At 61.6% G+C, this 917,033-nt stretch carries 836 protein-coding genes, 8 tRNA genes, 1 other RNA gene, 7 pseudogenes and 2 riboswitches (2 of these 854 only partly in view); of the genes and pseudogenes, 430 read left to right on the top strand and 422 right to left on the bottom strand.

The annotated features are described in order from the left end of the window. From yidC to rpmH, 4 genes are all read right to left on the bottom strand, one after another. Positions 1-620: the 5' end (the start) of a membrane protein insertase YidC gene (yidC, locus tag HWX91_RS05405; RefSeq protein WP_028197658.1), read on the bottom strand. Its footprint begins 1,039 nt before the window's first position; only the first 620 of its 1,659 coding nucleotides appear in the window; it begins with the start codon at positions 618-620; the stop codon falls past the left edge of the window. Positions 621-650: 30 nt separating this feature from the next. Next, positions 651-881, bottom strand: coding sequence for a membrane protein insertion efficiency factor YidD (yidD, locus tag HWX91_RS05400; RefSeq protein WP_007180115.1), 231 nt, complete (start codon positions 879-881; stop codon positions 651-653). 88 nt (positions 882-969) lie between these two features. Further along, positions 970-1,467 (bottom strand): ribonuclease P protein component, encoded by a 498-nt coding sequence (rnpA, locus tag HWX91_RS05395; RefSeq protein WP_028197659.1) that lies wholly within the window; start codon positions 1,465-1,467, stop codon positions 970-972. A gap of 14 nt (positions 1,468-1,481) precedes the next feature. Beyond that, on the bottom strand, positions 1,482-1,616 hold the full coding sequence (gene rpmH, locus HWX91_RS05390; RefSeq protein ID WP_004198824.1) for a 50S ribosomal protein L34: 135 nt from the start codon (positions 1,614-1,616) through the stop codon (positions 1,482-1,484). 393 nt (positions 1,617-2,009) lie between these two features. Here rpmH and dnaA point away from each other — a divergent pair, with 393 nt between their 5' ends. The 7 genes from dnaA to HWX91_RS05355 all read left to right on the top strand — a co-directional run bounded on the left by dnaA (position 2,010) and on the right by HWX91_RS05355 (position 12,868). Beyond that, a complete protein-coding gene (dnaA, locus tag HWX91_RS05385) occupies positions 2,010-3,644 on the top strand; it encodes a chromosomal replication initiator protein DnaA (RefSeq protein ID WP_028197660.1) in 1,635 nt (544 codons plus the stop codon). Between the two features lie 219 nt (positions 3,645-3,863). Beyond that, positions 3,864-4,967, top strand: a complete 1,104-nt coding sequence (dnaN, locus tag HWX91_RS05380) for a DNA polymerase III subunit beta (protein WP_028197661.1) — start codon at positions 3,864-3,866, stop codon at positions 4,965-4,967. 114 nt (positions 4,968-5,081) lie between these two features. Next, the gene (gene gyrB, locus HWX91_RS05375) at positions 5,082-7,553 is read left to right on the top strand and encodes a DNA topoisomerase (ATP-hydrolyzing) subunit B (protein ID WP_028197662.1); all 2,472 of its coding nucleotides are present in this window, start codon (positions 5,082-5,084) and stop codon (positions 7,551-7,553) included. Between the two features lie 353 nt (positions 7,554-7,906). Next, positions 7,907-9,826 carry a hypothetical protein gene (locus HWX91_RS05370; RefSeq protein WP_244143997.1) on the top strand — a complete coding sequence of 640 codons (1,920 nt, stop codon included), beginning with the start codon at positions 7,907-7,909 and terminating at the stop codon, positions 9,824-9,826. A gap of 466 nt (positions 9,827-10,292) precedes the next feature. Continuing rightward, positions 10,293-11,498, top strand: coding sequence for a DNA cytosine methyltransferase (locus tag HWX91_RS05365; RefSeq protein WP_244143996.1), 1,206 nt, complete (start codon positions 10,293-10,295; stop codon positions 11,496-11,498). Further along, positions 11,498-12,436, top strand: a complete 939-nt coding sequence (locus HWX91_RS05360; RefSeq protein ID WP_127837956.1) for an Eco29kI family restriction endonuclease — start codon at positions 11,498-11,500, stop codon at positions 12,434-12,436. The genes HWX91_RS05365 and HWX91_RS05360 overlap by 1 nt, the downstream gene beginning before the upstream one ends. A 9-nt stretch (positions 12,437-12,445) precedes the next feature. Next, entirely contained in the window at positions 12,446-12,868 is a 423-nt protein-coding gene (locus HWX91_RS05355; protein ID WP_081833140.1) for a very short patch repair endonuclease, read from the top strand. A 142-nt stretch (positions 12,869-13,010) separates the two neighbouring features. Here HWX91_RS05355 and HWX91_RS05350 read toward each other — a convergent pair whose 3' ends face one another. The 10 genes and pseudogenes from HWX91_RS05350 to HWX91_RS05305 form a co-directional block, all read right to left on the bottom strand. Beyond that, positions 13,011-13,730, bottom strand: coding sequence for an Eco29kI family restriction endonuclease (locus HWX91_RS05350; protein WP_052660766.1), 720 nt, complete (start codon positions 13,728-13,730; stop codon positions 13,011-13,013). Positions 13,731-13,998: 268 nt separating this feature from the next. Further along, entirely contained in the window at positions 13,999-14,244 is a 246-nt protein-coding gene (locus HWX91_RS05345) for a SymE family type I addiction module toxin (protein WP_081833150.1), read from the bottom strand. A 372-nt stretch (positions 14,245-14,616) separates the two neighbouring features. Continuing rightward, positions 14,617-16,743 carry a hypothetical protein gene (locus tag HWX91_RS05340; protein WP_127837957.1) on the bottom strand — a complete coding sequence of 709 codons (2,127 nt, stop codon included), beginning with the start codon at positions 16,741-16,743 and terminating at the stop codon, positions 14,617-14,619. Positions 16,744-17,658: 915 nt separating this feature from the next. Further along, entirely contained in the window at positions 17,659-18,402 is a 744-nt protein-coding gene (locus HWX91_RS05335) for a hypothetical protein (RefSeq protein ID WP_028197668.1), read from the bottom strand. A gap of 406 nt (positions 18,403-18,808) precedes the next feature. Next, positions 18,809-19,095 (bottom strand): annotated as a pseudogene (locus tag HWX91_RS40610) (PAAR domain-containing protein); the annotation flags it as partial. Between the two features lie 551 nt (positions 19,096-19,646). Further along, on the bottom strand, positions 19,647-19,910 hold the full coding sequence (locus tag HWX91_RS05325) for a PAAR domain-containing protein (RefSeq protein WP_028197669.1): 264 nt from the start codon (positions 19,908-19,910) through the stop codon (positions 19,647-19,649). Between the two features lie 11 nt (positions 19,911-19,921). Next, positions 19,922-21,181, bottom strand: a complete 1,260-nt coding sequence (locus tag HWX91_RS05320) for a T6SS immunity protein Tli4 family protein (protein ID WP_028197670.1) — start codon at positions 21,179-21,181, stop codon at positions 19,922-19,924. Between the two features lie 136 nt (positions 21,182-21,317). Continuing rightward, positions 21,318-22,622, bottom strand: coding sequence for a T6SS immunity protein Tli4 family protein (locus HWX91_RS05315; RefSeq protein ID WP_081833142.1), 1,305 nt, complete (start codon positions 22,620-22,622; stop codon positions 21,318-21,320). A 22-nt stretch (positions 22,623-22,644) separates the two neighbouring features. Next, a complete protein-coding gene (locus HWX91_RS05310) occupies positions 22,645-24,414 on the bottom strand; it encodes an alpha/beta fold hydrolase (protein WP_028197672.1) in 1,770 nt (589 codons plus the stop codon). 25 nt (positions 24,415-24,439) lie between these two features. Beyond that, a complete protein-coding gene (locus tag HWX91_RS05305; RefSeq protein WP_052660767.1) occupies positions 24,440-27,142 on the bottom strand; it encodes a type VI secretion system Vgr family protein in 2,703 nt (900 codons plus the stop codon). A gap of 306 nt (positions 27,143-27,448) precedes the next feature. Here HWX91_RS05305 and HWX91_RS05300 point away from each other — a divergent pair, with 306 nt between their 5' ends. After that, the gene (locus HWX91_RS05300) at positions 27,449-28,225 is read left to right on the top strand and encodes a type VI secretion system Vgr family protein (protein WP_028197674.1); all 777 of its coding nucleotides are present in this window, start codon (positions 27,449-27,451) and stop codon (positions 28,223-28,225) included. Positions 28,226-28,420: 195 nt separating this feature from the next. Here the strand turns inward: HWX91_RS05300 and HWX91_RS05295 are convergent, their stop codons facing one another. After that, positions 28,421-28,777 carry a nucleotide pyrophosphohydrolase gene (locus HWX91_RS05295; RefSeq protein ID WP_042275620.1) on the bottom strand — a complete coding sequence of 119 codons (357 nt, stop codon included), beginning with the start codon at positions 28,775-28,777 and terminating at the stop codon, positions 28,421-28,423. A 469-nt stretch (positions 28,778-29,246) separates the two neighbouring features. Here HWX91_RS05295 and HWX91_RS05290 point away from each other — a divergent pair, with 469 nt between their 5' ends. The 3 genes from HWX91_RS05290 (at position 29,247) to HWX91_RS05280 (ending at position 35,557) form a co-directional block, all read left to right on the top strand. Then, positions 29,247-31,784 carry a type VI secretion system Vgr family protein gene (locus tag HWX91_RS05290; RefSeq protein ID WP_081833144.1) on the top strand — a complete coding sequence of 846 codons (2,538 nt, stop codon included), beginning with the start codon at positions 29,247-29,249 and terminating at the stop codon, positions 31,782-31,784. 96 nt (positions 31,785-31,880) lie between these two features. Next, complete coding sequence (locus HWX91_RS05285) at positions 31,881-34,670, top strand: hypothetical protein (protein WP_042275622.1); 2,790 nt, start codon at positions 31,881-31,883, stop codon at positions 34,668-34,670. An 8-nt stretch (positions 34,671-34,678) separates the two neighbouring features. Further along, positions 34,679-35,557, top strand: a complete 879-nt coding sequence (locus HWX91_RS05280; RefSeq protein WP_127837958.1) for a tetratricopeptide repeat protein — start codon at positions 34,679-34,681, stop codon at positions 35,555-35,557. Between the two features lie 370 nt (positions 35,558-35,927). Here HWX91_RS05280 and HWX91_RS05275 read toward each other — a convergent pair whose 3' ends face one another. After that, entirely contained in the window at positions 35,928-36,443 is a 516-nt protein-coding gene (locus tag HWX91_RS05275) for a YdcF family protein (RefSeq protein WP_244143995.1), read from the bottom strand. A gap of 54 nt (positions 36,444-36,497) precedes the next feature. On the opposite strand from HWX91_RS05275, the gene HWX91_RS05270 reads away from it, so the two are divergent. Further along, complete coding sequence (locus HWX91_RS05270) at positions 36,498-36,833, top strand: hypothetical protein (protein ID WP_028197678.1); 336 nt, start codon at positions 36,498-36,500, stop codon at positions 36,831-36,833. Here the strand turns inward: HWX91_RS05270 and HWX91_RS05265 are convergent. The 7 genes from HWX91_RS05265 to HWX91_RS05235 all read right to left on the bottom strand — a co-directional run bounded on the left by HWX91_RS05265 (position 36,825) and on the right by HWX91_RS05235 (position 47,266). After that, complete coding sequence (locus tag HWX91_RS05265) at positions 36,825-37,595, bottom strand: peptidoglycan recognition protein family protein (RefSeq protein WP_028197679.1); 771 nt, start codon at positions 37,593-37,595, stop codon at positions 36,825-36,827. The genes HWX91_RS05270 and HWX91_RS05265 overlap by 9 nt on opposite strands. A gap of 2 nt (positions 37,596-37,597) precedes the next feature. Beyond that, the gene (locus tag HWX91_RS05260; protein WP_063627883.1) at positions 37,598-38,167 is read right to left on the bottom strand and encodes a PAAR domain-containing protein; all 570 of its coding nucleotides are present in this window, start codon (positions 38,165-38,167) and stop codon (positions 37,598-37,600) included. 64 nt (positions 38,168-38,231) lie between these two features. Further along, positions 38,232-38,888, bottom strand: coding sequence for a hypothetical protein (locus HWX91_RS05255; RefSeq protein WP_244143994.1), 657 nt, complete (start codon positions 38,886-38,888; stop codon positions 38,232-38,234). Continuing rightward, positions 38,885-41,011, bottom strand: coding sequence for a flagellar hook-length control protein FliK (locus HWX91_RS40605; RefSeq protein ID WP_244143993.1), 2,127 nt, complete (start codon positions 41,009-41,011; stop codon positions 38,885-38,887). Before HWX91_RS40605 ends, HWX91_RS05255 begins: the two co-directional genes overlap by 4 nt. A gap of 12 nt (positions 41,012-41,023) precedes the next feature. Next, complete coding sequence (locus HWX91_RS05245) at positions 41,024-43,789, bottom strand: type VI secretion system Vgr family protein (RefSeq protein WP_081833145.1); 2,766 nt, start codon at positions 43,787-43,789, stop codon at positions 41,024-41,026. 562 nt (positions 43,790-44,351) lie between these two features. After that, positions 44,352-45,719: a reverse transcriptase family protein gene (locus HWX91_RS05240; protein WP_042275625.1), complete on the bottom strand. Its 1,368-nt coding sequence runs from the start codon at positions 45,717-45,719 to the stop codon at positions 44,352-44,354. A gap of 680 nt (positions 45,720-46,399) precedes the next feature. Continuing rightward, on the bottom strand, positions 46,400-47,266 hold the full coding sequence (locus tag HWX91_RS05235; protein ID WP_028197681.1) for an AraC family transcriptional regulator: 867 nt from the start codon (positions 47,264-47,266) through the stop codon (positions 46,400-46,402). A gap of 256 nt (positions 47,267-47,522) precedes the next feature. On the opposite strand from HWX91_RS05235, the gene eat reads away from it, so the two are divergent. The 3 genes from eat to eutC are packed head-to-tail and all read left to right on the top strand — an operon-like array spanning position 47,523 to position 51,158. Beyond that, a complete protein-coding gene (gene eat, locus HWX91_RS05230) occupies positions 47,523-48,926 on the top strand; it encodes an ethanolamine permease (RefSeq protein ID WP_028197682.1) in 1,404 nt (467 codons plus the stop codon). A gap of 43 nt (positions 48,927-48,969) precedes the next feature. Then, positions 48,970-50,364: an ethanolamine ammonia-lyase subunit EutB gene (locus HWX91_RS05225; protein WP_028197683.1), complete on the top strand. Its 1,395-nt coding sequence runs from the start codon at positions 48,970-48,972 to the stop codon at positions 50,362-50,364. Then, on the top strand, positions 50,361-51,158 hold the full coding sequence (gene eutC / locus HWX91_RS05220) for an ethanolamine ammonia-lyase subunit EutC (protein ID WP_028197684.1): 798 nt from the start codon (positions 50,361-50,363) through the stop codon (positions 51,156-51,158). Before HWX91_RS05225 ends, eutC begins: the two co-directional genes overlap by 4 nt. Positions 51,159-51,163: 5 nt before the next feature. Here eutC and HWX91_RS05215 read toward each other — a convergent pair whose 3' ends face one another. After that, the gene (locus HWX91_RS05215; RefSeq protein ID WP_028197685.1) at positions 51,164-51,559 is read right to left on the bottom strand and encodes a DUF779 domain-containing protein; all 396 of its coding nucleotides are present in this window, start codon (positions 51,557-51,559) and stop codon (positions 51,164-51,166) included. Positions 51,560-51,624: 65 nt separating this feature from the next. Beyond that, positions 51,625-53,145, bottom strand: coding sequence for an aldehyde dehydrogenase (adh, locus tag HWX91_RS05210; protein WP_028197686.1), 1,521 nt, complete (start codon positions 53,143-53,145; stop codon positions 51,625-51,627). A gap of 339 nt (positions 53,146-53,484) precedes the next feature. Between adh and HWX91_RS05205 the strand changes: the two genes are divergently transcribed. Next, on the top strand, positions 53,485-54,528 hold the full coding sequence (locus tag HWX91_RS05205; protein WP_028197687.1) for a helix-turn-helix domain-containing protein: 1,044 nt from the start codon (positions 53,485-53,487) through the stop codon (positions 54,526-54,528). 13 nt (positions 54,529-54,541) lie between these two features. On the opposite strand, the gene HWX91_RS05200 is transcribed toward HWX91_RS05205, so the two are convergent. After that, positions 54,542-56,878, bottom strand: a complete 2,337-nt coding sequence (locus HWX91_RS05200) for a heavy metal translocating P-type ATPase (protein WP_028197688.1) — start codon at positions 56,876-56,878, stop codon at positions 54,542-54,544. A gap of 80 nt (positions 56,879-56,958) precedes the next feature. On the opposite strand from HWX91_RS05200, the gene cadR reads away from it, so the two are divergent. The 5 genes from cadR (at position 56,959) to HWX91_RS05175 (ending at position 61,413) form a co-directional block, all read left to right on the top strand. Then, entirely contained in the window at positions 56,959-57,390 is a 432-nt protein-coding gene (gene cadR, locus HWX91_RS05195) for a Cd(II)/Pb(II)-responsive transcriptional regulator (protein ID WP_028197689.1), read from the top strand. A gap of 111 nt (positions 57,391-57,501) precedes the next feature. Further along, positions 57,502-57,702: a hypothetical protein gene (locus tag HWX91_RS05190; protein ID WP_028197690.1), complete on the top strand. Its 201-nt coding sequence runs from the start codon at positions 57,502-57,504 to the stop codon at positions 57,700-57,702. Between the two features lie 62 nt (positions 57,703-57,764). Continuing rightward, the gene (dbpA, locus tag HWX91_RS05185) at positions 57,765-59,168 is read left to right on the top strand and encodes an ATP-dependent RNA helicase DbpA (protein WP_028197691.1); all 1,404 of its coding nucleotides are present in this window, start codon (positions 57,765-57,767) and stop codon (positions 59,166-59,168) included. Positions 59,169-59,438: 270 nt separating this feature from the next. Next, the gene (locus HWX91_RS05180) at positions 59,439-60,593 is read left to right on the top strand and encodes a pyridoxal phosphate-dependent aminotransferase (RefSeq protein ID WP_028197692.1); all 1,155 of its coding nucleotides are present in this window, start codon (positions 59,439-59,441) and stop codon (positions 60,591-60,593) included. Between the two features lie 25 nt (positions 60,594-60,618). Next, positions 60,619-61,413 (top strand): ABC transporter substrate-binding protein, encoded by a 795-nt coding sequence (locus HWX91_RS05175; RefSeq protein WP_028197693.1) that lies wholly within the window; start codon positions 60,619-60,621, stop codon positions 61,411-61,413. 13 nt (positions 61,414-61,426) lie between these two features. Here HWX91_RS05175 and HWX91_RS05170 read toward each other — a convergent pair whose 3' ends face one another. Then, the gene (locus HWX91_RS05170; protein WP_042275628.1) at positions 61,427-62,803 is read right to left on the bottom strand and encodes an FAD-dependent oxidoreductase; all 1,377 of its coding nucleotides are present in this window, start codon (positions 62,801-62,803) and stop codon (positions 61,427-61,429) included. Then, positions 62,800-63,459 (bottom strand): PadR family transcriptional regulator, encoded by a 660-nt coding sequence (locus HWX91_RS05165; protein ID WP_081833146.1) that lies wholly within the window; start codon positions 63,457-63,459, stop codon positions 62,800-62,802. The genes HWX91_RS05170 and HWX91_RS05165 overlap by 4 nt, the downstream gene beginning before the upstream one ends. Before the next feature lie 194 nt (positions 63,460-63,653). On the opposite strand from HWX91_RS05165, the gene HWX91_RS05160 reads away from it, so the two are divergent. Further along, positions 63,654-64,499 (top strand): helix-turn-helix transcriptional regulator, encoded by an 846-nt coding sequence (locus HWX91_RS05160; protein ID WP_028197694.1) that lies wholly within the window; start codon positions 63,654-63,656, stop codon positions 64,497-64,499. Between the two features lie 21 nt (positions 64,500-64,520). Here HWX91_RS05160 and HWX91_RS05155 read toward each other — a convergent pair whose 3' ends face one another. The 3 genes from HWX91_RS05155 to HWX91_RS05145 form a co-directional block, all read right to left on the bottom strand. Beyond that, positions 64,521-65,108, bottom strand: coding sequence for a LysE family translocator (locus HWX91_RS05155; RefSeq protein WP_028197695.1), 588 nt, complete (start codon positions 65,106-65,108; stop codon positions 64,521-64,523). A gap of 86 nt (positions 65,109-65,194) precedes the next feature. Then, a complete protein-coding gene (locus HWX91_RS05150; protein WP_042275632.1) occupies positions 65,195-65,941 on the bottom strand; it encodes a UPF0149 family protein in 747 nt (248 codons plus the stop codon). A 321-nt stretch (positions 65,942-66,262) separates the two neighbouring features. Further along, positions 66,263-66,338, bottom strand: a tRNA-Lys gene (locus HWX91_RS05145). Between the two features lie 202 nt (positions 66,339-66,540). On the opposite strand from HWX91_RS05145, the gene HWX91_RS05140 reads away from it, so the two are divergent. Both HWX91_RS05140 and HWX91_RS05135 read left to right on the top strand, forming a co-directional pair. Beyond that, positions 66,541-66,945: a PaaI family thioesterase gene (locus tag HWX91_RS05140; RefSeq protein ID WP_028197697.1), complete on the top strand. Its 405-nt coding sequence runs from the start codon at positions 66,541-66,543 to the stop codon at positions 66,943-66,945. Between the two features lie 43 nt (positions 66,946-66,988). Continuing rightward, positions 66,989-67,864, top strand: a complete 876-nt coding sequence (locus HWX91_RS05135) for a patatin-like phospholipase family protein (RefSeq protein ID WP_028197698.1) — start codon at positions 66,989-66,991, stop codon at positions 67,862-67,864. Positions 67,865-67,898: 34 nt separating this feature from the next. On the opposite strand, the gene HWX91_RS05130 is transcribed toward HWX91_RS05135, so the two are convergent. After that, positions 67,899-68,912, bottom strand: coding sequence for a D-2-hydroxyacid dehydrogenase family protein (locus tag HWX91_RS05130; RefSeq protein WP_028197699.1), 1,014 nt, complete (start codon positions 68,910-68,912; stop codon positions 67,899-67,901). Positions 68,913-69,301: 389 nt separating this feature from the next. Between HWX91_RS05130 and HWX91_RS05125 the strand changes: the two genes are divergently transcribed. Together HWX91_RS05125 and HWX91_RS05120 are read left to right on the top strand one after the other, a co-directional pair. Further along, positions 69,302-71,170 (top strand): phosphoenolpyruvate carboxykinase (GTP), encoded by a 1,869-nt coding sequence (locus tag HWX91_RS05125; RefSeq protein ID WP_028197700.1) that lies wholly within the window; start codon positions 69,302-69,304, stop codon positions 71,168-71,170. Between the two features lie 341 nt (positions 71,171-71,511). Continuing rightward, on the top strand, positions 71,512-72,612 hold the full coding sequence (locus HWX91_RS05120) for a LysR family transcriptional regulator (RefSeq protein ID WP_028197701.1): 1,101 nt from the start codon (positions 71,512-71,514) through the stop codon (positions 72,610-72,612). A gap of 116 nt (positions 72,613-72,728) precedes the next feature. Here the strand turns inward: HWX91_RS05120 and HWX91_RS05115 are convergent, their stop codons facing one another. The 3 genes from HWX91_RS05115 to dprA form a co-directional block, all read right to left on the bottom strand. Further along, entirely contained in the window at positions 72,729-75,407 is a 2,679-nt protein-coding gene (locus tag HWX91_RS05115) for a DNA topoisomerase III (RefSeq protein WP_028197702.1), read from the bottom strand. Between the two features lie 249 nt (positions 75,408-75,656). Continuing rightward, the gene (locus HWX91_RS05110; RefSeq protein WP_028197703.1) at positions 75,657-76,034 is read right to left on the bottom strand and encodes a thioredoxin family protein; all 378 of its coding nucleotides are present in this window, start codon (positions 76,032-76,034) and stop codon (positions 75,657-75,659) included. Positions 76,035-76,123: 89 nt separating this feature from the next. Further along, positions 76,124-77,383 carry a DNA-processing protein DprA gene (gene dprA / locus HWX91_RS05105; protein ID WP_028197704.1) on the bottom strand — a complete coding sequence of 420 codons (1,260 nt, stop codon included), beginning with the start codon at positions 77,381-77,383 and terminating at the stop codon, positions 76,124-76,126. Between the two features lie 244 nt (positions 77,384-77,627). On the opposite strand from dprA, the gene def reads away from it, so the two are divergent. The 15 genes from def (at position 77,628) to HWX91_RS05035 (ending at position 90,373) form a co-directional block, all read left to right on the top strand. Continuing rightward, positions 77,628-78,131, top strand: coding sequence for a peptide deformylase (gene def, locus HWX91_RS05100; RefSeq protein WP_028197705.1), 504 nt, complete (start codon positions 77,628-77,630; stop codon positions 78,129-78,131). A gap of 31 nt (positions 78,132-78,162) precedes the next feature. Further along, positions 78,163-79,149, top strand: coding sequence for a methionyl-tRNA formyltransferase (gene fmt, locus HWX91_RS05095; protein WP_028197706.1), 987 nt, complete (start codon positions 78,163-78,165; stop codon positions 79,147-79,149). Between the two features lie 124 nt (positions 79,150-79,273). Next, positions 79,274-79,915, top strand: a complete 642-nt coding sequence (locus HWX91_RS05090) for a LysE family translocator (RefSeq protein ID WP_028197707.1) — start codon at positions 79,274-79,276, stop codon at positions 79,913-79,915. 103 nt (positions 79,916-80,018) lie between these two features. Continuing rightward, positions 80,019-80,876, top strand: coding sequence for a zinc metalloprotease HtpX (gene htpX, locus HWX91_RS05085; protein WP_028197708.1), 858 nt, complete (start codon positions 80,019-80,021; stop codon positions 80,874-80,876). A gap of 160 nt (positions 80,877-81,036) precedes the next feature. Further along, complete coding sequence (gene rsmB / locus HWX91_RS05080; RefSeq protein ID WP_028197709.1) at positions 81,037-82,476, top strand: 16S rRNA (cytosine(967)-C(5))-methyltransferase RsmB; 1,440 nt, start codon at positions 81,037-81,039, stop codon at positions 82,474-82,476. After that, positions 82,473-83,072 (top strand): DUF4390 domain-containing protein, encoded by a 600-nt coding sequence (locus HWX91_RS05075; RefSeq protein WP_028197755.1) that lies wholly within the window; start codon positions 82,473-82,475, stop codon positions 83,070-83,072. Before rsmB ends, HWX91_RS05075 begins: the two co-directional genes overlap by 4 nt. After that, positions 83,062-85,476 carry a sensor histidine kinase gene (locus HWX91_RS05070; RefSeq protein ID WP_028197710.1) on the top strand — a complete coding sequence of 805 codons (2,415 nt, stop codon included), beginning with the start codon at positions 83,062-83,064 and terminating at the stop codon, positions 85,474-85,476. Before HWX91_RS05075 ends, HWX91_RS05070 begins: the two co-directional genes overlap by 11 nt. Beyond that, positions 85,477-86,169 (top strand): response regulator transcription factor EsaR, encoded by a 693-nt coding sequence (gene esaR, locus HWX91_RS05065; protein ID WP_028197711.1) that lies wholly within the window; start codon positions 85,477-85,479, stop codon positions 86,167-86,169. 95 nt (positions 86,170-86,264) lie between these two features. Continuing rightward, positions 86,265-86,340: transfer RNA gene (locus tag HWX91_RS05060), tRNA-Phe, on the top strand. A gap of 428 nt (positions 86,341-86,768) precedes the next feature. Next, positions 86,769-87,500: a 7-cyano-7-deazaguanine synthase QueC gene (queC, locus tag HWX91_RS05055; protein WP_028197713.1), complete on the top strand. Its 732-nt coding sequence runs from the start codon at positions 86,769-86,771 to the stop codon at positions 87,498-87,500. Positions 87,501-87,588: 88 nt separating this feature from the next. Further along, positions 87,589-88,221 carry a 7-carboxy-7-deazaguanine synthase gene (gene queE, locus HWX91_RS05050; protein ID WP_028197714.1) on the top strand — a complete coding sequence of 211 codons (633 nt, stop codon included), beginning with the start codon at positions 87,589-87,591 and terminating at the stop codon, positions 88,219-88,221. Positions 88,222-88,230: 9 nt separating this feature from the next. Beyond that, positions 88,231-88,674, top strand: a complete 444-nt coding sequence (gene queD / locus HWX91_RS05045) for a 6-carboxytetrahydropterin synthase QueD (RefSeq protein WP_096335795.1) — start codon at positions 88,231-88,233, stop codon at positions 88,672-88,674. 87 nt (positions 88,675-88,761) lie between these two features. Next, positions 88,762-88,893 carry a hypothetical protein gene (locus HWX91_RS41040; RefSeq protein WP_255246801.1) on the top strand — a complete coding sequence of 44 codons (132 nt, stop codon included), beginning with the start codon at positions 88,762-88,764 and terminating at the stop codon, positions 88,891-88,893. After that, a complete protein-coding gene (locus HWX91_RS05040; protein WP_028197716.1) occupies positions 88,890-89,672 on the top strand; it encodes an HpcH/HpaI aldolase family protein in 783 nt (260 codons plus the stop codon). The genes HWX91_RS41040 and HWX91_RS05040 overlap by 4 nt, the downstream gene beginning before the upstream one ends. Further along, positions 89,669-90,373 (top strand): tetratricopeptide repeat protein, encoded by a 705-nt coding sequence (locus HWX91_RS05035; RefSeq protein ID WP_028197717.1) that lies wholly within the window; start codon positions 89,669-89,671, stop codon positions 90,371-90,373. The genes HWX91_RS05040 and HWX91_RS05035 overlap by 4 nt, the downstream gene beginning before the upstream one ends. 132 nt (positions 90,374-90,505) lie before the next feature. Here HWX91_RS05035 and rodA read toward each other — a convergent pair whose 3' ends face one another. The 5 genes from rodA to HWX91_RS05010 all read right to left on the bottom strand — a co-directional run bounded on the left by rodA (position 90,506) and on the right by HWX91_RS05010 (position 96,934). After that, positions 90,506-91,654 carry a rod shape-determining protein RodA gene (gene rodA / locus HWX91_RS05030; protein ID WP_028197718.1) on the bottom strand — a complete coding sequence of 383 codons (1,149 nt, stop codon included), beginning with the start codon at positions 91,652-91,654 and terminating at the stop codon, positions 90,506-90,508. A 10-nt stretch (positions 91,655-91,664) separates the two neighbouring features. Further along, positions 91,665-93,983, bottom strand: a complete 2,319-nt coding sequence (gene mrdA / locus HWX91_RS05025; RefSeq protein ID WP_028197719.1) for a penicillin-binding protein 2 — start codon at positions 93,981-93,983, stop codon at positions 91,665-91,667. 141 nt (positions 93,984-94,124) lie between these two features. Beyond that, positions 94,125-94,637: a rod shape-determining protein MreD gene (gene mreD, locus HWX91_RS05020; protein WP_028197720.1), complete on the bottom strand. Its 513-nt coding sequence runs from the start codon at positions 94,635-94,637 to the stop codon at positions 94,125-94,127. Beyond that, a complete protein-coding gene (gene mreC / locus HWX91_RS05015; protein ID WP_028197721.1) occupies positions 94,634-95,740 on the bottom strand; it encodes a rod shape-determining protein MreC in 1,107 nt (368 codons plus the stop codon). The genes mreD and mreC overlap by 4 nt, the downstream gene beginning before the upstream one ends. Before the next feature lie 150 nt (positions 95,741-95,890). Beyond that, positions 95,891-96,934, bottom strand: a complete 1,044-nt coding sequence (locus tag HWX91_RS05010; RefSeq protein WP_004189550.1) for a rod shape-determining protein — start codon at positions 96,932-96,934, stop codon at positions 95,891-95,893. Between the two features lie 380 nt (positions 96,935-97,314). Here HWX91_RS05010 and gatC point away from each other — a divergent pair, with 380 nt between their 5' ends. The 5 genes from gatC (at position 97,315) to HWX91_RS04985 (ending at position 102,422) form a co-directional block, all read left to right on the top strand. After that, complete coding sequence (gatC, locus tag HWX91_RS05005; RefSeq protein ID WP_028197722.1) at positions 97,315-97,614, top strand: Asp-tRNA(Asn)/Glu-tRNA(Gln) amidotransferase subunit GatC; 300 nt, start codon at positions 97,315-97,317, stop codon at positions 97,612-97,614. Between the two features lie 43 nt (positions 97,615-97,657). Further along, positions 97,658-99,145, top strand: a complete 1,488-nt coding sequence (gatA, locus tag HWX91_RS05000) for an Asp-tRNA(Asn)/Glu-tRNA(Gln) amidotransferase subunit GatA (RefSeq protein WP_028197723.1) — start codon at positions 97,658-97,660, stop codon at positions 99,143-99,145. Positions 99,146-99,150: 5 nt separating this feature from the next. Beyond that, the gene (gene gatB / locus HWX91_RS04995; protein WP_028197724.1) at positions 99,151-100,626 is read left to right on the top strand and encodes an Asp-tRNA(Asn)/Glu-tRNA(Gln) amidotransferase subunit GatB; all 1,476 of its coding nucleotides are present in this window, start codon (positions 99,151-99,153) and stop codon (positions 100,624-100,626) included. Between the two features lie 122 nt (positions 100,627-100,748). Further along, complete coding sequence (locus tag HWX91_RS04990; protein WP_028197725.1) at positions 100,749-101,588, top strand: PPK2 family polyphosphate kinase; 840 nt, start codon at positions 100,749-100,751, stop codon at positions 101,586-101,588. A 54-nt stretch (positions 101,589-101,642) separates the two neighbouring features. Beyond that, complete coding sequence (locus HWX91_RS04985) at positions 101,643-102,422, top strand: exodeoxyribonuclease III (RefSeq protein ID WP_028197726.1); 780 nt, start codon at positions 101,643-101,645, stop codon at positions 102,420-102,422. Positions 102,423-102,482: 60 nt separating this feature from the next. Here HWX91_RS04985 and HWX91_RS04980 read toward each other — a convergent pair whose 3' ends face one another. The 7 genes from HWX91_RS04980 to argB form a co-directional block, all read right to left on the bottom strand. Beyond that, the gene (locus HWX91_RS04980; RefSeq protein ID WP_244144011.1) at positions 102,483-103,682 is read right to left on the bottom strand and encodes a M48 family metallopeptidase; all 1,200 of its coding nucleotides are present in this window, start codon (positions 103,680-103,682) and stop codon (positions 102,483-102,485) included. Between the two features lie 50 nt (positions 103,683-103,732). Next, on the bottom strand, positions 103,733-105,127 hold the full coding sequence (locus HWX91_RS04975) for an AmpG family muropeptide MFS transporter (protein ID WP_028197727.1): 1,395 nt from the start codon (positions 105,125-105,127) through the stop codon (positions 103,733-103,735). A 14-nt stretch (positions 105,128-105,141) separates the two neighbouring features. Then, the gene (gene metW, locus HWX91_RS04970) at positions 105,142-105,750 is read right to left on the bottom strand and encodes a methionine biosynthesis protein MetW (RefSeq protein WP_028197728.1); all 609 of its coding nucleotides are present in this window, start codon (positions 105,748-105,750) and stop codon (positions 105,142-105,144) included. Beyond that, entirely contained in the window at positions 105,747-106,892 is a 1,146-nt protein-coding gene (gene metX, locus HWX91_RS04965; protein WP_028197729.1) for a homoserine O-succinyltransferase MetX, read from the bottom strand. The genes metW and metX overlap by 4 nt, the downstream gene beginning before the upstream one ends. Before the next feature lie 309 nt (positions 106,893-107,201). Then, positions 107,202-107,900: a nucleoid occlusion factor SlmA gene (slmA, locus tag HWX91_RS04960; protein ID WP_028197730.1), complete on the bottom strand. Its 699-nt coding sequence runs from the start codon at positions 107,898-107,900 to the stop codon at positions 107,202-107,204. Then, positions 107,867-108,670, bottom strand: a complete 804-nt coding sequence (locus tag HWX91_RS04955; protein ID WP_028197731.1) for a pyrimidine 5'-nucleotidase — start codon at positions 108,668-108,670, stop codon at positions 107,867-107,869. Before HWX91_RS04955 ends, slmA begins: the two co-directional genes overlap by 34 nt. 212 nt (positions 108,671-108,882) lie before the next feature. Beyond that, entirely contained in the window at positions 108,883-109,782 is a 900-nt protein-coding gene (argB, locus tag HWX91_RS04950; RefSeq protein WP_028197732.1) for an acetylglutamate kinase, read from the bottom strand. A 273-nt stretch (positions 109,783-110,055) separates the two neighbouring features. Between argB and HWX91_RS04945 the strand changes: the two genes are divergently transcribed. Then, entirely contained in the window at positions 110,056-110,280 is a 225-nt protein-coding gene (locus HWX91_RS04945; protein WP_081833147.1) for a cysteine-rich CWC family protein, read from the top strand. A 40-nt stretch (positions 110,281-110,320) separates the two neighbouring features. Here the strand turns inward: HWX91_RS04945 and HWX91_RS04940 are convergent, their stop codons facing one another. Next, positions 110,321-111,958, bottom strand: a complete 1,638-nt coding sequence (locus HWX91_RS04940; protein WP_028197733.1) for a tetratricopeptide repeat protein — start codon at positions 111,956-111,958, stop codon at positions 110,321-110,323. Between the two features lie 131 nt (positions 111,959-112,089). Here HWX91_RS04940 and HWX91_RS04935 point away from each other — a divergent pair, with 131 nt between their 5' ends. Beyond that, on the top strand, positions 112,090-113,400 hold the full coding sequence (locus HWX91_RS04935; protein WP_028197734.1) for an ATP-binding protein: 1,311 nt from the start codon (positions 112,090-112,092) through the stop codon (positions 113,398-113,400). Next, complete coding sequence (locus HWX91_RS04930; protein WP_028197735.1) at positions 113,397-113,939, top strand: response regulator transcription factor; 543 nt, start codon at positions 113,397-113,399, stop codon at positions 113,937-113,939. Before HWX91_RS04935 ends, HWX91_RS04930 begins: the two co-directional genes overlap by 4 nt. A 156-nt stretch (positions 113,940-114,095) precedes the next feature. On the opposite strand, the gene hslU is transcribed toward HWX91_RS04930, so the two are convergent. The 9 genes from hslU to HWX91_RS04885 form a co-directional block, all read right to left on the bottom strand. Continuing rightward, positions 114,096-115,442: an ATP-dependent protease ATPase subunit HslU gene (gene hslU, locus HWX91_RS04925; protein ID WP_028197736.1), complete on the bottom strand. Its 1,347-nt coding sequence runs from the start codon at positions 115,440-115,442 to the stop codon at positions 114,096-114,098. Positions 115,443-115,451: 9 nt separating this feature from the next. Then, complete coding sequence (gene hslV / locus HWX91_RS04920; protein ID WP_028197737.1) at positions 115,452-115,988, bottom strand: ATP-dependent protease subunit HslV; 537 nt, start codon at positions 115,986-115,988, stop codon at positions 115,452-115,454. Positions 115,989-116,305: 317 nt separating this feature from the next. After that, the gene (gene dksA, locus HWX91_RS04915) at positions 116,306-116,725 is read right to left on the bottom strand and encodes an RNA polymerase-binding protein DksA (protein ID WP_012431412.1); all 420 of its coding nucleotides are present in this window, start codon (positions 116,723-116,725) and stop codon (positions 116,306-116,308) included. A gap of 667 nt (positions 116,726-117,392) precedes the next feature. Next, complete coding sequence (locus HWX91_RS04910; protein ID WP_028197738.1) at positions 117,393-118,496, bottom strand: CobW family GTP-binding protein; 1,104 nt, start codon at positions 118,494-118,496, stop codon at positions 117,393-117,395. A 255-nt stretch (positions 118,497-118,751) separates the two neighbouring features. Further along, entirely contained in the window at positions 118,752-119,954 is a 1,203-nt protein-coding gene (locus tag HWX91_RS04905; protein ID WP_028197739.1) for a class I SAM-dependent rRNA methyltransferase, read from the bottom strand. Positions 119,955-120,078: 124 nt separating this feature from the next. Continuing rightward, on the bottom strand, positions 120,079-121,002 hold the full coding sequence (gene xerC, locus HWX91_RS04900; RefSeq protein ID WP_028197740.1) for a tyrosine recombinase XerC: 924 nt from the start codon (positions 121,000-121,002) through the stop codon (positions 120,079-120,081). Between the two features lie 24 nt (positions 121,003-121,026). Continuing rightward, entirely contained in the window at positions 121,027-121,752 is a 726-nt protein-coding gene (locus HWX91_RS04895; protein WP_028197741.1) for a DUF484 family protein, read from the bottom strand. A gap of 200 nt (positions 121,753-121,952) precedes the next feature. Continuing rightward, positions 121,953-122,816 carry a diaminopimelate epimerase gene (gene dapF / locus HWX91_RS04890; RefSeq protein ID WP_028197742.1) on the bottom strand — a complete coding sequence of 288 codons (864 nt, stop codon included), beginning with the start codon at positions 122,814-122,816 and terminating at the stop codon, positions 121,953-121,955. A 103-nt stretch (positions 122,817-122,919) separates the two neighbouring features. Next, positions 122,920-123,804, bottom strand: coding sequence for a lipid A biosynthesis lauroyl acyltransferase (locus tag HWX91_RS04885; protein WP_028197743.1), 885 nt, complete (start codon positions 123,802-123,804; stop codon positions 122,920-122,922). A 277-nt stretch (positions 123,805-124,081) separates the two neighbouring features. On the opposite strand from HWX91_RS04885, the gene metK reads away from it, so the two are divergent. Beyond that, complete coding sequence (metK, locus tag HWX91_RS04880; RefSeq protein WP_028197744.1) at positions 124,082-125,269, top strand: methionine adenosyltransferase; 1,188 nt, start codon at positions 124,082-124,084, stop codon at positions 125,267-125,269. A gap of 96 nt (positions 125,270-125,365) precedes the next feature. Here the strand turns inward: metK and HWX91_RS04875 are convergent, their stop codons facing one another. After that, positions 125,366-125,734: a hypothetical protein gene (locus HWX91_RS04875; RefSeq protein WP_028197745.1), complete on the bottom strand. Its 369-nt coding sequence runs from the start codon at positions 125,732-125,734 to the stop codon at positions 125,366-125,368. Between the two features lie 471 nt (positions 125,735-126,205). On the opposite strand from HWX91_RS04875, the gene HWX91_RS04870 reads away from it, so the two are divergent. Continuing rightward, complete coding sequence (locus tag HWX91_RS04870; protein WP_028197746.1) at positions 126,206-126,967, top strand: phytanoyl-CoA dioxygenase family protein; 762 nt, start codon at positions 126,206-126,208, stop codon at positions 126,965-126,967. Positions 126,968-127,028: 61 nt separating this feature from the next. Here the strand turns inward: HWX91_RS04870 and HWX91_RS04865 are convergent, their stop codons facing one another. Beyond that, positions 127,029-127,235, bottom strand: coding sequence for a DUF3185 family protein (locus HWX91_RS04865; protein ID WP_028197747.1), 207 nt, complete (start codon positions 127,233-127,235; stop codon positions 127,029-127,031). Positions 127,236-127,458: 223 nt separating this feature from the next. On the opposite strand from HWX91_RS04865, the gene mgrA reads away from it, so the two are divergent. Beyond that, positions 127,459-128,502 carry an L-glyceraldehyde 3-phosphate reductase gene (gene mgrA / locus HWX91_RS04860; RefSeq protein ID WP_028197748.1) on the top strand — a complete coding sequence of 348 codons (1,044 nt, stop codon included), beginning with the start codon at positions 127,459-127,461 and terminating at the stop codon, positions 128,500-128,502. Between the two features lie 161 nt (positions 128,503-128,663). Here the strand turns inward: mgrA and HWX91_RS04855 are convergent, their stop codons facing one another. Then, positions 128,664-128,849 carry a hypothetical protein gene (locus tag HWX91_RS04855; protein WP_006050504.1) on the bottom strand — a complete coding sequence of 62 codons (186 nt, stop codon included), beginning with the start codon at positions 128,847-128,849 and terminating at the stop codon, positions 128,664-128,666. A 362-nt stretch (positions 128,850-129,211) separates the two neighbouring features. Beyond that, entirely contained in the window at positions 129,212-130,501 is a 1,290-nt protein-coding gene (locus HWX91_RS04850; RefSeq protein ID WP_042275641.1) for an MFS transporter, read from the bottom strand. 427 nt (positions 130,502-130,928) lie between these two features. On the opposite strand from HWX91_RS04850, the gene HWX91_RS04845 reads away from it, so the two are divergent. Both HWX91_RS04845 and HWX91_RS04840 read left to right on the top strand, forming a co-directional pair. Then, the gene (locus HWX91_RS04845; protein ID WP_028197750.1) at positions 130,929-131,141 is read left to right on the top strand and encodes a hypothetical protein; all 213 of its coding nucleotides are present in this window, start codon (positions 130,929-130,931) and stop codon (positions 131,139-131,141) included. Between the two features lie 125 nt (positions 131,142-131,266). Beyond that, positions 131,267-132,295: a serine/threonine protein kinase gene (locus HWX91_RS04840; protein WP_028197751.1), complete on the top strand. Its 1,029-nt coding sequence runs from the start codon at positions 131,267-131,269 to the stop codon at positions 132,293-132,295. A 12-nt stretch (positions 132,296-132,307) separates the two neighbouring features. Here the strand turns inward: HWX91_RS04840 and HWX91_RS04835 are convergent, their stop codons facing one another. Next, positions 132,308-134,209 (bottom strand): DUF3857 domain-containing transglutaminase family protein, encoded by a 1,902-nt coding sequence (locus HWX91_RS04835; protein ID WP_028197752.1) that lies wholly within the window; start codon positions 134,207-134,209, stop codon positions 132,308-132,310. Between the two features lie 328 nt (positions 134,210-134,537). Here HWX91_RS04835 and HWX91_RS04830 point away from each other — a divergent pair, with 328 nt between their 5' ends. After that, the gene (locus tag HWX91_RS04830) at positions 134,538-135,278 is read left to right on the top strand and encodes a PepSY-associated TM helix domain-containing protein (RefSeq protein WP_028197753.1); all 741 of its coding nucleotides are present in this window, start codon (positions 134,538-134,540) and stop codon (positions 135,276-135,278) included. A 691-nt stretch (positions 135,279-135,969) separates the two neighbouring features. Here the strand turns inward: HWX91_RS04830 and HWX91_RS04825 are convergent. The 16 genes from HWX91_RS04825 to HWX91_RS04750 all read right to left on the bottom strand — a co-directional run bounded on the left by HWX91_RS04825 (position 135,970) and on the right by HWX91_RS04750 (position 155,914). Then, positions 135,970-136,992 (bottom strand): XdhC family protein, encoded by a 1,023-nt coding sequence (locus HWX91_RS04825; RefSeq protein WP_028197756.1) that lies wholly within the window; start codon positions 136,990-136,992, stop codon positions 135,970-135,972. Next, positions 136,965-137,561, bottom strand: a complete 597-nt coding sequence (locus HWX91_RS04820) for an SRPBCC family protein (RefSeq protein WP_028197757.1) — start codon at positions 137,559-137,561, stop codon at positions 136,965-136,967. Before HWX91_RS04820 ends, HWX91_RS04825 begins: the two co-directional genes overlap by 28 nt. Then, on the bottom strand, positions 137,552-138,823 hold the full coding sequence (locus HWX91_RS04815) for a vWA domain-containing protein (protein WP_042275665.1): 1,272 nt from the start codon (positions 138,821-138,823) through the stop codon (positions 137,552-137,554). Before HWX91_RS04815 ends, HWX91_RS04820 begins: the two co-directional genes overlap by 10 nt. A 5-nt stretch (positions 138,824-138,828) precedes the next feature. Beyond that, positions 138,829-139,716, bottom strand: a complete 888-nt coding sequence (locus HWX91_RS04810; protein WP_028197759.1) for an AAA family ATPase — start codon at positions 139,714-139,716, stop codon at positions 138,829-138,831. Between the two features lie 82 nt (positions 139,717-139,798). After that, positions 139,799-140,596: an FAD binding domain-containing protein gene (locus HWX91_RS04805; protein ID WP_028197760.1), complete on the bottom strand. Its 798-nt coding sequence runs from the start codon at positions 140,594-140,596 to the stop codon at positions 139,799-139,801. 22 nt (positions 140,597-140,618) lie between these two features. Beyond that, entirely contained in the window at positions 140,619-143,000 is a 2,382-nt protein-coding gene (locus tag HWX91_RS04800) for a xanthine dehydrogenase family protein molybdopterin-binding subunit (RefSeq protein WP_028197761.1), read from the bottom strand. Between the two features lie 10 nt (positions 143,001-143,010). Continuing rightward, positions 143,011-143,529, bottom strand: a complete 519-nt coding sequence (locus HWX91_RS04795) for a (2Fe-2S)-binding protein (protein WP_028197762.1) — start codon at positions 143,527-143,529, stop codon at positions 143,011-143,013. Positions 143,530-144,879: 1,350 nt separating this feature from the next. Continuing rightward, positions 144,880-146,271, bottom strand: coding sequence for a branched-chain amino acid transporter BcaP (gene bcaP, locus HWX91_RS04790; protein ID WP_028197763.1), 1,392 nt, complete (start codon positions 146,269-146,271; stop codon positions 144,880-144,882). Positions 146,272-146,555: 284 nt separating this feature from the next. Beyond that, on the bottom strand, positions 146,556-147,212 hold the full coding sequence (rqpR, locus tag HWX91_RS04785; RefSeq protein WP_028197764.1) for a response regulator transcription factor RqpR: 657 nt from the start codon (positions 147,210-147,212) through the stop codon (positions 146,556-146,558). Between the two features lie 10 nt (positions 147,213-147,222). After that, positions 147,223-148,083 carry a sensor histidine kinase gene (locus HWX91_RS04780; RefSeq protein WP_028197765.1) on the bottom strand — a complete coding sequence of 287 codons (861 nt, stop codon included), beginning with the start codon at positions 148,081-148,083 and terminating at the stop codon, positions 147,223-147,225. Between the two features lie 428 nt (positions 148,084-148,511). Then, a complete protein-coding gene (locus HWX91_RS04775) occupies positions 148,512-149,282 on the bottom strand; it encodes a ferredoxin--NADP reductase (protein WP_007179649.1) in 771 nt (256 codons plus the stop codon). Between the two features lie 424 nt (positions 149,283-149,706). Further along, a complete protein-coding gene (locus tag HWX91_RS04770; protein ID WP_028197766.1) occupies positions 149,707-150,666 on the bottom strand; it encodes an ABC transporter permease in 960 nt (319 codons plus the stop codon). A gap of 21 nt (positions 150,667-150,687) precedes the next feature. Then, positions 150,688-151,731, bottom strand: coding sequence for an ABC transporter permease (locus tag HWX91_RS04765; protein WP_028197767.1), 1,044 nt, complete (start codon positions 151,729-151,731; stop codon positions 150,688-150,690). Next, positions 151,721-153,295, bottom strand: coding sequence for a sugar ABC transporter ATP-binding protein (locus tag HWX91_RS04760; RefSeq protein WP_169741871.1), 1,575 nt, complete (start codon positions 153,293-153,295; stop codon positions 151,721-151,723). Before HWX91_RS04760 ends, HWX91_RS04765 begins: the two co-directional genes overlap by 11 nt. Before the next feature lie 435 nt (positions 153,296-153,730). Continuing rightward, the gene (locus HWX91_RS04755; protein WP_028197769.1) at positions 153,731-154,750 is read right to left on the bottom strand and encodes an ABC transporter substrate-binding protein; all 1,020 of its coding nucleotides are present in this window, start codon (positions 154,748-154,750) and stop codon (positions 153,731-153,733) included. Positions 154,751-154,861: 111 nt separating this feature from the next. Further along, the gene (locus HWX91_RS04750) at positions 154,862-155,914 is read right to left on the bottom strand and encodes a LacI family DNA-binding transcriptional regulator (RefSeq protein WP_028197770.1); all 1,053 of its coding nucleotides are present in this window, start codon (positions 155,912-155,914) and stop codon (positions 154,862-154,864) included. Between the two features lie 338 nt (positions 155,915-156,252). Here HWX91_RS04750 and HWX91_RS04745 point away from each other — a divergent pair, with 338 nt between their 5' ends. Further along, the gene (locus HWX91_RS04745) at positions 156,253-157,242 is read left to right on the top strand and encodes an aldose 1-epimerase (RefSeq protein WP_042275671.1); all 990 of its coding nucleotides are present in this window, start codon (positions 156,253-156,255) and stop codon (positions 157,240-157,242) included. 13 nt (positions 157,243-157,255) lie between these two features. Here the strand turns inward: HWX91_RS04745 and HWX91_RS04740 are convergent, their stop codons facing one another. Together HWX91_RS04740 and HWX91_RS04735 are read right to left on the bottom strand one after the other, a co-directional pair. Next, positions 157,256-158,053: an endonuclease/exonuclease/phosphatase family protein gene (locus tag HWX91_RS04740; RefSeq protein ID WP_028197772.1), complete on the bottom strand. Its 798-nt coding sequence runs from the start codon at positions 158,051-158,053 to the stop codon at positions 157,256-157,258. A 104-nt stretch (positions 158,054-158,157) separates the two neighbouring features. Then, positions 158,158-158,661, bottom strand: coding sequence for a hypothetical protein (locus HWX91_RS04735; protein ID WP_028197773.1), 504 nt, complete (start codon positions 158,659-158,661; stop codon positions 158,158-158,160). Positions 158,662-158,929: 268 nt separating this feature from the next. Between HWX91_RS04735 and HWX91_RS04730 the strand changes: the two genes are divergently transcribed. The 3 genes from HWX91_RS04730 (at position 158,930) to HWX91_RS04720 (ending at position 161,963) form a co-directional block, all read left to right on the top strand. Further along, positions 158,930-159,907, top strand: coding sequence for an AAA family ATPase (locus HWX91_RS04730; protein ID WP_028197774.1), 978 nt, complete (start codon positions 158,930-158,932; stop codon positions 159,905-159,907). A 436-nt stretch (positions 159,908-160,343) separates the two neighbouring features. Next, entirely contained in the window at positions 160,344-161,450 is a 1,107-nt protein-coding gene (locus HWX91_RS04725) for an NAD(P)/FAD-dependent oxidoreductase (protein WP_028197775.1), read from the top strand. A 201-nt stretch (positions 161,451-161,651) separates the two neighbouring features. Next, a complete protein-coding gene (locus HWX91_RS04720) occupies positions 161,652-161,963 on the top strand; it encodes a high-potential iron-sulfur protein (protein WP_028197776.1) in 312 nt (103 codons plus the stop codon). 200 nt (positions 161,964-162,163) lie between these two features. On the opposite strand, the gene HWX91_RS04715 is transcribed toward HWX91_RS04720, so the two are convergent. From HWX91_RS04715 to HWX91_RS04705, 3 genes are all read right to left on the bottom strand, one after another. Further along, positions 162,164-163,684: an amidase gene (locus HWX91_RS04715; protein WP_028197777.1), complete on the bottom strand. Its 1,521-nt coding sequence runs from the start codon at positions 163,682-163,684 to the stop codon at positions 162,164-162,166. An 85-nt stretch (positions 163,685-163,769) separates the two neighbouring features. After that, a complete protein-coding gene (locus tag HWX91_RS04710; protein ID WP_028197778.1) occupies positions 163,770-164,468 on the bottom strand; it encodes a dienelactone hydrolase family protein in 699 nt (232 codons plus the stop codon). Then, on the bottom strand, positions 164,465-164,620 hold the full coding sequence (locus HWX91_RS04705) for a hypothetical protein (protein ID WP_162181302.1): 156 nt from the start codon (positions 164,618-164,620) through the stop codon (positions 164,465-164,467). Before HWX91_RS04705 ends, HWX91_RS04710 begins: the two co-directional genes overlap by 4 nt. A gap of 751 nt (positions 164,621-165,371) precedes the next feature. Here HWX91_RS04705 and HWX91_RS04700 point away from each other — a divergent pair. Continuing rightward, on the top strand, positions 165,372-166,517 hold the full coding sequence (locus HWX91_RS04700; RefSeq protein ID WP_028197779.1) for a branched-chain amino acid ABC transporter substrate-binding protein: 1,146 nt from the start codon (positions 165,372-165,374) through the stop codon (positions 166,515-166,517). A 141-nt stretch (positions 166,518-166,658) separates the two neighbouring features. Continuing rightward, complete coding sequence (locus HWX91_RS04695; RefSeq protein ID WP_028197780.1) at positions 166,659-167,675, top strand: cupin-like domain-containing protein; 1,017 nt, start codon at positions 166,659-166,661, stop codon at positions 167,673-167,675. Positions 167,676-167,769: 94 nt separating this feature from the next. On the opposite strand, the gene HWX91_RS04690 is transcribed toward HWX91_RS04695, so the two are convergent. Further along, positions 167,770-169,347, bottom strand: a complete 1,578-nt coding sequence (locus HWX91_RS04690; protein WP_028197781.1) for a collagen-like triple helix repeat-containing protein — start codon at positions 169,345-169,347, stop codon at positions 167,770-167,772. A gap of 256 nt (positions 169,348-169,603) precedes the next feature. After that, positions 169,604-170,815: an MFS transporter gene (locus HWX91_RS04685; RefSeq protein WP_028197782.1), complete on the bottom strand. Its 1,212-nt coding sequence runs from the start codon at positions 170,813-170,815 to the stop codon at positions 169,604-169,606. A gap of 131 nt (positions 170,816-170,946) precedes the next feature. On the opposite strand from HWX91_RS04685, the gene HWX91_RS04680 reads away from it, so the two are divergent. The 3 genes from HWX91_RS04680 (at position 170,947) to HWX91_RS04670 (ending at position 173,810) form a co-directional block, all read left to right on the top strand. Beyond that, entirely contained in the window at positions 170,947-171,609 is a 663-nt protein-coding gene (locus HWX91_RS04680) for a HugZ family pyridoxamine 5'-phosphate oxidase (RefSeq protein ID WP_028197783.1), read from the top strand. A gap of 397 nt (positions 171,610-172,006) precedes the next feature. Further along, entirely contained in the window at positions 172,007-172,309 is a 303-nt protein-coding gene (locus HWX91_RS04675; RefSeq protein WP_028197784.1) for an H-NS histone family protein, read from the top strand. A 256-nt stretch (positions 172,310-172,565) separates the two neighbouring features. After that, positions 172,566-173,810, top strand: coding sequence for a cation diffusion facilitator family transporter (locus HWX91_RS04670; RefSeq protein WP_028197785.1), 1,245 nt, complete (start codon positions 172,566-172,568; stop codon positions 173,808-173,810). Positions 173,811-173,867: 57 nt separating this feature from the next. Here the strand turns inward: HWX91_RS04670 and HWX91_RS04665 are convergent, their stop codons facing one another. From HWX91_RS04665 to HWX91_RS04655, 3 genes are all read right to left on the bottom strand, one after another. Continuing rightward, positions 173,868-174,326: an Lrp/AsnC family transcriptional regulator gene (locus HWX91_RS04665; protein ID WP_012431468.1), complete on the bottom strand. Its 459-nt coding sequence runs from the start codon at positions 174,324-174,326 to the stop codon at positions 173,868-173,870. 90 nt (positions 174,327-174,416) lie between these two features. Beyond that, positions 174,417-175,046, bottom strand: a complete 630-nt coding sequence (locus HWX91_RS04660; RefSeq protein WP_028197786.1) for a 3'-5' exonuclease family protein — start codon at positions 175,044-175,046, stop codon at positions 174,417-174,419. Continuing rightward, a complete protein-coding gene (locus tag HWX91_RS04655) occupies positions 175,043-175,687 on the bottom strand; it encodes an MBL fold metallo-hydrolase (protein ID WP_028197787.1) in 645 nt (214 codons plus the stop codon). Before HWX91_RS04655 ends, HWX91_RS04660 begins: the two co-directional genes overlap by 4 nt. Positions 175,688-176,325: 638 nt before the next feature. Between HWX91_RS04655 and HWX91_RS04650 the strand changes: the two genes are divergently transcribed. Beyond that, the gene (locus HWX91_RS04650) at positions 176,326-176,928 is read left to right on the top strand and encodes a septal ring lytic transglycosylase RlpA family protein (protein ID WP_375791927.1); all 603 of its coding nucleotides are present in this window, start codon (positions 176,326-176,328) and stop codon (positions 176,926-176,928) included. 211 nt (positions 176,929-177,139) lie between these two features. Here HWX91_RS04650 and rsmI read toward each other — a convergent pair whose 3' ends face one another. Continuing rightward, positions 177,140-178,018, bottom strand: a complete 879-nt coding sequence (rsmI, locus tag HWX91_RS04645) for a 16S rRNA (cytidine(1402)-2'-O)-methyltransferase (protein ID WP_028197789.1) — start codon at positions 178,016-178,018, stop codon at positions 177,140-177,142. Between rsmI and HWX91_RS04640 the strand changes: the two genes are divergently transcribed. From HWX91_RS04640 to HWX91_RS04620, 5 genes are all read left to right on the top strand, one after another. Next, complete coding sequence (locus tag HWX91_RS04640) at positions 178,017-178,460, top strand: YraN family protein (RefSeq protein ID WP_028197790.1); 444 nt, start codon at positions 178,017-178,019, stop codon at positions 178,458-178,460. The genes rsmI and HWX91_RS04640 overlap by 2 nt on opposite strands. Before the next feature lie 146 nt (positions 178,461-178,606). Further along, positions 178,607-179,194, top strand: a complete 588-nt coding sequence (locus tag HWX91_RS04635) for a phosphoheptose isomerase (RefSeq protein ID WP_028197791.1) — start codon at positions 178,607-178,609, stop codon at positions 179,192-179,194. Between the two features lie 26 nt (positions 179,195-179,220). Next, entirely contained in the window at positions 179,221-180,012 is a 792-nt protein-coding gene (locus tag HWX91_RS04630; RefSeq protein ID WP_028197792.1) for a BON domain-containing protein, read from the top strand. Beyond that, a complete protein-coding gene (locus tag HWX91_RS04625; protein ID WP_028197793.1) occupies positions 180,009-180,359 on the top strand; it encodes a c-type cytochrome in 351 nt (116 codons plus the stop codon). Before HWX91_RS04630 ends, HWX91_RS04625 begins: the two co-directional genes overlap by 4 nt. Before the next feature lie 88 nt (positions 180,360-180,447). Next, a tRNA-Ala gene (locus HWX91_RS04620) sits at positions 180,448-180,523 on the top strand. Between the two features lie 77 nt (positions 180,524-180,600). Here the strand turns inward: HWX91_RS04620 and HWX91_RS04615 are convergent. Next, positions 180,601-181,545 (bottom strand): AraC family transcriptional regulator, encoded by a 945-nt coding sequence (locus HWX91_RS04615; protein ID WP_042275680.1) that lies wholly within the window; start codon positions 181,543-181,545, stop codon positions 180,601-180,603. Positions 181,546-181,731: 186 nt separating this feature from the next. On the opposite strand from HWX91_RS04615, the gene HWX91_RS04610 reads away from it, so the two are divergent. Beyond that, entirely contained in the window at positions 181,732-182,193 is a 462-nt protein-coding gene (locus HWX91_RS04610; RefSeq protein WP_028197795.1) for a (2Fe-2S)-binding protein, read from the top strand. A 2-nt stretch (positions 182,194-182,195) separates the two neighbouring features. Beyond that, positions 182,196-184,406, top strand: coding sequence for a xanthine dehydrogenase family protein molybdopterin-binding subunit (locus HWX91_RS04605; RefSeq protein ID WP_028197796.1), 2,211 nt, complete (start codon positions 182,196-182,198; stop codon positions 184,404-184,406). A gap of 87 nt (positions 184,407-184,493) precedes the next feature. Here the strand turns inward: HWX91_RS04605 and HWX91_RS04600 are convergent, their stop codons facing one another. Next, a complete protein-coding gene (locus tag HWX91_RS04600) occupies positions 184,494-186,224 on the bottom strand; it encodes a methyl-accepting chemotaxis protein (RefSeq protein ID WP_028197797.1) in 1,731 nt (576 codons plus the stop codon). Between the two features lie 463 nt (positions 186,225-186,687). Here HWX91_RS04600 and HWX91_RS04595 point away from each other — a divergent pair, with 463 nt between their 5' ends. The 8 genes from HWX91_RS04595 to HWX91_RS04560 all read left to right on the top strand — a co-directional run bounded on the left by HWX91_RS04595 (position 186,688) and on the right by HWX91_RS04560 (position 195,127). Further along, complete coding sequence (locus HWX91_RS04595) at positions 186,688-187,260, top strand: TetR/AcrR family transcriptional regulator (RefSeq protein ID WP_028197798.1); 573 nt, start codon at positions 186,688-186,690, stop codon at positions 187,258-187,260. A 65-nt stretch (positions 187,261-187,325) separates the two neighbouring features. Continuing rightward, a complete protein-coding gene (locus HWX91_RS04590) occupies positions 187,326-188,201 on the top strand; it encodes an SDR family NAD(P)-dependent oxidoreductase (protein ID WP_028197799.1) in 876 nt (291 codons plus the stop codon). Positions 188,202-188,247: 46 nt separating this feature from the next. After that, the gene (locus tag HWX91_RS04585; RefSeq protein ID WP_174459548.1) at positions 188,248-188,418 is read left to right on the top strand and encodes a hypothetical protein; all 171 of its coding nucleotides are present in this window, start codon (positions 188,248-188,250) and stop codon (positions 188,416-188,418) included. Further along, positions 188,415-189,116: an NAD(P)H-binding protein gene (locus HWX91_RS04580; protein WP_028197800.1), complete on the top strand. Its 702-nt coding sequence runs from the start codon at positions 188,415-188,417 to the stop codon at positions 189,114-189,116. Before HWX91_RS04585 ends, HWX91_RS04580 begins: the two co-directional genes overlap by 4 nt. Before the next feature lie 205 nt (positions 189,117-189,321). Continuing rightward, on the top strand, positions 189,322-190,833 hold the full coding sequence (locus HWX91_RS04575) for a sensor domain-containing diguanylate cyclase (RefSeq protein ID WP_030100029.1): 1,512 nt from the start codon (positions 189,322-189,324) through the stop codon (positions 190,831-190,833). A gap of 181 nt (positions 190,834-191,014) precedes the next feature. Beyond that, entirely contained in the window at positions 191,015-191,629 is a 615-nt protein-coding gene (locus HWX91_RS04570; RefSeq protein WP_028197801.1) for a DUF2239 family protein, read from the top strand. Positions 191,630-192,049: 420 nt separating this feature from the next. Continuing rightward, entirely contained in the window at positions 192,050-193,615 is a 1,566-nt protein-coding gene (locus HWX91_RS04565; protein WP_028197802.1) for a methyl-accepting chemotaxis protein, read from the top strand. Between the two features lie 204 nt (positions 193,616-193,819). Further along, positions 193,820-195,127 (top strand): solute carrier family 23 protein, encoded by a 1,308-nt coding sequence (locus HWX91_RS04560; RefSeq protein ID WP_028197803.1) that lies wholly within the window; start codon positions 193,820-193,822, stop codon positions 195,125-195,127. A 701-nt stretch (positions 195,128-195,828) separates the two neighbouring features. Here HWX91_RS04560 and HWX91_RS04555 read toward each other — a convergent pair. Then, positions 195,829-197,484: a Na+/H+ antiporter gene (locus HWX91_RS04555; protein ID WP_028198926.1), complete on the bottom strand. Its 1,656-nt coding sequence runs from the start codon at positions 197,482-197,484 to the stop codon at positions 195,829-195,831. 427 nt (positions 197,485-197,911) lie between these two features. On the opposite strand from HWX91_RS04555, the gene HWX91_RS04550 reads away from it, so the two are divergent. Next, positions 197,912-199,180 (top strand): sensor domain-containing phosphodiesterase, encoded by a 1,269-nt coding sequence (locus HWX91_RS04550; RefSeq protein ID WP_028198927.1) that lies wholly within the window; start codon positions 197,912-197,914, stop codon positions 199,178-199,180. A 146-nt stretch (positions 199,181-199,326) separates the two neighbouring features. After that, positions 199,327-200,031 (top strand): copper homeostasis protein CutC, encoded by a 705-nt coding sequence (locus HWX91_RS04545; protein ID WP_028198928.1) that lies wholly within the window; start codon positions 199,327-199,329, stop codon positions 200,029-200,031. Between the two features lie 164 nt (positions 200,032-200,195). Here the strand turns inward: HWX91_RS04545 and HWX91_RS04540 are convergent, their stop codons facing one another. The 4 genes from HWX91_RS04540 to HWX91_RS04525 all read right to left on the bottom strand — a co-directional run bounded on the left by HWX91_RS04540 (position 200,196) and on the right by HWX91_RS04525 (position 207,330). Beyond that, positions 200,196-203,783, bottom strand: coding sequence for an indolepyruvate ferredoxin oxidoreductase family protein (locus HWX91_RS04540; RefSeq protein ID WP_028198929.1), 3,588 nt, complete (start codon positions 203,781-203,783; stop codon positions 200,196-200,198). Between the two features lie 356 nt (positions 203,784-204,139). Beyond that, positions 204,140-205,621, bottom strand: coding sequence for a YfcC family protein (locus HWX91_RS04535; protein ID WP_042276298.1), 1,482 nt, complete (start codon positions 205,619-205,621; stop codon positions 204,140-204,142). Between the two features lie 13 nt (positions 205,622-205,634). Continuing rightward, complete coding sequence (locus tag HWX91_RS04530) at positions 205,635-206,405, bottom strand: IclR family transcriptional regulator (RefSeq protein WP_028198931.1); 771 nt, start codon at positions 206,403-206,405, stop codon at positions 205,635-205,637. 22 nt (positions 206,406-206,427) lie between these two features. Next, positions 206,428-207,330, bottom strand: coding sequence for an N-formylglutamate amidohydrolase (locus HWX91_RS04525; RefSeq protein ID WP_028198932.1), 903 nt, complete (start codon positions 207,328-207,330; stop codon positions 206,428-206,430). Between the two features lie 400 nt (positions 207,331-207,730). Between HWX91_RS04525 and HWX91_RS04520 the strand changes: the two genes are divergently transcribed. Beyond that, complete coding sequence (locus tag HWX91_RS04520; protein ID WP_028198933.1) at positions 207,731-208,846, top strand: porin; 1,116 nt, start codon at positions 207,731-207,733, stop codon at positions 208,844-208,846. 30 nt (positions 208,847-208,876) lie between these two features. Here the strand turns inward: HWX91_RS04520 and HWX91_RS04515 are convergent, their stop codons facing one another. From HWX91_RS04515 to HWX91_RS04480, 8 genes are all read right to left on the bottom strand, one after another. Then, positions 208,877-209,848, bottom strand: a complete 972-nt coding sequence (locus tag HWX91_RS04515) for an ion channel (protein WP_028198934.1) — start codon at positions 209,846-209,848, stop codon at positions 208,877-208,879. A gap of 132 nt (positions 209,849-209,980) precedes the next feature. After that, positions 209,981-210,226, bottom strand: a complete 246-nt coding sequence (locus HWX91_RS04510) for a hypothetical protein (RefSeq protein ID WP_028198935.1) — start codon at positions 210,224-210,226, stop codon at positions 209,981-209,983. Between the two features lie 61 nt (positions 210,227-210,287). Then, positions 210,288-210,518, bottom strand: coding sequence for a hypothetical protein (locus HWX91_RS04505; protein ID WP_028198936.1), 231 nt, complete (start codon positions 210,516-210,518; stop codon positions 210,288-210,290). A 207-nt stretch (positions 210,519-210,725) separates the two neighbouring features. Then, positions 210,726-211,643 (bottom strand): carbohydrate kinase family protein, encoded by a 918-nt coding sequence (locus tag HWX91_RS04500; RefSeq protein ID WP_028198937.1) that lies wholly within the window; start codon positions 211,641-211,643, stop codon positions 210,726-210,728. A gap of 5 nt (positions 211,644-211,648) precedes the next feature. Then, positions 211,649-212,920 carry an AGE family epimerase/isomerase gene (locus HWX91_RS04495; RefSeq protein WP_028198938.1) on the bottom strand — a complete coding sequence of 424 codons (1,272 nt, stop codon included), beginning with the start codon at positions 212,918-212,920 and terminating at the stop codon, positions 211,649-211,651. Then, on the bottom strand, positions 212,917-213,903 hold the full coding sequence (locus HWX91_RS04490; protein WP_028198939.1) for a LacI family DNA-binding transcriptional regulator: 987 nt from the start codon (positions 213,901-213,903) through the stop codon (positions 212,917-212,919). The genes HWX91_RS04495 and HWX91_RS04490 overlap by 4 nt, the downstream gene beginning before the upstream one ends. 199 nt (positions 213,904-214,102) lie before the next feature. Next, a complete protein-coding gene (locus tag HWX91_RS04485; protein WP_028198940.1) occupies positions 214,103-215,956 on the bottom strand; it encodes an EAL domain-containing protein in 1,854 nt (617 codons plus the stop codon). A gap of 285 nt (positions 215,957-216,241) precedes the next feature. Next, a complete protein-coding gene (locus HWX91_RS04480; RefSeq protein ID WP_028198941.1) occupies positions 216,242-217,270 on the bottom strand; it encodes a bile acid:sodium symporter family protein in 1,029 nt (342 codons plus the stop codon). 554 nt (positions 217,271-217,824) lie between these two features. Here HWX91_RS04480 and HWX91_RS04475 point away from each other — a divergent pair. The 3 genes from HWX91_RS04475 to HWX91_RS04465 all read left to right on the top strand — a co-directional run bounded on the left by HWX91_RS04475 (position 217,825) and on the right by HWX91_RS04465 (position 221,206). Continuing rightward, positions 217,825-218,358 (top strand): hypothetical protein, encoded by a 534-nt coding sequence (locus HWX91_RS04475; protein ID WP_042276309.1) that lies wholly within the window; start codon positions 217,825-217,827, stop codon positions 218,356-218,358. A 559-nt stretch (positions 218,359-218,917) separates the two neighbouring features. Further along, on the top strand, positions 218,918-220,006 hold the full coding sequence (locus HWX91_RS04470; RefSeq protein WP_028198943.1) for a porin: 1,089 nt from the start codon (positions 218,918-218,920) through the stop codon (positions 220,004-220,006). Positions 220,007-220,267: 261 nt separating this feature from the next. Continuing rightward, on the top strand, positions 220,268-221,206 hold the full coding sequence (locus HWX91_RS04465; protein WP_028198944.1) for a LysR family transcriptional regulator: 939 nt from the start codon (positions 220,268-220,270) through the stop codon (positions 221,204-221,206). Between the two features lie 78 nt (positions 221,207-221,284). On the opposite strand, the gene HWX91_RS04460 is transcribed toward HWX91_RS04465, so the two are convergent. Beyond that, positions 221,285-222,244 (bottom strand): NAD(P)H-dependent flavin oxidoreductase, encoded by a 960-nt coding sequence (locus HWX91_RS04460; protein ID WP_028198945.1) that lies wholly within the window; start codon positions 222,242-222,244, stop codon positions 221,285-221,287. Between the two features lie 311 nt (positions 222,245-222,555). On the opposite strand from HWX91_RS04460, the gene HWX91_RS04455 reads away from it, so the two are divergent. Further along, positions 222,556-223,446: an alpha/beta fold hydrolase gene (locus HWX91_RS04455; protein WP_028198946.1), complete on the top strand. Its 891-nt coding sequence runs from the start codon at positions 222,556-222,558 to the stop codon at positions 223,444-223,446. Positions 223,447-223,517: 71 nt separating this feature from the next. On the opposite strand, the gene HWX91_RS04450 is transcribed toward HWX91_RS04455, so the two are convergent. Further along, positions 223,518-223,988, bottom strand: a complete 471-nt coding sequence (locus HWX91_RS04450; protein WP_028198947.1) for an Lrp/AsnC family transcriptional regulator — start codon at positions 223,986-223,988, stop codon at positions 223,518-223,520. Positions 223,989-224,102: 114 nt separating this feature from the next. Between HWX91_RS04450 and HWX91_RS04445 the strand changes: the two genes are divergently transcribed. Further along, positions 224,103-225,002: a DMT family transporter gene (locus tag HWX91_RS04445; protein ID WP_028198948.1), complete on the top strand. Its 900-nt coding sequence runs from the start codon at positions 224,103-224,105 to the stop codon at positions 225,000-225,002. Between the two features lie 319 nt (positions 225,003-225,321). On the opposite strand, the gene HWX91_RS04440 is transcribed toward HWX91_RS04445, so the two are convergent. The 6 genes from HWX91_RS04440 to HWX91_RS04415 form a co-directional block, all read right to left on the bottom strand. Further along, complete coding sequence (locus HWX91_RS04440; protein ID WP_028198949.1) at positions 225,322-226,242, bottom strand: MBL fold metallo-hydrolase; 921 nt, start codon at positions 226,240-226,242, stop codon at positions 225,322-225,324. Beyond that, positions 226,239-226,712 carry a MaoC family dehydratase gene (locus tag HWX91_RS04435; protein ID WP_028198950.1) on the bottom strand — a complete coding sequence of 158 codons (474 nt, stop codon included), beginning with the start codon at positions 226,710-226,712 and terminating at the stop codon, positions 226,239-226,241. Before HWX91_RS04435 ends, HWX91_RS04440 begins: the two co-directional genes overlap by 4 nt. Next, positions 226,709-226,936, bottom strand: coding sequence for a DUF1289 domain-containing protein (locus tag HWX91_RS04430; RefSeq protein ID WP_028198951.1), 228 nt, complete (start codon positions 226,934-226,936; stop codon positions 226,709-226,711). Before HWX91_RS04430 ends, HWX91_RS04435 begins: the two co-directional genes overlap by 4 nt. Positions 226,937-226,940: 4 nt before the next feature. Next, on the bottom strand, positions 226,941-227,462 hold the full coding sequence (locus HWX91_RS04425; RefSeq protein WP_028198952.1) for a YbaK/EbsC family protein: 522 nt from the start codon (positions 227,460-227,462) through the stop codon (positions 226,941-226,943). A 28-nt stretch (positions 227,463-227,490) separates the two neighbouring features. Then, positions 227,491-228,417 carry a hydroxymethylglutaryl-CoA lyase gene (locus HWX91_RS04420; RefSeq protein WP_028198953.1) on the bottom strand — a complete coding sequence of 309 codons (927 nt, stop codon included), beginning with the start codon at positions 228,415-228,417 and terminating at the stop codon, positions 227,491-227,493. 90 nt (positions 228,418-228,507) lie between these two features. Then, positions 228,508-229,449 carry a 2-hydroxyacid dehydrogenase gene (locus HWX91_RS04415; protein ID WP_028198954.1) on the bottom strand — a complete coding sequence of 314 codons (942 nt, stop codon included), beginning with the start codon at positions 229,447-229,449 and terminating at the stop codon, positions 228,508-228,510. Positions 229,450-229,730: 281 nt separating this feature from the next. Here HWX91_RS04415 and HWX91_RS04410 point away from each other — a divergent pair, with 281 nt between their 5' ends. Further along, complete coding sequence (locus HWX91_RS04410; RefSeq protein WP_028198955.1) at positions 229,731-230,333, top strand: RBBP9/YdeN family alpha/beta hydrolase; 603 nt, start codon at positions 229,731-229,733, stop codon at positions 230,331-230,333. Positions 230,334-230,443: 110 nt separating this feature from the next. Continuing rightward, the gene (locus HWX91_RS04405; protein WP_028198956.1) at positions 230,444-231,469 is read left to right on the top strand and encodes a sulfate ABC transporter substrate-binding protein; all 1,026 of its coding nucleotides are present in this window, start codon (positions 230,444-230,446) and stop codon (positions 231,467-231,469) included. A gap of 73 nt (positions 231,470-231,542) precedes the next feature. On the opposite strand, the gene bioB is transcribed toward HWX91_RS04405, so the two are convergent. From bioB to HWX91_RS04345, 12 genes are all read right to left on the bottom strand, one after another. Next, positions 231,543-232,643 (bottom strand): biotin synthase BioB, encoded by a 1,101-nt coding sequence (bioB, locus tag HWX91_RS04400; protein WP_028198957.1) that lies wholly within the window; start codon positions 232,641-232,643, stop codon positions 231,543-231,545. Between the two features lie 34 nt (positions 232,644-232,677). Next, positions 232,678-233,409, bottom strand: a complete 732-nt coding sequence (gene bioD, locus HWX91_RS04395) for a dethiobiotin synthase (protein WP_028198958.1) — start codon at positions 233,407-233,409, stop codon at positions 232,678-232,680. Continuing rightward, positions 233,406-234,590: an 8-amino-7-oxononanoate synthase gene (bioF, locus tag HWX91_RS04390; protein ID WP_028198959.1), complete on the bottom strand. Its 1,185-nt coding sequence runs from the start codon at positions 234,588-234,590 to the stop codon at positions 233,406-233,408. Before bioF ends, bioD begins: the two co-directional genes overlap by 4 nt. Further along, positions 234,590-235,972 (bottom strand): adenosylmethionine--8-amino-7-oxononanoate transaminase, encoded by a 1,383-nt coding sequence (gene bioA, locus HWX91_RS04385; protein ID WP_102857468.1) that lies wholly within the window; start codon positions 235,970-235,972, stop codon positions 234,590-234,592. Before bioA ends, bioF begins: the two co-directional genes overlap by 1 nt. A gap of 1,305 nt (positions 235,973-237,277) precedes the next feature. Further along, positions 237,278-238,540: a dienelactone hydrolase family protein gene (locus HWX91_RS04380; protein ID WP_028198961.1), complete on the bottom strand. Its 1,263-nt coding sequence runs from the start codon at positions 238,538-238,540 to the stop codon at positions 237,278-237,280. A 585-nt stretch (positions 238,541-239,125) separates the two neighbouring features. Further along, complete coding sequence (locus tag HWX91_RS04375; protein WP_028198962.1) at positions 239,126-239,575, bottom strand: YchJ family protein; 450 nt, start codon at positions 239,573-239,575, stop codon at positions 239,126-239,128. Between the two features lie 7 nt (positions 239,576-239,582). Then, positions 239,583-240,713 (bottom strand): acyl-CoA dehydrogenase family protein, encoded by a 1,131-nt coding sequence (locus HWX91_RS04370; RefSeq protein ID WP_028198963.1) that lies wholly within the window; start codon positions 240,711-240,713, stop codon positions 239,583-239,585. A gap of 36 nt (positions 240,714-240,749) precedes the next feature. Next, positions 240,750-241,427: an SDR family oxidoreductase gene (locus HWX91_RS04365; RefSeq protein WP_028198964.1), complete on the bottom strand. Its 678-nt coding sequence runs from the start codon at positions 241,425-241,427 to the stop codon at positions 240,750-240,752. A gap of 39 nt (positions 241,428-241,466) precedes the next feature. Beyond that, positions 241,467-242,675, bottom strand: coding sequence for an acetyl-CoA C-acetyltransferase (locus tag HWX91_RS04360; RefSeq protein WP_028198965.1), 1,209 nt, complete (start codon positions 242,673-242,675; stop codon positions 241,467-241,469). Further along, entirely contained in the window at positions 242,653-243,444 is a 792-nt protein-coding gene (gene can / locus HWX91_RS04355; RefSeq protein WP_028198966.1) for a carbonate dehydratase, read from the bottom strand. The genes HWX91_RS04360 and can overlap by 23 nt, the downstream gene beginning before the upstream one ends. 98 nt (positions 243,445-243,542) lie before the next feature. Then, on the bottom strand, positions 243,543-245,372 hold the full coding sequence (aceK, locus tag HWX91_RS04350; protein ID WP_028198967.1) for a bifunctional isocitrate dehydrogenase kinase/phosphatase: 1,830 nt from the start codon (positions 245,370-245,372) through the stop codon (positions 243,543-243,545). Between the two features lie 22 nt (positions 245,373-245,394). Then, positions 245,395-245,799, bottom strand: a complete 405-nt coding sequence (locus HWX91_RS04345; RefSeq protein WP_028198968.1) for a MerR family transcriptional regulator — start codon at positions 245,797-245,799, stop codon at positions 245,395-245,397. 188 nt (positions 245,800-245,987) lie between these two features. Here HWX91_RS04345 and HWX91_RS04340 point away from each other — a divergent pair, with 188 nt between their 5' ends. Next, positions 245,988-247,058, top strand: coding sequence for an MBL fold metallo-hydrolase (locus HWX91_RS04340; protein ID WP_028198969.1), 1,071 nt, complete (start codon positions 245,988-245,990; stop codon positions 247,056-247,058). Positions 247,059-247,161: 103 nt separating this feature from the next. Here HWX91_RS04340 and HWX91_RS04335 read toward each other — a convergent pair whose 3' ends face one another. From HWX91_RS04335 to argS, 5 genes are all read right to left on the bottom strand, one after another. Further along, on the bottom strand, positions 247,162-248,748 hold the full coding sequence (locus HWX91_RS04335; protein WP_028198970.1) for an ABC transporter substrate-binding protein: 1,587 nt from the start codon (positions 248,746-248,748) through the stop codon (positions 247,162-247,164). A 290-nt stretch (positions 248,749-249,038) separates the two neighbouring features. Beyond that, positions 249,039-249,812: an SDR family oxidoreductase gene (locus HWX91_RS04330; RefSeq protein ID WP_028198971.1), complete on the bottom strand. Its 774-nt coding sequence runs from the start codon at positions 249,810-249,812 to the stop codon at positions 249,039-249,041. Between the two features lie 15 nt (positions 249,813-249,827). Continuing rightward, positions 249,828-250,466 carry a thiol:disulfide interchange protein DsbA/DsbL gene (locus HWX91_RS04325; protein WP_028198972.1) on the bottom strand — a complete coding sequence of 213 codons (639 nt, stop codon included), beginning with the start codon at positions 250,464-250,466 and terminating at the stop codon, positions 249,828-249,830. A 183-nt stretch (positions 250,467-250,649) separates the two neighbouring features. Next, positions 250,650-251,456, bottom strand: a complete 807-nt coding sequence (locus tag HWX91_RS04320) for an SPOR domain-containing protein (RefSeq protein ID WP_028198973.1) — start codon at positions 251,454-251,456, stop codon at positions 250,650-250,652. A gap of 61 nt (positions 251,457-251,517) precedes the next feature. Then, on the bottom strand, positions 251,518-253,308 hold the full coding sequence (gene argS, locus HWX91_RS04315; RefSeq protein WP_028198974.1) for an arginine--tRNA ligase: 1,791 nt from the start codon (positions 253,306-253,308) through the stop codon (positions 251,518-251,520). Between the two features lie 417 nt (positions 253,309-253,725). Between argS and HWX91_RS04310 the strand changes: the two genes are divergently transcribed. Then, positions 253,726-254,052 (top strand): DUF1840 domain-containing protein, encoded by a 327-nt coding sequence (locus tag HWX91_RS04310; protein WP_035519500.1) that lies wholly within the window; start codon positions 253,726-253,728, stop codon positions 254,050-254,052. 155 nt (positions 254,053-254,207) lie between these two features. Here the strand turns inward: HWX91_RS04310 and HWX91_RS04305 are convergent, their stop codons facing one another. The 6 genes and pseudogenes from HWX91_RS04305 to HWX91_RS04280 all read right to left on the bottom strand — a co-directional run bounded on the left by HWX91_RS04305 (position 254,208) and on the right by HWX91_RS04280 (position 261,990). Beyond that, positions 254,208-254,402, bottom strand: coding sequence for a hypothetical protein (locus tag HWX91_RS04305; protein ID WP_028198977.1), 195 nt, complete (start codon positions 254,400-254,402; stop codon positions 254,208-254,210). 158 nt (positions 254,403-254,560) lie between these two features. Continuing rightward, positions 254,561-257,290, bottom strand: a pseudogene (gene metH / locus HWX91_RS04300) (methionine synthase); the annotation flags it as partial. 101 nt (positions 257,291-257,391) lie between these two features. After that, positions 257,392-258,462, bottom strand: a complete 1,071-nt coding sequence (locus HWX91_RS04295) for a homocysteine S-methyltransferase family protein (RefSeq protein WP_028198979.1) — start codon at positions 258,460-258,462, stop codon at positions 257,392-257,394. A gap of 422 nt (positions 258,463-258,884) precedes the next feature. Further along, positions 258,885-259,142 (bottom strand): BTH_I0359 family protein, encoded by a 258-nt coding sequence (locus tag HWX91_RS04290; RefSeq protein WP_028198981.1) that lies wholly within the window; start codon positions 259,140-259,142, stop codon positions 258,885-258,887. A gap of 428 nt (positions 259,143-259,570) precedes the next feature. After that, entirely contained in the window at positions 259,571-260,893 is a 1,323-nt protein-coding gene (locus tag HWX91_RS04285; protein ID WP_028198982.1) for a DUF3108 domain-containing protein, read from the bottom strand. 200 nt (positions 260,894-261,093) lie between these two features. Then, positions 261,094-261,990 (bottom strand): IclR family transcriptional regulator, encoded by an 897-nt coding sequence (locus HWX91_RS04280; protein WP_028198983.1) that lies wholly within the window; start codon positions 261,988-261,990, stop codon positions 261,094-261,096. A gap of 124 nt (positions 261,991-262,114) precedes the next feature. On the opposite strand from HWX91_RS04280, the gene HWX91_RS04275 reads away from it, so the two are divergent. From HWX91_RS04275 to rfaE2, 6 genes are all read left to right on the top strand, one after another. Then, the gene (locus HWX91_RS04275; RefSeq protein ID WP_028198984.1) at positions 262,115-263,098 is read left to right on the top strand and encodes a fumarylacetoacetate hydrolase family protein; all 984 of its coding nucleotides are present in this window, start codon (positions 262,115-262,117) and stop codon (positions 263,096-263,098) included. Between the two features lie 300 nt (positions 263,099-263,398). Next, the gene (locus tag HWX91_RS04270) at positions 263,399-264,619 is read left to right on the top strand and encodes an ABC transporter substrate-binding protein (protein ID WP_028198985.1); all 1,221 of its coding nucleotides are present in this window, start codon (positions 263,399-263,401) and stop codon (positions 264,617-264,619) included. A gap of 128 nt (positions 264,620-264,747) precedes the next feature. Then, positions 264,748-265,644: an enoyl-CoA hydratase/isomerase family protein gene (locus HWX91_RS04265; RefSeq protein ID WP_028198986.1), complete on the top strand. Its 897-nt coding sequence runs from the start codon at positions 264,748-264,750 to the stop codon at positions 265,642-265,644. Positions 265,645-265,835: 191 nt separating this feature from the next. Beyond that, positions 265,836-266,651, top strand: a complete 816-nt coding sequence (locus HWX91_RS04260; protein ID WP_028198987.1) for a PhaM family polyhydroxyalkanoate granule multifunctional regulatory protein — start codon at positions 265,836-265,838, stop codon at positions 266,649-266,651. 585 nt (positions 266,652-267,236) lie between these two features. Continuing rightward, on the top strand, positions 267,237-268,109 hold the full coding sequence (locus HWX91_RS04255; protein WP_028198988.1) for a ferritin family protein: 873 nt from the start codon (positions 267,237-267,239) through the stop codon (positions 268,107-268,109). 120 nt (positions 268,110-268,229) lie between these two features. Further along, the gene (gene rfaE2, locus HWX91_RS04250; protein WP_028198989.1) at positions 268,230-268,712 is read left to right on the top strand and encodes a D-glycero-beta-D-manno-heptose 1-phosphate adenylyltransferase; all 483 of its coding nucleotides are present in this window, start codon (positions 268,230-268,232) and stop codon (positions 268,710-268,712) included. 88 nt (positions 268,713-268,800) lie between these two features. Here rfaE2 and HWX91_RS04245 read toward each other — a convergent pair whose 3' ends face one another. From HWX91_RS04245 to HWX91_RS04235, 3 genes are read right to left on the bottom strand one after another with little or no spacing between them, the layout of a single operon-like run. Beyond that, the gene (locus tag HWX91_RS04245; protein WP_028198990.1) at positions 268,801-269,040 is read right to left on the bottom strand and encodes a hypothetical protein; all 240 of its coding nucleotides are present in this window, start codon (positions 269,038-269,040) and stop codon (positions 268,801-268,803) included. A 52-nt stretch (positions 269,041-269,092) separates the two neighbouring features. Then, positions 269,093-269,908 (bottom strand): type III pantothenate kinase, encoded by an 816-nt coding sequence (locus tag HWX91_RS04240; RefSeq protein ID WP_028198991.1) that lies wholly within the window; start codon positions 269,906-269,908, stop codon positions 269,093-269,095. Continuing rightward, a complete protein-coding gene (locus tag HWX91_RS04235) occupies positions 269,905-270,810 on the bottom strand; it encodes a biotin--[acetyl-CoA-carboxylase] ligase (protein WP_028198992.1) in 906 nt (301 codons plus the stop codon). Before HWX91_RS04235 ends, HWX91_RS04240 begins: the two co-directional genes overlap by 4 nt. 106 nt (positions 270,811-270,916) lie before the next feature. On the opposite strand from HWX91_RS04235, the gene HWX91_RS04230 reads away from it, so the two are divergent. The 10 genes from HWX91_RS04230 to HWX91_RS04185 all read left to right on the top strand — a co-directional run bounded on the left by HWX91_RS04230 (position 270,917) and on the right by HWX91_RS04185 (position 279,656). Next, complete coding sequence (locus HWX91_RS04230; protein ID WP_028198993.1) at positions 270,917-272,050, top strand: MlaE family ABC transporter permease; 1,134 nt, start codon at positions 270,917-270,919, stop codon at positions 272,048-272,050. Beyond that, positions 272,047-272,925, top strand: coding sequence for an ABC transporter ATP-binding protein (locus HWX91_RS04225; protein ID WP_028198994.1), 879 nt, complete (start codon positions 272,047-272,049; stop codon positions 272,923-272,925). The genes HWX91_RS04230 and HWX91_RS04225 overlap by 4 nt, the downstream gene beginning before the upstream one ends. 16 nt (positions 272,926-272,941) lie before the next feature. Continuing rightward, positions 272,942-273,916, top strand: a complete 975-nt coding sequence (locus HWX91_RS04220; protein WP_028198995.1) for an MlaD family protein — start codon at positions 272,942-272,944, stop codon at positions 273,914-273,916. Between the two features lie 33 nt (positions 273,917-273,949). Then, complete coding sequence (locus HWX91_RS04215; RefSeq protein WP_028198996.1) at positions 273,950-274,576, top strand: ABC-type transport auxiliary lipoprotein family protein; 627 nt, start codon at positions 273,950-273,952, stop codon at positions 274,574-274,576. A gap of 31 nt (positions 274,577-274,607) precedes the next feature. Further along, positions 274,608-275,765 carry a VanZ family protein gene (locus HWX91_RS04210; protein ID WP_028198997.1) on the top strand — a complete coding sequence of 386 codons (1,158 nt, stop codon included), beginning with the start codon at positions 274,608-274,610 and terminating at the stop codon, positions 275,763-275,765. A 151-nt stretch (positions 275,766-275,916) separates the two neighbouring features. After that, complete coding sequence (locus HWX91_RS04205) at positions 275,917-276,237, top strand: (2Fe-2S) ferredoxin domain-containing protein (RefSeq protein WP_028198998.1); 321 nt, start codon at positions 275,917-275,919, stop codon at positions 276,235-276,237. A gap of 11 nt (positions 276,238-276,248) precedes the next feature. Next, the gene (locus HWX91_RS04200) at positions 276,249-276,893 is read left to right on the top strand and encodes an alpha/beta hydrolase (RefSeq protein ID WP_028198999.1); all 645 of its coding nucleotides are present in this window, start codon (positions 276,249-276,251) and stop codon (positions 276,891-276,893) included. A gap of 322 nt (positions 276,894-277,215) precedes the next feature. Beyond that, positions 277,216-278,445 (top strand): D-alanyl-D-alanine carboxypeptidase family protein, encoded by a 1,230-nt coding sequence (locus HWX91_RS04195; protein ID WP_028199000.1) that lies wholly within the window; start codon positions 277,216-277,218, stop codon positions 278,443-278,445. A 13-nt stretch (positions 278,446-278,458) separates the two neighbouring features. Then, entirely contained in the window at positions 278,459-279,415 is a 957-nt protein-coding gene (locus HWX91_RS04190; RefSeq protein WP_028199001.1) for a D-amino acid aminotransferase, read from the top strand. Beyond that, positions 279,387-279,656, top strand: coding sequence for a DUF493 family protein (locus HWX91_RS04185; RefSeq protein ID WP_028199002.1), 270 nt, complete (start codon positions 279,387-279,389; stop codon positions 279,654-279,656). Before HWX91_RS04190 ends, HWX91_RS04185 begins: the two co-directional genes overlap by 29 nt. Positions 279,657-279,678: 22 nt before the next feature. Here the strand turns inward: HWX91_RS04185 and HWX91_RS04180 are convergent, their stop codons facing one another. Next, positions 279,679-280,647, bottom strand: a complete 969-nt coding sequence (locus HWX91_RS04180; RefSeq protein ID WP_028199003.1) for a transcriptional regulator GcvA — start codon at positions 280,645-280,647, stop codon at positions 279,679-279,681. Positions 280,648-280,745: 98 nt separating this feature from the next. On the opposite strand from HWX91_RS04180, the gene HWX91_RS04175 reads away from it, so the two are divergent. The 6 genes from HWX91_RS04175 (at position 280,746) to HWX91_RS04150 (ending at position 286,102) form a co-directional block, all read left to right on the top strand. Then, the gene (locus HWX91_RS04175) at positions 280,746-281,072 is read left to right on the top strand and encodes a DUF2917 domain-containing protein (protein WP_028199004.1); all 327 of its coding nucleotides are present in this window, start codon (positions 280,746-280,748) and stop codon (positions 281,070-281,072) included. A gap of 142 nt (positions 281,073-281,214) precedes the next feature. Further along, on the top strand, positions 281,215-281,940 hold the full coding sequence (gene lipB / locus HWX91_RS04170) for a lipoyl(octanoyl) transferase LipB (protein WP_028199005.1): 726 nt from the start codon (positions 281,215-281,217) through the stop codon (positions 281,938-281,940). A 13-nt stretch (positions 281,941-281,953) separates the two neighbouring features. Next, positions 281,954-282,961 carry a lipoyl synthase gene (gene lipA, locus HWX91_RS04165; protein ID WP_028199006.1) on the top strand — a complete coding sequence of 336 codons (1,008 nt, stop codon included), beginning with the start codon at positions 281,954-281,956 and terminating at the stop codon, positions 282,959-282,961. Positions 282,962-283,365: 404 nt separating this feature from the next. Continuing rightward, on the top strand, positions 283,366-284,388 hold the full coding sequence (tauA, locus tag HWX91_RS04160) for a taurine ABC transporter substrate-binding protein (RefSeq protein WP_028199007.1): 1,023 nt from the start codon (positions 283,366-283,368) through the stop codon (positions 284,386-284,388). A 41-nt stretch (positions 284,389-284,429) separates the two neighbouring features. After that, entirely contained in the window at positions 284,430-285,236 is an 807-nt protein-coding gene (locus HWX91_RS04155) for a taurine ABC transporter ATP-binding protein (protein ID WP_028199008.1), read from the top strand. Then, positions 285,233-286,102, top strand: coding sequence for an ABC transporter permease subunit (locus tag HWX91_RS04150; protein WP_028199009.1), 870 nt, complete (start codon positions 285,233-285,235; stop codon positions 286,100-286,102). The genes HWX91_RS04155 and HWX91_RS04150 overlap by 4 nt, the downstream gene beginning before the upstream one ends. A 59-nt stretch (positions 286,103-286,161) precedes the next feature. Here HWX91_RS04150 and HWX91_RS04145 read toward each other — a convergent pair whose 3' ends face one another. Then, positions 286,162-286,845: a histidinol-phosphatase gene (locus HWX91_RS04145; RefSeq protein ID WP_028199010.1), complete on the bottom strand. Its 684-nt coding sequence runs from the start codon at positions 286,843-286,845 to the stop codon at positions 286,162-286,164. Positions 286,846-287,070: 225 nt separating this feature from the next. Here HWX91_RS04145 and HWX91_RS04140 point away from each other — a divergent pair, with 225 nt between their 5' ends. Further along, positions 287,071-288,738 (top strand): Na/Pi cotransporter family protein, encoded by a 1,668-nt coding sequence (locus tag HWX91_RS04140; protein WP_028199011.1) that lies wholly within the window; start codon positions 287,071-287,073, stop codon positions 288,736-288,738. Positions 288,739-288,786: 48 nt separating this feature from the next. On the opposite strand, the gene HWX91_RS04135 is transcribed toward HWX91_RS04140, so the two are convergent. Further along, positions 288,787-289,557: a DeoR/GlpR family DNA-binding transcription regulator gene (locus HWX91_RS04135; RefSeq protein WP_028199012.1), complete on the bottom strand. Its 771-nt coding sequence runs from the start codon at positions 289,555-289,557 to the stop codon at positions 288,787-288,789. Positions 289,558-289,773: 216 nt separating this feature from the next. Here HWX91_RS04135 and HWX91_RS04130 point away from each other — a divergent pair, with 216 nt between their 5' ends. The 9 genes from HWX91_RS04130 (at position 289,774) to HWX91_RS04090 (ending at position 300,185) form a co-directional block, all read left to right on the top strand. Beyond that, positions 289,774-289,917: a hypothetical protein gene (locus HWX91_RS04130; protein ID WP_156034544.1), complete on the top strand. Its 144-nt coding sequence runs from the start codon at positions 289,774-289,776 to the stop codon at positions 289,915-289,917. A 193-nt stretch (positions 289,918-290,110) separates the two neighbouring features. After that, positions 290,111-290,896, top strand: a complete 786-nt coding sequence (ugpQ, locus tag HWX91_RS04125) for a glycerophosphodiester phosphodiesterase (protein ID WP_028199013.1) — start codon at positions 290,111-290,113, stop codon at positions 290,894-290,896. A gap of 98 nt (positions 290,897-290,994) precedes the next feature. Next, positions 290,995-292,107 carry an ABC transporter substrate-binding protein gene (locus tag HWX91_RS04120; protein WP_028199014.1) on the top strand — a complete coding sequence of 371 codons (1,113 nt, stop codon included), beginning with the start codon at positions 290,995-290,997 and terminating at the stop codon, positions 292,105-292,107. Positions 292,108-292,273: 166 nt separating this feature from the next. Next, positions 292,274-293,212, top strand: coding sequence for an ABC transporter permease (locus HWX91_RS04115; RefSeq protein WP_028199015.1), 939 nt, complete (start codon positions 292,274-292,276; stop codon positions 293,210-293,212). Beyond that, positions 293,209-294,000, top strand: coding sequence for an ABC transporter permease (locus HWX91_RS04110; protein ID WP_028199016.1), 792 nt, complete (start codon positions 293,209-293,211; stop codon positions 293,998-294,000). The genes HWX91_RS04115 and HWX91_RS04110 overlap by 4 nt, the downstream gene beginning before the upstream one ends. Before the next feature lie 32 nt (positions 294,001-294,032). Then, entirely contained in the window at positions 294,033-295,103 is a 1,071-nt protein-coding gene (locus HWX91_RS04105; RefSeq protein WP_028199017.1) for an ABC transporter ATP-binding protein, read from the top strand. A 376-nt stretch (positions 295,104-295,479) separates the two neighbouring features. Next, a complete protein-coding gene (locus HWX91_RS04100; protein WP_028199018.1) occupies positions 295,480-296,760 on the top strand; it encodes a dicarboxylate/amino acid:cation symporter in 1,281 nt (426 codons plus the stop codon). 58 nt (positions 296,761-296,818) lie between these two features. Further along, positions 296,819-298,816, top strand: a complete 1,998-nt coding sequence (locus HWX91_RS04095; RefSeq protein ID WP_028199019.1) for a sensor histidine kinase — start codon at positions 296,819-296,821, stop codon at positions 298,814-298,816. A 16-nt stretch (positions 298,817-298,832) separates the two neighbouring features. Next, positions 298,833-300,185 carry a sigma-54-dependent transcriptional regulator gene (locus HWX91_RS04090; RefSeq protein WP_028199020.1) on the top strand — a complete coding sequence of 451 codons (1,353 nt, stop codon included), beginning with the start codon at positions 298,833-298,835 and terminating at the stop codon, positions 300,183-300,185. A gap of 94 nt (positions 300,186-300,279) precedes the next feature. On the opposite strand, the gene HWX91_RS04085 is transcribed toward HWX91_RS04090, so the two are convergent. Beyond that, positions 300,280-300,822: a TlpA disulfide reductase family protein gene (locus HWX91_RS04085; RefSeq protein WP_028199021.1), complete on the bottom strand. Its 543-nt coding sequence runs from the start codon at positions 300,820-300,822 to the stop codon at positions 300,280-300,282. A 219-nt stretch (positions 300,823-301,041) separates the two neighbouring features. Here HWX91_RS04085 and HWX91_RS04080 point away from each other — a divergent pair, with 219 nt between their 5' ends. Then, a complete protein-coding gene (locus HWX91_RS04080; protein WP_028199022.1) occupies positions 301,042-301,659 on the top strand; it encodes a hypothetical protein in 618 nt (205 codons plus the stop codon). A gap of 922 nt (positions 301,660-302,581) precedes the next feature. After that, on the top strand, positions 302,582-306,253 hold the full coding sequence (locus HWX91_RS04075) for an autotransporter outer membrane beta-barrel domain-containing protein (protein ID WP_028199023.1): 3,672 nt from the start codon (positions 302,582-302,584) through the stop codon (positions 306,251-306,253). A gap of 49 nt (positions 306,254-306,302) precedes the next feature. On the opposite strand, the gene HWX91_RS04070 is transcribed toward HWX91_RS04075, so the two are convergent. Together HWX91_RS04070 and HWX91_RS04065 are read right to left on the bottom strand one after the other, a co-directional pair. Next, on the bottom strand, positions 306,303-307,910 hold the full coding sequence (locus tag HWX91_RS04070) for a YifB family Mg chelatase-like AAA ATPase (RefSeq protein WP_028199024.1): 1,608 nt from the start codon (positions 307,908-307,910) through the stop codon (positions 306,303-306,305). 120 nt (positions 307,911-308,030) lie between these two features. Next, complete coding sequence (locus HWX91_RS04065; protein WP_028199025.1) at positions 308,031-308,288, bottom strand: accessory factor UbiK family protein; 258 nt, start codon at positions 308,286-308,288, stop codon at positions 308,031-308,033. Positions 308,289-308,697: 409 nt separating this feature from the next. Here HWX91_RS04065 and HWX91_RS04060 point away from each other — a divergent pair, with 409 nt between their 5' ends. The 7 genes from HWX91_RS04060 (at position 308,698) to ptsP (HWX91_RS04030) (ending at position 316,445) form a co-directional block, all read left to right on the top strand. Beyond that, positions 308,698-309,036, top strand: coding sequence for a P-II family nitrogen regulator (locus HWX91_RS04060; RefSeq protein ID WP_006048089.1), 339 nt, complete (start codon positions 308,698-308,700; stop codon positions 309,034-309,036). A 43-nt stretch (positions 309,037-309,079) separates the two neighbouring features. Next, a complete protein-coding gene (locus HWX91_RS04055; RefSeq protein ID WP_028199026.1) occupies positions 309,080-310,588 on the top strand; it encodes an ammonium transporter in 1,509 nt (502 codons plus the stop codon). Positions 310,589-310,818: 230 nt separating this feature from the next. After that, positions 310,819-312,108: a glutamate--cysteine ligase gene (gshA, locus tag HWX91_RS04050; RefSeq protein ID WP_028199027.1), complete on the top strand. Its 1,290-nt coding sequence runs from the start codon at positions 310,819-310,821 to the stop codon at positions 312,106-312,108. A 101-nt stretch (positions 312,109-312,209) separates the two neighbouring features. Next, positions 312,210-313,166 carry a glutathione synthase gene (gshB, locus tag HWX91_RS04045; RefSeq protein ID WP_028199028.1) on the top strand — a complete coding sequence of 319 codons (957 nt, stop codon included), beginning with the start codon at positions 312,210-312,212 and terminating at the stop codon, positions 313,164-313,166. 352 nt (positions 313,167-313,518) lie between these two features. Then, on the top strand, positions 313,519-314,007 hold the full coding sequence (locus tag HWX91_RS04040) for a PTS sugar transporter subunit IIA (protein WP_028199029.1): 489 nt from the start codon (positions 313,519-313,521) through the stop codon (positions 314,005-314,007). Between the two features lie 106 nt (positions 314,008-314,113). Beyond that, entirely contained in the window at positions 314,114-314,383 is a 270-nt protein-coding gene (locus tag HWX91_RS04035; RefSeq protein WP_007179472.1) for an HPr family phosphocarrier protein, read from the top strand. A 313-nt stretch (positions 314,384-314,696) separates the two neighbouring features. Further along, positions 314,697-316,445: a phosphoenolpyruvate--protein phosphotransferase gene (gene ptsP, locus HWX91_RS04030; RefSeq protein ID WP_028199030.1), complete on the top strand. Its 1,749-nt coding sequence runs from the start codon at positions 314,697-314,699 to the stop codon at positions 316,443-316,445. A gap of 76 nt (positions 316,446-316,521) precedes the next feature. Here ptsP (HWX91_RS04030) and HWX91_RS04025 read toward each other — a convergent pair whose 3' ends face one another. The 3 genes from HWX91_RS04025 to gpmA form a co-directional block, all read right to left on the bottom strand. Beyond that, the gene (locus tag HWX91_RS04025) at positions 316,522-317,280 is read right to left on the bottom strand and encodes a HesA/MoeB/ThiF family protein (protein ID WP_028199031.1); all 759 of its coding nucleotides are present in this window, start codon (positions 317,278-317,280) and stop codon (positions 316,522-316,524) included. A gap of 207 nt (positions 317,281-317,487) precedes the next feature. Continuing rightward, positions 317,488-319,074 carry a S41 family peptidase gene (locus HWX91_RS04020; RefSeq protein ID WP_028199032.1) on the bottom strand — a complete coding sequence of 529 codons (1,587 nt, stop codon included), beginning with the start codon at positions 319,072-319,074 and terminating at the stop codon, positions 317,488-317,490. A gap of 277 nt (positions 319,075-319,351) precedes the next feature. Continuing rightward, positions 319,352-320,098 carry a 2,3-diphosphoglycerate-dependent phosphoglycerate mutase gene (gpmA, locus tag HWX91_RS04015; protein ID WP_028199033.1) on the bottom strand — a complete coding sequence of 249 codons (747 nt, stop codon included), beginning with the start codon at positions 320,096-320,098 and terminating at the stop codon, positions 319,352-319,354. Between the two features lie 137 nt (positions 320,099-320,235). On the opposite strand from gpmA, the gene HWX91_RS04010 reads away from it, so the two are divergent. From HWX91_RS04010 to HWX91_RS03990, 5 genes are all read left to right on the top strand, one after another. Beyond that, positions 320,236-320,661, top strand: a complete 426-nt coding sequence (locus tag HWX91_RS04010) for a rhodanese-like domain-containing protein (protein ID WP_028199034.1) — start codon at positions 320,236-320,238, stop codon at positions 320,659-320,661. After that, positions 320,658-320,918, top strand: a complete 261-nt coding sequence (grxC, locus tag HWX91_RS04005; RefSeq protein WP_028199035.1) for a glutaredoxin 3 — start codon at positions 320,658-320,660, stop codon at positions 320,916-320,918. The genes HWX91_RS04010 and grxC overlap by 4 nt, the downstream gene beginning before the upstream one ends. A gap of 165 nt (positions 320,919-321,083) precedes the next feature. After that, positions 321,084-321,554: a protein-export chaperone SecB gene (gene secB, locus HWX91_RS04000; protein WP_028199036.1), complete on the top strand. Its 471-nt coding sequence runs from the start codon at positions 321,084-321,086 to the stop codon at positions 321,552-321,554. 21 nt (positions 321,555-321,575) lie between these two features. After that, positions 321,576-322,574 (top strand): NAD(P)H-dependent glycerol-3-phosphate dehydrogenase, encoded by a 999-nt coding sequence (locus tag HWX91_RS03995; RefSeq protein WP_028199037.1) that lies wholly within the window; start codon positions 321,576-321,578, stop codon positions 322,572-322,574. Positions 322,575-322,669: 95 nt separating this feature from the next. Then, positions 322,670-323,218 (top strand): O-acetyl-ADP-ribose deacetylase, encoded by a 549-nt coding sequence (locus HWX91_RS03990; protein WP_028199038.1) that lies wholly within the window; start codon positions 322,670-322,672, stop codon positions 323,216-323,218. Here the strand turns inward: HWX91_RS03990 and trmL are convergent. Further along, positions 323,191-323,661: a tRNA (uridine(34)/cytosine(34)/5-carboxymethylaminomethyluridine(34)-2'-O)-methyltransferase TrmL gene (gene trmL / locus HWX91_RS03985; protein WP_028199039.1), complete on the bottom strand. Its 471-nt coding sequence runs from the start codon at positions 323,659-323,661 to the stop codon at positions 323,191-323,193. The genes HWX91_RS03990 and trmL overlap by 28 nt on opposite strands. Positions 323,662-323,679: 18 nt before the next feature. After that, positions 323,680-324,474, bottom strand: coding sequence for a ComF family protein (locus HWX91_RS03980; RefSeq protein ID WP_028199040.1), 795 nt, complete (start codon positions 324,472-324,474; stop codon positions 323,680-323,682). An 84-nt stretch (positions 324,475-324,558) separates the two neighbouring features. Between HWX91_RS03980 and HWX91_RS03975 the strand changes: the two genes are divergently transcribed. The 8 genes from HWX91_RS03975 (at position 324,559) to HWX91_RS03945 (ending at position 331,791) form a co-directional block, all read left to right on the top strand. Further along, complete coding sequence (locus tag HWX91_RS03975) at positions 324,559-325,524, top strand: methyltransferase domain-containing protein (RefSeq protein WP_028199041.1); 966 nt, start codon at positions 324,559-324,561, stop codon at positions 325,522-325,524. A 312-nt stretch (positions 325,525-325,836) separates the two neighbouring features. Then, the gene (locus tag HWX91_RS03970; RefSeq protein WP_028199042.1) at positions 325,837-326,310 is read left to right on the top strand and encodes a DUF2244 domain-containing protein; all 474 of its coding nucleotides are present in this window, start codon (positions 325,837-325,839) and stop codon (positions 326,308-326,310) included. A gap of 66 nt (positions 326,311-326,376) precedes the next feature. Next, positions 326,377-327,993 carry a cytochrome c oxidase subunit II gene (gene coxB / locus HWX91_RS03965; protein WP_028199043.1) on the top strand — a complete coding sequence of 539 codons (1,617 nt, stop codon included), beginning with the start codon at positions 326,377-326,379 and terminating at the stop codon, positions 327,991-327,993. A gap of 44 nt (positions 327,994-328,037) precedes the next feature. After that, a complete protein-coding gene (gene ctaD, locus HWX91_RS03960) occupies positions 328,038-329,651 on the top strand; it encodes a cytochrome c oxidase subunit I (protein ID WP_028199044.1) in 1,614 nt (537 codons plus the stop codon). Positions 329,652-329,767: 116 nt separating this feature from the next. Then, on the top strand, positions 329,768-329,902 hold the full coding sequence (locus tag HWX91_RS40595; protein ID WP_028199045.1) for a cytochrome oxidase small assembly protein: 135 nt from the start codon (positions 329,768-329,770) through the stop codon (positions 329,900-329,902). 42 nt (positions 329,903-329,944) lie between these two features. After that, positions 329,945-330,559: a cytochrome c oxidase assembly protein gene (locus tag HWX91_RS03955; RefSeq protein WP_028199046.1), complete on the top strand. Its 615-nt coding sequence runs from the start codon at positions 329,945-329,947 to the stop codon at positions 330,557-330,559. Between the two features lie 32 nt (positions 330,560-330,591). After that, a complete protein-coding gene (locus HWX91_RS03950) occupies positions 330,592-330,801 on the top strand; it encodes a DUF2970 domain-containing protein (RefSeq protein WP_028199047.1) in 210 nt (69 codons plus the stop codon). A gap of 132 nt (positions 330,802-330,933) precedes the next feature. Next, complete coding sequence (locus tag HWX91_RS03945) at positions 330,934-331,791, top strand: cytochrome c oxidase subunit 3 (protein WP_028199048.1); 858 nt, start codon at positions 330,934-330,936, stop codon at positions 331,789-331,791. Between the two features lie 173 nt (positions 331,792-331,964). Here the strand turns inward: HWX91_RS03945 and HWX91_RS03940 are convergent, their stop codons facing one another. Then, positions 331,965-332,174, bottom strand: a complete 210-nt coding sequence (locus tag HWX91_RS03940) for a twin transmembrane helix small protein (protein WP_007179452.1) — start codon at positions 332,172-332,174, stop codon at positions 331,965-331,967. 111 nt (positions 332,175-332,285) lie between these two features. On the opposite strand from HWX91_RS03940, the gene HWX91_RS03935 reads away from it, so the two are divergent. The 5 genes from HWX91_RS03935 (at position 332,286) to HWX91_RS03915 (ending at position 336,418) form a co-directional block, all read left to right on the top strand. After that, positions 332,286-333,002: an SURF1 family protein gene (locus HWX91_RS03935; RefSeq protein ID WP_028199049.1), complete on the top strand. Its 717-nt coding sequence runs from the start codon at positions 332,286-332,288 to the stop codon at positions 333,000-333,002. 71 nt (positions 333,003-333,073) lie between these two features. After that, positions 333,074-333,736, top strand: coding sequence for an SCO family protein (locus HWX91_RS03930; RefSeq protein WP_028199050.1), 663 nt, complete (start codon positions 333,074-333,076; stop codon positions 333,734-333,736). Between the two features lie 25 nt (positions 333,737-333,761). Beyond that, a complete protein-coding gene (locus HWX91_RS03925) occupies positions 333,762-334,871 on the top strand; it encodes a COX15/CtaA family protein (protein WP_028199051.1) in 1,110 nt (369 codons plus the stop codon). 6 nt (positions 334,872-334,877) lie between these two features. Beyond that, positions 334,878-335,783 (top strand): heme o synthase, encoded by a 906-nt coding sequence (gene cyoE / locus HWX91_RS03920; protein WP_028199052.1) that lies wholly within the window; start codon positions 334,878-334,880, stop codon positions 335,781-335,783. A 5-nt stretch (positions 335,784-335,788) separates the two neighbouring features. Beyond that, on the top strand, positions 335,789-336,418 hold the full coding sequence (locus tag HWX91_RS03915) for an SCO family protein (protein ID WP_028199053.1): 630 nt from the start codon (positions 335,789-335,791) through the stop codon (positions 336,416-336,418). A 66-nt stretch (positions 336,419-336,484) separates the two neighbouring features. Here HWX91_RS03915 and HWX91_RS03910 read toward each other — a convergent pair whose 3' ends face one another. Further along, positions 336,485-336,775, bottom strand: a complete 291-nt coding sequence (locus tag HWX91_RS03910) for a YciI family protein (RefSeq protein WP_028199054.1) — start codon at positions 336,773-336,775, stop codon at positions 336,485-336,487. Positions 336,776-337,052: 277 nt separating this feature from the next. Between HWX91_RS03910 and HWX91_RS03905 the strand changes: the two genes are divergently transcribed. After that, a complete protein-coding gene (locus tag HWX91_RS03905; RefSeq protein WP_030099939.1) occupies positions 337,053-338,609 on the top strand; it encodes a methyl-accepting chemotaxis protein in 1,557 nt (518 codons plus the stop codon). Positions 338,610-338,762: 153 nt separating this feature from the next. Next, entirely contained in the window at positions 338,763-339,575 is an 813-nt protein-coding gene (locus HWX91_RS03900; protein ID WP_028199056.1) for a MetQ/NlpA family ABC transporter substrate-binding protein, read from the top strand. A gap of 96 nt (positions 339,576-339,671) precedes the next feature. Here HWX91_RS03900 and HWX91_RS03895 read toward each other — a convergent pair whose 3' ends face one another. Beyond that, complete coding sequence (locus tag HWX91_RS03895) at positions 339,672-340,598, bottom strand: bifunctional helix-turn-helix transcriptional regulator/GNAT family N-acetyltransferase (RefSeq protein ID WP_028199057.1); 927 nt, start codon at positions 340,596-340,598, stop codon at positions 339,672-339,674. A gap of 371 nt (positions 340,599-340,969) precedes the next feature. On the opposite strand from HWX91_RS03895, the gene HWX91_RS03890 reads away from it, so the two are divergent. From HWX91_RS03890 to nagE, 5 genes are all read left to right on the top strand, one after another. Continuing rightward, positions 340,970-341,704: a GntR family transcriptional regulator gene (locus HWX91_RS03890; protein ID WP_028199058.1), complete on the top strand. Its 735-nt coding sequence runs from the start codon at positions 340,970-340,972 to the stop codon at positions 341,702-341,704. Between the two features lie 110 nt (positions 341,705-341,814). Further along, complete coding sequence (gene nagA / locus HWX91_RS03885) at positions 341,815-342,918, top strand: N-acetylglucosamine-6-phosphate deacetylase (RefSeq protein WP_028199059.1); 1,104 nt, start codon at positions 341,815-341,817, stop codon at positions 342,916-342,918. Further along, positions 342,911-343,918 (top strand): SIS domain-containing protein, encoded by a 1,008-nt coding sequence (locus HWX91_RS03880; RefSeq protein WP_028199060.1) that lies wholly within the window; start codon positions 342,911-342,913, stop codon positions 343,916-343,918. The genes nagA and HWX91_RS03880 overlap by 8 nt, the downstream gene beginning before the upstream one ends. Before the next feature lie 11 nt (positions 343,919-343,929). Then, positions 343,930-346,521, top strand: coding sequence for a phosphoenolpyruvate--protein phosphotransferase (gene ptsP / locus HWX91_RS03875; RefSeq protein WP_042276345.1), 2,592 nt, complete (start codon positions 343,930-343,932; stop codon positions 346,519-346,521). Positions 346,522-346,618: 97 nt separating this feature from the next. Then, the gene (gene nagE / locus HWX91_RS03870) at positions 346,619-348,397 is read left to right on the top strand and encodes an N-acetylglucosamine-specific PTS transporter subunit IIBC (RefSeq protein WP_028199062.1); all 1,779 of its coding nucleotides are present in this window, start codon (positions 346,619-346,621) and stop codon (positions 348,395-348,397) included. Positions 348,398-348,535: 138 nt separating this feature from the next. On the opposite strand, the gene cydX is transcribed toward nagE, so the two are convergent. The 5 genes from cydX to rpoH all read right to left on the bottom strand — a co-directional run bounded on the left by cydX (position 348,536) and on the right by rpoH (position 352,987). Beyond that, complete coding sequence (gene cydX / locus HWX91_RS03865; RefSeq protein WP_028199063.1) at positions 348,536-348,652, bottom strand: cytochrome bd-I oxidase subunit CydX; 117 nt, start codon at positions 348,650-348,652, stop codon at positions 348,536-348,538. 28 nt (positions 348,653-348,680) lie between these two features. Next, on the bottom strand, positions 348,681-349,817 hold the full coding sequence (gene cydB / locus HWX91_RS03860) for a cytochrome d ubiquinol oxidase subunit II (RefSeq protein ID WP_028199064.1): 1,137 nt from the start codon (positions 349,815-349,817) through the stop codon (positions 348,681-348,683). Positions 349,818-349,851: 34 nt separating this feature from the next. Beyond that, positions 349,852-351,441, bottom strand: a complete 1,590-nt coding sequence (locus HWX91_RS03855; RefSeq protein WP_028199065.1) for a cytochrome ubiquinol oxidase subunit I — start codon at positions 351,439-351,441, stop codon at positions 349,852-349,854. Next, complete coding sequence (cydP, locus tag HWX91_RS03850) at positions 351,431-351,691, bottom strand: cytochrome oxidase putative small subunit CydP (RefSeq protein ID WP_028199066.1); 261 nt, start codon at positions 351,689-351,691, stop codon at positions 351,431-351,433. Before cydP ends, HWX91_RS03855 begins: the two co-directional genes overlap by 11 nt. Before the next feature lie 360 nt (positions 351,692-352,051). Next, the gene (rpoH, locus tag HWX91_RS03845) at positions 352,052-352,987 is read right to left on the bottom strand and encodes an RNA polymerase sigma factor RpoH (RefSeq protein ID WP_028199067.1); all 936 of its coding nucleotides are present in this window, start codon (positions 352,985-352,987) and stop codon (positions 352,052-352,054) included. A gap of 360 nt (positions 352,988-353,347) precedes the next feature. Between rpoH and HWX91_RS03840 the strand changes: the two genes are divergently transcribed. Both HWX91_RS03840 and HWX91_RS03835 read left to right on the top strand, forming a co-directional pair. Further along, entirely contained in the window at positions 353,348-353,911 is a 564-nt protein-coding gene (locus HWX91_RS03840) for an acyloxyacyl hydrolase (protein ID WP_028199068.1), read from the top strand. A gap of 43 nt (positions 353,912-353,954) precedes the next feature. Beyond that, entirely contained in the window at positions 353,955-354,338 is a 384-nt protein-coding gene (locus HWX91_RS03835) for a nuclear transport factor 2 family protein (protein WP_028199069.1), read from the top strand. Between the two features lie 180 nt (positions 354,339-354,518). Here HWX91_RS03835 and HWX91_RS03830 read toward each other — a convergent pair. Both HWX91_RS03830 and ybiB read right to left on the bottom strand, forming a co-directional pair. Beyond that, positions 354,519-355,502: pseudogene (locus HWX91_RS03830) on the bottom strand (2-isopropylmalate synthase); the annotation flags it as partial. Positions 355,503-356,037: 535 nt separating this feature from the next. Beyond that, positions 356,038-357,009, bottom strand: coding sequence for a DNA-binding protein YbiB (gene ybiB / locus HWX91_RS03825; RefSeq protein ID WP_028199070.1), 972 nt, complete (start codon positions 357,007-357,009; stop codon positions 356,038-356,040). A 264-nt stretch (positions 357,010-357,273) separates the two neighbouring features. On the opposite strand from ybiB, the gene HWX91_RS03820 reads away from it, so the two are divergent. Together HWX91_RS03820 and maiA are read left to right on the top strand one after the other, a co-directional pair. Beyond that, entirely contained in the window at positions 357,274-357,972 is a 699-nt protein-coding gene (locus HWX91_RS03820) for a fumarylacetoacetate hydrolase family protein (RefSeq protein WP_028199071.1), read from the top strand. 25 nt (positions 357,973-357,997) lie between these two features. Next, complete coding sequence (gene maiA / locus HWX91_RS03815) at positions 357,998-358,642, top strand: maleylacetoacetate isomerase (protein WP_028199072.1); 645 nt, start codon at positions 357,998-358,000, stop codon at positions 358,640-358,642. A gap of 75 nt (positions 358,643-358,717) precedes the next feature. Here maiA and ftsY read toward each other — a convergent pair whose 3' ends face one another. Continuing rightward, the gene (gene ftsY, locus HWX91_RS03810; protein ID WP_028199073.1) at positions 358,718-359,887 is read right to left on the bottom strand and encodes a signal recognition particle-docking protein FtsY; all 1,170 of its coding nucleotides are present in this window, start codon (positions 359,885-359,887) and stop codon (positions 358,718-358,720) included. A gap of 240 nt (positions 359,888-360,127) precedes the next feature. On the opposite strand from ftsY, the gene rsmD reads away from it, so the two are divergent. From rsmD to HWX91_RS03795, 3 genes are all read left to right on the top strand, one after another. Beyond that, a complete protein-coding gene (gene rsmD / locus HWX91_RS03805; RefSeq protein WP_028199074.1) occupies positions 360,128-360,742 on the top strand; it encodes a 16S rRNA (guanine(966)-N(2))-methyltransferase RsmD in 615 nt (204 codons plus the stop codon). A 112-nt stretch (positions 360,743-360,854) separates the two neighbouring features. Further along, entirely contained in the window at positions 360,855-361,370 is a 516-nt protein-coding gene (gene coaD / locus HWX91_RS03800; RefSeq protein ID WP_028199075.1) for a pantetheine-phosphate adenylyltransferase, read from the top strand. Between the two features lie 63 nt (positions 361,371-361,433). After that, entirely contained in the window at positions 361,434-361,691 is a 258-nt protein-coding gene (locus HWX91_RS03795; protein WP_028199076.1) for a YfhL family 4Fe-4S dicluster ferredoxin, read from the top strand. Positions 361,692-361,797: 106 nt separating this feature from the next. Here the strand turns inward: HWX91_RS03795 and hisC (HWX91_RS03790) are convergent, their stop codons facing one another. From hisC (HWX91_RS03790) to HWX91_RS03755, 8 genes are all read right to left on the bottom strand, one after another. Further along, complete coding sequence (gene hisC / locus HWX91_RS03790) at positions 361,798-362,877, bottom strand: histidinol-phosphate transaminase (protein ID WP_028199077.1); 1,080 nt, start codon at positions 362,875-362,877, stop codon at positions 361,798-361,800. 75 nt (positions 362,878-362,952) lie between these two features. Then, positions 362,953-363,555, bottom strand: a complete 603-nt coding sequence (gene pth / locus HWX91_RS03785; protein WP_028199078.1) for an aminoacyl-tRNA hydrolase — start codon at positions 363,553-363,555, stop codon at positions 362,953-362,955. A gap of 148 nt (positions 363,556-363,703) precedes the next feature. Then, positions 363,704-364,324: a 50S ribosomal protein L25/general stress protein Ctc gene (locus HWX91_RS03780; RefSeq protein WP_028199079.1), complete on the bottom strand. Its 621-nt coding sequence runs from the start codon at positions 364,322-364,324 to the stop codon at positions 363,704-363,706. Between the two features lie 164 nt (positions 364,325-364,488). Next, positions 364,489-365,445, bottom strand: coding sequence for a ribose-phosphate pyrophosphokinase (locus HWX91_RS03775; protein WP_028199080.1), 957 nt, complete (start codon positions 365,443-365,445; stop codon positions 364,489-364,491). A gap of 45 nt (positions 365,446-365,490) precedes the next feature. Then, positions 365,491-365,567 (bottom strand) — tRNA-Gln (locus HWX91_RS03770). Between the two features lie 50 nt (positions 365,568-365,617). Further along, positions 365,618-366,499, bottom strand: coding sequence for a 4-(cytidine 5'-diphospho)-2-C-methyl-D-erythritol kinase (gene ispE, locus HWX91_RS03765; protein ID WP_028199081.1), 882 nt, complete (start codon positions 366,497-366,499; stop codon positions 365,618-365,620). A 65-nt stretch (positions 366,500-366,564) separates the two neighbouring features. After that, positions 366,565-367,197, bottom strand: coding sequence for a lipoprotein insertase outer membrane protein LolB (lolB, locus tag HWX91_RS03760; protein WP_028199082.1), 633 nt, complete (start codon positions 367,195-367,197; stop codon positions 366,565-366,567). Then, entirely contained in the window at positions 367,197-369,038 is a 1,842-nt protein-coding gene (locus tag HWX91_RS03755; protein WP_028199083.1) for a tetratricopeptide repeat protein, read from the bottom strand. Before HWX91_RS03755 ends, lolB begins: the two co-directional genes overlap by 1 nt. 87 nt (positions 369,039-369,125) lie before the next feature. Here HWX91_RS03755 and mutM point away from each other — a divergent pair, with 87 nt between their 5' ends. Beyond that, positions 369,126-369,956 carry a bifunctional DNA-formamidopyrimidine glycosylase/DNA-(apurinic or apyrimidinic site) lyase gene (mutM, locus tag HWX91_RS03750; RefSeq protein WP_028199084.1) on the top strand — a complete coding sequence of 277 codons (831 nt, stop codon included), beginning with the start codon at positions 369,126-369,128 and terminating at the stop codon, positions 369,954-369,956. A gap of 6 nt (positions 369,957-369,962) precedes the next feature. Continuing rightward, positions 369,963-371,078: an A/G-specific adenine glycosylase gene (mutY, locus tag HWX91_RS03745; protein ID WP_028199085.1), complete on the top strand. Its 1,116-nt coding sequence runs from the start codon at positions 369,963-369,965 to the stop codon at positions 371,076-371,078. Between the two features lie 26 nt (positions 371,079-371,104). Here mutY and HWX91_RS03740 read toward each other — a convergent pair whose 3' ends face one another. The 11 genes from HWX91_RS03740 to kdsD form a co-directional block, all read right to left on the bottom strand. Beyond that, the gene (locus tag HWX91_RS03740) at positions 371,105-371,737 is read right to left on the bottom strand and encodes an LON peptidase substrate-binding domain-containing protein (protein WP_028199086.1); all 633 of its coding nucleotides are present in this window, start codon (positions 371,735-371,737) and stop codon (positions 371,105-371,107) included. Between the two features lie 39 nt (positions 371,738-371,776). Further along, positions 371,777-372,670, bottom strand: a complete 894-nt coding sequence (gene rapZ / locus HWX91_RS03735) for an RNase adapter RapZ (RefSeq protein WP_028199087.1) — start codon at positions 372,668-372,670, stop codon at positions 371,777-371,779. Between the two features lie 105 nt (positions 372,671-372,775). Beyond that, on the bottom strand, positions 372,776-373,744 hold the full coding sequence (gene hprK / locus HWX91_RS03730; protein WP_007179412.1) for an HPr(Ser) kinase/phosphatase: 969 nt from the start codon (positions 373,742-373,744) through the stop codon (positions 372,776-372,778). A 159-nt stretch (positions 373,745-373,903) separates the two neighbouring features. Beyond that, the gene (locus HWX91_RS03725; protein ID WP_081833202.1) at positions 373,904-374,419 is read right to left on the bottom strand and encodes a PTS sugar transporter subunit IIA; all 516 of its coding nucleotides are present in this window, start codon (positions 374,417-374,419) and stop codon (positions 373,904-373,906) included. A 304-nt stretch (positions 374,420-374,723) separates the two neighbouring features. Beyond that, the gene (hpf, locus tag HWX91_RS03720) at positions 374,724-375,080 is read right to left on the bottom strand and encodes a ribosome hibernation-promoting factor, HPF/YfiA family (RefSeq protein ID WP_028199089.1); all 357 of its coding nucleotides are present in this window, start codon (positions 375,078-375,080) and stop codon (positions 374,724-374,726) included. Positions 375,081-375,250: 170 nt separating this feature from the next. Then, a complete protein-coding gene (locus HWX91_RS03715; protein ID WP_028199090.1) occupies positions 375,251-376,768 on the bottom strand; it encodes an RNA polymerase factor sigma-54 in 1,518 nt (505 codons plus the stop codon). Between the two features lie 185 nt (positions 376,769-376,953). Next, positions 376,954-377,739 carry an LPS export ABC transporter ATP-binding protein gene (gene lptB / locus HWX91_RS03710; protein WP_028199091.1) on the bottom strand — a complete coding sequence of 262 codons (786 nt, stop codon included), beginning with the start codon at positions 377,737-377,739 and terminating at the stop codon, positions 376,954-376,956. Then, on the bottom strand, positions 377,736-378,407 hold the full coding sequence (gene lptA / locus HWX91_RS03705; protein WP_028199092.1) for a lipopolysaccharide transport periplasmic protein LptA: 672 nt from the start codon (positions 378,405-378,407) through the stop codon (positions 377,736-377,738). Before lptA ends, lptB begins: the two co-directional genes overlap by 4 nt. Before the next feature lie 20 nt (positions 378,408-378,427). Beyond that, entirely contained in the window at positions 378,428-379,036 is a 609-nt protein-coding gene (gene lptC / locus HWX91_RS03700; RefSeq protein WP_028199093.1) for an LPS export ABC transporter periplasmic protein LptC, read from the bottom strand. Next, entirely contained in the window at positions 379,033-379,593 is a 561-nt protein-coding gene (locus HWX91_RS03695) for a KdsC family phosphatase (RefSeq protein ID WP_028199094.1), read from the bottom strand. Before HWX91_RS03695 ends, lptC begins: the two co-directional genes overlap by 4 nt. Beyond that, the gene (gene kdsD / locus HWX91_RS03690) at positions 379,593-380,576 is read right to left on the bottom strand and encodes an arabinose 5-phosphate isomerase KdsD (protein WP_028199095.1); all 984 of its coding nucleotides are present in this window, start codon (positions 380,574-380,576) and stop codon (positions 379,593-379,595) included. Before kdsD ends, HWX91_RS03695 begins: the two co-directional genes overlap by 1 nt. A gap of 161 nt (positions 380,577-380,737) precedes the next feature. On the opposite strand from kdsD, the gene HWX91_RS03685 reads away from it, so the two are divergent. From HWX91_RS03685 to purU, 5 genes are all read left to right on the top strand, one after another. Continuing rightward, positions 380,738-382,741, top strand: a complete 2,004-nt coding sequence (locus HWX91_RS03685) for a monovalent cation:proton antiporter family protein (RefSeq protein ID WP_028199096.1) — start codon at positions 380,738-380,740, stop codon at positions 382,739-382,741. A gap of 127 nt (positions 382,742-382,868) precedes the next feature. Further along, positions 382,869-383,435, top strand: a complete 567-nt coding sequence (locus HWX91_RS03680) for an adenine phosphoribosyltransferase (protein ID WP_028199097.1) — start codon at positions 382,869-382,871, stop codon at positions 383,433-383,435. Between the two features lie 45 nt (positions 383,436-383,480). Next, the gene (locus HWX91_RS03675; protein WP_028199098.1) at positions 383,481-384,095 is read left to right on the top strand and encodes a LysE family translocator; all 615 of its coding nucleotides are present in this window, start codon (positions 383,481-383,483) and stop codon (positions 384,093-384,095) included. Between the two features lie 99 nt (positions 384,096-384,194). Next, positions 384,195-385,058: an NUDIX hydrolase gene (locus tag HWX91_RS03670; protein WP_028199099.1), complete on the top strand. Its 864-nt coding sequence runs from the start codon at positions 384,195-384,197 to the stop codon at positions 385,056-385,058. A 119-nt stretch (positions 385,059-385,177) separates the two neighbouring features. Further along, positions 385,178-386,047: a formyltetrahydrofolate deformylase gene (gene purU / locus HWX91_RS03665; protein ID WP_028199100.1), complete on the top strand. Its 870-nt coding sequence runs from the start codon at positions 385,178-385,180 to the stop codon at positions 386,045-386,047. Positions 386,048-386,054: 7 nt separating this feature from the next. Here the strand turns inward: purU and HWX91_RS03660 are convergent, their stop codons facing one another. Next, on the bottom strand, positions 386,055-387,290 hold the full coding sequence (locus tag HWX91_RS03660) for a PepSY-associated TM helix domain-containing protein (RefSeq protein ID WP_028199101.1): 1,236 nt from the start codon (positions 387,288-387,290) through the stop codon (positions 386,055-386,057). Between the two features lie 328 nt (positions 387,291-387,618). Here HWX91_RS03660 and HWX91_RS03655 point away from each other — a divergent pair, with 328 nt between their 5' ends. Then, a complete protein-coding gene (locus HWX91_RS03655; protein WP_042276374.1) occupies positions 387,619-389,787 on the top strand; it encodes a TonB-dependent siderophore receptor in 2,169 nt (722 codons plus the stop codon). A 51-nt stretch (positions 389,788-389,838) separates the two neighbouring features. On the opposite strand, the gene HWX91_RS03650 is transcribed toward HWX91_RS03655, so the two are convergent. Both HWX91_RS03650 and uvrA read right to left on the bottom strand, forming a co-directional pair. After that, the gene (locus HWX91_RS03650) at positions 389,839-390,924 is read right to left on the bottom strand and encodes an AI-2E family transporter (protein ID WP_028199103.1); all 1,086 of its coding nucleotides are present in this window, start codon (positions 390,922-390,924) and stop codon (positions 389,839-389,841) included. Positions 390,925-390,958: 34 nt separating this feature from the next. Continuing rightward, entirely contained in the window at positions 390,959-393,832 is a 2,874-nt protein-coding gene (gene uvrA / locus HWX91_RS03645) for an excinuclease ABC subunit UvrA (RefSeq protein ID WP_028199104.1), read from the bottom strand. A gap of 283 nt (positions 393,833-394,115) precedes the next feature. On the opposite strand from uvrA, the gene HWX91_RS03640 reads away from it, so the two are divergent. The 3 genes from HWX91_RS03640 (at position 394,116) to HWX91_RS03630 (ending at position 396,373) form a co-directional block, all read left to right on the top strand. Next, positions 394,116-395,303, top strand: coding sequence for an MFS transporter (locus HWX91_RS03640; protein WP_169741873.1), 1,188 nt, complete (start codon positions 394,116-394,118; stop codon positions 395,301-395,303). A gap of 123 nt (positions 395,304-395,426) precedes the next feature. Next, complete coding sequence (locus tag HWX91_RS03635; protein WP_028199106.1) at positions 395,427-395,966, top strand: single-stranded DNA-binding protein; 540 nt, start codon at positions 395,427-395,429, stop codon at positions 395,964-395,966. Positions 395,967-396,226: 260 nt separating this feature from the next. Further along, a complete protein-coding gene (locus HWX91_RS03630; RefSeq protein ID WP_156034545.1) occupies positions 396,227-396,373 on the top strand; it encodes a hypothetical protein in 147 nt (48 codons plus the stop codon). A gap of 30 nt (positions 396,374-396,403) precedes the next feature. On the opposite strand, the gene HWX91_RS03625 is transcribed toward HWX91_RS03630, so the two are convergent. Beyond that, on the bottom strand, positions 396,404-397,204 hold the full coding sequence (locus HWX91_RS03625) for a bestrophin-like domain (protein WP_028199107.1): 801 nt from the start codon (positions 397,202-397,204) through the stop codon (positions 396,404-396,406). A 304-nt stretch (positions 397,205-397,508) separates the two neighbouring features. Here HWX91_RS03625 and HWX91_RS03620 point away from each other — a divergent pair, with 304 nt between their 5' ends. Continuing rightward, positions 397,509-399,149, top strand: coding sequence for a methyl-accepting chemotaxis protein (locus HWX91_RS03620; protein WP_028199108.1), 1,641 nt, complete (start codon positions 397,509-397,511; stop codon positions 399,147-399,149). Positions 399,150-400,129: 980 nt separating this feature from the next. On the opposite strand, the gene HWX91_RS03615 is transcribed toward HWX91_RS03620, so the two are convergent. After that, positions 400,130-401,023 (bottom strand): LysR family transcriptional regulator, encoded by an 894-nt coding sequence (locus HWX91_RS03615; RefSeq protein ID WP_025496146.1) that lies wholly within the window; start codon positions 401,021-401,023, stop codon positions 400,130-400,132. Positions 401,024-401,121: 98 nt separating this feature from the next. Between HWX91_RS03615 and HWX91_RS03610 the strand changes: the two genes are divergently transcribed. The 6 genes from HWX91_RS03610 (at position 401,122) to HWX91_RS03585 (ending at position 409,901) form a co-directional block, all read left to right on the top strand. After that, on the top strand, positions 401,122-402,438 hold the full coding sequence (locus tag HWX91_RS03610; RefSeq protein WP_028200592.1) for an MFS transporter: 1,317 nt from the start codon (positions 401,122-401,124) through the stop codon (positions 402,436-402,438). Between the two features lie 375 nt (positions 402,439-402,813). After that, complete coding sequence (locus HWX91_RS03605) at positions 402,814-403,461, top strand: response regulator (RefSeq protein ID WP_174459567.1); 648 nt, start codon at positions 402,814-402,816, stop codon at positions 403,459-403,461. A gap of 156 nt (positions 403,462-403,617) precedes the next feature. Continuing rightward, the gene (locus HWX91_RS03600) at positions 403,618-404,310 is read left to right on the top strand and encodes a response regulator (protein ID WP_028200594.1); all 693 of its coding nucleotides are present in this window, start codon (positions 403,618-403,620) and stop codon (positions 404,308-404,310) included. A 111-nt stretch (positions 404,311-404,421) separates the two neighbouring features. Then, positions 404,422-405,066 carry a response regulator gene (locus HWX91_RS03595; protein ID WP_025496142.1) on the top strand — a complete coding sequence of 215 codons (645 nt, stop codon included), beginning with the start codon at positions 404,422-404,424 and terminating at the stop codon, positions 405,064-405,066. A 243-nt stretch (positions 405,067-405,309) separates the two neighbouring features. Next, entirely contained in the window at positions 405,310-406,056 is a 747-nt protein-coding gene (gene aqpZ, locus HWX91_RS03590; RefSeq protein WP_028200595.1) for an aquaporin Z, read from the top strand. Continuing rightward, entirely contained in the window at positions 406,053-409,901 is a 3,849-nt protein-coding gene (locus HWX91_RS03585; RefSeq protein WP_390417638.1) for an ATP-binding protein, read from the top strand. The genes aqpZ and HWX91_RS03585 overlap by 4 nt, the downstream gene beginning before the upstream one ends. A gap of 221 nt (positions 409,902-410,122) precedes the next feature. On the opposite strand, the gene HWX91_RS03580 is transcribed toward HWX91_RS03585, so the two are convergent. Beyond that, entirely contained in the window at positions 410,123-411,058 is a 936-nt protein-coding gene (locus tag HWX91_RS03580; RefSeq protein ID WP_028200597.1) for a LysR family transcriptional regulator, read from the bottom strand. A 502-nt stretch (positions 411,059-411,560) separates the two neighbouring features. Between HWX91_RS03580 and HWX91_RS03575 the strand changes: the two genes are divergently transcribed. The 3 genes from HWX91_RS03575 to HWX91_RS03565 all read left to right on the top strand — a co-directional run bounded on the left by HWX91_RS03575 (position 411,561) and on the right by HWX91_RS03565 (position 414,407). Beyond that, the gene (locus tag HWX91_RS03575; protein WP_028200598.1) at positions 411,561-412,688 is read left to right on the top strand and encodes a porin; all 1,128 of its coding nucleotides are present in this window, start codon (positions 411,561-411,563) and stop codon (positions 412,686-412,688) included. 188 nt (positions 412,689-412,876) lie between these two features. Continuing rightward, on the top strand, positions 412,877-413,311 hold the full coding sequence (locus HWX91_RS03570; protein ID WP_025496137.1) for a CHRD domain-containing protein: 435 nt from the start codon (positions 412,877-412,879) through the stop codon (positions 413,309-413,311). 121 nt (positions 413,312-413,432) lie between these two features. Beyond that, positions 413,433-414,407 (top strand): alpha/beta hydrolase, encoded by a 975-nt coding sequence (locus HWX91_RS03565; RefSeq protein WP_028200599.1) that lies wholly within the window; start codon positions 413,433-413,435, stop codon positions 414,405-414,407. On the opposite strand, the gene HWX91_RS03560 is transcribed toward HWX91_RS03565, so the two are convergent. Beyond that, positions 414,377-415,219: an EcsC family protein gene (locus tag HWX91_RS03560; RefSeq protein ID WP_025496135.1), complete on the bottom strand. Its 843-nt coding sequence runs from the start codon at positions 415,217-415,219 to the stop codon at positions 414,377-414,379. The genes HWX91_RS03565 and HWX91_RS03560 overlap by 31 nt on opposite strands. 138 nt (positions 415,220-415,357) lie before the next feature. Between HWX91_RS03560 and HWX91_RS03555 the strand changes: the two genes are divergently transcribed. Both HWX91_RS03555 and HWX91_RS03550 read left to right on the top strand, forming a co-directional pair. Next, positions 415,358-416,953: an MDR family MFS transporter gene (locus tag HWX91_RS03555; protein WP_028200600.1), complete on the top strand. Its 1,596-nt coding sequence runs from the start codon at positions 415,358-415,360 to the stop codon at positions 416,951-416,953. A 31-nt stretch (positions 416,954-416,984) separates the two neighbouring features. Then, on the top strand, positions 416,985-417,491 hold the full coding sequence (locus HWX91_RS03550) for a MarR family winged helix-turn-helix transcriptional regulator (RefSeq protein ID WP_028200601.1): 507 nt from the start codon (positions 416,985-416,987) through the stop codon (positions 417,489-417,491). Between the two features lie 139 nt (positions 417,492-417,630). Here HWX91_RS03550 and HWX91_RS03545 read toward each other — a convergent pair whose 3' ends face one another. Next, positions 417,631-418,908, bottom strand: a complete 1,278-nt coding sequence (locus tag HWX91_RS03545; RefSeq protein WP_028200602.1) for an amino acid deaminase — start codon at positions 418,906-418,908, stop codon at positions 417,631-417,633. Between the two features lie 157 nt (positions 418,909-419,065). Here HWX91_RS03545 and HWX91_RS03540 point away from each other — a divergent pair, with 157 nt between their 5' ends. The 3 genes from HWX91_RS03540 to HWX91_RS03530 all read left to right on the top strand — a co-directional run bounded on the left by HWX91_RS03540 (position 419,066) and on the right by HWX91_RS03530 (position 421,903). Continuing rightward, positions 419,066-419,956 (top strand): MurR/RpiR family transcriptional regulator, encoded by an 891-nt coding sequence (locus HWX91_RS03540; RefSeq protein WP_028200603.1) that lies wholly within the window; start codon positions 419,066-419,068, stop codon positions 419,954-419,956. A gap of 3 nt (positions 419,957-419,959) precedes the next feature. Next, complete coding sequence (locus tag HWX91_RS03535; RefSeq protein WP_028200604.1) at positions 419,960-421,441, top strand: N-acyl-D-amino-acid deacylase family protein; 1,482 nt, start codon at positions 419,960-419,962, stop codon at positions 421,439-421,441. 75 nt (positions 421,442-421,516) lie between these two features. Then, entirely contained in the window at positions 421,517-421,903 is a 387-nt protein-coding gene (locus HWX91_RS03530) for a RidA family protein (RefSeq protein WP_028200605.1), read from the top strand. Here the strand turns inward: HWX91_RS03530 and HWX91_RS03525 are convergent. The 3 genes from HWX91_RS03525 to HWX91_RS03515 all read right to left on the bottom strand — a co-directional run bounded on the left by HWX91_RS03525 (position 421,882) and on the right by HWX91_RS03515 (position 424,005). Further along, on the bottom strand, positions 421,882-422,091 hold the full coding sequence (locus tag HWX91_RS03525) for a hypothetical protein (RefSeq protein ID WP_127837960.1): 210 nt from the start codon (positions 422,089-422,091) through the stop codon (positions 421,882-421,884). The two genes, HWX91_RS03530 and HWX91_RS03525, sit on opposite strands and share 22 nt — an antisense overlap. A 4-nt stretch (positions 422,092-422,095) precedes the next feature. Next, positions 422,096-423,055, bottom strand: a complete 960-nt coding sequence (locus HWX91_RS03520) for an IS110 family RNA-guided transposase (protein WP_028200164.1) — start codon at positions 423,053-423,055, stop codon at positions 422,096-422,098. A 356-nt stretch (positions 423,056-423,411) separates the two neighbouring features. After that, positions 423,412-424,005, bottom strand: coding sequence for a hypothetical protein (locus HWX91_RS03515; protein WP_028200163.1), 594 nt, complete (start codon positions 424,003-424,005; stop codon positions 423,412-423,414). A 258-nt stretch (positions 424,006-424,263) separates the two neighbouring features. Between HWX91_RS03515 and HWX91_RS03510 the strand changes: the two genes are divergently transcribed. From HWX91_RS03510 to HWX91_RS03500, 3 genes are all read left to right on the top strand, one after another. Further along, positions 424,264-425,484: a Bcr/CflA family multidrug efflux MFS transporter gene (locus tag HWX91_RS03510; RefSeq protein WP_028200162.1), complete on the top strand. Its 1,221-nt coding sequence runs from the start codon at positions 424,264-424,266 to the stop codon at positions 425,482-425,484. 219 nt (positions 425,485-425,703) lie between these two features. Further along, positions 425,704-425,931: a hypothetical protein gene (locus HWX91_RS03505; protein ID WP_028200161.1), complete on the top strand. Its 228-nt coding sequence runs from the start codon at positions 425,704-425,706 to the stop codon at positions 425,929-425,931. Between the two features lie 97 nt (positions 425,932-426,028). After that, entirely contained in the window at positions 426,029-426,433 is a 405-nt protein-coding gene (locus tag HWX91_RS03500; protein ID WP_028200160.1) for a RidA family protein, read from the top strand. Between the two features lie 30 nt (positions 426,434-426,463). Here the strand turns inward: HWX91_RS03500 and HWX91_RS03495 are convergent, their stop codons facing one another. The 6 genes from HWX91_RS03495 to rph form a co-directional block, all read right to left on the bottom strand. After that, positions 426,464-426,934, bottom strand: a complete 471-nt coding sequence (locus tag HWX91_RS03495; RefSeq protein ID WP_028200159.1) for a hypothetical protein — start codon at positions 426,932-426,934, stop codon at positions 426,464-426,466. Positions 426,935-427,072: 138 nt separating this feature from the next. Continuing rightward, positions 427,073-427,246 (bottom strand): hypothetical protein, encoded by a 174-nt coding sequence (locus tag HWX91_RS03490; RefSeq protein WP_169741876.1) that lies wholly within the window; start codon positions 427,244-427,246, stop codon positions 427,073-427,075. Between the two features lie 225 nt (positions 427,247-427,471). Further along, a tRNA-Ser gene (locus tag HWX91_RS03485) sits at positions 427,472-427,561 on the bottom strand. A 55-nt stretch (positions 427,562-427,616) separates the two neighbouring features. Continuing rightward, positions 427,617-428,846, bottom strand: coding sequence for a radical SAM family heme chaperone HemW (hemW, locus tag HWX91_RS03480; RefSeq protein WP_028200158.1), 1,230 nt, complete (start codon positions 428,844-428,846; stop codon positions 427,617-427,619). Beyond that, the gene (rdgB, locus tag HWX91_RS03475; RefSeq protein WP_028200157.1) at positions 428,843-429,490 is read right to left on the bottom strand and encodes an RdgB/HAM1 family non-canonical purine NTP pyrophosphatase; all 648 of its coding nucleotides are present in this window, start codon (positions 429,488-429,490) and stop codon (positions 428,843-428,845) included. The genes hemW and rdgB overlap by 4 nt, the downstream gene beginning before the upstream one ends. Next, entirely contained in the window at positions 429,483-430,223 is a 741-nt protein-coding gene (gene rph, locus HWX91_RS03470) for a ribonuclease PH (RefSeq protein WP_028200156.1), read from the bottom strand. Before rph ends, rdgB begins: the two co-directional genes overlap by 8 nt. A 269-nt stretch (positions 430,224-430,492) precedes the next feature. Here rph and HWX91_RS03465 point away from each other — a divergent pair, with 269 nt between their 5' ends. The 5 genes from HWX91_RS03465 (at position 430,493) to HWX91_RS03445 (ending at position 435,462) form a co-directional block, all read left to right on the top strand. Continuing rightward, positions 430,493-431,416 (top strand): YicC/YloC family endoribonuclease, encoded by a 924-nt coding sequence (locus HWX91_RS03465; RefSeq protein ID WP_028200155.1) that lies wholly within the window; start codon positions 430,493-430,495, stop codon positions 431,414-431,416. Positions 431,417-431,434: 18 nt separating this feature from the next. Then, on the top strand, positions 431,435-432,115 hold the full coding sequence (gene gmk / locus HWX91_RS03460) for a guanylate kinase (RefSeq protein WP_028200154.1): 681 nt from the start codon (positions 431,435-431,437) through the stop codon (positions 432,113-432,115). A 60-nt stretch (positions 432,116-432,175) separates the two neighbouring features. After that, the gene (gene rpoZ / locus HWX91_RS03455; protein WP_006025620.1) at positions 432,176-432,379 is read left to right on the top strand and encodes a DNA-directed RNA polymerase subunit omega; all 204 of its coding nucleotides are present in this window, start codon (positions 432,176-432,178) and stop codon (positions 432,377-432,379) included. Between the two features lie 108 nt (positions 432,380-432,487). Next, positions 432,488-434,842, top strand: a complete 2,355-nt coding sequence (locus HWX91_RS03450) for a RelA/SpoT family protein (RefSeq protein ID WP_028200153.1) — start codon at positions 432,488-432,490, stop codon at positions 434,840-434,842. A 131-nt stretch (positions 434,843-434,973) separates the two neighbouring features. Beyond that, the gene (locus tag HWX91_RS03445; protein ID WP_028200152.1) at positions 434,974-435,462 is read left to right on the top strand and encodes a phage protein NinX family protein; all 489 of its coding nucleotides are present in this window, start codon (positions 434,974-434,976) and stop codon (positions 435,460-435,462) included. 112 nt (positions 435,463-435,574) lie between these two features. Here HWX91_RS03445 and HWX91_RS03440 read toward each other — a convergent pair. Both HWX91_RS03440 and HWX91_RS03435 read right to left on the bottom strand, forming a co-directional pair. Beyond that, positions 435,575-435,651 (bottom strand) — tRNA-Arg (locus HWX91_RS03440). A gap of 103 nt (positions 435,652-435,754) precedes the next feature. Then, positions 435,755-435,831: transfer RNA gene (locus HWX91_RS03435), tRNA-Arg, on the bottom strand. A gap of 120 nt (positions 435,832-435,951) precedes the next feature. Between HWX91_RS03435 and greB the strand changes: the two genes are divergently transcribed. Beyond that, positions 435,952-436,521 carry a transcription elongation factor GreB gene (gene greB / locus HWX91_RS03430; protein ID WP_028200151.1) on the top strand — a complete coding sequence of 190 codons (570 nt, stop codon included), beginning with the start codon at positions 435,952-435,954 and terminating at the stop codon, positions 436,519-436,521. A gap of 72 nt (positions 436,522-436,593) precedes the next feature. Here the strand turns inward: greB and HWX91_RS03425 are convergent, their stop codons facing one another. Both HWX91_RS03425 and HWX91_RS03420 read right to left on the bottom strand, forming a co-directional pair. Beyond that, positions 436,594-437,742, bottom strand: coding sequence for a porin (locus HWX91_RS03425; protein WP_028200150.1), 1,149 nt, complete (start codon positions 437,740-437,742; stop codon positions 436,594-436,596). A 534-nt stretch (positions 437,743-438,276) separates the two neighbouring features. Further along, positions 438,277-438,534 carry a hypothetical protein gene (locus HWX91_RS03420; RefSeq protein WP_028200149.1) on the bottom strand — a complete coding sequence of 86 codons (258 nt, stop codon included), beginning with the start codon at positions 438,532-438,534 and terminating at the stop codon, positions 438,277-438,279. 440 nt (positions 438,535-438,974) lie between these two features. On the opposite strand from HWX91_RS03420, the gene HWX91_RS03415 reads away from it, so the two are divergent. Together HWX91_RS03415 and HWX91_RS03410 are read left to right on the top strand one after the other, a co-directional pair. Beyond that, positions 438,975-439,178 carry a cold-shock protein gene (locus HWX91_RS03415; protein ID WP_028200148.1) on the top strand — a complete coding sequence of 68 codons (204 nt, stop codon included), beginning with the start codon at positions 438,975-438,977 and terminating at the stop codon, positions 439,176-439,178. 369 nt (positions 439,179-439,547) lie between these two features. Then, complete coding sequence (locus HWX91_RS03410) at positions 439,548-440,702, top strand: exonuclease domain-containing protein (protein ID WP_028200147.1); 1,155 nt, start codon at positions 439,548-439,550, stop codon at positions 440,700-440,702. 118 nt (positions 440,703-440,820) lie between these two features. On the opposite strand, the gene HWX91_RS03405 is transcribed toward HWX91_RS03410, so the two are convergent. The 3 genes from HWX91_RS03405 to HWX91_RS03395 form a co-directional block, all read right to left on the bottom strand. Then, a complete protein-coding gene (locus HWX91_RS03405; protein WP_028200146.1) occupies positions 440,821-441,417 on the bottom strand; it encodes a chorismate mutase in 597 nt (198 codons plus the stop codon). 337 nt (positions 441,418-441,754) lie between these two features. Continuing rightward, positions 441,755-441,904, bottom strand: coding sequence for a hypothetical protein (locus HWX91_RS03400; protein ID WP_028200145.1), 150 nt, complete (start codon positions 441,902-441,904; stop codon positions 441,755-441,757). Positions 441,905-442,413: 509 nt separating this feature from the next. Then, entirely contained in the window at positions 442,414-443,529 is a 1,116-nt protein-coding gene (locus HWX91_RS03395; protein ID WP_028200144.1) for an aldo/keto reductase, read from the bottom strand. 128 nt (positions 443,530-443,657) lie between these two features. On the opposite strand from HWX91_RS03395, the gene HWX91_RS03390 reads away from it, so the two are divergent. Beyond that, entirely contained in the window at positions 443,658-444,569 is a 912-nt protein-coding gene (locus tag HWX91_RS03390; protein ID WP_244143992.1) for a LysR family transcriptional regulator, read from the top strand. A gap of 440 nt (positions 444,570-445,009) precedes the next feature. Here the strand turns inward: HWX91_RS03390 and HWX91_RS03385 are convergent. The 5 genes from HWX91_RS03385 to pepN form a co-directional block, all read right to left on the bottom strand. Then, positions 445,010-445,085, bottom strand: a tRNA-Thr gene (locus HWX91_RS03385). 55 nt (positions 445,086-445,140) lie between these two features. Beyond that, the gene (locus HWX91_RS03380) at positions 445,141-446,157 is read right to left on the bottom strand and encodes a class 1 fructose-bisphosphatase (RefSeq protein WP_028200141.1); all 1,017 of its coding nucleotides are present in this window, start codon (positions 446,155-446,157) and stop codon (positions 445,141-445,143) included. 121 nt (positions 446,158-446,278) lie between these two features. Further along, positions 446,279-446,734, bottom strand: coding sequence for a HigA family addiction module antitoxin (locus HWX91_RS03375; RefSeq protein WP_028200140.1), 456 nt, complete (start codon positions 446,732-446,734; stop codon positions 446,279-446,281). A gap of 16 nt (positions 446,735-446,750) precedes the next feature. Beyond that, positions 446,751-447,032, bottom strand: coding sequence for a type II toxin-antitoxin system RelE/ParE family toxin (locus HWX91_RS03370; RefSeq protein WP_028200139.1), 282 nt, complete (start codon positions 447,030-447,032; stop codon positions 446,751-446,753). Positions 447,033-447,254: 222 nt separating this feature from the next. Next, positions 447,255-449,951, bottom strand: a complete 2,697-nt coding sequence (pepN, locus tag HWX91_RS03365; RefSeq protein WP_028200138.1) for an aminopeptidase N — start codon at positions 449,949-449,951, stop codon at positions 447,255-447,257. Between the two features lie 223 nt (positions 449,952-450,174). On the opposite strand from pepN, the gene HWX91_RS03360 reads away from it, so the two are divergent. From HWX91_RS03360 to HWX91_RS03270, 19 genes are all read left to right on the top strand, one after another. After that, entirely contained in the window at positions 450,175-450,882 is a 708-nt protein-coding gene (locus HWX91_RS03360) for a DUF4136 domain-containing protein (protein WP_028200136.1), read from the top strand. A gap of 693 nt (positions 450,883-451,575) precedes the next feature. Beyond that, entirely contained in the window at positions 451,576-452,319 is a 744-nt protein-coding gene (locus HWX91_RS03355; RefSeq protein WP_028200135.1) for a beta-ketoacyl synthase chain length factor, read from the top strand. Next, positions 452,303-453,097 (top strand): lysophospholipid acyltransferase family protein, encoded by a 795-nt coding sequence (locus HWX91_RS03350; RefSeq protein WP_028200134.1) that lies wholly within the window; start codon positions 452,303-452,305, stop codon positions 453,095-453,097. Before HWX91_RS03355 ends, HWX91_RS03350 begins: the two co-directional genes overlap by 17 nt. After that, positions 453,072-453,371 (top strand): phosphopantetheine-binding protein, encoded by a 300-nt coding sequence (locus HWX91_RS03345; protein WP_028200133.1) that lies wholly within the window; start codon positions 453,072-453,074, stop codon positions 453,369-453,371. The genes HWX91_RS03350 and HWX91_RS03345 overlap by 26 nt, the downstream gene beginning before the upstream one ends. 2 nt (positions 453,372-453,373) lie before the next feature. Beyond that, positions 453,374-453,625 carry an acyl carrier protein gene (locus tag HWX91_RS03340; protein WP_028200132.1) on the top strand — a complete coding sequence of 84 codons (252 nt, stop codon included), beginning with the start codon at positions 453,374-453,376 and terminating at the stop codon, positions 453,623-453,625. Next, on the top strand, positions 453,625-454,287 hold the full coding sequence (locus HWX91_RS03335) for a COG4648 family protein (RefSeq protein ID WP_028200131.1): 663 nt from the start codon (positions 453,625-453,627) through the stop codon (positions 454,285-454,287). The genes HWX91_RS03340 and HWX91_RS03335 overlap by 1 nt, the downstream gene beginning before the upstream one ends. Then, positions 454,284-455,981: an ApeI family dehydratase gene (locus tag HWX91_RS03330; protein ID WP_028200130.1), complete on the top strand. Its 1,698-nt coding sequence runs from the start codon at positions 454,284-454,286 to the stop codon at positions 455,979-455,981. The genes HWX91_RS03335 and HWX91_RS03330 overlap by 4 nt, the downstream gene beginning before the upstream one ends. Further along, positions 455,981-457,759, top strand: a complete 1,779-nt coding sequence (locus HWX91_RS03325) for a glycosyltransferase family 2 protein (protein WP_028200129.1) — start codon at positions 455,981-455,983, stop codon at positions 457,757-457,759. Before HWX91_RS03330 ends, HWX91_RS03325 begins: the two co-directional genes overlap by 1 nt. Beyond that, positions 457,746-459,353: an HAL/PAL/TAL family ammonia-lyase gene (locus tag HWX91_RS03320; protein ID WP_028200128.1), complete on the top strand. Its 1,608-nt coding sequence runs from the start codon at positions 457,746-457,748 to the stop codon at positions 459,351-459,353. Before HWX91_RS03325 ends, HWX91_RS03320 begins: the two co-directional genes overlap by 14 nt. Then, positions 459,350-459,781, top strand: coding sequence for an acyl-CoA thioesterase (locus tag HWX91_RS03315; RefSeq protein ID WP_028200127.1), 432 nt, complete (start codon positions 459,350-459,352; stop codon positions 459,779-459,781). The genes HWX91_RS03320 and HWX91_RS03315 overlap by 4 nt, the downstream gene beginning before the upstream one ends. Then, positions 459,769-460,467 carry a LolA family protein gene (locus HWX91_RS03310; protein ID WP_028200126.1) on the top strand — a complete coding sequence of 233 codons (699 nt, stop codon included), beginning with the start codon at positions 459,769-459,771 and terminating at the stop codon, positions 460,465-460,467. The genes HWX91_RS03315 and HWX91_RS03310 overlap by 13 nt, the downstream gene beginning before the upstream one ends. Continuing rightward, on the top strand, positions 460,467-462,905 hold the full coding sequence (locus HWX91_RS03305) for an MMPL family transporter (protein ID WP_028200125.1): 2,439 nt from the start codon (positions 460,467-460,469) through the stop codon (positions 462,903-462,905). Before HWX91_RS03310 ends, HWX91_RS03305 begins: the two co-directional genes overlap by 1 nt. Then, positions 462,902-464,098 carry a beta-ketoacyl-[acyl-carrier-protein] synthase family protein gene (locus tag HWX91_RS03300; protein WP_028200124.1) on the top strand — a complete coding sequence of 399 codons (1,197 nt, stop codon included), beginning with the start codon at positions 462,902-462,904 and terminating at the stop codon, positions 464,096-464,098. Before HWX91_RS03305 ends, HWX91_RS03300 begins: the two co-directional genes overlap by 4 nt. A gap of 7 nt (positions 464,099-464,105) precedes the next feature. Next, positions 464,106-464,591, top strand: a complete 486-nt coding sequence (locus tag HWX91_RS03295) for a hotdog family protein (protein WP_028200123.1) — start codon at positions 464,106-464,108, stop codon at positions 464,589-464,591. After that, entirely contained in the window at positions 464,588-465,313 is a 726-nt protein-coding gene (locus HWX91_RS03290; RefSeq protein ID WP_028200122.1) for a 3-ketoacyl-ACP reductase FabG2, read from the top strand. The genes HWX91_RS03295 and HWX91_RS03290 overlap by 4 nt, the downstream gene beginning before the upstream one ends. After that, positions 465,313-466,539, top strand: a complete 1,227-nt coding sequence (locus HWX91_RS03285; protein WP_028200121.1) for a beta-ketoacyl-ACP synthase — start codon at positions 465,313-465,315, stop codon at positions 466,537-466,539. Before HWX91_RS03290 ends, HWX91_RS03285 begins: the two co-directional genes overlap by 1 nt. Further along, positions 466,536-467,792, top strand: a complete 1,257-nt coding sequence (locus HWX91_RS03280) for a beta-ketoacyl synthase N-terminal-like domain-containing protein (RefSeq protein WP_028200120.1) — start codon at positions 466,536-466,538, stop codon at positions 467,790-467,792. Before HWX91_RS03285 ends, HWX91_RS03280 begins: the two co-directional genes overlap by 4 nt. Before the next feature lie 34 nt (positions 467,793-467,826). Next, entirely contained in the window at positions 467,827-468,249 is a 423-nt protein-coding gene (locus tag HWX91_RS03275) for a signal peptidase (protein WP_028200119.1), read from the top strand. A gap of 50 nt (positions 468,250-468,299) precedes the next feature. After that, the gene (locus tag HWX91_RS03270; protein ID WP_028200118.1) at positions 468,300-468,746 is read left to right on the top strand and encodes an excinuclease ABC subunit A; all 447 of its coding nucleotides are present in this window, start codon (positions 468,300-468,302) and stop codon (positions 468,744-468,746) included. Between the two features lie 56 nt (positions 468,747-468,802). On the opposite strand, the gene HWX91_RS03265 is transcribed toward HWX91_RS03270, so the two are convergent. Next, positions 468,803-469,531 (bottom strand): class I SAM-dependent methyltransferase, encoded by a 729-nt coding sequence (locus tag HWX91_RS03265; RefSeq protein WP_028200117.1) that lies wholly within the window; start codon positions 469,529-469,531, stop codon positions 468,803-468,805. A gap of 121 nt (positions 469,532-469,652) precedes the next feature. Between HWX91_RS03265 and HWX91_RS03260 the strand changes: the two genes are divergently transcribed. Continuing rightward, a complete protein-coding gene (locus tag HWX91_RS03260; RefSeq protein ID WP_028200116.1) occupies positions 469,653-470,915 on the top strand; it encodes an NAD(P)/FAD-dependent oxidoreductase in 1,263 nt (420 codons plus the stop codon). A gap of 103 nt (positions 470,916-471,018) precedes the next feature. Here HWX91_RS03260 and guaD read toward each other — a convergent pair whose 3' ends face one another. The 10 genes from guaD to HWX91_RS03210 form a co-directional block, all read right to left on the bottom strand. Continuing rightward, the gene (gene guaD, locus HWX91_RS03255; protein WP_028200115.1) at positions 471,019-472,392 is read right to left on the bottom strand and encodes a guanine deaminase; all 1,374 of its coding nucleotides are present in this window, start codon (positions 472,390-472,392) and stop codon (positions 471,019-471,021) included. 106 nt (positions 472,393-472,498) lie between these two features. Beyond that, positions 472,499-473,551 carry an adenosine deaminase gene (locus HWX91_RS03250; protein ID WP_028200114.1) on the bottom strand — a complete coding sequence of 351 codons (1,053 nt, stop codon included), beginning with the start codon at positions 473,549-473,551 and terminating at the stop codon, positions 472,499-472,501. A gap of 96 nt (positions 473,552-473,647) precedes the next feature. Further along, complete coding sequence (gene xdhC, locus HWX91_RS03245) at positions 473,648-474,661, bottom strand: xanthine dehydrogenase accessory protein XdhC (protein WP_102857454.1); 1,014 nt, start codon at positions 474,659-474,661, stop codon at positions 473,648-473,650. An 89-nt stretch (positions 474,662-474,750) separates the two neighbouring features. Then, a complete protein-coding gene (gene xdhB, locus HWX91_RS03240; RefSeq protein ID WP_042277132.1) occupies positions 474,751-477,189 on the bottom strand; it encodes a xanthine dehydrogenase molybdopterin binding subunit in 2,439 nt (812 codons plus the stop codon). After that, complete coding sequence (gene xdhA / locus HWX91_RS03235; RefSeq protein WP_081833248.1) at positions 477,189-478,742, bottom strand: xanthine dehydrogenase small subunit; 1,554 nt, start codon at positions 478,740-478,742, stop codon at positions 477,189-477,191. Before xdhA ends, xdhB begins: the two co-directional genes overlap by 1 nt. Before the next feature lie 422 nt (positions 478,743-479,164). Next, on the bottom strand, positions 479,165-479,674 hold the full coding sequence (locus tag HWX91_RS03230) for a disulfide bond formation protein B (protein WP_028200111.1): 510 nt from the start codon (positions 479,672-479,674) through the stop codon (positions 479,165-479,167). A 178-nt stretch (positions 479,675-479,852) separates the two neighbouring features. Continuing rightward, positions 479,853-481,232, bottom strand: a complete 1,380-nt coding sequence (locus HWX91_RS03225) for an amidase (RefSeq protein WP_028200110.1) — start codon at positions 481,230-481,232, stop codon at positions 479,853-479,855. Positions 481,233-481,306: 74 nt separating this feature from the next. Then, positions 481,307-481,987 (bottom strand): GntR family transcriptional regulator, encoded by a 681-nt coding sequence (locus HWX91_RS03220; protein WP_028200109.1) that lies wholly within the window; start codon positions 481,985-481,987, stop codon positions 481,307-481,309. A 143-nt stretch (positions 481,988-482,130) separates the two neighbouring features. Continuing rightward, positions 482,131-483,483 (bottom strand): MFS transporter, encoded by a 1,353-nt coding sequence (locus HWX91_RS03215; RefSeq protein WP_028200108.1) that lies wholly within the window; start codon positions 483,481-483,483, stop codon positions 482,131-482,133. A 7-nt stretch (positions 483,484-483,490) separates the two neighbouring features. Continuing rightward, the gene (locus HWX91_RS03210) at positions 483,491-484,180 is read right to left on the bottom strand and encodes a DUF2848 domain-containing protein (RefSeq protein WP_028200107.1); all 690 of its coding nucleotides are present in this window, start codon (positions 484,178-484,180) and stop codon (positions 483,491-483,493) included. Between the two features lie 211 nt (positions 484,181-484,391). On the opposite strand from HWX91_RS03210, the gene HWX91_RS03205 reads away from it, so the two are divergent. Further along, positions 484,392-486,149, top strand: a complete 1,758-nt coding sequence (locus HWX91_RS03205) for a cation:proton antiporter (RefSeq protein WP_028200106.1) — start codon at positions 484,392-484,394, stop codon at positions 486,147-486,149. Positions 486,150-486,232: 83 nt separating this feature from the next. Here the strand turns inward: HWX91_RS03205 and HWX91_RS40585 are convergent, their stop codons facing one another. Further along, positions 486,233-486,433 carry a hypothetical protein gene (locus HWX91_RS40585; protein ID WP_235429607.1) on the bottom strand — a complete coding sequence of 67 codons (201 nt, stop codon included), beginning with the start codon at positions 486,431-486,433 and terminating at the stop codon, positions 486,233-486,235. Between HWX91_RS40585 and HWX91_RS03200 the strand changes: the two genes are divergently transcribed. Both HWX91_RS03200 and HWX91_RS03195 read left to right on the top strand, forming a co-directional pair. Next, positions 486,417-487,796, top strand: coding sequence for a gamma-glutamyl-gamma-aminobutyrate hydrolase family protein (locus HWX91_RS03200; protein ID WP_244143991.1), 1,380 nt, complete (start codon positions 486,417-486,419; stop codon positions 487,794-487,796). The two genes, HWX91_RS40585 and HWX91_RS03200, sit on opposite strands and share 17 nt — an antisense overlap. Before the next feature lie 385 nt (positions 487,797-488,181). Next, positions 488,182-488,898 carry a DUF2968 domain-containing protein gene (locus HWX91_RS03195; RefSeq protein ID WP_028200104.1) on the top strand — a complete coding sequence of 239 codons (717 nt, stop codon included), beginning with the start codon at positions 488,182-488,184 and terminating at the stop codon, positions 488,896-488,898. A gap of 76 nt (positions 488,899-488,974) precedes the next feature. Here the strand turns inward: HWX91_RS03195 and HWX91_RS03190 are convergent, their stop codons facing one another. From HWX91_RS03190 to HWX91_RS03180, 3 genes are all read right to left on the bottom strand, one after another. Beyond that, positions 488,975-489,859, bottom strand: a complete 885-nt coding sequence (locus tag HWX91_RS03190; protein ID WP_052660835.1) for a hypothetical protein — start codon at positions 489,857-489,859, stop codon at positions 488,975-488,977. A gap of 651 nt (positions 489,860-490,510) precedes the next feature. Continuing rightward, positions 490,511-492,538, bottom strand: coding sequence for a tetratricopeptide repeat protein (locus HWX91_RS03185; protein ID WP_081833246.1), 2,028 nt, complete (start codon positions 492,536-492,538; stop codon positions 490,511-490,513). A 174-nt stretch (positions 492,539-492,712) separates the two neighbouring features. Beyond that, the gene (locus HWX91_RS03180) at positions 492,713-493,237 is read right to left on the bottom strand and encodes a GNAT family N-acetyltransferase (RefSeq protein WP_028200102.1); all 525 of its coding nucleotides are present in this window, start codon (positions 493,235-493,237) and stop codon (positions 492,713-492,715) included. Between the two features lie 301 nt (positions 493,238-493,538). Between HWX91_RS03180 and tcuC the strand changes: the two genes are divergently transcribed. Continuing rightward, the gene (gene tcuC, locus HWX91_RS03175; RefSeq protein WP_028200101.1) at positions 493,539-494,840 is read left to right on the top strand and encodes an MFS transporter; all 1,302 of its coding nucleotides are present in this window, start codon (positions 493,539-493,541) and stop codon (positions 494,838-494,840) included. Between the two features lie 129 nt (positions 494,841-494,969). Here tcuC and HWX91_RS03170 read toward each other — a convergent pair whose 3' ends face one another. Next, positions 494,970-496,817 (bottom strand): tetratricopeptide repeat protein, encoded by a 1,848-nt coding sequence (locus HWX91_RS03170; RefSeq protein WP_028200100.1) that lies wholly within the window; start codon positions 496,815-496,817, stop codon positions 494,970-494,972. A gap of 127 nt (positions 496,818-496,944) precedes the next feature. Between HWX91_RS03170 and HWX91_RS03165 the strand changes: the two genes are divergently transcribed. The 3 genes from HWX91_RS03165 (at position 496,945) to HWX91_RS03155 (ending at position 500,473) form a co-directional block, all read left to right on the top strand. Beyond that, on the top strand, positions 496,945-497,304 hold the full coding sequence (locus HWX91_RS03165) for an ArsR/SmtB family transcription factor (protein WP_028200099.1): 360 nt from the start codon (positions 496,945-496,947) through the stop codon (positions 497,302-497,304). A gap of 251 nt (positions 497,305-497,555) precedes the next feature. Continuing rightward, a complete protein-coding gene (locus HWX91_RS03160; protein ID WP_081833247.1) occupies positions 497,556-498,680 on the top strand; it encodes a cation diffusion facilitator family transporter in 1,125 nt (374 codons plus the stop codon). Between the two features lie 68 nt (positions 498,681-498,748). Then, entirely contained in the window at positions 498,749-500,473 is a 1,725-nt protein-coding gene (locus tag HWX91_RS03155; RefSeq protein WP_028200098.1) for an FAD-dependent monooxygenase, read from the top strand. 76 nt (positions 500,474-500,549) lie between these two features. Here the strand turns inward: HWX91_RS03155 and HWX91_RS03150 are convergent, their stop codons facing one another. From HWX91_RS03150 to HWX91_RS03135, 4 genes are read right to left on the bottom strand one after another with little or no spacing between them, the layout of a single operon-like run. Next, the gene (locus tag HWX91_RS03150) at positions 500,550-500,804 is read right to left on the bottom strand and encodes a formate dehydrogenase subunit delta (RefSeq protein ID WP_028200097.1); all 255 of its coding nucleotides are present in this window, start codon (positions 500,802-500,804) and stop codon (positions 500,550-500,552) included. Between the two features lie 8 nt (positions 500,805-500,812). Then, positions 500,813-503,758 carry a formate dehydrogenase subunit alpha gene (fdhF, locus tag HWX91_RS03145; RefSeq protein WP_028200096.1) on the bottom strand — a complete coding sequence of 982 codons (2,946 nt, stop codon included), beginning with the start codon at positions 503,756-503,758 and terminating at the stop codon, positions 500,813-500,815. A 14-nt stretch (positions 503,759-503,772) separates the two neighbouring features. Then, positions 503,773-505,344, bottom strand: a complete 1,572-nt coding sequence (locus HWX91_RS03140) for a formate dehydrogenase beta subunit (RefSeq protein ID WP_028200095.1) — start codon at positions 505,342-505,344, stop codon at positions 503,773-503,775. After that, a complete protein-coding gene (locus tag HWX91_RS03135) occupies positions 505,341-505,826 on the bottom strand; it encodes an NAD(P)H-dependent oxidoreductase subunit E (RefSeq protein ID WP_028200094.1) in 486 nt (161 codons plus the stop codon). The genes HWX91_RS03140 and HWX91_RS03135 overlap by 4 nt, the downstream gene beginning before the upstream one ends. 134 nt (positions 505,827-505,960) lie before the next feature. Between HWX91_RS03135 and HWX91_RS03130 the strand changes: the two genes are divergently transcribed. Then, positions 505,961-507,040 (top strand): substrate-binding domain-containing protein, encoded by a 1,080-nt coding sequence (locus HWX91_RS03130; RefSeq protein WP_028200093.1) that lies wholly within the window; start codon positions 505,961-505,963, stop codon positions 507,038-507,040. A 107-nt stretch (positions 507,041-507,147) separates the two neighbouring features. Then, on the top strand, positions 507,148-507,414 hold the full coding sequence (locus HWX91_RS03125) for a hypothetical protein (protein ID WP_028200092.1): 267 nt from the start codon (positions 507,148-507,150) through the stop codon (positions 507,412-507,414). Positions 507,415-507,613: 199 nt separating this feature from the next. Here HWX91_RS03125 and ssrA read toward each other — a convergent pair. From ssrA to ompA, 4 genes are all read right to left on the bottom strand, one after another. Further along, positions 507,614-507,983: a transfer-messenger RNA gene (ssrA, locus tag HWX91_RS03120) on the bottom strand. 168 nt (positions 507,984-508,151) lie between these two features. Then, positions 508,152-508,865: a phosphoglycolate phosphatase gene (gene gph / locus HWX91_RS03115; RefSeq protein ID WP_028200091.1), complete on the bottom strand. Its 714-nt coding sequence runs from the start codon at positions 508,863-508,865 to the stop codon at positions 508,152-508,154. Positions 508,866-508,895: 30 nt separating this feature from the next. Then, positions 508,896-509,594, bottom strand: coding sequence for a bifunctional 2-polyprenyl-6-hydroxyphenol methylase/3-demethylubiquinol 3-O-methyltransferase UbiG (gene ubiG, locus HWX91_RS03110; RefSeq protein WP_028200090.1), 699 nt, complete (start codon positions 509,592-509,594; stop codon positions 508,896-508,898). 211 nt (positions 509,595-509,805) lie between these two features. Then, complete coding sequence (gene ompA, locus HWX91_RS03105) at positions 509,806-510,453, bottom strand: outer membrane protein OmpA (protein ID WP_028200089.1); 648 nt, start codon at positions 510,451-510,453, stop codon at positions 509,806-509,808. Between the two features lie 512 nt (positions 510,454-510,965). Here ompA and gyrA point away from each other — a divergent pair. The 18 genes from gyrA (at position 510,966) to cysM (ending at position 530,611) form a co-directional block, all read left to right on the top strand. After that, positions 510,966-513,602, top strand: coding sequence for a DNA gyrase subunit A (gene gyrA, locus HWX91_RS03100; RefSeq protein WP_030101247.1), 2,637 nt, complete (start codon positions 510,966-510,968; stop codon positions 513,600-513,602). A 123-nt stretch (positions 513,603-513,725) separates the two neighbouring features. Further along, entirely contained in the window at positions 513,726-514,331 is a 606-nt protein-coding gene (locus tag HWX91_RS03095) for a DUF2059 domain-containing protein (protein WP_028200087.1), read from the top strand. Between the two features lie 360 nt (positions 514,332-514,691). Next, positions 514,692-515,774 carry a 3-phosphoserine/phosphohydroxythreonine transaminase gene (gene serC, locus HWX91_RS03090; RefSeq protein WP_028200086.1) on the top strand — a complete coding sequence of 361 codons (1,083 nt, stop codon included), beginning with the start codon at positions 514,692-514,694 and terminating at the stop codon, positions 515,772-515,774. Between the two features lie 78 nt (positions 515,775-515,852). Further along, a complete protein-coding gene (pheA, locus tag HWX91_RS03085) occupies positions 515,853-516,935 on the top strand; it encodes a prephenate dehydratase (protein ID WP_028200085.1) in 1,083 nt (360 codons plus the stop codon). A 90-nt stretch (positions 516,936-517,025) separates the two neighbouring features. Continuing rightward, positions 517,026-518,138, top strand: a complete 1,113-nt coding sequence (hisC, locus tag HWX91_RS03080; RefSeq protein WP_028200084.1) for a histidinol-phosphate transaminase — start codon at positions 517,026-517,028, stop codon at positions 518,136-518,138. A gap of 51 nt (positions 518,139-518,189) precedes the next feature. Then, positions 518,190-519,140, top strand: coding sequence for a prephenate dehydrogenase (locus HWX91_RS40580; protein WP_028200083.1), 951 nt, complete (start codon positions 518,190-518,192; stop codon positions 519,138-519,140). Between the two features lie 18 nt (positions 519,141-519,158). Continuing rightward, positions 519,159-520,463 (top strand): 3-phosphoshikimate 1-carboxyvinyltransferase, encoded by a 1,305-nt coding sequence (gene aroA, locus HWX91_RS40575; RefSeq protein ID WP_028200082.1) that lies wholly within the window; start codon positions 519,159-519,161, stop codon positions 520,461-520,463. Positions 520,464-520,498: 35 nt separating this feature from the next. Further along, positions 520,499-521,185 carry a (d)CMP kinase gene (cmk, locus tag HWX91_RS03070; RefSeq protein WP_028200081.1) on the top strand — a complete coding sequence of 229 codons (687 nt, stop codon included), beginning with the start codon at positions 520,499-520,501 and terminating at the stop codon, positions 521,183-521,185. Positions 521,186-521,354: 169 nt separating this feature from the next. After that, entirely contained in the window at positions 521,355-523,088 is a 1,734-nt protein-coding gene (gene rpsA / locus HWX91_RS03065; protein WP_028200080.1) for a 30S ribosomal protein S1, read from the top strand. Positions 523,089-523,198: 110 nt separating this feature from the next. Continuing rightward, complete coding sequence (locus HWX91_RS03060; RefSeq protein ID WP_028200079.1) at positions 523,199-523,525, top strand: integration host factor subunit beta; 327 nt, start codon at positions 523,199-523,201, stop codon at positions 523,523-523,525. Beyond that, positions 523,509-523,784 carry a hypothetical protein gene (locus HWX91_RS03055; RefSeq protein WP_028200078.1) on the top strand — a complete coding sequence of 92 codons (276 nt, stop codon included), beginning with the start codon at positions 523,509-523,511 and terminating at the stop codon, positions 523,782-523,784. Before HWX91_RS03060 ends, HWX91_RS03055 begins: the two co-directional genes overlap by 17 nt. Next, positions 523,781-524,074: a LapA family protein gene (locus HWX91_RS03050; RefSeq protein ID WP_028200077.1), complete on the top strand. Its 294-nt coding sequence runs from the start codon at positions 523,781-523,783 to the stop codon at positions 524,072-524,074. The genes HWX91_RS03055 and HWX91_RS03050 overlap by 4 nt, the downstream gene beginning before the upstream one ends. 69 nt (positions 524,075-524,143) lie before the next feature. After that, the gene (lapB, locus tag HWX91_RS03045) at positions 524,144-525,319 is read left to right on the top strand and encodes a lipopolysaccharide assembly protein LapB (RefSeq protein WP_028200076.1); all 1,176 of its coding nucleotides are present in this window, start codon (positions 524,144-524,146) and stop codon (positions 525,317-525,319) included. Between the two features lie 151 nt (positions 525,320-525,470). Then, positions 525,471-526,886: a UDP-glucose dehydrogenase family protein gene (locus HWX91_RS03040; RefSeq protein ID WP_028200075.1), complete on the top strand. Its 1,416-nt coding sequence runs from the start codon at positions 525,471-525,473 to the stop codon at positions 526,884-526,886. After that, positions 526,840-527,847 carry a D-glycero-beta-D-manno-heptose-7-phosphate kinase gene (gene rfaE1, locus HWX91_RS03035; RefSeq protein ID WP_081833245.1) on the top strand — a complete coding sequence of 336 codons (1,008 nt, stop codon included), beginning with the start codon at positions 526,840-526,842 and terminating at the stop codon, positions 527,845-527,847. Before HWX91_RS03040 ends, rfaE1 begins: the two co-directional genes overlap by 47 nt. Before the next feature lie 96 nt (positions 527,848-527,943). Continuing rightward, positions 527,944-528,936, top strand: coding sequence for an ADP-glyceromanno-heptose 6-epimerase (gene rfaD, locus HWX91_RS03030; RefSeq protein ID WP_028200074.1), 993 nt, complete (start codon positions 527,944-527,946; stop codon positions 528,934-528,936). Positions 528,937-529,013: 77 nt separating this feature from the next. Then, complete coding sequence (locus HWX91_RS03025) at positions 529,014-529,415, top strand: ComEA family DNA-binding protein (RefSeq protein WP_028200073.1); 402 nt, start codon at positions 529,014-529,016, stop codon at positions 529,413-529,415. Positions 529,416-529,708: 293 nt separating this feature from the next. Continuing rightward, positions 529,709-530,611 (top strand): cysteine synthase CysM, encoded by a 903-nt coding sequence (cysM, locus tag HWX91_RS03020; RefSeq protein ID WP_028200072.1) that lies wholly within the window; start codon positions 529,709-529,711, stop codon positions 530,609-530,611. A 145-nt stretch (positions 530,612-530,756) separates the two neighbouring features. On the opposite strand, the gene mltB is transcribed toward cysM, so the two are convergent. Further along, entirely contained in the window at positions 530,757-531,908 is a 1,152-nt protein-coding gene (gene mltB / locus HWX91_RS03015; RefSeq protein ID WP_028200071.1) for a lytic murein transglycosylase B, read from the bottom strand. A 281-nt stretch (positions 531,909-532,189) separates the two neighbouring features. On the opposite strand from mltB, the gene HWX91_RS03010 reads away from it, so the two are divergent. Together HWX91_RS03010 and HWX91_RS03005 are read left to right on the top strand one after the other, a co-directional pair. Next, positions 532,190-533,113 carry a histone deacetylase family protein gene (locus HWX91_RS03010; protein ID WP_028200070.1) on the top strand — a complete coding sequence of 308 codons (924 nt, stop codon included), beginning with the start codon at positions 532,190-532,192 and terminating at the stop codon, positions 533,111-533,113. 63 nt (positions 533,114-533,176) lie between these two features. After that, positions 533,177-533,980 (top strand): enoyl-CoA hydratase, encoded by an 804-nt coding sequence (locus tag HWX91_RS03005; RefSeq protein ID WP_028200069.1) that lies wholly within the window; start codon positions 533,177-533,179, stop codon positions 533,978-533,980. 56 nt (positions 533,981-534,036) lie between these two features. Here the strand turns inward: HWX91_RS03005 and HWX91_RS03000 are convergent, their stop codons facing one another. Continuing rightward, the gene (locus HWX91_RS03000; RefSeq protein ID WP_028200068.1) at positions 534,037-534,939 is read right to left on the bottom strand and encodes an alpha/beta hydrolase; all 903 of its coding nucleotides are present in this window, start codon (positions 534,937-534,939) and stop codon (positions 534,037-534,039) included. A gap of 250 nt (positions 534,940-535,189) precedes the next feature. Between HWX91_RS03000 and HWX91_RS02995 the strand changes: the two genes are divergently transcribed. From HWX91_RS02995 to HWX91_RS02970, 6 genes are all read left to right on the top strand, one after another. Continuing rightward, positions 535,190-536,224 (top strand): methionine ABC transporter ATP-binding protein, encoded by a 1,035-nt coding sequence (locus tag HWX91_RS02995; protein WP_028200067.1) that lies wholly within the window; start codon positions 535,190-535,192, stop codon positions 536,222-536,224. Beyond that, the gene (locus tag HWX91_RS02990) at positions 536,214-536,867 is read left to right on the top strand and encodes a methionine ABC transporter permease (RefSeq protein ID WP_028200066.1); all 654 of its coding nucleotides are present in this window, start codon (positions 536,214-536,216) and stop codon (positions 536,865-536,867) included. Before HWX91_RS02995 ends, HWX91_RS02990 begins: the two co-directional genes overlap by 11 nt. 47 nt (positions 536,868-536,914) lie before the next feature. After that, a complete protein-coding gene (locus HWX91_RS02985; protein WP_028200065.1) occupies positions 536,915-537,715 on the top strand; it encodes a MetQ/NlpA family ABC transporter substrate-binding protein in 801 nt (266 codons plus the stop codon). Positions 537,716-537,976: 261 nt separating this feature from the next. Beyond that, positions 537,977-538,726 (top strand): electron transfer flavoprotein subunit beta/FixA family protein, encoded by a 750-nt coding sequence (locus tag HWX91_RS02980; RefSeq protein ID WP_030101258.1) that lies wholly within the window; start codon positions 537,977-537,979, stop codon positions 538,724-538,726. A 22-nt stretch (positions 538,727-538,748) separates the two neighbouring features. Further along, the gene (locus tag HWX91_RS02975; RefSeq protein WP_102857564.1) at positions 538,749-539,681 is read left to right on the top strand and encodes an electron transfer flavoprotein subunit alpha/FixB family protein; all 933 of its coding nucleotides are present in this window, start codon (positions 538,749-538,751) and stop codon (positions 539,679-539,681) included. Positions 539,682-539,784: 103 nt separating this feature from the next. Then, complete coding sequence (locus HWX91_RS02970; protein ID WP_028195725.1) at positions 539,785-541,212, top strand: purine-cytosine permease family protein; 1,428 nt, start codon at positions 539,785-539,787, stop codon at positions 541,210-541,212. Positions 541,213-541,272: 60 nt separating this feature from the next. On the opposite strand, the gene HWX91_RS02965 is transcribed toward HWX91_RS02970, so the two are convergent. The 6 genes from HWX91_RS02965 to HWX91_RS02940 all read right to left on the bottom strand — a co-directional run bounded on the left by HWX91_RS02965 (position 541,273) and on the right by HWX91_RS02940 (position 548,360). Continuing rightward, the gene (locus HWX91_RS02965) at positions 541,273-541,707 is read right to left on the bottom strand and encodes a RidA family protein (protein ID WP_042274598.1); all 435 of its coding nucleotides are present in this window, start codon (positions 541,705-541,707) and stop codon (positions 541,273-541,275) included. Continuing rightward, positions 541,694-542,428 (bottom strand): DUF3726 domain-containing protein, encoded by a 735-nt coding sequence (locus HWX91_RS02960; protein ID WP_028195727.1) that lies wholly within the window; start codon positions 542,426-542,428, stop codon positions 541,694-541,696. The genes HWX91_RS02965 and HWX91_RS02960 overlap by 14 nt, the downstream gene beginning before the upstream one ends. A gap of 7 nt (positions 542,429-542,435) precedes the next feature. Beyond that, positions 542,436-544,208 (bottom strand): hypothetical protein, encoded by a 1,773-nt coding sequence (locus HWX91_RS02955; protein ID WP_127837985.1) that lies wholly within the window; start codon positions 544,206-544,208, stop codon positions 542,436-542,438. Continuing rightward, positions 544,205-545,761 carry a BCCT family transporter gene (locus HWX91_RS02950; protein ID WP_028195729.1) on the bottom strand — a complete coding sequence of 519 codons (1,557 nt, stop codon included), beginning with the start codon at positions 545,759-545,761 and terminating at the stop codon, positions 544,205-544,207. Before HWX91_RS02950 ends, HWX91_RS02955 begins: the two co-directional genes overlap by 4 nt. 92 nt (positions 545,762-545,853) lie before the next feature. Then, on the bottom strand, positions 545,854-546,900 hold the full coding sequence (locus tag HWX91_RS02945) for a dipeptidase (protein ID WP_042274602.1): 1,047 nt from the start codon (positions 546,898-546,900) through the stop codon (positions 545,854-545,856). Positions 546,901-546,917: 17 nt separating this feature from the next. Continuing rightward, positions 546,918-548,360: an aldehyde dehydrogenase family protein gene (locus tag HWX91_RS02940; protein ID WP_028195730.1), complete on the bottom strand. Its 1,443-nt coding sequence runs from the start codon at positions 548,358-548,360 to the stop codon at positions 546,918-546,920. Between the two features lie 103 nt (positions 548,361-548,463). Here HWX91_RS02940 and HWX91_RS02935 point away from each other — a divergent pair, with 103 nt between their 5' ends. Next, a complete protein-coding gene (locus HWX91_RS02935; RefSeq protein WP_042274605.1) occupies positions 548,464-549,384 on the top strand; it encodes a LysR family transcriptional regulator in 921 nt (306 codons plus the stop codon). A gap of 26 nt (positions 549,385-549,410) precedes the next feature. Here HWX91_RS02935 and arsH read toward each other — a convergent pair whose 3' ends face one another. From arsH to HWX91_RS02915, 4 genes are read right to left on the bottom strand one after another with little or no spacing between them, the layout of a single operon-like run. After that, positions 549,411-550,160, bottom strand: a complete 750-nt coding sequence (arsH, locus tag HWX91_RS02930; protein WP_028195731.1) for an arsenical resistance protein ArsH — start codon at positions 550,158-550,160, stop codon at positions 549,411-549,413. Continuing rightward, positions 550,157-550,582, bottom strand: a complete 426-nt coding sequence (gene arsC / locus HWX91_RS02925; RefSeq protein ID WP_028195732.1) for an arsenate reductase (glutaredoxin) — start codon at positions 550,580-550,582, stop codon at positions 550,157-550,159. The genes arsH and arsC (HWX91_RS02925) overlap by 4 nt, the downstream gene beginning before the upstream one ends. Continuing rightward, entirely contained in the window at positions 550,582-551,664 is a 1,083-nt protein-coding gene (gene arsB, locus HWX91_RS02920) for an ACR3 family arsenite efflux transporter (protein ID WP_028195733.1), read from the bottom strand. Before arsB ends, arsC (HWX91_RS02925) begins: the two co-directional genes overlap by 1 nt. Beyond that, complete coding sequence (locus tag HWX91_RS02915; RefSeq protein WP_028195734.1) at positions 551,661-552,017, bottom strand: ArsR/SmtB family transcription factor; 357 nt, start codon at positions 552,015-552,017, stop codon at positions 551,661-551,663. The genes arsB and HWX91_RS02915 overlap by 4 nt, the downstream gene beginning before the upstream one ends. A gap of 209 nt (positions 552,018-552,226) precedes the next feature. On the opposite strand from HWX91_RS02915, the gene HWX91_RS02910 reads away from it, so the two are divergent. Together HWX91_RS02910 and HWX91_RS02905 are read left to right on the top strand one after the other, a co-directional pair. Continuing rightward, a complete protein-coding gene (locus HWX91_RS02910) occupies positions 552,227-553,138 on the top strand; it encodes a LysR family transcriptional regulator (RefSeq protein ID WP_028195735.1) in 912 nt (303 codons plus the stop codon). Positions 553,139-553,357: 219 nt separating this feature from the next. Beyond that, positions 553,358-554,125 (top strand): SDR family NAD(P)-dependent oxidoreductase, encoded by a 768-nt coding sequence (locus HWX91_RS02905; protein WP_028195736.1) that lies wholly within the window; start codon positions 553,358-553,360, stop codon positions 554,123-554,125. 325 nt (positions 554,126-554,450) lie between these two features. Here HWX91_RS02905 and HWX91_RS02900 read toward each other — a convergent pair. Then, positions 554,451-555,749, bottom strand: a pseudogene (locus HWX91_RS02900) (collagen-like triple helix repeat-containing protein); the annotation flags it as partial. Between the two features lie 270 nt (positions 555,750-556,019). Then, a pseudogene (locus tag HWX91_RS41275) lies at positions 556,020-556,178 on the bottom strand (collagen-like triple helix repeat-containing protein); the annotation flags it as partial. 771 nt (positions 556,179-556,949) lie between these two features. On the opposite strand from HWX91_RS41275, the gene HWX91_RS02895 reads away from it, so the two are divergent. Beyond that, positions 556,950-557,225, top strand: coding sequence for a metal/formaldehyde-sensitive transcriptional repressor (locus HWX91_RS02895; RefSeq protein ID WP_028195737.1), 276 nt, complete (start codon positions 556,950-556,952; stop codon positions 557,223-557,225). Between the two features lie 8 nt (positions 557,226-557,233). Then, positions 557,234-558,511: a CDF family Co(II)/Ni(II) efflux transporter DmeF gene (gene dmeF, locus HWX91_RS02890; protein ID WP_028195738.1), complete on the top strand. Its 1,278-nt coding sequence runs from the start codon at positions 557,234-557,236 to the stop codon at positions 558,509-558,511. 171 nt (positions 558,512-558,682) lie between these two features. On the opposite strand, the gene HWX91_RS02885 is transcribed toward dmeF, so the two are convergent. Together HWX91_RS02885 and HWX91_RS02880 are read right to left on the bottom strand one after the other, a co-directional pair. Continuing rightward, positions 558,683-559,153: a hypothetical protein gene (locus HWX91_RS02885; RefSeq protein WP_028195739.1), complete on the bottom strand. Its 471-nt coding sequence runs from the start codon at positions 559,151-559,153 to the stop codon at positions 558,683-558,685. A 373-nt stretch (positions 559,154-559,526) separates the two neighbouring features. Next, on the bottom strand, positions 559,527-560,282 hold the full coding sequence (locus HWX91_RS02880; protein ID WP_028195740.1) for an SDR family oxidoreductase: 756 nt from the start codon (positions 560,280-560,282) through the stop codon (positions 559,527-559,529). Between the two features lie 302 nt (positions 560,283-560,584). Between HWX91_RS02880 and HWX91_RS02875 the strand changes: the two genes are divergently transcribed. Further along, entirely contained in the window at positions 560,585-561,250 is a 666-nt protein-coding gene (locus tag HWX91_RS02875; protein WP_028195741.1) for a TetR/AcrR family transcriptional regulator, read from the top strand. Positions 561,251-561,256: 6 nt separating this feature from the next. Here HWX91_RS02875 and HWX91_RS02870 read toward each other — a convergent pair whose 3' ends face one another. Continuing rightward, positions 561,257-561,847, bottom strand: a complete 591-nt coding sequence (locus HWX91_RS02870) for a TMEM165/GDT1 family protein (RefSeq protein WP_028195742.1) — start codon at positions 561,845-561,847, stop codon at positions 561,257-561,259. Between the two features lie 14 nt (positions 561,848-561,861). Then, a riboswitch (yybP-ykoY riboswitch) is annotated at positions 561,862-562,044 on the bottom strand. Between the two features lie 92 nt (positions 562,045-562,136). Next, a riboswitch (yybP-ykoY riboswitch) is annotated at positions 562,137-562,306 on the top strand. Between the two features lie 7 nt (positions 562,307-562,313). On the opposite strand from HWX91_RS02870, the gene mntP reads away from it, so the two are divergent. After that, positions 562,314-562,883, top strand: coding sequence for a manganese efflux pump MntP (gene mntP, locus HWX91_RS02865; RefSeq protein ID WP_028195743.1), 570 nt, complete (start codon positions 562,314-562,316; stop codon positions 562,881-562,883). A gap of 246 nt (positions 562,884-563,129) precedes the next feature. Here the strand turns inward: mntP and ilvD (HWX91_RS02860) are convergent, their stop codons facing one another. Together ilvD (HWX91_RS02860) and HWX91_RS02855 are read right to left on the bottom strand one after the other, a co-directional pair. Beyond that, positions 563,130-564,992, bottom strand: a complete 1,863-nt coding sequence (gene ilvD / locus HWX91_RS02860; RefSeq protein WP_028195744.1) for a dihydroxy-acid dehydratase — start codon at positions 564,990-564,992, stop codon at positions 563,130-563,132. A 402-nt stretch (positions 564,993-565,394) separates the two neighbouring features. Beyond that, on the bottom strand, positions 565,395-566,753 hold the full coding sequence (locus HWX91_RS02855) for a DUF1214 domain-containing protein (RefSeq protein WP_081833017.1): 1,359 nt from the start codon (positions 566,751-566,753) through the stop codon (positions 565,395-565,397). A 403-nt stretch (positions 566,754-567,156) separates the two neighbouring features. Between HWX91_RS02855 and HWX91_RS02850 the strand changes: the two genes are divergently transcribed. Continuing rightward, entirely contained in the window at positions 567,157-568,614 is a 1,458-nt protein-coding gene (locus HWX91_RS02850) for a DUF1254 domain-containing protein (protein WP_028195746.1), read from the top strand. Positions 568,615-569,042: 428 nt separating this feature from the next. Here the strand turns inward: HWX91_RS02850 and HWX91_RS02845 are convergent, their stop codons facing one another. Beyond that, positions 569,043-570,617, bottom strand: a complete 1,575-nt coding sequence (locus HWX91_RS02845) for an MFS transporter (protein ID WP_042274610.1) — start codon at positions 570,615-570,617, stop codon at positions 569,043-569,045. 166 nt (positions 570,618-570,783) lie between these two features. Between HWX91_RS02845 and HWX91_RS02840 the strand changes: the two genes are divergently transcribed. Then, positions 570,784-571,680 carry a LysR family transcriptional regulator gene (locus tag HWX91_RS02840; protein WP_028195747.1) on the top strand — a complete coding sequence of 299 codons (897 nt, stop codon included), beginning with the start codon at positions 570,784-570,786 and terminating at the stop codon, positions 571,678-571,680. A 54-nt stretch (positions 571,681-571,734) separates the two neighbouring features. On the opposite strand, the gene HWX91_RS02835 is transcribed toward HWX91_RS02840, so the two are convergent. Continuing rightward, a complete protein-coding gene (locus tag HWX91_RS02835) occupies positions 571,735-573,036 on the bottom strand; it encodes an aspartate aminotransferase family protein (RefSeq protein WP_028195748.1) in 1,302 nt (433 codons plus the stop codon). A gap of 79 nt (positions 573,037-573,115) precedes the next feature. Between HWX91_RS02835 and HWX91_RS02830 the strand changes: the two genes are divergently transcribed. Beyond that, positions 573,116-574,000: a LysR substrate-binding domain-containing protein gene (locus HWX91_RS02830; protein WP_028195749.1), complete on the top strand. Its 885-nt coding sequence runs from the start codon at positions 573,116-573,118 to the stop codon at positions 573,998-574,000. Between the two features lie 87 nt (positions 574,001-574,087). Then, positions 574,088-575,287 (top strand): methyl-accepting chemotaxis protein, encoded by a 1,200-nt coding sequence (locus tag HWX91_RS02825; RefSeq protein WP_311734529.1) that lies wholly within the window; start codon positions 574,088-574,090, stop codon positions 575,285-575,287. Positions 575,288-575,339: 52 nt separating this feature from the next. Here the strand turns inward: HWX91_RS02825 and HWX91_RS02820 are convergent, their stop codons facing one another. Then, positions 575,340-575,477, bottom strand: coding sequence for a hypothetical protein (locus HWX91_RS02820; RefSeq protein ID WP_221306739.1), 138 nt, complete (start codon positions 575,475-575,477; stop codon positions 575,340-575,342). Between the two features lie 278 nt (positions 575,478-575,755). Between HWX91_RS02820 and cqsA the strand changes: the two genes are divergently transcribed. Then, positions 575,756-577,045, top strand: coding sequence for an alpha-hydroxyketone-type quorum-sensing autoinducer synthase (gene cqsA / locus HWX91_RS02815; protein ID WP_028195751.1), 1,290 nt, complete (start codon positions 575,756-575,758; stop codon positions 577,043-577,045). Positions 577,046-577,064: 19 nt separating this feature from the next. Here cqsA and HWX91_RS02810 read toward each other — a convergent pair whose 3' ends face one another. The 3 genes from HWX91_RS02810 to HWX91_RS02800 all read right to left on the bottom strand — a co-directional run bounded on the left by HWX91_RS02810 (position 577,065) and on the right by HWX91_RS02800 (position 580,805). Continuing rightward, entirely contained in the window at positions 577,065-578,093 is a 1,029-nt protein-coding gene (locus HWX91_RS02810) for a response regulator (RefSeq protein ID WP_244143990.1), read from the bottom strand. After that, positions 578,090-579,334: a sensor histidine kinase gene (locus HWX91_RS02805; protein WP_235430020.1), complete on the bottom strand. Its 1,245-nt coding sequence runs from the start codon at positions 579,332-579,334 to the stop codon at positions 578,090-578,092. The genes HWX91_RS02810 and HWX91_RS02805 overlap by 4 nt, the downstream gene beginning before the upstream one ends. A gap of 550 nt (positions 579,335-579,884) precedes the next feature. Beyond that, the gene (locus tag HWX91_RS02800) at positions 579,885-580,805 is read right to left on the bottom strand and encodes a LysR family transcriptional regulator (protein ID WP_028195754.1); all 921 of its coding nucleotides are present in this window, start codon (positions 580,803-580,805) and stop codon (positions 579,885-579,887) included. Between the two features lie 132 nt (positions 580,806-580,937). Here HWX91_RS02800 and HWX91_RS02795 point away from each other — a divergent pair, with 132 nt between their 5' ends. Continuing rightward, the gene (locus tag HWX91_RS02795) at positions 580,938-581,711 is read left to right on the top strand and encodes an SDR family oxidoreductase (protein WP_028195755.1); all 774 of its coding nucleotides are present in this window, start codon (positions 580,938-580,940) and stop codon (positions 581,709-581,711) included. A gap of 106 nt (positions 581,712-581,817) precedes the next feature. Here HWX91_RS02795 and HWX91_RS02790 read toward each other — a convergent pair whose 3' ends face one another. The 4 genes from HWX91_RS02790 to HWX91_RS02775 form a co-directional block, all read right to left on the bottom strand. Further along, complete coding sequence (locus HWX91_RS02790; RefSeq protein WP_028195756.1) at positions 581,818-582,201, bottom strand: nuclear transport factor 2 family protein; 384 nt, start codon at positions 582,199-582,201, stop codon at positions 581,818-581,820. A 135-nt stretch (positions 582,202-582,336) separates the two neighbouring features. Beyond that, entirely contained in the window at positions 582,337-583,341 is a 1,005-nt protein-coding gene (locus tag HWX91_RS02785) for a helix-turn-helix transcriptional regulator (RefSeq protein ID WP_042274613.1), read from the bottom strand. Between the two features lie 91 nt (positions 583,342-583,432). Beyond that, positions 583,433-584,203: an aldolase gene (locus HWX91_RS02780; RefSeq protein ID WP_028195757.1), complete on the bottom strand. Its 771-nt coding sequence runs from the start codon at positions 584,201-584,203 to the stop codon at positions 583,433-583,435. A 28-nt stretch (positions 584,204-584,231) separates the two neighbouring features. Next, positions 584,232-585,551: an MFS transporter gene (locus HWX91_RS02775; protein WP_028195758.1), complete on the bottom strand. Its 1,320-nt coding sequence runs from the start codon at positions 585,549-585,551 to the stop codon at positions 584,232-584,234. 238 nt (positions 585,552-585,789) lie between these two features. Between HWX91_RS02775 and HWX91_RS02770 the strand changes: the two genes are divergently transcribed. Beyond that, positions 585,790-586,191, top strand: a complete 402-nt coding sequence (locus tag HWX91_RS02770; protein ID WP_028195759.1) for a hypothetical protein — start codon at positions 585,790-585,792, stop codon at positions 586,189-586,191. A 78-nt stretch (positions 586,192-586,269) separates the two neighbouring features. Here the strand turns inward: HWX91_RS02770 and HWX91_RS02765 are convergent, their stop codons facing one another. The 5 genes from HWX91_RS02765 to HWX91_RS02745 form a co-directional block, all read right to left on the bottom strand. Continuing rightward, entirely contained in the window at positions 586,270-587,517 is a 1,248-nt protein-coding gene (locus HWX91_RS02765; RefSeq protein WP_042274615.1) for an MFS transporter, read from the bottom strand. 223 nt (positions 587,518-587,740) lie between these two features. Continuing rightward, positions 587,741-589,045: a dicarboxylate/amino acid:cation symporter gene (locus HWX91_RS02760; protein WP_042274616.1), complete on the bottom strand. Its 1,305-nt coding sequence runs from the start codon at positions 589,043-589,045 to the stop codon at positions 587,741-587,743. A 174-nt stretch (positions 589,046-589,219) separates the two neighbouring features. After that, positions 589,220-589,834, bottom strand: a complete 615-nt coding sequence (gene leuD, locus HWX91_RS02755; RefSeq protein WP_028195762.1) for a 3-isopropylmalate dehydratase small subunit — start codon at positions 589,832-589,834, stop codon at positions 589,220-589,222. Then, positions 589,831-591,249: a 3-isopropylmalate dehydratase large subunit gene (gene leuC, locus HWX91_RS02750; RefSeq protein ID WP_028195763.1), complete on the bottom strand. Its 1,419-nt coding sequence runs from the start codon at positions 591,247-591,249 to the stop codon at positions 589,831-589,833. The genes leuD and leuC overlap by 4 nt, the downstream gene beginning before the upstream one ends. Positions 591,250-591,285: 36 nt before the next feature. Beyond that, positions 591,286-592,179, bottom strand: coding sequence for an alpha/beta fold hydrolase (locus HWX91_RS02745; protein WP_028195764.1), 894 nt, complete (start codon positions 592,177-592,179; stop codon positions 591,286-591,288). A gap of 116 nt (positions 592,180-592,295) precedes the next feature. On the opposite strand from HWX91_RS02745, the gene HWX91_RS02740 reads away from it, so the two are divergent. From HWX91_RS02740 to HWX91_RS02720, 5 genes are all read left to right on the top strand, one after another. Continuing rightward, positions 592,296-593,186, top strand: a complete 891-nt coding sequence (locus HWX91_RS02740) for a LysR family transcriptional regulator (RefSeq protein WP_028195765.1) — start codon at positions 592,296-592,298, stop codon at positions 593,184-593,186. A gap of 141 nt (positions 593,187-593,327) precedes the next feature. Then, a complete protein-coding gene (locus HWX91_RS02735) occupies positions 593,328-594,287 on the top strand; it encodes an MBL fold metallo-hydrolase (RefSeq protein ID WP_102857563.1) in 960 nt (319 codons plus the stop codon). An 18-nt stretch (positions 594,288-594,305) separates the two neighbouring features. After that, positions 594,306-595,403, top strand: a complete 1,098-nt coding sequence (locus HWX91_RS02730; RefSeq protein ID WP_042274673.1) for a CobW family GTP-binding protein — start codon at positions 594,306-594,308, stop codon at positions 595,401-595,403. A gap of 363 nt (positions 595,404-595,766) precedes the next feature. Next, on the top strand, positions 595,767-596,348 hold the full coding sequence (locus HWX91_RS02725) for a cysteine hydrolase family protein (protein ID WP_028195767.1): 582 nt from the start codon (positions 595,767-595,769) through the stop codon (positions 596,346-596,348). Between the two features lie 126 nt (positions 596,349-596,474). Next, on the top strand, positions 596,475-596,783 hold the full coding sequence (locus tag HWX91_RS02720; RefSeq protein WP_081833018.1) for a DUF4148 domain-containing protein: 309 nt from the start codon (positions 596,475-596,477) through the stop codon (positions 596,781-596,783). Between the two features lie 73 nt (positions 596,784-596,856). On the opposite strand, the gene HWX91_RS02715 is transcribed toward HWX91_RS02720, so the two are convergent. Continuing rightward, positions 596,857-597,309 (bottom strand): GNAT family N-acetyltransferase, encoded by a 453-nt coding sequence (locus HWX91_RS02715; RefSeq protein WP_028195768.1) that lies wholly within the window; start codon positions 597,307-597,309, stop codon positions 596,857-596,859. Positions 597,310-597,446: 137 nt separating this feature from the next. Between HWX91_RS02715 and HWX91_RS02710 the strand changes: the two genes are divergently transcribed. Continuing rightward, complete coding sequence (locus tag HWX91_RS02710) at positions 597,447-597,881, top strand: RidA family protein (protein ID WP_028195769.1); 435 nt, start codon at positions 597,447-597,449, stop codon at positions 597,879-597,881. 39 nt (positions 597,882-597,920) lie between these two features. On the opposite strand, the gene HWX91_RS02705 is transcribed toward HWX91_RS02710, so the two are convergent. Both HWX91_RS02705 and HWX91_RS02700 read right to left on the bottom strand, forming a co-directional pair. Continuing rightward, the gene (locus tag HWX91_RS02705) at positions 597,921-598,277 is read right to left on the bottom strand and encodes a cupin domain-containing protein (protein ID WP_028195770.1); all 357 of its coding nucleotides are present in this window, start codon (positions 598,275-598,277) and stop codon (positions 597,921-597,923) included. A gap of 163 nt (positions 598,278-598,440) precedes the next feature. Continuing rightward, a complete protein-coding gene (locus HWX91_RS02700; RefSeq protein ID WP_028195771.1) occupies positions 598,441-598,998 on the bottom strand; it encodes a sugar O-acetyltransferase in 558 nt (185 codons plus the stop codon). 86 nt (positions 598,999-599,084) lie between these two features. Here HWX91_RS02700 and HWX91_RS02695 point away from each other — a divergent pair, with 86 nt between their 5' ends. Then, positions 599,085-599,726 (top strand): MAPEG family protein, encoded by a 642-nt coding sequence (locus tag HWX91_RS02695; RefSeq protein ID WP_042274617.1) that lies wholly within the window; start codon positions 599,085-599,087, stop codon positions 599,724-599,726. Between the two features lie 46 nt (positions 599,727-599,772). On the opposite strand, the gene HWX91_RS02690 is transcribed toward HWX91_RS02695, so the two are convergent. Then, complete coding sequence (locus HWX91_RS02690) at positions 599,773-601,077, bottom strand: adenylosuccinate synthase (protein WP_028195772.1); 1,305 nt, start codon at positions 601,075-601,077, stop codon at positions 599,773-599,775. 142 nt (positions 601,078-601,219) lie between these two features. Between HWX91_RS02690 and gcvA the strand changes: the two genes are divergently transcribed. Then, on the top strand, positions 601,220-602,119 hold the full coding sequence (gene gcvA, locus HWX91_RS02685; protein WP_028195773.1) for a transcriptional regulator GcvA: 900 nt from the start codon (positions 601,220-601,222) through the stop codon (positions 602,117-602,119). 107 nt (positions 602,120-602,226) lie between these two features. On the opposite strand, the gene HWX91_RS02680 is transcribed toward gcvA, so the two are convergent. Then, on the bottom strand, positions 602,227-603,111 hold the full coding sequence (locus tag HWX91_RS02680) for a LysR family transcriptional regulator (RefSeq protein ID WP_028195774.1): 885 nt from the start codon (positions 603,109-603,111) through the stop codon (positions 602,227-602,229). 127 nt (positions 603,112-603,238) lie between these two features. On the opposite strand from HWX91_RS02680, the gene argC reads away from it, so the two are divergent. Then, positions 603,239-604,174, top strand: a complete 936-nt coding sequence (gene argC / locus HWX91_RS02675) for an N-acetyl-gamma-glutamyl-phosphate reductase (protein WP_028195775.1) — start codon at positions 603,239-603,241, stop codon at positions 604,172-604,174. Positions 604,175-604,539: 365 nt separating this feature from the next. On the opposite strand, the gene HWX91_RS02670 is transcribed toward argC, so the two are convergent. After that, entirely contained in the window at positions 604,540-605,037 is a 498-nt protein-coding gene (locus HWX91_RS02670; protein ID WP_081833019.1) for an NUDIX domain-containing protein, read from the bottom strand. A gap of 268 nt (positions 605,038-605,305) precedes the next feature. On the opposite strand from HWX91_RS02670, the gene HWX91_RS02665 reads away from it, so the two are divergent. Further along, on the top strand, positions 605,306-605,869 hold the full coding sequence (locus HWX91_RS02665; protein ID WP_028195777.1) for a cysteine hydrolase family protein: 564 nt from the start codon (positions 605,306-605,308) through the stop codon (positions 605,867-605,869). A gap of 89 nt (positions 605,870-605,958) precedes the next feature. Here the strand turns inward: HWX91_RS02665 and HWX91_RS02660 are convergent, their stop codons facing one another. Both HWX91_RS02660 and HWX91_RS02655 read right to left on the bottom strand, forming a co-directional pair. Next, positions 605,959-606,720 carry a glucose 1-dehydrogenase gene (locus tag HWX91_RS02660; protein ID WP_028195778.1) on the bottom strand — a complete coding sequence of 254 codons (762 nt, stop codon included), beginning with the start codon at positions 606,718-606,720 and terminating at the stop codon, positions 605,959-605,961. Positions 606,721-606,798: 78 nt separating this feature from the next. Next, positions 606,799-608,013 carry an MFS transporter gene (locus tag HWX91_RS02655; RefSeq protein ID WP_028195779.1) on the bottom strand — a complete coding sequence of 405 codons (1,215 nt, stop codon included), beginning with the start codon at positions 608,011-608,013 and terminating at the stop codon, positions 606,799-606,801. A 135-nt stretch (positions 608,014-608,148) separates the two neighbouring features. Here HWX91_RS02655 and HWX91_RS02650 point away from each other — a divergent pair, with 135 nt between their 5' ends. Further along, positions 608,149-609,150 (top strand): LysR substrate-binding domain-containing protein, encoded by a 1,002-nt coding sequence (locus tag HWX91_RS02650; protein WP_028195780.1) that lies wholly within the window; start codon positions 608,149-608,151, stop codon positions 609,148-609,150. A gap of 28 nt (positions 609,151-609,178) precedes the next feature. On the opposite strand, the gene HWX91_RS02645 is transcribed toward HWX91_RS02650, so the two are convergent. After that, positions 609,179-610,012: an oxidoreductase gene (locus HWX91_RS02645; RefSeq protein WP_028195781.1), complete on the bottom strand. Its 834-nt coding sequence runs from the start codon at positions 610,010-610,012 to the stop codon at positions 609,179-609,181. Between the two features lie 154 nt (positions 610,013-610,166). Between HWX91_RS02645 and HWX91_RS02640 the strand changes: the two genes are divergently transcribed. After that, on the top strand, positions 610,167-611,078 hold the full coding sequence (locus HWX91_RS02640; RefSeq protein ID WP_174459537.1) for an AraC family transcriptional regulator: 912 nt from the start codon (positions 610,167-610,169) through the stop codon (positions 611,076-611,078). A 270-nt stretch (positions 611,079-611,348) separates the two neighbouring features. On the opposite strand, the gene HWX91_RS02635 is transcribed toward HWX91_RS02640, so the two are convergent. From HWX91_RS02635 to HWX91_RS02620, 4 genes are all read right to left on the bottom strand, one after another. Beyond that, a complete protein-coding gene (locus HWX91_RS02635) occupies positions 611,349-612,719 on the bottom strand; it encodes an MFS transporter (RefSeq protein WP_028195783.1) in 1,371 nt (456 codons plus the stop codon). A 157-nt stretch (positions 612,720-612,876) separates the two neighbouring features. Continuing rightward, positions 612,877-613,488: a pyridoxamine 5'-phosphate oxidase family protein gene (locus HWX91_RS02630; protein ID WP_028195784.1), complete on the bottom strand. Its 612-nt coding sequence runs from the start codon at positions 613,486-613,488 to the stop codon at positions 612,877-612,879. 167 nt (positions 613,489-613,655) lie between these two features. Next, entirely contained in the window at positions 613,656-614,120 is a 465-nt protein-coding gene (locus HWX91_RS02625) for a RidA family protein (RefSeq protein ID WP_028195785.1), read from the bottom strand. A gap of 142 nt (positions 614,121-614,262) precedes the next feature. Then, positions 614,263-615,048: an AraC family transcriptional regulator gene (locus HWX91_RS02620; RefSeq protein ID WP_028195786.1), complete on the bottom strand. Its 786-nt coding sequence runs from the start codon at positions 615,046-615,048 to the stop codon at positions 614,263-614,265. Between the two features lie 128 nt (positions 615,049-615,176). Between HWX91_RS02620 and HWX91_RS02615 the strand changes: the two genes are divergently transcribed. From HWX91_RS02615 to HWX91_RS02605, 3 genes are all read left to right on the top strand, one after another. Next, on the top strand, positions 615,177-616,031 hold the full coding sequence (locus HWX91_RS02615; RefSeq protein ID WP_028195787.1) for an alpha/beta hydrolase: 855 nt from the start codon (positions 615,177-615,179) through the stop codon (positions 616,029-616,031). Positions 616,032-616,558: 527 nt separating this feature from the next. Beyond that, positions 616,559-617,092: a cysteine hydrolase family protein gene (locus tag HWX91_RS02610; protein WP_244144007.1), complete on the top strand. Its 534-nt coding sequence runs from the start codon at positions 616,559-616,561 to the stop codon at positions 617,090-617,092. A 266-nt stretch (positions 617,093-617,358) separates the two neighbouring features. After that, positions 617,359-618,024: a glutathione S-transferase family protein gene (locus tag HWX91_RS02605; RefSeq protein WP_028195789.1), complete on the top strand. Its 666-nt coding sequence runs from the start codon at positions 617,359-617,361 to the stop codon at positions 618,022-618,024. A 367-nt stretch (positions 618,025-618,391) separates the two neighbouring features. Here HWX91_RS02605 and HWX91_RS02600 read toward each other — a convergent pair whose 3' ends face one another. After that, positions 618,392-619,285, bottom strand: a complete 894-nt coding sequence (locus HWX91_RS02600; protein WP_028195790.1) for a LysR substrate-binding domain-containing protein — start codon at positions 619,283-619,285, stop codon at positions 618,392-618,394. 165 nt (positions 619,286-619,450) lie between these two features. Between HWX91_RS02600 and HWX91_RS02595 the strand changes: the two genes are divergently transcribed. Genes HWX91_RS02595 through HWX91_RS02580 form a run of 4 tightly spaced genes read left to right on the top strand, consistent with a single transcriptional unit; the run spans position 619,451 to position 621,635 of the window. Further along, positions 619,451-619,990, top strand: a complete 540-nt coding sequence (locus tag HWX91_RS02595) for a hypothetical protein (protein WP_028195791.1) — start codon at positions 619,451-619,453, stop codon at positions 619,988-619,990. A gap of 13 nt (positions 619,991-620,003) precedes the next feature. Beyond that, positions 620,004-620,330 carry a hypothetical protein gene (locus HWX91_RS02590; protein ID WP_028195792.1) on the top strand — a complete coding sequence of 109 codons (327 nt, stop codon included), beginning with the start codon at positions 620,004-620,006 and terminating at the stop codon, positions 620,328-620,330. 21 nt (positions 620,331-620,351) lie between these two features. Further along, positions 620,352-621,197 (top strand): MBL fold metallo-hydrolase, encoded by an 846-nt coding sequence (locus HWX91_RS02585; RefSeq protein WP_028195793.1) that lies wholly within the window; start codon positions 620,352-620,354, stop codon positions 621,195-621,197. Positions 621,198-621,227: 30 nt separating this feature from the next. Next, entirely contained in the window at positions 621,228-621,635 is a 408-nt protein-coding gene (locus HWX91_RS02580) for a GFA family protein (protein WP_028195794.1), read from the top strand. 210 nt (positions 621,636-621,845) lie between these two features. On the opposite strand, the gene HWX91_RS02575 is transcribed toward HWX91_RS02580, so the two are convergent. Then, positions 621,846-622,139: a hypothetical protein gene (locus tag HWX91_RS02575; RefSeq protein WP_028195795.1), complete on the bottom strand. Its 294-nt coding sequence runs from the start codon at positions 622,137-622,139 to the stop codon at positions 621,846-621,848. A gap of 400 nt (positions 622,140-622,539) precedes the next feature. Here HWX91_RS02575 and HWX91_RS02570 point away from each other — a divergent pair, with 400 nt between their 5' ends. Next, positions 622,540-622,752, top strand: coding sequence for a hypothetical protein (locus tag HWX91_RS02570; protein WP_028195796.1), 213 nt, complete (start codon positions 622,540-622,542; stop codon positions 622,750-622,752). Between the two features lie 331 nt (positions 622,753-623,083). Here the strand turns inward: HWX91_RS02570 and HWX91_RS02565 are convergent, their stop codons facing one another. From HWX91_RS02565 to HWX91_RS02555, 3 genes are all read right to left on the bottom strand, one after another. Next, positions 623,084-623,458 (bottom strand): VOC family protein, encoded by a 375-nt coding sequence (locus HWX91_RS02565; protein ID WP_028195797.1) that lies wholly within the window; start codon positions 623,456-623,458, stop codon positions 623,084-623,086. Between the two features lie 32 nt (positions 623,459-623,490). Continuing rightward, positions 623,491-624,213, bottom strand: a complete 723-nt coding sequence (locus tag HWX91_RS02560) for a helix-turn-helix transcriptional regulator (RefSeq protein ID WP_028195798.1) — start codon at positions 624,211-624,213, stop codon at positions 623,491-623,493. 322 nt (positions 624,214-624,535) lie between these two features. Beyond that, the gene (locus tag HWX91_RS02555) at positions 624,536-625,420 is read right to left on the bottom strand and encodes an SDR family oxidoreductase (RefSeq protein ID WP_028195799.1); all 885 of its coding nucleotides are present in this window, start codon (positions 625,418-625,420) and stop codon (positions 624,536-624,538) included. 54 nt (positions 625,421-625,474) lie between these two features. On the opposite strand from HWX91_RS02555, the gene HWX91_RS02550 reads away from it, so the two are divergent. Then, positions 625,475-625,945, top strand: a complete 471-nt coding sequence (locus tag HWX91_RS02550; RefSeq protein ID WP_311734528.1) for a winged helix-turn-helix transcriptional regulator — start codon at positions 625,475-625,477, stop codon at positions 625,943-625,945. On the opposite strand, the gene HWX91_RS02545 is transcribed toward HWX91_RS02550, so the two are convergent. Then, on the bottom strand, positions 625,899-626,738 hold the full coding sequence (locus HWX91_RS02545; RefSeq protein ID WP_042274627.1) for a helix-turn-helix transcriptional regulator: 840 nt from the start codon (positions 626,736-626,738) through the stop codon (positions 625,899-625,901). The genes HWX91_RS02550 and HWX91_RS02545 overlap by 47 nt on opposite strands. A gap of 115 nt (positions 626,739-626,853) precedes the next feature. On the opposite strand from HWX91_RS02545, the gene HWX91_RS02540 reads away from it, so the two are divergent. Continuing rightward, a complete protein-coding gene (locus HWX91_RS02540) occupies positions 626,854-627,933 on the top strand; it encodes an alcohol dehydrogenase catalytic domain-containing protein (protein ID WP_028195801.1) in 1,080 nt (359 codons plus the stop codon). Between the two features lie 139 nt (positions 627,934-628,072). On the opposite strand, the gene HWX91_RS02535 is transcribed toward HWX91_RS02540, so the two are convergent. The 4 genes from HWX91_RS02535 to HWX91_RS02520 form a co-directional block, all read right to left on the bottom strand. Further along, positions 628,073-628,762 (bottom strand): type 1 glutamine amidotransferase domain-containing protein, encoded by a 690-nt coding sequence (locus HWX91_RS02535; protein WP_028195802.1) that lies wholly within the window; start codon positions 628,760-628,762, stop codon positions 628,073-628,075. Between the two features lie 66 nt (positions 628,763-628,828). Then, the gene (locus tag HWX91_RS02530; RefSeq protein ID WP_028195803.1) at positions 628,829-629,296 is read right to left on the bottom strand and encodes a MerR family transcriptional regulator; all 468 of its coding nucleotides are present in this window, start codon (positions 629,294-629,296) and stop codon (positions 628,829-628,831) included. Between the two features lie 84 nt (positions 629,297-629,380). After that, on the bottom strand, positions 629,381-630,280 hold the full coding sequence (locus HWX91_RS02525) for an acetoacetate decarboxylase (RefSeq protein ID WP_028195804.1): 900 nt from the start codon (positions 630,278-630,280) through the stop codon (positions 629,381-629,383). 176 nt (positions 630,281-630,456) lie between these two features. Beyond that, positions 630,457-630,894: a MerR family transcriptional regulator gene (locus tag HWX91_RS02520; protein WP_028195805.1), complete on the bottom strand. Its 438-nt coding sequence runs from the start codon at positions 630,892-630,894 to the stop codon at positions 630,457-630,459. 175 nt (positions 630,895-631,069) lie between these two features. Between HWX91_RS02520 and HWX91_RS02515 the strand changes: the two genes are divergently transcribed. The 3 genes from HWX91_RS02515 (at position 631,070) to HWX91_RS02505 (ending at position 634,425) form a co-directional block, all read left to right on the top strand. Next, positions 631,070-631,903, top strand: coding sequence for an alpha/beta fold hydrolase (locus HWX91_RS02515; protein WP_028195806.1), 834 nt, complete (start codon positions 631,070-631,072; stop codon positions 631,901-631,903). Between the two features lie 163 nt (positions 631,904-632,066). Continuing rightward, positions 632,067-633,299 (top strand): NADH:flavin oxidoreductase/NADH oxidase family protein, encoded by a 1,233-nt coding sequence (locus HWX91_RS02510; protein WP_028195807.1) that lies wholly within the window; start codon positions 632,067-632,069, stop codon positions 633,297-633,299. Positions 633,300-633,537: 238 nt separating this feature from the next. Then, complete coding sequence (locus HWX91_RS02505; RefSeq protein ID WP_028195808.1) at positions 633,538-634,425, top strand: SDR family oxidoreductase; 888 nt, start codon at positions 633,538-633,540, stop codon at positions 634,423-634,425. Positions 634,426-635,094: 669 nt separating this feature from the next. On the opposite strand, the gene HWX91_RS02500 is transcribed toward HWX91_RS02505, so the two are convergent. The 5 genes from HWX91_RS02500 to HWX91_RS02480 all read right to left on the bottom strand — a co-directional run bounded on the left by HWX91_RS02500 (position 635,095) and on the right by HWX91_RS02480 (position 639,174). After that, complete coding sequence (locus HWX91_RS02500; protein ID WP_042274631.1) at positions 635,095-635,412, bottom strand: DUF6966 domain-containing protein; 318 nt, start codon at positions 635,410-635,412, stop codon at positions 635,095-635,097. A 215-nt stretch (positions 635,413-635,627) separates the two neighbouring features. Continuing rightward, positions 635,628-636,041: a hypothetical protein gene (locus tag HWX91_RS02495; RefSeq protein WP_127837984.1), complete on the bottom strand. Its 414-nt coding sequence runs from the start codon at positions 636,039-636,041 to the stop codon at positions 635,628-635,630. 181 nt (positions 636,042-636,222) lie between these two features. Beyond that, entirely contained in the window at positions 636,223-637,710 is a 1,488-nt protein-coding gene (locus tag HWX91_RS02490; RefSeq protein WP_028195809.1) for an FAD-dependent monooxygenase, read from the bottom strand. 193 nt (positions 637,711-637,903) lie between these two features. Next, complete coding sequence (locus tag HWX91_RS02485) at positions 637,904-638,248, bottom strand: DoxX family protein (RefSeq protein WP_042274636.1); 345 nt, start codon at positions 638,246-638,248, stop codon at positions 637,904-637,906. 2 nt (positions 638,249-638,250) lie between these two features. Continuing rightward, positions 638,251-639,174, bottom strand: a complete 924-nt coding sequence (locus HWX91_RS02480; protein WP_028195811.1) for an NAD-dependent epimerase/dehydratase family protein — start codon at positions 639,172-639,174, stop codon at positions 638,251-638,253. Between the two features lie 129 nt (positions 639,175-639,303). Here HWX91_RS02480 and HWX91_RS02475 point away from each other — a divergent pair, with 129 nt between their 5' ends. Together HWX91_RS02475 and HWX91_RS02470 are read left to right on the top strand one after the other, a co-directional pair. Continuing rightward, a complete protein-coding gene (locus HWX91_RS02475; RefSeq protein ID WP_028195812.1) occupies positions 639,304-639,909 on the top strand; it encodes a TetR/AcrR family transcriptional regulator in 606 nt (201 codons plus the stop codon). A gap of 72 nt (positions 639,910-639,981) precedes the next feature. Further along, positions 639,982-640,827 (top strand): MBL fold metallo-hydrolase, encoded by an 846-nt coding sequence (locus HWX91_RS02470; RefSeq protein ID WP_028195813.1) that lies wholly within the window; start codon positions 639,982-639,984, stop codon positions 640,825-640,827. A 61-nt stretch (positions 640,828-640,888) separates the two neighbouring features. Here HWX91_RS02470 and HWX91_RS02465 read toward each other — a convergent pair whose 3' ends face one another. After that, positions 640,889-641,788 carry a LysR family transcriptional regulator gene (locus tag HWX91_RS02465; RefSeq protein ID WP_221306738.1) on the bottom strand — a complete coding sequence of 300 codons (900 nt, stop codon included), beginning with the start codon at positions 641,786-641,788 and terminating at the stop codon, positions 640,889-640,891. A 233-nt stretch (positions 641,789-642,021) separates the two neighbouring features. On the opposite strand from HWX91_RS02465, the gene HWX91_RS02460 reads away from it, so the two are divergent. Both HWX91_RS02460 and HWX91_RS02455 read left to right on the top strand, forming a co-directional pair. Then, positions 642,022-642,786 carry an SDR family oxidoreductase gene (locus HWX91_RS02460; protein WP_028195815.1) on the top strand — a complete coding sequence of 255 codons (765 nt, stop codon included), beginning with the start codon at positions 642,022-642,024 and terminating at the stop codon, positions 642,784-642,786. A 73-nt stretch (positions 642,787-642,859) separates the two neighbouring features. Then, positions 642,860-643,651 (top strand): SDR family NAD(P)-dependent oxidoreductase, encoded by a 792-nt coding sequence (locus HWX91_RS02455; protein ID WP_028195816.1) that lies wholly within the window; start codon positions 642,860-642,862, stop codon positions 643,649-643,651. 555 nt (positions 643,652-644,206) lie between these two features. Here the strand turns inward: HWX91_RS02455 and HWX91_RS02450 are convergent. Both HWX91_RS02450 and HWX91_RS02445 read right to left on the bottom strand, forming a co-directional pair. Then, positions 644,207-644,818, bottom strand: coding sequence for an ATP phosphoribosyltransferase regulatory subunit (locus tag HWX91_RS02450; protein ID WP_042274639.1), 612 nt, complete (start codon positions 644,816-644,818; stop codon positions 644,207-644,209). A gap of 428 nt (positions 644,819-645,246) precedes the next feature. Further along, entirely contained in the window at positions 645,247-646,143 is an 897-nt protein-coding gene (locus tag HWX91_RS02445) for a LysR family transcriptional regulator (protein WP_028195820.1), read from the bottom strand. Positions 646,144-646,244: 101 nt separating this feature from the next. Here HWX91_RS02445 and HWX91_RS02440 point away from each other — a divergent pair, with 101 nt between their 5' ends. The 3 genes from HWX91_RS02440 (at position 646,245) to HWX91_RS02430 (ending at position 649,770) form a co-directional block, all read left to right on the top strand. Beyond that, entirely contained in the window at positions 646,245-646,835 is a 591-nt protein-coding gene (locus HWX91_RS02440; RefSeq protein ID WP_028195821.1) for a hypothetical protein, read from the top strand. A 270-nt stretch (positions 646,836-647,105) separates the two neighbouring features. Further along, a complete protein-coding gene (locus HWX91_RS02435; protein ID WP_028195822.1) occupies positions 647,106-647,906 on the top strand; it encodes an SDR family oxidoreductase in 801 nt (266 codons plus the stop codon). Next, complete coding sequence (locus HWX91_RS02430) at positions 647,899-649,770, top strand: glycoside hydrolase family 15 protein (RefSeq protein ID WP_028195823.1); 1,872 nt, start codon at positions 647,899-647,901, stop codon at positions 649,768-649,770. The genes HWX91_RS02435 and HWX91_RS02430 overlap by 8 nt, the downstream gene beginning before the upstream one ends. Positions 649,771-649,852: 82 nt before the next feature. On the opposite strand, the gene HWX91_RS02425 is transcribed toward HWX91_RS02430, so the two are convergent. Continuing rightward, positions 649,853-650,215 carry a winged helix-turn-helix transcriptional regulator gene (locus HWX91_RS02425; protein WP_028195824.1) on the bottom strand — a complete coding sequence of 121 codons (363 nt, stop codon included), beginning with the start codon at positions 650,213-650,215 and terminating at the stop codon, positions 649,853-649,855. 21 nt (positions 650,216-650,236) lie between these two features. Here HWX91_RS02425 and HWX91_RS02420 point away from each other — a divergent pair, with 21 nt between their 5' ends. The 5 genes from HWX91_RS02420 to HWX91_RS02400 all read left to right on the top strand — a co-directional run bounded on the left by HWX91_RS02420 (position 650,237) and on the right by HWX91_RS02400 (position 654,020). Then, complete coding sequence (locus tag HWX91_RS02420) at positions 650,237-650,920, top strand: SDR family NAD(P)-dependent oxidoreductase (RefSeq protein WP_028195825.1); 684 nt, start codon at positions 650,237-650,239, stop codon at positions 650,918-650,920. A 140-nt stretch (positions 650,921-651,060) separates the two neighbouring features. Then, positions 651,061-651,477: a nuclear transport factor 2 family protein gene (locus tag HWX91_RS02415; RefSeq protein ID WP_028195826.1), complete on the top strand. Its 417-nt coding sequence runs from the start codon at positions 651,061-651,063 to the stop codon at positions 651,475-651,477. A 370-nt stretch (positions 651,478-651,847) separates the two neighbouring features. Further along, positions 651,848-652,450 (top strand): FMN-dependent NADH-azoreductase, encoded by a 603-nt coding sequence (locus HWX91_RS02410; protein ID WP_028195827.1) that lies wholly within the window; start codon positions 651,848-651,850, stop codon positions 652,448-652,450. Between the two features lie 28 nt (positions 652,451-652,478). Next, entirely contained in the window at positions 652,479-653,108 is a 630-nt protein-coding gene (locus HWX91_RS02405; protein WP_028195828.1) for an NADPH-dependent F420 reductase, read from the top strand. Between the two features lie 63 nt (positions 653,109-653,171). Then, positions 653,172-654,020: a pirin family protein gene (locus HWX91_RS02400; protein WP_028195829.1), complete on the top strand. Its 849-nt coding sequence runs from the start codon at positions 653,172-653,174 to the stop codon at positions 654,018-654,020. A gap of 61 nt (positions 654,021-654,081) precedes the next feature. Here the strand turns inward: HWX91_RS02400 and HWX91_RS02395 are convergent. Then, positions 654,082-654,333, bottom strand: a pseudogene (locus HWX91_RS02395) (IS5/IS1182 family transposase); the annotation flags it as partial. A 342-nt stretch (positions 654,334-654,675) separates the two neighbouring features. Between HWX91_RS02395 and HWX91_RS02390 the strand changes: the two are divergent. The 3 genes from HWX91_RS02390 (at position 654,676) to HWX91_RS02380 (ending at position 658,159) form a co-directional block, all read left to right on the top strand. Next, positions 654,676-655,659 carry a sensor domain-containing diguanylate cyclase gene (locus HWX91_RS02390; RefSeq protein WP_028195831.1) on the top strand — a complete coding sequence of 328 codons (984 nt, stop codon included), beginning with the start codon at positions 654,676-654,678 and terminating at the stop codon, positions 655,657-655,659. Between the two features lie 223 nt (positions 655,660-655,882). Then, positions 655,883-656,206: a hypothetical protein gene (locus HWX91_RS02385; protein ID WP_127837983.1), complete on the top strand. Its 324-nt coding sequence runs from the start codon at positions 655,883-655,885 to the stop codon at positions 656,204-656,206. A 567-nt stretch (positions 656,207-656,773) separates the two neighbouring features. Beyond that, positions 656,774-658,159, top strand: coding sequence for a sensor domain-containing diguanylate cyclase (locus tag HWX91_RS02380; RefSeq protein WP_052660704.1), 1,386 nt, complete (start codon positions 656,774-656,776; stop codon positions 658,157-658,159). Here the strand turns inward: HWX91_RS02380 and HWX91_RS02375 are convergent. Continuing rightward, positions 658,128-658,739 (bottom strand): class I SAM-dependent methyltransferase, encoded by a 612-nt coding sequence (locus HWX91_RS02375; RefSeq protein ID WP_028195833.1) that lies wholly within the window; start codon positions 658,737-658,739, stop codon positions 658,128-658,130. The genes HWX91_RS02380 and HWX91_RS02375 overlap by 32 nt on opposite strands. Before the next feature lie 207 nt (positions 658,740-658,946). Between HWX91_RS02375 and HWX91_RS02370 the strand changes: the two genes are divergently transcribed. Both HWX91_RS02370 and HWX91_RS02365 read left to right on the top strand, forming a co-directional pair. Continuing rightward, positions 658,947-659,537, top strand: a complete 591-nt coding sequence (locus HWX91_RS02370; protein ID WP_042274646.1) for a c-type cytochrome — start codon at positions 658,947-658,949, stop codon at positions 659,535-659,537. Positions 659,538-660,189: 652 nt separating this feature from the next. Continuing rightward, on the top strand, positions 660,190-661,773 hold the full coding sequence (locus HWX91_RS02365) for an EAL domain-containing protein (protein WP_028195834.1): 1,584 nt from the start codon (positions 660,190-660,192) through the stop codon (positions 661,771-661,773). 211 nt (positions 661,774-661,984) lie between these two features. On the opposite strand, the gene HWX91_RS02360 is transcribed toward HWX91_RS02365, so the two are convergent. The 7 genes from HWX91_RS02360 to HWX91_RS02330 all read right to left on the bottom strand — a co-directional run bounded on the left by HWX91_RS02360 (position 661,985) and on the right by HWX91_RS02330 (position 668,277). Next, the gene (locus tag HWX91_RS02360; protein ID WP_028195835.1) at positions 661,985-662,275 is read right to left on the bottom strand and encodes a hypothetical protein; all 291 of its coding nucleotides are present in this window, start codon (positions 662,273-662,275) and stop codon (positions 661,985-661,987) included. A gap of 1,304 nt (positions 662,276-663,579) precedes the next feature. Then, a complete protein-coding gene (locus HWX91_RS02355) occupies positions 663,580-664,200 on the bottom strand; it encodes a hypothetical protein (RefSeq protein WP_028195837.1) in 621 nt (206 codons plus the stop codon). Continuing rightward, positions 664,197-664,544 carry a hypothetical protein gene (locus tag HWX91_RS02350; protein ID WP_028195838.1) on the bottom strand — a complete coding sequence of 116 codons (348 nt, stop codon included), beginning with the start codon at positions 664,542-664,544 and terminating at the stop codon, positions 664,197-664,199. The genes HWX91_RS02355 and HWX91_RS02350 overlap by 4 nt, the downstream gene beginning before the upstream one ends. Before the next feature lie 357 nt (positions 664,545-664,901). Further along, positions 664,902-665,801 (bottom strand): hypothetical protein, encoded by a 900-nt coding sequence (locus tag HWX91_RS02345; protein WP_127837982.1) that lies wholly within the window; start codon positions 665,799-665,801, stop codon positions 664,902-664,904. A 533-nt stretch (positions 665,802-666,334) separates the two neighbouring features. Continuing rightward, the gene (locus HWX91_RS02340) at positions 666,335-666,565 is read right to left on the bottom strand and encodes a hypothetical protein (RefSeq protein ID WP_052660705.1); all 231 of its coding nucleotides are present in this window, start codon (positions 666,563-666,565) and stop codon (positions 666,335-666,337) included. Positions 666,566-666,739: 174 nt separating this feature from the next. Beyond that, on the bottom strand, positions 666,740-667,210 hold the full coding sequence (locus HWX91_RS02335; RefSeq protein ID WP_028195840.1) for a hypothetical protein: 471 nt from the start codon (positions 667,208-667,210) through the stop codon (positions 666,740-666,742). Between the two features lie 614 nt (positions 667,211-667,824). Further along, positions 667,825-668,277 carry a DUF3828 domain-containing protein gene (locus HWX91_RS02330; protein WP_028195841.1) on the bottom strand — a complete coding sequence of 151 codons (453 nt, stop codon included), beginning with the start codon at positions 668,275-668,277 and terminating at the stop codon, positions 667,825-667,827. 665 nt (positions 668,278-668,942) lie between these two features. On the opposite strand from HWX91_RS02330, the gene HWX91_RS02325 reads away from it, so the two are divergent. The 3 genes from HWX91_RS02325 to HWX91_RS02315 all read left to right on the top strand — a co-directional run bounded on the left by HWX91_RS02325 (position 668,943) and on the right by HWX91_RS02315 (position 673,918). After that, positions 668,943-669,884 carry a hypothetical protein gene (locus HWX91_RS02325; protein WP_127837981.1) on the top strand — a complete coding sequence of 314 codons (942 nt, stop codon included), beginning with the start codon at positions 668,943-668,945 and terminating at the stop codon, positions 669,882-669,884. A 402-nt stretch (positions 669,885-670,286) separates the two neighbouring features. Then, entirely contained in the window at positions 670,287-672,713 is a 2,427-nt protein-coding gene (locus tag HWX91_RS02320) for an AAA family ATPase (RefSeq protein ID WP_028195843.1), read from the top strand. 338 nt (positions 672,714-673,051) lie between these two features. Then, positions 673,052-673,918 carry a hypothetical protein gene (locus HWX91_RS02315; protein WP_028195844.1) on the top strand — a complete coding sequence of 289 codons (867 nt, stop codon included), beginning with the start codon at positions 673,052-673,054 and terminating at the stop codon, positions 673,916-673,918. A gap of 349 nt (positions 673,919-674,267) precedes the next feature. Here HWX91_RS02315 and HWX91_RS02310 read toward each other — a convergent pair whose 3' ends face one another. Both HWX91_RS02310 and HWX91_RS02305 read right to left on the bottom strand, forming a co-directional pair. After that, the gene (locus tag HWX91_RS02310) at positions 674,268-676,541 is read right to left on the bottom strand and encodes a xanthine dehydrogenase family protein molybdopterin-binding subunit (RefSeq protein ID WP_042274647.1); all 2,274 of its coding nucleotides are present in this window, start codon (positions 676,539-676,541) and stop codon (positions 674,268-674,270) included. A 1-nt stretch (position 676,542) separates the two neighbouring features. Next, entirely contained in the window at positions 676,543-677,073 is a 531-nt protein-coding gene (locus HWX91_RS02305) for a (2Fe-2S)-binding protein (RefSeq protein ID WP_028195845.1), read from the bottom strand. Between the two features lie 150 nt (positions 677,074-677,223). On the opposite strand from HWX91_RS02305, the gene HWX91_RS02300 reads away from it, so the two are divergent. Then, complete coding sequence (locus HWX91_RS02300) at positions 677,224-678,120, top strand: LysR substrate-binding domain-containing protein (RefSeq protein WP_028195846.1); 897 nt, start codon at positions 677,224-677,226, stop codon at positions 678,118-678,120. Between the two features lie 8 nt (positions 678,121-678,128). On the opposite strand, the gene HWX91_RS02295 is transcribed toward HWX91_RS02300, so the two are convergent. Beyond that, positions 678,129-679,034: a LysR substrate-binding domain-containing protein gene (locus HWX91_RS02295; protein WP_028195847.1), complete on the bottom strand. Its 906-nt coding sequence runs from the start codon at positions 679,032-679,034 to the stop codon at positions 678,129-678,131. Positions 679,035-679,276: 242 nt separating this feature from the next. Here HWX91_RS02295 and HWX91_RS02290 point away from each other — a divergent pair, with 242 nt between their 5' ends. From HWX91_RS02290 to HWX91_RS02255, 8 genes are all read left to right on the top strand, one after another. Further along, positions 679,277-680,242 (top strand): amidohydrolase family protein, encoded by a 966-nt coding sequence (locus HWX91_RS02290; RefSeq protein ID WP_042274649.1) that lies wholly within the window; start codon positions 679,277-679,279, stop codon positions 680,240-680,242. After that, entirely contained in the window at positions 680,242-681,168 is a 927-nt protein-coding gene (locus HWX91_RS02285) for an amidohydrolase family protein (protein WP_028195848.1), read from the top strand. The genes HWX91_RS02290 and HWX91_RS02285 overlap by 1 nt, the downstream gene beginning before the upstream one ends. Before the next feature lie 90 nt (positions 681,169-681,258). Next, complete coding sequence (locus HWX91_RS02280; protein WP_028195849.1) at positions 681,259-682,656, top strand: UbiD family decarboxylase; 1,398 nt, start codon at positions 681,259-681,261, stop codon at positions 682,654-682,656. Beyond that, complete coding sequence (locus HWX91_RS02275; RefSeq protein ID WP_042274653.1) at positions 682,653-683,267, top strand: UbiX family flavin prenyltransferase; 615 nt, start codon at positions 682,653-682,655, stop codon at positions 683,265-683,267. The genes HWX91_RS02280 and HWX91_RS02275 overlap by 4 nt, the downstream gene beginning before the upstream one ends. Before the next feature lie 50 nt (positions 683,268-683,317). Further along, positions 683,318-684,439 carry a CobW family GTP-binding protein gene (locus HWX91_RS02270; protein WP_028195850.1) on the top strand — a complete coding sequence of 374 codons (1,122 nt, stop codon included), beginning with the start codon at positions 683,318-683,320 and terminating at the stop codon, positions 684,437-684,439. Between the two features lie 89 nt (positions 684,440-684,528). Next, the gene (locus tag HWX91_RS02265; RefSeq protein WP_028195851.1) at positions 684,529-685,875 is read left to right on the top strand and encodes a nucleobase:cation symporter-2 family protein; all 1,347 of its coding nucleotides are present in this window, start codon (positions 684,529-684,531) and stop codon (positions 685,873-685,875) included. 90 nt (positions 685,876-685,965) lie between these two features. After that, a complete protein-coding gene (locus HWX91_RS02260; RefSeq protein ID WP_221306755.1) occupies positions 685,966-687,345 on the top strand; it encodes an isoxanthopterin deaminase in 1,380 nt (459 codons plus the stop codon). A 42-nt stretch (positions 687,346-687,387) separates the two neighbouring features. Beyond that, complete coding sequence (locus HWX91_RS02255; protein WP_028195853.1) at positions 687,388-688,119, top strand: maleate cis-trans isomerase family protein; 732 nt, start codon at positions 687,388-687,390, stop codon at positions 688,117-688,119. Positions 688,120-688,227: 108 nt separating this feature from the next. Here the strand turns inward: HWX91_RS02255 and cyoD are convergent, their stop codons facing one another. The 7 genes from cyoD to HWX91_RS02220 form a co-directional block, all read right to left on the bottom strand. Further along, positions 688,228-688,560 (bottom strand): cytochrome o ubiquinol oxidase subunit IV, encoded by a 333-nt coding sequence (gene cyoD, locus HWX91_RS02250; protein WP_028195854.1) that lies wholly within the window; start codon positions 688,558-688,560, stop codon positions 688,228-688,230. Beyond that, positions 688,561-689,169 (bottom strand): cytochrome o ubiquinol oxidase subunit III, encoded by a 609-nt coding sequence (cyoC, locus tag HWX91_RS02245; protein ID WP_042274657.1) that lies wholly within the window; start codon positions 689,167-689,169, stop codon positions 688,561-688,563. Next, the gene (gene cyoB / locus HWX91_RS02240) at positions 689,169-691,178 is read right to left on the bottom strand and encodes a cytochrome o ubiquinol oxidase subunit I (RefSeq protein WP_042274659.1); all 2,010 of its coding nucleotides are present in this window, start codon (positions 691,176-691,178) and stop codon (positions 689,169-689,171) included. The genes cyoC and cyoB overlap by 1 nt, the downstream gene beginning before the upstream one ends. A gap of 3 nt (positions 691,179-691,181) precedes the next feature. Further along, positions 691,182-692,075, bottom strand: coding sequence for a ubiquinol oxidase subunit II (cyoA, locus tag HWX91_RS02235; protein ID WP_042274661.1), 894 nt, complete (start codon positions 692,073-692,075; stop codon positions 691,182-691,184). Positions 692,076-692,379: 304 nt separating this feature from the next. After that, positions 692,380-692,826, bottom strand: coding sequence for a PPC domain-containing DNA-binding protein (locus tag HWX91_RS02230; RefSeq protein WP_028195857.1), 447 nt, complete (start codon positions 692,824-692,826; stop codon positions 692,380-692,382). Then, positions 692,823-693,356, bottom strand: a complete 534-nt coding sequence (locus HWX91_RS02225; RefSeq protein WP_052660706.1) for a hypothetical protein — start codon at positions 693,354-693,356, stop codon at positions 692,823-692,825. The genes HWX91_RS02230 and HWX91_RS02225 overlap by 4 nt, the downstream gene beginning before the upstream one ends. Before the next feature lie 179 nt (positions 693,357-693,535). After that, the gene (locus tag HWX91_RS02220; protein WP_028195858.1) at positions 693,536-694,435 is read right to left on the bottom strand and encodes a LysR family transcriptional regulator; all 900 of its coding nucleotides are present in this window, start codon (positions 694,433-694,435) and stop codon (positions 693,536-693,538) included. A gap of 192 nt (positions 694,436-694,627) precedes the next feature. Between HWX91_RS02220 and HWX91_RS02215 the strand changes: the two genes are divergently transcribed. Next, on the top strand, positions 694,628-695,770 hold the full coding sequence (locus HWX91_RS02215) for a sigma-54-dependent Fis family transcriptional regulator (protein WP_042274663.1): 1,143 nt from the start codon (positions 694,628-694,630) through the stop codon (positions 695,768-695,770). Positions 695,771-695,842: 72 nt separating this feature from the next. Here the strand turns inward: HWX91_RS02215 and HWX91_RS02210 are convergent, their stop codons facing one another. Further along, complete coding sequence (locus HWX91_RS02210) at positions 695,843-696,751, bottom strand: DMT family transporter (RefSeq protein ID WP_028195859.1); 909 nt, start codon at positions 696,749-696,751, stop codon at positions 695,843-695,845. Between the two features lie 144 nt (positions 696,752-696,895). Here HWX91_RS02210 and HWX91_RS02205 point away from each other — a divergent pair, with 144 nt between their 5' ends. Next, positions 696,896-697,708, top strand: coding sequence for an AraC family transcriptional regulator (locus tag HWX91_RS02205; protein ID WP_370577230.1), 813 nt, complete (start codon positions 696,896-696,898; stop codon positions 697,706-697,708). 75 nt (positions 697,709-697,783) lie between these two features. Here the strand turns inward: HWX91_RS02205 and HWX91_RS02200 are convergent, their stop codons facing one another. Beyond that, positions 697,784-699,370: an acyl-CoA synthetase gene (locus HWX91_RS02200; protein ID WP_028195861.1), complete on the bottom strand. Its 1,587-nt coding sequence runs from the start codon at positions 699,368-699,370 to the stop codon at positions 697,784-697,786. A gap of 67 nt (positions 699,371-699,437) precedes the next feature. Beyond that, a complete protein-coding gene (locus tag HWX91_RS02195) occupies positions 699,438-700,604 on the bottom strand; it encodes an acetyl-CoA acetyltransferase (RefSeq protein ID WP_028195862.1) in 1,167 nt (388 codons plus the stop codon). Positions 700,605-700,996: 392 nt separating this feature from the next. Here HWX91_RS02195 and HWX91_RS02190 point away from each other — a divergent pair, with 392 nt between their 5' ends. The 3 genes from HWX91_RS02190 to HWX91_RS02180 all read left to right on the top strand — a co-directional run bounded on the left by HWX91_RS02190 (position 700,997) and on the right by HWX91_RS02180 (position 704,795). Continuing rightward, positions 700,997-702,016 (top strand): TRAP transporter substrate-binding protein, encoded by a 1,020-nt coding sequence (locus tag HWX91_RS02190; RefSeq protein ID WP_028195863.1) that lies wholly within the window; start codon positions 700,997-700,999, stop codon positions 702,014-702,016. A gap of 6 nt (positions 702,017-702,022) precedes the next feature. Then, positions 702,023-703,903 (top strand): TRAP transporter large permease, encoded by a 1,881-nt coding sequence (locus HWX91_RS02185; protein WP_028195864.1) that lies wholly within the window; start codon positions 702,023-702,025, stop codon positions 703,901-703,903. A gap of 91 nt (positions 703,904-703,994) precedes the next feature. Next, the gene (locus tag HWX91_RS02180) at positions 703,995-704,795 is read left to right on the top strand and encodes an SDR family NAD(P)-dependent oxidoreductase (RefSeq protein ID WP_028195865.1); all 801 of its coding nucleotides are present in this window, start codon (positions 703,995-703,997) and stop codon (positions 704,793-704,795) included. A gap of 64 nt (positions 704,796-704,859) precedes the next feature. Here HWX91_RS02180 and thrS read toward each other — a convergent pair whose 3' ends face one another. After that, complete coding sequence (gene thrS, locus HWX91_RS02175; protein WP_052660707.1) at positions 704,860-706,065, bottom strand: threonine--tRNA ligase; 1,206 nt, start codon at positions 706,063-706,065, stop codon at positions 704,860-704,862. Positions 706,066-706,597: 532 nt separating this feature from the next. Between thrS and HWX91_RS02170 the strand changes: the two genes are divergently transcribed. After that, entirely contained in the window at positions 706,598-707,083 is a 486-nt protein-coding gene (locus HWX91_RS02170) for a GNAT family N-acetyltransferase (protein WP_028195866.1), read from the top strand. A gap of 67 nt (positions 707,084-707,150) precedes the next feature. On the opposite strand, the gene HWX91_RS02165 is transcribed toward HWX91_RS02170, so the two are convergent. Next, positions 707,151-707,735: a flavin reductase family protein gene (locus HWX91_RS02165; protein ID WP_028195867.1), complete on the bottom strand. Its 585-nt coding sequence runs from the start codon at positions 707,733-707,735 to the stop codon at positions 707,151-707,153. Between the two features lie 189 nt (positions 707,736-707,924). On the opposite strand from HWX91_RS02165, the gene HWX91_RS02160 reads away from it, so the two are divergent. Next, entirely contained in the window at positions 707,925-708,590 is a 666-nt protein-coding gene (locus tag HWX91_RS02160) for an aspartate/glutamate racemase family protein (RefSeq protein WP_028195868.1), read from the top strand. Between the two features lie 75 nt (positions 708,591-708,665). On the opposite strand, the gene HWX91_RS02155 is transcribed toward HWX91_RS02160, so the two are convergent. Genes HWX91_RS02155 through pdxR (HWX91_RS02145) form a run of 3 tightly spaced genes read right to left on the bottom strand, consistent with a single transcriptional unit; the run spans position 708,666 to position 710,768 of the window. Then, complete coding sequence (locus tag HWX91_RS02155; protein WP_028195869.1) at positions 708,666-708,995, bottom strand: hypothetical protein; 330 nt, start codon at positions 708,993-708,995, stop codon at positions 708,666-708,668. Further along, positions 708,964-709,173 carry a hypothetical protein gene (locus HWX91_RS02150; RefSeq protein WP_127837980.1) on the bottom strand — a complete coding sequence of 70 codons (210 nt, stop codon included), beginning with the start codon at positions 709,171-709,173 and terminating at the stop codon, positions 708,964-708,966. Before HWX91_RS02150 ends, HWX91_RS02155 begins: the two co-directional genes overlap by 32 nt. A gap of 47 nt (positions 709,174-709,220) precedes the next feature. Further along, positions 709,221-710,768 (bottom strand): MocR-like pyridoxine biosynthesis transcription factor PdxR, encoded by a 1,548-nt coding sequence (gene pdxR / locus HWX91_RS02145; protein WP_042274667.1) that lies wholly within the window; start codon positions 710,766-710,768, stop codon positions 709,221-709,223. 107 nt (positions 710,769-710,875) lie between these two features. Between pdxR (HWX91_RS02145) and HWX91_RS02140 the strand changes: the two genes are divergently transcribed. After that, positions 710,876-711,616, top strand: coding sequence for a GNAT family N-acetyltransferase (locus HWX91_RS02140; RefSeq protein ID WP_028195870.1), 741 nt, complete (start codon positions 710,876-710,878; stop codon positions 711,614-711,616). Positions 711,617-711,703: 87 nt separating this feature from the next. Here the strand turns inward: HWX91_RS02140 and HWX91_RS02135 are convergent, their stop codons facing one another. Then, positions 711,704-712,240, bottom strand: a complete 537-nt coding sequence (locus HWX91_RS02135) for a GNAT family N-acetyltransferase (RefSeq protein WP_028195871.1) — start codon at positions 712,238-712,240, stop codon at positions 711,704-711,706. Between the two features lie 145 nt (positions 712,241-712,385). Continuing rightward, positions 712,386-713,252 (bottom strand): LysR family transcriptional regulator, encoded by an 867-nt coding sequence (locus HWX91_RS02130; RefSeq protein ID WP_028195872.1) that lies wholly within the window; start codon positions 713,250-713,252, stop codon positions 712,386-712,388. A gap of 124 nt (positions 713,253-713,376) precedes the next feature. Between HWX91_RS02130 and HWX91_RS02125 the strand changes: the two genes are divergently transcribed. The 6 genes from HWX91_RS02125 to HWX91_RS02100 all read left to right on the top strand — a co-directional run bounded on the left by HWX91_RS02125 (position 713,377) and on the right by HWX91_RS02100 (position 718,163). Further along, the gene (locus HWX91_RS02125) at positions 713,377-714,330 is read left to right on the top strand and encodes an AEC family transporter (protein WP_028195873.1); all 954 of its coding nucleotides are present in this window, start codon (positions 713,377-713,379) and stop codon (positions 714,328-714,330) included. A 116-nt stretch (positions 714,331-714,446) separates the two neighbouring features. After that, a complete protein-coding gene (locus HWX91_RS02120; protein WP_028195874.1) occupies positions 714,447-715,298 on the top strand; it encodes an AraC family transcriptional regulator in 852 nt (283 codons plus the stop codon). 166 nt (positions 715,299-715,464) lie between these two features. Beyond that, on the top strand, positions 715,465-716,430 hold the full coding sequence (locus HWX91_RS02115; RefSeq protein WP_028195875.1) for a quinone oxidoreductase family protein: 966 nt from the start codon (positions 715,465-715,467) through the stop codon (positions 716,428-716,430). Positions 716,431-716,485: 55 nt separating this feature from the next. Beyond that, complete coding sequence (locus tag HWX91_RS02110) at positions 716,486-716,662, top strand: DUF1427 family protein (protein ID WP_035519351.1); 177 nt, start codon at positions 716,486-716,488, stop codon at positions 716,660-716,662. 220 nt (positions 716,663-716,882) lie between these two features. Then, positions 716,883-717,461, top strand: a complete 579-nt coding sequence (locus tag HWX91_RS02105) for a DUF4337 domain-containing protein (protein ID WP_028195876.1) — start codon at positions 716,883-716,885, stop codon at positions 717,459-717,461. An 84-nt stretch (positions 717,462-717,545) separates the two neighbouring features. Continuing rightward, positions 717,546-718,163: a LysE family translocator gene (locus HWX91_RS02100; RefSeq protein ID WP_028195877.1), complete on the top strand. Its 618-nt coding sequence runs from the start codon at positions 717,546-717,548 to the stop codon at positions 718,161-718,163. A gap of 22 nt (positions 718,164-718,185) precedes the next feature. Here the strand turns inward: HWX91_RS02100 and HWX91_RS02095 are convergent, their stop codons facing one another. From HWX91_RS02095 to HWX91_RS02075, 5 genes are all read right to left on the bottom strand, one after another. Continuing rightward, the gene (locus HWX91_RS02095) at positions 718,186-719,463 is read right to left on the bottom strand and encodes an RNA polymerase sigma factor (RefSeq protein ID WP_028195878.1); all 1,278 of its coding nucleotides are present in this window, start codon (positions 719,461-719,463) and stop codon (positions 718,186-718,188) included. Positions 719,464-719,467: 4 nt separating this feature from the next. After that, positions 719,468-719,875: a VOC family protein gene (locus HWX91_RS02090; protein WP_028195879.1), complete on the bottom strand. Its 408-nt coding sequence runs from the start codon at positions 719,873-719,875 to the stop codon at positions 719,468-719,470. A 54-nt stretch (positions 719,876-719,929) separates the two neighbouring features. Beyond that, entirely contained in the window at positions 719,930-720,457 is a 528-nt protein-coding gene (locus HWX91_RS02085; protein ID WP_028195880.1) for an SRPBCC family protein, read from the bottom strand. Between the two features lie 97 nt (positions 720,458-720,554). Further along, positions 720,555-720,971, bottom strand: a complete 417-nt coding sequence (locus HWX91_RS02080) for a YciI family protein (protein ID WP_028195881.1) — start codon at positions 720,969-720,971, stop codon at positions 720,555-720,557. Positions 720,972-721,126: 155 nt separating this feature from the next. Then, complete coding sequence (locus HWX91_RS02075) at positions 721,127-721,474, bottom strand: YciI family protein (protein WP_028195882.1); 348 nt, start codon at positions 721,472-721,474, stop codon at positions 721,127-721,129. Between the two features lie 230 nt (positions 721,475-721,704). Here HWX91_RS02075 and HWX91_RS02070 point away from each other — a divergent pair, with 230 nt between their 5' ends. After that, complete coding sequence (locus HWX91_RS02070; protein ID WP_028195883.1) at positions 721,705-721,893, top strand: glycine zipper 2TM domain-containing protein; 189 nt, start codon at positions 721,705-721,707, stop codon at positions 721,891-721,893. A gap of 240 nt (positions 721,894-722,133) precedes the next feature. Continuing rightward, the gene (locus HWX91_RS02065) at positions 722,134-724,092 is read left to right on the top strand and encodes a carboxypeptidase-like regulatory domain-containing protein (protein ID WP_028195884.1); all 1,959 of its coding nucleotides are present in this window, start codon (positions 722,134-722,136) and stop codon (positions 724,090-724,092) included. 119 nt (positions 724,093-724,211) lie between these two features. Here the strand turns inward: HWX91_RS02065 and HWX91_RS02060 are convergent, their stop codons facing one another. From HWX91_RS02060 to HWX91_RS02050, 3 genes are all read right to left on the bottom strand, one after another. Then, complete coding sequence (locus HWX91_RS02060) at positions 724,212-725,924, bottom strand: hybrid sensor histidine kinase/response regulator (RefSeq protein WP_028195885.1); 1,713 nt, start codon at positions 725,922-725,924, stop codon at positions 724,212-724,214. Between the two features lie 201 nt (positions 725,925-726,125). Further along, the gene (locus HWX91_RS02055; RefSeq protein ID WP_028195886.1) at positions 726,126-726,344 is read right to left on the bottom strand and encodes a hypothetical protein; all 219 of its coding nucleotides are present in this window, start codon (positions 726,342-726,344) and stop codon (positions 726,126-726,128) included. A 346-nt stretch (positions 726,345-726,690) separates the two neighbouring features. Beyond that, complete coding sequence (locus HWX91_RS02050; protein ID WP_028195887.1) at positions 726,691-727,005, bottom strand: hypothetical protein; 315 nt, start codon at positions 727,003-727,005, stop codon at positions 726,691-726,693. A gap of 637 nt (positions 727,006-727,642) precedes the next feature. Here HWX91_RS02050 and phoU point away from each other — a divergent pair. Next, positions 727,643-728,341, top strand: a complete 699-nt coding sequence (phoU, locus tag HWX91_RS02045) for a phosphate signaling complex protein PhoU (protein ID WP_028195888.1) — start codon at positions 727,643-727,645, stop codon at positions 728,339-728,341. A gap of 18 nt (positions 728,342-728,359) precedes the next feature. Here the strand turns inward: phoU and HWX91_RS02040 are convergent, their stop codons facing one another. Then, positions 728,360-728,833: a hypothetical protein gene (locus tag HWX91_RS02040; protein WP_028195889.1), complete on the bottom strand. Its 474-nt coding sequence runs from the start codon at positions 728,831-728,833 to the stop codon at positions 728,360-728,362. A 568-nt stretch (positions 728,834-729,401) separates the two neighbouring features. Then, complete coding sequence (locus HWX91_RS02035; protein WP_127837979.1) at positions 729,402-729,698, bottom strand: hypothetical protein; 297 nt, start codon at positions 729,696-729,698, stop codon at positions 729,402-729,404. 23 nt (positions 729,699-729,721) lie between these two features. Between HWX91_RS02035 and HWX91_RS02030 the strand changes: the two genes are divergently transcribed. Then, a complete protein-coding gene (locus tag HWX91_RS02030; RefSeq protein ID WP_028195890.1) occupies positions 729,722-730,195 on the top strand; it encodes a GNAT family N-acetyltransferase in 474 nt (157 codons plus the stop codon). A gap of 36 nt (positions 730,196-730,231) precedes the next feature. After that, positions 730,232-730,582 carry a DOPA 4,5-dioxygenase family protein gene (locus tag HWX91_RS02025; RefSeq protein WP_028195891.1) on the top strand — a complete coding sequence of 117 codons (351 nt, stop codon included), beginning with the start codon at positions 730,232-730,234 and terminating at the stop codon, positions 730,580-730,582. Between the two features lie 40 nt (positions 730,583-730,622). Here HWX91_RS02025 and HWX91_RS02020 read toward each other — a convergent pair whose 3' ends face one another. The 5 genes from HWX91_RS02020 to HWX91_RS02000 all read right to left on the bottom strand — a co-directional run bounded on the left by HWX91_RS02020 (position 730,623) and on the right by HWX91_RS02000 (position 735,467). Beyond that, complete coding sequence (locus HWX91_RS02020) at positions 730,623-730,934, bottom strand: high-potential iron-sulfur protein (protein ID WP_028195892.1); 312 nt, start codon at positions 730,932-730,934, stop codon at positions 730,623-730,625. A gap of 49 nt (positions 730,935-730,983) precedes the next feature. Next, on the bottom strand, positions 730,984-731,673 hold the full coding sequence (locus tag HWX91_RS02015; protein WP_028195893.1) for a nitroreductase: 690 nt from the start codon (positions 731,671-731,673) through the stop codon (positions 730,984-730,986). A gap of 121 nt (positions 731,674-731,794) precedes the next feature. Further along, positions 731,795-732,517: a PepSY-associated TM helix domain-containing protein gene (locus HWX91_RS02010; RefSeq protein WP_028195894.1), complete on the bottom strand. Its 723-nt coding sequence runs from the start codon at positions 732,515-732,517 to the stop codon at positions 731,795-731,797. After that, a complete protein-coding gene (locus HWX91_RS02005) occupies positions 732,514-733,197 on the bottom strand; it encodes a Fe2+-dependent dioxygenase (RefSeq protein WP_028195895.1) in 684 nt (227 codons plus the stop codon). The genes HWX91_RS02010 and HWX91_RS02005 overlap by 4 nt, the downstream gene beginning before the upstream one ends. Before the next feature lie 77 nt (positions 733,198-733,274). Continuing rightward, positions 733,275-735,467, bottom strand: a complete 2,193-nt coding sequence (locus tag HWX91_RS02000) for a TonB-dependent receptor (RefSeq protein WP_028195896.1) — start codon at positions 735,465-735,467, stop codon at positions 733,275-733,277. 449 nt (positions 735,468-735,916) lie between these two features. Here HWX91_RS02000 and HWX91_RS01995 point away from each other — a divergent pair, with 449 nt between their 5' ends. Further along, positions 735,917-736,912 carry an aldo/keto reductase gene (locus HWX91_RS01995; protein ID WP_028195897.1) on the top strand — a complete coding sequence of 332 codons (996 nt, stop codon included), beginning with the start codon at positions 735,917-735,919 and terminating at the stop codon, positions 736,910-736,912. A gap of 60 nt (positions 736,913-736,972) precedes the next feature. Here HWX91_RS01995 and HWX91_RS01990 read toward each other — a convergent pair whose 3' ends face one another. The 5 genes from HWX91_RS01990 to HWX91_RS01970 all read right to left on the bottom strand — a co-directional run bounded on the left by HWX91_RS01990 (position 736,973) and on the right by HWX91_RS01970 (position 744,934). Then, entirely contained in the window at positions 736,973-737,542 is a 570-nt protein-coding gene (locus tag HWX91_RS01990; RefSeq protein ID WP_028195898.1) for a YbhB/YbcL family Raf kinase inhibitor-like protein, read from the bottom strand. Between the two features lie 17 nt (positions 737,543-737,559). After that, entirely contained in the window at positions 737,560-738,360 is an 801-nt protein-coding gene (locus HWX91_RS01985; protein WP_028195899.1) for an ROK family protein, read from the bottom strand. 35 nt (positions 738,361-738,395) lie between these two features. After that, positions 738,396-739,997 (bottom strand): glucose-6-phosphate dehydrogenase, encoded by a 1,602-nt coding sequence (gene zwf / locus HWX91_RS01980; protein ID WP_028195900.1) that lies wholly within the window; start codon positions 739,995-739,997, stop codon positions 738,396-738,398. Positions 739,998-740,116: 119 nt separating this feature from the next. Beyond that, on the bottom strand, positions 740,117-742,894 hold the full coding sequence (locus HWX91_RS01975) for an MGH1-like glycoside hydrolase domain-containing protein (RefSeq protein WP_028195901.1): 2,778 nt from the start codon (positions 742,892-742,894) through the stop codon (positions 740,117-740,119). Between the two features lie 51 nt (positions 742,895-742,945). After that, positions 742,946-744,934: an amylo-alpha-1,6-glucosidase gene (locus HWX91_RS01970; RefSeq protein WP_028195902.1), complete on the bottom strand. Its 1,989-nt coding sequence runs from the start codon at positions 744,932-744,934 to the stop codon at positions 742,946-742,948. A 209-nt stretch (positions 744,935-745,143) separates the two neighbouring features. Between HWX91_RS01970 and HWX91_RS01965 the strand changes: the two genes are divergently transcribed. After that, on the top strand, positions 745,144-745,476 hold the full coding sequence (locus HWX91_RS01965; RefSeq protein ID WP_028195903.1) for a hypothetical protein: 333 nt from the start codon (positions 745,144-745,146) through the stop codon (positions 745,474-745,476). Positions 745,477-745,539: 63 nt separating this feature from the next. Further along, on the top strand, positions 745,540-747,693 hold the full coding sequence (locus tag HWX91_RS01960) for a phosphocholine-specific phospholipase C (RefSeq protein WP_028195904.1): 2,154 nt from the start codon (positions 745,540-745,542) through the stop codon (positions 747,691-747,693). Between the two features lie 465 nt (positions 747,694-748,158). Here HWX91_RS01960 and HWX91_RS01955 read toward each other — a convergent pair whose 3' ends face one another. Further along, entirely contained in the window at positions 748,159-749,277 is a 1,119-nt protein-coding gene (locus HWX91_RS01955) for a succinylglutamate desuccinylase/aspartoacylase family protein (RefSeq protein ID WP_028195905.1), read from the bottom strand. 36 nt (positions 749,278-749,313) lie between these two features. Further along, positions 749,314-750,081: a transporter substrate-binding domain-containing protein gene (locus tag HWX91_RS01950; RefSeq protein ID WP_028195906.1), complete on the bottom strand. Its 768-nt coding sequence runs from the start codon at positions 750,079-750,081 to the stop codon at positions 749,314-749,316. Between the two features lie 123 nt (positions 750,082-750,204). Between HWX91_RS01950 and HWX91_RS01945 the strand changes: the two genes are divergently transcribed. Continuing rightward, the gene (locus HWX91_RS01945) at positions 750,205-751,146 is read left to right on the top strand and encodes a LysR substrate-binding domain-containing protein (protein ID WP_025495985.1); all 942 of its coding nucleotides are present in this window, start codon (positions 750,205-750,207) and stop codon (positions 751,144-751,146) included. Here the strand turns inward: HWX91_RS01945 and lysA are convergent. Next, positions 751,143-752,384: a diaminopimelate decarboxylase gene (gene lysA, locus HWX91_RS01940; RefSeq protein ID WP_028195907.1), complete on the bottom strand. Its 1,242-nt coding sequence runs from the start codon at positions 752,382-752,384 to the stop codon at positions 751,143-751,145. The genes HWX91_RS01945 and lysA overlap by 4 nt on opposite strands. A 112-nt stretch (positions 752,385-752,496) precedes the next feature. Between lysA and HWX91_RS01935 the strand changes: the two genes are divergently transcribed. Next, complete coding sequence (locus HWX91_RS01935; protein WP_042274702.1) at positions 752,497-753,426, top strand: LysR family transcriptional regulator; 930 nt, start codon at positions 752,497-752,499, stop codon at positions 753,424-753,426. 58 nt (positions 753,427-753,484) lie between these two features. Then, the gene (locus HWX91_RS01930; RefSeq protein WP_028195909.1) at positions 753,485-754,339 is read left to right on the top strand and encodes an oxidoreductase; all 855 of its coding nucleotides are present in this window, start codon (positions 753,485-753,487) and stop codon (positions 754,337-754,339) included. A 2-nt stretch (positions 754,340-754,341) separates the two neighbouring features. Here HWX91_RS01930 and HWX91_RS40565 read toward each other — a convergent pair whose 3' ends face one another. From HWX91_RS40565 to HWX91_RS01890, 7 genes are all read right to left on the bottom strand, one after another. Further along, positions 754,342-754,755: a rubredoxin gene (locus HWX91_RS40565; protein ID WP_025495981.1), complete on the bottom strand. Its 414-nt coding sequence runs from the start codon at positions 754,753-754,755 to the stop codon at positions 754,342-754,344. A gap of 645 nt (positions 754,756-755,400) precedes the next feature. Beyond that, positions 755,401-756,639 carry an aromatic ring-hydroxylating oxygenase subunit alpha gene (locus tag HWX91_RS01915; RefSeq protein WP_028195911.1) on the bottom strand — a complete coding sequence of 413 codons (1,239 nt, stop codon included), beginning with the start codon at positions 756,637-756,639 and terminating at the stop codon, positions 755,401-755,403. Positions 756,640-756,843: 204 nt separating this feature from the next. Further along, positions 756,844-758,307, bottom strand: a complete 1,464-nt coding sequence (locus HWX91_RS01910) for a glycosyltransferase family 2 protein (protein WP_025495979.1) — start codon at positions 758,305-758,307, stop codon at positions 756,844-756,846. A gap of 58 nt (positions 758,308-758,365) precedes the next feature. Further along, positions 758,366-758,965 carry a cytochrome b gene (locus tag HWX91_RS01905; protein WP_025495978.1) on the bottom strand — a complete coding sequence of 200 codons (600 nt, stop codon included), beginning with the start codon at positions 758,963-758,965 and terminating at the stop codon, positions 758,366-758,368. A 167-nt stretch (positions 758,966-759,132) separates the two neighbouring features. After that, a complete protein-coding gene (locus HWX91_RS01900) occupies positions 759,133-759,732 on the bottom strand; it encodes a uracil-DNA glycosylase family protein (RefSeq protein ID WP_028195912.1) in 600 nt (199 codons plus the stop codon). 79 nt (positions 759,733-759,811) lie between these two features. Beyond that, positions 759,812-760,915: an SAM-dependent methyltransferase gene (locus tag HWX91_RS01895; RefSeq protein WP_028195913.1), complete on the bottom strand. Its 1,104-nt coding sequence runs from the start codon at positions 760,913-760,915 to the stop codon at positions 759,812-759,814. A 64-nt stretch (positions 760,916-760,979) separates the two neighbouring features. Further along, positions 760,980-761,756: a DUF1295 domain-containing protein gene (locus HWX91_RS01890; protein WP_028195914.1), complete on the bottom strand. Its 777-nt coding sequence runs from the start codon at positions 761,754-761,756 to the stop codon at positions 760,980-760,982. Between the two features lie 56 nt (positions 761,757-761,812). Between HWX91_RS01890 and HWX91_RS01885 the strand changes: the two are divergent. The 3 genes and pseudogenes from HWX91_RS01885 to HWX91_RS01875 all read left to right on the top strand — a co-directional run. Continuing rightward, positions 761,813-762,001 (top strand): annotated as a pseudogene (locus HWX91_RS01885) (EamA family transporter); the annotation flags it as partial. Positions 762,002-762,230: 229 nt separating this feature from the next. Continuing rightward, a complete protein-coding gene (locus HWX91_RS01880) occupies positions 762,231-762,434 on the top strand; it encodes a DUF3562 domain-containing protein (protein WP_028195916.1) in 204 nt (67 codons plus the stop codon). 158 nt (positions 762,435-762,592) lie between these two features. Beyond that, positions 762,593-763,696 carry an NAD(P)/FAD-dependent oxidoreductase gene (locus HWX91_RS01875; RefSeq protein ID WP_028195917.1) on the top strand — a complete coding sequence of 368 codons (1,104 nt, stop codon included), beginning with the start codon at positions 762,593-762,595 and terminating at the stop codon, positions 763,694-763,696. 34 nt (positions 763,697-763,730) lie between these two features. On the opposite strand, the gene pdxR (HWX91_RS01870) is transcribed toward HWX91_RS01875, so the two are convergent. Next, entirely contained in the window at positions 763,731-765,203 is a 1,473-nt protein-coding gene (gene pdxR, locus HWX91_RS01870; protein WP_025495971.1) for a MocR-like pyridoxine biosynthesis transcription factor PdxR, read from the bottom strand. A 113-nt stretch (positions 765,204-765,316) separates the two neighbouring features. Here pdxR (HWX91_RS01870) and HWX91_RS01865 point away from each other — a divergent pair, with 113 nt between their 5' ends. From HWX91_RS01865 to HWX91_RS01850, 4 genes are all read left to right on the top strand, one after another. After that, positions 765,317-765,592 carry a hypothetical protein gene (locus HWX91_RS01865; RefSeq protein ID WP_028195918.1) on the top strand — a complete coding sequence of 92 codons (276 nt, stop codon included), beginning with the start codon at positions 765,317-765,319 and terminating at the stop codon, positions 765,590-765,592. Between the two features lie 50 nt (positions 765,593-765,642). Beyond that, positions 765,643-766,104, top strand: a complete 462-nt coding sequence (locus HWX91_RS01860; RefSeq protein ID WP_028195919.1) for a GNAT family N-acetyltransferase — start codon at positions 765,643-765,645, stop codon at positions 766,102-766,104. Between the two features lie 287 nt (positions 766,105-766,391). Next, positions 766,392-768,101, top strand: coding sequence for a molecular chaperone HscC (locus HWX91_RS01855; protein ID WP_028195920.1), 1,710 nt, complete (start codon positions 766,392-766,394; stop codon positions 768,099-768,101). 6 nt (positions 768,102-768,107) lie between these two features. Next, complete coding sequence (locus HWX91_RS01850) at positions 768,108-769,850, top strand: J domain-containing protein (RefSeq protein WP_028195921.1); 1,743 nt, start codon at positions 768,108-768,110, stop codon at positions 769,848-769,850. Between the two features lie 364 nt (positions 769,851-770,214). On the opposite strand, the gene HWX91_RS01845 is transcribed toward HWX91_RS01850, so the two are convergent. The 14 genes from HWX91_RS01845 to HWX91_RS01780 are packed head-to-tail and all read right to left on the bottom strand — an operon-like array spanning position 770,215 to position 783,613. Next, entirely contained in the window at positions 770,215-771,618 is a 1,404-nt protein-coding gene (locus HWX91_RS01845; RefSeq protein WP_028195922.1) for an MFS transporter, read from the bottom strand. Positions 771,619-771,643: 25 nt separating this feature from the next. Beyond that, positions 771,644-772,909 (bottom strand): NAD(P)/FAD-dependent oxidoreductase, encoded by a 1,266-nt coding sequence (locus tag HWX91_RS01840; RefSeq protein ID WP_028195923.1) that lies wholly within the window; start codon positions 772,907-772,909, stop codon positions 771,644-771,646. Beyond that, complete coding sequence (locus HWX91_RS01835) at positions 772,902-773,867, bottom strand: VOC family protein (RefSeq protein ID WP_028195924.1); 966 nt, start codon at positions 773,865-773,867, stop codon at positions 772,902-772,904. The genes HWX91_RS01840 and HWX91_RS01835 overlap by 8 nt, the downstream gene beginning before the upstream one ends. Positions 773,868-773,884: 17 nt before the next feature. Further along, positions 773,885-775,375, bottom strand: a complete 1,491-nt coding sequence (locus HWX91_RS01830) for an aldehyde dehydrogenase (protein ID WP_028195925.1) — start codon at positions 775,373-775,375, stop codon at positions 773,885-773,887. A gap of 32 nt (positions 775,376-775,407) precedes the next feature. After that, positions 775,408-776,238, bottom strand: a complete 831-nt coding sequence (locus tag HWX91_RS01825) for an aspartate dehydrogenase (RefSeq protein WP_028195926.1) — start codon at positions 776,236-776,238, stop codon at positions 775,408-775,410. Beyond that, positions 776,231-777,889 carry a thiamine pyrophosphate-binding protein gene (locus HWX91_RS01820; protein ID WP_028195927.1) on the bottom strand — a complete coding sequence of 553 codons (1,659 nt, stop codon included), beginning with the start codon at positions 777,887-777,889 and terminating at the stop codon, positions 776,231-776,233. Before HWX91_RS01820 ends, HWX91_RS01825 begins: the two co-directional genes overlap by 8 nt. Then, entirely contained in the window at positions 777,882-778,691 is an 810-nt protein-coding gene (locus tag HWX91_RS01815) for an SDR family oxidoreductase (protein WP_028195928.1), read from the bottom strand. Before HWX91_RS01815 ends, HWX91_RS01820 begins: the two co-directional genes overlap by 8 nt. Next, entirely contained in the window at positions 778,688-779,581 is an 894-nt protein-coding gene (locus HWX91_RS01810) for an IclR family transcriptional regulator (protein WP_028195929.1), read from the bottom strand. The genes HWX91_RS01815 and HWX91_RS01810 overlap by 4 nt, the downstream gene beginning before the upstream one ends. Further along, the gene (locus HWX91_RS01805) at positions 779,582-780,481 is read right to left on the bottom strand and encodes an alpha/beta fold hydrolase (protein ID WP_028195930.1); all 900 of its coding nucleotides are present in this window, start codon (positions 780,479-780,481) and stop codon (positions 779,582-779,584) included. A gap of 34 nt (positions 780,482-780,515) precedes the next feature. Further along, positions 780,516-781,043, bottom strand: a complete 528-nt coding sequence (locus HWX91_RS01800) for a cupin domain-containing protein (RefSeq protein WP_028195931.1) — start codon at positions 781,041-781,043, stop codon at positions 780,516-780,518. Positions 781,044-781,069: 26 nt separating this feature from the next. Then, positions 781,070-781,846 (bottom strand): SDR family oxidoreductase, encoded by a 777-nt coding sequence (locus HWX91_RS01795; RefSeq protein WP_028195932.1) that lies wholly within the window; start codon positions 781,844-781,846, stop codon positions 781,070-781,072. Beyond that, positions 781,839-782,936, bottom strand: a complete 1,098-nt coding sequence (locus HWX91_RS01790) for an aromatic ring-hydroxylating dioxygenase subunit alpha (protein WP_028195933.1) — start codon at positions 782,934-782,936, stop codon at positions 781,839-781,841. Before HWX91_RS01790 ends, HWX91_RS01795 begins: the two co-directional genes overlap by 8 nt. Before the next feature lie 49 nt (positions 782,937-782,985). Beyond that, positions 782,986-783,297 carry a recombinase-like helix-turn-helix domain-containing protein gene (locus HWX91_RS01785; protein WP_028195934.1) on the bottom strand — a complete coding sequence of 104 codons (312 nt, stop codon included), beginning with the start codon at positions 783,295-783,297 and terminating at the stop codon, positions 782,986-782,988. 1 nt (position 783,298) lies between these two features. Then, positions 783,299-783,613, bottom strand: coding sequence for a non-heme iron oxygenase ferredoxin subunit (locus HWX91_RS01780; protein ID WP_028195935.1), 315 nt, complete (start codon positions 783,611-783,613; stop codon positions 783,299-783,301). A gap of 441 nt (positions 783,614-784,054) precedes the next feature. On the opposite strand from HWX91_RS01780, the gene HWX91_RS01775 reads away from it, so the two are divergent. After that, positions 784,055-785,131 carry a porin gene (locus tag HWX91_RS01775; RefSeq protein ID WP_028195936.1) on the top strand — a complete coding sequence of 359 codons (1,077 nt, stop codon included), beginning with the start codon at positions 784,055-784,057 and terminating at the stop codon, positions 785,129-785,131. A 2-nt stretch (positions 785,132-785,133) separates the two neighbouring features. Here HWX91_RS01775 and HWX91_RS01770 read toward each other — a convergent pair whose 3' ends face one another. Continuing rightward, the gene (locus tag HWX91_RS01770; protein WP_028195937.1) at positions 785,134-786,105 is read right to left on the bottom strand and encodes an IclR family transcriptional regulator; all 972 of its coding nucleotides are present in this window, start codon (positions 786,103-786,105) and stop codon (positions 785,134-785,136) included. A 220-nt stretch (positions 786,106-786,325) separates the two neighbouring features. On the opposite strand from HWX91_RS01770, the gene HWX91_RS01765 reads away from it, so the two are divergent. Then, a complete protein-coding gene (locus HWX91_RS01765) occupies positions 786,326-788,011 on the top strand; it encodes an acid phosphatase (RefSeq protein WP_028195938.1) in 1,686 nt (561 codons plus the stop codon). Positions 788,012-788,052: 41 nt separating this feature from the next. Here HWX91_RS01765 and HWX91_RS01760 read toward each other — a convergent pair whose 3' ends face one another. Continuing rightward, on the bottom strand, positions 788,053-788,727 hold the full coding sequence (locus HWX91_RS01760) for a DUF4410 domain-containing protein (RefSeq protein WP_028195939.1): 675 nt from the start codon (positions 788,725-788,727) through the stop codon (positions 788,053-788,055). Positions 788,728-788,890: 163 nt separating this feature from the next. Here HWX91_RS01760 and HWX91_RS01755 point away from each other — a divergent pair, with 163 nt between their 5' ends. The 6 genes from HWX91_RS01755 to HWX91_RS01730 all read left to right on the top strand — a co-directional run bounded on the left by HWX91_RS01755 (position 788,891) and on the right by HWX91_RS01730 (position 792,613). After that, positions 788,891-789,250 carry a DUF3564 domain-containing protein gene (locus HWX91_RS01755; protein WP_028195940.1) on the top strand — a complete coding sequence of 120 codons (360 nt, stop codon included), beginning with the start codon at positions 788,891-788,893 and terminating at the stop codon, positions 789,248-789,250. 394 nt (positions 789,251-789,644) lie between these two features. Then, positions 789,645-790,394: a DNA/RNA non-specific endonuclease gene (locus HWX91_RS01750; protein ID WP_028195941.1), complete on the top strand. Its 750-nt coding sequence runs from the start codon at positions 789,645-789,647 to the stop codon at positions 790,392-790,394. Next, positions 790,387-790,647, top strand: a complete 261-nt coding sequence (locus HWX91_RS01745) for a hypothetical protein (RefSeq protein ID WP_028195942.1) — start codon at positions 790,387-790,389, stop codon at positions 790,645-790,647. The genes HWX91_RS01750 and HWX91_RS01745 overlap by 8 nt, the downstream gene beginning before the upstream one ends. A 170-nt stretch (positions 790,648-790,817) precedes the next feature. Next, positions 790,818-791,189: a hypothetical protein gene (locus tag HWX91_RS01740; protein ID WP_028195943.1), complete on the top strand. Its 372-nt coding sequence runs from the start codon at positions 790,818-790,820 to the stop codon at positions 791,187-791,189. A 195-nt stretch (positions 791,190-791,384) separates the two neighbouring features. After that, complete coding sequence (locus HWX91_RS01735) at positions 791,385-791,726, top strand: hypothetical protein (protein ID WP_028195944.1); 342 nt, start codon at positions 791,385-791,387, stop codon at positions 791,724-791,726. A 2-nt stretch (positions 791,727-791,728) separates the two neighbouring features. Beyond that, positions 791,729-792,613 (top strand): 4-hydroxy-tetrahydrodipicolinate synthase family protein, encoded by an 885-nt coding sequence (locus HWX91_RS01730; RefSeq protein ID WP_028195945.1) that lies wholly within the window; start codon positions 791,729-791,731, stop codon positions 792,611-792,613. A gap of 40 nt (positions 792,614-792,653) precedes the next feature. Here HWX91_RS01730 and HWX91_RS01725 read toward each other — a convergent pair whose 3' ends face one another. Beyond that, positions 792,654-793,259, bottom strand: a complete 606-nt coding sequence (locus HWX91_RS01725) for a lytic transglycosylase domain-containing protein (RefSeq protein ID WP_028195946.1) — start codon at positions 793,257-793,259, stop codon at positions 792,654-792,656. Between the two features lie 133 nt (positions 793,260-793,392). Next, positions 793,393-794,106 (bottom strand): Crp/Fnr family transcriptional regulator, encoded by a 714-nt coding sequence (locus tag HWX91_RS01720; protein WP_028195947.1) that lies wholly within the window; start codon positions 794,104-794,106, stop codon positions 793,393-793,395. 91 nt (positions 794,107-794,197) lie between these two features. Between HWX91_RS01720 and HWX91_RS01715 the strand changes: the two genes are divergently transcribed. After that, positions 794,198-794,737 carry an Mpo1 family 2-hydroxy fatty acid dioxygenase gene (locus tag HWX91_RS01715; protein ID WP_028195948.1) on the top strand — a complete coding sequence of 180 codons (540 nt, stop codon included), beginning with the start codon at positions 794,198-794,200 and terminating at the stop codon, positions 794,735-794,737. A gap of 26 nt (positions 794,738-794,763) precedes the next feature. On the opposite strand, the gene rarD is transcribed toward HWX91_RS01715, so the two are convergent. After that, positions 794,764-795,660: an EamA family transporter RarD gene (rarD, locus tag HWX91_RS01710; RefSeq protein ID WP_028195949.1), complete on the bottom strand. Its 897-nt coding sequence runs from the start codon at positions 795,658-795,660 to the stop codon at positions 794,764-794,766. A gap of 601 nt (positions 795,661-796,261) precedes the next feature. Between rarD and egtD the strand changes: the two genes are divergently transcribed. Beyond that, entirely contained in the window at positions 796,262-797,245 is a 984-nt protein-coding gene (gene egtD / locus HWX91_RS01705; protein ID WP_028195950.1) for an L-histidine N(alpha)-methyltransferase, read from the top strand. Positions 797,246-797,271: 26 nt separating this feature from the next. On the opposite strand, the gene HWX91_RS01700 is transcribed toward egtD, so the two are convergent. After that, positions 797,272-797,565: an acylphosphatase gene (locus HWX91_RS01700; RefSeq protein ID WP_028195951.1), complete on the bottom strand. Its 294-nt coding sequence runs from the start codon at positions 797,563-797,565 to the stop codon at positions 797,272-797,274. 163 nt (positions 797,566-797,728) lie between these two features. On the opposite strand from HWX91_RS01700, the gene hpnA reads away from it, so the two are divergent. Both hpnA and HWX91_RS01690 read left to right on the top strand, forming a co-directional pair. Further along, the gene (hpnA, locus tag HWX91_RS01695) at positions 797,729-798,742 is read left to right on the top strand and encodes a hopanoid-associated sugar epimerase (RefSeq protein ID WP_028195952.1); all 1,014 of its coding nucleotides are present in this window, start codon (positions 797,729-797,731) and stop codon (positions 798,740-798,742) included. Between the two features lie 207 nt (positions 798,743-798,949). Next, positions 798,950-799,519 (top strand): hypothetical protein, encoded by a 570-nt coding sequence (locus tag HWX91_RS01690; protein WP_028195953.1) that lies wholly within the window; start codon positions 798,950-798,952, stop codon positions 799,517-799,519. Between the two features lie 84 nt (positions 799,520-799,603). On the opposite strand, the gene HWX91_RS01685 is transcribed toward HWX91_RS01690, so the two are convergent. Both HWX91_RS01685 and hpnC read right to left on the bottom strand, forming a co-directional pair. Further along, positions 799,604-800,776 carry a glycosyltransferase gene (locus tag HWX91_RS01685; RefSeq protein WP_028195954.1) on the bottom strand — a complete coding sequence of 391 codons (1,173 nt, stop codon included), beginning with the start codon at positions 800,774-800,776 and terminating at the stop codon, positions 799,604-799,606. Next, positions 800,776-801,642, bottom strand: coding sequence for a squalene synthase HpnC (gene hpnC, locus HWX91_RS01680; protein WP_028195955.1), 867 nt, complete (start codon positions 801,640-801,642; stop codon positions 800,776-800,778). Before hpnC ends, HWX91_RS01685 begins: the two co-directional genes overlap by 1 nt. A 375-nt stretch (positions 801,643-802,017) precedes the next feature. Here hpnC and ispH point away from each other — a divergent pair, with 375 nt between their 5' ends. Both ispH and hpnH read left to right on the top strand, forming a co-directional pair. After that, positions 802,018-802,962: a 4-hydroxy-3-methylbut-2-enyl diphosphate reductase gene (ispH, locus tag HWX91_RS01675; protein WP_028195957.1), complete on the top strand. Its 945-nt coding sequence runs from the start codon at positions 802,018-802,020 to the stop codon at positions 802,960-802,962. A gap of 10 nt (positions 802,963-802,972) precedes the next feature. Continuing rightward, positions 802,973-804,133: an adenosyl-hopene transferase HpnH gene (hpnH, locus tag HWX91_RS01670; protein ID WP_028195958.1), complete on the top strand. Its 1,161-nt coding sequence runs from the start codon at positions 802,973-802,975 to the stop codon at positions 804,131-804,133. A gap of 128 nt (positions 804,134-804,261) precedes the next feature. On the opposite strand, the gene HWX91_RS01665 is transcribed toward hpnH, so the two are convergent. Continuing rightward, positions 804,262-804,867, bottom strand: coding sequence for an MlaC/ttg2D family ABC transporter substrate-binding protein (locus HWX91_RS01665; protein ID WP_028195959.1), 606 nt, complete (start codon positions 804,865-804,867; stop codon positions 804,262-804,264). 212 nt (positions 804,868-805,079) lie between these two features. Between HWX91_RS01665 and hpnN the strand changes: the two genes are divergently transcribed. Together hpnN and HWX91_RS01655 are read left to right on the top strand one after the other, a co-directional pair. Beyond that, entirely contained in the window at positions 805,080-807,695 is a 2,616-nt protein-coding gene (gene hpnN / locus HWX91_RS01660; RefSeq protein WP_028195960.1) for a hopanoid transporter HpnN, read from the top strand. Between the two features lie 2 nt (positions 807,696-807,697). Continuing rightward, on the top strand, positions 807,698-808,681 hold the full coding sequence (locus HWX91_RS01655) for an MlaA family lipoprotein (RefSeq protein WP_028195961.1): 984 nt from the start codon (positions 807,698-807,700) through the stop codon (positions 808,679-808,681). A 333-nt stretch (positions 808,682-809,014) separates the two neighbouring features. Here the strand turns inward: HWX91_RS01655 and HWX91_RS01650 are convergent, their stop codons facing one another. The 8 genes from HWX91_RS01650 to HWX91_RS01615 form a co-directional block, all read right to left on the bottom strand. Further along, positions 809,015-809,491: an acyl-CoA thioesterase gene (locus HWX91_RS01650; RefSeq protein WP_028195962.1), complete on the bottom strand. Its 477-nt coding sequence runs from the start codon at positions 809,489-809,491 to the stop codon at positions 809,015-809,017. Between the two features lie 156 nt (positions 809,492-809,647). Beyond that, positions 809,648-810,379 (bottom strand): phosphorylase, encoded by a 732-nt coding sequence (locus HWX91_RS01645; RefSeq protein WP_028195963.1) that lies wholly within the window; start codon positions 810,377-810,379, stop codon positions 809,648-809,650. Positions 810,380-810,382: 3 nt separating this feature from the next. Next, positions 810,383-812,431: a squalene--hopene cyclase gene (gene shc / locus HWX91_RS01640; RefSeq protein ID WP_028195964.1), complete on the bottom strand. Its 2,049-nt coding sequence runs from the start codon at positions 812,429-812,431 to the stop codon at positions 810,383-810,385. Next, positions 812,428-813,699, bottom strand: coding sequence for a hydroxysqualene dehydroxylase HpnE (hpnE, locus tag HWX91_RS01635; RefSeq protein WP_028195965.1), 1,272 nt, complete (start codon positions 813,697-813,699; stop codon positions 812,428-812,430). Before hpnE ends, shc begins: the two co-directional genes overlap by 4 nt. A gap of 4 nt (positions 813,700-813,703) precedes the next feature. Continuing rightward, positions 813,704-814,552, bottom strand: a complete 849-nt coding sequence (hpnD, locus tag HWX91_RS01630; RefSeq protein ID WP_028195966.1) for a presqualene diphosphate synthase HpnD — start codon at positions 814,550-814,552, stop codon at positions 813,704-813,706. Positions 814,553-814,801: 249 nt separating this feature from the next. Further along, complete coding sequence (locus HWX91_RS01625) at positions 814,802-815,740, bottom strand: sensor domain-containing diguanylate cyclase (RefSeq protein WP_028195967.1); 939 nt, start codon at positions 815,738-815,740, stop codon at positions 814,802-814,804. Further along, positions 815,737-816,360: a chemotaxis protein CheC gene (locus HWX91_RS01620; RefSeq protein ID WP_028195968.1), complete on the bottom strand. Its 624-nt coding sequence runs from the start codon at positions 816,358-816,360 to the stop codon at positions 815,737-815,739. The genes HWX91_RS01625 and HWX91_RS01620 overlap by 4 nt, the downstream gene beginning before the upstream one ends. Then, positions 816,353-816,721, bottom strand: coding sequence for a response regulator (locus HWX91_RS01615; protein WP_028195969.1), 369 nt, complete (start codon positions 816,719-816,721; stop codon positions 816,353-816,355). The genes HWX91_RS01620 and HWX91_RS01615 overlap by 8 nt, the downstream gene beginning before the upstream one ends. Positions 816,722-816,959: 238 nt before the next feature. Here HWX91_RS01615 and HWX91_RS01610 point away from each other — a divergent pair, with 238 nt between their 5' ends. From HWX91_RS01610 to HWX91_RS01600, 3 genes are all read left to right on the top strand, one after another. Then, positions 816,960-817,271, top strand: a complete 312-nt coding sequence (locus HWX91_RS01610) for a hypothetical protein (RefSeq protein ID WP_127837978.1) — start codon at positions 816,960-816,962, stop codon at positions 817,269-817,271. 141 nt (positions 817,272-817,412) lie between these two features. Beyond that, positions 817,413-819,701, top strand: a complete 2,289-nt coding sequence (locus tag HWX91_RS01605; RefSeq protein WP_028195970.1) for a hybrid sensor histidine kinase/response regulator — start codon at positions 817,413-817,415, stop codon at positions 819,699-819,701. 211 nt (positions 819,702-819,912) lie between these two features. Next, complete coding sequence (locus HWX91_RS01600) at positions 819,913-820,959, top strand: hypothetical protein (RefSeq protein WP_028195971.1); 1,047 nt, start codon at positions 819,913-819,915, stop codon at positions 820,957-820,959. A gap of 81 nt (positions 820,960-821,040) precedes the next feature. Here HWX91_RS01600 and HWX91_RS01595 read toward each other — a convergent pair whose 3' ends face one another. The 4 genes from HWX91_RS01595 to HWX91_RS41035 all read right to left on the bottom strand — a co-directional run bounded on the left by HWX91_RS01595 (position 821,041) and on the right by HWX91_RS41035 (position 823,105). Further along, on the bottom strand, positions 821,041-821,595 hold the full coding sequence (locus HWX91_RS01595; RefSeq protein WP_028195972.1) for an NADPH-dependent FMN reductase: 555 nt from the start codon (positions 821,593-821,595) through the stop codon (positions 821,041-821,043). Between the two features lie 277 nt (positions 821,596-821,872). Further along, a complete protein-coding gene (locus HWX91_RS01590; RefSeq protein ID WP_235430118.1) occupies positions 821,873-822,109 on the bottom strand; it encodes a DUF6723 family protein in 237 nt (78 codons plus the stop codon). 44 nt (positions 822,110-822,153) lie between these two features. Next, positions 822,154-822,438, bottom strand: a complete 285-nt coding sequence (locus tag HWX91_RS01585; RefSeq protein ID WP_028195974.1) for a hypothetical protein — start codon at positions 822,436-822,438, stop codon at positions 822,154-822,156. Between the two features lie 535 nt (positions 822,439-822,973). Continuing rightward, the gene (locus HWX91_RS41035) at positions 822,974-823,105 is read right to left on the bottom strand and encodes a hypothetical protein (protein ID WP_255246779.1); all 132 of its coding nucleotides are present in this window, start codon (positions 823,103-823,105) and stop codon (positions 822,974-822,976) included. Positions 823,106-823,579: 474 nt separating this feature from the next. Between HWX91_RS41035 and HWX91_RS01580 the strand changes: the two genes are divergently transcribed. Next, positions 823,580-824,188, top strand: coding sequence for an RNA polymerase factor sigma-70 (locus HWX91_RS01580; RefSeq protein ID WP_028195975.1), 609 nt, complete (start codon positions 823,580-823,582; stop codon positions 824,186-824,188). Then, a complete protein-coding gene (locus HWX91_RS01575; protein WP_028195976.1) occupies positions 824,175-824,378 on the top strand; it encodes a zf-HC2 domain-containing protein in 204 nt (67 codons plus the stop codon). Before HWX91_RS01580 ends, HWX91_RS01575 begins: the two co-directional genes overlap by 14 nt. Before the next feature lie 93 nt (positions 824,379-824,471). Here the strand turns inward: HWX91_RS01575 and HWX91_RS01570 are convergent, their stop codons facing one another. After that, entirely contained in the window at positions 824,472-824,762 is a 291-nt protein-coding gene (locus tag HWX91_RS01570) for a DUF1272 domain-containing protein (protein WP_028195977.1), read from the bottom strand. Positions 824,763-824,901: 139 nt separating this feature from the next. Then, positions 824,902-826,278, bottom strand: a complete 1,377-nt coding sequence (locus HWX91_RS01565) for a GntT/GntP/DsdX family permease (RefSeq protein WP_028195978.1) — start codon at positions 826,276-826,278, stop codon at positions 824,902-824,904. Positions 826,279-826,506: 228 nt separating this feature from the next. On the opposite strand from HWX91_RS01565, the gene HWX91_RS01560 reads away from it, so the two are divergent. After that, positions 826,507-827,490: a sulfonate ABC transporter substrate-binding protein gene (locus tag HWX91_RS01560; RefSeq protein WP_028195979.1), complete on the top strand. Its 984-nt coding sequence runs from the start codon at positions 826,507-826,509 to the stop codon at positions 827,488-827,490. Between the two features lie 17 nt (positions 827,491-827,507). Here HWX91_RS01560 and arsC (HWX91_RS01555) read toward each other — a convergent pair whose 3' ends face one another. Beyond that, positions 827,508-827,891: an arsenate reductase (glutaredoxin) gene (gene arsC, locus HWX91_RS01555; RefSeq protein WP_028195980.1), complete on the bottom strand. Its 384-nt coding sequence runs from the start codon at positions 827,889-827,891 to the stop codon at positions 827,508-827,510. Between the two features lie 892 nt (positions 827,892-828,783). On the opposite strand from arsC (HWX91_RS01555), the gene parA reads away from it, so the two are divergent. Both parA and HWX91_RS01545 read left to right on the top strand, forming a co-directional pair. Continuing rightward, the gene (gene parA, locus HWX91_RS01550; RefSeq protein ID WP_028195981.1) at positions 828,784-829,446 is read left to right on the top strand and encodes a ParA family partition ATPase; all 663 of its coding nucleotides are present in this window, start codon (positions 828,784-828,786) and stop codon (positions 829,444-829,446) included. A 24-nt stretch (positions 829,447-829,470) separates the two neighbouring features. Then, the gene (locus HWX91_RS01545; protein ID WP_028195982.1) at positions 829,471-830,514 is read left to right on the top strand and encodes a ParB/RepB/Spo0J family partition protein; all 1,044 of its coding nucleotides are present in this window, start codon (positions 829,471-829,473) and stop codon (positions 830,512-830,514) included. Between the two features lie 74 nt (positions 830,515-830,588). Here the strand turns inward: HWX91_RS01545 and HWX91_RS01540 are convergent, their stop codons facing one another. After that, the gene (locus tag HWX91_RS01540) at positions 830,589-831,935 is read right to left on the bottom strand and encodes a replication initiation protein (protein WP_028195983.1); all 1,347 of its coding nucleotides are present in this window, start codon (positions 831,933-831,935) and stop codon (positions 830,589-830,591) included. Positions 831,936-833,888: 1,953 nt separating this feature from the next. Here HWX91_RS01540 and HWX91_RS01535 point away from each other — a divergent pair. After that, on the top strand, positions 833,889-835,094 hold the full coding sequence (locus HWX91_RS01535) for a DNA-binding protein (protein WP_028195985.1): 1,206 nt from the start codon (positions 833,889-833,891) through the stop codon (positions 835,092-835,094). An 88-nt stretch (positions 835,095-835,182) separates the two neighbouring features. On the opposite strand, the gene HWX91_RS01530 is transcribed toward HWX91_RS01535, so the two are convergent. From HWX91_RS01530 to HWX91_RS01520, 3 genes are all read right to left on the bottom strand, one after another. Further along, entirely contained in the window at positions 835,183-836,250 is a 1,068-nt protein-coding gene (locus HWX91_RS01530) for a tyrosine-type recombinase/integrase (protein ID WP_028195986.1), read from the bottom strand. Between the two features lie 64 nt (positions 836,251-836,314). Beyond that, on the bottom strand, positions 836,315-836,713 hold the full coding sequence (locus HWX91_RS01525) for a DUF2471 family protein (protein WP_025496523.1): 399 nt from the start codon (positions 836,711-836,713) through the stop codon (positions 836,315-836,317). A gap of 105 nt (positions 836,714-836,818) precedes the next feature. Beyond that, on the bottom strand, positions 836,819-837,445 hold the full coding sequence (locus tag HWX91_RS01520; protein WP_025496522.1) for a helix-turn-helix domain-containing protein: 627 nt from the start codon (positions 837,443-837,445) through the stop codon (positions 836,819-836,821). 174 nt (positions 837,446-837,619) lie between these two features. Here HWX91_RS01520 and HWX91_RS01515 point away from each other — a divergent pair, with 174 nt between their 5' ends. After that, the gene (locus HWX91_RS01515) at positions 837,620-838,819 is read left to right on the top strand and encodes a glycine C-acetyltransferase (RefSeq protein WP_028195987.1); all 1,200 of its coding nucleotides are present in this window, start codon (positions 837,620-837,622) and stop codon (positions 838,817-838,819) included. A 13-nt stretch (positions 838,820-838,832) separates the two neighbouring features. Then, complete coding sequence (tdh, locus tag HWX91_RS01510) at positions 838,833-839,864, top strand: L-threonine 3-dehydrogenase (protein ID WP_028195988.1); 1,032 nt, start codon at positions 838,833-838,835, stop codon at positions 839,862-839,864. An 81-nt stretch (positions 839,865-839,945) separates the two neighbouring features. Here tdh and HWX91_RS01505 read toward each other — a convergent pair whose 3' ends face one another. After that, positions 839,946-840,596 carry a YceI family protein gene (locus HWX91_RS01505; RefSeq protein WP_028195989.1) on the bottom strand — a complete coding sequence of 217 codons (651 nt, stop codon included), beginning with the start codon at positions 840,594-840,596 and terminating at the stop codon, positions 839,946-839,948. 109 nt (positions 840,597-840,705) lie between these two features. Here HWX91_RS01505 and HWX91_RS01500 point away from each other — a divergent pair, with 109 nt between their 5' ends. The 3 genes from HWX91_RS01500 (at position 840,706) to HWX91_RS01490 (ending at position 842,641) form a co-directional block, all read left to right on the top strand. Next, a complete protein-coding gene (locus HWX91_RS01500; RefSeq protein ID WP_025496742.1) occupies positions 840,706-841,410 on the top strand; it encodes a TetR/AcrR family transcriptional regulator in 705 nt (234 codons plus the stop codon). A 9-nt stretch (positions 841,411-841,419) separates the two neighbouring features. Then, positions 841,420-841,899 carry a nuclear transport factor 2 family protein gene (locus tag HWX91_RS01495; RefSeq protein WP_025496743.1) on the top strand — a complete coding sequence of 160 codons (480 nt, stop codon included), beginning with the start codon at positions 841,420-841,422 and terminating at the stop codon, positions 841,897-841,899. Between the two features lie 223 nt (positions 841,900-842,122). Next, positions 842,123-842,641, top strand: a complete 519-nt coding sequence (locus HWX91_RS01490; protein ID WP_028195990.1) for a hypothetical protein — start codon at positions 842,123-842,125, stop codon at positions 842,639-842,641. A gap of 201 nt (positions 842,642-842,842) precedes the next feature. Here HWX91_RS01490 and HWX91_RS01485 read toward each other — a convergent pair whose 3' ends face one another. Further along, positions 842,843-843,664, bottom strand: a complete 822-nt coding sequence (locus HWX91_RS01485; protein ID WP_028195991.1) for a LytR/AlgR family response regulator transcription factor — start codon at positions 843,662-843,664, stop codon at positions 842,843-842,845. After that, positions 843,661-844,710, bottom strand: coding sequence for a sensor histidine kinase (locus HWX91_RS01480; protein ID WP_081833022.1), 1,050 nt, complete (start codon positions 844,708-844,710; stop codon positions 843,661-843,663). Before HWX91_RS01480 ends, HWX91_RS01485 begins: the two co-directional genes overlap by 4 nt. A gap of 501 nt (positions 844,711-845,211) precedes the next feature. Between HWX91_RS01480 and HWX91_RS01475 the strand changes: the two genes are divergently transcribed. The 10 genes from HWX91_RS01475 (at position 845,212) to HWX91_RS01430 (ending at position 855,573) form a co-directional block, all read left to right on the top strand. Next, the gene (locus HWX91_RS01475; protein WP_028195994.1) at positions 845,212-845,562 is read left to right on the top strand and encodes a DUF4148 domain-containing protein; all 351 of its coding nucleotides are present in this window, start codon (positions 845,212-845,214) and stop codon (positions 845,560-845,562) included. Between the two features lie 93 nt (positions 845,563-845,655). Beyond that, entirely contained in the window at positions 845,656-846,465 is an 810-nt protein-coding gene (locus HWX91_RS01470; protein ID WP_028195995.1) for an alpha/beta fold hydrolase, read from the top strand. A gap of 674 nt (positions 846,466-847,139) precedes the next feature. Further along, positions 847,140-847,835: a DNA alkylation repair protein gene (locus HWX91_RS01465; RefSeq protein WP_028195996.1), complete on the top strand. Its 696-nt coding sequence runs from the start codon at positions 847,140-847,142 to the stop codon at positions 847,833-847,835. Between the two features lie 309 nt (positions 847,836-848,144). Beyond that, a complete protein-coding gene (locus HWX91_RS01460; RefSeq protein ID WP_028195997.1) occupies positions 848,145-850,535 on the top strand; it encodes an ATP-binding protein in 2,391 nt (796 codons plus the stop codon). A gap of 57 nt (positions 850,536-850,592) precedes the next feature. Beyond that, positions 850,593-851,327 carry a methyl-accepting chemotaxis protein gene (locus HWX91_RS01455; protein WP_028195998.1) on the top strand — a complete coding sequence of 245 codons (735 nt, stop codon included), beginning with the start codon at positions 850,593-850,595 and terminating at the stop codon, positions 851,325-851,327. Continuing rightward, on the top strand, positions 851,324-851,863 hold the full coding sequence (locus HWX91_RS01450) for a hypothetical protein (protein WP_028195999.1): 540 nt from the start codon (positions 851,324-851,326) through the stop codon (positions 851,861-851,863). Before HWX91_RS01455 ends, HWX91_RS01450 begins: the two co-directional genes overlap by 4 nt. 51 nt (positions 851,864-851,914) lie before the next feature. Further along, positions 851,915-852,886: a chemotaxis protein CheX gene (locus HWX91_RS01445; RefSeq protein WP_028196000.1), complete on the top strand. Its 972-nt coding sequence runs from the start codon at positions 851,915-851,917 to the stop codon at positions 852,884-852,886. A gap of 20 nt (positions 852,887-852,906) precedes the next feature. After that, positions 852,907-853,272, top strand: a complete 366-nt coding sequence (locus HWX91_RS01440) for a response regulator (protein ID WP_028196001.1) — start codon at positions 852,907-852,909, stop codon at positions 853,270-853,272. A 118-nt stretch (positions 853,273-853,390) separates the two neighbouring features. Next, positions 853,391-854,260: a class II glutamine amidotransferase gene (locus HWX91_RS01435; RefSeq protein ID WP_052660709.1), complete on the top strand. Its 870-nt coding sequence runs from the start codon at positions 853,391-853,393 to the stop codon at positions 854,258-854,260. Between the two features lie 146 nt (positions 854,261-854,406). Continuing rightward, entirely contained in the window at positions 854,407-855,573 is a 1,167-nt protein-coding gene (locus tag HWX91_RS01430) for a porin (RefSeq protein ID WP_028196002.1), read from the top strand. 120 nt (positions 855,574-855,693) lie between these two features. Here HWX91_RS01430 and HWX91_RS01425 read toward each other — a convergent pair whose 3' ends face one another. Further along, a complete protein-coding gene (locus HWX91_RS01425) occupies positions 855,694-856,659 on the bottom strand; it encodes a LysR family transcriptional regulator (protein WP_028196003.1) in 966 nt (321 codons plus the stop codon). Between the two features lie 237 nt (positions 856,660-856,896). On the opposite strand from HWX91_RS01425, the gene HWX91_RS01420 reads away from it, so the two are divergent. The 6 genes from HWX91_RS01420 (at position 856,897) to HWX91_RS01395 (ending at position 864,328) form a co-directional block, all read left to right on the top strand. After that, positions 856,897-858,234 carry an MFS transporter gene (locus HWX91_RS01420; RefSeq protein WP_028196004.1) on the top strand — a complete coding sequence of 446 codons (1,338 nt, stop codon included), beginning with the start codon at positions 856,897-856,899 and terminating at the stop codon, positions 858,232-858,234. Between the two features lie 12 nt (positions 858,235-858,246). Continuing rightward, the gene (locus HWX91_RS01415; RefSeq protein WP_028196005.1) at positions 858,247-859,026 is read left to right on the top strand and encodes an SDR family NAD(P)-dependent oxidoreductase; all 780 of its coding nucleotides are present in this window, start codon (positions 858,247-858,249) and stop codon (positions 859,024-859,026) included. Positions 859,027-859,065: 39 nt separating this feature from the next. Further along, the gene (gene ilvD, locus HWX91_RS01410; protein ID WP_028196006.1) at positions 859,066-860,793 is read left to right on the top strand and encodes a dihydroxy-acid dehydratase; all 1,728 of its coding nucleotides are present in this window, start codon (positions 859,066-859,068) and stop codon (positions 860,791-860,793) included. Then, positions 860,790-861,680, top strand: a complete 891-nt coding sequence (locus HWX91_RS01405) for an NAD(P)-dependent oxidoreductase (protein ID WP_028196007.1) — start codon at positions 860,790-860,792, stop codon at positions 861,678-861,680. Before ilvD (HWX91_RS01410) ends, HWX91_RS01405 begins: the two co-directional genes overlap by 4 nt. Before the next feature lie 52 nt (positions 861,681-861,732). After that, complete coding sequence (locus tag HWX91_RS01400; RefSeq protein WP_028196008.1) at positions 861,733-863,046, top strand: MFS transporter; 1,314 nt, start codon at positions 861,733-861,735, stop codon at positions 863,044-863,046. A gap of 535 nt (positions 863,047-863,581) precedes the next feature. Beyond that, positions 863,582-864,328, top strand: a complete 747-nt coding sequence (locus HWX91_RS01395) for a winged helix-turn-helix domain-containing protein (protein WP_028196009.1) — start codon at positions 863,582-863,584, stop codon at positions 864,326-864,328. 9 nt (positions 864,329-864,337) lie between these two features. Here the strand turns inward: HWX91_RS01395 and HWX91_RS01390 are convergent, their stop codons facing one another. The 5 genes from HWX91_RS01390 to HWX91_RS01370 all read right to left on the bottom strand — a co-directional run bounded on the left by HWX91_RS01390 (position 864,338) and on the right by HWX91_RS01370 (position 870,700). After that, the gene (locus HWX91_RS01390; RefSeq protein ID WP_174459538.1) at positions 864,338-865,261 is read right to left on the bottom strand and encodes a dihydrodipicolinate synthase family protein; all 924 of its coding nucleotides are present in this window, start codon (positions 865,259-865,261) and stop codon (positions 864,338-864,340) included. A 42-nt stretch (positions 865,262-865,303) separates the two neighbouring features. After that, positions 865,304-866,662, bottom strand: coding sequence for an MFS transporter (locus tag HWX91_RS01385; protein ID WP_042274735.1), 1,359 nt, complete (start codon positions 866,660-866,662; stop codon positions 865,304-865,306). Positions 866,663-866,733: 71 nt separating this feature from the next. After that, positions 866,734-868,461 carry an IlvD/Edd family dehydratase gene (locus HWX91_RS01380; protein WP_028196011.1) on the bottom strand — a complete coding sequence of 576 codons (1,728 nt, stop codon included), beginning with the start codon at positions 868,459-868,461 and terminating at the stop codon, positions 866,734-866,736. A 372-nt stretch (positions 868,462-868,833) separates the two neighbouring features. Continuing rightward, positions 868,834-869,592, bottom strand: a complete 759-nt coding sequence (locus HWX91_RS01375) for an SDR family oxidoreductase (protein WP_028196012.1) — start codon at positions 869,590-869,592, stop codon at positions 868,834-868,836. A gap of 145 nt (positions 869,593-869,737) precedes the next feature. Beyond that, complete coding sequence (locus HWX91_RS01370) at positions 869,738-870,700, bottom strand: GlxA family transcriptional regulator (RefSeq protein ID WP_028196013.1); 963 nt, start codon at positions 870,698-870,700, stop codon at positions 869,738-869,740. Positions 870,701-870,940: 240 nt separating this feature from the next. Between HWX91_RS01370 and HWX91_RS01365 the strand changes: the two genes are divergently transcribed. Both HWX91_RS01365 and HWX91_RS01360 read left to right on the top strand, forming a co-directional pair. Continuing rightward, positions 870,941-871,579, top strand: a complete 639-nt coding sequence (locus tag HWX91_RS01365) for an HD domain-containing protein (RefSeq protein WP_028196014.1) — start codon at positions 870,941-870,943, stop codon at positions 871,577-871,579. Between the two features lie 266 nt (positions 871,580-871,845). Continuing rightward, on the top strand, positions 871,846-872,139 hold the full coding sequence (locus tag HWX91_RS01360) for a hypothetical protein (RefSeq protein WP_028196015.1): 294 nt from the start codon (positions 871,846-871,848) through the stop codon (positions 872,137-872,139). A 53-nt stretch (positions 872,140-872,192) separates the two neighbouring features. On the opposite strand, the gene HWX91_RS01355 is transcribed toward HWX91_RS01360, so the two are convergent. After that, positions 872,193-873,779, bottom strand: coding sequence for a Na+/H+ antiporter (locus HWX91_RS01355; protein ID WP_028196016.1), 1,587 nt, complete (start codon positions 873,777-873,779; stop codon positions 872,193-872,195). 835 nt (positions 873,780-874,614) lie between these two features. Continuing rightward, positions 874,615-875,340 carry a GntR family transcriptional regulator gene (locus HWX91_RS01350; RefSeq protein WP_028196017.1) on the bottom strand — a complete coding sequence of 242 codons (726 nt, stop codon included), beginning with the start codon at positions 875,338-875,340 and terminating at the stop codon, positions 874,615-874,617. A 162-nt stretch (positions 875,341-875,502) separates the two neighbouring features. Between HWX91_RS01350 and HWX91_RS01345 the strand changes: the two genes are divergently transcribed. The 4 genes from HWX91_RS01345 to HWX91_RS01330 all read left to right on the top strand — a co-directional run bounded on the left by HWX91_RS01345 (position 875,503) and on the right by HWX91_RS01330 (position 882,033). Continuing rightward, entirely contained in the window at positions 875,503-876,723 is a 1,221-nt protein-coding gene (locus HWX91_RS01345) for a pyridoxal-phosphate-dependent aminotransferase family protein (RefSeq protein ID WP_028196018.1), read from the top strand. Between the two features lie 191 nt (positions 876,724-876,914). Then, the gene (locus HWX91_RS01340; protein ID WP_028196019.1) at positions 876,915-878,201 is read left to right on the top strand and encodes an MFS transporter; all 1,287 of its coding nucleotides are present in this window, start codon (positions 876,915-876,917) and stop codon (positions 878,199-878,201) included. 37 nt (positions 878,202-878,238) lie between these two features. After that, the gene (locus tag HWX91_RS01335; protein WP_042274797.1) at positions 878,239-878,988 is read left to right on the top strand and encodes a 2-keto-4-pentenoate hydratase; all 750 of its coding nucleotides are present in this window, start codon (positions 878,239-878,241) and stop codon (positions 878,986-878,988) included. 24 nt (positions 878,989-879,012) lie between these two features. After that, the gene (locus tag HWX91_RS01330) at positions 879,013-882,033 is read left to right on the top strand and encodes an FAD-binding and (Fe-S)-binding domain-containing protein (protein WP_028196021.1); all 3,021 of its coding nucleotides are present in this window, start codon (positions 879,013-879,015) and stop codon (positions 882,031-882,033) included. 13 nt (positions 882,034-882,046) lie between these two features. Here the strand turns inward: HWX91_RS01330 and HWX91_RS01325 are convergent, their stop codons facing one another. Further along, positions 882,047-882,967: an AraC family transcriptional regulator gene (locus tag HWX91_RS01325; protein WP_028196022.1), complete on the bottom strand. Its 921-nt coding sequence runs from the start codon at positions 882,965-882,967 to the stop codon at positions 882,047-882,049. A gap of 162 nt (positions 882,968-883,129) precedes the next feature. Here HWX91_RS01325 and HWX91_RS01320 point away from each other — a divergent pair, with 162 nt between their 5' ends. Further along, positions 883,130-884,029 carry a DMT family transporter gene (locus HWX91_RS01320; RefSeq protein ID WP_028196023.1) on the top strand — a complete coding sequence of 300 codons (900 nt, stop codon included), beginning with the start codon at positions 883,130-883,132 and terminating at the stop codon, positions 884,027-884,029. A gap of 25 nt (positions 884,030-884,054) precedes the next feature. Here HWX91_RS01320 and HWX91_RS01315 read toward each other — a convergent pair whose 3' ends face one another. Continuing rightward, positions 884,055-884,972, bottom strand: coding sequence for a LysR substrate-binding domain-containing protein (locus HWX91_RS01315; RefSeq protein ID WP_028196024.1), 918 nt, complete (start codon positions 884,970-884,972; stop codon positions 884,055-884,057). Between the two features lie 231 nt (positions 884,973-885,203). Between HWX91_RS01315 and HWX91_RS01310 the strand changes: the two genes are divergently transcribed. From HWX91_RS01310 to HWX91_RS01280, 7 genes are all read left to right on the top strand, one after another. After that, positions 885,204-886,532, top strand: coding sequence for an MFS transporter (locus tag HWX91_RS01310; RefSeq protein WP_028196025.1), 1,329 nt, complete (start codon positions 885,204-885,206; stop codon positions 886,530-886,532). 120 nt (positions 886,533-886,652) lie between these two features. Next, positions 886,653-887,912, top strand: coding sequence for a CaiB/BaiF CoA transferase family protein (locus tag HWX91_RS01305; protein ID WP_028196026.1), 1,260 nt, complete (start codon positions 886,653-886,655; stop codon positions 887,910-887,912). Positions 887,913-887,952: 40 nt separating this feature from the next. Next, the gene (gene scpB / locus HWX91_RS01300) at positions 887,953-888,753 is read left to right on the top strand and encodes a methylmalonyl-CoA decarboxylase (protein WP_028196027.1); all 801 of its coding nucleotides are present in this window, start codon (positions 887,953-887,955) and stop codon (positions 888,751-888,753) included. Positions 888,754-889,388: 635 nt separating this feature from the next. Further along, positions 889,389-890,105 (top strand): ABC transporter permease, encoded by a 717-nt coding sequence (locus HWX91_RS01295; RefSeq protein WP_028196028.1) that lies wholly within the window; start codon positions 889,389-889,391, stop codon positions 890,103-890,105. Next, positions 890,102-890,998: a glycine betaine ABC transporter substrate-binding protein gene (locus HWX91_RS01290; RefSeq protein ID WP_102857532.1), complete on the top strand. Its 897-nt coding sequence runs from the start codon at positions 890,102-890,104 to the stop codon at positions 890,996-890,998. The genes HWX91_RS01295 and HWX91_RS01290 overlap by 4 nt, the downstream gene beginning before the upstream one ends. Positions 890,999-891,012: 14 nt before the next feature. Continuing rightward, positions 891,013-891,666, top strand: a complete 654-nt coding sequence (locus HWX91_RS01285) for an ABC transporter permease (RefSeq protein ID WP_028196030.1) — start codon at positions 891,013-891,015, stop codon at positions 891,664-891,666. Then, positions 891,663-892,865: an osmoprotectant ABC transporter ATP-binding protein OsmV gene (locus HWX91_RS01280; protein ID WP_028196031.1), complete on the top strand. Its 1,203-nt coding sequence runs from the start codon at positions 891,663-891,665 to the stop codon at positions 892,863-892,865. Before HWX91_RS01285 ends, HWX91_RS01280 begins: the two co-directional genes overlap by 4 nt. Positions 892,866-892,970: 105 nt before the next feature. Here the strand turns inward: HWX91_RS01280 and HWX91_RS01275 are convergent, their stop codons facing one another. Together HWX91_RS01275 and HWX91_RS01270 are read right to left on the bottom strand one after the other, a co-directional pair. Further along, the gene (locus HWX91_RS01275) at positions 892,971-893,966 is read right to left on the bottom strand and encodes a LysR family transcriptional regulator (protein WP_081833023.1); all 996 of its coding nucleotides are present in this window, start codon (positions 893,964-893,966) and stop codon (positions 892,971-892,973) included. Continuing rightward, a complete protein-coding gene (locus HWX91_RS01270) occupies positions 893,963-895,399 on the bottom strand; it encodes an MFS transporter (protein ID WP_028196032.1) in 1,437 nt (478 codons plus the stop codon). The genes HWX91_RS01275 and HWX91_RS01270 overlap by 4 nt, the downstream gene beginning before the upstream one ends. A gap of 65 nt (positions 895,400-895,464) precedes the next feature. On the opposite strand from HWX91_RS01270, the gene HWX91_RS01265 reads away from it, so the two are divergent. The 3 genes from HWX91_RS01265 to HWX91_RS01255 all read left to right on the top strand — a co-directional run bounded on the left by HWX91_RS01265 (position 895,465) and on the right by HWX91_RS01255 (position 897,240). Beyond that, positions 895,465-896,151, top strand: a complete 687-nt coding sequence (locus tag HWX91_RS01265; RefSeq protein WP_028196033.1) for a helix-turn-helix transcriptional regulator — start codon at positions 895,465-895,467, stop codon at positions 896,149-896,151. A gap of 136 nt (positions 896,152-896,287) precedes the next feature. Continuing rightward, positions 896,288-896,545, top strand: coding sequence for a hypothetical protein (locus HWX91_RS01260; RefSeq protein WP_028196034.1), 258 nt, complete (start codon positions 896,288-896,290; stop codon positions 896,543-896,545). A 95-nt stretch (positions 896,546-896,640) separates the two neighbouring features. Beyond that, entirely contained in the window at positions 896,641-897,240 is a 600-nt protein-coding gene (locus HWX91_RS01255; RefSeq protein ID WP_028196035.1) for a LysE family translocator, read from the top strand. Positions 897,241-897,273: 33 nt separating this feature from the next. On the opposite strand, the gene HWX91_RS01250 is transcribed toward HWX91_RS01255, so the two are convergent. From HWX91_RS01250 to HWX91_RS01225, 6 genes are all read right to left on the bottom strand, one after another. Further along, positions 897,274-898,497 carry a winged helix-turn-helix domain-containing protein gene (locus tag HWX91_RS01250; RefSeq protein WP_028196036.1) on the bottom strand — a complete coding sequence of 408 codons (1,224 nt, stop codon included), beginning with the start codon at positions 898,495-898,497 and terminating at the stop codon, positions 897,274-897,276. Positions 898,498-898,698: 201 nt separating this feature from the next. After that, positions 898,699-898,986: a hypothetical protein gene (locus HWX91_RS01245; RefSeq protein WP_028196037.1), complete on the bottom strand. Its 288-nt coding sequence runs from the start codon at positions 898,984-898,986 to the stop codon at positions 898,699-898,701. A 173-nt stretch (positions 898,987-899,159) separates the two neighbouring features. Next, entirely contained in the window at positions 899,160-900,872 is a 1,713-nt protein-coding gene (locus HWX91_RS01240; protein WP_028196038.1) for an FAD-dependent oxidoreductase, read from the bottom strand. A 93-nt stretch (positions 900,873-900,965) separates the two neighbouring features. Beyond that, entirely contained in the window at positions 900,966-901,961 is a 996-nt protein-coding gene (locus HWX91_RS01235) for a DedA family protein/thiosulfate sulfurtransferase GlpE (protein WP_028196039.1), read from the bottom strand. Between the two features lie 342 nt (positions 901,962-902,303). After that, positions 902,304-902,555 (bottom strand): hypothetical protein, encoded by a 252-nt coding sequence (locus HWX91_RS01230; protein ID WP_028196040.1) that lies wholly within the window; start codon positions 902,553-902,555, stop codon positions 902,304-902,306. 477 nt (positions 902,556-903,032) lie between these two features. Next, positions 903,033-904,736: a methyl-accepting chemotaxis protein gene (locus tag HWX91_RS01225; protein ID WP_028196041.1), complete on the bottom strand. Its 1,704-nt coding sequence runs from the start codon at positions 904,734-904,736 to the stop codon at positions 903,033-903,035. A gap of 300 nt (positions 904,737-905,036) precedes the next feature. Here HWX91_RS01225 and HWX91_RS01220 point away from each other — a divergent pair, with 300 nt between their 5' ends. Next, on the top strand, positions 905,037-908,600 hold the full coding sequence (locus tag HWX91_RS01220; RefSeq protein WP_028196042.1) for an ATP-binding protein: 3,564 nt from the start codon (positions 905,037-905,039) through the stop codon (positions 908,598-908,600). 12 nt (positions 908,601-908,612) lie between these two features. On the opposite strand, the gene HWX91_RS01215 is transcribed toward HWX91_RS01220, so the two are convergent. Further along, positions 908,613-910,013 (bottom strand): GntP family permease, encoded by a 1,401-nt coding sequence (locus HWX91_RS01215; RefSeq protein ID WP_028196043.1) that lies wholly within the window; start codon positions 910,011-910,013, stop codon positions 908,613-908,615. A 311-nt stretch (positions 910,014-910,324) separates the two neighbouring features. Between HWX91_RS01215 and HWX91_RS01210 the strand changes: the two genes are divergently transcribed. The 8 genes from HWX91_RS01210 to HWX91_RS01180 form a co-directional block, all read left to right on the top strand. Beyond that, on the top strand, positions 910,325-911,791 hold the full coding sequence (locus HWX91_RS01210; protein WP_028196044.1) for a sigma-54 interaction domain-containing protein: 1,467 nt from the start codon (positions 910,325-910,327) through the stop codon (positions 911,789-911,791). Positions 911,792-911,878: 87 nt separating this feature from the next. Further along, positions 911,879-912,139, top strand: coding sequence for a hypothetical protein (locus HWX91_RS40560; RefSeq protein ID WP_081833024.1), 261 nt, complete (start codon positions 911,879-911,881; stop codon positions 912,137-912,139). Between the two features lie 509 nt (positions 912,140-912,648). After that, positions 912,649-912,852: a hypothetical protein gene (locus HWX91_RS01205; RefSeq protein WP_028196045.1), complete on the top strand. Its 204-nt coding sequence runs from the start codon at positions 912,649-912,651 to the stop codon at positions 912,850-912,852. A 91-nt stretch (positions 912,853-912,943) separates the two neighbouring features. Next, a complete protein-coding gene (locus HWX91_RS01200) occupies positions 912,944-914,143 on the top strand; it encodes a serine hydrolase domain-containing protein (RefSeq protein WP_028196046.1) in 1,200 nt (399 codons plus the stop codon). 235 nt (positions 914,144-914,378) lie between these two features. Continuing rightward, complete coding sequence (locus HWX91_RS01195) at positions 914,379-914,669, top strand: H-NS histone family protein (RefSeq protein WP_028196047.1); 291 nt, start codon at positions 914,379-914,381, stop codon at positions 914,667-914,669. Between the two features lie 625 nt (positions 914,670-915,294). Then, positions 915,295-915,819, top strand: coding sequence for a formaldehyde-activating enzyme (gene fae, locus HWX91_RS01190; RefSeq protein ID WP_028196048.1), 525 nt, complete (start codon positions 915,295-915,297; stop codon positions 915,817-915,819). Positions 915,820-915,901: 82 nt separating this feature from the next. After that, the gene (locus HWX91_RS01185; RefSeq protein ID WP_028196049.1) at positions 915,902-916,939 is read left to right on the top strand and encodes an aldo/keto reductase; all 1,038 of its coding nucleotides are present in this window, start codon (positions 915,902-915,904) and stop codon (positions 916,937-916,939) included. Then, a protein-coding gene (locus tag HWX91_RS01180) for an NAD-dependent succinate-semialdehyde dehydrogenase (protein WP_028196050.1) crosses the window boundary here: on the top strand, positions 916,936-917,033 show its beginning. 1,342 nt of this gene lie beyond the right edge of the window; the window shows 98 of its 1,440 coding nt (coding positions 1-98); its start codon is at positions 916,936-916,938; its stop codon lies beyond the right edge, outside the window. The genes HWX91_RS01185 and HWX91_RS01180 overlap by 4 nt, the downstream gene beginning before the upstream one ends.

The raw sequence follows: 917,033 nt of genomic DNA, 5'->3' as shown, positions 1-917,033 counted from the left end.
ACCGACGGCGTAACCGGTGCGGTGCCGACGTTTTCGATCTTCGTGTCGACGCCGATCACATAGCTGCCGCGCGTGAACGTATAGGTCTTGATGACCTTCACGCCACCTTTCACCGGCGACTCGAAGCTGAGCTGGAACGACTTGGCGTCGCCCGTCAGATCGTGCGGCTGGTTCGGCAGCGGCGTGAAGATGTCGTTATGGTTCGGGAAATCGCCGCCCAGCAGACCGGTGCGTGCCAGATACGTATGGTTCGCGGTGCGGTCGAACAGCGTGATCACCAGATCGGGCTGCTTGCCGTCGCCTTGCTTGACGAGCGACAACTTCGACAGCGTGCCGCCGCGGGTGTCGATCTCGCCGTTATAGACGTCGGTGCTGAACTTGATCAGTTGGCCTTGAGCCGCAGCCGGCGCGTTGCCCGGTGCTGCTGCGTTGGTGGCCGGCAGATCGGCGGGTTGGGTTCCCGGCGTCGTGGTTCCCGGAGCGGCGCCTTCGACGGTCTTGGTCGGGTTGGCGCTCGGGAAGAACATCGACGGGCGTCCGTGGTCGCGTTGCCAGTTGTCGAACAGCATGACCGCTGACATGAAAAAGATGACCCATAGGACGGTGCGTTTGATATCCATGCGTTGTCTCAGTGTCGATGGAACGGCGCGTCAGCGCTTTTCAGAAGTGGGAGGCGGGACGAGATCGATGCCGCCCGCGGAAAACGGGTGGCAGCGGCAAATACGCCTGGCGGCGAGATAAGTCCCGCGCGCGGCGCCATGATACTGGATTGCTTCGCGCGCGTAATCAGAACAGGAAGGGTAAAAACGGCACCGGTTGCCGAGCATGGGGCTCACAGCAACCTTATAAAAACGCAGTAAAGCGATGAGTACCGTTTGCATGGCTGGTGCGGCCGGACGGCGCCGCGCAACGTGGAGTACCGGGCGACGCCCGCGCAGCAGGGCTGCACTGCGGGCGGTCACTTGAGCGTCATTCCGTCTTGGGCGCTTCCGCGGGCGGCGCCTCGCGACGGACAATCTCGCGCGCTGCCTTGTCGAGCAGCGCCTCTATCTCGCTGCGGCACAGCGCCCGTAACGGCGGCGACGAAGCGCTCGGCAAAGCTTTCTTGTCGAAGCGCGTGTGCAAACGCAGCAGCACATCCCAACCGCCGAATTCCGCGCGACGCAGCCGGAAGGCTTCACGCGCGAGTCGACGTACCAGATTACGCGTGGCCGCGCGCGGCGCATACTTCTTGCCGATCACGAGGCCTAAGCGAGCGTCGTTGCCGGTGGGCCGGCCGTACACCACGAAGTGTGCGGTGCGGCGCCATGGGCGCAAACGAAAAACGGATGAAAATTCATCCGTTTTCAGTAGCCTTGCGGCTTTGGGGAAGGCGGCTTGCGCTCGCAACGGAACCGAGCCCTGTTGCGGCGCCCCTGCCGCTCCCGCATCACCGCGGTTCTCGCCTGGCACAGACGGAGCGCGCAATCCGCTCGCCTGCCTTAGATGGCGAGGCGCTTGCGGCCCTTCGCGCGGCGTGCGTTGATGACCTTGCGGCCACCTGCGGTCTTCATGCGAACGCGGAAGCCGTGGGTGCGCTTGCGACGGGTAACGGAAGGCTGGTAAGTACGTTTCATGTTGCTCTCACTTGATCGAAAAATAACCGCGCGATCATCGCTGAAAGCGCAATGGCCGGAGGTTTACTGAATTGGTTTTCGCGGAACCCGCTATTTAAACCGGTTTTTCGTTGACCGTCAATAGTTTAGCCTGGTTCGGCCTGTCCGCGAGAGGCGTCCACAGGACGATCCGTCCCTGTGGATAACTCCCTTTCGCCGACGTTTTGGCGGTAGAATCTCGCCTTACTTCCCAAAAATCCTGCACGCCGCTCCGGCTCGCTTGTCCCGCAAACCCTTGTGGCACAAGCGCCTGGAGCCATCGCGCCTGGTTTGGCCTAGCTGCTCAGGGCCTTGTTGCGTACGCGCGACAGGGGCAGCGGCGAACCGCCGTGCATACATAACGACAGCAACTTGATGAACGATTTCTGGCAACACTGTTCCGCACTGCTGGAGCGCGAGCTTACGCCCCAGCAGTACGTGACGTGGATCAAACCGTTGGCCCCGGTCGCCTTCGACGCCGATGCGAACACGCTTAGCATCGCTGCGCCGAATCGCTTCAAGCTCGACTGGGTCAAGAGCCAGTTCTCCGGTCGCATCGCCGATCTGGCCCGCGATTTCTGGCATACCCCCGTCGACGTGCAATTCGTACTGGACCCGAAAGCCGGCATGCGCGCCCCCGCGGCAGCGTCGTCGGCGCCGGCGCGTCCGGCTTCCACGTCTGGTTCGATGGGCGCTGGCCATTCGTCTGGCTCGAACGGTGGCGGGGCCGCCGTGGACGCAGCCGTCGGCGCCGTGCAGGCGTCGCAGGCCGCGCGCGCCAACAGCGCGAACAGCGCCATGGCGAACCTCAACGCGAACGCTCGCGCTGCGGCGGACCAGAACGCAAACGCCCGCGCGGCCGCCGAAGATGCCGCCGACCTCGATCTGCCCAGCCTCGACGCGAACGAAGCCGCGGCCGCACGCCGCACATGGCGTCCGGGCCAGAGCGCGAGTTCGAACGGCAACGGCGAGAACGACTCGATGTACGAGCGCTCGAAGCTCAACCCCGTGCTGACCTTCGACAACTTCGTGACCGGTAAGGCCAACCAGTTGGCGCGCGCCGCGGCGATTCAGGTCGCGGACAACCCGGGCATCTCGTACAACCCGCTGTTTCTCTACGGTGGCGTGGGTCTGGGCAAGACCCACCTGATCCACGCAATCGGCAACCAGCTTCTGATGGACAAGGCCGGCGCGCGGATTCGCTACATCCACGCGGAACAGTATGTGTCCGACGTGGTGAAGGCCTACCAGCGCAAGGCGTTCGACGACTTCAAGCGCTACTACCACTCGCTCGACCTGCTGCTGATCGACGATATTCAATTTTTCTCAGGCAAGTCGCGCACACAAGAGGAATTCTTCTACGCGTTCGAGGCGCTGGTCGCGAACAAGGCGCAGGTGATCATCACCAGCGACACGTATCCGAAGGAAATCTCCGGTATCGACGACCGCCTGATCTCGCGCTTCGACTCCGGCCTGACGGTGGCGATCGAGCCGCCCGAGCTGGAAATGCGCGTCGCGATTCTGATGCGCAAGGCGCAGTCGGAGTTCGTGAGCCTGAATGAAGACGTCGCGTTCTTCGTCGCCAAGCATCTGCGCTCGAACGTGCGTGAGCTGGAAGGCGCGCTGCGCAAGATCCTCGCGTATTCGAAGTTCCACGGCCGCGAAATCACGATCGAAGTGACGAAAGAAGCGCTGAAAGACCTGCTGACGGTGCAAAACCGGCAGATTTCGGTGGAAAACATCCAGAAGACCACGGCTGACTTCTACAGCATCAAGGTCGCGGATATGTATTCGAAGAAGCGTCCGGCGAACATTGCGCGGCCGCGGCAGATCGCAATGTATCTGGCGAAGGAGCTGACCCAGAAAAGTTTGCCGGAAATCGGCGAGCTGTTCGGCGGGCGCGACCACACCACCGTGCTGCACGCGGTGCGCAAGATTGCCGCCGAGCGCGGCACGGACGCGCAGCTGAACCACGAACTGCACGTTCTGGAGCAAACGCTGAAAGGTTAAGCAGGTTGGATGGGAAATTCGACCTGTTTATTTCGGAACTCGCCCCCATTTTAGTGGAGCGGTTCCGTTTTCAGGCACAATACAGGTTTAACCGCCCGGCGGCCGCGGGCGGAATTCACGCCGTGACAGGCGCTGCGTGGCGCCGGCGGGGAGCCGCGGCTGCGCGCTGTAAGGCTGGCAAGTCAGGCGCGCAGGCCGTCATATCAACGAAGGAACTCTATGCAACTGGTCAAGACCGAACGCGATAACCTCCTCAGGCCGCTGCAAACCGTGAGCGGCATCGTCGAACGCCGCCATACGTTGCCGATCCTCGCCAATTTGCTGATTACCAAGAACGGCCCTGACGTGTCGTTCCTGTCGACCGACCTCGAGTTGCAGATCACCACGCGTGCCGATTTCGGCGTGGGCGGCGATTCGGTCGCGACCACGGTGGCAGCAAGAAAGCTCCTCGACATTTTGCGCGCGATGCCCGACGGGCAAGTTACGCTGACCTTGAACGACAAGCGTTTGACCGTGCAATCCGGCAAGAGCCGCTTTGCGCTGCAAACTCTCGCGGCCGACGAGTTCCCGACCGTCGCTCAGGCTAAAGACTACGGCGCGAACCTGGTGGTTCCCCAGAAAACGTTCCGCCAGTTGCTCGGCATGGTCCATTTTTCGATGGCCCAGCAGGACATTCGCTACTACCTGAACGGCATGCTGCTGGTGGTAGACGGCGACCAACTGATGGCAGTCGCAACCGACGGCCACCGCCTCGCGTTCTCGTCGATGAAGATCGAAGGCTCGTTCGCGCGCCAGGAAGTAATCATTCCGCGCAAGACGATTCTGGAACTGCAGCGTCTGCTGGAAGACATCGACGACACGCTGAAGATCGACATCGCGCCGACGCAGGTGAAGTTCACGTTCGGCCAGGTCGAACTGGTGTCGAAGCTGGTGGAAGGCAAATTCCCCGACTTCCAGCGCGTGATTCCGAAGTCGCACAAGAATCAGTTCGTGATCGGCCGTGAAGAACTGCAGCGCTCGCTGCAACGCGCCGCGATTCTGACGTCGGACAAATTCAAGGGCGTGCGCTGCATTATCGAGCCGGGCCAGTTGAAGATCATGTCGACCAACGCCGATCAGGAAGAGGCGCAGGAAGAACTGGAAATCGCGTACGACGGCGACAGCGTCGATATCGGGTTCAACGTCACGTATCTGCTCGACGTGCTCGCGAACCTGAAGGTCGACATGTTGCAAGTGAGCCTTGGCGACGCCAGCTCCAGCGCGTTGATCACGATTCCCGAGAACGACGAATTCAAATACGTCGTGATGCCGATGCGCATCTAACGCGTCCAAAAACCAAGAACACACCAAGGGGCGCAGCGCCCCTTTGGCGTTTTTATGGTGTTTTGAAAAGTCCCGAGCAGCAACCAAGCAGCAACGCAGAACCGGAAAAAATCCATGACTGAAACGAACAATTCGCAACCCGATAACAGCTACGGCGCCTCCTCGATTCAGATCCTCGAAGGTCTGGAGGCGGTGCGCAAGCGGCCGGGGATGTACATCGGGGATACGTCAGACGGGACCGGTTTGCATCACCTCGTATTCGAAGTGCTGGACAACTCCATCGACGAAGCGTTGGCGGGGCATTGCAACGATATCCAGGTGATCATTCACGCGGACAACTCGATCTCGATCACCGACAACGGCCGCGGTGTGCCGACCGGCCTGAAGATGGACGACAAGCACGATCCAAAGCGCAGCGCCGCTGAAATCGTGATGACCGAATTGCACGCCGGCGGCAAGTTCGACCAGAACAGCTACAAGGTGTCCGGCGGCCTGCACGGCGTGGGCGTTTCGTGCGTGAACGCGCTCTCGGCGTGGCTGCGCCTGACGATTCGCCGCGACGGCAAGAAGCACTTCATGGAATTCCACCGTGGCGTGCCGCAGAACCGCGTGATCGAAGAGATCGACGGCGTGGCTGTCTCGCCGATTCAGTTGATCGGCGAAACCGAGAACCGCGGCACCGAAGTGCACTTCCTGGCTGACGAGACGATTTTCGGCAATGTCGAATATCACTACGACATTCTGGCCAAGCGGATTCGCGAACTGTCGTTCCTGAATAACGGCGTGCGCATCAAGCTGACCGACCAGCGCACGGGCAAGGAAGAAGATTTCGCGTTCGTGGGCGGCGTGAAGGGTTTTGTTGAGTACATCAACAAGAACAAGGCCGTGCTGCACCCGAACATTTTCCACGTCAGCGGCGAGAAAGACGGCGTGGGCGTGGAAGTGGCGATGCAGTGGAACGACAGCTACAACGAAAACGTGCTGTGCTTCACGAACAACATTCCGCAGCGCGACGGCGGCACGCACCTGACCGGGTTGCGTGCGGCGATGACGCGCGTGTTGAACAAGTACATCAACGATCACGAAGTCGCGAAGAAAGCGAAGGTCGAGACGTCCGGCGACGACATGCGCGAAGGGCTCTCGTGCGTGCTGTCGGTGAAGGTGCCGGAGCCGAAGTTCAGCGCGCAGACCAAGGACAAGCTGGTGTCGTCGGAAGTGCGCGCGCCGGTGGAGGATGTGGTCGCGAAGGCGCTCGAGGAATTCCTGCTGGAAACGCCGAACGACGCGAAGATCATTTGCAGCAAGATTGTCGATGCGGCGCGGGCGCGCGATGCGGCTCGCAAGGCGCGTGAAATGACGCGTCGTAAGGGCGTGCTGGATGGCGTTGGTTTGCCTGGGAAGCTGGCGGATTGCCAGGAGAAGGACCCGGCGAAGTCGGAAATTTATATCGTCGAGGGCGACTCGGCAGGCGGCTCGGCGAAGCAGGGGCGCGACCGGAAGTTTCAGGCGATCTTGCCGCTGCGCGGCAAGGTGCTCAACGTGGAGAAGGCGCGCTATGACAAGCTGCTTTCTTCGGAGCAGATTGTGACTTTGATTACGGCGCTGGGTTGTGGGATTGGTAAGGAAGACTACAACCTCGACAAGCTGCGTTATCACCGCATCATCATCATGACCGATGCTGACGTGGACGGCGCGCACATCCGCACGCTGCTGCTGACGTTCTTCTATCGTCAGATGCCGGACATGATCGAGCGTGGGTATATCTATATCGCGCAGCCGCCGCTGTTCAAGATCAAGGCGGGTAAGGATGAGCGGTATCTGAAGGATGAGGCTGAGGTTAATGCTCACATCCTGAAGCTGGCGTTGCAGGGGTCGGAGTTGTTGGCTTCTGAGGGTGCTACGCCGATTACCGGGGATGCGTTGGGTGAGTTGGCTCGGGCTTATTTGCTGGCTCAGGCTGTGGTGAACCGACTGAGCCGGTTGTATGACGCTGGGGCGCTTGAGGCTGTGATGGATGGGGTTGTTATTGACCTCTCCAGTGAGGAAGCGGCTGAGGCTTCGGCGGCGGCGCTTGAGGCGAAGCTGCGGGATGATGCGTTGAAGCCTGAGGTTACGGTCACGACGATGTATGACCCGGTGAGAGAGTTGCGCTCGCTGAAGGTTGCTCGGACGCATCACGGTAATCAGAAGGTTTCTGTGCTGGATCAGGATTTTCAGCTCACTGCTGATTATCAACAACTGGTCAATACCGCTAATACGTTTAAGGGGTTGATTGGGCCCGGGGCTGTCATTAAACGTGGCGAGCGGAGTATGGCTGTTACCGACTTCAAGAGCGCTATGAAGTGGTTGCTGGCTGATGCTGAACGCAATATTTCAAAGCAGCGCTATAAGGGGCTCGGTGAGATGAACCCCGGGCAGCTTTGGGAGACGACGATGGATCCGACTGTGCGTCGTCTTCTTCGTGTGCAGATTGAGGATGCTATTGCGGCTGATGGCATCTTTACGACGCTCATGGGGGATGATGTGGAGCCGCGTCGGGCTTTCATTGAGTCGAATGCGTTGAGGGCGGGGAATATTGATGTTTGAGCTTGAATGTCGGCTTTGAAAAGAAACGTTCCGATGAGTTAATAAGGATCCGGAGGCCAACTGGCAGTGCTTCGCTATTAACGGAAAGCCCGCGATTAACTGATCGCGGGTTTTTTTTAAATTAACGCTTATGTGCACGCATGCTTCTCGATGGAGATCGGCTAGCCTGGCTTATCGTGCAGATTTACTTAGAAACCGGCTGGCATTTCTTAAATTGAATCGATTCGTGAGTGACTGTAAGAGGTTCAGTACGTTGTCGCATAATGCGCATCTGCGAAGGCCTGACGAAGCGCTGCATTTGCGTACGAAATTGAAAATGTCCGCACCCGGCTTTAATATTCATCCGGATATCCATGGTGAAGCAGAGGCTGGCTACATCTTCGGTTTTGGATTATTCTCCTTCTTGTACCAGCCTGCTCGACGGCATGTCATTGCGTTTATTAGTTCTATTGCCATATTTTTTGATCAGGCAAGCATTTAAAAAAATAGAAAAAGGAGGCCGCGTGCCACACCGCTTACAGATAACGCAAAACGCTCAGTTCTTTTATTCAAAAACAGAAATATCCGATGCCGCGGTTGCGAGCGTACTTGACTCCGCATCTGAGAATCGCGCCCAGAACACTGATTTTCTGATTGACGAATTTAGGGAAGAGAGGGCAATCCAAAATTCGAATTTCACTTATGTATATTCTGCGAGGGTATTTCAATCTTCAAGGCCGGTGTACTTTCTGAATGAAGAGTTTGAAGATGCTATATATGCCTATATAATTTTAATTGAGATTGGTGGCTATATATCTGTTTTCAAAAAAAGTTGCGGAAACGTAACGGATAGTATTGAGGAAAATTTCAATCCGATTGATCATTCGTTACTAACCTCGACCTTTGATGATGACGAGGTCGAATTCCAAAAAATCGCGTTGCGCAACATGACTATATCGGAGCGGGCGATGCGCGCGAGGTCATATGAAGCGGCAGACTTGAAAGGCCTGTTATCGACGCATGCGGCCGGCCGGTCAATTCCATACTTTCTAAAAATTCGACAAGGGGCCAATCTTAAAACAATATCCGCGAACTCAGGACGCGTAGTCGAGGCTTCGGAACGGAAAGGCTTGGACGAAATCGCTCTTTGGGCAAGCGAGCAGATACATCTAATTAAAAACCCGAGCCCTAACAAAACGTTTTTGGAATCATTCGCTAAATTAGTCGAACTGAATGCGGTATTGGCGACCACCGATCCATCTGCCATTCTGATTGAAAGTGGAATGCTATATGATCGAATCGTCAAAGAAGGACTTCCCGCCTCGTATAAAACGCGAAAAAATAAAGTACTGAATCTCAACAAGGGGCGACTTGATCGGATATTTAAGCTGCTTGAGATGGTGTACGAGGTCGACGAAGATCTTAAGGTTATTGGCCATGAAAATACGTCTCGACTTCGAAAAAACGAAAAATCTATTACCCTACTCTCTTTGTCACTGCAAAGGATTAAAATATCTGAAAATGGAAAAGAAATATCGCTACAAAAATTTATTATAAAAAACGGATTTTTTAGCATTTGTTTTAAAGACCCGAAATTCATGTATTTCATGGGGCGATGTTTCGAAGACTCTTCAGGCATCTCTGAGATTGATAGTATCCTCGACGTTCTGGTCGTAAAGAATCAGGTCGCCGCCGTTATAAGCGAAAAAGGTGGAATTCAGCCTGCTGCAACGATATTTGATCCGAACTCTATGTTTGGTGCTGTGGAGGCAATTCACGCCGCAGATGATTACGTTTTTTGCGACGATTTAGGTAATGAGTGGGCGGACCACATAACGCTTAACAGTGCAGATTCCTGCATTTGCTTTATTCACTCAAAACATGGGGACGTCAGCACATCCGCGAGCAATTTGCATGATGTGGTTGGCCAAGGCATCAAGAATCTCGGCAATATGTATTTTTCGAAAGAACAAATAGCGAAAAAAATAACGAATAAATTTTCTGAGCGATACCGGCGAGATTCGGTGCAGAGCGAAATTAATAGAGTTAGAAAGGGCGACATAAGTAAAGTTGATGATTACCTTAAGAATCTTCTCCAAGATTACAAGCTACATCGGAAAGTTATACTTTCTTGCTCGTTCCTATCAAAAAATGATGTTGAGACGGAATTCAAAAAAATTAAAGCAGGAAGTGTCGTTCCTGGATATGTGATTCAGCTTTTATGGATTTTGTCATCTTTTGCGCACGCCGCTAAAGATATGAATGTTATTCCGATAATTTATTGCAAAGCATAAATAATATTTGCAAAAGCGTTTTGGTGGCGTCGATCGTAACTCAACTTGGAACGACGATAGCTTCTGCCTAAGTCATCGGCCGCCGCATCGATGAACAGTCGCATCGCCTCAACGTTTCGGCGTCGCAGCGCTATGGCTCTCAAGATTTACCGACGTTTGCTGCGGGAGCCGTAGAACTTGACAGCAACTGTATGTATGTACAGTATTTCGAATTGCTGACGCGGCCGCGCATGCCTGTGGAGGCTTGTGCGTGCACATAATTCTGGGCAAAATGTGAGTAGCCGCGGATTGCCGCGGAAAGCCGCGGACGGATTAATGATGGGAAAAGATGGGCGCGACGCTGTGCGCGTGACAACGACGTTTACGCGCCAACAGCATGCGGAATTGGAGCGCATTGCCAAACAGAATGGCGTAAAGCTGGCTTGGCTCGTTCGCCGAGCCGCCGAACGTTTGATACAGCAGGCGAATGACGATTCGCAACTTCCACTCAACTTGCAACCCGGGGAAGAAGACGATGCGTAGCGTCGAATTGTTTAGTGGCTGTGGCGGCCTAGCGCTAGGCTTGACCCGCGCCGGCTTCCATCATGAATTTATGGCTGAATGGAATGCCGAGGCGGTTGCGACTGTTGTACACAATCGCAAACGAGGAATTCGGCACGTCCGAGAATGGCCACTCGAGAAGGCGGAGGATGTTCGTCAACTAAGTTGGCATCGTTTTGCCGGCCTTGATTTGGTGGCTGGCGGTCCGCCATGTCAGCCGTTTTCCATTGGAGGAAAACACAGGGGCCAGGACGACGCACGTGATATGTGGCCGGAGGCCATTCGCGCAGTTAGAGAAGTTGGACCGCGCGCATTCCTTTTCGAGAATGTTCGCGGGTTGTCGAGACCAACTTTCGCGCACTATCTCCGGTGGATCGTCGCGCATCTCCAGCACCCGGAACTTACACGTGTTACGGGAGAGGATCAGATCGCACACACCGAGCGATTGGAAGACTCCGATATGCCACATGCCTATAGCGTTTTCGTGGCCCAAGTGAACGCAGCCGACTATGGCGCGGCACAGAAGCGGCATCGAGTTATTGTCGCTGGCGTCCGTACGGACCTGGGTGTCGCGCTAGCTCAGCCAGTGCCGACACATTCCCGCGAGCGGTTGTTATGGGAGCAATGGGTCAGCGGGGAATACTGGGCACGGCACGGCATAGTCCAGCCAGACGATTCTGCGATCGCCACAACTGATCGTGTCTTGGTAAACCGGCTCAGAGCGCTTGACCAACCGCCAGGCGGCCGAGCATGGGTGACGGTACGCGATGCATTGGTCGGTCTCGGTGAACCAAATGGCCAAGCCAATCACGTCTTCCAACCAGGCGCGCGCGTTTATCCGGGACATACCGGCAGTCCTCTTGACCAACCGGCCAAAGCGCTCAAGGCTGGTGACCATGGTGTTCCGGGAGGTGAAAATATGATGGTTCTTGACGATGGCTCAGTTCGCTATTTCACTACGCGAGAAGCCGCACGTCTTCAAGGCTTGCCTGATACATATCTGTTCCCAAGGTCTTGGTCTGAAAGCATGCGACAGATTGGCAACGCTGTTCCTGCTCCGCTCGCAGAGGCCTTGGGAGACTGGATTGCGGGTGCGATCGTCGCCGGTAACGAAGGGCAGGTGGCTGCATAATGACGAAGAAGCCTCGCCTTGAGCAAGCAGTCATCGACGAGTTGCGCGAACGTCTCGCCGTTCTAAAAGACTTGCTGCCCACCCTCACACGCCCCGCAGCCAATAAGGCAATGGCCGAATTGCTCGCCGTAATGGGCGAGATCGAGAGTGCGCGCGCTGACTTTGACCCGATCAAAGACCCTGGGGCATCCTTTGATCCCACAAACCCCGAGACCGCCGGTCGCTCCGTCGCGCTTGCCTTGATAGCGCAGGACAAAGTGCCGCTATCCCGGATCGCACGCACCTACGGATCAGGTGTCTACGCGATTTACTATGTGGGCGATCATCCCGCCTACGCAACTGTCTCGCGCACGGAAACGCCGATTTACGTGGGGAAAGCGGACCCGAAAGGTGCCGACGCACGCACGTCGCGCGAGCAAGGTCCACAACTATATGGGCGTCTCGCAGACCATCGCCGCATGATTAAAACTGTAGGCGAGTATGCGAGTAAGAACAGCTTGCCCCACCCGCTTAATATTGAAGATTTCCTGTGCCGACGGCTGGTGTGCGCGACAAACGCTCAGTTGGTCGCGGAACGGCACCTGATCAATACATTCAGACCAATTTGGAATAATGAAGTCCAGATTTGCTGGGGGATCAGTAAGCACGGGGATGCCGCGAAAACGCGCGCAAATAAGCGCTCTCCTTGGGACGTAATGCATCCGGGACGGGCGTGGGCGATGGCAGAAACGTTGGAGGACAAATTGTCTCCAGACGTGATTTCGGCGCGTCTCGCTCAGCATTTTGTAGCGAATCCACCGTACCGTAGCCGCGCACGCATCGTCCGGCAACTATTAGCGGCGTTCGCACAGAACGCGGCAATAACTGCTGAAGAAGTTATCGAAGACGACGATACTCTTGCAATCGGTATCGTTGAAGAGCAATCGTCAAACGGATAGCATCGTTCTATGACCGTCGATCCCGCACGTAGCGCTCAGATGTCACTAGTGCGCTCGCGGGACACAAAACCCGAGATGCGGGTGCGGAAAGCTTTGCATGCTGCTGGCCTGCGCTATCGCCTCCACGACAGGCGTTTGCCCGGCGCCCCGGATTTAGTTTTCCCAAGCCGTCGCATTGCCCTCTTCGTGCACGGTTGTTTTTGGCATCGGCACCCCGGTTGCTCCGCATCGCGATTACCTAAGTCGCGATTAGAGTTTTGGGAGCCAAAACTAAACGGCAATGTAGCCAGGGATGCTCGGAAGCAGGCCGAACTTCAGGCGCTTGGCTGGACAATCCTTATTGTTTGGGAATGCGAAACACATAATTCGGAGGTGCTAGCAGCGTTGGCAGCGCACATTTCAAAATCACCACGCGTTTCCAAGAATACCTAAAGACCGAATCGACTTCGGCACGAAGCTGTTGGCCGATCCTGTCATTTTTCTATTCGCTCAATATCGGAGCTTGTAGTCGCGTCTGGAATCGCTAATCGTAGAACCGAGGCAACTGCAAAAGTCCGAAGGTACCTCCGCACATCTACCCTTCATCTGCTTGCATCGTCCCTTTCGCATGCGCAGGCTTCTTCGGTTTGACGACCTTTCCAGACCTGTAGAATGTTCGAAGCGACGCGATGTACTCATCGGGCGAGATCGGATTTTCGCCCAGTTTCTCAGCGAATTTTCGGCCAGGATGGATCACGTCCCATGCTGATTGATACTGGTCCTTGCGCCTCCGCCCAGGATCCTTGTTGCCAAATCCATCAATCACTAAGTTCCAAACGGGCCGGTAATGTTCGATCAGCATATTCTCACCCAGCGGGATAAATATCTCATCCACAACTAATGCGCGAAAGCTGAAGTCACTTACCTCTAGATTCTCCGCTTCGTCTATCGAGGCATGGTGTTGATCGAGTCGCTCGTGAAGAGCTTTGCTGTGAGCAGAACGCTGGTCATCCGCGAAGATACCCTTGCGGCCCCCTTTGGGACTCGCTTTGCCAATATAGATTGGCTGTCTATATTGTTTCCCACGGTTCTTCGCGGCCACTGGTTTGTAGAGTGCCGAGTCGCCAGAATAGTAGATTATGTAAATTCCCGCACCGGAAAGGTCTTCAGTTTTCGACAACGACTTAGGTGTCTGATCTAGCAGCGCGCGGACAACGCTCTCGGCCAGATTCTTTTTTGCTAGTGGGTTATACGGCTCTAGTTCGGTCATCGCAATGCCCTTCGCGGAGGATTTTTCCGCTAGATTATCGGGCATAGCGTTATTTTTTGCATTCTCCGTTAGCCGAGTCTGCGGCAGGCGGACTGCTGCGATACAAACTTACCAACGCCTGTTGTTTTTGACATGCACGCGGGTAGCATTGATTGCGTATTGCCTAGGCGCAGCTTATACGCAAACTTTTCTATAACGATGCGCACCTCCTGACTGTTCGCCGGACCGAGCCGGGAACGGGTTCAGCAAGGTGCCGGGCGGCCAACACAGAAGATGGACGCTCCGCTGGCCGCCCCCGCAGGGTAGACCTGAGTCATCTCGCAGGCGTAATCACAAGCCTCCCTCTTTCCACTTCGACGCGAATCTTTTCACTAATTTCAAATCCCGCCTCCTCCAACCACCTCCCCGAGAGCCGAATCCAAGGCGCAGGCGGCAGATCTGGAAAAAATTTGACATGATCTGGTGCGAAGGTTTTCATCGGTCGCGGCCGTCTTTGTGACGAAATGGTCAAGATGCGTTGGGTTACGTGCGCAACTGCTTTATGATTGGCGTCAGCCATGATCAACTCCTGCACTGAGCTGGTTGTGGTCAGCGGGTCGTGTGGGTGGCAGCCCATGCGTCCCGCGCTTCATCTCCTTCCTCGTTCTCCTTGATGCTCGGTCGGGCGCGTTCGCGTCCTGTTCCATGCTCCAACGAACCAATCGTTCAGTGGTGCGTTATAAACATAACGCGCCATGATCTTCGGCTATGTTATTAGGCATCCGATGTATTTTCGCGCATTGTCAGGTGTTGTGCAACAGCACCGAATGCTCGGCGAGCAATAAAACAGAGCACATATTCCATCGCTAGATTCAGGCAAACTCGCCCTAACGGGCGTTGATTTAGCGTGGCCCCGAGAAGCACCAGAGGTGAAAACTGACTCCGCTCGAGGCTATTGCAAGTGCCTCAGTATTAAATTTGCATCGTCGTACACAAGGGCAAACGGCGCAAGCGCATCTCGTACAGTCTTCGCATCTGCATCCGAAACCCAAGTATCGCTGTCATCGAGCAGTTCAAGCATTGCACGAAATACCCCGTCGATCACAGCAGCATTTGCGACAACTCGGCCCGCTCGGATGTGCTCGTCTATTGAGCAAATCAGATCCGCGTGGTCCTGGGGACTGCGATCCAAGCACAGCTTTGATCCGGCATAACCGACATAGCCGCGGTCGCCCCGCGCGAGCACGGCGGTCGCGCGGTACAAGTTCTCGACATCGCGTTGCCGCAGGTACGGCTCAGGCGCTCTTGAAAGATGAAAGAACCGTTGAAGCGCAGCGGCCGTATCGACGATCGATTCGGACCACGTCCCGTCTAGAAGCAATGGCCGTTGGCGCAGATCCCGCACGACGAATGCTTCGTCCAGATCTTGGGCAAACCGAGCTGCCTGCTTGTAGTTTAGGATCTTCCTCCAACGACTTCCGAAATGGCGCTCATACAGACGTCGCTTAACTTCCGGGAGCAACTCGTCCCTGAGCCACTCGAATGCAAAATCGCAGGGCCACCAGTCGCGCGATGACAAGGCACGATTTGGGAGAAGCTCATTCGGTTGCCATAGCAGCACGAGTTCGCCGTGCCTTGAAAGATCATCGATGTCGTTGGCGACGTAAAATACGCCGTGATATCCCGCGTTGAAACGCTCGTTGGGATGTTCGGTGAAGGGCTTGAGCACATTCGGATTTGCGTCGAACATGTGCCATGGGCCTTCGCCGCGCCCCACATCGTGTTCCTCGACAAATCGCCCGATCTCGCGCCACACGTCCACTCGAATTGCGGCAAGCGCCACTTTCATGTTGCCCCGCATGATGAACGGGAAGTTCGTCGCAGACCAAGCCGTTTCTAGTGCCTTCAACGAGCTTCGCATCGCGCCGGTCAATGCGTCGGCAGCACCCGCCAAGTCACGCACGCCTTCTTCCTGCAGCGTCAGTCGGCAATGCGGTAGATCAACGATGTATTCATCGCGACTATCCATCATCCGGTCGACGATGAATCCCCGGTATTGATTCATCAGCGGAGCGCCTTCAGCGAAGAGCAGGCGCTCCAACATCCATCGATGGCTGAAAGTGACGGTCATGCCGCTCATGTCTGGCCGATTGAAGGTAATCGCAGCCGAAGCATGCGTGAACCGCGGGCTCGGGAGAATTGCACTCAATGAGAACCAAGGTCCTTTGAAATGCCAGCTTTCGCCGAACTGGTTAATCGTGCGATAGGTGCCGTCGATCACGAATTCCCGTTGGTCCGAATCCTCGTGGTCGCTGGACGACACCGTCTCGCGCTCCCGCCGAGTCGCGCCGACCTTCGGAGGGGTTTCGTCGATGACAAAGGCCTGTCGGTTCGGGGACTCGTCCTGCCCGTTTGAAACCATCTTGCGAGCCCAGCGGGCCACGTGTTCTCGCGGATCGAAGAAGGCTTTACTCGCTACTTCGTAAAACGCCACACGCTGCATCCAAACGTTGGCAAACGACTGCACGCTGTTCCAAGGAAAAAACTTGGACAGGATGTCGGGATATGCCTGCACCTTGAGAGTGAGGGTGTGTCCTGTCCAAAGCTCCGCGTCGATGCCGACTTGTCTCAGGCGCTTATATTCGACCTCCCACCGATGCGCAAGAGCGCCGCCGATGTCGTGCTGCGCGAGGATTAGAACGAATTTGCGTGTTGACTTGAGCCAGCTTCCGTGGAGGAATTTGTCGATCGCCTCCCCGAGATTTGTCGGAGCAAACTCCTTCCAACACTTGCATTCGAAGACGACCAGTTTATCGGGTTGTAGCGAGTCGAATGCGAAGAGGTCAATGCCCGCTTGTCCCGTCCCGGTGCCGCCGAGACGTTTGCAGCCGACTAGCGTATGGTCCTTCCTTAAGAGCCACCAGCAGAACTGTTCGAACGCTACAGAGTTCATCGCCGGAAAGTTGAGCTGGTGTTCGCCAACAGGAGGAACAACGTCAATCGGCGACACAGGCGCTGCGGTGTTGAGATGTTCAGGCCATTCCTGAGGCGTGGATGAGTGGAGGGGTGAATTCTTCATGGGTAGTAGTTAGCTTGCCGAATCACTGGGAAGAGCAAAAAAATATTCGTTTTGAATACGCGTCTGTGCTAAACATTTATCTTTAAATTCGGAGCGGTATTTCCTTTCGGTTGATATCGGCAGAGTCAACAGTCCTCTTTAGTATTCGATTCGATTGCACATGAGTCTGCCGGTTGCGGTCGATATTATTCGGCGCGCCGATTGAACAAAGATCGTGTTATTGAATGTGTGAGTCCTCCGTAGAACATGGGCGGACACGCGGCCATCGAAAGATGTGCATGCTCGGCAAGCCTGCCATTCAGCGGGGAAGCGCAAAACCATAGGACCTGCGTCGGCGAAAACCTTAACCCAGAACTGTTTAACCTCAGCGTCATCGATGCAACGCTGCTGCGCAGGGCTCGGCACAAATCGGGGAGGAAAATGACTCTGCCGTAGAGCCTTCCTTCTGCACTTGGGCTGACCCCAGTTGAGCCTTGAGCAAGTGCAGATCCGCGCATCGCATCGACTTCGGCGAGGACCTGCTCCGGCATTGTGGGTCACGTGACGTGTCTGTCGACTCGCGCGGACTTGCCGCTCAATGTGTTTATCGGCTTGCTCCTGTCGGTGCTTGCACGATATTCTTGATCACGTTTTTCAACTCTTCCTGAGACTGAAAAATCCCGAGGTCGAAAGCGTCGTGATCGTTATAAGATTGAGCATGTCGAAGCTCGATCGACGGTCTGCATCACGGCTTTCCACCTAACGCAGACGCAACAAAACCTCGAATCGGCCTCAGCAGCAATATTTGGTTAGGCAATGGATAGTTTGCTGAGGAACGCAGGTTGGCGCGCTTTTGCATATCGAGGGGGTGGCATCGCTCCGGCGCAGGGAGCGCGAGGATTTAGGCATTTTTCAGGTAGTAGAGCAAAGGGGCGCCTATGACTTCACCGAAATACTCGGCGCTGTATCGAGCGTCTGCATGATGGCATCGCTTAGAGGCACCGAACTTGTATCGCCCATATAGTAGAGCGCAACACGATCGGATGATTGAGCGACTACGAATCCGCGTGCCACCTCTACTCCATCTTTGACTACTCTGTAACACCTTATTTCCGAGTGCTCACAACCTTTGTCAAATTTTTGTTTGTCCGCCAGCGCGACATTTCTGCCTGCAGCCTCACCTACGTAGAATGACAGACCGAAGGCCGAGCACAGGAATGAGCACAGCGATAGTATCATTACAGACACGATCGCCACAGCCCCAAGTAGACTGCAACGTTCCGTATAAGAGCTCTCTTTTTTTGTATGTTCGAGCGGAATCTCACGGGGTTTTCCGCGAGCGCGTTGTTGCCGTTTGAGTGCGAGCCAGCCCGAGATTGGTAGGACGAGCATTGCGGCAATCATGCAGAGCAGAGGCGAAGAATGTTCACCAATCCACTCGTATGCGAAACCGAGCGCGTTCGAAAGACCCCAAAACGCCAGCACGAAATGGGTTTGGTGATCCGCAGGAAATGCCCCGTGGTGGATCGAGAATTCTCGAAGGTACGAGCTGTAGTAAGCGTCGCCGAGCGAATAGGCAAATCCACTTATTAACAAACTCAAGAGCGATGCGATCACCGCCCATGGCAATACAATCCTAGTATTGCCGTCGTTCTTGTCTTCGTCTGTCTCGCCGAACATTTTGCGGTGGCACTTGTGTAAGGGCCATCATTCTAAAATCGCTTTCATCTCAAAAACTACATCTGGTCACAAATCGCACAATACCTTTGTGTTCATTTCGGCCAATCGGGAGAAATTGACGCAAATGTATGTCTTACGTGCATTGGCTACGCCGACTGGGCCCCATTCCAGCCGATGTTCCTGAGGAAGTTGTCGGCCCGCTGTTGTCGGTATGATTCGTCTCGGATGCGTGCGGCACACCTGAACTGTGCCTTTGTGAGCGACCGACGCGCACGAAATACTCGAACGCGATACCGCTATGTCGGCCAGTTGACTGGGCGCGCGCACGACCAGCGCTAGAGTGACGACCCTTCTGCGCCACGGCTCGTACCGAACGAACATCTACGCGGCTACCGAGCATTCGCTGCTTACCGGACGACGAAAAACTCGAAATCAAACTGGCGCCGCATGATGTCTTGTGACCGTCGAAGGCAACGGCTTTTCCGTAGATCAGCACATTTCGATCACCCTCGATGATCACGCAGTCGTGATGGCCCGACTACCCGACTTGGGGCGCGTGCACTTATCTCCAACGCGAGCAGTGCTTCGGCCCATCACGCGTGACATGTCGCTACCCGTAACAACTTTTCCACCGTGGCTGGTGCTATCGCCGACTAGTATGACGACCCGCGTGCGTCTCTCCGTTTTTCTCAAACATCCAGAGTATTGTCGGAACAACTGCCAGCACTTAAGTACCTTTACATGATTCGACAACTATCCTGAACGCCTGCAATCCAAGCAGCTATTGTGACTGCGGCATATACGCCGAATACTGCGATTGCAAATCGTGCCCACGTCACACCGAAAGGCAGAAGAGCGAGGAGGGCAGCGCAGCCGACGACTGCGCATGCACCCATTGCAAAAAGCGCCGGAGAATCGGTCGCCACGCCTACGACCCGCGCGACGATAACGAAAGGCCGCCATAGGAGCGTACCTGTAACATCCTTGCAACGCGCAGTGGAACGACCTGAAACTGCGACTATCCCCAGAACCGTGATAGCAGCAGTGATCGTAGTCGTCGAAATCCAGAAAGACAGTCTGCCGACCGACGTGGCTGTGCTGTCAACTTCGCGCTCGCTCGTATTGCTCAATTTAGTCATCGGTAGTTGAATGGGTTCATGCGGCGCGCTAACCTGATGTTCAAACCAACGATTGAATCGCGAATTTGCGGAATATCTATACTGCCGCAGGGTGCTTCCCGCACATCACGATCCACCGAAATTTCCTGCCGTCGCGTGCAGCGTTGCACCACAGCTTGTCTTGTGCCCATCGAAAGCCACTGCGCGGCCTTCGACGACAAACGTCGGATCCCCTTCAGCGATGACGCAGACCTGATGACCTTCCATTGGACAAACGCAGGTGTCACCGACGCGAGCTATCGGCCGCCCCTCAACCATGAAGTTGCTAGCGCCGGTTTCAACAACTCCTCCGTGACTGGTCGAATCGCCGACACGTATGACGTTTTTCATTGAATCTCCGATCAGACTTTGGGGCCGTTTGGTGGCAATGGTGCTGGATCAGTCGCGCCGCTTTCCTTGTTTCCTGTCGTACCATAGTCAACCAGTCGCCACGTGGTGTTGACAGCGTGGCGGGGTTGCCTACCTCGTATACGATGGGCGATGGTCGGCGTACCTAACATGGTAGCCGTTGGCAAAACGGTGCCCGCTGCGAAATGTTGCTGACCACCACCTTCAAGCTCATGTGAGCTTGCTTCAGGACAAGTCCACCACCCCGTTTGCGGACAAACAGAACCGGTCTGTGCGAGTGCGCCGAGCGGCAGCGTCGGGTGCGGGTCCGCTTCGCTCGTCTTGACGTCGCCAACTGGACGAATATGCAGTGAGTTAGCTACCGCGTCGAATACAGCGATCGCCTGGTCATCGGTCAACTTCGGACGAATGGGATCGCCGTTCACACTCGTCATGCCGCTTTCCAATTCGACGACTAACGTCGGCTTCAGAGGCTCCTTAACACCGGTGCCTTGCGCTTCCCATCGGAACTGATGCAAGTGATACCCGCCTTCTGCAGGCACAGTCTCCAAAATCTCTTCGCCTTGCCTGCCATTGACATCGCGCTTTCCGCGTCTGAGGGTTTTGATTTGACCCACAAGATTTGCAAAGGCCGCAGGTACGCTGCCGCTACCCATGCGCTGAAGAAGTGTCGGTTCGCCAACCTTGGTGACGGTCATTGTCCGCACTGACACCAGGACGCCGGGCCACTGCGCAAACTTGAAGCTTATTCCGGCATCCTCGAACTGCTGCCCAGAGCCGTCGTTAGCAATGAAACCATCCTTCAAGCAAAATCCTGGTTGCGCAGGGACCTCATCGGCCTTGCGAACTCGCAAGTTTGGGAGCAGTTCATTTGTCAAGCGAGGCAGTACCCTTTCCCGGAAGACCGCCTCGTCCATGTCTTGTGTCTTCAAGGTAAACAGATGATGGTCCTTAAGCCAGTAAGCCTCGAACCCGTAATTAATTTTGCCAAATAGCTTCTGCGACGTGACGAACGCCCGCGCAGTTGGATCGGATGTGACGACGCTCTTTAGCGTTCGCCCCTTGTTTTCGTCTGTCGCCTTTAAGACGACAACTCGCTTCTCCATATTCGCCGAGAACGATTGGGCATCCATGTCAGTCCGCTGCGAATCAATTCTCCCGAACAGATATTGATAGGCCTGTCCATTGACTTCAGCGTCCGCAGGAAGATCTACAAGGAAGCGTCCGATGCAGTAAGTGTTTGTGCCGCTCATCGCAGGCCCTTTGGCGCAGCAAGTCGCAGCAACCAAGCAGGTTCCAAGAGCTATCGAAAGACGAATTGTCCTCATGTCAAGCCTCGCGATTTGTCGCGAGCATAAAATGTTCTCTGCCCATATACGATCGGGACAATCACGAATCGGTCGTACCCTTCGAGTCGATCTGATCGGCGTCGTAGTCAACCAGTCGCCACGTCGTGTTGATAATGTGGCGAGGCTGTCTACCGCGTATGCGATCAGTGATGGTCGGCGTACCTAACACGGTGGCCGTTGGCAAAACGGTGCCCGCGGCGAAATGTTGACGAGCGCCACCTTCAAGCTCATGTGAACTTGCTTCAGGGCAAGTCCACCATCCCGTTTGCGGACAAATAGAGCCGGTCTGTGCGAGTGCGCCGAGTGGCAGCGTAGGAGACGGGTCCGCGTCACTCGTCTTGACGTCACCGACTGGTCGAATGCGCAGTGAGTTAGCTACTGCGTCGAATAAAGCGATTGCCTGGTCATCGGTCAACTTCGGACGAACGGGCTCCCCGTTGCTTAACGTCATACCGCTCTGCAACTCGACGATTAGCGTCGGTTTCAGGGGGGCATCTACAGACGTTCCTTGAGCCTCCCATCTAAACTGATGCAAGTGGAAACCGCCTTCGGCAGGTACCGTCGAGAGCATTTCCTCCCCGCCGCGACCGTTAATTTCGCGCCCACCTCGCCTGAGAATTTGAATTCGGCTGGCCAGATTTTTGAACGCATCAGGAACGCTCCCGCTGTCCATGCGCTTTAGAAGGCTGGGTTCGCCCGTCTTCGTTATGGTCATCGTCCGAACCGAAACCAGAACCCCGGGCCATTGCGCAAACTTGAAGCTGATCCCGGCATCTTCAAACTGCGCCGCACTCCCGCTGTTCGCAATGAATCCGTCCTTCAGGCAGAAGCCTGGTTGCGAGGGAATTTCGCCGGGTGCGCGAGCGCGCAGATTAGGCAACAGTTGCGTCTTCAACGTAGGAAGCACTTCATTCTTGAAGATCGCATCACTGAAGGGGCTGGCCTGCATTGAGAATACGGTGTTCGCGTCAGCGCGGAAGGCATCGAATGCGTAATGAACGCGACCAAACGGCTCAGACTTCGAGATGACGATCTTGCTGTCGGCGCCTGCTGACACCGTTGAGTCAAGCGAATACCCTTGATCTGCTTTTACGCGCTTTAAGGCACTTTCCTTCTTGGTTACGTCTGTAGCCAATTCGTCTTGAGCTGCTGCAGAGTGCTCGGAGTCAATCCGACCATATAGGTACTGATAAGCTTGCCCGTTGATTTGCGCATCCTTTGGTACATCAACAAGGAAGCGTCCGATGCAGTAAGTATTTGTGTCGCTCATTGCAGGCCCTTTGGCGTAGCAAGTCAAAGTAATCAAGAAGGCACAAAAGGCCATCGAGAGATGAATCTTTCTCATTGTCAACCCTCGTAATGCACAGTTAGCTCAACAACGGGGCTTTCTGCGTAATTTTGGCGATGCAATACAGTACATTGCCTTGGACTATCAAGTTGCCGTAACTGTGCTGGTGATCAAAGCCTCTCATGCGAAACACCGTCAGGTTGCCTGGGCCCGGGTTAGGACCGCCGGTGACAAGATCGCCCGATGGGCTAGGCACCGTCCCGTCGCCGGAAGAGGGGTCGTTGTTATCCTTTGGCTTGTCGCGATTTGCCAGCGAGAAGGTCACCTTTTGCGAGTCCACCGCGACAGTTGCCTGCCCGAGCTTAGTGAATGTCTCGGGTAAAAGGCTCGGCAGTTGACCAGTTGCATCGGCGGGCACGTCGTTTCGCGTTACCCATCTAACCTCGCTGAACGCAACTTGTTTCAAATCGCTGCCATAGTATGCATATGTGTTGGGATGGAAATAGAGCTTTACGTTATCGTGAAATGTCCGCGCCTTCAGTAACGTGTCGCTGTAGGCGTCCATCGCTGTCGATTTGGTCTTGCTCGCCACTCCCGCCGGATCAAGCAATGTATCGTCCACCATACCCCACCACACGTCTTGAACCCGTTGACTATAGATTTGCCGATATGGATCGGTGATCCCATCCTTTGGGTCGCTTATTTTGTCGTCGGGCGTTACGACCGGAAGGTAGGGCATCAGGGGGATATTTTTCCCGTCGCGTTCCTGTTGAAATTTGAGCCAACCCGGTGGGTAGTACTTTGTAGGCAACAACTCCAGTGGCCCTGCTGAGTTTGCCATCACGCAAGTGATATCGGCAGCGTCCCAACCAATGATCGCCGCAAGTATGGAACCCATCAAATCGAAGATGCCACCTGTTTCAGTGCCTGCTCGGAAACGGCGATAGACAACAGGAGCACCGCCAACAGGTTGCACGCCATGTACGACGCCGAGGATTTGATCGGCCACCTTCTGCGCGGCACGTCTGGCAACCAGACCGCCCATCGAATGGGTCACCACGATCACCTGGTCTACTGAAATCCAGTACTTGCCACGTTTGTACCAGCTTATTGCATCGCTAATTCTTTGGACCAGCACATCTGCCGAATCCTCATTGCTGCCTAACCAGTTATAGCCACATGCCCAAACGGGGAAATAATAGTCAGCGAGCCGATTGAATTCGCTGTCCGTTAGGGGCGGCACATCGCCTTTGATGGGTCCCCATTCCTTCAATACGTCATGGCCCTTGGCGTCTTTCAGCGTTTTTGCGACTGTCCATACAGGCAAGTCGCGGGGATCACCAGTGCCGGGGTTCAATTTCTGATCGTTCAAGGCAAGCTCTAGCTCGGCGAGAATGCCAGCGTAACTGTCGAAGTGCACTTCTCCCCAGCCCCGACGCTTCGCCTCACTTTCAGTGAGCGTGAAGAGCGTGCGAGGTAGGCCGACCTTTCCGTCGCTATAAACCTCGGTGTTTGCAGAAGACAGTTGCTCCTGACGTTCAACCGGCGTTTGACCCTTGCGCCTCCACCACTCTCCCAATCCGGCCATTGCTCCGTTTGGCGGTATCCAGGCAGGTGTTCCCTGTTTTTGGGCAGCCCCATTCGCACACAAATTAGTTCCCATAATGCCGGGCACAAAGATCACCGGGATGACGTGCTTTGGTGGCATTACTCCAAGCGCGTGAACTTTAAAAGAGTCTGGGCTTGTGACGCTCGAAAATTGAGGATCGCCGTTTTGATCGAACTCGAGAGGCACGCGGCGGACGGCCTGCTTCTGAACGGGCGAGGCATCGGCGACGGGATTAGACATGGGCGGTATGGGAAAACAAATAAAATCAGGAAATCGGACGGATTGTCAGCGGCCGTATCTGCGTATCCTGCACGATGGCCTCATGTGCACCATCCGCACCAAGTTGGCCAGCGTCACGAACAGCGCCCGTTTCATCGGTAACTTGATGCGGCAGTTTCGTAATGGCCTGGCCAGCGCGATTGGCTAGCGCAAATTGTTCATTGGTTTTCAGCGTCGATGCAGGCATATGCGGTAAATCTGGATTGCCTCCGCCTCCACCTGTAAAGCTAAAACTCGAAGTTTCGATCTTGTGCTCACCGCTCGACGACGCGAGAACTTTGCCATCAGCAAGCGAGTAGGTAACGCCGTTTGCCTTGAACAGCAGACTCGGTGCTTCGATCACAAGTTCTTTCAGTGAATACAGGTGCAAACGGTCGGACGCACCAATTTCTGCCCGTCCCTGCTGAGCCTGGACGGTAATGTCGCCGCTGCCGGCAATCAGCTTCATGCCAGACTTAGCAAACGCCGATAGTCCTTGTGCCGCGCGCAGAAGAATCTTGCGCCCCGTGCTCACGTTGACGTCCTGAACCGCGACAACATCCACGTGCGTACCTGCGGAAGCTACGATATTGCGAGGGCTGCCGAGTACGACGCCATCAGGTGCTGATACACCGATGATCGCGGCACCTCCCGGTTTATCGCTGTCCCATTTTTTCAATTGATCGAGCGCCTTTTCCTGTGGCGCGGTATCGGTGCCATCAGCGTCGTGGGTCTGCGAAAGGTCTGCGATCTGCTTTGCGATCGCTAGAGCGGCCTCAAGTTGGCCTATAAGTTCCTGACGGTCCAAGACTTGCCCGCTAGCACCTGCTCGCCCATCCGTCGAGATCAGCAAACCCTGTGCTGCTCGAATAGCACCTGACAAATCCGTGCGCAATTCAAAACCCTCGCCGCGCTTGTCGGATTTGCTACCGTCTCGCGGGTGTCCAATCCACCCCTCGTTCAGTTGGGTTTTGCCATGCTCAGACGAAAGCTTCGTTTTCGTCTGGTTAGTTGTATCGTCAAACTGCAATTCGCCGTAGCCTGCACCGCGCATCTCTTTTGAGCGGATGCCGTATAGGGCGGAGTTGCCAGGAAGGCTTCCGGTACCGGAAAATTGCGTCGGCGTGCGATTCGCGCCGTGCAGGTTTGCTGTCACAACCGGCTTGTCCGGGTCGTTCTGCAAGAACGTCACCAATACTTCGCTGCCCACCCGCGGCCAGAAAGCTGTTCCAAATCCCGCGTCGGCCCAAGGCAATGCAACACGTACACGCGCAGAATCGCCGGGGGTACCGCTTGCACCAGCGACGGGGTGTTCGTCGCCGCGCGTGAACAGGAACTGCACCGCGATGCGTCCGTTTTCGTCGACATCCACCTCCTGACCCGCAGCGCCGACAACACGCGCGCTCATCGGTCCCACCGCAGGAACGCATGCAGGATCCCACGTAGGGACGACCGGGATGTCGGCACGGATACACTCAAAACGATTGAGGTAGACGGGACTGTCTTTATCTAGTTGTAGCGATTTGCCGGCCGGAGAGTCCGTGAGTAGGTGATTGCGCGCGCTCAATTCGACACGCGTCAGCACAAACCGCCGTTGCTCGGCTGGATGCTCATCAATTTCTGCCTGCCCCGTCAGAGAGAACACCGTCCCCGTTGCACCGCTGAAAGCGCGTACAACACTCTCACCAACGAAATGTTTGGCTTGCTGCTCGTGCGCCTGCTGTCTGCGTAGATTGATTTGCCTGTAATGGTTGGAGTCGTTGGCGATGTGCGGCGAGTCGTAGCGATACTCGGTCAGAGTAGAGCCGAGCGCTTTGCCGTGTTTGCCTTGGTCCTGCACGTTGGTTTCGTTTACCTCGTCAGCACGTGCGGTACTGTAGTCGTACGATGCAGCGAGCACCGAACCTGGAACGAGCGTGCGATGTGCCTGCCACGTTATTACTGTGTCGTCCTTTTCAGTTGCATCGGCGCGATGGAATCGAACGGTGCCTGCTGCATTCGATTTCCACGAATGGACATTGTCAACAAGGTGCAGTGTGTGCAGCGGCCAGCCGTCTTTGAGCGCGTGTGAGTAGTACCAGCAAATACCTTCGCGGCGCCATAGTCGGCTAAGGAAAGCTGCGTCGCTTTCGCCGGCTTGCATCATAAACTCACGCTGAGGATATGTCGCTGTCAAGTCACCGGTATCGTAAGCAAATGCACTGGCGAGGACGCTGTTTGCCCCAATATGCTCTTGCAGAATCGTCGTCGTGATATCGACAACCGAAGCGTTGCGGAACACGCGCCATGTTGTTCTATGGCGAAGAATAGACAAGCCGTCTTCGCACGAGTATTCATTTAATACGAAGCCACCGTCCGACGCGAGCTGCCGGGCACCTGTCACGATTGCGCAAACGGTTCGGTCGCTTCCTCCAACATCGCCGATGCTGAATGCCACTGGCACCCCAATTAACGTTTTTAGCGGGAGTCGTGCGTCGGTCGAAAGACAACTGAGCGTGTAATTGAGCGATTCGCAGATGCCTTCACTTCCTTGAAGCTGATGTGGAAGCATCGCATTCGAAGGCAATCCGGCGTCAGGCGCAAACTGAACTTTCAGGAGACGCTGGCTCTGGCTGAACACCGACAGCAGTTGGTCAAAATTCTTGAACGCTCCGGACAGGGAACTCAACGGATTCTCGGACAGGCCCGAGAGCGAGAATGGCGTAGACATCGACTCACCCTGAAATCAATGGAGTACGAGTTAAATATGCCATTTTCTTACCCCGGAATTGTCAATTTTGTTAATCGCTGCGCGTTGATTAGCGGACGTGGAAAATCCGTATTTTCGTGTGGCAAATTATCAGCGCCTTGACTCGGTGTCAATGCGACATTGAATATCTGCAAAGTATTATTCTGGCGAATGCCAATTGCATAAATATGCGGGAAATCCACTTGGTTATTTATCGGGAAACGCAACGCCGATCTGCTCCGCGCCTTCCGCCTGCACTGGGGCTCAGCCCAGTCGAGCCTTGAGCAAGTGCTGATCGCGCATCGCATCGACATCAGCGAGGGCCTGTGCTCAGGCATTGTGGGTCACGTGACGTGTCTGTCGACGCGCGCGGACTTGCCGCTCAATGCGTTCATCGGCTTGCCGCTGTCGGTGCAGATGGTCACCGACCGTGGCGCCTTGCACCCGATCTGCGCGATCGTCACCGACGCGCGCGCGGGCCAGTCGGACGGGTCGCTGGCGACCTACCAGTTGACCATGCGCGATGCGTTATCGGTGCTGGAGGGGCGAACCAATACGCGCATCTTCCGCACGCTGAGTGTCCCCGATGTGATTGAGAAGCTGCTGGGCGAATGGCAGAAAAAGAGTCCGGCGCTCGCGCGCGCGTTCGATTTCGACCTGTCGTCGCTGGATCGCGCGAAGTATCCGGTGCGCGAGACGCTGTTGCAGTTTCACGAGTCGGACGCGGATTTCATCCGGCGGCTGTGCCGTCGCGATGGCATCGCGTGGTTCACGGCGGCGGGCAAGCGGGGAGCGGCCCCATCGGCCGACGGCGCCGGTGAGTCGCCGGTGCACACGCTGGTGCTGCTGGACGACCCGATGAAACTGCCGAAGTCGTCGGCCGGCACGGTGCGCTATCACCGCGACGCGGCCACCGAAGCGCGCGACTCGATCACGCTGTGGTCGGCCTCGCGTCAGCTCGTGCCGGGCAACGTGCAGCGCGCGAGCTGGGACTATAAGAGCGCGACGGTGAACGTCCGTGCCATCGCCAGCGACGTCGAAAATTTAGGCGCGCGCAACCATTGATGAACGTCGAGACTTCGTTGTCCTCCTCCGACTCCTTGCATGTCTGCCATTGCTTCAGTTCGATCGCGACTGCCGTCGGCGTTCCATCTTTGGCGAAGCCACATAGCAAGCAGTCGATACGCTTCGAGTTCGCCGGCAGTTGAAATTCGAGCATGACGTCCCGGTTGGCTAACCTGGCGCGCGAAAGCTTGATTCTTAGTCTTGGTAATCGGAGTACTTACGCGAATCTCCTCGGACTTTTTCGGCGGGATACTTCACTCCATTGATATCCATTTTTTCCAGACAGGCCTGATAGAGGTCGACATCAAGCTTGTCTGCAAGGCGGACGAGGTATAGCAATACGTCCGCCATTTCGTGACGAATGGCGGTTTGCTTGCCGTCGTCCAGTTCGCTTTTGTGTCCGGTGGTCAGCCACTGAAACGGCTCCAGTAGCTCACTCGCCTCGACGCTTAGAGCTGTCGCGAGGTTCTTTGGCGTGTGAAATTTGTCCCAGTCGCGTTCATCCGCGAACTGACGAACGAGGTCGCGCAAGCTAGCAAGGTCACTTTGCATTTCAAAGTCTCTTCGGATGATGGTTCCCCCAAGCGACTGTGGATGACTAGTTGGATCGGTCTTGCGGGGTGAAATAGAGCAGAGGAGGCGTGCGTACACGAGTGGGCCGCATCGTCCTTATCTCAATAGGAGGGGATGATATAAGACCGGGCGGGTTGATGCGTGCGTTAATTATTTGATCGTGTGGACGCGCGGCCCGGACGGCGTTGTAATGCAGGTCGCAGAGGGCCGGTAGGTGACGCGGACGTGCCGCGAACGACGGCGACCGATTTTCGCGGGCGGGAGAACTCCGCAGTTAACAAGCGTGGAAACCGAAGTTATTTTTACCGTTATTCAAAAGGCATTCTTCTCGCAAGAAAAAATTGCTGATTTAACATTTGTTTCCTCTTAATAGATTGCGGTAAACGTCTGATCTTTTGTAATATCGCGCGATGGCGCGGGGGCGCAAATTGCATAAATAAGAGGCGGTATGGGTGCTCAGGACATAATCGCGGCGATAAAAGGTGGCTTGTTGCAAAGCGATCGCCTGCTGAAGCTCGATACGCCATTGGGTGCCAATGTCCTGTTGCCACAAAGGCTGGTGGGCCACTCACGCCTCGGTCGCGACTATGAATTCACGCTGGACGCCGTTTCAACCAATGACAATATCGAGCTAAAAACGCTGATCGCCCAGCCGGTCACGCTCTGGATCCAGCAAACCGACCAGTCGTACGCTCCGCATCACGGTTATGTCCACACCGCCCGCCGTTTAGGCTCGGACAGCGCAATAACCAGCTACCAGATCGGTTTTGTTTCGTGGATGCATTTTCTGCGTTTCAGAAAAGATGCACGAATCTGGCAGGATAAACCGGTCGATGAAATTCTCACGGATGTCTTCAATATGCATCCGCAGGCACAGGGTGCATTCCGTTTTACCTTGCGCAATCCTTTGCCGCAGCGCTCGTTCTGCGTGCAATACGAAGACGACTGGAATTTCTGTCAGCGGCTGATGGAAACGGAAGGCCTGTTTGGTTATTTCGAGCAGGCCACCGATGGTAAATCTCATACGCTGATCATTACCGACGATATCGCCAGCCTGCAGCCGCTGTCTCCCCAAACGGTGAACTTCTACCGCTCGGGTACGAACAGCGAAACCGATGCCTTCGTGCAGTGGGCTGGCACGCGCACGCTGCAGAGCACCACCCTCACCACGCGGACGTTCGACTACAAGTCGCCGTCGACGGGGGCGAATCCGAAGGGCACGACGGTTCCCACACTGACTACACAGGGCAACCTGCCGCAGCAGGCCGAGGTGTACGAGTACACGGGCGCCTACACGTACGGCCAGCAGGACCGCGGCGATCAGCTGTCGAAGATCCGCATGGAAGAGTGGGAGTCCCGTGCGAAGCGTTTCCACGGTGTGGGCGCGGTCCGCCGCATTGATGCAGGCCGCTGGTTCGAACTGCAGAACCACCCGGAGCACGACAACGGCAGTCAGCAGGAACGGCAGTTCGCTGTTATCGCTGTCGAGTGGGTCATCGAAAACAACCTGCCGGTGTCCAGTGGCACGACAGACTTCCCGCACAGCCTGAACGGGACCATAGCCGCCGCCCGCGCCGCGCATGGCACGGACGCGTCGCTGTTGATCAAGGCAGCAGATGGCAGCGAAGGCTTCTTCATGGCTACCGTCGAAGCCCAGCGCAGAACCGTCCCGTTCCGCAGCCCGTCCGAACACAGCAAGCCGAAGATGCACATGCAGACGGCCATCGTGGTCGGCCCGGCGAATGAAGAAGTCTTTACGGACGAACTGAACCGGATCAAGGTCCGCATGCACTGGGATCGTCTCAACGATGGAGACGAGAACGCGTCGTGCTGGATGCGCGTGGCCCAGTCAGATACCGGTGGCAGCTATGGCGCGGTGCATGTGCCTCGTGTCGGCGAAGAGGTCATCGTATCTTTCCTCGATGGCGACTGCGATAAACCTATCGTCACCGGACGCGTCTATAACGGAACGAAGACGCCGGACTGGCATTCGAATGGGATCCTGTCGGGATACAGGTCGAAGGAGTATCAGGGCAGCGGTTACAACCAGATGGTGATGGACGATGCGACGGGGCAGAACCGCGTGCAGCTCTACAGCACAAGCACGAATGCGCAGCTGCATCTGGGATATCTGATTGCGCAGACGGGTAACTCCCGAGGCGCGTATCTTGGGAGTGGGTTTGATCTGAAGTCGGATGCATATGGCGCAGTCCGGGCTGCGCAAGGTATGTACGTATCGACGCATCCGGCAACGGGTCCATCGAGCCAGCCGCTCGAGGTCCGCGAGGCCAATAGCCAGTTGGTGAACTCGGAAAGTGTGATCGAAGCGCTGTCACAGGCAAGCGAAACGCATCAGGCCGAAAGCCTGAAAGACGGCTATGACTCGCTGAAGTCTTTCACCGACGCCACGCAAAACAGTATCTCAGGCGCGGCAAGTAACGGCGGCAACACTGCGGGCGGAGGCACCGGAAACGCAAACGGGTTCAAGGAACCGATCATGTTGTTCGCGACGCCGGCCGGTATCGCAATGTCGACGCAGAAGTCAACGCACATCTCGGCAACCGAGCACGTCAATCTTGTTAGCGGGCAAAGCACCCACATCGCCACCGGCAAATCGTTAATAGCGAGCGTCGGCGAAAAGATCAGCCTATTCGTGCAGAACGCAGGGATGAAGTTGTTTGCCGCCAAGGGCAAGGTGGAGATTCAAGCGCACGCCGACAACGTCGAGCTGACGGCACAGAAAACGGTCAAGCTGATCTCTGCGACAGATCGGATTGAAGCCACGGCCAAGCAGGAAATCCTTCTAACGTCCAGCGGTGCATACATCCGAATGAAGGGCGGCAATATCGAGATACATGCCCCGGGAAAGATCGACATAAAGGGCGCGCAGCATAGCTTCAGTGGGCCTACTCGCCTAGACCCCAAATTTCCCTCTTGGAAAAGCAGCGATATCAATCCAAGTCGGTCGCCGGATTTTTCTGGTTGATTTCCCAAAGACGATTTCGTAAGTGCGGTCGTTTTGCTGAGTGGGGCTCTCAACCGTTCGCCGACACGCTACTCGGTACTTGAAAAGGATCACAGTGTGGCAGAGCAGCAAGATCAACCGTCAAAAGTCCAAAGTTGGGCGTATCCGTTTCCGCTGAAAAATGCGCAGACGCAAGCTGCGCCGGAAGATTACCTGACCGCGTTGGCTTCCGCAGACGACGGCTTCTATCCGCTCGGAGCCAATGGCCTATGGCATGGCGGAATTCATTTCAGTCAATCGACGAGCGACAAGTTCGAGCAGGACGGCGGCGTCCGCTGCATCGCAGACGGCGAAGTGGTCGCGTATCGCCTGGATTCGCAACTCCAGGAGCTAACTTATCCGGATGCGGGCAAGGCCGGCTATTCGAGCGGCTTCACGTTGATTCGCCACCGGCTGGCGCTGCCGCCAGTGCCGATATCGACGCCCCCCGGAAATACGGCACCACCGCCGGCGACAACTGCCGCAAGCAACCCTCAAGATGTATTGACGTTTTTCAGCCTGTACATGCACACGCTGGCTTGGGCCGGCTACAAGGCTGATCCGCAGCAACATACCGCCGGAAAAGCTCTGCCTGCGTATTACGGTGCGACAAAGCAGTATGCGGTCGGGACGAAATCAACCGACCCGCAGCTATCGTCGCCGGGCCATGACGCATCTGCCCAACTAGGCTTGCGGATCCGATCAACCCATTCGGCAAACGGCGAGATCCTAGGCTGGCTTCCGCGCGGGACCAAGGTTGAAATAGCGAGCACGCATGGCAAATGGGGCAAAATTTCGAGTGTCGTGGAAGGGGCAGTGCAGAGCTACCACGCAGGGCAGTCACCGAGCGCGGGCGCCTCAGTGGGCTGGGTTTACCTGCCTGAAATGGACAGCGAGTCCAAGCCAAGTGCGTTGGATCAGATATATGTCTTGCCGAAGCCCCATAAGATAGCGGCTGGGGAGTTGGTTGCTTATCTTGGCGAGTATCAGCGCCTAGCCGAGGCTCGGGCACATGGTCAGTTGAAACCTGTCGCGGGTGAACGGCCGTTGTTACATTTGGAAGTGTTCACAGGCGAGGACATTAACGCCTTCATCTCTCGCAGTCGTGAACGTGCACAGCACCTGCCAGCGAAGGATCGCACCCTGCTGCTGATTTCAAAAGGGGCGAAACTCGCGTTGCCTCGTGCAGAGGACAGTTCCATTAATGCCGGCGTTAATATCAAGCCGACTGTTGATTCGCCGTCTGAGGGTGTTTGGTGCAAGGTGCAGCAAGTGAGTTCGGCGGCACATCCCCATCCGCCAAGCGCGCCGCTATGGATCAAACGCAGCGATCTTGCTGCGACAGGTGCGCGTTCAGCCTGGACAAGCTTCCCACTTAGTCTGCAATCACCGACCGGTCCAACGGCGGCCTATCAGCGCGTGGTATCGATCGCCAGCAAGCAGCGTTGCTCTGACGGGGCTGGAAATACGTGGTATGCAGCGCAAGTTGCCGATGAGAACGATGCCGCAGCTGACGGCTGGGCCTGCGATCATGGCCACACGCTCGTTGAGTTGAAAAGCATGTGGGACTGGCCGGGTTTCGACGTGCTCGATCACACCGCGTCTGTATCGGAGATGTTCCAACGTGCGCTCTTCATCGCTAATGAGGGCACGCCCGATGAGATTGCTACCTTCCAAACCTCATTCGATAGCGCGAGGTCGGATGCCGTCCTTAAGAAGCTTGAAGACGCGATCGACGGTCAGGAACAGCGCGACGGAAAAATAACGGCTCATGAATTGCAGCTTGCGCTGCGCAAGCCATGGCTATCCGATCGTATCGACCACCTGATCGTGCGCTATGAAAGCGAATGGGGTGGCCAGATGAGTAAGTGGGAAGCACTAAATCCGCAGATGCACGCGGGTTTGCCAGTTTGGCAGGCGGAGATGAAACGGATTGAACACTTGCGCATTTGGAATGGTGTAGCGGGAGCGGTCGATCACTTTCCTCCTGACGCAACGGTATTTCACTTGCATCCATTCGGAATTATCGGCAATTTCACTCAAGCGACTTGTGCATGCCATGACGATTTGACCGTCGCGCAGCTGAAGCGCATCGCAACTCACGCGACAAACCAGAATCTCAATTCTTATATTGAACCATTGAATCAGGCGTTTAAAGACTTCAATATTAAATCCTGTGCAGCGAAGGCACACTTTATCGCTCAGATGCTTCAAGAAAGCGGTGAGTTTGCGTTCACCCTGGAACAGGGTCAACACTTCGACTACGACCCTTGGCGTGGGCGCGGCTTGATCCAGATAACTTTTCAACCCAATTACCAGGCCTACCAAGATTATTCCGGAGAAGACGTGACTTCCGGACCGGCTGCTATGAGAAAACTCGAGCAGTCGCCTCATGCCCTTCGTTCTGCTGCGTGGTTTTACGCAATACATTCGAATCTTCTTGGCCCGAGCGACGAAGACGATTTCATCTGGATCACCCGCACGATCAACGGTGGCTATACGCACTATGACGAGCGGTTAGCTTATTTAAACCGAGCAATCGAGGCCTTGGGAATTCAATCTTGCATGAAATTGAATCGATCGGGGGAGTATAAATTTAAAGAAAGCAGGGCATACAACGAAAAACGTGCGTCGTTTGCTTGGGGTTTGTGGAATGATCCCGGACTACACAAGCCCGGGAAAACGAAAAATCGTGCTGAGGCGCAAGCAGGCTACACTCGCTATCTCGAGTTAGATGCGCAAGACGGACATCCCCTGGATTCTCACGGGCAACCGAAAGACAAGAAGTGGTATGGAATCGGCCAGAACGTCTGCGTGTTTAACTATGCCCAACAGCGACTTCAACAGTTAAGTAGTTCAGGGAGCTAGTTTCATCTATGAATTTCAGGTTAATTAATACTTTGATCCTCGGGGCGTGTGTTTTTTTGACAGCACCCGCATTTGCATCTTCGATAGAAGTTGTCGTTGCATCAAGTGACGCTGGAAAAGAGACTGCTGGTCGCTTTTCCTATTCAGTCGATTCAGCGGGAATGGATATTGTTTATCATGATTCCGCGTCCAATAAGGAACGCAAATATCATCAAGCCAAATTTGACGAATGCAGTTCGATGGCTCTGTATCCGCTATCCGCAAAGGGGCAAATTGCAATTGACGGCTCGTGTTCGAGTCGTGGAGGCCAGGTTTTCACCCATATTTATGAATGGAATAAAAAAATTGGAGACTGGTGCCTTATCCGGGAGATTACTGGGGAAAAACCGGATATTCCCTCGGGTGACTTGTTCGGCTCTCGCCAGGTTGCAAGAGTGGTGGGATGCCCGCGAATCGGAAATGACGGACCGTATCAGTATGAAGAAAAATCTGGGCTAAAAAAGGACGTCGCGGATGAAATTCAAAAGTTTAAGAATGCGCAACGTGACAAATCAACCCTGAAGCAGTACATAGTGAATATGCCATTTTACGTTCCGCTTGAACTCGCCGACAACCTGGATGCAGTCAGCGTTCAGGACGCAAATGATATTGCTTTTTATTTGATTGAGAATGGCCGTTCTGACGATTCGGCGCCGCTTTTGCAACATATTGTTGAAAAATATCCTGACCGGGTAGTTGCGAAGCTTAATCTTGCTGACGCGTATTGGCAGGACAAACTGATTCCCCAGGCAAAAGAAATGTATCAGCAATATGCAAAGCAAATGGGAGAGCAGGGGAAATCTGCTCGCATTCCAGAGCGCGTCTCGAGTCGTATAAATCAGCGATAGCCAACGATGTAGCCACATCCCTTGGCCATCTGATGGTCCGCTAGCCGTGAACTGATCTTAATATCGGAGCAGCCTTGCTAGCTGGTTTTGGCCCCCCTTTCCAGAGATGGCCTTGCAACGCATCTTGCGGCATTGACCTACGCGGAGTTCGGCAGAACCGCGTTGATGCCGGGGCCGTACGATTCGCGCATCGTGGAGGACGCGATCGCGTGTTTCGACCCGGCGCGACAGGTGGCCTTGATGGCACCGGTTAAAATACGGGCCTATTTCGATGGCGATGAGGCGTTGAAGCAACTACCACGGCCATTGGGACCACGATATCCTATGGCCGTGACCAGCGTCTTCAAACTGTGTGAAAATTCACATGACGCTAAGCGTCCCTCCTCACGCAATACCACAAGATGGCCGGAGCCTCCCTGATCACAGAGTAGAAATCGCGAATTTCAAAAAACTCTGGATACATACCGCTTACATGCTCGACGCCGAATCTTTTCAGTGCCATCGTCGCGCGCGGTATGTGGAAGTACTGTGAGATAACAAGAGCCCTATGCAGATTGTGCGCATTCATATAGGCGCTGGCATTTCTCGCGGTGTCCCATGTGTTAAGGCCCAGGTTATCCATGACTATCCGGTCTCGGGGAACACCTTTGGCAACAAGATAATTCTTCATTGCCAGAGCTTCATCGGCGCCTTGTTTTTCGACGCCACCGCTTACCATAATCTCAGGACATATCCCGCTTACATAACAATGAAGCGCTTCATCGAGCCTTGCCGATAACCTTCCTGATGGGCTACCATCCGCATGAACTTCATTGCCGTAAACGATAGCAATATCGGCTTCTTGGGGTTTCGAAAGTAATCCTACGGAAACGACGACAAGCGACATGAGCAGCCACAGTCCTGCAATCCACTTCAGTATCGAAATAAACATGAGCGTAATATGAAGAAAATCATGGGTGTGGTTGCTGGCCTTGTTGTTCTACTGGTTGTCGGCTGGCTTGCAATAACTACAGGCATCCCCAGCGCACCAAAATCCAAGCCCTGCAGCGAGGCATGGCTCAACGACGTAGCCGAACGCTATTTCGACATTTCGGATGGACACGGGCATGGGCCTGACCTGGGCAGTGGCGAGTGGTTGAATTCAGTAGAGGAAAAGTCAAAGTTGCCCGTGCACGCCGATCTTCCTGACGCCAAGAGGTGCGAACTCATTCAGCAACAACTTGAGCGCCACACCTTCATTATCAACCAGCCACTTGGCATCAGCTTGTCATTTTGACGGTGCGGGGAGGCCAAACTTCCCTCTCATCTGGGTGACAACCTGCATGCCGTATTTGCCAGGGCAGGCGCGCCCCTCGTTACCCGGCGCAAGCAACTGATACTCGCGGTGCCCGCCTAGGGCTTTGAGATTGAAGAACTCCTTGAGGGCCGAAATTAAGGCGACCAGGGCATCGATCTGTGCTTTGGTCGGCATCGCGTGATCAAAGGCTATCGCATCGCGACCGATGTCCAGCGACCCTTTGACCTTTTGCCAAAATGATTTCCGGCTGTATTCCTGCTCCCAAGCCTCTCCTGCTTCAGCAAGATTTTCGAGTAGCACGATGCCGAGCTTGCCCGTGTTGTCTCCCGCAACGTGCGATCCGACGAACCGCACATCTCTAGCTTCAAAAATTTCGCCGTTGCACGAGACGGCATAGTGATAACCAATGTCGTCGAAACTCTTCAGGTCGTATTCCTGAGCTTTCTTCATCTGCTCAATAGCGCCCTGCTCATTGACGGCACATGCATAGCTGTGCCCGGCATGGTGAATCACTACGTCGCTGTAATCCCAATTTGATGATTTCAGAGCGTTCTTCGGCGGCTTGGCCTCCCACGAGGACCGTTCAACCAACGAGTAGCCGGATTTTTTCAGAGCAGTGATGATGGCCTGCCGTGTTGCAGCTCGATCATTCACGGTAACAGGCACGACCTGTTCGCTTTTATAGTTGGAAACGGCGTCGCCGGTAGACCAATGTTCAGGCGTGTAGTGATAGTCCGACATGATTAGCCTTGCTGTGGTTTCAAGTCGCCAGTTGGCGCCCGGAACACTAAATGAGCCTGGATATCGCTGCCAGGCCTAGCATCGATATCGGCAAAGCCATTCCCGTCAGTGACACCTTCCCTTGTTTGCCCGTCGACCGTGGCGATGTATTTGCGGTTTGCCAAAGGCTCCTGCGTCTCGCTGTGGACGAACTGAAAACGCCGCCCAACCGCAGACTCGGCGGCTCCGCTGGTTGCACAGTCTTTGGCGCCAGATGACTGGCCAGAACCCTTTCCCGCGTCATCAGAGTCAACGGTCTCCCACATGTCTGAAAGCGAGTGGACCAACCGGGGCTTGTCTTCGCAGCGGCACATACATAGATCATCACTGAGCGCCGGTTGTCTGCCCATAATCTTGGTCGGCCTTCTTGGCCCGTCGCCGACGATACGTCCCTTCGAATTGCACTTTGGACAGTCAGCGTAATCGCCGAGCATGACCAGTGCTTTGTCCATGTTTAGGCAACTGTTGGAGGAGGCGATCGCCGTGCCGCCAGCGGTCGTCTTGTCGCCATGAACAATGTTGTATCGAATCAAAAAAAGCTCCCGACCATTGCTGAACCGCAGGGCTATCGGATGTCACGGCGCCATGCGCCGCCGATCAAGACTTTCCGTCGCGCAAATGAATGACGCCCACGGCGTTATCGAAATCCTTGACGGGCATGTCGAATTGACCCGGCGTTGCGCTGGCCGCCCCCAACGTGAATGCATCGTCAATCAGCCAACGGCCACCTTCTTTCACAAACACGAGATCGGTTCGGCCGACCGTATAGGCCTTCTTCGAGCTGCCGATAAATTCGGCCCAATCGACTCGCGCCCGTACCTCGTTCGGCGTTGCCTGAAGAATCTTCAGTGGACGCGTTATTTTGAGGCGGACGTTGTTGCCATAGCCAGATGGATCCGTATTGATCTCGGAATCCCAGACACGAATATCAAGCATGCCGCTCGAGTTCTCTGCCAGAACGCAGGATTGCTTCATGTATGCGAACAGGCTTTGGGAAAAGAGAGGCTTGAAGATCCGCGTATATGACTGGTCGCGAAATGACTTGCTGCGAACTCGCGGATCCGTTGGGTTGCCCGAGTCATCCACCTTGCTGAATATGCAAGATGCATCCGGATGCGACAGCGCATAGAACTGTTTTGCCGTGGCATCGATTTGAGCCTCATCGGCTGACGACACAGTCGTCTGCTGCGCAGATGCAATAGCGGAGCATAGCGGTACCAACAAGACTCCGATGAGGAGTGCACCTAATTTCATTTGTTGTATTCCTTAACGTACTTATCAAAGTCGGCTTTCAACTGGGCCATCGTGTAGCCCTGATCCTGCGAAGTGCCCGGCAGGCAAGCCCATTCGGCGCGCAGTTGGGCCACCGCATTATCAATGTCGCCCAGGCGCACATAGCCCAGTGCTGACAGTCTGGGCTCCCCTGTTTTCGGGTCTAGGCGTCCCGGTCGACCTTCCATCAAGAAAATGGCAAACCTGTCCTGAGTACGGGGCGAGAAATCGTTTGGCAACGCGCCCTGTTCCAGAAGCTGCCCAGCGGTCCAGACGGACTTGGTCATCTGGTACGCACCTTGGTGCGAAGCGCCTGGCGGGTAGGTCGAGAAATCTTTAATTCCGCCCTGGAGCGTGTAAACCCCTTGCGAAGCGTGATAGGTCTTGTCGTCGCCCAGCAGGAAGAAAGTCTTGGCTTCGCGAGAGCGAAGAATCTTGAGGAATGCTCGCATCCGGGCAATAGGCAATGGATCGCTGAGGCCGTGCTTCCTATAGATGCCACTCACCTCGTAGAAGTGGCGCGTGCCGTCGGCATTCGGACCACTCATACACAGGTAGTTTCGTTTGAAATCGCTGACGTAGTAGTGGTAAGTGCGAATGTCGATATGTCCGGGCTGGCCGTGGCCGTCTGCGGTCTCGGTATCGCCTTTGACGTGATAGACGATGACGTCACCTGGCCACGCCCAACGCGCATCGGGAAGCTCCGCTGTCACGTCTTCGTAGCCCTGCGATTTCAGAAAGGCGCCGGCAACCTTGGCGTAACTACCACCGCCGCCAGCGAACTTGCCGTCCTTGCCTTTCACGAACTTGATCGCATTCGCTTTCCACAAAGCGATCTTGACGTACATGTAGCACTGACCTTTTGATTGCTTGGTCTTTTTGGTGCCGTACTTGATTGTCCCGTCGGAGATCTGTTTCAGATTGACGACGGTCGATGACGACGGCATCGAATATGCGGTTTGCTCCTCTGCGATGGTGGCAAGCTTCTTCGCCGCATCAGCGGGGCTGAGAACCGCCGGCGAGAGCGCAGCGGCGCCCGCTGGCGGCTTCACGCCCGGGACAGTTTTCCCTGCAACCGGGTTCGTTGTCACGCCGAGCCAGTCTTCAATGAAATGCCAGGCGCCATTCACCTTCCGACCAGCCCAGTCGGTGAAGCTTTCTTCAGGCTGTGCCTGAGGATGTCCAACCGCGTCGCGGTTGGTCGCGACGGTTGTCAGGGTAGGTGCCTTACCTGTGCTGCCTTTAATTGCCGCCGGCGGAGCCGCTTTCTTGGCTGGAGCGGGAGCGGGGGGCGCTGGTTTTGGCTGCGGTGCACTGGCTGCGGGCGGCGGCGTGTTCGCTGTTGGCGCGGATTGCGCGGGCGTAGTCGTCGTGTCTACCGCTGGTGTTTTCGCTGTCGTTGTCGCGTCCTGAGAAGCGCTGGGCGCGGCGCCATCCGACGACGCCTCATGCTCCGCCGAGTAAGCTGGATGCACCTCGGAATCGCTACCCTGATTCTCGGGTGCTGGCGGCTCCTTGTAGGTTTCGTCGGGTGAACCGCCATGCTGCTGCGTCTCCCCTTCGAGAAGCATGCTCGGACTCATCAACGTAACTGTGGTGTCCGCTTCGGGGATCGAAAATGCCGTGATCTGTTTGAACGTGCCATCGTCCCGTTTGACATACACCGCGCAATTCGAACCCGCTGCGAAGGTCGTCACTGGAGAAGCAGACCCCATGTCGTCCGTGGTTCCGATTTCGACGTTGCCGTCGGCCTCCAGCCGGTACTGCAGTCCGCTGATGGGGCTGCCGTCGAGGCCGACGAAACGGCACTCTGTTGTGGGCGTCGCCGCGGTTGCCGGAGACGAGTCAGTTGCAGTGTCAGGCGAGCGCTGAGCGGCGACAGGTTGCTCCTGCGATGCTGGCATGTTGGCAGCAACTGACGAGTCCGCCGGGCCGTTCATGTTTCCCTGGACCGCGCTTGGCGCACTGGCGGTGTCGGCTTGCAGTTGCGTCGTCTGCGGCGCGGCGGCGTCGCCCAGCGCGTACGTCTGCACGCCGGCATTTTCATCGTCCTGTGCAGGCAAGACAGGTGGCTGCGTCAAAGAAGTGTCTGCGTCGAGTGCCATGAGTGTTTTTCCTTAGGCTTGCAGATCATTGTCGTGTTCTGCTTTGTGTTTCGAATCAAGGAACACCCGCCATGGATCGTCGCCAACGTATACCTTCAGCTTCGTTTGGTCCTGGGTGAAAACGCGCTGAGTGAAGCCATTCTCATCGAGCGTGCCCGCCGCCACCGTATTTCCAGCAGCATCCTTGACTGTGTAAGGGACGTTGGTGTAGGGGATCGAGAATTCACTACCCAGCAGCGGCTTGGCGTCGAAGCGCTGGCTGAACATCTCGGGTGTAGCCGATACAGGTAACAATGGCAACGGATAGGACATCTGGGCCGGACCCGCAAATGAGTGCTGATTTCCCTTGATGTCTATCTTGCCCGGTGCGTGAATATCGATATTGCCGTCTTTGATGCGTATGTAAGCCCCGCCTGACGTCAACAGAATCTCCTGCTGCGCGGCCGCTTCGATCTTCTCTGTTGCGGAGAGCAGTTTGAGGGTTTTCTGCGCGGTTACCTCGACGTTATCGGAGTGCGCTCGAATCTCAACCTTACCTTTTCCGGCAAAGAGTTTCATGCCGGCGCTCTGCGCGAACAGACTGATTTTCTCGCTGACGCTCGCTAGTAAGGATTTACCCGTCGCGATGTTCGTGCTTTGAGCGCTCACCAGATTGATGTGCTCGGTCGCCGAGAGGTGCGTCGACTTCTGTGTCGCTATCGCGATGCCGGATGGCGTTGCAAACAGCATAATCGGCTGTTTGAATGCGTTCGCGCTCCCCGTGCCGCCGCCTGCTGTGTTACCGCCGTTATTTGCCGCACCTGACACACTGTTCTGCGTCGCATCGATGAATTTTTTCAGCGAATCGTGACCGTCTCTCAAATTTTCCGCCTGATGCGTCTCGCTCGCCTGCGAAAGCGCTTCGATCGTGCTTTCAGAATTGTTCAACTGGCTGCTTGCTGCGCGGACGTCGAGCGGCTGACCGGATGCGCCTGTCGTCGGATGTGTCGAAACGTACAAGCCTTTGCCTGCCCTCACCGCGCCGTATGCATCCGATTTCAGATCGAAACCACTGCCAAGATACGCGCCTCGCGAGTTTCCTGTCTGCGCAATCAGATAGCCGAGGTGCAATTGCGAGTTTGCACTGCTGCTGTACATCTGCACACGGTTCTGTCCGGTCGCGTCATCCATCACGAACTGGTTGTACCCGCTACCCTGATACTCCTTCGATTTGTATCCGGACAGGATGCCGTTCGAATGCCAGTCAGGCGTCTTCGCTCCGTTGTAGACACGCGCGGTGACGATGGGTTTGTCGCAATCTCCGTCGAGGAATGAAACGATCACTTCCTCGCCGATGCGCGGCACGTGCACCGCGCCGTGGCCACCGCCAGCATGCGACTGCGCGACACGCACCCAGCATGAAGCGTTTTCGTCTCCGGAATTCAGGCGGTCCCAATGCATCTGGACTTTGATGCGGTTCAATGAGTCTGTAAAGACTTCTTCATTCGCGGGCCCGACCACGGTCGCCGTTTGCATATGCATCTCCGGCTTGTGATGTTCAAACGGGCTGCGGAACGGAATAGTTTTGCGCTGCGCTTCGACGGTAGCCATAAAGAAGCCTTCGCTGCCGTCGCTGGCTCTGATCGTTAGGGACGCGTCCGTGTTATGAGCGGCGCGGGCGGCGGCGACGGCTCCGTTCAGGCTGTGCGGGAAGTCTGTCGTACCGCTCGAAACCGGCAGGTTATTCTCGATCACCCACTCAACGCCGATCACCGCGAACTGCCGCTCCTGCTGGCTGCCTGCGTTGTGGTCGGGATGATTGTCCAGTTCGAACCAGCGGCCGGCATCAATGCGACGTACCGCGCCCACACCGTGGAAACGCTTCGCCCGCGATTCCCACTCTTCCATCCGCATTTTCGACAGATGATCGCCGCGGTTCTGCTGTCCGTATGTATAGGCACCGGTGTACTCGTACACCTCCGCCTGCTGTGGCAGGTCGCCCTGCGTGGTCAGTGTGGGGATCGACGTTCCCTTGGGATTCGCGGACGATGACGGCGCCTTGTAGTCGAACGTCCGCGTGGTGAGCGTAGTGCTCTGCAGCGTGCGTGTGCCGCTCCACTGAACAAACGCATCGGTCTCGCTGTTGGTACCCGAGCGATAGAAGTCGATGGTTTGCGGCGATAGCGGTCGCAGGGTGCCGATGTCGTCCGTGACCACCAGCGTGTGCGATTTGCCGTCAGCGGCCTGCTCGAAATAGCCGAACAGTCCCTCTGTTTCCATCAACCGGTGACAGAAATTCCAGTCGTCTTCGTATTGCACACAGAACGAACGCTGCGGCAATGGATTGCGCAATACAAAACGGAATGCACCTTGCGCCTGCGGATGCATATTGAAGACATCGGTGAGAATTTCATCGACCGGTTTATCCTGCCAGATTCGTGCATCTTTTCTGAAACGCAGAAAATGCATCCACGAGACAAAGCCGATCTGATAACTGGTAATGGCGCTATCGGAGCCCAAACGACGGGCGGTATGGACATAACCGTGATGCGGGGCGTACGACTGGTCGATTTGCTGGATCCAGAGCGTGACGGGCTGGGCAATCAGCGTTTTGAGCTCGATGTTCGCGTTGGTCGAAACGGCGTCGAGCGTGAACTCGTAAGCTCGACCCAGGCGGGAATGACCCGCCAGCCTTTGCGGCAAGAGGACATTGGCGCCCAGCGGAGTGTCAAGTTTCAGCAGGCGATCGCTTTGTAACACGCCACCCTTTATCGCCGCTATTATGTCCCGTGCTCCCATACCGCCTCTTGATTATACGATTTGCGCCCCCGCGCTATCGCGCGATAATACAAAAGATCAGACGTTTGACGCAATCGTATAATGAAAAACAAATGTTAAATTCGACCGATTACCTATTCAACGGCTGAGCAACAGAATTTTCGGTAAAAACGGCATCCGTCTCTTGCGTCGACACCCCGCCCGGGAAAATATTTACCGATCGGGAGATAGTGATCTCGCACTTATCAGAATGAGATGTTTTCTAAAAGGGGTAATGCAAAGCGCATTATTATTGCTGGATGCGTACCCAATGTTTTGCAAAGGTCTGGATGAGTCGCCGCAAAAGTGCGTCGCGAGGTATTGAGTAAAGCGCTACAGGGCGCATTCCTTTTTTCACCTGTGAATTGAGGTTGAGAATGCATTGGCGCTGGCTTCAACATAGGGGGCAGTCAGACCTGACCGCTGGAGGTTGGGACCAGCGCGGTTCCCGAAGCAAGTGGGACGCGTCGCCCGTCTAGACGTGCAGGCGCGCATGGCGACAGCCGCATGCACGCATTTCCGGGAATACTGGCTCCGCCTGCATTTACCTGCTGGATTCTGCATCGACCGGACGAACCTGCCACCAAGCGATCCGATCGAAGATCCCTTTCAACTTCGCCCCCCTTGCCGCATTCAACATCCCAGCATGCGCAACCCTCCCCGCCAGATGCGCCCGAAAATCCTCATGCCCCTTGCGATTCTGTGAACCCGGCCCATGCCTCACGCAGTTCGTCAGCACCGCTTTCAGAACATCAAACTCCGTCCGCGCGAGATTCGGGTGACTGTTCACCACAACCCCAGCCAGATGCTGCCTCGTCCCCCGCCGCATCACCCGCGTCTTCCTTAAATTAACCGCAAACCCTTCTTCAATAGCAATCGCCGCCACACGAATCTCAAGCCGCCGCGCCATCCGCGCGAGATCCTCCCCACCAGAAAACGCCAGATCATCGGCATACCGCGTATAGGTCGCCCCTAAAGACCGCGCCAACCCAGCGAGTCTCAGATCCAGCCGAAACGCACACAGATTCGCCAACGCTGGCGAAGTCGGCGCCCCCTGCGGCAAATGCCGATTCTGATACCGCTGCCGTTCCTGCCAATCGATCCTGTCGCGCACATCCGGCGCCACCAGCCAACCACTCGGCACACGATTGGTACACAGCCCAGTCAACGCCCGCGCAACATTCAACGGATAACCCAAAGCACGTATCACGGAGTAAACGCGCCCCGCATGCACAGACGCAAAGAAATCCATCAAATCAAAGCGAATCACGACCGCTTTACCCGCATGAGGCGCCGCGAACGTCACCGTATTCCGCCCACGTCGAAAACCATGCACCGCATCGTGAGCAGGAACCCGATCGAGCAAACCGTGAAGCACTTTCCTCTGCAAGGCCCGCAAACGCGATTTAGGCACTTCGATAATCCGACACCGACCGTCGCGCTTTTCGATCGCCTTGTAAGAATAATGATGAAGCGGTGTCGCCGCACTCTGCGCCGGCACACGCCAGCGATCGGCAAACCAGTCCAGTTCGTCCGGCTCAACTTCCAGCCACATAGCCAGATCGCCAAGCGTCGGCAACTGCGGCAACGCCACGCCGTGCAACCAGGGCGGAGGCGGCCGCTGAACAGGCGGGCGAGGTAATACGCGCACAACCCGCGGCCGGCTCTCACCCCTCCAGGCCGCGACAAACCCCGTGTTCTCAGCAACAACCTTCGACAATTCTTTACCGTCGACACTGTCCCACCGCGCGCCAAATCGCTTCGCAATCCCGCGCGCCAATCCATTCATCCAATCCGCGCGTTCGCCCAACACAAGCGTCATCCGCTCGACCATCGCGGCGGCCTCGGGCGGCCCGGCCAGCATGGCATCGGCGATCGCATAGGTGACAAATTGCAGGGAGGATTGCGGCATAGAGCAGAGGTAGGGGCGGGCCAGCCAGTCAACGCGTCTTGTGCTGCGTGAGCTCGTTTGCGCAATGCGCAAGTCACGCTCATGCGACGAACTGCGGAGGTCTTTCTAATCCACGGGGTAGCCCCGTAGTGCCCGGAACGAATACTGCCTGTACCCTGGCAAGCTTGACCAGCCGACCCGCGAGTCGAAGATAAGCGACGCGGCCAGGCGCTGTCAACGCATTGGCACTACGAAACAATCTTTCGCGACAAAGTTTCACACAAGTGTCGATTGAAGGACACGTGCACAAACATCCCCTCCGCTTGTCACCCGGTCGTAACAAGCGACCTAGCCCACCGGCAAAGACCCACCCACTTATCCACACCCCCCTCTGGACAACTTTTGTACAAGCCACCTGACACGTTGTGGGCGAAACCTTGATAAATCCGCGACCTCGCGCGGTCAGTCAAAAGTTTTCCCTGGCTCCTTGCCTCTGTTCGCCCGCGCTCCGCAGGGTTATCGATTCCGCAGTCCCTTGATCCGTAAACGAAGATTCAAGTTATCCACAGCCAGGTGCGAGGCTTGTTAACTATTACTACGTATACATATACAAAGACTATAAAAACCAGAGAGGCATCCGGAAAGCACGCTGCGTAAACATGCACAAAGCGGACAGAACAAACAGAACCAGGCCAAAGCCCTCAAACCAGCGGCAAACAAATCTCCGTCAGCAAGTCAGCAGGCGCAGTCTCCTTCGGACTATTCAGATACTCCTCAAACACCGGCGCATCCGCAGCCTCACGCCCCGACTGCACGAGCCACGTCCCATACAACCACTCATAAGCCGCCCGCATATCGCTATACGGTCCCTTATGCCGCAACACCGCGTACTCCCCACCTTTCACATGCGCCACTGAAACCGGCGGACTCACCGTCACCGAAGCCTGCACCGGATGCGGCAACAAAACCCCAGCCTTCGACCGCAACTCATCCTCCGCAACAACTCCAGGATCATCGTAGTAAATCCCGATCATGCGCATCTGCCCTGCCAGCAAATTATGTTTCGCCAACCAGCCGAACAAGCCATCGAACGCCTTTCCGATCTGCATATACGACCCCACGTGATCCACCGACAAAACCTCCATCGGCTCAACGTGGTGAATCACCACTTCACGCATCATCATTTGATCGTCTCCTGAAAGTGCCGGGCGAAACCGGCTATGCGTACCCTGCTTGCGATACTGCGCCGGCGGGATGCCAAAAACCGCGCGAAATGTGCGGGAGAAAGACTGCAAACTGCTATAGCCCGAACGCTCGGCGATTTCCGCGATCGGCATCGAGCCATTCGCCAGATATCCCGCCGCGCGATGCAAGCGCAAACGCCGCACAGTCGTCGCCACCGTCTCGCCATACATCGCCTGATAGATGCGATGCCAGTGATACGGCGACATGCAGGCAAGCTCCGCCAACCGTTCGATATCCAGCGGTTCGTCGAGATGATCGTAAATATGGTCGAGTACGCGGCTCAACCGCGTTTCGTAGCGCGCCCGATTGTCCGACGGGTTCATGACTAAGTGGCCAATAAAGAGAAGATTGCCGAAGGGATGCGAACCAAAGTACCACGTCCCCATTTACCAAATCCTGCGAATATCGCCAAAGCACGGGTGAGCGGAATTAAGCATCCGCTCACACAATCGCCCCCCAAACTTTGCCGAATTTCGATAACACCTCGAATAATGGCTCACTACCATCGGCTGAAGCCTGTCCGCCCGTGCACCGCAAAGCCTTGCGGCGTCGAGCAAGCGGCAACATCAGGAGGGTCCGATGAAGTCAGAATCCAAAAGTCAGCACGTCGGTAAAGTCGCGCATCACGAGTTGAAGCAGACGCTCGGCACGTGGCAACTGTGGGGGATCGCGGTCGGACTGGTCATCTCCGGCGAGTATTTTGGCTGGAGCTACGGCTGGGCGAGCGCCGGCACGCTGGGCTTCGTCATCACGGCGATTTTTATCGCGGCGATGTACACCACCTTCATTTTCAGTTTCACCGAACTCACCACATCGATTCCGCATGCTGGCGGCCCGTTCGCCTACGCGCGTCACGCGTTCGGTCCGACCGGCGGTTATCTGGCGGGTGCGGCGACCCTGGTCGAATTCGTCTTTGCGCCACCCGCCATTGCGCTCGCGATCGGTGCCTACCTGCACGTACAGTTTCCGGGACTCGAACCGAAACACGCGGCCATGGGCGCGTATCTGGTCTTCATGGCGCTGAATATCGTCGGCGTGCAGATCGCCGCGGCCTTCGAGTTGTGCGTGACGCTGCTAGCGATCTTCGAATTGCTGGTGTTCATGGGCGTGGTGTCACCCGGTTTTCAGTGGTCGAACTTCACGAAAGGCGGTTGGTCCGGCGCGGACACGTTCAGCATGGGCTCGTTTCACGGCATGTTTGCAGCGATTCCGTTCGCGATCTGGTTTTTCCTTGCGATCGAAGGCGTGGCGATGGCTGCCGAAGAAGCCAAAAATCCCAAACGTTCGATTCCGATCGCCTATGTCGCCGGTATTCTGACGCTGGTGCTGCTCGCGATCGGCGTGATGGTGTTCGCAGGCGCCGCCGGCGACTGGACCAAGCTCGCGAACATCAACGATCCGCTGCCGCAAGCCATGAAATTCATCGTCGGTGAACATAGCGGCTGGATGCATATGCTGGTGTGGCTCGGCCTGTTCGGGCTCGTCGCGTCGTTTCACGGCATCATCCTCGGCTACTCACGTCAGATCTTCGCGCTGGCTCGCGCCGGTTATCTGCCGGAGTGGCTTTCCAAGGTGCATCCGCGCTTCAAGACGCCGCATCGCGCGATCATCGCGGGTGGCTTGGTCGGCATCGCCGCGATCTATAGCGACGAGCTGATCCAGTTCGGCGGCCAGACGCTGACGGCGAACATCGTGACGATGTCCGTATTTGGCGCTATCGTGATGTATATCATCAGTATGTTGTCGCTGTTCAAGCTGCGCCGCTCGGACCCGAACATGGAGCGGCCATTCCGGGCGCCGCTGTTTCCGTTCTTTCCGGCGTTCGCGCTGGTGGCCGCGGTGATTTGTCTGGCTACGATGGTTTACTTCAATTTTCTGGTGGCCATCGTGTTCGCGATCTTCCTCGCGCTGGGCTACGTCTACTTCCTGTTGACGCGCCATCAACGCGAAGCAGCACCGTCGGACGCCTTGCTCGAAGAGTGACGGATCGAGCCGCTGTGCAAGCAGCGGCGATGGAGTCGTAAAGATGAGCTACACCGAGACAATCGGCAGCCGCACATATCGTTTCGCCGACCTGAAAACGCTGCTGGCAAAAGCCAGTCCACAGCGTTCGGGGGACCAGCTCGCGGGCGTCGCGGCCGCGAGCGAGGAAGAGCGCGTCGCGGCCAGGATGGCGCTGGCGCAGGTGCCGCTGCGCACGTTTCTCAACGAAGCGTTGATCCCGTACGAAAGTGACGAGGTCACGCGCCTCGTGATCGACGATCACTCGCCGCAGGCGTTCGCCGAGATCTCGCATCTCACGGTCGGCGATTTTCGTAATTGGCTGTTGAGCAGCACGACGGATGCCGACGCGCTGACGCGTATCGCCGCCGGCCTCACGCCGGAGATGGTGGCAGCGGTCTCGAAGCTGATGCGCAATCAGGATCTGATCGCTGCGGCGCGTAAGCGTCCGGTGATTACGCGCTTTCGCAATACGGTCGGCTTGCCGGGCCACATGTCGGTGCGTCTGCAACCGAATCATCCAACCGACGATGTCAAAGGTATCGCCGCCTCAATGCTCGACGGTCTGATGTACGGCTGCGGCGACGCGATGATCGGCATCAATCCGGCTAGCGACAATCTCGCCGCGATCACCAGGCTGCTGCTGATGATCGACGACTTTCGCCTGCGCTATCAGGTGCCCACGCAGTCTTGCGTGCTGACTCACGTCACCAACACGATCGCTGCGATCGAGAAGGGCGCGCCGGTCGATCTCGTGTTTCAGTCGATCGCGGGAACGGAGAAAGCGAATGCAGGTTTCGGCATTTCGCTTGCGCTACTGCAGGAAGCATATGAGGCGGGTTTATCGCTGAACCGCGGCACGGTTGGCAATAACCTGATGTATTTCGAAACGGGGCAAGGCAGCGCGTTATCGGCAGATGCGCATTTCGGCGTCGATCAACAGACGTGTGAGGTGCGCGCCTATGCCGTGGCGCGCAAGTTCAATCCGTTCCTGGTGAACACGGTGGTCGGTTTCATCGGACCTGAATACCTATACGACGGCAAGCAGATCACGCGTGCGGGTCTTGAAGATCATTTCTGCGGCAAACTGCTTGGCGTGCCGATGGGTTGTGACATCTGCTACACAAATCACGCCGAAGCCGATCAGGACGACATGGATAACCTGCTCACGCTACTCGGCGTAGCGGGTATCAACTTCATCATGGGCATTCCGGGTGCGGACGATGTGATGCTCAACTATCAAAGCACATCCTTTCACGACGCTCTTTACGTGCGCGATGTGCTCGGCCTGCGCCGTGCACCGGAATTCGAAGAATGGCTGGAGTCGATGCAGATTACCGACGCACGTGGCGCGTTGCTGAGTGCCTCGCCGCATCAACCGTTGCTGGAAGGCGCGAATGACTGGATGGGCACCGTATGAGCGAGTTCCTCGAAAAGAATCCATGGAATGCGCTGCGGCAGTTCACCAACGCACGCATCGCGTTGGGCCGCGCGGGCAACAGTTTGCCGACGGCGCCACTACTGGCGTTTAACCTGTCACACGCGCAAGCGCGCGACGCCGTGCATCATCCGCTTGATACAGACGTGCTGCACGAACAACTGCGCGCGCAAAACTTCAGCACGCTGGATGTGCACAGCGCCGCGCCTGATCGCGAGCATTATTTGCGACGGCCCGATCTCGGCAGGCGTTTAAGCGATGAGAGTCGCACAGCGCTTGTGCAACTCAAGGCTGAATCCTCCGACGTGGTCTTCGTGATCGCCGACGGCCTCTCGGCATTCGCCGCGTCGAAACAGTCGATTCCGCTGCTGCAAGCCGTCCGCGCAAAGCTGGCTGACTGGAAGGTCGGCCCCGTCGTGGTCGCGCGTCAGGCTCGCGTCGCGCTTGGTGATGAAGTTGGCGAACTGCTCAATACCAGACTGGTTGTGATGCTGATTGGCGAGCGTCCGGGATTGAGTTCGCCGGATAGTCTTGGCATCTATCTGACGTACGCGCCGAAAGTGGGTTGCAGCGATGCGCAACGCAACTGTATTTCGAACGTGCGGCCTGAAGGTCTTAACTACGAATCGGCCGCACACAAGTTGCACTATCTGCTGACGCATGCCCGACGCCTGGGATTGACCGGCGTCGGCTTGAAAGACGACAGCGATGCACTGCTTGCGAGCGCGCCGGTAACGCCCGCAGTCAGCAGTAATCCGAACGAAGGCGTCACATAAAAACGCTAGGCACCCACCCGCTCCACCGGATGCGCTTCGAGCCACGCATTCTCAGCGTCCTCGAAGAGCCGCGAGCGCGTCAAAAATCGCAAGCCACTCGGCCGTTCCAAAGAGAACATCCCGCCATTGCCGGGCACCGCGTCGATGATCAATTGTGTGTGCTGCCAGTATTCGAACTGCGACTCGCTCATGTAGAACGGCACACCGGCAATCGCGCCGAGCTTCACATCGGACGAACCGACCATGAACTCGCCCTGAGGGAACATCATCGGTGCGCTGCCGTCGCAGCATCCGCCGGATTGGTGAAATAGCACCGCCCCATGTTCAGCGCGTAGCTTCCCGATCAATTCGATCGCGGCAGGCGTGGCGATCACGCGAGCCACTTCCTTCACATCAGCCATCACATGTCCTCGCTGAAAAATAGCGAGCCGCGCAATGCGGCCCGCCCGGACAGAGTCGTTACCGCTTAGAAGAAACCAAGCGGCTTGTCGCTATAGCTGACCAGCAGGTTCTTGGTCTGCTGATAGTGGTCGAGCATCATCTTGTGATTTTCGCGGCCAATGCCCGATTGCTTGTAGCCACCGAACGCGGCATGCGCCGGATACGCGTGATAACAGTTGGTCCACACGCGACCCGCCTGGATTTGCCGGCCGAAACGATAGGCACGCGTGCCGTCACGCGTCCATACGCCGGCGCCCAGGCCATAGAGCGTATCGTTGGCGATCTCGAGCGCTTCGTCTTCATTCTTGAAGGTCGTCACGGAAACGACCGGGCCGAAGATTTCTTCCTGGAAGATGCGCATCTTGTTGTGGCCGCGGAACACGGTCGGCTTCACGTAGTATCCCTTGCTCAGTTCGCCGCCGAGCGTATTGCGCTCGCCGCCGATGAGACATTCCGCGCCTTCCTGCTTGCCGAGATCCACGTACGAGAGGATTTTTTCCAGCTGTTCCTGCGAGGCTTGCGCACCGATCATCGTTTTCGTGTCGAGCGGATGGCCTTGCGTGATTGCCGCCACGCGCTTCAATGCGCGTTCCATGAAGCGGTCGTAAATCTTTTCGTCGATCAACACACGTGACGGGCACGTGCACACTTCGCCCTGATTCAGCGCGAACATCGTGAAGCCTTCGAGCGCCTTGTCGAAATAGCTGTCGTCTTCGTTCATCACGTCGGCGAAGAAAATGTTCGGGCTCTTGCCACCGAGTTCCAGCGTCACCGGAATGATGTTCTGGCTTGCGTACTGCATGATCAGGCGACCCGTGGTCGTCTCACCCGTGAAAGCGATCTTCGCGATGCGCTTGTTCGACGCGAGCGGTTTGCCGGCTTCGAGGCCGAAGCCGTTCACCACGTTCAGCACGCCCGGCGGCAGCAGATCGTGGATCAGTTCGAGCAGCACGAGAATCGAGGCCGGTGTTTGCTCGGCCGGCTTCAGCACGACGCAGTTGCCGGCAGCCAATGCGGGTGCGAGCTTCCACACTGCCATCAGGATCGGGAAATTCCACGGAATGATCTGGCCGACCACACCGAGCGGTTCGTGAAAGTGATACGCGACGGTGTCGTGGTCGATCTCGGAGATGCCGCCTTCCTGCGCACGCACGGCGCCGGCGAAATAGCGGAAATGATCGATGGCGAGCGGGATATCCGCAGCCATCGTTTCGCGCAGCGGCTTGCCGTTGTCGATCGTCTCGGCCACGGCGATGCGTTGGAGATTCGCTTCCATCCGATCGGCGATACGGTTCAGGATGTTCGCGCGTTCGGTGGTCGACGTTTTACCCCACGCTGTTTTCGCGCGATGCGCGGCGTCGAGCGCGAGTTCGATGTCGGCTTCGCGTGAGCGCGGGATCGACGTGAACGGCTCACCGGTGATCGGCGATATGTTGTCGAAGTACTCGCCGCCCACGGGCTTCACCCATTCGCCGCCGATAAAATTCGCATACTGCTTTTTGTACGGGAATTCGGTAGTCAGAAACTGCATCTCTGCGTGATTCATCTGTGTGCTCCTCACATGATTGAATGGGCTATATTCGGCGCGATATTTCGCTTGGCCGCGAGAGGCTAGAGCCAGAACTGTGCCAATGCACCGCGCTGGTGAGTGGTGCACGCGCAGCAGGCACGTCTGCGAGGCTGCGGCTCGCAGCGCGGATCAGGGTGCGGAGGAATGAACGTTTCGTTTCTGACCAGTGTGCGCAGCGCTGTTCAGAAATTGAACAGGTTGTGAGCACCGGTTTGCGAGATCATGGCAAAGTGAGAAGGAACCAAAGCGGCAATGCCGTTCGGCATGGGAATTGCCTTCCTTCTCGCCTCGATACTTCGTTTTCGCAGATCCGGTATGACGATTGAATTCCGCAACGACAGCCAGACAGCATCGGCACATGCGCAACAGCCGAGTTTTTGCGTGCAGACCCGCGTCGCTTATGACGCCGACGAACAGGCTCGCAATCTCCACGGCTGGAACCAGACCTACGACCAACTGACGGCGGGCCGCTTCGTCGGCGGTTTGACGGAGCTGTGTGTCGATCACATGCAGGTGTTCGTCGAAACCACGAGCCATACGCTGCGGCAAACCTGCGAGGTGCAGAAGGACGCCTACTGGTTCGGCATTCCAATGTGCCCCGAGGGTTCCGGTCGGATCGACGGGCAGGTTATCGCGGACGATGCGCTCGCCGTTCGTCCGGGCGGTATCGAATTCGAATTACTGACCTCGGCGGGTTACGAGATTTTCGGCGTGGTGGTGAAGGGTGAGGTGCTGCGCCGATATGCGGCCGAAGTCGAACGCGTCGGTTTGGCCGATCGTTTGCCGGACATGGAAATCGTGTCGATCGGCACGGCTCGTAAGGCGCGTCTGTGCGCCTCGCTGCGGCAGCTTCTCGATGACGGCGCGGCGAGCGGTGCGCCACTGTCCGCGTTCGCGCGCAATAATTTGCAGGCGTCGGTGCTGGCTTCGTTGTTCGACGTCGGCGCGTTACCGTCCGATGAACTGATTGAAATGCCCACGCGTGGGCGCCGTCAGTCGATCGTGTCGGAGGCGCGAGAGTATGTGCTGGCTCATCGCGACCGCGCGATCAACGTGCCGGAGTTGTGCGAGCGTTTGCATGTGAGTCGTCGCACGTTGCAATACTGCTTTCAGGATGTGCTGGGAATGGCGCCCGCCACCTATTTGCGGACGATTCGCCTGAACGGCGCGCGGCGCGATTTGTGTAATGCGTCGCTTGCATCACGTTCGGTGCAGGATGTCGCCGCGGCGTGGGGTTTCTGGCATCTGAGCCAGTTCGCGACCGATTACCGGAAGCTGTTCGGCATGCGGCCTTCCGAGACATTGAAGGCCGCGCCTGGCACGCACCCGCTCACGGGTGACCGTTCGTCTGCGCACTGAAGCGAGCCTCGCGCTATTTGCGCAGCAGCCGCAAACCGTTCGCTACCACCAGCAGACTCGCGCCCACATCCGCGAAGACGGCCATCCACATCGTGCCCAGACCCATCACCGTCAGCACGAGGAACACACTCTTGATGCCGAGCGCCAGTGTGATGTTCTGCACCAGCACCGAATGCGTCGCCTTCGAGAGACGGATGAACTGCGGAATCTTGCGCAGATCGTCGTCCATCAAGGCGACGTCGGCGGTTTCGATCGCGGTGTCGGTGCCCATTGCGCCCATTGCGAAACCAATATCGGCACGCGCGAGCGCGGGGGCGTCGTTGATGCCGTCGCCAACCATGCCGACCGTCGCGCCGTTTTTCGACCAGCCGTCCACGGCGTTCAGCTTGTCCTCGGGCAACTGATTGCCGCGCGCTTCCTCGATGCCGACTTGCTGCGCGATCGCGGCAGCCGTGTGCGGGTTGTCGCCGGTGAGCATGGCGGCATGCACGCCGAGGCGCTGCAATTCGGTAATGGCGGCGCGGCTCGTGTCCTTCACCGTATCGGCGACGGCAAATAGCGCGAGCACGCGTTCAGCGTCCACCAGCATCACGACGGTTTTGCCTTGTGCTTCGAGCGTGTCCAGCCGCGCTTCGAGCGACGCCGAACAGCGCCCGAGCTCTTCGACCAGCCGATGATTGCCGAGCCAGTACGGCAAGCCGTCGATTTCGCCACGCACGCCACGGCCTGCGAGTGCCTCGAAGGCATCGACCGTGGCACGGGTGACGCTGTCGTTTTTTGCCGCTGCGGCGATTGCCATCGACACCGGATGATCCGAACGGCCCGCCAGGCTGGCGGCGAGTGTCCGGCAACGCACGACCTCGACGTCGGCGAGGATCTCGAACTCGGTTTGCACGGGTTTGCCGTGCGTGAGCGTGCCGGTTTTGTCGAGCGCGAGCCGGCTCAGCTTGCGGCCCTGCTCGAGGTAGGCGCCGCCTTTGATCAGGATGCCCTTACGCGCGGCAGCCGCGAGGCCGCTGACGATCGTGACCGGTGTCGAGATCACCAGCGCGCACGGACAGGCGATCACCAGCATCACGAGTGCCTTGTAGACCCATTCGTGCCACTGTCCGCCGAACAGCAACGGCGGCAACACCGCTACCGCGAGTGCGGCCGCGAATACGATCGGCGTATAGACGCGGGCGAACTGATCGACGAAACGCTGGGTCGGCGCCTTGGTGCCTTGCGCTTCCTCGACCGCGTGAATGATGCGTGCGAGCGTCGTGTTGCTGGCGGCGGCCGTGACGAGGTAGTCGAACGAGCCGGCCTGGTTGATCGTGCCGGCGAACACGGCGTCGCCCACGGTCTTGTCGACCGGCAGGCTTTCGCCGGTGATCGGCGCCTGATCGACGCTCGAACGGCCCGCGACGATTTCACCGTCGAGCGCAATCCGCTCACCCGGCTTCACGCGTACCACTGCGCCGGGCGCGATCGACTTGAGGTCCGTGAGCTGCCAGTTGCCGTCGGCCTGCTGCACGCTGGCCTGTTCGGGCGTGAGTTGCATCAGCCCTTTGATGGCGTTGCGGGCGCGGTCCAGCGATTTCGCCTCGATCAGTTCGGCGATCGTGAAGAGCACCATCACCATTGCGGCTTCCGGCCATTGCTGGAGGACCAGCGCGCCGGTCACCGCAATGCTCATCAACGCATTGATGTTCAGGTTGCCGTTGCGGATCGCCACCCAGCCCTTTCTGTACGTCGTGAGGCCGCAGGCGGCGATCGCGAGGATCGCCAGACCCGCAGCCAGCCAGGTGGAGGCGCCAAGCCAACTGGCCGCCTCTGAGCCCACCGCGGCGACACCGGCGAGCGCCAGCGGCCACCACGGTTTGGACGGCGCTTGAGGAGCGGCGGCTGCCGCGGCCGGGTTCGCGTCCGCCAGTTCAGGCGTGAAGTCGAGCGAACGGATTGCGGCGAGGATCGTTTCCAGTGCGTCCGGCGCGTGCACGACGGTGAGCACCCGCTGCATCAGGTTGAAGTCCATGCTGCGCACTTGCGGCATCCGGCTGAACTTCTTGCGGATCAGCGCCTCTTCAGTCGGACAATCCATCTGCATGATGCGGATTGCGGTGCGCCGGTCGTTGCCGACGGCTTCCGATTGCGGGAGCTTGACCGGTGCGGCAGCCGCGTGCGCCGTGCCGCAGCAGCCTGCTTCGGCGTGCCGGTGGGCTTGATGAGCATGCGCATGACCATGGCGGTGCGCTTCCCGGTCGTGAGCGTCGTCCTCCAAATGCTCGTGAGCATGCCCTTCGTGCCCGTGGGCACAGGCTTTGGCTTGTTCCGGGCGATCTGCTTCGGCGAGGTCGGCGTGTGGCATGGCTGGCTTCCTGGTTCGATTTGTGGTCTAGTAAACACCTTGAAGCCACTACAAGGTCAAGGCCGCAATCGGGAGGGTCCATGAAAATAGGCGAACTGGCGAAAATCGCCCATTGCACGACCGAAACCATCCGTTTCTACGAAAAAGAGGGCCTGTTGCCCGAAGCGGAGCGCACCGAGGCCAATTACCGCAGCTATACGGCGAAGCACGTCGAACGCCTGCGCTTCATCCGCAATTGCCGCGCGCTCGACATGACCCATGACGAAATCCGTGCATTGCTGCGTCTGACGGACGCACCGGCGGATGGCTGCGGCAGCATCAATGCCCTGATCGACGAGCACATTGCGCACGTCGACACGCGTATCGAAGAACTGAAGCAACTGAAAGTGCAACTGACCACGCTGCGCGAGCAATGCCATGGCGAACAGGCCGTTGAAGACTGCGGCATCGTCCAGGGTCTCAACGAGATGGACGTGAGCGCGACGCGGGTGCGGCATACGCATCTGGGTTGAAGCGCTCGGCCTGTGCTGACGGCGGCGCTGACCATGGCAGTGACGGCATTCACGGCTGGGCCATTGATCCGGCTCGCCCAATAAACAATCGAATCCTGTTGGAGAATCAACGTGTTTACCTGTAGAAACCAGCCCTGCGGCGAGCAGTGGGAAATGTCGGACGTCGTCATCAAGAATGAAGGGCAGGGACTTCTGTTCCGTTGCCCGATGTGCGGCGCGCGCAATTACGTCGAACGGTTCGACGGCGAAGATGGCTCAGTGCTGTACGAGCAGATCGAAGGCCGGCCCGCCACCGGCCCGATGGCCGAATAGTCCCTGGCCTTCGGTCCCTTCGGTCTCTTCAGCCTCTTCAGTCGATAGCGAGCCCTCACCCTATGAACACTCCCACTCAAGCCGGCGCGCCGTTTAGCCAGCTACCGCTACCGCCCGCGACGCTCGCCAATCTGACGCAGCTCGGCTACGTCGAGATGACGCCGATTCAGGCCGCAAGCCTGCCGATCGCGCTCGCCGGCAACGATCTGATCGCCCAGGCGAAAACCGGCAGCGGCAAGACCGCGGCGTTTTCGCTGGCGCTGCTCAACCGCCTCGACGTGCGCAACTTCGCCGTGCAGGCGATGGTGCTGTGCCCGACACGCGAACTCGCCGATCAGGTCACGCAGGAAATCCGCCGTCTGGCGCGCGCCGAGGAAAACATCAAGGTGCTGACGCTGTGCGGCGGTACGCCGATGCGTCCGCAAACCGCCAGCCTCGAACACGGTGCGCACATCGTGGTCGGCACGCCGGGCCGGATCATGGATCACCTCGAGCGTGGCAGCCTGCCGTTGCAATCGCTCAATACGCTGGTGCTCGACGAAGCGGACCGCATGCTCGACATGGGTTTCTTCGACGACATCGCGACCGTCGTGAAGCAATGCCCGAAAGAGCGGCAAACGCTGCTGTTTTCCGCCACGTACCCCGACGGCATCGTCAAGCTGAGCCAGCAATTCCTGCGCAATCCGAAGGAAGTGAAACTCGCCGAGCGGCACGACAATACCAAGATTCGTCAGCGCTTCTATGAAGTTACTGAGGATCAGCGTCTGCATGCGGTGGGGCTGTTGCTGAATCACTATCGTCCGGTGAGCACGCTGGCGTTCTGCAACACCAAGCAGCAATGCCGCGATCTGCTCGACGTGCTGCGCGCGCAGGGTTTTCATGCGCTCGCGCTGCACGGCGAACTCGATCAGCGTGAACGCGATCAGGTGCTGATCCAGTTCGCAAACCGCAGTTGCTCCGTGCTGGTCGCCACCGACGTCGCCTCGCGCGGCCTCGACATTGCGGAGCTCGAAGCGGTGATCAACGTCGACGTGACGCCGGACCCGGAAGTCCATGTGCACCGCATTGGCCGCACGGGGCGCGCCGATCAGGAAGGTTGGGCGCTCAGTCTCGCCAGCATGAACGAGATGGGCCGCGTGGGCAGTCTCGAACAGGCGCAAAAGCGGGAAGTGGAGTGGCACAAGCTGGCCGACCTCAAGCCCGCGAGCAATGAACGCCTGCTGCCGCCGATGGAAACGCTGCAGATTCTCGGCGGCCGCAAGGAAAAGATTCGTCCCGGCGACGTGCTCGGCGCGCTGACCGGCGAAGCCGGCTTCGCCGGTTCGCAGATCGGCAAGATCAACGTGACCGAAATGTCGACCTATGTGGCCGTGGAGCGCAGCATCGCGCGCGACGCGCTGCGTAAGCTCAGCGCCGGCAAGGTGAAGGGCAAGAAAGTCAAAGTCCGCATGATGGACGACGCCTGAGCGTCGGTTAGTCAGCTAGCCGGCTGCGACCGCCCGGTCGCAGCCGTTACTCTCGCATCACATTACGTCATACCTCGGCTGTTTTGCGCGCTTGCTGCGCGCTGCATTTTCTTCCGCTAAACCCCCGAATTCATTGCCATAGGCCGCCCCAGCGCCGTATTGCGCGAGCCATGACGTAAACGCATGCCGCGCATGACAAAGTTTCGATTGTGACGGTTCTTTGGCTGATGCCTAATCCATCAAACCGGATGGAGAAAGGGAGAACGCCTTATGCAGAGCGCCATGCAAGCCCGCTCGAAACTGCCTGACGTAGGCACGACGATTTTTACCGTGATCGGCCAACTGGCCGCACAGCACGATGCGCTGAACCTGTCGCAAGGCGCGCCGAATTTCGCGCCCGACGCAAAATTGGTCGAAGGTGTCGCGCAAGCCATGCGCGCCGGTCATAACCAGTACGCGCCGATGGCCGGCATCGCCGCGTTGCGCGAAGCGCTCGCTGACAAAGTCGAGACGCTGTACGGCGTACGCTACGACCCGTCAAGCGAAGTCACCGTGATCGCCAGCGCCAGCGAAGGCCTGTATTCCACGATCAGCGCGCTGGTGCATCCCGGCGACGAAGTGATTTACTTCGAACCCTCATTCGACAGCTACGGTCCGATCGTTCGCCTGCAAGGCGCGACGCCGATTGCGATCAAACTGTCGCTCACCGATTTTCGGGTGAACTGGGACGAGGTGGCCGCCGCGATCACGCCGAAAACGCGCATGATTATCATCAACACCCCGCACAACCCCACCGCGACGGTGTTCAGCGAAGCCGACATCGCGCGCCTGAAGGCTGTGACGCGCAATACCGATATCGTGATTCTGGCCGACGAGGTCTACGAACACGTGGTGTTCGACGGCGCCAAACATCAAAGCATGGCATGCGATGCCGAACTCGCGGAACGCAGCGTGATCGTGTCGTCGTTCGGCAAGTCATATCACGTGACGGGCTGGCGTGTCGGCTATTGTCTTGCCCCGGCGGCACTCATGGACGAAATTCGCAAAGTCCATCAGTTCATGGTGTTTTCTGCCGATACACCGATGCAGTACGCGTTCGTCGATGCGCTGGCCAATCGCGATAGCTACCTGGGTCTGTCCGCGTTTTATCAGAAGAAGCGCGATCTGCTCGCCCATGCGCTGCGTGAATCGCGCTTCGAGTTGTTGCCGAGCGAAGGCAGCTTCTTCATGCTGGCGCGTTTTCGCGGCTTCTCCGACGAAAGCGATAGCGATTTCGTGCTGCGCCTGATTCGCGATGCGCGGGTCGCGACGATTCCGCTGTCGGCGTTTTATACCGACGGCACGGATTCCGGCCTGATTCGGCTGAGTTTCTCGAAAGATGATGCAACCTTGATCGAAGGCGCCCGGCGCTTGTGTGAAATCTGATTTATCGAAAGAAAAGGGACCTGCTATGAATGTGCTTAAGCCTCTATTGGCGCTGGCCTGCGTATTGACTGCGATCGCCGCATCGCCGGCTGCTCTTGCCGCGGACACCTCGACGCTGCGTTTCGGACTCGAGGCGCAATATCCGCCGTTCGAATCCAAAGGGCCGAACGGTGAACTGCAGGGTCTCGACATCGACGTCGGCAATGCTGTTTGCGCCGCGGCGCATATGACGTGCAAATGGGTCGAAACCTCATTCGACGGTCTGATTCCCGCGCTGCAGGGACGCAAGTTCGACGCGATCAATTCGGCGATGAACGCGACCGAGCAGCGCCGTCAGGCGATCGATTTCACCACCGTCGTGTATCGCGTGCCGACGCAACTGATCGCGAAACGCGACAGCGGGTTGCTGCCGACGCCGGCATCGTTGAAGGGCAAACGCGTCGGGGTGTTGCAGGCATCGATCCAGGAAACCTTTGCGAAGACGCATTGGGAGCCGGCCGGCGTCATCGTCGTGCCGTACCAGGATCAGAACCAGGTGTACGCGGATCTCATGGCGGGCCGGCTCGATGCGACGCTCGTTCTCGCGCCGGCTGGACAGACAGGCTTTCTGTCGAAACCTGACGGCAAGGACTACGCGTTCGTCGGTCAACCGGTACGCGACGACAAGATTCTCGGCAGCGGTATTGCCTACGGGATTCGCAAGGGCGACACCGCGCTGCGCGACCAGTTGAACGCGGCGATTGCGAAGGTCCAGGCCGACGGTACGGTGAAGACGCTGGCAGCGAAATACCTCGGCAATATCGACGTGAGCGCGAAGTAACCGCTCGATCGCGTTACTGACCGGGCGCGGCTGCCGCCGCGCCGCGGTTATGACGATCGACGCCGCGAAATTCATTCTCGGCGTCGATCATGCGACGCTTGAGCATCGGCACATTGTTCACCACGCGCAAGGTGGTGCGCATTGCGCTCAGCGCCATGCGTCCGACCACCGGCCGATGCAGCGCGCCGCTTGCGTCGAACTGCTTGCGCGATTCCGCGACCGCGTGGAAGCCGTAGCGGCGCATCTCCTCCTCGTAACCCGCGACCGCGGCGCGTCCCGACAGCTTGCCCTGTTGCGCATCGGCCAGACGTGAGGCGAGCAGCGCGGCATCGCGCAACGCGGTGTTCGCGCCCACGCCGCGGCCCGGCGTCATCAGATGGACCGCATCGCCCAGCACGGTGACATTGGTGGTCGGCCATGCGTCGACGGGAACCGACGTGCGCACATCGACACTGAACGCAGTGGACGGATCCGACGCGCGAATCAGCGCGCGCAGATTCGGATGCCAGCCGTCGGTGATCTGCGTCGCGAGCGCGAGCAATGCGGCTTGTCCGAGCGGTTTCGGATCGGCCGGCAAGTTGCGCAAGGCGCCCCAGACCCCCCACATCAGATAGTCGCGCGTGTTGTCGTAGAGCAGTCCGGGCCAACGCGAAAGCAGCTCGGCGTTGTTGCTGCCGATACCTTCTTTCATGCCGTTGCCGTCCGCGCGCCACGGAAATTCCATCACGTGCACGATGCCGCCGTAACCCTTCGGCGCGTTGATCAGCGTAATGCCGTCGAGCACCTTGGGCGGCAGCAGCGCGCGTGACGCTTCGTCCATCGGCACCTTGGCACCGACGCTGACGATGCCGGTGTTCTCCAGCCGCGCGTGCGGCAGCAACTGGCGGCGCACCTTCGAGCGCGCGCCGTCCGCGCCGACCAGCAGGTCCGCGGTGACGTGGGTGCCGTCCGCGAAATGCGCGGTCACGCTGCCGTCGGCATGCTGTTCGTACGACGTGAAAGTCTTGTCGAAATGCACGTGCGCTTCGAGGCCCGTGAGCAGCACTTGCCGGAGTGTCATCCGGCTGACCGATTTGCCGCCGCTCATCCACTCGTCTTCGAGCGGCACCGTGAGCAGTTCGGTCATTCGCTCGGTCAGGATGTTGAAGTGGCCGGGTGTGCGCGCGCAAGTCGCGAGGAAGGTCGCGTACAGCGCCGGCGGCAGGCAGGCTTCCAGCGACGCCAGTCCGTGCGGATTGATACCGACGCGATAGCCCTGCAAACCGTCCGCGCGAGTGCGATCGCGTTCGTAGACATTCACATTGATACCGGCGCGCTTCAATCCGTGGGCCAGACAGAGACCGCCCGTGCCGGCGCCGATCACGATCACTTCCATGGGTTCGCGACTCATGACTTCGTCCCCTTCTTTGCGGCAGGTTGGCTCGGCCGGTACCTGGTTTCGCCGGCCGGCAGGATGAAACGTTGCGCGATCTCGTCAAGCCATTCCTGGCTCCAGGTCAAGGTGCCGGCCTTCAGATCGGCCACTACGCTGCGAACCCAGTCCAGTTCGACCACCAGTTGTGCGCGCATCAGTTCGCCTTCGAGCAGGAAAAGCCGCGGTACGTGTATCTCGGTGGCCTGGCGCGTGTTCTCGTCGAAGCGGATCAATTCCCGTTCGAGCGCGCCGATGCGGGTAACGAGTTGACGGCACACGTCATCGGGCGAGAGCAGCGGCAGGAAGGAGAGGGCGGCCGGAAAGGCCGGGAAATCGCGGGCCGGTTGGGCGAGCTGTTCGCGCAGCCACAAACGGCCGGTGTCGCGGCCGGCTTCCGTAATTTCATAGACCGTGCGCTCCGGGAACGCGCCGTCGCGTTCCGTCTCGCGGATGGCGATCAGATCGCCGCGCAACAGACGATCGATCGTTTGGTACAGGCTGTTGCGCTGACCGACGTTGATGACCTCGTCCTTGCCGCGTGCCTTGATGAGCTGCTGCATCCGGTATGGATGCATGGGCGCCTCAGTCAGCATGGCGAGGACGGCAAGGGCAAGCGGAGAGTGACGGACCATGGGCGGAGTCGGCATAGACTAGTCTTTGTGTGTCTAGTCATAATATAACTAGGTTATTGAGATTGGCAAGCTTGGGATGCCGAAATCTCTGTGCCCGTGGCGGACTGCACCGTTACGATGTGGTTCGCGCGAATGTGCTTAGGCACGGGCGCGAAGACCGTGATGGAACAAAGTGCATGATCGAGGAGCAGGCAATGAGCGGGACGAACGACCGGAGTGAGTCAGCGGCGGCGGCTGCGGCGCCGAAGTTCTGGCGTGATGACGCGTTGCCGTTCATCGAGGCGCGTTCCATCGAAGACGGCCGCGAAGTCTGCTACGCCAAACACTCGCACGAGACGTTCTCGATCGGCGCGGTGACCGGCGGCCATAGCGTGTATGTGAATCGCCACGCGAGCGAATGGGTCGGCGCCGGCGCGGTGGTGATGATGAATCCGGACGACGTGCACGCGTGTAACCCGGTTGCCGACGAGCGCTGGTCGTATCGGATGCTGCACGTTGAAGTCAATTGGCTCACGGGGTTGCAGCACGATCTGGGTTTCAGCGACAACCACGCGTTTCGCGCCTTCTCGCAGACCATGACGACGGACCCGGCACTATTCGATGGTTTGAACCGTCTATACGCGATCCTCGTGGAGGACGATAGGGAACTTATGCGCAAGGAAAGCGCCGCCGTTACCTTCTTCTCCGAAGTGCAACAGAAGTTGAATCCGGCTCCCTTGCCGGATGACGACGCGAGCGGTCAACTCGCGCAGGCCGCGGAATTCATCGCCGAAAACTGCACGCGTGCGCTGAAGCTGGAGGATGTCTGCAACGCGGCCGGGCTTTCCGCCTCGCACCTGATCCGCGCGTTCAAGCAGCGCTATGGCATGACACCGCATGCATATCTGATCAACCGGCGCATCCAGTACAGCCGGGCGCAACTGCGGCGCGGTTATCCGATTGCGGACGTGGCGCTCGATGCGGGCTTTGCCGATCAGGCGCATCTGCAACGGACCTTCAAGCGGCTGGTTGCTGCGACGCCGGGGCAGTATCGCAGTTGAAGGGAGGTTGTGCGGTTCGTGTCACGCGATCAGCAGATACAGCGCGCTAGCCGCGAGCAGCGTCGCCATCGCGCGATTGAACAACCTCACGCGCGTCGGCTCCTGCAGGTACCGACGCAGAAAGGTGCCGGCATACGCCCAACTCGCAATCGACAGATAGCACACCACGAAATACACGACAGTGAATTGCCAGACGAGCCGGCCGTCGCCATCTGCCGCGTAGGCGCCCATGCCGACTAGAGACGCGAGCCAGGCTTTCGGGTTGAGCCACTGCATTGCGGCGCCGTAGGCGAAGGATGGTCCGCGAGTGGGCTTGTCCGCGCCGAGCTTGCCGTCATCGACGGCAAGTTTGTAGGCCATGTAAAGCAGAAAGCCAATGCCCGCCCATTTGACGATGTCGATCAGATTGGGGAAATACGCGAGCAACTCATGCAGCCCCAGGCCGATGAGCAATAGCAGCAACGTGAACCCGACGGTGGCGCCGGTTACATGCCGCATGCTTGCATTGAAGCCATGTTGCGCGCCGGCGCTGAGCGCGACGACGTTGACCGGACCGGGAGAGATCGACGAGGCCAGCGCGAACGCGGCCATGGAGAGTAAGACGGTCATCTGATGCCTCGATACGTGAGTGCGCAGGATTTGCGACGCTCAACGGTATCGGGCAGTGGGCAGAGGTGTATTGAAGGAAATTGCTTTCAGTGGAGTTCCGCCGCAGCGCCGCAGCATTTCTTGAATTTTTTGCCGCTGCCGCAAGGACATGGGTCGTTGCGGCCGACCTTGGGTTCGGTACGCTGGATCGTGGCGGTGAGTTTCTGTTCGTGGACGGCCTGACGGTAAGGGAGCCAGAACCGATAGATCGCGGCGATGCTGGCGGGAATCTGGTTGGTGAGGGATTCGCGCTGTTCCGGTGTGGCGATCAACGCCAATTCTTCAGGCGTCAGTCCGTCTGAACCCATCAAATGCAGCGGATTTAGCCATGCCTGGCCCTGCTCGCTATCGAACAGCGCTTGCCAGTCTGCTCGAACCAGCGCGAGGCCCTGCATGAAGCCGAAAGCCCACGCTTCGCCGTCGATGTATTCGCGCTCGCTGTCGTCAACGCGGCTGAAGCCGAACACCGGCTCGAACTCGTCGGGGTCATCCTCCAGACTGATGACGATGCCGTTCATATTCCGCAAGATCAAACCGAGAATGTGCTGCGCCTGATCCATTGTTTCGAATGCAGGTGCGTCATCCTCGCTCGGCCCCCAGACTCCCGGCAGCCAGTAACTGGGCGGTACGGTAGTCGGCCCGATTGCGAGTGCGGTCAGGTATCCGTCGAGCCCTTCGATCGTTAACGTTTCCTCCGACGTCAGATCGGAGACCAGAAATTCATCGAGTTCGTCGAATTCTTTTTCGGAAAGCGGGATACCGAGATCGCCTGGTTTTAGCTTGGACTTGGACATAGCGATGAGGCTCCGCAACTACGAATCGTGGGTCCCGATGGCATGGCGGGGAATGGGGGAGGCGGCATTTTGATACCGCGCTGGGTGTGCAGGTGAGTTCATTTTACGGTACCTGCGCCGACGGATTTCGGCGCGCCCGATAGGGGCCGCGCTCGCTGATGTATGCCACCTTCGAGCTTCAGAAAAGATTGATGAAATGCTTGGTCTGGATTCTCCGATTCCGGCGAAGGCCAGCTTTTGAGGCCTGCACGTGCGGGCTACAGACGAAAAAAAAGCACCGCGATCGCTCGCCAGTGCTTGATTTCCTACTGCCAAATTCGGTGGTGGGGCGTGAGTGACTCGAACACTCGACCTACGGATTAAGAGTCCGCTGCTCTACCAACTGAGCTAACGCCCCCAACAGAAGCGAAATTATGCCGAAACTTTCCGAGATTGCCAAGCCCCTTTAGCAGATTTCTTAAAAATTCCGGAGCGGAGGGCCCCGTATCCGGAGCTCGTCGTCGTCAGGCGCCTTGAAGGCATAGGGATCACCGTCCCGGTATCATGTCGCGGATACCTGCCGCTCGAAGCCTCGCGCGGCGTTCGACCGGGGGACCGCCATGGATGACAAAGAGATTAACGAGTTGCTGGACCGCATCCTTGCGCCCTGGGTCCGTGCGCTCACGCTGACCCCGGTCAAGGTCGACGAAGAAAGCGCGACCTTGCGGCTGCCGTTTTCCGGCGGCCTGCGTCATTCGGGCGGTGTGATCTGCGGGCAAGTATTCATGGCGGCCGCCGACACGGCGATGATCGTCGCCATCTCGGCCGCGCTCGGCGGCTTCAAGCCGATGAGCACGGTGTCGCTCAACATCAGTTTCATGCGTGCGGTCCGCAACGGTGACGTCCTGATCACCGCGCGCGTGCTGCGCATGGGCCGCAATCTTGTGTTCGGCGAAGTCGAGTTATTCGACGAAGCCGGCAACATGGCCGTCCACGCCACCACCACCTACGCGCTGCTCGACTGAGGCCCAAACGGGCTCGCAAGCTGTATTAGAGGAAAAAGCCAAGATGTTCGATCAGGTCGTATTCGCTGGCGGCGGCAATCGCTGCTGGTGGCAGGCGGGGTTCTGGGACGTGGTGCAGCCGGAACTGGCTATCCGCCCGCGCGTCATCACCGGCATCTCGGCCGGCGCCGCTACTGCGTGCATGCTTTACACGCGCGATTCCGACTGGGTCATGCGCTATTACGAAGGCGCGCTGCGCCACAACACCCGCAACGCGTACTGGGGCAATCTGCTGCGCGGCGAATCGGTTTTTCCGCATTACCGGATCTACCGGCAGGCACTACTGGACATCTACAGCGACAAATTCTCCACGCTTGCCGACGCGCCCGAAATCCGCATCGGCGTATCGCACCTGCCGCGCTGGCTCGGCGCGCGAAGCGCGGTCGCCGCCGGCCTGATTGCGTACAACATTGAGAAATACGTGCGGAAAACGCTGCATCCAACGCTGGGTCAGACGCTCGGTTTTCATCCGGAATTCGTGCGCGCGCAGGATTGCGCGACAGTCGAGGATCTCGCCGATCTGATTCTGCAATCCTCGAGTACGCCACCGTTCACGCCGGTTTTGCGACGCAATGGCCGGCCGGTGCTGGATGGCGGAATGGTCGACAATGTGCCGGTCGGTGCGCTCGACGCAGAAGCGCCCGGCAACGTGCTGGTCATGGTCACGCGTCTTTACCCGCGGCCGCAGATGTTCGTCGTGCCGCACGGCGTGCAGCAACGGCTGTATGTGCAGCCGTCGCGCAAGGTGCCGATTTCGAGTTGGGATTACACGAGCCCGTCGCAGATGGTGCACGCGTACAACCTCGGCCGAACCGATGGTGAGACCTTTCTCGAGCGTGTGCCCGATCTGCTGGAAGCCGGCGCGCACGAAGCGCGCTGAGCCTGGAGGGGCAACGGCGCCGCGGCGCCGAAGATTAACGCCGCCGCCCGCCCTGCAAGGCTTCCGGATTCGCGACGCTGGACGTATCGCCGGCGTCGAAAGCCAGAATGTTCTGGAACGCCGCGGTGAAATACAACTCGTAGCTCTCGCGTTCCACGTAGCCAATGTGCGGCGTGCAAATCACATTTTCCATGCGCAGCAGGCTGTAGCCCTGCAGAATCGGCTCGCTTTCGTAGACATCGATCGCGACCATCCCCGGACGGTTGTGCGACAGCGCGTTCACCAGCGCGTTTTCGTCGAGCAATTCAGCGCGGCTGGTGTTTACAAGCAATGCGGTCGGCTTCATCCGCATCAGATCTTCCTGCTTGACGATGCCGCGCGTGTCGTCGTGCAGACGCAGATGCAACGACAACACGTCGCTCTGCTCGAACAGCGCTTCGCGGCTCTCGGCCACGCTATATCCGTCAGCGCGCGCCGCTTCGCGCGAATGCTCGCGCCCCCAGATCAGCACGTTCATACCGAACGCCTTGCCGTAGCCGGCAAGCAGGCGGCCGATCTTGCCGTAACCCCAAATTCCCAGCGTTTGACCGCGCAACACCTGGCCCAACCCGAAGTTCGGCGGCAGCGCCGACGTCTTCAAACCGGACTGCTGCCAGGCCCCTTGCTTAAGGTTTGCTACGTATTGCGGAATCCGTCGCTGAGCCGCCATGATGAGTGCCCAGGTCAACTCGGCCGGCGCGATCGGCGAGCCGCTGCCTTCCAGCACGGCGATGCCGCGCTCGGTACAGGCCGCCAGATCGATATGGCTGGAGACTTTGCCAGTCTGACTGATCATGCGCAAACGCGGCAACTTGTCGAGTAATTGCGAGCTGATGCGGGTGCGTTCGCGAATCAGGACGAGGGCGTCGACTTCGGAAAGACGGCTCGCCAGTTGACCGAGACCGCGTACCGTGTTGTTGAAAACTTTGACCTCGTGGTCGGCCAGCAGTTGAAAGCAATCGAGCTTGCGGACGGCGTCCTGGTAATCGTCGAGGATGGCAATCTTCATGGTATGTGTCTTGCGACGCACCATAGCGGTGCGGAACGGAGTGTTATGCTGACTGTGCCACCATGTGACCCAGGTCACATGCCGGTCTGGCTGAATGCCTTACTGTAGAAGCTGCCGCGAAGAACGGAAGCGCCACGGAAAGGCCGATTGACATCGTTTTTAACAGTTTGTTGCGTGTTGAGGCAAGCCGCTTTACAGACGGTTGCAGACAAGCCGTCGGCAAAACGGTGTATCGGCGCCTCCGCGCAACGGGCTGTGTGGCCCACGATGACCTGCACAATACCGCGTCGGCTTGTAGAAATGCCGTCGCGACGAATTGAACGCCTCTCGCATGCAGCGTCTCTGGGCTTGTACCGTTTTTCTATTGCTTTCAAAACGGAGACAAGTCGATGAATCATCCCTCATTCGAAGGACAGCCCAACGTCGAGGTGTCCGCAGCGGCGCCCTCGTGGGTCAAGCACCGAAAATTGATCGACTGGGTCCAGCGCGTTGCCGCCATGACCAGGCCCGATAAGATCGTATGGTGCGACGGTTCACAGGAGGAATACGACCGCCTCTGCGCCCAGATGGTCGAGGCCGGCACCCTCAAGAAGCTCAATCCCGCCAAACGTCCCAATTCTTATCTCGCATGGTCCGATCCGTCGGACGTGGCGCGTGTCGAAGACCGCACCTTCATTTGCGCGCAGCGTCGTGAAGATGCCGGCCCCACCAATAACTGGATGGAACCCGCCGAAATGCGCGCGACGCTCGACGGCCTGTTCGACGGCGCCATGCGCGGGCGCACCATGTACGTTGTGCCGTTTTCGATGGGCCCGCTCGGTTCGCCGATCGCGCACATTGGTGTCGAGTTGAGCGACAGTCCGTACGTGGTGACCAACATGCGCATCATGACGCGTATGGGCCGCAAAGTGTACGACGTGCTGGGCGAAGACGGCGAGTTCGTGCCGTGCGTGCATTCCGTCGGCGCGCCGCTCGCGGCGGGCGAGAAAGACGTGCCGTGGCCGTGCAACAAGACCAAATACATCGTTCATTTCCCCGAGTCGCGCGAAATCTGGAGCTATGGCTCGGGCTACGGCGGCAACGCGCTGCTCGGCAAGAAGTGCTTCGCGCTGCGCATCGCCTCCACCATGGGCCGCGCCGAAGGCTGGCTCGCCGAACACATGCTGATTCTCGGCGTGACGTCGCCGGAAGGGCGCAAGCATCACGTCGCGGCGGCGTTTCCGTCGGCGTGCGGCAAAACCAACTTCGCGATGCTGATCCCGCCGGAAGGCCTGAACGGCTGGAAAATCTCCACGATCGGCGACGACATTGCGTGGATCAAGCCGGGTAAGGACGGCCGCCTGTATGCGATCAATCCCGAGGCCGGCTATTTCGGCGTCGCGCCGGGCACGAGCGAGAAAACCAACTTCAACGCGATGGCGACGCTGAAGGAAAACGTCATCTTCACGAACGTCGCGCTCACGGACGACGGCGACGTCTGGTGGGAAGGCATGACCGACGAGCCGCCCGCGCATCTGATCGACTGGCAGGGCAAGGACTGGACGCCGGCGAGCGCGAAGGAAAGTGGGCGCAAGGCCGCCCACCCGAACGCACGTTTCACGGCGCCGGCCTCGCAGTGCCCGTCGATCGATGCCGACTGGGAGAACCCGGCGGGCGTTGCGATCGACGCGTTCATCTTTGGCGGCCGCCGTTCGACGACCGTGCCGCTCGTCACTGAAGCCCGCAACTGGGTTGAAGGCGTCTACATGGCGGCGACCATGGGCTCGGAAACCACCGCGGCGGCGGCGGGGCAGCAGGGTGTGGTGCGCCGCGATCCGTTCGCGATGCTGCCGTTCTGCGGCTACAACATGAGCGACTACTTCGGACACTGGCTGAAAACCGGTGAGCGTCTCGAGCAACTTAACGCCAAACTGCCGAAGATCTTCTGCGTCAACTGGTTCCGCAAGGGTCCGGACGGCAAGTTCGTCTGGCCGGGCTTTGGGGAGAACATGCGTGTGTTGAGCTGGATGGTGGGGCGCATCGAGGGTAAGGCGCAGGGCCAGGAGCATGCGTTCGGCGTGTCGCCGCATTATGAGGACATCGACTGGAGCGGCCTCGAGTTCAGCCGCGAGCAATTCCAGCAGGTGATCTCGGTCGACGACGCGGCCTGGCGCGATGAACTCGAACTGCATGCCGAACTCTTTGATACGTTGCAGCAAGGTCTGCCTCCTGCTTTGACCGAGGCAAAACGCGCGTTTGAAGAAAAACTCGCTGCGTGACTATGTGAGTCTTCACTTCGCGTAAGAACCGCCTTCGGGCGGTTTTTCTTTGCCATATCGCCTCGGCATTCGATTTCCTCTGATTTCGCAATGCCGGGCCAACCTTTGCATCTGTTCGAACAAAAAAGACAGTGCAAGCTGCGGCGCAGCAGATTGTTTCCATTACCGGAACAATCGCGACTCCTGCCCCACGCTGGGGAGCACAGTGGCACAAATATCGACAATATTTCGCCTTTCACGGGCAACTTCTGCACGATTTCGCGAGTCGTAGGAGAATTCCAAGTTCGCTTCACTGGTTTTCACTAATTGTCAGGAAGCTGTAACACGGCAGGAGTTGTCCCATGGATCATTTGCAGTCGATGCGAGTTTTCGTCAAAGTGGCGGATCTCGGCAGTTTTGCCCGCGCTGCGAGCGCGATGGATATTTCCAATGCAGTTGCCACCCGTCACGTTGCCGATCTCGAAGGCCGTCTTGGTACACGGCTGCTTAATCGCACAACCCGCAGCTTGTCCCTGACCGAATCCGGCCAGGTTTATCTCGAGCGTGCCCGTCAGATTCTCGACGAACTGGAAGACGTCGAGCAGATGGTGGTCGCGCGCAATCACGAACCCGTCGGCACATTGCGAATCGTCGCGCCGGTGGTGTTCGGGTTACATAACCTTGCGCCCGTGTTGCAGACATACGCGGAGCGCTATCCGAAAGTCATCCCCGATGTCACGCTGGTCGACCGTCAGGTCGATCTGGTCGAAGAAGGTTTCGACGTGGGCGTGGTGGTCACCCGGCAGATGCGCAGCGCAAGCATTGTCACGCGGCGTTTGACCACGGGTTGCATGACGGTGTGTGCAACGCCCGCCTATCTGGAGAAGCACGGCACGCCGACGCGTCCTGAGCATCTGCTCGAGCATCCGTGTTTGAGCTTGCCCTCCGAGTATTGGGGCGACGAACGTGTGTTCACGGGTTCGGAAGGCGAAGTGCGTGTGCGTCCGTCTAACGTGATCGTGGCGAACAACACGGAAATGCTCCGGCAGTTTGCGTTGCTCGGTATGGGCATCGCGATTTTGCCGAGTTATCTGATTGGTCGCGACATGACGCGCGGCAGGCTCGTGCGCTTGCTCGGCGATTACCGTTTGCCGCAGGTCGAGATCAACATCGCGTATCCGAGCCGCCGTCACCTGCCGGCCAAGGTGCGTACGTTCATCGATCATCTGGTCGAGCATTTCAGCCAGACGCCGAACAGTCTGCTCGGCGAGCAGTGGATCAAGGACGGCCTTGAGAGGCCTGCCACGTCCACCGCGCCCGATGCCGCGGATCACATGCCACCGGAAGCGTTCGATGGCGCTGAGCCGCTGTCACGACTGCTGGACAGCGAACTGTCGCCGATGCCGAAGACGTTGGCAAAGACGACGAATCGACCGCGGCCTACCGCTATATCGCCGCTGTAACTTATTTGGCCGACAAATAAAAAGGCGCAGTCACGGAAGTGACTGCGCCTTTTTTACTGGCAATTTCGGGAGCTGACCGGAAGCTGAGCGTGTTTCCGGTCACGCACTCCTGAGAATTACGACCCGGTTTTGCGCGCTGCCGTTTTCTTCGCAGGTGCTTTTTTGGCCGCTGCGGTCTTCGTAGCAGCGGCCTTGGTGGCGGGCGCCTTCTTCGCCGCAACCTTCTTGGTGGCAGGCACAGCCTTCACTGCGACCGATGCATCTTCGTCGTCCGACTCGGGCGCCGCCTTCGCTGCTGCCTTGGCCGCTGCGGTCTTCGCAGCCGTTTTGGCCGAAGGTTCTTTCTTCTCGAACTCGAAGCCGATCTTGCCGTCGTTCTGCTTGACGAGAAACGCCTTGAAGTTACGGCCGGTACGCGACGACTTGAAGTTCGTCAGCAGATCAGTGCGTCCTTCTTCGAGCAATTTAGCCATCTGCTCGCGGGCGATTTCCTGCTGAAGAATGACCTTGCCCGAGCGGAAGTCACAAGTCTTCGGATTGGCGACCGAGTTCTCGCAGACATAGCTCATGCCGTGTTCGAACACGCGACCTTTGCACTTCGGACATGCGCCGACCGGCTGTTGATCGGAGAAGTCAGGCGGTTCACCGTCCTCACCACCCGAATCCTGACCGAAGTCGAATTCGAGCTTGTAGTTCTTGATCTCGTCGTCGAGCGAGAGCTTCAGGATCGCGGAGAACGGACGGCCCATCTTGCTGCGGAAGCCCGACAGCGGTCCGATTGTCTTGTTCTGCAAAAGCTCTTCAACTTCCGGAATTTCGAACTGACGTCCGCCCGGAATCTTCGAGATTGAGAACTCGCATTTCGAGCACGCGAAGCGCCGGTAGTTTTCCTTCACCTGGCCGCCGCAATTCGGACACGGCGTTTGCAACGTCGCATAATCGCCTGGGATCGTGTCCGAATCGTATTCCTTCGCGCGCTTGACGATGGTCTGCGTCATGCGGGCGATTTCCTGCATGAACGCGTCGCGCGGCAGGTTGCCCCGCTCCATTTGCGAGAGTTTGTATTCCCACTCGCCGGTCAATTCCGGCGCGGTCAGTTCTTTCACACCGAGACCGCGCAGCAGGGTCATTAGCTGGAAAGCCTTGGCGGTCGGGATCAGATCGCGGCCTTCGCGGACCAGATACTTTTCGCCGAGCAGCCCTTCGATAATGGCGGCGCGCGTGGCCGGCGTACCGAGCCCCTTGGCCGCCATGGCTTCACGCAATTCGTCGTCTTCAACGAGCTTGCCCGCGCCTTCCATGGCCGACAGCAGCGTTGCTTCGTTGTAGCGTGCGGGTGGTTTCGTCACCAGTTGCTGGGCGGCGATCTTGTCCGTCTTGACCTTTTCGTCTTTCTGCACCGGGACCAGGTTTGCGTCTTCACCGCCGATTTCGCGACCGTAGATCTGCAACCAGCCCGGCTCAACCAGCACCTTGCCTTCAGTCTTGAAGTGATGGCCGACCACTTCCGTGATCCGGGTCGTCACACGGAATTCGGCAGCCGGGAAGAATACCGACAGGAAGCGCTTCACGACCAGGTCGTAGAGCTTCTGTTCCGGTTCGGACAGATTCTTCGGCGCCTGCAGCGTGGGGATGATTGCGAAGTGGTCGCTGATCTTCGAGTTGTCGAAGATGCGCTTGTTCGGCTTCACCCAGCCCTTGTCCAGCACCTGCTTGGCAAACGGCAGATAGTTGTTGCTCTCCTTGAGCATGCCGAGCGTCTGCTTGACCGTATCCATATAGTCTTCCGGCAACGCGCGCGCGTCGGTCCGGGGATAGGTCAGCACCTTGTGCTTTTCGTACAGCGCCTGGGCAAGACCGAGCGTGTTCTTGGCAGAGAAGCCGAAGCGGCCGTTGGCCTCCCGCTGCAAGCTGGTCAGGTCGAAGAGCGCCGGCGACAGTTGCGTGGACGGCTTCGATTCTTCCGTCACCGTGCCGATCTGGCCGCGGCAGGCCGCGACGATCGTTTCGGCGGCGGGCAGCGCCCACAGGCGCGAATCGCGCTTTTCCGGGTCGAACTCGTCGCGCTTGAATTTCGGATCGAACCAGCGCCCCTCGTAGAAGCCGGCCGCGCAGACGAACTCCGCTTTCACTTCCCAATAATCGCGCGGCACGAAGCGGCGAATCTTTTCTTCGCGCTCGACCACGATCGACAGCGTCGGCGTTTGCACCCGCCCGACCGTGGTCAGGAAGAAGCCACCGCCCTTGCTGTTGAACGCGGTCATGGCCCGCGTGCCGTTGATCCCGACCAGCCAGTCCGCTTCGGAGCGGCAGCGCGCCGCATCGGCGAGCGGCTGCATTTCTTCGTCGCTGCGCAGACGGGCAAAGCCGTCGCGGATCGCGCCCGCCGTCATGGATTGCAGCCAGAGGCGCTGCACCGGCTGCTTGGCTTTTGCGTGCTGCGCGATCAGGCGGAAAATCAGCTCGCCCTCGCGCCCCGCGTCACATGCGTTGATCAGGCGATCGATATCTTTACGCTTGAGCAGCTTGGTCAGCACCTTCAGGCGCGACTCGCTCTTGGCGATCGGATTCAGATCGAAATGCGGCGGAATGACGGGCAGATTGGCGAAGCTCCACTTGCCGCGTTTGACTTCATAGTCTTCGGGCGCGGCGATTTCCAGCAAGTGGCCGACTGCCGAGGAAAGGACGTACTCGTCGCTTTCGTAGTATTCGTCATGCTTGGTAAAACCGCCCAAAGCGCGCGCGATGTCGTTCGCGACGGAAGGCTTTTCGGCGATGATCAGTGCTTTGGACATGACTCGATGTGAGGTTGGTAGATCCGGGTTGATGGCCTTGAGTGCGCTTTTGCCAGCGCGACCCTCGTTTGCGACCTTTGCGACCCAATAACGACCGCTTTATAGCACACGGCGCGAGAGCGGCGTGTCAAGTGCCATAAAAAGCGCGCCATGATAATTGCGCGCTCAGCAACCGTGCAAGCTGCGGAAAACGCGCCGTGTACCGCTCGCAACGCCCGTGCCGCAAGGTTCAGCGGGCGGTGGCCACATTCACGCGACGGTCAGCGCGGGCCGCAGTTTGGGCGCGCCGCTGATGCCCGGCACAGCCGTCAGGTCGGACAACATCCGCTCCACAATCGCCGCCTGCGGCAAAACCGTGCCAAAAAAACGTGTCGTTACTGAGTCTTCGATCAGGATGGTCGGGAAATTCTCGACGTCCAGATCGTCGAAGCGGTCCGCATGGGTTTCGATGTCGATCCATGCGAAACAGATATCCGGATGTTTATCCGCCAGGCGGTTGAAGGCTTCCCGATAGTCGCGGCAGGTTCCGCACCACTCCGCGCACAGGCAGGCGACGAACAGCGTGTCGGGTTCGTTGACGCGCTCGGCAATCCGGTCTTGGTCGGTGTCGAGATTCAGCGCGGGCATGGTGGTTCCTTGCGTACTTTTATCAGGTGCTTTGGCGCGAATGTAGCATGGCCGATTCCAAATCGCGGTCAACCCTGGTCAATGCGGGGTCAGCCGTGGGTCGCTCGTGCAAAGCGGCCGCCGGGCAGCGCGGTCACGTGGCCGGCGAGTTCGAGTTGCAGCAGCGTGTTTTGTAATGCTGCGTCTCCCATCTCGGTGCGGGTGGCAAGAATTTCAAGCGTGGCGGGGGCGTGACCGAGTGCGTCGAGGAGTTGCAGCGCTTCGGCGCTCATGATTGGCTGTGTTTCTACTGACGATGCGGGCGCCGTAGCTGACCCCTGCTGGATCGCCACCGAGTGCGCCGCTGGCAAATCTCGCTGAATACCTTCCGACGTAGGCGTTTTGCGCGATTCAGGTGCGCCCGTACCGTTCCAGAGAGCCACCTGCTGGCCGGCGCCCTTCGCTGCCACAGGCTTGCCGAAACCCAACTCCTCCAGCACCTCGTCCGGCGTCTCCACCAGCTTCGCGCCCTGCTTGATAATCCGATGACAACCGCGCGACAACGGTGCATGAATCGAGCCCGGCAACGCGAAGATATCGCGCCCCATTTCATTGGCGAGACGGGCTGTGATCAGCGAACCGGAGCGCATTGCGGCCTCGACGATTACAACCCCGCTGACGAGGCCCGCGATCAGGCGGTTGCGTTGCGGGAAATTGGCGGCGCGCGCGGGCGTGCCGAGCGGCCACTCCGAAAGGATCGCGCCTTGCGCCGCAATCTGCCGCGCCAGCGCATGATGCGCGGCCGGATATACGAGATCCGCGCCAGTGCCGATCACCGCCACCGTGCTGCCGACACCTTCGAGACCGCCCCGGTGCGCGGCGCCGTCGATACCCAGCGCCAGCCCCGACACGATAGTGACGCCCGCTTGCGAAAGCTCACGCGCGAAGCGTTCGGCGTCTTCGGCGCCCTGTGGGGTTGCGCTGCGGCTGCCCACCAGCGCGACCGCTCTGGTGTGCAGCAGATTCAACCGGCCCTTTATATATAGTAGCGGTGGCGGATCAGGCATGGTGAGTAACGCCGGCGGGTAGGCAGGATCATCGAGGGTCACCACATGGTTGCCGGACAGCTTGCGCCACGCGATTACCGCATCGAGTTGCGCGTCGAACTCCAGGCTGGGCGGTGTCAGTACAGCACGCGCCGCAGCTTCGCCTGCAACCCCGGCAAGGACCTCGAACGGTTGATTAAAAATCGCTTCCGGCAGTCCAAAAGCGCTCAGCAGTAGACGCAGCGCGGCGGGTTTCAGCCCTGGCGCAAGGGAAAGCCGCAGCCAGGCGGCGAGTTCAATATGGGTTGCGGGCAAGGTACGCATTGAGAGTCGATCCTCTTATAGCGCCAGCGGGCAGGCGGGCGCCATGCTAAAATTTTCATCATCCGAAATAACTGCAGCGCCGCGCCCACCCGCGCGGGCCCGTCGTTTAGCGCACGTGGCGCGTTGAATCGAACCGGTTCGACACCATCTATCGTCTGCGTAACGCGATGCGTCCACAACCTGGCCGAATGGCCAACGCTAGCCTTCCACCGGGCAGCGGCGCCTATAAAACACACTCAAGATCATGGCTTTACTCAACATCCTCAATTACCCGGACAAGCGGCTGCACAAGATTGCGAAGCCGGTCGAAGTGGTCAACGACCGCATCCGCCGGCTCGTCGCCGACATGGCCGAAACGATGTACGCCGCGCCGGGCGTCGGCCTCGCGGCGACCCAGGTGGACGTGCATGAACGCGTGGTCGTGATCGACGTGTCGGAAACGCACGACGAACTGCTCGCCTTCATCAACCCGGAAATCATCTGGTCGAGCAACGAAAAGAAGCTCTCGGAAGAGGGCTGTCTCTCGGTGCCGGGCATTTATGACAACGTCGAGCGCGCCGAGAAAGTGCGCGTGCGGGCGCTGAACGAGAAGGGCGAGACTTTCGAGATCGATTGCGAAGGCTTGCTGGCCGTGTGCATCCAGCACGAAATGGATCACCTGATGGGCCGTGTGTTCGTCGAGTACCTGTCGTCGCTGAAGCAGACGCGCATCAAGAGCAAGATGAAGAAGCTCGCCCACGCGATGTAATGCGCGTCCACCTCGCCTACCGCACCCGTTCATGAGTCATTCGTTGCGCGTCATCTTTGCCGGTACGCCGGAGTTCGCCGCGGCCGCGCTGGCCGCGATCCACGGCGCCGGTTTTCCGGTGCCGCTCGTGCTGACCCGGCAGGATCAGCCTGCAGGACGCGGGATGAAACTACAGGCGAGCCCGGTCAAACGCTATGCGCAGGAGCATGGCATTGCCGTCGCGCAGCCGCCTTCGCTGCGCCGCGCCGGCAAATATCCGGCTGAAGCCACCGCTGCGATCGATCAACTGCGCGCCACGCCTCACGACGTGATGGTAGTGGCCGCCTATGGTCTGATCCTGCCGCAAGAAGTGCTCGATATTCCGCCGCTAGGCTGCATCAACATTCACGCATCGTTGTTGCCGCGCTGGCGCGGCGCCGCGCCGATCCATCGCGCGATCGAAGCGGGCGACGCCGAAACCGGCATCACATTGATGCAGATGGACGCCGGCCTCGATACCGGGCCGATGATCTCCGAAGCGCGCACGCCGATTTTGGACAGCGACACCACGGCCCTCCTGCATGACCGTCTCGCGCAAGCGGGCGCCAGGCTGATCGTCGACGCGCTAACCGAACTGGAGCGCAGCGGCAAGCTGGCGGCAACGCCGCAACCGGCGGACGGCGTGACCTACGCGGAAAAGATCGGCAAGCACGAGGCTGCGCTCGACTGGCGCAAGCCGGCTGCGGTTCTCGCTCGCCAGGTGCGCGCGTTCGATCCGTTCCCCGGCGGCGTGGGCACGCTGGAAGACGGCACGTCGATCAAGATATGGGCGGCGGTTCCGGCCGAGGCGCAAGGCAGCAGCGCGCCCGGTGTGATCGTGGACGTCTCTCCAGAGGGCGTCGTGGTTGCTTGTGGCGAGGGCGCACTGCGTCTCACGCAACTGCAAAAACCCGGTGGCAAGCGCTTGCCGGTGCGCGAATTCCTGGCCGGTGCGGCATTGGCGGCCGGTCAGCGTTTCCAGCTTCCCGAAGCAAAATAACCGAGTTGAACCTACCTTGAACATCGTCCATTCGGCCGATGTTCAGGAGCCCCGCCGCGAGCCTGTGGCGCGTTAGAATCCTCTATGCAACGGGCCGTGGGCAGGCCGTGTTTAGAGGATCCCCATGTTTGGCATCACCCATTTCGAGTTTTTCGTCGTCGCGGTCTTTCTGCTGAACGTGACCCCCGGTCCCGATACGGCGTATATCGTCGGGCGCAGCGTCGCCCAAGGGCGTGGCGCAGGGCTGATGTCCGCGCTCGGCATCTCCGCCGGCTGCTGTGTTCATTCGCTGGCTTGCGCGTTTGGCTTGACGGCGCTGCTGGCCGCGTCGGCCACCGCGTTCACGGTTATCAAGTTCGTCGGCGCTATTTATCTGATCTACCTCGGCGTGCGGCTGGTTTTCGCCAGGCCGGCGGCCGACCAGGCCGCGGGCGAAGCGCGCGGTGCCGGCACGCCAAAATCGCTGCGTCAGCTATTCCTGCAAGGCTTCTGGACCAATGTGCTGAACCCCAAGGTGGTACTGTTCTTCGTGTCGTTTTTTCCGCAATTCGTCACAACCGGCAGCGACCATAAGGCGCTGGCGTTCCTCATGCTCGGCGTGGTCTTCGTCGTGATGAGCATGATCTGGAACAGTTTTGTCGCGTGGATCGCCGGCAGCGTGACCCGTCGTTTCTCCGGCAAGCCGTCGGTGAAGAAATGGCTGGACCGCGGCGTCGGCAGCGCATTCGTTGGCTTGGGCCTCAAGCTCGCCACTGCCTCAAGATGATTGAATTTTCCTCGCGCGCCCATATCTAACAATTCGCTTACAATCAGTCGCCGCGATCATGCGGTGCAGATATGAATCCGCGTTAGGGCAAGGAGTTGCAGACATGTTCAATTGGGTCAAAACCGCGATGTTGATGGCCGCGATCACGGCCCTTTTCATCGTGATCGGCGGGATGATCGGCGGGTCGCGCGGCATGACGATCGCGCTCGTGATCGCGCTTGGAATGAATTTCTTTTCGTACTGGTTCTCGGACAAGATGGTCCTGCGCATGTACAACGCGCAGGAAGTGGACGAAAACAGTGCGCCGCAGTTCTACCGCATGGTGCGCGAACTCGCCACCCGCGCGAACTTGCCGATGCCGCGCGTCTACCTGATCAACGAAGATGCGCCGAACGCGTTCGCCACCGGCCGCAATCCGGAACACGCGGCTGTGGCCGCCACCACCGGCATCTTGCGCGTGCTGTCCGAACGCGAAATGCGCGGCGTGATGGCGCACGAACTGGCGCACGTGAAGCACCGCGACATCCTGATCTCCACGGTGTCGGCAACCATGGCGGGCGCCATTTCCGCGCTGGCGAACTTCGCGATGTTCTTCGGCGGCCGCGACGAAAACGGTCGTCCGACCAACCCGATTGCGGGCATCGCTGTTGCGTTGCTCGCGCCGATCGCCGGCGCGCTGATTCAGATGGCCATTTCGCGTGCCCGCGAATTCGAGGCGGACCGTGGCGGCGCGCAGATTTCCGGCGATCCGCAGGCGCTCGCCTCGGCGCTCGACAAGATTCATCGCTACGCGAGCGGAATTCCGTTCCCCACGGCCGAGCAGCATCCGGCCACCGCGCAGATGATGATCATGAATCCGCTGACGGGCGGCGGCATTGCGAACCTGTTCTCCACGCACCCGGCTACCGAGGAACGTATCGCACGTTTGATGGAAATGGCGCGTACGGGGCGCTTCGAGTAACGGGCTCACAGGCCCGGCATCGCGAAAGGCGAGTCCGCGGACTCGCCTTTTTTGTTTGATCTCTCGCCCCGGTCCGGGCTCCGCGGCTCCCGTCCCGCACCACGCTACAATGTATGTTGTTTGCGTTGCGCGCACCGCGCGGCCTGCCTTCGCCTCTTTCATGACTCCAAAGCCTTCTTCGCGTTCTGCTACTCCTTTGGCGCGCCCGCGCGAATCCCGTCTGTCGATATTGCACCTCGCGCCCGAATCGCTCGGTTTTGCGCTCGACTGCGCGGGCCAGGCCATCGGCGCCGTACGCCTCGGCGCGGCGTTGCCCGCCGCGCTGCAATCGGTATTCGTGTCCGCGCCTGAAGGCAGCGTCGCGGCCGCGCGCGGAGCCGTGCAGGACATCGCGTACCGCGCCATGCGGCGTCTCGGGACCGCCGAGTGGCTGATCGCGAAGCTGGTGAAGAAGGCGCCGCCGCCGCACGTCGGCCATGTGCTTGCCTGTGCGCTCGCGTTGCTGATCGATGATGAAGCAAATGCCGCCTACACCCCGTTCACGGTCGTCGATCAGGCTGTGAGCGCCATCGCTGCACGCCGTGAGTTCTCGTTTGCGAAGGGTCTGGTGAACGCTGTGCTGCGCAGTTTCCTGCGCGAGCGCGAAACGCTGTTGAACGCAGCGCAAGCCGACGAAGTTGCGCGCTGGAACTACCCGGTATGGTGGATCGACGCGGTCAGAGCCGCGTGGCCCGACGCCTGGCAAGCCGTGCTCGGCGCCGGCGACACGCAAGGTCCGCTGACGTTGCGCGTCAACGCGCGCCGCTCGACAGTCGATGCCTATCTGCAAGTGCTGCACGACCAGCACATTCGCGCGAGCCGGGCCGGTGAGTACGCCGTCAAGCTCGCGACGCCGATGCCGGTCGACCGTATCCCTGGCTTTAACGATGGCGTGGTATCCGTGCAGGACGCCGGCGCGCAGCTCGCCGCGCAACTGCTCGGCGTGCGTGACGGCATGCGCGTGCTCGACGCGTGCGCGGCGCCCGGCGGCAAGACCGGCCATCTGCTCGAACTCGCCAACTTGCAACTCGTGGCGCTCGAAAGTGACGCATCGCGCGCGCGGCGGATCGGTGAAAACTTGCTGCGGCTCAAGCTCGAAGCGGAAGTGCGTATCGGCGACGCGGGCACACCGGCAAAATGGCACGACGACATCGACCAGCCGTTCGATCGCATCCTGGCGGACGTCCCGTGTTCGGCCTCGGGCATCGTGCGGCGTCATCCGGATATTCGCTGGCTGCGCCGCGCGTCGGATATTCCCGCGCTGGTCGCCGAGCAGCGCCGCATTCTCGACGCGCTGTGGCCGCTTGTGAAGCCAGGCGGCGAGTTGCTCTATGTTACGTGTTCGATCTTTCCTGAAGAAGGCGAGTTGCAGGCACAGTGGTTTGGAAACAAGTATCAGGATGCGGTACGATTGGACGCGCCGGTGCAACTTTTACCTTCAGTTGCCCGCGCGCCCGCCGACACATCGGCCGGGTCCCATGCCGGAGATGTCGCTGAAGATAGCGCCGGCTCGAACTCAGACCACGACGGATTTTTCTACGCGCGCTTTCAGAAACGGTGACCATCAAACGCTTCTTCCCGCTTCGGCTCGCTGCCGTGCTCTGGATCGCGCTGGCCGTGTGGCTTGCCGTGCCGGGCGCGGCGTATGCCGATTCGATTGCGGTCCAGCGCGCCTCGCTGCAATCGGACAATACTGGCTGGAACCTCGACGCGCGTTTCGACTTCGAGTTGAACAGCAATCTCGAAGACGCCGTCAACAAGGGGATCCCGCTCTATTTCACAACCGACTTCGAACTGAGCCGGCCACGCTGGTACTGGTTCGACGAGCAGCCAGTCAGCGTGTCGCAGAGCATTCGCCTGTCGTTCCAGCCGCTCACGCGTGAGTATCGTGTGTCGAGCGTGTCGTCGGGTGGGTTGCAACTCGGCTTCAGCACGCTCAACGACGCGCTCGCCGTGATCAAGCACGTCACGTCATGGCATGTGATCGACCGCAGCCAGGTGCGTGTCGGGGAAACCTACAACGCCTCGGTGCGCATGCAGCTCGACATCGCGCTGATGCCCAAGCCGTTCCAGATCGACGCGGTGAACAACCGCGACTGGAGCCTGTCGTCGGATTGGAAGCGCTTTACCTTCACGGTGACCGAACGTGCTAAATAGAGTGCGCCGCGCCACCAGTGTGAGCAGCATCGTCGTGCGCGTGCTGGTGTCCACGGTCGCCGTGACGGCCGTGCTGCTGCTCGTGCTGCTGGCAGCGGCGAGCGCGAATACCGAGTTTTTCGACCGCTATTACCAGTGGCTGTACGCGGCCAACCTCGTGGTCGCGATGATCTTTTTGCTGGTGGTGGCGACGCTCGTCATCATCATCATCGCGCGGCTCAGGAAAGGTAAGTTCGGCACGCGGCTTTTAGCAAAACTCGCGTTTTTCATGGCGCTGGTCGGCGTGGTGCCGGGCGGCATCATTTACGTCGTCTCGTACCAGTTCGTGTCGCGCAGTATCGAGTCGTGGTTCGACGTGAACGTCGAGACGGCGTTGACGTCGGGTCTGAATCTCGGCCGCGGCATGCTCGACGCGTCGCTGTCGGATCTGCAGACCAAGGGCCGCTTGATGTCCGAGCAGTTGGCGAGCGCGGACGCCGCCGGCACGACACTGACGCTGCTGCGCCTGCGCGATCAGTTCGGCGTGCAGGACGCGACGATCGTCGAACCTACGCGCAGCATGTCGGGCGCGACGCCGGACATGCACGTGGTCGCGCAGGCGTCCGGCAATTACGCGACGCTGGTGTCGAACGACTTGCCCACGCCGCTGATGATCGACCAGGCCCGTGGCCGCGGCTATGCGGCGATCGAGGGTGAAGTCGACGGCGATCCGAACGCGCATGGCGGCAAGGGTGCGCTGCGGCTACGCGTCGTGCAGCGCATTCCCGATTCGAACGCGTCGCTGCTGCAGCCTACCGAACGCTTCCTGCAACTCACGCAGCCGGTGTCGCCCACGCTCGCGCGCAATGCCGACGCGGTGCAGCGCGCCTATCGCGAGTATCAGGAGAAGGCGCTGGGCCGCACCGGCTTGCGCAAGATGTATATCGGCACGCTGACGCTCGCGCTGTTCCTCGCCACCTTCATCGCGATGATGCTGGCGCTCGCGCTCGGCAATCAGCTGGCCCGGCCGTTGTTTCTGCTCGCGCAGGGCACCAAGGAGGTGACCGAAGGCGACTACACGCCAAAGCGCGAAATCAAATCGCGCGACGAACTGGGCTTTCTCACGCAGTCGTTCAATGCGATGACGCGGCAGTTGTCCGAGGCGCGCGCGGCGGTCGAGAACAACCGCATCGCGCTCGAGCATTCGAAGGCCTATCTGGAAAGCATTCTCGCGAATCTGACCGCGGGCGTGTTCGTGTTCGACCGGCAGTTCCGCCTCACCACGGCAAACCGCGGCGCTGAGCGGATATTCCGCCAGCAGTTCCAGGAAGTGCTGGGCTCGGCGCTGGAAAAGATCGGCGTGTTGAGCGAATTTGGCGGCATGGTGCGCAAGGCGTTTGCCGATCGCGAGGCCGCAAGCGGTGACGGTCATGACGATCGCGGCCACTGGCAGCAGCAGTTTTCGGTACAGGTGCCGGGTGAAACGGAGCCGCTCACGCTGCTTGTGCGCGGCGCGCGCCTCGTGTCCGCCACGGATCGCGACGCGGAAGACATGCAGACCTCCGGCTACGTGGTCGTGTTCGACGATATTTCGGACGTGATCTCGGCGCAGCGTTCGATCGCCTGGGGCGAAGTGGCGCGGCGTCTCGCGCATGAGATCAAGAATCCGCTCACGCCGATTCAGCTTTCCGCCGAGCGTTTGCAGATGAAGCTGGCCGACAAGCTGTCGCCGTCGGATGCCGACGTGCTGAAGCGCGGCGCCACCACGATCGTCAACCAGGTCGCGGCGATGAAGCAGATGGTCGACAATTTCCGCGACTACGCGCGTACGCCGCCGGCGGTGCTCGCCCATCTGCAGTTGAACGAACTGGTCAGCGAAGTGTTGACGTTGTACGGTATCGAAGAAGGCAAGGGCGCGATTCAGGTGGAGCTCGCTGACTTGCCGGCGATTCGCGGCGACGCGACGCAATTGCGTCAGGTGATTCACAACCTGTTGCAGAATGCACAGGACGCCGTGGCCGACGTCGAACAACCGCATGTGTTGCTCGAGACGAGGACAGTAGAATACGGAGACCCCGACGCGGAAGGCAAGATACGCGTCGCGGTGCGTCTAACAGTGTCGGATAACGGACCGGGCTTCCCAGCGCGTATCCTCACACGTGCATTCGAACCTTACGTGACAACCAAGGCCAAAGGTACAGGCCTGGGTCTTGCGATGGTCAAGAAGATCGTCGACGAACACGGTGCGCGCATCGACATTCGCAATCGCATGAAAGCGGGCGATGTGATCGAAGGCGCGCAGATATCGATCCTCTTCCTTCAACTGGCAGACGATGCCGCGGCACCTGGAGCAGGGCTGCGGCCGGCGCATGGCAATGCGTCGCAGGGAACGACAAAAGCAACAGTGCAGACAAGGGCAGCGTAAATGGCAACCATCCTGGTGGTAGATGATGAAATGGGCATCCGGGAATTGCTCTCGGAGATCCTGAGCGACGAGGGGCATGTCGTGGAGGCGGCGGAAAACGCGCAGGAAGCGCGCGAGTTCCGCTTGCGTCAGGCGCCGGACCTGGTGCTGCTCGACATCTGGATGCCCGATACCGACGGCGTGACCTTGCTCAAAGAATGGGCCGCGCAAGGGCAACTGACCATGCCGGTGATCATGATGTCCGGCCATGCAACCATCGATACGGCAGTTGAAGCGACCAAGATCGGTGCGCTCAATTTCCTCGAGAAACCGATTGCGTTGCAGAAGCTGCTGAAGGCGGTCGAGCAGGGCCTCGCCCGGGGCAATGCCGCAGCCGCGCCGGGCGGCGCGATCGCCACCAAGCAGGCGCTGCCGGCCAGTGCTTCGACCGTGGCGTCGGCGGCTTCATTGCCGATGCTGTCGTCGGATGGTATGGGCAGCGGCGCATTGGCCGCGCAAACGGCGTCGATCTCGTTCGACATCCCGTTGCGCGACGCGCGCGATGCGTTCGAGCGCGCTTACTTCGAATATCACCTGGCGCGCGAGAACGGCAGCATGACGCGCGTCGCGGAGAAGACCGGTCTCGAGCGCACGCACCTGTATCGCAAGCTCAAGCAGCTCGGTGTCGATCTCGGCAAGAACAAAGGGGAGTAACGGCCGCGTAACGCGTGCCGGGTCGGGCAAGCCAGATTTTTTCGAGAGGGGGCTTGCCGTGCTGCTGACCCTTTGATATCATTTCGTTCTTCGTTGGCCCGGTAGCTCAGTTGGTAGAGCAGCGGATTGAAAATCCGCGTGTCGATGGTTCGATTCCGTCCCAGGCCACCAGGATTCAGCCCCAGGAAATCGCAAGATTCCTGGGGCTTTTCCTTTTGTGGGCGTTCTCGTGGCGGCGTCGCCTGTGTGGTGCTGCGATGGGGCGTGCTCGGCGGCATTGTGCGTCGCGTGATAAAATCGCGCCAGTTCAAGGACTTGCGTGCGGCCGCGCGATTGGCGCGGCACTGCACCAGACATGTCTTTTCGTATCCCGAAGCTGGGCTTTTTTGCGCACGCTGCTGCGACACGGCAGCGCCGCAACAGGTGCCGAATCCTTCGCCCGACGATTAACGGTATAAGCGCCCAGCGACTCTGCATGCGGAAGGCGCGGCCTATACTGCTTTGGGCCGGCAACAGTGCCGGCACGCGTCGCGCCGCGTTGCTTGCATGGCGCACCTCGCGCAGCGCGACGTGGCACTCATCATTCACGGAGTTTCACGGTGATCCGCAAAGACGCTAAACGTAGCGCTCTGGTGCTGTTTTCCGGCGGCCAGGATTCCGCCACGTGCCTCGCCTGGGCGCTCGAACGTTATGAAACTGTCGAGACGCTGGGCTTCGATTATGGCCAGCGGCACCGAGTCGAACTCGAATGCCGCGAAGGGTTTCGCAACGCTGTGGCACGAGCCTTTCCGGCGTGGGCCGAACGCCTCGGCGAAGATCACATGATCGACCTGTCGGTGCTCGGTTCGATCAGCGATACCGCGATGACGCGCGAGATCGAGATCCACGCCACCGCCAACGGTTTGCCGAATACGTTCGTGCCGGGCCGCAATCTGATGTTCATGACGATCGCAGGCGCCATCGCGTATCGGCGTGGTTTGCAGGTGCTGGTGGGCGGGATGTGCGAGACGGACTTCTCGGGCTACCCCGATTGCCGCGACGACACGATGAAGGCCTTGCAGGTCGCGCTGAACCTCGGCATGGACACGCGCTTCCTGCTCGAAACGCCGCTAATGTGGCTCGATAAGGCCGACACGTGGCGTCTCGCGCACGAGTTGGGCGGCGAAGAACTGGTCGAGCTGGTACGCGTCGAGACGCACACCTGTTATGTCGGCGAGCGCGCCGAACTGCATGCATGGGGCTTCGGCTGCGGCGAATGCCCGGCGTGCCGCTTGCGCAAGCGCGGTTATGAAGCGTACCTGGCCGGCGAGAAGGTGACCGAGCCGGTCTGACGGCCTCACGGCAATTCTGCTCGCGCGTTGTTCAGGCATGCGCAGCACAACAGGCAATTATTTTCAGGAACACAAGGCAGACAGCAGCATGACTTACGCGGTCAAGGAAATCTTCTACACATTGCAGGGCGAGGGCGCGAATGCCGGGCGTCCGGCCGTGTTCTGCCGGTTCGCCGGCTGCAATCTGTGGTCGGGCCGCGAAGAAGATCGTGCGGAAGCTGTGTGCCGCTTCTGCGATACGGACTTTGTCGGCACTGACGGCGAGAACGGTGGCAAGTACCGTACGCCCGAAGAACTGGTGCAGATGATTGCGTCGCAATGGCCGGAAGGCGAAGGCGAGCGCTTCGTAGTCTGCACGGGCGGCGAACCGATGCTGCAGATCGATCAGCCGTTTGTCGATGCACTGCATGCCGCCGGCTTCGAAATCGCCATCGAAACCAACGGCTCGCTGCCGGTGCTCGAGACGATCGACTGGATCTGCGTGAGCCCGAAGGCCGACGCGCCGCTCGTCGTCACCAAGGGCAACGAGCTGAAGGTCGTGATTCCGCAGGACAACCAGCGTTTGTCCGAGTATGCGAAGCTCGACTTCGAGTATTTCCTCGTCCAGCCGATGGACGGCCCGTCGCGCGAGCTCAATACGAAGCTCGCGATTGACTGGTGCAAACGCCATCCGCAATGGCGCCTGTCGATGCAGACCCACAAGTATCTGAACATTCCCTGATTTGCCGTGCTGACGATTACACGAAAACTCGAATTCGACGCGGGCCACCGCATCCCCGATCACCGCAGCCAGTGCCGTAATCTGCACGGCCATCGCTACGTGCTCGAAATTACGCTGCAAGGCGACCTGGTCGACACCGAAGGTGCGCCGGATCGCGGCATGGTGATGGACTTCGCCGACGTGAAGTCGCTCGCGGTCGAGCATCTGGTTGACAAATGGGACCATGCGTTTCTCGTCTACGAAGGCGATACGCAGGTGCGCGGCTTTCTGGAAACCATGGCGGGGCACAAGACCGTCGTGCTCGATCGCATCCCCACCGTTGAAAATCTTGCCGCTGCTGCGTTCGATATTCTCGCGAACGTGTACGACGCGCATTACGGCGTGAATCTGCGTCTGCACAAGGTGCGTCTGTTCGAGACGCCGAATTGCTGGGCCGACGTCGTCCGGGATTAAATCCGGGGCCGCGCGATTCAGCTTCGCGGCCCAACCCCCGCGTTATTGTCACGGTATGATCGCTCCGATAACCACACGGAGCGAGACATGCTGGTCACCGCATTGCGTCGCAGCAAGCAGTCAGGCCGTCAGGGCCCGGGCGTCGGCCGATACTGGCGCGCCGGCATTGCCAACCGCGTTTCAGGCGATGCGTCGCATCGCCATGGGGCGCGGCAATGAGCACCTTCACGAATCCTCTCAAACAACGTCTGAAAGAAGCGGACCCGCTGTTCGGCCTGTGGCTGTCGCTCGGTAGCGATTCCGCCGCCGAGGCGCTCGCGCACGCCGGTTTCGACTGGCTGCTGATCGACATGGAGCACGCGCCAAACGATAGCGGCGACGTCACCTCGCAATTGCGCGCGATCGCCGCCGCACATCTGCCCAGCGAGCCGGTCGTGCGTGTGCCCGCCAGCGAGGCATGGCTCGTCAAGCGCGTACTGGACGCGGGCGCGCGCACGCTGATGTTCCCGAATATCGAAACCGCTGAAGAGGCGGCACAGGCTGTGCGTCTGACGCAGTATCCGACGGCCGATGCGCTCGACGGTCAGCGTGGCGTCGCCGGCGTGGTGCGGGCGGCGTCGTACGGCATGCGGCGCGACTACGTGCAGACCGCCAATGCGCAGATTGCGACCATCGTGCAGATCGAGTCGGCGCGAGGTGTGCAGGAAGTCGAAAAGATCGCGGCGACGCCGGGCGTCGACTGCCTGTTCGTGGGACCAGCCGATCTGGCCGCGAGCCTCGGCCACCTTGGCGATTCGAAGCATGCCGACGTGCAGGCGGCGATGGCGCGCGTCGTGAGTGCCGCCGACAAGGCCGGCATCGCCAGTGGAATTTTTGCCATGGACGCCGCGGGCGCAAAGCAGCATCGCGATGCCGGTTTTCGTTTTATCGCTCTGGCCGCCGACGTCATGTGGATGTTGCGCGCGACCCGCCAGGCGCTGCAGGAGGTGAGGACATGAAGGGGATGGTGCAGTGCGTCGCGGTAAGGCTGGCGGTCGCGGTGGCGTTGACGGTGAGCGCGACGGCGTATGCGCAGGACAATCGCGTCGCGAAGTCGAACGATCCGGAGACGCAAACCGCGGTCGCCGATTACAACGCCGGCAATCTGGCCGCGGCGCTGACCGAGTTCCGTAAAGCGGCGGAGCACGGCAGCCGGCTTGCCGAGTTCAACTACGCAATGATGCTGCTCAACGGTGAAGGCGCGCCGGCCAACGTCGACGAAGGCAAGAAGTGGCTGCGCAAAGCCGCCGACGCCAACATGTCGCACGCGCAGTACGTGTACGGCAAGATGTACGACGACGGCGAGTTCGTCGGGCGCGATCCGGTCGAGGCGCACCGGTGGTTCCTGAAGGCTGCGCAGCAGGGACATGTGCAGGCACAACTCGCGCTGGCCAATCAGTTCCTCGATGGCCGCGGTACGACGCGCGATAACCGGCAGGCGTTCCTCTGGTACAAGAAGGCTGCGCAAGGCGGCGACATGACCGCGCAGTATGTGACCGGTTCGTTCTACGAGCGTGGTGGCGACGGCGTGGACAAGAATCTGAACGTAGCGCGTGCGTACTACGCGGCAGCGGCGGTACAGGGCGATCCGGCGGCGAAACTCAAGTATCAGGAACTGAGCGCGCAATTGCGGGATCAGAAGGAAGTGAAGCCGCAGTAAATGAAAAAAGGGGCGCTCCTGAGTGGAGCGCCCCTTTTGTTTATCCAGGCTTTATTGCGAGGTCCGCGGTGTTTTTTCGCCCGGTGTCTTGTCTGTCAGCGTTCAGCGCGGCAGCCGAAGCGCCACGCCACGCTAGCTCTGCATCAAGCGTTTCTGCCGCGCGATGCTCATGATGAGCCCAATCGCGACCCCCAGCGTGGTCAGCGCGGTACCGCCGTAGCTCATGAATGGCAACGGCACGCCCACCACCGGCAAGATCCCGCTCACCATGCCGATGTTGACGAACGCATAGGTGAAGAACGCCATGGTCAGCGATCCGGCCAGCAGCCGCCCGAATAGCGTCGCACCATTGGCCGCGATGTACAGCCCGCGCGCGATCAGCAGCATATAAAGCGTGAGCAACACGATGCCGCCCGCGAGACCAAACTCCTCGGAAAACACAGCGAAGATGAAGTCGGTGTGCTTCTCGGGAATGAACTCCAGATGCGCCTGGGTACCCTTGAGCCAACCCTTGCCGAGTGGGCCGCCCGAGCCGATTGCAATCACCGCCTGAATGGTGTGGAAGCCCTTGCCGAGCGGATCGGAGGTTGGATCGAGCAGCGTACAGATACGGTGCTTCTGATAATCGTGCATCAGCGGCCATTGCACTTCCGGCTGACAGATCTTGTCCTGGAACACCGCGATCGAGCCCACCGCGATCACGCCCGCAATCAGCACCGGCACGATCAGCTTGAAACTGAGCCCCGCGAAATAAATGACGAAGAAGCCGGCCGCGAACACCAGCACGGCGGTGCCAAGGTCCGGTTGTTTGGCGATCAGACCGACCGGCACGATCAGGATCACGAAGCCGACCAGAAAGTCGTACCAACGCATCACGCCTTCGCGGCGCTGATAGTACCAGGCAAGCATCAGCGGTGTAGCGATCTTCAGAATCTCCGACGGCTGGATCACCACGCCGACGTTGATCCAGCGCTTGGCGCCCTTGCGCGTGAGGCCGAACAGCGCCACCGCCACCAGTAACGCGATCCCGAACGTATAGAGCGGGACCGCGAAGCGCATCAGCGTGGTGGGTGGGACGTTGGCCAGCGCCCACATCAGCACGAACGTCAGCAGGATGTTGCGCAACTGGTCTTCCACTCGCCCGGGCATGTCCAGCGTCGCGCTGTACAGCGTGACGATGCCCACGCACAGCAGCAGAAACACGATCAGGGCGAGCGGCCGGTCAAAGCCCACGAACATCCGCTTGATGCGGTCGAGCCAGGCGCGCTTGTCGAATTGCATGCCTTTCTCCTTACTCGTCGATGCCGCCGGAAACCGGCTGGCGTGGCGACGTAGGCTGAATACTGTCGTCCCGCGACGGCAGCGCCGCGGTCGGCGCCGGCTCGCTGGCAGGACGGGGTTTGTGCGGAACGCCCGATTTACGCGGCGCTGCGTTCTTCGCCGTGGCGGACGCCGGCACAGCCGCCGACGCGCCGAATGTGCCGGACGCCGAAGCCGCCGTCGCCGCTGACGACGCTGCCATCGGGGCCGATGCGGCCGCAGCAGCGGAAGCCGCCGCAGCCGTCGACGCCGCGCCCGGCATCGGTAGCGCGGTGAAGCCGGCCGCGATCTTGACCGGCTGCGCTGCGTCTTGCGGCGAGGCCGCGCCACCCACTTCCGGTGCGGATGCATCCTGGGTCGCCGAGGCCGCTGCCGCGACAGCCGCTGCTTCAGCGCCGGGCTTGTTCTTGCCGACCAGGTAGTAATCGAGCACACGACGCGCGATCGGACCGGCTGCTTCCGCACCCCAGCCGCCGTTCTCGACGATCAGTGCAATGGCGATTTTCGGTTGATCGACAGGTGCAAAGGCAATGAACAGTGCGTGGTCGCGCAGATGTTCGGCGATCGCGTGGCCTTTGTAGTTCGCGCCCTGCAGCGAGTAGACCTGCGCCGTGCCGGTCTTGCCAGCGGCCTGATACTGTGCGCCGATGAACACCTTCGACGCCGTCCCGTTTGTCACGACGCCTTCCATCGCGTGCTTGATGAAGTCGATGTCCGATTGCTTCACGGCAATCCGGTCGCTCGGATCGCGCACGACCGGGCGCGTCTCTTTGGTGATCGGGTTTTCGATGTCACGCACCAGGTGCGGCTTCATCACGATACCGTTGTTCGCGAGCGTGGCCGTGGCGTGCGCGAGTTGCAGAATGGTGAACGAGTTATAGCCTTGGCCAATGCCCAGACTGATCGTTTCGCCCTCGTACCAGCGCTGCTGCTCAGGCTTGCGATACGCTTTGCGCTTCCATTCCGTCGACGGCAGGATGCCGCGCGCTTCGCCTGAAATGTCGATGCCGGTGATCTGACCGAAACCCCACGGCTTCATGAAGTTGGCGATGTTGTTGACGCCCAGATCGTGCGCGAGCATGTAGAAATAAGTGTCGTTCGACACGACGATCGCGCGGTTCATGTCGACCCAGCCCTGGCCCGAGCGCACGTCGTTGCGGAACGTGTGGCCGCCGAACGTATACGACCCCGGATCCTGGAAGCCCCAGCCCGGCGTGCGCTTATGCAGCGTCAGCGCGGCGAGCGCCATGAACGGCTTGTAGGTCGAGCCCGGCGGGTAGGTGCCGTGCAGCGGACGGTTCAGCAGCGGATGGTCGGGCGAGTTGTTGAGCTCGTCCCAGGTCTGCTGATCGATGCCGTCGACAAACGAATTCGGATCGAAGCTCGGCGCGGACACGAACGCCAGCACGTCGCCGGTCGCCGGCTCGATCGCGACCAGCGCGCCGCGGCGGCCGGCGAAGGCCTGTTCGGCGACCTGCTGCAAGCCGATATCGATCGACAGTTCCAGGTTATTCCCCGGCGTTGCCTGCGTGCGCGACAACGTGCGCACAGGCCGGCCGCCGGCGGTTACTTCGACTTCCTCAAAACCGGTCTGGCCATGCAGCTCCGTCTCGTAGCTCTGCTCGACGCCGATCTTGCCGATGTAGTCAGTGCCCTTGTAGTTGTTCGCGTCGAGGCGCGGATCGTAATGATCCGGATCGCTGTCGTTCGCATCGCTGGCGTCGTCGATACGGTCCTGATCGCGCTGCGAAATCCGGCCGATGTAGCCGATCACGTGCGCCGCGGTGGGCCCGAGCGGGTATTGGCGGAACAGGCGCGCGCGCACTTCCACGCCCGGAAAGCGGAAGCGTTGCGCGGTGAAGCGCGCGACTTCGTCGTCGGTGAGGCGGGTGCGGATCGGCAGGCTCTCGAAATTCTTCGAGTCTTCCTGCAGCTTCTTGAAGCGGCGCCGGTCGCGAGCGTCAATTGAAACCACGGTGGCGAGATTGTCGATCACGTTTTCGAGCGTGTCGTTCAGCTTCGACGGGGTGATTTCGAGCGTGTACGCCGAGTAGTTCTTGGCCAGCACGACGCCGTTGCGGTCGGTGATGATGCCCCGGTTCGGCACGATCGGCGCGACCGAGATGCGGTTTTCGTCGGCTTGCAGCGAGTACTTGCTGTAGTGCCAGACCTGCAGCACCAGGAAACGGAAACCGATCAGCCCGAAGCAGACGAACACGAACACGCCCGCCGCCGCGACGCGCAGGCGGAACTTCGAGAGCTGTTGCTGAGTGTCCTTGAATTCGGTCATGCGATTCTGCAAAAGGCCGTGTGACGGCCATCATGAGTGTGCGCCCAAACCGGCCCGAACCGGGCGGCATGAACAGCGATGCGCGTCGAGCGGGCCGGATAAGCGTGTTCCATCGGAACGGCCGGCGGCCTCGATGCGTGATTAAATCGGCCGCGTATCGTCCGGGTCGGCCGGGCGGCGTTGCGGCATCAGCAGCAGGACGCTGGCGATCGGCCACAGCGCCGCTTCGACGAAACCGTCGATCAGGTAACTCCAGCCCGGAAACGCCGCGCCCGTCAGCAGACGGATCACGAACGGCACCAGTTGCGCGACGACCAGCAGCGGCATCACCGCGAAAGTCTGCACGCCGAGCGACATCCACAGCACCCGGCGATGGATCGTAATCGCACCATACGACAACAACGTATACGCCAGCGCGTGCTCACCGAGCAGGCTGGCGTTGTGCACGTCCATCAGCAAGCCGAGAAAGAACGCGATGCCCATGCCCACTTTGCGCGGCTGGTGCACGTTCCAGAACAGCAGCACCAGCGCCACAAAGTCAGGCACGCCGGCAAGGCGCCCCCACGGCATCAGGTTCAGCAGGAACGCCGCAGCGAGGCTGAACGCGATGAAATACGGATTGACCGGCTGCAGGATGTATTGCGGACGGTTCATGGCTGTGCCCCCGGCGTGGCTGGCGGCTTCGTGTTCTTTTCAGCCTTTTCAGCGGCTGGCTTCTTTTCGGCGGCGGCTTTCTTCTCCGCGGCAGCGGTTTTGGCGGACGGCTTTTCCGCGGGTTTGGGGGGCGTGGCCGGCTTTTCCGCAGGCTTCGCAGCGGATTTATCCACCGCAGCCTTGCTGTCGGCAGCCTTGCCGCTCTTCTTCGCTTTGGCGTCTTTCGCGGTCGTGGCCGCGTCGGGCTCTTCCGCCGGACGCGGCGGCACGTTGTTCTGATAGTGCAGCACTAGCAACTGACGCGCACCGCGCACGGGCGCAACCGGCAAGCAGATCACGCGTGCGAACGCCGTATCGGCCTGTTTGTCGACCCGCACGACCTTGGCGACCGGCAGCCCCGGCGGATAAACGCCGTCCAGGCCGCTGGTGACGAGTTCGTCGCCGGTTTGCACGTCGGCGCTGATCGGCACGAAGCGCAGATCGAGCGTGTCGCCCTTCGGCGTGCCGTAAATCACGCTGCGCAAGCCGGTGCGCACGATCTGCACGGGCACGGCCTGGTCTTTGTCGGTGAGCAGCGTTACTTCGGCTTGCAGCGGGAATACGCGCGTCACCTGCCCGATCACGCCGTCTTCGTTGACGACCGGCGAGCCGTCCTGCACACCTTGCTGGGCGCCGCGGCCGATCACGACTTTCTGCGTGAACGGATCGCGCGTGTCGTACTGGATTTCAGCCGGTAGCGATTGGGTGGTCGAGCGCTGCGAGAGTTGCAGCAGCGCGCGCAAATGGGTGTTCTCGGCGGCCAGTTCGGCGGCCGTATTGGCTTGCTGCGCGAGCTGAAGATCTTTGGCGCGCAGCTTGTCGTTCTCGCTGCGCAACGTGGCGCTGGTCACCGCCAGGTCGGCCGCGCCCATGAAAACGTCGCGCGGCACGAGGGCTGCGCGTTGCAACGGATAAAGACCCGCGCCGAGCACGCCGCGAACGATTTCGAGCGTCTTGAAGCGTGCATCGGAGATCAGCAGGGCCAGCGCGAGCACGACGAAAAACATCAGCCGTGCGAGGGCGGAAGGGCCTTGCTTGAACAGGGGCGGCGGACTGTATTCCATGGTCGCCGGGGGCGTGAGCGGTTGGGTGAGACGGCGGCGCGCTAGGGACGCGCGTTCAGCACGCGGAGGCTGGCAGGCCCAGCCAACGGCAAACCGGCCCACATGGGGCCGTTTGCCTGATCCGCGCTACTGACATGGAGACGGGCTCGCTTACTCGTACGAGAAGATGCTGCCCAGCTTGTCCATGCGTTCGAGCGCCATGCCCGAGCCGCGCACAACGCAGGTCAGCGGGTCTTCGGCGACGAGCACCGGCAGGCCGGTTTCTTCGGCGAGCAGGCGGTCCAGATCGCGCAGCAGTGCGCCACCGCCCGTGAGCATCATGCCGCGCTCGGCGATGTCCGCGCCCAGTTCCGGCGGCGTTTGTTCGAGCGCGATCTTCACCGACGACACGATCTGGTTCAGCGGATCGGTGAGAGCTTCGAGAATTTCGTTGCTGGAGATCGTGAAGCTGCGCGGAATGCCTTCCGACAGATTGCGGCCCTTCACTTCCATTTCCTTGACTTCGGAACCCGGGAACGCGGAGCCGATTTCCTTCTTGATCGCCTCAGCGGTTTGTTCGCCGATCAGCATGCCGTAGTTGCGGCGGATATAGTTGACGATAGCTTCGTCGAACTTGTCGCCACCCACTCGCACCGAACCCTTGTACACGATGCCGCCGAGCGAGATCACGCCGACTTCGGTCGTGCCGCCGCCAATGTCGACAACCATCGAGCCGGTTGCTTCCGACACCGGCAGGCCGGCGCCGATTGCCGCAGCCATGGGTTCTTCAATGAGGTAGACCTGCGAAGCGCCCGCACCGTGTGCGGCTTCTTTAATGGCGCGGCGCTCGACCTGGGTTGAACCGCACGGCACGCAGATGATGATGCGCGGCGACGGCGAGAACATGCGCGATTCGTGAGCAGTTTTGATGAACTGCTTGATCATCTGTTCGGTGACGGTGAAGTCGGCGATCACGCCGTCTTTCATTGGGCGGATCGCCTCGATATTGCCAGGCACCTTGCCAAGCATCTGCTTGGCTTCCTTGCCGACCGCCTGAATGGTCTTCTTACCGTTGGGACCGCCTTCCTGGCGGATCGAGACCACCGACGGTTCGTCAAGAACGATACCCTTGCCACGCATGTAGATCAGCGTGTTGGCAGTGCCAAGGTCAATCGCCAGGTCGTTGGAGAAGTAGCTGCGCAAAAAACCGAACATTCAAAATCCTGTCTCGCTTGGGGCCGGCCCTCACAACGTATGCGCAGGGCGGCAGCGGAAAAAATAACAGCTTCAACCGGGCGGAAGCGGCGCCACAGGAACTTGAAGCTGCGAGGGAGTCTACCGGAGGCCGGTGCAAGGCCAGGACAGAAAAATCCGAACGATCTTTGGGAATTGTTCAGAAAGGCCTTGGTAAGTCGGTCCGGGTTTGGGTCGAACGCGTAATGATACCTTATAATTTTGGATGTTTTGAAGGAAACGGACGGCACTTTTTGCCGCCGCTGGCCCCTTTTTCGAGGTCTTCCTCCAGTGTCGTAACCCGCTGTCGCAGCATCGTTTTTCCCGCGCTGCGGCGGTCCACCACATTTTCCGGTGACTGCATGGCTCTGACCCTGACCGATGTTAAACGCATCGCGCATCTCGCGCGGCTCGAACTGGCTGATAGCGAAGCCGAGCACACGCTTGCCCAGCTCAATGATTTCTTCGGCCTCGTCGAGCAAATGCAGGCGGTCGATACCACCGGCATCGCCCCGCTGGCCCATCCGATCGAGCAGATCGAAGACGTCGCGCTGCGTCTGCGTAACGACGCGGTGACCGAAACGGTCGACCGTGAAGCGTTCCAGCGCCCGGCGCCGGCCGTGCAAGACGGTCTGTACCTCGTGCCGAAGGTGATCGAGTAAATGATCGACTAAGATTCGCGAATCAAGCCCAGGATAAAACGCAATGCATGAAAAAAGCTTGACCGAACTGCGTGCCGCCCTAGCGGCCAAGGAATGCTCCGCAGTCGAACTGGCGCAGCTCTATCTGAAGCGGATCGACGCGGCAAATAGCCTGAACGCCTTCATCCAGGTCGACGCCGACCTGACGCTCGCGCAGGCGAAAGCGGCCGACGCACTGCTTCACACCGGCCACGCCGGCCCACTGGTCGGCCTGCCGATCGCGCACAAAGACGTGTTCGTCACCAAGGGTTGGCGCTCCACGGCCGGCTCGAAGATGCTGTCGAATTACGAGAGCCCGTTCGACGCGACCGTGGTCGCGCGTTTGCAGAACGCCGGCATGGTGTGCGTGGGCAAGACCAACATGGACGAGTTCGCGATGGGCTCGTCCAACGAGAATTCGTACTTTGGTCCCGTGCAGAATCCGTGGGATCGTCAGGCTGTGCCGGGCGGTTCGTCTGGCGGCTCGGCGGCGGCCGTGGCGGCGCGTCTCGCCCCCGCTGCCACCGGCACCGATACCGGCGGCTCGATTCGGCAGCCGGCGTCGTTCTCCGGCATTACCGGCATCAAGCCGACGTACGGCCGTGTGTCGCGTTACGGCATGATCGCATTCGCATCGTCGCTGGATCAGGGCGGTCCGATGGCCCAGACCGCCGCGGATTGCGCGACGTTGCTCAACGCCATGGCCGGTTTCGACGAGCGCGATTCGACCAGCCTCACGCGCGAAGACGAAGACTTCACACGCTACATCGGCAAGACGTGGAAAGAAGACGGCGCGGACAAACCGCTCGCCGGCCTGCGCATCGGCCTGCCGAAAGAGTATTTCGGCGCAGGTTTGGCGGATGACGTGCGCGCCTCGATCGACGCCGCGTTGAAGCAATACGAAGCACTCGGTGCGACGCTGGTGGAAGTCTCGCTGCCGAAAACCGAGCTGTCGATCCCGGTGTACTACGTGATCGCACCGGCGGAAGCTTCGTCGAACCTGTCGCGTTTCGACGGCGTGCGCTTCGGCCATCGTGCCGCGGAGTATCGCGATCTGCTCGACATGTACAAGAAGTCGCGTGCCGAAGGCTTCGGTCCGGAAGTGAAGCGCCGCATTCTGGTGGGCGCCTATGTGCTGTCGCATGGCTATTACGACGCGTACTACCTGCAGGCGCAGAAGATCCGCCGCATCATCGCGCAGGACTTCCAGGAAGCGTTCAAGCACTGTGACGTGATCATGGGGCCGGTCGCGCCGTCGGTGGCGTGGGACCTCGGTGCGAAGGGCGACGATCCGGTGCAGATGTATCTGGCCGACATCTATACGCTGTCGGTGAGCCTTGCCGGTTTGCCTGGTATGAGCGTGCCGTGCGGCTTTGGCGCGGGCGCGAATGCACAGCGGCCCGTGGGTCTGCAGATCATCGGCAACTATTTCAATGAAGCCCGGATGCTGCAAGTGGCGGACGCGTTCCAGCGCGCGACCGATTGGCACCGCAAAGCGCCGGCAGGAGTGTGAGCACCATGACCAAGCAATGGGAAGTCGTGATCGGTCTGGAGACCCACGCGCAACTGTCGACCCAGTCGAAGATTTTCTCGGGCGCTGCCACCCAATTCGGCGCCGCGCCGAACACGCAGGCGTGCCCCGTCGATCTGGCATTGCCGGGCACGCTGCCGGTGATGAACCGCGGCGCCGTGGAGCGTGCGATCCAGTTCGGCCTGGCGATTGGCTCGACGATCGCGCCGCGCAGCATCTTCGCGCGCAAGAATTATTTCTACCCCGATCTGCCGAAGGGCTATCAGATCAGCCAGTACGAAATTCCCGTGGTGCAGGGCGGCCAGGTGACGATTCAGGTCCCGGCTAACGAAAAGGCGGGTACGGAAGCATACGAGAAGGTCGTCAACCTGACGCGCGCTCACCTTGAAGAAGACGCGGGCAAGTCGTTGCACGAAGACTTCGCGGGCATGACGGGCATTGACCTGAATCGCGCCGGCACGCCGCTGCTCGAAATCGTCACCGAGCCGGAAATGCGCAGCGCGGCTGAAGCGGTCGCGTATGCAAAGACGCTGCACACGCTGGTTACCTGGCTCGGCATCTGCGACGGCAACATGCAGGAAGGCTCGTTCCGTTGCGACGCGAACGTGTCGGTGCGCCCGGTCGGTCAGGCGGAATTCGGCACGCGTGCCGAAATCAAGAACCTGAACTCGTTCCGCTTCCTCGAAGAAGCGATCCAGTACGAAGTGCGCCGTCAGATCGAATTGATCGAAGACGGCGGCACGGTGGTGCAGGAAACGCGTCTGTACGATCCGGACAAGCGCGAAACGCGTTCCATGCGCAGCAAGGAAGACGCGCACGATTACCGCTATTTCCCCGATCCCGATCTGATGCCGCTCGTGATCGACGCGGCGTGGGTCGAGCGCGTGAAGAACGAAATGCCGGAACTGCCGGTCGCGATTCAACAGCGCTTCGTCACGCAATACGGCCTGACGCCGTATGACGCAAACGTGCTGACGTCGAGCAAGGCGATGGCCGCGTACTACGAGGCGGTTGTACTCAAGGTCGGTCCGGCGAATGCCAAGGTCGCGGCTAACTGGCTGATGGGCGAAGTGTCGTCGCAATTGAACCGCGAAGGCCTGGACATCGCGCAGAGCCCGGTTTCGTCCGCGCAACTCGCGTTGTTGTTGCAGCGTATCGCCGACGGCACGATCTCGAACAAGATCGCGAAGGAAATTTTCGTCGCGATCTGGGAAGAGAAGGCCACCGACGAAGCCGCCGCCGATCGCATCATCGAGGCGAAGGGTTTGAAGCAGATTTCGGACACCGGCGCGCTCGAAGCGATCATCGACGAAGTGCTCGCCGCGAATGCGAAGTCGGTTGAGGAATTCCGCGCCGGCAAGGAAAAGGCGTTCAATGCACTGATCGGTCAGGCGATGAAAGCCACCAAGGGCAAGGCCAATCCGGCGCAGGTCAACGAACTGCTGAAGAAGAAGCTGTCCTGAGTCGAAGCAATGTGACCGGTGCGAATGCGTCGGTCATCGCGGGCTGTTGCCGGAAACGAAAGTGGGGCAACGGCCCGTTTCATTTGCGGGCGATGTTTTAACGCAGATCACGGAGTGTGTGAATGGCGAAGCAACCCGAACTCGACGATTTCCGCGTGCCGTATTTCGACGACGGCAAGAAGAACAACAAATTCTCACTCGACGCGTTCGACCCGTCCGCAAAACCTTTTTCGTCCGGTTCAAAAGATGCCGACCGGGCGCGCTTGTCGGAGATCGGCGCGATCCTCGACACGCAGCAGGAGTGCCTGCACGCGCAACGGACACGGCGGGTGCTGCTGGTGTTGCAAGGCATGGACACGAGCGGCAAGGACGGCACGATCCGCGCGGTGTTTCATGAAGTCGATCCGCTCGGTTTGCGCATCGTGCCGTTCAAGGCGCCGACGCCAATGGAACTGGCGCACGATTTTCTATGGCGCGTGCATGCGCAGGCGCCCGCCGCCGGTGAGCTGACGATTTTCAACCGTAGCCACTACGAAGATTTGCTGGTGCCGCGCGTGCTTGGCAATCTGGATGCCGGAGCATTCGAGCAGCGCTGTGGCCACATTCGCCAGTTCGAAAAGTTGCTAGCCGACAGCGGTACGGCCATTATCAAATGCATGCTGCACATTTCGAAAGACGAGCAGCGCGCGCGTTTGCAGGCGCGCATCGACGATCCGAACAAGCACTGGAAATTCGACGTCTCCGATCTCGAAGCGCGCAAGCAGTGGGACCAGTATCAGGCGGCGTACCGCGATATGCTGGCCGTGACGTCGACCGACTACGCGCCGTGGTACGTGGTGCCTGCCGATTCGAAGACGCATCGCAATGTGATGGTCGCCGAGTTGTTGCTGCGCACGTTCCAGGCGCTGAAGCTCGAATATCCACCTGCCAAAGAATCGCTGAAGGGCGTCAAGGTCGAATGATCCGGTGCCTTCGGCCCTTTGCTCCACAAACGAATTGAACATCAAGGGAACGACATGTTGCGTGTGATTACCGCCAACCTGAACGGCATCCGCTCAGCGGCAAAGAAGGGTTTTTTCGATTGGTTCGGCGAACAGAAAGCCGATGTGCTGTGCGTGCAGGAAATCAAATGTTCGCAAGACGATCTGACGCCGGAGTTCATGTCGCCGCACGGTTTCACCGGTTATTTCCAGCACGCGGTGAAGAAAGGTTATAGCGGCGCGGGCGTGTACACGCGACATGAGCCGGATGAAGTGGTGATCGGCTTCGGCAGCGAGGAATTCGATCCGGAAGGGCGCTATGTCGAATTGCGTTTCGGCAAACTGTCGGTGATCTCGGTGTACGTGCCGTCGGGATCGAGTGGTGACGAACGTCAGCAGGCCAAGTTCCGCTTCATGGACGAGTTCATGCCGCATCTCGCCGAGTTGGCCCAGGAACGGGAAGTGATCGTGTGCGGCGACGTGAACATCGTCCACAAAGAGATCGACATCAAGAACTGGAAGAGCAACCAGAAGAATTCAGGCTGCCTGCCGGAAGAGCGCGAGTGGTTGACTAAGCTGTTTGACGAAGTGGGCTACGTCGACGTGTTCCGCACGCTCGACCAGCGGCCCGAGCAATACACGTGGTGGAGTAACCGCGGTCAGGCGTATGCGAAGAACGTGGGGTGGCGGATCGATTATCAGATCGCCACGCCGGGCATCGCCGGCAAGGCGAAACGCACCGAAGTGTTCCGCGATATCAAATTCAGCGACCACGCGCCGCTGACAGTCGATTACGACCACAAGGTCAAGAAGTAAGGACGGCTAGCCCGAGCCGCAAGGAACCGTGCAAGCCGCAAGCGCCGCGGCTTGCACGCCTCACTCGCTACTGATGGGTTTGCGGCGCGGGCGGCCCATGCCGGCATAGTCCGGCAGCGCATCGACGCTCTTGCCGATGGCCTTCGCATAGAGCGGCAGCATGTCCGGCAAGCGCTTGATGAGGTCTTGGCGCCGCGCCGGCGTGTACGGGTGCACGTAGATAAAGCCCTGGTCGCGGTTGCTGCGCGTTGCAGTGGCCAGCTTGTCCCACAGCGTGACCGCGGCCCGCGGATCGAAACCGGCGCGCGAGGCAATGTCGCTGCCGATCACGTCGGCCTCGGTTTCGTCGGTGTTCTCGTACCGCATCTCCAGCAGGCGCGAACCGATGCCGAGCGGCGCCGCGCCCAGATCGGCGAGCCCGAATAGCTGCGGGATCGTGCCGGATGAGTCGAGCTGGCTGGCCTGCAGTTCACCGAGCCGTTCGCGCGCATGCTCGCGCAGCGCGTGGGCGATCTCGTGACCGATCAGCATGCCGAGTTCGTTGTCGTTCAGACGCACGCGATCGAGCAGACCGCTGTACACCACGATCTTGCCGCCCGGCAGGCAGTACATGCGGATATCGGGCGAGCGCACCACTGCCAGATCCCACTTCCAGTTCTTTGCCCGCTCGTTCCACTTCAGCGAGTAGGGAATCATTTTGTCGATGATCGAACGCACCCGTGTGACGTGGGCGTCGGTGTCGCCGTACAGACTGTTCGCGTGCTCGGCGCCGTAGACGATCTCGTTGAACTCCTGAGCGGCTTGCGCCTCGAGCATCGGCGACGGGATCAGGTTGCGAAACACGAGGTAGCCGCCATAGCGTAACTGCGTGTTCGGCGCGCTGTAAGTCGGCGGTGCAGGGACGCTGGAGGTCGCCGCGGGCGTTCTTGCGGTCACCGGCGCCGGGGACTGCTGCGTGGAAGCTGGCGGCGCGGTGGCTGCGGGCGTACTGCCGGCGTTTGTAGCGCTGGTCGCGCCGGGCGCCGTCGATGTCGCGTTTTCGGAGCCCGCCGCGGCCACTGCGGACTTTGCCGCTGGCGTCGCCGCGGGTGCCGGCGAAGGCGACGACGTTGGCGCCGACGTTGATGACGGCGCGCTGGTGCCGGCCGCCGTCGCGGCCGCGGCGTACGCATTCGACGGCGCGCCGACCGTGAGGCTCGTCGCGCAACCGAGCGCCAACGCCGCGCGCAGCAGCGTGTGGCCAGACTTGGGCGAAGCAATGCCCGAGGCAGCCGATTCCGGGCGCACGAGGCGCTCTGAGTGAAGCACCGTCACGACCGCGTTCTCCACGGAGCGATGCGCAGCAGAAGCAGCATGCCGGGCAATGCCAGCGCGGTACACACGATGAAGTAGTCGAACCAGCCGATCCGCGCGACCAGATAGCCGCTTGCCGCCGATGCCAGCGTGCGCGGTACCGAAGCCAGGCTCGTAAAGAGCGCGAACTGCGTAGCGGTGTAACGCGGGTCGGTGGTGCTGGCGATGTAAGCGGTGAAGGCCGCCATCGTCAGACCGGTAGCGAAGGTTTCGAGACCGTAGACCAGCGCCAGCGCGACCGAGCGCGGATCGAGCTGCACTGTCCAGTCGATGTCTACCAGCGCGAGCAGCTTCGACGTACCCTGGCTCAGCCAGACAGCGATGTCATAGATCACGGCAAGACCCGGCGACGCCGGGCCAAGATGCGCAAGCCATGCAAAGCCGAGCGTGGACACCATCTGCAGGATGCCGAAGATCCACAGCCCGCGGCCGATGCCGATTTTCATCAGCCAGATTCCGCCGACAATCCCGCCCGCCAGACTCGCGCCGAACGCGGTGGTCTTGGCGATCACGCCGATCTGCGTGCGCGAATAGCCGATGTCGAGAAAGAACGACGTGGACAGCGTGGTCGCCATCGTGTCGCCGAGCTTATAAAGAAAGATGAAACCGAGCACGAACAGCGCACCGCGCCAGCCATCGCGTTGAATGAACTCGCGGAATGGCTCGATGATCGCGTCGCGCAGATTCTTCGGCGGCGTGCCATGCACTTCGGGCTCGCGCACGACCAGCGTCATAACCATGCCAGGCAGCATGAATGCCGCGGTGACGATGAAGACGGTGGTCCACGGCAGATGGTCGGACAAAATCAGCGCCAGCGATCCCGGCACCAGCGCGGCGATCTTGTAAGCGTTCACGTGCACCGCATTGCCAAGACCCTGCTGGGTATCGCTCAGCAACTCGCGCCGGTAGGCGTCGATCGAAATGTCCTGGCTCGCGCCGAAGAACGCGACCAGTGCGGTCAAGGCGGCCACCGTCCAGATCGAGTCGCGCGGCGACACGAAACCTAGCGTGGCAATCGCGCCCGCGACCAGAATCTGCGTGACCAGCATCCAGCCGCGCCGTCTGCCCGGACGCCAGCCCGGCAAACGCGGCACGTAGCGGTCCATCAGCGGCGCCCAGACGAATTTCCAGGTGTACGGGAACTGGATCAGCGCAAACAGGCCGATTTCCTTCAGGTTGACGCCTTCGGAGCGTAGCCAGGCCTGCACCAGATAGACGAGCGTGAACAGCGGCAGTCCCGACGTAAAGCCGAGAAAGACGCAGATCAGCATGCGCGTATTCAGGAACGCGCGCCAGCCGGGATGTTCTTCGTGAGCGGTAAGTGCAGGCGCCTCGTGCGGCGGGTTCGACATGTGGATAAATGGGGTTAGCTTTTCTTGACGCGATAGACCGCAAGACTACCACGCCAGTTCACCCCCCACCGCACCACCTGGCCGTCGTGGAGCACCACGCGGTCGAGAATCTCGATGCCGACTTCCGGCGCAAGCGCCTCGAAATCCTTGATTGTCAGCACCCGCACGTTTGGCGTGTTGTGCCACTGGTAAGGCAGCGACTTCGAGACCGGCATGCGGCCTTTCAGCACCGAGAGCCGGTGCGCCCAGTAACCGAAATTCGGGAACGAGACGATGCATTCCTTGCCCACCCGGACCGTCTCGCGCAGGATCGCAGCCGTTTGATGAATGGTTTGCAGCGTTTGCGACAAAACCGCGAAATCGAAGCTGCGGTCTTCGAACAGGCGAAGGCCGTCTTCCAGATTCTGCTGGATCACATTGACGCCGTTTTGCGTCGACGCCAACACGCCGGCGTCGTTGATTTCGATGCCGTAGCCCTGCACGTCGAGTTCTTCGGTCAGCAGCGACAGCAAGGAGCCGTCGCCGCAACCCAGATCGAGCACGGTGGCGCGCGGTTCGACCCAGCGGGCGATCGCGCGGAAGTCCGGGCGCAACGCCAGATAATCGAGTGCTCGCTGGTTCATGCGTTCACCTCGTTTGCAATGCGTTCGTAGTAGGCGCGCATCAGGTTGTGATAGCGCGCGTCGTCTAGCAGGAAGGCGTCGTGGCCGTGCGGCGCGTCGATTTCCGCGTAGGTCACGGTGCGCTTGTGGTCGAGCAACGCCTTCACCAGCTCGCGCGAGCGGGCCGGCGCGAAACGCCAGTCGGTCGAGAAACTGGCGATCAGGTATTTCGCGGTGGTGTGCGCGACGGCGGCGGTCAGGTCGCCGTCGAAAGCCTTGGCTGGATCGAAATAGTCGAGCGCGCGGGTGATCAGCAGGTAGGTGTTCGCATCGAAGTAGTCGGCGAATTTATCGCCCTGGTAGCGCAGATACGACTCCACTTCGAACTCGACGTCGAAGTTGAAGTTGTACGCGTCCACCGCGCCTTCCGCGCGACGCAGCGAGCGGCCGAATTTCTCGGCCATGTCGTCGTCCGACAGATACGTGATGTGGCCGATCATGCGCGCGACGCGCAAGCCGCGCTTCGGCTTCACGTTGTGCGCATAGTAGTTGCCGCCGTGGAAGTCGGGGTCCGACAGGATTGCCGAGCGCGCCACTTCGTTGAACGCGATGTTCTGCGCGGACAGCTTCGGGGTGGACGCCACGACGATGCAATGGCCCACGCGGTCCGGATACATCATGCTCCACGCGAGCGCCTGCATGCCGCCGAGGCTGCCGCCCATCACCGCCGCGAAGCGCGCGATGCCGAATTCATCGGCGACGCGCGCCTGGGCCTTCACCCAGTCTTCCACCGTCACGACAGGAAAGGTCGCGCCGTACGGCTTGCCGGTAGCCGGATCGATGCTCATCGGCCCGGTCGAGCCGAAGCACGAACCCAGGTTGTTCACGCCGATCACGAAGAACCGGTTGGTGTCGAGCGGCTTGCCCGGGCCGACCATGTTGTCCCACCAGCCGATGTCCTTCGGATTGTCCGCGTACACGCCCGCCACGTGGTGCGACGCGTTGAGCGCGTGGCACACCAGCACGGCATTGCTGCGCGCGGCGTTGAGCGTGCCGTAGGTCTCGACCATCAGGTCGTAACCGGCCAGCGAGCTGCCGTTCTGCATGAGCAGCGGCTCGGTGAAATGCATTTTTTGGGGAGCGACGATACCGATCGATTCCATTCATCCCGCCATTTAACAGATACAGGGCGGCTAGATTGGCGTCGGCGAGGCACGGAGGCGAAACGATGTGCGCGGCTGACGACCTCTTTAGCCGCATTTATAGTGAACCGCGGGAAAGACGTTCCCGGCAGTTCGCGCGCCCGCAATCGAGTCAGCAAATCGGCGCGTGATACTACGTGTTCAGGTGTTCAAGGTGCTCTGGACAGCGCTCCCGGGTACTTCGGCGAGCCGCGGTCAGGCGCAAAGTATAGCGGAAAATTTCGCGCGGCAGCGTCGCGGGCGCCGCTGTGAACTCGCGCACCGCGCGGACTACTGAAGAATCAGCAGCAGTTGCGCATCGGCGTGTTCGGCGGGCTGCCGCGCAAAGCCACTGCGCACATACCGATGCCAGCGGCCGATGATGTAGCTCAGCAGCAGGCTCGCCCGGATCGCCGGATCGTAGCCTGGCGGCAGCGGGACCGCCTGCGCATTGGCGCTCGGGCTTGCGTTTTCGCCTCCCCTTGCGTTCGCTTCCAGTTGCGCCACACGCAAACACTGCTTCAACGACGCCTCGACCCGTTCCAGCATCTGATTGACCCGCTCGGTCAGCCGTTCGTGTTCGCCGACCAGCGCTTCGCAGGTCAACACGCGTGTCATGCCGGGATTCTTCGCAGGGAAGTTGAGCAACATCAGCGCAATCGCGCGGGCCTGCAGCACGCCGTTGCTTTCCTTGTCGGCGATCTGGTTGATCAGGCCGAAGATGGTTTGCTCGATGAACTCGATCAGCCCTTCGAACATTTGCGCTTTGCTGGCGAAATGGCGGTACAGCGCGGCCTCCGAGACGCCGAGCCGGGCGGCGAGGGCCGCTGTTGTGATCTTTTCGCTCTTCGGCGCCTCCAGCATCGCGGCAAGCGTCTGCAAGATGTGCACGCGGCGCTCGCCCGGCTTCAGACGCGCCGCACGCGGGGCGGCCGGCTGGGTGGGTTCGTCTTCGGCTACGGCTTCGTCAGGCTTGTCGATCGGCTGCATGGCTGTCGTCCCGTCTGCTGTCCCTTCAATCGAACCGAGCGGGTGCCCAGTCTTAGCGATTTTAACGAACGAATGCATCGGTCGACATAGTGCGGCCGGCCGGTGCCCGGCAGACGCGTCGGGATGCCGTCCGCATGCGGTTTGCGCGGCAGATGACCGGTGATCCACACCGTGCGGATGCCGAGTTGCCGGTAGTTCTTCAGATGCGAACGCGTGTCTTCCACGAGGATCACGTCTTTGAGCGAGACGTGCGCGTCGCGCATCGCCTTGCGCAGCATCGCATGGTCAGGTTTGGCGCGCCAACTGCGGCGGTCGCGCATGTGTTCGATTGCGATCACCTGTTCGAACAGGCGCTCGATGCGCAGTTTCGCCAGCACCGCGCGTGCGTAGGCCTCAGGGGCATTGGTCAGCACGATCTTGCGGCCGGGCAGCGCCGCGACGAGCCGCGCTATACCGCGTTCGTGACGGATCATCGAACCGAGATCGGGGAACGTGTGGACGACTTTCAGAAAATCGTTCGGGTCGAGCGGATGATGACGGGCGAGGCCGAGCAGCGTCGCGCCGTAGCGTTGCGTGTAGCCGGTGCGCAGGCGGTTGGCTTCGTCGATGTCGACCTGCAACGCGTCGATGATGTACTGCGTCATGCCCTGATTGATCGCGGGGAAGATCGCGTGCGAGGCGTGATGCAGCGTGTTGTCGAGATCGAACAGCCAGACCGGACTGCCACCTGGGATGTGCGGACGACGGCGTCGGGAAGTGGGGGTGCGCATGATGGAGGACGCCGTTCAGGCGCAGGCAGTCGCTTCGCGTGGCGAACGCTGACGACGGTTCGCGACGCGCAGGGCGATAGAAAAGGAAGACGTGTCGTTGCGCCGGAGGGTGGCGCGTTGTGCGTCACAGCTGGGCGCGGCGGCGCTGCAACTGCACGGCCCACGCGGCACGCCTGGCTGGCGTACCGCGTGGGCCGGGTTTGAGGCAGGAATCAATGCGAGCGGATCATCGTGCCGAACGGCTGTTCGGTGAGAATTTCCAGCAGCACCGAGTGCTCGATACGCCCGTCGATGATGTGCACCGAACGCACGCCGCTCTTGGCCGCATCCAGTGCCGACGAGATTTTCGGCAGCATGCCGCCGGAGATCGTGCCGTCAGCGAACAGGCCGTCGATTTCGCGTGCCGACAGATCGGTCAGCAGATTGCCTTCCTTATCCATCACGCCCGGGATGTTGGTCATGATCACGAGCTTTTCGGCGTTCAGCACGACCGCCAGTTTGCCCGCGACCAGATCCGCGTTAATGTTGTATGACAGGCCGTCTTCGCCGAAGCCGATTGGCGAGATCACCGGAATGAAGGCGTCGTCCTGCAGCGCTTTCACGACCGCCGGATTGATCGCCTCGACTTCGCCCACCTGACCGATATCGACGTACTGGCCCGGATTGTCGCGATCCGGCATCTGCATCTTGCGCGCGTGGATCAGGCCGCCGTCTTTGCCGGTCAGACCGACCGCGTGGCCGCCGAAGTGGTTGATCAGCGTGACGATGTCCTGCTGCACTTCGCCGCCGAGCACCCATTCGACGACTTCCATCGTCTCTTCGTCGGTGACGCGCATGCCCTGAATGAAGGTGCCCTGCTTGCCGATTTTCTTAAGCGCCTGGTCGATTTGCGGACCGCCGCCGTGCACGATGACCGGATTGATACCGACCAGTTTCAGCAGAATCACGTCGCGCGCGAAGCCTTGCTTCAGGCGCTCTTCCGTCATGGCGTTGCCGCCGTATTTGATGACCACGGTCTTACCGTGATACTGGCGAATGTAGGGCAGCGCCTCGGCCAGGATTTCAGCCTTCAGGGTGGGCGCGATCTGCGAAAGGTCAGGAAGCTCGGACATGGCGGCAGGCTCTGGCACGGAACAGTTAAAACAGGGCGAATTGTACAGGACTGGCGCGCTGCAACAGGGTTTTCGATATGGTCCCCGGTGACGGGCGGCGCGGGCTTTGCGCACTGCGCAACGGACGGCCTGGAGCTGCGACCGGCAAGCAAGCTTACCGCCGTTCGCGTGGCCCCGTGAATTGGCCGAATGGCCGACTGACGGGGGCCCGCGAGTCGTGGCATTATTTCCTGTGTTTCCTGATCCAGGCTGAAGCGAGATCATCCGGCCCTTATGAAATCGTCAGCGTCCCGCTCTGAAAGCAGCGCGCTTTGTCCGCGCTGCGGTCATGCGTTCGATTGCGCCATGCATGGGGTGCCATTCGACTGCTGGTGCCGTGAGATGCCGGCTCTGCCGTTAGACCGGCTCGAGCCGTCCGGCCGCTGCCTGTGCCCTGAATGTCTCGCCGCGGAGCTTGCACGGGCCGTGCACCCGGCGCCGGGTGCCGGTTTGCCTTGACGGCGGCGCGGAGCGGCTCCGGTAGTAGCGTTGTACGGTTTTATGTCGCGTGATGCCGGGCCGCGAGCACGTCAAGATCGCGTGCAACGGCCTTCAGTGCCGGCTCCCACTGGCCGAATTGTGGTTGCCGGTAGAGCGTCGCGCTCGGATACCAGGGGCTGTCGGAACGGTCGAGCAACCAGACCCAATGCGGATTGACGTCCAGCAGGACCCAGGTGCGCTGGCCGAGCGCGCCGCTCAGATGCGCCACGGACGTGCAAACCGTAATGACCAGATCGAGCGCGCTGACAAACGCCGCCGTGTCGTCGAAGTTGGCGAATTCCGCGCTGTGGTCCGACATCGGCAGACCCGCTGCCCGCGCGGCCACGACGTCTGCGTCGGCACCCGGTTGCAGCGAATAGAACGCCACGTTCTGCATGTGGCCGAAATATTCCGCATAGCGCTCCCAGCCAACTCGCCGGAATGGATTGCGCTGATGGCCGGCGCTGCCGGTCCACACCAAACCGACCTTGAGTCTCGTTTCTTCGCCAAGCCTCTTTTGCCACGATTTGCTGGCTGCGATGTCAGCATGCAAGTACGGAATTTCAGCGGGGATGGTCTCTTCGCTTGTGCCGAATATCAAAGGCAAGCTGAGCAGCGGAATTTCGTAGTCAAACGGCGGCAAAGAGTCGACGCCGCCGCCAGCCGAATAACCGTCCACGTGATCGCCGAGGCTGCGAGCGAGCAGCCCGCCCATTTGCGGAAACGAATTCCACACGAGGCGGCCGCCTTCGCGATGAACACGTGCGGCCAGCAGCGGGATATAGCGGCTGAATTGCAAGACGTCGCCCATGCCTTGTTCGCCCCACACCAGCAGTGTTTTGCCGACGAGCGACTCACCCTGCCAGGTCGGCGCGGGCATGGCTGGGCGGAGGCCGCCCAATTCAAGCGAGCCATCCCAGCGTGCTTCATGGGATAGCCAGCCGTGTGCGTAATCGCCGCGCACGAGTTGCAGCATGCCGAGATTGGAGCGCATAGCGGCATTGTTGGGTGCTAATACACTGGCAGTTTTTGCGGCTTGCTCAGCCTCGTCCCAGCGTTGCGCTTCACGCAGCGCCAGCGCATAGTTGTTGTGCGCCAGCGGGCTATGCGGCGCGCATTGCACGGCTCGTGCGCCGGCTTCGAGCGCGCGCGGCAGATTCAAATTGACGCGCTGTGCCTGAGTGAGATTGATCCATGCGTCGCCGTGGCCGGGATCGTCATGCACGGCACTTTCCAGTAGAGCGAGTTGCTCGTTGAGATCGCCGCCTGTAAGTGCGAGGGCGCCAGCGAGATTGTTGCGCAACTGCGGGAATGCTGGATCGATGGCGAGTGCGCGACGATATGGGGAGATTGCGTCGCCATGCCGGTTTGCCATCTGCAGCGCGTAGCCGACTCGGAAGTGTGCAAGAGCGCGATGGGGATCGAGTTGGGCAATAATGACGGCGAGTTCGATGGCGTCATTTTGACGATGTTGCTCGAGCAGCGTAGCGATGAGCGTTGCAATCGATACATCGTCGAGCGGATGAAGCTGTGCGGCGCTATCGAGCCACGTGGCCTCTGCTTGTGCGGTGCCGTTTTGTCTGGCTGCGGCAGCATGTCGCAGAAAAGTCAGGAAAGCTGATGAGATGGGCGTCGCGCTGTCAGAGTTAGGTAGCATGGAAGGCTTGAGGCGGTGCATGAACCGGTGATCGCTGATCGACAACCGTGCAGCGCTATCGCAAAAATTCCATGTTAGCGGTGTGAGTTCTCGAGGTCAGTCGGACGAGTCCGAACAGGTAAACTAAAGTCATGCATCGTATAACCAACACCGGCCGCGTCAACCTCGGCCATCTGTTCTGGCTACGCAGCCTCGCCATCATCGGCCAACTGGTGACGATCGCGGTCGTGCAGATCTTCTACGGCGTGCACCTGCCGCTGCCCGCCATGCTGCTCGTGATTGCCCTCGAAGTGATCTTCAACGGACTCACATGGTGGCGTGTCTCGCAACAGCGGCCCGAGTCCAATCTCGAACTGTTCGGCCAGATCTGGGTCGATCTCGGCGCGCTGTCGGCGCTGCTGTTCCTCTCGGGCGGCACCACCAACCCATTCGTTTCGCTGTACCTGCCATCGCTCGCGATCGCCGCGGCCGTGTTGCCGTGGCAACTGATGGCGTGGCTCGCCGCGTTCGCCGTAGCCTGCTACGCAGTGTTGGGCTTCGATTCCGTACCGCTCAATCTCGACAATCCGGCGAATCTGTTCGACTACTATCGCGCCGGCATGTGGGTGAACTTCATGGTCAGCGTTGGCCTGATTGCATGGTTCGTCGCGCGCATGTCACGCGCTCTGCGACTACGTGACGCAGCGCTCGGGGATGCGCAGCAGCGCTTGCTTCACGATGAACGCGCCGTCGCGCTCGGCGTGCAGGCTGCCACGGTCGCGCACGAAATCGGCACGCCGTTGTCTACAATTGCGATGTTGTCCGAAGAATTGCGCGACGCCGCGCGAACCGATCAAGGCCTCGCGCCGTACAGCGCCGATCTCGAGTTGCTCGAACAGCAAATGACGCTCTGTACGTCTGCGCTTGCACGGCTGCGCAGCCGTGCATCGACAACGACCAACCGGCAAGCGGTCGGCGAATGGCTCGAGTCGTTTGCCGAGCAGTGGCGTTTGCGTCATCCGCATGTGAAGTTCGAGCGGATCGGTGAGCCGCCCGAGGGTGTCAGTCTTGACGATACGGTGGCCGTCAGTCAGATTCTTACAATTCTGCTCGACAACGCCGCGCGTGCGAGCCGCGATCACGTCACGCTGTCGTGCAAGCTCGCAGAGCGCGGCGATCAGATCGTATTCGAGGTATGCGACGCCGGTCCCGGCATTCCAGCCGCTTTGCGCGGATCGCTCGGCGCAATGCCGGTCGACAGCACACAGGGTGGACATGGCGTGGGCCTGTATCTGGCGTTTTCAGCGGCGGCACGTCTGAAGGGATCGATCGAGCTGGCCGACGTCAGCGAGATCAAGCCGCGCGGCACGCGTGCAGTGTTGAGACTGCCGCTTGCCGCGCGCAAGTTATCAGGGGCGGGCCGTCAAGGCACTACGCCATCCAACACGGAGAAACAGGCATGAGCGATATGAATTTTCTGGTGATCGACGACGATGAAGTGTTCTCCGGCATCCTCGCCCGTGGTTTGACGCGGCGCGGTTATACAGTGGCCGAAGCGCACAACGCGGACGAAGCGATCAAGTTGGCGAACCAGCAGAAGTTCAGTCAGATCACAGTAGATCTGCATCTCGGCAACGATTCTGGCCTGACGCTCGTCGCGCCGTTGCGCGATTTGCAGCCGGACGCGCGCATGCTGGTGCTGACCGGTTATGCGAGCATTGCCACGGCGGTGCAGGCAGTGAAAGACGGCGCCGATAACTACCTGGCCAAGCCCGCCAATGTCGAGACGATTTTGTCGGCGCTGCAAAGCGAAGCGAGCGCTTTGCAGGCTGAAGAAGCGATCGAGCATCCCACACCGTTGTCGGTCGCCCGTCTGGAGTGGGAGCATATTCAACGTGTGCTCGCGGAACACGGCGGCAATATTTCGGCTACGGCGCGTGCGTTGAACATGCATCGTCGAACGCTGCAACGCAAACTGGCAAAACGGCCGGTCAAGCAGTAAGCGCTGAGACCCGCCCGCGCTTGCGGGCTGTGAAGCATCAAGCAAAACGGGCCGTCTTTCTCAAGACGGCCCGTTTTTTTACGTCTCACGCGTGATCGGATCACGTGCGAGGCGTGTGGCTGTGACGTGGCGTCCACATCGACGCCGGTTTCGGTGTTACAGCACGTAGCGCGACAGATCCTCGTCTTCCGCCACTTCGTTCAGCGCGCGATCCACATACGCCGCGTCGATCTGTACTGCCTTGCCCGAATGATTGCCGGCCGAGAACGACACTTCCTCGAGCAGCTTTTCGATCACCGTGTACAGACGGCGTGCGCCGATGTTTTCGGTCTTCTCATTCACCGAATACGCGATCTCGGCGAGACGGCGAATACCGTCATCGGCGAATTCCAGGTGCACGTCTTCCGTAGCCAGCAGCGCCTGGTATTGCTTGACGAGGCTCGCGTCGGTCGACACCAGAATCGATTCGAAATCCTTCACTGACAGCGAATCCAGTTCGACCCGAATCGGGAAGCGGCCCTGCAGTTCCGGAATCAGATCGCTCGGCTTGGCCAGATGAAACGCGCCACTCGCGATGAACAGAATGTGGTCCGTCTTGACCATGCCGTACTTGGTGTTGATCGTGGTGCCTTCGACCAGCGGCAACAGATCGCGCTGCACGCCCTGACGGGACACTTCACCGCCGCCGGCTTCATTACGCGACGCGATCTTGTCGATTTCGTCGAGAAACACGATGCCGTTCTGCTCGACGTTCTGTACTGCCTTGGTTTTCACCTCTTCGTCGTTGAGCATCTTGCCGGCTTCTTCGTCGGTTAAGACTTTGAGCGCTTCCTTCACTTTCAGCTTGCGGCGCGTTTTCTTGCCGCCGCCGATGTTCGCGAACATCGAACGGATCTGCTCGGTCATGTCTTCCATGCCCGGCGGCCCCATGATGTCCATGCCCACTTGCGGCTGTTCGACGTCGAGTTCGATTTCCTTGTCGTCGAGCAGGCCTTCACGCAGACGCTTGCGGAAGGTCTGGCGCGTGGTGCTGCCTTCGTCGGCGGTATCCGTCGCGCTCGAGCTCGCGCCGAAACCTACCGGCCGCGCGCTCGGCAGCAGGATGTCGAGGATGCGGTCTTCGGCCTGATCTTCCGCCTTGGTCCGCACTTTGCGCATTTCCGTTTCGCGCGTCTGTTTGACCGAGATTTCGATCAGATCGCGCACGATGCTGTCGACGTCGCGGCCTACGTAGCCGACTTCGGTGAATTTTGTGGCTTCGATCTTGATGAACGGTGCGTCGGCCAGTTTCGCCAGACGCCGCGCGATTTCGGTTTTACCGACACCGGTCGGTCCGATCATCAAGATGTTCTTCGGCGTGATTTCCTGACGCAGCGGGTCGGCAACCTGCTGACGGCGCCAGCGGTTGCGCAGCGCCACGGCAACCGCTTTTTTCGCGCGGCCTTGGCCGATGATGTGCTTGTCGAGTTCCGAGACGATCTCGGCAGGGGTCATGGTGCTCATCGTAGGTCCTTACTCGATCGTCTCGATAACGCGGTTATGGTTCGTATAGATGCACATGTCGCCGGCAATTTCCAACGACTTCTCCACGATCTCGCGCGGCGACAGTTCGGTGTTGTCGACGAGCGCCTTCGCGGCGGCTTGCGCGTAAGCGCCGCCCGAACCGATCGCGCAGATGCCGCCTTCCGGATCGAGCACGTCGCCGTTACCGGTAATGACGAGGGTAGTAGTGGCATCGGCGGCGATCAGCATCGCTTCGAGGCGGCGCAGCATGCGGTCGGTGCGCCAGTCTTTGGCGAGTTCGACGGCGGCGCGAGTCAGATTGCCCTGATGTTTTTCCAGCTTCGCTTCAAAGCGGTCGAGCAGCGAGAACGCGTCGGCCGTGCCGCCGGCGAAGCCGACCATCACCTTGCCGTTATAGATGCGCCGGACTTTCTTCGCCCCGCCTTTCATGACGATGTTGCCCAGTGTGACCTGACCGTCGCCACCGAGCGCGACCTTGTCGCCGCGGCGCACGGAAACGATCGTCGTGCCGTGAAATTGCTCCATATGCGTTCCTCTTTGCAAAACGGGTAGGACACGGTGGCGCAGCACCACCGCATGAATCCTGTGAATCCGGAAGCGGACGGCGCGCAACGCTGAAACGATCAACCGGTTGGCGCGCGCTCGTGCAACGCATGTCCGACCTATTTTAGGGCGTGCGCGGTCATATCAAGAGCCGGCAAATGGCATAAGACAAAAACACGGATTCGGGGCGGGGGAGTGTGCGGAGGAGCACACAAAAGAAAAAAGGCGCACAGATCACCGTGCGCCTCTCGACGAAGCAGCTTAAAAAGGGCGCGGAGCCGAGGCCGCGCCGCAGGCGTTCAGTCGCCGAACAGCTTCTGGCGCAGTTCGCGGCGTTCCTGCGCTTCGAGCGACAGGGTGGCCGTGGGCCGTGCGAGCAGACGCGGAATGCCGATCGGCTCGCCGGTTTCTTCGCACCAGCCGTAATCGCCCGAATCGATGCGCGCGATCGATTGCTGCACCTTCTTCAGCAGCTTGCGTTCGCGGTCGCGCGTGCGCAGTTCGAGCGCATGCTCTTCCTCGATCGTTGCACGGTCGGCCGGGTCCGGCACGATTACTGTTTCGCGCAGGTTCTCGGTCGTCTGGCCGGCATTGCGGAGAATGTCCGCTTGCAGCTGTTCGAGCTTGTTCTTGAAGAAAGCGAGCTGATCCTCATTCATGTAATCCTTGTCGCTCATCTTCAGGATTTCGGCTTCAGTCAAGAGTCGTTTCGTCGTCATCTGGCTTGCTTCTTCAATGTGAGGCAAAACTCATACATAGTGCCCGCATTTTCGTATTGCCCGCAAAGGCGCCACGGGGGACGCTGAGCGCTGGCGGGCACGGACGGTGGGCTGTCGGTGACGCCGAGGCGCCTTGCGCTCACGCGCCGGGCGTCGTTACGCCGGGCGTCGGTACGCCAATGCGGGGCCGAACTCCTCTGGAAACCGTTTCTCAATTGCTCCTGAGGCATTGCTTGCCGGCAGCGCGCCTTATCAGCTGTGCCAGCCGGCATTGTCGGCGTGATTTCCGGACAAGGTTTTCCGGCGCCGTTTCAGACCCGGCGCGGACTACGCGCAGACCGGGCAATTCGTTGTCATTCTCCAGTGGGCACGTATTGTAACTGAATCACAATCCAGCACCGCAACTGGTGAAAATCCCCCGGCGGAGCACTGATATCCCGAAAATATAACGCGCGCACGACCAAAAAGCGATGGTCGTGCACGGTTTAATACAGCAGGGTTTTCACGTGTTTTTCACACAACCGACATTTCAGCGGGCTTTCGGCACGCTTTTCGGTGTATTCCGCAGACAATTGCGTCCTTCGCGGGGCGTGCGCTCCTGATCGCGTAAGCCAACCCGCCTGCCGTGCCAAGCCACCTCGGCTTGGCATGGGCAAAAGCGTGAGGTTTACGCCAGGCAGGCGTCCAGGCCGTCGGTGATCAGGTCCTGCGGTAGTTCGATACCGATGAACACCATTTTGTTGGTCTTCTTTTCGATCGGCTGCCATTTCGCGGCCAGGTCGCTGCCCATCATCTGGTGGACGCCCTGGAACACCACCTTGCGGTCGACCCCCTTCATATAGAGCACGCCCTTATAGCGCAGCAGGCGCTCGCCATAAATTTGCAGAATGCCGCCGAGGAAGTCCTCGAGCTTGTTCGGATCAAACGGACGGTCGCTGCGGTAGACGAACGACTTGATCTTGTCGTCGTGGTGCGCATGATGGTGATGCGCGTGGTCGTGGCCTTCGTGGTCGCACTTGCCGTGGTCGTGATCGCAGTTTTCGTGATCGTGATCGTCGTGGCCGGCATGAGTGTGGCCGTGCTCGTCATGCGCGTGAGCGTGGTTGTGCGCGTGTTCGTCTTCAGCGAGGAAATCCGGGTCGATTTCGAGCTTCGAATTCAGATTGAAGCCGCGCAGGTCGAAGATTTCCTTGATGTCCGCTTCGCCGAAATTGACGACCTTGATCGCCGCGCGCGGGTTCATGTGCAGCAGGCGATGGCGCAGATCGTCGAGGTGCTTCTGGTCGACCAGGTCCGACTTGGTGATGAACAGGCGATCGGCGAAGCCGACCTGGCGCTGCACCACTTCATGCTCGTCCAGCTGATGGTTCGCGTGCTTCGCGTCGACCAGCGTGATGATCGCGTCGAGCAGGAATTCGTTAGCGATCTGGTCGTCCATGAAGAACGTCTGCGCGACCGGGCCCGGATTGGCGAGGCCGGTGGTTTCGATCACGACACGGTCGAAATCCAGTTCGCCGGACTGTTTTTTCGCCGCCAGGTCGCCCAGCACGCGCGACAGGTCGCCGCGAATCGTGCAGCAGATGCAGCCGTTGCTCATCTGGATGATCTGCTCGCTCGTGTCCTGCACGAGGATTTCGTTATCGATGTTTTCTTCGCCGAACTCGTTCTCGATCACGGCGATCTTCATGCCGTGCTTTTCGTTCAGGATGCGCTTGAGCAGGGTGGTTTTGCCGCTGCCGAGAAAGCCGGTCAGGATGGTCACTGGGATCATGGTGGTCGCCTGTATGTACGTGAATCTGTGCGTGATCGATTACCGCGCGAAATTACCGCCCAAAATTACCGCGCGGAATCCGCGGCGCGGGATTTGCAGCGAATGCGTCTGCGAGTCCGGTTTGCCGGGGGCGGCAGCCCGAGGGCGCGCAACCCGGTCTAACCGGATATTGAAACATATCTGTCAAGCCGGCGCTGGCGGCGGGGGCGAATCCCTTTCGCCGCGCGCGGGAAATAACCCTCAAGCTATGGGCAATCAGGCAATTTGCAACAGCAAACCCTTCAGATATTCGCCTTCAGGGAAGGCGGTGAGCAACGGGTGGTCGACTCCCGCGCCGAGGCGCTTGAGAATCCGCGCATCGACGCGTGCATCGGCCGCCGCGCCGGAGACGATTTTCTGGAACAGCTCCGAGTCGATCGCGCCAGAACAGGAGTAGGTGAACAACAGGCCGCCCGGGCGCAGCAGCTTCAGGCCGGTCAGGTTGATGTCCTTGTAGGCGCGCGCGGCGCGGTCCACGTGTTCACGCGAAGGCGCGAATTTCGGCGGATCCAGCACGACCAGGTCGAAGCGTTCGCCTTCGTCGTGGAGGCGGCGCAGGGTTTTGAACGCGTCGGCGTCGAGCCAGGTGGCGCGTTCGGCGTCGAAACCGTTGGCGGCCACGTTCTGTTGCGCGATCGCCAGCGCGTCACCCGACGAATCGATCGATACCACGCGCTTCGCCCCGCCTTTTAGTGCCGCCAGCGAAAAGCCGCCGGTGTAGCAGAAGCAGTTCAGCACATCGCGATCTTTCGCCAGTTCCTGCACCAGCAGGCGGTTGTCGCGCTGGTCGACGTAGAAGCCGGTCTTGTGGCCGTTACGCACGTCGACGTGATAGCGCACGCCGTTTTCGCTCGCAATCAGCGCTTCCGACGGTGCTTCGCCCGCCAGCACGCCGGTGATCTGCTCGAGCCCTTCCTTCTGGCGGATCGATACGTCCGACCGCTCGTAGACATTCGGGCAGCCGGTCGCGTCGACCAGCGCGGCGACGATCGCGTCCTTCCATGCCTCGACACCCGTGGCCATGAACTGGCACACCAACTGGCTGCGCTGGCCTGCGTCCTCGGCGACGTAATGGTCGACGATCAAGCCCGGCAGGCCGTCTGCTTCGCCGAAAATCAGCCGGACCGCGCCGGTGTTATGCACCATCGTTTGACGATGCGCGAGCGCGCGCTGCACACGGCGCTTGAAGAACGCGTGATCGATCGGCTCCATCTCGTCGAAGCTCCACACGCGCGCGCGAATCTGCGAATGCGGGCTGTAGGCAGCACGCGCGAGGAACCGGCCGTCGTGCGCGCGCACCAGCACGGTCGCGCCGGGAGCGGGATTGCCGTCGACACGATCGATCACGTTGGCATAAACCCACGGATGGCGGCGCAGCAGCGATTTTTCTTTCGATGGTTTGAGCGTAACGGTATTCATCAGGGTGTCAGCAGGAGCAATAGGCCGCGTGGACCAGGACGCACACGGCAGGTGAAGCAAAGAGGGAGACCGCAAGCCGCAAGCCGCAAGTAGCAAGTAGCAAAACAACAGGCAAAGAGCGGAATCAGTCGCGTTTTTTGGCGCGCGGATGCGCCTGATCATAGACGTGCGCGAGATGCTGGAAATCGAGCGCGGTGTAGACCTGCGTGGCGGTGATGCTGGCGTGCCCGAGCAGTTCCTGCACGGCCCGCAGATCGCCGCTCGACTGCAGCACGTGCGTGGCGAATGAATGCCGCAACACGTGCGGATGCACGTTGGCCGGAATGCCGGCGACCAGCGCCGCGCGCTTCACCCGGTCACGCACGACATTCGGCGATAGCCGATTGCCGCGTGCTGACAGAAACAGCGGGTGCGGATCGTGTTTCACCATCTGATCGCGTACCGCGAGCCACGCATTCAAGGCCTCGAGCGCTTTGCTTCCGACCGGCACGATGCGGCGCCGGTTGCCTTTGCCGAGCACTTCGACTTCGGCGGAGTCGAGCTTGAGCCAGCCCGCGGAGCGGTAGCCGTCGGCATCGGCAAAACGGGCGTCGAGGCCGACCAGTTCGGACAGCCGCAGGCCCGACGAGTAGAACAGTTCGAGCATCGCGTGGTCGCGCAAACCTTCGGGCGTCGCGGCCGGCGGGCTCTCCATCAGGCGCGTGGCGTCGTCGACGGAAAGCGCCTTGGGCAGCGATTTGGCCTGCTTCGGCGCGCGTACGGTGGCGACCGGGTTGGCCGGCAGATCGACGCGGCCCGCGAACCAGCGGTAAAACGCACGCCAGCACGATAGCCGATGGCTGATCGAACGGGCGGTCAGTCCGCCGGCATGAGCCCGCGAAACGGCGCCGCGAATATCGACGGCGGTGAGGCTTTCGAGCGGCCGGCCTTTGGCCAGCAGCTTGAGCTCCTCGAGTTCGTGGGTATAGCCGCGTAGCGTATGCGCCGACAGCCGCCGCTCATGTTCGAGATTCGACAGATAGGCGGCGATCGGGTCGGCGTCGGTCACGATGGCCTTTGCGGGATTGACGGCTCAGCGCGGCAGCAGGCGGCTCAGCGCCGCGCTCGCCAACGCGCCGATCTGAGTCAGGAAATCGGTGGCCATGCCGTCGTGGAAGCGGCGTGCGTCGGCCGAACCCATTACCAGCAGGCCGAAGGCAGATGCTTCCTCTTTGCCTTCGGGGTCGCGCAGCGCGAGCAGCGCAATCGACTCGGTAGCGTGCGCGGATTCGCCTGTACCCGTGCCGTCTGCGGACCCGTCGCCATTCACCGCCGAGACCGCCGGCGTCAGCCACTGCGCCGCTTCGAAGCCAGTATTCGCGCCACAGTACGGCGTGGTGAGGCTGTTCGCGAAGATGCGCACTTCTTCACCGACATGGCGTGCGAAATCGGCCTGCGCATACGGCTCGGAGACGTCCCATACGCGCAGCGCGGCTTGCGGCACGTCGAAAATATCGCGCAAGCCGCCGGAGATCGTACGCGGCAGCGCGTACGGATCACGCTCGGCCATCACGCGGATGGTCCAGCGATTGAATTTCGAGGCAATGCTGTCGTTTTCGTGACCGTAGCGCAACAACTCGGCCAGACGCCGTTCGAGATGCTTGTTCTTGTCGCGCAGCATTTCCATCTGCCGTTCCTGCAGCGACACCGCGGCTTTGCCGTGTGGGTTCGCAAGCCGGATCGTCGCGAGCATTTCCGCGTGTTCGGCGAAGAATTCGGGGTTGGCGAGCAGATATTCGGCGACTTCGCGATCGTTCATGGTTTCGGCTAAAGGACTACGGGACGACGCCTTCGGGCGGCGCATCGGTCATGAGTTCGGTCGGCCGGTGAAAGCGCCGCTCGGTCCGGCTCTTCATCGGCCTGTTCAGCGGCCCGCTTCAGGCCGCGTGTCGGGTACTGCCTCGGCCGATCGCTCGGCCGTTAAGTCAGGTAATGCCTCGGGTGCTTTGCCGGCGCGGCTCAATCGGCCAGCTCGATCTCGCCTTCGAAAACGGTTGCCGCAGGGCCGGCCATGAAGAGCGGCGCGCCTTCTTGCGTGCTATCCCACGTGATGGTCAGCTTGCCGCCGTGCGTGTGCACCAGCACCGGCGCATCCAGCAACCCGCGGCGAATGCCGGCAGCGACGGCAGCGCACGCGCCCGTGCCGCACGCCAGCGTCTCGCCGGCGCCGCGCTCGTAGACGCGCAGCTTGATCTCGCTGCGGCCGACGATCTGCATGAAGCCCGCGTTCACCCGCTGCGGAAAGCGTGCATGCCGCTCGATCACCGGGCCTTCGACGAGCACCGGAAAATCTTCGACGTCGTCGACCACTTGCACCGCGTGCGGATTGCCCATCGACACCACCGAAATCCAGCGCGTCACGCCGTTCACGTCGAGCGGCCAGAGCGTGTCAGCACCCTCGCGGCGGCCTTCGAGGCCTTTGGCGGCGAACGGGACGCGCTCCGGTTCGAACACGGGCGCGCCCATATCGACCAGCACTTCGCCGTTTTCCTGCATGGTCAGCTGAATGGTGCCGTTCTGTACTTGCACGCGCACACTGCGCTTGTCGGTCAAGCCGCTGTCGCGCACGAACTTGACGAAACAGCGCGCGCCGTTGCCGCAGTGCTCGACCTCGCCGCCGTCGCAATTGAAGATGCGATATCTGAAATCGACGCCGTCCACGGTAGGCTTTTCGACCAGCAGCAACTGGTCGGCGCCGACGCCGAAATGCCGGTCCGCGAGCGCGCGCACCTGCGCCGGCGTCAGGTTGACCGGTTGGGTGTAGCCGTCGAGCACGACGAAGTCGTTACCCGCGCCGTGCATTTTGGTGAATTTCAGTTTCATCACGCTATTGTAAGTGACGCGCTTGCAGGTGGGCCGGACAGCGCTTTATTTGCCACCTTATTTGTCATTTTATTTCCGTGTTCCGACGCTTTTTGAGAGCCGTTCAGTACACGCTCGGCTCGCCCGGCGGACGGGTCTTGAAGCGCTTGTGCACCCAGTAGTACTGCTCGGGCATCAGCGGGATCTGCTCTTCGAGGAAGGCATTCATACGGCGCGCGTCGGCGTCGTCGTCGCCGGTGGGGTAGTTTTCCCACGGCTTGAACACCTTCAGCCGATAACCCTTGTAGTTCGGCAGCACTTCGCCGATGAACGGCACCACCTGCGCATGCCCGACCTTCGCCAGACGGCCGACCGCCGTCAGCGTGCAGGTGGGCACGCCGAAAAACGGCACGAACGTGGAATTACGCGCGCCGTAATCCATATCCGCGCCGAGCATCACCGGTTTGCGATCGCGCAGCCAGCGCAGCACGATGCGCGCGCTGTCGGCACGGCTCGCCATATCGGCGCCGAAACGTGCGCGCGCCGCTTTGGCGACTTCTTCGAGCTCAGGGTTCGACATTGGCTGATACAGCGAGCCGCATTGACGCTTGAGCGAGTAGTTCAGAAAGATCGAGCCCGCTTCGATCCCGACGAAGTGAAAGCCGAGGAACAGCGTGGGCGGCAGATCCGGGTCGGTGAGGTCGATCTCGCTGTCGAGCTGGATCAGCTTTTCGAGCTTTTCCGCCGAGCCGAACCATTGCACGCTGCGTTCGACGTAACTGCGGATCGCATGCCGGAAATGCTTCTGGGCGACCTCTTCGCGGCGCGCGCGATCCCATTCGGGAAAGCACAGTTCCAGGTTGATATGGACGATGCGCTTGCGCCGGCTCGGGACCTGATAAAGCAGCCAGCCGAGTCCATCGCCCAGGCGGGCGACGAAACCATACGGCAACAATGCAAATAATTTCAGCAGCCCGATTGCGAGCTTCGCGCCATAGCGGCTCAGCATGCGGCACCCCGCAACGGGGCGCCTTGCAGGGCTGTATTCAGGAAAGCGGAAAGATGGACGTAATACCGCACGCGTGGGCACTCTGTGACAATCAAAGGAAGTCGCTATAATAAGGGCTTCGCCGAGTTAATAGACAACTTGCGGGGCGAAGCTGGCAGGCGCGATCCATTGGATATGCGTCCGCCGGTAAGGTAATCCGCTAAAGCGTCGCCGCTTCAAGGCTCCCGAAGCTGGCTACGTGAAACTCAACCGTAACCACATAACAGGAGTCTGCAACGTGGCAAACGACTATCTTTTCACCTCCGAATCCGTTTCCGAAGGCCATCCCGACAAAGTCGCGGATCAGATTTCGGACGCCATTCTCGACGCTATCCTCGCGCAGGACAAATATTCGCGTGTCGCAGCCGAAACGCTGTGCAACACGGGTCTCGTCGTGCTGGCCGGCGAAATCACCACGACGGCGAACGTCGACTATATCCAGGTCGCGCGCAACACGATCAAGCGCATCGGCTACGACAACACCGACTACGGTATCGACTACCGCGGCTGTGCCGTGCTGGTGGCGTACGACAAGCAATCGCCCGACATCGCCCAGGGCGTGGACCGCGCGCACGACAACAACCTCGATCAAGGCGCCGGCGACCAAGGCCTGATGTTCGGTTATGCGTGCGAAGAAACGCCGGAACTGATGCCGTTGCCGATCCATCTGTCGCACCGTCTGGTGGAGCGTCAGGCGAATCTGCGCCGCGACGGCCGTCTGCCCTGGCTGCGTCCGGATGCGAAGTCGCAGGTTACGGTGCGTTATGTCGACGGCAAGCCGCATGCGATCGACACGGTCGTGCTGTCCACGCAGCACTCGCCGGACATCGATCTGGCCACGCTGCGCGAAGCCGTGATCGAAGAAGTCATCAAGCCGACGCTGCCGGCCGATCTGATCAAGGGCGACATCAAGTTCCTGGTGAACCCGACTGGCCGGTTCGTGATCGGCGGCCCGCAAGGCGATTGCGGTCTGACGGGCCGCAAGATCATCGTCGATACGTACGGCGGTGCTGCGCCGCACGGCGGCGGCGCGTTCTCGGGCAAGGATCCGTCGAAGGTCGACCGTTCGGCGGCGTATGCCGGCCGTTATGTCGCGAAGAACATCGTGGCGGCCGGTTTGGCGTCGCGCTGCCTGATCCAGGTCTCGTACGCAATCGGCGTGGCTCAGCCGACTTCGGTGATGGTGAATACCTTCGGCACGGGCCGCGTGTCGGATGCAACGATCACGAAGCTTGTGCAGGAGCATTTCGACCTTCGTCCGAAGGGCATCATCCAGATGCTCGACCTGCTGCGCCCGATCTACGAGAAGAGCGCGGCTTATGGTCACTTCGGCCGCGAAGAGCCGGAATTCACGTGGGAAGCCACGGACAAGGCTTTGGCGCTGGCTGAAGCTGCCGGTACCGAACCGGTCGCCGCGCTCGCCTGATAAGCACGAGAGCGATCCGCTTCAGTAAAAAACCCCGCCGGCGCAAGCCGTGCGGGGTTTTTTTATTGCATCTTCAGCGGCTCATTTAGCCTTGATTCACCGGCTCGCAAACGCGAACGCGAACCATCCGGAACTGCCACTCGTCGACATGCGGCGCGGCCGGCGGCTTGTGTTTTGCGGCGCGGCGACCGGTGCGCGGCGCGGCGCGGAGAGGCGCAGCGGCGTCGGTTTGCGCAGCAGCGTGCGCAGCGAGAAGCGCCGCGAACTGCCTTGCAGGCGCAACGCCGAGAAGAACGTATGGAACCACGTGCGAATGCCGTCGACCGCTTTGGCTTCGCGCCATTGTTCGCCCAAGGCGCGAGTGCGGGTGGCATGGTGACGCAGCGCGCGAACCACGTGGCGGCGTGCCGGACGCGCCGCTTTCAGCGCGGCGCGGGTAAGACGGGTGCTCAGAAGAGTATGCATGGCTTCACAAGTAGGCAACGTGTCGCGCGAAAGAGCGTGCGCCATAAAGAGCACCAAATGTGCCAATGGCGGTGTCGCGATGAACGGCGCGAAAGCCTGGAATTCGGGGGAAAAGGGCACGGATGACGGCGGAGCCGGTCAGAACGGCGCTTGCGCGCCGCAAAAGTGCGGGAGTAGCGATCAACATACGTGCAGGCTACACGTGAATCGTGACGCCAGAAAGTCGGTTTTTACCCTGCGATTACGGGTTTTTACGGGTCATAGCGATGTGCGCGCTAACAGGGTCGCGCCCTTTGCGGGCGGTTTTCGTGCACGTCTGCCCTTAGCAGGTGCCGGGCAAACCGCCGGCGCGCGTGAAAGTAGTGCGTAAGGCGTGCCCGGAGCCTTGATTTTGCAAAGGCGAAACAGCGCACGGTCCGATCGCGCCCGTTTTACAATCGAGCATCAGCCAGTCGAAAGTATCGGAACACCATGTCACTTCATTCGAAGAAAGAGCAGATTCAAACGTTGCGGGAGCAAGGATTTGTCGTTGTGCCTGGATTGGTGTCGCCGGAGCGTTGCGGCGAACTGAAGCAGATTGCCGAGCGACAGTTGCAGGAGGCGGCGGCGCCGATCGAGTTCGAGGCGGATCTTCGTTATCCGGGCGCACCGGAATCGAAGCATGCGCCGGGCGGCCACACGGTTCGCCGGCTGCTGGATGCCTACGGGCGCCATCCGCAATTTGCGCAATGGGCAACCGCGCCGGAAATTCGCGGCTGGATGGAGTTGTACTTCGGTGAGGAGCCGCGCTTATCGCGGGCGCATCACAATTGCATGATGACCAAGCACCCGGCCTATGGCAGCTTGACCGGCTGGCATCGTGACGTGCGGTACTGGTCGTTCGAGCGTGACGATCTGGTGTCGGTGTGGCTCGCGGTGGGGTCCGAGACGGTCGATAACGGCGCATTGTGGCTGGTGCCGAAGTCGCATAGCGTCGCGTTCACGTCCGAGCGCTTCGACGAGGCCAAGTTTTTCCGCTCCGATCTGGAGGAGAATCAGGCGTTGATTCGCACCGCGGTTTCGCCCGAACTCAAGGCCGGAGACGTGGTGTTCTTCCATTGCAACACGCTGCACTCGGCTGGCAAGAACATCAGCGATCAGGTGAAATTCTCTTTGGTGTTTACCTATCACGGGGCGAGCAATGTGCCGCTTCCGGGGTCCCGTTCGGCGGCCAAGCCTGAAATTGCCTTTTAGGCTTTTTGCCTTGCGCGGCGCGGAGCTTCGCTGATCCCGCACCGCGCATCCAAGCGGCGCTTTACCGCTTGCGGCCCGAGACAGCCACGCCGGTCAGGCCGGCAATGGTGGCGATAACGCCCCCCACAATCAGCATGATCGCCTTATTGGTCGGCGACCCGGTAAATACGCGAGACACCTCGCTGCTGACCGAATTGAATGCCTGCCCGCCGAAATACAACAACACGACACCGCCGACTATCAGCGCGATTGAAATCGCCTTCACCATGAACCCGCCCCTATCGATAAGCTTTGATCGGCCAAAGTGTAGGGGAGCCGCAAGCCGCCGTCCATCCCGCATAGTGGGTGTGTGCAGGGTGCGCGGCGATTGGCTACCATAGCGATCTGGCCTCACCGCTATCCGAACATAAAACCTGCACGCCTCCCGCAGTACGTGATGAACCCTCCACGCCCCTGATTGCCGGGCGACTTCACCATCAAGGACACTAGCAATGGCTTACGAAGCAGCTTCAGAACGCTATTCGGACATGCAATACCGCGTCTGCGGCAAGTCGGGTCTCAAACTGCCGGCGCTGTCGCTGGGCTTGTGGCACAACTTCGGCGATACCACGCCGATTTCCACGCAGCGCGATATCCTGCGCACGGCCTTCGACCTGGGCATCACGCACTTCGATCTTGCCAACAACTATGGCCCCCCGTACGGTAGCGCCGAAACCAATTTCGGCCGCCTCTTCAAAGACGACTTCAAGCCGTATCGCGATGAACTCCTGATCTCGTCGAAAGCGGGTTGGGACATGTGGCCGGGTCCGTACGGCCAGGGCGGCGGCTCGCGCAAATATGTACTGGCGAGTCTCGATCAAAGCCTGCAGCGCATGGGTCTCGACTACGTCGATATCTTCTATTCGCATCGTTTCGATGCCGATACGCCGCTCGAAGAAACCGCCGGTGCATTGGCGAGCGCGGTGCAGCAGGGCAAGGCGCTGTACATCGGTATTTCGTCATACTCGGCGACCAAGACGCTCGAAATGGCAAAGCTGCTTGCCGAGTACAAGGTGCCGCTGCTGATCCATCAGCCGGCGTACAACATGCTCAACCGCTGGATCGAACGCGAGCTGCTGGATACGCTCGAGAAGGTCGGCGCGGGCGCCATCGCGTTCACGCCGCTTGCGCAGGGTTTGCTCACGGGCAAGTATCTGAACGGCGTGCCCGAAGACGCGCGCGTCAACAAGCCGGGCGGCGGTTCGTTGAAGCAGGAGCATCTGAGCCCGGAAAACATCGAGCACGTGCGCAAGCTCAACGACATCGCGCAGCGTCGCGGACAAAGCCTCGCGCAGATGGCGCTTGCGTGGGCGCTGCGCGATCCGCGCGTGACGTCTGTGCTGATCGGTGCAAGCCGCGCGGAGCAGGTGCGCGAAAACGTCGGTGCGTTGAAGAATCTCGCGTTCTCGAAGGACGAGCTGGCGGAGATCGATCGCTACGCGACTGAGGGCGGCATTAATCTGTGGGAGAAACCGTCGACGGATCAGGCAATCTGATCGCACGGCGTTTGATGTCGCAGAAATAGAAAAGCCGCCCGTGAGGCGGCTTTTCTGTCGATGCTTTCAGGCACACGCGTTTCCCGCGCAGTGGCCGAAACGACTGCGTTCAGTCGACCGAACCATCGGCGAAGCGTAGAGGCCGTCTTCGCCGGTCCGCGCTAAACCAGCGCAGGCAAGCCCTCAACCAGCACGACCGCGAACACCACGCCGAGCAGCGCGCCTAGCACCCGCAGCGCGTTGTGACGCAACTCTGTTTTGCAGGGAAGCGCGCCGACAAATAACGCGCCGGCAAGCGCCATCGGAATGACCAGAATGAAATCGCCGATCGTGAAGTAGGTCGTCATACCCGTCTCCTTATTTAATACTGGCGCGGGCAGTGGCTCTGTTTGCTGGAGTCATGGCACCGCCGACGCTTGATTCGAGTATAGGCGACGGTTAGATCAACATAACAACGCTTGCGGCGCTGCAGCGCTGCTCTCGCACGCTGCGGAAGCCCGGCGCGACAAGGGCTCGGGCGATTGGCGCGGCGCAGCAAAAACGCCGCAAAAAATGAAGTATTCGCTTACACAGGGCTTACTTTTTTAGGCGGTTCGATGCACACCGAATGCTTTTTCGCCTAGCGCGGAGCTGTTCCGTGCAAACTCTTTAAGCGCGGGTCCATGCGGCATCCAAGCCCGGATTCATGGAGCCGGTCAGCAGTGCTCTGTCACGCGGCGGTCCGTTCGCGTTGACGCAAACGCGTGGCGGCAACGATGCCGATAACGAGCAGCGCTCCCACCAATCCAGCGACCCCGTTCCAGCCAAAACCGGCCCACACATGGCCGCCATAAGAGCCGACGACGCTCGAGCCGATGTAGTACGCAAGCAGATACAGCGCCGCCGCTTGCCCCTTCGCTTCTTTCGCGAGACGTCCGACCCAGCCGCTCGCCACCGAATGTCCGGCGAAGAAACCGAACGTCACGCAGGCGATCCCGATTGCAATCGCCGTGATCGGATGGAGCATGGTGAGGGCGAGCCCGAGCGCCATCAGCAGCAAACTGGCGGTCAGCACGCGCGCCCGGCCGAACATGTCGGCCATGCGTCCCGACCACGGCGAGGCCACCACGCCCGTCAGATACACGACGAAAATCGCGCCGATCTCCGTCTGACTCAACAGATAGGGCGGCGCGAGCAGCCGGTAACCGATGTAGTTGTACAGCGTGACGAAGCTGCCCATCAGCACAAAGCCGAGCAGAAACAGCAGAGGCAGACCAGGCCGCGTGAATTGCTTGAGCAGGGCGGTGCGATGATGAGCAAAGCCGAGCCCACGACGCGGCACAAAATGGCGCGACGGCGGCAGCAGCGCGCGAAACGCGAGCATGGAGAGAATGCCGAGCACGCCGATCGTGCCGATCGCCACGCGCCACGAAAACAGATCCGCGACGACGCCGGTAATCACGCGCCCGGCCATCCCGCCGATCGCGGTGCCGCCGACGTACAGCCCCATTGCAAGACCGAGTCCGTCGGGATGCACTTCTTCTGCGAGGTAGGCCATCGCAACGGCGGGCACGCCGCCGAGCGCGAGGCCTTCGAGAGCGCGCAACACGAGCAGTTGATGCCAATGCGGTGCGATCGAAACAGCAATCGTCAATAGCGCGGACAGCGTGAGCGACGCCGTCATCAGCTTGTGACGGCTCCAGCCTTCCGAGACGAAACCGGCCACGAATATCGCGAGCGCGAGCGCGGCTGTGGTCAGCGAGAGCGACAGGCTGCTCTGTGCCGGCGTCACGCCGAATGCGCTCGAGAACGCGGGCAACAACGGTTGCACGCAATACAGCAGCGAGAAGGTGGCGTAACCGGCGAACAGCAGCGCGACGCTGGCGCGCCAATAGGCACGCGTGCCGCGTTCGAGATAAGGCGTGTTGGAGGGTTCAGGCACGGCGGTGGAGCTGGAAGAAGCAGATGAAGCAGGAACAGCCGAAGTAGCAGTCCGGTTGGATTCCGGCGATGCGGTCACGAAACAATCTCCTCGGGGAACGCAAAGTACACAAAGGAGTTAAGGATACGCTGAAAAAGCTATGCGGGTGCGCGCCGTGCGACGACCCCGCACGTGAATATTCGCGCTTCGCGATCACGACAACAGTGGCCGCATGATTTTGAAATATCGCCCCGTCAGGGTTTATGATGGCCTCATTACGACGCGTGACGTCCAGAGCACCGGTCGGGCGCGCCGTAATGGGATGGGGCGAAACGACGGGTTAGCAGCTTCGGGTTCGCGCTTTCCATGGCCCCGCAAAACGGGAACAATGACTCAGACCTCTCACGCGTCTTACGCGCAGCAGATTGGGTGCGTACGCAACGTTATTGGCGAAGCGGCGCTTTTATCATCACCTTGACCGGCGAGGAAACCATAAAGCCGGCTATGGGAGAAACGGGGAAACATCATGCAAATCGGTTCCATTGTCCGATCGGTGCATATCGCCGTGCCGCAAGGCGCACGCGGGATCGTCATGCGCATTCTCGGCGACATGGCAATGGTGGCCTGGTATGCCGGCGAGCCCGGCACGTCAGAGCATCTGAATACTGAACCCTTTTTCCTCGAAGATTTGATCGATACGGGCGAGCAGGTGCGTCCGGCGAGCGCGCAGGTGCATTGAGACTGGTTGGTTTGAGTTCGATTCATATCGTTGCCACGCCGTAGTCATGCCGTTGCAACAGGCAGTCAACCGCAAGGTGTGCCGACACCCTCGTCTTTGACGGCGGCGCGGCGCACAATGCGGACATGAACGACGACAATCTCGACTCGCAGGACGGCGCCGATAGCGCCGTCCCTTTCGCCCGGCTCAAGCCGGAAATCGTGCTCGACGCGCTCGACAGCGTGCTCAGCAGCGTCGGTGTGTACACCGACGGCCGCATGCTCCCGCTCAACAGCTACGAAAACCGCGTGTACCAGGTGGGCGTGGAAGACGGTCCGCCGGTGGTCGCCAAGTTCTATCGTCCCGAGCGTTGGACTGACGCCGCCATTCTCGAAGAGCACGCTTTTGTCGCCGATCTTGCTGCGCGCGAGATTCCGGCGGTGCCCGCACGTGTTTTCGAAGGCCGTACGTTGCATACCTTCGACGGTTTCCGTTTCTCGATCTTCGAACGCCGCGGCGGCCGCGCGCCCGATCTGGACCGGCGCGATACGCTCGAATGGTTGGGGCGTTTTATCGGCCGCATTCATGCGGTCGGACAGACCCAGAACTACACCGAACGTCCCACGCTCGACATCAACACGTTCGGCTACGAGCCGCGCGATTTCCTGCTGTCGCACCGCTTCGTGCCTGACGACGTGCGGCCCGCATGGGAAACCGTGGTGAATCTCGCGCTCGAAGGCGTTGAGCGCGCCTTCGAGCGTGCCGGCGATATTCGCATGTTGCGAATGCACGGCGATTGTCATCCGAGCAATGTGTTGTGGACCGACGCGGGCCCGCATTTCGTCGACTTCGACGACAGCCGCATGGGTCCGGCGGTGCAGGATTTGTGGCTGCTGCTGCCGGGCGAACGTGTCGAGGCTTCGCGGGCGTTGGCGGATCTGCTCGCCGGCTACGAAGACTTCTGCGATTTTGAGCCGCGCGAACTGTATCTCGTCGAAGCATTGCGCACGCTGCGGCTGATTCACTATCAGGCGTGGCTCGCGCGCCGCTGGGACGACCCGGCCTTTCCGGCGGCGTTTCCGTGGTTCAACACCCAACGTTATTGGGAGGACCGCATTCTCGAACTGCGCGAGCAGCTCGGCGCGATGCAGGAAGGGCCGCTCTGGCCGGTTTGAGCGATTGCGTTTCTACGGCGCCTGTGACGCCACGCTCGACGATTCCACCAGCGTCGATTTGACGATCACTTCGGCGCGCACGTCGCGCCCGATTGCTTCGATCGCGGGGCGCATCTTCGCGAAGTCGTCGGGCGTGCAGACGTCGCTGTCGAAATGCGTGGTGCCGTCACGCGCCATCGTCACCACGTTGCCCAGCGGATCGAACGTGTACTGCGATTGAAAATCGACGTAGCGATCTTGAGTCCGTTTTGCCTCCGGCATGTCGAGCACGTGGAAATTCGCTGGCAATTCAATGCGCGCGCGTTCATGCAACGCCAGGTTATGACAGACGAACGGCTGCGTGCGTTGCCGTTCGCCGAGCCAGTAACGCGTATCCGCCTCCAGGCCGCCGGCCAGACTCGTCAGCGCCGGAATCGATGCCGCCGCGCCCGGCACCACGAGACTTTCGAGCGTGCCTTTCATCGTGATCGTCAACGGGCCATCGGCTACGCTGAGATCGTTGGTGGTCAGCGTAGCCGTGCCGCGCAGGTTCGCGCTGCGCAGTTCCGCCTGGATCGATTCTTCACGTTGCGCGGGTGTCTGCGCGCGCAACATCGCGCGTGCCTGTTCGGCGGTGGCACCCGATGCCTCCAGCCGGTACGTGAAGCTTGCCGAGCCATCGGGCTCGACCTTGATCGACAGATCGGTGCTGCGCGTCGTCAATTCGGTGGCCGGCGTTTGCGCCACCACGCCCTGATTGACGAGAACGGTAGGCCGGTTCATATCGGACCACGGCAGAAAACCGAATTCGACATTCGACGCCGTCGAGTCGGCGTAATGCTGCAAATCGGGCAGCCATGTGATGGCGTGATTAATGACGCCGTAGCCCGGCACGCTGGGCAGCGTATAGATCGAGCCGCTGCTGATCAGAGCCGGCTCATTGCGAACGCCGACTGCGTCGAGCAGCGCGCCGTATAACGCCACATGATCCTTGCAGTCGCCGTAGCGGTTCGCGAGGATCGCGCTGGCGCTGTGCGGCACCACTGAACCGCGCCCGACATAGATCGCCACGTAGCGGACGTTGCGGCGCACCCAGTCGTACAGTGTCTTGGCCTTGTCGCGCGGAGTGCGGTCGTGCGCGGTGAGGTTTTGCGCAAGACGCGTGACGGTGACGTCGTGCGTGGTCGCATCGGAGGACGATGCCTTATAGCTGGCGGCGAACGTGGCGTAGTCCGGAAAGGTCGAGACCATCAACCGGTCGCCATACGATACGTACGCGATCGAGCCGCGCTCGAGCCGGCTGAAATGCGCCTTGTCGTAACGATATTCGTAGCGCGTACGGCCCTCGCGCGTGACCGGTTGCAGCGCTGTGAAGCCACGCGCGTCGGCGTAAAGCGGCTTGTCGGAGGGCAGGTCGTAGATGAGGCGGAAGTTACGCGTCGGCACGAGATCGGGCGGCGTGAAGTCGCTGAACTCGCCTGGCACAAGCGGCTGCTTCTGCGTTTTGCGATAGCTGAGGTGCACCCGCGCGCCGGGCTCGACGGCGGGGAACACGATCACCTTTTCCTGGATGTCCTGAAACATCGGCGCATTGAATGAGCGCGCTTCCTGCACGTCGCGAATCTGGTCGGGTTGCACGTCGTGGCGCACGCCGTCGGCGGTGATCGTGTACGCCTCGAGGATCTGCACGTCGGCCATATTCCGGTTGAACCAGACGTACTGTTGCGCCACTCGCGCGACACCGGCTTCGCTGTTCACGCGCAGCGTCATCGAATCGAGCTTGGAGAAGGAGCCGTCGGCGTTGACTGTGAAGGTCTGCGTTTCGCCCTCGTTGGTATAGGGATCCTCCAGCCTCGCCGTGATGCTCGCGTTCGCGACGTGAGCGCAGGCAAGCCAGCCGAGAGACGCGAGACAGATCCAGGAGACGAGGCGCATGGCAGGCGGGCATCCGGAAGGTGACGGGATCGCTGCCTAGAGTCGGGTTGCGAGGCCCGGATGTCAAGCGGATGCCGCGCATTGCGATTGAGCAAATGCGTCAACTGTGTAATGATATCCATTCTCAATTGAAAGGTATCGCCAGCTTTCTGTCACATTTCTCCTCCTCTGTGACTGCCAGCCAGCCTCTCAGCCGGACGACCTGGACCGCAAGCCGGGTTTGTCCGGCCCTTCCTTTCAAACTTTCCGTTGTCGCTGATGTGAGCGCGCGCAGCCGTCGCGCGTCGCCGTTGGTGAGGGGTTAACTTGTTGCGCCTGGAGTCTGGATGTGAATGCGCCTGATTCGATCGATATGAAGCCTGCTGTTGGCGGGGGCACGCAGTACACGGCTCATAAGCCGGAGCGGGGTCATCGCCTGCTGGACGATGCCGAGCAGGCGACGCGACGCCAGCGTTCGCGGCGGGCGAATTTCATCAAGTGGTTGCGCAAGGTGCACGGCTGGGTTGGGTTGTGGGGTGCGGTATTGGGGTTGTTGTTTGGGGTTACGGGTTTTTTGCTGAACCATCGGGCGGGGCCGTTGAAGGTGTCCTCGGGTGAGCCGCAGGTTGAGGAGATGCAGATTCCTGTGCCGCAGAAAAAGCTGGGTTCGCCGATGGAGATGGCGAAGTGGCTCAAGGGCGAGTTGAAAATCGACGGCAAGCCGGGGCGGATGAAGCGTGAGCCGGCGCATCCGGTGGCGTGGGGTGATCGCAGCACGATGCAGCCCGAGTTCTGGCAGGTCGGGATTTTTGGGCCTACTCAGAATGTGCAGGCCGAGTATTGGGTTGGGAATGGGTTTGTTGCGGTGAAACGTACGCAGAACTCGCTTCTCACTACGATGAACAATTTGCACCGTGGCGTGGGGTTGAGTGTTGGGTGGATTTTGTTGATCGACACGATCGCGGGTGGGATGATTTTGCTTTCTTTGACTGGTGTTTTGCTGTGGACTGAATTAAATAAGCGGCGTGTTGTGGGGGTGGTGTTGGTGGGTGGGTCGGTGGTTGCTGCTGTGGTTTGTGGATTGCTGTAGGGGCTGGTTTTTTTTGCCTGTTCGGCGGGTTTGTTGTTGGTCTGGTTCTTTGGCCTTTCCTTGCTTTGTTAGTGGTTTATTAGCGTTGCCCCTGTGCGGGGCGGCACTTACTTTCTTTGCCGCCGCAAAGAAAGATAAGCAAAGAAAGCGGCTTCACCCCGCCAGCTCATAAGCGGGTCTCCCGCACAGTAGCGGTAGTGGTGCGTCTGGAATCTGTCGCCTCGCACACTTCGCCCTGGTGACAAGGCAGTCATACCTCCGGCGGCGCTGCGCGCGCCGATGCCCGGTTCAAAAAACCATCAGGTATGCGAAGCGTCGGCCAGGTTTTCCTGGCAGACCCGTCCGCGACGCACGCAGTGCGGAGTGGGAGCTGATGAGTGCTTTGTCAATGGCGCGGAGTGCGCGAGGGCACGGATTCCAGATGCACCACTACCGTGGCTGCGCGGGGGACCCGCTTAAAAATTAGCGGTGTGAGCCGCTTTCTTTTGCCTACTTTTCTTTGCGGCAGGCAAAGAAAAGTAGGTGCCGCCCCGCACAGGGGCAACGCCAATAGACCACTAACACAACAAGGAAAGGCCAAAGAGCCAGACCCGCACAGGGGCAACGCTAATACAGCGAATAGACCACTAACAAAGCAAGGAAAGGCCAAAGAGCCAGACCAACAACAAAGACCGCCGAACAGGCCAAAACCTTAAACACTACAAGCAGCCCCACCCGAAGCCGCTATCTCCCGCGCGGCCTTAGCGCCCTCAACCTGCAATAAAGTCGGCAACGAAACCCCATTCTTGGCCGCAGTGACCTCGGCAAGAATAGAAACCGCAATTTCAGGCGGCGTCCGGCTGCCGATATAAATCCCCACCGGGCCATGCAACCGGGCCAATTCAGCCTCATTCAGATCGAACTCTTTCAGCCGCTCGCGCCGCGCCTGATTATTCCTTCTCGACCCCAAAGCCCCCACGTAAAAAGCCGGCGTCTTCAACGCTTCCATCAAAGCAAGATCATCCAGTTTGGGATCATGCGTCAACGCAATCACCGCACACCGCTCATCGAGCTTCATCTCGATCACCGTATCGTCCGGCATCGTCCGTACGATCTTCGTGCCGGGAATATTCCACTCCTCGGTGTACTCCTCGCGTGGATCGCACACGGTGACCTGATAGTCGAGCCCAACCGCGATATTGCACAGATAGCGCGACAACTGCCCCGCGCCGATCACCAGCATCCGGTACCGCGGGCCGTGAATCGTCAACAGACGCTCACCGTCGAAATGCACGCCATCGGTCGCCTGCGCCGCATCGAGCCGCACCGCGCCCGTCACCATGTCGACTTCGCGTGCCACCAGACGGCCGTCCTCCACCGCAGCGCACAGCTCGGCAATCCCGCTTTGCGGCGTCAAGGGCTCCAGCACCAACTGGATCGTTCCGCCGCACGGCAGTCCGAAGCGATGCGCTTCCTCAGCCGTGATGCCGTACTTCACCGCCTCCGGGCGGCTCTGCTCGATACCCCTTTGCCGCACGCGCTCAATCAGATCGTCTTCGATGCAGCCGCCCGATACCGATCCCACCACAAGTCCGTCGTCCCGCACCGCGAGCATCGCGCCCTCAGGACGCGGCGACGAGCCCCACGTTTTCACCACCGTCACCAGCAGCGCGCGATGTCCTTCCTCCAGCCAACGGGCGCTGGACTTCAGAACTTCGAGATCCACGCTTTCCATGATTTCTTCCCTTTTGTTTCGTCGCCGCCAGACTCAGTGTCCGCAGCCTCGTCCGATTCCGTATTCTGCGCCGTCGTGTCAGCGGCTGCAGCGTCGCCGTCTTCCGGGGGCGTCGCGCTATCCGTGTCGCCGCCGACCTGCGCGCCGAAGCGCTTGAAAAATTCGCCCGCGATTTTACGCGCCGCGCCGTCGACCAGCCGGGAACCGATCTGCGCGAGCTTGCCGCCGACCTGAGCCGTGGCCGTGTAGGTGAGCTTCGTCGCGTCATCGCCTTCGGGTTCGAGAGTGACATGCGCATTGCCCTTGCCGAAGCCCGCTGCGCCACCCTGGCCTTCGAAAACGATGGTGTAAGTGTTCGGCGCCTCGATGTCGGTCAGCAGCATACGCCCTTTGAAGCGAGCCTTCACGGGACCGACCGATGCGCTCATCACCACCGCGTACGCATTGTCGCCATCCGGGTCGATGCTTTCGCAGCCGGGAATGCATGCGCGCAGGATTTCGGTGTCGTTCAGCGCATCCCAGGCGCGCTGCTGGGAAACCGGCAGCGTATGGGTTTCACTCAATTCCATGGCGTTGCTCCTGCAATTGTCGTGGCGGATACGGCGAAACGGGGCACACGTGGCGCTCGCGTGAGTTGCGCGAGATCGCGGCCGAACGCCGTCAGACTGTCCAGGTTATGGACGGGACGATGTGCGTCGACGTACGGCAGGATCGCCTGCACGCCGCGCGCTTTTGGTGAAAAACCGCTGAACCGCAACAGCGGATTGAGCCACACGATACGGTGCGCGAAGCGGCGCAGGCGGGCCATCTCGGCGTCGAGCACGTCGATCGCTTCGTGGTCGAGGCCGTCGGTGACGAGCAGCACGGTGGCGCGGCCGGTCAGCACGCGGCGAGCCCAGCGTCGGTTGAATTCGGCGAGCGCGGCGCCGATCCGTGTGCCGCCCGACCAGTCGACCACCTGATCGGTGAGCGTCGCGATTGCCACGTCGGGATCGCGTTCGCGCAGCGCGCGCGTCGCATTGGTCAGGCGCGTGCCGAACAGAAACACCTGCAGGCGCTCACGCGACTGCAACAGCGCGTGGCAGAAATACAGCACCGCGCGCGAGTAGTTGCTCATCGAGCCGGAGATATCGAGCAGCAGGACCAGCGGCGGTTTGCGTTCCACCACCGCGCGATATTTCCACACCGTCCAGTCGCCCCCCGCGCGCACCGCGTGCCGGGCGCTCGCGCGCAAGTCCGCGTGGGTGCCGTGCGAGGCAGCCTTCAGGCGGCGCGTCGGTTCGGTGGCGAGCGGCAGACGCTGGCCACGGATCAGGTGACGCAAGGTGCGCCATTCGTCTGCGGAAAGCGTGTCGAAGTCGCGATGACGCAGCCGCTCTTCGGCACTGAAGGTGACGTGCGCGTGCAGTTCGTGCTGTTCGGTTTCCTGCGGCGGCTGGCGATGCGGCGAGGGTGGCGTGCGCACGGCCAGCGCATCGGCGAGGCGGTTGTTGCGCTTGGGCGGCGGCAGGCCATCGCGCACTTTGGGCAGCAACAGCGCGCGCAGCTTGCCTTCCCAATCCGGATCGCGCCAGAAGAGATCGAAGGCGGCGTTGAAGAGGTCGCGTTCGTCCGGTGCGCGGACCAGCAGCGTGGCGAGCGCGGCACGGACATCGTCGCGCCGGCCGAGGTCGATCCAGTGCAACGCGGCGAGTGCATCGACGGCCTGGGCCGGTGACATCGGCAAACCCGCACTGCGCAGCACGCGCACAAAGTGCACGACGTTGCGCGCCAGGGTAGGCGTATCGAGTGGCGCGGATGGTGTGGCCGGTGATCCGGCGGAGGCGGTCATCGCCGCTACCCTGGCGTCGCGAGACATTGCGCGATCTGCGCGGCATCCACGCGCGCCAGATCGTCCTGATACTTGAGCAGCACGCCCAAGGTGTTCTGCACCGATTGCGGGTCGAGCTCCGTCACTGACAGTGCGTCCAATGCACGGCACCAGTCGATTGTTTCGGCGATGCCGGGCGCCTTGAACAGATCCATGCCGCGCAGCCGGTGCACGAAATCGACGGCACGCCGTTGCAATTCCACCGACGTCTGAGGCGCACGCGCGGCGACGATTTCAAGTTCACGATCACGCTCGGGATAGCCGATCCATTGATACAGGCAACGGCGCTTCAAGGCGTCGTGCACTTCGCGTGTCCGGTTCGACGTCATTACGACAAGCGGCCGCTGCGCCGCGCGCACCGTGCCGTACTCGGGAATCGATATCTGAAAGTCCGAAAGCAGTTCCAGCAGGAAGGCTTCGAACGGCTCGTCGGCACGGTCGATTTCGTCGATCAGCAGCACGCGCCGCGCGCCCGGGTGATTTTCGTCGGGCATCAACGCTTGCAGCAGCGGTCGCTTCAGCAAGAATTCGCTGCGATACAGCGTGTCGTTGCCGGGCCGCTCACCAGCGGCTTCGGCGAGACGTAGCGCCATGATCTGGCGCGGATAGTCCCACTCGTACAACGCGCTGGCGGTGTCGAGGCCTTCGTAGCATTGCAGCCGCAGCATCGAGGTGCCGAGCATCCCCGCCGCGGCTTTGGCGAGTTCGGTCTTGCCGACACCCGGCTCGCCTTCGACGAACAGCGGCCGTTCCATGCGCAGCGCGAGATACAACGCGGTCGCGAGTTCACGGCTCGCGAAGTAATCCTGGGCTGCGAGCTGCGCGAGAGTGTCGTCGATTGAAGCCGGTTGCATGATGTTCCTGAGGCTGCAAGGTGAAACGCGGCTAACGCGCCGTGCCGGGGCACGCCGCGTCAGTCGCTGACCAGAAGGATCGCTAACCGTTTGCCTTCGTCACCGCGCGCGCGGCCAGCACCGGGATCAGATGCGCGCGATATTCGGCGCTCGCGTGCATGTCGGTGTTCAGGTCGGTATCGGAGACGCTCACCGCTCGCGCGGCGTCGGGCGTGAAATTCGCCGATAGCGCGCTTTCCAGTTCCGGCACGCGAAATACCGAAGCCGCCGCACCCGTCACCGCGACCCGCACACCGCTCGCGAACTTTGCGACGAATACGCCAACCAGCGCAAAATGCGAAGCCGGATTGCGGAATTTCTCATAGGCCGCGCGTTCGGGCACCGGAAACTCGACGGCTACGATCAACTCGTCCGGTGCCAGCGCCGTTTCATACATGCCGACGAAGAAGTCGCTCGACGCAATCCGCCGCCGATCGGTGACGATGGTTGCATCCAGCGCCATCGCCGCTGCCGGATAGCAGGCGGCTGGATCGTTGTTCGCGAGCGAACCGCTGATCGTGCCGAGCGCGCGTACCTGGCGATCGCCGATGTGCGCGGCGAGATCCGCGAGCGCCGGCAATACGCGCCGAAGCTCGGCGTGATCCGCGACATCCGCGTGACAGACGGCTGCGCCGACAGTCACCTTGCCGGCATCGACGCTGATCGATTTAAGCGCTGGAATCCGCGTCACGTCGATCAGTTGCGAGGGCTGCGCGAGACGCAGACGCATGGTTGGCAACAGGCTTTGTCCGCCGGCGAGAAACTTTGCGTCGCTGTCGGCGTTAATGGCTGCAACGGCCGCTTTCGGATCCGTCGCGCGTTGATACTCGAATGAATACATGTCGAATGCTCCGCTCAGGATCTTAGTGGGGTTGTTTGGCAGCTTGAATCGCGGACCACACGCGATGCGGTGTCGCCGGCATCTGCAGGTCGGTCACGCCGAGCGGCGCGAGGGCGTCGAGGATCGCGTTGATTACCGCCGGGGGCGAGCCGATGGCGCCCGCCTCGCCGCAGCCTTTCACACCGAGCGGATTGTGCGTGCATGGCGTGCCTTTCGCGGTTTCGACGGTGAAGTTCGGCAGATCGGACGCATGCGGCATCGCGTAGTCCATGTAGGAACCGGATAGCAACTGACCGCTCTCGTTGTCGTACACGCAGCGCTCCAGCATCGCCTGGCCGATGCCTTGGGCGAGTCCGCCGTGCACCTGGCCTTCCACGATCATCGGATTGATCACGTTGCCGAAATCGTCGACCGCGGTGAACTGCTGAATGCGGCACACGCCCGTCTGCGGATCGACCTCGATCTCGCAGACGTACGAACCCGCCGGATACGTGAAGTTGCTCGGATCGTAGAACGCGCTCTCGTCGAGACCCGGTTCGAGCACGTCGAGCGGATAGTTGTGCGGCACGTAGGCGGCGAGTGAAATCTCGGCGAATGCCTTGGTCCGATCTGTGCCCGCGACGCGGAACACGCCATCCTTGAACTCGATGTCTTCCGCCGCGGCTTCCAGCAAATGCGCGGCGATCTTCTTCGCCTTGGTTTCGATCTTGTCGAGCGCCTTCATGATCGCCGAGCCGCCCACCGCGATCGAGCGCGAGCCGTAGGTGCCCATGCCGAACGGAATGCGGCCGGTGTCGCCATGCACGATCTCGACGCTTTCCAGCGCAATACCGAGCCGGTCCGCGACCACTTGCGCGAAGGTCGTCTCATGTCCCTGGCCGTGACTGTGGGAGCCGGTGAACACGGTGACCGAACCCGTCGGATGCACGCGAATCTGGCCGACTTCGAAGAGCCCGGCGCGCGCGCCCAATGCCCCGGCGATGTTCGACGGCGCCAGGCCACAGGCTTCGATGTAGCACGAGTAGCCGAGGCCACGCAGCTTGCCGTTCTTTTCGGATTCCTGCTTGCGCGCCGGGAAGCCTTTCACGTCCGCGAGTTCGAGCGCGCGGTCCAGTGTGGCGTCGTAGTCGCCGGTGTCGTACGTGAGGCCGACTGGCGTCGCGTACGGGAATGAACGGATGAAATTGCGGCGGCGGATTTCCGCGGGATCGAGCTTCATCTCGCGTGCTGCGGTTTCGACCAGACGCTCGACCACGTACGTTGCTTCCGGACGGCCGGCGCCGCGGTAGGCGTCGACTGGAACGGTGTTGGTGAAGACCGCTTTCACCTCGGCGTAGATCGCGGGCGTGGTGTACTGACCGGCGAGCAGCGTGGCGTACAGGATGGTCGGCACGCTCGACGCGAAGGTCGACAGATACGCGCCCATGTTGGCGATCGTATGAATGCGCATGCCGAGGAATTTGCCGTCGGCGTCCATTGCCAGTTCGGCCTTGGTCACATGATCGCGGCCGTGCGCGTCTGATACGAACGCTTCCGAGCGTTCCGCGGTCCATTTGACCGGCCGGCGAATCTTCTTCGACGCCCACGTTAGCGCGACGTCTTCGGCGTACAGGAAAATCTTCGATCCGAAACCGCCGCCGACATCCGGCGCGATGACGCGTAATTTCGATTCCGGCAAGGACAGCACGAAAGCGGCCATCAACAGGCGTTCCACGTGCGGATTCTGGTTCGCGACGTAGACCGTGTAGCTGTCGTCCTGTGCCGAATAGCTGGCGTTGACCGCGCGCGGCTCGATCGCATTCGGGACGAGGCGGTTGTTGACGATGTCGAGCGTGGTGACGTGCGCGGCTTTGGCGAAAGCGGCATCGGTCGCGGCTTTGTCGCCGTGGCCCCAGTTGTAGCAGACGTTATCCGGCACTTCGTCGTGGACTGCGGGCTGGCCCGGATCGGCTGCGTGCGCGGTGTCGACCACGGCCGGCAGCACGTCGTAATCGACCTCGATCAGTTCGGCGGCGTCTTTCGCGGCCTTGATCGAATCGGCGATGACGAGCGCGACCTGGTCGCCGACGTGGCGCGCTTTCGTATGCGCGATGATCGGATGAGGCGGCTCGTTCATCGGCTTGCCGTCGGTGCTGTGAATCAGCCAGCCGCACGGCAGTCCGCCGACGTTGTCCGCGGCCATGTCCGCGCCCGTGAAGATCGCGATGACGCCGGGCGACTGTTTGGCGGCCGTGACATCGATGCTGTTGATTTTTGCGTGTGCGTGCGGCGAGCGCAGGAACACTGCGTAGGTTTGCTGCGGCAGGACGACGTCGTCGGTGTACTGACCGTTGCCGGTGAGGAACCGATAGTCTTCTTTACGTTCGACGGAGGTGCCGATGAAATGGGTGTCGGGTGCGTTCATCGTCGTCTCCTCAGGCGGTGGCGGGCGCGGTGGCCGCTGCTGCGGCGGTGGCCGTACCGGCGGACTTCATGCCGTCGGCGCCTTCGAGCACTGCTTTGACGATGTTGTGATATCCCGTACAGCGGCAGAGGTTGCCGTCGAGTTGGGCCCGCACGTCGTCGCCCGTGAGATTGGGTTGACGCTCGACGAGCGAGACCGCGCTCATCACCATGCCGGGCGTACAGAAACCGCACTGCAGGCCGTGGCAGTGTTTGAAGGCGGTTTGCATCGGGTGCAGTGCGCCGTCTTTGCCGAGACCTTCGATGGTGGTCACGTCCGCGCCTTCGGCCTGGACCGCGAGGATATTGCAGGATTTGATGGCGCGGCCGTTCAGGTGGACCGTGCATGCGCCGCACTGGGCGGTGTCGCAGCCGATGTGCGTTCCTGTTAGGCGAAGTTGATCGCGCAGGAACTGGACAAGCAGGGTGTTAGGGTCGATTGAGGCGCTGATGGGCGCGCCGTTCACCGTCAGACTGATGCTGATCGCCATGAAGCTGTCTCCTTATGGGGTGAGACCGGACCTTTGTTTTTCCTGCCTTCAGCTGCCTGTTCCGTAGGGTCCGATGTGGGGACTGCAAGCTTGGCCGCTTTTGCGGTTGGGGTTTTTTTATGGGTCTGCCGAAAAGTAAAGCACAAATCGGGTGGGGGCGCTATTGGGTTGTGTGCCTGCGGTGGGTTTGGTGTTGATCTGGAATTTGGGGTTTGTTTGCTGTTTTCGTGGTTTGTTCTGGTGTTGGTCTTTTGGTCTTTTTGGCCTTTCCTTGAATTGTTAGTGGTCTATTAGCGTTGCCCCTGTGCGGGGCGGCACCTACTTTTCTTTGCCGGCCGCAAAGAAAAGTAGGCAAAAGAAAGCGGCTCACACCGCTAATTCTTAAGCGGGTCCCCTGGATTGGAGAGGGTAGTGGTGCATCTGGAATCTGTGTTCCCGCGCACTCCGCGTCAGCGACAAGGCGCTCATCAGCTCCCACTCCGCACTGCGTGCGTCGCGGACGGGTCTGCCAGGGAAACCAGCAGCTTCGCTTCGCACAGTGGGAGCCGTCGGCTTCGCCTCGGCGAGATGCCCCCGCTCTGATTGGCCAACCCCACTTGGGAAATGTCGGTGTGTTGCTTTCGCTTTCGCTGCCGCGGTTGCGCTCGCAGCAGCGGGGCAGCGGCGGGGCAACAGCGAGCAGAGAACCGGGGCAACCGGGAAAGCGAGGCCGCGGCCTGGTGACAGCGATGCGCCGACGAGTCCCAATCTGGACAAATCGAGGCGCGAAAACCGCAGCGGGCGAATCGAGGCGCGAAAACCGCAGCGGGCGAATCGAGGCGCGAAAACCGCAGCGGGCGAATCGAGGCGCGAAAACCGCAGTGGGCGAATCAAGGCGCGAAAACAGCAGTGGGCGAATCAAGGCGCGAGACCGCAGCGGGCGGATCAAGGCGCGAAACCGCAGTGGGCGGATCGGGGGGAAGTCGTAGCGGGTGGGGATGGGAACGGGGTATCGGCGCGCGCAGCGCCGCCGGAGGTATGACTGCCTTGTCACTAAGGCGAAGTGTGCGAGGCGACAGATTCCAGATGCACCACTACCGCTACTGTGCGGGGGACCCGCTTATGAGCTGGCGGGGTGAAGCCGCTTTCTTTGCTTATCTTTCTTTGCGGCGGCAAAGAAAGTAAGTGCCGCCCCGCACAGGGGCAACGCTAATAGACCACTAACACAGCAAGGAAAGGCCAAAAGAGCCAACAACCAGCCCCATACAGCCCACGAACCCAGCAAAAAAGCCAAAAGCGCACCACCAACAACCAACTACCCGGCAACGCCCCAAAAAAAACCGCCAGCCGCCTAGGCAAACAACTCAATCTTCACTTAGCCAACTTGGAATGCCGCCGCGAATACCCAAAATAAATCACCATCCCAATGAGCAACCAAACCACAAACGCGATCCAGGTCACCGCCTGAAGATTAACCATCAAGAACAGGCAAGAGGCGACCGCCAACACCGGCACAACCGGCACACCCGGACACCGGAACGCCCGCGGCAACTCCGGATGCGTCTTACGCAAAACCAGAACCGCAATCGACACCATCGAAAACGCGGCCAACGTGCCGATGTTGATCAACTCAGCCAACACATTCAACGGCACCAGCGCGCCAATCAACCCAAAGAAAATCCCCACCAGCCAAGTCGTAAAGAACGGCGTAGCAAACTTCGGATGCACCTTCGAAAGCTTCGCAGGCAACAAGCCATCCCGTGACATCGCGAAAATGACCCGCGTCTGGCCATAGGCCATCACCAGAATCACCGTCAGCATGCCCAGCACGGCGCCAAGGTCGATAAATCCCGCGACCCACTTCTCGCCCACTACCTGCAACGCATACGACACCGGATGCGAAATATTCGCGAATTGCGCCGACGGCACAATGCCGGTCACCACAGCCGCCACAGCGACGTACAGCACCGCGCACACACCCAGCGAAGCAATAATCCCGATCGGCAAATCACGCTTCGGATTCTTCACTTCTTCCGCCGCGGACGACACGGAATCGAACCCGATAAACGCAAAGAACATCACCGCCGCCGCGCCGAACACGCCGTTCCAGCCGTTCGGCATGAACGGATGCCAGTTCGCCGGCGTCACGTGGAAAACGCCCACGCCGATCACCAGCAGCACCACAGTCACCTTGATCGCCACCATGATGTTGTTGATTCGCGCAGACTCACGCACGCCAATCGACAGCAACGCCGTAATCGCCATCATCACGAGGAAAGCCGGCAGGTTGAACAGTGTCTCGTGCCCCGGCAACGCGCCTGGCGCCGCGGTCAGCGCAACGGGCAGGCTCACGCCGAAACCCGACAGTAGCGATTGCAGATAACCCGACCAGCCGACCGATACCGCCGACGTCGCCAGCCCGTATTCGAGCATCAGGTCCCAGCCGATGATCCACGCAGCCAGTTCGCCGAGCGTCGCGTATGAATACGTATAGATAGAACCCGCGACCGGTATGGTCGACGCAAACTCGGCATAGGCGAGCGCAGCGAAACCGCAGGCAACCGCCGCGATCAGGAACGACACCATCAGCGCCGGGCCGGCCTGAACGGCGCCCGTGCCGGTCAGCACGAAAATGCCGGTGCCGATAATCGCGCCGACGCCAAGGAAAGTCAGATCGAGCGCGCCAAGCGCTTTTTTCAGGCCGGCGTTCTGAACGCTCGCGGCGATCATGTGCTCGACGTTCTTCTTGCGAAACAGGGACATTGGCGGTGGGTCTCCAGTAGTGCACGCATCTTGCGCGCCGAATGTCGGAAAACCCTCGATTTTAGCGGATGCGCGCTCACGCACCATTTTGGGACGGTGTTTCTGGCGGCGATGCGGCGGGCGGAAAATACTTGAGGAACGGGTGCCGGGCGAGGCATTTGTCTGAAGAAGCCGCGCGGGGGAAAGATTTTCGCCCGCTGCGCCGCCAATCAGGATGGGAATAGCTCTCTCGTCGTTCTGCCCGTAGCGCTCGCATGCTCTGCAGCGAGCGCCGAAGAAAAGCCTCAGCCGGCCATCGCCGGATTCAGGTCGACGAGGCGGTTGCTCATCACATAAAAGGTCAACTCGGCGTTATTGCGCAGCTTCATCTTCTCGAGCAGCCGTGTGCGGTACACGCTGACTGTCTTCACCGACAGCGATAACGTCGTGGCAATGTCCGTCAGCCGCTTGCCGGACGCCAGCATGCATAGCGTCTGGTATTCGCGGTCCGAGAGCTTTTCGTGGGGCAATTGTTCGCCGTCGAAAGAGACATAGTCCGCCAGCGCTTCGGCCATGGCCGGGCTGACGTACTTGCGGCCCGCCGCGACCTGCTGGATTGCGCCGATCATCTGCGCGGCATCGACGGTTTTCGACAGGTAGCCGGCGGCGCCCGCTTTCAACGCGCGCACGGCGTACTGGTCCTCGCGGTACATCGAGAACATCAGCACGGCGACGCGCGGCGCCTTGCGTTTCAGGCGTTTGAGCACTTCGACGCCGTTCATGTCGGGCAGCGAAATGTCGAGCAGCACGACGTCGTAGCTGTGCTGGGCGACGGCGTCGAGCGCCTCGGCGCCGCTTTGCGCCTCGGTGACTTCGCGCGCGATGCCGCGGTCGAGCAGCAACTGGCGGACGCCCTGGCGAACCACCGCATGGTCGTCGGCGAGCAGAATGCGCAGGCTCATGATGGCGTGCTCACGATTGCAGCGCGCGACGCGTAGCGCCCGGTGCGCTCGCCAGCATCGCATCCCACGCAAAGCGTGCGCGTACCAGCGTGCCGCGCGACGTTTCACCGCTGTCGTTGCGGCGCGACGCCACCCGCCGGGCGCTGATGCGCAGCGTGCCGTCGAAAGCCGCGCAGCGCGCCTGCATGCCGCTCAGGCCGAAGTGGCCGCGACGGTCGCGCGCGTTGCGCGTCACGCCGATGCCGTCGTCGCTGACGATCAGCGTCAGGTGACGGCGGCCGGTTTCGATCCGCACGTCGGCGGATTCGGCGCGCGCATGCTTCGCGATGTTGTTCAATGCTTCCTGGGCGACCCGAAACACGGCCAGCGCAGCGTCGGTGGGCAGGCGCGCGAGCCGTGCGTCGGCGGCGCAGACGAAACTCGTGCGCAGGTTAGTGCGTGCGGCGAAGTCGCGAATCCATTGCAACAGCGAGCCGGCAATCCCCGCTTCGAGCGACGGTGCATGCAGTTCCGCGACGGCCTGGCGGCTGGCGGCGCATACGGCGTCGAGCGAACGATTCGCAACGGCCAGCGCCGCGGCGCATTGCTGCGGCGCATCGGCGGGCAGCCAGGTTTCGACGCCGGCAAGGGCGAAACGCGTCGCGGTCAGCTCGGCGCCCACGCCGTCGTGCAGTTCGCGCGCGACATGGCGGCAAGCCGCTTCCTGCGCCTGAACGAGTTCGGCCGACAGTTCGCGCACGCGCGCGCGCAGCAGCGCGAGTTCGCGCTCAGCAGCGGATTGCGGCGCGGCGTGAGCGAGTGAGGGCGTAGTGTGAGTGCCAAACGGGACGATAACCGGGGCAACAGCCGGGACGACAACCGACGTATCCATGACTTTCCCTCTCAGGAAGCAGTGTGGCCGGCGAAGCGGGTGCGCATCGGCGCGAAGACAAAAGAACGCATGCGAGTCTCTGGCCTCCAGTGATGTCTTTGAAGCGTTGTGCGCGACGGACAAATTGCTACGCTGTGGCGTAACGAAATTTACATTCAGTAACATGCAGGTCGTGCCACGGATGGTGTGCAAACCGACCGATCGTGCGCCGCGATGATATCTTAAAAAAAGAAAAAATGCAGGTACACCAAGGGTTAGCGCGTATATTTCACGCAATGGTTGATGTTCTGCAACGGTCGATCTGTAGGAATAATACCGACGCCAAATGTTAAAACAATGGCACTCATTTGTAACCGTGCAACAAAAAAGGAGCCCGGAGGCTCCTTTTTGCTGATGCGCGGCGCTGGCCGCTCGATCCAGGTGTCCGCTTAACCCACGAACGCCTTTTCGACCACGTAGTGACCCGGCGCATTGTTGCTGCCTTCCTGGAAGCCCAGGTCGTCGAGCAGCTTGCGCGTGTCGCGCAGCATGTGCGGGCTGCCGCACAGCATCACGCGGTCGTTTTCGAGCGAGAAGCCCGGCACACCGAGGTCGGCGAACAGTTTTTCGGTTTCGATCAGTTCGGTGATGCGGCCGCGGTTCTGGAACGCTTCGCGCGTCACGGTCGGGTAGTACAGCAGCTTTTCCTGCACCAGTTCGCCCAGATGCTCGTGCGCCGGCAGGTGGTCCGTGATGTATTCCTTGTATGCCAGTTCGTCGACGAAACGGCAGGTATGGGTCAGGACCACGCGCTCATAGCGGTCGTAAATGTCCGGATCCTTGATGATCGACATGAACGGCGCGAGGCCGGTGCCGGTGGACAGCAGCCACAGCGTCTTGCCCGGCAGCAGGTTGTCGGCCATCAGCGTGCCGACCGGCTTCTTGCCGATCAGGACTTCGTCGCCGACCTTCAAATGCTGCAAACGCGACGTGAGCGGGCCGTCCTGCACCTTGATGCTCAGGAATTCGAGGTGCTCTTCATAGTTCGCGCTCGCAAGGCTGTAGGCGCGGATCAGCGGCTTGCCGTCCACTTCGAGGCCCACCATCGTGAACTGGCCGTTTTCGAATCGGAACGACGGATCGCGCGTGCAGGTGAAGCTGAAAAGCGTATCGGTCCAGTGATGGACGCTCAGGACGGTTTGTGAATTCAGGTTGCTCATGGCTTCTTGGATAGTGCGAAAAAGGCGGCCAGTCGTTAGAGCCGGCCGGCACGGCAAGGGCAATGCTGCGCTAACCCGAGCTCGGGAATCACGCGCAATCTGCTATTTTACCGCGCTCGCTGCCAGAGGGCTGCGGCGCGGCGGTTTAGCGCGGTGAAGCGGATTACCGGACCTGGAAGCGGCGGCGCCGGCAGTAGTCACGATTGGCGCCACGAAGTACGTTGGCGTGGTGGTATCCGCGCTTCAGCAGGGGTACGGCGACGGGCGCAAACCGCGCTGGGCGGCTGCCACCGGTTGTCCGGCATGCGCCGGATAGGCGCGCCGCGCGGGCAACATTTTCAGGATGATACCGAAACCTGCCGTGCACCGCAGCATTGACCCTGCTGATAAAACTGGCAAAGCACCGCGCGCGGCGCGTCGCCGGTCAGGCCGGGGCCGTCACACGCTTCTTGCCGCGCTGCTTCAGGACCCTTGCCTGCAGCACGATCACCAGCAGCAGGAAAACCCCGCGAATCACGGATTGCCAGTACGCCGAAAGGCTGATGAACCCAAGCCCATTCTCGAAATTCAGCAGATTGAACACCAGTCCGAGCAGCAGCACACCGGCGATCGTCATCGCAATCGAGCCTTCGCCACCGGTGAGCAAAGTGCCGCCGAGCACCACCGCCGAGATCGCGAACAATTCCCAGCCGACGCCTTCGTTCGGCTGTCCCGCGCCGAACTGCGCGGCGAGGATGACGCCGGCCATGCCGGCGAGCAGGCCGCTGACTGCGTAAGCCATCACCAGCGTGCGGTCGACGTTCAGGCCCATCAGCCGCGCCGCTTCGTCGCTGCCGCCGATGGCCAGCGAATGCCGCCCGAAGCGCGTGCTGCGCAGCGCGAGCCAGCCGGCTACCGCCGCCACCACCGCCACAATCCCCGGGATCGGCAGGCCGAACAGATCGCCTTGACCGAAGTTGCCGAAGTTCGAGTCGGCGGCAATCGACACAGCATCGTTCTTGCCGAGCAGCAGCGCGACGCCGTGCGCGCCGAGACTGGTGGCGAGCGTCACGATGAAGGGCAGGATTTTCAGTCGCGTGATGATCAGACCGTTGAGCACGCCGACGGCCACGCCCGCCGCACAACCGGCCAGAACGGCGACCCAGCCGCCGTACACGCTGGTCAACGCGGCGACGACGCTGGCCAGAGCGGCCACCGTGCCGACCGACAAATCGATCCCGCCCGTGATGATGACGAAGGCCATGCCGATCGAGATCAGCGCGAACATCGAGTTGTAGCGCCAGAACGAGGTGATGTTGTAGGCCGAACCGAAATGGTCGTAACGCACGAGGCCGAGCACGACGAGCGCGACGAGGGCGATCAGGATGGGGAGGTTCTTTTTCATCGCATCGAATCCGGAAGTGTCTTACCGTGAGCGCCGCTGCACATAAACCGCCGCGATGATGATGCCGGCTTTCACCACCAGCGCTGCCGCGTCGGGAATGCCGTGCGCGAGCAGCGTATAGCGCAGCATCTGGATGATCAGCGCGCCGATCAGCGTGCCGCCGATGTACGCCTTGCCACCCGTCAGCGCCGTGCCGCCGACCGCCACCGCGGCGATCGCGTCGAGTTCGACGCCGAGTCCCACCACGTTCGCATCCGACGACGAATTCACCGAGATCGAGATCAGCCCGGCCAGCCCCGCAAGCGCGGCGCATAGCGTGTAGGCGATGAGCTTCACGTTGGCCGTCGGCACCCCGCACAGGTAGGCGGCCTTTTCGTTGCCGCCGGTGATCAGCAGATACTGGCCGAACAGCGTTTTGCGCACGATCCATGCGAACAGCACGACCAGCGCGAGCATCAGCAATACCTGAAACGGCACGCCGGCGACCTTGCCCAGGGCGATCCACTGGAAGGCGGGCGTATTGAACGCCTGCAGGCTGCCGTCGGTGACGACCTGGGCGATGCCGCGCCCGGCGATGAACAGCACCAGCGTCGCGACAATCGGCTGGACCGATAGCCTCGTCACCAGCAAGCCGTTGAAGACGCCGCACGCGGCTGCCGCCAGCACCGGCAGCACGAACGCGAGCGCAATGCCGCCCGGTCCGGGAATGTTCAGGAACAGCATCGGTGCGAGCGCGCCCGAGATCGCCATCGACGCGCCCACCGATAGGTCGATGCCGCCGGTCGCCACCACCAGCGTCATGCCGATGCCGACGATCACGATCGTCACCACCTGCGTCATGTTGACGTTGAAGGTTTGCAGCGACCAGAAGTGCGGGGTGAAGATCAGATTGAACAGCACCATCGCGAGCAGCACGATCACTTCGCGTTGCATGGCGAGGTGCCGCCATTTCTTCACTGTCGAGGCCGCCGTGGCGCGCGGCGCTGCGTTATCCGGCAGCGGTATCGGCTGCGAGGCTTGGGTGGGCTGCGTATGCAACGACTCGGTGTGCAACTTAAGCGCCATGACGGTCGCCCTCCAACGCGTCTTCGATATGGGCGGCGTTTGCCGTTTGCGCGGCTTCGACCAGTTGCGACTGGCCGTCGCTGCCGTAGGCGATGGCGTCCATGATCGCGGTCTCGCTCATGTCGGCGCCGTTCAGTTCGGCGACCGTGCGGCCGTCGCGGATCACCACCGCGCGGTCGGCCACGGCGGTCAGTTCCTCGAGCTCGGAAGCGGACAGCAGCACGGCAAGGCCCGCATCGCGCAGTTCGCGCACGATCTTCGCGACGTCGGCTTTCGCGCCGACGTCGATGCCGCGCGTCGGCTCGTCGAGCAGCAGCAGCGAAGGCTCAGCGGCGAGCCAGCGGGCGAGCAGGACCTTCTGCTGATTACCTCCGGACAATTCGCGAATCGGCTGATCGGCCGAGCGCAGCTTGATGCCGAGCGACGCGATGAAACGCCCGACAATCGCCTGCTGTTTCTTCACGTCCACCACGCCGTTCTTCGCCAGCGCGCGCAAGCAGACGAGCGTGAGGTTGTCGCGCACCGAGAGTTCGGGAACGATGCCTTCGGCCTTGCGGTCCTCGGTGAGGTATGCGAGGCCGCGCGCGATGGCATCCTGTGGTGATTTCAATGCCACCGCCTCGCCGCCAATCGACAACGAGCCTTGTTCAAGCGGATCGGCGCCGAACATCAGGCGCATGGTTTCGGTGCGGCCCGAGCCGAGCAGGCCCGCGAGACCGACCGCCTCGCCCGCATGCACTTCGAGCGACACATCGCTCACCTTGGGATGCGTGCCCAGATGCACCGCGGCGATCGCCTGCTTGCCGCGCCGCGCGAGATTCGCCTCGCGCGCGGCGGCATCTTCCTGCACGACGGCGGCGAGGGTGCGGCCGAGCATCGTCGTGACGAGTTGCAGCTTGTCCATCTCCGCCATCGTGCTTTGCACGACCGTCTGGCCGTCGCGCATCACGGTGACGCGGTCGCACAGCGCGTACAGTTCATCGAGCCGGTGCGAGACGAAGATCACCGCGCGGCCGTCGTCGCGCAGCTTGCGCACCACGGTGAAGAGCAGTTCCACTTCGCGTTCATCGAGCGACGAGGTGGACTCGTCCATGATGACCATCTTCGCATCCGACGAGACGGCGCGCGCCAGCGCCACCATCTGCTGGATCGCGGTCGAATAGCGGCCGACCGGTTTCTTCACATCGATCTGCAAGCCGAACGATTCGAGCAGGGCGGCGGCGCGCGTATGCACCGCGCGCCAGTCGATCAGACCGAAACGGCGCGGCTCACGGCCGAGGAAAATGTTCTCCGCCACGGAGCGAAACGGCACCAGGTTGATCTCCTGATAGATGGTGCTGATGCCCGCTTCGCGTGCCTGTTTCGGGGTGCGGAAATCGACTTCGCGGCCTTCGAAGCTCACGCTGCCCGAGCCGCGCCGATAAGCGCCGGTCAGGATCTTGATCATGGTCGATTTGCCGGCGCCGTTCTGGCCGATCAGCGCGTGCACTTCGCCGGCCGCCACGCTCAGCTTGGCGCTGCGCAGCGCGGGTACGCCGCCGAAGCTGATGCCGATATCCTGCATCTCCAGTAGCGGCGTGCGGGTGAGGGGGGCGTGTGGCGTCTGCGTGCCGGATTCCGTCACGGATGTCCTCCTGATGCGTGTGCTGCTTCACGTGCCGGCTGAGCTTGCAGCGTGGGACGCACATGTGAGCCGCTGTGACCATTCGTTCGGGCGCTATGCCGACGGTCTCGCCGAACCATATTACGCCGCACCAAAGTCAAGCGGCGGCTCATGAAAAGCGAAGCGACGACCCGTGCTGCCACGAGCGCGTCGCTCCGAACCCTTCTCGCCACCCGCTCCCCGAGGAGACTGATCCGGAGCGGGGACGTCCTGCGGGCACTGCCCTGAAGAGGCTTGCCGCGCGGTATGGAGCGCGTGGGCCACGCCGTTCAGGCATAGTCCTCAAGCTGCATAACCGCGTGTACGACGGCGCGCCTGTCGATCAATAGCCGCGTATCAATAGCCGTACTGCATGTTCTGCTGCACGTTGCTCTTGTCGTAGAAGCGGTCCGACACCTTGACCCAGGTCGGGATCTTTTCGCCCTTCGCGTAACGCTGGGCGACGTCGCAGGCGAGCGGGCCGAAGAACGGGCTCGATTGCACGCTTGCGCCGAGTTCACCGGCGGCGATTGCATCCATGCCGCCCTTGGTGCCGTCGATCGTGACGATCTGGATGTCCTTGCCCGGCTGCTTGCCGGCCGCCTTGATCGCGGCGATCGCGCCGAGCGCCATTTCGTCGTTATGCGCGTAGACGGCGGTCACGTCGGGATGTGCCTGCAACAGCGTTTCCATGACCTGACGTCCCTTGTCGCGCGCGAAGTCGCCGCTTTGCGAGGCGATGATCGTCATGCCTGGATTCTTCGCGATGACTTCGTCGAAGCCCTTCTTGCGATCGTTCGCAGCCGACGCGCCGGTGGTGCCTTCGAGTTCGATGATCTTCGCCTTGCCGCCGGTGGCCTTGACCAGCCAGTTGGCGGCCCGATGGCCCTGATCGATGAAGTCGGAGCCGATGAAGGTGATGTAGTCGCGGCCCGCCTTGGCGACCGACTGGTCGACGTCGCGGTCGACCAGGATTACCGGAATGCCGGCCTTCTTGGCCTGCAGCACGACCGGCGCGAGCGGCTTTTCTTCGCGCGGCGGGAACACCAGCAGATCGACGTGCTGCGCGATCATGTTCTGGATATCCGATACCTGTTTCGCGTTCGAGCTGTTGGCGTCGGTCATGACCAGTTGCCAGCCGCACTTCGCGGCGACGTCCTTGAAGCTCTTGGTCTCCGCGAGACGCCACGGATTGTTGCTTTCGGTCTGCGCGAAGCCGACTTTCAGCGGGGTCTTGTTGGGCAACTTCGGCAACGCGTCGTCGGCGTGCGCAGTGGCGACGCCGAACCCGATTGCCAGAGCCAGCAGCGAACCTGCCAGCGGACGAATCTGTTGCTTGCGCACGTGCTTGCGCGACTGCGTGTTGAGCGACGCCATTGTCTTCCTCCAGTACCGATGAGATGTATTTGCTTTTAGTGTTTCTCCTGGCGGCGGGGTTGCTTCACCCCGACCGCACGTGCCGATTATTTCATCGAGAATTATTATCGGTCAATCACTAATAATATTAATTGCCGGCTTTTTTGCCTCGGTAATTACCCTGACCGAGCCGCGCTCGATGAGCGGTCCGTCGAGTTTCACCAGCCGGTGCCGCACCGGTGCGCCGGCCGCGCGGTTGTGTTCTTCCTGCAGCAAGGTTTCGACGGCCCAGCGTCCCAGTTCATAGTTCGGCAGCACCACCGTCGACAGCGGCGGATGCGTGTGACGGGCAATTTCCTGGTCGTCGTAGCCGAGCACGGAAATGTCTTCGGGCACGCGCAGGCCGAGTTGCTTGAGCGCTTCGATCGCACCCAGCGCGGTCAGGTCGTTGGCGCAGAAGATCGCGGTCGGCGGATGGGCTTCGCGCATCAGGGAGAGGGTCATTTCGAAGCCGAGCCCCGAACTCCAGTCGCCGTCGCGCACCAGTTCCGGCGCGAACGGCAGATCGGCGGTGGCGAGGGCGGTGCGATAGCCCTTCAGACGGTCTTTCGAGGCGTCCTGCCACGGCTCGCCGTTGATGTAGCCGATCCGCCGATGTCCCGCCTGCAGCAGATAGTCGGTCGCCAGATGGCCGCCCGCGACCTCGGCGGGCACCACCGACGACACCGCGCTTTCGCTCGTATAGCAGTTCAGCAATACGGTGGGCACCTGCGAGAGCGCCGTGGGCAGTGTGACCTTGCGGGTGTAGACGGTCGCGTAGATCACGCCGAATACGTGCGGGTTTGACAGTGTGGCGTCGAGCACCTGCTTTTCGATGTCGGCGTTGCCGTGCGTCGAGTAGACGGCCAGCATCTTGCCGTTTGCATAAGCCACATCGCGCGCGCCGTCGATGTTGACGACCGGATGTGGACTGGTGGAGATCTCGTCGGCCAGATAGACGATCAGGTTGCGCTCGTCGTTCGAAGCCGACACCGGCTCGCGCAGCGAAAGCCGGTAGCCGAGGTCGTGCGCGGCCTTCAGCACCTTGTTGCGGGTGGTCTCGGAGAATTTTGCGCCGGTCGCGTTGTTCAGGACCAGCGAGACCGTGGATTGCGACACGCCGGTGAGCTTGGCGATGTCGGTCATGGTCGGACGGCGTTGAGTCGATTTTTTCATTGTGCGGGCCGCGTTGCAGCGGCGCAAAAACAGGGGCATGCCGGTGGCATTCGTGGTGCGACGGTACCACTAATAATATGCACGCAGCAACGCGCGCTAACCCGCCATTTGGGAGCTTCTAGCAGCACGTGGACGGGTCAAATTAGACAAATTTATTACTAATAATATTGACCGATGTGCTTTGGCGTGCGATTCTCGGTCGCGCGAACCTTGATGGTTCGCCGGCTGCGCGCTGTGCGCGGCATGCCATAGGAGACATTGATGGGCGTTCATGCCGCCATCCGCCTGAGGCCCGGCCTTTTCTGACCATGCGCGACGTTTCCTTGAATCCGGTCCGGCCCTTCGGCCATGAACTCACCGAGCTCACGTGGCTCGACGACCCCGCGATCGCGCCGACGCTTGTCACGCTGACTTCAGGCGCCACACGCGTGGTGGTCGCGCCTGAAATCGGCGGCGCGCTGGCAGCTTATTACGAGTCGACGCCCGCAGGCCTGCTGCACTGGCTGCGGCCAGCCACGCAGGGAGCGTTCGACGAACGCGATCCGCTGCGCATGGCGAGCTTCCCGCTTTTTCCCTACTGCAACCGGATTCGCGACGCGCGCTTTCAGTTCGGCGGCGTCACGGTCGATCTGAACGGCAGTGACAAGCGTTTTGCGCACGCGCTGCACGGCAATGCGTGGCGGAGTCCCTGGCAGGTAGGGGCGAGCACGGAGCGCTCGGTGGAGTTGCACTTCGAACACGAGCCGGATTCGCAGCGGCCCGGTGACTGGCCGTTCCGTTATCGCGCGCGGCAACACATCGAGTTGATCGGCGGCGCGCTGCGTATCGCGATGTCCGCGCAGAATCTGAGTGAGCGGCCGATGCCGTTCGGCATGGGCCATCATCCGTACTATCCGCGCACTGCGCAGACACGTGTCTACGCCAATGTGCAAGGCATGTGGCACGCGGACGCGGACGTGCTGCCCACGCATCTCGGTCCGCACCCGGCGGTCGAGGCGCTGCGTCACGGCATGTCGCCGGATGCGTTCGCGCTCGACAACAACTTCGCCAACTGGTCGCGCGAGGCGACGATTGCGTGGCCCGACGAACACCGTCAATTGACGATGACCGCCGACGCGCCCTTCAATCATATGGTGGTGTTCGCGCCCGCCAACGATACGCAACTGTGCGTGGAACCGGTGACCAACACCACCGATTGTTTCAACGCGGTCGGCATGCGGGAGCACGTGGGCGGCTGCGTGATGCAGCCAGGCGAGGAGATTGCCGCGGCGCTGAACTGGACGCCGCGCAAGGGCTAGTTCGGAGCGGGGCTCACTCCACCCGCAACCGCGCCATGTACGGCAGGTGATCCGAGAGCCACGCGGTTTCCTGCGTCGGCTGGATCCATTCGACCGGTTGCATTCCACGCACGAACATCTTGTCGAGCGCGAGCGCTGGCGAGAAGGCCGGGAACGTGCGAGCGGATTCGCCGAGCAATGTGGCCACTTCCTGCAGACCGTGTTCGGCGAAGAGCGGCACAGAGTCGTTGCGCCAGTCGTTGAAGTCGCCGGCCAGCACCAGCGGACCGTCCGGTGCTTCTTTCGCGATCCAGTGCGCGATCCAGTTCATCTGCCGCAAGCGCGCCGAGCGCGTGAGCGCGAGATGCGCGCACAGCAGCGTGACCGAATGACCGCCGAAGGTGGCTCGCGCCACCAGCAGCCCGCGCCTTTCGAAGCGGTGCGCGGAGATATCCCAGCGTCCGCCGAGGTCGAGCGGATGCGGCGACAGAATCGCATTGCCATGCCGCCATGACGGCTTGAACACGTTCGGTCCAAGCGCAATTTCGAGTTCGGCCGCGCGTGCGATCTCAGTGGCCTGGCAATGCCAGACATCGCTTAATGGATCGGCGAGCGGCGAGCCGAAACTGCTCGCCAGCATCGGCGAGGGCATGCGTCGCGCCATCGCTTCCTGTAAAAAATACGCGTCCGCGCGGGTCGACTGAACCCAGCGCTGCATGGCCTGCCAGGCCTGAAAACCGAGCGGTGTGCGGCCTTTGTGCAGATTCCAGCTCACCGCAATGAAATCCTTGGGCGCTGCGCTCTCGCGGATCAATTCTTCTGGGTTTCGCATGCCGCGTTGTCCACGTGTTCTGTTGAGGCTTCGGTTGTTCGCTTGAGTTTGCTCGAGGTTGCCTGGACCTGCGCTGGTGCGACTGCTCCAGCGCAGGCTCGGGTCTAATCAGGACTGTTTGCAAGGCTCGCACGCACGCGATAGACCAGCTTCGGATCCTTGTCGACGATCGTCCAGGTGGCCCATTGGCCGGCCGGCACTGTCAGACCGGGATGGCTCGCGCTCACCTGACGCGGTTGCGGCGGCAGCTTGCAGCCGGTGTCGGTCTGCTGCGGGGCGTCTTCCTCGAACGTTTCCTGCGCGTCGATTGACAACGTGACCGCGCTCGCATCCGCCCGCAGCGGCGAGACCGTCAGCGTGCGCGCCAGATCGATGCTGCCGCCAGGCTGGTCTTTACAGCCGACGTTGTGCTGCACCACCTTGTGATGCGTGTCCGTGCGCGCCTGGCCGACGGTCGTAGTGCCGTCGAACGAATCGATCTGCTGGCCGTCGCGCATGACCTGCAGCTGCCATTGCACGACCTGCTGCGCCGACCCTTGCGCGTTGGCAAGCAGTGAGGTGCCGAACAGCGCGGCGGTCAGCACCGCGGCGATACTGGTTTTCCACATAAACAAAATCTCCGGTCACTGCATCCGGCAGGTTAGACAGAAGGCCATCTTACGCCTGATGCGCTGAACGCCTTTCTGACATTTCAAACAGGGCCGGGTTCAGCAATACAGTATTTCAGGTGGGGCAAGGTATCACCGAAAACAAGCCGTTGTTAGCAGCAGAGCCGCACGACTGCTGGCTTGCACACGAATATGTCATCGCTACACTGAACCTGGAACGGCGCCCATCAGGCGCCGTAGCAGCAAGGCCAGCCAGACGGGGTGAGCGATGACAACAGCCATGGTCAAACAGGAAATCGCCGTAGCATCTTTCAGCCAGGTGTACGACCTCGATCAGGTCGAGCACGCACTGAACGATCTCGGTGAAGGCGCGAACGAGGCACTGCGCGCCACATACGAAAAGATGCTGAAAACCGGCAATCTGCGCTTCTGCGTCAAGCCGAACCGGATGCCCTCGATCGACGATCTGATCGACGCTCTGCCCAATTTTTCAGCGCCACTCGACGACATCCGCAAGCAGGTCGCCTTGTGTCTTGAAACCGAGGACCGTCTCGAACTCATGCCGATCCTGCTGCTGGGCGACCCGGGCATCGGCAAGACTCACTTTGCCAAGCAGTTGGCGCGCCTGCTCGGTACCGCCTACCAGTATGTTGGGATGAGTTCGTTGACGGCAGGGTGGATTTTGTCGGGTGCCTCGTCGCAATGGAAGAACGCCAAGCCGGGCAAGGTGTTCGATGCGCTCGTGAACGGCAGTTACGCGAACCCCGTAATCACGGTCGACGAAATCGACAAGGCCACCGGCGATTCGCAATACGATCCGCTCGGCGCGCTTTACGCGCTGCTGGAACACGACACGGCACAGGCTTTTATCGACGAATTCGCCGAGATCCCGATCAATGCCGGCCACGTAATCTGGATTGCGACGGCGAACGACGAGCGCTCGATCCCCGAGCCGATTCTGAACCGGATGAACGTGTACGAGATTCCGCCGCCGGATCACGACGGCGCGCGCCGTATCGCCCAATCGATCTATCACGAGATTCGCTCGGCGCATAACTGGGGGCTGCGCTTTCCGGAAACCCTCGGCGACGCCGCGCTCGATGCGCTGAAGCTGGCGTCGCCCCGTGAAATGCGGCGGGCGATTCTGAATGGCTTCGGCGCGGCGCGCATTGACGGGCGCGATGGAATTGAAGCCAGCGATATCAGGCTGGATTACGGAAATCGCCGAAAACCGATCGGTTTTTGAGGTTTTTTGCGCCGTTTTTGTGTGAAAACCCCCTTCAACGGAGTTTATTGAGGTTGCAAATCGGGTATCCATACCGAAAATAAGGTGAATGCTTCGGCAATTGTTGCTAATTACGAGGTGCGATTGCGTCGTGGCACATGCCGTCCGCGCCGCCGTTGTGCATCCGGCCCGCATGAAGAGTCGAGCGCGGCTGCCGTCGGCGGCGTACACTGATCCTGTCCGAAGCATGCGTTTTAGACCTGTTCGAGACCGAATGCCCGCAGTTCCGACTGCGGGCATTTGTGTCTGTGCAGCGTCGTGCAATGTTTCCAGACGGTTGCGGAAGGCCAGGAGCGTTCGACAGCGAGCGGTGTGCGGTTCTCGATAGCCGCACCCTGTCTTCATGGTTATCGGGTGAACGAGGCAGCGCGCGGCAAGGTTGGCCGCGTCAAGGGACATGGATCAGATCGAATGTGTAGTGATCGGCGCAGGCGTGATTGGCCTCGCCGTGGCGCGTGCCCTCGCGGCGCGCGGGCGCGAAGTGATCGTACTGGAAGCGGCCGAGGCGATCGGTGTGGGCACCAGTTCACGCAATAGCGAAGTGATTCACGCGGGGATCTACTACCCACGCGGCTCGCTAAAAGCGGCGCTCTGTGTGCGCGGCCGCGAGATGCTCTACGAATACTGCGCCGAGCACAACGTGCCGCATTCACGCTGCGGCAAACTGTTGGTGGCCACCTCGCGCAATCAGATTCCTCAGCTCGAAAGCATCATGGCGAAAGGGCGCGAGAACGGCGTGCTCGACCTGATGCGGATCAACGGCGATCAGGCGCAAGCGCTCGAACCCGCGCTCGAATGTGTGGAGGCGGTGTTTTCGCCGCAGACAGGCATCGTCGATAGTCATCAGTTGATGCTGGCGCTACAGGGCGACGCCGAGCGCGACGGCGCGGTGTGTGCGTTCCACGCGCCGGTCGAGGCGATCGAGGCGAGCAACGGCCGCTTCATCATCAAGGTGGGCGGCAGTGCGCCGACCACGATCAGCGCTGCCTGCGTGATCAACAGCGCCGGTTTGCAGGCGAACGCGCTGGCCCGCACGATTCGCGGCCTCGATGCGCGCCATGTGCCGCCGCTTTATCTCGCGCGCGGCAACTACTTCAGCATCTCGGGGCGCGCACCGTTCAGCAGGCTGATTTATCCAATGCCGAACGAAGCCGGGCTCGGCGTGCATCTGACTATCGATCTCGGTGGCCAGGCGCGCTTCGGTCCGGACGTCGAATGGGTCGATGCGATCAATTACGACGTCGACCCGCATCGCGCGGATGCCTTTTACGCGGCGATTCGCGCGTACTGGCCCGCGCTTCCCGACCATGCGCTGCAGCCCGCTTATGCGGGAATTCGTCCGAAGCTTTCCGGCCCAGGCGAGCCCGCCGCCGATTTCGTGATTCAGGGGCCGGCCGCTCATGGCGTGCGCGGGCTCGTCAATCTGTTCGGTATCGAGTCACCGGGATTGACCGCCTCGCTGGCAATTGCGCAACGCGTTTGCGAATTGAGCGGGCGCGCCTAATCGTCGCACTTCGGGTTTTCACTCAGATTCTCACGCTCATGCGATTAACCGGCACCCCGCGCTCGATTTTCGGGCGCGGTGTCGTACCGATTCGCTTATCTCTATCATTTGGGTCGTCACGCGTAACGGCTTCATTGCTATCCTTGGGGACCGCTGTCACCAGAACGGCGATCAGTTCAATATAAATGGAGTGAGTCCCCCATGAAATCTTCCCGTCGTACGTTTTTGATCACCAGCATTGGCGTGGCATCGACTCTCGCGTTGTCGCGCCAGGCCTTCGCCGACGCACCGAAGGTTGCCGAAACCGATCCGACCGCTCAGGCGCTCGGCTATAAGGCGGACGCAAGCAAAGTCGACAAGGCGAAGTTCGCGAAGTATGCAGCCGGCCAGGATTGCGGCAACTGCAGCTTCTATCAAGGCAAGCCGACCGACCCGTACGCGGGCTGCCCGATGTTCGCGGGCAAGCAGGTCGCGAGCAAGGGTTGGTGCAGCGCATATAACAAGAAGGCCTGATTTCGTTTCAGCCGCGCGCACATTCAGTGGCGCGGCCAATGCGCTGCAACATGGCAGCGCCGGGCTACGGTCCGATCATCGAGGCGTCTGCCGCTCTGCGCGGCAGACGCCTTTTTCGTTGGTGAGCGATCTGCCGACCTTTGCGGTCAGGCGAATGAAGCGGCCCGACTGGGCCGATACGCCGCGAGCCGCCTCCTCGTCTAGCTGCGTGCCTGCATCAGCGGCGGCCGCCTGTCGAACCATGGCCGAGCCGTTTCGAGCTGCGCGGCTAGCCGCAACAGCGTTGCTTCACCGCCGTTGCGTGCGGCGAACTGCACGCCGATAGGCAACCCGCGCGCGTTCCAGTAGAGCGGCACCGACATCGCCGGTTGTCCGCTCAGATTGAACAGCTCCGTGCATCCCGCCCACGCGAACGCCTTGTTCGACGCTTCGGTCAACAGCTTCTTCATCAGCGGTTCGAGCGGCATGGCCGTGACGGCGCGCATCTGCATGCGTTCCGCGGAGGTAGGGTGCATTTCGCCGATCTTGATCGGCGCGCCCGCAAGCGTCGCACACAGAAGCGCGTCGTAGCGGTTCAGCAAATCGGTAAGGCGTTCAGTGATACGGCGTTGTTCTTCCAGTGCGCTCGGCAGGCCACGTTCGCCAAGTTTGCGGCCGACATGCGCCATGGCCCATGTCGAGATCTCGAATTCGCCGCGCAGCGGTTTGCGGCCCGTGATGCGGTCGGCGTTCAGCACCATTTCTTCCGCCGTCACCGACCAGAGCATCAGGAACGCATGGCGGACTGCCGCGAAATCGATCCCGAGCGATACCGGCTCGATGTTGTGTCCCAGCGAACTGGCGAGTTGTGCGGCGTCTTCGAGCGCGGCGCGCGAGTCGGTGGAGAGCGAAGGCGCCAGCATCGAATCGGTGACGTAGGCAATGTTCAGCGGCTTGCACGGCTCGCGGCTTGCGCCAAGGAAAGTGCCCGGCGCGCCGAGCGGTCTATCGGCGTTGCCCGCCAGCAGGTCGAGCAGTAATGCGCTGTCGCGCACGCTGCGCGATACCGCATGATCGACACCGAGTTCGCCGACCGGCGCCGTCGGCGCCGCGCGCGGCACACGTCCGCGGGAAGGCTTGAGACCGAATAGTCCGCAACAGGACGCGGGAATGCGGATCGAGCCGCCGCCGTCCGACGCGTGCGCAAGCGGCACGATGCCCGCGGCGACCGCCGCGGCCGCGCCGCCGCTCGAGCCACCGGGCGTGTGATCGAGACTCCAGGGATTACGGCACGGGCCGAACAGTTCGGGCTCCGTATAAGGCATCTGGCCGAGTTCGGACGTGCTGGTCTTGGCGAAAATATTGAGGCCCGCCGCCTTCGCCAGTGCGACGACCGGGGCGTCCTCGGTGGGGATGAAGTGGCGATAGTGGCGGCTGCCCATCGACATGCGCAAGCCGGCCACCGCCGCACCCAGATCCTTGATCAGAAAGGGCACGCCCGCGAGCGCTGCCTGCGCGCTTTCACGGTCCGGATGATTCGCGCGTTCTGTTCTGCTCGCGTCATCGCGCGAGGCACGCTGACGCGCGGCGTCATAGTCCTTCAGAACAATCGCATTGATCGCGGGATTGACGGCCTCCGTGCGGGAGATCGCGATGTCCAGCAATTCGCGAGCGCTTGCTTCGCGGCTTCGAACCAGTTCGGCGAGGCCGATGGCGTCATGGGCGAGATAGTCTGATTGCACGACGCTAGGGCCCTCTCTATTTTGAATGTCGAGTTTGCCGGTTGCAGCCTCGGACTACAAGCGGGCATTCCGAGCCTGCCGTGAATTACAGGCGCTCGCCAAGGAAGGTCAGCGTGCGGCCATGCGCGAGCGCCGCGGCGTGCTGGTTATATGACGCGCGGTCCGAGCAGTTGAAGCCATGATCGGCGTTCGGATAGATGTTGAATTCCGCGTCGGTGCGCCCGGCGAAGCGTTCCTGAATCTGGCCGACGGCCGACAACGGAATATGCGCGTCGAGTTCGCCGTAGTGGAATTGCATTGGCACCTTGATCTTCGCCGCCTCTTCGAGCTTGTTCTGGATGCCGCCGCCGTAGTACGCAACCGCGCCGTCGAGCGAGCCTTGCGCGGCCGCCAGATACGCGAGCTGGCCACCGAAGCAGAAGCCGATCGCCGCAATCTTGCCGGTCACTTCCGGCATGGCGCGCAAGGCCGCAGCCGCGGAGCCGATGTCGGCCACGGCCTGCTCGACGTTGGTCTTCTGCATCAGCTCGATGCCCTTCGTGCGATCCGCGCCGTCGTAGGTCAATTCGACGCGCGGCTGGACGCGCCAGAATACATCCGGTGCGAGCGCGACGTAGCCGTCTTGCGCGTATTGATCCGCGACCGAGCGAATATGGCTGTTCACGCCGAAAATTTCCTGGATGATGATGACGGCCGGTCCCTTGCCGCCTTTGGGCAGCGCCAGATAGCCGCCGAAACTATCGTTGCCGGCGGGAATGTCGATCCAGCGGGAAGTCGTGCTCATGTTGCTCTCCATTTACCAGTGCGTTGATGCGTGAGGTCGGTCTGAATGAATGCCGGAGGCGTGAATGCCTGAAGCGGGCCGGTCAGTTTGCCATCAAAAGAAACGCCCTGCAGCGAGCCCGAGTGTGGCCCGGTGACGCTTGCGGCGCTCATGGTGCGCTGCTGATCTCGTAAGGCGATTGAAACATTCTTGATAATTCATTTTCTCGCGCTCACATGCAATCCGTTGATGCTGCGCTTGAGCGAGTCGATGAATAAGGTCGCGCCTTATCCGGTGCAAACGCCTTGACGCAGGAACTACGGCAAATCGCGAGCCGTGCGGAGAAAAGCGACTATCTGTCTCTATGGTCAGATCGAGGTGCGCCGCTTGCCCGGAAGCGGCGGGAAGGTCTCAGGGTCGCGGAACGGGTCCGGCGGCTCGCAGAGGAATGGCAGGGCGCGGCCACGCGGATCGCGGCCTTCGAAGCTTGATTCAAACTAGTTCACTGGCGTCTCCCAGCACACTGCGGAGCGCCTCGTTTTTAAGCACAAAGCCTATTCGAAACATTAACGGTTCAACACGCCAAAAGCTTTAGGGCGTGTTGTTAGACGAACGGCTCACCTGGCGGAAACCCGCATGGGCTGGTGCTTTCCAGCCTATCCTTCCGATTTGAATCGGCTCCTGGTGGATAAACGCTATTAGTGTTCATCCCACTTCCTCAAAAAAGTCCCACAATTTAATTTGTTGGCCTACACTTGCGCGCAAGTACGGTTTGCCGCCTGTCACAAACAGTCCGGTGAACGTGCTGGCCAAGTGCATGAACGATGCAACCGGCGTGGTCGTCCACGGGACTGAGCGACACGTGTAGGGAAGCGGGGGCACAGGGCGATTACGTTGTTTTTGGGACCGAAACTGGAGACTTACATGAACATCAAGATTCAAAAGCTGTTGCCGATCAGCGCCGCGGCCATGTTGTTTGCGTCGTTGGCAACCGGCGCGGTGGCGGACGAGGTCGTCAAGATCGGCCACGTTGCACCGTTGACCGGCGGCATCGCTCACCTGGGTAAAGACAACGAAAACGGCGCGCGTCTGGCAGTTGAGGAAATCAACGCCAAGGGCCTGACGATCGGCGGCCAGAAGATCACGCTGCAACTGGATGCACAGGACGACGCAGCTGACCCGCGTACGGCTACGCAAGTCGCGCAGAAGCTGGTTGACGATAAGGTCGTCGCAGTGGTCGGCCACCTGAACTCGGGCACCTCGATCCCGGCTTCGAAGATCTATAGCGATGCGGGCATCGTGCAGATCTCGCCGTCGGCAACGAACCCGGCCTACACGCAACAGGGTTTCAAGACGACGTACCGCGTCGTGGCGACCGATGCGCAACAAGGTCCGGCACTGGCTAACTACGCCGCCAAGACCATGAAGATGAAGAGCGTCGCGATCGTCGACGACTCGACCGCTTACGGCCAGGGTCTCGCCAACGAATTCGAAAAGACCGCCAAGTCGCTGGGCCTGAACGTGATGTCGCATGACGCGACGAACGACAAGGCTGTCGACTTCCGCGCGATTCTGACGAAGATCAAGGGCGAAAATCCGGACGCGATCATGTACGGCGGTATGGATGCAACCGGCGGCCCGTTCGCCAAACAAGCCAAGCAACTCGGCCTGCGCGCGAAGGTTCTGGCTGGCGACGGCGTGTGTACCGACAAGCTGTCGGACCTGGCTGGCGACGCAACCGACAACATCGTCTGCTCGGAAGCCGGTATGGCGCTCGAGAAGATGGCTGGCGGCCCGGCGTTCCTCGCCAAGTATCAGAAGCGTTTCGGTCAGCCGATCCAGATCTACGCTCCGTTCACGTATGACGCTGTGTACATCATCGTCGACGCTATGAAGCGTGCGAACTCGACCGATCCGGCGAAGATCCTGGCAGCGATGCCGTCGACCGACTACAAGGGTGTGATCGGCGAAACCACGTTCGACTCGAAGGGCGACCTTCAACACGGCGTGATCTCGCTGTACAACTACAAGGCAGGCAAGAAGACGCTGCTCGACGTCGTCAAGATGTAAGAACCGCATGACCGGAGACAGCTTTGTGGGTCTTCGGTCAAGCAGTTAAAAGGCACGCGCGCCGCATGGCTAGCGTGCCTTTTCTTTTGGGGTGCGGGCTGCGAAGCTGGCGGGTATGGGAACATTGTTTGGGAGAATGCCGTGACCACTGCGATCCATTCGATCGATAACAGCTGGCGCCGCTGGATTACTGAGAATCTGCTGCTCGATGCGCCGCCCCCTGCTGTGCACGGTGCGCTGGTCGGGCATGGTTTCGATCCGGCCGAAGCCGCACACGAAATCGAGACCGCGCTCGCGAGTCCTTACTTCGAGGGTGCCGCGCGTTTGCGCAATCGTTTGCGCAAACGCGAATGGATATTGTCGGTGTACGGCGCGCTCAATCGCATGCGTGCCGGAAGCGGCGAGATCGAACGGCGCGAGCGCTTATCGCGCAACGAATTCTTTGAGCAGTACTACTTTCAGAACCGGCCGGTGATCATCACCGGCGCTTTCGATTTCTGGCCGGCGCGCACGCAGTGGAGCTTCGATTACTTTCGCGAGCGCTGTGGGGATTGCGAAGTCGAAGTGCAGTTCGGGCGCGAGTCGGACGCGGATTATGAAATCAATCAGCCGAAGCTCAAGCGCATGATGCGTTTCGCCGATTATGCCGATCTCGTCGAGCGCAGCGGCCCGACTAACGATTTCTACATGACCGCCAATAACACCTCGCACAATCGCGCGGCACTGGCGGCGTTATGGTCCGATGTGCCGGTTATCGGCGAATATCTCGATGCCGGCTCGCCCGATACCGGCTTTTTCTGGATGGGGCCGCCGGGCACGAAGACGCCGTTTCATCATGATCTGACCAATAACTTCATGGCGCAGGTGATTGGCCGAAAACGGATCAAGCTGGTTCCGTTATCCGATACGCCGCATATGGTGAATATGCTGCATTGCTATTCGCAGGTGGACGGCAGTGCGATCGATTACGAGCGTTTCCCGTCGATGCGCAATGCTCATTTGATCGACTGCACGCTCGAACCCGGCGAATTACTCTTTTTGCCGATCGGCTGGTGGCATTACGTAGAAGGGCTGGATGCAACGGTGACGATGACCTACACCAATTTTCTGCAAGGTAACGACTTCTCGCGCGATTACGCGACGTACCACGAGGTGTGATACAGCGATAAAAAAACAGCGAGCCGGTTGACCCGGCTCGCTGCCCCCCCTTCAACGCTTGTTTTGCCGCGTCGTTATTTGCTGTCGTTATTCGTCACTTCTTTGGCGCCAGCGCGCCCAGACCGCCGAGCAAACCACCCCCTGTCGTGCCGCCCGCCGAGCCCGCCGTACCGGTCAATGCGCCGGTGACGGTGTTCAGCAGACCGGTGATCGGAGCCAGCGGATTGCTGGCGCCCCCGCTTCCACCGGTGCTGCCCGAACCTGCCGCCGATCCAAGCGCGCCTGTCAGCGACGAGACCGCCGACGTCACCGGCGCCAGCGGGTTGCCGCTGCTGCCGGCCGCGCCGCTCAGGACGCCGGTGACCGAGCTGACCACGCCGGTTAGCGGTGCGAGCGGACTGCCCGAGCCGCCGGTGCCGCCGGAGAGTCCGCCGAGACTGCCGGTCACTGTGCTGAGAACGTTGGTTAGCGGTGCAAGCGGGCTGCCCGAACTGCCGCCGGCGCCGCCGAGACTACCGAGACTGCCGGTCACCGTGCTGAGGATGTTGGTCAGCGGCGCAAGCGGACTGCTCGAGCCGCTGCCGCCGGTCAGGCCGCCGCTCAAGGTGCCGGGCAGCGCGGTGAGAATGCTCGTCAAAGGCGCGAGCGGATTGCCGCCCGTGCCGCCGCTGCCGCCCGGATTCAGAATTCCGGTGAGACCGCCGAGCGGGTTGCCGCTGCTCGAACCACCTGCCGTCAGCAGGCCGCCGGCGGACGTGACGGTGTCGCCGAGCTTGCTCACGACATTGCCGAGGTTCTGACCGATCGGATTGTTCGTCGCGCTGCTCACCTGGCTGCCCGCGCTGTCGAGGCCATGACCGATGGTCGATAGCAGACCGTTCAGCGGCGCGCCGAGACCCGTCGTATCGCCGACGGTTTGGGTCGTCTGCGCCAGCGTGGTGGTGATCGGCGTGATCGCGGTGCTGACGGTTTGCGTCACTTGCTGGATCGGGCCGTTCGTCAACTGCGAGGTCAGTTGCGTGCCGAGGCCGCTGACTGTATTGCCGAGCGTCGAGACCGTGGCGCCGAGCGGTGTGGTCAACGGACTGAGCGGCGCGGTGGGGCCGGTGCCGAGACTCGTCACGAGCTGGCCGGCGCTGTTGACAGCCTGGCCCGCGTCATAAACCAGATTGCCGCTGCTCGCCAGCGTTGTGCCAAGCGGGTCCTTGGCGTTGCCGAGCTGGCCGAGGCCGTTCGCCGTGCCCGCGCCGACCGCCGTGACGCCTGCACCGAGATTCGAGACAACGTTGCCGAGCGCGGTCGTGGTGGCCGGGTTCGCGCCGGGGATCGGCGTGAGGCCGATCTGGTTGCCGATCGCGGAGACGGTCTGGCCGGTCGTGCTGACTACATTGCCGGTGTTCTGGACGACGACTCCGATCGGATTGGCGCTCGATGGCGTTGGGGTTGGCGTTGGGGTTGGAGTAGGCGTCGGAGTCGGAGTCGGAGTCGGAGTCGGAGTCGGAGTAGGCGTGGGTGTCGGGGTAGGTGTCGGTGTCCCGCCACCGCCGCCTGCTCCAGCGCCTGCCCCTCCGCCCGAGAGGCCCGGGTTGAGCGTCGAGGTTCCGCACCCGGTCAGTAAAATCATCGACGTCACGCACATGGCGATCGCCGACAGTTTGAAATTGCGATTCATGGTCTGCTCCCCCGTAATTGGAAACTGCTGGGGAGCTAACTGCAAGGCCTATGCCATTTGTGATTGCGAGACCAGTCGGCGTGGAAAACCCATGCTAATCAACGACTTGATGGGGTTCGAGAGAGGCGGAGAGCGCATTGAGCTCGCCGATGTGGTGGGGAACACGTCAGTGTGCAGGCCTCGCGTAACGTAACGCAACGTTGCGCGTTTTCGTATGGCGCGAGTTCAGCCGATGGAGCCGCAGTGCACGTCTGCGTCAGATCTTCAAACGCCGCAACACCTTTGGACCGGTGATCGCAATCAGCGCCGAACACACGGCTACCACGGACAACCCGATCGGCAGACTGGTTACCTGGGTCACCGCGCCGATCATCACCGGCCCGAACAGCAGCCCGAAGTAGGCCAATCCGGCAACATGCGCGAGTCCTTCGGCCGCGTGAATGCCTTTGACGCTCGCCGCTGCGGCGAACAGCACCGGCATCATGTTCGCGAGCCCAAGACCCATTAGCGTGAAGCCGATCAGCGCGGCAACCGGATGTGGCAGCAATAGCGCGCCGACCATCCCGGCGCAGGCAAGCGACGCGCTCGCCATCACCAGTTGCGGTGCGCCGAAGCGGGCACGCACGGCGTCACCGGCGAAACGCGCTGCGGCCATGCCGCCGGAAAACGCCGCGTACGCCGCGCTCGCGAGAGCCGGCGTAGACAGCACGACGTCGCGCATGTACACGGTGGCCCAGTCGTACATCGCGCCTTCTGCGATTAACGCGACCAGCGCAATCGCACCGAGCGCCCACAAGGCTGGCGATCGCCAGCGATTGGCGCGCGGCGTGGCTGCGTCGGGATGATCGGCGTGCGGTACATGTGGCAGCACGGATGGGCACGCCGCGATCAGCACCAGTGTGCTGACCGCGGCAGCCAGCGCGAGGTGGACAGCCGGCGCCATGCCGCGCGCCAGCAAGGCGCCGCCTGCTGCCGCGCCAAACATCCCGCCGAGGCTGAACATGCCGTGCAGCGCCGACATGATCGGCTTGCCGAGCGCCTTCTCGACAGCGCTCGCTTCCGCGTTCATCGCGACGTCGAGCGTGGCCATGCCGGCGCCGAACACGGCCAGCACGATCAGCAGCATCCAGTAAGCCGGTACGATCAGGATCAGCGCCGCACACGCGGTCATCACACAGCCGCCGGTCAGACAGGCGCGGCGTGTCCCGACCCGGGCGATCCACGGAGCGTTCGCCGCCATCGCGGCGATCGAGCCGCCGGCCACGGCCAGCAGGGCGAACGAGAGCATCGCCGGATTCAGATGGAAGCGGTCGCGCACGGTCGGCACATGCACCCCCCACGACGCGTACATCATGCCGGCAATGAAGAACACCGCCATCGTGGCAATCCGGGCGCGCTGGCGTGCGGTGTCGGAGAGATCGCGATGAGCGGCGGGAAGGGAGGCGAATTCGGACGAACGGTCGGACACTGAAATCTCGTGGAAGCGACGCGTGAGAAAGCGCCTTGTAAGCGAATTTCCGATTCTAACGAAGCTCGCTACCTTATGCTTGAAGGCTCGAAGCGAATTGATCCAACACTTATCTATCGAGGACCGCGCACGTGAACATTCCCGCTCACGCTCCGCTACATCTGCTGCATAAGGCGGCTATCGGTACGCTCGCCACCCACGCACGTCAGCCGGAGGGTTTTCCTTATCCTTCAGTGCTGCCGTTCGCGCCGGACCCGCAACACCGCCCGACAATTCTCGTAAGCCGGCTCGCCGAGCATACGCACAATCTGCACGCCGATCCGCGCGCCGGCTTTCTGGTCGTCGACGCGCCTGAGGACGACGTGCTGAGCGGAGAGCGCGTCACTTTGCTCGGTACGTTCGAGCCGGTCGACTCGACTCCCGACGTCGTGCAGCGCTATCTGCGCTATCACGCGGACGCGGAGCGGTACCTGCTTCTCGGCGATTTCGCTTTTTGGGCGATGCGGCTCGAACGGCTGCGCTACATCGGCGGTTTTGGCGCGATGGGCTGGCTGGCCGGCGCCGAACTCGATCCTCTGCCGCCACTCGATTTTGACGAAGAAAATGCGCTGATTGAGCACTTCACCGCTCGTTCGTCAGGCACCCGGGGACTTCAGTTGCTCGGCATCGACCGATATGGCGCTGATCTCAAGCGGGACGGCGTGCGCACCCGTTTTGCCTTCGACGATGCGAAACGCAGTACCGAAACCTTGCATGTGGCGCTCGAAGATTGCATCCAGCGCCACGCTAATTAAGCCTTGATTGCTGTTTTGGGGAAAACACTCATGCTGCAATAACAATGCAGTGTGGACGCAGCAATATGTTCCGATGTTTCATGTAAAAGCTTTCATGGCATGAAATGTTGGCGTGATTTCTTTATCTTAAATTTCATTTTTTGATAGTTAATTCAGCCATTACTGATGCGAGGCTGCTGTTTTCAGCAAAATGCGAAAATTAGCTATTTGAAAGGGACCGCGTAACATCGCCGCCGCTTGAAATTTTTTGAAACGAATTCGGATTAATTTCTCGACGGTCCTTTTGCAGTCTTTCTATTTTGTGTTAATCTCGCCATCAAATTCCGAGGCATGATCACCTTCAAAGGGCAAGCTGGCTTAAGACTGGCAGTCATTTATCCAAACCACAAGGGAACCTATGTCGTCATACAAGGAACTACTCGCCCAGCGCGAGAAGCTCGAAAAGCAGATCGAAGAAGCAAAGTCACGTGAATACGCTGAAGTGCTGAATGAGATCAAGCAGAAAATGGCCGATTACGGCATTACTCTGGCTGAACTCGGCGGTGGCCGTGGTGCCAAGGCTGCTAAAGCCGGTCGTCCGCGCGCTGGTGTCGCGCCGAAGTATCGCGACCCGGATAGCGGCAGCACGTGGTCGGGCCGTGGCAAGCCGCCGCGCTGGATTGCAGGTCTGGATCGCGAGAAGTTTTTGATCCAGAAGTAATACCAGTACCGTCAATCAGCCACGCTTATAGCGTCTGCTGTTTGCCAGAAAAAACCGCGTACCGTTCAGGGCGCGGTTTTTTTTCGCCCTGAAAATTGTTGTGGTTCTTTGTCGCAGGTACTCCATGAAACTGGAACGCGAATGCTTTTCGTTTAGATAAGCAACTGATTTAAAAGGATTTTTTTGTCTCTCCCCAGCGCATATCGAGGTGCCGCGGGTAGAATGCAGGCATTGAACTTTTTCATTCGATTCAAAGATGCCGTCCACCGTCGCCGTTCAGTCCGCCGAGAAACATCGCGTCGCGCGTAAAAGTACTTTTGTCAGTATTGCGCTCAATACGGTGCTGATGGCGCTGCAAATCGTCATCGGGGTGTTTGCCCATTCCCAGGCGCTGGTGGCCGACGGTATCCATTCGTTAGCGGATTTGATTTCCGATTTTGTCGTGCTAATCGCCAATCGGCACAGTGGCGCCAAGCCTGACGCGGATCACAATTACGGACACAGCCGCTATGAAACGGTTGCGTCATTGTTTTTGGGCGCGCTGCTGATTGTGGTCGGCGTCGGTATGTTGTGGCGCGCCGGAACACGTCTCGCCGATTTGCAAAGCATTCCCGCCGTGCATATGAGCGCGCTCGCGGTCGCGGTGCTGGTGCTGATTTCCAAAGAGAGCCTGTTTCGCTACATGCTGCGCGAAGCGCAACGCGTGCGTTCAGCCATGTTGATTGCGAACGCGTGGCACGCCCGCTCGGACGCCGCTTCGTCACTGGTCGTCGCGCTCGGCATTGTCGGGAGTCTTGCGGGCGTGCGCCTGCTCGATCCGATCGCCGCGGCAATTGTCGGCTTTATGGTGGCGCGCATGGGCTGGACGTTCGGCTGGGACGCGTTGCAGGATCTGTCCGACCGGGCGCTCGACGAAGCCGCCTCCGCCGACATGCGCGCGCTGTTGCTCGCGACGCCCGGCGTGCGCGACGTGCACGAAATGCGTACCCGCAAGATGGGCGACTTCGCGCTTGTCGACGCGCATATTCTGGTGGACCCGCTGATCTCGGTCTCGGAAGGGCACTACATCGCCGAATCAGCGCGCTTGCGCTTGCTGACCGACAACCGTGTGCTCGACGCGCTGATCCATGTCGACCCGGAGAATGACGCGATCGCCCGCCCGCCTGTCAATCTGCCGGCGCGGGAGCGAATCGTCGCCGAAGTCAAGGCGGCGCTGGCCGCGGGCGGCGCGAAGGCCGAGTCGGTCAATCTGCACTACTTGAGCACGGGGCTCGATGTCGAAGTGGTTTTGCCGGCGTCGGATTCGCGCGCTGCCCAGCGGGATGCACCTGCCCTTGCCGGCGTCGATCTGGACGCGCTCAGGCGCAGTCTGGGTGCCCGCAAGCTGGAGGTGCGACAACGGTTGGACCTATTAACGGACAGGAGCGACGCCTCGACGGAAGCCAGGCTGGATCAGGCCACAACCCGGGTCAAGGCCGCGGAACCGCACGGCAACGCCTGAGCGGCGTCGCGCGAATCGAAAAACCGTTCGGAATTCCTGAACCGCCGCTTTACCGCTTCACAGTGGCAGTTGCGTATCGAATTTGATTTCGCGTAGCACGACGCTCGTGCGCACCTGAGCAACGGCGGGAATCTTGAAGATGCGTTCGTGCAGAAAGCTGTCGTAGGCCTTGATATCCGGCGCGACGATCTTGAGGATGTAGTCGGATTCGCCGGTCGTGCTGTAGCACTCGGTGACTTCCGGGCAGGTGGCGATTTCCCGTTCGAACTGCTCGACCCCGCCTTCGGTATGGCGCGTGAGATGGATATGGGCGAGGGCGCAGACGTGCAGACCCAGCTTTTCGCGGTCGAGCAAGGCCGTGTAGCGCTGGATCACTCCAGATTGCTCCATGTCCTTGATACGGCGCCAACATGGAGTGCTCGAGAGGCCGACCTGGTCAGAAATCTCTTGCACGGACCGGCGTGCGTCGAGCTGCAGCAGGCGCAGGATTTTTTGTGAGAACGTATCGAGTGTCAACTGCGCCTCCGTTGGCGTCGCCCTATCAACGCATGGTAGAGGTCTCGAAAACGAAACGCAATGTAAAACGGCTTCGAGGAGGGAGATTACCTAATTTGCCGGTTCCTCAGCGGGGTTTTGTCCTGTGCCGTCCCCTTCTTGACTCGCCGCCGGCATGGCTGCCTGAATTGCGCGCAGATCCTTGAGCATGTTGCAGAACAGGGCGCCCTGTTCGATCGCATCGTCCAACGCGACATGCGTATGCGGGTGTTCATCGAACCAGTGCTTCGGGAAGCGCGGCTTGATGTTCTTGCGGTACGGCAGGCCGGTCAGCGCGAAGGCCAGCGTCTTGATGTCGAGCGCCGACCACGAAAACGGGCAGCGGCCGACAAAGCGCATCATGTACCAGAACATATAGGTGAAGTCGAAACCCGCCGGCATCGCCACGAACACCGGTTTGCCCGGCAACGCCTCGACCCATTCGACGTAGGCTGTGAGGGCGGCCTGCGGATCCTGCAAATCCTTGCGGCAGGCCTCCCACGCTTCCGGCTGCGTCTTCCACCATGCTTCCTGCACCGGATGCGGCGTGGCGCCCTCGAGCAGCTCCAGATTCGCCGAGAAGGTGGCGATCAGCTGCTTGTCCTCCGTGTACGCGGCGGAGGCGAAACTAAGCATCGAATGCGGACCGGGAATCGGGCCGTCCGCTTCGACATCCGTGCTCACATAGATTTCGCCGCTCATGCCACGACTCCGTCGGCCACGTACGGATTGGTGCGGCGCTCGGCGCCGAACGTGGAGGTGGGGCCGTGGCCCGGTACGAAGGTGACGTCGTCGCCGAGCGGCCAGAGCTTTTCGCGGATCGCGCGGATCAGGTCGGCGTGATTGCCGCGCGGAAAATCCGTACGGCCGATCGAACCGGCGAACAGCACGTCGCCCACCAGCGCGAGCCGATGTGCGCGGCTGAAGAACACCACGTGGCCCGGTGTGTGGCCGGGGCAGTGATAGACCTCGAGGATTTCGTTGCCGAATTGCACGGTCTCGCCGTCTTGCAGCCAGCGGTCCGGTTCGAACGCCTCGGCAGCGGGAAAGCCGAAGCGCGTGCTTTGATCCGGCAGCTTGTCGAGCCAGAAGCTTTCGTCGGGATGTGGGCCTTCGATCGGCACGCCGTAATGCGTGGCGAGCGTCTTTGCGCCGGCGCAGTGGTCGATGTGGCCGTGCGTGAGGAACACTTTTTCGACTGTCACATTCTGACGCGCGATCTCACCCTGGATGACATCCAGGTCGCCGCCCGGATCGACGACGGCCGCGCGTCCGGTTGCCTCGCAAACGAGCAGCGAGCTGTTCTGCTGGAATGGCGTGACGGGGATCAAGGTGACTTTCATGGGTGACGGCGCCGCTGGGAAAACGTTGATTGTACCGGCGTCTCGTCGATACTCGCCGAGGGCGCTGAAGCCCCGCCACAGCAGGCTTTCGGGTGCCCATTTTTGCAGCACGAGTGAAAATTCTTCAAGGTTTTCAGTCGCTTGTCATCCCAAAAATTTGTTTTGGGTATAATGCGGTCCATGCACAAGGAATTGTGCATGCCACAAGGCGATGCGTCCCCATCAAAAATGGGTATGCGGATTGCCACTCAAGTATTGGCTGCAGCAGCTTTTGCAGCCGTCAAGTATCGATGCTTTCGATGCACACGTCTTACCCAGCCAGGCGCCGCGCGCCTGCAACGGACTTGAATGCCGTGACGCTGGGTGGGGCCTACGCCGCTGTTCCTGTGCGCTGAGTTACGCGCGCAAGAACGTGTTTGCCACGTTCGATGGCGGCATGTGGGGTCTGGTCAGGCTGCCGGGGACAGGTTGCGCCAGACGTGAAAATTAACCGTGCGGTAGCGGCTGTATGAGCCGCATCCGGGCTTTGACGTACTGCGCTTTTCCGCGCGGCGCGTTGTCGTCCATTGCCGCCGGAGTCGCAGGCAACACGCTCAACTTTTCGCGTGATGCGGCTCGACAATTTGATTGCACGTCTTATGAAAACTCGGTTATCCCGTGGTCTGGGGACTATTTTTGCCTTTTTTGTGCTGGCCGGTTGTGCTACGCCTCCGGGCGCGAACACTACGGCTGATAGCGGCGCTCCGCTGAGCACGAAGAAAGTGCAAGCAGCCTCCTTCGGCCCACAAGCTTTTGGCAGCGCGCCGGCCTCCGATGCCGCCGCCAAAAGCCCGTCGTTGGCCGATGCCAAGCCGCTAACGGACGAAGGTTCGGACATTTCGGACTTTGAGCAAACCGGGCGCGCCTCATGGTACGGCCGTGGCTTCCATGGCCGCCGCACCGCCAACGGCGAACGCTACGATATGCACGCGCTTACGGCCGCGCATCGTACGTTGCCGCTCGGCTCGTATGTTCGCGTGACCAATCCGGCCACTTCGCGCTCGGTCGTCGTTCGTATCAACGACCGTGGCCCGTATGCGCGCGGCCGGGTGATCGACTTGTCGATGGCCGCCGCAACCGCGCTCGATATGCGCCATGCCGGTACGGCGCGCGTCAAGATCGAAGGATTGACGCGACAGGAAGCTCGCGCTGAGATGAATGAAACGCTGGCATCGAACTCCGGTCCGAACGCGGAGAAATAATTTAGTGGCTGCGGGCGCGCCGCAAGCGCATTCGTAACGCCTGGCTGCACGGCGACAACGCATGCCGTGTCAGCCGAAAGACGAAGGGCCGCATCGCGCGGCCCTTTTCTATTGTTCGTCAACAGCAGGTGAATGCATGCCGCCCTTGGATCCCGGCGATCAGGGTTCGCGTCGCGAGTCCGATTTGCCAGCGGACATTCCTTCTCGCGCCTTATTCCTCGTCTTTCTTCAGCGCCAACGCGCGCGTATAGAGCGCGTTGCGCGACGCGCCGGTGAGGGTCGCCGCGACCTTTGCCGCGCTGCTCACCGTCAATTCTTCTAGCAGGATGTCCAGCAGCGCGTCGTGATCGTGTTCGCCGACGGCTTCCGGCTGTGCGCCTTCCACCACCAGAACGAACTCACCGCGTTGCCGGTTCGGATCGGCGGCGAGCCACGCTGGCCCTTCGGCCAGGGTGCCGCGGTGCAGCGCTTCATGTAACTTCGTCAATTCGCGTGCGATCAGCAGCTTGCGTTCGCCGCCGAATGCGTCGGCCAATGCCTGCACCGTTTCGACGATCCGATGCGGCGCCTCGTAGAACACCATGGCATGAGGATGCTTTGCGAGCGGTTGCAGCGCGGCGGCGCGGGCTTTGGCCTTCGGCGGCAGGAAGCCGAGGAACGAGAACGTTGCGACCCAGTCGCCGGCCGCGCTCAAGGCGGTGGCGAGCGCGCTTGCGCCAGGCAGCGGAATCACCGGGAAACCGGCTTCGCGCACCGCGTCGACGAGTTTCGCGCCGGGGTCCGAGATGCCCGGCGTGCCCGCATCGGATACATAGGCCACCCGTTCGCCCGCTTGCAGATGTTCGATCAGGCGTAGCGCCGCGGCCCGCTCGTTGTGCTGATGAACCGCGACGAGCGGTTTCGAGATGCCGTAGCGCGCGAGTAACTGGCCCGTGTTGCGGGTGTCTTCGGCGGCGATGCGATCCACCAGTCCGAGCACATGCAACGCACGCAGCGTCACGTCGGCGATGTTGCCAATCGGCGTGGCCACCACATAAAGCGCGGCGGCAGGGTACTGCTGCCCTTGCGCGAGTTCGGAGAGAGGAGTCATGAGGCAGAAAACGCAGACAGACGGAACGAGGCCGTCATTGTGCCACCCAATCCGGCCGCACAACTTTTCGAGACCGGCCGGGTCCAAACTCGTCGGCGCGGCTTTCGAGGCGCGCGCGATGGAGTTTTTGCAACGGCAGCGTTTGCGCTTCGTCGCGCGCAATGTGCTGTGCCGGGGCGGTGAGATCGACTTGGTGATGCGCGAGCGTGACGGTGCGCTGGTGTTCGTTGAAGTTCGCGCGCGTGCGCAGCGGCATTACGGCGGTGCGGCCGCAAGCATCGGGTGGCAGAAGAAGCAGCGTATCGTGCGTGCTGCGCGGCATTATCTGGCTACCCGCTGCAGGCATTCGCACGACGAGCCTGCCTGCCGTTTCGACGTGATTGCGTTCGAAGCCGGCCGGCTCGTATGGCTGCGCGATGCTTTTCGCGCGGACGAAGTCTGACGCGATGCGCTGAGAACGCACGTGAGTGCGATAAACTTGCGCTCGCGTACGGGCCTGGCCGGTACGGCTCGCAAGATGACTTCACAGCACGACTTCACAACACGACCGCGCATTGCGGTCCATTCGCGGTAGAAAACAGAGACTCGATGTCAGTCGAACGCATTCAACAACACTTCCGCGACAGCGCGGCAGTCAAACTCGAAGCCCTCGAAACCCTGTCGATGCCGATTGCCGCCGCAATCGACACGCTGTTCGCCGCGTTGGCCAACGGTAGCCGCATTCTTGCGTGCGGCAACGGCGGCTCGGCGGCCGGCGCGCAACAATTCGCCGCCGAACTGATCGGCCGCTTCGAGCGCGAGCGCCCGGGCTTGCCCGCGATCGCGCTGAGTACGGATACGTCGGTGCTCACCGCCATCGCTAACGACTATTCATTCGAGCAGATTTTTTCGAAGCAGGTGTGGGCACTCGGCCAGCCTGGCGATGTGCTGCTGGCAATCACCACGTCCGGTAATTCCGCCAATGTGCTGGCCGCGATCGAGGCCGCGCACGAGCGTGAAATGATCGTGGTGGCGCTGACCGGCAAGAGCGGCGGCCGCATGCAGGAAGTGCTGGGCGATACCGATATCCATATTTGTGTGCCGTCCGATCGCACCGCGCGTATTCAGGAAGTGCATTTGCTGACCATCCATTGTCTGTGCGACGGCATCGATGCCATGTTGCTGGGCGAAGACTGAGATTGATTCCGAAGGAGAGCTAGTTGATGAGCGTATTCCGCGTCAAGAAGACACTGGTGAGAACCGTGCTGGTGGTCGGGTTCGCGGCGGGATTGTCCGCGACGTTGCAGGGTTGCTTTCTGGCCGTCGCCGGCGCGGCGGGCGGCGGCGCGCTGGTGGCGACCGACCGGCGCACGCTCGGCGCGCAGACCGAGGACCGTGAATTGCAGGTAAAGGCGCTGTCGCAGATCAGTCAGAACTTGCCCGACAACGCGCACGTCAACGTGACGGTGTTCAATCGCCGTGTGCTGCTGACGGGCGAGGTGGCCGGGGATGTGTCGAAGCAGCGGGCGGAGACCATCGTGCGTGGCTTGAATAACGTCAACACGATCGTCAACGAACTGGCGATCATGCCGGCCAGCTCGTTCTCGTCGCGTACCAATGACACGTACCTGGAAACGCGCGTCAAGACTGCACTGATCGCCGAGAAGAACATTTCGGCGAACAACTTCAAGGTCGTGGCCGAGCGCGGCTCGGTGTATCTGATGGGCCTCGTCACCATGGACGAAGGCAATCGCGGCGCCGACGTTGCGAGCCGCGTGCCAGGCGTGGTCCAGGTTGTGAAGGTGTTCCAGTACATCCAGCCGCAGGAAGCGGCTGCGGCGGCCGCTGCAGCCAGCACTCCGGCAGTCGCCGCGCAGCCGGACGCGAATGCGCCGACCGTCGGTGCGATTCCTGACTCTTCGGTGAGTTCGCGTCCGCTCGAGCAGCAGGCGCCGGCGCCGGTCAGCAACTCGAACTCAGTGCATCCGGGTAATCCGGCAGCGACCACGCCATGAAGCGGGGCGCCACTTTCATTGCCGCAGTGTTGATGGCTAGCGCATTGGGCGGTGCATTTGCGTCTTCAGCGCATGCGGCCGATGCGCCGCGCGGTCAGATCGTTGCTAACTCGAACGCCTGCATGGGATGTCACGCGGTGGACCGCAAACTGGTCGGGCCGTCGTTCCAGCAGATCGCTGCAAAGTACAAGGGCGATGCGCAAGCGCCGGCGAAATTGGCGCGCAAGGTGAGGGATGGCGGCTCCGGCGTGTGGGGCATGATTCCGATGCCAGCGCATCAATCGATGAGCGATGCGGATATCCGTGCAGTAGTGGATTGGGTGCTGGCTGGCGCGCCGCCCAGGTGATGTTTTGCCACGCGTTTTGCCGCCGGGTTTTACCCCTGCGGGGGCTTGGCAAAACGCAAAATGCCTGTGCTAGAATTGTTTGGACGTTGGGGGGGTAGCTCAGCTGGGAGAGCGTCGCGTTCGCAATGCGAAGGTCGGGAGTTCGATCCTCCTCCTCTCCACCAAAGATCACATCCAAGCTTGTCCAGGAAAGTCCAGAAACCCCGCAGCCGAAAGGCTCGCGGGGTTTTTATTTCCACCTCTACTCCCGAAACTCCACCCCATCCAAACGCCTCAATTGCGCAATGTCGCGTAGCGGCGGCGCGCCGAAGTGCCGGCTATATTCGCGACTGAACTGCGAGGGGCTGTCATACCCGACCCGGATCGCCACCGACCCGACATCGCCAGTCTGCCGGAGCAGCAATCTGCGGGCTTCGTGTAGCCGCAACTGCTTCTGATACTGCAGCGGAGTCAGCGTCGTGACGTTCTTGAAGTGATGATGGAGCGACGACACGCTCATGTTCACCGCCTGTGCCAGCGTCTCCATTCGCAAAAGCTCGGTGTAGTGCGTCTGGATCCACTCGATCGCCCGCGCGATGCGGTAGGTCTGGCTCCCGTTCACCGCGACGTGCCGCAGCCGTTTTCCCTGCTCGCTCGTCATCAGCCGGTAGAGCAGTTCCTTTTCGATGAGCGGTGCGAGTACGGGAATGTCACCCGGAGTATCGAGCAATCGTACTAGCCGCAATGCCGCATCGAAAACCGGTGCCGACAACGACCCCACGGCGATGCCTTCGCCTGCCGATGCGGCATCCGGTTCGGGCAGACGCAATTGCGTCGCCAGCTCGACGATGCGCTGTGGATCGAGTGCGAATTTCACACACAGATAAGGCGCGTCGGGCGACGCTCGCGTCACCTGCGACATCACGGGCAGATCGACCGACGTCACGAGGCAATGCAGATGATCGTAGACGTACGCCTGCCCCGCGACCATGACCCGCTTGGCGCCCTGCGCCGCGAACACGAATGCGGAGTTCGTCACGCCGCAGCCGAGATCCACGGGCTGTGAGTAGCGATAGAACGTCAGCGACGGAATTGCCGTCTGGTGGGTGCCGTCGGTGGGCGCGAAGCGGCTGATGAGCGCGGCGAGTTCGCAGCGTGCCGCTTCACGCGCCGCCGAAGGATCGAGCCGGGAGGAGTGCTGTTTCATGCGCATGGAAATCCGTGGACGGAATCGAGCATACCCAACCGCTGCCGGGCAGGTGCGGCTTGCCTGTTGGATTTGCAGAATTGTTCAATAAATTTGCAGGATTGTGTAAGCACAACAGCCGGCACCCGGTACACACTGCCGCGTACACCCGGCGCCAAGTCCGGGCTTTCCCCACGGAGAGGTTCCATGTCTACATCGTTTGTCCTCAACGGCAAGAACGTTACGGTCGATGCCGATCCCACCACGCCGCTCCTTTGGGCAATCCGCGAGGACGCGGGCCTGCACGGCACCAAGTTCGGCTGCGGCATGGCGCAATGCGGCGCCTGCACGGTTCATCTGGAAGGCGAGGCCACCCGTTCCTGCGTGCTGCCGATCGCGGCCATTGCCGGCAAGCGCATCACGACCATCGAAGGCATTGAAAGCCGGCCCGCCAAAGCGATCCAGGCCGCATGGGTCAAGCTGCAGGTGCCGCAGTGCGGATACTGTCAGTCCGGGCAGATCATGTCCGCGACAGCCTTGCTCGAACATAATGCCACGCCCACCGACGCCGACATCGACGCCGCGATGAACGGCAACATCTGCCGCTGTGCGACCTATACCCGCATCCGCGCGGCCATCCACGAAGCCGCTGCCACCCTGAAGGCCTGACCATGACGACCGATCTCGATCTCAAGGATGCGGTACGCCCGTCGCGCCGGACCTTCCTGAAAGCAGCCGGCGCCGTCGCGGCAGTCGGTCTTACCATCGGCTTCGAATGGGCGGGCACGGGCCGCCGCGCGCTCGCCGCCACCATGCCCGACGCGACGTTCGCGCCCAATGCGTTCCTGCGCGTCGCGCCGGACAACAGCGTCACGGTCATTGCGAAGCACGTCGAGATGGGCCAGGGCGCGTACACCGGCATCGCGACGATCGTCGCGGAAGAGCTGGATGCGAACTGGCAGGACGTGCGTGTCGAAAGCGCGCCCGCCGATGCGAAGCGCTACGCGAATCTGGCGTTCGGCACGATCCAGGGTACGGGCGGCAGCTCGGCGATGGCCAACTCGTGGATGCAATTGCGCGAAGCCGGCGCGAAAGCGCGCGCGATGCTGGTCTCCGCCGCCGCCGCGCAGTGGCAGGTGCCCACGTCCGAGCTGACAACGCGCGACGGCAGCGTTCATCACGCGGCCACCAACCGGAGCGCGACCTATGGCTCGCTTGCGTCGGCCGCGGCCCGCTTGCCGGTGCCGGATACGGTTGCGCTCAAGTCGCCGAAAGATTTTCGTTTGATCGGCCAGCAGGTGCCGCGCGTCGATGTGCCAGCGAAAACCAACGGCACCGCGCAGTTCACGCTCGACGTAACGTTCCCCGGCATGCTGGTGGCGCTGCTGCAGCGTCCGCCGCTCTTCGGTGCGACGGTCAAGTCATTCGATGCGTCAGCCGCGAAAGCGGTGCCCGGCGTCGTCTCGGTCGTGCAGGTGCCGGGTGGCGTCGCGGTGGTCGCCAAGGGCTTCTGGGCGGCGAAGCAGGGTCGCGACGCGCTGAAGATCGAATGGGACGATTCGGCGGCCGAAAAGCGCAGCTCGGACGCGATCATGGCCGAATACCGGAAGCTCGCCGAGCAGCCCGGTGCCTCCGCCCGCAAGGACGGCGATGCAACCCAGGCAATCGCGGGCGCGGCGAAGAAAATCTCGGCCACGTATGCGTTCCCGTACCTCGCTCACGCACCGATGGAGCCGCTCGACGCCGTCGTCAAGCTCACTGCGGACAGCTGCGAGATCTGGGCCGGCGACCAGTTTCAGACCGTCGATCAGGGCAACGCCGCGCGCACGGCCGGGCTCGATCCGCAGCAGGTGAAGATTCACACGCTGTATGCGGGCGGCAGCTTCGGGCGGCGCGCGAACACGCGCTCGGACTATATCGTCGAGGCCGTGTCGATCGCGAAGGCGCTGGGTGCGAACGGCACGCCGGTCAAACTGCAATGGACCCGTGAGGATGACATCCACGGCGGTCTCTATCGGCCGATGTACTTCCACAAGCTCGACGCGGGCCTCACCGCCGACGGCAAGCTGGTCGGCTGGCGGCATCGGATTGTCGGTCAGTCGATCCTCGCCGGCACGCCGTTCGCCAGCGTGATGGTCAAGAACGGGATCGACTCGACGTCTGTCGAAGGGGCCGCTAACGTTGCCTATGCGATTCCGAACCTCTCGGTCGAACTGACAACCACGCAAACCGGCGTGCCCGTGTTGTGGTGGCGGGTAGTCGGCAGTTCGCACACGGCATTCGCGGTCGAGGCGTTTATCGACGAAGCCGCGCACGCCGCAGGCAAGGACCCGTTCGCCTTCCGCCGCGACCTGCTCGCGCACGAACCGCGCATGCGGGGCGTGCTCGAACTCGCCGCGCAGAAAGCGGGCTGGGACCCGGCCAAACCGTTGCCGAAAGGTCGCGGGCGCGGCATCGCGGTGGCCGAAGCGTTCAAGACGTTCGTCGCGCAAGTCGCGGAAGTTTCCGTCGACAAGGACGGTAATGTGAAGGTGGAGCGCGTCGTCTGTGCGGTGGATTGCGGCACGCCGATCAATCCGGACGTTATCGCGGCACAGATGGAAGGCGGCATCGGCTTCGGCTTAGGCGCGGCGTTACACAGTGCGATTACGCTGAAGGACGGCAAGGTCGAGCAGAACAACTTCGACGGCTATCAGGTGCTGCGGTTCGCCGAGATGCCGAAGGTTGAGGTGCATATCGTGCAATCGGGCGAAGCACCGACGGGTGTCGGCGAGCCGGGTGTCGCTCCGGTCGGGCCGGCGGTGGCGAACGCGATCTTCGCCGCCACCGGCAGGCGGATTCAGTCGCTGCCGTTTCCTGTCGCTGCAGAAAAAAGCGCTTGACCGGCCGGCGCGAAGACGACGCGCCACGTCATGATGAACTGCGCTTCCCGCGTGCCTGTCATGCGGGAAGCGCAGCACTTTCACGAATCAGAACTTATCCCACCCGTCATCCGCACCCACAGCAGCAAGCGCGGCAACCGGGGCAATCGGTGCAACTGACGCAGCCCGCACAACGCGCTTGGGGGCAACCGCAACCTCGCGCCGCGGCGCTTCCCGCCGAACCGGCGCAGCCGCTGCGGCCGCTGTCGCATGCGGCGCGTCCTTCACCTGAAAAAACGCCACGGCTTCATTCAATTGCTGCCCCTGGTCTTCCATCGAGCGCGAAGCCGCCGCGGCCTCTTCCACCAGCGCTGCATTCTGCTGCGTGACGTTGTCCATCTGGGTAATCGCGAGATTGACCTGTTCGATCCCACGGCTCTGTTCAACGGATGCCGCCGCAATCTCCGACATGATGTCGGTCACGCGCGTGACCGCCTGAGTCACTTCGGCCATCGTCTTGCCTGCTTCGCCGGCAAGCGCGGAGCCATCGCGGATCCGGTCCACCGATGTAGCGATCAGATCCTTGATCTCCTTTGCCGCGCTCGATGAGCGTTGCGCCAGGCTTCTGACTTCGCTTGCGACCACCGCGAAGCCGCGCCCTTGTTCGCCCGCCCGCGCGGCTTCGACGGCCGCGTTCAGCGCGAGGATGTTGGTCTGGAAAGCAATGCCTTCGATGATGCCCGTGATGTCGGCGATCTTGGTCGAGCTGTCGCTGATCTCGTGCATCGTGCTCACCACCTGACCGACCACCTCGCTACCCTTTTGCGCCACCGAAGACGCATTCGCCGCCAGCATGCTGCCTTGCTGCGCGTTGTCGGCATTCTGCTTAACGGTGGAAGTGAGTTCCTCCATGCTCGAAGCGGTTTCCTGCAACGACGCGGCCTGCTGCTCGGTACGCTGACTCAGATCCATATTGCCCGCCGCAATCTGGCGCGCCGCGCCGGCGATGCTGGTGCTGCTGTCACGCACGCGTCCGACGATCGCCGTCAGCCGTTCGTTCATCTCGCGCAGGGCGCTCAGCAGCTTGCTGGTTTCGTCGCGGCCGTCGACGGTGATCTGCGTGCGCAGATCGCCTTCCGATACGGTGCGCGCGACATCGATCGCAAAACGCAGCGGTCCGGTCACGGCGCGCGTAATCATCACGCACGAGCCGACGGCGAGCCCCAGCGCGATGAGGCAGATCGCGATCAGCACGTTGCGCTGGCTTTCGTAGTGAGCCGTGTATTCGTTGACCAGTTGTTCCTGGCGTGAACGTGTGTAGTCGGCATACGCATCGGTCGCGCGAATCAGCTTGGCGAGCAGCGGGCGGCAATGAACGTCCATCTCCGCGATCGCTTCGTCTTTCTTGTTGGCGAGCGCGAGATTGACGATGTTGAGGGCTACCGGCCCATAATCCGCTTCGACCCGGTTGATCTCCGCGACCAGGCTGCGTGCTTTATCCGACGTATCGACCGCGCTCGCGGTCATGTCGTTGAGCTTTTTCAGGTCGGCTGCCACGTCTTCGTGCGCGCGGGTCACATCGGCTTTTTCTATTTCGAGGTCCTGAGGGGTGGTGACAAGTACAAGGTTGCGTGCCGCGATCGCCCTGCGGTCGACGGCGGTTCGAACCTGCACGACCATGTCGGCGCGTGCGTTGATGCCACGTACAAAGTTGGTAAATCCATCGGTCGAATCGCTTAGCGCTTTCAGAGAAAGGCCGGAAACCGCGACGACAATCAGCGACAGCATGCCGAAGCCGCCAATGAGTTTGGTCTTGATGGTGAGGTTTTTTAATGACACGTTTTTTCTCCAATAACGAAACGTTGAAGTGTTCGTAATGGACTCTCAGGTCCGGGCATGGGAGCGTCTATCTGACTGCCGGCAATGCCGGCAGCCCCGCGCGGTTTCTCCTTTGTGCCTGCCATAAGACGCCTCTCGAGAGCGCGTCGAACGTCGGGCAACAAATGGGTATCCCATTTACCGGTTATCGGATCGGATTCTCACGGACTGAAGTAATTGCGGGTATTTCTCTACTCAATTTGCATGCGATGCACGAGGAAGGGGTCTTTTTGCCTGGTTTTGGATATATTTAGGCACGTGATGAAAACATTGTCCTTTCATTGTCATTTCATTTTTCGGCGTGTTTTTTCAGGTAATGGTAGTTTGGCCAGAGCCCGAGCCGCAAAAACGACTTGCATCGGTCAGTGCCTCTAAGTATGATTGAGCAATCACTCATTTATTGTTTGTAGCCAGAACAACCCGTATGGCCCGTCCGAAAAGCGAAGACAAACGCAACGCCATCCTTGCCGCCGCGACGGAGATCGTTGCCGAGCAGGGCCTGGGCGCGCCCACTGCGCGCATTGCGAAACTCGCGGGCGTGGCGGAAGGCACGCTGTTCACCTACTTCGACAACAAGGATGAGTTGCTGAACGAGCTCTACCTGGACATCAAGGCGGACCTGCGCGACGTGATGATGACGACTTACCCGGCGCAAGCCAGCGTGCACGATCGCATGCAGCATGTGTGGAACAAGTTTGTCGACTGGGGCGTGGCCCAGCCGCAAAAGCGCCGCGCCATGGCGCAATTGACTGTGTCGGAGCGGTTGAGCGATTGCACGCGTGCAACGGGAATGGAGTCCTTCGCCGACATCAATGCAATGATTCAGGCAAGCGTGGCGAGCGGCGCCTTGCGTGATCATCCGCCGGCTTTCCTGTCGGCGATCATGGGGGCGTTGGCCGAAACCACCATGGATTTCATCGCTCGCGAACCGGCCAATGCCGACCGTTATCGCAAGGCCGGCTTTGAAGCGTTCTGGCACGCGATTGCACAGGACTAAATTTTTCTGTTTTTTTTGCGATTAATGAGTGATTGCTTGCTCATTTAAATTCAAAGGAGCACACGATGTCGAAGGTCTGGTTGGTTACGGGAAGTGCCCGCGGGCTTGGGCGTGAAATTGTCGAAGCAGCGTTGCGCGCGGGTGAGCGCGTCGTGGCGACAGCGCGCGATCCGCATCAGTTGGCGGAGTTGTTGACGCGCTATGGCGAACAGGTTCGAGCCGTTGCGCTAGACGTGACGGATCCGGCGGCGGCCCGCCACGCGGTGCAAGCCGCCGTCGACGCATTCGGCCGGCTCGACGTGGTGGTGAATAATGCGGGCTTCGGCCATCTGTCGCCGTTCGAGCAAACCACCGAGGACGATTTCCGCGCGCAGATCGATACGAACTTCTATGGTGTGGTGAACGTCACGCGCGCGGCTTTGCCGGTGATGCGGGAACAGCGAGCCGGCCACATCATCCAGATTTCGTCGGTGGGCGGCCGGGTAGGCGTTGCCGGATTGAGTGCGTACCAGGCTGCAAAATGGGCGGTTGGCGGGTTCACCGAGGTCATCAGTCAGGAGCTTGCGCCGTTCGGTGTCCACGTGACGGCTCTCGAACCCGGCGGTATGAAAACAGACTGGGGCACGGGGGCGAGCGCTGCGATGCCGACCTTGCTGCCCGACTATGTGCCGTCGATCGGCGCGGTGGTGGAGATGTTGTCCCATCACATTGGTCATGAAACCGGCGATCCCGCGAAGGTCGCGCAAGTCGTACTGAAGCTCGCGTATCACGATGCATTGCCGGCGCATCTCCTGCTCGGTAGCGATGCCTTGCATTACGCCGGCGAGGCTGACAAGGCGCGCGCCGCTAGCGGCGAAGCGTGGCGAGCGATCAGCGCCGCGACCGATTTTTCCGCGCCGTCGCCGCTGCCGCCGTTTCCCGCTGCATCGGCGAAAGCCTGAACACTGAGCGGGCAGCTCGGATCAAGGTCACCTGAGGGCGAACGACATGGCAAACTGGACCACGGCAGACATTACGCGTCAGATCGGGCGCTCGCCGGGTGACGCTCAATTCTCCCGCAATGCGCAGGACAAAGCAGTCGCCGCGCGCTTGCGGGATGTCTCGGAAGGACTCTGCAACGTGCGCTGGCCGAGCGCGATCGAGGAGCACACGCTATGAAGGTTTTGATATTTGGCGCGACCGGCATGGTCGGGCAGGGCGTCTTGCGCGAATGCCTGCGTGCACAGGACGTCGAGGTGGTGCAGACGGTTGGCCGCACCGGCACCGGCCAGCTCGACCCGCGCCTCGTCGAGCTGATTCAGCCGGACCTGATGGACTACCGGGCAATTGAGGGGGCGTTGACGGGCTTCGACGCGTGCTTTTTCTGTTTGGGTGTGTCGTCCGCAGGCATGCAGGAGGCCGACTATGCACGGCTCACGTATGACCTGACGCTGGCCGCCGCGCAGACACTGGCCCGCCTCAATCCGCAGATGACCTTTGTCTATGTGTCCGGTGCGGGCACCGACAGCACGGAACGCGGCCGCAGTATGTGGGCGCGGGTCAAGGGAAGAACCGAGAACGCGTTGCAGCGGTTGCCGTTCAAAGCGGTCTACCTGTTTCGCCCCGGCGTGATCGAACCGCTGAACGGCGCCCGTTCGAAGACCCGCTCGTACCGCTTGTTCTACGCAGCAGCCGGGTTTGTCCTGCCGATCCTGCGCGCGCTTTTCCCCAACCATATTTTGAGTACCGTAGACATCGGCCAGGCGATGCTGGAGGTCGCGCGTCGTGGCGCGCCCAAAGCGGTGCTCGAGGTGGCCGACATCCGTGCGCTCAGCCGCGCGGCATCCCAGCCGGAGCTCGATTTGCGGGCGGGTTGAGCGAGGGGCGCCGTAACCGCGCTAACTCCGGCGGCCTGTCAGGCCGTTCTCGTCAGAAGACCTTGCCCAGCCTGCCAAAAACCTCCCTTTTCCCTCATTTGATGCGTGTCAGCCTCTGGTAGGCTACTGTTTTCAGGGGACGCGCCCGCCTGGCACGGCCTATTTCTCACGCGCTCAGGCTAGCGCAGGCTCGAACGAAAAGCTCATGGTGACGCGCCGACCCAACATCGTGATTGCAATCAGCATCGTGCTGGCCAGCGCGATTCTTGCGATTGCGGTGTGGGTATTGGCGCAGATGCGCGATGACGCACTGCGCCGCGCGCAGGATTCCGTCTTCAATGTGTCGCTGCTGGTCGAACGCGACGTATCGCGCAATCTCGAGATTTACGACCTGTCGCTGCGGGCCGTCATCGACGGCCTGAAACAGCCAGGCGTGCTGGAATTGCCGCCGAAGATCCGCCAGATGGTGCTGTTCGACGGCGCTGCCAGCGCAAAAGACCTCGGTTCGATCCTCGTCCTCGACCCCGCTGGCAACATCATCTTCGATTCGCAATCCACGCCTCCGCGCCCAATCAATCTTGCCGAGCGCGACTATTTCAAGGTTCAGCGCGATTCGCCCAATGTCGGGTTGTATGTCAGTCATCCGTTCATGCCCAAGGTGACCGGCAAGGACGTGAGCATCGCGCTGAGCCGCCGCATCACGCGGCCGGACGGCAGCTTTGGCGGCGTAGTGGTCGGCACGATGCGACTCACGTATTTCAGGCGCCTGTTCGCCGGGATGAATCTTGGCCCGAGTGGCTCGATGGCGCTGATGTTGAACGACGGTACGATGCTGATGCGGCGCCCCTATGATCCCAATATTATCGGCCGAAGCCTGGTCGGCACCGCGAACTATTCGCGCTTCCTCAAGGAGCCGAGCGGCGATTTCTTCGGCACGGCGGCAATCGACGGTGTCGAGCGCTGGTACGCGTTCCGCCATATCGATATGTACCCGCTGATCCTCGACGTGGCGCTCTCCACCCACGACATCTACGTGGAGTGGCGGCGGCGCGCGTGGATCATCGGTACGCTCATTGCGGCGCTCGACGTGGCGATCATCGCGCTCGCCATCCTGTTCTCGCAACAACTGCGGCGGCGGCGCGCGGCCGAAGAAGAGTTGCGCGAGCTGGCGCGTACCGACGGGCTGACCGGTCTGAATAATCGCCGCTGTTTCGAGGAACACGCGGACGAGGAGTGGCGGCGCGCGCAACGCAATGGCAGGCCGTTGTCCATGCTGCTGATCGATGTCGACAGTTTCAAGGGCTTCAACGATCTATACGGCCACTCGGCCGGCGATGACGCGCTTATTGCCGTAGCGCGCTGCATCGGGCAGAACGTGCGGCGCCCGGGCGATACCGCGGCGCGCTATGGCGGTGAAGAGTTCGCCGTGCTGCTGCCGGATACGGACGAAGCCGCAGCGGCGCGTATCGCCGAGAAAATCCGCGCCGCGGTTCAGGCGCTCGAGCTTCGCCATGTCGCGAGTTCGCACCATGTGCTGACCATCAGCGTCGGCATTGCGTGTACCAGCAGTGAGGTATTCACGACGAGCCGCGCGCTCGTCAACGCCGCGGACGAAGCCCTCTACGAGGCCAAGGACGCCGGCCGCAACCGCGTGCTGTGCTATCCGGTTCCGGCGCGGGCGGATCGGCGCAGCGACGTGATGTCGCCGGCACGATGAGGCCGCGACATTTCATCGGCATGCCGGTCGGTGTAGCGCGTCCAGTGCGGGCGGCGGCACCCCTGGGCGGATAACGCATCCCGTAGCGCACGCGCGACTCGATAAATTTCACCCGGGTAAATTATTGCATTTAATTTATACCCGGATATAATTCGACAAATTCATTTTCTCGGAGTTTGTCATGACCCCCTATCCTGCTACCTGCATCGCCTTCGAGGGGCACCGACGTATCGCCTCGGGCACACCGCCCGAGGTGGCGCTTGCCGTGCGAGAGGTGCTGGCGCGTGGCGAACGGGCGCCTGTGCTGATTTTCGACACGGTCACGAGTCGCCCGGTCGAGTTTGATTTGCGCGGCACGCCTGAAGAGATTCTTGCCCGGCTGGCAAGTCAGGCGCCCGTCGGGCAGCCCGCACCAATCGCCGACGCGGGAGAAGACGACACTCCGCGTGGCCGTGGCCGGCCCAAGCTTGGTGTGGTGGCGAGGGAGGTCACGCTGCTGCCGCGTCATTGGGACTGGCTCAACGGGCAATCGGGGGGCGCTTCGGTCGCGCTGCGCAAACTCGTTGAAGCGGCGCGGCTGGCGGGCGAGGACAAGGACCGCAAACGTGCGGCGCAAGAATCGGTGTATCGCTTCATGACCGCGCTCGCCGGCAATCTGCCTGCTTACGAAGATGCCACGCGCGCGCTCTATGCCGACGATCAGGTGCGTTTTGACGATATCGTCGCCGCGTGGCCAGAGGATGTGCGTGACCACACGCTCTGTCTTGCCGCTGATGCATTCGTCAGGCATCCGTAGATTCGAACGTGCACTGATGGGTGCATGGCTAACGACACCTGTAGACGAAATGCGGACAAAAAAAACCGCTCACGCCGGGGAGCGTGAGCGGAAAGTCGGAGAGTTACAACAACATCGCGTGCGCTCATGGGGGCGAACGCAGCAAAGAAAGTCTAAGGGTTGAACCGCCTCCCATATATCAGACAAATCCCAATCGCGGGCTTGCTGCGCGACGCGCATGGCGTAGCGATCCGGCCCCGCGCGTCGACCTTTCCTTACATCATCCTGTCCCGGTTATTCCCGCCATTTATCGTGTCAAGTCTCTGTCATGGACGCCGTAAAAAGAGGTGACAGCGTCGCCACGTATCCGGAAAAACGCGAAATGTGTCGCGGTGGCACGAAGGCGCGAATGTCCCCCAAGGGCTTATGAAGGATGGTGAGATGAAGTGGTTCGACCGCATGACCGTATTCAGGAAACTGCTGTTGGCATTTGCCGTGGTGATCGGGTTTTGTCTTGTGATCGGCGGGACTTCGCTGAAGACGCTGTCGTCGATGCATGACATTACCAACGCCATCTGCGACCAGCATATGAATGGCCTCTACTGGATGGAAGAGGCGAACCGCCACAAGATCGATTCCGATCTTGCCGCCGCGAATCTCGGCTATGCAGCCGACGACGCCGGTCGTCAAAAGTTGAAGGACGGTATCGTCGCCTCGCTCAAGGAGATGCACGCGGCCTACGACCAGTATCGCCCTACGATCGCGACCAGCAAGGGCCAGGAAATGTTCGACGACGTGTTGCGCAAGTCGGCCGTCTGGGAAGGCATCGTGCATCAGCAGATCGGACTTGAACCGATTCCGGCCGGCGTCGACAACAACGAACTCGTGCGTCGCGCGATTGCGTCGAGCGAGGCGCTGCGCGATCGCATTGCAACGCTGATCGACTACCGCCGTCAGCAAGCCACCGACGCTCAACAGGAGGCGAGTGCGGACTATCGGCACATGCGCATCGTGATGCTCGCGCTGGTGCTGAGCGCGATCGCGGCAGGCGCCGTGCTCGCGATGGTGATCGCGCGGCGACTCGCGCGTCAACTCGGCGGCGAACCCCATTACGCGATGCACATCGCCAATCGCATCGCCGATGGCGACCTGAGCGTGCGCGTCGACACGCGTGCGGGCGACACCGACAGCATGCTGTTCGCACTGCGCAACATGCGTGAGCGGCTGGCGGGCATCGTCTCGGGTATCAGCGAATCGAGCGAGTCGATCCTGATGGCCTCGGGCGAAATCGCGCAGGGCAACACCGACCTGTCGCAACGCACCGAAGAGCAAGCGGCCGCCTTGCAGCAAACCGCGTCGAGCATGCAGGAATTGACGTCGACAGTGAAGATGAATGCCGAGAACGCGCAGCAGGCGGGGGGCGTCGCGCATGGCGCGTCGGAGGTGGCGGCGCGCGGCAGCAGCCTGGTCGGCGACGTGGTCGAAACGATGCGCGAGCTGGCGGCGGGTTCGAAGCGCATGACCGACATCATCGCGGTGATCGAAGGCATCGCGTTCCAAACCAATATTCTCGCGCTGAACGCTGCGGTCGAAGCGGCGCGCGCCGGCGAACAGGGCCGCGGCTTTGCGGTGGTGGCGGGGGAAGTGCGGTCATTGGCGCAACGCAGTGCGGTGTCGGCCAAGGAGATCAAGGAACTGATCGAGAGCTCGACGGCGCGCGTAGGCAGCGGCGCCGAACTGGCCGAGCGGGCCGGCCGAACGATGGCCGAAGTCACGCATGCGGTGAAACGGGTGACTGACATCATGGGCGAGATTTCGTCGGCGTCGCAGGAGCAGAGCACCGGCATCGAGGAAGTGAATCGCGCCGTTGCGCAAATGGACGACGTGACCCAGCAGAACGCTGCGCTGGTGGAACAGGCGGCAGCCGCTGCGGCGTCGATGGCGGATCAGGCGAGGCAGTTGCAGGCGGCGGTCACGGTGTTCTCGCTGGACGCGCGGCACGGCTGATTCACGTGATGATTCTCTGAGGCGAGGTCTTCACGCTGTGCCCTCACGCGATCGTGGCGTTCGTCATGCGCTCGTGCGCGGCGGAGCGGCCTATTTTGCCGCCCTTGCCAGGCCTGGTCGCTCTCCGTACACTCGCGCGTAATTCACCGACGGCGCATATCCCGGCGCCGTCCACCATAACGCCGATAGAGGAGAACCCCCGCCATGGCCGATTCTTACTTCCCACGCTGGCGTGTCCAGCCGAACGCGGCCGAGGGCCGCATTGTCGGCACTGACGAGCGGCTCGCGTGGCCGCAGATGTTGGCGATGGGCATTCAGCACGTTGTCGCGATGTTCGGTTCGACCGTGCTTGCGCCATTGCTGATGGGCTTCGATCCGAATCTGTGCATCTTCATGTCGGGGATCGGCACGTTGTTGTTCTTCGTGCTGGTGGGTGGGCGCGTACCGAGCTACCTCGGTTCGAGCTTCGCGTTCATCGGCCTGGTGATCGCCGTGACGGGGTATGGCGGGCACGGTCCGAACCTGAACATTCCGGTCGCGTTGGGCGGGATCATTGCGTGCGGCGCGGTGTACTCGGTCATTGGTTTGATCGTGTCGGCGATCGGCACGAAGTGGATTGAAACGTTGATGCCGCCGGTCGTGACTGGGGCGATCGTCTGCGTGATCGGCTTGAACCTTGCGCCGATCGCGGTGCATGGCGTGAGCGGCAGCAACTTCGACTCGTGGATGGCGCTGGTGACGGTGCTGTGCGTTGGCGCGGTTGCGGTGTTTGCGCGTGGCATGCTGCAGCGATTGTTGATTCTGGTGGGATTGCTGATGGCGTATGTGATTTACGCGATCGTCACGAATGGCCTCGGCATGGGTAAGCCGATCGACTTCGCGATTGTGGCGAACGCAGCGTGGTTTGGGATGCCGCACTTTACTGCGCCGGTTTTCGACATGCGGGCGATGACTTTGCTTGCACCGATTGCGGTGATTCTTGTTGCTGAGAATCTTGGGCACATCAAGGCGGTGAGCGCGATGACTGGGCAGAACCTCGACCGTTATGTTGGCCGCGCATTTCTCGGCGACGGACTGGCGACGATGCTGTCGGGTTTTGCCGGTGGCACTGGGGTGACGACGTATGCCGAGAATATTGGCGTGATGGCTGTGACCAGGATTTATTCGACGCTGGTGTTTGTGATTGCTGCGGTGATTGCGCTTGTGCTTGGGTTCTCGCCGAAGTTTGGCGCGGTGATCCAGACCATTCCCGGACCTGTTCTGGGTGGGGTGTCGATTGTTGTGTTTGGGTTGATTGCCGTGACCGGTGCACGGATCTGGGTCGTCAATAAGGTGGATTTTTCCGACAATCGGAATCTGATTGTCGCGGCGGTGACGCTTGTGCTTGGGGCTGGGGATTTTTCTTTGAAGCTTGGCGGTTTTGGGTTGGGGGGGATTGGGACTGCGACGTTTGGGGCGATTATTCTTTACGCTCTTTTGAGGAGGAAACCGGCGCAGGGGCCGGTGGCTTGAAGGTTTTGGGTTTGGTTTTGGCCGTTCGGCGGGTTTGTTGTTGATCTGGATTTTTTGGCGGTGCCTTCCTGGGTTCGTGGTTTGTTCTGTTGTTGGTCTTTTTGGCCTTTCCTTGAATTGTTAGTGGTCTATTAGCGTTGCCCCTGTGCGGGGCGGCACCTACTTTTCTTTGCCGGCCGCAAAGAAAAGTAGGCAAAAGAAAGCGGCTCAAACCGCTAGCTCATAAGCGGGTCCCCCGCGCAGCCACGGTAGTGGTGCATCTGGAATCCGTCGCCTCGCGCATTCGGCGTTAGTGACAAGGCCGTCATACCTCCGGCGGCGCTACGCGCGCCGATACCCAATTCCAAAAACCATCAGGTATGCAAAGCGTTGGCCAGGTTTCCCAGGCAGACCCGTCCGCGACGCACGCAGTGCGGAGTGGGAGCTGATGAGCGCCTTGTCGCTGACGCGGAGTGCGCGGGAACACGGATTCCAGATGCACCACTACCGCTACTGTGCGGGGGACCCGCTTAAAAATTAGCGGTGTGAGCCGCTTTCTTTTGCCTACTTTTCTTTGCGGCAGGCAAAGAAAAGTAGGTGCCGCCCCGCACAGGGGCAACGCTAATAGACCACTAACAATTCAAGGAAAGGCCAAAAGACCAACACCAGAACAGACCACTACAACAAGGCAACACCCAGAATCCAGACCAAAACCAAAACCTTCATTTCCTCCGCACAGTAAGTGCGGTCTCAGCCAGATCCACCTCCCGCATGAGCTTATTCAAAGTCTCATCATTAATCTGCTGAGAATTCCGCAGCGCAAGCAGCGCCTTCCTCTCCGCCCGCATAGCCGCCAACTTCATCCGGAACTCCAGCGCATCGGCACGGCGCGCCAACTCCCGTGGCTCCTGCTCCTCATCGAGCGTCGCGAGCCGCCGTCGATACACATCCATCACCCTCGCGGTGACATCCGCGGCATACGCGGATGCCGACTCATCGAGATCCGCGCACTGAGTATCGTGCACCTCATCGACAGCACGGATCGCCGCCTGGGCCGCCGCCGTGCGTGCCATCGCCTCCTCCGCAGCATGCGGATCCTTGCCGCGCCGCCAACCCCGCAACAACAGCGGCAACGCTACCACCGCCACCAGCAGCGATAAAAGTATCACCCCCGACGCAATGAAAATCGCCAGATCCCGCCCCGGCAGCGGCGCGCCGCCAGGCAACACCTCAGGCAAAGACAACACACCCGCCAGCGTCACCGCGCCACGTACGCCGGCCACTGTCGTCACGGTCACCGTGCGCAAGCCAGGGACGGCGTTCGCCACACCGTGTTTCGCCGCACCGCGGCTCGCGAACCAGCGCAATAGCCACACCCACACGAAGCGCATCGCGTACAGTGCCGCCGCCACCGCGGCAATGTAGCCAATCAGCAAACCCACCTGCGCGTCGCTAGTCTCGTGCGCGTCGAGCAGCGCACGGCCAAGAATGTGCGGGAACTGCAACCCCAGCAGAATGAACACCATGCCGTTGAAGACGAATTCGATCATCGTCCACGTACTGCTCGCCCGCACGCGCGACGACACCGGCCCGACGTTCACTATGCTCGCGTAATTCATCATCATGCCGGCCGCGACCGCAGACAGAATGCCCGACAATTCGAAGCGCTCGGCAATCAGATACGCAGCGAACGGAATCAGCAACGTCATCACGACGCCCGGCGCCGGATCGCCTTCTTCATTAAGACTCAGAAAGCGCGCCGATACGAAGCTGAACGCCCAGCTCACCGCCGCACCCGTCGCCAGGCCGCCCACCGCGATGATCACGAAGCTGATCGACGCGTCGCGCAACGAAAACACGCCGGTCAGCGCCGCGGCAATCGCGAACTTCAACGCGACCAGGCCCGACGCGTCGTTCATCAACGCCTCGCCTTCGAGAATATGCATCAGCCGCCCGGGAATCCTGCCCTTGCCGGCAATACCGCTGAGCGCAACGGCATCGGTCGGCGACAACACCGCAGCAAGCGCGAAGGCGACCGGCAGCGGGATCGACGGCACCAGCGCATGCACGAAGTAGCCGACGGCCAGCACCGTCATGAAAACCAGCCCGAGGGCCAGCATCAGAATCGAACGGCGCGCCATGAATAATTCGCGCTTGGGAATGCGCCATCCGTCCGCGAACAGCAGCGGCGGAATGAACAGCATCATGAAAATTTCCGGATCGAAGGTGACGTGCAGTCCAAACCTCGGCCATGCGAGCAAAGCGCCGATCGCGATCTGAACGAGTGGCAACGGCAACGCAATCGGCAGCATCCGGATAAAGATGCCGGAAGCAGAGACGGCGAGCAAAAGAATCAGTACGGTAAAGACAATATCCATCGGTCTATTTCTGAAGATATAGCGGTGCCGCCTCGGCGAACATTGGCGATGTCACCGCAACCCGGCCACAAGGCGTGCGTGAGAGATAAGACGTGAGACGCAAGACGCAAGGCCGAAGTTTAGCCCGATGATGCGACACCCCCTCGTCAACCCTGCAAGCCCCAGCGCCCTCATCCGGCCAGTCCCCGTGCGCGTCGGCGGCCGGCATCCCGTCAACGCGATGCACCTGAACGGTGCGCGTCACGCCCGCGAGCGGCGCATCGTCCCTTGCGCCGGTGCAGCCGGCTATGCAAATTTCGTTCGAATGTGCGCCAGCGTGCGCATGGAGCTTGCTTAAGGAATATCGATGACGCACATTTTGGGAATCGGTGCCGAGGTTGTTCGCTTTCGCGTCCGGACCGGCCCGGCTCTCGCATGAGAGGATTGCATGACGATCGCGCAACAGGAAAGGACGGCCGCAGCGCCGCATGGTTTCGATGTCGAGGTGACATCGGGGCTCGAACGTTTTTCGGTGCAGCATGGCGAGCTGACGCTGACCAGCGTGTTTCAACCGATTTTCAGCCTCTCGCACATGCGGGCGGTCGGCTACGAAGGCTTGCTGCGCGCGCACGACGCGCTCGACCGGCCAGTGTCGCCGCTTGACGTGTTCGGCGAGGCCGCACGTCTGGGCGACGTGCTGCAAGTCGACCGGCTCGCCCAGACGCTGCATCTGGAGAACTTCAAGGTGCTCGGCGCCGAGCGCGAATGGCTGTTCCTGAACATTCATCCCGGCGCGCTCACCGATCCGTATCTCGCCGCCGCGTTGCTGGCCAATCTCCGGCGCCTCGATCTGTCGCCGCGGCGGATCGTGCTCGAAGTGCTCGAACAGCAGGCGGAAGATCTCGAACGTCTCGTCGAAGCAGTGCGTCAGTTCCGCGAGCGCGGCTTCCTGATCGCGCTCGACGATTTCGGCGCGGGTCACTCGAACGTCGAACGGATCTGGCAATTGAATCCCGATATCGTCAAGCTGGACCGCATCATGCTGTCGCACGCCGCGCATCGTGCGGATATGGCGACTATCCTGCCGGGCCTGGTGGCGCTGCTGCATGAGGCCGGCAAGCTGGTGCTGATCGAAGGCGTCGAAACGGAGCATGAAGCGCAGATGGCGCTCGCCTGCGATGCGGACTTCGTGCAGGGTTTTTTCTTCGGTCGGCCGAATCCCGGCGCGGCCGACGCGGCGCACGCCGCGACTTGCATCAGCGAAGTCACCGACCGTTATCGCGATCAGGCCGAAGCGCGCGAGCGCCGCAATGCGAGCCGTCTCACCCCGTACCTGCGGGCCTTCGAGCGCGCTGCGGAACGGCTTGCCGCCGGCGAGCCGCTCGAGGAAGTGTGCTGGAATTTCCTTGCGCTCGACCATGCCGCACGCTGTTTTCTGCTCGACGCGAAGGGCAAGCAGGCGGGCCGCAATGTCGTGTTGCGCGCCGATCGCGCGGCGCATGAAACGCGCTTTCTGCCGCTGGCCGACGCGCAAGGGGCGAACTGGCTGCGTCGGCCGTATTTCCGTGCGGCGATCAATGCGCCGGAACGCGTGCATGTGACGCGTCCGTATCTGTCGATCAATGAGGCCTTGCCGTGCGTGACGCTTTCGATGGCCACGCGCGTTGGCGATCAGACCTGCGTGCTGTGCGGCGATATCGATTGGGTCGAAGAATAGCGGTTCGGATGGGGCGCTCGGGAGAACAAGCGAAGGGGTCCGGTAGTTCAGACCGGAACGGCGAGTGGCGACAGCCGTGGTTCAGATTGGCAGGACGAGCAGCGGTTCTGCGATCATGTCGTTTTTGACGACCCTCCGCCACGTTTATGTCCGTTCTACTCGAAGTCATCGCAACGACCGTCGCCGACGCCCGGCTTGGCCTTCAGGCGGGCGCGGACCGGCTCGAACTCGTCACCGCGATGGGCGAGGGCGGTTTGACACCGAGTCTTGGCCTGATCGAAGCAGTGGTTGCCGCGTCGGCGCCCGCACCGGTCAACGTGATCGTACGTCCGCACAGTCGCTCGTTCGTGTACGACGCCGACGACTACGCCGTCATGCTGCGCGACGTGCGTGCGGTCAAAGCGGCCGGCGCGAACGGCGTGGTGATCGGCATGCTGACGGCAGACGGTGAGATCGATCGTGAAGGCCTCGCCCGCGTAATCGATGTGGCAGATGGCCTGGCGATCACCTTCCACCGCGCGTTCGACGAAACGCGTGATCTGCAAAAAGCACTCGACGTGCTGCTCGGTTTCGATGCCGTGACGAATGTGCTGACCTCGGGCGGCAAACCTTCGGTATTGCAAGCGGAGCCCATCGTGCGTGAATTGGTGCGGCAAGCGGCCGGCTCACATTGCACGGTGCTGGCGGGCGCGGGTTTGACCATCGACGCGGTTGCCGGTTTCGTGAGCGCGACGCAGGTTCAGGCGGTTCACTTCGGTTCGGGGGTGCGCGTTGGCGGCAACGGTCTTGCACCCGTCGATGCGGAGAAAGTCGCGCAGGTGAGAGCGCTACTGGACTCAAAGCGAAGCTGATTCGTCAGGACGATAACCGGCGCTCTGGGACGCAGCGCGTAGCAAAACGATCCGGCAGACAATCGACGCTACGAGATGCAACGCGTCACCAATCCAGCAAGCAAAAAAATGCCGCTTCGAGGTTCAACTCGAAGCGGCATTTTTCATCGTACAAAGCGAAAGAACTACTTCGCGACAACCACCGGAATGCCGCGCAACTGACCGGCACCCTTGACCTCGTCCAACGATTTCTTCACCGACGCGCTGGTCGCCGCTTCGATCTGCAAGCGTGCCGCGAGATCGCGCTCGCCGCGCTTCACGCCCGCCAGATTTGCCAGCTTAACGTGACCGTAACCCCGCACACGCGCATGCAGATCGGCGAGCTTTGCAACGTCCTCGAGATTGTTCACGTTGAGCTTCGAGAGCGCGCGTTGCAACGTCGTTTCAAAGTCGTCAGCAAGTTCGCGCTCCATCTTGCGCTCCAGCGTGCGGCCGAACGGATCGAGCATCGTGCCGCGCAAACTGCTGAATTTCGCCATCACGCCGAGCACCGGCCACATCCACTGACCGAAGGTCTTCTTGGTCGGATTGACGCCCGGTTGTGCGCGCGCGAGCGTCGGCGGCGCGAGGTTGAACTTGATGCCGAAGTCCTTGCCCGCGACACCTTCGAATTGCGCTTCCAGTGCTTCACGGAAAGCCGCATCCGTATGCAGACGCGCGACTTCGTATTCGTCCTTCACCGCAAGCAGACGGTAGAACGTCGTCGCCACAGCACGCGTCACGCGCTCGCTCTTTGCATCGACCGCGGTTTCGGCGCGACGCGCCGCGTCGACCAGCGTGCGATATCGCTGCACATAGCGCGCGCCGCCGTAGATCTGCAGACGGCCCTCGCGATGCGCGATCAGTTCGTCGAGCGTATCGACGCGTACCGCCTGCGTGGCCTGATGCCGTGCTTGCCACAGCGATTCCAGTGCCGCCGGATCTTCCGCAGCCACACGCCCAATCGAAAACGCCAGTTGGTTCATCTGCACAGCGACGTTGTTCAATTCGATCGCGCGCATCATCGCCGCGAACGACACCGGCACCAGACCGAGTTGCCAGGCATAACCGAGCATCAGAATGTTCGCGCCGATCGTGTCGCCGAGGAAACGCGTGGCGAGTGCCTGAGCGTCGCACGTCGACATGCGCTCTTCACCCGCGGCGTGGCGCATCTTGTCGATCAGGGCATCGGCATGCAGCGTCGCATCCGGATTCTGCACGAAGGTCGCGTTCGGAATGGCGTGCGTGTTGACGACGATGCGCGTGCGGCCATGACGCACCGTTTGCAAGGCATCGGCGCTCGCGCCCACCACCATGTCGCAGGCGAGCAGCACGTCGGCCTGTTGCGTGTCGATACGCACCTGATTGAGCCACTCGTCGCGTGCGGCAAAGCGCACGAACGACAGCACCGAGCCGCCCTTTTGCGCGAAGCCCATGAAGTCGAGCACCGACGCGCTCTTGCCTTCCAGGTGCGCGGCCATGCTGATCAGTGCGCCGACCGTCACGACGCCGGTGCCGCCAACGCCCGTCACCAGGATGTCGTACGGCGCGGCATCGAGATGCGTCGCGGGAATCGGCAGCGCGTCGACGCGTGCAGCGAGCGCGACCGGATCGAACGCGGCGCCCGCGGCTTTCTTCAGCTTGCCGCCTTCCACCGTGACGAAGCTCGGGCAGAAACCGTTCACGCAGGAATAGTCCTTATTGCACGATGATTGATCGATGCGGCGCTTGCGCCCCAGCGCGGTTTCAACCGGTTCGACCGACAGGCAGTTCGACTGTACGCCGCAATCGCCGCAGCCTTCGCAAACTTCCTCGTTGATGAAAAGACGTTTATCCGGATCGGGAAACTCGCCTTTTTTCCTGCGACGCCGTTTTTCCGCCGCACAGGTCTGGTCGTAGATCAGCACGGTTACGCCGTCGGTGTCGCGCAATTCGCGCTGCACGGTATCCATTTCGCTGCGGTGGTGGAACGTCGTGCCCTTCGGGAACTGGTCGTGATGGCCGTCGTATTTCTCCGGCTCGTCGCTGACCACGACGAAACGCGACACGCCTTCGGCTTCCACCTGACGCGCGATCTGCGGCACGGAGATGCTGCCGTCGACCGGTTGGCCGCCGGTCATCGCGACGGCATCGTTATAGAGAATCTTGTACGTGATGGTGGCTTTCGCGGCGACCGCCTGGCGGATCGCGAGAATACCTGAGTGAAAATAGGTGCCGTCGCCGAGATTCTGGAAGACGTGGCGCGTTTTCGTGAACATCGAATGCGAAGCCCAATCCACACCTTCACCGCCCATCTGAATCAGGCCGGTGGTGTCGCGCTCCATCCACGACGCCATGAAGTGACAGCCGATCCCCGCATGCGCGATTGAACCTTCAGGCACTTTGGTCGATGTGTTGTGCGGGCAGCCGGAGCAGAAATACGGCGTACGTTTGACGCTATCCGCGGCATTCGAAAGAATTTGCGGCGCGACCAGATCGACCACACGCTCGCGACGATCGAGCGCCGGCTTGTGCTTCGCGAGCCAGTTAGCGAACACCGGCAGAATGCGCGACGGCCGCAATTCACCCAGCGACGACAGCAGCAGCGTGCCGTCTTCGGCGTTCTTGCCGACCACGATCGGCCGCGTGCCTTGCGTGCGGTTGTACAGATAGTCCTTGATCTGCTGCTCGATGACCGGACCCTTCTCTTCGATCACCAGCACTTCAGACAGACCGGACACGAACGCGTCGATGCGCGTCATCTCCAATGGGAACGACAAACCGACCTTGTAGATCCGCACGCCGGCCGCTTCCAGATCGGCCACCGTCAGATCGAGTCGGCGCAGCGTTTCCATCAGGTCGAGGTGCGCCTTGCCGCAGGTGACGATGCCCACGTTCGCATGCGGACTCGGCGCAATCCATTTGTCGATGCTATTGGTGCGCGCAAAATGACGAACCGCGTCGAGCTTCGCGTGCATGCGCGATTCGATGGTCAGGCTCGGCAGATCGGGCCAGCGGTTATGCAGGCCGCCGGCGGGTGCGTCGAAATCTTGTGGAATCGTCCATTCGGTCTGCAGCGCATCCAGATCGACGGTGGAACCGGATTCGACCGTTTCCGAGATCGCCTTGTAGCCGACCCACGCCCCAGAGAATCGGGAGAGCGCCCAGCCATACAGGCCGAACTCGAGCATGTCGGCAATGTTCGACGGATTCACCACCGGCATATGCCACGCCATCAATGCGAAGTCGCTTTGATGCGGCATCGACGACGACACGCAGCCGTGGTCGTCGCCCGCCACCACCAGCACGCCGCCGTGCGGCGACGAGCCGTACGCGTTGCCGTGCTTCAGCGCGTCACCCGCGCGATCCACGCCCGGGCCTTTGCCGTACCACATCGCGAATACGCCTTCGACGGTGCGCTCCGGGTCCGATTCCACTCGCTGCGTGCCGAGCACGGCGGTGCCGCCAAGTTCTTCGTTGATCGCCGGCAAAAAGCGAATATCACTCGCCGTGAGCAGTTTCTTTGCTTTCCATAACTGCTGGTCGACCATGCCGAGCGGCGAGCCGCGATAGCCGCTGATGAAACCGGCGGTGTTCATACCGTGTGCGCGGTCGGCGGCGCGCTGCATCAGCGCAAGTCGCACCAGCGCTTGGGTGCCGGTCAGGAAAATCCGGCCGCGCGTGGCGGTGAGGTTGTCGGACAGCTTGTAGTCGGCGAGAGCGGGCGTGCCGTCGATGGGCAGGCGAGCGGTCATGGGTGAGTCTCCATTGTCGATCGGAGTTGGCGCTTTAGTGCTTACTCCGATCCCATGCATTAATTGCGTTTTGCATCCGCGCGCCGTGGGTGGGGACCACAAAAGGTGACGCGGCGAAAGAGACTCTATTTTTTAGCGCCGATTGGAGTGAATTTTTTCTACTTGGCGACGCGTTCAACGAAACAGCGCGACGGGTCGCGCTTTTTAATGAAGTTTTGAGATGGATCTGCCACGCGACGGAAGGGTTCGGGTATGCCCTGGTGTGTCGCCCGACGGTGAAATCGGCATTAGCGCGCGCCCAGCCGGCCGTTTTGCGGCAGGCGGGCGAATACCTTTCAAAGCGGCCGGCCTAAGGTTCAGTACCCAGTCCAGACGGCCAGCGCCAGGGCGCCGCCCGAGAGCAACAGCAGCACCACGAACAATGGCAGGATGAACCTGATCCACTGACCGAAGCCGACCCGCGCGGTGGCGAGATACGCGAGCAGCATTCCCGAGGTCGGCGTGACCATATTCGTCAAGCCGCCGCCCAACACGAAGGCGAGCACCGAGGTCTGGCCGCTGACACCGGACAACTGCGCAATCGGTCCGATGATCGGCATGCTGACCGCGGCCTTGCCGGACACGGATGGAATGAACACGTCGAGCACCATCTGCACGGCCATCAGGCCGTTCGCCACCCACACCGCGGACTGGCCGCGCGCGAGTCGCGTGAAATGCTCGATCAGCGTGTCGAGAACGAGGCTATTTTGCAGAATCAGTTCGACGGATGCCGCGAGCCCGATCAGCAGGCCGGCGAGAATCATCCCCTTCATGCCGTCGACGAAAGCATCAGCCGCGCTGCGCGAATCGAGCCTGCCCACAGCCGCCGTCACGATGCTGATGAACACGTAGAACGCGGACAAATCCACGTTGCCCCAATGCAGTTCACGCGTGCCGATCACGAGCATGGCGGCGGCGACGGTCAGCACGATCAGCGTCGCTTTGTGGCGGCCCGACAGCCTGGCTTGCGGATGCTGATCGACGCTTTGACGGGCGACAGCCAGCCGGTAGCCGCTCAAACGCACGTGGGCCAGCAGATACAGAATGCCTAGCGTCAGGAACACAACGAACACGCCGATGCGCATTGCGATTCCGCTAAAGAGCGGCACCCCGACGATCGGCTGCGCGACGGCGAGCGACAGCGGATTGGTCACCGAGGCGATATAACCGACCTTCGCGGCAATCGCGACCAGCCCGACCGCGAACAGGTTCGACAAGCCGAGCCGCCGCGCCAGCACCATCACCATCGGAATGATCACGAGGTATTCGGAGATGAATCCCAGCAAGGTGCTGCCCAGGCCGATCAGCACCATCAGCAGCGGCGCCAGCACATACACGTTGCCCGCGGTGAGTTGCAGGAGCCGGTCGATCCCCGCGTCCACGACGCCGGTCTTGCGCATCACGCCGAACATGCCGCCGACGAACATCACCATGAAAATCAGCGGTGCGTTCTTGATGAGACCGTTGGGCACCGCGACGAAGGCCGACACCAGGCTCGCCGGCGCGGCCTGTTCGGGGGTGCTTTTGCTGACGCCGGGCGTGATCAGCGTGGCGAGGCTGTGGCTCTTCGGCACCACCTGATAGGTGCCCGGCACCACCAGCTTGTCGTGACGCTCGAAGCGGCCGGCGTCGATCAGATAGGTCATCGCCACGGCGGCGAGCACGACCCAGATCATCATCACCACCGGATGCAGCATCTTGCCGTGCGGCTTCTTTTCTTCGCCGCCGCTGCCGGGATGGCTGCCTTGCGGTTGGTCGTCGTCGGCGGTGGGGGCCGTGGGTGGAGCAAGCGTGGTCATGGATGGATTCCTGTCATGCCGGCAGCGGATTCATTTGCGGCGCGGTGTAGCCGAGTTCGGCGGAGATGGTGCGACTGCACGCTTGCAGCCGTTCGAGGTAATCGGGAATCTCGATGCGGCTAATGCGCATTTCGGGTCCCGACACACTGACTGCGGCCACCGCTTCTCCGGTGACATCCCGCACCGGCACCGAAATCGCCACCGCGCCGGCCGTCACTTCGCCCACGCTGACCGCATAGCCTTTGCGCGCGATCGCATCGAGTTCGTCGGCGAGCTTCATCGGGTCCGGCGGCTGCGGCAGCTTTTTCAGCCGCGCGAAGTATTCGGTCTTGACGGCGTCCGGCGCGAACGCGAGCAGGATCTTGCCGGACGCGCCGCTGTTGAGCGCGCGCCGGTTGCCCACCGCGCCGATGGTGCGCATCTCGTGCGTGCTTTCGCAACGCGCGACGCAGACGGTTTCGAGCCCTTCGCGCACGCGCAGCACGACGTTCTCGTTGATTGCCTGGTTGAGCGCAAGCATGTGCTTTTGCGCCGAGCGCACCAGCGTGTTCTGCTGCGCGGCTGCGACGCCGATCACGAAGGCCTGCGGACCCAGCGCGTAGGTCGAGGCACGCGTGTCCTGCACCACGAAGCGATGCAATTCGAGCGTGCACAGCATGCGATAAGCGCGCGATTTGTTGATGCCGAGTTGGTTGGCGAGTTCGGTGACGCCAAGGCCTGGATGTTCGGCCACGTGGCTTAGCAGCTTGAGTGCGCTGTCGACGGAATCGACGATGTAGTTCACGGTTGTTCCTTCATTCGTTGCGTCATTGAGCCGGATAGGGCCGAGGCGCGGCAAGCTGGGCGCGGACATAGCCGGCGAGCGCGGCGGCGAAAGCGTCGAGGTCGCGCTTGAGCGTGTCGAAGCCGGTGTTTTTGACGAACGCGGCTTCGTCCATGTACAGCGCGCGATTCAGTTCGATCTGGATACTGTGCCTGCGCCGCGCGGGATCGCTGACGGCGGTGAGCAGATCGCCGCCCTGATATGGCTCGTTGATCTGAACGCGATAGCCCGCGCCGCTGAAATAGTCCGCCACCCATTGTGTGAAGGCCGGGTCGGCGGTGGTGCCGCGACGGTCGCTGATAACGAAGTCGGGACGTGCCGCGCCGGCGTCGACGTTCATCTCGTTGCCGCGCGATTTCATCGAATGGCAGTCGATGTGCCACAGCGCACCGTGCTGGGCGTAAGCACGCTCGGCGGCGGCGCTGAGCGCGGCACGATAGGGCAAGTAGTACGTGTCGATGCGATGCCGTACTTCGGCGATCGACAGCTTGCGGTCGTACATCGGCACATTCGGCAGCGCGTCGCGCCGGATCAGCCCCATGCCGCGCAACGTGTACTTCTCCGGGGCGAGCGGTTCGGGCCACGGCTCGGCGAGCAATTGCACGTCGATGTCGGTGATCGCCCGGTTCGGGTCGATATAGGCGCGCGGGAAATGTGCGCCGATCAGCACGCCGCCTTGCTCGGGCACGCCGGCCCACAGTTCGTCGACGAATGCGTCCCACGAACTGCGAATCGCGGCGGTCGGCGCGGACGTGCCGAAGTCGGCCGGCAGCGCGATGCCACTGTGCGGCGAATCGAACAGGATCGGTAGCGCAGCCGCAGTGGGTTCCGCGATAAAGAACGGCGCGTTTGCCGGCGCGGCAAAAGTGTTGCTATCGGGCGTCAAAACAAATTCCTTTCGGGTGGCCGACGCGCTTTGAAGGTCGTCGTGGCTTGAGTCAGTGGCTTGCGTGTTTTATTAAATAAAACAGCATATCAATATTTAACGACGAACCTTATTGCCGGTCAAGTCACTCGTCGAAAGCCTTGCAATCTGGGTCATCTATTTTGAAATCCCTGCTGGTCAAGGATTTGCGCGGTGTCACTCAGTAAAACCCCCAGCAGCACGTAATGCCGTCAATGCGGGCAAACCAGTATTTCTACGACACCTTGACCAAGCAATTTTGCATTTCGAATAATAAACGATACGTTGTTTTATTCAATAAAACAAAATTGTCGAGGCAAGCAGGCCATAAGCGATCGGCTTCGACATGACGGTTTCACACACTCATATCAAGGAAATGCAGATGAACAGCAAAGGTCTGGTGATGGCGCTTACAGGTACGGCGATGGGTGCGGTGCTCGCGGTGTCGGGGGGCAACGCCATGGCGCAGTCGAGCGTGACGCTGTACGGCATCGTCGACTCAGGCATCACCTACACAAGTAACCAGAAAGGCAGCACGACCTGGCAGGCGACCGGCGGCAACGAACAGGGCACGCGCTGGGGCATGGTGGGCACGGAGGATCTGGGCGGCGGCACCACGGCGATCTTCAAACTGGAGAACGGCTTCAATATCGAGACCGGCACCGCGAGCGCAAACGGCCGCATGTTCGGCCGTCAGGCGTGGGTGGGATTGTCGAACCAGCGCTGGGGGACTTTCACGATGGGCCGCCAGTACAATGCCGCACAGGATTCGCTGGCGCCGTTGCAGATTGGCGCGAGCACGTCGCTCACGCAGTACGCGCTGCATCCGTTCGACACCGACGACCTGAACAACTCGTTTCGCACCGACAACTCGGTGAAGTACGTGACGCCGAATTTCGCGGGCTTTCAGGGCAATGCGATGTACGGTTTCTCCAATGCGACCAACTTCGCGGCGAACCGCAGCTGGAGCGTCGGCGGCACCTATGCGCACGGTCCGTTGCATCTGGGTGTCGCGTATGTGGTGCTCGATAACCCGGCGCTCGATCCGACCGGTGCGATTCCGTCGGACAACTATTTCACTTTCCTGAAGGGCATCACGAAACAGCAGATCTGGGGCGCGGCCGGTACGTACGACTTCGGCAATGCGACGTTCGGGATGCTGTACACCACCTCGCTGTTCAATCTGCAAACCGGTGCGTCACAGCGCTTCAACAACTACGAAGGCAGTTTCCGTTACCGCTTCACGCCGGCCGTGATGTTCGCGATCGGCGAAACATACACGCAGGTCAATACGACGCAAAGCGCGAAGCCGAGCGTGCATTACCTGCAAACCAGCGCGGGCGTGCAGTACTACCTGTCCAAGCGCACCGATCTGTATGTGAACGCGATCTATCAGCGCTCGTCGTCGAATACGGTGGCAGCGATTGAAGGGATCAGCAATCCGTCGAGCTCGAAGATTCAGGTGGTGGGCGTGGTGGGGATTCGCCACAAGTTCTGACGGAAGCGATTCAGCCGGAGGCCGCGCGGCTTACGATGCAGGGGCTTTCGCCGCCGGCGCGGCAACAGGCGCCGGATCGAGCGGCACGACGTCGTTGAAATGCGAGTAGTCGATGTGACTCACGCCGTTTTCCTCATGCATGATGTCGACGTACTTGTACTGCCAGCGGATCTGCTCGCAAGACCACATGTGACGCGCCTGCATGGTCTGCGAGGTCGATTCGTCGACACCTTCAAGCGTGAGCCACAGCGATGCCTCCCGGCCTTTCAACGTTTCGGCGGTTTCGCCGAATAGCGGACTGCTTTCGTCGATGACGTGCATCAGGCTCCAGCCCAGTTTGAACACCGGGTGCTGATTGCGCACCAGCGTCAGGTCGTAGAGCTTGCGCAAGGTAAAGCCTTCGACGGTGGTTTCCAGCCGCAAGAGGCGCAGGTTCGCCCGCGCCTCGGCAATCACGTTCTGACGCGCGTTGGCGGCGCGCACCACCAGCGTCATGCGGCCCTCGAGCGGCCGCACGATCGCGTAGCGGGCGAACATGATCTTGGCGTGCGGGCGTGAAAAGCGCGCGAAGATCAGCCCCGTCGCCAACGCGATACTGGACATGCCGACAAAGATTTCCAGGGTCGCGATCCAATGCGCGTAGACAGTCTGCGGATGCATGTCGCCATAACCGACCGTGGCGAGCGTTTCGACGCTGAAGAAAAACGCGCCGCCGAAACCCGCTGGGAACTGATTGGCGATCGGCGCCGTGCCGAGCATGTAGAGCGACGCGAACACGGTATTGAGCAGCAGGAACAAAACCGCGAGCGAGACAAAGAACGTCGGCCAGCGCACGACCAGTGCGCGGTGGTAGAGATCCTGCCAGAGCGGCGTGGGCATGCCGTGCGTGACCACGACGCGATCGTCCAGGCGCATTTCCCGGCTGCCGCGCGCACGACGTCTCGGCGCAGCCGTTTCGTCGTCGCCGATGCTGGAAAGACGGTCGGGTGAGTCAGTCGCCATCGCGTGCTCGTGAAGATGGAAAACGCGCAAAGCGTAGCACGCCGGTTAGCGCGCGGCGGGGGATTTTCAGCGCGCTGCCGGGGCGATGGAGGTGGCGCTGCCCGGCGCTCGACGCGCCTGCGGCAAGTGACTCTACGGAAAGGCTCGCGGCTTCGGAATGCCGGCGCCGTGTTCGATGTCGTCGACGGCTTGCTGATGCGCTGCGGCGATGGCTTCGGTTTCATCCGCATAGCCGTTGTCACCGCCCACGGTGGTCCACGACTTGACGGCTTTCTCGCGATGCCGGATTTCGTATTCCGCATCCCAGCGCGCACCGCTGAGTTCGAGAGGGCGGACGTGAATCGAGTACACGCCGTAGAGGAAGAGCTGTTCAGCCATGTTCGCCTCCAGCCGGTTGATTCGCAAAAGGCGCCGTGCGATGGGCGCGGCGCCGGGTTGCCTAGAGTTCGATCTCCCCGAGGATGCGGTGGGCGAGGGCTTTGGCTTCCTCCAGCGCTTCCTCCGGCGTGGACGACGTGGCCTCGACCTCGTAGACCGTGGTTTCCTGGTCGGCGCTGGCTTCGCCTTCGTCGCGGGAAAGGGTGACGAGGCCCTGCCACGTGTCGCTTTGTACTTCTCTTATCGACGCGGTGGCCGTGTAGATGCCTTTGGTGTAGGTGATGTCCTCCATGGCAACGCTCCTTGTTCCAAAGGGGTGGTTTTTTTCATCCTAGCACGATGATCGCGGTTCGGTTTATCGCGCGCACGGCGCTCGATTTTTTGCAGCCGGTGTCTACCATTGCATTCGCCGACGCTCTTTCCATCGAACTTACAGCCGCACTTATCGCCGCACTTACCGCCGCATCTGCAACCCTACGCGCCTTACAAGGCAAACACACTACAGCAGCGCCACCACCTCGTCCAATGAAGGCGCATGCGCGCCGGCGTGGCGGCAAGCGGCGGCGCCCGCTGCCAACGAAAAGGCAAGATGCTCCGGCCATGCCCGCTGCGACGCGGTCATCAGGCTGAACAGCAGCCCACCAATCGACGCGTCCCCGGCGCCCACGGTATCGACCACTTCGACCCGAGGCGGCCGGGCTTCCACCACTGTGGCGCCGTCGATCAACATGGACGTCTCCGGTCCACGTGTCACCAGCACGGTAGCGGCGGGATTCATGGCCCGCAACTGCGCAAGCGCGCCGGCCTCGTCGTCCGTCTTGAACAGCATCCGCAAATCCTCGTCCGACACCTTGATCAGGTCGGCCAGCGCGGCCATTTTCCGCAATGTGGGCTCGTAGCCGTGCTCCATCAGGTTCCGGTAATTCGGATCGAAACTGATCTTCACGCCGCGCGAACGCAACTCGGCGGCCAGGGCGGCCAGCGTATCGCCGAGCGGCTGACGCACGAGGCTGATGCAACCAAAATGTGCCCACTTCACGTGCTCCATCCAGCCGGCCGGCAGGCGCGCCGGATCGAAGGCCAGGTCGGCGCCGTTCTCGCCCATGAAAAAATACGCCGGCGGATGCGTCTGGTGGACGATCGCCAGCAGAGGCGGCCGTTCCACGCGCTGCATGAAGCGCATGTCGAGCCCTGCGGCAATGCTCGCGTTCCACAGGTCGTCCGAGAAGTTATCGACGCCCAGCGAGCCGGCGCTCGCCGTCGGCAAACCGAGCCGCGCCACGCAGCGCGCGACGTTCCAGCCCGCGCCGCCCGGGCGCGAGAGCCATTGCGAGGCGCCGGTCCGCACGAGATCGGTGAGGATGTCGCCGGCGGAGACGAAGAGGGGGAAGTCAGTGTTCGCGTTCAGGTTGCTCATTGTGCTTACTCCGCGGATTCGGACCCAGCGGCCGCGCCGTCAGGCAGTGCGTGCGCCAGCACCTCATAGCACGCGCCCATCGTGTGATAGTCGGTCTTGCCGGCGGGACTCTTTTCGTCGCTGTACTTACGGTTGTCGCAGGTGAGGATGCGGTACCACGCGCCATACTTGTGATCGACGAAATGCGCCCAGCTGTAGCGCCAGATCTCGTCGTACCAGTCCCAGAAACGCTCGTTGCCGGTGCGCTTTCCGAGCAGCGCCGCCGTGGCGAACGTCTCCGCCTGAACCCAGAAATACTTGTCGTGATCGCACACGGTGCCATCCGGGCCGAAGCCGTAATAGAGGCCCCCGTGATCTTCGTCCCAGGCGTGCGTCATGGCGGCGTCGAATAACTCGATGGCGCGCGGCAGCAGCCACGGCAACGGACGATAGCGCTCCAGAATCAGCAGCAGCTTGGCCCACTCGGTCTGATGCCCGGGCTGAAAGCCCCACGGACGGAAGATGTTCGAGCTGTCTTCCTCGTTGTAATGCCAATCGACCGACCAGTCCGCGTGAAAGTGCTCCCACACGAGACCCTGCGAGAGCTTCGCCTGACGCAGGGTGATGTTCGACGCCACCCGTTCCGCGCGATCCAGATAGACCAGATGCCCGGTCGCCTCGTGCGCGGCCAGCAGCGCTTCGGTGGTGTGCATATTCGCGTTCTGGCCGCGGTACGAACTGACGCGCCAGTCGGCTGTCGCCTCGTCGGCGTAGAGGCCGGCGGCGGCGTCCCAGAAGCGGTGTTCCAACAACTCGAAGGTTGCGCCGATCATCGGTTTCGCTTCCTCGATGCCGGCCATCGCCGCATGCGAGTACGCGAGCAGCACGAACGCGAGGCCGTAGCAGTGGCGCGTTGCGTCGAGCGTGCGTTTGCGGCCGTCGCGCCATTCGAGTTCCCAGTCGTAGCCCTGGTGTTGCGCGTCCCAATGCGCTTCGCGCAGGAAGCGCAAACCGTGGCGCGCGTACTCGAGATGTTGCGGATCGCCGAACTGGCGATAGGCCATCGCATAGTTGAAGACGAAGCGGCACGTGCTCACCAGGTGCCGCGTGGTCCTGTCGTAGACGGAGCCGTCGTCGCGGAAAAAATGGAAGAAGCCGCCGCTCGGATCGAGCACGTTCGGCGCGTAGAACTTCAGCGTGTCCTGCACATGCGAGAGCAGGAAGTCGCGGTTGCGGAAGCTCTCGACGAGCGGCGCGGCGGCGCCGTTGGCGGAGTGAGGCAGATCGGATTGCGTCATGGCGTTTTTACCAAAGTGCTGGCACGGGCAACGAGATGGACGGGCAAGTGGACTTCGAGTTCAAGGGGGGCATCTTCAAGCAGCAACTCGACGCCGCGCCGCCCAAGCGCTTCCTTGTCGACCGAAATGGTCGACAGCGGCGGCGTGGCATGCGCGGCGGCCGGAATGTCGTCGAAGCCGATGATCGCGATGTCCTCGGGGACGCGGATGCCGCGCACGAGGCACGTGCGCAGCGCGGCGAGCGCCGCGGCGTCGTTGTAGGCGAACACGGCATCGGGCCGCGGGCCGGGCGCGTCGAGCAGTTGGTGCATCGCGCGCGCCGCGCCGCTGGCGGGATCGAGGCCGGCGTCGATCGTGACCTCAAGTGAGGGGTCGAACAGCAGGCCCGCTTCGAAAAACGCTCGCCTGTAACCGAGCGCGCGCTGGGCAATGCTGAAGTGTGCGAGCGAGCCGCCGATGAACGCGACGCGCTTGCGCTGCTGTTCGAACAGATGCCGCATGGCGACCGTGGCGCCCCCGGCGTTGTCGAGATTCACCGAGCGCAGGCCGGGCGCCCACAGGTCGATCAGCACGAGCGGACGCTGCATGGCCACCAGCGTGGTCAGCGTTTCAGGCTCAACGAAACCGGCGATCGCCACCGCATCCGGCGCATGCAGGCGCATCTGCTGGATCACGTCTTCGGTCGGACCGGCGGTCAGCACGGAAGGGACAATGCCGCGTTCGCGACACGCGTCTTCAACGCCGTGCAGCACGTGCGAAAAGAACGGGCTGACGGCGAAGTTGTTGTGCTGACGATGCAGCAAAAAAGTCAGACGGCGGATACGGGGACGCAACTGGGCGGCGTCGTAACCGAGCTGCCGTGCCGCTTCGATCACGCGTTCGCGAGTGGCCTCGGACAGGCCGGGCTGATTCTTCAGGGCGCGTGAGACGGTGCCGATCGACACGCTGGCCGCGCGGGCGACGTCGCGGATGGTTGTAGCCATCGAGTGAAGCGGCCGCGGGCGGCGCGACCGTACGGTGTTTGGGTTCGAGCGATTGTATAGTAAAACATCGCTAAAACCGCCTCATAAACCGTCGATGCGCCCCCGTAAATACCCGTAGCTAAGGGCGTTGGTCTGATTTATGTTGTTTAGTAAAAATACTAAACAACGCGTCAATCCTGGTGTTGACGCGTCCGCGCACTCAGTCGAAAGACATCGCCGCTACGTCGGCCTGTCCGCGCAGCAGGGCCACACTCTCATCCGCCTCGATCAGCACGAAACCGCTCGCCTCGTGCTTCGCGCGCCGCTTCGCCAGCGCCGCGACAGACGCAATTTCTTCGCTGCTATACAACGACGGACCGCCGTCCGACTCGACGCGTACGCAGCCGATCGCCATTGTCACGAAGCCAAAGAAGGTCGGATTGCCGCGCCGGTCTTCACCGTGGATGCCGCCGGCGAGCCGGTCGGCGGGCGCATAGAAGCGCTGGGCGCCTTCGTTGAAAAGGTGAATCGCGCGCAGCACGCGATCTTTCCAGTCCTCGCTCTGAAACAGGATCAGGAAGTCGTCGCCGCCGACGTGGCCGAGGAAGTCGCGGGTCGGGTCGCACACGTCGGCGAGCACGGCGGCCGCGAATTTCAGCACTTCGTCGCCTTGCCAGTAACCGTACTGATCGTTGAAGGGCTTGAAGTGGTTCAGATCGACATAGCAGGCGTAGAAACCGGCATCGTTGCCGAGCAGGCGGCCGATGTGCGAGCTGATCGGGATGTTGCCCGGCAGGAAGGTCAGCGGGTTCGCGTAGCGCGCGGCTTCGATGCGCACCTCGGTGACCGCGCGCACCAGATTCTCACCGGTGCCGAGACCGGCGTATTTGCCGTGTTTGTCGGTGATGACGAAGCCGTCGGCGAGGTAACGCTGGTCGTCGCTGGCAAGCAGTTTGGCCATTTGCTCGACGGTCATCGATTGTTCGATGATCACCGGCGATGCGTTCGCGAACTGCAGGCAGGGCCGCTTGCCAAACAGCTCGCGGTGGTACGGCAGCGCGTAGCGGTCCATGAAACTGCGGCGGTTGATGAGCGCGACCGGTTCGTCGTTCTCGACCACCGCCACCGCGTGCAGATCGGGCAGACGGTTGAATAGCTCGAGCACGTCGTTGTTGGTGGCGTGACGCGGTAAGGCGGGCGCATGCACCATCATCTTTGCCGACGCCATGCCGCCCGACGGCGATGCGCTGCTCACCGTGCGCGTCGTTTCCGGGAACACGGCGATGTGGCCGGAGAGCAGCGCGTCTCGGGCGTCCTCAGTGACGCTGCGGGACGGCTGCGCATGGGGGCGGCCGAAGAAAAAGCCTTGGCCGCAACCGATCCCCATGTCACGCACCACGATCAGATCCGCTTCGTCCTCGATGCCTTCGGCCACGAGCCGTGCGCCGCTCGCGTTGGCGAAGTGCTGCATGGCGCGCACGGCTTCGAACTTGAGCGAATCGCTGGAGATGCCGTGAATGAAGAATCGGTCGATCTTCACGACGTCCGGTTGCAGGCGCACCCACAGATTCATGCTGGCGTTCGCGGTGCCGTAATCGTCGAGTGCGAATTGCGCGCCCTCGGTGCGCAGCGCCGAGATCACCGGCACAAAGCTGGCGACGTCCAGAATCGTGCTCTGCTCGGTCAGCTCGATCACGATCCGGTGCGGATCGACGCCGCGATGGCGCAGCAGCGCGAGCGTGTCGTCGCGTGCTTCGGCCAGCCGGCGGATCGCGCCCGCGCTGAAATTGAGAAACAGCTTGCCGTCGACATCGAGCTTCGCGAACGCGTCGATGCAGGTGCGTGCGGCGGCTTGCTCGAGCTCGAGCGTGCAGCCCTCGGCGAGCGCCTGCGAAAAAAGTGCGAACGGCGCTTCGAGCGAGGTGCCGGACGGCCCGCGAATCAGACCTTCGTAGCCGAGGATCGCGCCGCCGTCGAAATCGATGATCGGCTGGAATACGGCGGACAGATCACGCCGGGCGATCAACTCCTCGATGCGCGGCGTAGCGGATCGGGAGGGCGAACGAGGTTGCATGGCAGTTAGGCGTAGCGATCGACCTATGACTTATCGACCTATCCGGCACGGAATTAAGTGAACTTTTAGTGAAGCGTTGCACCGGCGTGGTGCGCCGGCCAGTTTCGGCAGCGGGCTCGCTGCCGTCTGGTTTTGCCGCGGCCAGGACTTTGCCTATGCCGTCCGGCTGAGGCGACAGCGGCGGCGTTTGAGCGTGAAATAACAAAAAAGCCGCACAAGGCGGCTTTCTTCAAATGACGCTCAGGGAGGGCGCTTATGAATGTCCTGTTTGCATTGCGCGCGTATTCAACGGCGCGCGACGGCGGCGGCGGCCCGCTCGCGCGATGCGGCGCGGGTTTCACTGCTCATGTCGCGAGCCCCCCAGCGCTGCGCGAGCGCGGCGCACACCATCAACTGGATCTGGTGGAACAGCATCAGCGGCAACACCACGGCACCCACCGCATGCGCGGCGAAAATCACTTTGGCCATCGGCACCCCGGCAGCGAGGCTTTTCTTCGAACCGCAGAAGATGATCGTGATCTGGTCGGCGCGGTCGAAGCCGAGCCGCTTGCTGACCACGATCGTCACGGCCAGCGCGAGGGCGAGCAGCACAACGCTGATCAGCACCAGTCCGCCGAGCGCGGACAACGGGATCTGGTGCCACAGGCCTTCGTTCACGGCCTCGCTGAATGCTCCGTACACCACCAGCAGGATCGAGCCCTGGTCGACGAACTTCAGCACGCCGCGGTGGCGCTCGATCCACTTGCCGATCAGCGGGCGCAGCAGTTGTCCGGCCACGAACGGCACCAGCAATTGCAGAACGATGTTGCCTACCGTATGCCACGGCGAGGCGCCGCCGCTTGCCGCCTGATTGGTGACAACGAGGCTGACGAGCGCGGGCGTGATGAAGATGCCCAGCAGGCTCGAGGCCGACGCGCTGCATACGGCGGCCGGTACGTTGCCTTTGGCAATCGAGGTGAACGCGATAGACGACTGAACCGTCGACGGCAGCGTGCAGAGGAAGAGGACCCCCGCATAGAGCGCCGGCGTGACAAGTGGCGAAAGGAGCGGCTTAAGCGCGAGACCGAGCAGCGGGAACAGCGCGAACGTGCTGAGCAATACGACCAGATGCAGACGCCAATGCGTCGCGCCCGCTACGATCGCCTCGCGTGAGAGCTTGGCGCCGTGCAGGAAAAACAGCAGGCCCACTGCAACATTCGTCACCCAGTTGAATCCGACAGCGGCCTGCCCGTGGACCGGCAGGAGGCTGGCGAGGATCACGGTGCTTACAAGGCACAGGGTGAAATTGTCGGGAAGCAGTTTCGGGCGAGCCATGGCGGAATCTCGATTCGGTGATGCGGAAAGCGGGCGCGCGGATGCGCCCGACTCAAGCTATGAAAAACGCCTATTGTTGCTAAAAACCGATTAAATATGCAAATTCATTTGCCGAATCGATTAATGAGCGTTGCGCATTAGAACGCGGGATCGGTGCGCCTCAGTCCATGCTCACGGTCAGTTGCAGTATTGGCGAGCGCATCGGTTTGGTCCACTGCCGTTTTGACAATCCGGCCAGAAATCCGCGGGGGATTCGTCATGCGAAAGCACCTTCAGCGGATCTCGGGACAGCCGTTTCAGCAAGCTGTTTCAATGCTTTCGCGCAAGGGCTCTGTCGCGGAAAAACGTCGCAGTAACAAGGTGTTACAACAGCCGTCGAGGCCTAACACTTTTTGGCTCGACACCCTTTGCCCGCAACCATAAATTACTGATCAAAGGCCATCGGGATGCCCCGCGCCGCAGCAGAGATGCAGCGCTTGCGCCGATCCCAGAACAGGTCCATCGCAGCTCGAACGATGGGCTTCAGGCAGGTCTTCGGGCATGTGAGTCACTTGGTGGACGGGTTGTCGAGAACGAAGCACTGGGCATTGGGCGCGGTTATCACCGCGCTGTGCTCGTTCGCCTGCGCAAAAGTGCCGGGCATGCCGCACGGCGGCGGTGGTTCGCATGCGGTGTTTAGCCACGCAATGCGAGGCGACGCGCACAACGGCGGCTACTACCATGGCGCCGCCAATGTCAGACAGCCTCGCACCAGCGTGGCCGACAGTAACGCCCGCTTGCCACGTGGCCGCGCGAACTTCGCCGGCAGCTACGGTAACGGCTTTGGCGCCTACAACCCGGGTATGCGCCGTGTGGCCGGCCCGGGTGGATACCCCAACGACGGCCGCGGCGGTGTGCAGTACGCCGACGCTATCACACCGGTCAGCGCCGAATCGCGCGGGGTGCCGCGGCCACCGCCTAACGCACCGATTCGCACCGGTTCGATTCGCGCCGACGTCGCCCGGTATAACGAAGAGCGCGGCGCCGCGCGCGCTATGCAGCGTCCGGGGGATGACCCACGTCAGCAGGAAGGTCCGTACCGTAACTGATCACCGTGTGGGCGTCGGGTTCGTCGCCTGCGCTCAAGGTGCTTCCACAGCGCTTTTCCTCCCACCGAACTTTCCCCGTTCCCACCGTGAAACCCGTATCTCCGGCTATCAAACCGGCTTACTGCGGGATTACACGCCACTACTGTTCAAAGCCCCCTGTCAATGTGACGTTTCGACGCCACACTTTTTTGAAAACATCCGGCAGCAAATCGCAGCCCGTTGTCAAATTCGGTCGATTTTGGCGCGGCGCGTCATCCCCCTGACATCTGGGCCGTTATCAACCGTTCAGGCTCAGTCTCAGTAACGCTTTGCGCCGAACCGCGAAGTCCGCCGCGACGCGATGAGGGCACCCGCCGCGCCGGCTTTATCAGGCTGATAAATGACAAAACTAATCAGAACGCTATACCCGCAATAACCCACGATATTTTTGTCCATAAAAATGGTCCGCAAAGATGGTCTCGCCCAGATTGACTCGATGATCGAACGGACAACAACAACGGTTCGCGCGAGCGCCCCCTTTCGCACAGCCACACCCCTTTTGACAAAGACAGGAGAACCCATGAAAACAAGCATCAGCCGTGCGCTGAAGACCACCCTCAAGGCAACTGCGTGTGCCGCTCTGCTGGCCAGTGCCTCGTCTGCTTTTGCACAATCGAGCGTGCAACTCTACGGCCAGGTCGACGAGTGGGTCGGTGCGCAGAAATTCCCGGGCAACAAGACCGCGGTCCAGGTGTCCGGCGGCGGCATGTCGACGTCGTACTGGGGCCTGAAGGGGGCTGAGGATCTGGGCAACGGCTACAAGGCGATTTTCGCACTCGAAGGCTTCTTCCTCGCGCAGAACGGCCAGTACGGCCGCTTCACGGGCGACACGATGTTCTCGCGTAACGCGTACGTCGGTATCGAATCGCCGTACGGCACGGTAACGGCAGGCCGCCTGACCACGCCGCTGTTCGTGTCGACGATTCTGTTCAACCCGTTCGTCGACTCGTACGTGTTCTCGCCGATCATCGCTCACACGTATCTGGGTCTCGGCACGTTCCCGACCTACACGACCGATCAGGGCGTGACGGGCGACTCGGGCTGGAGCAATGCGGTGTCGTACTCGTCGCCGAACTTCAACGGCCTGACCGCGACCGCGATGTACGCGCTCGGCAATACAGCGGGTCAGAACGGCGCGAAGAAGTGGAGCGGCCAGGTGCTGTACTTCCACGGCCCGTTCGCGGCGACCGCGGTGTACCAGTACGTGAACTTCAACAGCGTGCCGGGCGACCTCGGCAGCTTCAATACGTCGGGCGTTCCGGGTCTGAAGAGCCAGAGCGTGGCGCAAGCCGGCGTGTCGTACGACCTGAAGTTCGTGAAGTTCTACGGCCAGTACATGTACACGTACAACCAGCAGACCATCTCGAGCTGGCACGTGAATACGGGTCAGGGCGGCGTCACGGTGCCGGCCGGCCCGGGTTCGGTGATGGCGTCGTATGCCTATTCGCGCGACGGCGGCGGCCTGAACCAGACTCGCCAGACGGCATCGATTGGCTACGATTACCCGCTGTCCAAGCGCACGGATATCTACGCGGCTTATATGTACGACAAGATCAGCAGCCAGTCGAGCGGCGACACGTACGGCGTCGGCCTGCGCGCCAAGTTCTAGGCGTCCTGGTCGAGGCGGGCGGCGTCCGCGAGCGGATGCCGCGGACGCCATACCGGTTGCCTGCTGACACGGGCACTGACACGCGACTAAACGTAACGTCACGCAGCAACACGCAATATCGCCAAAGCCCACCTTCCCAGGAAGGTGGGCTTTGGCGCTTCTGGCGTCCATTCTTCGTCTGCGCATCGGCTCGATTTGCCGCCCGGCTTTTGATAAACCCGGCAGAATGGCGTCGATTGATTCCTGAAGCGAGCGATTGAGATGGATACCCTCGTCAGCATGAAAGTGTTCCGCCACGTGGTTGAAGTCGGCAGCTTTGTCGGCGCGGCCGAACGCATGGAGATGTCGGCGGCCATGGCGAGCAAGCATGTGATGCACCTCGAACAGCAGCTCGGCGCACGTTTGCTCAACCGCACCACGCGCCGCGTTGCGCCGACCGAGGCGGGCCGCGAATACTACGAACGCCTGAGCCAGGTGCTCACCGAACTCGAAGAAGCCGAGCAGGTGGTCGGCGCGGCGAGCGTCGTGCCGCAGGGACGCTTGCGGGTGTCGTCTTTATCGGCGTTCGGCTTGAGCCACGTGATGGCCGCGGTGGCCGACTATGCCGCGCAGTATCCGCAGGTCATCGTCGACATGACTTTGTCCGACCGGGTAGTCGAACTGATCGACGAAGGTTTTGACGTGGCGATCCGGGCGTCGCCGAGCGGGCTGAAATCGTCTTCGCTGATTGCCCGGCAGATTGCGACTGCGCATCTGGTGCTGTGCGCGTCGCCCGCCTATCTGCGCCGGCACGGCACGCCAAAGACCGTTGCCGACCTGGCGCGCCACAATTATCTGCAGTACGCGGGCGTGTCCGCGCTCGAAATTGCACCCGCGACCGGCGATGCCTCGTCGCGCGTCCGATTAACCGGCAATCTGATCGTCAACCACCTGGAGGCGCAGCGCGTGATCGTGCTGCAAGGTGCGGGAATCGCGATGCTCGGCACCGAGGTGATCGGCGACGATCTGGCGGCGGGGCGCCTCGTGCCCTTGCTGGTGGACGACGTGCCGCCTCGCGAGTTGCCGATCCATGTGGTTTATGCGAGCCGGCGGCATCTGTCGGCCAAGGTGCGCTCGTTTGTCGACTTCCTGGCCGACCGTTTTGCCAACGAATCGCTTTGGCCTTCGCTCGAGCAGATCAAGGCACTGGCGGTGCGCTAGGCACGCTGCCTGGCGATGTCGGGCGGCGCCTGCGTTCGGTCGCCGCCGTCCTGCTGTTACCGCTGCTGTTACCGCACCTTACCGTGCGATGCCGAGCCGCGCTTTGGCGTCGTTATATTCCCTCGTCAAACGCTGGACCAGTTCATCGACGCTCGGTACATCGTCCATCAGGCCGACGCCCTGGCCTGCGCCCCAGATGTCTTTCCACGCCTTCGCCTTGTCGCTGCCGAAGTTCATCGCGGTCTTGTCGGATTCTGGCAACGCGTCCGGGTCCAGCCCCGCGTTCACGATACTTTCGCGGATGTAGTTGCCGTGCACGCCGGTGAACAGGTTCGTGTAGATGATGTCCGACGCCGTGGAATTGACGATCGCCTGCTTATAGCTGTCGACCGCGTGCGCCTCTTTGGTCGCGATGAAACGCGTGCCCATGTAGGCGAGGTCCGCGCCCATGGCCTGCGCGGCGAGAATCGAGCCGCCGTTGGCGATCGAGCCGGACAGCACGATCGGGCCGTCGAACATGCGCCGGACTTCGCCCACCAGCGCGAACGGCGAGGTCGTGCCCGCATGGCCGCCGGCACCCGACGCGACCAGGATCAGCCCGTCGACGCCCGCTTCCAGCGCTTTCTGCGCATGCCTAAGATTGATCACGTCGTGCAGCACGATGCCGCCGTAGCTATGCACCGCGTCGACGATTTCGCGCGCCGGTGCGCGCAGGCTGGTGATGAAGATCGGCACCTTGTGTTCGACGCACACACGCACGTCGTGTTCGAGCCGCGTATTCGACTGATGAACGATCTGGTTGACCGCGATGGGTCCGATGATCGCGTCGGGATTAGCTGCCTTGTGCTCGGCGAGTTGCGCCTGAATCTGCGTGAGCCATTCGTCGAGCAGTTCTGCCGGGCGCGCATTCAACGCGGGGAATGAACCGACGATACCGGCCTTACATTGAGCCAGCACGAGTTCGGGATAGCTGACGATGAACATCGGCGAAGCGACGACGGGCAGCGCAAGTTTTTGCAGGACGGCGGGCAATGCCATGATGCGAGTCTCCTGATAAGCGGACCGGTGCGGCACGGGGCGCCCGGCGATAATGAGTTTAGCGGCACATGGCCTAGGGTGCGTCGAGACTGGCCGGCGACATGCAGCCGCCACGATCTCACCACTTGTTCACCACGCTCGCCCAAAAATTTAAGAACGATCGTTCGATTATATGCGAAGCCGCAGTGCCCTGTGCGTTTTGAACAGTTGGAAGGAGTGTTCAGGTTCTATGCTTGCGTGGCCTATCCCACTCCGCTCGGACACATTGCGCTCCTACAATGGTTTGACTTCCAAACGACAAGAGACCTGCTATGGCCTTCGAGGATTTCGCGCCCTTTCGTGTCGCCGTGGGCGACGTCGATATTTTCGGAGTGAAGGGCGGAGCGGGGCCGCCGCTTCTGTTGTTGCACGGTCATCCTGAGTCGCATCTGATCTGGCAACGCTGCGCCGCGCAACTGGCGCAGCACTTCACCGTCATCGCTACCGATTTGCGCGGCTACGGCGCCTCGGGCAAACCGCCGAGCGACGCCGCTCACACGCCGTATTCCAAACGCGCCATGGCGGCCGATCAGGTCGCCGTGATGCGCCACTTCGGCTTCGAACGATTCCTGGTGTGCGCGCACGATCGCGGCGCCAGGGTTGCGCACCGGATGGCGCTCGATCATGCCGACGCCGTCGAGCGCTTGATGCTGCTCGACATCGCGCCCACGCTCGCGATGTACGAAGCCACCGACCGCACTTTCGCGACGCATTACTTCCACTGGTTCTTCCTGATCCAGCCGGAGCCGCTGCCGGAGACGCTGATCGGCGCGAACCCGGCCGCGTATGTCGACGCCGTGATGGGGAGCCGTCACGCCGGCCTGGCGGCGTTCGCCCCCGAAGCGCTCGACGCGTATCGCCGCGCGCTGGCACAACCCGGCGCCGTGCATGCGATGTGCGAGGATTACCGGGCCTCGGCGGGCATCGATCTCGAACTTGATCGGGCCGATATCGAGCGGGGCCACAAGATCGGTTGTCCGTTGCGTGTGCTGTGGGGCGAACAGGGCGTGATCGAGAAATGCTTCGACGCGCTCGCGGAATGGCGTCAGGTCGCGCGGGACGTGAGCGGGCGTTCGCTACCGTGCGGCCACTACATTCCTGAAGAAGCACCGGAGGAACTGGTCGCGGAAATGCTGTCGTTCTTCGAGGCGGTTGAACAGTAAGCCGCCGCGTTTCATACACCTAAGGCGGCGGCCTTTCAGTCGGCCGCGAGAGCTAAGGCAGCGCGCCTGCCTTAGCCCAGCGGCGGCAAGCGGCGCGCGATCGGTGTCGACTTGATGATCGCGGTGCTGGTCTCCGCGCGTTCGGTGACCTTCGACAGAATCTCGTCGAGCTGCTCGATCGAATGCAGATAGAGGCGGCAGACGAAACAGTCGTCGCCCGTCACTTTGTCGCATTCGACAAATTCCGGAATCCGCCGGATCACGTCTTCCACCAGATGCAGTTGTCCGGGCAAGGGCTTCACGCGCACGATAGCCTGCAACGTGAAGCCGAGCGCGCGTGGATCGATCTGCACGGTAAAGCGCTCGATCACGCCTTGCGCTTCGAGCCTTCGGACGCGTTCGGCCGTACTCGGCGCCGAAAGGCCAACCAGACGCGCCAGTTCGCTGACCGGCTGGCGAGCATCCGCGGCCAGTGCGGCGAGCAGCGCGCGGTCGGTTTCATCGAGTGTCGCGGGTGTGGCGGGAGCAAGGCGTTTAGACATGATGGCCTTCGATTATTAGGTTCCTCTGCCGGAAGACTTAAGTTTAGCCATGTATTCGGGTCGCCGGATTAATTACACTGCTTCTCATGCAGGAATCCATTCGAGGATCGAATCATGGCGTCAAATGAGATTCGCCGCGGCGCGGCGGAAATGAGCATGGCCATGCTGATGTCGGGCACCATCGGCTGGCTGGTGGTGTCGTCGCAGCAGAGCCCGTTCAATGTCGTGTTCTTTCGCTGCATCTTCGGCGGCGCGACGCTCGCGCTCGTGTGCGCGGTGCTCGGCCTGTTCAGGCGCAAGCTCTTTTCGTGGAAGATGCTCGGCCTCGCGCTGCTTGGCGGCGCGGCGATCGTTATCAACTGGCTGTTGCTGTTCGCGGCCTATTCACGTGCGTCGATTTCTATGGCAACGGCCGTCTATAACACGCAGCCGTTCATGCTGGTCGCGCTCGGCGCGTTGGTGTTTCGCGAGCGCATCAGCGCTTCGACTGTGGTCTGGCTGGTGGTTGCGTTTGTCGGTCTCGTGTTCGTGGTGAAGGTTGAGCCCGCGGTGTTGGCGGTGCCGGGCCACTACCTGGTCGGGGTTGCCTACGCCGTGGGCGCGGCGGCAATGTATGCGATTTCGTCGATCATCACGAAGCGCCTGAAGGGCACGCCGCCGCATCTGATTGCGTTGATCCAGGTATCGCTCGGCGTCGTGATGCTGGCGCCGTTCGTGCGCTTCGATGCGCTGCCGGCCAGCGGCGTGCAGTGGCTCGAATTGATCGTGCTCGGCGTCGTCAATACGGGACTCATGTACGTACTGCTCTATGGGGCAATCCAGAAACTGCCGACCTCGATGACCGGTGCGTTGTCGTTCATCTATCCGGTGGTGGCGATCATTGTCGACGGGGTTGCATTCGGGCAGAAGCTCGCGTGGATTCAGGTGCTCGGCGCGGTGCTGATCCTGCTCGCGGCGGCCGGCGTGAATCTCGGCTGGCGGATCGTGCCGCAAAGACGCTTGTCCTCAACCTGACGCGATAACCGCTGTGCCGATGTATCAGCAGACAATGGTACGGATTCCGGAGCAAAAACACGCGGCATTGTTCGTATCGACGAACCAATGAGATCCTATTCGCGCCACTACGGTGTTTCGTAGCAGGGGTTGTATGCGGGTTTAAAAGGCGGCGTCAAGCTTCTGTAGGGAAATCACTGATGCGGTCAAAAAACCGGCACGCGTATCATTCGTACCGACGCTGATCACGTCCGACAGAATTTCCGCCGCTCGCCATGATGGTCGAGCGGTTTTCTTTTTGTGGCGACGGTTCCGGTGTTCTGCGTGCGTGCGCGCCGCATCAGCCTTGGCGCGCGACGATACGCTCGCCGTCGATTTCCAATGGCCCGTTGCGCACGGCCAATTCCTCAACGATCGTTCGCACTAACGTGGGCCACTCGGCGCGCGGCTTGAGCATCGATGCGGCGGCGTGCATCACGGCGGCGTCGTCGAGCATTCGCAGCACGGTGTCGAAGTGCATCGCGCGAACTTCGAGCAGCTTGAACACGATCAACACCTTCAACGCATTCTTCGCGTTACGCGCCGGGTCGGCCCGTAGCCACGCGACGCGTGAAAACGCCCGCTCGAGCGCCTCGTCGACGTTCGTGAAGGGTGGGCCATGCCCTGGAATCACGAGCCGCACGTCGAGCTTCGCGATGGTTTCGAGAACCGACTGTTCTTCGGCGAAACCGCTTTCACCTTCCAGTTCGGGAAAGATCACGCCAAAGCCGTTTTCCCACAGCGCGTCCGCACTGATCAGGATGCGTTCGCTCGCGCAATACAGCATCAACGAATGCGGATCGTGGCCCGGCGCGCCGAGCACCTGCCAGTCGAGCGCGCCGAGCCGCAATGGCGCGCCGGGCGCGATCGTCCCGGTGAAGGTGAAGCGCTCGCAGCGCTGGCCGGTGGCGCGAAACGTCAGACGGGTTTCGTCCCAGTCGCGCACCGCGTCGGCTTCGGATGCGGGAATCGCGGTACGGCACGGCCATGTCGACTGCAATAGCGCGTTGCCGCCGCAGTGATCCGAATGCAGGTGTGTGTTGACGATCAGATCGAGCCCGCGCGCACCGAGCGCCTGCTTCACCAGCGCGACGGTTTGCGGCGCGTGCGTCGCGTAACCGGTATCGACCAGCGCGGCGCACGTGTCGTCAACCAGCAGTACGTTGTTCGACGAAAGCCAGCCGCGCTCGAAAACTCGAATCGATTCAGGCAGTGTGATCATGGTGCGCTTGTGTTCACGTTCGTTTCCGCCGACGCTTCGGGCTTCGCCATCACAAGAATGGTCGACGTGCCGATCAGCATGGTGTCGCCGCGCTGATTCACCACGCTGCCTTCGAGATGCGTCAGATCGCCGTTCAGACTCGGCTTCCAGTAAGCGTCGCGCACACGCCAGGTGATTGTCAGCGTATCGTTCGCGTGGACCGCTTTCTTCAGCTTGATATCGAACTCGAGTCCGAGTGGCTGCGCATAGGTTGAAAAATGGGTGGCCAGCAGCGCCATGAAATACGCGGTGGGTTGCGTGCCCGATGCGATCAGACCGCCGAAGCGGCTTTGCGCGGCATAGGCGTCGTCGTGATGCAGCGGGTTGAGGTCGTTGACGAGCGTGGCGAACGATTTCACCGATTCCGCCGAGAGTTCGAGCGTCGAGCTGAACGTTTCGCCGACCGTCACGATGCGAGGCGCAGCGTTCATCGCTGGGCCTTTGCCTGTCTGGCCATGAATTCCGCGTGACGTTCCTCGATCGCGTTCCAGACCGTGCGCTTCGCGTCGTCGTCGAATAACGACCAGCCGGCGATTTCGTCGATGGTGCGCAAACAGCCTTCGCACCAGCCGGTGGAGGCGTCCATTCTGCACACGCTGATGCAGGGTGACGGCACGGCGGCCTCGTCGTCTTCGTTGTCGATGCCCGCTGTCATGGCGTCACGCCGTCTCGCGCAGCGCCACGTCGATCACCGGCGCGCCCGTTAGCGCGATCAACTCCTGCGCCGTCAGATTAAACACGGCATGCGGATGACCTGCCGCCGCCCACAGGCTGTCGAGCGTCAGCAGATCGGCATCGATCAGCGTGACGGGTTCGGTGGCATGGCCGATCGGGCACACGCCGCCGATTGCATAGCCGGTTTTCTCGCGCACGAACTTCGCATCCGCACGGCCGATCTCGCCGACTTGCGCCGCCACCTTCTTTTCGTCGACGCGATTTGCGCCGCTCGCGACTACCAGCACCGGTGCGTCGTCTTCGCGGCGGCGAAACAGAATCGACTTGGCGATCTGCGCAACCGAACAGCCGAGGCCGGCGGCAGCTTCGGCGGAGGTTTTGCCGGTTTCCGGCAGCATCACGATCCGGCCCGCGTGGCCGCGCTCGCGCAACAATTGCGCGACGCGGCGCGCGGAATCGGGCAACGCGGTGAGGTCGTCCGGTTCGAGAGAAGCGTGGTCCGTCATTGTTCTATGTCCTGATCGAGATGCGGGGTCAAACGCAGTTGGCCTGTTCGCTGCGTGCTTTGGCAAGCAGGGCCTTGCCGGCGCGCGACACGTTCGGCCGGCCAATCGACGTCGAAATGAAATCACCGATTGCGACGACTTGCGCGAGGTCGATGCCGGTTTCGATGCCGAGGCCGTTCATCAGATAGAGCACGTCTTCGGTCGCGACATTGCCGGTTGCGCCCTTGGCATACGGACAGCCGCCAAGCCCAGCCACGGACGCGTGATAGATCTCGATGCCTTCCTGCAACGCGGCGTAGATGTTCGCGAGCGCTTGCCCGTAGGTGTCGTGGAAGTGACCCGACAGACGTTCGCGCGGGAACACGCGGGTGACCGCCTCGAACACTTCGCGCGTGCGCTTCGGCGTACCGACGCCGATGGTGTCCGCGATATCGATTTCGTCGCAGCCGAGCGCCGCGAAACGTTCGACCACATCGACCACCGACGCGACCGGCACCTCGCCTTGATACGGGCAACCGAGCGCGCACGACACGCTGCCGCGAATTCGCAGGCCGTGTTCCTTCGCCGCTTGCGCGACCGGTACGAATCGGTCGATGCTTTCCGCGATGCTGCAATTGATGTTCTTCTGCGAGAACGCTTCGCTGGCCGCGCCGAAGATCACGATCTCATCCGCGCGGGCGGCGAGTGCGCCCTCGAAGCCGCGCAGATTCGGCGTCAGCACCGAGTAGATCGTGCCGGCCCGGCGCTCGATGCCGGCCATCACGTCGGCGCCATCGGCCATTTGCGGCACCCATTTCGGCGAGACGAACGACGCGGCTTCGACGTTGCGAAAGCCCGCCGCCGCCAGGCGGTTGATCAGCTCGATCTTGACCGCGGTGGGGACGAATTCTTTTTCGTTCTGCAGTCCGTCCCGCGGACCGACTTCGACGATTTTGACGCGTTGTGGCAAGGCCATGATATGTCTCCGTCCCATGCAATGAGCCCGCGCGTGGCGGTGCTCTTTCAGTTGTTCAACTGGATTCGATGGCGGTGTTCAAACCCGCCCTCAGTATCCACGTTCGATATCGACCACGCCGCTCACCGTCTCGCCGCGCGTCAGCGCCACTATCTTCTGTGCGACTTGCACGACGCTCTCGTCGCGCAAGGTGAGCGCCGACATGTGCGGCGTAATCGTGATGCGCGGTTCCCGCCAGAACGGATGGTCGGGCGGCAACGGTTCTTCGCGAAACACGTCCAGCGTCGCGGCGGCGATCTGGCCGCCGGCGAGCGCTTCGAGCAGATCCTGTTCGACCAGATGCCCGCCGCGTGCGACGTTGATCAGATAGGCACCCTTCGCGAGCTTCGAGAAAGTGTGCCGGTTCAGCACGTCGCCCGTATCCGGCGTATGCGGCAACAGATTCACCAGCACCTTCACGCCATCGAGAAACGCGTCGAACTGCGCGTCGCCGGCAAAGGTCGCGATGCCGTCGATTTGCCGCGCGCTGCGGCTATACCCGCGCACCGGCATGCCGAACGCCGCGACCGCTTGCGCGACATGCGCACCGAGCACGCCGAGACCGAGCACGCCAACCGTGAAGGTGTCGCGTCGGTGCGGCTCGAGCACTTCCCAGCGGCGCTCGCTTTGCAGCGTCTGATACTCGTCGAAACGGCGCAGATAGCGCAGCACGGCATGCGTGACATATTCGGCCATCTGCGCAGCCATGCCGGTGTCTTCGAGCCGGATCAAGCGGGCGTTGCGCGGCAGCGTGCCGGGTTGCTCGTGTTCGAGCCCGAGAATCGCATCGACGCCCGCGCCGAGATTGAAGATCGCGCGCAGATCGTCGCGGCCGGCCAGCATCTCGCGCGGCGGACGCCACACGACCGCGAAATCAGCGGGTGCGGTGTCGCCGGGTTGCCATTCGCGCAGGTCGGCTTCCGGCAGCGCGCGGGCGAAGTCGTGAAGCCACGCGGCGGCGTCGGCATGCTGCATGTAAAAAAGGATTTTCATACGGTCCGGAGTGCGCATGCGTGCGCGAGTCTGATGACGGAAAAGGCCCGGCGGGACGGCTGCACCGCCCGCCGCGCTTCAGACGACGCTTGCTGCATGGGGCCTCCTGCTTTTATGGATAGGCTTCATTCTACTTTTTCGACGCGAATCGCGCGCGTTTGCGCACGGGCGTGCGGTTTTGGCCCTGTATTCGCCCCATAAACAAAGCACAAAAACTTGGTTCGCCCTTGCGGCGTCAGGCGGGACAATCAATTCCCGGATTCCGGCAGCGAGGGACTCACATGCTTTCATGCACCAAATCGACATGGCCGCCGCGACTGGTCACCGTTCCCGGTCTGCACGGCAGCGAAGGCGCGCACTGGCAAAGCTGGCTTGAACGGCAATTCGCGCGCTCGCTGCGCGTCGAGCAGGCCGACTGGGATGCACCGGACGTCGCGCTGTGGGCAAAGTCGCTGCGCGACCTGCTCGCGCGCGAACGTGGCCCGTTCGTGCTCGCCGCGCACAGCTTCGGCTGCCTTGCTACCGCGCATGCGTTGCAGCAGGCGTCGTGTGCGAACGATGTAGTCGGCGTGCTGTTCGTCGCACCGGCTAGCCCGCAGAAATTTGCTTTCGCCGGCCCGTTCGACGCGCGACGTCTCGGCGTGCCGTCGATTCTGATCGGCAGCGAAACCGATCCTTGGATGACGCTCGCCGGCGCGCGCGATCTCGCGCAGCGTTTCGGCAGCGCCTTCGTCAATCTGGGCGACGCAGGTCATATCAACACCGCGGCGGGATTCGGGCCGTGGCCGCGTGCCAAGTATTTCGTCGACACCCTGGTGCATTGCGCGGCGCCGTTGCGCTTTCGCGAGGAGACGCTCGAGCTCGCGCAGCATGCGTTCGTTTGAGTGTCCAAACGGGCGCGAGTGAACACGTAAGCAATCCGTTAGAATCCCGCTTCACGCTGCACGTTTGTGTGGCCGCAGTTTTTCATCATCGACAGGCGGGGACAAGAAAGATGGCAGGCAACACGGGGACATCGCGCTGGCTGGCAGCCGGCATGACGGCAATCACGCTCGCGCTCGGCGGCGTGTCGACAGCATACGCGGACACGTCGCTGCTGAACGTGTCGTACGACGTGACGCGCGAGTTGTACAAGGACATCAATGCCGGCTTCATTGCGGCATATAAGCAGAAGAGCGGCGAGACCGTCTCGATTCGCCAGTCGCATGGCGCGTCGAGCGCGCAGGCACTATCGGTGCTGCAAGGCCTGCAGGCCGACGTCGTGACGATGAACCAGCCGAACGACATCGACCTGCTCGCCGAAAAGGGCCAACTGGTGCCCGCCAACTGGCGCGCGCGTCTGCCCGACGACAGTGCCCCGTACACCACCACGATGGTGTTCCTCGTGCGCAAGGGCAATCCGAAGCACATCAAGGACTGGGACGACCTCGCCAAACCCGGCGTGCAAGTGGTGATCGCCAATCCGAAGACGTCCGGTAACGGCCGCTACACGTATCTGGCTGCATGGGGTTATCGCAAGCAGCACGGTGGCAGCGATGCGCAGGCGCTCGACTTCGAAAAGGCCATCTTCAAGAATGTGCCGGTGCTCGATACGGGCGGCCGTGGCGCGACCACGACCTTCACGCAACGCGGTATCGGCGACGTGCTGGTGACGTTCGAAAACGAAGTGTCGTTGATCGATACGGGTGTCGGCGCGGGCAATTTCGAGGCGGTGTATCCGTCGGTGAGCCTGCTGGCCGCGCCGCCGGTTTCGATCGTCGACAAGGTGGTCGACAAGCGCGGCACGCGCAAGGAAGCGCAGGCGTATCTCGACTATCTGTGGTCGCCGGCCGCGCAGGAAATCATTGCGGAACATCATCTGCGTCCGCGTGACAAGAACGTGCTCGCGAAGCACGCGGGCGAATTCAAGCCGATCAAGACCTTCACGGTCGAAGAGATGTTCGGCAGCTGGCAGAAAGCGCAGCAAACGCATTTTTCTGACGGCGGCACGTTCGATCAGATCATCGTCGACAAGAAGTAATCGTCATCCGGACGTAGAAAGGCCACCTCGGAAACGAGGTGGCCTTTTTTATGGCACGTGCTTCGTAAGCAGCTTAGTTCGGTGCTGCCTGCGTGTTGTGCTCATGCGCGCAGCCCTGTTCGCAACCGCTCTGATCCTGCGGCATCTGTTGCGCCGCTTCCGCGCGGATACCCAGCCGTTCGAGCAGCTTGCGGTCCGCTTCGGCTTGCGGGTTGCTGGTGGTCAGCAACTGGTCGCCGTAGAAAATCGAGTTCGCGCCGGCGAGGAAGCACAAGGCCTGCAACGCTTCGTCCATCTGTTCGCGTCCTGCCGACAGACGCACCATCGCGCGCGGCATCGTAATGCGTGCAACCGCAATCGTGCGGACGAACTCGAACGGATCGATCGCTTCGGTGCCGGTCAGCGGCGTGCCTTCCACCTGCACGAGGTTGTTGATCGGCACCGATTCCGGATACGGCTCCATGTTCGCCAGTTGCGCGATCAGGCCGGCGCGCTCGCGGCGCGATTCGCCCAGTCCGACAATCCCGCCGCAGCACACGTTGATGCCCGCATCGCGTACGCGTTCCAGCGTGTCGAGGCGGTCCTGATAGGTGCGCGTCGAAATGATCTGGCCGTAGAACTCCGGCGACGTATCGAGGTTGTGGTTGTAGTAGTCGAGGCCCGCTTCACGCAGACCTTGCGCCTGATGAGTTTCCAGCATGCCGAGGGTCACGCAGGTTTCGAGGCCCATCGCCTTCACGCCGCGGATCATGTCCTTGATCGGTTCGAGGTGGCGGTCCTTCGGATTGCGCCACGCCGCGCCCATGCAGAAGCGCGTCGCACCGTTTTCCTTGGCGGCCCTGGCGGCAGCCAGTACTTCATCGACCGGCATCAGCTTGTCGGCCTGCAGCCCCGTGTCGTGATGCACCGACTGCGGACAGTATGCGCAATCTTCTTCGCAGCCGCCGGTCTTGATCGACAGCAGCGTCGACAGTTGCACGGTGTTCGCATCGAAGTGTTCGCGATGGGTTTGCTGCGCGCGGAACATCAGGTCGCTGAACGGCAGTTCGTACAGCGCGACGATGTCGGCGACGCGCCACTTTGCCATCGGCTTGGCGCCTGCGGCGGCGTGCTTGGCGTTCTGGTTGGTAGCGGCCGTGTCGGCAGGCGTCGGAGCGATGTTCAGTTGCGTCATGTCGTCAATCCTCATGGATGGATGTAATGGTTTTTCAGCGCTGCGCGTGGCGCAGCGTCTGCAGGAGCCGGTTGATGTCGAGTTGATCCGCCGCGAGCTCGGGCGACGCCGGGCTCAAATGCGGCACGATGCCGAGCAGGGGCGCGTCGTGTTCGCGCGCCAGATGCTCGCGAATCGAGGCGATGTTTTCGTCGGGGAACGTCATGGCCGGATCGACGCGATTCGCCACCCAGCCGGCGAGTGTCAACCCGCGCGCGGCGATCGCTTCGGCGGTGAGCAGCGCGTGGTTGATGCAGCCGAGGCGCATGCCGACCACCAGCACGACCGGCAGTTTCAGCGCGACGGCGAGATCGGCGGTGTCTTGCGTGGCGGTCAGCGGCACGCGAAAACCGCCGACGCCTTCGACCACGACGACGTCCGCCTGCTGCACAGCCTGCCGATGGCAAGCGACGATGTGGTCGAGATCGAACGTGATGTTTTCCAGCGCGGCGGCGATATGCGGCGCCGCGGGTTCTTTCAGCAGATACGGCGTGCGAAGCGCCGGCGGCAGCAGGACGCTCGACGCGGCGTCCAGTTGATCCGCGTCTTCGTTATGCAATACACCGTTCACTTCGAACGCGCCCGCGGCAATCGGCTTCATCGCGGCGGCTTGCAGGCCCTCGCGAACGAAACCGCGCAGGAGTGCCGCGGACACGAAGGTCTTGCCGATTTCCGTATCGGTGCCGGTGACGAAGAGCGACAGTGCACTTTGATTCGACTTACTCATGCCGCCTTCGCTTCGAGTTGTTGCAAGCCCGCTTCGAGGCGGTCCAGATCTGCTTGGGAGTGCGCGGCGGAAAGCGAAATGCGTAGCCGCGACGTACCTACGGGCACGGTCGGCGGACGGATCGCCGGCACCCAGAGACCCGCGCGATCGAGCGTGGCCGCGATATCGAGCGTCGCGTCGTTCGCGCCGATGATCAGCGGCTGCACGGCGGTATGCGAATCGACCGGCAGCCACGGCGTGGCCTTCAGCATCGCGCGTGTGCGCTCGATCAGTTGCTGGAGATGGGCGCGCCGCGCGTCACCTTCTTCGCCACCGATGATCCGCAGACTCGCCGACACCGCATGCGCCGCAGCAGGCACCGACGCGGTCGTGAAGATATACGGACGCGCGCGCTGCACGAGCCATTCGATCACGGTCTCATGCGCGGCGACGAATGCGCCGGATACGCCCGCCGCCTTGCCGAGCGTGCCGATCGAAATCAGATTCGGCGAGCGCAACGCGGCCTGGGCGATCGCGCCGCGACCTTGCGGGCCGAGCACGCCGAAACCGTGCGCATCGTCGACGATCAGCCATGCGCCGTGCTGTTCCGCGAGTTCGAGCAAACGGGCGAGCGGGGCGATATCGCCGTCCATGCTGAACACGGTATCGGAGACGATGACTTTGACGTCCGCATCCGACGCGTCGAGCATCGCGCTCAGAGCATCCGTGTCGCAGTGCGGATAGATCTGCACGTCGGCGCGTGACAGGCGCGCGCCGTCGATCAGCGACGCGTGATTCAGCGCATCCGAGAAGAGTGTCGTGCCGCGCCCCGCGAGCGCGGTGAGCGTCGCGAGATTCGCCATGTAGCCGGTGCTGAAGTAGAGCGCGCGTGCGTTGTCGACGAAGCCGCCGGCGAACTCGGCCAGATCGTCTTCCAGTTGCGCATGGGCGCGCGAGTGGCCGCCTAGCAGATGCGAACCGCCGCTGCCTGCGCCGTAGCGTTGTGCACCCTCGGCGATGGCCGCGATCAGTTGCGGATGTGCGGCGAGGCCGAGATAGTCGTTACTGGCGAAGCCGATGATTGCGCGGCCGTCGACCGTCATGTGCGCGGCGCACGGTGTGTCTGCCGTGCGGCGACGACGACGCAGACCGCGCGCGTCGATCTCCTTGAGGCCTTCGGTGAGTGTGTCGAGCAGATGCATTAGCGGGTCTCCGCAAGCGTGGCTTCGAAGGTTTCGCGTGTGCGCGAGGCGAGCAGCGCGATTTCTTCGTCGTCCAGGATGTAGGGGGGCATCAGATACACCGTCGTCGAAATCGGGCGCAGCAGCAGTTCACGCCGCAACGCGTTTTCGAAGAAACGGCGCGAGAATGTTTTGGCTTGCTGAGCATCGTCGATTGCGGCGTCGAACGCGAAGATCGTGCCGCACTGACGCAGATTGCGCACGTGCGGGTGTTCGGCTAGCGGCGCGAGCGCGGCCCTCAGCTTCGCCGATTTCTGCGCGTTGACGGCGAGTACGTTGTCGCTCGCGAACAGATCGAGCGTGGCGAGCGCCGCGCGGCACGCGAGCGGATTGCCCGTGTACGAATGCGAGTGCAGGAAACCGCGGGCGGTATCGTCGTGATAGAAGGCTTCGAAAATTTCATCGCGCGACAGCACGATCGAGAGTGGCAGATAGCCACCGCTGATGCCTTTCGACAGGCACAGGAAGTCCGGCCAGATGCCGGCCTGTTCGCATGCGAAGAAGGTGCCTGTGCGTCCGCAGCCGACTGCGATTTCATCCGCGATCAGATGCACCCCGTACTGATCGCAGAGCGCGCGCAAGCCGGCGATATACGACGGATCGTGCACGGCCATGCCGGCCGCGCATTGCACCAGCGGCTCGACGATCAGCGCGGCGATTTTCGTGGCGCGGGCTTCGAACAGCGACCGGACCTGATCGAGTGCGTGGCGTGCGACGTCGGCTGCGCTTTCGCCTGGCTGCGCGAAGCGCGCATCGGGCGACGCGACGACGTGTGCGTTGCGGATCAGCGGATCGTAGGCGTCCTTGAAGAGTGCGACGTCGGTGACGCCGAGCGCGCCGATGGTTTCGCCGTGATAGCTGTTGGCGACGCAGACGAATTCCTGCTTGTCGGCGAAGCCGCGATTGCGCCACGAGTGGAAGCTCATCTTCAATGCGATCTCGACGGCCGATGCGCCGTCGGATGCAAAGAACGCGTGGCCGAGCGTGTTGCCGGTGAGCGCGCCGAGGCGCTCCGCGAGTTCGATGGCGGGCTCGTGTGTGCAGCCGGCGAGCATGGCGTGTTCGAGCGTATCGAGCTGATCTTTGAGGGCTGCGTTGATGCGCGGATTCGCGTGCCCGAACAGGTTGACCCACCAGGAGCTGATCGCGTCCAGATAGCGGTTGTTTGCGCGGTCGTAGAGCCACGCGCCCTGGCCGCGCGCAACCGGGATGAGCGGCAGGCGTTCATGGTGCTTCATCTGGGTGCAGGGGTGCCAGACGGCACGCAGGCTGCGGGTAATCCAGTCTTCAGGAGATGCTGAGTTTTCCAAAGGGTACTCCGAGGTGCTTTTTTGCCGTTGCATGGCGGGCTTTTTTTTAGGGCCTTTTCAGTCGCGCGGCGGTTTTTTCTGGCGCTGCGCGCGGCCTTGCGATGGCGTGCGGGGTCGAGATTAGCTGTTTATTTCGCGCTGTGCACTAGGGGTTCGGGGTGGTTTTTTGCCTGCGGCGCTGGGGTTGGGGGCTGTTCCGTGCAGGTGGTTTCTGTTTCGCTCAGAAGGTTGCCGATCGGCGGAGTTGACGACGGCAAAGTAGTGGGTCCTTGTGGGCGGGAAATGGGGTGGGTTGTGGCTGATCGGCGGGTTTTTGGCTGTTTGGCGGTTTGGTTGTTGGTCTGGGTTTTGGGGTTTGTTTGCTGTTTTCGTGGTTTGTTCTGGTGTTGGTCTTTTGGTCTTTTTGGCCTTTCCTTGAATTGTTAGTGGTCTATTAGCGTTGCCCCTGTGCGGGGCGGCACCTACTTTTCTTTGCCTGCCGCAAAGAAAAGTAGGCAAAAGAAAGCGGCTCACACCGCTAATTCTTAAGCGGGTCCCCCGCACAGTAGCGGTAGTGGTGCATCTGGAATCCGTGCCCTCGCGCACTCCGCGCCGTTGACAAAGGACTCATCAGCTCCCACTCCGCACTGCGTGCGTCGCGGACGGGGCTGCCAGGGAAACCAGCGGCTTCGCTCGGCGCAGCGGGAGCCTTCGGCTTCGCCTCGGCCCGGCGCTCCCGCTCTGATTGGTGAACCCGCTTCAAAGGAAATGTCGTGCGTCGCATTCGCGGTGCGATCGCGATAGCTGCCGCGGTTGTGCTTACAGCAGAAGCGACGGTGAGTCAGGGAGGGGGGCAAACGCGAGAGCGAAGCGACATCGCGGTGGCAGCGATGCAACGGCGAATCACGAAATGGGGCAAACGGGAGAAGCAAACCACAGCTTGATCGCAGCGACGCAAAGACGAGTCAGGGAACGGAGCAAACCGCGGAAGCGAAAATCCGGCGGCCGGTTTTATGAGCCGGGTATCGGCGCGCGCAGCGCCGCCGGAGGTATGACTGCCTTGTCACTGAGGCGGAGTGTGCGAGGCGACAGATTCCAGATGCACCACTACCGTGGTTGCGCGGGGGACCCGCTTATGAGCTTGCGGTGTGAAGCCGCTTTCTTTGCTTACTTTCTTTGCGGCGGCAAAGAAAGTAAGTGCCGCCCCGCACAGGGGCAACGCTAATAGACCACTAACACAGCAAGGAAAGGCCAAAAGACCAGAAAGGCAACGCCAAAACAAACCACAAACACAGCAAGGCAAACGCCCAAAATCCAGATCAACAACAAACCGGCCGAGCAGGCCCCACCTCTTAACCCTCAATTCCGGCTAGCAATAGCCCCCTGCCCACCAGCAGAATCCGCCGTCTGCGAAGACCCAGCCCCTCCCCAAACAACGGAGTTATTAACCGCATACAACCGGCATGGCGCCGAACTCTGCTTCTGGCAATTAGCAATCGCCACCGTCATCGGATCATCGCCCCCTTCGGCCCACGACCACGCACCGGTATCCGACACAGCAAAAGCCCGACTAGGATACTGATGCAGGAAATTCCGATACCCATTCCGGCCAGCTTCATCGACATACGGCACAGAGTCGACCGCATCGACAGCAGCAAACCCACTCGCCTTAGGCATGGAAGGATCCGCCACGCGATACTGCACGCCGGTAGGCATCCCCACCCTGGCAAGGAAAGCCTCGACCGCAGGCCACCACACATGCACGCCATCACGATCGCCCACGAGCCGATGCGCGTCATTCTTGTAGTTGCCGAAATCCACCATCTTCGCGCTCGCACCGTGCGCGGCATACGCGGCGTACATGCCGGCCACCAGCGGCGCGGTCCACACCGAATCGTTATCGCCGTACAACCACAGCGAAGGCACCTTCGTTTTCTCGCCATACGCGCCGAACGCGCGCGTCAGGTTGCCCTGCCAGTCAGCGCATGCGTCCTGCCGCAAACCACCCGAGAAATTGATCAGCGCCCGCACGCCCGGTGCAGCGTCAGGCCCGTAAGCGATCGTCGCCAGACCGCCGTGCGAAGTGCCGGCCACCACGATGTGCGTGGCGTCAACGTAAGGCTGCTTCGACATGTAGTTGATCGTCGCGGCGACGTCGCCAGCCTGGTCGATACCGTTGCGCTCGACGTCGCAACCGTCCTGCTGATAAGTGCCGCCGGAATGGCCGAAGCCCTGGCGGTTCGGCGCCACCACCACATAGCCGCGACGCACGAATTCACGCGCGAACGGCAGCGGGTCGCTGCGCTCCTGCGTGCGCGGGTCGCCAGGAATCTTGCCGTGATTGAAAACGATCATCGGAAACGGACCCGGGCCGTCCGGCTTGTAGATCGTCGTTTCGAGCGTGATGCTGCCGGCAGCGTCGACCGGCACGCGGATGATCTGTTCGTTGAGACCGGCGGTGGGCAAATAGACGTCGTCGTCGAGCGCGATGCGCGGCACGTGCGCGCGGGTGAGAGGCCCTGCCTGGGTGTCGTCAAGCGGGTCGGCATGCGCGAGCGCGACAGCGCATATCGCCGTTGCACACGTCACCGCACACTTCGTCAGAACCTTGCTGAACACCATTGACGCACCTGCCTCAAAAACCTGCCCAGAACACCGTGATGCCTTGTCCGTCGAATGTCATCGCTGACAGTTGCCTTTCATCGGCGTTTTCGACAAACAAAAACACACTCGCGTACGTAGTGCGCTATGCGCACGCACGCTGATCGAGATCGCACGGGATGAACCCAAACGGCTGACGCGACCCCACGCGCCGATGATGAGCGCCACACATGCCGCCTGAAACCGCCGTCGAACCCTTACTGGTGGGCTATCGGCCGGAGCCTGCGCATTTTGCGGATTCGGTATGCACCTGTTCTCGCAATGTGACGTCACAAACCTACGGCCCCATCCTGGCACGACAATTTTGTTTTGTGCAATCAAGGAGAACCCGTGGCGCAAAAATTGCCGTCTGCGGAGCAGGGTCCTTTCGCCTTGGCGGCGCAGCAAAGCCGCCTCGCGGACGCTGCGTGGCTGTGCGAAGTAATGTGCTGCAACATACGCGCTGTGGCGTCGGGCCAACACGAAAAAAAGCCCTCGTTAGAGGGCCACATGTAATCACGACGCTCTCTGCGTCATTGCCTCGTGTAAGGGCAGGTAAGGCGCGGCTTATTCATTGACGTCACCGTCGACATAGCGCCAGCGTCCGTCGTCGCCGCGGACAAAGCGGCTCAGTTCGTGCAGCCGGTGAGCGCGGCCGCCGACCTTGTATCGTGCGACGAATTCAACGGTTGCATGCTGGGTGTCGGTTTCGGTGAAGGCCTTGATCTGCAGTCCGAGCCAACGCGGTGCGTCGGGGGCAGCAGGGTCGGCGTCGAGTTCCGCGGGGCAGGTGTGCGGTGCCCAGGTCGCCCGCAGGTAATCCGTTGCGCCCACAACATATGCGCTGTAACGCGAGCGCATCAGTTCGAGCGCGCGCGGCGCGGTTTCGCCGCCATCGATATAGCGGCCGCAACATTGCGCGAAGCGGGGCGGTTTGGCGCCGCTGCGCTGATCGGGCGCGGCGCCGCCGCATGGGCAGTCGGAAGGTCGTTGCATCGACAACAATGGCTTGATCATCAGACGTTCAGGCAAGACCGCGCGCGATCAGGATTTTCTGGATGTCACTGGTGCCTTCGTAAATCTGGCACACGCGCACATCGCGGTAGATGCGCTCGACCGGGAAGTCGTTCAGATAACCGTAGCCGCCATGGATCTGCAAGGCCGCCGAGCAGATGCGCTCGGCGGCTTCCGAGGCGAACAGCTTCGCCATCGCGGCCTCGGTCAGACACGGCTGGCCTGCGTCCTTTAGCGACGCCGCGTGCCAGATCAACTGGCGGGCGGCTTCGAGTTGCGTCGCCATATCGGCGAGACGGAACTGCACGGCCTGGTGCGAGAACAGCGGCTGGCCAAAGCTCTCGCGTTCCTTCGCGTAGCCCAATGCCGCCTCGAACGCGGCACGCGCCATCCCGACGCTCTGCGCCGCGATTCCGATCCGTCCGCCTTCGAGCCCCGATAGCGCAATCCGATAGCCTTCGCCTTCCGCGCCAATCAGATTCGCGGCCGGTACGCGGCAGTCCTCAAAAATAATCTGCGCCGTGTCTGACGAATGCTGGCCGAGCTTTTCCTCGACTCGTGTGACGACGTATCCTTTCGTATCGGTCGGCACGATAAACGCGCTGATGCCGCGCTTGCCCGCCGCCTTGTCGGTCACGGCCATGACGATCGCAACATCGCCGTTCTTGCCGCTCGTGATGAACTGTTTGACACCGTTCAGCACGTAGCTGTCGCCATCGCGTGTCGCGGTGGTGCGCAACGCGGATGCATCCGAGCCCGCTTGCGGTTCAGTCAGGCAAAACGCGCCGAGCATCTCACCGCGCGCGAGCGGCGTGAGCCAATCGCGTTTCTGCGCGTCGTTGCCATAGGTCAGCAGAATGCTGCACACCGGGCAATTGTTGACGGAAATCGCGGTCGAGGTACCGCCGTCGCCGGCCGCGATTTCTTCGAGGATCAGCGCGAGCGCCAGCGCGTCCATGCCGGCGCCGCCATAAGCCTCGGGCACCAGCACGCCGTACGCGCCGAGTTCGGCGAGCTGGCGATGCACCTCTTTCGGAAAAATACGCTCGCGGTCCCATTGCGCCGCGTGCGGGGTGACCGCTTCGCGGACGAACGTGCGTACCGCGTCGCGGATCATCTGGTGATCCTGATCAAGCACCATGGCTCGGTCTCCTTTTTAGTCTCTCCAGGTGTCTTCTCACCAGTCGAGCGCCGTGCCGTCATATTGATAGAAGCGGCCGTTGAACGCGTCGTGCGCGGCGGCCGCCTGTGCGAGCACTTCGCGCATGCCGGTCACGCTGCGCGCAGGATCGATCGCCGCCTGCGCGCCGCCCATGTCGGTGCGCACCCAACCCGGGTGCAGCGAAATACACGTGGCGCGTGTGGTAGTGAGCGAGGCGACTTTCAGCGCGTCGTTGAGCGCCGCCTTACTCGCCCGATACAGCCAGCCAGTCGTGCCGCTTGCGTCGCTGATGCTGCCCATCTTGCTCGAAATCACCGCGAACACGCCGCCGGCTTCTTCGACGAGCGGCAGCAGGATCGGCATCAGTTGCATCGGACCACGCACATTGGTGTGCATGACCAGATCGAAGTCTTCAGCCGTGATGGTTTCGATGTCCTCGGTGTGCGGGCCGAACACGCCCGACACCACGACCGCCACGTCGAGCCGTTCGCCGTCGAGCCGCCAGCCGAGCGCGGCGATTTCCTCGGGCTCGGTGACGTCGAGTGAGAAGGTCTCGGCGCCGAGCATTTTCAGCGCGTCGAGCGCGGCGCCGTCGCGCGCGGTGGCGAGTACGCGCCAGCCGCTTTTCCTGTATTGCCGCACAAACTCCTGACCGATGCCGCGCGACGCACCCACGATCAACACTGTCTTCATCGAATCACCTCAAGCTTCAGAACGCCGGCAAACGGCGCGTCAAACCAGTTCGATACCCATCGCGGTCGCTTCGCCGCCGCCGATGCACAGCGTCGCGACGCCGCGCTTGCCGCCGCGCTGTCTCAACGCGCCGATCAGCGTGACGAGAATCCGCGCGCCCGATGCGCCGATCGGGTGGCCGAGCGCGCAGGCGCCGCCGTTCACGTTGACCTTGTCGTGCGGCAGACGGTGTTCCTTCATCGCCGCCATCGTGACCACCGCGAAGGCTTCGTTGATTTCGTACAGATCCACCTCGTCGGCGCGCCAGCCGTTCTTCTCGAACAGCTTGCGAATCGCACCGACCGGCGCGGTGGTGAACTTGGCCGGTTCCTGCGCGAAGGTGGCGTGGCCGACCACGCGAGCAAGCGGCTCGACACCGAGACGTTTCGCGGTCGATTCGCGCATCATCACGAGCGCTGCCGCACCGTCGGAAATCGACGATGAGTTCGCCGCCGTGACCGTGCCGGTTTTGCTGAACGCGGGCTTGAGCGTTGGGATTTTGTCGAGGTTCGCTTTGAACGGCTGCTCGTCGTGGTCGATGGTCACGTCACCCTTGCGGCTTTCCACCTTCACCGGCGCGATTTCCCACGTGAACGAACCGTCTTCATTCGCGCGCTTCGCCCGGTTCAGGGACTCGACGGCGAACGCGTCCTGCGCTTCGCGCGTGAAGTCGAACGACGCCGCGCATTCTTCGGCGAAGGTGCCCATCAAACGGCCTTTTTCATACGCGTCTTCGAGACCGTCGTAGAACATGTGGTCGATCACCTGGCCGTGGCCCATGCGCATGCCGTTACGCGCTTTCGGCAACAGGTAAGGTGCGTTGGTCATGCTCTCCATGCCGCCCGCGACGATCACGTCGACCGAGCCGGCGGCCAGCATGTCATGCGCGAACATCGCCGCGCGCATGCCGGAACCGCACATCTTGTTGACCGTGGTGCTGCCGGTGGCGAGCGGCAAGCCCGCACCGAGCGCGGCCTGACGCGCTGGCGCCTGGCCCTGGCCGGCGGGCAGCACGCAGCCCATGACTACTTCGTCGATCTGCTCCGGCTTCAGGCCCGCGCGTTGCACGGCGGCCTCGATCGCCACCGAGCCCAGTTGCGGCGCGGTGAGCGAAGCGAAATCGCCCTGAAATGCCGCCATGGGCGTGCGGGCCACACCGACGATCACGATCGGATCAGCTTTTGTATCACTCATGTTTGCCTCCTTCATGTTTGAGTTCCTCGATCACACCTTCGACAATCGCCGGCACGGCACCGAGCTGGGCCGCGTCGGCGGCAGCCATGTCGCTGTCTTCCTTGTACGCGCCACCGGCCGATACCGCGGCGAGGCAGTTCCTGTACGTTGCATCGAGCGCCGCCGGGTCGTTGACGGTCATCCCCAGGTTGCGAACCTTGCCGTCGTGTACGCCATACACCCAGCCATGCACGGCGAGTTCCTGGCCGCGTGCCCATGCGTCGTTGACGATGGTGGTCCGGCATACGTTCATCACCTGCTCGATCGCGTTCAGTTCGACGAGGCGCCGATGCCGCGCCTCGCCGATCGGCCACTCTTCGATCAGCGCGGCATGCTTGGTGCGCACGTCCTGCACGTGATGCAGCCAGTTATCCGCGAGGCCCACGCGCCGGCCATGCAGCGCTGCGGCGACACCCGAGCAGCCATAGTGGCCCACCACCATGATGTGCTTGACCTTCAGCAGATCGACGGCGAACTGGATGACCGACAGGCAGTTCAGATCCGTATGCACCACCACGTTGGCGATATTTCTGTGCACGAACACTTCGCCAGGCGGCAGGCCGATGATCTGATTGGCCGGCACACGCGAATCGGAACAGCCGATCCACAGATATTCGGGGGTCTGCTGATGCGCGAGGCGCGAGAAGTACTCGGGATCTTCGGACAGCTTGCGGGCCACCCACGCGTCGTTGTTGTCGAACAGGTGAGCGAGCGGATTGGCAGCGGGAGAAGCGTTCGTATTCATGGATGAGTCTGGGCGGTTGCTCGACCGATTGACCGGTCGATGTCGTATAAGGTTCGGACGATGCGGGCGGCACGTGAGACGCGATAGACGCGCCGGGCTCAAGCCACCCGCGCTGGGCGTTCGTCTGCCGGATTCTCCGCGTGTCCGGACGCCGTATCGGCGAATCGTTCCGGATAGCGGATGCAGAAACGCACACTGCTGTCGTACGGGAAAAAGTCGGGCAGTTCGCCTTTCAGAAGATGATCCTTGTGCCGTTGCCATAGCGCAGGATCGAAAAAGTCCGCGTGGTGCTGCATGAAGGATCGGCGCACGCGTGGGTCGCCGAGTAAAAACGTGCCGTATGTCTCCGGGAAAATGTCGTGCGGGCCGACCGAGTACCACGGCTCGCCCGACATTTCGTCTTCCTCGTTACGCGGCGCCGGCACCGCGCGCACGTTGCAGTCAGTCAGGTATTCGATTTCATCGTAGTCGTAGAACACGACGCGGCCGTGGCGGGTCACGCCGAAGTTCTTGTACAGCATGTCGCCTGGGAAGATGTTCGCCTGCATCAATTCCTTGATCGCGTTGCCGTATTCCTTGATGCCGTGGTCGACGTCCTCGTCGCTGCCGTTCTGCAGGAACAGATTGAGCGGCACCATCCGGCGCTCGATATATAGATGGCGAATCACGAGGTTGTCGCCATCGTGTTCGATCAGGGACGGCACTTCCTTCTCGAGTTCGCGTATCAGCGCTTCGTCGAGCCGGGAAATGGGCAGCGCCACGCTCGAGTATTCGAGCGTGTCGGCCATGCGGCCCAGCCGGTCGTGCCGTTTGACGAGCTGATACTTTCCCTTGATCTTCTCGCGCGTGGTTTCCTTGGGCGGCGGAAAATGGTCTTTGATCAGCTTGAAGACATACGGAAACGAGGGCAGCGTGAACACCAGCATCACGAGCCCCTTGATGCCGGGCGCAATGATGAACGAGTCGCTCGAATGCTTCAGGTGGTGCAGCAGATCGCGATAGAACAGATTCTTGCCCTGCTTCTGCAAGCCCACCGACGTGTAAATTTCCGCTTTCGGTTTGCCCGGCATGATCGTGCAGAGAAATTCGACGTAAGCCGAGGGCACTTCCATGTCCACCAGGAAGTACGAGTGCGAGAAGCTGAAGATGATCAGCAACTGATCGCGTTTGAGCAGCACCGTATCGAGCGCAAGCACACCGGGTTTCACGTGGCGCAGCGGCACGGCGAACGGCAACAGCAGATCGCCGTTGATGATCCGACCGATGATGTATGCCGACTTGTTCCGGTAGAACAGCGACGAGAGCACGTGAATCTGAAAGTTGGCCGCTTCGTCGAACACGCCGAACGCGTCGTGGATCGTTTGCATGACGCACTGGACGTCGCGTGTCAGATCCTCGAACGGCGGCTCCAGCTGGAAGTTGGTGACGATGCGTTCGAGCGTCGCAGCGAGGCCGTCCTTGCCGGGGTAATACGCACGATAAGTCGGCTTTGCCGCCGGTTCGTCGTTCTCGATGTACTCGGTCGAAATCGCCGGGCGCACGAAAATGAAGTCGTTGTTGAAATACGAACGGTGCAGGATCTTGCAGCACACCGAATTGAAGAACGTCTCCGCGCACTCGGGCTGACGGTGCGTGGTCAGCAGACCGATGTAGTGGAGCTTGATCTGCTGCCACACTTCGCTGTCGATATTCTCGGCGTCGTATTCGTCTTCGAGCAACTCGACGCATTCCTCGACGCGATCGTCATATGAGGTAATGCGCTCTCGCGCCAGGGTTTGCAGACCGTGCCAGTCGGCCGCCTCGAACAGCGTTTTGGCATGAATCGCCGCGTCGCGGAAAATCCGGTAGTGCCGATCAAACCCTTCGAGCATCGTCTGGGCGACGTCAAAGCCGATCTGGGACGACAGCAGTTTGGGGAAGTGATTCATGTCGAATTCGCCTGGTCGCGGCTTACGCAGACTGGGTTCCGCGTGTGCCGCTTTCCAGCAGCGCACGCGCCTGGGCTTCGTATTGTGCGAGGTCTTCGAGCGTCGCGTTCAGATCTTCAAGTTGGCGTTCGAGCACATCGCGATGGCGCGACACCGTCGCAAGGAAGGCGTGCAATTGCGGCACGGTGTCGGTCGGTGATTCGTAAACGTCGAGCAGATCGCGGATTTCCGACAGCGTGAAGCCAAGCCGCTTGCCGCGCAGCGTGAGTTTCAGACGGGTTCGGTCGCGACCCGAATAAACGCGCCGCAAGCCGCTCGAACCCTCGCGGCTGGGCGAGAGTAAACCCTGGTCTTCATAGAAGCGGATCGCTCGGGGCGTGACGTCGAATTCTCGCGCGAGCTCGGTGATCGTGTATTGCGTGTTCATCGGGGCGTCCCGTGTCCGGGCAGAAAATCGGATTGAACGATAGAATCGACGTTTACGTTATCGTCAACCTGATCGAAACGCAACTAGAGAGCAATACGGCACCGGACTGTCCCGGCCGGGCCGCAACCACGCTGTGCGGCATCGCATACCTCGCCATGCCGGACGGCCGACGGAGGAAGACAAGCCCAATGAATGCACTCGAACATCAACTCGACTACCCGTTCAACGACACCATGCCCGAAGCGGGCCATGCGATGGAAGTCGCGCCCGGCGTGTTCTGGCTGCGCATGCCGTTGCCGTTCGCCCTCGATCACATCAATCTGTGGCTGCTACGCGATGAAATCGACGGTCAGCGTGGCTGGACGGTCGTCGACTGCGGCATTGCATCGGATGCGATCAGGGAGAATTGGGAGAAGGTGTTCGACTCCGTGCTCGACGGCCTGCCGGTGCTGCGCGTGATCGTCACGCATTGCCACCCGGATCACATTGGCCTCGCACACTGGATCTGCGGCGGCGGCGACAAGAAGCGCTGGAATGTGCGCCTGTGGACGACGCTGGGCGAATACATGCAGGCCCGCGTGATGGCGGCCGGCGACGGGTCGAACGCGGGCGGCGACGCCGCGGCGGAGCATTTCGCGCGGCATGGTCTGAACGATCAGGCGTCGCTCGAGAAGCTGCGCAATCGCACGAGCTACTACGCGAGTCTCGTGCCGGCGATTCCCGATCAATATCGCCGTTTGCGTGAAGCCGACGGTGTGCAGATCGGCGGCAAGACGTGGCGGGTAGTGACCGGCTTCGGCCATTCGCCGGAACATTGCGCGCTGTATTGCGAAGAGACCGGCACGCTGATTTCCGGCGACATGGTGCTGCCGCGTATCTCGACGAACGTTTCGGTGTTCGCCATGGAGCCGGAAAGCACGCCGCTCGCGCTGTATCTGGAATCGCTCGGCCGCTACGAGACGATGCCCGAAGACACGCTCGTGCTGCCGTCGCATGGCAAGCCGTTCCGTGGCGTGCGTACGCGCATCAGGCAATTGCGTGAGCACCACGACGCGCGTCTGGCTGAAGTGCGCGAGGCCTGTGCGGAGAAGCCGCGGAGCGCCGCGGACATCGTGCCGCTGATGTTCAAGCGCCAACTCGACATCCATCAGATGACGTTCGCAATGGGCGAGGCGCTGGCGCACTTGCATCTGCTATGGTTCGCGGGCGAGTTGAAGCGCACGCAGGATGCCGATGGAGTGATCCGGTTCTCGGCGTGATCGCGTCGGCAGACTGACACGTCGATAAAAAAAGCCCGATTGCGAATGACAATCGGGCTTTTCTTTGAAGCGGGGCTTTTCTTTACAGCGGCGTGACGCAAGCTTACTGCACGGCCACCGCGCCGAAGTTCTGCCGTCCGAACGGACTGACGTGATAGCCGCTCACATTCGTGCGCGTGATGGCCGCTGCCGTCGGGTAACCCAGCGGAATCCACAGCGCCTGGTCATGGATGATCTGTTGCGCCTGTTCATACGCCTTCGCGCGTTTGGCCTGATCGGGCGTTGCCTTGCCGTCGGCGATCAGCTTGTCCAGATCCTGATCGCAGAAGCGCGCAAAGTTGATACCCGACTTAACCGCGTTGCAACTGAAGAGCGGCGACAGATAGTTGTCCGGATCGCCGTTGTCGCCGGCCCAGCCCATGAACAGCGTGTCATGCTGACCTTGCTTCGCCTGCTTGATCAATTCGCCCCATTCGATCACCTTCACCTCGGCCTTCACGCCGATCTTCGCGAAGTCGGCCTGCAACAGTTCGGCGCCAGCCTTCGGATTCGGGTTCAGGACGCTGCCGTTCGGCCGTACCCAGATCGTCGTTTCGAAGCCGTTCGGATAACCCGCGTCCGCGAGCAGTTTCTTGGCCTTCACCGGATCGTACGGCCACGGCTTCACGGACTTGTCGTAGCTCCACGTGTTCGGCGGATACGGATTGACGGCCGGCGTCGCGGTGTTGTCGAAGATCGCCTTCAGATAGGTGGTGCGGTCGAACGCCATGTTCAGCGCGGCGCGCACCTTCTGGTTGTCGAGCGGCTTCTTCTGCGTGTTCAGCGCGACGAAGGCGGTCATGAAGGCCGGTGTCTGGACGATGGCGAGCGACTTGTCGCCCTTTGCTTCGGCGAGATCCTGCGGCTTCGGCGACAGCGCGATCTGGCATTCGCCGGCTTTCACCTTTTGCGCGCGCACCGTGGCGTCCGGCGTGATCGCGTAGATCAGGCGATCGATCTTCGGTTTCGGGCCCCAGTACGTTGGGTTCACGTCGTACCGGATCACCGCGTCTTTGGTGTAGCTCTTCAACTCGAACGGGCCGGTGCCGATCGGCTTCGCATTCAGGTCGACCTGTTTGCCGGCCTTGAGCAACTGGTCGGCGTATTCGGCCGAATAGATCGAGGCGAAACCCATCGTCAGAATCGACACGAAGGTCGCGTCCGGGGCGTTCAGCTCGAACTTGACCGTGTTGTCGTCAACCTTGCTGATCGACTTGATGAGCTTCGGCAAACCCATTGATTGGGCGTGCGGGAAGCCACTCGCGCCCGCCACCTTGTGCCACGGATTGCTGTCGTTGAGCATGCGGTCGAACGTGAAGACGACGTCGTCGGCGTTCAGCGGCCGGGTGGGCTTGAAGTAATCGGTGCTCTGGAACTGCACGTTCGGGCGCAGGTGGAACGTGTAGGTGAGGCCATCGGCGCTCACGTCCCACTTGTCGGCCAGCGAAGGCACAACTTTCTTCGCGGCCTCGTCGTATGAGACCAGCGAATTGAAGATCACGTCGGCCGACGCATTGGTCGTGACGAGCGAATTGAATTGCACGACATCGAAACCGTCAGGGCTCGATTCGGTACAGACGGTCAGCGGTTTGGCGAGCACGAGCGCGGGCGCCGTGAACAGTACGGCGGCTGCGAGCAGTTTGAAGCGCATAGGATCTCCCATAACAAGCGCAGTCAGGCAGTGCGTCTGGTTGTGTGGTTGTATTCCGTTGACGGGCGGCGACCGGTCTGGCCGTCGTCTTTATTGTGATACGTTTCCGGCGCCTGCGCATGGTTTGACGGGTGCCATCCACGCGCGCTTTGGCCTTCGCGAAAGCTTATCGAAGGGTGGTTGTGACGACAACAATTTAATCCGCATATCCATATGGATAGCGGATGCCGGCGTCAGCGCACAGGAAGCGCCGCGCGCGTTTTCGTCGATATCGACGCAATGTGCTCGATTTATTCGGTGACGGCGCGGGGCTTGCGTGGCGCACGTTCGAACGCGCGATCGTAGAGCCAGCGCGGCAGCACATGCAACAGCATGGCCGCAATGCGCATCTGCCACGGGAACACCGCGAAGGACGTTTGCCGCTCGATTGCACCCGCGGCCTTCATGGCGAAGCGCTCGGCGTCCATCAGGAACGGCATGGCGTACGGGTTGTGCTCGGTCATCGGCGTGCGGATATAGCCGGGCGCGATGGTGACCACGCCGACGCCCAGAGGGCGCATCTCGACGCGCAGCGCTTCCAGATACTTGAGCGCCGCCGATTTCGACGCGCTGTACGCACCCGAGCCCGGCAAGCCCCGCACTCCGGCCACGCTGGCAATGCCGACCAGCGTACCTTTCTTCGCGGCCACCATGGCGGCGGCGAACGGCTCGAAGGTGGCGACCATGCCGAAGTAGTTGATATCCATCACTTCGCGGAAGGTGCGCAGGTCGCCGTGCCCGGTGACCGCGCCGCGGCTGATGCCGGCATTGGCGATCACGATGTCCGGCAAACCATGCTGCGCGATGAACTGTGCGGCCGCTTCAGCGAGCGCCTCGGCGTCGCGCACGTCGACGGAATAAGTGGAGATGGAATTCTGCGGATGAGACTGCTGGAAAGCGGCGAGCGCGTCGCCGCGGCGGGCAACCAGGCCGAGAATCGCGCCGCGCCGCGCATATTCGGCGGCGAGCGCGAGGCCGATGCCACTCGAGGCGCCGGTAATGAAAACCTTCAGGGGTGAGCTCATTCCGGCGCCTCGGCTTTACATCTTCTTGGCGCGAATCTGCTGCACCAGGTAGTCGAGCACCTGAATCGTGCCCGGCAGGCTGTTGGTCGCCGCCGGACCGGTTTCATACTTGCCCTGCACGGCCAGCGTCGGCACGCCGTCGATCTTGTAGTCGTCCATCAGCTTCTTGTCCTTCTGCAAAGCGCTTTGCGTCGAGAACGAGTTGTACGCGTCCATGTACTTCTTCGGATCGACGCCGTTCTTGGCGAGGAACTTGGCCTGGTCTTCCGGCGTCAGCAGGTAGTCCTTGTTGACGTGAATTTCATTGAAGACTTTCGGCGTGAGCTGCTGCGCGAGGCCGAGCGCGTCCAGCGCGTGGAACATTTTCGAGTGCGGAATGAAGTCGTCGCGGAAGGCGACCGGCACGCGCTTGAACACGACGTCCGGACCTTGCTTCTTGATCCAGGCCTCGAGGTAGGGGTCGAATTCATTGCAGTGCGGGCAGCCGTACCAGAAGAATTCGGTGACTTCGATCTTGCCGGCCGGCACGTCCGTAGGCTGCGGCGTGGCCAGCACGGTGTAGTCCTTGCCGGACACCGGCGCGGCCGGCGATGCATGCGCCGTGGCGGCAACCAGGCCCAGCGAGAGGAACAGAATGCTCAGCAGTTTTTTCATGTTGTGTTGACCCAAGTAGGCGATAAAGCGGTGGCGCCACGCAAATGCCCGTCACCGTTTTCATTGTCGGCTCAGACGTTCTAGTCCGTTGTGTTTGTCGATTGTGCTTGTGACACGCGCCGCACGCCGGGAGTTCGGCGTGCGGCGCGTTCCGGCAAAAATCGCCGTTTATTGATTGCCTGCTTATTGTTTCGTAAAGCGGATGACGGCGGTATCCACGCCCGCGTCGGACAGACGCTGACGGCTCGAATTCATGTCTTCAAACTTCGAGAACGGGCCGATCCGCACACGGTAGTAAGTGACGCCGCCGGCATCGCGCTGCGTGACCTTTGACTCGAAGCCCTGGAAGGCGAGACGCGCACGTTGCTGCTCGGCGTCGGCCGAGGTCTTGTAGGCGCCCACTTGCAGGAAGTAGCCCGTATTCGCATCGCCCGGCGCCGGTGCCGGCGCCGCGCCTGAACCGGGCTTGGCGTTGGCAACCGTGCTCTTCGGCGCCGAGCCTGCCGCGGTGGCGGCCGGTGCGCTGGAGCCTTGCGGTTTCTTCGCCGTTGTAGTGGCCGTGCCGTTGTCCTGCGCGGGTTTCGGCGCGACTGCCGTGCCATTCGCGTTGTCAGCCGACGGCGGCACTTCGACGATCTGCGGTTCTTCCAGCATGCCGGACTGCGTTTGCGAATTGGTCTGGCCCGGGGCGGTGTTCGGCGGTGCCGGCTGCGCGGCTTGCGGCACCGGCTGGCCCGGCGTCTTGCCTTGCAGCGGACGGTTCGGGTCGTATTGCTGTGCCTGGCTTGCACCGGTGTCGGGCGCCGCGGGCGGCGCGACCTTCGAGACAAACGGCGTAGGTGCGCGGGTGATATACAGCGCCACCACCACCGCGATCGCGAGACCGACGATCAGGCCCAGCACGATACCGAGAAAGGTCCCCCCGGTTTGTTTCGATTGCGATTGCTTTGTTGTGCGGCGTGGTTTTGCCATCGTATGAATCACCTGCAAAAAGAATCCTGGAACGGCCGTCGATTATAACGACGGCCGCGTGCATGTTGCGCCGGAGGACTTACATCTTGACGGGAGCGGAGACGCCGATCGTCGCGAGACCGTTGGCCAACACCTGACGCGTGGCCGCAAGCAGCGCGACGCGCGCATTGCGCTCGGCGGCGTCGTCGACCAGCACGCGTTCGGCTTTGTCATTGTAGAACGAGTGGAATTCCCCGGCGAGGTCGCGCAGATAGAACGCGACCGCGTGCGGCGCGAGTTCGTCGGCGGCGTGCTCGAGCATGTCCGGGAACTCGGCGAGCTTGTTCAGCAAGGCCATGGCGCGTTCGCTGGTGAGCGGCGACACGTCGAGCTGGGCCAGCGTGCTTTCGTCCGTGTTATAGCGCGCCTTGCATTCGGCGATGACCGAGCAGATCCGCGCATGCGCGTACTGCACATAGTGCACCGGATTCTCGTCGTTCTGTTTCAACGCGAGGTCGATGTCGAACACGAATTCCGTGTCCGCTTTGCGCGAAATCAGGAAGAAGCGCACGGCGTCGCGGCCGCGGCGAATCGTCTCTTCGTCAATCAGATCGATCGCTGCTTCCGAGCCCGGCGTGGCGCCGCCCGACCATTCGATCAGGTCGCGTACCGTCACGTAGCTGCCGGCGCGCTTGGAGATCTTCACCTCTTCGCCGTTGCGCATGACCGTGACCATCTTGTGCAGGATGTAGTCGGGATAGCCCTTTGGAATGCCTATGCCGAGGCCTTGCAGGCCGGCGCGCACCCGCGCGATCGTGCCGTGGTGGTCCGAGCCCTGAATGTTGATGACCTTGGTGAAGCCGCGTTCCCACTTGGCGACGTGATACGCGACGTCCGGCACGAAGTACGTGTAGGTGCCGTCGGTCTTGCGCATCACGCGGTCTTTGTCGTCGCCGTCGTCGGTGGTGCGCAGCCACAGCGCGCCTTCCTGTTCGTAGGTCTTGCCGGCGGCGATCAGCGCATCGACGGTTTTCTCGACCCGGCCTTCCTTGTACAGCGACGACTCCAGGTAGTACTGGTCGAACTTCACGCCGAACGCCTGCAGGTCCATATCCTGCTCGCGGCGCAGGTAGGCCACCGCAAAGCGGCGGATCGCGTCGAGGTTTTCGATGTCGCCCGCGCCCGTCACGGGCTCGCCGTCGCTCGCGGCTACGGTGACGCCGTTCAGATAATCTTTCGCGATCTCGGCGATGTACTCGCCGTTGTATGCCGAAGCGGGCCAGCCTTCGTCGCCCGGAGCGAGGCCGCGGGCGCGCGCCTGGGTCGACACGGCGAGCGTGTGGATCTGCACGCCGGCGTCGTTGTAGTAGAACTCGCGGTGCACGTCATAGCCCTGGCTAGCCAGCACGTTCGACAGCGCGTCGCCGAGCGCGGCCTGGCGGCCGTGGCCGACGTGCAGCGGGCCGGTCGGGTTGGCCGAGACGAATTCGATCAGCACGTGCTTGCCAGCGTCGCGCTGCGAGCGGCCGAAGGCTTCCTTTTCAGCGAATACGGCAGCGATCACGGCCTGCTTGGCGGCCGCCGCGAGGCGCAGGTTGATGAAGCCGGGGCCGGCCACTTCGGCGGCGTCCACGAGGCCTTTTGCCTGCGGCTGCGCGAGCAGCGCGTCGACGATCTGCTGGGCCAGTTGGCGCGGGTTGGCGCGCAACGGCTTGGCGAGTTGCATCGCCACATTGCACGCGACGTCGCCGTGCGCGGCCACCTTGGGACGCTCCAGCGTGATCGTGGGCGAGACGAAGGCGGCTTCGGTCGCGCCTTGGGTTGCTTCAGCGACCTGCTTCACCGTGTCGGCGAGCAGTGTTTCGAGGGTTCGTTTATGTGCGGGCAGCATGCTTGTTGCGAGTCCAGTGAGGCAATCCGGTAATGCGGAAGAAGCGGCGGCCGCGCGCGACGCGCAGCCGATTCGTCAGAAGCGTGGAAAGCGGCGAAGCCCCGGCCGGTAGGCAGCCGGCACGTCGGAGCGCCGTCAGGCGCGCGGCGTGCTTGCCGCGAGGCTTGGCGCGCTTGTGCGCGGTTTCGCGCGATTTTGGCCAACCGCTCCGGCCGGCCACCCGCGCAACGCCGTACACAGCGCATTGCGGCGCGCTTTTCCGTTCAGACGGATTTTAGCAGGTGCTAATATGTTCAATGAGATGCCCACCAAGGGCCGTGGCCGCCGTGCCTGATCGGCGTGCCAACGCAAAGCGCGCGGGCGGCGAGTTTTGAGCGGCACGCGCGTCGATCCAACATAACGAAAAAGGGAACAGTCATGCTGATTACTTTTAAATGCCGGGCCTGCCCGGATGTGATGATGCTGGAGAATCTTGCACAGTACCTCGTCGGCATTGTCGGCAAGCGCCTCGGCGAGCGTGGCGTCATCATCCACGACGAACTTGACGTTGCGATCAGCAAACTCGAAGCGGCGATTACCTTCGACAAACAGGAACGTGCCGAGCACGATGGCCATTTCCACGAAGGTGAAGAGGGCCACGAGCATCACGAAATTCCGCCGGGGCTCGCCCAGCGTGCGTATCCGTTCCTCGACATGCTGCGTGCCGCGAAGAAGGAAAACGCGGATATCGTCTGGGGTATCTGAGCCTGGCTTCGTCCGCCGGCGGTGGCGCTTGCAGCGCCAGGCGGCGCGGACCGGGTTGCGCCGCGCGCAATATGACGCATCAATGAAAAAGAGCCCGCATCTGCGGGCTCTTGTCTTTCACGGGGCTTGACAGCCCGTCTGCCGGGCCTGCCTGCTTACTGGCTGGCGCCGTCTGCCGGCGCTGCCATCGGTGCTGACGCACCCTTCTTCATTTTCTGCTTCTTGGGCTTCTTGACGTGCTTTTGTGTAGGCGGCGAATAGGAACTGACCGAGCTGGCGGGCTGGGCCAGCGCCACCGAGGCGCCTGCGGCGAGTGAAACAGCAGTCAATAACAGCGTCAGCTTCTTCATACGATTCTCTCCGTTGACGATTGCAATTTGATAAGCCGACGCGTTTTGGCCACGTCTGGCGGGGGTGAAGCTATTTCAGTCTACAAAGCCGAAATTTGCACTGCCGCAAATATTCAGCCTAGCGTGCCCGATATAGTGGGTTTCCCGCCACGCAAGGCCTACAGCAAAGGCGCGAGCGCCCGCTCGGCGTCTGTTTTCGACAACGACATGCGTGCTGCGTAGTCTTCCAGCTGGTCCTGGCCGATCTTGCCGACCGAGAAATAGGTGCTGTCCGGGTGCGCCAGATAGAAGCCGGACACGCTGGCCGCCGGCAGCATGGCCAGCGATTCGGTCACGCTCATGCCGATTTCGGTGGCTTGCAGCACGTCGAACATATCGCGTTTCACGAGATGGTCCGGGCAGGCCGGATAGCCCGGCGCCGGGCGGATGCCATGGTACTTTTCGGCGATCAGGTCGTCGTTCGAAAGACTTTCGGTGCTGGCGTAACCCCATAGATCGCGGCGCACACGGGCGTGCAAGGCTTCCGCAAAGGCTTCGGCGAAGCGGTCGGCGAGCGCCTTCAGCATGATCGCGCTGTAGTCGTCGTGATCCTTTTCGAACTGCTTTTCCTTCACATCTACGCCCAGACCGGCCGTGACCGCGAACATGCCGATGTAGTCGGCCACGCCCGAGTCCTTCGGCGCGATGAAGTCGGCGAGCGAGCGGTTCGGGCGCATCACGCCGTCCACCACCGGCCGCACGCTTTGCTGGCGCAGGTTGCGCCACGTGAGCGCGACTTCCGAACGTGATTCGTCCGTGTAGATCTCGATGTCGTCGTCATTCACGGTGTTGGCCGGCAGCAGGCAGATCACGCCGTTAGCCTGCAGCCAGCGGCCCTGGATCAGGCGCGCGAGCATCGACTTGCCGTCCGAGAACACGCGGCGGGCCGATTCGCCGACGATCTCGTCGTTCAGAATCGCCGGGTACGGGCCGGCCAGGTCCCAGGTCTGGAAGAACGGACCCCAGTCGATATAGTTCGCCAGCTCGTTCAGATCGAAATTCCTGAACACCCGGCGGCCGATGAACTTCGGCTTGACCGGCTGGTAGCCGGCCCAATCAATTTTGGTCTTGTTCGCACGGGCCTCGGCGAGCGTGACCATCGGCTGGGCTTTCTTGTTGGCATGCTGGTCACGGATACGGTCGTAGTCGGCCTTCAGCTCGTCGAGGTACTTCGCCGCGCCTTCATCGGACAGCAGGCTGGACGCAACTGAAACCGAGCGCGAGGCGTCCGGCACGTAGACCACCGGGCCCTCGTAATGCGGCGCGATCTTCACGGCAGTGTGGACGCGCGAGGTGGTCGCGCCGCCGATCAGCAGCGGGATCTTCTTCACGCGGAAGTAGTCGTCGCGCTGCATTTCGGAGGCAACGTAGGCCATTTCTTCGAGGCTTGGCGTAATCAGGCCCGACAAGCCGATGATGTCCGCGCCCTCGACCTTGGCTTTGGCGAGAATGTCGTTGCACGACACCATCACGCCCATGTTGACCACTTCGAAGTTATTGCACTGAAGCACCACCGAAACGATGTTCTTGCCGATGTCGTGCACGTCGCCCTTCACCGTGGCGATGACGATCTTGCCTTTCGCGCGCACGTCGGCGCCGGCTTCGGCCATCAGCTTCTTTTCTTCCTCGATGTACGGGATCAGATGCGCGACCGCCTGCTTCATCACGCGCGCCGACTTCACGACCTGCGGCAGGAACATCTTGCCCTGGCCGAACAGGTCGCCGACGATGTTCATGCCGTCCATCAGCGGGCCTTCGATCACGTTGATCGGACGGCCGCCGGCTGCCGCGATCTTCGCGCGCACTTCCTCGGTGTCTTCAACGATGAAGTTGGTGATGCCGTGCACCAGCGCATGCGACAGACGCTTCTCGACGGGCTGATTGCGCCATTCGAGGTTCTCTTCCTTCTTCGCGGCGCCGGTCTTGAACTTGTCGGCGATTTCCAGCAGACGATCGGTGCCGTCTTCACGACGGTTCAATACCACGTCTTCCACACGCTCGCGCAATTCCGGATCGAGATCGGCGTAGACGCCGAGCTGACCCGCGTTGACGATGCCCATGTCCATCCCCGCCTGAATCGCGTGGTAGAGGAACACGGTGTGGATCGCCTCGCGTACCGGATCGTTGCCGCGGAACGAGAACGAGACGTTCGACACACCGCCGCTGATCTTCGCGTACGGCAGGTTTTCCTTGATCCAGCGCGTGGCGTTGATGAAGTCGACCGCGTAGTTGTTGTGTTCTTCGATACCGGTCGCAATCGCGAAGATGTTCGGATCGAAGATGATGTCTTCCGGTGGGAAGCCCACTTCGTTCACGAGGAAATCGTAGGAGCGCTTGCAGATTTCGATCTTGCGCTTGTACGTGTCGGCCTGGCCTTGTTCGTCGAAGGCCATCACGACCGCCGCCGCGCCGTAACGGCGAATCAGGTTCGCGTGATGACGGAACGCTTCTTCGCCTTCCTTCAGCGAGATCGAGTTGACGATCGCCTTGCCCTGCACGCACTTCAGGCCGGCCTCGATCACGTCCCACTTCGACGAGTCGATCATGATCGGCACGCGTGCGATGTCCGGCTCCGAGGCGATCAGATTCATGAAGCGGACCATTGCCGCTTTCGAATCGAGCATGGCCTCGTCCATGTTGACATCGATGATCTGCGCACCGTTTTCGACCTGCTGCCGCGCGACCGCGATGGCGTCGTCGAACTGGTCGTTCAGGATCATTCGCGCGAACGCCTTCGAACCGGTCACGTTGGTGCGCTCACCGACGTTGATGAAGAGCGTCCCGGTCGTGACGTTGAACGGCTCGAGGCCGGAAAGGCGCATGGTGTGATCGGTCATGGCGTGAGTGCGGTTCGGTTGCGTGCGGTTACGTACGGTGGCGTGCGATTACGTTCGATTACGTGCGTCGGGTTCGATAGCGGAACAGCGGCGGCTCAGCGGCGAGCCGCCGCTCATGCCGCGTCGCGGTATTGACCCGGCCATTGGCGCGGTTTCACTTCTGCCAGCGCCTTGGCAATTGCCGCAATATGCTCAGGCGTCGTGCCGCAGCACCCGCCGGCGATATTGACGAGGCCTGCCTGCGCGAACTCCTTCAGCAATCCCGACGTATCCGCCGGCAATTCGTCAAAACCGGTATCGCTCATCGGATTCGGCAAACCGGCGTTCGGATAGCACGACACATAGGTGTCGCACAGCTTCGCCAGTTCGGCGATGTACGGGCGCATCAGCGCCGCGCCCAGCGCGCAGTTCAAACCGAAGGTGAGCGGTTTGGCGTGGCGCAGCGAGTTCCAGAAGGCCTCGACGGTTTGTCCTGACAGAATCCGGCCCGATGCGTCGGTGACGGTGCCCGAGATCATGATCGGCAGGCGCTCGCCGGTGTCTTCGAACAGCTCGTCCAGCGCGAACAGCGCGGCCTTTGCATTGAGCGTGTCGAAGATCGTTTCGACGAGAAACAGGTCGCAGCCGCCGTCCAGCAAGGCCTTCGCCTGCTCGTAGTATGCCGTGCGCAACTCGTCGAAGGTCACGTTGCGGGCGCCCGGATCGTTCACATCAGGAGAAATGCTCGCGGTCTTCGGCGTCGGTCCGATCGCCCCGGCGACAAAGCGCGGCTTGTCGGGCGTCGAGTACTTGTCGCAAGCGGCGCGCGCCAGCTTCGCCGATTCGAGATTCATCTCGACGGCGAGGTCTTCCATTCCGTAGTCGGCCTGCGCAACCGTGGTGGCGCCGAACGTGTTGGTCTCGATGATGTCCGCGCCCGCGGCCAGATACTGCTCGTGAATTTCGCCGATGACCTGCGGTTGCGTGATCGACAGCAGCTCGTTGTTGCCCTTGATGTCGCGCCCGTAGTCCTTGAAGCGTTCGCCGCGATAACGGGCTTCATCGAGCTTGTAGCGCTGGATCATTGTGCCCATGGCGCCGTCCAGAATCAGGATGCGCGATTTGAGCAGCGCGGGCAGTTCCGCGCCGCGCGTGTAGGCGGCGTCGGCACGGGCTGGCTTGGCGATTTGAGCAGGCTGGTTCATGGCGGACGAGGGCTTGCGCCGGCTTTTGCGGGAAACCTGTCATTGTAGCCGCTGTGGGGCGGTTTCGCCGGGCGCAGGCCGGGCGGGCGCGCACCCGGTCGCAACGGCGGCCGCGGCCGGCGCGGAAGCACGATGACGAAAACGAAATGTTGGAAACAATGGGTTGAAGCCTGACACAACGGAAACAACTGCGGAAACAACTGCGGAAACAACTGCGGAAACAACTGCGGAAACAACTGCGGAAACAACTGCGGAAACAACTGCGGAAACAACGGGAGAAACTGCTGCTGACACAGAACGGCCCAGTCAGGTGGAAGCCTGCTGGGCCGCGTTACTACTGAAGACCGACTTGCAAAGGCCGCCGGCTGAGCCGGTCGGCGCGGTCGATGGTTGTCGCCAAACCGTTACGTGAAACCCTTCGATCAGTGGAGAATCACCGGTTGATGCATCAGACTGTCGAACTGCCCGAGGAATTCGTCGACCTCGTCGAGCGACGGTTCATCTTCGATCAGTTTTTGCACGTGCTCGCGGAAGCTCGCCGCCATTGCACCGTCTATGTAGATTTCGCGCTGCATGTTCTTGTCCACGATCTCATAGCCTCCTGATTTCATGGCCAGAGGACCTTCCTGCGGCGGAAACTCGACGACACAATAGTTGGGGCTGTTATAGATCATTTGCATGGCGACACTCCTTATTTCCGTTGGCTCCTGGCCATTCCTGCGCCATAGGTGGAGCTTGTGGTGTGGAATTCAAGGGGTGGGTCCGGATTGACGCTTGTGAAGTTCCGAACCTACCGGTTAGACCGGCTTTCCAGGAAACGTTTCAAGCAGTGCAGCAAAACGGTGAGACTGTTCGATGGGCGAGAGACGAGCCGCATCGAGCATTCGAACTGTGCGCCTTCGAAGGCGTCTGCTATTGCCTGCATCGCAGCAGGTAGCGTGCCCGTACCGTGGCAGCCCACCATGGTCAACGTCACGCGACATACGGTTATCAGCTTACCGCGTACGCGGAAATCGCGCAGGGCTTCGCACGCCATGGCGTAGCCTTCTGACAACGTAAGTGTTAATTCTTGAAAATTTCTGCGATCTGTTCGAAACCCCGCTCGGGCTCAGGGTTTTTCAGGCAGGCTGCCAGGCGCGGTCGAATTGACCGATGACGCAGGTGCGGCTTCGGGCGTCGTCGCGGGTGCGTTGGTCGTGGAGGGCTGGTTCGCCGCGCTGCCGGACGAAATGGCGTCGCCACTACCCGCGCCGCCAGCACCGTTCGTAACGCTGGTGTCATTAGAACCGCTCGCCGCAGCACCGCTTTCGTCTGCATTGAGCTTGCCGCGCCACACGAGTTCGACCTGCGTGCCGTTCGGCTCGGTCTGCATGATGCGCGCGGGCAGCCAGCCAAGCGACGGCGCGAGCCACACGTCGATGCGGCGCAGATCGCCATCGTGGCGAGGCAATCGTTTGAAGTGACGCGTCTCGAGATAACCCTGCGCGGTGCGAATAGTCTCGTCGCCGATTGTTTCGATTGGCCAGTTCTCTCCGCTATCGTTATCGACGACGAAAAATTGCCGCGTCACCCCCGGCTTGTAAGCGGCAGGGTCGCCACGCACGAGGCTGGCAAGCTGCATCACCATGCTGAAGCGGTCTTGCGCGCCATCCGGCAGCGGCAGTGAAGCCGGCGTGCGTGTGAAGACGATCATTTTGTCGGTGCGATTGAAGATCGCCACGTCTTCCGGACGACGGCCACGTTTTTCGATGTACTGCTCCGGCGCGAGGCCGAATGCATCGATACGGCCATGGCTCGAATACGTGAACGTGCCGACGAACGGCAGCGGCACGGCAACGACCATCTCATAGCTTTGCGCGTTGCTGGTCCAATGGATCGTGCCGGGCTGGTTGCGCACGCCGTTGTAGAACGTGTCGTATTGCAGTTCCCCGGACGGCGGAACAGAGAATTTCACACCCGCTGCCGCTTTGGGCGCGCTGGCGGAGGCGGCGGCACTGGCCGTGCCCGATGCGGCCGCACTTGCATGGGCCGTGGCGTTGGAGGGGCTCGTCGCAGCGGCCGCGCTGGCCACCGCATCGGACGCGGCCGTGACCGTGGGCGCCTGCTTTGCCGGTTGCGTTGCCGTCAGCACGTGTTCGCGAGGCTTGCTCGCGGCGGCCTTGTGCGCTGGCGCCGCCGCCGCGGCTTTGGGCGTTTCGGCCGCGGGATTGCGCTCGATGCGCGCGGGTGTCAGCAGGGCGACCTGCACGGGTACATGCTCGTTGTCCGCTGGATTCAGCGTCGCGCGGTTGCGTTCGACCCACTGCGCGGCAATCCAGTGCAGGACGGCCACCACCAGCAGAACCGCAAGCCATCGCCACACTCGCAGACCGGCGCGCGGCCCGGCGGGCGGCGTGCGATCAGTGCGGCGTGTGGCGGAAGGTGAGGACATGGCCGGGTGAATTCGAACGGGCAGACGGTAAAGGGGCGGGTTGGGGGAATTCCGGCATCCCGGCGCGACGGCAATGGCAAAAGCCGCCGGGTCTGGAATTTAACGGGCCGCGAACGGCTTCGACCCATCGCCGGCGCGCGATGTTCCTGAACTCGGCACGCCAGCACGCCAGCACGCCAGCACGTCAGCACGTCAGCACGTCAGCGGGGCGACGCACTATACCCGAGCTCATACGAAAGCTTTTGCGCACAGTCGCGTAGGGCCGTATCGATCTCGCCACCCCAGCGAATATCGAACGCGCCTTCGTGACCGAGCGCGACCAACCCGAGCGCGAGATCGCCCGTCGAGTCGAACACCGGCATGCAGAACGCGTGGATGGTCGGCAGCAACATGCCTTCAACACGCGCCGCTCCGTGCTGCCGCACCTCCGCCAGCACCTGCTCGACCGCTTCCGGCGTGCGCGGGCCGCCCATATACGACGAGCGGCGCGAGTCGGTCAGTTCGCGCTCCAGCATCGCGGCGGTTTTGCTCGACGGCAGATAGGCGGCGAACAGCAAACCCGTGGCCGAGCTCAGCAGCGGCATCACGTCGCCGAGCTTGAGTGACGCCTTGGCCGGATGACTCGATTCCATCCAATGGACCATCGTGGGTCCCTGATTACCCCACACCGCAATGCCCACGGTCAGATCGAGGCGGTCGCGCAGTTCGGCAAGCGCAATGCGCGCAAGCTTTACGCCATCGACGCGAGCAAGCCGTGCCAGCCCCAATTGCAATGCGAAGCCACCCAGTTCGTACCGGCCCGACAGCGGATCCTGCGCGACCACACCGAGGCGCAGGAAGCTCACCAGATAACGGTGCGCTTTGGCCGGGCTCATGCCTGCCCGCTGGGCCAGATCGCGCAGCATCATCGCGCGCGGTTCGTGGGTCAGCACATCGAGCAATCTGAACCCGACTTCGATCGACTGGATGCCCGAGCGCAGCTTCTCCTCGCCAGCCTCGATGCTTTCGTCGTCGGATTCGGGCGCGCCGTGCGGTTCGAGCGGTTCAGCGGAGTCGGCGTCGGTGCGGATCGCGCCGGAGCGGGCAGTAGGCGGCATGAGCAAGGCGCACGGAGCGCGTTCAAAGGCAGTGAGAAGTGAGAAAGGGGGCGGGTACTTGGGCCGCGCCGATTCACCATCGTAGAATAGATTCCTTCTATCGTCACTAACGGTTCACTTTCCTATGAAACTTGCCACGCTGAAGGACGGCACGCGCGACGGTCAGTTGATCGTCGTGTCTCGCGACCTGCATACCGCGGCCATCGCCGACGCGATCGCGCCCACCATGCAGCGCGTGCTCGACGACTGGGCCTTCTACGCGCCGCAACTACAGGACCTGTACGACGCGCTCAACCAGGGTCGCGCGCGCAACACCTTCCCGTTCGACGCCAGCGAATGCATGGCGCCGCTGCCGCGCGCGTTCCAGTGGGCCGACGGTTCGTCGTACGTGAACCATGTCGAACTGGTGCGCCGCGCGCGTGGCGCGGAAATGCCGCCGGAATTCTGGACCGATCCGCTGATGTACCAAGGCGGCAGCGACGACTTCATCGGGCCGAAAGACGATGTGCTGTGCGCGTCTGAAGAATTCGGCATCGACTTCGAAGCGGAGGTCGCCGTGATCACCACCGACGTGCCGATGGGCGCGACGCCCGATCAGGCGCTCAAGTGCGTGCGTCTCGTGACGCTCGTCAACGACGTCTCGCTGCGCAATCTGATCCCCGCTGAACTCGCGAAGGGCTTTGGCTTTTTCCAGAGCAAGCCGGCCACGTCGTTCGCGCCGGTGGCGGTGACGCCCGACGAACTCGGTGAGAGCTGGCGCGAAGGGCGCCTGCACCGGCCGATGATCGTCCACTGGAACAACAAGAAGGTCGGCCAGCCCGACGCCGGCACCGACATGGTGTTCCACTTCGGGCAACTTATCGCGCACGCCGCGAAAACGCGCAATCTGCGCGCCGGCGCGATTGTCGGTTCGGGCACGGTGTCGAACAAGGACGCGAAGCGCGGCTATTGCTGCATCGCTGAGAAGCGTTGCCTCGAAACCATCGAGCACGGCGCGCCGCAAACCGAGTTCATGAAGTTCGGCGATACCGTGAAGATCGAGATGTTCGACGAAGCCGGCAAGTCGATTTTCGGTGCGATCGAGCAGGGTATCGCGCCGCTGGACTAAAGCGACTGATTGAGGCGCGGGTTTTGCGCGAGACGTGGCAGCGAGGCGGTGGTGGCACACGCTTTATTTGACATCTACAAAAGGGTTTCGCCCGATGCCGGCGCCATCACGCGCCGCTACACTGACTGGCGCGGTGGCCACCACGGGGTAGCGGCTGTCCGCTGAATGTGAAACCCGCGTGAAACAGCAGGTGAGGCGGGCGCCGGCAGCACACCGGTGCAACGCAGGCACAGCGCAAGCACAAGACAAGCAGCACATCGGCAGTACATCAGAACGAAAAAACCGACGTGAGGAGACAGCATGCCGCGATTTGAATCCCTGGAACGAGGAACCCGGCGCGCTCGCGCCTTGAGCGTACGCGCAACACCATCCAAGCGCGGGCTCGGCCGCCTTGCCGCCGCGCTATGTGCCGCGCTACCCACCATCGCCCTGGCGCAGGTGAAGATCGGCCTCGTGCTGTCGCTCACCGGGCCGGCCGCGTCGCTCGGGATTCCCGCGCGCGACACGGTCGCGCTGCTGCCCAAACAGATTGGCGGGCAGAGCGTCGAATACATCGTGCTCGACGACGCGTCCGACACCACACAGGCGGTGCAGGACACCAAGAAGCTGATCTCCGAGAATCACGTCGACGCGATCATCGGATCGTCGATCACGCCGAATTCGCTCTCGATGATCGATGTGGTTGCCGACGGCGAAACGCCGATGATCTCACTGGCCTCGTCAGCGAAAATCATCGAACCCGTCGACGCAAAACGCCACTGGGTATTCAAGACTCCTCAGACCGATGCAATGATGGCCTCGGCGATCGCCGCGCACGCCAGCGCACACGGCGTCAAAACGATGGCGTTCATCGGCCAGGCCGATGCGCTCGGCGAAACGTTCTACACCGAAGTCGCCAAATTCGCGCAGTTGCATCACATCGATATGGTGGCGAGCGAGCGCTTCAATCGCACCGATCCGAGCGTGACCGGCCAGGTCCTGAAGATTCTCGCGACCCACCCGGATGCGGTGGTGGTCGGTGCGGCCGGCACGCCCGCCGCGCTGCCGCCGAAGACGCTCAGGGAACGTGGCTACAAAGGGCTGATCTATCACAATCATGGGGTCGGCAATAACGACTTCCTGCGCGTGTGCGGCGCCGATTGCAATGGCACGTTCCTGCCCGCGAGCCCGGTGCTGGTCGCTGCGCAATTGCCGACGGATCATCCGGCCAAACGTCTCGCGCTCGACTACATCGCGCGCTTTGAAGCGTTGCGCGGAGCGGGTAGCGTGTCGGCGTTCGGTTCGTACACGTGGGACGCCGGCATGTTGCTTGGCAACGCGATACCGATCGCGCTCAAGCAGGCCGCGCCCGGCACGCCTGAATTTCGCCGTGCACTGCGCAACGCGCTGGAAGCGACGCGTGGTCTCGCGGACACCAACGGCGTGGTCAACATGAGCGCCACCGATCACCTCGGACTCGATCAACGGGCCCGCGTGATGGTCGAAATCAGGAATGGGAAATGGGTTTATCAACCGAATTGAGTTTGCGCGGGGAGTTTGTGTGAGTTTCGCGCTGACATAGCGCGAAACGGGCCGAACGAGCTGAACCTGCAGAAGGGGCTCTCAAGGCAGCGGTTTCAACAGATACATCGATAGACGGATTGCTCACCATGTCGCACGCACCACACCGTAACGACGCGTTTTACGCGCACTACCAGTCGCTGCAATTGCACCGTCATCCGCACGGCGTGCTCGAAGTCGTGATGAGCGGCGAGGGCGCGAACAAAAGCGGGCTGGCCACCGCCAACGCGCGGATGCACTTCGAGCTCGCCGAAATCTGGCGCGACATCGATCGGGATCCCGAAACGCGTGTCGCGATCATCCGCGGCGAGGGCAAAGGTTTTTCGGCGGGTGGCGACCTGCAACTGGTCGAAGACATGGCGACCGATTTCGACGTCCGCGCACGCGTGTGGCGCGAGGCGCGCGATCTCGTCTACAACGTGATCAATTGCAGCAAGCCGATCGTTTCGGCAATGCACGGTCCGGCGGTCGGCGCGGGGCTCGTGGCGGGTTTGCTCGCCGATATTTCGATTGCGACGAAATCGGCGCGCATTATCGACGGCCATACGCGCCTTGGCGTTGCCGCCGGCGATCACGCGGCCATCGTCTGGCCGCTTCTGTGCGGCATGGCGAAAGCCAAGTACTACCTGCTGCTGTGCGAGCCGGTGAGCGGCGAGGAGGCTGAGCGGATCGGTCTCGTGTCGCTTGCCGTCGATGAACACGATCTGCGGCCCAAAGCATTCGAAGTCGCGCAAAAACTGGCCAACGGCTCGCAGACGGCGATTCGTTGGACCAAGTACGCGTTGAACAACTGGCTGCGCTCGGCCGGGCCGGCGTTCGATACGTCACTGGCGCTGGAATTCATGGGTTTCGCCGGGCCGGACGTGCGCGAAGGCGTAACCTCGCTACGCGAGCGGCGCGCGCCGGATTTTGGCGGCGCGGACCCGTGGAGCGGGCGGCCGCGGCACGCGCCGGGCAGCGGGACCAGGGACGACGAAGGTTCCTGAAACCGGCGACCGGCGCCGCTTGTGCAACGTCTCCGCCGGTCCGCGCTTGAGGTGCCGCGTGAGGGGCGCAAGCGGTTGCCCGAAGCGCTGCCCGAACTCAGCGCGGTGCGCTGCGCCACGCGCGGTATGATCGAATCAGACGCGTCCGGGACGGCGCTATTTCCTTCCCTTTATGCAGCGAGGCGACAAGCATGACCGATACACCTGGCACCACGCCGCCCTTTCCCGGTTTCCCCGGGTTTCCGCCCGCTGAAATGCTCGAACACATGTGGGGCATGATGCGTCTCTCGCCGTTCAGTTCGGCGTTTTCCGGCGCGCAGGCGGGCGGTAGCCTCGGGCCGTCGCTGTCGATGATGTCCGACATGATGGCGCCGCTGACCAATGTCGAAGAACTCGACAAGCGCATCACGGATATGCGCGCGGTCGAGCAGTGGCTGAAGCTCAATCTGAACATGCTGCAATCCGCCATTCAGGCGCTCGAAGTGCAGCGCGCCACGCTCGCGACACTGCGCGCATTCGGTGCGTTCGCGCAGTCGTCGATGGCGCAGCCGGCTTCCGCGGGTGCTGCGCCGAGTCCCGCGCCGGCTGGCTGGCCGCATCCGGAGGCAGCTTCGGCCTCGAGCCCGGCTTCGAACAATGCGAACTCGTCGGCCGCCGCCGAGCCGGCAACCGACGAGGGTGAGGCCGCTACGCCGCCGTTCGACGCCTCCGCCTGGTGGAATCTGCTGCAATCGCAGTTCAACCAGATCGCCCAGTTTGCGATGACCCAACCCACTGCGGGCGCCTCCGCGTCAGGCGATTCGGCGACGGACTCGCCCGGAGCGGCGGGCGCGGAGGCGTCGGCAAAGGATGCGGCTGACGCACCGGATGAGGCCGCCGACGCCGGGCCTGCCGCCAAACGGCCGGCGGCGAAGCGGGCCGCGCCGGCAACCTCGACTTCGACTTCGACGGCCAAGCGTGCAAGCGGTGCGGGCAATACTGCGCGCGCGACGAAGAAACCCGTTTAACGGTAGGCGCGAAGCCGGGCGATGCAACCCATGCGATGGCGGTGTAAAGCCCGGTGGACTTTCGGTGCGGCGAGGCAAATTCGTCGCGTGTCATGGTTTTGACCCCGATCGTCAGTCACACTCCGCGAATCGGATTGTTTATTGAGAGAAGTCAATCGGGCACCAGAATTGCGACTGTTAGCGCGCGGGATCCGTATAGTCAGCGTGCTATCATTGTGTAAGCTTCATTTTGGCTTTTGGGCGCGCGCTGAAAACAACCAATCCAGCCGCCCTTGCTCCAATCGCCGCCGGTATCCCCGGCGCAGGGCTGGACGGTGCGGATTCATCGCAAACTGGCTCGACCTCAGGCATAGGGTATCCCTCACCCACGGTTGGCCGCGTAGCGCGTAACTTCTGGTTAGCAGCGCCGCGCAAACGGCTGGACTTCTTTGCTGTCCGATGCATCTAGGCAGCCGATTACCGCGTAAAATTGAATGCTTGGCCGACAAACGGCGCACAAAACGGTGCGTTTCGTTCGTCATCAGCAAAAGTGCTACATGTAGTAGTGACAGACACAGACAGTATGCGCAGAACAGGGGTGGGACTATGAACACCATGCTTTATCCGGAACTTTATAAATCGCTCGAATCCGTTCGATGGGACATGGAGAAAGACATTCCCTGGGACAAGTTCGATGCATCGCTATTGACCGACGAGCAGGCAGCGACGATCAAGATGAACGCGATCACCGAATGGTCGGCGTTGCCCGCCACGGAAATGTTCCTCCGTGACAACCATCACGACAGCGATTTTTCCGCATTCATGAGCGTGTGGTTCTTTGAAGAACAGAAGCATTCGTTGGTGCTGATGGAATATCTGCGCCGCTTCAAGCCGGAAATGTGCCCGACCGAAGAAGAACTGCACGCCGTGCGCTTCGAATTCGACCCGGCGCCGCCGCTCGAAACGCTGATGCTGCACTTCTGTGGCGAAATCCGCCTGAACCACTGGTATCGCCGTGCAGCCGAATGGCACACCGAGCCGGTCATCAAGGCCATTTACGAAACCATCTCGCGCGACGAAGCGCGCCATGGCGGCGCGTATCTGCGCTACATGAAGAAAGCCATGGTGCAAACCGGCGACATCGCGCGTGCTGCGTTCGCCAAGATCGGCGTTCTGATGGCATCCGCGCGCCGCACGGAAAAGCCGCTGCACCCCACCAACCTGCACGTGAACCAGGCGCTGTTCCCGCGCGACACGATTCAATCGCGTCTGCCCGATCCGGAATGGCTCGAACGCTGGCTCGACGAACAGATCCGTTTCGACGACGGCTGGGAAAAGAAGGTCGTGGAGCGGATTCTGCACAACCTGTCGATTCTGTTCGAGCGTACGTTCAACACGGCACAGGAATTGAACCGCTATCGCAAGGAAGTGGTCGCGCGCCTGCAGGCCGATCAGAAATCGGCGGAACAGCCGGCTTGATGATTTAGAAGGCTTAAGGTTTCAGGAACGGCCCGGCAGGCGTCAGCTTGCCGGGCCGTTTTGCTTCATGCCGTTCGCCGTGTATCGTGGCGGCACTTCTTTTTTCTTCGCGACTCCATCATGGCCGCTACTTTTGAACGCAAGATTTTTACGCGCGACGCGCTGGTGAAGCTTCGCGCTTCGATGGCCGCTCCGGTTGTCTTTACCAACGGGGTGTTCGACATCCTGCACCGCGGGCATGTGACTTATCTTGCCGATGCCAAAGCGCTCGGTGCTTGCCTGATTGTCGGCGTCAACAGCGACGCGTCTGTGCGCATGCTCGGCAAAGGAGACGACCGGCCGATTAATAACGAGGCGGATCGGATGGCTTTGCTGGCGGCACTCGAAAGTGTCGACTACGTGGTTTGTTTCGGCGAGAAGACGCCCGTTGAATTGATTTCGGCGCTGCGTCCGGATGTGCTGGTCAAAGGCGGTGACTACGACATGGATGTGTTGCCCGAATCGGCCATTGTGCGGGGCTGGGGTGGCAAGGCTTTGGCGATTCCCTTCGAGCATGAGCGCTCGACCACCGCGTTATTGAAGAAGGTTCGCGCGCAAGGGTGAGGTGTTCGTCCGCGTTCGGACGATGCGTTCTTCTTTTCGTCGCCGAAGCGCGGCGTAGTGCCGGGGCCAGGCGCTCCCTGCCGCTTCTCTATTGCGGCAACGCCGATGCCGCTACCGGCGCCGCCGGCACCGGGCCGCCTACCACTGCCTGGTCGGCTGCTTCGGCTGCGGTGAGGGGTTGCACCTTCAACCATTCCGCGTGGAGCTGACGGTTCAGGTGGTTCGGCTCGCGGCTGCCGGCTGTGGGCGTCGGGCCGAATACGCCGCGCATCGCGACGAATGCCAGCATGTTGGCAAGAAACAATATGGCGATCAGCCAGCGCAGCATCGTTAGTCTTTCCCGGTCGATAAGTTCAGCCGCTGTTCCGGATGGCCGCGGCTCAGGCGCCGTCTGCCAACGTGCGATCGGCGGCAATCAGCGCGAGCCCCGATAGCACCAGCGAATCGTGGCGAGTATGCGGCACTTTGAGCGCACTTGTCACTTCGTCCACCGCGCCGCCGCTCACCACGAGGCGTACCGGCACTTGCCACTCGTCCTGCAAATCGCGCCACATGCGTTCGATCAAACCGGCTTGCGCCAAGGTGCACCCAGCCGATAGCGAACGCGGCGTATCTGTCGCGAGGAACGGGCCGCGGCGTTCCCCGCCTGACGTGGCATCCGCGTCGAGCAAGCCGCGCGCGGCGTTGGCGTCGAGCGTCGGCAGTTGCGCCGTGTGCTCGCCGAGCGAGCGCATCATCAAGGTCCAGCCCGGCGCGATCAGACCGCCGACAAAGCAACCGTCCGCACGCAACGCTTCAAGCGTGGTCGCCGTGCCGAACGTCGCGATCAGCAGATTCTCGCCGGGAAACGCCGCGTGTGCGCCGATCAGGCCGGCCCAGCGATCGCTGCCGAGCGTACCCGGCGCCGTGTAGCTGTTGGTTACACCGCATTGCTGTGCGCAGGCACGGATCGTCGTGCGCGGCAGTTGCGGCCAGTGGGCATCGAGGAGGGCGGCAATCCGCGCCGCGACACCCTCGCCCGCCACGTTCGATAACCACGCGCCGCCCGGCGTCGGCAAACTCGACCAGTCAGGTCGATCAGCGCCGCCGTGCGCAAGCGCGCCGGCCGCGATTTGCGTGCCGTCCGGCTTGACCAGCGCCCACTTGATGCGGCTATTGCCTGCGTCGATCAACAGATAAGGCGCGCCGCGCGTCATGCAGCACCGTCGGCCAGACGCAGCGAGACGTCACCGGTCGCCACGGTCAGGCGGCCCGCAGCGGTGTCGAGCAGCAATTGCCCGCGCTCGTCGACCCCTGCCGCCACCCCGCGTGCCAGTTCCTGACCTTGCTCCAGCAACACCACTTCGCGGCCTGCGTAGGCATGCACGGCGTTCCAGCGCGCCTGGAACGGCGCGAAGCCTTCGGCGCCGAAGCGCTGCAGCGCCGGTTCAAGCGCATTCAGCTCCGCGGCAAGCGTATCGGTGAGGTTCGCGTTCGGCAGCGCGCGTTGCAGCGCGGTCGGCATGGCGCCGCGCGCCTGCGCCGGCACGTCGGCATTCAGTTGGCCGACCTTGGCCGCGAGTTCTTCCGCGCCCTTCACATTGGTGCCGATACCGATCACGACAGCGCTCGCTTCGTCGGTGCTCCATGCGGTTTCGATCAGGATGCCGGCCAGCTTGTCGCCTTCGAGCAGGACGTCGTTGGGCCACTTCAGCGCGATCTGCCCTGGGCCCGCGACCGGCAACGAGCGCAGCCCGTCGACCAGCGCCACGCCGACGGCGAGGCTCAAACCCGCCAGCCCTTCGAGCGGCCGCGGCAGCACGCATGCCACGGAAAACAACAGTGCATTGCCTGGCTCCGCATACCAGGGACGGCCACGGCGGCCACGCCCCGCGGTTTGCAGATAGGCGACCCGCACGATCGGGCGGGGCAGCGCGCCGGCTTTGCGAGGCAATGCCTTGACGCGCGTCATCAGGTCGGCGTTGGTCGAGCCGGTTTCCTCGACGATCTCGATCGGCCAGTCATGCGCGTGCGGGCCGAATAGCGCGACCGCGCGCTCCCGGTCGATCCGCCAGTCGGCGGCCGCGGCGGCTTGGGGTGGGGTCTTGGAGGCGTTCATGAGGCATATTGTAGCGACAGCGAACGCCGCTAGCCCACGAGCCCGCTTCATCCGCCGCGCCTTCGTTACAATGGCCCCTAATCCGATAACCAGATTGCAGCGATCCTTGAACTACGACACTCCGCCCGGCCTTGAAGTCGCGGCAGGCAGCCAAGGCAAGATCGTCCGGCTTTCGGGCCAGTGGACGGCGCTCGCGCTCGCACGCGACAAGGCCACCGGCCACGTGATCCCCTTGTTGCATTCGCTGAGCGGCGCCCAGGGCATTTACGAATGGGACCTGTCCCGTATCGTCCGGATGGACCACGTCGGCGGGCAGGCACTGTGGCGCGTATGGGGCCACAAGATGCCGCCGGACACCACGCTCACCGACACGCAACGCGACATTTTCGAGCGCATCGCGCTGCTCGATACGGTGCGCGAAAAGGTCGAACCGGTGGTCAAGGTCGATCCGTTCACGCGCCTCGGCCTCGCGATTTTTTCGTTCTTCGAGCACCTGTACGGTGGCTTCGGCATGCTCGGGCAGGTCGTGATCGATCTGCTCAAGATCGTGCGCAAACCGAAGGTCACGCCGTGGACCGAAATCTCCGCGAACATCTATAACGCCGGAACCAAGGCTTTGCCGATCACCGCGCTGGTGGCCTTCCTGATCGGCATCGTGCTGAGTTATCTGTCGGCGCAGCAACTGCGGCTTTTTGGCGCGAATCAGTACATCGTCAATATTCTCGGCTTGTCGGTGATTCGCGAACTGGGGCCGGTGCTGTCGGCAATTCTGGTGGCGGGCCGCTCGGGTTCGGCGATTACCGCGCAGATTGGCGTGATGCGCGTCACCGAAGAGCTCGACGCCATGCGCGTGATGGGCATTCCTCACGGCCTGCGCTTGATTCTGCCGCGCGTGGTCGCACTCGGCGTGGCGATGCCGCTGCTCGTCATGTGGACCAACATCATCGCGCTGACCGGCGGTGCACTCGCCGCGAAGATCGTGCTCGGCATCGACATGAGCTACTTCGCGCGCGCGTTGCCGGGCGTCGTGCCGGTCGCCAATCTGTGGATCGGTTTGGGCAAGGGCGTTGCGTTCGGCATGCTGATCGCGATCGTCGGTTGTCACTTCGGCTTCCGTATCAAGGCCAATTCGCAAAGCCTCGGCGAAGGTACGACCACCTCGGTGGTGACCTCGATCACCATCGTGATTCTCGCGGACGCGGTGTTCGCGATCCTCTTCCAGAACGTGGGGCTAGGATGATCGCGCCACTCACCCAGGCCGTGCGCGGCCAACCGATGCCGGAGATCGCGGAGCCGGTGATCGAAGTGATCGACATCACCAAGCGCTACGGCCGCAACATCGTGCATCAGCATCTGAATTTCGACGTGCGGCGTGGCGAGATCGTCTCGATCGTGGGCGGTTCGGGTTCGGGCAAGACCACGCTGGTGCGGCAGATTCTCGGTCTGGAGCGGCCGTCGTCGGGAACCATCAAGCTGTTCGGCGAAGACATTTCCACCATTTCGCCGGAAACCGCTTTGCTCATGCGCAGCCGCTCCGGCATGCTGTTTCAGCGTGGCGCGCTGTTTTCGTCGCTGTCGGTGTTCGACAACATCGCGCAGCCGTTGCGCGAACTCGGCAAGGTGCCGGAGGACCTGCTGCGCGACATCGTGATGCTCAAGCTCGAGATGGTCGGCCTGCCGTGCAAGCACGCGTCGAAGATGCCGTCGGCGCTCTCGGGCGGCATGATCAAGCGCGTCGGTATCGCGCGCGCCATTGCGCTCGAACCCGAACTGCTGTTTCTGGACGAACCGACCGCCGGCCTCGACCCGCAGGCGTCCGACGAATTTGTCGAACTGATCTCGGCGCTGCATCGCGCGCTCGGTCTGACGGTGGTGATGGTCACGCACGATCTGGACACGATGATCGCGCTCTCTACCCGTGTCGCCGTGCTGGCGGACCGCAAGGTGCTGGTCGCCGCGCCGGTCGAAGAGGCGGCGGGCGTCGATCATCCTTTTATCCGCGAATATTTCCTCGGCCTGCGCGGGCGCCGCGCGCTGCAGGCGCTGCCGCCGGAACGCCGCGCGAAATTGCCGCGTGCCGCGCTCGAATCGGCGTCGTCCGAATTGCCGCTGTGAACCAGGGAACCTGACTATGGAAAACAAATCACACGCCTTCTGGGCGGGACTCTTTACGGTGGTCCTGCTGGCTGCGATCGCGGTGGCGGCTTTTTTGTTCAACGTCGACCGTTCCGTGCGGGTGCCGTACGATCTGATCGCCCGCACCAACGTGACGGGGCTGTATACCGACGCGGCAGTGCGCTATCGCGGGCTTGACGTCGGCAAGGTGCAATCGATCAAATTCGATCGGGATCATCCGGGACAGATTCTGATCCGCATCCTCGTCGACACGCACGCGCCGATCACGCACTCCACGTTCGGCAGCCTCGGGTTCCAGGGCGTGACGGGGATTGCCTTCATCCAGCTGGATGACAATGGGCGCGATCCGACGCCGCTCGCGTCGTCGGCGAAAGATGTGGCGCAATTGCCGATGCGTCCGGGCTTGCTCGACCAGTTGCAGCAACGCGGCGATGTCTTGCTGCGCAAACTCGAAAAAGTCACCGACGACGTCGACAATCTGTTGTCGCCGGAAATGGTTAGCCAGTTGCAGGGCACAGCCGCGAGCATTCAGAAAGCCGCCGACGGTGTCGCCACGCTGACTCAGCAGATGGCGCCGGTCGCCGGCAAGCTGCCCGCCACGATCAACACGCTGGATCGCACGCTGGAGTCGACCAACGCGTTGATCACCAGTCTGAACCGCCCGGACGGACCGTTCGAGACCAACCTGAACAAGGTCGGGACGGCGGCGCAGCAAGCCGGGGACGCGCTGGTCTCGATGGATAGTTCGATCCAGGAACTGTCGGCGCGCGTGGGTTATGACACGCTGCCGCGCGTCAACTCGCTCGCCGAAGACGTGCGCTCGGCGGCCCGTTCGGTCGACCGCGCTGCCGATACGTTCAGCACCAATCCGCGCAGCGTGCTGTTCGGCGCGCCGAAATCGGCGCCGGGCCCGGGCGAAGCTGGCTTCACGTGGCCCGCCGCCCGCGCTGCCGCTCACGCTGCTCAATGAAACGATTTGAAGGTTTGAAGAAGGAATATGGTTATGTCACGCTCGATTCACCGATTGTTGTCCTCGAGCACCGCGCTTGCGGTATTGCTCGCGTTCGGCGTGCTGGCTGCCGGCTGCGCCGGCAACCCCGCGGCGATCTCGGACATTCGCTACGACCTTGGGCCGCCGAGTCCGGCGGCCTCGGCCGGCACGTTGCCGGCAGTGAAGGTGCTCGATGTCACCGCGTCCGACAATCTCGAATCCGACAAGCTGATTTACCGGCTCAGCTACGCCGACGCGCAGCAGACGGCGTCGTATGCGAATAGCCACTGGACCATGGCGCCGTCGCAACTGCTGACCCAGCGTCTGCGCGGCGCATTGAGTTCGCGCGGCACGGTGCTGACCGGTGCCGACGGCGTGCATGCGCCGGTGCTGAAGGTCGATCTGAGCGAGTTCGAACAGGTCTTCGACAGCCAGTCGGAAAGCCACGCGGCTGTCACCGCGCGCGCCACGTTGACGCAAAACGGCAAGGTGATCGGCCAGCGCACCTTCATCGCACGGGCACCGTCCAGTTCGGCGGACGCGGCCGGCGGCGCGCAGGCGCTCGCCGCGGCCAGCGACGATCTCGTCGCGCAGATCAGCGCATGGCTGGGCGTGCAGGCGCTGGTCGCCGCGCAATGACCGGCATGCAGCGCACGCAACGGAGCGCTGCATGAGCGTCAAATCCTGGCAGCGCCGCCCGTCGGCGCTTGCCCGGCAGGCCTTGGGGCTGTATACGGCGCTGATCGTGTACGGCTCGTGGTATCCGTTTTCCGGCTGGCGTTCGCTCGGCCTCGCGCCGTTTGCGTATCTGTCCGATCCCATGCCGCAGTATCTGACGGCGTTCGACGTGGTCACGAACGTGCTCGGCTATATGCCGTTCGGCGCGCTGGTGGTGCTCGCGGTGTATCCGCGCTGGCGCGGTCCGCTGGCGGTCGCGTTAGCTTTCGTGCTCGGTGGATTGCTGTCGGGCGTGATGGAAGCGGTGCAGACCTATCTGCCGACGCGCGTTGCGTCCAATCTCGATCTGGCTGCCAACGCGCTCGGCGCGCTGCTGGGCGCGGCAATCGTGTCGCCGGCCACGGGCGCGTTGCTCGATCGCGGTTTGCTGCGGCGTTTGCGGCTGCTCTGGTTCGAGCGTGACACGGCGGCGCTCGCGTGTCTCGTCGCCTCGTGGCCGTTCGCGACGATGTATCCGGCGCCGCGCCTGTTCGGACTGGGCAACTGGCCGCGCGAGCTTTGGCTGCGTTTCGATTCGACGACGCAAGATGCATTGCTCGCGTGGACGCCCTCGGCCTGGCACGTCGGCGCGTGGCCGGCGCTGGTCGCCGCCTGGTTGCCGGACGACGTGTGGGAAGCCGTGATCACGACGCTCAATCTGTTCGCCGCACTCGTGCTGGCTTCGCTGCCGGTGCGCCGCCATGCGCCGCTGGTGCGGCTGTTGATCGTGTTTATCGTCACGACCTTGTGTGTGAAGGCGGGTGCGACGTTTCTGCAATCGCAATCCGGTCTTGCGTTCGACTGGGCAACGCCCGGCGCGCTGGCAGGGCTTGTGGGCGGCACCGTCGCGGCACTGCTGGCGTTGCGCTTGCGGCGCAGGTCGCGTGCCGCGCTGGCGGCCTGTGCGCTGACGGTGGCCCTGGTGTTCGTCAATCTGCTGCCGGTGAATCCGTATTTCGATGCCGTGCTGGCCGACTGGCGCCAGGGCCGCTATCTGCACTTCAACGGTCTCGCACACTGGATCGCGTGGATCTGGCCATATGCCGCGCTGGTGTGGCTCGCCTATCTCGTCGAACAGGTGTGGCTCAAGCGGCGCGCGAAGCCCGTATAAGCGCAGGCGGCGCGTGGGGCCGGGCAAATGACTGCACATCGTCCGCTGTTCGGCGGCTGCCAGCCCCGCTCGCTATAATCGTCCGCACAACAGGCGCGCCACAGCGCCAGCAGCGCCACTCCCCACTCTTACAGGCCCGCTCCCGGACATCATGGACTCCTTCTACAAGCACCACGTCTTCTTCTGCCTCAACCAGCGTGAACCCGGCGCGGAGCGCCCGAGTTGCGCGAATTGCAACGCGCAGGAAATGCAGGAATACGCGAAAAAGCGGGTGAAGACACTGGGCCTCGCCGGCCCCGGCCAGGTGCGTATCAACAAGGCCGGCTGCCTGGATCGCTGCGAACTCGGCCCGACGCTCGTCGTGTATCCGGAAGGCGTCTGGTACACCTACGTCGACAAGAGCGACATCGATGAAATCGTCGATTCGCACCTCGTGAACGGCAAGATCGTCGAGCGTCTGAAAATCGATTAATAAGCGTCGCCATGAACGTACACACACAGAAATATCTGATCGACGGCCCGGTCGGCAAGATCGAGGTCGCGCTGGATCTGCCGGACGACATGCGCGAGAACCGCGCCGCGCCGCGCGGCATCGCGCTGGTCGCGCATCCGCATCCGCTGTTCGGCGGCACGATGGACAACAAGGTCGCGCAAACGCTGGCGCGCACACTCGTGCAGTTGAACTACGTGACATACCGCTCGAACTTCCGCGGTGTCGGCGAAACGCAAGGCGAGCACGATGCCGGCATCGGCGAGCGCGACGATCTGCGCGCCGTGCTCGATCACATGCGCGCGCAAGCCGGGCAGGCTGATCTGCCCCTCGTGTTGGCGGGCTTTTCGTTTGGCACTTTCGTGCTGTCGCATGTGGCTGCGAGGCTGCGTGAAGAAGGCCAGGCGATCGAGCGGATGGTTTTCGTCGGCACTGCGGCGAGCCGTTGGGAAGTTGCGCCCGTGCCGGAAAACACGCTTGTGATTCATGGCGAGACCGATGAGACCGTTCCCATTCAGTCGGTTTACGACTGGGCCCGGCCGCAGGAATTACCGGTTGTCGTGATTCCGGGGGCAGAACATTTTCTGCATCGCAAGCTGCACGTGCTGAAGCGGATCATTGTCGACGCATGGCGCTAATTGACGCGATGCGTGCGTTTTCCGGGGTACAGGTACGTGCAAACGCAAATTAATCGCCACCCTTTGCTCAAAGATACCGGGATAGCGCGCGTATAATGGGCGCTCTTTTTTGGGCGCAGCATCGCCCACCCGGCAGTTCGCGCGACGCGTAGCTTCTTTCTCGCGCGCAGCGGTGCCGGATGCGAGGCGTGCTGCGCGAACCGATCGCGCTGCCGGAAGTCCAATGGGCGCCGTGCCGTTTTTTACGGCCTGACGCTCGCCGACCGGCTCCTCCAAACTATGCGCCCTGCGCGCGATGTATTTTTCCGCACGAATCGACCCTATGCGTTTCTCCATGTCCGGCCGCACGTCATTCCCGTCAGTTTCCTCTTTCGTTCCCCATTCGCTTAGCCGTGCCGTCACCCTCGGCATCGTGCTGCCGGCCACGCTGGTCGCCAGCACGGCGTTCGCGCAAGTGCCGCCGCCCGCGGTGAACGCGCGCTCGTGGGTGCTCGTCGATGCAACCAGCAATCAGGTGCTTGCATCGGGCAATGCCGACGAACGAGTCGAACCGGCTTCGCTGACCAAGCTGATGACAGCGTACCTCGTCTTCGAAGCACTGCAGACGAAGAAGATCACGATGGACCAGACGGTGATGCCGAGCGAAGCGGTGCGTCGCGTGAAAACCGACGAATCGCGCATGTTCATCGAGGCGAACAAGCCGGTGACCGTGCACGATCTGGTGTACGGCATGATCGTCCAGTCGGGTAACGACGCGGCGATCGCGCTGGCCGAACTGGTGGGCGGCAGCGAGGCGCAGTTCGTCAACATGATGAACACCGAAGCGCAGAAACTCGGCATGGCGCACACGCATTTCGCCGACGTGAACGGTATGCCCGACCCGCAGCACTACACCACGGCGGGTGACCTCGCGGTGCTGTCGGCGCGTCTGATCCGTGACTTCCCCGACTACTACAACATCTTCTCGGTCAAGGAGTTCACGTACAACAAGATCAAGCAGCCGAACCGCAACCGTCTGCTGTGGATCGACCCGACGGTGGACGGCCTGAAGACCGGTCACACGCAAGCCGCAGGTTACTGCCTGATCGCGAGCGCCAAGCGCCCGCTGCCGGGCGCCAACGACGGTTCGCGCCGTCTCGTCTCGGTGATGATGGGCGAGACCAAGGAACACGACCGCGTGCAGGACAGCCTGAAGATGCTGAACTACGGCTACACCGCGTATGACACGGTGCGTCTGTACAAGGCGAATCAGGTCGTGGGCACGCCGCGCGTCTACAAGGGTGCGCAGGACACCGTGCAGATCGGCGTGAAGGGTGATCAGTACATCACCGTGCCGAAGGGCATGGGCGACAAGGTGAAGCCGCAGATCGAGCAGATCGATCCGCTGATCGCACCGATCGCGAATGGTCAGCAGGTCGGCACCGCGAAGCTCGTGGCGGACGGCAAGGTGTTGGCGCAATTCCCGATCGTCGCGTTGCAAGCTGTGCCGCAAGCCGGCGTGGTCGGCCGCGTGTGGGATTCGCTGATGCTGATGTTCAACAAGAAGAAATAAGAGCCTGCTTGCGATGACCGCTGTTGCCGATGTTTCGCTCGACCCGATCGTTTATCTGAACGGCGAGCTGGTGCCCTTGTCCGAAGCGCGTGTGCCGGTTCTCGACCGCGGCTTTATTTTCGGCGACGGCATTTACGAAGTTGCGCCGTTGTATCCCTATGCAGGCGGCCGCACCGCGTTTCGCTTCAGGCGCCATCTGGCGCGCCTCGCGCGCTCGCTGGAGAAGATCGGCATCGTCAATCCGTTCGACGACGCCGGCTGGCGCGAACTGATCAACCGCGTGGTCGCGGCCAACGAAGCAGACGCGGGCTTGCGCGCCGATCAGGACGCGATCGCTTACATTCAGATCACACGAGGCGTCGCGAAACGCGGTCACGCATTTCCGGCCGGCATCCAGCCGACCGTGTTCGTGATGGTTACGCCGCTGAATCTGCCGGACGCCGCGCAGCGTGCGCAGGGCGTGCGTTGCGTCAGCGCGGAAGACCGTCGCTGGCTCAATTGCGATATCAAATCGGTCTCGCTGCTCGGCAACGTGCTGATGGCGCAATACGCGGCCGAAAACGACGCGTTCGAAACGATCCAGTTTCGCGACGGCATGCTGACCGAAGGCTCGTCTTCGAATATCTGGATGGTGAAGGACGGGGTGCTGTACGCACCGCCGCGCAGCCACAAGATTCTCGAAGGGATTCGCTACGGGTTGATCGAAGAGCTGACGAGCGAGTGTGGTATCCGCTTCGAGGCGCGCGAGATTGCCGAAGCCGAGTTGCGCGCCGCTGACGAGATTCTGGTCAGCTCCGCCACCAAGGAAGTGCTGCCGGTCACGCAGCTCGACGGCCAGCCGGTTGGCGACGGCAAGCCGGGCGCCGTGTTTGCAGCGTTGTACGCCGCCTACCAGCGCGCCAAGGCCAAGGAAGCGCAAGAAGCGCAGCAAGGAGTAGAGAATGAATCCCGCGAAAGAATCATTGCTTGAGTTTCCGTGCGACTTTCCCATCAAGATCATGGGCAAGTCGCATCCCGAGTTCGCCGATACGATTGTCACGGTGGTGCGGCAATTCGATAGCGAAGTCGACCCTGCGCGTGTCGAAACGCGACCGTCAAGCGGCGGCAATTACACCGGTTTGACCGTCACGGTGCGCGCCACGAGCCAGGCGCAGCTCGACGATATCTATCGCGCGCTCACCGGCCATCCGATGGTGAAGGTGGTGCTTTAACGCCGGGCGCCGTGCCCAAGGATTACGGTGTGACGCGCAAGGTGTCCACCGCCAGCTCGGCGCCGGCTGCCGGCCCCGCTGAGCAGGCCCGCTCGAAAAGCAGTTTGAACCGTCCCACTTCTTCGAAGACCCACGCGCGGAATGCCTTGACGCGCTCGGTTTCGAGCATCTGCGGCGGGCAGATGAAGTAGTACTGCCACGGGCTCGGCCCATCCACATCGAATAGCCGCACGAGGCGCCCTGCCGCGATCTCGTGCATTGCCAGCGAACGGCGTGTGAGCGCGACCCCTTGACCGTCGATGGCCGCCTGCAGCAGATTCGATGAATCCTGATACAGCACGCCGCGCTTCGGCTCCGGCCAGTCGGTGAGGCCGGCGGCGTCGAACCATGGACGCCAGAGTTCGTCGTCCGAGCGCAGCAGCGGGACTTTGGCGAGATCGGCGGGGGTTTGCGGCAGCTTGCCGCCATTGAAATCCGGCGCGCAGGCCGGAAAGAAGATTTCCTCCAGCAGCAACTCCGCGTGCAGCCCTGAATATTTGCCGTAGCCGAAACGGATCGCCACGTCGACGTCGTCGCGCGCGAAGTCGGTTAACGCGTTGGTGGACAGCAGTTCGAGGTCCCATTGGGGATGCTCCTCGATAAAGCTGCCGATGCGTGGAGTGACCCAGCGCGCCGCAAACGAAGACAGCATGGAAACCACCAGACGCCGCTCGCGGTCGCCGGCGCGGATTTCACGGGTGGCCTCGACCAGCGCCGTCAGCGCGGCGCGCACGCGCGTGGCGTAGCGGCGGCCGGTATCCGTGAGCCGGACGCGCTTGCCGTCGCGCGCGAACAGCGTGACGCCCAACTCAGCCTCTAGTGCCCGGATCTGGTGGCTGACGGCGCCGTGCGTGACGAACAGTTCGTCTGCGGCGCGCGAGAAACTCTCGTGGCGGGCTGCGGCTTCGAACGCCTTGACGGCGTTTAGCGGGGGTAGATGCCGGAGATCCATCGCAATATTTCTCACATAGAGGTGAAAATAGATCGTTTTGCGTAAACCCTTGCTACGCCTACGATTGTAGCCATGAAATGAACTTTGGCGAGGGCATCATGCGAGAAATTTCCTCTAGCATCGCTTTTGAAATCCGTACAGGCGAAACCATTCCTATGAAGGTCGCGCGCAGCACCAAGCTGGTTGTGCACGGCGGTGCGGTGTGGGTGACGCGTAGCGACGACACGGAAGACTACTGGCTGCAGCCCGGCCATACCTTGCGGCTGCGGCGCGGTGAACGGTTGTGGTTGAGTGCCGAAGGCAGCACGCATGCGAAGGTCGCGTTTTCCGTACCCACGCGTTGCGATGAACGTGCGCTGAACTGGTTTGCGCTGGTCGGCGAACGGCTGGCGGCCCGCATGCGTGGGGGCTGGCGCACGGTATGAAGGCGCTGCGGTGCCGTGCCTGCCATGGCGGGCCGGCGCCGAGTTGACTGTCGTTCGGGCGTGCAGCGAAGCAGCGACACCGCGCTGGCTGATGCAGGCCCCTTCGGCGGGGATCTCCAGATTTCGGTAAACTGTCGGGACCATGTGCGCCACCCCGGTTTTCCCGTCTCCCTCGTCCGCCACGGCGCCGCTAACGCTGCGCTGGCTTGGCAGCGAGCCTTATGAAGCCAGTTTCGAAGCGATGCGTGCGTTCACCGACGCGCGCACCGCCGATACACCCGACGAAATCTGGCTAGTCGAACATCCTCCTGTTTTTACGCTCGGCCAGGCCGGCGATCCAGCGCATCTATTGGCCGCCGATAGCGGCATTCCGCTCGTTAGGGTCGACCGGGGCGGGCAGATTACCTATCACGGGCCCGGCCAGGTGGTGGCGTACCTGCTGCTGGACCTGCGCCGCCGCAAGCTGATGGTGCGCGAAATGGTCACGCGGATCGAGCAGGCCGTGATCGACACCCTCGCGGCGTATAATCTCGCCGGAGAACGCAAGGCGGGCGCCCCCGGTATCTACGTGGCGCCCGGGCCGGACGCCGGGCTGCACGCCGGCGCCAAGATCGCCGCGCTGGGTCTGAAAATCCGCAACGGCTGTAGCTATCACGGCGCGAGCCTCAATGTGAACATGGATTTACGGCCGTTTCTGGCCATTAATCCATGCGGCTACGCGGGGCTCGAAACAGTCGACATGGCAACGCTGGGCGTTACCGCCGGCTGGGACGACGTGGCCCGTACCTTTGCAGCACGCCTCACCGCAAACCTCGACGGCAGTCCCGCGGCCGTCGCCCAACCGCAGGCCGGTGCACTTACCGCCTGACTGGACCGAACGAATGACTGACGTTACCGCGAACCTCGCAGCTTCTCCCGCTCCTGACGCCGTGCCGGCCGCCGCCGCTGCGTACGACGCCACTGCAAAACAGAAAGCACAAGCTAAAACCGCCCGTATCCCGATCAAGATCGTCCCGATCGAAAAGCTGAAAAAGCCGGATTGGATCCGCGTCAAAGCGGCCACCGGCAATTCGCGTTTCTACGAAATCAAGCAGATTCTGCGCGAGCACAACCTTCACACGGTGTGCGAAGAGGCGAGCTGCCCGAATATCGGCGAATGCTTCGGCAAGGGCACTGCGACGTTCATGATCATGGGCGACAAGTGCACGCGCCGTTGCCCGTTCTGCGACGTCGGCCATGGCCGCCCCGATCCGCTCGATGTGGATGAGCCGGGCAACCTGGCGCGCACCATCGCCGCGCTGAAGCTGAAGTATGTGGTCATTACGAGCGTTGACCGTGACGATTTGCGCGACGGTGGCGCGGCGCACTTCGTGGAATGTATCCGCCAGACGCGCGAGCTGTCGCCGGAAACACGGATCGAAATTCTGACGCCGGACTTCCGCGGCCGCCTGGATCGCGCGATCGGCATTCTGAACGCCGCGCCGCCCGATGTGATGAACCACAACCTCGAAACGGTACCGCGTTTGTACAAGGAAGCGCGCCCGGGTTCGGACTATGCACATTCGCTGAAGCTGCTGAAGGACTTCAAGGCGCTGCACCCGGACGTCGCGACCAAATCGGGTTTGATGGTCGGCCTCGGCGAAACCGAAGAGGAAATCCTGCAAGTGATGCGCGATTTGCGCGAGCACGACGTGGACATGCTGACGATCGGCCAGTATCTGCAGCCGTCGGAACACCATCTGCCGGTGCGCTCGTACGTGCATCCGGACACGTTCAAGATGTACGAAGAAGAAGCGTACAAGATGGGCTTCACGCACGCAGCCGTGGGTGCGATGGTTCGTTCGAGCTACCACGCCGATCTGCAGGCGCACGGAGCCGGGGTGGTTTGAGCGATTTAGACCGAGTTGCTGTCTAGAAAAATAAAGCCCGCACTGGTTGCGGGCTTTGTTCTTTCTGGCGGGTCCTTTTTTGCCGCTTGAGTCATGCGCTGGCGCTCTACTTGCGTGAGCTATCGGTAGTACCGTGCGAGCAGCATGCAAATCGAAGCGAGCGTTCCACCAATGATCGTGAAGGATCACAAGGGAAAGCCACATCAGACGTCGGTCATCCCGATCCGCAATCATTCGCTAGAACCCATCTACTGCCCACCGCAGCAGTTACGCCGATCCAACTGAGCGTGAAAAGCAATGCTCGAACAGCGTCATTAGCAATCGCGGATTAATTAGAACCGCCTGCGCACAAACTCCCTATAGTCGAAATCCTCCCAGACAACACACACTAAAGGGGCTTCTCGATGAACCGCTTTCTTCGTCCACTCGCCGCGTTCGCTGCGCTGCTCGCGCTGTCCGCACCGTTTTCTTCCGCTGCATACGCGGACAGCAAAGAAGTCGTGATCGCGTATCAGGACATGGTCGTGCCGTGGCGCTATGCGCAAGCCACGGGCGAAGTCGAGAAAGCCACCGGCTACAAAGTCACCTATCGCAAGCTCGGCAGCGGCGCAGACGTGATCCGCGCGCTGGCCTCCGGCTCTGTGCAACTCGGCGAAGCGGGATCGAGCCCGATCGCGGCGGGGCTGTCGCAGGGTGTCGATATTTCGCTGTTCTGGATTCTGGACAATATCAACGACGCCGAAGCGCTGGTTGCGCGCGACGGTTCGAACGTCACCAGTGTTGTCGGCTTGAAAGGCAAGAAGATTGGCGTACCGTTCGTGTCCACCTCGCACTTTCACACACTGGTCGCGCTGCAGAACGCCGGCGTGAATCCGTCGGATGTGAAGATCGTCAATCTGCGCCCGCCTGAAATCGCGGCGGCGTGGGAGCGCGGCGACATCGACGCCACTTACATCTGGGACCCGGTGCTGGCGAAGGTGAAGAAGAACGGCAAGGTGCTGATCACGTCGGGCCAGGTCGCGCAGCAGACCGGTAAGGCGACCTTCGATGGCTTTGTCGTCGACCGTAAGTTCGCGAGCCAGAACGCCGAGTTTGTCGCGCGCTTCGTGAAGGTGCTAGCCGCAACCGATGCAAGCTATCGCGATCACACGTCGGCATGGACCGCGACGTCGCCGCAGGTCGAGGCGGTCGCGAAGGAGTCCGGCGCCACTGCGCAGGACGTGCCCGCGAGTCTCGCGTTGTATGCATTCCCGACGCCGGCCCAGCAGGCGTCGAATGCATGGCTGGGCGGTGGCGCGCAATCCGGCGCGGCTAAATCGCTCGCCGCGACCGCTGCGTTTCTGAAGACGCAAGGCACGATTCAGAATGTGCTGGCCGATTACTCGACCGGCGTCGATCCGCAATTCGTGCAGCGTGCGGCGCACTGATTGTTGAGCAAGCCTATCCATCAGCATCATGAGGCGCGGCAATGAGCGGTCTTGAGATCCGGCGGTTGCATGTCGCCTACGAAGGCGTCCGCGGCGCGGCGCCGACCGTCGCGCTCGCCGACGTCGATTTGCGCATCGAGCCCGGCGAATTCGTCGTCGCGCTGGGTGCGTCCGGTTGCGGCAAGACGACCTTGCTCAATTGCATCGCGGGCTTCATTCAACCGACCGGCGGCGAGGTGCGGCTGAACGATGAACCCGTGCTTGGGCCGTGCGCGGATCGCGGTGTCGTGTTTCAGAAATACGCGCTGATGCCCTGGCTCGACGTGCTCGACAACGTTGCGCTCGGTTTGCGTTTTCAGCGCGTGCCGAAGGCGCAGCGCGAACGCATCGCGCGGGAGAAGCTGGCGCTGGTTGGCCTTGAGAAGCATGCGCACTCGCGCGTCTACGCGTTGTCGGGTGGCATGCAGCAGCGCGTGGGCATTGCGCGTGCGCTGGCAAGCGATCCGCAAGTGCTGCTGATGGATGAACCCATGGGCGCGCTAGACGCGATGACGCGCGAGTCGATGCAGGAACTCGTGCTGGACGTCTGGGGCCGCACCCGCAAAACAGTGTTTTTCATTACGCACAGCGTGGAGGAGGCACTGTTTCTGGCGACCCGCCTCGTGGTAATGACGCCGGGGCCTGGCCGCATCGCCGAGAGCTACGACCTGCCATTCGCGCGGCGCTTTCTCGAGACACGCGATGCGCGCGCGGTCAAGTCGTCGCCGGAGTTCATCGAATGGCGCGAGCGGCTGGTGCGCCGTCTGCACGAGCGAAATGAACGGAATCAGGAAGAGGTGCTGTCGTGACGGCTTCGCGTGAATCTTTGGGCAACGTGCCGCTAACCCAGGCAAGCGAGCCGCCGAGACGTAACGCGCGGCCGGTACGCGGCTGGCGTTTGCCGGGCGAAGGGCCGACCGCGGCACTGAGCGCGGTTTCGGTCACGACGCTTGCGGCACTGTGGTGGTTCGCGACGCACCTCCACTGGCTGCCGCCGCTATTTCTGCCAACGCCCGAGGCGGTTTGGGCCGCGTTTCTGGACGCGTGGCACGGACGCATTCAAGGCGGGTTGCCGCTCTCCGAACATCTCGCATGGAGCGCGTTGCGCGTGTTCGGCGCGTTCGCACTGGCCGCGGTCACGGCGGTGCCGGTCGGGATTCTGATGGGCGTGAGCCGGGTTGCCCGCGGCTTGCTCGATCCGCCGCTGGAGTTCTACCGGCCGTTGCCGCCGCTCGCTTATCTGCCGCTGGTGGTCATCTGGTTCGGCATCGACGAGACGGCGAAGATCGTCGTGATCTATCTCGCCTGTTTCGCACCGATTGCGATGGCGGCGCGTGCCGGTGTGCGCAGCGCGACCATCGAGCAGATTCATGCGGCCTATTCGCTGGGTGGACGCTTCACGCAGATCGTGCGCCATGTGGTTCTGCCGGCAGCGTTGCCCGAGATTCTGACCGGCTTGCGGATTGCGATCGGCTTCGGCTGGACCACGCTGGTTGCCGCGGAGATGGTCGCGGCAACTGCGGGGCTGGGTCAGATGGTACTCAACGCGTCGAGCTTTTTGCGTACCGATGTGGTGGTGATGGGTATCGTGCTGATCGGACTGATCGCATGGCTATTCGATCTCGGCATGCGTGCGCTGGAACGGCGGCTGGTACCGTGGAAGGGGCGTGTGTAGTCGGCTCTATCTCGTGGCCACTTCGTGACCACCCCAAGGCCACCGCGCCGCGCGCACTCTCAAGCAAACAATTCAATCACCGGCCAGCCTCGTTCCGCGGCAATGGCTCGCAAACGCGGGTCGGGATTGGTCGCGACCGGATGCGTGACGCGTTCGAGCAACGGCACGTCGTTGATCGAGTCGCTATAGAACCAGCTCTGCGGAAAATCTTCCAGACGATGGCCGAGCGAAGCCAGCCAGTCCTCGGTGCGGACAATCTTGCCTTCGCGGAAGGTGGGTACACCGACTGCGGTTCCCGTAAAGCGCGCCAGCGGATCGCCGCCTTCGGTGCCGAGATCGATCCCCAGCAGATGTTCGAAACCGAGCGCCTTGCCGATCGGTTTCGTGATGAACACATTGGTGGCCGTGACGATGCAGCACAGGTCGCCCGCATCGATGTGACGCTGCACGAGTGCCCGCGCGGCCGGCAGGATTGCCGGCGCAATCACCTCCTTCATGAACTGCGCATGCCACGCATCGAGTTGCTCGCGTGAGTGGCGAGCGAGCGGCGCGAGGGTGTAGTTCAGATAGGCGGTCATATCGAGCGTGCCGGCCACGTACTGCCGGTAGTAATCGTCGATTTCCTCCGCATGCCGCGCCGCGCCTTCTATGCCCAGATTGGCGATGAAGTGGGCCCACGCCTGATCGCTGTCGAGCGGCAGCAACGTGTGGTCCAGGTCGAATAGCGCAAGGTTGCGGCTCATCCAGAGTCCTTGTGATGAAGTGGGCAAACAAAGTGATCGAGCGAACCGTGTTCCGGACGATGAGCCGGCACACAGCAACTCGCAGCTTTGCGCGAGCGTATATTTAAAAGCACAAAATTACAATAAGGCAAAAATGTGCAACACTACTGTCATAAACGCCCCGGGTGCCGATTCGCACGGCATGCGGTTCGGGTCATGGCAGCAGGAATGGATGCGTAGCGTTTTATGTTGATTCTCCTTAACCTTCTGGCTGGTGTGGCGCTCCTCGTGTGGGGGTCGCACATCGTACGTACCGGCATCCTGCGCGTGCTCGGCGCCGATCTGCGCAGCGTCCTCGGGCGCAGCACCAGCAGCCGCTGGCGGGCCTTCCTGTCGGGCGTCGGCGTGACGAGCCTCGTGCAGAGCAGCAACGCAACGGCGGTGATCGTCACGTCGTTCGCCGCGCAAGGTCTTTTGCCGCTCACCAGCGGCCTCGCGATCATGCTTGGCGCCGACGTCGGCACCGCACTGATGGCACGCCTGCTGACGCTCGATCTGTCTTGGCTGTCGCCGATCCTGATTCTGCTCGGCGTGCCGCTCTTTCTGTCGCGCAAGCAAACCCGTCTCGGCCAGGTAGGCCGTACGCTGATCGGGCTCGGCCTGATTCTGCTGGCGCTGCACCTGATCGTCGAAGCCGCCCAGCCGATGATGCAAGGCGCCGGCGTGCGCGTGATGTTCGGTGCGTTGACCGGCGACACCATGCTCGACGCGCTGGTCGGCGCGGCATTTGCGATGCTGTCCTACTCGAGTCTCGCGGCGGTCCTGTTGACCGCGACGCTTGCGTCGTCCGGCGTTATCTCGTTGAAGGTGGCGTTGTGTCTGGTGATCGGCGCGAATCTCGGCAGCGGCTTGCTGGCGTTGATGGGCACGCTCGCGCAGAACGCCGCGGCGCGGCGTCTGGCCCTGGGCAGCCTCGCGTTCAAGCTGGCCGGCGCGCTGCTGATCCTGCCGTTCGCGCCGCTGCTCGCCCGCGGGCTGCCGGTGCTGATCGCGAATCCGCGCGAAGCGGTGGTCGGTTTTCACGTGATCTACAACACGTTGCGCTGCTGCGCCTGCCTGTTGCTGATCGATCCGGTCGCGCGCATCTGCACGCGGGTGTTGCCGGACCGGCCGCTCGCCAACGGTGAGCTGCGGCCGCTGCATCTGGATGCCGCCGCGCTTCCCACGCCCACGCTTGCCCTCGCTCACGCCGCACGGGAGGTGCTGCGTATCGGCGACATCGTGCGCACCATGCTCGACAACGTCGCTGAGCTGATTCACAACAATAGCCTCGATAAGGCGCGCGAAACGGTTCGCATGGACGACGACGTCGACCAGCTCTACGCCGCGGTCAAAAGCTATCTGACGCTGATTTCCCGCGAGCAACTCGATGAGGCCGATAGCCGCCGCTGGACTGACATCATCTCGCTGACGATCAACCTGGAACATGCGGGCGACATCATCGAGCGAATCGTCGGCGATATCGAGGAAAAGAAGATCGCGCACCGGCTGTCGTTTTCGGCGGAGGGACTGGGCGAGCTGGACGACCTGCACGCACGGCTCGTCAGCAATCTGCAACTTGGCCTGTCGGTGTTTCTGAATAACGATCTGCGTTGTGCCGAGCGGCTGCTGGCGGAAAAGGAGCGCTTTCGCGACCTGGAGCGCGCCTATTCGTACAAGCACCTGGACCGGCTTGCCGGGCAAACCTTGCGCAGCATCGAAACCAGCGCATTGCACCTGGATCTGATCAGCGATATGAAACGGCTCAATTCGCTGTTCTGTTCGACGGCGTATCCGGTGCTCGACGCAGCCGGCGCATTGCGTGACACGCGCTTGCGCAAGCGTGTGCTCGATACGATGTATGTGAAGGAATAGGGCGAGGCCCTACGAGGGGTCCCAAAGAGGCCCTGAGCCCCTAAGCCCCTAAGCCAGAACGATCTCTTCCAGCTTCTTTTTGAGCGCCGCAAAGTCAGCAGCTTCGGCCGCCTTTTTGTTGGTGACCAGCACATCGATCCGATCGACCGGGCAGTACGAAATCCGGCTGCGCTGACCGATCTTGCTGTAGTCGGCAAGGATCACCACGCGGTCCGCATTGGCAACCATGGCACGCGCTACTTCGGTTTCGGCGTGATCGTAGTTGGTCGCCCCATGCCGGTGATCGATACCGACCGGCGAGAGTAAGGCCATGTCCGCCCGATAGCGCTGAATGTCGAGCACGGTGGTAGCACCGGTGGTCGCCATGGCGCGATCGCTGATCGAGCCGCCGAGCAGGATCACTTCGTTGGCCGCTTCCGTTTGATCCACGGCGCCGCGCATTTTCAGCGCGACGTCGATTGAATTGGTGACGATCGTCAGGTTCGCCAGTTTCGCCAGCTCCTCGGCGAGCGCCGCGGTGGTGGTGCCCGCGTCGATGAAAAGTGTCTGGCCGCTCGCGATTAAACCGGTGGCCGCTTTTGCAATTGCGGTTTTTGACTTGACGCGCATATGGGCGCGCTCGGCGATCGGCGCCTCGTCAGCGGGTTTGATCGCGCCGCCATGCACGCGCCGCAATTCACCGAGCGCCTCGAGGTCGAGTAGATCGCGCCGTACGGTTTCGCGCGATACCCCGAGATCCGCCATGATCCGTTCGGTCGACACGCGTTGCAGCGTGGACAGCAACGCGCGAATTCTCTGATGACGGTCTTCCTGCCACATGCATTTTTCCTTGGGTGCGAACGCTTGCTGACACGGCTTGTTCTTAAAGTGTCATCGTGGACACGGATGTGTGTCCGGACTATGTCAAGCCTACTACTTTAGTCGAATTGTGTTGTATTTTTTTGGCAGCTTGCAAGTTTGTGTATTTCATCTTAGCCTTCGCAGATCGAGGTGCCATGCCTATTTCGAACATCAAATGTTCGGAAAGGAATTGAAATGTCCGATTTCGAGCAATTTGCGGCGTTTTTTGGCAATCTGATCGATCCATGTCGTTGCCATAATGGACTTTGGGATCTGCCGCCTGGACGATTTTTTGCTGCACGCGGCGCCGCTTGGAAGCGACATGGTTCGGCATCCTGACAATAAGATCGCGTGACCGCCACGCGACGTAATGAGCCGCGGCGTTAGCCGTGCCGCCGGCTATCGCAGCATTGCCCATTGACGTGATACTACGCGAGGGGCTCGCGCGTAAAGGTTGCATGGCGGCAGTGGCGGCTGGGAACGTGTCGAGAGCATACTCAACCCGCTCTATCTGGATGGAAGGTAACGAGACGTGGCAAACGGGACTGATCGCACTTTATCCACCAACTGGCCCTATCCGCGGCTGGTGGCGCACCGCTGCGGCGGCACGCTGGCGCCGGAGAACACGCTGGCCGGTTTCGACGCCTGCGTGCGCTACGGCTACCGCATGGTCGAATTCGACGCCAAGCTCTCCGCCGACAACCAGCTCTTCCTGCTGCACGACGACACGCTGGAACGTACGAGCAATGGTCATGGCGCTGCTGCCGAACACACGTGGGACCAACTGGCCAGGCTCGACGCCGGTGCCTGGTTCGGGCCGCAGTTCGCCGGCACCCGCCTGCCGACTCTCGCCGAGGCGGCCGGGCGTTGCGCTCGGGATGGCATTGCGGCCAACATCGAAATCAAACCTTGTCCGGGGCGTGACGAGATCACGGGGACCCTGGTTGCAAGCGGTGCGCTGACTTTGTGGCAAGGGCAGACCCCGCCGTTGCTGTCGTCATTTTCGTTCGAGGCGCTTGCCGCCGCACGCGCCGCCGCGCCCGTGCTGCAACGCGGCATGCTATTCGAAGAGGTGCCGGCGGACTGGCTGCGCATCGTGCGGGAGCTGGATTGCGTGTCGTTGCACGCGAGCCACCGGTATCTGAGCGAGCCGCTGGTTGCCGAGATCAAGGCGGCCGGCCTGCGGGTGCTGGCCTACACGGTGAACGATCCTGAGCGCGCACGGCTGCTTGTCCAATGGGGCGTCGACATGATTTGTACAGATCGCATCGATAAGCTTGAATACGACATGTTCTCGGCGCCGGCGAATCCGGGCTGAGCGTGACGCGGGTGCGGGCTTGTTCAGAGGCGCGCCCATGAAGCTGAAAACCAGAAATTTTCCAAACGTAGCAATTTCGGCAGAGGATGGGGAAGACTATGAAGCGCACCGCATTAGCTCGTTTATTTTCGATGTTGGCCGCTGCGGGTGTTGCCGCAGCCGGGGTGAGCAGCGCCTCGGCCGCGCCGCTCGACGCACTGATCGCCGCCGCCAAACAGGAAGGCCAACTCACTGTGATCGCATTGCCGCACGACTGGTGCAACTACGGTCAACTGGTAGCGGGATTTCAGAAGAAGTACGGCATCAAGATCAACGAGCTGAATCCGGATGCGGGTTCGGGCGACGAAGTGGAAGCCATCAAGGCGAACAAGGGCAACAAGGGGCCGCAGGCGCCCGACGTGATCGACGTGGGTTTGTCGTTCGGTCCGACCGCAAAGGCGCAAGGGTTACTGCAGCCGTACAAGGTGGCTACGTGGAACGCGATTCCGAAAGAGTCGAAAGATCCCGACGGTTATTGGTATGGCGATTACTACGGCGTACTGTCGTTTGAAGTGAACGCCGACATGATCGACAAGGTGCCGTCCGACTGGAGCGATCTGCTCAAGCCCGACTATAAGAACGCGGTCTCGCTGGCAGGCGACCCGCGCACGGCCAATCAGGCAATCCAGGCCGTGTTTGCCGCCGGCATGTCGCAAAGCAAAGGCGATGTGAGCAAGGCCGACACGGCCGGCCTCAAGTATTTCGCCGATCTGAACAAGAGCGGCAACTTCGTGCCGGTGATCGGCAAGGCCGCCTCGCTTGCACAGGGCACCACGCCGATCATCGTGCGTTGGGACTACAACGCGCTCGCCGACCGCGACACCCTGAAGGGCAACCCGAAGGTACAGGTGGTGATTCCGAAAACAGGCGTGGTCGCCGGTGTGTACGTGCAGGCGATCAGCGCCTACGCGCCGCATCCGAATGCGGCCAAACTGTGGATGGAGTATCTGTACTCCGATGAAGGCCAGCTTGGCTGGCTGGGCGGCTATTGCCATCCGATGCGCTATAACGAGCTGGTAGCGCAGAAGAAGGTCCCGCAAGCGCTGCTCGACAAGCTGCCGCCGCCTTCGTCATACAAGAATGTGGTGTTCCCGACGTTGTCCCAGCAGGACGCCTACAAAGACACCATCACGAAACACTGGGACGAAGCGGTCGGCGCGAACGTCAAATAATCGCCGTGGCGCACACGGTGGCGGCGGTGGCGGCGATGGAGCGGCGTTCGATCGCACGCCGCCCATGCCGCGGCTTTTATCCGTAACGCGCAGTTTCGAAAAGACGACGCGTCGCTCAAGCAGGGCGGCGCGTCAGGCGTTAACCAGAAAGCCCCAAGGGTGAGCTATGAGCGCTTCATCGGATGCTGGGTCGGTGCAGCCGGAATTACTGGTTCCGCCTGTGCCCACGCCAACACCTCGCGCCGGCGGTCCGAGCCGCGCGTCGCATTTTCTCGCCTGGATCGGCGTAGTGCCGTTTTTTGCTTTCGCACTGTTGTTCCTGATTCTGCCGACCGGCTTTCTGATGGTGGGTGCGTTTCAGGATCCCCAAGGCCACTTCACCCTCGCGAATTTCCGTGACCTGCTGCAGCCCACGGTGCTGGACGCCTACTGGATCAGCTTCAAGGTGAGCGCCGCGTCTGCGATCGGCGGCGGCGTAATCGGCTTGCTGCTCGCGTGGGCGGCGGTGCAGGGCAAACTGCCGGGCTGGATTCGCCCTACGCTGATGACGTTCTCCGGCGTCGCTTCCAATTTTGCCGGCGTGCCGCTCGCGTTTGCCTTCATCTGTACGCTGGGACGCGTCGGCCTCGTGACCGTCCTGCTGAAGAAATACCTCGACTTCAATCTGTACTCGACGGGCTTCAGTGTGCTGAGTTTCTCGGGACTCACGCTGACTTACCTGTACTTCCAGATTCCCCTGATGGTGCTGATCGTCACACCCGCGCTGGATGGCCTGAAGCGCGAATGGCGCGAAGCATGCGACTGCCTCGGCGGCACGGCCTTCCAATATTGGCGCCACGTCGCGTTACCGGTGCTGTGGCCGAGCGTGCTTGGCGCAACCCTGCTGCTGTTCGCCAATTCGTTCGGCGCGGTCGCCACGGCATACGCGCTGACCGGCAGTTCGCTCAACATCGTCACGATCCTGCTGTACGCGCAGATTCGCGGCGACGTGATGCACAACCAGAACCTCGGCTACGCACTCGCGCTCGGCATGGTGCTCGTGACCGGGCTGTCGAATGGCGGGTACATCTGGTTGCGTTCGCGCGCAGAAAGGGGGCGCCGATGAAAGGCCAATCGCGTGCGGGCGCGTGGATCGCGATGATCGCCGGTTCGCTGTACTTTCTGATTCCGTTGCTCGCGACCTTCGAATTCAGCCTGCGCATGAAGCGTGGCGTCTACAGCTTCGAGGCGTACCACGTGGTGCTGAGCGACCCGCGTTTTCAGGCCTCGTTCGGTTACTCGATCCTGATGGCAATCCTTACGATCATTGTCGGCGTGTTGCTGGTAGTGCCGACCGCGTACTACGTGCAGTTGCGGTTGCCGAAACTGCGGCCGGTCGTCGAGTTCATTACGCTGTTGCCGCTGGTGGTGCCGGCGATCGTGATCGTGTTCGGTTATCTGCGCATCTACAACAGCAGTTCGATTCTGCCGCTCACCGGCAACGAACGCGCAACCGATCTGTTGCTGGTGTTCGGCTACGTGACGCTCTCGCTGCCGTACATGTATCGCGCGGTCGACGCCGGCTTGCGCGCCGTCGATGTGCGCTCGCTGACCGAAGCCGCCGAATGTCTCGGGGCAAGCTGGCCGACGATCCTGTTCAAGGTGATCTTCCCGAATATCCGCTCGGGCATTCTGTCCGGCGCCTTTCTCACCTTTGCCGTGGTGATCGGCGAGTTCACGCTGGCGAGTCTGCTCGACCGTCCCGCGTTCGGTCCGTATCTGCAGTTGATCGGTGCGAACCGCGCGTACGAACCGTCGGCGCTCGCGATTATCGCGTTCGTGATTACGTGGGCGGCGATGGGATTGATTCAGGTATTCGGTTCGGCCCGCGCGCTTAGCGGCCAGAAAATTTGACGGACTCATTTGACCGGGTAAGGCAGAGAATCATGGCATTCCTTGAGATAGAAAATCTGCATAAGGCCTTCGGGGCGAACACGGCGCTGCATCACTTCGACATGAAGATCGAGCGCGGCGAATTCATCACGTTTCTTGGACCGTCCGGCTGCGGCAAGACCACGGTGCTGCGGATGATCGCCGGTTTCGAAACGCCGACGCGCGGCACCATCCGGCTGGATAACAAGGACGTGACGCACTTGCGCACGCGGCAGCGCAAGGTCGGCATGGTGTTTCAGTCGTATGCGCTGTTTCCGAACATGACCGTGGCCGATAACATCGGTTTCGGGCTGAAGATCGCGCACCGTCCGCAGGCGGAGATCAGCAAGCGCGTCGAGGAGATGTTGCAACTGATCAAGCTGCCGCATCTGGGCGCGCGCTATCCGTGGCAACTGTCGGGCGGTCAGCAGCAGCGCGTGGCGCTGGCGCGCGCGCTCGCCGGCAAGCCCCAGGTGCTGCTGCTCGACGAACCGCTCTCCGCGCTCGACGCGAAGATTCGCATTTCGTTGCGGCAAGACATTCGGGCGTTGCAGCGTGAGTTGGGCATCACGTCGATTTTCGTCACGCACGATCAGGAAGAGGCACTGTCGATTTCGGACCGCATCGTGGTGATGAATGAGGGGCGCGTGGAACAGGTCGGTTCGCCCTCGGAGATCTACAACTATCCGCGCACGCGCTTTGTCGCGTCGTTTGTCGGCACGTTGAACATTCTCGCGGGGCATGTGATCGACCCGAAATCCGGCAGGATGGTCGTCGACGGTCAGGAGTTGACCACTACGCAAGCTTTGCCGGCCGGCGACGCGGGCAAGCAACGCATGCTCGCGCTACGGCCTGAAGCCATCGTTCTGGAACCGGCCGCGCCGGGCCGCAATACGCTCAGCGCAATCGTCGAAGAAGTGAATTTTCTCGGTGCGGTGGTGCGCATCAGAACACGCGTGAAGGATGCGGTCATCTCACTCGATGTCTTCAATGATCCGAATCGCGGCTTGCCCGAACGTGGTCAACCGGTGTCGCTGGGTTTCTCGCACGAAAACCTGTTGGTGCTGGAAGAGGGCGGCGCATAGAAGTCAGACAGCCGCGCCCGACAAGCCTCTCCGGGTTTTCCCGGGGGTGCCGCCGGTGCGGATTCCGGATTCCCCGACGCCCCTCGTCCGGATTTCCGGAATCCCGGACGGCGTGAGCGGTGGCACGCCAAAAAACCTATAAAAATCAAAGCGATTCGCTGCGCATCAAGCTGGCATCGACCTTGCAATTTAGAATCCGCGGCCGCAACGGTCCGACAACTAAAGCAAGGAGACAACGATGTCTGATTTCCCTTCCCGGTATTTCTGAATTCGTCGTCTTGTCGCGGCCTAATGCCGTGCACAAACGCGACGATCATTCGTTCGCATGGTGCGCAGCGTGGCAGGCCTTGAGCTCACCCATATCGCAGGAAACATCGTGAAGAAACCCATTCATAAAGTGCTGTACGTGCAGGTGATCGTCGCGATCATCATCGGCATTGCGCTCGGCCATTATTCGCCGGATTTCGCCGTCGACATGAAGCCGCTCGGCGACGGCTTCATCAAGCTGATCAAGATGGTGATCGGGCCGATCATCTTCTGTACGGTGGTGACGGGTATCGCCGGCATGGAAGACATGAAGAAGGTCGGGCGCGTCGGCGGCAAGGCGCTGCTGTACTTTGAAATCGTCTCGACGTTCGCGCTGGTGCTCGGCCTGATCGCGACGCACGTGCTGAAGCCGGGTGTCGGCTTCAATATCGATCCCGCTACGCTCGACGGCAAGGCGGTCGCGTCGTATGCCGCGAAGGCGCACGGCCAGAGCACGGTCGAATTCCTGATGCACATCATTCCGGACACGCTCGTGTCGGCGTTCGCTCAGGGCGAAATCCTGCAGATCCTGCTGATCGCTTTGCTGTTCGGCGCGGTGCTGGCCACGGCTGGTGAGAAGGGCAAGGTCGTCACGAACTTCATCGACGGAATCTCGCACGTGCTGTTCGGCATCGTGCGCATCATCACGAAGCTGGCGCCGATCGGCGCGTTCGGCGCGATGGCGTTCACGATCGGCAAGTACGGCATCGGCTCGCTGCTGCCCATGCTCAAGCTGATTGGCACGTTCTATCTGACTTCGATCGTGTTCGTGGTGGTCGTGCTCGGCATCATCGCGCGTGTGGTGGGCTTCAACATCCTGCGCTTTGTCGGCTACATCAAGGAAGAGATGCTGATCGTGCTCGGCACGAGCTCGTCGGAAGCCGCGCTGCCGCAACTGATGCTGAAGCTCGAAAAGCTCGGCTGCTCGCGCTCGGTGGTGGGCCTTGTCGTGCCGACCGGTTACTCGTTCAACCTCGACGGCACCAACATCTACATGACGATGGCCGTGCTGTTCATCGCCCAGGCAACCAACACCGATCTCACGTGGACCCAGCAACTCACGCTGCTGGCGGTGACGATGCTGACGTCGAAGGGCGCGAGCGGTGTGACGGGCGCAGGCTTCATCACGCTGGCCGCAACGCTGGCGGTGGTGCCGACCATTCCGCTGTCGGGCATGGTGCTGATTCTCGGAATCGACCGCTTCATGAGCGAATGCCGCGCGCTGACCAACATCGTCGGCAACGGCGTGGCGACGGTCGTGGTGTCGGCATGGGAAAAGGAACTGGACCGCAACAAGCTGAACGCCGCGTTGCGGGGTGACGTGGCGGTTAAGGAGCCGGCTGGCGTTTAAGCCGCGTACCGGCTACGACTCCCGCCAGCACGCCGATCACGGTCGCGGACGTTCAGGTATGAAAGCGTCCGCGCACCGTGATCCCGCGCCGTCGGCCGAGGAAGCTCGCGCCGGCGGCGCGCCGCCTTATGCCACAATAGCCGATCCACAAAGATCGGAAATTGCCAACGTGACGCGCCGCCTGCTGATCCTCTTCGCGCTCGTCGCCGGGCTCGTGGCGGCGTGCGGGCTCACGTACAGCATTGCGTGGCAAAGCGGCATCGACAACTTGCGGCGCAACGCCGCGGTACGGGTCGATCGCACCACGAGCGCGCTGAAAAGCACGCTCGAGCGTTACGAATCGTTGCCTTATCTGCTGGCCGAACATCCCATCGTGCAGGACGTGCTGGTCGATCCCACTCCCGCCAACGTCCAACGCGCCAATCTGTATCTCGAAGACCTCAATCGCCACGCGCGGGCAACGGTCACCTACATCATTCCGCTCGACGGCTATTGCGTCGCCGCGAGCAACTGGCACGGGCCGGGCAGCTTCATCGGCGCGGGCTATCAATTCCGGCCGTATTTTCTCGATGCGGTGAAGGGCGGCGTGGGCCGCTTCTTCGGTATCGGCACGATTTCGCAGGCGCCAGGTTATTACATCTCGCAGCCGGTGCGGCGCGACGGCAGGATCGTCGGCGTGGCGGTCGTCAAACTCGATCTCGAATGGTTTCAGGGCGCGGATGCGTCCGAGCCGCTGGTGGTTACCGACGACCACGGCGTGATCTTTCTGTCGTCGGTGCCGGCGTGGAAATATCACACGATCCGGCCGCTCTCCGGACAGGTCGCCGATTCGATCTACCAGGCGCGTCAATATGCGCAGCAGCCGATTGCGCCACTGCCGGTGACGATCGAGCGCACGCTCGAAGGCAATGCGCAGATCGTGCGCATCGGCGGCGGCCGGTATGCGCCGCGCTATCTGGCGTCGCGGCGCGGCATGGGTGAGCCGGACTGGCACCTGATCACCATGTCGCCCGTCAATCCGGTCGACGCCGACGCGCGCAACGCGACTATCGTTACCGGTTTCGGATATGTGTCGCTGGTCCTGCTCGCGTTCTACTGGAGAATGCGCCGCGCCCGCGTGCGCGAAGTGATGCGTAGCCGTTCACTGCTGCAAAAGGCCTATGCGGAATTGAACCAGCGCGTGGCCGAGCGCACCGCGGATCTCTCGCAGGCGAACGAACAGTTGCAGAAGGAAGTGGCCGAGCGAACGCGCGCCGAACAGGAGTTGCGCGCGGCGCACGATGAGCTGATCCAGGCGAGCAAGCTCGCCGCGTTGGGTCAGATGGCGGCCGGCATTACGCATGAATTGAATCAGCCGCTTGCGGCGCTGCGCGGTTTCTCCGACAACACACGGGTGCTGCTCGAGCGCGGTGACCAGGCTGCGGCGCGCGAGAATCTCGAAGCGATCGCGGCGCTCACCGAACGCATGGGCAAGATCACCAATCAGTTGAAACTGTTCGTCGGGCGCGCCCGGCCGCGCAGCGCGCGTGCGCCGATCATGCGAGCGTTGCGCAACGTCGTCGCGCTGCTGCAAAAACGCCTGCAAGGCGTCGACGTCGAGCTCGTGTTGCTCGATGCCGACACTGGCGTGCGTACATCGCTGAATCTGGCCGACGATCGCCGCGATCTTGTCGCCCATTGCGACGACCTGCGGCTCGAACAGGTGCTGATCAATCTGCTCGGCAACGCGCTCGACGCAACGGCGGGAATGACACCCCCGCGCATCTGGGTCGAGGTTGAAGCCACCGAGTCGAGCGTCTCGTTCGCGGTGCGCGACAACGGCCCCGGCATTCCCGACGACGTGCTGCCGCGTCTGTTCGAGCCATTTTTCACGACGAAGGAAATGGGTCAGGGGCTGGGACTCGGTCTCGCGATTTCATCGTCGATTGCGCGCGACTGCGGCGGCACGCTGGTAGCAGGCAACGCGCCGGACGGCGGTGCATTATTCGTATTGACGCTGCGCCGCGCGCGCGTGCAGACGAGCCATACTTCGGACCCGCTTATCGCCGGTTCCTGAATCAAATGAGAACGACATGCTGAACCACGGCCTGCAAGTGCTGTACATCGAAGACGACGAACTGGTGCGCCGCGCCAGCGTGCAGAGTTTGCAACTCGCGGGCTTCGACGTGATCGGCCATGCGTCGGCGGAATCCGCGGCGAAAATGATTAGCGCGGATTTCTCCGGGGTGATCGTCAGCGATATTCGCTTGCCTGGCGCAAGCGGTCTCGAACTGCTCGCGCAGTGCCACGAGCGTGCGCCCGACGTGCCTGTGATTCTGGTTACCGGGCATGGCGATATTTCGATGGCCGTGCAGGCGATGCGCGACGGTGCGTATGACTTCATCGAAAAGCCGTTCGCCTCCGAGCGTCTGATCGAAACCGTGCGGCGTGCGCTGGAGCGCCGCAAGCTGGTGCTTGAGAATCTCGCGTTGCGCCGTGAACTGGCCGGGCAGAACTCGGTGGCGCCGCGCATCATTGGCCGTAGTCCCGCGATCGAGCAGGTGCGCCGGCTGATCGCGAATGTCGCGCCGACCGACGCGTCAGTGTTGATCAACGGCGACACCGGTGCGGGCAAGGAGTTGATCGCGCGCAGTCTGCATGAACTGTCGCCGCGGCGGGACAAACCGTTTATCGCGGTGAACTGCGGCGCGCTGCCGGAGCAGATGTTCGAGTCGGAAATGTTCGGCTACGAACCCGGCGCATTCACCGGTGCGGCCAAGCGCCGGATCGGCAAGCTCGAACATGCTTCGGGCGGCACGTTGTTCCTCGACGAAATCGAAAGCATGCCGCTCGCGTTGCAGGTCAAGTTGCTGCGTGTGTTGCAGGACGGCGTGCTGGAACGGCTTGGCTCGAATCAGCCGATTCGCGTGAATTGCCGCGTGGTGGCGGCCGCGAAGGGCGACATGGCTGAGCATGTCGCGGACGGTTCGTTTCGTCGCGATTTGCTGTACCGGCTGAACGTGGTGACGATCGCGCTGCCGCCTTTGGGTGAGCGGCGCGAGGACATCGTGCCGTTGTTCGAACACTTTCTGCTGGATGCCGCGGTGCGTTATCAACGCCCCGCGCCGATTCTCACGGACCGGCAGCGCGCGAGCCTGATGCAGCGAGAATGGCCGGGCAATGTGCGCGAACTGCGCAACGCCGCCGATCGTTTCGTGCTCGGTGTGGCCGACGATCCGGTTATGTCTTTCGCGGACGACAGCGTAGCGGCGCAACCGTTAAAGGAACGTGTCGAGCAATTCGAGCGGGCGGTGATCGCGGAGGCGCTGGAGCAGGCCGGCGGCGTCGTCGCGCTGGCGGCGGACAAGCTTCAGCTTGGGAAGGCGACGCTCTACGAGAAGATCAAACGATATGGCCTCGCGGCCAAGGGAGAAGGGGAGCGGTGAGGATTTGATGCGCCGGCAGCAGGGCGCATGCCGGCGCGGGTGAAGCGATTCGAGGGGATCTTCAAAGCGTTGACGGACCGCGCGAGCGTTGCGCTCAGGCTGCCTTCAGCGCTTTTTCCAGCAGCTCGTCGAGTTCCGCGAATTGCGGTTCGCCGACATAACGCTTCAGGATCTTGCCGTCCTTGTCCACGAGGAAGGTGGTGGGCGTGAGCTGCACATTGCCGAACTCCTTGGCGGCCGAGCCGTCGTCCATTGCAACCTTGAACGGCAACTGGCGCGTTTGCGTGTAGTTGGTCACGTACATGGGCGCGTCGTAGTTCATGGCGACCGCGACAAACTCCAGACCTTGACCTTTGAAGCGGTTATAGGTCTGAACCATTTGCGGCATTTCTTTCATGCAGGTGTCGCAGCTCGTGGCCCAGAAGTTGACCAGATAGACCTTGCCCTTCAGGTCGGCGGTGGAAATCTTCTGGCCCGACAACAGCGTGAAGGTGGCATCGGGCACGCGCTGCTGGCCGGCGAACGCGAAATAGCCTGCAACCGCCAGCGCAACCGCCACGACAGCGATGATCACAATGCGAAGCGGATTGGCGCGCCGTGCTGCTGGAGACGTGGCGGAAACGGTGGTGGTGCTCATGAACGGAACCTCGAGAGTCGCGCGGAACGCGCGGGACAGTGCGTCGGGTTGGAGCCGAACGGCCGGGACTTTCGGGCCACATCACTTTCGGAATGCGCCGCTTGAATGTCCGCCGATTTGGGTTTCGCTATTGTAGCCGTATTCGTTCCGTGCGGCAGGCGGGCGCGGCGAGCGGATAATAAGGGTTTTACGACTTCGTCAGGCTGGTCTTCCGTCCCTATGCGCCAACCCGTATTTCGCCGTTTCACCCCTCGTCTTTGCCGTCTCCCCGCTGCTCATCACGCTTTACGGCCGGCAGGCCGCTCGCCGTGGCGCACAGCCGCCTGCGCACTGGCGCTGGCCGCCACGCTGTGCGCATGCTCGCCGACTTACGATTGGCGCACCGTCATGAACAACGACAACGGCTACACCGTGGACTTGCCGGCCAAGCCGGGCAACGACCAGCGCGCGGTGCAGATCGACGGCACCGCCATGCAGATGGCGATGCAGACCGCCGAAGCCGGCGACGCGGTATTTGCAGTGGGCACGGTGATGCTGCCAAACGACGACCCGCAAACCCAGCGCGCCGCGCTCGAATTCCTGCGCACGGGCCTGGCGCGCAATGTGGGCGTCGCACCCGAGGCTCACGCCGTGCAGATTCCGCTCGCCGCAGGCGGTCAGGTGTTGGGGCTCGAAATGAATCTGAGCGGTGCGGCCGGCTCGAAGCACGAATCGCGGCTTGTCTACGCGCGAATCGTCGCGCGCAACCGTCACGTTTATCAGGCGGCCATCATTGCTTCGAAGCCACTCCCGCCGGAGCAGATCGACCAGTTTTTCACATCGTTCAAGCTGTACTAGAACCGGTAGTTTTGGCCGACCTCGGCGTCTCGGATAAGCGGTGACATTGAAAGTTCATTCGCAGCATCACGCGCTAATTACCGGTTTACGTTGAGGTTTTTGGTTTGGCTACGCAGCCTGTGGATAACTCTGTTGAGAAGTCCGGCTGTTTGGTCGCACAAGGCCGTCTGGCGGGCCTTCTGCTAGTTTTTCGAGTCGGCGCCACGCCAAAAAAAGTCAATTGAATCAAGGCACTTCCCGGCGAGCACTTCATTCGCCTTTCAGTTGTTTCAAAATCTATCTGGAACGGGCCTGTGTGCATAAGTCAAGTCTTGACAGCGATTTTTTTCGTCATCAGGCAGTTTGTGCACGATGTATCGTTCGATCTTTTCCACAGGGGTTTTGCCCGATGTGCGTGACGGCCAGCGGCATTGTTTGAAATCCGTTTTAGTGGTGCCAGCGAGCGTAATACGAGTATTCGTCGGAATTCGATGCTCCTTGCATGGCGTGCGGCTTGTTCTTTCTTAAATCACATAGTAAGTTTCGAGAAAGGTGTTTCCTGATTCGCCAATCCTGAGCTAACGTCATTCACGTCAATTCTGATTGATGCGCATTGGGTTTATTCGAACCGGTTATTGCTGATCAAGCTTCACAACGGTGAGCGAGGCTCCGTTGTAGTACGGAAATAGCTTGTATGAACGGCTGGTTAGGGGATTTATCATCTGTCCAGCCGCCCAGTCATGACGTGATTTCCTGAACGATAACAATGAAAAAATCAAAAAATGTTGCTGGAGAAGCGCAGTTATTTGACGGAATTCATTTAAACATAAGACGGCAATTCGGCGAGTCGGATAAAAACCCTATTCCTGATCGCCATTCAACCCGTCTGAGCCGACATCGCACCTGCCTGCCAAGGCTGGCTCTGCGGCCCTTGCCGCTTTGCATGATTGCTGCTTCCGTCACGGCGCCGTGCGCCAGCGCGCAGGTCGTCATTCCGCCCTCCAGCAGCACGATTCAACTCCAGACCTTGAGCCCCGGCGCGTCCCGGTTCGACGCACCGAGCGGCACGGTCGTCAACGCCGCCTCGGGCGACGGCGTTAGCGGCTCGAACGCGCAGAACTGGACGCTGAGCAACGAAGGATCGATCAGCGGCGCCGCCAACGGCGTCAATCTGTCCTCGGCAGCGGCCAACGGCGCGCGGGTGGACAACTACGGCAGCGTGCAGGGCGGCGCGAACAGCGGCATCGCGATGTCGAACGGCGGCACCGTCTATAACCATGCGGGCGCTTCGGTGTCGGGCGCGCAAAACGGCGTCTACATGGCTGTGGACGGCGGCGCCGTGAGCAACGACGGCACGATCAGCGCGAACGCTGCGTCGGGCACGGCGGTCAATTTCATCTCGGGTGGCAGCTTCACGCAAGGCGCGAGCGGTCTCATCAGCGGTTTCACGGGCATCGCGTCGAATGGCGGCAGTTTCGTGGGGACCAATGCGGGGACCGTCGCCGTTACGGGTGTCGCCCTGAGCATAGGTGGCGGCAGCCTGGAGGGTACCTTCACCAATCATGTCGGCGCCACGTTGCAAACCAGCGGCAACGTAAATGCCGTGGAATTCGCCGGCAATACGTTCGGCACGTTGGTCAACAACGGCACGATCACGTCCCACGCCACCGGTTCGAGTGCGGGCGTATGGGTTGGCAGCAATGCTTCGGCGGAAATCGACAATGCCGGCGGCACGATCGCCGGTCCGATCGGCTTGCTGATCACCGGGGTTGGGAGCGTGGTCAACAATTCCGGCACGCTTACCGGCACCGGCGGGACCGCTATCTCCGTCACGGGCAGCGGCAATCTGATCACGCTCGACACGGGATCGGTGCTCAACGGCGATCTGGTGGTTGCCGCCGGCACGGCGGGCAACAAGCTTTCGCTGAAAGGAACGGGCAACGAGGACAGCAGTCTCGTCGGCCTCGCCGGACTGACCATGGCGGGCACGAACTGGCTGCTGAGCGGCAACGTATCCACCACCGGCACCACGGCGGCTGCCACCACGGTGCGCAGTGGCACGTTGACCATCACCGGGGCGCTGAGCAACAACGGCGTGGGCGGCGGCACGACGATCAACGCGGGAGGGACGCTGCAGATCGGCAATGGCGGGACGACGGGCAGCGTGAGCGGCAACATCGTCGATAACGGTGCGCTGATCTTCAACCGGGCCGACGCGGTGAACATCGGCACCGTGATCAGTGGTTCGGGTGCGGTGGCGCAGGCAGGTAGCGGCACGCTGACGCTGACGTCCGCGAATTCGTATACGGGCGGCACGTATTTCAACGCCGGCACGACGAAGGTGACGTCGGATGCGAATCTAGGCGGTGCGTCCGGCGCGCTCGTCTTCAATGGTGGCGCACTGCAGGCCGCGGCGTCGCTCGCCAGTGCGCGGGCCGTGACGCTCAATAGCGTCGGCTCGATCGACACCCAGGCGTACGCCGTTACGCTGAGCGGTCCCATTGGCGGCGCCGGCGCGCTGATCAAGCGGGGCCTCGGGACTTTGCTGCTCACCGGGCAAAACAGCTTCACCGGCACCACGACCGTCGCGGCCGGCACACTGCAGATCGGCGACGGCGGCACGAGCGGCACACTGACGGGCGACGTCGTGAATGACGGCGCGCTGGTTTTCAACCGCGCTGACACGCTCGGTTACAGCGGCGCGATCAGCGGTAGCGGATCGCTATTGCAGGCAGGCGCGGGCACGCTCGTTCTCACCGGCGACGTCGCCCATACCGGCGGTACGACCATCGACGGCGGCACGCTGCAGATCGGCAACGGCGGCACGCGCGGCAGCCTCGCCGGCAACGTGGTGAACGACGGCACACTGGTTTTCGACCGCTCGGACACGCTCGTGTATGGCGGCGTTGTCAGTGGTAGCGGCGCGGTGGCGCAGAGCGGAACCGGCACCCTGATCCTGAATAGCGTGCAGACGTACACGGGCAACACGAACGTGACGGCGGGCGCGTTGGTGATCGGCGACGCGTCGCATTCCGATGCACAACTGGCGGGCGCGGGTGCGATCAGTGTGGCGGAGGGGGCCGCGCTCGGCGGCTACGGCAAGGTGAACGGTTCCGTGCTGAACATGGGAATGATTGGCGTCGGCAACACGTTGCCCGCACTCGCCGGCGGGCCCGACGCCACCTTCACGATCGCGGGAGATCTGGATAACCACGGCACGCTCACGCTGGCCAACGGCGTGACGGGCGACCGTCTGGTGGTGGGCGGAACCTATACCTCGAATGGCGGCAAACTCCTGCTCGACAGCGTGCTGGACAAGGGAGGCGCGACATCGCAGAGCGACATGCTGGTGGCGAATGCGGTCAGTGTCGGGACGGGCGGCGCCACGCATGTGAGCGTGCAACACGTGGGCGGCTCGGGCACCTATACGCCGGAAGACGGCATCCGCCTCGTGCAGGTGAACGACGCCGGCCGCTCGGCCGCCGGCGCTTTCGTGCTCGACGGACGGGCCGTCGCCGGGCCTTACGAATACCGGCTGTTTCAGGGTGGTGTGGCCAATCCGAACGACGGTCAGTGGTATTTGCGCTCGGAGAAGCCCGAGCCGCCTCCGCCCCCGCCCCCGCCGCCCCCACCGCCGCCTCCTACGCCGGCGAAGCTGCTGCGTCCGGAGGTGGGCGTCTACATGGGCAATCAGTACGCCGCGCAGACCATGTTCTTACTGACGCAGCACGACCGCACAGGCGACCCGCAATCGCCGGACGGCGCGCGCCCGAATGGCGGCGCACCCGTGGCGGCCGGTTGGGCGCGGGTGTCCGGGGCGAGCCTGCGCAGCCAGGCAGCCGGCGGCGAGCTGAGCGTCAACACGCAAGGCGAAGTGTTGCAGGCAGGCGGCGACGTGGCGCAGTGGCCGGGTTGGCGCGGCGTGGATCGCATCCACGCGGGGCTGATGGCGGCCTACGGCAACATGCGCACGAATGCCAGCGCGGACGGCAATCCGTACGACGCACACGGGCAGGTGAACGGCTACGCCGTCGGTGCTTATGCGACCTGGTTCGCCAATGAAAAAAGCCGGCTCGGCGCGTACGTGGACAGCTGGGTGCAATACGGCAACTTCAACAATCAGGTTCAGGGCGCGTTGTTGCCGGGCGAACAGTACAGCGCCCACAGTTGGACGGGCTCGCTCGAGCTGGGCTATGCCATCCAGCCATTCGGCAACGACTGGGTGATCGAGCCGCAAGGCCAGTTCATCTATACCGACTACAGCGCGGGCACCCATACCGAGGTCAACGGCACGACCGTCACCGACAACCGCTCGGGCGGCATCACGACACGCCTCGGCGCACGCCTTTACCGAGATTTCGCGCGTGCGGGCGGCGATGTGATTCAGGCTTCGTTCGAAGCCAACTGGTGGTACAACAACCGCCAGAACGCCATCTCGATGGACGGCGTGACCATCGCGTTCGACGGCGTACCGCACAACGCCGCCGAACTGAAAGCCGGTCTGCAATACCGGTTCGCTCGCGGCTGGCAAACGTGGGGCAACGTGTCGTGGGGCTTTGCGAGCAGCAGCTACCAGCGGCTCGCCGGGATGGCGGGCGTGAAGTACACGTGGTGACGTGGTGCGGCTCCGGTCGAAGCGCCAGCGGCACGGAAGACGTGCCGCCTCACTGCGCCGCGAATACCCGCCGGTACTGAACGGCTTCTCCGATGTGACTTACCTCCGGCATGTCCGCGCCGGCCAGATCGGCGACGCTTCGCGCCACCTTCAGCACGCGGTAGTACGCGCGCGCAGACCAGCCGAAGCGCTCGCCGGCCTCTCGCAGCAGGGCTTCGCCGGCGGCGTCGAGCCGGCAGACATCGTCTACCTCCCGGCCGCTCAACTCGCGGTTGGTCTTGCCTTGTCGCGCGAGTTGCCGGGCGCGCGCCGTATTGACGCGCGCCGCGATAGTCGCGCTTGCCTCGCCGCACACATCGGAACGTGCCGACAACTCGGCGGGCGTGAGCGCGGGAATTTCCAGCTGGATATCGATGCGATCGAGCAGCGGTCCGGATAGCTTGCGCAGATAGCGCGCGGCGATGTCGGGCGTGCAGCGGCACCGGCCGCCCGGGTCGCCGCGCCAGCCGCACGGGCAGGGATTCATTGCAGCGATCAGCTGGCACGCTGCTGGAAAATCCGCCTGCAACGCCGCGCGTGAGATCGTGATGCGGCTCGCTTCCAGCGGTTCGCGCAAGGTTTCCAGCACGTGACGGTCGAATTCAGGCAATTCGTCCAGAAACAGCACGCCGAGATGCGCCAGCGTGATTTCGCCGGGCTGCGGCGGATTGCGTCCGCCCACGAGCGCTGCCGCGCTCGACGAATGATGCGGCGCGCGAAACGGCCGCTGCCGCCACTGCGACGGTGAAAAGCCGGCGCGGCTCGCGGACAGCAAGGCGGCCGAGGTGAGCGCTTCGTCGTCCGTCATGGTGGGCAGGAGGCCGGGCAGCCGTGCCGCCAGCATCGACTTGCCGGCGCCCGGCGGCCCGACCAGCAACACGTGATGACCGCCGGCCGCCGCCACTTCGAGCGCGCGGCGTGCGCCGCGCTGGCCGATCACGTCCGCCATGTCCGGCACTACGGATGGAGTGAAGCCGCTCAGGTCGGGCGCCGGAACCGGACGGAGTTGCCCGTCGGGCGCGCCGTTGAGATGGGCGCACAGCGTGGGAAGGTCCGTGGCACCGTACACATCCACGCCGGGCACCAGCGCCGCTTCCGCCGCGCTCGCCGCCGGCAGATAAAGCTGGGGCGTGCGCGCCGGCTGGGGCGAAGCGGCCGTGGCCGGGCAAGCCGAGGCCATGGCAATGTCTTCGAACGATGTCAGCGCGCCGGGCGCCCTGCCGCTGCGCGCCGTGCCGCACGCCATGGCGAACGCGCCGCGCATGGGGCGCAACGCACCGGTGAGAGACAACTCACCGGCAAATTCGCGATGCAGCAGCGACTCCGCCGGAAGCTGCCCGCTGGCGGCGAGGATGCCGAGCGCGATGGGCAAATCGAAGCGACCCGATTCCTTGGGCAAATCGGCGGGCGCGAGATTGACAGTGATACGCCGCACGGGGAAATCGAAGCTGCAGTTCTGCAGTGCCGCGCGTACGCGCTCACGGCTTTCGCGCACTTCCAGATCGGGGAGGCCGACGATCGAAAAAGAGGGTAATCCGTTCGCGAGGTGAACCTCGACGGTTACTTCGGGCGCGCGGCCAGAGGCCGGCGCGCGACTGCGCACCACGGCAAGCGACATGTTTTCTCCCGTCGGACGGCGCGCACAGGCGCGCGCGAGTCCCCTAAAACGCTGATGACGTCACGGCTCGCTTGCCAGTGATGTGCAGCACTGCGCAGCTACAACGCTGCGCGCAAAGCCTCAGGACGTTTGCGTCGTGACCGGCAGCTTCTGCTCTAGCTCGGCGACGCGGCGCTCCAGCTCTTCGAGGCGCGCGCGGGTGCGTACCAACACCTGGGTCTGCGTATCGAATTCCTCGCGCGTGACCAGGTCGAGCTTGGAAAAGCCCTGCGACAGCATCGCTTTCACGTTGCGTTCGACATCTTTGGCCGGCGAGTTCTTGAACAGCTCGCTCATGCGAGCCTGCAAATCGTTAAAGACATCGTTCGGTTGTTTCATGGTGTTCCCCTTAATGCACAAAAAATGTGCATGTTTAGTTACGTCTGTGCTTTGGTCCGGCGAATGGTTCGTCTTGGTGCATGGGCGATTACCTGCCGCCGCCGCGTGAGCCCGTTTGGTGCGCGCTCAAACGTTAAATGCCTTCGAACACTCTAGCAACGATCCATACGCCGCGCCACCGTGCCCCGCCAACGTTGGCCGTTCAGCCAGGGCCGCTTGGGCCCCTTTCGCAGCGAGCCCCGGACGAAGTCTGACACAACATGGCATGCGAGTTGCTGTTACTGCCCCGCGCGCACTGCCGGGTGCTTTTACCGGCGTCGGAACGAGACCACGCGAACGGATTACAGGTAAGCAAACAGGGTACGCAACGGGTTACGCAAACGGGTTACGCAACTTAGCGAGGGATTTCATGAAACTCATTACCGCAATCATCAAGCCGTTCAAGCTCGATGAGGCGCGCGAAGCCTTGTCGGCCATCGGCGTCTCGGGCATCACGGTGACGGAAGTCAAAGGCTTCGGTCGTCAGAAGGGCCACACGGAACTCTATCGGGGCGCTGAATACGTCGTCGATTTCCTGCCGAAGGTGAAGATCGAGGCGGCTGTCTCGGACGACATCGTCGATCAGGCGATCGAGGCGCTCGAGCGCGCGGCACGCACCGGCAAGATCGGCGACGGCAAGATTTTCGTCACCCCGATCGAACAGGTGATTCGGATTCGCACCGGGGAGACCGGCGCGGACGCTCTGTAACACCAAAAGATAGCGACACAGATAGCGACAAGAGGAAATGAAGATGCGCAAATTAATGATGTCCTTGCTGATGGCCGGTTCGCTGCTCGCGGGCGGTATCGGCGCCGCCCTCGCGGACGACGCTTCCGCCCCCGCAGCCGCCTCGGCAGCGGCTTCCGATACGACGGCGAGCGCGCCGGCACCGGACGCCTCGGCAGCACCTGCCGCCGCCGCCGCTTCGGCACCGGCCGCTGACGCGTCTGCCGCACCTGCCGCCAGCGCCGCGGCAGCCGCGCCGGCAGCCTCGGACGCCGCACCTGCCGCACCGACCGCGCCGTTCTCGGTCGATTCGTCGAAGATCAATTCGGGCGACACCGCCTGGATGCTGACCTCCACCGCGCTCGTGCTGTTCATGACGATCCCGGGTCTGGCGCTGTTCTACGGCGGCATGGTCCGCAAGAAGAACGTGCTCGCGATCCTGATGCAGAGCTTCGCGATTACCTGTCTGGTGTCGATCATCTGGGTCGTGATCGGCTATACCCTCGCGTTCACGCCGGGCAACTCGTTCATCGGCGGCTTCTCGCGCTTCTTCATGGCGGGCATGAACTACATCAAGGGCGACAAGGCGACCACGCTGACGGTCAGCCACCTCGCGCCGACGATCCCGGAAACGGTCTACGTCGTCTATCAGATGACGTTCGCGATCATCACCCCGGCGCTGATCACGGGTGCGTTCGCCGACCGTATGAAGTTCTCGGCAATGCTGGTGTTCATGACGCTGTGGTCGATCATCGTCTACTCGCCGATCGCGCACATGGTCTGGGAACCGACCGGCTGGCTGGCTAGCGCGGGCATCCTCGACTTCGCGGGCGGCACGGTGGTGCACATCAATGCCGGTATCGCGGCGCTGGTCTGCGCGCTGGTGCTCGGCAAGCGTATCGGCTACGGCAAGGAAGCGATGGCGCCGCACAACCTGACGCTCACGCTGATCGGTGGCGCCATGCTGTGGGTGGGCTGGTTCGGCTTCAATGCGGGTTCGGCAGTGGCGGCAGACGGCCGTGCCGGTTTCGCGATGTTCGCAACGCAAGTGGCAACCGCGGCAGCAGCACTGGCATGGATGTTCGCTGAATGGGCAACCAAGGGTAAGCCGTCGGTGCTCGGTATCGTGTCGGGTGCCGTGGCAGGTCTGGTGGCGATTACGCCGGCTTCGGGCTTCGTCGGTATGGCGGGTTCGCTGGTGATCGGCATCGCGGCAGGCGTGATCTGCTTCTGGTCGGCCACGTGGCTCAAGCACAAGCTCGGTTACGACGATTCGCTCGACGCGTTCGGCGTGCACTGCATCGGCGGTATCGTGGGTGCGCTGCTGACCGGCGTGTTCGCGGTCAAGGACATCGGCGGCGCGGACGGCAGCGTGATCCTGCAAGCCAAGGGCGTGCTGACGACGCTGATCTACAGCGGCGTGGTGAGCTACATCCTGCTGAAGATCATCGACATGACGATGGGCATCCGCGTGACGGAAGAAGAAGAACGCGAAGGTCTGGACGTCAGCCTGCACGGCGAACACGTCGAATAAGAATTCCCCTGCAAGCTCCAGGGGCTTGCGGGTCAGAAATAAGCGCAGCGACTTTGGCCCGCCTTTACGGCGGGCTTTTTTATTGCGACCCGTCTTGTGAACAGCAGATTTCCCTGCCTATCATCACGATAGCGAGAATGCATTCGCGTCCGCTTGCGAATGGAGAAACCGTCCCCAAATGGACAAAGCATTTGCTCTACAATCTTTTTTCTCCAGTCTGCGAGTGATCAATGGTTCCGCACCTAGTTACGGCGTTAAACGGCCCGCTGCTCGATCTCGAGCGGAAGATCCTCGACGCTACGCCCGCCATCGAACGCTGGTTCCGGCTTGAATGGCAGGAGCACACGCCGCCGTTCTACTGTTCGGTCGATCTGCGTAACGCGGGATTCAAACTCGCACCGGTCGACACCAATCTGTTTCCCGGCGCATTCAACAATCTGCCGCAGGAAGTGCTGCCGCTCGCCGTGCAGGCCGCGATGGCGTCGATCGAGAAGATCTGCCCGGACGCGAAGAATCTGCTGGTGATCCCCGAGCGCCATACGCGCAACGCGTTTTATCTCGAGAATGTTGCCCGTCTGGCGGCGATCATGCGCCAAGCCGGCCTGAACGTGCGCTTCGGCACGCTCGACGAAAGCATCGTCGGCCCGGTCACGATTGCCTTGTCCGACGGCCAGAAGCTGGTGCTCGAACCGCTCGAGCGGTCGCAGCGGCGCCTCGGTCTGAAGAATTTCGACCCGTGTTCGATTCTGCTGAACAATGACCTGTCGGGCGGCATTCCGCCGGTGCTCGAAAATCTGCATGAGCAGTATTTGCTGCCGCCGCTGCACGCCGGCTGGGCCGTGCGCCGCAAATCGACGCATTTCTCCTGCTATGACGACGTCGCGAAGAAGTTCGCGAAAATGGTCGAAATCGATCCGTGGATGATCAATCCGTACTTCGCGCATGTCGAAGGGGTCGATTTTCAGGAGCGCACGGGTGAAGAAGCGCTGGCCGATGCGATCGACGGCGTGCTCAAGAAGATCGCCAAAAAGTATCGCGAGTACGGTATTTCCGAGAAACCGTATGTCGTCATCAAGTCGGATGCGGGCACTTACGGCATGGGCGTGATGACCGTGCACGACGCGTCGGAAGTGGCCGCGCTGACCAAGCGCGAGCGCGCCAAGATGGCCGCCACCAAAGACGGCCTCGAAGTGCATGACGTGATCGTGCAGGAAGGCGTGTACACCTTCGAGCGGATCGGCGAGGAAGTCGCCGAGCCGGTCGTGTATATGATCGACCGTTACGTGGTCGGCGGCTTCTACCGCGTGCACGGCAGCCGCGAGCGCGATCAGAATCTGAACGCACCGGGCATGCATTTCGTGCCGCTCGGCTTCGAGCATACGGCGCTGCCGGATGCGCACGCCAAGCCCGGCGCAGCGGTGCCGAATCGCTTCTATATGTACGGCGTGGTGGCGCGACTCGGGTTGCTGGCCGCATCGGTCGAACTGGAAAAGACCGATCCGGAAGCGATTCAGGTTTAAATCTCGCGAGAGGGGCAATGGCGGCGTGCGTGCCGCCGTCGCCATTTTCACCGACCCTATTGACGATCAATGCCAAGCCCTAAGGGCGCACCGGAATCCTCATGGACATTCTTTTCATCGCCGATCCGCTCACGCAGTTCAAGATCTACAAAGACTCGACCTACGCGATGATGGCCGAGGCCGCGCGTCGTGGCCACACGCTTTACACCTGCGAGCCGAAACATCTGGCGTGGACTGGCGGCGACGTCGAGGCGAACGTGCAGCGCTTTGCGATCGTCGGCGACGTAACTGACCTGCATCGCGACACCTGGTACGCCGCCGAAGCAGCCGCGCCGCGTTCGCTGAAACAATTCAGCGCGGTGGTGATGCGTAAAGACCCGCCGTTCGATATGGAATACGTGACGTCGACCTGGCTGCTGGAAATGGCCGAGCGCGGCGGCGCGCGCATCTTCAACAAGCCGCAGGCGATTCGCGATCATTCGGAAAAACTGGCGATCGGCGAGTTCGCGCAGTTCGTGGCGCCGACTTTGGTGACGCGCGACGCCGCCCGCTTGCGCGCCTTCCATGAAGAACACGGCGACGTGATCCTGAAGCCGCTCGACGGCATGGGCGGCATGGGTGTGTTTCGCGTGAAGGCCGACGGCATGAATCTGGGCTCGATCATCGAGATGCTGAGCCACGACGGCGCGCGCTCGGTGATGGCGCAAAAGTTCATCCCCGAAATCAAGGAAGGCGACAAGCGCATTCTGCTGATCGGCGGTGAAGCGGTGCCGTTTTCGCTCGCGCGGATTCCTCAGGGTAATGAGGTCCGCGGCAATCTGGCGGCCGGCGGACTGGGCGTGGCGCGACCGCTCACCGAGCACGACCGCAAGATCGCCGACACGCTCGCGCCGGTGCTCGCCGCACGCGGTCTGCTGCTGGTCGGGCTTGACGCGATCGGCGACTGGCTTACCGAGGTGAACGTGACGAGCCCGACATGTTTCCGCGAGATCATGGATCAGACCGGCTTCGACGTCGCGGCGATGTTCATCGACGCTCTGGAGCGCGCGGCGGCTTGATGCACAAAGGAGGCGCAACTGAGGCGCAACCCTTGAATGGCCGCCATGGCCCCCAAACTGTGTAGTAAATCCGCATCAAGCAAGACGCCGGCTTTGGCGCGAAAATGGGCCTGATACAATGCCCGCTCTCCCGCACCAAGCCGCATCGAGGGCGTCTGCGAGGCGCTGCGGGCATGGATTGCGGACTGTAGGCGAGTTGTTTGCCGCCAACGCCGTCGCGGTATCGGGCGACGCGGGCCGCTCGTCAGATAGTGCGTTCCGGCGCTCCCGACCCACGGCCGGTCGAGGGTGCTTACGAACCGGGTTTCGTCCCGGTCCACGGTTCGGGCCGATCTTTTGCAGTAAGGCTGACATGGCAGGCATTCTGATCATTGCGCACGCTCCGTTCGCCACCGCGTTGCGCGATTGTATTTCGCACATTTACGGTGGCTTGCCGGCGCGTATCGGTGTGATCGACGTATCGCCGGATTGCGATCCGGCACAGCAGGTTGCATTCGCGCATTCGGAGATCGAGCGGCTCAAGGAAGAAAACGGCGCGCTCGTCCTCACCGACATGTTTGGCGCCACGCCGGCGAATATCGCCGGGCGGCTCGCCTCGGTGCCGAACGTGCGCGTGCTGTGCGGCGTCAATCTGCCGATGCTGGTGCGCGCGGTCTGTTATCGCGCAACGCCGCTCGACACGCTGGTCGACAAGGCGCTCGCCGGAGCCACCAAGGGCGTGCACGCAATCGGACCTGCCACGCCGGCACCGGTTGCGCCTCCCGCGGGATCCGGCGACTGTTTGCCCGCGTTGCCACCCGAGGCCGACCTGACCCAGAAAGTGGGCTCGACCGGGTTGTAAGCGGACCGTACGGTTTTAGACAATTGCGATCGGGCTGCGGCGCGATTGCGGCTGGTTTGCAGTTTCACCTTTCACCACAACATTCACCCGCGCTTCGGACCATCACATGCTGCAACAGGAAACGACTATTGTGAACAAGCTGGGGCTGCACGCGCGCGCGTCGGCCAAGTTGACGCAACTCGCGGGCAACTACCAGGCTGAAATCTGGATGAGCCGCAATGGCCGCCGCATCAACGCCAAGAGCATCATGGGTGTGATGATGCTGGCCGCGGGTATAGGCAGTACGGTGCTGATCGAAACCGAGGGCGCCGACGAAAAAGAGGCAATGGACGCATTGCTGAAACTGATTGCCGATAAATTTGGCGAAGGTCAGTGAATTCGCGCGTTCTTGTTGCCTGAAGCAAAATGCCGCGGCTGTCCGCGGCATTTTTTTTAGCGCGAGACAATCGTGCAAGAGTAGTGCACGAGCGGTGCGAAGGCGTGAGCCGATAGTGCCGGCGGCGCGTTGGGGAGCGTTGCCCGAACGCAGGGCCAATGAGGCCGCATTCTCGTGGCCGCTTACGGTATTTCGTGCTGCGCTGCACACAGCCCCGGCGTACTTGCAAAGGGTGCGGAATTTATAATGACAATGAGAGTCTGAGAGCATTGCAGCGGTTTGCCGCAGCATCACACAACTAGAGGAGGTGCGCGTGTCATTCACGCTGCATGGAATTCCCGTGTCACGCGGTATCGCCATCGGGCGGGCTTATCTGATCGCCCCGGCTGCACTTGACGTAGACCACTATTTGATCGAACCCGCTCAGATCGAGGGCGAGATCGAGCGTTTTCGCACGGCCCAACAGCAGGTGCATCAAGAGCTCGACACGTTGCGCGCCGATCTTGCCGCGGATGCGCCGAGCGAAATGGGCGCGTTCATCAATGTTCATTCAATGATCCTGAACGATGCGATGCTCGTGCAGGAAACCATCGACCTGATCCGTACGCGCCGCTACAACGTCGAATGGGCGCTGACGGAACAACTCGAGCGCCTGTCGCGCCATTTCGACGATATCGAAGACGAATACCTGCGTGAGCGCAAAGCCGACATCGAACAGGTGGTGGAGCGCGTGCTGAAGGCGCTTGCCGGCGCGACGGGGGCGCTGGTGGACGGCGTGCACGGTACCTGTGATGAGATGATTGTGGTCGCGCACGACATCGCGCCGGCCGACATGATGCAATTCAAAACGCAAACGTTTCAGGGTTTCGTCACCGATCTGGGCGGACGGACCTCGCATACGGCGATCGTCGCGCGCAGTCTCGGCATTCCGGCCGCGGTCGGCGTGCAGCATGCGAGCGCGCTGATCCGGCAGGACGACCTGATCATTGTCGACGGCGATCACGGCATCGTGATCGTCGATCCCGCGCCGATCGTGCTTGAAGAGTATTCATACCGGCAGAGCGAAAAGGCGCTTGAGCAGCGCAAGCTGCAACGGCTGAAGTTCTCGCCCACGCAGACATTGTGCGGCACGCGTATCGAACTGTGCGCGAACATCGAATTGCCCGAGGACGCACGCGCCGCGGTCGATTCCGGCGCGACCGGCGTCGGCCTGTTCCGCACCGAGTTTCTGTTCATGAATCACAAGCACCACATGCCGGAAGAGGAGGAGCAGTTTGCAGCCTACCGGCGCGCGGTCGAACTGATGAACGGTTTGCCGGTAACGATCCGTACGATCGACGTCGGCGCCGACAAGCCACTCGATTCGATGGCCGGCGGCGACGGCTACGAAACCGCACCGAATCCTGCTTTGGGGCTCAGAGCGATTCGCTGGAGCCTCTCCGAGCCGCAGATGTTCCTGACGCAGTTGCGCGCGATTCTGCGCGCGTCGGCGTTCGGCAAGGTGAAGATTCTGATTCCGATGCTCGCGCATGCGCAGGAGATCGATCAGACGCTCGATCTGATTCGCGAAGCCAAGCGGCAGCTTGACGATGCCGGTATCGCCTACGATCCGAACGTGCAGGTCGGCGCGATGATCGAGATTCCGGCTGCCGCGATTGCGTTGCCGCTGTTTCTCAAGCGGCTCGATTTTCTATCGATTGGCACGAACGATCTGATCCAGTACACGTTGGCCATCGATCGCGCGGATAACTCGGTCGCGCACTTGTACGACCCGCTGCATCCGGCGGTGCTGCATCTGATCGCCTTTACGCTGCGTGAGGCGAAGCGGGCCGGTGTGCCGGTGTCAGTGTGCGGCGAGATGGCGGGCGATCCGGCTTTAACGCGTCTGCTGCTCGGCATGGGCCTCACCGAATTTTCGATGCATCCTAGCCAATTGCTGGTGGTCAAGCAGGAAGTCCTGCGCTCGCATCTGAAGACGCTCGAGAAGCCGGTGGCCGACGTGCTGGCTTCGTTCGAACCGGAAGAGGTGCAGGCTGCGCTCAAGCGGGTGGTGCTCGCCTGACACTGAAAACTGCTCCGGTTCTTAAACGGAAAACGCCGCACATGTGCGGCGTTTTTTATTCGGGTCTCGTTCGGACTCAAACTCGATGTCGTTGCCCGCATACCGGGCAATCCGGCTGGCGCGCAATGCGCATTGTGTTCCACTCCATTCGCAGTGAATCAAGCATCGTGAGGCGGCCCACTAGCGGCGTGCCGATTGCGCCGATCACCTTTAGCGCTTCAGCGGCCTGCATTGAGCCGATGATGCCGACCGTGGGCGCGAACACGCCCATGGTCGAGCACGCGACTTCCTCGAACGGCTGATCTTCGGGGAACACGCACGCATAGCAGGGCGACGTTTCGTCGCGGAAATCGAAGGTGCTGATCTGGCCGTCGAAGCGCAACGCCGCACCCGACACCAGCGGCACGCCGTGTTTCACGCAGGCCCGGTTGATCGCGTGGCGGGTCGCGAAGTTGTCGGTGCAATCCAGCACGACGGTGGCGTGCGGCACCTCGCGATCGAGCCACGCATCGTCGACCCGTTCGGCGACCGCGTTCACCACCACCTCGGGATTGATCTGGGCGATCGCGTCGCGTCCGGACTCCACCTTCTTGCGCCCGACCGACGCGCTCACGTGCAGAATCTGCCGTTGCAGATTGGTCAGGTCGACCGTATCGGCATCGACCAGCGTCAGGCGGCCGACGCCTGCCGCCGCCAGATACATCGCTGCAGGCGAGCCCAGACCACCCGCACCGACGATGATCGCGTGCGCGTCGATAAAGCGCTGCTGCGCCTCGATGCCGATTTCGTCGACGAGGATATGGCGGGAATAGCGGAGCAGTTGATCGTCGTTCATGGCGGGGCGCGTGGAGTGTCGCGCAATGAAAAGCAGGGCCGGCGGCCTGCCATGCGCGTTTTCGTTATTTTAATCGCGCGAGGGAGTGGGTGTTCGTGCTGGTGCTGGGGTTGGGTATTGCGCTATGTATTGCGATGCATACGCCAGCGTCCGCCGCGACGTGCCCTTGCAGCCGGACAGGCTGCAAGGACACGCTGGATTCACTGCTTAATTGCTTTGCGTAGCAGGCGCCGAGGCCGGGACGGGGCCCGAAGCGCCCGGCACCGGTTGCGTCGGCTTCACCGCGACCGGCGCGGACGCCGACGTTGCCGGCTTGTTCTGCGCCAGACGCCGCTCGGTCAGCGACTTCGATTCCTGCACCGGCTTGCCTTCCAGCTTGTTCAGCGCCTGTTGCAGCATGAAGTCGTCAGCCGAACCGAACTCGACCGGCTTGCGCTCACGATCCTTCTGACGCTGTTCCGGCGTCTTCTTGTCGTTCTGCTCTTCAAGCTGGCGCAGTTGGTCCATGCGCTCCTGTTCGCGCTGTTCCGCTTCCTTCTTCTCGTTCGGGTCCTGCGTGTTCGCAAGGTGGTTCGAGTAGTCGACTTCGCGGGTAACGAGTGCGTCGTCCGGATCGCCTTCCGCGTATTGATCGACCGCGATGTCAGGACGGATGCCCTTGTTCTGGATCGAACGGCCGCTCGGCGTGTAGTAGTACGCCGTGGTCAGACGCAGGGCCGTATCGGCCGTCATCGGGCGGACGGTTTGCACCGAACCCTTGCCGAACGTGGTCTTGCCGACGATCAGCGCACGATGCTGATCCTGCAGCGCGCCCGCGACGATTTCCGAAGCCGACGCCGAGTAGGCGTTGGTCAGCACGATCATCGGCACGGTCTTGAAGATCGGTGCTTCGTCTTTCAACGGATCGCTGTCGAACGATTGCAGGCGGTAGTTATCGTACGTGTCGCGATAGACCTGCTTCGAATCCGGAATCTGGCCGTTGGTGGACACCACCACCGAGTTCGGCGGCAGGAACGCGCCGGCCACGCCAACCGCGCTTTGCAGCAGACCGCCGCCGTTATTGCGCAGGTCGAGCACGAGACCCTTCAGGTTCGGCTGTTGACGGGCGATGTCCTGCAGCTTCGCGGCCAGATCAGGCGTGGTGCGTTCCTGGAAGCTGGTGATGCGGATATATGCGTAGCCCGGCGCCAGGATCTTCATCTTGACCGACTGAACCTTGATGATCGCGCGCGTTACCGTGAGCGGGAACGTGCGGTCGTCGGTCTTGCGGAAGATGGTCAGCGTCACCTTGGTGCCCGGATCGCCGCGCATCTGCTTGACGGCCTGGTCGAGCGTCATGCCGCGCACAGGTTTGTCGTTGATGCGGGTGATCAGGTCGCCCGGGCGGATACCGGCGCGGAAGGCAGGCGTGTCTTCAATCGGCGAGATCACCTTGATCAGGCCGTCTTCGGACGAAATTTCGATGCCGAGACCCGCGAAGCGACCCTTGGTCTGCTCCTGCAGTTCTTCGTAATCGGTCTTGTCGAGATACGACGAGTGCGGGTCGAGGCTCGATACCATGCCCTTGATGGCGGCGGTGAGGAGCTTCTTGTCGTCGACCGGTTCGACGTATTCATGCTTGATTTGCCCGAAAACTTCGGCAAACAGCCTGAGTTGGTCCAGTGGCAGCGGTGCAACGGCGCTCGAGGCGGCGCTGGCGGGTTGCTGGGCCGAGGCGGAGAGTTGCAGGGTGGCGAATACGCCGGTAGCAAGGCCCGCGGCAATCAGGCCGATATTTTTCAGGTTCTTTCGCATAGAGTCTGTTGCGGTCGGAAGCGCGTGGCAGCGTCGATAGAGATGGGGACGGACAAGTATAACTGCACACTCGCCCAGTCAGGGCGCAGCACAGGCTATCGTGATTCGACAGCCCGGGTCAGACCTGGTTCGTGAGAGATGCGCTGCGATGATGAAGTAATGTGCGGTAACAGGAAGATGGCAGCCAGATGGCGCGCGAGCCATATGGGCGGCGCCCCCGCCCATCTTCGGCAACCCCGCGGCATTTTTTGCCACAGGGTTGCGGCTCGAGCCAGGCTTAGCCCGCTTTGCCTTGCTTGGCCACGGCGGCTTGCGCCTTGGCGATCGCGTCCTGGTCGCCCAGATAGTAGTGCTTGATCGGCTTCAGGTTTTCGTCGAGTTCATAGACGAGCGGCACGCCGTTCGGAATGTTCAGGCCGACGATGTCTTCGTCCGAAATGTTGTCGAGGTATTTCACCATGGCGCGGATCGAGTTGCCGTGCGCGGCGATCACGACTTTGCGGCCCGACTTGATGGCCGGCGCAATCGACTCGTTCCACAACGGCAAAACGCGCGCGACGGTGTCTTTCAGGCACTCGGTGAGCGGCAGTTGTTCGCGCGGCACCTTGGCGTAGCGCGGGTCGTTGTAGGGCGCGCGTTCGTCTGTCGGTTCCAGCGCCGGCGGCGGCGTATCGTAGCTGCGGCGCCAGACCAGCACCTGTTCGTCGCCGAATTTCGCGGCGGTTTCCGCCTTGTTCAGGCCCGACAGCGCACCGTAGTGGCGCTCGTTCAGGCGCCACGAATGCACGACCGGCAGATACATCAGGTCCATCTGATCCTGCACGTGCCACAAGGTGCGGATCGCGCGCTTGAGCACCGAGGTGTAGGCGATATCGAACGTGTAGCCCGATTCCTTCAGCAGCACGCCCGCTTGCTGCGCTTCACGATTGCCCTGCTCGGTCAGGTCGACGTCGACCCAGCCCGTGAAGCGGTTTTCCTTGTTCCACGTCGATTCGCCGTGGCGGATGAGAACGAGTTTGTACATGAGATTGCCGGTCGGTAGTGAGGAAGCGGTGAAGCGTTGCGAGGGTCCTCTAAAGGAGCGCCGCCATCGCGTCAGACGGTTATTTTATAATGGCTGGATTGCCCTTTTCGATTTCTCTCTTTTTCGGCGGATTTTCCGTGAAGTTTTTCACTGATTACACAAACCTTGTACTGATCGCAATCGTCCTCATCTCCGGTGGGTTGCTGCTGTGGCCAACGATCAGCCGGCGTGGCCGCGGTGGCCTGTCGGCCGCCGAAGCGACCCAGCTGATCAACCGGCGCAATGCGGCTGTCATCGATCTGCGGTCGTCCGCCGAGTTTGCCAAGGGCCACCTGCCCGCGGCGCGGAATCTTGAATTTGCAGAGTTGCAGGCGAAAGTCGCGCAACTCGTGAAGAATAAGAACAACCCTGTATTGCTGGTGTGCCAGACCGGCCAGCAGTCGAACAAGGCAGCGCGTATCGTGCAGGATGCGGGATACGGCGAAGTCCATGTTCTCGACGGTGGTGTCGACGCCTGGCAGAAAGCCGGTATGCCGGTTGTGAAACAAGGAGCAGCCAAGTGAACAAAGTGATCATGTACAGCACGCAGGTGTGCCCGTATTGCCAGATGGCCGAACGTCTTTTAAAGTCGCGCGGCGTCGAGCACGTTGAAAAGGTACTGATCGACAAAGACCCGGCTCGTCGTGAAGAAATGATGACCCGGACCGGTCGCCGCACGGTGCCTCAGGTGTTCATCGGCGAGACGCATGTCGGCGGGTACGATGATCTGTCCGCGCTCGATCGCGCGGGCGGTTTGATGCCTCTGCTCGAAGCTGCCTGAACCAAGCTGTCCCACTCATGCGCCGGCCGGCGCGCGAGTGAGGCGGGTGAAATACAAGTCGGCGCATCGCCGGCCCTGCCAGGGCGGGCGATGCGCCGCAACGATCTGGCGGCCCGTAAAGCCACGGGCCGCCGCCATGCATACCTATCAGGGAATCACTCAATCATGTCCGACGAGAACAACCAGCCGTTTTTCAACATCCAGCGCATCTACCTGAAGGACATGTCGCTCGAGCAGCCGAATTCGCCGGGCATCTTCCTCGAGCAGGAAATGCCGTCGGTTGAAGTCGAAGTCGACGTGAAGGCCGAGCGCCTCGCCGACACCGTGTTCGAAATCCTCGTGACGGGCACGGTCACGGCCAAGGTGTCGGACAAGGTTGCGTTCCTGATCGAAGCCAAGCAAGCCGGCATTTTCGACATCCGCAACATTCCGGCCGAGCAGATCGACCCGCTGGTCGGCATCGCCTGCCCGACGATCCTGTTCCCGTACCTGCGCTCGAACATCGCCGACGCGATCACCCGTGCAGGCTTCCCGCCGATCCACCTCGCCGAGATCAACTTCCAGGCGCTGTACGAGCAACGTCTCGCGCAAATGGGCGGCCAGGAAGGCGCGGTGCAAAACGGCGTCACGCATTAACGCGTCCGTTCGGTGCCGGCTATGAAGGTTGCCGTCCTCGGCGCCGGTGCATGGGGCACAGCCCTCGCCGGCCATCTGGCCGCGCGGCACGACACGGTGCTGTGGGCGCGCGAACCCGCGCTCATCGCCGATCTCTCCGCTTCGCACGAAAACGCCCGCTATCTGGCGGGCGTTGCTTTGCCGCCGTCGCTTCGCTATGAAACGGATCTGAACGCCGCGCTCGACCACGCGCTTGCCGACGACGCGTTATGCGTCGTGGCAACACCGGTCGCCGGTCTGCGGGGTCTGTTCCGGGCGATGCACGACGCGGGCGAGGTGCCGGCGCATGTGGTGTGGTTGTGCAAAGGTTTCGAAGCCGACTCGCAGTTGTTGCCGCATCAGGTGGTTGCGGCTGAATTGCCGGGGCATGGCAGTAACGGCGTGCTGTCGGGGCCGAGTTTCGCGCGCGAGGTCGGGCAGGGCTTGCCGGTCGCGCTGACGATCGCGAGCACGTCGTTGACGTGCCGCGAACGCACGGTGGCGGCGTTCCATCACGGCGCCATGCGCATCTATACCGGCGACGACATCGTCGGCGTGGAGGTGGGCGGCGCGGTAAAGAACGTGCTGGCGATTGCCACGGGTATTGCCGATGGCCTCGGCCTCGGTCTCAATGCGCGTGCGGCGTTGATCACGCGTGGTCTTGCGGAAATGTCGCGTCTTGGCGTGACGCTCGGCGGACGGGCGGAGACGTTCACCGGTCTGACCGGGCTGGGCGATCTGATCCTGACTGCCACGGGCGATCTGTCGCGCAATCGCACAGTCGGCGTGCAACTCGCCGCGGGCCGTACGCTCGACGATATCCTCGGCGGATTGGGGCACGTGGCCGAAGGCGTGCGCTGCGCGCAAGCCGTACTGGCGATTGCTCGCGCTCATGCGATCGAGATGCCGATTACGCAGGCAGTCTGCGCCGTGCTGTTCGACGGCGTAGCGCCCCGCGACGCCGTCAGCGCCCTGCTGCGGCGCGATTCGAAAGCAGAATAAGTCTTGTCTTTCAGCCGTTTGGCGCGAAAAGCGCTGAACGGCTGCCTGCTATCGCTGTCCACGTTTAATCGACGCTTCGGACCAGCGAGGTTCCCATGCCCAGTTTCAACCATTGCACACTGGAAGCGCGCCGGGTCGATATCACGACACTCGCGGTGGATGCGATCGTCAACGCTGCCAATACCTCGCTGCTAGGGGGCGGTGGCGTGGATGGCGCGATTCACCGCGCCGCCGGCAAGGAGTTGCTGCGTGAGTGCGAAACGCTCGACGGCTGCGCGACCGGCGACGCGAAGATCACCGGCGGCTACCGTTTGCCGGCCAAACATGTGATTCACGCAGTCGGCCCGGTGTGGCGCGGCGGCACGCATGGCGAGGCCGACCTTCTCGCCTCCTGCTACCAGCGCGCGCTCGAAGTGGCGCATCAGGCGCATTGCACCAGCATTGCGTTTCCCGCGATTAGTTGCGGCATCTACCATTTCCCCGCCGACGAGGCAGTGAAGATCGCCGTCGGCACCGTGCTTGAAACCTTGCCGCGCACGCCGAAAATCACGCGTGTGATATTCGCCTGCTTCGACGACGCCATGCTCGCGCTTTATGAAGCCGAATTGGCGCGCCTTCAGGCGCCGCCGTCGAAACCGGTCTGACGCCAGGCTTCGAACACGACCACGGCGACCGTATTCGAGAGGTTCAGGCTGCGGTTGCCCGGCCGCATCGGCAGACGCACGCGCTGCTCGTTGGCGAACTGGTCGAGCACCGTGTCAGGCAGGCCGCGCGTTTCGGCGCCGAACACGAACCAGTCGCCGGATTGAAACGCGTGCTCGTGAAACCGGCCCGAGCCCCGGGTAGTGAAGGCGAACATGCGCGCCGGATCGGGTGTTTCCTGGGCGATGAACGCGGCCCAATCGGCGTGCACATTCATCTGCGCGTACTCGTGGTAGTCGAGTCCGGCACGGCGCAATTTGGCGTCATCGAGCGGAAAGCCGAGCGGCTCGATCAGATGCAAACGCGCGCCGGTGTTGGCGCACAGGCGAATGACGTTGCCGGTGTTCGGCGGGATTTCCGGTTCGACGAGAACGACATTGAACATGGTGGCTTCAGGTAGAGACTAGTTTTTCGGCGTGCGCAACGCGACGAAGTTCGTAACGCGCCGCGCACCGGCTGTTTTGAGCGTGCGCGCCAGGGCTTCGAGGGTCGCGCCGGTCGTCATCACGTCATCGACGAGGCCGACATGCAGCCCCAGCACCGGCCCGGCGACTTTGAACGCGCGGCCCACGTTGAGCCGGCGTGCGTCGAGGTCGAGCCGTGATTGCGGCGCGGTGTGGATCACGCGATGAAGCAGGGTCGCGTCGCTGCGCACACGGAGCGCGCGGGCGAGGGGCCTGGCAATCTGCCAGGCCTGGTTGTAACCGCGTTCGGTCAGACGTTTGTCGGCCAGTGGCACGGGGGCAAGCACGTCGGGCCTCTCGGAAGTGTCGACCCAGCTATCCTCCGCGAGACGCGCAAGACGCAGCGCGAACTCGCGCGCCAGCATCAGCCGGGCGCGGAATTTCAGGCCAAGCGCCAGTGCATCCAGCGGCTGGCGGTAATCGGCGAGCGCGAGGGTCACCTCGAACGGCGGCGGCTCGCCGACGCAATCCGCACAACGATATCGTGCGTGAGCCGCCCAGCGCATTCCGGACAGAGGGACCGCGCATACCGTGCAACGCAACCTGCCTTCGTTCCAATAAGTCTCGTCACAACCGGCGCACAACGTCTTGTGCGACAAATTGCCGCACAATGCGCACAGGTTCGGCAGCACTGCGTGCACCATATGCGGCCATGCCGAATACAAGCCGCGCGTGAATCTCGCAAAACGCCTGTTCGCAGCGCCGGGAGACAAGGAATTTTTTCGGAATGGCATGATTGGACCGCCCGCGAAGGCCTTTCACGCTGAATGGAAGGAAGCGAACGAGTATACTTCGTGCTCTACGCCAGTACGACACCCATGCCCCCAACTACGTCTCAATCTGGCCGTCCGGCCTATGATTCCCGGCGCCTCAGGCAGATTTTCGACCGCCGCGCGGCGAGCTTCGATAACGTGGCGTTCCTGCCGCGCGAAATCGCGCAGCGCATGCGCGAGCGCCTCGACTACATCAAGGTTGCGCCGGCGAGCGTGCTCGACGCCGGGTGCGGCGCGGGCGAAGACATCCCCGCATTGCGCGAACGCTTCCCCGAGGCGCCGGTATTCGGCACCGACCTGTCGCACGGCATGCTTAGCCGCGCGCTGCGTCACGATTCCGGCGACACGAGCTGGCGGCGTTTTCTGCCGGCCACGCTCGGCAAGGCGCTCGGTGCCCGCGGCCCGCGTTTCGCGCAGGCTGACTTCTCGGCCCTCCCGTTCGCGGCCGGCGCCTTCGAATTCATCTGGTCCAATCTCGCCCTGCACTGGCACTCACGGCCCGATCTCGTGTTTCCCGAGTGGCAACGGGTGCTGAAAGTGAATGGCCTGCTGATGTTCAGCACGCTCGGCCCCGATTCGCTAAAGGAACTGCGCGGCGCTTACGCCGAGGTCGAGGCGGCGCACGGCGTGGCTTCGCGCAAGCATGTGATCGACTTTGTCGACATGCACGACCTTGGCGACATGCTGGTCGAGAGCGGTTTCGAGATTCCCGTGATGGACCAGGAAACGCTCACCATTACGTACAAGTCGCCCGAGTCGCTGCTCGCGGACGTGCGCCGCTGGGGCGCCTATCCGTTCGAGCGCGAGGCCAGCTCGAATGCGGTCGCGCGTAGGCTGCACAAGGCTTTGCTGGCGGCGCTCGAGGCTCGCCGGCGGCCCGACGGCACGATTGCGCTGACCTTCGAGGTGATCTACGGGCACGCCTGGAAAGCCGTGCCGCGTACCACGGCCGAAGGTCATGGGATCGTGCGGATCGAGGACATCGGACGAGGTTCGTCGAGGAACCGGTGAGGAATCAGCAAGGTGGTAAAGAGGACATCTGTTATGTCTGAAATTACCGCTTCAAAAGACGCGTGAAAGCTGCGTCAAAACGGCGCGGAGGCTTGTCGCACCTGGCTTGTGGGCCGATTGAGGCTTGCTTGTGGATGCTATGGATCGCGCCTATAATGCGTCAGTTTGTCGCCCGGAGTTCCCACATTTGGGGCGGCAGGCCCGAGGTACAGGGCTGCAATATGACGTGACGCGGAGTGGATGGAGGAGCCGTCCGGCGGTCGCGAGCAATGGCCGCAGGCGGCGATTGGAGAGGGTCGGCAGGAGGCAGCGATGGAAGCATCAGATCTGCTGGCGGATTCAGAACCGGTTCTCAAGGACTGGACGATGAAGCGCAACTGTTCGATATCGCCGCGGCAGTTTGTATGTTTCTACGTATCGCTTGCGTTGTTCTCGTTGGCAATTGCTTTCATGCTGGTTCTGGTCGGCGCCTGGCTGGTGTTGCCGTTCACCGGTATCGAATTGCTGGCGGTGGGCATCGCGTTTGCCATATACGCGCGTCATGCTGTCGATTACGAGCGTGTCCGGCTGTTTAAGAACCGGCTCGTGATCGAGCAGGTCAGCGCCGAGCGGCTCACGCAGTTCGAATTCAATCCGCGCTGGGTGCGGATCGAACCGGGCGCAACGCCGCGTGACCAGATCAAACTGGTCTCGCGCGGCCAGACGATCATGATTGGGCAACATCTCGCGCAGTATCGGCGCGCGCAGTTCGCAGGCGAACTGCGTATGTGGCTCGCGCGTTGTTAGACGTGTCGGGACGCGCGGCGTTCACGGGGAGCGTGAGACAGCCTTCCAGCGGGGTCGAGGGTTTGAATGGAAATTTTGGGTAAGGAAGCTATGAAAACAATCAAGCGAGCCCTCATGGGCGTGCTGGCGATGAGCGGACTGCTTTTCGCCGGTGCGGCCCTGGCAGTGGGCGATGTTCCGGGCGGCCCTGCCGTCAACGAGATCAATCTCCAGCCGCCTGCGACCAAAATCGCTGAGGAGCTCTTCAGCCTCCACATGTTCATGCTGGTTCTTTGCCTCGTGATCTTCGTCGGCGTGTTCGGCGTGATGTTCTATTCGATCTTTGCTCACCGCAAATCGAAAGGTCACAAGGCTTCGAATTTCCACGAAAGCACCACCGTCGAAATCATCTGGACGATTGTGCCGTTCATCATCGTCGTGCTGATGGCGCTCCCCGCCACCAAGACCGTCGTCGCGATGAAGGACACCACCAATGCCGACCTCACCATCAAGGTCACCGGCTATCAGTGGAAATGGGGTTACGACTACGTGAAGGGCCCGGGTGAAGGCATCAACTTCCTGTCCACGCTGGCTACGCCGCGTGCGGAAACCGACGGCCGTCAACCGATTTCCACCACGTATCTGCAGGAAGTCGACAATCCGCTCGTCGTCCCGGTCGACAAGAAAATCCGCATCATCACCACCGCGAACGACGTGGTCCACTCCTGGTACGTGCCGGCTTTCGGCGTGAAGCAGGATGCGATCCCGGGGTTCGTGCGCGACACGTGGTTCAAGGCTGACAAGACCGGCACGTTCCGCGGCTTCTGTACCGAGCTGTGCGGCAAGGAACACGCGTTCATGCCGGTAGTGGTCGAAGTGCTGTCGGCGGACGACTACGCGAAGTGGGTCGGCGTGCAGAAGCAGAAAATGGCTGCGGGCCAGGACGATCCGAACAAGACCTACACGATGGCCGAGTTGATGGAGCGCGGTGGCAAGGTGTACACGGCGAACTGCGCGGTCTGCCACCAGCCGACCGGCAAGGGCGCAGGCGCGTTCCCGGCGCTGGACGGCAGCAAGATCGCCAACGGCCCGATCGCCGAGCACGTCAGCCTGGTGCTGAAGGGCAAGAACGCGATGCCTTCGTGGGCGCCGACGTTGAACGACGTCGAAATCGCGTCGGTCATCACATACGAACGTAACTCGTGGGGCAACCACACCGGCGACATTCTCCAGCCGAAGCAGGTTGCTGACGCCCGTAACGGCAAGCTGCCGGAAGGCGGCAATCATCTGGCCGACGCAGGCGCGGCAGCGAGCGGTGCCGAAGCGGCTTCGGGCGCCTCGGGTGCCGAAGCGGCAGCGGCCGGTTCGGATAGTGCGGCAGCAACGGCCGCACTCCCGGCAAGCATCTACTTCGACACGGGCAAGAGCACGCTGCCGGCTGACGCGAAAGCGGCGGTCGACGCGGCCGCGGCCTATGCGAAGGCGCATCCGGACGCGAAGTTCACGCTGTCGGGCTTCACCGACGCCACCGGTTCTGCCGAAGTCAACGCGAAGCTTGCGAAGACCCGTGCCGAAGCCGTGCGCGACGCGCTGAAAGCAGCCGGCATTGCTGAAGATCACATTATTTTAAAGAAGCCGGAAACGATCACGGGCGGCAGCGATGCGAAAGAAGCCCGGCGTGTCCAGATCAGCCCGGCTGCCTGACGTGTTCATGGTCAGCACCGCAGTATTCGTATTAGGAGATTGTCATGTCTAGCATCGGACACGATGTAACCGCGGGCCACGAGCACGTGCACGGCGACCATGCCCACGAAACGCCGCATGGCTGGCGTCGGTGGCTGTTCGCAACCAATCACAAGGACATCGGTACGCTGTACCTGATCTTCTCGTTCACCATGTTCCTCTCCGGGGGCGTGATGGCGCTGATGATCCGTGCCGAACTGTTCGAGCCGGGTCTGCAGATCATGCGCCCCGAGTTCTTCAACCAGTTGACCACCATGCACGGCCTGATCATGGTGTTCGGCGCGATCATGCCGGCCTTCGTCGGCTTCGCGAACTGGATGGTGCCGCTGCAGATCGGCGCATCGGACATGGCTTTCGCGCGGATGAACAACTTCAGCTTCTGGCTTCTGCCGGTGGCTGCGGTGTTGCTGGTCGGTTCGTTCTTCGCCCCGGGCGGCGCGACCGCCGCGGGCTGGACGCTGTACGCGCCGTTGTCGACGCAGATGGGCCCGGGCATGGACTTCGCGATTTTCGCGGTCCACTTGATGGGTGCCTCGTCGATCATGGGCGGGATCAACATCGTCGTGACGATCCTGAACATGCGCGCGCCTGGCCTCACGCTGATGAAGATGCCGATGTTCGTCTGGACGTGGCTGATCACCGCGTACCTGCTGATCGCCGTGATGCCGGTTCTGGCGGGCGCGATCACCATGGTGCTGTTCGATCGCCACTTCGGCACGTCGTTCTTCAACGCGGCAGGCGGCGGCGACCCGGTGATGTACCAGCATATTTTCTGGTTCTTCGGGCACCCCGAGGTGTACATCATGATCTTGCCGGCGTTCGGGATCGTGTCGCAGGTGATCCCGGCGTTCTCGCGCAAGCCGCTGTTCGGGTATAGCTCGATGGTGTACGCAACCTCGTCGATCGCGATTCTGTCGTTCATGGTCTGGGCGCACCACATGTTCGCGACCGGCATGCCGGTGACGGGTCAGCTGTTCTTCATGTACGCGACGATGCTGATCGCCGTGCCGACGGGCGTGAAGGTGTTCAACTGGGTCGCGACGATGTGGCGCGGTTCGCTGAGCTTCGAAACACCGATGCTGTTCGCGGTGGGCTTCCTGATCGTGTTCACGTTCGGCGGCCTGTCGGGACTGATGCTCGCAATGGCGCCGCTGGATATCCAGTACCACGGGACTTATTTCGTGGTGGCCCACTTCCACTATGTGCTCGTTGCGGGTTCGCTCTTCGCGCTGTTCTCAGGGTGGTACTACTGGGCGCCGAAGTGGACCGGCTGGATGTACAACGAAACGCGCGGCAAGATCCACTTCTGGGCGTCGATGTTCTTCTTCAACCTCGCGTTCCTGCCGATGCACTTCGTTGGCCTCGCAGGTATGCCGCGTCGTTATGCCGACTACCCGGCACAGTTCACGGACTGGAACCAGGTGATCTCGATCGGTGCTTTCGGCTTCGGTCTGGCACAGGTCTACTTCCTGTTCGCGGTTGCATTGCCGGCCTATCGTGGCGGCGGTGAACTCGAAAAGGCTGGCGACAAGCCGTGGGATGGCGCAACGGGCCTCGAATGGACCGTGCCGAGCCCGGCTCCGTTCCACACGTTCGAACACCCGCCGACCGTCGAGTAATTGGCGTTCAGCGAGCTTGCCGGATCGGGCGGCGGTCGTAAGCCGCCACCCGATCCGGGCAGCCACGCGAACAACGGCGGCACCCTGTAGTTACGAAAGTATTCAGAAAGTCGAGCATGACGCGCAATCCTCAAGAAAGGCGTACACCCGAGCAGATTCGCGCGGGCAACCGGCGGATCGGTTTTGTGATGCTCGCCATTGCCGCGGCCTTTTTCGCGAGCGTCATCATCAAGCAGTGCTGGTTTGCCTGACGCAGCGAACAGGTGTGATTTGCAGGTCTGTTGAGGATTGAGATGTCGACGCAACCGCCGGCTCAGGCCGATCGCTCTTTTAACCGTTCGATGTTGATCAAGCTGTTCATCGTCGCGTTGATGATGTTCGGCTTTGGTTTCGCGCTGGTGCCGATGTACCGCGCGATCTGCCAGATCACCGGCATCAACAACCTCGTGCAGCGCGATGCCACGGTGCGCGAGGCGAGGAATACGCAGGTCGACATGAGCCGCACGATTTCGATCGAATTCGATGCGAACGCGCGCGGCCCGCTGGGTTTCAAGCCGGAGCAGCGTAGTCTCGACGTGCATCCGGGCGAAGTGACGACAGTGATGTACGAGGTCAGCAACGAACAGGCGCGCACGATACAGGCGCAAGCCATTCCGAGCTATGCGCCGAAGCAGGCCACCGAGTACTTCAGGAAGATCGAGTGTTTCTGTTTTACGCAGCAGACTTTGACGGCGAATCAGACGAAGCGGATGCCGGTGGTGTTCGTGGTCGATCCAAAGTTGCCGAAGGATGTGAAAACGATCACGTTGTCGTACACGTTCTTCGAGTTGAATACGCCGGCAGCGGCGACGGCCGGAAGTGCATCACCCACGGCCAATACGGCGGCAACCACCGCCAATCCCGCCTGACGGTTTGCGCCGCGGGCGAAGGAAGAAGAGTAATGAGCGATAACAGCGGCGCGCCACGCAAGAGCAGTTTCGGCCAGTCGATGAAAGCCGTGTTCTGGTCGTTTTTTGGGGTGCGAAAGCGTCGTGATCTGGAAGCGGATGCCACGCAGTTGAATCCGCTGCATGTGATCGTGGCGGCATTGATCAGCGCGGCCATTTTCATCGGTGTGCTGATCCTGGTCGTGCGCGCGGTGGTGGGCTGAGGCATTCAGGCTCAAGCGTAGTACGGGGCGCAGCAGAGCCCACGAATTAGAGTGAAGCGGTGCGGTATCGACGCGCCGCCGAAGATACAGCCGGAGATTCCGGAACAACTGGACTGAAGTGGAGAATCAAGAATGAGCGGTCAAAACGAGAGCCCGTACTATTTCGTACCGCATCCGTCGCGGCATCCGATCAGCGCCGCTGCCGGGTTGCTGGTCATGCTCGGATCGCTTGCGGCCTGGATCAACGACCATGAGCTGGCACCGCTCGGCGTCGTCGTCGGTCTGCTGTGGCTGCTGTATACGTTGTGGCACTGGTTCGGCGACGCGATCGCGGAATCCGAAGGCGGCATGTACGGCAAGAACGTCGACAAGTCGTACCGCTGGAGCATGAGCTGGTTCATTTTCTCCGAAGTGATGTTCTTCGGTGCTTTCTTTGGCGCTCTCTTCTACGCACGCGAAATCGCGCTGCATCAACTCGGCAGTCTCGACTACAAGCTGATCTGGCCGGATTTCTCGGCTGTGTGGCCGAACAACGGTCCGGCAGCGCTGGTTTCGACCTTCAAGTCGATGCAGCCGTGGCCGGTGCCGACCATCAACACCGCGCTGCTGCTGTCGTCCGGCGCTACGTTGACGGTTTCGCACCACGCACTGCGTGAAGATCATCGCAAGAAAGCGATTATCTGGCTGGCGGCTACGCTGGTGCTCGGCGTCTGCTTCCTGTTCCTGCAGGGCTTCGAGTATTTCCACGCGTATAACGAATTGAACCTGACGCTGTCCTCGGGTGTGTACGGTTCGACGTTCTTCCTGCTGACGGGCTTCCACGGGTTCCACGTGTTCCTCGGCGGCACGATGCTGGCTGTGGTGCTGGTGCGGATGATTCGCGGCCACTTCACGGCGGAGCATCACTTTGCATTCGAAGGCGCCGCCTGGTACTGGCACTTTGTGGACGTCGTGTGGCTTGGGCTGTACGTCGTCGTGTACTGGCTGTAACGCAGTCTGGCCTGCGCCGACCGGTTTTTTCGGAGTGCGCAGGCCGTTCGCGCAGCGCCTTTGTCAGGGCGCTTCGTACAAGCAGTACGCAAGTTATGCAGCGCCGCCCTCGACCCTGTCAGGGCGGCGTTTTGTTTGGTGAGTCTGGCGGCGTAAGGCGTTTTGCGCGGGGCTCAACGCCCGTAGGGAATGCCGGTCGACTGAATCCAGCCCATCCAGTGTGCGAATAGGATGAACAGGAACAGCGAAATCGAAAGACCCACCCGCGTGGCGAGCGACCAGACCATCCGCTTGGTTTTGCCCTTGTCATGCATCATGAAGTACAGCGCCGACACCATGCTGGCGATGATCAGGACGAAGGCGATGGGAACGAGAATGTGCATGGAACCAACTGAAACTGGGAAGCGCAGAGGCAAGATGGTTATTATCGCACCGCGCGCCGGCGTCTGCCGCAGGTTCCGGGCGAGGCCGCAAGCGGTGGTGGAGCGCGTTCGATGAAGTTTCGTCTGGTTCCCGCACTGCTGATTCTGCTTGTCATCGTGGTGACGGTGCGGCTTGGTTTCTGGCAACGCGACCGTGCCCATCAGAAGGAAGCGCTCGAAGCGCAGATTACGCAATTCGAAGATGCGCCCGCTGTGCCTGTCAGTGCCCGGCCGGTCGAACTGAAGGACATCGAATTCCATCGCGTGAAAGCGCGCGGCAGTTTCGTCGCGGACAAAGTCGTCTATCTGGATAATCGCCCGTATAACGATCAGCCGGGCTTTTACGTCGTGATGCCTTTTAAACTGGCCGACGGCGGTTATGTGCTGGTCAATCGCGGCTGGTTGCCGCGCAACACGAGCAATCGCGAGACCATCGCGCCGTACTCCACGCCGCAAGGCGAGATCGAGATCGAAGGCATTGCGCGCGCCGATGCGTCGCGTGCGTTCGAGCTGGGGCAGGGCGGGTCCGCCGCGCATCAGAAGATCCGTCAGAATCTGGATACGGCGGCGTACGCCGCGGAAACCGGGCTGCCGTTGCAGTCATTCGTGATCCAGCAGTTGAGCGACGACGGTGACAAGCTGGTGCGCGACTGGCCGGCGCCGACAACCGGCGTCGAACGCAACTATGGCTATATGTTCCAGTGGTGGGGCATGGCGGCCGCGGCCCTTGTGTTCGGCCTGTACGCCGCGCGCCGCGCCGCAAAGAAAGAGCACGCGCAGAGCGTGTAACGCATCGCCTGTGGTTTCCCGTACCCCCAACAAGGGCCCGAAACCGCGCTATTCCTGAAAGAGGTCCCGTAGTGTCGACGCAATCTCCCCGTTCGCCGCAAGCCGGCAAACCCGCAGCTCCGCAAGTGATGGCAGGTCAACCCAATAGCCGGGGATCGTGGAAGCGGGGCCGCTGGATGCTGCTGTTGCTGGCGCTCATCTGCGCCGCACCGATCGCCGTGTCGTATTTCGTCTATTACGTGGTCAAACCGGCCGGCGGCACCACGAACTACGGCGCGCTGGTCGAACCGCAGCGGCCGATTCCCGATTCGCTCGTGGTGACGGGTGAAGACGGCAAGCCGCTCAAGCTCGCGTCGCTGCGCGGCCACTGGCTGATGATCTCCGTCGACAACAGCGCATGCGACAAAGCTTGTGCCACCAAGCTGTACTTCATGCGACAAATCCGCGCAGCTCAGGGCCCGGAACGCGAGCGCGTCGTGGAAGTGTGGCTGCGCACCGATGCAGGCAACGTGTCCGACGTGATACAAAAGGCCTATCCCGATACCGACATGCTGATTGCCAACCCGGCGCAGGTGTCCGCATGGCTGCCGACCGACGCCGGCACCCAAGTCACCGACCACATCTACCTGGTCGATCCGAACGGCAATCTGATGATGCGCTTTCCAAAAGATCCGAATCCCAGCAAGATCAAGGGCGACCTGACCAAGCTGCTCAAATGGTCGAGGATCGGCTGACGCCGCAACCAGGGTAAGAAGAAAGATGTTCGTACTGCAATTGGCCTTGATCGGCTTGTGTATCGCGTTGTTGCCGTTGTCCTATGTGTGGGTCAAGGCCGACGACAACAAATTCCGCAAGCTGGTGTGGCTTACCACCTTCCTGACGCTGGACCTGGTGATGTTCGGCGGCTTTACGCGGCTCACCGATTCCGGTCTCGGCTGCCCCGACTGGCCTGGTTGCTATGGCACGTCGTCGCCGTTCATCGCGCACGCCGCGATTACCGCCGCGCATCAATTGATGCCCACCGGTCCGGTCAGCATGACCAAAGCCTGGATCGAAATGATCCACCGTTACTTCGCGATGGCTATCGGCGTGCTGATCATCGCGCAGACCTTGATCGCGTGGACTGCACGCATCAAGCGCCGTCCGCTGCATGTGTCGCCGTGGTGGCCGACTTCGCTGCTGCTGCTGATTCTCGTGCAGGGCGCGTTCGGTGCTTGGACCGTGACCATGAAGCTGCAGCCGATTATCGTCACGACCCACTTGCTGCTCGGCCTCGCCTTGCTCGGCACGCTCGGCTGGCTGGCCGCGCGCCAGACGCCGCTGCCGGCCCATGAGCCCGAGGCCGCGCGCTGGCGTGCGGCGGCGCTCGCCGGTCTCGTGCTGCTGGTCGTGCAGATCGCGTTGGGCGGCTGGGTCAGCACCAACTACGCGGTGCTCGCCTGCACGGACTTCCCGACCTGCAATGGCCAATGGATCCCGCCGATGGACTTCGCGCACGGCTTCCACTTGTGGCGCGCGCTCGGTATGACCGGCGACGGCGACATGATCACGCAAGACGCGCTGGTCGCCATCCACTGGACGCATCGCACGTTCGCGATTGTCGTGGTTGCCTATTTGCTGTGGCTGGCGCTGAAGCTGCGCCGTTTCGAGTCGCTGCGGCGCCCGGCCAATGGCGTCTTGCTGGTGGTGCTGATCCAGTTCATCACCGGCTTATCGAACATCGTTCTGCAATGGCCGTTGCCCATTGCGGTCGCGCATAACGGGGGGGCCGCAATCCTGCTGCTTCTGCTCGTTATGTTAAACTTTCGGATCGCTTATAGCCGTCCCGGCCGCGCCGTGTTGCCTGCGCGCGATGCCGCGCCAGCGTGACCCCACATGGACAGCACAACACTCTCCCAAACGCCCGGTAGCCGGGTCTCCCAGTACATCGCCCTGACCAAGCCGCGCGTCACGCAGCTCGCTGTGTTCTGCGCCGTCATCGGCATGTTTCTGTCGACGCCCGGCATGGTGCCGTGGACCGTTCTGATCGGCGGCACCGTCGGCATCTGGCTGCTGGCCGGTGCGGCGTTCGCCATCAATTGCCTGATGGAACAGAAGATCGACGCGAAGATGCGTCGCACGTCGTGGCGGCCGTCCGCGCGCGGCGAAATCACGACCCCGCAGATCCTGCTGTTTTCGGCCGTGCTCGGCGGCCTCGGCATGTGGACGCTCTACACGTTCGCCAATCCGCTGACCATGTGGCTCACGCTCGCCACTTTCGTCGGCTATGCGGTCATTTATACGCTGCTGCTCAAACCGGCCACGCCACAGAACATCGTGATCGGCGGCGCGTCCGGCGCGATGCCGCCGGCGCTCGGTTGGGCCGCAGTCACCGGCCACGTGCCGGGCGACGCGTGGATTCTCGTGCTGATCATTTTCGTGTGGACGCCGCCACATTTCTGGGCGCTCGCACTGTATCGCCGCAAAGACTACGAAAACGCCGGTCTGCCGATGCTGCCGAATACGCACGGCGAAAAGTACACGCGCCTGCATATTCTGCTGTACACGGTGATCCTGTTCGCGGTCACGATGATGCCGTTTATCTCCGGTATGAGCGGCGCGGTGTATCTCGTGGCGGCGGTGTTGCTCGGTGCCGTATTCCTCGCGTATGCGTGGAAGATCTATCGGGAGTATTCCGACGATCTGGCGCGCAAGACTTTCCGTTATTCGATCGTCTATCTGTCGGTGCTGTTCGTCGCGCTGTTGATCGACCACTATGCGCGCGTCGTGATCGGCGCGTAACACCCATGCTTACACAACGCTTTGTGCAGAAGGCGCGTGCCGCCGCGCGAGTCACCCTGATCGCTTGCGCACTTGGCGGTGCGCTGCTGGTGGCAGGCTGCGGCAAGCAGCCGCCGGCTTTCCAGAATCTCGACATCACCGGCAATACGCAATTCGGCAGCGACTTTTCGCTGCCCGACACGTCCGGCAAGATCCGCACAATGGCGGATTACAAAGGCAAAGTAGTCGTGCTGTTCTTCGGCTACACGCACTGCCCGGACGTCTGCCCGACCACGATGGCCGAGCTCTCGCAGGCTCTCCAGCAACTCGGTCCGGAAGACGCGAAGCGCGTGCAGGTGCTGTTCGTCACCGTCGATCCCGATCGCGACACACCGGCCCTGCTCGCGCAATACGTGCCGGCGTTTAATCCGACGTTCGTCGGCTTGCGTCCCGCGGACCAGGCGCAACTCACCAAAATCACGAAAGACTTCCGCGTCTACTACGCGAAAGTACCGGGCAAGACACCCGACAGCTACACGATGGACCACACGGCGGCGAGCTATGTGTTCGACACAGATGGCAAGCTGCGTCTGTTCGCGCGCGATGGCCAGGGCGCCACGCCGTGGGTGCACGATATCAAGCTGCTGCTCGATTGACGTATTGATGCAGACGGGCGCGTGCCTCTGCCGCGCGCCCGTATTCAAATCCCTTCGCTGTAATCCTCAAGCCGGCATCGGCAAATTCATTCCCGGCGCCAATCGCGTTGCCTTGAACTCCGTCACCTCGTAACGCGCGAGCTTCTGCTCGGCGAACGGGTCGCTGGCGAGAATCTCATCCAGCTTATCGCGCTCGATGCGCACCGCCAGAATGATGCCGCCGTCGCGCGGCACTTTCGGCCCGGCAGCCACGAATACGCCCGATTCGAAGTGTCTTGTCAGAAACGCGCGGTGCGCTTCGAGTGCGTCGTCCACGCGTTCGAGCGATGCGGTGTAGATGAGATTGATGACGTACATGAGCGTTCTCGTAAGCGAATGGCTGGGCCGCATGGATTTGCGGGCAATGGCCTTCGATTATCTGTCACCGGACGATTCGTTGCGCGCCATCCATACCTGCTTATGTTGTGCTCTCTCAGCCATCGCTTGCTTACAAGTTGCCTCAAGTCGCGCAGTCGACATGCCGATATACCTCTAGCAATCGTTTGCGCGCCAGGTCGTCAGCGCATTGGCAGCGCGCGAGACGGCATCGGCATCGGCATGCAAACCGAACACGAACACAAGAGAGATCGCAACAATGAGCAGGATGAGTTTGAATCGCAAACTATGGTTGTCGCTCGCGCTCGTCTGGCTGGGGCTGCTCGGCGTCGGGCTGTGGAGCGCGGTTGAAACGCGCAGCACGATGCTGGCCGAGCGCAAGGCGGGCATGGTGAACCTCGTCGACGCAGCGCAGGGCGTTGTGAAGGGCTACTACGCGCTTTCGCAGAGCGGCAAGATGAGCGAGGCCGACGCCCAGCGCGAAGCGCTCGCCCGTCTCGCCACCATGCGTTACGGCGAATCCGGCTATCTGTTCGTGATGGATTCGAAGCCGGTCGTGCTGATGCACCCGACGCTGCCGCAAATGACCGGCAAGGCGGTCGGCGATTTCAAGGATCCGGACGGCAAGCTGCTGTATGTGGCGATCGTCGACGCAGCTAAAGCAAGCGGCCAAGGCTTCGCGGAATATCGCGGACGCTTGCCGCACAGTGAAACCGCGGTGCCGAAAATCAGCTACGTGGTGCGTTTCGCGCCGTGGGACTGGAACATCACGAGCGGCGTGTTCATCAAGGACATCGACACGGTCTACTACCAAACACTGTTGGGCCACCTGCTCGTCGTGCTGGTGATCGGCGCGATCATTTCGCTGGCGATGGTGCTGATCATCCGCAACGTGCGCGCCAGTCTCGGCGGTGAGCCGGACCAGGCGGCGCGCCTTGCCGCAAGCATCGCCAAGGGCGATCTCACCCAGGTGGTCGAGGTTCGCGCGCAGGATAAAACCAGCATGATGGCGGCCATGCACGAGATGCAGAGCCGTTTGCAGCGGACCATCGGCGAGATTCGCCATTCGGCGGAATCGATCGCCTCGGCGACCCAGCAGATCGCCGCCGGCAACGGCGATCTGTCACAGCGCACCGAGCAGCAGGCGGCCTCGTTGCAGGAGACGGCGGCGAGCATGGAAGAACTCACCGCGACGGTCAAGCAGAACGCGGACAACGCGCGTCAGGCGAGTGGCCTCGCTCACAACGCATCGGAAATCGCAACGCGCGGCAACGACGTGGTGAGCCGCGTGATCGGGACGATGGGCGAGATCAACGACAGCTCGCGGCAGATTGCCGACATCATCGGCGTGATCGAAGGCATTGCGTTCCAGACCAATATTCTGGCGCTGAACGCGGCGGTCGAAGCAGCGCGTGCCGGCGAGCAAGGCCGCGGTTTCGCCGTGGTCGCCGGGGAAGTGCGCAGCCTCGCGCAACGCTCGGGAACGGCGGCCAAGGAGATCAAGCAGTTGATCGGCGCTTCGGTGGAGCGTGTGCATAACGGTTCGACGCTGGTCCAGCAGGCCGGTACGACGATGGGCGAGATTCTGCAAGCGGTGCAGCGTGTCACGGACATCATGGGCGAGATCGCGGCGGCCTCCGAAGAGCAGAGCAGCGGGATTTCGCAAGTGGGCCGCGCAGTCACGCAGATGGACGAAGTGACGCAGCAGAACGCCGCACTGGTCGAACAGGCCGCGGCGGCTGCGGCGTCATTGCAGGATCAGGCTGGGCGTCTGCGTGACACAGTGAGCGCATTTCGCGTGAACGCCGCCGCATAAGACGTACAAGGCGCATAAGGATATGCGATCGTGATATTTCCCATCTCGCTGGGCATATGAGACCATTTGCGGTCCAGTTGGCGGCGCGAGCGTAGCAGCGCTGCCGCCGGCTTCCACCCGAATCTGACATCGATCAGAAAAAGCGAGATTTACATGCAGCGCAGAAATATCCTCAAAGCCCTCTCGGCTGTGGTCGCCGGTGCGGCGATTGTCACCAGCTTCGGCGCACATGCCGACGACAAGGTCATCAAGGTCGGCACGATCGGCGGCCCGGATGCGCAGATCTGGGAAGTCGTCACGAAAGTCGCGAAGCGCGAAGGCCTGAATGTGAAGGTCGTCGAATTCAACGACTACGTGCAGCCGAACGCCGCGCTCGACGCAGGCGATCTGGACGCCAACAGCTTCCAGCACCAGCCGTACCTCGACAGCCAGGTCAAGCAGCGCGGCTACAAGATCGTCAACGCCGGTCTGACCTACATTTCGCCGCTCGGCATCTATTCGAAGAAGCTGAAGTCGCTGAAGGATCTGGCTCAAGGCGCGAAGATCGCGGTGCCGAACGATCCGTCCAACGAGAACCGCGCGCTGCTGCTGTTGCAGGCGCAAGGCGTGATCAAGCTGAAGGCGGGCGCGGGTACGGATGGCAATAACGCCACGCCGCTCGACGTTGCCGAGAACCCAAAGAAGATCAAGCTGGTCGAGCTCGACGCAGCCCAACTGCCGCGTTCGCTGTCGGACGTCGACGCTGCCGCGATCAACACGAACTTCGCGCTGGCAGCCGGTCTGCAGCCGACCAAAGACGCGATCGCGCTCGAAGACATTCACAGCCCGTACGCGAACCTGATCGCCGTGCGTGCGCAGGACAAGGACAAGCCGTGGGTCAAGAAGCTGGTCGCGGCTTACCAGTCGGAAGACGTGCGCCAGTTCATCAAGACGCAGTTCAAGGGTTCGGTGGTGCCATCGTTCTAAGCGGCACCCCTTTCATCCTAAGCTGGAAAACGAAAACGCCACGGTCGCAAGCCGTGGCGTTTTTTTTGTTTTCGCGTCGCGCATGCTTTGGCGAAGCTACAGCTCCAACTCCCACCGCTCGATCATCAGATCCTTGCCGAAGCGCCGCTCCGCTGTCGTGCAGGCGAGCTGGAAGCCGGCGCGCTCGCATAGCCGCCTTGGCTCCTCGAGCGTGCTGGCCGTGGTCAGCGTGAGTTTGGTGTAGCCCGCGCGTCGGGCGAACCGCACGCATTCGTTCATCAACTGCGAGCCGATGCCAAGACGCTGCACGTCCGGTTCGACCCACAAGAGCCGTACGCCCGCCACTGTCGTCGAGACCCCGACGATGCACACCGAGCCGACCACCATGCCGTCCTGATCGGCGATCCAGCACATTTCGCGCACCGGATCATGGCGTTGCGTGTAATCGGCGACGATCCGCGACAGCAGGCCTTCGAACGATTGATCCCAGCCGTATTGCGCGGAGAACCACTGCGCCTGCCGATGCACGAGCCAGCCGCAGTCGCCGGCACGGGGTTGTCGAAGGATTACGAGATCGTGTTTCGGCTTGCGGTCGAGCATCCGCTCGATCACCTTCATCGAGGTGATCAACTGTTCCTGCGAGAGCACGGTAAGGCCGTTCAGCAGCGTCGATACCTCTTCGATGGCCGCGGTATCGAGCGGCGCGTAGGCCGCGTGACCGTTGTCGGTGAGCGCAATGAGCGACTGACGCGCGTCCGAGTCGGACGGGCGCCGCGTAATCAGGTCGCGTCGTTCGAAGCTGGTCAGAAGGCGGCTGAGGTAACCGCTGTCGAGGCCGAGATTGCGCCCGAGCACCGACGCCGTCTGCGCGCGTCCACGGGACAGTTCATGCAGAACGCGTACTTCCGTCAGCGAGAAGGCGCTTTTAGCCAGATGCTCGTGCAGGGCACCGATGTGCTGGGTATAGAAGCGGTTGAAATGGCGGACGGCCTGAGCACGCCGCAGCGCCTCGGAATCTGTCAAATGCTGCTCCCCGGGGAGTTTTTGTGGCTTGCTACCCAGCACTATATTGGAAGGCATCTCATTAAAAAAGCCGCACGGCCGAAGGCTACACCAAAGTGGTATCACACAGGTATCGTTCTCAGGGTATGTCGTTTGACCCGATAGAGGACCAATGGGCCTGCTGGATACGCCGCGCATCTCGAATACGGGTAAATCCCGATCCCTGTAAACGACCCTCCAGAGCACGAAAATCGCCTTCTAGCGCCGACCCAGCAAGGCTTTCCGCCAATTCGTACCGGCATGGGACCAGTTGATTGACTGGTATTATGTTGGTTATATAATGGGCTCTCATTTTCGTAGGCCGCATTCTTCGAGACGACCGCCGGAGCCCCATGGAAACTCGTTGGTCCGCACTGATGCCTGACGCTCGCAACGTCACGCCACTCTATCTGCAGCTCGCGCGCAATCTGGCGACAGCGATCCACTGCGGCGTGTGGTCGGCTGGGGAGGCGCTGCCGTCGGAGCGCACGCTCTCGGACGCGATCGGCGTGTCGCGCATCACCGCGCGCAAGGCAATCGAGTTGCTGGTCGAGCAGGGCCTGATCCGGCGGGCGCGAGGCGCGGGCAGCTTCATTACGCCGCGTGTCGAAGATCCGCTGTCGCGGCTCACCGGTTTCACGAAGAAGATGCAGCAACGCGGCTTCCGGCCTGACTCGGTGTGGCTCGAGCGCGACATCCGCGCCGCCAACCGTGATGAGCTGGTGCACCTCGGCCTGTCGCCCGGCGCGGCGGTGACGAGCTTGCGGCGCCTGCGGCGCGCGGACGGCATCGTCATGGCTGTCGAGCATTCGGCGCTGCCCGCCGCGATCGTGCCCGATCCGCAGGCGATCGGCGTGTCGCTTTACAGCTATCTCGAACAACGCGGCGCCGCGATCGTGCGCGCCTTGCAGCACTTTCGCGCGGTCAACGCCTCGAGCGAGATCGCCGCGTTGATGGATATTGAACCGCGTTCGGCGCTGCTGGTCATCACCCGTATCGGGTATAGCGCGGACCAGCGTGCGATCGAATTGACTGACACCTATTGCCGCGACGATTACTACGATTTTGTCGCTGAATTGCGCACCTGATCGATGTGCCTGACCGGCGCATGCGAGCAGGCCGCGCGGCTCGCTGTCATGCGCGGCGCCATCGAGCGCATTTCAGTCGCACCCCGCATTACGCCTCACCAGAGAGACTCATGCTGACCGGAAACATACTCACCACCGATGGGTGGATTCACGGCACGCTCGAATACGAAAACGGCCGTATCACGGCGCTGACCGGCGAACGCACCGATCCGGCGAAGAACGACGCGCCGTACATCCTGCCTGGCTTCATCGATCTGCACGTGCATGGCGGCGGCGGTTCCGACGTGATGGAAGGCGGCGACGCGATCGAAACCATCACCCGCACGCATGCGCGTTACGGTACGACCAGCCTGCTCGCCACCACGATGACCGCGCCGCGCGCCGAGCTGATGAATGTCGTCGCGGGCTTGGGCAACAACGCGCGGATTCGCACACCGGGCGGCGCGCGCGTGCTCGGCGTCCATCTTGAAGGTCCGTATATCAACCCGGGCAAACTCGGCGCGCAGCCGGACGCCGCCGTGTCCGCGGTGATGGACGAAGTGCTGAAGTATCTGTCGATCGCGCCGATTCGTGTGGTCACGCTGGCGCCGGAGATCGCCGGCCATATGGAGATTATTTCCGAGATGGCGGCGCGTGGTGTGCGCGTGCAACTCGGCCATTCACTCGGCACGTACGACGACGCCGTCGCCGCGCTCAAGCACGGCGCATGCGGTTTCACGCACCTGTTCAACGCGATGTCGCCGCTGCATCACCGTAACCCGGGCCTCGTCGGCGCCGCGCTCGCGCACGCTGAATTCGCCGAAATCATTCCCGACTTGCTGCACGTTCATCCGGGCGCGATCCGCGCCGCGTTGCGCGCGATTCCCCGTCTCTACGTGGTGACTGACAGCACTTCGGCCACCGGCATGCCCGACGGCGAATACCGCCTCGGCAGCCAGCATGTGACGAAGTGCCTCGGCGGTGTGCGTCTTGCCGACGGCACACTCGCTGGCAGCACCCTGACGATGGATCAGGCGCTGCGCAATCTCGTATCGATCGGCTTGCCGATCGCCGATGTTTCAAACCGTTTGTCGCGCTATGCCGCCGACTACCTCGGCATCGAAGACCGCGGCCGCATTGCACGCGGCGCGTGGGCCGATGTGGTCGTGTTCGATCGTGAACTGGCGTTGACCGCGACATACGTCGAAGGAGAATCAATTGTCGAATATGCTTAAAGAGGCGCTGGCGTCCGCTGAAACGGTCGCCGCGCAGCTCGCGGACACCTCGCGCGTCGAGGCGCTGGCAGCGAAGCTCGCCCAGCAACCGCGTCATGTCGCGCTGACGGTCGCGCGCGGCAGTTCGGATCACGCGGCGAGTTACTTCGCAAGCCTGACGATGAGCCGCCTCGGCGTGCCGGTCGCGTCGCTGCCGATGTCGGTTGCGACGCTCCAGCAAGCGCCGCTGCAGGTACGCGATCAGCTCGCGCTGGCGTTCTCGCAGTCAGGCAAGAGCCCGGATCTGGTCGGCACGATGGAAGCGCTGCGCAAGGCCGGTGCGTTGACGGTCGCTGCGGTGAACGCGCCGGACTCGCCGCTGGCGGACGCATGCGAATTCCACCTGCCGCTCATGGCCGGCCCGGAACTGAGCGTCGCGGCAACCAAGAGCTATATCGCCATGCTGTCGATCTCCGCGCAACTGGTCGCTCACTGGCAGAAGGACGACGCGTTGCTTGGCGCGTTGAACACGTTGCCGGACGCGCTTCAGAGCGCCGGCAAGCTCGACTGGTCGAAAGCCGTGGACGAACTGCGCGGCATCGAACGCATGATCGTGATCGGTCGTGGTCTGGGTCTCGCGATTGCGCAGGAAGCCGCGCTGAAATTGAAAGAGACGTCCGGCATTCAGGCTGAAGCGTTTTCGAGCGCCGAAGTGCGCCACGGTCCGATGGAACTGATCGACCGCGACTATCCGCTGCTGGTGTTCGCACCGCGCGGCCCTGAACAGGCCGGCCTGCTGCAACTCGCGCGCGACATGCAGGCGCGCGGCGCGCGCGTGCTGCTCGCAGCACCGGGCGACGTGCCCGAAGCAACGCTGCCGCTTGCCACCACCGCTCATGCGGCGCTCGATCCGATCGCCGCGATCCTGTCCTTTTATGTGATGGCTGCCGGCCTTGCCGCCGCACGCGGGCGCAATCCTGACGCGCCACGCCATCTCAACAAAGTCACCGAAACTCACTGACGAGAAATCAGATGCGACGTGTCGAGGAGTCCCGCTTGATCAGCCATTCTGAAGGCCAAATTGTTTTGCTCGCGCCGATGACCGGTCCGGTCGTGCCGCTGGCGAATGTGCCCGACCCTGTGTTTTCGGGCGGCATGTTCGGCGATGGCATCGGCATCGATCCGCTCGAGGGGCGACTCGTCGCGCCGTGCGACGGCACGATCACCCATCTGGCACGCACCGGCCACGCGGTCACGCTCGCGACAGCCGAAGGCGTGGAGATTCTGCTGCACATCGGCATCGACACAGTCGAGCTGAATGGCCAGGGTTTCGCGCCGATGGTCGCGCAAGGCGCAACCGTGCGCGCTGGCGACATCCTGATCGAATTCGATCAGGACCGGGTTGCGCTGAACGCGCCGAGCCTCGTCTCGGTCATCGCGATCGCCAATTCGGATGCGTTCGAAATCGTCGAGCGGGCGCCGGGCGGCATGCTGAAAGCCGGCGAAACGCCGCTGCTGGTGCTGCGTGCTCGCGGTGGAGAGGCGGCGCAGGCATCGCGCGAGGCCAGTGCGACCAACGTGACCGAAGAGGCCCGTCAGCAAGTCACGCTGATTCACGCAGGCGGCCTGCACGCACGGCCTGCCGCACGCGCTCGTGAAGCGGCGCGCGGTTTCGATGCGCGTGTCGAAGTGCGTTACGAAGGGCGCAAGGGGGCAATCGAGAGCGTGGTTGGCCTGCTCAGTCTTGGCGCGGGCGAAGGCGCGACGGTCGAGTTGCTCGGCGTCGGTCCGCAAGCCAAAGCCGCGATCGAAGCGATCGCCCACGAATTGACACGTGAAGCGCACGGCGAAGTCGAAGAAAAGCCGGCACGTCAAAGCTCGCCGGCGCCGCAAGCCGTTGCCCACGCAGCGGGTGAAACGCTCGCGCCGAATACGCTCGCGGGCGTGTGCGCGGCGCCGGGCGTTGCGGTCGGCAAGCTGGTGCGTTGGGACGATGCGGATATCGATCCGCCGGAAAAGGCGAATGGCACGTCGGCGGCTGAAAGCCGTCTGCTCGATAAGGCGATTGCCACTGTCGACGCCGACCTCGGCACTACCGTGCGCGATGCTTCGCAGCGTGGCGCGGTAGGTGAGGCGGGTATCTTCGCCGTACATCGTGTGCTGCTCGAAGATCCGACCCTGGTCGACGCCGCGCGCGATCTGATCAGTCTCGGCAAGAGCGCCGGTTTTGCGTGGCGCGAAGCGATCCGTGCACAGATCGCGATCCTGACGAATATCGAAGACGCGTTGCTCGCGGAACGTGCCGCCGATCTGCGCGACATCGAAAAACGCGTATTGCGCGCGCTCGGTTATACGAATGCGGCGGCGCGCACGCTGCCGGACGAAGCGGTGCTGGCGGCTGAAGAGTTCACGCCTTCCGATCTTTCCACGCTGGATCGTTCACGCGTCACGGCGCTCGTGATGGCGCGCGGCGGAGCGACCTCGCATGCGGCGATTCTTGCGCGTCAGGCCGGCATTCCGGCGCTGGTGGCGGTCGGCGATGCATTGCGTGCGATCCCTGAAGGTACGCAGGTCGTGGTAAACGCCACGACCGGCCGCCTCGAATTTGCTCCGACCGAACTCGATGTCGAACGCGCCCGTCTTGAACGTAGCCGCCTGGCCGGCATGCGCGAAGCGAATCGCCGCACGTCGCAACAAGCCGCGGTCACTGCGGACGGCCGCGCGATCGAAGTCGCCGCCAACATCGCCACGCTCGACGACGCAAAAACCGCCGTCGAAAACGGTGCCGATTCCGTCGGTCTGCTGCGCACCGAACTGCTGTTTATTCATCGCGCCGCCGCGCCGACCACGGACGAACATCGCCAGAGCTACCAGGCCATCGTCGATGCATTGAGCGGCCGCACCGCGATCATTCGCACGCTGGACGTCGGCGCGGACAAGGAAGTCGACTATCTGACGCTGCCGCCCGAACCGAATCCGGCGCTTGGACTGCGCGGCATCCGCCTCGCACAGGTGCGCCCGGATCTGCTCGACGACCAGTTGCGCGGTCTGCTGGCGGTGCAGCCGCTCGGCGCCGTGCGCATCCTGCTGCCGATGGTGACCGATGTGGGCGAGCTGATCCGCATCCGCAAGCGCATCGACGAATTCGCCCGTGAAGCGGGCCGTACGGAACCGATCGAAGTTGGCGTGATGATCGAAGTGCCGTCGGCCGCGTTGCTCGCCGATCAACTGTCGCAGCATGCGGATTTCCTCTCGATCGGCACCAACGATCTGACGCAATACACGCTTGCCATGGATCGCTGCCAGGCCGACCTCGCCGCTCAGGCGGACGGTTTGCATCCGGCGGTGCTGCGTTTGATCGCAGCGACCGTGCAGGGCGCTAACAAGCATGGCAAATGGGTCGGCGTATGCGGCGCACTGGCGGGCGATCCCGTTGCCATGCCGCTGCTCGTTGGCCTCGGCGTGACCGAGCTTTCGGTTGACCCGGTGTCGGTGCCGGGCATCAAGGCGCGCGTGCGCAACCTCGATTATCAGCTGTGCCGCCAACGCGCCCAGGATGCCCTGGCGCTCGAATCGGCGCAGGCGGTAAGAGCAGTGAGTCGCGAAACCTGGCCTTTGGACTGAACCCCACACAGTCCGCAACCAGCTTCGCATTGTCAGGACGTAACGCTACAAAACTCAACGACGACAGTCGACAACGAGACAAGGATTGGAGGTGTCAATGGATGGGAATCCGTTTCTGAAGATTCAGCGCCTGGGCCGGGCGCTGATGCTGCCGATTGCGGTGCTGCCGGTTGCCGGCTTGCTGCTGCGATTGGGCCAGCCCGATGTGTTCAACATCAAGATGATCGCCGACGCCGGCGGCGCGATCTTCGACAACTTGCCGTTGCTGTTCGCAATCGGCGTGGCGGTCGGCTTCGCGAAAGACAACAACGGCGTGGCGGGTCTCGCGGGTGCGATCGGTTATCTGATCGAAATCGCGGTGATGAAGGACATCAACGACAAGCTCAACATGGGCGTGTTGTCCGGGATCGTGGCGGGTATCGTCGCGGGCTTGCTGTACAACAGGTACAAGGACATCAAGCTGCCCGATTACCTCGCATTCTTCGGAGGGAAACGCTTCGTGCCGATTGTCACCGGCGTGGTCTGTCTGGTGATCGGCATTGTGTTCGGCTACGTATGGCAGCCGGTGCAAGGCGTGATCGACACGGCCGGTCACTGGCTGACTACCGCGGGTGCGCTCGGCGCGTTCGTGTTCGGTGTGCTGAACCGTTTGCTGCTCGTCACGGGGCTGCATCACATCCTCAATTCGCTGACCTGGTTCGTGTTCGGCACCTTCACGCCGCCGGGCGGTGCGCCGGTGACGGGCGATTTGCATCGCTTCTTCGCGGGCGACCCGACTGCGGGCACGTTCATGACGGGCTTCTTCCCGGTCATGATGTTCGGTCTGCCGGCCGCGTGTCTCGCGATGTATCACGAGGCACCGAAAGAGCGCCGCGCGATGGTGTTCGGCCTGCTCGCATCGATGGCGCTCACCTCGTTCCTGACGGGCGTGACCGAGCCGATCGAATTCAGCTTCATGTTCCTCGCACCGGTGCTGTATGCGATCCATGCGGTGCTGACGGGCTTGTCGCTGGCAATCTGTTCGGCACTCGGGATTCACCTCGGCTTCACCTTCTCGGCTGGCTTTATCGACTACGTGCTGAACTACGGCCTGTCGACCAAGGGCTGGTGGGCGATTCCGCTCGGCGTTGTGTACGCGGTGGTGTACTACGGGCTGTTCCGCTTCTTCATCCGCAAGTTCAATATGGCGACGCCGGGCCGTGAACCCGCCGCGGAAGAAGAACAGATCGAGTCGTTCGAGGCTGGCGGTTTTGTGTCGCCGGTTGCGGGCGCCGCGGTGCCGCGTGCGCAGCGTTATATCGCTGCGCTGGGTGGTGCGTCCAATCTTTCTGTGGTGGATGCCTGCACGACGCGTCTGCGTCTGTCGGTGGTCGATGCCAACAAGGTCTCGGAAAGCGAGCTGAAGACGATCGGCGCGCGCGGCGTGCTCAAGCGCGGTGCGACCAACGTGCAGGTGATTATCGGACCGGAAGCGGACATCATCGCCGATGAAATTCGCACGGTGATTGCGCAAGGCGGCGGTGCTGCGGTGAAGCCGGCGGTTGCGGCCGCGCCTGCTGTTGCTGCGGCTCCGGTCGCGGCTGCAAGCGGTGCCCTGAGCGGTGCGCTCGATCCGGACCCGATGCGTTGGCTCGCCGTATTCGGCGGCGCGGGCAACGTGGTGTCGCTGGATGCGGTGGCGGCAACGCGTCTGCGGATCGTGGTTCGCGATCCGTCGGCGGTTGATCGTCAACGTCTCGCTACGCTCGACACGGCGTGGGTTTCGGCCGACACGTTCCATATCGTAGTGGGTGACGCCGCCCAGCGCTACGCCGCACAACTGGCGACGCGTCTGTCGCCCGGTGCAGGGGCAGGTACGGCGCCGCAACCCGCGTAATCGCATCGAGGCTTCGAGCTGAGCTGACTTCGGTCTTCCGTCCAGCTTCGGCTAAGTAAGGACGCGAGTAAAAAAAGCGGCACCTTGGATCAAGGTGCCGCTTTTGCGTTTACCGGTGCTCAACCGGCAATGGATGCATCAACGTGCTTTCTGCTTGCCCGCTTCCAGAGGCCGGCGCGATTCCAGCCACATCACGTTGATTACGCCGAACGCCAACGCCACGCCAATGCCGAGAAGCCAACTGAAGTACCACATCGCAAACTCCTGTTATCCGTATTCCTGATCAATACATCGAATGATGATTTTCCTTGAGCGCCGCGGCGGTTACCTTGCCTCGCATCACGCGATACACCCAACTCGTGTAGATCAGCACGATCGGCAGGAAGACGATCACAGCGATCAGCATGATCTGCAGCGTCATGCGGCTTGAGGTCGAGTCCCATACCGTGAGACTGCTGCGGCCGTCGAGCGAGGAGGGCATGATGAACGGGAACATCGAGAAACCCGCCGTCAGAATCACCCCGGTGATCATCAGCGAGGTCGACAGGAAGGCGCTCTTTTCAAAGCGCGAGCGCGCCAGCAACAAGGCGAGTACGCCACCCGCAAGGCCAGCCACCGGCGCGGCCACCATCCACGGATAGTGCGCGTAGTTGTTGAGCCATAGGCCAGGCGCGCCGATCACGTTCTTCAGCAGCGGATTGGCGACCGTATCGAGCGGCGCGGCGTCGACGATCTGATAGCCGCCGATCATCGTGGCGATAAGCGCGCCCGCGAGCAGGAACAGCACCACGGCGGCGAGCGAAGCGATCCGCAGCGCGAGCGATGCACGCTCGGCGACGATGTCGTCCGCTTTCATCTTCACGAAGGCCGCACCGTGCGCGGCCAGCATCGACACACTGACGAGCCCGCACAGCACAGCGAACGGGTTGAGCAGTGCGAAGAAACCGCCGTGATATGTGACGCGCAGATCGGTGTCGAACGAGAACGGCACGCCTTGCAGCAGGTTGCCGAACGCAACACCGAACACCAGCGCCGGCACGAACCCCCCGACAAACAACGCCCAATCCCACGCGCTGCGCCAGCGCGGGTCTTCACGTTTGCTGCGGTAGTCGAAGCCGACCGGCCGGAAGAACAGTGAGAACAGCACCAGCAGCATCGCGAAGTAGAAACCCGAGAAGGACGCGGCGTACACCAGCGGCCATGCGGCGAACATCGCACCGCCCGCGGTGATGAGCCACACCTGATTGCCTTCCCACGTTGCGCCGACCGTGTTCACGACAATGCGCCGCTCCGCATCGGTTTTGGCGACGAAGGGCAGCAGAATCGCCGCGCCCATGTCGAAGCCGTCGGTGAGCGCGAAGCCGATCAGCAGCACGCCGATCAACACCCACCAGATCAGTTTGAGGGTTGCGTAATCCATGATGATCTTTCCCTTGGAACAGAGTGGCGGCGAATCAAGCGGCCGTGTTGGTCGGCAGCGGCTGATTCAGCGGCTGTTCGTGGTGATAGCGCCCGGTGTGCAGCGACGAAGGCCCGAGTCGCGCGTACTTGAACATCAACATGATTTCGATGATGAACAGTACTGTGTAGAACACGACGAAGCCGGCAATGCTCAGGTAGAGATCGCCTGGCGTCAGGCTCGAGGCGGACAAGGCGGTCGGCAGAATACCGGCGATGGTCCATGGCTGACGGCCCACTTCAGCGACGATCCAGCCGAACTCAGCCGCAAGCCACGGCAACGGAATGGCCCATACGGCCCAGCGCAGGAACCAGCGGCGCTTCTCCAGCAGCAGCGAGCGCTGTGCACAGAACCAGAACGCCAGCACGAAGGTCGCGAGGAACAGGATGCCGAGGCCGACCATCAGTCGGAACGAGAAGAACACGGGCGCCACTGGCGGGATGGTCTTTTTGGCGGCCTGCGCGATCTGATCCGGCGTGGCGTCGGTGACGTTCGGCGTGAACTGCTTGAGCATCAGGCCGTAGCCAAGATCGTTTTTGTGCGCGTCGAAAGCGGCCTTGGCTTCGTCCGTGGCGTCGCCGAGCTTGAGCTTCTGCAACGCAGCGTACGCGAGCATGCCGTTCTTGATGCGCACTTCGTTCTGCGCCATCAGGTCTTTCAGGCCGAGTACCGGTTCGTCGATCGAGCGCGTGGCGATCAGGCCGAGCGCATACGGAATGCGGATCGCATAGTCGGTGCGCTCTTCCTTCTGGTTCGGAATGCCGAAGATCGTGAACGGCGCGGGTGCGGGGGCCGTTTCCCATTCGGATTCGATGGCGGCCAACTTGACCTGCTGAACTTCGCCGGTGCGATAACCTGATTCGTCGCCAAGCACGATCACGCATAACGTCGAGGCCAGACCGAAGCCGGCGGCGATAGCGAACGAGCGCAGCGCAAACTCGGTGTCGCGACGCTTCAGCAGATACCACGACGACACACCGAGCACGAACATCGAAGCAGTCACATAGCCGGCCGATACGGTGTGTACGAACTTCACCTGGGCGACCGGATTGAACAGCACCGAGAAGATGCTGTCGAGTTCCATGCGCATGGTCTGGTAGTTGAAGGTGGCGCCGACCGGATTGTTCATCCAGCCGTTGGCCACCAGAATCCAAAGCGCCGACAGGTTCGAGCCAAGCGCCACGAGAAATGTGACGATCACGTGCTGGACTCTCGAGAGCCGCTTCCACCCGAAGAAGAACAGGCCGACGAAAGTCGACTCGAGGAAAAACGCCATCAAGCCTTCAACGGCCAGCGGCACGCCGAAGATGTCGCCGACATAGTGCGAGTAGTACGACCAGTTGGTGCCGAACTGGAATTCCAGCGTAAGACCGGTGGTGACGCCCATTGCAAAGTTGATGCCGAACAGCTTGCCCCAGAACTGGGTCATGTCCTTGTAGATCTGCTTGCCGGTCATCACATAGACCGACTCCATGATGACGAGCAACCAGGACAGACCGAGCGTGAGCGGCACGAACAGAAAGTGATAAAGCGCCGTGATGGCGAACTGGAGGCGCGACAGTTCTACGACTTCGCTAACGGGCATGTTGATCACCTTGGGAGGGAGACGGGCCAGGCACGGACAGCAGCGCCTGTGCGACTTGAGCGGGCGGCAGCGACATATGCTCCGCCTGCGGATGATTGAAGAACGCGTACTTGAGCACCATCAGTAATGCGAATTTGATGGCGAGGACGATGGCGATATCCCGCGCCAGCGTCGGACCGCGCGCCCAGGCGCCGAACCTTTTGCGCAGGCTCGGGCGAGGGTTGCTATTGCGATTCAGGGCTATGGTCATGATCGGTCGAAGGCAACTTCGCGCCGGTGAATCCGGCTGGATCCAGGCCGCCTGGGCGGTCTGGCAAGTGCATCTTAATTTTAGGATCGATGACCCTGTACGCATAAGTCGACGCTGCGGCATTGGGTCGCGAATGTCAGCGCGTGGGAACAGTATTGCTATGAGGTTTGTGATACGTCAAGAAACAGATGTTTGATAGACATGTTCTTGAGTGAGGCGAGGGGCGTCGCGATTGAGTGCGAGCCTGATTGAGCGGGCACAAAAAAGCCCTGCCTTCTTGCGAGGGCAGGGCTTTGCGGCTAGCCGATGCGCACCGGACTAGCCAGTACGACCAAGTGTTTAAGTCCTGGCTTTTAAGCCTTACGCATATTCGGCTAATGCGCCACGCATTTTCTTCATTGCGCTCGCCTCGATCTGGCGAATACGTTCAGCCGATACGCCGAATTCGTCGGCCAGTTCATGCAGCGTCGAGCCACCCGAACCGTCGTCTTCCACCTTCAGCCAGCGTGCTTCGATGATCCGGCGGCTGCGGGCGTCCAGCGCATCTAGTGCGCTCGCGATACCGTCGCTTTGCAGCTTGTCGCGCTGACGCGAAGCCAGCACGGCAGTCGGCTCGCTGTGCGAGTCGGCGAGGTAGGCGATCGGCGCGTACGACTCTTCGCCGTCTTCGACCTGACCTTCCAGCGCGATATCGCCGCCGGACAAGCGCGTTTCCATCTCGGCCACTTCTTCGCGCTTCACGTTAAGCTCCTGGGCGAGACCTTCGATCTCGTCCGGCGTGAATGCGCCAAGGCCCTGCTTGTGGCTGCGCAGGTTGAAGAACAGCTTGCGCTGCGCTTTGGTGGTGGCGACCTTCACCATCCGCCAGTTGCGCAGAATGTATTCGTGGATCTCAGCCTTGATCCAGTGCATGGCGTACGACACGAGCCGTACGTTCTGCTCCGGATCGAAGCGCTTCACGGCCTTCATCAGGCCGATATTGCCTTCCTGGATCAGGTCGGCGTGCGGCAGTCCATAACCGAGGTAATTGCGCGCGATCGAGACGACCAGCCGCAGGTGCGACAGGACGAGGCGGCGTGCGGACTCAAGGTTGTCCTGCTCGCGAAATTCGGTGGCGAACTGGCGTTCTTCCGCCGGCGTCAGCATCGGAATCCGATTTACGGCCTGGATGTAGGCGTCGATATTGCCCAGATGACCGGGCAGCAGCGAGGAATGCGAGAGCGCCAGCGCACCTGCCGAAGCGGCCTTAGCCGACGACGGGCTCAAAGTACTCGGAAGGGTCATTGCATGGCTCACGTAGGAAACTCCTTTGGAATCAGACAAAAGCGTATTCAGTTAACGACTCCAGCGTTGGATGTTAGCACTCTGATTTGCCGAGTGCTAATACTTAGAAGCCGTAGGGGCATCCAAGTTCCGCAAATTCCTATTGAAATTTAGACTTTGATAGCCAATTGGAGGCGGCGCACTAGATTTTCAAGAGAGCGTAGGATTTTCCTAACAAAGCGCTTGCGCTCTCATAAATGACCGATTTTTTCTAAAACGGAAGCGACTAATTGCGAAAATTTGCGTTTCTTCATACTAAGCACCAGATGTACATTGTCTCTAAAATAAGGGTTGTGGTCCCTGATCAACGTTCGGCTAGCTTTCGGGTGTCCGATGAAGAACAAAAAGAATGCGTTGCGTGGTCTGACTGTAAAAGGCGTTTCGGCGGCTATTCTGCTTGCTGCTTCAGGACTGGCTGCGGCCGACCAGTTTGGCGTGCAGATTGCCGGCGGCGTGGGCGATCACCACATTAAAAAACTCGATCTCGGCTTTGTTTGGGATCCGAATCTGACCTGGTGGCAGATCGGCGACTGGCACTTTGCGCTGATCGGCGAAGCGCACGTGGCCTGGTGGCACACCAACGAAGGGAATGTGCACGAAAACATCGGGGAGATCGGTGTGACGCCGATCATTCGCTTCATCAAGGCTTCTGGACCGATTCGCCCTTATGTCGAAGCGGGCGCCGGTGTTCGCCTCCTGACGAGTCCCAGAATTTCTTCTGACCTCACGCTCGCCACAGCGTTCCAGTTCGCCCCCATGGCGGGCGTCGGCCTGCAATTCGGCAGCCACCAGCAGTACGAGGCCGGCTATCGCTTCCAGCATATTTCCAACGGCGGTATCAAAGAGCCCAATCCTGGTATAAATTTCCACCAGCTATATTTGCAATATAACTTCTGACGACCGAGGCCACGTTCGGCTTACCGGTGCAAGGGGCTGAGCAATGGCGGCAAAGATAATCGAAGCGATTCGCGGGCTGGAGCGAGAACGCTTTCGTGCGATGGTAGACGGTGACGGGCAGTTGCTCGATACGCTGCTCGCGGACAACGTGAGCTACGTCCACACGAACGGCAAGCGCGAAACGAAGCGACAGTTCATCGACGGTATTACGGCCGGGCGCCGCCGCTATCGGCAGATCGAGGTGCAGTCGCAAGAGGTGCTGCCGGTGGGGCGCGAGACCTGCGTCGTCACCGGCCGCGCGTTGATCGAAATGGAGGCGAATAACGGGGCGCTGCTATTTCCGATCGCGTACACGGCGATTCACACCCAGGAAGACGGGCAATGGCGTCTGATCGCGTGGCAGGCGACGCGTTGCGCGATCGAGTGAGAGTGAGCCTTTTGAGCTCACCGTATTTCGCCGCATCGCACCGGTTACGCCTCGTGAGCGCCCGGTGGGCACAAGCCGGCGAGTCGCGCCGCGTGTGCTGACTTGTGGCGCCCCGTTTCAGGCCGCTCAGGCGGCTGCGCGTTGCAGATCCTCATCGCTCCATACCGGCCTATGCGCCGCATCCCCCGCGTACGGGTGTCGCGGATGCACCGGAATCTGGTTGCAGCGCTCGACCACGCGCCGCACCGCGCCAAGATCGGAGAAGTCGAGGCCTGAATCAACGCCCTGCGCGTGAAGGTTCATCGCAACCGTAACGAGGTCCACGTTGCCGGTGCGCTCGCCATTGCCGAACAGACATCCTTCAACGCGATCCGCGCCCGCCAGCAGCGCCAATTCCGTAGCGGCCACGGCGGTGCCGCGGTCGTTATGCGGATGCACCGACAGTACGATGCTGTCGCGGTAGCTGAGATTGCGGTCCATCCATTCGATCTGGTCGGCGAACACGTTGGGCGTCGCGGCCTCGACGCTCGCAGGCAGGTTGATGATCATCTTGTGATCGCGCGTGGGCCGCCATGTCTGCGCGACCGCGTCGCATACTTCGCGGGCGTAGGGGAGTTCGGTCGTGTTGAAGGTTTCGGGCGAATACTGGAAGGTCCAGTGCGTATCGGGCCGCGCCTGGGCGTGCTCCTTGACGATGCGCGTGCCTTCTACCGCGAGCGCCTTGATCTGCTGCTTCGACTGGTTGAAGACGATCTTGCGAAACGACGGGCAGATCGCGTTGTACAGATGCACGATGGCGCGCGGTGCGCCTTCGAGCGCTTCGAACGTGCGCGCGATCAGTTCAGCGCGCGAGGGCACGAACACTTCGATCGTCACGTCGTCGGGAATGCGCTTTTCTTCGATCAGTTTGCGGACGAAATCAAAGTCGGTTTGCGAGGCCGACGGGAAACCGGCTTCGATCTCCTTGAAGCCGATCGCCACCAGCATTTCGAAGAATTCGAGCTTTTGCGCGGCATTCATCGGTTCGATCAAGGCCTGATTGCCGTCGCGCAGATCGGTGCTCATCCAGATCGGTGCCTGGTTGATCGTGCGGCTCGGCCATTTACGGCCGGTGAGGCGCACAGCGGGGAAGGGGCGGTATTTCTCAGCGGGATTGCGCAACATGTTGAGCCTCGTTCGTTGTGTCGTATGCGAAAGGGTGTGGCCTCGAGCGGCTGGCGCGCTGCCACGAATGCACGGCGCGCCAGCCGGTGGCTAGCGGCAATAACGAACGGGCGCGAACGAATCCCGTCGTGTTGACGGCGAAAACGAATGTGGATGCTGCCCATGTGACGTGCATTGGATCCTCGCGCTTCGTCCGAACGGAAAACGGACGAATGCAAACGACTACAGGTTGTGAAGAACTACGGTTGGGGGTGAAACGGGAACTGCGGAACTGCTGTGAGGACCGCGCTTTGGGCAACGCAAGCTGCCAACGCGCGGCGCTACGCCCGGCTTACGCTAGACGTAGCGATAGGGGCCGCGCGAGGCGGCCGGAGGTAATTCGGAGGGTGTTCGGAAGGGAACGCATAGGTCTAATGTATGACGGCTTGCAGCGGCCTGTCAACCCGCGCTCGTCATCTACTGCGTGCGAGTACGGCGTGTGCGCGCGGCGGCGCAAGCGCTGCGTCGCACTTGCGCCGGGCACGTTGCGCGGTCGCTAGGCGGGCATTTGCGCGACATCCACGATCAACTCCACCTGCCGTTCGATCGCGCTCGGCACGGGCGCTTCGCCGCGCAGCACGGCATTGATCCACGCGGCCGTCGTCGCGGCATCGCGGGCTTCGGGCAAGTCGACTTCCGGCGCGTCGGGCGACGAGCGCTCATGCGGCACGCGCGTTTCGCAGATGCCGTCATGCAGCCAATCCACTTGCACCTGGCGCCGTGTGTCGGCCACCGCTTCGCCTTCGGTGCCGCGCGCGAGCAGGGCGCCGCCTGCTGCGGCGTCCGGGTGCGTATTGAACAACTGCGTGAGACTGTCACGGTAGGGCGGGTGCGTGTAATTCACGAGCCGCAGCCCCGCGGGCGCGAACGGTTGCAGGATTTTCACCAGCGTGTGGGTGGAATTGCGCACGCCCATTCGCCGACGCAACGAAAGAAGGCGCGCGAGCTTAGGTGCCAGGACGTCGATCGGCGCGAACGCGAGGCGCCGTTCGGCGAGACCGTCTTCGATATCGGCGTGCGATTGCGCGTGCGGGATCTGCAGATGCGTGAAGATTTCGGCGCTTGTCACGCGGCCCGGATCTTCGGTGACGCCATGCACCAGCACCGGCACACCCTCGCGCGCGAGCAGCAGCGCTAGCAGCGGCACCAGGTTGGGCTGCTTGCGCGCGCCGTTGTAGGTCGGGATCGACACGGGCCGGAACGCCGTATGCGGCAAGTGAATCGGTTCGAACGACGCATGCGCGCCAGCCAGCATGGCGGCGAGTTCGTCGGCGGTTTCGCCCTTCACGCGATACGCGAGCAACACGGCGCCGAGCTCGAGTTCGGCCACGCGGCCGTCGAGCATCGCGGTGTAGAGCGCGCGCGTGTCCTCGGCGGTCAGCGCGCGGGCGCCGTTCGGGCCGCGGCCGATTTCCTTGATATAGCGGGCACAGGGGAACGGAGTGACGGTGTCGGCGGAGTCGGTCATCGGGTGCAATGGGACGAGGGCGTATCACCTTAGGGCGGTCGGCCACGGTATTTAAAGGACACTATTTGGTGTGAGTATCGCATCTATGGCGATCAGACGGTCCGACGACCCGGCGGCCCGCGGTCCGGCAACCCCGCGTGACGATGCGCCGGGATCGTCGGTCCGCACATGCCCGTGCCGATTGGCTGCAGCGTGCTTTGCCGCGCGTTACACTCGATGCTTTATCGCCGCGCGCGCGGCACAATCCAGAAAACGGAGAACGGGATGAGTTACGTGTTTGCACCCGCACCGGTGGTCGCGGTGCCGGTCGTGGGGTCCAGCGAGCAGTTCGCGGTGCGTCGCATCTACTGTGTGGGTCGCAACTACGAGGCGCACGCGCGCGAGATGGGGCACGATCCCGACCGCGAACCGCCGTTCTTCTTTGCCAAGCCGGCCGACGCCGTGCTGTATGTCGCGCCGGGCGCGACTGGCGAATTCCCCTATCCGTCGCTATCGAAAAACGTCCACTTCGAGATGGAGCTGGTGGCGGCTATCGGCAAAGGCGGCAAGGACATTCCGGCCGAAAGCGCACTCGACCACGTGTACGGCTATGCGCTCGGTCTCGACATGACGCGCCGCGATCTGCAGGCCGAAGCGAAGAAACTGGGCCGTCCGTGGGACACCGCGAAGGGCTTCGACCACTCGGCGCCGCTCGGTCCAATTCATCCGGTAACGACGGTCGGCCATGTCGACAAGGGCGCGATCTGGTTATCGGTGAACGGCGAGGAAAAACAGAATTCGGACGTATCGCAACTGATCTGGTCGGTTGCCGAGACGATCGCCTGTCTGTCGACGCTGTTTGAACTGCAACCGGGCGACCTGATTTTCACCGGCACACCGGAGGGCGTGGGCGCCGTAGTGCCGGGCGACCTCATGAAGGGCGGCGTGGACGGGCTCGGCGAGCTGAGCGTACGCGTTGTCTGAAGCGCGGCTGGAGGAGACCCATAACATGAAGCTTTATAGCTACTTCCGCAGTTCGGCGTCTTATCGCGTGCGTATCGCGCTGAACCTGAAGAACCTGCCGTACGACTACGTGCCGGTGCACCTCGTGCGCGACGGTGGCGAGCAGTTGAAGCCCGAGTACCGCAAGGTGAATGTGGATGGCATCGTGCCCACGTTCGTCGACGGTAACGAAGTAATGCCGCAGTCGCTCGCGATTATCGAGTATCTGGAGGAAACGCATCCGGAGCCACGCCTCCTTCCCGGCACGCCGGCCGACCGCGCTTATGTGCGCGCGGTGGCGTTGCAGGTGGCGTGCGAGATCCATCCGTTGAATAACCTGCGTGTGCTGAAGTACCTGAAACACACGCTGCATGTCGACGATGATGCGAAAGACGCGTGGTACAAGCACTGGGTCGAAGCGGGTTTTGCGACGCTTGAGGCGCATCTGGCGGGCGATCCGCGCACCGGCAAGCTGTGCTTTGGCGACACCCCGACGTTGGCCGATGCGTGTCTGATTCCGCAGGTGTTCAACGCACAGCGCTTCAAGGTCGATACGGCGAAGTTTCCGACCATTCAGCGTATCTACGATCACGCAACGCAACTTGACGCGTTCGCTCGCGCAGCACCGGGTGTTCAACCCGACGCGGAATAATCCGGTGGTCTGAATGAAGAAAGGGCGCTCGAAAGAGCGCCCTTTTTGCTGGTTTCGCGACGAACGCCGCGAGGCTCAACCGCCCAGCAACGCATCCGAAAACTCTTCCGCGCTGAAAGGCTGCAAGTCCTCCACCTTTTCGCCGACGCCGATGAAGTACACCGGGATCGGACGCTGGCGTGCGATTGCCGCGAGAATGCCGCCCTTCGCCGTACCGTCGAGTTTGGTAACGATCAGGCCGGTGAGGCCGAGCGCGTCGTCAAAGGCCTTCACTTGTGCGAGCGCATTCTGGCCGGTGTTCGCATCGATCACCAGCAGCACCTCATGCGGCGCGCCATCTTGCGCTTTGCCGATCACGCGCTTCACCTTGCGCAGTTCTTCCATCAGATGCAACTGGGTTGGCAGACGGCCGGCCGTGTCCGCCATCATGACGTCGATCTTGCGCGCCCGCGCGGCGCCTACCGCGTCGAAAATCACGGCGGCCGGATCGCCGCTTTCCTGCGACACCACCGTCACATTGTTGCGCTGGCCCCAGATCGCGAGTTGCTCGCGTGCGGCGGCGCGGAAGGTGTCACCTGCAGCCAGCAGCACCGACTGATCGAAACTTTGCAAATGCTTGGCGAGCTTGCCGATGCTGGTGGTTTTTCCCGCCCCGTTCACGCCCGCGATCATCACGACCAATGGTTGGGCGCGGCCGAGCATCAGCGATTTTTCCAGCGGCTTCAGCAGGTCGATCAACAGCGTGCGCAGCGCCGCTTTCACCTGCTGCGGATCGGTGAGACGCTCGGTGCGCACTTTCTCGCGCAACGATTCGAGCAGGAACTCGGTGGCCTCGACGCCGGCATCTGACATCAGCAGCGCGGTTTCGAGCTCTTCGTACAAATCCTCGTCGATCTTCGTGCCGACGAAAATGCCGGTCAGGCTCGAACTCGTTTTCGACAGACCGGTCTTCAGGCGAGTGAGCCAGGAACGCTTGGCGCTCGCGTCCTGCTGAGGCGGCGGGACGATTTCGACGGTTTCGAGCGCGGCCGCTTCAGGTTCATTGGTGGACGGCGCGGCAGCCTGCTGAGTGTCGACGCTAGCGGGCATAGCCGGCCGAGGCGCGGGAGGCGTGGCGGGCGCAACCGGCACAGCCGGCGCCGCCGCGGCGGGTTCGGCCGCCAAGGCTTCTGGCGCGGTCCGCGATTCTTCTGGCGCGTTATCGGACTCTTTCGAACCCTTGAATCGTTTGAAAAAGCTGAACATGATCTGGCGTGGTGAGAGCGCGCGCCGATGCGCGCAGCCGGGACAAGCCCGTGGGAGCGGCAGACAGCGTTGCGATGCGGGATGCAAGGCGCTGGAAGCCGCACATTTTATCAGGCGCGCCGCCAGCCGTCGTATTGGCCGAACGGCCAGGCTGGACGCCGCGCGCCCCTGTGGTAACGTTGGCCCTCCAGCCCCCACGCATCGGCGCGCGGGGCCTTCTTATCACGTATTCGAAACTGCATGCCCCGTTCTGCTCCTTCACGCGCCCACGGCGCTTCGTCCAAAGGCGGCAAGCCGCACGCCATCCGTATCATTGGCGGCGACTGGAAGCGCACACCGCTGCCCGTGCTCGACCTCGACGGTCTGCGCCCCACCCCCGACCGTGTGCGCGAAACGCTGTTCAACTGGCTTGGCCAACGGCTGGACGGCCAGCGCTGCCTCGATCTGTTCGCCGGCAGCGGCGCGCTCGGCTTCGAGGCCGCCTCGCGCGGTGCGGCACAAGTGCTGATGGTGGAGCGCAACGCACGGGCCGCAAACCAGTTGCGCGCGAATCAGGAGCGCCTGGCGGCACGTACGATCGAAATCGCGGAAGCCGACGGTTTGCGCCTTGCCGCGAGTCTCGCGCCGGGCTCGTTCGACGTGGTTTTCCTCGATCCGCCGTTCGGTGACGACCTGCTCGACAAGGCGCTCGCACTGGCGGTGCCGCTGCTCAGCCCGGAAGGCTTTCTGTACGTGGAGGCGGGCGCTGCGCTTGAGCTAGAGGGGAACGAGACACTCGCCGGTTGGGAAATCGTGCGGCAAGGCAAAGCGGGCGCTGTCCACTTTCATTTGCTGCAGCGCGAAAATAAGGAATAATGCGCGTTCCAAAACAAGCGGCGGACAGGTTACTGTCACGCGTGCGGTCGGTGCCAAATGCGTCGCGTGGACGCTTTGACGTGCCCATTTGTCTGAAGAGAGGAGAAGTCTCATGGTAGTCGCCGTGTACCCGGGCACGTTTGACCCGCTGACGCGCGGTCACGAAGACCTCGTTCGACGCGCGTCGAGCATTTTCGACACGCTGGTGGTGGGCGTTGCCGACAGCCGCAACAAGAAGCCGTTTTTCACGCTGAAAGAGCGTCTCGACATCGCTCATGAAGTGCTCGGGCACTACCCGAATGTTCAGGTGATGAGCTTCAAAGGCCTATTGAAAGACTTTGTCCGCAGCAACAACGCGCGGGTGATCGTGCGTGGCCTGCGTGCCGTTTCGGACTTTGAATATGAGTTCCAGATGGCCGGTATGAACCGCTATCTGCTGCCGGACGTCGAAACCATGTTCATGACGCCGTCGGATCAATACCAGTTCATCTCCGGCACCATCGTGCGTGAAATCGCGCAACTGGGCGGCGACGTGAGCAAGTTTGTGTTCCCATCGGTCGAGAAATGGCTAAAGGAGAAGGTTGCTGCGTTGGATCCGAATGATGGTGTTTCGGCGGGACAACCGTAACCGGCGTAAACTAGCGGTTTGACGGATCAAAGCTGGCTGCGGCCAGCGCGAAGTGAGAGAAGTATGGCCTTGATGATTACCGACGAGTGCATCAATTGCGACGTGTGCGAGCCCGAGTGCCCGAACGACGCAATTTCGATGGGCGCGGAAATCTACGTGATCGACCCGAAGAAATGCACCGAGTGTGTCGGTCATTTCGACGAGCCTCAGTGCATTCAGGTGTGTCCGGTCGAGTGCATTCCGCGCGATCCTGAGCATCTGGAGACGGCGGAAGGTCTGATGGCGAAGTATCACGCGCTACAGGCTGCGAAGAGCGCCTGAGCGAGCGTTGGATGAGAGAAAAAAACGGCGAGGCGCCTGCCTCGCCGTTTTCTTTTGCGGCAACGTTTTGGGCTGCACGCCGGATTAGCCGATCGCTGACCGATCTCTATCCGACGTATCCGCTGAAGATGTCGCGCAGCGCATCCAGCAGAATGCCGCATTCCGCGTCGGTACCGACCGAGATACGCAGATGCTGGTCGATTCGCGCCGCCTTGAAGTGACGCACGAAGATTTCCTTTTCCCTTAGCCGTGCCACGAGCGTTGCGGCGTCGTAGCCGTCGTGGCGCGCGAACAGCAGATTCGCCGCCGACGGCACCACCTCGAAGCCCAGCGCTGTCAAGCCTGCCGCCAGCCGCTCGCGGCTCGCAATCACCTTGGTGCAGTTGTCGCGGAACCACGCATCGTCTTCGTATGCGGCGATGGCCGCGACTTGCGCCAGCCGGTCGAGCGGATACGAATTGAAGCTGTCCTTCACGCGGTTCAGTGCGTCGATCAGTTCCGGATTGCCGAACGCGAAGCCGACACGCATGCCGGCCAGCGAGCGGGACTTCGATACCGTCTGAATTACCAGCATGTTGGGATAACGGTCGATCAGAGCGACGGCCGATTCGGCACCGAAATCGACGTAGGCCTCGTCGATTACCACCACCGATTCGGTGTTTCTTGCCAACAGTCGCTCGATATCGGCGAGCGGCAGTGGTCGTCCGGTCGGCGCGTTCGGGTTCGGGAACAGTACGCCGCCGTTAGGCGCGGTGTAATCGTCGACATGGATGGCGAAATTGTCGTCGAGTGCGATAGTCCGATAGTCGATTTCGAAGAGCCGCGCGTAGGTCGGATAGAAGCTGTAAGTGATATCGGGAAACAGCAGCGGCTTGTCGTGCTTCAGCAAGGCCTGAAAAGTGAGCGCGAGCACTTCGTCCGAGCCGTTGCCCGCGAACACCTGCTCCGCGTGAATGCCGTGATAGGCGGCTACCGTTTCGCGTAACTTGTGCGCGCTCGGGTCGGGATAGCGCCGCAGCGACTCGCCCGCGGCGCCCAATTCCTGCCGGATCGCTTCCAGCACGCGCGGCGATGGCGGATAAGGATTTTCGTTGGTATTCAGCTTCACCGGATGCGCAACCGCGGGTTGCTCGCCCGGCACATACGGCGTCAGACGGTGGACGATGTCACTCCAGTAGCGGCTCAAGCGATTCTCCTGTCGATGGCGGTACGGCAAGTCGGGCAAGTCTGGCGATGTGGATGCGGTGGGTGAACCGGCTGTTCAGGGATTGCGATGCAATTGCATCATCGCCCGCTCGAGTTCGCCTTTGATGATTTGCGGCATCACGGCCAATGCCCGTTCGACCGACGCATCGATTACGTCCTGTTCTTCCCGCCGCGGCGGTTTCAGCACGTAATTGGCGACGTCCGGCTTGGCGCCGGCTCGCGCGCTTTCGGGAATCAGGTCGCGCGGATGGCCGATGCCGATCCGCAGCCGCCAGTACTGTTGCGAGGACAAATGCGCGGTGATGTCTTTCAGCCCGTTATGGCCGCCGCTGCCACCGCCGAGCTTCAGCTTGACGCTGCCAGGCGGCATATCGAGTTCGTCGTGCGCGACCAGAATTTCGTCCGGAAGAATTTTGAAGAACTGTGCAAGCGCCACAACGGACTGCCCCGAGCGATTCATATACGTCTGCGGTTCCAGCAGATGCACTTCTTCGCCGTGAAGCCGGGCTTTCGCGTAGAAACCGTGGAAGCGCCGCTCGTCGCGCAGCGTCGTGCCTGCTTCGCGCGCCAGTTGATCGACCAGCCAGAAGCCGGCGTTGTGGCGCGTCGCGGTGTATTCAGCGCCCGGATTGCCGAGCCCGACGATCAGCTTGATCATGATTGCGTAGGTCCATCTGGCTCGGGCGTCGAATGCGGCCGAGCCGAAAAAAACCGAAAAAAAACCCGCCGGGGCGAACCTCGGCGGGTCACATCGACCGTTTCATTGAAACGGCTCGAGAGGATTGCTCGCTCAGTGCCAAAAGGCCTTAGGCAGCCGGCGTTTCGCCTTCGCTTGCAGCAGCGGCGTCGCCTTCAGCGATTGCGCCAGCCGGGATCGTTGCCGAAGCGACGACCGGGTTTTCTGCGTCAACGTGAGCAACCAGCGCCACGCCTGCCGGCAGGACGATGTCCTTGGCATGCAGCGATTGGCCCGCTTCGATCTTCGCCAGGTCCACTTCGAGGAATTCCGGCAGTGCCGACGGCAGGCACTCGATTTCGATTTCGTTGAGGACGTGCGAGATCACCGCGCTCGACAGCTTCACTGCCGGGTTGGTTTCCTGGTTCATGAAGTGCAGCGGCACCTTGGTGTGCAGCTTCTTCTTCGCGTCGACACGTTGGAAGTCCACGTGCAGCACGAGCTGACGGAACGGGTGGTATTGCACGTCACGCAGCAGAACCTGTTGCGACTTGCCTGCCACTTCCAATTCCAGGATCGACGAGTGGAAAACTTCTTTCTTCAGCGCGTGCCAAAGTGCGTTGTGGTCCAGTTCGACCAATTGCGTTTCAGCACCAGCGCCATATACGATGCCCGGGGTCTTACCCGAGATACGCAGGCGGCGGCTCGCACCCGTACCTTGCAAAGAACGCTCGAAAGCGACTACTTTCATGTTGAATCTCCAATGCACTGCCCGCGACCAGGCAGTAAAAACGGGGCCTCCAAGCCGTTATGGCTGAGGCCCCAGAACGATGGCACGAACCTTCGTTCGTTCATGCCAATTGTGCAAAAGCGCAGCGTGCCGTACTGCCATGCGCACTGCGCCTTCGCAAATACTTAACTTTCAGCGAACAGCGACATCACCGAATCGCCGCGGCGAATCCGCGAGAACGTTTCGGCGAGCAAGCCGGCGCTGCTCAACGAACGGATCTTGGCGCACGAGCGGGCTTCTTCGCCGAGCGGGATCGTATCGGTGACAACGAGTTCGTCGAGTGCGGAAGCTGCAATACGCTCGCCTGCACCGCCCGACAGAACCGGGTGGGTGGCGTAAGCGAACACCTGCTTCGCACCGCGTTCCTTCAAAACCTGAGCTGCCTTGCAGAGCGTACCGGCGGTGTCGACCATGTCGTCCATGATCACGCAGGTGCGGCCTTCGACTTCACCGATGATGTTCATCACTTCGGCAACGTTCGCCTTCGGGCGGCGTTTGTCGATGATCGCGAGATCGCAATTCAGTTGCTTGGCCAATGCACGGGCACGCACCACGCCGCCGACGTCCGGCGAAACGACCAGCAGGTTCTCGTAGTTCTGCTTGCGCAGATCGCCGAGCAGCACGGGCGTAGCGTAGATATTGTCGACCGGGATGTCGAAGAAGCCTTGAATCTGGTCGGCGTGCAGATCCATCGTAATGATCCGCTCGACACCGGCGATTTCCAGCATGTTCGCCACGATCTTCGCCGAGATGGCGACGCGCGCCGAACGCGGGCGTCGATCTTGACGGGCATAACCGAAGTAGGGGATGGCTGCAGTGATCCGGCCGGCGGATGCGCGCTTGAGCGCATCGACCATGATCATCAGTTCCATCAGATTGTCATTCGCCGGCGCGCACGTGGATTGCAGGACGAAGACATCCTTGCCACGCACGTTTTCCTGAATCTCGACCTGGATTTCACCGTCCGAGAAACGGCTAACCATTGCTTTGCCGAGGGGAATACCGAGGATTTTGACGACTTCCTGTGCAAGCGCGGGATTTGCGTTGCCAGTAAAAACCATCAGGCCGTCATGGCTGCTCATCGTGCACCTACTTCAGGCTGGGGGCGAGGGAAATGCGAGAATTTTTGGCAGGGGAGGAAGGAGTCGAACCTTCGAATGCCGGAATCAAAATCCGGTGCCTTAACCAACTTGGCGACTCCCCTACACTAACTTTGAGCTTCGCCGAACGAGGGAACATTCGACGACGCAAAACTTATGACGCGAAAGCAAAGAGTGGATGCTGATCGAGACCTGCAGTCACTGCGCTGTTCCATTCGCTGGGCACTTTGGCTTGCGCCGCTTCTGCTTCAGCTTTGCTACGGAACGCTGCAAACACACTTGCACCTGACCCAGACATCCGCGCTGGTGCGATGTTTTCAAACCATCGCAGCACTTGCGCTACTTCCGCGTATTTTCCCACGACAACCTGCTGCATGTCATTGCGGCCAAAACTTTCTGGCCAATCAGTGTTGCAGCTAAGTTCTGCAGGAAAGTCCGTAATTATGAGGGGTTTCGAATCTCTTGTCAACGCTTTTTCGGAAAAAATCGCTGCAGTCGGAACATGAACCCTCGGCGTCACAACCAGGAAATGACGCGGCGGCAATTGTACAACGTCTAAAGCCTCTCCGACACCCTGTGCGAACGCATTTTTCCCAAAAACAAAGAATGGCACGTCCGCGCCGAGTTTCAACGCTAGCGCCTGCAACTCCAGTCGCGGCAAATCGAGTTTCCAGAGACGGTTCAGCGCGAGCAGCGTGGTCGCCGCATCGGAGCTGCCACCGCCAAGGCCCGCGCCCATCGGCAGGCGTTTCTCGATTTCGATATCGACACCCTCGGGCGAGCCGGTATGCGCTTTCAGGAGCGTCGCCGCGCGCACAGTAAGGTCGTGCTCGGGCGGAACATCGGCGATTTCGGTGCTGCGCGTGATAAGGCCGTCGTCGCGCCGCTTGAAGTGCAGCGTGTCGCCCCAGTCGAGTAACTGGAAGACGGTTTGCAGTGTGTGATAGCCGTCCGGCCGGCGGCCGGTGATGTGCAGGAAGAGGTTGAGTTTCGCTGGCGCGAGGCAATCGCGCAGCGAATCGGTCGTTTCAATCATGGGTTAGGGCTACATGCGCCATCGCGACGCGGAAGAAGCGGTAAAGGTTGCGCGAACAGGCGCGATTACTGATCCAGCACGAGCTTGATGTCGAGCGGCGGTTCCGAGCGGCTCAGGTTCAGACGCTTCACGCCGGTGGCCGGTGCATCCGCATACGCCAGGTAGTCGATCGTCCAGCCGTCCTGCGTGATCTGCTTCAGGCGCGAGGGCTGGTCCGGATCCTTCTCGGTCCTGGCGCGCGAAGTGGGGGCCGGCGAAGGCTGCAGCCAGTAGCGCAGTCCCTCGACCGGCAGCGCGAAGCCGAGTGCGTTCTGCATGAGTGTCGAGACGTTGTCGGCGGTGAGCGGTTGACGGTTCGGCAACTCGAGCGTGGCGGACGCAGGCGACGAGGTCACGATCGCCAATGTCTGGCCGAGCGGGTTGCGCAATTGCAAGGTGACCGTATCACCCGTTTCCTGCCAGGTGAAATTGCCGTAAGCATTGCGCTGCTGGCCGTTCTGATCGTTGTACTGGATCGCGAAACGGCCCTGATACGCGCGGCTCGTCTGCGCGGTGACGGCCGTCGCCGCATTCGACGTGGACGGCCCTTGCGGCTTCACCGATGCACAACCGGCCAACGCGACAACCGCTGCCGCTACGAATCCGAGCGCCGCGCCACGCGGCGCCCGGGGGAAGGAGATCAAGCGGGAAAGACGCATCAAAGATCGTTTACCTGAAGGCGTTGCAGCGTTTTGACTAGCGTGTCGTTGTCCGGTTCGAGCTTGCGCGCGTCACGGAAGGCGGCGCGAGCCTGATCCTGCGCGCCGGTTTTCCACAGCACTTCGCCGAGGTGCGCGCCGATTTCGGCGTTCGGCTGGAGGTCGTATGCTTTGCGCAGCAGCCTGATTGCATCTGTCGTATCGCCCATCCGGTACTTGACCCAACCGACGCTGTCCATGATGAAGGCGTCGTTCGGCGCCAGTGACGAGGCTTTCTCGATCAGCTTGTCGGCTTCCGGCAGGCGCTGATTACGATCGGCCAGCGAATAGCCCAGCGCGTTATATGCCTGCGGATTATCCGGCTGCGTCTGGATCAGCTTGCGCAGTTGCGCTTCCATGACATCGTAATGACCGGTCTTTTCGGCGGCCATCGCGTAGTCGTAGGTCAGATCGGGATCGTCGGGGAAGGCCGCCGTTGCTTGTTGCAGGCGTGTTTCCGCCTCCGGGTAGCGCTTCGCGTCGAACAGAATCGCCGCGTCGGTGCGGGCAATCAGCGCCTGGTCGCGCGGGTCGGGCGATTGCAGGCTGGCCAGCAGCTTGCGTGCGTCGTCAGTCTTGCCCTGCTTGGCGAGCAGTTGCGCCCGTGTGATCTGCGCCGGCATGAATTGCTGGCTCGACGGTGAAACCTTGTTCAACCAGTTCGTCGCCGCCGCTTCGTTCTTTTGTTCGAGCGACAGTTGCGCAAGATAGATATACGCCTGGCCCGGATCGGCACCCGGCGTTTTCTCGGCTTGCTGCGCGTACTGGGTCAGGTAGGTTTGCGCGTCGGTGAAATTCTTCTGCTGGATCTTGATCAGCGCGAGCGCCATCAGCGGCGTGAGGTCGGCCGCGTTGTTCTTGTGCATGATCTCGAACTGCTTTTGCGCGTCGTCCAGACGGTCGCTCGCGAGATACATCTGGGCGAGCGCGAGACGGGCGTCATGCGATTTCGGATTCTGCTGCACATACTTTTCGAGCGATGCGATGCCTTCTTTGCGCTCCTCCGGCCCCATCTGCGACAGCATCAGTGCGGCCGGCAAATAGTCGGGCTTGAGCGTGAGCGCCTGTTCGAGCGACTTGCGCGCACCCGGCGCATCGTCGGAAAGGAGTTGCTGGCGTGCGATAGCCAGTTGCGCTTCCGGCCGGTTCAGGTCGTTTTTCAGCAGATCTTGCAGCACATGCAAACCGCCGATCCGGTTAGGACCGCGCGAGAGCAGCAACTGCAGCGCCAGAATTGCGCTGCCGCGATTGTCGGCCGGCACTTTCGCGAGTTCTCGCGCGAGGATCGGCGAGGCGTCGTCAGGCTTGCCTGACAAGACGAGCAGGGACGCGTCGAGTTGCGCGGCGCGTTCCGAATTCGGCGCATACTGCTGCCACAATTGCGCGGCGGCCAAAGCGTCCGACGGACTTTGCGCGGCCAGCGCGATTTCCGTGGCGCGTTGCGCCATGCGCGGGTCGTGCGTATCGCGGGCGAGCGCGAGGTAGGTTTGATAGGCGGGCGCCGGCTGGTCGCGTTGCAAGGCGACTTCGGCGGCGAGCACCTGGAATACGATCTGGCTGGACAGCGGCACATTCGGCAGCGACTTCTGGTCGTCCGCCGTTGCCGGGCCGAGCGGGTCCGGCAGCGTGACGGAAGTGTCATCCGAGTCGGGCGATGGATCCTGCGCGTGCGCGGGCACGGCAGCCAGTGCCCAGACGGCGAGCGCGGCGGCACCGAGCATACGGCGAGCGGACACGGCGTGCGGCACGCGGGATGCGCTAGCCGGGCGCTTCGAAAACAGCTTCACGAAGGACAAGTTCATGGAAATCCGTTCAATGTTTCGGACGATTGTAACGCGCTCGCTACAATAAGCGCACAACCACTCACGCAAGTTGCACACCAGTTAGACATGCCAGAGTTGCCAGAAGTTGAGGTTACCCGAAGGGGAATTGAACCGTATGTGTCCGGGCGCAAGGTTGAACGCGTCGATGTGCGCGCGCCCGCGCTGCGTTGGCCGATTCCGGCGGACCTTGCGAAAACCTTGCGCGGCAGCGTGGTGCGCAAGGTCGAGCGGCGGGGCAAGTATCTGCTGTTCGAAATCGACGCCGGCTGGTTCATAGTGCATCTGGGCATGACCGGCACGCTGCGTGTGTTGCGTCATGTGCCGCATCCGCCGGCCGCGGCGAAACACGACCACATCGACTGGATTTTCGACGAATTCATTTTGCGCTATCGCGATCCACGCCGCTTCGGCGCGGTGCTGTGGCACCCGCGCGAAGCCGGCGACGTGCTCGAGCACCCATTGCTCGCGGGGCTCGGGGTCGAGCCGTTTTCGCCGGGTTTTTCCGGCGCGCTGATGCACCGGCTGACGCGCGGACGCAAGGTATCGGTGAAGCAGGCGTTGCTGGCGGGCGAGATCGTGGTCGGGGTGGGCAATATCTACGCATCCGAAAGCCTTTTTCGCGCCGGTATCCGGCCCGCCACCGCGGCGGGTCGCGTCTCGCTCGTGCGCTACGATTTGCTGGCGGACGCGGTGCGCGTCACGCTCGCCGCCGCGATCGAGAAGGGCGGCAGCACGCTGCGCGATTTCGTCGGCAGCGATGGCGAAAGCGGTTACTTCCAGCTCGACTATTTCGTCTATGATCGCGCGGGGCTGCCATGCCGTGTGTGTGGAACGCCGATCAAACAGATCGTGCAGGGGCAGCGCTCCACGTATTTTTGTCCCACCTGCCAGCGCTAATTTTCAATGCCATCTCGCTTACGCCCGTCTGCTCCGTCCGCTGCTCCAGCTTTCCCGCTTATGTCTGATTTTTCCGCGCGGCTGATTGCGTGGCAGCGCCAGCATGGCCGTCATGATCTGCCGTGGCAGAACACGCGTGACCCATATCGCATCTGGCTGTCGGAAATCATGCTGCAGCAGACGCAGGTCTCGACGGTGATTCCGTACTACGCAAAGTTTCTTGCGCGTTGTCCGGATGTCGCCTCGCTTGCCGCCGCGCCGGCGGACGATGTGATGGCCTTGTGGGCCGGCCTCGGTTACTACTCGCGCGCGCGCAATCTGCACCGCTGCGCGCAGGTGGTCGTCGAACAGCATGGCGGCGCGTTTCCCGCTTCTGCCGATGAACTCGCGGAATTGCCTGGCATCGGCCGCTCCACGGCAGCCGCGATTGCCTCTTTCGCGTTCGGCGCGCGGGCCACGATTCTCGACGGCAACGTGAAGCGCGTGCTGGCGCGCGTATTCGGCGTCGAAGGTTTTCCAGGCGAAAAGAAAGTCGAGAATGCGATGTGGGCGCTGGCGGAATCGCTGCTGCCGTCCAATGCATCGGAAGATGAGGTCAGTGCATACACGCAAGGTCTGATGGACCTCGGCGCAACCTTGTGCGTGCGCGGCAAGCCGGATTGTCTGCGCTGTCCGTTCGCCGCCGACTGCGTGGCCAACGTAACCGGACGTCAGCGTGTACTGCCTACAGCAAGGCCAAAGAAGGCTGTGCCGACGCGCCGCACATGGATGCTGGTGCTGCGCGACGGCAATGCGGTGATGCTGGAAAAGCGCCCGCCGTCGGGCATCTGGGGAGGCTTGTGGAGCCTGCCCGAAGCCGCCGACGAAGCCGCGCTCGCCGAACGTGCGCGTGCCTTCGGTGGCGACGGAGCGGCTTCACCGCTCGCGCCGCTTACGCATGTTTTCACGCATTTCAAGCTGGATATCGAGCCGCGGCTGGTTGAGCTGGATCGCCGCGCGGGTGCATTCTCCGCGCTAGGCGACGCGGATACCGCATGGGTCCCGCTAAGCGATCTTGACTCGTTCGGCGTGCCTGCGCCGGTGCGCAAACTGCTGGACGGCTTGCAGGGCTCGTTGATCTAGGCAATCACAGTAAAACGCAGGTCACATCAAAGCAGTTGATGCTGCTGCATATAGTGATGCACCACGTCGATTCGCGCGCCTGCGTCCTGCAATTCCATTAGTTTTTGTCGTGCGCGAAGGGCGATCGGCAGCACTTCCGCGAGCCGGTTCGATACCCATGACGGATCTTCGAGCCTGAACGGCTCAGCGAACGGCAGGCTATCGGGATCCCGCTCTCTAATCGTAGCGATAATCCGTTCGAGCACTTCCGCGCACGCGCCGAATTTGGCCAGTTGCTCATTACCCTCGAGCGGGATGTCTTCTCCAAGCGGCTCGGCCATGCCTACGAGCAAGCCACTCGCCTCTACGCGATGCGATAGCAGGCGAAATCGTCGCGTGCCTCGTGCCCGAATCAACAGCATGCCGAACGCTTCGACATCGCACTCTTCGATTTCGGCGAGACAGCCAATTGCTTCGGGGACCGAAGGCTCTTCGGCGCGTGCCACTTCGGCGCCGCTCTTCAGCAGACATACGCCGAACGGCGTCTTGTCACGCAGACAGTCGCGCGCCATATCGAGATAGCGCGCTTCGAAGATTTTCAGTGGCAGCAGTCCATCGGGAAACAGCACCGTATGCAGCGGAAACAGCGGCACATCGGCAAGCACAGTAGAAGAAGACATGGCGCAACGCTTCGAGTTGAGGCCGCGCGACGCGGCCGGTTAAGCCACTAACTTCGATGATTCGCCGATGGGGACCGGCGCATCGCGGTGCCGCACAATGACATTCGCCGACGTTGCGAGACGCGCGGCAAGCGTCTCCGCAATAAACACCGAGCGGTGCTGGCCGCCCGTGCAACCGATCGCGACTGTCAGGTAACTACGATTGTCATCGCGGAAATGCGGAAGCCATTTGACGAGGAATTTCTCGATGTCGTCGATCATTTCATGCACGACCGGCAGCGCGTCGAGAAAATCCATCACCGGTTTGTCGAGGCCCGTGAGCGGTCGCAACTCATGATCGTAGTACGGATTCGGCAGCGTGCGTACGTCGAAAACAAAATCGGCGTCGAGCGGCACGCCACGTTTGAAACCGAAGGACTCGAACATCAGCACGAGCCCCGCATCTTCCTGTTCGATGAAGCGTTTCACCCATGCACGCAGCACATTTGCGCGCAGATTGCTGGTGTCGATCTGATGGCCAAATTCGGCGAGGCCCGCCACGAGTTCGCGCTCGCGTTCAATTGCTTCGGCGAGCGACGTCAACAGGCCGACGTCCGCATCATGCGCGGTGGAACCGGACAGCGGATGGCGGCGGCGCGTTTCGGAGAAGCGTTGAATCAGCGACTGTGTGCTTGCGTTCAGGAAGAGCACCCGTACATCGTGGGCGCGCGACAGATCGCGGATCATCGCGGGCATTTCGTCGAGCGAAGCGCTCGAACGCGCGTCGATGGCGACCGCGAGGCGCTCCTGGCCGTCGTCGGCGAGATAGTTGGCCAGTTGCGGCAAAAAACGCGGCGGCAGATTGTCGACGCAGTAATAGCCTGCGTCTTCTAGCGCGTTCAGGGCAACTGACTTGCCGGAGCCGGAAATACCGGTGATCAGGATTATGCGCATGGGGTCGTGAAATCCGTACAGTTCATCATAGCATCTGGTCCCCGCGCGCGTGCCGCTGTAGCCGCCATTCGCGGCCCCGGCACGGCGCCGCGGAGTGTCGCGGATTCAGATTAATTTGCCGGGAAACTGGCTGTCCGGGTCCTGCATGGCCAGACGCTGGCGATCCATGAAGTCGCGTAGCGTATCGATGCCGCGTAGTTGCAGGATCGTGTTGCGCACGGCCGCTTCGACCAGCACGGCGAGGTTGCGACCGGCCGCAACCTGAATCGTGACTTTGCTGATCGGCAAGCCGAGCACGTCGACGGTTTGGCTTTCCAGCGGCAGCCGCTGGAATTCGCCGTCGGGGCGGCGCACCAGTTGCACGATCAGTTTCAGCTTCATTTTGCGGCGTACCGCGGTTTCACCGAAGATCGTCTTGATGTCGAGCAGGCCGAGGCCGCGTACTTCGAGCAGGTTCTGCAGCAGCGGCGGGCAGCGTCCTTCGACGAAATCCGGGCCGAGGCGCACGAAATCCACCGCGTCGTCGGCGACGAGGCCGTGGCCGCGGCTGATCAGTTCCAGCCCGAGTTCGCTTTTGCCGAGACCGGAATCGCCGGTGAGCAGCACGCCCATGCCGAGAATGTCGAGAAACACACCGTGCAGCGTGGCACGCGGCGCGAGAATGCGCGACATGTAGAGGCGCAGGCTGTCGATCACCGCGGCGGCGGACATGGGGGTGGTGAACAGCGGCGTGGACGAGCGCGTGCAGCGCAGCACCAGTTCAGGGGGCGCCGCGACGCCGCCTGCCACCACCAGAAACGGCGGCTCCAACGCGATCAGCTCGGCCATGTGGCGCGAGCGGTCTTCGTCGGTTTGGCGCTTGTAGTAGTCAATTTCAGCGTCGCCGAGCACCTGGATCCGGTTCGGGTGGATCAGATTCAAGTGGCCGACGAGGTCGGCGCTCGACGTGGCATTGGCGACCGATTCCGAAGAAAAGCCGCGCTCCCAGCCTTCATGCCCCGTCAGCCAGCTCAGCTTCAGCGTGGCGGCGTTGTCGTCGAAAATGCTCTGGGCGTTGATGCTGGACGTATCCATGAGTCAGTGACTCCAATGTGGGCCGCTTTCCGGGCAAAGGGGGGCGCTAATGCGGACCGTTTTCCTTGCTCAGCGTTACCCGCACGCCGGCGGGTAACCCGCTGCATGAGCAGGCGGGTAAGCAGGCGGGTAAACGGCGCGCGGACAATCGCCGATGCATCAAGGTTGCCACTGAGTGAGCAGGCGATGCAACGATTCGCGGTCTTCTTCCGTGTGCAGGCGCTCGCGGGTCTCGCGGTCGGACAGCAACTGGGCGATTTCCGAGAGGATTTCGAGGTGTTGCTGGGTGGCCTGCTCGGGCACGAGCAGGAAGATCAGCAGCGAGACCGGCTGGCCGTCGGGCGATTCGAAGGGGATGGGTTCAGCGAGCCGGACGAACGCGGCGAGCGGTTGCTTCAAGCCTTTGATCCGGCCATGCGGAATCGCGACGCCTTCGCCCAGCCCCGTCGATCCGAGGCGCTCGCGCGCAAACAGATTGTCAGTGACCGTGCTACGGGCGATGCCGTTCTGGTTCTCGAAGATCAGGCCCGCTTGCTCGAATACGCGCTTCTTGCTGGTGACCGATAGTCCGACGACGACGTTCTCGAGGGGAAGAAATTTGGCTAAACGATTCATGTTGACAGGCGAAAACGTGGCCTGGGTTCTCCTCGCTGGGGCGTTTGAGTGGCGTTCCATTCGTTTGATGCTCACGGAAGACGTGCGTTGGAGTCCGAAAGCACAGGACTCCGGCAGACCGATTTCCGTATGAGCTAGCTTGACCCCGATGGTAACCGGAACATTATAGAACAGGGTAGCCACGGATGGTGCGGCGCGCCATCCATGCTTCATGGGTTTCTTTGCAGGATTGATCCGACTTGTGCCGCGGGGTGAGAAAGCGGCCCGGAAACGAAAAACCGCCCGGTTTCGGGCGGTTTGGCTGGGGTAAATAACGGCAACTGGGAAAAAGCGAAGGAATGTAAAAAAAGCCTTCTAATTTTCCTTATTGCGGCGGCACGTCCAGTAGGGGCGCCGGCTGGTACTTGATCGCGTCATGCTGATGGCCTTGCAGGCGATCCTTATGGCGTATCACTTGCCTGTCGAGCTTGTCGATCATCAGATCGATCGCAGCGTAGAGATCGCTGTCACAACTCTCGACGAAGATATCTTTGCCCTTGAGATGCAGGTTGATTTCAACCTTTTGACGCTTTTCCTTTTCCTTGTGGTTGTCGACCGAGAGGACCACACTGCCGTCGATGACCTGATCGAAATGTCTTAGCACCCTATCCAGTTTGGTGATCACGTATTCGCGCAACGCAGGCGTTACTTCGAGGTGGTGTCCACTGATCTGCAGATTCATAGTGCTTCTCCAAGCTAGAGGCCGCTTGTTCCGCACGATGACGAAGGTCCGGTCGATCTGTCGGCTTGCCTGAGTCGCCCCCCGGTGACTGACTTCTGGCAGGTCGCATCGGCCGGCCTGTCCGCCAACTGCGGAGCGGCCGGTAAATGCCCGTCGCGGGAGGCGGCGGGCTACAGAGACTTGCGCAGGTTGACTGCCGGAATCTTCAGCGCTTCGCGATACTTCGCAACGGTACGCCGTGCGACCACGAAGCCCTGTTCCGCCAGCAGTTCGGCTATGCGGCTGTCTGAAAGAGGAGATTTCGGGTTTTCCGCTCCTATCAGTTGCTTGATGAGCGCGCGAATGGCCGTGGATGAGGCCGCGCCGCCCGTGTCAGTCGAAACGTGTGATCCGAAGAAGTACTTAAATTCAAGCGTCCCGAATGGGGTCAGCATGTATTTACCGGTTGTCACACGCGAGACAGTTGACTCGTGTAGGCCCAGCGTATCAGCAATTTCTCGCAAAACCAAGGGGCGCATGGCAATTTCGCCGTGCACAAAAAAGCTCTTTTGACGCTCGACAATAGCCTGAGCGACCCGCAGGATCGTCTCGAACCGCTGCTGGATATTCTTGATCAGCCAGCGCGCTTCCTGCAGTTGCTGGCGCAACGATCCACTGCCCGGATCGCCACGGTTATTGCGCAGAATATTCGCGTATAGATGGTTGATACGCAGCTTCGGCACCACTTCCGGATTGAGCTCCGCCTGCCATCCCTGTGCCGTTTTGCGCACCATGATGTCCGGCACCACGTAGTCGGCCTCGGCCTTGCCGTACGCAGCGCCCGGAAACGGCTCGAGCGAGCGGATCAGAATATGCGCTTCGCGCAGATCGTCGTCGTTTGCCTTCAAATGCTTGCGCAGGCGCGTGAAATCGCGTGCCGCGAGCAGTTCCAGATGATGGGCGACGATGTCGAGCGCAAGTGTGCGGGTAGGCGACTGCTCGAGCCGCAGCAATTGCAGCTTGAGACATTCCGACGCGGAGCGCGCACCGACCCCAGCCGGGTCGAAGCTGTGCAGCAACGCCAGCGCGGCATTCATTTCGTCGAGATCGACTTCGAGCTCATCGGGCAGATCGGCCAGCACTTCTTCGAGCGTGGCGGCAAGGTAGCCGTCGTCGTCGAGCGATTCGATCAGGAAGGTGATCAGCGCGCGGTCGCGTTGGCTCGCCTGGGTGACGCGGAGTTGCGCCATCAGGTGATCGCGCAGCGAGGTGCTCGATTCGTGAATTTGCAGCGGCGGCAGATCGTCGTCGTCCGACGCATTGCCGGAGCGGCCGTAATCGTCGAGATTCCATTGCGACGCATCGCCGTTGCCGTCGCTCGCGAGGCCGTTGTATTCGTCCACACCCTGCGGTTCGCCATTCTCGGCACGCTCGCTGCTGCTGGTGGACGAAGACGACGTATTGCCGCCCATCTGGTCCGACGGTGGCGAAGAATTGGGCGCCTGGGCGATCAGGGAACCGTCGGCCGCCACGCGCAGGGGGCTCGCGATCCAGTCGTCCTCGTTCTCGAGGAGCGGATTCTGCGAGATCGCCATTGCGACTTCCTGCTGCAGTTCGAGCGTGGACAGCTGAAGCAGCCGGATGGACTGCTGCAGTTGCGGGGTCAGCGCAAGATGCTGCGATAGGCGGAGTTGGAGGCTGGCTTTCATGGCAAGTTGAGATTCATTGTAGAGAGTTTGCCACGACCGCGATACATTGCGACATTCGCAATTACGCGTGCGCCCGTTTTCGCCAGCGTCGGGCGCGGGACGGCCCAGGTCAAAAATGCTGATGTGCGGATGCCGCAAAGGACCCGGCGCGGGCGCGTTCGCGCCGCCGGTAATCCCTTGGGCACTTACATGCGGAAGTGTTCGCCCAGATAGACGCGCCGCACGCTTTCGTTTTCGATGATTTCGCTCGGCGCGCCGGCGGCTAGCACACTGCCGTCGCTGATGATGTAGGCATGGTCACAGATGCCGAGGGTCTCGCGCACGTTGTGGTCGGTGATCAGCACGCCGATATTACGCTGCTTCAGAAATTTGACGATCTTCTGGATTTCCAGCACCGCGATCGGATCGACGCCCGCGAACGGTTCGTCGAGCAGAATGAAGCTCGGATTGGTGGCCAGCGCGCGGGCGATTTCAACCCGCCGGCGCTCGCCGCCGGACAGCGACAGCGCCGGATTCTCACGCAGGTGAGCGATCTGCAGTTCGTCGAGCAAGGCCTCGGTGCGGTTCGTGATGGTGTCCTTGCTGAGCCGCTTGCCGTTGTCTTCGTACTGCAATTCCAGCACCGCGCGAATGTTTTCCTCGACGGTGAGCTTGCGGAAGACCGACGCTTCCTGCGGCAGATACGACAAGCCCAGCGACGCGCGCTTGTGAATCGGCAGCAGGCTGATCGATTTGCCGTCCAGATCGATCTCACCCGCATCGAGCGGCACGAGGCCGACGATCATATAGAACGAGGTGGTCTTGCCGGCGCCATTGGGGCCGAGCAGGCCGACTACTTCACCGCTTTTCACGTCGAGCGAGACGTCCTTGACGACGGTACGCGAGCCGTAACGCTTCTTCAGGTTGCGGACCACCAGCGAACTGCTGGTGCCGGCCGGTTTGCGATTAGGGAGGGAGGCGGAGGAGCTCACTGGTTCGGTGCTCCCTGGATCGTGGTGGACGGCGCGAGCGTGGCCGACGCGCCGTTCAGCGGCGCGGGGCCGCCATTGCGCGGCGACAGCATCGCCCGCACGCGGCCGGTCGGATTGCCTGGGCCCGCGACGTCTTTACCCGCCTTCGCGGTATAGAAGTCGTTCTGGCCGTCATAGGTGATGACGCTGCCATGCACCTGGTCCATCACCGTCGAAAGACCTTGCAGGCGTTTCACTGTGGCGTTGGTGGTGAGCGTGGTCAGATCCTGCTTGCCGTCGTAGTCGATACGAACGGCCGTGCCTTCGATGTATTCATCGAGGCCTTCGCGTTTCTGGCGGAAATACGACAGATTGCCGCCGCTCGACGTGCCGGTGGCGTACTGGTAGCCCTGCGGGTCTTGCGTCACTTCGACCCGGTCGGCCTTGATCACGATCGTGCCTTTGGTGGCGACCACGTGGCCGGTGAAGATGTTGACCTGTTTGAGGTCGTCGTAAGTCATGTTGTCCGCTTCGACATTCAGCGGCTTGTCCTTGTCGGCGCGGTCGGCGTGCGCCAGCGGCGCGAAACCGGCGAGCGGCAACGCGACGAGCAGCGCAGCGAGTCCGGCGCGGCACGCGGACAGGGTACGCGCGCGGCCGGTGTCAAAACGGGGGAACGATTCGTTCATGCAGTCACGCCTGGAATGGATTACCCGGGTTGCTTGGGCGAGCTGGCGGAGCCTTCAGACGCGGCAATCGCGCCCTTCACATTGCCGAACAGCTGCATCACCCGGGTGACGTTGTTGTAATTCATGCCGCTGGCAGTCATCACCGACATGCCGCGCTGAAGTTTAACCGGCTTTTCGGTCTCGATCACATCGTCGTTGACCAGCACCCTAAAATGCTGCGAATCTGCTTGCATCTGCGGATCGCCGTTGCCGGCGGCCCGTACGATGCGGGCGTTGTCGTACAGATTGACGATCGAGGCGTCGCCGTTCACCGTGCCGGTGTCGCCGGTCGCGGTGACGATCGGCTTGCCGGGCTGGAACGCGCGCATGGCCGGCTTGACCAGATCGCTCAACTCGTCATCCTCGTAATGGACCAGGGACTGGGCGGTCAGCCGGTACTGCGTCGAGCCCGACTGGTCGAGTTCGGACACCGAGAAGTTGTCCGCGAAGTAGTCGGGCGTGTGCTCCTTGGGGCGCACCAGGCTTTCGTTCGGCCGCGGCAGCGTGGCTTGCAGCAGCCACCACGTAATGCCGGCGAGCGCCGCCATTGCGACGAGCGGAATCAGCGAGGTCCAGCGAAACTGATTCATCCGACGAGGCCCCGCTGTTCGCCGCTACAGGCCGCCGCGAGCAGCGCTTCATATTTGTGCTGCGCACGCAGCAGGGTGTCGCAGACTTCGCGCGCCGCGCCATGGCCGCCGCGTGCCTCGCTGACCCAATGGGCGCGGGCAATCACTTCAGGATGCGAATTGGCCGGCGCCGCGGCGAAACCGACCTTCAGCATCACGCCGAGGTCGACCCAGTCGTCGCCCATATAGCCGCATTGTTCCGCCGTCATGCCGGTTTGCTTGAGCAGGTCGGCGAACGCCTGGGGTTTGTCCTGCACGCCCTGATAGACGTGGGTGATATTCATTTCCTTTACCCGCGCCGCGACGATGCCCGACTTGCGCCCGGTGATGATCGCCGTTTCGATGCCGGCCCCGCGCAGCAGCTTCATGCCGTGGCCGTCCATGGAGTTGAACGCCTTCATCGTGTCGCCTTCCGCCGTAAACAGCAGGCCGCCGTCGGTCAGCACGCCGTCGACGTCGAAAATCATCAGCTTGACGCGGCTCGCGCGTTCAGTGGCGGTAAGGGGGGCGACGGGCATCAGATCACCTTCTTCGAGAACAGGTCGTGCATGTTGAGTGCGCCGATCAGCTTGCCTGCTTCGTCAACGACCAGCATCTGATTGATGCGGTGGCGCTCCATCAGTTCCACGGCTTCCACGGCAAGTTGATCCGGACCGATGGTGCGCGGGCCGGCGGTCATTACCGAGGCAATCGACAGTTCGCGGAAATCGCCGTCGCGTTCGAGCACGCGGCGCAGGTCGCCGTCGGTGAAGATGCCGGTCACGCGCTCGTCGCGATCGACGATCGCGGTCATGCCCATGCGCTTGGCGGTCAACTGGAACAGCGCGTCGCGCACGGTGGCGTCGGGCGTCACCTTCGGTACCTGTTCGCCGGTGCGCATCACGTCGCGCACATAAGTGAGCAGGCGGCGGCCGAGCGCGCCGCCCGGATGCGAGCGGGCGAAGTCGTCGCGGCCGAAGCCGCGCGCGTCCAGCACCGCGACCGCAAGCGCATCGCCGAGCGCGAGCGCGGCGGTGGTGCTGGCAGTGGGCGCGAGATTCATCGGACAGGCTTCTTTTGATACGCCAGAATTCAGATGCACGTCCGCCAGTTGTGCGAGACTCGATGAAGGGCGCCCCGTCATCGCGATCAGCTTGGCGCCGAGCCGCTTGATGAGCGGCAGGATCGCGACGAGTTCTTCAGTTTCACCGGAATTGGACAGCGCAAGGAAGACGTCGTCTGCCGTGACCATGCCGAGGTCGCCATGGCTTGCTTCCGCCGGGTGAACGAAGAACGCCGGTGTGCCGGTGCTGGCGAGCGTGGCCGCGAGCTTGCGGGCCACGTGGCCGGATTTGCCGATGCCGGAAACGACGACGCGCCCACGGCAACCCAGGATGAAGTCGACCGCCCCGACGAAACCCTCGTCGAGTTGATCGCAAAGCGCGCGCACGGCGTCCGCTTCGATGTCGAGCACGTCGCGAGCGAGCGCAAGTGCCCGGTCGCCATTGATTTTCGCTATCATTCGCGGAGTATAGCAAAGGCGCTTGTTCGCCGCGCCGGGCCTGCTGTCCCAAGCCGCTGCCTTTATCGCTGTTTTTAACGGCCCCACAACCTTGTCGCACGGCGTTTTGCGTGCGCGGTTCCGCTGACGAACGAGGACGCTTTACCGATGCGTTTTTGCCGATGATTTCCCCGCTCGAGATGACGCTGTTCCTGCTGCTTGCATCGGTAGCGGGCGTGGTGATCTTTCGCTTTCTGAATCTTCCGCCGATGCTCGGCTATCTGACGGTCGGCATCGTCGTCGGGCCGCACGCGTTCGGTCTGGTTCCGGATTCGGTGGGCGCGCAGAACCTGGCCGAATTCGGCGTTGTGTTTCTGATGTTCTCCATCGGGCTGGAGTTTTCGCTTTCCAAGCTGCGCTCCATGCGCCGGCTGGTATTCGGCCTCGGCCTGTTGCAGGTGATCGGCACGATTGCCGTGGCGGTCACGCTCGGTTTCGTGCTGGAGCGCTGGGTGCATATCACGTGGCAGGCGAGCGTGGCGCTCGGCGGCGCACTGGCGATGTCGTCGACGGCGATCGTGAGCAAGATGCTGGCCGAGCGGCTCGAGATCGAAACGGAGCATGGCCGCAATATCTTCGGTGTGCTGCTGTTCCAGGATCTGGCGGTGGTGCCGCTGTTGATCGTCATTGCGGCGCTGGGCGGCGATTCGAAAGATCTCGCCAGCGCGCTCGGGGTAGCGGCCATCAAGATCGTCGTGGCGTTGGCCTTGCTGCTGATCGTGGGGCAGCGCTTCATGACGCGCTGGTTCAACGTGGTGGCGCGGCGCCGTTCGCAGGAACTATTCATTCTTAATCTGCTGCTGGTCACGCTCGGCGCGGCATTCATCACGGACAAATTCGGCTTGTCGCTCGCGCTCGGCGCGTTCATCGCCGGCATGTTGATCGCCGAAACGCCGTACCGGCATCAGGTGGAAGAAGACATCAAGCCGTTTCGCGACGTGCTGCTCGGCCTCTTTTTCATCACGACCGGCATGCTGCTGAATCCGCGCGTGATCTGGGACCATCCGTTCATCGTGCTCGGCTTTCTGGTCGGCCCGATTCTGCTGAAGGCGGTGATGGTGACCGGGCTTTCGCGCCTGTTCGGCGCGTCGCCGGGCGTCGCGATGCGCACCGGTATTGGCCTCGCGCAGGCCGGCGAGTTCGGTTTCGTGCTGCTGAACCTGATTCTCGACAAGCACCTCGTCGACGCGACCCTGTTGCAGGCGATTCTCGCCGCGATGCTGCTCTCGATGCTGGCCGCGCCGTTCCTGATCCAGAACGCGGATCGAATCGTGCTGCGGCTGTCGTCGACTGAATGGATGATGCAGTCCCTGCAGATGACGCGTATCGCGACGCAGAGCCTGAAGCAAAGCGGTCACGTGATCATCTGCGGTTACGGCCGGGCCGGGCAGAATCTGGCGCGCATGCTGGAGCACGAGGGGCTGTCGTACGTCGCGTTGGACCTGGACCCCGATCGCGTGCAGGCCGCGGCGGCGGCGGGTGAATCGGTGGTGTTCGGCGATGCGGGGCGGCGCGAATCGCTGCTTGCGGCCGGTATCCATCGCGCCGCGGCGATCGCGATTACCTACGCGAACACGCCGTCGGCCCTGCGCGTGCTACACAATATTCACGAGCTGGAACCCACGCTGCCGGTGATCGTTCGTACCGTCGACGATGCCGATCTGGAAAAGCTGCTGGCCGCCGGCGCGACCGAGGTGATTCCAGAAATCGTCGAGGGCAGCCTGATGCTGGCTTCGCATACGCTGGTGCTAATGGGTGTGCCGATGCGGCGCGTGGTGCGGCGGGTCGAGGAAATGCGTGACGAGCGCTATGCGCTGTTGCGCGGCTATTTCCACGGCGCGGACGACGTTGAAGACGACGACGGCCACGAACAGGTGCGGCTACAATCGGTGCCGGTCGACGAAAACTCGGACGCCGTGGGCCGCACGCTGGCGGAACTGGGCCTGTTCGATCTGGGCGTCGAGGTGACGGCAATCCGGCGGCACGGCATTCGCGGCGTCGAGCCGGACCCGTCCACCAAGCTGCGCGCGAGCGACATTGTGGTGCTGCGCGGTCTGCCCGAACGGCTGGCCGAAGCCGAAGAGCGGCTTTCGAAGCATCGCCGGGCGGGCGCGGCCGCAGCCTAGCGCGTAAGGTCGGCGTGGCATGATCTCGCCGGTTGGCGTTGCGTGCGTTGCATGGGCAGCCATGCCTGCGCCGGCCGCACCTGAATTGGCATTTCATCGGACCTGTCGAGGTCCATCCGGAGACATCATGTCCAACGCGCTCGCGAGCGCGCCGCTCGATGCGGCCGACTACATCAAAAGCCACATCCGTACGGTGTCCGACTGGCCGCAGCCGGGCGTGCAGTTTCGCGACATCACGCCGCTCCTGCAGGAGCCGAAGTCGCTACGCGTGCTGATCGATCTATTCGTTCAGCGCTATATCGATGCGAAGCTCGACTACATCGCCGGGCTGGATGCGCGTGGCTTCATCATCGGGCCGATTCTGGCTTACGAGCTGAACCTCGGCTTCATTCCGATCCGCAAGCAAGGCAAGCTGCCGTACAAGCGGGTCGCGCAGTCGTATGAGCTCGAATACGGCACCGCGACCGTCGAGATTCACGAGGACGCCTGCAAGCCGGGCGACCGTGTCGTGATCGTCGACGATCTGATCGCCACCGGCGGCACCATGATGGCCGGCAAAATCCTGCTCGAGCGGCTGGGCGCGGTGGTGGTGGAAGGCGCGGCGATTATCGATCTGCCTGAACTGGGCGGTTCGGCTCTGCTGCGCAACGGCGGGCTGCCGCTTTATACCGTGACTGAATTCAGCGGCCATTGAGCGCTGCATGCGAACTTCTTCCCGCACATAAAGAAGGTAAGAAATATGCCCAACTTCCTGTTGTTCCTCGCGACTTCGATCGCTATTACGATGGCACCCGGTCCGGACAATCTGCAAGTGCTCGCGCGCGGCATCTCGCAGGGGCGTGCGGCTGGCCTCGTCGCCGCGCTCGGCTTTGCGGCCGGTATCACATTCCACACCACGCTCGCCGCGCTTGGCGTGGCCGCGCTGCTGCGCTCGTCGCCGGTTGCGTTCGAAGTGATCAAGCTGGCGGGCGCCGCGTACCTGATCTGGATCGGCATCAAGGCGCTGCGCAGCCAGGGTCTCGCCACCGCGCATGAACGCGCGCCGCAACCATTGATGGCGGTATTCCGTCAGAGCGTGCTCGGCAATCTGCTGAACCCGAAGGTGACGCTGTTTTTCGTCGTGTTCCTGCCGCAGTTCGTGCAACCGCACGGCACGCAAAGCGTCACGGTGCAGATGCTTGAACTCGGCGTGCTGTTCATGTTGCAGACGGTGGTGGTGTTTTCGCTGTTCGGCGTGTGCGCGGGGATGATCGGCGGCTGGCTGAAGCGTCGGCCACGCGTGGGTGTGTGGCTCGATCGGCTTGCGGGTGCGACTTTCATCGCGATTGGGATTCGTGTCGCGTTGCGTGATTGATGTGAGTGAGGTCGCTGAAGTGGCTGAATGAATGGCTGAATAAGCGGCCGGGCGAACGCCGGCAACCGGGCGCGCCAGAAGAACAGTTTGGAGTTTTGAATGACTTTGCCTTGCATCTCCGCCGCGCGCCGCTTCGACGCCCGCGCGCATTTGCCGTTCTGGATCGACGCCGAACAGGTCGGCTGGATCCGCTCGGCCGATGTGCCCTTGCTCGCGCGCTGGCCCGATGTGTTTGAAATCGACAGCAGGCGCGTGGTGCTCGCATCGGCGTTCAACACCGTCGATCTGCGCAGCGCGGCGCTCGGCTCCGTGATCGGCGCGCTCGCCGCCGAGGGCCGTATTCCCGGCTGGCGCAACGAGACCTACGCGATCCGCAACGCATTCGATGCGCCGCCGCTTGCGTACATCGAGCGCGCGGCGTCGCGCTTTTTTGGCGTGATGACCTACGCGGTGCATCTGAACGGCGTCGTAGAATACGCGGATGGCGCCCCGCGGACGGCCGCCCCGCAATTGTGGATCGCGCGCCGCAGCGACACCAAGGCAACCGACCCGGGCATGCTCGACAATGTCGTGGCAGGCGGGATCGGCTGGGGCTTCGGCGTCAAGGCGACCATCGTCAAGGAGTGCTGGGAAGAAGCGGGCATTCCCGAGGAGATCGCCGCGCGTGCCACGGCCGGACGCACCGCGCACGTGCTGCAATCGTTGCCGGAAGGCACGCAGGCCGAGCAGATTTTCATCTACGACCTCGCGCTGCCGGCCGACTTCGCGCCGCGCAACCAGGACGGGGAAGTGGGCGAACATAGGCTCGCGCGGATCGACGAAGTGGCGGCCTGGATCGAGGAGGGCGCGATGACTGTAGATGCGAGTCTCGCCACGCTGGACTGCTTGCTGCGCCGCCGCTGGATCGATGAGGACGCCTGTCAGGGTATCGAGACATTGTTCGCGCCGCCGGCATTTGTGTAGCGTTAAGCGCGGCTCGGGCGCCGGTGTGACGAACTGGCTGCGTCACGCCCCGGCTGCACTTTGCATCGAGTAGAACACACCGAACACATCACGCACTGAAGAAGGGAGTCACCCAGGTCATGTCGACCGATCACAGCTTTATCCTCAAACTGTCGTGCGCCGACCGGCCCGGCATCGTCCACGCGGTTTCGGGCTTTCTGTTCGAGCGTGGCAGCAATATTCTCGACTCCGCGCAGTTCGGCGACGGCCGTACCGGCGAGTTCTTCATGCGCGTGCATTTCCAGCAGGTGGGCGGCGATCCGGGTCTGGACGCGTTGCGTACGTCGTTCTCAACGCTGGCTGAGCAGTTCGGCATGCGTTGGGAGCTGCACGATGCGTCGGTTAAGCCGCGCGTCGTCATCATGGTGTCGAAGATCGGCCATTGCCTGAACGATCTGTTGTTCCGCTATCGCACCGGTCAATTGGGTATCGAGATTCCGGCAATTATCTCGAACCACAAGGAGTTTTATCAGCTCGCGGCCAGTTACGATATTCCGTTCCATCACTTCCCGCTGCTGGGCGGCACGCCGGACGCGAAGCTTGCGCAGGAAGCGCGCGTGCTCGAAGTGATCAACGAGCATCAGGCCGATCTGGTGGTGCTCGCGCGCTACATGCAGATTCTGTCGCCGCAACTGTGTGAATCCCTCGCCGGCCGCGCGATCAACATTCACCATTCATTCCTGCCGAGCTTCAAGGGTGCGAAGCCGTATTACCAGGCGTTCGACCGCGGCGTGAAGCTGATCGGCGCAACCGCGCACTACGTGACGACGGATCTCGACGAAGGTCCGATCATCGAGCAGGAAGTGGAGCGGGTCGATCACAGCATGACGCCGGAGCAACTGACGGCGATCGGCCGTGACGTCGAATGCGTGACGCTCGCGCGCGCGGTGAAGTGGCACGTCGAGCATCGTGTCGTGTTGAACGGCAGCAAGACGGTGGTGTTTCGCTAACAGCGGATCAGGAGCGCATCGCGGTCCCGCCCGCGTTCTGCGCGCCCTGTGCGAGCCGTGCGTTTTGTGCCGAACGGCGGCGCGCATTCAGTTTCTTCAGCCAGATCAGCAGTCCCGTTGCGCTCAGCACGGCGACTGCAATCCCCATCGCGCTAATCACAATCCGCCCGCCGAGACCGAGGATGCGTCCCGAGTGCAGCGGGAATTGCACCTGCATGAAGATGTCGCCGGCAGTGCCCTTGCCGGGAATCTGCGCGCCTAGCGGTTTGCCAGTGGCCGCGTCCCAATACATCCACGGATTGCCGAGGCCGAGATCGCCGTGATCGTTGCCCGGTGCGTAGAAGCCGACGCCGTACGCGTGCAGGAGTTCCGCGTAGTAGACGCCACCCGGCGGCACAGTCAGGTTCTGTGCTTTGCCGGCTTGCTCGGCCAGCTGCACGATGCGCTCCCGGCTCAGGACCTGATCGCCGGGTTGAGGTTTGCGCAGGATCTCGGGGTTGTTGATCGGATCAGGCGTGAGCGTCGAGAACATCGACACGACGGGCCGAACGACCGGTGCCGACAGATTCATCGACACGGACGTCAACGCGACGATCACCAGCAGACCCCAGATCCACACGCCGCCCGAGCGGTGCAGATCGAAGGTGAGCGCATAGCTGCCGCGCCCGAAGCGAAACGCGAACGACTTGCGCCATGCCTTGAAGCTCGGAAACGACAGCCATAGCGCTATCACGCTATCGAACAGCCACACGATCCCGACAATGCCCATCAGCCACGTGCCGGTATCGATACCGCCGGTGAACGGCAAGTGCAGCGTGTAGTGCAGCTTGTAGATGAACGGAATCAGATTGAGCGGCGCGAGCGAAACGGCGCCCCATTCACGGCGACCTTGTATGGCGCCGGTGGCGGGGTCGACGGCGATCTGATTGAAGTCGAGCGGGTAGGGCTGATGCGTGGCAGGGTTGGTGCGCGGCAGCACCATCATTTGCAATGTGTGGCCAGGCTCGGCGGTGAGTGGCAGATAGGTCACCTGCAGACGCGGATCAGCCGCTTCGACGCGACGTGCCAACTCGAGCCCGGACAGCGCCGGGCCGACGGCGCGCGCCTTGAAGAAGGACGGGTTCAGCGCCGCATCGAGTTCGTGATCCCACGCGATGATCGCGCCAGTCAGGCCGGCAATGAACAGAAACAGCGCAATGGCGATACCGAACCAGCGGTGCAGGCGGACGAGTTGCCGCCTCATGGCTGAGTCGGAGAAAAGCGGCGGGGAGCCTGAAGGAATATCACAGCAAAGGCGTAGTGCAAATGGGAATTGTTCTCATCTTATGGAATCGTGCCGCCGACTGCAAGTTTCTCGTAAGTGCGTCGCGGCGATGCGAGGGCAACGCGTTCGCTCATACCGTGTGAACCGCTTTCCGGCATGGCTTTCAGGCCAAATCGACATCGTATGTGCGACAAAATGTCGCATGGAAAAGCTTACATTTAGCATAATTCTTCGGCATCATCGCGGCCATTATTGAATGGGAATGATTCTCATTTGAATGATTTTCTTGGAAAAATCGGAATCAGCGATGAGCGTAAAGAACGGGGTAAAGCAGCCGACGAAACGGTTGATGGTGCGGCCATTGCACTTGGCGGCGTGTCTGGCATTTGCGGCGAGTCATGGGGTGTGGGCGCAACAGGCGTCCGTCACCCAGGCGACGCCGGACGCAAGCGAAAAAGCGCTGCCGACTGTCAAAGTCACAGCGACGCAAGATACGGCGCAGCACCTGAAAGAAGACGTGAGTAGTGGGGCGCTCGGCGCGCGCTCGCAACTCGACACGCCGTTCTCCACCGCCGTGGTCACCAGCGAAGAATTGCAGGATCGCCAGCCGTCCAAACTCGGCGATGTTTTCGCCACCGACGCATCCGTAACCGACAACGGCAACGCTTACAACGCATGGGCCACCTATGTGACGGTGCGCGGCATGCAACTCGACTGGCAGTCGGGCTTCAAGATCGACGGTCTGCCCTTTAACAGCTATGGCATCACGATGCCGTACGAGCAACTCGAAAAAGTGGAACTGCTGAAGGGATTGACCGGCTTCATGTATGGTTTCGGCGCACCGGGTGGCGTGGTCAACTACGTGACGAAAAAACCGCCGGTTTCGACCGCACCGGTACGCAGCATCGACATTGGCTATCAAACGGCCGGCGTGTGGAGCGAACACGCCGATCTCGGCGGCCGCGTCGGCCCGAACGGCGTGTTCGGTTACCGGCTGAATGCGACGCACGAAGAAGGCAAGACCTACAACGAAGGTAATGTGCGGCGCGATTCCGTGTCGCTGGCACTCGATGCCCGTATCACCCGCGACCTCAAGGCGAGCTTCGGCGCGCTGTATCAGGAACGTCATGCGAGCGGCATTACCGGGGCGATCTCGACGGCGCAATATCCGGGCACGAGCTTGCCGCGCACGTTGAGCGGCGGCACGGGCGACCTCTCCGGTCCCGACCAGCATCTGAACACGAATGTGCAGCTCTACACCGCCGGCGTGCAGTACAACCTGAGCGCGGACTGGACGCTCAATGCGACCTACAGCTACAGCAAAAGCTCGCGTGATCGCAACGAGAGCACGTACTACCTGCTGAACAGCGCGGGCGATTACACGGATAGCCGTTTCGCCGGCAAGGAAGGGCATCAGCTGAGCTTGTGGCAGGTGTCGGCGGAGGGCAGCGTCAAGACCGGGCCGTTCCAGCATCAACTCGTATTCGGCGCGGCTTATCAGCGGCAAACCAACGACTACGGCGCGAACAGTTTCTTCGGCCAGCTCGGCACGGGCAACCTCTATCAGCCGAACACCAATACCTTCGACAGCGCTCCGAATTACTACACGTATCGCAACAGCGACATCACGCAAAAGGCCTTGTTCGCGAGCGATACGATCCAGCTGACGCAGCGCTGGTCGGTGCTGGGCGGCGTGCGTTATACGAACTACGAACAGCACGGCTATTCGACTACCGGCGCAACCACGTCGAGCTATAGCCAGAACGGCGTCGTGACGCCGACCGTCGCGCTGATGTTCAAACTCGCGCCGACCACCACGCTGTACACCAGCTACGTCGAATCGCTGGAAGCGGGCAGCATCGTGGGCGATACGTACGCGAACCGCGGGGTGCAGCTCAAGCCGTTGCGCAGCAAGCAGTACGAAGTCGGGATCAAGAGCGAGCACGCGCGCTGGAGCGCGACGGCCGCGCTGTTCCGGATCGAACGCGGCTCGGAATACGCAAACAGTGCGAACGTCTTCACGCAGGACGGTCAATCGATCTTTCAGGGCGTGGAGTTCGGTGGCGACGTGCGTCTGGGCTCGAACTGGAATGTCGGCGGCGATCTCATGTGGATCAACACGAAGTACGAAAAAGGCGCGGCAAATAACGGCAATCGCGTGGCCGGCGCGCCGCAGTTCGTCGTGGCGGGTCATGCAGCTTATTCCGTGCCGTATGTGCCCGGGTTGCGCATCGGCGCCGATGCAAAGTTCACCGGCAATACCAACGTGCGTCCAAGCGCCAGTCTCAATGCGCCGGGCTACCTGCTCGTCAACCTCGGTGCGAGCTATGCCACGCGTATCGGTGGCTACGACGTGACGTTCCGCGCGGCGATCGACAATCTGCTCAATCGCCGCTACTGGCAATATCAGTATGCGGACTACGTGACGCCGGGCGATCCGCGCACGCTGTCATTGAACGCGCGCCTCGACTTCTGAGCGTAAAAAAAGCGGCCCGCAGGGGCCGCTTTTTTGTTTGCTGCTGCCTGCTCACACGAGCCGCAGATAAATCAATTCCCGCTTGATGTACGCATAGAAGATCGGCGCCGCGACCACGCCGGGGAGGCCGAACGCGGCTTCCATCACGAGCATCGCGATCAGCAATTCCCACGCGCGCGCCTCGATCTGACCGCCGACGATGCGCGCATTCAGGAAGTATTCCAGCTTGTGGATCACGATCAGGAATATCAGCGACATGATCGCCGCCGGAAAGCTCACCGAGAGCGCCACCGCGACAATGATCGTATTCGAGATCAGATTGCCGATCACCGGCAGCAAGCCGGCGATAAACGTCACCAGCACCAGCGTCTTGGAGAGCGGCAAGGTGTCGTGAAAGATCGGCAGGATCACCAGCAGGAAGATGCCGGTGAAGACCGCATTGATCGCGGAAATCTTGACCTGAGCGAAGACGATGCGGCGGAAGGCGTCGGCGAAACGGGCCACGCGCGTGACGAACGCGGTGGATAGCGGCAGCCGGTGCATATGCTTTTGCGCCCCGACCGCGATGATCGCGCCGATGATCATGCCGATCAGAATATGCGTGAACGCGCGCGCCGCGGTCTTGCCGCTTTGCTGCAGCATGTTCGCGTGCGTCTGCATCAACTCGGTCGCCTTGGCCTTCATCTGCTCGGTGTCGACCGGCAGATAGTTGGCGATAAATTGCGGGATCCGGCCGCGCGCCTCGTCGATCAATTGCATCGCCTGGTCGAGCAGTTTCTGCACACTCGGCACGTCGTTCTCGAAGTGCTCGATGATGCCCAGCGTCAGCCCTGTCAGTGCGCCGACTATCACGGCCGAGAGAATCACCACCGCGAGCCAGCGTGCGCGCTGGCTCGACATATGCCGCTCGATGCGCGGCGCAATGGTGTGCACGAGTTGATACACGAGCAGCCCGGCCAGCAAGGCGCCGAGCAGCCGCAGTTCGATGACCGCCCACATTCCGATCAGCATCAGCACGTAACTGCCGATTTCGACCGCCGACAGCTTCGGCAGGCTCATGTCGCTAGTCAGCCTGACCGGGCGTGGGCGTAGGTCCTGCACTTCCCCGTCGTCGCGCGCCTGATTCCGCTTGGCCATGGCTTATTCCGTCTCCAACCCGTGTTGTGCTGCGTTACTTTCTGCTGGCAGTGCGTTTCAATAGCGGCGCCAGATACCTGCCGGTAAAACTTGCCTTCGACCTGGCGACCTGCTCCGGCGTGCCTTGCGCAATGATCTGGCCGCCGCCGGCACCGCCCTCGGGGCCGAGATCGATGACCCAGTCGGCGGTCTTTATTACATCGAGATTATGCTCGATGATCACGACGGTATTACCCTGGTCTCGCAAACGATGAATGACTTCCAGCAGCAAGGCGATGTCGTGAAAGTGCAGACCGGTGGTCGGCTCGTCCAGGATGTATAGCGTGCGACCGGTATCCCGCTTGCTCAGTTCCAAAGATAGTTTGACGCGCTGCGCCTCGCCGCCCGACAGGGTAGTGGCCGACTGGCCCAGCCGGATATAGCCCAAACCCACGTCCAGCAAGGTTTTCAGCTTGCGCGCGACGACCGGGACCGGCTTGAAGAACTCGTAGGCGTTCTCCACCGTCATGTCGAGCACTTCGCTGATGTTCTTGCCTTTGTACTGCACATCGAGCGTTTCGCGGTTGTAGCGCTTGCCGTGGCAGACGTCGCAGGGAACGTAGACGTCCGGCAGAAAGTGCATTTCCACCTTCAGCACGCCGTCGCCCTGGCAGGATTCGCAGCGGCCGCCCTTCACGTTGAACGAGAAGCGGCCCGCTTCGTAGCCGCGTTCCTTCGCTGCCGGCACGCCCGCGAACAGTTCGCGGATCGGTGTGAACAGACCCGTGTAGGTGGCCGGATTCGAGCGCGGTGTGCGGCCGATCGGCGACTGGTCGACGTTGATGACCTTGTCGAAATGCTCGAGACCTTCGATCGATTCGTACGGCGCCGGCTCGGTAGACGAGCCGTACAGGTGATGCGCGACCGCGTGGTACAGCGTGTCGTTGATCAGCGTGGACTTGCCCGAGCCGGACACGCCGGTCACGCAAGTCAGGAGGCCCACCGGCAGATCGAGCGAGACGTGCTGCAGGTTGTTGCCGTACGCCTCGACGATGCGCAGACGCCGTTCGTCCGGTTCCTTGCGCTCGTCCGGGAATTCGATGCAGCGGGCGCCGGACATGTACTGCCCGGTCATCGACGCCGCGTTCGCCTGCACCTGCTTCGGCGTGCCCTCGGCGATCACCATGCCGCCGTGCTCGCCCGCCCCGGGGCCCATGTCGACCACGTAGTCGGCCATGCGGATCATGTCTTCATCGTGTTCGACGACGATCACCGAGTTGCCCAGGTCGCGCAGATGCTTGAGCGTGGCGATCAGCCGGTCGTTGTCGCGCTGATGCAGACCGATCGACGGCTCGTCCAGCACGTACATCACGCCGGTCAAGCCGGAGCCGATCTGCGAGGCGAGGCGAATGCGCTGCGCTTCGCCACCCGAGAGCGTTTCCGCGCTGCGTTCGAGCGACAGGTAATCGAGCCCGACGTTATTCAGGAACATCAGCCGTGCGACGATTTCCTTGACTACCTTGTCGGCGATTTCGCGCTTCGAGCCTTCGAGCCGCAACGTCTGGAAATAGCCGAGCGCGTCGCGCAGCGGCCAGCCGCTGATTTCGAAGATGCCTCGCGCGTCGCCGTCCGAGCCGATCCGCACGAAACGGGCTTCCCGGCGCAGCCGCGTGCCGGCGCAGGCCGGGCAGGGCTGGTTGTTCTGATACTTCGCCAGTTCCTCGCGCACCGCGACCGAATCGGTCTCGCGGTAGCGCCGCTCCAGATTCGGGATGATCCCTTCGAACACATGCTCGCGCACGGAAGTGCGGCCGCGCTCGTTGATGTACGAGAACGGAATTTCCTGCTTGCCCGAACCGAACAGCAGAATCTTGCGGACCTTCTCCGGCAGGTCTTCGACGGCCGTGTCGATGTCGAACTCGTAGAACGCGGCGAGACTTTGCAGCATCTGGAAGTAAAACTGATTGCGCCGGTCCCAGCCTTTCACCGCGCCTGCCGCCAGCGACAGCGACGGATGCGCGACGACCCGCTTCGGATCGAAGAAGGTGATCTGGCCGAGGCCGTCGCATTCCGGGCAAGCGCCCATCGGATTGTTGAACGAGAAGAGGCGCGGCTCCAGCTCCTGCAGCGAATACGAGCAGATCGGGCAGGCGAACTTCGAGCTGAACAGATGCTCCTTGTCCGTGTCCATTTCTAGCGCGATGGCCCGGCCGTCGGCGAGGCGCAGCGCCGTTTCGAACGATTCGGCGAGGCGCTGCTTCATATCGCCGCGCACCTTCAGACGGTCGACGACGACGTCGATCGTATGCTTGTCGTTCTTCTTCAGCTTCGGCAGCGCGTCGACTTCATAGATTTTCGCGACGCCTTCATTGGCGGTGCCGCCGCCCGAGCGCACGCGAAAACGGATGAAGCCCTGCGCCTGCATCTCCTCGAACAGTTCGACGTGCTCGCCTTTGCGGTTCGCTACCACCGGCGCGAGAATCATCAGCCTGGTCTCTTCCGGCAGGGCGAGCGCCGCGTCGACCATCTGCGAGACGCTTTGCGCTTCCAGCGGAATTTCGTGATCCGGACAGTATGGCGTGCCGACCCGGGCGAACAATAGCCGCAGATAGTCGTGAATTTCGGTGACGGTGCCGACCGTGGAGCGCGGATTGTGCGAGGTCGCTTTCTGCTCGATCGAGATCGCCGGCGACAGGCCTTCGATCAGATCGACGTCCGGCTTCTCCATCAATTGCAGGAACTGGCGGGCGTAAGCCGAAAGACTTTCGACGTAACGCCGCTGTCCTTCCGCATAGAGCGTGTCGAACGCGAGCGACGATTTACCCGAGCCGGACAGGCCCGTAATCACGACAAGCTTGTGACGTGGGAGGTCGAGATTGACGTTCTTCAGGTTGTGGGTGCGAGCCCCACGGATACGGATTTGTTCCACGCGTTATTCCAAGACTTGGCCCGTGACCTGGCGGAAAGAGGAGGAGGCTAAACCTGCTACTATAACGACTTTTCAAGACCGCCGTTACGGCTTCCTGACAGCCCGAAGAAGGCATGAGGCAAGCTGTAAGGCAGCGGTCCAGCGCCGCGGAGAAGAGGTCTAACTGGGGCCGATTTCCGCGAGTACAAGGCGCCGCGAGGCTCCAGGCGGGCGTGTAGCAAGGCCGCCGGCCCGAATGCCGCGCCGCATGCTTGCCGCCCAGCTCATTCAAAGAACGCTCCCGATGTCCAATCCGTCTGCTACATCCTCACGCATGAGCGCGCCTGAAATGCGCGCGACCGTGTCGCTTGCCGCTATCTTCGCGCTGCGCATGCTCGGTCTCTTCATGATCATGCCGGTGTTCTCGATCTACGCGAAGACCATCCCTGGCGGCGACAACGTGCTGCTGGTGGGGATCGCGCTCGGTGCGTACGGCGTGACGCAGTCGATGCTGTACATCTTCTACGGCTGGGTTTCCGACAAGGTTGGGCGCAAACCGGTCATTGCGACCGGCCTGCTGATCTTCGCGCTCGGCAGCTTCGTCGCGGCGGGCGCCCACGACATGACGTGGATTATCGTTGGCCGGGTAATTCAGGGCATGGGCGCGGTGTCGTCCGCGGTGATCGCGTTTATTGCTGACCTGACCTCCGAAGAGCATCGCACCAAGGCGATGGCGATGGTCGGCGGCAGTATCGGCATTTCGTTCGCGGCGGCGATTGTCGGCGCGCCGATCGTGTTCCAGTGGGTCGGCATGAGTGGCCTGTTCACGCTGGTCGGCATCTTCTCGATTCTGGCGATCGGTCTCGTGCTGTGGGTCGTGCCCGATGCGCCCAAGCCGGTGCACGTGCGCGCGCCGTTCGCCGAGGTGCTGCATAACGTCGAGCTGCTGCGTTTGAACTTCGGCGTGCTCGTGCTGCATGCCACGCAAACGGCGTTGTTCCTCGTCGTGCCGCGTATTCTCGAGGCCGGCGGCCTGCCGGTCGCGTCGCACTGGAAGGTGTATCTGCCGGTGATGGGCCTCTCGTTCGTGATGATGGTCCCGGCGATCATCGCGGCGGAAAAGCGCGGAAAAATGAAGATCGTGCTGCTGTCGGCGATCGGTCTTATCCTGATCGGACAGTTGTTGTTGGGCGTCGCACCGCATACGATTCTGAGTGTGGCGGCGATTCTCTTTGTCTACTTTCTGGGCTTCAATATTCTTGAAGCGTCGCAGCCTTCGCTGGTGTCGAAACTGGCGCCTGGCACCCGCAAGGGCGCGGCGGCCGGCGTGTACAACACCACACAGTCGATCGGTCTTGCACTGGGCGGCGTGGTCGGCGGCTGGCTGCTGAAAGTGGACGGTCAGAGCGCTGTTTTCTTCACTTGTTCGGGGCTTGTTTTGTGCTGGCTTATAATCGCCGCACAGATGAAGCAGCCGCCGCGCAAGGCGTAAAAAGGCTCACTCAGAACTCACCTGGCGGCGGGCTGAGGCGCAGTTCCGGTCTCCGGCCCGCTGGCTTGAGACGTGAATCGTGTGTTGCCGCGCCGCCCGCAACGGAATCAACAGGAGAAACTCATGGCATCCGTGAACAAGGTCATTCTCGTCGGCAATCTCGGAGCCGATCCGGAAGTCCGTTATCTTCCGAGTGGCGACGCAGTGGCGAACATCCGCCTTGCAACGACGGATCGGTACAAGGACAAGGCGTCCGGCGAAATGAAGGAAGCGACTGAATGGCACCGCGTGTCGTTCTTCGGCCGGTTGGCTGAAATCGTGTCCGAATATCTGAAGAAGGGCTCGTCGGTGTACCTGGAAGGGCGCATCCGCACCCGCAAGTGGCAGGCTCAGGACGGCACCGATCGTTACTCGACCGAAATCGTCGCCGAGCAGATGCAAATGCTGGGTGGCCGTGGCGGCTCGATGGGCGGCGGTGGCGACGAAGGCGGTTACAGCCGCGGTGAGCCGTCGGAGCGTAGCGGCGGCGGTGGTGGCGGCCGTGCGGTCTCGGGCGGCGGCGCTTCGCGTGGCGGCAGCGGCGGTGGCGGCGGTGGTTCGAGCCGGCCGAGCGCGCCGGCCGGCGGCGGCTTTGACGAGATGGACGACGATATTCCGTTTTGAGGTTTACGCGTAACCACAGAATGTAACGATCAACCCCGCCTTCGTGCGGGGTTTTTCGTGTCTATGAAAATCGACACGCATCATGCCCTGGCCGTGTCGCTGCCATCTTTCCGACGTGCGATCATCGCGTCAGGATCGACCTCAATGTCGATACTGCGCATCGGTGCTATGTCGACTTTGCGCTGGAGCAGCCGTCGAGCGCTGCGCCTCATTATCTCGGCGCGGACGGCTTGGGGTTCACGGCATTGGCCGGGCCGCCGATGAAGCTTTCGAACCCGGCGGGCAAGCAGGTCGGCAAACCGCTCGCGACTTACGCCAAGGTGCGTTACGCCTACACGATCGACTATTCCGACGACCTGCTGGTTGCCGGCCGGGAAGCTGACAACAGTGACAGCATCGCCGGGTAATCACAGCTCAGCTTCGTCAGCAAGAATCCCTCACCGCCGGAGGTGCTCCAGCGCATCTCTCATCGGCGAACTGGAAATCACAATCGGCCCGGAAAACGGCGTATCCAGGTCGACGATCACATAGATCGCGGAAGCAATAGAAACTGCTCCGAGCGAGATCATGACCAATGCCAGCGCGTTGCGCGGCGCGATCAGTCCGAAGCTGAGAAAAATCACGCACAGCCAGAAGGTCAGCGTCACGAAGAACGGCAGGGAAATCGAACTGTGCGCTTCCTCGATGATTTTCCACCGGGCATCCACGGTTCGTCGGTATTGCGTCAGCGCATCATTGAGCGCGCGCTGTTCTAACGGATCGTGCGCTCTCAGCTGCCGCAACTGCCGGCCCACGGCGGTCAGCATGTCGCCGAGCCGCACGTTCTCCAGCTTCTGCGTGTTGTCCTGCGTTCCGATGTCCCGCGGATAGTCACCGGTCGGAGCCGCCTCGCCTGGCCATGTCGATGCAATCGCGGCTGCGGTGTAGAGGCGCAGCAGATGCCGGGCCTCATCCGTATCGCTGCCGTATTCCCGCATGGTCGTGTCGAATTCGATCAGGTCAGCCGCGAAGGTGCGCAGATCATTCGATTCGGTATCGAAGCTGGTTTTCGCCGATGCCGTCATTAGTCCGAGCACCAGAGCGGCGAACGTCACCAGCATGCCGATAACCAACTGGATGAGTTGCACGGTTTCGTGCGCCTTGTGCTCCTCGGGCAGCAACGGTCGCACCCACACGCCAAAGCCGGTACCGACAAGCAACAAAGCGAAAACCAGCAGAGCCGAGCCTATTTCTGACATAGAAATGCTCCGGAAACGCGCGCCTTGTTACTTTCTACCAACCGCCGTTCGCCGACCACCCGGGTAGTCCCGCAAATGTCCTTGCGCGAGCGGCCGCCGACTTCCGCTCGGAGGTTGAGGCAGCGCAAACGCATGCGTCACCAACCATAAAGTTTTCTGTAATCCCGCCGTAGACCCTCTATGTGGCATTCGCTTAAATTTCAAACAAAAGTTGCGGGCCTGGCCGATGGGCTTGGGCGCAGCACGCGTGGCCGAGGCTAATTCTCTGAACATCCAGCCAGGCAGCCCAATGGAGACCAGCCCGATGCTGAAAAATCTGTCGATTCGAACCTGCCTGACCCTGATGATTGTGTTCTTTGGCGTGGTGCTGTTGTTCGGCGCCGCTGCGGGACTGTTGTCGTTGCGTTCGAGCAACGCGTCGCTGCAGCAGATGTACACCGTGGACACGCCCGCAGTCGCCGATCTCGAAGGCAGCGCCGGACAACTGCTGCGCCTGCGTCTGGCTTTGGCGACCTATGCGTCGTTGGTCGACCTGAACGATCAGGACGGCGCGACCGCGGTGCTCAAGCGGTTCGATCAGTACCAGAAAGCGTCGAACGATCGTCTTGCCCACTATCTGAGCCGTGCGAGCACGGATGCCGACGAACAACGTTTGATCAAGGACATGCAGGACAAGCGCGACACTTTCCTGCATGAGGGGGTCGATCCGGCGCTGGCCGCGCTCAAGTCGGGCGACAAGACCGCATTCGAGCAGTTGCAGGCACACAAGCTGCCATCGCTCTATAGCGCGTACGAAAAGGCGATGCTTACGCTCGAGCAGTTGCAACTCGATCATGGCGCCCAGCGCTATCAGGACGCGCAGGATCTGTTCTACGCGATCTGCATTGCGGTGGCGGTCGGCATGGGCTTGTCGTTGCTGGGCTCCCTGGTTGGGCGGGCGATTATGGTGCGGGCCATTGTCAGTCCGGTCGACGCGACTATTGCGCAGTTTCAGCGAATTGCCAACGGGGACCTGACCGGCCAGATCGACGTGACGAGCAACAATGAAATGGGCCGTCTCGCCGCGGCGTTGCGCAAGATGCAGGACTCGCTGATCGAGACGGTGAATGCCGTGCGTCACGGCACGGAGTCGATTGATACGGGTGTGAGCGAGATTGCGGCGGGCAATACCGATCTGTCGCAACGTACCGAGGAGCAGGCCGCGTCGCTTGAAGAAACGGCGGCCAGCATTGAAGAGCTGACTTCGACGGTCAAGCAGACGGCGGACAACGCGAAACAGGCGAGTTCATTGGCCCAGGGCGCATCAAGCCTGGCGGCACAGGGTGGGGACCTGACCGAGCAGGTGGTGGGCACGATGCATGGCATCGTCGACGACTCGCGGCGGATTGCCGACATTGTCGGCGTGATCGAAGGGATCGCATTCCAGACCAATATTCTGGCGCTGAACGCTGCGGTCGAAGCCGCGCGTGCGGGCGAGCAGGGGCGTGGTTTTGCGGTGGTGGCGAGCGAAGTGCGCTCGTTGGCACAGCGAAGCGCGGCGGCGGCCAAGGAGATCAAAGGTTTGATCGATGCTTCGACGGCGCGGGTGCAGGCCGGTTCGCAACTGGTCGAACGTTCCGGCTCGACGATGACTGAAATTGTCGAGGCGATTTCCCGGGTGAGTTCGATCATGGGTGAGATTGCCGCGGCGGCGATTGAGCAGAGTACAGGGATCGATCAGGTGAATCTGGCCGTCGCCCAGATGGATGAGGTGACCCAGCAGAACGCTGCGCTGGTGGAGCAGGCTGCTGCGGCGGCTAGTTCGCTGGAGGAGCAGGCTCGCAGGTTGACTTCGGCTGTGGCGGTCTTCCAGACGGGGGGTGGTGTTTCTTCTTTTGCCGGTCGGCGAGGGGGATTGGGGGCTGCGCCGGCGATCGGGGAGTTGAGTGGGGTTGTAGGGGGGTGATGGTTTTGTTTGCCTGGTCGGCGGTTTTCTTGTTGATCTGGATCTTTGGCCTTTCCTTGATTTGTTAGTGGTTTATTGGCGTTGCCCCTGTGCGGGGCGGCACTTACTTTCTTTGCCGCCGCAAAGAAAGTAAGCAAAGAAAGCGGCTTCACACCGCCAGCTCATAAGCGGGTCCCCCGCGCAGCCACGGTAGTGGTGCATCTGGAATCTGTGTTCCCGCGCACTCCGCGTTAGCGACAAGGCGCTCATCAGCTCCCACTCCGCACTGCGTGCGTCGCGGACGGGTCTGCCAGGGAAACCAGCGGCCTCGCTTCGCGTAGCGGGAGCCTTCAGCTTCGCCTCGGCACGGCGCTCCCGCCATGATCGGCGACACCCAGTTCAAAGAAGATGTCGGTGCGTCGCATTCGCGGTGCAATCGCGATCGTTGCCGCGGTTGTGCTTGCAGCAGCGAGGCAACGGCGAGTCAGGAAACGGGGGCAAACGCGCGAGAGCGAAACGGCATCGAGCGAGCAGCGAGGCAACGGCGAATCGGGGAACGGGGACTAACGGGAGAATGAAATCGCAGCCCGGTGGCAGCGACGCAACGGCGAGCTGGGAACGGACCAAACCGCGAAAGCGAAAATCCGGCGGCCGGTTTTATAAACTGGGTATCGGCGCGCGCAGCGCCGCCGGAGGTATGACTGCCTTGTCACTAAAGCGGAATGTGCGAGGCGACAGATTCCAGATGCACCACTACCGCTACTGCGCGGGGGACCCGCTTAAAAATTAGCGGTGTGAGCCGCTTTCTTTTGCCTACTTTTCTTTGCGGCAGGCAAAGAAAAGTAGGTGCCGCCCCGCACAGGGGCAACGCCAATAGACCACTAACAAATCAAGGAAAGGCCAAAAGACCAACAACTAAACAGCTCCCAGCAAGGCAACATCCAAAAAAAACCAAAACCGCCGAACAGCCAAAAAACCACCAAGCCCCGACGCCCAAGGCGTCAACTAAACAACCGCATCAACGCCATGCGCGCATTACTAACGCGCTCACTTTCGCCGACTCGCCCTGGCAACAAATGAAACTCCACAACAGGCAGCGCAGGCAACCCGACACTCGCCGGGCAGGCCACTACCCCTCCCCCAATCGACGATTCGTTCAGGCAGGAAATACCCAACCCAGCCCTCAACGCCAGTTGCAACCCTGCCACCCCGGAGGCCGAATGCGACACCAGATACGGCACCTTGTGTTCGTCGAGGAGCTTCACAACGAAACGCTGCAACTGGCAACTCGACGGCAGTAAAACCAGCGGATAAGGCGTGCCCGGCCGCGGACTGGCATCGGCCGCACAGACCCATAGCAGTTTTTCGCGCCGCACCACGGTGCTTTGCACACCAACGCCTGCTCGCCGGCCGGTGGCGCGCGCGCTCCCGGTGACGAGCCGCAACGAGAGGCCGATGTCGTACGACGCATCGTCGCCCGCACTGCTGTCGATCACAGCGCTCGGCAGCACGGTGACGTGCAGTTTCAGGCGCGGATGCTGTTCCGAAAACAGCTTGAGAATGCGAGCGATGTCGAGCGGACGATAGTAGTCCGTGATCGCGATACGCAGCTCACCGTCAAGCGAGCGGCCTTGCAGGTCTTCGAACGCCGCTTCGCTCATTGCGATGATGCGTTGCGCGTGATCGAGCAGGCGGCTGCCAGCCGACGTGGCGGACACCCCCTGCTTGCTGCGCACAAAGAGTGGCTGGCCGGCGCGCTCCTCAAGCTTCTTCAACTGTTCGCTCACCGACGATTGCGACAGGAACACGCGCTCCGCAGCCGCCGAGATGCTGCCCGATTCGGCGACGGCGACAAAAGTGCGCAACTGTGTCAGATCAAATCCGCGTTGACTCATGATTCGGTATATCCGATGGAAGTCATCTGAATTTCCGGCTTTTCCGATGGTTGACCTAGCCGTAGGATACCCCCAATTCATTCATTGCGGAGTTTGTCATGAGAAGCGATTCAGTTGCGGCCGTGAAGGTCCAAGGCGAGCGTGCGGCGAGTCATCGGTGGAAGGTGCTGGGTGTCGGTTTTGCGGCGAACGCGAGTTTTTCGGCAGCTTTCTCAGGGATCCCGACCACAGCGGTCTTCTTGCGTTCGGGTTATCACCTCGGCAACGAAGGGCTCGGGCTGGTGCTGGGTATGCTCGGTCTGGGCATCGCGGTCAGCGAGCTGCCATGGGGACTTCTGACCGACCGTTGGGGCGACCGCCGCGTGTTGTTGCTCGGACTTCTTTCGACTGCCGCGGCGCTGGCCGGGCTGGCGTTGTTCGTGGTGCCGTCGGGCACGCATGTGCCGAACATGGCGACACTCGCGCTCGGCCTGCTGCTGGTTGGCCTGCTCGGCGGTAGCGTCAACGGTTCAAGTGGCCGCGCGGTGATGGCCTGGTTTCGCGACGGCGAGCGCGGCCTCGCGATGAGCATCCGGCAGACCGCGGTGCCGGCCGGCGGTGGTCTGGGCGCGCTGATCTTGCCGGTGCTCGCCTCGAGATTCGGCTTTGCCAGCGCGTACACGGTGCTGGCCCTTGCGTGCGCGATTACCGCGGTGTTTGCCTGGTGCTGGCTGCATGAGCCTTCGCATGCCACAGGCAATAGCGCGGATACGGCTCGCAACGCGGCGATTGCGAGTGCCGCGCCCGCGAAGGTTTCGCCGCTCCGTGACGTGAGCATATGGCGAGTGGCGCTCGGCGCGGGTGCACTATGCGTGCCGCAGCTTGCTGTCGTGACGTTTGGGACCGTCTTCCTTCACGACTTCAGCCGCGCGGGCGTGCTGGCGATCAGCATAACGATGGCTGCGGTGCAACTGGGCGCCGCGATTGCACGGGTCTGGAGTGGAGCGTGGACCGATCGCCGCGGTAATCGACGTGCCTACATGCGCGCCTGCAGTGTGCTGACTGCGGTATTGTTCGCCTCGCTTGCGCTGTTGACGGGACTCGCCGGCATGCACCACGCGGCGATGACTGCGGTGTTCGCGCTGATGATCGTGCTGGGTGGTGTAAGCGCGTCCGCATGGCATGGCGTGGCCTTCACGGAGCTCGCAACGCTTGCGGGGACGAGCCGGGCAGGTACCGCGCTCGCGATCGGCAACACCTGTGTTTTTCTCACGCTGTTCCTGACGCCGCTCGCGATTCCGCTGTTGTTGTCGGTGGGCTCGTGGCCGATGGTGTGGGCGATAGCCAGTATGTGCGCATTGCTCGCGCTGCCGGTGTTTCCGCGCGCGGCTCGCGCAAGCAAGCCGGCAGGAGTGCGCGCTTGCGATGCCACCTGATGAGGCAAGCTCGACCGACGGCATGAAGCTGCCGGCCCCATTTGTTGTTGTTCATGCGACGGGAGCGACGGGATGCGCTCCCGTCGCTGTATTGCTTTCTGGTCGGAAATAAAACAGCGGAGAAAAACTGCGAGAGAAAACTGTCGCATATTCGCTTCGCATAATTATGTATTCCTACTTTGATAGTGCCGCAATGGACTATCAAATCGTCTGCCGGTTTCAGAACGTTCCGATTTTCTCCCCAATGCGGCAGTGGTTTTATGGCCGCCCTTGACTCGCCATTCCAGCTTGGGCGGCCATCAGGCAAGTGCGAAGCGAGCGGGATTTTCCTTGCATGTTCGCCGAATACACCTACAACAATCGGGAGAAATAATCGTGAATCTTCGAGTCATTCTGGCGGACGACCACCCGTTCGTTTTGCTTGGCGTGCGGACTGCACTGGAAATGCACGCCGGTGTCACTATTGTCGGTGAGGCGGTTACGCCTGGTTCGTTGATCAAACTGTTGCAGAGCACGCCTTGCGACGTGCTAGTCACCGACTTGACGATGCCGGAGGTCTCTGGCGCGGTCGACGACGGTCTTGATCTTGTCAGGCGAATCCGATGTGCATGGCCATTACTGCGCATCGTCGTGATGACAGCTCTGACGAACACCGAGATTCTGCGCGCTATCGTGTCAGATGGTGTGATCAGTACGCTCAGTAAGATGGAAACGACCGACGAGCTTTGGCAAGCGATCGAAGCAAGCGGCAAGGGGGAGGTGTACGTCGGCCGCTCCGTCGTCGAAGCGCTCGCCAAGCCTGGCGACGAAGCATGCGAACCGCCACCGGTTTTGCCTTTGTCGCGCAAGCAGGCAGAGGTGATACGAATGTTCGTGCGTGGTTTATCGATTCCTGAGATCGCGGTAGCGCTCGGATGCCATAGCCGAACGGTTAGCCGTCAAAAACGCGAAGCAATGACTAAACTCGGCGTCACCAACGACCCCGGTCTTTTTGCCTATATTCGTGCGCATGGCGTTATGTGAGTTAAATCGCATAGCTAATTAATTATTCATGCGATTTGATTGAACTATTTCGGAGCGCTCTTATTTTTATCCTCCGAAATATGTTGAATGATCGCGACAGGGCCAGTTGCTCCGGAGAGAGCGACAGGAAATCAAGGTACGGGGGAGAAAAAGACAATGAACGAAAACGCTGACTCAAGCACGCCTGTTCGAACCATCATCGCAGACGATCACCCACTGGTTCTGTTGGCAATCGAGAATCTGATGACGGGCTATCCGGACATGCAGATCGTCGGCCGTGCTGCCGACGCAACAGAACTTTTCGCAGAAGCCGATCGTATTCCGTGTGACCTCGTTCTGATGGATCTCTATATGCCATGCGGTTTCTGCGACAGTGCGCTGGAAACCGTCAGGCAGTTCAAGGTCCGCTTTCCGGGGGTTGCACTTGTCGTGCTGACGATGGAAACCGAAGCGGCCGCATTGAAGAAGGTCATCGCGCTCGGTGTCGACGCGTTGATCAGCAAACGCGACCGGCTCGATCTGATTCATGTGGCAATCGTCACCGCGCTGGCTCATGAGTGCTACCTCGGACCTGCGGTGCGATCGTTGATTGCCGACGCGACGGTCGCGCAACGCCTCGATTTTGTCCGGCAAATGTTGTCGCGTCGTGAGCTTGAGGTGTTCACGCAATACGCTTCCGGGTTTGGTGTGACGGAGATTGCCGGCCGCCTTGAGCGTAGTGTCAAGACAATCAGCGCACAGAAATGTACCGCGATGCGCAAGCTCGGTTTGCACAGTGACGCGGAACTGTTCCGCTTCGCCGTCGAGCACGGCGTGGTCTCTGAAGACTGCCTGAAAAACCGGCGTTAAGCCGATGGGACGTCACGCCGGTCCGGTGGCGTGGCGAACAGAAGATGCACTTGGCATATCCCGGGGAGGCACGTCGCGTGCAGGGAGTGCCAGTCGATAACACAACAAAAAATGACACAAAAAATCCGCGTCATCGTGGCCGACGATCACGATTGCGTTCGTGTTGGCGTGATGCGCCTGTTGCAATCGGTCCCTCACATAGAGATAGTCGGCGAGGCGGTTGATACCCAGATGCTGGCCGAATTGCTCGACACCCATGCGTGCGACGTCGTGGTGTCGGATATCGGCATGCCGGGCATCGACGGAGCCAGCAACGTCGTATCTTTCCTGCGCCGCCTGTTCCGGGCTCGCCCGCACCCCAGCGTCGTTATCCTGACGATGATTTGTCATGCGCACATGCTTTCCGGTTTGTTGCACCTGGGCGTGGCCGGAATCATCGACAAACGCGACACCGCCAGGTCGTTGATCGAAGCTATCGAGGCAGCCGTCGCCGGCGGCGTTTATCTGTCTGATCAGGCACGCATCGCGATAGACACATCCGATGCGCCGCCGCAGCCGCGCGCTGGCGTGCTAAGTGCACGCGAATGGGAGGTCTTCCAGCTATATGTGCAGGGTCTGACAGTCCATGAGATTGCGGTACGTCTGCAACGTAGCGGTAAGACCATCAGCACGCAGAAGCGTAGCGCGATGCGCAAGCTCGGTCTCGAAACAGAAAACGACCTCATCGACTACGCGCGACAGATAGGCTTAACCTGACAGCCGCGTGAGAGAACTATCCTTGGACAGTCAATGCTCCTTACGACTTTAGGAGTCTTCTGATTGGTTGCGCGACGTTACCGTTTCATAGTTCTGAGTTGACTGTGGCTCGACTTCCAACACTCGCATGACGAAAGCTGTTATTTCGCGATGCTGTGCGCTGCCGGGCCAGGAAAATTCGGGCAGATGTTCAACGGCTGGAGTGATGCACCGTCTGCCATTTGAACAAAGACTGGGGGCGGAATGGTAGCGTTAGGTAAGCGATTATTGGTCGAGGGGAGTGGAACGGCGTGGGTGGTGTTCATCGGCTGCGGCAGCGTCGTATTGAACACTGGCGCGCCCCAGCAAGGCTACAGTGTGCTTGAGATGTCGCTCGCGTTCGGCCTCGCGCTTGTCACTGCGAGCTATGCGTTCGGCACCCTCTCCGGCGCGCATTTTAATCCTGCAGTCACGATCGGTTTTACGGTCGCACAACGATTCCCGGTTCGGGACTTGCTGCCCTATATCGCCGCCCAGATTCTCGGAGCGACTGCAGCTGCGGGACTGCTCGCTTATGTAGCGAGCGGCCGTCCGGGTTTTGACCTGGCCGCGAGCGAATTCGCAGCGAACGGTTTTGGCGATCATTCTCCTGCCGACTATCAACTACATTCCGCGCTCGTCATCGAGCTTGTTCTGTCGTTCGCGTTCGTCATGGCGAGCCTGATGTTGGCCAGTCGGCGAAGGTCGAGGCAGATCGCGCCGCTCGTCATCGGTGCGTGTCTGACGATCGTGTACATGGTATCGATTCCGGTTACCAATGGCTCCATCAATCCTGCTCGCTCAACCAGTCAGGCCCTGTTCGTCGGCAACTGGGCGCTTGACCAGCTCTGGCTGTTCTGGGCGGCGCCTTTGCTGGGTGGCGTTGCCGCAGGTGCGTTGTTTTCATTTCTGTGCTGCAAGTCCCGACGGTACGCGGCCTCGTTCGCTCTTGGTCAGGGCGAGGTCGCGTGAGCGCCGCCACATGTCATTTCATGATGCCTTTCACGAAACTACTGCGTGGTGTCGTGCTCGGTGTCGTGATGAGGCGGATGCTGGGGCGTGTATCGCGGTGCCTGCTTGCAGCGTTGGTGTTTGTTGGCATGCAGATGCAGCCGGCGGCAGCCCAGCCGGCCACGGGTGGACCGTATCCTTCAGCGGGCGGCGCGGTTCCTGCCAGCTTGAGCATTGGCGTTCTGGCTAGTGGTTGGTTGCCCTTTGACGGGCTTCAGGACGGTGAGCCAACTGGCTTGAGCGCCGACTATCTGCGCATGCTGGTTGGGCCGAATGTCGTGATTCAGCCGAAAACGTTCCCTGACATGCCACAACTGCTGGCCGCCGCCTGCGCAGGCGACGTCGATCTGGTCATGAGTCTCGCTCGCACACTCGAACGGGAACGTTGTTTCAGCTTTACTGCGCCGTACTTCCAGGCGTCTGCATCGGTCGTGGTCCGTCGCAACGGCGCCGTGTATGTGAACGCCGCTCAGCTTGCGGGTGCGCGCCTCGCGGTCGAGAAAGGATTTGCGCTGGAACGCTCGTTGCGCGAACGCTTCCCACGCGCCCATCTCGAGATTTTCACCACTACACACGCCGCGTTGCAGGCGGTCGCGCAAGGTGGCGCCGACGCCTATTTTGGCTTCACACCGTCCATTCAGTACGCGCTGAGCGCCGAAGAATTTCGCGGGCTGCAAGTTGCTTTCGAGGAGCGCAACAGACTTGCTGACTTACGCTTTGCTGTGCCACGTAACCACGTGGCGTTGCGTGACCAACTCGACCGCGCGCTCGCGGCGATGAATCCGGCCGATGATGCGGCGATCCGCGCACGCTGGCTATCCGGCAATTTCGACCCGCAAGCGACGCTTACTGCGCGCCCGCTCGTTCCGACACCGCAAGAGAAGCGGCGCACCCGGCAACAGCCGGTGACCGGCAGCGCGGGCGAGCAGGGCGTGTGGAGCGTGACCGCGGTGCGCCTTCTGCCGTTGTTAATCGGCATCGGCCTCGTACTGCTGGTTACGTTGCGCGCCTATTTGCTGTTGAAGCGTGAAGTCAGGCTGCGCAAACAGACCGAACGCGAGCTTGAGCTACAACTGAATTTCCAGGAAACCATGATGGAGATGGTTCCTTATCCGCTTGTTGCCAAGGATCTGGAGGGGCGCTATATCGCAATCAACCGGGCATATGAAGAGGCGTGTGGCCTAAGCCGTGAAGCAGTAATCGGGCGCACGGCCGTGGATGTCCAGACTTGGGGCGAAGCCAACAGTCACGTTCTGGATGAACTCACGCGCAAGATGCTGACAGGTGGTGAGATCGCCCAGGCGGAACTCCAGTTCGAGCGCGGAGCCGGAGATCTGCGGCACGGTCTGTTCTGGACACGGATCTGTCGCAACAGCGACGGCAGGCCGAGTTGCGTGCTGGGCACGATGGTCGACATTACCGATATCCGGCGTGCTGAAATGCTCGCCCGCGAAACCGAACGGCGCCTGTTTGACGTAACTCACTCATTGCCGGCCGTCGTATTTCAACTGCGCCGCACCGCGGACGGTACCTATTCGTTTCCGTATATCGGCGGCGACACGCGACATCTGCTGGGTGGCAACGGCGCGTCGTCGATGAGTTACGAAGAGATCGATTTCGGACGTGTGTGTGAGGAAGATCGGCATTTCGTGCTGGCCGAGCTGGAACGATCCGCGCGTTGCGCGACGCCGGTGAATATGGAATTTCGCTTCAAAGTCGATGACGAGCTCAGGTGGGCGCGCGCGGAGCTGGTGCCACGCCGCGAAAAGGATGACAGCGTTGTGTGGAGCGGCTACTGGGTTGATGCGAGCGTTGAGCACGCGCGCTCTGAGGAACTTGCGCGGGCGCGAGACGTGGCCGAAGCGGCTTCGCGCGCAAAAGACGACTTTGTCGCGATGATGAGTCACGAAATCCGTACGCCAATGAACGGCGTGCTCGGTCTCGTCGAGGTGCTGGAACGCACGCCACTCGATGCGGATCAAGGGGAAATGCTGAGCATGATCCATGAGTCGGCTGGCGCGCTGCTGCAGATCCTGGACGACTTGCTCGACTATTCGAAAATCGAAGCGGGACGGTTGACGATCGAAGCCGAACCGATCGACATGCGCGAGCTGGTCGACAACGCGGTTGGATTGCTTGCGGGCCGCGCGCACGAGAAGGGGTTGAAAGTACGCGTGGATATCGCACCTGAGGTTGCGGCTACGTTACGTGGCGACAGCGTGCGATTGCGGCAGATTCTGTTCAATCTGCTCGGCAACGCCATCAAGTTTACGCCGCAGGGCGAGGTCGACGTGCAGGTTGCGATGGTCGATCAGTCCGGCAACGCCCAGACGCTTGAGATGACCGTCGAGGATACGGGCATCGGCATTGCGCCAGAGGTCCAAGCCCGGCTTTTCGAGCCGTTCGTGCAGGCGGAGACGTCTACCACTCGCCGCTTCGGCGGTACGGGTCTTGGCCTGACGATCTGCCGAAAGCTGATCGACCTGATGAACGGCACGCTCGAATTGCGTAGCGAACCTGGGGTCGGTACACGTATGACAGTACGTCTAACCATGCCTGTGGAATCGCAGCATTACTCCCTGAGCGGCCTGCGCGGCAAGCGTGGCGTTGTAGCGACGGGCGACGCGCGAGTCGCGCAGGCGCTGATGAATTTTGGCCAGGCCCTCGGACTCGAGTTGCGGCAAGTGTCGCCGCGTGCGGTCGAACAGCGTGATCCGGCTGCACTGGGCGGAGTGGATATGATTTTCGCGAGCGAAGATGTGATGCTGCCGGCAAAGGTCGACTCCAATTTGCGGATCATTCGTCTGACAGAAAAGCCAAAGCCGACGGGCTACCGTATTTTTGAGAACAACGTGCGCGTCAGTATCAACCCGATTTCGTGGCGCGGTCTCGGCGCGGCATGCGCGGCGGCGATGACTGGCTTGCCGCCGGTGGCGTCGCGATCTGGGGTCAAGTCGAGCACGGGTGAAGGCACCACGGTACCACCGGACCGCGAACGGGCCATTGCCAGCGGACGGTTGATCCTGGTTGCCGAAGACCATCCGGTCAATCAGGAATTGATCCGTCATCAATTGGCATTGCTCGGTTTTGCCTGCGATGTGACGAACGACGGCGCCGAGGCATTGGCCGCACTGGAACAAACCAGCTATGGATGTCTGATCACGGATTGCCACATGCCAAACCTGTCCGGTTACGAACTGGCGCGGCGTATTCGGGAGCAGGAGCGCGGCGGCGCACGCCGTCTGCCGATCCTGGGAATTACGGCCAATACCGCGCCTGAAGACCTGAAGTTATGCCGTGACGCGGGCATGGATGACTGCCTCGTCAAGCCGACGCGGCTTGCCACGCTGCGCGACTACCTAAGCCGGTGGTTTGGCACGGATAGCGCGTGGCAAGCCGCACCGGCTGAAACCGTCGGCGTGGTGCAAATTTCCGGCGCGGCTACGCATAGCGCCCCCGAGCCATTCGTTCCAGTCGATCTGAGTCACATGACGCAGCTGTGGGGGAGCGAATCGACGGTCAAGGCATTGCTCGATTCGTTCGTTTCTTCAGTACGCGAAGACGTGCAGGCGCTGTTACCGTTACTTGAGCACGTCGAAGTCGAGCGTCTGCGCGAGTGGCATCATCGCGTGGCGGGGGCGGCGAGCGTGCTGCGGTATCCGCCGCTGCTTGGCGCGTTGGAAGACTATCGTCGGGACATCACCATCAAGACACCGGAACGCTTGCGCAGCGAGGGACTGGAGTTGGTCCGCAAATGCCATGCCATGCTGGATGGGATCGAGGAGCAGGCTGCACTGCTCGCATGACGTTGGTCGCCTCACGCTGCGGCACTATGAGGCCTTGTTGCCCCGTTTGAGCGACCGGATTGGCGTGTTAAGCGCTAAACCAGACGACGATCCGTCCAGGCGAAAAAAAACGCGGCCGAAGCCGCGTTAAAGATTTGGAGACATCCCTCGATGAAGGAGTCACTTCTCGCAACCGGAAGCATAATCGGGACAGCGCAAAAGATTCACTACAAAATGCGCAATTAACTGTTCGTAAATATCGATGAAAGGTTCGCGCCGGCTCTACTCCGAAAATAGTCGACGGTGAAATCCACAAACGAGCGCGTCGTAGCGGATACATGCCGACGTCCGGGATACACCAGCGAAACTTCCTTGTCAGCATCTTTGATTCGGTAATCGGGCAGCACCTGCACGAGCGTACCGTTCGTCAGATCCGCCGAGACGTGGTTTTCCGGCAGAATCGTAATGCCCATATCGGCGAGCGCCGCCTGGCGCAACATCACCGCGTTGTTCACCGCATAGCTGGCTTTCATCTTGACGGTGACTTCTTTTCCGTCGGCGCCGACGAAACACCATTCTGCGCTATGAATCCTGGATGACGGCGCCAGAAAAGGGTGCGCAACAAGTTGCGCCGGGGTGGATGGCTTGCCCGACGCGGCGAGGTAGGCGGGCGATGCAACCGCCACCGAACGGACCTTGAACAAAGCGCGCTTGATCAACGTGCCACCGCTGACCTGTCCCGGCACCACGATGCCGACGTCAAAACCCTCTTCAACCAGATCGACCGGCCGGTGCAGCAGGGTGACCGCCAGTTTGACCCGTGGGCACTGCTGGCGATAACGCTGCAGTAGCGGCGTCAACGCAAATAGCGAAAATGACGCGACGGCCACGAGTTTCAGCGTACCGGATTGATCGGTCGCACTTTGAGAAACGCGGGACTCTATGGCATCCAGCTGATCGAGAAGCTGCCGGCAGCCTTCGGCATAGGCGAGCCCGGCTTCGGTCAGCGACAGGCTGCGCGTGGTCCGGTTGACAAGCCGCGTATCGAGGTGCGTTTCGAGCAGCGCGACATAGCGCGTCACCACTGCATTGGAGATGTCCAGACTCGCAGCCGCGCGTCCGAAAGAGCCGCTTTCGGCGACTTTCAGAAAGACGCGCATGGCCTGCAGTTGGTTCATCGTGATAGTGGACTTGGTCGGGAGCGCCTGCGCTCATGGAACTGCTGGTGTTCGGTTGAGCGCGGAGAGAAACCGTGCCGTTTGCGGCGGTGCTCCGTGACGCGAAGTGCTAATGCTGGCTGTAACAGATGGGCATCGTAATCGCCAAACAAACTGCCTGGTAAAAGAACCGGCCGAATAGCCATGATGAGACTTCCGAACGCACGATGTCGCAGAGTCGCAACGTTTTAATTAGATAAGCATCGCTAAATATTAAACGAGATAAATCGACGGCCTTGTGGCTCAAGGCTCGCCAATATTGCGATACCGATCTTTCGAATAAGTAAAAAAATATTTTGTGCGAACACGCGTGGTGTCTCTGAAAGTTGGGCACCTAAACTCCGCCCTGCAAATCAAGCCCGTCTGCAGCGGTCGCTGTGAATGAAGCCGCCCCGAGCCTGCAATCGTGCTGTGCAAATAAATCGAGTCGAGGACTCAATAATCACACGTTATCTGGAACATCATGAAAAAGATTCTGATCCTTGCGGCGGTTTCCGCGACGTTCGCTAGCGCCGCCCATGCGCAGAGCAGCGTGACGCTGTACGGTGTCGTCGATGCTGGCTTCACATATGTGCAAAACGAAGTTTCCCCCGGCGATACGCCGAAGCATGCCGCGTCGTTCGGCGTGACGAGCGGCAATGCGTCGGGCAGCCGTTGGGGCATGCGTGGTCGTGAAGATCTCGGCGGGGGTTACGCGGCGATTTTCACGTTGGAAAACGGTTTTAACGTTGCCAATGGCACAACGGGGCAAGGTAACCGCAGCTTCGGCCGCCAGGCCTTTGTCGGCGTTTCGAGCAACTATGGCACGCTGACCTTGGGTCGCCAGTACGACTCCATGGTCGACTATGTCGGGCCGTTGACCGCAACCGGCAGTTGGGGCGGTGTGTATCTCGCCCATCTCGGCGACAACGACAACGCCAACGCATCGATGCGCATCAACAACTCGGTGAAGTACCAGAGCGCGAACTATGACGGTTTCTCGTTCAGCGGTCTGTATGGCTTTTCCAACCAGGCCGGCGCTTTCGCGAATGATCGCGCCTACAGTGCGGCTATGGGTTATTCGAACGGCGGCCTGAAGCTGGCTGCCGGTTATCGCCAGGTTCAAGGTCTCGGCGGCAACGCGAACGGTGCGGTCCAGGACGGCGCGCCGACCATCGGCGTGGCGGGCGAGCGTCAGCGGCAGCGTACGTGGGGCGCCGGCGGTAGCTACACATTCGGCCCGGCTTCGGTTGGCCTCGTGTACACGCAAAGCCGCTTTAACTTTGTCGCCAATGACGCGTCGGTGCGTTATAGCAATTACGAAGTCAACGCGCATTACAACCTGACGCCGGCGTTGTCGTTCGGTGCGGCGTACACGTACATGCAGGCGTTGCAGAACACGCCGGGCGTGTCCAACGGTTCGAGCCACTGGAACCAGATCGGCCTGCAGGCTGACTATGCGCTGTCGCGTCGTACCGACCTGTACCTCGAAGGCGTCGCGCAAGTTGGCGCGAAGGGCAACAAGATTGGATCGCAAGTGTTCGGTACCGATGCGCCGTCGTCGGGCAGGAGCCAAGGCCTGGTGACGACGGGTATTCGTCACCGCTTCTAAAACGCCTTGCTGCAGGAAGAGAAAGCACCGTTCGCGGTGCTTTTTTCTATTGGCAGATGCGATTGCGCATCGTCGTCGCGTCGGGTGTCCCCAGATACAAACGTGTTCGACGGATTTGCACTAGTATTTGGTGGCTCCGCGCGCATCCGGGTTTTCGGTGCGGCGGTGCATCAAGTCCGGAGAAGACGATGATTGCACTTCGAAAGCTGAATCTGGCTGTGGTGTTGTGGGCGTTGGCGTCGGGTGTCGCCTTCGCGGATACGGTGGCGTTGAAAGCGGACCTCGAGCCGTCGAGCGAAGTGCCGCCGCGAGTGAGCCACGGGCACGGTCTGTTGAACGCCACGTTCGATACGTCGACCAAAACCCTGCAATGGACTGTGACCTACGAGGGGCTGAGCGGTCCGGCAACCGCCGCACATTTCCATGGCCCCGCGCCGGTCGGGCAGAACGCCAAGGTCCAGGTGCCGGTCGGGAAAGAAGCGCTGGCAAGTCCGATCAAAGGATCGGCGGCGCTCTCCGAGCAGCAGGTGACGGACTTGATGGCGGGCCAGTGGTACTTCAATGTTCATACCGCGCAGAACCCGATGGGTGAAATTCGCGGGCAGATCTTGCCGGCGAACTAGATAGGAGAAACATCCGGTCGGCGCGGTGGCGCGCGCTTGTTCAGGATTAGAAGCCACCGTCCACCGACGCATCGGCGAACGCACGTACCATGGCGGGACACTAGCGAAGGAGCGTGTCCCGATGAGTTGGCAAAGTGCACTCGCGTGCTGGTATCTGCGCAGACAGTTCCGGCCGCAAACCCTCAAACCGGACATCAATGTCGAGAAGGCACGCGCGTTGACCGCCAAGCGCGTCTGGTCGCCGAAAGTACCCGCTGGCTGGCGTCTGCGGGAGTTGCAGGAGGCGAAGGATTGGCCGCTGCAGGGCGAGTGGATCGAACGCGTCGACGGCGTTTCGAGCGCCCCTACCCATCCGACCGTGCTGTATTGCCACGGCGGTGGCTATTACTTCTGCTCGCCGCGTACGCATCGCTCGCTGGTGTTTGGTCTGGCGACGCGTGCCAACGCGCCGGTCTTTTCGCTCGATTACCGGCTTGCTCCGGAGCATCGTTTCCCGGCTGCGCTCGATGATGCGACCGCGGCTTACCGGCGGTTGGTGGCCGACGGCACGCCGCCCGAGTCGATCGTGATTTCAGGCGACTCGGCGGGCGGCGGCCTCGCGCTGGCCACGCTTGTTGCCTTGCGCGATGCCGGTGACCCGCTGCCTGCTGGAGGCTTGCTGTTCTCCCCATGGACCGATCTGGCCGCCGCCGGCGCCTCGATCCGCAACAATGACGGTCTCGATCCGATGTTCAGCGGCCCCGCGATCGCTCGCGCCGCGCAGGTCTATCTCGGTGACGCCCCGGCTACGCATCCGTACGCTTCGCCGGTTTATGCCGACCTGCGCGGCTTGCCGCCGCTCTTCATCATGGCGGGCAGCACGGAGGTCTTGCTGGATGACTCGCAACGCGTCGCCGATAACGCACGCGCCGCAGGCGTCGACTGCGAATTCGAAGTGTGGAAGAAAATGCCGCACGTCTGGCCGTTGTTCACGCCGTTCATCCCGGAAGGAGGCCGCGCGCTCGACCGCGCCGCGGCATTTGTGCGCCGCGTGACGAGTACAACGGGCGGGCGTGGCACAGCCGCTCAACCGTCCAGCGTGACGTCGATCGCCTGATAGGCGCTCTCCACTGCCTGCTGGCCGTATTGCCGCTCCAGCCGCCGCACGGTGAAGTGGCCGTGCGCGACTTGCTGGAAGTGGTCGATGAACACGGTATTGACCATCGCGCCGAGCACTGCGCCGATCGCCGGAATCGATTTGGCGGCGATCTGCTCGCTCACCTGCACCGAGAATCGCGCGGCAATCGTATTGAGCAGGCGCAGCAAGGCGGCGGAGCCATGCGCGGTGAAGCCTTTCGTCGCGATTTCTGATGACGCCTTCGACACCGCCTGCGCGAGCGCGCCGCGCATGATGAAGTAGCCGAAGTCGGCGTCGTCGTCGGCTTTCGAGGTGCCGCCCATACCGAGCACGGTGAGGCATTGCAACTGCGTGTCGATCGACGCCAGATCCTCGCCCTCGCTGCGCGCGATGTCGCAGATCGAGCGGAACATCAGCGTGGTCGTGACGGGCAACTCGACCGGCAGCGCGAACAGACCGAACGCGCCGCCGGCCGCACCCGTCGTGGCCACGGCGAATTTGTGCAGCAGATTGCTCGGCTTGTCGGGCACGATCAGCGGCGAGGCGCCCGCTTGCCGCCCCAAGGTGCGCAGTGCGATCGAGAGGCACTTGCGCAGTGCCAGTTCTGTCGCATCGGTGACCTTTTCGTTGGCAAAAGCCGGTATGCGCGAGAGCAGCTTTTCGAGCGGCGCGCCGACGATGCTGGCCAGTTTCATCGCCAGCGCGGGGCTCTCCAACTCGTGTTTCGCGCGTCGCAACGCGCTCAGATCGTCGTCCGATAATGAATGTGCTGCGAGCGAACTCTGCTCCATGTGCCTCCCTGGCGTCATGTGTTTCCATTCTTCAGTCGATTGCCGCTACGGTAAACCGCGCCGGCGGGTTCAGCTTAGAGCATCGCCCCGTGGTATGATTCCCGATTGTTTGACGAGTCAACTGTTGCACTATCAAAAATGGCTGTCCATACCGCGGCCCACCACTCGAGTGGGCAAGTCTTACCGTTTCGTGAGTCGCTGCTAGCGATGCTCGGTGTTTCCTTCGTTTCGATGCTGGTCGCGCTGGATCAGACCGTGGTCGGCACCGCGTTGCCCACCATCGTCGCGGAACTGAAGGGTTTCGAGCTCTATGCGTGGGTTGCCACGTTATATCTGCTGACCTCGGTGATCACCGTGCCGATTTTCGGCCGCCTCGGCGATTACTATGGGCGCAAGCCATTCGTGATCGCATCGATCGTCGTATTCACGGCGGCGTCAGTGCTGTGCGGCGCCGCCAACAACATGCTGTTCCTCGTGCTCGCGCGCGGCTTGCAGGGCATCGGCGGCGGCATGCTGGTCGGCACCGCCTTTGCCTGCATTCCTGATCTGTTCCCCGACTCGGTCGTGCGTCTGCGCTGGCAGGTGCTGATGAGTTCGGCGTTCGGCATTGCGAACGCAGTGGGTCCGTCGCTCGGTGGTTTCCTCACGCAGTACTACGGCTGGCGCTCGGTGTTCTATGTGAATCTGCCGGTCGGTCTGTTGTCCCTATTTTTCGTCTGGCGTTTCCTGCCGCATCTGCGGCACATCGAGCACGAAGGCAAGATGCGGCTTGATTGGCCTGGCGCGCTGCTGATCGCGGTGGCGCTCGGCTCGCTGCAACTGTTCGTTGAGTTCTTGCCGAAGCATGGCGTCACGTTGAGCGTCTGCGCGTTGCTCGTATTGAGCGTCGCCTCAGCATACGGCCTGTGGCAGTGGGAAAAACGCTGCCCGACGGCGATTCTGCCGGTAGATATGTTTCGCAATCCCAGTCTGTCCGCGCTTTTTACGCTGGCCGTGCTTGGTGGCTTCACGATGTTTTCGTTGCTGTTCTACGCGCCGTTGTTGTTTCAGGGTGGCTTCGGGATGTCGCCGAAAGAAGCGGGGCTCGTTATTACGCCGCTCGTCGTGTTCATTACGATCGGCAGTATTGCCAACGGCCGTATCGTCTCGCGTGTGCGCAATCCGAATCTGATGCTGTACATTGGCTTCGCCCTGGTGGCGCTGGCGTGTCTCGGCGTGGTCGTTGCGACGCATTCCATGCCCCAATGGCTGCTGATGTCGTTCATGGTGCTCGGTGGCCTTGGTCTCGGCTTCGTCATGCCGAATCTAACGATCTTCGCGCAGCAGACGGCCGGCCGTGAGCATCTTGGCATTGCCACGGCGCTGCTGCAGTCGCTACGGATGATCGGCGGGATGATCGGCACGGCGCTGACCGGCACCCTGGTTAGCCATATGTACGCCAGCGGCGTGCGCAGCGCGCTGGAGAACGATCACGCGTCGCAATGGTTCACCGACCTCGGCGATCCGCAAATCCTGATCAATCGCGACGCGCAAACCACCTTGCTCGGCCAACTGCAGCATGCGGGTCACAACGGCGCGATGTTGCTGGAGAGCGCGCGTGAGTCGCTCGTCGCGGCGATTCATCTGGGTCTCGCGATGGCGGCGATCATTGCCGTAGTGTCCGTGTGGCAAAGCCGCCGCGTGCCGCCAATCAAGCTCCAGCGCAAGCTCGAGCCGGTGATTCACGCGGATTGATTTTTTAGCCTTATCGTTTTACTGACAGATCATGGAAGAACAGGACCGCGTCGCCGTTATGCAGCAATTCGGGCGCACATATCGGGCATTCATGTCGGCGTTCGAGGCCCAGGTTGGCCAGCCTTTGCCGCGCTGGCGTATTCTGCTCGCACTGCACGAGCAAGCCGGCGAGTCGTCGCAGAAGCGGCTGGTTGAACGCTTGCGCGTCGATCCGGGCGCGCTCACGCGGCAGTTGAAAACGCTCGAGGGTTTAGGCTGGATTGCGCGCAGCATGGATACGCGCGATAACCGCGTGACCAATGTGCGCTTGACGGAAGCCGGGCAGGCAATAACCAAAGCCAGCCTGCCGCGCCGCAACGCTTTTTTGCATGACACGATGACGGCATTGCCGGATGAGGCGCTCAGCGCGCTCTCAGGGGCCTTGAAGATGCTGGAAGAGCGGATCGGTGAGGTGGCGGCGACGGCTAACGCTGCAAACGCAGAGTCGGCTGATGTCGCGCAAGCGTTGGACGTGGCTAACACCGGCTCGACGCGTTAGGGCATCGCAGATGAACGTGGCGCCGATCAAGCGCCGCGTTTGCCATGCATGACATGGCCTGCATCGAAGCCATGAACCTCAGCAGCATCGCAAACGGCGCGCTACATCACCGTGGCGCGCCGTTTTCATCAGAAGCGAATCAGAAGAACGTTTCGATCACTTCCGTGACGCGGTACGACGGATCGAGCACCAGCACCTGACGCCACTTGTCGAACGTCAGGCACGGATGCGAGATGTCGAACGCGATCATGTCGCCCACCTTCAGATCGGCGCCGGCGGGAATCCGCAGATACGCGTGCTGATCCATCAAGCCGAAAATCTCCCAACCTTCGCTCGCCGCGATATCGCGCGGCGCCTCGGTGCCCGGACGGTAGTGGCGCGCCGGTTCGGGCATGCCCGCGTCGAAAGCGGAATCGCGCTTGCCGAGACCGACGATCGCGCGATCCGGTTCCGGAATCGACTGCACGTAGGCCCACAGTTGCAACGCCGGCAACAGGCCTTCGCCCATTTTCTTCGCGACCGGATTACGCGCGAAGATGTCGGTTTGCGCCTTGCGGTAGACCCCGACGTCATGCGTCAGATAGCAGCCGGGCCGCAGCACGACTTCGACCTTGCCGGTCTCCGAGGCTTTCACGAATTCTTCCGCGACCACGTCGTACCAGGCCGAACCGGCGCCTGACAGAACGGCCGGTGTACGGGCAAAACGTCCTTCCTCGACCAGTGCGCGCGTAACGGCGACAGCGCTTTGCAGGAACTCGCGCACTTCGTGTTCTTCCTTCAGCACGCCTTCATACAATTCGACGCCTGCCAGCTTAAGCACATCCGGATAGCGTGCGATCGCTTCGAGCACCGCGTTGCGCTGCGCTTCGTCGCGTACGCCGGTGCGGCCGCCCGGTACGCCGAGTTCGAGCAATACCTGCAACGGCTTGCGCACCGAGGTGAAAAACTCGCCCAGTTGTTCGACACCCTCGACCGAATCGACAAGGCAGAAGAACTCGAAATCGGGATCGCTCAGCAACTCGGCGACCATCATCATGTTGCGGCGGCCGACCAGCTGGTTGGCCATCAGGATCCGCGACACGCCGCCGTGATATGCCGCGCGCACCTGGTGCGCGGTGGCGAGCGTGATGCCCCATGCGCCGGTTTCGAGTTGACGGCGAAACAGTTGCGGCGCCATGGTGGTTTTGCCGTGCGGCGCGAGCTTGACGCCATATTCGGCGACGAACGCCTGCATCCACTTCAGATTGTGTTCCACACGATCCGCGTATAGCACGGCGGCGGGCAGGCTCACGTCTTCGTTTAGCAGGTTCCACTCGAGGCGCGCCGCATCCATGAGCTGGATGCTGGTGCCCGGGACCATGCCCAAGCCCTTGCTATAAGGATCAATTGTTGCGCCCTGATAGTTTGTAACTTTCATGTGTCCCTGCTCCATCGTCCGGTTAAATTGAATCAAAGTTGACTTTACTATGTTACCGAAAGTACGATGCGTGAACGAATGTTATTTAGTACCACGGTTTCCCGGAGTCTGTTTGTAAGCCTTCACGGGACGCCCGCGATCTCCTCACACCGCCTCAATGAACTCAACCGCCGAGCCGCTGGCCTTCGATATCGTCGCGCGCATTGCCGAGTGCGCGCCGGAACTGCGTTCGGCCGAACGGAAGGTTGCCGCGCTGATTCTCGACGATCTGACCGGCGCGTCGCGTGCCAGTATCGGCGCGCTTGCCCAGCAGGCCGAGGTGAGTGTCGCGACGGTGACCCGTTTTGCGAAGGCGGTGGGTTGCCGCGACGTGCGGGAGTTGAAGTTGCGGCTCGCGCAGGCTGCGGCGGTCGGTCAGCGCTTCCTGCAAGCGGGCGGCCCTACCGATGCCCCGGAGCCCATCGCCACTCGCGTTTTCGACGAACTGCAAACCGCGCTGGCCCATAACCATCAACTTCTTCGTCAGGCGCCTTTAGCGGAAGCGGCAGCCGCCTTGCGCGCCGCGCGCATGATCTATGTATTCGGCATGGGCGGTGGGTCGACCGCGTTGGCTGACGAAATGCGCTTCAGGCTCGTGCGGCTCGGCCGCCCGGTCGCGACCTATCAGGACGGCTTGTTGCAGCGGATGGTGGCGAGCACCGTGTCGCGCGAGTGCGTGGTGATCGCGCTGTCCACCACCGGGCGTGTGCCCGAGATGGTCGAGAACTGCAAGATCGCGCGCAGCTATGGAGCCAGCGTGATTGCGCTGACCGCGCCGGCTTCGCCGTTGGCGAGGCTGGCCGATTGGGTGATCCCGATCGTCGCTTTTGAAACCGATTTCATTTACAAGCCGTCGTCGTCACGTTACGCGATGATGATGGCGCTCGACGTTCTCGTTACCGAACTCGCCGTCAGTCAGGGTGACGAGAGCCGCGAATTGCTGCGCCGCATGAAGCACGCGCTCGATACGCACCGTGGCGGTGGCGATCGACAACCATTAGGAGACTGATCCATGCATTCGCATCCCGAAGCCGCCGATACGCTGATCGTCGGCGCGCAACTGTACGACGGCACGGGCGCACCGCCGGTCGAACGCGACGTCGCGATCCGTGATGGCCGCATTGCCGCGATCGGCAATCTGTCGAACTGGCTTGCTGAAGAGGTGATCGAGGCCAATGGCCGTGCGCTGGCGCCGGGCTTCATCGACGTTCATACGCATGACGACACGCACGTGATCCGCTCGCCGCAAATGCTGCCGAAGATCACCCAGGGCGTGACGACGGTGATCGTCGGCAACTGCGGGATCAGCGCGTCGCCGGTTTCGTTGAAGGGCGATCCGCCCGATCCGATGAACCTGCTCGGCGAGCGTGACGCGTTTCAGTACCCGACGTTCGCTGCGTATGTCGAGGCGGTGAACGCGGCGCGTCCCGCGGTGAATGTCGGTGCGCTGATTGGGCACACGGCGTTGCGCAGCAACCAGATGGACCGCCTGGACCGGGCGGCGACCGGGCAGGAGATCGAAGGCATGCGCGCGCAGCTCGAAGAGGCGCTGGCAAACGGTGCGTTGGGCCTGAGTTCGGGCCTCGCGTACGGCTCCGCCTTCTCCGCACCGACCGAAGAGGTGATGGCGCTGGCCGAGCCGCTCGCCGCCGCTGGCGCGCTTTACACGACGCATATGCGCACCGAGTTCGACGCGATTCTCGACGCAATGGACGAAGCTTACCGGGTGGGCCGTCACGCGCATGTGCCGGTGGTGATTTCGCATCTGAAGTGCGCGGGGCCGTCCAACTGGGGGCGTAGCGAAGAGGTGCTGAAGTCGCTGGAAGGCGCGCGCCGCTTGCAGCCGATCGGTTGCGACTGCTATCCGTACAACCGCAGTTCGTCGACGCTCGATCTGAAGCAGGTGACGGGCGACATCGACATTACGATTACGTGGTCGGAGCCGCATCCCGAGATGGCGGGCAAGCTGGTGAAGGAGATAGCCGCCGAGTGGGGCGTCACGCAACAGGAGGCGGGCAAGCGTTTGCAGCCTGCGGGCGCGGTTTATCACAACATGTCCGAGGACGATGTTCGGCGGATTCTGTCGCATCCTGCGACGATGGTCGGCTCAGATGGTTTGCCGAACGATCCGTTGCCGCATCCGCGTTTGTGGGGCGCGTTTCCGCGCGTGCTCGGCCACTACGCGCGCGATGCGAAGCTGCTGCCGCTCGAAGAGGCGGTGCGCAAGATGACCAGCTTGTCGGCGCACCGGTTTGGTCTCGCGCAGCGCGGCGAGGTGCATATCGGTTATCACGCGGATCTGGTGTTGTTTGATCCCGCCAGGGTTCGCGACGTGGCGACGTTCGAGAACCCGCAGCAGGCCGCTGATGGTATCGACGCGGTGTGGGTGAATGGCGTGTTGACTTACCGCGATGGCGCGGTGACTGGCGAACGGGCAGGGCATTTTGTGGCGCGCGGTGCGGCGTCGAAGGGTGATGCGCACGGCGCGTTTTGATTTTTTCGATCGAGCGATTGGGGCGCGTGTGGTGGTTTTGCTGGATGCGCGCCGGACTTTTAAAGGAGTTGGATGATGAAGCGATATGGCGTTGAAGGTGGCAAGGGTACCGGTGGTCAACATATGCCGTTTGCTCGGGCCGTTGAGGCGGACGGCTGGTTGTTCGTTTCCGGGCAGACGCCGATGGAAAACGGTGAGGTGATCAACGGCGGTATCGTTGAGCAATCGCACAAGGCGATTCAGAATGTGTTCGCCATTCTGAAGGAAGCGGGGTATGGGGCGGAGCATGTCGTCCGTTGTGGGGTGTGGCTCGACGATCCGCGGGACTTTGCTTCTTTCAACAAGGTGTTTCGGGAGTACTTCGGCGAGAATCCGCCGGCTCGGGCTTGTGTGGTTTCTTCTATGGTGATTGATTGTCGGGTTGAGGTTGATTGCGTTGCTTATAAGAAGCCTTCGGCTTGATTTTTTTGTTTGCCGTGGGCGGGGGGGAGGTTTTTGCCTGGTCGGCGGTTTTCTTGTTGATCTGGATCTTTGGCCTTTCCTTGCTTTGTTAGTGGTTTATTGGCGTTGCCCCTGTGCGGGGCGGCACTTACTTTCTTTGCCGCCGCAAAGAAAGCAACTGTATTGAAGGTCAAGTGTTTGGGGTTCATTCGATCATGATTTCGGCGGACTCCAGGGCGTAGCGTCACGCATCATGGCGTTGAGCCGGATGAGCAGTTTGCGCATGCCAGCGACGAAGGCGACCTTGGTTTTTTTGCCTTTGTCACGCAGCCGGTCACAAAACGCCTTGATGTCGGGATTGGCCTTCTGGGCAGCGACGCAAGCCATATAGAGGGCACGTCGCACCATGTGCCGGCCGCCTTTGATATGGCGCTGCCCCTGCTGTTTGCCGCTATCGACATTGAACGGCGCGAGGCCAACGAGCGAGGCGATTTCCTTGCCGCTGAGCTTGCCCAGTTCAGGCAGAAAGGCGATCAACGTTGCCGCGGTTCCCCTGCCGATGCCGGGCGTGGAGCGCAGCAAGGCTTCGGTCTTGCGCCAGAGTTCGTTGGAGCGCAGGAAGGAATCGATGTCGTCATCGGCATCCTTGATGCGCTTTTTGAGGAAGGCGATGAGTTCGTCGATGCTGGCATGCGTGGCCTTGTGAGCACGCCTGCGGCGGTTCTGCTCGGCGGTGAGCATCTCCATGAGCTGGCTGCGGCGCAGGATGAGCGCCTGCAACTGCTGGGACTGCGCGTCGTTCAGCGCCCGGAGTTCGGGCTTGACCGCTGCGCCGTAGTGAGCGATGACGCGTGCATCGATACGGTCGGTTTTGGCAAGGTGGCCGGTGGATCTGGCGAAATCGCGCACCCATCTGGGGTTGAGCGCGACGCCGGGCAAGCCTGCCTTGCACAGGGCTTCCAGGACGGCTTTCTCAAGCTTGCCGGTGGCCTCGAGAACGATGAGTTCAGGTTTGAGAGGCGACAGCCGTGCGATTAGATCAGCGATACCTTCGGGCGAATTGGCGAGCCGGAAGTACTCAGTGGAGCCGTGAAAGGCCACATCGAGGAACTCGCCACTGACGTCGATGCCGACGAACAAAGGAGAAACGGAGGAGGATTGGTTCTGGTTCACCACAGCACCCCTACTTGCAAAAATACGAGCTCGAGGCTCAGTCAACTGTTCGGGTTCAAAGCGGTAAGTGGAAGCGGCGCCACCAGCTTTCTTTCGGGCTGTGAGCCCCGGTAAGCAAAACGGGCTACCGCTTCCGGTGAACGGAAAGGATCAGTTTCCGGACACTGGGACCAATATACAAGTAAGCAAAGAAAGCGGCTTCACACCGCAAGCTCATAAGCGGGTCCCCCGCGCAGCCACGGTAGTGGTGCATCTGGAATCTGTGTTCCCGCACATTCGGCTCTCGTGACAAGGCAGTCATACCTCCGGCGGCGCTGCGCGCGCCGACGCGGTATTTCATCAACCCCTGGCGGCGTTTAGGTCTTGCGTGCGCTTTTTGCTGCGGGTTTTTTGGCCGGCGCTGGCTTTGTTTTTGCGCGGCTTTCTGTCGCGGTTTTCGCGGCTGCCGCCTTGTGGGCCGTTACCTTGCTTGAGCGAATGAGGCCTGCTGGCTCATTCACCTTCGGTGGCTTGCGCTTGCCTGTGAGTTCGGCCCAACGCTTTTCCAATGCGCCTTCGGCGATCGGCTTGATGACGGTTCCCGAGCTTTGCGCGTCCCATGTCTGGACCGAAAACGGATGCGTGCGCAACACGTCGCGCGCAATCACGACGCCTTCATGCGCGTCGACCACCCAGTCATACACGAAGTCGATGCACAAGCGGTAGCCACGCTTCGTCGCCGGGTCGGGGACCTCGTACGGCGCGCGTGTGACGTAGCCCGACCCGAAAATGCCCTTGGGTTCCTGCGCGACGCGGTGCAGGAATACGCGGTCCCCCGGCAGGATGCTGCGGGCGAATCCGCATCCCCACACGTCAGCCACCGCCACGCCCGCGGCAACCCGTTTCGCTACGTCAGGCAACTCGGGCCACGGCCATTTCTTGGGGCTCCAGATCAGCAGGAAAGCAGTCATGTCGGGGGCGAGGTAGGCTGGGTTAGATTCAGGTAAAGGGTGGCGCGGGCGCCGCTGCGGGGCGCCCCTCACGCGTTCTCGCGGCAGCTTAACCGATCGGCGGCGCGCCTGCCGCGGGACAGGGCGGTCCGTTCGACCAGCGTCCGGGCGCGGCGGATGCTTGAGCCGTCGCGTACAATTGGGGTCGTCAAGCTGCGGTTTGAGCCGTTTCACCGCGTTTCGCTGCCGATCACGGCGCGGCGCTTCATCTGGATTCCCATGTCTCACGTCACCAGACGCCGGCCCGATGGCCGGCTGATTCTGTTGCTCGGTGCGCTTGCCGCATGCGGGCCGATTTCCATCGATATGTACTTGCCGAGCCTGCCGACCATCGCGCAGGCATTCGCCATCAGCACCGGCGCCGCGCAAACCACGCTCACCAGCTTCATGTTCGGTTTTTCGATCGGCATGCTGCTATATGGTCCGCTGTCGGATACCTATGGCCGCCGGCCCGTGCTGCTCGGCGGCATCATCATGTATGCGCTCGCGAGCGTGGCCTGCGCGCTGTCGTTTTCGATCGAGTCGCTGGTGACGTTCCGCTTCGTACAGGCGCTCGGCGCGGGCGCGGCCTCAGTGCTGGCGCGCGCAATCGCCCGTGACGCGCACGGGCCGACCGACGCCGCGCGCGTGCTGTCGATGCTGGCCATCGTCACGTCGATCGGGCCGTTGCTCGCGCCGTTGATCGGCGGCCAGTTGCTGCTGCTCGGCGGCTGGCGTGTCGTCTTTATCGTGTTGACGCTATTCGGCGCAGTGTGCGCGGTGACCGCGTTTCTCAAGGTGCCGGAAACCTGGCCGCCCGAAAAGCGCGCGCATTCGGCGCTGTTGAAATCGTTCGGCGCCTATGGCAGGTTGCTGCGCGATCCGGTTGCGTGGGGGCACATGCTGTGCGGCGGTATGGCGTTCGCGTCGATGTTCGCTTACATCACCGCGACGCCTTTCGTTTACATCGAATATTTCCACGTGTCGGCGCAGCATTACGGCTTTCTGTTCGCGTTGAACATCGTCGGCATCATGTTCGGTAACTTCATGAATACGCGTCTCGTCGGGCGGCTGGGTTCGTTGCCCATCATTTCGTTTGCCGCGACCGTGAGTTGCATCGCGTCGCTGTTCGTCTGTCTCGTTTCGCTCACCGGGTGGGGCGGACTCTGGTCGATCGTCTTCGGTCTGTTCTTCGTGGTCGGCGTCGTTGGACTGTTGTCCGCCAACTGTACAACCGATCTTATGCATCGGTATCCGGTGAATGCCGGCGCCGCGGCCGCCGTGTTCGGCGCCGTCCAGTTGGCACTCGGCGCGTTGTCGAGCCTCGCCGTCGGACTCTGGCAGGACGGCTCGCCCAAGGGCATGGGCGTTGTTGTAGGCGTTGCTGGTGTGTTGTGTTACGTCGGCCGGATTCTGGTCGTTAAATGGCATCGTACAAAGGTGCCCGTCGCCGCGGCTTGAAGCGGCCCGTGTTCGTGTGAGTCTGTGCGAGGCCGCATGAGGTGCGGGTCCGTTGCTCAACGCGGATCATTGTTCCTTAGCCGAAACGCGCGGCGAAACTGTGTCTGCGCCCAGCCTTGATCAGCGTGTCTACGGAAAACACCAGGTGTTGCGCGCGCGCTACCGTGCGTTTTGATTTGCATTGCTATGATGGAGTCACTGTTCCTCGGAGCGGCAATCATGGCGATCAGAGATTTGGTGAACGGCGAGCGGCAGCATGCTGCCTTTGCTGAAGCGCAGAAGCTGGCGGACAGCGGCGCCTATCACGATTACACAGACATCGAATACGTCTTGCGCTTTGATTACGGTTTGTCTGATGTATCAGCGCTGCTCGACAGTCAGCTGATGCATCGCGACCTGAATCGCCGCTGCGCCGATGCGCGTGAGAAGCTGGATGTGCCTGCTTAGCGTGTAAGCGTGTAAGCGTGTGACATGCGCGGCAAGTGCTTGCAGTGCACCGCGCGTAGCCATGCGCCGCTTAGGCGCGATCCCCTTCGGAGTTTTCATGGCTGTTAGTCAGCACGACCCGCACCTGCCGCACCTCGATAATCCCGCTGCTTTGGCGAAGCCAGGTGGACACTACAGCCATGTCGCGATCGCTAATGGTTTTGTTTTCGTCTCGGGGCAGTTGCCGATCAACCCGCAGGGCGAAAAACTCGCGGATGCCTCGTTCGAGATTCAGGCCGAGCAGGTGCTGGCCAATCTTCAGGCTGCGCTCGAAGGCGCCGGCAGCAGCATTGCGCAACTGGTGCAGGTGCGCGTCTATATCGTTGATGTCGAAAACTGGGCGAGCTTCAATCAGATCTACGCGCGTTGGGCCGGCGACGCGCGTCCGGCGCGTGCCGTCGTGCCGGTCCCTCATCTGCATTACGGCTTGAAGATCGAGATCGAAGCGACCGCGTTGGTTTAACTCTTGGCTAAGGTGTTTTTGCGCATCGGTTTAGTGAATCACGAGCCCATTGAATTGGGCATTGCCCGCGCCGGCCGCGATATTCACGCCAACGTTGCCGCTCACGGCCGCCAGTGAACCGGCGCCGAGCCCCGCGGTGGCATTGCCCGTCAAATGCGCGGTGGTCTGCAGATTCTGTTGCGAGGCGATCGCGGTTTGAGGTGTGCCGACGAGGGCGATCTGATTGGTCTGCGCATTCAGCGTTCCGGACGCCAGATTCACGCCGATATTGCCGCTCGCCCCTTTCAGCGCATTCGCGCCAACCGTTGCTGCGCACGCTCCAGTCGATGCACTGCCGCGTACATTCTGCAGACTGGACAACCCGGCGGAGCCGAACACCGCGGCGCTCTCGTCGTCGGACAGCGCTGTTGACGTGCCCGCAAATGTATCTGCAAATGCGGACGGAACGACCGTGCTCGCGGCAACCCAAATCGACGCAACGGCCAAAGCCCGGATTTTCATGAGCAACTCCCTGACTTGTGCTGAGTGCACAGATAGTCTTGATATCGACCGGGGGAGCAAGATGTTGAGGGAGGGGTTCCCCTTAATAGCGGACAGCGCCAGCAAATGGAGATCGACTGGCGCCGGCCTGGCTGCGGCTTACCATCTCCCGCGACCGCCGTAATAACCGCCGACGCCAACCCCCACGCTGACGCTCGGGGCGGCGTAGTAGCCGGGGGCGTATCCGTATGCCGGTGCGTAGCCGTACGGCTGCGCGACGACACATCCGGTCAGGCCCAATGCAAAGCCGATCATAAACAGTAGTTTGACCATGGTTCCTCCCTCTTTAAGACTTGGAGGAGCCGGCAGCAGGGTTCGTTCGGGGGGCCGTGTGACGGCAAATTACGAAACCTCGATCTGATCGGGTTTCATTTACAGTTGCTTACCCGTTCGATGTATTGCGCGATGACAGACCGTACCGGCACGTCGCCAATTGACAGGTTATTCGGTGGCCGGAAATAAAAAACGGGCCGAGCGGCCCGTTTTTCGTTGAGTGTCTGGCGGAGGCGGTGAGATTCGAACTCACGGAAGGATCACTCCTTCGCCGGTTTTCAAGACCGGTGCCTTAAACCGCTCGGCCACACCTCCAAGCCCGAAATTGTAACCTGAAAAATCCCCGTTGCGGGGCTCAGCGGCGCTGCAATTACTGCGGATCCTTCAGAAACAGCGCTTGCAGATCGTTCAGGAAGGCTTGGCCAAGCGGCGTCGGGGCGATCTTTTCGTGGTCGCGCGTGATCAGCTTGCGCCGTTCCGCCTCCTGCAAAGCCGGCTCGATCGAGGTCATCGACATTCCCGTACGCTCGATAAATCGATGTACCGGAAACCCTTCCACCAACCGCAGCGCGTTCAGCATGAACTCGAATGGCAGATCGCGCGGCCCGACCTCGTGCTCTTCCTGCACAGCGGTGCCGGCTTTGGCCTGCTCGATGAACGTGGTGGGATGCTTGTAGCGCATCTGACGCAGCACGCGGTTCGGAAACGACAGCTTGGTATGCGCGCCCGCGCCGATGCCGAGATAATCGCCGAAGCGCCAGTAGTTCAGATTGTGCTTGCTCTGCCGATGCGGCTGCGCATACGCGGATACCTCATAGCGTTCATAGCCGGCGGCCGTTGTGCGTTCGTGAATCCAGTCCTGCATGTCGGCGGAAGCATCGTCGTCGGGGAGCGCCGGCGGGAATTTGGCAAACAGCGTGTTCGGTTCGAGCGTGAGGTGATACAGCGACAAATGCGGCGGCGCGAACGACAACGCTGTTTCCACGTCTGCCTGACATTGTGCGAGCGTTTGCCCCGGCAGGGCAAACATCAGATCGAGGTTGAAGTTGTCAAAGGTGGTCGCGGCCACTTCCACCGCATGGCGTGCCTGCGTCGAATCGTGAATCCGGCCAAGCGCTTTCAGATGCGCTTCATTGAAACTCTGGATGCCCACCGACAGGCGATTCACCCCGCTCGCGCGAAACTGCGCGAACTTGTCGGCTTCGAACGTACCCGGGTTGGCTTCGAGCGTGATTTCCGCATCGGCGTCGAGCGGTAGCAGCGCGCGGATGTCGGACAGCATGCGGTCGAGCCCGGCAGCCGACAGCAGGCTGGGCGTGCCGCCGCCAATGAATACCGTGTGGACCTGACGCCCCCACACGAGCGGCAGCGCGAGCTCCAGATCGGCGCGCAGCGCATCGAGATACTCGGCTTCGGGAAACGTGTCGCCTTTCCACTCGTGCGAGTTGAAATCGCAGTAAGGGCATTTACGCACGCACCACGGAAAGTGCACATACAGCGCCAGAGGCGGCAACGACGTCAGGCGAATACTGCCCGGCGACGTGAAAGCCTTGATGACGCCGTTGCCGATGTCGGCAGGCGCCGGTTTGATCGGAATCACGCTTCCTCCGTCAGCCGAGCGAGCAGATGGCGCAACGCAATCGCGCGATGGCTGCTGGCGTTCTTCACGGCCGGTTCGAGTTCCGCGGCGGTTGCTTTCAGCGACGGCAGGAAAAAGTACGGGTCATAGCCGAAGCCATGCCCACCGCGTGGCGCATCCAGCATTTCGCCGTGCCAGCGGCCTTCGGCGATCAGCGGCTCGGGATCGTCCGCATGACGCACGAGTGCCAGCACGCAGTAGTAATACGCGCGACGATCGGTTTCGCCGGCCAGCGCTGAAACGAGCCGTGCGTTGTTCGCCGCGTCGCTCTTTTCGCCGCCGGCGCGCTGCGCATAACGTGCAGAGTAAACACCGGGGGCGCCACGCAGTGCGCGTACGCACAAGCCGGAATCGTCGGCTAACGCGGGCAGGCCGGTCAGCTTTGCCGCGTGACGCGCCTTGGTCAGCGCGTTTTCGACGAAAGTCGGATACGGCTCTTCAGCCTCCGGCACGTTCAGCTCGCCCTGCGGAATCAGCTCGATGCCCGCCGCACCAAGCAGCGCCGCGAACTCGCGCAGCTTGCCCGCGTTGTTCGACGCCAGCACGACTTTCTTCAACGGCGAGTCAGACGCAACCCCGCCGTTGTCTTGACGACCTTCACTCACTCTTCTGCTCCAATGCTTCTTTCTGCTTCGCGATCAGCGTGTTGATGCCGTCGCTTGCCAGATCGAGCAGCGCATTCATTTCGTCGCGCGAGAACGGCGCGCCTTCGGCGGTGCCCTGAATTTCGACGAAGCCGCCCGCGCCCGTCATCACCACGTTCATGTCGGTGTCGCATTGCGAGTCTTCGTCGTAGTCGAGGTCCAGCACCGGCAGGCCGTCATACACGCCGACCGAAATCGCCGCGATGTAATCGGTGATCGGCGAAGTTTCGATGCGGCCCGCGGCCAGCAACTTTGCCACCGCGTCATGCGCGGCAACGAACGCGCCGGTGATGCTGGCCGTGCGCGTGCCGCCGTCGGCCTGGATCACGTCGCAATCGATATGCAGCGTGCGCGCACCAAGTTTCTCGAGATCGAATACCGAACGCAAGGCGCGGCCGATCAGGCGCTGGATTTCCTGCGTGCGGCCAGTTTGCTTGCCGCGCGCGGCTTCGCGGTCGCTGCGGGTATGCGTGGCGCGCGGCAGCATGCCGTATTCGGCGGTCAGCCAGCCCTGGCCGCGGTCGCGCAGGAACGACGGCACGCTCTCGGCGATGCTCGCCGTGCAGATGACCTTGGTGTCGCCGAATTCGACCAGCACCGAGCCCTCCGCATGCTTCGTGTAGTGGCGCGTGATGCGCACGTCGCGCAGCTGGTTGGCCTGGCGGCCGCTGGGGCGTTGGGTGTCGTTGGTCATGTTGGGATCGGTCTGGAAGAAAAGCGGGAGGGAAAGCGCGATTTTACCGCCGATCGCGCCGGGCGCGGGGCGGCCTGGTGGCCGGGCGGGCAGCCGCCTGCGCCGGGGCTCTCAGCGCAGTCGCACGGCGCAGGCGGCGGCCCGCGTATAAAGGGCCTTGCCGGTAAAAATGGGATAATGCGGATTCCCCGCCCCGCGTCTCGTACACGCCGGGCGATTCGACTCTCCGGCCATCGTCAAAACGCATGGCCACAATCGCGAGAAATACGATGATCTACAGCATGACTGGCTATGCGAGCGCCACGCGCGAACTCGTCGCGGCCTCGGGCACCGGCGGTGTGAGCGTATCGGTCGAATTGCGCACGGTGAACTCGCGCTTTCTCGATCTGAACTTCCGGATGCCGGAAGACGTGCGCGTCTGCGAACCGACGCTGCGCGAAATGCTGATGAACAAACTTTCGCGCGGCAAGGTTGATATTCGTATCAACCTGCAGCGCAGCGAACAGTCGGCCAACGCGGGCTCGGTCAATCGCGATGCGCTGACGCAACTCGCGCTGCTCGAGCGCACCGTGCTGTCGACGTTTCCGGAAGCAGGGCGCCTGCGCACCGGCGAAATTCTGCGCTGGCCTGGCGTGCTGGCCGAAACCGGCGTGGCGCCGGAAGTGTTGCGCGACGCGGTGCTTGCTTGCGGCAAGCAGGCGATTACCGATCTGATCGACGTGCGTGCCCGTGAAGGCGCGCAACTGGCGACCATGCTGCTCGCCAACGTCACCGAGATGGAAGCGATCGTCACGAAGATCACACCGTTGGTGCCGGAACTGATCGCCAAGCATCAGCAGAAGATCGTCGAACGTCTGCAGGAAGCGCTTGGTATTGCCGCGCCCGATACGGCGGCAACGATCGTCTCGCGTGAGGAAATCAACGAGCGGATTCGCCAGGAAGTGACGATGTATGGCATTCGCATCGACATTGCCGAAGAATTGTCGCGTCTCACGGCTCACCTGAACGAAACGCGTCACGTGATCGAGAAGGGCGGCAAGGTCGGCAAGCGCCTCGACTTCATGATGCAGGAGCTGAATCGCGAAGCGAACACGCTCGGCTCGAAGGCGGCCGCGAAGGAACTGGCCGATTCGTCGATGACCCTGAAGCTGCTCATCGAACAGATGCGCGAGCAAGTACAGAATCTGGAGTAAGGCAGGAGCCCCGAGAACATGACCGACCACACACGCGAAACCAGCGCACCGCGCAACCCTTACGCCGGTGCTTATCCCGGCAACCTGTTCATGGTGGTCGCGCCTTCGGGCGCGGGCAAGTCGACGCTCGTGAACGCGCTGCTCGCCGGCGACGACGCGATCCGTCTGTCGATTTCTTATACCACACGCCCTCCGCGTCCGAAGGAGCAGGATGGTGAGCACTATCACTTCACGACGGTCGACGATTTCCTGACCCGTCACGCGGCCGGCGAGTTTCTGGAAAGCGCGGAAGTGCACGGCAACTACTATGCGACGTCGCGCGTGTGGATCGAAGAGCAGATGAAAAGCGGCCATGACGTGCTGCTCGAAATCGACTGGCAAGGCGCGCAACAGGTCAAGAAGCAGTTTCACAACGCAGTGGAAATTTTCATCCTGCCGCCGTCGCTCGAGGCGCTCGAAGAGCGTTTGAAAAAGCGTGGCCAGGACGAGCCGAACGTGATCACGCGCCGTTTGCTCGCGGCCGGCAGCGAGATGGCGCACGCGGCCGAAGCGGAGTACGTCGTGATCAACGACAGCTTCGATCGCGCGCTCGGTGAACTGCGCTGCCTCGTGGCCGCGACGCGTTCGCGCTTCGCCTCGCAATACGCGCGCCACACGCAGCTTTTCGTGCAGCTCGGCATCCACCTGCCGCACGCGTGAACGCGGCGATGGTTCGAGCACATAAGGTAGAATAAGCGACATACTGAGAAGGAACCCAACATGGCCCGCATTACCGTCGAAGACTGTCTCAAACAGATCCCGAACCGTTTCGAACTCGCGCTTGCCGCGACCTATCGCGCGCGTCAGCTCGCTCAAGGTCACACGCCGAAGATCGAAAGCCGCGACAAGCCCACCGTCGTCGCACTGCGCGAAATCGCAGCCGGCCAGGTTGGCGTCGAAATGCTGAAGAAGGTGCCGGTTTAAGGCGCACTGTTCGGTTTTCGATTGCCTGTATTTGCCAGGTCTATTTGCTACACGTAATTGCATCACCGTGCAGACCGGCGTCCAACCCTAACCGCTACGGAGGCGAACATGAGTACGACCCCGCCCACCGCCACGGAAGTGGAACACGACGCTGACTCGCCCTCGTCCGCACGGAAGTACATCGACGCGGTCCTCGAACAGTCGTTTCGCCATCTGTTCGGGCCGACCGCCACGCCGGAGCAACCGCGCCGGCATGACGTCGTTTCGATCGCCAAACTGACCTCCGCTCTGTCCGGCTATTTGCAGCCGGAAGAGATCAAGGACGTCAAGGCGGCGTTCCATTTCAGCGACGAAGCCCACCTCGGCCAGTATCGGCAGAGCGGCGAACCCTACATTACCCATCCTGTCGCCGTCGCGGAAATCTGCGCCGGCTGGAATCTCGACGCCCAGTCGATCATGGCGGCGCTGCTGCACGACGTGATGGAAGACCAGGGCGTGACCAAGGCCGAACTCGCCGAGCGATTCGGCGCGAAGGTCGCGGAACTGGTCGACGGGTTGTCGAAGCTGGACAAGATGGAGTTTCGCAATCGCGAAGAGGCGCAGGCGGAAAACTTCCGCAAGATGCTGCTCGCGATGGCACGCGACGTCCGCGTGATTCTGGTGAAGCTCGCCGACCGGCTGCACAACATGCGCACGCTCGGTGCGGTGCCGCACGAGAAACGCCGCCGCGTGGCGCGCGAGACGCTAGACATTTATGCGCCGATCGCCCACCGGCTTGGCCTGAACAATACCTATCGCGAGCTGCAGGACCTGAGCTTCGCGAACTTCAACCCGCATCGCTACGCCACGCTCGAAAAGGCCGTCAAGGCCGCACGCGGCAACCGGCGCGAAGTGGTGGGCAAGATTCTGGAGTCGGTGCAGCGCGCGATTGCCGACGCGAAGCTCGACGCCGAAGTGACCGGCCGCGAGAAAACCATCTTCAGTATCTACAAGAAGATGCGCGACAAGCAGTTGTCGTTCTCGCAGGTGCTCGACGTGTACGGCTTCCGCGTGGTGGTTGAAAGCGCGCTCGAGTGCTACACGTGCATCGGCGCGTTGCATGCGCTCTACAAGCCAGTGCCGGGCAAGTTCAAGGATTACATCGCGATCCCGAAGGTGAACGGGTATCAATCGCTGCACACCACGCTGGTCGGCCCGTTCGGTGCACCGATCGAGTTCCAGGTGCGCACGCGCAAGATGCACGAGATTGCCGAAGCGGGCGTCGCGGCACACTGGTTGTACAAGAACGGCGGCGCGGATCTGAACGACGTGCAGAAGCGCGCGCACCAGTGGCTCAAGTCGCTGCTCGACATCCAGAGCGAAGCGGGCGATTCCAGCGAATTCCTCGAGCACGTCAAGATCGACCTGTTCCCGGACGCGGTCTACGTGTTTACGCCCAAGTCGAAGATCATGGCGCTGCCGCGCGGCGCCACGGCGCTCGATTTTGCATATTCGATCCACAGCGACCTGGGTAACCAGTGCGTCGCCGTGAAGATCAATAACGAACTGCTGCCGCTGCGCACCGAGTTGAAGAGCGGTGACATTGTTGAAGTGATCACGGCGCCGTACTCGAAGCCGAATCCGGCGTGGCTCGGTTTCGTGCGCACCGGCAAGGCGCGTTCGGCAATCCGCCATTATCTGAAGACGATGCGCCTGAACGAGTCCGTCCAGCTCGGCGAACGTCTTGTCGACCAGGCGCTGAAGGGCTACGGGCTGGCGCTGTCGGACGTGACGCCGGAAGCGTGGGAAAAGCTCGTGCAGTGGACGGGCAACAAGAACCGTCAGGAAATCTTCGCGGATATCGGTCTCGGCCGGCGTGTCGCCGCGGTCATGGCCAAGCGTATCGAAGTGCTGATGAGCGGCCGCGACGCGGACGACGACGGTTCGCGCGACGGCACAGCGCCGCATGCGCCGCCGGTCGTTATCACGGGCACCGAAGGCATGTCAGTACAGTTGTCCGCATGCTGCCGTCCGATCCCGGGCGACGACATCATGGGCTATATCGGCATTGGCCTCGGCATGGCGATCCACACCACCGATTGCCGCGTCGCGCAGCGCATCCACAAGCGCGACCCGGGCCGCTGGATCGATGTTGCATGGGCGCCGCAGCCGGGGCGTCTGTTCGACGTCGCGGTGAAGGTGCTGGTCAAGAACACCAAGGGCGTATTCGCCCGTGTGGCGGCCGACATCACGTCGGCGGATGCGAACATCGTCCACATCGCGATGGACGAAGATCTGTCGCAGGAATCCACGGTGCTGCGTTTCGTGATCCAGGTGAGCGATCGTGTCCATCTCGCCAATGTCATGCGCCGCGTGCGGACAAATCCGGACGTGATGCGGATCGCGCGCGAACGGCCGAGCGATGAGGGGCATCACCGTCACGACGGCGGGATGCGGATCGACCGCGAGCGGGCGGACTACTGATCTGTGGCCGGCTGAAGCTGCTCGCAGCGGACGTCTGAGCGCCCCACGGGTGGCGCCGGGCAGCGCCTTCGTTGAGACCGCGAACGCATCTGCCGTCGGTAAGTCTCATCTGTTCTTCAGGGAGAACCCTTATGAACGTAGCTGACCTCACCGGCGTGGCGCTCGACTATTGGGTCGCCCGCAGCCTGCACGACTTCGTGCGCGAAATCTACTTTACCGACAGCGGCGAAACGGTCTCGATTCGCGGCATTGACCGTGGCCGGTCATGGGACGGCCGTTTTACGCCGTCCAGGTCATGGGAAGCAGCCGCTGCGGTGCTGGAACGTACGCAACGGCTGGAGGTGCGTGAGCGGACCGATCGGGGTGCGGCGCATTGCATCGCGGAATTCGAGGGCGGCCATCGAACCGTGGAAGGGCGCGGAGACTCGCTGCAGATCGCGCTACTGCGGGCGTTCGTGGAAAGTCGCTTCGGCGATAGTGTGGGCGACGTGTTGCGCCAGGAGCAGGCGGTCACCGGCGAGCGTGCGCGGCCAATTGGCGAGGACACGGTGGGTAGTTCGTTTGAAGATATACCGACTCCCGATGGGCAGATCGGTGATATTCAGTCGGCGCCGCGATAGTTGCCGTGATGCTGGCCCGGGCGCAAAAGCAAAAGCCTGGCCGCGGGGCGTGACGATAGCAGAACCGGTCACGCAAAAACAAAGGGCCTTCCGATCGGAAGGCCCTTATAGGTGGTGCGGCTGGCAGGATTCGAACCCACGACCCCTTGGTTCGTAGCCAAGTACTCTATCCAACTGAGCTACAGCCGCACGCTAAACAGATGACGCCAGTTTCAGTGAAACTGCGCATAAATCCGGATAAAACAATCGGAGTAAAACATAGGGCCTCCCCGGAGGGAGGCCCTCGAATAAGTGGTGCGGCTGGCAGGATTCGAACCCACGACCCCTTGGTTCGTAGCCAAGTACTCTATCCAACTGAGCTACAGCCGCACGCAGAAACGAGATTATAGCAAAGGTTTTGAAAAAGGGAAGCATGTAACTGCGATTTGTCTCATTGCCCTGATCGTGTACCCTTGATAGGCAGTCGTTTGCTGCGGTTACCGGATCATCATGAACAAGGCCTTTGTCAAAGAGTCGAGTGAAGAGAATGACGACGACCTCGACGTCGCGCAGCCCGAAATCCCACCGGGTACGAAAAACTACATCACGCCCGCCGGCTACCGGCGCATGCGTGATGAACTGCTACATCTGATCGATGTCGAGCGGCCGGAGGTGGTCAGACTGGTGTCGTGGGCGGCCTCGAACGGCGACCGCTCGGAGAACGGCGATTACATCTACGGCAAACGTCGTCTGCGAGAGATCGATCGGCGGATCCGCTTTCTGACCAAGCGACTCGATATTGCCGAAGTAGTCGATAGCAGCAAGCAGGAAAACGTCGATCAGGTTTTCTTCGGCGCGACCGTCGAATATGCAACGGAAGACGGCGAGGTGCATACCGTGACGATCGTCGGTGTCGACGAGGTCGACCTGGACGTTGGCCACGTGAGCTGGATTTCGCCGATCGCGCGGGCGCTGCTCAAGGCAAAGATCGGCGATACGGTGACCTTGTACACCCCGGCCGGCCCCCAGTCCATCGACATTCTGGACGTTAAGTATCCGCCGCCCGATACCGCTGGCTAAGCGAACTTTCGTGGCGACATAAAAAAGGCGCCGCGAACGGCGCCTTGGATACTGCGGCGATTGCCGACCGCTTTAGAAGCGGTGACGCAGACCTGCGGTCACGGCGACCTGCTTGTTGTTGCCAGAAGCGGCCAGCCCGTTGATGTCGGCGTCGACAACAGCGTTCTCGTTGACTTGCTGGTATTCGCCTTGCAGATAGACGTCCGTGCGCTTGGAGAGCGCGTACGCCGTTTGCAGGTTGAACTGGTTCCAGTGCGGGCGTGTGCCAGCAAGGCTTGCTCGGGTGTACGTGTACGAACCGGCGATGCTCACTGCCGGCGTCAGCGCGTAGCGAGCGTTAGCTTCGAAGTTCTGGAAGTGAGCGCTGCTGCCACCGAAGCCGCCGATACCACCGGTTTGACCCGACGCGCCGGCGCCGATGCCAGCCAGACCCGACAGGTTCGTTTGCGAGTACACGAGACCGACGGTAGCCGGGCCGAATGCATAGTTAGCACCCGCGCCCCAGGTTTGCTGGCGGCCCGCGAAGAACGTGTTGTCGCTCGAAACCGCGCCGCCCGAATTGAACGCTGCCGCTGCGCCAGTCGCGCCATTGCTGTTGAGTTGCAAGTAAGCAGCAGCGATATTCAGGCCGCCCCAGTTGTACGAAGCGCCCGCACTGTAAGCGCGGTTGTTGGCGAAGCCGTCAGCCTGGTTCGAGAAACCGTACATGCCGCCGAACTTGAAGCCGCCGTAGTTCACGCTCTGGTACTTGACCGAGTTGTTGACGCGGAACGAGTTGTTGAGGTTGTCGTTATCGAACGGGTGGGCGAACTGCGTGCCGCCATATTGCGTGCCGGTAAGCGCCAGCGGACCCACGTAGTCGACCATGCTGTCGTATTGACGACCGAGGGTGACGGAGCCGAACTGATCGCTGGACAGGCCGACGAACGCTTGACGGCCAAATTCGCGGCCGCCTTGTTTCAGCGTGCCGTCATTGATGCCGAAGCCGTTTTCCAACGTGAAGATGGCCTTCAGACCGCCGCCAAGATCTTCTGCGCCACGCAAGCCCCAACGGCTGCCGTTCACCGAACCGCTGGTTTCTTGCCAGTTGCTGTGACCGTGCTGGTTATTCGTATAAGTGATGCCGGCGTCGATCAAGCCATACAGCGTGACGCTGCTCTGGGCATGTGCTGCCGTTGCAAAAACGCCCGTGAGGGCTGCGACCATGAGTGTCTTCTTCATCTTGTAACTCCGTGAGCTAGAGTGGGCTTTTTGAACCCAGGCTTAAGGAGACCTTCACGCGGGCGCAGCGAGAGGCGAAATCCGCATGAGAAACGCGTTGTACTCCAAACGCGCCGGTTTCCGGTTAGGCAGAGTGTAAAGAGACGCTCACAAAAGCGCGCATTCCGAATTTCGCAATAAAGTATTACTGGATGTGAAATGATGGACGAATTCCGCTTAAGCCTTACTGATAAAGGCTTTCAGCGCTATTGATGGGGAGTGGGAAGCGAATTGACGGAGTTGCGTTGTTCATTTGCGACAGTAATCGATGCAAAAAAACAACGCGATAAATCATACAAAAAAGGATTGTTGTTGCTATGGAAACAGATGGTTGTTAATTATGCGAATAATCGATTGCGTTTAAACCGCTATACTGAAAGTTCTGCTTTCCGAAGCAGACTTTTTCGTTGACGAAAAAGATCTCCAAACCTTTGTCGGCGCGACTTCCCAGTCGCGCTTTTTTTTGCTCGCTGGTTATGGCTTCGCGGGCGCCAGTCAGTGTGCTGGCGCGGCGTTGTCCACTTCGCTCCAGTCGGTCAAGGTTGAGATGCTCCAGTCTTCCATCACATAGCGGCGTGCGTCCATGGGTGACGACAACAAGTTTTGCCAATGGTCCCCATGCCACATCGGATCAAATTCGAACACTGAAGGTGACGTGGCGGCCGGTTCAGACTGAGCGGGAACCGTGCTGGCGCGCGGCTGATGCGGTTGGGTGAGCCAGGTAATAAGGCGGCGGAATTCATTGAACAGCATAGTAATCTCCCCTGAAGCGAATTACTTCTCGCTACTGGTTTCCATCATGCGGCGATGAGTGCAGCGCAACAACTCGGATAAACACTTACCAAAAACATGTCTTGTTACATATTTTCATTGGCGGGAGAAGTTTTTGCCGATATTGCCAGTATCTGGCACCGATTAAGTAATATTGACTTGAAAGATTGTCCGGTTTTCGCTGACTATGCTGCTGTGATTTTGATTCATCCGGCATCGCATTATCGTGACCTGTACTAAGGGCATATGAAAAATTCGCTTGACGGTAATTCTTCGTTCCCCGTATAACGGCAATGCTGAATTTCAATCGCCGGATCTGATTGTGCAGGCCTTCTGAAATGTTCTGTCGCGGACGTAATGGCAATGAAGTGCGGCTTGAGGGCAACGTGCCCATTTTGATAAACCTCGAGGGAAACTGGAATATGGAAACTGGTATCGTCAAATGGTTCAACGATGCTAAAGGCTTTGGCTTCATTACATCGGATTCGGGTGGCGAAGACCTGTTCGCGCACTTTTCGGAGATCCGCTCCGAAGGTTTCAAGTCGCTGAAGGAGAATCAGCGCGTTTCCTTCGAGGTTAAGGCGGGCCCGAAGGGCAAGCAGGCGGCGAACATCCAGCCGCTGTAAATCGCGCGCGGCTCTGCGCGTGCCTCAGGGCAGTGTGATCCTGATCGCCCCAAAAGCCTTCGCCAGATGCGAAGGCTTTTTTACATTCGTTCATTATGTCGACGTGCCTGATTTTATTAACTATCTGGTTCGTATTAAATATATGAGGTTATACGGGCGGTAAAGTGGTGTCTCCCGAAGTTTTTAAGCCGGAGTTTCAAGCCGGAGTCATAAAAATATAATAATGCGCAGCGCTGAGCGGGTCAGGGATCGTGCGAAATGCAGTCTTTGCAACGCGTGGCACCCAAGGCAAAGCAATACGGGGTGGGTGCGAGGCGGCTAACTGGTGCATACTTGCCGCAAAGCCACGCGTCCAAAGTATCCTTTTCCATGTCTGAACAGTTTGTGCCAGAGTCGGCTCTGGCTATGCCGATCGTCTTCGTCGACCTTGAAACCACCGGTGGCTCGACCAGCGAACATCGCATCACCGAAGTTGGGGTGGTTGAAATAGGGCCGGCCGGCGTATCGCGTTGGAGCAGCCTGGTCGACCCCCAGCAACCGATTCCCTCTTTCATTCAGCAACTGACCGGCATCACGAACGCGATGGTGCGAGGTGCGCCGACGTTCGATGCCATCGCCCCGGTTCTATTCGAACGCCTGAATGGCAAACTTTTCGTAGCGCACAACGCGAGTTTCGACCGCGGCTTTCTGCGCGGAGCGTTTCGCCGGGCCGGCCTGGCGTTCGATCCGGATGTGCTGTGCACGGTGCGGCTGTCGCGCGCATTGTTTCCGGCGGAAAAACGCCATGGACTCGACGCGCTGGTGGAGCGTCATGGCCTCGTTCCGTCCGATCGTCACCGCGCGCTGGCCGACGCCGATCTGATCTGGCAGTTCTGGCAGCGTCTGCACGGCGGTCTCGTGCCATTAGAGGTTTTGCAAGCGCAGATCGAACGCACCACACGGCGCTACCGGCTTGCGGGCGACATCACCGAAGACCTGCTCGATACCGCACCGGCGGGGTGCGGCGTGTATGCCTTCTATGGAGAAGACGACCTCCCGCTGTATGTCGGACGAAGCGTACGCGTGCGTCAGCGGCTACGCTCACATCTGACGGGCGAGCGACGTTCGTCGAAGGACATTCGGCTCGCGCAGCAAGTGCGGCGGGTCGAATGGCGTGCGACAGGCGGTGAACTGGGTGCCATGCTCGCGGAGGCACAGTTGATCGCCACACTGCGTCCCGGCCATAACCGCGTGCCGCGCGTCACGAAGAGCGATCCGGTGGATGCGCCCTGGCCGTTCGAAGGTCCGGTCGTATTTGAGGAGCGTGAAGAAGCGTCGCACGCACGCGCTTTTCACGTTGTCGACCGGTGGCATTACCTCGGGCATGCGCCCTCGCTCGCGCAGGCGGCGACACTGCATGCATCGAGCGTGACTGGCCCCTTCGAGTTGTCGACCTATCGGCTTCTGCAAAGTCATCTTGCGCGCGGCTTGCGTGTGATGCCGTTGAGCGTTTCGAACGGCATACCGGTGGCGACTCTGGCTTAAGGCAGGGTTTCCCCAGCGGTGTCCCTTTGCTTGATACGGGTGCAATCCGCCTGTAGGGCGGTGGCCGAATGTGAGTTACTTGAGGCCCCGATCCGGCCGCGCAGACCGCACAGAGCGACTAGCCCGTCGCACCGACTCCACCTGTTTCGCACACATGGCCGAGCGCGCGCGTCAACGCGCTCGAGCGGGTCGAGTCGTAGCGCGTCAGCGATTTCCAGTTGGCGAGCGACTGTGCCACGCGCGACGGACAATCCTGCGCCGTGCGCAGCGGCTGCACGCGCGCGAGTCCGGCCACGAGTGACTGCGTCAACCGGTCCAACTGCGGCCTCGTGCTGGTGGCCAGGTCGGGCGCGGGACCTTCGGGCGGGCGCGTGCTACGCCAGTTGGCAAACAGCGCGTTCTGCACGTCCTTGCTGGCGTCGATCTGATCCTGGAAGAAGGCGCGTGCAAACGCCGGATCGACGTTCGCCGCGACGGCACGCTTTTCGACGTCGGCGAGCAGCGCGTTCTCGCGTGGCGTATCCGTAATCGGTTGATGGTTCGCCCACTTCCAGCGTGCCACCGGTTCCGCGAGCGCGAGACGCTGCGATGCCAGGGCGATCAAGCTGGTCAGCGCGGTGTCGTCGCCATCCGCAACGGCGGGAGTGGGCACCAGCGCGATTGCGGTGAATAAAGCGAGCGCACATGACGCTCCAAAGCGATACGAGCGATTCATCGAAGAGGGGAGTGACCGGATGGCCGCAGAAGAAAAACCAGAAGAATAGACGATGCGCCGGTCAAATGGGCTTAAGCGGGATTAGGTAGGTAGGCCGGGCGGGCTCAGGCTGACGTGCCGATCGATTGCAACAAACGACCAGCAAGCGACCAGCTATTCAAAGACGCCCGTCAGAGACGTGCGCTAACAAGGCGCCAGGCCACATGTGCCAGGCGCCGCGATCAGGCAGGCGTAACCCGCGCCGCGCAAGCGGCAACAGACAATCGTAGGGGCGCGTGCAAACCGTCACCGCGCGCCGAACGCGCGGACGCAGATGCTGCATCGCGCCACAGCCCAATTACTTCGAGTCGCACGACTTACGTTGTTCGTCGAAAAATGCGCGAACGTGCTCAGGCAGTTCGGCACCCAAAAACTCGACGCCAGCGGGTTCCGGATCCGGGCTAAAGACTTTATCCGGGGTCGGAATCTTCGGTGGTTTGGCATCCATGATCTTTCTCCTTTACAAACCGATTATCTGCCTCGGTCCCCGTTTTACACCAGCGTCTGATGCGGCTCAGATGTTTGTGTTGCTTTAACGGTACAGGCCGACACGGGAGCGGAATGTTTGAATAGAATTTATTGGTTGACTGCATCCGGCCGAATTCGCCGCCGTCAAACAAAGCAGTCCGATATCTCCGCCGTGCCCTCCTCAGCCTTGCCCCGCGCGCCTTCCGCTCATTATCTCCATTGCATCACAGTATGGTCTGTTCAACTGTAAGCATATGAACAAATGGCAGTGCTTTTTGTGCACTGCCGCATTGGAAGGATTTTCTCTGCGTTAGGCCGAACGTTCGTTAATTACCGATTCGTTCAGTGCGGTCATTCAGCCCCTCATTTGTTGGTAAACGAACGATTGCCCGAATTCGTTGACGATCGGGAGTGTTTTTTCAGGTTATTTTTCGCAAATAAAAAGGCGCCGCGTCCTCGAAGAAGCGCGGCGCCTGCATCGGATGATTTTTACGCTTTCGGCGCTGGAATTTTCACAGGTGCTGAGTAGGCTGCGGATTTGTCGGCGACTTCGACCTGCCCGTGAATCCGCGCCTGATGGCCGTCCGCAAACATGTAGTACGGGAACGGACGGGCAGGCTCCGAAACGGCATCGAGCCGTGCGGCCAATTCCGGAGCGAGCGTGAAATCGAGCGAGCCAAGCGACTCCTGCAACTGTTCCGGCCGGGTCGCGCCGACAATGATGCTCGACACGCCGCGCTTCTGATGCAGCCAGTTCAGCGCGACTTGAGCCATCGGCCGTCCTGCCAGATTCGCAACGGCCTCGAGTTCCGCAACGATGCGAAAGTTGCGCTCGGTCAGCTTGTCGAATCCCGGCGGCGGTGCGCTCGCGAGGCTCGCAAGACGCCCGTCGCCGGAAATGGCGTTTGCCGCTCCGCTTTGCGACGGACGATATTTGCCCGACAGCATCCCCATGCCTAGCGGACTCCACGGCACGAGACCCATGCCGAGATTGGCGGCGAGATCCGCGAATTCGTTTTCGGCGTTGCGTTCGATCATCGAGTACTCGAGTTGCATGGCCGCGACGGGTTCGAAACCGCGCCAGTCAGCCAACGTCTGCGCGCGTCCGGCGAACCACGCGGGCGTATCCGACAGGCCGACGTAGCGGATCTTGCCCGCGCGCACCGCGTCGTCCATCGCGCGCATCACTTCGTCGACCGGGGTGACGCGGTCCCATGTGTGCAGGTAGTACAGGTCGATGTAGTCGGTGCCCAGGCGCTTAAGCGAGCCGTCGAGCGCACGCAGCAGATTCTTCCGGTGGTTGCCGCCCGCGTTTGGATTGCCGGTCTCGGCGTTGTAGCCGTACTTGGTGGCGATCACCAGCCGGTCGCGCAGACCGCGCGCCGCGACGAATTTGCCCAGCCATTTTTCACTGGTGCCTTCGGTGTACAGATCGGCGGTATCGATGAAGTTGCCGCCGGCATCCACATACAGGTCAAACAGGCGTTGCGCCGATTGTTCCTCCGCGCCCCAACCCCATTCGGTGCCGAAGGTCATCGTGCCGAGTGCGATCGGGCTTACGCGAAGGCCCGAGCGGCCGAGCAGGTTGTAGCGGTCCATCGTCATGTCAGTCTCCTTGAGTGATCAGGCGGGAAGAGTTGAATCGATGGAGTAATCGTGCGCTGATTTTTTACTTGGAAAAATGACCTCTGTCTGCAAGCATTGTGAAGTGCGGCTTAATAATGGAGATCGAGATGGATCCAGCCCAGTTGCCGGCCTTAACGGCGTTTGTGTGCGTGGCGCGTCACGGCAACTTCACGCGAGCGGCTGCTGAATACGGGGTGACGGCGTCGGCGCTGTCGCAAAGCATTCGCTCGCTCGAGACGCAGCTGAATGTGCGCCTCTTCAACCGGACCACCCGGCGTGTCGCCTTGACTGAGGCGGGCGCACAATTCCTCGCTCGTGTGCTGCCTGCGCTGGGTGAGCTGGAAGCCGCTTTTGAGGCGCTCGATGAAACCCGCGATCAGCCTGCTGGCACCTTGCGCATTAATTTGCCGAGGGTCGCGAGCGAGATGCTGGTGCTGCCGCATCTGGCGGAGTTCACACAACGTTATCCGCAGATCCGCCTCGACCTGACACTCGACGATGGTTTCGCCGACATGGTCGGCGAAGGCTTCGACGCGGGCATCCGGCTCGGAGAACGGGTCGCGCAGGACATGGTGGCGGTGCCGCTGGGCGGCGCTATCCGCATTGCCGTCGCTGGCTCACCGGCTTACTTCGAGCGCTACCCGGTACCGGCGACGCCGGCCGATCTCGCGGCTCATGATTGTCTGCGCTACCGCTTCTCGACCAGCGGCGGTATTTATCGATGGGAGTTCGCGCCGCCCGACGATGCGTCGCGCGTGTTCGAAGTCGAGACGCGCGGGAGTCTGGTCACTAACGATCTGCGTACGATGGTGAGGGCGGCAGAGCAGGGCGTGGGCCTCCTTCATGTGATCGACGACTACGTGAAGGAGCAACTCGCGGATGGTCGTCTGGTGAGTGTGCTGGACGCATGGTGTCCAAGCTTCCCGGGTTTTTATCTGTACACGGCGAGCCGCGTGCAGATGCCCTTCAAATTGCGCGCGCTGATCGATTTCCTGAAGGAGAAGCGCGAGTTTCAATAGAGATTCCGCGCCATTTTAGTAGCGAATTGCGCCGTGGGCCGGTGAGGGCGCGCCGCGCCGCCTATGGTTGTGGCAGCGATCCACGGCGTACGGTGCGCTGGCTAACGGACGCACCGCGCCTCGCGCGGAAGATGGCTGTCTTCGCCCCTCAGAGAGTTCACCATGGAAAACGCTGTCTACTGGCAAGGACGCCAGGTCGGAATCGAGTGTGCCGGCCGGATATCGTGGTTTCCGTCAGCGCCGCAGGAAGCGGTGTTGGCGTATGACACGAAGCCGGCTGAGAACCTGATCGTTGCAGATGCAGTGGTCGCTCGCAATCTTGGCATGACTGCGCGATGCGACCGATGGGACTTTGGCGGGTAGACTCCGCGAATCTCGCAAAGCCGCGACAGAAAACAAAAAGCCCAGTCACGAGGACTGGGCTTTTTGCTTGAATCTTGTGGTGCCGGAAAGAGGAATCGAACCCCCGACCTTCGCATTACGAATGCGCTGCTCTACCGTCTGAGCTATTCCGGCATCAGGAGAAACGAGATTATAGGGACTCTTTTACGAACTTGGCAAGCCCCTGCGATTACTTTTTTGCTTCCAGATGGTAACGGGTGACACGGTCGACTTCGTTCTTCGAGCCGAGGAATACCGCCACACGCTCGTGCAGGCTCTTCGGCTGGATGTCCAGAATGCGCTTCTCGCCGTTGGTCGCGGCGCCGCCCGCCTGCTCGACGATGAATGCCATCGGGTTCGCTTCATACATCAGGCGCAGCTTGCCCGGCTTGTCCGGCGTGCGCTTGTCGGCCGGGTACATGAAGATGCCGCCGCGGTTCAGGATACGGTGCACATCGGCCACCATCGACGCGATCCAGCGCATGTTGAAGTCGCTCTGGCGCGGACCTTCCTTACCCGCCTTCAACTCGCCGATGTATTTCTCGACCGGGGGATACCAGTGGCGCTCGTTCGATGCGTTGATCGCGTATTCACGCGTCTCGACCGGAATGCGCATATCGCTTTGCGTGAGCACCCACGAACCCAATTCGCGGTCGAGCGTGAAGCAGTTCACGCCGTTGCCGGTGGTCAGCACCAGCACCGTTTGCGGGCCATAAACCGCATAGCCTGCCGCGACCTGCTGTGTGCCGGGTTGCAGGAACGATTGTTCGGTGGGTTGCTGGCCGTCCGGGCAGCGCAGCACCGAGAAGATCGTGCCAATCGACACGTTGACGTCGATGTTCGACGAGCCGTCGAGCGGATCGAACACCAGCAGGTATTCGCCCTTCGGGTAGTTGGCCGGGATCGGGAAGAACTGTTCCATTTCCTCGGACGCCATGCCCGCGAGGTTGCCGCCCCATTCATTCGCTTCGAGCAGGATTTCGTTCGACAGGATGTCGAGTTTCTTCTGCACCTCGCCCTGAACATTCTCGCTGCCAGCCGTGCCGAGTGCGTCGCCCAGCGCGCCCTTGCTGACGTGGTAGCTGATCGCCTTGCATGCGCGCGCGACGACTTCGATCAGAAGGCGCAGGTCGGCCGGCAGGTTGTTGGTCTCGCGCTGCTGCTCGATCAGGTACTTTGTGAGAGTGGTACGACGTTGCAAAGCCATTGCTGTACTCCGGGAAGGCTTGAGGAATGTCTCGATTTTAACCGCTCGCCGTGTCGGTTCCGTGCTTTTGAGGTGCAAGAACCGGCGACGGTGCTACCGGACCCTGCAAAGGCCCGTGAATTCACGCTTTGCGGCGAGCCTTGATGGCCGTGACATTGCCTGTGAGGCTCGCCGCAAGCGCCGCCGCCCGGGCGTGTTCGGCCGAGACTTTCGGCAGTTTCGGCCGGTTCGCCCTGGGCATCGGCTCGATCTCGCGTTCGATCTGCTCGCCGGCCGCGGCGGTGGCGACGCGCAGGTCGTACGCGATCTGCAGATTTAGCCAGAACGGCGCACTCGCGCCAAAGTAGCGTTCGAGCCGCAGTGCGGTGTCAGCCGAGATGGCGCGTTTGCCGCGCACGATGTCGTTGATGCGCGGCGCCGGTACTCGCAGCGCAAGTGCGAGCGCATTGACGGACATGCCGAGCGGCTCGAGGAACTCGCTGCGCAGAATCTCCCCCGGGTGAGTCTCCGGGATGCTTTCTCCCGTGCCGATGTCGGAGAAGTCGATACTGCCCAGATCGGAGCGTTTGATGACCATGGTGGTCTCCCAATAATCAGTGATAGTCGACAATTTCGACATTCAGCGCCTCCCCGTCGACAAAATGAAAACAGATGCGCCACTGCGCGTTGATGCGAATGCTCCACTGCCCGCTGCGCTGGCCTTGCAAGGCTTCGAGCCGGTTGCCCGGCGGCGCATGCAGGCTGCGGATGGACTCCGCGGCATCGATCATCAGCAGCTTGCGGCGTGCGAGCGCCTGCATGTAGAGCGGCAGTGAATGCACGAACTTGCCGTGGAAGATTGCTGCCGTAGCCTTGTCGCCGAATGTCGTGATCATGGGATGATATAACGCGGTGCGTTAAACGTAAACCGTTAAATGAATGCGTTTACTTTCACCCTGCCGAGTCGATACGAATAGTCGTCCAGACGGCTAACGTCGAGCACTGTAATGCCGCGCCACGGCGCAAATTCAGGACGAAAAAAAGCCGGCAACACGTGCCGGCTTTTTGCTGCGGGAAGCGTCTTCAGAAGCGCGTTCAGCAGCGCCGTCAGATAAGCCTCACGCCAACGCTTTCTCCACGATCTCGCGCACGTCGCGCGACTTCGCCTGTGACGCCACTTTCTCCAGCGCCGCGCGCATGCCGTCGCGCAGCGCCGGCGTGAAGCGGCGCCACAGTTCCAGCGAACGGGCGAGGCGGGCGGCCACTTGCGGATTGATGGCGTCGAGCGCGATCACCTGGTCGGCCCAGAACGCGTAGCCCGAGCCGTCTTCGGCGTGGAACTGCGCCGGGTTTGCCGCACAGAAGCTGAAAATCAGCGAACGCGCGCGGTTCGGATTCTTCAGGTTGAACGCCGGGTGCGTCATCAGCTTGCGCACGGTCTCGATCACCGGACGCTGCGCGCTGCCGCGCTGCGTGGCTTGCAAGGCGAACCACTTGTCGATGACGAGCGGCTCCTTTTCGAAGCGCCGGTAGAAGTCGTCCAGCGCCTCCTGCGCCTGAACGCTGCCGCCATTCGCGGCCGATGCATTGAGCAACGCGGAGAGCGCCGCAGAGCGGTCGGTCATGTTGTTGGCGGTGTCATATTGCGCGGACGCGAGACGCACGGCTTCAGCCGGATCGTCCAGTTCCGCCAGATACGACAAGGCAAGATTCTTCAGCGCGCGATGACCGGAAGCCTCCGGCGTGGCTTCGTAGGCGCCCGGCGTGCGGTGCTTGTCGTACAGCGCAAGCCAGTCTTTCCTGAGCGCATTCGCGAGGCGCTTGCGCACGAATTGCCGCGCGGCGTGCACGGCAGCCGGGTTCGATTCGGCCATCTGCTCAGCCAGATAGGCTTCCGACGGCAGCATCAACGCCAGCTCGCGGAAAGCGGGCGAGAGCGTTTCGTCGGTCAGCACACGGGCGAACGCGTCGACAACCGAGTCGTCGAGTTGCAGGGGCACGCCGGTGGCGGCACGCCCGGCGAGCGTCAGCAACTCGCGGGTGGCGAGCCGCTGGCCGGCTTCCCAGCGGTTGAACGGATCGCTGTCGTGTGCGAGCAGGAACGCGAGCTGTTCGGCTGAATAGTCGTATTCGACAATCACCGGCGCCGAGAAATTGCGCAGCAACGAGGGCAGCGGTTCCTGCGCGACGTTGACGAACGTGAAGGTCTGCTCGGTCTGCGTGAATTCCAGTACGCGCGTGGTGGCGTCCGAAGCTTTGCTTTCGCCTTCCAGTTGCACCGGCAGGTCGTGGCCGTCGTTGCCGATCAAACCGATCGCGAACGGAATCAGCAACGGCCCCTTTTGTGTTTCACGCGCGGCCGGCGCTGCGTCGCCATAAGATTGCGTGAGCGTCACGCTGTAGCGCTGTTGCGCGGCGTCGTACCGGGTGCGAACCGAGACGCGCGGCGTGCCGGCCTGGCTGTACCAGCGCTCGAATTGCGCGAGATCGCGGCCGTTCGCGTCGGCGAGCGCGTGACGGAAATCGTCGCACGTTACCGCCTGCCCGTCATGACGCTTGAAGTAAAGGTCCATGCCCTTGCGGAAGCCGTCGCGGCCGAACAGCGTCTGATACATCCGCACGACTTCGGAGCCTTTTTCGTAGACCGTCATTGTGTAGAAATTGTTGATCTCGACGTAGCTTTCCGGGCGCACCGGGTGCGCCATCGGACCCGCGTCTTCGGCAAACTGCATCTGGCGCAGCACGCGCACGTCTTCGATGCGTTTGGTGGCGCGTGCGGCTTCATCGGTCGCGCCGCCTGCCATGTCGGCCGAGAATTCCTGATCGCGGAACACCGTCAGGCCTTCTTTCAGGCTCAACTGGAACCAGTCGCGGCACGTCACGCGGTTGCCGGTCCAGTTGTGGAAATACTCGTGACCGACCACCGCCTCGATGTTCGCGAAGTCGGTGTCGGTTGCCGTTTCGGGGTTCGCCAGCACGTACTTCGTGTTGAAGATGTTGAGCCCTTTGTTCTCCATTGCGCCCATGTTGAAGTCGCTCACCGCGACGATCATGAAGCGGTCCAGATCCAGTTCCAGCCCGAAACGCTGCTCGTCCCAGCGGATCGAGTTGATCAGCGAATCCATGGCGTGACGCGTCTTGTCCAGATCGTGCGGTTCGACCCACACCTGCAGCAGCTTTTCCTTGCCCGAGCCGCTCGTCACGCGTTCTTCGAGCGCAACCAGCTTGCCCGCGACCAGCGCGAACAGATAACTCGGCTTCCTGAACGGGTCTTCCCAGCGGGCGAAATGGCGGCCGTCCGGCAGATCGCCTTCTTCGAGCAGATTGCCGTTCGACAGCAGCACCGGATAGTCGGCCTTGCTGGCGCGCAGCGTGACCGTGAAGGTCGCCATCACGTCGGGGCGATCAAGGAAATAGGTGATGCGGCGAAAACCCTCGGCCTCGCACTGCGTGAAGAAGTTGCCGCCCGACACATACAGGCCCGACAGCGTGGTGTTTTCCGCCGGATTGCAGATGCTGGTGAGCGTGAGTTCGAAGTGATCCGGCACATTCTCGAGCGTGAGGCCGTGCTCGTGCGCATGCGCGTTGGCAAACGCGGCGCCGTCCATCTCGGCGCTGACGAACTCGAGTTGTTCGCCCATCAGTTCGAGATTCGAAGCGCGGGCCGCGTCCGGGTTGCGGCGCACCCGCATCGTGTTCCTGACGACGGTGCGTTCGGGGATCAGATCGAACTCCAGCGCGACGGTGTCGATCAGGAAGGCGGGCGGCGCGTAGTCGGCGCGGCGGATCACATTGGGCGTTGCGGTATCGGCCATGGCGTTCTGTAGTGATGGGACTCGAGCCGTCACGCGTGCTCATGGCGCGCGAGCCGGGCTTGTCGAGCCATTGTACAAAGGCTCGGCCGATCGTGCGGCTCGAACTTTTTACCGAATCGCCAGGTCAGCGTATTATCGGACGCCCGCGCGGCAACGGCTGCGCGCTAACGAACCCGATCAGGACTGGCAAGGACTGGCAATAACAGGCAACACGAGGTAGACCATGAAAACCAATCGATGGACCCGCCATGCCGCGCTGCTGCTGGGCGCGCTGACGGTGCTGCTATCCGGCTGCACGAGCTACGTGACCTCCCAGGTCACGGCGTTTTCCGACTGGAGCGGCAGCGACGCCACCCGCACGTATGCCTTCACGCGGCCGGCGGATCAGAAGAGCAACCTCGAACTCACTACTTACGAACGTATCGTCGGCAACGAACTCGCCACGCACGCATTCCGTCAGGTCGACGCTTCAGCGGCGCGCTACCTGGTGGGGCTGTCGTACGGGATTCGTTCGGACATGGTGACAGTCGCCCAGCCGGTGTATTACAGCCCGTGGCCGTCGCCGTACTGGGGCCGGCCGTTCGATCCGTGGGGCCCGTGGGGTCCATGGGGACCGTATCCGACGGCATACGTGAACCAGAGCTACCCGATTTTCACGCATCTGCTCGGCGTGCGGATCACCGAGCGTGCTAGCGGCAAGGAGGTTTATAACGTGACGGCGCGTAGCTCCGACGACGAATCGTCGCTGGTGAGAGCCATGCCTTATCTGGCGCGCAGCGCGCTGGCCGATTTCCCGCTCGGCAATGGGGTGGTCCGTACGGTGAAGATTCCGGTCGACAAGAATGGCGGGATCTCGAACGAGGCCGCTACGACGAGCGCCTCACCGGCGGCAGCACCGGCAGCGGCATCGGGCGCGAAGGTCGTGCAGTAAGCGCAAGCGACGGGTCGATACATCGAACGGCCTGGATTGCGGCGCAGTAGAAAAAACGGCCCGGCAGGTTGTTCCCGCCGGGCCGTTTGCTTTGTAAGCCCGCGCGTGTCTGATCGGGCGAAAGCCGGTAGCAATAGGCACGACCTTGCAAAAATGGCTGCACGGTAAGCATTCGTAAGTCGTGAGTATGATTGACCGGTTGCGCTGAGGCATTGAAGTGTTCCGAAACGAAACACGAATTTTCGAAAGTTAGTTGAAAGTTTCGGCATCTATTCGTGTTGTGCCGATCGAGACCGCTCTCCGCGAGCCGGTCCGCGAAGCTCGCGGCAAGTGGCTTTGCCGGCCGGTGGCCGGTTGTGCAACGGCCGCCAGGCTTGCCTCCATGAGTTTGTCCAGTGATCCGTCGCACCTGCGACACGGATACAGATAGATACGTCTTTTGTGGCTGATTTAATCCACAATATTCAGTATGATTCCGGCGACCGTAGGGCGCCTGAGCCAATCCGCAGATTAATTGTCAAAAGGCACCTAAATAATCGGGGCCACGTGCCGTTAAATCGCTGAACCCATATAACAAGATTGGATTGACCCCCGGCTGGAGATTGTGGTTCCGCGCGGCGCGCACACGCTGTGACGGTTGCATATTCCGTCAGTGGCCCTCAGCCCTCATCGCTTTTACGCGCGAACACCGATATGCCCGATCTGCACTGGACTATTCCGGTCGCTCGCTGGTCTAGCTGGCCTGCTGCCGCTTCTGTCGCACCCGATATCGGCTTTATCGAGCCGATTGTGCGGCGTCGTCTGAGCACATTGTCCAAGGTTGCCCTGAAGGTTGCACACGATTGCGTGGCGCAAGACGAGGTGCGGGTCGTGTTTGCTTCACGCCACGGCGAATTGCGGCGCACAACGGACATTCTGCGCCAGATCAGCGCCGGCGAACCGGTCTCGCCGACCGCCTTCAGTCTGTCGGTGCTGAACGCCATGACCGGCGTGTTCGGTATCGCGCGCGACGATCGCTCCGCCGCCAGCGCGATTTCGGCTGGCGCTCAGACGCTCGGTTATGCGCTGCTGGAAGCGTATGCGCAGTACGCAACGCAACCCGGCTCGCCGGTGCTGCTGGTATACGCCGACGAGCCCGCCGATCCGGCATACGGCACGATTGAAGACGAAGTGCAGGGCGGCGCGGTCGCGATCCTGCTGAACGGCGAAGCGGCGGCGGGGCAGTTGGCCTGCACGTTGTCCGGCGCGGGTGAGCGGGCGGCTGGCGAGGCTGCAGAGACCGCGCAACTGGCAAACCCCGCGAGCGAAGCAGGCGCGGAGGAAAGTTTCGCGACCCAGAGCCAGGCGCTGCTGCACTGTCTGGAAACCGGCAAGCCTGTCGTCTGGCAAGGCGCCGGCGCCGCCTGGCATTGGAGGTGGCATGAACAGGCGGCTTGATTATGTTTGGCGGTTCTGCGCGACAGGCATGGCCTTCGTCGTGTTTGGCGTCTGCGGCCTGCTGTTTTCGGTGCTGGTGTTCCCGCTCGCGTGGCTATGGCCGCACCGGGCCTCGCGCCAGCTTGCAGTGACAACGGTGATCCACTGGTTCTTCCGCGCACTGGTCGCGGTATTGCGGTGCATCGGCGTGATGGAGCTCGAGGTGTCGGGCGCGCAGGCATTGCGCGCGGGCGCTCCGGCAATCGTAGTCGCGAACCACCCGACCTACCTCGACGTGATGGTGCTGCTGTCGCTCACGCCGCGGGCCTGTTGCGTGGTGAAAAACGCGCACTGGGGCAACCCGTGTTTCTGGGGAATCGTGCGTTCGGCGGAGTATGTGAGCAATGCCGATCCCTCGGAACTCGTCGAAGCCGGCGCGCGGCAGCTCGCAGCAGGCTACACGATGATCATTTTTCCCGAAGGCACGCGCAGCCCGGCGCCGAACCGGCTGCACGCGTTTTCACGCGGTTTCGCGCACATGGCGTTGAAGGTCGGTGCGCCGATCGTGCCGGTTCTGATGGATTGCGATCCGCCGGCATTCACCAAGCAGATGCGCTGGTACGACGTGCCGGCGCGCGCGTTCCGGATACGCGTGAACGTGCTCGAGCCGTTCGGCGTCGAGCAACTTGCGGACCATGACACTTCACCGTCTCTCGCGGCGCGCAGCGTAACCAGCGCCATCGAAGCACATATCACCCAGCACCTGTTCGATTATGGATTCTTTAAAACTGGAAATTAAACAGCTCCTGATCGAAGCCCTCGATCTGGAGGACCTGAGCCCGGCCGATATCGACGACGATGCCCCGTTGTTCGATACCGACGGCATCGGTCTCGATTCGATCGACGCGCTCGAAATCGGCATCGTGCTGCGCAAACAATACCAACTGACCATCGCAGCGAACGACGAACGCACCCGCGAACACTTCCGCTCGATCAGCACGCTGGCCGCGCTGGTCGCGAGTCAACGCGAAACAGTCGACGCTGTGAACGAAACCACAAAAAAAGGGGATTAATCGTGTCCGAGGCAGAGATTCTTGAACGCATCCGCGCCATCTTCAAAGAGAACTTCGCGATCGAGCCGGAGCGCGTGACGCCCGAGGCGCACCTCTTCGAAGAACTCGATCTCGACAGCATCGACGCCGTGGACCTTGCGATCAAACTGCAGGAAATGACGGGCCGCCGCATCAAGCCGGAAGAGTTCAAGTCGGTACGCACGGTCGGCGACGTGATCGTTGCAGTCGAGTCGCTGCTGGCGGCACAGGGTTGATGCCAGCCGTGCGCTCGCGAATGCAAGCGGCGACGAGCGAGCCTCTCGAGGCATCGTCCGGCACCCAGCGGCACTGGGCCAAAGCGGTGCTCCAGGTTATGTTGAAACTCGCATACCCCGCGCTGATTCTGTGCGCCTGGCGCTGGGACACGCCGCGCTACGTCGGCTGCATGCTGTTTGCGATTCTGTGGCTGCAGCGCTGGGCCGGCAGCGGTCCGGTCGCGACCTCGTTGCGCCGGCTTTCCTCGATAGATTGGACCGTGGTCGGCTTGCTGAGCTGCGCCTCGGCGGCGATCGTACTCACCAACAGCGAACTGCTGTTGCGCCTCTATCCGTCGCTCGTCAATCTGGGGCTGCTGATCGCGTTCGGCGCGACGCTGGTGCGCGGGCCGTCGATGATCGAAAAATTCGCGCGGCTGGGCAATCCGAACCTGTTGCCAGGCGCCGTGCGCCATACGCGGCGCGTGACCCAGGTGTGGTGTGCTTTCTTCGCGCTGAACGGTGTGTTCTCCGCTTATACGGCGCTGTACTGGAGCCGTGCGAACTGGTCGCTCTATAACGGCGCGATCGCCTATGGATTGATCGGCGTGCTGCTGGTGGCCGAGATTATCTGGCGTTATCTGGTCGTGCTGCCGCGAGCCGCGCGTTCGGAGGCGGCATGATTGCGTTGCATGATTTGTTGTCGGCGGCTCTTGAGGCCTCCGTCGCGAATGCACCGGTATGCCGCGACGGCGCCACGGTGCTCGACCGTGCTGCGTTTCGCGCGCGCGTTTCAGCGCTGGTCGCGTTACTGCAGGCGCAAGACGCGCAACGCTACGCGCTGTGTATCGACGATCCTTTCGATTTTTCCTGCGCGCTGTTTGCGTTGTTCGCGTGCGGCAAGGAGCCGGTGATTCCGGCCAATGCGACACCGGGTTATCTCGCCGATCTCGCCGACGCGTACGACGCCGTGCTGACCGATGCGGACCTGCCGCATCATATGCAGGACACCGATGCGTTACCCGGGCCGGCCGTGTATACGATCGATCCGCACGCCCCGTTGACGCTCTATACCTCCGGCAGCAGCGGTACTCCCAAACCGATCCGCAAGTCACTCGCGCAATTCAATGCCGAAGTCCACACGCTCGAAAAGCAGTGGGGCATGCTGGTCGGCAATGCGACGATGCTTGCGAGCGTGCCGCATCATCACATCTACGGGCTGCTGTTTCGCATCATGTGGCCGCTCGCAGCGGGCCGCGCCTTTGAGCGCGCGATCAGCATCGAGCCGATGCATTTGCAGGCGCAGATCGGGCAGTGTGGGGCGACGGTGGTCGTCTCCACGCCCGCTCAATTGTCGCGTTGGCCCGCGTTGCCAGGCTTTGCCGCGTTGACGCCGGCACCGCGTGCATTCTTTTCTTCAGGTGGCCCGCTTGCCCTGGAAGCCGCGCAGGAATATGCGGCTGCCTACGGCGCCGCGCCGCTCGAAATCTACGGCAGTACGGAGACCGGCGGCATCGCGTGGCGTCGTCAGGATCAGACCGATGCATGGCAACCGGTGTGCGGCATCGAAGTGCGCTGCGACGAAGACGGTGCGCTGAACGTTCGCTCGCCGCATCTCGATCACGTCGGCTGGCATCGTACGGACGACAAGATCGCCTTCGACGCCGAGGGCCGCTTCCGCTTGCAGGGTCGGCTCGATCGTGTGCTCAAGCTGGATGGCAAGCGCGTGTCTCTGCCGGAGCTCGAAGCGCGTCTCGCGCTGCATCCGTATGTCGCGCAAGCGGCGATCGTGCCGCTGGAAGGCGCCTCGCGCGAGCGCGTCGGCGCCGTGGTGGCGCTCACTGAAGCCGGCAGCGAAGCATTGCGCACCGAAGGCCGTGTGCAATTCGCGAAGATCTTGCGCCGGCATCTCGCTGCGTATTTCGATGTGGTGGTGCTGCCGCGCCATTGGCGTTTTCGCCTCGCCTTGCCGTTCGACGCGCGCGGCAAACTGCCGGTGGCCGCGCTCGCTGCGGCGTTCGCGCCGCGCGCGGACGGCATGGAAGTGCTTGCCGAAGCCCGCAGCGCCGATAGCTTGCACTACGAACTGCGGGTGCCGCCCACGCTCGTGCATTTCGCCGGCCATTTCCCCGGTTTGCCGATTCTGCCGGGTGTCGTTCAGGTGCACTGGGCCGTGCGTCTGGCTGCCGAGCATGTGCCGGCCGTGAGCGCGCCGGCATCGATCGACCGGCTCAAGTTCATGGCGCCCGTGCCCCCGGGCGCGGTGCTCAATCTCACGCTTGCGCACGACGCAGCACGTGGACGCGTGCAGTTCAGTTACCGCTTGAGCGGGCGTGAATGCGCGTCCGGCGTGATCGTGTATCGGGAGCCTGCATGATGAGCATCGCTGCATGCATCGTGATTCCGATTTACAACCACAAGGACGCGATCGGCGCGACCGTGGCTCACCTCGCGGTGCACGGCTTGCCGATCTTTGTTGTCGACGATGGCAGCGATGAGGCGACCCAGCAGGTGCTCGCCGCGCTGGCGCGGCAGTACGCGGGGCAGCTCACGCTGCTGCGTTTGCCGGTCAACGGCGGCAAGGGTGCAGCGGTGATGGCGGGGCTGCGTGCCGCGCGCGCCGCGGCTTACACGCATGCGCTGCAGATCGATGCCGACGGTCAGCACGATGCGACGGATGTGCCACGCTTCATCGAAGCGGCGCGTGCGGAACCGGGCACGGTGATCCTCGGCCGCCCGGTCTATGACGAGAGCGTGCCGAAAGCGCGCCTTTACGGCCGTTATCTGACGCACGTATGGGTGTGGATCGAAACGCTTTCGCTGACGATTCGCGATTCGATGTGCGGCTTTCGCCTTTATCCACTGGCGCTGGCCTGCGAGCTGATCGACAGCGTGCAACTGCCGACCCGCATGGACTTCGACATCGAAATTCTCGTGCGTCTTTACTGGCGGCGTGCGGCCTTCCGCTCGATTCCGACGCGCGTCACCTATGCAAGCGACGGCGTCTCGCATTTCGATGTGCTGTGGGACAACGTGCGTATCAGCCGCAGTCATACGCGGCTCGTGTTCGGCATGCTGTGGCGTCTGCCGATGCTGCTCGCGCACAAGGTGATGCCACGCCGCGCGGCTGTTGCAAGTGAGCCGCGCGAGCCGGGTAAGCCGGATCATCCAGGTGAACCGGGCCAGCCGGCCGGGTCGCGCGAACAGAATCAGCAAGACTGGTGGCGCATCGCCGAACGCGGCAGTCACCTGGGCATGTCTTTGCTCGCGCTCAGTTGCAAGCTGTTCGGCCGCCGTTTCACCGCGCTCTGGCTGCATCCGATCGTCGCGTATTTTCTGCTCACGGGCCGTGCCGCGCGCGAGGCGTCGAGCAACTATTTCACGCATCTCAGCCAAACCGCGCCGCACGGCGATACGCCGCGTCCGGGTTGGCTGTCCGCCTATCGCCATATGCTGGCGTTCGCGCAATCGGGCTTCGACAAGCTGGCGGCATGGTCCGGCCGTGTCAACAACGGCGACGTCAAATTCGAAGATCCGTCGGCATTCGAAGCCCTGGTCGCGAGCGGCAAGGGTGCGCTCGTGATCGGCGCGCATCTCGGCAATCTGGAAATGACTCGCGCGCTCGCCGCGCAAGGCGCCTACGCGAAAGTCACCGCCGTGGTCTACACCGAACATGCGCGGCGCTTCAATAGCGTGCTGGCGTCGGCGAATAGCCAGTTCGCGCGGCATCTGCTCGAAGTCAGTGATTTCGGTCCCGAGACCGCCATGATGATGCAGGAGCGTGTCGACTCGGGCGAGTTGCTGGTGATCGTCGGCGATCGCGTGCCCGCTCATGAAGCGGGCCGCACAGTCGATGCGCAATTTCTCGGCTCGACCGCGCCGTTCGCGCAAGGCCCCTACGTGCTGGCGCATGCGCTGGGCTGCCCGGTCTATCTGTTCTTCTGCCTGAAAGAACGTGACGGCTACCGTCTGTATTTCGAGCCGTTTGCCGAGCGTATCGAGTTGCCGCGCCGTGAGCGCACGCAGCATCTTGCGGCGTGGGCGCAGCGTTACGCGGCGCGCCTCGAACACTATTGCCGCAAGGCACCTTATCAATGGTTCAATTTCTTCGATTTCTGGGCCAGCCCCAAGCGAGGCACACATGGCCGAACATGATCTGATCGACGCGCCGAATGCCCGCGCGAATGAGAACGCCCACGCAAACGCGGCGGCGGTGACGATCGGCGGGCGCAAGCTGACGATCGAGGAGGTCGTCGCGATCGCCCAGCACCGCCTGCCGGTTGCATTGAGCGCCGATCCGGCGTGGCGCGCACGCATTCAGCGCGGCGCGGATTTCCTGCGCCGGCATCTGGCGGCCGGCGCGACCGTATACGGCGTCAACACCGGTTATGGCGACGCATGCGTGGTCGATGTGCCGATGGAACTCGTCGAGGCCTTGCCGCTGCAACTGACGCGTTACCACGGCTGCGGAATGGGTCAGTATCTCGACGATGCGCAAACGTTCGCGGTGATCGCCGCGCGTCTGAATTCGCTCGCGTACGGTTTTTCGGGCGTGCGTCCCGTGTTGCTCGAGCGTCTCGCCGACCTGATCAATCATGGCGTGCTGCCGCGTATTCCGTCCGAAGGGTCGGTTGGCGCCAGCGGCGATCTGACGCCGCTCTCGTATGTGGCCGCCGCGCTTGCTGGCGAGCGCGACGTGATGTTCGAGGGCGCGTTGCGCAATGTGCGCGAGGTATGGGCTGAGCTCGGTCATACACCGTTGACGCTCGCACCGAAAGAAGGTCTCGCGCTGATGAACGGCACCGCGGTGATGACGGGTCTCGCGTGTCTCGCGTTCGCGCGTGCGGATCATCTGACGCGCCTGAGCGCGCGTCTCACGGCGCTCTCAACCGTGGCGCTCGACGGCCGTGCCGCGCATTTTGATGCAACGCTGTTCGAGGTGAAGCCGCACGTAGGCCAGGCCGAAGCCGCCGCATGGATTCGCAGCGATCTGAGCGGGCGCGACGATACGCCGGGGCATCGTCTGCAAGACCGCTACTCGATTCGCTGTGCGCCGCATGTGATCGGCGTCGCGCGCGATGCGTTGTCGTGGGTGCGCCGCGATGTCGAGAACGAACTGAACAGCGCGAACGACAACCCGCTGATCGATCCCGACAACGAGCGCGTGCTGCACGGCGGCAACTTCTACGGTGGCCATATCGCGTTCGCGATGGACTCGCTGAAGGTCGCGGTCGCCAATCTTGCCGATCTGATGGACCGGCAACTCGCGCTGCTGGTCGACGTGAACTTCAATAACGGCTTGCCGCGCAATCTGTCGGGCGCGGCTCCGGCGCGCGCCGCGATCAATCACGGTTTCAAGGCCGTGCAGATTTCCTCGTCCGCATGGACCGCCGAAGCGTTGAAGAACACGATGCCCGCGAGCGTATTCTCGCGTTCGACCGAGGCGCACAATCAGGACAAGGTCAGCATGGGCACGATCGCCGCGCGCGACTGTTTGCGCGTGCTGGAGTTGACCGAGCAGGTTGCCGCCGCGCACACGCTCGCGACGGTGCAAGCGGCCCGTCTGCGCCTGAAGATCGACAGCGGTACGCCGGTTCCCGCACCGCTGCAAAGCTTTATCGACAGCGTGACGGCGCACTCGCCGTTCGTCGACGAAGACCGCGCGCTGGAGAGCGATCTGCGCGCGCTGACCGCCCGCATCGCCGCATGCGATTTGCTGCACGACTATCGCGGAGGCTCGAACGCATGACCGGCTCCCCTAAGGTGCTGACAGCCAGCGCGACGGTCGAAGTGCCGTTTCACGACGTCGACGCGATGAACGTGTGCTGGCATGGCCACTATCTGAAGTACTTCGAGATCGGCCGCGCGGCGCTGTTACGCACGTTCGACTACGACTACCGCGAGATGCAGGCTTCGGGCTACCTGTGGCCCATCGTGGAGGCGCATCTGAAGTATGTGCGCCCGGCCACCTATGGCCAGGCGATCGAAGTACGCACACAACTGCTCGAACACGAAAACCGCCTGAAAATAGGCTATGAGATCGTCGATTGTGCATCCGGTACGCGGCTGACGAAGGGTTACACGATCCAGGTCGCGGTCGACGCCGCGACCCAGGAGTTGCAGTTCGTGTCGCCGCCGGTCGTGTTCGAAAAGCTGGAGCGCGTATGGGGACGATGAACTTGCGCAGCAGGGTGACGGGCACGGCCGCAGGGCTAGTGCTGGGCACGTTGACCCTCGCTGGCGTATCGGGCCTGACAGCCTGGCCGGCAGTAGCGGTCGCGGCAGAAGCAACGCAGGCCGCCGGTAACCCGGCGCTGGTTTCGCAAATCGCCTCCCATCTTGCACAAGCGAAAGGCGTGCGCGCGCAATTCACGCAGACGCAGACGCTCGCCGCGATGAAGCAACCGCTCGTCAGCACGGGCTCGCTGCTGTTCTTCCGCGAGCGTGGCGTGATCTGGCAGATAGAGACGCCATACAAGGCCACCTACGTGATCACCGATGCAGGCGTGACCGAAGTCAACGCCAACGGTCAGCGCGTAACGGCCCGCAGTGCCCAGGGCACGCGCGGCGTCGCCCAGGTCTCGAAGATGATGCGCGCGATGCTCGGCGGCGATCTGTCGGCGCTGTATTCGCAATTCGACGTGCAGGCCGAAGGCAGCGCCGCGCAGTGGCGCATGCAACTCACGCCGAACCAGCCGCAGATTGCGCAGTCGATCAAAGGCTTGCAGATGAATGGCGGCGACTATCTGCAAAGTCTGCGCATCACGCTCGCGAACGGCGACGTCACGAAGCTCGAGTTTGCAAAAAGCGCGGCGGTAAGCGAGCCGACGCCGGCTGAGCGCAGCCTGTTCGGAGCGCCGTAATGCAGGTGCTGCGCCAGCGGTCCGCGAAACAGGTGTGGGGCATCCGCGCCGCCTGGCTGTTGCTCGCGCTTGCCGCGGCGCTGTACTGCGGCTGGCGTTTCGCCGGACCTTCGCCGTTGCAGACCAATCTGCTGGCATTGCTGCCTGCCACCGAAGCGGATCCGGTCGCCGAAAAGGCGGTCGATACGCTGGCAGGCGCGCTCGGCGACCGCACGGTTTTTCTCGTCACCAGCAATGACGACGCGCATGCGAAGGCGGCCGCAAAGCAGCTCGGCGCGTCGTTACAGAAGAGCGGGGCGTTCGGCTCGGTGACGGCGGAATTGCCACCGTTCGATCTGTCGCAGATCGCGGCGCTGTATCTGCCTTATCGTTTCGGTCTGCTGACACCCGCCGACCGTACGACGCTCGTGCACAGCAATGCTTTGAATGCGAGCTTGCGCGACGCGCTCGCGCAGCGCATCTACAGCCCGTTGCGCGGCGCGCTGAGCACGTCGCTCGCCGACGATCCGTTCGGCTGGCTCGAACATTGGCTCGGCGGTTTGCCGCTCGCCACGTCGAATCTCGAACTCGAAGACAACATGCTGGTGTCGCATCGCGGTGCCGCGACGAGCGTGCTGATCGTCGCCACGCTGCCAGGTTCGGCTTACGAATCGACGACCCAGCGCGCCGTACTCAGCGCACTCGCGCAAGGCGAAAGCACGTTGAAGCAGGCGTTTCCCGACGTGTCGGTGGCGAGAACCGGCGCGGTGTTTTACGCGGAATCGGCACGCAGCGCATCGGAGCGCGAGGTGCACCTGATCGGCATCGCGTCGCTGTGCGGGATTGCGCTGCTGATGATGTGGGTGTTCCGCTCGCCGCGGCTATTGCTGCTAGGTTTTGTCTCGACAGCGCTCGGCATTGTCTGCGCGCTCGCGGCGACGATGCTGGTGTTCGGCCAATTGCATCTTTTGACGCTGGTGTTCGGCGCAAGTCTGATCGGCGAGGCGGTCGACTACTCGATCCAGTATTTTGTGGTCTATCTTGGCGCGGGTCGTGATTGGGATTCGCGCCGCGGTGCGCGCGCGGTACGTCCGGCCTTGACGGTCGCCCTTGCCACCAGCCTGCTCGGCTACGCGATTCTCATGTGGGTGCCGTTTCCCGCGCTCAAGCAGATTGCCTGCTTCGCGATGGTGGGGATTACGACGGCGTTTGCCTCCGTGCTGTACCTGTTGCCCGCGCTGCTCGCGCGGCCGCCGAAACGCAGCCCGCAGCGCCTGTTTGCCGGCGCCGCGCGGCTGCTGACGGTTTGGCATCGGACGATCGGCGGCAAGCGTGCATGGTTCGTCGCGGTGCTATTGCTGATCGTGGCGATTCCCGGCTGGCTGCGTTTGACGAGCGACGACGATATCCATTTGCTGATCCAGCGCGATCCTTCGCTGGTCGCGCAGGAAGACAAGGTACGCGCGGCGGTTGGCGTGGATAACAGCGCACAGTTTTTTGTGGTGCGTGGCGAGACGCCGGAGATCGTGCTGCAACGGGCCGAAGCGCTGGGTGCGAAGCTCGACGAACTGAACGGCACTGCGAACAGGGTCGGCACTTATCAGTCAGTGGCGCAGTTCGTGCCGTCAGCGAAACAGCAAAACGAAGACCGTGCATTGCTCGCACAGCACGTCTTCAACGATCCCGCGGCATTGCGTGCACTGCTGCTGCAGGCAGGGTTCAAGGACGAAGTCGCCGACGCCTGGCTTGCCGCGCAAGCCAAACCGGAGCCGCTGCTCACGGTCGATACATGGCTCGCCGCTTCGTGGTCACGGCCGTACCAACATCTATGGCTGGGCGTGGTCGATCCGGCTAGCCGAGCGTATGCAGCCGTTGTGATTCCGCAAGGCGTGACGCCACAGAACGAACCCGCGCTGATCGCCATCGCACGGACGGTTTCCGGCGTCGTATTCGTCGACAAGGCAGCGAGTGCGTCGAAACTGTTCGGCGAGTACCGCGTGGACAGCGGCTGGTGGCTCGGCGGCGCGCTGGCGCTCGTGCTCGTTTTGTTGATTCTGCGGTACGCCCGGAAGGATGTCTCCGTGGGGGACCGGTTGAGCGGCGGTATCGCCGTGATGCTACCGGTGTTGCTCGCGGTCGGCGTCACGCTCGCGGTGTTCGGTTACGTTCACGTGCCGCTCAATCTTTTCAATTGGCTCGCGCTGATGCTGGTGCTCGGCGTAGGCGCAAACTATGCGGTATTCCTGCGCGAAGGCTGTTTGCGCGCGGACGCCGATCTCGGCGCGGTGTGGACGGGCGTGCTGCTCTCGGCTGCCACCACGTTGTTGTCGTTCGGCATGCTCGGCATGAGCGCGATGCCCGCGCTGAAGAGTTTCGGCGCCACGCTCGCACTCGGCATCGCGGTGTCGGTGCTGCTCGCGCCGATCGGCATGCCATCGGAATCAAGGAGGGCCGTATGAAGGCGCCATCAGTTTATTTGCATGCGCTCGGCATGATCAATGCGCTCGGCAACGGCCTCGACGCAATCGTCCCGGCGCTGGCCGCCGCTCATGCACCCGGTATGGCGAACGCGCACACCGGCATTGGCGAAGCGTTTGTCGGCAGCGTGCTCGCGCCGCTCGATCTGGCGCCGCCGGCCGCGCTCGCGCGTTACGACTGCCGCAACAACCGCCTGTTGCTGGCCGCGCTGCAGCAGATCGAGCCAGCAGTCGCCGCGGCGCGCGAGCGTTACGGCGCGCATCGGATCGGCGTGGTGCTCGGCACCAGCACGTCGGGGATCGAAGCGGCCGAAGCCGCGTTCGTCTACCAGGCGCAAGCGGGCAATTTGCCCCCCAACTTCAATTACCGGCAGATGGAGATTGGCACAGTCGCGCCATTTGCCGCCGCCGCGCTAGGCGTGCAGGGCCCGGCGTTCACGATCTCGACCGCTTGCACGTCGAGCGCGAAGGCTTTTGCGTCGGCGCGCCGGCTGCTGCAATTACGGCTCTGCGATGCGGTGGTGGTGGGCGGTGTGGATTCGTTGTGCGAGCTGACGGTGCAAGGTTTCGCCTCGCTCGAATCGACCAGCGCCATGCGTACCAATCCGATGAGCCGCAATCGCTGCGGGATTAATGTCGGCGAAGGCGCCGCGGTGTTCCTGATGAGCCGCGACGAAGCGGAGGTACGGCTCGCGGGTGTCGGCGAATCGAGCGACGCCCATCACATTTCCTCGCCGGACCCGCAGGGTGTAGGTGGCGAACTCGCGTTGCGCGCGGCGTTGGCCGATGCGGGCATCGCATCGTCGGCGATCGGCTACGTGAATCTGCATGCCACCGCTACCCGCAAGAACGACGACATGGAAGCGAAATTGATGGCGCGTGTTTTTCCCGAAGGCGTCGCGACGAGCGGCACCAAACCGCTGACCGGCCATCAACTCGGCGCGGCGGGCGCCACCGAGCTGGCCTTCGCGTGGCTGACTTTGGCGCGCGACAACCGGGCCCAGCCCGTGCCGATGCCGCGTCATGTGTGGGACGGCGAGGCGGACCCCGCTTTGCCGGCGCTGGACCTGGTCGAAACCGAACGTTTTCTGCCGCACGGCGCGGCGTCGCAGTACGTGATGAGTAATTCGTTTGCGTTTGGCGGCAGCAATGTCAGCCTGATCCTCGGACGGTGACCACGCGATGACCCAGACGCTTTCCATTCAGGACCTCATCCAGCAACCGATCGAAGCGATCATCCCGCATCGCGGCACGATGCTGCTGCTCGATGGCGTCGATACTTTCGGCGAAGACACGGTGAGCGCGCGGGCGACCGTCCGCGCCGACGCCTGGTATGCCGACGCCGCCGGCGCGATGCCCGCATGGATCGGCATCGAATTGATGGCGCAGACCATTGCGGCGCACGTCGCGTTGCTGGCCATGCGCGGCGGCGGTACAGCGCGTCCTGGCGTGCTGCTTGGCTCGCGCAGTTATCGGGCCTTGCAACCGTCGTTCGCCGGCGGTGCCCGATTGCAGATCCGCGCAACGGAATTGCTGCGCAGCGAAGAAGGCCACGGCGCCTATGAATGCACGATCCACCACGGCGAGGTGTGTTGCGCCGAGGCGGTTATCAAGGTTTTTCAGCCGCGCGATTTTCAGTCATTCATCGAAGGGAGTTTCAGTTCATGAGCCGGCGTGTTCTCGTTACCGGCGCAAGCCGCGGCATTGGCCGTGCGATTGCGTATCAGTTGGCCGCCGACGGTTTCGCGGTGTCCGTGCATTGCCGCACGGGCCGCAGCGAAGCTGAAGCAGTCGCCACGGGCATTGCCGCGCAAGGCGGCACGGCGCGCGTGCTGCAGTTCGACGTGCGTGAGCGCGCCGTGTGCCGCGAAGTGCTCGAAGCGGATGTTGCCGCACACGGCGCGTACTACGGCATCGTGTGCAGCGCGGGCGTGACCCGCGACGCTGCGTTCCCCGCGCTCACCGAAGAAGACTGGGACGTCGTGATCGAAACCGGTCTCGATTCGTTCTACAACGTGGTCCATCCGTTGACCATGCCGATGGTGCGGGCGAAGAAGGGCGGCCGCATCGTCACGATCGCGTCGGTCTCCGGCGTGATGGGCAATCGCGGCCAGGTCAACTACAGCGCAGCGAAGGCCGGGCTGATCGGCGCGAGCAAGGCGCTTGCCGTCGAACTGGCGACGCGCAACATCACCGTCAATTGCGTGGCGCCGGGCCTGATCGAAACCGGCATGCTCGACGAGATGCCGCTTGAGCACGCGTTGAAGACGGTGCCGATGAACCGCGTCGGCCAGCCTGCCGAAGTCGCGTCCGTGGTCAGCTTCCTGATGTCGGATGCGGCCTCGTACGTCACGCGTCAGGTGATCGGCGTCAATGGTGGGATGGTGTGATGAAACGCGTCGTCATTACCGGCATGGGGGGCGTCACGGCGTTCGGCGATAGCTGGGACGTGATCGAAGCGCGCCTGAAGAGCGGCGTGAACGCGGTGCGCCGGATATCCGAGTGGGATTATTTCCAGTCGCTGCATACTCGGCTCGCGTGTCCGTTGCCGGGCTTCACGGCGCCCGCGCATTATCCGCGCAAGAAAACCCGCTCGATGGGACCGGTCTCGATGTATTCGGTGCGTGCGAGCGAACTGGCGCTCGCCGACGCGGGCCTCGCCGAAGACCTCAGCATCAGGGACGGCCGCATGGGCGTGGCCTATGGTTCGTCGTCGGGTTCGGTGCAGCCGATTCGCGCGTTCGGCACGATGCTCGAAACCGGTTCGATGAGCGACGTCACGTCGAACAGCTACGTGCAGATGATGCCGCATACCGCCGCGGTCAACGTCAGCCTGTTCTGGGATCTGAAAGGGCGGATCATTCCGACCTCGTGCGCGTGCGCGTCGGGCAGTCAGGCGATCGGCTATGCGTATGAAGCGATCCAGACCGGCAAGCAGACGCTGATGCTGGCAGGCGGCGCGGAAGAACTCTCGGGCCCGGCGGTTGCGGTGTTCGATACCTTGTACGCGACCAGCACGCGCAACGACGAGCCGCATCTCACGCCGCGTCCGTTCGATGCCGCGCGCGACGGTCTTGTGGTCGGGGAAGGCGCAGCGACGCTGGTGCTCGAAGAATACGAACACGCGGTGGCGCGGGGCGCGCGCATTCACGCGGAGATTGTCGGCTTCGGCTGCAATTCGGACGGCGCGCACATGACCCAGCCGACCGCCGAAACCATGGCGATCGCCATGCAGCTCGCGCTCAAGGATGCGCAACTCGCGCCGCAAGCGATCGCCTATGTGAATGCGCACGGCACGTCCACGGACCGTGGCGACATTGCCGAAAGCCATGCGACCGCGCAGACCTTCGGCGCGCGCATGCCGATCAGTTCGCTCAAGAGCTATGTCGGCCATACGCTCGGCGCGTGCGGTGCGCTGGAAGCGTGGTGGACCATCGAGATGATGAAACGCAACTGGTATGCGCCGACCTTGAACCTGGATAACGTCGATCCGGCCTGCGCGCCGCTCGATTACATCGTCGGCGCGGGCCGTGAGATCGACGCCGAACATGTGATGAGCAATAACTTTGCGTTTGGCGGCATCAATACGTCGCTGATTTTCAGGCGCGTTCGATGAGCATGGCGCTGCACCGCGTGGTCATTACCGGCATGGGGATCGTGTCGTGCCTCGGCAATACGCTCGACAGCGTGTCGGCCGCGTTGCGCGCGGGCCGCTCGCGTATCGAGCGGATCGACGCGTGGCGTGAGCGCGGTTTCGGTTCGCAGGTGGCAGCCGTCGCGTCGGTCGCGCAGGAGCCGCCGTTCGATCGCAAGCTCGAACGTTTCATGGGCGACACCGCGCGCTTTGCCTGCCATGCCGCGAAAAAGGCGATCGACGACGCTGGGCTCGATCCCGCCGCGTTGCGTTCGCCGCGCGCCGGTACGGTGATCGGTTCGGGCGTCGGCACGATGTCGAGTTACGACGTGGCGATGTCGATTGCGAATGCCCGTGGCGTCGATAAAGTGCCGCCGTACACGGTTCCGCACGCGATGAGCAGCACCGCATCGGCCAATGTCGCGCAGGTGTTCGGACTGGAGGGCGTGAGCTATTCGCCGTCGTCGGCGTGCACGACGTCGGCGCTCGCCATCGGTCAGGCAATGCAACTGATTCAGACCGGGCGCCAGCAGATCGTGCTGGCCGGCGGCAGCGAATCGTTGCACGACAACATGACGCTGATGTTCGATTCGATGGGCGCGTTGTCGCGCGCTTTCAACGACACGCCAGAGCGCGCTTCGCGTCCTTACGACACGGCACGCGATGGCTTCGTGATCGCGTCGGGCGGCGGCGTGCTGGTGCTCGAGGCGCTCGATCACGCTTTGGCGCGCGGTGCCCGTATTTACGCCGAGCTGACCGGGTTCGGCGACTGTACGGATAGTGCCGGCATGGTTACGCCACGGGCGGCCGGCATCACGCGAGCGATGCGCGGCGCGCTGGGCGACGCGGGTGCACTGGATGCAGTGAATGGCGGTGCCCGGCGGCCCGACTACATCAACACCCACGCGCCGTCGACCCCGCTTGGCGATGTCGAGGAACTGCATGCCTTGCGCGACGTATTCGGCAGCGAAGTGCCGGCGTTCTCGTCGACCAAAGGCATGACCGGACATCCGCTCGGCGCATGCGGAGCGCATGAGGCGATCTACACGTTGCTGATGATGCGCGACGGTTTCATCGCGGGGACGACGGGCATCGAGACGCCGGAGCCCGCCGTCGATGGGTTGCCGCTGGTGCGCGCGACGCGTGACGCGCGCATCGGCACGGCGATGTCGAATTCATTCGGGTTCGGCGGCAGTTGCGCGAGCCTGATGTTTGAAGTGTGGCAGGGCGGTTGAAACGGCCGTCATTTAAAAAACGAGGGCAACAACAATGAAAAAACGTTTTGTACTGGGAGCACTTGCGGTGGTGGTGCTGACGCAGGCGGGCTGCGCGACCGACGTGAAGTCGGTGCCGCTCGCGGCGGCGGCCGGTCAGTCGCGCGGCGGTGTGCCGGTTTATTTCGGCCAGCAGAATCACCCGCCGGTGACGGCTGATCTGGGAGAGGTGTCTTTTTCGGCGCGGATCGCGCGCAAGGTATCGAGCCCGGACGACGCATGCCACGAAGCGCTGGCTGAAGCCGTGCAGAAGCTGCGCGCGGCGGCTCACGAACGCAACGCGAACGCCGTGATCGACGTGTCGACGCGTTTTCACAGCACGAAGACCGACTCATCGACCGATTTCACCTGTGGGGTGAGCCCGAGCGCGGCAGCGGTCGCGGTGAGCGGCCAGCTCGTCGTGCTGCAGGCGAACTAGGTCAAATCGAATCTGGAACTCACTAAAGCAACAACAACCAAGGAGTCTCAATGAAACGCAAAGTACTGTTTGCCGCGCTGTTTGCTTCGCTCGCCACGCTGAGTGCCACTCAGGCTTTTGCTCGCGATACGGTCGACAACTATCCGATCGCGCCGGCGCTGCAAAGCGAACCGGGCAAGGTCAGTGACGACGTTGCGCTGTATTTCGCGGGTCAGCCGCATCCGGGCGTGCTGAAAAAGATGGGTGAATTCGCCACTAACAAGAAGACCAACGCTTTCGGCAAGAGCGACCTGGAAGCGTGCCAGCACGTTTTCCTTTCGGCTGTGATCGAGTTGCAGGAACGGGCGCGCAAGGAAGGCGGCAATGCGGTGATCAACATCAAGAGCAACTACAAGAACGAAGTGCGCGAGAGCGCGACGGAGTTCACGTGTGGTGCGGGTGCAGTGATCGCCGGCGTGGCGTTGACGGGTGAGGTCGTGACGCTGCGCGGCAAATAAGTACGTCGTGAAGTTTGAAAGGGCGATGGCGACGCCGCCGCCCTCGCAAGACAGATTCAACCCGCCTTGACCGCCGCGACATTGACCAGCGTTTCACGGCGCTTGCCAGGTTGCGGATGGGACAGGCCGATCCGTTCGAGCAGGCCGAAGTCTTTCGCGCGGCTCCACCAGAGATACGGCAGCGAGACGTTGCGCCGCTCGAAGCGAAAACCGCCAGCGCGGATCATGTCGAGGTACCCGTCCGCGCTTTTCTGCACGTGCATGGGATGGCGGAACAGCAAGCGGATCACCCACGACTTGATGTACGCGTCGGTGGATTCGGCGAACAGCAGGATGCCGCCCGGTTTGAGCACGCGGCGGAACTCGGCGAGCGCGCGGTCCTGCTCGACCAGATGGTGGAAGGTTTGATGGCAGAACACGATGTCGGCGCTGGCATCGGGCAACGGCAATTGCGCGCAGTCGCCGTGCAGCACGTCGATGTCGGCGAGCTTGTCGCCGCAGGCGTGGGCGGCATTGGCGGCAAGCGTCAGCGACGGTTCGTGAAAATCGACGCCGACAATGCGGCGCGGCTTGAACGCGTCAGCCAGCAGGCGGAACGAAATGCCTTGTCCACAGCCGACGTCGACGATAACCGGCGCCACCGGCAAGGGCGCGTCGATCAGGCGTTTGAGGTCGTTGATCGCGACCCGCAGAACATGGTGTTCCCACGTATAGGTACGCAGGAACCAGATCCCGAAGGCGGTTTCCGGCACATAAGGCACGCTGGATGTTTCGGATGACGACACGCTGGGCTCCCCGGCGAAATAGCGTTCTTGCTGCGAGTGTTCTTGCTGTGAAGCGTAATTGTAACGAGAAGTAAGGATGCAGCGTAACGCTGCCTAGAGCAAGCAAACGATTGAGGCAACTTTGAGTACACATTCGTCAAAGCGCGTGACCGTCGATGTCGCGATCATCGGTGCAGGTCCGGCAGGTGCGGTCGCTGCGGCGCTCTTGCGCCGGGCGGGACGCTCGGTGCTGGTGCTGGAGCGCCAGCATTTCCCGCGGTTCTCGATCGGCGAGAGTCTGCTGCCGCAAAGCATGGCCTACCTCGAAGAAGCGGGCATGCTGCAGGCAGTGGTCGAGGCCGGATTCCAGTACAAGAACGGCGCGCATTTTGTTCATCGCGGCCAGTCGTCGGCGTTCGACTTCCGCGACAAGCATTCGGCTGGTTGGGGCACCACGTACCAGGTCGAGCGCGCGGTGTTCGACGATATTCTGATTCGTTGCGCAGCCCAGCAGGGCGCCGACGTGCGCTTCGGCCACACGGTCCGCGCGATGCATCCGGGCACGGCGGGCGAGGGCGGCAAGAAGCCGTTGCTCGAGGTGATCGACGAAGCGGACAACGCGTACGAAGTGGAGGCGCAGTTCGTGTTCGACGCGAGCGGCTTCGGCCGTGTGCTGCCACGCTTGCTGAACCTCGAAGCGCCGACGCGCATGCCGACCCGCGCCGCGATCTTTTCGCACGTTCTGGACGGCATTCCGGCCGGTGCGACCGACCGCAACAAGATCTGCGTGGCGACACACCCGGAGCGCCGCGACGTGTGGTTCTGGATGATTCCGTTGGCGGGTGGCCGCTCTTCAGTGGGTTGCGTGGCCGAGGCGAATTTCCTCGATGTGCCGGAAGCTGAACGCGACGCGAAACTGCGTACGTTGATCCAGCAGGAGCCGACACTCGGGCCGCTGATCGGCAACGCGCCGTTCCTGATGCCGGTGCGCCATATTGGCGGCTATGCGGCGAATGTGGAGCGTTTGCATGGGCCGGGCTATGCCCTGCTCGGCAATGCGGGCGAATTCCTCGATCCGGTGTTTTCATCCGGTGTGACGATCGCGCTGCGTTCCGCGCATCTCGCGGTGCAGACCTTGAACCGGCAACTGGACGGCGAGCAGGTCGACTGGTCGGCCGCTTACGACGTGCCGTTGCGCAAGGGGATCGATACCTTCCGCGCCTTCGTCGAACGCTGGTACACGGGCGAATTGCAGGACATCATTTTCTATCCGGACCAGACGCCTTCGATTCGTCGCATGATCAGCGCGGTGCTGGCGGGTTATGCGTGGGATGAGTCGAATCCTTACGTCGCCGATCCGGTGCGCCGTCTGAATGCGTTGCACGACGTGTGTACGCATCGTTGATCGGCCCGCATCGCATGGGCAAATAAAAACGGCGCTTCTTGAAGGAAGCGCCGTTTTTTATTCAACTGTCCGAATCGGCTCGGGACTCAGCCCAACGATTCCATCAGGCCGCGATTTTCGCCGCACGCGGCGCATGCTGACGCACGTCGTCGCGACGATGCACACGCTTGCCAGCCGCATACGTTTCGTAGATCGCGCGGTCGTCGCCGAGCAGCGCGAACGCGAACAGCAGCTCTTCGAGCGATTCCGTGCGTGCGGTACGGCGCGCGAGCAGCGGCGTGGCTTGCGGATCGAGCACGACAAAGTCGGCTTCCGACTTCGGCTTCAAGGTGCCGACCTTGTCGGCCAGATCGAGTGCTTCCGCAGCGCCTGCCGTTGCCAGATAGAACATGCGCGTAGCCGTCAGATGGTGGCCGGTCAGGCGCGCGACCTTGTGCGCCTCGTTCATGGTTTGCAGCATCGAGAACGAGGTGCCGCCGCCGACGTCCGTTGCGAGCGCGATCGGCGTGCCGGCTTCGTCGGCTTTGTCGAAGTCGAACAGGCCGCTGCCGAGGAACAGGTTCGAGGTCGGGCAGTGCGAGGCGACCGTGCCGGTCTGCGCCATGCGCTTGCGGTCTTCGTCGTCGAGGTAGATGCAGTGGCCGTACACCGCGCGGCGGCGCAGCAGACCATAATGATCGTAGATGTCCAGGTAGCTGCGGTGCCCCGGGAACAGATCGGCGACCCACTTCACCTCGTCGGTGTTTTCGGCCACGTGGCTCTGGATGAAGATGTCCGGATGCTTGCCCGCCAGCACGCCGCACGCTTCGAGCTGCGCTTCGGTCGAGGTCGGCGCGAAACGCGGCGTGAGCGCGTACATCTGGCGGCCACGGTTGTGCCAGCGGCCGATCAATTCGGCGCTATCGTCATAGCCCGATTGCGCGGTGTCGCGCAGGAATTCCGGGCAGTTGCGGTCCATCAGCACCTTGCCGGCCACCATGCGCAGATTGCGCGCTTCGCTTTCGGTGAAGAGCGCGTCGGCCGAGTCCTTGTGGACCGTGCAATACACGAGCGCGGTGGTCGTGCCGCAAGCCAGCAGTTCGTCGACAAAGAAGCTCGCCGTATCGCGTGCATAGGCCGGGTCGGCAAAGCGGCGCTCCGTCGGGAACGTGTACGTGTCGAGCCACGGCAGGAGCCCGGGCGCCGGCGACGCGATCATGTCGGTTTGCGGATAGTGGATGTGCGTATCGATGAAACCCGGCACGATCAGCTTGTCGCGCATCTCCTGCACATGGGTGCCCGGCGCGAGTCGGGACGCGAGCTCGGCATACGCGCCTGCTGCGACGACATGGCCGTCTTCGACGATCAGCAAGCCGTCTTCGTTGAAGACCGCCGCGTTGGGCGATTGCGCGGGGTCACCGTTGAAGGTCAGCAGTTGTGCGCGGAATGCTGATTGGGCGGCCTGTGCCGAGGGTGCCGCTGGTGCTGATTGAGTCATGAGAAAAACCGTCTCCGTATTGTGGGGAGCTACGCAGCACGGGCGACGGTTTTAGTCTGGCTCTGAAACGAACCCGTGCCGCCGCCGGCTGCTATTCATTGGCCCGTCAGTGCGGGCCGCCAGGGTGCCAGTGCGCGTCGAGCTTCGCGATCAGTTCGCTGCGTTGCTCGGGCGTGACGAACGACGCTTCGAAGCTGTTGCGGATGATCGTGTAGACCTCGGCATCGTTGAGCTTCAACGCGTCGATGATGGCGAAATAGTTGGCGTTCACGTAACCGCCGAAATAAGCCGGATCGTCGGAATTCACCGTGACGGCGACGCCGCGATCGAGCAGGTCCTTCAGAGTGTGTTGAGTCATGTCGTCGAACACGCAGAGCTTGAGGTTCGACAACGGGCACACGGTCAGCGCGACGCGCGTGTCGGCGAGGCGAGTGACGAGCGCCGGATCTTCGATGCTGCGCACCCCGTGGTCGACGCGATCCACGTTCAGCAGATCGAGCGCTTCGTAGATATACGACGGCGGCCCTTCTTCGCCCGCATGCGCGACCAGTTTCAGATCGAGCGCGCGCGCCTTGGCGAACACGCGTTCGAACTTCGACGGCGGATGACCACGCTCGGAAGAATCGAGCCCTACGCCGATCAGGCGGTGTTTGTACTGCTCGAACAAGGGCCGCGCTTCTTCAAAGGTAGCGAGCGCATCTTCTTCCGATAGATGGCGCAGGAAACACAGAATCAGCTTGCTCGTCATGCCGCGCTTTTCCGCGTCGGCGAGCGCGCGTTCGATGCCGGCCACTGCCGTTGCGATCGGTACGCCACGCTCTGTGTGCGTCTGCGGGTCGAAGAAAATTTCGCTGTGGATCACGTTGTCGGCGAGGCAGCGTTCGACATAGGCCATCGTCATGTCGTAGAAGTCCTGCTCGTGCAGCAGCACGCTCGCGCCGGCATAGTAGATGTCGAGAAACGATTGCAGATCGGTGAACGCGTACGCGGCGCGCAAGGCGTCGATCGAGTCGTACGCAAGCTTCACGCCGTTGCGCTCGGCGAGCGCGAAGATCAACTCGGGTTCGAGCGAGCCTTCGATATGGATGTGCAGCTCGGCCTTCGGTGCGCGAGCGGTTTTCTCGACGAGCGATAGTGAGGTAGCGGTTGTTGTATTCATGGTCGGTCAGGAGTTCGTTGGAGTCGGTTCGCGCCGGATGCGGGATGCGTGGCAGGATGCACTCGCGTTCGGGCGGCAGGTCGATTGTGCTGCAAATCAGACCGTCTGCGCCGCATGCGCGCCCGCATTCGCCTCCACGGCTTGCAATACCTGGGCGGCCGCCGAGATCGCGATGATTTCCGGCGACTTGTCGACGATTCCGTCGACGCCGAGGGGGCACTTCATCCGCGCAATCTGCGCAGGGTCGATGCCGCGCGCGGCCAGCCGATGTTCGAACTGCTTGCGCTTGGTGTGCGAGCCGATCATGCCGAAGAACGCGAAATCGCCGCGCCGCAGAATGCGCTCGGCCAACTCGAGATCGAGCGCATGGTTGTGCGTCATCACGATGAAGTACGTGTGCGGCGCGGCCTGGTCGATCGCTTCGTCGGGCGCGTCGTTCGGATCGATCTTCACATTCGGCGCATGAAGCGTTTCCAGCGGCGGGAACTGCGCGTCGCGTTCGTCGACCCAGCGCACGGTGCAAGGCAGCGTGGCCAGCACGCGAACCAGCGCCGCGCCCACGTGACCGGCGCCGAACAGCACGACCTGGAAGTCGCCTGGCGCGATGGTCTCGGTGAGCAGCGCGCCGCTGTCGTCGAAGCCGGCGCCGTCCCATAGCAGGCAGTCGGCGGCATCGACACCCGGCTCGGGGTCGGACAGCATCACCGCATCCGGTGCGGGGCCGAATGATACGCTACGCACCGTCGATTGACCCGCGGCCACGCGTTTTGCGAGCGACGTGATCCAGCCGAGATCGCCGATGTCGAGGCGCTCGAAGGCGAGAATCACCGCGCCGCCGCAGCATTGGCCGAGACTCGGCCCAAGCGCGAAGCGTTCGAGGCGGCGTGCGTGCGGCGAGCGCATGCCGTCGCGCAGCACCTGGCGGGCGGTCTCGATGGCTTTCCATTCGAGGTGTCCGCCGCCGATCGTATGTTTGGCCGATTCGCGCGTGACGATCATCTTGGTGCCGGCTTCGCGGGGCGCCGACCCTTCGACGCGCGCGACCGTTACCAGCACGGCGGCGTCGCCGTGCGCGAGCAGTTGTTGCAGGTCAGGTAGCCAGGCTTGCATCCGGCGGTTCTCCATACAGGGCCGCGCGGGGTGTCCGTGCGGCCGGTTGAGCGTGGCGCGGCGCGTTCGTGTCGCGTCGGGCCCTGGCTTTAAATTGCTGAAATCGTTGTGGTGGGGGACGCGCTTGCCGCTTGCGTCGACTGTCCGGTTGCCTGATCGTTTGCGGTCGTCGGCGGTTGCAACGCGTCCAGCGCGTCGAGAATCGCTTCGGGTGTCGCCGGTGCGCGCAACGGCGGCGCATGGTCCGCATCCGGCGCCGCGGCCGCAATCGCGTCACGAATCGCGAGGAATACGGAGAACGGCAGCAACAGAGGCGGCTCGCCCACGGCCTTCGAATGGAACACCGTCGGCTCGGCGTTGCGGTTCCGATAGAGCTGCACGTTGAACGCCGCCGGCGTATCGCTCACGGCGGGAATCTTGTACGTCGACGGCGCGTGCGTCATCAGGCGGCCATCGCGGTTCCACCACAATTCTTCCGTGGTGAGCCAGCCCATGCCCTGAATGAAGCCGCCTTCCACCTGGCCGATATCGATCGCCGGATTGATCGATTGGCCGGCGTCGTGCAGCACGTCCGCGCGCACCAGTTTCCATTCGCCGGTCAACGTGTCGATCACGACTTCCGACACCGCGGCTCCGTATGCAAAATAATAAAACGGGTGACCGGTTAGCGTTTGCGCGTCCCAGTGCACTTTCGGCGTCGTGTAGAAACCGTCCGACCACAACTGCACGCGCGCCAGATACGCCGCGCCGACCAGTTGTTCGAACGGCATCGCACCACCGTTCACCGACACTTCTCCGTTGGCGAATTCCACCGCATCGGCGTTGCCGCCCAACTGCCTCGCGGCGAGTTCCGCGAGCCGTTTGCGAATGGTCCGCGCCGCCGCTTCGGCGGCTTTGCCGTTCAGGTCGCTGCCGGTAGAGGCCGCCGTCGCCGAGGTGTTGGCGATTTTCGACGTATCGGCCGCCGTGACGCGCACGCGCGAAAGCGGCAACCCGAGTTGATTCGCGACAACCTGCGCGACCTTCGTGTTGAGCCCCTGGCCCATCTCGGTGCCGCCGTGATTGACGAGCACCGAACCGTCTTTGTACACATGCACCAGCGCGCCGGCCTGATTCAGAAACGGCACGTTGAACGAGATGCCGAACTTCACCGGCGAGAACGCAAGGCCGCGTTTGAGCACCGGACTCTGCGCATTGAACGCGGCGATCGCTTCGCGGCGCGCGCGGTAGTCGCTGGTTTCCAGCAACTCGTCGGTCAGCGGCGCGATGATGTTGTCTTCGACGCGTTGTCCGTAGGGCGTCGTGTCGCGTTCACCGATCCCGTAGTAGTTGGCGAGCCGCACGTCGAGCGGATCGCAATGCAATTGACGCGCGATGCTGTCGAGCATCACTTCCATCACTAGCGCGCCTTGCGGGCCGCCGAAGCCGCGAAACGCGGTGTTCGATTGCGTATTCGTCTTGCAGCACAGCGCGACGATATCGACGTCGGACAGGTAGTACGCGTTGTCGAAGTGACAGACGGCGCGGGTTGCGACCGCGCCCGACAGGTCGGCGGAATAGCCTGCTCTCAGGGCGATTTCCACGCGCGCGCCGAGAATCCGGCCGCTATCGTCGAAGCCGGCTTCGTACTCGTAGACCGCGTCGTGGCGCTTGCCGGTGATCATGAAATCGTCGTCGCGATCGGCGCGCAGTTTGACCGGGCGGCGCAGCAGTTTCGCCGCCAGCGAGGCCACGCACGCAAACAGCGCGGATTGCGATTCCTTGCCGCCGAAGCCGCCGCCCATGCGCCGGCATTCGCACACGACGTTGTGCGCCGGCCAGCCGAGCATATGCGCGACCACCTGTTGCATTTCGCTCGGATGCTGCGTCGAACTGTAGACCAGCATGCCGTCCATTTCCTTCGGGACGGCGTACGCGATCTGGCCTTCCAGATAAAACTGTTCCTGGCCGCCGACCTCGAACGTGCCGCGGATCCGATGCGGCGCGGCGGCAATTTTCGCCTCCGGGTCGCCCCGCTTCAGGTGTAGCGGCGGCAGGACGAACTGCTTGTTGGCTTTCGCTTCGGCGGGCGTGAGGACGACTTCGAGCGGTTCGTAGCGCACCACGTCGTCGCTTTTGGCGAGCGCGGCGGCGCGCCGCGCGAGTTCATGACTCTCGGCGATCACCGCGAACACCGGTTGGCCGAGATACAGCACTTCGTCAACGGCGAGAATCGGATCGTCGTGCAGCACCGGGCCGCAATTGTTCTCGCCGGGGATATCTTCTGCAGTCAGAACCGCGACGACGCCTGGCGCTTTTCGTACGGCATCCAGATCGAGCGACACGATCCGTGCATGCGCGTGCCGCGAGAGTCCCAGCGCAGCGTGCAGCGTGCCTTGCAATTCGGGAAGATCGTCGGTGTAGATGGCCTCGCCGCTCACATGCAGCGTGGCGGATTCGTGCGGCAGCGACACACCGATCGCCGTCTCGCTTTCGTGCGCGGCAGCGTGCCTCGCGGCAGGTTCGACAAAAGCATCGGTCCGGTTCATCACGACGGCTCCTTTGCAACGGCCACGGCACCGTCCGTCGCACCGGATTCGTACGCGAACGCATTCACGTCGCAGAGGGTGAGCGGTGCTTCATCGCGCGTTTCGAGGTGGAAGCGCCACAACAGATTGCGCGCGACCTTGAGCCGGTAGGCGCTGGATGCGCGCATGTCGGTGAGCGGCTGGTAATCGGCGACGAGTGCGTTCATCGCTTGCCGCGCGGTGCTTTCGTTCCATGTTGCGCCAGTGAGCGCAGCTTCGGTTTGCGCGGCGCGTTTCGGGGTCGCGGCCATGCCGCCGAAGGCGATGCGCGCATCCGTGATCAGGCCGTTTTCGCCGATGTGCAGCGCAAACGCCGCGCACACCGCGGAAATGTCCTGATCGTAGCGCTTCGACACTTTATACGTGCGGAACCGCAGATCGCGAGCCGGACGCGGCACGCGCAGCGCCGCGACGAATTCGCCGGCCGCGAGCGCGGTTTTCTGATAGCCGAGGTAGAACGCGTCGAGCGTCAGCGTGCGGGTTTTGGCGCCGTGGCGCAGCACGACTTCCGCGCCGAGCGCGAGCAGCGCGGGCATCGAATCGCCGATCGGCGAACCATTCGCGACATTGCCGCCGAGCGTGCCGGCATTGCGGATCGGCAGCGACGCGAAACGCGTCCACAACTCAGCGAGCTCCGGATAATCGACGGCGAGCGCCGCGTACGCGTCTTCGAGCGTGACCGCCGCGCCGATTGTCAGCGTCTGCGCATCGCGTTCGATCGTCTTCAATTCGGCGACGTTGCCGATATACAGAATGTCGCCGAGATCGCGGAACTGCTTGGTGACCCACAAACCGACGTCGGTGCTGCCGGCCAGCAGGCGCGCCTGCGGATGTTCGGCGCGCAGTCTGGCGAACGCGTCGAGTTCGACCGGTGCACGGAAGACGGGCGAGCCGAATTCGGCGCCGCGCGTATCGGGCGCGCCGTATTCGAAGGTGTCACGGCGCTGGATCTCACGCAGCGTGTCGGCGACCGCTTTGCGGTCCAGCGTCACGCGGGGATATTGCGGATAGTCGAACATCTTCTGCGATGCGTCGACAATCGGGCGATAACCGGTGCAGCGGCACAGATTGCCTGACAGCGCGGCGTTGATTTCGTCACGGGTGGGCAGGCCGGCGGCGGCCGGCTGGTTTTCGTACAGCGCCCACATCGACATCACAAAGCCGGGAGTGCAGAAACCGCACTGGGAGCCGTGGCAATCGACCATGGCCTGCTGGACGGGGTGCAGGGCGCCGTCGGGGGCGCGCAGGTCTTCGACGGTGAAAAGGGCTTTGCCGTCCAGCGTCGGCAGGAACTGGATGCAGGCGTTGACCGCTTTCAACGCGAGGCCGCCGTGCGCATCCAGTTCGCCGATCACCACCGTGCAGGCGCCGCAGTCGCCTTCCGCGCAACCTTCCTTGGTGCCCGTGCAATGCAAATCGTCGCGCAGGTGCTGAAGCACGGTGCGCGCCGCCGGGACGCCCGCGACCTCACGGACGGTCCCCTGGTGATAAAAGCGGATGGTTTGCGTTGTCATGGCGAATCCGAAAGACAGTGCGGACCGGGCGCGCGTTACGCATGGGGTCGCGCCAAAGCCGGCCTCGCGCACGTAGATCGCCATCCAGTTCCGAAGATAGCATTACCTTGTCCCGAAAATATTTCCCAACTCGCATGAAGCTTATTCGGAAGCGGTCATGTGATTGATACGATTCGCGCCGCGCCGGGAAGTTGCGTGAGGCGGGGCGGATGGGGAAAATCAGGCGGGGCGGGGCAGAGCGGGGAGCAAAGGGCGCTGCGTGTGTGCCCGCAGGGCGCCGGTGGTGCGGTCTTGCCGACTCTACGGGGCCAGAGCCGACATGAAAACGCCGGCCTTCGAGCCACCGTGAAAAACGGTCCAAAGGCCGGCGCGAAGCCGGTTAAGTCAACCTAAGCAGCCGAAAAAGCTGGCTCGGGGCGCGTTCAGTCGAACCGGCGGCGATTCTTGACGAGGCTCAGCGCCAACGGCACGAAGGCCACGACGAAAGCCACCAGCGACCAGGTGGGCAGCGACAGACCCAGAATCGGCGGATAGGCCGTTTCGCAGAGCCCCGCCACCTTGAAGACGCCCGGCAGCCAGTGCGCGGGCGGCAAACTGTCGACGACCGGCTGCAGCGCGTCGAAACCGCAGCTGAACCCCGGATTGGCCTGCACATACACGTGCCGCGCGGCGGTTACGATGCCGGCGAGAGCCGACAGCGCCGCCAGCACTTCCAGCAGCCGCACGCCGCGCCAGCTGTTGAAGCGCGCGCCGAGGAACGCAAAAATCGCGATCAGCAGGAAGAAATAGCGCTGGATGATGCACAGCGGGCAGGGATCCTCATGCAAGCCGTATTGCAGATAGAGCGCGCCGGCGACGAGGCCGACGCAGATCAGGCCGAGCAGAACCAGCAGGGAGCGCTCGCGGCGCAGCATCGCATTGTCGTTATTCATGGGTCGTGTGGCTGTCTGGAAACGGAAAGGGCGGGTGCCCGCGATTCTAGCGCGAACCCCCGCCCTGGCGCTTATCGCGCTTTTAAGTCGCAATCCGGCTGAATGCCCGCTCGGTGCCCTGCTCAGTGCCCCGCTCAATGCCCATTCGTTGCCCGCTCGGCGCCCCGAGCGTCTTTGGTCAGCGAATCGCGTTGAGTACCGCCTCGGCGCCGCGGCCGATGGCCAGCAACGCGTCGTCGGCGTGCGGGGCGCCCGCCAGCATCAGACCCACCGGCGCGTCGCCGCGCAGATGGCAGGGCAGCGACAGCGCGCAGGCGTCGAGGAAGTTGAACGCGCTCGGATTGCGCAGGATCAATGCGTTGGTGCGTCCGAAAGCGTCGTCATCGTGAATCAGATCGGCCACGCGCGGCGGCAGCACCGGCACGGTCGGCGCGACAACCGCGTCGAAGCGTTGCCACAGCGTGCGCGCGGCTTCGTCGAGCATGGCCTGGCGCTCGGCGAGCAGGTCCAGATAGTCGGCGGCGCTGGCGGGTTGACCCTTGAGAATACGCACCAGCACGCGCGGGTCGTACTGCTCGCGGTGCTTTTCCAGCAGCGGACGGTGCCACGCATACGCTTCGATCGGGGAAAAGCCGAAGCGGTTGATCTCAGGCAGACGGTCGAGCGGCGCGAAGCGCACTTCCGTAACGATAGCGCCGGCCGCTTCCAGATGCTTGAGGGCCGTGTCGATTGCGGCGGCGACTGCCGGTTCGACGCCGTCGGTCACGAAATTGGTCAGCACGCCAAGGCGCACGCCTTCGAGCGGCCGGGCCGACGGAATGCGCGGCTCAAGCCCGGCCAGCATGCGATCGACCAGCGCGCAGCAGGCGACCGAGACGCCGATCGGCCCGAACGAGTCGAGCGTCGGAGAAAGCGGCACGCCGCCCTGCTTGGGGATACGGTCGGCGGTGGGCTTGAAGCCGGTCAGGCCGCACAGCGCCGCCGGGATGCGGATCGAGCCGCCGGTGTCGGTGCCGAGCGCGACGGCCGCCATGCCATCCGCGACCGACGCCGCCGCGCCCGACGACGATCCGCCCGAAATTCGCTCGTCGCCCTTCACGCCGCGCTGATATGGCGACAGCGGGTTCCCGTAATGCGGATTCAGGCCGAGTCCGGAAAACGCGAATTCGCTCATGTTGGTGCGCCCGACGATCACGGCACCCGCCCGCTTCAGGCGCGCGACGGCGACAGCGTCCGCCTTGGCGGCGGGCGCGTCGGCCAGCACCACGGAGCCCGCGCGAGTCGGCTGGCCTTCGATATCGAACAGGTCTTTGACCGACACCGGAATGCCGGCGAGCGGCGACAGGACGGTGCCGGCGGCGCGCAGGCGGTCGTGCGCATCGGCGGCGGCCCGGGCGCTGTCGGCGTCGACGTGCATGAAGACGGCCGCGCCCTGGCCGGCCGGATCGGCGATCCGTTCGAGCGCGGTTTCGACGAGCGCGCGGCTCGTGGTGCGGCCGGTGGCGAGGTCGGCGGCAAGCTGGGCTAGCGGCGGGAAGGGCGTGAATTCAGTAGCCATGGTGTCGGGGAATCCGGTTGAACCGGCTAAAACCGGTCGAGGTCGATTGGTTGCGTACGATGAAATGCGTTCGATCAGATGCGGCTGAACAAGGTCGCGCGAAACGCTTCGATATGCTTTTGCACCGATTGGCGGGCGCCTTCGGCATCGCGTTCGCGCAGCAGGCGAAACAGTTCGAGATGTTCTTCGTGGACGTCTTCCAGATGATGCGGCTCGGACAGCGAAATGAACCAGAAGCGCAGCGAGCGTTCATGCAAGCCACGCAGGATGTCGGCCAGCACCGCATTGCGCGAGGCCGCCGAAATCGCCAGATGGAACTCGCGGTCGATGTCCATCATGCCTTCAATATCGTGCGCGGCGACGCAAACCGCCGAGCGTTCGAGCAGGGCCTGCATCGCGTCGAAATCGTGTTGCTGCGCATGGCGCGCGGCCAGCTCGACGCAGTAGCTCTCGTTGACGAGCCGCACGTCGATGATCGCCAGCACGTCGTCGAGTGACACCGGGCGGACCATGATGCCCTTTCTCGGCATGATGGTGAGCATGCCTTCGTGCACCAGCCGATGCAGCGCCTGATGAACCGGCGTTCTGCCGATGCCCGTCAACGCCATCAATTCCGCTTCGTTCAGCACCTCGCTCGGCCGCAGACGCATCGTGATGATCTCGCGCTTGACGAAGGCGTAGGCCTGTTCGGCGAGACTCGCCGAGGCGGTTTCGCGAGGGGCACTGGAACGGCGGGCAGTCTGCAAAAGCGTCATGTGAAGAAAGAGCGGGCGGTGTCGTCCGCATTGTAGAGCAAGGTTTTGCGCGGACGGCGGTCGGCGGGCGATTGCTCGCCGGCCGTCGTTTGCGTATGACGTACGGCTGCGTGTCATCTGCAATCACGCAGACGCGCCGCATGTCAGGCGCTCCTCGGTGTGACCGCAGCGGCGTGCTGCACCTTGACGCGCGGCATCATCAACGTGACGAGGCCGCCGACGATCAACGCGCCCGCGATCAGCACCAGCCCGAAGGTCACGCTATGTGTCGCGTCCTTGACGATGCCGAGCACGTAAGGGCTCACATAGCCCGCCAGATTCGCAATCGAGTTGATCACGGCGATGCCGGCAACGGCCGCGGTGCCTTGCAGGAAGGTGGTGGACATCGACCAGAAAATGCCGAAGCCCGCCAGAATGCCGATATAGGCGATCGACAAACCGGTGACGGCGAGCGGAATCGAATTCGTCACGGAGGCGCTGCCGAGCAGACCCGCCGCGCCGATGAAACAGCACACGGCGTAGTGCCAGCGCCGTTCGCCGGTGATATCCGACGAGCGTCCGATCAGGATCATGCCGATACCCGCCGCAAGGTACGGAATCGCGGTGACGAAGCCGTTCGTGACGAGATTCGTGACGCCGAGATCCTTGACGATCTGCGGCAGCCAGAACGAGAAGCCCGCATTGCCGGTGACGAGGCAAAAGTAGATCAGCGTGAGCAGCCAGAAGCGGCCCGAGCGCAGGGCAACCGAGAGACTATGCTCGGCGCCGGCTGCCGCGGCGGCGGTGTTTTCGCGCGCGAGGCGGCCGAGAATCACGCGCTTTTCGTCGTCGCTCAACCAGGCGGCTTCGGCGGGTGTGTTGCGCAACACGGCGAGCGCCCAGAAGCCGGCGAGGATCGACGGAATGCCTTCGATCAGGAACATCCACTGCCAGCCGCGCAAGCCGTGCGCTTCGTGCAGCGCCGACATCAGAAAGCCCGACAAGGGCGCACCGATGATGCCCGCAACCGGAATTGCCGCCATGAACACGGCGACCATCCGCGCGCGCCGGTCGGACGGAAACCAGAAGGTCAGATACAGCACCACGCCCGGCACCAGCCCGGCCTCGGCGACGCCGAGGAAAAAGCGCAGCACGTAGAACATCGTTTCCGAGCGCACGAACATCATCAGGCACGACAGCAGCCCCCACAGCATCGTGATGCGGGCGATGGTGGCGCGTGCGCCGAATTTTTTCAGCAACAGATTGCTCGGCACTTCGAACACGAAATAGCCGAAGAAAAAGATCCCCGCGCCGAGCCCATACGCCGCGTTCGAAAGGCCGAGGTCACCGGTGAACTGCAGCTTCGCGTAGCCGATGTTGACGCGGTCCAGGTACGACAATACGTAGACGAGAAACAGGAACGGCATGATGCGCCAGGTGATCTTGCGCAGGGCGGCGGCCTCGATCCACGCGTCGGAAGACGTGTCGGCATTGGCGGATAGCGGAGGAGTGCTCATGGGTGCCTCAGGCGACGATGGGGAGCGCGTGCACGCGATAAGCGTGGCGCAGTGTGCGTTTCAGGACGGGGTCGTGCAGTTCGAGCTCGAGCGCGTCGCCGTCAGCCATGCCGACGATTTCGCCTTGTACGGCCAGCGTGCCGCAGAACATCGCGGCGCCTTCCGCCACGGGCGCGCGTTCCAGCAGGTCGGCGGCCGGCAGCAGCGACGCGACGCTGCCTTGCTGATAGACGCGCCGCTCGCCGTTGCCGGTCACGGCGAAAGCGCGCAGTTCAAGCTGATCCCAGTGGCCGGCCACGTCGTCGAAGCGCCACGCGTCGCGCGCGACCGGTTTTGGGCAGACCTGTTTGGAGACGGTGACGCCATAGGCCTCGACTTCGCGATCGGTGTGATCCGAGCCGACGGTGACGAGCAGTCCGGCTTTCGAGCGGACCAGCACGCATTCGGCTTCGCCGCTGGATTTCACGCCAACCACATCGATCTGTCCGGCCTGGGTCAGCAGTTCGGCGCCGAGACGGTAGAAGCAGGGTGTCGTCGACGGCCGCTTAACGCCGAGTTCGGCCAGCTCGGCGATGTGATGCTCGATCGCCGCCTGGTCCCGGCCGGCCCAGCCCGCAATTGTCAGACGATTCACCTCGACGATATCGGCGTGGCTGTCGCCGGAACGATCTACAACATTGAAGGCCACCTGCTGCATCACTCGACTCCCAAGAAAATATGCGGCAAATATTATTGTGATATTTCACAGGTGTCCAGCGTGTCAAAAAAGTTTCGGATGAAACGGCCGGCCGGATCTCAGCCGGTTCGACCAATCCCGCGTCCTCCCGGCGTTTGCGCGTTGCCGGCCGGTCGCATGAGTACGTTACACTGCGTTTTTTAAGACATTACTTTTTGTAAGGGACGCATCCATGCATCATGGCATCGGCTTCATTCAGGACCTGGCGGTCGTGATGGCGCTCGCCGGCGTCGTCACCGTGCTGTTCCATCGCCTGAAACAGCCGGTGGTGCTGGGCTACATCGCCGCGGGCGTGATCATTGGGCCGTACACGCCGCCGTTCCAGCTGATCCACGACGAGCAGACCATCCAGACGCTCGGTGAACTCGGCGTGGTGTTCCTGATGTTTTCGCTTGGGCTCGAATTCAGCTTGCGCAAGCTCTTTAAGGTCGGTGCGACGGCGATCGTCGCGGCGCTTTCCGAAATCGTGTTGATGCTGTGGATCGGTTACGAGATCGGCAGCGCATTTGGCTGGAGTTCGATGGACTCGCTGTTTCTCGGCGCGATTCTCGCGATCTCGTCGACCACCATCATCGTCAAGGCGCTCTCCGAGTTGGGTCTCAAGCGCGAGAGCTTCGCGCAACTGGTGTTCGGGATTCTGATCGTCGAGGACATCCTCGCCATTGCGATGCTGGTGCTGCTCTCCGGCATTGCGCAGACGGGGGAGTTGAGCGCCGGGGTCGCCGTCGTGACGCTCGGCAAACTGCTGCTCTTCATGACGGTGTCGCTCGTGGTCGGCATTCTGGTCGTGCCGCGTGCGCTGAACTATGTGGCGCGCGCCAAAAGCGACGAAATGCTGCTGGTGTCGGTGCTCGGCTTCTGTTTCGGCTTCTGTCTGCTGGTGGTGAAGCTTGACTACAGCATGGCGCTCGGCGCGTTCCTGATCGGCGCGATCATGGCCGAGTCGCGCCATCTGCATCGCATCGAGCATCTGATCGCGCCGCTGCGCGACGCTTTCTCCGCGATCTTCTTCGTGACGATCGGTCTGATGCTGAATCCAACCGTGCTGCTCGACTACGCGTGGCCGATTGCGGTGATTACCGTGGCGGTGATCGTCGGCAAGATCGTGTCCTGCGGGCTCGGCACTTTTCTCGCCGGCAAGGATGGGCGCACGGCGATGCGGGTCGGCATGACCGTCTCGCAGATCGGCGAGTTCTCGTTCATCATCGCCTCGCTCGGCCTGACGTTGAAGGTGACGAGCGCGTTTCTGTATCCGATCGCGGTAGCCGTTTCCGCGTTGACCACGCTTTTCACGCCTTACCTGATTCGCGCCGCGGATCCGTTGACACAGCGCCTCGGCCGCGCCATGCCGCCCACGCTTGCCAATGTGTTCAGCATGTATGGACAGTGGCTGCGCAGTTTGAGCACCGGGAGCGGTGAGCCGACGCTGTTCAGCATGACGCGGCGGATCATTCTGCAGATTGCCGTCAATCTTGCGCTGGTCGCGGCGATCTTCCTGATCGTGTCGTATAGCGCGCCGTACACCGGCACCTTGCTCGCGCACTGGGTGGCGTCCGAGCCGATGCAGCGCGTGGTGCTGTGGAGCATTGCGCTGGTGCTGTCGCTGCCGTTCCTGGTGGCGGTCTATCGAAAGACCAAATCGCTCGCGCTGTTGCTCGCCGAAGTGAGCGTGCAGCCGGCGACCGCGGGGCGCTTCACCAGCGCGATCCGTTATGCGATTTCGGATCTGGTGCCGGTGGTTTCGATGGTCGGCGTATTTCTGCTGGTGGCGGCGCTCTCCGGCAGTATCTTGCCGCCGACCGGCCTCCTGACCGTGGTGCTGCTGTGCGCCGCGCTGCTGCTGGCGCTGGTCTGGCGCTGGTGCGTGAAAATCCACGCGGCGATGCAGATCGCTCTGCGCGAAACCTTTGAAGAGCAGCCTGATCCCTGAACGCGTTGATCTCACGCCTTGAGTTGCAACCTTGAGCTGCAACAATGTGAGCAATTGTGTGCGCGTTTGCCGGGCTTGCCGGGCTAGCGGATAATCAGGGCATATTCATTCGTTCGCGTGAAAGGCGCCTGTCTGACAGTTATGAGCGAAAACAAACCTGAAAATGCCGGCCAGCCCGGCAGCCCGTCGTCCTCTTCGGGGACGCCATCGCCTTCAACGTCGCCCACGTCCGCAACGGCGCCCACTTCGTCCGGCGTGACTTCCGGCGTGTCAAAGCCCGACACGCTGCCGCCCGAGCCGGCGGCTACGCTGCCGCTCTCGCATGAAGACGCCATCCAGTCTCCGGTCAAGGACGTGGTGACACCGGCTGCCGAAGAGGCCGCGGTGAGATCGTCCACCGACAACCCTGATAGCGCTTCCACGGTCACCCCCACGCATCCGCAAACGGCGCAGCAACGCGATGCGGCCGAGGCACGCAGTTCGGCGGCCGCGTCGACTGCGCAACAGGAGACCGAGGTTCACGAGCGCGCGGCGGCCAAAGCCGAGCGTGCCGCGAAGGTTCAAGCCTCACGTCCCGCTGCGCCCGGGAGCAACGAAACGCTCGCAGGCGGATTGAGCGTGCCCGCTGACGAGGTGGTTCTCACCGAAAAGGCGGAAGAAGCCGCGGCCGCGACTCGCCCGGCCGGCTCGCCGCCGCCGGGGTTCGGCGCTGCGCCGGATTTCACGGCAACGAACCCGCCGCCGCCGAACGCCTTGCCACCGTCGCCGCCGCGCTATCTTAAGCAGAGCGACTCGGCATGGACCGTGTTTGGACGCATCATCGCGGCGCGCGCCCGCCAGCTGTTCGATCGCGCCGGTCAGCGGATCACGCAGCGCACGCTGCGCATCGGCGTGTCCGCGCGCATTTTCCACCCCGAACCGGGTGCGAAGGGGCTGCGAGGCAAGACCTTGCAATATCTAGAGGAATCGATCGCGCACTGGGTCATGTCGCGTGACGTGCTGGTGTTCATGATTCCGACGGTCGGCCATCAAGGCATGCTTCACCCGAGCAATATCCGTTTGCGCGACTATGCGAAGCACCTTGACGGTCTGCTGCTGCAGGGCGGCGCGGATGTGTCGCCGCAGTCCTATGCCGAACAGGCGACGAGCCCCGAGTGGCCGGGCGACCGTGTGCGCGACATGTACGAGCTCGAACTGCTGCATGAGTTTATCGAGTCCGGCAAGCCGGTGCTCGGCGTATGCCGCGGTTGCCAGTTGATCAACGTGGCGTTTGGCGGCACCTTGTATCAGGACATCGCCACCGACGTGCCGACCGCCGGCGCGCACGTCAACGAGAACTACGACCAGCATCGGCACAGCATTCATTTCCCGGACGGCTCGACGCTCGTCAATATGTTTCCTGGCCGGCGTGAGGCGATCGTCAATTCGATCCACCATCAGGCGGTCAAGACGCTCGGTCGCGATCTGAATATCGAGGCCGTGTCGGCGTCGGACGGCATCATCGAGGCCGTGCGCTATCGGCGCGCGCCGTTCGTGATGGGTGTGCAGTGGCACCCGGAGTTTCATCGCGCGGGCGGTCCCGAATTGCTCGATTGCACGCCGTTGCTCGACACCTTCCTGCGGGTGGCACGCGAAACGCGGTTTTAGACGCGCGGTTTTAAAGACGCGATTCCAGAAACGCGGTCTAAAGGCCATGCCTTTAAGCCGCGCTTTCGAGTGCGGTTGTTCACGAAGATTCTTGCAGCGTGCCACCGGCATCTTCGCGGCCGCTATCTCCCTATTGTCACGATGCTCGAGGTCGAATTCGCGCGAGTGCGGTGCAGATTCCGAAACGTCCGCACGAGTCAGATTGTTGCGTTTTTGTCCTATCTGAAATCTTTTATTTCGCGACTGACGGCTTCGCCTGGCCAAATCATTCGGTATCGATTTATCTCGATTTAAAGTCCTTCAGTGCGGCGTTTGAATGCTTCGCTTAACGGCTATTCCGCGCGATAATCCAAGGCTGTTTTGGATTTGCATGGAGCATGCACGTATGAAGTACCCCTTAATAGTACGGCGCGCCATGCTGCTCGCGACCTCGTGTGCGCTGTTGCAGCATGGTGGTTTCGTGCTGGCAGCACAAAGCGACGAGGCCGCACCTCTGGTCGGCACGCGGCCGGCCATGAATACGCTAACGCCGCAACCGGTCGCGGATGCGCTGCGTAGCGCAGCATCGAGTACATCGGCTGCCGCTGGCGACGTACAAGGTAACGTTGCCGAACTGATGCAGATGATTCACGACGCCAGGCTGAGCGAACTACGCACCACGTATAACGGCAGTTACGGCGCAAGTCTGTTTTTCTATCCGCAGGAAATGACGTACTACGTCGCGCTTTTTCAGGACAAGCATTTCTGGCGGGTGATCAGATCGGAAGACGTCGGTCGTGCTGAAGCGATCTATGCGGATTTCGTCCAGCAGACGGCACAACTTGCAGACGTTGAGATTCGCCGCACGCAGTTGCAAGCGCAGAAGGCGTATATCGAAAATATTATCGCGTTGTCGGAAGATCGTGCGCGGCGCTTGCAGGCCGATCTCGATGTTGCGCGTACGCAGCAGGCCAAGGTCAACGACTACCAGCGGCAGACGCAAGGCGAGGCGGCTGCGCTAAACGCGGAAAAGGAACGGGTACAAGCGCAGTTGCGTCAGGTGCAGGGCGAAGTGATGCAATTGCAGCGGCAAACTGAGTTCGGATTGCCAACCCGGAAGTAGACGTACGAGTGCAAAAAAAGCCCGGCAAAACGAATTGCCGGGCTTTTTTTGTTTCGCGTTTTTTAGATAACGGCGCTTACCTGGCGAACTGGTCGGGCACCTCGGTTACGCGACGTTGCGACACGTGATTGATCCATTCGGTCCCGCCGGTTGCAGGCGGATTGATCGACGAAACCGGGCGCGATGGCGGCGCAATATTGCGCAGGTGGGTGGCGGCTGACGTGGTCATCGACGCGTATTCGCCGGTACCGAGTTGCGACGGCGCAAGTGGCGAGTAAGGACCCGCCGACGATGGCGCCGGTGTCGTTCGTTGCGCGATCGCCGGCACGGCAATTTGTGACACTTCGGCGTTCATCGGCGAAGTGCGTGGCAACTGCGGTGCCAATCGCGTTGCGATGGTGAGTTGCGAACGGCGGTTGCTTCTTTCGTATCGGTTCGCGGCGTCTTTGCGCTGCTTATCCTGGCGGCGCGATACGTGCTTGCCGACGGAAGCGCGCGCCGGCGTGGTTTTGACCGGCGTGACGATTTTGGGAGCGGGACTTGCCGTGAAATCGCGTAGCGGAGCAGCGGCAAGCGCATTCGGCAAACTTTCAGGCGATGCGGGTGCGGATGCGGGCGTGGATCCGGACGCGCCTCCCACATATACCGGCGACGACGCGGCGCTCGGTGCAAGCACCGCTGCATGGTTGTCGGCGGTGGCATTGGAAACGACAGCGGCGTCAAACGAATGAGGATTAGCCAGTTGTGCTTGCTGGCGAGCCGGAGCCCTGGCCACTGGTTTGACATCGCTAATCGGGTGACGCTGGGCCAGATGATCGAACGCAACCCAGGCAAGCATCGCGGCGCCGCCGAGCGCACAGGCGCCTCCGGCTAGCGCACCCCAACGCAATTGTGCCCCGCGCGGCGAGGCTGGAGCCGCCGGTGCGCTAACCGGCGAGAAAGGTGCGGCTTCGGTGGACATTCGCAAAGATTCGTCTACCGGTGTGTCGAACACAGTCGTCGAGGGAGCGGCTGCGTTGAGCCCTGATGACGCAGTTGGTGGCAAGCGCCGCGTTTCCCATTGACAGAGCGCGCGGATGGTCTCCGCATTCAAACAAAAGGTACGTAACACGGCCGCGTAGAGCGCCTTGAGTTCAGCTCTCAAACTGTACCCTGGCGGCAGCAGTGCCCAATCGCGGCCGAATGGCGGGGGCAGCAGGCGACCGAGCGGCGCCAGGCTAGGTAGCGCCATGGAGCCTTCGATCAGGGTGAGAGGGATCGTGGTCGACATTGGTTTCTTCGCAGCGGCTCGTAAAGGGGCCGTGGGCTGGCGGCTCAGGGGACTCTGGCTTCGAAGCGATGCGCGTAAAACGCGGTACACAACGCCATAGGCGAGCGCTGTGCCCAAGACAGGAGCGGTCGCTGCGAAGCCAGTGGAGTATCGAAGATGATGCCTCGAAGCGACGGAGCTGACGATCGGATTGTTCCGAAAAGAAGTGACGATCCTCCGGAGTCCATGTCAATCCCACGGAGTGCTTCAGGCTTGCCAAACGGACGTGGTATTCAGCCTTGGCGCAGGGACCCCGCAGGCTGGAAGGCAAAGCGGCTTACTGGCTGGCGGCTTGCGAGCGATTCACCGGGCATGCCGACCGCCGTCGTGAACGAACTCGCGCGGGAATTCATGCTGCAGGGCTGCGGCGACCCGTACGAGCACCTCGTCCCAGTTGCCTCGCTGTGCTTGGCTGAAGATGCGGATGGTGGGATACCAGGGACTGTCATTTCTATCGCGCAGCCAGCGCCAGCATCCTGCGAAGCGGTTGAGCAGCCATACCGGCTTACCCATCGCCGCAGCAAGATGAGCCGTTGACGTGTCGACGCAGATCACCAGATCGAGGTTTTCGATCAACGCGGCAGTGTCGGCGAAGTCGGCGATTTCATCGGTCCAGTCTGTCAGGCGTGCCTGGCTCGCCGTATCGGCGCGCTTCGAAACGTCATCGGTCTTTTGCAGGCTGATCCAGCGTACGTGTGACAAGGCGAGCAGCGGTGCCATTTGCGCGGACGTCATGCTGCGCACTTTGTCCTCCGCCATGCCTGAATGGCCTCCTGCCCATACCACGCCCACGCGCGGAAGTCCGGGATTGGGCAACTGAGCGAGCCTCGCCTGCCACGCGGCGGCGCGCGCGGAATCGGCATGCAGATAGGTTGCGGGGGCGGGAATGTTATCCAGTCGGGTGCCGAACGCCATCGGCAGGGACATCAAAGGACAGTACCAGTCCCAGTTGTCCAGTTCGGGGCGTAGGGGATCGAGCAACACGAGACCAGGCCAACGCGTACAGAACGACTCTTCGTACAGGCGCCGCAAAGGTCGCGGGCAAATATAGCCAACCTGCGCAAAGCGTACGAGTGCCAACGGCAGGTAGCGCGCAAACTGCAGGCTGTCGCCCAGACCTTGCTCGTGAATGACCAGCAGGCGTGCGCTGCGCGGGGCCGTTGCATTGTCGCGCTTGGCGGTGTCCGGAGGCTCTCCTTTCCATTGCGGCAGCGGCAGTTGCGGGCGTATTGAGTTGTGGCGACTGTCGGCATGGGTGAGATGGACCTGGCGGTCGTCGAAATAAGGCCATGCTTCTTCATAGCGGCCGGCGGCCAGTAAAACCATGCCGAGGTGGGCACGAGCGGGGAGATTGTCGGGCATGAGCGCGATGGCACGCCGCAGGTGGCGCTCGGCGTCGTCCCACGCGCCAAGATTCCTCGCGAGGACGCCGAGGCTCGTGTGCGCGTGCGCATAGTCCGGGTCCAGTTCGAGCGCGCCGCGATAGAACACTTCCTCCTCGTCGAGACGGCCTTGCGCGCCGAGCGAGGCGCCCAGGCACACGAGATTGGCGGCGTTTGGCTTCAGGGCGACGGCCTGGCGGTACTGCTGCTCGGCGTCGGCATAGTGGCCGAGCCTGCACATTGCACTGCCCAGATTGATGTGCGCATTGGCAAAGCCGGGGCGCAACTCGGCGGCGCGGCGAAAGCACGCGATCGCCGCCGCGCTGTCCCCTTTCGCCATCTGGGCATTGCCGGCGTTGAAGTACGCGTCGGCAGAAAACGGGGCGAGTGCCAGCGCCCGCTCATAGAAGGCGAGCGCCTCGTCGTGCCGTTCGAGCCTGGCGAGCACGGTGCCGAGATTCAGATACGCGTCGGCCAGAGAGGGGTCGAGCGCAAGCGCGTCATGATAGGCCTGGATCGCCTCGTCGAAAGCGTTTTGCGCTTGCAGCGCCACGCCGAGATTGTTGTGCGCGTCGGCGAAATCGGGTTGCAGTTGCAGCGCGTTCCGGTAGAACCGCGTCGCTTCGTGATGATTGCCGAGCGCGGCGGCGACAAGGCCGCGATTGCTCCAGCAAGCCGCGTCGGTGGGATCGATTACGAGGGCGTGTTCCAACAAAGCCGCCGCGGCGGCGTGCAAGCCGCGCTGATGATGCAGCACGCCGAAGTAATGCAGCGCTTCAGCATGGCGCGGGTCAAGCGTGAGTGCTTGCCGGTAGAGCGGCTCGGCTTCATCGAGCCGGCCGGCGCGATGCGCGGCGACCGCCGCGGCTACCAGACGCCCCGGGCCCGAAAGGCGGTCGGCGGATGATGAGATAGCGGGCGTGTCTTCGGGATGGGACGGCTGTCGCATGAAAATCCGCCGGGCGATGGGCCGGTGAACGCGCCGTTGTGCGTGCGGATGAGCGCACATCTCGCGCCGGCGCGAATGGATGGAAAACCATCCGGCAGCGTACGTTTCACGTCAGTCGGTATCGATCAGACGAATCCTATTAGGCATGTACTTTCTCGACCGGACGCGGCCATCTCATCGATCCAGCCGGTACACGTAGCGCAAAGCAGTAATATCCACGCCGCCCATATGATCCGGTTCGGCGCCGACGAACTGCCAGCCTTGTCTTTCATAGAATCCGATTGCCGGCGTGTTGCCTTCGAGCACATAAAGGTATAACTGCGACTCTCCCTGTGCGCGAGCCCAGTCTTCGGCCGCGCGCATCAACAGCTTGCCGGCGCCGATCCCCTGATGGCCGGGCAGCGCATGCAGGTTGTCGAGCAGAACGCCCCACGCGGACTCCGGTTGCCGCTCGACACAGACGAAACCAATCGGCTCGCCCGCGAGTTCGGCAATCAGGACCATGCGGCGCTCGCCGCCCGGCGCGCGCAGGCGCGCTTCCCAGTAGGCGGCCCGCTCACGCGTCACTTCGCCGTCGAGGAAAGCGTCCGGCAACAGGCCGCGATACGTAGCCTGCCAACTGGTGCTATGGATCGAGGCGATCAGCGCTGCATCCGCGAGGGTTGCGGGGCGCAACGAAAGTGCGGGGGAGGTTTGCATCGGAAGGGTGGTCAACGGGAATGGCCTGTCTGCAAAAAGTTTATCGCGAGGGGAGCAAGCGTAGTTTGTAATGAAACTGTATGGAATGCGCAACGGTGCCATCAAAGGTAACATTACGTGTTGCGGGCTTCGGGTATTTCACAACGTTTACCCTGATACCGTGTAAATCTGTTCAGCATGAAAATGCAGCGCCCCCGGCGCGTTTCAAATTGCCGTGGGATCCGCTTGCCGAACGCGGTGGATCGTTTCAACTGCCCGAGCGCCACCAGTCTGCGTGGCGACGGGCTATTCAGAGAATGTCATGTCTACTGCGTCACACGCTCCTTCCTCATCCAGAGAATCCAAGGTCAAGACGGTTTTCCGCGTGGTCAGCGGCAACTTTCTTGAGATGTACGACTTCATGGTCTACGGCTATTACGCATCCGCGATCGCCAAGACCTATTTCCCGAGCGGCAACGAATTTGCGTCGCTGATGCTGTCGCTGTCGGTATTCGGCGCGGGCTTCCTGATGCGTCCGCTGGGCGCGATCATACTCGGCGCCTACATCGACCATCACGGCCGGCGTAAAGGCCTGATCCTCACCCTCGGGCTGATGGCGCTCGGCACGCTCACGGTCGCGGCGATCCCAGGCTACGCGACCATAGGCGTCCTCGCCCCGGTACTTGTGTTGTTCGGCCGGCTGCTGCAAGGCTTCTCCGCCGGGGTTGAACTTGGCGGTGTGTCGGTCTATCTGTCGGAGATCGCCACCAAGGGCAACAAGGGCTTCTATTGCGCGTGGCAATCGGGCAGCCAGCAGGTCGCCGTGGTGTTCGCCGCACTGATCGGCGTGGTGCTCAACAAGGTGCTGCCGGCCGACCAGATGACGGCCTGGGGCTGGCGCGTGCCGTTCCTGATCGGCTGCCTGATCGTACCGTTCCTGTTCCTGATTCGCCGTTCGCTGCAGGAAACCGAGGAATTCACGGCGCGCAAGCATCATCCGAGCATGGGGGAAATCATGAAGACGATGGCCGCGAACTGGGGCATCGTGCTGGGCGGGATGGGCATGGTCATCATGACCACCGTGTCGTTCTACATGATCACGGCCTACACGCCGACCTTCGGCAAGGAAGTGCTGAAGCTGTCGTCGATCGATACGCTTGTTGTCACCGTTTGCATCGGTTTGTCGAACCTGGTCTGGTTGCCGCTCGCGGGCGCGTTGTCGGATCGCATCGGCCGCCGTCCGGTGCTGCTGGCCTTTACGATTCTGACGATCATCACCGCGTATCCGGCGCTGCAATGGCTGGTTGCCGAACCGTCGTTCGTTCGCCTGCTGGTGGTCGAGTTGTGGTTGTCGTTCCTGTACGGCAGCTACAACGGCGCAATGGTGGTGGCGCTGACCGAAGTGATGCCGGTCGAAGTGCGGACCGCCGGCTTTTCGCTGGCGTACAGCCTTGCTACGACGATCGGCGGCTTTACGCCGGCCATCTCGACGCTGCTGATTCACACTACCGCCAATAAGGCCGCACCGGGGTTGTTCCTCGGCGCGGCGGCAATCTGCGGCTTGATCGCGACGCTGGTGCTGTATCGCACGCCGGAATCGCGCAATCAGTATCGAACCGCCTGACGGACACCTGGCTGAAGATTCACCGGTTGGTCTGGACAAACAAAAACCCCGCGCTCGTGAGAACGCGGGGTTTTTTTCTGAGCGCTGCACCGGCACATCGGCAACAGGCTGCAGACGAATCCGTCCTTGCTAACCGTCGCGCAATTCGTTTGCCACTGCCTCCACCACCTCGTTCCACGCGCCGGGTTGCGGCTGGCGCAGCAGCGTCGCGCCCGGATACCACGGGCTGCGCGTCTCGTTGACGAACCAGCGCCAATCCGCCGCGAACGGCAGCATCAGCCACAGGGGTTTTTTTAGCGCGCCGGCGAGGTGAGCGATCGACGTATCGATCGATACCACGGCGTCGAGCCGCTCGATGATCGCCGCGGTGTCGGCAAAATCGCCGATCCGTTTATCCATGCGATGAATCGACGCCGCACGCGCATGCGTGTCGAGCGCCGCGCGTTCCTCGGCGCTCAGCTCAGGTTGCAGCACGATCCAGTCGATGCCCTCGAGCGCGAATAGCGGTGCCAGCGCGGCGAGCGGCATCGAACGGTTTTCGTTCTGCTGGATGCGTCCCGACCACGCAATGCCGATCTTTCGCTTCGCATGACCGCCGAGCGACCCGCGCCATTTGCGGCGGTAAGCGGGCGGCGCGCTGAGGTAGGGCGTGCGGCCGGGAATCGTGTCGTAGGTCGTGCCGAGCGCGAGCGGCAGGCTCAGCAGCGGGCAGTGCAGATCCGCCGCCGGGCGGGGCGTGCCCTGAGCGATCAGGGTGACGCGCCAGGCTTGCGCGGCCGGTGCGAGCAGCGGCAGTAGTTGCGGCTGCACTTCGAGTACGACGCGCGCGGCGCGCTGGGCGGCCAGTGGCACGAAGCGCACGAATTGCAACGTGTCGCCGAAACCCTGCTCGGCATGCACGAGCAGCGTGCGCTGTTCGATCGGCTCGCCGTGCCAACGCGGCAAGGTCTGGATGACCGGCTGCGCGGTAGTTTGCAGCCGCCATTCGTACTCCGGCAGCCCACGCGCAAAATCGCGCTGCGCGAGCCAGGCAAGCGCACGGTTCATATGCGCGGATGGGAGATCGGGGCGCAGGCGCAGCGCCTGATCGAAAGCCCGCACCGCCGCGGCATGCGCGCCGAGCGCCTGATGGGCTGTGCCGAGACTCAACCAGGCGAGCGCGAATTGCGGATCGAGGCCGACGGCGCGCTCCAGATAAGGCAGTGCCTGCGCGTGGCGCCCCAGCGCCGCGAGCGCGTTGCCGAGCCCGAAGATGGTGGGCGGCAGGTTCGGCTGCAATGCGAGCGCCGCCTGGAAAGAAGCGACCGCCTCTTCGTGACGGCCGGTGGCGTCGAGCGTGTTGGCGAGATTGAAGTGCGCGGCGACGAAACGAGGCTCGGCTGCCAGTGCCGCCCGAAAGTGCTGGATCGCCTCGTCCGCGCGTTCAAGCGCGTTCAGCGACATGCCCATGTTGTTGAGTGCGCCCGCGTGCCCGGGGCGCAGTTCGAGCGCGCGCTGGAACGATGCGATCGCTTCCGCATGACGGCCGAGCGCATGCAATGCGTTGCCGAGATTGTTATGCGACGAGGCGTCATTCGGCTGCAGGCGCAGCGATTTCTGGAAAGCGTCGGCGGCGTCTTCGTGGCGCCCCACCGACGCGTACGCATTGCCCAGGTTGTAGTGCGCCATCGGGAAGGTCGGCGCCAGCGTGAGCGCATTGCGGAACTGTTCGATGGCGTCGTCGATCTGGCCCAGCGCCTTGAGTGCGTTGCCGAGGTTCAGTTGCAGCGCCGCGTCTTCCGGGCGCAGGTTCACTGCGCGCCGCACGAGCTCGGCGGCTTCGGCGTGCTGGCCCTGCTGATGGCGCAGAACGCCCAGCAGATGCAACGCATCGACGTGCGCGGGATTGCCGTCGAGCGTTGCGCGGTAGCCGCGTTCGGCGTCGTCGAGGCGGCCGTCACGATGCGCCGCGAAAGCGCTGTCAAATACTTGTTGCATGACGCAGGGATGGGATTTCGGGTGAGGCGGACGCCGCATTTTCCCACACTCGCCGCGCCACCCTCCGATTTGACCTGTCGTCTCGATATCTATAACATATGAACACGTGTTCATATGTATGCCAATCATGCCGTTTGCTCTGGCTTCCGCTGGGTTAGCTGCTGGTTTCGAAGACCGTCCGGCGGAGACGATCGTGCCGCTGGCCGACCTGTTTCGCCTGCTCGGCGATCCGACGCGCTTGCGCATCGTGCTCGCGTGCGTCGAGGAGCGGCGCGCGGTCGGCGCCATTGCCCAAGGTCTGGGTTTGTCGCCGTCGCTGGTGAGCCACCATCTGCGGCTGCTGCGCGCGGCGCGGATCGTGCGCGCGGAGCGGCAGGGCAAGCAGGTGTTCTATCTTGCTGCCGACCGCCATATCAGCGCGATGCTGACCGGCATGCTCGAGCATGTGGCTGAGCCGGCCGGCGAATTTCCTGTGGATCCGTCATGAAAAAAACCACCGTACCGAACCACGCCGCCGAAGAGCGCGAGGACGACCACGCGCCGGTATGGCTCGAAGGGGAGTCCGACGGGACCGATGGTGACGACGCGCAGCCGAAAAGCCAGGCGCGCGCGGCTGACGAGCGGGGCGGGCATCGTCATGGCGCGGTTCGTCCGGAGGTCGACGACGCTCGTGGTGAGGGCGGCACGCAGAACCACGGCGTACAGGTGAGCGATTCGCACGGCGCCGGCGCGGACCGGATGCAGTCCCACGCCCACACCCACAGCCACGGCACCGACAAGGGGCCGAGCGACGCTGCTCACAGCCATGGTAGCCATAGCACGCGCAACCACGGCGAACACAGCCACGGTAGCCAAGCCGGCCACAACCCCGGCTCCCACAGCGACGCCGGCCTGAGCCACGGCGGCCACAGCCACGCAGGCCACAGCCACGCCGGTCACAGCCACGCCGGTCACAGCCACGCCGGTCACAGCCACGCCCATGCCCCCGTCGCAGGTCACGGCCGCGCCTTCGCACTGGCTGTCGCACTGAACGTAGCGATCGTGGTGGTGCAAGCCGTCTATGGCGTGATCGCGCACTCCACCGCGCTGCTTGCCGACGCCGGCCACAATCTGTCCGACGTGCTCGGCCTGTTGCTTGCCTGGGGCGCCGCCTGGCTCTCGACGCGCCGCCCTTCGGCACGCTACACCTTCGGCTACGGCAGCTCGTCGATCCTCGCGTCGCTTGCCAACGCGGGGCTGTTGCTGTTCGCATGCGGTGTGATCGTCGCCGAGGCGATCGGGCGCCTGATGAACCCGGCGCCGGTCGCGGGACTGGTCGTGTTCGTCGTCGCGACGGTCGGTGTGATCGTCAACGGCTTCTCAGCATGGCTTTTCATGCGCGGCCAGAAAGATGATCTGAATATCCGCGGCGCTTTTCTGCATATGGCCGCGGACGCCGGCATCTCCGCCGCGGTCGCGATCAGCGGGCTCGTGATTCTGTACACCGACTGGACGTGGCTCGACCCGGTGATGAGTTTGCTGGTGGTCGCGGTGGTGATCTACGGCACGTGGGGTCTGCTGCGCGATTCGGTGCGCATGGCGCTGGATGCCGTGCCGCCGGGCGTCGATCTGCAGCCGATCCGCGACTATCTCGCCGGACAGCCGGGCGTCACCGATGTGCACGATCTGCATGTCTGGGCGCTGTCGACCACCGGCAATGCGCTCAGCGCCCATCTGGTGATGCCGGCAGGCCATCCCGGCGACGAGTCGATCGACGCCATCGTGATCACGCTGCGCGAACGTTTTTCGATGCAGCACGCCACACTGCAAGTCGACCTTGGCACCACCGAGCATCAATGCGCGATGGGTCATACTCGCGATTGATGCAGCGCACCGTTACGCGCGCTATCGGCGGCGTACACTAGGACGTCCTGTTGTCTCCGGAGGTCCGCATGGATGCTGCCGCACACGATGCGTCGCCAGTGCTGATCGTCGGCGCGGGTCCGACCGGGCTCGCCGCGGCGATGAGTCTCGCGCGTGCCCACATCCCCGTACGTCTGATCGAGAAAGCGTTGCAGCCGGACCCGCACTCGCGGGCCATCGGCATTCAGGCGCGCACCCTCGAACTGCTCGAACAACATCGGCTGGTCGAACCGTTTCTCGAACTCGGTCATCGCGCGCGCATCGCCAATCTTTTTTCCAATGGCATGCGTCTCGCGCGCCTCGATTTCGATCCGCTGCACACCCGCTATCCGTATCTGCTGTTCCTCGACCAATCCGTGACCGAACGCTTGCTCACGGAACATCTCGCGACATTCGGCGTCACGATCGAACGCGGTGTCGAGCTGACGACGTTCTCGCAGGGTTCGGCCGGCATTCAGGCGACCTTGCGGCACGTGGACGGCCGTACCGAAACGATCCGTCCGTCGTACATGATCGCCGCCGACGGTGCGCATAGCACGATCCGTCACCGGCTCGGTTTGAGCTTTGAGGGCAACACCTTCGAGCAGACCTTCCTGCTTGCCGATCTGCACGCCGAAACCGATTGGCCCGAAGACGAGTTTCATATCTTTGCTTCAGGCGAGGGTCTCGTCGCGCTGTTCCCGATGGGCCATGGCCGTCATCGTCTGATTGCGGATCATCCCGCCGAAAAGGCTACGGTCTTGACGTCGGCCACGCCCGTCGTACTCGGTGAACCGCCGCTCAACCAGGTTGCGCCGCCGTCGCTCGCCGAATGCAAGGCGCTGATCGCCCGGCGCGTGCGCGAACGCGTCGACGTGTCTGACCTGGCATGGTCGTCGCATTTTCGTCTGAACAGCAGGATGGTGGACAGGCTGCGTGTGGGTCGCATTTTCCTCGCAGGCGACGCGGCCCATGTACACAGCCCGGCCGGCGCGCAAGGGATGAACACCGGCATTCAGGAAGCGTTCAATCTCGGCTGGAAGCTCGCGCGCGTGCTGCAAGGCGGTGCGCCTGACCGGCTGCTCGATACGTACCATCAGGAACGGCATCCCATCGAGCGCGACGTGCTGCGGCAAACCGGTTTTATCACGCAGATGGCCGAGGCCGATCATGGACCGCTCAGGCTGCTGCGCGAGCGCGTGATGCCGGTGCTGGCCGCGCTCGGTCCCTTGCGCGATGCGGCGCGGATGACCATCAGCGAGTTGTCGATCCAGTACCGGCGCAGTCCGCTGACGCTCGAGCGCGTCCTCGATGGCGGTCCGCGTGCCGGTGAGCGCGCGCCGGACGCGCTGGTGCATGTGGTGGATGGCCCGCTTGGCCGCGCGCCGGGTGTCGGGTGCATCTTCGATCTGCACGATCCCGCGTTCTTCTCGCTCTTCCTGCTGGTGCCGCCGCAGCCCGTCGACGACATGCCGCTCGATCCCGCCGCGAAGCACGCGCCGCCGCCGGACCCGGAATTGGAGAAAATGACCGCCGAAGTCGAGAGGCTGTTGCCGGGCGCGGTACGCATCTGGCGCGTGACCGATACGAACGGCGAGGGCGCTCCGGCTCTCGTCGAATCCTATGGGCGCACACGGCCTTCGTTCTATCTGGTGCGGCCGGACGGCTACATCTGCGCGCGCGGGCGCACCGGTTCCGATCTGAACGGTCTGCTGCGGCATTGCGAAGCGTGGTTCGCCGTGGGGGGCGTGATACCGGAGCAGGCGGCCTTGTGAAATGACCGTGCAGGCCGGCCCGTGATGTGGGCCGCCTTATCGATGGATGGCGGGCGCCGTTCGAACGGCGCCTCGCCTACACCGCCGTAGAAAGAGCGGCAGGCGTCAACCCGTCACGATGCTTGACGAGCGCCTCCCTGACGATGCCCGACATCTCGACGCCGTTCGCGTCGGGCTCATCGAGCGTCGCCAGCAAAGCGCGCCGCATGCGCGGCTCCCAGAAGCGGCGGATATGATCGGCGATGCCGTCGAGCGCCTCTTCGCGATCCGGCATCGAATCGAAAAAATCTCCGATCCGGTTCGCCATGTCGATCAGATTCTGATTGTCCATGGCTTGCCTCACTTACCCGAGCTTGCATTGGCCAACTCGCGCTGCTTCAGCAGATCGAGTTGCTCGCTATTGAAGCGCGAATAGTCCTTTTGCCATTGCGACGGTTGCTCGACCGGCATTACCTGCACTGCGGTCACCTTGTACTCGGGGCAGTTGGTGGCCCAGTCCGAACTGTCGGTGGTGATCACGTTCGCCCCCGATTCGGGGAAGTGGAATGTCGTATAGACGACACCCGGCTGCATCCGCTCGGTCACTTTCGCGCGCAACACGGTTTGTCCCGCGCGCGATTCGATGCCGACCCAGTCGTCATTGCGGATGCCGCGTTCTTCCGCATCGTGCGGGTGAATCTCGAGACGGTCTTCGTCGTGCCAGCGCGAATTTTCCGTGCGGCGAGTCTGCGCGCCGACGTTGTACTGCGACAGGATGCGGCCCGTGGTCAGCAGCAGCGGGAACTTGCGCGTGACTTTTTCCGGCGTGGCGATGAACTTCGTAATCACGAATTTGCCCTTGCCGCGCACGAAAGTATCGATGTGCATGGTCGGCGTACCGTCGGGCGCGTTTTCATTGCATGGCCACTGGATGCTGCCGAGCTCGTCGAGCTTCCGGTACGACACGCCGTGGAAGGTCGGCGTGAGACGCGCGATCTCGTCCATGATCTGCGACGGATGCGTGTAGTCCATTTCATAGCCGAGCGCCCGCGCCAGCATCACCGTGACTTCCCAGTCGGCGTAACCCGGCACCGGCGGCATCACCTTGCGCACGCGCGAGATGCGGCGCTCCGCGTTGGTGAAGGTGCCGTCCTTTTCGAGGAACGACGAACCGGGCAGCAGCACGTGCGCGTACTTCGCGGTCTCGTTGAGGAAAATATCCTGCACGACGATGCATTCCATCGACGATAGCGCCGCTGACACGTGATGCGTGTTCGGATCGGACTGCACGATGTCTTCGCCCTGGCAGTACAGGCCCTTGAAGGTGCCGTGCACGGCGGCGTCGAACATGTTCGGAATGCGCAGGCCCGGCTCTGGTTGCAACGTGACATTCCAGGCTTCTTCGAACAGCGCGCGCGTGATCGAATCGCTAATGTGACGGTAGCCGGGCAGTTCGTGTGGGAACGAGCCCATGTCGCACGAACCCTGCACGTTGTTCTGGCCGCGCAACGGATTCACACCGACGCCTTCACGGCCGATGTTGCCGGTCGCCATCGCCAGATTTGCGATGCCCATTACCATCGTCGAGCCCTGGGCGTGTTCGGTGACACCGAGGCCGTAATAGATCGCGGCGTTGCCGCCGGTAGCATAGATGCGGGCGGCTTCACGGATGGAGGCGGCGGGCACGCCGGTGAGTTCCTCCGTGGCTTCCGGTGCATTCTCGGGCAGCGCGACGAACGCACGCCATTGCTCGAAAGCGCGCGTTTCGCAACGCTCGGCGATGAATGCCTCGTTCAGCAGGCCTTCCGTGACGATCACGTGCGCAAGCGCATTGACCACCGCGACGTTGGTGCCCGGACGCAATTGCAGATGATGCGAAGCCTTTACGTGCGGCGTATCGACGATATCGATGCGGCGCGGGTCGACGACGATCAGCTTCGCGCCTTCGCGCACACGGCGCTTCATACGCGAGCCGAACACCGGGTGGCCGTCGGTCGGATTCGCGCCGATCACCATGATCACGTCGGCTTTGTCGACCGAGGCAAATGTCTGAGTGCCGGCGGATTCGCCGAGCGTGGTCTTCAGGCCGTAGCCGGTCGGAGAATGGCACACGCGCGCGCAAGTGTCGACGTTATTGTTGCCGAACGCGGCGCGCACGAGCTTCTGCACCAGATACGTTTCTTCGTTCGTGCAACGCGACGACGTGATGCCGCCGATCGAATCGCGGCCGTGCTTCGCCTGAATGCGGCGGAATTCCGAGGCCGCGTAAGTGAGCGCTTCTTCCCAGCTGACTTCGCGCCACGGATCGGTGATCTTCGCGCGGATCATCGGCTTGGTGATGCGGTCCTTGTGCGTCGCGTAGCCCCATGCGAAGCGGCCCTTCACGCAGGCGTGCCCTTCGTTGGCCTGACCGTTCTTGTGCGGCACCATCCGCACGACCTCGTTGCCTTTCATCTCGGCCTTGAACGAGCAGCCGACGCCGCAATACGCGCAAGTCGTGACGACCGAATGCTCGGCCTGGCCGAGCATGATGACGGTTTTCTCCTGCAACGTGGCGGTCGGACACGCGGCGACGCAGGCGCCGCACGACACGCATTCCGATTCCATGAACGGCTTGTTTTCGCTGGCAGCCACGCGCGATTCGAAACCGCGTCCGGCAATGGTCAGTGCAAACGTGCCCTGGGTTTCTTCACACGCGCGCACGCAACGATTGCAGACAATGCACTTCGACGGGTCGTACGTGAAGTACGGGTTCGATTCGTCCTTCTTGTCCTTCAGATGGTTCGCGCCGTCGAAGCCGTAGCGCACTTCGCGCAAGCCGGTGACGCCCGCCATGTCCTGCAGTTCGCAGTCGCCGTTGGCGGGGCAGGTGAGGCAGTCGAGCGGGTGATCGGAGATGTATAGCTCCATCACATTCCGGCGCAGCGATTGAAGGCGATCGGTTTGCGTGCGGACCTTCATGCCGGCTTCGACCGGCGTCGTGCACGAAGCAGGGTAGCCGCGCTTGCCTTCGATTTCGACCAGGCACAACCGGCATGAGCCGAACGGTTCGAGCGAATCGGTCGCGCAGAGCTTCGGCACGTTGACGCCGGCTTCGATGGCGGCGCGCATCACGGAGGTGCCGGCCGGAACCGTCACCGCCTGGCCGTCGATTTCCAGCGTGACGTCGACGTCGGCATGACGCAACGGTGTGCCGTAGTCGGTATCGTCAAAGGGCGAGCGCGCGGCGCGTTGTTGCGCCTGGGATTTGCACGCGCAGTTTCCGGAGCCGCAGCCGCCGGCAGGGGAGTTGAGCACATCGGACATGTGAGGCTCCTGGGTCAGGCCGCAGCCGCTTTGGGCGCGAGGTCGTGTACGTTGTCGAGACCGAAGTCTTCGGGGAAATGGTCGAGCGCTGACAACACCGGGAACGGCGTCATGCCGCCCATCGCGCAGAGCGAACCGGACACCATCGTGTCGCAAAGATCGCGCAGCAACTGCACTTGCCGCGTGGACGTATCGCCGTTGCGGATCCGTCCGATCACTTCGACGCCGCGCGTCGAGCCGATCCGGCACGGCGTGCATTTGCCGCACGATTCGAGCGCGCAGAAGTGCATCGCGTATTGCGCGAGTTCGGCGAGATTCGAGGTGTCGTCATGCACGACGATGCCGCCGTGGCCGACCACCGCGCCGACGGCTGCATATGCTTCGTAGTCCATGGGGATGTCCCACTGGCTTTCCGGCAGATACGTGCCGAGCGGACCGCCGACCTGCACCGCGCGCGCGGGGCGTCCGCTTGCCGTGCCGCCGCCATAGTCGTATAGCAGCTCACGCAGCGTGACGCCGAACGCGAGCTCGACCAGGCCGCCTTGCTTCACATTGCCGGCGAGCTGGAACGGCAGCGTGCCGCGCGAGCGGCCCATACCGAAATCTTTGTAGAACGCGGCGCCGCGCGCGAAGATGATCGGCACCGTCGCGAGCGTGATGACGTTGTTGATCACCGTCGGCTGGCCGTACAGGCCGACTAGCGCCGGCACGGGCGGCTTGGCGCGCACGATGCCGCGTTTGCCCTCGAGCGATTCGAGCAGCGCGGTTTCCTCGCCGCATACATAAGCGCCGGCGCCTTTCGCCACGAACAGTTCGAAGCGGTGCGCCGCCGAGCCGAGCACGCTGTCGCCGAGCCAGCCGGCGGCGCGTGCTTTCGCGATCGCAGCTTCGAGCGTTGCGATCGAGTGCGGATATTCGCTGCGTACGTAGATGTAGCCGACCGTCGCGCCGGTGACGATGCCCGCGATGATCATCCCTTCGATCAGCACGTACGGATCGCTTTCCATCACGAGGCGATCGGAGAAAGTGCCGGAATCGCCTTCGTCGGCATTGCAGACGATGTATTTCTGCGCCGCTTTGGCGCCGCGCACGGTGCGCCATTTGATGCCGGCGGGGAAGGCCGCGCCACCGCGACCGCGCAGGCCGGATTCGATCAGCGCTTCACAGGCGGCGTCGCCGTCGGTTTCCAGGGCCTGCTTGAGGCCCTCGAGGCCGCCGTGGGCGATGTAGTCGTCGATGGAAAGCGGGTCGGTGATGCCGATGCGCGCGAAGGTCAGGCGCTGCTGCTTCTTCAGATACGGTATTTCATCGACCACACCGACACGGCTGGCGTGCTCGCCGCCTTCGATAAAACCGGCGTCGAAGAGCGCGGCAACATCGCTTTCTTCGACGTTCGCATAGCCGACGCGGCCTTCAGCCGTGGCAACTTCCACGAGCGGTTCGAGCCACAGCAAACCGCGCGAGCCGTTGCGAACCAGTTCGATGGCAATGCCGCGGCGGGCCGCTTCGGCTTCGATGGCTTGAGCGAGGGCATCGGCGCCTAGCGCAAGCGCCGACGAATCGCAGGGAACGTAGATGCGTGTCATGCCGTAACCTCCACGCATTTATTGGCGGCCGCGAACAGCGTGTCGAATTTTTGGGGCGTGACTTTCGCGTGCAGCGTGCCGTTGAGCATCAGCGCCGGCGACAGTGCGCATTGGCCGAGGCAATATACCGATTCCAGTTCGACTGCCGCACCGTCATGATGCTCGGCGTCAAAACGGCAGCCGGTGTGCGCCTCGATATGCTGCGCGAGCGCCTCGGTGCCCATGCTGCGGCAGGCTTCGGCGCGGCACAGTTGTACCGTCACGGGCGCCGCAGGTTGCGTGCGGAAGTGGTGGTAGTAGGTGATGACGCCGTGCACTTCCGCGCGCGACAGGTTCATGGCGCGCGCGAGAGGCGCGACTGTGTCGGCGGGTACGTAGCCGAGCTCGTCCTGAATCGCGTGCAATACCGCTAGCAGCGACCTGCCGGGCTGCGCGTGACGCTGCACGAGTTGTTCCGGCGCGACGGCGATGGAATCGTCCAAGTGGGGGCTCCTCCAAAGACATATATGCACTTGTTATTCATAATGCGTGCACTTATGCTTCGTATATTCGATATGGGATAGCCGAACAATAGGCGGGTGATACGCCTCGTGCAATAGGAAATGGTTAAGCATATATGATCCGAATCGAGTGTCAGGCGCAGCTGGTCGTGAAGGGCCCGGATGGCCGTGAGGCAAGCCTGTCCGACGTCGTGCCGCTCCTTGCGCTGGTGGACGAATCCGGCAGCATCGCGCAGGCGGCGACGCTTAAGGGTTTGTCCTACCGTCACGCATGGGGTTTGTTGCGCAGCATCGAGGAACGTTTGGGTGGTCCGCTAATCGCGAAGGAGCGCGGGCGTGGCTCGGTGCTGTCCGAACTTGGGCAGGCCGTGTTGCGCGCGCAGCGTCTGTGCGGCGAGCGGCTCGACGGCAATATGCAGGCGCTGGCGAGCGAAGTCGCCAGCGATCTGAACCGGTGGCTCGCGCCGGCCGCCGACGACGTGAGGATCTATGCGTCGCACGGTTACGCCGTGGCGGCGCTGGTGACGGCGCTGGTCGCGAACGATCTGCCGGTCGATATCAAATACCGCGACAGCGCGGACGCGGTGAGTGCGCTCGCTCGTGGCGAATGCGATCTGGCTGGTTTCCACTTACCGCTGGGCGAATTTCGCGCGGTCTGTGCCGATACCTACCGGCGCTGGCTCGATCCGCAGCGTCACGTGCTCGTACACCTGACGAGGCGCAAGCAGGGTCTCTTTCTTGGCAAGGGGAATCCGAAGGGAATCGGCGGCCTGGGCGACCTCGCGCGCGACGATATTCGCTTCGTCAATCGTCAGCCTGGTTCCGGCACGCGCATGTTGCTCGACCTCGCGCTACGCAAGGTCGGGGTCGATCCGGACCGTGTCAACGGGTATGCATCGACGGAACTCACGCACTCGGCGATCGCGGCGTTCGTGGCCAGTGGCATGGCGGATGTGGGTTTCGGCGTCGAGCCGGCGGCGCATCACTTTGGGCTCGACTTCATTCCGATTGTCGACGAAGACTATTACTTCGCCTGCGACCGCACCCGGCTCGAGCGCACGCCGCTCGCAACCGTGATCGATCTGCTGCGCGGCGCCGCATTCCGGCATAACGTCGACCAGCTCGAAGGCTACGATCCGCACGACTGCGGCAAGCTGCTCGATCTCGAAACCGGGCTCGGCCCACCGGCGCTGTAAGCGACCGTAAACTATTTAATGTGGCGGTCACTGCGTGAGGCGTTCGTTTGGGATAATCTAGCTTTCCGCTTACGCCTTGACCGCGCGCTGTGCCGCGCTGAATCGATATGAAAGTTCTTCTTCACGCATGTGCTGCCGCCGCCGCGGCCACGGTGCTGCTCGCTACCGCTTCGGTTGCCTTCGCCCAGAATTCGCCGGGTGTGCCGGGCGGCATTCTGCAAGATCAGTTCCGTCTTGCCGAGCATCCGCAACTGCCATTCGCAGCATCGGCGCCCTCGGACAAATACCAGTCCGACAAGAAGTCGGCCATGCGCAAGCGCGGCGACAATGGCGATCCGAATGGGTGTAATTTGCAATGCCCTAAAGACGAGTAAGCGCGCGAGCTAGCGGTTTTTGCTTGCGCGGTTCGTCTTTGGGTTCTGCTTTTGGTTGATTGAAACGCCGGCATGCTGCCGGCGTTTTTGTTTGCGGCGTTCTATTGCGAGCTTCGCGGCGCCGGCAACAAAAAACCCCGAGAGCCTTACGCCGCCGGGGTTCTTGGTAAAACTTTGCTGCTACTACGTGCAAGGTGTTTGGTGGAGGCGGCGGGAATCGAACCCGCGTCCAGAAGCACTCTACGACTAGTTCTACATACTTAGTTCTGTCATTTGATTTAACCACCACGACGCGGACGAACACGCTGCGTGACGGCGATTCACTAAGTTTTCGACCCGGGCGTCGTGACGCCGCCAAGGCTTATCTGACGTATATGACCTCTGTCGGTATTGCTACCGGTCTTGCGACTCTAGCCCGTCAGTGAACTAGGCAGAGGACGGCGGCCCTTAGGCTGCCAGTGCGAACGTTTCGTCGTTTGCAGTTACGTTTTTCCCATTGATTAACGAGGTGACGGGTCCTCGGTATGCCCTAGCCGCTTCGCAACCCCTGTCGAAACCAGGTCGCCCCCGCGGTTCGTTGCCCAAAAATCTGGGCCAACGAGCATTTTACAATAGTTTGACAGCCACGTCCTGTCTGATTGCTTCGCTGTCTTGCTGTTCCGGTAGCGCTGCGGCGTTGCCGCAGTGAAGCCGCAAAGTGCTGCGCTACGTTCAGTGCGCCGGGTCCGTTTGTACGATCAGTCGATATCGCGTAGCAGCCTCAGCAATTCAGCGGGTGATTGCACGACGTGTTGCGCGTGCCATTGCGTGGGCGGAATGTCGTTGCCGCAATAACCGTAGGCGGCCGCGATGGTCTTCATGCCGGCCGCGAAACCTGCCTGTACGTCGCGCAAGTCGTCGCCGACGTAGACAATGCGTTCCGGCACCACATCCAACTCGCGTGCCGCGTGTAGCAAGGGTGCGGGGTGCGGTTTCGAATGGGGCGTCGTGTCGCCGCTTACCACACAGCCGGCGCGCTCTTCGAGGCCCAGTAGCGCAACTAGCGGCTCGGTGAGCCTTGCCGCCTTGTTTGTCACGATGCCCCAGCGCACGCCCCGTGCATCGAGGTCGTCGAGCAACTCGGGAATGCCGGGAAACAGCGTGGTCTCGATGCACAAGTCCGCTTCGTAATTGGCGAGAAACTCCTCGCGCATCGACGCGAACTCATGGTCTTGCGGACCGATGCCGAAGGCTCCGCCGATCAGCCCGCGCGCACCCGCCGACGCGAGCGGTCGCAGGTCTTCGAGCGGCACCATTTCAAGGTTGCGATCGTGGCGCATTTTGTTGACGGCGGCCGCCAGATCGGGCGCGGTGTCGGCCAGCGTGCCGTCGAGGTCGAACAGGACAGCCTGGCAAAGACCGAGGGCGTCCTCGTTGTCTTCGCGTTGGGGCAGGGGCGTAGGATCGCTCATTGAGTGGCTTGAGTCCGGGCAGGTCGGGGATCAGGCGTCGCGGCGGCAGGCGAGCATGTAGTTCACGCTCGTGTCGTCGGACAGCGTGAAATGCTTGCTGAGCGGGTTATAAACGATACCTTTGATATCGGCGGTGCGCAGGCCGGCGGCGCGCACGAAGCTCGCCAGTTCCGACGGGCGGATGAAGCGCGCGTAGTCATGAGTGCCCTTGGGCAACATCCGCGCGATATATTCGGCGCCAATGACCGCGAACAGATAGGACTTCACGTTGCGGTTGAGCGTGGAGAAGAATACCCACCCGCCCGGTTTCACCAATGTCTTGCACGCCTCGACGATGGCTGCCGGTTGAGGCACGTGTTCGAGCATTTCCATGCAGGTGACGACGTCGTACGTGCCTGGTTCGCGAGCCGCGAGCGCCTCAGCCGCGATTTCTTCGTAACTGACGGTTACACCGCTTTCAAGGCTGTGAAGATCCGCCACGCCGAGCGCCTGGCTCGACAGGTCGATTCCTTTTACGTGCGCCCCCAATCCCGCCATCGACTCCGTCAGAATGCCGCCGCCGCAGCCGATATCCAGCACGGTCTTGCCGGCGAGATGCGCGTGCGCGTCGATCCACCCCAGGCGGATCGGATTGAGTTCGTGCAGGGGTTTGAATTCGGCATTCGGGTCCCACCAACGATGTGCAAGGTCGCTGAATTTCTGCAGTTCGTGGGGATCGGCGTTGGTCATGGCGGAAGCTGCCTCGATGAGAGCGTTGAGCGGGCGCTCGAGGATAAACCCTGAGTATATAGGCCGAGCGGCGGGGCGGCAAAATGCCGCGCGATGGCTGGCGCGTGCTGTTGCGGCAATTCAGGCGCGCTCGGAGGAGGAGGCGAGCGGCGCCAGCGGCATAAAAAAAGCCCCGCCGAAGCGGGGCTTTGATGCTGCGGTAATTTGTAGCTTACTGCTTCGAAGTACCGACAACTTCGACTTCCACGCGACGATCCGGTGCGAGGCAGGCGATGAGTTGCTTGTGGTTCTTCTGGTTGCAACCGGTCGTGACCGGGTTGCGCTTGCCCTTGCCTTCCGTATAGATACGGTTGGATTCGATGCCCTTGCTGACCAGGTATGCCTTGACAGCTTGAGCACGGCGCAGCGACAGACGGTCGTTGTACTTGTCCGAACCGATACGGTCCGTGTAACCCGTTGCGACGACGACTTCCAGGTTCAGCGCGCCGATCTTCGATGCCAGATCGTCCAGCTTTTCCTTGCCAGCCGGCTTCAGGATAGCCTTGTCGAAGTCGAACAGAGCGTCAGCTTGATACGTAATCTTTTGGCTCGTAATAGCCGGTGCAGGTGCGACCGGAGCCGGCGGGGTCGGAGCCTGGGCAACCAGGGCGCCATCGCACTTTGCGTTGGCCGTTGCCGGCGTCCAGAATGCATCGCGCCAGCAAAGCTCGTTCGTGCCGTTCATCCACACGTATTCGCCGGTACCATTCACCCAGTTGTCGTTCGTGGCTTGTCGCGACGCCGGCACCGATTGCGCCATGGCGGATGCAGCCATAACTGCGGTAGCTGCAATGAACGCGAGCTTTGAAAGTTTATTCATATTTCTCCTCTCGAAATTGAGATTACCGCAGGTTTACTGCGAGCCTGTTGACGAAGACAAGTCATACATTGCTCGAAGTATAACATCGGTGTAGAACAAAAAACGTGCTGTGTAGACTTCGAGCAGTGTCTAACTCTTTGTGCGTTGGCATTTTGCCATATCGTTCCCTTCCAACGATAAAAAAATCTGCCCCCGATCAAATCGCCCTCCAATTGTGGTGCATGCGCAACAGAAGTAATCCGCTGGAGGCACCGCCAGTCATGGCTGAGCGGCGGATTGGCCCACGCACAAATCGAGCCTGCCCCAAGTCGATCATGGGGCGTTCAGGCGCCATTTCGGTTCGCCTGCTAATAGGTATACGTACCCCCGCCGGGGGCGGATGCGCGGCATGTTAGAATCGCGTGATGCGTTGCGCCTGCAATGCTTACGCGAAGGCGCGGCGAGAGGGGCTTCAAGCGAGAGGCTTCAAGCGAGCTTCACGCCACCGCCTTGGCACGTAAAAGATACGGATAATGGATCAATTCGCCAAAGAGACTCTGCCAATCTCCCTAGAGGAGGAAATGCGCCGTTCGTATCTCGATTACGCGATGAGCGTGATCGTGGGGCGTGCGCTTCCCGATGTCCGCGATGGCCTGAAGCCGGTACACCGGCGCGTGCTGTACGCGATGCACGAACTGAACAACGACTGGAACCGGGCTTACAAGAAGTCGGCGCGTATTGTCGGCGACGTCATCGGTAAATATCACCCGCACGGCGACACGGCTGTATACGACACGATTGTCCGGATGGCGCAGGACTTCTCGCTGCGTTACATGCTGGTAGACGGCCAGGGCAACTTCGGTTCGGTCGACGGCGACAATGCCGCGGCAATGCGGTACACCGAAATCCGCATGGCAAAGATCGGCCACGAGTTGCTGGCCGACATCGACAAGGAAACGGTCGATTTCACGCCGAACTACGACGGCAGCGAAAACGAACCGGCCATCCTGCCGGCGCGTATTCCCAATCTGCTGATCAATGGCTCGTCCGGTATTGCGGTCGGCATGGCGACCAACATCCCGCCGCACAACCTCAACGAGGTTGTCGACGCTTGTCAGCACCTGCTGAAAAACCCGGAAGCCACGATCGACGAACTGATCGAAATCATTCCGGCGCCCGATTTCCCGACCGCCGGCATCATCTACGGCGTGGCCGGCGTACGCGATGGTTATCGCACCGGCCGTGGCCGCGTCGTGATGCGCGCGCTTACGCACTTCGAAGAAATCGACCGCGGTCAGCGCATGTCGATCATCGTCGACGAGTTGCCGTACCAGGTGAACAAGCGCTCACTTCTGGAACGCATCGCCGAGCTGGTCAACGAGAAGAAGCTCGAAGGCATCTCCGACATCCGCGACGAATCCGACAAGAGCGGCATGCGCGTCGTGATCGAGCTGAAGCGTGGCGAAGTGCCGGAAGTCGTTCTCAACAATCTATATAAGGCGACCCAGCTTCAGGACACCTTCGGCATGAACATGGTCGCGCTGGTCGACGGCCAGCCGAAGCTGCTGAACCTGAAGGAAATGCTGGCGTGCTTCCTGTCGCATCGCCGGGAAGTGCTGACGCGGCGCACTGTATACGAACTGCGCAAAGCCCGTGAACGCGGCCATGTGCTCGAGGGTCTGGCGGTTGCGCTGGCCAACATCGACGAGTTCATCGCGATCATCAAGGCGGCGCCGACTCCTCCGATCGCCAAGCAGGAATTGATGGCGCGTCCGTGGGATTCGTCGCTGGTGCGCGAAATGCTAGCACGCGCCGAGACGGAAAACGCGTCGGCCGGTGGTCGCGAGGCTTACCGTCCGGACGGTCTGAACCCGTCCTTCGGTATGCAGTCCGACGGCCTCTACCGCTTGTCCGACACTCAGGCTCAGGAAATCTTGCAGATGCGTCTGCAACGCCTGACGGGTCTGGAGCAGGACAAGATCATCGGCGAGTACCGCGAAGTGATGGCGCAAATCGCCGACCTGCTGGACATTCTGGCTCGCCCGGAACGCATTACGGCGATCATCGTCGACGAACTGACGTCGATCAAAGCCGAATTCGGCGACGCGCGCCGCTCGAAGATCGAGTTGAACGCAACCGAGCTGAACACCGAAGACCTGATCACGCCGCAAGAGATGGTCGTGACCATGTCGCACGCCGGCTACGTGAAATCGCAGCCGTTGTCCGAATATCGCGCTCAGAAGCGCGGCGGTCGCGGCAAACAGGCGACTTCCATGAAGGAAGACGACTGGATCGACACGCTCTTCATCGCCAACACGCACGATCACATCCTGTGCTTCTCGAATCGCGGCCGCGTCTACTGGGTCAAGGTTTATGAGGTGCCGCAGGGCTCGCGGAACTCGCGTGGCCGTCCGATCGTCAATATGTTCCCGTTGCAGGACGGCGAAAAGATCACGGTGGTGCTGCCGGTCAAGGAATTCACGGCGGACAAGTTCGTGTTCATGGCCACCGCGTTAGGAACGGTAAAGAAGACGCCGCTGGAAGCCTTCAGCCGGCCGTTGCGCAAGGGTATTATTGCGGTCGGTCTGGATGACGGCGATTACCTGATTGGTGCCGCCATTACAGACGGTCAGCACGACGTGATGCTGTTCTCGGATTCCGGCAAGGCAGTGCGTTTCGACGAGAACGACGTTCGTCCGATGGGCCGTGAAGCCCGGGGTGTGCGCGGCATGCAGCTTGAAGACGGCCAGAGCGTAATCGCGTTGCTGGTGGCGGGCGACGAGCAGCAGTCGGTGCTGACCGCAACCGAAAACGGCTATGGCAAGCGCACGCCGATCACCGAGTACACGCGTCACGGGCGCGGTACGAAGGGAATGATCGCGATCCAGACGTCGGAGCGTAACGGCAAGGTTGTCGCCGCCACGCTGGTGGATCAGGAAGCGCAGATCATGCTGATCACCGATACGGGTGTGTTGATTCGCACGCGCGTATCGGAAATTCGGGAAATGGGACGCGCAACCCAAGGTGTTACACTCATCAGCCTTGACGAAGGGACCAAGCTTTCAGGTCTGCAACAGGTTGCTGAGGCAGAAGCGGATGGTGATGTGGAAGGCGACGCCGAAGGTCCTGCCGAAAGTGATAACGGCGGTGAAGATGGCGGTGCGGCCTGATCCGCGTCAGCGGCTTTCAGTCTCAGTTATTAGTTGAAAGCTGCGCAGGGAGTAATGGCGTGTCGGGCCGACACGCATCCCGCGCGGCTCGCAGTTCAAGTTAATTTCTCTTAGGGAGTAATGATGCAAAAACGATTCAAACAACTGATGTTGCTGGCTGCTCTCGTGCCGACCTTCGCTATGGCTCAAGCGCTTCAGAGCCAGGCTCCGGCGGCTCCGGCTGCTGCCGCTGCAGCACCGGTTGATCCGGCCAAGCAGGCTGCAATCAAGGACCTGCTGGACGCAATCGATGCACAAAAGCTGGTTGGCGCAATCGGCAACAGCGCCCAGATGCAAGCCAAGCAGCTGGTTCCGGCGATCCTGTCGGACGCCCTGAGCGAAAACAAGACGATGACGGACAAGCAGAAGCAGGCTTCCGTCCCGACGCTGCAAAAGAACGCTGTGCCGAAGCTGGTTGACGGTGCAGGCCAGGTGTTCGCAACGGACGCTTTCCGTCAAGACGCCATGCAAGCTCAGTACGACGCTTACGCGAAGTACTACAGCACGTCGGAAATCAAGGATCTGACCGCGTTCTACAAGAGCCCGACCGGCCGCAAGTTCATCCAGGTGCAAGACCAGGTTGGCCGCGACGTGGTGAATGGCTTGATGCAAAAGTACATGCCGCAATCGATCAAGGCAACGCGCGACCAGGCTGACAAGGAAGTCGCTTCGGTCAAGCCGGCCAAGTAAGTCAGGCAGCTAAGCCTGCTAACTAAGCCGGCTTCGGGCCCAAAGATCGACAGGCAGCGCTGACGCGCCAGCCGTTGCTTGGCAAGCTGTACAGCGTGCTGAGTGGCGTTCCGGTTTGGCGGGTTTGCGGTGACAATGCGATAATGGCTGTTTGCGCACATGCGCAGACGGCCATTTTCTTTTTGGGCGCGAAAATGTTGCCAGATGCGTGTCGTCAATACGTGTTGCCAAATACGCACCGTCAAACTCGGGGTGCCGGGTTCGCGGCGCTGATTTTGCGGCGGCTAGCTTTGCGGCCGCCAACTTCGCCGATTTTCGCGCGATCTGTTCGTTTTTCGCGCCAGCTTCCAGGATCTCACGATGCGCGTCTTTAATTTCTCCGCCGGCCCCGCTGCCATGCCCGAAGAAGTGCTGCGTCAGGCAGCCGACGAAATGCTCGATTGGCAGGGCAGCGGCATGAGCGTGATGGAAATGAGCCATCGCGGCAAAGAATTCATGTCGATCCATGAGGAAGCGCTCGTCGATCTGCGTGAGTTGCTCCAGGTGCCCGCCAGCCATCGCATCCTGTTTCTGCAAGGCGGCGGCCTGGGCGAAAACGCCATCGTGCCGATGAACCTGATGGGCGCGAAAGCACGCGCGGATTTCATCGTGACGGGTTCGTGGTCGCAGAAGTCGTTCAAGGAAGCGCAAAAGTACGGCGCGGCACATCTCGCGGCGAGCGGCCAGACAGCCGAAGGCTTCACGCGCGCACCGGCACGCTCGGAATGGCAACTGTCGGACGATCCGGCCTACGTGCATCTGTGCACCAACGAGACCATTCACGGTGTCGAGACGTTCGAAATCCCCGATCTCGGCAATATTCCGCTGGTGGCGGACGCCTCGTCACACATCCTGTCGCGCCCGATGGATATCGCCAAATACGGCGTGCTGTTTGGCGGTGCGCAGAAAAACATCGGCATGGCCGGTGTGACGGTCGTGATCGTGCGCGAAGACATGCTGGATCGCGCGCAAGCGATCTGCCCGTCGGCGTTTGAATGGAAAACCGTCGCCGAAAACAATTCGATGTACAACACGCCGCCCACGTACGCGATTTACATCGCGGGGCTGGTGTTCAAGTGGTTGAAGAAGCAGGGCGGCCTTACCGCGATGGAAGCGCGTAACCTCGAAAAATCGAAGCTGTTGTACGACGCGATCGATTCGAGCAGCTTCTATCTGAACAAGGTCGAACGTGGCTCGCGCTCGCGGATGAACGTACCGTTTTTCCTCGCCGACGAGTCGCGCAACGAAGATTTCCTGGCCGGCGCGAAAGCGCGGGGAATGGTGCAGCTAAAGGGCCACAAGTCCGTCGGCGGCATGCGGGCGTCGATTTATAACGCTGTCCCGCTCGAAGGCGTCAAAGCGCTTGTCGAATACATGAAGGAATTCGAACAGCGCAGCGCCTGAGTCGGTCAGCTATTCAGGCACGCGCATCCTTTCCAGCACGCATTTGTGCAGCAGCTATCGGCAGGGCCGTTTTCACGCATGGACGACGAACTCAATACCCGACTCAAGCCCCTTCGCGAGCGCATCGACGCGCTCGACGCGCAACTGATCGCGCTCCTCAATCAGCGCGCCGCGGTGGCGCTCGAAGTGGGCGAGGTGAAGAAGCATTTCAACGCGCCGGTGTTTCGCCCCGAGCGCGAGCAGCAGGTGATCGCGCGTCTGCAGGATATGAGCAACGGCCCGCTGGCCAGCGAACATATCAGCGCGATCTGGCGCGAGATCATGTCCGCGAGCCGCGCGCTCGAAAAGACCGTCAAGGCCGCCTATCTCGGCCCGGTCGGCACGTACAGCGAACAGGCGATGCACGAGTACTTCGGTCAGTCGATCGAAGGTCTGCCGTGCCCGTCGATTGACGAGGTGTTTCGCTCGGTCGAAGCCGGCGCGGCGGAATTCGGCGTCGTGCCGGTCGAGAATTCGACTGAGGGCGCGGTGTCGCGCACGCTCGACCTGCTGCTGCAAACGCAGCTCACGATCGGCGGCGAACTGGCGTTGCCGATTCATCACAACCTTCTGACGCTGAGCGGCGGTCTCACCGGCGTGAAGCGGGTGTGTGCGCACGCGCAGGCGCTCGCCCAGTGCCAGCGCTGGCTCGCGACCAACGCGCCGCATCTCGAGCGCCAGGCGGTGTCGAGCAATGCCGAAGCGGCGCGCATGGCGGCGGAAGATCCGACCGTGGCGGCTATCGCCGGCGATCGCGCCGCGACGCATTACGGGCTGCAAGTCGCTTACGCGCTGATTCAGGACGATCCGCACAATCGCACGCGTTTCGTGATGATCGGCAAGGAACGCACCGGGGTGAGCGGACACGACCAGACGTCGTTGATCGTTTCGGTGGCGAACGAGCCGGGCGCCGTGTTCAAGTTACTGGAGCCGTTGGCGCGCCATAGTGTATCCATGACCCGTTTCGAGTCGCGCCCGGCGCGCGTCGGCACGTGGGAGTATTACTTCTATATCGACGTCGAAGGCCATCGGGACGAACCGGCGGTTGCTGCCGCGCTGACCGAGCTTGGCCAGAAGGCCGAATTCCTGAAGATACTCGGCTCGTATCCGCGCGCTCGTTAATGTTTGTCGAGTTTGTCGAGGCACGCTCATGCCGCTTGGGCTTGCCTGTCGCATATTCATCTATTACTAATTAGTCGTTCGGAGATTTTCATGACAACGTCCTTCGGCCCTTCCTATGTGCGCGCGATTGCGCCTTACATCGCCGGCAAGCCGATTTCGGAAGTGGCCCGCGAGTTTGGCCTCGACGAAGCGGCCATCGTGAAGCTGGCGTCGAATGAAAATCCGCTGGGCATGCCGGAGTCGGCGCAACGCGCCATGGCGCAAGCAGCCAGCGAACTGGGCCGCTATCCGGACGCGAATGCCTTCGAACTGAAGGCCGCGCTGAGTGAGCGTTACGGCGTGCCGGCCGACTGGGTCACGCTTGGCAACGGCAGCAACGATATTCTCGAAATTGCCGCGCACGCGTTCGTCGAGAAGGGGCAGTCGATCGTCTACGCCCAGTATTCATTCGCCGTGTACGCGCTCGCCACGCAAGGCGTGGGTGCGCGTGCGATCGTTGTGCCGGCCGTCAGATACGGCCACGACCTGGACGCGATGCTTGCCGCGATCACCGACGACACCCGCCTGATTTTCGTCGCCAATCCGAACAACCCGACCGGCACGTTCATCGAAGGCGCGAAGCTCGAAGCGTTTCTCGACAAGGTGCCGCGCAACGTGGTCGTCGTGCTCGACGAGGCGTACACGGAATATCTGCCGGAAGAAAAGCGCTACGACTCGATCGCATGGGTGCGTCGTTATCCCAATCTGCTGGTATCGCGCACCTTCTCCAAGGCGTTCGGCCTGGCCGGTTTGCGGGTCGGCTTCGCCATCGCGCAGCCGGAATTGACCGACTTGCTGAACCGTCTGCGTCAGCCGTTCAACGTGAACACGCTGGCGCAAGCCGCAGCGATCGCGGCGCTGAACGACAAGGCGTTTCTGGAAAAGAGCGCGGCTTTGAATGCGCAGGGCTACCGTCAACTGACCGAGGCGTTCGACAAACTCGGCCTCGAATATGTGCCGTCGGACGGTAACTTCGTGCTGGTGCGCGTCGGTAACGACGACGCAGCGGGCAACCGCGTGAACCTCGAACTGTTGAAGCGGGGCGTGATCGTTCGTCCGGTCGGCAACTACGGTTTGCCGCAATGGCTGCGCATCACGATCGGCCTGCCCGACGAAAACGAAGCATTCCTCGCGGCGCTCGAACAGACGCTTGCCGCCGCGTAAGCGCTTGACCTTGAACCACGCGCCTTACTTGACGGAAGGTGCGCTTTTTCTGTGACCGACGTGGCCGCGTTTTCTTTTAACAAGTTGGTGATTTTCGGTGTCGGCCTGATCGGCGGATCGCTTTCGCGCGCGCTGCGTGAGCGGGGTGAGCGGAGTGCGGCGACGGGCGCGCGCACCGTGATCGGCGTCGGGCGTTCATCCGCGTCGACTGCGCGCGCGCTGGAATTGGGCATGATCGACCAATCGGCGGCGTTGACCGACGATGCCGCGTTGCGTGCCGCGCTCTCCGGCGCGGATATCGTGTTGCTTGCCGCGCCCGTCGCGCAAACACAAGCGCTGCTCGAGCGCATTGTGCCGTTTCTCGACGCAGGCACGATTGTCACCGATGCCGGTAGCACCAAGTCCGACGTGGTTGCATCCGCACGCGCGGCGCTCGGCGCGCGCATCGGCCGGTTCGTGCCGGGGCATCCGATTGCCGGCCGTGAAGCGAGCGGCCCGGATGCCGCGTTGCCCGACCTGTACGTGGATCGCAACGTCGTGTTGTGCCCGCTGCCGGAGAACGCGCCGGAAGCGGTCGAGCGCGTTGCCGCGATGTGGCGCGCAACCGGCGCGTGCGTGCGGGACATGACGCCCGAACAGCATGATCGGGTGCTCGCGTCGGTCAGCCATCTGCCGCACGTTTTGTCTTTCGCGCTGGTCGAGCAGATTCTCAATTCGCCCGACGCTGCGCTGAAATTCTCGTTCGCTGCCGGCGGTTTCCGCGACTTCACGCGCATCGCAGCGTCGAGCCCGGAAATGTGGCGCGACGTGTGTGTGGCGAACCGCGCCGCGTTGCTCGACGAACTCGATGCGTACACGGCGGTGCTCGCGCGCTTGCGCACGGCGATCGAAGCCGCCGATGGCGCCGCACTCGAAGCCGTGTTCACGCGTTCGCGGGTCGCGCGCAGCGAATGGCAGGAGCAGCGCACCGCCGGGGCAGCCCTCGGCGACGCTTCGAAATAACCGGAACTGGACTCAATCATGGAATTCCTCGATCTCGGACCATTCTCTCGTGCGTCCGGCACGGTTCGTTTGCCCGGCTCGAAAAGCATTTCGAATCGTGTGCTGCTGCTCGCGGCGCTCGCCGAAGGCGAAACGACGATCACGAATCTGCTCGACTCCGACGACACCCGCGTGATGCTCGACGCGCTTGAAAAGCTCGGCGTGCGTCTGAAGCGCGAGGGCGACACTTGTGTCGTGACCGGTACGCGTGGCGCGTTTACAGCACGCACCGCCGATCTGTTCCTCGGCAACGCCGGCACGGCGGTGCGTCCGCTGACCGCGGCGCTCGCGGTGAACGGCGGCGATTATCGTATTCACGGCGTGCCGCGCATGCACGAACGGCCGATCGGCGATCTGGTCGACGGCTTGCGCCAGCTTGGCGCGAAAGTCGACTATGAAGAGAACGAAGGTTATCCGCCGCTGCGGATTCGCCCGGCGCAAATCACGGCCGACGCGCCGATCCGCGTGCGTGGCGACGTGTCGAGCCAGTTCCTGACTTCACTGCTGATGACGCTGCCGCTGCTGCGCACGGAAAGCGGCGTGACCGTCGTGCAGGTGGACGGCGAGCTGATCTCGAGGCCGTACATCGAGATCACGATCAAGCTGATGGAGCGGTTCGGCATCAAGGTCGAGCGCCATGAATGGCATCGCTTCGTCGTGCCGGCTGGGCAGCGCTATCAGTCGCCGGGCACCATCATGGTGGAAGGCGATGCATCGTCGGCGTCGTATTTCCTCGCGGCCGGCGCGCTCGGCGGCGGACCGTTGCGGGTGGAAGGTGTGGGCCGCTCCAGCATCCAGGGCGACGTCGGCTTTGCCGACGCGCTGATCAAGATGGGCGCGAACCTGCAGATGGGCGACGACTGGATCGAGGTGCGCGGAGTCGGCAACGACAACGGCAAGCTCGATCCGATCGACATGGACTTCAACCTGATTCCCGATGCCGCGATGACGATCGCCGTCGCCGCGCTGTTCGCCGACGGAACCACCACGCTGCGCAATATTGCCAGTTGGCGTGTGAAGGAAACCGACCGGATCGCCGCGATGGCTACCGAGCTGCGCAAGGTCGGCGCCAAAGTGCAGGAGGGCGAGGATTTCCTCGTCGTCACGCCGCCTGAAAAATTGATTCCGAACGCCTCGATCGACACTTACGACGATCACCGCATGGCGATGTGCTTCTCGCTCGTGAGTCTGGGTGGCGTGCCGATCCGGATCAACGACCCGAAGTGCGTCGGCAAGACGTTTCCCGATTATTTCGAGCGCTTCACCGCGCTCGCTCAACCCTGATTCGCTTCTGAATCGACTGACGTGCGACTTTTTCGATGAAACCGATCCGTCCCTTTCACCAAACGCCCGTCATTACGATCGACGGCCCCAGCGCCTCCGGCAAGGGCACCGTGGCCGCGCTGGTTGCCGCGAATCTCGGCTTCCATTTGCTGGACAGCGGCGCGCTTTACCGGCTCGCCGCGCTTGCCAGCATGCGCTACGACATCGAGGAGGATGACGTCGAAGCGCTGGTAAAACTGATCGACGACCTCCATATTACTTTCCGCGAGGGGCTGGCCCAGCTCGACGGTGTCGACGTATCCGCCGACATTCGCGCCGAGGAAGTTGGCAGCCGGGCCTCGTCGATAGCCGTGCACGCCCCCGTCAGAGCCGCGTTGGTGGCCCGTCAGCGGGCTTTTCGCAAGGAACCGGGACTGGTCGCGGACGGCCGCGACATGGGCACCGTGATCTTCCAGGACGCCGTGTTGAAGGTGTTCATGACGGCCAGCGTCGAAGCCCGCGCGGCGCGCCGGCATAAGCAATTGATCCAAAAAGGATTTTCTGCTAATATAGATGACTTGCTCCGGGATTTGCGTGAGCGCGACGAGCGTGACAGTCAGCGCGCGGCCGCGCCGCTCAAGCCCGCAGCGGATGCAAAGCTGCTTGATACTTCGGCATTGTCGATCGACCAGGCGGTTGAACAGGTGGTGCAGTGGTACGAAGCATTGGTCCCGCATGCTTGATGTCCGAGTGGTATCTGAGGATATCCGGGCAGCGGGCGCAGTAGAAGTAGGCGTTGTCAGTAGGTGCTCCGCGAGTGTCGTGGAGCGTGTATTAACCCCTTAACCCCGCGTGGCATTCGCACATAGCCGTCATTGCTGATCATCCGGTCAGCCGGGCACCGCGAGAACCATGCAAATTTTGATTTTTATGTCCGACCTGCAAACTTCCAACCCGAATACCGAATCTTTTGCGGCTCTGTTCGAAGAGTCGCTGACCAAGCAAGACATGCGCGCCGGCGAAGTGATCTCCGCCGAAGTCGTGCGTGTTGACCACAACTTCGTGGTCGTCAACGCTGGTCTCAAGTCCGAAGCCTACATCCCGCTCGAAGAGTTCCTGAACGACGCGGGCGAGGTAGAAGTGCAGGCGGGCGACTTCGTTTCCGTCGCGATCGACGCGCTGGAAAACGGCTATGGCGACACGATCCTGTCGCGCGACAAGGCGAAGCGCCTCGCTTCGTGGCTGTCGCTGGAAAAGGCTCTCGACAACAACGAACTCGTGACCGGTACGATCACGGGCAAGGTCAAGGGCGGCATGACCGTCATGGTCAACGGCATCCGTGCGTTCCTGCCGGGTTCGCTGGTGGATACGCGTCCGGTGAAGGACACGACCCCGTACGAAGGCAAGACGCTGGAATTCCGCGTCATCAAGCTCGACCGCAAGCGTAACAACGTCGTGCTGTCGCGCCGTGCCGTGATCGAAGCAACCCAGGGCGAAGAGCGCGCAAAGCTGCTCGAAACGCTGAAGGAAGGCGCGATCGTGGAAGGCGTGGTGAAGAACATCACCGATTACGGCGCGTTCGTGGACCTCGGCGGTATCGACGGCCTGCTGCACATCACCGACATCGCATGGCGTCGTGTGCGTCACCCGAGCGAAGTTCTGTCGGTTGGCCAGGAAGTCACCGCGAAGATCCTCAAGTTCGATCAAGAGAAGAACCGCGTTTCGCTGGGTATCAAGCAACTGGGCGACGATCCGTGGGAAGGCATCTCGCGCCGTTACCCGTCGGGCACGCGCCTGTTCGGTAAGGTCACCAACATCACCGACTACGGCGCATTCGTCGAAGTCGAATCGGGCATCGAAGGCCTGGTTCACGTGTCGGAAATGGACTGGACGAACAAGAACGTTGCACCGTCGAAGGTTGTTCAGTTGGGCGACGAAGTCGAAGTCATGGTTCTCGAAATCGACGAAGACCGCCGCCGTATCAGCCTCGGCATGAAGCAATGCAAGCCGAACCCGTGGGACGACTTCAGCCGCAACTTCAAGAAGGGCGACAAGCTGCAAGGCGCAATCAAGTCGATCACCGACTTCGGCGTCTTCATCGGTCTGCCGGGCGGCATCGACGGTCTGGTTCACCTGTCGGACCTGTCGTGGTCGGAAACGGGCGAAGAAGCGGTTCGCAAGTACAAGAAGGGCGACGAAGTGGAAGCGATCGTTCTCGGCATCGACGTCGAGAAGGAACGCATTTCGCTGGGTATCAAGCAGCTCGAAGGCGACCCGTTCAGCAACTTCGTTGCAATGAACGACAAGGGTTCGATCGTCGACGGCGTGGTCAAGACGGTAGATGCGAAGGGTGCGGTGGTTCAGCTGTCGGCGGAAGTCGAAGGCTACCTGCGCGCTTCGGAAATCGCTCAAGACCGCGTGGAAGATGCTCGCAACGTGCTGAAGGAAGGCGACAAGGTCAACGCGATGATCATCAACATCGATCGCAAGTCGCGTGGCATCAACCTGTCGGTCAAGGCCAAGGATTCTGCTGAGCAACAGGAAGCGATCCGCGGCCTGGCTTCGTCGGATTCGAGCTCGGCTGCTACCGGCACGACGAACCTCGGCGCGCTGCTGAAGGCCAAGCTCGACGGTCAGAACCAGTAATTGAGGAACGCCCCCAACCTGGCGCTTTGCGCCAGGCCCTCCGAGGGGACTTCCTTCGGGGCGAAAAACACGGGGGCGACCCGGCGTTTTCTTGAGAGGTCTGCTGCAGTATGACCAAATCGGAATTGGTCGCCCAGCTGGCTACGCGATTTCCGCAACTTGTACTTAAGGATGCGGATTTCGCGGTGAAGACGATGCTTGATGCGATGTCGGAGGCGCTTGCCAACGGTCATCGGATTGAAATTCGCGGCTTCGGCAGCTTCGGCCTTAATCGTCGTCCGTCCCGCGTCGGGCGCAACCCGAAGTCGGGCGAGAAGGTGCTGGTACCTGAGAAGTATGTGCCGCACTTCAAGCCGGGCAAGGAATTGCGCGAGCGGGTAGACCGACGTTCGGGCGAGCCGTTGAAGGCCGATGAGCCGGATGACGACGACCTGTAATGCTTCGCTGTGCGGTTCGCAGCATGGCATTGGTAGCGTCAGCGGCCAAAGCCAGACGGCAAAAGACCAGAAAAAGCGCCTTCGGGCGCTTTTTTTTCGTCCGCAATTTTCCCCGCGTCAGTCCTCTATCAGCCAGTTCCTGCCCAGCCGCGAGGGCATCCATTACAATACGGGTCACTTCGGCGCGGGCAACACCGTGGCGCGACGCGTCATCAAGCCGGCGTCACCCCGCAACTGCCGTCAAGAGACCTATTCATGAAATTTATCGTCTGGCTGATCCGTGTGCTGGTGTTCGTGCTCCTGCTGGTGCTCGCGCTCTCCAATACGCAACCTGCTACGCTGAATTTCCTCGCCGGCTACGCGTGGTCGGCGCCTTTGATCCTGATCGGCCTCGCGTTCTTCGCGGTGGGGCTGCTGGCCGGCCTGGTTTCGGCGATGCCGGCAATGGTGCGCCTGCGCATGGAGAATGGCCGGCTCAAGCGTGAGTTGCGTGTGGCGCGCGAAGCCCCGGTCGTGGTCGAACAACCGCCCATGCCGCCGCTGATCTAAGCTGTCTTCTGCCGCGCCTCTCAAGCGTGGCTTTCCGTTTTCGCTGTCCCGCACATTTGCATTAATCGCATGGATCTAGACTTCTGGTGGCTGCTTGTCATACCCGTCGCTTTTGCGTTCGGCTGGATGGCCGCACGCTACGACCTCAAGACGCTGCTGTCCGAAAGCGCCAACCTGCCGCGTTCGTACTTCCGCGGCCTGAATTTTCTGCTCAACGAGCAGCCCGACCAGGCGATCGACGCGTTTATCGAAGTCGTCAAACTCGACCCGGAAACGATCGAGTTGCACTTCGCGCTGGGTAACCTGTTCCGCCGCCGCGGTGAGACTGACCGCGCGATTCGCGTGCATCAGAACCTGCTGAGCCGCACCGATCTGCCCGTCACCGAGCGCGATCACGCGCTGTACGAGCTGGGCCAGGACTTTCTGAAGGCCGGGTTGCTCGACCGCGCCGAGGAAACGTTCCGCACGCTCGAAACCGGCAGCTACGCGATGGGCGCGCAACGTGCGCTGCTCACCATCTACCAGATCGAGAAAGACTGGGTGAAGTCGATCGATACCGCGCGTCACCTGGAAACCATGGGTGCCGAGTCGCTCGACAAGGAAATCGCGCAGTTCCATTGCGAGCTCGCCCAGGAAGCACTGCAGCAGAAAAATGCCGACGAGGCACGCCGTCAACTCGGTTTTGCGTTAAAGGCGAACCCGACCAACGTGCGCGCCACGATCCTGTTCGGCGACGTCGATGCATCCGCCGGTTCGCAAGAGGCGGCGATCGTCCAGTGGCGGCGCGTCGAGGAGCAGAATTCCGCCTATCTACCGCTCGTCGCGGAGAAGCTGATGAAGGCCTATGAGGCGCTCGGCCGTCCGCAAGATGGTGCCGATCTGCTTACCACATGGGTTGACCGCTATCCGTCGAACGATCTGCTCGACGTGACCTATCCGCATATTGCGGCGATACGCGGAGCTGACGCCGCACATGCACTGGCGCGCTCGCAGATGCAGAAGTCGCCGAACCTTGCGGGCATGACGCGTCTTCTGGAAGCTCAGGAAGCCGTCGCGGAAGAGCCGCGGCGCAGCGAGCTCGAATTGATGCGTACGTTAATTCGGCAGCGCACCAAAAATCTGCCACGGTATACGTGCCAGAATTGCGGCTTCAGGGCGCGACTGTTCTACTGGCAATGCCCGGGCTGCAGCGGTTGGGAAACCTATGCGCCGCGTCGCGTCGAACCGATCACGGCGTCGAATTGACGCGGACGCAATTGCGGATGCAATCGCGAATGCGCCCGTATAGCCGCGCCGCAACGACGGCGGCCCGTCGGGCGGATCAGGCCGACGGGATCATGACGGCCTAGTTTTTGACTACGAGAAACCCTCACCGGAACCCTCCACCGGAAAGCGTATGAAAATCACCATTGTCGGCACGGGCTATGTTGGCCTCGTCACTGGCGCGTGCCTCGCCGAAATCGGCCATGACGTCTTCTGTCTCGACGTCGATCCGCGCAAGATCGAAATCCTCAACAACGGCGGCGTGCCGATTCACGAGCCGGGTTTGCTGGAGATCATTGCGCGCACGCGCGCGGCGCGCCGTATCACGTTTTCGACGGATATCGAAGCGGGCGTGGCGCACGGCGAGGTGCAGTTCATCGCCGTCGGCACGCCGCCCGACGAAGATGGCTCGGCCGACCTGCAATACGTGCTCGAAGCGGCGCGCAACATTGGCCGTACGATGAACGGCTTCAAGGTGATCGTCGACAAATCGACCGTGCCGGTCGGCACCGCGCAACGCGTGCGCGCAGTGGTCGAAGAGGAACTGGCCAAACGCGGGCTCGCCAATAGCGCGCAGCACCGCTTTTCGGTGGTGTCGAACCCTGAATTTCTGAAGGAAGGCGCGGCCGTCGACGACTTCATGCGTCCCGATCGCATCGTACTCGGCAGCGACGAAGACGAAGCCGGCCTGCGCGCGCGCGAACTGATGAAGCGTTTGTACGCGCCGTTCAACCGCAATCACGAACGCACGCTGTATATGGACGTGCGCTCGGCTGAATTCACGAAGTACGCAGCCAATGCGATGCTCGCCACGCGCATCTCGTTCATGAACGAGATGTCGAATCTGGCGGACCGGGTCGGCGCGGATATCGAAGCGGTGCGTCGCGGTATCGGCTCGGACCCGCGCATCGGTTATCACTTTCTGTATGCCGGCTGCGGCTACGGCGGCTCATGCTTCCCGAAGGACGTGCAGGCGCTGATCCGCACCGCCGCCGAAACCGGCCACAATCTGCGCATCCTCGAAGCGGTCGAGGAAGTGAATTACAAGCAGAAGGACGTGCTGGTGCGCAAGATCACGGGCAAGCTCGGTGAAGACCTGAGCGGCCGCACGTTCGCCGTGTGGGGTCTCGCGTTCAAGCCGAATACCGACGACATGCGCGAGGCGCCGAGCCGCCGCGTGATCGCTGAATTGCTGGCGCGCGGGGCGCAGGTTCGCGCGTACGATCCAGTCGCGGTAGCCGAGGCGCGCCGCGTATTCGCGCTCGATCTGCACGACGCACCGGATCAACTCGCACGCCTGCATTTCACGAGCACCCAGGACGAAACGCTCACCGGCGCCGACGCGCTGGTGGTCGTCACTGAATGGAAGGAATTCAAGAGCCCGGATTTCGTGCATCTGAAATCAGTGCTGAAGTCGCCACTGATTTTCGACGGCCGCAATCTGTACGAGCCGGACGCAATGACCGAACTCGGCATCGACTATCACTCGATCGGACGACCTTATGCCCAGCCCTCTGAACTTCCGGCCGGTGTCTCCAGCAATGCCTGAGGCTGCTCACCCCGCACCCGCCGCGGCATTGACCGTGGTGCCGCGCGAACGCCTCGGGGCGGCGCGCGTGCTGGTAGTCGGCGACGTCATGCTCGATCGCTACTGGTTCGGCGACGTGAACCGTATTTCGCCGGAAGCGCCGGTGCCGGTCGTGCATGTGCAGCGCCAGGAAGATCGGCTCGGCGGCGCGGCGAACGTGGCGCGCAATGCGGTTGCGCTCGGCGCGCAAGCGGGTTTGCTGTGCGTGGTCGGCCACGACGAACCCGGCGAGCGCATCGTGCAATTACTCGATGAAAGCGGGGTAGTGCCGCATCTGGAGCGCGATCCGGATTTGCTCACCACCATCAAGCTGCGCGTGCTGTCGCGTCAGCAGCAGTTGCTGCGCGTCGACTTCGAAAACTCGCCGGCGCACGAAGTGCTGCTTGCGGGCCTCGCGCGTTTCGACGACCTGCTGCCGTCGCACGACGTGATCCTGATGTCGGATTACGCGAAGGGCGGTCTCACGCACGTCACGCAGATGATCGCGAAGGCGCACGCGGCGGGCAAACCGGTGCTGGTCGATCCGAAGGGCGACGACTGGGAGCGCTATCGCGGCGCCACCCTGATCACGCCGAATCGCGCCGAGTTGCGCGAGGTGGTCGGGCAGTGGAAGTCCGAAGAGGATCTGATCGCGCGTGTGACTAAACTGCGGGCCGATCTCGCGTTCAAGGCCTTGCTGCTGACACGCTCGGAAGAGGGCATGACGCTCTTCTCCGACGACGGTATCCTGCACGCTTCGGCCGTTGCACGTGAAGTGTATGATGTATCGGGCGCGGGCGACACCGTGATCGCCACGCTCGCCGCCATGCTTGGCGCGGGTTTGACGCTGGTCGAGGCGGTCGGACTCGCGAATCGCGCGGCCGGCATCGTGGTCGGCAAACTCGGCACCGCCACTGTCAACTACGACGAACTCTTTCATTGATGCGGCCCGCGGGAATCCCGGCTTTGCGCGCTTAAGCTTCAGCGGCGTAAACAGGGCCCGCGAGGCGTCGACTGAACACATTACCGCAGGATCACCATGACCCTCATCGTCACCGGCGCGGCCGGCTTTATCGGCAGTAATCTCGTGAAGGCGCTCAACGAGCGCGGTGAACAACGCATCATCGCGGTTGATAACCTCACGCGCGCGGACAAGTTCAAGAATCTGGTCGACTGCGAGATTGACGATTATCTCGACAAGACCGAATTCGTCGAACGCTTCAAGCGGGGCGACTTCGGCAAGGTGCGCGCGATTTTCCACGAGGGCGCCTGCTCGGATACGATGGAAACCGACGGCCGCTACATGATGGACAACAACTTCCGCTATAGCCGTGAGGTGCTCGACGTCTGTCTCGCGCAGAACATCCAGTTTCTGTATGCATCCTCGGCGGCAACGTATGGCGGGTCGAGCCGTTTTGTCGAAGAGCGCGAAGTCGAGCAGCCGCTGAACGTGTACGGCTATTCGAAATTCCTGTTCGACCAGGTGATTCGCCGCGTGCTGCCCACCGCGAAAAGCCAGATTGCCGGCTTCCGTTACTTCAACGTGTATGGGCCGCGCGAGACCCACAAGGCGCGCATGGCGTCGGTGGCGTTTCACAACTTCAACCAGTTTCGCGCGGAAGGCAAGGTCAAGCTGTTCGGCGAATACAACGGCTATGCCGCCGGCGAACAGACGCGCGATTTCGTCTCTGTCGAAGATGTGGTCAAGGTGAACCTGTTCTTCTTCGACAATCCGGACAAGTCAGGCATTTTCAATCTGGGCAGTGGTCGTGCGCAACCGTTCAACGACATCGCGAGCACGGTGGTCAACACGCTGCGTGCGCTGAACAACGAGCCGCCGTTGTCGCTCGCGGATCAGGTGCAGCGCGGACTGATCGAGTACATTCCGTTCCCCGATGCGTTGCGCGGCAAGTACCAGTGCTTCACGCAGGCCGACCTGACGAAGCTGCGTGCCGCCGGCTATGACGCGCCGTTCCTGAGCGTGCAGGAAGGCGTCGATCGGTACGTACGTTGGCTATTCGGCCAGGTGTAAATCTTTCGGATACCTCTTTAAACTGGAATCTCCCGGTTGGTGATGGTCGCCAACCGGTTGTACGAGGGAGATTCCATATGTTTCGAAAAATTCTGGTTACCGCGGCCATGCTCGCCGCTTTCGGCCACGCGTATGCGGCGGTCGACGTCAACACGGCTAACGAGGATGCGCTGCGCGGCATCAAGGGCATCGGTCCTGCCAAAGCGAAAGCCATTCTCGAAGAACGTTCAGCGCATGGTCCATTCAAGGACCCGGCCGATCTCGGCAAGCGCGTCAAAGGCATGGGCGGGCATACCGTCGAGCGCCTGCAGGCGGAGGGTCTCGCTGTCGGTCCGGCTGGCGCGGCTGCTAACACGCAGGCTGCGGCGTCTGCACAGAGCAAAGGCGCGCCCGCTTCGGGTAACGGCGCCAACCCGGCCAACTCGACTAGCGCGGCCGCTACTCAGAAGAGCAACGCCACTGTGGCGGTGAAGAAATAGCCTGACGCGGGCCGGGCGCGCGAGGCGGGTCACCTCCGTGCGCCCGGCCCCGCATCCCGTCAGTTACCGTTGTTCCCCTTCATGGTCGGAGTGGTCAAGAACACTCCTTCAGCTGTCATGTAGATGACTGGCTCCCGCGGTCCTCAGCCGCGGGTTTTTTGCGTTCGGGCGGGGGCTCGCTCGCAACGCCTGCATCCATACGCCCGGAAGGGCTGCACGGCGACCGTGCGCATGGTGGTTTAGAATCGATGGATTAGAGACCCCGCGCATCTATCGAGAGCACCAGAACCGATATGGCTTACAAAACGATTGAAGACACGATCGGCAATACGCCGCTCGTGCAACTCGTCCGGCTGACTGACGACGAGATTCGCAGCCGCAACAACGTGATCCTTGCAAAGCTCGAGGGCAACAACCCCGCGGGGTCGGTGAAGGACCGTCCGGCGCTGTCGATGATCAAGAAGGCGGAAGCGCGTGGGCGCATCAAACCGGGCGACACGCTGATCGAATCGACCAGCGGCAACACCGGCATCGCATTGGCCATGGCGGCGGCAATCCGCGGCTACAAGATGGTGCTGATCATGCCGGAAGATCTGTCGGTGGAGCGCCGTCAGAGCATGGCTGCTTATGGCGCGCAGATCGTCCTGACGCCGGTCACGGGCGGCATGGAGTACGCACGCGATCTGGCCGAACAGATGCAGCGCGAAGGCAAGGGCATCATCCTCGACCAGTTCGCGAACCCGGACAATCCGGCCGCGCATGTCGAAGGTACGGGTCCGGAAATCTGGCGCGATACCGAAGGGCGAATTACGCACTTTGTCTCGTCGATGGGCACGACCGGCACGATCATGGGCGTGTCCACCTATCTGAAGGAACAGAATCCGGCGATCGAGATCATCGGCGCACAGCCTGAAGAGGGTTCGCGCATTCCGGGCATCCGCAAATGGCCGGAAGCCTATTTGCCGAAGATTTTCGATCGCAGCCGTGTGGACCGCGTCGAGAACGTGAGTCAGGCCGCAGCCGAAGCGATGGCGCGGCGCATGGCTTCGGTCGAAGGCATCTTCGCCGGCATCTCGTCGGGCGGCGCCTGTGAGGTGGCGCTGCGCATTGCGCGCCAGGTCGAGAACGCGACGATCGTGTTTATCGTCTGCGACCGGGGCGACCGGTATCTGTCGACGGGTGTGTTCCCGGCTTGATTGCGCCCGGGCGCATCGAGCGACCCTCAAACTGAGTTGACCAAAAAAAAGCGCCGGGTTTGACCGGCGCTTTTTTATGTCGCTTACCACCTGTTTGTAATGCGACGCGGACCTGATCGCCCAGTGTCCGCCAAGCGCCGCCAGCTTACTGCGAAGCCGCGTCAGGCGCCGCCGCATTGCCGCTGCCGGCGTTGTTCGCAGCGTCGCTCGCTTCCATCTGCGCCTTGACTCGCTGACCCAGTTGATAGACCGCGAGTGCGTAGAAGAAACTGCGGTTATAGCGCGTCAGCACGTAGAAATTCTTCAGGCCCAGCATGTACTCGGTGCCTCGCCCCGGCGACGGCAGATCCACCACGGTCACCGGCGTGCCGGCTTCCGCCGCGATATCGACGTCTGGCTCGTTCAGCAGCAAGCCGGCACGCAGCAACTGGTCCAGCGGCCAATGCGGCTCCGGCTTGCCGTCGGCGGCGGCTTGTGCCACACCCAGGCTGCCGGCATCCGAGCCGATCTTCCACACGACCGGCCGGCCGTTTTCCCAGCCGTTCTGGCGCAGATAATTCGCCACGCTGCCGATCGCATCCGCCTGGCTCGTGCGCAGGTCGATCTGTTTGTTGCCGTCGTAGCTCACCGCGTATTCCACGATGCTGCTCGGCAGGAACTGCGGGATCCCGATCGCGCCGGTATAGGAGCCGAGCACGGTGGTCGGATCGATTTGCGAATCGCGCGTCCATACCAGGTAGTCTTCGAGATTCTTGCGGAAGGTCGCCTGGCGATCCGCGCGATTGGCGGTATTCGGATAGTCGAATGTGAGCGTGGTCAGCGCATCGAGCACGCGGAAGTTGCCCATGAAGCGGCCGTAGATAGTCTCCACGCCGATGATGCCGACGATCACTTCCGGCGGCACGCCGAACTCTTCATAGGCGCGCTGCAGCGTGGCCTGGTTGGCGCGCCAGAAGCGCACGCCGGCGTTGATGCGCACCGGGTCGAGAAAGCGCGACTGATACACGCGCCAGTTCTTGACCGACGGCGAGGGCGACGGCGTGACGAGCTTGACCGCCGTGGCCGAATAGCTCACGCGCGCGAAAAGGGCGTGCAGGGCGGCTTCGTCGAAGTCGTAGCGGGCCACCATGTCGCTGATGAACGCGTCCACATTGGCATTGTTCGCGTAGCGCTGCGGAATGATTTCTTCTTCGAAGGTTTGCCCTTGCGGCACCGCCGGTTGCGGCTGGCTTTGCGCCACCAGCAGCGGTTTCTTCGTGACGCTTTGCGCGAGCGCCGGACCGGTTGCCATGAACATGCACGATGCGATAGACAGTGCGGTGGCCGCGGTCTTCGTGCGTAGCCGGTTTCGTGCGGACAGAGCAAGCTTGACGGTCATAGTGAGCTGGGGGCGCAGTGCAAAAGAGACAGGGGAAAACGGATCGGGGCAGTATACCCGACGCCTCCCGCAAAACTGTGCCCAGCGCGTCACAGTCGCATGGTGTGGTAACTTGGCAAATGTTGGTGCGCCTGGTGTGCGCGCCCTGGACGGAGACACGCCGCGCGCGCTTTGAGAGCGCCGCGCCGCATACGAGAATCATGGCAACAGGCTTTTATTCCCACGCCGATTGTTTGCTGCACGATATGGGGCAGTGGCATCCCGAATGCCCGGCCCGGCTGCAGGCGATCGAGGATCAATTGATCGCGAGCCGCATCGACTCGCTGATCGAGCGCGAATCGCCGCCGCTCGCCGACGATGCCGCGCTGTTGCGCGTGCATACGCAAGCCCACGTCGACTACATCCGCAGCCGTTCGCCCGCGCAGGGGCTCGCGGAAATCGATCCTGACACGTCGATGAATCCGCATACCTTGCAGGCCGCGTTGCGCGCAGCGGGTGCCGCGGTGGCCGCGACCGACGCCGTGATCGAAGGCCGCTTCGATAACGCGTTCTGCAGCGTGCGCCCGCCTGGCCACCATGCGGAGCCGGCACGCGCAATGGGCTTCTGCTTTTTCAACAACGTGGCGATCGCCGCGCGTCATGCGCTCGACGTGCACGGCATGCAGCGCGTGGCGATCATCGACTTCGATGTCCATCACGGTAACGGTACCGAAGCGGCCTTTACGGGCGATTCGCGCGTGCTGATGTGCAGCATCTTCCAGCATCCGTTCTATCCGTTCACCGGCGCCGACAATCAGGCGCCCAACATGTGCAATGTGCCGATGCCGGCGCGCTCGAAAGGCATGGCGGTGCGCGAGGCGGTCGACATGCTGTGGCTGCCTCGCCTGCATGAATTCAAGCCGGAAATGATCTTCATCTCGGCGGGCTTCGACGCGCATCGCGAGGATGATCTGGGCAACATGGGGCTGGTTGAAGACGACTATGCATGGATCACCGACCAGGTGCGCGAGATCGCAAAGCGCTATGCACGTGGGCGGATCGTCAGTTGTCTCGAAGGCGGGTACAACCTGTCGGCGCTCGGGCGCAGTGTGGTCGCGCATGTGCGCGCGCTGGCCGGAATCTGAGCCTCCGCGCGGCGGGCGCTGAGCGGGTCGCGCGAACCGTACGAGTTCAACGAGGAGCAAGCCATGAATGCCGAAGTGCGCAGTGCTTCTTCACTGGTGGAAATGGAACACGACGCGTACGGCGTGCCGGGCGTCGTCTGCTTGACGATGAACCGGCCCGACGCCTTCAATGCGCTCTCCGAAGCCCTGCTCGACGAGTTGCAGTCGGCATTGACGGCGCTGGCGCAGTCCAATGCGCGGGTGGTGGTAATCGCCGGCGCCGGACGCGCCTTTTGCGCGGGACACGATCTGAAGGAAATGCGCGCGGCGCCGTCGCTGGCGTACTACCAGGCCTTATTCGCGCGCTGTACGAAACTGATGTTGACGATCCAGCGCTTGCCGCAACCGGTGATCGCGCGTGTTCACGGCATTGCCACGGCGGCCGGTTGTCAGCTGGTCGCAATGTGCGACCTGGCCGTTTGCGCCGATACTGCGCGCTTTGCCGTCTCGGGTGTCAACCTCGGTCTCTTTTGTGCGACGCCTTCGGTGCCGCTGTCGCGCAATCTGTCGCGTAAGGCCGCGCTCGAAATGCTGCTCACCGGCGATTTCATCGACGCCGAGCAGGCGCGACAGCAAGGCCTTGTCAACCGCGTGGCGCCGGCCGATGCGCTCGATGCGGAGATCGCGCGACTTGCGAAAAGCATCTGCGCGAAGCCTGTGGAGGCGGTGAGCGCCGGAAAGGGCCTGTTCTATCGCCAACTCGAAATGGGTATCGAGGCGGCGTATCAGCTGGCCGGGCAGACCATGGCCTGCAACATGATGGACGACTCCGCGCTCGAGGGCGTGCAGGCCTTCATCGATAAACGGCCGCCGGACTGGCAGCGTTAGGTGGCTTCGGTGCGCTGGCCGCGCGCAAACCCGCACGCTTGCGAGCCGTCCGCCGCTCAGGCTCTGGGCAGCCGCTTCTCCATCCAGTCGATCAACGCGCCGATCACCCGATCCCGGTCGAGATCGTTCATCGTCTCGTGATAGCTGCCTTCGTGCATCGTGAGCGTTTTGTCCGGCGAACCCGCGTGCGCGCCGAAATCGCGGCTACCTTCGGGTTCAGTGAGTTTGTCGGCGGTGCCGTGGTACACCAGCAGCGGTACGCGTAGTGCGGCCCGGCCGCGTTCGATGCGCGCCATCGCCAGTAACAACTCCGCGCCCGTACGCGCGGGAATCGCGCCGTGATGAACCAGCGGATCGTTGCGATTGGCGTTCACCACGGGCTCGAGCCGCGAGAGCAGGGCCGCGTCGATTTTCATCGCCGGGAAGGTCGGCCAGATGCGGCTGATCACCTGGCTTACCTTGAGCATCCAGCGCGGCACGTCACGACCCGGTGCGAGGGCGGGGCTCGACAGGATCAGGCCACTGAGCCGGCGCCCGCTCGCCTTGAGCCGTTCGATCGCGTACAGCGCCGCGACCGCGCCGCCCATGCTGTGCCCCATCAGGAACAGCGGGGCGCAACTCGTTGCCGCTTCATCGAGCAAGGCCTGCGCGTCGAGCAGATAGTCGTCGAAGCGGTTCACCCATACGCGTTTGCCCGGCGCATGCCCGTGACCGCGCAAATCGATGGCGACGAGTTCGAAGCCGGCCGAATTCAGCCGATCCGCCAGCGCCGCGTAGCGCCCGGCATGCTCCGCCAGTCCGTGCAGAAGCGCAACCGTGCCGCGCAAGGGCGTCGTAGCGGGCCAGCGATACAGAGGCAGTTCGATGCCGTCGCCCGTCGTGACGGTCGAGCGCTGTGCAGCGCCGCCTTTCGGGGCGCCCGCTATCGGACGCGCATTGCCGGGTCGGGTTGTGTCCATGGTTGACCTTTATCCTGAACGTGTCCTGATTTCGAATCGCCCGATCATAGTCGCAGCGGGTGTGCGCACGCGAGCGTCTCGCCTCGGGCATGCCTCTAATGCTTTATGGTTATGAAAAGATCGTAATTGATTATTAAAGGGAATGACGGTGCTGCGGTAGAATCGCGGGTTCAAATCCCAATAAAAGCAACGGCGGCCGCTTGTCGGGAGCGCACAACGCTCGTTGGCAAACCCCGCCGTTTTGTTTTCCATGATCGAAATACGCAATATCTCTCAGCGGTTTGCCGGGCCACGGGGCTGGGTCGAGGCGCTGCACAACGTCAATCTGTCGATTCCGGCGGGCGAGGTGTTCGGCATCATCGGCCGCAGCGGTGCGGGCAAGAGTACGCTCGTGCGCACCATCAACCTGCTGACGCGCCCGAGCGAAGGCAACATCGTTGTCAACGGCCGCGATCTGACGACGCTGCCCGCCGCGCAGTTGCGCGAAGCGCGTCGCGAAATCGGCATGATTTTTCAGCACTTCAACCTGCTGTCGTCGCGCACGGTGTACGAGAACGTGGCGTTGCCGCTCGAACTCGCCGGCATGAAGCGCGACGAGATCGAGGCGAACGTGTTGCCGCTGCTCGAACTGGTCGGCCTGTCGGCGCAGAAGGACCGTTATCCGGCGCAGATCAGCGGTGGGCAGAAGCAGCGTGTCGGCATTGCGCGCGCGCTGGCGAGCAAGCCGAAGGTGCTGCTTTCCGACGAAGCGACCTCGGCGCTCGACCCCGAAACCACGCGCGCGATCCTCGAACTGCTCAAGCGGATCAACCGTGAACTGAACCTGACGATCGTGCTGATCACGCACCAGATGGACGTGATCAAGCAGGTCTGCGACCGCGTCGCGGTGCTGGACGCAGGCCGTGTGGTCGAAGAGGGCAAGGTCATCGACGTGTTTCTGCAACCGCATCATGAGGTCACGCGCGCGCTGATCGGCGACGTGATCGCGCAGGAACTGCCGCCCGCCATGAAGGCGCGCGTGGCTGAACGCCTCAAGACCGGCAGCGGACATTTGCTGCGCCTCGCCTTCACCGGCTCGGGTGTCGATCAACCGATTCTGTCGGAAACGATTCGCCGCTACGAACTCGACTTCAACATCCTGCACGGCCAGATCGACGAGATTCAGGGGCAGGCATTCGGCTCGCTCGCGGTGCTGGCGGGCGGTGAACCGGCGAAAGTGGCGCAGGCGCTGACGTATCTGCGCGAGCAGGGTGTGGTGGTGGAGGAGCTGTCGTATGTTGAGTGAAATGTTCGATATGTTCGTCCAGTCGTTCTGGGAAACGCTCGTGATGGTGGGCATTTCCGGGTTGGTCGGCGCGGTCGTCGGCCTGCCGCTCGGCGTACTGCTGTATCTGACGGACCGCCAGGGCGTGTTGCAGAACATTGCCGTGAATCGTGTGATGGGGGTGATCGTCAACGCGGTGCGTTCCACACCGTTCATCATTTTGCTGGTCGCAGTGATTCCGTTCACGCGCCTCGTGGTGGGTTCGTCGATCGGCACGGCTGCGGCCGTGGTGCCGCTGACGATCGCCGCAGCGCCGTTTATCGCGCGTCTGGTCGAGACGGCGTTGCGCGAGGTCGATCGCGGTCTGATCGAAGCCGCGCAGGCAATGGGCGCGACCACCAGCCAGATCGTTTTCAAGGTGCTATTGCCTGAGTCGCTGCCGGGTGTAGTTGCCGGCTTGACGATCACCTTCGTATCGCTGGTCGGTTATTCGGCGATGGCCGGTGCGATCGGTGGCGGCGGGCTCGGGGATCTGGGCATTCGTTACGGGTATCAGCGTTTCTTGCCGGAAGTGATGGTGACGGTCGTGGTAATCCTGATCGTCTTCGTGCAACTGGTGCAGTCGTTCGGGGATTGGCTCGTGCGTCGTTTGAGCCATAAATAAACAAGGGTCATCGGAACCCGCCAAGCAGAATTGAGAAAAGGTCCATCATGCAACGTCGTTTCATTCTCAAGCTGGCCGCCACGCTCGGCGCCGCATCGCTGTTCGCTGCCGCCACGGCGGCTCACGCTGACGACTCGATCAAGGTCGGCGTCACCGGCGGCCCGCACGCGCAGATCATGGAAGTCGTGAAGACGGTCGCGGCAAAGAACGGGCTGAACATCAAGATCGTCGAATTCTCCGACTACGTGCAGCCGAACGCGGCGCTTGCCGGCGGCGATCTGGATGCGAACAGCTACCAGCATGACCCGTACTTGCAGGCACAGGTGAAGGATCGCGGCTACAAGCTGATCCGTATCGCCGACACGGTCACGTATCCGATGGGCATCTACTCGAAGAAAGTGAAGACGCTTGCCGAATTGCAGCCGGGCGCGAAAATCGCGGTGCCGAACGACCCGACCAATGGTGGCCGCGCGCTTCTGTTGCTGCAAAAGCAGGGGCTGCTGAAGCTGCGCCCCGAAGCGGGCCTGAAGGCAACACCGCTCGACATCGTCGACAACCCGAAGAAGCTGAAGATCGTCGAACTCGACGCTGCGCAAATTCCGCGTTCGCTGAACGACGTGGACGCCGCGGCGATCAATACGAACTTTGCGATGGAAGCGGGTTTGAAGCCCAAGCAGGACGCCATCGCGATCGAAGACCCGAAGGGTCCGTACGTGAACATCATCGCAATCCGCGAAGCGGACAGGAACAAGCCCTGGGTGGCGAAGCTGGTCGCGGCGTATCATTCGCCGGAAGTGAAGCAGTTCGTCGAAAGCAAGTTCGGCGGGTCGGTGATCACGGCCTGGTGATGCAACGGTCGGCTTTTTCGGCCGTTTTCCTACTGTTGGCATAAAAGACACGGCGGCAATGCAAAATTAGAGTCGTAAGTCTTAACCCGGGGTTGTCGCCCGGGTTTTTTCGAGATTAAAATAGAACGATCGTTCGATATTGCCGTCACGCCGCTGAGGAGCGATATCCTCCTGCTAGAGCGCCCGCGACACGGCTGCCGCGAAAGGGCAGTCGTTATAATGTTCGTTGGGTTGACGTATTCGTAACTTTGGAGCGTGTGCATGAAAATCCTGGTGCCAGTGAAGAGAGTGGTCGATTACAACGTGAAAGTCCGGGTGAAGTCGGACGGCACGGGCGTCGACATCGCGAACGTGAAGATGTCGATGAATCCGTTCGACGAAATCGCGGTTGAAGAAGCGGTCCGTCTGAAGGAAGCGGGCGTGGCGACCGAAGTGATCGCCGTGTCGGCGGGTGTGGCGCAAGCGCAGGAAACGCTGCGCACGGCGCTGGCGATCGGCGCGGACCGCGCGATCCTGATCGAGTCGAACGAAGAACTGCAGCCGCTGGCTGTCGCCAAGCTGCTCAAGGCGCTGGTCGACAAGGAACAGCCGCAACTGGTCATCCTCGGCAAGCAGGCCATCGACGACGATTCGAACCAGACCGGCCAGATGCTGGCCGCACTGGCGAATCTGCCGCAAGCCACGTTTGCCTCGAAGGTTGTCGTGGCCGACGGCAAGGCGACGGTGTCGCGCGAAGTGGACGGCGGTGCTGAAACGTTGTCGCTGACGCTGCCCGCTGTCGTCACGACCGATCTGCGCCTGAACGAGCCGCGCTACGTGACGCTGCCGAACATCATGAAGGCGAAGAAGAAGCCGCTGGAAACGATCAAGCCGGAAGATCTCGGTGTCGACGTCACGCCGCGCCTGAAGACGCTGAAAGTCGCCGAGCCGCCGAAGCGCTCCGCCGGTGTGAAGGTGGCGGATGTGAAGACGCTGGTCGAGAAGCTGAAGACCGAAGCCAAGGTGCTGTGAGGAGACGGACGAAATGACGAATCTGGTGAATCTTGTAATAGCTGAACACGATAACGCGTCGATCAAGGCCGCGACGCTGAACACGATTGCAGCCGCGCAGAAGATCGGTGGTGACATTCACGTGCTGGTCGCCGGTGAAGGCGCGCAAGCCGCAGCGGATGCGGCAGCGAAGATTGCAGGCGTGAGCAAGGTGTTGCTGGCCGACGCGCCGCAACTCGCAGCGGGCCTTGCGGAAAACGTCGAAGCCACGGTGCTGAACATCGCTAAGGACTATTCGCACATCCTCGCGCCGGCCACCGCTTACGGCAAGAACATCGCGCCGCGTATCGCCGCGAAGCTCGACGTTGCGCAGATCAGCGACATCACCGCCGTGGACAGCGCCGATACGTTCGAGCGCCCGATCTACGCCGGCAACGCGATCGCCACCGTTCAGTCCGCTGACCCGATCAAGGTCATTACGGTGCGCACGACGGGTTTCGATGCGGTTGCAGCCGAAGGCGGCAGCGCAACGGTCGAGAAGATCGAAGCAGCCGCCGATAGCGGCCTGTCGCAATTCGTGAGCCGTGAAGTCACGAAGCTGGACCGTCCGGAACTGACCTCGGCGAAGATCATCGTCTCGGGTGGCCGCGGTCTGGGTAACGGCGAGAACTACACGAAGGTTCTGGAACCGCTGGCCGACAAGCTGAACGCAGCGCTGGGCGCATCGCGCGCGGCAGTGGACGCGGGCTTCGTGCCGAACGACTATCAGGTCGGCCAGACCGGCAAGATCGTCGCGCCGCAACTGTACGTGGCCGTCGGCATCTCGGGTGCGATCCAGCATCTGGCCGGCATGAAGGACTCGAAGGTGATCGTGGCGATCAACAAGGACCCGGAAGCGCCGATTTTCAGCGTCGCCGATTATGGTCTGGTGGGCGATCTTCACGACATCGTGCCGTCACTTGCGGCACAGATTTGAACGGCGCAAGCCAGTTTGTTCAACGCCTCGTGCGCCGCACCCCGAATCGCGGCGCGCACGGGCACGATACCTCAGCAGTTCCCTTTCCGAGAGGAGCGCAACAATGGCCCGTACCGCATCACATAGTGGAAGAACCGCTCTGGTAGAGCGGCGTTCAATCGACTACATTCCCGACGCCGAGCGTCACGGCAATTTGTTCAGCCAGTTCACGCTCTGGTTCGGGGCGAACCTGCAGATCACAGCAGTGGTGGTCGGCGCGCTCGCCGTCGTGCTGGGCGGCGACGTATTCTGGTCACTGATCGGACTTCTGATCGGGCAGATTCTTGGTGGCTCGGTCATGGCCTTGCACGGCGCGCAGGGCCCGCAACTCGGCTTGCCCCAGATGATTTCGAGCCGCGTGCAGTTTGGCGTCTATGGCGCAATCATCCCACTCGTGTTGGTCTGCGTGATGTACGTGGGTTTCTCCGCGGGCGGCACGGTGCTCGCCGGCCAGGCCATTGGTGAACTACTGGCAGTGAACAATACGGTCGCGATCCTGATCTTTGCCGCCGTGGTAATCCTGCTGACCGGGCTAGGCTACCGAATCATTCACGCAATGGGTCGCGTATCGAGCATCATCGGCACACTGGCCTTCCTGTATCTCTTCGCCACTCTCCTGAGCGGCCACACATGGGGCACGCTCCTCGCTCACCGGCATTTCACCGTCGCCTCTTTCCTGCTCGCAGTTTCGCTTTCGGCGTCCTGGCAGATCGCATACGGTCCCTACGTTGCCGACTATTCGCGCTATCTGCCGAAATCCACCTCGGCGCTCCATACCTTCCTGGCTGTATTCAGCGGAACAGTCATCGGTGCGCAGGTTTCGATGACGTTTGGCGTGCTCGCCGCCTCGCTCGCGGGCGACCGCTTCGCCGGTCACGAAGTCGCGTTTATCGTCGGTCTCGGCGCAACAGGTATGATCGCCTCGATCCTTTACTTCGCGATTGCGCTCGGCAAGCTCACCATTACAACGCTTAATGCCTATGGCAGTGTGATGTCAGTGGCGACTATCGTCACCGGCCTCGGTCAGCGCCGCGAAGTTTCGCAACGGACGCGCCTCGTTTTCGTGATTCTCTCCGTGGGCGTGTCGAGCGCTCTTGCGCTCGCCGGGCAGCATTCATTTCTGAAGGCATTCTCGTCATTCTTGCTATTCCTGCTGGTGTTCTTCACACCGTGGAGCGCGATCAACCTCGTCGATTACTACTGGGTGACGCGCGAGCGCTACGACGTGCCCGCGCTCTTCGACGCCAATGGCCGCTACGGGCGCTGGAATCCGGTGGGCATAGCCGTCTATGTGGTGGGCGTGTTGGTGCAGATGCCGTTCGTCGCCACGGGTTTTTATACCGGGCATTGGGTCGAATATCTTGGCGGCGTGGATATATCGTGGATCGTCGGCATCATTGTGCCTGGCACGCTTTACTACGTCGCGACCCGATTCACGCCTTCACGCCTGCCTGACCAGCTCATCCTGCCGGATACGGTCGGCGACGCCTGAGAACGTGAGCGCCTCAACACACGGGGCGGTGTGCTCAACCGTCAACAGTGAGGCGCGCCGCTAGCGCGCCTGCGGCCTCGCGCAGGCGTACGCCATGATTTCCACCAGCATTTCCTCACGAGCAAGGCCGGCCACGACGAACGATGCGCGGTTTGGAAACGGCGCCGAGAAATGCTCCCGATACACCGCGTTGACGGCCGGCAACCACGCCCGATCCGTCACATAGATGAGAATCTGCGCGACGTCGCGATATGACGCGCCGGCCGCGGCCAGCGTCTGCATCAAATTTTCGAAGACCTGCTGCGCCTGCTTCTCGATACCTCCCGCAACGACAGCACCATCGGCACCCACCGGTATCTGCGCCGTATACAGCGTGCCGTTGCTGAGGACCGCCCATTCGAAAAGCTGCGTGGCGCTTTGCGGCAGACCGGTCCTGATTACGCTGACATCATTGACGTTACGATCACGTTCCGCGTGCACCTTAGAATCCGTCATCCGCGCCTCCTGCACCGTGTTCACGCGACGCCTGCGTGGCTGGAACAAGCACCTTGTCCTTCCACGCAACCAACCGGTCGAGATGCGAAGCATGGACCTCGATACCGCGCCACAAGGCATCGCGATAGCGCGCCTCCAGTTCCGCCTGATCGATTGCTCCGGCGAGCGGCACATCCCCGGCACGCGATGCTTTCGATGCCGCCTCGTCCACCCTGCAACAAACCGTGAGTTCCGGCGCCGTAGTCGCTGCCTCGGCGCTGAAACCCAGGTAGTCTGGATACTCGTCGTGTCCAGATGCGGTGGCAAAATGCCGGCCAGCGGCGTCTGTCCACGAAAGATCGAACCGGCGGCCGCGCCTGCACATGACCTTCAGCCCATACAGAGCCAAACGCGGTGACAACGCATTGGACACCCGCACGGTGCCCACGCCACACTGCGTCGCCCGCGCCCACGCCAGCTCAAATGCGAGCAGGCAGCCGGCGAGCCCCGCGCAGGAGGTGGTTCCCTGTGCGCCTGTGCGCCGCGTGGCCGCAAGCGCCGGCTCGACACAATATGCCTCCTGCCGCGCGGCGCCTAGCAGCGCACCGATTGCATCCATGCCGTCGAAGTCCATCGCCTGCAGCCATACCGCAGCTTGCGCAGCGTCCTCATAATCGCCTTGCGCCCAGCCGCTGCCTTCCAGCGCGCTACGGCACAGTGAGCTCAATTCGTTGATTGCCATTTTCACGTTAAAGCCCCCCTACTTCGTTGCCGCCCGGCACACACGGAAACGCCCAATCGTCGACCATCTCCGGCGACAGATCATCGAGCGTCGGGGCGCCCTGAAAGAGCGTGACCCGAACCCAGAGATTCGACTTCGGATCGAACTTGCTCGCACCGAACATGGACAGCTTGGCTCGCATCAGATCGATCGGCAGCATGTCTCGCGCCAGCAGGTTGTGACGGATTTCACCGTAAGCGTACGATGTGAGCGCCTGAATTCGCCGCACGATGGCGCGATGCTCAGGCACCTCGCCGACAAACTCCGCGACAGTGCGTAAGCCGTCCGCTTCCGCCTTCAGCTTCGTGTGCAGCCGCAGCACCTGACGCGCAATATCCAATGGAACCTCCCGCTCCGCCCCTCTCTCCTCGACACGCACGCCAAGCCGCGGCTCTTCCTTTTCCGCCGACCTGTACCAGAAGAAATGATCGTCGTCACGTTGCGCTTCGGGCTGTTCGAATACCCATCGGTAGTCCCGTTCGACAATCTTGAGCAATTCGCCAACAGACATGTCTGGATCGAGCGTTTGCGCATCATCCACCGGCGTTGCGCATTCAATCGAATCCACCAGGGCCGGATAAAGCTCGAGCAACACAGTGACGAAGACTTCCTGCGTCGCGCAGGAAAGCGTCCGGGCCGTCCACGCAAACAACTCGCTCCAGCGGAACGTGTCTTTTCGTTCGTAACGTATCCGCAGTTCACGCTCCAGCCGTGGCAACTCTGCAAGAATCAACGCATTGCGCGCCGCTTCCTGCGGATGATCGGTGTGAACCTGCGTAACGTGGCGTGCCGCACGCGCGATCAATCCCATACAGCGTCCGAACGCAGCGGGTTCGACTGATTCAACGCCGAGCACGCGAGCAAGCGCGGTCTCGCGTGCCCGTATCCACTGATCGACCTGGATCGGATGACGCACGAGAAACGGCGCCATGCCAAGCCCGGTTGCATTGCCCACCCCAAGATAGCGCCGAAAACTGTGCGCCAGCTTGACCGCTGCGCGCGGATTGCGCCGCGCCGCAACGTGCTCGACAAGCCGCACGCTAAAGTCACGCAGCACGAAGACGGCGCACATCTGCGCGGAGAAGCCGCGATTGAACGCCTGGCTGTCGACGAGCCGTGGATAGTCCGCAATGCCGAATTTTCCGTTGCCGTACACCGCAGTCGTTCGGATCAGATAGCCGACCCGTTCGAACATGGCGGGATCGGGTTGCCTCCCCGCGGCAAGGCATTCCGTCACGTAGCTAAAGTTGCGCACGCTCTTGTTCGCGCGGCACAGGACGAGGTCGTTTGCACGCAGACGCCCCGCTTCCTGCAACGGGACATTCCCGCGCAAGTACTCAATGTTGGCGGCGCTGGGAACTCCGCAGAGCAGCGCTGACGTAACGTCCCACTTCTGGGCGATGACCCGGTCGGTCCGCTCGGCGTCGTCGAGATGCTGCGAGAAAATCACCTGACTGTAGCGCTCGCCATAGGCTTCGATGGTATAGATGCAAACACCATAGCCGTTGTCATCGAGATCCATGTGGGTGACGCGGACCCGCCAGTTGTCGTGCGCCATCCGCCGTACGAGCGAACGCACGAAGCTCAGACGGGTACCGTGCATCGCGCCGAGACGTTCGGTGCGGTTCGTGATGTCGGGACTGCGCAGCGGTGCGCTGGGATACGCTGCGGAGTCCGCAGGTTCGCCGACTCCCGCAAGGCGCTCGCGTTGTTCTTCCATGATCGCGTCGTGCGCCATCATTTCACTCCTTGTTCTGCGGCCATCGTGCGGGCGATACGAACCGCGTCCCACAACGAAGGCAGAATGATGATCGACACAGGCACGGCCGTAATCACAATGAACGACTGCAATGCGCTCACGCCGCCGGCGCCCATCGTAATCAACACGGCGCCCACCAGACCCATGCCGACCGCCCAGAAAATCTTCAACCAGTTGCCAGGCTCGCCGCGATCGCCGGTCACCGCCATCGCGATGGTGTAGGCCATCGAACCGCCGTTCGTCACCACCGAGAAGAAGCTGAGAAACAGGAACAACGCGGAAATCAGGTTACGCAACGGCATCGCCTGAGCAACGCCTAACAGCAGCGCCTCGGGTTGCGTGCCATGGCCGATTACCACGCCGGGCGACTTCAGTTCGAGACCGATTCCGGTGCCACCGACCAGCGTGAACCACAGCATCGTGATCAGCGGCGCCGCGACCGACAACAGCACCACCACTTCGCGGATCGTGCGGCCGCGCGATACTTTCGCGACGTAGATCGCCATGATCGGCGCGTAGCCAATAAACCAGCCCCAGTAGAAGAGCGTCCATGAATTGAGCCACTTGCCATCGCCGCGATACATGGCGGTTTGCGCGAAATCGACAATGTGCGTGGCGAACGCCTTGAAAAAGACCGTAGTCAGAAATTCGGTCGGCCCGAATGCATAAAGGAATGCAGCGAGTCCGAGCATCAGCCACACGTGGATCTTGCAGACGAAGCGCAGCCCTTCGAGGCCGGCAATGCAAGCCGCCGTGAAGATCGCCGTGACCGCAAGAATGACGAGCGCCTGCGTGGTGATCGTGTCGGGTACGTTCCAGACGGAATGGAGCACGTAGGCAATCTGCAGACCGAGAAAGCCGATCGGTCCAATTGTCCCCGCGGCAACCGCAATGATCGACGTTGCATCGGCTATCGCTGCAATCGGCCCTTTGAGAGCCCGTGCGCCGAACAACGGATACAGCAAGGTACGCGGCGCGAGCGGCAAACCCTTGTCGTAGTGCAAATGCATCAACACGATACTCAGCAGACTGCCCAGCACGGCCCACGCGAGAAAGCCCCAGTGCAGGAAGGATTGCGCAAGCGCCGCGACACCGCCCGCATAGGTTTTGCCCGGCACGCCGTAAAAGGGCGGCGGATTGACGAAATGCATCAAGGGCTCGGCGGCTGCCCAGAAAGCACCGCCGCCGGCCAGCAGCGCGCACATGATGATCACCACCCAGTTGAACGTCGAATTGGACGGTTTTTGCGCGATGCCACCGAGTTTCACGCGCCCGAGCTTCGAAAACGCGATGCCGAGACTGACCGCGAAGGTGGCGAGCATCAGCACTTGCCAGTAGAGCCCGAACCCTCTTGTGGCCCAGGTGAAAGCCGTGTCCACCGCCGTGGTTAGCCAGGGCAGATTGACCAGCGCTGCGATCAGGAACAGCAGGAAGAAGCCGCCGCTGATCCAGAAAATGGGCCAGTCGATGCTTCCTTTGCGATGAGCCACTGCATGACCTTTGGCTGCAATGCTTGCCGTAGTTGGAATTTCCATGTCTCCTCCAGGAGGATAAATCGTTATGGCGCCGGTACGTTGTTGTATGAAGGCGGCACCGTTTGAATTGATGTGACGAGGCAGCGGTGCGGCTAGGACATCGCCACTGCGCAGCCTTGCGCTTCATCTGTCTCGGGCACGCTCGCGTAACGGCTGTTTTCCGCGTCACGCAGAATCCGCATCCAGTTGCCGCCCATGATCTTCGCGATGTCGGCGTCGGCAAAACCTGCGTGCTCCAGCGCGGCCGTCAGGTTTGGAAAGTCCGCGCTCGATCGGAACCAGCTGACCGGCTCGGGCCATGCGGCATTGCTCGCGCTGCCTTCGCCAAAATCCGTCTCCTTGCTCCAGCGGCCATTGCGCATCCACTCGAGCACGCTATATGGCTGCCCCTGACACAGATCGCTGCCGATGCCGACATGGTCGATACCGATCAGATCGACGGTCCGCGCCACCATGTCGGTGAATTCGCCGGCCGTGCAACGGCTACCGTTCTTCAGATGAAAGGGATAAAGGCTGAATCCGACCAGGCCGCCGCGCGACGCGAGCGCACGCAATACGTGGTCCGATTTGTTGCGTTTGGCTTCGTGGAAAAAGCTCGGATTCGCGTGACTGATCACAATCGGCTGCGCGGAAATCTCGATCGCCTCCAGGGTGGAGCGCTCGGCACTGTGCGACATATCGACGATCATGCCGACGCGGTTCATTTCCTCGATCACCACACGGCCAAACCGCGTGACACCGCTATCGGACGACTCATAGCAGCCTGTCGCAAGCAGACTCTGGTTGTTGTACGTCAATTGCATGGTGCGCACGCCGAGGTCGCGGAACACCTCGACGAGACCGATATCGTCCTCGATCGGCGAACAGTTTTGCAATCCGTAGAGAATCGCGATCTTGCCCTCGCGCTTTGCGCGTACCACGTCGTCCATCGTGCGCGCCGGCATCACGAGATCGCCGTGGCGCTCATAAAGTGAATTCCATTCGGCGATACGCGACAGCGTTTCGCGTGCATTCTCCCAGTAGACAATCGTCGCATTGACCGCGGCTACTCCGCCGGCACGCATCTCTTCAAAGATCTGCCGGTTCCAGTTCGAGTACTGCGTGCCGTCGATGACAAGCAAAGCGTTATGGAGGCTCATGGCGTTTCCCCGTCCGTTCAGGCGCGCGTGTAAGAAGTCTTCAGCGTCGTATAGAACTCAGCTGCATTGGGACCCTGCTCGCGCGGGCCGTAGCTCGAAGACTTGCGACCGCCGAATGGCACGTGATAGTCGGTTCCCGCAGTCGGCAGATTCACCATCACACAGCCGGCCTGGGCATTGCGACGAAAATGCGTGGCGTGCTTCAGCGATTGCGTGACGATGCCCGCCGTCAGGCCGAAGGGCGTATCGTTCGAAACCGCCAGCGCCTCGTCGTAGTCGCGCACAGGGATCACGCAGGCAATCGGGCCGAACACTTCGTCGCGATTGAGTTGCATGTCGTTGCGGCCATCGTCGAACAAGGCCGGCGACATGCAATATGCGCGTTCGGGCTGCGCGAGATGTTCACCGCCATGCACGAGCCGCGCGCCTTCGCGCTTGCCGATCTCGATGTACCGAAGATTCTGTTCGAGTTGGCGGGCATCGACCACCGGACCCATCTGCACGCCGTCGTCGAGCGAGCGTCCCACCTTCACGCTGCGCAGTTTTGCGGTGAGCCGCTCGACGAACGGCCGGTGCACCGCGTGTGTCACCACCAGCCGCGACGAGGCTGTGCATTTCTGCCCCGTGCCCGAATAGGCGCCCTGAAACGCGCATTCGACGGCGAGGTCGAGGTCCGCATCGTCGAGCACCACGAGCGCATTCTTGCTGCCCATCTCCATCTGTAGCTTGATGAGATTCGGCGCGGCGACGCCCGCGAGGCGCCGGCCGGTGTCCACCGAGCCGGTAAAGGAAATACCGTTGACCGATTGGGAAGCAGCAAGCTCGTTGCCAACCGATGAGCCCGCGCCCATCAGCAGGTTGAAGGTGCCGGCAGGCAATGCCTGGCGGCTGATGATTTCCGTGAGCACCCAGGCACTAGCGGGCGTCAGATTGGCTGGCTTGAACAGCACCGCGTTACCGAACGCGAGCGCGGGTGCGATTTTCCAGCTTGCGGTCGCCATGGGGAAATTCCAGGGCGTGATCACGCCGATGACCCCGAGCGCCTCGCGCTGGATATCGATCTCGATGCCCGCGCGGACCGAATCGGCCTTCCCGCCCAACTGACGGAGCACCTCGGCGGCGAAGTAATGGAAGAACTGTCCTGAACGGGTGACTTCGCCGACGCCTTCCGCGAGCGTCTTGCCCTCTTCGCGCGCCAGCAGCCGCCCCAGTTCCTGACTGCGCGCGATCAGCTCGTCGCCGATAGCCCGCAGCACGTCGTGCCGCTTTTCGAGTCCAGTTGCTGCCCAGACGGGTTGCGCGACGGCCGCCGCTGCAATGGCCGCGTGCACCTGGCCGCTGGTTGCCTGCGTGTAGCAGCCGATCAGGTCGTCCGTGTCGGACGGACTGCGGTTCTCGACAACCGTTTCGCCGGCCACCCAATGGCCGTCGATCCAGTTCAAAAAAGTCTGAGGATTCATTGTCGATCTCTATGCGTTTGACATGAGACCGATTCTAGAAATAGCTGTAAAATAATCAAAACCAATTGTTTTGATAAATTTATTTGCAAAACTTATTTAAGCCATGGACCGGTTCCCGGATGTAAAGATCGCGCAGTTGCGGCACTTCGTTTCCGTCGTCGAGCATGGCGGCTTCAAGGCCGCAGCGAAGGCCGTGTTCCGCAGCCAGCCGGCGCTGTCGCTATCCATCAAGGAACTGGAAACCGCGCTTGGCGCACCGCTCTTTGAAAAAGGCAGCCATGCGACGCCGACACCGTTCGGCGCCATGCTCTATGGCGAAGCGCGGAAACTCGTCGAGCACTACGAACGCACGATCGCTGCCGCCATCGACGTCGCGCGAGTGCGTGGCGGCAGCGTGCGGGTCGCCGCCGTGCCGTCGGTCGCTCACGAAATGCTGCCGCGCGCGATCAGCCGGTTCACCGCACGCTATCCGGGCATCCAGCTTCATGTCGAAGACGGCACGGCCGCTTACATCCACGACCGCGTGCGCTCCGGTGCGATCGATTTCGGCATCGCCAGTGCCTCGGAGTCCGAATCGGCGTTGAGCTTTACGCCGCTGATCGCGGACGTCATGTGCGTGGTCGTGAATTCCGGGCACGCGCTTTTCAGGCAGCGGCGGGTCGAATGGAGCGATCTGTCGGGATATCTGCTGATCGGCAACGGCACAATGCGCGCCTTGCCTTCCGCCGTGCGTGAAGCAGCGGCCCAGCAGGACAACATCTTCATTGCCAATACAACCACGCTGCTGGCCGCAGTGGAAAGCGGCGTCGGGCTCACCGTGCTGCCTTATCTTGCGAAGCAACGGTATCGGGACACGCTGCGCTTCATCCCGCTCGACGCGCCGCGCATCGAACGGACCGTGGGATTTGTCGAACTTGCGGGACGATCGCTCAGCCCGGCAGCGGATGCGCTGCGGGCTAGTTTTGTTGAGGATATCGACGCGTCCCGGTTTCCGGAGCTTGTGCGGCGCTTGCTTTCTGGTTGAGGGTTCGTTGGGTGGGAATCGAGAACTCAGCCGGTGTCGGCATTGGCAGCGGCTGCTTCATGAACCATGGCAGCGGCGGCCAGTTGCTCCGCAAGTTCAGGGTGTGCTTCTTTGCGCTCGCTGTACCGATCCGTCAGATAGTCCGAGCGGTCACGGACCATCAATGTGAACTTGTACAACTCTTCCATCACATCGACCACCCGTTCATAGTACGCGGACGGTTTCATCCGACCATCCGGGGTGAATTCCTGCCATGCCTGCGCCACTGAGGACTGGTTCGGAATAGTCACCATGCGCATCCAGCGGCCGAGCACGCGCAGTGCATTCACAGCGTTAAAAGACTGTGACCCGCCACATACCTGCATGACGGCAAGGGTGCGCCCCTGAGTGGGACGAACGCCGCCGCTTTCGAGTGGAAGCCAGTCAATCTGGTTCTTGAACACAGCAGTCAGCGTGCCGTGACGCTCCGGACTGCACCAGACTTGTCCCTCCGACCACTCGGACAATTGGCGCAACTCCACCACCTTGGGATGATCTGCCGGGACACTATCGACGATGGGAAGCCCATGTGGGTCGAACACTCGCGTTTCAGCGCCGAAGTGACGCAGGATACGTTCAGCTTCGAGCGTTAGTTGACGGCTAAAAGACGTAGCGCGCAGCGACCCATAGAGCAACAAGATACGCGGCGGATGCTGTGATACGACGCGAGGCGTGAGCTTTTGCAGATCAGGCGTATCGAGATGCGCGGCACTGATGTTGGGCAGATCTTCAATCACTTGCTGAGTCTCCGGCCTTCACTGTCGACGACTACCTCGCCGTCTTCCTTTGTGAAGGGCTTGTTTCCCGCCTCAGGCAGGATGTCGAGAAGGAGTTCGGAGGGCCGGCAGAGACGCACGCCGTGCGGCGTCACGACGAACGGACGATTGATAAGGATCGGATGAGACAGCATTGCGTCTAGCAATTGCTCATCGCTCAGCGACATGTCGCCCAGTCCGAGCTCTTCATACGGTGTACCTTTCTCGCGCAGCGCGGCGCGGACAGTGAGGCCCGCTTGCGCTATCAGTGCCTTCAATGTCTCGCGGTCTGGCGGTGTTTTCAGATACTCGACGATCCGAGGTTCAATGCCCGCGTTGCGAATCATCGCCAGTGTATTGCGTGACGTGCCGCAATCCGGGTTGTGATAGATCGAGACGCTCATTACATTTGTCCTTTGATGCGATTGCCTGCTTCGTACCAACGCTGCGACCGGTTTACCACGCCGACCACCAGTAGCATGACCGGCACTTCGATCAGCACGCCAACAACCGTCGAAAGTGCAGCACCTGACTGAAAACCGAACAGACTGATTGCAGTCGCTACGGCGAGCTCGAAAAAGTTGCTCGCGCCGATCAGGCTGGATGGTCCCGCAACGCAATGCGCCACCCCCAACCGACGATTGAGCAGGTAAGCGAGGCCGGAATTGAAAAACACCTGAATCAGGATGGGAACTGCCAGCATGCCGATAATCAGCGGCTCCCTGACGATGGCTTGCCCCTGAAACGCGAACAGCAAGACTAGCGTCGCGAGAAGTGCACAGATCGAATACGGGCCGAGATGTGCGACCATCCGCTGGAAATGTGCGTCGCCCCTGGCAAGCAGGCGCTTACGCAACACTTGCGCAAGGATGACGGGAATGACGATGTACAGCCCGACAGAGATGACGAGCGTGTCCCACGGCACCGTGATAGCGGATAGGCCCAACAACAGCGCGACGAGCGGCGCAAACGCAACGATCATGATCGAATCGTTAAGCGCGACCTGTGACAGCGTGAAGTACGGATCGCCCTTGCACAGTTGAGACCAGACAAACACCATCGCCGTACACGGAGCAGCGGCGAGCAGAATCAAGCCTGCAATGTAGCTGTCGATCTGATCGGCAGGCAGCCACGCCGCAAACGCATGCCGGATAAAAATCCAACCGAGCAGGGCCATCGAAAATGGTTTGACGAACCAGTTCACAAAAAGCGTCACGCCGATACCGCGCCATTGGCTTTTCACCTGCGTCATGGCGGCAAAATCGATCTTCACGAGCATCGGAATGATCATCACCCAGATCAGTACGCCGACCGGCAAATTGACCTGCGCGACTTCCATGTGGCCGACCGCGAAGAAGAGTCCGGGAAGTAATTGGCCAAGCATGACGCCGCCGATGATGCACAGCGCGACCCAGACCGTCAGATAACGCTCGAAAAACCCGATGGCCGGGCGGCTCGCGCGGATTGCTGTGTCAGTGCTGCTCATTTCTTGCTCGCGTTATTGCCGCATGCCGGGTCATTGCAAAAGTTGGGGAGATCGCTTGCTGCGCAGGTTGCACCCGCGCAGCAGTTCTCCGTCAGAAAGCCGATCAGGCCCGTCATCGCGTCGAAATTCGCCGTGTAGATGACGAAACGCCCTTCCTGTCGAGACTTCACCAGGTCCGCGTGTGACAGGTCTTTCAGGTGAAACGAGAGACTGGACGGAGATAGGCCAAGCTGCTGCGCGATTCCGCCCGCAGCCTGCCCATCGGGGCCGGCAACGACTAGCAGGCGGAAGACTGCGAGACGCGATTCGTGAGCCAGTGCGCTCAGGGCGCGTACAACGAGATTTGAGTCCATGGCGCAAACGATAAGCCATTCACTTCTATATTTCAAGTATTGTTGAAATGATGTGGCGTAAGACTATGGGGCGACGAATTTCAACACGCGTTCCGCCCGATCTGGCCGCGTCAGGCGATGTCGTTGCCCGACAATGCTCGCGTGTCTGAAAACGTTCGTCGTTTCGCTACACTGCGCACTTTCGCTGACAACCCTGCAGGAGACCGCACATGGACCGCATGGTGGCAATGGAGACTTTCGTAACTGTTGTCGATGCGGGTTCATTTTCCGCCGCGGCACGCCGATTGAAGCTAGGCCAACCGGCCGTTTCGAAGGCAGTTGCACAGTTGGAGGAACGTCTTGGCGCCCGTTTGCTGTTGAGATCGACACGTGGCCTGGCACCGACCGATGCCGGTCAACGGTTTTACGATCATGCACTCAGGGCGATCGATGAGGCAGAGCGGGCCGAACAGGCGGTACGCGAATCGGCGGATGGCTTGTCCGGACGACTGCGCATAGGCGCAGCCGTCACCTTCGCCCGCCTGCATGTCTTGCCGGCACTGAAGTCTTTCCTCGATCGACATCCCAATCTCAGCATCGATATCGTGCTCGACGACCGGTCCGTCGATCTGCTCGAAGAGGGTGTCGATGTCGCGTTGCGCATGGGCGCCCTGGACGATTCGAATATGACTGCGCGTCGCATCGCCACCGGGCGGCGGGTCGTCGTCGGCACACCCTCGTATTTCGCGCAAGCGGGGCTTCCGCAAACGCCTCGCGACCTTCTCCGCCATCAGGCGGTCGTTCACACAGTTCGAGGCGGCGGGGAGTCGTGGTTGTTCAGCCGCAGTGACGGTTCCGACTCGAACGTCACCTTGTCCGGCCGAATAAGCGTGAACGCAGCCGAAGGCATGCGCACGGCGGTATTCGCGCATATGGGCCTGGCTGTCGCTTCGGAATGGATGTTCGCCCCTGAACTTGCGGACGGCACGGTTCAGGCCGTCCTGACTGACTGGATGTTGCCGCCGATCGACCTGTGGGCAGTGTTTCTGTCCGGTCGCATGGCGACCACGAAGGCGCGTGCCTTCGTCAAGTTTGTCGAGCATCTCCTCAATGAGCGCTCCAGCGATAACCTCACCGCATAGCCGCCTAACCGTCCAGCCGCCTCGCACCAGGGTGCCACTGCTCCGGCCTGCCTCTTCGCAGCGGGAATAGGAGCTATTCCTCACCCGCGACTACCGGGCGATGCCGCCCGAGCGGAGGATACGCATCAACCAATGCACGAAACATTGGCTCCGATGCAGCAGTCCCTTCCGGCTGTTCAGCGCGGAGGACCGCTTTCAAACCTATCCGTTGAGGAAAACATGACCCAAGCTCTGAAAGGCAAACTTGCTCTCGTTACGGGCGCTTCGCGTGGAATCGGTGCAGCTATTGCGGCGCGTCTTGCGCAGGACGGCGCATCGGTGATCGTTCACTATGCGTCGAGTGCGGCGCGGGCCGAAGCAGTCGTCAAGGCGATCCGCGATGCCGGCGGCGAGGCTGAAGCCGTCGGCGCCAACCTGTCGCAACCAGAAGGCATCAAGAATCTCATCGATGCGCTGAACGGCGCGTTCGGCGGCCGCTTCGAGGGGCGGCTCGACATTCTCGTCAACAACGCCGGCACGGTGGAGTACGGACCCTTCCTCGATTCTTCGGACACGTCTTACGACACACATTTCAACCTGAATGTTCGTGCGCCGATCGAACTGGCAAAAGACGCGGCGGCGCGAATGGTGGCGGCCGGCTGGGGACGCATTATCAACATAGGTTCGGCCTTTGGCGAAGCCGCGCCGCTGCCCGGTGTAACGCTCTACATCGCATCGAAGTTCGCCATCAGAGGCTTCACTCGCGGGCTATCGCGCGAGCTCGGCAAATATGGCGTGACCGTGAATGCCGTGCAACCCGGCCCGATCGATACAGAACTGGCTCCGCAGCCCGGCACGGAAGACCACGCCACGATGACGAAGCTCGCGAGCGTGGGCCGTTTCGGCAAACCGGCGGAAATCGCTGCAGCTGTAGCGTATCTCGCGAGCCCCGAAGCAGGCTACACGACCGGCGAGAGCCTGACGGTCGACGGCGGATGGATCGCCTGACACGCGTTGCCCGACCAGGTGCTATCCGCTAGCGACACGTGAATTTCGGATAGCACCAATGCGCCGCCTATGCGACCGCTTTCGCCTGACGGCGAACAGTTATTGGTTAATCGCGCGCTCACGTCGCCGAAATGCCACCATTGATCGGCAGATGCCAATGACAACCGGTTTTCGCCTCATAGCGATATGTGCCGAAGCTGAAACGCGGTCACTTGCTCGGCGTTACCTAAGTTCGACGGCAAGCAAAGTCATGATGGCCCAGTGCCGCACGGACCGGCGGACCGGTTGCCCGGTCCGCCGTTTTCCGCAATGCGTGCTTCCTTCGTTACTTCCTTGATGTCAGCCCACCGGGCACGGCGCCGGACGACCCGGACGTTCCTCCGCTGGCGCCGCCAAGCGCGCTCGTCAGGGCGGTGACGAGGCCCGTCACGGGCGCGAGCAGGTTGGTCGTGCCGGCCGCACCTGAACCGCCTGAGGCGTGTAGCGCGCCCGTCGACGATGATGCTACTGACGTCGCTGGTGCTAGCGGGTTGTTGGCGCTGCCTGTTGCACCGTTCAGCGCGACACCTGCCGAGACGGTCAGGCCGGTGAGCGGCGCCAAAGGACTACCGGGTCCTCCGACCACGCTGGTCAACGAAGAGGTCAGCGAAGTCAGCGTGCCGACCAGAGGTGCGAGTGGATTGGTCGAGCCGCCAATACCGCCGAGTCCGCCCGTCAGCGTGCCGGGCAGCGAAGTGAGGATGTTGGTAAGCGGTGCCAGCGGATTGCCGGACGAACCGCCGCCCGGATTGAGAATGCCGGTCAGGCCGCCGAGCGGATTACCGCTGCCCGAGCCGCCTGCGGTCAGCAGGCCGCCGACCGAGGTAACCGTATTGCCCAACTGTGTCACGACGTTGCCCAGGTTCTTGCCGATCGGATTACCCGTGGTGCTGCCGATCTGGCCGCCCGCAGTGTTGAGGCCGTGGCCGATGGTCGACAGCAGTCCATCGAGCGGCTTACCCAAACCGGTCGTGTCGCCGACGGTCTGGGTGGTCTGCGCGAGTGTCGCGGTGATTGGCGTGATGGCAGTGCTCAGGGTCTGCGTGAGCTGCTGCACCGGGCCGTTGGTGAGCGTCGAGCCGAGTTGCGTGCCCAGGCTGCTGACGGCTGTGCCCACGGTGGAGATCGTGCTACCGAGCGGGTTTGTCAGCGGGCTGAGCGGAGCGGTCGGGCCGCTGCCGAGGCTGGTCACGAGTTGTCCGGCGCTATTGACCGCCTGGCCAGCGTCATAGACCAGGTTGCCGCTGCTGGCGAGGGTGGTACCGAGAGGGTCGGTCGAATTCCCTAGCTGGCCGAGACCGTTGAAAGCGCCCGTGCCGAGTGCTGACACTCCGGCGCCGAGATTCGAAACCACACCGCCGAGCGCTGTGGTGGTCGCGGTGTTGCCGCCGGGGATCGGCGTGAGACCGATCTGGCTGCCGATGGCCGAGACAGTCTGGCCGGTCGCGGTGACGACATTGCCGGTGTTCTGCACCACGACGCCGAGTGGGTTGGCGCTCGTGGGCGTAGGTGTCGGTGTCGGCGTTGGCGTTGGCGTCGGAGTAGGCGTCGGCGTCGGCGTCGGCGTCGGCGTCGGCGTTGGCGTTGGCGTCGGCGTCGGCGTCGGCGTTGGCGTTGGCGTTGGCGTTGGCGTTGGCGTTGGCGTTGGCGTTGGCGTTGGCGTTGGCGTTGGCGTTGGCGTTGGCGTTGGCGTTGGCGTTGGCGTCGGCGTCGGCGTCGGCGTCGGCGTCGGCGTAGGCGTCGGCGTCGGCGTCGGCGTCGGCGTCGGTGTAGGCGTCGGCGTAGGCGTCGGTGTAGGCGTCGGCGTGCCGTTACCTGAGCCGGACCCCGATCCGGAACCTGCACCGGATCCCGACCCTCCTCCCGACCCGCCGCCTCCACCTGTGATGGCGCCGCCTCCCGAACCAGTGCCAAGCGTCGGCGACTTCGTGGTCAATGTCGATCCACAACCTTGAAGAACCATCAGTGACGACACGCACATGGCGATCGTCGTCATTTTGAAATTGCGATTCATACTTGCACCCCCCGGTGATTAAAATCCTGGGGTTGTGACCGCAAGGGTCATACCATGTGGGGCGCGCACCGCGGGGTGCATAGGAAAGGCTTGCAAATCAAGGGCGCGCGGGCGATCGATTCCCGCGCGTCGCGATCTTGAAATGCCAGTGTGGCGCGGAACACTGTCTGCCGAACCTCGAACGTAACGTAACGCGCGGAGCGGTTTTCACACACCCGCGTTTCCGCCGCGGCAGTTGTTCTTCATTAACGAACAGTCGTTTAAGAGCCGATTGCGATCGACGGTTGATGGTCGAAGACTTTGCCTGACGACGACCGGCCCAGTTCGTTCTAAATTATTCGACGCCTGCGCGCATGCGTCATGCATACGTTCACGCAGCAACAGACAAAGGCAGGTGTCGAACAAACCCAAACGGGTGCGGGCATCCGCCGCCGTAGCGCTCAAGCACCCGATACGGCTGCTTTCGGTCTACTTATCGGTTGGAGCATCGTCTGTAGTCTTATCGTCAAGCGGTTGCGGTCGCTTCGTAGCCGCCATTGCCGACAGCCGACGATAAAGCACTCTCACTCTTCTATCCGACACGCGAAATACCAGCATGACAGACGGGCGTACCGTTCGGGCACATGGCCGTCGTCGATGAATCAGACATCGCTTAAGTGTCGGCTGACGGCCTTTACATGAAAAGTCGCATCCGCAGCCGCACTGGATACCCCCTCCCCCTATGGTAGACTTCGTGCAATTACATACCCCCTAGGGGTATCTGGAGAGCGCATGAGTCACACGATTCAGGAAAAACAGAAGCTACTTAATCGGGTCCGCCGCATCAAGGGACAGGTCGAAGCCATCGAGCGGGCGCTCGAGGAAGAGCACGGCTGCGCGGACGTGCTGCAACGGATCACAAGTTGTCGCGGGGCTATGAACGGTCTTCTCGCGGTCGTGCTGGAAGACCACATCAGGAATCACCTCGTCGACGCGGAAAGCGGCGAGGAGGATGGCGCTAGCGCGACGGAACAACTCATCGAAGTCGTTCACAGCTATTTCAAATAGAGTCAGAAATGAGTGATTTCAAACATGCCGCGTTCGGCGCAGGACATGACCACATCTTTCTGGGCGTCGGTCATGAAAAAAACGAGCGCAAAACGTGGGCCGTGATCGCACTGTGCAGCGCGATGATGCTGATTGAAATTGTTGGCGGCAGTATGTTCGGTTCACTGGCGCTCGTGGCCGACGGTCTGCATATGTCGACGCACGCGGGCGCAATGCTCATTGCAGCCCTTGCGTACACCTACGCGCGCAAACACGCCACCGACTCCCGCTTCGTGTTCGGTACGGGCAAGCTTGGCGATCTCGCGGGCTTTACGAGTGCCATCGTGCTCGCGATGATTGCGCTTCTGATTGGCTACGAGGCGGTATCCCGTTTCCTGTCGCCGGTACCCATCCATTTCGGTGAAGCGATTCCCATCGCGGTGGTCGGGCTTCTTGTCAACCTGGCGAGCGTGTGGCTACTGGGCGGCGACGATCACGGGCATGGGCATGGGCATGGGCATGGGCATGGGCATGGGCATGATCACCACGCTCAAGAAGAGGAAGTGCGGAAGATTTTCGCGCCGTCCGGCGTGCTTGCGGTTTCCATCTTCGAGGACGGCGTGCCACCTGTTTTCCGCATTGCGCCTGAGACGGACGGTTCACGACTGGACGCTTCTACTGTGTCCGTTACGACGATCCGGCCGGATGGGACGCGACAGGTCTTCGCGCTGGCGGATCGTGGCGGCTATCTGGAATCGAAGGAAGAAATTCCTGAGCCGCACGCCTTCAAGGCCGTCGTGCGGATTGCGGACGGCCAGCACGAAGTGGAATTCGAAGAACATGAACACCACGACCACGCGCATGAAACAGCGACCCGTGACCACAACATCAGGTCGGCGTACATCCACGTGATGGCGGATGCGGCGGTTTCCGTGCTGGCGATCATAGGCCTCGTGTTGGCCCGCGCATTTGGCTGGCTCTGGATGGACCCGCTCGCCGGTGTCATCGGCGCGCTGGTGATTGCAAACTGGTCGTACAGCTTGATGCGCGACACGGCTGCGATCCTGCTCGACATGAACTCCGACCGGCGCATGGCGGAGAGCGTACGTCACGCGATCGAGGATCGCGGAGACAAGGTGGTCGACCTGCATGTATGGCGGGTGGGTCCCGGCCATATGAGCGCCGTGGTGTCAGTGGCAACAGGTGAAACCCTGCGAGACTCGCGCTTCTACCATGCGGTGCTGGGGCGCTTCAGGGGACTGTCTCATGTCACCGTTGAGGTGCAGCCATTACAGGCAGACGCCTAATCCATGGCAGCTAGATCACTGCGCATCGACGCGCACGCCTTCGATGACAAGATAGGCTCCGGGCACGGCGGCAGGCCGGTGAGTGCATCGAGACTGACGAAACTATCTCCGTACACTCATCCCCGAAGGGTCAGGACGGCCACCCGCCACTCACCGATTTTTTCGATTTACCTAGCTAACCGCGACAACCGCTTGTTCTGCCGCGCCCTCAGCGCTCAACGCCGCGGCATCTTCTGCCGACCCGTTTTCCTCCAATGGTGCATTTTCAGTCGCAAGCGATTCCCCACCTCGCTGCATTACCTCTTCCGCAAGCAGGGTCGCCGCATGACGAGCGGTGATGCGGCTTTGCGGCACGCCCTTTGCATCGAGCGCAATCACCTGGTATAACTCACGGTCACACTGGAGTTCCTGTTGATACCGCTCCGACGTATCCACCAGCAATTCAAGGAGTGTCTGACGGCGTCGTCTTTCCTCAAGTGTAATGGGAGGATTCCTACATATCGATGACGCAAGTGTAATCAAGGTATTCAGTTGATCCAGGTGCCGGTTACATAAATCGAATGCCGATAGCGCAAGCTTTTCGTACTGGAGTGCGTCGACAGGTGGACGTGAAGCGGGTTGTTTTTTAGTGGACTTGCTCATGGCGCGATCTCCCTATTACTTCTCGGATCGCCCGACACTCGCTGGAAACGTGGGTGAGCGGGCACGAAGTAGGGTTGACAGACCGGGTCAGAAACATGCCGGCGAGCCTTGCGGCTCCCCTACCAAGGCCCGCCCATTGGAATATAGACGTGCAGAGGTAGACGCACGCCCCGCCTGAGCGGGTGTGCGGTTTCTGACTACAGGCTGTCAAACCTGATCGTCGGGTGTATCCCGACGACTTGGTGATTATAAGTCACGCCAAGTGGATTGCCTTCAACCTTGCAAGCCAAATGTTTGATTTGGCCTAAAGGATAAGGAGCGGTAAGAAGCGAAACCGCAGTCACGCCCCGTCCCCTATCCGGCAAGCAGCCCTTCACCCGCCGAACACTTCCACCATCTGCGCATTCAGGCCATTCACGAATGCATGTTCGCCGGGCCCCGGATTCCCACGGAACTGCTTCGCACCTTCAACCAGAACCTCATCCACATCCGTTCCGAGCACAGCGATCGTTTCGTCGATGAAGGGTTCGAGCGGCATTGCCTGTTCGGCTTCGCGGCTGTTCATCAGGTCTGTGCGCACCCAAGGCGGCGCGATTTCAAGTACCTTAACTTTCGTATTCCTCAGCATGAAGCGTTGCGAAAGAATGTACGAATGCAGTGCCGCCTTGGTCGACGAATACACTGCCGTCATCGCCAGCGGCACGAATGCCAGAACCGAACTGGTATAGGCAACGACAGCATCGTTTCTGGTCTTCAGATGGTCGATCAGCGCCGACGTCATGCGGATCGGTCCCATGAGGTTCGTCGTGATGGTGGACACCAGCAGCGCGTCGTCGATGTGACCGGCCGCCTGGTCTGGCAGCATGATCCCGGCGTTGTTGATCAGCACGTTGAGGTCGGGATAGTCCGCGATCAGTTGCGCCGCTACCTTCTCGATGCTGGCCGGGTCGGTAATGTCGAGTTCGATTGCCGCCATGCCGGGATTCGCCGCTACCACCTCGTCGAGATGGCCGCGCCGCCGACCGCTGATAATGACCTTGTTGCCGCGCTTATGGAGCGCCTCGGCCAATCCACGGCCAATGCCCGAACCGCCGCCCGTGATGAAGATCGTATTTCCAGTGAGTTTCATGATCGTTTCCTGTGATGTTGCATTCGCAGTTGAAGTTGATGTCGCGGCAGGTAAGGCTGATGCGTTCAGGCAAGGAACCGTTCGCCAAACATCGGCAGGTCGCTCGCGGATTCGGCCTGGGTCGCTTCCCTTGCACCTCACCGGCCTGGACGTTCCGGCAAAGAAGGCTATACTCAAGACAATGGTGAGTGACATTGTCATTGCGATGGATTGTGGTCGTCCGTTTCGGCGATGTCAATGGTGATCGACATTGTATTTTTCGATGGATGCGATTGGGCCGAGGTCGGCCGAAGGGAGTGAGAGTGGGTGTTTCCAGACAACAGGCGGCTGAAAACCGGCACGCGATCGTGGCCGCCGCCGAGAAGCTGTTTCGTGAGCGCGGTGTCGATGCGGTCGGGCTCGCCGAATTGATGAAGGCGGCGGGCTTCACGCAGGGCGGTTTCTACAACCACTTCAAATCAAAAGACGCCCTGGTCGCCGCCGTGATGGAAAAGGCGATAGAGGAAGGGGAAGAGGCTTTTGCCGCCCAGTTTGCAAGCTCCAGATCGACTGACGCCGACCCGGTAAAGCAAAACATCCAGTGGTATTTGTCCCCCGAGCATCGCGAAAATATCGAAGCCGGGTGCCCGTTATCGGGTTTTGTAGGCGACGCCCGCCGGTTCGGCGACGGAGCACGCGGCTCTTACGCGCAAGGGCTCGCGACGAACCTCGAACTGTTCGCCAAGGTCATCGAAGAGAGAGAGGGCGTGAGCGAAGGCAGTCGCAGAAAGGCAATCGCTGTGTTCAGCCAGATGGTCGGTACGCTGCTGCTTTCGCGTGCTGTCGCGGACACCGACCCAGCGCTCGCGGATGAGATTCTCGACGAGGGACGTCAGCACCTGCTTGCCACGCTGGACACGCAACCCGGCACTCAAGCGCAGTCGCAATCGCACGGACGCTCGCGCCGATCGAAGCCGGGTCGCACGTAAGGCGAATCAGAACAGCGGATGTGCCGTCGGATAGAGCGCCGTTCTCAAAGCAAGCCCACCGAGCACGACAAAGATAATGGCGGCAAGAATGTGAACGGCCTTCGTCGGCAAGCGGTCGGCGAACTTGTGTCCGAGATAGATGACCGGCACATTCGCCAGCATCATGCCCAGCGTCGTCCCCGCGACAACCCCAAAGAACTCGTGAAAGCGCGCAGCGAGCGCGATGGTCACGATTTGAGTCTTGTCGCCCATTTCGGCCAGAAAGAATGTCACGGCCGTTGTGCCGAAGACGCCCATCGAATTCTTCGTCAATACCGCGTCGGCGTCGTCCAGCTTGTCCGGAACGAGAATCCACACCGCCATGACAGCGAACGACGCGACCACCGCCCAGTTCAGAATCCCCGGACTCAGAACGCTCGCGAGCCATGCCCCGAGCGCGCCCGATGCCGCATGGTTGATGAGCGTTGCAGCAAGTACACCGAGGACGATGGGGATCGGCTTGCGATAGCGCGCAGCCAGTACCAGGGACAGCAGTTGAGTCTTGTCGCCGATTTCAGCGAGACCGACCACACTGGTCGAGACGAGGAAGGATTGCATGGGGTTGTTGTACCCGGGCCGCGCTGAAAGCACGCGATGACGCGCATTCCGGCGACCCGGTTAGGTCGGAATGCGTGTCATCGGTCTTGCCAGGCATTTAGCTGCGCACGCCATAGCGGGTCTTGCGACTCGCCAAGTATGTTGACATGCGCCCTCGAACATCGCGTTCGAGGCGGCTACTCCCCAATGAGCAGGCGCGATTCTATCGTGCCGTGTAGTACATGAGCAAGTCGCCATGCCGAAAAGCTTGCGGCGATTATTACCAAAGCCTTTCTATCGTGATATGCTCGCCCCTGTCTTTGGGGAGTAGCCGGCTTCTACCCAGAAGCGCCTGCGTCAACATTCTCGGTCGCACAGACCGTGGTGCAGGTAGCCATTTGGTTGGCAAGACCATCGACACACCACGCGACCGGTCGGGCGCGGCGGTGTGTCGCGGTTTTCCGCCCGACCTTGAGCCTCTCCTTCCATGAATCCTGTCGCCACGCTCTTCCTCGCTTTCGCCATGTCTACCGACGCCTTTGCAGCCGCAATCGGCAAAGGCGCCGCGCTCAATCGGCCACACTGGCGCGAAGCACTGAGGACAGGACTTATCTTCGGCGTCATCGAGGCGCTAACCCCGTTGGTCGGATGGTTTCTGGGCAAAGCAGCCGCCCAATACGTTTCCGCGTGGGATCACTGGATCGCGTTTACGCTGCTGTTCGTGCTCGGCGCCCGCATGATCATGAACGGCTTTGCCGCTCAAGACGTTGAGGAGAAGAAACCAGTGGCCCATTCGTTCTGGCTGCTGGCATTGACGGGCTTCGCCACCAGCATCGATGCGATGGCGGTCGGTGCGGGCCTCGCCTTTGTCGACGTCAACATTTATTCGACAGCCGCCGCGATCGGCCTCGCCACCATGGCGATGGTCACGATCGGCGTCATGCTCGGCCGTGTCATCGGCCATGTTGCGGGCAGACGCGCGGAGATGGCGGGCGGCGTCGTGCTAATCGGAATCGGCAGCATCATACTGGCCGAACATCTGAAGCTCTTCGCCTGAGCGTCGATCGAGCATCATCCGCCGGCGGCTAGCCTGCGGCGTTGATTGTTCGCAGGAAGCCGCGCAGCCGGTTCGCAAAGGGATCCCGTGCGCCCGCAAGAAACATCGACGGTTGTGCGATGCGCGCGCCGACAAACGCACCGCCCCCAATCCGTCAACGACGCGAAGACATAGAACGGCCCTGACGCCTCGCGGCGGCAGGGCCGTTTCACTTCACTTGCGCCTCACTTGCCCTTCACTTGCCCTTTACTTGCGCTTGAGTTGCGAGATGTCCCGCACCGCGCCACGGTCAGCCGAGGTCGCCAGCGCGGCATACGCCTGCAACGCTTGCGACACCACGCGCTCACGATTCGCCGGCAGCCACGCCTTGTCGCCGCGTGCCTCCATGGCTTCGCGACGGCGCGCCAGTTCCGCGTCCGATACCACCAGGTGCATCTTGCGGTTCGGAATGTCGATCTCGATCACATCGCCCTCTTCCACCAGACCGATCGTGCCGCCTTCGGCTGCTTCCGGCGATGCATGCCCGATCACGAGCCCCGACGAACCACCCGAGAAACGGCCGTCGGTGAACAATGCGCAGGTCTTGCCCAGGCCCTTGGATTTCAGATACGACGTGGGGTACAGCATTTCCTGCATGCCGGGGCCGCCCTTGGGGCCTTCGTAACGGATCACGACCACGTCGCCCGCTACGACCTTGTCGCCCAGAATGGCTTCGACAGCGTCGTCCTGGCTCTCGAAAACGCGCGCGCGCCCGGAGAAAACCCATTGCGATTCGTCAACGCCCGCGGTCTTGACGATACAGCCCTTCTCCGCGAGATTGCCGTACAGCACGGCGAGGCCGCCGTCCTTCGAGTACGCGTTTTCCTTGCTGCGGATACAGCCCGTCTTGCGGTCAGTATCGAGCGATGCAAACGTGGCTTCCTGGCTGAACGCGACCGTGGTCGGAATTCCGCCCGGGGCCGCACGGAACAGTTTCTGCGCGGCTTCACCCGCGCCGCCGGCGATGTCCCATTTGGCGATCGCGTCGCCCAGCGTGCCGCTATGCACGTTGCTGCACGAGAGGTCGAGCAGATTCGCGCGCGCCAGTTCGCCAAGAATGCCGGGGATGCCGCCCGCACGATGCACGTCTTCGATATGGTACTTGTCGGTGGCAGGCGCCACTTTGCACAGGCACGGTACTTTGCGCGAGATGCGATCGATGTCGGACATCGTGAAATCGACACCGCCTTCCTGCGCGGCTGCCAGCAGATGCAACACGGTGTTGGTCGAACCGCCCATGGCCACGTCGAGCGCCATGGCGTTCTCGAATGCCTGCTTGTTGGCGATGCTGCGCGGCAGGACCGATGCGTCTTCCTCCTGATAGTAGCGGCGGCACAGATCCACAACCAAACGGCCCGCCTGTTCGAACAGGCTCTTGCGGTAGGCGTGCGTGGCGACGATCGTGCCGTTGCCGGGCAGCGCGAGGCCGATTGCCTCGGTCAGGCAGTTCATCGAGTTCGCCGTGAACATGCCCGAGCAGGAGCCGCACGTCGGGCAGGCGTTGCGCTCGATTTCCGCCACTTCCGCGTCGCTGACCCTGGAGTCACCCGCCTTGATCATCGCGTCGATCAGGTCGATCTTGGCGATCACCTGGCCATCGGTCGGCGACTTGACCTTGCCCGCTTCCATCGGACCGCCGGAAACAAAAACGACCGGGATGTTCAGGCGCATCGCGGCCATCAGCATGCCGGGGGTGATCTTGTCGCAGTTGGAGATGCAGACCATCGCGTCGGCGCAGTGCGCGTTGACCATGTATTCCACCGAGTCGGCGATCAGTTCGCGCGAGGGCAGCGAATACAGCATGCCGCCGTGACCCATGGCGATGCCGTCGTCCACCGCGATGGTGTTGAACTCTTTCGCCACGCCGCCGGCCGCTTCGATTTCGCTCGCCACCAGCGCGCCCAGGTCGCGCAGATGCACATGGCCCGGCACGAACTGCGTGAACGAGTTCACCACCGCAATAATGGGTTTGCCGAAGTCACCGTCCTTCATGCCAGTGGCGCGCCACAAGGCACGGGCGCCGGCCATGTTGCGGCCATGGGTCGAGGTTCGTGAACGATAGTCAGGCATCTGTATCCTCAGATATGGGGGTCGTCAAAATTAGAATTGTGCCCAGCCCGGCCAACGCACCGTCGAAGACGGCGACGGCATGCCGATAGCCCGCAAGCGGTGGCTCGCGATAGCGCGCACGGTGGGAGCTGGGAATAGACGAATAGTGCGAGAAGGCCGGTAAGACGTCCAATATATTTTTGCGGCGCAATTAGGTCGCAAAAGATATTAGTTGACGATCGGCCAAACATGAAGACAGCCAGGGACACCGGCTGTGAGACCAGAACTACTGCGATTGGAGCCGAAGCGGCCGGCACACACGGGCTTTACGGGAACCAGGACGCGTTGAACAGTAGCCGGCTCAGTCTGCCCGAAGCAAGCCCGGACAGACTGAACCTTCGATGCCGCTACCTTCGATAACGGTTAATTCACGGCCTTGATCGGCGCCGGGAACCAGTTACCCTGCTGAACCTCGTCCTTCGGAACATAGGTACGGAAGTTCAGCGAGAAGCCCTTGCCTTCCGGCGTAGGCAACCAGTTGCTTTGAGGCGCGTTTTTCGGCTTTACCGGTGCAAGCCAGATGCTCGTGCTGCCATCGGCATTCGCCTTCAGATGGGACACGTTGTTCAGGTTGTAACGATGCAACGCGTTAGGCACAACGCGGTAGTCCGGCACGCTGTACAACGTCACCGACCAGAAGCCCTTGACATGACTGTCCGGCTTTTCACCCTTCGGGAAGCGGATCTCGTAGGTCTTGCTGCCATCAAGCGGTTGCTTGTCGCTGTCGCTCAGCCCCACAAAATAGATGGCCTCGCTGATCACGTTGGCCCACAGACCACCGTAGTTGACGATATCGCGCGCCACATAGTCATTGCCGAAGTTGCCGGCCACATAAGTCACCGACCAGCCGTCCTTCTGCGTGCCGAAACCCTTGGCGTTCGCGAGGAAAGCCGGAATTGCCTTGGCCTTCACGACGTCGTTGACGCGCTTGCGGGCAGCGTCGCTGCTCTTCGCATACCTGGCGACATTGAGTGCCGCCGCCTGATATTCGGCCGCCTTCGGCATGGCGTCCGGATAGGTGGCCAGCGCTTCGCTCACGTGATCGAAGATCTCGCCGCCAATGGGCGCTGCCGGCGTGAAGGAAGGCACCGGAAAGGGCGGATCGATCTGGGTATCGGGCGACGCGTCGACAGTGAAGCGATGCTGCAAGTTCACGGCAACCTTCGGTGAGCCTTTGAGCTCGACACGCGCCAGCAATTTCGCTTTGGCCGACGGCAATTCGATCTTGACCGCGTCGTCCGGCACCGGCGGATTGGTGCCCTTGATCACCAGGGCAAATTTGCCATACGGGTGATCCGGATAGGTGCGCTCATTGATGTTGGTAATGACTTCGCCCCAGCCGTCGAGCAGCTGGGCTGTGTAGTAGCGCCCCGTGACTTTCGGAACGTTCAGGATAACTGCGTGATCCTTGTCAGCTGCAAGCCAGGCTTCCAGATAGGCCACGTCGAGGTTCGGATTCACGAACTGCGCGGAGCCCAGCGGGTTGTACTTGATCTTGTTGTAGCCAACCTTCTCGACATTGATGTCGTAGTTTTCCTGTTGCAGCACCAGATAGCGCCCATACAGGTAATGCCAGGACGAAACGATCTGCTCGTCGGAAGGAACGGTCGCGGTCGCACTCGCGTTAGTTGACGGATTTGTACCGGACGAGCTGCAGGCGCTAAGGCCTAATCCGATTAAACCCGCCGCGATCCAGGGAAAAGTCCACTTCGGCGCTTTCATGGTGTTCATCATTTAATTAGCCCTGTCTGAATGGGTGCGGCAAAGCTTACATGGAACCTGCAAATGTTGATAGAGTGTCAGCGCAGCTAAGGCGGATATCCTGGGAATTACATGCAACTCGGATATTTGACAAATAACAAAGACTGGTCATCTTTTTGTCAACCAGCCGTGCGCAATAGCTTCCGGCAAGCTGCAGGCTTTTTCTGGTTTGAATAATTCATTGACTTGTGATAAGCGGGCTGGGCACTGGCATTCGCGATTTTAATCGATCGCTATTGCTTCGCCTGTTGCGAATTTGCTCACTTCAATAAGTACGTTGCCACAAAGTAAGTTGCCACAAGCATTTCCCAATGCTCTGCTGGCGTATTCAGGCATAACCCATCATTCTTGACGAGGAGTAGGCGTGAATCTCAAGCACGTTATTCTGGGTGTCGCGGTCTCGACCACGTTCATCATGGCAGCGCAGGCTCAGCCGGCCGTGCCGGCGCAATCCGCATCGGAAATCATGGGCACGCCACCGGGCACGGTGATGACAAAAGAGTACGTCGCCACAGTGGGACGCTTCGCCTATCTGTGGGGCTGGACGCTGGTGAACAACTACAACCGCTCGCTGGCTGTCAAGAACTTGCCGGAACCAGGCCGGATTGGCGGCGTGATTCCCGGTTCGCCGCATAACCAGGTTTCCATGCTGACCGACTATATCGACTCGGCCGAAAACTTCGTGACGTGTCCCAACCAGGACACGGTGTACGGCGCGGGTTTCATGGAGCTTGATAAAACGCCCGTTGTCATTCAGGTGCCGAATTTCGGCAAGCGTTTTTACACTTATCAGCTTTCGGACGCACGCACGGATTCATTCGGTCAAATTGGCACGCAATACGGCACCAAACCCGGATTGCATCTTCTGGTGGGCCCGGACTGGAAAGGCAAGGTTCCGGCTGGAATTGTGGCGGTACACCGCTCGCCGACTAACCTGGTCGCCATATTCCCGCGCATTTTCCAGGACGATACGCCAGAGGACAAGGCCGCAATTCAGCCTTTACTAAGCCAGGTCATGGTTTATCCGCTCAGCGAATTTACGGGGAAGATGAAGACCAAAGACTGGAAGGCGACCCCGTCTTTCCCGCCCCCCGCTACAGACGGGAAAGGAGAAGTTAAATGGGTTATTCCGGAGAAGTACTTCGACGAACTCCCGCTGGTCATGAAAATGGTGCCCCCACTGCCCGGTGAGGAAGCCATCTATCGCACGATTGAGTCCGTCCTGGATGCCGCGGCCAAAGACCCGAAGATCAAGGCCACATTGACGGAAACCGCGGTAGCCGCCGAGGCCGATCTGATCAGCCCGCTGTTCGAATTCCGGAACAATGGCCGGCCGGTGGGAAATGGCTGGACGTCTCCGCCCAACGGCGCGCGCTGGGGTACCGACTACCTGTCCCGCACCGCAACGGCGAAGTCGAATATGTACGACAACGCGCCGCAAGAAACCCGTTATATCTATACCGACTTCGACTCGACGGGCCAACGCCTCGACGGCACGAATCGGTACACGGTGACCTTCGCGAAAGGGCAAACGCCACCGGTCAACGGCTTCTGGTCATTGACGGTCTACAACAAGGAACACCTTTTTGAAGCGAACAAGCTGAACCGCTTCTCGCTCGGCACCAAGAGCAAATCACTCAAGTACAACGCGGACGGTTCACTCACGCTGTATTTCCAGAGCGACTCGCCGGGTGAGGACAAGGAATCGAACTGGGTTCCCGCGCCCAAGGACGTGTTCTCTCTGTACATTCGCGCCTACTGGCCGAAGGCTGCAATAACAGACGGATCGTGGACGCCGCCGCCCGTGGTACGCGCAAACTGAAGTCCGATTCGCGAGGCGCGCAAGCGCCCGCCGAGCGCTTGCGCGGCCACACGCGGTCTATGTGGTTTTTTCGCGACTCCCGCTCGGCGCAATCACGACCACAGGCCTGTCCAGCAAGGCGCTCTAAAGCTTCATACAAAATACCCGATTTGCAGTTGCAGCGCGCTTCGATAGCATCAGGAAACACGTCAGCGTTCCCCAACGTTCGGCGTGTGTGTTTGTTGGCCGCAGCGTCGTCTGCGGCTTTTTTTATGCCGCGTTCTCTTTGCTGGAGTACGGGCATCGACCGGTTCGCTGCTCAGACAGCTACTCTCGACCCTTTCGCGCCACCTGAGCGACTATGAAGTTCGCCTCCGAATGAAGTGAACGAAGTGTCGGCATACTTCACACTCAGGCCGGCGATGCCAATTGAATAAATAAACGACACGTCAAACAGATTCCCGATCACTCGCCATCACGCGTGCACAGCGCTCACGATCCGTTGATGAATCGTCGTCGGTGCGAGTCCGGCCAAGAATCACGAACACCGCAATCGCGCACAGCAGCGTAACGACAGTCAGCCCCGCGAGCAAAAGGCCGAACGCATCGGTATAGATGTGCTGCAATGCCGCCCGGCCGACATGCGGAAGAAGCGCCGATGCGCGCGCGAGATCGCCCGCTGCGAGACGCGCCGCCGCTTCGGACACGTCGGCGGATCGAGTATCGGGTCTCACGATCGACTGCACGCGAGCCTGCGTGAGCGCTGCCAGAATCGCGCTGACCGTTGCGAGTGCAATGCACTCACCTGCCACGCGCGTGGTACTGAAAATTCCCGTCGCCATGCCGGCGCGCTCCTTCGGCACGACGCTCACCGACAAGCCGTCCATCAATCCCCACGGCATTCCCGCACCGACACCGATTGTGAGCAAGGGCGCGATCGCTGCATGGCTCGCACCGTCGCGCAACACCGTGGTCAGCCAGTACAGGCCGGCCGCGGCGATCAACAAGCCGATGCCCGAGATGACGCCGGCTGACATCCAGCGCGTCAGCGTTGCGGCACCGAGCGGCACGACCAGCATCGGGGCCGACAGCGCGAGCATCAGCCAGCCGGCCTCGATTTCGCTGTAACCGTCGGCACCGACAAAACGCAGCGGCAGCACGACGAGCAGCACGATGTAGCAGTAGCAGGTCGCGATCGGCAGCACCTGCACGCCGACAAAACGCGGATAGCGGAACAACGACAGATCAAGCATGGGCCGCGCGACGTGCGTTTCGATGACCCAGAACGCGGTGCCCAGCAATGCCGCGCCGACCAGAAATCCGACGACCAGCGGATTTGACCAGCCGCTCTCCGAGGACTGAATCACGCCGAACGTGAAGCACGACAACGCCCCGGTGAACGTAGTGATTCCCGCCCAGTCGATACGCCGCGCATCCGGGTCGCGCGATTCACGCATCTGCGGCACGCCGAACAGCAGCGAGAGTACGCCCGCCACGGCGCCCGTCGCGAAGATCGCTCGCCAACCGAAGCGCTCGATCATGAAGCCCGCCAGCACGGGCCCGAATGCCAGCCCAAGCCCGAAGGTCGTGCCGAGCAGACTGAACGCGCGGGTGCGCGCGCGGCCGTCGAACTCCTGGGCAAGAGCCGCAGTGCCGCCCGCCAGCGCGGCCGCGGCGGCAACACCCTGCACCGCGCGCAGCAGATCGACGGCCAGGATCGACGGCGCAAAGCCGAGCAGCAGCGAGACCAGCGCGAATCCGCTGACACCGATCGCAAATAGACGCTTGCGTCCAAACCGGTCCGCGAGTGCGCCCGCCGCCATCAATAGGCTGCCAAAGCTCAGCATGAACGCGTTCGTGATCCAGTTCATCTCGACCGGGCCGCCCGCGAGCTCCCGGCCAATCGCGGGCGTTGCCAGCGCACCCGCCGAAAAACTGAGCGGCAGCGCGAGCGCTGCGAGACAAACGGCCGTCAGAATGGCGACTGGCCGTCCCAGTGAAACGGACGAAAAAGTGTTGCTCATCGACGCTCCCCAAAGGAAGCCGGTCCGCGCGACGCCGTCGGCGCAAGCATTCCCGGCAGAGCGATCAACGATAATTCGGATTCAATCAAACAAAAACACCGTGGAATTCCGGTGATAAAGGAGTTAAATTCCTTAATTCAATCGGCTTTACGGATGTCAGAGCGGGATGGACAACCTCAACGGAATCGTCGCGTTTGTGCGCACGGCAGAGGCGCTTAGCTTCGTCGCCGCCGGGCACAAGCTCGGCATCTCGGCGTCGGCGGTCGGCAAGGCGATTGCGAAGCTGGAACACTCGCTCGGCGTGCGGCTCTTCCATCGCACCACACGCAAGGTCACGCTCACCGACGAAGGCCGTCATTTCTACGATCGCTGTCACCGGATACTGGAAGATCTGCGCGATGCCGAGGCCATGCTGTCGGAGGCCGCGCAAACACCACGCGGCAAGCTGCGTGTCAGCCTGCCCGCGATCGGCTATCGATTCCTGTTGCCGGTGCTGCCGGAATTCACGCGTCGCTATCCCGACGTCGAGCTCGATCTGGATTTCAACGACCGGCTCGTGGACGTCGTCGAAGGCGGCTTCGACGCCGTCATCCGCAGCGGCACGCTGAGCGATTCGAGTTTGATGTCGCGCCGTCTCGGCGCATTCTGCTTCATGCTGTGCGCGTCGCCGGGCTATCTCGCGCAGGCGGGTGTGCCGGCCACGCTGCGCGACCTGGAAGCGCACGCCTGCGTGCGTTACCGGTTTCCCACAACCGGCAAGCTGCAGCCGTGGGAATTGCTGGCGGACGGAAGTGAGCCTGCGAATCTGCGCACGGCGCTGACCTGCAACAACATGGAAGCGTTACGCGAGACGGTTATCGCGGGATTTGGCATTGGCTACATGCCGGACTTCCTGGTTCGCGATGCAATTGCGGCGGGCATGCTGACGACGGTGCTCGGCGCGCATCCGATCGCCCCAGGACAGTTCTCGATCCTTTGGCCGTCGAGCCGGCAGTTGTCGTCGAAACTCAGAGTGTTCGTCGATTTTATGTGCGCGAAACTGTTCAAGGTTTCAGCCGGCTGACCCATCGGCGTGAATGTCCGGCCGCTCGCCGCTCATCGACAAATAGTGGGGCGGTTATAGCGAACGCTCAATCGCCTGCCCTAGTAGCTCCAGCCCCAGGTCGATCTCTTCCTCGCGGACAGTCAACGGCGGGGCGATGCGAAACACGCCGCCCATGCCGGGCAACTGCACGATGTTCATGCTGAGCCCCAGGTTCATGCACTCGCGGGTGATCTTCGCGCCAAGCCCGTCCGCCGGCTCCTTCGTGCGGCGGTCCTTGACGATCTCCAGACCGAGCAGCAACCCGCGCCCGCGAATGTCGCCGACGCACTCGAAGCGCTCCATCAAATCCAGCAAGCCACGCTTGAGCCGCTCGCCCATCAGGTTCGCACGCGCAACGAGTCCCTCGCGCTCGACCACGTCCAGCACCCGCAGACCGACAGCGGCAGGCAGCGGATCGGACACATGAGTCGTATAGAACAGGTAACCCAATTCATGAGCCCGCTCTTCGATCTGCGCGGAGGTCACGACCGCCGCGAGCGGCAGACCGGCGCCTAGCGTTTTCGACAGCGTAAGAATGTCCGGTGTGACGCCGTCGCGTTGGCAGGCGAACATCGTGCCCGTGCGGCCCACGCCTGTTTGCGCTTCATCGAGGATCAGCAGCATGCCGCGCTCCTCGCATTTACGCTTGAGCGCGGCCATATAGCCCGGCGGCAGTTCGATGATACCGCCGGAACTGAGGATCGGCTCCGCAATGAACGCGGCGAGATTGCCGCTGGACTGACGATCGATCAGATCGAACGCATAGTCCAGTTCTGCCAGGTAATCGTATTCGCCGTTGCGCTCGAAGCGCGGACGGTACAGGAACGGCGCCGGAATCGCGAAGGAGCCGACGGCTGCCGGACCGACGCCCTTGCGGCCGGCGCTGTAGGTCGCGGATGCCGCGTTGCCCGTCATACCGTGCCACGACTGCGCAAAGCCGACGATTTCATATTTGCCGGTGACCAGTTTTGCCATGCGAATAGCGGCCTCATTCGACTCCGCGCCGGTGCTGAGCAACAGCGCCCGGTCGAGTCCGTCAGGCGTGATGTCGGCCAGCCGGGTTGCCAGATCGACCACCGGTCGCGAAAGCATGCCGCTGAAGAGATGGTCGAGCTTGCCGGCGTATTCGTTGATCACCGACACGATCTCCGGATGGCTGTGCCCAAGCACCGCGCTCATCTGCCCCGAAGTGAAATCCAGAATCGCGCGGCCGTCCGCGTCATACACAAAGCTGCCCTGGGCCCGCTCAATGATCATCGGCTCGAAGGTGCCGCCGTAGCGGATGAGGTGCTGCCTGGCGTTGCGCCAGAAAACTGCGTCGTTGTTCCCGGACACGTCGCTTCTCCCCTGGTGGGTGGCTGGAATAACTTGCAGTCTAGAGGGCACTCTGCTTTCATAGAATCGAATACTTCTTATGGAAGCTAGAAGCGAGCCTAATATCTTGAGCCTTTCACTCGAAATCGACTTACTGCGTTCGTTTATCGTCATAGCCGAAGTCCGGGCGCTGAGTCGCGCGGCTAACCGGATTGGCCGGACCCAGTCCGCACTGAGTCAGCAGATGAAGCGCCTCGAAGAAATCGTCGACCAGCCGCTATTCCAGCGCACAGGTCGTGGGGTAGTGCTGACGAATCCCGGCGAACGGCTGTTGACCCACGCCCAACGGATTCTGCGCGCGCACGACGAAGCGATGGCCGATCTGTCCGGCAAAGGCTTGTCGGGAACGATCCGTTTCGGCTGTCCGGAAGACTATGCGGCCGTTTTTCTGCCGCATTTGCTGCGTCAGTTCTCAAGCCAGCATCCGCATGCGCTGGTGGAGGTCATGTGCGCCCCTACCCCGCGACTGCTCGAACAACTGGAGATGCATGCGCTGGACCTTGCCATGATCTCGTTGCCGGAAGACGCGCCGAATGCCGATATCATTCGCCGCGAGCCGCTGGTCTGGGTAGGCTATCCGGGACTGGACTCCGCCCATTTCGATCCATTGCCACTGGCGCTTTCCGATCCGGACACGCTCGACCACGTGGCGGCCTGCGATGCGCTGCAACGCGCAGGCAGGGCCTATCGCATCGCCTATGCGAGCAGCAGTCTTGCCGGGCTCACGGCGCTGGTCCGCTCGGGGCAGGCCTTTGCCGTCATCACGCAGACTGCGGTCGCTCCGGATCTCACGATACTCAATGGTGATCCCACGCTGCCGTCGTTGCCCGCGGTGGGCATTACCCTGAAGTTCGAGCGGGAGCGTCCTTCACATCTGACCACGGCATTTGCGGAGCACATCAGGCTGACGCTGCCGTTGCTGTGATTGAACGGCGTGGTTTTTCTTCGCATGCCGATGCGATCGGGTCGACGATGAAGCGCCCCGTGGCGCCTCCCTCCCGGCGATGCACGTATGCGGTGCGTCGCCCGCCATCACCGATTGTGTCCGCACCATGACACGCATCGCCAAACGTTTGCGGAGTGCATGTCCACGGCCGTAACGCCCGTGGAACCAACCCGGCCCGATGCTTGCTTTTATGTAGGCACAACAATCTTCAGCCACGGGGGCCATGCCATGTCGAATCCACTCGAAATCGTCGAACTGACGCATCACGTCAGGAAACTCGCGACGGGAAAAATCTCCGATATCAACGACATCAATCGCGAAACCACCTTTCTCGCCCTCAACGCCTTGATCGAAGCGGCGCGCGCCGGCAATGCGGGCCGTGGCTTCGCGGTCGTGGCGAATCAGGTCAAGCATGTGTCGGCGCGAATCGGCGAAATCACCACGGTGCTCAATCGCGAACTCGCCGGCTCGCTGACCAGGCTGACCGATCTCGGCGACAGCATGATCGAACGGCTACGTTCGCACGAGGGTCAGCGTTGCGCCGACCTCGCGCTGAACATGATCGACGTAATCGACCGCAATCTATACGAGCGCTCATGCGACGTGCGCTGGTGGGCCACCGATTCCGCGGTGGTCGATTGCCTCGCCAATACGAGTGCCGACACGCGGGCGTACGCATCGCGCCGTTTGTCAGTGATTCTCGACAGTTACACCGTGTACCGTGATCTATGGATCATCGACGCGGCAGGCAACGTCGTCGCGAATGGACGGCCGGATACGTACGCGGTGCACGGCCGCAACGTGGCTGAAGCCGGCTGGTTCCGCGACGCAATGAAAACGCCTTCGGGCGCGGACTTTGTTGCAGGCGATATCGAAGAACTGGCGCTTCTGAAGCACGCACACGTCGCGACGTACGCGACGGCAATCCGCGAAAACGGTGCAGTCGATGGCACACCGCTCGGTGCGCTGGTGATCTTTTTCGATTGGGCGCCTCAGGCGTCGGCCGTCGTCAAAGGCGTGCGGCTTACGGATGAGGAATGGCGGCGCACGCGCTGCATGATCGTCAACGCACAGCATCGCGTGATCGCAAGTTCGGACGACAAGGGTGTGCTCGACGAACAGTTCCGTCTGAATACCGGCGGCCGTGCCGCAGGCTTTTATCAGCTCACCGATGGGCGTACCGTATCGTTCGCCGCCACACCAGGCTACGAGAGCTACCGTGGCCTGGGGTGGTATGGCGTGATCGTGCAGTCGCCGACGGCTTGAGCCGTTGTCACGCACGCACAACCGGTGCGCTGCCGTGGGATCGTCTCGACAATCAGCGCGGGTAGCTGATCGGTGTACCGCCACATGGGTGCGGGACGATACCCTCCAGACTCTCCCGCATGGCCTCGATGCGTATCTGTACCAGCGCCTCGGCATCGCTGTGCGTTGTATCCGCGAATGTCACATTCACTTTCCTGTCCTTATCAGCGGTATGTCGGCTTATGCCGTCTCAATCTAAAAACGCCCGTGATTACGAGCGATTCCGGCATAAGCATCGCACGACCGATTCTGGGCGGGCACGGTTTTATGCTAAACGAATAGAAGATCCACCACAGGTTGCGTCGATTCACCTGGCAGATGCTGAATTACTCGCAGATGCAGCAGTGACATGACACACGCCGAAAAACGAGTGGCTCACTATGGGTCTGCTGTCCGCCACGGGCAGTAGCTAACCTTTAAGGAGCCAAAATGAAAACCGTTTTTGACCGCTTGGGAAAGAACCAACCCTCACCATCGCTCCCGGCCTTTGTGGCATCGCGCGTCGAGCAATATTACAGCGAGCGGGTAATGGATACGTGGGGAGGCGGCCACATCATGCGCGGCCGCATTCCCGGACCGGATGCGTTGCATCTGTCGAGTAACGACTATCTCGCGATCGCGCGCCACCCCGACATCATCCGCAGTATGAGCCGGACATTGCGTTCCGACGGCAACGGACTATTGATGTCGGGCATCTTCCTGCATGGCGATTGCCCGCAACTGAAGTTCGAGAACCGGCTGGCGGCGTTCATGCATGCAGAGGCAGGCGTACTGTGTCAGTCCGGTTATGCGGCGAACATCGGGCTGATCCAGTCGATCGCTTCGGCACGAACACCGGTCTACGTAGACATGATGGCGCACATGTCGCTATGGGAAGGCATCCGCTGTGCGGGCGCGGTTCCGGTCCCGTTCAGACACAACGACGCGGCGCATCTCGAGCAGCAGATCGTGCGTTACGGGCAGGGCGTCGTGCTGGTCGATTCGATTTACAGCACGAACGGTAGCGTATGCCCGCTTGTCGCGTTCGCGGAGGTGTGTGACAGGCATGAGTGCGTGTTCGTGGTCGACGAGTCGCATTCGCTGGGCACGCATGGTCCGCGTGGAGCCGGGCTAGTTGTCGAACTTGGACTCGAGTCCCGCGTCGCTTTCCGCACCGCAAGTCTTGCCAAGGCGTTTGCCGGCCGGGCCGGGTTCATCAGTTGTCCGGCCCGTTTCCAGGAGTACTTCAAGTTCGAATCGAATCCTGCGATCTTCAGCTCCACGCTGTTGCCTCACGAGATCAGCGGACTTGACGCGACGTTGTCGGTGATTGAGGGCGCCGATCGGCGGCGCAGGCGACTCGCCTCGAATGCCGCGTGGCTGCGGGAACGGTTGACATCGCTTGGATATAACCTGAATGGCAGCGAGAGCCAGATCATCGCGCTCGAAGCAGGCACCGAACAACGCACGATCCTGTTACGCGACGCATTGGAATCGCGGGGTATTTTCGGTTCCGTGTTTTGCGCACCGGCAACGGCGCGCAATCGCGCGCTGATTCGCCTGTCGATCCACGCTGCGCTGACCGACGCGCAGATCGAAAGGCTGGTGAGCGTTTGTCGTGACATTCGCAGCGAGGTTGAGCTCGACAGTTGGCCCTCCAGCCGTCGTCTCGGCGAGCGGCTGTCGTCCCGCAAACATAGTCACGAGCAAAGCACCGCGGATAGTGCATTAGCAGTCTGATGGCGGCATGACATGGAGTTTACGTGAGTGAACTCCATGTCTTCTGTATGTCGCGGTCCAGCCACTCGAGGTAACGGTCGTAACTCAGCACGTGGCCCAGATCAAACCCGGGCGGGTTGGGAATCACCGCATAAACGTAAGGCCGTTGCCCCGTAAACTGTGTTGCCGGGTGCATATAGCTTTCCCACGCAATACCGCCCGTGGGGAAGTACCCGCTGGTTTGCCAGAAGTACGGCAAGCTCCGACCGCTGTCCAGGGCTTCGAAAAAAGCCGCTGGCGCGCCTTGTACTTCGGCTATTTCTCGCACACCGCGCAGCGTTTCGTTCGTGTGGACAATCAGCAGATAGGACTTGCCGGCGCTGTCGAACATGAGCAGCCCGTTTGGCGAGTAGGAAAGGTAATGCTCGACAATACCGAGCGATTCAAAGAGTTCTCTTACCCGCGCACCCATCGCTTCGTCACGCAAGAACGTATATTCCGACGTCACCAGCGTGTCGAGAATGGACTGGCACCGGTTGTCGAAGTACGCATGCTGCATATCCCGCACCGCGCGATTTAAGGCGCTGACGGCCGATGTGTCCTGCTTGCGGATAAACCGATGAATGATGCCTTCGTTGAAGCTCTCCACCGCGATACGCTCGTCCGCCTTTCCGGTCAGCATGATCTTGCGTACAGCAGGGTCCGTTATGCGGCGGCAGAATTCGAGACCATTCAGCCCCGGCATGTCGTAATCCACGACGACAACCGACGCCGCCTGAAAACGGTCGTTGTCGAACACCTGATTACGGACCGCGTCGACGCTCATCGCGATGACCTGGTGAGCCTCGTCCTCATCGGTTCTATCGCGGTACGGAGCGAAGATCTGTTCCTCGGGCGCACCGTGACGAGGGCGTTGATTCACGAAGTGCAGCGCTTCTCTGGACGAACTGAAGAGCCGGAACGCAAGGTTCGGTTCGAGTTGCAGACACAGATTCGACAGGAATGCCGAACTGTCGTCGACGAACGTGACCGTCGTCGGAAAGTAGAAGGGTTTGATCGTATCCATCATGATGGCTTGGGAAAGGTCAACACAAATTCGGTATACACAGACTCGACCGAGGTACATTCGATGGAGCCGCCCATTGCACGCATGACGTCGCGGCAGAATGCGAGGCCAATGCCGGTGCCGACGGAAGCGTCATCCGCTTCGGCCGACGACGTATAGAAGCGCGTGAAGATGTGAGGAAGGACTTGGGGCGCGATGCCTACGCCGGTATCGCGAAAGAGGAGCCGGTTCGCGCGCGCGCCAGGTGCAAGCCGGATCGAGATCAGGGCGCTTTCGACATCCGCCATGCCGCGGAACGCGTTTTTCAGCAGGTTGAAAAGCACATGGACTACCAGCATGCTCGAACCTTCGAACGTGAAGTCGTTGATGAGATCCGTAAGTACCTGCTGCCGCTCTCCCTCGCGAAACGGATAGCGGGTGAGCGCGGTCTCCACGCATTGCCTGATCGAGCAGTCCGTGATCTGTTGGGAGTGCCCGTCGGTAAACCGCGCGTTCGCGAGCAGCATGTCAATAATGGTGTTGGAATGAACCGCCTCCTGCTCAATACGGGAGAGTACGCCGTCCATGGAATGAAGGTGAACGGAGCGGATCCTGGGCACGCGTAGTCCGCTGTCCTGAGCGATCCCGTATGTTTCGAGCAGCAAAGGCAGGTAGCTTCCGAGGCCGGCGGCGCCGGCGCGAATGGCGAGTAGCGGCGTACGCAGTTCGTGAGCAATGCTGCCGGCGGTCGCCAGCATGGCGCGTTCCTGTTCGACCCGGATGCGCTCCGTGTCGTAGTTCGCGATGGCGCCGATCGCGATCGCAAACGAGAAAATCGCCAGATGAACAAGGTACGACGAGTTCATACTGACGACGTCGGTTGTTGCCCAATAGGCGAGGTACGCAAGCGCAATACCGAGCAGGAAGTTGAGCACCAGCATGAGCCAGTCGAGCAGCAACACCATCACGAATGCAGCGATCAGCGCACTTTCGACCCACACGTTCGAGCCGTTGTTTTTCAACAGCATGAACGTGAAAAAGAATGGCAGTGAGTAAAAGATTGTCGCGTACCAGTAGTACGGCATGAGCTTTTTCGCCCACGACGGCCAGCGGTTGGAAAATACAATCGGGATAAACAGCGCGGAGCCGATCAGCCGCAGCGGCAGGTTTTCGTACGGCTGCGGAAAGAGGTCGTGCCAGATGTAGTAATAAAGCGGGAAGCCGACGATCGCAATGATCGAGAACGGGCGCATCCGGCGGCTCACGTATTGCAGGTTCCGCAGGGCAGGAGCGAACACCTGGGCAACGAATAGACGGATCGGCACCAACGTGCGGGCGCCCCGCGGTGGGTTTCTCGTTGCGTGCATTATTTCCAGAATAAAATATTTACCGCGTCTCTCAGGCAAGGTTCCGGCGTTGAAACTTTTGATGCTTCACGCCGCATCATCTGGATTATGCAGCGCGCGCATTTGTCTGCCTCAATTTACCAACCTGTCGAAGTCAATCGCCACGGCCGAAGCACAAATCTTGACCTAAGGCGGCGCCGATGTCACGGCAAATAATTGCCTCGCAAGCGCTTTGCGAATTGTCGCCCACGTGATCGTCTTGTGACCGTAGTCCGAATGACCTTGCGTCTATGCGCATTGAATCGACTGATGGTTCGTTCGTTATGGAGGCCGGCTTCCCCCGATAGTTTCGTCGCCCTATGAGGCGATCCATTCACCTCGGAACGGTTGATTGTGCAGATGGCCGAACTCGATTCGCATCTGTTCAACCCGCATCCTTGAGCAACGGGGGCAGACCTGAGCGGCGGCTTCATTTTCTTCCGCCCGAATCGCCAACGAGCTGCGCTTTCAATAGCGCGTCGAGCCAGTCGGCGAACACCTGAACCCGGCGCGACAAATGTTGCCGATGCGGATAGAGCAGGTTCATGGGCATGGGCGCGGCCCGGTATTCAGGCATCACCTCGATCAGTTCGCCCGCACGCAGATGCTGCTGCACGTCGTAGGCGGGAATCTGGATCAAGCCGAGTCCTGCAAGACAGCAGGCGATATACGCCTCCGCGCTGTTGACGCTCACGCGGCCTCGCGTGGTCACCGTCCTCGCGGTCTCGCCGTCGAGCCATTCCCATTGCGCAATACGTCCGCTCGAAGGCGACGCGTACTGAACGACCTGGTGAGCCGCCATATCGCCGGGCGTGGAAGGCGTACCGTGATGGGACAGGTAGAGGGGGCTCGCCACATTGATCAGCGGCAGATTGCCAATGGGGCGGGCGATCAGGCCGGAATCGTGCGGCTTACCTACGCGCAGAGCGCAGTCGACGCCTTCTTCAACGAGATCTATCGTGCGATCGGTCAGGCTGAGTGTGATATCGATCTTCGGGTAGGCAACGAGGAATTCCGGCAGCGCCGGTGCGATGATCAGCCGGCCTATACGGCCCGGCACATCGACGCGCAGCATGCCGCCTGGCCCTACCGAGGTCTGCCGGAACAGGTTCTCGGTCTCCTCGACATCGGCGATCAGGCGCAGGCAGCGCTCATAGAGCGCGGCGCCGTCCTGTGTTGGCGACACCTTGCGCGTGGTCCGATGCAGCAGGCGTGCGCCGATCCGTCCCTCCAGCTCCTGGATCGCAGCCGATACCGACGAGCGAGGCAAACCTAATGTATCCGCCGCGCGCGTGAAATTCGCACATTCGACAACGCGTGCGAAGACGCGAAACAGGTCAATACGATCCACGTTCGCTCCCGCCACTGTTCGACTTTTCTGACCAGTGATGTCAGAAACAGTAGGTTTAAATGATTTTTCTGGAATATATCATCCAACAGGATGAGAGGCTGCATCGGGCGGCTTCGGCACTGGGGATGAACCATGGCAGACCACAGCATCAAAGGTAAAACCGTCGTCATTGCGGGCGGGGCGAAGAATCTCGGTGGCTTGATTGCGCGGGATCTTGCTGCCCAGGGCGCCAGGGCGGTCGCGATCCACTACAACAGCGCGAGCTCGAAGGCGGCAGCGGACGAGACACTTGCCGCGATCAAATCGGCAGGCGCCACGGCCGTCGCTTTCCAGGCCGATCTGACCTCGGCCGGCGCGGTCGAGAAGCTGTTTGCGGATGTTGTCGCCGCGGTCGGCCGCCCTGATATCGCAATCAATACGGTAGGCAAGGTGTTGAAGAAGCCGTTCGTCGACATCACCGAGGCCGAGTACGATGAAATGACGGCGGTGAATTCCAAGTCCGCGTTTTTCTTTCTCAAGGAAGCCGGCAAGCACGTCAACGACAATGGCAAGATCGTCACGCTCGTCACGTCGCTGCTTGGCGCATTCACGCCGTTTTACGCAGCCTACGCGGGCACCAAGGCGCCGGTTGAGCATTTCACGCGCGCGGCAGCCAAGGAGTTCGGCGCGCGCGGCATCTCCGTGACGGCCATCGGTCCGGGGCCTATGGACACGCCGTTCTTCTATCCCGCCGAAGGCGCGGATGCGGTGGCGTACCACAAGACCGCCGCCGCGCTCTCGCCGTTCTCCACGACAGGGTTGACCGACATCGAGGACGTGGTGCCCTTTATCCGCCACCTGGTCAGCGACGGATGGTGGATTACGGGGCAGACCATTCTGATCAACGGCGGTTATACGACCAAGTAAGCGAGCGAGCCGACACGCGCTTGCGATAGAGGAGCCGCGCTGGTTCTGCAGCAAGCGCTAGCGATGTCGTGGCCGGCAAGCATGTTGTCAATTGCCGGCCGCCACTTCACACGATTTTCTGAACCCATTGGCTGCGCCAGGCCGGTGCTTCGAAGGGATCGGAAAAGTACTGGGTCTCGTGAACGACTTTGCCGTCGCGGAACTCCATGATGCTGACCGTGTAGGCCGCTCGCCCCTGATAGGTGATGCTGTATTCCGTGACCCAGAGATTGCCTTCGCCTTGAATTCGCCTGACGTCGAAACCGGACGGCTTATCCGGATGATGACCCCGCAGTGCCTGCAAATTCGCTCGCCCAACGATTCGCTCACCTGATTGTGGATAGTCACAGATGGCGTCGTCATCGTAGATATCGTGTTCCGCGTCGAGATCGCCGGCTGCCGATGCCTGCCAGTGTGCATTCAGCGCTTCACGTATGGTTTCTTCGTGCATGGCATGCCTCCGATATCGGTCACGTCAAGCTATTGCGGACGTCGCGGAATAAACCCGGGGCTGCCGGGGGCGCTGAAACGTCGAAATTCTCGCGCACAAGATCGAATCACCCGAACGAGTGCCAGGCAGGTATCTTCATCGCGCCCCGCTTCTGTCTTCCTGGACTGCGCTGCGGCTTAGCTTCCTGTATGCGCCTGGCGTGGCACCGAACCGCGCACGAAAGCTTCGGCTGAAATGCGCCGGGTCGTTAAAGCCATTTCTGTACGCAATGCGTTCGATCGACAAATCGGCGCAGAGCGGATTCGTCATATCGTCACGGCTTCGGCTCAGGCGACATTCCAGCACGAACCTTCCATAATGCGTGCCATTAGCTTCGAATACCTTATGAATATAGCGTTTCGACACGCTTAGTGCCCGCGCGCATGCTTCGACGTCCAGTTCCGGATCGTGGAGATTCGACGCAATAAACGCGCAGAGTTGCGACCATCGCAGAGGATTTGCACCGCCCGGGGCGGATTCGGCGCTTGCATCGCCCGCCGACTCCAGATAGGCCGCCGCCACCAGCGATACAAGCGACTGCTCCGCCGCGGCCGCCGTGTTTGCGTTCTGCTGCCCGAGCGAGGGCAAAACCGATTCGATGAATCGGTGCACTGTGAGGACAATTCCCGATTCGCCGCTGGCGCAGGCAGGTGCAAACGAGGAAAAACGCGACATCCCATGACCGAAAAGACGTGTGATCGGCAGACGCAGCATGACAAACTTTGCCGGCTTGTCGACGCGCGCCGTCGACGGTACGCGTGCACGCCGGAAAGTGATGTCGCCGGCTTTGAAAGGCAGCGTGCGCTGTTGCTGCGTGACCGTGCCGCAGCCGTCGAGCACGATCAGAACAATGACGTCATCGCCCACGAGATTTTGCAGATGTGCCCTTTCGTGGCGCACTTCCGACAACCCCAGTTGCACAGTCGCCAGCACCCCGCCGCCCATCAGCCGGCCTGCGCGGATTTCCCCCTCGGACCTGCCGCCGGCAAGCAGAATGTCGCCTGGTGTAACAATGTCGTCGAGTGAGAGCTTCCATTCGTCGACACAGCGCGCGGGCATTTCGCAGAGCGTCGGAGCGTACGGCAAGTCGACAGTGCGCATGACAAACTCCCGAAAGCGGCATTGTGGGTGGTGCCGGTGTAAGTCGTCCGATTATCGCGCAGCCCGCTGCCCGGCAAAAGCGACGAAAACCCTAGAAAAGAACCTCCGGTTCGCGCCGGATCACGCGCCGCCCGAACAACGCGAAACTCGCCTTGACGATGCTGGGCAGCAGCAGAAAATCGTGCGATTCCTGCGCCAGCGCCGGATCGATACTCACGATCTGGCCCATCGATCTGGCTAGAATCTGGCTACGCGCGGCGCGTTCGATCAGCACGGATAGATAAGCCGATTCCTCGATCGAGGAGGTGGCCGCAAGAAATCCGTGATTTGCCAGCAGGATCGTCCGCTTATTGCCGAGCGCGCCGGAGATGATTTCCCCCTCATTATCCGCGATAGGCAGTCCCGGCCATTCCTTCAAAAAAGCGCAGTCGTTAAAGAATGGCGTCGCATCCATGTGGGCGACTTCAAGCGGCACGCCCGTCATTGAGAGGGCGTTTACATACGGCGGATGCGTATGAACAATGCAGTTGACATCCGGCCGGCGCCGGTAGATCCACAAATGAAAACGGATCGCGGGGTTAGCCATACCACCGCCTTCGATCACACGCATTTCATCGTCGATACGAATGACGCTGCTGCGCGTGACTTCATCGAAACCAACCGCCATCGCGGTCGTCAGGAACGTACCGTCGCCAACGCGCAGCGTAATCTGCCCCGCGAGGGTCTCGGAGTGCCCTTCGTGCGCGAGCATCCGGCACGTCAGCGCAAGCTTTTGCCGGGCGTCCCATGCGCCCTGCTCGAGCTTATGGTCCATCTCCGCGGCGATGCCGCGGCTCAGATTCGATTTGTCATGTTCGCTCATGGGAATCTCCTTGTGTTCGGATAATGACTCAGGACTGACCAGCCTGCGATTGCGCAACCGGCTCGCGAATCGTGTTCGATACAGTGCCGCTGCGCGGCGCAAGCAGCACGAAGCTGGCGGCAATCAACGAACTCACAGCGACGTAGCACGCGACCCACAGGGGATCGCCATTGCGCGCGGCGAGCAACGCGGAGCAGATCACCGGGCTGATGCCGCCGCCAATGATTGCGCCGATCGCCCCTATGGATACGCCGGAAAAACGCACCTTGACGTCGAACATATCGGCAAAGAAACCGCCTTGCGGGCCGTACATCAACGGATGGATCAGACCGAGTGCAATGACGATGGCGAGTTTGACCAGAGCCGGATCGCGCGTGTTCAGCAGGGTGAAATACGGCCAGACGTAAAGCGCGCACGCGAGCAGGCCAGCCAGGTAGATCGGCTTGCGGCCAATGCGATCGGACAGGGCGGCGAACAGCGGCACCATGAAGACGGCCAGCATAGCGCCAGCCATGATCGCGGCGAGCACCACCTGGCGCGGCAGCGCCAGATGGACGGTGACGTAGGCGACGGAAAACAGCAGCACAAAGATCGACCACGTGATTTCGCCGAGTCGTGCCATAAAGACAATCGCGATTTCCCGGCGATTGTTACGAAACAGGTCGGCGAGCGGAAAACGTGCGACGGCCTGGGTCGCCTTCATCTGCTCGAATTCATGCGCTTCAGGCAGCCGTACGCGTCCGAGCAGCCCGATTACCAACAGCACCGCACTGAACAGGAACGGAATCCGCCAACCCCAGGTGAGAAAATCGGCTTCCGGCAGTCTCGACGTGAGAAGCAAAGCACCCGTCGACAACAGCGCACCGCCGTAGCTCCCCGAGTTGCTCCAGCTTCCGTACAGGCCACGGCGTCCCGCCGGCGCACTTTCCACGCTGAGCACGGTGGCGCCGCTTTGCTCGCCACCGATCGCAAGGCCTTGGAATATTCGCAGCAGCGTCAGCAGGATCGGCGCCCAGATACCGATCTGGGCGTACGTCGGCAGGCAACCGACGAGCGTCGACGCCGTGCCCATCACCAGCAGCGTGGCAAGCAGCAGCGTCTTGCGGCCGATGCGATCGCCGAAATGCCCGCAGATCAGCGCCCCCGCGCCACGCGCAAAATAGCCGGCCGCGTAGGTGCCGAGCGAAGCGATCGTGCCGGCGAGCGGATCAAGCGTCGGAAAGAAAATCTTGCTGAACACGAGCGCCGAGGCCGTCCCATACAGCAGGAAATCGTATTGCTCGATCGCCGTGCCGAGAAACGCCGAGATGAAAACATACAGCCTCTGCTTGCGTGGGGCTGGGGACATGTGCGCCTCCTGGCATTTGTCTTTGTGTTCCCAGCTTAATTTTTGGCCGCACGGGCGGCTTGTCTCCGGCGGAATCCAGAACTTGATCCAGAGTGAACCTGCACTCTACGAGTCGGCGGGCCACGCTGCATGCCGACAATCGCCCCGCTGCCGCACTCGCGGGCGCACCCGCTTTTGCACCCGCTGGGCAAGATGCCATTACAATCCAGCACTTCTAGCCGAAACGGTAATTTGCGCCATGAGACTCCTTCGTGCATCGACATTCGCAGTGGTTATCGCGGCCGCCAGTCCGGCCGCGATAGCCCAAACATCCGGAAGCACCGCTACCCCAAAATTGCAGTGCGCCATTGGGTATGTCACCGGTGTCGGGGGCGCGGAACAGAGCTTCCGCGAATACATTGCGACGCCGGATCGAGACAAATATCGTTACCTCGCCGACAACCCGATTCAATGCAAGGTCTCGGATGAAGGTCGCGCATCGGGCTGTACCGGTGTCACCAATCTGCGGAATGAAAAGGTCAGCGTGTACGACGATATCGACAACGAGACGACGGCCGTGGTGGCGCGCGTGGAACTCGACCACGGGACATACCCGGTGATTATCGACGTGCGAACGAAGGATGTGCGCTGCGAGGAGTGATTTTCTGCTCAGCGCACGTTGCGCCTCTTTTGCACTCTGCGCGGGCACGGACTCCAGGCTTTGAGCTTCGCGTGCCGTTCAGTCCACCGACCTGCCAGCCCGCCTGAGTGCGGGCCAGAATCCCCACAAACCCAATAGCGGACCGGGCAGCAGCAGCCATGCGGAATCGAGGCCGAGGCGTTCGAACAGCGCAGTGGCGAGCGCAATCGACACCACAGTGAGCGAGAAACCGATCGAATTCTGAATGGCGAGCGCACTGCCCACCCACTCTCGCGGACACGCTTTCGCCGAGAGCGCCGAAAACTGCGGCGAGTCGGCAATGACCGTCGCGCCCCAGACAAGCAGCACGGTGAGCAGCACGCCAGCGGGCAGCGCGCGCCAGCCGCACACGAACACCACACTGCACAAGCCTGACAATGCCAGTGCGGCCGCCGCGACGCGAGCGCTGCCGATACGGCGCGAGAGCGCGCCGCCGACAACACACCCCAGTGCACCGCAACCGATGATCAGAAACGACAATCCCGACACGCCGCCGAGATGGAAGTGCTGCGCGAGCGCGGCTTTCGCGACATAGAGCGGCACCACGGTCCAGAACGCATACAACTCCCACATGTGACCGAAATAGCCGAAAGCCGCCGCACGGAACTGTGGCAGGCGAAACGCGGACAACACGCCGCGGCCACCGTCGCGCGTTTTCTCACGCGTGGCCGCAAGCGTCTTCAGATGTGGACCGTCGCCAAGCAGATGGATCAGCGCGGCGCCGCCCAGCGCGAGAATCGACGAAGCAAGAATGACCTCCCGCCACGGCAGGTTCGTGCCGATGAACCGCAGGCCATGCGGCAATGCCGTGCCGAGCGTCAGCATGCCGACCAGTTGAGCGAGCGCTGCGCCCGCACGCTCGGGTGCCCAGCTTAGGATCAGTTTCATTCCCAACGGGTAGATGCCGGCGAGCGACACGCCAACCAGAAAGCGGAAGATGGCCGCCGAAACCAACCCTGAGGAAAGCCATGCGAACCCCGCGTTGAACGCAGCGCCCGCGATCGCACTGCACACGAAAATCGCGCTTGCGCGAAAACGGTCCGCGCAACCGGTCAACGACAAGGTCAACGTGCCGAGGATGAAACCCAATTGCACCGCACTCGTCAGCAAACCGATGTCCGATGCGCCGATATGCCATGCGCGCATCAGGTCGGCGGCAGCGCTGTTAGCGCTGAACCACAGCGACGTGCCAAACAGTTGGGCGAGCGAGATCGTCGCCACGGGTCCAGGCCAGCGGGTCAGCACATGATGAAGCGATCGCCCTCTGACTGGTTTTGACAGATTCATTATTGACGTAGGCACCCGCTAAAGCGAAAGATAGCGATCCGCACACGCGCGCGCCGGAGCCGATTCGACAGACGCCGGTTTGCATGGCGCGTGCTCGCTAGTCTCCCAGAAGCGGCCTTGTAAATCTGATCGCGGTGCGCCCGAGGCGCCCAGTGATCGTATCGCCAACCTACCCCGCTGTCGAGAATTTCAATTCCACGCCAGGAAATCGACGCTACGCCCTTCACTCCCGAATGGATTCCGTCTCGACGATGCCGGCATCTGCCTGGCTGGCGTTCAACTCGATTGCAAGCTTCTTGCGATCCAGGCTGCCTTCCCAGGCCGACACCACGATCGACGCCACGCCGTTGCCGACGATGTTGGTCAGTGCCCGGCACTCGGACATGAAACGATCGATGCCAAGGATCAACACCATCGCGGTAACCGGCACGGTCGGAACCGCGGAAAGGCTCGCGGCCAGCGTGATGAAACCCGCGCCTGTCACGCCGGTCGACCCTTTCGACGTCAGCATCGTGACGAGCAGCAACGTGATTTCCTGCGCGAGCGTGAGATGCGTATTGGTGGCTTGCGCGAGGAACAACACGGCTAGCGTCATGTAGATATTGGTGCCGTCGAGGTTGAACGAGTAGCCCGTCGGCACAACAAGCCCCACGATGCCGCGCGGACAGCCCAGCCGTTCGAGCTTGTCCATCAGTTGCGGCAACGCCGCCTCCGACGTCGAGGTGCCGAGCACGATCAGCAGTTCATCGCGGATGTATGCGAGGAACCGCCAGAGGCTGAAGCCGCATAGTCGCGCGACAGAGCCCAGCACGATCGCGACGAACAGGAACGAGGTCAGATAGAACGTGCCGATCAGCTTGAGCATCGGCAATAGCGACTCAATGCCGTAGCGGCCGATCGTAAACGCCATCGCACCGAACGCACCGATCGGCGCGAGACTCGTGATCATTCGCACGATGCGGAAGAACGCCTTCGACAACGACTCGATCAGACCGGTCACGGAGGCGGCGCTCTCGCCCATCAGCGCGAGCGCGGTGCCGAACAGCATCGCGATGAGCAGCACGGGCAGGATGTCCCCTTGCACGAGCGCGCCGAGGAAGGTCTCGGGCACCATATGCATGATGAAACCGGCAATGCCGTCGCCATGCGTTGCCTGCTGGGCGTAGCTTGCCACAGCGCTGGTGTCGAGCGTCGCCGGATCGACGTTGAAGCCTTTGCCGGGCGCGAGCACGTGCGCGGCGAGCAAGCCGATTGCCAGCGCGAACGTCGACGCAAGCTCGAAGTACAGGAGCGCCTTGCCGCCGACGCGCCCGACCTTCTTCATGTCCTGCATACCCGCGATACCAGTGACGACCGTGCAGAAAATCACCGGGCCGATGATCATGCGCACGAGCTTGATGAACAGATCGCCGAGCGGTTTGAATGCAATAGCCGCGTGCGGCGCAAAGTGGCCGAGCAGCACGCCCGCAGCGATGGCGAACAGCACCTGCACGTACAGAATCGTGTAGAAAGGTTTGCGGGTGTTCATGGTGCCTCCGTTAGGGGGCAGCGAACGAAAGCGAGTGTGGGGGTTGTTCATTCGTCTCCTCCGTTTTTTGGGCAAAGCAGGTCCGTTCCCTTCTCTGCCTGGAAGAGAATCGGCGATTCGGATAGTGTCAGGCGCTGCCGCCGCGCTTCATATGACAGCGCGACGGCCAGGCGGTCACATCACCTGTGCCCAGGGATGCCGGACAAAATGCTCGCGTTCGAATGCCTCGATCTCGGCGACGCATGCCAAGGTCAGATCGACGGTGTCCATGCCTTCGATCACCATGCGTTTGTGGCGTGCGCCGATGGGATACGGGTACACATGCCCCGAGGCAGACGTCACCGTTTGTCGTTCGAGATCGATCGCGACCGATGTGCCGGGAGCGTCGATCGCCTCGCGCAGCAATGCATCGACAACGCCACGCTCCAGTTGCACGAGCAGCAGCCTGTTGTTCATCGCGTTCGAATAGAAGATCTCCGCGAAGCTCGGCGCGATCACCGCCTGAACGCCGTACTGCTGCAAGCCCCATACCGCATGTTCGCGGCTCGATCCGCAACCGAAATTGGAGCCGCCAAGCAGGACACGCGCATTCGCGTAGCGGGGCTGGTTGAGTACGCAGTCGGCGCGCGGCGCGCCGTGTTCGTTAAAACGCAGGTCGTATAGCAGGCCATCCGCGAGACCCGCCTTGTCGATAATGCGCAGAAACTGCTTGGGCATGATCTGGTCGGTGTCGAGGTTGTCGATCGGCAGCGGCACAGCGCTGCCTTCGATGATCGTGAGTCGCGTCATGGTGCTTGTGTCTCCAGAGTGCGGACATCGGTGATGCAGCCGGTCAATGCCGCCGCGGCCGCCATCGCCGGGCTCATCAGGTGCGTGCGGCCACCGCGTCCCTGGCGGCCTTCGAAATTGCGGTTCGTTGTCGATGCACAGCGTTCGCCGGCTTCGAGCACGTCGTCGTTCATCGCGAGGCACATCGAGCAGCCCGGCTCACGCCATTCGAAGCCTGCATCGATCAGCGTCTGCGCAATGCCTTCCTGTTCGGCGACGCGGCGCACGCTCCCCGAGCCCGGCACAACCATCGCGCGCACGCCGTCGGCAACGTGCTTGCCTCGCACGAGCGCGGCGACCGTGCGCAAATCCTCAATACGCCCGTTGGTGCACGAGCCAATAAACACGCGGTCGATGTGCGTACCCGTCAGCGCTTGCCGCGCGGACAGCCCCATGTAGTCGAGCGCGCGGCGCAGCGATGCGGCGGCCTCGGGTGTCGCTTGCATCGATTCGTCGGGAATAGGCTGGTCGATCGCAACGGCCTGATCGGGGCTCGTGCCCCACGTGACAAACGGCGCGATGTCGTGCGCGTCGAAGCGGTACTCGGCGTCGAAGCTGGCGTCGGCGTCGGAATACAGGTTGCGCCAGTCGTCGAGCGCGTTTTGCCAGGCCGTTTGATCGAGCGAAGGCGTGTGGGCACGCACGTAATCGAAGGTGGTCTGATCAGGCGCGATCAGCGCGGCGCGTGCGCCCGCTTCGACGGTCATATTGCACAACGTCATGCGCGCCTCGGCGGAGAGCGACGCGATGGTCGACCCGCTGAACTCGACGGCATAGCCGCGCGCACCCTGGGCGCCGATCTGGCTGATCAGCCAGATGACCACATCCTTCGACGACGTGCCGTACGGCAACGCGCCGTCGATCGTGATACGCATGGTCTGCGCCACCCGGTAGACGAGCGTTTGCGTCGCCAGCACATGCTCGACTTCCGAGGTGCCGATGCCGAACCCCAGCGCGCCAAGCGCGCCATACGTGGTGGTGTGGCTATCGCCGCACAGCACGACCATGCCCGGGCGGATCAGTCCGAGTTCGGGCGCGACGATATGCTCGATGCCCTGCAGTGGGTCGTCGGCCGCGAACAGCCGGATACCGGCGCGCTCGCAGTTGCGTGCGAGATTTTGCGCTTGCAGCAGCGACGCGGCATCGCGAATCACCCGCGGCGATTCGGCGTGCGTGGGAATGATATGGCTCACGACAGCCATCTGCTGACGCGGCCGGCGCACGCTCCGCCCACGCGCGTCGAGCGCGCTGAACGCTTGCGGACTGGTGTACTCGTTCATCAGATGGAGATCGACGTACAGCAGCACGTTCTGTTCATCGATTCGCGACACGAGGTGCGAATCGACAAGCTTCTGATAGAGGGTTCGTTTCGACATGGTGTTCATCCTGAGGCCGGTGGCGAGTCAGCGCGCTCAGGCCGTGATTGCCAGGGTGGTGAGGAAAGGCAGTATGTGCTCCAGCAGGAGCTGCGGGGCCTCTTCCGCGATGTAGTGGCCGCAAGACAGCGCCTGGCCTTGCACGTGGGGCGCGTATGGCCGCCATTCCGCGAGCGGGTCGAAGCATTTCTCGATCACGCCGTCCGCGCCCCATAGCGCCATAAACGGGCAGGCGATCTGCTGTTGCGCAGCCAGCGTTGCGCGGTCGTGCTCGAGATCGATCGTCACGCTCGCGCGGTAGTCCTCGCAGATACCGTGCGCAGTGTCGGGATCGGACACGCAGCGCAGATATTCCGCGTAAGCCGCCGCGGTGAACGGCGCAAGACCCGCGCTGCGCGCGCCCATCGTCTGCTTGAGGTATAGGTCCGGATCCGCGCGAATCAGTGTTTCAGGGAACGGCGCGGGGCGTATCAGCATGAACCAGTGCCAGTAGGCGCGCGCGAACTCGAACGAGGTCTTCTCATACATCGCCAGCGTCGGCGCGACGTCGAGCGTGACGAGGCACGTCACCGCGTCCGGGTGATCGAGCGCCATGCGCGCGGCGACACGTCCGCCCCGGTCGTGGCCGATCACCGCGAACGAGGCGAAGCCAAGGCTGCGCATGAGTTCGACCTGGTCGAGCGCCATGCGGCGCTTCGAGTAGTTGGCATGGTCGGCGGTGCCTTGCGGCTTGCCGCTGTCGCCGTAGCCGCGTAAATCCGCCGCAATCACAGTGAAATGCCCGGCGAGCGCGGGCGCAACCTTGTGCCAGATTGCGTGCGTTTGCGGATGACCGTGCAACAGCAAAAGCGCAGGGCCGCTCCCGCCCTTGATTGCGTGAATCCTGATGCCGTCGACATATGCCGACGCGTCCGTAAAACCTTCGAACATGCTTGCCTCCCGATGTTGCTTGAAGTCTAATTGATGAAATAGACGATTTGGTTTCCGAGAAAGCAATCCGATCGTAACTTTCAGGAACGAATCAAGCAGCATGAAGGAGTGGGGCAATGGACGGCTTCTCAGATCTGAATCTGTTCGCGCTCGTGGCGCGGCATCGCAATCTTGCCGCTGCGGCACGCGAGTTGGGTGTGACGCCGCCCGCCGTCAGCAAGCGGCTCGCGCAACTGGAGCGGCGCCTTGGCGTGCGGCTGATGAATCGCACCACGCGACGCCTCTCCCTCACGCCGGAGGGCGAGCTTTACCTCTCGAACGGCTCGCGCATCCTCGACGAACTGTCGGAGCTGGAGCAACTGGTGATGCGCAGCCGGGCCGAGCCGACCGGGTTGCTGCGCGTGAACGCATCGTTCGGGTTTGGGCGGGCACACATTGCACCGGCGGTGTCGGAATTCGTCGCGCGCTTTCCCGCGATGAAAATCCAGTTGCATCTGACCGACCGGCCGATGAGCCTGCAAGACGAAGGTTTCGATGTCGGCATCCGCTTCGGCGAGGTGCCCGACGCGCGTATCAATGCGCGTTTGCTGCTGAAGAACCGGCGCATCGTGTGCGCTTCGCCGGCTTATCTCGAGCAGTATGGCAAGCCTTCAGTACCGCACGATCTGACTCGCCATGCTTGCATCGTGCTGCGCGAGAACGACTCGGCCTACGGCACATGGCATCTCTCGCGCGGCAAGCGAACGGAAACGATCAAGGTCGACGGAGCACTATCGAGCAATGACGGAGGTACGGTGCTCCACTGGGCACTCGAAGGACGCGGCATTGTCGTGCGCTCCCAGTGGGAGATCGATGGCTATCTCGCACGCGGAGAGCTCGTGCCCTTGCTGGACGATTGGGCGCTGCCGGACGCCAATATCCATGCGATCTATCTGGAACGGAACCAGCTCTCGGTGAAGCTCAGAACGTTCGTCGACTTCCTGGGCAAGTATCTTCAAACGTCCTGAAAAGCGGGATGATGATTTAAGCTTCGTTAAAGCGCTCAAGCAGATGCAGCGCCCGGCGCTAGAATCGGGCACCCCATTAAAAATCTCAGGAGACACAGCCCCATGAGTGATCAGCCGTTCGGCCGCTCCCGTCGTGATTTCATGCGTATCGCCGTTACGGCAGGCACCACCGCCGCGCTGCCGTGGATGCAGGACGCCCATGCGCAGTCACCGGCCAACGCCGCAGGCTCGGCGCCCGTCGCGGGTCATTCGGCAAAAGGCACGCAGTTGATCCTGCTCGGCACCAAGGGCGGCCCGACACCGTCCGACCTGCGCGCCGCGCCGGCGAACGTGCTGGTGGTCGACGGCCAGCCCTATGTGGTCGATTGCGGCAATGGTGTCGCGCTGCAACTGACCAAGGCGGGCATCAAGCTGCCGGGCATCCGCGACATCTTCCTGACTCACCATCATTCGGATCACAACGCCGACCTCGGCAACCTCGTATTTCTCGCCTGGGCCACCGGTCTGCGCACGCCGGTCAATCTGTACGGACCGCCGCGCATGACAAAGATGATCGACGACTTTGTCGATATGAACGCGATCGATCTGGACGTACGCATGCGCGAAGAAGGCCGCCCGCCGTTCCGGCCACTGATCAACATCCATGAATTCGACGGCCCGCGCCTCGTGATGGAAGACGAGCGTGTACGTGTCACCTCGACACTGGTCGACCACTACACGATCAAGCCGGCCTTCGCCTACCGCTTCGAGACCAAGGACCGCACCGTCGTCTTTTCCGGCGACACGACCTACTACCCGCCGCTGGCCGAGTTCGCGAAAGGCGCTGACGTACTGGTGCACGAAGTGATGTACCTGCCCGCGCTCGAAAAACTGATGAAGACCGTCGACAACGCGCCGACGCTGCTCGATCACCTCATGAAGAGCCACACCACCACGGAACAGGTCGGCAGGATCGCCGCGGCGGCGGGCGTCAAGACGCTGGTGCTGAGCCATTTCGTGCCGGGTGGCGATCCCGCGATCACAGACGAGATGTGGGCGGCCGATGCGCGCAAGCATTTCGACGGACAGATCATCGTCGGAAAAGATCTGCAGGTTATCTGAGTGCCGGAACAAGCCACCATGCAATCCGCCGCGATTCCCCTGACATTGCTGACCGGCTTTCTCGGTTCGGGTAAGACCACGTTGCTCAATCGCCTGCTGCCGCAACCGGCGCTGGGCCGTTGTGCCGTGGTGATCAACGAACTGGGCGCGATCGGTCTCGATCATCTATTTGTCAGCACCTCGCGCGACGAGACCATCGCGCTGCTGGAAAACGGCTGTCTGTGTTGTGGCGTGCGCGACGAACTGGCTGCGACCGTGGCCGATCTACTGGAGCGCCGCGCGCGCGGCGAGATTCCCGCCTTCGAGCGGATTCTGATCGAGACCACGGGGCTTGCGCGGCCCGGCCCGGTGATCTCGCTGCTGCTCGGCGACCCGGCGCTTGAAGGTCGTTTGCAGCTCGACGGCATCGTGACGACCGTGGATGCGAAACACGGCGCCGCGCAACTTGCCCGGCATGAGGAGTCGCGTCAGCAGGTGGCGGTCGCGGACCGGCTGTTGCTGACAAAGGCCGAACTGGTCGATGCGCCCGCGCTTGCCGAACTCGAAGCGGCGCTTGAAGCGCTGAATCCGGGTGCGACGCGCATCCCGGTGCGCAACGGCGAGATTGAAGCACAGCAACTGCTCGATATTCTCACGCCGCGTGCGTTGCGGCCCTGGTTGCGCGCCGAGCCTTCGCCACGCAAGTTGCTGATGCGTGGCGCAGCGGCGTCACGTGCGGCTCATCCGGACATCGACAGTTTCTGCCTGACCTACTTGCAGGCATTGCCTATGCAGCCGTTCGAAACCGCGCTGACGGTATTGCTCGGCTATCACGGCGAACGCATCCTGCGGGTCAAGGGGATCGGCAATTTCATCGGCGAATCGCGGCCCGTTGTGTTCCATGGCGTGCAGCAGTTGCTGCATGAACCGATACGGCTCGAAGCATGGCCTGACGACGATCACACAACACGGCTCGTGTTCATCGTGCAAGGGCTCGCCAGTTCGGTGATCGAAGAAACGATCACGCATTTTCTGCGCGAAGCGGGAGTGAACGAACTAGCGGAAGATGATGCGGCGCTTTCCGATGGACCGCCTCTCGCCGCCATGGATCGCGCATCAGGTTATCGCTTGGGATAAGGCGTGCCGTCTTTGTGCACAAACCAGATAAACGGCCGTTGCAGAGGAGTGGTTGATCAGGTGATGGCCATTACCAGTGCCTTGTGGAAACGCCGCCAAAGCCCTCCAATTCTCGGAATCGGTTTTGGCAACTGAAACGATGTAATGACGGTGATCATCGAAACGCTCCCTCCGTTGTGAAGACGTTAGAGATCCTGCCCTGTGTGCGACACGCATCAATTCTATGGTCGGCTAACCGGCATGACGACATGAAGTATTATTTCCACGGCAGCGAAGCGTCGTTTTGACCTTGCATGCTTCGCTACGCTCAGCTCTCACTGGTTGCGAATATGAACCACGTGCCGACGTAAAGGAGACGGTTAAATGGAGGCAGTAGCGTTGCCAGCGGCAATCACGCCGGCGCACACCGCGCTTATCGTCATGCATTATCAGACCGACATTCTCGGGCTCTTTCCATCGGTCGCACCCGCGTTGCTCGCCAATACGCGCAAACTATGCGACGCCGCGCGGGCCAAAGGTGTCAGCGTCTATTTTGCCAACCTCCGGTTCAGCCCGGGCTATCCGGAAGTCAGCCCATTGAACAAGAATGGGCAGGGAATCAGACAACTCGGCCTCTTCGTCGACGACCGGATCGCGCCGGAGTTGGGTCGGCAGGCCCATGAACCGGTCATCATCGCGCATCGCGCCAGCGTGTTCTTCGGCACCGACCTGCAGGTACGGCTTTCCGCACAAGGTATCGATTCGTTGATTATGGTTGGGATTGCGTCGACCGGCGTCGTGCTGTCGTCGGTGGCTTATGCGAGCGACGCAGACTTCCGCCTGTACACGGTCAAGGATTGCTGCTACGACCCGGATCAGGTTGTGCATGAACATCTGTTTTCCACCGCATTCGATTCCCGCACCACGGTGCTGTCGCTCGCGGATGCTTTGCAGTTGCTCGCCTAGACGCGCGACGCCTGCTCCGGAGCACACCTGGGCTCGTGGAGTGACCTGGGGTTCGCTGGTTCAGCAGACCGCGTCTGGCCGTTTGCCACTGTTGTTTTGTGTCGCTTGAATGGAGTGAGACGTAATATGAAGAACCAACCGCGAAAGTGGCTGAGGCTTTCTCCGTTGCTTATATTGCTCGCCGGCTGCGCGGCGGGTGGCGTGCCGCAAAGCACGGCGCATTTGAGTACATTGCAATGCCGCGACCTGGCCGCACTCAGGAACAATGCGCCTCCAACCCCGGAGCGAAATCGCAGCGAACTGGCAGCTTTGAGGCAAGCGGGCTATGACCCGTCCAGGTGGTACGACCCATACTATCCGGAGGATCTGCAAGCGGCACAGCGTCAGGTCGACCGCTGGTTCCAGACGGAATGCCAGCAGGTACCACCGGCTTGACGTTAAGCTCGCCGGATCACGAACACAAACCAGACGTCTGGTCACGCCGAACACCAGCAGACATCAGCAGCGATCAGTCCAGATGCTTAACCATGAAGACCCGTTTCAAGCCTTTCTCCTCGGCCCGGTGCGTCTCGGTATAGCCGATGCGAGAGTACAGCGCGATATTCTCCGTCATGGTCTCGTGGGTGTAGAGCCGGATGGCACGGTAACCTGCCGCTCTCGCTGAGCGCTCGGCAAACTCCAGCAGGCGGCGCCCTATTCCTGTCCCCTTGGCGGAAGGTGCCACGGCTACGTTGTCCAGCAGCATCGCATCCTGTTCCGGGATGAGCACAACAATGCCTTGTATCGTGCCTTCCTGATCGACAACATAGACGCTGCCCTTGTCGATCAGGAATTCATAGTCATCCAGCATCGGTCCCGGCGGCCGTCCAATACGACGGATATAAGGCGAGTACGCATCTCGAACGATTTCCTCGATAGCTTGACGGTCGACCAGAATGGCAGGGCGGGGATCGGGATGCATGGGGTGTCTCGCATGTATTCGGCTGAAGGCATGGCCGCGAATATAGTAGCGCCAAACTGCCGCCATCGCGGCCAATCGGCACTCGCATGCTGGCTGGGCCATAATTTCTACGGACAGCTATCCATAGGAGTTCAGCAATGATAAATGCAGTGAACCCGACTCATGTCTGGTCGCCGTTCGGCGCATTCTCAATGGCCGTCATCCAGGGCGATGGCCAGATCGTCCACCTGAAGGGGCAGGTGTCACTCGATCGTCACGGGCAAGTCGTCGGGCAAAACGACCTGCGGGCACAGGTACGCAAGGTTCTGGAGAATATTCGTGACGTTCTGGCGCCGATGGGCGGGCAAATGGCAGATGTGATTTCGCTGGTTCACTATGCAACGGACATCGAGGCCTTCATGACCACAGGAGACATCCGGCAAGAGTTTTTTGCCGCGCCCTATCCAGTCACAACGACCATCCAGATCGAACGTCTATATCGGCAGGAACTGATGATCGAGATCGCGGCAATCGCTGAAATTCCTCACTCGCGGTTTCGTCACCCCGAGCAGGACCGACCAGGCGCTACGTGAGCAGCCGCTTTGAGTGGCCGCGACTAGCCGACGGCCAACTCAGGACGATGCTGGCCAACCCCGCGGGGCTTCGCACCTGACGGTAGTCGCATCGGTCTTCTCGACCGTCAGATTAACCGAGCGTGCACCGCGCGGCCGCGTGCGATGGCGCATACCTGCAGGCACAGTAAGCAACTGGCCGGACAACAGGTCGACCGATCCATCGTCGAAGTCGATGGTGAGCACGCCTTCGATAACCAGAAATGTTTCGTCCGAATCGGGATGCAGATGCCAGAAATATGGCCCGTCCATCACGCTCAAATGAACGTCGTGGTCGTTCACACTCGTCAGAATCTGATTTGAATAACCCTGGAGCGTGCCACCCGCGACCGCACCAACGTCGACCGGTTGGATCATGCCGTCTCCCTGAAGTCAGGTTGGACCAACGCTACACAGCGCGAGAGCGCCCCACCCCCAAGCATAGCCCGGTGTTAAAGCGTTCACCAAAGCAGAAATTCTCGCGAGTATGTGAGCCAAATTAACCGGTCGTTTCGCATAGTGCGCCTCAACAGACGCCCCCTTAGCCAGCAATCGAACGAATGACCCGCGCTGGATTGCCCCCAACAAGCGTATTCGGGGGAACGTCTTTGGTGACGACCGACCCGGCCGCGACGACCGAATTCTCGCCAACCGTTACGCCACCGATAATGGTCGCACCCGCCGCGATCCACACCCCCTTCCCGATCACAATGGGCGCTCCGATGGTGACGGAGCGTCGCTGCGAGGGTTCAAGGGGATGACCCGCCGTGATGATGCTTACGTTCGGCCCGATCATCACATCGTCTGCGATGTCGAGGCCGCCAAGGTCATAGAAAGTGCAGTTCTGGTTGATGAAGACATTCCGGCCGACGCGAATTTCGTCCCCACCGGCCGTATAGAACGGCGGGATCAGCAAAAAGCTCTCGTCGACCTTTTTACCAATCAGTTCGCTGAACAAGGCCCGAACTTCGTCCGCATCGTTGAACGTCAAACGGTTAAGCCTGGCGGTGAGCGCCGTTGCCCGTTTGACGTTTGCCACCATGGCCGCCGATTCCGGCGTCCTGCCGTAAATTATCCTGGTGCGATCGTCTTTCTGCATTCGTCAGTTTCCTTGGGTTGCAGCCGTATCATCGGCCACGGCAATGACACAATATCGCTGCATGAAAACGCCTGGAGGAAACATCCATGACCGCCCCGGTTCATCCCGCGTCCGACTTTCGCCGGCAGCGTACCGTCGGCATTGCCGGCATCGCGATCGCCTCGCTGTTTGCCTCTGGGCTCTGGCTCGCTGTCGATCATTTTATGTCGCCACTGCCGGGCATGGACAGCCTCGGCGCGCGGATGCTGCTGACGCTGAAATGCTGCTGTGCTGCTGTGTTGTTCTGTCTGGTGACAGGTGTGGAAGCCGTGGCGCACGAGCGATTGACCTCGCCCGCGTTCGATCCGCTGGTGGGCTTCGAGACACGCCGATTACGCATCAATCAACGGTACCTGCAGAACACCGTGGAGCAGATCATCGTGTTTGCGGCGGCGCTGTTCGGCCTGGCCGCCTACTGCCCCGACGGCTCATCCATGCGCGCGGTCGTGGCAACGACCGTGCTGTGGACCGTTTCGCGCGGCGCGTTCTGGATCGGCTATCACCACAGCGCAGCGCTGCGCGGGCTTGGGGCTCCGGGCATGGCGATCAGCATGATCGTGCTGCTTTATGTGACGAGCCGGTTTGGGTATGAGATCGCGGGGACAGCGGGGGCGATTGCGCCACTCGTTGTCTTTTTCGCGATCGAGGCGGTATTGTTCTGGGGCACTCGACCGCTAAAAGAAAGTTGATTCAATAGAGTCCGGCAAGCCGATCGAATTCGCTGGCGTGAGTCGATCAGATTGCCATGCCGTCCGTTTCCGCAAACGGGGATCGCAAGACAATCGCGTCGTCACGCTCAGGGCCCGTAGTGACCACTGACACCGGAATACCCACCTCCTGCTGAATCGCTTCAATCAGCGCCGCAGCCTGGCGCGGCAGATCGCCATAAGAGCGGATACCCCGGGTCGAACCGTCCCAACCCTCAAAACGCCTGAGAACCGGCTGCAGGCGTTGCTGCCCGGCGTTAGTGGACGGCATGTAGTCGATGCGCTTCCCGTCGAGTTCATAGCCTACGCACACGTAAATCGAATCGAAACCATCGAGCACATCGAGCTTGGTCAGCGCCAGCAGGTTGATGCCGGCGACCTTGCAGCTCTGCCGCAGTTGCACTGTGTCCAGCCAACCGCAGCGACGCGGGCGGCCGGTGTTGACGCCATACTCGCCGCCGCGCTGCCGGAGCACCTCGCCGAGTGTTCCGTCGACTTCAGACGTGAACGGGCCTTCGCCAACACGCGTTGCATAGACCTTGCTAACGCCAAGCACCTGCCCAAGGTGCGAGGGCGCGATGCCGGTGCCACTGGCCGCGCCAGCGGCGACAGTGCTCGACGACGTCACATACGGATAGCTGCCCCAGTCCACGTCGAGCATCACGGCTTGCGAGCCCTCGAACAGCGTGCGCTTGCCCGAGGCATGCGCGTGATCGAGTTGCTCCCAGACGCGTCCCACGAAGGGCAAGATTCTCGGCGCCATGGCAAGCAGATCGCTCAACATCGGGTCCCGCTGGAAAGGCTCCAGACCGAGGCCGCGGAACCACGCGTTATGGTGTTCAAGCAGTGCATCGAGCTTTTCGGCGAACAGTTCGGGGTCTGCGAGATCGCAAACGCGCAAGCCTCGGCGCCCAACCTTGTCTTCATATGCCGGACCGATACCGCGTAGCGTGGTGCCGATCGGCCTGGCGCGCAAGCGTTCCTGAGCGGCGTCGATCGCACGATGGAGCGGCAGGACAAGCGTCGCCGTCTCTGCGATCTGCAACACCGCGGGCGTTACGCGAATGCCCAGCGCGGCCATGCGGTCGATCTCCGCAAGCAGCGCCTCCGGGTCAAGGGCAACACCGTTGCCGATCAGACCAGGCTTGCCGCGCACGATACCGCTGGGAAGCAGCGCCAGTTTGTACGTCTGACCGTCCACCACAAGCGTATGCCCGGCGTTGTGGCCACCGTTGTAGCGGGCAACGATGTCCGCCTTCTCGGCAAGCCAATCCACAATCCGGCCTTTCCCCTCATCGCCCCACTGCGCGCCAACCACAACAACATTCGACATACGGTAGTCTTCCTGGTGACTTAATTGAACAGATCGAGAGCCCGATCCGGTGCCAACGAGGTGAATATAGGGGACTACAGTGCTCACGAAAATGCATATAAACTCATCATGCTTGTCAGGAAAAATCACATAGAGATCGGCCATGCCACGTCGTCTGCCGCCATTAAACGCACTGCGCGTCTTCGAAGCCGCCGCCAGGCTCGAGAGCTTTTCAGCCGCCGCCGACGAGCTGTGCGTCACGCACGGGGCCGTTAGCCGGCAAGTAGCGCAATTGGAAACCTGGCTCGGACACAACCTGTTTGAACGCCGCGGCCGAAGGGTCGTACTGACCGCACCGGGGCGCACTTATCTGTCAGAGATATCGGCGGCGCTCGACCGCATCGCGCTGGCCACCAATGAACAGCTCCGGGTCACGCGGCAGCAGATCATCAGGGTGAATGCGCCGACTACTTTCGCGTTGCGATGGCTATTGCCGCAGCTTTCCAACTTCCAGTTGACCAATCCGTCGGTGGAAGTCCGGCTGACTACTTCGGCTGAACCGATCGAACGATTACGCGACGAATGCGATGTAGCGATTCGCGGCGGCGAGCAGAAACCGGCAGGGTACGTAGTTAGCGAATTTCTGTCGGAAGTCCGCTTGCCGGTGTGCTCGCCCAAGGTGCTGGAGTCCCATCCGATACGTCATGTCTCAGACCTGGCGCATCACACCCTGCTGCATACGGCAACCTATCCGGGCCTTTGGGCCGAATGGCTCGCGGCGTGCGGCAACCCTCAGCTTGCCGCACGTCATTCGCAGCAACTGGATCACTTTTATTTGACCCTGCAGGCCGCCATTGACGGCTTAGGTATTGCGATGGGCCCGACCGCGCTTGTAGCGCTCGATGTCGAGGAGGGCCGTCTCGTGTTTCCGTTCGACGGGCCGGCCTTACCTGCGTGGCGCTACTGCAGCTACGTCCACAATGCACGCCTTGAGGACCCCGCCATCAATACCTTTCTGACATGGCTGCGCGAACTGGGGCAGCGTTTCTCACGCAATGCGTAGCGTAGACGCGTACGCGCAAGTCTCGACGCGACTGGGTTACCCGCCTCAACGTCATATCGTCCCAGCGACAACGAACCCAAGCGAACCGAAGCGGCAAATGGCAACGCCTACGCCAATCGCAGCCCCCACAACACATCCAGTACGTGTTGCGTGGAACGCTCAACGTGTCCCGCACGATGCGCAATGCCGAGCCGGCGCCACAACGCCGGGCGCAGCGGACGCATGACAATGCGCCTGTCGGGCAATGGCGTCGTAGCCTCGTGTGGCAACAGCGCTGCGCCGTAACCTGCCGCTACCAGACTCTTGATCGCGTCGTTGTAGTTGAGCTGAATGCGCGGCACAGGATGGTGTCCACCGGTCGCGAACCACTCCGTGGTCAGACGCGAGAGGCGCGTAGTCGTGTCATTGAGGATGAGAGGCTTGGCGGCGAGCCATTCAGGCGTGACGCGGGCGGGACAGCGCCAATGGGCCGGCACAAAAGCCATTACAGGGTCGCGGCGCCAAGGCTTGATCACGAGCCCGGCCACCGGAGGCTGAGGCAGCGCGACCAGCCCAACATCCAGCGTGCCGTCCACTAATCGTGACAGCGTTTCATGCGACGTGAGCACCGCAATCTGAATGTCGATAGCAGGATGGTGCTGGCGCAGCACCTCAAGCGCTTGTGGCAACAGATGCGCGATCACACCGGTCGACGCACCGAGCCGCGCGCGCCCTTCGAGCCCCTCCACCTGCCGTTGAATATCGTCTAACGCCTGCTCCGCATCCGCCAGCAGCCGACGCGCGCGCTCCACCAGCACCTCTCCTATCGCCGACGGCTTTACATGTCCGCGCTTGCGTGACAGGAGTGGAGCGCCAATGCGGTCTTCGAGTTCAGCGATGTGGAGACTGACAGTTGGCGGCGCCAGATGCAATGCACGCGCCGCATCGGCAAATGAGCCATGGTCGGTAATGGCGACCAGGGTGCGCAAGCGGTCCAGACTGATCTCTCGCATGTCGGCGTCCAGATTCAGAAAAACTGAATGTCCACGTTATGAAATTCAACTTTCTCTATTCTAACCGTGCATGGAACATAGGGGCTCGCGCTACTTACTACAACCCAGTCACCGAAGGATTTCACGCATGAGCTCACCCGTTGTTTTCATCGACGGCGACCAAGGCACCACCGGGTTGCAAATCCACGAACGGCTGCGCAACCGGACCGATCTGAAACTGCTCACGCTTCCCGCCGCGGAACGCAAAGATCCGCGGCGTCGCGCAGAGGCCATCAACGCCTGCGACATCGCCATCCTCTGCTTGCCTGACGCCGCCGCACGCGAGGCGGTGGACGCCATCGTTAATCCTGCCGTGAGAGTCATCGACGCAAGTTCCGCCCACCGCACGCAGCCGGGCTGGACATACGGCTTTCCGGAAATGGCGGCGGGACAGGCTGAGCGCATTGCGAACGCACGCCGGGTGACCAATCCCGGTTGCTATCCAACCGGCGCAATTGGCTTGCTGCGTCCACTGTTGCAGGCCGGGCTCATTCCTGACAACTACCCCGTCAGCATTCATGCGGTGTCCGGCTACTCCGGACGTGGGCGTGCCGGCGTGGAAGAGCACGAGGGGCACGGTGCCGGCAACGCGCCTTCATACGTGGTGTATGGTCTGGAACTCGCGCACAAACACACCCCGGAGATCCAGCAGCACGCCGGGCTCATGCAGCGCCCGATCTTCGTCCCTGCGTACGGTTCGTTCCGCCAGGGCATCGTGCTGACAGTGCCCCTGGAACTACGGCTGCTGGCCCCCGGCGTGGATGGCGCTACGTTACACGCGTGCCTTGCACGCCACTATGCCGAGGCGGCTCATGTACATGTCTTGCCGCTGCACGAATCGTGCGCCTTGAAGCAACTGGATCCGCAAGCGTTGAACGGTACTAACGATATGCGCCTAAGCGTGTTTCCTAACATGGAGCACGGGCACGTCCTGTTGTCCGCGGTTTTCGATAATCTCGGTAAAGGCGCATCCGGCGCAGCGGTTCAGAACCTGAACCTGATGCTCACGCAGCAATCTCGATGAGTTTGAAACCGCCGGTGTTGCCTGCGGTCCACTTGAATGCTCGACGCTGAGCATGGCGCTGGCTCTGCTCTGATAAGGACTGTACATGCCCGGTCGCTATCGTACCTGGAACGGGTGCCACGGCAGTGCGCATACGCTTAAAGCGATGCCCGCTCCAGAAATTTCCTGATCTCGACCGAGTAGACGCCAGGATGCAAGAACCGGAACATGTGGCCGGTGCGCGGCATGATGACTTCCTGCGAACCCTTTATGCCCTTCAGGAGGATTCCCGCGGCCTCTTCGCCGATCAGCCTGTCTTCCTCGGGAGTGAGGATCAGCGTGGGGACGTCGATCTTCTGCAGCAGCGCTGTATAGTCAGGCCCAACTTAACGGCAGAGATCTTTGCGGAGATACGCCGCGACCGGCTCAGTCAGCGCGATGTCGTGCAATTCCTCCGGCGATGCCAGACGCGCGGCGACAATTTCACGATTGTCGAGCCGAAGCTCGGGCATGCAATCGAGGTGCAGTTCAAAGAAGTGCACCTGGTCTCGTCTCCCGTCCCAGGAGCCGCAGACGGTGCCCGCGGGGCGCAATGGGTGCGACGGGTGCGACGGGAGACCAATCTCCTCCTCCATTTCGCGCTGCGCGGCAGCATCGGGGGTTTCACCGGGCCGGACACTGCCGCCGGGCAAATTCCATTCGGCCCGGTACGATGACTTCACCAGCAATAGCGCCCGCCCGACGTAGATCGCTACGAGCGCTCCCTCGTGGCGAGGACGCCGGAGGTGCCACCACGCGCGAGCAAGCCGGAATCCGAGGCGAAGCACCACGCGCCAGACATAGTCGATAAGCGTAGCCGGCTGCACTCGCTCAGGGCTCGGCATGAAGTCTCTCCTTTCTTTCATGGTCAGAGATGGTCAGAGGTCTTCCGGCGCGCCGCCTAAGCGGCCGTTCACAATATGTCACCCGCCAGCGTCGGGCGAACGTTCAGCTATCATGCTCCGAGCTTCCGGTTGCAAACTATATAGTCTCCGCTGCCGGTGTTTCCAGATCAATCGCCGCCCGTCCTTCGCCACTCTCTTGCTTGAAGCCGTCGTCTTACCGGCAGCAGATCCGGCTAAGATACTTTCTTTTTCCGGAAGCTACCTGCTCATGACTACGTTAGCCGATCGCCCCAACACCGCGCTTGTCGTTATCGACCTTCAGAATGAAGTCGTCGCGAAAGCATATCGGCGTGATGAGGTGCTCGACACAGTCAACACGCTCATTGCGCGGGCGCGCAGCGCCAAGGTGCCGGTCGTCTGGATCCGTCACGCCGACGAAGATCTGAAAGCCGGTAGCGAAGCGTGGCAGATCGTTGCCGAACTGGTTCCGGCAGCGGGGGAAGCGATCGTCGAGAAAAGTTATCGCGATGCGTTTGAAGCCACCGATCTCGAACAGGTGCTATCGAGCCTGAGCGTGGGCAAACTCATCGTGACGGGTGCACAGACGGACATGTGCGTCCGCTCGACACTGCATGGCGCACTCGTACGCGGCTATGACGCGCTTCTGGTCGGCGATGCCCATACGACTGAAGACCTGACGCAATGGGGCGCGCCGCCGCCGGACGCCGTCATCAGGCACACCAATCTGTACTGGAGCAATCAGCGGGCACCGGGCCGCACTGGCGGAGTCATCGAGAGCAAAGACGTCGATTTCGCATCCGGTAGTTGCTAAGGGCGAGTGATGACGTCGTAGGTCGCGGGTGCGCTCACGCACAGTGTCCGCGACAGCGTTTCAGGAAGTTCAGCGCCGCATCCTGTCGCTCACTTGCCGCCAGTGACATCGAGGAAGGTGCCGGTGATGAAGGACGCCTCGGCGCTTGCCAACCATAGAATCGCCTGCGCAACCTCTTCAGGTTGACCGCCTCGCCCCATCGGAATCGAGTCTTTGACGCGATCGACTCGCCCCGGCTCTCCGCCGCTAGCATGCATGTCAGTGTAGATATGCCCAGGGCGAATGCAGTTGACGCGTATGCCATCCCGCGCGACTTCCTTGGCGAAGCCGATGGTGAATGTCTCGAGCGCCCCCTTCGAGGCCGCATAGTCGACATATTCGTTTGGACTGCCAAGCCGTGCCGATGCCGACGAGATGTTGATCACCACGCCGCCGCGGCCATTGTAACGACGCGACATCCGCTTCACCGCCTGCTGTGCGCAGAGGATAGGGCCTATCGCGTTGACCGCGAAGACACGCTGCATCCGCTCGAATTCGAGATCCTCCAGCCGGGACTGCCGCGCAATTATCGCGGCGTTATTCACGAGCACATCGATCCGGCCGAACGTCTGGTCGATCGCGGCGAATAGCTGAGCGACCTGCTCGGGATCTGCGCTGTCTGCGCGCACCGGTAAAGCCCGGCGCCCGGCAGCTTCCACATCGGCCGCCACCGCAAGGGCAGCGGATTCGTCGGAGACGAAGCTTATCGCTACGTCGTAACCCTGTGCGGCAGCAAGCCGTGCAGTCGCCGCCCCTACGCCGCGGCCTCCACCCGTTATCAGAATCAACGGCGCCTGCGGAACAGTGTTCATCTGGTAAGTCTCCACGTGGTGGTGAAAAAAATGCATCCTGGGCGAGCCGAATAACAGCGGAGTGCGTCGCTGGCGAGCTCACGTCGTGCGCAGACGAGGACGAAGGGCAAACGCCAGGGGGAAGATGGTCAGCGCTGTGATCGCAGTCGCAATGGTGGCACCGTGTACGCCGATTCGATCGCCCAGAAAACCGTAAACAATCGGAGAAAGTGCCCCCGAAGCAATGGTACCCGTATAAAAGAGCGCAAACGCTCGCTCGGTACGCTCGACCGAAGTCAGTTCAGGCACCGTGCCATAAAGAACAGACGATGTGCCGTTGAGCATCACGCCAAGCAGTGGCAACAAGATCATGGCGGGCGCCAGTGGCAGGTAAATCACGGCAAGGATCAACGCTGCCGTGCCGCCTTCGGTTGCGAGCACAGTGCCGATTACCCCCACGCGCGCGCCGAGCCAGCCACAAACAAACTTGCCGGCGGCGCCACCGATGAAGACGAGTGCGAGCGCCGTGCCCATCATCGGTTGCGAGATGCCTTTCGTTTTCAGGAGGAATGGCAGGAAGGTCAACAACCCCATCCGCACGGCTGTGTCGAGTACGCCGATCGTGAACAGCAGTGAGAAGCCCGATCGCGAGCCGTTGCTGTTCCGGCTCGACGTTTCCTCCAGAGAAGACTCGTCTCTCGGTATCGATGGGAGAAAAAGTGCAATCACGACTGCGACTACAACGCCGATCGTCGACACGGCCCAAAGCGCATGGCGCCACGGCATGATGGTAATCAGAAGCGAGATAGCCGCTGGAAGCGCGGATTTGCCCAGGTCGCCTGAGAAATTGTAGATGCTGAGCGGCCCTCGAGCGTTGCGTCCATACGCGCGTGAGACCGCGCCTGAAGCCAGCGGATGTTGCGTGCTCGAGCCGCTTCCCGAGATGGCGAGCGCGACGCATAAGCCCAGCAGGCTTCCAGACAGGCCTGCGACGGCATAGCCCAGCGCGGCCAGAAACGTGCCGAACGCAAGCGTCGCGCGCGTGCCCAATGTGCGTGCGAGGCGTCCAGCGGGTAATTGCAGCGTCGCCATCGTGCCCGCATAGATGCCGCGCAACATGGCCAGGGCGCCGAAACTGAGTCCAAAGTCCGCCTGCCAAACGGGAAGCAACGCGTAGATCATGTCGGTGTACCCGTCGTGCAGCGCGTGCGCCGTACACGAGAGCCACAATACGCGCGTGCGTGGTACGGAGGTCGACTGACCGGGTCCGTCGGCTACGCCTGTCGTTGGGGAGGAGAAGGAGAAAAGTCTCATGGTTCAACTGAATCGCAGAAGCGCAGGCCTTGACGACAGCTTGAGCATTTGTTGCGGGACACCCATAGTCTAGGTTCGTCAAGAACACGCCACAACTGACGTAAAATTGAGTCAGCCGGGAGATAAAGTCACCATATGGACACAGACAAACGAGCGGGGAAAGACGCGGAAAAGTTGCCTCCCTTGAATGCGTTGCGGCACTTTGAGGCGGTCGCCCGCCTGGGGAGTTTCGCGGCTGCGGCGAGCGACCTGCACGTCACGCACTGGGCGGTCGGCAAACAGATTCGCTTGCTGGAAGACTGGTTCGGTGTTCCGCTCTTCGAACGCCGTTCACGCGGCGTCGTTCCTACTGACGAAGGCGCTGCTCTGCTCAACGACGTCAAAGGTGCATTTGCGCGCCTGGGCAGTTCGGTTACCCGGCTGCGTCAGGAATTCATTACGCGCCGTATCACGGGGGTCGTGCGCGTAAATGCGCTGGCAAGCTTCTCTTTATGCTGGCTAATACCGCGCCTGGCGGATTTCCGGGCTCGCTACCCGGACATCGATGTGCGGCTCTCCACAACCTCACGCAGGTTGCGCTATGTCGGCGGTGCATTCGACGTCGGCGTGCGGTCGGGACCCGAGGAGGCGACAGGCCTCGTGTCAACGACGCTGATGCCCGACTTGCGCCTGCCCGCCTGCAATCCAGCGGTGCTGCTAAGCCACCCGATCAGGACGGTCGCCGACCTGCGAAATCACACGCTCCTTCATTCCACGAGCACGCGCACTGCCTGGTCCGACTGGTTACGGGGGGCCGGTGCGCCAGGCCTGCAGGGTGCCCATCATCTCGACTTCGATCACGTTTTTCTACAACTGGGCGCAGCGGCCGAAGGCCTCGGCGTAACGTTGGCGTCGCTGCCACTTATCGAGCGCGAGATTGCAACCGGGCGTCTCGTGTGTCCGATATCGGAGCCGGTGTTGCGCGGACCGGACTACACCTTGGTCGTGAACACCGATCGCGCGGACGATGACGCCGTCCTTGCATTCAAAGAATGGATCATGGCAACGGCGGCGCAAAATCCGGTAGAGCCGGCTCGCGGCGAACCTGCACAAAAAATTCGCCGAGCCAAACCGCACACGACACGATCGCAGCGCTAGTTGCGATTGCGCCCGACTCCAGCGGTCTTCAGCCATCGGTTGAGACCGTGACAGACTCCCAGTCGCGGATCTCATTTTCCAATGCGGACAACTTACCTCTCACGAGCCCGAGTGCATCGCTACCGAGTAAAAGATGCGTGGGTGGGCAATCCGCGGCGATTGCGGCGAGCATCGCGCGTGCCGCCTTTTGAGGATCGCCCAGTTGCTTGCCGCTCTTCTCCTCACGCGCTGTGCGAATGGGGTCGAAGATAGCGTCGTAATCCGCAATCGAACGGGGTGTTCGCGTCATCGAACGACCCGCCCAATCGGTGCGGAACGAGCCGGGTGCGACGGCTGTGACGGCAATGCCGAAAGGCTTGACCTCCTTGCCAAGCGCCTCGGAAATTCCCTCCAGTGCGAATTTGCTTCCGCAGTAGTACGTGATGCCCGGCATGGTGATATAGCCGCCCATCGACGTGATATTCAGAATGTGGCCACGTCTGCGCTCACGCATGAAGGGCAGCACGGCTTTCATCATGGCGACAGCACCGAACACATTCACATCGAACTGTCTGCGCATCTCGGACAAAGGCGATTCTTCCATGATGCCTTCGTGTCCGTAGCCGGCGTTGTTGACCAGAACGTCGACCGGTCCGACGGTCGCCTCGATCTCCGCCACGATGCCGCCAACGGCATCGAAATCGGTCACGTCAAGTACACGTCCAAAAGCCGCGTTCTCAGACAGTGCCTCGAAATCACGCTTTGCCTGCTCGCTTCTCACCGTACCGACGACTTTGTGTCCCGCCGCCAACGCCTCGCCTGCAAGTGCACGGCCGAAACCGCTGCTGACGCCAGTGATAAGTAGAGTTTTGCCGGATGCCATTGAAGCCTCTCCCGAATGTTATCTGGAGAGTGCATACTAGTCTCAATGACGGGGCTGTCTAAGCCATATTTCGCTATTTTTCTTGCCTAAAACTATGAACGCAAAGTGGGCCATCACGGATAATCCGGATCTTTCCGCGGCAACCCGGAAACGCATGGTTGCGCTGCTCCTCGCGTTGGCGCCCGACGAGGGCTACAACCTCACGGCGCTGCCGGGCGTCCGCATCTTGCGGTCAAACCGACCTCTGGCACGCACACCGGTTCTCTACGATCCCGGTATCGTGATCGTTTGTCAGGGGCGCAAGCGGGGTTATTTCGGCAACCGGCTTTATCTCTACGACGAACGTCACTACCTGGCCGTAGCCGCGCCCGTTCCGTTCAGCATGGAAACCGAGGCCACCCGGCAGCGCCCGCTGCTTGCGCTGTACCTCCACCTCGATTTCACGTTGGCCGCCGAACTGGCCGGGCAGATCGACCGTGAAGGCGTAGCGGAACACGTGCAGGCGCCTCAAAGCATGATGTCGACGCCGATGGATGACGCGATGCAGGCGTCCGTGCTGCGTTTCCTTGAGGCAATGCATCGGCCGCTTGAAGCCGCTGTATTGGGCCCTGGCCTGCTACGCGAACTTTATTTCCGTGTGCTCACCGGAAAGCAGGGAAGCTCGATGCGCGAAGCTTTGGCGATGCGAGGCCAGTTCGGCCGGATAGGCAGATCGCTACGCCTCATCCATGCCGGCTACGCGCAGCCGCTGGACGTGACGCGGTTGGCAGAAGAAGCCGGAATGAGCGTTCCGAGTTTCCATAGCCACTTCAAGGCAATCACACACGTTTCTCCGATGCAGTACGTGAAGTCAACCCGCTTGCACCAGGCTCGCCTGTTGATGATCCGCGAGGAGTTGACCGCGGACGCCGCGAGCCACGCGGTGGGTTACACGAGCGCGTCCCAGTTCAGCCGGGAGTTCAAGCGGCTTTTTGGCTTGACGCCGGCGGCGGAGACGAAGCGTATGCGCGAGAGCTTCGCCATTCCGGCAGCGTTCGACGATGCGACGTACGTTTCATCACACTGAGCGTGACACGCTTTGCTCCCGGGGGTAACACCGACAGTTGACGAGCGATAGTTTCGACGACCTGCTCAACCGAAACGTTAGCTGTGTCGACCACCAGATGCTCGGATTCCCACGCATCATATTGGCGTTCAAGCACGCTCCGCCATGTCGGCAGCGTGTGACCAGGGATATCTGCCCGTCGTCCGTCGACCCTAAGACGGTGCGCCGTCGCATCGGAACAAATCAGCTCGATCTCGACGATGCGCACGCCGGCTTCGAGCGCCACGTTTGCTAACCGGACACGTTCTCCAACGTGCTGCCGCGAGTTTCAATCCCAAAGCGCGTCACCACGAGCGCCGCCACAAGAAAACAGAGGGCACCGAAAACGAATACGCCATCATTCTTCCAGACTGGAAGGATCAGGCCGACCACCGTCGGTCCAATCAGCGCACCAAGCCGTCCAATGAATGAGGCGAAGCCGCACCCCGAAGCCCTCGCTCTCGACGGGTACAACTCGGGCGTGTAGGTGTAGAGCACGGCCCACATGCCAAACGTGAAGAATTGCATCAGTGCGCCGACTGCGATCAGCGCAGACGGGCTCGGACTGAGATGCGCAATGCGGCCAAATGCGAAGATCATCACCGCGGCGCCCACCAGCGTGATGACGCATGTCGGTTTGCGTCCCCATCGCTCAACCGCCCAGGCGGCCCATAGAAAGCCGGGCACGCCGCCTAGCGATATATAGACGGTGAACAGAACCGACTTCGTCACGGCGAGTCCCGATTGTTGAAGGAGCGCGCCCAGCCAGGTGTTCAATCCATAGAATCCAAGAAGTGAAAAGAACCACAACGAACCGACCGTCAGCGTTCTGCTCCGATAAGCCTTCGACCACAACACCTTGAGACCCTGCTCGCTACGCAACCCGATAGCGACCGGATTAGTCGCCGGCAAACTTCTCAATTGCAGGCGCGACATCACGGATTGCTCGATTCGCGCGACGATTTCCGCCGCCTCCACGTGACGCCCTCGCGATTCAAGCCAGCGCGGCGATTCGGGAACATAGCGGCGGACCACGAACAGAAAGACCGCCGGCATCGATTCGATCAGGAACAAGGTTCTCCAGCCGTGCGCGCCCAGCACATAGTATGAAAGCAGTCCGGCACAGATAAACGCCAGCGGCCAGTTTCCATCCATCATTGCGAGGTAGCGGCCCCGCGACTTTGCCGGAATGAATTCCGACAGCATGGTCTGCGCGAGCGGAAGCTCCATCCCCATTCCAATGCCGAGAACCAGCCGGAAGATACCCAATGAGGTCGCATCCGTAGCGGTCGAGCACAGATAGCTGCCCACGCCCCACACGATCATGCTGATCTGAAACACCGGCTTGCGGCCGAACCGGTCGGCGGCGGCTCCTGAACACAATGCGCCCAGCGCCATCCCGGCGAAGCTGGCGCTACCCAGCATTCCAGCCTGCGCGCTGCTCAGGCCAAACTCGCTCTTGATGGAGCCGAGAACAAAGGTCATCGTGGCGAGGTCGACGTTATCGAAGAAAAATGCCAGCGCGATGACTACGAACAGCATGCGGTGGTAGCCGCAAACAGGTAACCGTTCCAGCCGGCTGGCCGCGTTGCCGCCCGCCACTTCCATCCCTGTCATCTTCATGCGTGTCTCCTGTTCTCATGGGTCGAATCGAAAAGTACGGACACCGCATCGAACGGTGCCTGCAAAAATCACTATCGGACTCCAAAAGAACAGCGGCTCACGTGAAGATGCCGTCGGGTATCGCGTCTACGCCAACTTGGGAACGGCTGCGGCCGGCTTACTTGAAGCGGTTCTTGTCGAACGCGTCTGCCGGCAAGCCGGACAGGGTCGCGCCCGCGGCAAACGGGTACCGGACATAGGGGGCCTCAGGTTGACCAGGCGGAGAATATTGACCGTCCGCGAGAATGCGTTTCTTGGCCGTCATCTCGTCGATCACGCATCGCATCGCGATGATCTGATTGGCCGCGCCGTCCTCGATCGGCGTGTAGTCTTTCTCCGGTCGAAATTTGTCGAGCGCCTGGTTCTGGTGCGCGATCACGTCATTCGTCAGATGCGTGATTTGTGCCCGGCAGCGAGCGATCACACTGTAGTACTCGAGACTGGTGTTTTGCCCTTTGGGCGCTTTAAGCAGCGCCACCGGTCGATCGATTTCAATAATCAGATGCGGGTTGGCATGGATCGCCGCAGCAAATTTTCCGAATCGCGAGCAGTGAATCAGGAACGCATCGCCGACGAACGTAAAGCTCTGCGCCGTGATGTACGGGTACGGCGTGTCGTGAACCGCGGCGCGGCAGATCAGTTCGTCTTTCAGAAAATTTTCGATGGCGGGCCAGTCAGTCCACGCGAGGTCGGTCCGGCGCATGTCGGCGCACAAGTAGGTGGGAGTCATGTCGGTGTATAAGTGAAGGAGTGAATTGAATGTTGTCGGCGCGACCCGGGGCAACCTCGGCGCCGACTCGAGACACGACGGTTATCTTCGTCTGACAGGATGACGCGCAACTGCATCGCGGTGCGCGCTCCCCTGCGCATACGGGCAGTCCGCCCGCCGCGCCCATTTCATCCCGCCAGTGCAAACGTCGCTTCGACTTCCACCGGTGCATTGAGGGGCAGGCTTGCCACGCCTATCGCGATTCTTGCGTGCGAGCCTCGCTCACCGAAAATCTGGGTGACAAGCTCGGATGCCGCATTGATAACGGCAGGGGCATCGGCGAAACCGTCCGACGTCGCGACAAATCCGCCGAGTCGCAATACCTTCCTGATCCGGTTCAGATCCCCTTCCGTAGCATGGTGTGCCCACGCCAGGATGTTGACCACGCACAGTCGCGCTGCGCCCTGAGCATCTGCGACCGACACCACGTCAGGCACTCTGCCGGTAAACAGTGCCTTTCCGTCCCGCACCGGCAATTGTCCTGAAACGATCAGTTGATTATCTAAAAGAACGTAGGGACGGAATGCAGCGGCGGGAACAGCGGGTGTCGGAAGCGTTATTCCCGCTTCGCGAATGCGATCGTAAATTGTCATTACAGCTCCTGTGTTTGCCGCCCACGCGGCCTTCACGATCACTATGAACAATTAGCGCACAGCGGACGCTCGCGATAGCGCCACGATTCGTCGCGTTGACGCCATTCTGGCGATGAATAAACGGCGGGATAAGCGACACGCCTCAGTCGATGTCGGTACGCCGGAAATACTCCGTGGGGCTGCTTCCCAACGCTTTGCGGAACATCGCGCTGAACGCGCTAGGACTGTCGTAGCCGAGCTCCGTGGCGATTTCGGTGACAGGGCGGTCGTTAGCGAGCATCTGCACGGCCGCGAGCAAACGGGCCTGCTGCCTCCAGCGCGTGAATGTCATGCCGGTTTCTTCGGGAAACAGTCTAATGATCGTGCGTTCACTAGCACCAACCACCTTGCTCCAGGAGGTAACGGACGTCTCCTCGGCCGGATTCGCGACGATCCAGCGGCAAATACGCGCGATGCGTGCATCGTTCGGCATCGGCAGATGCAGCGGCTCGATCTGCAGCGGTTTGATCTCCTGAAACAGCAGTTCGACCACGAGGCCATCGCGCCCGTGTTCGTCGTAGTCAACCGGCATCTTGACGACAGACGCGATCAACTCGCGCAGCAGCGGCGAGATGGAGACCACGCAACATGCGGTCGAGGCGAGCGGCGTGTGTTCCGGATCGAAGTAGAGCGTGCGCATTTCAATGCGGCCAATTGCCTGCATGCAATGGCGTACCCGAGGCGGTACCCACACAGCGCGCAGCGGCGGCACGACCCACGAGCCGCCCTCAGCAGTGACGAGAATGGACCCGGCGTACGCGTAGATCAGCTGGCCGCGCCGATGTTCGTGATAGTCGATGAAGAACCTGTCGGGTAGATCGCGGGCCATTCCGCCGACTCGCTGCTGGATGAGTTGGTAGTCGTCCCGGTTTTCGCTCTTGCCGAACATGGCGTGTCCTCAATCAATGTTGTCACTTGCGCGCGAGCGTGCCAGCCCGCAGCGCCTGTAATTTACGGAGTGACGCGGACGCCCGAATGTTCGCTTACTCCTTCAACGCACTTTCAATGAGGTACAGGATGCCGGTTTACCGTTCGTTTAATCAAGAGGCTTTGGATCAACAATACAATGTTCGCGCCGGAATCCCCGACCATCTGGAGATATTCGCCCGCTGGTCGCAGACGAGCGCCCAGTTTCGTCGCGACCACACGGTGAACGAAAATGTGCGCTATGGCGCGGACGAAAAACAAACGCTCGATTTCTTCCCCGCGAAGGACAAGGGGCGTCCGGTCCTCATCTTCATCCACGGCGGCTATTGGCAATCGCTCGATAAATCCGACTTCAGCACAGTGGCGCTTCCCTATCTGGAAGCGAACATCAACGTGGCGGTCGTGAACTATCGACTCGCGCCCTCAGTGCGAATGGGGGACATCGTCCTGGACAACATCCAGGCGATTGCTCATCTTTATCGAAATGCACAGGCACTCGGCCTCGACCGCGACGCAATCTACGTGTCCGGAAGCTCGGCGGGCGGCCACTTGACCGCGATTCTGGCCGGCACCGACTGGACGAAGCATGATCTTCCCGCAAACGTTGTGAAGGGTGCTTGCGCGATCAGCGGTCTTTACGATCTGGAACCGATCCGGCTGTGCTATCTCAACAACGCCGTCAAACTCGATGAGCGGGAGGTGGCTGATTTCAGCCCCAAGTTCCATCTGCCCTCGACAGTTCTGCCGTTCATCCTGACCGTCGGCGGCGATGAGTCCGATGAGTTCCACAGGTTGCAGGCGGAATACCAGACGCTCCTGAATAACCATGGTCTCGACGTGCGGATCGTACGTCAACGGGACGGGCACCATTTCGATGCCGTCGACAGGCTTGGAGAGGTGGGCGGAGCACTGTCGCAAGCCGTCATCGACATGATGCGTGCCTGATCTGGAGAGTCTTGCGTGGCTGAAACCGGGCCGGTGACGACCGGTCGACATCTAAAAATATTTCGGAAACCTCAATTACCAGGTTTTTTGGAAAGAAAGACGTCCGTGCCGGCCAAAGCGTATACCGTGGGTAAGTCGGCCGCTAATGTGGGGCCTCCAGCTTCGGAGGCCCCTTCATGCAATCGCTGCTCAAACTTCGGCTCAACCGCCAGTAAGTAGCTTTCGAGTTCATCGTCCGTATCTCCGTTGAAGAATCTCCGTGAAGACAAAACCGCTCATTTCTATTCACGGGCCAGGTTGTTTGAGGAGAAAGGTGCGCACATCCATCCCGCGCGCTCATGGGATGTTGACGATCCAGGCGCCTTAGTCAAGTGTCTCGTCCTGGCCGCATCAAACCGGGCAACTGCCGCGAGTGCGAACTTGCGGCCGACTTGCGATAAAGTCCTGAATCGAATCGCTTCGCGACAACGTCCGCTTACGCAGGGAAAAAAATGACTGCCTTGCCACGCCCGGCCGGCGCCGTGCTTATGCTCGTGGATCTTCAGAAAGCCATCGACCACCCAAGCTGGGGACGCAGAAACAACCCGCTTGCCGAGCTTCAGATTGCACGTTTGCTCGACCACTGGCGGCGGCATGGCTGGCCGGTATGGCACATTCGGCACGACTCGACCGAACCCGGCTCGCATTATCGACCGGGCCAAAGCGGACACGACTTCAAACCTGAGGCCACACCTGTCGCCGGCGAGCCGGTCATTCCGAAACGGACCAACAATGCGTTCATAGGTACGAATCTGGAAGCCCAACTTCGCGCACAAGGCCATCACACACTGGTGGTCGCCGGCGTCATCACCAATAACTCTGTCGAAGCGACGGTCCGTATGGCCGGCAACCTGGGCTTCACAACCTACCTCGTAGCCGATTGCTGTTTTACGTTTGATCGAAAAGACTGGAATGGCAACCTGCGAAGCGCGGAGGACGTGCACGCAATGTCGCTTGCCAATCTGGACCAGGAATACTGCACCGTCATCACCGCTGAGACCTTGCTGGATACCGACAAGTGAGCTGACCCGCTTCGGCTGGTGCCGGCGAATTGCGACAGGTTATGGCCCGCATGCATACGATCCGAATTCTTACCTGGGGCTTTCAACAGAATGGCGAAGACCGGTCTCGTGCCCGGATGATGTCGTTCTGGACACCGATTTACCCAATCCCTGAGAAAAAATTAGTTCGAGGATGTCGATTTAGCCCCATCGCGAACGTCTGATAGATAAGTGCCGGAGTGACGTGTCCGGCACTCGACGAGACATCTGGCAAAGGAGAAATCACCATGCCCCCGCAACCGATCCCCGTTATCACCGTCTTTGAACGATCGCCCGATCGCGGCAAGGGACTGGCGCGTGACATGCGGGTTCGCTGGGCGCTTGAAGAAGCCGGCCAAGCTTACGAGGTTCGCCTTGTTTCTTTCAGCGCAATGAAGGAACCCGCGCATCGAGCACTTCATCCCTTTGGGCAGATCCCGACCTATGAAGAAGGCGCGCTGACCCTGTTCGAATCGGGAGCCATCGTGTTCCATATCGCAGAGCACCATACAGGCCTGCTACCTGACGGTGCGAATGCCCGCGCACGCGCGATCACATGGATGTTTGCGGCGCTCAACACGGTCGAGCCACCGATCCTCGATCTCCAGACCACCAGGTTTCAGGAGGCGGACAAGGCCTGGTACGAGCAGCGCCTGCCTATCGTCGAAGATCGCATCCGTGACCGGTTGCGTGAGCTTTCCGATCGCCTTGGCAACGCCGACTGGCTCGATGGTGCGTTCAGCGCGGGCGACCTGATGATGGTGTCGGTGCTGCTCAGGCTGAGAGCATCGGGTTTGCTGGACGAATACCCGAACCTCTCCGCTTATGTCGCCCGCGGCGAAGCGCGGCCCGCCTACAAACGCGCTTTCGACGCTCAATTGGCGGTTTTCACTGGCAAGCCGCCGACCGGCTGATGAAGATAAGCGCTGGCTCGAACTTGGCCGCTCGTCATCACGCTGAGTCCGGCCAAAACCGTGTGAAAATACAAAGTAACCGGTTTTCGGGTGTCGCTTCACCCTTCCCTAGTTGCTGCCAGGCCAATACGGCGCGTCAAGAGCATAACCGAGGGGCGTTTCACGATGCCTGACCAAAGCGGTAGTCAAGCTGTCACGAGGTCTCACCGGGCCGGTAGCCAATCTGCATTGGGTCAAGTCGCGGCGTCGAGGCGGACACTACTCTTTCGGCCCCGGTCACAACCTCAGGGCAGGTAAGCAGAATCGTCGACCATCGCGAGGAAAACGGCGGAGGCCAGGCTGGTTTTGATGAGCGTCAGGCCCTGCTTTAAGCCATTAAACCCCGGGCTTCCTGAAGCATCCATTTCGCAAATGCCTGCAGTGGCGCTTCACTCAACTCGATCGGCTCAGGAAGAACGAGGCAGAAGTTTTTGGCAATCGCTTTGCCGTCCGGCCAGGGCGCAACCAAACGGCCTTGTTCAAGTTCTGCCCCCACGTAAAGACGCGGCACCAACGCAACCCCCAGGCCGGCTAGCGCCGCCTCGATCAACATGGAATGGAGATCGTAACGTGCGCCGACCGCCGAATTGGTCAGCACGATACCGGCCTCTTGAGCGTATAGCTGCCATGCGTCCGGGTTCTGACGCCGGTGAAGGCGTGGCAGTTCATCGAGCGAAAGGTTCGCACCGACGCCTGCGAGCAGCGCCGGACTACAGACCGGCACTAGCACCTCCTCCAGCAGCCGATGCAAATGCATACCCGCCCACGCCGGATGCTCAAAATGGATCGCTGCGTCGAAACCGCTACCGGCAAGAATGAAGGGGTCCATACGCTCGGCAATGTGCACGGTAATGTGCGGATGCCGATCTTGAAAGCGTTTCAGTCGAGGGATCAACCAACGAGTGGCAAAGGTCGGAATCGCGGCAATATCAATGGTCGCGCCCTCGATGGGCTGTCCCATCAGATATAGGCTGTCCCGTTCCAGCCGATCCAGAATCTCGCGAACCTGCGCCGCGTATCGCGTGCCGTTGGGCGCAAGCCGTACCCGGTTTCCAACGCGCTCGAACAGCGCGACGCCCAAAAATGCCTCCAGTCGACCGATCTGACGACTAACGGCGCCCTCAGTCAGCGCTAACTCCTCGGCCGCGCGAGCGAAGCTGCCGTGTCGAGCCGCGGCCTCAAAAGCCATGAGCGCGGAATTGCTTGGAATCTTACGTCGCATTGGGGTCTCGCCGGTTGATATACGCCGACTCCAGCTTGAGCAAATGTCACTGAAGGCTGACTATATATCGATATGTGCGCGGTAAATCACAGATTAGCATTACGTTAATGCAATGAACATGGATCGTTCGCTGCAACATGCTCCCCCGTCACGAAGGATAGTCTGATGATCTACACCGTGGAATGCAGCTTCGCCGATCCCAACAGCGAAGCGGAATGGAACGACTTCTACAGCCTTGAAAAACTGCCCGCCCTCATCTCGGTCACGGGCTTCCACACGTCGCAGCGCTTCAAGTCACTAAGCGATGGCTGCCCGCTCTACCTCGCCATCCACACGATTGACAGTCTCGACGTCCTGACGGGAGAGGAATATCGCCAGAAAGGCGGCGGCAATTTTGCAAGGTGGCAGCAACACATCACCGACTGGCACCGAAATCTCTACAGCGATATCGGCATTGCGCCGGCAGTCAATGCCGATGAACTCCTGGTGCTTTGCGCAAGCGGCCCCGAGCCTCTGATCCAGATGGGCCTCACACCGTTGGCGATGCAAGCAGTCGCACTCGAGAAGTTTCCGGACCGCCGCTGGCTCGCAAAACTGCCCCGGCGAAACGCTCAGCTTGTCGAGAGCATGTCGGCAGGCATTCATCTTTATTCGCCGATGACAGCACAACTGACGCGTTCCCATGCCGTTTCGGTCGAACAGTAAAAGCAGGTCCGCGATGCCTAATGTCACTTTCTATATTGCTACGGGGCAAATGCCGTCTGATGAGACGCTTGCCGAGCTTTCCAGCGAATGCATCGAACTCTGTACGAGTGTCCTTGGAGCCGCACTCAAAAACGTTCATGTCATCTATGTCGACGTTCGGCATGGACACGGACATCCCGTCTTCGCGGAAATCCAATATCGCCTTGAGACATTTCGCACGCCCCCGGTGATGAACCTGTTCATGGAAGCGCTGGACGACGCCATCGCGCGCCACACGGGTCTCACGGCACGCATCCGTTGTTTTGGGTATGCCGCATCGACCATTCACGCCCGAAATTAGAAAGTCTTCCGGAGAAGAACCGTGTCCACCTTTAGCTTTCCAAGTCAACGAGTCGGGGATTTCACGATCACCGCAATCAGCGACGGCTACCTCACCGCCAGCCTCGACTTTCTCTCGAACATCGATCCGTCCGAGGCCTCCAGAATGCAAAGTGATGCAGGGCAGAAGGAGCCTTCCGCTATCCATATCAACTGCTACGTAGTGCGCGGAGCGGGCCGCACGATTCTCATAGACGGCGGGGCTGGAGGCATCAAACAATGGGGCGGTCGACTGAGAACCAATTTATCGCTTGCTGGCGTTGAACCGTCCGAAATCGACACGATCCTGCTTACGCACGCCCATCCCGATCATGTCGGCGGCCTAGTGGACACAGCCGGACACATTAGCTTTCCGAATGCGGAGCTTATTGCTCATCAGCAAGAGGTCAAGTTCTGGCAGGACGATGGAAATCTAAGTCGCGCCAGCGAGCGTGCCCGAGGTAACTTCCTGATAGCACGTCAAGTGTTCGACGGCTACCGCGACAGGCTTCGCACGTTCAATGAGGGAGAAGTACTTCCCGGTATCCGGGCGATGCCGCTACCGGGACACACAGATGGGCACTCCGGATATCTTCTCGAATCCCACGATCAAGGCCTGCTTGTTTGGGGCGATATTGTTCATTTTCCTCACATTCAGGTTAAATGGCCAGACGTATCGATTGCATTCGATCAAGACCCTTCGCTCGCCGCCGTCACACGATCACGGCTCCTGGACGTAGCCAGTTCGGAGGGGCTGTTGATCGCTGGGATGCATTTGGGGGAACTCGGTTTCGCACGCATAAAACGAACGGGCGGGAGTTACGGTCTGCTTTACGAGGCCGAAGCATGACGAGTGCATCTCAATCCATAGGAGCACCCAATGCTGCGGACATATCGAGGAGGTTGCCGTTGCCAATCCGTGAGGTTCGAAGCTCAGATCGATTTCAGCGAGGGCACAGTGAAATGCAACTGCACCTTCTACAGTAAAGCATGGCTCTGGCTCGTAAATGTTCGCCCGGAAGCGTTCCGCCTTCTTACCGATGAAAATGCACTGATGGTCTATCGGGGCAAAAATCCGTTTGCACATCATCCGTTCTGCAAGCGTTGCGGTGTCCACGTATTTGATCGCGTTGACATGCCAAACGAAACTGGATTCCGGTACGTCAATATCAACATCATGTGCATCGATGACCTTAACGTTGACGAAGCGCTGAGTGCACCGATTGTCTACGTCAATGGCCTGCAGAACGATTGGAGCAACCCGCCATCGGAAACCCGGCATCTTTGATTCTGTCGATCCCCAATGATCTCGGTCGCAGTGTCGAACCACCGAAGCTGGCAGACCGCAGCCAGACGGCGACCGTCCCAGTTCGGCCCGTTTTAGGGAGAAATAAAAAAACCGCTATCCGTGAGGACAGCGGCTTTTCTTGTGACGACTGGCGAATGAGAGGCGCTTGTTTGCTGTGCGCTTACGCCGGGTGATCGTCATTAAGTGCCGTTATTTGGGAGCAGGCGACATCGTGGTCGGGGTTGCCAGCGTGTTATTGGTTCCATAAGCCGGCGTGTCGGATGTCGAGCCATTGTTCGTGCTCTTCTGCGGGCGCGAGTTCAGCGACCCGGTGCCCACGCCGCTGTCCGAGTTGGTAGCGCCGGGCGTGCCGTAGCCGCTCGTTGCATTGGTGGCCGGTGACACCGTGGTCGGAGTCGCCAGCGTGTTGTTCTGCGCATAAACACCGCCCGACAGCGCGAGCGCGGCAACGGCCGCGATTGATGTGCTAATTACCTTGCTCATGATCCGTCTCTCCTTGATTGGACTGGAATATCGACGCAGACGATCGCCCCTGCCTAACCACGAATTGCGTAATCATCGAATTTCACGAGATCGTGATAATTGGCGGCTACAACCACATGTCCGCTTCGATATCGAGAACAGTGTAAAACATCTAATCAAATGATGTTTTGAAGCTGCCCAATTGGTCGTCGAAGCACTCGGGCCATGGCGAACAGGTGTCGCGGATTCATTCAGAACGACATACTGGACGCCGCAGGTCGAGGAGCGGTTCGACAATGATTAAGGAACCAGGCGGCGGTCATTCGGGAAGCTGGCGAGAAAGCCGAAGGGACGCAAATCTTACAAATATCTGAGATCATTCCGGATCGTCAGACGTGAAATACAAGTAAAAAGCGGACAGATGGACAATCTACACAAGGAAGTACAGCAGGAAGCGCTTGAGGATCAGGGGATTCGCACGTTCAGCAGGAACCGTAATGCCCCTAAACGCAAAAAGCGCAGGGCGACGCTCACCGAGCGTATCTGCTATTTCCTGGCTTTCCTGTGCGCGCTGGGACTAATCGGAATAGTGGTAGTCCATTTCATGCCGGATCCTCCAGCCGATATCCAGTAAGTCGCGTCGAGGGGAAGTCGTGGCCAATCACATCACAAACAACGATCCCGAGCGTACCGGGCACGCGGCCGGGATCAAACGGATTTCTCCCGCGTCGTGACGGAACGGGAGACGGTTAGCGCGAGCACGAATCCACATTTCGCTCCACACCGAAACGTTCGCCTGCGGGGCGCTTGCCTGGTAGTTGGCATAAGCGCCTTCGAAAGACCTGGGCGGCAGCTTGTTCCTCAACTTGCAATTGTCATAGCGACGGTTTGCTACGCCGCGGCGGCTATACGTCCGCATGGCTGGGAATGGGGTCGGGCAAGGGCCCTTGCCGGCGCCGCCTCTCTCAGCGCCTGGGTCGAGAAAATACGTTGATGAGATTCCCGTCCGGGTCGCGCAGCAACAGCGAGCGATTGCCCCATGGCATCAACGTCGCCGGCATAACGATGTCGGTCCCCAACGCATTCATCCGTTCGAACACTGCATCAACGTCCTCCACCTCAAACTCGAGGATCGCCGACCGATTCGCGGCCGCAGTGGCGGCGCCGGCATTGAAAAGCTTGATCAGGTGCTCAGACGAAATCGCCAGTACCGCCCCCTCGAATTGTATTTCCGCGAACCCATCAGCCGGCCGTGCAGCTTCGAGACCGGAAAGCTTCTGGTAAAACTCGACCAGACCTTCGATATGCTGAGTAACGACACGAACAGACGCAAACTTCATTTTGAGCTCCTGGCCATGAAAGGAAGCTCAGTCTACGAGAGCATACTGTCAGATTCTGGCAGTATCGTGCGGCTAGCCAGATGATTGACTTTGCGCCATTCACGAAGCAGCGTTGAGCGTCTCCTGGGATAGCGCTCCTCCATTTCCTCGATGTTCAGGATGCGGTCCGAACGGAAATTCCGGAAATCTGCGCGAAACTCACACCAACACATCAGCACGCGGGCCTGGTCGAAATACACCAACGCAAATGGCCAAACGATGCGCTGCGATTCAGCACCACTGGCGTCCACATAAGTAATATTGAGCTTTCGCTCTGCCCGGACTGCCGCACGCAGAAGATCCGACGAGACTTTGTAGGCGTGCCTCTTCAACGGCGCACCGACTAGCAGCGACGATTCCTCCAGTTCGCGGCGCAGTTCCGCCGGCAATACGGCCGCTATCTTCGCAAGCGCGCTCAGCGCACCGTCCGATAGCGTCCTGTCGCAGCGATCAGCCACCCAGCGCATGCCAAGAACCAAAGCGTCGAGTTCTTCGGAGCGAAACATCATGGGCGGCAGCATGAAACCCGGTTTCATCAGGTAACCAACGCCCGGCTCCCCCTCGATCATTGCTCCTTGCGCCTGCAAACTGGCGATGTCGCGGTATAGCGTGCGGATACTCACACCGAGCTCCTCGGCCAAGGCTTGACCGCGCACGGGACGTCGATAGCGCCGTAGCACTTGCAGGAGACTAAGAAGACGTTCAGAGCGAGCCATATGTTGATCCTGATATCGGCAAGTAAATCGACGACGCTGTCGGTTACTTCGAGCTGAATGCAACAGGTTGCTTCCAGCCGGATATCGCATTGTTGACGATCTGTGTGGCTCTGTCGAACGTATCAACCTGCGCGAACCCGCACGCTCGTTGGCGGTCGACGGTCGACCTTGCAGACGCAACCGCGAGCTTTCCGTCTTTACGCTGATGCACGCCTGCGACCCCCGCGCTTCCTTCGTCAGAAATCGTGCTGCATTCGAGTCTCTCGGATACGAAGTCGCGCGAGGCCTTGCGTACGGTCGCGGCCGCATTTCGGGAACATCGTCAAACCGCGTAGCTCGCCTTGGCCTCTTGCAGATAATCCGCAAGCCGCTTTGGCGTGCGGCCGATCAGCGATTCGAGATGGTCCGTGACGATGGACAGATTGCCAGCCCGAACCTCCGCCTCAATCGACACCAATAGCGAAACAAAACCGTCAGGAACACCCGCCGCTTTCAGCCCCGTCGCGAATTGCTCGTCAGTCACATGGACGACGGCAAGAGGCTTGCCAGTAGCACGGCGCGCGAGGTCGGCGATTTCTTCGCTGGACAGCGCCTCAGTACCTGTGAGCGTGTAGGTCCGGCTCCCGGAGGTCGACGTGGCCAGCGCGGCGGCAATCGCTTCAGCCATCTCCTCTCGTCCGGCGCTCGACGTTCTCCCATCTGCAGTTGCCGAATACCATTGGCCGCTTTTCAGAGCATCAGGGAGCGACCTGAGCAAATTTTCGTGATACCAGCCGTTTCGGAAAATCACGTGCGGCAAACCTGTGGCCTGGATGGTTCGCTCAGTTTCCAGATGGTCCCGTGCGAAGGTCAGAAACGAGCTGGCCGGATTGGGCATCGACGTATAGGCGAGTCGCTTGACCCCAGCCTCAGCGGCCGACAGTACCGCATTGCGATGCTGCTTCAATCGTCTGTCGGCTCCATCCACGGCATCGGTTGAAACGATGAGGGCAGTACCGACGCCTTTGAACGCTTCGGCCAGACCTTGCAGGTCTTCGAAGTCCGCCTGGCGAACCTCGATGCCCGCTGCCGCAAGGTCAGCCAGCTTTTCGGGGCTGCGGGTGCCGGCGATGATACGGTTTGGCGTCACGCCTCGTGCAAGCAGATGCTTGATAACCAGTTGACCGAGTTGACCGGATGCACCGGTGACGAAAATGGTGTCGCTCATGGACCAGCCTCATTCTGAGTGTTACTCTCATTTTGAGAGCACCTCGATATTCAGGTGTCCGCGCTCTTCCGTAAAGAAGGCAGTTTTTCAGGAGATAGTTACCCGATGGGAACCACCAAGGCGGTGCCCGGCGCGCTCAAAACGAGGCTTGACGAGGCGCGGGCAAAATACGGTGCGTTTACGAATTGCCCGGCACGCGACGTCATGGATGTCATCGGCGGGCGGTGGAGTTCATTGCTAATGATGGCGCTGGCCGAGCGCCCACATCGATTCGGTGAGCTTCGCCGGTTGGTATCGGACATTTCGCAGCGCATGCTCACGCAGACACTTCATGAGTTACAACGCGACGGCTACGTACATCGTGAAGTCTTTCCTACGAAGCCACCGGGTGTCGAATACAGCCTGACCGACCTCGGTCGTTCGATGTTCGACGCGTTGAACGTCCTGATTCAGTGGGCCGACGAAAATCATGCCGCGGTCACTGCGGCTCGCCTGAACTTTGATGGCGAGAGGGAATCTGCGTAAGCGGCGGCGCGGCATCGGCGCTAACCCGCGTATAGATCGCGAGTTTTAGCGCGGGGTCATCGTTCGACTGAAACGTCGCGTACTCGTAGCGCTGCGTTGCGTGCTGCGCATGCACGAATACTTTCTGCCCCGACACGCCGCTGCGCACGTCGTGTGTGCTCCACCACTGCGCGAACTCGCCGCTGTTCGCGCGCAGACGCTCCACTAGTGCGACGAACGCTGGGTCGCCCGCATACAGATCGTGGCTCACGCGAAACAGGGCGATCATGCGGCGCGCCTCGTCGGACCAGCTTGCGGCAAAGAGCCGACGCGCTTCGGGCTCGACGAACATGTAGATCAGGATGTTACGGTCCGCTTCGGCGAGGCAATCGAAGCCGAACAGGTCCGCCGCGGCAGCATTCCACGCAAGGAGATCCCAGCGCCGGCCTGTCACATAAGCCGGGTGGTCGAGACTTGCAATGAGTCGTTCGACGGTGGGCGGCACGCTCTCCCGCACGAACTCGCGTGGTTCGTCGCGCCGCGCGAGTGCGCGCAGGTGGGCCGCTTCGGCCTTGTCGAGCCGCAACGCCTGCGCAAGCGCATCGAGCGTCGACTCCGAAGGGCTGACGACGCGCCCCTGCTCCATCCGCACATACCAATCGACACCGATGCCGGCCAGTTCCGCGACCTCTTCGCGCCGCAGCCCGGGCGTGCGGCGGCGCCGCCCGTTGTTCAGGCCTGCCGCATCCGGTGTCAGCTTCTTGCGCCGGGAGCGTAGAAAATCGCCGAACTGAGTTCGAGTCGTGGCGGTCATCGCTTGTGTTTCGTGCAGGGTGGTATCGGGCAATCCTAGGAGTGGAGCGAGCCTTGTTGCCAATTTTACGCCTGCCAGAATCGTCCTGTTCCCCACCCATCGGACGGAAAACACTATGAAAGCTGCAATTCTGAAAACGCTCGGTAGGCCGCTCGAGATCGAGGCAATCGCGGATCCTTCGGTCGGCACTGGCGAGGTCATCGTGGACGTCGTCGCGACGCCGGTTTTGTCCTATGCGCAGGAAGTGTTCAGCGGCGAGCGCCGCTACCCGATCGAGCTGCCGATCGTGCCCGGCTGCGGCGCGATTGGCCGCGTCAGGACGACCGGTCCGGACGCGACGCGCCTACAACCGGGCGACTGGGTATTCTGCGATCCGACCGTGCGCTCGCGCGACGATGCACTGATGCCCGACATCGTGCTGCAAGGCTGGAGTTCGCGCGGCGAGGGTGGCAAGCAGTTGCAGCGCTACTTTCACGATGGCCCGTTCGCCGAGCGCTTGCGTGTGCCGACCGAGAACGCGGTGCGCATCGGCGACCTTGAGCCGGCCGATGCAGCCCGCTGGTGTGCGCTCAACACGCTCCTCGTGCCGTATGGCGGGCTGCTCGCGTCCGATCTGCGCGCGGGCGAGATCCTGCTCGTGAGCGGCGCGACCGGCAACTTCGGCAGCGCGTGCGTCGCGGTGGCGCTGGCGATGGGCGCGCGATGCGTGGTCGCGCCGGGCCGCGACGCAAAGGCGCTCGCCGATCTCAAGCGCCGCTTCGGCGACCGCGTACGCACCGTGGCACTGACCGGCAACGAAGCCACGGATCGCGAACACATGCAGCAGGCCGCACCAGGACCGATCGATTGCGTGATGGATCTGATGCCGCCGTCGGTGTCCGCGACAGCGGTGCGCGCCGCGGTGATGGCCGTTCGTCCATATGGGCGCGTGGTGCTGATGGGCGGAGTCGGCATGTTGGGCGGTCCGGGGCTCGAACTCCCCTATCCGTGGATCATGCGCAACGACATCACGCTACGCGGCAAGTGGATGTATCCGAAGGAAGCGGTGACGTTGATGACGGGTCTGATCCGCGGAGGGCTGCTGGACCTGGGGCATTTCGATGTGACGACTTTTGCACTCGATGATGCGAACGAGGCCGTCGCGCATGCTGCAAAAAACGGCGGACCGTTCAGGATGACCGTGATCGCGCCATAGCCTGGTTGCTGCATTTCAGGAGGCGATTCCGGAGAATTTCCACGAGCGAACTCCCCGCACGGCTCAGCGGCTGACGCTCAAGGAGAGCCTGCGCGTTGGCGCCGTGAACGGGTTCCAGATAGAGGTCGAAGTCCTGACTTCAGTTATCAAGAAGCGCTGCAACCTGGCTTGCCGTCGCCTTGGCCGATTGCGGATTCTGACCGGTCACGAGGCGACCGTCGGTGACCACTTTCGAGACGAACGGCAGCAACGCCTTCTCGTACAACGCACCGCGGCGGACCATTTCCTGCTCAGCGTTGTAGGGCACCTTATTGGCAACTCCCGCGAGTACTTCTTCGACCCAGGAATAACCGGTAAGCCTGCGTCCGGCGACCAGCAGCGCGCCGTTTGAAAGCCTGGTGTTCAGCAGACCGCAATAGCCATGACAAACGGACGAGACGATTCCGCCACGCTCGTAGATGTCGCGCGTGATTCGCTGCAGAGGCTCGTCGTCCGGAAAGTCCCACATGACGGCGTGGCCGCCTGTGAAATAGATCGCGTCGAAGTCCGCCGGATCGATCTGGTCGGGACGGCTGGTTGCCGAAAGCAGCGCCTGCCGGCTTCCGTCGTTGAGCCATTCCGTCACCGAAGCATCGGCGAGGGGCCACTTAAGCGAGCGCGGCTCGAGCGGCGAAACTCCGCCTTTCGGACTGACGATCTGCTGATCGTAGCCCTTCTCGCCGAAGACGTGCCACGCATGCGTCAACTCCGACAGCCACAAGCCAGTAGGCTCGGCCTGGTCGGCATAATTGGCGACGTTGCTGACGACGTGCAGTATGCGTTTTGCCATGTTCAAACATCCTTTTATTGTTCCCGTGCGGACATCGCAGACACTGACCTGGCGGGACCTTACCAGTCACCGGCGATTCGCCTTCCCGAGTGCCTTCACATCGCCCGACGCGAGGACGGGGCTTGCCATTTCGCCACGGCGCATCCGCGACAGCACTCTCTTTGCGTTAGTCGTGCAATCGATCTCGACCGGCTTGGCTTCAATCTCCGCGATCAGCGACACGAGATGCGTTTTGCTCTGCGCCAATCGCGCTTCCAACGCTTCGATGTCCTGCACCTTGAGGCGGAGCGTTTCAAGCAACTTGCCGTGTTGCCACTGCGTCGGATCGGGCGGCAGCAGCATGCCAATTTCATCGAGGCTGAAGCCGGCCTTCTGCGCGGTCGCAACCAGATCGAGCACCAGCACGGCCTCGGTGGGGTAGGTCCGATACCCATTGGGCTGGCGTTGGACGGCCTTCAGCAACCCAATGCGCTCGTAGAAGCGGATACGTGACGGGGTCAGTCCGGTGCGCTCCGAAAGTTCTCCGATCTTCATAGACTCGATACTCCGCCGTTATTCCAGAATCCGCGCCCGCGTGACGCTCGTGGCGGATCCGCAGACCTGCCTATTGCTTCAAGCTTAATCAAAGGCCGTCAGACGCGTGGGCAGATTCAGAACCACTTGCGCGTCCTTGACCACGTCGAAGCGAACAATTGTCGAGACACCCAGTCCATCGAGAAGCTGGCTCAACGGGCCACCGCTACGCACCAGTTCTACGTTCCGGGGAAGAATGCGTTGAGCGGACGATAACGTATTGGTCTGAACCGAAGTCTGATGCCATTGACCGTCGACCACGTGCACCATTGTCGACGTCCCCATCTGAGATTGCGGCGCAGCGCTGTGTAGCACGGGCAGCGGCGCGCTCAGCGCCAGGTCCGGCCTTCCGTCGAGGGACGATATACCGGCTTTGACGCCCGCACCGAGATCGACGGTGATTGCCGCGAGCCATTTGGGTAACTGGTAGCCATACACCCCACGCACTCTCGCTATTTCGGTGGAAACCGGGAGCGCAAGGACGTGCGCGAAAAAGCTTCGACGCCGCATTGAATCGAGCAGTTCGAGCAGATGCGACCCGCGCGCGCCAGGTCGGCGGATAACAACGGCGACCGAGACCTCATCGTACGGATCGTTATCGCAAACGGCGTACGAAAAGAATGTCAGCGCCACCAAGCCGTAGCCGGGCAATGCGTGCAACGGCTCAAGAGGCGTCGGCAGCGCGGCGCGCAATCGCGCCAACGGGGCTAGCATCAGGACCTGGACACTGCTGGTGCGGTAGTAGAAATTCGGCGCCCAGATCGGACCGACCCGAGACTCGACCTGATGCTTCGGTATTCTGCGGAAAAAGTCTATGTTCCCGACAGCGGGGTCCCGCGCCACCTCGTCGAGGTTCGGATTCATGCGGAAACGGTCGTAGTATCCGCCCTCGATAACTTCAACCTTGTGTGATCCAAACTCGACCTGTGTGAACCGCCTGTCCATATCCGTTGACCTTCCTAGATGGTTGCCTGCAGGCCGTCGTAGCAAACAGATCGCTTCCTGCAGGACATACTCTAAGATTCAACTCAACTTTAAGGTCAAGCATTTCGGCACGGCTAATTCATCACGACCTCAGGAAAGCCGACAATTGTCAGGTGGTGAAACTTCGCGCCAGGGGATCAGCGCGAGCCCTTCTTCCGTTCCGGCACAACCCCGTTTTCGCGGAGACGTCCCAACACCCACTCTTTTCTGTCTGAACAATCCAGATTTGCCGGTCTGTTTTCGATGCTCTCAATGGCTATGAGTAGTTGCGCCCGATTCTGATTCAAGCGCTCCTGCATCGCTTCGATTTCGGTCACTTTCTGCTTCAGCGCTTCGACTAACGATTCATGTTGCCACGAGCCCTGATCCGTTGGCAGCAGATGCCGGATCTGTTCAAGAGAGAAACCTGCGCGCTGGGCAATGGCAATAATCTCGAGTATCGTCAACGCCTCCGAAGGGTAGTCGCGATAGCCGTTCGCCGTCCGCTCGACCGCCTTGATCACGCCGCTTGCTTCGTAGAAGCGGATACGAGACGCGCTCAGGCCGCTGAGTTCCGCCAGTTTTCCGATCTTCATATGGCACTTTTAAAAAGTATTGACCCTAAAGTTCACTTTAATCCTACAGTTAAAAGACGGTCAAGCAAGGCGTCCACAGGCTCCATCCGACAGACGGAGCAGTACGTCAGCCTGACCGGCCGCGATCAGACGCATCGCACCGATTGACTGCTAACTCATCACCGGAGAAGCAAAAATGGGATTTGTCACAACGAAGGATGGCGTCGATATTTTCTATAAGGACTGGGGCCCGCGTGACGCGCAGGTCATTTTCTTTCATCACGGATGGCCGCTCAGTGCAGATGATTGGGATGCCCAGATGCTCTTCTTTCTGGCCAAGGGTTTCCGGGTCGTCGCGCATGACCGGCGCGGACATGGAAGGTCGAGTCAGGTGTGGGACGGCCATGACATGGATCATTACGCCGACGACGTTGCGGCGGTCGTGAACCATCTCGGCGTGCAGAAGGCGGTACACGTGGGCCATTCCACGGGCGGCGGCGAGGTGATCCACTATGTCGCTCGCCATGGCGAAGACCGCGTTGCCAAGGCGGTCCTGATCAGCGCTGTGCCGCCGATCATGGTCAAGACGGAGAGCAACCCGGGCGGCCTGCCCAAGCAGGTGTTCGACGATCTTCAGGCACAGCTCGCGGCCAACCGCGCGCAGTTTTACCGCGACATTCCTGCCGGCCCGTTCTACGGTTACAACCGGCCCAATGCAAAGCCGTCCGAGGGCATCATCCAGAACTGGTGGCGGCAGGGCATGATGGGTAGCGCGAAGGCCCACTATGACGGCATCGTCGCCTTCTCGCAGACGGATTTCACCGAAGACCTGAAAAGCACCACCATTCCCGTTCTGGTCATGCATGGCGACGACGACCAGATTGTTCCCTATGCGGATTCGGGACCGCTCTCGGCGAAGCTGGCGAGGAACAGTACGCTGAAAACCTACGCTGGTTTTCCTCACGGCATGCCGACGACCAACGCCGACACGATCAATGCTGATCTGCTCGCGTTCATCAAAGAGTCATAAAGCCGTCAACGGCGCGCGATCGCGCCGATGCTGACGTATGCAGGCAAGTCAACGAGCTACCCACGGGTGGCTCGTTCCGTTTTGAGCCCATCGTCAAAAAAATGCTTGACCTTAAACTTGACTTCAAACTTAGAGTTGCAACACGATCAATCGAGGTGTTCCTATGAACGTGTTCGACAAACTGACTCTCCCTAACGGTTCGGTCATCCCCAACCGTATCGCCAAAGCCGCCATGGAAGAAAACATGGCGGATGCCAGCCAGGGTCCATCAGAGAAACTGATGCGGCTCTACGAGGCGTGGGCCAACGGCGGCGCCGGCCTGCTGATAACGGGCAATGTAATGGTCGACAGCCGCGCCATGACGGGACCCGGCGGCGTGGTCCTGGAGGACGATACGCAACTGGCGAAGTTCGCGCGCTGGGCGCAGATCGGCCGATCCAAAGGCGCACAGTTCTGGCTGCAGATCAATCATCCGGGTCGTCAGATGCAAGCCAATCTTGGCCAGCCGACATGGGCGCCTTCTGCGATACCGCTCGACTTGGGCAAGTTGTCGAAACGCTTCAATACGCCGCTCGCCATGACGCAGGAAATCATCGACGACGTGATCGTGCGATTTGCCCGTACCGCGCAACTCGCGGAGCGGGCGGGATTCACGGGCGTGGAAATTCACGCGGCCCATGGCTATCTGTTGAGCCAGTTTCTTTCGCCGCTCGCGAACCGGAGAACGGATGAATGGGGAGGATCGCTCGCGAACCGCGCGCGTCTGCTACTGGAGGTTGTCAAAGCGGTTCGTGCCGTGGTTTCTCCGCAGTTCTCCGTTGCCGTCAAGCTGAACTCAGCCGACTTCCAGCGCGGCGGCTTCACTGCCGACGACGCCCGGCAAGTCGTCAAACTGCTCAACGGTTTGAAAGTGGATCTGGTCGAACTGTCCGGCGGCAGCTACGAAGCACCTGCCATGCAGGGCGAAGCTCGTGACGGTCGCACGTTGGCGCGCGAGGCCTATTTCGTGGAGTTCGCACGCGACATCCGGAAGGTGGCGGAGATGCCGGTCATGGTCACCGGAGGGATCCGCCGTCGGCAAATCGCCGAACAGGTGGTCAAGAGCGGCGTGGACATGGTCGGCGTGGGCACCGCTCTCGCGATCGAACCCAGTTTGCCCCAAGCCTGGCAAGGCGGAAAAGACACTGCGCCGCAGCTTTCGCCGATCACCTGGAAGAACAAGACGCTGGCTTCGCTCGCGAACATGGCGACCGTCAAGTTCCAGTTGCGCAAGCTAAGCCTGGGCATGAAAACCGATCCTAAGGTGTCACCGCTGCGCGCGTTGATTCTGCAGCAAACAACTGACGCATGCCGAACTCGCAAGTACAAACGCCTGATGGCGCAGCGGGCAACGTGATTGGGGGTGGCCGGACCTATTGATACCCGTTGTACTGCGCGGCGGCTCGGCTCACCCGCTACCAGATGGCAACGGGTCTTCCGGGCTTCGCGTGGGTCCAGCCCGCTGCCGTAGGGCTAAGTGGGCGTGTCGATCGGCCTAGGCAGCCTGTTAGTGATCTTAATATGATGATCTCACTACTTTAAAGGCATGGGAAATGGCCGGATAGTTAGCCTCTGACCACCAGGGAGGCTTCAGCATGCGTATTTTTCTTACGGGCGCGACAGGATTCATCGGTTCGGCTCTCGTTCCCGAGCTCATCCAGGCAGGCCATCATGTGATCGGTATGACCCGCTCGGACGACGGAGCCCGGGCACTGGATGCCGCCGGGGTCGAGGTGCATCGCGGAACCCTTGAAGATCCGGAAAGCTTGCGCAGCGGCGCCGCGAAGGCAGACGGGGTCATCCACACGGCCTTTGACCACGATTTCTCGAGATTCGTCGAGAATTGCGAGAAGGACAAGCGCGCCATCGCCGCGCTCGGTGACGCACTCGCCGGCTCCGACCGACCCTTGATCATTACCTCGGGGACAGGAATGGGCAGCGGTCAACATGGCGAGCCGGCCAGCGAAGACGTCTTCGATACCAGCCATCCGAATCCGCGAATCGCATCCGAACTGGCTGGGAATGCGCTGCTGGAGGCGGGTATCAACGTGTCCGTGGTGCGACTGCCGCAGGTTCACAACCCGTTCAAGCAGGGTCTGATTTCACCGCTCATCGAGTTCGCTCGCGAAAAAGGCGCCGTGGCCTATGTGGGAGAGGGCCGCAACCGCTGGCCGGCGGGTCACCTTTCCGATGTCGTGCGCCTCTACAGGCTCGCCGTGGAAGCGCGTGAACGAGGCGCACGTTATCACGCGGTTGGCGAAGAAGGCGTCAGCAGTCGGGACATCGCTGAGGCGCTTGGTCGAGGCCTGAACTTGCCCGTCGTTTCGATCGCCCCAGAAGACGCAGCGGCACATTACGGATGGATGGCGATGTTCGTCGGTCTCGATATGCCGGCTTCCAGCGCCCGCACGCAGGCGCGGTTGAACTGGCATCCCACGGGTCCGACGCTTATCGCCGACCTCAACGAAGCGCGTTACGTTTGATCATCTTCGCTGGTGCGGCGGCCGGCTGGTTTGCGAAATGCGCATGGTTCAATCGCAACGTTCTGGTCGTCGAGCGTGCCGATCTTGTTGGTACGTGATCGGCAGCTCGCGACCCTGAAGGGACCTTCAACTCACCCAACAGCGGCCATTCAAATGTTGCATCATTGGTAGCATAATCAACGAGCATGGCTGATTACCGACCAATCAATGTCCCTAGACGAAATCAATTCAGGATGCTCCGAGCTATTTGATGCGTGGTGCGAACGGCGTGCCGTTCGCCCTTTGCGACATTTGCTCTCGGCATGGCCACTGACGAGCGGCCTGACCGACGATTGGGGGGCGCTTCGCGAGGCCTTACGAGCATTGCGAGCAGATCGTCGTGCAGAGATTCCCGATACGGAGCTTGGTCGAATTGAGGATTTGATCCGCGCTGTCGACGTCATCGTCTTTCGGCAGTGAATTGCCTATCGACCACTGCGGCTGGAAATCCAAGCTCGAACGACGACATCGACAGTGGCCACCACCGTATCCCAATCGTCAGGATCGAGTCCGTGCGCATCGATCCCGTTCAGCGCTTCAGCTGCCAGTTGCGTCGAGCGGGCAGTCGACACGTTAAAGCGCCCTTGGATAAGCGTCGCTGTTCTTCGCAGGGTTTCCGGGCTGTAGCGCTCAGTCACGGGCATTCACCCATTTGTTGAGTCTTTTCGCAAGTTCGTAAATTTCGCATCGAAGTTCGTCGAAACGCTCGTTGTCGTCGTGGGGGACCAGCACTGAGGCCCCACCACCGATCCGCTGAAGAACAACATCATTGAGACTGCCCATGCCCCCGTATGCTGACAGTAGGTGTTCCACGCCGAAGCCATCATGGAGGCGAATGAGCCTCGCATCTTTGGCCAGCCAGTCCGCCCAATGAACTTGGCCGTAGGAGCGCAGCAATGCTTCCGCTTCGCGAAGCATCTCGGTGAGGGCTTCAATCTCTGAGGACATTGATACCCCTAAAGTGGTTGGTCCGTACAGCGAAACTCCGTCCGGACGCAATGGCGCGCCCAATTGTTGACGATCTGGGCACGGAAGTCGAGTGACCGAAACTGGCCGGACGGAGCCCGATGCGATCGGCACCAGACGACCCACGAGGGACGGTCAATTTTCCGAAAAGCGGACGCAGGCCATGAACCAATGTGTGGAGAATGCGCTATTCCCGTTTAATTCTGAATGAGCGAGTCGCTGATGAAGACGTTATAAGGTGGGAATTCCAGATCTAGATTTTCGGGAATTGGTATGCCGTTTCCGCAGTAGTCGATTTCGACATCGGCTAGGTGACCCGACTCGTCGGCGAAGAACAGAATCTCAATCGATCCCCGACCCTCTGGTTCCGACCGATCGCGGAAGTCCGCTTCAAACACCATACGGTAAGCCTGTCCGCTCGAAGCTATGGCTATACGAGGAACTTTGTCGGGCGTGGCCAGAGACAGGCTAAAACTGTTGCATCCACATTCACAGAGCCTGAATATCTCCGCGTTCGAGAATTGCGCTGCAAGCGCGTCACGATTTGGAAATGGGCAGTGTTCAAGAATAAAAGTAACCCAATATGCTGCCTGGTTCAGATTGTTTGGCATATACGTCTTGGTATCTCGGCTTCCAGCTTCGACGCGTCGATTGTCGGCGATTTAAGTCGGACTGCCAAACGGCCGCAACTAGCCGGGTCACTCCCGGATGCCGAACGGCTCAGTTCGCTCGCGGCAGTCACGCGCACCTCTTCAAAGCAGTCGTCCGGTGCGCGGCCCACATTTATTCGTCTCACGGTCCGAACCAGGTGTTCATCGCCTCGTGCAGACCGTCCTGCGTTCCGTCGCCCACCCATGCCACGTATCCATCAGGCCGGATTAATACTGTGGTGGGAGCGGAGACCGAGCCTAGCGCAGGCAGTTGCCATGGCCCGTCGTATTTTGCATGAACCAACTTAATGCGGTCTGACCACGGTGTGATGTCGAAGCTGCCAGGCGCGCCGAGATTCAAGAGCACGGGCCGCGCATTGTGAAGGAGCGTAAAGATACGCATAGGACCATCAGACGTGACCAGATCGAGGTCGGGCATGCGGCGGCCGAGCAATGGATGCCCCTCGCCGAGGTCGTAATGGATCCCCAGGCCGGACATCTCGGCGGCGATCCGTTTGCGAGCTTCCTCGATGCCGAGCAACTCCAATACAACTTCACGCAAGGCTTCAGTGCGCTCATCAGTACGCTGCAATGCAACCTGTGCCATTGTCGTGCGCAACACGCGGGACGCAACCGGATGCCGCTCAGCGTGATAGGTGTCGAGCAAACTTTCCGGCGATGTTTCTTTCACCACCTGGGCCAACTTCCAACCCAGATTCACCGCGTCCTGCACACCAATATTGAGGCCTTTTCCACCCACCGGAGAGTGCACATGTGCGGCATCGCCAGCCAGCAGAACCCGGCCCTTTCGGTAAGCCGCCGCCTGCCGCGACATATCGGTGAACCTGGAAATCCAGGTTGGGCTATGGATGCCGTAATCTGTTCCACATTGGGCAATGAGCGCTTCGCGGAGATCGTCCAGCGTCGGCTCGGCCTTCGCGCCGACACTCTTTTCAGTCACCATGACGCCTATGGGACCTTCCGTGGCAAAGACTACTTTGCCGTCGCGAATTTCGTACTCTTCCCTACCGAAGGCATGCATACCAAGTGCCGTACGATGGACGCCCAATGGCGGCTCCTGCGTCATCTCGGCCTCGGCCAGAATGCTGCTGGTCGTCGCATCCCAACCTGGAAACTCAATACCGGCAGTCTTGCGGACCAGACTTCGCCCTCCGTCGCACCCGACGAGATAGCGTGCCCGCAGCGATGCGCCATCGGACAGTTCGATAGCGACGCCGGTGGCGTTCTGCGTGAAACCCATCAATTCGCGGCCGCGATAGATCGGCACCGCCAACTCGCTGACCCAACCAGCGAGAATGCGCTCGATATGCTTTTGCCTTAGCGCCAGCCCATAATTGTGCCGCGTCGGAAAATCGCTGATGTCCAAACGCGTGACCGCGAATCCCGTGACCTGGGCTATTTGTCCTTCCGCGAGGAACCGATCGACAATGCCGCGCTGATCGAAAATCTCGAGCGTGCGTGAAAGCAGACCACCGGCACGCGAACCGGCAAGTTCCTGGTTCGGACGACGTTCGACAATGGCTACGTCGACGCCCGCCAACGCCAACTCGCCGGCTAGCATCAGGCCCGTTGGGCCTCCTCCGGCAATCACGACTGCATGTTCTTTCATCCGCAAACTCCTCCTGGAAGTTCCGACCGGCCCGACGCTACATCTCAGCGTTCTGAACCGAGCATCCGCACCCTGTCTCGGTGCGCAGCTTTTTCTCTGTGCTCGAACGCTCGGTCGATAGGCCGTAGTTTTCCGAGTCACCATGCGCGCCTCCCGGACAGAGAAGCCTCACCTCAAAACCGCCGTCCTTGCCTCACACGCGGAGCGCCACAGTAGCCACAACGAGAGCCGAGAAGACCAGCGCCGGGGCGAGATGCCCAAACGGCTCCCGGTTGCGCAGCAACGTGAAGAGCGCGCCGACCATGATTGCGCCGGCCAGCATCAGGCCGAAAACTCTGGTTTGTTGTCCAAAAAGAAGTGCCGCGGACAACAGTTCAAGCGCGCCGCAGAGCAAACGAAACCATGCCGGATAACCCCAGCGTGCGAAGTCGCGCTTCGCCGCGCCGAGTCCTGCGAGATTGACCACGCCGGCAATCGTGAACAGAACCGCTACGATCATCGCGAGAATCGACTCGAAAGCTGCACTATTCCACGCCATGGTCATGCTCCGTTGATTCGCTGAAAGTGCGTTTGTTCAGAGAGGTCTGCAATCAGGCCGGGGCCATGGGGCTGCCACGCAAGAACTCGCCGGGCATGCTGCCCGCTTATTGTCTGGTCGAGCGCCAATGCATCGGCGAACGGTCCAAGCGATTTGCGAGCATCGTCGAGCGGCCAGACTTCGACCCGATCGGCGCTGACTGAAGCCCGAATCGCTTCACCCATCTCGGCGACGGCAACGGCATCTTCCGCGACCACGTTGAAGATCTGTCCCACGACCCGCTCGTCCCCGCTTGCCGCCCGCTCCACCGCGCTCAGGTAGGCCGTAGCGAGATCATCGACGTGAACGGCAGGCCAGTGGTTGCGACCATCGCCGACGATCCTCACACTGCCCGTCTGGCGGGCCATGCCGGCAAGCATGCCGAACACGCCACCGCCGTAGCCGTGCACCATTGCCGGCCTGAGGATCACTGCCCCAATCGAGCGGCGCGCTGCTAGCGCCAGTACCTGTTGCTCCACTGCGGGCCGCCACGCGATGAGTGGTGTCGGGTTCAGCGCCGATGCTTCAGTCGCGGGCTCCCCCTCCGTGTTGCCGTAGACCCAAGTGCCCGACGTATAGACAAACGCCGCGCCCGGACGCAACTGCGAAAGCATCGCTACCGCCGCGGCCTCATCCGCGGCACCGGCGGAAGCATCGTTGGTCGACGCGGTGTGCACCACGCCATCAGCGGCACCGGCAGCCGCAGCGAAAAACTGTGGCTCGCGCAGGTCGCCGGAATGCAATGTCGCACCGAGACGCGCCAGCGCGCTGGCGGCCGCCGAACTGTCGTCGCGCACTAGCGCCGTCACCTGATGGCCGAGGCTGATGGCCTTACGCGCGACCGCTTGCCCGATGAAGCCAGTCCCACCTGTAATGAACAGTTTCAAAGCGTTCTCCAAGAGATTGGATGCGAAGTCGAATAGTCACACAAACGAGACTCATCAGTCTCGTTTTGGCAAATCTAAACGAGACTACCCAGTCTTGTCAACTACTCGACGATCTGTTATTTATTTCGTATGGACACTTTTTCTCTTGCGGGCCTGAGTCCGCTGCAATGCCGCAAGCGGTCAGCCATCCTCGATGGCGCGAGAACCGTTTTTTTACGCGACGGCTTCGGTCTGGCAACGATGGACGATGTCGCCGCGGCCGCCGGCGTCGGCAAGCAGACTGTCTACCGCCACTTCAAGTCGAAGGAGGCGCTGTTTGTCGGTCTGGTGAGCGTGATGTGCGCTCAGGTGGGCGCGCTGCTTGCAAGCGCTCAGAGCGAGCAATCCGATGGCGCCCCCGAAGTCGAGTTGCGCGAGTTGGGATGGGTGCTGGCACGAAGCCTCATCACGCCGGATAGTCTGGGGCTTTACCGCGCCATCGTTGCCGAGGCCGCGCGTTTTCCGGAACTCGGCGAGGTGTTTTACGAAAATGGTGCAAAGGTCGTGCGCGCGTTCGCCGCAAAAATTCTGCGAAGGCGATTTGACGAATCGACCGCGGCATTGCGCTCAGCGACATTCGTTCAGTTGGTGCTAGGCGACGCACATCTGGAACTGACACTTGGCTACACGGTGCCCGATGTTGACTCACGCTTTGCGATGCAGATTGACGAGGCGGTAGGCGCGGCGCTTCGCTAGCGCACCCCGATTCTCAATCGCGCAAAGATGCTATCTTTGAACCGTCTACCCAATATCAGCCGGGAGCGCGCTATGGCGGAGGACAAAGGTGACGTCGACGATCGTTGGCATGTGAGCGCAGCCTGCTTCAACTGCGGCGCGGTTCGAACGGCCGCTCCCAATCTGTTCATCGAACGAAACGGCGCTTCGGCGTTTGCGCACCAGCCTGCCAGTGAACAGGAAACGGAAGATGCGTGGCGCGGCGTCCTCATCTGTCCAGCGGCTGCTGTTCGGCCGCCGAAAGGATTGAAGATGCCGGCAGGCCTCTTCCCGCAAGCCTTGGCTCCCGGCGTTTGGAGGCTCGGCTATAACGCCCGCTCTTCGTACGGCGCTCACAGCTACATCACGCTTGCAGGCGGCCTGCGTCTGATGATCGACGGGCCGCGCTGGGCCAGCCACATCGAGCGCTGGATCGCGGAAGCCGGAGGATTGGATCATATCTTGCTGACCCACCGCGACGATGTCGCGGACGCGGGCATCTATGCGAAGCGCTTTGGCGCCCGCGTCTGGATACATGAAAACGACGCCGATGGCGCACCGTTCGTCACCGACGTAATCACAGGTACTCTCGCGCATGAGCTGTTGCCGGGCGTTCGGGTCATTCCGATGGAGGGACATACACGGGGAAGCGTCATGTTCCTCATCGGCCACGCCCTTTTCTCTGGAGACTCACTGTGCTGGGATTTCCGCAAGCGTGCTCTGCATGCCTTTCGAGACGCCTGCTGGTACGACTGGCCCACCCAGCTTCGCTCCCTCGAACGGCTCGTTGACGAAAACTTCAGTAGCGTGTTCGCCGGACATGGCGGGAGCATCGCTCTGGATGCAACCACCATGCAGCGCGAACTACGAGCGTTTCTCGATACGGTAAAAACGGACTGAGTCGGTCGTCGTCGGACGAGGTCTGGCCACTTTTTGCCTTACCTCGTGTAACCCGGGAGCGTTAAGTCGCATCCCAGTATGGTGGGCTTCCGAACGCTTCGCGCAGCCAGTCCGCCAGCGCACGAAGCTTCATCGAAGGATGCTGGCCATCTGGGTGCGCGATGTAGATGAACTCCGTTTCCGCCTCGATGCCAATATCGACGGGTATAAGGACACCGGACTTGAGCGCATCGCCCACGATGAACGTCGGCAGCAACGCGATACCCAGGCCGGCGATGGCGGCATCGCGCATCATGTCGCCGTTGTTCAGCACCAGGCCGAATCGACCGTGTACCACGGTAGTCCGTCCTTGTTGGACGAAGCGCCAATCCGCCCCTCCCCGGTTCATGTAAAAAATGCCACGGTGTCCTTCCAGTTCGGCAGGAGAAGTCGGCAGTCCAAATTGGGCAACGTAGGAGGGAGCAGCCACCAGCACACGCCTGCTAGTCGCAAGTCGCCAGGCCACCAGGTAGGAATCGGGTATTGGTCCGTGCCGGATTACTGCGTCGAAACCATCCGCGCTCGCGTCCACCCGCCGGTCGTCAAGGTCCAGGGTGAGCCGTATCTCAGGATGGCGATTCAGGAAAGGGTAAAGCGCCGGCCCCAGATGCATACGACCAAAGGTCACGGGCGCAGAAATACGCAGCGGGCCGCTCAGAGACGCTCTGCGTTCGGCCAGATCGGCAGTTGCCTCCTCTACCTCCCGCATGATGCGGATCGCTCTTGCGAGGAAAGCCTTACCGTCTTCGGTCACCGTCAGCTTGCGAGTCGTCCGCTGCAACAGGCTGGCACCCAGCGTCCTCTCCAGCTCCATCAACCGTTCGCTGACCACGGACCGCGATACGCGCAGCCGACGTGCCGCCTCACTGAGTGAGCCGCCCTCCACCACCGACACAAAAGTCGCAATACCCTCGAGTTTCATGATTGTCCGGATTTTCCGAAATGCTGATGTGGGAATTGAAGGCTACTCCGGAAAATTGCGCAAGCCCATACTTCTGGCATTCCCACGGGTAGCCAGCGATGATCAGGTGATCGTCCCCCGCAGGGTCGTGCGCTCATCATGTTCAGGCAGCGCGCAGTCTTCTCGATCGCCCTGGCTCTGGCTTTGCCAGCAGTGGCCAAGGTCCAGCCCTTATTTTTAAATGGAGAATCATCATGGGACGTTTGACCAACAAAGTCGCGCTCGTCACCGGCGCCAGCTCGGGCATCGGTCGTGCCACCGCCAGGTTGTTCGCCGCTGAAGGCGCGAAGGTCGTAGTCGGCGCACGCCGCCTGAACGAATTGACTACACTCGTGGCAGAAATTGAAGCCGCGGGCGGCGAGGCAATCGCCCTGGCTGGAGATGTGCAATCCGAAGACTATGCTAAAGCGCTCGTCGCGCTGGCCGTAGAGAAGTACGGCCGCCTCGACGTTGCCTACAACAATGCCGGTACGCTGGGCGAGATGGGCCCGTCCACCGGTATTTCAGAAGCTGGCTGGAACGCCGCGCTTGCGACCAATCTGACGAGTGCCTTCCTGGGAGCGAAGCATCAGATTCCCGAAATGCTGAAGCACGGCGGTGGATCTATCATCTTCACGTCGACCTTCGTCGGCTACTCGTTCGCGTTTCCCGGCACCGCGGCCTATGCGGCGAGCAAGGCCGGGCTGATTGGTCTGACGCAGGCGCTCGCTGCCGAGTACGGCGCAAAAGGCGTGCGAGTCAACGCGGTGTTGCCGGGTGCGGTGGACACGGAGATGTATCGCGGCATGAACGACAGCAACGAATCGCAGGCGTTCGTGATTGGGCTGCATGCGCTCAAGCGCGTCGCAAAACCAGAGGAATTGGCACGTTCGGTGCTGTATCTCGCGTCGGACGATTCGTCCTTCGTGACCGGCACCGCATCGCTTGTCGATGGGGGCGCATCGATTACCCGTACGTGACCTTCCTGGCGGCATCCGACGTACAGGATCCAATGTCGCCATTTTTGCTTCATCCATTGAAAGGAAATCACTCATGGACCTGAATCTGACAGGCAAACTCGCGCTGGTGAGCGGCAGCACAGCCGGCATCGGTCTCGCTATCGCCAGCACGTTGGCGCAGGAAGGCGCTCGTGTGATCGTGAACGGCCGCTCGCAGTCATCCGTGGATGACGTGGTCACACGGATGAAAGCGGAGACAGGCAGCGACGTGCAGGGATTTGCGGGCGATCTCAGTACAGCCGCTTCAGCGGAAGAGCTCGCGCGACGCTATCCGGACGTGGAAATTCTGGTCAACAACCTCGGCATCTTCGAGCCCAAGCCGTTTGAAGAGATTCCCGACGCGGACTGGCAGCGATTCTTCGACGTCAATGTCTTGAGCGGGGTACGCCTTGCTCGCCTGTTTTTGCCTGCGATGAGGCGGGCCAACTGGGGGCGCATCATTTTCATTTCGAGCGAAAGCGCGGTGCAGATTCCGGCTGAAATGATCCACTACGGGATGACGAAAACCGCGCAACTGGCGGTCTCGCGCGGGCTCGCCGAAGCTGTTGCCGGCACCGGCATCACAGTCAACAGTGTGCTGCCGGGGCCAACGAAATCGCGAGGAGTAGGTGAATTCGTGGAGACCCTTGCGAAGGCCGACGGCAAATCGTTCGAGGCGTTTGAAAAGGAGTTCTTCGAGAAGGTCCGACCCACATCGCTCATCAAGCGATTTGAGTCGCCGCAGGAGATCGCGTCGCTCGTGGCCTATATCGCCAGCCCGCTTTCGTCAGCCACGACGGGAGCAGCGTTGCGAGCCGACGGAGGCGTTATAAAGAGCGCCTTCTAGACCCACGCCGGTCTTGGGCCGGCGTCTCCCTCTGTTTCCCCGCTTAAGGCACGTTGCCAGGCCTGGTGATTGCGTAGCTCATTGCGATCGCCGAGTGGTGAAAGTAGTGGCATTGCAAAAATCGTGGTGATGGCAATGCTTGCGCTGTAGAGCGCCAAGTCATGCGCGCCGCCCCGGTGAACGATCCACCAAGGGAGCGTGATATAGCCGACCATTTCTGCCAAGATCCTCATCAGATCGCTAAGAAGGAGACTGGCAAGAGGGACGTCGATTGAGTTTATGCGAGCTCTGATTTCCCGAAACACCGTCTCCCCCTGTTCAGTTCGACTGATGCTATCTCAACATATTGGTCGCCGTTTAGATGCACATCTCCAAAGGCCGGCGTTTCATTAGTGGATGCGATACACGGCCGATTCGCGGCTGACGGCACGCGATCCAGAAAGGACTGTTGAGGCTGCGGAAGCGGACGTTCGCGCCATCGCCTGAATACGTGTAGCTGGCGATATGCAGCTTGCGACTGCCCAGAGCCGCAAGCCGCGACGGCATTGGAGTCCGCTACACAAGCCCTTGTGCGGTCATCGCCAACAATAGCCGTTCAGCGCCGATGCCGAAACCGGCCCCCTCCTGATAAGCGCCGCCACCAACGACTTGCTGCTGTGCCCCGAGTTCTCTACAGCGCATTTCGAAGCCCCTACCGTTCAGATAGTAGCTGAGGCCTCTGCGGGCCGAATCGTCGATTTCGTAGCGCAGGCCGAGCGAATCGAAAAAGCCGATCGCTACCTCCTGGCTACGTTTGACCGCGGATTCCGGGTTGGGGCAGAGATACTCAAACCCTAGTTGTGAGAATTCGCGGTAGCGACCGGCTTGAGGTCGTTCATAGCGGTAGCATCGAGCGATGTAAAACAACATCCGCTCCCGTTGTCGGCCCAGCAGTTCGCTGCAGCGCTCCTGGAATAGGGCCGTTGCCTCAGGAATCAGGCAGCAAGCGCGTCCCTTCTTATCGGGAAAGGCCCACATCTGGCCGATGATCTCGCTGCCGCCGGCCTTTTGAATGAATGTATCTTGCGACCACAACGCGGGAACAATCGCCTCCTCGGCTCCCACGTTAATGAAGGTAGCTCCGGAATTGGGTTTCCAGAGCGCGAATTTGCGCAGCTTCCTTGCCAACGATGAAGCGTGTTCCGCGAATCATGGTCATGGCAGTCCTCCTCGGGGTAGAAAATAAAAAAGGCGCCGTAGGCGCCTTGGTCGTTGGTACAGGAAGGGGAGCTACAGTCCCCGATGTCCTGCTATGGACGTAACGAACCACGGCGCATCGGATGACAACCGTGATGATGACGAGATTGGTTCGGGACGTTACGGAGTTCCATGCCAGCCATATTGGCACATTAAGTTTGATTTGTGAACGGGCCCACATCTCTTGGAGGCCCATGACCGATACCAACGGTCCGGATTGATCGGCATGGCCTTCGTATCCCGTTCTGCCCTTCGCATCGAGCGCCCGCCTACGTGCGCTCGACGAGCGTGGTCGTCGGGCGTTGGCCTGCCGGTCGTGGGGGTTCGCGATCGTGCTAGACGCACATCCGAGCTACGGCCTATGCCATGGGAACTGTCAGGGTGAGAGCGTCGATGGCCAACTGCAGTCGTCCCGGAATCGTTGGCGTCGTTACCCAAAAAAGGTTGATGTCGCGCTGGCGAACCGGCAGATCGGGCAGCAACTGAAGAAGCCTTCCCGATTCGAGTTCGTCTTCGATCAGCCAGTCGGGCAACCAGGCGATGCCTCGCCCTGAAATCGCAGCATCCATGATGACCCCGAGGTCTGCCGCGCGAATGCGGGAAGTTGGCTCGATGAGTGTCATACGTCCGCCATCATCCGGAAAAGTCCAACGCTCGCTCCAGTTGTCGCGGTGATAGACCAGTGCGTCATATCGGTCGAGGTCGTCAAGAGAACTCGGCATGCCTAACCTTTCGATCAGCGAAGGAGCGGCGCAGAGCAAGGTGGCATGTTTCCCGATTGCGCAAGACGACAAGCCAACCGTTGTCTCGCTCGGGCCGATTCTGACCGCTAGATCAAAGCCTTCGTCCACCAGAGATACTCGACGATCTCTGAGGTCAAGTTCGATAGTCAGCTCCGGATGTTCATCGGTAAGGCGCATCAGCAGCGGCGCAACTTTTAGCCGACCGTACAGGACGGGCATTGTCACCCGCAGCAAGCCCCGCACCTTTGACCGCCCGGCCTCTATCAGAGCCGCGCCCTCACGCAATTCTTCGGTTGCTCTAACGCAGCGGGCGAGAAAAGCACGTCCTTCGTCGGTCAATAACTGCGCCCGCGTCGTCCGGTTGAAGAGCCGTACTCCGAGCCGCGCCTCGATGCGCGCAATGGCCTTCCCCACCGCCGAGCGCGAGAGATGCAGCTTTCGTCCTGCAGCGGCAAAACTCCCCGCTTCGGCGGCCGCCACGAAAGCTGGAACATCGTTGAAAAGGTCGATCACGATTGTATCCTTCGAAGCGACATTAAGCCGAAATAATATCGCTATCGGCTCCCATTGGGAAACTATTGGTTTTCAACTAAAGTTTGTGCAAGGAGCACGACATGAAAATCGACTGCATTTCGAAATACGGAATCCGAATTCTGACGGCCACGCTGGCGCTTCAGACGCTGCCAGCGGCAGCCGAACCCAATTCCATCGACCACGCGGCGCCGGAAGTGACTGCTCTCGGCGCGGAGACTGGCGCGTGGACCGTGTCTGATACGTTCTGGGAACACCCCGGAGCAACACCTGTTTTGAGTAGTGGGCTGATCGCCGATCGACGCATGGTGGGCACGCTCCTCGAGGAGACGATGCACGCTCAAGGCTCCATTCGGCCCCTAAGAATCGACTATCTCAGCTATGACCCGATCGCTGGGCAATGGCGTTACGTCTCGATCGAGGCGCGAATTCCTGTCGCCCCGATGTCGGCTGCAAGCTTCGAGCGAGATTCGCCGGACCGTATCACTCTGCGTTTCGATCCATTCGCTGCGCCACCGATTGCGCCCGGCTGGTCAGGGCGGGTGCTCCGTATGGAGGAAGTCATCACTCAAGATGGTCCCGACCACGAAACAAAGGATCAATACTTTGTTCTTGCGGACGGTACTGCAACACGTTGGCTCGCGCATCGATACGACTATCGACGCAATAAATAAGGATGACAAAATATTAAGTCTTACCAGGTACAGTCTGGTGGTGGAACATAGGCAACGCCGACCGGCATGACAAACATGCTTGGCGCCGATCTGTCACCTGTGCGCATAACCCACCGACACCATATAAGCAACGCTGAGCTTCCGCGGAAAGAAGAAAGGGAGACCGGGATACGCCACTGCAATGCCGCGCCGGGACCGGGCATTTTGCTTGCTGCTGTTGCGGCGTGCCCGGTACCACCCCATTTTGAACATTTCCGCCCGGAGACTCCCATGCCCCTCACTCTTCATGACCAGGTCGCGATCGTCACCGGCGCCAGCTCCGGAATCGGATACGGCGTGGCCAAAGCGCTTGCAGACGCCGGCGCGTCCGTCGTTATCAATTACCACTCGGAGCCTGCACCGGCCGAGGCGCTGGCCAGTCAGATTAACCACGCGGGCGGCCATGCGATCGCGGTAAAAGCGGACGTATCGAACGAATCCGACGTCGACAGGCTTTTCCAGGCGAGTCAGGAACGTTTCGGCGGCGTCGACATTGTCGTGGCCAATTCCGGCGTGCAAAAGGATCACCCGTTTGTAGACATGCCGCTCGATGACTGGCGACGGGTCCTCGACGTAAATCTGACCGGGCAATTTCTTACCGCGCAGCGCGCCGTTCGCGAATTCGCCAGACGTGGCCCGCGTCCGGTTTCGAAAGCATTGGGTAAGCTCATTTTGATGAGCTCGGTTCACGACGTGATTCCGTGGGCAGGTCACGTGAACTATGCGGCGTCCAAGGGCGGCATCCAGATGATGATGAAATCGCTTGCGCAGGAAGTCGCACCGCAACGCATCCGCGTCAACGCAATTGCGCCCGGCGCGATCAAGACCCCCATCAACCGCGCCGCCTGGGAGACCGAGGAGGCGCTCGAGCGGCTGCTCAAGCTGATCCCCTATGGGCGTGTCGGCGAACCCGAAGACATCGGCAAAGCCGCCGTGTGGCTCGCTTCGGACGAAAGCGATTACGTCACCGGTACGACCCTCTACGTCGATGGCGGCATGACCCTCTATCCGGAGTTCGCCAACAATGGGTGACCGACAGCACGTACGGCCGTCGAAGAGCGGGCTGCCCATCGACGCCCGCGGCATTGTGGGCAATATGAAGACGACCGCGCTGATCTCGATCGAAGGCGTGGTGGACTTCATGTGCTTTCCTCGCATCGACTCGCCAACCATCTTCGCTGGCCTGCTTGACGCCGAGCACGGCGGCGCATTCGGGATCCGTCCCATGTGCGACGAGTTCAACGTCAAGCAGATGTACATTCCCGAAACCAACATTCTGCTGACGCGTTTCATGACGCCTGAAGGCGTCTGTGAACTGCTCGACCTGATGCCCGTTCAAGGCGATACCGGCGGCGAAGCATCGGGCGACGTCGCCGAGGACCATGAGTCGCTGCCCAACTGTCTCGTGCGCCTGGTGCGAATGGCGCACGGAACCATGAGCTTGCGGATGCACTGCGCGCCGCGCTTCGACTACGCGCGCACGGCGCACCGCGCGGAGATGCCGGACGAGGGTACCGTCGAGTTCACCCCGGAAGACGACGGCATGGCGCTACAGCTTCAATCGGGCGTGCCGCTCGCGGTTGAAGACGGCTGCGCTCGCGCCGAATTCGAATTGCACCACGGCGAGTCCGCCTGGTTCGTGCTCGGCTCCGCTGAGGAACTCCGCGGCCGGCGTCTCGATTGCGACCGTGTCTACGCTGACACGACGCGGTTCTGGCAAAGCTGGGCATCCCACTCCACCTATCGCGGACGATACCGTGAAGTGGTCATGCGCTCTGCCCTCACGCTCAAACTGATGAGCTCGAGCGAGCATGGCGCGATCGTCGCGGCGCCGACCTTCGGTCTCGCCGAAGCCCTGGACGGTTCACGACGCTGGGATTACCGCTTTGCGTGGATACGCGATGCCGCTTTCTCCGTCTACGCATTGCTGCGCCTCGGCTATACGTCGGAGGCGCGGCACTTCATCCGATGGATTGCCGCGCGCAGTCAGCGCTGCGATTCCGATGGCTCGCTGCACGTCATGTATGCCGTCGACGGCGAACGGGCACCGGAGGAAATCGAACTTGATACGCTGACGGGCGACAGGCAAGGCGGCCCGCTCATCGGCAACGGTGCGCGTGATCAGACCCAGCTCGATGTGTACGGTGCGCTGCTAGACGCCCTCTATTTGTACAACAAGTACGGTTCTGCGGTTCCGTACGAGGGATGGCGGCACGTCACACGAACGGTCAACTACGTGGTCGAACACTGGCGCGAGCCGGATCAAGGTATCTGGGAGCTGCGTAATGGCGCGCGACCGCTGCTCCATTCACGCCTGATGTGCTGGGTCGCGCTCGACCGGGCGATTCGCCTCGCCGACAAACGGTCCCTACCTGCGCCGTTTTCGAAGTGGTTCGAAGTAAGGGATGAAATCTACCGCGACATTCACGAAAATTTCTGGAATGAAGAGCTGCAGTCCTTTGTGCAAACACCGGACTCCGCTACGCTCGACGCGGCGGCTCTGATGATGCCGCTGGTGCGCTTCATCGGCCCGACCGACCCGCGTTTTCTCGGTACGCTCGACGCGATTGGGCGCGAGTTGCGGGTCGATCCGCTGATTTTCCGCTACACACGAGGTTCCGAACTGGACGGGCTGCCCGGCATTGAAGGCGGATTCAGCGCCTGTTCGTTCTGGTATGCCGAGGCGCTTGCCCGGGCCGGGCGTGTCGATGAGGGAAGGCTCGTATTCGACAAGATGCTTGAATATGCGAACCACCTTGGACTGTTCTCGGAGGAAGTGGCCACGACGGGCGAAGCCCTGGGTAACTTCCCGCAGGCGCTCACCCATCTCGCCCTGATCAGCGCTGCGTATCAGCTTGATCGGAGTCTGGATAAAGTTCATGTGCCGTGGACGTAGTAGCCGATGGGCAGCGCGCGGCGGCAGTGTGTCTTCAGGGACTGGAAGACAAAGAGGCTCAGCGATTGGCTGATTGAGCCCCCTAGGGCAAGGCATCACGCGCGGCGAAGATGCTTGCCATTTCCGCCGCGTGTTCGGTTCCCCAAGTGCACAGTGGGATGATCGCCTCGGCCAGGCTGCGACCAAGCGGAGTCAGCGCGTAATCCACGCGAGGCGGCACCTCTCCGTAGTCCTTGCGCGCCAGCACGCGATCGGCTTCCAGATCCTTCAATTGCTGGATCAGCACCTTGTCGCTGACGTCCGGGATCAAGCGCTTGAGTTGGCCATAGCGCTTTGGGCCGCCGCGTAGGAAAAACAGGATCAGCGGTTTCCACTTGCCCGAGATGATGCGAAGCGTGGCGTTGAGCCCGCAGCCGGTGTCGCAGATTTCAGGGGGCGTCGTCATTTTACCGGTGGCGCTACCGGCATCGGTTTTGCCGCAGCAAAGCGTTTCATCGAAGAAGGCGCGTTCGTCTTCATCGTCGGCCGCCGGCAGGAAGCGCTCGACACCGCCGTGGCCGACCTCGGGCCCAATGCCCGCGCGGTGAAGGGTTCGGTTTCCGATGAGGCCGATCTCGACCGACTCTACGCGGCGGTGAAGGCCGAGCGCGGCACCCTCGACATCGTTTTCGCCAACGCCGGGGCGGGAAGCCCGCTTCCGCTCGGGCAGATCACCGCCGAGCACATTGACGAAACCTTCGACACCAATGTGAAAGGTACGATCTTTACGGTCCAGAAGGCGCTGCCGCTGATGACCGCGGGCGGTTCGATCATCCTGACCGGATCGAGCGCCGGGACCACGGGCGCCCCGGGATTCACTGCCTACAGCGCGAGCAAGGCAGCGGTGCGCAACCTTGCGCGGACATGGGCGCAGGACCTGAAGGGCACTGGCATCCGGGTAAATGTGCTCTCGCCGGGCGCGACGGCGACCGAACTCGCGAAGGAAGCGCTGGGCGAGGAAGGTCAGAAGGCCTACGGTGCGATGACTCCGCTCCTGCGTATGGCCGAGCCGGCTGAGATCGGGGCGGCGGCCGCCTTTCTCGCATCGTCGGACAGCAGTTTCATGACCGCCAGCGAGGTCGCCGTTGACGGCGGCCTGGCCCAAATCTGACGTGGCTTCGCCCTATGGCGCTCCTTTCAATATTTCGGAGCCCGTAGGGCGTGCTAAACCCGGCACAGCTTCGACCCAGTCAAATTCGATACAAAGGCCGGTTGGACCTCAATGGAAATCAACAGAATGGAGAAGTTATCGTGAGTACTGAAGACGATGTCCAGATTGTGAAGGGTTTCTTTGAAGCTATCGGCCGCGGCGATAAGCAAGCTCTGCTGGCGTTGTGTGCCGAAGATATTGAGTGGATCATTCCGGGCGAAAACTGGCCGCTGGCCGGCACGCACCGCGGGCACACGGGAGTGGCGGATGTGCTTCAGAAGGCATCCCAAGAGGTGGAAATGACATCTCCAGAGCCTCCTGAATTCGTGGCGCAGGGAGGACGGGTAATGGTCCTTGGCGTCGCGATGGGGAAAATCAAGGCTACCGAAAAGCCGTTCAAGGACGACTTTGTCTTCGCCATCACCGTTCGAAACGGCAAGATAACGAACATCCGGGAGTACGTCGACACCCAAGCCTTGGCGCGGGCCTCGGAGATGGACGCATCCGGGCCGGCGTAGCGCTGTCCATCTCCGGCCATCGGGTCAGGATAGACCGGTAGATCAGCCGCGGATCGCCCCTTCGCATGCCGCGCGTGCGCGAGAGGACAAATATAAGAGGACGGAGGTGCCGTGCTCGGCGGCAGAGCTCGACCAGACGACCGACAGCCAGGTCTTAAGTGACCAAGGTCGCTGGCATGTGGCCCCAGCTGAGCCCACAAATCAGAAGGTGCGAAGTTGATTGATTGAGACAGTGTCGAGCATGTCATCTACTCATTAGATGGATTAAAGCGATATTTCGTCAGTTTTCAAGATGATTCACTTTAACTATCTTCCATATCACGCAAGCCCACTTGGGCGACGCTTCAAAGCTGATAGGAAACAGACCGAAATGCCGACACTTCTCGCGATACAGGCAAGCCCTCGCCACGAACACTCGACCTCCCGCAAGCTCTCGGCGGTATTCGTTGAGAAATGGCTGGCCGCACACCCCGGCGGTAAAGCCATTGAACGCGATCTGATTAAGACCAATCTGCCGTTTGTCGATCTGCCGTGGATTGGCGGCGCGTTTACACCCCCGGAGCAACATTCGCCGGAGAGCGCTGCCGCCATCAAGATATCCAACGATCTGGTCGCCGAGCTGCAGGCAGCCGATCGCATCGTCATCGGCACACCGATGTACAACTTCACCATCCCGGCGGTGCTGAAAGCCTACATCGACCATATCGTCCGGGTCGGCGTCACGGTGGTCGACAATGTCGGGCAGCTAACCGGCAAGAAGACCACCGTCATTCTTGCGAGCGGGGGTGATTTCAGTCCTGGCTCTCCGATCGAAGGCTACGATCACGCCAGCAGCTACCTCCGTCAGGTGCTGGGGTTCATCGGAATTACAGATCTGGAAATCGTACTCGCCGGATCGGCGCGCGCTGGAATGTCAGGCGAGACGGCGGTGGAGGCGTTCGGCGAGGTGATTGCGTCGGCCGCAGTTGCTTGAGTCGTCGGTTGATCTCGGAGAAACGGTCATGAAAGTTGGATTCATCGGCGCCGGTCGCATGGCTACGACCATCGGTCGTCACTTGATCGGTGCGGGCCATGAGATCGTCCTGTCCAGTTCGCGCGGGCCGGAGGCTTTGGCCGAAATCGTCGGCGAACTTGGTCCGGCCGCCAGCGCAGGATCCAGGCAGGACGCTGCGGAATGCGATGTGGTGATCCTCGCCACGAATTGGGCGGACGCGCCGGACGCGCTCAAGGATATCGACTGGAGCGGCCGCATACTCGTCGACGGGACGAACCCCCACATGGGCGAGCAACCGGACATCAGCGCTGCCGGCGTAGCGAAATCGGTTGCCGCGCTGGGGGGCCGCACGTCGAGCGAGATAGTCGCCGCAATGGCGCCTGGGGCCAGGCTGGTGAAGTCAATCAGCAATATGCCGATGGCCTGGATACAGGATTTCTCGCCACAGAAGCCGAAGACCGTACTGTTCGTGTCGGGCGACGATCGCGATGCCAAAGCGCTTGTGGTCGAACTTATCAATTCGACGGGTCTGGTCGCGCTCGACCTCGGCTCTCTAGCGGACGGCGGTGCGATGCAACAGCTCGGTGGCCCTCTGTCCGCTGTTGAATTGCATTTCGTCCGCCGGATCGTTCGCTAAGGAGAACTCGAGCCGCGTGCATTGCGAGTTCGCGGATTGGTCGCCGTTTCAGAGGAATGCAGAATGAACACCCCAAAACCGATGTTTGTTCGAAAAATAGCGCGTATTGACAACCCCCAGTTCGTATCGGGACAAGGAGCCGGACATCGCGCTCGCCGTCTGATCGACGCACCGGACGCCGTATTCGCCGATCCGTTCGTCCTGATGGCCGAGGATTGGACGTCCGAAGGGGTGTTCCCTTTCCACCCACATCGCGGCATCGAGACGGTTACGTTCGTCATTGAGGGGGCGATTGAGCATCGAGACAGCGCCGGATATAAGGGGGTGATCCGTGCCGGCGATGCCCAGTGGATGACCGCCGGCCGAGGCATCCAGCACGAGGAAAATCCTCCGGCCGGGACAAGTGCTCATACCCTGCAGCTCTGGGTGAATTTACCTGCGGCCGAGAAGATGGCTGTTCCGCGGTATCAGGATCTGGTGGCTTCCGGCTTGCCAGTGTGGAGTGAGGACGGCGTTGAGGTCAGAATCTTCTCCGGCGCGTACGCCGATAGGGTCTCGACCACGCTCAACCACCATCCTGTCACGATGCTCGAGGTGCGGGTCGAAAACGGTGGCGGGTTTCAGCACTCGCTTGCGGCGACCGACAATGCTTTTGTCTACGTCCTCGAAGGTGCGGTCGAGATCGGGCCCGCCAGTGACCTTTTGGAGACCAGCCAGCTTGGCTGGTTAACGCGATCGGAGGAGCCGGAATCGTCGGAAATTAACATAACGGCGCGGGGCAACGCCGGCCGCTTTCTTCTTTTCGCCGGACAGCCTTTGCGTGAGCCGATCGCGTTTGGAGGCCCCTTCGTCATGAACACGCAGGCGGAAATCAAGCAAGCGTTCGCCGACTTCCGAGCCGGCCGATTCTGAATCAGGGCAAGCGGGAGTGTTCAGGAGTTCGACATATGTTGACTTCCGCCAGAAACTCACCTGGCGACTCGCGCAATCCCTGCTCCGTCGCTTTGAGGTTCTGCATCTGCTGCCTGAGTTTGCTGATTTTTTCGCTGATCCGACTCGTCTTCGCCTCGGCAAAATCGGATTTAGCCCGATCTGCCGTCTTCATCGCGCAAAGATATCGCGCGATGCTCTCATCGATCTGCTGCAGGCGCGCCTTGACCTTCGCGCTCGTAAAGTCGCGATCGCGATTGTTGACGGCCTTGAACTTGTTGCCGTCGATGGCCAAGAAGTACGTTCAGGCCGTCGGCTTCAAAACCGACGGCGGAGCGTGGGCAGGCGTCGCGCCATCGGCAGGTTGATCACCCCTCTCCCCGGCATAGTCGGCTACCCGAATACGACGGCGCGATCTGATACGCATATTTTGACAGATAACTGCTACTCGCTTTCGGACCGCAGTCACGTCATAGTACGCAACTGAGATTCGTGTACAGGGATTTCTGTATTTCGTTCATTCCGCGCATCGCATCCGGTGCCAAAGATCATGAACACGATATCCTTAACGCCTGTCGCTCAAACCCTGTTTATGCGGGACCCAAATTCAAAAGGCTGTTAGAACCGAGACACTGTTATGCTTGCCGCGCCCATTCCCAACAACGAACCTGCGCGCCTCGCCACGCTGCGCGCGTTGCGACTGCTAGACACGCCCAGTGAGGAACGATTTGACCGGCTGACGCGAGTCGCACGTCGCCTGTTCAAAGCGCCGATCGCGCTTGTAAGTCTCATCGATGAGAACCGCCAGTGGTTCAAGTCATGTATCGGCTTAAACGTCGCGGAGACGTCGCGCGACATCTCCTTTTGCGGGCACGCCATTTTGCACGATGACGTCCTGGTGATTCCTGATGCACGCAACGATGCGCGCTTTTATGACAATCCGCTCGTCACAGGCGCGCCCGGCATACGCTTCTATGCCGGGCAGCCGCTGACTGCACCGAACGGTAGCAAACTCGGCACGCTCTGTGTGATCGATACGCACCCGCGAGAATTCGGCAGCGAAGAGCGCGGACTCTTGCGGGATCTGGCGCAGATCGTGGAACGGGAGATTGCGGCGATCGAACTCGCCACCATCGACGACCTCACGCTACTGGTAAACCGGCGCGGCTTCGAAGCGCTCGCGCAACAAACGCTGCACGTCTGCAAGCGCCTGGGGCGGCACGCGTCGCTGCTGTTCTTTGACCTCGATAGCTTCAAGCAGATCAACGACACGTATGGGCACGCCGAAGGCGATCGCGCGCTAGTGACGTTCGCCGATGCTCTACGTGCCGCGCTCCGCGACAGCGATGTAATCGGTCGTCTCGGCGGTGACGAATTCGTCGCGCTTCTCACCGATGCCAACGATGAAGAGACACATCGCGTGCTCAAACGCCTGCGCGACACGCTCGCGGAGGCCAACGCTGGATCGACACGCGGGTACGAAATCCGCTTTAGCGTCGGACAAGCACAGTTCGATCCGGAGCGGCATCAATCGGTCATCGACCTGCTTGTCGAAAGCGATGTCGGCATGTATGCGCACAAGGCTAAGCAGAGGGGCGGCAGCTCGACGCGGCAGATGTAGAAGTTTGGAAAGCTCGTCGGCACTCTAACAGAACAGCGCAGATCACTCGCCGCGTTTCCTCGCGGCTTTTCTCGCGGCTGCGCGCTTCCATTACCTCAATCGAATTGAAATCGCAGTTCATGCCATGCGAAGCGATTTGAATGATTCGGTGCGTCGCTTCCGCGCACATTTCCTTCGGCCGGGATAAAAGAATGCGTGGTAGCTGTCGATATCCGAGCAAGCGGTGGAACGGATTAATCTAAAACAAGGGATGACGAGAACGCTAAGAAAAATGGGATTCAGCCTTTATATTTTGCAGGCCATCGGCATCCTCGGCGTCCTGATTTCCCTTGCTCACCACAGAGTCGCCGAAATCTTGATTTTTGGCTTGCTGACGGGACTTAGCGGCGTGCTCATCAATCGCATCGTGCGCCAGAATCCGGGCGTGCTTCAACGGTCTGGATTTATCACGCGAATTCACACGCTATTTTTGTGGTGCGTCATAGGGTGCATAGCTTTGCTCTTGATTGGGCCGCCCTTGCTCCAACTTCTGAATCAGCATCATTGATATCCTCCGCCGACCCGGCAGCGCCGTGACCGGGCATAACCTCATCTAGATGACGGGTATGTCGCAGACCTTGTGTGCCACCAGTAGTCAACCACAAAGGTGTGGTGTTCAAGGTGAAGAGCGTTCAGGAAATCTACGACCCCGCAACAAAAAACATCCTGCTGTTTATTAACTGGCATGTGCCTTACGCTTGGGGCGGTCCAGACTCAATTGACGTGAAGCGGCTTATGAGCAGCCGGTAAGCATCGCTTCACGGCGTCGATTGTTAGCAATCCAGACACCGGTGGGCAACGTCCGTAGTTGGCCGAACCCGGAATTTCGTCAGCCTGATCGCACTGCACCCATGCAACTCTTCGCCTAGGACGACGAATTCGCGCTTAAGGCTGTCGGTCAGTTGCCACGAAGCGGCGTGCAATAGTTCCAGCGCTAAAGAAACTCCGCCGGCCGCCGTAAAACAGAGGCTCCCACTCTGCGGCAAGGTTTATAGTGGCGTCTGCCGCAGCTGCGCCTCCTTCTTCCATGCAAACAACGCTTATCCACCTGCCGTCCACGCCCCGGCATCGTGTCATGGCCGCGATTGTCGCGGCGCTTGCGATTGCCGCCGCCGCGCTGGTCTGGCCACACGCCAAAGATCCGGGCTTGGTGGTTGCGCCGTTTTTTCCGGTGTTCATTACGTGGGTTACGTTGACCGAAGGCCTGACAGCGCTGCTGCTGTGGACGCAGTACGCCGTCTCGGGCAGGCTTCTGTTCGCGGCTCTGAGCGGCGCCTACGCGTTTACCAGCGTCATCGCCGCCATCCAGTTGCTCGTCTTTCCGGGCGTGTTTTCGCCTACCGGCCTGCTAGGCGCGGGACCGCAGACAGCGGTATGGATCTGGGTGTTCTGGCACGGCGGCTTCCCCGCGTTGGTGACGGCATCGCTGTTCGCCCGGTCCGTTCCGCCGAGCTTGACGCACCGCGCTCGCGGCAGAGCCGTCGCAATCGGTGCCGTGGCTGTGGCAGTCGGCCTGTGCATCCTCGCCACCGCCGGACACTCGCACCTCCCACCTGTTGTCGCGACATCGGGTTCGTACGCCCAGTTGTCCGACAGCCCCGCGGGGATCATTGTCGGAGCGCTCTGCCTCGCGGCGCTGGGACTGCATGTGTCGACGACCCGCCTGCGCTCGTTGATGGACTTGTGGCTCGCCATCGCGCTCCTCAGTGCGCTCATCGATGTGACGCTCACCCTCTCCGCGGGCGCGCGATACAGCGTCGGGTGGTACGCAGCGCGCGTCGCCTCGATGGTGTCATCGAGCGCCGTGCTCGGCATGCTCATCTACGAGACGACGGGCCTCTACCGGCGGTTGTCCGAGACCCACCGGAAGCTCGTTGAGACGTCGGCTCGCGACGGCCTGACGGGCGTTTTCAACCGCGCCTATTTCAACGACCGGTTCGCGCGCGACTTTGCCGGAGCTTCGGCCAGCAACCAGCCGTTTTGCGTATTGCTGCTCGATGTCGACCACTTCAAGCAGTACAACGATACGTTTGGACATATGGCGGGCGACGACTGCCTGAAGGAAGTCGCAGGCGCGCTCTCGAGCACGCTGCGGCGGCAGAGCGATTTCGTCGCGCGCTACGGCGGCGAAGAATTCGTGGTGGTTCTCCCGGCGTGCGATAAGGCGGCGGCACTGCGCGTCGCGGAATCGTTGAGAGCCGCCGTCGAGAAACGCGGGATCCGGTCGGCATCCCCGAGCGGCGCCCCCGTCACCGTCTCGGTCGGCCTGGCGAGCACGTTGCCCCACCAGCCAGAGTCGGCGTCCGCATTGCTGGGGCTCGCAGACACAGCCCTATACCGGGCGAAGGCATGCGGTCGCAATCGGGTGGTCGATGCCACGGAAATTGCCGGGCGGGAGTCGCCAAACGCGGTCGCCGCCACACAGATCCTCACTTCCGGAAAGCAAGCCGAGTCCAGATGACTCCCCTGTTCCTGTTTGCTTGCTGAGCTGAGTCGCTGCAAACATTGAGCACAAGTTGCAGACGATGGGCCTCGGCAAGCCTGATCGTGTCAGCGGCGGAGACGTCAAACATGCGCCGCCGCGCCGGGACCGGCCCATGACGCAACGACATGATGAGGAGGCCGCCGTCGTCTAGCAGTTCAGAGAGGGTGCCCATGCCTCGTCGACGCTGCGCTTCGTCGAGATGCATCCATACCGCGGTAATCATGACAACGTTGAAGGTGTCCGCCCTCTCCCGGACGAGGCGGAGTTCTGGAAGGCTGTCGTCGAGCCAGACGACGCTGGAAGCCGGATAGAAGTTGATCGCAGCAGCCCGCAATTCGTCGACGGGCTCAACCGCTACCACCGCGTGCCCCATCGATGCCAATGCGGCAGCGTCGCGGCCCATGCCGGCACCCACGTCGAGAATGCGCGAAGGTGCCGTTGGTATCAGATGCAGAACGGGCTGGTGGTGGTCTCGGAACGAAATCTTGTGCCAATCATTAGCCAAGGCCGCGGCATACTCGGCATAACCTTCGGTTCCCGGAACGTCGATCGACATTGATGAAAACTGGATTGTCAGATCGGCTGATTGTCGACGATTCAGGCCGAGGTGTCGAATGACTGCGCCTGGCCCACTCAGGTCCGGCCTGGACCGAGGCGGCCTGCTCGGCCATGTCAGATAACAAATCGGTAATCTGCGCGTCGCTGTTCGGTAAGCAGGGCCACGGAGAATAGGAGTTCACCAACCCTACACGGCGCGCCCATCATGCTGTCCCTTCGTTCCAGAATTGCGACGATTGTCGCAACCGTTGCTGCGTTGTTCCTTTTGCTCGTCGCTGCAGGTTTGGCCTTTATGTATTCCGGCGTGTATGACGTCTCGGCAAGTTCTAAAGACAACCCGCTCGTAGCGAAGCTGTTGCATGGAACGTATGAAGCCTCGTTGCACCGGCACGCCGGATCTGACGTCGCGCCTGGCGACCTGCTGTCGTTTGAAAACATTCGTTCAGGTGCGCGGATGTACGACTCCACCTGTGCCCTCTGCCACGGTGCGCCCGACCGGCCACTGAGTGCCACCGGACAAGGTATTCAACCCGCCGCGCCCTCGCTCTTGTCTGCCAGCCGTAGGAATAAGCCGGCGCTGATGTTTTGGACGATCAAGCATGGGGTGAACATGACGGCTATGCCATCGTTCGGGAAGACGCAGTCAGACCAGGCGATGTGGCAAGTCGCCGCCTTTATCTACGCCGAGCGCGGAATATCGAAGGATAAGTACGACGAGCTCGCACATGGCGACGCCCAGGGTGACAACGCGCGCGTGTCTCTTAGAGGTCCGACGCCGGAGCCTGGTAAAGAGTGACTGCGCTGTTCTGATTCACATGCCCGGTTGGTTTAGTGGTCATCCTAGGTCCATAACATGAAGCGCGTTGTCATTGCTTTCCAATTTTTAGTGCTGTTGACCGCTTGTACAACAGAACCCGCGACCCGCTCGGTGACCGACGAGCCGACTACGCAGGGCGAGATCGTCGATTACGCGGGCCACGTATGCAGCAATCAAAACATGCATGTAAAAATACCTCTATGCCTTTTCCCCCGGACGATCACGCAGATACCCGCGCAACCTTCGCAGCCTGGGTAAGACAGCTCATTGTCACAGCGACTGGTGCTTGTCTCGTTCCGTGTGCCGCATTATGCTTTGGCACTTAAACCGATCCCACATCGACTCGATTATTACCGCCGCGACAGTCTCGGCGGAATAGCTATTGAGTTGACGATACACATTCACAACCCGCCCAGAAGGCGGGTTTTTGCTTTCTGGGCCCCCATTAGCGCGCCTGGAAATGATGAGTGAGAGATCGGCTAATAGAGGACACATAAATCGAATACATTGAAAAAATAGCGCCAGATACTATCCTTGATGCTGGCATCGTCATTCCATACGTTCGACCCCGAGCATCCCGCACCTGTGGCGCGAAGCCTCCCTTGCGGTCATTCACGACGAGACTTGCGAGATGATCAAGCGGCTGTCGCTTATTTCTGCTTCTATCGCGCTGGGCTGCATAGTTACGGTCGCCCCAGTACTGACCAGCATCTATATCGCTGACGAGGATGCAGAACGTCGCGAGCAGGAAGATCTGCAGCAGTTCGCCGCGAAAGCCGTGATGCGCACGGAGCTTGTCACCTACCAGGCATTCGCCGCTATTGCCGACATGGAAGCGCTCCCCGGCGGTCTCTGCTCTCCCGCCAAGGTCGCGCAGTTTGCCCGCGTGGTTTTCAATTACCGGTACGTACAGGACGCAGGTGCTTACAGTGACGGACAATATCTATGCTCACCGCTTCTAGGCGACGTTCGGGCACAGCATCTGACGATGCCCCCGCCCGATTGGCGGAGCAAGGACGGCTATCTGTTTTGGTACCGGCAGCGGAACCCCCTCAGCGACGAGCGCCAGGATATTCAGATTGGTCGCAATGGAAATTACGTCTCGATCGACCCCCAGTCCTACGTCGATATTATCGACCCCGCTGGAAGACCGGTCGCAGCGATCAACGTCGAGACAAACACAATCCTTGCGTCGTCGCCTGGTGCGGACGCCGACGATATGCTCAACGCATGGAAGCTGGCTGGGAATGTGAGCGATGAACAATGGCACTATGCTGTCGCCCGTTCGTCAAGCCGGCCGCTCGGGGTGGTAGTCAAGTCTCCTCGCAGCAGCCTCGTGGGTCACTGGCGTGGGTTGCTCGTGATGTGGCTTTCGATTGGTCTCATTGTTGGCGCTGTGCTCGGCTGGATTGCGTTCAGGCGAATCTCGCGTCAACTCTCCTTCCCGGCGACGCTCGCATGGGCGATAGCACGCAAGAAACTCGATGTGGTGTTCCAGCCAATCATCCACCTCACGAGCGGCGAATGCGTTGGCGTAGAGGCGCTCGTCAGGTGGAACCTGAACGGACGCAACATCTCGCCGGAAATCTTTGTCGCGGTCGCGGAGCAAAACGGTCTTATTCAGCAGTTGACTGACCTCGTACTGGACAAGACGATTGACGAGCTGTCGAAGCTCTTGCGCTCACGCCCCTCGTTCTACGTTTCACTCAATGTGAGCAGCGACGATTTGCGGACGCGGCGCTTCCTGAGCGTTCTTACAGCGCGGCTGCAGGGGACCGGTATTCGACCCGCTCAGGTCAGAATCGAAGCAACAGAGCGAAGCTTCATGGATGCCGACGCAACGCGGCAAACCATAGCCGCATTCAGGGACGCCGGCCACCCTGTCTATATCGATGACTTTGGAACGGGCTATTCCAGCCTGTCGTATCTTCAAACCTTTACGATCGATGTCCTGAAAATCGACAAGTCATTTATCGACACCATTGCACAAGACGCGGCATCGAGCGTCGTCGCGCCGCATATCATCGAGATGGCACACGAACTGGGGGTTGAAATCGTGGCCGAAGGCGTCGAGCGCGAAGTCCAGGTCGAATATCTGGTGCACAGAGGTGTGCAGTATGGGCAGGGTTGGTTGTTTGCGAAGGCCATGCGGGCTAATGAACTTATCGTCTGGCTTAGCGAAAGCAGATCGACGCTTCAGTTGATCCATCATTAATCCGGATGCGCGAGGCGATGGCACGCGCGCCCAATGCACGTACGAACTGCAACTGACCGACGGCACCGCTTTCCGCGCGATGCTGAAACTGATCGTGTCTTGTGTCTGGAACAGCAGACTTCTTCGGGTCCAATCCGCAGGCAGGAAACGGCCGAGCCCGTTCGACGCAAACCTCACTCGCGCGCTACTGGCGAGTTCGACAGTCGCGCCGTTATCGCGCGCCGCCTCGGTGTAACGCGAAGGTTTCCGTGCGGGGACCGTACCACTTCGTGACTTCAGCGTCCGTCAATAGTCTGGACGACTTCAGGATCGGGCTTGCCACCACATACAGTCGATCCGAATCTGGGCCGTACATATACAAATAACCGTCGTTGCCATCCACGTGTAATTCGGTCTCACCGAGTTCACCGACACCCGCATGCTTGATCGCGCTTTCTAGCCGATGCTCCAGAACGTGAATTCGCGGCAAGTCCTTAGGGTAGTAATCGAAATGGACCATCATTACCGGTCCTGGCGGCCTCGGTGACTGCTCTGAAGCTGATGCGCTGCCCGCGAATAAAGCGAGGCACAGAAAGGTGAGTGCTCTTTTTCTCAGCATGGGAACGATACTGTCGGCGAAATGGAAATCAATTGTCGACGACGTGGGCGGGCGTGTCGAGCGTACCTTTGTGGTCACGTGCGGCCCCGCGAATCGGGCTCGGTTCGACCCAACACGGGTCTTCATATCTCTTGAAAGCGGTCATCTGTAACATTAGTACGGGCTCTCATCCATCGGAAATACCCCTGCTATCTCTGCTGGATAGCGATTTCTACCAGACACTTCCCAGGCGAAAATTGAAAGCTCAACCTCGTTCGCGGGGCATCACTGAACTTAAAAAGTAGACTGTAGCCACCGCCATCAGTCGTCGCATAGGTCGCTCCCTGACCAAATACCGCCTGAACCTCTGACATAGAGATACATTGGTATCGCGGGGACATGAACACGGAGAAATTGGCCCGCGCCAAGTCGTTCATCGGCCGACGGACACTGTAAAAGAAATTTTCCGAAGAGAACTCCAGAGGTGCAATTTTAAGCCGGTATGAATAAACGTCGTGCTTCGGGCCGGACACATCCTGCAAACCTTCGTTATTGGTTGCTGGAGCCACCGATATACCCAAGTAATATTGGAGGTCGTCAGCGTTTGTGACTCGCCCACTATCGATCAGATGTTGTACATCAAGCAGAAGGCGCCTGACTGAGCATCCCGTCCCGGCAGAGGAGCTTTGCGAATCTGACTTCCGCGCGCCAGACTCCGACAGTACACATCCGTTGACCAATACAACTGCAAGCGCTACGGTCATGTACCACGCGAAACTCAGAACCCGTTGCATTAAGCGTGTGTTTTTCAAATGTCCCCCGTGCGGACTTTCGGTCACCTCAATAGGTAGCATCCGCGAGTTGCAGCGATCCGTTCATCGGTAGCGCAACTCGCGACGCCCTTCACTTCCCGGCACCCTCGCATGCAAGACCTATGCCGTTTTTTTAATGCAGGAGCGAGGCTGGGAAAGCGCATTGGAAACAATGCTTTGGAAGCACGATTCAGATGAGAGGCCACTTTACAAAGCAAATGTATTGCAGAACATCTTGGCGCGCGAATCTCGTGTAACGTAACGCGATCGGACGCCATGGTCTCATTGATTGCCAGCAATTTAGTGACGATCTCGAACGTCTCAAAGTGGCCGACTGCTGCCCGACACGGCGGACCGTCATCGACCCAGAGCGGTCCCTCAGTTTTTTCATTAGCGGACAGTCGCGGCGGATCATATTCAACCGACTCGGATGGCCTTATGAAAGTCCCTCTGCTCCAAAGTACCCAAGAAAAGGAAATCTCCGCTGTCGAAGCCCGCAGCTGCACCCACTACAGACGTAAGAGCAAACGGAAGTTCGCCTTCATCCCTCAGGGCTTGAATTGCAACAATTGCGCCATACGCTAACGCCAGAGGATACTCGGCATGGTTTCCTAGCGAACCTTTCGCTTCCCGATATGCTTGCTTATATATTTCATGCAGCACTTCAGAGCCAAGATAATTGCGCTCGTCGACTGGAAAAACCTCGGACGCCCACGCAATACCATCACCATCAAAGCGAGGGCTGCCTCCGACATACACGTCAACTGTTGCACTCCTGTCATCGCCCAGGTTGACAAGTCCGAACCATAATCCACGCACAACACTGTGCGCGCGCTGGGAACCGAACGCTGTTGAAAGCCACCGCTCAATACGAACCGAGTCTGCCTCAAAATCGATTTCCGAAAACAATGCCCAATCGGGGTGCGGCTTTTGCCGCGCGCATTCTTCCAATACCTCGAGCATACGCTGAGTAGTAGTGCCATCAGCGGCAGTGACTTCTATAATTTTCTCAACAAGCCGTGCATAGTCGTAACTCATGTAGGGATACCGTTCGAGTTAATGGTGATACAGAAGTACAGACGGTCTGTAGCCTCCGGATGATTCTCTGACCACTCCAGTGCGGCAGCTCGGATTGTGTTGCGGCAGAATTCTGCCGCATCCGTTATCGAGAGACCCTCAAGACTGACAGTACCCTGCGGTGCGCTGCCGTGACCGACCCGCCCATCCGGGGTCTGGAGCCATCCCTCCCACCCCAGCATATGAATATGATTGATAGCACAGTAGTCGACCGCTTCAATGGCTACGTTGAGCGGCAAGACAATCTCCCTCCGCGAAATCGATTGCTGCGCGATCTCGGGTGAAAGCAGTTTCAACTGGGTCATTAAGCGCACCTTTGCTAATCGTACGTGTGCGGATTGTCAGCAATCTAGCTCGGCATGTCGAGCGTCCCTTCCTGGCCGTACTGCGCCGGATGCGCGATCGGCCCGAGCCGACCCAAAGTTGCCGGTCGTCCGCAGGGGAATCGAGTGGCCGGATTGAGAAGGCAAGCAGCGGCACGGTCCCGCTTAGAACCAGTGCCTCGCGCGGAAACGGCTTTACTTGATTGCCGCTAGATGCGGCTCTGGTCGAGCGCCTCAGATAATCCCCCTTCGCCAAGACTGTCACGCATGATGCATAGCTAAGATACGCCGCTAACGGGCGCGGGAAAGGCACGCTTAGCGATAGGCAAAGGGCTGGCTTCACCTGACCCCTGACTGGTAAATGCGGCCTGGAAGGACTTGAAGATTCTGCATCGCAGATCGGAACGCGGCTAGACTCACAGGGAAACGGCTGGAGGAAGACGTGCCAACCGCCATAATCAGGGCGCCCGTCGAAAGACGACCCAAGGCAACATAAACTCCGTTGTTCCAGCCTTCACAGTACGCGAATTCTTGACGTTGAACAGTGGATGGCTCTATGAACTGATTGTCACCAAGGCTCTTACTGATCACTTGTTTGCAATTCCCGGGAAAGATGGAGTCCACCTTACTGAGCGGAAGCGGCATTGCCTGAATCACTAGCGACGGCCCCGATGCGCCAGCTTCGCCAGTCTCGGTGTAAGAAAGCGGTCCAAAGACTCCGGTTACAAGGTGAAGGCCCATTGGAACAAGTCTCACGCCGACGGCGAGTTCGGGATTCGGCACCGAATCGTCCCAAGAAATCGTGCGCAGATAGTCCGGGATGTGTTCGAACCTGTCAGCATCGCGCCCCGTGTAAGTCACTAAGACGGTAAGGGTTTGCTTGCCTCTGGGCACGACCAGCATCCATCCGTCCCATGCGCCGCCGTCCTCACTCCTTGTCCGGCGATACAGATTCCCCGCGAGAGATGAAATCGTAATGACCCTTGGTGGGTGCACATATATCGCCCGCCACGTTGGGTTATTCTCCAAGCTGAAGCGCGAAACATTCATGGCGAAACTGATTACGGTCTCGCCATTGGCATCGATTAGCGTGGGACCCGCAAGCGCTACCTGCAGCCCGGGCGGTGGAACCAAATGGAGGCCGGTGCCGGGTATAACAACGGGAGTACCCCATGTTTCATCTGCCGCACAATTGAAGCTTGAGATTCCTAGCAGCAGCAAAAGAATTCGAATAATCATGTCAGAAATCGCACTCCCGTTGGCAGGCAAAAACGTGTCTGCGTTGCAGTTGTCATGATCGGTACCATAGACGCGGCCGCTTTAGGAGCGTCGCTGACATCTGAATGTCCGGCCGATGCCGCTGGCAGACGATTTATGACGGCTGCATGGTGAAAAGGGTCTACCCCGCCCCTTGAACGCAAGCGTGTGCTCGGATCGTTGTCGGGTTGGTCTGGATCATCTAGATCGTCGTTAAGAAAATGTGACAGACGGGACGGACGGGCCATAGGCTTGGTATGCTGCATAGAGCGATCATATTGTCTCTACGGCAGCCAAGCGCCAAACTTGAGAGATAGTCCGGACGGCGGCTGTAGGTACGTCAATGACGTTCGAATCTACAGGCAGAACCGCTGCCGAGTGACGCATGCTGGCCGAACCCGGTCCGATGCCGAACCGCCGAGTTGGCCCCCGTTGATCGTTCGGCTGCCAGCAGAACCGACCCTGAGCGGCCCTCGCGTTTTCCGAAAGCAACCATCCAACATCAACCAGAGATACTAGCTAACTATTGCTTCATGGGTCACGTAATCAAGCCGATACACACTTCCGTTGAAATCCACGGCTTCGATATAACCGGGCAGCAAGCGAAAGCCTTCAGAAAACACGTCTGCGCCAGACGCCTGCCAAACCAGATATCCTTCTAACGAGAGCCGGGAAATCTCCAGCTCCGCGTGTGAAATGAGGAAGCCGCAACTACTTTCCCAGTAGAGACCGAAGCAAGTTGCCATATCGACTCGAGTTGACCATACCAACCGATGGGGCGACGACAACAAAAAGCAAGCAGCGTGATCGCCGACAGCGAGGTAAAGGCTGCACTGAGATGGGCCAAAACCACCTCCGTGCATGAATTGCAGAACGATTCTGATCTGTGCCCTTACCACTCGTCTGTCTTTCTTGATCGCCTAGGCGGGTGCGGAAACCGACTGTTGTGCGTTGTCCTCGACGCTCAACGCCGTGGTGTTTTCCGAGGACGACCTTTTGCGCTGTGGCGCCGTTACAGTCGTTGGCAATTCTCCTGTTCGCTGCAATAGTTCCTCCGCAAGCAGGTTTGCTGCATTGCGTGCGGTGATACGGCTTTGTGGAACGCCCTTCGCGTCTAGCGCAATCACCTCGTACAACTCGCGGTCGCATTCGAGTTCCTGCTGATATCGCTCAGACGTGTCCACCAGCAATTCAAGAAGCGTCTGACGACGTCGTCTTTCTTCAAGCGTAATGGGAGGATTCCTACATATTGAGGACGCAAGTGTGATCAAGGTATTCAGTTGATCCAGATGCCGGTTACATAAATCGAATGCCGACAGCGCAAGTTTTTCGTACTGGAGTGCGTCGACAGGCGGACGTGAAGCCGGTTGGTTTTTTGTGGATTTGCTCATGGTGCGATCTCCCTGTTTCTTCCTGGATCGCCCGACACTCGCTTGGAAAGGGGTGAGCGGGCACGAAGCGGGTTAGCAGACCGGGTCGAAAACAAACCGGCGAGCCTTGCGGCTCCCCACCACGGCCCGCCCATTGAAATATAGACGTGCAGAGGTAGACGCACGCCCCGCGTGAGCGGGTGTGCGGTTTTCGACTACAGGCTGCTAAACCTGGTCACCGGGTGTATCCCGACGACTTGGTAATTATAAGGCAGGCAACACGCGTTGCCTTCAACCTTGTAGGCTAAATGTTTGATTTAGCCGAACGGATAAGGAGGACTAGGACAAAACTGGATGGCGCTCTGCCGAGGTCGCCATTCGTCAATCGGCCTTGGCAGACCGGGGCTCAGCTACGCTCGAAGACGTCATTCACCGGCCCAGCCCGGATTAGGAGCCACGGACGATGAAATCCGCCGGAAGCGCCTGAATCGACGCCCTACTTCGCCAATGATATCGTCGCCGTCCTGTCGCAACCGCATTGGTGAACACGGGGCGCTCCATGCTTGTCGATGTTTTCTACGTGCACGTGCTAGATGAGGAGCCGCGGCATGTCGGCTGGCGCAGACGTTCGCGTTTTACTGATAGTCGAGCGTGTCGTCGACTTTGGTGATCTTCCAGTTTTCGCCTTGTTTGCGCAGGAACACCAACACGCTGATTTTGTCTTTCGAACCGAAAGTAACGGGCACGACCGCGACGTCGCCAAGCATAACCGGCTGTTGGGTTGCGATGTTGCTGGACCAGTCCTGTTCGTCGTAGTCCTGCACCTTGGTGAAATAGTCGCTGTCACCAGGGAGTTTGTTGTGACGGTAAGCATTCCGAAGGCCGTCGACCGTCGACTTGGTTACATAGGCGTAGATGCCCTTGTCCAGCAACGGATAAGTTTCTTTGGATTGCAGCTTGATGTACCAGGTGTAGAACGCTTTGGTGTTGGCGTCCGGCGTCGCGCTATCAGCGAACGCGCCTTGCTGGAAAAGCAAGCCACCAACCAGCAACAATACCGACACAGCGAGGGTAAATAGCTTCTTCATCTTTCGTCTCAGTTGTATCGATAGATTTTGTATGCCGGCTTCGATTGTCTGTAGGACGCCCCCGGGTAGAAGCCTTGCTGGCCTGAGTGGGTTTGCTTGAAATCGGATCAGGGCGAACGGCTGTTATCGCGCGAGACACAACGCGGAGTGCCGATGACTTCGTCGCGCCGGATGCTTTCTTATCTTTGGAAGGTCTCGCTACAGCTGCGATCAGCCCTACTATGGGACCGAGGATGTCTACTGCAACCGTAAGTCCGCCGCCGATGAATGGCGCCAACCCAGCCCCCAATGAGTTGCTTCCGCTCGCAAGCAGCATGGTCACGAGCAGAGCGAGGCACGCCCCCGACGCCCCAGACGGCAACAGCTGCGGTAAAAAATCTACTCATCACGCGCTTCCACTTGAAATTTTTAATAAGAAATTCGACGTATGTTTCAATTTGGTTAGACCTTCGATTGATGACCGATAGATTTGTCTTTTGCATCTGTCGTTAAGACAGTTTAGTTTCCTCATGCGATTAGCATACCAATCGATGGCCTAAGCTAACAGTGTCGCGATTGTAGCTGTCGAACTTGAACCGTCGCGCATGGGATTTGCGCTTTAATCATAAAGTTTTGGCGCAGCCGGCCGATAACCCCGATGGGCCATAGATCATTGGGGTTTTAGAATGAAAATGTATATTCTGGGGATTTGTACGGCTCTGGCCGTGACCGCAGGCTGCTCCACGACCAACACATCAACCGCAGCGAACTCGCTTATCCAGCACGATGCTGAAATGAAAGATGTCGCGCGATGTGGCGGATTAGGCGTCGACGACCGCGTCGGTCTAACAATCGCTGCGGAGAAAGATAAGTATGGTGGTGAGCTATCAGCCGAGCGAGCATCTGAAATTCGAATTGACGCGATGCGCAATGGCTTGTTGACCGGCGACGATAAAAAATACCAGGCCTATGTGCAGTGCATACTGGAACTCGACAAGCGCCGCGCCTCCAACCTGTCCTCTGCTGAGCGTCTTGAGCAGCCTTTTATCAAAGTACAGTTGACCCGTCCGTCTGCCCAAGCCAACCGCGCAATGCTTAGTGTCGACAACACGGGCGGAGAGCTAACTGAATTATCAGTTCGCCCTCTGACGTTTCTCTACATCGGTGAGCTACGCATGGCAGGCACTCCTCAAGCGGCAAGCGACAGTCCGCTTCGCGCCGTTTATGTTCCGGTTGTTGGAGACTATGAGGGATTCGAAGCGTTTCCCGCAGAGTACAAGGGGCGCTTATATGAGACCTTTACGATGGACGAGCGCAAGTTTGACGACAACGTAGCAGCGTTCGCGAATTCGGACGGTCGCCGGCTTAATACGTATGTTCTCTATTTCGCTGTTGTCGATTACAAAGACAAGTTTAATACGCACCATCACAGAGTTTTTGAAGTCACGACAAATCAGCACGAACTTGACGAGGCTACGGCGGCTCGGCTTGTTAGCACGTATGGAAATTCGGTTAAAAGCGGTGTGTATATTGACACGCGTCATGTGGATGCGACCGCCCTTGCAAAAATTTGGCCGCATGCAGCATCGCCACGCATTGCAACAACGCCGTGGGGAACGCCGGTTTGATTGGGTTTGTTGAGGCCAAACTGTCTGTCATTTCGTGTATGCGATCGTCAAGTTGTCGGCCTTTGTGGTAATTCCTCGCCGAGCGGGATTGCCGATGAATGTCCACTTGCGGGTGGCATCGCGTCAGGCAGTAGCTGGCCATATGCTAGATTTTCACACGGGCATTTGAACGGCGGTTTAGTCTCAAACAATGGACCTTCGCGCACCGGTCGTATTTGTAGGTCGTTAAGCGTCTCCGTGTCGTCAAGCGAAGATGCACGTCGCTTCCGGCACTGGGAGACGAAGTGAATGCAAAAAAATTATCTCGACTCAGACTACTTCTAACGCTTCTGGAACGCAAATTCAGAGCACGCAGCCCTCGAGCCTTGTAGACTGTGAGGGCCACCATAGGGGACTCAGCCCGTGATCAATCAGATAGACATAGCAAGCTTTGGTAGCTTCCAAGGTCTGGAGTGGAAGAAGACCGTTCGAGACAATGGCAAAAACGTCAAGTTCTTCCAGCGTCTGAACATCATCTACGGACGCAACTATTCCGGCAAAACGACTCTCTCTCGTGTTTTTCGTGCACTGGAGACGCGCAAGCTCCCCCTGAACTATGTGGGTTCGTCCTTCACCGTGATTGGTGAAAAAGGTGCAGTCACCGATGCTGGCTTGCTGACCCACAACTATGATGTTCGGGTCTACAACCGCGACTTCGTGACTGACAACCTGAGCTTCCTAGTCAATCAGGAGATCGGCGGCGTTATCAAGACCTTCGCCATCGTCGGCGAGCAGAATAAGGAGATTGACGACACCATTGCTGTCATCGAGGCCAAGCTTGGCAGTGTGGAGGGCAAAGCTGGACTGCGCTTTGACCTGGAGGCCACGAAGAAAGAGCGCGATCGCGCCAAGACAGCCCACAGCGCGGCTTTGAACGGCTTGGAAGACAAGCTGCGCTCGCATGCTGCCGAGAAGATCAAGAAGAATCCACAGTACCGCGCGCCCGTCTACACCATCGAGCACATCAGACGCGACATTGCTTCCACCAGTAAGCCCGGCTTCATCGCACTGACCACCGAGGAACAAGCAGGCAAGCTCGTCTTGCTCAAGCAGGAAGCCCTACCGGACATCACAGGCACTCTGACCATCACCCTCAAGCTGGAGTCGCTGAAGGCCATCGCTGAACCTCTTCTGTCCAAATCGATAACGCCTACCAAAGCGATTGAAGAACTGCTCAAGGACAGCGCTTTGCAGCTTTGGGTCAAGCAAGGTATCCAGCACCACCGGGACAAGCGGAACACCTGTGCTTTTTGCCGACAGGACTTGCCGCACGACATTTGGCAAGTGCTGGACGAACACTTCAGCAAAGAGTCGAGCGACCTCGAAACAGCCTTGGATGCGGTTATAGCGTCGGTCACGGACGAGATCAAGTACATTGCTGGACTCAATACCTTCACAGCTGCTCAGTTTTATGCGGATGAGCGCACCGCCTTTGAAGCGAGCAGCAAGGCGCTATCGGAAGCACTTGGTGTCTACAAAAAAGACTTGGAAGCCCTTAAGAAGTCGCTTGAGACTCGCAAGAACAACCTGTTCCAGCCTGTGCTTGTGAACGCCCCTTCGCATGACGCTGAGGAGATCGAGAAGCATGTTCAGGACATCAATGCGCTGATCGTCACGAGCAATGGCAAGACAGAGACCCTAGAAAAAGACAAGACCGCTGCTAGGGATGCACTTCGCCTGGCTGACGTGTTCGCGTTTGCTAATGCGATCACCTATGACAAGGAGGTTGCCCGCATAGCTAACCTCAAGACCGACGCCGACACGGCTGGCACGGCCCATACGGACGCGGAAAAAGAGATCCGTGACGCCGAGGCAGAAGTCCAGACTTTGAGAGCCAAGCAAAAGGATGAGCGGAAGGGAGCCGAGCGAGTCAACTCTTTACTCAACAACTTCTTCGGCCACGACGGTATCAAGCTTGAGGCCCGTGACGGCGTAGACAAAGCCACAGTCATGTTTGAAATCACACGAAACGGCAACGCCGCGTATAACCTCAGCGAAGGCGAGTGCAGCCTGATTGCCTTCTGCTATTTCATTGCCAAGCTAGACGATCCTGAGAGCAAAGGCAAAGAACTAATCATCTACATTGACGATCCAATTTCTAGCCTAGACGGAAACCATATCTTCTTCATGTTCAGCTTGATTGAGAGCTTGATCGCCAAGCCGATCAAGAATGCTGACGGTTCAAACGCCTACCGCTACAAGCAGCTTTTTATCTCCACCCATAATCTGGACTTCCTCAAGTACCTCAAGCGCCTCTCCATTCCGAAAAAGAAAATCCCTGCTGGTGAAGGCAAGACGAAAAGTGCCGATGATCACGAGCATTTCATGATTGAGCGCAACGGCGCTTCAAGCAACATCTTGCTCATGCCGTCTTATCTTAAAGACTACATAACTGAGTTTCACTACCTCTTTCATCAGATTTACAAGTGCAAAGATCAAGCTGCCGCAGCAGATAGCCATGAGCCATTTTTCGGCTTTGGTAACAACCTGCGAAAATTCCTAGAAGCCTTCTTGTTCTTCAAGTATCCCTATCATGATGATAGGAGCGACGCCTTTGAACGGATCAAGAAATTCTTCGGGGAAGAGGAAGATACAGCAGTTGCGCTGATCAATCGCCTTAATAACGAGTTTTCGCACCTGGAAGCCGTCCCAGACAGAGGCTTTAAGCCCGTAGAAATTCCTGAGATCGCCAAGGTGGCTAATTACGTCTTGGACAAGATCTACACTGCCGACAAGGTTCAATATAACGCCCTGTTAAAGAGCATTGGAGAGCCTGAGCGAGTCGGCTAAAAGGATCGCTCCCAATGTCCGATTGTTGGCCGGAAGCCGCCAGATGAATCAATCGATACTGAATGGCTGTGACGGGTCGAGCAGAGCCAGTCGTTGCGGGCTCAGGTCGGCCACTTTCGGCCGCTCGCCGGAGTGGATTTGCAGACACCCCCAAGTCCCATGCTGTGCGAAAGCTGCCATCTGCATCTTCGGTGCCATCACCTGTCATGACAGGCTAGGCAATAGCCGTGGCTGTCGCCTACGGCTCTTCATGTATCCCCGCGCTGGCATCATTGTAAGATACAGTCGGGTCAGGTGAACAATCAAAGAGCTATCCATCCAACATAAGTGAAAAAAGCATGAACTCAGCCAGTATACAGACCGACACGCTTTTTCTTCTGGATCGCAACGTTGTATCCGTCATCAAAGTCGCGATCGCCGGGACCGAACAGAAAGGGGAAAAGGAGCAACGCATGCTCGATTTTCTCCGGGAAATCGACGCACCTCAATACGCCATCAGTCCATTACCGTCGCTGATGGAGGGCGAACACGGACGCGAAGACAACGTGACCGAGAAAACAACGCAACTTGAGAAGGAAACGGAAGCAGTCGCCCGTTTTTTCAAGTCTGCACGTACAGACTCCGAGTACCTTAAGTCTGCAAAGGATATGTTTGCTCAAATCTTTGCGGGACTTCGGGAAGCCGACTGGGACGCGCGCGCAGCGTTCCGGACAAAGGCGGCACCGTTGATCATTGATCCGGTCGCACCCGCTGCGCGCAGGACTGTCGAAAATAAGCTTGCTGAACTTGCGATATCGGACGGTCTGGAAACGACAGATAGCATCGTGGTTCTGTTCGTCGCCTGCCTGTACGGCAACCTTGATGCACGCAAGGTCCTGAAGCCCACAAAGCCAGACTCAACGTACAACGTGCTGAGCGACGTCCACCTCATTCCGCGGATCGCGCTTGTAAAATCTGTGGCAAGAGAATTGCCAATTCAACTCAAGGTGCGCTTTCTCACGCTGGACGGTGGCCTGGAACAGGTGCTCGATAACATTCGGATCGTCTTTCCCGAAATCACCGATGATGGCGAACTACAGACGCAAGTAAAATATCTGCCTCCTCTGTTCACCGAACTGGGCGAGGACGACGCCATCGACTTGCTCAACAGACTCAATACTCCCGCACAGTCCAGTACGGCTGCTAATCCGGTGCGGACCGAGTAAATGCACCGTAGCCATGCTGTGAGGCACCGAGGGCATCTGCGCCGGCGAATCGGCGGTTGAACAAGGGTGCGCAGTAGAACGGATATCTCTAGCTTATCCGCCAATCAACTGGTGCGGCCAGCGGTGGGTGCCGCTTGAAAAGCGGTCGTTGCGGCAGCCCGCATTCGAATGACGCTTCGGGTCGACAGCGGTCCCACGAGGCACTCTAAAGCGGCCATTCGCCGTCGGCAGGACATGCTTCGTTGCGAACGACCGCCAATGCCGACTTGCAAACTCCCAATACTCAACCCCAAGACCTAACGCCACCGCGCCCCGGGACGGCCGGCGAGACCGCCCCGTCCCCACTCACTCAACCCTTCGCTTTCCCACCACCCGTCCCCTCCACCGTCACCCTATCAAGTTCAAACGGCGTCTCCCTAACCCTCTTCCCCGTCAACCTGAACACCGCATTAGCCACCGCCGGCGCCACCGAAGGACTCGACAACTCGCCAACACCGCCAGGCTTAGCCATATCCCCTTGCACGATCAAAATATCAACCTCCGGCATATCGCTCATCCGCATCACGCGGTACGAATCGAAGTTCTTCTGCTCGACCTGCCCATGCCGAATATCGATGCGATCCGCCGTCGCGTGCCCTAGCCCCCACATCAGCCCGCCATACAACTGTTCTTCAACCCCACCCGGCGACACAGCCAGCCCGCAATCCGCCACACAGGTCAGCTTCTCAACCACAACCGCATCGCCCTTCCGCACAACCCGCGCCACCACCGCAACATAGCTGCTATACGCCTGATTCGTCGCGACACCCAACGCCGTGCCCGCAGGCAACGCTTTCCCCCAGCCGGCCCGCTCCGCCGCCTCGCGCAACACCGCCTTATGCCGCGGATCCTTCATATACGCGAGCCGGAACTCGATCGGATCGCGCCTAGCGGCATGCGCGGCCTCATCCATGAAAGACTCCACCGCGAACACGTTCGGGATATAGCTCACCGCGCGATACCAGCCGGTCGGCACACCGGTTTCATGACGCACCCAACCAATGTCGACGTGCGGCGCATCGTAAGCGAACTCGTACTTGCTGATCGCTTCGGTGGTGCTGTAGTCCATCCGATCCGGACGATCGAAATACCCCGGCTCCCATTGTTCCGGCGAAGCGGGCATCACAGCGCGCAACTGCAACGTCGTGAGATTGCCATGCGCATCAAACGCAGCTTTGGCACGGTGATAACTTGCCGAGTGATAAAAGAGCGCGCGCATTTCATCTTCGCGACTATTCATCAGCTTGACCGGCTTACCGACTTTCAACGCAAGCCACGTCACTTCGAACAACCAGTACTTCGATTCACGCGAACCGAAGCTGCCACCCGACACAAGCTCGTGCAGCACAACGCGCTCGGCAGGAATACCACCGATCACCTCAGCCGCTTCCTGCACCGTAGAAGGCACTTGCAAGCCGCCCCAATACTCAATGCGCCCGTCCCTCGCCCAGGCAGTGACATTGATCGGCTCAAGCGCGTTTTGCGCCTTATAGGGCATCGAATATGACGCCTCGATCACCTTCGCACCATGCGGCCATGCAGTCTTCGCGTCACCGGTCTGAATCGTCGGTACGACATGCGCGACAGGATCATCGAGCCACGCAGCCTGACGTGCAGCGAGCGTACTGCTGTCGAAAGTTTCCAGCGGACTATCTTCCCACTCAATCTTCAGCGCCGCCTGGCCTTGATGCGCCGACCAATAGTCATCAGCCAGCACAGCAACGCCCGCCTGATTCCCGCCGAGAAGATCGGGCCGGCCGGGAATCTGCAATACCTGTCGTACGCCCGGCACCGCCAACGCGGCTTTCGCATCCACGCTCCGCACGCGCGCATCGATCACCGGCGCACGCGTGACAACCGCGACCAGCATGCCCGGCAACGACACGTCGATACTGTACGGAAACGCCCCTCGCGCTTTCAGATCGGCGCCGCGTTTCTTCTGCAGCTTGCCGATGTATTTGAACTGCGACGGGTCTTTCAACGCGACATCTTTCGGCGCGGGCAATTGCGCGGCCACGCTCGCCAACGAGCCGTAGTTCGCACGTTTGCCGCTCGCCTTGTCGACAACAAACCCGTTCTCCGTCGAGAGCGAAGACGGCGGCACATTCCATTGTTTCGCGGCAGCCGCCATCAACATCGCACGGGCAGTCGCACCGGCACGCCGCAAGCGCTCATACTCGAGCGACACGCTCGTACTACCGCCCGTCGAAAACACTTTCCACAGCGGATGAATATAGTCACCGAAGAACGGATTCTCCGGCGTAATCACCTCCACGCGAAACGGATCGACATCGAGTTCTTCGGCGACCACGGCAGCCAACGCGGTGCGCGTCCCCGTCCCCGAATCGTGTTTATGAACCACGAGCTTGATCGTATCGTCGGGCAGCACACGCACCCATGCGTTCGGTTCGAACTCGCCGGGCTGTGGTTTCGGATCGCCGCTTGCGTTCGCCTCGGCCGCGAATGCTTCGGGTAACTGAAAACCGATTGCGAGACCCGATGCCAACAAGGCCGAGCTTTGTTTGATGAAACGCCGACGTGCGGTTCCGTGCGCGTCTTTCAGCGCTTGCTTGTCGTTGTGCATGTCAAGCCTCCTCGTTAGCAGAGGCAGAGGCCGCGGCACAGGCCGCCGCGCACGGCGGCGCAACCGCCGCCAGCGCCGCATCACCCGAAGCCGCGCGCTTGATCGCCTTCCTGATCCGCGAGTAGGTTCCGCAGCGGCAGATATTGCCAGACATCGCCGTGGCAATCGTTTCGTCGTTGACGGTCGGCTTATCCTTCAGAAATGACGCCGCCTGCATCAACTGACCGGACTGACAGTAGCCGCATTGCGGCACGTCCTCGGCCACCCACGCGAGTTGCAGCGGGTGCGTACCGTCTTTCGACAATCCTTCGATCGTCGTGATGTGCTTGCCCGCCACCGCGGCAATCGGCAACAAACAGGAGCGCACGGCCTCGCCTTCCAGATGCACCGTACACGCGCCGCAAAAGCCGCCGCCGCAGCCGAATTTCGTACCGGTCAATTTGAGCCGGTCGCGCAACACCCACAACAGGGGCATGTCTTCCGGTACATTGTCGAGCGAGTGCCGCGTGTCGTTGACCACGATCTCGATCATGCGTGTCTCCTGAATGTTGTTGTGCAACGCGGCGTGAAGTGCAGTGAAATGCCTGGCACCAGGGCCGCGTGCTTGCGGCCATTATTGAAAGCCGTTAAGCACAACGCCAGCGACGATTTCTTCCATCACCCGTAAGTCCGGCTAACACCCATGCTGAAGCGCTACCCTTCCATCCAGTCGATGCAAGCCTTTCTACAAGCGGCACGTGTCGGCAGCTTTTCGAGCGCAGCACGCCAGTTGTCGCTCACGCATAGCGCGATCAGCCAGCAGATCCGCACGCTCGAAGAGTTCGTCGGGCAGCCCTTGTTCGTGCGCGAAAGCGGCCGCGTGGTGCTGACGGACGCGGGCGTACTGTTCGCGAACCAACTCGCGGATGGCTTCGAGCAGATCGATCGCGCGTTGTCGTCGGTGAAAGAGCGCACGGTCAAGCAGTCGATCACGCTCGACGTCGATCCCGAACTTGCGCAGAGTTGGTTGGTGGGGCGTTTGCCTGCATTGCTCGCTGCGTTGAGCGGCACGTCGCTCACCGTGTTGTCCACGCCGCGCTACGAGCGCAGCGCGTTCGACCGCGTGGATATTGCGTTGCGGTATGGGTATGGCGAATGGGACGGCTTCGAGAACGCTTTGATCTGCGGCGACCGGTTGACTGCCGTGGGTTCGCCCGCGCTTCTTGAGGCACGCGGGCTAAGCCTGCCGCTCACGCCGGAACAGGTGCTCGATTTGCCCTTGCTCGGCTATACGAAACGCTCGTGGATTCCGTGGCTCACGGCGGCAAACCTGCCCGCCGTCGAACCGGATGCCGTCGCCGTGTTCGATAACGCCGCCGGCCTGATTGCAGCCGCGAGCGCAGGCGTGGGGGCCGGTTTGGCGCGCGGTCTGCTCGCAGTGGACGCGCGACGCGCCGGGAAGCTGGTCGAGCTCACGCAAGTGGAAATTCCAACGCATTACAACCTGTATGCCGTCTGGCCGCGCGAGAAAGCCGAGCGCGTTGCACCGCTGATCGACGTGATTCGCGAACTGGTCACGCAGGCAGTCGGCGCAGGTTAGCGTTAAGCTCAGTCGCTCTGCGTATTCACGCCCATGCTGGCGGCCACCTCGCGCACGGTATCGAGAAACAGCGCAAGCACCGGCGACGCGTCCTCCGCACGATAGCGCGCATGCAGCGACACCTCGGGACGCGGCGCTGCAAGCGGTACGAAAGCGACACCCCCGGTCGTCAATTGTCGCGCCGACGAAGGTAGCAGCGCCACGCCCAGACCTTCACGCACCAGACAAAGCAGCGTGTGCACCTCGACCACCTCCTGCTCGATCTGCGGTGTAAACCCTGCCTCGACACAGCAGTCTTGCAGATAGCGCGCTAGCTGCGACTGCCGCAAACCAAACGACACAAACCGCTCGGCCTCCAACTCGCGCAACGCGATCTCGTCACGCGCAGCCAGCCGATGCCCTAACGGCAGCGCCACCACCGCCGATTCGCGCATCACGACTTCGCTGCGAATCTCCGGTTCCTCATGCGACACGCGGAAGAAACACACGTCCAGGCGCCGCTCCTTGAGCGCGAGAATCTGCGCGGCGGGCGTCATCTCATGCAGCGTCCACTGCACTTGCGGATGCTTCTCCGCAAATACCCGTAGTGCGCGTGGAATCGGCTCGACCATCGCCGAACTGATGATGCCGATCTCGAGGCTGCCCACTTCGCCACGTCCCGCGCAACGCGTCAGATCGATCGCGCGTTCGAACTGCGCGAAGATCAACGGCACCTGTTCCTTAAGTGTTTTCCCTGCCTCAGTGAGTTCGACACGGTGCTGCGAGCGCATGAACAACGCGGTGCCCATCTCCTCTTCGAGGATACGAATCTGCTGGCTGAGAGGAGGCTGCGAAATGTGCAGCCGCGCGGCTGCCCGGCCGAAATGCAGTTCGTCGGCAAGTACCGCGAAGTAACGCAACAGCCGGATGTCCATATCGGGAACGTATCAAGATCGTGGTTAAAAAATATTGTACAGAGCGTTTTTATCTTGTGAGACTGCATCGCAAGCAGCAGTGCACATCAGTGTGACACTCGATGCCGGCGAGGGGAAGGCGCACAAAAATGGCGCCTTGCAAAGGGCCGCATGGGCAAGCCTGTCTGGGCTCCGTTCCATCGATGCGCCTGCCCGCGATCCGGCAACTGGATACACCAGTTCCTCTCAAGGAGATCGAGTACATGATCATCGACACCAGCTGTTATCCGACCAATCTGGTCGACCTCGCCTGGCGCCACGACGGCGAGCCATTTACCGGCGAGCGTCTGATCGCAACGATGGACGGCCCCTACATCATCAACGGCAAGCCGCGCCGCATCGACAAGGCTTTCATTCAGCCGCCGCAAGGCAACACGATCTATACGTGGACCGACGGCAACCGTTCGGGCCGCGAATCGATCGACGACTACATGGCGTACACCGTCGAAATGACGCAGAAGTATCCGGACCGTCTGCTCGGCTGCTTCGTCTACAACCCGCGTTGCGGCCCGGAGAACGGCGCCGAAGCAATCGAGTTCTACGCGAAGGAACACGGCTTCAAGATGGTGCAGTTGCAGGCCAACATGCATGCGTATCGTCCCGACCGCGCGCTTGACTGGCTGCGTCCCGCGTTGCGTAAGTGCGCCGACTTGGGCCTGCTCGTGAAGCTGCACACCGGCGACGGCCCGTACAGCATTCCGAGCGAATGGTATCCGTTGATTCGCGAATTCCCGTCGGTGAATTTCATCATGGCGCACTTCGGTGTGCAGACGGGTGGCGTGTATTGCTTCGAGCCGTATCAAATGGCGCTCGATACGCCGAACGTGTATTGCGAATCGAGCTGGTGTCTGCAATCGCGGATCGTCGAATTCGCGAAGGTGCTGCCCACGCACAAGATTCTCTACGGCTCAGACACGCCGCCGAACGAACCGGGCATGTGGCTGCGTTTGCTCGAAGTGTTGTGCCACGAGCCGCCGCAAGGCCTGAATCTCGACGAAGACACGCTCGAGGATTACCTCGGCAACAACCTCGCACGCATGATCGGCATCGAGCCGAGCGCGCCGCCGCGAAGCGTCGAAGAAGCGCAAGCCTATCTGAAACAGCATGCCGGCGCGTCGCAGAAACACGCCGCCCAGGCATCTCAAGCAGCCTACGCAGGAGCCCGCTGATGATCATCGATACCCATCTGCACCCGACTAATCTCGTCGACGAAGCGTGGCGCCATACCGGCGAGCCGTTCACCGGCGAACGCCTGCTGAAGATGATGGACGGTCCGTACATCATCAACGGCAAGCCGCGCCGTATCGACATGGGCTTCATTCAGCCGCCGCCTGGCAACACCGGCTATCGCGACGGCAATCGCCGCGGCCGTGAAGGCATTCGCGATTACATGTCGTATATCGCCGAGCTGACGCAGAAGTACCCGGATCGCTTTATCGGCAACTTCACGTACAACCCGCGTTGGGGTCCGGAAAACGGCGCGGCCGAACTCGAATTCCACGTGAAAGAGTACGGCTTCAAGATGCTCAAGCTGCACGCGAACATGCACGGCTATCGGCCGGATCGCGCGCTCGACTGGCTGCGTCCGGCAATGAAGAAGTGCGCGGAACTCGGCGTGGTGGTGCTGATTCACACCGGCGACGGACCGTACACGATTCCGACGCAGTTCTACCCGATCATCCGCGAATTCCCGATGGTGAATTTCATCATCGGTCACTTCGGGATTCAAACGGGCGGCAACTACTCGTTCGAAGCCTTCTGGATGGCGATGGATACGCCGAACGTGTACTGCGAATCGGGTTGGTGCTACCAGTCGCGCATCGTCGAATTCGCTCGTGAACTGCCGCGCAACAAGATCGTGTTCGGCACCGATTCGCCGCCGAACGAGCCGGGCATGTGGCTGCGCGAACTCGAAATGTTGTGCGGGCCTGCGCCGCAAGGCATGGATCTGGATGAGGACGGTCTCGAAGACTATATGGGCAACAACATCGCCCGTCTGGTCGGTATCGAGCCGACCAAGCCGCCGAAGGATCTGGCCGAAGCGGAGAAGCGTTTGAAGGCGACTTACGTGAACGACGTAACGCAGCCCGCTTAACGCGCTCAATACGTTAGCGCTTGCTGTACGGCAGGCGCGGCTCACCCCGCGCCTGCCACTCCAAACATTCCGCTTTCGACGGAGTTCACTATGGCGGATAACCTCTTCCGCGCCACGCAGGATTTTCATCGCTTCGCACAAGCGTATCGCGAGCAGTTTCCCGACGACGTACTGACTATCAAGCAGCCATTGGCGGCGGATCAGCACGTCACCGCTATCGTCGCTGAACTGGCCGCGCGCGGACGGCACGACATGTTGATCTGCGAAAACGTCGACGGTATCGCGACGCCGCTGGTCACCAACTTCTTCGCTTCACGCGCGCGCATTGGCCGTTTGTTCGACGTCGATGCGTCGGGCTTATTCGACGCGTACCAGCAGCGCGCGAACGCTCCTATCGCACCGGTTTATGTTCCGACCGGTCCCGTTCTCGATCAGGTTATCGAAGGCGACGCCGTCGATCTCGCGCAACTGCCGATGATCCGCCACTTCGATACCGATCGTGGCCCATACATCACCAACGCGGTGATCATCGCCGAAGACCCGGTAACGGGCGTCGCTAACCTGAGCTATCACCGGTCGATGCGCCATGCCCGCAATGCCCTGGCAACCAGCCTGCATTCGCGCGGCCACCTCTGGCGCATGCTGCAAACCGCCAAAGCGCGCGGCGACACGCTGAAAGTCGCGATGGTGATCGGCGCGCATCCGTTGTTCATGCTGGCCGCCGCGGCGCGCGTGCCCTTCGGCACCGATGAGCGCACGATTGCAGGCGGCTTGTTCGGTGCGCCGCTGGAATTGGTCCGTACGCCGCGATATGGAATCGGTGTTCCCGCTTCGGCTGAGTTTGTTCTGGAAGGCACGATCGATCCCGACGCTCATGCGGAAGAAGGTCCGTTTGGCGAATTCACCGGCTATTCATCGGACCGCTCCACCAATAACGTGCTACGGGTCGACACGATGATGCGGCGTAACGATGCATGGCTCGTCGATGTAGTAGGTGGCCCGTACGCCGAGCATCTGACGCTGGCCCGCTTGCCGCGCGAAGCGGAAATGAGCGAGAAGCTGAAGGCGCGCTTTCCTTCGGTCACTGCGCTGCATTATCCAAACTCGGGCACGCACTTTCACTGCTACGTCGCGCTGAATCAGACACGCGATGGCGAAGCCCGCCAGATCATGCTCGCGTTGCTCGGCTGGGACCCGTATCTGAAGAACGTCGTGGCGGTGGATAGCGATATCGACATCACCAACGATTCGCAAGTGTTGTGGGCGATCGCCACGCATTTCCAGCCGCATCAGGACGTGTTTATCGTCGACGGTTTGCCGGGCAGTCCGCTCGATCCATCATCGTCCGCGGCGGGCACCACGTCGCGCATGGGGATCGATGCGACACGCGGCTCTCACTTCGACGGCATTCGCGCGAAGATCAGCGAGCGTGCTGCACAACACGCGGTTGAGATTCTGGCCCGCGCCACCTCCGGAGCCCAAAAATGACTCCGCGGCGACTCGTAGTCGGCATCAGCGGCGCGTCCGGTTTCACGTACGGCGTACGCCTGCTGCAACTGCTGCGTGAACTCGGCATCGAAACGCATCTGACCGTCTCGCGCAGCGCGCTGTTGACGATGACACACGAAACCGACTACAAGTTCGCCGACGTCAGCGCCCTCGCCAGCTTCACCTACCGCTGCGACGACATGGCCGCGGCCGTTTCCAGCGGGTCGTTCCGCTCGCTGGGCATGATCGTCGCGCCTTGTTCGATGAAGACGCTGGCCGAAATTGCCAACGGCATGTCGTCGAGCCTGATCTCGCGCGCCGCCGACGTCACGTTGAAAGAACGGCGCCCGTTGGTGCTGCTGGCGCGCGAAACGCCTTACACGTTGGCGCATCTGCGCAACATGATCGCCGTGACTGAAATGGGCGCGATCGTCGCGCCGCCTGTGCCGGCGTTTTACGCGCGCCCTGTTTCGCTCGACCAGATGATCGACCACACGCTAGGCCGCGTGCTCGATCTGTTCGGTCTCGAAGCGGGCACCGTCAAACGCTGGCGAGAACAGGACATAGCAACCGAAATGGCAACACAAACACACGCACCGCCTATCGCCTGACCAGTTGAACAGCACGAACCGCAGTACGAACGAAGAAACGGAGACGAGTCATGAATCACATTCACACCACCCACAACGAAATCGAGAAAATCCCTGTCACGGTGCTGACCGGCTTTCTCGGCGCCGGCAAAACGACACTGCTCAATTACATTCTTCGCGAGAAACATGGCCGCAAAATCGCGGTGATCGAAAACGAGTTCGGCGAAATCGGCATCGACGGTGGTCTCGTACTCGAATCGACCGAAGAAATCTACGAGATGACCAACGGCTGCGTATGCTGCGTCGGTGCAGTGCGCGAAGACCTCGTGCGGATCGTGCGCATGCTGGTGGAAAGACCGGACCGGCTCGATCACATCATCGTCGAAACGAGTGGACTCGCCGATCCGTATCCGGTCGCGCAGACTTTCTTCCTCGACGATCCCATCGCGAAGCAGGTGACGTTGGATGCAGTCGTCACGATGGTGGATGCCAAACACATCGCCGCGCATCTGGACGATCTGGTGCTCGACGGCAGCGACAACCAGGCGGTCGATCAGATCGTTTGCGCGGACCGTATCGTGATCAACAAAGTCGATCTGGTGACGGTGGACGATATCGCTTCGCTGACGCAGCGTATTCGCGGCTTGAACGCCACGGCCGAGATCGTCGAATCGAGCTACGCGCAGATCGACCTCGACAAGATTCTCGGCGTCGGCGCGAACGAGTTCTCGCAGATTCTCGTGGAAGCGGACGGCCTGCATGAAGAGGAGCATAGCCACGATCACGCGCATCACCACGACGAGCATGACGAACACGAAGAGAATCACGAACATGCGCACGATCATGCCCACCTCGACGACGACCACTCCGACCATCAGCACGACGAAAGCGTGTCCTCGGTCGGCATCGAAGTCGACGCGGACATCGATCTCGACGCGCTGCAAGCCTGGCTCACCGAACTGCGCGAGTCCGACGCCGTCAATCTGTTCCGTATGAAAGGCATTCTCGCCGTGCAAGGCCAGTCGCACCGCTACGTGCTGCAAGGCGTGCACAACGTCATCGAACTTCGCGCGGCACAAGTGTGGGGTACGGAACCCCGCTCGTGCCGCATTGTATTCATCGGACGCGATCTCGATCGCGCCGCGCTGACCGACCGCTTCCATGCCTGTCTTGCCGTGCCGGTTGCGGCCTGACGGGAGATTCGGCCGGCGCGCGAAGTGATGCTGCACGGCAAGCCCGTGCGGCGTGCTCCGGCCAGAAAACGATATTCAGGAGACACGTCATGAACACCGCCATACATCCCGTCGATCGGATTCTGCCGAAGCGCCAGATGATCACGCTCGGTTTGCAGCACATGCTAGTGGCCTACATCGGCGCGATTGCCGTTCCGCTGATCGTTGCGTCGGCGCTGAAGATGTCCCCCGCCGACACCACCGTGCTCATCAGCACGGCGCTGTTTTGCTCGGGTATCTCGACGATCTTGCAAACCGTCGGCGTCTGGAAGTTTGGTGTGCGTCTGCCGATTCTGCAAGGCGTCGCGTTCAGCAGCGTCGGACCGGTCATCGCGATCGGCCTGAGTCCGGGTGTGGGTTTCGCCGGCGTGTGTGGCGCGGTCATTGGCGCGGGTCTCTTTACGATGTTCGCAGCGCCTCTGGTCGGGCGCTTGCGAAGATTCTTTCCACCGGTAGTGACCGGCTGCATCGTAACCGTGATCGGTTTGCAACTGTTCCCCGTTGCGTATCAATGGGTCGGCGGTGGCGAGGCAGCGCAGCAGCAGTTCGGCGCGTTGCCGTTCCTGAGCGTCACCTTCTTTGTCGCAATTGTGATTCTTGGGATCAACCGCTTTGCCGGTCCGTTCCTGCGCAACCTGGCCGTTCTGATCGGCCTGGTCGCGGGCGCCGTTCTGGCCTGCGCGCTCGGCATGGGCAACTTCTCGAGCGTGGGCGCCGCACCGTGGTTCACGCTGCCGATGCCGTTCCACTTCGGCACGCCAGTGTTTTCGGTGGTGCCCGTTTTGACGATGATCGTCGTGATGGTGGTGCAGATGGTCGAATCGATGGGGCTGTTCGTCGCCATCGGTGACATCGTCGACAAGAACGTGAGCGAGGAAGATGTGGTGCGCGGCATGCGTGCGAATGGTCTGGCGAGCGCGATTGCCGGCATGTTCGCGGCGTTCCCCTTTATCGCCTTCATGGAAAACGTCGGTCTTGTGATCCTCACCGGTGTGCGCAGTCGCTGGGTTGTGGCAATCAGCGGCCTGCTGATGTGCGCGGTAGCACTGGTGCCGAAGATCGGCGCGGTGGTCGCCGCAACGCCCGCAGCGGCACTGGGCGGTGCCGGTATCGCTATGTTCGGCGTGGTGGTGGCAGCGGGCGTGCAAACGCTGGCGAAGGTGGACTTCGAACGCAATCGCTACAACGTGCTGATTGTCGGCTTCACGATTGCCACCGCGCTGATTCCGGTGATGGCGCCGCAAGTCTTCAAACACATGCCCGACTGGACGCAGCCGTTCCTGCATAGCGGCGTGGTGCTGGCGTGCCTGGTGTCGGTCGTATTGAACGCGGTGCTGAACGGCGCGCCCGCAGATGAAAAGATCATCGAGACGCACAGCAATCTGGTGCGTGAATAAGCGACCGAGGTAGCAAGACGAGCGCGGCCGTCGCGCTTTCCGGAACCGGCGGCCGCTTCGAGGTACCTGAGAGGACATTGAATCGTGAGCATGCAAACTGAAGCGTTGCTGATCAAGAACCCTGCGGCGGTCATGAGTGGCCTTCGCGGCGACGCGGCACGGGCAGGCCAAGTCGATCTGCGGATTCGCAACGGCCGTATCGAGGCCATCGCGCCGAACCTGGAGCCCCGCGCCGATGAACGGGTAATCGATGCGCGTTCATGCGTCGTTTATCCGGGCTGGGTGAACACTCACCACCACCTGTTCCAGAACCTCCTGAAGGCGGTGCCGTCCGGCATCAACGCCGATTTGCAGGAATGGCTGGCCGCCGTGCCGTATCCGCGGCTCGCGCGCTTCACGCCGGAGCTGGCGCGGGTCGCCGCGCGATTGGGTATGGCCGAGCTGTTGCTGTCCGGCGTGACCACCTGCGCCGATCATCATTACCTGTATCACGCGGACGGCAACACTGAAACAGGCGATCTGCTCTTCAACGAAGCCGCCGAGTTCGGCATGCGCTTCGTGCTGTGCCGGGGCGGTGCTTTGCAGGCGGCGGGCGATCATCCGGGCTTTTCCAAAGTCGCGCTCAAGCCGGAGACGCTCGATCAGATGCTCGCGGATATCGAACGCCTGAAATCGCGCTATCACGATGCCAGCGACGCTTCGATGCGTCGCGTTGTGGTCGCGCCGACGACCCCGACGTTTTCACTGCCACCGGAGCTGCTGCCCGAAGTCGCACGCGCGGCGCGTCGAATGGGTTTGAGGTTGCACACACACCTTTCCGAAACGACCCGCTACGTCGACTTCTGCAAAGAGCGCTTCAACAAACTACCGGTGGAATTCGTCGCCGATCACGAGTGGCTCGGGCCGGACGTGTGGTTTGCTCACCTCGTACATCTTCAGCCAAGCGAGATCGCGATGCTGGCGGAAACCGGCAGCGGCTGCTCGCATTGTCCGGTGAGCAATGCGCGCCTCGGCAGCGGGATTGCGCCGGCCCCGCAAATGGCGGCGGCGGGTGTGCCGATGTCGCTGGCCGTGGACGGCGTCGCCTCGAACGAATCCGGCAGCATGACCAATGAAGCTCACTTCGCGTGGCTGGTGCATCGCGCGGCGCAAGGTGCGTCGGCGACCACCGTCGAAGAAGTCATTCACTGGGGCAGCGCGGGCGGCGCAGGCGTGCTCGGCCTGGATGCGGTCGGCACGCTTGAGGTTGGGAAGGCCGCGGATTTCGTCCTTTACGACGTCAGCGATCTGCGCTTCAACGGCTTCCATGACGTGGCGGTGGCGCCGGTCACGGCGGGTGAGCCTGCCCGGGTTCGCTACAACGTGGTGAACGGCCGCGTCGTGGTGGATAACGGCGTGATTCCGGGCCTCGATCTCGAACGGCTTCGCCATGAAGCGGCCGAGGGCGTGAAGCAACTGCTCGCCGACTAGACCGCTTACGCATGCACTCAAGCACCGAAGGGATAAGTCGCGATGCAACATAGAAGAATCCGGCTCGGCATTCTCACGCCTTCGTCGAACACGGCGTTAGAGCCCATGACCGCGGCGATACTAAGCGAATTGCCGCACGTCAGCGCGCATTTTGCGCGCTTCACGGTCACCGAGATCGCGCTATCGGAGCAAGCGCTCGGTCAGTTCGACGCGAGCCGGATTCTGGCGGCCGCACGTCATCTGGCCGATGCGCGTGTGGACGTGATCGGCTGGAGCGGCACATCGGCCGGATGGCTGGGCTTTGAGCGCGATCAGGCGTTGTGCCGGCATATCACCGAAGCGACCGGTATCCCCGCGACAACCTCGGTGCTGGCGCTCAACGAAATCCTCGTCAAAACCGGCGTGCGGCGCCTGGGTCTGGTATCGCCGTACCTCGACGACGTTCAGCAGCGGATCGTGCGCAACTACGAGAAGCTGGGGATCGAATGTGTTTCGGAACGGCACCTTGGCTTGCAGGACAACTTCAGCTTTGCCGAAGTGCCGGATACGCAGTTGGCAATCATGATGCGTGAAGCCGCATTTGCAAGACCCGATGCGGTGACAACATTCTGCACGAATCTGCGCGCGGCGCATCTGGTGCGCGCGTTTGAGATGGCTACCGATATTCCCGCTTACGACACGGTAGCCACTGTGATTTGGAAGGCTCTGAGAATGCTGGAGGTAGATACGAGGCCACTCGCAAGTTGGGGCAGGCTGTTTACCGACGTGGTGTAGCACTGCGGTATCACGCGGCACGTCGCGCCGTGGCACAGCGCGCGGTGGCTGGTGCGCGCGGCGGCCTATCGGTTTCCGCGCACACCAGCCACCTCTCCCGCGTGTGAATTACCGCGACATCATATTCATACTCACGTTGTGCATCACCCACACCGTGCCGCCGATCAGAATGATCGCAGCGACCGCGGTATAGCACAACGCCATCACATTCCACCGTTGGCCTGAAGACGTGTTCAGATGCAGGAAGAACACCAGATGAACAACAATCTGCACAAGCGCAAGCACGGCCAGCACAACCATGGCGGAGCGTGGTTCGAGCATGCCGTTCATTACCAGCCCGAACGACGCCGCGGTTAGCACCACAGCCAGTACGAATCCGACGATATAGCCAGAGAGACTCCCGTGCCCCTCTTCCTCATGAAGTGATCGCGTATGAGCCATTTAAAGCACGCTCCCAAGATAGACAAACGAAAACACGCAGATCCACACGATGTCTAGAAAGTGCCAGAAGAGACTCAGACAGGTCAGGCGCGTAATCTCGCGTTCGGACATTTCTGGCTTGAGCACGATCTGCACGGCGAGCACGACCATCCAGATGAGCCCCACCGTGACGTGCAAGCCGTGCGTGCCGACGAGAGTAAAGAACGATGAAAAGAACGCGCTGCGGCCAGGACCCGCGCCTTCGGCGATCAGGTGCGAAAACTCCTGCACTTCGAACCAGAGAAACGCGAGGCCCAGCACAAACGTGATCGCCAGCCACCCGAGCACAACACCTGACTTGCGCTTGTGCGCACCGAGCATCGCGAAACCGTAGGTGACACTGCTCAGCAGCAACAGGGCGGTTTCCAGCGCGACGCCCGGAATATCGAACAGATCCTTACCGGTCGGACCGCCTGCGAACTGGTGCGACATCACGGCAAACACCGCGAAGAGAGACGCGAACAGCACGCAATCGGTCATCAGGTAAAGCCAGAATCCGAATACCGAATGGGACGGCGCGTGCTCGCTTTCCAGCTCGCCCAGCGCGGAAAAATTGGTTTTCTGCAACATCAGTTGACCTCCGCAGCAGCAAGCCGCTCGTGACGCTTCGTTTGGCCTGCCTTGCCGCCCTTCTCTTCGGTCTTCCGGACCGTCTCCGCCGAAATGTAATAGCCGTCGTTGTCGCCGAAGCTGCGTCCGATCACCGTCGCCATGATGGCAACCAGCGCCACCACCGCGAGCCACGTGATGTGCCAGACTCCGGCGAAGCCCAGCAGCAGGCTAAAGATGCCGATAAAGAACCCCGCGCTGGTATTCGACGGCATATGAATCTCGCGGTACGTCACGTCTTTACCGAGGCCCTGCCCCGTTTCCTTCATGTGTGTGAATGCGTCGAGTTCATGCACCACCGGGATAGTGGCAAAGTTGTAGACCGGCGGCGGCGACGAGGTGGCCCATTCGAGCGTGCGGCCGTCCCATGGATCGCCCGTGGCGTCGCGGTACGCCGGCAGCTTGCGGTTGCGCACGCTGACAACCACCTGCAGAACCTGACAGACCACGCCGAGCGCGATGAACACCACACCGCACGCCGCAACAATCAGCAACGGGTGCCACGCCGGGTTGTCATAGTGATTCAGGCGCCGCGTCATGCCCATGAAGCCCAGCACATAAAGCGGCATGAACGACACATAGAAGCCGACGAACCAGAGCCAGAATGCGGCCTTGCCGAGCTTCTCGTTCAACTTGATGCCGAACACCTTCGGGAACCAGTAGTGCACGCCGGCCAGATAGCCGAACACCACCCCACCGATAATGGCATTATGAAAGTGGGCAATCAGAAACAGGCTGTTGTGCAGGACAAAATCGGCGCCGGGAATCGCCATCATCACACCGGTCATGCCGCCGATCGTGAAGGTAATCATGAAACCGATCGTCCACAGCACCGGCGTGGTGAATTCGAGGCGGCCACGATAAATCGTGAACAGCCAGTTGAATATCTTCACGCCGGTTGGAATGGCAATAACCATGGTCATAATGCCGAAGAACGCATTGACGTCCGCGCCGGACCCCATCGTGAAGAAGTGATGCAGCCAGACGAGGAACGCCAGCACCGTAATCACGCAGGTGGCGTAGACCATGGTCTTGTAGCCGAACAGCGGTTTCTTCGCGAAGGTCGCGATCACTTCTGAGTAGATGCCGAACGCAGGTAGAACCAGAATGTAGACTTCGGGGTGGCCCCAAGCCCAGATCAGGTTCAGGTACATCATGGCGTTGCCGCCACCGTCGTTCGTGAAGAAGTGCATGCCCATGTAGCGGTCCAGACCGAGCAGCGCGAGCGCAATGGTGAGGATCGGGAACGTCGCCATGATCAGCACGTTCGAGCACAGCGCGGTCCACGTAAACACCGGCATCTTCATCAGCGACATGCCGGGTGCGCGCATCCGGATAATGGTGACGAAGAAGTTGATCGCGGTAATCAGCGTACCCACGCCCGATAACTGCAGGCTCCAGATGTAATAGTCCACCCCCACGCCCGGACTGAACTGCAATTCCGAGAGCGGCGGATACGCAAGCCAGCCGACTTGCGCGAACTCGCCGATCACGAGCGACAGATTCATCAGAATGGCGCTGATCGCGGTCATCCAGAAACTGAGGGAGTTGAGGAATGGGAACGCGACGTCGCGCGCGCCAATCTGCAGCGGTACGATCAGGTTGAAGAGACCCACCATCAGCGCCATCGCCATGAAAAAGATCATGATGACGCCGTGCGCGGTAAAGATCTGGTCGTAGTGATGCGGCGGCAGATAGCCCGGCGAGTCGAAGGCAAGCGCCAGTTGCAGGCGCATCATGACCGCGTCGGCAAAGCCGCGCAGCAGCATCAGGACCGCGACCACGATATACATCACGCCGATCTTCTTATGATCGACGCTGGTAAGCCATTCGCTCCAAAGCCATTTCCACTTGCCGAACCACGTCAACGCACCGAACGTGGCCAGGACGATGATCGCCATCAGAGCGCCCGCGCCCATGATGATAGGCTGATCGAACGGAATCGCCGAAAGTGTCAGTTTTCCGAACATGTGTTACCCCTTCGTACTGCAATTGCTGTTCCGCAGATCGAGAACGTGGCCGTTGTTGTACTTCGCAATGATGTTGTAGAACAGCTTCGGATCGACCGATGAGAAGTAGCGCACCGGCGCCTTCTCGCTCGGCTGCGACACCGTGCTGTATTCGTTCATGTCGAGCCGGTCTGACGACGCTTTGACCTTTTCCACCCACGCGTTGAACTGCTCCGGGCTGGTGGCGAGCGCACGGAACTTCATGTCGGAAAAGCCCCTGCCGCTGTAATTGGCCGACACGCCCGCGTAGTCGCCGGCTTCGTCCGCGATGAGGTGCAGTTGCGTTTGCATACCCGCCATCGCGTAGATCTGGCTACCCAGTTGCGGAATGAAGAACGAGTTCATCACCGAGTCGGACGTGATCATGAAATTAACCGGCGTGCCCACCGGAAAAGCCAGTTGATTGACCGATGCAATGCCGAGGTCCGGATAAATGAAGAGCCATTTCCAGTCGAGCGCCACTACTTCGACATTGATCGGCTTCACAGCCGACTCAATGGGCTTGTAGGGGTCGAGTTCGTGCGTGGTCTTCCACGTCAGAATTCCGAGGCACAGAATGATGATGGATGGCACGGTCCAGATGACGACTTCGATCGCCGTTGAGTGCGCCCATTTCGGTGCGTACTTCGCGTGGCGGTTGCTTGCGCGATAACGCCATGCAAACCACAGCGTCATCAGAATGACCGGCACCACGACAATCAACATCGTGAATGTCGCCGTGCCTATCAGCGACTTTTCGGCGAGACCGATGCTGCCCTTCGGGTCGAGCACATCGAGATTTCCACACCCGGAAAGACACGTAGTTAGCGCGGCCGCGATAGGTATCGACGCCCGGCTATGGGCTCCCTTTGTTTTCATATTTCCCGGCTTCTCATAAACTTTCGCCTAAATTCGCTGCGCCCATAGCAACATGGGACACGCACTCAGAATGCGCATGCCGCAGGATTCTACGAAAGACCGAGGATGCGAAAGTTGATCCTGGGTAAGAGAACCGCACAGGATTCGTAGTTTTCAGCAAAGAATTGTCAACACCCCGAAAGGTGACTTTCTATGGGGTGTCGCCAGGTTCAATCTCGACGTATCGGTATCGGAAATTTCTGTCAGATCACAGAAGAAAACAGGCGTTGTTTCGTCACATGAATTTTTTACTTTTGATTATTCGTCAAGCACGTTTCGCCAGTTCCTCCGCATCCGCGAGCCACTCCTGCAACGTCACCTCCACCGTGATGAACGACAGATTCATCCCGCGCACCACGCGGCCGGCAAACACCTGACTGTCCGTGCCGGACAGAATCGCGGTGAGCTCCGTCGTGCCTGTCCCGTCGCGACCCGGCACGGCACACGCGACCTCTCCGAACAGTCCCACGATCTCGACGCCCGGCCCTTTGACAATCTGCGTGGCCTGCACGGCGCCCGCGCCGCTTGTCAGATGTCCATCGATCAGACTGCCGACCGCGCTGCGCACCACCGCGCGGCCGATGCCGTATTGCGCGCACAGGCGCTCGAGCGATTCGACGATGTCCTCATTCGGCTTCAGGCGTGCAATCAAAGTGCGTCCGTAGCAGCCGGCTTCGAGTTTGACATCGGACGAGTTGGATTGCGCGCTCATGCGGCATCCTCCACCGTCGGTCCAAACAAGGTATAGCGGGTTTCCTCGTCGACATATTGCGTGAAGCCACCGTGCGCGAACGCGCAGAGCCGCAACACCAGCGGTTCGCGGCCCACCTCGAGGCGATCGAGGATCACGTGGCCACCGTGCAGCCGGCCATCGCCGCCGACGAACGCACCGTGACAATGCAGCGCGACGCTGCCCGCACGATCCTTACCGATCGTTACCGCGCCGTGCAGCAATGCGACTTCGTCATTCTCCATGTTAGGGGTGCCGTAGATGTAAGGCCGCTCGCCTTGCGCCGCCTTGATGACGACGTGGTACTGCAACGCGCGCGCCGAACCGCTGCAGATCCGGCCGGTTGCGCCGCAAAAGCCGTGGTGCATCATCAGGTCGCGCAGCACCTTGCCGGCGTTGCATCCGCTGGGTATTTCAACGCGCAATTCGCGCGGCTCCCGCACTACCGTGGCCAGCACCCGCGGGTGAGCGGCTGCGCCAGGGTGGCGGAAAGCTTCTGTCTTTAACGTCATGGGAGGGTCAGGTAGATTGCGACGCTCCTTAATAGCAACTTCAATGCCATCTGAACGCGATTCGCGACGCACGCGGCGCGGCAGGCCTCAGCCCGCATGAACAGCGCCGCCTGCGCAGCAACATCTGTCGCGCGCCGTGCTACAGGTGTCGTGCGCGTGTCATAGGGTGAAGCGACTCGCTAGCTGCCCGAACGCGTACCGACCAGGCCCAGTTGCGCGGCGATGTCGACGAACCGTGCCACGCAGGGATTCAGCGTATCGGGGCTCCACACCAGCGCGACGTCGACATAAGGCGCGTGCTGCAAGGGCACGAACCTGACGTTATCCGCGTGGGTACTGCGCATCGAGCTATGCACGAGCGCAACACCGAGTTGCTGCGCGACGAGGTTCACGATGGTCTGCTGAAAATTGGTTTCGAGGCGGATGCGCGGCGTAAACCCCGAGCGCCGGCAATGCTCGACGATCGTGTTGTAGATGAACGGCGAGGCCGCATGTGGAGAAATGATGAACCACTCGTCGCGCAACTCGGCAATGGAAATCGCCGCTCTTGTCGCGAGCCGGTGCCCTTCGGGGAGCACGGCTACCAGTTGCTCGCTGAAGATCGTGCGGGTCTCCAGTTCGACCGCCGAATCCGACGGATACATGATGCCGACATCGGCCTTGCCGGCGCGAATATCGGCCACGAGCAAGGTGGGAATACTTTCGCTGAGCTTCAGTTCGACCCGCGGAAAAGCCGATGCGTACTCACGCGTCAGCACCGGCACGATGCTGTACGCGGCGGCGAACATGAAGCCCGCCATCAGCGTGCCCTCCTCGCCAAGGTCGGCGGCACGCGCATGACCGCGCGCCTGGTCGACGGTGGCCATCACCGTCTTGGCATCGCGATAGAAGCGATGCCCGGCTGCCGAGAGCCGCACGCTGCGGCGTGTGCGATCCAGCAGCACGACGCCCAGTTCCGCTTCGAGCAATGCGATCTGCCGCGACAGCGGTGGCTGGGAGATATTGAGCAGCGCCGCCGCCCGCCCGAAGTGCAGGGTCTCCGCAAGTACGACGAAGTAGCGTAATTGCCTCAGCTCCATGCCCGCCCCAAGTCCGCAAATAGGAATCCGACTTATACCTAACCGGTATCAGTCGTCGCATCATAATGTATTGGAGACTATTAATGAATCGCACTATGCTTGGTTTCGGAGACAAACCGCTGGCAGCTTTTTCGATCCGCCGGGCCACAAGCCGGGCCGATCCTGCCAATCAGAGACATAAAGAGAGATGCCATGACCGCCCACGACCCGCTGGACCGCGCCCGTGCAGACTCATCTCGCTCATCGGGGCTACCTATTAGCCGACTATGTGGCGACGATCCTACGATGCTGGCCACGCTATCGCGTGCCCGCCTGCTCATCGACCGGCAACTTCCCATTCTGATTCTCGGCGAGACCGGTACCGGCAAGGAATATCTCGCGCGTGCGCTGCACGACTACAGCAACCGCCGGCATGCGGCGATGGTGTCGGTGAATTGCGGCTCGATCCCTGAGAACCTGATCGAAAGCGAACTGTTCGGCTATGCGCGCGGCGCATTCTCCGGCGCGCTCTCCACCGGCATGAAAGGCAAGGTCGTGCTCGCGCATCGCGGCACGCTGTTCCTCGATGAGATCGGCGATATGCCCGCAGCGCAGCAAACCCGCTTGCTGCGCGCACTGTCCGAGCGCGAGGTGACGCCGATCGGTTCAGCCGAGCCTATTGCGGTCGATCTCCAACTGATCTGCGCGACGCATCAGAACATCGAATCGCACGTCGAAGCGGGAACGTTCCGTGAAGATCTCTATTACCGGATCGCCGTGGGCATCGTGCATTTGCCGCCGGTACGCGAGCGGCACGACCGTGCATGGCTGCTGCAATCGATCCTCGAACGCGAAGCACCGGGCATGACGCTCGAGGCCAACATCGATAGCGAGGCGCGCGAGATTCTGCTGCACTGCAAATGGCCGGGCAATCTGCGGCAGATGCGTACGGCACTTCAGTACGCATGCGCGGTAAAGAACGGCGACATGATTCGCGCGGGCGACCTGCCAGCCAATGTTCAGCCCGGTAAAGGCATGGTCGGGCGAATCGGTCTGCACCCGACCTTGCACCCCGCGTTTCAGGCAGCGCCGCAGCCGTACGCCGCGTCACGTGACAGCGGCGGCTACGCCGCATCGCATGCCGCGCGTTTCGCAGACGCGGCCCGCTTGCCGGTCGCGCCGCCGAGCGAACGCGACAACATTCTGCGTGCGCTGTCCGCGAGTCGCTGGAATATCTCGGCCGCGTCGCGCGAACTCGGTATTTGCCGCGCGTCGCTCTATCGCAAGCTCAGGCAGTTTCGCATTCCGCACGTGCGTGACCTTGGCAGCGATATGCTGATGGCGGATTACGGCTGAACGCGTGCATGCAACAACGGGGCGACGTGTTTACCGAAACACATGGCCCCGTCGGATGTCCCTCGTTGCGGTCTAGTCTCGCGCCGTGGCCGCTTGTGCCGCGGGCGGCCGTTTGAACATTTGCGCGACAATCACGCCCACCAGCGCCGTACCGCCGCCGAGCACGTGATACAGGTGCAAGGTTTCGCCGAGCATGGTGATGGCGATGAGCGCAGTCGCGATCGGCAACACGTTCATGAAGAGCGCGCAACGATTCGGGCCGAGATGCTTGACCCCCTGCATCCAGAGAAACGGCAGCACCACCGAGGCCAGCACACCGGCATACAGGATCAGCGGCACGCTGGCGCGCGTCGGCATGGCTTCGGCCGCCGGCAGACGCAGCAGCATCGGCAGCATGAACACCAGCGCGAAAAGCGCCTGCAGGTAGGTGGATTGCCACGACGGCAGCCCCACGTGCCAGCGCTTGAGCAACACGCCATACAGCGCATACGCGAGCGCCGCGAAAATCATCAGCAGATCGCCAAGATGCGCGCCGTTGGCAAGCAGCATCGCCGGGTTGCCTTGCGTGATCAGATACACCACGCCGGCCAGCGACAGGACCCCGCCACCCACCATTCCCGTGGTCGGCGCTTCGCCGAGCAGCAGCGTGCTGGCCACCATCGTCATCAGCGGCACGAGCGCGGTGATGATCGACATGTTGGTCGCCGTGGTCGTTTTGGCCGCTTCATAGGAGAGGCTCTGGAACAATGCCATCGCCAGAAAGCCGAGCACGGCGAGCTTCGGCAGTTGCGGCACGATCGCCGCGCGATTGCCCCAGGCCGGCTTCAGCGTGAACAGGCTCATCAGCGCGACCGCTAGTAACAGGCGGTAGAACGTGATGGCCGAAGGGTCGATCGTGCGCGCGGACAGCTTCGACACAATGACATTGCCGGCCCACAACAGGATTGCCACAAAGGGAAACAGGAAATACGATTTCTTCATGTCACGCTCTAATAGATTGTCGATAGGAATCGGGGGCTCCGAAGTGACATGAATTCTTGCGCTCGCAGGCAAGGTCCGTCTCACGCCAAAAGGTCTTTATCTGTCGTGAAACGGTCAACCATCCGATGAAGGGCAACACGACGAATGAACGCGCGAACTCCAATGCCCGCGGCACGCCACACCGAAACGCCCACCGCGCCGGGCGCGCACGTGCCGTTCGAGAGCACGCCCATGCCGGTCTCGGCGATGGCCGCGTGGTATCCGCACGGCACCGTGATTGCGCCGCACCGTCATCGGCGCGCGCAATTGCTCTATGCGATCGAAGGCGTGATGTTGATCGAATCGGCAACCGGCTCGTGGGTCGTGCCGCCCACGCGGGGCGTGTGGCTCGAACCCGAGGTCGATCATTCGGTGCAGATGAGCGGCGACGTGAAGATGCGCACGGTGTTTGTCGAACCCGGCGCGACCGCGCATTTGCCCACCCGCAGTTGCGTGGTCGAAGTGCATCCGCTGTTGCGCGAGTTGATCCTCGCGGCGATCGACGTGCCGCCGGATTACACCGACGGCTCGCGCCACGATCATCTGATGCGCTTGCTGCTGGCGGAATTGAATGCGGTGCCGTCGCTGCCGCTTTATCTGCCGTGGCCGACCGATCAGCGTCTACGCGAGGTATGCAATAGCCTGTTCGCCGCCCCCGACGACAACCGCACCATCGGCGCATGGGCCAGCACGCTCGATGTATCCGAAAAGACATTCCACCGCTGGTTCCAGCGCGAAACCGGTTTGACGTTCGGCCGCTGGCGCCAGCAGGCGCGCTTGCTGCTCGCGCTCAAACGGCTCGCGCACGGCGAGAAGATCATCGCGGTCGCGCTGGATCATGGCTACACCAGCCAAAGCGCTTTCGCGGCCATGTTCAAGCGGCATTTCGGCGTGGTGCCGTCGGCGTTTTACGCGTAGCGGCTCAAGCGGCTCCACTTCCCTGCCCGGCGCGCGGCTAATCCAGCACGCGGCTGCGCCGGGCAAGCTGAAGCGTTAGCGCTCCGCCGTCACGGCTTCCATAGGCGCGGCCAGCAAGGCCTTGATATCTTTCTTGACGATCTTGCCGTAGGCGGATTTGGGTAACGCGTCCCAGAACACACAGCGTTTCGGCCATTTGTAGCGTGCGAGATGCGGTTCGAGATGCGCCAGCAAGGCTTCCTCCTTGAGTGCCCAGCCTTCGCGCCGCACCACCACCGCGACGCCGATTTCCCCCCACTTGGGATCGGGCATGCCGACTACCGCGACTTCCTGCACGGCCTTATGCGTAAGAATCGCTTCTTCGACTTCGCGCGGATAAACGTTCGAGCCGCCGGAGATGTACATGTCCGATGATCGTCCGGTGATGTAAAGGAAGCCCTGTTCATCGAGGTGGCCCAGGTCTCCGGTATGGAACCAGCCATGACGGAAGGCCTTTTCGTTCGCTTCCGCATTGTTGTAGTAGCCGATGAACACCGCCGGCCCGCGCACGCAAATTTCGCCGCTCGCGCCTGCTGCGAGGCGATGGCCTTCGTCATCGAGAATGCCGATTTCAATGCCAGTGCGGGCGTAGCCGCAAGTGCCGACGCGGCTGCCCGCGGCATGGTCGTCGGCGGTGTGCAGCGAGGGCGGCAGCACCGTGATATTGCCGGTCACTTCGCCGAGACCGTAATACTGCACCAGCACCTTGCCCAGCTTGCGCAGCGCATGCTTCTGATCCTCGCGATACATCGGCGCCCCGGCATAGATCACGTACTTCAGCGAACTGTGATCGTAACGGTCCACCGATTCATGCTCGGTCAGCATCTTGACGATGGTGGGCACGGTGAACATATTGTCGACGCGGTGTTTTTCCACCAGCGCCCAAGCCTCTTCGGCATCGAGTTTCTCCGACGCCGGCAGAATGCTGGCCGCCGCGCGCGCAACGTTGACCATCGCATGAATGCCCGCGCCGTGCGAGAGCGGCGCCGCCACGAGCGAGCGCGACTCGTGCGTCAAACCGGGCATCAGATCGGCAATGTGATTGGTCAGCACAAAAGCCATCTGTCCGTGCGTGAGCACGCCCGCTTTCGGGCGCCCTGTCGTGCCGGACGTATAGAAAAACCACAGCGGATCGTCACGGTCCACATCCACCGCGGCGAACGGCGGTGCGTCCATCTGCTGCGCGAGTGTCTCGTAAGCGAGTTCGCCCACCCGCGGCGTGCCGATTGCGATCACATGCTGCAAGGCCGGCGACGCCGCGCGCACCGCGTCGACGTGGGCGTCGAAACCGACTTCGTAGATCATCGCCACCGCACCGCTCGATTCGCCGAGATACGCCGCTTCCGCTGCGGTAATCCGGCAGTTGGTCGGCACCCACACGGCGCCGAGTTTGAACGCGACCCATGCGCTTTCGAAGAGCGCCAGGTTGTTGCGCGAATGCACGAGAATCTTGTCGCCCTTGCCGATGCCGAGCCGGCTCAAACCGTGCGCGACCGCGTCGACGCGTGCGTTGATGTCGTGCCAGCTCACGCTGCGTTCGGCGTGAATGAAGCCGGGTTGATCGGCGTGGCGTCGGGCTGCGTCGGTCAGCAGATTCCCGAGGTTCATGACGGTGGTCAGCATAAGCCAGTGCTTTGAAGAAAGAGAGGTTGAGAGGCGCGCATACCTGGTCCAGATGATCGGATGCCTTTCAGCGGCGTGCTTCGAGAATGCTCAGATAATTGGTCACGGCCGCGCCGCCCATGTTGAACACCCCGGCCGTGCGTGCATTTGGAATTTGCATCGCGCCGGCCTGGCCGCTGACCTGCATCGCCGCCATCACGTGCATTGACACGCCCGTCGCGCCAACCGGATGCCCCTTCGCCTTCAATCCGCCCGACGCATTGACCGGCAGGCGCCCCTCTTTCGTGGTCACCCCGTCGAGAATCACACGGGCGCCCTGTCCCGGTTCGGCCAGACCCATCGCCTCGTATTCGATCAGTTCGGCAATCGTGAAGCAGTCGTGGGTTTCGACCAGCGACAGATCGTCGAGTGTCATGCCGGCTTGCGCCAGCCCTTGTTTCCACGCGAGCCGCGCGCCTTCGAACGCGATCGGATCGCGCCGCGACAGCGGCAGGTAGTCGCTCACCTGCACCGTCGCGCGAAACTCGACCGCGTGACGCGCGCGCCGCGCGATGTCCGGCGACGCGATGATCAGCGCGGCCGCGCCGTCAGAGATCATCGAGCAGTCGGTGCGCTTCAACGGCCCGGCAACGAACGGGTTTTTCTCCGACGGCGTGCGGCAAAAGTCATAGCCGAAATCGCGGCGCATATGCGCATACGGGTTCGACACGCCGTTGTGATGATTCTTCGCGGCAATCGCCGCGAGCGCATCCGACTGGTCGCCATAGCGATCGAAATACGTTTGCGCGAGCTGGCCGAAAATGCCCGCGAATCCGCCCGGCACGTCCGCTTCTTCGCTCGCATACGAGCACTTCTGCAACACCTTGCCCACTTCGGCGGTCGGCAGGCTTGTCATCTTCTCGTAGCCGATCACCAGTGCGCACGCGGAGCGGCCCGAGCGCACCGCATCGAGCGCGGAGTACACCGCGGCCGAGCCGGTCGAGCACGCGTTTTCACACCGTACGGTCGAGGTGAAACGCATTTCGGGAATCGCGTTGAAGACGAGCGCCGACGGAAAGTCCTGATAGACGAACCCGCCGTTAAACGTGCCCACGTGAATCGAATCGATCTGACCGGCTTCGACGCCGGCATGCTCGAGCGCACCGAGTGCGCTGTCGGCAATCATGCGTTCGATGTCCAACGCGTCGAGCTTGCCGAACGGGATATGGCTCCATCCGATGATGGTCGGTTGCATTGCGAACAACTCCTTGGCTTGGGGATGGGAATGACGGCTCTTCATGCAAAAGCCAGGCCAGCCAGGCAGGTCGTTTCATGATCGCGACCCCGGCCGGCACGGCGCGCATGACGCGAGCGCCGCGCCGATGCGGGCCACGCGCCGCAACGGCTTCCAATCCTGCTTTCGCGCCACGGATGAATCCGCAGTCCGCCCCCGGCTCGCGTGCGACACAAAGCATGCGACACGTGTCGCATTTGCTCGACACCTGCACGGCGTGCCCGCCCTGGCAATAACCCGGGGTTGCCGGCTTAACGCCAATAGCCACGCGGCTCCCGCCAAATGGCATCCAATTTGCTTTTAGCTGGCCGCCGGCCTTCGAAGCGGCAAACATAAAACTCAGGAGACAGACGATGAGCGTTACCACCCGGCGCGACTTTCTCAAATGCGCTTCTCTTACCGCCGCGGCGTCGTTCGCCGGTCTGCACGGCCGCTCCGCGCACGCTGCCGAATTCACCCTCAAGTACGCGAACAACCTGCCTGCCACCCATCCGATGAACATCCGCGCGAAGGAAGCCGCGGCGCGCATTGCTTCAGAGAGTAAGGGGCGGGTCGACTTCCAGGTGTATTCGAACAACCAGTTGGGTAGCGATACCGACATGCTGTCGCAGGTCCGCTCCGGTGCGATCGATTACTTCACGCTCTCGCCGCTGATTCTCGGCACCCTCGTGCCCGCCGCGCAGATCACCGGCGTCGGTTTTGCGTTCAAGGACTACGACCAGGTGTGGGCCGCGCTCGACGGTGCACTCGGCGCGCGCGTGCGCCAGGAGATTGCGAAGACCTCGGTGTTCGCGTTCGACAAGATCTGGGACAACGGCTACCGTCAAACCACCACCAGCACGAAGCCAATCCACCTTCCGGGCGACCTGAAAGGCATCAAGCTGCGCGTGCCGATGAGCCCGATCTGGACCTCGATGTTCCAGGCGCTCGGCGCGTCGCCGGCCAGCATCAATTTCTCCGAGGTGTATTCGTCGCTGCAAACGCGGGTCGTGGAAGGTCAGGAGAATCCGCTCGCCACCATCACCGCGGCCAAGCTTTACGAAGTGCAGAAATATTGTTCGCTGACCAATCACATGTGGGACGGCTTCTGGTTCCTCGCGAACAAACAGTCGTTCGCGCGTCTGCCGAAGGATCTGCAAACCATCGTGCAGAACGCCGTCAACGATGCGGCCGTGCAGGAACGCACCGACGTCGCCAAATTGAACGCGTCGCTGATGCCGGAGCTGAAAGCAAAGGGCCTGCAGTTCAACGATGTCGATATCAATGCGTTCCGCAGCCAGTTGACCTCAACGGGCTTCTACGCCGACTGGCACAAGAAGTTCGGCGACGACGCGTGGACCGCCCTCGAAAAATACACCGGCAAACTCGCCTGACGCGCCATGCATCTGACCTTGACGAAGAAACTGGAAAACGACGGCTGGCTCGCGCGCGGCCTGACGACGGCCGTCGATTGGGTGATGCACGGCGTAGGCGCGGTGGCGGCCTTCCTCGTGGTCGCCGAGACGGTGATCTTGCTATGCGGCGTGATCTTTCGTTATGGGCTGGACCAGCCGCTAATCTGGTCCGACGAACTCGCGTCGATCCTGTTTAGCTGGCTGGCCATGCTCGGCGCCGTGCTCGCCTTGCATCGCGGCGCGCATATGCGTCTCACCGCGATCGTCACGCGCTTACCGGAGAAATGGCGCGGCTGGCTCGAAGCGGTCAGCGCGCTCACCGTCTGTACCTTCGTCGCGCTGATCATCACGCCGGCCATCGAGCATATGAACCTGCAGATGCCGGTCAGCACGCCTGCGTTGCAATTGCCGGACGGCTGGCGTTGCGCCGCGTTGCCGGTCGGCGCGGCGTTGATGCTGTTGGCGGCGCTTGCCCGCATCGCGCGTGAAGTGAGCCCGGTGCAGTTCGCCGGCGCGTTGCTCACCGCGGGCGTGATCGCTGCCGCGTTATGGATCGCGCAACCCTATCTGCTCGCGCTCGGCAATCTGAACCTGATCGTGTTCTTCGTCGTGCTGGTGGGTTTGTGCGTGGCGGGTGGCGTGCCGATCGCATTCAGCTTCGGCACGGCAACACTCGCTTATCTGGTGCTGATGACACATGCGCCGCTCGGCATTGTCGTAAGCCGGATGGATGAAGGGATGGCGAATCTGGTGCTGCTGTCGGTGCCGTTGTTCGTGTTGCTCGGTGCATTGCTGGAGTTGAGCGGGCTCGCGCGCTGCCTGATCGACTTCATGGCCGCGTTGCTTGGCCACGTGCGCGGTGGTCTGCAATACGTACTGCTCGGTGCGATGTTTCTGGTGTCGGGCATCTCCGGCGCAAAAGCCGCCGACATGGCAGCGATTGCACCCGCGCTGTTCCCCGAAATGCAGCGGCGCGGCGCGAAACCCGAGGAACTGGTCGCGCTGCTGTCGTCAACCGGCGCGATGACGGAAACGATTCCACCGAGCCTTGTGCTGATCACGATCGGTGCGGTGTGCGGCGTATCGATCACCGCGCTGTTCGTCGGCGGAATCATGCCGGCAGTGGTCGCGACCATCGCGATCGGTTTCGTCTGCTGGCGGCGCGCACGGCACGAGCCGGCGAGCAACAGCACACGCGCCCCCTTGCGCACGATTCTGCGGACCTTCGTGATCGCGCTGCCCGCACTCGCGTTGCCGATGCTGATTCGCGTGGTGGTCATCGAAGGCGCAGCCACTGCCACCGAAGTGTCGACCATCGGTATCGCGTACACGCTGATTGCGGGCGTGCTGCTGCATCTGTGCGGACGGCGGATCGAATGGCGCCGCCTCTACTCGCTGCTGCTCGATACCGCCAGTCTGTCCGGCGCAATTCTGCTGATCATCGGTCTCGCCACCGCGATGGCGTGGGCGCTCACGCAATCGGGCTTCTCCGCGTCGCTGGTGGCAGCGATGGAACAGATACCCGGCGGTCCGCGCGCGTTTTTGTGCGTATCGATCGTGTTGTTCGTGGTGCTCGGCAGCGTGCTCGAAGGGATTCCCGCGATCGTGCTGTTCGGCCCGCTGCTGTTTCCGGTGGCTCGCGCGCTCGGGATTCACGACGTTCACTACGCGATGGTCGTGATTCTGTCGATGGGGCTCGGCCTGTTCGCGCCGCCAATGGGCGTGGGTTTCTATGCCGCGTGCGCAATCGGCAAGGTGTCGCCGGACCGGGTCGTGAGCCGCGTGTGGGGTTATCTAGGCGCGCTATTCATCGCGCTGCTGTTGGTCGCGTTCGTGCCGTGGCTGTCGATCGGTTTCCTGAAGTGAATGCGCGTTGACGTTCGTGCTTTGACATCCAGTTTCAAGCCCTTTTTAAGCCGATTTTTTCCCGCTGTTTCCGATCATTCGAGAGTTCGCTGTGAATCTGAATACTGAAACTTCCCGCCGTACCCCGTCTTCCCTCACTCATCCGCGCGTCGCGCTCGTCACCGGCGGTGGCGCGGGCATCGGCGCGGCTATCTCGCAGCAGCTTGCCGAAGCCGGGCACATCGTCTTCATCGGCGACATCAACGCGCATACCGCGAACGATCTTGCCGGTTCGCTGTGCGCAGCCGGGCACGAAGCGTATGCCGTGCAGCTCGACGTGTCGGCGTCGGCTTCGATCGATGCCGCCTTCAGCACCATCGAGAACCAGTTCGGCCGCTGCGACATCCTGGTGAACAACGCCGGCATCGCCAAGACATTTCCGTTTCTCGACTATCCGGTCGAGCACTGGCGCAAAGTCTTCGACGTGAACGTCACCGGACCCATGCTATGCGGCCAGCACGCTGCACGGCTGATGCGCAAGAACGGCTGGGGGCGGATCGTGAACATCGCCTCGGTCAGCGGACTCCGTGCGAGTTCGGGCCGCACCGCCTACGGCACGTCGAAGGCCGCCGTGGTCGGACTGACGCGACAGATGGCGATCGAACTCGCCGAATACGGCATCACGACCAACGGCGTGGCGCCGGGGCCGATCGACACCCCGATGACGCTCGATCTGCATTCGCAAGTCGCGCGCGACAACTACACGCGCGCGGTGCCGGCGAAGCGCTACGGCATCCCTGCGGAAATCGCCGCGGTAGTCCAGTTCCTGTGTTCCGAACAGGCGTCGTATGTGAACGGGCAGACGGTGCCGGTGGATGGCGGCTTCATGGCCGCAGGCGTGCTGGAGATTTAGGAGGACGGCGCCCGCGCGCTATGCCGGGCGCCGCCTCCGGTGCTCAAGCCGTCTGTGGCAGGCATCAGCGCGTGGCGGGCGGCAGCGCAGCCAGCCGCAAACGCTCGACACCTTCCGCGAGCGCAAGCGTCGACTGTTGCCCATCACGCATGCGAATGCTGATCGTCCGGTCGCGCTCGTCGCGGGAGCCGACCGCGACAAAAATCGGCACCTGCTTTTCACGTGCGTCGACGATCTTCTTTTCGAGCCGCTCCGGCCGGCCATCGAGCAGCGCCCGGATGCCGGCGTCTTCAAGCGCTTGCATCACTTCTTGCGCGTAGGCCGCATTCGCGTCGCTGATCGTCGCGACCACGACCTGTTCCGGCGCGAGCCATACCGGCAGCCATCCTTCATGATGTTCGAGCAGCATCGCGATAAAACGCTCCATGCTGCCGAGTACCGCATGATGAATCATCACCGGCCGCTCACGTTCGTTGCGCTCATTGACGAACTCCGCATCGAGCCGTTCGGGCAACACGAAATCGAGCTGAATCGTGCCGCATTGCCAACTGCGTTCACGGCTGTCCGTCAGATGAAACTCCAATTTCGGGCCGTAAAATGCGCCCTCTCCTTCGAGCACGTCGAATTCGAGGCTCGCTGCACGCGCCGCATTGGCGAGCGCCTCTTCCGCGCGATCCCACGTTTGATCGTTGCCCGCCCGCATCGCGGGCCGCGTGGCTAGCGCGACTTTGAAGGCGGGGAAACCAAGGTCCCCATAGACCACACGCAAAAGCGCACAGAAGCGGCCGACTTCGGCTTCGATATGCGCCTCCGTGCAGAACACATGCGCGTCGTCTTGCACGAATGCACGCGTACGCTTGAGGCCTTCGAGCGAGCCCGAAGGTTCGTCACGATGACACGCGCCGAACTCGCTATAGCGAACCGGCAACTCGCGATACGAGCGCACGCGCTGATTGAACACCTGCACGTGACACGGGCAACTCATCGGCTTCAGACACAGCGCGCGCCCTTCTTCCGCGTCGGCGAGCGAATACATCGCCGCGCCGAACTTCTCCCAATGGCCGCTTTTTTCCCACAACGAGCGCGCCAGCAATTGCGGCGTACGGATCTCGCGAAAGCCCGCGCGCCGCATGCGGGCGCGAATGTAGTCTTCCAACACGCGGTAAAGCTCCCAACCGCGTGGGTGCCAGAAAACCATGCCGGCGCCTTCTTCCTGCTGATGGAAGAGGTCGAGTTTGTTGCCGAGCACACGATGGTCGATGTCGTTCATGATGACGCTCCATTGGGTTTGATGTTGCAGTTACTGCAGATCGGTACCGCAAACGGAGGTCCAGAAACGCCAAAGGCCCCGTCCGTTTCCGGCGGGGCCCTTGGTGGTTTGCCACAGCATCCTGCTTCTAGCGTGCGCAACCTCCAGACGACCCGCCTGTAAAGGTGGTCGTCGTGGTGGTGACGGCAGCGAAGGGAATCGAGTGGAAGTCCATGGATTGACAGTAAACGATTTTATGGCGGGAGGTCAATCGCGATTTCGACCAGCGTCGGTTTGCGTTCGGCTGTGCGTCAAGGTCAACCATAAACCGGCGTCGCCTCGTATGGGCGCAAGGCGCCGCCGATGCGGGAATGGGTGCTCGATTGTCTCGGCGACAGTGAGAAACACCATCGCGAATGGATATCGCGAGTGACGCGGCAACCCATGTCACTACCCGGAACTTTCAGTCCCACGTACTATAGCGAGTAGAAGATTGGCCGCCATGTTTGGCGGCTCCTGCACTCCGCACTTCAGACAAACCGAGTACTTCGCCTTGACCATCCATATCCGCCCCGCCCACGCAGCCGATTCCGCGCTGATTCTTCGCTTTATCACCGAACTCGCGGTGTATGAAAAAGCAGAACACGAAGTTGTCGCGACCGTTAAAGACATCGAAGCAAGCCTGTTCTCAGCGACCTCATCCGCGAAGGCGCTGATCTGCGAAATGAACGGCGAGCCGATCGGCTTTAGCGTGTACTTCTTCTCTTATTCGACGTGGCTCGGCAAACACGGGCTTTATCTGGAAGACCTGTACATATCGCCGGCCGCGCGCGGCAGCGGCGCAGGCAAACAGATGCTGCGCCACCTCGCCAGGATTGCGTGCGAGAGCGGCTGCGGCCGCTTCGAATGGAGCGTGCTGGACTGGAACGAGCCGGCGATCGGCTTCTATGAGTCTATCGGGGCGAGCGCACAAAGCGAATGGGTCCGCTACCGGCTGGCGGGCGACGCGCTCACGGCGTTTGCCGATGGCAACAGGTAAGGCACGCGTGCCTTCGAACAGACACCTCGCCAGGTAGCGAGTCATGCGCGCGTTGTTTGCGGACCGGTCAGCCTCCCGACCCGCTCGCCGCCGGTTCGACTTCAAATGCATCGCCCGTCGCGAAGAATGTGCCGCCGGCCACGTAATGGCATGTGCGCAGATTGGGATCGTCGCCGAAGTGCCAGCGGTTGTTCGAATAGACGCGGCTGTCCGCGTAGGCGGCGACCACTTCGCCGATGATCAGATCGTGCCGCTGGCTATCGTCCGGGATCACCTTGCATTCCATCCACGTGATGCAGCCGGCCAGCATCGGCACGTCGATTTGCTGTGCCGGGAAGGTCTCGAGATCGAAGGCCGAGAACTTGTCGAGTTCGGTGCCCGCGTTCGTGCCCACCGCCAGCGTCTGCGCCGCAAATCCACGGCTCGGCAGTTGCAGTCCGAACACGCCGCTCGCTTCGATCAATTGCCGGGTGAGCGTGCGGCTGTCCACCACTACCACGACTTTCGGCGGCGTGAAATCGAGCGGCATGGCCCACGATGCCGCCATCACATTCGAACGGCCACCGTGCGCGCTGGTAATGATCGTGACGGGGCCATGATTCAGCAATTGCGTGGCGCGCGACAAGGCGACGGGTTCCCGGGTGATTTTCATACGTGCTGTTCCGCGTCAAATGGATCAGGCAGATTGTAGCGGGGACGCGCAAAGCGAGTGGCGCAGCGTCATGAGCGCCACGAGGGCGAGCCACCGCACCCGCCGGATCGGCGTCGTTTCCACATGCGAGCGCTATGTCCCGCCGATCCAGGCGAGAATGCAAAACTGCCACAAATCATTGGAGAGACCGTGCGTATCGTCTGCTTGCACACCGCCAACAGCAACATCGCCCTATTCGACGCGGCCGCCCGCGCCGCCGGATACGAGTCGCTCGAGCTTGTGCATGTCGTCCGCGCGGACTTGCTCGCGGCCGCTGAGCGCGCCGGTGGGTTGACCGGCGAGATCGCGGCGCAAACCCGCGAGGTACTCCTCACGCTCACGAACAATGCAGACGCCGTGTTGCTCAACTGTTCGACGCTCAGCCCGTCAGTGGACGACGGCCTCGTCGCACAGGCCGCTCCGGTGCCCGTTTTGCGGGCCGATGCCGCGCTGGCTCAATGCGCAGTGGAAAGTGGCGGCAAGGTTGTCGTGCTGTGCACCGTATCCACCACACTCGACCCGACCACACACCTATTTGCTCAAGCCGCCACGCTTACCACAGCGAGCGTCGAGGTTCAGTTGATTAGCGGCGCCTGGGAGTGTTTTAAAGCGGGCGACACGGGGGGCTATCTGTCCACAATCGCCGCCGCTACGGATACCGCCTACGAAAATGGCGCGGATGTCGTGGCGTTTGCGCAAACATCGATGGCGGGCGCAGCCTTGTTGGTCGCGCACGGAAAGAAACCGCTGACTACGCCGGCGATTGCCCTCGCCGCCGCGGTGCACGCGGCCACGCTTGCTGCCCGAATAAAATAGAGATCGGCAGATTGGCGGCCGAAGCGTTGAGCGGCAGCCGACCGGCTGCCGCTCAAGCATTCCGTCAATCAATGCTCAATGTGCTTTGCCGTTAGGCATGGCGTCCAACGGTTTGTGCTGTTCTTCGCCGAGTCCCGGGAAAAACGCGTTCCATGCGGCGCGCACGCCCTGAGCCGCGGTGGCTTCGGCGCCGATCGATTCTGCCTCGCCGTCGGCCGCTTTCGACGGGTCGGCGGACAGGCCGCGCCAGTGCGTGAACACCAGCAACGGTTTTTCGGTCCACACGCCGTCGCCATATTTCGCAAATGCCGTGTCTCCGCTCGTCAACTGCACCTCGTACCAGCCTTCGCGGACAGGTTCATGGGCAGCAAGCTCAAACCAGGCGGTCGGTTCGATTTCCTTCATGTTGTCTCCAGTCAGATAGATCGTCATAGATAAGCACAACAAAGGCATGCTTCATGCCCAAACCCGGCAGCGGCCGGGCCAGCCGGGCGCCGCGTGTCATGCGATATGGCAGGGCGGTGCGCTGGGCATGACCTGCGGGCAATTCGTCGACGTCGCGCACTTTCGAATTGCCGCGCATAAACGACACGATAGCGCGACATGGGCCATGCGGACAAACGTAAAAACTTACACGGCGCGCCTGCGTGCTGTTGCGCTCGTCGATCCGCCTGTCGACCTGCTTTCCGCCCTATTTGCCAAGGCGCCGCCCGACTCGCCTGCCATCGCGCGCGCCAGCCTGGCCAGAACCCGCACAGCCGGCGCCAGTTGCCCGGCCGGCGTGCTGCCATAGCCGATCACAAGTCCGTTTGCCTCGTCGCGCTGCTGCAATGCAAAACCCGACAGCGCACGCGGATTGAGCCGCTCGGCCAGCGCGCGTGCCGCGAGGGTCCGATCGGAAATAGACGGCGGCAAGCGCAGCGTCAGATGCATGCCGCAATTGCCGCCCAGAATCTGCGACGGCGCGAAGTGTTCGGCGAGCGCATCGCGCAGCGCCTGCTGGCGCTCCCGGTACAAACGCCGCATGCGGCCCAGATGCCGCCCGAATTCGCCGCTGTCGATGAAATGCGACAGCGCCAGTTGCTCCAGACGATGCCCGCCACGCAACGTCTCCTGCAACGCCACGGCTGTGTGCGCGGCAATGGCGCGCGGCAACACCACGAAGCCGATGCGCAAGGCCGGAAACATGGTTTTGCTGAATGAGCCGACGTACAGAACCGGCGCGTCGTCGACCAGACCCTGCATGCTGGCGATCGGCTCGCCGGTGTGGCGGAATTCGCCGTCGTAGTCGTCTTCGATCAGCCAGGCGCCGCAGCGGCGCGTCTGGGCAATCAACTCGAGCCGACGCGCCACCGAGAGCACCGCACCGGTTGGATACTGATGGGCGGGCGACGTGTAGATCAGCCTGGGCGGATGTGTGTCCCATGCGTCGGGCGGCACCGCGATGCCTTCGGGGTCCACCGGCATCGGCACCATGGTCAGGTCGCCGAGATTGAACGCCGCCTTGGCGCCGCGATAGCCCGGATCTTCCACCCACGCGATGTCGCCGGGATTGGTGAACAGCCGCACGCACAGGTTCAGCGCCTCCTGCGCGCCTTCGGTGATGATCACCTGCGAGCCGTCGCAGCGCACGCCGCGCGCCATCCGCAAATGCCCGGCGATCGCGTCGCGCAGCGCCGGCTCGCCGGTCGGGTCGCCGTAGCCGAGCGCCATTGGCAGCGCACGCTCCATCGAACGTTCCAGCGCGCGCCGCCAGGCGGCCACAGGAAAGCGATCCAGCGCGGGGGTGCCGGGAGTCATCGGCAAGGTGTTGTCGACGTGGGTGCGCGTTGCCGTGAATTGCTCGACGCGTGCCGCGTAGGCGACGTTCGGCGCGGGCGGCAGGGTTTGCGGTTCACCGCGTGCCGCCGGACTGGAGAGCGGACTCACGCGTGTGCCCTTTTTATCGGCCACCACATAGCCAACCGCGGCCAGATGCTCGTACGCGATCACCACGGTATTGCGCGACACGCCCATCTCCGCGGCCAGCAGGCGTGACGACGGTAGCAGCGACCCGGCCGGCAAGCGCCCGGCGAGGATGGCCTGCTGCAAACGCTCAATCAGTTGTTTCTGCAGGGGCACGGACTTTTCGACGCTACCGGCGGCCGGATTGGCGAGCGGGCCTATGATCTCGATCATTGTGGCTGGATCTATCAAATGCTGTTGCGCTGGATCTTTTTAACATACCACGTTTGCCGTATCGTTCTCCGTAAGCAACGACGATCCCTATCCACAGGAGTACACACATGGAACCCAGACATAACGCTTTCGGGCAGCCGATCGGCGCCCCCGTGCCGGGCTGGAAAGGCGCTCAGGCACCCGGCCGTGAGCCGCTGCTGGGCCGCTACTGCCGGGTCGAATCGGTGGACGTGGAGCGCCATGCGGCGGACCTGTACGAAGCGTATAGCTCGGCGGCCGACGCCCGCGACTGGACCTATCTGGCGGTTGGCCCGTTTGAGAGCCTTGCCGCGTATCGCGAACATCTGACGCGCATGGCTGCATCGCCGGATCCCCTGCACTACGCGGTGATCGATCTCGCGTCCGGGAAGGCCGTCGGCACACTCGCGCTGATGCGCATCGACCGCGCGAACGGCGTGATCGAAGTCGGGCACGTCACTTTTTCGCCGCTCCTGAAGCGCACGCGCGTTGCCACGGAAGCGATGTTCCTGCTCATGCGCCATGTGTTCGACGAGCTCGGCTATCGCCGCTTCGAATGGAAGTGCGATTCGCTCAATGGGCCGTCGCGCACAGCGGCGTTGCGCTATGGCTTTACGTTCGAAGGCATCTTCCGGCAGGCGATCGTGTATCACGAACGCAATCGCGACACCGCGTGGTTTTCGATTATCGACAGTGAATGGCCCGCGCTGCGCCCGAGCTATGTACGCTGGCTCGATGCCGGCAACTTCGACGCGCAGGGCAAGCAGGTTGAACGCTTAGTGGATCTGATAGCGCGGCAACGGGCGGCGGCCAGCGAAGGCGCTCAATAAGACGGTCTGTACGGCGGTCAATAAGACAGCCGGTTCACGCGCCGGCCGAGTGTCGGCGCGTGAACCGCGCATATGCCGCGCGACGATTCAGGCAATGCCTGCTGCTCGCCGCAGCACGATGGTTGGTTTGCCTTTATACGTCGTCCGATGTTGCTCGCGATAACCGCACTTGTGCGCGACACGCAATGACGGCTGGTTTTCCGGCGCGATGATGCAGACAGTCTCGCCGTCAGGCCACCGCGTGTCGGCCCACGCAAGTGCCACACGCACCGCTTCGGTCGCGTAGCCGCGATTGTGGACGGCGGGGTCGAGTGCCCAACCGATCTCAGGTGTGTTCATCAACGAAGGTTCGATATCGCGGTGGTAGTCGGCAAAGCCGACTTCACCCAGGAACCGGCCGCTGTCCTTTTCCCGCACCACCCAGTAACCGTATCCCAGCATCGCCCAATGTCCGGCGTAACGCAGCAGGCGCGCCCAGACCTCTTCACGTGTGAACGGCTTGCCGCCGATGTAGCGGATCACCTCGGGATCGGACCACATCGCATAGCTCTCGAGGAAATCGTCGCGCGTGTGCGGACGCATGATCAGACGGTCGGTGGTGAGGAGCGTGGGGTGGGTGGGCATGGGTGGCTGGGGTTGAACGCTTTGGGATTGAGAGGCGTTAAAGGGTGCCAAGGATGATCGCAGATTTTTTGCACGTCAGGGTCGCCGCAAAAATCCCTGCGGTGTCCAAGTGGCACTCGCAGCGTCCCATCAAAATGCTCCCCCTTCACGCCAACTCAAGAAACCGCGCCAGACACGGATTGCGATTAGCCGGCGACCACGCCAGCACCTGCTCGATCAGCGGCGCATCGACCAGCGGCCGGAACACCACGCCCGCGAGTTGCGCCTTACGCATCGAGGCTGGCACGAGCGCCACCCCTACGCCTTCTTCGACGAGACTGAGCACGGTCTGCTGCAACTGCACTTCAAAGCGGATATCCGGTTCGAAGCCGCCCGAGCGGCAATGCTCGAGGATCGTTGCGCGCAAGCTCGGCGCGACTTCCTCCAACGCCAGCACGAACGGCTCGGCCGCCAGTTGCGCGATCGCCAGACGCCGTGCGCGCGCTCGCGGATGGTTGCGCGACAATGCCACGCACAAAGGCTCGCGCAGAATCGTCCGTGTCGCGATGCCCTTGTCGGGCACGCCAGGAAACATGATCGCCGCGTCGATCTGCCCGGACAGCACCTGCGCGGCCAGATCGTTCGACACGACTTCGCGCAGATTCAATGCGACCTCGGGAAACGCCGCGCCGAACGCGCGCGCATAGCCAGGCACGACGTTGTACGCGGCACACATCGTAAAACCGATGGCCAGCTTGCCGGCGTCGCCGTGCGCCGCCGCCTGGGCATTGCTGACCGCCTGCTCCACCGACGCAAGGATCGCCTTCGCATCGGCGTAAAAGCGCTCGCCTGCCGCGGTCAGCGTGACACTGCGCGGACTGCGCTCGAGCAGCGTCACACCGAGACTCGCCTCCAGCGCCGCCAGTTGCCGGCTCAACGGCGGCTGCGACAGATTCAGGCGCGCCGCCGCACGGCCGAAATGTCGCGTCTCGGCGAGTGTCACGAAGTAGCGCAACGGCTTGATATCGATCACGACGCCCTCGGGCTGATTGACGATGCAGAAAAGGTATTATTGGACTAAAAAAACAGTATTGGATTGTATCAACGCAAGCCACTACGCTGGCGCATCGTTCTCCGCGCCCCTACCTTTTGCACCGATGTTAGCCACTCTAGAGATTCTTCTTCCCGTATTCGGCCTGATTTTCGCGGGCTTTGCCTGCCGCCGGCGCGGCGTGCTCGGACCGAACAGCGCGTCCGAACTAAATCGCTTCGTTGTATGGCTGGCATTGCCGGCGCTGCTGTTCGACACCATGGCGCATGCCACGTGGCAGCAGCTCTATCAACCGGCCTTCGTCGCGGCATTTTCGATCGGTTGCCTCGGCGCGTTTCTGCCGATTCTCGCCATCCGTATGTTCAGCGGCCGCCATCTGGCTGACGCGAGCGTCGACGCCATTGCGGCGTCGTATCCGAACACCGGCTACATCGGCTTTCCGCTTGGCATGATCGCGTTCGGCGCGGCCAGCCTGACGCCGACCACGATCGCCACGATCCTCGTCGCGTGCGTGCTGTTTGCGCTTGCCATCGTGCTGATCGAAGTCGGCTTGCAGACCGAACGCACGCCGCACAAGCTGGGGCTGAAAGTGCTGGGCTCGCTGGCGCGCAATCCGTTGATCGTGTCGCCGATTGCGGGCGTGCTGCTGGCGGCCACTCACGTCGCATTGCCGCAAAGCGCGGAGACCTTTCTGAAGCTGTTGAGCGGCGCTGCCAGTCCGTGTGCGCTGGTCAGCCTTGGCCTGTTCCTCGCAGAAAAACGTCCATCGTCCGAAACCGGCACCGGCACGCGCGGTATCGCGCTGCTGCTGAGCGGCGTCAAGCTGCTGGGACAGCCGGCGCTGACCTGGTGGCTCGCGGCGCGCGTGTTCGGGCTCTCGTCCGCGCTGGTCGAAATGGCCGTCGTGCTGGCCGCGCTGCCCACCGGCACCGGCCCGTTCATGCTGGCCGAGTTCTACCGCCGCGAGGCGCATATCACCTCCCGCACGATCTTGCTGTCGACGGTGGGATCGGTGGTGACCTTGTCGTTGCTGCTGCTCATGATGGGACATCGTACGTAGGCGAACCGCGCGCAATAGCCACCGTTGCACGCCTCGCGCTATGCTTCGCACACGGACCACCCGGTCCACGCTCTTCATGCGCGAAGAGCGAACCGTGAACAGCGAAGCGAACCGCCGTGCCCAAAGCCCGCCCACCCGAACTTCACGACGACGCCGACGCCCGCTCCCTCGCCCGGCACTATCCGCGCGGGCTGCGCATCGACCCGCATTCCCATACGTGGGCACAGGTGCTGTACGCGGTATCGGGCGTGATGTGGGTGGAAGTCGGCCGCGAGGCGCTGGTGGTGCCGCCGCAGCGCGCGGTCTGGCTGCCGGCCGGCACCGTTCACTCCATCCACATGATGAGCGAAGTGGAAATGCGCAATATCTATTTCCACGAGCGCAACGTCGGCCACCTGAGTCAGCGCAGCGACGTGTTCGAGATCAACGGCCTGTTGCGTGAACTCATCACATCGATTGCCGAACACGAGCGCACCCATGCTCGCGACGAGACCTATCTCGACGCCGCCTATCGTCTCGCGATGCTGGAGCTGGGGCACGCCCCGCGCTCGTCGCTGCGCATCGCGCTGCCCGATGCGTCGGACCGGCGGCTCGACGCCTTGTGCCGCGCGGTCATCGATAACCCCTCGATCGCGATCAGCTTCGAACAGCATGCGGCGTCGGTCGGCGCCAGCGTGCGCACGCTGGCGCGTCTCTTTACTCGCGAGTTGGGGCTTGGTTTTGCCGAATGGCGGCGCCAGGTGCAACTGGCGGTCGCCGTATCAGGTCTCGCCGAGGGACGCCCGGTCAGCAGCATCGCCCGCTCGCTGGGTTTCCAGCCGAGCAGCTTCAGCGACATGTTCCGGCGCGAGCTGGGCGCGCCGCCGACCGGCTTCGATCCGGGCGCGACGCTGGGCGAGGCGAACGCGGCCGGTAGTGCGCCGGAGCCCGTGCAAGACGGGCAGTCCACGCACGCCACGAACGGGTGAGCCCGGCGCGCTGGCCGTTCCCCAGCCCAACAGCGGCAGTCGGCCAGCCCACACCGCGTTTTGTCCGAAATTCGAAAGTCTTTGTCTCAACGCTTCCATACCGGCCACGTAGACTACGCTCATCCGCTGCACGAAGCAGCACAAGACCTGACAGGAGTAACAAGCGATGAAAGCGATTCAGTTCAAGACTTTTGGCCAACCCCAGGTACTCGAAATCGTCGATCTGCCGACGCCGCAAGCCGACGCGGATAGCGCCGTGGTGCAAATCAAGGCGGCCTCGGTGAATCCGAGCGACGTCAAGAACGTGTCCGGCCATTTCGAGCACACGGTCCTGCCGCGCACGCCCGGCCGCGACTTCAGCGGCGTCGTGGTGGATGGCCCGCCCGCCTGGCTCGGCGCGGAAGTCTGGGGCACGGGCGGCGACATCGGCTTCACACGCGACGGCACCCACGCCGAGTTCATCAAGATTCCGCTCACCGCCTTGTCGCGCAAACCCGCTACGCTCAGCCATGCGCAGGCATCCGCGATCGGCGTGAGCTTCGTGGTCGCGTGGCTCGGCACGGTCGAGTACGCCCATCTGCAGGCAGGCGAAACGATTGCCGTGATCGGGGCGGGCGGCGCTGTCGGCGGCGCGGTGGTGCAAATCGCGAAAGCACGGGGCGCCCGCGTGATCGGGGTCGACCGTCATCCGCTTTCCGCCGACACCCCGGCGGCGCGTTTGCTCGACGAGTACGTCCCGCTCGACGAAAACGTGACGGCGCGCCTGAAGGCGCTAACCGGCGGCGCCGGTGCGGATGTGGTGTACGACACCGTCGGCGGTGTCGCGTTTCAGACTGCACTAAGTCTCGTCAAACGACGCGGCCGGGTGCTGGAGATCAGCGCCACGGGCCAGCGTCGCGTGGAATTCGATCTGATCGATTTCTACCACAACGAAACGCAACTCCTCGGCGTGGACAGCGCCAAGCTGGGCGTCGCCGAATCGGCACCGCTGATGACCGCGCTGGTGGAAGGCTTCGAAAGCGGCAAGCTGCAAGGGCCGGCCATCGCGCAGGAATTCCCGCTCGAACGGACTCGCGAAGCCTATGAGGCAGTGGCCGCCGGCACGCGCGGCCGGATCGTCATCACGATGTAACTGCCGAAGCGACCAGCGGGCGTGGCGGCCCGCATTTCAGATGGGTTTATCGAACATGAAAGCGTATTTGATCTCGCTTGTTGCCGGCGTCGTGGTCGGTCTGCTGTACAGCATCATGCAGGTGAAGTCGCCGGCCCCGCCGACGGTCGCGCTAGTCGGCCTGCTCGGCATGCTGGCCGGTGAACATATGATCCCGCTCGTGCGGACGTGGCTGGCGGCCGGTATTCACTGACGGTCGCCCTTCGTCCGCCTGTTCGTCCGCCTGTTGACGTTCCTCATCGACGTCCGTCATCGACATCCCTTCGCGCCGATAGCTTTTCCATCGCCGGTCGCCACACGCTAAGATTGAGCCCGCCGGGCCGGCGGGCAGCGCTTGCCGCGTCGTCCACGCAGGGGCCAGCGCCATGCGCGCCGCCCGGAGATCACAAGAAAAGCTTCGCTCGGAGAATCAGATGTCTGAAGAATATGAAGTGCATGGTCCGCACGACCATGCGGTTGAACACGCCGGCCACCACGACGAGGATCCCTTTGCGAGCCGCATGGCCGTGATGACGGCAATCCTCGCGACGATTGGCGCGCTGTGCGCCTACCAGAGCGGCAACAGCGAAAATCTGGCGCTTTACTACAAGAACGAAGCCGCCATTAAAAAGACCGAAGCGTCGAATCAATGGAACTATTACCAGGCCAAGGGCGAGAAAGAGAATCTCGCTGAACTCGGCGCGGCGCTATCGGCCAGCAATGCCGACGCGCATGCCAAATTCCTCGCCGACGTCGACAAGTACAAGCAGCAGAAGGAGCCGATCCGCGCGAAGGCTGAAGCGATCGAGAAGGAAGTCGTCGATAACGACACGAAAAGTGAAGCACTGCTGCACGGCCATCACCGCTGGGCCCAGGCCACGACCCTGATTCAGGTAGCGATCGCCCTGTGCGCGATCACGTTGCTGACGCGCAAGAAATGGCTGCGCAATCTGTCGTTCGGTGTTGCCGCAGCGGGTGTGGTTACGGCCGCTTTGGCGTTCTTTGCCGCTTGATTGAGCGACGGGCGCTGCGCCCATGTCCGGCGCGATTGGCGGTTATGCTACGTCTTGCCCGATGGATGAGTTAAGGAGCAATGCGTGATTGATGGGTCCGCCGTTCTGGGCGTTTTTTCCGTGTACATAGCCGGCGTGGTGATCCCCGGTCCGAACTTTGTCGCAGTGGCGCACAAGGCCGCCTCGGCGACGCGCGTCGAGGCGCTCTCGATGGTCGGCGGCATCGTGCTCGTCAATCTGTTCTGGGCAAGCTGCGCGATTCTCGGCGTCGGCATCGTGTTCACCGCGTTTCCGTGGCTCGCGCTGGCAGTGAAGATCGCCGGCGCCGGTTATCTGATCTGGTTCGGCGGCCGCCTCATCGCGAACGCTTCCGCAGGTAAGCCGGCGCAGCGCCTGCATGCGTCGACCGGCGGCTTTCGGCAAGCATTCGCGCAGGGCTTTGCGACCAACATCGCGAATCCGAAGTCGATGGCGTTCTTTGCCGCGGTGTTTTCTTCCGCCGCGCCGCCGCATGTCAGCGTCGGCACATTTGCCGCCATGCTCGGCATGGTCTGCGTGGTCGCGAGCAGCTGGTATGGATTCGTCGCGCTCACGTTGTCGCAGGCGCGGATTGCTTCGGCGTACCGGCGCTGCAAGGCGTGGATAGATCGCGTGTGCGGCGGCCTGATCGTCGCGCTGGGTGTGCGTCAGTTGATCCGGTGAGTTGTCCGGGTACGCTTCAGGTTCAATGCGTGCGGCCGCGCGCGGCACGCTCGAGCAACAGTTCGCGCTCGCGCGCATTGCGCGTCATGGCGGCAGCGCGTTCGAATTCGGCGCGTGCCTCATCCACGCGGCCGAGTTTCTCCAGCAGATCGCCACGCACGCTCGGCAGCCAGTGATAGTTCGCGAGCGCCGCATCGGCGGCGAGCGCATCGACGATTTCCAGTCCGGCAGCCGGCCCGAACGCCATGCCGACTGCCACTGCCCGGTTCAACTCGACCACCGGCGAAGGCGCCACCTGCGCCAGCGCGTCGTACAACGCAACGATCTGCACCCAGTCGGTCTCGTCGGCGCGACGCGCGCGCGCATGACACGCGGCTAACGCGGCCTGCAACGCATACGGCCCGCTCGCGCCGCCCAACGCGTGCGCGGTGGCGAGCGCGGCCAGGCCACGGCGGATCAGCAACGGGTCCCAGCGGCTGCGGTCCTGATCGAGCAGCAGCACCGGCTTGCCCTCGCTATCGGTACGCGCGTGGGTGCGCGACGCCTGGATTTCCATCAATGCGACGAGGCCGTGCACTTCGCCTTCGTCCGGCACGAGCCCGCTCAGCACGCGCCCCAGTCGCAGCGCTTCCTCGCACAACGCCGGTCGCATCCAGTCGTCGCCGGCAGTGGCCGAATAGCCTTCGTTGAAAATCAGATAAATCACCTGCAGCACCGAGGCGAGCCGCGGCGCACGCGCATCCGCCTGCGGCACTTCGAACGGCACCTTGGCCGCGGACAGCGTGCGCTTGGCCCGCACGATGCGCTGTGCGACGGTCGACTCGGGCACGAGGAATGCCCGCGCGATTTCGTCGGTGGTGAGACCGCCGAGCAGGCGCAGCGTGAGCGCGACGCGGGCGTCGGTGGACAACACCGGGTGGCACGCGGTGAACACCAGCCGCAGCAGGTCGTCGCCGATATCGTCGGCGCGTGCGGCATCGAGGCTATCGACGAAATCCGGCACGAGGTGCGCCTCCCTTGCGTCGAGATCGTGGCCCAACTCCTCGCGCTTGCGGGCATGCAGTGCTTCCTGGCGCAAGCGGTCGAGGGCACGGTTCTTCGCGGTTGCCATCAGCCACGCCCCCGGATTGTCGGGCACGCCCGCATCCGGCCAATGTTCGAGTGCCGCCACCAGCGCGTCCTGCGCCAGCTCTTCGGCCAGTCCCACGTCGCGCACGATCCGTGCGACGTGGGCGATGACCTTGGCGGATTCGATCCGCCAGACTGCCTCGATGGCACGATGGGTGGCCTGTGTTGTCACGGAATCAGCCCGCTGCCTTGGCGTTCGGGTCCATGTAGATCAACTCCCAGATATGGCCGTCGATATCTTCGAAGCCATGTCCGTACATGAAGCCGTAGTCCTGCGGCGCGCGCGGCACCGTGCCACCGGCGGCAAGCGCCTTCGCGACCAGCGCATCCACCTCGCCCCGGCTCTCGCATGAGAGCCCTAACAGCGCTTCCGTGCTTTCCTTCGGATTGCAAAGCGACTTGCGCGTGAAGGACTTGAACAGGTCCTTGACCAGCAGCATCGCGTAGAGGTTCTCGCCGAGGACGAGGCAAGCGGCCTGCTCGTTGGTGAATTGCGGATCGAAGGTAAAACCGAGTGCGCTGAAAAATGCCTTCGACCGTCCGAGATCGTCGACAGCGAGATTGACGTAGATCTGCTTATGCATGATGGAATCCATTGATTCTGCGATGTGCCCGCTCGCGCAGCACATCGCGCGTATTCAGTTCGCCTCGGCAAGCGTTTTCAGATTGCTCAGGCCGTCTTCGAAATCCTTGCCGACCATTCGGTCCATGCTGAAGAACACCTGCATCAGCTTCGACAGAAACGGCGCGGGTCCGTGCATCGCCCATGTGACCTGGGTTTCGCCCGCCTCCGGCTTCAACTCGAATTCGGCGACGTTGTGCGCTTCGAACGGCTTCAGAAAATCGAGCTTCATCGTTACGCTCGACGGCACCGCCGTATCGACGATCTCCATCTGCCCCACGCCGATCTTCTCGCTTTGCCACGCATAGCGCGCCCCCTTGCCGTCCGGCGTGCCGCTGTAAGTGCCTTGCGTCGCGGGATCTTTGCGCAGGAACGGATTCCAGCGATTGAATTGATGCAGGTCGTCGATCAAACCATAGACCCGCTCGGGTGACGCCTTGATGCGCACGCTGCGCTCGATGCGGAAGGTATCGGGCCGCGTTGCCGCGTAGATGAGCACAAGACCCACCACCGCAACGATGGCGATCAGAATGGTTTTGAGCATGATGAATCCCTTTCGATGTGGCCGGATCGGCGCCTCATGGGGCGCGCGGATCGGCATGACGATCACTTGTGTAGCCGCGGTTAGTGCTTAACCACCTTCAGCCGCGTTTAGCCGCGTCCAGCTCTTTGAAGCGCTCCAGTTCCGGGCTCGGCTCGAAGTCCTCGAGTTCATACAGTTGCCGAACTTCGATTTCGCCGTCGGCCTGCTCGCCGAACGGCGCCGGAAACCGCCGCGCCCACTCCATGGCTTCTTCGCGGGAGCGAACCTGGATCAGCGTATAGCCGGCAATCAGCTCCTTGGTTTCCGCGAACGGACCGTCGATCACCGTACGTTTGCCCGCGCTGTAGCGGATGCGCCAGCCTTTCGAACTCGGCTGCAGACCGGTTGCATCGAGCAGCACGCCGGCCTTGACCAGTTCTTCGTGGTACGCGCCCATCGCCGCCATCAGGGCTTCGTCCGGCGGCCCGCCGGCTTCGCTCAGGGCAGTGGCCTTCACTATGATCATGAATCGCATCGCAATCGCTCCTTGGGTGGCGTGTAGTAGATGGCGAGCCCTTCGCTGTTGGCTGGCTCCTTACTTGCACGACGAGCGATGCGCGGGTGGATCGACATATTTGCCGTCGATCTAGGGAAAACCCCAAGAAAATAATCGCGAACGGGCGAGCCGGTTTACAGGAAACAGGGTCCGGTTTTGCGGACTTCAACGGTGCACCACGACGCGGCCGGGCAGGCTTGCGCAATCGCCACCGCTTCTTCGCGGGTTTCACAATCGAGCAGGAAGAAGCCGCCGATCATCTCCTTGGCTTCGGCGAACGGGCCATCGAGCAGTGTGGGCTGACCGTCGCGCATCTGCACGCGCACGGACTCGGAGGCCAGCGATTCGACTGCGAGCAGCTTGCCGCGCTCTTTGAGGTCGGCGGCAAAACGCACCATCTGGTCATAGACCTCGCGCCCCGCCTGCTCGCCGCGTTCGACACGTTGATCCGGGGGTTCGACAATAAGCAGCAGGTAGGACATGGCGTCTCCGATTGATTGCGTCGCGGACGTGAACGCCAGGCCGGCGCACGACGGCAAAAACGCGCTTGCAGTTGGGTGGCGAAGGGCAGTCTAGCAAGCGCGGAACACTCCAGCAAACCCGTTTGACCGCCCGTACACCAGTACATCGCGAACTCTACGGACACTCGTAATACGGACGCGGCATGGCAATTGCTGAACCCTTGGCATCGCTACACATCCGAGGTGACATCATGCGAAATCTATCTGGCTTGGGCACGCTTGCAGTGGTATTCGCGCTACTGACGGCGACGACCGGCTGCACTCTTGGGGGCGCGGCGGCGGGTGGGGTCATCGGTAACGAGGCGACCAATCACAGCACAGTCGGCACGGTAGGCGGCGCGGTGGCCGGCGGGATTATCGGCCATGAGTTGGGTAAGTAAGAAACGCTGAACCTGAATGAGCGCCTCCCCGGCGCACGACACAAGAGCGCCGCTTTGCAGTATTCTCCGAACGCGCTAAAGCCCGTCGGGAATGTGCCGCTTATCGATTAATCACGGGTGATAATCGGCATCCAATCCAGCGACATTGCGCGGCAAACCTGGAACACCGTCAAGTTCACCGGCATGTCTGGTCTGCCAGGGTAGCAAGCGAATCATATAAACGAAGCATCGGGGAATTTCATGCATCGATCGTTAGTGCGCAGCGGCGTCGCGGCCGCCGTAGCCCTTGCCATGCTCCAACTGGGCGGTTGCGGCGGCGGCGGTTCCAGTTCAGCGTCATCATCGAGCACGCCGGCGGTCACGGCCACCACGGTAAGCGGCACAGTTGCGCGAGGCACCGCCGTGGCGAGCGCGACCGTTACGCTAACCGATGCGACCGGGGCGCAGGCCAGCACAAGCACCAACGCCCAAGGCGCGTACACGATCTCGGTGAAGGGCATGAGCGCGCCATTCCTGATCGTCGTCACCGACCCCACGGGCGTCTCCGCCCCGCTCGTCTCCGTACTCGCCAAGCTGCCGGGCGGCACGGCGCCGGCTATCGCGAACGTCACCACGCTGACCACCGCGATTGCCGCCATGCTGACGGCCTCGGGTAATCCGGCCGACCTCGCATCGACCACGGCGCTGGCCAAGGTGACGCTGACGTCCGTGCAGGTCGCCACCATCACGCTCGACTCGATACTGGCGAAAATTCTCACGCAGAATGGTATTCAGGCGGCGGGCTTCGATCCGGTCGGTACGGCCTTTACGCCGAATCACACCGGCGCCGATGCGGTGATCGACACGGTCTCGCTGGTGTCGGCGGCTAATGGTGGCTTGTTGCTGGTGTCGAATGCGGCGCCGGGCACGACTGTCACGCTGAACAACCAGACCACCCAGTCGGTCACGCTGGCAGCGCCGGCCGCGGCGGCCAACTATCTGGAGCCGCTTGCGTCCCTGCTGACTGCCTGCGCGGCGAATGGCGCGCTCAACACATCATGCTCGCCGGCCATCGACGCCACCTTCCTCGAAAACGGCTCGACCGATCTGGCCGTAGGCCACAACCAGGCCGATGGTGTCTTCAGCGGCGCGGTGTTCGGTTCGCCGAAGACACTCGCTTTCTTCACGCGCAATGGCAAGCAGCAGGCGCTTGTGCAGTTGCCGGTCACGCTGGTGAACGGTACGTCAGCCGGTGTGCTCTACACCATCGCGCAACAGCTCGCCACGCCCGTCACGCTCCCGAGCGGCGTGCAGCTCGGCTGGGATCTGATCGGCAATCAGTCACAATTTGCCGTGTCGATCATGTCGCAAATCCAGCGCCGCACCTTCCTCGATTCGAAGCTGGCGGACGTGAACCGTTATGAGTCGGGTCTCAAGATTGCGATTCCAACCGCCTCGAATCCGGCGGTGTATTCGGCTTCCGTCACGGGGCCTGGCCTCGCTGCGCCGGTCTGGCTGACACAGCGCAACGCGCTTGGCAGCAACTCGCTGGGCCTGTCGGATCTGCCGTTGAACGCAGCACCGGTTGCCCCTGCAATGACGAACAGCAATACAGAGCTTTATCGCTGGTCATGGCAATCGCTTTCGTCGACCGCGAACTTCACGCCGGCTTCGAGCGGCTACTACGCGGCGCAATCGATCGACGCGAGCACCGTGCCGCTCTATGCGACCTACACGGTCACCTTCTACGACCAGCGCGGCGTGCAGCTCGGCCAGTCGTCGATCATCAATCCGGGCAGTCCGCTGAACGCTACGGCGGGCAGCACGGTCGCATGGCCGACGCTGTCGCAGGACGCGATTCCGTTCCTCACGCCAGGCGGGGCGCTGGCCGGCGTGCAGTACGCGATGAGTTTCACGTGGTCGAGCGTCGTGACCGGACCGAATCCCACCTATCCGGTGACGTCCGTGCAGGTCCAGGCCAGCCCTGGAACAGCCTCCGGCTCGACAACGTCAATCTACGGCTTCTCGATCGGCGCACCGAACAATACAACGGTCGGTCAGTATCAGAACACTGTCTACTCGGGGATCGATTCCACCGGCGCCCAGACCTGCACGAACTGCCCGTTCCCGGCGTTGACGTCCGGTGGTTCACGGCTCGTGCAGTTGGGTGGCGGCCAGAATGGGACCACGTACTACGATACGACGCAGTACAACAACTAGAAGCGGCCAGGCTGGAAGCGCAACATTTCCGGATTGCACAACGCTCCGCCAGGGGCGTTTTTCATATATCCGGTGCGTCGTGGAGATCAAGGGGTCACGGGTTCAACTGTCCAACGAACCTAGACAATACCTCTCAACGTGCCGTCGGCACGATTTGCCAGGATGTATTGCAGCTTATCGAGCGAAAGCGGCTTGGTCAGATGGAAATCGAAGCCGGCCGCCAGCGCTCTCGACTTGTCGGATTCAGACGCATAGCCCGTGAGCGCAACGAGCACCATGTCGTCGAGCCGGTGATTAAGGCGTACCGTTCGCGCCACCTCGAAGCCGTCCATTTCCGGCATCCCTACGTCGACGATGGCCACCTCGGGGTGCTTTTCAGACATCAGCCGTATCGCATCGCGCCCATTGTCCGACGTCGTGACCTCGTGCCCCTCGAGTTCGAGCAGGACGCTCAGCGCCCGAAGCGCATCCTGATTGTCGTCAACCAGCAGCAGACGCGCCGGCTCGGGCGTCATGCTCGGCATCTTGCGGGCCGCGATGTCTGCGGCATCCACTGCTTTCTGGAGTATCGGCAAGCGCAGCGTCACAACCGTACCTTTGCCTGAACCTTCGCTCCTGAGCGAGATGGTTCCTTGATGCAACTCGACCATGCGCTTCGCTACCGCGAGCCCTATCCCCAACCCTCCTTCGGAGCGTGCTCGACCGCGGGCGGACTGGGCGAACAGGTCGAAGACGCGCGGCTGAACCGCGCTATCGATTCCCATGCCGTTGTCTGCAACGTCAATGACAAGCAGCGCGTCTGACTGGTCGCTCGAATTGTTTGCCTCGACGCGCACGTTAAGCTCGATAGTCCCTCCGACAGGCGTATATTTCGCCGCGTTCGACAGGAGGTTGCCCAACACCTGGCTCAAGCGGACATGGTCGGCGCGCACGTAGACGGGCTCGTCCAGCCCGGTGATCCTGAGCGTGTGCCTGCGGGACAAGATGTGGTGCCTGATGGCTGTCACGGCATCAAACACAATCTCGCTGAGCGAAGTGTCACTGTGCTTGATCGCGAGCTTGCCATGCTTCAGCCGGGCGGCGTCGAGCAGGTCATCGACCAGCGTGCGCAGATGCCTCATCTGGCGTTGCGCGACCGTCAACATTTCCACGGCTCGTTCGTCTCCGACGCAAAGCCGTTTTGCCGCACTGATGGCGCCGTCGATCGGCGTCATTGGATTGCGCAATTCGTGACTGAGCATCGCGATGAACTCGTTGTGCCGCCGGTCACTCTCTTCACCGCTGTCGCGTGCGTTGACAATCGTCAGGCCAGACCCCGCGAAAACGGCGAGATTCGACAGCAGCCTGACGTCTTCGAGGTCGAATCTGCAATCTTGCGCATGCGACATGACCCAGATGGCGCCCAGCGCTCCGTTATCCGCCGGAATCGGAACGACAATGCCTTCAGGCACTTCCACGCCGGGAAACCGAAGACAAGGAAACCGGGCTTGCGGATTGATGAAAAGTTGCGGGGCGCCTGCCTCCAGTGTGACGCCGCACGGGCACTCATTCCACGTGGTGGTTTTGCCGCGCAGGTCGGCGCAAAGTCCGGCAACCGCGAACCAGCGAAAGACCCGACTATCGTCAGGTCCTTCGACCAGACTAATCCCCGCGCTATCAGCATGACAAAGGGACAGAGCCGTATCCGCGATAGCCTGAAGGAATTCGGAACGCGGGCCGGCCTGAACGCGAGCGAGTGCCACCAGCGCCCGGTTTTCGGCCGCGTAATCTGCGGCGCGAGCAGGCCTGCGGGCGAGCTCATCCGTTTGACTGGGCGCGCGATTGCTTTCCATGGCTGACAGAGCGGTTAACGAAGTAGAGAAAGTTCGAAGGTCAGAATGCCGGGATGCTGCCAGCTCGACTGGCGGGCGCGGGAGCGATGCTCTTCACAGCGGCGAATTTCACACTACGGGAGGGAGGGCACAAAGTCAACGAGGGTTCGTACCCGCTTGCTTACCGGCAAAGGCGGCCCCGAACAGGAGGGGGTTCGGCTGTCAACCGTGCGCGTCGACCCAGGCGCGTGCCCAATCCCGCCCGGCAAGTTGCGCTTCTTCCTCCGCATCAAAATAGCCGAGGATGCCCGACGCTTCAATCAGCTTCCCGCCTAACGTAATCGTCCCGCTGGCCGCATAGCGTTCCGGCTGGAGAATGCCTTCCTGTTGCAGGATCGCGTGCCCCCACACGCTATAGCCCTTGTAGATTTCCGATTCCATCAACGCGTGACCTCAGCCGACATGCCGCGGGAATCAACCCGAAGCACGTTTCCCTCAGGGGTGATCTGGCGGGGAATTCCAGACATGTCCGGCTCGTTCGCCGGCGGACTTTTTTGTATCGTGCCCTGTTTCGCAACCAGTTTCGGTGCCGGCGCCGGAGCGCGTCGTGCCCGCACGTTAACTGGATGAGGAGCGACGTGCGGACGAACTGCGAGCTTGTGCGCGGTACCGGCTCTGCGCGGTGCGCTCGCCCGTGCCTCGGGTGGGTTCCAAACCTCGGTATAGCCGCCAGCCGCGTACACGGCCGGCGTGAGCGTCGCCATCAATACGGCAAATCCAATTCTTTTCACGAGTTCTCCTTGGCTGCTTTCCGTTGCAGCCACTCCTTGCAACCCACATCCTGCCCGACGCAGCCACCATCGCACCCGGCGCAATATTGCCTGTTCCGGATCGTGGAGTCGACAAGCCAGACGCTGCCGGTCGCGGAACTTGCTGTGCCAACCGAGTTGCCATTCTCGCTGGCATAGAAGGTTGGCTCGCCAGCTTTACCTCGTCTGACTGCCTCGTCAACCGTCTCATCTCCGAAAGCAGAGCGCAGCTTGGCCATAAAGGCAGCCATCTCAGGCATTGGATGACCCGGCCTGCGAACGCGTGCATTCATGGCTAGCCTCCAGTTAAAAGTGTCAGTTCGTGGTTGTGAAATTGCGCCCCGGATACTGTATAAATATACAGGTTTTTTCGGACGTAGTGTCCACTGTTGTCGCGCGTCGTCATTGAGCATTGACAGGCATGACGGATTTTCCGGGGCCATCCAGGTACGGAGAGGAATGCGCGTTGGCGTTCGGGAATTCGCCGTTATACGATCTCAACGAGTCGCCGATAGCTTCGCAATCACGGCGCGCTGCGAATTCCCCGGCGAACAGTCGTTCGCCGCTTATATCCGTCGCTTGCTGCCCTGCTCATCCTGCCGTGCTCGAGGACGTCCCGGATCTGATGGCCGCTGTGGCCATTCGTCAGATGCGCGCAGTCGGCGCGCCACGTAAAAATCCAGTCATTTCATCAGCTTGCGGCGCTTGCCCGGGGGTTGTCCACAGCCTTGCAAACAAAATCTGGGGATAACTTCATCCCACGTCGTGAACGACAGCGGCAGCCTGTCTGGCGGAGCCACTGCAACAAGGCGGTCGCGTCAACCTATTCCTGAAATTGTCATAAACTGTATATACTGTTTATATCCTTTACTGATCCGGACATGCACCGCCGCTCATCGAGTCGCAGGCAAATTTGTCCAGGGAGCGCAGATGTCGGATAAGCATCTTTCCAGCAGATTTGATTTCGACCTCGATCTGCTTTTGACCCGATTGCTCGAAATGGGCGGCTTGGTGGAGGCGCAGATTGCATGCGCAATCGAGACGTTGAACACGTTCGATCTAAGACTTGTTGAGCAGGTCCTTCAGGGCGAACACCGGCTCAACGCGATGGAAATAGAAATCGACGAGGAAGTCAGCAACATCATCGTCCGCCGGCAGCCCACCGCTCGCGACCTGCGACTGCTGATGGCCGCCTCGAAGTGCATCACCAACCTCGAACGCGCGGGCGACGAGGCACGGAAGATTGCGAAGCGAACCCGTCGCATTGCGATGGGTTCGTCCACGCCGCAGGCCGTCAACATTTCTGAAATCAAAGCCGCCGGCAAACTGGCCGTGGATATTCTTCGTCACGCGCTGGATGCTTTCGCGCGAATGGATACCGTTGCTGCCGCACAGATCGTCAAGGACGACGAAGCCATCGATAACGAGTTCGTGGCATTCATGCGCAGGCTCATCACGTCCATGACGCAAGATCCCCGCACCATCGCGACAGGGTTCGACTATCTGTCCATCGCGAAGGCCATCGAACGTATCGGCGACCACGCCACCAACATTGCGGAGCTGGTCGTCTACATTGTTAAGGGCACCGACGTCCGGCACGCGCCACGAGAGTTGATCGCGCGTTGCTGAACCGTACCGGCACGCTGCTTAAACCACCGCTTCGACAATCGCCTGCGCGCGAGCCGATCTCATCAGCCCTTCGACCATCTTCGCTTCCGCATTCGCGATCTCGCTCAACGATGCGGCCGACAGTTGTCCATCGAGAATAGCCAGCGCCGTGCAGAGACGGGCGTATTCGCCGTCCTGCAACTTCCAGGCACCGTCCTGGTGCTCGCGCGCGTCGAGCTGAACCATGGCCGCGTGCGCGCTCTCGATATCGGCAAGAACGTCCTCGCCGAGACCCAGACGCGCCAATTCTTGCGACACCAGCAAATGCCGGCTCAAGGTCAGGTGCAAATCCCGTGAGCCCCGACCGCGTTGGAACGCATCGAGAGCGGTGTAGCACTGCAGGAGCATCGCCGTGGTGACCGGTTCGTGGGCGGTGCGGCTAAAGGTCAGCGCGCGCAGCAGCGGGGACATCGCCGGCTGGTTGTGCTTGCGGACTCGCGATTTACTGGACATATCGATTCAACCTCCTTCGCTAACTCTCGGCTTCGCCACCGAATGATGTGACCTCCGGTGGCAAACGCCGCCGATGCGCCGGCGGCTTGACAGGCCCTTAATGTGAGTCTGTGTAGCCATCATGGCAAGCAACTATTAAGACAGACTTAAACAACTTGAAGTCTCGATTGCGCGTGGCATCTCGCCGCGCGGGAGCAGACTACCCGCTAAGGCCGCGCCGAAATGCAACGCAGCCATATAGGTTCGAACGGGCTAAATACAAGTCACACTTCCCGCATCAACGAAAAAAAACCCTGTTCCCGCGAAGGAACAGGGTCTGACAGGATGGAACAGTCGTGCAGGCGCGTGGATGCTTGCCGACTTAAACCCACCATAAACCAACAAAACAAAGCTGTTGCTGCTTGCGCTGCTACTAAGTTGCTGCTGTGCTGCTGCATTGTTACTTGCACTGCTACTGCGTTACAGCTCGGTCCCTCGCCATCAACATCACCTCGCTGCAACCCCCTGCTGATTCGCGCATGGATACTGCAACTGCGCGTAGTTTGCATTGCTTCGGCTTCCTACTGCTTTACTGCCCTGCCGCTTTAAACAACCGCGGCAAACTGCCATCAACGGTACGGTTCAAAACAACGCGGGGGAAGACCGCGTCGATGGGCGCGGTGACTTGTCGCTCCATGGAAAACAGTTTATGTGAACGAGCACGAATGCAATTGCGCGAAACGAGGGGAAATGGCCGCCCAGTTTGCCGAATCGGCGCGGCGCGCGATTTCTTCAGACGTGAGCCGCGATATTGAGGGGTCGAAACATCATGCATGGCAAAAAAGCGCGGCTGGCGCGACAATTCACGACCGTTCCAATTCGCCACCCGCGCGCCGGAGACGCCCCCGCATGTCCGCTCAAGAACCTGTCCTTACCCTGCGCCCAGCGCTAGAAGCCGACGAGCACTTTCTCTTCGAACTGCGCAAGGCCACCATGACCGAGCATCTGGCGCAGGTCGGCGAGCCCATCGACGATGCCCAGCATCGCGCGCGCCTGCGCCACCGCTACGATGCGGCGCGCGTGATCTGCCTCGGCGGCGCACCGGTTGGTTTGCTGAAAGCGTATCGCACCGAGACCGAATGGGTCGTCGTGCAGTTGCAGATTGCGCCGGCACATCAAGGGCGCGGCATCGGCGAGCGAGCGCTGCGGACGGTCTTGCTGGCCGCGCAGGCCGACGTATTGCCGGTCACGCTCAAGGTGCTCAAAGGCAATCCCGCGAGGCGTCTCTATCAACGCCTCGGCTTCGACATTGTCAATGAGGACGAAATACAGTTTCACATGAGGTGCATGCCGCACGCGCCGGCGCAAACTCAAGCAGAATGAGTGTCTGATAAAAACGGAACCGCAACGGACCTCGTTATGACCTTTCGCGACACCTCAGCCATCCAGAGTTGGCACGCCCACGTTTACTTCAATTCCGGCAGCCGCGACGCCGCGTGGGCCTTTCGAGAGCAGATCGAGGCGCACTGGAACGGCAAGCTGCAATTAGGCCGTTTTCATGAACGCCCGGTCGGGCCGCATCCCATGTGGTCGTATCAGCTCGCGTTCGCGCAGGACCAGTTCGCCGAACTCGTCGGCTGGCTCACACTGAATCACGGCGCACTCGATATTTTTCTGCACCCGAATACGGGCGACGCGTTACGCGATCACCGCGACGCGGCGGTATGGATCGGTCATTCGCATGACCTGGTACTGAGCGCGCTGAACTAGAGTCAGCGCGTTTTTTTAATCGCCCCTACCGCCTGCGCGATCACATATTCGAATACGAACTGCACCAGCCGTGCGCGGCGACCTGCTTGTCGCCGAACAGCGTGCAGCCACCATAGGCGTCCGTGGCTTTGCCCTGGAACAGCGAACAGTTGGCGCAGGTTTGTCCGGCGGCATAGCCAGGGAATTTCGCCTTATCGACCTTGGATGCGTCCTCGGTATAGCCGACGGCTTGTGCCTTCGGATCGGCTTCGCTCAATCTGTTCGCGGTGTCGGCGAATGCGACGCGGGACAGCATGAGCGATGAGCTCACGCCCACACTCAGCATCAGAAAATCGCGGCGTGAGGTTTTCATTGTGGTCCGATAAGAAGTGGGGATGCCCGTCAATCGGGATCAATCGGGATCAATCGAGGAATCGCGTGAACCGTTCAACCGGTTCGCGCTCGGTGCGCAGTGTATTGACCAGCGCGCTTTCGTCGGCGAAACCGAGCGACATGCCGCACACCAGTTGCTCTTCGGGCGGCAGGCCAAGGTGCCCGGCAATCACGCTGTGAAACGGCGTAAATGCGGCCTGCGGACAGGTATCGAGACCACGCCCGCGCGCCGCCGTCATGATCGCCTGAAGAAACATGCCGTAGTCGAGCCAGCTGCCGCGCCCCATCACCCGCTCGATCGTGAAGAACAAGCCGACCGGTGCACCGAAGAAGCGGTAGTTCTGCGCATGCTGTTCATGCATGCGCGCCTTGTCGCCCTTTTCGATGCCGAGCAAGCCGTACAGATCCCAGCCGATCTTGCGACGGCGGTCGATATACGGCGACACCCATTGACGCGGGTAGTAGCGATACTCTTCCTGATACAGCGCATCGCGCTGGGGATCGTCATAAGCGGCTACCAGGGCCTGCGACAGTCGCGCGAGCGACTCGCCCGTCACCACATACACCTTCCACGGCTGGGTATTGGTGCCCGATGGCGCACGGCTGGCCGCTTCGAGAATCGCTTCGATGTCGGCGCGCGCAACCGGCGTGGGCAGGAAGGCGCGGATCGAACGCCGCGAGATCAGCGCGGCGTCGACGGGATTGGGGGATGTCTTCATTGGCAGAATTTCGACAGGGCCAACAATTTTGATGGTCTGCGAAGATTCTAGCGCGAGTGCCCATTTTCGCGCTGGCGGTCGGGCAGGAAGTGGGATGCGCGCGTGCTTGCCGCGGCGCCGTCTAGCTCAGCGCCATGCACACCGCGGCGACAATCGACCCGATCACCAGCACCGCGCCGACAGTTTTGCGCTTGTTCAACTCCGTCCAAAGCAGCACGCCGGTGAGCGATAGCAAAATGATGCTCCCCGCCAGCGTATCGATCAGCAGTACCCAGCCCACACTCAGGCCGACGCCCTTGTGCAGATTCGTAAGCGTCGCGAGAAACGTGTTCTCGCTGCGCTTGACCGTCACGTAGCCGTTGCCGACCCAGTACTCGGCGGTGGTGTTTTCATGCGGCGACGCGAAGTTGAGCTGCCAATGTTCAGGTTGGACCATGCTGCGCTCACCCCACGCGACCGGATGCGCGGGCTCTTTCTGCACACGCCCTGGGCTGCCGGCCAGTTTCAGTTCCTGCTTGAGCCACTTGCCGAGTTCGCGCGGCGTTGGCGGCGCCGGTTGCGGCAACGGAACCTGCACGACCGACACCTGCGGCTCACCGGTCGACACCCTGAGCGGGCCGCCGCGATGGTTCAGCAGAAAGCCCGTGGTGCCGAACAACAAGCCGAGCGCCGCGCCCCATAAACCGATCCAGCCATGCACTTTGCGCAGCCATTTGACGAAGGTGGCCCGGCGCGAGCGTTGCTGCCGCGCATTCCGTTCGTCGCGGTCGAGCCGCTGTGGTTCGCCCGGCACGGCACCGTTCGCCTCGGCCGGTTGGAAATCGATCACTTCAGGCACGCTCACGTTTCACTCCAGGTACGCAACAGATTGTGATAACAGCCGACCAGACTGCGACGCGCGGTATCGTCGGCCTGGGTGGCGTTCAGACGTTGGATCGCCGTGTCCATATCGAATAGCAGCGCGCGCTGCGTGTCGCTGCGCACGAGGCTTTGCACCCAGAAGAAGCTCGCGAGGCGCGCGCCGCGCGTGACCGGCGTGACCTGATGCAGGCTGGTGGCCGGATAGACGATCATGTCGCCCGCCGGCAGCTTGACCTGCTGTACACCGTAGGTGTCTTCGATCACCAGTTCGCCGCCGTCGTACTCGCCGGGTTCGGAGAGGAACAACGTCACCGACACGTCCGTACGCAGCTTCACGCCGTTGGGCAGCACCCGCACCGCGCCGTCCACGTGGCTGCCGAATTGCATGCCGCCTTCGTAACGGTTGAAGAGCGGCGGATACACCTGGTTCGGCAACGCCGCGCTGATGAACAGCGGGTTGCGCTCGATCGACGCGAGAATCACGTCGCCGAGCTCACGCGCGATCGGCGAATGCTCGGCGATCTGCTGGTTGCGTTTGACCGGCGCGCCCTGGTAACCGGCGGTCGCACGGCCATCGACCCATGCGTCGCCGGCGCTATCGAGCCGTTCGCGCACCAGGCGCAGTTGCTCGGCGTTCAGTACATTCGGAATGTTCAGCAGCATCTTGAGTTTCCCTGGCCTCGTCAGGTCGGCCTGCCGTTTGCGAAATTGGCAAGCCTACCGCGTCAATGAGGCATGCTTCAGAACCGGTAGTCGACCGTCGCCAGCAGCGTGCGTCCGATCCCCGGCACGGAACGCCCACCGTCCGACTGGATGAGCGCGTCGTAATACATCTTGTTGGTCAGGTTCAGCAAATTCAGCCGAACATCGTATTTCTTCGCGTGATACGCGGCGGTCGCGTCCCAACGGGTGTAGCCCGGGACCTGCACGTAGTTCGTATTCGATGCGTAGCGCGGCGACATATAGGTCGGGCCGCCGCCGATTTCCCAGTGCGGCGTGATCGCGTAGGTGGACCAGAGCGTCAACGTATTGCGCGGCGTGTTGGCCGGCGTGTGCCCTTGCGTGCCGTCGAGCGCCTTCAGCACGATCGCGTCCATGTACGTGTAGCCGCCAAAAATCTGCCACTTGTCGGTGATGTGACCCGTCACGCCGGCCTGGAATCCGTCGACGCGGATATCACCGTCGAGTTCGTATTCGGTCGGCGAAACTTGCGTGCGGGCATTGGTCATCTCCTCGCGGAAGAACGCGGAGGTCACCGAGATATTGCCGCCCAGCAGGTCCCACTTGCCCCCGACTTCATATGACCGGGTCGACTCGGGCGCGAGGTTCTGCGTCAGATTGGTCACCGTCAACGCTTCAAGCGACGGATCGAACGACGTGCCATATGACACGTAGTACGACTGCCAGTCGGCCGGCTGATAAATCACGCCCGCGCGCACGCTGGTGAAGAAGTTGGTCTGACTCGCGTACTGCGGCGCCGTGATCGAGTTGTGAATCTGCGCCTGGAAGCGATCCCAGCGCAAACCGCCAATCACCTTCCAGTGTTGTCCGATCGACACCGTATCGTTCACGTAACCGGCGATCTCGTTCGAACCGGAATTCGCGTAGTTGCCGACCGTGGTGGTCACACCCGCGGGCGACGACAGATACGCCGGGTCCACCATCGAGACGACCGGCAAGTTATTCCGCGTGTACGCCTGGTTCGAATAGCTGTCGTGACCGAGTTCGACGCCGGCGATCAGGTCGTGCCTGATCGCACCGGTGTTGAACTTGTATTCGAGGGTCGTGTCGTTGTACAGCGAGTGGTTCTCGATCACACGGTCGTGGCTTTGCAACTTGATGAACAGTTGCGACGGCGACAAGGTCGTGTAATTTCCGTTGGTCAACGCGGTGCTGCTGGCAAGCGGCCCCGTCAGCACCGCTTGCGGCGCGGTTTCGCGTGCATCGGTCAGCGAGTGCGAGAACTGCGTCTGGTTCTGCAGCGTGAGGTTGTCCGAGAACTTGTGCTTGATACCGGCCGCGAAGGTCTGGACGTCCTGGATCGTGCGGTCGGTGGTCAGGCCGTAGAAGGTGTTCTTCGGCACCGGCGAAGGATGCCCGTTCAACGCCTGCACGCCGTAGTCGGGCATGTCGTAGTTGTGCTGGATCAGCGCGGAGATCGTCACTTCGGTCGGCGTGCCGATGCCGAAACGCACTTCCGGCGCGATACCGTAGTCCTTGTTCTTCATCTCGTCGCGCGTCGAGCCGAGACTCTGGCCGAACGCATTCAGGCGGATCGCCGAGGTGTCGGTCAGCTTATGGTTCACGTCGACGGTGCTGCGATAGCGATCGTCGGTGCCGATCATGCCGGTGACTTCCGCGGAGTCCTTCAGATTCGCTTTCTTGCTGACCTGGTTGATCACGCCGCCCGTCGAACCGCGGCCGAACAGCATCGACGACGGTCCATACAGCACCTCGAGTTCTTCGAGGTCGAAGGTGTCGCGATAGTACTGGTTGCGGTCGCGGAACCCGTCCAGATAGATGTCGTTCTGCGCGGTGAAGCCACGCAGGTTGATGTTGTTGCCGATCTGACCGCCTTCAGCGCCGCCGATGGTCACGCCCGGCGCGTTGCGCAGCGCATCCTGGAACGACGTGGCGCCTTGCGAGGCGAGCACCGACTTATTGATCACCGTCACCGTCTGCGGAATATCGCGCAAGGCGGTAGGGGTCTTTGCGCCGACCGTCGACCGTTCTGCCTGGAAGTCCTGTTGTTCGGCTTGCGCGGCCACGCCGATAGTCGGCAAGGTCGCGTTATCGGCCTCCGTATTCGCCGCTGCGTTTTGAGCCGACGGCTGCGATGCGGTTTGCGGCGCGGTCTGAGCGACTGCGGGTGTGGCGAATGGAACGGCAAAAGCTAGCGCTAACGCAGTCGCAAGCGGCGTGTGATTGAGCATGGGAAATCCGGTCAGAAGTGCGCTCGCCCGATCCGCATGCGCAGCATGGAATCGATGACAAAACCGCAATTGGCTGGCTGCCGGTCTCCTGCTCAGAGCAAAGACGACGCGATGGCTGGCTCGCTGTTAAATGAGAATCGATATCATTCCATACGCATAAAAACTCATCAATCGCGTCGAAGCTTACCTGGTGTAATCGAATTGTTTCGGTTTATTACTTACGTATGGCATTCGTAATTTTCAATGTGCCGTCAGCAGCTATTTATTACTCGTTTGTAATATCAGGCCGTTTATTACACGGCGATGCTTGCAGTTCACCTGCCGATAAACTTTCGAAATACTGACGGCTTATCGCACCCGCATACGCGGGTGATCCAACGCGAAATCGCCACACCGTTTATCCTTTTTGCAACACCGCAACCCGCAACCGTTCCGCTTCGGAGTTGAACATGCAATACCGCAAATTCGGCCACACCGGCCTGACCGTTTCGCGCCTGTGCCTCGGCACGATGACCTTTGGCCTGCAGACTGAAGAAGACGTCTCGCAGCGCATTCTCGATACGGCAGCGGACGCCGGCGTGAACTTCATCGATACCGCCAACGTTTATCCGCTCGGCGGTGGCGAGAGCATTGCCGGACGCACGGAGGAAATCGTCGGGCGCTGGCTGAAGGGCAAACGCGACCGCTTCATTCTGGCGACCAAGGCGGTGGGCAAGATGGGGCCATCGGCATGGGATCAAGGCGCGTCGCGCAAACATCTGCTGGATGCCATCAACGCATCGCTACGGCGTCTCGGCACTGATTACGTGGACCTGTACCAGCTCCATTCCGACGACGCGGCTACGCCGCTCGACGAGACGCTGGAGGCGCTGGACGTGATCGTACGATCGGGGAAGGCACGGTATATCGGCGTGTCGAATTTCCTGGCCTATCGGCTGGCGCGAGCGCTAGGTCGCGCCGATGTGCTGCGCGTAGCGCGGTTCGTCTCGGTGCAGCCCCGCTACAACCTGTTGTTCCGGCAGATCGAGCGGGAGTTGCTGCCTTTGGCGGACGAAGAACAACTGGCCGTGATGCCGTACAACCCGCTCGCAGGTGGTCTGCTGACTGGTAAGCATCGGGTGGATGCGGCGCCTGCGTCCGGTCGCTTTACTGAAACCGTCGGCAAGGCGGGGGCGATGTATCAGGAGCGCTACTGGCACAAGCGCGAGTTCGACACGATCGAAAAGCTGAAGGCGATTGCAGCAACGACCGGCGAGTCGTTGACCCGGGTTTCGCTTGCATGGGTGCTGGCCAATCCGCTGATTACCTCGGCGATTATCGGCGCCAGTCGCGCTGAGCAGTTGAGCGATACGCTGGCGGCTTCGGAGCTTGTGCTCGATGCACAAGTCAAAGCGCAGCTCGATGAGGCCACGCTGGAATATCGTTGGGGCGATGCGGCGAGGTGATGCGTAAGCATTGACGGCGTCGGCCGATCATCCGGCCGACCGCCGCAACGGCAACAGCGATCACCGTCCGTATCGCAGTACCGTGCTGGCGGCCGCGAGGATATGGTCCTTCATGGCCGCCTGCAACGCGTCTCGCGTCAATCCCGCCGGCAATGCATCGGGCGGTAGGTCAAGCGCATAAATCTGCACGACATAATGATGCGGCACATCGCCGACCGGCGGACATGGCCCGTAGTATCCCGGGCCGCCAGTCCGGTTCGTTCCGGCCACGCTCCCCGCCGGCGGCGTAGCACCGCTGCCCAGTCCGGTCAGCGAAGGCGCGAGGCCATATAGCACCCAGTGCACGATTCCCAATCCCTTCGCGCCGTCCGGATCGAATAGGGTGACCGCGTAACTCTTCGTGCCGGCGGGTGCGTTCCGCCATTGCAAGGCCGGCGACACGTTCCCGCCGCCGCAATTGTTCGCGCTCGCCGCGTGGCTCGAATCCAGCGTGCCGCCGTCGGCCAGACCCGGCGACGACACCGCAAAACCATCCGCAGCCCGGACATTGGCCGCAACCAGAACCAGCGTGGCGCACATGCCGGCCGTGAGCAGGCGTCGCAGATGGCTGGCGTCATTGAGTCGAAGCATCGCTGAGCGTCTCCGTTTCACTTGAAATGGCCGGTCCGCGCATTGGCCTCCGGCAACTGCCGCGTCTCGCGCAACGACTTCGGATGCCACAGGCGCGCGCCGCCTTCGATCCCCGCGTCGTTCGACACGGTCGCGACGTTCGCGGGCAACTCGAAGTTCAGCCGGGCCGCGTTGCCACCGCCGATCCACAGCTTGTCGTAGTTCACCAGCGAATCGAGAATCTCGATCACCTTCTCGACCCGTCGATTCCAGCGCTTATTGCCCGCCTTCTTGCGCGCCGCGTCGCCGATGTACTCGTCATACGCAACGCCCTTCTTGCTGACCGGATGATGCGCAAGCTCGAGGTGCGGCATCAACTCGCCGTCGCGGAACAGCGCCGTGCCCGCGCCTGTGCCAAGCGTCAGCACGAACTCGAGTCCGTGTCCTTCGATCGCGGCGAAGCCCTGCATCTCGGCGTCGTTGATCATTCGCACCGGCAAACCGCCCAGGCGTTGCGCCAGCGAATCCGCTAACGGAATGTCATGCCAGCCTTCAACGCCAAAATGCGGCGCCGTCAGAATGCGGTTGTTGCGCACCACCCCGGGAAAACCGATCGACATGAGTGTAGGCGGCGCCTCTTTGATCAGCGGCTCGACCAGCTTCGCCAACGCATCCACCAGTTGATCCGGCGTGCACGGATGCGGCGTCGCCACGCGCAAGCGCTCGGTTTTCATCTGCCCGTCCGCATCGATGATCGCGGCTTTCAGGCCCGTGCCGCCGACATCGATCGCCAGAATCCGCTCGGTACTGCTTTTTACTTTCGTCTTACGTGTGGCCACGGTACCCCCCCGGTTGTGTTGGTGCGTTTCACGATTTACTTCTTTTCCACTGCATCCCGCTTCAAAGGCCGCCATGCGTGGCCGTCGCGCGCGAGCAGCGCGTCTGCTTCCGCCGGCCCCTCGCTGCCGGCCGGATAACCGTGCACGGGCATCGCGCCGCCGCTCTTCGGATGCAGCACATCGTCCACCGCGGCCCAACTTGTCTCGATGCTGTCGGCGCGCTGAAACAGCGTCTCGTCGCCGAGCATGCAGTCGTACAGCAGGGTTTCGTAACCGACGTTTGCTTTTTCCGCGAAGAAGTCCGCATAGTCGAAAGACGATTGAACCGCGCCGATCTGCATCAGCGGCCCCGGCGTCTTCACATTGAAGTCGAAGCTCGTGCCGTGCGCGGGATCGATGCGCAAAGTCAGCACGTTCGGCGTTAGCGCATCGACCGGCGTGTCGCGGAACAGACGGAACGGCACCGGCTTCAGTTGCACCGAAATCTCCGTACGGCGCGCGGCAAGCCGCTTGCCCGTGCGCAGATAGAAAGGCACGCCCGCCCACCGCCAGTTCTCGACGTACACGCGCGCAGCGGCGTAGGTTTCCGTCGTGCTGTCTGGCGCAACGTCCGGTTCCTCACGATAGCCGACGCCCGCCGGCCCTTTTTCGTATTGACCGAAGACGACGTCGGCGGCGGTCAGCGGCTGGATCGCGTCGAAGATTTCGGCCTTCTTGTCGCGCACGGCTTCGGCATCGAACGAATTGGGCGGTTCCATCGCGACCATGCCGAGCAACTGGAACAGGTGGTTCGGCAGCATGTCGCGAAATGCGCCGGTCTGCTCGTAAAACTTGCCGCGCCCCTCCACGCCGATCGTTTCGGCTGCGGTTATCTGCACACTGTCGATATATTCGCGCCGCCAGATCGGTTCGAACAACGCATTCGCGAAGCGCACCGCGAGAATGCTTTGCACGGTGTCCTTACCGAGAAAATGGTCGATGCGGTACACCTGTGATTCGTTCGCGAACGACAGAATGTGCGCGTTCAGATCACGCGCGGAGGCGAGGTCGGTGCCGAACGGCTTCTCGATCACGATACGGCGGAAGCCGCCGCTGCCACCGTCGGCTTCTTTCAACAAACCTGCTTTGCCGAGATGTTCGACGATCGGCTTGAAAAAGCGCGAGCTGACCGCGAGGTAAAAAATCACGTTGCCGCCCGGCGCTTGATCGAGCTTTTGCTTGAGCTTCGTGAACGTGTCGTCGGTTTCAAACTCGCCGGCCATGTATTCGAGCCGTTGCGCGACCCAGTCCCACGCTTTGTCGTCGAGCTTGCCGGCGTGGAACGTGCTGGCTTTGTCGGCGGCGAACTGCTGCAGCGACTTATGCAGATCCTCACGCCATACGCTCGTCTCGCGCTCGCCATGATTCACGCCGATGATCTTCATGCCGTCGTCGAGCAGGCCATCGACAGCGAGGTTGTAGAGCGCGGGCACCAGCAACCGTTTGGTCAAATCGCCGCCCGCGCCGAAGATCACAAGCGTGCAAGGCGGCGCAGGCCGTTTGCCGGCCGGCGAAGACGGTCCCTCATGCGGACCCGCGCTGACTTTGCAACTGGGTTCGTGGCTGGCGGAAGTTGGAGCGTTCGGTGTAGTCGACATGGGATTCACTTAAGGAAGCCAATGGAATGGACGTGGCAGTACAAGACAGACCACGCTTGAACCCACACAGTTCAAAAACAAAGACCAAACCTGCCCGGCGCCCGGTACTCGTTCGCACGCTATTTGGTCACGATCGGTTCCGGCGCGGATTCCGGCGGACTTGCGGGGCTGGACGCCGCGGCCGGCGCCTCGTTCGGGTCGCCGGTCAGCGGGACATTACCCGACGCGCCCATCGCCCGCGGCTGCAGCAGCAACGCCACCAGCCCACTCCAGCCGGTCTGATGCGAAGCGCCCACGCCACGCCCGTTGTCGCCATGAAAATACTCATGGAACAGCACGAGATCGCGCGAACGCGGATCGGCCTGCAGCAGTGGATAAGCGCCCATCACCGGACGCTCACCATTCCTGTCCTTCAGGAACAGCGTGGTTGCCCGGCGCGCCAGCTCGTCGCCGATTTCGCTAAGCGAGAACTTCTGCCCCGATCCGGTCGGGTACTCGACGCGAAAATCGTCACCGTAGTAGCGATGAAATTCGTACAACGATTCGATCAGCAGGTAGTTCACCGGCATCCATACCGGCCCGCGCCAATTCGAGTTGCCGCCGAACACACGGGTGTCGGATTCGGCCGGCAGATAGCGGACCGTGACACTGGTGCCGTTGTGATTGAACTCGAACGGATGGTCGCGGTGGAATTGCGACAGCGCCCGCACACCGTGATCGGAAAGGAATTCGCTCTCGTCGAGCGCGCGGCGCAACAAGGCTTTCATCCGGTGCCCGCGCAACAGCGAGAGCAGCAGCGCGTTGCCCTTGCCCGGCTCGTCCCAGCGCGAAACCAGCCGCGCCAGATCGGGACGATGTTCGAGGAACCAGACGAGCCGTTCGCGCAGACCCGGCAAGTGGCCATGCAAACGCTCTTCGAGCACGTGCACGGCGAACAGCGGAATCAGACCGACAATCGAGCGCAGCCGCATCGGAATATTGCTGCCGTCAGGCAGGCGCAGCTTGTCGTAGAAGAATTCGTCTTCACTGTCCCAGAGACCGGTATCGCAGCCGTCGTCGCAACTCACGGCTTCGGCGATATACAGGAAGTGCTCAAAAAACTTCACACCGATATCGACGAACACATGGTTCGCATACGCGAGTTCGAGCGCGATCCGCATCAGGTCGAGTGCGTATGCGGCCATCCAGGCCGTACCGTCCGCCTGGTCGATATGTCCGCCGGTGGGTAGCGGCGACGAGCGGTCAAAGATGCCGACATTGTCCAGCCCGAGAAAACCGCCCTGAAATATGTTGTGACCGTCGGCGTCCTTACGGTTCACCCACCACGAGAAGTTCAACAGCAGCTTGTGGAACACCAGCTCCAGAAAATCCCGATCCGCTTTGCCCGTGAGCGCACGGTCGATTTCGTACACGCGCCAGGCAGCCCACGCATGCACAGGGGGATTCGCGTCGCCGAGCGCCCATTCGTAGGCGGGTATCTGACCGTTCGGATGCTGATAGCGATCCTTCACCAGCAGCAGCAATTGACGCTTGGCAAACGCGGGATCGATCAGCGCGAACGCGGCGGCATGAAACGCCAGGTCCCATGACGCGTACCACGGGTATTCCCACTTATCAGGCATCGACACGATGTCAGCGTTGCACAAATGCCGCCAATCCACATTGCGGCCGTGCTTGCGGGACTCAGGCGGTTTGGGTTGCAGCGGGTCGCCTTCGAGCCAGCGCTGCACGTCGTACTGGTAATACTGCTTGGACCACAACATGCCGGCGAGCGCCTGACGCTGCACCAGGCGCGCGTCGGGGTCGGCGATCTCATGCTGCAACGCGCCATAGAACTCATCGGCCTCGGCGATACGGCGGGCGAACACCGCATCCGCGTCGAGTTGCGCATCATCGGGACTCGACTGCGGACGCCAGCGCATGTACACCACCGCACGGCCATGCGGGCCCAATTCGATCGACGCGTGCGCGCCCGCCTTGGTGCCGGCGTCGCGGCGTATTGCCTGTTCGTCGCTGTGGACCAGGTAGTCGTTGAAGCCGTCCTTGAATGGCCCGGCGCCGTCCATGTTGAACAGGCGTTTGACGTTGGTGTCGTTTTCACAGAACAGCCACGTCATGTGCGGTGCGTCTTTCGACCACGCCGTCACGACGATCGGTTCATGGCCATGCTGATGGCCAACCACCTGAACTCCGCCGTCGTGGTCCTGGCCTGCAACGAGCGACGGCTTGTCCTTGTTCTCTTTCCACGACCACGAATTGCGCGCCCAGATTTGCGGCAGCACGTCGAGCGAGGCCGGCTCGCCCGCGCGATTCTCGATGGTCACGCGCATCAGAATGTCGTCGGGCGCATGTTTCGCGTATTCGACCTGCACGTCGAAGTAACGCAAATCGTCGAATACGCCGGTGTCGAGGATTTCGTATTCCGGCATGTCCCCGCCGCGCCGCGCGTTTTCCTGAACCAGGTCGTCGTACGGAAAGGCGGCTTGCGGGTACTTGTACAGCATCCGCATGTAGGAATGCGTAGGTGTGCCATCGAGGTAGAAGTACAGCTCCTTCACGTCCTCGCCATGGTTGCCCTGCGCGTTGGTGAGGCCGAACAGGCGCTCCTTCAGGATCGGGTCCCTGCGATTCCACAGCGCGAGCGACACGCACCAGTTGAGCTTGTCGTCGCCGAAACCGGCAATGCCGTCCTCACCCCAACGGTAGGCTCGGCTGCGCGCATGGTCGTGCGGAAAGTGGTCCCAGGCGGTGCCGTCCGGGCTGTAATCCTCGCGCACCGTCCCCCACTGACGCTCGCTGAGATACGGCCCCCAGCGCTGCCAACGGGGGCAGTCGGTGGAGTGCAGGCGGGTACCTTCGATCGTGGCGAGCAGATTGGCAGCGCGCAGCGGCGGCATGAATATGTCCTTGCGTCGGGCCTGGAGGTGGGATACACATCGTAGCGCGGTTTACGCGACGATGGGCTCCAACCGCGCAAGCAGGGTTTCGAGGCGCAGCAACTCCCCCAGCGACCACGCCTGAAACGGCGTGCCGGCGGGCGTGTGAGGCGCGTCGCCATCGGCGATTTCGGACAGGTGGTCGAGGCCCGCGTGATCGAGATGCGCGTACAGAGGGTCGATAAAGCGCGCTTTGGCTTGTGCGCGGGCATCCGGCTCGCCGCCATGAACCCGCAACCAGGCTTCGACGAACGGGCCCAGCAGCCATGGCCAGACCGTCCCTTGATGATAGGCGCCGTCGCGCTCAAGCGGGGTGCCGCCGTAGTGCCCACGGTAGGCCGGATCGGACGGCGCGAGCGTTCTGAGGCCGAGCGGCGTGAGCAGGTGAGCTTCGACCTGATCGACCACCGCGCGCGCCGCCGCGCCTTCGAGTAACGGAAACGGCAAGCCGCCCACCGCGAAGATCTGATTCGGACGGATCGACCGATCTACTACGCCTTTGACGAAATCCACGTCGACGTTGTCGACCAGCGCTTGTGTCGACGGATCGGTAAACCGTTCATGAAACGCTTGCAACGCTCGCTCCGCAGGCGCCTGCCACCGCGAACTCCACGTTGCTGCAATGCGCAATGCGTTGATCCAGAGCGCCTGCACTTCCACGGGTTTGCCGATGCGCGGCGTGACCACCCAGTCGCCGACCTTGGCATCCATCCATGTGAGTTGCACGCCGGGGACACCGGCGCTCAGAAGAGCATCCTCGGCGGATGCCTTGATGTTGAAGCGCGTGCCGTTCGTGTAGCCCGTGAGGATGGTTTCAACGGCCTGCCGCAGACGCGTTCGCGTGTCGGCTTTCGCGTGGTTCGTCGCCAGATAGTCGTGCACGGCGACGACGAACCATAACGATGCATCGACGGAGTTGTATTCCGGCGTGTCGCCATAATCGGGAAAACGATTCGGCAGCATGCCGGCGGACAAGGTGCCCGACCATTCGAGCAGGATCGCTTCGGCTTCGTCGAGACGGCCCGTGGCGATCAGCAGGCCGCGCATGGCGATGAACGTGTCACGGCCCCAGTCAGTGAACCAGGGGAAGCCGGCGAGAATCGTGCGGCCTTCGTTACGCGCGACGACGTAGGCATCGGCCGAACGCTGCAGACGTGAGCCGAGTGCGTTGCGGCGCTGCTGTTCGACGCGCGCGAGTTCGGCTGCGTGGGCGGCAGCAGGTGCGGTGCTGACCGGCACCGTTGCCGACCCTGAGGACGCGACCGACGCGCTGAGGATCATTACCGCTTCGCCATCAATGGGATTGAAGCTGAACACGCCGGGCGTGGCGAGGTCTTCGCTGAAATCAAGGCCACGCTCGCGCTCGCGAACGTAGCAGAAGTTCCGATACCAATCCGGCGCGTGCGTATAAGCGCCGTTCGTTACGGCGTTGATGACCGGCAGGTCGCCATAGGGCTGCCAACTCACACAGGCCGGGTTGTCGCTCGACTTCGCGTTGAAGTTGAACGCGCGATTCTCATGGTGCAGTGCGTGGTAATCCCGGCCGGAGAGCAAAGGCCGCACTTTCAGAGTGAACGCGCCAGAAGCAGACGCGCCGCCCAATCCCTCCAGCCGCCAGCGCAAAACCGTTTCGCGCGTCGCCTTGCTCACGAATACTTCGGCCGTCACCACGCGCTGCGGATCAACCTGGAAGCGCCACGTAGGCCACGGCTCGGTATTGAAGGCAAGAAGACTTGTCGTCAGATCGGGATAGATTACGTCTGGCACGTATCGCTGCATGCTCAGCGGGTAACGCTTACCGTCCGCTTCGAGCCACACTTCGACTCCATTGACGAGCACCACGCGCCCGCCAGGCGCTCGCGTGGCCGTGAGCAGCAACGCGTGATAGCGGCGCGCGCGCAGCGTGCCCACGGTTCCCGAGGCGAAGCCGCCGAAGCCGTCTGCTTCGAGCCATTCGTCTTCGAGACGCGTGATGTCGAAAGGTCTGCCGATGTATGTCATGCGCGTACCGGGTTATGCAAACCGCAATTCATTCGGTGTGCCTGGACTTCAGGCGCGTGGCGTTACTGTGACCATTCTCCTGCTTATCGCTTTCCATTTCCTTTCGTCTAACCGACGAATTTAATAAGCCTTATTCACTCGCAAACGTTTCACAATTATTTCTCGAAAGGATTGGAGACTGCATCCGCCGCCACAAATTGGATGCAGACATGAGAACAGACACTCGCCTCGCCAGCGTCGTTCTAGTTGCGCTCGCAACTTGCGCGTTAGGCGGTTGTGGCGCCGACGACTCCACTTCGGCCTCGACGTCTTCAACGTCTTCAACATCCTCATCGCCAACCGCCGCGAACAACGCTGCCACACCAGGCACCACGATGGTCCCCGCAGCCGGCATGCCCGACGCATCGGCACCCCTCGCAGCCGACCCCGCTGCCGCGTCCGACGCCATTACCCAGAACATGCAAGCCAGTCTTGCTGCCGACAGCCAGCAAGTTACGCCCGTAATGCATTACGCACCGGGCGACAGCGCGAATAGCAACTGACCTGATTCTTCCGGCGCGCGCGAGGCGCGCTATTCTTTCCCCACCCGCAGAAGGTGATATTCGATGACATCAAATAGCCGTCGCCGTTTCCTGCAGACCGTGGCTTCATCGGCCGGCGCTGCTGCCGCGCTGACCGCGCTGCCCGAGTCCATTCGCAATGCGCTTGCCGTGCCCGCGTTTTCGCGCACCGGCACGATCCGCGATGTCGAACACATCGTCGTGTTCATGCAGGAGAACCGTTCGTTCGACCACTACTTCGGCCATATGCGCGGCGTACGCGGTTACAACGACCGCTTCCCGATTCCGCTGCCGGGTGGCCAGCAACCCGTGTGGTACCAGCCGTCGAAGGAAAATGCGGCGCAACCGGTGCTGCCGTTCCATCTGAACACGGCGACGACCAGCGCGCAATGTATCGGCGACCTCGATCACTCGTGGTACCCGACGCACTATGCGATGAACAACGGCGCGTACAACCAGTGGCCGCAGTACAAGACCGACATGACGATGGGCTACTACCTGCGTAGCGACATCCCGTTCCACTACGCTCTGGCCGACGCATTCACGGTGTGCGACGCCTATTTCTGTTCGCTGCCGGGACCGACGCACCCGAACCGCGCCTATCTGATGAGCGGCATGGTCGATCCGACCGGCACCATGGGTGGCCCGCTGCTCGACAACAACGATTTCGTCGACAACGACGGTCCGCCGACTTATCAATTGCTCTCGTGGACCACGTATCCGGAACGTCTGCAAGCCGCGGGGATTACGTGGCAGGTGTATCAGCAGGGTCTGACGGGCGCCGATCCGTTGAACGGCAACTACGGCACCAACGTCCTGCAGAACTTCGCGAACTTTATCAACGCGCAACCGGGCAGCGCCCTGTACGAGCGCGCGCAGACTGTGCGCACGATTGCGGACCTGAAGAACGACGTGCTCGCGGGCAACCTGCCGCAGGTATCGTGGCTGTGCCCGCCCGCCGCATACTCCGAGCACCCGAGCTATACGCCCGCATACGGCGCGGAATACACGTCGCAGATTCTCGACGCGTTGACGTCGAATCCCGAAGTGTGGAGCAAGACGGTGTTGTTCATCATGTACGACGAGAACGACGGCTTCTTCGATCACCTCGTGCCGCCGCAACCGGCGACGACGCCGGCCCAAGGCCAATCGACGGTCAGCACCGACGGCGAGATTCACAACGTGGTGAATCCGGGGCGCGGCGGCAGCTATACTGCTGACGGCTTGCCGTACGGTCTTGGCCCGCGCGTGCCGATGACGATCGTATCGCCTTGGAGCAAGGGTGGTTTCGTGTGCTCGCAGGTTTTTGATCACACGTCGGTGATTCGCTTCATCGAGACGCGCTTTGGCGTCTACGAGCCGAACATCACGGCATGGCGCCGCGCCGTTTGTGGCGACCTGACTACTGCGTTCGACTTCCGCACGCCGGACGCCTCAGTGCCGACGCTGCCGGACACGAGCAATTACCAGCAGATCGCCAACGAGTGCTCGTCGCAGCCGAAACCCACGGTGCCCACTACGCCGGTCGCCTTTGACCCGCAGGAAAGCGGTATCCGTTTCGCCCGTGCGTTGCCGTATGAGTTGCACGTGAACGGTCATGCGGACGTGAAGAAGAACACGTTTGAGATCGTGTTCGCCAACAGCGGCCGTCAAGGCGCGCATTTCTACGTGTACTCGACGAATCGCACGGACGGCCCGTGGCGCTACACCGTCGAGGCTGGCAAGTCGCTCAGCGAGAGCTTCGATCTGACGACGACGAATGGCGTATACACCTTCGAGGTATTCGGACCGAACGGTTTCGTGCGCAAGTTTGCTGGTAACACGCAGACGGCTACGGCACAGACCGCGCAGGCGGCGGGTTGGCACGGCCACAACAAGCCCGCGGAGCCGGAAATCAAGGTGCAGTATGACGTTGCGAACGGAAACGTGTTTATCAAGTTCAGCAACAAGGGAGGCGGTATTGCGCGCTTAACGGTAACGGACAATGCGTATGGCGCGCGCACGCGTCCCGTGCTGGTGCCGGCGGGGGCGCATATCGAAGAAGGCTGGGTGCTGGCATCGAGCCACCACTGGTACGACTTGACGGTGACGAGCAACGACGACACGAGTTTTTCGCGTCGTGTGGCGGGGCACGTAGAGAATGGCCGACCGAGCATCAGTGACCCGGCGGCTGTCGCGCCGGTGTTGGTGGTGAGCTAAGGGCGAATGGGGGAAGTAGATGGGCCTCGGTTGGATGGCTGCTGTTGGGCCGCTCGACCGAGGCTTGGCGATGCAATATTGAAGCGCGGTAGGAATCTTGCGGACGTCTTGGGCCGATTGACCAAAGTTAGCGTCTTGCAACGACAACGGCAACGGCAACGTCTTGAAGAAATACCGCATCGGCGCGCGCAGCGCCGCCGGAAGTATGACTGCCTTGTCACTGAGGCGGAGTGTGCGAGGAGACAGATTCCAGATGCACCACTACCGTAGCTGCGCGGGGGACCCGCTTATGAGCTGGCGGTGTAAAGCCGCTTTCTTTTGCCTACTTTTCTTTGCGGCAGGCAAAGAAAAGTAGGTGCCGCCCCGCACAGGGGCAACGCCAATAGACCACTGCCAAAGCAAGGAAAGGCCAAAGACAAAAAACCGTAGCGCAAACGAACTGCCGAGCAGGCCGCACCCAAGCCCTTAGGCCCCCAACAAAACCCCGGTCCTAAAAGCCCGCGCCCCAGTCACCCGCCCCAACGGCGCCCCAGCCGTCACAAACCGAATCGCCCGCCGCATATAAAACACACCCTCTGTATTGCTAAACAAAGTAGTAGTTTCATCAGTCAACGGATCGACAATATCGAACAGCGCCTGCCCGACACGAATCGTGTCCCCAATCCTGGCGCGATGAACAAGAATCCCGCTAACGGGCGCATAGAACTGCTCGCTACCGGCAAGCGGCGTCGCAGGCGCCAACAACTCGGGCAATGGCTTAACAGCATCAACCCAAACGGCCTTGCGCCAAACCAGATAATCAATCAACGCATCAGCATCTTCCTGCGCGACTTCATAAGAAACATCCCGCTGCCCACGGCACTCCACCGTAACAGCAATCGCCCCATTGGGCACAGGCTTATCGGCAGGCAAAGCTTGCTGCAATTGCCACCACAACAAACTATGCGTCTCATCAAACGACTCCCCACCCGAGTTAGTCGCCAGCAACGAAGCCTGCGCCCCCAGATACCGCGCCAAAGGCTCAAACTCCGGCCACGCCGCCTCACTGGTATAGAGATGCATGACCGCTTCCAACGAGCAATGCAAATCGATCACCACATCCGCATCGAAGGAAAGCTTCAGCAAGGCCAACTGCAGCGACTCGAACTCAGTCAGCGGTTTCTGCTCAGCCAACTCAGCGCCGATCAGTTCGCGAACAATCCGCCGATTCTCCGAAGCATCCGAACCCAACGCCTCCTTAGCCCGCGCCACCAGCCCGGAGAACTGCAGAAAGTGTCGATTGAAGTTCTTGCCGCTGCCAAGATCAAAGCGTCCAAGAAACTGCCCCAGCACGTACTGGCCAAGCCCGACCGGATTCGCCACCGGCACCAGCACGATTTCCGCATTTAGCGCACCCTGCTTCTCCAGTTCGAGCAAGCGACGTTTAAGCAAAACCGTCGTCAGCATCGCCGGCGTTTCATCTGCGTGCAGCGACGACTGGATATAGATTTTCTGACCGCTATCCAACGGGCCAAAATGAAACGACACCAGCTCACGGTGCGTGCCGATAGCCGGCGATAGAAGCGGAATCGATTGCTTATTCATGAACAGAGAATCTGAAAAAGAAAATTAGAAGGAAGATCAATTGCCGTACGGATCGAAATCGAAATACTTCTTCGCGATCTTCGCGTACGTACCGTCCTTAAGCATTGAAGCAATCGCCTCGTTCATGGACGCCTGCACCGCGGTCTCATCCTTACGCAGACCAATCCCCACACCACGATCACCCATCGAAAGCGGCTCGCCGACAAAAGCAAACCCCTTCCCGGCCGGCGTGCGCAAAAAGCCGTAGTCAGCTTCGACAGTGCCGAGCAATGCGCCATCAAGCCGGCCATTCTGCAAATCGGCGAACACCTCATCCTGACTCTTATACGCGACCACATGCGCGCCAAGCGGCGCCCAATTCTTCAATGCGTACCCTTCAAACTGCGTCCCCGTCTGCACGCCAATCTGCTTGCCGGCCAACGCATTCGTCCCACCCGCAAGCGCCGAACCCTGGCGCGCGATCAGCCGCGATTTGAACTGAAACAGCTTCGAAGTGAAGAGAATCTGCTGCTCGCGCTTCTCCGTGATCGCCATCGACGAAAGAATCGCGTCGATCTTGCGCGCCTGCAGCGCCGGAATCATCCCCGAGAATTCGAGTTCGACCCACTGGCAATGCGCATGAATACGCCGGCAGATTTCGTTGCCGAGATCGACGTCGAATCCTTTGAAGCTGCCGTCGGGCGCCTTGGCGTCCATCGGCGGATAGCTCGGATCGATGCCGAGGCGCAGCGTGGCGGGGTCGGCGGCAAACGCACCACTGCTGAAAGTCAGCGCGGCGCTCAAGATCATCAGCGAGATTTTCATGGGAGGCGGGTGTGGGTTGGGCGGATTACTACGGAGTAGGGAGCCATCCTATGCCGCCGCCGCGCCTCAAAGAAGTCCCGAAAGTAATATCATGATCACTTTTACCGATCACGGAAACTCCGCATGGCGTTGACGATTGCCCAACTACGCGCATTCACCGCTGTCGCCGAGCATGGCAGCATTCGCGCTGCGTCGCGGGCGCTCGGCATCGCCCAGAGCGGTATCACGCAACAGTTGCAGCACCTCGAATCGATGCTGGGCGCGACCTTGTTCACCCGCACGAACCGCGGAATCGCGCTAACCGCGCTCGGCCAGCGCCTGTTGCAGCGGGCCGGCGCGATTCTCGGCGAATGCGAGCGGGCCGAACAGGAAGTGCAGCAATTGCGCGGCGACTATGCAGGCGAAGTCACGTTCGGCATGACCACCGAGCCGCTCGTCGACGCCTTCGCACCGGTGCTGACGGAATTCCGCGCGCGCTTCGAGCGGGTCGCGGTGCATTTGCGCACCGGTACGTCGCGGATGATGATTTCGTGGATTCGCGAAGGCACGCTCGATTTCGCTGTCGCTCTGGTATCGAAGCATACGGACACGGCCGATCTGTCCGTCACACCGCTCTATCCGTCCGATCCCGTGATCGTCTGCCGTCGCGGTCATCCGAAAGCGGGCGCGACTTCGCTTGCCGAGCTAGCCGATTGCACATGGGTGGCAACGCGTTCGCCCAATCTCACCGACGACCCGCAAGTCAACCGGCTGACCCATCTGCTGGAGAGTCACGGCTTGCCACCGCCGAAAATCATCGCCACGGTGGAAGGTCTGTACGAGACGCTGCACCTGGTCAGTGCGACGGACTGCCTGTCGCTGGAGGCGTCGATTGTGGCGAAGCGCGGGCCGTTTGCGAGCACGCTCACATCGATCAACGTGCGCGAGCGTGCGGTCGAACAGAACGTGTGCCTGCTGCAGCGTGCGGCGATTCCCATCACACCCGCCGCCCAGGAACTCGCGACGATGATCGCGTCGTACACACGCACGGTGAGGGCTCGCAGCGACCACGCTCGACAGAATTAGCCGGGCATTTCGAGCGCAATCAGTTCCTGCATGCTCTGCCTGCGCCGGATCAAACGCGGCTTGCCCTTCTCCAGCAGCACTTCAGGCGCCAGCGGCCGGCTGTTGTAGTTCGATGACATCGACGCACCATATGCGCCTGCATCGTGAAACACAATGAAGTCGCCCACTTCCGGCGTCGGCATGGCGCGGTTCGTCACCACCCCACCCGCCTCCTGCGTAAACACATCGCCCGCTTCGCACAACGGTCCGGCCACCGTGAAGGCGCCAACTGTCGCTTCACTCCGCATGCCGTTGCCTTTCACCACCGTCATCTCATGACGACTGCCGTAGAAAGACGGCCTCACCAGGTCGTTAAAGCCCGCATCGACCAGGACGAATTGCCGGTTCGGCCGGCGATTTAGCGCGTGCACCTCGGCGATCAGCACACCCGCTTCCGCGACAAGAAAGCGCCCCGGTTCGATCTCCAGTCTCACGTGATGTCCGAGGTGTGCTTCGATCTGCTTGCGCGCATCGTCCCAAAGACGAAAATAGTGCTCGGCGTCAATCCGCGGCTCGCCTGCGCTATACGGCACGGACAACCCGCCGCCGGCCGAAATCGCTTCAATATCGTGCCCCAGACTCCGCACCGCTTCGACCATCGCGTCGCACACACGCGCCAGATGTGTGTAGTCGACGCCGGAGCCGATATGCATGTGCAGCCCGACCAGCTTCAGACCGTAGCGCCGCACCATCGCTATCGCCAGCGGCACGTCGTCGAGCCAGATGCCATGCTTGCTATGCTCACCGCCAGTGTTGGTCTTGTTGCTGTGGCCGTGACCGAAACCCGGATTGATCCGCAGCCAGACCCGGTGCCCTTCAGGCGCATGCTGTCCCACCCGTTCAAGCATATCGAGCGATCCGGTGTTGACCGTAATGCGATGTTCGATCACCGTAGCCAGCGTCGCGTGATCGACGAGATCAGCCGTCAGCACCACGCCCTCAGGATCGCCATCCGGCGTAAAACCCGCCGCGAGACTGCGAGTGATTTCGCCCAGCGACACAGCATCGACCATCGCCCCTTCGTCGCGCATCAGCTTCAGGATGTGCACATTCGAACACGCCTTCTGCGCATAGCGGATCACGTCGAAGCTGCGCAGTTCAGCGATACGTTGACGAATCACGTCAGCGTCGTAGACCCAAAGAGGCGTGCCGTACTGACGCGCGAGTTCGACAAGCTGTTGTGGATTGAAAGTAGTCACGGTGCTCGGCTCTTGATCTGAAAGCATGGTTGTGACCAACATGATGCTAAGAACTGGCCATTCAGTAAAATACCTATTATTCGCCAACCCATTCATTTCTGATATAGACATCATGGCGCTCACCCATCGGCACATCGAAGTCTTCCGCGCATTGATGACGGCAGGCAGCGTCACCAAAGCGGCCGACATGCTGTTCACCTCGCAGCCCACGGTAAGCCGCGAACTTGCACGCATGGAGCAAAGCATCGGCTTTGCTCTGTTCGAACGCGTGCATGGGCGGCTGCGTCCAACCCTGTCTGCCTTGACGCTGTTCGACGAAATCAAGCGCGCGTATATCGGACTCGAACGAGTGGCTTCCACAGCCGCAAGCCTGCGCGAATTTCAAGGCGGCCAGCTTTCCATCATCGCGTTACCTGCGTTTTCGCATTCGATTCTGCCCGGCGCGTCGAAACGTTTTCACGATGCGCAGCCCGGCGTCAGCCTCTCGATCGCGACGCAGGAATCGCCCTTTCTCGAAGAATGGCTGACCGCGCAACGTTATGACCTCGGTTTGACCGAACACGACGCGCCACCCGCCGGAACCCGCCTGACGCCATTGCTCGAAGTGGACGAAGTGTGCGTGCTGCCCGATGCACATCCTTTGCTCGCCAAGCGCGTAATCGAGTTGCAAGATTTTGCGAGTCAGCGATTCGTCAGCCTGTCGTCGAACGATCCGTACCGGATTCAGATCGACGAAGCCTTCGCACAAGCGGGCATTGCGCGCCGCCAGATGATCGAGACGCCCACCGCCGTCTCTGTGTGCAGTTTCGTGCAGCAGGGGCTCGGCGTGGCCATTGTCAATCCGCTTACCGCGCTCGATTTCGCGGGGCGCAATCTGCATATCCGGCCGCTCGCCATTTCGCTGCCGTTTCGCGTGAGCGTGGTTCATCCGGAGTATCGTCCGAGCCATCCGCTCGCGGGCGCGTTCGTTGAAGCGCTGCAGAGCGAGGCCGCGGCACTGCGACTACAATTGAAAACCCATTCACGACGTAAGAAATATTAACGGCGCTGCTCGACGATCCATCCGCGCCACGTTAGTCCCCTGAACCGGAGTTTCCCAAATGATGAACCGAGACGATCCCGTCTGGCTAATTACAGGCTGTTCCACCGGCTTCGGCCGCGAATTGGCGAAGTTGGTACTGGAGCGTGGCTGGCGCGCGGTCGTCACCGCACGCGACCCGTCGAAAGTGAAAGATATCGCCGAAGGGCACGGCGACCGCGCGCTGGTGCTGCCGCTCGACGTAACGAACCGCAAGCAGATCAACGACGTGGTCACTCAGGCCAAACAGCGTTTCGGCCGTATCGACGCACTCGTCAATAACGCGGGTTACGGCTATCTGGCCGCGATCGAAGAAGGCGAAGACGACGAAGTCCGCGCAATGTTCGAGACCAATGTGTTCGGTCTCATCGATATCACGAAGGCGGTGCTGCCGATCATGCGTGAGCAGCACAGCGGCTTGATCGTGAATGTGTCGTCGATTGGCGGCCTCGCGAGCTTTGCCGCGACCGGTTATTACCACGCCACCAAATACGCGGTGGAAGGGTTGTCCGAATCGCTTGCCACTGAGGTGAAGCCGCTCGGCATCGACGTGCTGATCGTCGAACCCGGCCCGTTCCGCACGAACTGGGCAGGTCCGTCGATCAAGCAATCGGCAACGTTGATCGACGACTACGCCGCCACAGCCGGCGAGCGCCGCAAGCAGACCGAGGCGCGCAGCGGCAAACAGGCGGGCGATCCGGTGCGCGCGGCTCAGGCGATCATCGACGCGGCGCTATCGGACACGCCGCCGCTGCGTCTGCTGCTCGGCAAGGTTGCGCTCGAACTGGCACGCAAGAAGCTGGACTTCATGCGCGGTGATTTCGATGCCTGGGAAGCCACGACGGTCGGCGCGGATTTTCCGCAAGGAACGGATTAAGCTTAAAACTCGACCAGCGCGAAATCTTCCTTGCCCACGTCGCACAGCGGGCAGCGCCAGTCGGCCGGGACATCTGCCCAGCGGGTGCCCGGCGCGATACCTTCTTCCGGCAAACCGGCGGCTTCGTCGTAGATCCAGCCACAGATCACGCAGACCCATTGTTTGAAGTCGTCCGCGGACACCGCGCTTGGTGGCGAAGCCGTCTCAGCAGACGCTGGCGACGCCGGCGTTGCATCGAGGCTTACCACCAACGGCGCTGCCGTTCCCACGCTGCTTTCAGCAAGGCGGGTCTGCAAGCTTTCCAATAGCCGTTGCGCTTCGGCCTGCGTCAAATCGATCCAGTACGGATCGCCGGCGCCGTCGTTGAGCCGTTCGGGGGAAAACTGGATTTCTACCGCTACGCCCTTCTTGTACATGGCAAATCGGGATATCGATGAAGCCGACGGCGAGCGCCGGCTTGGGGTCGGATGCTTGAAGGGAGCGCTTTATTGCGCGAGACGGGATCAGGCGAACTGGTTCAGCACAATCGCTGCAATCAGCCCGGCGGCGCCGATGATGCCCAGCAATTGCAGCAGGGTGAGGGACTTACGGGATGCGGTGGGGATTTGTTGCGTATTCACGGAGCTGTTCTTAAAAGTCGGAAAAAGCGAAATGGTACACGGGTCGACGTCCGACGCATCTCGATTGGCGCAAACCCGCGTGTGTCGGACGCCATTATCGCCGCTCGAACGGCCTGAATTCCCCACCGGCTGGAGATGGATTAATTCCCCAGCGAGTGGAAAGCTGTAATCGACGCGAGCGGCAATGGCTGCTTGGAACCGCCCTTCACCAGCGCCACCGCCATGACGGCGAGACCTACCAGCAACACGACAACCGGCATCACTGCATGCAGTTCGGTACTTATCGACTGGAACCCTCAAGCGGATCTTTATGATTTTGGCTTTACCGATCGATGAGCCCGCACTGAATGCGTGTTATGCGTCTTGTTATAGACGGCGCCACCGGCGTACCGCTCATCGCCGACGAATGCACGGTCCGCTGCAGCGCCAAAAAACCCGATATCAGGTATTCGACAATCGGTTGCCGTGGCGCGAATCCCAGAAACGGATCACCTGAGCATCGCCCGTGCCCGCGCCCACTACCTGATCGGGCGCGCCGCTCTCGCGCAGCAACGCGCGTAGTTCGTTGATGACCGGGAACACCTCGTGATTCCAGTCCGCACCCTGCGTATCGTGCGCGCGCTGCTCGGCTTCGACGATCTCGCGGTCTTCCTTGAAAATACGTTCGGTGAACCACACGAGCAACGGCCACGCGAGATTGAGCACGCCGGGAATTCCCGGTTTGCGAATCGACAGCAGGCCGAAGGTGCGGTTCGTGCGCTGTTCGCGATCGAGCGGCACGTAGACAATCCACAAGTCCATCACCAGTGTCTGTTCGGACGTGCGGATCTGCAGCGTCTGATACGGATACTCGGTGCGGATCGTCATGACGTCCTTGTCGTTGTCACCGCCCGCCTTGCGGCTCTGGCCGAACACGATCGCTTCGCCGATCGGCTGCTGGCCGGCCATGCGCGCAAACGTGTAATCGACTTCAACCCAGCCTTCGCCGCGCCGCCGGCCCAACGAACGCGCGCGCATCTGCCCCATCTGGCGGCGATGCAGGAACTGATGGTTCATATCCATCAGGTTCTCGTGCATGAACGAGTAGTGGCAATTCACCGGACGGCCGAAACGGCGCGTCTTGTACTTCTTGTCGGACACGGAGCCGAACGCCGGTAACGGCCGTTCGTTGGCCAATTCGGCGTTGCCGGGAAAGACGAAAATCAGGCCCTCGATCTCGCGGCACGGATAGGAGCGCACGCCATTCGGCAAACGTTCCCGGCCCAGATACGGCACGTCGATACATTTGCCCGAGCAGTCGTAAGTCCAGCCGTGATAGCCGCAGCGGATCGATTCACCGTCCACCACCCCCTGATGCAACGGCACCTGACGATGCGCGCAACGATCTTCGAGCGCGAACACCTTGCCGGACTCCGTACGCGCCAGCACGATCGGCTCGCCCGCGAACGTCACGCCATGCGTCTTGCCCCGCTTCACTTCATGCGACCATGCAAGCGGATACCAGTAGTCCGGGTGAATACCGACACGGCGCAGATCGCGCACCGGGGCATCGGGGGCGGCCTGATTGGGCGCGCCTGCATTCCCGGTTGCTGGGGCTTGGGTTTGCGTGGCTGCCTGAGCAACCGACGCATCGACCGGCGCATCGACGATGTCTTGTTCGAGCGGGGGAACAGCATGCATGTGTGGGGCCTCCGTGCACGAGCGGATAGAAGGTCACCGCCCTGCAATTCGCAGGCCGGTATCGTTGCACAGTCTACTAGAACCCGAAGCCCCATGGTTCCATAGCAGACACGGCACGCCATGCCGCCACCCGGCGGACCACGGTCGCAAGCGTGCCGGTCTGCCGCTGTGGCCGTGTCAGATAAAGCGATTGAAGACGATTGGCTAGTGACTTTCGTCGTGCGTGACGAGCCCGGAGCGGCGTTGCACGCCCCACGAGCGGCCGCCGCGCAGGAAATGGAGCCAGCCAAGCAGTGCGCCGACGTGCCGCACCAGCTGAAACGTGAACGGCTCGGCGATCGCCGCGAGAACCGCCATCCGCAAACTGGAGCCGGTGCGCAGTCCGGTCCAGCGGCGATATAAATGGATACACCAGAGATAGAACGCAAGATCGATCGCCGTTTTGAGGCCGATCACGCTGAAAATCGACACGACGATCGCGCCGTGCCCGCCGAACAGAAAGCCGAGCAACAGCGCGAAGGCGGTCAGACCGTAGATCGGCTGCATCGTATCGATGGCCTTGACCGGCAGCATCAGCATGCCCATCGTGCCGTAGCGCGGGTTGCCGGTCATATCGCGATTCCAGTATTGCGTTTGCAGGAAGCCCGCGAACCAGCGGCGCCGTTGCCGCAGGAAACTGCCGAGGTTATCCGGCGCGTCGGTACGCGCGCGGGCGTCGCCGACCACACGCACGTCCCAGCCGAGACCATGGTCGACCGAATAGCGGCGCAGCCGATGAATCAGTTCGTAGTCTTCGACCAGGCACTGCGGATCGAAACCGCCCACGTCGACCAGCGCATCGCGCTTGAACGACGCGAAGGCACCTGAAATCAGCAGCAGACTGTCGGCGCGCATCCACGCAAAACGGGCAATGAAGTTGCGCATGTATTCGTAGGTCTGGAACCACTGGAACACACGGCCCGACGCTGATTTGCCGCACACCGGCACCAGAATGCCGGCCGCCGCGACCAGCTTCGGTTCGCTCGCGAAAGCGGCACGCATCGCGTAGGTGGCGTCGTCCTCGAGTAGCGTGTCGGCGTCGACGGTCATGACGGTGTCGGTGGTCATGACCATGATGGCGGCGTTCAGCGCACGCGCCTTGCCGCCGTGCGGCACGCGTAGCCAGTAGAGATTCGGGTAAAGCGTACTTGGCGCGCTCAGCACGCCCTCGGATGCGGCGACCAGGCCGAAGCGTTCGGTGAGCAGCGCGTGGGTCGCATCGGTGGAACCGTCGTCGGCAATCACGATTTGCGCCGGACCGTGGGTCTGGCGCAGCAACGCCGCGAGCGTGACCGGCAACACCGTCGCCTCGTTGTGGGACGCGACGATCACCCCCATGTCCGGCAGGGCGTGCGGATCGACATCAGGTCCATCAGGGTCGAGCGGTAACGTAGGCCGCATCAGCGGCAATGTTTTCCACGTGACGAACGCGAGCAGCAATGTGTCGTACACCACGTACGCAATCCCGGTCGACCACGCCACCACACCTTGCAGAAAGAATGCGCGCGCGAACAACAGCAGCCACAACACAACAACGCTGAGATGAATCAGCGAACTCAGCAGCGTCGTGGGACGCGGCAGAATGCGCGGGGAGGCAAGGGCAAGCGCCTGTTCCAGAGTTTTCTTCAAAATGACTGCTGAGTCCGTCGTTGATGCGGTTGTTAGAGTAAGGACAGCGCGATAGCGCTTACGGCACCATGCGCTTCAGAACCGACTTCCGATCGATCCATTGATGCTTCAACGCGCCGCCGATATGCATGGCCAGCAGCGCATACAGCGCATAGCCAAGCCACGTATGCAAAGCGCCGAAGCGGTCGTGCAAGGTCTCCTTGAGCGCCGGGTCGAGATGCATCACGTAGCCGATGCGCGGCCACGGGAACAGGTTGAACAGCCGCATCGGATGCGTGGCCGCATCTTTCCACGCGGAATCGTGCAGCCAGCCGGACAGCGGCAGCGCAATCATCAGCAGGTACAGCAGAAAGTGGGCCGCATGCGCGGCGACCTTCTCCCACGACGGAAACTCGCGCGGCAACGGCGGCGGCTTGTGCGACACGCGCCACAAAATGCGCATCAGCGCGAGGCCGAGCACCGTGATACCGATCGACTTATGGGTATCGACCACCGGACGCACCCAGTCGTCAGGCCAGGATTCAGCGGTCAGGCCAAGTACGACATTGCCGATCATCAACAGCGCGATCAGCCAATGCAGCGCGATTGCCGTGCGGGTATAGCGCGACGGCTGCAAGGCGCCGTTCGAATCGGTCAGGGAATCGGCGTGGGTATTCATGGTCGTTCCGTCTGCAAATGGGGTTCCCAGCGAAAGCTATTTGAAAATTCGGCCATCCCGGACGGGTCCAGTCGCGTCGCCGTATCAGGCTAACGTGCCAGTGTGCCGTTTTATTCCGCCGGGCGCTTAATTGTGTGTTTCCGTTTATTTCGCCCGCGTGCGGCGAATCATGCTTCGAGCGCCGCCGCAACGCGCGCTTGCAAAGTCGGCAACACCTCGGCTTCGAACCACGGATTGCGCTTGAACCAGGCAATATTGCGTGGCGAAGGGTGCGGAAGCGGCACCAGGTCGGGACCATATTCCCGCCAACGCAGCAGCGTATCGGTGAGCGTCGGCCCGAACGCGTCACTGAGACCAAAGCGCTGCGCGTATTGACCGATCAACAGCGTGAGCCGCACCTCGTGCAACTGGGCGAGCAAGGTTTGATGCCAATGTGCGGCGCATTCTGGCCGCGGCGGCAGATCGCCACTCGTGCCTCTGCCTGGAAAGCAGAACCCCATCGGCACGAGGGCGAATTTCGAGGCATCGTAGAAGGTTTCGTCGGAGACCCCGAGCCAGGTCCGCAAACGTGCACCGCTCGCATCGTTCCATGGAATGCCGGAAGCATGCACGCGCGCGCCCGGCGCCTGGCCGATGATCAGAATGCGCGAATCAGCCGATGCCACGACAATCGGCCGCGGCGCATGCGGCAGTACCGGCGCGCAAACGGTACAGGCGCGAATGTCGAGCAACAGCCGATTCAGTGAAATGGCTTTCTTGACGGTCATAACCAGCGTTTCTATCCTGCATGCTTCTAGAAGCGCTACGTTTACCCCGTCAATGACGCCGGGTCAACCGCGGCACTGTTCACCGTTTCACAAACCGGTAGTGTCCCACGCCCCACTCGTTCCCCTTCGCGTAGCCGAACAACTCAGCCACGGCCATGTAGAACATCCGCCACCGTTGCAGCCACACAGCGGCGTCGCGCGCGCCATACGTCTCGACGAGCATCGGCATCACACGATCGCGCGCCGCATCGAGCGCGGCGAGCCATTGATTCGCCGTGCGCTCGTAATGTGTGCCACTCACCCACCATTGCCGCTCCATCCGCAGATCGTCCTGAAAGTTCAGCAGGAGCGCTTCGGACGGCATCGTGCCACCGGTGAAAAAGTACTTCGACATCCAGTCGCTGCCGTCCTGCACCTGAAAGTGATAGGCCAGCGTGCGATGCGCGAAGAGATGCACGAACAGTTTCGCGTCGTCGCGCATCCAGCGCGAAATTTTGGCAAGCAGCAGCCCGTAGTTCTTCATATGCTCGAACATTTCGATCGACACCACGCGATCGAAGCCATCGCCACGCTGCGCTTCGTCGAATTCGAAATCGACGACATTGCCCGTGACCACCGAAAGATTGCGCAAGCCGCGCTCTGCCGCACGCGCTTCGATGAACGCGCGCTGCCCGTGCGAATTCGAGAGCGCGACAATCTGCGCGTGCGGGTAACGCGCCGCCAGCCACAACGACAACGAACCCCATCCGCAACCGAGATCGAGAATCCGCTGGCCGTCGGCCAGCTCTGCGCGTTCGGCATAGCACTCCAGCATCGCCACTTCGGCTTGCGCGAGCGTCTCGTGGCCGGTCGGGTACAAACAGCACGAATACTTCAGATGCGCTCCGAGATGCGCATGAAAGAATGACGCCGGCACCTCATAGTGCTGCGTGTTGGCAGCCTGCGTTTCGATAGCAATCGGACTCGCGCGCAAGTGATCAAGCAGACGGTTGAGCCGTTGCGCGCGCAGCTCGCCATTGTCGATCGCTTCGTCACGCAAACGCCGACGCATCAGTTGACGCATGCCGCAACGGATCAGGCCATCGGGCAGCCAGCCGCGTTCGCAGCATTGGATCAGCCAGCCATCGCGTGCCTCAGCGGGAGACGGCGGCGGCATGGTATGGCCGGTGGTGGAAAGGCTCATGAGGCTAACTCCCTATCGTTGTTCCAAACTCGTCTGAACGTTCACCAATACTCTGGCTGGTTCATCAATGCCGCGGCGGCCACGGAATCAGCGCGCTGGTGGTGCGCATGTACTCGGCGTAGCCGGCGCGCCTTTTGGCCATGCTTTCTTCGAGCAGCGGGATGCCGGAGAGCTTCAGCAGAAGGAAGGCCATCAGCACCGGTGGCAGCAGCGTGAACCATCCCCAGGGCGTGCCGACCGACAGCGCGAGGTAAGCAAGCCAATGCACGCATTCAAAGAAGTAGTTTGGATGCCGCGAATAGCGCCACAAACCCACGCGGCAGACGGTGTCGTGATTGGCAGGGTCCTGCGCGAAACGTTTGAGTTGCCGGTCCGCAATGCTTTCGCCGGCTACCGACACGATCCACAACGCGATAGCCAGCAGGATCCAGCCGATCGCCGGTGGGCTGCTGCGGTAAGACGGCACCATAAAGGCGATCGACAGCAGCATCGAGACAACTACTTGCGACTGAAAGAGCCAGAACATCTTGCCAGCCGCCCTGTTGCCCCATGTTTCGCGGAAGCGGCGATAGCGCGCGTCTTCAGCGCCGCCGTAATTCCGTTTCCACAGGTGCGTGCCGAGCCGCACTCCCCAAACGAGACCACCCAGCGCAGTCAATGCCCGCGTCACCGCGTCGCCGTTGCCGAGCACGGCGTAGAGCACGGCGACCAGACCGAGCGAATAAGCCCAGACCGGGTCAATCATGCCGGCGTTCTTGGTCTTCAACTGCCACGCCCAGACGGCGCTGAAGATCGTGATGAGCCCAATCAGGGCGACCACGGCGGCGGCGAGTGGCTGCATGAGGATCCTCGTCCAAAGGTGACAAGGCTTATACGCCGTAAGGGCAGGATCGGATGCACCCGGCCATGTTCATTGCCTGCATAAAAGGACTCGTGGCCGGTTCCGTCAACGTGGCATTCGCGCTCACTTTTGGTGCAATCTGGCCCAAGGTCCCAACCGCCGCGTTAGCCATGCTGACGGGATTCGCGGGCTACGGCGTGAGTCTCGTGTTATTCGTCGTCGCACTGCGCAATCTCGGCACCGCGCACGCGCCTTTCCCTGATATTCATCATCGACATACACATTGAATTCCCGCACCGCCGCACGGTACGGGCACCTGCTGCAGCGCAAGACAAAAAATTTATCTGGAACGGTTCATACGATAGGCCGATTCAATTGGCATCGCGGCGAAACGCGTCCTCTAATAAAACTCCTGTTGTGCGCGCCTGTTTATTTCACCCCCACCTGCCCACCCCGCTTGCCCCGGAGATATCCATGTCCCAACCCGAGCCTAATGTCGACGAAGTGGTGAGAAGCATCGCAGAGGAAACCGATACCCCCACGGAAACGGTCTCGAAGATGTATGCAGACACACTCGCCGACTACCGGCACGAAGCGCGCGTGTTCGATTACGTGCCGTTGTTCGCCGCGAAGAAAGTACGCGACAAGCTGCGTCATACGTCGAAACACAAACACTGATACGGCGGCGCGCGGAGACCACCGCCTGCCTGATAACACTTGATAGCACTCCGGATCGACCCCGCCCGCTCGCGCGGCGATTCGCCAGAACGCGTATCGATTTATTTTTCCCACTGCTAGACTCTGACCCGGATACATGGACTCGGGGGAAGATGGCAATGCGGGTGACAATCGTAGGCGCCGGGATTGCCGGCTTGAGCACAGCATGGTCGCTCTCGAAGCTGGGACACGACATCACGCTGATCGAGCAGGGCTCGATTCCGAATCCGCTCGCAGCCTCGGGCGACCGGCACCGCATGATTCGCCGCGCCTATGGTGACGCCGACGGCTACGCACGCACCATCAGCGAGGCGTTTGACAGTTGGGATCTGCTGTGGAATGACCTGGGCGTGTCCCACTATGCGAACTGCGGCGTGCTAGGCATTTCGCAACATGCCGGCGATGGCGCCGCGCATTTCCGCACCGGCCTCGACCGGATGAAATTCGAGTATGAACTGCTCGACCCGCACGAAGCAGCCGGGCGCTACCCCTTTCTCGACCCCGCCACGTTTCGCTACGCTTACTTCGATCACGACGGCGGCGCGCTGTTCAGCGAACGCATCGCACGCGATATGAAAGCGTGGCTCAAGATGCGCGGCGCGGACATTCGCACCCATGCCAAGGTGCTCGCAGTGGACGCGCATGCGGCCTCCGTGCGAATCGACGACGACACCATCATCCGCGCCGACCGGCTCGTGGTCACCGCCGGCGCCTGGACGCTGCAACTGTTCCCGGCACTCGCCGAAAATCTGATGACCTATCGCAATGCGGTTGCCTATATGGAGCCGCCGGCGGATCTGGCGGACGCGTGGTCGAATGCGCCCGCTATCGTGGATATCGGCGGCGACAGCGGCGGCTACGTGCTGCCGCCGAGCGACGACATTGGTCTGAAGTTTGGCGCCGGCGTGCACAAATCGCGTGCACCCGATCCTGATGCCAATCGCGATGCGACGCCCGGAGAAGGCGACAGCCTGCGCCGCCTGTTTTCGCCGCCGCTCAGCCGCATCAACGAATATACGGTCACCGAAGTAAAAACCTGCATCTACACGTTTACGGCGGATAGCCGCTTCTTTTCGAAGCGCCTCGGCAACACACTGGTGGTATCGGCATGCTCGGGGCACGGCTATAAATTCGGCGCGGCCGTCGGGCGCCGGGTCGCACAAGCGCTCGAAACGGATGACGACACCATGCTCGCGCGTTGGCTCAGGGCGGAAGCGCGCTGATCGTTCGCAGGACCTCCGCTCGCGTATTGGCAATCTAGCCCAGCCCCCGCACCACGGCGGCGAGTCGCGCCACCAGTGCGTCCGCTTCGTGCGGCTTGATACCCGCATAACCGAGCATGAAGCCGTTGTAGCGCGATGCATCTTTAGCGGATGGCTGGCAAAAGCCGCTGAGCGCGGCGATATGCAAACCGTGCTCACGTGTTGCGGCGCTCACGTCCTGATCGCGCAGCGGCGCATCGAGCCGCATTGTCAGATGCATGCCACCGCCATCGGACGAGACCGTCACCAGGTCGTGCATATGCCGCTCGATTGCGTGCACCAGCGCGACGCGGCGCTGCTGATAGAGACGCCGCATGCGCCGCAAATGCCGCGCGTATTTCCCGCTATCGATGAAATCCGCCAACGCGACCTGCTCGGCCACGCGCCCTTGCCGGGCGATCTCACTGAGCGCCTCGTCAATTTCGCCGACAAGATGTGCCGGCACGACCATGAAGCCCATGCGCAACGCCGGGAACATCGTCTTGCTGAAGGTGCCGAGGTAAATCACCGGTGCGTCGGCCGCGAGACCCTGAATCGACGGCAATGGCGGGCCGCTATGGCGCAGTTCACTGTCGTAGTCGTCTTCGATGATCCATGCGCCGCGCGCCATCGCGTTCTCGATGATCGACCAGCGCCGCTCCAGACTCAACACGCTGCCGAGCGGATATTGATGCGAGGGCGTGATGTACATCAGGCGCGGCGGTGTCCGTTGCCAGTGATCGGGCGTCGGCGCGATGCCGGCGGCGTCGACAGGAATCGGCACCAGTTGCAAACCGGCGGCCTGAAACGCCGCCTTCGCGCCGTGATAGCCAGGGTCCTCGACCCAGACGCTGTCACCCGGGTCGGCCAGCATGCACGCGCATAGATCGAGACTCGCCTGCGTGCCCGACGTGATGAACACCTGCTCCGCCGAACACCGCACGCCGCGCGACACGCGCACGTACTCCGCAATCGAGCGGCGCAACGCGGGATGCCCAGCGTTGTTGCCGTACCCGAGTTCGCTGGGTTCGACCAGACGCCATGCGCGCTCCATTGAAGCACGCCATTGCGCAAGCGGGAATTCGTCGAGTGCGGGTACACCGGGACGGAACGGCGTGGGATCGTCCGGGCTCGTGCGCTCGCGCGGCAGAGCCGCGACGCGGCGCGATAAACGGTTTTCCGGCGTCTGCGCACTGCCGCTTGCCGCGGCGATCGAGCTCCCTGAACCACTCACCACGCTAACGATAGAACCATGCCGGCTCGCGGTGATGAAGCCCTCGTCGGTCAACCGTTCGTAGGCGTAGAGCACCGAGTTGCGCGCGATGCCCAATTGTTCGGCGAGCGCTCGTGTAGCAAGAAGACGGCTGCCGTGTCGGATATCGCCATCGAGAATCGCGCGACGCAGACTCTCGTAGAGCAGGTCCTGCTGCGTGAGCTTGCGCCCACCCATTGCGCGCTCGACGTTCGACATCAACAGACCGTAGTCCAAATTCGTGGCTCCAAATTCTGGCTTTCTCGTGGTGCTAACAATGGTGCCACAAATTTCTTATGCTGACGGTTCCAGAGACGCCGCCACCGAATACTGCGAGAGAGGTCGATGCCATGAACACGCCCGCACGTCACGCTGTCACCGCGCGCCGGGGCTACGGCGCCGGGGTAAAGTGGTGCGTCGCGCTGGCGTGCGCGGCATACGGCTATGGGCTGCTCGAGCCTGCGGCAACGGCACGCGCCAGGCTGGATGCCTGCGTGAACGAGAATCTGGCGCAGCGCGATAGCGAAGTGGGCGCCGCTACAGCCACTACAACAATAACCGCCGGCGAAACAGAGCGCGAGCTGGCATTCAGCGCTGCCGTCTATGCCTGTTCGACTCAGCCCTAGCGAGGCCGGTCGACTCGCCGCCCACCCTCACCCAACAAGGAACCACACTTATGTCCGACGCCATTCAGATCCGCCCCGTCACGCCCGCCGACTTCGACGCCTGGCTGCCGCTGTGGGACGCCTATAACGCCTTCTATGGCCGCTCGGGCGAAACAGCATTGCCGCGCGAGATCACCCAGGTCACATGGGGGCGTTTCTTCGATGCCTACGAGCCGATGCACGCGCTGGTCGCCGAACGCAACGGCCAGTTGCTCGGCCTCGTGCACTTCCTGTATCACCGTCACACCACCATGGTGGCACCGACCTGTTATCTGCAGGATCTCTACACGCTGGACACGGAGCGCGGCAAAGGGGTTGGCCGTGCACTGATCGAGGCGGTGTATGCGCGAGCCAGGGCAGACGGTCTGCAGCGGGTCTATTGGCAAACACATGAAACGAATCACACGGCGATGAAGCTGTACGACAAGGTCGCGGACCACTCCGGTTTCGTGGTCTATCGCAAGGCTTTGTAGCCGACCACAGCAGGCCCGTCTGACGGGCCTAGCGTCTCCCGCTCCATCACTCCATTCCGGGCCGCCTGTTCTGCGCGGCCACGCGCCGCATCCGCGGGTTCCACGGCTCACCAGGCCACCATGCGTACCGCATCGGCGGTACCACTTCTCACCGCATTCGTTCCCCGCCCCGGCTCAAGTTTGCAGGCAGCTTGCCGTTATCGCCATTGAACGGAGCACCATCTGGCTCCCACGCGACCTTGGGCGATCTCCTCACGGAGGGGCGCAAAACGAATCGGAAACTGTACATGCCTTCGATCATCGGCATCGATCTTGGAACCACGCATAGCCTTGCGGCCGTCTGGCGCAATAACGAAGCCACCCTCATTCCGAACGCACTCGGCGACGTGCTCACGCCGTCGTGCATTTCGGTCGACGACGACGGTTCGATCCTCGTCGGCCGCCCCGCCCTCGACCGCCTGCATACGCATCCCGAACGTACTGCCGCCAACTTCAAACGCTATATGGGCACGAATCGCAACGTGTCGCTCAGCGTGCGGACATTGCGTCCTGAGGAGCTGTCGTCGCTGGTGCTCAAATCGCTGAAGGCCGACGCCGAGGCATTTCTCGGCGAACCGGTGCAGGACGCCGTGATCGCGGTGCCGGCGTATTTCAGCGACGCTCAACGCAAGGCCACACGCATCGCCGGCGAACTGGCCGGGCTCAACGTGCTGCGCCTCGTCAACGAACCGACTGCCGCCTCACTCGCATACGGCGTGCATCGGCGCGACGGCGAACGCAAGTTCCTGATCTTCGATCTGGGCGGCGGCACGTTCGACGTCTCGGTGCTCGACTTCTTCGAAGGCGTGATGGAAGTACGCGCCAGCACGGGTGATAACTTTCTCGGCGGCGAAGACTTCACCGAGGCGCTCGTCGCACTGTTCTGCCAGCGCAATAATCTGCGCGCCGGAGCACTCACGTCGATTGCCGCGCAACGCCTGCATCAACAGGCCGAGCGTGCGAAACGTCTGCTCACGCAAAACGGTGCCGATAGCGTCACGCTCAAGCTCACAGTTGGCGACACTGAGCACGGCCTCGAACTCGATGCCGCCGCCGCGGAGCGCACCTGCGAGCATTTGCTGCAACGGCTGCGCAAGCCGGTCGAGCGAGCGTTGCGCGATTCGAAGATCGCAGTCGATGCGCTCGACGAAATCATCCTGGTCGGCGGCGCCTCGCGTATGCCGATGGTGCGCAAGCTCGTCTCGAAGATGTTCGGCCGCTTACCCGCCGCTCATCTGAACCCGGATGAAGTGGTAGCGCTCGGCGCCGCCGTGCAGGCGGGACTGGTCACGCGCGATGCGGGACTCGACGAAATGGTGCTGACCGATGTCGCGCCGTATAGCCTCGGTATCGATACCGCGATGCAGGTTGGTGCCAACCAGTACGTGCCGGGCCACTTTCTGCCGATCATCGAGCGCAATACGATCGTGCCCGTCAGCCGCATGCAGCGGATTTTTACGGTGAGCGACCGTCAGCAGATCCTAAGCATCAAAGTGTTCCAGGGCGAAGCGCGTTTGACCGCCGACAACGTGCCGCTCGGTGAATTCACACTCGACGTGCCGGTCAAACCGGCTGGCCAGGCCGGGGCGGATGTGCGCTTCACCTACGACATCAACGGCGTGCTGGAAGTGGAGGCCACGGCCTTCCCCGATGGCGTAAAGCGCGCAATGGTGATCGAAGAAAATCCCGGCGTGCTGACGCCGGAAGAAATCGGTGAACGGCTCGCCGCCTTGGCCGCGCTGAAGATCCATCCGCGCGATCAGTTGGAGAATCGCGCGCTGCTCACGCGCGCCGATCGCGTATATGAGGAGACGCTTGGCGAGCATCGGCAATATCTGGCCGCACATATCGCGCGCTTCCAGTCGCTGCTCGAGCGGCAGAACGCCGAGGAAATCGCCCATGCGCGTAGCGAGTTGAACGCGCTGCTGGATCGTTTCGATGTGCATATGACTTATTGATCGGCCATGGATACCACTTCTGCCTATCACTGGCCTTGGGACGTACTCGGCATTGCAGCGAACGCCGACGAGCGCACGGTGCGCCGCGCTTATGCGCGTCTGCTGAAACAACAACGCCCGGATGAGGACGCCGAGGCGTTTCAGCGTCTGCGGTATGCGTATGAGTCTGCTTTGCAGATGGTGAATGGCGGCGCGGCGGGCGGCGTGACCGCCGATGTTTCGGCACATGCGCGAATGCCGCAATCCGCAACGATGCCGGATGCGACGCCTGCGACGGTGCAGATCTCGCTGACGACGCTAGAGTCGACGTCGCCATCATCTGGCTTCGCCCAGGCATCGCCTGCGGTCCGCCGTCGCGAGCCCGACGCTTTCGAAAGCGCAGTCCAACTGTGGCAAGACTTCGTCGCACAACGGGACCAGCTCGAGTCGCGCCGCTCTTTGCAGGAATTATTCTCCCATGTCGTCAACATCCAGACGCGCGACGAACTCGAATGGCAGGCGCTAGTTCATTGTCTGAACGAGGACGCGCCGGCCACGCTACGCATGAACCTGAGTGAGGTTCTGGGATGGCGCGACAACGCTGCCCATCTGCGTCGGCGCAACGCCGCCATTGCAACGCTTGCGCTAGACCGTGTGTTCGCCGACGAGGACTACAACGCGTTGCGGCTACGTTTTACGAATGCGATGGCGCTCCTCGAAGGGCCGCAGCTCCCGTTGGCTCGTGGCGCGCACGCATTGTTGCGCGCGGGGGTGCGCACCGAGATGGAACAGTTGCTGACTGCGCTCGGCCGCTACCATCCGAATGTCGTGCGCTTGCGGCTCGACAGTGAGAAGGTCGAATTCTGGACCCGCTGCCTGACGTTCCGCGTCGGCGCGGGACGCCTGTTCGGCCCGACGCTCGCGTTGAGCGCATGGTGCGGCTTGCTGTTCGCCAGCGCTTCGATGAACCTGAACGGCGATCGATGGTTAGATCAATGGACGCCAGTCCAGTCGGCGGTGCTTCTTGCCACACTAATGGTGACACTGGTCACCAGCGCCGCGATAACCGTGCTGCTGTCGGAACCGCAGCAACAGCGGCTGCGGGCGCTACGATCGCTTGGCTGGCTGCGTTACGGCTGGATTCCGCTGTGGCTTGGCGCAACGGCCGGCGCGTTGTGCGACGCAGGCAGCGGGCGCCTGACCTCGATTGCAATGGACACACTCGGTGTATGCACGATATGGGCCGCGCTGATCTATGGATGGCCGCGCATCAAGCAGCTCGCGATACTGGCCGCCGTCGGCGCGATCGGGTTTGGCTTCGTCGGGCATTGGCTCTCCACCGATCTTCGCGCATGGCCAATGCCGTTCGCACACGGCGTGCTGTTCTCTTTCTACTTCTCTTTTGCGCAACAGGAATGGCGTGGCTGGCTCGCACGCCGACCACGCGCCGGTTTGTTTGGCGTGGCGATGTGGTTTGCGGGTTTCGTCGCGCTGATCGTTTCGTTGCTGCAGCGCGAAGAGCGTTCGACGCAATTCGCGTGGGCGCTCTTCACGGTGATGGCGGCAATGGGCGGCGTGTTGGCGACGACGCGGTGGAATGATCTGCGCCGGGCGGTGCCGGCATTTTTCCGCGGTTATGTGCATCTGGTCTGGCTGGCGATCGCTGTGTCCAGGCCGGATATCATTGCTTGCGTGAGCGCGGGGTTGATGAGCGTCTGGATTATTGATGGGATTAAGCAGAGAAGAGGCTCGCGGGGGGCGGTGGGGTGATGGGGTGGTGGCTGGCCGCGGGTGGGAATAACGGTCTGCTACTGTGGAGTGATTGGAGCGCTGGCGGAAATCGGTACGGCTGTGCTTCCATCCGTGTATGAAGCTCTCCGGACGATGATTGAGACCGCCAGTTTGAACCCGGATCACGCGTGCGTATCACCGTCGAGTACCAGCGGCTCATCATTACGCCGCTTTAAATGCAGAAGGGCCGCGAAACGCGGCCCTTCTGTCACGTCACGGATGCTTGGCAATGGTCAGAACCTTAGCTGCTTGACCCATCGTTGACGATCCGCAATATCTCATCCGTGTCGTCTATGACGCTTTCATCACCCACAAACCGAGACATCTCAAGTAAAAAAAGGCATCAAGCCTCAAGCTGCTCCAGCACCTTCCCCTTGGTCTCAATCCCAAGAAAGTGCACCGTGATCGCCGCAATGAACGGCACAGCCGCGAGAATATAAAACGCCACCTCCAGATTGCCGCCGATCATCGTCTTCGACACGATAGCGGGCGCGAAGATCGCCGCCACCTTCAGCCACGCGCCGCCCACACCGCAGCCCATCGCGCGGATGCTGGTCGGATACAGTTCCGGCGTGTACACATAAGCGGTGATAAAACCACAAGCCAGAAAACCGAGCGCAAACGCGCAGCAAGTCGCCACCACATACACCGACGCGTTGTGGAACACTCCGGCCAGCAACAGCGAAAGCGCGCAGGCCACGAACGACAAATTGATGATCGGCTTGCGACCCACCTTGTCGACCAGCAGCGCACAGGTCAGCGAACCCACCACGCCCAGCACCGAAGCCGCCACCGCCAGATTCAACGCCAATTGCAGCGGCGCGTGATAAACCGTGCGGTAGATCGTCGGCAGCCAGGTCGAAAGACCGTACTGAATGAAGCCACACGTAATCCACAGCATTGCCACGGCCATCGTGCGCTTCAGATAGGCAGGCCCGAACAGATCGCCAATGCGACGCTTCGGATGACGATTGGCCATCGCATCGAATTCCGCCGACTGGGTGACCAGCGGCAACGAACCCTTCACGGCGCGTTCGAACGCGTGCACAGCGGCATCGGCGTCGGCCATTCGTTCACGTTCCGCAAGCCAGCGCGGCGATTCGGGCACCAGTTTGCGCAGCACGAAGAACAGAATCAACGGCATGCCGCCAATGAAGTACATGGCCTGCCACCCGAACCGCGGCACGATCCATGCGCCCAACGCATTCGATGCGAGCAACCCGACCGGAAAAACGATTTCATACAACAGCACGAAACGGCCACGGCCATGCGCGCGGCTAATCTCGTTGATATAGGTCGCTGCCACGGGCAATTCGCCGCCGAGCCCAAGCCCTTGAATCACGCGCAGCGCGACAAACACCGCGAAGGTCGGCGCAAAGCCGCACGCAATGCTGGTAATGCCGATGATGCCCGAGCTCAACGCAATCGCCTTCACGCGGCCTTTGCGCTCCGCGTACCACGGGAATACGAACGCGCCGATCAACTGTCCGACCGAACCGGAGCCGATCAGGAAGCCGATTTCCCACGGCGTCAGATGCCACTTCGCAATCAGGATCGGCAGCGTGGCCGCGATCGCGATCACGTCGAAGCCGTCGAAGAACGTCGCGAGACCGATCAGTATGCGCGCGCGCACCTGCATGGCGTTCTTCGGCAGACGCTCGAGACGCGCGATGATCGAGCCCCGGGTCACGGGGCCTGAGACACCGGCGCTGCTGCGGTCCCCCATGGTGTTGTCGATAGTTCTCATGCCGTGGTGCCGTCCGTAAATGTGGTTAGGCAAGCGCCGTTGAGGCGTCGGTCAGGGTGGCAAGGTCGATCGTCCGGCCCTGGTTCATCCACTTGCGCGACAATTTCAGTTCGCGCGGCGTGTTGATGGCAATCACGCCGCGAATCGCGCCGTCTTCCAGATGGAATAGCGTGGCGCGTTTTCCCGCTACATCACCGCGTATCGCGAGTTGCGCATCGCCCGGAATGTCGCCGAGGATTTGCAGATTCACGTCGTATTGATCGGACCAGAACCATGGAATGTCCGCATACGGCTCGAATTTGCCAAGCAACGCTTTGGCCGCCGAGATCGCCTGGTTCTGCGCATTGGCCCACGATTCGAGCCGCACACGACGCTTCAGCCATGCACTCGGGTGGTTCGCAACGTCGCCGCACGCAAAGATGCGCGGGTCGTCGGTCGCGCCGAAATGGTCGACGACGATGCCGTCGTCCACCTTGATACCCGCGGCTTCCGCCAGCATCGTATGCGGCGCGAGGCCGATGCCGGCGACAGCAAAGTCGGCGTCAAGCGTGGAACCGTCGGCGAATGTCGCGCGAATACGGTTGGCGTCGTCCGGATGATCCGCAATCGACACGAGCGACGCGTTCAACCGCACGTCCACGCCATTTGCCCGATGCAGTTGCAGCAGAAAGTCCGACACCATCGGCGGCAACGAGCGAGCGCACAGACGCGGCGCGCCTTCCACGACTGCCGCTTCCACGCCGAGCTTGCGCGCCGTGGCCGCGACTTCGAGACCGATCCATCCGCCACCTACGACCAGCACGCGTTTGCTGGCACGTAGCCGCTCGCCCAAAGCGACGGCTTCGTCGAGCGTACGCAGATAGGTGATGTGCGAGGTCTTCACCAGCGAATCAGGCAAACGCCGTGCCGCGCCGCCGGTTGCAATCACCAGCCGGTCGTATTGCACTTCGCGGCCCGACTGCGTGCGAACAATGCGCTTTTCACGATCGATCGACGTCGCGCAGTCCGGTTGCCATGCTTCGACGTTCAGCGCATCGAAATCGTCGGGCTTAACGAGGCGCACGGTTTCGATATCCGCCTCGCCGGAGAGCACCGCCTTCGACAGCGGCGGCCGCTCATACGGCAAATGAATCTCGTCGGCGATCATCACGAGGCGGCCGTCAAAGCCTTCCTTGCGCAACGTCTTCACGACCCAGCCAGCAGCCTGGCCGCCACCGATCACGACAATCGTGCGCGGTGCTTCCAGGCCGGCGTGTGCGGCTTCAGCCTTTGCGGCAGCAGCGTCAGTCATTTTTCCGCTCCGTCATGAACTTGCCTTCCGGCGCCTTCGCGTTTTTCTGGCGACGCGTGTTACCGTCGATGCCACCGTCGATCGCCCATTCGGCGAACACGGTCGGACCCGGTTCGAAATCACGCGGCTGCCATTCGGGCGTGAGCTGGTCTTCGTCGGCGTAGTACTCGATCAAACCGCCAGCCGGATTCTGGAAATACCAGAAGTACGCCGACGAGACCGGATGACGCCCCGGCCCGAGTTGCGTATCCCAACCACAGCGGCTGATATGCATGCCGCCGCCGAACACTTCGTGAATGTCGCGCACGGTGAACGCCACATGATTGAGACCGCGCTTTCCACCCGGCAAGGCCAGTAGAAAAATGTCGTGATGCCCGCCGTGCGGTGCGCAACGCATGAACGCGCCACGGCCCGGATAACGGTCCGACATTTCGAAGCCGAGCAGTTCCTGGTAGAACTTTTCCTGTTCCGCCAATTGGTTCGTGAAGAACACTACGTGACCCACTTCGACCGGCTCAGCACGTTCGTAAATCGGCGACGGTTGATCGACGCGCAGCGTTTGCCCCCACACGTTCGAAGGCGAGCCGTGAATATCGAGCGCACGCTTGCGAGTCACCTCAACGCGAATCGCCATACCGTTCGGATCGATACAACCCACGGCGTCTTCCGTTTCGAAGTGACCGGGTTGACCCGCAAAGCGGCCGCGCAGTTCGTCGAGCTCGGCTTTGGTCGCCACACCCCAGGTCACTTCACGCAGCGTCGGACCTTCTTCGAAGGCGGGCGGCAGCGACGGATCGTTCGCATCGACCAAGCGTACCGTGCAGCCGTTCAGCGTTTCGAAGCGCGCGTGACTATCGTCATGCTCGATCTCTTTCAAACCCCAGTCCGCGAAAAACCGGCGGCAGGTGGCGAGATCCGTTACGCCGTAAATAATCTGTTCAATACCGAGAATCGTCATACCGTGCCTCTTGCGTATTAGTTCGCCCACGCCAGCGGCGCGTCGTTCAAGCCCCAGTAGAGGCTCTTCTGCTGCATGTATTCGCGGATGCCGAGACGGCCTTTCTCGCGTCCCATGCCGCTCTCCTTCCAGCCGCTAAACGGCGTCGAGATCGAGAACAGCTTGTAGGTATTGATCCAGATCGTGCCGGCTTCGAGTGCGCGAGCGATGCGGTAGGCGCATTTGTAATCACGCGTCCAGATGCCGGCGGCAAGGCCAAACACGCTGTTGTTGGCTTCTTTCAGCAACGAGGCTTCGTCGTCGAACGGCATCGCGACCAGCACCGGGCCAAAGATCTCTTCCTGGCAGATGCGGGCATCGTTCGTGAGGCCTTCGAGTATCGTCGGCTGAAAGTAAGTACCCTGCTCGCGACCATCGCCGACCGGACGCTCGCCGCCGCACAGCAGGCGGCCGCCCTCTTCCAGCCCCAACGCGACATACCGCTCGACTGTCTCGCGATGCGCCGCGGTAATCAACGGACCCATTTGCGTTTCCGCGCGTGACGGATCGCCGACGCGCAGTTTGCGCGCGCCTTCCGCGAGACGTTTCATGAAGGCATCGTAGATCGAGCGCTGCACGAACAGACGCGAGCCCGCAATGCATGCTTCGCCCGATGAACTGAAAATGCCGTACAGCACGCCGTTTACTGCATGGTCGAGATCGGCGTCATCGAATACGATGGTCGGCGATTTGCCGCCCAGTTCCAGCGACACGGGCATCAGCTTGTCCGCGGCAATGCGCGCGATACCGCGGCCCACTTCAGTGCCGCCCGTGAACGACACCTTCTTGACCAGCGGATGGCGCACCAGCACGTCGCCGATCACCGAGCCTTTACCCGGCACGACGCTCAAAACGCCCTTCGGCACACCGGCTTCTTCGCAGATACGCGCCAGCGCAAGCGAGACCAGCGGCGTGACTTCAGCCGGCTTCAACACCACTGCGTTACCGCCCGCTAAAGCAGGAGCCAGCTTTTGCGCGTCCGAAGCAATCGGCGAATTCCACGGTGTAATTGCCGCGATCACCCCGATGGGCTCGTAAATGCTCATCGTCAGATAGTCGCCACGTGAGGGCGTGACTTCTTCGTCGAGCGTTTCAAGGCACGCAGCGAAATAACGGAACGTGTTAGCGGCGCTTGCCACCAGCACACGCGTTTCGCCGATCGGCTTGCCGTTGTCGCGACGCTGCAAATGCGCGAGCGCCTCGTGACGCGCCATGATCAGATCGGCGATGCGATACAGGATCAGCGCGCGTTGATGCGGCTTCAAACCCGACCAATCCGGCTTGCGCCAGGCGATATCGGCGGCTTCCACCGCTTCGCGGGCGTCGTCGGCATCGGCCGTCGAGATTTCCATGTTGACCGACTGATCCGCCGGATACAGGCTTTTGTACGGGTTGCCGCGTCCTTGCCGCCATTCGCCGCCGATGAAAATATCGCCGGTAGGGACAAGGCTGGTATCGAAGTGAGTCATGTCGGTCGTTCCGGTTTGCTTCAGCTAATGGCTTAAATCACACAGCGCGCCGCGCGATTGCGTAGCGCACGAATCGCGCTGTACGCGGTCAATGCGGACGTCTTGGGGTTGTCCGGCAGCGGCTTGCCGCACATTTCCAGCGACATCTCGCCGAATGCGCCGCGCGCCACGATGCGATGCACGTTGCGCGTCACATTCGGATCGGCGATCAGGCGGACCATGGTGTGGTCCAGACCCAGGCCGGCGAGCGCGATGGTCGCGGCGACGTTGGCGTTCTTCGGATACAGGCGCGCCGCTTCACGTGCGCTGCCTTCGAAGATCACGATTTCTTCGCTCAACGTGTGCAGATTGCAAACCTGCTCCGCTGGCGTGCCGAGCCAACCCGTGGGCGGCTTGCGCCCCGTGTACAGCACTTCGTCAAGGCCGCCGAGCTTCGCGGCGGACAACGCGTCCACGCCGCCAATTGCGCCCGACAACAGCGTCAACGTCGCATCGCCTTCATCGGCGGCGGCGGCAAGCGCGTCCAGCAACATCATGTCGGACAGCGCGCCGATCGAAGCCACCGCGCAATCCGTCCCGGCTTTCAGCAAGGGCACCACGTGATCGACAAGCGCGCTGTGTCCCGCGCATTCCAGTGCGAAATGCGGATGGCTGTTCAACGCGGACACGGACGAAACCACGTCGACCGACGCGCCCACCACTTCCCGCACCGACGCCATATGACGCTCCGGCACGATCACATGCGACACGCGGACCGTCGGGTCCGACTCGACCGAGCGATACACCGCCTGGCCGATCGCGCCGAAGCCGATCATCGCGACGTCGACGGGTGCGTGATGCCCCGCGTAGCCGGTCTCACGCATGTTCCGGCTCCTTTTCCTTGACCGGCGGCCCCGCGAATGCGGTGGCGAACGAGCCGACCGACAGCATGTCCACTTCGACCAGCACGGGACCCGTCTTCGCCATACCTTCGCGGATGATTTCCTCGGCCTGATCGAGCGACTTGATGCGGTAGTGCGTGAGCTTCAGGCTCTCGCAGAACTGCGCGAAATCCGGCTGGTGCAGATCGACGTAGCAGCGGCGGCCGCCGTATTGCGCGTCCTGAATGTTGCGGATCACGCCGTAGCACTGGTCGTTCATCAGCACGATCATCACGTTGGCGTTTTCCTGCACGGCCGTCGCGAGCTCGCCGACGTTCACCATCAAGCCCCCATCGCCGACCAGGCACACGGTCTTCGCAGCATTGCCGGCGAGTGCCGCGCCAATCCCCATTTGCATGCCCTGGCCGATGCCGCCGCCAAGTGCATGAACGCCCGCGCGCGGCGAGAAAATCTTCAGCATGCGGTTGCCCCACGTGCTGTTCGAGATCGTGACGTCACGCACCCAGTTATAGTCGCGGCCCACCGCCTGTTGAAGTGCATCGACAAGGCGCTTGTACGGGCCGAGGCCCTTGCCCACATCCGCGACGGCACTTTCGCGCGCGGCGGCGAGGTCTTGCGCAAACGTGGGATCGACCTTCAGACGGCCTTCGAGCCGCGTCGCGAGTTCTTCGAGTACCGCCGCTGCGTCGCCGTGCACGAACATGTCGTTGCGATAGCCACGGTTGTCGGCGAGCGCGTCCGCGTCGATGCGATACAACGGTTGCGGCAGCGCCAGCTTGTACTTCAGCGTTTCATTGCCACGCAGACGCGAGCCGACCACCACCAGCGCATCGCACGTCTTGTAGAAGCTTTCGACGGCGGCGTGCACGTTGAACGCACCCAGCGTCGCAGGATGATCTTCCGGCAGCACGCCGCGGCCTTGCACGCTGGTCACCACGCCGAAACCCAGCGCCACGAGACGCTCAACCGCGGCGCGTGCATGCCGCGTGCCGCCGCCGAGCCACAACAACGGGCGCTTCGCGCTCGCCAGTTGCTCCGCGAGTTGTGCGACGCGCGCGCTGCTATGCGTGAGTGTGGTGACGTGCGGCGCAGCCAGGTCGGCGGGCCATTCAATTTCCGCCGCCTGAATGTCGATTGGAATTTCGACGCTGACGGGACCGCTCGGTGCCGTCAGCGCGACGCGCACCGCCTCGCGGATCGTCGGCAGTGCGGTCTCGACCGAACGCACGCGGAACGCCGCTTTCGAAATCGACTGCAACATCGACAATTGGTCCGGCGCTTCGTGGATATACGCGAGGTCTTTATCGAGGTACTCCGTTTCGATCTGACCGGTGATGTGCAGGAGCGCCGTGCCCGCCGTGAGTGCCTCGACCATCGCGCCCGCTGCATTGCCCGCGGCCGTTCCCGTGCTGGTGAACGCCACGCCGAGGCCGCCGGAGACACGCGCGAGGCCGTCAGCCATGTTCACCGCGCCGGCTTCGCCGCGCGCGCCGACATAGCGAATCTTGCCGCGGTTGTGGATCGCGTCGAGGATCGGCATGTTGTGGATCGAGATCACGCCGAATGCGGTTTGGACGCCGCATTGCTCGAGAAAAGCGGCGATCAGTTCGCCAACGGTGGTTTTGTTAGACATGTCGTGCAACGCCTCCAGAAACATCGATGTGACTGCCCGTCGTATAGGACGACAGCGTCGTAGCCAGGTAAAAGAGCGCTTGTGCGGCTTCTTCGGGGCGACCGAAGCGGCCTAGCGGAATGTTTTTCTTGCGCGCCAGTTCGGCGGTCCAGTCTTCCCAGCTCTGACCCGGTTGCGCTTCTTTCGCGTAACGGCGGCGCCATTGACCGGATTCGACGATGCCGATCAGAATCGAATTCACGCGGATGCGCTGCGGCGCGAGTTCGACCGCGAGCGATTTGATGAGACTCAGCACGCCCGCCCGTGCAGACGAGGTCGCCACCATGTGCGGCTCGGGTTGCAGCGCGAGCAGCGAATTCACGCAGACCACGGTCGCGTTTTCGCCAGCCCCCGCCGCGTCGCGCAGCATCGGCAGAAATGCGCGGGTCGGGCGAATCACGCTGAAATACTTCAGGTCGAGTTCTTCGCGCCAGGCGTCGTCACTGGTGTCGGCGAAGGTCGAGACGCGGCCTTGACCGGCGTTGTTGATCAGCATGTCGGTGCGGCCAAAGCGGGTGTGCACCGCTTGCGCGAAGGCGGCTACATCGTCCGCGTTCAGTACGTCGCAGGTTCGCGCCAGCAATTGCGCGTGGGGAAACTGCGTGTTCAAAGCGGTTTCCGCTTGCGCCAGCCGTTCGCCGTCGCGTCCACAGATCGCGACTGACGCGCCAGCTCGTAGAAACAGTTCCGCGGTTGCAAGGCCGATGCCGGACGAGCCGCCCGTCACCACCGCTACCTGCCCGGTCAAGTCGATTTGGATCATTTGAGTCCCAGTGCCTTCATGTATTTCGTGCCACCGTTCGCGCTGCCCTTCGGTCGATAATTGAGCCGCTGCGAGAGTTCGTCGGCCGCGCGGCGAACCTTGTCGATCAGGCCGCTGTCGAGCAGCGAAGCGTCGATCTCAGGACGCGGAATCGTGGTCGTAATCACCGCGACGATACGGCCCGTGTCGTTGCGAACCGGCGCGCTCACCACGGAAATGCCGCGTTCGAACGACGATTCGCTGATCGCGTAACCGCGCCTCGCGTCATCGCAAACCCGTTCGTACAACTCCTCGACGGTGGCGGGTGTTTGCTTCGTGAAGCGTTCCAGTTCCGGCTCGGGATAGAGCTTTTTCAACTCGTCGAGCGTCATGTCGCTCATCAGCACCTGGCCGTGCGTCGTTGCGTAAGCCGGCAGACGCGTGCCGACGTTCACCTTCACCGAGCTGAAGATCGGCGCATGACTTTGCGCCTTGGCGACGAACACAACATCGCGTCCGTCGCGAATCACGATATGGCTGGTGAGGCCGGTGTCGTTGCGCAAGGCTTCGATGATCGGCAACCCGAGATCGGTCAGTTCAAGCGAACTCAGGTACTCGAAACCGAGCCGAAGCACCGCGACGCCGAGGCGATAGTTGCGGTCCTTATCAGCGCGCTCGAGAAAACCGAGCGATTCGAGTGTTTGCAGCAGACGGAACACCGTTGTGCGGGGAATCTTCAGGCGCTTCGATAGTTCCGGTGCGCCGAGAACCGGCTCGCGCGGCGAAAACTCGGTCAGTATCTTCAGACCACGTTCCAGACCCGGCACGCGATAGTTGATCTCGCTGCCGGTGTCCGCGTCGTTGCGGTCGTCGTCCGCGTCGCGCTCGGCGTTGATCGTGTCGGGCGTCATTCATTGGCTCCGTTGTCCGTCGCTCGCGCGGCAGAACGTGTCGATGATCGCGGTGTACGCGGTGGGTGCCTCGATATAGCCGGCGTGCCCAGCACCCGGCACAACCTGCAACCTGGTGCCGGCCGTCAGGGCGAGTCGCTCGCAGGCTTCGGGGGGCGTGATAGCGTCGTCTGCGCCGACTGCGATGCTGATGCGACCTTTGTAGCGCGCGAGATCGCTGGCGAGATCGGCGTTCGCGAGCAGATGTGTTGCTTGAACATAGCCACGTGGGATCACCCGCGACATGTTCCAGCGCACCCATGCGCGCGCTTCATCGCTCGCGTTCGCGGACACCATATTGGTGCTGCGTTTTTCAGCGAGACCTTGTGGGCCGAGTTCCTTAATCATGGCGAGACGCTGATCGCGTTTGCTCTCGCGCACGTCCGCAGGCGAAGCGCCATATCCGCCAGCCGGCGACAGCAGGAGCAAACCGGCCACGCGTTGCGGATTCGTCATGGCAAACGCACCGGCGACGATCGCGCCAAGCGAATGCCCCAGCAGCACACAGCGCTCAATGCCGAGCGCGTCGAGCCATTCTTTCAGCACCGTTGCGTAGTCGCCTGCAGCGGGCGAATCGGCTTCTACCGGCGTCGACGCGCCATACCCCGGTGCATCCCACGCCAGCACACAACGCGTCTCGCCCAGCACTTCAAACTGTTGTACCCACGAAGCCGCGCCCGACCCGATACCGTGAAGCAGCACCAAAGGCAGTGCGTCGCTTGCTGCGCTATCCGCCTCGCGATAACTCACCGCACGTTGCGATGCGAGCCAGATCTGCTGCGCCGGAAAGCGTGCAAGGCGCGCTTCGAGCGTGGCGTTCTGAGCGACGTTATCGGCGATACGGGACGGGACTGCGGACATGATTGCCTTCGTGGGGATTTAAAAAACTGAAGACTTAGCGCTTGAGCTTGGCCAACGGCGAATCCGGCGGATACGTCGGCGTGATTGGCTTGGGTGAACCGAGCATCACGCACATCAACGCGTCTTCTTCGCCGATGTTCACCTCCGTGCGATACACGCCCGGCGGCACCGAAATCAGATCGCGCTCGCCGAGCACGGCTTCCCATGTTTCGCCGTCTTTTTCGCAGATCACTTTCATCTTGCCGCGCAGCACGAAGAAGATTTCTTCGACATCCATATGGATATGGCTCGGGCCGATGTTGCCGGCCGGAATCACCATCGTCGAAAACGTGAAGCCGCCGGCGGGCACCGTGTTCATGTCTTTCGCGACGCCGGTGCCACCCGTGCCGACATAGCGCATTTGTGCGCGGCGATACTTCGGGTCGTAGTCGGCCTGGAACTTCAGCGCGTCCCAGTCATAACGGCGCGTTTCCAGGCGCGCGACGCGGCTATCCAGCCACTGTGCAAAGCTCGCGTCCGCGGGTTGTTCCCACGATTTGCGTTCGAGTTCGGCGTCCGCCATCTCTTTCTCCTTTCGATTCGACAAGATCAATTCATCACGAAGCCGCCGTTGACCGGCAGCAACTGGCCGGTCACAAAGCGCGCGGCATCGGACAACAGGAACAGCACCGGCCCGGTAACGTCGTCGGGCACCTGTGCGCGCGTCAGCGCGCGGCCTTGCAGGTAATACTGGTGACGCTCGGCGGGCACGTAAGCGGTGGCTTCGACTTCGGTGAGGCCCGGCGCAATCGCGTTGACCGTCACGCCGTGCGCGCCGAATTCGCGCGCCAGCGAGCGGGTCATCGAGATCACGGCGCCCTTGCTTGCGACATATGCAAGCAGCTTCGGCGCACCCCACATTGCCGTGTCGGAGGCGATATTGACGATGCTGCCGCGGCCCGAGTCGCGCAGATACGGCAACGCAGCGGTACTCATCAGCCACGTGCCGCGCACGTTGACGTTCATCACGGCGTCCCACGTATCGACCGACAACTCGTCGGCGAACTTGCCGCCCGAGTTGGTGATCGCCGCGTTGTTGATCAATGCGTCGAGCCCGCCGAGCTGCGCCACGGCCTGATCGGCAAACTGCCTGACGCTGGCGGGATCAGCGAGATCGAGCGGCAGATACGTCACCGCGTGGCCCTGCTCGACCAGCGACGCCGCAAGCGCGCGGCCTTCGTCATGCAGGACGTCGCCGAACACGACTTGCGCACCGGCTTGCACCAGCGCGCGAACGAACGCCGCGCCGAGACCGCGCGCGCCGCCGGTCACGAGGACGCGCCGGTCTTTGAGTGCCGGCAAAGCCGCTGACGCTTCGTTATGCATGGCTGTGGCCTGCTGCCTCGGTTTGAGTAGAGCCTGCCTGAGCGGTCTGAGCGCGATACGCATCCAGCTCGGCAAAGTGCTGCTGGGCGCGTTGACGGAACATGCGCCGCACGCGCGTCATGCCGACGTCGTGCTGATAGAGGAATTCGTGCTCGCGTGCATTCGGCGCCATGCTTTCGAGAACATAGCGATCCTGTTCCAGCACGGCCCAATGCAGACCTTCGAGGCGGTTGCGATACATGAAGCGCCACGCGTCGCGCTGCCAGCCCGACACCTTGCGCGTGCGCCAGAAGTAAACCTGACAGTTGTTTTCGTCGACGGGCACGGCGAAGCCGATGATCCCGAAGTTGCCGCCCGGGCCGAACTTCTTCTTGTATGGAATCGCGAGACGCATCCACAGCGTGCCGGTTTCACCGAGTTCGACCCAGTCGAAATTCACGTCGCGCTGTCCGACCTTTTCGAACATCAGACCCGTTTCCGTCTTGCGCACGCGCATATCGGCCTGCTTGTCCCCTTCGGCCATCGAGTGCGAAGTCGCATGCAGATAGGCGCCGTGCATCGGGTCCATCACGTTGTCGATCGCGTACTGGTAATTGCACTTCCAGTTCGACATGCACAGGAAGCTCGCGTATTCGTCGCCGACCAGTTCTTCCGGCAGCTCGAGCGGAGCGGGTTCTTTGTGGGCGTCGTCGCCGAACCACAGGAAGATCGCGCCGGCATGCTCTTCGACCGGATACGACTTCACGCACTTCTGGCCTTCCAGCGGGCAGTTCGAAACAGCCGGGACTTTCGTGACCGTGCCGCCGCCGTTGATTTCAATGCCGTGATACCAGCATGCAACGCTGCCGCCGAGGTTCCAGCCGAGCGACAGACGCGCGCCGCGGTGCGGACAGCGGTCTTCGAGTGCGTGGACTTTGCCTTCCTTGTCGCGCCACAGCACGATCTGGTCGCCGAGACGCGTGATGCCGACCGGCGCGTCGCCGACCTGCCAACTCGGTGCGACCGGATACCAGTAATTGCGCAAGCCACGGTTCAGATAAGACTGGATCGGGTCGGCCGCGTCTTGAGTCGTTGTATTGGGGGACGTCATAAAGAGACTCCGGAAACGAAAGCGATGAGACGTGTTCGGGAGAGCGCGCTTATTCGGCGAGCAGGCGGAATTCGGCGGCGAGACGCTCGGCGTCCCATGCGTTGCCTTCCGGAGTGCGGAAACCCACGCGGTTCAGGCCGTCGGCAACTTCCTGCAATTCATTCGCGCCGGCTTCGAAAACTTTTTCGAGCGCATCGCCAAAGTCGTTCTCGTATTGGGTCGGCTCCGCCTTACGCGTTTGCCAGATGAAGTTTTCGGTCTCGCCTGGTTTCTCGATCACGCCCTTGCCGGCGACGTTGTTCGGCTGCGGCGCGAGCCAGGGCTTCAGGAAGGGATTGAAGTTCACGATTTGCTCTCGCATGTCATTCCACCTTGATCTGGATTTCTTCGCCGGCGAGACGCACCGAATACGTCTTCAGGTCGCGGCCACCGGGCTCTTTCAAGCATTTGCCGGTCGGGATATGGAACACGGCTTCGTGTAGCGGGCATTCGACGGTGTCGCCGTCGACAAAGCCCTGCGTCAGCAATGCGTATGCATGAGGGCAGACGTTTTCCAGCGCGTACAGCGCATCGCCCACCTTGTAAATGCCGATTTCCGTGCCGTCGAGCTTGAACTCGAGCGGCGCGTCTTCGGACAGATCGCCGGCATGGCCGGCGCAGCGCCATTGTTCAGTCATTTCTCGCCTTCTCCTGAAGCCTTATGTTCCATATAAGGAACATCAGTTCGTGTATGGATAATTATAGGAGTGGCTTCGGCTCGAAAAAATAAAAATCTGAGCTGCTAGGGGAAAACACTGACTGTCGTGTTCACAACACAGCTTTGCGTGAACAGAAATGAATCGGCGCATCGGCTGAAGAGCCTTTTAGGGCGTGGCTTTGCTCATTATTCTCAGACGAATCGACCGGTCGTCATGCGGGTTTGTACGGGGTCCGAAAATTTATTTTGACCACTTCAAGACTCACTATACTTTTCCATAGGCGATACAAACGCCCATAGGTGAAACAAATAGCGACGCAGTTTTGGCGCATAAACCCGAAGCTGCATTCAACCCAATGCAAAGGATCAGGGACGACGAAATCAGCGCGAGCTATCCGTCGTGTGATCAGGAGAACCAACGGTGAAGCACATCATTGCGGCGGCCGGCTTGACGGCAATCTGCGCAACGACTGGCGCATGGGCGCAAAGCAGTGTCACGCTATACGGCAGTCTGGATGCCGGTATCGCGTATATCAGCAATGCAGGCGGCAGTTCGAAGTGGATCGAAGAGCAAGGCAACATGCAGCCGGATCGCTGGGGCCTGAAGGGCGTTGAGGATCTGGGCGGTGGTCTGAAGACCGTTTTCCAGTTGGAAAACGGCTTCTATACGAACACTGGTGCATTCGCCAAAGCGGGCACGCTGTTCAATCGCCAAGCGTTCGTGGGCTTGAGTTCGGATCAGATCGGCACGGTGACGCTGGGTCATCAGACGCCGTTCAGTTTCGACATACTGGGCCCGCTTAGCACGGCCTATCTGGCGGCGAGCTGGTACGCGTTCCACCCGGGCAATATCGACGAGCTTGCCGACACAGGCGTGGTGCCGTTCGACAACTCGGTGAAGTTCCGCTCGGCGAGCTTCGCCGGCTTCTCGGTCGGCGCAATGATGGGTCTCGGCAACACGACCAACTTCTCCACCGGCAAGACACTGAGCTTCGCACTTAGTTATGCGAACGGTCCGTTCAAGGCCGGCGCGACCTATGCGAACGAGCACAACCGTACGCCGTCGATCGTGACGACGGGTCTCACCACCTTCCAGGGTGTCGCCGCTGCGAACTACAGCGCGGACAAAGTCGAGAACATGGGCGCGGGCGCGTCATACCAGTTCGGCAAGCTGCTGGTGCACGGTTTGTACACGCGCGTGAAGCTGGAGTCGGCCGGTCATTCGGACACGTATCAGAGCTACGACGTGGGCGCGAACTATCAGTTCACGCCGTTCAACACCGTCGCAGGCGGCGCGGCGACAACCACGTTAGCCGGCCATCGCTGGACGCAGTTCATGATCGGCGATATCTACGCGCTGTCGAAGTCGACGCAGTTGTACGTGAATGCACTGTATGAGCGCGCGGGCTCGAATACGGACGCCGCGTTCTTCACGGCAGGGGTGTCGAGCGGGCGGAACCAGACGATTTTCCTGACGGGCATCCACCACTCGTTCTGATGTCAGTTCGCCGCAATCAGTCTGCGGCGCGCTTGAGCCGCGGTCGGATCATCCGGCCGCGGACGATAGCTGAGGCGTTCGGACAATTCGAGCGCCGCCTGACAAACCGCGACGATAAGCGGCTCGCGTTCTTCTGCTTCGCCGATATCGGAACGCGGAATGGTGACAGTCAACGCGGCCGTGATCTTGCCGCTCTGGTCGCGCACCGGCGCGCTCACGACCGAAATACCACGTTCAAAAGACGCTTCGCTCACGGCGTAGCCTAGCGCCGCGCTTTCGCGCACACGTCCGTATAGTTCTTCGACAGTCGCGGGCGTGCGTTCGGTGAAGCGTTCGAGTTGCGGCTCGGGATACAACTGACGCAATTCTTCGAAACTCAAATCGCCCATCAGCACCTGGCCATGCACCGTGGCATGCGCGGGCAGACGCGTGCCGACATGCACCTTCACCGAACTGAACATCGGCTCATGGGTTTGCGCCTTGGCGACGAACACCACGTCGCGCTGGTCACGGATCAGCAGATGCGTGCTCAGGCCGGTCGCGTCGCGCAGGCGTTCGAGAATCGGCGTGCCGACATCGGTCAATTCGAGCGAACTCAGGTATTCGAAGCCGAGCCGCAGCACCGCGACGCTCAGGCGGAAATAGCGGTCGCCGTTCACGCGTTCAAGAAAGCCTAGCGCTTCGAGCGTTTGCAGTAGACGAAATGTGGTGGTACGCGGAATGCCGATGCGCTTTGACAATTCGGGCGCGCCGAGAATCGGTTCGCGCGCGCTGAATTCGGCGAGGATGCGCAAACCGCGCTCCAGCCCAGGCACGAGATAAGTCGATCCGCCGGTGCTCTCTTCATCGGTGGAATCGGGTGAGTTAGCGCCCTCCGCCTGGGACAGCGTCGCTTCGTCCTGCGAAGCCGGAGCGGCCGCGCCGCGTGGCTTCATTTGCTTGCGTCCCGCTCCTGTCTGCTCTTCTTTTGCCATCTTGGCTGCCGTTTCTGCTGTTTCTGCTGTTCGTCGGATACAGAGCAACATGATAGCGCGAAGCACGTGGTCTCCCGCACCGTCGCCTGCGTTTCGCGCGGTGCTATCCCGGTGCTATCCTTTGCAGCGATCCATCGCGCCCCAGTGCCGCGCGCACGCCGCCCCAAGCGGAGGCGATCTGATTGTTAAGCGCCCGCCACGCCAATTTCGGAATCTACCGATGACAGACAACGACCCCACCCTGCCGCCGAACCCCGACAACGCCCCCGACGATCCCGAACGCCGCCGTGTCTTGACCGGGATCGCGGCGGTCGGTATCGGACTCGCACTGACCGGCTGCAAGACCGAACAAAGTACCGCGAGCGGCACCGCGCCGCGCAGTGCCGCGGACTTGCGGCTCGACGCCGCGCTACACGATCAGGTCAAGCAGATCGTGGTGATCTACGCCGAAAACCGCAGTTTCGCGAACCTGTACGGTAATTTTCCCGGCGTCCAGCATCCGCTCGATGCAGTGAGCGCCGAGCGTTATCTGCAACTCGACCGCGACGGCACGACGCCGCTGCCGCGTCTGCCGGCCATCTGGGGCGGTCTCGTGCCGCAGGCGCAAGAAGTGGACGGCAAGCGCTACATGATCGGCCAGAAAGACATCGCCAATCTGCGCAACGGCCCGTTTCATATCACCGACGCGCAAGGCGCGCCGCTGCCGACCGGTGTGATCACCCGCGATCTGGTGCACCGTTTCTACCAGAACCAGATGCAGATCAACGCCGGGCGCAACAATCAGTTTGCCGCATGGGGCGATTCCGGCGGCCTGGTGATGGGGCACTACCGCAACTCCGCCGACACGCTGCGTCTGTGGAATCTCGCGCGGCAATACACGTTGTGCGACAACTTCTTCATGGCGGCGTTTGGCGGTTCGTGGTTGAACCACATCTTCCTGATCTCGGCACAGGCGCCCTTCTATCCCGACATCCATAACAGTCCGGCGAAGAAAATGGTCTCGGTGGTCGACGGCGACGATCCGACCGGCACACGGCTCAAGCCGGCGCCGGACTCGCCCGCGTCCGCGCTCGACGGGCCGCCGAAATTCGTCAACGACGGCGCATTTACGCCCGACGGCTACGCCGTCAACACCATGGCGCCGCCTTACCAGCCGAGCAATGTGCGGCCGGCCGAGGGCGGCAATCCCGCGTTTGCCGACCCCTCGAATCCGCGCGTCATGCCGCCGCAAAACTACGCGACGATCGGCGACCGTCTGACGGAAAAAGGTGTCGACTGGGCGTGGTACAGCGGTGCGTGGCAGTACGCGCTGGAGCATCAGGACACGGGCGCGGTGCCCGATTTCCAGTACCACCATCAGCCATTCAACTACTTCGCCAATTACGCGCCGGGCACGGCCGCGCGGCGCAAGTATCTGCGCGACGCGGGCCTCGGCGACGACGCTTCCACCAATCGCCTGATTGCGGATATCGATGCCGGGCGCTTGCCGGCAGTCACGTTCTACAAACCGCAGGGCGACCTGAATATGCACGCGGGGTATGCGGACGTCGCGTCGGGAGACCGTCACATCGCTAACGTGATCGAACATATTCAGCGCGGGCCGCAATGGGCCAATACCGTCGTGGTCGTCACGGTCGACGAAAACGGCGGCTGGTGGGATCCGGTCTCGCCGCCGAAAGGCGACCGCTGGGGGCCGGGGTCACGAGTTCCCGCGCTGGTGATTTCGCCATTGGCGAGGAAGGGTTATGTCGACCACACGGTGTACGACACCAATTCGATTCTTCGTCTGATTAGCCGCGTGCATGGGCTGGCGCCGCTCGATGGGGTGGTCGCGCGAGATCGGGCATTCGCGCAGAATGGCTTGGCCCCGCTAGGCGATTTGACCGGTACGCTGGATCTGGCCTGAGCCGTTTTTACCTGTCTCGAAGGGGTGAGCGAGCGCATCGATCACTGCGCCACCCCGTGCAGTTTCGCAATCACCGAATCCGAAATCTGCTGCGCGGTTTTGTTGATCGTCTTTTTCTCATCGCCGCCCGCCATCACGAACTTGGCCGCGATCACGTACGGATTGAGCTTGATGACCGCGCCGGGCTTGCCCTTGCTGTCGGCTTCTTCGACGGCCTGGTAAAGCGGCGGCAAATCGGCCGCGGCAAGGCTGTCGCACGATACCGCTACCTGAATATCGTTCTGACCCGCACCAAAACCGACCATCGCGCGTCTTAGACGATTGCCGTCGTCGACACTCAGAAATACGCCCCGCACCTGCCAGCCCGCGGTGGGCAGCGGCTGCGCGGGCACAAGGCGGCGCGCGTCGACGCCGCCTTGCTTCAGATCGGCTGTCAGCGCATCCGCCATCTCGTTCACGATGTCCTTTGCGTGCTCCTCTGGATTCTTGTCCTTGCCGAGCGGCCCGGGGCCGGCCGGCAAAAGACCACGCAGGCGGCGCACACGCTGCCCCGGCCCGCTGTCGGGCGTCACGCTGGACGCATCGAGTTCGAAGTCGGCCACGTAGACGATGGGCGCCGGCGCAGCGAACGAAGCGCTATCCGCTGCGGCAGCGAGGGTCGATCCCGCGCCCAGGCATCCTGCCACCATCGAGAATTGCAGACATCGACGCAGCATGGCACGCCTCCACGGTTGATGGTCCAGACGCGGCTATCGTACAGCCGCATTCATCGCGCGTACGTTTTTTCGCATCCGATCGCGATTCCTTTTTCGCCTTGCATAACACGCGCTGCGACATAGACTGATAAAGCATTACTTCGCACTTTGTACGGAACCTGCCATGCGCCTGACCATCCTCATCAACGGTTCCGATCCCACCGTCAGCCACGATTACGCTGTGCTATGGCTCGACACCGACGAACATCGGTGGTCAAGGGAAGCACATCAAGGGATCGATCTGCCCCCTTGGGGCGAATTACACGACGAGAATGGCGTGACCACCCTCTGTGCACCGAGCACGGATGCACCGCTGTGCACGCTGCGCGGCTTGCACGTCGACCGCAAGCAACGCGTGAGCGCGGCGCAAGGCGCAGCAGCCTGGACAGCGTTGCGCACGCGTGCGCCGACCAGCGGTTTCTGGCGCTTGCAAGCCGTCGATCGCCAGAACGTGCATGCCGAACACAGCGTGTTCGGTAATTAGGTTCGAGCGCTTTTTTCGTTAGGCGAATTTTTTACGCGCACACCGCGCTGCCGGCGCGGTCAACGATTCGTGCGCGGGTTCGATCTTCAACGCACGCCTCGCTCTGCGCCATGCCGGCTTAAGTCCTTCTTAAGTTTGCATGCGTAGAGTTGGAAATCCACGCATTAGGGTCGCTGCAAAGCGGCCCGTTTTTTTTGTGCAAAGCTTTTGAGGCTTTGCGCCTGCGTTTCTTTCGCCTCTTTCGCTTCTCCCTCTTCTTCCGCGCGCGGCATTTTTATCGCTGCTGGCGCCGCACAAACAGCCTTCCACCTCCCGTGTTCCGCGGCGTTCCACCTCGCTCGCTAAGGGTTCGCAACGCTATACTTGCGCCCCCGATCCTTCAACTGACTTACACATGAAGAAGTGGTTTGCCTGTCTGCTATTCGCCGTTGCCGCTCATGCGAGCGCGGCGCCCTCCTGCACCCAGTTCACCCCGAATGCGCAATGGCCGGTTCTGACCAATCAGAAGATGGCACCAAAAACGCGCATGCTTTGCTACAGCGATTTCGCGGTGCTGCATTCGGGTATCACGCATGGTCCGCTATGGTCCGCCGAGCATCTGACGCGCGACCACATCGAAGCCGCCAAAGACATGATCCGCACCAACAAATTTTTCGAAGACGCGCGCTTGCCTGACGGCGAAGGCGCCACGCTCGCGGACTACAAGCGCAGCGGCTTCGATCGCGGGCATATGAGCCCGGCGGGCAATCGCTGGACGCAGGAAGCGATGGCACAATCATTTTCGCTGGCGAACGTCGTGCCGCAGAACCGCGAGAACAATCAGCGCTTGTGGGCACGTATCGAAACGTCGGTGCGCAAGATCGCGACGTCGTACGACGACACGTATGTCGTCACCGGGCCGATTTTCAGCGGCCAGCAATTGCAGACCATCGGACCGACACGCGTCTTCGTGCCGACGCAATTGTTCAAGGCGGTCTACGTGCCGTCCCGCAAAATGGCGTTCGCGGTGGTAGTGGACAATGTCTCGACCAACCGTTACGACATCCGAACGATTCACGAACTCGAGGCGGCCTCGGGCATCCGTTTTCCGGGTATTCCGGAGAATCTCAAAGACCAGCGACCGGGAGGACTGAAAGGTGTTTAAACCCTATTCGAACGATGACGACGTGCTGAACATCCAGGGCGATGCACTCACCGTCAGCAACGGCACCGCGCGCGTGGTGTTGAATGGCACGCTGGAACTGACGCGGGACCAGCGCGGGCTGAAGGCGGCATTGGCATTGAAAGAAGCGATCGACGCGGTCGTTGCTGCGTTGCAGGCGCAGGCCGATTTGCCCGCGAAGGTGAAGGACGAGCCGGATGCGAAACCGGGCGTTGTGCAGAATCCGTTTCAATAGTGCGTTCACCGAAACGGCTCTGATTGATTCAGCACCCCGATCTGTATCCGCCGTTACGTTTTGTCACCAGAGCATCGTCAACTGCTGTCTTCCGCTCAACGTTAAACCGGCAGCGCTGAAACATTTCAGCCGCGACACAAAGAACAACCGGTTCAACCAGGAGTTACATCATGAAGACGCTTTTCGCTGCTCTCGCTTCCGCTCTCGTCGTGTCGACCGCATTCGCACAAACCGCAGCGCCGTCGGCCGCGCAACCCGCACAAACGCAACCCGCCGGCCAGGCGAATCTGAAGGCAAGCACCGCCGTGCAAACCGGCGCCGCGAATGAAGGCACGGCGGCAACGAAAGCGCCGACCAAGGCCGCGACGAAGGCGCATGTGAAGAAGGCTTCCGCCACGCATACGGCGAAGACGCATAAAGCCACCAAGAAGACCGCTGGCGACACAAGCGCAAGCAAGACCAAGACGGAGAGTGCGAAAGAGGCCAGCAATGCCCCGGCAAAAGCCGACGGCGCAAAGACCGACGCGACAAAGACGCAATAACACGTGATCGGTTTTCGGCACGCACCGGCCACGCATGCGTAGTTAATCGAAGCCGAACTGTGCCGTTCAGGGAGGGCGAGTCTTGCGACTCGCCTTTTTTTCGTCAGGGGCCCCAATTTTTGCACTGTGTTTACCCGTAGACGTCTAATCTCGAACTGTCCTGATCAACCATGGCGTCAACGAACGCCGCATTAAATGGCTCTCACGCAATCAATCGACAGCTTCGAAACGCAGCCGCTCAGCGCGCCGCCGGCCCAACGCAACAATGTCATTCCTTTCCCCACGGCTCGCGCCCGCTTGCAAGTAACCCTGCCCCATCCGCCGCACGATCTTCCCGGCACCCAACTGCGCACACTGCTTCATTCTCCGCTCGGCGTATACGTGGTCAGCACGGAAGCCGTACGTGAAGAAGTACGCGTGCAACTCGATATCGCACTCGACGACCTCGACTTCACCCTGCATACGCTGATCTCGACACTCCCCGCCGCACTGATCGGACCACTGAAGCGCCGCCATGCCGTCGCAAAGGCTCGCTAACCATGTTTTCAGGTATCTGGTTGCCTATCGTTACCCCGCTGCGTAATGGCGAAGTCGACGTCGACGCGTTGCAACGCCTCGCGGACTACTACCTGAGCACGGAAATCAGCGGTTTTGTTGCCTTGAGCACGACGGGCGAAGCCGCTTTGTTACAGGAATCCGAACGCCTCACCGTATTGCAGGCGCTGAGCGATGTAATCGGCTCCCGCTTGCCGATGCTGATTGGCGTCGGCGGCTCGAGTACGCGCGACGTCCTGCATGATATCCAGCGTTATGAACGCTGGGACTGCGCGGGTTATCTGATTTCGCCACCGTCGTACGTATGTCCGGATCAGGCTGGCGTGCAATGGCATTTCGAACAGGCGGCCCTCGCCACCGAACGCCCTATCGTTTTGTACGACGTGCCGCATCGGACCGGCGTTGCGATTGCACCGGACACGGTGGCGCGCCTGGTCGAGCACGGCAACATTGTCGCGATCAAGGAATGCGTCAAGGAACACTTCGGCAAGCTGCGCGGCTTGCCGATCAACGTGCTGTGCGGCACCGACGAAGCGCTGGACGACTGCCTGCACAACGGCGGCACAGGCGGCATTCTGGCCAGCGCGCATGTCTGCGCGGATCTTCTGGTCGCAGTACAGGAATTGATTCATGCCGACCGCGAGCAGGATGAACGCAACCTGTTCGCCAGCCTGCTGCCCGTGTTGCGTCTGCTATTCGCGGCGCCTAACCCGTCCGCGATCAAGGCAATGCTGGCGTTCGACCATGCCATGACCGATGAAACGCGTATGCCGATCACGCGCGCTTCGGCACAACTCGTTGAACGTCTGAGCACTGCGCGCGACAGGTTGCAAGATCTGCGCGCCGAGTTCGCCGGGGCGATGAGCTAAAAGCGCTAAACCAGAAACACATGCGCCACGAATGCGTTAATCATTCGTGGCGCAAACTTGCGTCCAGGCGCTGCATCCGCAGCACGACACGCCGCGCGTACCCGCGGCCGCCGCCGCTGTAGCGAAGCAGCGCGGCGTCGAGATCGCCACCGCTCTCGTCAAGGTAAGCACGCAAGATGGTCGTGCCGATCCGCACGTTGATCGCCGGATCGGACAAATCAGTTGTGCCCGCAATCAATTGAGGATGCGCCGCGGGCAGCACCTGCATGAGCCCACGCGCACCCGCGTTGCTGAGCGCGTGGCGATCGAAACTCGACTCGACCGACATCACGGCAAGCAGCAAGACCGGCGAGATGGCGTGACGGTCGGCTTCGGTCAATACCGCGCGCGCAATCTTCATGGATTCCAGCGGGGCGACGCGAAACTGCGCACGCAGCATGGCGGTGATATCGCTGAGTGCCGGCAAGCCGGCGTCAGGCGTTGAGTCGCTCGCGGCCGTTGAAGCGGCCAACGTCGATTGCGCGTCGGCAGCGTGGGAGGCAGCGGCAAGCGAGAAGACGAGTGCCGCGAACAGCGTCTTCAGGCCGAATTTCGAACTAGGATCGTGTTGTGTTTGCACACCATCCAGAGCGCTATTTCCATGCATATTTTCGCTTCCTGACCGGGGTAGCTAGACCTTACCGGGCTTGGTGTAGCGAATCGCCAAAGAAATAGGGGCGCGCCGTAAAATGCTTATAAAGACGCGTCGTCGTGCGCGATCTCAGCACGACCCGGTTCGATCAATCCGCGGCCGGATTCAGATCGGCTAGCGCGCTGAGTTTCTGCACATCGGCGATTTCGATTTCCGCATAACGCAACTTCAGCGCGCCCTGCGTTTCGAATTGCTTGAGCACCTGATTGATCGTCTGCCGCGACAAGGCCAGCATCATCGCCAGGTCCTCCTGCGGCACCTTGAGTACGCGCCGCATTGCACCGGGTTCGCCGTAGCCGCCTGCCATCAGCAACAAGCGCCGCGCCACGCGCGGCGCGGCGGGCAGCAAGGCGGCCTCTTCAATGGCGTCGAAAGCGAGGCGCAGTTTTTGCGTCAGCAGCAAACCGAAAGCATGCCAGTACTCGGGCGTGCGTTCGAGCAGCGCGGCAAGCGCCGCACGCGGCACATGAAACAGCTCGGCATCACGCTCGGCATACGCGTCATGGGTTCGCGGGCGCTTATCGAACAGCGCGATCTCGCCGAACCAGTTAACCGGCTCGATAACCGCAAGCAAGGCTTCCTTGCCGGCCGAACTCGCCGCGCCGATTCGCATCAGGCCGTCGAGCACGCAATAGAGGCCGTCGTCGGAATCGCCACGCGTGAAAAGCCGTTCACCGGCAGCAAGGCGCACGATACGCCCCGCCTGGATCAGCTGCGCCTGCATGGCAGCGGGCGCCGAGCGAAACCACGCGCTGGGCGCCAGCAGCGCGGCAAGCTCATTCGATGAAAAACTCGCAGTCATAGGACGGCATCCGTGCCCGATTGTCGGCTACCCGATGGTTTCAAATTCCGCTGCCCGCGATTATGCTGACTTTGATTGAGGAGCGGCATCCATGAGAACGCTGACACAACAGCTTACGCAATATGCGGCCTACCATCGCGACCGGCGCAATATCGCCACGCATTTCGTCGGTATTCCGATGATCGTGCTGGCGCTGGCGGTGTTGTTGAGCCGGCCGGCTCTCGGCCTGGCCGCGCTGCCGTTTACCTTGTCGCCCGCGTGGGTATTGTTCTTCGCGGCGACTATCTATTACCTTGTGCTCGACGTGCCACTCGGCATGATGATGGCCGTGGTGTCGATACTGTGCGTCGCGTGCGGACAATGGCTCGCCGCGCAGGCTACGCTCACCTGGCTCGCCTCGGGCATCGGCCTCTTCGTGATCGGCTGGGTGTTTCAGTTCGTCGGCCACGTCGCCTACGAACATCGCAAGCCGGCTTTTGTCGACGACGTGATCGGCCTGCTGATCGGACCGCTATTCGTGCTCGCTGAAGCGTTGTTCGGTTTCGGCTGGCGGCCGGCGCTGCGCGAAGCGATCGAAGCGCAGGTCGGCGCGACGCGTATCAATGCGGATCGCGCAGCGGTGCACCGCTAAAGCGCTGCGCCTTCGGCGCCATAAACTCAACGCGGCGCGAACCGAACGAGCCGCACGCTATGCAATGCCGTCAGCGCAACTGCGATCCAGATCGGAATATAGGTGGCCAACTGCGCGGCGTTGAGCGTCTCGCCAAGCAACGTGATCGAAACAAACACCAGCAACACCGGTTCGACATAGCCGAGGATGCCGAACAACGCGACCGGCAATAAACGGCTCGCCTTCAGATACGAAGCGAGCGCAAGCGTGCTGAGCGCGCCGAGGCCAGGCAACAACAGACACCACATATCGACACGTCCGCCGATCATCGCCAGCGACCCGCCAATGAAGATGAACACAGCCGCAGCCGGCAATAGCAAGCACATTTCCACCGTGAACATGGCGAGCGAATCCTGGTTGATTTTGCGGCGCAGCACGAAATACGGCGGGTAGCCGAGTGCGACGAGCAAGGTGGGCCACGAAAAGGCACCCGTCATCCACAATTCGTGCGCGACGCCCAACGCGGCGCAGATCACAGCGAGCCACTGCAAACCGTCGAGGCGCTCGTGATAGTAGAAGCGTCCCACCAGCACCATCACGAGCGGCAGCAGAAAATAACCGAGCGAGACCTCAAGCATGCGCCCGTGCAACGGCGCCCATAGAAACACCCACAGTTGCGCACCCAGCAGAACCGCGCTGACACCCATCGCCATGGCAAGCCTCGGCTGCATCACCATACGGTAAAGAAGTTGCCGAAGAATGGGCAGACGTTTGCGCAATACGATCAGCAGCAGCGCGCCGGGCACGGTCCACACGATGCGCCAAGCGAAAATGTCGAGGCCGCTCAACGGCGCAAGCAGCTTGGCGTAAGCGGACAGTAAAGCAAACATCGCGGACGCGCCGACGGACAGCGCAATACCGCGCTTTCGGTCATACTGGTTCATTGCGCGGCCCGTGATGCAGTTGCCTGGGCGTGCGGTGCAGGTGTGTGCGGCGCAGCATGGGGCTGCGCGCCTCGAATTGTTGTCATTGGAAGTGAAGTCTCTCGATCTGGCAGCGCGTCTTGTGGTGTGATCAGCGCTGCGCTTTTTGTCTTCGGCAGGCGATGCAAGCGGGCGTAAGCGAACGTAAGCGGGCATTCTAGACGGGTTCGCGACCAACGTGCCCGTTCGCTCATTGCAGGAAGCAGCAATTTTCCCCGTGCGCATCGTGCGCCGATGCACTAGAACATAACTTCACGTGCGCGTGGCCGATCTGCAACTGCAACGCCGGCAATTTCCCGTGCAGTTGCTCAAGCGCGAATCTTGCTTCGAAGTCTGGCGACGCCGTTTGCAACCTCATCCGGGACATCACGGATATTCGTAGTAACGGTCAGCCGTCATTTGCAACCGTCATCTGCAGCATCAACGAGCCGGGCCGGTAAAGGCAGTCCATACGGACTTGAGCCAGCCCTTCTTTCCCGCGGCACGTAGCACCTTCGTTTCACCGCGCATGCCACCGCCCGGCCAGCAATCCCGCTCATCGAATGTGACTACTGGAGCCAGCATGACCCAGCCAGCCCTATCGCACGACGCGTCGCCCGATCTATTCCGCGCGACCTTTGCCGCCGCCGTACGCGCCGGACTCACGCATACGCCGCAGAAAGAACTGCCGTCGAAGTATCTGTATGACGAAGTCGGCTCCGCCCTATTCGAAGTGATCACCGTTTTGCCCGAATACGGCGTGACACGCGCCGAGGAACAGTTGCTGACGAAGCACGCGGCGGATATCGTCGCGCATTTGCCGCATGACGTGACCGTTGCCGAACTGGGCAGCGGCAGCGGCCGCAAAACGCGGCGCATTCTGGAGGCGCTGTGTAAAAAGCGCCCCACTTCTTACTGCCCGATTGAAATTTCGCGCAGCGCGTTGCAGTTGTGCAGGCGCGAACTCGGCGACATCGAGCGCATCTCGATCGTCGGTTATGAACGCGATTACCTGGCGGGACTGGCCGAAGTGAGCAGGAACCGCGCGGCGGACGAGCGCTTACTGGTGCTGTTTCTCGGCAGTACGATCGGCAATTTCGGCAGACTCGCGGCAACGCGGTTTCTACGCGATATCCGCAACATGATTGCGCCCGGCGACGCGCTGCTGCTCGGCACGGACCTGATCAAACCGACGCCGGTGCTGATAGCCGCCTACGACGACGCGGTCGGCGTAACCGCGTCGTTCAATCTGAATCTGCTGGCGCGCATCAATCGCGAACTCGATGGCGATTTCCCGCTCGATGCCTTCGAGCACGTCGCGCGCTTCAATCCGGACGCGCGCAGCATTGAAATGCATCTGCGTGCGAAGCGCGATCTCACCGCGCACGTGGGCGCCGCGCAATTGACGGTCTCGCTCAAGGCAGGTGAGACGATCTGGACCGAGAGCAGCCACAAATATCGCGCGGACGAGGTGCCCACGATCGCAGACGATGCGGGCTTCGTATGCAGCCATCAATGGATCGAAGACGGCTGGGGCTTTGCGGAGAGCCTGCTGGTCGCGCGTTGAGCGCGGCTCGCGCCGCTCATTGCTGCTCAGTGCTGCTCGAACCGTTCGTAGCGCTTTTCGGTGGCGCGCTCTTCGCCGGTCACTTCGGTCACGCGCGCCGCCGGCGGCCCGTGACGCAGCCACGAGAGCATCCGGTCGACCTGGTTGGCCGAACCCTGCAAGATGGCTTCGACGGAACCGTCGTCGAGATTCGCCACCCATCCCTTGATACCGAGCGCGTGAGCCTGCCGCACAGTGGCGTGGCGAAAGCCCACGCCCTGCACGGTGCCACGCACCCGCACGTAATACGTTTCGATCCGCTGATCCAGATCCGGGGCCATGCCGTCCTCTCCTCGCAATTCTTTCAAGCCGGCATTCTAGTCGCGCCGCGACGAGAATGCTCGGCCACGTTTCAGTTCGCCCGCGCATCTGTACCGCCCGGCGCGCCACGCGGCACGCGCGACACGTACAATCCGTCGACTGTCACGCAGGGAATGAAACAGAATGACCGAACAGAATCGCGATCTCGTGCTCGTTACCGGCGCATCCGGCTTCGTCGGCTCGTCGGTGGCGCGCATCGCGCAGCAGAAGGGTTTCAAGGTGCGCGTGCTGGTGCGCGCCACCAGTCCGCGCAAGAACGTCGAAGCGCTCGACGCGGAAATCGTGGTCGGCGACATGCGCGACGAAGCGTCGATGCGCAACGCGCTACGCGGCGTGCGCTATCTGCTGCACGTGGCGGCCGACTATCGCCTGTGGGCGCCGGACCCGAGCGAAATCGAGCGCTCGAATCTCGAAGGCACCGAGGCGACCATGCGCGCGGCGCTGAAGGAAGGGGTCGAACGTATCGTCTACACGAGCAGCGTGGCCACGCTGAAAGTGACCAGCTCCGGCCAATCCGCCGACGAAACCTCGCCGCTCAAAGCCGACCAGGCGATCGGCGTGTACAAGCGCAGCAAGGTGCTGGCCGAACGCGCGGTGGAGCGCATGATCGCCGAGGACGGCCTACCGGCGGTGATCGTCAATCCGTCCACGCCGATCGGTCCGCGCGACGTCAAGCCGACGCCGACGGGGCGCATCATCGTCGAAGCAGCGCTCGGCAAGATTCCCGCGTTCGTCGATACGGGGCTGAACCTCGTGCATGTGGATGACGTGGCGGCCGGCCATTTCCTCGCGCTTGAGCGCGGCAAGATCGGCGAACGCTACATTCTTGGCGGTGAGAATCTGCCGCTGCAACAAATGCTCGCGGATATCGCGGCGCTGACCGGGCGCAAGGCGCCGACGCTGAGTTTGCCGCGCTGGCCGCTTTATCCGCTCGCCGCGGGCGCCGAAGCCGTCGCCAAGATCACAAAGCGCGAACCGTTTCTCACCGTCGACGGTCTGAAGATGTCGAAGAACAAGATGTACTTCACGTCGGCAAAGGCGGAACGCGAGCTCGGTTATCGCGCACGGCCTTATCGCGAGGGCTTAAGCGATGCGCTCGACTGGTTCAGGCAGGCCGGATACTTGAACAAGGCCTGATAAAGCCCAGACGCGGGCAGGATCGATCAGCCGCGCAAACAGCAGCGGGCCGCTTCGGCGGCACCACCGAGGTCACGCAAGTCACGCAGGTCAAGCCCGCGTTCCGGCGTGACCTGCACGCATTTTGTTACAACGTCACTGTGTTAGCGACAGGTAAAAGCCTACGCGCAGCAGTTAAAATCGTAGGTCTTACCAGAGAAACCTCGCATGAATCTTCACGAACAGCTCGGCGCGCTGGAAGTGGGCGTCGATCAGCTCATCCAGGCTGTCGTGGCCCCGCAGGCCGAAAACATCCCCGAGACATCCGCAAACGTCACGGCGCAAGAAGCGCCGGCAGCCAGTCATGCCGCGTCAGCAGCGGCAGCGGAGCGCGTGGCGCCTGAAGCCGCGAGCGCAGCGGTAGATGCCGCGGAGTCCGCACCTGCGCCCGCCGGAGAACCGGCCGCCCGGTTGCAACCCACACTCGAAATCAACCGTCCCGCACAGAACGAGATCACCATGACCATCGGCGGTCAGACGGTGGCGCTACGCGCCGAACAGATCGGGCAGTTGATCGAGGAGTTGTCGAACGCACGCGCCTCGATGACGCCGGAACCGCCGCCGGGCATCCCGCCGGGCTGGCGCTTCGTTTCGACGAAAAATCCCGTCATGGCCGTGCAGAAACAGTCGAATGGCGATCGTCTGCTGGTCATGCGCCACACCGGTCACGGCTGGGTGCCATTCACGTTCTCACCCGACATGGTGATCCAGATGTACATGATGCTCAGCAAGGCCTGATACAAAGCCAAAGCCTGACGTAAAAAACGGCGCCCCAGGGCGCCGTTTTTCTTTTCGTCCGATAATTCGATGGATTTACGACTTTTAGCGCTCCTGCACCGGCGCCTGCACGCGCGCCTTCCATTGGCCACCCTTGCCACGCCAGTAACGCAACGCTGAGGCAAACGTCGCGCCGACATAGAACAGCGCCACCAGCGGCAGAAACGGCGCCCACAGCGGCGAGCGGCGGTAATAGCCGAGCATCGGCGCATACGCGCAGCACATTAGCGCCCACGCGAGCCACGCAGGCCAGCCCAGCGGTCCGAGCACCAGCGCGGCCGCGGGCGGTATCAGGTAGATGATCGCCATGCCCAGCAAGGTGCCCGCCAGCAGCAGCGGCGAGTAATGCAACTGCGTAAAGGCGGTGCGCGCGATCATGTTCCAGATATCGCGCCAGCTATCGTAAGGACGCAGCGACACGCTGCGCGCCGCCACATCCAGCCGGATCGGATGACGCCCCGTGCCGCGATGCTTGATCCGCGCGGCGAGGCTGCAATCGTCGATCAGTTCGGCACGAATCGACTCGATGCCGCCCGCCTCTTCGAGCGCGCTGCGCCGGACCAGCATGCAGCCGCCCGCAGCCGCAGCCGTGCGGTTGCGCGGGTTGTTGACCCACGAGAACGGGTACAGCTTGGCGAAGAAAAACACGAAGGCCGGAATCAGCGCCTTCTCCCAGAACGAATCGCAGCGCAGACGAACCATCAGCGAAACGAGGTCGCGCTTTTCCGCGTCCGCACGGACCACGAGTTGCGTCACAGCGTCGGCCGGATGGCCAATGTCCGCGTCGGTGAGCAGCAGGAAATCGGCCGGCAGGCCAAGCGTGCGCACCGCCTCGATCCCTTGCGACTGCGCCCACACCTTGCCGGACCAGCCCGGCGGCAGCGGCTTCGCGCTCAGCACCGTCAGGCGGTCCGGGCATTGCAATTGCAATGCGGCCGCGCGGGCAGCGTCGGCGGTGCCGTCGGTGCTGTGGTCGTCCACCACGATCACATGGAATTCGCCGGGATAGTCCTGCTCGAGCAGGGTGGTGACGGCTTGCGCGATCACATCGACTTCATTGCGTGCCGGCACCACGGCGGCAACCGCGGGCCACGTTTCACGCGGGTCGAGCTTCAGCGGCGTGGCGGGACGCGCCCGCCAGAAACCGCCGCGCGCGAACAGCAACAGGCACCAGATCAGCAGGGAAAGACAGGAAAGAAGAAACAGAACCACCACCATTAAGCATTACCCTCGAGTGAACCCGCTTCTACGCCGACGCGCCGCGACAGGCGCATCACCACAGTGCGTATCGCGACGACGCACCAGTCAAAAGTGTTGAGCACCGGCCGCTCGGCAAACACGTCGTAGCCGGCCTTCTCGATTCGCTCGAGGATACGCAGGCCGCCGTGTATCGCGCCGCACAGCTCGATGCCCAGCCGTCCGGGAATCCGCAGCGCGAGCGGCGCGCCGCGTACCAGCGTGGCCCGGACAAACGAAATCTCGTAGGCCATCAGCTTGACCCATGCATCGTCGACGACGCCTCCCGCGATCTGCGCCTCGGTCACGTTAAAGCGCCGCAGATCGGCGAGGGGCAGGTACAGCCGATCCTTTTTCCAGTCGGCGGCGACGTCCTGCCAGAAGCTGATTAATTGCGACGCCGTGCAGATCGCATCGGCGTCGGCGAGATTCTCCGGCGTGGCGGCGCCCACCAGATGCAGCATCAGATGCCCAATCGGGCTGGCCGAGTGGCGGCAATAGTCGAGCAAGGCGGCCCGGTCCGCGTAACGGTTGTTGTCGATGTCCTGACCGCAGGCGTGGAGCAGATCGTAAAACGGCGCGAGCGGCAGTTTATACTGCGCGATCACGCTGGCGAGCTTGCCGAACAGCAGCGGGTGCACCGGTGCCGCACGCCGCTGCGCTACCGCGTCGAGGCCGGCGCGAAAGTCGGCGAGGCGGGCATGCCGCTCGGCCGGGCTCCAGTCGCCTTCATCGGCGATGTCGGCGGCGGTGCGGACAACCTGATAGATAATGCCGACAGGCGCGCGCAGCGCCTTTGGCAGCAATACGCTCGCGACCGGAAAATTTTCGTATTGATCGACGTCCATCCAGCGAGCCTCGAAACCATTCTGTAATGCGGCAGCCAATATGGGCCGCAGGACCACGTAGTTTAAGGGTTCCGTTAAACCGGTGCAGCCTGCAATCCAGCGTGTAATCATTACCAGCCGTGCACCGCCAACCGCATCATGCCGTCATGCGCCCTGGATACAACGCTGGACGGCGCACCCGCGGCGCGGCGGCAGTCCAATACCCTGACGGGCCTGTCAGAGCAAAGGCGGCCTGATAGCGTTAGAATGCGCGTTTGGTTTTGCTGTACCGGCTCGTCGCCGGGGCTCAAGACGTCAACTAGATAGATGGTCGCGGCGATAAAGTCAGATTTACCGGCTTCTTCGAAACCCGCGTCAGTCGGAGTTCGCCAATTTATGCGAGTCATCCTTGCTCAACCCCGCGGCTTTTGTGCGGGTGTTGTTCGTGCAATCGAAATCGTCGATCGCGCATTACAGCAACACGGCGCACCCGTGTATGTTCGCCACGAGATTGTTCACAATCGCCACGTGGTGGACAACCTGCGCCAGAAAGGCGCGCGCTTTGTCGAAGAACTCGATGAAGTGCCGCATGGCGCCGTGGCGATTTTCAGCGCGCACGGTGTCGCGCAGACCGTCGAGCGCGACGCGGAACAGCGCGGCCTCGACGTGCTCGACGCAACCTGCCCGCTCGTGACCAAGGTTCACGTGCAAGGACGCCAATATGTGGCGGCGGGTCGTACCCTGATTCTGATTGGCCACGCCGGCCATCCGGAAGTGGAAGGCACGATCGGCCAAATCCCCGGCAAGGTGCTGCTGGTGCAGAGCGAGGCCGAAGTCGCCCAGCTGGACCTGCCGCTCGATACGCCGCTTGCGTACGTCACGCAGACTACGCTGTCGGTCGACGACACACGTGGCATCATCGACGCCCTGCTGCGCCGTTTCACCGACATCGTCGGTCCCGACACGCGCGACATCTGCTACGCCACGCAAAATCGCCAGGCGGCGGTGCGCGAGTTGAGCAAAGAAGTCGATGTGCTGCTGGTGGTGGGCGCGACCAATAGTTCGAACTCGAACCGGCTGCGCGAAATCGGCAGCGAAACCGGCGTGGCGAGTTACCTCGTCGCCGACGGTTCGGAAGTAAAGCCGGAGTGGTTTGCCAACGTGCAAACTGTCGGCATTACGGCCGGTGCTTCGGCACCGGAAGAAATGGTGAAGAACGTAATCGATGCGCTGCGCGCATTGGGGCCCGTCGATGTCACGACGATGGCGGGCCGTGAAGAAAAAGTCGAATTCAAGTTGCCATCGAAACTGATGCAACCACTCGCTGCACGCGAAGTTTAAGGAGGACGTCTTGTCTATTCCGCTGCTACAGAAAGTCCGGGTCGGCGCCTACATCATGCGCCAGCATATGTCTGGCAACAAACGCTACCCGCTCGCATTGATGCTGGAACCGCTGTTCCGCTGCAATCTTGCCTGCAATGGCTGCGGCAAGATCGATTATCCGGATCCCATCCTGAATCAACGTCTGTCGCTCGAAGAATGCCTTGGCGCAGTCGACGAATGCGGCGCACCGGTGGTGTCGATTGCAGGCGGCGAGCCGCTCCTGCACAAGGAAATGCCGCAGATCGTGAAGGGCATCATCGCGCGCAAGAAGTTCGTGTACCTGTGCACGAATGCATTGCTGATGGAAAAGAAGATGGACGACTACGAGCCGAATCCGTACTTCGTCTGGTCGGTTCACCTCGACGGCGATAAGGAAGCGCACGACCACTCGGTGTCGCAGGAAGGCGTGTACGAAAAAGCTGTCGCCGCCATCAAGGAAGCGAAACGCCGTGGTTTCCGCGTGAACATCAACTGCACGCTGTTCAACGACGCCGTGCCGGAACGCGTGGCCGCCTTCTTCGATACGCTCGGCCCGATGGGCGTGGACGGCATCACCGTCTCGCCGGGTTATGCGTATGAGCGCGCGCCGGATCAGCAGCACTTCCTGAATCGCGACAAGACCAAGCAGCTGTTCCGTGAGATTTTCAAGCGCGGCAACAACGGCAAGAACTGGTCGTTCAGCCAGTCGGGCATGTTCCTCGACTTCCTGGCCGGCAATCAGACCTACGAGTGCACGCCTTGGGGCAACCCGGCGCGTACCGTGTTCGGCTGGCAGAAGCCGTGCTATCTGGTCGGCGAAGGCTACGTGAAGACCTTCAAGGAATTGATGGAAACCACGGAGTGGGAGAAGTACGGCACGGGCAACTACGAGAAGTGCGCGGATTGCATGGTGCACTGCGGCTTCGAGGCGACTGCCGTGATGGATACGGTGGCCCACCCGTTGAAGGCATTGAAGGTCAGCCTGCGCGGTCCGAAGACTTCGGGCGCCTTCGTGAAGGACATTGCTCTGGATAAGCAACGTCCGGCCGAGTACGTCTTCTCGCGCCACGTCGAAATCAAGCTGGAAGAGATCGGGCGTGCGGGTACGGGCAAGAAGGTGCAGACGGCGGCTTCCGCTTCCGCGCATTAATTGTTATGAGGGGCGGCTGAGTGCCGCTCCTGATGCAGTTTTGTCCGTTCCCTGCTGGATATATTGCAAAAAAAGCGCGCTGGCCTGAATGCCACCGCGCTTTTTCTTTTCCTGCGACCTGGGCTCGTTTAGCCGCCGCTTCGGGCGTTATGCGCAGTCAGGAACTTGATCAGCCCGTCGATGCCGCCTTTGGAAATCTGATCGGCGAACTGCGTCTGATAAACCTGAATCAGCCACGCGCCCATCATGTTGATGTCGTAAATTTTCCAACCGTTGGCACCCTTGGTCAGCCGGTAATCGATGGCGTCATCGCCACCATTGCTGATCACGTGCGACTGCACCACCAGGTCCTTGGCGCCGGCCGGCACCGTGACGGGCAAGAACTTGAACTTCACGTCCTGATCGCGCAACTGCGAAAGCGATGCGGCATAGGTGCGTACCAGTAGCAGCGTAAACTGGTCGTATAACTGCTTCTGCTGTTCCGGGGTCGCCGTACTCCAGGCCTTCCCTACCGCGATTCGCGTGGTCCGCTGAAAATCGGTAGCCGGCACAAAGCGCGTCTGAACCAGTTCGGTAATCTTGGCCATATCGCCACCGCGGGCCTGCGGATCGGCCTTCATCGCGGCGACGGTGCCTTCAACGGCGGTCTTCACCACGGCATCAGGCGCGCTTTGCGCATAGGCCGCCGTGGACACCACGGCCGCAGCCAGAAAAGCAGACAGATAACGTTTCATACGCTCGCCACAACCCAAAAAAGTAAGCGCCGGCTGGCTCAAGAGCCCACGGCGAAAGCAGGATAGACCAGTATACCGATATTGCGTTCCCACCCCAGCCTCGACGCCCGGGAGCCTGCCTTGCTACCGAAGTGGAGCCGATTCGCTCCGGCTCTGTATACTTGTGCACTTTCGTCAAAAACACCACTCGTGATAAGGCCCCCTCCGCCTACATGCTGAAGTCATCTATCGTCCGTCTCGTCGCCTATTCGGTGCGCCATCCGTTACGGATCATCGCCCTGTCCGTCGTGCTCGCCATACTGAGCAGCATCTACGTCGCCCATAACTTCAAGATCAACACGGACATCAGCCGTCTCATCGAGACCGACAAGCAATGGTCGTCGCTCGAAAACGCCATGGATAAGGCGTTCCCCGACCGGGGCGATACGGTGCTGGTAGTGGTCGAAGCCCGCGCGCCGGAGTTTGCCGATGCCGCCGCCAATGCGCTGACGGCCGCGCTCAAAGCCGATTCCAAGGAGTTCGTCGCGGTGTCGCAACCTGCCGGCGGCCCCTTCTTCGATCACAACGGCCTGCTGTTCCCATCCACCGATGAAGTCCTCTCGACGACCTCGCAGCTCGTTCAATCGCGTCCGCTCGTCAATGCACTTGCGCACGATCCGAGCCTGACCGGCCTCGCCGGCACGCTCACCACGAGTCTGTTGCTGCCGCTCCAGCTTGGGCAGGTGAAGTTGGCCGACATGAGCCATCTGCTGTCGCAAAGCGCCACCACGCTCGACCGCGTGCTGGCTGGCCAGCCGGCGGCGTTCTCGTGGCGTGCGCTGGTCGACAAGGGCGTCGCCACGGATCCGGCGCGCGCCTTCGTCACGGTGCAGCCGGTTGTGAACTACGACGCGCTGGAGCCGGGCGCGAGCGCGTCGAAAGCGATCCGCGCCACCGCCGCTTCGCTGCATCTCGATACGCGCTACGGCGCCACGGTCCGTCTGACCGGCCAACAGCCGCTCGCGGATGAAGAATTCGCGTCGGTCCAGGACGGCGCCGTCCTCAACGGCATCGGCACCTTCATCGTCGTACTGGTCATTCTTTGGCTGGCGCTGCGCTCGGGCCGCATGATCCTCGCCGTGTTCATCACGCTGTTCGTCGGGCTTGCGATCACCGCGGCGCTCGGCCTGCTGATGGTCGGCGCGCTCAATATGATTTCGGTCGCCTTCATGGTGCTGTTCGTCGGGCTCGGGGTCGATTTCGGCGTGCAGTTCGGCGTCAAATACCGTGAGGAGCGCAATCGGGACGACCGCCTTTCCGCCGCCCTGATGCATACCGCGCACAGCATCGGCGTGCCGCTGACGCTCGCAGCCGTAGCGGTCGCGCTGAGCTTCTTCTCGTTCCTGCCGACGGCTTATCGCGGCGTGTCGGAATTGGGCGAGATCGCCGGTGTCGGCATGTTCGTCGCGTACTTCACCAACATGACGCTGCTGCCGGCGCTGCTGAAGATCTTCAACCCGCCGGGCGAAGCCGCTTCACCCGGCTTCAAGCAACTCGCCCCGGTCGACGATTTCCTCGACCATCATCGCAAGCCGGTGCTGATCGGCACGCTGCTCGTCGTGATCGGCGCCACGCCCTTGCTCACGCATCTGCGTTTCGACTTCAACCCGTTGCACTTGAAAGACCCGCATACGGAATCGATGGCGACGCTGCTGTCGCTGAAAGATTCGCCGGAAGCGGCGGTCAACAACGTGCACGTGCTGGCGCCGACGCTGGCGGATGCGGACCAGAAGGCCGCCCATTTGCGCACGCTGCCGGAAGTGGGCCGCGTGACCACGCTCGACACCTTCGTTCCGGCTGAGCAGCAGCAAAAGCTGATGCTGATTGCGAGTGCCGCACAGCAACTCTTGCCTGCGCTGCAGCAACAGCCCGCCCCTCAAGCCACGGACGCGGTGCGCGTCGCCGCATTGAAGCGCGCGTCGAACCAGCTCTCGCTCGCCGCCGACGATCACCCGGGCCCGGGCGCCGCCGAAGCCAAGCATCTGTCGGCCACGCTGCAGAAGCTGGCCGCCGCCGACGCCGCCACGCGCGACCGTGCCGAAACCGCGATGTCCGAGCCGCTGCGCATCGCGCTGAAGCAACTGGCGGATCTGCTGCAGCCCACCGAGATTACGCGCGACAACCTGCCCAAGGAGATCTCAAAGGATTGGGTTTCGAAAGACGGCCACGCGCTCGTCGACATTGCGCCGAAGGTCAAACCCGGCGTCGATCCGAACGACGACGCGATGCTCGCCCGCTTCGCCCACGCGGTGAAGAAGGCGGAGCCGGGTGCGATCGGCGGTCCGATCTCGATCCTGCATTCCGCGGACACGATCATCAAGGCCTTCCTGCAGGCTGCCTGTTGGGCCTTGCTGTCGATCGCGATTCTGCTGTGGATTGCATTGCGGCGACTCAGCGACATGCTGCGCACGCTGGTTCCGTTGCTGGTATCGGCGCTGGTGACATTGGAGTTGTGCGTGGTGTTCGGCATGCCGCTGAACTTCGCGAACATCATTGCGTTACCGCTGATGCTCGGCGTGGGCGTAGCATTCAAGATTTACTTCGTCATGGCGTGGCGCCACGGGCAGACTAGCCTTTTGCAGTCGAGCCTTACGCATGCCGTATTGTTCAGCGCGGCGACCACGGCGACGGCGTTCGGCAGCCTCTGGCTTTCGCACCATCCGGGTACGTCGAGTATGGGGCGCTTGCTGGCACTCTCATTGTTTTGCACACTGATCGGTGCGGTGGTGTTCCAACCCGTGCTGATGGGCAAGCCGCGCCAACGTCGCGGAAAGCAGAAAGGAATCTAGGCATGAAGCTGCGAACCACCGTGCTGGCGCTCGCCGCCACCGGGCTGATCTCTGGTTGCGCGACCGGGCCCGACCGCAAACCGGGCGACCCGTTCGAGCCGGCCAACCGCGTGATTTTCAAGTTCAACGACGGTTTGGACCGCTTCGTCGCCGTTCCGGTCGCCAAGGGATACCAGAAAGTGACGCCGCAGCCCTTGCGCACCGCGGTCAGCAACTTCTTCTCGAATCTGGGCGACCTGACCAACGCCGCCAACAACCTGTTGCAATTGAAGATCACGGACGCGACGGAAGACATCGTGCGCTTCGCGTTCAACTCGACCTTCGGCCTCGGCGGCCTGCTCGACTGGGCGACGCCGGCCGGCTTGCCGAAGCACCACCAGGACTTTGGTCTGACGCTGGGCCACTGGGGCATCCCATCGGGCCCGTACCTTGTGCTGCCGCTATTTGGTCCAAGCACGGTGCGTGACAGCATGGGTCTGGTGGTGGATGTGAAGTTCAACCCGCTGAACTACATCGAGCCGGCGGTACGCAATCCGCTGTACGTGCTGCAATTCGTGAGCGTACGTTCCGACTTGCTGGGGGCATCCAGCCTGCTGGAGCAGGCTGCGCTGGACAAGTATTCATTCGTCCGCGACGCCTATACGCAGCAACGCAAAGCGCGGCTGCGCGGCACGAGCGACAACGCCGCACCGCTCCCGAACTACGACGACGAGGGCGGCAACTCCGGCGCAGCCGCGCCCGCCAAGGGCGCTTCGGGCGCAGCGACCGGCGTGCCCGACTACACGGACCCAGGCGACGCCGCTGAGGCCCCGAACGCCGCGTCAGGAAGCGCCACAGGCGCCCCGGCGGGCGTACCGAACTACACGGACCCGGGCGACACACCGAGCGCCCCAGCGGCCGCGTCGAGCGCGGTGCCTGCGGCACCGACCGCCCAACCCGCGCCCACGGGCAAGAAGCTGCCGGAGCCAGCACCAGCACCGCAGTAAGGAATCAAATCAGACGCTTTGGAGCGCACTGCGCTCCAAAGAAAAGCAGACCGAAGAAGACGGGATGGTTTCAAGAAGTACCGCGTCGGCGCGCGAAGCGCCGCCGGAAGTATGACGGCCTTGTCACTGAGGCGGAGTGTGCGAGGAGACAGATTCCAGATGCACCACTACCGTGGCTGCGCGGGGGACCCGCTTAATAATTAGCGGTTTGAGCCGCTTTCTTTTGCCTACTTTTCTTTGCGGCCGGCAAAGAAAAGTAGGTGCCGCCCCGCACAGGGGCAACGCTAATAAACCACTAACTAACACAATAAGGAAAGGCAAAAAAAACAAACCTTAATGCAGACTCTCAACCTCAGCCCGCGCAGCGCCAACCTCATCATCAGAGCCAGCCGCAGCCTGCAAAGGCAAAGACGCCCCCTGATACCTGGCAAACGCCTCATCCGCATACCGAATCTGCGTTCGCCCATGAGGCGCCGGCTCACCCTTCTCATCGAGATTAACGAACACCATCTTCTCGACGGTCAAAATACTCTTCCGGGTAATCTTGTTGCGCACTTCGCACCGAAGCGTAATAGACGTACGACCAAAATGCGTAGCCGTCATCCCGAGTTCAATGATGTCTCCCTGCCTCGCGGAGCTGACAAAATTAATCTCGGACATGAACTTGGTCACAACCCGCTGGTTGTCGAGCTGACAGATTGCATAGATAGCGGCTTCTTCGTCGATCCAGCGCAGGAGGCTGCCACCGAACAGCGTACCGTTGGGGTTGAGATCTTCGGGCTTGACCCACTTCCTGGTATGAAAATTCATCTGGTACTCCGTGTCTGAAGGCACCAAGGTTGGACTGGCGCCCGAACCTAGGGTTAACACTGACATTGTACCAAATATAAGGGTTTCCCCTAGTATTTCAACAGACACTGAATTACCAGCGAAGAGCGGCACCGCAGCCACCGCAAACGGCACCCCTCAAGCAACCCCAAACCGCAAAACCCCCGCCTCGCCCATCGCATGCCGCGCCTGCACCAGCGAGGTCCGCGCCGCCCGCGCATCGACCGCGACCTGAATCAGCGCTCCGATCTGCGACGGCTGCCGCAGCAGCTCCCGCAAAATCGGCCCTAACGCAGTCGTGCCGTCGTCGCGCAAGCCCGCCGTTGCAGCCGAAGGCAGGGTCCGCCACGCCGGATCGACAATCGCGCGGCACACCGCAAAAGGCAGCCCATGCGCGGCGGCCGTGGCGCCGGCAATGTGCGATTCCATGTCGACGGCCAAAGCGCCCGTCGAGCGATGCAGCACGCCCTTGTCGTCAGCGCTGACTAAAGGCGCGGTCACCGCCGCCATCAGGCCGCGTCGCAAACGTGCCGCGAGCGGTCCCGTCGATAATGCGGCGGCGAGCCTGTCGGCCCATGGCCGGTCAGTCTCGAGCCGCCCAAATGGTCCCTCGACAGCCTCCGCAACGATCAGCGTGCCCGGCGCCAGATCGGGCGCCAAACCACCCGCCGTGCCGAAACTGACAATCCCCGAGCAACCGCGCGCGACCGCTGCACTCAACGCCCGCTCAAGCAGATCGGCGCGCGCCGCGTAGACCACCTCGACACCGTTGCCGCGCGCGATGCGCGCCTCGAACGCCATCCCCGTCACCACGATCACCGGCAACGCGCCGTGGCCGATACCGGCTGCCGGCGTGGTCGAAAACGTCATCCGTTACATCCCGACCGCGACGCGCGTCAGCCCGTTGCGTTTCAGATGACGGAAACGGGCCAGCGCCCACAACGGGAAGAACTTGCGATAGCCGTGATAACGCAGATAGAACACGCGCGGGAACCCCGTCGCCGTGAAGCGCGTTTCGTCCCAAAGGCCATGCTCGCGCTGTTCGCGCTGCAAATACGCGACGCCGCGCGCCACCGCCTCGTGATTGACCTCGCCCGCCGCCATCAGGCCCATCAGCGCCCACGCGGTTTGCGAAGCGGTGCTCGGCGCGCGCTCGTAGCCGCGATAGTCGAGCTTGTAGCTCTCGCCGCCCTCACCCCAGCCGCCGTCCTCGTTCTGGATCGACAGAAGCCACTGCGCGGCGCGCTTCATGCGCGGGTCGTCGTGCGGCAAACCGGCGGCGTTCAGCGAACACAGCGCGGTCCACGTGCCGTAGATGTAGTTAAGGCCCCAGCGTCCGTACCAGCTGCCGTCCGCTTCCTGTTCCTTCAGCATGTAATCGAGCGCGCGCTGCGCCGGTTCGCTGGTCTTCGGAAATTCGCCGAGTTGCGCGAGCATCGACAGGCAGCGGCCGGAGACATCCGCGGTTGGCGGGTCGAGCAGCGCGCCATGATCGGAGAACGGAATGTTGTTCAGGTAGTACTGCGTGTTTTCCGGTTCGAACGCACCCCAGCCGCCGTCGCTGCTTTGCATGCCGACCACCCATTCGCGCGCCCGCGCAATGGCTTCGCGATCCACATCCGATTGCGTCAGCGCCGCCGAGCGCTGCATTGCCATCGCCACGACCGCCGTATCGTCGACGTCCGGATAGTGTGCGTTGTTGTACTGGAACGCCCAGCCGCCGGGACGCACATTCGGACGGCGCGAGATCCAGTCGCCGCGCACGTCGAGAATCTGCAGCGGACGCAGCCATGCGAGCCCGCGTTCAGCCGCTTGCTCGGCATGCGCTTCGCCGGTTTCGAGCAGCGCGTGCGCCACGAGCGAGGTATCCCATACCGGCGACAGACAGGGCTGACAATATGCTTCGTCATCCTTGATAACCAGCAGCTTTTCGATCGACTGGCGTGCAATCGCGCGGTTCGGATGATCTGCCGGGTAGCCGAGCACGTCGTACATCATCACCGAGTTGGCCATGGCCGGGAAAATCGCGCCGAGGCCGTCTTCACCGTTCAGCCGTTCGTCGACAAAGCGCACGGCTTCGCGCACCGAGCGCTCGCGCGTCACCTTGGGGAACAGGCCGTCGACCATACGCAACATGACGTCCACCCCGCTGAAGAAGCGGAACCAGCCCTGATGCTGATGCGGCGCCCGCTCACGCATGCCGGTGTTCACCGGCGCGCCGCGGAACAGCTCGTCGATACGCACCCGACGGGGATTGCGCGCCACCGGCCGCTTCGCGTTCAGCACCAGCAGCGGCACGATCACCGTACGCGCCCAGTACGACACCTTCGACAGATGGAACGGGAACCACGACGGCAACAGCATGATTTCCACGGGCATCATCGGCACGGCGCGCCAGGACACCACGCCGAACAGCGCAAGCAGAATCCGCGTGAACACGTTCACCGTTTCCGCGCCGCCGTTCGCCAGAATCGCTTCGCGAGCGCGAACCATGTGCTCGGCATCCGGCGAGTCGCCGATCATTTTCAGTGCGAAGTACGCCTTCACGCTGGCGCTGATATCGAGCGCGCCGTCGGTGAAGAGCGGCCAGCCGCCGTCCGCCATCTGGATGCGGCGCAGATAGCGGGCGATCTTCTGCTCCAGTTCCAGGTTCGGCGTCTCACCGAGATAGTGGACGAGGAGCACGTATTCGGCGGGAATCGTCGCGTCGGCTTCGAGTTCGTAGACCCAGTGGCCGTCCGGATTCTGCGCGGCGAGGATTGCGTCGGTGGCGCGCGTGATCGCGGCATCGAGCGACGTTGCGACCGCTTGCGACGCGGTAGCGGATGCGGCATCCGGCATCAGGTTCGGCACATTCGGCGCCGCCTCGGCGAATCCAGGCAGGACGGCGTCCAGCGGCTGAGCTTGAGATAAGTCGTTCATCGGCGTTCCATCGGTTGATTCAGCAGCGTGTCCGCGGCCTTCTGGCCGGAGCGGATCGCCCCTTCGATCGTCGCGGGCAGGCCGGTAGCCGTCCAGTCGCCCGCGAGCATCAAATTGTTCCAGCGAGTGCGCGTGCCGGGGCGCAGCGTTTCCTGATCCGGCAAAGCGGCAAACATCGCGCGTGGTTCCGTCACGACCTGCCAGGCCGGCAGTGGCTCGACCGGCAGATTGGCGGCCTGAGCCACTTCGGCCCAGACGGTTTTGGCGAGCGCTTCGTGCGGTGTGTCGAGCAGACGCTCGGCGGCGTTCACGGTGACCGACACGCGGCCCTCGAAGGCGAACAGCCAGGTGGCCGTTGCATTGAGCAGCCCCGTGACCGGCGCCATACCGAACGGCGGCTCGACGGCAAAATGCACACTGACGTTTGCCGCGAAGCGAGCGGGCGAGCGCAAGCCGGGCACGAGCGTCTGGGCAACGTCCGGCGGCACCGCGAGCACCACGGCCTGGTTCGCGTCGAGCGCGATGCTTTCGTCCGCGAAATTCAGTGCCGAGACACGCGCCGGGCCGGTGTCGGCAAACACCATATCCTGCAGACGCGAGCCGAGCCGGATTGCCGCGCCGCCATGCTGCAACAGACGCAGCGCCGGGTCGACAAACGCACTGCTCAAACCATTGCGCGCTATCAGCGGCCGGCACGCGAGACCGCCGGCAACGAGCGTTTCCCTGACCATCGCACCCGTCAGCTCCGCCGACGCCTCACGCGGCTCGACATTGAGCATTGCGAGAAACAGCGGCCGCAGCAGACGGTCCCACAGCGGACCATTGCAACGCATGGTCTGCGCGACAGTGCGCGCGGGCTTCGCGAACAGCAGCGGCAGCAGCGTCAGATAGTCGCTCGGGCCGGTATTGGGCACACGCGCGTTCGCGTCGAAGATCCACCAGGGCAGCAGGCCCGGCGACATGCGTACGATCCAGCGCGCCTGCGTCGCGAGATCCACGAACGGATAGTCGGGCTGGGCCGGGCCGACCAGTTCGTCGGCGGCGCCGATCGCGCGCACGTAGTTGAGCGTGGCGGTATTGCCCGACAGCACCATGTGATTGCCGCTATCGAGGGTCGCGCCCAGTTGGGCGTCGTAATACGAACGGCAACGGCCGCCAGCCTCGGACGCCGCCTCATGCAGCACGACTTGCGCACCGCGGCGCTGCAATTGCACCGCTGCGGCCAGGCCGGCGAGGCCGGCGCCAATCACATGGATGAGCTTCGGCATCAGCTCAGAAGAGCGCGTAACGCGCGACGATCCACAGCATGCGCAGTTTCGGCTTGCTGACCTTCGTACGCGGAATATCGAAACCGCGCTCGAGCGTTCGTTCGAGCAGCACGCGATAGACCCCCGACATGATGCGCGGCGCACGCACGTGGTTGCGCGGCTCGCGATCCATGATCGCGTCGGAAGCGGCGAAATGTTCCTTGGCCCGCTCAGCGAGCGTGGCGCAAACACGCGGCAGCGACGGATCGTCGGCGATCTGCGTGGGGCTCGTCACAGCGATGCCTTCGCGCGCCAGCAATTCGTGCGGCAGGTAGCAGCGGTTGATGCCGGCGTCTTCGTCGATGTCGCGCAGGATATTGGTCAGTTGCAGCGCACGGCCCAGATGATGCGCGAGCAGATGGCCCGGCTCTTCCTGCATCCCGAATATCCTCACCGATAGACGGCCCGCCGCACTGGCGACCCGGTCGCAGTACAGGTCGAGCGTAGCCTCGTCGGGGGCGCAAATGTCGGCGGCGGCATCCATCGCCATGCCGTCGATCATCGCGTGAAAATCTTCGCGTTGCAGGTGAAACGTATGAATGTGCCGCGTCAGCGCGCGCAACGACGCGCGCGGTGCGCCGGCATAGCACGCGTCGATGTCGGCGCGCCAGCGCTCGAGCGCGGCGGCGCGTTCGGCGCGCGGCAGATCGCTGTCGGCGATATCGTCGACAGCGCGGCAAAAGGCGTAGACCTGATACATCGCATCGCGCTGCGCGGCCGGCAGGATGCGCATCGCAAGATAAAACGAGCTGCCGGACGTGGCGGCAGCGGCGTCGATTTCTGTATCGTCCACGACAAGATTGGAAACAGCCAAGACGATCTCCGCTGGAGGCGCCCGCTGAAAGGCGTTCAAGAAGTTTTAATGCCTACTGCGCAACGCAGATGGCCCGCGCGCGCGGACACGCGCGAAACACCCGGCAGGGATGCCGGAAACGGCGAAAAGTATAACAACGTTTGTGAGATGCCGCAGTTTCCGGGGCGAATAAGGGGCCGGAAGAGCGGCCGGGGACGCCTGGTGGCAGGCCTTCCCGCCAGGCGCCTCGCGCCGGCATGGCCGGAAAACTCAGGAGAAAGCCACCGAGCGGTTGCGTCCCTGTCGTTTCGCACTATAGAGCGCCGCGTCGGCTTCGTTGATGAGCACGTCGTACGCCGGCACGCCCACGCGCGCAGCCGCGCCGCCGACGCTGGCCGTCACCGGCACGCTCGTGCCCTGGACTTCGACCGGCGTGTCGGCGATCGTGCAACGAATCTTTTCCGCGACCCGCATGGCGTCTTCGAGCGGCGTACACGGCAGCAGCAACGCAAATTCCTCGCCGCCGAAGCGCCCGAAGGTATCCTGCGCCCGCACCACTTCGGCGACGCGCTGCGCCATGACGCGCAACACCGTATCGCCGACCCCGTGGCCAAACTGGTCGTTGATTTTCTTGAAGTGGTCGAGATCGAACAGCAGGACGGACATCTCGCCGCCATAGCGCTGCCAGCGCGTGTATTCATCGCGCAGGCGCGCTTCGAAGTAACGCCGGTTGGCGATCCCCGTCAACCCGTCGCGGTCCGCGTATTCCTGCAACTTGGCTACCGCTTCTTCCCGTTCGCGCTGCACGATGCTGACGTGCGTGACATCGGAGATCGTCACGCACACGGCCACCACCTCGCGATCGCGCATGAGCGGCATGAACGTGAGGTCCTGCTGCATGAAATCGACGCCGCCGGTAATCGGCCGGTCGTGGTCGAACTTGAAGAGATAGGGGCGCTGCTCCCACGAACTGAACGCGAAGCTGCCGAGCTGAAATACGCTTTCGATCTTGCGCGACAGCCACACGCGCGGCAATTCCGGAAAATGCGTAAACAGCGATTTGCCGACCACCTGTTCCTGCGACAACCCGCTGTGGTCCTGCATGAAGCGGTTCCACATCAGCACGTTCATCTCGCGATCGAGCACGAAGATGCCGAAACCCACACGTTCGACAACCAGGTCGCTCAACGAGTCCACAGGCACATTCATAAGCTGGATAGCAACTCGTCGAGCGCCTCGTTCATATGGCGGATCGATTCTTCGGCCATCAGCATCACGAGGTGCGCGCGGAAGCTCTGATCCTCGAGCGCAAAGTTGACTTCCACCAGCAGCGCAACTTCCCATTGCAGGACGCCGGGCTGGAATACGTCGTCGAGCGTCATGGCTTCGCCGAGCAGGCCCGGCGCGGAGAACACCGGCGTGCGGCCGAGCTGGTCGAGAATGCACGAGACACACGCGCCCGTCAGCACGTTCGCGACGTCGAATACGAGTTCCTGCTGGCTCACCGCCTCGTAGCTCGAACGCGAATAGGGATCGCTCACCAGCGCACATAGCTGGTCGATGCTGTCGCTGCGGCAGATCACCAGCGCTTCGCCCTTGATGTCGGAACGAAAACCCTGACGCACCGCGCTCACCGTGTCCTCGATCCCGGTCATTTCGCGTAGCGCCGCTGCCGCCTCGCTCACCGCCACCACCTTCACGCGCGGCACCGACAATTCGATAAACGCATCGAGCAGACGCGCGAGACGCGTCGCGGCCTGACCCATCGCCAGATTGGCGACCTCCTGCAGCGCGTCGCGCCGGTCTTCGGTGAGGACTGGCTCAGACATACAACCCGTACTCCTTGAGGATGGGAAGTACCGCCTCGGGCGTCACGGGCTTGGCGATGAATGCGGCGGCGCCGAGCGCGCGCACGCGCGACTGGGCCATCGGTTGAACATCGGCGGAAACGACAATGACGAAGGTGTTCAGGTCCTCATGCTGCAAGGCTTCCAGCACCTGATAGCCGGTCATGTCCGGCATCGTCAGATCGAGGAACATCACCGACGCCTTGCCTTCGCGATACAGGCCGAGCGCTTCACGCCCATTCGTCGCGTAGGACACGTCGACATCCCAGTCCGGCGGCAATGCCTTGGTGAGCACCTTGCGGGCAAGCAATGAATCGTCGGCGATCACAATGGGCAAAGGCATGGGCGGGTCGGTAAGCAGAATAAGCTCTTGCGCGTTAACGGCGGATAGAGGCAGTTTCTTTAGCGCGCAGTCTGTCGACTAGCGGTAAAGCGAGCTGAAGCTTGCGAGAATGCAGCTTGCAAACGAGCGGGGAGAGAGCGCACTGCGGCGCTTTTGACGGAAGCCGTGGGCGCGCATGGATGCGTGCGAGCACGGTGGACGACGGCTATGACCGGCATGTTCGAAGCCTACCCCGTAGATGAATCCGCGCGGCTTCACGGATCGGGCTGGTCCCCTTGCCGCGCGCCTGATTCCGCGAACGCCTTCGGTCACGCGTTGTGCGCGTTGTCTGGCGGCCCTCGCGGCAGATGCATCCGAACATGGCGGACACATTATTTGTGATGACGGCGATTTTCGAAGTAAAACGGCGGAAAGGCAATACGCCAATTTCGCTTTGATTAAAGAGATTTTCCCATTGGACACTGCTTATGAAAATATTTTGGTAGATTTCGAAGGCTTTCTTTTGCATTTATACTTTTGTGTACGTTTGCGCTTCTCGATTTGTCACTGATTCAAACGGCAGACAAATCATGGCGCGACCATGAGTCACAGATACCCGGCCTGCCGCTGCCTGTCTATGCTTTTTGTATGAAACCGATTTCCGGCCCGATTTCTCGCCCTTTCGTTCCGAACGACCTTCGCGTTATCGACCATGACACCTGACCGGTTCGACCCGCCCGAAGCGAGCCGCAGCCCCGCTAGCCGCCCGGACGAGGCGCGTTTCCCGGCCGTGCCGGAGCAGAATTTCCATGTCCGCCGCATCACGCTGATCGCGTTGTTGATCACAGCCATTGTGCTGCCGTGCGTGTACGTCGCGGCAATGGCGTTCAGCGATCTGCGCACCCGCATGGCCGACGCAACCGACGTGACGCTGCGCACCGTGCGCGTGGCGGAAGAACATGCGTTGAAAGTGTTCGACATGAACGAGACGCTGGACGCGCGCGTCGTGGATCTGACGCAAGGTCTGGACGACAACGGCGTGCGCGCGCAGGAACGCGAGATTCACGAGAAGCTGCGCACGATGGGCGGCGGCTACCCGCAGGTTGCGGCCGTATCGATTTTCGGCCACGAGGGCGACCTGCTCGCCACCAGCCGTTTCTATCCCGCTCCAGTGCTGTCGATTGCCGAGCGCGACGATTTCATCGGCATTCGGGACAGCAAGAGCCTCGAGCATGTCTCGAAGGTAATGGCGGGACACGTGACGGGCGAACAGCTATTCAATACCGGCGTGGAGCGTCGCGCCGCCGACGGCTCGTTTGCCGGGGTCGTCTCTGTCGCGCTGCGGCCCAGCTATTTCGACGCGTTCTACCGCGAATTACTTGGCGGCAACGGCAGCACGCCGATGACCATGAGCCTGCTGCGCGCCGATGGCGCAATCCTCGCGCACTATCCGCGCCGCCTGGGCGAGCCGCTCGCGCTGGGACCGACTTCGCCACTGGCCAAAGCACTGGCGCAGGGGCGGCGAGCCGGCGTCGTACGGATGCATTCCGACATTGACGGCGACAACGTGATCCTCGCGTTCCGGCGCGTGGGCGCCTATCCGGTCTACGTGTCGTGCGCCTATCGCACCGCGGCGATCTGGGGCGCCTGGTACCGGCACCTGAGCGTGCTGATCCTGTCGATGTTCACGCCGTCCATCGTGCTGTGGTGTGTCATCTGGCTATCGCTGCGCCGCCTTGGCGCCGAAGAAGAAGCGTGGGAGCGCTGGCAGGCCGAAGCCTCGATGCGCCGCTCGATCGAATCCGCGTATCGCCAGTCGCGCAAGATGGAGGCGCTCGGCAACCTGGTCGGCAGCGTGGCGCACGATTTCAACAACCTGCTCATGGTCGTTTCGGCCAACGTGCAGATCGCCCGGCGGCGCGGCACGCCGGGGCTCGACCGCGAGTTGTCGGCGATCGAGCGGGCACTCAAGAGCGGCCAGTCGCTTACCCGGCAATTGCTCGGCGTCGCGCGCAAGCAGCCGTTGCGCAGCGAGACGCTGGCGCTCGAGCGCTGGCTGCCGGCCTGCCGCGAGCTGCTGCGCGCGTCGCTCGGCGCGAAGATTTCGCTGGTGATCGACATCGGCGTCAATATCTGGCCGATGCGTGTCGACGTCGCCGAGCTCGAACTCGCGCTGATCAACGTCGCCGTGAACGCGCGCGACGCCATGCCCAACGGCGGCCGCTTCACCGTTCGAGCCGCCAATATCACTTTTCGCCGCGAAGATGGCTTTCCGTTGACGGGCGACTTCGTGCAGCTCTCGCTCGAGGACACCGGCAGCGGCATGCCGCCTGAAGTGCTCGCACGCGCCTTCGAACCGCTTTATACGACGAAGCCCACCGGCATGGGCACCGGTCTCGGACTGCCGCAGGTTTTCGCCTTCTGCGAGCGTTCCGGTGGCCTTGCCGCGATCGACAGCGCAATCGGTGCGGGCACCTCGGTGCGGCTCTATCTGCCGCGCGCCACGGCCGAGCCCGAGGCCGAAGTGCCGGCCGAGACGGGCGTCGAGGAAAGCAGCACGCCGCCCGGCTTGCGCATTCTGCTGGTCGAGGACAACGATGAGGTGGCTGCCGGCACCGAAGCTCTGCTGCAGATGATGGGCCATCAGGTCACCAGCGTGTCCAACGCGGACACCGCGCTGCGCCTGTTCGACGACGCCCACGCGAAGCAGGCACGCACCGGCAGGCCGTTGCCCTTCGATCTGGTGCTGTCGGACATCCACATGCCCGGCACGATGAACGGTATCGACCTTGCCGAGGCCGTGCTGGCTTTCGACACGCGGCTGCCGGTCATCCTCGTCACCGGCTACGCGGAAGAACTCGACCGCGCGCGGCATGTGAACGTGCGGGTGCTATCCAAACCTTTCGATATCGCGGTACTGGAAACGCTCCTGCAAGACGTTCAGCGCGATCTGGGGCAAACGGGCGCCGATCCGGCCGCGGCGTCGCATCCGGCCGGATAGATCCAGGCGGGTTCGCGCCGCCGTCAATTACCAAGCTTGTAAAAGCGCAGTAGCGGTACGCCGCGGTTTCCACCTACGCCAATCGGTGTCGACGGCCAGCAGCAGGCGCGCGGGACCATCCTGCGGGCCCGGCATGATCGTTGCGACGTTTCTGAAGGAGGCCGACGCGCTCTTGCGCCGTCTATTTCAGCAAAACCGTCGGGAGGCAGCTATGCGACACACTGTGATTGGTTTATTCGAGACTTATTCTCAAGCGGAATCCGCGCGCGACACGCTTGTGCAAACTGGTTTTGCACGCGAAACGATCGAGTTGCAAGCCAATCCGGAACCGTCCGTCGACTCCGCGACCGAGGAGGTCGCGAGTTCGGGCGTGCTCGCCAATATCGAGCGCTTTCTTTCAAGCCTGTTTGCTACCGGCCCGCGCGCGCCGGACACGGCCCGTTACGCTGAAGCCGTGCGCCGCGGCGCTGTGCTGGTGTGCGTGAACGCGGCCAGCGAATCACACGCGGAACTCGCTCGCAATACCTTGACTAGGCTGGGGGCGACCGACATTGGCGAGCGCTCGCCCGATTGGGGCACGTCACCGGAGTCGAGTCGCGATCATTCGATTCTCGACGAACTCGGTATCGGTGCGGTGACGCCCGGCACGCCGCATTCATCGAGCGTTACGACGTCCGGCGTAGCGACGCCCGGCGTGGCGACGCCCGGCGTAGATGCGTCCCGCTCAACCGTGCGGCCTGCCGATCCGGACGAACCGCTTTATCCGCCGCCGCTCATGGGCACCGACGCGGAGCCGTTCGTCCCGCCCCCGCTCGCCGAGCGGCCATTGCACGACCCGCTTGACCTGCCCGCCGATCCACTGGCGGACGATGCGGGACGCACCGCGATTGCCGCCGGTTCGATGCCGGGCTCAGGCGCGATCTTGCAACCCACCGGAGCGGTCCCCGAAACAGGGCGGTCAACTGCGGGTTTGGGCAACCAGATTCCAAACGAGTACCTGGAATACGAAGAGGATTTCCGCGCTCACTACGACGAGCAATACGCGGCCGAGAATTCGCGCTATGAAGATTACGCGCCGGCCTATCGCTACGGCGCGGAGATCGGCCGCGACACGAATTATCACGACCGGCAGTGGGACGACATCGAACCGGAGGCCCGGCGTCACTGGGAAACCACCTCGGCGGACAGCACGTGGGAGCGCTTCAAGCTCGCTGTACGTCATGGCTGGGAAAGAGTGACGGGGCATCACCACGTCTAGCGCCACAGGGCCGCGCCGGCGTGCCGTGAGATAACGGGCAACGGCGGCGCTTCCCTTTCGGGCGTGTATGCGAATGAGCCGTCAGGCAGCGGTCTGACGCGTGACCCATGCGACGTAGCGGTCGACGAACGTCTGCAGGAACTGGCGGGTGCCGTCGTTCAGGATCTCGCCTTTCTCGTTGATGACCGACGCGTCGTGCTTGATGAACATTTCGGGCTGGGCAAGCGTGGCCACGTCGAGATAAGCCAGCACGTTGCGCAGATGCTGTTGCGCCAGCGCCGTTCCGGTTGCGCCAAGCGAGGTGCCGAGCACCGCACCCGGCTTATTGCCCCATGAATTGGTGCCCCACGGCCGCGAGCCCCAGTCGAGTGCGTTCTTCAGGACACCCGGTATGGAGCGGTTGTACTCGGGCGTGACAAATAACAGGCCGTCGGCGGCTTCGACGCGCTGCTTCAGGTGTTTGGCGACTTCCGGATAGTCGGCGTCGTAATCCTGGCTATAAAGCGGCAAGGTGCCAATATCGATGAATTCGAACGTGAAGTCCGCGGGCGCAAGTGAAATCACGGCTTGCGCCAACTGGCGGTTGAACGACTCGCGGCGCAGGCTGCCGACAACTACTGCGATGTGATAGGCCATGTTCGCTTCCTTGAGGTAAGGCGCGCGACGCGCGAAAGGGTACGAACTGTCCATCATAGGCAAAAGCCGCGCGAGATGGCGGCAACGAGTGTAAAAACGGCAGCTTTCAGCAGTGCGGACCGCCGTCCCGAAAATTGCGGGCGGTGGATAACCCGGTAGCACCAAAAGTTATCCACAGATTCACTGAATAACCTTGTGGATAACTGGTACTTTTGCCTTGTCAATCAAGCATGCTTTCGGCCTAGGACGATTTGAGGCAAACGCGTGTTTGTCACCGTCATTCCGGTACGGCGATATCGCCATCCACGAGCTGCCAGCCATACGTCTCGGCAAACGACTGGGCCGCGTCGGCCGTTTCGAAGAACGGCATGTCCGCGTGCCCCCGAAAAGGGTAGATCACGCGCTCGTCGCTCAGCCGGATCACTTTCAGCGTCGGCACCGTCCCGCTGGAGGTTCGACGCGACGACACCGCGACCTGATAGTTCGCGCGGCCGGTCAGCGGCGGGGAATTCACGCCCTGCGAGCGCCTGGAAACATGACTTGCCATCGGCGCACGCATCAAAGGCCGGCGATCGACTGGCCAACAACCATGCCGTCGATCACCTGTTCCGCGTAACTTGTCGACGCAATGCGCGCGTCGCCGGCCGCGCCAAACGGTGAACGGCTCGGCACCTGAAAGACACGGCTGCTGGTCAAGCTGTCGTCGGTACCGCGCCGGCAGATTCGCACGGCGGCGTCGAAGCCCGCATCGTAGTGGCGGGCGCCGTCGGAAGAGCGCGGCTGGTGTGGATAAACCAGCGGATAAATCTCAAGGCCCCGATAGCTTCTGATCGTATTGTTCATGGTGGTCGTCTCCGGTGAAGGATCTCGCCTGGAACGTGGTATGGATGAGCGGCGTGACGCCGGGCGAGTCGCGGCGTTGCAGCGGAAGATGCGGTGCGAATCGGCGATGCGCATGACGAGCGGCCACTTGACCAGGTCACGCCGACGGCATCGCAAAACAGGGTAGAAGGAAAGGACCCTGTTCGATTCAGGGCGCTGTGATGAGAGGCAGATGCCTGAGGGACTGCGCAAGACGCGCAGGAGAACTGCAAGCTGTTGAGCCACTGTAACACGTTAGAAGCGTGAGCATTAGACGCATTTGCGCATCGGGCGCGGGTGTTGCTTCGGAGTGCCGGGTATTGTGTACCGCTTTGCGTGTCGTGATGCCCGTACGGCAATGCCAGGCTCCGCCGATACCTTGCGTGCACGCGTCAAACGCGTCGAGATTATTGAATACGAAAAAGGGCGCCCTTGTCGGCGCCCTTTTTTTGCTTCGAGAATCTGTCTTGCCAGCGGACTCGTGCTGAACGTGTGTCCAGCTATATTCTTCAGCCGATTAGTTGCCGAAGAACACGTTGCAGTACGATGCCGGGCCGTTGCATTGAGCCGGTGCAGCAGCCTGAGCGGCGCCCGAAGCAGCGGCAAACAGAGCGATGGAAGCGATCAGGGCGGTAAGAATGCGTTTCATGGTGAAGCTCCTCTTCAGTGCGTTGGTGTGCGATCGGATGCGATCGATGGACTGAAGAATAGCGATTCAGTGTCCGCATAAAAACACCGAAGAGAAGAAGACTTTTTTTCAAATATTGAAACAATTCAGGTGCGTATTTAATGTGGATCTGAGGCCTGCTTTTACACGTGCCTGCCTGCACGTCTCATCCATACGGCCAACCTTGCAAGTTGTCACCGGAGCGTAGATTTCATTTTTCGCAATAATGTTTTTTGCTTTCATCAGTCCCGTCATAAACCCCATCGCGGCACGACTAAGCTCATCAGGTCATCGTTTATCGGCGGGTACATGTTCAATACCAATTCGCTTGCGCAGCAACGTGCGGGAGAATGGCGCACCCATCAGGAAACTGTGCGAGGACAATCATCCGCCTATGAACTGCAACGATTCAGAAGAAAACCTGCTGCAACCGCAAGCGCGGCGACGGAGCCTGCCATGGCGCAAGTAAGCGGGCCGGCGCTCGACGATCCGGTCTATCTGACGCAACTGCGGCGCGATCTGGTGCGCTTCGCCCGCTTACAGCTGCGCGATGCCGCTGCCGCCGAAGACGCTGTCCAGGAGGCCCTCGCCGCTGCATGGACGCAAGCCGACCGGTTCGCCGCGCAATCGGAACACAAGACATGGGTGTTCGGCATCTTGCGGCACAAGCTTGTCGACACCTTGCGCGCCCGGCAGCGCACAGTGAACCTGTCAGCGCTGGAATCCGAAATCGATGGCGAAGCGCTGCTCGATCGCGAGCTTTTCAAGGACAACGGCCACTGGTCACGCGAAGCCAAGCCCCAGCCGTGGCCGACGCCGGAAACCGCACTGCGTCAGCAGCAATTCTGGACCTTGTTCGAGATGTGTCTGGACCATCTGCCCGAACACATCGGGCGCGTATTCATGATGCGCGAATTTCTCGATCTCGATACCGAGGCGATCTGCGCCGAATTGCAGATGACCGCCAATCACTGCAGCGTGCTGATCTACCGCGCGCGCCTGCGCCTGCGCACTTGCCTGAGCGAAAAAGGCCTATCCAGAGAGGATGCGAATGGGGAAGTGTAAGAACATCACGCGCCTGCTGTCGGATGCGCTCGACCGCCGTTTGACGACCGGCGAATGGGTCGCGATCCGGCTGCATCTGCCCACCTGTAGCGGCTGCCGCAATTACCGCAAACAGATCCGCCTGTTGCGCGTGGCAGCGCATACGGTGAGCGGGATCGCGACACCGGGGGCAGGCGGCAACGACGACTGAAACGGCGCCGCGATCTGGGCGGCGCGTCGAGCAATAGCGTGACGGGCCGCGGTGAAGGCGGTGCATGGAACCCGCCCTCAACGCCAGGCTTGTTTAGCGCTCGCCGGGCGCTGTGTTCCGATAGCGCTCGAAAAAGCTCGCGTGCGCTGCTTCGTCGACGGAAACGGGATGCACGGTGGCGCCGGCCGGATGTTTGGCCAACTGCGCACGCGTGCGGATCGGCCGATGCTGGAAATTGCCGCCGCAGTTCGGGCACACGTTGCGCAACATGCTGAGCGCGCACACTTCGCAAAAGGTGCATTCGTACGTGCAGATCATCGCGTCAGGCGCGTTTGGCGGCAGTGATTTGCCGCACCCTTCGCAGGACGGTCTCAGTTCAAGCATGGTGGCTCCACGTCGGCGGGGAACGAGGTGCGGGACTGCGCCTCGCCTATTTCGAAGCAGTGTAAGCGGAGCGGGCCACGTGGAATTGACAGCCGGGCGTCAATTCCTGCCACCGTTGCTCGCATCTCCATGCAAAAACTCAGGTCAGCACGGTCCACAACGCGAACGTCAAGACGAGGCCGACGACGGATACGATCGTCTGCAGCACCGACCAGACCATCACCGTCTGTTTCAATTGCAACCCGAAGTACTCGCGCACCATCCAGAAGCCCGCATCGTTCACGTGGCAGAAGAACACGGAACCGGCCCCGATCGCGAGCGCCATCAACGAACTGTGCGTCGCGCTGAGACCCGCGACGACCGGCGCGACGATACCCGCCGTGGTGGTGGTCGCCACGGTCGCGGAGCCGGTAGCTTGCCGCAACGCGACCGCAATCAGCCACGCCAGTAGAATCAGTGGCACATGCGCGCCGACTGCGATCTTGCCGATCGTCGTGCTGATTCCGGCCACCACGAGCGCCTGCTTGAGGCCACCGCCCGCGCCGATGGTTAGCAGCAGCGCGGCGATCGGCGGCAGGCTTTTGCGCAGAATGCCGCCGACCCGGTCGCGCGCCATGCCCCTTGACCAGCCCAGCGCCACCACCGCGAACAGCACGGTGAGGCCGAGCGCGACCAGGGGCTCACCGAGAAAATCGAGTACGTTGAACAGCACGGTCTCGGGTTGCAGCACCAGTTTGGCGACCGTGCGGCCTAACATCATCGCGACCGGCAGCAGGATCGTGATGAGCGAGATCGCGAAACTCGGCGGCTCGCCGGTGTTTGGCGACGCGGTGAAAAGCTTTCCCATTTCTTCCGGCTCGACCACGTGCATCCGTTTCGACAGCCAGATGCCGTAGAGCGGGCCCGCGAGAATGACTGCGGGAATCGCGACGATCAGGCCAAGACCGAGCGTCAGGCCGAGATCGGCATGCAATGCGCTCACGGCAATCAGCGGCCCCGGATGCGGCGGCAGCAGGGCGTGCAGCGTGGTCATGCCGGCAAGCGCGGGAATCGCAATCCGCAGGATTGGCTGCTGCGAGCGGCGCGCCATCACGAAGATGATCGGTACCATCATCACCAGGCCGACTTCAAAGAACAGTGGCAAGCCGACGATGATCGCGACCAGCGCCATCATCCACGGTAGCGTGCGGGGCGTGGAATGTTTGAGGATAGTCGAGACGAGTCGGTCGGCCGCGCCTGATTCCGCCATCAGCGCGCCGAGCATGGCCCCAAGCGCAATGATGATGCCGACGTCCCCCAGCAGCGCGCCGGCGCCTTTGCTGAATGCGGTTGCCACCGTTTCCAGTGGCAACCCGGCCGAAAAGCCCGCCGCGAACGTGCCGACCAGAATCGAGAGAAACGGCGCAAGCTTCAGCACGCTGATGAAAACGATGATCAGTGCGAGCCCGAGCACGCACGACAGGATCAGTTGAGTGTCGTGGGGTGACCACGGCGCGAGTGTTGTCGTTAGATGCACGATGTCCCTTTTTTTCGAATGACACAGCCGCGACTGCGTACGGAAGAAGGATTGTAGCGGGGCACGGCGACTCGACATCGCGAGGCGCGCAGGTACGGCTTGTAGGTGTGTCGGATCACTTCGACGTGATTTGCTTATGCGAATTTATCGGTTCGTCCAGGCTTGCAGACGAATTATCGTCGCAGGCAATCGGTCCGTTTTGCGTCCGTTTTCTGAACGAGCACTTTTATGTCCCGTCCGTTGCTGCCCAAGCGCCGCACATTGATTGCCGGCGTAGGCGCCTCGCTGGCCGTTGCGGCCTTGCCCATTATCTCGACGTCCGTCTTCGCTGCGAATGCGCGTGCGAAGGAATTTCGCATCGGCTATCAGAAAGCAGCCAATACGCTCGTGTTGCTGAAGGCGCACGGCACGCTTGAGAAGCGGCTCGCGCCGCTGGACATCACGGTCAAGTGGACGGAGTTTCCCGCCGGACCGCAATTGCTTGAAGGACTGAATGTCGGCGCAATCGACTTTGGTTATGTCGGCGAAGCGCCGCCGGTATTCGCGCAGGCGGCCGGCGCAAATTTCGTCTATACCGCTTATGAGATTCCGACACCGCATGCCGAAGGCATCCTCGTGCATCAGGACGCGCCAATCAAAACGCTAGCGGATCTGAAGGGCAAGAAAATCGCATTCAATAAAGGTTCGGATGTTCACTGGTTTCTGGTCGCCGCCTTGCAGAAGAGCGGCGTGAAATACAGCGATATCCAGCCCGTCTTTCTGGCTCCCGCCGATGCGCGCGCGGCCTTCGAACGCGGGTCGATCGACGCATGGGCAATCTGGGATCCATTCCTCGAGGCGGCAAAACGCCAATCGAACGCCCGCTTGCTGGCCGACGCCGAAGGTATCGTGAGCCACCATCAGTTCTTCCTGAGCGCGCGGCCATTCGCCGAGCAAAACGGCGACGTGCTCGCGATCGTGATGGACGAGGTAGGCAAAGAAGGGACGTGGGTGCGCGGCCACTACAGTGAAGCAGCCGCACAGCTTGCGCCGATTCAGGGGCTCGACGCAGGAGTGATCGAAGCGGGTTTGCGACACTACGCGCACGTCTATAAACCCATCGACGCGGGCGTACTTGCCGAGCAACAACGTATTGCCGACACATTTAGCGAACTGCGCATCATCCCGACGAAGATCGTGACGAAGGATGCTGCGTTACCTGCCAAGGCCTAGGGCAATTTTCACTTAGGTCATAGTGCATCGTGCTTCGGCGTCCAGGCAAATAGCGCTTCGACATTTTCCGGCGGGCGGCCAATCACGGCTCGTCCGTTCCGCACGACGATCGGTCGTTGCAGCAGGATCGGATGCTTTGCCAATGCTTCGTATAACTGAGCGTCACTCAGGGCGAGGTCGGAAAGATCGAGCGCTTTGTATTCGGCTTCGGTGTCACGGATCATCTCGCGGACTGAACAACCTAACTGCGCGTTGAGTTGTTTGAGCTGCGCGACGGTGAGTGGCTCCTTCAAGTATTCGACAACTTCCGTTGGTTCGTTCGCGCTGTTGTAGGTGTTGGCAATCAGATCGCACGTGGCGCGAGATTTTGAGCAACGAGGGTTGTGGTAGATGGTGATCATGGTCGTTGAGTAGGCGGTGTTGGTATTGGGTGGCGTGACGCTTCTTGTGGAGATTCTAGCGGGTGCTGGAGGAGCAGGTGAATCACTGGTTGAGGCGGGTGTGAGGGGCGCTGAGTTTCTCCTGGTTGGGACAGGCGCGTTGCCTGTTGGCGGATCGGGGTATTCGGTTTATGCGCATAAAGTGCAGGTGGCAATTCGTCGCCACGTGATTAAGGACCGCATAGGTCACTCGGCGTAATGCTTCACTTCGTATGCTGTGGCGGTTGGCCCCTCTATGCATCAAAGCGGACTTCGCCCCAGTCCCAGTCCCCAATGCCGTGCCGTGCCGTGCCGTGCCGTGCCGTGCCGTGCCGTGCCGTGCCGTGCCGTGCCGTGCCGTGCCGTGCCGTGCCGACAAAATCATACTGGCCCGTGTGGTCAACCCTCGCAACGGCAGCGGCTCGACGTGAGCAGGGCGCAACGGGTTTATGCGCATAAAGATGCCCAGGCGAACTGGCTCGCTGACACGATAGCGTCCCGCAGGCGAACCTTATCGCCAGCAACTGGGCCGCGTAAAAGCACGATATGACAAGACCAGATCTAGCTCACATGGGCTGCGTCGAATCCGGGTACGACTGAAGCTATGTCCGAGGGTGCCAACCGCACCGTGCTCAACCGTAGCCACTTCCCTTTTCGCCGCTTCATACCGTCTGACATCTCCCAGACGCCACCAACTTGTTACCACTGATCGCGCTTCATCCCTGCCGCGCGCTGTCGTTCACCATGCTCACCTTCTTTATGCGCATAAACCTAACCCGAACGACTAATTCTTCTCGCGTTTACACAAAAACGATTGAAATGAGAATTCATCCAGGTAAAATCCATTTGCGTCTAAAAAGAGGAGGTTAAGATTGTGGCAGCAGAAATCATCGCGGTAACTCAGCAGAAGGGTGGGGTCGGGAAGAGCACAATCGCGATGCATCTCGGGGCTGCGTTCCATGAGAAGGGTAAGCGCGTCCTCGTCGTGGACGCAGATGGTCAAAACACGCTGATCCATTGGGCCAGCGCATCATCCGACGGCGAAACCGGCATCCCCTTTCCAGTTGTCAATCTCTCCGAAGCCGGCAGCCAGATCCATCGCGAGATCAAGAAATTCGTGGCTGACTACGACATCATCGTCGTCGACTGCCCGCCCTCCATCACCGAGAAAGTGTCCGGCGTCGTGCTGCTTGCAGCGAGCGTTGCGATCATGCCGACGTCGTCGTCGCCCGCCGACTATTGGTCGAGCGTCGGACTGGTGAAGCTCGTGCAACAAGCCCAGGTAATGAACGAAGACCTGCGCGCAGTCTTTCTGCTGAATAAGACCGAAGAGAAACGGATGCTGACGCGCGAACTGAAGCGCGCGTTGGAAGAACTCGGCTTCCCTCTGCTCAAGACCCAGATCCCGACGCGCGAAGCCTATAAACAGGCGATGGCGTTAGGGCAAACGGTGCTCCAAATGAACGATCGCGGCGCCAAGCTCGCCGCCATCGAAGTACGGGCGTGCGCCAACGAGATCGCAGCCCTGCTCCCTTGAATTTATGCGCATAAAGGACCCTGAATGAAACCCTCCCAATTCGCCAAAGGCTTTCAAGCACGTCCTGATACGACCAGCAGCGAAAAGCGAACCGCCCTCGACCGCCTGAATGCGATCGACGACATGGTCAAGACTGGTGATGTGCCGAGCCGCACCATCCAGCCGATGACCCCGCAGGACGTCGCAGAAGTCGACGCTGCCGATACCGCCAACGAGTCAGCAGCCTATCGCGCGTGGCGGATCGAGCACGCATACCGTCCGGGCCAGGTCATCGAGTTAGCGCTCAAAACGATCAAACCTAGCCCGTTCAACCCGCGCCATTTCTATCTGAAATCGTCGATCGCGGAGCTTGCTGTCAATCTGGCAAAGCAGGGACAGCAGCAGGCCATTCACGTCATTCCCGACTACGACAATCCCGGCACCTACTTCGTCAGCGACGGCGGCCGGCGTGTCCGGGCGCTCAAGGAAGCGAACAAGGAATCGGTGAAGGCAATCGTGATCGATCTGCCGATCGGCCTCGAAAGCTACAAGCTCGGCTATGACCTCAACGTCCAGCGCGACTCACAGACGGTGTTCGACAACGCGGTCGTCTGGAAACGCTTCCTCGACGATCGGCATTTCCAGAGCCAGAAGGAGCTTGCCGAACATCTTGGCCTGGACGAATCGACCGTCGCCGTGGCGCTGTCGATTGCAAAGCTACCCGAGGCGGTAATGCATGAGATGGTCGCGAGGCCTGACCGCTTTGGTTCGAACATGGCGTATCAGGTGGGCCGCTATCACACTGCCCGCGGCGCCGATGCCACGCTACGCCTGATCAACAAAATCCTCTCGGACGACCTGAGCACGCGACAAGTCGCGGACATCGTAAAGGGCAGAGCAAGCGCACAGGAAAGTACCAAGCCGGCGGGGCGTCAGCGGTACGCGCAGCGTCTGGAAATCAAGCTTGGAGGAGTTGCTGTCGGCGACCTGAAATCGTATGGCGATGATCGAATCGAACTGCGCCTGAAGGGTCTTACGCGTGAAAAGCGTGACGACATTCTTCGTCAGATTGAGAAGATGCTGAAGTAGCAGAGCGAAAATTTTCCGCGGGGAAAAAAACGGCGGCGCACGAAAGTGCGCCGCCGTTTCTCTTGATGACCGGATTACGCCGCGCGCGATTGGCTCAGCGTGAAGGCGAGCAGATCGCCATCAGTGGGTTCGCCCCACGTTTTGCGAGCCAGCCAATCGAAGAACGCCGTTTCGACGATCTTCGAATCCAGCCCACGACGGCGCCAGTCGTCCCGCATATGAGTGCCGAGACCCGGCAACTCGTCGTCCTCAAATGACTTCCGGGCGATCTCCCGCTCGGACTCACCTTGCTCCTCGTAGAGCTCCCGCGCTTCCTTGCGGCGAACCGCCGAGTACTCGCCAAGCAGACGCGCTTTCAAGTCGTCTGCCGGCGCGGCCACTGCGGCCTTGCCGCCAGCGGACGGCAGCGCCTCGACCGGCGGTGCATAGCCCTTCTTCAACGCGTCCTTGAACAGAGCCGGTGCACTGCGCACAGGCGGCAAAGACGTGCTGCGCATGCGTTGCTCGGTCATCTGCAGCGCCGCGCGAATCCGGTTTTCTTCGCTGTCGGCATACAGCGTTTGCGCTTCTTTCAACGGAATGCCGATCTTCACCATTCGGTCGACCAGGGTGCTGTCAAACACATTCGGGTGCTCGTCGAGTGCAAGCATCGGCTGCTTGCGCTCGGTCACGCGGAACTGGATCTCGGCGACCCGCCGCCCTTCCCGGTGTTCGATCAATTCGACAAAGATGTTGGTGACCGCATTCACTTCGGCGATGGCGGGGCGCAAGTAATCGCGTTTGAAGTACTTGTACTCGCGCTTGGCCTCGTCGCCGGCTTCGGTATCGGGGGTGCCGGAGAGGATAGGGCGCCACCATTCCCATGTCTCGCGCATCGTCAGATGGCTCGGGTTAGTCAGGTAGCGAACGCAAATTTCGTAAAGGGCGAGACCCGCGCTACTGCGCAACTGGCTCTGGAACTGCAGACTCAGTCGCGCGTATTGAACGGGATCGAGCAGCTTTTTCTTGATCTTGGGGGCGAACGAGAATTCCACCCAGACGCGGCGAGTAGTGGGATCCTCAAGAATTTCCGCGTCGGCAATCAACGTGGAGATACCCCATTTCCGGCCCGGCTTCTGGCTGGACGTGCCCGTGCTCCATTCGACCTGCACCGACACCATGCGTCGCAAGTGCTCCTTGACGAGTGCCGTGTCGTTCGAATCGAAGGCCGAATTGGCGACGATGTCGGACAGCAAGGCCCGATAAGTGTCACCGGACTCGTCAGCTTGCTGAGCGACCGCAAGCAGAACGTTGAACAGCTTGCGGGTGAGGAGCGTGATCTTGCCGCTTTTGGGCTGGATAGCGATCGCCTCAACGGCCTTGCGTAATTCGGCCGAGCTCGGGCTGACTACATCTGTCTTCTTCGCGCGCTTCGTGGCCATGCGTCTGGTCGAGGAGGGATTTGGCGAGAGCATACCGGCTGTGGTGATACACGTCTATAGCATGGGTCTCACCATTCCCGGTGAAGTGAGCTTACGAGGTGCGACTCACCTCGAGCAACTCCCGAAAACTCTCACCTCACTCGTTTCGCACCAGGTTCAGGGCATCCTTACAGGTCACGGCATCCCGAAATACCGACCGATTCCCGTCCGTCGCGAACGGCAGCTATTTGATCCCGAATCTTCTCACCTCAAAAAGTTCTCTTGAATTTTGGTTATGCACACGCTACGAGCGGGCGCTCTCGCATCGAGCCAATGACACGAACGCGCTCCAGTCGATTCCGGCTGAGAGGCGAGGGGAAGGGCCCAGCAGGCGTACGGCGCGGCCTGTCCACATGTGCGTTGCAGCGCAGCCCACCGGTATCCATGTCTGTCGAACGCGATCATCGAGCCTTCGGCGCGCGGAGATACGTACCTCAATCGCCACACGTCAATCTGGATCAGCCAGTTGCCCTACTGAGCAGACGGACTGACGGCACCTGGCAACGCAAGCGCGATATCCGGGTTGGGGCAAATGTCCCCGAAAAAGCTCACCTTAACCTGTGTCGAGCGCTCGAAACGACGCGGCCTCCAGACCTGGAGACCTAAAAAAGCACCGATAAGTGGTCCCGAAAAACCTCACCCATGAGCCGGAAGGAGGTTTGCCGGGCCCCAAAAACAGTCCCCCGAAAAACCTCACCTTTGCGCAGCGCACAAAAAATATTCAATGATTTCATTAAGTTATAAGGCAGTGGCGCGTCGGACATCCCGAGCACGCTCCCGTATATCCTCACCTTTAGCTGCATTTCAACGAAATCCGGCGCTTCCGGCCTCAGTAGGAAGGGCCCCGAAAAACCTCACCTTAGGAATTCAGCAGCTGCAAAATCGAAACTACTCCGACAGCGTCCGTAGGGCTTTTCCGGCCTGTTGCAGCGATTTCGATCCTGTATTTCCTCACCTTAGCAATCTCCAGTGCCCCAAAAGCCTCCCGAAAAACCTCACCTTTGGCGCAAAACAGGTCATTTGATGAACGTGGGATCGCGCCGATCCCGGACTCCCGAATTCGCTCACCTTTGTCTGGCACCGACCGAGACCCTCTTCGGCACAGCCGGAGAAATTTCCGTCGAAATCGGGCTCAGCTCCTGAAAACCCTCACCTTAAGCAGCGGAATGCACAAAATTGAGGCAAAAATGAAGCCTTGGCCCCGGAAAGCCTCACCTTCGGTTCCCGTTTTCTCCCGTCTTGTCTCACCAATAGGGTTTACGAGGTCGAAATAAGGGCAAAAAATGGAATCCAAGAGAGTCCCGAAAGCGCTCACCTTTAAGGTCTCAGCGCCTAACGCCGACTTTTGAGTACTGCCGGGCGATCCCGGCCGCTCAGGTCCCGCAAAATCTCACCTTTAGCCAAACCGCCCTTTTGGGGTGGCTCCTGAACCCGCTCACGTTCTGTCCCGCACCCGCTCACCGAGGCCCCCGAACCTCATCACTCAAAGCCCCCGCAAGACCTCACCACCTCTCCCGCAAAGCTTCACCTTACCGGGCTGAAACACCCGCCAGATAAGGGTTTGCCATGGCGTTAACGTTTTTAACATGGGTTCAAAGGTGTTTACTTTTATTACTCTCTAGAATTTCCCCCGCGTGTCCTTCGGACAAGACCTTTCCACCCGTCAGCCGCCATCACACCTCCGTGAAACAGTGCGCGATCAGAAAGAAACTACTGAAACTGCTTTATTTACAACGGCTTATTGGCTAATCTTCGTTTTGTTTCACGGAAAAACGAGGCTTGCCCCAATCGCTTCGTCTATTGGCAGCCCTAGAACACACCAATCAGACAAATAACGCTCACTACAAACAAATTCGTAGCAAACACTACGTAAATTGTTATGATTCATCCAATTTGAGCGATATCGAGGTACCTATGAATCTGGACCAGGAGCGTCAAGCAATCCGTGACGAGCTTGAATCGTTGAGGGCAAGCGGCGCGCGACGGCAAGAACTGTCGCTGCACGCCTGCAAGCGACTTTTTTTCGATTTGGGGATCCGGCCGTCCATGGCTGCGGTTCGTGACTTGACCCAAACAGGCAGCGCCAGCGACATCCCCAAGGATATCGATCACTTCTGGGAACGCATCAGAACGGTATCGCGCGTAAAAGTCGGTGCCGGTGCGATCCCGAAAGCACTGGAAGACCGCGCTGGAGAATTATTGGGTGCGCTCTTTGAAGAAGCCGTCGCCCAGGCTCGTTCGACCCTTGACGCCGAACGTCAGGAAATGCAGGCACAAATCACCGCAGCTGATCAACGCCTGCGGGAAGCCGAAATTCGCCGCGACGTGTCGGAAGAAGCGATCAGGCGCAGCGAGTTGAGGGCCGAAGCCGCATGGGAACGGGTCCGAGCACTCGAAACCGAGCTTTCCAGCACTGCGACGCATGGGGCCGCTCACCAGGAAGGCCTGCTCGCAACGGTGCGTCGGCTCGACAGCGAAAACGAAACGCTGCGTCAGCGCCTCGAAGCAGAACAAACGACCAACGCGACGCTCCGCGACCGAATTGATGCTCTGCATGTCGAATTGCGGCAAAGCACCGAGCACTATGCCCAACAGATAAAAGACGCTGTCGCCGAAGCTGAGCGGCGTGTGAAGCCGATGCTGGTTGAGCTCGATTCGCTGCGCAGCATGGCGGCGACCTATCAGTCAGGGGTGCGTGAAGCCAGTCGCAAGGAATTTGAGTTTATCCAGCAGATTGCCGCCGCCAAGGCACGCGGCGACCGGCTCGACGCGCAACTGCGCGAGCAATCGGACGAAGTGGATGCTTTGACAAAAGAAATCGCCCTGCTGCGCGGCCAACAGGGTATCGACCCGGCGATCGCCGCTCTGTTGTGTGCGTTAGTCGAAGCAGGCAGGCTCACGCCAGACGAACTGACCGCGATCGGCACGGCAGCGGACGGTCATGTCACGCTTCCGCTGCGCTGCCCCAAATGTCAAGAAGGTGAGCCCGAGTTATCTCAAGTGGATCTCCGCTTCGAATTGCAATGTCCGGAGTGCGATCACTCGTCGGGGCTTGGCGAATCAAGGCTGGAAGCGGTTAGCCGGTTTTTGTCGAGCGGCTCGATTACTGCGTCGGCATGACGGTTCGGCGCGATCGTCATAGCGGCGAAATCGCTAAAGGTGAGGAAATTCGGGACCTCAAGGGTGAGTATCTGCAGGACCCGCCGGATCACCCTTTTCTCGTCAAACGCCCGTCACGCCGAGGTGTCGGCATTGGCGGAGCGGCGGGATCCGGTTCACCGACAATAGGCGAATCCTGTTGATCCATCCATCGTTGCCATGCCCGGTATAAACGGTTGGCGGACACTGCCTGTACAAATCCCAGCCACTGCCCGACCAGTTCCGCCTCGCCCCCACTCTCGAATAGATCTGCGGCAAAAGTGTTGCGCAAGGTTTGCGGACTCGCTCGTGATGTTCGCGACGCGGCAATGCCTGCTGCGTCGATCAACGCGTCGACTGCGCGCAGCATGGTTGCCTTGTGCATTGGTCGTCCCGAAGGTGAAGCGGGAAAGACCAGATTGCCCGCCAATTCGGAAAGGCGCCTTTCAGCAAGCCACGAGTCGAGAACGGCCGCCGCGAAAGGCGTGAGCCGGGTACGCCGTGTCAGCATTGGATTCGCGGACTCGATCGTGACCCATGGCGAGCCCGCACTCACGCAACTAACTGTAAGCGCCGCGGCCTCGCCTGTCTTTAGTCCGCCACCTAGAAACACCGCGATCAGCGCGCGATCGCGCCGCTCCCTCCAGCGCTGCGCCACGGATAAGGCAGGCAAGGGCGAAAACAGGTGAGCAATGAGCGCGGCACGTTCGGCGTGGTTGAGAAAACCCGTCGGCTCGTTGTCACGTGCATTGCGCCATGCTGCTTCGCCATCCTGAGCAATGAAACGAGCGGGATTGGTCGATGCGGATTCGATTTCCCGAACATGGTCCAGTACCCGTTCAATGAGCCGCAGATATCTGACACGTTGCGGTTTTCTGATCGCAAGGCCGCCCACGAATTCAGCGATCGTTTGCGTATCGACCGTGACCAGACTTTTCTTGCGAACGGCAAGCCAGTCGAGAAAAAGTCCCCACTGAGCTTGATAGACTTCAGCGGAAGAGCGCCTGAAATGCTGCTTGGCAAGCCAGGCGTCAAAGGCGATCTGGGGATCGTGGCGCCAGTCTTCACGTTCACGATCGAAGAGATCGGTTGACGGCGCAGGGCGCGGAACCGGGTCGGACAGATGAGGAGGGGACATACGCTATCTTTCCGTTAGTTGCGCATATTGTAGGTGGCAACTGATGAAAGTGCGGCGTTTAAAGTCAGTCGCCCCACGCCCGCGCGTGTTTTAGCGGAGCGTCTTTAGACTCAGGTTGCACGGCGCGGCGTGCTGCCTCTTCATAGGCCGAGACGGCGAACGCAAATACCGCCGGCAATGCGGTGGAGGTGCCGAAGTCCACCGCTTCGTCTGTTTCCGGGTAGGGCAACTCGGAAGGCCGCTGGAACAGGCCGAGCATGATGGCGTCGTGCCGGCTGGCAAACCCGAGATCCGCCAGGGCTTCGGCCTCGATCGCATGGAGCAGGCGCCACGAGAGCGGCACCTGCTGGACGATATAGCGCGCAGCGATGTTGCGCACGATGTGTTCAAGATCGCGCGCCGCGGTTTGATAACGCAGCGCGGCCAGAGCATGCTCGGCTTGGTCGGTCGTCAGGTCGTTCATTATCGGCTCCAGTCGATACCCTGTACTGTACAAATATACAGTGTCTCGTGCAACCTCAGCCGAACGGATAATTCCGCCAAAAGCCCGCTACGGTGCGCCCGTCGGTCAGCCGTGAATCACCACCAGCAATGCTTTCGCCTCGCCTTTTCCGGCGTTGCGGATCGCATGGGGTTCGTCGGCGACATAGCGCGCGGTATCCGCGGCCTTGAGCCGTTTCGTCGTGCTCGCCGCTTCAATGTCGATGGATCCCTGCAGCACCGTCAGATGTTCGCGCGTGCCGGGTTCGTGCGCGTTCGACACCAGCGCCCCGCCCGGCTGCAGCGTCAGTTCGTACCACTCGAACTTGCCGGCCAACTCGATCGGTCCCCAGACACGCAACTGATACTTGGCTTCGTGCCCACTCAAAGTCGGGATGTCGTGCGGACCGGAGACCGCAATCGCCTCCGGCGCCTTTTGCGGCGCGAACAGCGAATCGAGACTGACACCGAGCGCATTCGTCAGACGCCACGCGACCGCAATCGTCGGATTGGCCTTGTCGCGTTCGATTTCCGAGAGCATCGATTTCGACACGCCGGCCGCGCGCGACAGGTCGTCGAGCGTCATGCGACGTTCGGCGCGCAGACGCTGAATCTGTTCGCCGACACGAGGCGGCGCTGCGATCGCCGGGACCGCGCCCGCGCTGGAAGGAGGGGCCGTGTTGGCTGCTGCACGGCGGTTTCCCGAACTTGCCATTTACTGACCTATCGTTTAGAGTTGTTCGACATACCGGATTTTAGTTCGGAAAAACGAAAATATCCGATAAAACTGACAGCCGACTATAGCAGGCCGCCTCGACGCCGAACATGCCGCGGATACCAGCAGATGCCTGACGTGTCGGAGCGCACCACCCTTTCAGGAGTCTGGTTCATGCGTAACCTTTACTTCGCCCATCTGCGCGGCACGCTCGAGCAGATCCGCGCTGACGGTTTTTACAAGAACGAGCGCGTGATTGCCAGCCCGCAATCGGCCGACGTGCGTCTCGCGAACGGCACGGACGTGCTGAATTTCTGCGCGAACAACTATCTCGGTCTGGCCAACGACGCGCGACTGATCGCGGCCGCTAAGCTTGGCCTCGATCACGACGGCTTTGGCATGGCGTCGGTGCGTTTCATTTGCGGCACGCAAACCGTGCACAAAGACCTCGAAAAAGCGCTGGCCGCCTTCCTGCAAACCGACGACTGCATCCTCTACTCCAGTTGTTTCGATGCGAACGGCGGTCTGTTCGAAACGCTGCTCGACGAAAACGACGCCATCATCAGCGACGAACTGAATCACGCGAGCATCATCGACGGTGTGCGCCTCTCGAAGGCGAAGCGCTTTCGTTACAAGAACAACGACCTCGCCGATCTCGAAGCCAGGCTCAAGGAAGCCGATGCGGCCGGCGCGCGCTTCAAGCTGATCGCCACCGACGGCGTGTTCTCGATGGACGGCATCATCGCCGACCTCGGCGGCATCTGCGATCTGGCCGACCGCTATGGCGCCCTGGTCATGGTCGACGATTCCCACGCGGTTGGTTTCGTCGGCGAACATGGGCGCGGCACGCCGGAACATTGCGGCGTGCTTTCGCGCGTCGACATCATTACCGGCACGCTTGGCAAAGCACTGGGCGGCGCATCCGGTGGCTATGTCGCCGCGCGTCAGGAGATTGTCGATCTGCTTCGTCAGCGCTCGCGTCCTTACCTGTTCTCGAACACGCTAACGCCGAGCATTGCCGCCGCATCGCTGAAAGTACTCGAGTTGCTCGCCAGCGAAGAAGGCGCGCAACTGCGTGCGCGCGTGCGTGAAAACGGCGCGCGTTTCCGCCACGCGATGAGCGCGCTCGGCTTCACGCTTGTGCCCGGCGAACACCCGATCATCCCGGTCATGTTGGGCGACGCGCAACTTGCATCGAACATGGCTGATGCGTTGCTGAAGGAAGGGGTGTACGTGATCGGCTTCTCGTTCCCCGTCGTACCCAAAGGGCGTGCGCGAATCCGCACGCAAATGAGCGCCGCGCACACGCCGGAGCAAATCGATCGAGCCGTCGACGCGTTCGCGCGTGTCGGCCGTCAACTCGGAATCATCTGAGGCGGAGGCGCACATGAAGGCATTGGCAAAACTCGAACGCGCACCGGGCCTCACGCTGACGGATGTGAAGAAGCCCGAAGTCGGTCACAACGACGTGATGATCCGCATCACGCGCACCGCGATCTGCGGCACGGACATTCACATCTGGAAATGGGACGACTGGGCGCAAAAGACGATTCCGGTGCCGATGCATGTCGGCCATGAATACGTCGGTGAAATCGTCGAAATGGGTCAGGAAGTGCGCGGCTTTGCGATCGGCGATCGCGTGTCGGGCGAAGGGCATATCACTTGCGGCTTCTGCCGCAACTGCCGTGCAGGACGCCGCCATTTGTGCCGCAATACGGTAGGCGTCGGCGTGAATCGTGAAGGCGCGTTTGCCGAATACCTCGTGATTCCCGCGTTCAACGCATTCAAGATTCCGCCTGAAATCTCCGACGATCTCGCCGCGATCTTCGATCCGTTCGGCAATGCCACGCACACGGCGCTGTCGTTCAACCTGGTGGGTGAAGATGTGCTGATCACCGGCGCCGGGCCGATCGGCATCATGGCGGTAGCGATTGCGAAACACGTCGGCGCACGCAATGTGGTGATTACCGACGTCAACGATTATCGGCTCGAACTTGCGCGCAAGATGGGCGCGACGCGGGCGGTGAACGTCTCGCGCGAATCGTTGCGCGACGTGATGGCGGACCTGCACATGGCTGAAGGCTTCGACGTTGGGCTGGAAATGTCCGGTGTGCCGAGCGCGTTCACCAGCATGCTTGAAGCGATGAACCATGGCGGCAAGATCGCGCTGCTCGGCATTCCGCCCGCGCAGACCGCGATCGACTGGACCCAGGTTATTTTCAAGGGCCTCGAAATCAAGGGCATTTATGGGCGCGAGATGTTCGAGACCTGGTACAAGATGGTCGCGATGCTGCAAAGCGGTTTGGACCTGTCGCCGATCCTCACGCACCACTTCAAGGTCGACGATTATCAGGAAGCATTTGCCACGATGCTCTCAGGTGAGAGCGGCAAGGTGATTCTCGACTGGACGGCCGCGTGAGATAAAAAACGGCGCGCTCGATAGCAGCCAGCGAAGCGAACCCACGCCAACGAAAGCGAAAACGAAACGCCCGCACCGCGCTCAAGCGCCTGCGGGCGTTTTTACGAACTCGGCCTGAACGCGCACATGAATATCGTCGCCCACAGCCGGGTACCACGTCGCCAGACCGAACTTCGCGCGGCTGAAATTGCCGTCCGCGGAAAATCCGAGCGTGTCCTTTTTCGTCAGTGGATCGGGCGCGAAACCGTTGAAGGTCACGTCGAGCGTCACCGGTTGCGTGACGCCGTGAATCGTCAGATCGCCAGTCAACGTGCCGCGTGATTCGCCGGTGCGCTCAAAGCGCGTGCTGGTGAAGCGTACCTCCGGATAACGCGACACGTCGAGCATGCTCGCGCTTTTCACCATCTTGTCGAGGAGCGGCACGTTCGTGTCGATGCTCGCGGCGTCGATCGTGATTGTCGCGCTACTCCGGTCCAGGCCGCCTTCGTTCCAGTCGAGTTGGCCCTGCTTACGGTCGAAGCGCATGGTAAAGCGCGAATATTTGAAGTGGTCGATGTCGAAGGTAATGCTGGTGTGATCCGGGTCCAGCTCGTAATGTCCGGGAGGCACGCGCGTCTCGTTCTGGCTTACCGTGTGGGTGAGCACGCGCACAGGCGTGCAGGCCACTGCCGTCAGCAGCGTGGTGCTGAGCAGTGCGGGTAAAAACATCGCGCGAAGGGTAGAGCGATTCATGAGATTCGTTCCAGTGGATCGATCGTCAATACGATAGCAGCAAGCGTACCCAATCCGCCAAAGCGCACAAAAACTTGACGAAGGAGAATGATCGTTCTACCCTTCGCACATGGCTACTCAAAACCCAACTGAATCGGCTGCGCCGGGAAGCGCGCGCGAAAGGCTGCTCGACACGGCGGAGGCGTTGATTTACGCCGGCGGCATCCACGCTACGGGCGTCGATGCGATCGTCAAACAGTCCGGCACTGCGCGCAAAAGTTTCTACACGCATTTCGAATCGAAAGATGCACTGGTCGTCGCCGCACTGGAGCGGCGCGATGAGCGCTGGATGAACTGGTTTATCGCGGGCACGCTGAAACATGGCAAGACCGCACGCAAACACCTGCTCGGCATGTTCGACGTGCTGCGCGAATGGTTTGCGTCGGAGGATTTTCATGGCTGCGCGTTTCTGAACGCCGCCGGTGAAATTGCCTCCGCGGACGACCCGATCCGGATCGTCGCGCGCAAACACAAGGAACGCCTGCTCGCCTTCGTGCGAAGCCAGTGCGACGAATACGCCGCCGAATCGGGTATGGACGCTCGCGGCGCCGCGCGCTTGTCGCGCCAATGGCTGATCCTGCTCGACGGCGCGATCGCCGTGGCGCTGGTGAGCGGCGAGGCCGACGCCGCGCTCGACGCGCGGACGGCCGCAGAAGCCCTGCTCGATACAGGGTCCGCAAGCGAACCGAAGCCGCTCGCGGGTCAATCCGCGGGGCAATCCGCGATTAAGTCTCCACGCAAACGAGCGCCATCCCGGCGCGCTGCAACTGAATGAGGAGCCACCATGGCCAACCCGATCGAAACCCGCCCACCCCTCCCGCCGTTCACACGCGAAACCGCGATCCAGAAGGTGCGCGCCGCGGAAGACGGGTGGAATACGCGTGACCCCGAGCGCGTGTCGCTCGCGTACACCCCCGACAGCGTCTGGCGCAATCGCGCCGAATTCACGCATGGCCGCGCGGAGATCGTCGGATTATTGCGCCGCAAATGGGCGAGGGAACTCGACTACCGCCTGATCAAGGAACTCTGGGCATTCACGGATAACCGCATCGCCGTGCGCTTTGCCTACGAATGGCACGACGATTCGAACAACTGGTTCCGTTCATATGGCAACGAGAATTGGGAGTTCGATGAACACGGGCTGATGGCGCGCCGTCATGCCAGCATCAATGATCTGCCGATCCGCGAGGCCGACCGTCTCTATCATTGGCCGCTCGGCCGCCGTCCCGACGACCATCCTGGCCTGTCCGACCTCGGCCTCTAGGCCCTCCTCCAACATTGAAGGTGAACATCCGCCGGTTGTTCACCGCTCTGCCATCGGTTGTCCGTTATGGTTGCATCTGCGCCGTGCGGCACGTGCTGTGCCCGCGTGTCCGAGCGTGTCCTCCACATCGCCCGTGCGGGTTGAGGTACAGTGCGCGACGGACGGCAAGCGGAAATAACCAGAACGTAGATGACACCGGCGCTCGATCGGTGGCGGAGAACCCATGCATTTTCGGCAGATCAGGAAGAACATTCGGCGTACCGCCGTAGCGCTCGTTGCCAGCATGGCGGTGGCGTCAGCGGCGCATGCGGGCAACTGGTGCGAAGGCGGCGTATGGGTCGACGCGATGCTCGGTTCGTATCACATCAATCCGGACCCCAATACCCATTTCGAGCAATTCAATCCGGGCTTGGGCGTCGAATGCTGGCTCAACAATCAATGGGCGCTGACCGCCGGCGGTTTTCGCAACTCGCTGCGACGGCCCTCGTATTACGGCGGCGGCGTCTGGGCGCCCGAGTTTGCGCACTGGGGCATCGTGCGGATCGCGGCAATAGGCGGGATCATCTCGGGCTATAACTACGGCAACTGGGGCTTGGGTCGCGATCACACGATCGGACCGGTGGTCGCGCCGATCGTGATGGTGGAATACAAGCGCGTCGGCGCCAACTTCATTGTGATTCCACCGATTCCCTCGGACAATCTTCCGTTCACGATCGGGTTTCAGGTGAAGGTGAAGTTCTGATTCGCTATACGTGACGACCAAGGTCGTTGGCGGAGTTGTCGGCGGATTTGGTGAGCTGCATGTCCATGAAGTCTTGCCGCTTGAATACGCGCGATGAAACGCGAGGCGGCAAAGACCGCGACAGACGACCCTGCGGCCGCTTTCGCGTTGTAAACGGCGCTGAATTCACGGCGAATGAGCCGCCCAGGTGAGCAGTGCGGCTCACATGCCGCGAAACCGGTCCGCATATAGCCGGCTGACCACCAGCCGCGCCGGATGCCCGCGCAAGCTCAGCGTAAGCTTGCCGGTTTCGTCGCGTTGCGCGCTGGCGATCGCATCGCAACGCACCACCGAACCGCGATGAATCTGCCAGAACTGCTGCGCGTCCAGTCGCTGCAGCAGATCTTTCAGCGACGCGCGGATCAGATGCTCGTGGTTCGCCGTGACCACCCGCACGTATTTGTCGGCGGCTTCGAAGAAGATCACTTCGTCGATCGGCACCATCGTAATCGTGTTGCCCGCGCTCGCCTGAATGATGCGCAGCGGCGTGCGTTCCGCCGCCGCCTGGCCGTTTTCGATCCCCACCCCTGCCAGCAATTCGCGCATCTGTTCGACCATCACCCCGAGAGAGCCTGGCGCGTCACGTTCCGCCGCACGTTCCGCGAGGCGCGCCTTGAGCCGCCCACAGGTCTGGTCGAGTCGCGCGGCTTCCACGGGTTTGAGCACGTAGTCGAAGGCGGCGCGCTCGAAAGCTTGCACCGCGTATTGATCGTAGGCGGTGACGAACACGATCAGGGGGAACGGCTTGCTGTCGTCCGGCCATTCCTCGGCCAACGCCTGCGCGCATTCGAGTCCGCTCATGCCCGGCATGCGAATGTCGAGAAACAGCACGTCGGGCCGCAGACGCAGCGCTTCGTCCGTGGCGCTTTGGCCGTCGCCGACTATCGCGACGATCTCCAGGTCCGGCCACAAACCGAACAGTTCGGCTTGCAGACTGGCGGCGAGCAGGGCTTCGTCTTCCGCGATCAGGGCGGTCGTCTTCATTGTGCATGACTCCTCGAATAGGGCAGCGTAACCACGGCAAGCGTGCCGTCTTCGTCGTTGAGCGCGGGTCGCAGCGCGAGTGTGCCGGCCTCGCCGTACAGCGTGGCGAGGCGCTCGCGCACCTGTTGCAGCCCGAAGCGCGCCCCGTGTTGCGCTTCGGCGTCGAGGCCGACGCCTGTGTCGCGCACCGTCAACACCAGTTGCGCGGCTTCGCGCTGCGCGCTCACCACGACGCGTCCGCCGCTGACCTTCGGTTCGAGGCCGTGACGTATCGCGTTTTCCACCAGCGGTTGCAGCAATAAAGGCGGCACCTCGCAGCTCGCGAGTTCGTCCGGTAACTCGAGCTGTATTTTCAGGCGCGGCCCCATGCGGATTTGCATCAACGCGAGGTAATCGGCAATTCGCGCGAATTCCGTCGACAGCGGTTGTGAGCCCGCACGCGACGCCGCGAGCGTGGCGCGCAGAAACGCGATCAGATGGTCGAGCATGCCCTGCGCGCGTTGTGGATCGTGGCCGATCAGCACGCGCAGATTGGCGAGCGTGTTGAAGAGCATGTGGGGTTCGAGTTGCGACTCCAGCAACTTCAACTGACTCTCCGCCGCCGTGCGCTGCGCGGTTTCCGCGCGCAGTTCGATCTCGGCCATGCGGTTGCGCGCGTAGAACACGTATGTCAGAAATCCGGCCGGCACCAGCGCGACCGAGAGACTCATTGTCACCATACGGGCGTCGTGCGCGATCGTGATCGGCATATAGCGCACGCCGAGCAGCAGATCGCCGATTCGAACGCCGACAAAGTAGCCGATCACCACGCTCACGATCATCCACGGCAGCATCCAGCGCCAGCCTGGCCAGTTCTGCGCGAGGCGCAGGTGGCCGGGCTCGCGCTGCGGCGAGCGCTGCGCGAGCAACTGGGCGATGAAATAGCGCCCGCTGACGATCAGACTCTGCGTGATCGCCACGACGAACGCCGCATAGACCAGGTCCTGCGTGAACGACTCGCGGTACAGCACGCTATAGAGAAGCGCGCAGCCGACTGTCGTCAACATGTAAATCTGCAGGGCCCGCCAGAAAGACGGGGGCAGGGGCAGTGCGGAGCGTGGCATGACGGATTCCGGGGACGGGTCGCGAAGATTGTAGGTTGCTCGTGCGATGGTGCGCCTCATGCGCCTGCCGCATCAAGTGGCAGGCGACGAAACGCGGGCACGCGGCGCGACATGCAGGCTCTGCGGCGCGAAATGAAAAGCCCCTTCGGCGCATGCGAAGGCCCGGAGAAATCGTAGCGTTGGGCAACGCAGCGCTCTTGCCTGGTCTTCATGCCGGCCGGCCACACCTGCCAGCCACCGGGCGCATCCGTGCCGCGATTCATTTCGCGTCGTCGTGAAGACGCTTCACGACAGCCATCGGCGTTCCGTCGCACGCCGGTGGCGGCGCGCGGCCCCGGCCACGAAGATGGGCATCACCGGAACACAACACAGCCGGTGAACTGAAACCGGAAGCGCGCTACACACGCCGCTCAACTTTCTCTCTTGACAAAGGATCTTTCAATCATGACGACCATTCTTCGCCGCGCCGCTCTTGTTGCCGCCATCCTCGCTGTCCCGACTCTCGGCTTCGCCCAGACGAATACCGGCCTGACCCGTGCCCAGGTGCGCGCCGATCTGGTTCGTGTCGAACAGGCCGGCTACACGCCGGGCGCCGGCGACGCGATCGACTACCCCGCCAACATTCAGGCAGCCGAAGCGAAGATCAGCGCGCAGAAACAGCTGGCGCAACAGTCGTACGGCGGCGTGCCGATGCGCGGCACCTCGGCCGCCGGTGGCGGCAGCAGCAGCCACGCCGGCATGGAGTCGACCTGCGTCGGCCCGGTCAGCTATTGCAATCTGTTCTTCGGTAGCTGAGCCCATGACAGGGAGCCCTTGCCCGGCCAAACGTTTCGAGCCGCAAGGGCTGACCAACGCCGAAATTCCCACTCATTACGAACTGGAGTCCCTATGAAAATGCTTCCCCATGTCGCTTCCGTGCTGTCCCTCAGCGCCTGCCTGTTTGCTTCGACCGGCGCGATGGCGCAGGATACGTCCGCCGCTCCCGCTGCTAACGGCAACGGCCCGGTGAAGAACATCGTGCTGGTGCACGGCGCCTGGGTCGACGGCTCGGGCTGGCGGCCGGTGTACGACATTCTGTCGAAAGACGGCTATCACGTGAGCATCGTGCAGGAACCGCTTACCTCGCTGAATGACGACGTCGCCGCCACCCGCCGTCTGATCGATACGCAGGACGGCCCGACCATTCTCGTCGCCCACAGTTACGGCGGCTCGGTGATCACCGAGGCGGGCGTGGACGCGAAAGTCGCGGGACTCGTATATGTGGCGGCGCATGCGCCGGCGGTCGGCGAGGACGAAGCGGACCTGGGCAAGGGCATGCCGAGCTATACCTCGAAGCAGCCTGGCGCGATCGAAAAGACCAGCGACGGCTATACGTATCTGAACCCTGCCGTATTTCCGCAGGACTTCGCCGCCGATCTGCCGCTCAAGACCGCGCAGTTCGAATCGCATGCGCAGATCCTGACTGCGGCCCAGGTGTTTTCGGCGCCGATGACGGTCGCCGCCTGGACCACGAAGCCGAGCTGGGCAATCGTCGCGGGCGACGACAAGATCATCAATCCCGACCTCGAACGCTGGTACTACGCGCGAGCCCATAGCCACACCACGGTCATTCCGGGTGCCAGCCACTCAGTGTACGAATCGCAGCCCCAGAAGGTGGCGGCGGTGATCGAGGACGCAGCGCGGCATGCGCAGCAGTAACAGACCGGCCAGCTCCGGGGCGGCACGCCGCTCGCACCGCGCGTACCGGAGCTGTCTTCCGTGAAGCCGCAAAGGTGAGCGGTTCCAGGATGGTGAGGAATTCCAGGAGATGGCGTCATCGTGCTGAATGGTGAGGAACGCCAGGAAATTTAGTCACCTTGCACAAAGGTGAGGTGTTCCAGGAGACGTCGCGCCTCGACGAAAGGTGAGGCGTTCCACCGTGCATACCTTCACGTCGGCGAGAGGTGAGACGTTCCAGGAGGTGTGGCCAACTCCGTCAAAGGTGAGCTGTCCCAGGAGTAGAACTGCACCGCGGAAGCAAGAAAGCACGTCAAGGTGAGACGTTCCAGGAGATCGCCCGCAAAAGGTGAGCGATTCCAGGAGGTGAGCAATTTCCATGTTGAACGCGCACCAGTCATAAGGTGAGGATTCCCAGGAGGTCGTCGTTAAGGCCATTTACTGCCCCGCATTGAACATTGAGCGTTGAGCATTCAGCACATAGCACCCGATCGGGCTGGAAGCCAGAAACCATAGGTGAGAAGATTCGGGAGCGCGTGCGGTGAGAATAGTACTACCTGTGCGCGCACTTTGAACTCAAAGGTGAGAAGATTCGGGAGGCCTGCCCCGAACGCAGCTACCTGCGAATCACCTCCATTCAGGGAGCACTTTCCTCGATGACGCCCCGCGCTTTTGGCAAGGAAATCAAGGCGGCACTCGCGCCGCACGCCGACGCTGAGCGCGCGCTCGCGATGCGCGCCTATATGCGTGACCACTTCGAGTTTATCGGTGTGCCGACACCGTTGCGGCGGCAAGCGGTACTACCGGTATTCAAGCGCTTGCCTGTGGACAATGCCGGTCATCTGTTGGCATGCGTGAATGTCTTATGGTCGATGCCGGAACGCGAATTCCAGTATGTCGCGTCCGACCTGTTGGCGCGCAAATGGAAGATGCTCGCAGTGGCCGACATCGCACACTTGCTGGCGCTCGCTCAGCGGAGCGCCTGGTGGGATTCGATCGATCCGCTGGCGGGTGTGGTCGGCGACGTTCTGAAAGCGGCGCGAATCCATACGCCGGGTGTGCAGGCCGAGATGGATGCGGCACTTCTGCACGAATCGCTATGGGTCCGGCGCATTGCGATGATTCATCAACTCGGCTGGCGCGAACATACCGACGAAGAGCGCCTTTTCGGCTACGCGCGTTCGTTGGCTGCGGAAGGCGACTTCTTCATCCGTAAGGCAATCGGTTGGGCGTTGAGGGATTACGCGTGGCATGAACCTGAGGCGGTACGCGCCTTTCTCTCCGCTTCCAAAGACATCATGTCGCCGCTTACTCTACGTGAGGCATCGAAAAATCTGTCACCGATCCGCTGACATGCCGGGCGCAAAGCATTTACCGTTCAATTGACCCCATTCAATTAGCAAATCGGAAAATCAGCGGCCTTAACGCGAAACTAAATGGGGTATAAGCAGCTAATAAATTGGCCGCCCGTTAACGGCACTCAAATCAAAAACTTTAGAAAAATATTTATACTCCCGAGCGCCCGCAAAAACCGTGTAGTCATCGCTTAGTAACATGTGCGAGCAATACTCGGCAGCGCTGCAATCTTCAGTCAAATTCGCAAAAAAACGCGCCGCTCCTATCGAGGGCTGACGCGAAGGCCATACCCTCGGGGGTTTCACATGACTATCCGTCATCGCATCACGCTATTGGTTATCTTGATGTTCGTCGCTTTATCCGCGATCGGCGGCTACGCGGTGTATCAGACGCGCGGCAGCGCAGCCGAAGTGCGCAAGGTGACCGAAGGCGTCGTGCCCAGCGCGCTCGCTTCCGCTGACCTCGTCTCGCAAGTCAAAGACGTCCAACTCGCGACCATGACCCTCGTCTACGCGCCGGACGCCAACATGGTCAGCCAGGCTCAAGACGAACTGAAGAAGAAAAAGACCGCGTTGCAACAGGCCCTCGCACTGCAGGCCAAAGACGCCGCGAGCCATGCCCAGCAAGGTCTCGTTTCACAGGCCAACGAGAGTCTCGAAAACTACTTCTCCGCGATTGCCGAGACGGCGAAAATGAAGGCCGACGGCAAGAACGAACTCGCGCAAGCGTATCTGTTCGCCAACGTGGCGCAGTATCGCGACGAACTCGAAGGCATCGTCGAAACGTTGCGCGTCGAGAAGAACCGCCAGAAAGACGAGGCGATCACCGCGCTGAACGCCACGCTTTCCACCACGACGACGGCGATCGCCGCTGTCACCGGTATCGCGATTATTCTGCTGACCTTCATCGGCACGCTGCTCTACCGTCAGATCACCCGTCCGCTCAGCCGCATGCAGGCGATGATGAGCGAGATCGCGTCGAGCCAGGATTTCACGCGCCGCGTGCCGGTGGGCCGGCTGGATGAGATCGGCCATTCGATCGTCGCCTTCAACGGCATGATCGAAAAGATCCAGGAAAGCTCGGCGCAACTCAAGCAGAAGACCGCCGACATTCAGGCGATGTTGCAGAACATGCAGCAAGGTATCTTGACCGTGGTCGACGGCGCCGTGATCCACTCGGAGTATTCGGCGTACCTGGAAGACATCTTCGAAACGAAAGACATTGCCGGGCGTGGTCTGATGGATCTGGTGTTCTCGGATACCGATCTCGGCTCGGACGTGCTCTCGCAAGTCGATGCGGCGGCGCACGCGTGCCTCGGCGAAGACTGCATCAACTTCGCGTTCAATCAGCACCTGCTGGTGGGCGAAATTTCGAAGCGCATGGCCGACGGCCGCGTGAAGATTCTCGACCTGAGCTGGTCGGCGATTACCGACGAAAACGACATCATCGTGCGGTTGATGCTGTGTGTGCGCGACGTCACCGAACTGCGCAAGCTCGCCGCGGAAGCCAGCGAACAGCGCCGCCGTCTCGACATGATCGGCGAGATTCTCGCGGTGAGCGAAGAGAAGTTCCATCATTTCATCGAAAGCTCCGCTGGCTTCATCAGCGAGAACGAGCGCATTATCCGCAAGCATTCGGAAGCCGATCACGCAGCGATCGCCGAACTGTTCCGCAACATGCACACCATCAAGGGCAACGCGCGTACCTACAACCTGGCGCACCTGACGAACGTCGTTCACGAAACCGAGCAGAGTTACCACGAACTGCGCCAACCCGATGCGGATCGCTCATGGGATCAAGACCTCCTGATGCAGGAGCTGACTCGCGTGCGCGAGGCGATCGAAAGCTACGCGCGGATCAACGAGCAGAGCCTCGGCCGCAAGGCCAAAGCCGGCGCGAACAACGCCGGCCATGCCGGCCGCTATGTGATGGTCGAGAAAGAGCAGATTCAGCAGACCCTGAGCATGCTGGACAAGACCAACGCCGGCGATCTCCACGAATTGCAGTCGATGCACAACGCAATGCGCCAGACCTTGAGCGCGCTCGGCAGCGAAAGTGTGCGCGACGCGCTATCCGGCGTGCTGGATTCACTGCCTTCGCTCGCGCAGGAACTCGGCAAGCCGGCGCCGACGGTGCGCATCGATGACAACGGCTACCGTCTGCGCGGCCAGACGGGCGGCACGCTGAGCAACGTATTCATGCATCTGCTGCGCAACTCGATGGACCACGGTATCGAAACCGCCGAGGCACGCAGCGCGCACGGCAAGACGCCGGCCGGCACGATCGATATCGAAGTGGGTGTGGATAGCGGCGCGCTGCAGATCACGCTCAGCGACGACGGCCGGGGCCTCGCGCTCGAGCGGATTCGCGGCATTGCGGTGGAGCGCGGCTGGGTCGGCAGCGACGAACAGTTGAGCGACGAAGCTATCGCCGAATTCATTTTCCGGCCGGGTTTCTCGACCGCGGCAACGGTCACGGAAGTGTCGGGCCGTGGCGTGGGGATGGACGCCGTGCGCGATTTCCTCAAGCGCGAGAACGGCCGCATCGAACTGCGCTTCACCGACGATCACAAGGGCGCATCGTTCCGTCAGTTCCAGACGATCGTCTGTCTGCCGGATAGCGTCGCCGTCGACACGCTGGGCGAGCAGGCGCGTGGCGACGCCGGCCAACTGCGGGTCGGTGCGATGGTGGATTGAACGTTTAGCGAACGCGGATCGACGCGCGTTTCGCGACGGACTTCGGAAGGATAGGTTGTGATTCAACAGTATGTATTGGCGGCGATGGCAGGCAGCGCGGTGACCGCGCTGTTGGCATTTGTCTTGCACAAGTTGCATGGTAAGAGGCTGACGGCGCGGCTCTCGGCCGAAGCCGAAGCGCGGCTCAAGGCGCTCTCGGCGGAACAGGCTGACCACGGTGCAGCGATCCGCGAACGCGAGCAGGCCGCGCAGGAAATGGAGGCGTTAGCCGCCCAGTTGAGCGAAGAACTGCGACAGCAATCGGCCAGCGTCGAAGAACTGCGCGCAACACTGAAAGCGGCGGCCGACGACAAAGACCAGTGGGCGCATCAGGCCCAACTGATCGCCAACGAAGCCGCGCGTCTGAAGAGCCTCGGCGCGACATTCGAGCGTTGGCACGAGCAGATGATCTCGCTGATGACGCAGAATCACGACATGCACGCGAAGAATCAGGAGCTGTCGTCGATCGTGCGGCATGTGGTGATCGTGTCGCTGAATGCGTCGATCGAAGCCGCGCGCGCGGGTCCGGCCGGACGCGGCTTCGCCGTAGTGGCGAGCGAGGTCCGGGCGCTGGCCGCGCGGTCCGAGGAATTGTCGAAAAGCTATCGCGACAGCCTGCACCGCAACGATCTGACCACCACCTCCACGTTCCAGGACATCCAGGCCGGCGGCAAGATGATTGCGGCGTCGCTTTCCAGCGTCGAATCGCTCGCCAACCAGTTTCGCTCGAAGCTGCACCAGGTGCCGACGTGATTACGGGCAACGCGAAGGACAGCTTCGAACGCATTTTCCGCAAGGCGGCGCAAACGCGCCTGCCGCGAGACTCGGGCGATACGTGCGAGATCGCGCCGCTTGCCGAGGCCGGCATGGGCGCAACGAAGGACACCCAGGTGGTCGTGCTGACCATCTCGTCGATCATGTTCAGGCTGCTGCTGATCCTTCGCTTCGACGAGAACGACAGCACCCGTGAGTACTACCTGAATGAGGCTGACGAGCGCCCGTTCCAGGAAGTGTTTCTGGAAATCTGCAATCTGTGCTGCGGCGCGATGAACCAGGAACTGCTGCATTACTTCCCGGACCTCGGCATGTCGACGCCTTACGTATTGAGCGCGCGTTGCCTGGGGCATCTGCCGGAATTGAAGCCGGGTTTGCTGTCGTCGTATTCGATCACGCTGAACGGTTCCGTGCAGCTTGCCGCGACAGTCTGCGTGTGCGCGCATGCGCCGATCGATTTCGTCGCCGACACAAGTGCGATCGAGGAATCCAGCGGTGAGCTGGAGTTGTTTTGAGTTCTGAGTGTTGACCATGACGTCGATATCCGCAGTGAGCAGGAACGCGAAATGAACATGAACAAACCGGTCAGCAAGGTGCTGGTGCTGGACGATTGCCCCGTGCATAAAGAGGCGTTGAAGCGCTTCTGCGACGAGCACAATCTGGTCGGCGTGAAAGTCGGCAAAAATCGCTTGCAGTCGGTGCTGCGCTCGAACATCGATCTGGGCGCGGTGCTGTTCGCCGAAGGCTACGGCGGCTCGCCCGAAGCGAGCGCCGAGATCGCGATCAGGATCAACGCGGTGCGCCCGGAATTGCCGATCATCATGCGCCGCGATACCGATCCCAGTCTCGAAGGGCTGCCGGAGGGCTTGCGCCGCGTTGTCTGCGCGACCTACGTCGCCCACGATATGGCGCCCTTGCGCAAGGTGATCGACGAATACATTTTCAGCCTGGACTATCCGAACGCGCTCGTGCGCGGCATCGCCGACATGACGCAGGCGATTCTCGGCGACGTGTTCAAGGACCTGAGCATCACGTGCGACACGCCTTATATCGTGCGCGACCGGATCATCTTCGGCGAGGTGTTCAGCCTGATTCCGCTCGAGAGCGCGTGGTGCCGCGGTTACATGATGATGCAGGCGGAAGAGACGCCGATTCTCGAACTGCTCGATCGCTACCGGACAAGCGAGAGCGCGGAAGACGGCGAAGCCAACTTCCGCGATCTGAATGGCGTGCTCGGTGAAGTGACGAATCTGATCTGGGGTTCGTTCAAGAACCGCTATATCGGCGACGCGGATGCCTGGCTGCGCAGTCAGGTGCAGGTGCCGTTGCTGGTGAATCACAAGCACAAGTACATCTCGTTCGGCACCGGCAATCCGCAACTGTGTTTCATGTACTCGCTGACGGACCCGCGCTCGGGCCGCTCGGTCAAGCTGCATCAACGTTTTGTGTTCAGCCTGAGCTGGTCGCCGGAGGACTTCAGGGAAGTCACCGAGGACGTCGGCGCAATGGTCGAAGCGGGCGAACTGGATCTGTTCTGATTGTTGTCATAGGAAAAAACATGTCGAAAATTCTGGTGGTGGATGATTCGAGCACGGTGCGCGACGAAGTGGCCGGCTTTCTGAAGAAAAACGGTCTGGACGTCGACACGGCGGTGGACGGCAAGGACGGCCTCGCCAAGCTGAAGGCCAGCCCCGGCATCAAGCTGGTGATCAGCGACGTCAACATGCCGAACATGGACGGCCTGACGATGGTCGAGAAGATTCGCGGCGAGCTCGCGAACACGACCGTCAACGTCATCATGCTGACGACCGAAAGCAGCCCGGCCATGAAGGAGCGTGGCAAGGCGGCGGGCGTGAAGGGCTGGATCGTCAAGCCGTTCAAGGGCGACGCGGTGCTGGAAACGTTCCGCAAGCTGGCAAGCTAAGGCACTGCACGCATCCCGATCCGGGTAAAGGTGAGAGTTTTCGGGAGCCGGTGCGCGGGTGATTTGCAAAGCATGATTCGCTATAACGGCGGCGCCTGAAACACGCTAGTCTGCGAGCATGTGCCAATTGCTCGCCCTTAGCTGCGCGGAACCTACAGACGTCAGTTTCTCGCTGACGGGTTTTGCTGCTCGCGGCGGGCTCACCGACCATCATGTCGATGGCTGGGGCGTGGCGTTCTACGAAGACCGCGCCTGCCGCGTGTTCGTCGATGAAAAGCCGGCGTACCGCTCGCCGGTGGCCGAGTTTCTGAAGAGCTATCCGATCAAGTCGCGCAATGTCGTCGCGCATATTCGCAAGGCGACGCAAGGTGGCGCACGGGTGGAGAACTGCCACCCGTTCATGCGCGAGTTGCGCGGGCAGCAATGGGTGTTCGCGCATAACGGCGACCTTCAACCGCTCGGGGATGCGCACGAGCCGGAACACGGGCCCTATGCGCCGGTCGGCACGACCGACAGCGAAGCGGCCTTCTGCTTCATCATGAATCGCCTCTACACGCATTTCGCCGCTCAAGCGGAGATGCTCGCGGACGTCGACGACGTCGATGCCCTATTCGACGTGATCGAGCAGGCCACCCGCACGCTGAACCCGTATGGCATTTTCAACTTCGTGCTGTCGAACGGCACGGCACAATTCGCGTATTGCTCGACGCGCCTTTCGTACGTGATACGTCACTGGCCGTTTTCCAGCGCGCGTCTCGTCGACGGCGACCTCTCGGTGGATTTCGCGGAGCGTGGCACGCCGGCCGATCGCACCGCGGTGATTGCCACCACGCCGCTCACCGACGAAGTGTGGACGGCCTGCGAACCCGGCGACCTGCTGATGTTCCGCAGCGGCGCGTTGTTGCGGCGCGCTCATGTCCCCGTTCCCGCCGCGGTCCTCGCGACCTCGAAATACGCACTCTCCGAATCGTCCGCTGTCCCGGCGTGACATCGCGCCAATGCGTGGCCTTGGCAGCGGCCATGCTACCGGCACGTTCATATTCATCGAAGAATTACTTGGTTTGCCGGGACAGACGCGTCTCGTATCGTGTCGCCAGTTTTAAACAAATACAACATTGACACGGGAACCTGAAAATGAAACGTCTTTCTCTCCTCGCATTACCCGCCGGTCTTTTGCTTGCGGCAAGCGCTCAGGCGCAAAGCAGCGTGACGCTGTACGGTATCGTCGACGCCGGTATCGCTTACGTACACAACGCACAAAACGCAAGCGGCCAGAATCAGTCGACGCTCGTGAAGTTCAGCAGCGGCAACCTGTCCGGCAGCCGTTGGGGTCTCAAGGGCACGGAAGACCTGGGCGGCGGTCTGGCCGCGGTGTTCCAGCTCGAGAACGGCTTCAACGTCGGCACGGGCGCGCTGGGACAAGGCAGCCGCGAATTCGGCCGCAAGGCGGTGGTCGGCTTGTCGAGCGGCACGTGGGGGACCGTCACGCTCGGACGCCAATACGATCCGGTCGTGGACCTGGTGCAAGGTCTCACGGAAGACAACTACTTCGGCGGCATCTTCGCCACGCCGGGCGATCTGGATAACTACGACAACAGTTTGCGTATCAGCAACTCGGTCAAATACGTGAGTCCGCTGTTCGCGGGCTTCCAGGTCGAGGCGTTGTACGGCGTGGGCGGCGTGGCGGGTGCGACGGGCAGCGGCCAGACCTACAGCTTCGGCGCGGCTTATGCGAATGGCCCGTTGTCGCTCGGCGCGGGTTACTTCTACGCGAACGGCGGCAACTCCACGACGGCGAATGTGCGCACCTGGAGCAGCAGTTCCGATTCGCTGTTCAACACGGTCATCAACGCGGGCTTTGCAAGCGCGAAGTCGATTCAGATCGTGCGTGTGGGCGGGCAGTATGTGATCGGCGCGGCAACGTTCGGTGCGGCCTACTCGAACACGCAGTATGCGAACGACGCGTTCTCCGCGTTCCACAACACCGCCAAGTTCAACAACGGCTCGGTGTTCTTCAACTATCAGATTACGCCGGCCTTGCGCACGGGCGTGGGCTATAACTACACGTCGTTGACGGGCCCGAGTTCGGCGCACTACAACCAGGTCAACCTCGGTGCGGACTACGCGCTGTCCAAACGCACCGATTTGTATGCGGTGGCGGGGTACCAGAAGGCGAGCGGCAATACGCTGAATGCCGCAGGCAACGTAGTGAGCGCGCAGGCGTCGATTGGCAGTTACGGCGTGAATTCAGGCACGAACAGCCAGGAAGTCGCCGTGGTGGGTATTCGCCACAAATTCTGATTGCCTATGAATGTGCCGGCCGCCTTGATGGCGGCCGGCTTTCCTTTTGCCTTCAAATGGCCCAAAGGTGAGACTATTCGGGAGCTGCCAGCCAATCGGCGATACGTGAGTCCACACGCATCATTCCGCCTCACCATCCAGCAATTCCGACGACGATTCCCGCAAGCATTCGCTGAACAGATCCGCCGCCGGCGCGGAAGTATCCGCGCGCCACACCAGTACGACTTCACCTAACGGTTCGAGCGGCGCGAGCGGCAATACGCGCATGCGTCCGCGGCTCACGTGATGCCGGGCGATCGACAGCGGCAGAATCGACACGAACTCCCCGCGGATCAGCAGCGACAGATTCAATGGTAACGAACTGGATTCGACCGCGCCGCGATCGAGCGGAATACCTTGGCCGGCGAGTGTTTCGGCCAACGTCGCAAATGCGGGAGAACCCCGCAGCGGCGTGATCCAGCGCGCCGCGCGCAGATCGTTCCAGTTCACCGGCAGGTCTACCTTGCCGAGCGGGTGGCTCGTGCCGACGACAAACACGAACGGCTCGCGATGCAAGGTCTGCTGGCGCAGCAAGTCCTGGTTGTCGGCGATCCGGTTGCGGCCCAGGGCGAGATCGAGTTCGCCTTCGTCGAGCATCTTGATCAGCTTGTCGAGTGTCGCTTCCACGAACGACAGCGTGGCTGTCGGCGCACGCCGCATGAAGAGTTCGACCGCATGTGCGATCAGCGGCTGCGGAATCGTCACGACCGCGCCAAAGCGGACGTGGCCGGCCGTGCCGGTGGTCAGCGCGCTGACGTCGCGGCGCGCCAGTTCGATGTGCCGCAGGATTTCCCGGCCGCGTGCGGCCATCACCTTGCCGATACTGGTCAACTCGACCGCGTTGCCGACTCGCCGGGCGACGGGTACGCCTAGCGCTTCTTCGATTTCACCGATCTGCTTCGAAATGGCGGGTTGCGTGACGTGGAACGCGGCCGCGACCCGCGTCACCTGGCCGAGCTCCGCGAGGCTCACCAGGATACGCAGGTGCGGCAGCTTCAGGCCGCTGCGGAAGAAGCGATCGATTGCGTCGTTTTCGGTGCTGGCCATTCGTGTCGACCCGGTGAACATAACTGAATGGTAATGACTTGCACCGAAACAGTGATTTGCGGTGCGACGCCCAACCCGGCTAATCTTCAGCATCGGCTGGACGATAGAGCGCGAAACCGGTGGCTCGAGCATAGCAGCTACGTGCCGACCGCATAACTCAGGGTATAACCGGAGCCGCGTCATACGTCTTATCGCCGCGACCACAGCGCGCATCCAAGCGCGCGGAAGGAGACAAGCATGAGCACCCCTCTATATGGCGGCGCCGAGCGGCCCGCTATGCCTGATAAGCCTGCGGAGCCCGCAGAATCCGCCGAACGCGTAGCGTTGTACCGCAAGCTCGCCTGGCGCATCGTGCCGTTTCTGTTTCTCGCATTCATCGTCGCCTATATCGATCGCGTGAACGTGAGCTTCGCCAAGTTGCAGATGCTCACCGATCTCTCGTTGAGCGAGACCGTGTACGGCGCGGGTGCCGGCATCTTCTTTCTCGGCTATTTCATCTTCGAGGTGCCGAGCAACCTCATCTTGCATCGCGTCGGCGCCCGTATCTGGATCGCGCGGATCATGGTCACGTGGTCGATCGTCTCGTGTCTGACGATGTTCGCGAGTGGCGCGACCTCGTTCTATATCTTGCGCTTTCTGCTCGGCGTTGCCGAAGCGGGCTTCTTTCCTGGCATCGTGCTGTATCTGTCGACGTGGTTTCCGTCGAACCGGCGCTCGCAAATCATCGCGCTATTCATGGCGGCGATTCCCGTATCGGGCGCGATCGGCGGTCCGGTGTCGGGCTGGATCATGCAACAACTCGCCGGGGTGCACGGGCTCGCCGGCTGGAAGTGGCTGTTTCTGATCGAAGGACTCGCCTCGCTGGTGGTGGGCATCGTCGCGTTTTTTGTTTTGCACGATCGCATCGAGTCGGTGAGCTGGTTGAACAAAGAGGAAAAGGCGTTGCTCGCGCGCGATCTTGGAGCCGATGCGCAGACCCGTGCGCATCAAACGGTACGCGGCGCATTTGCCAACCCGAAGGTCTGGCTGCTCGGCCTGCTGTACTTCTGCATCGCGATGGGCAATTACGGGCTCGTCTTCTGGCTGCCGACGATGATCCGCGCGAGCGGTGTGGTGAGCGTGGCGAATATCGGTTTGCTGTCGGCGGTGCCGTCGCTGATCAGCGCGGTCGCGATGATCCTGATCGCGCGTCACGCGGACAAGCACGACGGGCGTCGCAAGCATGTGGCGGTGTGCGCGGTGCTGGGTGCCGCCGGCATGCTGGCGTCGGTGCTGCTCGGCCAGCACGTGTGGCTTTCGATGGCGGCGCTGGTGGTCGCGGCGATCGGCATCAATTCGATTGCACCGGTGTTCTGGGGCATTCCGACCGCGCTGATGGGCGGCGTGGGCGCGGCGGCAGCCATTGCCGTGATCAATTGCACCGGCAATCTGGCGGGTTTTGTGAGCCCCTACGTAATCGGCTTTCTGAAGGATGCGACCGGCACTCTGCTGCCCGGCATGATCGTGCTCGCCTGCGCGCTGGTGCTGGCCGCCCTGATCGCGCTGGCGATGCCGGCCGCGCGTAAAACAGCATGAGGAGAGAGAAGGATGACGCAGCAGGTTTGTATGGTCACCGGCGCGGCTACCGGGATTGGCGCGGCCACCGCGTTGCGCTTTGCGGGCGCCGGCTGGGCGGTGGCGATTGGTAATTTCGACGACAGTACGCGCGAAGCGGCGCTCGCCGTCGAAGCGCAGTGCAAACAGCTTGGCGCCGAGACGCTGGTGTTCGACGTCGACGTCGGTTCCGACGCGGCCTGCGTGAAAGCGGTCGATACCGTGGTCTCGAAGTGGCGCCGAATCGACGCGCTGATCAACTGCGCCGGCACGACGCGCTTCATTGCGCACAGCGATCTGGCCGCCGTCGACGACATGGAATTCGAGCGCGTATATCGCGTGAACCTGATCGGCATGTTTCAGATGACGCGCGCCGCGGTGCCCGTGCTGCGCGATTCGTCGACCGCTGCGCATAGCACGTCGGTGATCAATATCTCGTCGCTGGCCGCGCTGAACGGGACGGGATCGTCCATCGCCTATGCCGCCTCGAAGGGGGCGGTCAATACGCTGACGCTCTCGCTTGCGCGCAATCTCGCGCCGCGCATCCGCGTGAATGCGCTGGCGCCCGGTATGGTGGACGACGGTTTGCCGCGTCGCGTGCTTGGCGAGGAGGCCTACGCGAAGATCGTCGACAGCATGACGAATGTCGCGCCGCTCAAGCGCGTGTCGCAGCCCGGCGAGATCGCCGACCTGGCCTGGTTCATCGTCGCGCATGCGCCTTCGATGACCGGCCAGGTGATCGCGGCCGAGAACGGCATGTTGCTGAACGGCTGATCGTACGGCCCACGAACACGGATACGGACAGGAAAAACCATGAGCAACCTCCACAAGCACCGCTCGCGCACCGTCACCGAAGGCATCACGCGCACACCGCATCGCGCCTTCCTGCGAGCGACCGGCCTGGACGACGCCGCGATCGAAAAGCCCTTCGTTGCGATTGTCGATACGTTTGGCGAAAACACGCCGTGCTCGATGTCGCTCGCAGCCGTTTCCGACAACGTGCGCCTCGGTGTCGCGGCGGGCGGCGGTGTGCCGATTCGTGGCTCGGCGATCTCGGTGTCGGACGGCACCTCGATGAATCATTCGGGCATGCGGTTTAGTCTTGTCTCGCGCGAGATCATCGCGGATAGCGTCGAAGTGTTCGTGCGCGCGCATTGCTATGACGCGTTCGTCGGCGTGGCCGGTTGCGACAAGACATTGCCCGGCATTCTGATGGGCATGGTGCGCGTGAACGTGCCGGGCGTGTTTCTGTTCGGCGGCGCGATGCTGCCGGGCATCGCACCGGACGGCACGCAGGCGACGATTCTGACCGCGATCGAGGCGGTCGGCTCGGCGCAGCGCGGGGATATGTCGCTCGACACCTTGCGCGGCATCGAGAAGCGTTGCACGCCGGGCGCGGGATCGTGCCCCGGCCAGTTCACCGCCAACACCATGGCGATGGTCGCCGAAACGCTCGGTCTCGCGCCGCTCGGTTCGGCGATGGTGCCCGCGGTCTACAGCGAGCGCATTGCGATCGCGCGCCGTGCGGGCGAGACCGTCATGAATACGCTGAAAAACGGTGGTCCGCTGCCGCGCGATCTGGTCACGCGCAAGAGCCTGGAAAACGCGTGCGCCGCCGTCGCCGCCACCGGCGGGTCGACCAACGCGGCGCTGCACATCCCGGCGATCGCGCACGAGGCCGGCATCCGCTTCACGTTGGACGATGTGTCCGAGGTACTCGCTCGCACGCCGCTGATCGGCGATCTGCAACCGGGCGGCAAGTATCTCGCGCTGGACCTGTATCACGTCGGCGGCGTGCCGGCGGTGCTGAATGCGCTGCTCGCGGGCGGTTTCCTGCACGGCGATACGTTGACGCAAACCGGCGAAACGCTCGAAACCGTGTTGAAGTCGTTCGCGGGCCCGGATGGCCGTGTCGTCCGTCCGTATAACGAGCCGCTGAGCGAGAACGCCGGACTGGTGGTGTTGCGCGGCAATCTCGCACCAGACGGTGCGTGTCTGAAAACCGCCGGCCTGAAATCGTTGGTCTTCAGCGGCACTGCGCGGGTGTTCGAAACCGAAGAGGCGTGCATGTCGGTCGTGTCGAAGCGCACCTATCAGGAAGGGGACGTGCTCGTGATCCGCAACGAAGGGCCGAAGGGCGGCCCCGGTATGCGCGAGATGCTCAGCGTGACCGCGGCGATCTACGGCCAGGGCATGGGCGAAAAAGTCGCGCTGCTGACCGACGGACGTTTCTCCGGCGCGACGCGCGGTATGTGCATTGGCTACGTCGGACCGGAAGCGGCAGCGGGAGGCCCGATTCGATTGCTTAGGGACGGCGACCGGATCCATATCGACGCGCACAAAGGCACGCTCGATGTTGAATTGAGCGACGCGGAACTCGCGCGGCGCAACAGCGAGGTTGTGCCGTTCACACGGGGTCGCCTCGGCGGCGTACTGGAGAAATACGAAGCGCTGGTGCGGCCGGCGAATCTCGGCGCGGTGACGCACTCCGGTGCGGTGGAGTGGCCTTATGAAGCGTCGATCGGCGAGGATGAAGCATGAACGCCGCCGTCGCGCCGGATGCTCCGCGCGTCGGTTTTTGCGGCATCGGCAAGATGGGCGAGCCCATGGCCTGGCGCCTGCTCGCGGCCGGGCATGCGCTGCGGGTGTGGAATCGATCGCCGGCGAAACTGGTGGCGCTGGCGGCAGAGGGCTGTGTCGTCAGCGACTCGCCCCAGCAACTAGCCGAAGCAAGCGACGTCGTGATGCTGTGTCTCGGCGACGGCCCCGCGGTTGAAGACGTCGTGTTCGGCGCACAGGGGCTCGCGCATGCATCGACCGCGCCGAGGTTTGTGGTCGACCATTCGACCATCGCGCCCACCGAGACCCGGCGCCTCGCCCAGCGTTGGCACGAACTGACCGGTGGCGCGTGGATCGACGCGCCCGTGTCCGGCGGCACGGCAGGCGCGGAGACAGGCACGCTTGCGATCATGTGCGGCGGCGGCGTGAGCGATATTGCCGCGGTCGAACCGTTGCTGCGCGCCTATGCCTCGCGTGTCACGCGCATGGGGGCCACGGGTGCGGGACAGGCGACCAAGCTCGCCAATCAGGCGATTGTCGTGACGACCATCGCGGGTATTGCGGAAGCCTGCGTTCTCGCTCAACGCGCCGGCATCGACGCCGCTGCAATGCCGGGCGCCTTGCGAGGCGGCTGGGCCGATTCGGTGCTGCTGCAAACCTTGATGCCGCGAATGCTGACGCCGCCGTCGAGTCCATCGGGCACGATCCGGACGATGCTGAAGGATCTCGACGCAGTGGCGGAGTTGGCGCGCGAGGCCAATGCGCCATTGCGCGCAGTCGGCGAGGTGCGCAAGCTTTTGCAGGAAGCGGTGGATCGGGGACTCGGCGATGAAGACATCTCGCAGATCGTCCGGGTGCTGCTCGATTAGCGTTTGGCGTATGAGCCGGAAATCAACAACGAGGTTTAAGCAGGAGACCATCATGTCCAGTCTTGAATCCACCGGTCTTTCGCAAGAAGCCCCGGCGCGCCTTACCCGCTCGCAATGGCGCATGATCATACTCGCGAGTCTTGGCGGCGCGCTCGAGTTCTACGATTTCGTCGTCTATGGCATCTTCGCGCAGTTCATCGGCCGTGCGTTCTTTCCGATGCACGATCCGATTGTCGGCTTGATGCTCTCGTTCGCGGTGTTCGCAGTCGGTTATCTCTCGCGGCCGATCGGCGGTATCGTGCTCAGCTATTTCGGCGACAGGTACGGACGCCGGCGCGTGTTTATCGTCTCGGTGATCGTTGTCTCGATGTGCACGATCGGCATGGGTATCGTGCCGACGTACGCGACATGGGGCATCAGCGCCACGCTGTTGATGATCCTGCTGCGTCTCATGCAGGGTTTCTGCCTCGGTGGCGAGTTACCCGGCTCGATCACCTACGTGGTCGAATCGGTGCCGCGGCGCGCGGGACTCGTGTGCGGCATTGTGTTTTTCTGCGTGAACTCCGGCGTGCTGCTGGCGGCGGCCGTCAATCTCTCGGTGCACAGCTTTCTGAGCGGCGACGACGTCGCGGCGTACGGCTGGCGCATCGCATTTCTGTTCGGTGGTGCAATCGGCCTGTTGAGTTTCTGGCTGCGCCGCAAGCTCGAAGAAACGCCCGCGTTTGCCGAGATGAAGCATCTCGCCGCGAAGCATCCACTGGCAGAACTGCTGCGTGAGCACTGGCGGCCCGTGCTGCTCGGCATCGGCACGACCGCGGTGGTCGCCGCATTCAATGGCTTGCTGTTCGCGCACATGCCCGCGTACCTCGACCGCGTGTTGCACTACGATCCGCGCCGCGTGGCGATTGGGCAGAACGTCGGTCTCGCGGTGGTGTCGACGGGTATTCTGCTGTCCGGCTGGCTTGGCGACAAACTGCCGAGGCGTTTCGTGCTGCGCTTCGGCTCGCTGCTACTTGCCGTGTTGAGCTATCCGTTCTATCTGGCAGCAAGCCGCCATACGACCGACATCGTGCTGCTGCTCGCGCTGGCCGGTGTGGCCGCATGCCTGGCTAACGGTACGTTCGCCTGCATCATCGCCGACATGTTTCCCACGCGCGTGCGTTTCAGCGGCGTCGCGCTCACCTTCAATGTCAGCTTTACCGTGTTCAGCGGCACCGCGCCGTTGATCGCCACGTGGCTGATTTCGTCGACGGGCAATGTTGCCGCGCCTGCATATTTCATGGCGGCGTGCGCGGCGCTCTCGCTGGTCGCGAGCTTTGGCTTGAAAGCGGTGAGCGGAAAAATCGGTTCACGCTCGACCGGCTGATATCTTCCGAAGGACGGTGCCGTTCAACGGCATCATCGTCCCTGTGCCGATTCCGGCAGGCTCCGAAAGCACCTCGCTCATCGCCGCGCGCAATGCCGGCCCGCACACCGTCGCTTACCTGGGTATGCAGAATACCCGAGCCGTTCCAAAGGTGAGGGTTTGCGGGAGTGGCCTGTTTGCGAGCATCGGCACCCCGCCCAGCATACGTTTGCAGCCTGCCCCCAAGCTCGAAAGGTGAGCGTTTTCGGGAGTAACCGGAGGTGCGCTTCGCGCCGAACCCCCACCGCTTCGTGCCAAAGGTGAGACTTTTCGGGAGCCGGCGCACGCATTCTGCAGTAGCGTTTTGAGTGCCCCATACCACGTTCCGCATTGAAAGAGTTGGGAAGAAATTGCCAACCTTGGGGGCTGTTCCGCGTTTTGACATGACGTGCCTACAGGGAAGATGGCGACGCGGACGACAAGCGGTCAGCGGATTTGCTATTCACGCAAGCCATCGCCTGTCTCTGAAAACCGATCGTCTCCTGGAATCAGTTGGATGAGTCAGCACATTCTTTTTGTTGGCGCCGACGGCGGCTTAACGGCCGTGGTGGGCGAATCTTTACGCGGACAGGGCTGCGGAGTGTCCGCTCGTCCGCATTGCGCGGGGCTAAAGCACGTGGTCGAGATGGAGCGGCCGGCGTTGCTGGTGCTCGACATCTCGGCGCCGCACGGCGACGGTCTTGCCGTGTTGCGCGACTTGCGCATGAGCGGCAACGACACGCCGGTGATTTTGCTGTCGGAGAGCAGCAAGGCCATTGATCGTGTGATTGGTCTCGAGCTCGGTGCCGACGATTTCATGAGCAAGCCCGCCGACCCTGCCGAACTGCTCGCCCGCATTCGCGTGTTGCTGCGCCGGCGCGGCGCGCTCGCGCCAGGCGCGCCGGAAACACGGCCACCCTATCGCTTCGGGCGTTGCGAGCTGAACTTCTCCGCGCGTGAACTGCGCCGCGACAATGAACACTTTGTGTTGCGCAGTTCGGAATTCGCGTTGCTCAAAATCTTCGTCAATCACGCGATGACCGTGCTCACGCGTGTGCAACTCAACGAGAAATTACGCGGCAGTAGCGTATTGCATCAAGGGCGCAGCCTCGATGTATCGATCTGGCGGCTGCGGCGGCTGATCGAGATCGATCCTTCCGAGCCGCGCTACGTGCAGACCGTGTGGGGACGCGGCTATGTGTTCGTGCCGCACGGCGAGATTGGGGCGGCCGAACGCGGCGCGCTGGTTGCGTCCGGCGTGTAAGCAAGCGAATCAAGGCAGCGGTCCGAGCATTTCGGCGAAGCGCCGCGCTGCTTCCAGACCGAAACGACTGGGCAGCAATTTTGTGTCGCGATCGTGCTGGACGTCAAAACCCATTCGCCATGCAGCAATTCGTTTGCCGTAACAGATCAAGGTATCGAGCGACTGCATAACGAAGACAATAGCCGGCAGCACCTGCCGGTATAGCGCTTCGGCTTGCTCAACGCCGCCGCCGACGAATGCCTGATAGATCCGTTGCTGCCAGTCGAAACAGTCGGGCGCGACGATCATGCCGGCGCATCCCGCACGTAAATTATCGAGCAACTCCATTCCGCCGCGCCCGTTGAGCACGGGCATCAGATGCCCGACCCGCGCTACCGTCTCCGCAAGCACGATCGACGGCCCTTCCCCCTTGAGCAAACGGAAATTCGGACACTGGGCGGCAAGACGTTCGAGACTTTCCGCGGACAAGCCGACGCCCAGATATTCCGGTGCGTTCTGGATGCCGACCCTTGCATCGAGTCCGTTCATGACGGCGGCGAAGAAGTCGAAATAGAACGCCTCCGGTTGCGGCATTGCACCGGCCGCCAGCGCTGGCGGTTGCAGGATCAGCGAACTGGCGCCTTGCGCGAGCGCATAGTGAGCCAGATCGCGCTGCGACTCGACTGAACTGCCGCTCACCGTCACCACCAGTGGCAGCGTGCCACCGCTATCCTCGATGGCCCAGCGGATAATCTGTTCGCGTTCGGTTTGCGAGAGCTTGTTGACCTCGGTGGCGAGCCCTAGCACCGCGACCCCGGGAGCCCGTGCCCGCAAGGCGGCTTCTATTTGCCGACGCATGGCCGCGCGGTCCAGATGATTGTCGCGATCGAAGAAGGCGTAAAGGATCGGGTAGATACCAGCGATGTTGCTGGTATTGGGGGGAGCCTGGTTCATGGTTTCGGGTTCCACAACGATGAAATGGTGAGCGCCGTGGTGTTACTTGACACGGTTGAGGCGCCGCCGCCCGGTGTCGTCGGCTGAGACCGCCCCGGCGCGTTGCGCTTGACGTTCCGACCGGCGGATGACCGCCTGCATCACGAAAGTCATCAGTGCGCCGAACGCGAGGCAGGCCGACAGAAACAACATTGGCGCAATCACGCTGCCGGTGCGGTCTTTGATCATCGGCACGACGTTCTGAGCGATGAACCCGCCCAGGTTGCCGATCGAGTTGATCGCGGCGAGCCCCGAGGCGGCGCGCGCGCCGGTCAGAAACCGGCTGGGCAGGGACCACAACACGGGCTGCCCGGCAAACATGCCGGCTGCCGCTAAGCACAGGCAAACGAACTGCAGCGCGTGGCCAGGCACGAAGACGCTGAGCAACAGGAAAAACGCACCTAACAGCGCGGGCACGACGATGTGCCAGGTTTGCTCATTTCGCGCGACTGAATGGCGTGGCACCCACCACAGCGCAACGCCGACCATCAGCCAGGGAATGACATTCAGCAGCCCGTTGACGGTGTTGCTGACGCCGAATCCTTTGACGACCGTAGGCAGCCAGTAGCTGAGACCATACGCCGACAGCGGGAAGAACAGGAAGTAGAACGACATGAGCAGGACGCGGCCGTCGAGCAGCACCGCGAACGGATTGCCATGAGCTGACGGTGCGACGCGCGCGGCTTCTGTTCGCAACGTGTCAGTCAGCCAGTTCTTCTCGGCTTCGCTCAGGAAGGGCGCGTTTCGCGGCGTCTCGGGCAGGCGCCGCCAGACCACGGCACTCATCAGCACCGCCGCCATGCCTGTGACGATGAACACCCATTGCCAGCCACGCAGACCCAGCAGTCCGTCGAAATCCAGCAAGACACCGCCGATCGGCGCGGCAATCGCATTGGCGAGCGCGCTGCCGATCATGAAATAGCCGACCAGCCTTGCCCGGATGCGAGCGGGGAACCAGAGCGTCAGGTAGTACAGCACACCGGGATAAAAACCCGCTTCGCAAACGCCGAGCAGAAAACGCAGGATGTAAAGCATCGCCGCGCTATGCGTGAAGCCGAGCGCGACCGTGACCGCGCCCCACGACAGCATGATTCGCGCGAACCAGCGACGCGCGCCGACTTTGGCGAGCATGACGTTGCTCGGTATCTCGAACAGCAGATAGCCGATGAAAAACAGCGAAGCGCCCAGACCGTAGGCCGCTTCGCTCATGCCGAGATCGGCCACCATCTGCAGCTTGGCGAAACCGATGTTTTGCCGGTCGATATAGGCGATCAGATAGAGCAGCCCGAGCAGCGGCATCAGCTTCAGCGTGGCGCGTTCAATGACTCGATCGCCGTCGACGGCGTCATGTTGCAACTGCATTCCGTCTCCTTGATTTCATGCGGCGGGCGGCCATTACTCTGGCCGCTGCTGCGCTGGCGCCTTGCGTTTGCTCAATGCGAATCGCGCGGCACTGCAGCGCCGCTCGAACCGACGAGAAAGGCCAGATCGGCACCGAGGTTGGCCTGCTGAACGGTATCGACATACAACTTGTACCAGCCGCGCGCGGGCGGTGTTGGTGCTTGCCATTCCGCGCGGCGGCGTGCCAGTTCCGCGTCGTCGACATCCAGATGCAGGCGCCGCCCGGCGACGTCGAGTTCGATCATGTCGCCGTCGCGAACCAGCGCCAGCGTGCCGCCCGCCGCCGCTTCAGGCGCCACATGCAGCACGACCGCGCCGTATGCCGTGCCGCTCATGCGACCGTCGGAAATGCGCACCATGTCCGTAATGCCCTGCTTCAGAACCTTGGTGGGCAGCGGCATGTTCCCGACCTCGGCGAAGCCCGGATAGCCCTTCGGTCCCGCGCCTTTGAGCACCATCACGCAACTGGCGTCGATATCGAGATTTTCGTCGTTGATTCGCGCATGCAGGTCTTCGACGTTCTCGAATACCACCGCGCGGCCGCGATGCTGCAGCAGTGCAGGCGTAGCAGCCGAAGGTTTAATGACTGCGCCGTCCACGGCGAGATTGCCTTTCAGTACAGCAATCCCTGCCTTGGGTTTGAACGGCGCGGCAACTGGAAAGATGACTTTGCGGTCGAAGCATTCGGCATGGCTGACGTTCTCCCAGATGCTGCGGCCATTGACCGTCAATGCATCGCGATGCAGCAGTTGCGCTTCACCGAGTTCGCGCAGCACTGCCGGCAAGCCACCGGCGTAATAGAAGTCTTCCATCAAGAACTCGCCGGACGGCTGCAGGTTCACGAGACAGGGAACGTCGGAGCCGCGTTCCCAGTCTTCCAGCTTCAGATCGACGCCGATACGCCCGGCAATCGCGAGCAGATGCACCACGGCGTTGGTCGACCCGCCGATCGCCGCATTGACGCGGATCGCATTTTCGAACGCCTCACGCGTGAGGATCTTGCTCATGGTCAGATCCTCACGAACCATTTCGACGATGCGGCGCCCGGCCATATGCGCCAGCACCTGGCGGCGCGCGTCGACGGCGGGAATCGCGGCGTTGTGCGGCAAGCCCATGCCCAGCGCTTCGACCATGGAGGCCATGGTCGAAGCCGTGCCCATGGTCATGCAGTGGCCGCGCGAACGGTTCATGCAGCTTTCCGCCTCTATGAACTGCGCCATGTCGAGCGTGCCCGCGCGCACCTGTTCCGACATCTGCCAGACGCCCGTGCCCGAGCCGATGGTTTCACCACGGTAACGGCCGTTCAGCATCGGGCCGCCCGAGACGGCCAGCGCGGGAAGATCGCACGAGGCCGCGCCCATCAGCAGCGCGGGCGTGGTCTTGTCACAACCGCAGAGCAGGATCACGCCGTCGATCGGATTGCCGCGAATCGACTCCTCGACGTCCATTGACGCGAGGTTGCGAAACAGCATGGCGGTGGGGCGCAAATTCGATTCGCCCAACGACATGACCGGAAATTCCAGCGGGAATCCGCCCGCTTCGTAGACACCTTTCTTGACGTATTCGGCGAGTTCGCGAAAGTGCGCATTGCAGGGCGTCAATTCCGACCATGTATTGCAGATGCCGATCACGGGGCGGCCGTCGAACAGATGATGCGGCAAACCCTGATTTTTCATCCACGACCGATGAATGAAACCGTCTTTGTCGGCCTTGCCGAACCAGGCCTGGCTGCGCAGCGCCTTCTTGGGTGGGGTGCTCATGATCGTCTCCTCGGGAATGCATTCGCGGAATTGGCGGACGGCCCGCGTACTCCAGCTTTCTGAACAGGCGGTGTAGCCAGAAAGAAGCATTGTTGCCGGTTAACTTTATGAGCGGCATGGCGCTACGTCAAATTATGCAGGGGTGTCCCACATATAAGGGCGGTTTGGTTTTATCTCTGAATTAGCGATACTAATTAATACAAAAATGCATTCGAATTGTGCTGCTGAAGTGCTGGGCGTTGTTTTGGATTTCGGGAGAAGAGCCGGGCGAGATGCAATGATCTCGCCGGCATGCGATGCGTTGCTACGCGTTACGATAGGACGGCTTATCCGTCGAAAGGTGAGGGTTTACGGGAGCAGGAAAACCGCAGTTCAGCCCTGCTTCGCCACCTCGCGAATGTCGGCCACCGGCGTTTGCCCGAATGCATCGCTGAACGCATAGTCGAGCAGCTGGGTCGCGCATTGTTCAGGCGTCGAAAGCTGCCCATTGCGCTTGAGGTCTTCGAATTTTTCGCGCATCGGGAACTGTTCGGTGCCGCTGCCGCGAATCTCCGCCTGCATATTCGTATCGATGACGCCCGGCGCCAGGCTGCAGATACGCAGCGCACGATTCGCGTCGAGCGTGACGGCGCGTGCGTGATGATCGAGGGCGGCCTTGGTTGCGCAGTAGATGCTCCAACCCGGATACGCATTGCGCGCCGCGCCGCTCGAGATATGGACGATGCGCCGATCGGTCGCGTCGGTGCTGGCGGCGGCTAGCGCGCTTGCCAGCATGAGCGGCGTGGCGACGTTCAGACTCACGGCGGTCGCGATGTCCGCGGCGTTCTGGCCTTCGATCGGGCCGATCGGCTGGACCATGCCTGCGTTGTTGATCAGCAGGACGCTTTGCGCACCGCTGACGAAGTTGCGCAGCGCCTCGGTTGCGACCCACTGCGCGACGCGGGTGGGATCGGCGAGTTCGAGTTCGATTTCTTCGAGCAGTGCCGGGAAACGCGCTTTGAGCGTGGCATGACGCGAGCGGGACAACCCCAGCACCGCGACGCCGCGCGCCAGCAGTTGTTCAGCAAGGGCTGCACCGAGGCCGCGCGTGTGGCCGGTAACGATCGCGCGGATGGGAGAGGAGGTGGACATGTCGTTCCTTGTGATCGTTGGCTTGAGAAGAGCGTTATTTTCGCACGCAACGTTTGGTGCTTGCAGCGAGGCTGATTGTCAGGTTGCGTTCGGGCAATCCCGCCGCCGCAACGCTGTCTCCCCCTTCGCACCTTCCTCGGCCAGATCAGGTGGAGCGAAAGCGCTCGCGATACTGCATCGGCGTAACGCCGATCCGCTTCATGAAGACAATGCGCATCCGATCCGCGGTGCCGAAGCCGCAATCGTAGGCGATCGTCTTGAGCGCCGCGCCGCTGCTTTCGAGCTGTTTGCGCGCCGCATCCACGCGGGCGCGCTCGACAAATTCGTGCGGCGTCACCTGGGTTTCCTGCACGAATACGCGTGCGAAATTGCGTGCGCTCATTCCCGCCACATCCGCCAGTTGTTGGACCGTGAAGCGCTCGCGAATCCGCTCCATCACATGCGCCTGCACTTTGGCGACCGGCGAAGTCTCATCGGCGGGGGCGGTCAGATAGGGGCTGAACTGCGATTGGCCGCCCTGTCGCTGGGCGAACACCACCAGCCGTTTGGCGACGGCGAGCGCCGTGTGCGGGCCGTGGTCCTCCGCGACTAATGCAAGCGACAGATCGATGCCTGCCGTCACGCCCGCGGATGTGACCAGGTTGCCGTCGCGCAGATAGATCCGGTCGAAATCGACATGTGCTCGCGGAAACTGCGCGGCGAGTTGTGCCGCGTGCTGCCAGTGCGTCGTGACATGGCGCGCGTCGAGCAGTCCGGCATGGCCGAGCGCGAACGCGCCCGTGCAGACCGAACCAAAATGCTCGCACTGCGTGGCGGCTAGCGATAGCCATTCCAGCAAACGTGAGTCGGGCGCGGCGCCGTCGGGCAGCGCGGGGCCGCCGGCAACCAGTGCAAGATCAAACGGACGATGCGCATGGTCAAACGTGGCATCGGCGACGAGCGTCATGCCGTTGGACGCGCGCAATGGACCGGGCTGCGCGCTAAGGAGCATGACCTCGTAGTGATCTTGCGATGCGAGGAACCGGTTGGCTTCGGAAAACACATCGACTGGACCGGCGACGTCGAGCGCTTGCACGCCGGGAAAAATCGCGATCGCAACGGTAGGCATCGGGTGATTTCCTTTGACGGTGGTGGAATCCGCACTGCCGCGGCAGTCAACGCGGTGCGTTTGGCAGGGTTCAGCGGTCCATGGCGATTGCCCGCGACAGCGCGCCGGCCAATACTGAAGCTCATCGGACGCGCTGCCTGAACGGTAAGAAAAAGCATCGCGGACCAGCATACCAAACGCGCTGTCCAGTCACAAAGATCGCGCGTCCGGTTCATTCAAGTCTTTCATGGAGCACTCAACATGACCACGATCGCAGGCATCAGGATCCCCGACAGCATGATGGCGCGCGAAGCCACGCAACTCGTGCGCGATACCGAAACCGAATTGCTTTACCACCATTCGCGGCGTGTGTTCCTGTTCGGTTCGCTGGCCGGCGCGCGCAAGCAGCTCAAGTACGACCCCGAGTTGCTGTACATCGGCGCGATGTTTCATGACATGGGGCTTGTCGCACCGTATAGCAGCGAGCACGATCGATTCGAGGTGGACGGTGCGAATGCGGCGCGCGATTTTTTGCAGCGGCATGGTATCGGCGAAGCAGATATCGAGCAGGTGTGGAACTCGATTGCGCTGCACACCACTCCCGGAATTCCGCAATATATGAAGCCGGTAGTCGCGCTGGTCACGGCCGGCGTGGAGATGGACGTGCTGGGCCTTGCTTACGACGAGTTCACCGAGCAGCAACGTCATGAGGTTACGCATGCCCATCCGCGTGGCGCGCATTTCAAGGAAGGCATCATCGACGCATTCGCGCACGGCACGATTCATAAACCGGAGACGACCTTCGGCAACGTGAAGGCAGACGTGCTGGCGCTGAAAGACCCGCATTACCACCGTGAGAATTTCTGCACGATGATTCTGGGCTCGGCGTGGAAGGATTAATTAGTCGGCACGCAATGCGCGAAAGTGACAGCCCCACACAAGAAAGGTCATCGACATAAAATTCATTTGGCGTGTCATTTCCAGTAGGCGCGAGCGACTAAACCTCTGAAACACCCGGACGATCGTGCATGGCGGCCAGCCCCGAGTGTTGCATCCTCAGAACCGGCATGTGCGGTGGGTCGACCACGGCAAGCCGGTCTGAGTACCGAACGTCGCTTATGTAGCCCGTGTTTAGGACGGGCTACTCACGTAAGACTGGAGATGACATGAAATCGATCCGAGCCGTATTGATGTGCGGACTGCTGCCGCTCGCGCTTGCTGCGGGTTCTGTGCAAGCCCAAGGAATAGGACGTGCCGGCACCTACCTGATGCCCCCCGAGTACAGCATGATGATGGACAAGCTGACGCCTGAACAGCGCACTCAGGCCATCGCCATCCAGCAGAAAATGATGCAGATGGACATGGAGTATCAGGACACCATGGCGCAGATGGAGATGAAGCATGCGCACGAGATGATGCAGATGCAAAGTCAACTGCTCGATATTTTCAAAGGCCATTGAGCCCGCCACGGTTCGACCGGCACACGTCTCGACTGATGGCAGACGTGTGCCGGTCATCCTCTGCCGTGCAAGGCTGCGATTTCCTGCAAATCGAGATCCCGCTCAAGCACGGTTAGCAGTTCATCATGAATCAACCCTGACCGGTGCATCCGCAACAACTCGCGGCGACCTGCCGCCACGGCGGCAAGCACGACGTCGTAGTGCGCGGATCGAACATCGGAGGGATATTCCGTCACATCCTGGTAGGCTTCGGTCATCCGTGCCCGATAGCTATATTGCTCCAGCAGGCGTGGATGGATCACTTGTCCCTGGGCGTCGTGCACGAGCGGTTGGATCGCTGCAAGCTGCGTCGCTTCGAGCCTCGCCCATGCTTGAGGTTCGGTCAAATGCTGCTCATTTCTCTCGGAGGCGTGGTCGGGATTGATCCAGCGAATCAACGGTCCGATCGTTGTGCCTTGACCCAGCACCGTTACCAGAATGACCGCGAACGAAGCGACCAGAATCAGATCGCGCCCGGGCAATGCCTCGGGCAACGAGAGCGCGATTGCCAGTGTCACCACGCCACGCATGCCGGCCCAACTCGTCACGGTTGCCGAGCGCCAGTCGAGCGCAATGTTTGCGCGCCGCATCAGCTTGCAGACCAGTCCCTTCAACATTTCGACGGCGAAGACCCACACGAAGCGCGATAGCACGACTGCCGCGATTACCGCGCCAACGGCCGGAGCCAATGCGACCAGCGTATCGCCGACCCCGCCTAGCCGCACGATTACGCTGCGTAGTGACAGCCCGATGAGAATGAAAACCAGCGCTTCCATCAGGAAGATCAGGATCTGCCAGAAGGCTGTGCCGCGCGTGCGCACCGAAGCCGAGAAGATTTCATGCTGGTGCCAGCCGAGCACCATGCCGCAACTGACGGTGGCGATCACGCCTGACACGTCGAGCATGTCACCCGCGATATAGCTGATCCACGCGGAAAGTACGGATGCGGTGATGATCAGGTACGCGTCGTCGAGATAGCGCAGCAACCTGACGACCACAAAGCCGACTGCGATGCCCACCGCGACGCCACCCAGTCCGAGCACCGCAAACCGTCCGATCGCATGTTGTGCGCTGAACGTGCCCGTCAACGTGGCCGCGACGGCGAAGCGGAACAGGACAATGCCGGCGGCGTCGTTGAGCAGGCTCTCGCCTTCGAGTAGCACCATCAACCGGCGTGGTAGCGCGACGCGTTCGAGCACGGCTTTTGCCGCGACGGCGTCAGGTGGCGAGACGATTGCGCCGAGCGCGAAGCATGCCGCCCACGGGAGCGCCGGCACGACCCAATGGACGACCAGGCCGACCGCCAGGGTCGTGAAGGCGACGGCGCCGATTGCGAGCAGCAGGATGCCGCCGAGATTGCGCTTGAACTCGTCCCATACGGAGAAGTAGGCGCCGTCCATGAGGAGTGGCGGCAGGAACACGATCAGGACCAGTTCGGGATCGAGGTTGATGGGGGGCAGGCCCGGCACGAAGGCCATTGCGGCGCCGCCGACCAGAAGCGCTGCGGCGGGTGGGAGCCGGAGCCGCTTGGCCAGCAGTTCAAGGCCGACCATCGCGGCGAGCGACAGCAGGACGAGTTTGAAAGCCATGACGGAGGACATGCGGGGGCCTCGACGAGTGGCAAAGGGTGGGGTTTCTTTTTAACACAGGGAGGGGCTTTTGCCTGCGGCTGAGCCTGTGGGGGATAGGCCTGTGGCATCAAGTACTTGGCGAGGCTGTGCGCAGGTTGTCCACAGGCTTGGGCACAAATTATGTGGACAAGTTTTTTTGCCTTTGCGGCGCGTGGTTTGGTTTTGGTCTTGGTCTTAGGGTTGTTGGCCTTTCCTTGAATTGTTAGTGGTCTATTAGCGTTGCCCCTGTGCGGGGCAGCACCTACTTTTCTTTGCCTGCCGCAAAGAAAAGTAGGCAAAAGAAAGCGGCTCAAACCGCTAGCTCATAAGCGGGTCCCCCGCACAGTCGCGGTAGTGGTGCATCTGGAATCTGTGTTCTCGCGCACTCCGCGTTAGCGACAAGGGGCTCATCAGCTCCCACTCCGCACTGCGTGCGTCGCGGATGGGTCTGCCTGGGAAACCTGGCCAACGCTTTGCATACCTGATGGTTTTTGGAAGCGGGTATCGGCGCGCGTAGCGCCGCCGGAGGCATGACTGCCTTGTCACTAAGGCCGAATGTGCGAGGGGACAGATTCCAGATGCACCACTACCGTGGCTGTGCGGGGGACCCGCTTATGAGCTAGCGGTTTGAGCCGCTTTCTTTTGCCTACTTTTCTTTGCGGCAGGCAAAGAAAAGTAGGTGCCGCCCCGCACAGGGGCAACGCTAATAGACCACTAACAATTCAAGGAAAGGCCAAAAGACCAACGAGAGCAACGCCAAACAGACCACGAACCCACCGGGGCAACGCCCAAAAATCCAGATCAACAACAAACCCGCCGGGCAGGCTCAAGCCTTCAACACCGAAGCCGCCACTTCCTCCCTCGATTGCACCTGCAAAACCGCATCCCTCTTATCCAGCAAATGCTGCCGAAGAATCGCGCTCAACTTCTTCCCGTCCCGCGCTTCAAGCGCCTTCAGCATCTCATCATGATCATGAATCGCGCTATCCCACTTAGGGATCTGAAAATTCGACCGAAACCGCAACGCTTGCAAGCGCCGATTCACAGCAACATAAGTCTGCCGCAGTGCTGAATTCCTCGCCGCTTCATTGATCTTGTCGTGAATCGCCTGGTTGCGGCTGTAGTACCCAGCCAGATCGTTCTGCGTGCGGCAAGCAAGCATCGCATAATGCAGCGCCTTGATCTCAGCAAGCTCCGCAGCCGTCATCCGCTCCGCCGCCAGTTCGCCGGAAAAAGCCTCCAGACCACTCATCAACTCAAAGGTCTCGCGCAACTCCGCTTCCGACATCTTCGACACCGACGCACCGCGGTTCGGCGAAATCTCGATCAGCCCTTCGGCGGCGAGCACCTTCAACGCCTCCCGCAACGGCGTGCGCGAAATCCCCAGCGTCTCGCATAGCTCGCGCTCGTTCAGTTTCTTGCCCGGCTCCAGCACCCCCTCGACGATAAAACGGCGAATGTGCTCCACCACCGTGTCGTGCAAGCGCTGACGCTCAACCTTCGGCATCAGCGGGGACGCGGTCACACCCGCATCGAAATCCGAATTTTGCATACAAAAACCCTCAACATCGTGTTAGGCAGGATTTTAGCGGAAGCATCCAGATTAGTTAATAGCGCGGGTAAACACCGGTATCGACAGGCAATTTTGGCCTTGGATCCGTCACGGATCGTCTGATATAGTTTTTTGCATGCAAAATTCAATCGGAGGAGCCCAATGCTCAAGTTAGACTTTCACCCCGCTGGCCGTCACTTCCTGCAGATCCCGGGTCCGAGCCCGGTGCCCGATCGCATTCTCCGTGCGATGAGCTACCCGACCATCGATCATCGCGGCCCCGAGTTCGGCGAACTTGGTCTGAAGGTGCTCGAAGGCATCAAGAAAATCTTCAAGACGCAACACCCGGTGGTGATCTATCCGGCTTCCGGTACGGGCGCCTGGGAAGCGGCGCTGTCGAACACGCTCAGCCCCGGCGACAACGTATTGATGTTCGAGACCGGTCACTTCGCGACGCTGTGGAAAAAGATGGCGGAAAGCCTCGGGCTGAAGCCGGAGTTCCTCGGTCTGCCTGGCATTGAAGGCTGGCGTCGTGGTGTGCAGCCGAACATGATCGAGGAGCGCCTGCGCGCCGACACGCAACACGCGATCAAGGCAGTGTGCGTCGTCCATAACGAAACCTCCACGGGCGTCACCTCGGATATCGCCGCCGTGCGCCGCGCAATCGACGCCGCCGGCCATCCGGCGCTGCTGCTGGTCGACACGATCTCGGGTCTCGCCTGCGCCGACTATCGCCATGACGAATGGGGCGTCGACGTCACCGTGTCGGGCTCGCAAAAGGGTTTGATGCTGCCCCCGGGCATCAGCTTCAACGCGATCTCCCCGAAGGCGTTCGCCGCCAGTAAGCAGGCCAGATTGCCGCGCAGCTTCTGGGACTGGACCGACATCGTCGAGATGAACAAGACCGGCTACTGGCCGTACACGCCGAACACGAACCTGCTGTACGGGCTCAACGAGGCGCTGGAGATGATTCTTGGCGAAGGGCTCGACAACGTGTTCGCCCGTCATGAGCGTCTCGCCGAAGCCACCCGCCGTGCGGTTCGCGCCTGGGGTCTGGAGATTCAGTGCGCGGACCCCGCCGTGTATAGCCCGGTGCTGACTGGCGTGATGATGCCTGACGGCATCGACGCCGACGCGGTGCGCAAGGTCATCTACGAACGCTTCGACATGTCGCTCGGTACCGGTCTCGGCAAGATGAAAGGCCGCATGTTCCGCATCGGCCATCTGGGCGACTGCAACGACCTGATGCTGCTGGCAACACTGGCCGGTTGCGAAATGGGTCTGCGGCTCGCGGGCGTACCGCTCAAGGAAAGCGGCTTGCCTGCCGCTATGGAGTGGTTGAGCCAGCCGACTCAGGCCTCGGGACTGAAAGCCGCAGCGTAAGCACCTTAGGCACCTGAGCACTCAGGCGCTTCTCGCAGCAGGGGAGGGCGGGAGCACTTCCCTCACGAAGCCGCGCATAGAACGCGGCTCATGAACAACAGGCGATGTTCCCGCGGCGCAGGTCGCTGACGGGCGACGATGCAGCGCGCCATTCCAGGCGCGCCGTCGACAGACTGCAATGGAGAGAGACGATGAAGCGGTTTCGTGTGAGCAGTGCGACCAGTATCGTTATAGTGATGCTCTGCATCATGTACTTCATCACCTACCTTGACCGCGTCAACGTCAGCACCGCGGCGGCAGGTTTTGGCAAGGAATTTGGCCTGTCCCATACTGAGGTGGGCCTCGTGTTTTCCGCTTTCGCTTACCCGTATCTGATTTTTCAGATCATCGGTGGCTGGGTCAGCGACCGCTTCGGCGCGAAACGCACGCTGATCTTCTGCGGCGCCATCTGGGGTGTCGCGACGCTGCTGACCGGTCTCGCGGGTGGCCTGGTCTCGTTGCTGGCCGCACGCGTGCTGCTCGGTTTCGGCGAAGGCGCCACGTTTCCCGCCGCGACCTCGGCAATGGCGCGTTGGGTCGCGAAAGAAAAACGCGGCTTTGCGCAGGGCATTACCCACGCGGCGTCGCGTATCGGCAATGCGGTGGCACCGGGCTTGATCGTGCTCGTGATGGCGACCTGGGGCTGGCGCGAATCGTTCTATATCTGCGGCGTGTTCAGCTTGCTGTGGGTCGCGGTGTGGGCGTTCACGTTCACCGAACATCCGAAAGATCATCCGCGCATCACGGCCGAGGAACTCGAAGTCTTGCCCGCGCCGAAACCGAAAGCGGCCGGCGTGCCGTGGGGCAAACTGTTTCGCCGCATGTGGCCGGTCACGATCGTGTACTTCTGCTACGGCTGGACCTTGTGGCTGTTCCTCAGCTGGATTCCGCAGTACTTCCTGCACAGCTATCACCTGCAACTGCAAAAGTCGGCGATCTTCGCCTCGGTCGTGTTCTTTGCCGGCGTGCTCGGCGATACGCTCGGCGGCATCGTGACCGACTGGATCTTCACGCGTACCCGCAGCCTGAAGCGTGCGCGGAGCTGGATGGTGTCGGTGTGCATGTTCTTTTGTCTGCTCTCGCTGATTCCGCTGATGTTCACGCATCACCTGTATGTGTCGATGGCGTGCCTCGCGTCGGGCTTCTTCTTCGCCGAAATGACGATTGGTCCCATGTGGGCGATTCCGATGGACATCGCGCCGGAATACTCAGGCACCGCGAGCGGCATGATGAACACCGGCTCGGCTTTTGCCGCGATCGTCTCGCCGGTGGTTGGCGGATTCCTGATCGACTACTTCGGCAGCTGGGAGTTGCCGTTCGTCGGCAGCATGCTGTTGATGGCGCTCGGCGTGGTGCTCGCGTTCCGCATGCAGCCGGAAAGCAAGTTTGACCTCAATGCGGCCGACAAAGCGCATGCGACTACCGGCGTGGGCGCATAAGCAGGCAGCACCGTTCCTTCTTTTCGCCTTGAAAGCAATGACAACATCACTGAGTCAACGTCTCGCCGACGCGCGCCGCCATCACCTGACGCTCGATGCGTTGCCGGCGGAGCAGATTCCAGCAGACGGCGCCGCCGCCTACGCGATCCAGCACGACATTCTGCGCGCGCTGGACGCGCCGATCGGCGGCTGGAAGATCGGCGCGAAGTCCGACAGCGGCCCGATCCAGGGCGCACCGCTGCCGGCGAGCGATCTGCACGCCGACGGCGCAAGCTTACCGCGCAAAACCTTCACGCCGCTGGGACTCGAACTGGAGATCGCATTCCGCTTCGGCCGCCGTTTCGAGCCATCCGCCACGTCCTATAGCGAAGCCGACGTGCTGGGCGGTATCGGCTCGATCGGCACGACCATCGAGATCGTGGCGAGCCGCTATGCCGACTGGCCCGACGTCGACAAGCTCGCCCAACTTGCTGACTTGCAGAATCACGGCGCGCTGATCGTCGGCGAATTCACGCCGTATCGCGAGGATTTTCCGTTTTTGTCCCCGTCGTTGCGGTTCAGCTTTGAAGGCCTCGACGTGGTCGAGACGACGCCCGCCAATCCGGCCGGCGATCCGCGACGCCTTCTGACATGGCTTGTCAATCACGCGACGTCGCGCGGCATTGCGATCACGCCGGAGATGATCGTCACGACCGGTTCGTACACCGGAATGTTTTTCCCGCAGAGCGCGGGCACGGCCAGCGGGCGCATCGAAGGGCTCGCGCCGATCAGCCTGACACTGTACTAGTCCGTTTTCTTCCAGGCCGACGATATGACGAACCCCACCTCCGCTTTGCTCGTCAAGCCGATCCATCTCGTGCCGTCCGCCGCGCGCCTGACGACGCCGCTCGCACAGCATCTGCGCAAGTCCTTGCGCGGCGACGTGTTATTCGATGCGGCGAGCCGCGGCCGTTATTCGACCGACGCGTCGATCTACCAGATCACGCCGATCGGCGTGGTGGTGCCGCGCGATCAGGACGACCTGCGGATCGCGTTGGAGATTGCGCGTAGCGAGAAAGTGCCGCTGCTCGCGCGCGGCGCGGGTACCAGCCAATGTGGCCAGACGGTCGGCGAAGCGCTGGTTATCGATACCAGCAAATGGTTGAACAACATCGTCGCGTTCGATGCCGACGCGCGCACCGTGACGGTTGAGCCGGGCGTCGTGCTGGACCACCTGAACGCATGGCTGAAACCGCACGGTCTATGGTTTCCCGTCGACGTCTCGACGGCGGCGCAATGCACGATCGGCGGCATGGCCGGCAACAACTCGTGCGGTTCGCGTTCGATCGAATACGGCAACATGGTGCACAACGTCGAGGCGATCGACGCGATTCTCGCCGACGGCAGTGAAGCACATTTCGCGTCATTGCTGCAGGCGCCGCAAGGCGCGCGCCTGCAGCAGATCGTGGAAGGCGTGAAGCGGATTGCCGAGCGCGAGCATGATGAAATCGTCGAGCGCATCCCGAAGGTGCTGCGGCGCGTATCCGGCTACAACATCGACCTGTTCGATTGCCAGAACCCGCGCGCTTATACCGACGACGGTATCGCCAATCTCGCGCATCTGCTGATCGGTTCGGAAGGCACGCTGGCGTTCAGCCGGCAATTGACGCTGAAGCTCGCACCGCTGCCTGCGCATAAAACGCTGGGCGTGGTGAATTTCCCGACCTTCTGGCAAGCGATGGACCTCACGCAGCACATCGTCAAGCTGAAGCCGGTGGCGGTGGAGCTGGTCGATCGCACGATGATCGATCTGGCGATGAGCAATCCCGCTTTCCGGCCGGTGATCGAGAAGGCGCTGGTCGGCGAGCCGCAAGCGATCCTGCTGGTGGAATTCGCGGGCGAGAACGCGGATCAGCAGCTTGCGTCGCTCAAGCAACTCACCGAACTGATGGCCGATCTGGGCTTGCCCGATTCGGTTGTCGAGATGCCCGCCGCGAACGAACAGAAAGCGCTGTGGGAAGTCCGCAAAGCCGGACTGAACATCATGATGAGCATGAAGGGCGACGGCAAGCCGGTCTCCTTCATCGAAGACTGTGCGGTTCCGCTCGAACATCTGGCGGAATATACGAGCCGACTGACCGAGGTGTTCCATCGGCACGGGACAGAAGGCACGTGGTACGCGCATGCGAGCGTCGGCACGCTGCACGTGCGGCCGATTCTCGACATGCGGCGCGACGGGGCGCTCAAGATGCGCGCGATCGCCGAAGAAGCGGCCGCCCTGGTGCGTGAATACAAGGGCGCATATTCGGGTGAGCACGGCGACGGTTTGTGCCGCGGCGAATGGGTCGCATGGCAATACGGGCCGCGTCTGAACCAGGCGTTCACCGAGATTAAGGCGCTGTTCGATCCGGACAATCGTTTCAATCCCGACAAGATCGTGCGTCCGCCGAAGATGGACGATGCGCGCAATTTTCGCTTCGCGCCGGGCTACGCGGCGCGTCCGATCGAGACCGCGCTCGACTGGTCCGCCTGGAACGTCGAACGCGATCCGCTGACGGGGCAGGAGACCTTGCCGGGCAGCGGCAATGATTTGTCGGGCGGTCTCGCGAAGGCCGTCGAGATGTGCAACAACAACGGCCATTGCCGCAAGTTCGACGCGGGCACCATGTGCCCGAGTTATCGCGTGACGAAGGATGAGCAACATGTGACACGAGGGCGCGCGAACACGTTGCGTCTGGCGATCTCCGGGCAACTCGGCGAAGCAGGACTTGCCAGCGACGACGTCAAGGACACGCTCGATCTGTGCGTCTCGTGCAAGGGCTGCAAGCGCGATTGCCCGACGGGCGTCGATATGGCGAAGTTCAAGATCGAGGCGCGGGCGGCGCGCGTCAAACGGCATGGACTGCGTCTGCGCGACAGGCTGGTGGCCTTCATGCCGCGCTATGCCGCAACGGCGAGCCGGGTGCCTGGATTGATGGCGTTGGCGGATAACGTGCCGGTGTTGTCGGCATGGTTCAAGCGGGCGGTAGGTTTTGCGCCGGAACGCACGCTGCCGCGTTTCAGGAAATCGTTTCTGGCGAGCGCGTCGGCCGCGAAGCCGCCTCGAGGCGGCGCGCTGAAAGAAGTGCTGCTCTTCGTCGATACGTTCAACAACAACATGGAGCCCGAGAACGCGCGCGCCGCGCAACAGGTGCTGGAAGCCGCCGGCTACACGGTGCACTTCAATACGCGCCACGGCGAGCGGCCGGTGTGCTGCGGCCGGACCTTCCTCGCGGCCGGTCTGGTCGATGAAGCGAAGCAGGAAGCACGACGCATGCTCGATCTGTTCAAACCTTTTGTCGAGCGCGGCGTGCCGATTGTCGGATTGGAGCCGTCGTGTCTGCTGTCGTTGCGCGACGAGTTTCTGCACTACGGTTTCGGCGAAGAGGCGCAGCGGCTTTCGAAACAGGCGTTTCTGTTCGAAGAGTTTCTGGTGCGCGAGGAAAAGGCCGGACGCTTGCGACTCGCATTGAAGCCGTTAGCAAAGGAGCAGGCGCTCGTACATGGTCACTGCCACCAAAAAGCTTTCGATGCGTTCACGCCCGTGCAAACCGTGCTGAAGTGGATTCCTGACCTGAAGGTGTCGACGGTGGAATCGTCGTGCTGCGGAATGGCGGGCAGCTTCGGCTACGAAGCCGAGCATTACGCGACATCGCAGGCAATGGCGGAACTCTCGCTACTGCCGGCGGTGCGCAAGATCGACGGCAATACGGTGATGGTCGCGGACGGCACGAGTTGCCGGCATCAGATTCACGACGGGGCGGGCGTCGACGCGATCCATGTCGCGCGCGTGCTGGCAATGGCTTTGCAGTGAGGGCGGTGAACCACTAGGCGGCGCCGACAACCTGTCGATATGCCGCCGGCGCCACGCCGACGCTTTCACGAAAGCGATGGCTGAAATGGCTGGCGTTGGCATAGCCGCATTGTTCGGCGACTTGTGCGAGCGGCAGCCTCGTGGTGCGCAGCAGCGTGCGGGCGCGTTCGAGCCGTTGCTGTGCGATCCAGGCGGCGGGCGGAAGTCCGAACGACGTGCGGAACATGCGCGCGAGATGGAACTCGGATAGTGCCGCCACACCGGCAAGCTCGCCGAGCGTGAGCGTTTGCGCGAGATGGTTCTCGATGTAATCGCGCAAGCGCCGCCGGGTCGCAACCGACAAACCGCCCTTCAGCGACGTGTCCGTGCGGCGCACGCCTTGTGCGCGCAGCAGCAGGCTCAAGACCTGATGCGCGGCCTCATTCGTCCGCAGCAGGCCGTCGGGATCCTGCCAGTCTTCGTTGGCGAGCGATTGACACAGGCTCGCGATGCGGGCGTCTTCGAAATAGGTGCGATCGGCCAGCGTCAGTTCGCGCGGCTCGCGATCGAGTTCCTGCACGGCGCGCTGCGTGAAGTGTTCAGGCAGGAAGTACAGATGCATGAAATGCATGTGACCGCGCACCCACCAGCGCGATTCATGGTCGCCCGGCAACGCGCAAAGCCGCGACGGCGCGCCGTAGCGCCCGGGCATCTTCTGCCGCTCGGTGCGATAGCCGCCGTCCAGATAGCACGACAGCGTGTGATGGCCGGGCCGCTCATAGATGGTCTCGGCTTCCTCGGTTTCGCGTGTCCAGAGCGCGATGGCAAGCCGGTCGCCCAGCCACGCGAAGCGTTCGAGATTCGCGTTGGCGCTCTGCAGCGTGTGACAAACCGACTGAAGGCCGAACGGCGTTTCAGTGGGTTCGATCACGGAGGCGGGCAGGGTGGTGTTCACGGAGAGGAGCGGGCTGCATTCGATGATAGGGTGAGCAGCCAGTATACGGCGAGCGGTCGCGGGCGGTGTATCACCCCGAAAAAGTGCGCAATCCTGGACAACTGCCTTTGCCGGCGCCGCAGCATAGTGGGACTCTCGCTTATTGCTGCCACAGGCTTCGTCATGAATTTTTTGCTCTATGCCGTCACCGTGCTGATTTGGGGCACTACGTGGATCGCGATCAAATGGCAATTGGGTTCGGTACCGCCGCCGGTGTCGATTGCGTGGCGTTTCTGGATCGCGGCGCTGGTGCTGTTCGCGCTGCTGCGCATCATGCGCCGGCCGATCTGGCCGCCGCGCGCCGCGTGGCGCTTTCTTGTCGCGCAAGGTCTTGCGCTCTTCTGCCTGAACTTTCTGTGCTTCTACTACGCGGAACAGGTGGTGCCGAGCGGCCTCGTCGCGGTGGTGTTTTCTACCGCGCCGCTGCTGAACTCGATCAACGGCCGGCTGTTCATGGGCCGTCCTTTGCAGCCGTCGGCGATTGCGGGGGCGGCATTGGGGCTGGTCGGCATCGTGTGCCTGTTCGTCCAGCAGATGGCCGGGCACCTGGGCGACCACGCGGTGTGGCTAGGGCTCGCTATTGCGTTCCTTGGCACCTTGTGCTTTTCGGTCGGCAATCTGCTGTCGAGCCGGATGCAATCGATGGGCTTGCACCCGTTCGCCACCAATAGCTGGGCCATGCTGATCGGCGCGAGCATCCTGACGGTGGGAAGCGTGCTGGCCGGTTTCTCGTTCTCTATCGAGCCTGACGTGCGTTATCTCGGCGCGCTCGCCTATCTGGCGATCTTCGGCTCGGTGATCGGTTTTACGGCGTACCTGATGCTGGTTGGACGCATGGGACCGGAGCGGGCCGCTTACTGCACCGTGCTGTTTCCGATCGTGGCGCTTGCCGTCTCGACGATATTCGAGGGCTACCGATGGTCCGCGTTGGCGGTGCTTGGACTCCTGCTGGTGGTGGCGGGGAATCTCGTGGCATTCGATCTCACGCGGCGGCTCTTCGTGCGGCGCGTGAGCGCGTCCTGAGCGCACCGCGCTTCGGCGCCGTGCCTTAATCCGCCGCGGCCCACTCTGGCCGCTTGCCAAGGCTGTCGAACAGTTCGAGTATCGTCGCCTTGACCTTCTGCACGGCATTGCTCAGCAACGCCGTGTCGTGCCAGCAGAGCGACAGCTCGCGCGAGAAAAGCGGGTGATCGACCTTGGCAAGCTTGAGCTTGTGCTCGTCGAGTTCAACGTGCGCGGCCGTCCACGGCAGGATCGTCACACCTAACTTTGCCATCACCGCGGCGAACAACAGCGCGGTGGAACTAGCCTCGAACAGAATCTCGCACGGCAGCCCGGCCTCGCGCAGCGCCCACTCGACGCGGCTGCGAATCGTATTCGGCGCGCTGGGCAGGATCAACGGCATACGCCCGAGTTCGGCGATCGACACCGGCTCGTGTGGCATCTGAAACTCCGGCCACGCGATCAGATAGAGCACCTCGGTGAGCAGCTTCTGCGCGGCGACCCCGCGCGTTTCGACTGCGTCTACCACCACAGCCAGTTCCACCCTGCCGCTGCCGATCAGACTGCCGAGTTCCGCGCTCGGCGCTTCGAGCAGTTCCAGCGCGATGCCTGGGAAGCGGCCGCGAATCGTGCGTGCAAGCGGGATCGCCACCATCCGCGCCGTGCTCGACGGCATGGCAACCGACACTTTGCCCTGCGGCAGCTCCGCGTCCTGCCGTAGCAACTCGCGCGTGCTGTCGGCCTGGCGCAGCAACTCGATCGCGTGACGGTACAGCGTTTGCCCGGCCGCGGTGGGCGCCACGCCCTGCACGCTGCGCTCGAGCAACTGCATCCCCAGATTGCGTTCCAGATTACGCATCTGCTGGCTGATCGCGGGCTGGGCGATATGCAGGGCCTCGCTCGCGCGCGTGACATTGCCGAACTCCACCACTTTGACGAAATACCGTAGCTGCCGCAGGTCCATGCTCGTCGCTCGCTCCTTGATCCCATAACGAAATCCGATTGAGCTAGAGAAATATCATATTTTTAGATTATCGAGTGGATTCTTATACTCGACTCACAAAAACCGAAGCGTGCCCAGCGTGAGCTGTCCGGCGCAGCTTCAAAACGGCCGGCGTCCGTCGGCGGCAACCATGTTGCATGAGGCCCGGGTAGCGCGCTAAAGCGCGAACTCTGGTCGACATAGGAGACAAGAATGGCTAAAGCGATCACCGCATCGGCGCCCGGGCTCAAGGCCGGGCGCACGCCTCTCACCCGCGAGCAGATCGGCGGATTCTGGGCGGTTTACTCGGGATGGGTGCTGGACGGCGTGGATTCCGTGATCTACGCGCTGGTGCTGATTCCGGCGCTCACCGAGTTGCTGCCCAACTCCGGGATTGCCGCGACGCCGGGCAATCTGGGCATGTACGGCTCGATCCTGTTTGCGCTGTTTCTGATCGGCTGGGGGCTATCGTTCATCTGGGGGCCGCTCGCCGACCGTTTTGGCCGTGTCAAGACTTTGGCCGCGAGCATTCTGATCTATTCAGTGTTCACCGGCGCCGCGGCATTCGCGCACAACGTCTGGGAATTGGCCGCCTTCCGACTGATTGCCGGTATCGGCGTGGGTGGCGAGTGGGCGCTGGCGGGGACTTATGTTGCCGAGAGTTGGCCGGAAGATCGCCGCAAGATGGGGGCGGGCTATTTGCAGACCGGTTACTACGTGGGTTTTTTCCTTGCTGCTTTGTTGAACTACACGGTCGGCGCGACGTATGGCTGGCGCGCGATGTTCCTGTGCGGTCTCGCTCCGGCGCTGCTGGCGATCTTCACGGTGCTCAGGGTGAAAGAGCCAGGGCAGTGGCGCAAGGCCACGCATGGAGTCGGTCAGGCGAACGCCGCAGCCGCGCCTAAACGCCGGCCGCTGATGGAGATATTCGCACCGGCCTATCTGCGTCGCACGTTGACGAGCGCGAGTCTCGTGGGGGTCGCGATCATTGGCTTGTGGGCCGGGTCGGTCTACGAAGCGAGCGCCGTCGTGACGCTGGCGACACGCGCCGGCATCGACCGCGTCGGCGCGGTGCATCTTGCTTCGATCGGCGCCGCGGTGTTGTCGGTCGGGACGATCCTCGGCTGCCTGGCAGCACCGTGGCTGGCGGAGCGGCTTGGGCGCCGCGTCGCGCTGGGGGTGTACTTCGCCGGCATGGCGCTATCGATCGTGGTTGCTTTCGGCTGGATCTTCTATCTGCCGAACGGGCTCAACCCGTTCATGGTGTCGCTGCTGTTTCTCGGCTTCTTCGGCGGCAATTTCGCGATTTTCTCGCTGTGGCTGCCCGAGCAATACCCGACCCGGATACGCGCCACCGCGTTTGCCTTCAACGCGTCGGTGGGCCGCCTGCTCGGCGCCGGTGTGAACTTCCTGCTGGCTGCCGCGATTCATTGGCAAGGCTCGCTCGGGCTGCCGATTGCGTGGACCGCGGTGGCCTTTGGGATCGGCCTGCTGATCTTGCCGTTTGCTGTCGAGACCCGTCATCAGACGTTGCCGGAATAGCGCCTCGCCGAGCGCATCGATCGCGCTGCCTGCGCCGGTCTTTGGGTGTTGCAGTGCGGGCAGCGCGCAAGCGCGTCACACAGGCTATCCGCAGCCGTCATCAATTCGCTGGAGAACTGAATGCAAGCGTTACAAGGAATCAAGGTCGTCGAACTGAGCCGTGCGCTGTCGGGGCCGTTCTGCTCGATGGTGCTGGCCGATCTCGGCGCGGATGTCATCAAGGTCGAACCGGGTCCGGGCGGCGATATGAGCCGGACCTGGGGGCCATTCGACCGAGGTGTGAGTACCTACTATCTCTCCTGCAATCGTAACAAGCGCGGCGTGTGCATCGACTTTCGCAACCCCGAAGGACTGGCGGCGATTCATCGGCTGATCGACGATGCCGACGTCGTGATCGAGAACTTCAAGCCTGGCACCATCGACAGCATGGGGCTCGGTTACGACGTGCTCAGCGCGCGCAATCCGCGGCTGGTGATGGGCAGCATCAATGCATTTGGCGCGGATGGTCCGATGAGCGGCTGGCCCGGTTTCGACCAGATCGCGCAAGGGTATTCCGGCCTGATGAGCCTGACCGGTTTCGCCGATGGCGACCCCACGCGTACCGGCACCGCGATTGGCGATCTGAGTTCGGGCATGTGGCTCGCGATGGCGATCCTGTCCGCGTTGTTGGAGCGCGAGCGAACCGGGCGTGGCCAGCATGTGAGCACCTCGTTGCTTGCGAGTCTGGTGGGGCTTTTGAGCGTGCATGGGCAGCGCTACCTGAGCCTTGGCGACATTCCACGCCGCACCGGCAACGCGCATGCGGTGATCGCGCCCTATGGCGTGTTCGAAACCGCCGATGGCCCGCTCAACATCGCGCCGATTACGTCGGACATGTGGCTGCGCTTGTGCCAGTTGCTGGATTTACCCGCGTTGCCGGACGACTCCCGCTTCGCGACCAACGAAGCCCGCGTCGCGCATCGCGACGAATTGAAGGTGGCGCTGGAAACGCGTTTAAAGACGCGTAGCAAAAGGGAGTGGACCGAACTTTTCATCGGCGTGGGATTGCCGGCCGGCCCGATCAATACGTTAGACGAAGTATTCGCCGACCCTCAGGTGCAGCATTGCCGATTGGTGGAAACGGTCGAGCATCCGACACTCGGCGCGCTGCGCCAGGTCGTCACGCCGGTATCGGGTTCGACGATAACGGGTGAGGCTTCGCCTCACATCAGCCGGCATGCGCCGCCGGGTCTTGGCGAACATACTGTCGATGTATTGCGCGAAGCGGGCTTCGACGAGGTCTCGATCAAGGCATTGCTTGCCGCCAAAGCGGTGCATCAACAGGGCGAGTATCTGTCGAAGGAGAAGGCTACGGAGCGCGAGGCTGGCATTACCCAATGAGCAGGATGCAAATCTTGAAACATGCTGTAGAGGTCACACAATGAACACACCGAACGCGTTGCCGTTCACGGTAACAGTTGAGATAGCGGATGAACGGATCGCACGTTTAACGTTCAGCCATCCTACGCGCAGGAATGCGCTCAGCGCGGAGTTATTGCAGGCACTCGACTCGCATCTCTGCGAGCTAGCTGCACGGCGAATTCCGGTCGTGATACTGGGCAGCGGCATCGGGCAGGACGTTTGGAGCGCGGGCCACGATCTTGGCGAGTTGATGCACGACCGCGATCCGATTGCGTACGGCAAGCCGTTGGAGCAGGTGTTGCGCCGCGTGCGCGCGTACCCGGGCGTGGTGATCGCGATGGTATCGGGTTCCGCGTGGGGCGGCGCGGTCGATCTGGCGATGAGTTGCGACCTGGTCGTTGCCGATGGAAGCGCGCGCTTAGCGATGACGCCGGCGAACATTGGCTTGCCTTACACCACGAGCGGCCTGCTGCGATTCTTCAACAATGTGCCGATTCACGTGCTGAAGGAGATGTTCTTCAGCGCGCAGCCACTCGACGCGGCGCGTGCCGAGCGCTTCGGCGTAATCAACCGCCTGGTCGACAGCGACAAACTGGAAGCAACGGCGCTTGAAATGGCGCGGGGAATAGCGAGCAAAGCGCCGCTGGCGATCCAGGCGGTGAAGGAGCAACTGCGGATACTTGAGGACCTGCAACCCATGCCTGTGCAGGCGATGGAACAGATTGCCGAGCTTCGCCGGCAGGCCTGCGAGAGCGCGGATTTCAGCGAGGGACTGGCCGCGTTTTCGGAGCGGCGGCCTCCGGTGTTTGGCGGCAAATGAACCATGAGCCTGCCGGGGTCATGAATGCGTGCCGCACGCACCGGCAGGGTTCAAGGTGAGCGTTTTCGGGAGCGAAGAAAGAGCCTGACGGTGAGCTTTTTCGGGGAAAAAAGGGCAGGCCCCCCGCACGGGGCAACGTTGATAGACCGCAAACAGAACGAGAAAAGGTGCCCCCAGTTCGCCTTGAAAGCAGCACCGTAAATGCTATGGATTAACCACATGGGTAGACGAAGCTATCCAACATCCGTATAATCCCAGCATCCTAACCGTGAAATCCCAGCTACATAGCTCAAGTTAGAAGGGGTTGAGTGCAAATTAGCAGTAAATCGCATTCGACCTACCGCAGGTCAAAAACCAGCACCTCAGGGGCCTCAGCCCCCGTTAAGCGGACCAGCTACCTGGCGTAGCTATCCGCATGATCGATGGATCTGGCACCAGTCTTCGCTGACTGGCAAGCCACCGAAGGCGAAAGCAAAACCACCGCCCTCGCGCCGAGGAAAAAACAGACTCCCCGGCACCACTCGGTTCAATTCGCGGCACTAGCCGCGTCCCGAACTTCCCATTCGCAGCGTCGTCACGACGCCTGTGCGGCGTGGCTATTTCCGCGCGTCGCTCGAACAAGGAGGCGCATCTTCATGATTCAACGTCCTGCCAGACTGATCGGCAGTCTTGTCGCCATCGGCATTGTCGTCGCGCTGCTGTGCCGCGCGATCGACCCCGGCGCATTGCACCAGTACGCACCCGATCTCGTCTACTACACGAAACGGCATCTGCTGCTGGTCGGTTACTCGATGGCGCTTGCACTGCTGGTCGGCATCCCCTGTGGCGTGCTGCTCAGCCGGCCGTCGTTCGCGCGTCATGCCGAGCGTTTCATGCAGATCTTCAATATCGGCAACACGATCCCATCGTTGGCAGTGCTGGCGATCGCGCTCGGCATCTTCGGCATCGGCGATATACCTGCGTTGGTTGCGCTGTTTCTCGCGTCGTTGCTGCCGATCACCCGTAACGCTTACGAAGGCATGAAAAGCGTGTCGCCCGCCTTGCGTGAAGCAGCCCGAGGTCTCGGCATGACCGGCTGGCAATCGCTGCTGCGCGTGGAGTTACCCAACGCGATGCCGATCATCATCGGCGGCGTGCGCACGGCGCTTGCGATCAACGTGGGCAGCGCACCGCTCGCATATCTGATCGGCGCGGACAGCCTCGGCACGCTGATCTTCCCGGGCATCTATCTGAACAATCAGCAGCAGCTTTTGCTTGGTGCCGCGGCCACCGCGATTCTCGCGCTGGTGCTCGACGGCGTCGTCTCGGCCGGCAGCCGCTACCTGCTCGCACGACGCGAGGTGACGGCATGATGAATCTGTTCAAACGCTGCCGCTGGATCGCAGCCGGTGCGCTGCTCTTTACCAGCCTCCATGCAAGTGCGGCCACCCTGGTACTCGGCGGCAAGAACTTCACCGAGCAATACGTCCTGACCGAAATCACCTCGCGGTATCTGCGCTCGAAGGGCTACACGGTCGACGCCCGCACCGGTCTCGGCAGCACGCTGTTGCGCAGTGCGCAGGAGAACGGCCAGGTCGATATCACGTGGGAATACACCGGCACGGCCGCGATTGTGTACAACAAGATCACCGAGAAGCTCGATCCGAAGACGATGTACGAGCGCGTGAAAGCACTCGATGCAAAACGTGGCCTCGTCTGGCTCGACTGCTCCCCGTTGAACAACACCTACGCGCTTGGTTTACCGCAGCAGGTAGCGCAGCAAACCGGCATCCGCACGATTTCGCAACTCGCCGCGAAGATCGCCGCCGAGCCGAAGAAGAAGCACGTGTTCGCGATGGATGCGGAGTTCGCCAATCGTCCGGACGGTTTGAAGCCGCTCGAAGCCGCCTACGGTATGCAGTTCAGCCGCGCGGAAACGCGTCAGATGGATCCGGGCCTCGTCTATACGGCGTTGCATAACAACCAGGTGCCGATCGGTCTGATCTACACGACGGACGGCCGCGTGAAGGGCTTCAACATCGTGCCGCTCGAAGACGACCGCCACTATTTCCCCGCGTATAACGCCACGCCGGTGGTGCGCAAACCGATCCTCGACCAGAACCCGCAACTCGCCGCGCAGTTGAACGCGCTGTCCGACGCGCTGAACAACGACGCCATGCTGGAGATGAACAAGCAGGTCGACATCGACGGCAAGCCGGTGCGTGAAGTCGCAGCGGAGTTCCTGCGCACGCACAAGCTGCCCTGAGCGGAGACCTTGATATGACTGTATTCGACTACTTATCGGCCAACTGGCCGGAACTTCTGCAACTGACCGTCCAGCACATCTGGCTGGTGGGTATCGCGGTGGGATGCGCGATTATCGTCGGCGTACCCCTGGGTATCCTGATCAATCGGCATGAGTGGCTTGCCGCGCCGCTGCTGAGCGTTGCAACCGTGGTGCTGACCTTGCCGTCAATCGCGCTGTTCGGCTTGATGATTCCGGTGTTCTCGCGCTTCGGCCAGGGCATCGGCGCGGTACCCGCGATCACCGCCGTGTTCCTTTACTCGCTGTTGCCGATCATGCGTAACACTTACCTTGCGCTACGCAACGTCGACGCCGGCATCAAGGAAGCCGGTATCGGCATCGGCATGACGGATTGGCAACGCTTGCGGCTCGTCGATTTGCCGCTTGCGGTGCCGGTGATTCTCGGCGGCGTGCGCACAGCGGTGGTGATGAACATCGGCGTGATGACGATTGCCGCGGTGATCGGCGCGGGCGGCCTCGGCACGCTGATTATCCGCGCGATCGGCCAGAGCAACATGATGAAACTACTGGTAGGCGCGGTGCTCGTGAGCGTGCTCGCGATCGTCGCCGACTTGCTGCTGCAAGCGCTGCAACGCTTGCTGACACCGAAGGGAGTACAAAAGACATGATCGAACTCGACAAACTGACCAAGACGTTTACGCAGAAAGACGGCCAGCCGGTACGCGCCGTCGACTCGGTGAGCCTCACTGTCGGCGAAGGAGAAATCTGCGTGTTTCTCGGACCGTCGGGCTGCGGCAAGACCACCACGTTGAAGATGATCAACCGTCTGATTGCGCCGACCTCGGGCCGGGTGCTGATTAACGGCGAGGACACCTCGGCGTTGAACGAAGTGGAACTGCGCCGCCACATCGGCTATGTGATCCAGCAGATCGGCTTGTTCCCGAACATGACGATCGAAGAGAACATCACGGTCGTCCCGCGTCTGCTCGGCTGGGACAAGAAGCGCTGCCGCGAGCGCGCAACCGAGCTGATGTCGATGGTCGCACTCGATCCGAAGCAGTATCTGAAGCGCTATCCGCGCGAACTGTCGGGCGGGCAGCAGCAGCGGATCGGCGTGATTCGCGCGCTGGCTGCCGATCCGCCGGTGCTGTTGATGGACGAGCCGTTCGGCGCGGTCGACCCGATCAATCGCGAGTCGATCCAGAACGAGTTCTTCCAGATGCAGCGTCAGTTGAACAAGACGGTGATCATGGTGAGCCACGATATCGACGAAGCGATCAAGCTCGGTGATCGCGTCGCCGTGTTCCGCCGCGGGCAACTGGTGCAATACGATCATCCGGACACGCTGCTCGCGCACCCGCGCGATGAGTTTGTCGGCGCGTTTGTCGGTCAGGACAGCACGTTGAAACGCCTGCTGCTGGTCAAGGCCGGTGACGCCGCGACGCAGCCGGAAACTGCCCGTGCCGATATGCCGCTTACGCGCGCGTTCCAGATGATGGACGACAGCGATAGCCGCTACCTGACCATCGTCGACGACAACCAGCAGGCGCTCGGTTACGTGACGCGCCGTGCCGCGCGAGCAGGGCAGGGTGTGTGTGGCGAGCATCTGAGCGAGTTCAAGGCAACGGTGAGCGCCGACGAGCATCTGCGCATCGTGCTGTCGAAGATGTATCAGTTCAACTCGTCGTGGATGCCGGTGCTGGATGGCGACGGTCGTTACGTCGGCGAAGTCACGCAGGACTCGATCGCCGACTATCTGAGTTCAGGCCGCTCGCGCCGGCAGACCGGTCAGGCGGCGATCGTGTCGCCTGCCTTGGCTGCGGCGGAAGCGGCCGCTGCTCAAGTGGCGGCGTCAGAGCACAGTTGAGATTCGGAACCACGATGGGTTGAGCCGCCCCAAACCGGCGGTGCGAAGGTCGCGCAGGCGCGTTGAGGCGAGCATTGCCGGTGCTGCTTATGCCGCCAATGCGCCCTAACGCGATGCCGTATCGACGTCGTAACACCCCTGCTGCGCATCGAGTACGGGCCAGAACGGCGGTTCGGCTAGCGGTGGCGATGCCTTGACCGTCCCCGGCGCATTTTCAAAAATCTCGGCGAGCCAGTCGACAAACGCCCGCACGCGCGGCGAAATCTGCCGGCTTTTCACATACGTCACAGAGATGGGAATTGCTGTGGGCTTGCACTTCGGCAAGACCTCGAGCAACTGTCCGGATGCCAGATACGGCGCGACGGTGGCGCGCCCGGGTTGAATCAGCCCCAGGCCTTCAAGACCGCATGCGAGATAGGTGTGTTCATCGTTCACATGAATGAAGCTGTCGACCTTCACCTTGCTCGGCCGCCTTGCCACGCTGAACTCGAAATCCACACGCCGCCCGGTTTGCGTCGACAGCCAGTTCACCGCGACGTGACCCGAGAGGTCGTCGAGATGCCTCGGCTGGCCGAAGCGCGCCAGATAGGCCGGGCTCGCGCAGGTTACGCGTTCGAGCAACCCGAGGCGGCGCGCGAGCAGTCGGGAGTCGGGCAACTCCCCCAGTTCGATGCTGCAATCCACGCTTTCGCTGACGGGGTCGAGGGTACGCTGAATCACACTGAGCGCCAGCTCGACATGCGGATGCAGCGCACGGAACGAGGCCAGCGCGGGCACCACGATCGACGCGGCGATCATCCCCGGCATCGCCACGCGCAAGCGGCCGCGCAAATTCTCCGGACGGTTGAACAGGCCCGATTCGACTTCTTCAATCGCGGCGAGAATCTGCGCGCAGCGTTCGTAGTACGCGGCGCCTTCCGCGGTCACCGTGACCTTGCGCGTCGTGCGTACCAGCAATTGCACGCCGAGCAGGGACTCGAGCGCCTGCACGGTGGTTGTCGCGGTGGCGCGCGGAATTTCGAGGGATTCGGCGGCGCGCGTGAAACTGCTGGCGTCGACGATGCGCACGAAGATCCGCATGGCCTGGACTCGATCTATCACGATGCTTCTCCGGTAAGGCGCGCTTGCGGGCGTTGGCGGACCAGCCCGGCAGCGAGCAGAGGCGCGAACGCGAACGTCGCGAACAGCCAGAGCGCGGTGTGTTGCGCACCAGGCAGCGGGGCGAGGGTCGTCAGACCGGCGCCATTTGCGACGAGGCCCGCGAGCGCCGAGCCGAACGCCATCGCGAACAGTTGAATGGTGGTGATCGAGAGTGACGCGAGGTTCTCTTCGCCTGGCTGCGCGGCGGTAAATACCCGGGTGAGCAGATGCGGCCAGCCGATCCCGACACCCAGCCCGACGCTCATGAGCGCCGCGCACAAGGCGAGCGTGCCAGCCGAGCCGTCGAACAACCCGGCGATCGGCATCAGCCACGCGAGGGCGGCGAGTCCGAGTGCCGCGACCAGCGGACCGGCGCGGCTCAGGCGCTGCGCGGCGGTGGCGGAGCGGCCCGCGCTGAACATCGAACCGATCGACCAGCCGGCCGCCATCAACGCTGTCAGATAACCGGCGGCCAGCGGCGAACGTCCGTGGATCGTCTGCAGGAAATACGGCACGAAGATTTCACTGGTCACGCCGATACCGAGCAGACTCATGCAGGCGTAGATGCTGCCGATTCGCGTGCGGATCGAGAACGAGCCGCTCGGCAGCAGACGCAGAGCGGCGCCGCTGCGTTCGAGTCTGGCGAGCAGCCACACGAGCCCTAGGCCGGCGATGACGCCGAGCGCGTTCCAACGCATGTCTTCGGTCAGGGCGGCGAGGGAAATCACCAGAACCGAAGCGCCGAGCAGGCTGACCTTCAGCAACGGAATCGGCTGCGCCGCCGCGTCGCCATGCGCGCGTTTGTCGTCGACCTCGCGATGCACGATCACGGCGAGCAGCAGCACAACCGGCAGCAATACCCAGAATGCCAGGCGCCAATCGCCGAGCTGCGCGAAGATGCCGCCGACCGCCGGACCGCACAAGGTCGCCACGCCCCACATGCCTGAGACCAACCCCATTGCTCGCGGCCACAGGCGCTCTTCGAACACCACGCGAATCAGCGCATAACTGAGGGCGAGCAGAATGCCGCCGCCGAGACCTTGCAGCGTGCGGCCGGCGAGCATCCAGGGCATTGACGGTGCAATCGCGCACACCACAGTGCCCAACGCGAATACCGCCAGCGCGCAAAAGTACGCGGAGCGTGCGCCGAGCACCGCGAGCAGGCGCACCGACAACACCGAGCCGAGAATCGACGCGACCACGAACAGCGTGGTGTTCCACGCGTACAGTTCGAGCCCGCCGATGTCATGCACGACCGAAGGCAGGATCGTGGTCGCCACATACACATTGGTGGCATGCAGCGCGACGCCGCCGGCGAGACCCAGTGCCTTCCAGCCGTTACTGCCGCTGAGCAGATCGCCCCAGGCCGGCACATCCGATTGAAGATTTTTCATATCATGGACAGCCGTGTGTGGCTGGCTTATTATGCAAGTATTGACTTGGATAATAATGTGCCCCGATGAGATATGCAAATGAAAGCTTGGAAAATTCGACGGTCGGCGCGCAGGCCGTGTCAACGTCTGCGCCGGTGGATCGCATCCTGAATCTGTTGAAGACGCAGGGGCCTTTGTCGACGGCATCGATTGCGAGCGAACTCGGCATTACCGTCGAGGCTGCGCGGCAGCAGATTCAGAAGCTGCTGGCGCAAGGCCTGATCGAAGGGCGCCAGGCGTCGCAGGCGGGGCCGGGGCGGCCGAGTCAAAGCTGGGGTTTGACGGAAGCGGGCAACGCGCGCTTTCCGGACACGCATTCGCAATTGACTGTGCAATTGCTCGGTTCGATTCGCCAGTTATTCGGCGAAGACGGGCTCGACAAACTGATCGATCAGCGCGCAATGGAAACGCGCGCGAACTATCTCGCCGCGCTCAAGCCGATCAAGAGTCTCAAGGCGCGGCTCACCCGGCTCGCGGAGTTGCGCAGCGCCGACGGCTATATGGCCGAATTGCAAAAAGACGGGCGCGACTGGCTGCTGCTCGAGAACCACTGTCCGATCTGCGCGGCGGCGCGCACCTGCCAGGGTTTTTGCCGCTCGGAGTTGCAACTGTTCGCGGAGATCGTCGGTGAGGATGGTGCGATCGAGCGCGAGGAGCATGTGCTTTTGGGCGCGCGTCGCTGTGCTTATCGCGTGAGGGTCAAGAGCAGATAAAGTTCGTGCCGCGAAGAATCGCTGATGTGAATCGTACTGGGTCCGATCACGAATGGACGGCGGGGCACGATCGGTATATAACAACGTGAAAGGATGGTTTTGTTTACCGATGCATTAAACGGAGAGATGTTTCATCATGACGCAAGACGTAACGCCTCAGCCTCCCCCGGGCGACCGGCCCGATCTGGAACACCTCGATGCGGCGCTCAGTCACGTGGATCAGCAGGTGTCGTCAGGCAGCATTGCTTCGGGTGCCGCGAAGGGCATTCTGTATAGCCTGATCGAAACGCTCGGCGCGTTCGTCGGCGATCCCGACCTGCCGGAGCACGCACGTTCGGGTTATCAGGGGCTGCTGGAAGCCGCCCGCGAATTGCGCGCCAAGCTGGAACGCTGAAGGCGGTGTGATTCGGATCGCAGGCGCCGCGTCATGTCGGCGGCGCTCCACTCTGTGATAAAAAGGCGCATTGTTTATAACATTGCGCCTTTTTTATGCTTTCCTCGTCTGAAATCGCGTTGCTGGCGCTCGGCATTATCGTCGTACTGGTTACGCCGGGCCCAACCAATACGCTGCTCGCTGCGGGCGGGTTGCGCCAGGGCATACAGCGCTCGTTGCCGCTGATCGCTGCCGAACTGGCCGGCTATCTCCTGTCGATTTCAGTGTGGGGACATTTTCTCGCGCAAGCCGCGCGCGCGTTGCCGTGGTTGCCGTCGCTGCTACGTGTGGCGGCCGGCGTGTACATAGCGTATCTCGCGGTCGATATGTGGCGCGCGGCGGTGGCGTTGCCTGACTCGACTCAGCGGGCGAGCGGGATGCGCACGCTGTTCGTGGCGACGCTACTCAACCCGAAAGGCCTGTTGTTCGCGGGCACGATCTTTCCGGCCATCGCGTTCGCGCAGGTTCCCGCGTATGCCGTGGCGATGCTGATGTTCGCCTGCCTGCTGGTGCCGATCGCATTTGTATGGATCGCGTTCGGTGCGGCGCTCGGCAGCGGCAAACTCACTTGGCTGAATCCGGTAAAGATGCAGCGTGGCGCGTCGATCGTGCTCGGCGTGTTTTCGTTGTCACTCGCGTGGGCGGCGCTGCATTAAGACCGCGGATGGTCGAGCGCGAGTGTCGCGCGATTACGCGTCCATCCTGCTGTACGCGCTTAACGCGTCAAGCCATTCCGGCGGCGCCGAGGCGATTTCCAGTTGCGGTGTGCCGTGCCAGTCCGCACAGCGTTGCAGAGCCCGGCGCAGATCGCCCGCAAGCCTCGCGCTGAATCGCACGCCGGGTTCGATGTGCAGCGATTTCAGTTCGAACACGCCGTGGGTCCGATGCGCTTTCGCATCCATGCGGCCGACCAGGCGCCCCCGGCTCAAAAGCGGCAACACGAAGTAGCCGTATTTGCGCTTTGCCGCCGGTGTGTAGCATTCGATCGCATAGTCGAAGTCGAAGAGCGCGGCGGCGCGCTTGCGGTCCCATACCACCGGATCGAACGGTGACAGCACCGTGGTGACGGTTGACGCGAGCCTGCCGGTCGCCGCGTCGTCGATCATCGGCGCGAATTCATGATGGACGAAGGTGTCCTGCTTCCAGCCCTCCACTTGCACCGGAATCAACTCTCCCTGGTCGGCGAGTGCTCGCAGTTCGTCGCGATAGGGGCGGCGCGGCAGCCGGTAATAATCCGCGACCCAATCGGCACGCACGACGCCGAGCGCGCGGCAGGTACGGCGTAACGTTTGTGCAGTGACGGTTTCTCGCGGCGGCAGATCGCGCGCGTCGTCCCAATCCGGTAATACGCGTTCGGTCAGATCGTAGACGCGATGAAAATTGCGCCGCTCGGCCACCATCAGCTGCCCAATCGCGAACAGCACTTCCAGATGGCGTTTCTCCGGCTTCCAGTCCCACCAGCCGTTGCCTTTGCCTGCCTCGCGGACGAAGTCCGCTGACCGCACCGGGCCCGTCGCACGAATATGCGTCAGCAGCTTATCGATGTCCTTGCGATGCTTCTTGTGCCACTCGGCGGCGTACTTCCAGCCCATGTCGCTCGGGTCGAGCATGCGGTGACGCAGCAGGCCGTAGTCTTCGGTCGGCACGAAACAGGCTTCATGCGACCAGTATTCGAACAGGTTGCCTTCGGCGAGATGTTCGTCGAGCCATTGCTGCGGATACGCGCCGAGCCGGCTGAACAGCACGAGATACGGACTGCGCGCGACCACGTGAATCGTGTCGATCTGCAATTGCGCCATGCGGCGGATGGCGTCGAGCACGTCAGCCTTGACGGCTTTGCGGCGCGGCGGTGTCAGCAAACCTTGCGCGGCCAGATGCAGGGTGCGCGCGGCGGATAGAGGAAGAGTCTTCACGCGAGCGTCGGTCACGGCCTGAATTACGGACTTGTTGAGTCACGAGTGAGGGCCACCCGTGACGGCGATGGGAGTGGACGCGAGGTCCGGCCAGGATCAGCAGCCGCTACTGTAGCGCGATTACGGAAGACGGATCGGCGTGCGGCACGACCGGCGCATGGCGCGATGCAAGGCAACGCGGCCGACCGGACATGGCTGGTCTCACCGATGGTGCCGATCCCAGCCGCGGTGGCGGCCATGGTCATGGTGCCCACGATACCCGCGGTAGTAATCGCCCCGATACCCATAGCCGTACGCCGGCCGCGCCGGCGCATAAATCACCGGCGGCGGCGCATACACAGGTGGGGGTGCATAAACCACGGGCGGCTGGGCGTACACGGGGCCCGGCGTGTTGACGAACACGCCGACGTCCACCCGCGCCAGGGCGGAGGTCGATACGCAGGCGGCGGCAAGGCCGAAGGCGGCGAAAACGATCGCGCGTTGGATCATGCTTGTCTCCTGTTCCGAAAGAGTCAGCCATTCACTGTCGAATAGCTGACGACGATCTTACGGAACAGAAAGCAAAGCAGGTGCAACCAGTTGAAGGCGTGTGTAACAGCAGATTACCCGGCGGCCCGCCCAAGGCGGCCCGCCGGGTCTGCGCGTATTCCAGCGAGGCGGACTCAAGCCCCCAATGCGACCGCTTCTCCCGCGGACACGGCCAGCAGTTGATGGATCTGCGCGACAACCGCCGCGCCTTCGCCGACCGCCGCCGCGACGCGTTTCGTCGAGCCGGCGCGCGCGTCGCCGATCGCATAGACGCCATCGACGGTAGTCGCGAGATCGCACACGGATGCACCGTCCACGCTGGTGCCGGTTAGCACGAAGCCCTTGTCGTCCAGTGCCACGCCGCAGGTGCGCAGCCAGTCGGTATTCGGATCCGCGCCGGTGAAAAGGAACAGATGCCGCGTATCGAAGCTTTCGGTGCCGTCAGGCAGCGGCTTCTTCAGGACGACGGACGCGAGGCCGATTTCGTCCGCTTCAAGCCGGCCAATTTCCGAGTTCGGGTGCACGAATACATTCGGAAGAGAGCGGATCCGGTCGATCAGATAGCGCGACATAGTGGCTTCAAAGCCGCTGCGGCGGATCAGCACGTGAACCTTGGCCGCGTGTGTAGCCAGATAGACGATCGCCTGGCCCGCCGAGTTGCCGCCACCCACCAGTACGATCTCCTGGCGCTTGCACAGCTTGGCCTCGACCGGCGACGCCCAATAATAGACGCCGCGCCCATCGAAGCGGTCGAGCCCTTCCAGCGCCGGCCGCCGATAGACCGCGCCACTCGCGATCACAATCGTGCGGGAGGTGATCTGGCCGCCGCACTTGAGCTCCAGCCGGTAAGGCGACTCTCCGCAATGCAGCGCTTTTACGTGGACCGGAATCGCGACGTGCGCGCCGAATTTCTGCGCCTGCACGAAGGCGCGGCCGGCCAGCGCCTGGCCGGAAATGCCGGTCGGAAAGCCGAGATAGTTTTCGATCCGAGAGCTGGCGCCGGCCTGGCCGCCCGGGGCGCGGCTGTCGAGCACGATGACCGAGAGGCCTTCGGAGGCCGCGTACACGGCCGTGGCAAGGCCCGCCGGCCCCGCGCCGACGATCGCGACGTCGTACACATGCGAATCGTCGAGATCGGGCAGCAAGCCGAGGCAGGTGGCGAGTTCCGGCATGCTGGGGTGACGCAGCACCGAGCCGTCCGGGCAGATCACCAGCGGCATGTCTTCCTGTTGCGCGGCGAATTGCTCGATCAGACGCAGCGCGTCTTCGTCGCGTTCGTCGATGACCGAGTGAGGGTGACCGTTGCGCGACAGGAAGCCTTGCAACATCACAAGCCTCGAGTCCCGGCTATTGCCGATCAGGATCGGACCGCCCGCACCTTTTTCGATCAGCGATACACGTCGCAGGATCAGCGCGCGCATGATGCGCTCGCCGAGTTCGGCCTCGGCGACAATCAGCGCGCGCAGCTTGACCGGAGGAATCAGCAACGCGTCGACCGCGTCGACGGCCATGCCGTTCACAAGCGCAGGCCGCCCGGACAGTTGACCGACTTCAGCGAGAAAGTGCCCCGCGCCGTGTTCCGCAATCACGACCTCGCGCCCAATGCCGTCGCGCTGATAGATTTTGACGTGTCCTTTCAACACCACGAACATGCCGGGACCGGTATGGCCGGTTTCGAACAGCAGCTCACCGGCTTCCCAGTGACCCACTTCGCCGAACCGGCGCAGACGGTCGATTTCCGCGCAAGTCAGTTCGGGGAACATCTGATGCATGCGCGTCGAGAGCGACGAAAACGGCGCGTCGGCGACGACGGCTTGTTGCCCTTCTGCTTCTTGAGTCGACAGCATTGAACCGCTCCTTCTGTGTTCATCCTGATTGATCGACACGACGGGCGAAGCGGCGCGGGCGCGCGAGGGCGCCGATGTGAACGCGCTGCCGCGCTACACGGCCTTTGGCGCGATGTCGTCGTCGACCGCCACCTCGGGCGGTGGCATGCCGGGCAGCGCGTCCACCGCTCTGCCCGAATCGCGCCAGGCTTCCATGCCGCCGCGCAACGGCAGCACGTCGGCGAAGCCGGCTTCGTTCATCTGTTTGGCCATCCATGCCGCGGATATTTCGTTTGGGCACGAACAGTAAATCACCACCTTTTGATCGTGCGGGTACGTCGCGACGATCTCGTCGAGTTGCCGCTCGTCGGCAAATTGCGAACCGGGAATTACGAACGGGTCGAGCGCGCGCTTTTCCTGCGAACGGATGTCGAACAGGATCGGCGTCTTGCCTGCCGCGACCAGCTTCGCCAGTTCGTCGACTTCCATTCGCTGGGTCGCCAGCTTGGCGATCAGTTGGCGCCGGCGGATCCAGCGGTAGGCCGCATACAGCAGCAGCAACGCGACGGCCACCAGCGCGGCGGTGCGGCCGAGCCGCCCGGCCATGCTGAACAGCATGTCGATCTGCTTGGCGAACAACGCGCCGATGATCAAACCGGTGCCCGACCACAAGGCCGCGCCGATACCGTCATAAGTGAGAAACGTGCGGTAGCGCGCGCCCATCGCGCCGGCCATCGGAATCGATACGATCGACAGACCCGGCACGAACTTCGCCACGGTCAGCACGCGCACGCCCCAACGGCCGAAGAAGCGTTCGGTCTTTTTTACACAGGTGTCGCGCGACAGGGAAAGACGGCAGATCGCTTTCAGCGTGTTGCCGCCGTACAAACGGCCGGCGAGATACCAGGCGCTGTCGCCGATCAGCGTGGCGAATATCGACAACACGAGAACCGGCATCAACTGCGTACCTACTGAGCCGGGGTGCATGGCCGCCATCGCCCCGAACAGCACGAGCGACGGCATCGCCGGCACCGGCAGCCCGAGAGAGGCTGCCAGCACGTTCGCGAAGACGAGCGCCGGTCCATATTGCTCGACGAGATCATGTAGCATCGGCTTACATCCGCAGCCCTTTCGAGCACGGCGCTGGTAGGAAAAGCAAGGGAGAATGTAAAGATTATGGACGCATTTTCAAGACGTGCAAACGCTCGGCAAACGGACCGCTATCTGGCGCTTGAAAACCGGGCCGTAACAGGCTTGGCGAATTAAAAATGCGGATTAAATGCGCAAATCGAACAAGCTGAAATGATTAAAGCATACGCCACAAGCGAGCGGCGAATAACGCGCTACGGACGCCCGTAGGGCGCCCCGCAGTACACAACCCAGGCTTGACGGTGCAGAGGCCGCGTGAGGCATTTATTGCAAGTGACAAGCGCAATGCCGAACGCGACAGCTTTACGGGCGATGATTGTGCTGTTCGCCCGGCAACTCCGCGCCGTGCGCGCGAATGGCCGCAATCAGTTCGGCAGGCGTGATTTCGTAGCGCACTTCGCGGTGAATGCCTGGCTTGCGCTCATCGACCTCGATCAGAAGAATGCCTTTGCCGTCTTCTGTCGATTCGAGGCGCAGCGAGCGGAGTTCGCGCGCCGTTGCGTCGTCGTATTCGGTGAGCAGGGCCATTGACCCGGAGGACCCGGTAGTGCGCATCGAGTTTGTCCTTGTTCCGTTGTTGATCGAACCATTGTAAAGGCAGGCTGGCGCGCCGTCTGTCGCGCCGCGCTCACATCTGGGAATCCACCCTTCCATCTATCTGCCTGCCGGGCGCCGCGCTGGCCAATAGCTGGCGAGGCCTGCTGGGCAACGCGGACCGTGACGGCCGCCCGATCGCGGGCCGCCCGATCGTGAACAGCCAGTTTAACGCGACTCCCCGCTGCGCCGGCTTCATTTTTCATGCCCTGCTGCGGTGCAACCCTTCTCCGTGGCTGTCATGGTGCTGACGCGCGCTTCGGCTAGGACCGGCGCCGCGCCGGAAACAACGTGCAAAAAAAAGCCCGTCCATGGAGGGACGGGCTGCTAAACGCCGTTGTTACTCGGGTCAGCGTGTCCTTACAACCAACTGAGCGCTGACGCCTTCATCGTGCTGCGCCAATTCCTTGCTGTCGAGGTGGGAGTAACGCCGATCCGTCAGATTAAAGCCGCTTCTTCCTGCCGGGCTTCGGGCGTCATTGCGTGCGTCGTGTCGTGCCTGAATCCGGGCGCCGGCTTAAGTGTCACATGCAGCGCCGCATGGTGCGCGGGCGCCGGTTGCACGGCACGCGGCGCGGGCGTTGCATCGGCGACCGTGAACAGGCGCACTGCTTCGTCCAGCACGTCGGCCTGCTCCGCCAGACGCTGCGCCGTGGCGGCCGCCTGTTCGACCAGCGCGGCGTTCTGCTGCGTGGCGCCGTCCAGATGCGAGACCGCCTGGTTGACCTGGCGAATTCCCTCGGCCTGCTCGCTGCTCGCATTCGCCACGTCGACAATGATCGACGACACGCGGCTCACAGCCTCGTCGATCACGCGCATCTGCGAGGTGGTGCGGGCAACCAGTTCCGTGCCGAGCGCCACTTCGGTCGCGCTCGCCTCGACGACCGTCTTGATTTCCTTCGACGACGCCGCGCACCGTTGCGCCAGCATCCGCACTTCGCCCGCGACGACCGCGAACGAGCGGCCCGCTTCGCCCGCGCGGGCCGCTTCGACGGCGGCATTGAGCGCGAGAATGTTGGTCTGGAACGCGATGCCGTCGATCACGCCGGTGATGTCCGCAATGCGTTTCGATGCCGCCGTGATACCGGCCATGGTCTGCTCGACCTGACCCGCGATCTTGCCGCCGACGGCCGCCGCCGCTTGCGCGTCTTTCGCCAGATCGAGCGCGCGCACGCTGGCGTCGGCGTTGGCTTGCACGGTGGTGGTCAATTGTTCCATGGTGGCTGCCGTTTCTTCGAGCGACGCCGCCTGCAATTCGGTACGGCGCGCGAGGTCGACATTGCCGCTGGAGATTTCACGCGCGTTGTCGAGCATGCCGGTGATCTGCGCGCGCACGTCGTAGACGATCGCCGCAAGATTGGCCTTCAACTGATTCAACGCCTGCAGCACGTCGCCGAGATCGTCGTGACGCGCGATCATCAGATCGGCGGTCAGGTCGCCGGCGGCGAGGCGGGTTGCGAAACCGGACATGTCGCGAATCGGTCTCGCGAGTTGCCGTGTCAGCATCCGCCATGACAGCAGGCTGAACGCGGTTGTGACGCCGAACGCCATCCAGAACGGCGCGGGCGGCGTGCCTCCCCATGCAGCGAGGCCGGTCAGCAACAAAGCCAGCGGCGTGATCGCATAGCCGACCGCCGCACGCGTCGCGACCGGCAGGCGCATCAGCGATTGCACACGGCCGGGCACACCCGTACGCACGACCACGCCGCGATGCAGCCTGAACGCACGCGACGCACCGGTACGGATGCGCGTGTACAGCGCTTCGGCGGCGCGCACCGCGTCGCGTTCTGGTTTCACACGCACGCTCAGATAGCCGACCACGGTGCCTTTTTCGACCACTGGCGTGACGTTCGCGTGCACCCAGTAGTGGTCGCCGTTCTTGCGGCGATTCTTGACGAGCGCGGTCCACGGGCGGCCGTCGCGGATCGTCGCCCACATGTCGGCGAAGGCTTCGCGTGGCATGTCGGGATGGCGGATCAGATTGTGCGGCTGGCCAATCAGTTCTTCGCGCGTGTAGCCCGAGACGGCGATGAAGGCCGGGTTGCAATACTGGATGCGGCCGGTCAGATCGGTCGCGGAAACAAGCATCTGTGACGAAGGGAATTCGTACTCTTGCCCGGTGACGGGCTGATTGTTGCGCATGGCTTTCCTTGCAGGGGCGGACACGCGACCGCGCGGTCCTTACATCCAAGCAAGGAATAACGGCATTAACCACGCGAGCTTGAGGGTTTTCCCAGTAAACCACTCAGGTTTATCGCCCGCTGTGCCGTTATCGCAAGGTTGTCTTCATGCGCGCTGCGTCGTCGGCGAAACGGGTGCCAGATGCGTTTCACGGCCCCTTCAAAAGCGTTACACTGCGCCGGACAAGGCCTGCAGACGCATTTCGTCGCCCCCGACACCCGCAGTGGTCTGCCTGCGCGAACCCGCTATTCAAGCGACCCGATGCAGAAGATCCTCGACCGGACTCAGGAGTCACTGGCCCACGCGTTTGCTTCGCTCGCGCAAAGCGCGAAGCGTCAACAGCGCCTGTATCTCGCGACGATCGGGTCGTTGATGCTGATCGTGGTGATCTTCACGTTGCTGCTGGCGGTTCTCGCCGCGGCCAAACAACTGGATTACCGGCGCGCCTTTGCCACGCAGAATGCCGCTGATATCACCGCGCTGCTGCATCGCGAGCAGGCTTTCTTGCGGCGCGCGGAATTGACCCTGGCCTACTACAACACGTTCGACGGTAAGTTGCCGTTACCCGAGGGCATGGTGGAATCGGTCGAGAAAACGGGGGCGGCACGTAGCCTTGTGGAAATGGGCGGCGCGCACATCGATCTGCTGGTCGGCGATGCGACCCGGGCGGCCTGGGGGCCGCAGTTGAATGTGAAACTTTCGCGTCTGTATCAGACCGGGGAGTCGACGCTGGCGACCGGGCAGGCCTTCGCGTTGCGCCAGCGTGCCATGCTGGTCGGACTGAACGAAGACTACGCGGTCATGCTTCCGGCAGTCGACGCGCCAGGCGCCGCATCCAGCACCGATGCGCTGTTGCCGCAACCGGAAGCCATCGGCACGCTGCGCGACTCGATCGAGCGCCAGTTGCAGGCTCAAACCGGCAAGCGCGTGCCAGGCAAAGGCGAGCTTATCTGGCTCGGCCCCTATCGTGAACCGTTGCAGGGCATACCGGTGATCGCCGCCGTGAGCGCCTACTATGACGGCGACACGCCGGTCGCGCTCATCACGACGAATATCCCGGTCAGCGGATTGCCGGACTATTTCAGCCGTCCGGCGGCCGAAGGGACGCTGCTGCTCATGAGGCCGGATCGCCGTGTGATTGTGTCCTCGCCGCCGGTCGATCCGGGCACGTTGCAAATGCTTCGGGACATCGTTGTCGACATGCCCTCCGACGGTTATCGCTACACGCGCGACGGCGCTGTGCTGGCCGAGCCGCTCACGCCGGAATTCGGCTCAATGGTAGGCTTTCTGCCGTGGCGGGCGTTAGTCTGGGCGCTGCGCTGGCAACTGGGGACACTTGCCGGTCTTGCCCTTCTCGTACTGGGATCCATCGCGCTAACCGCGCGTCTGTGGGGGTTGCGTCTGTTACAGAAGACGTACGCCGAAACCACCCGTGCGCTGGAAAGCGAAACCATCAATCACATTCTCGTCAGCGCGACGCCGATTGGTTTATGCATCGTTCGGCAAAGCGATTTTTCGATTCTGACTGCCAATGCGTTGGCCGGCGAGCTGCTGCATATCGAACCGGGCAGCAACCGCTTGCCGCCGCATATCGTCGGCGAGTTCTCGGCGCAGGCGCCGGATAAGCCTTCCGTGATGGCGTTTGCAAAGGTCGCCGCTTTTGTCGCGCCGGCGCGATCCTCGCCGCCCGCTGCGCATTTATCGCAGCCACCAGCGCAACCGCAACCGCAATCGCAATCGCAATCGCAACCGCAACCGCAACCGCAACCGCAGGCGCAGCCACAGGCACCAGTGCCGGCGGACGAGAGCGAAGCGCCACCCGCGCAGTTTCTGCAATTCACTTACGCGGCCGCACGTTATGCCGGCGAGGACGTCCTGTTCTGCGCGATACTCGACGTGACCGCGCAGCAGGCGCTTGAACAGCAACTACGGCTCGCGCAGCAGCACTCCGAGAGCATGATGCGGGCGCGTTCGAATTTCTTCGCGTCGATGAGCCACGAAATCCGCACGCCGTTGAACGCGCTGCTCGGCAACCTCGAACTGTTCGCGCGGACCCCGGGTCTCGAAGCGCATACGCAACGGCTCGCCACGCTGGAGGTGGCCGCCGGTGCGCTGCGCGGCATCGTCAACGATATTCTCGACTTTTCGAAGATCGACGCCGGTGAGATGAAACTCGTGAGCGAGTCGTTCAGACCAATCGACGATCTGGAAAATATCGCGCTTTCCTACGCGCCGATGACAGGCGAGCGCGCGATTCGTTTCTATTCGCATCTGTCGCCGACGCTCAACCAGGTTTTGCGCGGCGATCGCACGCGCATTGCGCAGATCGTCAACAACCTGCTGAGCAATGCGTTCAAGTTCACGTCGTGCGGCAAGATCACGTTGAGTGCGGAAGTGAAGGACGACCTCCAGGGCCGCCCGATTTTGATCTGCCGGGTCTGCGATTCGGGCATCGGCATGGACCAGACGCTGGTGGCGCGCATTTTCAATCCGTTCGAGCAGGGCGAAGCGAGCACGTCGAGCCGCTATGGCGGCACCGGCCTTGGCTTGTCGATCTGCGCGCGGCTGTGCGAGCTGATGGGCGGCCATATTTCGGTCGAGAGCGTGCTGGGTGTCGGCAGCGCGTTCAGCGTTTCGATCCCGCTCGCACCGCCTCCGGATGAGTTGCGCGAGCCGGCCGTCGAACCGGTTCACCGGGGCAATGCGCTGGTGGTGTCGCAGGAACGCGAGTCGGGGAAGATCATCGACAGCGGCCTGCATCGGGTAGGGTGGGCGGTTCACACGGTCGGATCGATGCGGAGCGCACAAGCATGGTTGCGTGTGAACCGGCCGGACGTGATGGTGGTCACCGGCGAATACGATCTCGACGCGATTGCGTCGTTGCGTGCGGCGCATCCGGCAGGCGTGGTGTGGATCACCCGCACCGGACCTCATCGTCCGGTAGCGCGTGGCGACGGCGTGCTCGAAGTGACGGAGTTCAGCCACAAGGCGATTCTGGCTGCGGTGGATATGGCCGTCACGGGGGCTGCCGAGGTAACGGCGGCGCTGCCGCCGGCTCCCGCCGCATTGCCGCTTTCCGAAGCCAATCCGGCCTTGCAGGGCTTGACGGTGCTGGTCGCCGAAGACAATCCGCTGATCCAGACCCTGATCGTCGAGCAACTCGACGCGCTGGGCTGCCTGCCGACGATTGCCGGCGACGGACGCCAGGCGCTGGCAGCATTCGAGCAAGGGAATTTCGAAGTGGTGCTGACCGATATTCACATGCCGGTCATGGATGGATACGGCTTGCTGGCGGCATTGCGCGAAGCGCACGCGGACGTGCCGGTGCTGGCATTTAGCGCGGTGACCGACAGTCAGCAGGAGGCAGGCTGGCGCGAGCGAGGCTTTAGCGGGTATGTCGCGAAACCGGCGTCGCTGGACGAGTTGGCGGCGGCGCTGCACGCGGCGGCATCAGCAAGAGTTGCGCCGGCGGCCGCGGTCCCGGCTGCGGCCGGCCCGGCCACCCCAGCCGCCCCGGCGAACACGCTCGGCGCGGACGACAAGTCGCGTTACATGACCATGCTCAAGGAGCATCTTCAAACCGATCTGCCAAGGCTGCTGGCGATCGTCGAAGAAGAGGACCGGGAAGCCTTGGGCGGCTGGGCGCATAGCGCGGCCGGCGGGTTCCTGGTGGTGCAGGAGCAGCGATTCGCACAGCAGTGCCGCGAACTGCAACGGCTATGCGAGAACGGCGAACGTTGGACAACCGAAATGGACGAACGCGCGATCTCGCTGCATGAGGCGATATGCGATCACTTCGGATTGGACGAAGCGTCGATGCACTGACTTCTCAGCCGATCACACCAGCCCGGTCATGTAGTACACCGCGATCACGAAGAAAACCGCCAGCGTCTTGATTACCGTCACGGCGAAGATATCGCGGTACGACTGGCGGTGCGTGAGCCCCGTCACCGCCAGCAGTGTGATCACGGCGCCGTTATGCGGCAGCGTGTCCATGCCGCCGCTCGCCATGGCGACGACCCGGTGCAGCACTTCCATCGGGATATGCGCCGCTTCCGCGCCCTTGATGAACGTGTCGGACATGGCCGCGAGGGCGATGCTCATACCGCCCGATGCCGAACCCGTGATGCCCGCCAGCGAGCTCACCGAAACGGCGGCATTGACGAGCGGATTCGGAATGCTCTTCAGCGCGTCGCTCACTACCAGGAAGCCCGGCAACGCCGCGATCACGCCGCCGAAACCATACTCCGAAGCGGTATTCAACGAAGCCAGCAACGCGCCCGCCACCGCAGCCTTGGTGCCGATCGCAAAGCGCTCGCGCACGCGGCCGAACGCCGTTACCACAACCATCACGATACCGAGCAACAGCGCGCCTTCAACGGCCCAGATCGCGACGACGCTTTTGATCGTCGTGGTAACCGGTGCATGGATGCCCGGCAGGATGTCCGGCGCGATCGTGTACGACGCGCCGTACCAGTTCGGAATCCAGCGGGTCAGCAGGAAGTTCGCCACGCCGACCAGCACCAGCGGCGCGACCGCGAGCAGCGGATGCGGCAGTTGCTTCGATTCGACACGTTCCGGTTCGTTGACGAGATCCGTGCCGTAGCCTTCGCCGGTCGCCATGGCCGCGCGGCGGCGCCATTCCAGGTAGGTGAGGCCGACCACGATGATGAACAGCGAGCCGATTACGCCAAGCGTAGGCGCGGCCCAGGACGTCGTCTTGAAGAAGGTGGTCGGGATGATGTTCTGGATCTGCGGCGTGCCCGGCAGCGAATCCATCGTGAACGAGAACGCGCCGAGCGCAATCGCGCCGGGCATCAGGCGTTTCGGAATATTGCTCTGGCGGTACAGCTCGGCCGCGAACGGATAGACGGCGAACACCACCACGAACAGCGAGACGCCGCCATAGGTGAGCAAGGCGCACACCGCGACGATCACCGCGTTGGCGCGCGAGCGGCCAATGTAGCGGATGGCCGCGGCCACGATCGACTCCGAGAAACCGGATAGTTCGATCACCTTGCCGAACACCGCGCCCAGCAGAAACACCGGGAAGTAAAGCTTCACGAAACCGACCATCTTCTCCATGAAGATGCCGGAGAACACCGGGGCGACGGCGCCCGGATCGGTGAGCAGCACCGCGCCGAGAGCGGCGATCGGCGCGAATAGAATGACGCTGTAGCCGCGATACGCGGCAAACATCAGAAACGCCAGTGCGGCGAGGACGATAACAAAGGACATTGAGTCTCCGAAGCTTGGTTGTTCTACGTGTACGCCGTCCCGATGAGAGCGACGGCCCGGCGCCCGCAAATGCAGATTCCATGCCACCTGCGCTGCAGCGGCCTGCTCATTGATTTCACAGGCGAAGTTCGAAACGTGATGCGGCCGATTGTACCCAAACGTCTCTAAATCGGGACGCAAATCAGCCGAACATAAGTCCATTCGAGGTTAAACCCTTATTGGGTGAGCTTGCTGGCGATCTCGTCGATGAGATAAGCTGTCTACAATATGAGACAAACATAACTAAAACAATAGCCGGAGACAGCGACACCATGATGAACGACTGGGCAGGTCTTCCTGCCACCTACGGCGACGTACTCCGCCGGGCGATGGAATCGCTCTTCCGGACGTTCGAAAATTTCAGTGAAGGCACGTTCATTGTCGACGCCGAGGCGCGCGTCGTCTGGATCAACAAGCGCTACGCGGCGCGCTTCGGCTTTTCGGACCCGCAACAGGCGATCGGCCGGGATTGCGAGGAAGTGATTCCGAACAGCCTGATGCGCGAGGTCGTGAACACCGGCAAACCGATTCTGCTCGACATCCTCGAAACGGATCGCGAACCGCTGGTGGTGACGCGGCTGCCGCTGAAAGACGACGCCGGTGTAACGGTAGGCGCGGTGGGTTTCGCGTTGTTCGACGAACTGAAGGCGCTCACGCCACTGTTTTCTCACTATTCCCGCGTGCAGGAAGAATTGATCGCAACGCGTCAGTCGCTCGCGCAGGCAAGACGGGCGAAGTACACGTTCGGCAGCTTTGTCGGCACGAGCGCGGCGAGTCTCGAGGTCAAGCGCCAGGCGCGCCGCGCCGCGCAACTCGAGTCGCCCGTACTGTTGCTCGGCGAAACCGGCACCGGTAAGGAATTGCTGGCGCATGCCATTCACGGCGGGTCGGCGCGGGCGAATCAGCCGCTCGTGACGGTCAACGTGGCGGCGATTCCGGACACCTTGCTCGAAGTCGAATTCTTCGGCGCCGCGCCCGGCGCCTATACCGGCGCGGACCGAAAAGGGCGGGTCGGCAAATTCGAGCTCGCGAACGGCGGCACGCTGTTTCTCGACGAAATCGGCGACATGCCGCTGCCTTTGCAGGGCAAGCTGTTGCGCGTGCTGCAGGACAAGGAGTTCGAGCCGCTCGGCTCGAACCGGATCGTGCGCGCGGATGTGCGGATCATCGCCGCGACTTCTGCCGATTTGTCGGCGCTGGTCGCAGCGGGGCGTTTCCGCGCAGACCTGTTCTATCGGCTGAACGTGCTGACAATCCAGGCGCCGGCGCTTCGGGAGCGTTTGTCCGATATCGAAGCGCTTGCCTACGCCATGCTGGAGGACCTGTCGACGCAGGCGCGCGGCGCCAGTCACTTTGAATTGCAGGACGATGCATTGCAGCTGCTGTGTTCGTACGGCTGGCCCGGCAATGTGCGCGAGCTGCGCAATACGTTGGAAAGGGCGGTGATGCTGTCGGACAGCGAGCGAATCGATGCACGTGCGCTGGCGCCGTTTATCGGTCCGTCACATGGCGGCCATCGTCCTCAGGTATCTATGGTCCCCGAGACGCAGGCTTCGGACCCGGCTTCGGTGGTGCCCGGCGCGACTTCGTGGAGCGAGGCCATGGCTGGATTCGAAAAGCGGTATCTGAGCGACGCCCTGCGCGCCAACGGTGGCCGCGTGATCGAGACGGCGATGCAGATCGGCATGGGCCGCGCGACGCTCTATAAGAAGATTGCGGCATACGGTATCGAGGTGTGACAAAGTCCAGCGTCATCGAATGACGCAGCGCAATGGCCGCGTGGCACAATCGCTTGATCGAAAAACAAGACGTGATCGGGGTTTCAAATGAAACACAGCCTTTCCCTTTGCGCGCGCCGGGCCTGTGCGGCGCTGGCGCTTCCCGCAATCGCTATTCTGGGTGGTTGCAGCAGCAGCGCGCCGCTGTTTCTATCCGACGGCCGACCGACTACGCTGGTCCAATGTCCAGTCGGCTCCGACTCCTGCTCGCAGCAGGCAAACGCGGCTTGTGGCGGTGCTTTCGACGTCGTGCGCCAATCCAGCGATAACGGCACGCTCAGTCTGATATACGCCTGTCGCGCAAAATAACGTTATGCCAGCCAACAGCCGGCGTGACGGGAATGACAATTTCCTTTCCTTATTCCCGCCGCGCAGGCGTGACGGCGGGCGTCTCCCCTCTTAGTGCAAACCCCTTTTAGCGGCCAAATCCGGCCATGCGGCGAGTTGACGTTGCCCAATACGCATATGGTCGTTATCAATACCTGGCTTCAATGCGCATTTCTGAAAACGGTTATCATGCGCGTTGCGTATTTATTGAACTGCTCCCAAGTCATTGCTTATATTGTCCGTGCCGATCATAAAGCGCTCCGGGTTCTCCATTAAGCCGGGTCGGTGCGGCACCTAACGGAACGTGAAGATTCCGGGCAGTATCCTCGTCTGGCGGGCTCAGCGTTAAAACATATATGAAGATTTTGCCGAGTTACGGCAGGCCGGATTAACGGCGCAAGAAAGTTTTTCCGTTTGAGTGGCTGGATGATGTAATTGCGGCATGCTTTATGCTTTTTAAACGAGTCCAATGCGTAATTCCGGGGAAAACAATGAATCATCATCAACTCGAAAAAGATATCGAACATCTTGAGCATGTAATTTCACATATCTCTGCAGAAGACCGCATCCCACTGTCCTATTGGCGCAACCGCATCGCTTTGGTGTCCGGGGCGGCCCTGGTGCCGGCGCAGGCCAGTCGCGTCAAACGGCTCGATGCAGCCCTGACGGCATTGGAGGGGCGGAAAAAGGCGTGACCTCCCTCAGGAGGGAGGGTGACGTGTACCGCCTGATCGGGTAACGTTTCCTGAAAAATAAGGGAACGTAACATTTGGGATCAGGAGGAGCATGCAACCTGCAGGACTTTCAACCGTCAGGCTGACGGCGCTCACGAACGCCATGCAAGGCTATGTGGAGCGCGACGAGGTGGCGGGCGTCGTTTCGCTGGTCTGGCGGCGCGGTGAGATCGGCTATTTCGAGCCGCTCGGCTTGCGTGACGAAGCGGCGCAATTGTCCATGGAGCGCGATACGCTGTTTCGTATCGCCTCGATGACCAAGCCGGTTACGAGCGCGGCGATCCTGATGCTGGTCGAAGAGGATCGCCTCGCACTCGATACACCGATTTCCTTGTGGCTGCCGGAGCTGGCGGCGCCGCGCGTGCTGCGCGACCCTACCGGCCCGCTCGACGAAACCGACCCAGCCAGAACGCCGCTTAGCGTGCTCGATCTGCTCACGCATCGTGCCGGCTATGCCTATCACTTCACCGCCACCGGTCCGTTGGCCGAGGCTTACGCGGCGGCCTTCAACGGTATTGAAGCGCGCGGCGACGCGAACGCGTGGTTAAAACGCATAGCCAGTTTGCCGTTGATGTTTCAACCCGGCTCGCGCTGGCATTACGGCATCGCGACCGACATTCTCGGCGTGCTGATCGAGCGAGTCAGCGGCATGCGGCTCGGCGACTTTTTCCGGACGCGGATCTTCGAACCGCTGGGCATGCGCGACACGGCGTTCTGGGTGCCCGACGCGCAGCTCGCGCGTTTGGCGACGGCTTATGGCGTCGCGCCGGGCACGCAGCGGCGCGTGATCGAAGATCATCCGTCGGCAAGCCGCTGGGCAAATCCTGACCGGTTCCAGAGCGGTGGCGGTGGCCTTGTCTCGACCGCGCAGGACTATCTGCAATTCGCGCAGCTATTGCTCGGGCGGGGGCGCGTCGGCTCGACACGTTTGCTGTCGCATCGCTCGGTCGATCTGATGCGCTCGAATTTTCTGACCCGCGACCAGCGTCGTGTGCCGGCGTTCGGCCAGGTGATGTGGGCGGGTCAGGGTTTTGGCCTCGGTCTGTCCATCGTCGACGATCCGGCGCAGCAGTTGCCGCTCGGCTACCGCTCGGCAGGTTCGTTCGGCTGGCCGGGCGCGTATGGCACCAGTTGGTTTGCCGATCCGGTGGAAAACCTGATCGGTATCATGCTGATTCAGCGGCGGGCCGTCGAACCCTTCCCGATGTCGCTCGATTTCGAACGCCGCGTGTACGATGCAATTGACGATTGAGTGCATTGGCCACGGCAGTTGAACCGGCCATCCTGAACCGCGGCTAACCGTGCCACCCGGCGCGAACGCACCTTATGCGGGCCGCCTGACGAGGGTCGCCTTGCGGGTCTCTCTATCCGGCACTTTTTTCGTCTGATAGTGTCCTCCAATCCCCCACGGGACTTCCTTCGGGGCGGGGGACTTCTTCTGGGGCGTCCGCGCAGAGCGGCTCGTCAAATCGATCGGAGTACCCGCCATGGCCACCTACAAGCAGTTGACCGCGCAACTCGAAAAGCTCCATAAGGAAGTCGCCGCGGCGCGCGAAAAAGAAATCGCGCAGGCGATCGCCGACATCAAGCAGAAGATTGCCGACTACGACCTGACAGCGGAAGAGCTGGGTTTTACGAAGAAGCATGCGGTAACACGCAAAACCGCTTCGGTAGCCAAGTACCGCAATCCGAAAACAGGCGAGACGTGGACCGGCCGAGGCCGTTCGCCTGGCTGGCTCGTGGGCAAGAATCGCGAGCGCTTTCTGATCGAAGGTTGAAGATATGTCGAGCGTCGCGCACGCGCGCGCAACGCGCCTGATTTTTCTGAAGTGAGCTTGCGCAAAGTTTTTCTTGCACCGCTGAGAGGGTCCCGAAAACGCTCACCTTTCGCCGGAGCTTGCAACGCGCAGCGCGGATTTCACGCGCTGCCTCGTGTCAGGACGGATTGTTTCGGTGAGCCTGGTTTTGTCGGACGACGCACCTTGCGGTGCGCTTATCCCTGCGGGCCGGCGTAACGGGCCGCCGTCCTCGAAACCCGCGCCAGCCTTTGCTGACGGGCTTTCCCAGGCTATGCGAAGCATCGCGTGGCGGGTCGCCCGGTTGCGCTACTACCTTTTCCCCTGACGTTGGCCGGCCGCTGAATCTCACGCCATGAGTGCGTGAGCGGCTCGTGGTGTCTTCACTTTTCATCCCCATTCGAGGTTCGCAATCGCGAGTCCCGAAAACCCTCACCTTTGCGCGTGTCCGGATGCGCGGCGCAGTGCGTCGCGTCGTCGCCATGCAGGATGCTCGGGCAAACCCGGAGATGAGTTCGCCTCATACCCCGGATCAAAACTCATCGATACATGGTCGCGAAGACCCGACAGCACAATGGGTCATCTCCTCACCCCCGACGGATAGACCATGAGCGTATCGACAGACAAGCAACTCTTTATCGGCGAAGGATTCGAAGGCCCAGGTGTCAACCTCGCGCACATCAACGTGCTCGTCGGCCCGCGCAACGGGCCTGCGGGTCAGGCTTTCGCCACCGCGTTGGCGACGCCTTCCGCGGGTCACGCGCCGTTCGTCGTGATCGCGAGACCCGGCGTGCCGACCAAGCCGCTCACGCTATACGTGAACAAGGCGCAGATCGGCAGCGACTTCCACGGCAATGCGACGTGGGGCGCCTCGCAAGCCGGTATTGCGAAGGCGGTGGCTGAATCCCTCGAGAACGGCACGCTGCCGCCCGAAGCGGAAAACGATTGGGTGGTGGTATCGGCGAACTGGGTTAATCCGGCCACGGACAATCTCGACGCCGTCTTCGACAACAACTACCGTGCGTGCAAAAACGCGATCCTCGCGGCGATGAAGGGCCTGCCGCATCGTGATGAAGTGTTCGCCGCCGCGCGCGACGTATCGAATCCGTTCTACACCCCCAAACAACGTTAATCACGCGCAACGCGGTTCGCGCGCCGTGAGTGCTGCGCGACCGCCTGCGCAACTGGATGCGATCAGCAAGGAGACAAGCACGATGGAATACATTCGCCTCGGCCAATCGGGTCTCAAAGTTTCGCGCCTGTGTCTCGGCACGATGAATATGGGCACGCCGCAATGGAAGCCGTGGATTTTCGACGAGGCGCAAAGCGAGCCGATCGTGCGCCACGCGCTCGAAGCCGGTGTCAACTTTATCGACCTCGCTGATTTCTATTCGACCGGTGTCGGTGAAGAAGTGGTGGGCCGGATTCTGAAGCGCATCGCACGCCGCGAGGAAATTGTCGTGACGACCAAGGTTGGCTACGACATGGGCACGTATCAGAACGCCGGCGGTCATTCGCGCAAACACATCATGGATGGTATCGACGCTTCGCTTACGCGGCTCGGCATGGATTACGTCGATATCTACATGCTGCATTTCTTCGACGTGAATACGCCGGTCGAAGAAACCATGGGGGCGTTGAACGATATCGTCCGCGCCGGCAAAGCCCGCTATATCGGCGTGTCGACGATGTACACGTGGCAGTTCGCCAAAATCATGCAGGTGTGCGAGCGCAACGGCTGGCACAAGCCGATCAATATGCAGTTGCAACTGAACCTCGCCTATCGCGAGGAAGAGCGCGAAATGATTCCGTACTGCCAGGATCAGGGCGTCGGCGTGTCGGTGTTCAGTCCGTTGGCGCGGGGCCTGCTGACCTGCGAGCCGAATTCGACGCGTAACCAGACCGACTTCTTCACTGCGCAAATGTATGGCGATGTGGCTTCGCGTGAGATTGCTGCTTCGGTGGCGCGGGTGGCCGCGCGGCGTGGCGTGTCCGCTGCGCAGATCGCGCAAGCCTGGGTGCTGAATCACGGCGGCGTGGCGAGCATGCTGGTGGGCGCGGATACGCCGGCCCAATTCGATAGCGCATTGGCCGCGTTGAGCACGAAGCTGTCCGACGACGAACTGTTCGAACTCGAGCGCAATTACACACCGTGCGATCTGATCAACGACTACACCGCCGGCAAACGCATCGCGCGTGAGCCACGGCTTGCGCAAGGCAGCTTCGTCGAAACTTTGGAGAAAGCGGCATGAATGAGTTTTTGCGGACTGGCCACTATATCGGTGGCGAATGGTACGAAAGTGCGACGCGGTATCCCGTCCTGAATCCGGCGACGGGTGAGGTCAT

This window comes from Paraburkholderia fungorum (assembly GCF_902833645.1).
GTDB classification, from domain to species: Bacteria; Pseudomonadota; Gammaproteobacteria; order Burkholderiales; family Burkholderiaceae; genus Paraburkholderia; species Paraburkholderia fungorum.
The sequence above is the reverse complement of the archived record's forward strand: the minus strand, read 5'-3'. Positions and strand labels throughout refer to the sequence as shown.

Coding starts and splice junctions, on each gene's coding strand:
- zwf (WP_028195900.1), bottom strand. CDS start 739,997: ATGTCGACTACACCGAACGCTCCAACTTCCGCCAGCCACGAACCCAGT.
- HWX91_RS04590 (WP_028197799.1), top strand. CDS start 187,326: ATGTCGAAGGTCTGGTTGGTTACGGGAAGTGCCCGCGGGCTTGGGCGT.
- argB (WP_028197732.1), bottom strand. CDS start 109,782: ATGTCCGAGCTTCCTGACCTTTCGCAGATCGCGCCCACCCTGAAGGCT.
- HWX91_RS02195 (WP_028195862.1), bottom strand. CDS start 700,604: ATGCAACCGACCATCATCGGATGGAGCCATATCCCGTTCGGCAAGCTC.
- HWX91_RS03685 (WP_028199096.1), top strand. CDS start 380,738: ATGATTTCCCCGCTCGAGATGACGCTGTTCCTGCTGCTTGCATCGGTA.
- HWX91_RS03680 (WP_028199097.1), top strand. CDS start 382,869: ATGTCCAACGCGCTCGCGAGCGCGCCGCTCGATGCGGCCGACTACATC.
- HWX91_RS04705 (WP_162181302.1), bottom strand. CDS start 164,620: ATGAGCGCCGCAAGCGTCACCGGGCCACACTCGGGCTCGCTGCAGGGC.
- HWX91_RS01430 (WP_028196002.1), top strand. CDS start 854,407: ATGAAACGTCTTTCTCTCCTCGCATTACCCGCCGGTCTTTTGCTTGCG.
- HWX91_RS04190 (WP_028199001.1), top strand. CDS start 278,459: ATGACCGCTGTTGCCGATGTTTCGCTCGACCCGATCGTTTATCTGAAC.
- HWX91_RS01245 (WP_028196037.1), bottom strand. CDS start 898,986: ATGATCCAACGCGCGATCGTTTTCGCCGCCTTCGGCCTTGCCGCCGCC.
- HWX91_RS02440 (WP_028195821.1), top strand. CDS start 646,245: ATGAAAATCGACTGCATTTCGAAATACGGAATCCGAATTCTGACGGCC.
- HWX91_RS02540 (WP_028195801.1), top strand. CDS start 626,854: ATGAAAGCTGCAATTCTGAAAACGCTCGGTAGGCCGCTCGAGATCGAG.
- htpX (WP_028197708.1), top strand. CDS start 80,019: ATGTTCAATTGGGTCAAAACCGCGATGTTGATGGCCGCGATCACGGCC.
- HWX91_RS02995 (WP_028200067.1), top strand. CDS start 535,190: ATGATCGAAATACGCAATATCTCTCAGCGGTTTGCCGGGCCACGGGGC.
- HWX91_RS03295 (WP_028200123.1), top strand. CDS start 464,106: ATGACCCAGACGCTTTCCATTCAGGACCTCATCCAGCAACCGATCGAA.
- HWX91_RS03570 (WP_025496137.1), top strand. CDS start 412,877: ATGATTGCACTTCGAAAGCTGAATCTGGCTGTGGTGTTGTGGGCGTTG.
- HWX91_RS04435 (WP_028198950.1), bottom strand. CDS start 226,712: ATGAACGCTGCGCCTCGCATCGTGACGGTCGGCGAAACGTTCAGCTCG.
- HWX91_RS05135 (WP_028197698.1), top strand. CDS start 66,989: ATGTTCGATCAGGTCGTATTCGCTGGCGGCGGCAATCGCTGCTGGTGG.
- HWX91_RS02560 (WP_028195798.1), bottom strand. CDS start 624,213: ATGGCTCGCTCTGAACGTCTTCTTAGTCTCCTGCAAGTGCTACGGCGC.
- mutY (WP_028199085.1), top strand. CDS start 369,963: ATGCCATCTCGCTTACGCCCGTCTGCTCCGTCCGCTGCTCCAGCTTTC.
- HWX91_RS04265 (WP_028198986.1), top strand. CDS start 264,748: ATGTCGCACGCACCACACCGTAACGACGCGTTTTACGCGCACTACCAG.
- HWX91_RS05365 (WP_244143996.1), top strand. CDS start 10,293: ATGACGATTCGCAACTTCCACTCAACTTGCAACCCGGGGAAGAAGACG.
- kdsD (WP_028199095.1), bottom strand. CDS start 380,576: ATGATAGCGAAAATCAATGGCGACCGGGCACTTGCGCTCGCTCGCGAC.
- HWX91_RS03595 (WP_025496142.1), top strand. CDS start 404,422: ATGACACAAAAAATCCGCGTCATCGTGGCCGACGATCACGATTGCGTT.
- HWX91_RS01810 (WP_028195929.1), bottom strand. CDS start 779,581: ATGACGCCCGACACGATCAACGCCGAGCGCGACGCGGACGACGACCGC.
- HWX91_RS04495 (WP_028198938.1), bottom strand. CDS start 212,920: ATGACGCAATCCGATCTGCCTCACTCCGCCAACGGCGCCGCCGCGCCG.
- HWX91_RS04440 (WP_028198949.1), bottom strand. CDS start 226,242: ATGATCACACTGCCTGAATCGATTCGAGTTTTCGAGCGCGGCTGGCTT.
- HWX91_RS05040 (WP_028197716.1), top strand. CDS start 88,890: ATGAGCACCTTCACGAATCCTCTCAAACAACGTCTGAAAGAAGCGGAC.
- HWX91_RS02640 (WP_174459537.1), top strand. CDS start 610,167: ATGGTTGCGCTGCTCCTCGCGTTGGCGCCCGACGAGGGCTACAACCTC.
- HWX91_RS02555 (WP_028195799.1), bottom strand. CDS start 625,420: ATGAGCGACACCATTTTCGTCACCGGTGCATCCGGTCAACTCGGTCAA.
- HWX91_RS03980 (WP_028199040.1), bottom strand. CDS start 324,474: ATGCCATTCCGAAAAAATTCCTTGTCTCCCGGCGCTGCGAACAGGCGT.
- HWX91_RS02085 (WP_028195880.1), bottom strand. CDS start 720,457: ATGCTCAAAACCATTCTGATCGCCATCGTTGCGGTGGTGGGTCTTGTG.
- HWX91_RS01460 (WP_028195997.1), top strand. CDS start 848,145: ATGACTATCCGTCATCGCATCACGCTATTGGTTATCTTGATGTTCGTC.
- HWX91_RS04465 (WP_028198944.1), top strand. CDS start 220,268: ATGGATACCCTCGTCAGCATGAAAGTGTTCCGCCACGTGGTTGAAGTC.
- HWX91_RS03215 (WP_028200108.1), bottom strand. CDS start 483,483: ATGAGCACTCCTCCGCTATCCGCCAATGCCGACACGTCTTCCGACGCG.
- HWX91_RS02090 (WP_028195879.1), bottom strand. CDS start 719,875: ATGCATAAGCAGATCTACGTCAATCTCGCTGTCGACGATCTCGGACGG.
- gpmA (WP_028199033.1), bottom strand. CDS start 320,098: ATGTACAAACTCGTTCTCATCCGCCACGGCGAATCGACGTGGAACAAG.
- HWX91_RS02810 (WP_244143990.1), bottom strand. CDS start 578,093: ATGATGGATACGATCAAACCCTTCTACTTTCCGACGACGGTCACGTTC.
- HWX91_RS02845 (WP_042274610.1), bottom strand. CDS start 570,617: ATGAGCAACACTTTTTCGTCCGTTTCACTGGGACGGCCAGTCGCCATT.
- HWX91_RS02630 (WP_028195784.1), bottom strand. CDS start 613,488: ATGACTCCCACCTACTTGTGCGCCGACATGCGCCGGACCGACCTCGCG.
- HWX91_RS05180 (WP_028197692.1), top strand. CDS start 59,439: ATGCAGAGCGCCATGCAAGCCCGCTCGAAACTGCCTGACGTAGGCACG.
- HWX91_RS04535 (WP_042276298.1), bottom strand. CDS start 205,621: ATGACCACGCTTGCTCCACCCACGGCCCCCACCGCCGACGACGACCAA.
- HWX91_RS03755 (WP_028199083.1), bottom strand. CDS start 369,038: ATGAACTTGTCCTTCGTGAAGCTGTTTTCGAAGCGCCCGGCTAGCGCA.
- HWX91_RS01540 (WP_028195983.1), bottom strand. CDS start 831,935: ATGGCCACGAAGCGCGCGAAGAAGACAGATGTAGTCAGCCCGAGCTCG.
- HWX91_RS04415 (WP_028198954.1), bottom strand. CDS start 229,449: ATGAAAATCCTTTTTTACATGCAGCATGCCGACGCCGCCGCGTGGCTT.
- HWX91_RS04520 (WP_028198933.1), top strand. CDS start 207,731: ATGAACAGCAAAGGTCTGGTGATGGCGCTTACAGGTACGGCGATGGGT.
- dnaN (WP_028197661.1), top strand. CDS start 3,864: ATGCAACTGGTCAAGACCGAACGCGATAACCTCCTCAGGCCGCTGCAA.
- HWX91_RS03575 (WP_028200598.1), top strand. CDS start 411,561: ATGAAAAAGATTCTGATCCTTGCGGCGGTTTCCGCGACGTTCGCTAGC.
- HWX91_RS03345 (WP_028200133.1), top strand. CDS start 453,072: ATGGATTCTTTAAAACTGGAAATTAAACAGCTCCTGATCGAAGCCCTC.
- HWX91_RS02225 (WP_052660706.1), bottom strand. CDS start 693,356: ATGACGTTAAAGACAGAAGCTTTCCGCCACCCTGGCGCAGCCGCTCAC.
- HWX91_RS03655 (WP_042276374.1), top strand. CDS start 387,619: ATGAGCGTAAAGAACGGGGTAAAGCAGCCGACGAAACGGTTGATGGTG.
- HWX91_RS02580 (WP_028195794.1), top strand. CDS start 621,228: ATGCTGCGGACATATCGAGGAGGTTGCCGTTGCCAATCCGTGAGGTTC.
- HWX91_RS02190 (WP_028195863.1), top strand. CDS start 700,997: ATGAGCGTTACCACCCGGCGCGACTTTCTCAAATGCGCTTCTCTTACC.
- nagE (WP_028199062.1), top strand. CDS start 346,619: ATGGATGGGAATCCGTTTCTGAAGATTCAGCGCCTGGGCCGGGCGCTG.
- HWX91_RS02700 (WP_028195771.1), bottom strand. CDS start 598,998: ATGCAGAAAGACGATCGCACCAGGATAATTTACGGCAGGACGCCGGAA.
- HWX91_RS01665 (WP_028195959.1), bottom strand. CDS start 804,867: ATGAAACGTTATCTGTCTGCTTTTCTGGCTGCGGCCGTGGTGTCCACG.
- HWX91_RS03025 (WP_028200073.1), top strand. CDS start 529,014: ATGTTTCGAAAAATTCTGGTTACCGCGGCCATGCTCGCCGCTTTCGGC.
- HWX91_RS02840 (WP_028195747.1), top strand. CDS start 570,784: ATGGACAACCTCAACGGAATCGTCGCGTTTGTGCGCACGGCAGAGGCG.
- HWX91_RS01915 (WP_028195911.1), bottom strand. CDS start 756,639: ATGCATGCTGTTCCCCCGCTCGAACAAGACATCGTCGATGCGCCGGTC.
- HWX91_RS03390 (WP_244143992.1), top strand. CDS start 443,658: ATGGATCCAGCCCAGTTGCCGGCCTTAACGGCGTTTGTGTGCGTGGCG.
- HWX91_RS04330 (WP_028198971.1), bottom strand. CDS start 249,812: ATGAGCTCACCCCTGAAGGTTTTCATTACCGGCGCCTCGAGTGGCATC.
- HWX91_RS02855 (WP_081833017.1), bottom strand. CDS start 566,753: ATGAAAGCGCCGAAGTGGACTTTTCCCTGGATCGCGGCGGGTTTAATC.
- dprA (WP_028197704.1), bottom strand. CDS start 77,383: ATGCGTACCTTGCCCGCAACCCATATTGAACTCGCCGCCTGGCTGCGG.
- HWX91_RS02050 (WP_028195887.1), bottom strand. CDS start 727,005: ATGAATGCACGCGTTCGCAGGCCGGGTCATCCAATGCCTGAGATGGCT.
- egtD (WP_028195950.1), top strand. CDS start 796,262: ATGACCCAGCCAGCCCTATCGCACGACGCGTCGCCCGATCTATTCCGC.
- HWX91_RS01615 (WP_028195969.1), bottom strand. CDS start 816,721: ATGCCTTTGCCCATTGTGATCGCCGACGATTCATTGCTTGCCCGCAAG.
- xdhC (WP_102857454.1), bottom strand. CDS start 474,661: ATGCAAGCCTGGCTACCTGACCTGCAACAACTGCTCGCGCACGGCGAC.
- HWX91_RS01595 (WP_028195972.1), bottom strand. CDS start 821,595: ATGGCCTATCACATCGCAGTAGTTGTCGGCAGCCTGCGCCGCGAGTCG.
- HWX91_RS01215 (WP_028196043.1), bottom strand. CDS start 910,013: ATGTCCTTTGTTATCGTCCTCGCCGCACTGGCGTTTCTGATGTTTGCC.
- HWX91_RS05130 (WP_028197699.1), bottom strand. CDS start 68,912: ATGAAGATTGCCATCCTCGACGATTACCAGGACGCCGTCCGCAAGCTC.
- HWX91_RS04360 (WP_028198965.1), bottom strand. CDS start 242,675: ATGAAGGAGGCAAACATGAGTGATACAAAAGCTGATCCGATCGTGATC.
- HWX91_RS04445 (WP_028198948.1), top strand. CDS start 224,103: ATGGCGTCAAATGAGATTCGCCGCGGCGCGGCGGAAATGAGCATGGCC.
- HWX91_RS03350 (WP_028200134.1), top strand. CDS start 452,303: ATGAACAGGCGGCTTGATTATGTTTGGCGGTTCTGCGCGACAGGCATG.
- HWX91_RS01790 (WP_028195933.1), bottom strand. CDS start 782,936: ATGACGTCCCCCAATACAACGACTCAAGACGCGGCCGACCCGATCCAG.
- HWX91_RS03795 (WP_028199076.1), top strand. CDS start 361,434: ATGGCCTTGATGATTACCGACGAGTGCATCAATTGCGACGTGTGCGAG.
- HWX91_RS05200 (WP_028197688.1), bottom strand. CDS start 56,878: ATGCCACACGCCGACCTCGCCGAAGCAGATCGCCCGGAACAAGCCAAA.
- mntP (WP_028195743.1), top strand. CDS start 562,314: ATGAATCCTGTCGCCACGCTCTTCCTCGCTTTCGCCATGTCTACCGAC.
- HWX91_RS41040 (WP_255246801.1), top strand. CDS start 88,762: ATGCTGGTCACCGCATTGCGTCGCAGCAAGCAGTCAGGCCGTCAGGGC.
- HWX91_RS04020 (WP_028199032.1), bottom strand. CDS start 319,074: ATGCGAAAGAACCTGAAAAATATCGGCCTGATTGCCGCGGGCCTTGCT.
- HWX91_RS03465 (WP_028200155.1), top strand. CDS start 430,493: ATGATCTACAGCATGACTGGCTATGCGAGCGCCACGCGCGAACTCGTC.
- HWX91_RS03310 (WP_028200126.1), top strand. CDS start 459,769: ATGGGGACGATGAACTTGCGCAGCAGGGTGACGGGCACGGCCGCAGGG.
- HWX91_RS02200 (WP_028195861.1), bottom strand. CDS start 699,370: ATGCTGACCACCGTCATGAACCTCGGGAATCTGCTGACCGACGCAGCC.
- gshA (WP_028199027.1), top strand. CDS start 310,819: ATGGTTCCGCACCTAGTTACGGCGTTAAACGGCCCGCTGCTCGATCTC.
- HWX91_RS04235 (WP_028198992.1), bottom strand. CDS start 270,810: ATGAACGCCTCCAAGACCCCACCCCAAGCCGCCGCGGCCGCCGACTGG.
- HWX91_RS02870 (WP_028195742.1), bottom strand. CDS start 561,847: ATGCAATCCTTCCTCGTCTCGACCAGTGTGGTCGGTCTCGCTGAAATC.
- HWX91_RS03380 (WP_028200141.1), bottom strand. CDS start 446,157: ATGGCTTTGCAACGTCGTACCACTCTCACAAAGTACCTGATCGAGCAG.
- HWX91_RS01360 (WP_028196015.1), top strand. CDS start 871,846: ATGAAATCGATCCGAGCCGTATTGATGTGCGGACTGCTGCCGCTCGCG.
- HWX91_RS02980 (WP_030101258.1), top strand. CDS start 537,977: ATGAAAATCCTGGTGCCAGTGAAGAGAGTGGTCGATTACAACGTGAAA.
- cysM (WP_028200072.1), top strand. CDS start 529,709: ATGGCTTACAAAACGATTGAAGACACGATCGGCAATACGCCGCTCGTG.
- slmA (WP_028197730.1), bottom strand. CDS start 107,900: ATGCAGCCGATCGACAAGCCTGACGAAGCCGTAGCCGAAGACGAACCC.
- guaD (WP_028200115.1), bottom strand. CDS start 472,392: ATGACTCAATCAGCACCAGCGGCACCCTCGGCACAGGCCGCCCAATCA.
- rodA (WP_028197718.1), bottom strand. CDS start 91,654: ATGCAATTCGACAAGCGCGCCTGGCTCGACCGCATCAAGCGGATGTTC.
- HWX91_RS02830 (WP_028195749.1), top strand. CDS start 573,116: ATGGAAGCTAGAAGCGAGCCTAATATCTTGAGCCTTTCACTCGAAATC.
- pdxR (WP_042274667.1), bottom strand. CDS start 710,768: ATGATCGAGATCATAGGCCCGCTCGCCAATCCGGCCGCCGGTAGCGTC.
- HWX91_RS02500 (WP_042274631.1), bottom strand. CDS start 635,412: ATGTCCTCAGAGATTGAAGCCCTCACCGAGATGCTTCGCGAAGCGGAA.
- HWX91_RS40565 (WP_025495981.1), bottom strand. CDS start 754,755: ATGTACAAGAAGGGCGTAGCGGTAGAAATCCAGTTTTCCCCCGAACGG.
- HWX91_RS04630 (WP_028197792.1), top strand. CDS start 179,221: ATGAGCGTATTCCGCGTCAAGAAGACACTGGTGAGAACCGTGCTGGTG.
- dnaA (WP_028197660.1), top strand. CDS start 2,010: ATGAACGATTTCTGGCAACACTGTTCCGCACTGCTGGAGCGCGAGCTT.
- HWX91_RS01865 (WP_028195918.1), top strand. CDS start 765,317: ATGAACACGCCCGCACGTCACGCTGTCACCGCGCGCCGGGGCTACGGC.
- HWX91_RS02785 (WP_042274613.1), bottom strand. CDS start 583,341: ATGCGCACTGTCGACTTGCCGTACGCTCCGACGCTCTGCGAAATGCCC.
- HWX91_RS04490 (WP_028198939.1), bottom strand. CDS start 213,903: ATGGCTACAACCATCCGCGACGTCGCCCGCGCGGCCAGCGTGTCGATC.
- rapZ (WP_028199087.1), bottom strand. CDS start 372,670: ATGCGCATAATCCTGATCACCGGTATTTCCGGCTCCGGCAAGTCAGTT.
- HWX91_RS01570 (WP_028195977.1), bottom strand. CDS start 824,762: ATGCTTGAACTGAGACCGTCCTGCGAAGGGTGCGGCAAATCACTGCCG.
- HWX91_RS02080 (WP_028195881.1), bottom strand. CDS start 720,971: ATGCGATTCATGATCATAGTGAAGGCCACTGCCCTGAGCGAAGCCGGC.
- HWX91_RS02575 (WP_028195795.1), bottom strand. CDS start 622,139: ATGAGCAAGGTAATTAGCACATCAATCGCGGCCGTTGCCGCGCTCGCG.
- HWX91_RS02970 (WP_028195725.1), top strand. CDS start 539,785: ATGGCCCGTACCGCATCACATAGTGGAAGAACCGCTCTGGTAGAGCGG.
- HWX91_RS01255 (WP_028196035.1), top strand. CDS start 896,641: ATGCTTTCCTCGTCTGAAATCGCGTTGCTGGCGCTCGGCATTATCGTC.
- thrS (WP_052660707.1), bottom strand. CDS start 706,065: ATGAACGACATCGACCATCGTGTGCTCGGCAACAAACTCGACCTCTTC.
- HWX91_RS02280 (WP_028195849.1), top strand. CDS start 681,259: ATGGCGGATAACCTCTTCCGCGCCACGCAGGATTTTCATCGCTTCGCA.
- HWX91_RS02065 (WP_028195884.1), top strand. CDS start 722,134: ATGCATCGATCGTTAGTGCGCAGCGGCGTCGCGGCCGCCGTAGCCCTT.
- HWX91_RS03005 (WP_028200069.1), top strand. CDS start 533,177: ATGAATGCCGAAGTGCGCAGTGCTTCTTCACTGGTGGAAATGGAACAC.
- leuC (WP_028195763.1), bottom strand. CDS start 591,249: ATGTCGAAACGAACCCTCTATCAGAAGCTTGTCGATTCGCACCTCGTG.
- HWX91_RS40605 (WP_244143993.1), bottom strand. CDS start 41,011: ATGGCACTCGACGCAGACACTTCTTTGACGCAGCCACCTGTCTTGCCT.
- gph (WP_028200091.1), bottom strand. CDS start 508,865: ATGAGCGATCCTACGCCCCTGCCCCAACGCGAAGACAACGAGGACGCC.
- HWX91_RS02015 (WP_028195893.1), bottom strand. CDS start 731,673: ATGAAGACATCCCCCAATCCCGTCGACGCCGCGCTGATCTCGCGGCGT.
- HWX91_RS04745 (WP_042275671.1), top strand. CDS start 156,253: ATGCGCGACGTTTCCTTGAATCCGGTCCGGCCCTTCGGCCATGAACTC.
- hpnC (WP_028195955.1), bottom strand. CDS start 801,642: ATGGACGTCGATCAATACGAAAATTTTCCGGTCGCGAGCGTATTGCTG.
- HWX91_RS02260 (WP_221306755.1), top strand. CDS start 685,966: ATGCAAACTGAAGCGTTGCTGATCAAGAACCCTGCGGCGGTCATGAGT.
- HWX91_RS01585 (WP_028195974.1), bottom strand. CDS start 822,438: ATGAACAATACGATCAGAAGCTATCGGGGCCTTGAGATTTATCCGCTG.
- HWX91_RS04750 (WP_028197770.1), bottom strand. CDS start 155,914: ATGACCGACATCGCCAAGCTCACCGGCGTGTCGCAATCCACGGTCTCG.
- HWX91_RS04145 (WP_028199010.1), bottom strand. CDS start 286,845: ATGAGCCGCAACCTTGCGCTATTCGACCTGGACCACACGTTGCTGCCG.
- fae (WP_028196048.1), top strand. CDS start 915,295: ATGAGCGTATCGACAGACAAGCAACTCTTTATCGGCGAAGGATTCGAA.
- HWX91_RS03040 (WP_028200075.1), top strand. CDS start 525,471: ATGAAAATCACCATTGTCGGCACGGGCTATGTTGGCCTCGTCACTGGC.
- HWX91_RS01270 (WP_028196032.1), bottom strand. CDS start 895,399: ATGAAAAATCTTCAATCGGATGTGCCGGCCTGGGGCGATCTGCTCAGC.
- arsB (WP_028195733.1), bottom strand. CDS start 551,664: ATGAGCAGCACTGACACAGCAATCCGCGCGAGCCGCCCGGCCATCGGG.
- HWX91_RS04990 (WP_028197725.1), top strand. CDS start 100,749: ATGGCGAAGCAACCCGAACTCGACGATTTCCGCGTGCCGTATTTCGAC.
- pepN (WP_028200138.1), bottom strand. CDS start 449,951: ATGGCCGATACCGCAACGCCCAATGTGATCCGCCGCGCCGACTACGCG.
- HWX91_RS05140 (WP_028197697.1), top strand. CDS start 66,541: ATGGATGACAAAGAGATTAACGAGTTGCTGGACCGCATCCTTGCGCCC.
- HWX91_RS02205 (WP_370577230.1), top strand. CDS start 696,896: ATGAACGCGCGAACTCCAATGCCCGCGGCACGCCACACCGAAACGCCC.
- HWX91_RS04225 (WP_028198994.1), top strand. CDS start 272,047: ATGATCGCGCCACTCACCCAGGCCGTGCGCGGCCAACCGATGCCGGAG.
- rfaD (WP_028200074.1), top strand. CDS start 527,944: ATGACCCTCATCGTCACCGGCGCGGCCGGCTTTATCGGCAGTAATCTC.
- HWX91_RS03195 (WP_028200104.1), top strand. CDS start 488,182: ATGAAGTACCCCTTAATAGTACGGCGCGCCATGCTGCTCGCGACCTCG.
- HWX91_RS05310 (WP_028197672.1), bottom strand. CDS start 24,414: ATGTCTAATCCCGTCGCCGATGCCTCGCCCGTTCAGAAGCAGGCCGTC.
- HWX91_RS03580 (WP_028200597.1), bottom strand. CDS start 411,058: ATGAACCAACTGCAGGCCATGCGCGTCTTTCTGAAAGTCGCCGAAAGC.
- HWX91_RS02135 (WP_028195871.1), bottom strand. CDS start 712,240: ATGCCCACCCACCCCACGCTCCTCACCACCGACCGTCTGATCATGCGT.
- HWX91_RS03395 (WP_028200144.1), bottom strand. CDS start 443,529: ATGACGATGGACCGCTACAACCTGCTCGGCCGCTCGGGCCTTCGCGTA.
- HWX91_RS03620 (WP_028199108.1), top strand. CDS start 397,509: ATGCTGAAAAATCTGTCGATTCGAACCTGCCTGACCCTGATGATTGTG.
- HWX91_RS04730 (WP_028197774.1), top strand. CDS start 158,930: ATGACAACAGCCATGGTCAAACAGGAAATCGCCGTAGCATCTTTCAGC.
- HWX91_RS04295 (WP_028198979.1), bottom strand. CDS start 258,462: ATGAACCAGCCTGCTCAAATCGCCAAGCCAGCCCGTGCCGACGCCGCC.
- HWX91_RS01235 (WP_028196039.1), bottom strand. CDS start 901,961: ATGCTACATGATCTCGTCGAGCAATATGGACCGGCGCTCGTCTTCGCG.
- HWX91_RS02490 (WP_028195809.1), bottom strand. CDS start 637,710: ATGAAAGAACATGCAGTCGTGATTGCCGGAGGAGGCCCAACGGGCCTG.
- HWX91_RS03940 (WP_007179452.1), bottom strand. CDS start 332,174: ATGCACATTCTCGTTCCCATCGCCTTCGTCCTGATCATCGCCAGCATG.
- HWX91_RS04090 (WP_028199020.1), top strand. CDS start 298,833: ATGCTGAACCACGGCCTGCAAGTGCTGTACATCGAAGACGACGAACTG.
- HWX91_RS04940 (WP_028197733.1), bottom strand. CDS start 111,958: ATGCTACCTAACTCTGACAGCGCGACGCCCATCTCATCAGCTTTCCTG.
- HWX91_RS02545 (WP_042274627.1), bottom strand. CDS start 626,738: ATGACCGCCACGACTCGAACTCAGTTCGGCGATTTTCTACGCTCCCGG.
- HWX91_RS03650 (WP_028199103.1), bottom strand. CDS start 390,924: ATGGCCAAGCGGAATCAGGCGCGCGACGACGGGGAAGTGCAGGACCTA.
- HWX91_RS04335 (WP_028198970.1), bottom strand. CDS start 248,748: ATGCGCTTCAAACTGCTCGCAGCCGCCGTACTGTTCACGGCGCCCGCG.
- HWX91_RS01260 (WP_028196034.1), top strand. CDS start 896,288: ATGACGCAAGACGTAACGCCTCAGCCTCCCCCGGGCGACCGGCCCGAT.
- HWX91_RS04725 (WP_028197775.1), top strand. CDS start 160,344: ATGGATCAGATCGAATGTGTAGTGATCGGCGCAGGCGTGATTGGCCTC.
- HWX91_RS04580 (WP_028197800.1), top strand. CDS start 188,415: ATGAAGGTTTTGATATTTGGCGCGACCGGCATGGTCGGGCAGGGCGTC.
- mltB (WP_028200071.1), bottom strand. CDS start 531,908: ATGTTCATGGCAACCGGTCCGGCGCTCGCGCAAAGCGTCACGAAGAAA.
- HWX91_RS04930 (WP_028197735.1), top strand. CDS start 113,397: ATGAGCGATATGAATTTTCTGGTGATCGACGACGATGAAGTGTTCTCC.
- hprK (WP_007179412.1), bottom strand. CDS start 373,744: ATGGATACGTCCAGCATCAACGCCCAGAGCATTTTCGACGACAACGCC.
- HWX91_RS03320 (WP_028200128.1), top strand. CDS start 457,746: ATGGCCGAACATGATCTGATCGACGCGCCGAATGCCCGCGCGAATGAG.
- HWX91_RS04885 (WP_028197743.1), bottom strand. CDS start 123,804: ATGCTGAGCCGCTATGGCGCGAAGCTCGCAATCGGGCTGCTGAAATTA.
- HWX91_RS02295 (WP_028195847.1), bottom strand. CDS start 679,034: ATGGACATCCGGCTGTTGCGTTACTTCGCGGTACTTGCCGACGAACTG.
- HWX91_RS04515 (WP_028198934.1), bottom strand. CDS start 209,848: ATGGCGACTGACTCACCCGACCGTCTTTCCAGCATCGGCGACGACGAA.
- HWX91_RS04780 (WP_028197765.1), bottom strand. CDS start 148,083: ATGGATACGTCGGTTGTCGTCCCGGCTGTTGCCCCGGTTATCGTCCCG.
- HWX91_RS03180 (WP_028200102.1), bottom strand. CDS start 493,237: ATGCAAACCTCCCCCGCACTTTCGTTGCGCCCCGCAACCCTCGCGGAT.
- HWX91_RS04985 (WP_028197726.1), top strand. CDS start 101,643: ATGTTGCGTGTGATTACCGCCAACCTGAACGGCATCCGCTCAGCGGCA.
- HWX91_RS01505 (WP_028195989.1), bottom strand. CDS start 840,596: ATGAATCGCTCTACCCTTCGCGCGATGTTTTTACCCGCACTGCTCAGC.
- nagA (WP_028199059.1), top strand. CDS start 341,815: ATGCTGACCGGAAACATACTCACCACCGATGGGTGGATTCACGGCACG.
- HWX91_RS05270 (WP_028197678.1), top strand. CDS start 36,498: ATGAAGAAAATCATGGGTGTGGTTGCTGGCCTTGTTGTTCTACTGGTT.
- hslU (WP_028197736.1), bottom strand. CDS start 115,442: ATGAGCACCATGACCCCTGCCGAGATCGTCTCGGAACTCGACAAGCAC.
- can (WP_028198966.1), bottom strand. CDS start 243,444: ATGAATACGAACGCTTCTCCCGCTGCCAATCCGCTCGCTCACCTGTTC.
- HWX91_RS01330 (WP_028196021.1), top strand. CDS start 879,013: ATGACGAACCCCACCTCCGCTTTGCTCGTCAAGCCGATCCATCTCGTG.
- HWX91_RS02590 (WP_028195792.1), top strand. CDS start 620,004: ATGCCTAATGTCACTTTCTATATTGCTACGGGGCAAATGCCGTCTGAT.
- HWX91_RS02665 (WP_028195777.1), top strand. CDS start 605,306: ATGACTACGTTAGCCGATCGCCCCAACACCGCGCTTGTCGTTATCGAC.
- HWX91_RS03360 (WP_028200136.1), top strand. CDS start 450,175: ATGAAAACCAATCGATGGACCCGCCATGCCGCGCTGCTGCTGGGCGCG.
- HWX91_RS05325 (WP_028197669.1), bottom strand. CDS start 19,910: ATGAAAAACGTCATACGTGTCGGCGATTCGACCAGTCACGGAGGAGTT.
- HWX91_RS05290 (WP_081833144.1), top strand. CDS start 29,247: ATGGGTGCTCAGGACATAATCGCGGCGATAAAAGGTGGCTTGTTGCAA.
- HWX91_RS04370 (WP_028198963.1), bottom strand. CDS start 240,713: ATGGTGCTTGATCAGGATCACCAGATGATCCGCGACGCGGTACGCACG.
- HWX91_RS01930 (WP_028195909.1), top strand. CDS start 753,485: ATGATGAACCGAGACGATCCCGTCTGGCTAATTACAGGCTGTTCCACC.
- queE (WP_028197714.1), top strand. CDS start 87,589: ATGACTTACGCGGTCAAGGAAATCTTCTACACATTGCAGGGCGAGGGC.
- HWX91_RS01815 (WP_028195928.1), bottom strand. CDS start 778,691: ATGATCCAAATCGACTTGACCGGGCAGGTAGCGGTGGTGACGGGCGGC.
- HWX91_RS01955 (WP_028195905.1), bottom strand. CDS start 749,277: ATGAATAAGCAATCGATTCCGCTTCTATCGCCGGCTATCGGCACGCAC.
- HWX91_RS05275 (WP_244143995.1), bottom strand. CDS start 36,443: ATGTCGCTTGTCGTCGTTTCCGTAGGATTACTTTCGAAACCCCAAGAA.
- HWX91_RS02465 (WP_221306738.1), bottom strand. CDS start 641,788: ATGAAACTCGAGGGTATTGCGACTTTTGTGTCGGTGGTGGAGGGCGGC.
- metX (WP_028197729.1), bottom strand. CDS start 106,892: ATGGAATCGATCGGTATCGTCGCTCCCCAAAAAATGCATTTCACCGAG.
- HWX91_RS04815 (WP_042275665.1), bottom strand. CDS start 138,823: ATGACCGCCTCCGCCGGATCACCGGCCACACCATCCGCGCCACTCGAT.
- secB (WP_028199036.1), top strand. CDS start 321,084: ATGTCCGACGAGAACAACCAGCCGTTTTTCAACATCCAGCGCATCTAC.
- HWX91_RS05320 (WP_028197670.1), bottom strand. CDS start 21,181: ATGAGCGGCACAAACACTTACTGCATCGGACGCTTCCTTGTAGATCTT.
- aqpZ (WP_028200595.1), top strand. CDS start 405,310: ATGGTAGCGTTAGGTAAGCGATTATTGGTCGAGGGGAGTGGAACGGCG.
- HWX91_RS05175 (WP_028197693.1), top strand. CDS start 60,619: ATGAATGTGCTTAAGCCTCTATTGGCGCTGGCCTGCGTATTGACTGCG.
- HWX91_RS04325 (WP_028198972.1), bottom strand. CDS start 250,466: ATGAAAAAACTGCTGAGCATTCTGTTCCTCTCGCTGGGCCTGGTTGCC.
- HWX91_RS04935 (WP_028197734.1), top strand. CDS start 112,090: ATGCATCGTATAACCAACACCGGCCGCGTCAACCTCGGCCATCTGTTC.
- HWX91_RS04910 (WP_028197738.1), bottom strand. CDS start 118,496: ATGATCCCAGTGACCATCCTGACCGGCTTTCTCGGCAGCGGCAAAACC.
- HWX91_RS03275 (WP_028200119.1), top strand. CDS start 467,827: ATGAAAAAACGTTTTGTACTGGGAGCACTTGCGGTGGTGGTGCTGACG.
- HWX91_RS04760 (WP_169741871.1), bottom strand. CDS start 153,295: ATGCAGGATATCGGCATCAGCTTCGGCGGCGTACCCGCGCTGCGCAGC.
- gatB (WP_028197724.1), top strand. CDS start 99,151: ATGACCAAGCAATGGGAAGTCGTGATCGGTCTGGAGACCCACGCGCAA.
- lapB (WP_028200076.1), top strand. CDS start 524,144: ATGGATCTAGACTTCTGGTGGCTGCTTGTCATACCCGTCGCTTTTGCG.
- HWX91_RS01850 (WP_028195921.1), top strand. CDS start 768,108: ATGGATACCACTTCTGCCTATCACTGGCCTTGGGACGTACTCGGCATT.
- HWX91_RS02625 (WP_028195785.1), bottom strand. CDS start 614,120: ATGACAATTTACGATCGCATTCGCGAAGCGGGAATAACGCTTCCGACA.
- HWX91_RS02695 (WP_042274617.1), top strand. CDS start 599,085: ATGACCGCCCCGGTTCATCCCGCGTCCGACTTTCGCCGGCAGCGTACC.
- fmt (WP_028197706.1), top strand. CDS start 78,163: ATGAGTCATTCGTTGCGCGTCATCTTTGCCGGTACGCCGGAGTTCGCC.
- HWX91_RS04565 (WP_028197802.1), top strand. CDS start 192,050: ATGAAGTGGTTCGACCGCATGACCGTATTCAGGAAACTGCTGTTGGCA.
- HWX91_RS05120 (WP_028197701.1), top strand. CDS start 71,512: ATGGATCATTTGCAGTCGATGCGAGTTTTCGTCAAAGTGGCGGATCTC.
- tcuC (WP_028200101.1), top strand. CDS start 493,539: ATGTCTACTGCGTCACACGCTCCTTCCTCATCCAGAGAATCCAAGGTC.
- HWX91_RS01890 (WP_028195914.1), bottom strand. CDS start 761,756: ATGCAGCCACTCGCCGCCGCCGTGGTCGCCCTGATTGGGCTCATCACG.
- HWX91_RS02230 (WP_028195857.1), bottom strand. CDS start 692,826: ATGAGCGCGCAATCCAACTCGTCCGATGTCAAACTCGAAGCCGGCTGC.
- HWX91_RS03545 (WP_028200602.1), bottom strand. CDS start 418,908: ATGAAAGTTACAAACTATCAGGGCGCAACAATTGATCCTTATAGCAAG.
- HWX91_RS05315 (WP_081833142.1), bottom strand. CDS start 22,622: ATGAGAAAGATTCATCTCTCGATGGCCTTTTGTGCCTTCTTGATTACT.
- HWX91_RS04215 (WP_028198996.1), top strand. CDS start 273,950: ATGTCACGCTCGATTCACCGATTGTTGTCCTCGAGCACCGCGCTTGCG.
- HWX91_RS05235 (WP_028197681.1), bottom strand. CDS start 47,266: ATGAACCCGTCGGACAATCGGGCGCGCTACGAAACGCGGTTGAGCCGC.
- HWX91_RS01760 (WP_028195939.1), bottom strand. CDS start 788,727: ATGCTGCGTCGATGTCTGCAATTCTCGATGGTGGCAGGATGCCTGGGC.
- HWX91_RS05255 (WP_244143994.1), bottom strand. CDS start 38,888: ATGAAATTAGGTGCACTCCTCATCGGAGTCTTGTTGGTACCGCTATGC.
- HWX91_RS04870 (WP_028197746.1), top strand. CDS start 126,206: ATGTCACTTCATTCGAAGAAAGAGCAGATTCAAACGTTGCGGGAGCAA.
- HWX91_RS04855 (WP_006050504.1), bottom strand. CDS start 128,849: ATGACGACCTACTTCACGATCGGCGATTTCATTCTGGTCATTCCGATG.
- HWX91_RS01475 (WP_028195994.1), top strand. CDS start 845,212: ATGACGACCATTCTTCGCCGCGCCGCTCTTGTTGCCGCCATCCTCGCT.
- HWX91_RS02290 (WP_042274649.1), top strand. CDS start 679,277: ATGATCATCGACACCAGCTGTTATCCGACCAATCTGGTCGACCTCGCC.
- HWX91_RS02110 (WP_035519351.1), top strand. CDS start 716,486: ATGAAAGCGTATTTGATCTCGCTTGTTGCCGGCGTCGTGGTCGGTCTG.
- HWX91_RS01685 (WP_028195954.1), bottom strand. CDS start 800,776: ATGGTGGTGGTTCTGTTTCTTCTTTCCTGTCTTTCCCTGCTGATCTGG.
- HWX91_RS04025 (WP_028199031.1), bottom strand. CDS start 317,280: ATGAACGACGATCAACTGCTCCGCTATTCCCGCCATATCCTCGTCGAC.
- HWX91_RS01355 (WP_028196016.1), bottom strand. CDS start 873,779: ATGTCCTCCGTCATGGCTTTCAAACTCGTCCTGCTGTCGCTCGCCGCG.
- HWX91_RS01205 (WP_028196045.1), top strand. CDS start 912,649: ATGAATCATCATCAACTCGAAAAAGATATCGAACATCTTGAGCATGTA.
- HWX91_RS01755 (WP_028195940.1), top strand. CDS start 788,891: ATGCGCCTGACCATCCTCATCAACGGTTCCGATCCCACCGTCAGCCAC.
- HWX91_RS04555 (WP_028198926.1), bottom strand. CDS start 197,484: ATGGATATTGTCTTTACCGTACTGATTCTTTTGCTCGCCGTCTCTGCT.
- mrdA (WP_028197719.1), bottom strand. CDS start 93,983: ATGACCGAATTCAAGGACACTCAGCAACAGCTCTCGAAGTTCCGCCTG.
- rpoZ (WP_006025620.1), top strand. CDS start 432,176: ATGGCCCGCATTACCGTCGAAGACTGTCTCAAACAGATCCCGAACCGT.
- HWX91_RS03250 (WP_028200114.1), bottom strand. CDS start 473,551: ATGAATACAACAACCGCTACCTCACTATCGCTCGTCGAGAAAACCGCT.
- HWX91_RS04540 (WP_028198929.1), bottom strand. CDS start 203,783: ATGACCGCTCGCCTGCCCATCGACGGCACGCCCGCTCTCGCCGACTAC.
- HWX91_RS02880 (WP_028195740.1), bottom strand. CDS start 560,282: ATGAAACTCACTGGAAATACGATCTTCATCACGGGCGGCGGTTCGGGC.
- HWX91_RS01350 (WP_028196017.1), bottom strand. CDS start 875,340: ATGCAAAATTCGGATTTCGATGCGGGTGTGACCGCGTCCCCGCTGATG.
- HWX91_RS04375 (WP_028198962.1), bottom strand. CDS start 239,575: ATGATCAAGCCATTGTTGTCGATGCAACGACCTTCCGACTGCCCATGC.
- HWX91_RS04380 (WP_028198961.1), bottom strand. CDS start 238,540: ATGGTGTTCAGCAAGGTTCTGACGAAGTGTGCGGTGACGTGTGCAACG.
- purU (WP_028199100.1), top strand. CDS start 385,178: ATGTCGACCGATCACAGCTTTATCCTCAAACTGTCGTGCGCCGACCGG.
- HWX91_RS03560 (WP_025496135.1), bottom strand. CDS start 415,219: ATGGAGCAGAGTTCGCTCGCAGCACATTCATTATCGGACGACGATCTG.
- HWX91_RS02790 (WP_028195756.1), bottom strand. CDS start 582,201: ATGCACGAAGAAACCATACGTGAAGCGCTGAATGCACACTGGCAGGCA.
- aceK (WP_028198967.1), bottom strand. CDS start 245,372: ATGAATCACTTCCCCAAACTGCTGTCGTCCCAGATCGGCTTTGACGTC.
- HWX91_RS03610 (WP_028200592.1), top strand. CDS start 401,122: ATGAGAAGCGATTCAGTTGCGGCCGTGAAGGTCCAAGGCGAGCGTGCG.
- HWX91_RS03150 (WP_028200097.1), bottom strand. CDS start 500,804: ATGGACAATCAGAATCTGATCGACATGGCGAACCGGATCGGAGATTTT.
- phoU (WP_028195888.1), top strand. CDS start 727,643: ATGTCGGATAAGCATCTTTCCAGCAGATTTGATTTCGACCTCGATCTG.
- HWX91_RS01285 (WP_028196030.1), top strand. CDS start 891,013: ATGACTGTATTCGACTACTTATCGGCCAACTGGCCGGAACTTCTGCAA.
- HWX91_RS04675 (WP_028197784.1), top strand. CDS start 172,007: ATGTCGTCATACAAGGAACTACTCGCCCAGCGCGAGAAGCTCGAAAAG.
- HWX91_RS04640 (WP_028197790.1), top strand. CDS start 178,017: ATGAGGCAGAAAACGCAGACAGACGGAACGAGGCCGTCATTGTGCCAC.
- HWX91_RS01340 (WP_028196019.1), top strand. CDS start 876,915: ATGAAGCGGTTTCGTGTGAGCAGTGCGACCAGTATCGTTATAGTGATG.
- HWX91_RS03995 (WP_028199037.1), top strand. CDS start 321,576: ATGAAGGTTGCCGTCCTCGGCGCCGGTGCATGGGGCACAGCCCTCGCC.
- hisC (WP_028200084.1), top strand. CDS start 517,026: ATGACAACGTCCTTCGGCCCTTCCTATGTGCGCGCGATTGCGCCTTAC.
- HWX91_RS03270 (WP_028200118.1), top strand. CDS start 468,300: ATGAAACGCAAAGTACTGTTTGCCGCGCTGTTTGCTTCGCTCGCCACG.
- HWX91_RS01835 (WP_028195924.1), bottom strand. CDS start 773,867: ATGACGATTCTCGGTATTGAACAGATTATTTACGGCGTAACGGATCTC.
- HWX91_RS02460 (WP_028195815.1), top strand. CDS start 642,022: ATGGGACGTTTGACCAACAAAGTCGCGCTCGTCACCGGCGCCAGCTCG.
- HWX91_RS02400 (WP_028195829.1), top strand. CDS start 653,172: ATGAACACCCCAAAACCGATGTTTGTTCGAAAAATAGCGCGTATTGAC.
- HWX91_RS04585 (WP_174459548.1), top strand. CDS start 188,248: ATGGCAAACTGGACCACGGCAGACATTACGCGTCAGATCGGGCGCTCG.
- HWX91_RS04365 (WP_028198964.1), bottom strand. CDS start 241,427: ATGAAGACAGTGTTGATCGTGGGTGCGTCGCGCGGCATCGGTCAGGAG.
- HWX91_RS02795 (WP_028195755.1), top strand. CDS start 580,938: ATGGCAGACCACAGCATCAAAGGTAAAACCGTCGTCATTGCGGGCGGG.
- HWX91_RS04845 (WP_028197750.1), top strand. CDS start 130,929: ATGCAAATCGGTTCCATTGTCCGATCGGTGCATATCGCCGTGCCGCAA.
- lptA (WP_028199092.1), bottom strand. CDS start 378,407: ATGAACGAATCGTTCCCCCGTTTTGACACCGGCCGCGCGCGTACCCTG.
- HWX91_RS03550 (WP_028200601.1), top strand. CDS start 416,985: ATGGAAGAACAGGACCGCGTCGCCGTTATGCAGCAATTCGGGCGCACA.
- HWX91_RS02510 (WP_028195807.1), top strand. CDS start 632,067: ATGAACGTGTTCGACAAACTGACTCTCCCTAACGGTTCGGTCATCCCC.
- HWX91_RS01795 (WP_028195932.1), bottom strand. CDS start 781,846: ATGCATAACGAAGCGTCAGCGGCTTTGCCGGCACTCAAAGACCGGCGC.
- HWX91_RS01845 (WP_028195922.1), bottom strand. CDS start 771,618: ATGAGAACTATCGACAACACCATGGGGGACCGCAGCAGCGCCGGTGTC.
- HWX91_RS01535 (WP_028195985.1), top strand. CDS start 833,889: ATGAATCTGGACCAGGAGCGTCAAGCAATCCGTGACGAGCTTGAATCG.
- HWX91_RS03490 (WP_169741876.1), bottom strand. CDS start 427,246: ATGGTCAAACTACTGTTTATGATCGGCTTTGCATTGGGCCTGACCGGA.
- HWX91_RS01990 (WP_028195898.1), bottom strand. CDS start 737,542: ATGCTTCGACTCAATGACGCCAGCCATCTGCGACGCCTGCTCACGGCC.
- HWX91_RS02605 (WP_028195789.1), top strand. CDS start 617,359: ATGCCCCCGCAACCGATCCCCGTTATCACCGTCTTTGAACGATCGCCC.
- HWX91_RS04575 (WP_030100029.1), top strand. CDS start 189,322: ATGGTGACGCGCCGACCCAACATCGTGATTGCAATCAGCATCGTGCTG.
- HWX91_RS04795 (WP_028197762.1), bottom strand. CDS start 143,529: ATGGCGATCAGCATCAGTCTGACGGTGAACGGCGCGCCCATCAGCGCC.
- HWX91_RS03925 (WP_028199051.1), top strand. CDS start 333,762: ATGTTCGTACTGCAATTGGCCTTGATCGGCTTGTGTATCGCGTTGTTG.
- ptsP (WP_042276345.1), top strand. CDS start 343,930: ATGCGACGTGTCGAGGAGTCCCGCTTGATCAGCCATTCTGAAGGCCAA.
- HWX91_RS02380 (WP_052660704.1), top strand. CDS start 656,774: ATGGCCGCGATTGTCGCGGCGCTTGCGATTGCCGCCGCCGCGCTGGTC.
- HWX91_RS04945 (WP_081833147.1), top strand. CDS start 110,056: ATGAAATCGTCAGCGTCCCGCTCTGAAAGCAGCGCGCTTTGTCCGCGC.
- HWX91_RS03660 (WP_028199101.1), bottom strand. CDS start 387,290: ATGAGGCGGCAACTCGTCCGCCTGCACCGCTGGTTCGGTATCGCCATT.
- HWX91_RS02620 (WP_028195786.1), bottom strand. CDS start 615,048: ATGTTCGGCAAGAGCGAAAACCGGGACGACTACCAACTCATCCAGCAG.
- rpmH (WP_004198824.1), bottom strand. CDS start 1,616: ATGAAACGTACTTACCAGCCTTCCGTTACCCGTCGCAAGCGCACCCAC.
- HWX91_RS02025 (WP_028195891.1), top strand. CDS start 730,232: ATGACCTTTCGCGACACCTCAGCCATCCAGAGTTGGCACGCCCACGTT.
- HWX91_RS04075 (WP_028199023.1), top strand. CDS start 302,582: ATGATTGCTGCTTCCGTCACGGCGCCGTGCGCCAGCGCGCAGGTCGTC.
- HWX91_RS01470 (WP_028195995.1), top strand. CDS start 845,656: ATGAAAATGCTTCCCCATGTCGCTTCCGTGCTGTCCCTCAGCGCCTGC.
- HWX91_RS01895 (WP_028195913.1), bottom strand. CDS start 760,915: ATGAGCCTTTCCACCACCGGCCATACCATGCCGCCGCCGTCTCCCGCT.
- HWX91_RS01770 (WP_028195937.1), bottom strand. CDS start 786,105: ATGGCAAAAGAAGAGCAGACAGGAGCGGGACGCAAGCAAATGAAGCCA.
- HWX91_RS04095 (WP_028199019.1), top strand. CDS start 296,819: ATGAAAGCGTCCGCGCACCGTGATCCCGCGCCGTCGGCCGAGGAAGCT.
- HWX91_RS03975 (WP_028199041.1), top strand. CDS start 324,559: ATGCCCCCAACTACGTCTCAATCTGGCCGTCCGGCCTATGATTCCCGG.
- HWX91_RS03635 (WP_028199106.1), top strand. CDS start 395,427: ATGGCATCCGTGAACAAGGTCATTCTCGTCGGCAATCTCGGAGCCGAT.
- HWX91_RS02360 (WP_028195835.1), bottom strand. CDS start 662,275: ATGATGGTCCATTTCGATTACTACCCTAAGGACTTGCCGCGAATTCAC.
- HWX91_RS02525 (WP_028195804.1), bottom strand. CDS start 630,280: ATGGACAGGCGGTTCACACAGGTCGAGTTTGGATCACACAAGGTTGAA.
- HWX91_RS04955 (WP_028197731.1), bottom strand. CDS start 108,670: ATGCGCACCCCCACTTCCCGACGCCGTCGTCCGCACATCCCAGGTGGC.
- HWX91_RS04290 (WP_028198981.1), bottom strand. CDS start 259,142: ATGCAAATGATCTATAACAGCCCCAACTATTGTGTCGTCGAGTTTCCG.
- HWX91_RS01715 (WP_028195948.1), top strand. CDS start 794,198: ATGAGAACGCTGACACAACAGCTTACGCAATATGCGGCCTACCATCGC.
- gcvA (WP_028195773.1), top strand. CDS start 601,220: ATGCCACGTCGTCTGCCGCCATTAAACGCACTGCGCGTCTTCGAAGCC.
- HWX91_RS03170 (WP_028200100.1), bottom strand. CDS start 496,817: ATGCAACAAGTATTTGACAGCGCTTTCGCGGCGCATCGTGACGGCCGC.
- greB (WP_028200151.1), top strand. CDS start 435,952: ATGAACAAGGCCTTTGTCAAAGAGTCGAGTGAAGAGAATGACGACGAC.
- HWX91_RS05355 (WP_081833140.1), top strand. CDS start 12,446: ATGACCGTCGATCCCGCACGTAGCGCTCAGATGTCACTAGTGCGCTCG.
- HWX91_RS01950 (WP_028195906.1), bottom strand. CDS start 750,081: ATGAAAATCTCGCTGATGATCTTGAGCGCCGCGCTGACTTTCAGCAGT.
- HWX91_RS02345 (WP_127837982.1), bottom strand. CDS start 665,801: ATGATTATTCGAATTCTTTTGCTGCTGCTAGGAATCTCAAGCTTCAAT.
- HWX91_RS01415 (WP_028196005.1), top strand. CDS start 858,247: ATGACGCAGCAGGTTTGTATGGTCACCGGCGCGGCTACCGGGATTGGC.
- HWX91_RS03210 (WP_028200107.1), bottom strand. CDS start 484,180: ATGCAGCAGGTGGCCTTCAATGTTGTAGATCGTTCCGGCGACAGCCAC.
- HWX91_RS03205 (WP_028200106.1), top strand. CDS start 484,392: ATGCATCATGGCATCGGCTTCATTCAGGACCTGGCGGTCGTGATGGCG.
- HWX91_RS03780 (WP_028199079.1), bottom strand. CDS start 364,324: ATGAAAGTAGTCGCTTTCGAGCGTTCTTTGCAAGGTACGGGTGCGAGC.
- HWX91_RS03355 (WP_028200135.1), top strand. CDS start 451,576: ATGCCCGATCTGCACTGGACTATTCCGGTCGCTCGCTGGTCTAGCTGG.
- HWX91_RS01780 (WP_028195935.1), bottom strand. CDS start 783,613: ATGACTGAACAATGGCGCTGCGCCGGCCATGCCGGCGATCTGTCCGAA.
- HWX91_RS02960 (WP_028195727.1), bottom strand. CDS start 542,428: ATGGCAATCAACGAATTGAGCTCACTGTGCCGTAGCGCGCTGGAAGGC.
- HWX91_RS01575 (WP_028195976.1), top strand. CDS start 824,175: ATGGGGAAGTGTAAGAACATCACGCGCCTGCTGTCGGATGCGCTCGAC.
- HWX91_RS01495 (WP_025496743.1), top strand. CDS start 841,420: ATGGCCAACCCGATCGAAACCCGCCCACCCCTCCCGCCGTTCACACGC.
- HWX91_RS05170 (WP_042275628.1), bottom strand. CDS start 62,803: ATGAGTCGCGAACCCATGGAAGTGATCGTGATCGGCGCCGGCACGGGC.
- rsmD (WP_028199074.1), top strand. CDS start 360,128: ATGCCCCGTTCTGCTCCTTCACGCGCCCACGGCGCTTCGTCCAAAGGC.
- gatA (WP_028197723.1), top strand. CDS start 97,658: ATGCATGAAAAAAGCTTGACCGAACTGCGTGCCGCCCTAGCGGCCAAG.
- rqpR (WP_028197764.1), bottom strand. CDS start 147,212: ATGAGCCTGCGCATTCTGCTCGCCGACGACCATGCGGTGGTTCGCCAG.
- HWX91_RS04140 (WP_028199011.1), top strand. CDS start 287,071: ATGTTGATTCTCCTTAACCTTCTGGCTGGTGTGGCGCTCCTCGTGTGG.
- HWX91_RS01875 (WP_028195917.1), top strand. CDS start 762,593: ATGCGGGTGACAATCGTAGGCGCCGGGATTGCCGGCTTGAGCACAGCA.
- HWX91_RS01740 (WP_028195943.1), top strand. CDS start 790,818: ATGAAGACGCTTTTCGCTGCTCTCGCTTCCGCTCTCGTCGTGTCGACC.
- HWX91_RS04485 (WP_028198940.1), bottom strand. CDS start 215,956: ATGCAACCTCGTTCGCCCTCCCGATCCGCTACGCCGCGCATCGAGGAG.
- HWX91_RS03305 (WP_028200125.1), top strand. CDS start 460,467: ATGCAGGTGCTGCGCCAGCGGTCCGCGAAACAGGTGTGGGGCATCCGC.
- HWX91_RS05265 (WP_028197679.1), bottom strand. CDS start 37,595: ATGTCGGACTATCACTACACGCCTGAACATTGGTCTACCGGCGACGCC.
- HWX91_RS01750 (WP_028195941.1), top strand. CDS start 789,645: ATGAAGAAGTGGTTTGCCTGTCTGCTATTCGCCGTTGCCGCTCATGCG.
- xdhB (WP_042277132.1), bottom strand. CDS start 477,189: ATGAACCGGACCGATGCTTTTGTCGAACCTGCCGCGAGGCACGCTGCC.
- HWX91_RS01820 (WP_028195927.1), bottom strand. CDS start 777,889: ATGTCTAACAAAACCACCGTTGGCGAACTGATCGCCGCTTTTCTCGAG.
- lolB (WP_028199082.1), bottom strand. CDS start 367,197: ATGCGTCTTTCCCGCTTGATCTCCTTCCCCCGGGCGCCGCGTGGCGCG.
- HWX91_RS03970 (WP_028199042.1), top strand. CDS start 325,837: ATGGAAGCATCAGATCTGCTGGCGGATTCAGAACCGGTTCTCAAGGAC.
- HWX91_RS04610 (WP_028197795.1), top strand. CDS start 181,732: ATGTCTACATCGTTTGTCCTCAACGGCAAGAACGTTACGGTCGATGCC.
- HWX91_RS04810 (WP_028197759.1), bottom strand. CDS start 139,716: ATGCAACCGGCTTCAATCGACGACACTCTCGCGCAGCTCGCAGCCCAG.
- HWX91_RS40560 (WP_081833024.1), top strand. CDS start 911,879: ATGAAACACAGCCTTTCCCTTTGCGCGCGCCGGGCCTGTGCGGCGCTG.
- rfaE2 (WP_028198989.1), top strand. CDS start 268,230: ATGGCCGCTACTTTTGAACGCAAGATTTTTACGCGCGACGCGCTGGTG.
- cyoD (WP_028195854.1), bottom strand. CDS start 688,560: ATGGCTCATACGCGATCACTTCATGAGGAAGAGGGGCACGGGAGTCTC.
- HWX91_RS02335 (WP_028195840.1), bottom strand. CDS start 667,210: ATGAGCAAATCCACAAAAAACCAACCGGCTTCACGTCCGCCTGTCGAC.
- HWX91_RS04595 (WP_028197798.1), top strand. CDS start 186,688: ATGGCCCGTCCGAAAAGCGAAGACAAACGCAACGCCATCCTTGCCGCC.
- HWX91_RS02055 (WP_028195886.1), bottom strand. CDS start 726,344: ATGGAATCGGAAATCTACAAGGGCTATAGCGTGTGGGGGCACGCGATC.
- HWX91_RS01370 (WP_028196013.1), bottom strand. CDS start 870,700: ATGCCTACCGTTGCGATCGCGATTTTTCCCGGCGTGCAAGCGCTCGAC.
- HWX91_RS04835 (WP_028197752.1), bottom strand. CDS start 134,209: ATGCGCCTCGTCTCCTGGATCTGTCTCGCGTCTCTCGGCTGGCTTGCC.
- HWX91_RS04040 (WP_028199029.1), top strand. CDS start 313,519: ATGGCAGGCATTCTGATCATTGCGCACGCTCCGTTCGCCACCGCGTTG.
- HWX91_RS04605 (WP_028197796.1), top strand. CDS start 182,196: ATGACGACCGATCTCGATCTCAAGGATGCGGTACGCCCGTCGCGCCGG.
- HWX91_RS05160 (WP_028197694.1), top strand. CDS start 63,654: ATGAGCGGGACGAACGACCGGAGTGAGTCAGCGGCGGCGGCTGCGGCG.
- HWX91_RS03500 (WP_028200160.1), top strand. CDS start 426,029: ATGGCTGTTAGTCAGCACGACCCGCACCTGCCGCACCTCGATAATCCC.
- HWX91_RS40595 (WP_028199045.1), top strand. CDS start 329,768: ATGACGCGCAATCCTCAAGAAAGGCGTACACCCGAGCAGATTCGCGCG.
- HWX91_RS05350 (WP_052660766.1), bottom strand. CDS start 13,730: ATGCCCGATAATCTAGCGGAAAAATCCTCCGCGAAGGGCATTGCGATG.
- HWX91_RS02990 (WP_028200066.1), top strand. CDS start 536,214: ATGTTGAGTGAAATGTTCGATATGTTCGTCCAGTCGTTCTGGGAAACG.
- HWX91_RS05205 (WP_028197687.1), top strand. CDS start 53,485: ATGACGATTGAATTCCGCAACGACAGCCAGACAGCATCGGCACATGCG.
- tauA (WP_028199007.1), top strand. CDS start 283,366: ATGAACCGCTTTCTTCGTCCACTCGCCGCGTTCGCTGCGCTGCTCGCG.
- HWX91_RS01785 (WP_028195934.1), bottom strand. CDS start 783,297: ATGCGAGAGCAAATCGTGAACTTCAATCCCTTCCTGAAGCCCTGGCTC.
- mgrA (WP_028197748.1), top strand. CDS start 127,459: ATGGCTTACGAAGCAGCTTCAGAACGCTATTCGGACATGCAATACCGC.
- argS (WP_028198974.1), bottom strand. CDS start 253,308: ATGCTGCCCGCACATAAACGAACCCTCGAAACACTGCTCGCCGACACG.
- HWX91_RS01480 (WP_081833022.1), bottom strand. CDS start 844,710: ATGTTGACGACAGTCGGCTGCGCGCTTCTCTATAGCGTGCTGTACCGC.
- HWX91_RS01650 (WP_028195962.1), bottom strand. CDS start 809,491: ATGAATTTTCATACCAGGAAGTGGGTCAAGCCCGAAGATCTCAACCCC.
- bioD (WP_028198958.1), bottom strand. CDS start 233,409: ATGAGTAAGTCGAATCAAAGTGCACTGTCGCTCTTCGTCACCGGCACC.
- HWX91_RS04270 (WP_028198985.1), top strand. CDS start 263,399: ATGCCGCGATTTGAATCCCTGGAACGAGGAACCCGGCGCGCTCGCGCC.
- HWX91_RS04455 (WP_028198946.1), top strand. CDS start 222,556: ATGGCCTTCGAGGATTTCGCGCCCTTTCGTGTCGCCGTGGGCGACGTC.
- HWX91_RS01610 (WP_127837978.1), top strand. CDS start 816,960: ATGAATCCGCGCGGCTTCACGGATCGGGCTGGTCCCCTTGCCGCGCGC.
- HWX91_RS02745 (WP_028195764.1), bottom strand. CDS start 592,179: ATGTTCGAAGGTTTTACGGACGCGTCGGCATATGTCGACGGCATCAGG.
- HWX91_RS05240 (WP_042275625.1), bottom strand. CDS start 45,719: ATGCCGCAATCCTCCCTGCAATTTGTCACCTATGCGATCGCCGATGCC.
- HWX91_RS03775 (WP_028199080.1), bottom strand. CDS start 365,445: ATGAGCAGCCATGACGGCCTGATGGTTTTTACTGGCAACGCAAATCCC.
- HWX91_RS04260 (WP_028198987.1), top strand. CDS start 265,836: ATGACCGATACACCTGGCACCACGCCGCCCTTTCCCGGTTTCCCCGGG.
- HWX91_RS04275 (WP_028198984.1), top strand. CDS start 262,115: ATGAAACTTGCCACGCTGAAGGACGGCACGCGCGACGGTCAGTTGATC.
- ompA (WP_028200089.1), bottom strand. CDS start 510,453: ATGAATAAACTTTCAAAGCTCGCGTTCATTGCAGCTACCGCAGTTATG.
- HWX91_RS02495 (WP_127837984.1), bottom strand. CDS start 636,041: ATGCCAAACAATCTGAACCAGGCAGCATATTGGGTTACTTTTATTCTT.
- HWX91_RS03915 (WP_028199053.1), top strand. CDS start 335,789: ATGCTTACACAACGCTTTGTGCAGAAGGCGCGTGCCGCCGCGCGAGTC.
- HWX91_RS02705 (WP_028195770.1), bottom strand. CDS start 598,277: ATGATCCAACCGGTCGACGTTGGTGCGGTCGCGGGTGGCACGCTCCAG.
- HWX91_RS03425 (WP_028200150.1), bottom strand. CDS start 437,742: ATGAAGAAGACACTCATGGTCGCAGCCCTCACGGGCGTTTTTGCAACG.
- HWX91_RS03950 (WP_028199047.1), top strand. CDS start 330,592: ATGAGCGATAACAGCGGCGCGCCACGCAAGAGCAGTTTCGGCCAGTCG.
- HWX91_RS01625 (WP_028195967.1), bottom strand. CDS start 815,740: ATGAATGTGCCTGTGGACTCGTTGAGCGACCTGGTTGTCGAACGTGTG.
- HWX91_RS02520 (WP_028195805.1), bottom strand. CDS start 630,894: ATGAAGATCGGAAAACTGGCGGAACTCAGCGGCCTGAGCGCGTCTCGT.
- HWX91_RS02265 (WP_028195851.1), top strand. CDS start 684,529: ATGAACACCGCCATACATCCCGTCGATCGGATTCTGCCGAAGCGCCAG.
- HWX91_RS02735 (WP_102857563.1), top strand. CDS start 593,328: ATGCGTATCGCCGTTACGGCAGGCACCACCGCCGCGCTGCCGTGGATG.
- HWX91_RS03515 (WP_028200163.1), bottom strand. CDS start 424,005: ATGACTGCTTTCCTGCTGATCTGGAGCCCCAAGAAATGGCCGTGGCCC.
- HWX91_RS01600 (WP_028195971.1), top strand. CDS start 819,913: ATGCGACACACTGTGATTGGTTTATTCGAGACTTATTCTCAAGCGGAA.
- yidD (WP_007180115.1), bottom strand. CDS start 881: ATGCAAACGGTACTCATCGCTTTACTGCGTTTTTATAAGGTTGCTGTG.
- HWX91_RS02005 (WP_028195895.1), bottom strand. CDS start 733,197: ATGCTGCTGAACATTCCGAATGTACTGAACGCCGAGCAACTGCGCCTG.
- HWX91_RS03600 (WP_028200594.1), top strand. CDS start 403,618: ATGAACGAAAACGCTGACTCAAGCACGCCTGTTCGAACCATCATCGCA.
- HWX91_RS03190 (WP_052660835.1), bottom strand. CDS start 489,859: ATGTCCACCGAAGCCGCACCTTTCTCGCCGGTTAGCGCACCGGCGGCT.
- HWX91_RS05305 (WP_052660767.1), bottom strand. CDS start 27,142: ATGTCTACGCCATTCTCGCTCTCGGGCCTGTCCGAGAATCCGTTGAGT.
- HWX91_RS04690 (WP_028197781.1), bottom strand. CDS start 169,347: ATGAATCGCAATTTCAAACTGTCGGCGATCGCCATGTGCGTGACGTCG.
- HWX91_RS03990 (WP_028199038.1), top strand. CDS start 322,670: ATGCCCAGTTTCAACCATTGCACACTGGAAGCGCGCCGGGTCGATATC.
- gyrA (WP_030101247.1), top strand. CDS start 510,966: ATGGATCAATTCGCCAAAGAGACTCTGCCAATCTCCCTAGAGGAGGAA.
- HWX91_RS02955 (WP_127837985.1), bottom strand. CDS start 544,208: ATGATGGCGCACGACGCGATCATGGAAGAACAACGCGAGCGCCTTGCG.
- HWX91_RS03555 (WP_028200600.1), top strand. CDS start 415,358: ATGGCTGTCCATACCGCGGCCCACCACTCGAGTGGGCAAGTCTTACCG.
- HWX91_RS01965 (WP_028195903.1), top strand. CDS start 745,144: ATGAGAACAGACACTCGCCTCGCCAGCGTCGTTCTAGTTGCGCTCGCA.
- HWX91_RS02485 (WP_042274636.1), bottom strand. CDS start 638,248: ATGGCGTGGAATAGTGCAGCTTTCGAGTCGATTCTCGCGATGATCGTA.
- HWX91_RS04550 (WP_028198927.1), top strand. CDS start 197,912: ATGACGATCGCGCAACAGGAAAGGACGGCCGCAGCGCCGCATGGTTTC.
- HWX91_RS02635 (WP_028195783.1), bottom strand. CDS start 612,719: ATGAAGATGACAGGGATGGAAGTGGCGGGCGGCAACGCGGCCAGCCGG.
- HWX91_RS03890 (WP_028199058.1), top strand. CDS start 340,970: ATGGAAACTCGTTGGTCCGCACTGATGCCTGACGCTCGCAACGTCACG.
- HWX91_RS01960 (WP_028195904.1), top strand. CDS start 745,540: ATGACATCAAATAGCCGTCGCCGTTTCCTGCAGACCGTGGCTTCATCG.
- HWX91_RS03510 (WP_028200162.1), top strand. CDS start 424,264: ATGTCTCACGTCACCAGACGCCGGCCCGATGGCCGGCTGATTCTGTTG.
- HWX91_RS01645 (WP_028195963.1), bottom strand. CDS start 810,379: ATGACGTTTTCGACCACGCCGGCAGCCGGTATCGGCCACGGCGCGTTG.
- HWX91_RS01385 (WP_042274735.1), bottom strand. CDS start 866,662: ATGCAGTTGCAACATGACGCCGTCGACGGCGATCGAGTCATTGAACGC.
- HWX91_RS02825 (WP_311734529.1), top strand. CDS start 574,088: ATGCGGTGCGTCGCCCGCCATCACCGATTGTGTCCGCACCATGACACG.
- HWX91_RS02715 (WP_028195768.1), bottom strand. CDS start 597,309: ATGCATCCCGATCCCCGCCCTGCCATTCTGGTCGACCGTCAAGCTATC.
- HWX91_RS04735 (WP_028197773.1), bottom strand. CDS start 158,661: ATGTGGAAAACCAGTATCGCCGCGGTGCTGACCGCCGCGCTGTTCGGC.
- HWX91_RS02310 (WP_042274647.1), bottom strand. CDS start 676,541: ATGCACAACGACAAGCAAGCGCTGAAAGACGCGCACGGAACCGCACGT.
- HWX91_RS01765 (WP_028195938.1), top strand. CDS start 786,326: ATGACAGACAACGACCCCACCCTGCCGCCGAACCCCGACAACGCCCCC.
- HWX91_RS02020 (WP_028195892.1), bottom strand. CDS start 730,934: ATGAAAACCTCACGCCGCGATTTTCTGATGCTGAGTGTGGGCGTGAGC.
- HWX91_RS01490 (WP_028195990.1), top strand. CDS start 842,123: ATGCATTTTCGGCAGATCAGGAAGAACATTCGGCGTACCGCCGTAGCG.
- HWX91_RS03370 (WP_028200139.1), bottom strand. CDS start 447,032: ATGATCACGACATTCGGCGACAAGGCTACGGCAGCAATCTTCCACGGC.
- mreC (WP_028197721.1), bottom strand. CDS start 95,740: ATGGAATACAGTCCGCCGCCCCTGTTCAAGCAAGGCCCTTCCGCCCTC.
- ispH (WP_028195957.1), top strand. CDS start 802,018: ATGCGAGTCATCCTTGCTCAACCCCGCGGCTTTTGTGCGGGTGTTGTT.
- HWX91_RS02365 (WP_028195834.1), top strand. CDS start 660,190: ATGATCAAGCGGCTGTCGCTTATTTCTGCTTCTATCGCGCTGGGCTGC.
- HWX91_RS04430 (WP_028198951.1), bottom strand. CDS start 226,936: ATGACAGCGGGCATCGACAACGAAGACGACGAGGCCGCCGTGCCGTCA.
- aroA (WP_028200082.1), top strand. CDS start 519,159: ATGGAATTCCTCGATCTCGGACCATTCTCTCGTGCGTCCGGCACGGTT.
- HWX91_RS02185 (WP_028195864.1), top strand. CDS start 702,023: ATGCATCTGACCTTGACGAAGAAACTGGAAAACGACGGCTGGCTCGCG.
- ftsY (WP_028199073.1), bottom strand. CDS start 359,887: ATGTTCAGCTTTTTCAAACGATTCAAGGGTTCGAAAGAGTCCGATAAC.
- HWX91_RS01945 (WP_025495985.1), top strand. CDS start 750,205: ATGGCGTTGACGATTGCCCAACTACGCGCATTCACCGCTGTCGCCGAG.
- dapF (WP_028197742.1), bottom strand. CDS start 122,816: ATGAAACTGAAATTCACCAAAATGCACGGCGCGGGTAACGACTTCGTC.
- HWX91_RS03535 (WP_028200604.1), top strand. CDS start 419,960: ATGCATTCGCATCCCGAAGCCGCCGATACGCTGATCGTCGGCGCGCAA.
- HWX91_RS04070 (WP_028199024.1), bottom strand. CDS start 307,910: ATGTCGCTTGCCGTGGTGCGCAGTCGCGCGCCGGCCTCTGGCCGCGCG.
- pheA (WP_028200085.1), top strand. CDS start 515,853: ATGGACGACGAACTCAATACCCGACTCAAGCCCCTTCGCGAGCGCATC.
- HWX91_RS02725 (WP_028195767.1), top strand. CDS start 595,767: ATGGAGGCAGTAGCGTTGCCAGCGGCAATCACGCCGGCGCACACCGCG.
- HWX91_RS04285 (WP_028198982.1), bottom strand. CDS start 260,893: ATGTCCTCACCTTCCGCCACACGCCGCACTGATCGCACGCCGCCCGCC.
- HWX91_RS04770 (WP_028197766.1), bottom strand. CDS start 150,666: ATGAAAAAGAACCTCCCCATCCTGATCGCCCTCGTCGCGCTCGTCGTG.
- HWX91_RS03060 (WP_028200079.1), top strand. CDS start 523,199: ATGACCAAATCGGAATTGGTCGCCCAGCTGGCTACGCGATTTCCGCAA.
- HWX91_RS04425 (WP_028198952.1), bottom strand. CDS start 227,462: ATGACGGACCACGCTTCTCTCGAACCGGACGACCTCACCGCGTTGCCC.
- HWX91_RS05035 (WP_028197717.1), top strand. CDS start 89,669: ATGAAGGGGATGGTGCAGTGCGTCGCGGTAAGGCTGGCGGTCGCGGTG.
- shc (WP_028195964.1), bottom strand. CDS start 812,431: ATGAACGACTTATCTCAAGCTCAGCCGCTGGACGCCGTCCTGCCTGGA.
- HWX91_RS02650 (WP_028195780.1), top strand. CDS start 608,149: ATGGACACAGACAAACGAGCGGGGAAAGACGCGGAAAAGTTGCCTCCC.
- HWX91_RS03400 (WP_028200145.1), bottom strand. CDS start 441,904: ATGGATGCCAAACCACCGAAGATTCCGACCCCGGATAAAGTCTTTAGC.
- HWX91_RS04405 (WP_028198956.1), top strand. CDS start 230,444: ATGGCAGGCAACACGGGGACATCGCGCTGGCTGGCAGCCGGCATGACG.
- hslV (WP_028197737.1), bottom strand. CDS start 115,988: ATGGAGCAATTTCACGGCACGACGATCGTTTCCGTGCGCCGCGGCGAC.
- HWX91_RS04865 (WP_028197747.1), bottom strand. CDS start 127,235: ATGGTGAAGGCGATTTCAATCGCGCTGATAGTCGGCGGTGTCGTGTTG.
- HWX91_RS03415 (WP_028200148.1), top strand. CDS start 438,975: ATGGAAACTGGTATCGTCAAATGGTTCAACGATGCTAAAGGCTTTGGC.
- dbpA (WP_028197691.1), top strand. CDS start 57,765: ATGAACACTCCCACTCAAGCCGGCGCGCCGTTTAGCCAGCTACCGCTA.
- HWX91_RS05010 (WP_004189550.1), bottom strand. CDS start 96,934: ATGTTCGGTTTTTTGCGCAGCTACTTCTCCAACGACCTGGCGATTGAC.
- HWX91_RS01855 (WP_028195920.1), top strand. CDS start 766,392: ATGCCTTCGATCATCGGCATCGATCTTGGAACCACGCATAGCCTTGCG.
- mutM (WP_028199084.1), top strand. CDS start 369,126: ATGCCAGAGTTGCCAGAAGTTGAGGTTACCCGAAGGGGAATTGAACCG.
- HWX91_RS04765 (WP_028197767.1), bottom strand. CDS start 151,731: ATGGCGCTTAAGTTGCACACCGAGTCGTTGCATACGCAGCCCACCCAA.
- HWX91_RS04420 (WP_028198953.1), bottom strand. CDS start 228,417: ATGGCCTTGCCACAACGCGTCAAAATCGTCGAAGTCGGTCCGCGGGAC.
- HWX91_RS03625 (WP_028199107.1), bottom strand. CDS start 397,204: ATGTCAGAAATAGGCTCGGCTCTGCTGGTTTTCGCTTTGTTGCTTGTC.
- HWX91_RS05345 (WP_081833150.1), bottom strand. CDS start 14,244: ATGGCTGACGCCAATCATAAAGCAGTTGCGCACGTAACCCAACGCATC.
- HWX91_RS01560 (WP_028195979.1), top strand. CDS start 826,507: ATGTCCCGTCCGTTGCTGCCCAAGCGCCGCACATTGATTGCCGGCGTA.
- HWX91_RS04895 (WP_028197741.1), bottom strand. CDS start 121,752: ATGAACGATCGCGAAGTCGCCGAATATCTGCTCGCCAACCCCGAATTC.
- HWX91_RS04635 (WP_028197791.1), top strand. CDS start 178,607: ATGTCAGTCGAACGCATTCAACAACACTTCCGCGACAGCGCGGCAGTC.
- HWX91_RS05280 (WP_127837958.1), top strand. CDS start 34,679: ATGAATTTCAGGTTAATTAATACTTTGATCCTCGGGGCGTGTGTTTTT.
- HWX91_RS02255 (WP_028195853.1), top strand. CDS start 687,388: ATGCAACATAGAAGAATCCGGCTCGGCATTCTCACGCCTTCGTCGAAC.
- HWX91_RS02270 (WP_028195850.1), top strand. CDS start 683,318: ATGAATCACATTCACACCACCCACAACGAAATCGAGAAAATCCCTGTC.
- HWX91_RS02155 (WP_028195869.1), bottom strand. CDS start 708,995: ATGAAGGAAATCGAACCGACCGCCTGGTTTGAGCTTGCTGCCCATGAA.
- HWX91_RS01840 (WP_028195923.1), bottom strand. CDS start 772,909: ATGACTGACGCTGCTGCCGCAAAGGCTGAAGCCGCACACGCCGGCCTG.
- HWX91_RS02070 (WP_028195883.1), top strand. CDS start 721,705: ATGCGAAATCTATCTGGCTTGGGCACGCTTGCAGTGGTATTCGCGCTA.
- HWX91_RS01525 (WP_025496523.1), bottom strand. CDS start 836,713: ATGAACGACCTGACGACCGACCAAGCCGAGCATGCTCTGGCCGCGCTG.
- HWX91_RS04410 (WP_028198955.1), top strand. CDS start 229,731: ATGCTTTCATGCACCAAATCGACATGGCCGCCGCGACTGGTCACCGTT.
- HWX91_RS04205 (WP_028198998.1), top strand. CDS start 275,917: ATGGACTCCTTCTACAAGCACCACGTCTTCTTCTGCCTCAACCAGCGT.
- HWX91_RS04220 (WP_028198995.1), top strand. CDS start 272,942: ATGGAAAACAAATCACACGCCTTCTGGGCGGGACTCTTTACGGTGGTC.
- HWX91_RS01380 (WP_028196011.1), bottom strand. CDS start 868,461: ATGAGCACCCCACCCAAGAAGGCGCTGCGCAGCCAGGCCTGGTTCGGC.
- HWX91_RS05215 (WP_028197685.1), bottom strand. CDS start 51,559: ATGGCTGATGTGAAGGAAGTGGCTCGCGTGATCGCCACGCCTGCCGCG.
- HWX91_RS03670 (WP_028199099.1), top strand. CDS start 384,195: ATGACTTTGCCTTGCATCTCCGCCGCGCGCCGCTTCGACGCCCGCGCG.
- HWX91_RS05090 (WP_028197707.1), top strand. CDS start 79,274: ATGTTTGGCATCACCCATTTCGAGTTTTTCGTCGTCGCGGTCTTTCTG.
- rpsA (WP_028200080.1), top strand. CDS start 521,355: ATGCAAATTTTGATTTTTATGTCCGACCTGCAAACTTCCAACCCGAAT.
- fdhF (WP_028200096.1), bottom strand. CDS start 503,758: ATGTCCGATGTGCTCAACTCCCCTGCCGGCGGCTGCGGCTCCGGAAAC.
- HWX91_RS03675 (WP_028199098.1), top strand. CDS start 383,481: ATGCCCAACTTCCTGTTGTTCCTCGCGACTTCGATCGCTATTACGATG.
- HWX91_RS02535 (WP_028195802.1), bottom strand. CDS start 628,762: ATGGCAAAACGCATACTGCACGTCGTCAGCAACGTCGCCAATTATGCC.
- maiA (WP_028199072.1), top strand. CDS start 357,998: ATGAAGCTTTATAGCTACTTCCGCAGTTCGGCGTCTTATCGCGTGCGT.
- HWX91_RS03820 (WP_028199071.1), top strand. CDS start 357,274: ATGAGTTACGTGTTTGCACCCGCACCGGTGGTCGCGGTGCCGGTCGTG.
- HWX91_RS04065 (WP_028199025.1), bottom strand. CDS start 308,288: ATGAAACAACCGAACGATGTCTTTAACGATTTGCAGGCTCGCATGAGC.
- HWX91_RS03280 (WP_028200120.1), top strand. CDS start 466,536: ATGAGCATGGCGCTGCACCGCGTGGTCATTACCGGCATGGGGATCGTG.
- trmL (WP_028199039.1), bottom strand. CDS start 323,661: ATGTTCAATGTCGTTCTCGTCGAACCGGAAATCCCGCCGAACACCGGC.
- hpnA (WP_028195952.1), top strand. CDS start 797,729: ATGACCGAACAGAATCGCGATCTCGTGCTCGTTACCGGCGCATCCGGC.
- HWX91_RS04185 (WP_028199002.1), top strand. CDS start 279,387: ATGAATCCCGCGAAAGAATCATTGCTTGAGTTTCCGTGCGACTTTCCC.
- leuD (WP_028195762.1), bottom strand. CDS start 589,834: ATGACGCGACTCACGATCATCGAAGGCAGCGCTGTGCCGCTGCCGATC.
- HWX91_RS02140 (WP_028195870.1), top strand. CDS start 710,876: ATGGAACCCAGACATAACGCTTTCGGGCAGCCGATCGGCGCCCCCGTG.
- ispE (WP_028199081.1), bottom strand. CDS start 366,499: ATGATTGAAACGACCGATTCGCTGCGCGATTGCCTCGCGCCAGCGAAA.
- HWX91_RS02680 (WP_028195774.1), bottom strand. CDS start 603,111: ATGCGAGAGATCAGTCTGGACCGCTTGCGCACCCTGGTCGCCATTACC.
- HWX91_RS02470 (WP_028195813.1), top strand. CDS start 639,982: ATGGCGGAGGACAAAGGTGACGTCGACGATCGTTGGCATGTGAGCGCA.
- HWX91_RS04060 (WP_006048089.1), top strand. CDS start 308,698: ATGAAACTCATTACCGCAATCATCAAGCCGTTCAAGCTCGATGAGGCG.
- HWX91_RS03935 (WP_028199049.1), top strand. CDS start 332,286: ATGAAGTTTCGTCTGGTTCCCGCACTGCTGATTCTGCTTGTCATCGTG.
- HWX91_RS01435 (WP_052660709.1), top strand. CDS start 853,391: ATGTGCCAATTGCTCGCCCTTAGCTGCGCGGAACCTACAGACGTCAGT.
- HWX91_RS03835 (WP_028199069.1), top strand. CDS start 353,955: ATGGCGGCAAAGATAATCGAAGCGATTCGCGGGCTGGAGCGAGAACGC.
- HWX91_RS03565 (WP_028200599.1), top strand. CDS start 413,433: ATGAGTTGGCAAAGTGCACTCGCGTGCTGGTATCTGCGCAGACAGTTC.
- coxB (WP_028199043.1), top strand. CDS start 326,377: ATGGAAATTTTGGGTAAGGAAGCTATGAAAACAATCAAGCGAGCCCTC.
- HWX91_RS04180 (WP_028199003.1), bottom strand. CDS start 280,647: ATGGATCTCCGGCATCTACCCCCGCTAAACGCCGTCAAGGCGTTCGAA.
- ubiG (WP_028200090.1), bottom strand. CDS start 509,594: ATGACCAACGCCGATCCCCACGAACTGCAGAAATTCAGCGACCTTGCA.
- HWX91_RS01860 (WP_028195919.1), top strand. CDS start 765,643: ATGTCCGACGCCATTCAGATCCGCCCCGTCACGCCCGCCGACTTCGAC.
- HWX91_RS01580 (WP_028195975.1), top strand. CDS start 823,580: ATGGCGCAAGTAAGCGGGCCGGCGCTCGACGATCCGGTCTATCTGACG.
- HWX91_RS03725 (WP_081833202.1), bottom strand. CDS start 374,419: ATGGAACGCCACTCAAACGCCCCAGCGAGGAGAACCCAGGCCACGTTT.
- HWX91_RS02935 (WP_042274605.1), top strand. CDS start 548,464: ATGGACCGGTTCCCGGATGTAAAGATCGCGCAGTTGCGGCACTTCGTT.
- HWX91_RS01730 (WP_028195945.1), top strand. CDS start 791,729: ATGTTTTCAGGTATCTGGTTGCCTATCGTTACCCCGCTGCGTAATGGC.
- HWX91_RS03615 (WP_025496146.1), bottom strand. CDS start 401,023: ATGAGTCAACGCGGATTTGATCTGACACAGTTGCGCACTTTTGTCGCC.
- HWX91_RS01280 (WP_028196031.1), top strand. CDS start 891,663: ATGATCGAACTCGACAAACTGACCAAGACGTTTACGCAGAAAGACGGC.
- cyoE (WP_028199052.1), top strand. CDS start 334,878: ATGGACAGCACAACACTCTCCCAAACGCCCGGTAGCCGGGTCTCCCAG.
- gshB (WP_028199028.1), top strand. CDS start 312,210: ATGGACATTCTTTTCATCGCCGATCCGCTCACGCAGTTCAAGATCTAC.
- HWX91_RS03855 (WP_028199065.1), bottom strand. CDS start 351,441: ATGCCCGTTAGCGAAGTCGTAGAACTGTCGCGCCTCCAGTTCGCCATC.
- cadR (WP_028197689.1), top strand. CDS start 56,959: ATGAAAATAGGCGAACTGGCGAAAATCGCCCATTGCACGACCGAAACC.
- HWX91_RS03230 (WP_028200111.1), bottom strand. CDS start 479,674: ATGAATAACGACAATGCGATGCTGCGCCGCGAGCGCTCCCTGCTGGTT.
- HWX91_RS04660 (WP_028197786.1), bottom strand. CDS start 175,046: ATGAGCGGCGAAATCTATGTGAGCACGGATGTCGAAGCGGACGGCCCG.
- HWX91_RS02940 (WP_028195730.1), bottom strand. CDS start 548,360: ATGAATCCTCAGACTTTTTTGAACTGGATCGACGGCCATTGGGTGGCC.
- HWX91_RS03640 (WP_169741873.1), top strand. CDS start 394,116: ATGTCCAATCCGTCTGCTACATCCTCACGCATGAGCGCGCCTGAAATG.
- HWX91_RS03140 (WP_028200095.1), bottom strand. CDS start 505,344: ATGACACGCATCTACGTTCCCTGCGATTCGTCGGCGCTTGCGCTAGGC.
- HWX91_RS02390 (WP_028195831.1), top strand. CDS start 654,676: ATGCTTGCCGCGCCCATTCCCAACAACGAACCTGCGCGCCTCGCCACG.
- HWX91_RS04305 (WP_028198977.1), bottom strand. CDS start 254,402: ATGAAGAAGCTGACGCTGTTATTGACTGCTGTTTCACTCGCCGCAGGC.
- coaD (WP_028199075.1), top strand. CDS start 360,855: ATGGTAGTCGCCGTGTACCCGGGCACGTTTGACCCGCTGACGCGCGGT.
- HWX91_RS01905 (WP_025495978.1), bottom strand. CDS start 758,965: ATGAATACCCACGCCGATTCCCTGACCGATTCGAACGGCGCCTTGCAG.
- HWX91_RS01240 (WP_028196038.1), bottom strand. CDS start 900,872: ATGCTGTCGACTCAAGAAGCAGAAGGGCAACAAGCCGTCGTCGCCGAC.
- HWX91_RS01605 (WP_028195970.1), top strand. CDS start 817,413: ATGACACCTGACCGGTTCGACCCGCCCGAAGCGAGCCGCAGCCCCGCT.
- HWX91_RS01520 (WP_025496522.1), bottom strand. CDS start 837,445: ATGGCAAGTTCGGGAAACCGCCGTGCAGCAGCCAACACGGCCCCTCCT.
- HWX91_RS02885 (WP_028195739.1), bottom strand. CDS start 559,153: ATGAGCAAGTCCACTAAAAAACAACCCGCTTCACGTCCACCTGTCGAC.
- HWX91_RS04110 (WP_028199016.1), top strand. CDS start 293,209: ATGAAAGGCCAATCGCGTGCGGGCGCGTGGATCGCGATGATCGCCGGT.
- HWX91_RS02915 (WP_028195734.1), bottom strand. CDS start 552,017: ATGGACTCAAATCTCGTTGTACGCGCCCTGAGCGCACTGGCTCACGAA.
- HWX91_RS04805 (WP_028197760.1), bottom strand. CDS start 140,596: ATGTATTCATTCGAGTATCAACGCGCGACGGATCCGAAAGCGGCCGTT.
- mreD (WP_028197720.1), bottom strand. CDS start 94,637: ATGAACCGTCCGCAATACATCCTGCAGCCGGTCAATCCGTATTTCATC.
- HWX91_RS03155 (WP_028200098.1), top strand. CDS start 498,749: ATGGATGCTGCCGCACACGATGCGTCGCCAGTGCTGATCGTCGGCGCG.
- pth (WP_028199078.1), bottom strand. CDS start 363,555: ATGATCAAGCTGATCGTCGGGCTCGGCAATCCGGGCGCTGAATACACC.
- HWX91_RS02720 (WP_081833018.1), top strand. CDS start 596,475: ATGAAGAACCAACCGCGAAAGTGGCTGAGGCTTTCTCCGTTGCTTATA.
- HWX91_RS01335 (WP_042274797.1), top strand. CDS start 878,239: ATGACAACATCACTGAGTCAACGTCTCGCCGACGCGCGCCGCCATCAC.
- HWX91_RS02475 (WP_028195812.1), top strand. CDS start 639,304: ATGGACACTTTTTCTCTTGCGGGCCTGAGTCCGCTGCAATGCCGCAAG.
- HWX91_RS04570 (WP_028197801.1), top strand. CDS start 191,015: ATGACCCCCTATCCTGCTACCTGCATCGCCTTCGAGGGGCACCGACGT.
- bcaP (WP_028197763.1), bottom strand. CDS start 146,271: ATGTCCCTGTTTCGCAAGAAGAACGTCGAGCACATGATCGCCGCGAGC.
- HWX91_RS01500 (WP_025496742.1), top strand. CDS start 840,706: ATGGCTACTCAAAACCCAACTGAATCGGCTGCGCCGGGAAGCGCGCGC.
- HWX91_RS02060 (WP_028195885.1), bottom strand. CDS start 725,924: ATGGAAAGCAATCGCGCGCCCAGTCAAACGGATGAGCTCGCCCGCAGG.
- ilvD (WP_028195744.1), bottom strand. CDS start 564,992: ATGCCTGACTATCGTTCACGAACCTCGACCCATGGCCGCAACATGGCC.
- HWX91_RS03495 (WP_028200159.1), bottom strand. CDS start 426,934: ATGAAAATCCGGGCTTTGGCCGTTGCGTCGATTTGGGTTGCCGCGAGC.
- HWX91_RS04480 (WP_028198941.1), bottom strand. CDS start 217,270: ATGGCTCGCCCGAAACTGCTTCCCGACAATTTCACCCTGTGCCTTGTA.
- HWX91_RS02515 (WP_028195806.1), top strand. CDS start 631,070: ATGGGATTTGTCACAACGAAGGATGGCGTCGATATTTTCTATAAGGAC.
- HWX91_RS03330 (WP_028200130.1), top strand. CDS start 454,284: ATGATTGCGTTGCATGATTTGTTGTCGGCGGCTCTTGAGGCCTCCGTC.
- HWX91_RS02275 (WP_042274653.1), top strand. CDS start 682,653: ATGACTCCGCGGCGACTCGTAGTCGGCATCAGCGGCGCGTCCGGTTTC.
- HWX91_RS01185 (WP_028196049.1), top strand. CDS start 915,902: ATGGAATACATTCGCCTCGGCCAATCGGGTCTCAAAGTTTCGCGCCTG.
- HWX91_RS03160 (WP_081833247.1), top strand. CDS start 497,556: ATGCAGTCCCACGCCCACACCCACAGCCACGGCACCGACAAGGGGCCG.
- lipB (WP_028199005.1), top strand. CDS start 281,215: ATGTGCGCCACCCCGGTTTTCCCGTCTCCCTCGTCCGCCACGGCGCCG.
- HWX91_RS02330 (WP_028195841.1), bottom strand. CDS start 668,277: ATGAAGAAGCTATTTACCCTCGCTGTGTCGGTATTGTTGCTGGTTGGT.
- HWX91_RS02340 (WP_052660705.1), bottom strand. CDS start 666,565: ATGGCAACTTGCTTCGGTCTCTACTGGGAAAGTAGTTGCGGCTTCCTC.
- HWX91_RS01195 (WP_028196047.1), top strand. CDS start 914,379: ATGGCCACCTACAAGCAGTTGACCGCGCAACTCGAAAAGCTCCATAAG.
- HWX91_RS01320 (WP_028196023.1), top strand. CDS start 883,130: ATGAATTTTTTGCTCTATGCCGTCACCGTGCTGATTTGGGGCACTACG.
- HWX91_RS05165 (WP_081833146.1), bottom strand. CDS start 63,459: ATGGTCCGTCACTCTCCGCTTGCCCTTGCCGTCCTCGCCATGCTGACT.
- HWX91_RS01220 (WP_028196042.1), top strand. CDS start 905,037: ATGCAGAAGATCCTCGACCGGACTCAGGAGTCACTGGCCCACGCGTTT.
- HWX91_RS02965 (WP_042274598.1), bottom strand. CDS start 541,707: ATGACGGATTCTAAGGTGCACGCGGAACGTGATCGTAACGTCAATGAT.
- HWX91_RS03405 (WP_028200146.1), bottom strand. CDS start 441,417: ATGAATCGCTCGTATCGCTTTGGAGCGTCATGTGCGCTCGCTTTATTC.
- HWX91_RS04500 (WP_028198937.1), bottom strand. CDS start 211,643: ATGAGCAACCTGAACGCGAACACTGACTTCCCCCTCTTCGTCTCCGCC.
- scpB (WP_028196027.1), top strand. CDS start 887,953: ATGAACACACCGAACGCGTTGCCGTTCACGGTAACAGTTGAGATAGCG.
- lptC (WP_028199093.1), bottom strand. CDS start 379,036: ATGAATCAGTTTCGCTGGACCTCGCTGATTCCGCTCGTCGCAATGGCG.
- HWX91_RS04625 (WP_028197793.1), top strand. CDS start 180,009: ATGAAGCGGGGCGCCACTTTCATTGCCGCAGTGTTGATGGCTAGCGCA.
- HWX91_RS03955 (WP_028199046.1), top strand. CDS start 329,945: ATGTCGACGCAACCGCCGGCTCAGGCCGATCGCTCTTTTAACCGTTCG.
- cqsA (WP_028195751.1), top strand. CDS start 575,756: ATGAAAACCGTTTTTGACCGCTTGGGAAAGAACCAACCCTCACCATCG.
- dksA (WP_012431412.1), bottom strand. CDS start 116,725: ATGACGACGAAACGACTCTTGACTGAAGCCGAAATCCTGAAGATGAGC.
- HWX91_RS02300 (WP_028195846.1), top strand. CDS start 677,224: ATGCTGAAGCGCTACCCTTCCATCCAGTCGATGCAAGCCTTTCTACAA.
- HWX91_RS04460 (WP_028198945.1), bottom strand. CDS start 222,244: ATGGCATTGCCCGCCGTCCTGCAAAAACTTGCGCTGCCCGTCGTCGCT.
- bioB (WP_028198957.1), bottom strand. CDS start 232,643: ATGACGCAACTGAACATCGCTCCGACGCCTGCCGACACGGCCGCTACC.
- HWX91_RS05295 (WP_042275620.1), bottom strand. CDS start 28,777: ATGCAAAGTGACCTTGCTAGCTTGCGCGACCTCGTTCGTCAGTTCGCG.
- HWX91_RS05360 (WP_127837956.1), top strand. CDS start 11,498: ATGACGAAGAAGCCTCGCCTTGAGCAAGCAGTCATCGACGAGTTGCGC.
- HWX91_RS01530 (WP_028195986.1), bottom strand. CDS start 836,250: ATGTCCCCTCCTCATCTGTCCGACCCGGTTCCGCGCCCTGCGCCGTCA.
- HWX91_RS02075 (WP_028195882.1), bottom strand. CDS start 721,474: ATGTCCTACCTGCTGCTTATTGTCGAACCCCCGGATCAACGTGTCGAA.
- HWX91_RS04755 (WP_028197769.1), bottom strand. CDS start 154,750: ATGGCGTCGCTCAACACGCAGTCGCGCAAGCACGTGCGCAAGCAACAG.
- HWX91_RS03525 (WP_127837960.1), bottom strand. CDS start 422,091: ATGAACCCCAAACACTTGACCTTCAATACAGTTGCTTTCTTTGCGGCG.
- cydX (WP_028199063.1), bottom strand. CDS start 348,652: ATGTGGTACTTCAGTTGGCTTCTCGGCATTGGCGTGGCGTTGGCGTTC.
- HWX91_RS02435 (WP_028195822.1), top strand. CDS start 647,106: ATGCCCCTCACTCTTCATGACCAGGTCGCGATCGTCACCGGCGCCAGC.
- HWX91_RS03335 (WP_028200131.1), top strand. CDS start 453,625: ATGCCAGCCGTGCGCTCGCGAATGCAAGCGGCGACGAGCGAGCCTCTC.
- HWX91_RS05115 (WP_028197702.1), bottom strand. CDS start 75,407: ATGTCCAAAGCACTGATCATCGCCGAAAAGCCTTCCGTCGCGAACGAC.
- gatC (WP_028197722.1), top strand. CDS start 97,315: ATGGCTCTGACCCTGACCGATGTTAAACGCATCGCGCATCTCGCGCGG.
- HWX91_RS05340 (WP_127837957.1), bottom strand. CDS start 16,743: ATGAAGAATTCACCCCTCCACTCATCCACGCCTCAGGAATGGCCTGAA.
- HWX91_RS04280 (WP_028198983.1), bottom strand. CDS start 261,990: ATGCCGCCTACTGCCCGCTCCGGCGCGATCCGCACCGACGCCGACTCC.
- bioA (WP_102857468.1), bottom strand. CDS start 235,972: ATGCAACGGCAAAAAAGCACCTCGGAGTACCCTTTGGAAAACTCAGCA.
- HWX91_RS02730 (WP_042274673.1), top strand. CDS start 594,306: ATGCAATCCGCCGCGATTCCCCTGACATTGCTGACCGGCTTTCTCGGT.
- HWX91_RS02570 (WP_028195796.1), top strand. CDS start 622,540: ATGGACAATCTACACAAGGAAGTACAGCAGGAAGCGCTTGAGGATCAG.
- HWX91_RS02505 (WP_028195808.1), top strand. CDS start 633,538: ATGCGTATTTTTCTTACGGGCGCGACAGGATTCATCGGTTCGGCTCTC.
- HWX91_RS04655 (WP_028197787.1), bottom strand. CDS start 175,687: ATGAAAGTCACCTTGATCCCCGTCACGCCATTCCAGCAGAACAGCTCG.
- HWX91_RS01225 (WP_028196041.1), bottom strand. CDS start 904,736: ATGCGCAACAATCAGCCCGTCACCGGGCAAGAGTACGAATTCCCTTCG.
- HWX91_RS03900 (WP_028199056.1), top strand. CDS start 338,763: ATGCAGCGCAGAAATATCCTCAAAGCCCTCTCGGCTGTGGTCGCCGGT.
- HWX91_RS03840 (WP_028199068.1), top strand. CDS start 353,348: ATGAAGAACAAAAAGAATGCGTTGCGTGGTCTGACTGTAAAAGGCGTT.
- HWX91_RS01265 (WP_028196033.1), top strand. CDS start 895,465: ATGAGATATGCAAATGAAAGCTTGGAAAATTCGACGGTCGGCGCGCAG.
- HWX91_RS02455 (WP_028195816.1), top strand. CDS start 642,860: ATGGACCTGAATCTGACAGGCAAACTCGCGCTGGTGAGCGGCAGCACA.
- HWX91_RS01310 (WP_028196025.1), top strand. CDS start 885,204: ATGGCTAAAGCGATCACCGCATCGGCGCCCGGGCTCAAGGCCGGGCGC.
- rph (WP_028200156.1), bottom strand. CDS start 430,223: ATGACCAACGACACCCAACGCCCCAGCGGCCGCCAGGCCAACCAGCTG.
- HWX91_RS02645 (WP_028195781.1), bottom strand. CDS start 610,012: ATGGCATCCGGCAAAACTCTACTTATCACTGGCGTCAGCAGCGGTTTC.
- HWX91_RS02615 (WP_028195787.1), top strand. CDS start 615,177: ATGCCGGTTTACCGTTCGTTTAATCAAGAGGCTTTGGATCAACAATAC.
- argC (WP_028195775.1), top strand. CDS start 603,239: ATGAGCTCACCCGTTGTTTTCATCGACGGCGACCAAGGCACCACCGGG.
- HWX91_RS02405 (WP_028195828.1), top strand. CDS start 652,479: ATGAAAGTTGGATTCATCGGCGCCGGTCGCATGGCTACGACCATCGGT.
- HWX91_RS02210 (WP_028195859.1), bottom strand. CDS start 696,751: ATGAAGAAATCGTATTTCCTGTTTCCCTTTGTGGCAATCCTGTTGTGG.
- HWX91_RS02565 (WP_028195797.1), bottom strand. CDS start 623,458: ATGAAGTTTGCGTCTGTTCGTGTCGTTACTCAGCATATCGAAGGTCTG.
- HWX91_RS03910 (WP_028199054.1), bottom strand. CDS start 336,775: ATGTACGTCATCAATCTCATCTACACCGCATCGCTCGAACGCGTGGAC.
- def (WP_028197705.1), top strand. CDS start 77,628: ATGGCTTTACTCAACATCCTCAATTACCCGGACAAGCGGCTGCACAAG.
- HWX91_RS04085 (WP_028199021.1), bottom strand. CDS start 300,822: ATGAGCACCACCACCGTTTCCGCCACGTCTCCAGCAGCACGGCGCGCC.
- HWX91_RS02710 (WP_028195769.1), top strand. CDS start 597,447: ATGATAAATGCAGTGAACCCGACTCATGTCTGGTCGCCGTTCGGCGCA.
- HWX91_RS02315 (WP_028195844.1), top strand. CDS start 673,052: ATGAACTCAGCCAGTATACAGACCGACACGCTTTTTCTTCTGGATCGC.
- HWX91_RS04310 (WP_035519500.1), top strand. CDS start 253,726: ATGCTGATTACTTTTAAATGCCGGGCCTGCCCGGATGTGATGATGCTG.
- HWX91_RS02115 (WP_028195875.1), top strand. CDS start 715,465: ATGAAAGCGATTCAGTTCAAGACTTTTGGCCAACCCCAGGTACTCGAA.
- hpnN (WP_028195960.1), top strand. CDS start 805,080: ATGCTGAAGTCATCTATCGTCCGTCTCGTCGCCTATTCGGTGCGCCAT.
- HWX91_RS01720 (WP_028195947.1), bottom strand. CDS start 794,106: ATGACTGCGAGTTTTTCATCGAATGAGCTTGCCGCGCTGCTGGCGCCC.
- HWX91_RS04450 (WP_028198947.1), bottom strand. CDS start 223,988: ATGTCTAAACGCCTTGCTCCCGCCACACCCGCGACACTCGATGAAACC.
- rsmI (WP_028197789.1), bottom strand. CDS start 178,018: ATGACTCCTCTCTCCGAACTCGCGCAAGGGCAGCAGTACCCTGCCGCC.
- HWX91_RS02670 (WP_081833019.1), bottom strand. CDS start 605,037: ATGCCGAGCCCTGAGCGAGTGCAGCCGGCTACGCTTATCGACTATGTC.
- HWX91_RS03630 (WP_156034545.1), top strand. CDS start 396,227: ATGAAGCTTTCGAACCCGGCGGGCAAGCAGGTCGGCAAACCGCTCGCG.
- HWX91_RS04130 (WP_156034544.1), top strand. CDS start 289,774: ATGTCCGATTTCGAGCAATTTGCGGCGTTTTTTGGCAATCTGATCGAT.
- HWX91_RS03715 (WP_028199090.1), bottom strand. CDS start 376,768: ATGAAAGCCAGCCTCCAACTCCGCCTATCGCAGCATCTTGCGCTGACC.
- HWX91_RS01900 (WP_028195912.1), bottom strand. CDS start 759,732: ATGACCGTCAAGAAAGCCATTTCACTGAATCGGCTGTTGCTCGACATT.
- HWX91_RS01405 (WP_028196007.1), top strand. CDS start 860,790: ATGAACGCCGCCGTCGCGCCGGATGCTCCGCGCGTCGGTTTTTGCGGC.
- HWX91_RS01725 (WP_028195946.1), bottom strand. CDS start 793,259: ATGCATGGAAATAGCGCTCTGGATGGTGTGCAAACACAACACGATCCT.
- HWX91_RS02375 (WP_028195833.1), bottom strand. CDS start 658,739: ATGTCGATCGACGTTCCGGGAACCGAAGGTTATGCCGAGTATGCCGCG.
- cmk (WP_028200081.1), top strand. CDS start 520,499: ATGAAACCGATCCGTCCCTTTCACCAAACGCCCGTCATTACGATCGAC.
- eat (WP_028197682.1), top strand. CDS start 47,523: ATGAAGTCAGAATCCAAAAGTCAGCACGTCGGTAAAGTCGCGCATCAC.
- HWX91_RS02285 (WP_028195848.1), top strand. CDS start 680,242: ATGATCATCGATACCCATCTGCACCCGACTAATCTCGTCGACGAAGCG.
- HWX91_RS04345 (WP_028198968.1), bottom strand. CDS start 245,799: ATGAACACGCAATACACGATCACCGAGCTCGCGCGAGAATTCGACGTC.
- HWX91_RS04545 (WP_028198928.1), top strand. CDS start 199,327: ATGTCCGTTCTACTCGAAGTCATCGCAACGACCGTCGCCGACGCCCGG.
- esaR (WP_028197711.1), top strand. CDS start 85,477: ATGGCAACCATCCTGGTGGTAGATGATGAAATGGGCATCCGGGAATTG.
- HWX91_RS04080 (WP_028199022.1), top strand. CDS start 301,042: ATGCGCCAACCCGTATTTCGCCGTTTCACCCCTCGTCTTTGCCGTCTC.
- HWX91_RS02895 (WP_028195737.1), top strand. CDS start 556,950: ATGAGTCACACGATTCAGGAAAAACAGAAGCTACTTAATCGGGTCCGC.
- HWX91_RS01620 (WP_028195968.1), bottom strand. CDS start 816,360: ATGTCTGAGCCAGTCCTCACCGAAGACCGGCGCGACGCGCTGCAGGAG.
- HWX91_RS01305 (WP_028196026.1), top strand. CDS start 886,653: ATGCAAGCGTTACAAGGAATCAAGGTCGTCGAACTGAGCCGTGCGCTG.
- HWX91_RS04240 (WP_028198991.1), bottom strand. CDS start 269,908: ATGACGCGCGGCGCGCCTTATCTGTTGATCGACGCAGGCAATAGCCGC.
- HWX91_RS02950 (WP_028195729.1), bottom strand. CDS start 545,761: ATGGAAATTCCAACTACGGCAAGCATTGCAGCCAAAGGTCATGCAGTG.
- HWX91_RS02530 (WP_028195803.1), bottom strand. CDS start 629,296: ATGAAGATCGGAGAACTTTCGGAGCGCACCGGACTGACCCCGTCACGT.
- serC (WP_028200086.1), top strand. CDS start 514,692: ATGCGCGTCTTTAATTTCTCCGCCGGCCCCGCTGCCATGCCCGAAGAA.
- HWX91_RS03010 (WP_028200070.1), top strand. CDS start 532,190: ATGGCAACAGGCTTTTATTCCCACGCCGATTGTTTGCTGCACGATATG.
- HWX91_RS04340 (WP_028198969.1), top strand. CDS start 245,988: ATGAATGCACTCGAACATCAACTCGACTACCCGTTCAACGACACCATG.
- HWX91_RS41035 (WP_255246779.1), bottom strand. CDS start 823,105: ATGAAACGCATTCTTACCGCCCTGATCGCTTCCATCGCTCTGTTTGCC.
- ybiB (WP_028199070.1), bottom strand. CDS start 357,009: ATGACCGACTCCGCCGACACCGTCACTCCGTTCCCCTGTGCCCGCTAT.
- HWX91_RS04560 (WP_028197803.1), top strand. CDS start 193,820: ATGGCCGATTCTTACTTCCCACGCTGGCGTGTCCAGCCGAACGCGGCC.
- rarD (WP_028195949.1), bottom strand. CDS start 795,660: ATGAACCAGTATGACCGAAAGCGCGGTATTGCGCTGTCCGTCGGCGCG.
- hpnE (WP_028195965.1), bottom strand. CDS start 813,699: ATGCCGAAGCTCATCCATGTGATTGGCGCCGGCCTCGCCGGCCTGGCC.
- HWX91_RS04740 (WP_028197772.1), bottom strand. CDS start 158,053: ATGCGAAACCCAGAAGAATTGATCCGCGAGAGCGCAGCGCCCAAGGAT.
- HWX91_RS04505 (WP_028198936.1), bottom strand. CDS start 210,518: ATGGAGGACATCACCTACACCAAAGGCATCTACACGGCCACCGCGTCG.
- HWX91_RS03315 (WP_028200127.1), top strand. CDS start 459,350: ATGACCGGCTCCCCTAAGGTGCTGACAGCCAGCGCGACGGTCGAAGTG.
- HWX91_RS04975 (WP_028197727.1), bottom strand. CDS start 105,127: ATGTCGAACCCGCCGCACGAGGCGCCTGCACTTACCGCTCACGAAGAA.
- HWX91_RS02165 (WP_028195867.1), bottom strand. CDS start 707,735: ATGAAAATCACCCGGGAACCCGTCGCCTTGTCGCGCGCCACGCAATTG.
- HWX91_RS02305 (WP_028195845.1), bottom strand. CDS start 677,073: ATGATCGAGATCGTGGTCAACGACACGCGGCACTCGCTCGACAATGTA.
- HWX91_RS03505 (WP_028200161.1), top strand. CDS start 425,704: ATGGCGATCAGAGATTTGGTGAACGGCGAGCGGCAGCATGCTGCCTTT.
- HWX91_RS02350 (WP_028195838.1), bottom strand. CDS start 664,544: ATGACCCAGTTGAAACTGCTTTCACCCGAGATCGCGCAGCAATCGATT.
- eutC (WP_028197684.1), top strand. CDS start 50,361: ATGAGCGAGTTCCTCGAAAAGAATCCATGGAATGCGCTGCGGCAGTTC.
- HWX91_RS02740 (WP_028195765.1), top strand. CDS start 592,296: ATGGACGGCTTCTCAGATCTGAATCTGTTCGCGCTCGTGGCGCGGCAT.
- HWX91_RS03740 (WP_028199086.1), bottom strand. CDS start 371,737: ATGTCTTCTTCTACTGTGCTTGCCGATGTGCCGCTGTTTCCGCTGCAT.
- HWX91_RS05335 (WP_028197668.1), bottom strand. CDS start 18,402: ATGTTCGGCGAGACAGACGAAGACAAGAACGACGGCAATACTAGGATT.
- HWX91_RS04825 (WP_028197756.1), bottom strand. CDS start 136,992: ATGGAAAGCGTGGATCTCGAAGTTCTGAAGTCCAGCGCCCGTTGGCTG.
- HWX91_RS04055 (WP_028199026.1), top strand. CDS start 309,080: ATGCGCAAATTAATGATGTCCTTGCTGATGGCCGGTTCGCTGCTCGCG.
- metW (WP_028197728.1), bottom strand. CDS start 105,750: ATGAACCAGCGAGCACTCGATTATCTGGCGTTGCGCCCGGACTTCCGC.
- gyrB (WP_028197662.1), top strand. CDS start 5,082: ATGACTGAAACGAACAATTCGCAACCCGATAACAGCTACGGCGCCTCC.
- HWX91_RS01485 (WP_028195991.1), bottom strand. CDS start 843,664: ATGAAGACGACCGCCCTGATCGCGGAAGACGAAGCCCTGCTCGCCGCC.
- xdhA (WP_081833248.1), bottom strand. CDS start 478,742: ATGACAACGCAAACCATCCGCTTTTATCACCAGGGGACCGTCCGTGAG.
- HWX91_RS04115 (WP_028199015.1), top strand. CDS start 292,274: ATGAGCGCTTCATCGGATGCTGGGTCGGTGCAGCCGGAATTACTGGTT.
- gmk (WP_028200154.1), top strand. CDS start 431,435: ATGACCGACCACACACGCGAAACCAGCGCACCGCGCAACCCTTACGCC.
- hpf (WP_028199089.1), bottom strand. CDS start 375,080: ATGAATCTGCAGATCAGTGGACACCACCTCGAAGTAACGCCTGCGTTG.
- HWX91_RS04195 (WP_028199000.1), top strand. CDS start 277,216: ATGCGTTTCTCCATGTCCGGCCGCACGTCATTCCCGTCAGTTTCCTCT.
- HWX91_RS02780 (WP_028195757.1), bottom strand. CDS start 584,203: ATGAGCGAACATGACAAATCGAATCTGAGCCGCGGCATCGCCGCGGAG.
- HWX91_RS04775 (WP_007179649.1), bottom strand. CDS start 149,282: ATGAGCAACCTGAATTCACAAACCGTCCTGAGCGTCCATCACTGGACC.
- HWX91_RS03290 (WP_028200122.1), top strand. CDS start 464,588: ATGAGCCGGCGTGTTCTCGTTACCGGCGCAAGCCGCGGCATTGGCCGT.
- HWX91_RS02000 (WP_028195896.1), bottom strand. CDS start 735,467: ATGCTCAATCACACGCCGCTTGCGACTGCGTTAGCGCTAGCTTTTGCC.
- HWX91_RS04710 (WP_028197778.1), bottom strand. CDS start 164,468: ATGAGCACGACTTCCCGCTGGATCGACATTCCCGCCGGCAACGATAGT.
- HWX91_RS02430 (WP_028195823.1), top strand. CDS start 647,899: ATGGGTGACCGACAGCACGTACGGCCGTCGAAGAGCGGGCTGCCCATC.
- HWX91_RS01880 (WP_028195916.1), top strand. CDS start 762,231: ATGTCCCAACCCGAGCCTAATGTCGACGAAGTGGTGAGAAGCATCGCA.
- bioF (WP_028198959.1), bottom strand. CDS start 234,590: ATGCATCTGCTCGACACACTCACCGAAGGCCTCAAGGAGATCGACGCG.
- HWX91_RS01440 (WP_028196001.1), top strand. CDS start 852,907: ATGTCGAAAATTCTGGTGGTGGATGATTCGAGCACGGTGCGCGACGAA.
- HWX91_RS01995 (WP_028195897.1), top strand. CDS start 735,917: ATGCAATACCGCAAATTCGGCCACACCGGCCTGACCGTTTCGCGCCTG.
- HWX91_RS02220 (WP_028195858.1), bottom strand. CDS start 694,435: ATGGAGCTGAGGCAATTACGCTACTTCGTCGTACTTGCGGAGACCCTG.
- HWX91_RS01935 (WP_042274702.1), top strand. CDS start 752,497: ATGGCGCTCACCCATCGGCACATCGAAGTCTTCCGCGCATTGATGACG.
- HWX91_RS02765 (WP_042274615.1), bottom strand. CDS start 587,517: ATGAATCTGTCAAAACCAGTCAGAGGGCGATCGCTTCATCATGTGCTG.
- HWX91_RS03285 (WP_028200121.1), top strand. CDS start 465,313: ATGAAACGCGTCGTCATTACCGGCATGGGGGGCGTCACGGCGTTCGGC.
- HWX91_RS01295 (WP_028196028.1), top strand. CDS start 889,389: ATGATTCAACGTCCTGCCAGACTGATCGGCAGTCTTGTCGCCATCGGC.
- HWX91_RS05370 (WP_244143997.1), top strand. CDS start 7,907: ATGGTGAAGCAGAGGCTGGCTACATCTTCGGTTTTGGATTATTCTCCT.
- HWX91_RS05110 (WP_028197703.1), bottom strand. CDS start 76,034: ATGCCCGCGCTGAATCTCGACACCGACCAAGACCGGATTGCCGAGCGC.
- HWX91_RS02660 (WP_028195778.1), bottom strand. CDS start 606,720: ATGAACACTGTTCCGCAGGCGCCGTTGATTCTGATAACGGGTGGAGGC.
- HWX91_RS01805 (WP_028195930.1), bottom strand. CDS start 780,481: ATGTCCGCAGTCCCGTCCCGTATCGCCGATAACGTCGCTCAGAACGCC.
- HWX91_RS02215 (WP_042274663.1), top strand. CDS start 694,628: ATGACCGCCCACGACCCGCTGGACCGCGCCCGTGCAGACTCATCTCGC.
- HWX91_RS01375 (WP_028196012.1), bottom strand. CDS start 869,592: ATGTCCACCTCCTCTCCCATCCGCGCGATCGTTACCGGCCACACGCGC.
- HWX91_RS02425 (WP_028195824.1), bottom strand. CDS start 650,215: ATGACGACGCCCCCTGAAATCTGCGACACCGGCTGCGGGCTCAACGCC.
- cydP (WP_028199066.1), bottom strand. CDS start 351,691: ATGACCATAGCCCTGAATCGCAATAGCAACCCTCGCCCGAGCCTGCGC.
- HWX91_RS04470 (WP_028198943.1), top strand. CDS start 218,918: ATGAAAACAAGCATCAGCCGTGCGCTGAAGACCACCCTCAAGGCAACT.
- HWX91_RS04120 (WP_028199014.1), top strand. CDS start 290,995: ATGAAGCGCACCGCATTAGCTCGTTTATTTTCGATGTTGGCCGCTGCG.
- HWX91_RS03375 (WP_028200140.1), bottom strand. CDS start 446,734: ATGGTCATCAAACGCTCCGATCTGGGCAGTATCGACTTCTCCGACATC.
- HWX91_RS02985 (WP_028200065.1), top strand. CDS start 536,915: ATGCAACGTCGTTTCATTCTCAAGCTGGCCGCCACGCTCGGCGCCGCA.
- HWX91_RS01735 (WP_028195944.1), top strand. CDS start 791,385: ATGGCTCTCACGCAATCAATCGACAGCTTCGAAACGCAGCCGCTCAGC.
- HWX91_RS03300 (WP_028200124.1), top strand. CDS start 462,902: ATGAAGGCGCCATCAGTTTATTTGCATGCGCTCGGCATGATCAATGCG.
- HWX91_RS02760 (WP_042274616.1), bottom strand. CDS start 589,045: ATGAACACCCGCAAACCTTTCTACACGATTCTGTACGTGCAGGTGCTG.
- cydB (WP_028199064.1), bottom strand. CDS start 349,817: ATGGATTACGCAACCCTCAAACTGATCTGGTGGGTGTTGATCGGCGTG.
- adh (WP_028197686.1), bottom strand. CDS start 53,145: ATGAATCACGCAGAGATGCAGTTTCTGACTACCGAATTCCCGTACAAA.
- cyoA (WP_042274661.1), bottom strand. CDS start 692,075: ATGAAAACAAAGGGAGCCCATAGCCGGGCGTCGATACCTATCGCGGCC.
- HWX91_RS02690 (WP_028195772.1), bottom strand. CDS start 601,077: ATGTCGAATGTTGTTGTGGTTGGCGCGCAGTGGGGCGATGAGGGGAAA.
- HWX91_RS01975 (WP_028195901.1), bottom strand. CDS start 742,894: ATGCCGCCGCTGCGCGCTGCCAATCTGCTCGCCACGATCGAAGGTACC.
- HWX91_RS03130 (WP_028200093.1), top strand. CDS start 505,961: ATGATCCGAATCGAGTGTCAGGCGCAGCTGGTCGTGAAGGGCCCGGAT.
- rfaE1 (WP_081833245.1), top strand. CDS start 526,840: ATGCCCAGCCCTCTGAACTTCCGGCCGGTGTCTCCAGCAATGCCTGAG.
- HWX91_RS02910 (WP_028195735.1), top strand. CDS start 552,227: ATGGACCGCATGGTGGCAATGGAGACTTTCGTAACTGTTGTCGATGCG.
- HWX91_RS04105 (WP_028199017.1), top strand. CDS start 294,033: ATGGCATTCCTTGAGATAGAAAATCTGCATAAGGCCTTCGGGGCGAAC.
- HWX91_RS03000 (WP_028200068.1), bottom strand. CDS start 534,939: ATGGACACAACCCGACCCGGCAATGCGCGTCCGATAGCGGGCGCCCCG.
- HWX91_RS04800 (WP_028197761.1), bottom strand. CDS start 143,000: ATGAACGCACCCGACACCCATTTCATCGGCACCTCCGTCGAACGTAAA.
- HWX91_RS02775 (WP_028195758.1), bottom strand. CDS start 585,551: ATGTCCCCAGCCCCACGCAAGCAGAGGCTGTATGTTTTCATCTCGGCG.
- HWX91_RS01515 (WP_028195987.1), top strand. CDS start 837,620: ATGCGTAACCTTTACTTCGCCCATCTGCGCGGCACGCTCGAGCAGATC.
- HWX91_RS03095 (WP_028200087.1), top strand. CDS start 513,726: ATGCAAAAACGATTCAAACAACTGATGTTGCTGGCTGCTCTCGTGCCG.
- HWX91_RS02410 (WP_028195827.1), top strand. CDS start 651,848: ATGCCGACACTTCTCGCGATACAGGCAAGCCCTCGCCACGAACACTCG.
- HWX91_RS02905 (WP_028195736.1), top strand. CDS start 553,358: ATGACCCAAGCTCTGAAAGGCAAACTTGCTCTCGTTACGGGCGCTTCG.
- HWX91_RS03325 (WP_028200129.1), top strand. CDS start 455,981: ATGAGCATCGCTGCATGCATCGTGATTCCGATTTACAACCACAAGGAC.
- HWX91_RS01445 (WP_028196000.1), top strand. CDS start 851,915: ATGAACATGAACAAACCGGTCAGCAAGGTGCTGGTGCTGGACGATTGC.
- HWX91_RS01425 (WP_028196003.1), bottom strand. CDS start 856,659: ATGGCCAGCACCGAAAACGACGCAATCGATCGCTTCTTCCGCAGCGGC.
- HWX91_RS02125 (WP_028195873.1), top strand. CDS start 713,377: ATGTTAGCCACTCTAGAGATTCTTCTTCCCGTATTCGGCCTGATTTTC.
- HWX91_RS04670 (WP_028197785.1), top strand. CDS start 172,566: ATGCCGTCCACCGTCGCCGTTCAGTCCGCCGAGAAACATCGCGTCGCG.
- HWX91_RS03410 (WP_028200147.1), top strand. CDS start 439,548: ATGTCTGAACAGTTTGTGCCAGAGTCGGCTCTGGCTATGCCGATCGTC.
- HWX91_RS01700 (WP_028195951.1), bottom strand. CDS start 797,565: ATGGCCCCGGATCTGGATCAGCGGATCGAAACGTATTACGTGCGGGTG.
- HWX91_RS01400 (WP_028196008.1), top strand. CDS start 861,733: ATGTCCAGTCTTGAATCCACCGGTCTTTCGCAAGAAGCCCCGGCGCGC.
- HWX91_RS04720 (WP_028197776.1), top strand. CDS start 161,652: ATGAAATCTTCCCGTCGTACGTTTTTGATCACCAGCATTGGCGTGGCA.
- HWX91_RS03125 (WP_028200092.1), top strand. CDS start 507,148: ATGAAAGTTCTTCTTCACGCATGTGCTGCCGCCGCCGCGGCCACGGTG.
- HWX91_RS04650 (WP_375791927.1), top strand. CDS start 176,326: ATGAAAACTCGGTTATCCCGTGGTCTGGGGACTATTTTTGCCTTTTTT.
- HWX91_RS02770 (WP_028195759.1), top strand. CDS start 585,790: ATGAGACTCCTTCGTGCATCGACATTCGCAGTGGTTATCGCGGCCGCC.
- HWX91_RS03945 (WP_028199048.1), top strand. CDS start 330,934: ATGAGCGGTCAAAACGAGAGCCCGTACTATTTCGTACCGCATCCGTCG.
- HWX91_RS03165 (WP_028200099.1), top strand. CDS start 496,945: ATGCCGTTTGCTCTGGCTTCCGCTGGGTTAGCTGCTGGTTTCGAAGAC.
- HWX91_RS02105 (WP_028195876.1), top strand. CDS start 716,883: ATGTCTGAAGAATATGAAGTGCATGGTCCGCACGACCATGCGGTTGAA.
- HWX91_RS02030 (WP_028195890.1), top strand. CDS start 729,722: ATGTCCGCTCAAGAACCTGTCCTTACCCTGCGCCCAGCGCTAGAAGCC.
- HWX91_RS04175 (WP_028199004.1), top strand. CDS start 280,746: ATGCGAGAAATTTCCTCTAGCATCGCTTTTGAAATCCGTACAGGCGAA.
- HWX91_RS01420 (WP_028196004.1), top strand. CDS start 856,897: ATGAGCACCCCTCTATATGGCGGCGCCGAGCGGCCCGCTATGCCTGAT.
- HWX91_RS03530 (WP_028200605.1), top strand. CDS start 421,517: ATGAAGCGATATGGCGTTGAAGGTGGCAAGGGTACCGGTGGTCAACAT.
- HWX91_RS03050 (WP_028200077.1), top strand. CDS start 523,781: ATGAAATTTATCGTCTGGCTGATCCGTGTGCTGGTGTTCGTGCTCCTG.
- lipA (WP_028199006.1), top strand. CDS start 281,954: ATGACTGACGTTACCGCGAACCTCGCAGCTTCTCCCGCTCCTGACGCC.
- HWX91_RS02355 (WP_028195837.1), bottom strand. CDS start 664,200: ATGAGTTACGACTATGCACGGCTTGTTGAGAAAATTATAGAAGTCACT.
- HWX91_RS04155 (WP_028199008.1), top strand. CDS start 284,430: ATGAGCGGTCTTGAGATCCGGCGGTTGCATGTCGCCTACGAAGGCGTC.
- ilvD (WP_028196006.1), top strand. CDS start 859,066: ATGAGCAACCTCCACAAGCACCGCTCGCGCACCGTCACCGAAGGCATC.
- arsC (WP_028195980.1), bottom strand. CDS start 827,891: ATGATCACCATCTACCACAACCCTCGTTGCTCAAAATCTCGCGCCACG.
- HWX91_RS04615 (WP_042275680.1), bottom strand. CDS start 181,545: ATGAAACAGCACTCCTCCCGGCTCGATCCTTCGGCGGCGCGTGAAGCG.
- HWX91_RS01390 (WP_174459538.1), bottom strand. CDS start 865,261: ATGAACCAGGCTCCCCCCAATACCAGCAACATCGCTGGTATCTACCCG.
- HWX91_RS02370 (WP_042274646.1), top strand. CDS start 658,947: ATGCTGTCCCTTCGTTCCAGAATTGCGACGATTGTCGCAACCGTTGCT.
- HWX91_RS01395 (WP_028196009.1), top strand. CDS start 863,582: ATGAGTCAGCACATTCTTTTTGTTGGCGCCGACGGCGGCTTAACGGCC.
- tdh (WP_028195988.1), top strand. CDS start 838,833: ATGAAGGCATTGGCAAAACTCGAACGCGCACCGGGCCTCACGCTGACG.
- HWX91_RS04700 (WP_028197779.1), top strand. CDS start 165,372: ATGAACATCAAGATTCAAAAGCTGTTGCCGATCAGCGCCGCGGCCATG.
- rsmB (WP_028197709.1), top strand. CDS start 81,037: ATGACTCCAAAGCCTTCTTCGCGTTCTGCTACTCCTTTGGCGCGCCCG.
- HWX91_RS04035 (WP_007179472.1), top strand. CDS start 314,114: ATGCTGCAACAGGAAACGACTATTGTGAACAAGCTGGGGCTGCACGCG.
- HWX91_RS01545 (WP_028195982.1), top strand. CDS start 829,471: ATGAAACCCTCCCAATTCGCCAAAGGCTTTCAAGCACGTCCTGATACG.
- cyoC (WP_042274657.1), bottom strand. CDS start 689,169: ATGTTGCAGAAAACCAATTTTTCCGCGCTGGGCGAGCTGGAAAGCGAG.
- HWX91_RS05225 (WP_028197683.1), top strand. CDS start 48,970: ATGAGCTACACCGAGACAATCGGCAGCCGCACATATCGTTTCGCCGAC.
- HWX91_RS01315 (WP_028196024.1), bottom strand. CDS start 884,972: ATGGACCTGCGGCAGCTACGGTATTTCGTCAAAGTGGTGGAGTTCGGC.
- HWX91_RS04875 (WP_028197745.1), bottom strand. CDS start 125,734: ATGCATACTCTTCTGAGCACCCGTCTTACCCGCGCCGCGCTGAAAGCG.
- HWX91_RS01465 (WP_028195996.1), top strand. CDS start 847,140: ATGACGCCCCGCGCTTTTGGCAAGGAAATCAAGGCGGCACTCGCGCCG.
- HWX91_RS02655 (WP_028195779.1), bottom strand. CDS start 608,013: ATGAGACTTTTCTCCTTCTCCTCCCCAACGACAGGCGTAGCCGACGGA.
- HWX91_RS01800 (WP_028195931.1), bottom strand. CDS start 781,043: ATGGCGGACGCCGAACTCGAACGCAAATCGTGGGAACAACCCGCGGAC.
- HWX91_RS04840 (WP_028197751.1), top strand. CDS start 131,267: ATGAACGACGACAATCTCGACTCGCAGGACGGCGCCGATAGCGCCGTC.
- HWX91_RS05155 (WP_028197695.1), bottom strand. CDS start 65,108: ATGACCGTCTTACTCTCCATGGCCGCGTTCGCGCTGGCCTCGTCGATC.
- HWX91_RS05245 (WP_081833145.1), bottom strand. CDS start 43,789: ATGGGAGCACGGGACATAATAGCGGCGATAAAGGGTGGCGTGTTACAA.
- HWX91_RS05150 (WP_042275632.1), bottom strand. CDS start 65,941: ATGTCCAAGTCCAAGCTAAAACCAGGCGATCTCGGTATCCCGCTTTCC.
- cyoB (WP_042274659.1), bottom strand. CDS start 691,178: ATGTTCGGAAAACTGACACTTTCGGCGATTCCGTTCGATCAGCCTATC.
- HWX91_RS02325 (WP_127837981.1), top strand. CDS start 668,943: ATGAAAATGTATATTCTGGGGATTTGTACGGCTCTGGCCGTGACCGCA.
- HWX91_RS04255 (WP_028198988.1), top strand. CDS start 267,237: ATGAACACCATGCTTTATCCGGAACTTTATAAATCGCTCGAATCCGTT.
- HWX91_RS03880 (WP_028199060.1), top strand. CDS start 342,911: ATGCTTAAAGAGGCGCTGGCGTCCGCTGAAACGGTCGCCGCGCAGCTC.
- HWX91_RS04510 (WP_028198935.1), bottom strand. CDS start 210,226: ATGGCTGAACAGCTCTTCCTCTACGGCGTGTACTCGATTCACGTCCGC.
- HWX91_RS01345 (WP_028196018.1), top strand. CDS start 875,503: ATGCTCAAGTTAGACTTTCACCCCGCTGGCCGTCACTTCCTGCAGATC.
- HWX91_RS01655 (WP_028195961.1), top strand. CDS start 807,698: ATGAAGCTGCGAACCACCGTGCTGGCGCTCGCCGCCACCGGGCTGATC.
- HWX91_RS04200 (WP_028198999.1), top strand. CDS start 276,249: ATGAACGTACACACACAGAAATATCTGATCGACGGCCCGGTCGGCAAG.
- HWX91_RS01230 (WP_028196040.1), bottom strand. CDS start 902,555: ATGCGCACTACCGGGTCCTCCGGGTCAATGGCCCTGCTCACCGAATAC.
- HWX91_RS05125 (WP_028197700.1), top strand. CDS start 69,302: ATGAATCATCCCTCATTCGAAGGACAGCCCAACGTCGAGGTGTCCGCA.
- HWX91_RS03055 (WP_028200078.1), top strand. CDS start 523,509: ATGACGACGACCTGTAATGCTTCGCTGTGCGGTTCGCAGCATGGCATT.
- HWX91_RS02595 (WP_028195791.1), top strand. CDS start 619,451: ATGATCTACACCGTGGAATGCAGCTTCGCCGATCCCAACAGCGAAGCG.
- HWX91_RS02945 (WP_042274602.1), bottom strand. CDS start 546,900: ATGAGCCTCCATAACGCTTTGCTTGTCATCGACGGCACGCAGTACTCG.
- HWX91_RS01690 (WP_028195953.1), top strand. CDS start 798,950: ATGAATCTTCACGAACAGCTCGGCGCGCTGGAAGTGGGCGTCGATCAG.
- HWX91_RS03220 (WP_028200109.1), bottom strand. CDS start 481,987: ATGACGCTTTTGCAGACTGCCCGCCGTTCCAGTGCCCCTCGCGAAACC.
- HWX91_RS03185 (WP_081833246.1), bottom strand. CDS start 492,538: ATGCGACAGCCGTCCCATCCCGAAGACACGCCCGCTATCTCATCATCC.
- HWX91_RS01200 (WP_028196046.1), top strand. CDS start 912,944: ATGCAACCTGCAGGACTTTCAACCGTCAGGCTGACGGCGCTCACGAAC.
- HWX91_RS01970 (WP_028195902.1), bottom strand. CDS start 744,934: ATGACATACATCGGCAGACCTTTCGACATCACGCGTCTCGAAGACGAA.
- ctaD (WP_028199044.1), top strand. CDS start 328,038: ATGTCTAGCATCGGACACGATGTAACCGCGGGCCACGAGCACGTGCAC.
- HWX91_RS02610 (WP_244144007.1), top strand. CDS start 616,559: ATGCTCGTGGATCTTCAGAAAGCCATCGACCACCCAAGCTGGGGACGC.
- HWX91_RS04820 (WP_028197757.1), bottom strand. CDS start 137,561: ATGGAATTGAGTGAAACCCATACGCTGCCGGTTTCCCAGCAGCGCGCC.
- HWX91_RS01830 (WP_028195925.1), bottom strand. CDS start 775,375: ATGACTCACTTCGATACCAGCCTTGTCCCTACCGGCGATATTTTCATC.
- arsC (WP_028195732.1), bottom strand. CDS start 550,582: ATGAGCGTCTCGATCTATCACAACCCGGATTGCGGCACGTCACGCAAT.
- HWX91_RS03540 (WP_028200603.1), top strand. CDS start 419,066: ATGAACTCAACCGCCGAGCCGCTGGCCTTCGATATCGTCGCGCGCATT.
- HWX91_RS04135 (WP_028199012.1), bottom strand. CDS start 289,557: ATGTGGCAGGAAGACCGTCATCAGAGAATTCGCGCGTTGCTGTCCACG.
- HWX91_RS04245 (WP_028198990.1), bottom strand. CDS start 269,040: ATGCTGCGCTGGCTGATCGCCATATTGTTTCTTGCCAACATGCTGGCA.
- HWX91_RS03905 (WP_030099939.1), top strand. CDS start 337,053: ATGAGCAGGATGAGTTTGAATCGCAAACTATGGTTGTCGCTCGCGCTC.
- HWX91_RS01210 (WP_028196044.1), top strand. CDS start 910,325: ATGATGAACGACTGGGCAGGTCTTCCTGCCACCTACGGCGACGTACTC.
- dmeF (WP_028195738.1), top strand. CDS start 557,234: ATGAGTGATTTCAAACATGCCGCGTTCGGCGCAGGACATGACCACATC.
- HWX91_RS03225 (WP_028200110.1), bottom strand. CDS start 481,232: ATGGCTACTGAATTCACGCCCTTCCCGCCGCTAGCCCAGCTTGCCGCC.
- HWX91_RS03450 (WP_028200153.1), top strand. CDS start 432,488: ATGAGTACGACCCCGCCCACCGCCACGGAAGTGGAACACGACGCTGAC.
- HWX91_RS03420 (WP_028200149.1), bottom strand. CDS start 438,534: ATGCTGTTCAATGAATTCCGCCGCCTTATTACCTGGCTCACCCAACCG.
- HWX91_RS03445 (WP_028200152.1), top strand. CDS start 434,974: ATGAACGTAGCTGACCTCACCGGCGTGGCGCTCGACTATTGGGTCGCC.
- HWX91_RS02150 (WP_127837980.1), bottom strand. CDS start 709,173: ATGCGCGGCAATTCGAAAGTGCGCGACGTCGACGAATTGCCCGCAGGT.
- HWX91_RS04210 (WP_028198997.1), top strand. CDS start 274,608: ATGAGCGTCAAATCCTGGCAGCGCCGCCCGTCGGCGCTTGCCCGGCAG.
- HWX91_RS02600 (WP_028195790.1), bottom strand. CDS start 619,285: ATGCGACGTAAGATTCCAAGCAATTCCGCGCTCATGGCTTTTGAGGCC.
- HWX91_RS02040 (WP_028195889.1), bottom strand. CDS start 728,833: ATGTCCAGTAAATCGCGAGTCCGCAAGCACAACCAGCCGGCGATGTCC.
- HWX91_RS03695 (WP_028199094.1), bottom strand. CDS start 379,593: ATGCCCGTCGCCCCCCTTACCGCCACTGAACGCGCGAGCCGCGTCAAG.
- HWX91_RS01365 (WP_028196014.1), top strand. CDS start 870,941: ATGACCACGATCGCAGGCATCAGGATCCCCGACAGCATGATGGCGCGC.
- HWX91_RS01290 (WP_102857532.1), top strand. CDS start 890,102: ATGATGAATCTGTTCAAACGCTGCCGCTGGATCGCAGCCGGTGCGCTG.
- HWX91_RS01825 (WP_028195926.1), bottom strand. CDS start 776,238: ATGCGTGAGACCGGCTACGCGGGGCATCACGCACCCGTCGACGTCGCG.
- HWX91_RS04905 (WP_028197739.1), bottom strand. CDS start 119,954: ATGAATACCGTTACGCTCAAACCATCGAAAGAAAAATCGCTGCTGCGC.